Annotated in this window: 637 protein-coding genes, 6 tRNA genes, 179 pseudogenes and 1 riboswitch (2 of these 823 only partly in view); of the genes and pseudogenes, 418 read left to right on the forward strand and 404 right to left on the reverse strand. The window is 60.0% G+C overall.

The window, feature by feature from the left end; all coding sequences use genetic code 11:
• The 16 genes and pseudogenes from LJU32_17905 to LJU32_17980 form a co-directional block, all read right to left on the reverse strand.
• Window positions 1-13, reverse strand: the 5' portion of a protein-coding gene (locus tag LJU32_17905) for a PIG-L family deacetylase (protein WKV87552.1). It extends 746 nt beyond the left edge of the window; the window shows 13 of its 759 coding nt (coding positions 1-13); it begins with the start codon at window positions 11-13; its stop codon lies off the left edge, out of view.
• A gap of 176 nt (window positions 14-189) precedes the next feature.
• Window positions 190-849 (reverse strand): glycosyltransferase, encoded by a 660-nt coding sequence (locus LJU32_17910; GenBank protein ID WKV87553.1) that lies wholly within the window; start codon window positions 847-849, stop codon window positions 190-192.
• The gene (locus LJU32_17915; GenBank protein ID WKV87554.1) at window positions 846-1,445 is read right to left on the reverse strand and encodes a nodulation S family protein; all 600 of its coding nucleotides are present in this window, start codon (window positions 1,443-1,445) and stop codon (window positions 846-848) included. Before LJU32_17915 ends, LJU32_17910 begins: the two co-directional genes overlap by 4 nt.
• Window positions 1,442-2,200 carry a PIG-L family deacetylase gene (locus LJU32_17920; GenBank protein ID WKV87555.1) on the reverse strand — a complete coding sequence of 253 codons (759 nt, stop codon included), beginning with the start codon at window positions 2,198-2,200 and terminating at the stop codon, window positions 1,442-1,444. The genes LJU32_17915 and LJU32_17920 overlap by 4 nt, the downstream gene beginning before the upstream one ends.
• Complete coding sequence (locus LJU32_17925) at window positions 2,197-3,195, reverse strand: acyl-CoA dehydrogenase (GenBank protein WKV87556.1); 999 nt, start codon at window positions 3,193-3,195, stop codon at window positions 2,197-2,199. The genes LJU32_17920 and LJU32_17925 overlap by 4 nt, the downstream gene beginning before the upstream one ends.
• Window position 3,196: 1 nt before the next feature.
• Window positions 3,197-5,356: a glycogen debranching protein GlgX gene (glgX, locus tag LJU32_17930; GenBank protein ID WKV87557.1), complete on the reverse strand. Its 2,160-nt coding sequence runs from the start codon at window positions 5,354-5,356 to the stop codon at window positions 3,197-3,199.
• A gap of 182 nt (window positions 5,357-5,538) precedes the next feature.
• A complete protein-coding gene (locus tag LJU32_17935; protein ID WKV87558.1) occupies window positions 5,539-5,886 on the reverse strand; it encodes a DUF2934 domain-containing protein in 348 nt (115 codons plus the stop codon).
• A 21-nt stretch (window positions 5,887-5,907) separates the two neighbouring features.
• Window positions 5,908-8,682 (reverse strand): malto-oligosyltrehalose synthase, encoded by a 2,775-nt coding sequence (locus tag LJU32_17940; GenBank protein ID WKV87559.1) that lies wholly within the window; start codon window positions 8,680-8,682, stop codon window positions 5,908-5,910.
• Window positions 8,679-10,756: pseudogene (malQ, locus tag LJU32_17945) on the reverse strand (4-alpha-glucanotransferase). The gene LJU32_17940 and the pseudogene malQ overlap by 4 nt, the downstream one beginning before the upstream one ends.
• Before the next feature lie 16 nt (window positions 10,757-10,772).
• Window positions 10,773-12,552: pseudogene (gene treZ / locus LJU32_17950) on the reverse strand (malto-oligosyltrehalose trehalohydrolase).
• Window positions 12,553-12,569: 17 nt separating this feature from the next.
• Window positions 12,570-14,155 (reverse strand): annotated as a pseudogene (gene glgA / locus LJU32_17955) (glycogen synthase GlgA).
• Between the two features lie 586 nt (window positions 14,156-14,741).
• Window positions 14,742-15,695 (reverse strand): D-2-hydroxyacid dehydrogenase family protein, encoded by a 954-nt coding sequence (locus tag LJU32_17960; protein WKV87560.1) that lies wholly within the window; start codon window positions 15,693-15,695, stop codon window positions 14,742-14,744.
• 12 nt (window positions 15,696-15,707) lie between these two features.
• Entirely contained in the window at window positions 15,708-16,754 is a 1,047-nt protein-coding gene (locus tag LJU32_17965; protein ID WKV87561.1) for an alpha/beta hydrolase, read from the reverse strand.
• A gap of 86 nt (window positions 16,755-16,840) precedes the next feature.
• Complete coding sequence (locus tag LJU32_17970; GenBank protein WKV87562.1) at window positions 16,841-17,275, reverse strand: DedA family protein; 435 nt, start codon at window positions 17,273-17,275, stop codon at window positions 16,841-16,843.
• Entirely contained in the window at window positions 17,275-17,721 is a 447-nt protein-coding gene (locus LJU32_17975) for a DUF411 domain-containing protein (protein WKV87563.1), read from the reverse strand. The genes LJU32_17970 and LJU32_17975 overlap by 1 nt, the downstream gene beginning before the upstream one ends.
• Window positions 17,722-17,961: 240 nt before the next feature.
• A pseudogene (locus LJU32_17980) lies at window positions 17,962-19,950 on the reverse strand (methyl-accepting chemotaxis protein).
• 353 nt (window positions 19,951-20,303) lie between these two features.
• Between LJU32_17980 and LJU32_17985 the strand changes: the two are divergent.
• On the forward strand, window positions 20,304-20,831 hold the full coding sequence (locus LJU32_17985) for a hypothetical protein (GenBank protein WKV87564.1): 528 nt from the start codon (window positions 20,304-20,306) through the stop codon (window positions 20,829-20,831).
• 42 nt (window positions 20,832-20,873) lie between these two features.
• Here LJU32_17985 and LJU32_17990 read toward each other — a convergent pair.
• The 5 genes and pseudogenes from LJU32_17990 to LJU32_18010 form a co-directional block, all read right to left on the reverse strand.
• Window positions 20,874-21,808: pseudogene (locus tag LJU32_17990) on the reverse strand (GNAT family N-acetyltransferase).
• Window positions 21,777-23,057, reverse strand: a complete 1,281-nt coding sequence (locus tag LJU32_17995) for a phenylacetate--CoA ligase family protein (GenBank protein WKV91142.1) — start codon at window positions 23,055-23,057, stop codon at window positions 21,777-21,779. The pseudogene LJU32_17990 and the gene LJU32_17995 overlap by 32 nt, the downstream one beginning before the upstream one ends.
• A gap of 69 nt (window positions 23,058-23,126) precedes the next feature.
• The gene (locus tag LJU32_18000) at window positions 23,127-25,529 is read right to left on the reverse strand and encodes an aldehyde dehydrogenase family protein (protein WKV87565.1); all 2,403 of its coding nucleotides are present in this window, start codon (window positions 25,527-25,529) and stop codon (window positions 23,127-23,129) included.
• Window position 25,530: 1 nt separating this feature from the next.
• Window positions 25,531-26,661 carry an acyl-protein synthase gene (locus LJU32_18005; protein WKV87566.1) on the reverse strand — a complete coding sequence of 377 codons (1,131 nt, stop codon included), beginning with the start codon at window positions 26,659-26,661 and terminating at the stop codon, window positions 25,531-25,533.
• A 9-nt stretch (window positions 26,662-26,670) separates the two neighbouring features.
• On the reverse strand, window positions 26,671-27,918 hold the full coding sequence (locus LJU32_18010) for an MFS transporter (protein ID WKV87567.1): 1,248 nt from the start codon (window positions 27,916-27,918) through the stop codon (window positions 26,671-26,673).
• Window positions 27,919-28,242: 324 nt separating this feature from the next.
• On the opposite strand from LJU32_18010, the gene LJU32_18015 reads away from it, so the two are divergent.
• On the forward strand, window positions 28,243-28,431 hold the full coding sequence (locus LJU32_18015; GenBank protein WKV87568.1) for a hypothetical protein: 189 nt from the start codon (window positions 28,243-28,245) through the stop codon (window positions 28,429-28,431).
• A 17-nt stretch (window positions 28,432-28,448) separates the two neighbouring features.
• On the opposite strand, the gene LJU32_18020 is transcribed toward LJU32_18015, so the two are convergent.
• Window positions 28,449-28,826, reverse strand: a complete 378-nt coding sequence (locus LJU32_18020) for a fe2+ zn2+ uptake regulation protein (GenBank protein ID WKV87569.1) — start codon at window positions 28,824-28,826, stop codon at window positions 28,449-28,451.
• A gap of 242 nt (window positions 28,827-29,068) precedes the next feature.
• On the opposite strand from LJU32_18020, the pseudogene LJU32_18025 reads away from it, so the two are divergent.
• Window positions 29,069-31,407: pseudogene (locus tag LJU32_18025) on the forward strand (acylase).
• 52 nt (window positions 31,408-31,459) lie between these two features.
• Here LJU32_18025 and LJU32_18030 read toward each other — a convergent pair.
• Window positions 31,460-32,460, reverse strand: a pseudogene (locus LJU32_18030) (FecR family protein).
• Between the two features lie 152 nt (window positions 32,461-32,612).
• Between LJU32_18030 and LJU32_18035 the strand changes: the two are divergent.
• Window positions 32,613-32,882, forward strand: coding sequence for a PepSY domain-containing protein (locus LJU32_18035; protein ID WKV87570.1), 270 nt, complete (start codon window positions 32,613-32,615; stop codon window positions 32,880-32,882).
• Between the two features lie 72 nt (window positions 32,883-32,954).
• Here the strand turns inward: LJU32_18035 and LJU32_18040 are convergent, their stop codons facing one another.
• Together LJU32_18040 and LJU32_18045 are read right to left on the reverse strand one after the other, a co-directional pair.
• The gene (locus LJU32_18040; protein ID WKV87571.1) at window positions 32,955-34,916 is read right to left on the reverse strand and encodes a hypothetical protein; all 1,962 of its coding nucleotides are present in this window, start codon (window positions 34,914-34,916) and stop codon (window positions 32,955-32,957) included.
• The gene (locus LJU32_18045; protein ID WKV87572.1) at window positions 34,913-37,711 is read right to left on the reverse strand and encodes a hypothetical protein; all 2,799 of its coding nucleotides are present in this window, start codon (window positions 37,709-37,711) and stop codon (window positions 34,913-34,915) included. The genes LJU32_18040 and LJU32_18045 overlap by 4 nt, the downstream gene beginning before the upstream one ends.
• Before the next feature lie 347 nt (window positions 37,712-38,058).
• On the opposite strand from LJU32_18045, the pseudogene LJU32_18050 reads away from it, so the two are divergent.
• A pseudogene (locus tag LJU32_18050) lies at window positions 38,059-39,081 on the forward strand (Ldh family oxidoreductase).
• Window positions 39,082-39,141: 60 nt separating this feature from the next.
• Here the strand turns inward: LJU32_18050 and LJU32_18055 are convergent.
• Complete coding sequence (locus LJU32_18055; protein ID WKV87573.1) at window positions 39,142-39,459, reverse strand: DUF883 family protein; 318 nt, start codon at window positions 39,457-39,459, stop codon at window positions 39,142-39,144.
• Between the two features lie 153 nt (window positions 39,460-39,612).
• On the opposite strand from LJU32_18055, the gene LJU32_18060 reads away from it, so the two are divergent.
• Window positions 39,613-39,867, forward strand: coding sequence for a hypothetical protein (locus LJU32_18060; protein ID WKV87574.1), 255 nt, complete (start codon window positions 39,613-39,615; stop codon window positions 39,865-39,867).
• 6 nt (window positions 39,868-39,873) lie between these two features.
• Here the strand turns inward: LJU32_18060 and LJU32_18065 are convergent, their stop codons facing one another.
• Window positions 39,874-40,788 carry a LysR family transcriptional regulator gene (locus tag LJU32_18065; GenBank protein WKV87575.1) on the reverse strand — a complete coding sequence of 305 codons (915 nt, stop codon included), beginning with the start codon at window positions 40,786-40,788 and terminating at the stop codon, window positions 39,874-39,876.
• An 84-nt stretch (window positions 40,789-40,872) separates the two neighbouring features.
• Here LJU32_18065 and LJU32_18070 point away from each other — a divergent pair.
• Window positions 40,873-41,795, forward strand: a pseudogene (locus LJU32_18070) (carbon-nitrogen hydrolase family protein).
• 147 nt (window positions 41,796-41,942) lie between these two features.
• Here LJU32_18070 and LJU32_18075 read toward each other — a convergent pair.
• Both LJU32_18075 and LJU32_18080 read right to left on the reverse strand, forming a co-directional pair.
• Window positions 41,943-42,416, reverse strand: coding sequence for an LEA type 2 family protein (locus LJU32_18075; protein WKV87576.1), 474 nt, complete (start codon window positions 42,414-42,416; stop codon window positions 41,943-41,945).
• 65 nt (window positions 42,417-42,481) lie between these two features.
• The gene (locus tag LJU32_18080) at window positions 42,482-43,948 is read right to left on the reverse strand and encodes a purine permease (GenBank protein ID WKV87577.1); all 1,467 of its coding nucleotides are present in this window, start codon (window positions 43,946-43,948) and stop codon (window positions 42,482-42,484) included.
• Window positions 43,949-44,226: 278 nt separating this feature from the next.
• Between LJU32_18080 and LJU32_18085 the strand changes: the two genes are divergently transcribed.
• From LJU32_18085 to LJU32_18095, 3 genes and pseudogenes are all read left to right on the forward strand, one after another.
• Window positions 44,227-45,375, forward strand: a complete 1,149-nt coding sequence (locus LJU32_18085) for a cell division protein ZapE (GenBank protein WKV91143.1) — start codon at window positions 44,227-44,229, stop codon at window positions 45,373-45,375.
• Window positions 45,376-45,392: 17 nt separating this feature from the next.
• Window positions 45,393-45,973, forward strand: a pseudogene (locus tag LJU32_18090) (DinB family protein).
• A 197-nt stretch (window positions 45,974-46,170) separates the two neighbouring features.
• Window positions 46,171-46,668: a GNAT family N-acetyltransferase gene (locus LJU32_18095; GenBank protein ID WKV87578.1), complete on the forward strand. Its 498-nt coding sequence runs from the start codon at window positions 46,171-46,173 to the stop codon at window positions 46,666-46,668.
• A 180-nt stretch (window positions 46,669-46,848) separates the two neighbouring features.
• On the opposite strand, the gene LJU32_18100 is transcribed toward LJU32_18095, so the two are convergent.
• The 3 genes from LJU32_18100 to LJU32_18110 form a co-directional block, all read right to left on the reverse strand.
• Window positions 46,849-47,058, reverse strand: a complete 210-nt coding sequence (locus tag LJU32_18100) for a hypothetical protein (protein ID WKV87579.1) — start codon at window positions 47,056-47,058, stop codon at window positions 46,849-46,851.
• A 192-nt stretch (window positions 47,059-47,250) separates the two neighbouring features.
• Window positions 47,251-48,993 carry a phosphoethanolamine transferase CptA gene (locus LJU32_18105; GenBank protein WKV87580.1) on the reverse strand — a complete coding sequence of 581 codons (1,743 nt, stop codon included), beginning with the start codon at window positions 48,991-48,993 and terminating at the stop codon, window positions 47,251-47,253.
• A 209-nt stretch (window positions 48,994-49,202) separates the two neighbouring features.
• Window positions 49,203-49,385, reverse strand: a complete 183-nt coding sequence (locus tag LJU32_18110; GenBank protein WKV87581.1) for a DUF6026 family protein — start codon at window positions 49,383-49,385, stop codon at window positions 49,203-49,205.
• Window positions 49,386-49,660: 275 nt separating this feature from the next.
• On the opposite strand from LJU32_18110, the gene gnd reads away from it, so the two are divergent.
• Genes gnd through LJU32_18125 form a run of 3 tightly spaced genes read left to right on the forward strand, consistent with a single transcriptional unit; the run spans window position 49,661 to window position 52,979 of the window.
• Window positions 49,661-50,641 carry a decarboxylating 6-phosphogluconate dehydrogenase gene (gnd, locus tag LJU32_18115; protein WKV87582.1) on the forward strand — a complete coding sequence of 327 codons (981 nt, stop codon included), beginning with the start codon at window positions 49,661-49,663 and terminating at the stop codon, window positions 50,639-50,641.
• A complete protein-coding gene (zwf, locus tag LJU32_18120) occupies window positions 50,638-52,161 on the forward strand; it encodes a glucose-6-phosphate dehydrogenase (protein WKV87583.1) in 1,524 nt (507 codons plus the stop codon). The genes gnd and zwf overlap by 4 nt, the downstream gene beginning before the upstream one ends.
• A complete protein-coding gene (locus LJU32_18125; protein WKV87584.1) occupies window positions 52,158-52,979 on the forward strand; it encodes an HAD family hydrolase in 822 nt (273 codons plus the stop codon). Before zwf ends, LJU32_18125 begins: the two co-directional genes overlap by 4 nt.
• A gap of 296 nt (window positions 52,980-53,275) precedes the next feature.
• Here LJU32_18125 and nhaB read toward each other — a convergent pair whose 3' ends face one another.
• From nhaB to LJU32_18140, 3 genes and pseudogenes are all read right to left on the reverse strand, one after another.
• On the reverse strand, window positions 53,276-54,778 hold the full coding sequence (gene nhaB / locus LJU32_18130; protein ID WKV87585.1) for a sodium/proton antiporter NhaB: 1,503 nt from the start codon (window positions 54,776-54,778) through the stop codon (window positions 53,276-53,278).
• A gap of 86 nt (window positions 54,779-54,864) precedes the next feature.
• Window positions 54,865-56,153, reverse strand: a pseudogene (locus LJU32_18135) (hypothetical protein).
• A gap of 256 nt (window positions 56,154-56,409) precedes the next feature.
• Window positions 56,410-56,676: a hypothetical protein gene (locus LJU32_18140; protein WKV87586.1), complete on the reverse strand. Its 267-nt coding sequence runs from the start codon at window positions 56,674-56,676 to the stop codon at window positions 56,410-56,412.
• A 519-nt stretch (window positions 56,677-57,195) separates the two neighbouring features.
• Here LJU32_18140 and LJU32_18145 point away from each other — a divergent pair.
• Window positions 57,196-58,521, forward strand: a complete 1,326-nt coding sequence (locus LJU32_18145) for a sigma-54 dependent transcriptional regulator (GenBank protein WKV87587.1) — start codon at window positions 57,196-57,198, stop codon at window positions 58,519-58,521.
• Window positions 58,522-58,556: 35 nt separating this feature from the next.
• Here LJU32_18145 and LJU32_18150 read toward each other — a convergent pair whose 3' ends face one another.
• From LJU32_18150 to LJU32_18195, 10 genes are all read right to left on the reverse strand, one after another.
• On the reverse strand, window positions 58,557-60,758 hold the full coding sequence (locus tag LJU32_18150) for a hypothetical protein (GenBank protein WKV87588.1): 2,202 nt from the start codon (window positions 60,756-60,758) through the stop codon (window positions 58,557-58,559).
• 219 nt (window positions 60,759-60,977) lie between these two features.
• Entirely contained in the window at window positions 60,978-62,294 is a 1,317-nt protein-coding gene (locus LJU32_18155) for a hypothetical protein (GenBank protein ID WKV87589.1), read from the reverse strand.
• Between the two features lie 45 nt (window positions 62,295-62,339).
• Window positions 62,340-63,086, reverse strand: coding sequence for a hypothetical protein (locus tag LJU32_18160; GenBank protein ID WKV87590.1), 747 nt, complete (start codon window positions 63,084-63,086; stop codon window positions 62,340-62,342).
• A 43-nt stretch (window positions 63,087-63,129) separates the two neighbouring features.
• On the reverse strand, window positions 63,130-63,810 hold the full coding sequence (locus LJU32_18165) for a C39 family peptidase (protein ID WKV87591.1): 681 nt from the start codon (window positions 63,808-63,810) through the stop codon (window positions 63,130-63,132).
• A 65-nt stretch (window positions 63,811-63,875) separates the two neighbouring features.
• The gene (locus LJU32_18170) at window positions 63,876-64,868 is read right to left on the reverse strand and encodes a heme utilization protein (GenBank protein ID WKV87592.1); all 993 of its coding nucleotides are present in this window, start codon (window positions 64,866-64,868) and stop codon (window positions 63,876-63,878) included.
• Between the two features lie 73 nt (window positions 64,869-64,941).
• Window positions 64,942-65,514 (reverse strand): adhesin, encoded by a 573-nt coding sequence (locus LJU32_18175; GenBank protein ID WKV87593.1) that lies wholly within the window; start codon window positions 65,512-65,514, stop codon window positions 64,942-64,944.
• Between the two features lies 1 nt (window position 65,515).
• Window positions 65,516-65,965: a hypothetical protein gene (locus LJU32_18180; GenBank protein ID WKV87594.1), complete on the reverse strand. Its 450-nt coding sequence runs from the start codon at window positions 65,963-65,965 to the stop codon at window positions 65,516-65,518.
• Between the two features lie 332 nt (window positions 65,966-66,297).
• Window positions 66,298-66,822, reverse strand: coding sequence for an AAA family ATPase (locus LJU32_18185; protein WKV87595.1), 525 nt, complete (start codon window positions 66,820-66,822; stop codon window positions 66,298-66,300).
• Window positions 66,819-67,382, reverse strand: coding sequence for a nicotinamide riboside transporter PnuC (pnuC, locus tag LJU32_18190; protein ID WKV87596.1), 564 nt, complete (start codon window positions 67,380-67,382; stop codon window positions 66,819-66,821). Before pnuC ends, LJU32_18185 begins: the two co-directional genes overlap by 4 nt.
• A 170-nt stretch (window positions 67,383-67,552) precedes the next feature.
• Window positions 67,553-69,187: a methyl-accepting chemotaxis protein gene (locus LJU32_18195; protein ID WKV87597.1), complete on the reverse strand. Its 1,635-nt coding sequence runs from the start codon at window positions 69,185-69,187 to the stop codon at window positions 67,553-67,555.
• A gap of 305 nt (window positions 69,188-69,492) precedes the next feature.
• On the opposite strand from LJU32_18195, the gene LJU32_18200 reads away from it, so the two are divergent.
• Both LJU32_18200 and LJU32_18205 read left to right on the forward strand, forming a co-directional pair.
• The gene (locus LJU32_18200) at window positions 69,493-70,323 is read left to right on the forward strand and encodes an undecaprenyl-diphosphate phosphatase (GenBank protein WKV87598.1); all 831 of its coding nucleotides are present in this window, start codon (window positions 69,493-69,495) and stop codon (window positions 70,321-70,323) included.
• A pseudogene (locus LJU32_18205) lies at window positions 70,320-70,747 on the forward strand (DUF1294 domain-containing protein). The gene LJU32_18200 and the pseudogene LJU32_18205 overlap by 4 nt, the downstream one beginning before the upstream one ends.
• Window positions 70,748-70,866: 119 nt before the next feature.
• Here the strand turns inward: LJU32_18205 and LJU32_18210 are convergent.
• Window positions 70,867-71,224: pseudogene (locus LJU32_18210) on the reverse strand (MmcQ/YjbR family DNA-binding protein).
• Complete coding sequence (locus LJU32_18215; protein WKV87599.1) at window positions 71,221-72,129, reverse strand: LysR family transcriptional regulator; 909 nt, start codon at window positions 72,127-72,129, stop codon at window positions 71,221-71,223. Before LJU32_18215 ends, LJU32_18210 begins: the two are co-directional and overlap by 4 nt.
• Before the next feature lie 126 nt (window positions 72,130-72,255).
• On the opposite strand from LJU32_18215, the gene LJU32_18220 reads away from it, so the two are divergent.
• Both LJU32_18220 and LJU32_18225 read left to right on the forward strand, forming a co-directional pair.
• Window positions 72,256-72,867 (forward strand): FMN-dependent NADH-azoreductase, encoded by a 612-nt coding sequence (locus LJU32_18220; GenBank protein WKV87600.1) that lies wholly within the window; start codon window positions 72,256-72,258, stop codon window positions 72,865-72,867.
• Between the two features lie 167 nt (window positions 72,868-73,034).
• Window positions 73,035-74,072, forward strand: a complete 1,038-nt coding sequence (locus LJU32_18225) for a dienelactone hydrolase (protein WKV87601.1) — start codon at window positions 73,035-73,037, stop codon at window positions 74,070-74,072.
• A gap of 52 nt (window positions 74,073-74,124) precedes the next feature.
• Here LJU32_18225 and LJU32_18230 read toward each other — a convergent pair whose 3' ends face one another.
• The 6 genes and pseudogenes from LJU32_18230 to LJU32_18255 all read right to left on the reverse strand — a co-directional run bounded on the left by LJU32_18230 (window position 74,125) and on the right by LJU32_18255 (window position 84,954).
• On the reverse strand, window positions 74,125-75,828 hold the full coding sequence (locus LJU32_18230; GenBank protein WKV87602.1) for an amidase: 1,704 nt from the start codon (window positions 75,826-75,828) through the stop codon (window positions 74,125-74,127).
• A gap of 164 nt (window positions 75,829-75,992) precedes the next feature.
• Window positions 75,993-77,498, reverse strand: a complete 1,506-nt coding sequence (gene proP, locus LJU32_18235; GenBank protein WKV87603.1) for a glycine betaine/L-proline transporter ProP — start codon at window positions 77,496-77,498, stop codon at window positions 75,993-75,995.
• A gap of 1,539 nt (window positions 77,499-79,037) precedes the next feature.
• Window positions 79,038-80,335: pseudogene (locus LJU32_18240) on the reverse strand (carbohydrate porin).
• A 97-nt stretch (window positions 80,336-80,432) separates the two neighbouring features.
• Window positions 80,433-82,838 (reverse strand): glucose/quinate/shikimate family membrane-bound PQQ-dependent dehydrogenase, encoded by a 2,406-nt coding sequence (locus tag LJU32_18245; protein WKV87604.1) that lies wholly within the window; start codon window positions 82,836-82,838, stop codon window positions 80,433-80,435.
• Between the two features lie 261 nt (window positions 82,839-83,099).
• A complete protein-coding gene (locus LJU32_18250) occupies window positions 83,100-84,110 on the reverse strand; it encodes an NADP-dependent oxidoreductase (GenBank protein ID WKV87605.1) in 1,011 nt (336 codons plus the stop codon).
• A gap of 55 nt (window positions 84,111-84,165) precedes the next feature.
• Window positions 84,166-84,954: an SDR family oxidoreductase gene (locus LJU32_18255; protein WKV87606.1), complete on the reverse strand. Its 789-nt coding sequence runs from the start codon at window positions 84,952-84,954 to the stop codon at window positions 84,166-84,168.
• Between the two features lie 138 nt (window positions 84,955-85,092).
• Between LJU32_18255 and LJU32_18260 the strand changes: the two genes are divergently transcribed.
• Window positions 85,093-85,695: a TetR/AcrR family transcriptional regulator gene (locus LJU32_18260; protein WKV87607.1), complete on the forward strand. Its 603-nt coding sequence runs from the start codon at window positions 85,093-85,095 to the stop codon at window positions 85,693-85,695.
• A gap of 5 nt (window positions 85,696-85,700) precedes the next feature.
• On the opposite strand, the gene LJU32_18265 is transcribed toward LJU32_18260, so the two are convergent.
• Together LJU32_18265 and LJU32_18270 are read right to left on the reverse strand one after the other, a co-directional pair.
• Window positions 85,701-86,102: a response regulator gene (locus tag LJU32_18265; GenBank protein ID WKV87608.1), complete on the reverse strand. Its 402-nt coding sequence runs from the start codon at window positions 86,100-86,102 to the stop codon at window positions 85,701-85,703.
• Window positions 86,099-87,088, reverse strand: a complete 990-nt coding sequence (locus tag LJU32_18270) for a response regulator (GenBank protein ID WKV87609.1) — start codon at window positions 87,086-87,088, stop codon at window positions 86,099-86,101. The genes LJU32_18265 and LJU32_18270 overlap by 4 nt, the downstream gene beginning before the upstream one ends.
• Window positions 87,089-87,348: 260 nt before the next feature.
• Here LJU32_18270 and LJU32_18275 point away from each other — a divergent pair, with 260 nt between their 5' ends.
• From LJU32_18275 to LJU32_18290, 4 genes are all read left to right on the forward strand, one after another.
• Window positions 87,349-87,708 carry a hypothetical protein gene (locus LJU32_18275; GenBank protein ID WKV87610.1) on the forward strand — a complete coding sequence of 120 codons (360 nt, stop codon included), beginning with the start codon at window positions 87,349-87,351 and terminating at the stop codon, window positions 87,706-87,708.
• Between the two features lie 164 nt (window positions 87,709-87,872).
• Window positions 87,873-88,481, forward strand: coding sequence for a hypothetical protein (locus LJU32_18280; GenBank protein ID WKV87611.1), 609 nt, complete (start codon window positions 87,873-87,875; stop codon window positions 88,479-88,481).
• Window positions 88,391-91,006: an AAA family ATPase gene (locus LJU32_18285; GenBank protein ID WKV91144.1), complete on the forward strand. Its 2,616-nt coding sequence runs from the start codon at window positions 88,391-88,393 to the stop codon at window positions 91,004-91,006. Before LJU32_18280 ends, LJU32_18285 begins: the two co-directional genes overlap by 91 nt.
• Window positions 91,007-91,433: 427 nt before the next feature.
• Window positions 91,434-92,588: a GAF domain-containing protein gene (locus tag LJU32_18290; GenBank protein ID WKV87612.1), complete on the forward strand. Its 1,155-nt coding sequence runs from the start codon at window positions 91,434-91,436 to the stop codon at window positions 92,586-92,588.
• A 203-nt stretch (window positions 92,589-92,791) separates the two neighbouring features.
• On the opposite strand, the pseudogene LJU32_18295 reads toward LJU32_18290, so the two are convergent.
• From LJU32_18295 to LJU32_18315, 5 genes and pseudogenes are all read right to left on the reverse strand, one after another.
• Window positions 92,792-93,160 (reverse strand): annotated as a pseudogene (locus tag LJU32_18295) (AraC family transcriptional regulator).
• A gap of 72 nt (window positions 93,161-93,232) precedes the next feature.
• Window positions 93,233-94,360 (reverse strand): alkene reductase, encoded by a 1,128-nt coding sequence (locus LJU32_18300; GenBank protein ID WKV87613.1) that lies wholly within the window; start codon window positions 94,358-94,360, stop codon window positions 93,233-93,235.
• Between the two features lie 170 nt (window positions 94,361-94,530).
• Window positions 94,531-96,763 (reverse strand): annotated as a pseudogene (locus LJU32_18305) (molybdopterin-dependent oxidoreductase).
• Window positions 96,760-97,233, reverse strand: a complete 474-nt coding sequence (locus LJU32_18310; protein WKV87614.1) for a (2Fe-2S)-binding protein — start codon at window positions 97,231-97,233, stop codon at window positions 96,760-96,762. Before LJU32_18310 ends, LJU32_18305 begins: the two are co-directional and overlap by 4 nt.
• Window positions 97,230-98,510 (reverse strand): cytochrome c, encoded by a 1,281-nt coding sequence (locus LJU32_18315; GenBank protein ID WKV91145.1) that lies wholly within the window; start codon window positions 98,508-98,510, stop codon window positions 97,230-97,232. The genes LJU32_18310 and LJU32_18315 overlap by 4 nt, the downstream gene beginning before the upstream one ends.
• Before the next feature lie 285 nt (window positions 98,511-98,795).
• Here LJU32_18315 and LJU32_18320 point away from each other — a divergent pair.
• The 3 genes and pseudogenes from LJU32_18320 to LJU32_18330 all read left to right on the forward strand — a co-directional run bounded on the left by LJU32_18320 (window position 98,796) and on the right by LJU32_18330 (window position 103,057).
• Window positions 98,796-99,997: pseudogene (locus LJU32_18320) on the forward strand (MFS transporter).
• A 521-nt stretch (window positions 99,998-100,518) separates the two neighbouring features.
• The gene (locus LJU32_18325; protein ID WKV87615.1) at window positions 100,519-101,424 is read left to right on the forward strand and encodes a LysR family transcriptional regulator; all 906 of its coding nucleotides are present in this window, start codon (window positions 100,519-100,521) and stop codon (window positions 101,422-101,424) included.
• A 130-nt stretch (window positions 101,425-101,554) separates the two neighbouring features.
• Entirely contained in the window at window positions 101,555-103,057 is a 1,503-nt protein-coding gene (locus LJU32_18330; GenBank protein ID WKV87616.1) for a sensor domain-containing diguanylate cyclase, read from the forward strand.
• Between the two features lie 552 nt (window positions 103,058-103,609).
• Here LJU32_18330 and LJU32_18335 read toward each other — a convergent pair.
• Entirely contained in the window at window positions 103,610-104,731 is a 1,122-nt protein-coding gene (locus tag LJU32_18335; protein ID WKV87617.1) for an alkene reductase, read from the reverse strand.
• Window positions 104,732-104,833: 102 nt separating this feature from the next.
• A pseudogene (locus LJU32_18340) lies at window positions 104,834-105,510 on the reverse strand (type 1 glutamine amidotransferase domain-containing protein).
• A 211-nt stretch (window positions 105,511-105,721) separates the two neighbouring features.
• On the opposite strand from LJU32_18340, the gene LJU32_18345 reads away from it, so the two are divergent.
• Window positions 105,722-106,306 (forward strand): TetR/AcrR family transcriptional regulator, encoded by a 585-nt coding sequence (locus LJU32_18345; protein WKV87618.1) that lies wholly within the window; start codon window positions 105,722-105,724, stop codon window positions 106,304-106,306.
• A gap of 1,219 nt (window positions 106,307-107,525) precedes the next feature.
• Here LJU32_18345 and LJU32_18350 read toward each other — a convergent pair.
• Both LJU32_18350 and LJU32_18355 read right to left on the reverse strand, forming a co-directional pair.
• Entirely contained in the window at window positions 107,526-107,843 is a 318-nt protein-coding gene (locus LJU32_18350) for a hypothetical protein (protein WKV87619.1), read from the reverse strand.
• Between the two features lie 25 nt (window positions 107,844-107,868).
• Entirely contained in the window at window positions 107,869-110,079 is a 2,211-nt protein-coding gene (locus tag LJU32_18355) for a xanthine dehydrogenase family protein molybdopterin-binding subunit (GenBank protein ID WKV87620.1), read from the reverse strand.
• A 266-nt stretch (window positions 110,080-110,345) separates the two neighbouring features.
• Between LJU32_18355 and LJU32_18360 the strand changes: the two genes are divergently transcribed.
• Both LJU32_18360 and gabP read left to right on the forward strand, forming a co-directional pair.
• Entirely contained in the window at window positions 110,346-112,472 is a 2,127-nt protein-coding gene (locus tag LJU32_18360) for a TonB-dependent siderophore receptor (protein ID WKV87621.1), read from the forward strand.
• A 235-nt stretch (window positions 112,473-112,707) separates the two neighbouring features.
• Window positions 112,708-114,114, forward strand: coding sequence for a GABA permease (gene gabP, locus LJU32_18365; GenBank protein ID WKV87622.1), 1,407 nt, complete (start codon window positions 112,708-112,710; stop codon window positions 114,112-114,114).
• On the opposite strand, the gene LJU32_18370 is transcribed toward gabP, so the two are convergent.
• Together LJU32_18370 and LJU32_18375 are read right to left on the reverse strand one after the other, a co-directional pair.
• Window positions 114,111-114,323 (reverse strand): hypothetical protein, encoded by a 213-nt coding sequence (locus LJU32_18370; GenBank protein WKV87623.1) that lies wholly within the window; start codon window positions 114,321-114,323, stop codon window positions 114,111-114,113. The two genes, gabP and LJU32_18370, sit on opposite strands and share 4 nt — an antisense overlap.
• Window positions 114,324-114,341: 18 nt before the next feature.
• Entirely contained in the window at window positions 114,342-116,393 is a 2,052-nt protein-coding gene (locus LJU32_18375) for a pyridoxamine 5'-phosphate oxidase family protein (GenBank protein ID WKV87624.1), read from the reverse strand.
• Window positions 116,394-116,678: 285 nt separating this feature from the next.
• Between LJU32_18375 and LJU32_18380 the strand changes: the two genes are divergently transcribed.
• Window positions 116,679-117,308, forward strand: a complete 630-nt coding sequence (locus tag LJU32_18380) for a glutathione S-transferase (protein ID WKV87625.1) — start codon at window positions 116,679-116,681, stop codon at window positions 117,306-117,308.
• A gap of 20 nt (window positions 117,309-117,328) precedes the next feature.
• Here LJU32_18380 and LJU32_18385 read toward each other — a convergent pair.
• Window positions 117,329-117,418: pseudogene (locus tag LJU32_18385) on the reverse strand (DUF4381 domain-containing protein).
• A gap of 41 nt (window positions 117,419-117,459) precedes the next feature.
• Between LJU32_18385 and LJU32_18390 the strand changes: the two are divergent.
• Window positions 117,460-118,378: pseudogene (locus LJU32_18390) on the forward strand (LysR family transcriptional regulator).
• A gap of 27 nt (window positions 118,379-118,405) precedes the next feature.
• Here the strand turns inward: LJU32_18390 and LJU32_18395 are convergent.
• Both LJU32_18395 and LJU32_18400 read right to left on the reverse strand, forming a co-directional pair.
• A complete protein-coding gene (locus LJU32_18395; protein WKV87626.1) occupies window positions 118,406-119,182 on the reverse strand; it encodes an alpha/beta hydrolase in 777 nt (258 codons plus the stop codon).
• 155 nt (window positions 119,183-119,337) lie between these two features.
• Window positions 119,338-120,243: an AraC family transcriptional regulator gene (locus tag LJU32_18400; GenBank protein ID WKV87627.1), complete on the reverse strand. Its 906-nt coding sequence runs from the start codon at window positions 120,241-120,243 to the stop codon at window positions 119,338-119,340.
• 126 nt (window positions 120,244-120,369) lie between these two features.
• On the opposite strand from LJU32_18400, the gene rclC reads away from it, so the two are divergent.
• Together rclC and LJU32_18410 are read left to right on the forward strand one after the other, a co-directional pair.
• Window positions 120,370-120,945: a reactive chlorine resistance membrane protein RclC gene (gene rclC / locus LJU32_18405; GenBank protein WKV87628.1), complete on the forward strand. Its 576-nt coding sequence runs from the start codon at window positions 120,370-120,372 to the stop codon at window positions 120,943-120,945.
• Between the two features lie 30 nt (window positions 120,946-120,975).
• Entirely contained in the window at window positions 120,976-121,203 is a 228-nt protein-coding gene (locus LJU32_18410) for a DUF2790 domain-containing protein (GenBank protein WKV87629.1), read from the forward strand.
• A gap of 1 nt (window position 121,204) precedes the next feature.
• Here LJU32_18410 and LJU32_18415 read toward each other — a convergent pair whose 3' ends face one another.
• Both LJU32_18415 and LJU32_18420 read right to left on the reverse strand, forming a co-directional pair.
• Entirely contained in the window at window positions 121,205-122,446 is a 1,242-nt protein-coding gene (locus LJU32_18415; protein WKV87630.1) for an MFS transporter, read from the reverse strand.
• Window positions 122,447-122,563: 117 nt separating this feature from the next.
• Window positions 122,564-123,697 (reverse strand): lactonase family protein, encoded by a 1,134-nt coding sequence (locus LJU32_18420; GenBank protein ID WKV87631.1) that lies wholly within the window; start codon window positions 123,695-123,697, stop codon window positions 122,564-122,566.
• A 263-nt stretch (window positions 123,698-123,960) separates the two neighbouring features.
• Between LJU32_18420 and LJU32_18425 the strand changes: the two are divergent.
• A pseudogene (locus LJU32_18425) lies at window positions 123,961-125,260 on the forward strand (Nramp family divalent metal transporter).
• Window positions 125,261-125,299: 39 nt separating this feature from the next.
• Here the strand turns inward: LJU32_18425 and LJU32_18430 are convergent.
• From LJU32_18430 to folE, 5 genes and pseudogenes are all read right to left on the reverse strand, one after another.
• A pseudogene (locus tag LJU32_18430) lies at window positions 125,300-126,102 on the reverse strand (DUF1206 domain-containing protein).
• 126 nt (window positions 126,103-126,228) lie between these two features.
• A complete protein-coding gene (locus LJU32_18435) occupies window positions 126,229-126,534 on the reverse strand; it encodes a DUF6482 family protein (protein WKV87632.1) in 306 nt (101 codons plus the stop codon).
• A gap of 14 nt (window positions 126,535-126,548) precedes the next feature.
• Window positions 126,549-127,258, reverse strand: a pseudogene (locus LJU32_18440) (SDR family oxidoreductase).
• Window positions 127,255-127,797: a DUF3833 domain-containing protein gene (locus LJU32_18445; GenBank protein WKV87633.1), complete on the reverse strand. Its 543-nt coding sequence runs from the start codon at window positions 127,795-127,797 to the stop codon at window positions 127,255-127,257. Before LJU32_18445 ends, LJU32_18440 begins: the two are co-directional and overlap by 4 nt.
• Before the next feature lie 45 nt (window positions 127,798-127,842).
• A complete protein-coding gene (folE, locus tag LJU32_18450) occupies window positions 127,843-128,400 on the reverse strand; it encodes a GTP cyclohydrolase I FolE (protein WKV87634.1) in 558 nt (185 codons plus the stop codon).
• Between the two features lie 354 nt (window positions 128,401-128,754).
• On the opposite strand from folE, the gene LJU32_18455 reads away from it, so the two are divergent.
• The 3 genes and pseudogenes from LJU32_18455 to LJU32_18465 all read left to right on the forward strand — a co-directional run bounded on the left by LJU32_18455 (window position 128,755) and on the right by LJU32_18465 (window position 130,057).
• Window positions 128,755-129,066 (forward strand): hypothetical protein, encoded by a 312-nt coding sequence (locus tag LJU32_18455; protein ID WKV87635.1) that lies wholly within the window; start codon window positions 128,755-128,757, stop codon window positions 129,064-129,066.
• 103 nt (window positions 129,067-129,169) lie between these two features.
• Complete coding sequence (locus LJU32_18460; protein WKV87636.1) at window positions 129,170-129,421, forward strand: hypothetical protein; 252 nt, start codon at window positions 129,170-129,172, stop codon at window positions 129,419-129,421.
• Window positions 129,422-129,738: 317 nt separating this feature from the next.
• Window positions 129,739-130,057: pseudogene (locus LJU32_18465) on the forward strand (potassium transporter TrkH).
• A 59-nt stretch (window positions 130,058-130,116) separates the two neighbouring features.
• Here LJU32_18465 and LJU32_18470 read toward each other — a convergent pair.
• A pseudogene (locus LJU32_18470) lies at window positions 130,117-130,601 on the reverse strand (DUF6130 family protein).
• A gap of 209 nt (window positions 130,602-130,810) precedes the next feature.
• Between LJU32_18470 and LJU32_18475 the strand changes: the two are divergent.
• Together LJU32_18475 and LJU32_18480 are read left to right on the forward strand one after the other, a co-directional pair.
• Window positions 130,811-131,332 (forward strand): hypothetical protein, encoded by a 522-nt coding sequence (locus LJU32_18475; GenBank protein ID WKV87637.1) that lies wholly within the window; start codon window positions 130,811-130,813, stop codon window positions 131,330-131,332.
• Window positions 131,333-131,501: 169 nt separating this feature from the next.
• Window positions 131,502-131,882, forward strand: a complete 381-nt coding sequence (locus LJU32_18480) for a hypothetical protein (protein ID WKV87638.1) — start codon at window positions 131,502-131,504, stop codon at window positions 131,880-131,882.
• A gap of 71 nt (window positions 131,883-131,953) precedes the next feature.
• Here LJU32_18480 and LJU32_18485 read toward each other — a convergent pair whose 3' ends face one another.
• From LJU32_18485 to LJU32_18495, 3 genes and pseudogenes are all read right to left on the reverse strand, one after another.
• Window positions 131,954-134,344, reverse strand: a complete 2,391-nt coding sequence (locus LJU32_18485; GenBank protein ID WKV87639.1) for a TonB-dependent siderophore receptor — start codon at window positions 134,342-134,344, stop codon at window positions 131,954-131,956.
• 121 nt (window positions 134,345-134,465) lie between these two features.
• Window positions 134,466-135,445: pseudogene (locus tag LJU32_18490) on the reverse strand (DUF4880 domain-containing protein).
• Window positions 135,432-135,950 (reverse strand): sigma-70 family RNA polymerase sigma factor, encoded by a 519-nt coding sequence (locus LJU32_18495; GenBank protein WKV87640.1) that lies wholly within the window; start codon window positions 135,948-135,950, stop codon window positions 135,432-135,434. Before LJU32_18495 ends, LJU32_18490 begins: the two are co-directional and overlap by 14 nt.
• Window positions 135,951-136,232: 282 nt before the next feature.
• On the opposite strand from LJU32_18495, the gene LJU32_18500 reads away from it, so the two are divergent.
• From LJU32_18500 to leuD, 4 genes and pseudogenes are all read left to right on the forward strand, one after another.
• Complete coding sequence (locus LJU32_18500; protein WKV87641.1) at window positions 136,233-137,108, forward strand: alpha/beta hydrolase; 876 nt, start codon at window positions 136,233-136,235, stop codon at window positions 137,106-137,108.
• 94 nt (window positions 137,109-137,202) lie between these two features.
• Window positions 137,203-138,569, forward strand: a pseudogene (locus tag LJU32_18505) (dicarboxylate/amino acid:cation symporter).
• Window positions 138,570-138,755: 186 nt separating this feature from the next.
• Entirely contained in the window at window positions 138,756-140,177 is a 1,422-nt protein-coding gene (leuC, locus tag LJU32_18510) for a 3-isopropylmalate dehydratase large subunit (protein ID WKV87642.1), read from the forward strand.
• 2 nt (window positions 140,178-140,179) lie between these two features.
• Complete coding sequence (gene leuD, locus LJU32_18515) at window positions 140,180-140,785, forward strand: 3-isopropylmalate dehydratase small subunit (GenBank protein WKV87643.1); 606 nt, start codon at window positions 140,180-140,182, stop codon at window positions 140,783-140,785.
• A 56-nt stretch (window positions 140,786-140,841) separates the two neighbouring features.
• Here the strand turns inward: leuD and LJU32_18520 are convergent, their stop codons facing one another.
• The 10 genes and pseudogenes from LJU32_18520 to LJU32_18565 form a co-directional block, all read right to left on the reverse strand.
• The gene (locus LJU32_18520) at window positions 140,842-141,759 is read right to left on the reverse strand and encodes a LysR family transcriptional regulator (GenBank protein WKV87644.1); all 918 of its coding nucleotides are present in this window, start codon (window positions 141,757-141,759) and stop codon (window positions 140,842-140,844) included.
• Window positions 141,760-141,883: 124 nt separating this feature from the next.
• Window positions 141,884-142,513: a cysteine hydrolase gene (locus LJU32_18525; GenBank protein WKV87645.1), complete on the reverse strand. Its 630-nt coding sequence runs from the start codon at window positions 142,511-142,513 to the stop codon at window positions 141,884-141,886.
• Window positions 142,514-142,588: 75 nt separating this feature from the next.
• Window positions 142,589-143,245 carry a DsbA family oxidoreductase gene (locus LJU32_18530; protein ID WKV87646.1) on the reverse strand — a complete coding sequence of 219 codons (657 nt, stop codon included), beginning with the start codon at window positions 143,243-143,245 and terminating at the stop codon, window positions 142,589-142,591.
• Window positions 143,242-143,457: a 4-oxalocrotonate tautomerase family protein gene (locus LJU32_18535; protein ID WKV87647.1), complete on the reverse strand. Its 216-nt coding sequence runs from the start codon at window positions 143,455-143,457 to the stop codon at window positions 143,242-143,244. The genes LJU32_18530 and LJU32_18535 overlap by 4 nt, the downstream gene beginning before the upstream one ends.
• Window positions 143,458-143,666: 209 nt before the next feature.
• Window positions 143,667-144,164, reverse strand: coding sequence for a hypothetical protein (locus tag LJU32_18540; GenBank protein ID WKV91146.1), 498 nt, complete (start codon window positions 144,162-144,164; stop codon window positions 143,667-143,669).
• Window positions 144,165-144,418: 254 nt separating this feature from the next.
• The gene (locus LJU32_18545; protein ID WKV87648.1) at window positions 144,419-145,189 is read right to left on the reverse strand and encodes a putative DNA-binding domain-containing protein; all 771 of its coding nucleotides are present in this window, start codon (window positions 145,187-145,189) and stop codon (window positions 144,419-144,421) included.
• A gap of 12 nt (window positions 145,190-145,201) precedes the next feature.
• Complete coding sequence (locus LJU32_18550) at window positions 145,202-146,086, reverse strand: DUF692 domain-containing protein (GenBank protein WKV87649.1); 885 nt, start codon at window positions 146,084-146,086, stop codon at window positions 145,202-145,204.
• A 113-nt stretch (window positions 146,087-146,199) separates the two neighbouring features.
• Window positions 146,200-146,619, reverse strand: coding sequence for an organic hydroperoxide resistance protein (locus tag LJU32_18555; protein ID WKV87650.1), 420 nt, complete (start codon window positions 146,617-146,619; stop codon window positions 146,200-146,202).
• A 59-nt stretch (window positions 146,620-146,678) separates the two neighbouring features.
• Window positions 146,679-147,193: pseudogene (locus LJU32_18560) on the reverse strand (DoxX family protein).
• Between the two features lie 377 nt (window positions 147,194-147,570).
• Complete coding sequence (locus tag LJU32_18565) at window positions 147,571-148,632, reverse strand: SDR family oxidoreductase (GenBank protein ID WKV87651.1); 1,062 nt, start codon at window positions 148,630-148,632, stop codon at window positions 147,571-147,573.
• Window positions 148,633-148,735: 103 nt separating this feature from the next.
• Between LJU32_18565 and LJU32_18570 the strand changes: the two are divergent.
• Together LJU32_18570 and LJU32_18575 are read left to right on the forward strand one after the other, a co-directional pair.
• A pseudogene (locus LJU32_18570) lies at window positions 148,736-149,367 on the forward strand (thymidylate kinase).
• 108 nt (window positions 149,368-149,475) lie between these two features.
• The gene (locus LJU32_18575) at window positions 149,476-149,865 is read left to right on the forward strand and encodes a low affinity iron permease family protein (protein WKV87652.1); all 390 of its coding nucleotides are present in this window, start codon (window positions 149,476-149,478) and stop codon (window positions 149,863-149,865) included.
• Window positions 149,866-150,110: 245 nt separating this feature from the next.
• On the opposite strand, the gene LJU32_18580 is transcribed toward LJU32_18575, so the two are convergent.
• Window positions 150,111-150,578: a metallophosphatase family protein gene (locus LJU32_18580; GenBank protein WKV87653.1), complete on the reverse strand. Its 468-nt coding sequence runs from the start codon at window positions 150,576-150,578 to the stop codon at window positions 150,111-150,113.
• Window positions 150,579-151,447: 869 nt separating this feature from the next.
• On the opposite strand from LJU32_18580, the pseudogene LJU32_18585 reads away from it, so the two are divergent.
• The 6 genes and pseudogenes from LJU32_18585 to LJU32_18610 all read left to right on the forward strand — a co-directional run bounded on the left by LJU32_18585 (window position 151,448) and on the right by LJU32_18610 (window position 175,418).
• Window positions 151,448-160,454 (forward strand): annotated as a pseudogene (locus tag LJU32_18585) (amino acid adenylation domain-containing protein).
• A pseudogene (locus LJU32_18590) lies at window positions 160,451-164,561 on the forward strand (amino acid adenylation domain-containing protein). Before LJU32_18585 ends, LJU32_18590 begins: the two co-directional pseudogenes overlap by 4 nt.
• Window positions 164,561-173,654, forward strand: a pseudogene (locus tag LJU32_18595) (amino acid adenylation domain-containing protein). The pseudogenes LJU32_18590 and LJU32_18595 overlap by 1 nt, the downstream one beginning before the upstream one ends.
• The gene (locus LJU32_18600; protein ID WKV87654.1) at window positions 173,651-174,334 is read left to right on the forward strand and encodes a hypothetical protein; all 684 of its coding nucleotides are present in this window, start codon (window positions 173,651-173,653) and stop codon (window positions 174,332-174,334) included. The pseudogene LJU32_18595 and the gene LJU32_18600 overlap by 4 nt, the downstream one beginning before the upstream one ends.
• Window positions 174,327-174,533: an MbtH family NRPS accessory protein gene (locus tag LJU32_18605; GenBank protein ID WKV87655.1), complete on the forward strand. Its 207-nt coding sequence runs from the start codon at window positions 174,327-174,329 to the stop codon at window positions 174,531-174,533. The genes LJU32_18600 and LJU32_18605 overlap by 8 nt, the downstream gene beginning before the upstream one ends.
• 15 nt (window positions 174,534-174,548) lie before the next feature.
• Entirely contained in the window at window positions 174,549-175,418 is an 870-nt protein-coding gene (locus tag LJU32_18610; GenBank protein WKV87656.1) for a TauD/TfdA family dioxygenase, read from the forward strand.
• Between the two features lie 42 nt (window positions 175,419-175,460).
• Here the strand turns inward: LJU32_18610 and LJU32_18615 are convergent, their stop codons facing one another.
• The 7 genes and pseudogenes from LJU32_18615 to LJU32_18645 all read right to left on the reverse strand — a co-directional run bounded on the left by LJU32_18615 (window position 175,461) and on the right by LJU32_18645 (window position 181,467).
• Window positions 175,461-176,150 (reverse strand): hypothetical protein, encoded by a 690-nt coding sequence (locus LJU32_18615; protein ID WKV87657.1) that lies wholly within the window; start codon window positions 176,148-176,150, stop codon window positions 175,461-175,463.
• The gene (locus LJU32_18620) at window positions 176,119-177,159 is read right to left on the reverse strand and encodes a GSCFA domain-containing protein (protein ID WKV87658.1); all 1,041 of its coding nucleotides are present in this window, start codon (window positions 177,157-177,159) and stop codon (window positions 176,119-176,121) included. The genes LJU32_18615 and LJU32_18620 overlap by 32 nt, the downstream gene beginning before the upstream one ends.
• Before the next feature lie 36 nt (window positions 177,160-177,195).
• The gene (locus LJU32_18625) at window positions 177,196-177,711 is read right to left on the reverse strand and encodes a GNAT family N-acetyltransferase (GenBank protein ID WKV87659.1); all 516 of its coding nucleotides are present in this window, start codon (window positions 177,709-177,711) and stop codon (window positions 177,196-177,198) included.
• Window positions 177,712-177,902: 191 nt separating this feature from the next.
• A pseudogene (locus tag LJU32_18630) lies at window positions 177,903-178,253 on the reverse strand (hypothetical protein).
• A 351-nt stretch (window positions 178,254-178,604) separates the two neighbouring features.
• Window positions 178,605-179,884, reverse strand: a pseudogene (gene umuC, locus LJU32_18635) (translesion error-prone DNA polymerase V subunit UmuC).
• Window positions 179,871-180,301, reverse strand: a pseudogene (umuD, locus tag LJU32_18640) (translesion error-prone DNA polymerase V autoproteolytic subunit). The pseudogenes umuC and umuD overlap by 14 nt, the downstream one beginning before the upstream one ends.
• A 287-nt stretch (window positions 180,302-180,588) precedes the next feature.
• The gene (locus LJU32_18645; GenBank protein WKV87660.1) at window positions 180,589-181,467 is read right to left on the reverse strand and encodes a LysR family transcriptional regulator; all 879 of its coding nucleotides are present in this window, start codon (window positions 181,465-181,467) and stop codon (window positions 180,589-180,591) included.
• Window positions 181,468-181,621: 154 nt separating this feature from the next.
• On the opposite strand from LJU32_18645, the gene LJU32_18650 reads away from it, so the two are divergent.
• The 6 genes and pseudogenes from LJU32_18650 (at window position 181,622) to LJU32_18675 (ending at window position 186,102) form a co-directional block, all read left to right on the forward strand.
• Window positions 181,622-182,047: a VOC family protein gene (locus LJU32_18650; GenBank protein WKV87661.1), complete on the forward strand. Its 426-nt coding sequence runs from the start codon at window positions 181,622-181,624 to the stop codon at window positions 182,045-182,047.
• 113 nt (window positions 182,048-182,160) lie between these two features.
• Window positions 182,161-183,417 (forward strand): cation:dicarboxylase symporter family transporter, encoded by a 1,257-nt coding sequence (locus tag LJU32_18655; protein WKV87662.1) that lies wholly within the window; start codon window positions 182,161-182,163, stop codon window positions 183,415-183,417.
• Between the two features lie 125 nt (window positions 183,418-183,542).
• Window positions 183,543-184,647: pseudogene (locus LJU32_18660) on the forward strand (alkene reductase).
• Between the two features lie 79 nt (window positions 184,648-184,726).
• Complete coding sequence (locus LJU32_18665) at window positions 184,727-185,470, forward strand: SDR family oxidoreductase (protein ID WKV91147.1); 744 nt, start codon at window positions 184,727-184,729, stop codon at window positions 185,468-185,470.
• A 68-nt stretch (window positions 185,471-185,538) separates the two neighbouring features.
• On the forward strand, window positions 185,539-185,919 hold the full coding sequence (locus LJU32_18670) for a nuclear transport factor 2 family protein (GenBank protein ID WKV87663.1): 381 nt from the start codon (window positions 185,539-185,541) through the stop codon (window positions 185,917-185,919).
• Between the two features lie 57 nt (window positions 185,920-185,976).
• Window positions 185,977-186,102 (forward strand): annotated as a pseudogene (locus LJU32_18675) (nuclear transport factor 2 family protein).
• 180 nt (window positions 186,103-186,282) lie between these two features.
• Here LJU32_18675 and LJU32_18680 read toward each other — a convergent pair.
• The 5 genes and pseudogenes from LJU32_18680 to LJU32_18700 all read right to left on the reverse strand — a co-directional run bounded on the left by LJU32_18680 (window position 186,283) and on the right by LJU32_18700 (window position 191,807).
• A complete protein-coding gene (locus LJU32_18680) occupies window positions 186,283-186,798 on the reverse strand; it encodes a cupin domain-containing protein (GenBank protein WKV87664.1) in 516 nt (171 codons plus the stop codon).
• 104 nt (window positions 186,799-186,902) lie between these two features.
• Window positions 186,903-189,304, reverse strand: a pseudogene (locus LJU32_18685) (TonB-dependent receptor).
• A complete protein-coding gene (locus tag LJU32_18690) occupies window positions 189,259-190,320 on the reverse strand; it encodes a FecR family protein (protein WKV87665.1) in 1,062 nt (353 codons plus the stop codon). Before LJU32_18690 ends, LJU32_18685 begins: the two are co-directional and overlap by 46 nt.
• A complete protein-coding gene (locus tag LJU32_18695; protein WKV87666.1) occupies window positions 190,320-190,829 on the reverse strand; it encodes a sigma-70 family RNA polymerase sigma factor in 510 nt (169 codons plus the stop codon). The genes LJU32_18690 and LJU32_18695 overlap by 1 nt, the downstream gene beginning before the upstream one ends.
• 81 nt (window positions 190,830-190,910) lie before the next feature.
• Window positions 190,911-191,807, reverse strand: a complete 897-nt coding sequence (locus LJU32_18700) for a helix-turn-helix domain-containing protein (GenBank protein WKV87667.1) — start codon at window positions 191,805-191,807, stop codon at window positions 190,911-190,913.
• 162 nt (window positions 191,808-191,969) lie between these two features.
• Here LJU32_18700 and LJU32_18705 point away from each other — a divergent pair, with 162 nt between their 5' ends.
• From LJU32_18705 to LJU32_18725, 5 genes and pseudogenes are all read left to right on the forward strand, one after another.
• The gene (locus tag LJU32_18705; GenBank protein ID WKV87668.1) at window positions 191,970-193,328 is read left to right on the forward strand and encodes a glutamine synthetase family protein; all 1,359 of its coding nucleotides are present in this window, start codon (window positions 191,970-191,972) and stop codon (window positions 193,326-193,328) included.
• Window positions 193,329-193,514: 186 nt separating this feature from the next.
• A complete protein-coding gene (locus LJU32_18710) occupies window positions 193,515-194,603 on the forward strand; it encodes a polyamine ABC transporter substrate-binding protein (protein WKV87669.1) in 1,089 nt (362 codons plus the stop codon).
• A pseudogene (locus LJU32_18715) lies at window positions 194,600-195,900 on the forward strand (FAD-binding oxidoreductase). Before LJU32_18710 ends, LJU32_18715 begins: the two are co-directional and overlap by 4 nt.
• Window positions 195,901-196,123: 223 nt before the next feature.
• Entirely contained in the window at window positions 196,124-197,779 is a 1,656-nt protein-coding gene (locus LJU32_18720) for an MlaD family protein (GenBank protein WKV87670.1), read from the forward strand.
• Window positions 197,780-197,796: 17 nt separating this feature from the next.
• Window positions 197,797-198,345, forward strand: coding sequence for a PqiC family protein (locus LJU32_18725; GenBank protein WKV87671.1), 549 nt, complete (start codon window positions 197,797-197,799; stop codon window positions 198,343-198,345).
• A gap of 6 nt (window positions 198,346-198,351) precedes the next feature.
• Here LJU32_18725 and LJU32_18730 read toward each other — a convergent pair whose 3' ends face one another.
• A complete protein-coding gene (locus LJU32_18730) occupies window positions 198,352-199,197 on the reverse strand; it encodes a tyrosine-type recombinase/integrase (GenBank protein WKV91148.1) in 846 nt (281 codons plus the stop codon).
• Between the two features lie 336 nt (window positions 199,198-199,533).
• Between LJU32_18730 and LJU32_18735 the strand changes: the two genes are divergently transcribed.
• From LJU32_18735 to LJU32_18755, 5 genes are all read left to right on the forward strand, one after another.
• Window positions 199,534-200,913, forward strand: coding sequence for a UDP-glucose/GDP-mannose dehydrogenase family protein (locus LJU32_18735; GenBank protein WKV87672.1), 1,380 nt, complete (start codon window positions 199,534-199,536; stop codon window positions 200,911-200,913).
• Window positions 200,914-201,148: 235 nt separating this feature from the next.
• Complete coding sequence (locus LJU32_18740) at window positions 201,149-202,327, forward strand: MFS transporter (GenBank protein WKV87673.1); 1,179 nt, start codon at window positions 201,149-201,151, stop codon at window positions 202,325-202,327.
• A gap of 154 nt (window positions 202,328-202,481) precedes the next feature.
• A complete protein-coding gene (locus tag LJU32_18745) occupies window positions 202,482-203,168 on the forward strand; it encodes an HPP family protein (GenBank protein WKV87674.1) in 687 nt (228 codons plus the stop codon).
• Window positions 203,169-203,391: 223 nt separating this feature from the next.
• Window positions 203,392-204,498: an enoyl-CoA hydratase/isomerase family protein gene (locus LJU32_18750; protein ID WKV87675.1), complete on the forward strand. Its 1,107-nt coding sequence runs from the start codon at window positions 203,392-203,394 to the stop codon at window positions 204,496-204,498.
• Window positions 204,499-204,501: 3 nt separating this feature from the next.
• Window positions 204,502-205,653 (forward strand): acyl-CoA dehydrogenase family protein, encoded by a 1,152-nt coding sequence (locus LJU32_18755; protein WKV87676.1) that lies wholly within the window; start codon window positions 204,502-204,504, stop codon window positions 205,651-205,653.
• A 90-nt stretch (window positions 205,654-205,743) separates the two neighbouring features.
• On the opposite strand, the pseudogene LJU32_18760 reads toward LJU32_18755, so the two are convergent.
• From LJU32_18760 to LJU32_18785, 6 genes and pseudogenes are all read right to left on the reverse strand, one after another.
• A pseudogene (locus LJU32_18760) lies at window positions 205,744-206,516 on the reverse strand (enoyl-CoA hydratase).
• A 15-nt stretch (window positions 206,517-206,531) separates the two neighbouring features.
• Window positions 206,532-207,659: an acyl-CoA dehydrogenase gene (locus tag LJU32_18765; GenBank protein ID WKV87677.1), complete on the reverse strand. Its 1,128-nt coding sequence runs from the start codon at window positions 207,657-207,659 to the stop codon at window positions 206,532-206,534.
• Window positions 207,660-207,801: 142 nt separating this feature from the next.
• Window positions 207,802-208,995 carry an acetyl-CoA C-acyltransferase gene (locus tag LJU32_18770; GenBank protein ID WKV87678.1) on the reverse strand — a complete coding sequence of 398 codons (1,194 nt, stop codon included), beginning with the start codon at window positions 208,993-208,995 and terminating at the stop codon, window positions 207,802-207,804.
• Window positions 208,996-209,007: 12 nt separating this feature from the next.
• Entirely contained in the window at window positions 209,008-209,769 is a 762-nt protein-coding gene (locus LJU32_18775) for an SDR family NAD(P)-dependent oxidoreductase (GenBank protein WKV87679.1), read from the reverse strand.
• 18 nt (window positions 209,770-209,787) lie between these two features.
• Window positions 209,788-211,452: an AMP-binding protein gene (locus tag LJU32_18780; GenBank protein ID WKV87680.1), complete on the reverse strand. Its 1,665-nt coding sequence runs from the start codon at window positions 211,450-211,452 to the stop codon at window positions 209,788-209,790.
• A 184-nt stretch (window positions 211,453-211,636) separates the two neighbouring features.
• Complete coding sequence (locus tag LJU32_18785; GenBank protein ID WKV87681.1) at window positions 211,637-212,653, reverse strand: AraC family transcriptional regulator; 1,017 nt, start codon at window positions 212,651-212,653, stop codon at window positions 211,637-211,639.
• Window positions 212,654-212,925: 272 nt separating this feature from the next.
• Between LJU32_18785 and LJU32_18790 the strand changes: the two genes are divergently transcribed.
• The 4 genes from LJU32_18790 (at window position 212,926) to efeO (LJU32_18805) (ending at window position 217,122) form a co-directional block, all read left to right on the forward strand.
• A complete protein-coding gene (locus LJU32_18790; protein ID WKV87682.1) occupies window positions 212,926-213,765 on the forward strand; it encodes an FTR1 family protein in 840 nt (279 codons plus the stop codon).
• Window positions 213,766-213,832: 67 nt separating this feature from the next.
• The gene (gene efeO, locus LJU32_18795) at window positions 213,833-214,957 is read left to right on the forward strand and encodes an iron uptake system protein EfeO (GenBank protein WKV87683.1); all 1,125 of its coding nucleotides are present in this window, start codon (window positions 213,833-213,835) and stop codon (window positions 214,955-214,957) included.
• 15 nt (window positions 214,958-214,972) lie between these two features.
• Window positions 214,973-216,271, forward strand: a complete 1,299-nt coding sequence (efeB, locus tag LJU32_18800; GenBank protein ID WKV87684.1) for an iron uptake transporter deferrochelatase/peroxidase subunit — start codon at window positions 214,973-214,975, stop codon at window positions 216,269-216,271.
• 26 nt (window positions 216,272-216,297) lie between these two features.
• Window positions 216,298-217,122 carry an iron uptake system protein EfeO gene (gene efeO / locus LJU32_18805; protein WKV87685.1) on the forward strand — a complete coding sequence of 275 codons (825 nt, stop codon included), beginning with the start codon at window positions 216,298-216,300 and terminating at the stop codon, window positions 217,120-217,122.
• Between the two features lie 120 nt (window positions 217,123-217,242).
• Here the strand turns inward: efeO (LJU32_18805) and pssA are convergent, their stop codons facing one another.
• Window positions 217,243-218,586: a CDP-diacylglycerol--serine O-phosphatidyltransferase gene (gene pssA / locus LJU32_18810; GenBank protein ID WKV87686.1), complete on the reverse strand. Its 1,344-nt coding sequence runs from the start codon at window positions 218,584-218,586 to the stop codon at window positions 217,243-217,245.
• Between the two features lie 268 nt (window positions 218,587-218,854).
• Between pssA and LJU32_18815 the strand changes: the two genes are divergently transcribed.
• From LJU32_18815 to LJU32_18825, 3 genes are all read left to right on the forward strand, one after another.
• Window positions 218,855-219,418: a TetR family transcriptional regulator gene (locus LJU32_18815; protein WKV91149.1), complete on the forward strand. Its 564-nt coding sequence runs from the start codon at window positions 218,855-218,857 to the stop codon at window positions 219,416-219,418.
• A 54-nt stretch (window positions 219,419-219,472) separates the two neighbouring features.
• Window positions 219,473-219,952: a nuclear transport factor 2 family protein gene (locus LJU32_18820; GenBank protein WKV87687.1), complete on the forward strand. Its 480-nt coding sequence runs from the start codon at window positions 219,473-219,475 to the stop codon at window positions 219,950-219,952.
• A 264-nt stretch (window positions 219,953-220,216) separates the two neighbouring features.
• The gene (locus tag LJU32_18825) at window positions 220,217-220,996 is read left to right on the forward strand and encodes a TSUP family transporter (protein WKV87688.1); all 780 of its coding nucleotides are present in this window, start codon (window positions 220,217-220,219) and stop codon (window positions 220,994-220,996) included.
• Here the strand turns inward: LJU32_18825 and nudC are convergent.
• The 4 genes and pseudogenes from nudC to LJU32_18845 all read right to left on the reverse strand — a co-directional run bounded on the left by nudC (window position 220,964) and on the right by LJU32_18845 (window position 224,279).
• Window positions 220,964-221,792 (reverse strand): annotated as a pseudogene (gene nudC, locus LJU32_18830) (NAD(+) diphosphatase). The gene LJU32_18825 and the pseudogene nudC sit on opposite strands and share 33 nt — an antisense overlap.
• Before the next feature lie 7 nt (window positions 221,793-221,799).
• The gene (locus LJU32_18835) at window positions 221,800-222,612 is read right to left on the reverse strand and encodes a crotonase/enoyl-CoA hydratase family protein (GenBank protein ID WKV87689.1); all 813 of its coding nucleotides are present in this window, start codon (window positions 222,610-222,612) and stop codon (window positions 221,800-221,802) included.
• 148 nt (window positions 222,613-222,760) lie between these two features.
• Window positions 222,761-223,906, reverse strand: a complete 1,146-nt coding sequence (locus LJU32_18840) for a PQQ-dependent sugar dehydrogenase (GenBank protein ID WKV87690.1) — start codon at window positions 223,904-223,906, stop codon at window positions 222,761-222,763.
• 52 nt (window positions 223,907-223,958) lie between these two features.
• Window positions 223,959-224,279 carry a hypothetical protein gene (locus tag LJU32_18845; protein ID WKV87691.1) on the reverse strand — a complete coding sequence of 107 codons (321 nt, stop codon included), beginning with the start codon at window positions 224,277-224,279 and terminating at the stop codon, window positions 223,959-223,961.
• Between the two features lie 189 nt (window positions 224,280-224,468).
• Here LJU32_18845 and LJU32_18850 point away from each other — a divergent pair, with 189 nt between their 5' ends.
• A complete protein-coding gene (locus LJU32_18850) occupies window positions 224,469-225,335 on the forward strand; it encodes a Ku protein (protein ID WKV87692.1) in 867 nt (288 codons plus the stop codon).
• Window positions 225,336-226,182: 847 nt separating this feature from the next.
• Here the strand turns inward: LJU32_18850 and lpxO are convergent.
• Window positions 226,183-227,081 (reverse strand): annotated as a pseudogene (gene lpxO / locus LJU32_18855) (lipid A hydroxylase LpxO).
• Between the two features lie 310 nt (window positions 227,082-227,391).
• On the opposite strand from lpxO, the pseudogene LJU32_18860 reads away from it, so the two are divergent.
• A pseudogene (locus LJU32_18860) lies at window positions 227,392-227,654 on the forward strand (short chain dehydrogenase).
• Complete coding sequence (locus LJU32_18865) at window positions 227,640-227,825, forward strand: hypothetical protein (GenBank protein WKV91224.1); 186 nt, start codon at window positions 227,640-227,642, stop codon at window positions 227,823-227,825. The pseudogene LJU32_18860 and the gene LJU32_18865 overlap by 15 nt, the downstream one beginning before the upstream one ends.
• 33 nt (window positions 227,826-227,858) lie before the next feature.
• Here the strand turns inward: LJU32_18865 and LJU32_18870 are convergent, their stop codons facing one another.
• From LJU32_18870 to LJU32_18885, 4 genes and pseudogenes are all read right to left on the reverse strand, one after another.
• The gene (locus LJU32_18870) at window positions 227,859-228,803 is read right to left on the reverse strand and encodes a class I SAM-dependent methyltransferase (GenBank protein ID WKV87693.1); all 945 of its coding nucleotides are present in this window, start codon (window positions 228,801-228,803) and stop codon (window positions 227,859-227,861) included.
• Between the two features lie 14 nt (window positions 228,804-228,817).
• A pseudogene (locus LJU32_18875) lies at window positions 228,818-230,136 on the reverse strand (iron-containing redox enzyme family protein).
• Window positions 230,137-230,289: 153 nt separating this feature from the next.
• Window positions 230,290-231,218: pseudogene (locus LJU32_18880) on the reverse strand (ZIP family metal transporter).
• Window positions 231,219-231,233: 15 nt separating this feature from the next.
• Complete coding sequence (locus tag LJU32_18885; protein ID WKV87694.1) at window positions 231,234-232,460, reverse strand: glutathione-dependent formaldehyde dehydrogenase; 1,227 nt, start codon at window positions 232,458-232,460, stop codon at window positions 231,234-231,236.
• 373 nt (window positions 232,461-232,833) lie between these two features.
• Here LJU32_18885 and LJU32_18890 point away from each other — a divergent pair, with 373 nt between their 5' ends.
• The 4 genes and pseudogenes from LJU32_18890 to LJU32_18905 all read left to right on the forward strand — a co-directional run bounded on the left by LJU32_18890 (window position 232,834) and on the right by LJU32_18905 (window position 238,131).
• Entirely contained in the window at window positions 232,834-234,420 is a 1,587-nt protein-coding gene (locus LJU32_18890) for an ABC-F family ATPase (protein ID WKV87695.1), read from the forward strand.
• 327 nt (window positions 234,421-234,747) lie between these two features.
• Window positions 234,748-235,935, forward strand: a complete 1,188-nt coding sequence (locus LJU32_18895) for an MFS transporter (protein WKV87696.1) — start codon at window positions 234,748-234,750, stop codon at window positions 235,933-235,935.
• A 93-nt stretch (window positions 235,936-236,028) separates the two neighbouring features.
• Window positions 236,029-237,324, forward strand: coding sequence for an OprD family porin (locus LJU32_18900; GenBank protein WKV87697.1), 1,296 nt, complete (start codon window positions 236,029-236,031; stop codon window positions 237,322-237,324).
• Window positions 237,325-237,772: 448 nt separating this feature from the next.
• A pseudogene (locus tag LJU32_18905) lies at window positions 237,773-238,131 on the forward strand (DUF6124 family protein).
• 356 nt (window positions 238,132-238,487) lie between these two features.
• Here the strand turns inward: LJU32_18905 and LJU32_18910 are convergent.
• The 7 genes and pseudogenes from LJU32_18910 to fdnG all read right to left on the reverse strand — a co-directional run bounded on the left by LJU32_18910 (window position 238,488) and on the right by fdnG (window position 247,820).
• A tRNA-Sec gene (locus LJU32_18910) sits at window positions 238,488-238,583 on the reverse strand.
• Window positions 238,584-238,588: 5 nt separating this feature from the next.
• On the reverse strand, window positions 238,589-240,505 hold the full coding sequence (gene selB / locus LJU32_18915; GenBank protein WKV87698.1) for a selenocysteine-specific translation elongation factor: 1,917 nt from the start codon (window positions 240,503-240,505) through the stop codon (window positions 238,589-238,591).
• Entirely contained in the window at window positions 240,502-241,914 is a 1,413-nt protein-coding gene (selA, locus tag LJU32_18920) for an L-seryl-tRNA(Sec) selenium transferase (GenBank protein WKV87699.1), read from the reverse strand. Before selA ends, selB begins: the two co-directional genes overlap by 4 nt.
• A 313-nt stretch (window positions 241,915-242,227) precedes the next feature.
• Window positions 242,228-243,154 (reverse strand): formate dehydrogenase accessory protein FdhE, encoded by a 927-nt coding sequence (gene fdhE, locus LJU32_18925; GenBank protein WKV87700.1) that lies wholly within the window; start codon window positions 243,152-243,154, stop codon window positions 242,228-242,230.
• Between the two features lie 3 nt (window positions 243,155-243,157).
• A complete protein-coding gene (locus LJU32_18930) occupies window positions 243,158-243,823 on the reverse strand; it encodes a formate dehydrogenase subunit gamma (GenBank protein WKV87701.1) in 666 nt (221 codons plus the stop codon).
• Window positions 243,820-244,755, reverse strand: coding sequence for a formate dehydrogenase subunit beta (gene fdxH / locus LJU32_18935; GenBank protein WKV87702.1), 936 nt, complete (start codon window positions 244,753-244,755; stop codon window positions 243,820-243,822). Before fdxH ends, LJU32_18930 begins: the two co-directional genes overlap by 4 nt.
• Window positions 244,756-247,820: pseudogene (fdnG, locus tag LJU32_18940) on the reverse strand (formate dehydrogenase-N subunit alpha).
• Between the two features lie 351 nt (window positions 247,821-248,171).
• On the opposite strand from fdnG, the gene LJU32_18945 reads away from it, so the two are divergent.
• From LJU32_18945 to LJU32_18965, 5 genes and pseudogenes are all read left to right on the forward strand, one after another.
• Window positions 248,172-249,326: a PatB family C-S lyase gene (locus LJU32_18945; GenBank protein ID WKV87703.1), complete on the forward strand. Its 1,155-nt coding sequence runs from the start codon at window positions 248,172-248,174 to the stop codon at window positions 249,324-249,326.
• A 228-nt stretch (window positions 249,327-249,554) separates the two neighbouring features.
• Window positions 249,555-250,412 carry an SDR family oxidoreductase gene (locus LJU32_18950; GenBank protein WKV87704.1) on the forward strand — a complete coding sequence of 286 codons (858 nt, stop codon included), beginning with the start codon at window positions 249,555-249,557 and terminating at the stop codon, window positions 250,410-250,412.
• A 44-nt stretch (window positions 250,413-250,456) separates the two neighbouring features.
• A pseudogene (locus LJU32_18955) lies at window positions 250,457-251,109 on the forward strand (YIP1 family protein).
• 42 nt (window positions 251,110-251,151) lie between these two features.
• The gene (locus tag LJU32_18960) at window positions 251,152-252,495 is read left to right on the forward strand and encodes a cation:proton antiporter (protein ID WKV87705.1); all 1,344 of its coding nucleotides are present in this window, start codon (window positions 251,152-251,154) and stop codon (window positions 252,493-252,495) included.
• A 182-nt stretch (window positions 252,496-252,677) separates the two neighbouring features.
• The gene (locus LJU32_18965; protein ID WKV87706.1) at window positions 252,678-252,971 is read left to right on the forward strand and encodes a hypothetical protein; all 294 of its coding nucleotides are present in this window, start codon (window positions 252,678-252,680) and stop codon (window positions 252,969-252,971) included.
• A gap of 228 nt (window positions 252,972-253,199) precedes the next feature.
• Here the strand turns inward: LJU32_18965 and LJU32_18970 are convergent, their stop codons facing one another.
• The 4 genes and pseudogenes from LJU32_18970 to LJU32_18985 all read right to left on the reverse strand — a co-directional run bounded on the left by LJU32_18970 (window position 253,200) and on the right by LJU32_18985 (window position 259,705).
• Entirely contained in the window at window positions 253,200-253,733 is a 534-nt protein-coding gene (locus LJU32_18970; GenBank protein WKV87707.1) for a hypothetical protein, read from the reverse strand.
• A 79-nt stretch (window positions 253,734-253,812) separates the two neighbouring features.
• Entirely contained in the window at window positions 253,813-255,732 is a 1,920-nt protein-coding gene (locus LJU32_18975) for a PAS domain S-box protein (GenBank protein WKV87708.1), read from the reverse strand.
• Window positions 255,725-258,056, reverse strand: a pseudogene (locus tag LJU32_18980) (ATP-dependent DNA helicase). The gene LJU32_18975 and the pseudogene LJU32_18980 overlap by 8 nt, the downstream one beginning before the upstream one ends.
• Window positions 258,053-259,705, reverse strand: coding sequence for a VRR-NUC domain-containing protein (locus tag LJU32_18985; GenBank protein ID WKV87709.1), 1,653 nt, complete (start codon window positions 259,703-259,705; stop codon window positions 258,053-258,055). Before LJU32_18985 ends, LJU32_18980 begins: the two are co-directional and overlap by 4 nt.
• Before the next feature lie 194 nt (window positions 259,706-259,899).
• On the opposite strand from LJU32_18985, the gene LJU32_18990 reads away from it, so the two are divergent.
• Window positions 259,900-260,124 carry a YgdI/YgdR family lipoprotein gene (locus tag LJU32_18990; protein ID WKV87710.1) on the forward strand — a complete coding sequence of 75 codons (225 nt, stop codon included), beginning with the start codon at window positions 259,900-259,902 and terminating at the stop codon, window positions 260,122-260,124.
• A gap of 109 nt (window positions 260,125-260,233) precedes the next feature.
• Here LJU32_18990 and LJU32_18995 read toward each other — a convergent pair whose 3' ends face one another.
• From LJU32_18995 to LJU32_19055, 13 genes and pseudogenes are all read right to left on the reverse strand, one after another.
• The gene (locus LJU32_18995; protein ID WKV87711.1) at window positions 260,234-260,605 is read right to left on the reverse strand and encodes a hypothetical protein; all 372 of its coding nucleotides are present in this window, start codon (window positions 260,603-260,605) and stop codon (window positions 260,234-260,236) included.
• A gap of 238 nt (window positions 260,606-260,843) precedes the next feature.
• A pseudogene (locus tag LJU32_19000) lies at window positions 260,844-262,696 on the reverse strand (polyurethanase).
• 344 nt (window positions 262,697-263,040) lie between these two features.
• Complete coding sequence (locus LJU32_19005) at window positions 263,041-266,118, reverse strand: autotransporter domain-containing protein (protein WKV87712.1); 3,078 nt, start codon at window positions 266,116-266,118, stop codon at window positions 263,041-263,043.
• A gap of 232 nt (window positions 266,119-266,350) precedes the next feature.
• Window positions 266,351-269,302, reverse strand: coding sequence for an autotransporter domain-containing protein (locus LJU32_19010; protein WKV87713.1), 2,952 nt, complete (start codon window positions 269,300-269,302; stop codon window positions 266,351-266,353).
• Between the two features lie 192 nt (window positions 269,303-269,494).
• Window positions 269,495-270,865 (reverse strand): TolC family outer membrane protein, encoded by a 1,371-nt coding sequence (locus tag LJU32_19015; protein WKV87714.1) that lies wholly within the window; start codon window positions 270,863-270,865, stop codon window positions 269,495-269,497.
• Between the two features lie 2 nt (window positions 270,866-270,867).
• Window positions 270,868-272,217, reverse strand: a complete 1,350-nt coding sequence (locus tag LJU32_19020; protein ID WKV87715.1) for an HlyD family type I secretion periplasmic adaptor subunit — start codon at window positions 272,215-272,217, stop codon at window positions 270,868-270,870.
• Entirely contained in the window at window positions 272,214-273,989 is a 1,776-nt protein-coding gene (locus LJU32_19025; protein WKV87716.1) for a type I secretion system permease/ATPase, read from the reverse strand. The genes LJU32_19020 and LJU32_19025 overlap by 4 nt, the downstream gene beginning before the upstream one ends.
• A gap of 200 nt (window positions 273,990-274,189) precedes the next feature.
• Window positions 274,190-274,618 carry a protease inhibitor Inh/omp19 family protein gene (locus LJU32_19030; GenBank protein WKV87717.1) on the reverse strand — a complete coding sequence of 143 codons (429 nt, stop codon included), beginning with the start codon at window positions 274,616-274,618 and terminating at the stop codon, window positions 274,190-274,192.
• Window positions 274,619-274,709: 91 nt separating this feature from the next.
• Complete coding sequence (locus LJU32_19035; protein WKV87718.1) at window positions 274,710-276,155, reverse strand: serralysin family metalloprotease; 1,446 nt, start codon at window positions 276,153-276,155, stop codon at window positions 274,710-274,712.
• Between the two features lie 460 nt (window positions 276,156-276,615).
• Window positions 276,616-277,701: a polyamine ABC transporter substrate-binding protein gene (locus tag LJU32_19040; protein WKV87719.1), complete on the reverse strand. Its 1,086-nt coding sequence runs from the start codon at window positions 277,699-277,701 to the stop codon at window positions 276,616-276,618.
• A 54-nt stretch (window positions 277,702-277,755) separates the two neighbouring features.
• Window positions 277,756-278,100: a cupin domain-containing protein gene (locus LJU32_19045; GenBank protein WKV87720.1), complete on the reverse strand. Its 345-nt coding sequence runs from the start codon at window positions 278,098-278,100 to the stop codon at window positions 277,756-277,758.
• A 31-nt stretch (window positions 278,101-278,131) separates the two neighbouring features.
• A pseudogene (locus LJU32_19050) lies at window positions 278,132-279,537 on the reverse strand (FAD-binding oxidoreductase).
• 52 nt (window positions 279,538-279,589) lie between these two features.
• Window positions 279,590-280,404, reverse strand: a pseudogene (locus LJU32_19055) (helix-turn-helix domain-containing protein).
• Window positions 280,405-280,669: 265 nt separating this feature from the next.
• Here LJU32_19055 and LJU32_19060 point away from each other — a divergent pair.
• Entirely contained in the window at window positions 280,670-280,942 is a 273-nt protein-coding gene (locus LJU32_19060; protein ID WKV91150.1) for a DUF1652 domain-containing protein, read from the forward strand.
• 49 nt (window positions 280,943-280,991) lie between these two features.
• Here LJU32_19060 and LJU32_19065 read toward each other — a convergent pair whose 3' ends face one another.
• Window positions 280,992-283,415, reverse strand: a complete 2,424-nt coding sequence (locus tag LJU32_19065; GenBank protein ID WKV87721.1) for a UvrD-helicase domain-containing protein — start codon at window positions 283,413-283,415, stop codon at window positions 280,992-280,994.
• 306 nt (window positions 283,416-283,721) lie between these two features.
• Here LJU32_19065 and LJU32_19070 point away from each other — a divergent pair, with 306 nt between their 5' ends.
• Complete coding sequence (locus tag LJU32_19070) at window positions 283,722-284,417, forward strand: pirin family protein (protein ID WKV87722.1); 696 nt, start codon at window positions 283,722-283,724, stop codon at window positions 284,415-284,417.
• Window positions 284,418-284,471: 54 nt separating this feature from the next.
• Here the strand turns inward: LJU32_19070 and pgm are convergent.
• The 4 genes and pseudogenes from pgm to LJU32_19090 form a co-directional block, all read right to left on the reverse strand.
• Window positions 284,472-286,117 (reverse strand): annotated as a pseudogene (pgm, locus tag LJU32_19075) (phosphoglucomutase (alpha-D-glucose-1,6-bisphosphate-dependent)).
• A 108-nt stretch (window positions 286,118-286,225) separates the two neighbouring features.
• Window positions 286,226-287,626: a PLP-dependent aminotransferase family protein gene (locus tag LJU32_19080; protein ID WKV87723.1), complete on the reverse strand. Its 1,401-nt coding sequence runs from the start codon at window positions 287,624-287,626 to the stop codon at window positions 286,226-286,228.
• 49 nt (window positions 287,627-287,675) lie between these two features.
• Window positions 287,676-289,142 carry a hypothetical protein gene (locus tag LJU32_19085; protein ID WKV87724.1) on the reverse strand — a complete coding sequence of 489 codons (1,467 nt, stop codon included), beginning with the start codon at window positions 289,140-289,142 and terminating at the stop codon, window positions 287,676-287,678.
• 549 nt (window positions 289,143-289,691) lie between these two features.
• Window positions 289,692-290,714: a zinc-dependent alcohol dehydrogenase family protein gene (locus LJU32_19090; GenBank protein ID WKV87725.1), complete on the reverse strand. Its 1,023-nt coding sequence runs from the start codon at window positions 290,712-290,714 to the stop codon at window positions 289,692-289,694.
• A 270-nt stretch (window positions 290,715-290,984) separates the two neighbouring features.
• Between LJU32_19090 and LJU32_19095 the strand changes: the two are divergent.
• Window positions 290,985-291,898: pseudogene (locus tag LJU32_19095) on the forward strand (LysR family transcriptional regulator).
• A gap of 7 nt (window positions 291,899-291,905) precedes the next feature.
• Here the strand turns inward: LJU32_19095 and LJU32_19100 are convergent.
• The 3 genes from LJU32_19100 to gcvA all read right to left on the reverse strand — a co-directional run bounded on the left by LJU32_19100 (window position 291,906) and on the right by gcvA (window position 294,505).
• Window positions 291,906-292,667, reverse strand: a complete 762-nt coding sequence (locus LJU32_19100) for an SDR family oxidoreductase (GenBank protein ID WKV87726.1) — start codon at window positions 292,665-292,667, stop codon at window positions 291,906-291,908.
• Window positions 292,668-292,696: 29 nt separating this feature from the next.
• Window positions 292,697-293,524, reverse strand: coding sequence for a DMT family transporter (locus LJU32_19105; protein WKV87727.1), 828 nt, complete (start codon window positions 293,522-293,524; stop codon window positions 292,697-292,699).
• Between the two features lie 75 nt (window positions 293,525-293,599).
• Window positions 293,600-294,505 carry a transcriptional regulator GcvA gene (gene gcvA, locus LJU32_19110; GenBank protein ID WKV87728.1) on the reverse strand — a complete coding sequence of 302 codons (906 nt, stop codon included), beginning with the start codon at window positions 294,503-294,505 and terminating at the stop codon, window positions 293,600-293,602.
• A 214-nt stretch (window positions 294,506-294,719) separates the two neighbouring features.
• Here gcvA and LJU32_19115 point away from each other — a divergent pair, with 214 nt between their 5' ends.
• The 5 genes and pseudogenes from LJU32_19115 (at window position 294,720) to LJU32_19135 (ending at window position 301,680) form a co-directional block, all read left to right on the forward strand.
• The gene (locus tag LJU32_19115) at window positions 294,720-295,061 is read left to right on the forward strand and encodes a DUF4190 domain-containing protein (GenBank protein ID WKV87729.1); all 342 of its coding nucleotides are present in this window, start codon (window positions 294,720-294,722) and stop codon (window positions 295,059-295,061) included.
• Window positions 295,062-295,076: 15 nt separating this feature from the next.
• On the forward strand, window positions 295,077-295,529 hold the full coding sequence (locus LJU32_19120; GenBank protein WKV87730.1) for a DUF805 domain-containing protein: 453 nt from the start codon (window positions 295,077-295,079) through the stop codon (window positions 295,527-295,529).
• 274 nt (window positions 295,530-295,803) lie between these two features.
• The gene (locus tag LJU32_19125; GenBank protein ID WKV87731.1) at window positions 295,804-297,057 is read left to right on the forward strand and encodes an efflux RND transporter periplasmic adaptor subunit; all 1,254 of its coding nucleotides are present in this window, start codon (window positions 295,804-295,806) and stop codon (window positions 297,055-297,057) included.
• A gap of 15 nt (window positions 297,058-297,072) precedes the next feature.
• A complete protein-coding gene (locus LJU32_19130; GenBank protein WKV87732.1) occupies window positions 297,073-300,264 on the forward strand; it encodes an efflux RND transporter permease subunit in 3,192 nt (1,063 codons plus the stop codon).
• Window positions 300,261-301,680: pseudogene (locus LJU32_19135) on the forward strand (TolC family protein). Before LJU32_19130 ends, LJU32_19135 begins: the two are co-directional and overlap by 4 nt.
• Window positions 301,681-301,879: 199 nt before the next feature.
• On the opposite strand, the gene LJU32_19140 reads toward LJU32_19135, so the two are convergent.
• Genes LJU32_19140 through LJU32_19150 form a run of 3 tightly spaced genes read right to left on the reverse strand, consistent with a single transcriptional unit; the run spans window position 301,880 to window position 305,160 of the window.
• Complete coding sequence (locus LJU32_19140; protein ID WKV87733.1) at window positions 301,880-302,830, reverse strand: HlyD family secretion protein; 951 nt, start codon at window positions 302,828-302,830, stop codon at window positions 301,880-301,882.
• Window positions 302,831-302,834: 4 nt separating this feature from the next.
• Window positions 302,835-303,035: a DUF1656 domain-containing protein gene (locus LJU32_19145; protein ID WKV87734.1), complete on the reverse strand. Its 201-nt coding sequence runs from the start codon at window positions 303,033-303,035 to the stop codon at window positions 302,835-302,837.
• Entirely contained in the window at window positions 303,025-305,160 is a 2,136-nt protein-coding gene (locus LJU32_19150; protein ID WKV87735.1) for an FUSC family protein, read from the reverse strand. Before LJU32_19150 ends, LJU32_19145 begins: the two co-directional genes overlap by 11 nt.
• 170 nt (window positions 305,161-305,330) lie before the next feature.
• Between LJU32_19150 and LJU32_19155 the strand changes: the two genes are divergently transcribed.
• The 3 genes from LJU32_19155 (at window position 305,331) to LJU32_19165 (ending at window position 309,689) form a co-directional block, all read left to right on the forward strand.
• Entirely contained in the window at window positions 305,331-306,386 is a 1,056-nt protein-coding gene (locus LJU32_19155; GenBank protein ID WKV87736.1) for a tetratricopeptide repeat protein, read from the forward strand.
• Window positions 306,387-306,519: 133 nt separating this feature from the next.
• Window positions 306,520-308,022 (forward strand): AAA family ATPase, encoded by a 1,503-nt coding sequence (locus tag LJU32_19160; GenBank protein ID WKV87737.1) that lies wholly within the window; start codon window positions 306,520-306,522, stop codon window positions 308,020-308,022.
• Complete coding sequence (locus LJU32_19165) at window positions 308,019-309,689, forward strand: response regulator (GenBank protein ID WKV87738.1); 1,671 nt, start codon at window positions 308,019-308,021, stop codon at window positions 309,687-309,689. Before LJU32_19160 ends, LJU32_19165 begins: the two co-directional genes overlap by 4 nt.
• 38 nt (window positions 309,690-309,727) lie before the next feature.
• Here LJU32_19165 and LJU32_19170 read toward each other — a convergent pair whose 3' ends face one another.
• The 5 genes and pseudogenes from LJU32_19170 to LJU32_19190 form a co-directional block, all read right to left on the reverse strand.
• Window positions 309,728-310,105, reverse strand: coding sequence for a response regulator (locus tag LJU32_19170; GenBank protein ID WKV87739.1), 378 nt, complete (start codon window positions 310,103-310,105; stop codon window positions 309,728-309,730).
• Between the two features lie 44 nt (window positions 310,106-310,149).
• Entirely contained in the window at window positions 310,150-311,364 is a 1,215-nt protein-coding gene (locus LJU32_19175) for a hybrid sensor histidine kinase/response regulator (GenBank protein ID WKV87740.1), read from the reverse strand.
• Window positions 311,358-311,951, reverse strand: coding sequence for a chemotaxis protein CheB (locus tag LJU32_19180; protein WKV87741.1), 594 nt, complete (start codon window positions 311,949-311,951; stop codon window positions 311,358-311,360). Before LJU32_19180 ends, LJU32_19175 begins: the two co-directional genes overlap by 7 nt.
• Window positions 311,948-312,779, reverse strand: a pseudogene (locus LJU32_19185) (protein-glutamate O-methyltransferase CheR). The gene LJU32_19180 and the pseudogene LJU32_19185 overlap by 4 nt, the downstream one beginning before the upstream one ends.
• Window positions 312,779-316,252: a response regulator gene (locus LJU32_19190; protein ID WKV87742.1), complete on the reverse strand. Its 3,474-nt coding sequence runs from the start codon at window positions 316,250-316,252 to the stop codon at window positions 312,779-312,781. The pseudogene LJU32_19185 and the gene LJU32_19190 overlap by 1 nt, the downstream one beginning before the upstream one ends.
• Before the next feature lie 262 nt (window positions 316,253-316,514).
• On the opposite strand from LJU32_19190, the gene LJU32_19195 reads away from it, so the two are divergent.
• From LJU32_19195 to LJU32_19205, 3 genes are all read left to right on the forward strand, one after another.
• Window positions 316,515-316,883, forward strand: coding sequence for a response regulator (locus tag LJU32_19195; GenBank protein ID WKV91151.1), 369 nt, complete (start codon window positions 316,515-316,517; stop codon window positions 316,881-316,883).
• 158 nt (window positions 316,884-317,041) lie between these two features.
• A complete protein-coding gene (locus tag LJU32_19200) occupies window positions 317,042-320,128 on the forward strand; it encodes a hypothetical protein (protein ID WKV87743.1) in 3,087 nt (1,028 codons plus the stop codon).
• A gap of 101 nt (window positions 320,129-320,229) precedes the next feature.
• Window positions 320,230-320,634, forward strand: coding sequence for a hypothetical protein (locus tag LJU32_19205; protein WKV87744.1), 405 nt, complete (start codon window positions 320,230-320,232; stop codon window positions 320,632-320,634).
• Between the two features lie 65 nt (window positions 320,635-320,699).
• Here LJU32_19205 and LJU32_19210 read toward each other — a convergent pair whose 3' ends face one another.
• Window positions 320,700-320,981 (reverse strand): hypothetical protein, encoded by a 282-nt coding sequence (locus LJU32_19210; GenBank protein ID WKV87745.1) that lies wholly within the window; start codon window positions 320,979-320,981, stop codon window positions 320,700-320,702.
• On the opposite strand from LJU32_19210, the gene LJU32_19215 reads away from it, so the two are divergent.
• The 23 genes and pseudogenes from LJU32_19215 to LJU32_19325 all read left to right on the forward strand — a co-directional run bounded on the left by LJU32_19215 (window position 320,980) and on the right by LJU32_19325 (window position 343,791).
• Window positions 320,980-322,272, forward strand: a complete 1,293-nt coding sequence (locus tag LJU32_19215; protein WKV87746.1) for a glycosyltransferase family 4 protein — start codon at window positions 320,980-320,982, stop codon at window positions 322,270-322,272. The two genes, LJU32_19210 and LJU32_19215, sit on opposite strands and share 2 nt — an antisense overlap.
• A 121-nt stretch (window positions 322,273-322,393) precedes the next feature.
• Window positions 322,394-323,251, forward strand: a complete 858-nt coding sequence (locus tag LJU32_19220) for a phospholipase (GenBank protein WKV87747.1) — start codon at window positions 322,394-322,396, stop codon at window positions 323,249-323,251.
• 80 nt (window positions 323,252-323,331) lie between these two features.
• A pseudogene (locus tag LJU32_19225) lies at window positions 323,332-324,236 on the forward strand (AraC family transcriptional regulator).
• A 338-nt stretch (window positions 324,237-324,574) separates the two neighbouring features.
• Window positions 324,575-325,885, forward strand: coding sequence for a sugar ABC transporter substrate-binding protein (locus LJU32_19230; protein ID WKV87748.1), 1,311 nt, complete (start codon window positions 324,575-324,577; stop codon window positions 325,883-325,885).
• Window positions 325,886-326,058: 173 nt separating this feature from the next.
• Window positions 326,059-326,985 (forward strand): sugar ABC transporter permease, encoded by a 927-nt coding sequence (locus tag LJU32_19235; GenBank protein ID WKV87749.1) that lies wholly within the window; start codon window positions 326,059-326,061, stop codon window positions 326,983-326,985.
• 8 nt (window positions 326,986-326,993) lie between these two features.
• Window positions 326,994-327,824 (forward strand): carbohydrate ABC transporter permease, encoded by an 831-nt coding sequence (locus LJU32_19240; protein WKV87750.1) that lies wholly within the window; start codon window positions 326,994-326,996, stop codon window positions 327,822-327,824.
• Window positions 327,825-327,986: 162 nt separating this feature from the next.
• Window positions 327,987-329,090 (forward strand): sn-glycerol-3-phosphate ABC transporter ATP-binding protein UgpC, encoded by a 1,104-nt coding sequence (gene ugpC, locus LJU32_19245; protein ID WKV87751.1) that lies wholly within the window; start codon window positions 327,987-327,989, stop codon window positions 329,088-329,090.
• A 15-nt stretch (window positions 329,091-329,105) separates the two neighbouring features.
• Complete coding sequence (locus LJU32_19250; protein ID WKV87752.1) at window positions 329,106-330,581, forward strand: mannitol dehydrogenase family protein; 1,476 nt, start codon at window positions 329,106-329,108, stop codon at window positions 330,579-330,581.
• Between the two features lie 122 nt (window positions 330,582-330,703).
• Window positions 330,704-332,200, forward strand: coding sequence for a xylulokinase (xylB, locus tag LJU32_19255; protein WKV87753.1), 1,497 nt, complete (start codon window positions 330,704-330,706; stop codon window positions 332,198-332,200).
• A gap of 13 nt (window positions 332,201-332,213) precedes the next feature.
• Window positions 332,214-333,152, forward strand: coding sequence for a carbohydrate kinase (locus LJU32_19260; GenBank protein WKV87754.1), 939 nt, complete (start codon window positions 332,214-332,216; stop codon window positions 333,150-333,152).
• Window positions 333,153-333,197: 45 nt separating this feature from the next.
• Complete coding sequence (locus LJU32_19265) at window positions 333,198-333,818, forward strand: hypothetical protein (protein WKV87755.1); 621 nt, start codon at window positions 333,198-333,200, stop codon at window positions 333,816-333,818.
• Between the two features lie 275 nt (window positions 333,819-334,093).
• A complete protein-coding gene (locus LJU32_19270; GenBank protein ID WKV87756.1) occupies window positions 334,094-336,166 on the forward strand; it encodes a type VI secretion system tip protein VgrG in 2,073 nt (690 codons plus the stop codon).
• On the forward strand, window positions 336,163-337,011 hold the full coding sequence (locus LJU32_19275) for a DUF4123 domain-containing protein (GenBank protein ID WKV87757.1): 849 nt from the start codon (window positions 336,163-336,165) through the stop codon (window positions 337,009-337,011). The genes LJU32_19270 and LJU32_19275 overlap by 4 nt, the downstream gene beginning before the upstream one ends.
• Before the next feature lie 207 nt (window positions 337,012-337,218).
• Window positions 337,219-337,899: a hypothetical protein gene (locus LJU32_19280; protein WKV87758.1), complete on the forward strand. Its 681-nt coding sequence runs from the start codon at window positions 337,219-337,221 to the stop codon at window positions 337,897-337,899.
• A 196-nt stretch (window positions 337,900-338,095) separates the two neighbouring features.
• Window positions 338,096-339,568, forward strand: coding sequence for a lipase family protein (locus LJU32_19285; GenBank protein ID WKV87759.1), 1,473 nt, complete (start codon window positions 338,096-338,098; stop codon window positions 339,566-339,568).
• A gap of 23 nt (window positions 339,569-339,591) precedes the next feature.
• Entirely contained in the window at window positions 339,592-340,320 is a 729-nt protein-coding gene (locus LJU32_19290; protein ID WKV87760.1) for a hypothetical protein, read from the forward strand.
• 13 nt (window positions 340,321-340,333) lie between these two features.
• Entirely contained in the window at window positions 340,334-340,690 is a 357-nt protein-coding gene (locus LJU32_19295; protein WKV87761.1) for a hypothetical protein, read from the forward strand.
• A gap of 15 nt (window positions 340,691-340,705) precedes the next feature.
• Window positions 340,706-341,314, forward strand: a complete 609-nt coding sequence (locus LJU32_19300; GenBank protein ID WKV87762.1) for a hypothetical protein — start codon at window positions 340,706-340,708, stop codon at window positions 341,312-341,314.
• 32 nt (window positions 341,315-341,346) lie between these two features.
• Window positions 341,347-341,694: a hypothetical protein gene (locus tag LJU32_19305; GenBank protein ID WKV87763.1), complete on the forward strand. Its 348-nt coding sequence runs from the start codon at window positions 341,347-341,349 to the stop codon at window positions 341,692-341,694.
• Window positions 341,695-341,798: 104 nt separating this feature from the next.
• Complete coding sequence (locus LJU32_19310; GenBank protein ID WKV87764.1) at window positions 341,799-342,080, forward strand: hypothetical protein; 282 nt, start codon at window positions 341,799-341,801, stop codon at window positions 342,078-342,080.
• On the forward strand, window positions 342,077-342,454 hold the full coding sequence (locus LJU32_19315) for a hypothetical protein (protein ID WKV87765.1): 378 nt from the start codon (window positions 342,077-342,079) through the stop codon (window positions 342,452-342,454). Before LJU32_19310 ends, LJU32_19315 begins: the two co-directional genes overlap by 4 nt.
• Window positions 342,455-343,033: 579 nt before the next feature.
• Window positions 343,034-343,303 (forward strand): DUF2790 domain-containing protein, encoded by a 270-nt coding sequence (locus LJU32_19320; protein ID WKV87766.1) that lies wholly within the window; start codon window positions 343,034-343,036, stop codon window positions 343,301-343,303.
• A gap of 90 nt (window positions 343,304-343,393) precedes the next feature.
• Window positions 343,394-343,791 (forward strand): annotated as a pseudogene (locus LJU32_19325) (hypothetical protein).
• On the opposite strand, the gene LJU32_19330 reads toward LJU32_19325, so the two are convergent.
• Window positions 343,788-344,057 carry a DUF1652 domain-containing protein gene (locus LJU32_19330; GenBank protein ID WKV87767.1) on the reverse strand — a complete coding sequence of 90 codons (270 nt, stop codon included), beginning with the start codon at window positions 344,055-344,057 and terminating at the stop codon, window positions 343,788-343,790. The pseudogene LJU32_19325 and the gene LJU32_19330 overlap by 4 nt on opposite strands.
• 369 nt (window positions 344,058-344,426) lie before the next feature.
• On the opposite strand from LJU32_19330, the gene eco reads away from it, so the two are divergent.
• Window positions 344,427-344,912 carry a serine protease inhibitor ecotin gene (eco, locus tag LJU32_19335; protein ID WKV87768.1) on the forward strand — a complete coding sequence of 162 codons (486 nt, stop codon included), beginning with the start codon at window positions 344,427-344,429 and terminating at the stop codon, window positions 344,910-344,912.
• A gap of 40 nt (window positions 344,913-344,952) precedes the next feature.
• Here eco and ilvA read toward each other — a convergent pair.
• Window positions 344,953-345,939, reverse strand: a pseudogene (ilvA, locus tag LJU32_19340) (threonine ammonia-lyase, biosynthetic).
• A gap of 250 nt (window positions 345,940-346,189) precedes the next feature.
• Here ilvA and LJU32_19345 point away from each other — a divergent pair.
• The 3 genes and pseudogenes from LJU32_19345 (at window position 346,190) to pncA (ending at window position 347,458) form a co-directional block, all read left to right on the forward strand.
• Window positions 346,190-346,546, forward strand: a complete 357-nt coding sequence (locus tag LJU32_19345) for a DUF2834 domain-containing protein (GenBank protein WKV91152.1) — start codon at window positions 346,190-346,192, stop codon at window positions 346,544-346,546.
• Window positions 346,547-346,614: 68 nt separating this feature from the next.
• Entirely contained in the window at window positions 346,615-346,782 is a 168-nt protein-coding gene (locus LJU32_19350; protein ID WKV87769.1) for a hypothetical protein, read from the forward strand.
• A gap of 50 nt (window positions 346,783-346,832) precedes the next feature.
• Window positions 346,833-347,458, forward strand: a pseudogene (gene pncA / locus LJU32_19355) (bifunctional nicotinamidase/pyrazinamidase).
• Between the two features lie 5 nt (window positions 347,459-347,463).
• On the opposite strand, the gene LJU32_19360 reads toward pncA, so the two are convergent.
• Both LJU32_19360 and LJU32_19365 read right to left on the reverse strand, forming a co-directional pair.
• Window positions 347,464-348,765, reverse strand: a complete 1,302-nt coding sequence (locus LJU32_19360) for a two-component sensor histidine kinase (protein ID WKV87770.1) — start codon at window positions 348,763-348,765, stop codon at window positions 347,464-347,466.
• 4 nt (window positions 348,766-348,769) lie between these two features.
• Window positions 348,770-349,471: a response regulator transcription factor gene (locus LJU32_19365; GenBank protein ID WKV87771.1), complete on the reverse strand. Its 702-nt coding sequence runs from the start codon at window positions 349,469-349,471 to the stop codon at window positions 348,770-348,772.
• A gap of 276 nt (window positions 349,472-349,747) precedes the next feature.
• Between LJU32_19365 and LJU32_19370 the strand changes: the two are divergent.
• The 4 genes and pseudogenes from LJU32_19370 to LJU32_19385 all read left to right on the forward strand — a co-directional run bounded on the left by LJU32_19370 (window position 349,748) and on the right by LJU32_19385 (window position 355,517).
• A pseudogene (locus LJU32_19370) lies at window positions 349,748-350,904 on the forward strand (efflux RND transporter periplasmic adaptor subunit).
• Window positions 350,905-350,919: 15 nt separating this feature from the next.
• Window positions 350,920-354,018 (forward strand): multidrug efflux RND transporter permease subunit, encoded by a 3,099-nt coding sequence (locus LJU32_19375; protein ID WKV87772.1) that lies wholly within the window; start codon window positions 350,920-350,922, stop codon window positions 354,016-354,018.
• Between the two features lie 179 nt (window positions 354,019-354,197).
• A pseudogene (locus tag LJU32_19380) lies at window positions 354,198-354,839 on the forward strand (DUF1345 domain-containing protein).
• A gap of 168 nt (window positions 354,840-355,007) precedes the next feature.
• The gene (locus tag LJU32_19385; GenBank protein WKV87773.1) at window positions 355,008-355,517 is read left to right on the forward strand and encodes a hypothetical protein; all 510 of its coding nucleotides are present in this window, start codon (window positions 355,008-355,010) and stop codon (window positions 355,515-355,517) included.
• Between the two features lie 47 nt (window positions 355,518-355,564).
• Here the strand turns inward: LJU32_19385 and LJU32_19390 are convergent, their stop codons facing one another.
• The 5 genes from LJU32_19390 to LJU32_19410 form a co-directional block, all read right to left on the reverse strand.
• A complete protein-coding gene (locus tag LJU32_19390; GenBank protein WKV87774.1) occupies window positions 355,565-356,770 on the reverse strand; it encodes an autotransporter outer membrane beta-barrel domain-containing protein in 1,206 nt (401 codons plus the stop codon).
• 1 nt (window position 356,771) lies between these two features.
• The gene (locus tag LJU32_19395) at window positions 356,772-358,001 is read right to left on the reverse strand and encodes a hypothetical protein (protein ID WKV87775.1); all 1,230 of its coding nucleotides are present in this window, start codon (window positions 357,999-358,001) and stop codon (window positions 356,772-356,774) included.
• A 249-nt stretch (window positions 358,002-358,250) separates the two neighbouring features.
• Window positions 358,251-359,636, reverse strand: a complete 1,386-nt coding sequence (locus LJU32_19400) for a hypothetical protein (protein WKV87776.1) — start codon at window positions 359,634-359,636, stop codon at window positions 358,251-358,253.
• A complete protein-coding gene (locus LJU32_19405) occupies window positions 359,585-360,334 on the reverse strand; it encodes a hypothetical protein (GenBank protein ID WKV87777.1) in 750 nt (249 codons plus the stop codon). Before LJU32_19405 ends, LJU32_19400 begins: the two co-directional genes overlap by 52 nt.
• A gap of 105 nt (window positions 360,335-360,439) precedes the next feature.
• Complete coding sequence (locus LJU32_19410) at window positions 360,440-361,285, reverse strand: hypothetical protein (GenBank protein ID WKV87778.1); 846 nt, start codon at window positions 361,283-361,285, stop codon at window positions 360,440-360,442.
• Window positions 361,286-361,562: 277 nt separating this feature from the next.
• Between LJU32_19410 and LJU32_19415 the strand changes: the two are divergent.
• The 5 genes and pseudogenes from LJU32_19415 (at window position 361,563) to LJU32_19435 (ending at window position 366,768) form a co-directional block, all read left to right on the forward strand.
• Window positions 361,563-362,590, forward strand: a pseudogene (locus tag LJU32_19415) (LacI family DNA-binding transcriptional regulator).
• A gap of 45 nt (window positions 362,591-362,635) precedes the next feature.
• Entirely contained in the window at window positions 362,636-363,418 is a 783-nt protein-coding gene (locus tag LJU32_19420; GenBank protein WKV87779.1) for a sugar phosphate isomerase/epimerase, read from the forward strand.
• Window positions 363,411-364,430, forward strand: coding sequence for a sugar kinase (locus tag LJU32_19425; GenBank protein ID WKV87780.1), 1,020 nt, complete (start codon window positions 363,411-363,413; stop codon window positions 364,428-364,430). The genes LJU32_19420 and LJU32_19425 overlap by 8 nt, the downstream gene beginning before the upstream one ends.
• 57 nt (window positions 364,431-364,487) lie before the next feature.
• A complete protein-coding gene (locus LJU32_19430) occupies window positions 364,488-365,786 on the forward strand; it encodes an MFS transporter (GenBank protein WKV87781.1) in 1,299 nt (432 codons plus the stop codon).
• Window positions 365,787-365,799: 13 nt separating this feature from the next.
• The gene (locus LJU32_19435; protein ID WKV87782.1) at window positions 365,800-366,768 is read left to right on the forward strand and encodes a D-glycerate dehydrogenase; all 969 of its coding nucleotides are present in this window, start codon (window positions 365,800-365,802) and stop codon (window positions 366,766-366,768) included.
• 142 nt (window positions 366,769-366,910) lie between these two features.
• Here the strand turns inward: LJU32_19435 and LJU32_19440 are convergent, their stop codons facing one another.
• From LJU32_19440 to LJU32_19455, 4 genes and pseudogenes are all read right to left on the reverse strand, one after another.
• The gene (locus LJU32_19440) at window positions 366,911-368,098 is read right to left on the reverse strand and encodes an aminotransferase class I/II-fold pyridoxal phosphate-dependent enzyme (protein ID WKV87783.1); all 1,188 of its coding nucleotides are present in this window, start codon (window positions 368,096-368,098) and stop codon (window positions 366,911-366,913) included.
• Between the two features lie 41 nt (window positions 368,099-368,139).
• Window positions 368,140-369,764, reverse strand: a pseudogene (locus LJU32_19445) (methyl-accepting chemotaxis protein).
• Between the two features lie 158 nt (window positions 369,765-369,922).
• A complete protein-coding gene (locus LJU32_19450) occupies window positions 369,923-371,059 on the reverse strand; it encodes a glycerate kinase (protein ID WKV87784.1) in 1,137 nt (378 codons plus the stop codon).
• Between the two features lie 213 nt (window positions 371,060-371,272).
• A pseudogene (locus LJU32_19455) lies at window positions 371,273-372,390 on the reverse strand (helix-turn-helix domain-containing protein).
• A 171-nt stretch (window positions 372,391-372,561) separates the two neighbouring features.
• Here LJU32_19455 and LJU32_19460 point away from each other — a divergent pair.
• From LJU32_19460 to rarD, 6 genes and pseudogenes are all read left to right on the forward strand, one after another.
• Window positions 372,562-373,872 carry an MFS transporter gene (locus tag LJU32_19460; protein WKV87785.1) on the forward strand — a complete coding sequence of 437 codons (1,311 nt, stop codon included), beginning with the start codon at window positions 372,562-372,564 and terminating at the stop codon, window positions 373,870-373,872.
• Window positions 373,873-373,986: 114 nt separating this feature from the next.
• A pseudogene (locus LJU32_19465) lies at window positions 373,987-374,207 on the forward strand (hypothetical protein).
• Window positions 374,208-374,344: 137 nt separating this feature from the next.
• Window positions 374,345-375,408, forward strand: a pseudogene (locus tag LJU32_19470) (acyltransferase).
• Window positions 375,409-375,570: 162 nt separating this feature from the next.
• A complete protein-coding gene (locus tag LJU32_19475) occupies window positions 375,571-376,293 on the forward strand; it encodes a hypothetical protein (protein WKV91153.1) in 723 nt (240 codons plus the stop codon).
• Window positions 376,266-376,424 (forward strand): hypothetical protein, encoded by a 159-nt coding sequence (locus LJU32_19480; protein ID WKV87786.1) that lies wholly within the window; start codon window positions 376,266-376,268, stop codon window positions 376,422-376,424. Before LJU32_19475 ends, LJU32_19480 begins: the two co-directional genes overlap by 28 nt.
• Window positions 376,425-376,588: 164 nt before the next feature.
• Window positions 376,589-377,469: pseudogene (gene rarD, locus LJU32_19485) on the forward strand (EamA family transporter RarD).
• A gap of 179 nt (window positions 377,470-377,648) precedes the next feature.
• Here the strand turns inward: rarD and hppD are convergent.
• On the reverse strand, window positions 377,649-378,725 hold the full coding sequence (hppD, locus tag LJU32_19490; GenBank protein WKV87787.1) for a 4-hydroxyphenylpyruvate dioxygenase: 1,077 nt from the start codon (window positions 378,723-378,725) through the stop codon (window positions 377,649-377,651).
• Window positions 378,726-379,077: 352 nt separating this feature from the next.
• Here hppD and LJU32_19495 point away from each other — a divergent pair, with 352 nt between their 5' ends.
• Both LJU32_19495 and LJU32_19500 read left to right on the forward strand, forming a co-directional pair.
• Window positions 379,078-380,613 carry an EAL domain-containing protein gene (locus LJU32_19495; GenBank protein WKV87788.1) on the forward strand — a complete coding sequence of 512 codons (1,536 nt, stop codon included), beginning with the start codon at window positions 379,078-379,080 and terminating at the stop codon, window positions 380,611-380,613.
• Window positions 380,614-380,840: 227 nt separating this feature from the next.
• On the forward strand, window positions 380,841-381,206 hold the full coding sequence (locus LJU32_19500; protein ID WKV87789.1) for a DNA binding protein: 366 nt from the start codon (window positions 380,841-380,843) through the stop codon (window positions 381,204-381,206).
• 217 nt (window positions 381,207-381,423) lie between these two features.
• Here the strand turns inward: LJU32_19500 and LJU32_19505 are convergent, their stop codons facing one another.
• A complete protein-coding gene (locus LJU32_19505) occupies window positions 381,424-381,939 on the reverse strand; it encodes a DUF4946 domain-containing protein (GenBank protein WKV87790.1) in 516 nt (171 codons plus the stop codon).
• A gap of 137 nt (window positions 381,940-382,076) precedes the next feature.
• Between LJU32_19505 and gloA the strand changes: the two genes are divergently transcribed.
• Window positions 382,077-382,598: a lactoylglutathione lyase gene (gene gloA, locus LJU32_19510; GenBank protein ID WKV87791.1), complete on the forward strand. Its 522-nt coding sequence runs from the start codon at window positions 382,077-382,079 to the stop codon at window positions 382,596-382,598.
• 175 nt (window positions 382,599-382,773) lie between these two features.
• On the opposite strand, the gene ahpF is transcribed toward gloA, so the two are convergent.
• From ahpF to LJU32_19525, 3 genes are all read right to left on the reverse strand, one after another.
• Complete coding sequence (ahpF, locus tag LJU32_19515; protein ID WKV87792.1) at window positions 382,774-384,336, reverse strand: alkyl hydroperoxide reductase subunit F; 1,563 nt, start codon at window positions 384,334-384,336, stop codon at window positions 382,774-382,776.
• Window positions 384,337-384,458: 122 nt separating this feature from the next.
• On the reverse strand, window positions 384,459-385,022 hold the full coding sequence (gene ahpC, locus LJU32_19520) for a peroxiredoxin (GenBank protein ID WKV87793.1): 564 nt from the start codon (window positions 385,020-385,022) through the stop codon (window positions 384,459-384,461).
• Between the two features lie 137 nt (window positions 385,023-385,159).
• Window positions 385,160-386,098, reverse strand: a complete 939-nt coding sequence (locus LJU32_19525) for a site-specific integrase (GenBank protein WKV87794.1) — start codon at window positions 386,096-386,098, stop codon at window positions 385,160-385,162.
• Between the two features lie 177 nt (window positions 386,099-386,275).
• On the opposite strand from LJU32_19525, the gene LJU32_19530 reads away from it, so the two are divergent.
• Complete coding sequence (locus tag LJU32_19530; protein WKV87795.1) at window positions 386,276-387,292, forward strand: DNA-binding protein; 1,017 nt, start codon at window positions 386,276-386,278, stop codon at window positions 387,290-387,292.
• Here LJU32_19530 and gorA read toward each other — a convergent pair.
• Window positions 387,289-388,647, reverse strand: coding sequence for a glutathione-disulfide reductase (gene gorA / locus LJU32_19535; protein ID WKV87796.1), 1,359 nt, complete (start codon window positions 388,645-388,647; stop codon window positions 387,289-387,291). The genes LJU32_19530 and gorA overlap by 4 nt on opposite strands.
• Window positions 388,648-388,776: 129 nt before the next feature.
• Window positions 388,777-389,616 carry a UTP--glucose-1-phosphate uridylyltransferase GalU gene (gene galU / locus LJU32_19540; GenBank protein ID WKV87797.1) on the reverse strand — a complete coding sequence of 280 codons (840 nt, stop codon included), beginning with the start codon at window positions 389,614-389,616 and terminating at the stop codon, window positions 388,777-388,779.
• A gap of 258 nt (window positions 389,617-389,874) precedes the next feature.
• On the opposite strand from galU, the gene LJU32_19545 reads away from it, so the two are divergent.
• Together LJU32_19545 and LJU32_19550 are read left to right on the forward strand one after the other, a co-directional pair.
• Window positions 389,875-390,060: a hypothetical protein gene (locus LJU32_19545; protein WKV87798.1), complete on the forward strand. Its 186-nt coding sequence runs from the start codon at window positions 389,875-389,877 to the stop codon at window positions 390,058-390,060.
• A 139-nt stretch (window positions 390,061-390,199) separates the two neighbouring features.
• Window positions 390,200-390,487 (forward strand): hypothetical protein, encoded by a 288-nt coding sequence (locus tag LJU32_19550; protein ID WKV87799.1) that lies wholly within the window; start codon window positions 390,200-390,202, stop codon window positions 390,485-390,487.
• A gap of 3 nt (window positions 390,488-390,490) precedes the next feature.
• Here the strand turns inward: LJU32_19550 and LJU32_19555 are convergent, their stop codons facing one another.
• Both LJU32_19555 and LJU32_19560 read right to left on the reverse strand, forming a co-directional pair.
• The gene (locus tag LJU32_19555) at window positions 390,491-390,721 is read right to left on the reverse strand and encodes a hypothetical protein (GenBank protein ID WKV87800.1); all 231 of its coding nucleotides are present in this window, start codon (window positions 390,719-390,721) and stop codon (window positions 390,491-390,493) included.
• 72 nt (window positions 390,722-390,793) lie between these two features.
• Window positions 390,794-391,150 (reverse strand): hypothetical protein, encoded by a 357-nt coding sequence (locus LJU32_19560; GenBank protein WKV87801.1) that lies wholly within the window; start codon window positions 391,148-391,150, stop codon window positions 390,794-390,796.
• A gap of 211 nt (window positions 391,151-391,361) precedes the next feature.
• Here LJU32_19560 and LJU32_19565 point away from each other — a divergent pair, with 211 nt between their 5' ends.
• The 4 genes from LJU32_19565 (at window position 391,362) to ada (ending at window position 393,683) form a co-directional block, all read left to right on the forward strand.
• Entirely contained in the window at window positions 391,362-391,664 is a 303-nt protein-coding gene (locus LJU32_19565; GenBank protein ID WKV87802.1) for a DUF1883 domain-containing protein, read from the forward strand.
• A gap of 54 nt (window positions 391,665-391,718) precedes the next feature.
• Window positions 391,719-391,862 (forward strand): hypothetical protein, encoded by a 144-nt coding sequence (locus LJU32_19570; GenBank protein WKV87803.1) that lies wholly within the window; start codon window positions 391,719-391,721, stop codon window positions 391,860-391,862.
• A 7-nt stretch (window positions 391,863-391,869) separates the two neighbouring features.
• Window positions 391,870-392,541, forward strand: coding sequence for a DNA oxidative demethylase AlkB (gene alkB / locus LJU32_19575; protein ID WKV87804.1), 672 nt, complete (start codon window positions 391,870-391,872; stop codon window positions 392,539-392,541).
• 80 nt (window positions 392,542-392,621) lie between these two features.
• Window positions 392,622-393,683 (forward strand): bifunctional DNA-binding transcriptional regulator/O6-methylguanine-DNA methyltransferase Ada, encoded by a 1,062-nt coding sequence (ada, locus tag LJU32_19580; GenBank protein ID WKV87805.1) that lies wholly within the window; start codon window positions 392,622-392,624, stop codon window positions 393,681-393,683.
• On the opposite strand, the gene LJU32_19585 is transcribed toward ada, so the two are convergent.
• Window positions 393,673-394,656, reverse strand: coding sequence for an oxidoreductase (locus LJU32_19585; protein WKV87806.1), 984 nt, complete (start codon window positions 394,654-394,656; stop codon window positions 393,673-393,675). The genes ada and LJU32_19585 overlap by 11 nt on opposite strands.
• A 185-nt stretch (window positions 394,657-394,841) precedes the next feature.
• Here LJU32_19585 and LJU32_19590 point away from each other — a divergent pair, with 185 nt between their 5' ends.
• The 8 genes from LJU32_19590 (at window position 394,842) to LJU32_19625 (ending at window position 403,788) form a co-directional block, all read left to right on the forward strand.
• Window positions 394,842-397,286, forward strand: coding sequence for an autotransporter (locus LJU32_19590; GenBank protein WKV87807.1), 2,445 nt, complete (start codon window positions 394,842-394,844; stop codon window positions 397,284-397,286).
• A 105-nt stretch (window positions 397,287-397,391) separates the two neighbouring features.
• The gene (locus tag LJU32_19595; protein WKV87808.1) at window positions 397,392-398,456 is read left to right on the forward strand and encodes a nitronate monooxygenase family protein; all 1,065 of its coding nucleotides are present in this window, start codon (window positions 397,392-397,394) and stop codon (window positions 398,454-398,456) included.
• A 133-nt stretch (window positions 398,457-398,589) separates the two neighbouring features.
• A complete protein-coding gene (gene modA, locus LJU32_19600; protein ID WKV87809.1) occupies window positions 398,590-399,357 on the forward strand; it encodes a molybdate ABC transporter substrate-binding protein in 768 nt (255 codons plus the stop codon).
• The gene (modB, locus tag LJU32_19605; GenBank protein WKV87810.1) at window positions 399,358-400,038 is read left to right on the forward strand and encodes a molybdate ABC transporter permease subunit; all 681 of its coding nucleotides are present in this window, start codon (window positions 399,358-399,360) and stop codon (window positions 400,036-400,038) included.
• Window positions 400,039-400,041: 3 nt separating this feature from the next.
• The gene (gene modC, locus LJU32_19610) at window positions 400,042-401,121 is read left to right on the forward strand and encodes a molybdenum ABC transporter ATP-binding protein (GenBank protein ID WKV87811.1); all 1,080 of its coding nucleotides are present in this window, start codon (window positions 400,042-400,044) and stop codon (window positions 401,119-401,121) included.
• A gap of 71 nt (window positions 401,122-401,192) precedes the next feature.
• Window positions 401,193-402,230, forward strand: a complete 1,038-nt coding sequence (locus tag LJU32_19615) for a DNA topoisomerase IB (protein ID WKV87812.1) — start codon at window positions 401,193-401,195, stop codon at window positions 402,228-402,230.
• Between the two features lie 975 nt (window positions 402,231-403,205).
• Entirely contained in the window at window positions 403,206-403,436 is a 231-nt protein-coding gene (locus LJU32_19620; protein WKV87813.1) for a hypothetical protein, read from the forward strand.
• A gap of 121 nt (window positions 403,437-403,557) precedes the next feature.
• On the forward strand, window positions 403,558-403,788 hold the full coding sequence (locus tag LJU32_19625; GenBank protein ID WKV87814.1) for a hypothetical protein: 231 nt from the start codon (window positions 403,558-403,560) through the stop codon (window positions 403,786-403,788).
• A 66-nt stretch (window positions 403,789-403,854) separates the two neighbouring features.
• Here the strand turns inward: LJU32_19625 and LJU32_19630 are convergent, their stop codons facing one another.
• Complete coding sequence (locus tag LJU32_19630) at window positions 403,855-404,022, reverse strand: general stress protein (protein WKV87815.1); 168 nt, start codon at window positions 404,020-404,022, stop codon at window positions 403,855-403,857.
• A gap of 326 nt (window positions 404,023-404,348) precedes the next feature.
• Between LJU32_19630 and LJU32_19635 the strand changes: the two genes are divergently transcribed.
• The 5 genes from LJU32_19635 (at window position 404,349) to LJU32_19655 (ending at window position 406,689) form a co-directional block, all read left to right on the forward strand.
• Window positions 404,349-404,525 carry a general stress protein gene (locus tag LJU32_19635; GenBank protein ID WKV87816.1) on the forward strand — a complete coding sequence of 59 codons (177 nt, stop codon included), beginning with the start codon at window positions 404,349-404,351 and terminating at the stop codon, window positions 404,523-404,525.
• Window positions 404,526-404,990: 465 nt separating this feature from the next.
• A complete protein-coding gene (locus LJU32_19640) occupies window positions 404,991-405,338 on the forward strand; it encodes a general stress protein (protein WKV91154.1) in 348 nt (115 codons plus the stop codon).
• A gap of 95 nt (window positions 405,339-405,433) precedes the next feature.
• The gene (locus LJU32_19645) at window positions 405,434-405,985 is read left to right on the forward strand and encodes an ATP-dependent Clp protease proteolytic subunit (GenBank protein ID WKV87817.1); all 552 of its coding nucleotides are present in this window, start codon (window positions 405,434-405,436) and stop codon (window positions 405,983-405,985) included.
• Between the two features lie 198 nt (window positions 405,986-406,183).
• Window positions 406,184-406,441, forward strand: coding sequence for a hypothetical protein (locus LJU32_19650; protein ID WKV87818.1), 258 nt, complete (start codon window positions 406,184-406,186; stop codon window positions 406,439-406,441).
• Window positions 406,438-406,689: a hypothetical protein gene (locus LJU32_19655; protein WKV87819.1), complete on the forward strand. Its 252-nt coding sequence runs from the start codon at window positions 406,438-406,440 to the stop codon at window positions 406,687-406,689. Before LJU32_19650 ends, LJU32_19655 begins: the two co-directional genes overlap by 4 nt.
• A 12-nt stretch (window positions 406,690-406,701) precedes the next feature.
• On the opposite strand, the pseudogene LJU32_19660 reads toward LJU32_19655, so the two are convergent.
• A pseudogene (locus LJU32_19660) lies at window positions 406,702-407,114 on the reverse strand (cupin domain-containing protein).
• 272 nt (window positions 407,115-407,386) lie between these two features.
• Here LJU32_19660 and LJU32_19665 point away from each other — a divergent pair.
• Window positions 407,387-407,767 carry a RidA family protein gene (locus LJU32_19665; protein WKV87820.1) on the forward strand — a complete coding sequence of 127 codons (381 nt, stop codon included), beginning with the start codon at window positions 407,387-407,389 and terminating at the stop codon, window positions 407,765-407,767.
• Between the two features lie 257 nt (window positions 407,768-408,024).
• On the forward strand, window positions 408,025-410,013 hold the full coding sequence (locus tag LJU32_19670; protein WKV87821.1) for a U32 family peptidase: 1,989 nt from the start codon (window positions 408,025-408,027) through the stop codon (window positions 410,011-410,013).
• Between the two features lie 112 nt (window positions 410,014-410,125).
• On the opposite strand, the gene LJU32_19675 is transcribed toward LJU32_19670, so the two are convergent.
• Window positions 410,126-410,200, reverse strand: a tRNA-Gln gene (locus tag LJU32_19675).
• A gap of 307 nt (window positions 410,201-410,507) precedes the next feature.
• On the opposite strand from LJU32_19675, the gene LJU32_19680 reads away from it, so the two are divergent.
• A complete protein-coding gene (locus tag LJU32_19680) occupies window positions 410,508-411,542 on the forward strand; it encodes an alpha/beta hydrolase (GenBank protein ID WKV87822.1) in 1,035 nt (344 codons plus the stop codon).
• A gap of 33 nt (window positions 411,543-411,575) precedes the next feature.
• Here the strand turns inward: LJU32_19680 and LJU32_19685 are convergent, their stop codons facing one another.
• Together LJU32_19685 and LJU32_19690 are read right to left on the reverse strand one after the other, a co-directional pair.
• The gene (locus LJU32_19685; protein ID WKV87823.1) at window positions 411,576-412,601 is read right to left on the reverse strand and encodes a GlxA family transcriptional regulator; all 1,026 of its coding nucleotides are present in this window, start codon (window positions 412,599-412,601) and stop codon (window positions 411,576-411,578) included.
• Between the two features lie 48 nt (window positions 412,602-412,649).
• Window positions 412,650-413,579 (reverse strand): LysR family transcriptional regulator, encoded by a 930-nt coding sequence (locus LJU32_19690; GenBank protein WKV87824.1) that lies wholly within the window; start codon window positions 413,577-413,579, stop codon window positions 412,650-412,652.
• Between the two features lie 113 nt (window positions 413,580-413,692).
• Here LJU32_19690 and LJU32_19695 point away from each other — a divergent pair, with 113 nt between their 5' ends.
• From LJU32_19695 to LJU32_19740, 10 genes and pseudogenes are all read left to right on the forward strand, one after another.
• On the forward strand, window positions 413,693-414,091 hold the full coding sequence (locus tag LJU32_19695; GenBank protein ID WKV87825.1) for a RidA family protein: 399 nt from the start codon (window positions 413,693-413,695) through the stop codon (window positions 414,089-414,091).
• 157 nt (window positions 414,092-414,248) lie between these two features.
• Window positions 414,249-415,112 (forward strand): putative selenate ABC transporter substrate-binding protein, encoded by an 864-nt coding sequence (locus LJU32_19700; protein ID WKV87826.1) that lies wholly within the window; start codon window positions 414,249-414,251, stop codon window positions 415,110-415,112.
• A pseudogene (locus tag LJU32_19705) lies at window positions 415,109-415,905 on the forward strand (ATP-binding cassette domain-containing protein). Before LJU32_19700 ends, LJU32_19705 begins: the two are co-directional and overlap by 4 nt.
• A complete protein-coding gene (locus tag LJU32_19710; protein ID WKV87827.1) occupies window positions 415,899-416,726 on the forward strand; it encodes an ABC transporter permease in 828 nt (275 codons plus the stop codon). The pseudogene LJU32_19705 and the gene LJU32_19710 overlap by 7 nt, the downstream one beginning before the upstream one ends.
• Window positions 416,723-417,491: pseudogene (gene phnE, locus LJU32_19715) on the forward strand (phosphonate ABC transporter, permease protein PhnE). Before LJU32_19710 ends, phnE begins: the two are co-directional and overlap by 4 nt.
• A 178-nt stretch (window positions 417,492-417,669) precedes the next feature.
• A pseudogene (locus LJU32_19720) lies at window positions 417,670-419,348 on the forward strand (MHS family MFS transporter).
• A 107-nt stretch (window positions 419,349-419,455) separates the two neighbouring features.
• Window positions 419,456-419,674 (forward strand): hypothetical protein, encoded by a 219-nt coding sequence (locus LJU32_19725; protein WKV87828.1) that lies wholly within the window; start codon window positions 419,456-419,458, stop codon window positions 419,672-419,674.
• 205 nt (window positions 419,675-419,879) lie between these two features.
• Window positions 419,880-423,830, forward strand: a complete 3,951-nt coding sequence (locus LJU32_19730; protein ID WKV87829.1) for an Ig-like domain-containing protein — start codon at window positions 419,880-419,882, stop codon at window positions 423,828-423,830.
• A gap of 199 nt (window positions 423,831-424,029) precedes the next feature.
• Window positions 424,030-425,763, forward strand: a complete 1,734-nt coding sequence (locus tag LJU32_19735) for a hypothetical protein (protein ID WKV87830.1) — start codon at window positions 424,030-424,032, stop codon at window positions 425,761-425,763.
• Window positions 425,748-426,215, forward strand: a complete 468-nt coding sequence (locus tag LJU32_19740) for a hypothetical protein (GenBank protein WKV87831.1) — start codon at window positions 425,748-425,750, stop codon at window positions 426,213-426,215. Before LJU32_19735 ends, LJU32_19740 begins: the two co-directional genes overlap by 16 nt.
• A 142-nt stretch (window positions 426,216-426,357) precedes the next feature.
• Here the strand turns inward: LJU32_19740 and LJU32_19745 are convergent.
• A pseudogene (locus LJU32_19745) lies at window positions 426,358-426,666 on the reverse strand (EscU/YscU/HrcU family type III secretion system export apparatus switch protein).
• Window positions 426,667-426,858: 192 nt separating this feature from the next.
• Here LJU32_19745 and LJU32_19750 point away from each other — a divergent pair.
• Together LJU32_19750 and LJU32_19755 are read left to right on the forward strand one after the other, a co-directional pair.
• Window positions 426,859-427,053: a stability determinant gene (locus tag LJU32_19750; protein ID WKV87832.1), complete on the forward strand. Its 195-nt coding sequence runs from the start codon at window positions 426,859-426,861 to the stop codon at window positions 427,051-427,053.
• Window positions 427,046-427,327 (forward strand): type II toxin-antitoxin system RelE/ParE family toxin, encoded by a 282-nt coding sequence (locus LJU32_19755; GenBank protein WKV91155.1) that lies wholly within the window; start codon window positions 427,046-427,048, stop codon window positions 427,325-427,327. Before LJU32_19750 ends, LJU32_19755 begins: the two co-directional genes overlap by 8 nt.
• 45 nt (window positions 427,328-427,372) lie before the next feature.
• On the opposite strand, the pseudogene LJU32_19760 reads toward LJU32_19755, so the two are convergent.
• The 9 genes and pseudogenes from LJU32_19760 to gspG form a co-directional block, all read right to left on the reverse strand.
• A pseudogene (locus LJU32_19760) lies at window positions 427,373-439,855 on the reverse strand (filamentous haemagglutinin family protein).
• A gap of 172 nt (window positions 439,856-440,027) precedes the next feature.
• Window positions 440,028-441,130 (reverse strand): annotated as a pseudogene (locus LJU32_19765) (substrate-binding domain-containing protein).
• A gap of 437 nt (window positions 441,131-441,567) precedes the next feature.
• Window positions 441,568-442,775 (reverse strand): annotated as a pseudogene (gspF, locus tag LJU32_19770) (type II secretion system inner membrane protein GspF).
• Window positions 442,775-444,181: a type II secretion system ATPase GspE gene (gene gspE / locus LJU32_19775; GenBank protein ID WKV87833.1), complete on the reverse strand. Its 1,407-nt coding sequence runs from the start codon at window positions 444,179-444,181 to the stop codon at window positions 442,775-442,777. The pseudogene gspF and the gene gspE overlap by 1 nt, the downstream one beginning before the upstream one ends.
• A 1,768-nt stretch (window positions 444,182-445,949) precedes the next feature.
• Window positions 445,950-448,342: pseudogene (gene gspD / locus LJU32_19780) on the reverse strand (type II secretion system secretin GspD).
• Window positions 448,339-448,887, reverse strand: a complete 549-nt coding sequence (locus LJU32_19785; protein WKV87834.1) for a type II secretion system protein M — start codon at window positions 448,885-448,887, stop codon at window positions 448,339-448,341. Before LJU32_19785 ends, gspD begins: the two are co-directional and overlap by 4 nt.
• Window positions 448,880-450,000 (reverse strand): annotated as a pseudogene (gene gspL, locus LJU32_19790) (type II secretion system protein GspL). The gene LJU32_19785 and the pseudogene gspL overlap by 8 nt, the downstream one beginning before the upstream one ends.
• Window positions 449,997-450,917: a type II secretion system minor pseudopilin GspK gene (gspK, locus tag LJU32_19795; protein ID WKV87835.1), complete on the reverse strand. Its 921-nt coding sequence runs from the start codon at window positions 450,915-450,917 to the stop codon at window positions 449,997-449,999. The pseudogene gspL and the gene gspK overlap by 4 nt, the downstream one beginning before the upstream one ends.
• Window positions 450,918-450,964: 47 nt before the next feature.
• Entirely contained in the window at window positions 450,965-451,423 is a 459-nt protein-coding gene (gspG, locus tag LJU32_19800; GenBank protein ID WKV87836.1) for a type II secretion system major pseudopilin GspG, read from the reverse strand.
• Window positions 451,424-451,571: 148 nt separating this feature from the next.
• Here gspG and gspI point away from each other — a divergent pair, with 148 nt between their 5' ends.
• On the forward strand, window positions 451,572-451,946 hold the full coding sequence (gene gspI / locus LJU32_19805) for a type II secretion system minor pseudopilin GspI (protein ID WKV87837.1): 375 nt from the start codon (window positions 451,572-451,574) through the stop codon (window positions 451,944-451,946).
• Window positions 451,947-452,075: 129 nt separating this feature from the next.
• Here gspI and LJU32_19810 read toward each other — a convergent pair whose 3' ends face one another.
• Window positions 452,076-452,435, reverse strand: coding sequence for a DUF6124 family protein (locus tag LJU32_19810; protein ID WKV87838.1), 360 nt, complete (start codon window positions 452,433-452,435; stop codon window positions 452,076-452,078).
• A 703-nt stretch (window positions 452,436-453,138) separates the two neighbouring features.
• On the opposite strand from LJU32_19810, the gene LJU32_19815 reads away from it, so the two are divergent.
• A complete protein-coding gene (locus tag LJU32_19815; GenBank protein ID WKV87839.1) occupies window positions 453,139-454,263 on the forward strand; it encodes a PBS lyase in 1,125 nt (374 codons plus the stop codon).
• Window positions 454,264-454,349: 86 nt separating this feature from the next.
• Window positions 454,350-454,700, forward strand: coding sequence for a hypothetical protein (locus tag LJU32_19820; GenBank protein WKV87840.1), 351 nt, complete (start codon window positions 454,350-454,352; stop codon window positions 454,698-454,700).
• Window positions 454,701-454,857: 157 nt separating this feature from the next.
• Here the strand turns inward: LJU32_19820 and LJU32_19825 are convergent.
• A pseudogene (locus tag LJU32_19825) lies at window positions 454,858-455,216 on the reverse strand (DUF6124 family protein).
• A gap of 711 nt (window positions 455,217-455,927) precedes the next feature.
• Between LJU32_19825 and LJU32_19830 the strand changes: the two are divergent.
• Complete coding sequence (locus tag LJU32_19830) at window positions 455,928-457,625, forward strand: TIGR04141 family sporadically distributed protein (GenBank protein ID WKV91156.1); 1,698 nt, start codon at window positions 455,928-455,930, stop codon at window positions 457,623-457,625.
• A gap of 159 nt (window positions 457,626-457,784) precedes the next feature.
• On the opposite strand, the gene LJU32_19835 is transcribed toward LJU32_19830, so the two are convergent.
• The 6 genes and pseudogenes from LJU32_19835 to LJU32_19860 all read right to left on the reverse strand — a co-directional run bounded on the left by LJU32_19835 (window position 457,785) and on the right by LJU32_19860 (window position 461,246).
• A complete protein-coding gene (locus LJU32_19835) occupies window positions 457,785-458,396 on the reverse strand; it encodes an SIR2 family protein (GenBank protein WKV87841.1) in 612 nt (203 codons plus the stop codon).
• Between the two features lie 486 nt (window positions 458,397-458,882).
• Window positions 458,883-459,266: a ParA family protein gene (locus tag LJU32_19840; protein WKV87842.1), complete on the reverse strand. Its 384-nt coding sequence runs from the start codon at window positions 459,264-459,266 to the stop codon at window positions 458,883-458,885.
• A 118-nt stretch (window positions 459,267-459,384) separates the two neighbouring features.
• Entirely contained in the window at window positions 459,385-459,672 is a 288-nt protein-coding gene (locus tag LJU32_19845; GenBank protein WKV87843.1) for a ParA family protein, read from the reverse strand.
• A gap of 39 nt (window positions 459,673-459,711) precedes the next feature.
• A complete protein-coding gene (locus LJU32_19850; protein WKV87844.1) occupies window positions 459,712-459,978 on the reverse strand; it encodes a hypothetical protein in 267 nt (88 codons plus the stop codon).
• Window positions 459,979-459,989: 11 nt separating this feature from the next.
• A complete protein-coding gene (locus tag LJU32_19855; protein ID WKV87845.1) occupies window positions 459,990-460,616 on the reverse strand; it encodes a hypothetical protein in 627 nt (208 codons plus the stop codon).
• 200 nt (window positions 460,617-460,816) lie between these two features.
• Window positions 460,817-461,246, reverse strand: a pseudogene (locus LJU32_19860) (general secretion pathway protein GspC).
• Between the two features lie 120 nt (window positions 461,247-461,366).
• Here LJU32_19860 and LJU32_19865 point away from each other — a divergent pair.
• Window positions 461,367-461,813 carry a GspH/FimT family pseudopilin gene (locus LJU32_19865; protein ID WKV87846.1) on the forward strand — a complete coding sequence of 149 codons (447 nt, stop codon included), beginning with the start codon at window positions 461,367-461,369 and terminating at the stop codon, window positions 461,811-461,813.
• Window positions 461,810-462,417 (forward strand): annotated as a pseudogene (locus LJU32_19870) (prepilin-type N-terminal cleavage/methylation domain-containing protein). Before LJU32_19865 ends, LJU32_19870 begins: the two are co-directional and overlap by 4 nt.
• A 977-nt stretch (window positions 462,418-463,394) precedes the next feature.
• Here LJU32_19870 and LJU32_19875 read toward each other — a convergent pair.
• The 3 genes from LJU32_19875 to LJU32_19885 are packed head-to-tail and all read right to left on the reverse strand — an operon-like array spanning window position 463,395 to window position 465,636.
• On the reverse strand, window positions 463,395-464,333 hold the full coding sequence (locus tag LJU32_19875) for a DUF4880 domain-containing protein (GenBank protein ID WKV87847.1): 939 nt from the start codon (window positions 464,331-464,333) through the stop codon (window positions 463,395-463,397).
• Between the two features lie 32 nt (window positions 464,334-464,365).
• The gene (locus tag LJU32_19880; GenBank protein ID WKV87848.1) at window positions 464,366-464,917 is read right to left on the reverse strand and encodes an RNA polymerase sigma factor; all 552 of its coding nucleotides are present in this window, start codon (window positions 464,915-464,917) and stop codon (window positions 464,366-464,368) included.
• The gene (locus tag LJU32_19885) at window positions 464,914-465,636 is read right to left on the reverse strand and encodes a TonB-dependent outer membrane receptor (GenBank protein ID WKV87849.1); all 723 of its coding nucleotides are present in this window, start codon (window positions 465,634-465,636) and stop codon (window positions 464,914-464,916) included. Before LJU32_19885 ends, LJU32_19880 begins: the two co-directional genes overlap by 4 nt.
• A gap of 163 nt (window positions 465,637-465,799) precedes the next feature.
• Between LJU32_19885 and LJU32_19890 the strand changes: the two genes are divergently transcribed.
• Complete coding sequence (locus LJU32_19890) at window positions 465,800-466,087, forward strand: hypothetical protein (GenBank protein WKV91157.1); 288 nt, start codon at window positions 465,800-465,802, stop codon at window positions 466,085-466,087.
• A 181-nt stretch (window positions 466,088-466,268) separates the two neighbouring features.
• Here LJU32_19890 and LJU32_19895 read toward each other — a convergent pair whose 3' ends face one another.
• Window positions 466,269-466,709, reverse strand: a complete 441-nt coding sequence (locus LJU32_19895) for a carboxymuconolactone decarboxylase family protein (GenBank protein WKV87850.1) — start codon at window positions 466,707-466,709, stop codon at window positions 466,269-466,271.
• A 443-nt stretch (window positions 466,710-467,152) separates the two neighbouring features.
• Between LJU32_19895 and LJU32_19900 the strand changes: the two are divergent.
• From LJU32_19900 to LJU32_19915, 4 genes and pseudogenes are all read left to right on the forward strand, one after another.
• Window positions 467,153-468,585: pseudogene (locus LJU32_19900) on the forward strand (PLP-dependent aminotransferase family protein).
• Between the two features lie 123 nt (window positions 468,586-468,708).
• Complete coding sequence (locus LJU32_19905) at window positions 468,709-469,002, forward strand: antibiotic biosynthesis monooxygenase (GenBank protein ID WKV87851.1); 294 nt, start codon at window positions 468,709-468,711, stop codon at window positions 469,000-469,002.
• A gap of 228 nt (window positions 469,003-469,230) precedes the next feature.
• Complete coding sequence (locus LJU32_19910; GenBank protein ID WKV87852.1) at window positions 469,231-469,632, forward strand: cupin domain-containing protein; 402 nt, start codon at window positions 469,231-469,233, stop codon at window positions 469,630-469,632.
• A gap of 217 nt (window positions 469,633-469,849) precedes the next feature.
• On the forward strand, window positions 469,850-470,563 hold the full coding sequence (locus LJU32_19915) for an ATPase (protein ID WKV87853.1): 714 nt from the start codon (window positions 469,850-469,852) through the stop codon (window positions 470,561-470,563).
• Window positions 470,564-470,727: 164 nt separating this feature from the next.
• On the opposite strand, the pseudogene LJU32_19920 reads toward LJU32_19915, so the two are convergent.
• A pseudogene (locus tag LJU32_19920) lies at window positions 470,728-475,622 on the reverse strand (NAD-glutamate dehydrogenase).
• Window positions 475,623-476,101: 479 nt separating this feature from the next.
• Window positions 476,102-477,496 carry a hypothetical protein gene (locus LJU32_19925; GenBank protein WKV87854.1) on the reverse strand — a complete coding sequence of 465 codons (1,395 nt, stop codon included), beginning with the start codon at window positions 477,494-477,496 and terminating at the stop codon, window positions 476,102-476,104.
• A 293-nt stretch (window positions 477,497-477,789) separates the two neighbouring features.
• Here LJU32_19925 and LJU32_19930 point away from each other — a divergent pair, with 293 nt between their 5' ends.
• The 7 genes and pseudogenes from LJU32_19930 to LJU32_19960 all read left to right on the forward strand — a co-directional run bounded on the left by LJU32_19930 (window position 477,790) and on the right by LJU32_19960 (window position 485,323).
• Window positions 477,790-478,143, forward strand: coding sequence for a hypothetical protein (locus LJU32_19930; protein WKV87855.1), 354 nt, complete (start codon window positions 477,790-477,792; stop codon window positions 478,141-478,143).
• A 345-nt stretch (window positions 478,144-478,488) separates the two neighbouring features.
• A complete protein-coding gene (locus LJU32_19935) occupies window positions 478,489-479,448 on the forward strand; it encodes a MoxR family ATPase (protein ID WKV87856.1) in 960 nt (319 codons plus the stop codon).
• Window positions 479,449-479,453: 5 nt separating this feature from the next.
• Window positions 479,454-480,398, forward strand: coding sequence for a DUF58 domain-containing protein (locus LJU32_19940; GenBank protein ID WKV87857.1), 945 nt, complete (start codon window positions 479,454-479,456; stop codon window positions 480,396-480,398).
• Window positions 480,395-480,892, forward strand: coding sequence for a DUF4381 domain-containing protein (locus LJU32_19945; GenBank protein WKV87858.1), 498 nt, complete (start codon window positions 480,395-480,397; stop codon window positions 480,890-480,892). The genes LJU32_19940 and LJU32_19945 overlap by 4 nt, the downstream gene beginning before the upstream one ends.
• Complete coding sequence (locus tag LJU32_19950) at window positions 480,885-481,964, forward strand: VWA domain-containing protein (protein ID WKV87859.1); 1,080 nt, start codon at window positions 480,885-480,887, stop codon at window positions 481,962-481,964. Before LJU32_19945 ends, LJU32_19950 begins: the two co-directional genes overlap by 8 nt.
• Window positions 481,961-483,696, forward strand: a pseudogene (locus tag LJU32_19955) (tetratricopeptide repeat protein). Before LJU32_19950 ends, LJU32_19955 begins: the two are co-directional and overlap by 4 nt.
• Window positions 483,693-485,323, forward strand: a pseudogene (locus tag LJU32_19960) (BatD family protein). Before LJU32_19955 ends, LJU32_19960 begins: the two co-directional pseudogenes overlap by 4 nt.
• 108 nt (window positions 485,324-485,431) lie before the next feature.
• On the opposite strand, the gene LJU32_19965 reads toward LJU32_19960, so the two are convergent.
• The 8 genes and pseudogenes from LJU32_19965 to LJU32_20000 form a co-directional block, all read right to left on the reverse strand.
• Entirely contained in the window at window positions 485,432-485,845 is a 414-nt protein-coding gene (locus tag LJU32_19965) for a hypothetical protein (protein WKV87860.1), read from the reverse strand.
• A 76-nt stretch (window positions 485,846-485,921) separates the two neighbouring features.
• On the reverse strand, window positions 485,922-486,338 hold the full coding sequence (locus LJU32_19970; GenBank protein WKV87861.1) for a hypothetical protein: 417 nt from the start codon (window positions 486,336-486,338) through the stop codon (window positions 485,922-485,924).
• Between the two features lie 119 nt (window positions 486,339-486,457).
• The gene (locus LJU32_19975; protein WKV87862.1) at window positions 486,458-486,799 is read right to left on the reverse strand and encodes a hypothetical protein; all 342 of its coding nucleotides are present in this window, start codon (window positions 486,797-486,799) and stop codon (window positions 486,458-486,460) included.
• A 64-nt stretch (window positions 486,800-486,863) separates the two neighbouring features.
• Entirely contained in the window at window positions 486,864-487,226 is a 363-nt protein-coding gene (gene cdiI, locus LJU32_19980) for a ribonuclease toxin immunity protein CdiI (protein ID WKV87863.1), read from the reverse strand.
• Window positions 487,227-487,498: 272 nt separating this feature from the next.
• A complete protein-coding gene (locus LJU32_19985; GenBank protein ID WKV87864.1) occupies window positions 487,499-487,711 on the reverse strand; it encodes a hypothetical protein in 213 nt (70 codons plus the stop codon).
• Between the two features lie 282 nt (window positions 487,712-487,993).
• Complete coding sequence (locus tag LJU32_19990; GenBank protein WKV87865.1) at window positions 487,994-488,176, reverse strand: hypothetical protein; 183 nt, start codon at window positions 488,174-488,176, stop codon at window positions 487,994-487,996.
• A 175-nt stretch (window positions 488,177-488,351) separates the two neighbouring features.
• Window positions 488,352-488,876, reverse strand: a complete 525-nt coding sequence (locus LJU32_19995) for a hypothetical protein (protein ID WKV91158.1) — start codon at window positions 488,874-488,876, stop codon at window positions 488,352-488,354.
• Window positions 488,856-488,942, reverse strand: a pseudogene (locus LJU32_20000) (SAM-dependent methyltransferase). The gene LJU32_19995 and the pseudogene LJU32_20000 overlap by 21 nt, the downstream one beginning before the upstream one ends.
• A 791-nt stretch (window positions 488,943-489,733) precedes the next feature.
• Between LJU32_20000 and LJU32_20005 the strand changes: the two are divergent.
• The 9 genes from LJU32_20005 to LJU32_20045 all read left to right on the forward strand — a co-directional run bounded on the left by LJU32_20005 (window position 489,734) and on the right by LJU32_20045 (window position 501,220).
• Window positions 489,734-490,408 (forward strand): hypothetical protein, encoded by a 675-nt coding sequence (locus LJU32_20005; protein ID WKV87866.1) that lies wholly within the window; start codon window positions 489,734-489,736, stop codon window positions 490,406-490,408.
• Window positions 490,392-492,038 (forward strand): hypothetical protein, encoded by a 1,647-nt coding sequence (locus tag LJU32_20010; protein ID WKV87867.1) that lies wholly within the window; start codon window positions 490,392-490,394, stop codon window positions 492,036-492,038. Before LJU32_20005 ends, LJU32_20010 begins: the two co-directional genes overlap by 17 nt.
• A 504-nt stretch (window positions 492,039-492,542) precedes the next feature.
• A complete protein-coding gene (locus LJU32_20015; protein WKV87868.1) occupies window positions 492,543-493,202 on the forward strand; it encodes a hypothetical protein in 660 nt (219 codons plus the stop codon).
• Entirely contained in the window at window positions 493,192-493,569 is a 378-nt protein-coding gene (locus tag LJU32_20020) for a hypothetical protein (protein WKV87869.1), read from the forward strand. The genes LJU32_20015 and LJU32_20020 overlap by 11 nt, the downstream gene beginning before the upstream one ends.
• 5 nt (window positions 493,570-493,574) lie before the next feature.
• Complete coding sequence (locus tag LJU32_20025) at window positions 493,575-494,306, forward strand: hypothetical protein (GenBank protein ID WKV87870.1); 732 nt, start codon at window positions 493,575-493,577, stop codon at window positions 494,304-494,306.
• 231 nt (window positions 494,307-494,537) lie between these two features.
• Window positions 494,538-495,668, forward strand: a complete 1,131-nt coding sequence (locus LJU32_20030) for a hypothetical protein (GenBank protein WKV87871.1) — start codon at window positions 494,538-494,540, stop codon at window positions 495,666-495,668.
• 76 nt (window positions 495,669-495,744) lie between these two features.
• The gene (locus tag LJU32_20035; GenBank protein ID WKV87872.1) at window positions 495,745-496,989 is read left to right on the forward strand and encodes an exonuclease SbcCD subunit D C-terminal domain-containing protein; all 1,245 of its coding nucleotides are present in this window, start codon (window positions 495,745-495,747) and stop codon (window positions 496,987-496,989) included.
• Complete coding sequence (locus tag LJU32_20040) at window positions 496,986-500,627, forward strand: AAA family ATPase (GenBank protein WKV87873.1); 3,642 nt, start codon at window positions 496,986-496,988, stop codon at window positions 500,625-500,627. Before LJU32_20035 ends, LJU32_20040 begins: the two co-directional genes overlap by 4 nt.
• Window positions 500,624-501,220 carry a glutathione S-transferase gene (locus LJU32_20045; protein WKV87874.1) on the forward strand — a complete coding sequence of 199 codons (597 nt, stop codon included), beginning with the start codon at window positions 500,624-500,626 and terminating at the stop codon, window positions 501,218-501,220. Before LJU32_20040 ends, LJU32_20045 begins: the two co-directional genes overlap by 4 nt.
• Window positions 501,221-501,342: 122 nt before the next feature.
• On the opposite strand, the gene LJU32_20050 is transcribed toward LJU32_20045, so the two are convergent.
• Complete coding sequence (locus LJU32_20050; GenBank protein ID WKV87875.1) at window positions 501,343-501,600, reverse strand: hypothetical protein; 258 nt, start codon at window positions 501,598-501,600, stop codon at window positions 501,343-501,345.
• Complete coding sequence (locus tag LJU32_20055) at window positions 501,597-501,809, reverse strand: hypothetical protein (protein WKV87876.1); 213 nt, start codon at window positions 501,807-501,809, stop codon at window positions 501,597-501,599. The genes LJU32_20050 and LJU32_20055 overlap by 4 nt, the downstream gene beginning before the upstream one ends.
• 437 nt (window positions 501,810-502,246) lie before the next feature.
• On the opposite strand from LJU32_20055, the gene LJU32_20060 reads away from it, so the two are divergent.
• Entirely contained in the window at window positions 502,247-502,459 is a 213-nt protein-coding gene (locus LJU32_20060) for a hypothetical protein (protein ID WKV91225.1), read from the forward strand.
• Between the two features lie 107 nt (window positions 502,460-502,566).
• Here the strand turns inward: LJU32_20060 and LJU32_20065 are convergent, their stop codons facing one another.
• From LJU32_20065 to LJU32_20085, 5 genes and pseudogenes are all read right to left on the reverse strand, one after another.
• Window positions 502,567-503,742, reverse strand: coding sequence for a lactonase family protein (locus LJU32_20065; protein ID WKV87877.1), 1,176 nt, complete (start codon window positions 503,740-503,742; stop codon window positions 502,567-502,569).
• On the reverse strand, window positions 503,729-504,040 hold the full coding sequence (locus LJU32_20070; GenBank protein WKV87878.1) for a DUF5629 family protein: 312 nt from the start codon (window positions 504,038-504,040) through the stop codon (window positions 503,729-503,731). The genes LJU32_20065 and LJU32_20070 overlap by 14 nt, the downstream gene beginning before the upstream one ends.
• 236 nt (window positions 504,041-504,276) lie before the next feature.
• Window positions 504,277-505,856, reverse strand: a pseudogene (locus tag LJU32_20075) (aldehyde dehydrogenase (NADP(+))).
• A gap of 9 nt (window positions 505,857-505,865) precedes the next feature.
• Entirely contained in the window at window positions 505,866-506,858 is a 993-nt protein-coding gene (locus LJU32_20080) for an FAH family protein (GenBank protein WKV87879.1), read from the reverse strand.
• Window positions 506,859-507,014: 156 nt separating this feature from the next.
• Window positions 507,015-508,337, reverse strand: coding sequence for an MFS transporter (locus tag LJU32_20085; protein WKV87880.1), 1,323 nt, complete (start codon window positions 508,335-508,337; stop codon window positions 507,015-507,017).
• A gap of 192 nt (window positions 508,338-508,529) precedes the next feature.
• Here LJU32_20085 and LJU32_20090 point away from each other — a divergent pair, with 192 nt between their 5' ends.
• Together LJU32_20090 and LJU32_20095 are read left to right on the forward strand one after the other, a co-directional pair.
• Window positions 508,530-510,266 (forward strand): dihydroxy-acid dehydratase, encoded by a 1,737-nt coding sequence (locus LJU32_20090; GenBank protein WKV87881.1) that lies wholly within the window; start codon window positions 508,530-508,532, stop codon window positions 510,264-510,266.
• A 194-nt stretch (window positions 510,267-510,460) separates the two neighbouring features.
• Window positions 510,461-511,180, forward strand: coding sequence for a FadR family transcriptional regulator (locus LJU32_20095; GenBank protein WKV87882.1), 720 nt, complete (start codon window positions 510,461-510,463; stop codon window positions 511,178-511,180).
• A 182-nt stretch (window positions 511,181-511,362) separates the two neighbouring features.
• Here LJU32_20095 and LJU32_20100 read toward each other — a convergent pair whose 3' ends face one another.
• Both LJU32_20100 and LJU32_20105 read right to left on the reverse strand, forming a co-directional pair.
• The gene (locus LJU32_20100; GenBank protein WKV87883.1) at window positions 511,363-513,747 is read right to left on the reverse strand and encodes an RND family transporter; all 2,385 of its coding nucleotides are present in this window, start codon (window positions 513,745-513,747) and stop codon (window positions 511,363-511,365) included.
• Entirely contained in the window at window positions 513,744-514,787 is a 1,044-nt protein-coding gene (locus LJU32_20105; GenBank protein ID WKV87884.1) for a YCF48-related protein, read from the reverse strand. Before LJU32_20105 ends, LJU32_20100 begins: the two co-directional genes overlap by 4 nt.
• A 449-nt stretch (window positions 514,788-515,236) precedes the next feature.
• On the opposite strand from LJU32_20105, the gene LJU32_20110 reads away from it, so the two are divergent.
• The 7 genes from LJU32_20110 (at window position 515,237) to LJU32_20140 (ending at window position 520,571) form a co-directional block, all read left to right on the forward strand.
• Window positions 515,237-515,827 (forward strand): amino acid synthesis family protein, encoded by a 591-nt coding sequence (locus LJU32_20110; protein ID WKV87885.1) that lies wholly within the window; start codon window positions 515,237-515,239, stop codon window positions 515,825-515,827.
• A 30-nt stretch (window positions 515,828-515,857) separates the two neighbouring features.
• Window positions 515,858-516,691 carry an alpha/beta hydrolase gene (locus LJU32_20115; protein WKV87886.1) on the forward strand — a complete coding sequence of 278 codons (834 nt, stop codon included), beginning with the start codon at window positions 515,858-515,860 and terminating at the stop codon, window positions 516,689-516,691.
• On the forward strand, window positions 516,688-518,169 hold the full coding sequence (locus tag LJU32_20120) for an aldehyde dehydrogenase (protein ID WKV87887.1): 1,482 nt from the start codon (window positions 516,688-516,690) through the stop codon (window positions 518,167-518,169). The genes LJU32_20115 and LJU32_20120 overlap by 4 nt, the downstream gene beginning before the upstream one ends.
• Before the next feature lie 12 nt (window positions 518,170-518,181).
• Window positions 518,182-518,667 carry a flavin reductase family protein gene (locus LJU32_20125; GenBank protein WKV87888.1) on the forward strand — a complete coding sequence of 162 codons (486 nt, stop codon included), beginning with the start codon at window positions 518,182-518,184 and terminating at the stop codon, window positions 518,665-518,667.
• 127 nt (window positions 518,668-518,794) lie between these two features.
• Window positions 518,795-519,184: a carboxymuconolactone decarboxylase family protein gene (locus LJU32_20130; protein WKV87889.1), complete on the forward strand. Its 390-nt coding sequence runs from the start codon at window positions 518,795-518,797 to the stop codon at window positions 519,182-519,184.
• Window positions 519,185-519,241: 57 nt separating this feature from the next.
• On the forward strand, window positions 519,242-520,006 hold the full coding sequence (locus LJU32_20135; protein ID WKV87890.1) for a GntR family transcriptional regulator: 765 nt from the start codon (window positions 519,242-519,244) through the stop codon (window positions 520,004-520,006).
• Between the two features lies 1 nt (window position 520,007).
• Complete coding sequence (locus LJU32_20140; protein ID WKV87891.1) at window positions 520,008-520,571, forward strand: NUDIX hydrolase; 564 nt, start codon at window positions 520,008-520,010, stop codon at window positions 520,569-520,571.
• 134 nt (window positions 520,572-520,705) lie between these two features.
• On the opposite strand, the gene LJU32_20145 is transcribed toward LJU32_20140, so the two are convergent.
• Complete coding sequence (locus tag LJU32_20145) at window positions 520,706-521,002, reverse strand: DUF1330 domain-containing protein (GenBank protein WKV87892.1); 297 nt, start codon at window positions 521,000-521,002, stop codon at window positions 520,706-520,708.
• A gap of 68 nt (window positions 521,003-521,070) precedes the next feature.
• Between LJU32_20145 and LJU32_20150 the strand changes: the two genes are divergently transcribed.
• The 5 genes from LJU32_20150 (at window position 521,071) to LJU32_20170 (ending at window position 526,418) form a co-directional block, all read left to right on the forward strand.
• Window positions 521,071-522,180 carry a bifunctional 3,4-dihydroxy-2-butanone-4-phosphate synthase/GTP cyclohydrolase II gene (locus LJU32_20150; GenBank protein ID WKV87893.1) on the forward strand — a complete coding sequence of 370 codons (1,110 nt, stop codon included), beginning with the start codon at window positions 521,071-521,073 and terminating at the stop codon, window positions 522,178-522,180.
• Window positions 522,181-522,499: 319 nt separating this feature from the next.
• A complete protein-coding gene (locus tag LJU32_20155) occupies window positions 522,500-523,525 on the forward strand; it encodes an ABC transporter substrate-binding protein (protein WKV87894.1) in 1,026 nt (341 codons plus the stop codon).
• Entirely contained in the window at window positions 523,522-524,430 is a 909-nt protein-coding gene (locus tag LJU32_20160; GenBank protein WKV87895.1) for an ABC transporter permease, read from the forward strand. The genes LJU32_20155 and LJU32_20160 overlap by 4 nt, the downstream gene beginning before the upstream one ends.
• Window positions 524,431-524,436: 6 nt before the next feature.
• On the forward strand, window positions 524,437-525,246 hold the full coding sequence (locus tag LJU32_20165; protein ID WKV87896.1) for an ABC transporter permease: 810 nt from the start codon (window positions 524,437-524,439) through the stop codon (window positions 525,244-525,246).
• Window positions 525,247-525,263: 17 nt separating this feature from the next.
• Entirely contained in the window at window positions 525,264-526,418 is a 1,155-nt protein-coding gene (locus tag LJU32_20170; GenBank protein WKV87897.1) for an ABC transporter ATP-binding protein, read from the forward strand.
• 127 nt (window positions 526,419-526,545) lie between these two features.
• On the opposite strand, the gene map is transcribed toward LJU32_20170, so the two are convergent.
• Together map and LJU32_20180 are read right to left on the reverse strand one after the other, a co-directional pair.
• The gene (gene map / locus LJU32_20175; GenBank protein WKV87898.1) at window positions 526,546-527,337 is read right to left on the reverse strand and encodes a type I methionyl aminopeptidase; all 792 of its coding nucleotides are present in this window, start codon (window positions 527,335-527,337) and stop codon (window positions 526,546-526,548) included.
• A complete protein-coding gene (locus LJU32_20180; GenBank protein WKV87899.1) occupies window positions 527,334-527,561 on the reverse strand; it encodes a ParD-like family protein in 228 nt (75 codons plus the stop codon). Before LJU32_20180 ends, map begins: the two co-directional genes overlap by 4 nt.
• A 119-nt stretch (window positions 527,562-527,680) precedes the next feature.
• Window positions 527,681-527,875: riboswitch (cobalamin riboswitch) on the forward strand.
• Between the two features lie 136 nt (window positions 527,876-528,011).
• On the opposite strand from LJU32_20180, the gene LJU32_20185 reads away from it, so the two are divergent.
• From LJU32_20185 to LJU32_20195, 3 genes and pseudogenes are all read left to right on the forward strand, one after another.
• Window positions 528,012-529,025, forward strand: coding sequence for an ABC transporter substrate-binding protein (locus tag LJU32_20185; protein ID WKV87900.1), 1,014 nt, complete (start codon window positions 528,012-528,014; stop codon window positions 529,023-529,025).
• Window positions 529,022-530,038: an iron ABC transporter permease gene (locus tag LJU32_20190; protein ID WKV87901.1), complete on the forward strand. Its 1,017-nt coding sequence runs from the start codon at window positions 529,022-529,024 to the stop codon at window positions 530,036-530,038. The genes LJU32_20185 and LJU32_20190 overlap by 4 nt, the downstream gene beginning before the upstream one ends.
• A pseudogene (locus LJU32_20195) lies at window positions 530,035-530,798 on the forward strand (ABC transporter ATP-binding protein). Before LJU32_20190 ends, LJU32_20195 begins: the two are co-directional and overlap by 4 nt.
• 1,548 nt (window positions 530,799-532,346) lie before the next feature.
• Here LJU32_20195 and metE read toward each other — a convergent pair.
• Entirely contained in the window at window positions 532,347-534,635 is a 2,289-nt protein-coding gene (gene metE, locus LJU32_20200) for a 5-methyltetrahydropteroyltriglutamate--homocysteine S-methyltransferase (GenBank protein ID WKV87902.1), read from the reverse strand.
• A gap of 445 nt (window positions 534,636-535,080) precedes the next feature.
• On the opposite strand from metE, the gene LJU32_20205 reads away from it, so the two are divergent.
• From LJU32_20205 to LJU32_20215, 3 genes are all read left to right on the forward strand, one after another.
• Window positions 535,081-536,457 carry a pyridoxal-phosphate dependent enzyme gene (locus LJU32_20205; protein WKV87903.1) on the forward strand — a complete coding sequence of 459 codons (1,377 nt, stop codon included), beginning with the start codon at window positions 535,081-535,083 and terminating at the stop codon, window positions 536,455-536,457.
• Entirely contained in the window at window positions 536,454-537,626 is a 1,173-nt protein-coding gene (locus LJU32_20210; protein ID WKV87904.1) for a cystathionine gamma-synthase, read from the forward strand. Before LJU32_20205 ends, LJU32_20210 begins: the two co-directional genes overlap by 4 nt.
• A gap of 249 nt (window positions 537,627-537,875) precedes the next feature.
• Window positions 537,876-538,562: a phage infection protein gene (locus LJU32_20215; protein WKV87905.1), complete on the forward strand. Its 687-nt coding sequence runs from the start codon at window positions 537,876-537,878 to the stop codon at window positions 538,560-538,562.
• Window positions 538,563-538,613: 51 nt separating this feature from the next.
• On the opposite strand, the gene LJU32_20220 is transcribed toward LJU32_20215, so the two are convergent.
• Complete coding sequence (locus LJU32_20220; protein ID WKV87906.1) at window positions 538,614-540,242, reverse strand: hybrid sensor histidine kinase/response regulator; 1,629 nt, start codon at window positions 540,240-540,242, stop codon at window positions 538,614-538,616.
• Between the two features lie 113 nt (window positions 540,243-540,355).
• Between LJU32_20220 and LJU32_20225 the strand changes: the two are divergent.
• Window positions 540,356-540,957: pseudogene (locus LJU32_20225) on the forward strand (response regulator transcription factor).
• Window positions 540,958-540,964: 7 nt separating this feature from the next.
• On the opposite strand, the pseudogene LJU32_20230 reads toward LJU32_20225, so the two are convergent.
• Window positions 540,965-541,964 (reverse strand): annotated as a pseudogene (locus LJU32_20230) (bile acid:sodium symporter).
• An 81-nt stretch (window positions 541,965-542,045) separates the two neighbouring features.
• Here LJU32_20230 and LJU32_20235 point away from each other — a divergent pair.
• Window positions 542,046-542,825: pseudogene (locus LJU32_20235) on the forward strand (helix-turn-helix transcriptional regulator).
• 246 nt (window positions 542,826-543,071) lie between these two features.
• Complete coding sequence (locus tag LJU32_20240) at window positions 543,072-544,046, forward strand: TerC family protein (protein ID WKV87907.1); 975 nt, start codon at window positions 543,072-543,074, stop codon at window positions 544,044-544,046.
• Between the two features lie 116 nt (window positions 544,047-544,162).
• On the opposite strand, the gene LJU32_20245 is transcribed toward LJU32_20240, so the two are convergent.
• Window positions 544,163-545,263 carry a polyamine ABC transporter substrate-binding protein gene (locus LJU32_20245; GenBank protein WKV87908.1) on the reverse strand — a complete coding sequence of 367 codons (1,101 nt, stop codon included), beginning with the start codon at window positions 545,261-545,263 and terminating at the stop codon, window positions 544,163-544,165.
• A gap of 247 nt (window positions 545,264-545,510) precedes the next feature.
• A pseudogene (locus LJU32_20250) lies at window positions 545,511-546,916 on the reverse strand (cytosine permease).
• 323 nt (window positions 546,917-547,239) lie between these two features.
• On the opposite strand from LJU32_20250, the gene LJU32_20255 reads away from it, so the two are divergent.
• Window positions 547,240-547,725, forward strand: a complete 486-nt coding sequence (locus LJU32_20255) for a flavin reductase family protein (GenBank protein ID WKV87909.1) — start codon at window positions 547,240-547,242, stop codon at window positions 547,723-547,725.
• 140 nt (window positions 547,726-547,865) lie between these two features.
• Here LJU32_20255 and LJU32_20260 read toward each other — a convergent pair whose 3' ends face one another.
• On the reverse strand, window positions 547,866-549,812 hold the full coding sequence (locus LJU32_20260; protein WKV87910.1) for a methyl-accepting chemotaxis protein: 1,947 nt from the start codon (window positions 549,810-549,812) through the stop codon (window positions 547,866-547,868).
• Between the two features lie 203 nt (window positions 549,813-550,015).
• Here LJU32_20260 and LJU32_20265 point away from each other — a divergent pair, with 203 nt between their 5' ends.
• The 6 genes and pseudogenes from LJU32_20265 to argE all read left to right on the forward strand — a co-directional run bounded on the left by LJU32_20265 (window position 550,016) and on the right by argE (window position 556,058).
• Complete coding sequence (locus tag LJU32_20265) at window positions 550,016-551,059, forward strand: LLM class flavin-dependent oxidoreductase (GenBank protein ID WKV87911.1); 1,044 nt, start codon at window positions 550,016-550,018, stop codon at window positions 551,057-551,059.
• 220 nt (window positions 551,060-551,279) lie between these two features.
• Window positions 551,280-552,098 (forward strand): alpha/beta hydrolase, encoded by an 819-nt coding sequence (locus tag LJU32_20270; GenBank protein ID WKV87912.1) that lies wholly within the window; start codon window positions 551,280-551,282, stop codon window positions 552,096-552,098.
• A gap of 230 nt (window positions 552,099-552,328) precedes the next feature.
• On the forward strand, window positions 552,329-553,639 hold the full coding sequence (locus LJU32_20275) for an NAD(P)/FAD-dependent oxidoreductase (GenBank protein WKV87913.1): 1,311 nt from the start codon (window positions 552,329-552,331) through the stop codon (window positions 553,637-553,639).
• 60 nt (window positions 553,640-553,699) lie between these two features.
• Window positions 553,700-554,115 (forward strand): annotated as a pseudogene (locus LJU32_20280) (RidA family protein).
• Window positions 554,116-554,235: 120 nt separating this feature from the next.
• Window positions 554,236-554,913, forward strand: coding sequence for a DUF1028 domain-containing protein (locus LJU32_20285; protein ID WKV87914.1), 678 nt, complete (start codon window positions 554,236-554,238; stop codon window positions 554,911-554,913).
• Window positions 554,910-556,058, forward strand: a complete 1,149-nt coding sequence (argE, locus tag LJU32_20290; GenBank protein WKV87915.1) for an acetylornithine deacetylase — start codon at window positions 554,910-554,912, stop codon at window positions 556,056-556,058. Before LJU32_20285 ends, argE begins: the two co-directional genes overlap by 4 nt.
• 15 nt (window positions 556,059-556,073) lie before the next feature.
• On the opposite strand, the gene LJU32_20295 is transcribed toward argE, so the two are convergent.
• Window positions 556,074-556,985: a LysR family transcriptional regulator gene (locus LJU32_20295; GenBank protein WKV87916.1), complete on the reverse strand. Its 912-nt coding sequence runs from the start codon at window positions 556,983-556,985 to the stop codon at window positions 556,074-556,076.
• Window positions 556,986-557,239: 254 nt separating this feature from the next.
• Here LJU32_20295 and LJU32_20300 point away from each other — a divergent pair, with 254 nt between their 5' ends.
• Both LJU32_20300 and LJU32_20305 read left to right on the forward strand, forming a co-directional pair.
• A complete protein-coding gene (locus LJU32_20300; GenBank protein ID WKV87917.1) occupies window positions 557,240-558,655 on the forward strand; it encodes a cytosine permease in 1,416 nt (471 codons plus the stop codon).
• Window positions 558,656-558,752: 97 nt separating this feature from the next.
• The gene (locus LJU32_20305; GenBank protein WKV87918.1) at window positions 558,753-559,376 is read left to right on the forward strand and encodes a glutathione S-transferase; all 624 of its coding nucleotides are present in this window, start codon (window positions 558,753-558,755) and stop codon (window positions 559,374-559,376) included.
• Window positions 559,377-559,388: 12 nt separating this feature from the next.
• Here the strand turns inward: LJU32_20305 and LJU32_20310 are convergent, their stop codons facing one another.
• Window positions 559,389-560,267, reverse strand: a complete 879-nt coding sequence (locus LJU32_20310; GenBank protein WKV91159.1) for a LysR family transcriptional regulator — start codon at window positions 560,265-560,267, stop codon at window positions 559,389-559,391.
• A gap of 104 nt (window positions 560,268-560,371) precedes the next feature.
• Here LJU32_20310 and LJU32_20315 point away from each other — a divergent pair, with 104 nt between their 5' ends.
• Window positions 560,372-561,763 carry an aldehyde dehydrogenase family protein gene (locus tag LJU32_20315; GenBank protein ID WKV87919.1) on the forward strand — a complete coding sequence of 464 codons (1,392 nt, stop codon included), beginning with the start codon at window positions 560,372-560,374 and terminating at the stop codon, window positions 561,761-561,763.
• Window positions 561,764-563,920: 2,157 nt separating this feature from the next.
• Here the strand turns inward: LJU32_20315 and LJU32_20320 are convergent.
• The gene (locus LJU32_20320; GenBank protein ID WKV87920.1) at window positions 563,921-565,090 is read right to left on the reverse strand and encodes a DUF1624 domain-containing protein; all 1,170 of its coding nucleotides are present in this window, start codon (window positions 565,088-565,090) and stop codon (window positions 563,921-563,923) included.
• Window positions 565,091-565,261: 171 nt separating this feature from the next.
• On the opposite strand from LJU32_20320, the gene LJU32_20325 reads away from it, so the two are divergent.
• Together LJU32_20325 and LJU32_20330 are read left to right on the forward strand one after the other, a co-directional pair.
• Window positions 565,262-565,858: a paraquat-inducible protein A gene (locus LJU32_20325; protein ID WKV87921.1), complete on the forward strand. Its 597-nt coding sequence runs from the start codon at window positions 565,262-565,264 to the stop codon at window positions 565,856-565,858.
• On the forward strand, window positions 565,855-566,541 hold the full coding sequence (locus LJU32_20330; GenBank protein ID WKV87922.1) for a paraquat-inducible protein A: 687 nt from the start codon (window positions 565,855-565,857) through the stop codon (window positions 566,539-566,541). The genes LJU32_20325 and LJU32_20330 overlap by 4 nt, the downstream gene beginning before the upstream one ends.
• Here the strand turns inward: LJU32_20330 and LJU32_20335 are convergent.
• On the reverse strand, window positions 566,474-569,500 hold the full coding sequence (locus LJU32_20335) for an FAD-binding oxidoreductase (protein ID WKV91160.1): 3,027 nt from the start codon (window positions 569,498-569,500) through the stop codon (window positions 566,474-566,476). The genes LJU32_20330 and LJU32_20335 overlap by 68 nt on opposite strands.
• 157 nt (window positions 569,501-569,657) lie before the next feature.
• Between LJU32_20335 and LJU32_20340 the strand changes: the two genes are divergently transcribed.
• Window positions 569,658-570,542, forward strand: a complete 885-nt coding sequence (locus LJU32_20340) for a LysR family transcriptional regulator (GenBank protein ID WKV87923.1) — start codon at window positions 569,658-569,660, stop codon at window positions 570,540-570,542.
• A gap of 120 nt (window positions 570,543-570,662) precedes the next feature.
• Here the strand turns inward: LJU32_20340 and LJU32_20345 are convergent, their stop codons facing one another.
• Window positions 570,663-571,937 (reverse strand): glucarate dehydratase family protein, encoded by a 1,275-nt coding sequence (locus LJU32_20345; GenBank protein ID WKV87924.1) that lies wholly within the window; start codon window positions 571,935-571,937, stop codon window positions 570,663-570,665.
• Window positions 571,938-571,967: 30 nt separating this feature from the next.
• A pseudogene (locus tag LJU32_20350) lies at window positions 571,968-573,335 on the reverse strand (MFS transporter).
• Between the two features lie 118 nt (window positions 573,336-573,453).
• Between LJU32_20350 and LJU32_20355 the strand changes: the two are divergent.
• Complete coding sequence (locus tag LJU32_20355; GenBank protein WKV87925.1) at window positions 573,454-574,353, forward strand: LysR family transcriptional regulator; 900 nt, start codon at window positions 573,454-573,456, stop codon at window positions 574,351-574,353.
• Between the two features lie 140 nt (window positions 574,354-574,493).
• Here LJU32_20355 and LJU32_20360 read toward each other — a convergent pair whose 3' ends face one another.
• Both LJU32_20360 and LJU32_20365 read right to left on the reverse strand, forming a co-directional pair.
• The gene (locus LJU32_20360) at window positions 574,494-575,099 is read right to left on the reverse strand and encodes a DUF6338 family protein (protein WKV87926.1); all 606 of its coding nucleotides are present in this window, start codon (window positions 575,097-575,099) and stop codon (window positions 574,494-574,496) included.
• Between the two features lie 188 nt (window positions 575,100-575,287).
• On the reverse strand, window positions 575,288-575,623 hold the full coding sequence (locus LJU32_20365) for a hypothetical protein (protein WKV87927.1): 336 nt from the start codon (window positions 575,621-575,623) through the stop codon (window positions 575,288-575,290).
• 184 nt (window positions 575,624-575,807) lie between these two features.
• On the opposite strand from LJU32_20365, the gene LJU32_20370 reads away from it, so the two are divergent.
• On the forward strand, window positions 575,808-576,047 hold the full coding sequence (locus LJU32_20370) for a hypothetical protein (protein WKV87928.1): 240 nt from the start codon (window positions 575,808-575,810) through the stop codon (window positions 576,045-576,047).
• A 52-nt stretch (window positions 576,048-576,099) separates the two neighbouring features.
• On the opposite strand, the gene LJU32_20375 is transcribed toward LJU32_20370, so the two are convergent.
• Window positions 576,100-576,306 (reverse strand): DUF2188 domain-containing protein, encoded by a 207-nt coding sequence (locus LJU32_20375; GenBank protein WKV87929.1) that lies wholly within the window; start codon window positions 576,304-576,306, stop codon window positions 576,100-576,102.
• A gap of 218 nt (window positions 576,307-576,524) precedes the next feature.
• On the opposite strand from LJU32_20375, the pseudogene LJU32_20380 reads away from it, so the two are divergent.
• A pseudogene (locus LJU32_20380) lies at window positions 576,525-576,886 on the forward strand (NUDIX domain-containing protein).
• Between the two features lie 4 nt (window positions 576,887-576,890).
• Here the strand turns inward: LJU32_20380 and LJU32_20385 are convergent.
• The 3 genes and pseudogenes from LJU32_20385 to LJU32_20395 all read right to left on the reverse strand — a co-directional run bounded on the left by LJU32_20385 (window position 576,891) and on the right by LJU32_20395 (window position 579,218).
• Entirely contained in the window at window positions 576,891-577,133 is a 243-nt protein-coding gene (locus LJU32_20385) for a DUF1652 domain-containing protein (protein WKV87930.1), read from the reverse strand.
• A 106-nt stretch (window positions 577,134-577,239) separates the two neighbouring features.
• A complete protein-coding gene (locus LJU32_20390) occupies window positions 577,240-578,139 on the reverse strand; it encodes a polysaccharide deacetylase family protein (GenBank protein ID WKV87931.1) in 900 nt (299 codons plus the stop codon).
• Window positions 578,140-578,271: 132 nt separating this feature from the next.
• Window positions 578,272-579,218 (reverse strand): annotated as a pseudogene (locus tag LJU32_20395) (ABC transporter substrate-binding protein).
• 154 nt (window positions 579,219-579,372) lie between these two features.
• Between LJU32_20395 and LJU32_20400 the strand changes: the two are divergent.
• Window positions 579,373-580,051 (forward strand): annotated as a pseudogene (locus LJU32_20400) (SOS response-associated peptidase).
• Between the two features lie 262 nt (window positions 580,052-580,313).
• A complete protein-coding gene (locus LJU32_20405; GenBank protein ID WKV87932.1) occupies window positions 580,314-580,586 on the forward strand; it encodes a hypothetical protein in 273 nt (90 codons plus the stop codon).
• Window positions 580,587-580,630: 44 nt separating this feature from the next.
• Here the strand turns inward: LJU32_20405 and LJU32_20410 are convergent, their stop codons facing one another.
• Entirely contained in the window at window positions 580,631-580,774 is a 144-nt protein-coding gene (locus LJU32_20410) for a hypothetical protein (GenBank protein ID WKV87933.1), read from the reverse strand.
• A 128-nt stretch (window positions 580,775-580,902) separates the two neighbouring features.
• Here LJU32_20410 and LJU32_20415 point away from each other — a divergent pair, with 128 nt between their 5' ends.
• Window positions 580,903-581,289 (forward strand): DUF2784 domain-containing protein, encoded by a 387-nt coding sequence (locus tag LJU32_20415; GenBank protein ID WKV87934.1) that lies wholly within the window; start codon window positions 580,903-580,905, stop codon window positions 581,287-581,289.
• On the opposite strand, the gene LJU32_20420 is transcribed toward LJU32_20415, so the two are convergent.
• Window positions 581,286-581,813, reverse strand: coding sequence for a DUF3087 domain-containing protein (locus LJU32_20420; GenBank protein WKV87935.1), 528 nt, complete (start codon window positions 581,811-581,813; stop codon window positions 581,286-581,288). The two genes, LJU32_20415 and LJU32_20420, sit on opposite strands and share 4 nt — an antisense overlap.
• A gap of 223 nt (window positions 581,814-582,036) precedes the next feature.
• Between LJU32_20420 and ppnN the strand changes: the two genes are divergently transcribed.
• Window positions 582,037-583,410 (forward strand): nucleotide 5'-monophosphate nucleosidase PpnN, encoded by a 1,374-nt coding sequence (ppnN, locus tag LJU32_20425; GenBank protein WKV87936.1) that lies wholly within the window; start codon window positions 582,037-582,039, stop codon window positions 583,408-583,410.
• A 201-nt stretch (window positions 583,411-583,611) separates the two neighbouring features.
• Here the strand turns inward: ppnN and LJU32_20430 are convergent, their stop codons facing one another.
• The gene (locus LJU32_20430; GenBank protein WKV87937.1) at window positions 583,612-585,015 is read right to left on the reverse strand and encodes an FAD/NAD(P)-binding protein; all 1,404 of its coding nucleotides are present in this window, start codon (window positions 585,013-585,015) and stop codon (window positions 583,612-583,614) included.
• Entirely contained in the window at window positions 585,016-585,579 is a 564-nt protein-coding gene (locus LJU32_20435; GenBank protein WKV87938.1) for an XRE family transcriptional regulator, read from the reverse strand.
• On the opposite strand from LJU32_20435, the gene LJU32_20440 reads away from it, so the two are divergent.
• Window positions 585,574-586,608, forward strand: a complete 1,035-nt coding sequence (locus tag LJU32_20440) for a DMT family transporter (GenBank protein WKV87939.1) — start codon at window positions 585,574-585,576, stop codon at window positions 586,606-586,608. The genes LJU32_20435 and LJU32_20440 overlap by 6 nt on opposite strands.
• Before the next feature lie 93 nt (window positions 586,609-586,701).
• Here the strand turns inward: LJU32_20440 and LJU32_20445 are convergent, their stop codons facing one another.
• A complete protein-coding gene (locus LJU32_20445) occupies window positions 586,702-587,115 on the reverse strand; it encodes a hypothetical protein (protein WKV87940.1) in 414 nt (137 codons plus the stop codon).
• A 279-nt stretch (window positions 587,116-587,394) separates the two neighbouring features.
• On the opposite strand from LJU32_20445, the gene LJU32_20450 reads away from it, so the two are divergent.
• From LJU32_20450 to LJU32_20475, 6 genes and pseudogenes are all read left to right on the forward strand, one after another.
• Window positions 587,395-590,313 carry a monovalent cation/H+ antiporter subunit A gene (locus LJU32_20450; protein WKV87941.1) on the forward strand — a complete coding sequence of 973 codons (2,919 nt, stop codon included), beginning with the start codon at window positions 587,395-587,397 and terminating at the stop codon, window positions 590,311-590,313.
• Window positions 590,313-590,657 (forward strand): Na+/H+ antiporter subunit C, encoded by a 345-nt coding sequence (locus LJU32_20455; protein WKV87942.1) that lies wholly within the window; start codon window positions 590,313-590,315, stop codon window positions 590,655-590,657. The genes LJU32_20450 and LJU32_20455 overlap by 1 nt, the downstream gene beginning before the upstream one ends.
• Window positions 590,654-592,332: pseudogene (locus LJU32_20460) on the forward strand (monovalent cation/H+ antiporter subunit D). Before LJU32_20455 ends, LJU32_20460 begins: the two are co-directional and overlap by 4 nt.
• Window positions 592,329-592,817, forward strand: coding sequence for a Na+/H+ antiporter subunit E (locus LJU32_20465; GenBank protein WKV87943.1), 489 nt, complete (start codon window positions 592,329-592,331; stop codon window positions 592,815-592,817). The pseudogene LJU32_20460 and the gene LJU32_20465 overlap by 4 nt, the downstream one beginning before the upstream one ends.
• Window positions 592,814-593,092, forward strand: a complete 279-nt coding sequence (locus LJU32_20470) for a K+/H+ antiporter subunit F (protein ID WKV87944.1) — start codon at window positions 592,814-592,816, stop codon at window positions 593,090-593,092. Before LJU32_20465 ends, LJU32_20470 begins: the two co-directional genes overlap by 4 nt.
• Window positions 593,089-593,451, forward strand: coding sequence for a Na+/H+ antiporter subunit G (locus tag LJU32_20475; protein WKV87945.1), 363 nt, complete (start codon window positions 593,089-593,091; stop codon window positions 593,449-593,451). Before LJU32_20470 ends, LJU32_20475 begins: the two co-directional genes overlap by 4 nt.
• A 114-nt stretch (window positions 593,452-593,565) precedes the next feature.
• Here the strand turns inward: LJU32_20475 and LJU32_20480 are convergent, their stop codons facing one another.
• From LJU32_20480 to LJU32_20495, 4 genes are all read right to left on the reverse strand, one after another.
• Window positions 593,566-594,006: a DUF3995 domain-containing protein gene (locus LJU32_20480; protein WKV87946.1), complete on the reverse strand. Its 441-nt coding sequence runs from the start codon at window positions 594,004-594,006 to the stop codon at window positions 593,566-593,568.
• Window positions 594,007-594,098: 92 nt separating this feature from the next.
• Window positions 594,099-595,115 (reverse strand): ABC transporter substrate-binding protein, encoded by a 1,017-nt coding sequence (locus tag LJU32_20485; GenBank protein WKV87947.1) that lies wholly within the window; start codon window positions 595,113-595,115, stop codon window positions 594,099-594,101.
• A gap of 127 nt (window positions 595,116-595,242) precedes the next feature.
• Complete coding sequence (locus tag LJU32_20490) at window positions 595,243-595,440, reverse strand: hypothetical protein (protein WKV87948.1); 198 nt, start codon at window positions 595,438-595,440, stop codon at window positions 595,243-595,245.
• Window positions 595,437-595,886, reverse strand: a complete 450-nt coding sequence (locus tag LJU32_20495; protein WKV91161.1) for a hypothetical protein — start codon at window positions 595,884-595,886, stop codon at window positions 595,437-595,439. Before LJU32_20495 ends, LJU32_20490 begins: the two co-directional genes overlap by 4 nt.
• A gap of 418 nt (window positions 595,887-596,304) precedes the next feature.
• Here LJU32_20495 and LJU32_20500 point away from each other — a divergent pair, with 418 nt between their 5' ends.
• Entirely contained in the window at window positions 596,305-596,577 is a 273-nt protein-coding gene (locus tag LJU32_20500; GenBank protein WKV87949.1) for a hypothetical protein, read from the forward strand.
• A 50-nt stretch (window positions 596,578-596,627) separates the two neighbouring features.
• Complete coding sequence (locus LJU32_20505) at window positions 596,628-596,867, forward strand: DUF2789 domain-containing protein (protein WKV87950.1); 240 nt, start codon at window positions 596,628-596,630, stop codon at window positions 596,865-596,867.
• 6 nt (window positions 596,868-596,873) lie between these two features.
• Here the strand turns inward: LJU32_20505 and LJU32_20510 are convergent, their stop codons facing one another.
• The 3 genes from LJU32_20510 to LJU32_20520 all read right to left on the reverse strand — a co-directional run bounded on the left by LJU32_20510 (window position 596,874) and on the right by LJU32_20520 (window position 599,421).
• Window positions 596,874-597,077 carry a hypothetical protein gene (locus LJU32_20510; GenBank protein ID WKV87951.1) on the reverse strand — a complete coding sequence of 68 codons (204 nt, stop codon included), beginning with the start codon at window positions 597,075-597,077 and terminating at the stop codon, window positions 596,874-596,876.
• A 109-nt stretch (window positions 597,078-597,186) separates the two neighbouring features.
• On the reverse strand, window positions 597,187-598,788 hold the full coding sequence (locus LJU32_20515) for a methyl-accepting chemotaxis protein (GenBank protein WKV87952.1): 1,602 nt from the start codon (window positions 598,786-598,788) through the stop codon (window positions 597,187-597,189).
• Window positions 598,789-599,016: 228 nt separating this feature from the next.
• A complete protein-coding gene (locus tag LJU32_20520) occupies window positions 599,017-599,421 on the reverse strand; it encodes a TraR/DksA family transcriptional regulator (protein ID WKV87953.1) in 405 nt (134 codons plus the stop codon).
• A 418-nt stretch (window positions 599,422-599,839) separates the two neighbouring features.
• On the opposite strand from LJU32_20520, the pseudogene LJU32_20525 reads away from it, so the two are divergent.
• The 3 pseudogenes from LJU32_20525 to LJU32_20535 all read left to right on the forward strand — a co-directional run bounded on the left by LJU32_20525 (window position 599,840) and on the right by LJU32_20535 (window position 602,104).
• Window positions 599,840-600,333 (forward strand): annotated as a pseudogene (locus LJU32_20525) (hypothetical protein).
• Between the two features lie 61 nt (window positions 600,334-600,394).
• Window positions 600,395-600,999, forward strand: a pseudogene (locus LJU32_20530) (glutathione S-transferase).
• Window positions 601,000-601,001: 2 nt separating this feature from the next.
• Window positions 601,002-602,104: pseudogene (locus LJU32_20535) on the forward strand (DNA alkylation repair protein).
• 108 nt (window positions 602,105-602,212) lie between these two features.
• Here LJU32_20535 and LJU32_20540 read toward each other — a convergent pair.
• The 6 genes and pseudogenes from LJU32_20540 to LJU32_20565 all read right to left on the reverse strand — a co-directional run bounded on the left by LJU32_20540 (window position 602,213) and on the right by LJU32_20565 (window position 607,187).
• Window positions 602,213-602,868: pseudogene (locus LJU32_20540) on the reverse strand (DUF2931 family protein).
• Window positions 602,868-604,407: pseudogene (locus LJU32_20545) on the reverse strand (DUF2235 domain-containing protein). The pseudogenes LJU32_20540 and LJU32_20545 overlap by 1 nt, the downstream one beginning before the upstream one ends.
• Window positions 604,408-604,554: 147 nt before the next feature.
• Window positions 604,555-605,252, reverse strand: a pseudogene (gene arsH / locus LJU32_20550) (arsenical resistance protein ArsH).
• Window positions 605,253-605,261: 9 nt separating this feature from the next.
• Complete coding sequence (locus LJU32_20555; protein ID WKV87954.1) at window positions 605,262-605,732, reverse strand: arsenate reductase ArsC; 471 nt, start codon at window positions 605,730-605,732, stop codon at window positions 605,262-605,264.
• Between the two features lie 27 nt (window positions 605,733-605,759).
• Complete coding sequence (locus LJU32_20560) at window positions 605,760-606,107, reverse strand: metalloregulator ArsR/SmtB family transcription factor (GenBank protein WKV87955.1); 348 nt, start codon at window positions 606,105-606,107, stop codon at window positions 605,760-605,762.
• Window positions 606,108-606,304: 197 nt separating this feature from the next.
• Window positions 606,305-607,187, reverse strand: a pseudogene (locus tag LJU32_20565) (LysR family transcriptional regulator).
• A 133-nt stretch (window positions 607,188-607,320) separates the two neighbouring features.
• Here LJU32_20565 and LJU32_20570 point away from each other — a divergent pair.
• Window positions 607,321-608,982, forward strand: a complete 1,662-nt coding sequence (locus LJU32_20570) for a GMC family oxidoreductase N-terminal domain-containing protein (GenBank protein WKV87956.1) — start codon at window positions 607,321-607,323, stop codon at window positions 608,980-608,982.
• A 133-nt stretch (window positions 608,983-609,115) separates the two neighbouring features.
• The gene (locus LJU32_20575; GenBank protein WKV87957.1) at window positions 609,116-610,738 is read left to right on the forward strand and encodes an MHS family MFS transporter; all 1,623 of its coding nucleotides are present in this window, start codon (window positions 609,116-609,118) and stop codon (window positions 610,736-610,738) included.
• Between the two features lie 53 nt (window positions 610,739-610,791).
• Here the strand turns inward: LJU32_20575 and LJU32_20580 are convergent, their stop codons facing one another.
• Window positions 610,792-611,154: a DUF427 domain-containing protein gene (locus LJU32_20580; GenBank protein WKV87958.1), complete on the reverse strand. Its 363-nt coding sequence runs from the start codon at window positions 611,152-611,154 to the stop codon at window positions 610,792-610,794.
• Window positions 611,155-611,346: 192 nt separating this feature from the next.
• On the opposite strand from LJU32_20580, the gene LJU32_20585 reads away from it, so the two are divergent.
• Entirely contained in the window at window positions 611,347-613,290 is a 1,944-nt protein-coding gene (locus tag LJU32_20585) for a DNA topoisomerase III (protein ID WKV87959.1), read from the forward strand.
• 543 nt (window positions 613,291-613,833) lie between these two features.
• Entirely contained in the window at window positions 613,834-614,163 is a 330-nt protein-coding gene (locus tag LJU32_20590) for a hypothetical protein (GenBank protein ID WKV87960.1), read from the forward strand.
• Between the two features lie 172 nt (window positions 614,164-614,335).
• Here the strand turns inward: LJU32_20590 and cynR are convergent, their stop codons facing one another.
• Entirely contained in the window at window positions 614,336-615,217 is an 882-nt protein-coding gene (cynR, locus tag LJU32_20595; protein ID WKV87961.1) for a transcriptional regulator CynR, read from the reverse strand.
• 120 nt (window positions 615,218-615,337) lie between these two features.
• Between cynR and cynS the strand changes: the two are divergent.
• A pseudogene (gene cynS / locus LJU32_20600) lies at window positions 615,338-615,803 on the forward strand (cyanase).
• Window positions 615,804-615,862: 59 nt separating this feature from the next.
• The gene (locus LJU32_20605; protein ID WKV87962.1) at window positions 615,863-616,522 is read left to right on the forward strand and encodes a carbonic anhydrase; all 660 of its coding nucleotides are present in this window, start codon (window positions 615,863-615,865) and stop codon (window positions 616,520-616,522) included.
• A gap of 50 nt (window positions 616,523-616,572) precedes the next feature.
• On the opposite strand, the gene LJU32_20610 is transcribed toward LJU32_20605, so the two are convergent.
• Together LJU32_20610 and glsB are read right to left on the reverse strand one after the other, a co-directional pair.
• Window positions 616,573-618,075 (reverse strand): aldehyde dehydrogenase family protein, encoded by a 1,503-nt coding sequence (locus LJU32_20610; GenBank protein ID WKV87963.1) that lies wholly within the window; start codon window positions 618,073-618,075, stop codon window positions 616,573-616,575.
• 201 nt (window positions 618,076-618,276) lie between these two features.
• On the reverse strand, window positions 618,277-619,185 hold the full coding sequence (glsB, locus tag LJU32_20615) for a glutaminase B (protein ID WKV87964.1): 909 nt from the start codon (window positions 619,183-619,185) through the stop codon (window positions 618,277-618,279).
• Window positions 619,186-619,325: 140 nt separating this feature from the next.
• Between glsB and LJU32_20620 the strand changes: the two genes are divergently transcribed.
• Window positions 619,326-619,814, forward strand: coding sequence for a GFA family protein (locus tag LJU32_20620; GenBank protein WKV87965.1), 489 nt, complete (start codon window positions 619,326-619,328; stop codon window positions 619,812-619,814).
• A gap of 162 nt (window positions 619,815-619,976) precedes the next feature.
• On the opposite strand, the pseudogene LJU32_20625 reads toward LJU32_20620, so the two are convergent.
• From LJU32_20625 to LJU32_20635, 3 genes and pseudogenes are all read right to left on the reverse strand, one after another.
• Window positions 619,977-621,262: pseudogene (locus LJU32_20625) on the reverse strand (HAMP domain-containing protein).
• Complete coding sequence (locus LJU32_20630) at window positions 621,263-621,970, reverse strand: response regulator (protein ID WKV87966.1); 708 nt, start codon at window positions 621,968-621,970, stop codon at window positions 621,263-621,265.
• Between the two features lie 141 nt (window positions 621,971-622,111).
• Entirely contained in the window at window positions 622,112-622,714 is a 603-nt protein-coding gene (locus LJU32_20635) for a tRNA-(ms[2]io[6]A)-hydroxylase (protein WKV87967.1), read from the reverse strand.
• A gap of 159 nt (window positions 622,715-622,873) precedes the next feature.
• On the opposite strand from LJU32_20635, the pseudogene LJU32_20640 reads away from it, so the two are divergent.
• A pseudogene (locus LJU32_20640) lies at window positions 622,874-623,736 on the forward strand (universal stress protein).
• 92 nt (window positions 623,737-623,828) lie between these two features.
• On the opposite strand, the gene LJU32_20645 reads toward LJU32_20640, so the two are convergent.
• Window positions 623,829-624,302: a DUF1289 domain-containing protein gene (locus LJU32_20645; protein WKV91162.1), complete on the reverse strand. Its 474-nt coding sequence runs from the start codon at window positions 624,300-624,302 to the stop codon at window positions 623,829-623,831.
• Window positions 624,303-624,764: 462 nt separating this feature from the next.
• Here LJU32_20645 and acnB point away from each other — a divergent pair.
• Window positions 624,765-627,373: pseudogene (gene acnB, locus LJU32_20650) on the forward strand (bifunctional aconitate hydratase 2/2-methylisocitrate dehydratase).
• A 163-nt stretch (window positions 627,374-627,536) separates the two neighbouring features.
• Here the strand turns inward: acnB and LJU32_20655 are convergent.
• The 3 genes from LJU32_20655 to LJU32_20665 all read right to left on the reverse strand — a co-directional run bounded on the left by LJU32_20655 (window position 627,537) and on the right by LJU32_20665 (window position 629,485).
• Window positions 627,537-628,817: an HAAAP family serine/threonine permease gene (locus LJU32_20655; protein WKV87968.1), complete on the reverse strand. Its 1,281-nt coding sequence runs from the start codon at window positions 628,815-628,817 to the stop codon at window positions 627,537-627,539.
• A gap of 253 nt (window positions 628,818-629,070) precedes the next feature.
• On the reverse strand, window positions 629,071-629,241 hold the full coding sequence (locus tag LJU32_20660; protein WKV87969.1) for a hypothetical protein: 171 nt from the start codon (window positions 629,239-629,241) through the stop codon (window positions 629,071-629,073).
• Window positions 629,242-629,290: 49 nt separating this feature from the next.
• Entirely contained in the window at window positions 629,291-629,485 is a 195-nt protein-coding gene (locus tag LJU32_20665) for a hypothetical protein (GenBank protein WKV87970.1), read from the reverse strand.
• Between the two features lie 248 nt (window positions 629,486-629,733).
• Here LJU32_20665 and LJU32_20670 point away from each other — a divergent pair, with 248 nt between their 5' ends.
• The 4 genes and pseudogenes from LJU32_20670 to LJU32_20685 all read left to right on the forward strand — a co-directional run bounded on the left by LJU32_20670 (window position 629,734) and on the right by LJU32_20685 (window position 633,273).
• Window positions 629,734-630,117, forward strand: a complete 384-nt coding sequence (locus LJU32_20670) for a tautomerase family protein (protein ID WKV87971.1) — start codon at window positions 629,734-629,736, stop codon at window positions 630,115-630,117.
• A 152-nt stretch (window positions 630,118-630,269) separates the two neighbouring features.
• Window positions 630,270-631,236 (forward strand): annotated as a pseudogene (locus tag LJU32_20675) (2-hydroxyacid dehydrogenase).
• A gap of 164 nt (window positions 631,237-631,400) precedes the next feature.
• Window positions 631,401-632,468: a phosphotransferase family protein gene (locus LJU32_20680; GenBank protein WKV87972.1), complete on the forward strand. Its 1,068-nt coding sequence runs from the start codon at window positions 631,401-631,403 to the stop codon at window positions 632,466-632,468.
• A 37-nt stretch (window positions 632,469-632,505) separates the two neighbouring features.
• The gene (locus LJU32_20685) at window positions 632,506-633,273 is read left to right on the forward strand and encodes an SDR family oxidoreductase (protein WKV87973.1); all 768 of its coding nucleotides are present in this window, start codon (window positions 632,506-632,508) and stop codon (window positions 633,271-633,273) included.
• Between the two features lie 1,055 nt (window positions 633,274-634,328).
• Here LJU32_20685 and LJU32_20690 read toward each other — a convergent pair.
• From LJU32_20690 to LJU32_20705, 4 genes and pseudogenes are all read right to left on the reverse strand, one after another.
• Entirely contained in the window at window positions 634,329-634,586 is a 258-nt protein-coding gene (locus LJU32_20690) for a DUF1652 domain-containing protein (protein WKV87974.1), read from the reverse strand.
• 139 nt (window positions 634,587-634,725) lie between these two features.
• Window positions 634,726-636,222: a helix-turn-helix transcriptional regulator gene (locus tag LJU32_20695; protein WKV87975.1), complete on the reverse strand. Its 1,497-nt coding sequence runs from the start codon at window positions 636,220-636,222 to the stop codon at window positions 634,726-634,728.
• 174 nt (window positions 636,223-636,396) lie between these two features.
• Window positions 636,397-637,538 (reverse strand): annotated as a pseudogene (locus tag LJU32_20700) (HlyD family secretion protein).
• Window positions 637,535-639,189: pseudogene (locus LJU32_20705) on the reverse strand (MFS transporter). The pseudogenes LJU32_20700 and LJU32_20705 overlap by 4 nt, the downstream one beginning before the upstream one ends.
• A gap of 351 nt (window positions 639,190-639,540) precedes the next feature.
• Here LJU32_20705 and LJU32_20710 point away from each other — a divergent pair.
• From LJU32_20710 to LJU32_20735, 6 genes and pseudogenes are all read left to right on the forward strand, one after another.
• Window positions 639,541-640,836, forward strand: a complete 1,296-nt coding sequence (locus tag LJU32_20710) for an OprD family porin (protein WKV87976.1) — start codon at window positions 639,541-639,543, stop codon at window positions 640,834-640,836.
• Window positions 640,837-641,131: 295 nt separating this feature from the next.
• Window positions 641,132-641,932 carry an NAD(P)-dependent oxidoreductase gene (locus LJU32_20715; GenBank protein ID WKV87977.1) on the forward strand — a complete coding sequence of 267 codons (801 nt, stop codon included), beginning with the start codon at window positions 641,132-641,134 and terminating at the stop codon, window positions 641,930-641,932.
• 44 nt (window positions 641,933-641,976) lie between these two features.
• A pseudogene (locus tag LJU32_20720) lies at window positions 641,977-642,869 on the forward strand (SMP-30/gluconolactonase/LRE family protein).
• A 60-nt stretch (window positions 642,870-642,929) separates the two neighbouring features.
• On the forward strand, window positions 642,930-643,904 hold the full coding sequence (locus LJU32_20725; protein ID WKV87978.1) for a TRAP transporter substrate-binding protein: 975 nt from the start codon (window positions 642,930-642,932) through the stop codon (window positions 643,902-643,904).
• A gap of 75 nt (window positions 643,905-643,979) precedes the next feature.
• On the forward strand, window positions 643,980-644,507 hold the full coding sequence (locus LJU32_20730; protein WKV87979.1) for a TRAP transporter small permease: 528 nt from the start codon (window positions 643,980-643,982) through the stop codon (window positions 644,505-644,507).
• Window positions 644,507-645,787: a TRAP transporter large permease gene (locus LJU32_20735; GenBank protein ID WKV87980.1), complete on the forward strand. Its 1,281-nt coding sequence runs from the start codon at window positions 644,507-644,509 to the stop codon at window positions 645,785-645,787. Before LJU32_20730 ends, LJU32_20735 begins: the two co-directional genes overlap by 1 nt.
• Window positions 645,788-645,838: 51 nt before the next feature.
• On the opposite strand, the gene LJU32_20740 is transcribed toward LJU32_20735, so the two are convergent.
• The 3 genes and pseudogenes from LJU32_20740 to LJU32_20750 form a co-directional block, all read right to left on the reverse strand.
• Complete coding sequence (locus tag LJU32_20740) at window positions 645,839-646,639, reverse strand: sulfite exporter TauE/SafE family protein (protein ID WKV87981.1); 801 nt, start codon at window positions 646,637-646,639, stop codon at window positions 645,839-645,841.
• Window positions 646,640-646,649: 10 nt separating this feature from the next.
• A pseudogene (locus LJU32_20745) lies at window positions 646,650-647,893 on the reverse strand (NAD(P)/FAD-dependent oxidoreductase).
• A gap of 168 nt (window positions 647,894-648,061) precedes the next feature.
• The gene (locus LJU32_20750; protein WKV87982.1) at window positions 648,062-648,403 is read right to left on the reverse strand and encodes a metalloregulator ArsR/SmtB family transcription factor; all 342 of its coding nucleotides are present in this window, start codon (window positions 648,401-648,403) and stop codon (window positions 648,062-648,064) included.
• A gap of 92 nt (window positions 648,404-648,495) precedes the next feature.
• Between LJU32_20750 and LJU32_20755 the strand changes: the two genes are divergently transcribed.
• On the forward strand, window positions 648,496-649,359 hold the full coding sequence (locus tag LJU32_20755) for an MBL fold metallo-hydrolase (protein ID WKV87983.1): 864 nt from the start codon (window positions 648,496-648,498) through the stop codon (window positions 649,357-649,359).
• Between the two features lie 24 nt (window positions 649,360-649,383).
• On the opposite strand, the gene LJU32_20760 is transcribed toward LJU32_20755, so the two are convergent.
• Window positions 649,384-649,839, reverse strand: a complete 456-nt coding sequence (locus tag LJU32_20760) for a helix-turn-helix transcriptional regulator (GenBank protein WKV87984.1) — start codon at window positions 649,837-649,839, stop codon at window positions 649,384-649,386.
• Window positions 649,840-649,953: 114 nt separating this feature from the next.
• Between LJU32_20760 and LJU32_20765 the strand changes: the two genes are divergently transcribed.
• On the forward strand, window positions 649,954-651,168 hold the full coding sequence (locus LJU32_20765) for an MFS transporter (GenBank protein ID WKV91163.1): 1,215 nt from the start codon (window positions 649,954-649,956) through the stop codon (window positions 651,166-651,168).
• Between the two features lie 304 nt (window positions 651,169-651,472).
• Here LJU32_20765 and LJU32_20770 read toward each other — a convergent pair whose 3' ends face one another.
• From LJU32_20770 to LJU32_20785, 4 genes are all read right to left on the reverse strand, one after another.
• Window positions 651,473-651,700, reverse strand: a complete 228-nt coding sequence (locus LJU32_20770) for a PLD nuclease N-terminal domain-containing protein (GenBank protein WKV87985.1) — start codon at window positions 651,698-651,700, stop codon at window positions 651,473-651,475.
• A gap of 86 nt (window positions 651,701-651,786) precedes the next feature.
• Window positions 651,787-652,242 carry a DUF421 domain-containing protein gene (locus LJU32_20775; protein ID WKV87986.1) on the reverse strand — a complete coding sequence of 152 codons (456 nt, stop codon included), beginning with the start codon at window positions 652,240-652,242 and terminating at the stop codon, window positions 651,787-651,789.
• 7 nt (window positions 652,243-652,249) lie between these two features.
• On the reverse strand, window positions 652,250-652,768 hold the full coding sequence (locus LJU32_20780; GenBank protein WKV87987.1) for a hypothetical protein: 519 nt from the start codon (window positions 652,766-652,768) through the stop codon (window positions 652,250-652,252).
• Window positions 652,765-653,274, reverse strand: coding sequence for a CinA family protein (locus LJU32_20785; protein ID WKV87988.1), 510 nt, complete (start codon window positions 653,272-653,274; stop codon window positions 652,765-652,767). The genes LJU32_20780 and LJU32_20785 overlap by 4 nt, the downstream gene beginning before the upstream one ends.
• Before the next feature lie 165 nt (window positions 653,275-653,439).
• Here LJU32_20785 and LJU32_20790 point away from each other — a divergent pair, with 165 nt between their 5' ends.
• Window positions 653,440-655,821 (forward strand): DUF3772 domain-containing protein, encoded by a 2,382-nt coding sequence (locus tag LJU32_20790; protein ID WKV87989.1) that lies wholly within the window; start codon window positions 653,440-653,442, stop codon window positions 655,819-655,821.
• 5 nt (window positions 655,822-655,826) lie between these two features.
• On the opposite strand, the gene LJU32_20795 is transcribed toward LJU32_20790, so the two are convergent.
• Window positions 655,827-656,840 (reverse strand): LacI family transcriptional regulator, encoded by a 1,014-nt coding sequence (locus LJU32_20795; GenBank protein ID WKV87990.1) that lies wholly within the window; start codon window positions 656,838-656,840, stop codon window positions 655,827-655,829.
• A gap of 203 nt (window positions 656,841-657,043) precedes the next feature.
• Here LJU32_20795 and LJU32_20800 point away from each other — a divergent pair, with 203 nt between their 5' ends.
• The 3 genes and pseudogenes from LJU32_20800 (at window position 657,044) to LJU32_20810 (ending at window position 660,559) form a co-directional block, all read left to right on the forward strand.
• Window positions 657,044-658,207: a Gfo/Idh/MocA family oxidoreductase gene (locus LJU32_20800; GenBank protein WKV87991.1), complete on the forward strand. Its 1,164-nt coding sequence runs from the start codon at window positions 657,044-657,046 to the stop codon at window positions 658,205-658,207.
• Window positions 658,197-659,279 carry a sugar phosphate isomerase/epimerase gene (locus LJU32_20805; GenBank protein ID WKV87992.1) on the forward strand — a complete coding sequence of 361 codons (1,083 nt, stop codon included), beginning with the start codon at window positions 658,197-658,199 and terminating at the stop codon, window positions 659,277-659,279. Before LJU32_20800 ends, LJU32_20805 begins: the two co-directional genes overlap by 11 nt.
• Window positions 659,280-659,321: 42 nt before the next feature.
• A pseudogene (locus LJU32_20810) lies at window positions 659,322-660,559 on the forward strand (nucleoside permease).
• 79 nt (window positions 660,560-660,638) lie between these two features.
• Here LJU32_20810 and LJU32_20815 read toward each other — a convergent pair.
• Complete coding sequence (locus tag LJU32_20815) at window positions 660,639-660,938, reverse strand: hypothetical protein (GenBank protein WKV87993.1); 300 nt, start codon at window positions 660,936-660,938, stop codon at window positions 660,639-660,641.
• Window positions 660,939-661,962: 1,024 nt separating this feature from the next.
• Here LJU32_20815 and LJU32_20820 point away from each other — a divergent pair.
• Window positions 661,963-662,799 (forward strand): AraC family transcriptional regulator, encoded by an 837-nt coding sequence (locus LJU32_20820; protein ID WKV87994.1) that lies wholly within the window; start codon window positions 661,963-661,965, stop codon window positions 662,797-662,799.
• A 54-nt stretch (window positions 662,800-662,853) separates the two neighbouring features.
• A complete protein-coding gene (locus LJU32_20825) occupies window positions 662,854-663,450 on the forward strand; it encodes a LysE family translocator (GenBank protein ID WKV87995.1) in 597 nt (198 codons plus the stop codon).
• Here the strand turns inward: LJU32_20825 and LJU32_20830 are convergent.
• The gene (locus LJU32_20830) at window positions 663,447-664,217 is read right to left on the reverse strand and encodes an AraC family transcriptional regulator (GenBank protein WKV87996.1); all 771 of its coding nucleotides are present in this window, start codon (window positions 664,215-664,217) and stop codon (window positions 663,447-663,449) included. The two genes, LJU32_20825 and LJU32_20830, sit on opposite strands and share 4 nt — an antisense overlap.
• Before the next feature lie 256 nt (window positions 664,218-664,473).
• On the opposite strand from LJU32_20830, the pseudogene LJU32_20835 reads away from it, so the two are divergent.
• The 5 genes and pseudogenes from LJU32_20835 to LJU32_20855 all read left to right on the forward strand — a co-directional run bounded on the left by LJU32_20835 (window position 664,474) and on the right by LJU32_20855 (window position 670,911).
• Window positions 664,474-666,062 (forward strand): annotated as a pseudogene (locus LJU32_20835) (APC family permease).
• Window positions 666,063-666,084: 22 nt separating this feature from the next.
• Window positions 666,085-667,011: a 4-hydroxyproline epimerase gene (locus LJU32_20840; GenBank protein WKV87997.1), complete on the forward strand. Its 927-nt coding sequence runs from the start codon at window positions 666,085-666,087 to the stop codon at window positions 667,009-667,011.
• 54 nt (window positions 667,012-667,065) lie between these two features.
• Entirely contained in the window at window positions 667,066-668,013 is a 948-nt protein-coding gene (locus LJU32_20845) for a dihydrodipicolinate synthase family protein (protein ID WKV87998.1), read from the forward strand.
• 64 nt (window positions 668,014-668,077) lie between these two features.
• The gene (locus tag LJU32_20850; protein WKV87999.1) at window positions 668,078-669,670 is read left to right on the forward strand and encodes an aldehyde dehydrogenase (NADP(+)); all 1,593 of its coding nucleotides are present in this window, start codon (window positions 668,078-668,080) and stop codon (window positions 669,668-669,670) included.
• A pseudogene (locus LJU32_20855) lies at window positions 669,660-670,911 on the forward strand (FAD-binding oxidoreductase). Before LJU32_20850 ends, LJU32_20855 begins: the two are co-directional and overlap by 11 nt.
• Here the strand turns inward: LJU32_20855 and LJU32_20860 are convergent.
• Window positions 670,908-671,117, reverse strand: a complete 210-nt coding sequence (locus tag LJU32_20860) for a DUF2945 domain-containing protein (protein ID WKV88000.1) — start codon at window positions 671,115-671,117, stop codon at window positions 670,908-670,910. The pseudogene LJU32_20855 and the gene LJU32_20860 sit on opposite strands and share 4 nt — an antisense overlap.
• A 165-nt stretch (window positions 671,118-671,282) precedes the next feature.
• Between LJU32_20860 and LJU32_20865 the strand changes: the two genes are divergently transcribed.
• From LJU32_20865 to LJU32_20875, 3 genes are all read left to right on the forward strand, one after another.
• Window positions 671,283-671,507 (forward strand): hypothetical protein, encoded by a 225-nt coding sequence (locus LJU32_20865; protein ID WKV88001.1) that lies wholly within the window; start codon window positions 671,283-671,285, stop codon window positions 671,505-671,507.
• 142 nt (window positions 671,508-671,649) lie between these two features.
• Complete coding sequence (locus LJU32_20870; GenBank protein ID WKV88002.1) at window positions 671,650-672,699, forward strand: NAD(P)-dependent alcohol dehydrogenase; 1,050 nt, start codon at window positions 671,650-671,652, stop codon at window positions 672,697-672,699.
• A gap of 149 nt (window positions 672,700-672,848) precedes the next feature.
• The gene (locus LJU32_20875; GenBank protein ID WKV88003.1) at window positions 672,849-673,526 is read left to right on the forward strand and encodes a tRNA (adenine(22)-N(1))-methyltransferase TrmK; all 678 of its coding nucleotides are present in this window, start codon (window positions 672,849-672,851) and stop codon (window positions 673,524-673,526) included.
• Between the two features lie 230 nt (window positions 673,527-673,756).
• Here the strand turns inward: LJU32_20875 and LJU32_20880 are convergent, their stop codons facing one another.
• Window positions 673,757-674,386 carry a hydrolase gene (locus tag LJU32_20880; GenBank protein ID WKV88004.1) on the reverse strand — a complete coding sequence of 210 codons (630 nt, stop codon included), beginning with the start codon at window positions 674,384-674,386 and terminating at the stop codon, window positions 673,757-673,759.
• Between the two features lie 265 nt (window positions 674,387-674,651).
• Between LJU32_20880 and LJU32_20885 the strand changes: the two are divergent.
• Both LJU32_20885 and LJU32_20890 read left to right on the forward strand, forming a co-directional pair.
• Window positions 674,652-675,361, forward strand: a pseudogene (locus LJU32_20885) (SDR family oxidoreductase).
• 94 nt (window positions 675,362-675,455) lie between these two features.
• Window positions 675,456-676,385, forward strand: coding sequence for a LysR family transcriptional regulator (locus LJU32_20890; protein ID WKV88005.1), 930 nt, complete (start codon window positions 675,456-675,458; stop codon window positions 676,383-676,385).
• Here the strand turns inward: LJU32_20890 and LJU32_20895 are convergent, their stop codons facing one another.
• Window positions 676,386-677,303, reverse strand: coding sequence for an AraC family transcriptional regulator (locus LJU32_20895; GenBank protein WKV88006.1), 918 nt, complete (start codon window positions 677,301-677,303; stop codon window positions 676,386-676,388).
• Between the two features lie 170 nt (window positions 677,304-677,473).
• Window positions 677,474-678,238 carry an SDR family oxidoreductase gene (locus tag LJU32_20900; GenBank protein WKV88007.1) on the reverse strand — a complete coding sequence of 255 codons (765 nt, stop codon included), beginning with the start codon at window positions 678,236-678,238 and terminating at the stop codon, window positions 677,474-677,476.
• A gap of 258 nt (window positions 678,239-678,496) precedes the next feature.
• On the opposite strand from LJU32_20900, the gene LJU32_20905 reads away from it, so the two are divergent.
• Window positions 678,497-679,378, forward strand: a complete 882-nt coding sequence (locus LJU32_20905) for an AraC family transcriptional regulator (protein WKV91164.1) — start codon at window positions 678,497-678,499, stop codon at window positions 679,376-679,378.
• 126 nt (window positions 679,379-679,504) lie between these two features.
• On the forward strand, window positions 679,505-680,242 hold the full coding sequence (locus tag LJU32_20910) for an SDR family oxidoreductase (protein WKV88008.1): 738 nt from the start codon (window positions 679,505-679,507) through the stop codon (window positions 680,240-680,242).
• A 410-nt stretch (window positions 680,243-680,652) separates the two neighbouring features.
• On the opposite strand, the pseudogene LJU32_20915 reads toward LJU32_20910, so the two are convergent.
• Together LJU32_20915 and LJU32_20920 are read right to left on the reverse strand one after the other, a co-directional pair.
• Window positions 680,653-680,769, reverse strand: a pseudogene (locus LJU32_20915) (transposase).
• Between the two features lie 657 nt (window positions 680,770-681,426).
• Window positions 681,427-682,122 carry a B3/4 domain-containing protein gene (locus LJU32_20920; GenBank protein WKV88009.1) on the reverse strand — a complete coding sequence of 232 codons (696 nt, stop codon included), beginning with the start codon at window positions 682,120-682,122 and terminating at the stop codon, window positions 681,427-681,429.
• A gap of 45 nt (window positions 682,123-682,167) precedes the next feature.
• Here LJU32_20920 and LJU32_20925 point away from each other — a divergent pair.
• A pseudogene (locus LJU32_20925) lies at window positions 682,168-682,746 on the forward strand (helix-turn-helix domain-containing protein).
• 82 nt (window positions 682,747-682,828) lie between these two features.
• Here the strand turns inward: LJU32_20925 and LJU32_20930 are convergent.
• The 3 genes from LJU32_20930 to LJU32_20940 all read right to left on the reverse strand — a co-directional run bounded on the left by LJU32_20930 (window position 682,829) and on the right by LJU32_20940 (window position 684,858).
• Window positions 682,829-683,029 carry a hypothetical protein gene (locus LJU32_20930; protein ID WKV91165.1) on the reverse strand — a complete coding sequence of 67 codons (201 nt, stop codon included), beginning with the start codon at window positions 683,027-683,029 and terminating at the stop codon, window positions 682,829-682,831.
• A gap of 145 nt (window positions 683,030-683,174) precedes the next feature.
• Entirely contained in the window at window positions 683,175-683,804 is a 630-nt protein-coding gene (locus tag LJU32_20935; protein ID WKV88010.1) for a hydrolase, read from the reverse strand.
• A 127-nt stretch (window positions 683,805-683,931) separates the two neighbouring features.
• On the reverse strand, window positions 683,932-684,858 hold the full coding sequence (locus tag LJU32_20940; protein WKV88011.1) for a Gfo/Idh/MocA family oxidoreductase: 927 nt from the start codon (window positions 684,856-684,858) through the stop codon (window positions 683,932-683,934).
• A 273-nt stretch (window positions 684,859-685,131) separates the two neighbouring features.
• On the opposite strand from LJU32_20940, the pseudogene LJU32_20945 reads away from it, so the two are divergent.
• The 4 genes and pseudogenes from LJU32_20945 to LJU32_20960 all read left to right on the forward strand — a co-directional run bounded on the left by LJU32_20945 (window position 685,132) and on the right by LJU32_20960 (window position 687,085).
• A pseudogene (locus LJU32_20945) lies at window positions 685,132-685,736 on the forward strand (SCO family protein).
• Complete coding sequence (locus LJU32_20950; protein ID WKV88012.1) at window positions 685,736-686,215, forward strand: copper chaperone PCu(A)C; 480 nt, start codon at window positions 685,736-685,738, stop codon at window positions 686,213-686,215. Before LJU32_20945 ends, LJU32_20950 begins: the two are co-directional and overlap by 1 nt.
• A 202-nt stretch (window positions 686,216-686,417) precedes the next feature.
• Entirely contained in the window at window positions 686,418-686,630 is a 213-nt protein-coding gene (locus LJU32_20955) for a helix-turn-helix transcriptional regulator (GenBank protein ID WKV91166.1), read from the forward strand.
• A 137-nt stretch (window positions 686,631-686,767) separates the two neighbouring features.
• Window positions 686,768-687,085 (forward strand): hypothetical protein, encoded by a 318-nt coding sequence (locus tag LJU32_20960; GenBank protein WKV88013.1) that lies wholly within the window; start codon window positions 686,768-686,770, stop codon window positions 687,083-687,085.
• Window positions 687,086-687,184: 99 nt separating this feature from the next.
• On the opposite strand, the gene LJU32_20965 is transcribed toward LJU32_20960, so the two are convergent.
• The gene (locus tag LJU32_20965; protein WKV88014.1) at window positions 687,185-688,201 is read right to left on the reverse strand and encodes an ABC transporter substrate-binding protein; all 1,017 of its coding nucleotides are present in this window, start codon (window positions 688,199-688,201) and stop codon (window positions 687,185-687,187) included.
• A gap of 326 nt (window positions 688,202-688,527) precedes the next feature.
• On the opposite strand from LJU32_20965, the gene LJU32_20970 reads away from it, so the two are divergent.
• Together LJU32_20970 and katG are read left to right on the forward strand one after the other, a co-directional pair.
• A complete protein-coding gene (locus LJU32_20970) occupies window positions 688,528-690,738 on the forward strand; it encodes an LTA synthase family protein (protein WKV88015.1) in 2,211 nt (736 codons plus the stop codon).
• Window positions 690,739-690,876: 138 nt separating this feature from the next.
• A complete protein-coding gene (gene katG / locus LJU32_20975; GenBank protein ID WKV88016.1) occupies window positions 690,877-693,153 on the forward strand; it encodes a catalase/peroxidase HPI in 2,277 nt (758 codons plus the stop codon).
• Window positions 693,154-693,317: 164 nt separating this feature from the next.
• Here katG and pepN read toward each other — a convergent pair.
• The 6 genes and pseudogenes from pepN to LJU32_21005 all read right to left on the reverse strand — a co-directional run bounded on the left by pepN (window position 693,318) and on the right by LJU32_21005 (window position 699,832).
• Window positions 693,318-695,974 (reverse strand): annotated as a pseudogene (gene pepN, locus LJU32_20980) (aminopeptidase N).
• Between the two features lie 10 nt (window positions 695,975-695,984).
• Window positions 695,985-696,814, reverse strand: a pseudogene (locus tag LJU32_20985) (DUF2797 domain-containing protein).
• Window positions 696,811-697,071, reverse strand: a complete 261-nt coding sequence (locus tag LJU32_20990) for a DUF1315 family protein (GenBank protein ID WKV88017.1) — start codon at window positions 697,069-697,071, stop codon at window positions 696,811-696,813. The pseudogene LJU32_20985 and the gene LJU32_20990 overlap by 4 nt, the downstream one beginning before the upstream one ends.
• A gap of 34 nt (window positions 697,072-697,105) precedes the next feature.
• On the reverse strand, window positions 697,106-697,975 hold the full coding sequence (locus tag LJU32_20995; protein WKV88018.1) for a rhomboid family intramembrane serine protease: 870 nt from the start codon (window positions 697,973-697,975) through the stop codon (window positions 697,106-697,108).
• Window positions 697,972-698,943 (reverse strand): metallophosphoesterase, encoded by a 972-nt coding sequence (locus LJU32_21000; protein WKV88019.1) that lies wholly within the window; start codon window positions 698,941-698,943, stop codon window positions 697,972-697,974. Before LJU32_21000 ends, LJU32_20995 begins: the two co-directional genes overlap by 4 nt.
• Entirely contained in the window at window positions 698,906-699,832 is a 927-nt protein-coding gene (locus tag LJU32_21005; protein WKV88020.1) for an NAD(+) kinase, read from the reverse strand. Before LJU32_21005 ends, LJU32_21000 begins: the two co-directional genes overlap by 38 nt.
• A gap of 114 nt (window positions 699,833-699,946) precedes the next feature.
• Here LJU32_21005 and LJU32_21010 point away from each other — a divergent pair, with 114 nt between their 5' ends.
• Window positions 699,947-700,897, forward strand: a complete 951-nt coding sequence (locus LJU32_21010) for a DUF1853 family protein (GenBank protein WKV88021.1) — start codon at window positions 699,947-699,949, stop codon at window positions 700,895-700,897.
• A gap of 111 nt (window positions 700,898-701,008) precedes the next feature.
• Here the strand turns inward: LJU32_21010 and LJU32_21015 are convergent, their stop codons facing one another.
• Both LJU32_21015 and LJU32_21020 read right to left on the reverse strand, forming a co-directional pair.
• On the reverse strand, window positions 701,009-702,292 hold the full coding sequence (locus LJU32_21015; GenBank protein ID WKV88022.1) for an arsenic transporter: 1,284 nt from the start codon (window positions 702,290-702,292) through the stop codon (window positions 701,009-701,011).
• Window positions 702,293-702,442: 150 nt separating this feature from the next.
• Window positions 702,443-703,000, reverse strand: a complete 558-nt coding sequence (locus LJU32_21020; GenBank protein ID WKV88023.1) for an NAD(P)H-dependent oxidoreductase — start codon at window positions 702,998-703,000, stop codon at window positions 702,443-702,445.
• 182 nt (window positions 703,001-703,182) lie between these two features.
• Between LJU32_21020 and LJU32_21025 the strand changes: the two genes are divergently transcribed.
• Both LJU32_21025 and LJU32_21030 read left to right on the forward strand, forming a co-directional pair.
• Entirely contained in the window at window positions 703,183-703,413 is a 231-nt protein-coding gene (locus LJU32_21025; protein ID WKV88024.1) for a hypothetical protein, read from the forward strand.
• A gap of 85 nt (window positions 703,414-703,498) precedes the next feature.
• Window positions 703,499-704,392, forward strand: a complete 894-nt coding sequence (locus LJU32_21030; GenBank protein WKV88025.1) for a LysR family transcriptional regulator — start codon at window positions 703,499-703,501, stop codon at window positions 704,390-704,392.
• Here LJU32_21030 and LJU32_21035 read toward each other — a convergent pair.
• The 4 genes from LJU32_21035 to LJU32_21050 form a co-directional block, all read right to left on the reverse strand.
• Window positions 704,358-704,972, reverse strand: a complete 615-nt coding sequence (locus tag LJU32_21035) for a GNAT family N-acetyltransferase (GenBank protein ID WKV88026.1) — start codon at window positions 704,970-704,972, stop codon at window positions 704,358-704,360. The two genes, LJU32_21030 and LJU32_21035, sit on opposite strands and share 35 nt — an antisense overlap.
• 298 nt (window positions 704,973-705,270) lie before the next feature.
• A complete protein-coding gene (dnaQ, locus tag LJU32_21040; GenBank protein WKV88027.1) occupies window positions 705,271-706,029 on the reverse strand; it encodes a DNA polymerase III subunit epsilon in 759 nt (252 codons plus the stop codon).
• A gap of 116 nt (window positions 706,030-706,145) precedes the next feature.
• Complete coding sequence (gene rnhA / locus LJU32_21045; GenBank protein WKV88028.1) at window positions 706,146-706,616, reverse strand: ribonuclease HI; 471 nt, start codon at window positions 706,614-706,616, stop codon at window positions 706,146-706,148.
• 90 nt (window positions 706,617-706,706) lie between these two features.
• The gene (locus LJU32_21050; GenBank protein ID WKV88029.1) at window positions 706,707-707,465 is read right to left on the reverse strand and encodes a class I SAM-dependent methyltransferase; all 759 of its coding nucleotides are present in this window, start codon (window positions 707,463-707,465) and stop codon (window positions 706,707-706,709) included.
• Window positions 707,466-707,531: 66 nt separating this feature from the next.
• Here LJU32_21050 and gloB point away from each other — a divergent pair, with 66 nt between their 5' ends.
• The 9 genes and pseudogenes from gloB to LJU32_21095 all read left to right on the forward strand — a co-directional run bounded on the left by gloB (window position 707,532) and on the right by LJU32_21095 (window position 721,626).
• On the forward strand, window positions 707,532-708,299 hold the full coding sequence (gloB, locus tag LJU32_21055) for a hydroxyacylglutathione hydrolase (GenBank protein ID WKV88030.1): 768 nt from the start codon (window positions 707,532-707,534) through the stop codon (window positions 708,297-708,299).
• A 97-nt stretch (window positions 708,300-708,396) separates the two neighbouring features.
• On the forward strand, window positions 708,397-709,860 hold the full coding sequence (locus LJU32_21060; protein ID WKV88031.1) for a transglycosylase SLT domain-containing protein: 1,464 nt from the start codon (window positions 708,397-708,399) through the stop codon (window positions 709,858-709,860).
• 304 nt (window positions 709,861-710,164) lie between these two features.
• On the forward strand, window positions 710,165-711,997 hold the full coding sequence (locus LJU32_21065; GenBank protein WKV88032.1) for an extracellular solute-binding protein: 1,833 nt from the start codon (window positions 710,165-710,167) through the stop codon (window positions 711,995-711,997).
• Entirely contained in the window at window positions 711,994-713,835 is a 1,842-nt protein-coding gene (locus tag LJU32_21070; protein WKV88033.1) for an extracellular solute-binding protein, read from the forward strand. Before LJU32_21065 ends, LJU32_21070 begins: the two co-directional genes overlap by 4 nt.
• 4 nt (window positions 713,836-713,839) lie before the next feature.
• Window positions 713,840-714,912: pseudogene (locus LJU32_21075) on the forward strand (microcin C ABC transporter permease YejB).
• 1 nt (window position 714,913) lies between these two features.
• A pseudogene (locus LJU32_21080) lies at window positions 714,914-715,932 on the forward strand (ABC transporter permease).
• A gap of 1 nt (window position 715,933) precedes the next feature.
• Window positions 715,934-717,543, forward strand: a pseudogene (locus tag LJU32_21085) (ABC transporter ATP-binding protein).
• 19 nt (window positions 717,544-717,562) lie between these two features.
• Window positions 717,563-718,356, forward strand: a pseudogene (gene fabI, locus LJU32_21090) (enoyl-ACP reductase FabI).
• Window positions 718,357-718,506: 150 nt separating this feature from the next.
• A complete protein-coding gene (locus LJU32_21095; GenBank protein ID WKV88034.1) occupies window positions 718,507-721,626 on the forward strand; it encodes a hypothetical protein in 3,120 nt (1,039 codons plus the stop codon).
• Between the two features lie 130 nt (window positions 721,627-721,756).
• Here LJU32_21095 and LJU32_21100 read toward each other — a convergent pair whose 3' ends face one another.
• From LJU32_21100 to LJU32_21115, 4 genes are read right to left on the reverse strand one after another with little or no spacing between them, the layout of a single operon-like run.
• Entirely contained in the window at window positions 721,757-722,719 is a 963-nt protein-coding gene (locus LJU32_21100; protein WKV88035.1) for a sensor domain-containing diguanylate cyclase, read from the reverse strand.
• 54 nt (window positions 722,720-722,773) lie between these two features.
• On the reverse strand, window positions 722,774-723,352 hold the full coding sequence (locus LJU32_21105) for a hypothetical protein (protein WKV88036.1): 579 nt from the start codon (window positions 723,350-723,352) through the stop codon (window positions 722,774-722,776).
• 1 nt (window position 723,353) lies between these two features.
• Window positions 723,354-725,516: a xanthine dehydrogenase family protein molybdopterin-binding subunit gene (locus tag LJU32_21110; GenBank protein ID WKV88037.1), complete on the reverse strand. Its 2,163-nt coding sequence runs from the start codon at window positions 725,514-725,516 to the stop codon at window positions 723,354-723,356.
• A 22-nt stretch (window positions 725,517-725,538) separates the two neighbouring features.
• Window positions 725,539-725,994, reverse strand: a complete 456-nt coding sequence (locus tag LJU32_21115) for a (2Fe-2S)-binding protein (protein ID WKV88038.1) — start codon at window positions 725,992-725,994, stop codon at window positions 725,539-725,541.
• 251 nt (window positions 725,995-726,245) lie between these two features.
• On the opposite strand from LJU32_21115, the pseudogene LJU32_21120 reads away from it, so the two are divergent.
• Window positions 726,246-727,075 (forward strand): annotated as a pseudogene (locus tag LJU32_21120) (alpha/beta hydrolase).
• A gap of 715 nt (window positions 727,076-727,790) precedes the next feature.
• On the opposite strand, the pseudogene LJU32_21125 reads toward LJU32_21120, so the two are convergent.
• A pseudogene (locus tag LJU32_21125) lies at window positions 727,791-728,182 on the reverse strand (GFA family protein).
• Between the two features lie 168 nt (window positions 728,183-728,350).
• On the opposite strand from LJU32_21125, the gene LJU32_21130 reads away from it, so the two are divergent.
• Window positions 728,351-729,184 (forward strand): AraC family transcriptional regulator, encoded by an 834-nt coding sequence (locus tag LJU32_21130; protein WKV88039.1) that lies wholly within the window; start codon window positions 728,351-728,353, stop codon window positions 729,182-729,184.
• 52 nt (window positions 729,185-729,236) lie between these two features.
• Here the strand turns inward: LJU32_21130 and LJU32_21135 are convergent, their stop codons facing one another.
• The 5 genes and pseudogenes from LJU32_21135 to LJU32_21155 all read right to left on the reverse strand — a co-directional run bounded on the left by LJU32_21135 (window position 729,237) and on the right by LJU32_21155 (window position 735,240).
• Window positions 729,237-729,824: a LysE family translocator gene (locus LJU32_21135; protein ID WKV88040.1), complete on the reverse strand. Its 588-nt coding sequence runs from the start codon at window positions 729,822-729,824 to the stop codon at window positions 729,237-729,239.
• A 433-nt stretch (window positions 729,825-730,257) separates the two neighbouring features.
• Window positions 730,258-732,494: pseudogene (locus tag LJU32_21140) on the reverse strand (GAF domain-containing protein).
• A pseudogene (locus LJU32_21145) lies at window positions 732,491-733,095 on the reverse strand (biliverdin-producing heme oxygenase). The pseudogenes LJU32_21140 and LJU32_21145 overlap by 4 nt, the downstream one beginning before the upstream one ends.
• A gap of 183 nt (window positions 733,096-733,278) precedes the next feature.
• Window positions 733,279-734,927 (reverse strand): annotated as a pseudogene (gene mqo / locus LJU32_21150) (malate dehydrogenase (quinone)).
• A 37-nt stretch (window positions 734,928-734,964) separates the two neighbouring features.
• Window positions 734,965-735,240, reverse strand: coding sequence for a hypothetical protein (locus LJU32_21155; protein WKV88041.1), 276 nt, complete (start codon window positions 735,238-735,240; stop codon window positions 734,965-734,967).
• 160 nt (window positions 735,241-735,400) lie between these two features.
• On the opposite strand from LJU32_21155, the gene LJU32_21160 reads away from it, so the two are divergent.
• A complete protein-coding gene (locus tag LJU32_21160; protein WKV88042.1) occupies window positions 735,401-736,519 on the forward strand; it encodes a carboxylate-amine ligase in 1,119 nt (372 codons plus the stop codon).
• Here LJU32_21160 and LJU32_21165 read toward each other — a convergent pair.
• Entirely contained in the window at window positions 736,501-736,932 is a 432-nt protein-coding gene (locus LJU32_21165; protein WKV88043.1) for a VOC family protein, read from the reverse strand. The two genes, LJU32_21160 and LJU32_21165, sit on opposite strands and share 19 nt — an antisense overlap.
• Before the next feature lie 109 nt (window positions 736,933-737,041).
• Here LJU32_21165 and LJU32_21170 point away from each other — a divergent pair, with 109 nt between their 5' ends.
• From LJU32_21170 to LJU32_21180, 3 genes are all read left to right on the forward strand, one after another.
• The gene (locus tag LJU32_21170) at window positions 737,042-738,124 is read left to right on the forward strand and encodes a trifunctional transcriptional activator/DNA repair protein Ada/methylated-DNA--[protein]-cysteine S-methyltransferase (GenBank protein ID WKV88044.1); all 1,083 of its coding nucleotides are present in this window, start codon (window positions 737,042-737,044) and stop codon (window positions 738,122-738,124) included.
• A gap of 59 nt (window positions 738,125-738,183) precedes the next feature.
• Entirely contained in the window at window positions 738,184-738,801 is a 618-nt protein-coding gene (locus LJU32_21175) for a DNA-3-methyladenine glycosylase (GenBank protein ID WKV88045.1), read from the forward strand.
• Window positions 738,802-739,353: 552 nt separating this feature from the next.
• The gene (locus tag LJU32_21180; GenBank protein WKV88046.1) at window positions 739,354-739,836 is read left to right on the forward strand and encodes a transposase; all 483 of its coding nucleotides are present in this window, start codon (window positions 739,354-739,356) and stop codon (window positions 739,834-739,836) included.
• Between the two features lie 671 nt (window positions 739,837-740,507).
• Here LJU32_21180 and LJU32_21185 read toward each other — a convergent pair.
• Window positions 740,508-742,122, reverse strand: a pseudogene (locus LJU32_21185) (L,D-transpeptidase family protein).
• A 152-nt stretch (window positions 742,123-742,274) separates the two neighbouring features.
• On the opposite strand from LJU32_21185, the gene LJU32_21190 reads away from it, so the two are divergent.
• Window positions 742,275-742,988, forward strand: a complete 714-nt coding sequence (locus LJU32_21190) for a murein L,D-transpeptidase catalytic domain family protein (protein ID WKV88047.1) — start codon at window positions 742,275-742,277, stop codon at window positions 742,986-742,988.
• Here the strand turns inward: LJU32_21190 and LJU32_21195 are convergent.
• Window positions 742,985-743,605, reverse strand: coding sequence for a cell wall hydrolase (locus LJU32_21195; protein WKV88048.1), 621 nt, complete (start codon window positions 743,603-743,605; stop codon window positions 742,985-742,987). The two genes, LJU32_21190 and LJU32_21195, sit on opposite strands and share 4 nt — an antisense overlap.
• A gap of 197 nt (window positions 743,606-743,802) precedes the next feature.
• Between LJU32_21195 and LJU32_21200 the strand changes: the two genes are divergently transcribed.
• The 5 genes from LJU32_21200 to LJU32_21220 all read left to right on the forward strand — a co-directional run bounded on the left by LJU32_21200 (window position 743,803) and on the right by LJU32_21220 (window position 750,040).
• Window positions 743,803-744,654 carry a CAP domain-containing protein gene (locus LJU32_21200; GenBank protein ID WKV88049.1) on the forward strand — a complete coding sequence of 284 codons (852 nt, stop codon included), beginning with the start codon at window positions 743,803-743,805 and terminating at the stop codon, window positions 744,652-744,654.
• A gap of 119 nt (window positions 744,655-744,773) precedes the next feature.
• Window positions 744,774-745,772, forward strand: coding sequence for a GTP 3',8-cyclase MoaA (moaA, locus tag LJU32_21205; GenBank protein WKV88050.1), 999 nt, complete (start codon window positions 744,774-744,776; stop codon window positions 745,770-745,772).
• Window positions 745,773-745,796: 24 nt separating this feature from the next.
• Window positions 745,797-746,696 carry a bestrophin family protein gene (locus tag LJU32_21210; GenBank protein WKV88051.1) on the forward strand — a complete coding sequence of 300 codons (900 nt, stop codon included), beginning with the start codon at window positions 745,797-745,799 and terminating at the stop codon, window positions 746,694-746,696.
• Between the two features lie 551 nt (window positions 746,697-747,247).
• The gene (locus tag LJU32_21215; GenBank protein ID WKV88052.1) at window positions 747,248-748,612 is read left to right on the forward strand and encodes a glutamine synthetase family protein; all 1,365 of its coding nucleotides are present in this window, start codon (window positions 747,248-747,250) and stop codon (window positions 748,610-748,612) included.
• A 147-nt stretch (window positions 748,613-748,759) separates the two neighbouring features.
• A complete protein-coding gene (locus LJU32_21220; protein WKV88053.1) occupies window positions 748,760-750,040 on the forward strand; it encodes an FAD-binding oxidoreductase in 1,281 nt (426 codons plus the stop codon).
• Window positions 750,041-750,168: 128 nt separating this feature from the next.
• Here LJU32_21220 and LJU32_21225 read toward each other — a convergent pair.
• A pseudogene (locus LJU32_21225) lies at window positions 750,169-750,953 on the reverse strand (DeoR/GlpR family DNA-binding transcription regulator).
• An 83-nt stretch (window positions 750,954-751,036) separates the two neighbouring features.
• Between LJU32_21225 and LJU32_21230 the strand changes: the two are divergent.
• Window positions 751,037-751,201 (forward strand): hypothetical protein, encoded by a 165-nt coding sequence (locus LJU32_21230; GenBank protein WKV88054.1) that lies wholly within the window; start codon window positions 751,037-751,039, stop codon window positions 751,199-751,201.
• Between the two features lie 7 nt (window positions 751,202-751,208).
• Here LJU32_21230 and LJU32_21235 read toward each other — a convergent pair.
• Window positions 751,209-752,101: pseudogene (locus LJU32_21235) on the reverse strand (LysR family transcriptional regulator).
• 85 nt (window positions 752,102-752,186) lie between these two features.
• Between LJU32_21235 and LJU32_21240 the strand changes: the two are divergent.
• Window positions 752,187-752,963, forward strand: a complete 777-nt coding sequence (locus LJU32_21240; protein WKV88055.1) for an NAD(P)H-dependent oxidoreductase — start codon at window positions 752,187-752,189, stop codon at window positions 752,961-752,963.
• Here LJU32_21240 and LJU32_21245 read toward each other — a convergent pair.
• The 3 genes from LJU32_21245 to LJU32_21255 form a co-directional block, all read right to left on the reverse strand.
• Window positions 752,955-754,019: an AbrB family transcriptional regulator gene (locus tag LJU32_21245; GenBank protein WKV88056.1), complete on the reverse strand. Its 1,065-nt coding sequence runs from the start codon at window positions 754,017-754,019 to the stop codon at window positions 752,955-752,957. The genes LJU32_21240 and LJU32_21245 overlap by 9 nt on opposite strands.
• A 163-nt stretch (window positions 754,020-754,182) precedes the next feature.
• The gene (locus LJU32_21250; protein ID WKV88057.1) at window positions 754,183-754,605 is read right to left on the reverse strand and encodes an HD domain-containing protein; all 423 of its coding nucleotides are present in this window, start codon (window positions 754,603-754,605) and stop codon (window positions 754,183-754,185) included.
• 16 nt (window positions 754,606-754,621) lie between these two features.
• Complete coding sequence (locus tag LJU32_21255; protein ID WKV88058.1) at window positions 754,622-755,011, reverse strand: hypothetical protein; 390 nt, start codon at window positions 755,009-755,011, stop codon at window positions 754,622-754,624.
• A 165-nt stretch (window positions 755,012-755,176) separates the two neighbouring features.
• Here LJU32_21255 and LJU32_21260 point away from each other — a divergent pair, with 165 nt between their 5' ends.
• Window positions 755,177-755,608: a hypothetical protein gene (locus LJU32_21260; GenBank protein WKV88059.1), complete on the forward strand. Its 432-nt coding sequence runs from the start codon at window positions 755,177-755,179 to the stop codon at window positions 755,606-755,608.
• A gap of 70 nt (window positions 755,609-755,678) precedes the next feature.
• On the opposite strand, the gene LJU32_21265 is transcribed toward LJU32_21260, so the two are convergent.
• The 6 genes and pseudogenes from LJU32_21265 to LJU32_21290 form a co-directional block, all read right to left on the reverse strand.
• Window positions 755,679-755,963 (reverse strand): hypothetical protein, encoded by a 285-nt coding sequence (locus LJU32_21265; protein ID WKV88060.1) that lies wholly within the window; start codon window positions 755,961-755,963, stop codon window positions 755,679-755,681.
• 193 nt (window positions 755,964-756,156) lie between these two features.
• The gene (locus LJU32_21270) at window positions 756,157-756,441 is read right to left on the reverse strand and encodes a hypothetical protein (GenBank protein WKV88061.1); all 285 of its coding nucleotides are present in this window, start codon (window positions 756,439-756,441) and stop codon (window positions 756,157-756,159) included.
• A 196-nt stretch (window positions 756,442-756,637) separates the two neighbouring features.
• A pseudogene (locus LJU32_21275) lies at window positions 756,638-757,185 on the reverse strand (cupin domain-containing protein).
• 343 nt (window positions 757,186-757,528) lie between these two features.
• Window positions 757,529-758,811: pseudogene (locus LJU32_21280) on the reverse strand (FAD-binding oxidoreductase).
• A 49-nt stretch (window positions 758,812-758,860) separates the two neighbouring features.
• Window positions 758,861-760,350, reverse strand: a pseudogene (locus LJU32_21285) (aldehyde dehydrogenase).
• 185 nt (window positions 760,351-760,535) lie between these two features.
• Window positions 760,536-761,912: a glutamine synthetase family protein gene (locus LJU32_21290; GenBank protein WKV88062.1), complete on the reverse strand. Its 1,377-nt coding sequence runs from the start codon at window positions 761,910-761,912 to the stop codon at window positions 760,536-760,538.
• Between the two features lie 282 nt (window positions 761,913-762,194).
• On the opposite strand from LJU32_21290, the gene LJU32_21295 reads away from it, so the two are divergent.
• The 5 genes and pseudogenes from LJU32_21295 to LJU32_21315 all read left to right on the forward strand — a co-directional run bounded on the left by LJU32_21295 (window position 762,195) and on the right by LJU32_21315 (window position 767,534).
• A complete protein-coding gene (locus LJU32_21295) occupies window positions 762,195-762,956 on the forward strand; it encodes a gamma-glutamyl-gamma-aminobutyrate hydrolase family protein (protein ID WKV88063.1) in 762 nt (253 codons plus the stop codon).
• Between the two features lie 365 nt (window positions 762,957-763,321).
• Window positions 763,322-764,463 (forward strand): annotated as a pseudogene (gene potA / locus LJU32_21300) (polyamine ABC transporter ATP-binding protein).
• Window positions 764,460-765,374, forward strand: coding sequence for an ABC transporter permease subunit (locus tag LJU32_21305; protein WKV88064.1), 915 nt, complete (start codon window positions 764,460-764,462; stop codon window positions 765,372-765,374). The pseudogene potA and the gene LJU32_21305 overlap by 4 nt, the downstream one beginning before the upstream one ends.
• A complete protein-coding gene (locus LJU32_21310; GenBank protein ID WKV88065.1) occupies window positions 765,371-766,243 on the forward strand; it encodes an ABC transporter permease subunit in 873 nt (290 codons plus the stop codon). Before LJU32_21305 ends, LJU32_21310 begins: the two co-directional genes overlap by 4 nt.
• Before the next feature lie 193 nt (window positions 766,244-766,436).
• On the forward strand, window positions 766,437-767,534 hold the full coding sequence (locus LJU32_21315; protein WKV88066.1) for a polyamine ABC transporter substrate-binding protein: 1,098 nt from the start codon (window positions 766,437-766,439) through the stop codon (window positions 767,532-767,534).
• Between the two features lie 191 nt (window positions 767,535-767,725).
• On the opposite strand, the gene thpR is transcribed toward LJU32_21315, so the two are convergent.
• Window positions 767,726-768,265: an RNA 2',3'-cyclic phosphodiesterase gene (thpR, locus tag LJU32_21320; protein WKV88067.1), complete on the reverse strand. Its 540-nt coding sequence runs from the start codon at window positions 768,263-768,265 to the stop codon at window positions 767,726-767,728.
• A 107-nt stretch (window positions 768,266-768,372) separates the two neighbouring features.
• Between thpR and LJU32_21325 the strand changes: the two genes are divergently transcribed.
• Window positions 768,373-768,567 carry a hypothetical protein gene (locus LJU32_21325; protein WKV88068.1) on the forward strand — a complete coding sequence of 65 codons (195 nt, stop codon included), beginning with the start codon at window positions 768,373-768,375 and terminating at the stop codon, window positions 768,565-768,567.
• Between the two features lie 43 nt (window positions 768,568-768,610).
• On the opposite strand, the pseudogene cysG reads toward LJU32_21325, so the two are convergent.
• From cysG to ftsK, 6 genes and pseudogenes are all read right to left on the reverse strand, one after another.
• Window positions 768,611-770,003 (reverse strand): annotated as a pseudogene (gene cysG, locus LJU32_21330) (siroheme synthase CysG).
• Complete coding sequence (gene serS, locus LJU32_21335; GenBank protein ID WKV88069.1) at window positions 770,004-771,284, reverse strand: serine--tRNA ligase; 1,281 nt, start codon at window positions 771,282-771,284, stop codon at window positions 770,004-770,006.
• A 15-nt stretch (window positions 771,285-771,299) separates the two neighbouring features.
• Window positions 771,300-771,673, reverse strand: a pseudogene (crcB, locus tag LJU32_21340) (fluoride efflux transporter CrcB).
• Complete coding sequence (locus LJU32_21345; protein ID WKV88070.1) at window positions 771,673-772,995, reverse strand: replication-associated recombination protein A; 1,323 nt, start codon at window positions 772,993-772,995, stop codon at window positions 771,673-771,675. The pseudogene crcB and the gene LJU32_21345 overlap by 1 nt, the downstream one beginning before the upstream one ends.
• Before the next feature lie 180 nt (window positions 772,996-773,175).
• A complete protein-coding gene (gene lolA / locus LJU32_21350) occupies window positions 773,176-773,796 on the reverse strand; it encodes an outer membrane lipoprotein chaperone LolA (GenBank protein ID WKV88071.1) in 621 nt (206 codons plus the stop codon).
• A gap of 65 nt (window positions 773,797-773,861) precedes the next feature.
• A complete protein-coding gene (gene ftsK, locus LJU32_21355) occupies window positions 773,862-776,270 on the reverse strand; it encodes a DNA translocase FtsK (GenBank protein ID WKV88072.1) in 2,409 nt (802 codons plus the stop codon).
• A 521-nt stretch (window positions 776,271-776,791) separates the two neighbouring features.
• On the opposite strand from ftsK, the gene aat reads away from it, so the two are divergent.
• The 3 genes from aat to infA all read left to right on the forward strand — a co-directional run bounded on the left by aat (window position 776,792) and on the right by infA (window position 778,569).
• Window positions 776,792-777,472 (forward strand): leucyl/phenylalanyl-tRNA--protein transferase, encoded by a 681-nt coding sequence (aat, locus tag LJU32_21360; GenBank protein ID WKV88073.1) that lies wholly within the window; start codon window positions 776,792-776,794, stop codon window positions 777,470-777,472.
• Between the two features lie 58 nt (window positions 777,473-777,530).
• A complete protein-coding gene (locus LJU32_21365; protein WKV88074.1) occupies window positions 777,531-778,238 on the forward strand; it encodes an arginyltransferase in 708 nt (235 codons plus the stop codon).
• A 112-nt stretch (window positions 778,239-778,350) separates the two neighbouring features.
• Complete coding sequence (gene infA, locus LJU32_21370) at window positions 778,351-778,569, forward strand: translation initiation factor IF-1 (protein ID WKV88075.1); 219 nt, start codon at window positions 778,351-778,353, stop codon at window positions 778,567-778,569.
• A gap of 519 nt (window positions 778,570-779,088) precedes the next feature.
• Here infA and clpA read toward each other — a convergent pair.
• Together clpA and clpS are read right to left on the reverse strand one after the other, a co-directional pair.
• Window positions 779,089-781,358, reverse strand: a pseudogene (clpA, locus tag LJU32_21375) (ATP-dependent Clp protease ATP-binding subunit ClpA).
• A 30-nt stretch (window positions 781,359-781,388) separates the two neighbouring features.
• Entirely contained in the window at window positions 781,389-781,772 is a 384-nt protein-coding gene (clpS, locus tag LJU32_21380; protein WKV88076.1) for an ATP-dependent Clp protease adapter ClpS, read from the reverse strand.
• Between the two features lie 222 nt (window positions 781,773-781,994).
• Here clpS and LJU32_21385 point away from each other — a divergent pair.
• Window positions 781,995-782,168, forward strand: a pseudogene (locus LJU32_21385) (cold shock domain-containing protein).
• A 187-nt stretch (window positions 782,169-782,355) separates the two neighbouring features.
• Here the strand turns inward: LJU32_21385 and icd are convergent.
• Window positions 782,356-783,612: an NADP-dependent isocitrate dehydrogenase gene (gene icd, locus LJU32_21390; GenBank protein ID WKV88077.1), complete on the reverse strand. Its 1,257-nt coding sequence runs from the start codon at window positions 783,610-783,612 to the stop codon at window positions 782,356-782,358.
• A gap of 481 nt (window positions 783,613-784,093) precedes the next feature.
• Here icd and LJU32_21395 point away from each other — a divergent pair.
• The 24 genes and pseudogenes from LJU32_21395 (at window position 784,094) to LJU32_21510 (ending at window position 811,528) form a co-directional block, all read left to right on the forward strand.
• A pseudogene (locus LJU32_21395) lies at window positions 784,094-786,318 on the forward strand (NADP-dependent isocitrate dehydrogenase).
• A 220-nt stretch (window positions 786,319-786,538) separates the two neighbouring features.
• Complete coding sequence (locus LJU32_21400) at window positions 786,539-786,985, forward strand: NUDIX hydrolase (protein ID WKV88078.1); 447 nt, start codon at window positions 786,539-786,541, stop codon at window positions 786,983-786,985.
• A gap of 59 nt (window positions 786,986-787,044) precedes the next feature.
• Window positions 787,045-788,168: pseudogene (mnmA, locus tag LJU32_21405) on the forward strand (tRNA 2-thiouridine(34) synthase MnmA).
• Window positions 788,165-788,788: a high frequency lysogenization protein HflD gene (hflD, locus tag LJU32_21410; protein WKV88079.1), complete on the forward strand. Its 624-nt coding sequence runs from the start codon at window positions 788,165-788,167 to the stop codon at window positions 788,786-788,788. Before mnmA ends, hflD begins: the two are co-directional and overlap by 4 nt.
• A gap of 126 nt (window positions 788,789-788,914) precedes the next feature.
• Window positions 788,915-790,284: pseudogene (gene purB / locus LJU32_21415) on the forward strand (adenylosuccinate lyase).
• Window positions 790,285-790,369: 85 nt separating this feature from the next.
• Entirely contained in the window at window positions 790,370-791,539 is a 1,170-nt protein-coding gene (locus tag LJU32_21420; protein ID WKV88080.1) for a cupin domain-containing protein, read from the forward strand.
• Complete coding sequence (locus tag LJU32_21425; GenBank protein ID WKV88081.1) at window positions 791,532-791,957, forward strand: GNAT family N-acetyltransferase; 426 nt, start codon at window positions 791,532-791,534, stop codon at window positions 791,955-791,957. Before LJU32_21420 ends, LJU32_21425 begins: the two co-directional genes overlap by 8 nt.
• 287 nt (window positions 791,958-792,244) lie before the next feature.
• On the forward strand, window positions 792,245-793,006 hold the full coding sequence (locus LJU32_21430) for a secretin (GenBank protein ID WKV88082.1): 762 nt from the start codon (window positions 792,245-792,247) through the stop codon (window positions 793,004-793,006).
• A 473-nt stretch (window positions 793,007-793,479) separates the two neighbouring features.
• A pseudogene (gene aceA / locus LJU32_21435) lies at window positions 793,480-794,804 on the forward strand (isocitrate lyase).
• A gap of 553 nt (window positions 794,805-795,357) precedes the next feature.
• Entirely contained in the window at window positions 795,358-795,771 is a 414-nt protein-coding gene (locus tag LJU32_21440; GenBank protein WKV88083.1) for an NADH-quinone oxidoreductase subunit A, read from the forward strand.
• A 10-nt stretch (window positions 795,772-795,781) separates the two neighbouring features.
• The gene (locus LJU32_21445; protein WKV88084.1) at window positions 795,782-796,456 is read left to right on the forward strand and encodes an NADH-quinone oxidoreductase subunit B; all 675 of its coding nucleotides are present in this window, start codon (window positions 795,782-795,784) and stop codon (window positions 796,454-796,456) included.
• 69 nt (window positions 796,457-796,525) lie between these two features.
• Window positions 796,526-798,310, forward strand: coding sequence for an NADH-quinone oxidoreductase subunit C/D (nuoC, locus tag LJU32_21450; protein WKV88085.1), 1,785 nt, complete (start codon window positions 796,526-796,528; stop codon window positions 798,308-798,310).
• A 2-nt stretch (window positions 798,311-798,312) separates the two neighbouring features.
• Window positions 798,313-798,810: an NADH-quinone oxidoreductase subunit NuoE gene (nuoE, locus tag LJU32_21455; GenBank protein ID WKV88086.1), complete on the forward strand. Its 498-nt coding sequence runs from the start codon at window positions 798,313-798,315 to the stop codon at window positions 798,808-798,810.
• A pseudogene (gene nuoF, locus LJU32_21460) lies at window positions 798,807-800,161 on the forward strand (NADH-quinone oxidoreductase subunit NuoF). The gene nuoE and the pseudogene nuoF overlap by 4 nt, the downstream one beginning before the upstream one ends.
• A 136-nt stretch (window positions 800,162-800,297) precedes the next feature.
• Complete coding sequence (nuoG, locus tag LJU32_21465) at window positions 800,298-803,012, forward strand: NADH-quinone oxidoreductase subunit NuoG (protein WKV88087.1); 2,715 nt, start codon at window positions 800,298-800,300, stop codon at window positions 803,010-803,012.
• Window positions 803,009-804,016, forward strand: coding sequence for an NADH-quinone oxidoreductase subunit NuoH (gene nuoH / locus LJU32_21470; GenBank protein WKV88088.1), 1,008 nt, complete (start codon window positions 803,009-803,011; stop codon window positions 804,014-804,016). The genes nuoG and nuoH overlap by 4 nt, the downstream gene beginning before the upstream one ends.
• Window positions 804,017-804,027: 11 nt before the next feature.
• Window positions 804,028-804,576 (forward strand): NADH-quinone oxidoreductase subunit NuoI, encoded by a 549-nt coding sequence (nuoI, locus tag LJU32_21475; protein ID WKV88089.1) that lies wholly within the window; start codon window positions 804,028-804,030, stop codon window positions 804,574-804,576.
• 9 nt (window positions 804,577-804,585) lie between these two features.
• Entirely contained in the window at window positions 804,586-805,086 is a 501-nt protein-coding gene (nuoJ, locus tag LJU32_21480) for an NADH-quinone oxidoreductase subunit J (GenBank protein WKV88090.1), read from the forward strand.
• Window positions 805,087-805,089: 3 nt separating this feature from the next.
• The gene (gene nuoK, locus LJU32_21485) at window positions 805,090-805,398 is read left to right on the forward strand and encodes an NADH-quinone oxidoreductase subunit NuoK (protein ID WKV88091.1); all 309 of its coding nucleotides are present in this window, start codon (window positions 805,090-805,092) and stop codon (window positions 805,396-805,398) included.
• The gene (nuoL, locus tag LJU32_21490; GenBank protein ID WKV88092.1) at window positions 805,395-807,248 is read left to right on the forward strand and encodes an NADH-quinone oxidoreductase subunit L; all 1,854 of its coding nucleotides are present in this window, start codon (window positions 805,395-805,397) and stop codon (window positions 807,246-807,248) included. The genes nuoK and nuoL overlap by 4 nt, the downstream gene beginning before the upstream one ends.
• A 39-nt stretch (window positions 807,249-807,287) precedes the next feature.
• Complete coding sequence (gene nuoM, locus LJU32_21495) at window positions 807,288-808,820, forward strand: NADH-quinone oxidoreductase subunit M (protein WKV88093.1); 1,533 nt, start codon at window positions 807,288-807,290, stop codon at window positions 808,818-808,820.
• Window positions 808,821-808,827: 7 nt separating this feature from the next.
• Window positions 808,828-810,290, forward strand: a pseudogene (nuoN, locus tag LJU32_21500) (NADH-quinone oxidoreductase subunit NuoN).
• 441 nt (window positions 810,291-810,731) lie between these two features.
• Window positions 810,732-811,163 (forward strand): type II toxin-antitoxin system prevent-host-death family antitoxin, encoded by a 432-nt coding sequence (locus LJU32_21505; GenBank protein WKV88094.1) that lies wholly within the window; start codon window positions 810,732-810,734, stop codon window positions 811,161-811,163.
• Window positions 811,160-811,528 (forward strand): annotated as a pseudogene (locus LJU32_21510) (type II toxin-antitoxin system VapC family toxin). Before LJU32_21505 ends, LJU32_21510 begins: the two are co-directional and overlap by 4 nt.
• 211 nt (window positions 811,529-811,739) lie before the next feature.
• Here the strand turns inward: LJU32_21510 and LJU32_21515 are convergent.
• The 6 genes and pseudogenes from LJU32_21515 to LJU32_21540 form a co-directional block, all read right to left on the reverse strand.
• Window positions 811,740-813,480 (reverse strand): annotated as a pseudogene (locus tag LJU32_21515) (ABC transporter substrate-binding protein).
• A gap of 47 nt (window positions 813,481-813,527) precedes the next feature.
• Window positions 813,528-813,800, reverse strand: coding sequence for a DUF2160 domain-containing protein (locus LJU32_21520; protein WKV88095.1), 273 nt, complete (start codon window positions 813,798-813,800; stop codon window positions 813,528-813,530).
• A 10-nt stretch (window positions 813,801-813,810) separates the two neighbouring features.
• Window positions 813,811-814,611 (reverse strand): carbohydrate ABC transporter permease, encoded by an 801-nt coding sequence (locus LJU32_21525; GenBank protein ID WKV88096.1) that lies wholly within the window; start codon window positions 814,609-814,611, stop codon window positions 813,811-813,813.
• A gap of 9 nt (window positions 814,612-814,620) precedes the next feature.
• Window positions 814,621-815,487, reverse strand: a complete 867-nt coding sequence (locus LJU32_21530) for a sugar ABC transporter permease (protein WKV88097.1) — start codon at window positions 815,485-815,487, stop codon at window positions 814,621-814,623.
• On the reverse strand, window positions 815,484-816,596 hold the full coding sequence (locus LJU32_21535; GenBank protein WKV88098.1) for an ABC transporter ATP-binding protein: 1,113 nt from the start codon (window positions 816,594-816,596) through the stop codon (window positions 815,484-815,486). The genes LJU32_21530 and LJU32_21535 overlap by 4 nt, the downstream gene beginning before the upstream one ends.
• On the reverse strand, window positions 816,596-817,690 hold the full coding sequence (locus LJU32_21540; protein WKV88099.1) for an ABC transporter ATP-binding protein: 1,095 nt from the start codon (window positions 817,688-817,690) through the stop codon (window positions 816,596-816,598). The genes LJU32_21535 and LJU32_21540 overlap by 1 nt, the downstream gene beginning before the upstream one ends.
• Before the next feature lie 385 nt (window positions 817,691-818,075).
• On the opposite strand from LJU32_21540, the pseudogene LJU32_21545 reads away from it, so the two are divergent.
• A pseudogene (locus LJU32_21545) lies at window positions 818,076-819,908 on the forward strand (sigma-54-dependent Fis family transcriptional regulator).
• Window positions 819,909-820,030: 122 nt separating this feature from the next.
• Here LJU32_21545 and cysS read toward each other — a convergent pair.
• Together cysS and LJU32_21555 are read right to left on the reverse strand one after the other, a co-directional pair.
• Window positions 820,031-821,413 carry a cysteine--tRNA ligase gene (gene cysS / locus LJU32_21550; GenBank protein WKV88100.1) on the reverse strand — a complete coding sequence of 461 codons (1,383 nt, stop codon included), beginning with the start codon at window positions 821,411-821,413 and terminating at the stop codon, window positions 820,031-820,033.
• Between the two features lie 21 nt (window positions 821,414-821,434).
• On the reverse strand, window positions 821,435-823,132 hold the full coding sequence (locus LJU32_21555; GenBank protein WKV88101.1) for a glutamine--tRNA ligase/YqeY domain fusion protein: 1,698 nt from the start codon (window positions 823,130-823,132) through the stop codon (window positions 821,435-821,437).
• A gap of 251 nt (window positions 823,133-823,383) precedes the next feature.
• On the opposite strand from LJU32_21555, the gene LJU32_21560 reads away from it, so the two are divergent.
• Together LJU32_21560 and lpxH are read left to right on the forward strand one after the other, a co-directional pair.
• A complete protein-coding gene (locus LJU32_21560) occupies window positions 823,384-823,890 on the forward strand; it encodes a peptidyl-prolyl cis-trans isomerase (GenBank protein WKV88102.1) in 507 nt (168 codons plus the stop codon).
• A complete protein-coding gene (gene lpxH, locus LJU32_21565; GenBank protein ID WKV88103.1) occupies window positions 823,887-824,639 on the forward strand; it encodes a UDP-2,3-diacylglucosamine diphosphatase in 753 nt (250 codons plus the stop codon). The genes LJU32_21560 and lpxH overlap by 4 nt, the downstream gene beginning before the upstream one ends.
• A 120-nt stretch (window positions 824,640-824,759) precedes the next feature.
• Here lpxH and LJU32_21570 read toward each other — a convergent pair whose 3' ends face one another.
• The 4 genes and pseudogenes from LJU32_21570 to LJU32_21585 all read right to left on the reverse strand — a co-directional run bounded on the left by LJU32_21570 (window position 824,760) and on the right by LJU32_21585 (window position 829,614).
• Window positions 824,760-826,289, reverse strand: coding sequence for a DHA2 family efflux MFS transporter permease subunit (locus LJU32_21570; GenBank protein ID WKV88104.1), 1,530 nt, complete (start codon window positions 826,287-826,289; stop codon window positions 824,760-824,762).
• Between the two features lie 166 nt (window positions 826,290-826,455).
• Window positions 826,456-827,657 (reverse strand): annotated as a pseudogene (locus LJU32_21575) (HlyD family efflux transporter periplasmic adaptor subunit).
• A gap of 15 nt (window positions 827,658-827,672) precedes the next feature.
• The gene (locus LJU32_21580; protein WKV88105.1) at window positions 827,673-829,142 is read right to left on the reverse strand and encodes an efflux transporter outer membrane subunit; all 1,470 of its coding nucleotides are present in this window, start codon (window positions 829,140-829,142) and stop codon (window positions 827,673-827,675) included.
• Window positions 829,132-829,614, reverse strand: coding sequence for a MarR family transcriptional regulator (locus LJU32_21585; GenBank protein WKV88106.1), 483 nt, complete (start codon window positions 829,612-829,614; stop codon window positions 829,132-829,134). Before LJU32_21585 ends, LJU32_21580 begins: the two co-directional genes overlap by 11 nt.
• A gap of 766 nt (window positions 829,615-830,380) precedes the next feature.
• On the opposite strand from LJU32_21585, the gene LJU32_21590 reads away from it, so the two are divergent.
• The 8 genes and pseudogenes from LJU32_21590 (at window position 830,381) to LJU32_21625 (ending at window position 843,396) form a co-directional block, all read left to right on the forward strand.
• On the forward strand, window positions 830,381-831,349 hold the full coding sequence (locus tag LJU32_21590; GenBank protein ID WKV88107.1) for a fimbrial protein: 969 nt from the start codon (window positions 830,381-830,383) through the stop codon (window positions 831,347-831,349).
• Between the two features lie 55 nt (window positions 831,350-831,404).
• A pseudogene (locus LJU32_21595) lies at window positions 831,405-834,217 on the forward strand (response regulator).
• Complete coding sequence (locus tag LJU32_21600; GenBank protein WKV88108.1) at window positions 834,204-835,391, forward strand: EAL domain-containing response regulator; 1,188 nt, start codon at window positions 834,204-834,206, stop codon at window positions 835,389-835,391. The pseudogene LJU32_21595 and the gene LJU32_21600 overlap by 14 nt, the downstream one beginning before the upstream one ends.
• Before the next feature lie 87 nt (window positions 835,392-835,478).
• Window positions 835,479-838,638 (forward strand): annotated as a pseudogene (locus LJU32_21605) (response regulator).
• Window positions 838,639-838,660: 22 nt separating this feature from the next.
• Window positions 838,661-839,307, forward strand: a pseudogene (locus LJU32_21610) (response regulator).
• Window positions 839,308-839,412: 105 nt separating this feature from the next.
• A pseudogene (locus LJU32_21615) lies at window positions 839,413-839,996 on the forward strand (type 1 fimbrial protein).
• A gap of 74 nt (window positions 839,997-840,070) precedes the next feature.
• Window positions 840,071-840,815, forward strand: a pseudogene (locus tag LJU32_21620) (molecular chaperone).
• 85 nt (window positions 840,816-840,900) lie between these two features.
• A pseudogene (locus tag LJU32_21625) lies at window positions 840,901-843,396 on the forward strand (fimbrial biogenesis outer membrane usher protein).
• A 166-nt stretch (window positions 843,397-843,562) separates the two neighbouring features.
• Here the strand turns inward: LJU32_21625 and LJU32_21630 are convergent.
• The 3 genes and pseudogenes from LJU32_21630 to LJU32_21640 form a co-directional block, all read right to left on the reverse strand.
• Entirely contained in the window at window positions 843,563-847,237 is a 3,675-nt protein-coding gene (locus LJU32_21630; GenBank protein WKV88109.1) for a translocation/assembly module TamB, read from the reverse strand.
• Window positions 847,234-848,958, reverse strand: a pseudogene (locus LJU32_21635) (autotransporter assembly complex protein TamA). The gene LJU32_21630 and the pseudogene LJU32_21635 overlap by 4 nt, the downstream one beginning before the upstream one ends.
• A 66-nt stretch (window positions 848,959-849,024) precedes the next feature.
• Window positions 849,025-849,675 carry a GNAT family N-acetyltransferase gene (locus tag LJU32_21640; GenBank protein WKV88110.1) on the reverse strand — a complete coding sequence of 217 codons (651 nt, stop codon included), beginning with the start codon at window positions 849,673-849,675 and terminating at the stop codon, window positions 849,025-849,027.
• A 324-nt stretch (window positions 849,676-849,999) separates the two neighbouring features.
• On the opposite strand from LJU32_21640, the gene xthA reads away from it, so the two are divergent.
• A complete protein-coding gene (gene xthA / locus LJU32_21645; protein WKV88111.1) occupies window positions 850,000-850,812 on the forward strand; it encodes an exodeoxyribonuclease III in 813 nt (270 codons plus the stop codon).
• A gap of 204 nt (window positions 850,813-851,016) precedes the next feature.
• Complete coding sequence (locus LJU32_21650) at window positions 851,017-852,351, forward strand: phosphate ABC transporter substrate-binding/OmpA family protein (GenBank protein WKV88112.1); 1,335 nt, start codon at window positions 851,017-851,019, stop codon at window positions 852,349-852,351.
• Between the two features lie 131 nt (window positions 852,352-852,482).
• Here the strand turns inward: LJU32_21650 and LJU32_21655 are convergent.
• A pseudogene (locus LJU32_21655) lies at window positions 852,483-853,711 on the reverse strand (acyl-CoA dehydrogenase).
• 171 nt (window positions 853,712-853,882) lie between these two features.
• Between LJU32_21655 and LJU32_21660 the strand changes: the two are divergent.
• The 3 genes from LJU32_21660 (at window position 853,883) to LJU32_21670 (ending at window position 856,463) form a co-directional block, all read left to right on the forward strand.
• Window positions 853,883-854,812 carry a LysR family transcriptional regulator gene (locus LJU32_21660; GenBank protein WKV88113.1) on the forward strand — a complete coding sequence of 310 codons (930 nt, stop codon included), beginning with the start codon at window positions 853,883-853,885 and terminating at the stop codon, window positions 854,810-854,812.
• Window positions 854,813-855,016: 204 nt separating this feature from the next.
• Window positions 855,017-855,418: a MerR family DNA-binding transcriptional regulator gene (locus LJU32_21665; protein WKV88114.1), complete on the forward strand. Its 402-nt coding sequence runs from the start codon at window positions 855,017-855,019 to the stop codon at window positions 855,416-855,418.
• Window positions 855,419-855,563: 145 nt separating this feature from the next.
• Window positions 855,564-856,463: a hydroxymethylglutaryl-CoA lyase gene (locus LJU32_21670; protein ID WKV88115.1), complete on the forward strand. Its 900-nt coding sequence runs from the start codon at window positions 855,564-855,566 to the stop codon at window positions 856,461-856,463.
• A 650-nt stretch (window positions 856,464-857,113) separates the two neighbouring features.
• Here LJU32_21670 and LJU32_21675 read toward each other — a convergent pair.
• On the reverse strand, window positions 857,114-858,811 hold the full coding sequence (locus LJU32_21675) for an AMP-binding protein (GenBank protein WKV88116.1): 1,698 nt from the start codon (window positions 858,809-858,811) through the stop codon (window positions 857,114-857,116).
• A gap of 300 nt (window positions 858,812-859,111) precedes the next feature.
• Between LJU32_21675 and LJU32_21680 the strand changes: the two genes are divergently transcribed.
• From LJU32_21680 to LJU32_21695, 4 genes and pseudogenes are all read left to right on the forward strand, one after another.
• On the forward strand, window positions 859,112-860,275 hold the full coding sequence (locus LJU32_21680; protein WKV88117.1) for an isovaleryl-CoA dehydrogenase: 1,164 nt from the start codon (window positions 859,112-859,114) through the stop codon (window positions 860,273-860,275).
• Between the two features lie 107 nt (window positions 860,276-860,382).
• Window positions 860,383-861,986, forward strand: a pseudogene (locus LJU32_21685) (methylcrotonoyl-CoA carboxylase).
• Window positions 861,987-861,999: 13 nt separating this feature from the next.
• Window positions 862,000-862,812, forward strand: a complete 813-nt coding sequence (locus LJU32_21690) for a gamma-carboxygeranoyl-CoA hydratase (GenBank protein ID WKV88118.1) — start codon at window positions 862,000-862,002, stop codon at window positions 862,810-862,812.
• Window positions 862,812-864,760, forward strand: a pseudogene (locus LJU32_21695) (acetyl/propionyl/methylcrotonyl-CoA carboxylase subunit alpha). Before LJU32_21690 ends, LJU32_21695 begins: the two are co-directional and overlap by 1 nt.
• 42 nt (window positions 864,761-864,802) lie before the next feature.
• Here LJU32_21695 and LJU32_21700 read toward each other — a convergent pair.
• Window positions 864,803-865,462: a helix-turn-helix domain-containing protein gene (locus tag LJU32_21700; GenBank protein ID WKV88119.1), complete on the reverse strand. Its 660-nt coding sequence runs from the start codon at window positions 865,460-865,462 to the stop codon at window positions 864,803-864,805.
• Between the two features lie 130 nt (window positions 865,463-865,592).
• On the opposite strand from LJU32_21700, the gene LJU32_21705 reads away from it, so the two are divergent.
• A complete protein-coding gene (locus LJU32_21705) occupies window positions 865,593-865,991 on the forward strand; it encodes a DUF3077 domain-containing protein (GenBank protein WKV91167.1) in 399 nt (132 codons plus the stop codon).
• A 416-nt stretch (window positions 865,992-866,407) separates the two neighbouring features.
• Window positions 866,408-867,559: a M14-type cytosolic carboxypeptidase gene (locus LJU32_21710; protein WKV88120.1), complete on the forward strand. Its 1,152-nt coding sequence runs from the start codon at window positions 866,408-866,410 to the stop codon at window positions 867,557-867,559.
• A gap of 57 nt (window positions 867,560-867,616) precedes the next feature.
• On the opposite strand, the gene LJU32_21715 is transcribed toward LJU32_21710, so the two are convergent.
• Together LJU32_21715 and LJU32_21720 are read right to left on the reverse strand one after the other, a co-directional pair.
• Window positions 867,617-868,162: a cytochrome b gene (locus LJU32_21715; protein ID WKV88121.1), complete on the reverse strand. Its 546-nt coding sequence runs from the start codon at window positions 868,160-868,162 to the stop codon at window positions 867,617-867,619.
• Window positions 868,159-869,265, reverse strand: coding sequence for a catalase family peroxidase (locus LJU32_21720; protein ID WKV88122.1), 1,107 nt, complete (start codon window positions 869,263-869,265; stop codon window positions 868,159-868,161). The genes LJU32_21715 and LJU32_21720 overlap by 4 nt, the downstream gene beginning before the upstream one ends.
• Window positions 869,266-869,421: 156 nt before the next feature.
• On the opposite strand from LJU32_21720, the gene LJU32_21725 reads away from it, so the two are divergent.
• From LJU32_21725 to LJU32_21740, 4 genes and pseudogenes are all read left to right on the forward strand, one after another.
• A complete protein-coding gene (locus tag LJU32_21725) occupies window positions 869,422-869,928 on the forward strand; it encodes a sigma-70 family RNA polymerase sigma factor (GenBank protein ID WKV88123.1) in 507 nt (168 codons plus the stop codon).
• Window positions 869,925-870,680, forward strand: a complete 756-nt coding sequence (locus LJU32_21730; protein ID WKV88124.1) for an anti-sigma factor — start codon at window positions 869,925-869,927, stop codon at window positions 870,678-870,680. The genes LJU32_21725 and LJU32_21730 overlap by 4 nt, the downstream gene beginning before the upstream one ends.
• 208 nt (window positions 870,681-870,888) lie before the next feature.
• Window positions 870,889-872,018: pseudogene (gene zapE, locus LJU32_21735) on the forward strand (cell division protein ZapE).
• Window positions 872,019-872,244: 226 nt separating this feature from the next.
• A pseudogene (locus tag LJU32_21740) lies at window positions 872,245-873,557 on the forward strand (leucine-rich repeat-containing serine/threonine-protein kinase).
• Window positions 873,558-873,656: 99 nt separating this feature from the next.
• Here the strand turns inward: LJU32_21740 and LJU32_21745 are convergent.
• Window positions 873,657-874,360, reverse strand: a pseudogene (locus LJU32_21745) (YebC/PmpR family DNA-binding transcriptional regulator).
• Window positions 874,361-874,579: 219 nt separating this feature from the next.
• Here LJU32_21745 and vgrG point away from each other — a divergent pair.
• Window positions 874,580-875,973, forward strand: a pseudogene (gene vgrG / locus LJU32_21750) (type VI secretion system tip protein VgrG).
• A 104-nt stretch (window positions 875,974-876,077) separates the two neighbouring features.
• Here the strand turns inward: vgrG and LJU32_21755 are convergent.
• Window positions 876,078-876,938, reverse strand: coding sequence for a LysR family transcriptional regulator (locus LJU32_21755; protein WKV88125.1), 861 nt, complete (start codon window positions 876,936-876,938; stop codon window positions 876,078-876,080).
• Window positions 876,939-877,051: 113 nt separating this feature from the next.
• Between LJU32_21755 and LJU32_21760 the strand changes: the two genes are divergently transcribed.
• A complete protein-coding gene (locus LJU32_21760; protein WKV88126.1) occupies window positions 877,052-878,161 on the forward strand; it encodes a 2-aminoethylphosphonate--pyruvate transaminase in 1,110 nt (369 codons plus the stop codon).
• A 150-nt stretch (window positions 878,162-878,311) separates the two neighbouring features.
• Window positions 878,312-879,138: pseudogene (locus tag LJU32_21765) on the forward strand (phosphonoacetaldehyde hydrolase).
• Between the two features lie 90 nt (window positions 879,139-879,228).
• Here LJU32_21765 and LJU32_21770 read toward each other — a convergent pair.
• Complete coding sequence (locus tag LJU32_21770; protein WKV88127.1) at window positions 879,229-879,525, reverse strand: hypothetical protein; 297 nt, start codon at window positions 879,523-879,525, stop codon at window positions 879,229-879,231.
• On the opposite strand from LJU32_21770, the gene LJU32_21775 reads away from it, so the two are divergent.
• Together LJU32_21775 and LJU32_21780 are read left to right on the forward strand one after the other, a co-directional pair.
• A complete protein-coding gene (locus LJU32_21775) occupies window positions 879,519-879,887 on the forward strand; it encodes a hypothetical protein (GenBank protein ID WKV88128.1) in 369 nt (122 codons plus the stop codon). The two genes, LJU32_21770 and LJU32_21775, sit on opposite strands and share 7 nt — an antisense overlap.
• A 344-nt stretch (window positions 879,888-880,231) precedes the next feature.
• Window positions 880,232-880,779, forward strand: a pseudogene (locus tag LJU32_21780) (cytochrome b).
• A 3-nt stretch (window positions 880,780-880,782) separates the two neighbouring features.
• Here LJU32_21780 and LJU32_21785 read toward each other — a convergent pair.
• From LJU32_21785 to LJU32_21800, 4 genes and pseudogenes are all read right to left on the reverse strand, one after another.
• Window positions 880,783-881,707: pseudogene (locus LJU32_21785) on the reverse strand (pyridoxal-phosphate dependent enzyme).
• A 53-nt stretch (window positions 881,708-881,760) separates the two neighbouring features.
• Window positions 881,761-882,603, reverse strand: a complete 843-nt coding sequence (locus tag LJU32_21790) for an IS110 family transposase (protein ID WKV88129.1) — start codon at window positions 882,601-882,603, stop codon at window positions 881,761-881,763.
• Entirely contained in the window at window positions 882,570-882,731 is a 162-nt protein-coding gene (locus LJU32_21795) for a hypothetical protein (protein ID WKV88130.1), read from the reverse strand. Before LJU32_21795 ends, LJU32_21790 begins: the two co-directional genes overlap by 34 nt.
• Before the next feature lie 327 nt (window positions 882,732-883,058).
• Complete coding sequence (locus tag LJU32_21800; GenBank protein WKV88131.1) at window positions 883,059-885,098, reverse strand: NADPH-dependent 2,4-dienoyl-CoA reductase; 2,040 nt, start codon at window positions 885,096-885,098, stop codon at window positions 883,059-883,061.
• Between the two features lie 207 nt (window positions 885,099-885,305).
• Here LJU32_21800 and LJU32_21805 point away from each other — a divergent pair, with 207 nt between their 5' ends.
• Both LJU32_21805 and LJU32_21810 read left to right on the forward strand, forming a co-directional pair.
• On the forward strand, window positions 885,306-886,436 hold the full coding sequence (locus tag LJU32_21805) for a carbon-nitrogen hydrolase family protein (GenBank protein ID WKV88132.1): 1,131 nt from the start codon (window positions 885,306-885,308) through the stop codon (window positions 886,434-886,436).
• Between the two features lie 3 nt (window positions 886,437-886,439).
• Entirely contained in the window at window positions 886,440-887,480 is a 1,041-nt protein-coding gene (locus LJU32_21810) for an AraC family transcriptional regulator (protein WKV88133.1), read from the forward strand.
• 388 nt (window positions 887,481-887,868) lie between these two features.
• Here LJU32_21810 and LJU32_21815 read toward each other — a convergent pair whose 3' ends face one another.
• From LJU32_21815 to LJU32_21870, 12 genes and pseudogenes are all read right to left on the reverse strand, one after another.
• A complete protein-coding gene (locus tag LJU32_21815; protein WKV88134.1) occupies window positions 887,869-888,729 on the reverse strand; it encodes a DUF2242 domain-containing protein in 861 nt (286 codons plus the stop codon).
• 92 nt (window positions 888,730-888,821) lie between these two features.
• A pseudogene (locus LJU32_21820) lies at window positions 888,822-888,917 on the reverse strand (LysR family transcriptional regulator).
• Window positions 888,918-889,468: 551 nt separating this feature from the next.
• Window positions 889,469-891,340, reverse strand: coding sequence for a SurA N-terminal domain-containing protein (locus LJU32_21825; GenBank protein WKV88135.1), 1,872 nt, complete (start codon window positions 891,338-891,340; stop codon window positions 889,469-889,471).
• 227 nt (window positions 891,341-891,567) lie between these two features.
• Window positions 891,568-891,840 carry an HU family DNA-binding protein gene (locus tag LJU32_21830; GenBank protein WKV88136.1) on the reverse strand — a complete coding sequence of 91 codons (273 nt, stop codon included), beginning with the start codon at window positions 891,838-891,840 and terminating at the stop codon, window positions 891,568-891,570.
• A 148-nt stretch (window positions 891,841-891,988) separates the two neighbouring features.
• The gene (gene lon / locus LJU32_21835; GenBank protein ID WKV88137.1) at window positions 891,989-894,385 is read right to left on the reverse strand and encodes an endopeptidase La; all 2,397 of its coding nucleotides are present in this window, start codon (window positions 894,383-894,385) and stop codon (window positions 891,989-891,991) included.
• Between the two features lie 160 nt (window positions 894,386-894,545).
• A pseudogene (gene clpX, locus LJU32_21840) lies at window positions 894,546-895,828 on the reverse strand (ATP-dependent Clp protease ATP-binding subunit ClpX).
• Window positions 895,829-895,940: 112 nt separating this feature from the next.
• On the reverse strand, window positions 895,941-896,576 hold the full coding sequence (clpP, locus tag LJU32_21845; protein ID WKV88138.1) for an ATP-dependent Clp endopeptidase proteolytic subunit ClpP: 636 nt from the start codon (window positions 896,574-896,576) through the stop codon (window positions 895,941-895,943).
• A gap of 92 nt (window positions 896,577-896,668) precedes the next feature.
• Window positions 896,669-897,979, reverse strand: a complete 1,311-nt coding sequence (gene tig, locus LJU32_21850; GenBank protein ID WKV88139.1) for a trigger factor — start codon at window positions 897,977-897,979, stop codon at window positions 896,669-896,671.
• Window positions 897,980-898,379: 400 nt separating this feature from the next.
• A tRNA-His gene (locus LJU32_21855) sits at window positions 898,380-898,455 on the reverse strand.
• Window positions 898,456-898,532: 77 nt separating this feature from the next.
• Window positions 898,533-898,617, reverse strand: a tRNA-Leu gene (locus LJU32_21860).
• A 57-nt stretch (window positions 898,618-898,674) separates the two neighbouring features.
• Window positions 898,675-898,750 (reverse strand) — tRNA-His (locus LJU32_21865).
• A 32-nt stretch (window positions 898,751-898,782) separates the two neighbouring features.
• Window positions 898,783-898,859, reverse strand: a tRNA-Arg gene (locus LJU32_21870).
• Between the two features lie 274 nt (window positions 898,860-899,133).
• Between LJU32_21870 and folD the strand changes: the two are divergent.
• Window positions 899,134-899,987 (forward strand): annotated as a pseudogene (folD, locus tag LJU32_21875) (bifunctional methylenetetrahydrofolate dehydrogenase/methenyltetrahydrofolate cyclohydrolase FolD).
• Between the two features lie 229 nt (window positions 899,988-900,216).
• Window positions 900,217-901,155, forward strand: coding sequence for a D-alanyl-D-alanine endopeptidase (gene pbpG, locus LJU32_21880; protein WKV88140.1), 939 nt, complete (start codon window positions 900,217-900,219; stop codon window positions 901,153-901,155).
• 53 nt (window positions 901,156-901,208) lie between these two features.
• Here pbpG and LJU32_21885 read toward each other — a convergent pair whose 3' ends face one another.
• From LJU32_21885 to LJU32_21895, 3 genes are all read right to left on the reverse strand, one after another.
• Window positions 901,209-901,415, reverse strand: coding sequence for a hypothetical protein (locus LJU32_21885; protein WKV88141.1), 207 nt, complete (start codon window positions 901,413-901,415; stop codon window positions 901,209-901,211).
• A 12-nt stretch (window positions 901,416-901,427) separates the two neighbouring features.
• Window positions 901,428-901,634, reverse strand: coding sequence for a DUF6021 family protein (locus LJU32_21890; protein WKV88142.1), 207 nt, complete (start codon window positions 901,632-901,634; stop codon window positions 901,428-901,430).
• Window positions 901,635-901,724: 90 nt separating this feature from the next.
• Window positions 901,725-902,396, reverse strand: a complete 672-nt coding sequence (locus LJU32_21895; GenBank protein WKV91168.1) for a peptidase C39 family protein — start codon at window positions 902,394-902,396, stop codon at window positions 901,725-901,727.
• Window positions 902,397-902,630: 234 nt separating this feature from the next.
• Between LJU32_21895 and LJU32_21900 the strand changes: the two genes are divergently transcribed.
• Window positions 902,631-902,798 carry a hypothetical protein gene (locus LJU32_21900; protein WKV88143.1) on the forward strand — a complete coding sequence of 56 codons (168 nt, stop codon included), beginning with the start codon at window positions 902,631-902,633 and terminating at the stop codon, window positions 902,796-902,798.
• A 125-nt stretch (window positions 902,799-902,923) separates the two neighbouring features.
• Here the strand turns inward: LJU32_21900 and LJU32_21905 are convergent, their stop codons facing one another.
• Both LJU32_21905 and LJU32_21910 read right to left on the reverse strand, forming a co-directional pair.
• Window positions 902,924-903,673: a TerC family protein gene (locus LJU32_21905; GenBank protein ID WKV88144.1), complete on the reverse strand. Its 750-nt coding sequence runs from the start codon at window positions 903,671-903,673 to the stop codon at window positions 902,924-902,926.
• Window positions 903,674-903,702: 29 nt separating this feature from the next.
• A pseudogene (locus LJU32_21910) lies at window positions 903,703-903,944 on the reverse strand (hypothetical protein).
• A gap of 133 nt (window positions 903,945-904,077) precedes the next feature.
• On the opposite strand from LJU32_21910, the pseudogene nhaR reads away from it, so the two are divergent.
• Window positions 904,078-904,976: pseudogene (gene nhaR / locus LJU32_21915) on the forward strand (transcriptional activator NhaR).
• Here the strand turns inward: nhaR and LJU32_21920 are convergent.
• On the reverse strand, window positions 904,971-906,128 hold the full coding sequence (locus LJU32_21920; GenBank protein WKV88145.1) for an MFS transporter: 1,158 nt from the start codon (window positions 906,126-906,128) through the stop codon (window positions 904,971-904,973). The pseudogene nhaR and the gene LJU32_21920 sit on opposite strands and share 6 nt — an antisense overlap.
• A gap of 307 nt (window positions 906,129-906,435) precedes the next feature.
• Between LJU32_21920 and sstT the strand changes: the two genes are divergently transcribed.
• Window positions 906,436-907,665, forward strand: a complete 1,230-nt coding sequence (sstT, locus tag LJU32_21925) for a serine/threonine transporter SstT (protein WKV88146.1) — start codon at window positions 906,436-906,438, stop codon at window positions 907,663-907,665.
• A 203-nt stretch (window positions 907,666-907,868) separates the two neighbouring features.
• Here the strand turns inward: sstT and LJU32_21930 are convergent, their stop codons facing one another.
• The gene (locus LJU32_21930; GenBank protein ID WKV88147.1) at window positions 907,869-908,378 is read right to left on the reverse strand and encodes a DUF1993 domain-containing protein; all 510 of its coding nucleotides are present in this window, start codon (window positions 908,376-908,378) and stop codon (window positions 907,869-907,871) included.
• A 125-nt stretch (window positions 908,379-908,503) separates the two neighbouring features.
• Between LJU32_21930 and LJU32_21935 the strand changes: the two genes are divergently transcribed.
• On the forward strand, window positions 908,504-909,148 hold the full coding sequence (locus tag LJU32_21935; protein WKV88148.1) for a DUF480 domain-containing protein: 645 nt from the start codon (window positions 908,504-908,506) through the stop codon (window positions 909,146-909,148).
• Between the two features lie 132 nt (window positions 909,149-909,280).
• On the opposite strand, the gene LJU32_21940 is transcribed toward LJU32_21935, so the two are convergent.
• The gene (locus LJU32_21940) at window positions 909,281-909,799 is read right to left on the reverse strand and encodes a cupin domain-containing protein (GenBank protein ID WKV88149.1); all 519 of its coding nucleotides are present in this window, start codon (window positions 909,797-909,799) and stop codon (window positions 909,281-909,283) included.
• A 205-nt stretch (window positions 909,800-910,004) separates the two neighbouring features.
• The gene (locus LJU32_21945) at window positions 910,005-910,823 is read right to left on the reverse strand and encodes a shikimate 5-dehydrogenase (protein WKV88150.1); all 819 of its coding nucleotides are present in this window, start codon (window positions 910,821-910,823) and stop codon (window positions 910,005-910,007) included.
• A gap of 243 nt (window positions 910,824-911,066) precedes the next feature.
• On the opposite strand from LJU32_21945, the gene LJU32_21950 reads away from it, so the two are divergent.
• From LJU32_21950 to LJU32_21960, 3 genes and pseudogenes are all read left to right on the forward strand, one after another.
• Window positions 911,067-911,447: a hypothetical protein gene (locus tag LJU32_21950; protein ID WKV88151.1), complete on the forward strand. Its 381-nt coding sequence runs from the start codon at window positions 911,067-911,069 to the stop codon at window positions 911,445-911,447.
• Window positions 911,448-911,675: 228 nt separating this feature from the next.
• The gene (locus LJU32_21955) at window positions 911,676-911,870 is read left to right on the forward strand and encodes a hypothetical protein (GenBank protein WKV88152.1); all 195 of its coding nucleotides are present in this window, start codon (window positions 911,676-911,678) and stop codon (window positions 911,868-911,870) included.
• Window positions 911,871-911,973: 103 nt separating this feature from the next.
• Window positions 911,974-912,155: pseudogene (locus LJU32_21960) on the forward strand (hypothetical protein).
• Here LJU32_21960 and LJU32_21965 read toward each other — a convergent pair.
• Window positions 912,152-913,213 carry an AI-2E family transporter gene (locus tag LJU32_21965; protein WKV88153.1) on the reverse strand — a complete coding sequence of 354 codons (1,062 nt, stop codon included), beginning with the start codon at window positions 913,211-913,213 and terminating at the stop codon, window positions 912,152-912,154. The pseudogene LJU32_21960 and the gene LJU32_21965 sit on opposite strands and share 4 nt — an antisense overlap.
• Before the next feature lie 128 nt (window positions 913,214-913,341).
• Here LJU32_21965 and yegQ point away from each other — a divergent pair, with 128 nt between their 5' ends.
• Complete coding sequence (gene yegQ, locus LJU32_21970) at window positions 913,342-914,697, forward strand: tRNA 5-hydroxyuridine modification protein YegQ (protein ID WKV91169.1); 1,356 nt, start codon at window positions 913,342-913,344, stop codon at window positions 914,695-914,697.
• A 184-nt stretch (window positions 914,698-914,881) separates the two neighbouring features.
• Here the strand turns inward: yegQ and LJU32_21975 are convergent, their stop codons facing one another.
• On the reverse strand, window positions 914,882-915,763 hold the full coding sequence (locus tag LJU32_21975) for a LysR family transcriptional regulator (GenBank protein WKV88154.1): 882 nt from the start codon (window positions 915,761-915,763) through the stop codon (window positions 914,882-914,884).
• A 101-nt stretch (window positions 915,764-915,864) separates the two neighbouring features.
• On the opposite strand from LJU32_21975, the gene LJU32_21980 reads away from it, so the two are divergent.
• The gene (locus LJU32_21980; GenBank protein ID WKV88155.1) at window positions 915,865-916,767 is read left to right on the forward strand and encodes a DMT family transporter; all 903 of its coding nucleotides are present in this window, start codon (window positions 915,865-915,867) and stop codon (window positions 916,765-916,767) included.
• Between the two features lie 98 nt (window positions 916,768-916,865).
• Here LJU32_21980 and LJU32_21985 read toward each other — a convergent pair whose 3' ends face one another.
• Both LJU32_21985 and LJU32_21990 read right to left on the reverse strand, forming a co-directional pair.
• Window positions 916,866-917,096, reverse strand: coding sequence for a hypothetical protein (locus LJU32_21985; GenBank protein WKV88156.1), 231 nt, complete (start codon window positions 917,094-917,096; stop codon window positions 916,866-916,868).
• A gap of 91 nt (window positions 917,097-917,187) precedes the next feature.
• Window positions 917,188-917,901 carry a FadR family transcriptional regulator gene (locus tag LJU32_21990; protein WKV88157.1) on the reverse strand — a complete coding sequence of 238 codons (714 nt, stop codon included), beginning with the start codon at window positions 917,899-917,901 and terminating at the stop codon, window positions 917,188-917,190.
• A 356-nt stretch (window positions 917,902-918,257) separates the two neighbouring features.
• On the opposite strand from LJU32_21990, the gene LJU32_21995 reads away from it, so the two are divergent.
• Both LJU32_21995 and gudD read left to right on the forward strand, forming a co-directional pair.
• Window positions 918,258-919,604, forward strand: coding sequence for an MFS transporter (locus LJU32_21995; protein WKV88158.1), 1,347 nt, complete (start codon window positions 918,258-918,260; stop codon window positions 919,602-919,604).
• 25 nt (window positions 919,605-919,629) lie between these two features.
• Window positions 919,630-920,972: pseudogene (gudD, locus tag LJU32_22000) on the forward strand (glucarate dehydratase).
• A 151-nt stretch (window positions 920,973-921,123) separates the two neighbouring features.
• On the opposite strand, the pseudogene LJU32_22005 reads toward gudD, so the two are convergent.
• Window positions 921,124-921,995, reverse strand: a pseudogene (locus LJU32_22005) (LysR family transcriptional regulator).
• A gap of 141 nt (window positions 921,996-922,136) precedes the next feature.
• Here LJU32_22005 and LJU32_22010 point away from each other — a divergent pair.
• Window positions 922,137-922,746, forward strand: a pseudogene (locus LJU32_22010) (beta-lactamase) (it continues 574 nt past the right edge of the window).

Consider the following 922,746-nt stretch of genomic DNA (forward strand, 5'->3'; position numbering starts at 1 on the left):
ATGACGGTTTCATGAGTGCGACGTCCTTGTGGTGTCTCGCCCTCAGTCGTGAGCAGCCGAGGCTGTCGCGGCCCGTGAAGGCAAATGAATAGCAACGGTGCAGTGCTCCAACCCTTGGATTACTGCGAGGCAGAGTATTGCTCAAGACTCGGCATTCGTCGCGTCACAGATCAATCTGATACGTATTTTTTATTCCAGCTGTGCCAGATTGCGCAGGAAGTCACCGAATCCGCCCTTGGCCCGACTGTCGAGACGGGCGCTGGTGTGCACCTGCGGACGGTGACTCCAGGCAATATTGGCGCCGCTGCGTTCCAGCGCACGGACCAGTTGCACGTCCTCATCACAGGTCAGCGGTTTGAAGCCGCCGGCCAGGCGATAGGCCTCGGCACTGACGCCGAGGTTGGCACCGTGAATATGGCGATGGCCATCGCGGGCCTGGTAATGACGGTGATAGCGAATTTGCGCCGCTTCATCAATGGATTCATGCCAGTGCTCGACGGTGACCGTACCGCACACGGCATCTGCTTCCAGGCCCAGTTGCGCCGCCAGCCAGTCATAGGCAACGCGGCTGTCGGCATCGGTGCAAGCGATCCAGCGTGCACCGCGCTCGAGCAGCAGGCGCGCACCGGCGGCGCGGGCTTCGCCAACGTTGCGCGCATCGATCTGCAGGCTCAGCACCGGATAAGCGCTGACGATCTGTGCCGAGCCATCGCTGCAGCTGTCGAGCACCACGAGAATTTCCACTGGCTCGCCGGCCAATTGTCCATGCTGGCTGGCACGCAAGGCGGCCCGCAGACATTCATCAAGCAGCGCCTCTTCGTTATGCGCCGGAATCACGATACCGATCAACGCAAGCCCTCCAGGGCAGCCACCGAGCGTGGCTCACGGCTCCACAATTCGAGAATGAAATCCGCTTCCTGATGCAGCACCAGACGCGGCAACGCCAGTTGATCGTGGATCTGATCGTGAACTTGACGTGCATTCAACGGACAGCCTTCAATCGGCGGGCGCCAGTGACAGGCCAGCAATTGGCCGTCAGCCGTCAGCGATTCGCTGATCCGGCGGATCACTTCTGTCAGATCCTGCTCGTCGAGGTAGTAGCCGATTTCGCTGAAGACGATCAGGTCGAATTTTTCCTCCGGCCAGTCAGCCGGCAGGCGTCCCTGGCGGACTTCGGCATGCTCGAATACGCTCAAGCGAGTACGTGCGAGCTGCACCGCCGCGCTTGCGGTATCGCAACACAGCAGGCGGCCGCAACGCGGAGCCAGCTCTGCACTCAGTTCGCCGTTGGCGCAACCCGGCTCGAAGACGGACCGGTAGCGAGGACGGGGCAGGGCAGCGAGGGTGACCGCGCGTTTGCGCTGTTCGTACCAGCGCTGGCGGAACGCCCATGGGTCGTCATTGCCCGCGAACAGGCCGTCGAAATAGCGATCATCGACACTCACAGGAACACCACTTCAAAAGGTTGCAACAAACGATCGAGTACATAGGGCGCGAGAACTGGCCCAAGTCCGACGTCGCGGTCGCCTTCCAGCTGGCTGGCGAAAGCATGGACCGCGTGGCGTTTGCGCGCGATGTGCGTGGGTGACAAGAGAATCTTGCGTGCCCGCTCCCATGGAACCGAAGCGTCTTCCGGGGTTGCCCAGTGCCAGGTCCAGACCGGAAGTTCATGGCAGGTCGCACCGACGCGTCGCGCCGCTTCGACACTGGCACGGCCGACAGCCTCATGATCGCTGTGGCCGTCCTGGCGCCAGGTCGTGAAGACTACGTCGCTGGCATGCAGATAGCCGGCGATGAATTCGCTCAACTCCGGTTCCTGAGCTGCGACTTGGGTGTCGGTAAAACCACCGCGCAGCCATTTCAGGCTGTGCATCGGCAGACCTAGACGACGCAGGGCTTCGGCGGATTCTTGCGGTCGCACCACGCTCAAACGCTCGACTGTCCAGCGTTGCGAGCCGGGGTGACTGGCGCTGCCATCGGTGACCGAGATCAACTGCAACGGCCGTCCCGCCGCCGCCAGCAATTGCATGATGCCGCCGCAACCGAGCACTTCGTCATCCGGATGCGGCGCGACGATCACCGCCCGCGAGCCCAGCGGTACGAGGTCAAGAATGTCAATGGCGGGCAGCTCGGCCAGACGCCGCGAAGCCTGCCATTGCTGCAGCGAAGTGCCTTGACCGACGATCGGGTTGTCCTTCATAGCGCCCAGACCTCGCAGGACTGCTCAGCAATCTGCTGGCCCAGTGCAGCAAGGTCGCGTTCGGCGTGGCTCTGTCGCAGGAACACCGGCAAGTCGGCACTCAATCGCGCGAAATGCCGATCCTGACAAAACGGCCGGGCACCCAGTGCGCGACCGACTTCACGCATGACCTGTTCGGCAGACTGTTCGACCACGGCGCGGGCGCGTCGGGCGAGCAGTTCAGCATCGGCCTCGGGCTGCGCGTCGATTTGCAACGCACTGAAGCGCAGCACATCGGCCGCCGCCTGCAGTGCGGTGTCAGTCGCACCGAGGTGGGCAAGGGCATGCGGTTCATCACGCTGCGCGCAATGCTGGCGCAGCCCTTCGGCGATCCGCCGCGAAGCGCCATACCAGCAAGCCGCGATACCGATCCCGCCTTGCCAGAAACCCGGCCGTTGCAGGTAATCGCCGGGGTTACCAATGGCCTGCGCTTCAGCGTTGTCGAACAGCACCTCGACGCTGCCAGTCGCCGCCATGCCCACGGCCTGCCAGCCTTGATCGGTGATGGTCACGCCAGGCTGATCAAGTGCGACTGCCACCAGTTGCTGCTGACCGTCCGCGTCCCACGCAGTGAGCAAGGCGTGGCTGAGCACCGCAGCGCCAGAACACCAGGCCTTGCGCCCGTTCAACGTCACCATATGCCCGGCCGGCGTGATTTTCACCCGTGCCTGCGGCGGTTCGGCGGCCCACATGCCCCACGTACTGCCCGGGGTTGGCGTGCCGCCCAATTGCTCGATGATCGCCAGAGCATCCGTATGGCCTTCGTAGAGTTTGCACAGGCCTAAATCGTGCCCGCCGACTTCCGCAAGACGCTGAAAGCGCTCCAGCGTGTGACCGCTGCCGGGCAACGGCAAACGGTCGAGTCCGGCCTCGACCATTGCCCGCAGGCAACGGCCGAGGGCGTTGGTGTCGGCGTAATCTGGCGGACGGCGGGCCAGATAATGTTGAAAGTCCATATCATTCTTCTTCGTCGCGTTGCAGTTCGAACAACAGCAACGAACGTCCGGTCACCGAATATTCATGGCCGAAGTCGAAGCGTTCCTGGCCGCGAATCGCCGGCTGATTGGTGTCGATCATGCAGGTCCAGAAGCCACCATCCGGCACTTCCGGCAGGGTGAAGTTGACGATGTCGTGGTGCGCATTGACCACCAGCAGCAGGGTCGCATCGGCACCTTTGCGACGGATGCCGGTTTCCTGCGCGCGACCATCGAGCAGCATGCCCAGGCAGCGGTTGTGCGCGTCGTGCCAGTGCTCGGTGGTCATTTCGGTGGCGTCCGGGGCCAGCCAGGTTACGTCTTTGACGCCGATGTCTTCGTTGTACTCGCCGACCAGGAAGCGCCCACGACGCAGGATCGGATAAGTCAGACGCAGCTTGATCAGGCGCTTGACGAATTTCAGCAGCGCCTTGCCGTCCTCGCTCAGATCCCAATTGACCCAACCGATTTCGCTGTCCTGGCAATAGGCGTTGTTGTTGCCGTCCTGGGTGCGGGCGAATTCATCACCGGCAACGATCATCGGCGTACCTTGGGCCAGCAGCAGAGTGGCAAAGAAATTGCGCATCTGCCGGTGGCGCAGGGCGTTGATTTCCGGATCGTCGGTCGGACCTTCGACGCCGTGGTTCCACGACAGGTTGTTGTTGCTGCCGTCCTGGTTGTTCTCGTCGTTGGCTTCGTTGTGCTTGTCGTTATACGAGACCAGATCGTTGAGGGTGAAACCGTCGTGGGCGGTGATGAAGTTCACCGACGAATACGGCCGTCGCCCACGCTGGTTGAACATCTCACCGGAAGCAGTCATGCGGCTGGCGAAATCGGCAAGCTGAGCGTCGTCGCCTTTCCAGAACGCGCGCACGGTGTCGCGGAATTTGTCGTTCCACTCAACCCAGCCCGGCGGAAAGTTGCCGACCTGATAACCGCCGGGGCCGCAGTCCCAGGGTTCGGCGATCATTTTCACCTGACGCAGCACCGGGTCCTGACGGCAGGCGACGAGGAAGCTGTGGCGCTCGTCAAAACCATCGTGGTAGCGGCCAAGAATGGTTGCGAGGTCGAAGCGGAAGCCATCGACGTGCATCTCGCTGGCCCAGTAGCGCAGGGAGTCAGTGACCATTTGCAGCACGCACGGGTGGCTCAGGTCCAGGGTGTTACCGGTGCCGGAATCGTTGATGTAGTAGCGCTTGTCGTCCGGCATCAAGCGGTAGTAGGAGGCGTTGTCGATACCGCGCATCGACAGCGTCGGGCCTTGCTCGTTGCCTTCGGCGGTGTGGTTGTAGACCACGTCGAGAATGACTTCGAGGTTGGCATCGTGCAGATGCGCGACCATTTCCTTGAATTCGGCAATCTTGCCACTGGCCAGATAACGCGGGTCCGGGGCGAAGAACGCAATGCTGTTGTAGCCCCAGTAGTTGGTCATGCCTTTTTGCAGCAGATGCTGATCGTTGACGAAGGCATGAATCGGCAGCAATTCAACGGAAGACACGCCGAGCTCGCGGATGTGTTCGAGCACATCGTCGACCATCAAACCGCCGAACGTGCCGCGCAGGTTTTCCGGCACCGACGGGTGACGCATGCTGATGCCGCGCACGTGGGTTTCATAAATGATGGTCTTGTCCCACGGCACGCTGACGCGATGATCATTGCCCCAGGTGTGCGCCGGGTCGATGACCTTGCACTTGGGCACGAATGGCGCGCTGTCGCGTTCGTCGAAACTGAGGTCGGCGTCAGGATGGCCGATGGTGTAGCCGAACAGCGCTTCCGACCATTTCAGCTCGCCGACCAGTTGCTTGGCGTACGGGTCGATCAGCAGCTTGTTGTGGTTGAAGCGATGGCCGTTGGCCGGGTCGTAAGGACCGTACACGCGGTAGCCGTAGATCAGGCCCGGATGCGCATCGGGCAAGTAGCCGTGGTAGATCTCATCGGTGTATTCGGGCAGTTCGATGCGCTCGAGTTCGACTTCGCCGCTGTCGTCGAAAATGCACAGCTCGACTTTGGTGGCGTTGGCGGAAAACAGAGCAAAGTTAACCCCCAGACCATCCCAGGTAGCACCGAGCGGGAAGGGCAGACCTTCACGAATTCTCGACGGCTCGGCGTGCGCAGCGGGTTCGGCTTTCTTTGGACGGGTCATGATTGCTCCTGCAAAAAAACGGGACAGTTCAGGCAATGAGATTTCCTTGTGGGAGCGAGCTTGCTCGCTCCCACAGGGATTGGATTTTTCTCCCGCATTGGGGAGGGGCTTTCTTCGGGGCGCAAAACCCCATGTGGCGAGCACGCTCGCCACACAATCATTCAGTTCAAATATGGATCGGGTCAGTTCGCCGGGGGCTTCTTCGCTGCTCGCGGCTTTTTCTCGGCTGCCTTTTCGCCCGGCGGAACTACTTTTGGCGTGGCCGCAGGTTTTGCTTTCGTCGCGGGTTTGGCTTTGGCAGCAGCCGGTGTCTTGGCGTCGAGCGCTTTGGTTTCGGTGCTCTTCGCCGCTGTGGTCTTGCCAGCCACCTTGCTGCCAGCCGCCTTCGGTGGCTTCTTCGGCGCCAGCGCTTCGGCCTCGGCCAGCTTGCGCGCCATCTCCCAATGACGTTCTTCGTGGCCTTCAGGCTTCCCTTCCGACTCCCAGATCTGATAGGCGAATTCGCGAATGCGTTTATCGTCGGTGCTCATCGCAATGCTCCTGAACTGAACTCATGCTTGTGTCGAGTGTTGGATAAAGAGATTGACCGGGACATCCCCCAGCGCTTCGCTGACATTCAGCTCCCTGTTTTGTGTGACTACGCTGCTGGCAAAAAGTCCCCTCAGGTTTGTATCCGAAGCGGCGGACGGTAAAACCACCCGCGTATCGCCCCAGCGCAGCGCATCGACTTGCGGGACGGCACTGTTTTCCAGCAACGTTGCGCAGCGCACCGGCACCACGACAACGGCCCGCACACCCTCGTGTTCGCGGGCGAATGCCAGTACGTTGTGGGCCTGACTGCCCAGCACTTCCAGTGGCTGGTAATCGCCACGGCGGAACAGCTCGCTGTGCTCCTTGCGCAGGTTCAATACCGCGCTGATCAGCGCCTGTTTGATGCGCCCGTCGCGCCAGTCCCTGAGTAGTTCGGCACTTGGCACGGACGCCTGCAACGCTTGCTCGCGGGCGGCGTAATCCACCGGCCTGCGGTTGTCCGGATCGACCAGACTGAAATCCCAGTACTCATTGCCCTGATACAGATCCGGCACTCCCGGCACGGTCATGCGCAGCAAGGTTTGCGCCAGCCCGTTGAGCGCGCCGGCAGCGGCGATACTGTTGACGGTTTTGCTCAGCGCCGCTCGCAGCAATTCGCCTTCTTCGCCGGTCAGGAGTTTTTCCGTGAAGGCCTGCGCCGCGCTTTCATAGGCTTCGTTCGGTGCGCTCCAACTGCTTTGCAGCTTGGCCTCGCGCAAGGCTTTCTGCTGCCATTGCCAGATGCGCTTGGCGTAGTCGGCGAAACCAGCCTGGTCATCGTCCTGCAGATCCAGCGGCCAGCTACCGAGCAAGGCTTGATACAGAATCAGTTCGTCGCCAGCGGACGGTGCGTCATCTTCGATGCGGACCGGGCGGGCGAGGGCGCGCCACAGTTCGACCTGGTCGGCGTACCAATGACTGCGCTCGCTGAGCACGGCCAAGCGGGCGCGGGTGTCTTCGCCACGCTTGTGGTCGTGAGTGGCGGTGGCCAGCAGGTTGTCGGGAAACTCCGCCATGCGCTGCTGATTGACCTCGTGGAATTCGCTGACCGGCGCGCTGAATTGCTCGGTGTTGTAACCGACATCATTGCGCGACAGCAGCACCGCCGAACGATAAAGCGCGGTGTCTTCCACGGCTTTGGCAGCCGCCGGCGAGGTCAGTTGCTGGAAACGCACGCAAGCATGCTTGAGGATCTTGCGTGAACGCCCGCGTGGCTTGCGGCGCCAAGGCGTGCCGCCGAGCCAACTGGCGACCGAGTCGAGTACTGGCCAGTCAGCCTCGCTGAGGGTCTGCCGCGCTCCGTCCATGGCGTGCTGGAAAATTGCTTCGTCCTGCTCGGAACGCCCCATGGCGCTGATGTAGGTGCGATAAACCGGGAAGTGCACGATCAACGCGTGCAGCACGCGGCGAATCGCGCCCAGGGTCAGGTCGCGGGTCATCAGGTCATCCCGCGCGACTTGATGCAGCGCCTGCGCGACACTTTCGAAATCGCTGGCCAGCGAGCCGTTGAGGATCTGCTGACGAGCCAACTGCGCTTCTTCAATAAACGCTGCCGGGCGCTCGGTGCGGCGCTGCCACAGCTCGCCCAGCACATGTTCGCCGTCCGGGTCGTGTTGCAGCAGCGACAGCTGATTCATGAACTCATAACCGGTGGTGCCGTCCACGCTCCAGTCGCGGCGCAGGGTTTCGCCCTCGCCGAGGATCTTCTCGACATAGATCGGCAGGTGCCGTCCCGGTGCAAGGTGATCAAGACGCCGGCGCAGCTTGCGGCAGTAGCCACGCGGGTCGGCGAGGCCGTCGATGTGGTCGATGCGCAGACCGTCGACCAGACCTTCTTCAACTAACTGGAAGATCTTGCCGTGGGTCGCTTCGAACACCGCCGGGCGCTCGACGCGCAGGCCGCCAAGCTCGTTGATGTCGAAGAAGCGCCGCCAGTTGATGTCGTCCGCCGCCGTGCGCCAACTGGCCAGGCGATAACTTTGCCGTTCCAGCAGTTCGTGAAGCTTGTGAAAGCCTTCCTCGGTGGTGGAATCGTACTGAGCGAGGTTGCCTTCGATAGTCGCCAGAACATGCGGATCGCTCGCCAGTTCGCGCAACTCTTGCTTGAGCGGCATCGCCAACGAATGGGCATCGGTCTGGTAGCTGAGTGTGCTGAAGCGATCGGCCAGAGACTTCAGCGTGTCGTCGGACTTGAGTAGCTCGCCATAGTTGTTCGGGCAGATCGGGAAGTGATGGTCGTAATGTTCGACGTCGAACGTGCCGGTCTGCGCGTTGAATTTCAGCTTCAGCGTGCCTTCCTGCAACGCCACGCCGTAATCACTGCCAAGGAACGGCAGCAGCAACTGGCCTTCCATCAACGGGTCCGGCGAGTGCCACTGAATGTCGAAGAATTCGCCGTACGGGCTCAGGCGTCCCCATTCCAGCAAGTCGAGCCACCACGGGTTGTCGTTGCCACCCACGGCCATGTGGTTGGACACGATATCGAGGATCAGGCCCATGTTGTGTTCGCGCAGGGTGCTGACCAGTCGGCGCAATGCCGGCTCGCCGCCCAGCTCAGGGTTGACCTGGGTCGGGTCGACCACGTCGTAGCCATGCATGGAACCGGCGCGCGCCGCCAGCAATGGCGAGGCGTAGATATGGCTGATACCGAGGCGGGCAAAGTACGGCACCAATGGCACCGCTTGTTCGAGGGTAAAGCCTTTGTGAAATTGCAGACGCAAGGTGGCGCGCAATGGCTGGATTTGCTGTTGATTCATTGGTCACGCTCAGTGGCTTGTAGGCGCGCGCAAGCCAGCAGTTCCAGGCGGCGGGCGGCATCGGGGCCGTCCAGCAATGCTTCGCTGGGACCGGGCAAACGTCGCGACCAGTTCGGATGTGAGTCGGTGGTGCCGGGCAGATTCGCCTGTTCATCGATACCCAACGCATCTTCCAGCGGCAGCAGCACCAGCGGAGCGCGGGTGTGGCCGAGGAAACGCACGCTGGCATCGACCACTTGATCGGCCTCGTGGGACTCTTCACGGAAATTCTGCGGATCCTGGCGAAGCGCATCGCGCAGGCCTTCGCGTTCGCGCTCGCGATGTCGACGCCAGTCGATTTCGCCGTTGGCATCGACCAGACCCAGGCGCGCATTCCAGTCGATATCGCGGCCATGCCACCAACCGTTGAGTGTTGGCAGGTCATGGGTGCTGGTGGTGGCCAGCGCGTCATCCGGCCAGTCGAGAATCGGTTTGAAACGAGTGTTGTCCTGCTCGAACAACAGCACGCGCATACCCAGAATCGAACGCGCCGCGAGTTTCTCGCGCAGACCTTCCGGTACGGTGCCGAGGTCTTCGCCGAGCACGATGGCCTGGTGCCGATGCGACTCAAGGGTCAGCAGACGCAGCATGTCGTCGAACGGATAATACAGATAGGCACCGTCGGCCGGGTCAGCGCCGTTGGGGATCACCCACAAGCGTTGCAGGCCCATGACATGGTCGATGCGCAGGCCGCCAGCATGGGCGAAGTTGGCGCGCAACATGTCGATGAAAGCGCGGAAACCGTTGCGGATCAGACCTTCGGGCGAGAAGGCGGAAATGCCCCAGCCCTGGCCGCTGCGATTGAGGATGTCGGGCGGCGCGCCCACGGTCAGCGAAGCGAGCAACTCATCCTGAAAGCTCCACGCCTGGCTGCCGGCGCCATCAGCACCGACGGCAAGGTCAGCGATCAGACCGATGCCCATGCCGGCGCTGCGTGCAGCAGTTTGTGCGCGTTCGAGACAGCGATGGATCAGCCATTGGCAGAAAGCGAAATAGCCAATGCGCTCGGCGTATTCCTCGGCAAACGCGCTCAGCGCTGCGCCGCGCGGGTCGTGCCAGTGCTCAGGCCATTCGCGCCAATCGAGGCTTTCGCCACGGGCGGCGCGCATTTCCTGAATCGCTTCAAAGCGGCAATGGTTTTCCAGCGCTTCGCCACCGGCGTGACGGAAACTGGCGAAGTCGGCGTGCAGCGGGTGCTCGCCAGCGACAAAACCGTCGTACAAAGCTTGCAGCAGCTTCTGCTTGGCCTCAGCGGCAGCCGGCCAGTCGATCAGTTTGAGATTTTCCAGTTGCTCGAACTGCGCGGCCAGGCCACTGGCATCGATCGCATCACGCAAAGCGCGTTCGCCAAGAATGCTGCCCGGCGCCGCATACAGTGAATTGAGAAACAAACGACTGGAAGGTGAATAGGGGCTGTAACGGCCGGTGTCGGCGCTGAACATCGCGTGCATCGGGCTGATTGCCAGTGCATCGGCGCCACGTTCGCCAGCCACGCGGACCAGTTCTTCCAGCGCCTGAGTGTCGCCAAAACCCCGTCGCCAGGACGACGCAACGCATACAGCTGTGCGCTCAGCCCCCAGGCGCGCGGGATCGGGCTGTCGACCGCATCGCCGACGCTGAAGCAGCGCTCGGGCGCGACCGCCAAAGTGAAGTACTGATCGCCAATGTGCACTTGCTGATAACCGACCGGAATCAGACCCGGCAGCATCGCTTCGTTGTCCAGCTTGAGACTCATCTGCGAGCCGTCTTCAAGATGAATTTCGCAAGGCGTTTCCGGTGAAAAGTAGCGACTCAGATCGAGGGCAACACCCACGTCGCAGGTCAGCAGGGGCGGCAAGTGGCGGTCTTGCTGGACCTCTTGCAGTTCCAGCAGGCTGGCATCGATTTCTTGCGCGGTGCTGGCGGGGTGGCCGAGTCCGATCAGGACATTGCGCAGCACAGCAGGAGCGACTTTTTGCTGACGCCCGTTGGCGTCGATCCAGTCGACGGCAAGGCCGGCTCGGCTGGCGAGTATTTCCAGTTGCGCATCGCTCATAGGCGCTCTCCATCCAGGGGTGCATAACGGGTGCGGCCGTGAGGCTGACGAGCGCGGTGTACGCCGGCAGTTGATTCGGGTCCGACAGATCAAGGGCCGGCGGCTGTTGGAACAACCACTCGGTATGGGTCTGTGCAGGGTTGACCACTGCCGTATCACTGAGGTTCAGGTCAATTCGCAGCTCACTGCCATTGCCCAGCCGCCAGCGTGCGCTGACCGCGCCATAGCCGAGCATCTGCGCACCCAGAGCCTGGGTTCCGGAGAGATTGGGAATGATGTACTGGTGACGCAACTTCAGCAGTTGACGGTAGAGCTCCTGGGTCTGCTGTTGCAATGGCGTGCCGCTGCCGGACAAACGCGGCTGCGAGGCGCGGAAAGTTTCTTCAGCATTCGGATCGGGAATCTGCTCGCGCTTGTGCGGATCGGTAAAGGCACTGAACGCGGCGAATTCATTACGCCGGCCTTCACGCACCAGCTCTGCCAGTTCACCGTGGTGGCTGGTGAAAAACAGGAACGGTTGCTCGGCGGCAAATTCATCGCCCATGAAGATCAGCGGAATCATTGGCGACAGCAGCAACAGCACCGTCGCCGCCTGAACTGCGCGCGGGTCGGCAAGTTGATGCAGGCGCTCGCCAAACGCGCGGTTGCCGATCTGGTCATGGTTCTGCAGGAACAGCACGAAAGCGGTGGAGGGCAGATGCTCGCTCGGCTCGCCGCGTGGTTCACCATGCCGAGTGATGTGGCCCTGGAACACGAAGCCCTGACTCAGGCAACGCACCAATTGCTCGGTAGGTTGCGCGGCGTAGTCGGCGTAATAGGCGTCGGTTTCGCCAGTCAGCAGTACGTGCAAGGCGTTATGACCGTCGTCGTTCCATTGCGCGTCGTAATCGGTTTCCAACAGGCTCGACTGGTTGAGCTCATTCTCGACGGTCAGCCAGACGTGGCGGGTGGGGTCGATCTGCTGGCGAATGCGTCGGGCCAGGTCGCTGAGGAAATCCGGGTCTTCAATCGCATGCACCGCATCCAGACGCAGGCCGTCGAAACGGTATTCGAGCAGCCACATCAGCGCGTTTTCAATGAAGAACTCGCGCACTTCAGGGCGGCGGAAGTCGATCGCCGCGCCCCAGGGCGTGTGCTTGTCTTCGCGAAAAAACCTTTGGCGTAACGATGCAAATAGTTGCCGTCGGGACCGAAGTGGTTGTAGACGACGTCGAGAATCACCGCCAGGCCATGGCCGTGCGCGGTGTCGATCAGGTGTTTGAGTTGGTCCGGCGTACCGTAGGACGCTTGGGGGCGTAAGGCAGCACCCCGTCGTAACCCCAGTTGCGATCACCGGGGAATTGCGCCAGCGGCATCAGTTCGATGGCGGTAACGCCCAGCGCAACCAGCCGCGCCAGATGCTGTTCGACTTCGGCAAACCCACCGAGCGCACCGACGTGCAACTCGTAAATCACCGCTTCGCTCCATGGCCGGCCATTCCATGCGGTGTGCCGCCATTGATAGGCGTGCGGGTCGACGACCACGCTATGACGGTCGAGGTCACCATCCTGGGCCCTGGAGGCCGGGTCCGGCACCTCCAGTTCGCCATCGATGCAGTAACGGTAGCGACTGCCCGCCGGGCAATTGGCCTTGATTACAAACCAACCGTCGCCCTGAGGCAGCATGGGCAACGATTGGCCATCTTCCAGTTCCACACTGACGTAGAACGCGTCAGGCGCCCACAACGCAAATTGCGTGTGCTCGGCATCCAGCATGATCGCGCCGTGGGGCCAGGTTTCTTGGGTCCTTGACGGCATTTTCTGCAACTCCCTGGTTATTTGTGGCTGGCTTTACCCAAAGCCTTGGCGACCAGTTGTTCGTAAAGTTCGGCGTAGGGTTCAACCGCTTTGCTCCAGTTGAACGGTGCGGCCATGGCCCGGCAACGCATGGCGTTGAGCAATTCCGGGAAGGCGAAGACCTTGAACGCGCGGCTCAGGGCTTCTTTATAGCTATCAACGGTGGACTCATCGAAGAGGAAACCGGTGACGCCGTTTTCAATGGTGTCGGCCAGCCCACCAGTGTTGCGCGCGACCGGCAACGAGCCGAAACGCTGGGCGTACATCTGGCTGAGGCCGCAAGGCTCGTAACGCGAAGGCATCAGCAGGAAGTCGCTGCCGGCGAACATGCGCCGAGCATCGGTTTCGTTGAAGCCGATGCGCACGCCGATCTGGCCAGGGAAGCGCAGCGCCAGCTCACGCATGGCTTGTTCTTCTTCCGGCTCGCCGCGACCAATGATCGCGATCTGGCCACCGTTCTGCACGATGAACTCGGACACCGCTTCGGTAAGGTCGAGACCTTTCTGATAGACCAGGCGCGAAACCACGGCAAACAGTGGACCGGTGGAATCGTGCAAGCCAAACAGCTCACGGACATGGGCGGCGTTGACCGCTTTGCCTTCCCAGTCGCCGATGGCGAATGGAGCAAACAAGTGCGGGTCGGTCGCCGAATCCCAGCTTTCATCGATGCCGTTGGGGATGCCGCTGAGCAGGCCCTGCTGGGTTTTCGCAGCGAGGAAACCGTCGAGGCCGCAGCCGAAGTCCGGGGTGGTGATTTCCTGCGCGTAAGTGGCGCTGACGGTGGTGATGTGGCTCGAATAGGCCATGCCGGCCTTGAGGAACGACATCTTGCCGTAGAACTCCATGCCTTCCTGCTGCAGCGCGTGGGCGGGAATCCCAAGCTCCGGGCAGGAACCGAGGCTGGTCACGCCTTGGTAGGCAAGGTTGTGAATGGTGAACAGGGTCGGCGTGCGCTGCCCGCGCCAGTGCATATAGGCAGGAGCGAGACCGGCCGGCCAGTCATGTGCGTGCACCAGATCCGGGCGCCAGTGGATTTGCGCAAGGTTGGCGGCGATATCGGCAGCGGCCAGGCCGAGACGGGCAAAGCGGATATGGTTGTCCGGCCAGTCGCGACCGTTGTTGGCGCCGTAGGGGCCGCCCTCACGCTCGTACAATTCAGGGCAGATCAACACGTAGATCACCAGGCCATCGGGCATGTCCATGCGCCCGATCTTGCAAGGTGGCAGCGCAGCGTGGCCACCCAGTTCGCCGATGATGTGAATCGGGTTTTCGCTGTGCACCACCTGCGGGTAACCGGGAATCAACACCCGTACGTCATGCAAATGGGCCATGGCCCGGGGCAGGGCGGCGGAAACGTCACCCAGACCGCCGGTCTTGACCAGATCGGCGATTTCCGACGTCACGAACAACACTTTTTCTTGTTGGGATTCTGGCTTGCTACCGGAGCAAGCGTCTTGGTGCCGGGTACGTTGATCTGTCGGCTGCCGGGAACACTGATGGTGCTCGATTCTCCAAGCGACTGGTGAGCACGCTCTCCCTGAATATCCAATGCCGCACTGATCATATGTATCTCCCGTGTGTGATCTGATTCTTGTCTCGAACAAGCTGTTTCATGGCCAAGTCCTGTGGCCGGGCGCAAAGGCGCCACGCATCGGTGAGCAAATGCTGACCCAACACGCGCAAGCAGAATGGGTGGTGAGGCCGTTGCAAGGATTACACCAGTCGCTTTCGCCCAGTTGTTCTGATGACCTGTGGCGTGAAGCAAAAGTTTCGACTTTTTTCGTCGGTATGACCGAGTGGTTTGGCCACTGAAAAATGAGTCTAGGCCAGATCCTAGAGCGGGCAGGGGCAAATGGGTAAATTGTTCGACAATCGGTTGTGTCGGGATGTAAGAGAGGGTTCAGGAGGGAAACGCTCCGACGAAGGGCATGTTTTTCGGTCGGAGTGGGCCAAAACGGTGACTGGGTAGTCACGGTTTTGTGCTAGGGATGGGCTGCGCGCACCGATTTGGTGCGGTGGCGTTGAGGAGGGGTGGCGAGTTGGACCCTTCGCGAGCAAGCTCGCTCCCAAAGGATGAATGCATTCCAATGTGGGAGCGAGCTTGCTCGCGAAGGGGCCGGTTGAAGCACTACGACTCTCGAGTCAAAGACTCAATTCAACAGACGCACCGGCTCCCCAGTTGCCCAACCCTGAATATCCTCGATCATCTGCCGGAAGAACTGCTCGTAATTCTGCCGACTGACATAGCCCACATGGGGCGTGGCGAGGACATTGTCCAGCGTGCGAAACGGGTGCATGGCAGGCAAAGGCTCTTGCTCGAATACATCCAGCGCCGCCCCGGCAATGCGCCGTTTCTGTAGCGCCTTGATTAGTGCCGCTTCATCGACGATCGGCCCGCGCGCGGTGTTGACCAGTAGCGCGGTCGGTTTCATCCACTCCAGTGCTTGCGCATCGACCAGTCCGCGACTGCGTTCGCTGAGCACCAGATGCACCGACAGCACGTCGGCCTGTTCGAACAGTTGTTGCTTGCTGACGTACGTCACGCCGGCCTGTGCAGCGCGTTCGGTCGTGAGGTTTTCACTCCAGGCAATCACGCGCATGCCGAATACCTGGCCGAACTGTGCGACCCGCTGGCCGATGCTGCCCAAACCGAGAATCCCCAGCGTCTTGCCGTGCAGATCACCGCCCAACCCCTGCTGCCACTGGCCGGCGCGCAGAGCATTGGCTTCGGTAACCAGATTCCGGGTCGCCGCCATGATCAGCGCCCAGGTCAGCTCTGGCGCGGCGTGTTTATAGCTGTCGGTGCCGCAGACCTGGATGCCCAACGCCGCTGCGGCCGGCATGTCCAGCGCTGCATTGCGCATACCACCGGTGACCAGCAACTTCAGATTGGGCAAGCGCCCGAGCAAATCGGCGTCGAACCGCGTGCGTTCGCGCATCACGCAGATCACCTCATATTTGCCGAGGCGCTCGGCCAATGTCGCGTTGTCGGCGGGGTAATCGTGCACAAAGGTCACTTCACCAATGCCTTCCAGCACCGACCAGTCGACCACGTCGCGTGCCACGTCCTGCCAGTCATCGATCACTGCAATCTGCACTGTCATCGCCTTACCTCATCAAGGAGCGGAAGGGGTTTTGCCCAGCCAGCCGAGCAATGCCTGATGGAATTTCCCCGGTTCCTCCATTTGCGGCGCATGGCCCATACCCGGGAATTCAATCAGCGTCGACTGCGGGATCAGCTTGGCGACTTGCTTGCCGAGCACCTCGTAGTGGCCGATTTTCGCTTTCACTTCCGGCGGTGCGAGGTCTTTGCCGATGGCGGTGGTGTCGGAGGTGCCGATCAGCAGCAGTGTCGGCATTTTCAAATCCTTGAACTCGTAGTACACCGGCTGGGTGAAGATCATGTCGTAGATCAGCGCCGAGTTCCACGCGACCTGGGTCTTGCCCGGACCTTTGCTCAGACCGGCGAGCATGTCGACCCAACGATCAAATTCCGGCTTCCAGCGGCCGTCGTAATAGGTGGTGCGCTCATAGTCGCGAATGCCCTTGGCCGTGACCTTCAATTCACGCTGATACCACTGATCGACGGTGCGATACGGAACGCCGAGGGCTTTCCAGTCTTCCAGACCGATCGGGTTGACCATTGCCAATTGATCAACCTGCTCAGGGAACAGCAGCGCATAACGGGTGGCGAGCATGCCGCCGGTGGAGTGGCCGAGCACCGTGGCTTTCTGAATGCCCAACGCCTTGAGCAATTGCTGGGTGTTGGTTGCCAGTTGCTGGAAGCTGTATTGATAGTGCGCAGGTTTGCTGGAGGTGCAGAAACCGATCTGATCCGGCGCAATCACGCGGTAGCCGGCGTCGCTCAAGGCCTTGATCGAACTGTCCCACGTCGCCGCGCAGAAATTCTTGCCGTGCATCAGCACCACGGTGCGGCCGTTGGCCTTGCCATTGGCGGCGACGTCCATGTAGCCCATTTGCAGCTTCTGGCCTTGGGATTCAAAGGCGAAGTGTTTGAGCGTGTAGGGATATTGAAAACCTTGCAGCTCCGGACCATAGGCAGGCCCTTCGGCGGGAGCGTTTTCAGTGGCCGCGTGCGCCATTAATGGCAGTGCAGCGCTGAGGACGAGGCCGGGCAGCCAGCGGGAAAGCGTGACGGACATAAGCACAAACTCCTTGAAAATTGGCCGACTCTGGAAGGCCGGGATTACGCCGACGTTAAACAAAGGCAATCACATGGGCGGTTGGTTCAACCGAGCCAGCCGAGGGTCAGCAAGGCCAGTACGCCATAGCGCGCGCCTTTGGCCAGTGTCACGATCAGCAGAAAACGCCCGAGCGGTTCGCGCATGACCCCGGCAATCAAGGTCAGCGGATCGCCGATCACCGGCAGCCAGCTGAGCAGCAGCGACCAGTGCCCGTAGCGCTCGTAATGCTTGCGCGCCATGGCCATGTGCCGCGGGCTGACCGGGAACCAGCGTCGATCCTGAAACCGCTCGATGCCACGGCCCAGCCACCAGTTGACCAGCGACCCGAGCACGTTGCCCAGCGTCGCCACCGCGAGCAAACCCCACAGCCAGTAACGCTCGCTGACAATCAGACCGACCAGCAGCGCCTCGGATTGCAATGGCAACAATGTCGCCGCGCCAAACGCAGCAAAGAACAGACCGAAATAAGCCGCGCCCATCAACGGGCCGGGTAGTCCGCCACCACTATGTCAGCGCCGTCCTTCTTCAGACCGATGATTTGATACGCGTCGCTCATGCCGTCCATTTCCATGCCCGGCGAGCCCATCGGCATGCCAGGCGCAGCCACACCCAGCAGATCGTCGCGCTTGCTCAACGCAAGCACCTGATCGGCCGGTACATGGCCTTCAACGAATTTGCCATTGATGATCGCCGTGTGGCAGGACGCCAGACGCGGTGGTACGCCGTGCTGCTGTTTAAAGCTGCTCATGTCGCTTTCGACGTGATCTTCGACTTTGAAGCCATTGGCTTCGAGATGGCTGATCCACTTTTTGCAGCAACCGCAATTGGCATCGCGGTGCACTTCGATCGGGATCAGTTCGGCGGCTTGCGCCAGGGAGGAGATGAACAGGGTGCTCAGGGCGAGCAGACGCAGTTGGCTTCGCATGGGAATGGGGCTCTCGACTCGGTGAAGGTCAGAAAGCACGCATTTTGACCGGTTTTTCCATCCCGGCATCAACTGAGTGTTTCCAGTTGCTACAAGACAGCCGAGCCAATGTGAGAGCGAGCCTGCTCGCGAATGCAGTTGACCAGTCGCAGATACAGTGACTGAAAAATCGCTTTCGCGAGCAGGCTCGCTCCCACAGGGATTGGCGTAAAGGGCAAAATCCCCGTGGTCGCGGTTGGCTTAACTGACCTTGAACCGTCCCATGATCGCGCTCACGCGGCTATTGGCTTCGAGCAACTGGCGGGTATTCAGTTCGCTGGCCTGGCCGCTCTGCACCAGTTCATCGACCATGTGACGGATCTGCACCATGCTGCGGTTAATCTCTTCGGTAACGGCGCTTTGCTGTTCGGCGGCGGTGGCGATCTGCGTGCTGAGGCTGTTGATGTGGCTGACCGAACCGGCCATTTCGTCCAGCCCCGAGTTGACTCGGGCGGTGGCGTCAGCAGCGGACTGGCAGCTGGCCTGAGTGTTTTCCATGGCGCTGACCGACGAACTCACGCCTTGGGTCAGGCGGGTCAACATCTCGTTGATTTCCGAGGTGCTGGCCTGAGTGCGGGCGGCGAGGGCGCGGACTTCATCCGCCACCACCGCAAAGCCGCGACCCTGTTCCCCTGCACGCGCCGCTTCAATTGCGGCATTAAGGGCGAGCAGGTTGGTCTGCCCGGCAATCGCGCCGATGACGCCGAGGATTTCGGTGATGCGCTGGGCGTCCTGCTGCATGTTTTCAACTTTGTGTGTAGCGCTGGCCACTTCGTCGATCAGCGCGACTACGCTGTTGGTCGCTTCCCTACCACGACGCGCGAGCGATCGGCGTTTTCATTGGCGCGCTGGGTGAAAGCTGCGGTTTCTGCAGCGTTTTGCGCAACGCTTTCGGCGGTGGAGCTCATTTCAGTAATCGCGGTGACAGTCTGGTCGGTTTCCGAGGCGTGGCGCAGCAGAATCTGGCTGGTGTGCGCCGAGGTGCGTTGCAGATTATCGAGGCTGGAAGCCATGGCGCCGGTGGCCTGGGTGACTTCGCCGATCATGTTCTGCAAATAGACGATGAAGGTGTTGACCGAATGGCCGATGGCGCCCAGTTCGTCTTCGGCGCGAATGGTGATGCGGCGAGTCAGGTCGGCGTCACCGCTGGACAGTGAATCAATGTTGGCTTTCAGAGCCTTCATGCGCTGTACGAGTTTGCGAATCGCGTAAACCTGCAACAGCACCAGCAGGATCACCAGCGGAATCTGGATCAGGCTGAGACTGTTGAGCACATCGTCACGCTGGGCGGTGAGCATTTTGGTCGGCAGGGCAGTGGCGAGGAACCACGGTGTGCCCTCGATAGGGCGCATGAAGAATGTGGCGTCTTCTCCGTTGTTATCGAATTCGACGCGTTGCGCTTTATCGCGATTTTGCAGGCCGGTCTTGATCTGACTGATGAAGGTTGAGCTGGATGCCAGTTCGCTGATGTTCTTCAGCACGATCGGGCCGCTGATGCGCGAGCTGTTACTGATGATCTTGCCGTCAGCCTCAACGATGAGCATTTCGGCGTTGAGGTCTTTTCCTTGCGCGCCACCAGGTCGTTGAAGAAGCCCAGGGTCACGTCGATGGTCGAGACGCCCCAGGCATTGCCGTTCTTGTAGATCGCCATGGCGCAGTTGGTGCGCGGCTCGGCACTGGCGTCGTCCTTATAGGCAGCGGCCCACGCGCACTGGCCGCGCGGGGTGGCCATGCCGCCCTTGTGCCAGCTCTGGTCGTAGTAGTTCGGTGCGGCGTCGCTGTTCCAGAAGGTATTGACCTTGAGCTGACCCGAGGCGTCGCGGTGCCAGAAGGTGCTGAACTTGTTGCGCCCGGCTTCGCGCTGGCCGGGCAACGGCCAAATGCCGCCGCCAAAGACTTTCAGTTCGCCGTACTGATCCACCAGCCCTGGCAGCACCACGTCGATGGCGGCGCTGTCGAGCAGGGGATGGTCTGGGTGATGCTGCGTTGCTGCGCCTGCACCTTGTTCAGTTCGCCCTGAATCTGCACGGCGACTTCGGCGATGCGGTTGAGCACGACCTTCTCTTCGGTATCGCGCAGGGTCGGTGCGACCAGTTGGCTGATGCCGACCACGGTCAGCACGGACAACAACAGGATGAACAGAATCAGAAACAGCGTGTAGCGAGCCTGAATAGTGCGCAGTGCGGGCATGGAACTGATCCTTGAGCGGCTTTTTGTTGGAGGGCAGGAATAAAAACAGGGCGGGTATCACAGCGTATCGTCGTTGCGGGCGGAAGCTTTAGGTACTTGCGTGCCGAAAGAGCTCAGGGCGATGACCGGCTGGTATCGGAATTGGTACATCACCAGCAATCGCCACAGTTGTTACATCCTGATGACGGCTCTGAAGCAATGTTTGCGGGCCTTAAGCTCGGTGTCATGAATGTACGAGATTTGTAAAAAAGCGCACAAAAGAGTTGGTGCGATCAGCGAAGCGGCCGATACTCGCGCCCATTCAATTGGTTGGAACAGGGACATTTCATGCTCATTGCACAAGGAATCCTCGCATGACGATCGGCTATACCGGCGCCTGGGAAAGCAAGGCGGGCGTAATGGTCCGTGATACCGGCGCGAAGAAGCAGGTTTCGCAGAGCGTCAAAGTGCAGCAGATGTTGACCCTGGTCGGTAACGATCCGAATGCACTGAATGTCGCGGAGATGGACAAACAGGGTTTGCGCAAGCAGATCAAGGGTTTCGACCCGGCCAACGTTTCCGTCAAGCAGTTGGGCAACCTCAGCGAGTTCCTGCGCGGGCGCGGCCTGATTTCCGAAATCACCTCGATCACCTTGCTAAATGCCGGCGACAAATTCGACCGCTTCGGCGTGCAGAAAGACCCGGAGGCGAAGTTCAACGCGCTGGAATATTTCGCCACGCAGCTCGATGCCATTCAGACCAACAGTCTCAATGGCAATTACTACGGCAAGAGCCTGATTCCCGAATTCAAGAAAGCCATTTACGTCTTGCAAAACCTCAAGACTTACGGTGAAGGCAATGCCGCCGTGCCGTCGGACAGTGGCATCAAAGCCAAGGCATAAGCCCGCACGCATGAAGCGGGCTCAGCCTTGTATTGCTCACGTTCAGACCGGCGATAAATCACGAACGCTAAATTGCCGTTGCGTCTGAGCATGCAGGTCTTGCATGTACGAGCAGTGCAAGGCCAGTCTGCGCGGGCGGAAACCGCGATGGAACAACGCCAGCCAGCCGCCCTGATTGTCTTGCGCCGGTGCCAGACCGGTGAAGACAAAACCAATGGCGTTGAGACTGTGCAGATCCACGGCAAATTGTCGCGACAGCTGCAGGCGAATCGAAATCAGCCAGTGCCCGGGCAGTGAGCGCAATTGGTTCAGCAGTTCCGGATCGAGTTTTTCCAGGAGCATTTCGTGGCGATCGCCGTGTTGTTCAACCTGAACCGAGGCTCCGCGCCAGCGTCCAGCATTGGCTCCGATGCCGAACACGGCCGTCAGACGCTCCATCAAGGGTCTACAACTGGCAGGCCAGACCTGGTCAGGCAACGGCCGCTGGTAGCCATCGATCGCCCGAACGCCCACAACGATCGACTCCGGTTTTTGCAACCAAAAGGCGAGCGGACATAGTCCGGTAGCAGTCCGGTGTTATGGAACCCGAGGCTGATCGCCATGCGTTGGGTGTAAGGGTGGTGGGTGACCTGCTTGATCGAAACGCTGCGACAACCCAACGCCTGTGCGTGAGTCAGCAATTGCTCACCCAGGCGCGTGGCGATGTTCTGCCCACGGGTGTCAGGATGGACGGCACTCAAAGCCAGCTCAGCGTCGTACGATGCCTCGCTTTGCCTGTACAAAGTGGCATGACCACGTATCCGTTCTCCCTCGACCGCAACCAGCGAGTGCCAGCGTTTTTTCGCATGGTTCTGACTGATCAGGCACGGCAGATACACGTCGCTTTGTACGTAATGGTCGCCGTATACCTGGCGAAACAGTTCGCTGACGGCGGCGGCGTCGCTTTCACGGTAATTGCGCAGGATCAGCGATTCCATCAGGCACCTCCCCGTCATGTTGCTCATAGCAGCGTAAATCGACGATCGGCAGGCTCTTGCCGGCGCGAGGGTGGCGCGCGAGATCCTCGAAGCGGCAGCTCTGGATACGTAGCTCCAGTAATCCAGCGGTTCGCAGGTGGATGATCTGCGGGTAACGTTCGATCAAGCGGGCCTCAAGTTTGTTATCGATCTGTGTTGATCGCTCTTCGACTACGTATTTCAACGTCAACACGTCGGTGCCGTCGGCCTGTTCAATCAACAATTGCCAGTCGTCGCTGCCAGCAGTGCGCCTTACGGTTTCGCTGATTTCATCCGTCATCAGCGACAGGATGCCGACGCGCACGCGCTGGCTGTTGCCGCTGCGGCCCCTGAGGGCGAACTTGCGTTGCGGCGCACCGATCGGTTCGCGCCAGCACGCCAGGTCTCCCACGGGATAGCGGATCAGCGGCATCAAGCGCCGATGAAGGTTGGTCAATACGAGCAGGCCGTGTTGATCGCAGGCCTCGATCGGCTTGCCCGTGTGCTGATCGATGATCTCCAGCAGGACGTGACCGTCAGGCGTGCGATGTTCGCCTTCCTCGCAGTCGCGATGACTGGCGCCGATAAATCCAGCGTCGACGCTGGCGTAGCCGATGGAGGCGATGCGTGCATTGGGCAGCACTTGCGCAAGGCGTTGACGCTGTGAGGCGAACAGGCTCTCCCCGCCGTAAAGCACTGTATCAACCCGAGGCAATACAAGGTTGCGTTGCCCCAACCAACTGGCGAAGGTCAATAATTGCGCGGGCACGCCAGCCAGCACGTTGATCCCGTGTTGCGCGATGGCATCGGCCAGCTTCGGCGGGTCGACTTCACCGCTGAACGGGAACTCGGTGATCGGCGTATCGACATGGGCCAGTGAATCGTGGATAAACAGAAAACTGGCATAGAGGTCGCCGGCGAAGAACAGATTGGCGACCCGGTCGCCCGGGCTGAATTGTCCATTCAGGCTGCGACCGAAATTCTCTACGGTGGCTTGCCATTCGGCACGGGTGTAGACCGAGAGCCTGCCGCTGCCTGTGGATCCGCCGGTCTTGAAAACCACCGCCGAGCCGATCGGCGCGGTCAGTACCGGCCATTGGTCGAGGTTCTCGCTGCCAATCCAGAAACTCGCAGGATCAAGCAAAGGCAGTTCGGTCAGTGAGTTTATTGCCTCGGGAACATCATCGAGACAGTTCTGGTAGTAGCGTGAATGCTGGCGGGCAAAACTCATCAGTCCGCGAATCGGTTGGGTTATTTTCACAAAGTGTTCTTCCTGAATGATCTGACTTGCGCTCAAACGTCAGCGGCGCGAGTCGATGACCAGTGGCGTCTTGCCGCTGTGTTGGTTTTGAATGAAATCGGCGGGCGAGCATTGTCGGGTCTGCATGACCAGCAAGCCGCTGTCGATGACCGTATTCAGAGTTGAATAATCCGCGAGCCGGGCTTTGACCACGTCAGTTGCAAGTTCGCAGTGCAACTGCAGACGCTCAATCCCGTCGCAGGTGTGGTCCAGGTGCAACTGAATTGGTGCCTGCAGCCGTGCAGAAAGCTCGCCTGCCGAGATGAAGTCGGTGCCAATACGCAGCAGCGTGCCGTGGCGTTGCAGCAGTTCGAAACGTGGCGACTGCAACCCGCAGGCGCAGACACCCGGCAGCCAGCGCCCGGTGTCGCCGATTTCGTAACGCTGCACGCGCTGGCCACCTTCACGGGCAAGCGAAGTCACTAGCAGCCGACCCACTTGATCGTCGACCACCGCGACATCTTCATCCAGCGCAACGATTTCCAGTTGCTGGATATCGCTCATCAAATGGAAAACTCCGTCCGCTGAAACCTGGCAGGCATGGCCAATCGGGCCGGCATCGACGCTGCCGTAAATCGCCGAGCGGATCGTCGACACGCCACAACTGCGCAGCAATTCACGGTTCTGTTCGCTCACGTGCTCGCCACCGAGAAAGACTTTTTCGACCCCGCCATAAGCACGCAAATGCTTTTGCTCGTTGAGGAACAGGCGATGCAGCGTGCCCGGCATGCCGACCAGCACATTGACCCGCTGGTCGATGATCAGTCGGGCAATTTCCCGATAGTCGTTATCAGTAGGCGCGGCCATGGGCAGGTGCGTCACTTCGAGCCATTCCAGTGCTTTGCCGAAGCTGAGAAAACCGCCGTACAGCCCGCCACAGAAAAACAGGTTCATGACCCGATCCCGCGCCGGATCGAGACCGGCGGCGAACAGGCCATCTGCGGTTGCGCGCATCTGCCGATCGAAGTCGCGATAGCTGTAGCCGGCCAGCGCCGGGGTGCCGCTGCTGCCTCCGGAGCGAAAATACAACTGCGCCTGATCGTTGACGGGCTGGGCGACGAAAGCCGCTTTGTCCATGATCGCAGCGCCCGGCTTCGCGGGTGATGACGCTGTATCGAGAGAGGCTTGATTCGGCAGTTGCGTCGCCGCCAGACTCACCGATACGCGGCGACTCAGACGTTGCAGCGCGTAGACGCCGTCATGGGGTTCGCCTGCGTAACCGTCGTGAATGCTGCCGATCGGAGCAATACGCGTGACCCCGGCGCCGATGAGTGCATGGGTCAATTCGACAATGCGCGATTGCGCGCACACCAAAGCACAGCTTTGCAGCACGTTGCGCCATGGCAGCAGGGTGGCGGTCAGCAAGGCCTGTGGCACCGGGTGCAGCAACACGCTGCGGAACAGCGGTGAAGGTGCAAGTTGCCGATCATGGCTCCAGATCACCCGCCAGCCTGGGCCGTTCCAGACTTGGCCGGTGTGTCCGGCAAAACTCTGGCCGAGGCGGGCCATCTGCGTATGCGTGGTGATTTGTGAAGCTTCCTGCAGTGTCGGCACCAGTGCGGGCCATTGTGCGGCGCGGCGCTTCAACGCTTGCGCCAAGCGTTCACCGATATCGCGCAAAACCTGTGGATCATCGCTGTCCACCAGCAACCATTGCGGGCTGGAGCAGGCCTGCTGATCCAGTCGGCAGACCTCGTCGGCCACAGCGTCGAGCGCCTCGGGCGTGGCAGTTTGCGCACAGAGATACACGAAGCTGATGCGATGTCCCCAGTCGATCCAGCGACAACCCGGCGCCAGTTGCTGTCGAATGGCTTGCAAAGCCGCTTCGCCACCCCACGCTGCGACACCGTTGGCGTGCTTGCACAGTAGGCCAATCTCGCCGGTGTTGGCTGGAATCACCGCTACATAACCAGCCAGTTGCCCGCTGGCATCGCACGCTACCAATGTGCTCAGCAGTCGCGCCGTCAGGCCTCCATCGCTGCGGCTGGGCCGCAACCAGTTAACGTTGCCGGCCAGCAGACTTTCGACCACTGCGCAGAACGCCAGCAGCGGCGCATTGGCGGGGGTGATGTGCACCACCAGACCGAGCGGACGCCAGGCTTCGAAGCGTGGCTGGCGATAATCGATACGGCGCAGCGAATCGGCATCGGCGCCGAGTTCGCGCTGGCGCTTGTGCCTCAGCGCTTGCGGTTGGCAGAAATCGATCAAGGCTTGCCGTTGTTGGTTGTCGAGCGGCAAATCGGTGGCCGCGCTACGCAGCTGCCGGGCAAAACACGTCACGGCCTGGATGACCGTGCCGCTTTCAAGTGCCGTCGCCAACCGGTGCGGCAGCGCCTGTTGCAGGTCTTGCAGCGCTTGGTCGAGGCTGTAACTGTCGTGCAGTTGTCCATTGATCAGATACATGTCAGTGATTTCCCAGTAATTCGGCGGCGGCCATAGCGCAGCTTCTGCCCGCTGTGGTCCCGGCGCGGCCGTGCAGTTCAAACCAGTCGGTGGTCAATCCGCAGCCGCAGCTTGCGCCCGGGTGCAGCGTCGCCAGGTCGCTCATGACCACGGCATGGGCGGGGCTGGAGGAGATATAGGGCGAAACGAAGCCGAGCAGGCCTTGTTGGCCGTAGGGCAGCAGGGAAAAATCCGCCGGGTTGCGGATCAACACCTGCGCATACACCGGCACGTGAAAGCGGTGATGGGCACATTCGATGTAAGGCACTGCGTGCTCGACGGCACCGTAACCATCGCGGCAGCGAGCGGGTTCGATGCCCAGTTGCCGATGGATATGGGCGTAGAGCTGCTGTCTGGGGATTTCCTGCGCAGTCTGGGTTTTCCAGCCTCCGCCAAAGAAAACCAGGGAACCGCCCGGCAAGTGCAGATCCTCGATGCCGGTAGCCTGCATGCGTTGCAGGGTCTGCCACAAAAACGCCGGGAAACCGAAGATCCGCACCGGCAAACCTTCTTCAGCGAATGACTGCAACGCGGCGATCACCCCGAACACGTCGAACTGGTGGCCGCTACCGGTGTTGCGCAAGGCATAGACCACCCGGTTGGCCGGGGCGAACCGACACAGAAACTGGTCGGTGAATGAAGTGCCGAGGGTAATGCGGCCTTCGGGTTCGTAGCTCAGCAGCAGGTAGTTGCATGGCGTATCCGGAGTGTCCCAAGCGTAATGGCGAAAGATCTGCGCGACCATGAATTGCGCCCGCTCCAGGCTGCGCTCGTCGTAACGCATCCGGCTTTTCTGCCCGCTGGTGCCCGACGAAGTCAGTTCGAGGGCGTCCGTGCCCGTGCTGCTGAGCAGCAGGTGCTGCTTGAAGAAGCTGGCAAAAATCGGCGGCAGCCGTGACCAGCCATCAAGACTGTCGAGGTCTTGCGGCGACAGTCCATGGGCGTTGAGCCAGTGGCCGTAACCGGGCGTGTGTTCGCAGTGAAAGCGGCTGATTTCAGCCATCGCCCGATCGAACAGATCGGCCGGGGCGGAAGTCAGGCAATAGGGTTGCGGCAACGCGCACACCGCGTCGGCATAGGGTAAATGAGTCATCAATGTTCCTTATTGAGGCGAGGCCACATCAGGCGTGGGGGTTTGCAGGAGCCGGTGCAGAAAAGGCAGGCACATCAGCCCGCCAAACGCCGCCCAGAGCGCAAAATGTTCGAGACGGCTGCCGCCTCCGATGGCAGCAATCAGCGAACCGCCGAGCCCCATGACGGCAATCGAGAGCATGCCGGTCAGCGCCGAGACCAGACCTTTGCTGTCATCACTGGCAAACAGCGCGAGGCGATACACCGCTGCATTGCTCATGCCCAACCCTACGGCGTACAACGCGAGGCTAGCCACCACGGGTCCAAGTCCGGCCCCGAACAATGCGCATACGGTCAGCAGCAGCAGGCCCAGACAGAACGGCCACAGAGCTAGCAGGATCAACTGCTGCAACGAGCGGGTCTTGAGTAAGCGGTCGAGCAGCAGATTGCCGGCGATCACTGCCGAGAACACCGGAATCTGCCACAGGCCATATTCCAGCGGCGACAGTTCCAGCACCCACACCAGCAGCAACGGTGCCAGACCGATCCAGGCGATCAGCGGCAGACTCATCAGGCCTAGCGCCAGACTGGCGCAGAGGAAGCGTGGATTGCTGAACAGCGTTGCGTAGCGGCGAGAAGTCAGGCGCCAGGAGAAGGGCACAGCGGGAGTGCGTCGGCCATCGCGGCGCTCAACGCCCACGGTTTCCGGCATCCACAACAACAGGCCGAACCAGACCAGCGCCGCTGCGAGACCAAGCAGTAGAAAAATTCCCCGCCAGCTCAGCCATTCCAGCAAGAGGATTCCCAGTAGCGGGCCGAGCAGCGGCGACAACAACGCAACGTTGCCGAGCAACGCCATCAGCCTGACGGCGTCGGCTTCGCAGAAGACCTCCTGCAATGCCGGATAGCTGACCGCGACAACGAACCCCAGCCCCATGCCTTGCAACAGACGCAACAGGTTGAAAGCTTCGATATTGCCAATGAAAAAGGCTGCAGCACACGACACGCCGAAGAGCGCACTGCCGATCAATAACAGTGGCCTGCGCCCGAATTGATCGGACAAGGGGCCCAGTAGCCATTGCAGGCAGACGCCACCTAACAGATAGAGATTGAAGGCATTGGGAACATGCCGCGCGTCCGCCTCGAGCTCGGTCGTGACGTCAAGCATCGCCGGCATGATCACGTCGCTGGCCATGTAGGTGAGGAGTTCGAAAGCGGTCAACGCCAGGCAGAAACCTGCTACCTGTCTGGGGCCGATGTTTATCAGTGTTCTCTGCATGAACATCCCTGTTTATCAGTTGTAGGAAGTTCGCAGAGCCTAGGCGCAGACGCACGGCGGACCTAGGCGTTTGCTGCGTCAGCAGATTTCAAAAACTTACGGAATGTTTAAACGTTTGGCGCGGCGGCAAACATGGTTACCTGGCTGCCACTCACGCAGAAACAACAATGCCCGCGACGGTGCGGGCATTGTTTGCAGCCAATCGACTGAGCGGTCCGAGCCTCAGGGTCGGCCGGTCATGCAGCGAAAAACCTTCAGTGGCGGTAACATGAGGCCCCGCTTACCCCGGCAAGCGCATACATTCCAACGTTTCAGGAAACCGCAATGACCCAGAAGCAACGCTTGATTTACTCGATTCTGATCGCTCTGTCCGTCCTGGCGATCATGCTGGGCCTGTCCTGGCTGCAGAACACCGGCATGATCACCGAGAAGACTTTCCAGTACGTGGCGATCGGCGTGGCGGTCGTGGTGGTGGTAATCAACGGCGTGATGCGCCGCAAGGTCAAGCCCTGACGGCGAGCCCCGGGGCCTCAATCGTGGTTGAGGACCGCCGCAGCCTGCGGGTGCAGGCTGTAACTCTTGTCGGCGTTGAAGGTGATCACGCCTTCGGCGCACAAGCGTTTGAGCACTTCGCGCACGCTGAGAAACGACAACGGCACGTCCAGATCGAGCAACTGGCTATGCACGCCTCGCACGCCCAGACGACGATCGCTCTGTGCCGCCACCAACAGGGCGTCGATGACCTTCAAGCGAATCAGGCTGGTGCGCAGGCCGAAACTCTTCAGCAGAACCCGGATACGCTCATTGCCCGGGCGTTCGCCGCGCTGGGTGAAATTGCCGGTGTGCGAACTCATGGAAACGCTCTGTGGCGTCTGGCTACCGTCCGATGGTAGTTGCGAGTTGTACATGCGATTACTCCTTTTCAGAGCCAGATCGGGAAAGGTTTTGTTGCGCTCTCTAAACAAGACGTTTCAGTTCGACAAATCATGAAAGAAAAGATGTAGAAATTTCGTCGCAAATTCGTCTCGGCCTTGTGATGCCGGCCTTGCCTGATTGGATTGCCCGCTAAATTTTTTCCTCAGCTTCGTTTCTTCGACAGGCTCATTGCGCGTGGACGCAGGGGCAATCGACCTATCGATCAGGAGCGAGCGTGATTATTTCCAGGCAACTCACCGGGCTGGCCATTGCCGGCACCTTATTCGGGCTGAGCCTGTCGGCCCACGCGCTGAGTCCGTCTGCGGACACCCGCGCGGACATTCGCCGCACCACGTTTGGCGTGCCGCACATTCGCGCCGAGAACGAACGCGGTCTGGGTTTCGGCATCGGCTACGCCTACGCCCAGGACAATCTGTGCCTGCTGGCTAACGAGATAGTCACCGTCAATGGTCAGCGCTCGCGGTATTTCGGTCCCGAGCAGTTCACGGTCGAGCAACGGGAAAACCGTGTCAGTGATGTGTTCTTCACTTGGCTCAATACACCCGAGGCGGTCAACGCATTCTGGCAGGAGCAACCGGTTCAGGTGCGGGATCTTGTCGAGGGTTACGCCGCCGGTTACAACCGTTATCTGGCTGAACGCCGTCCGCAAGGGTTGCCGCAGCAATGCCAGGGTGAATGGGTGCGCGATATCCACGCCGAGGATCTGGTCAAGCTGACGCGGCGCCTACTGGTTGAAGGCGGTGTGGGCCAATTCGCTGAAGCCCTTGCTGGCGCGACGCCGCCGCAAGCTACTGCTCAGGTCCAGCATGGCACCGAGGCGTTCCAGTTGGCCGACGCACGTCAGCAGCGTTTCGCCCTGGATCGTGGCAGTAATGCCGTGGCGGTCGGCAGCGAGCGCTCGTTCAACGGCCGCGGCATGTTGCTGGCCAACCCGCATTTCCCCTGGGTCGGCGGCATGCGCTTCTATCAGATGCACCTGACCATTCCCGGCAAGCTCGATGTCATGGGTGCCGCTTTGCCGGGATTGCCGATGATCAACATCGGTTTCAACCAGCATCTGGCCTGGACCCACACCGTCGATTCGTCGAAGCACTTCACGTTGTATCGCCTGCAACTCGATCCGAAGGATTCGACCCGGTATTTGCTGGACGGCAAGTCGCTGCCATTGAGCAAACAGACGGTCACCGTGCAGGTCAGGCAGGCTGACGGCCAGGTCGTGCCGGTGGCCCGCGATGTTTACAGTTCGCAATTCGGGCCGATTGTGCAATGGCCGGGCAAGCTCGATTGGGACAAGCAATACGCCTACAGCTTGCGCGATGCCAACCTGGAAAATGATCGCGTGCTCAAACAGTGGTATGCGATGAACCTGGCCGGCAATCTCAAGGATCTGCAAGACGCGGTGCAGCAGATACAGGGCATTCCGTGGGTCAATACCCTTGCAGTGGATGACAAGGGGCAGACGCTGTACATGAACCTGTCGGTGGTGCCGAACGTCAGCGTGGAAAAACTGGCCAAGTGCAGCGACCCGCGCCTCGGTCTGCGCATGATCGTGCTGGACGGCTCCAACAGCGGCTGTGCCTGGGATATCGATCCGCAAGCGGCGCAGAAGGGCATATTCGCTTCCAGCCAGCTACCGCAATTGCTGCGCAAGGATTTCGTCCAGCACTCCAACGATTCGGCATGGCTGGCCAACCCGGCGCAGCCGCTCGCTGGTTATTCGCCGCTGATCAGCCAGGACGGCCAACCGCTCGGCCTGCGCTCGCGATTCGCCCTTGATCGTTTGGCTGACCTGAGAAAAAAGGCCCACTGGCGGTCAAGGATCTACAGCACATGGTGATGGACGATCAGGTTTATCTGGCCGCGCAGGTCATGCCGGATCTGCTGAGGTTCTGCGGATCCGATCTGGGCAGCGATGCGGCCACGCTGAAGCCGGCCTGCGCCAGCCTAAAAGCCTGGGACAGCCGCGCCAATCTGGATGCCGGGCTTGGTCTGGTGCATTTTCAAAACATCATGCAAACGCTGCTTGAATCACCGGATATCTGGCGGGTGGCATTCAATCCCGCCGATGCGCAGAACACGCCGCGTGGTCTGGCGGTCGAGCAACCGGCGGTTGCCAAAGCGCTGCGCGAGGCGATGCTGGGGTCGGTCGAGCAGGTCGAAAAAATGGGCCTGAAGCCAGACATGCGCTGGGGTGATATCCAGGTGGTCAGCAGCGGCGGCCAGCAAACGCCGATTCATGGCGGGCCGGGTACGCTGGGCATCTACAACGCGATGCAAAGCGTGCCCCGTGAGGACGGCAAACTTGAGGTGGTCAGCGGCACCAGCTATCTGCAAGTGGTGAGCTTCGACGAAAAAGGCCCACATGCCCAAGGGCTGCTGGCGTTCTCGTTATCCAGTGACCCGGCGTCGAAATATTCGCGTGATCAGACCGAGGCGTTTTCGAAGAAACAGTGGAGTCTGCTGCCGTTCACCGAACAACAGATCCAGGCGGATCCGCAATATCAGGTTCAGACGATCAAGCAGGATCAGGCAGGGAAAGTGGCAGCGCAGTAGAACAGTCATCGCCTGAAACAAACGAAGGCCGCCTCCTCAACGGACGCGGCCTTCAGCTTTTGGAGGGGCGTTGCGGCATCGAATTGATCACCGGGTTGCCTTCCTTGTTGCGGGTCAGGTAGACCGGCAGCACTTTCGGCAGGCTGTTGGCGAGGTTGTTCATCTCTTTGATGTTGTACACGCCGCCCACGCGAATCGCGCCGGTACCGGTGTCGGCCAGCATCAACGGTTTGTCGAGGTATCGGTTGATCAGCGGCAGGGCGTCGTGCAGGGCAAGGTTGTCGAGTACCAGTCGGCCGCTGCGCCAGGTCAGCGAGGTGTCGCCAGGGTAGGTCTGGCTGATTTGCGGGGCGTAATCGCCATGCCGGTAGCGTGCCTGCATCGAAGGCGTCAGGCGCAAACCGTCACCCGGCAGATCACGATTGCTGCTGACCAGCACCGAACCTTCGACCAGATTCACGCGGACCTGATCTTCATACATCCACACATTGAACCGGGTGCCGGTGACGCGAATCTTGCCTTCGCCGGCGCGCACCACGAACGGATGCACGGTGTCGTGACTGACATGGAAAAACGCCTCGCCCTTGTTCAGGGTCACGCGACGTTCATGTTTGTAATTGCTGAAGGTCAGGTCGGTGTTCAGGTTGAGTTCCAGCTGGCTGCCGTCACTCAGGGTGACATGACGCACACTGTCGGTCGCGGCGTAATGCTGATAACTGTCGGGCAACCAGCCCAGACTCCAGCCACTGTAGCCCGCCAGTGGCAAGGCTAGCGCACAGGTGCCAGCGATGACCGCGAACTTGCGCCACGGACGCGACGGTTTGCGTTGCGCGACCAGCTCCCCGGTTCGGTTCGAGGCAGGTCCCCGGCGACTTCCCAGATTTCCTGCATCGCTTCGTATTCGAAGGCGTGCAGGGGATGGGCATCGTGCCATTCCTGGAATGCGCGACGCTCCTCGTCCGTGCAGTCAGCGGCGTGCAGACGCATGCACCAGTGCGCGGCGGCATCGGTGATCGCATCGTATTCGGCTTCCGAGAGAGTGTCTTGGGTCATTGACTCGTCCTGATTTCGCTCATTCTAACCTCGCCGGCAGGCTGCCGAGAACATCCGTCATGGCATTTACCCATCAACGTGGAACTTATTTTTCCCTGTGGCGCCCAAAAAACAGGAAGCAACTGCCTACTATCCATAAATGGAGTGAAAAAATGATCAAACAGACATTCGCAGCCCTGATTGCCACCGCCGGTTTGCTCAGCGCCGGTGCCGCTCTCGCGGACAAGCCAGGCGCAGGCTGGATCACCATCGAAAAAGCCATCGAAGTCGCCAAGACCAAGGCCGGTTATGTCGAGCTCTATGAGATCGGTGCCGACAATGACGGTTACTGGGAAGGCGAAGGGCGCAAGGCCGATGGCAGCGTTTACGAATTCCGCATCGATGGGGCGTCGGGCAACGTGCTGCGTGATCAGAAGGATTAACGCACCGTTACAACCTTTGCTGTATGTACGAAATGCGCTGGCGTCGAGCCAGCGCATTTTTTGTAACAGCGTTTATGAAGATGACGGCGGGGATGATGTCCCGCTTGTTTCAGGTGCCGGTAAGGGAATAGGCGCCGGGAGCGGATCAAGGACTTGCCCCAGTTCGCTGATCAGCAGCGCGATCGAGTCGGCATTGGCCAGAATCACCTCGATGCGCGGCTCAACCCCAAGCGGATTGCGAAAAACTTTGCGGGCATCGGCAAGCGTTGTGGTTTTCGTCAGTTTGAGAAGCTTCTTGTACTCGTTGATCTGCAGTGGCAATTGGTCCAGATCCATCCGTTTCCCGTTCGGGCCAATTCCGGTGAACAAACGCGACGGCGGCGTAGATCTCGACAGGGACTTGCGCAGACGTTCAAGGTCGGCTTTGATCAGCTGCCCGTCCGAGGAAGTCGTGTCAATGAGATTCGTGTAAGGCGCCCTCGCTTCGACGGAAGCCAAGTCTTCACTGTCGCAAATCAGATGCGACAGCTCGTGGATCAACGTGACCGCACGAGCGTGGGAATCAACGTTGAACCTGGCAGGCAACACAGGCGTATAGGCATCCATGTCCGGATTAAAGAAATGTTCGGTCAGGTGGACAATCCGTCGCTTGTCCTCTTTGAACACAAAGGCCACGGTGTCGTCGTCATAGTAGGCATTGAGCCCGGCGAAAAACCGTTCGGTATAGAGCAGATCGTCTTTCGGATCGGTCAGCTCGCGACAAATCGGCAGAATCACCTTTTCGATCTTGCGCAGCAGGAAGGAAGTCACTTGCGGCACTTCGAAGAACTGCCTGAGCACTGTTTCTACCCGGGTGCCACCCAGGTTGTCGCGATGCACGACGAAGTTATGCAGGCAGTTCAGGGCATAGGTTCGCGCCCGGCCGACTGCCTGCTGTATGACGAAGGCCCTGGCCGGATATCGCCGATGGATCTGTGTCATGCCCTGGGCCTGAACGTACATCAGGATTGAGCGGCTGCGCTCGACTTCTTCTTGCTGCATCTTGCCGCGTTTTGATCGGCAGCGCTGGATGGAATGGCCTGGGCGTGCAACAACCAGCCTGGAATTTTTCTGTTCAAGCGCCGGCCCTTCGCCGCCATCCGGTTTGCGCACAAACCAGGCGTTGTCCGATTGCACTACCGGATAGACCTTGCCGGCAATCGCTGCGTATTGATGCAATTTCGACGCGTCGGCGTACACCAGTTTATTGCTCTCCAGCTTGAGGTCTTCCAGCGCGGTGGCAGTTTCGAAGCGTTGCAGATTGGCGCGAGAGGACGTCGCTGGCGGGACTCTGGACCAGCGCGAGACAGCCTTCACCGGCGTCTCTGTTCGGGTCTTAGTCGGCGTCGACGAGGTTGACACTGGCTCAGCGGCGAATTCGGACGTTGCGCCTTCGCGCTCCGGATCCCAAGCCACGCGCCCCAGACTCAACAGGGAGATGGCACCGGCAATAAAACTCTTGAGAGCGTTGGCCCAGTGATGATCCTGAAGGTCATCGGCCGACTCCTTGAAGTCCTGGTAGCTTTTCCAGAGGAAAAACAGCGACGCCAGTTTTCCTGGCAGCAAATGCGGAACCAGGCGGACCCCGTGGCTGAACAGAACCTTGGCTGCTTCCCAATCGGACTGGGCGTTGATCTGCGGCTGGCTACTCAGCAGTCGCGGCAAGAGGCTGAGGGTATCTTTGTGGAATCGCTCCAGTGCATTGCCTTTGATGGCGGTGTCCTGAAGGGTGATTTCGCTGGTTTGGCCGATTGTGGTGTTCAATAAATTCTTGAAGACACTTTGCTGGGGGACCGGCAGGCGCCGGATCACCAGATCCTGAAAATGCCCGGGAGTGTTCAGCGCATCGATCAACTGGCTCTGATTCTCGAACTCGCGAAATACGAACCTGGAGTAGGGCGCATAGAGCACCCGTGGGCCGCTTGTTCCTGCGCCAGGCCCGAAGACATACATGCCCAGCGCCTCGACGGGATCGGCGTGCGCGGTTTTGATCAACGCCAGGGGCTGACAATCGCATCGGCACCCTCGACCATCGTACGCGCCATCCCGTCCGGCATATCGAGCACCTGGCACACATAGTCGTAGCCGGTATCTGACAGTTGTTGTTGTAACTTCAACGCGTGTGCGTGCTGGATCAACTGCCAGGGCAACTGACGGAAGAACCGTTGTTTGCGCGCGCGCGCAGCGTCATTGTCCGCTGTCAGTGCTTCGGTCACTTTGCTCGTGTAGGTTGTGGCCACCTCCAGCGACTGCAACAGTTGGCGCACGGCGGCCGGGTCAAGTTTTTCCGGTAATACCGTGGCGGTTTTCGAGGCCACTTTGAAACCGGTGCCTTGCACAACGTTGTAATGATGCAGGGCAAACTCCAACAGATCGCATGCAGGTCCGGCGAGGGTCAGGTTGGGCGTGATCAAGATGTCCTGAGGCGTTAGCCCATTGTCGGGAAATCTGGCGTCGAGCAATGTTTTGAGGGTCTGCTCGACATAGGTGGCCAAGGCCGGAACGTCGTCGAGAAAATCCTTGCCGTCAAGAAACGCGCGACGCACTTCATCCAGCAGCGCAAGGTGTGTGCGTTGCTCTGTTATGGGCGCCATGCGCAACCAGTCGGGGTAGTCCAGGTGAGTGGAAACTGTTTGCGCAAGGTCAATGGCCCGACGCAGATTGGTATTGATACCCTTGGTTTTCATGCAGTCCAGGAAGTTTGCAAGCGTTTGTCTGTCCTTGATACACGTGCGCAACAGCTCACACTCCGCCAGGTAATGTTCAATGGCCGATTGCATGCGCTCGCTTGCGACGCTGCCTTCGATCAATTGAAAAGTGCCGAGCGTGTATTGCTGATCCAGTCGACGTTGCGCTGGCGGCAGATTTTCCAACAGTGTGTGGCTCTGGTTGTTGTCGTCCAGTCGGCGTTGCAATTGCGTGCGCGCAGTGTCGATGTCTTTGAACGACTCCAGGCCTGCGGTCGGTGTCCAGAGCACGCAGTGCCCGGAATGCGCGTTATCCATTCCTCCGCGTTCGGTCATCAGCAGACAATACGCAAGCGGTAGCGCACCGCTTTGGCCAGAGCAGGTCAGCGAGAGTGACCAGGCGTCCGGACGGAAACCGTTGATTGACTGACGATCGTTACGTGTCGTGCGCCTCGCATCGAAGACGGTTTCGACAATCTTGCGGTCAATACCTGGCGAAGAATCCTTGAGGCCACGCATCTGCGCTTCACTGCGCAGGCCATCCTCGAATGCTCGCGCCAGCTTCCAGCGAATGCTTTGCACAAAGGCTCGCTGATCGTCGCCGGTCAGGGTTGGCTGATCTACAAAGCTGCTGGCGAGACTGTCCAAAGTGGCGTTCAGGCTTCGTGTCAGTTGCCTGGCCTTGTCTGCCTGGACACGCGAGGCCGGTGGAGTACTGGAAAACAGCGGTCGGGTGCTCCAGCGCGCGTGGACGTCAATGTTGAGCAGACGTTGGTGAATCATCGAGCGGATATCCAGCGCCTTGTCGAACAGCGCATGAATGTCGGTGGCACGCTCGCTCTGGCGAAAACACTGCAAGGCAAATTCGACGTTCTGCCGTTGTTTGGTAATGATCGCCTCGAACAGCGTGGTCATGATCTCGCCGGCGATGTTTTCACCGGATACCCGAGCGTGGGTGAAACCCAGATAGCGATTGCGTTCCTCCAGGCTCATCAGCCCGTACAGTTCGTCCTCATGGCCAACCGCCGCGAGCTTGGCAGTCAGCGTCCGCTGGAGATCGACGTAGTTTGTGAGCACCTGCATGCCTTGGCTGGGCGTGTAGAGGTAAGCCTTGTCGTGGTTGATCATCAGCGAGCCGGCCAACTCGACGGAAGCCGTCTCTTCGCTTAAACACACTGTTTCAAAGGTCGGACGCTGCACCGCCACGGCGGGCTCGCGGATCAAGGTATGCAGGGCATCGAACTCGCCAGCGGAGAGGATTTCCGTTTCACGTTTGATCATCAGGTCCGCACGGGCCTGATCCTGCAGCGTCCGACTGAAGAACGCGCGTCGTGAGGAGCCCTCGAATGAGGCGGCATTCCAATACGTTTCCAGTTGCCGAAAAAGCAGAATGGTCAGCTTGCCCGATGCTGACTTGATCGCAGTTGACCAGGCTGACTGGTCATCTGCGGCGGCTGACTTGGCGGGGTGAGAAAACTCGACGGTCTGGCCACGCGGCCAGCCCTGCCGGCGAAAGTGCAGCAGCAGCGCTTCACTCAGCGACAGCGACTGGGTTGGCTGCCTGACTTCACCGGCGGCCTGCGCAGTAGTCGGGTAAAAACTGACCCGAGTTGCCGATTGTTGCAGGTCGCCAAAGTGCGTCTCGAGTTGTACATCGAGAATGGTTTGCAACAGGCTGGAGAGCGAAGGCAGGCGTTTGAGCTCGTCCAGCATATCGTTCGCGCAAGCGCCCAATTGCGCTTTGATGGCGGTTGACTGGTCGTCGAACACATCCCCTGTGATCGTTTCGCGGGTCATGGTTATGCCGCGTTTTTCCACCAGCTCCTTGCGCATCGATACCGTGAGAAAGGCCAGCAGATCGTCCTCTTCATCGGCGTTGTCCAGGCGCGTTTGCAACGCCTGCGTCAGCGCCTGATCGTCACTGAATTTTTTCAAGCCGTCGTAGGGGGTATAGAGAAACACCCCGCCGTCATCCGGTCCGGTGCCAAGGACGAAACTGCCAGCCAGCGGCACAGGTGATTGCTTTTCGGCGTTGAGCAAAATGCGCTCGGCGAGCATTGGCGGGGTTTGTTCACTGCGCAGGGCGTGGGTCGCCAGCCGCACATGCGCCAGCCAGCTGAAGTCTTTGCTGTTCAGACCATGCGCTTTGGCCAGACCGGGATGCAGGCCGGGGATCTCAAAATGTCGGGAAACAACAGTGGGGTGGGCGAACTGGACATCATAAGGACTCTGAACGGGGCGCCATCGGGCAGGGACTCAACCATAAATCCGCGGCCGGCCACGCTTGCGGTATTCAGTTACCGCACCCGCCAACGCTGAATGTGCATCCGGACGGCGACCGCAGGGTCGATCAACCCAAGGGTTGACAGCCGACAGCCCGGGCGCAGTTAATCGGTGGGCAAAACGACCGTACGCTGTTGTTCCCTCCAATAATCATTCTGGAGCTTCAGATGTCTGCGCCACACGATCAGGGCTCGTCCTCGTTATCCCTCGAAGCACTCACGCAATTGCTTGAAACGATATTTCTGCGGCACGGCACTTCCAGCGAAGTGGCGCGCGTGCTCGCGGCCAACTGCGCCGGCGCCGAGCGTGATGGCGCTCATAGCCATGGCGTGTTCCGTATGCCCGGTTATGTCTCGACGCTGCAAAGCGGCTGGGTCAACGGCCATGCGGTACCCCAGGTGGAAGACGTTGCGCCGGGGTTTGTCCGCGTCGATGCCGGCAATGGTTTTGCTCAGCCGGCATTGGCCGCGGCCCGACCGCTGCTGATGGAAAAGGCCCGTCATGCCGGGATCGCCGTGTTGGCGATTCGTAACTCGCACCATTTCGCCGCACTGTGGCCGGATGTCGAACCGTTTGCCGATGAAGGCCTGGTGGCGTTGAGCGTGGTCAACAGCATGACTTGCGTCGTACCTCATGGGGCTGATCGGCCGCTGTTCGGCACAAACCCGATCGCCTTCGCCGCGCCAAGGGCCAATGCCGCGCCGATTGTTTTCGACCTCGCCACCAGCGCCATTGCCCATGGCGATGTGCAGATCGCAGCGCGCAAAGGTGAAAAACTCCCGGCCGGAATTGGTGTCGACAGCCTCGGTCAACCGACCCAGGATCCCAAGGCAATTCTCGAGGGCGGGGCGTTGCTGCCATTTGGCGGGCACAAGGGGTCGGCGCTGTCGATGATGGTCGAGCTGCTGGCGGCGGCGTTGACCGGCGGCAATTTTTCCTTCGAGTTCGATTGGTCCAATCATCCCGGCGCGAAAACACCGTGGACCGGTCAGCTATTGATTGTGATCGACCCGGACAAGGCGGCCGGACAGAGTTTTGCCCGGCGCAGCGAGGAGCTGGTGCGGCAGATGCACGGCGTCGGACTCAAGCGCCTGCCCGGGGATCGACGGCATCTGCAGCGCAGTCGCTCGACGGCACAAGGGATCGCCCTGGATGAGCAAACGTTACGGCAGTTGCGCGAAATGGCGGGGAGTCGATTGCGCAGGCATAAAAAAGCGAACCGCAAGGTTCGCTTTTTTGTGACGCTGAACTCAGCGGCGGCCGAGCAGCAGGCCCACCACCAGGCCGAAACCGGCGGAGATCGCTACGGTCTGCCATGGATGACCACCAATGTAGTTCTCTGTGGCTTCGACGGCAGGTTTGGTGCGGTCGCGCACGCTGGACACCGAGTCCAGCGCCAGCTGCAGTTTCTGGGCGATTTGTGCACGCAGCGTTTCTGCTTCTTCGCCTACCAGTGAAGCGCTGCTCTTGAGCAGTTTGTCCGATTCTTCGATCAGAGCCTGAAGCTCGCTGAAAGCTTGATCCTTGATTTGCTCTTCGGCAGCTTGCGAGGCGGTTTTACGGGCCATTGGGTGACTCCTTGCAGGTGAATGGACAGTGACCAATGGAGTGTAGCGGCAGGCGAAAAGTTGCATGTCATTCGCGGACGAGGGAAAACCTGCACCGGAGATTTGTGCCAAGCGTGTAAGATGTCGCCATTTTACGCAGCAGGACAAATCCCCATGAGTTTCAATCTGGCCGACAAATCCCTCGCAGAGCGCGCCGCGCTGGAAGATGAGAAATCCCGTCTGTTCGAACTCTGGCAGAACAATCTGGGCAAAGCCAAAGGCGAAGCCGCACGTCTGTTTGGCGAGCGCTCCAAGCGCAAGGGCAAATGGGCCGAGTGGGTTCGCGCCGAGCTGGACGGCATGTCGCCGCCGGAGTTCGCCAACATGGTGCGCAGCGAAGTCAATCGCCTGATGGCGGCGAACAAGTGAACCACTTCACGTCTGGCTGAACGTGGCGGCAATCGCCTCGCGAACCTTGACCAGCACCGGATCGATCTGCGTGCTGGTGCGCCAGCCGAGCTCCACCGGATAACGCGGTAAAGCCAAAGGGCAGGGCAGCAGCGCCAGTCCGCTCAGCGCCGCGATACTTGCGGCGGCATGGGCCGGGATCGTCGCCACCGCCTGACTGCCCTTGAGCAGAAACGGCAGCGCGGCAAAATGCGTGGTCGACGCGCAGACTCGGCGGCTCAATCCCACTGCCGCCAATCCCTCGTCGGTAATGCCGATAAAGCCGCCGGAGGACACCAGAATGTGCTCGCGCGCAACAAACTCCTGCAACTCGATCTGCTGCTGGCCGGGCGCGAGACTGTCGCGATCGACCAGACACGCGTAGCCACCTTCACCCAGCACCTGACGACTGAGCAGGCGCTCGGCAAACCCGCCGGCGGTGATCGCCAGGTCGATGCTGCGTTCCATCAACGCGCGGGCGACGATCTGGCTGTGGGTCTGGCGGAAAATCAGCCGCAGCTTTGGCGCGCGACGGGCGATTTCCTCGATCAAGCGGCGGCCATAGGCAATTTCAAAATCATCTGACAGACCAATCGCTACCGAGCGCCCGTCGTATTGATTGGCCGCGGGATCAAGCATGGCCAGACTTTGCCGGCATTTGTTCAGGGCATCGCTGATCACCGGTTTCAGCTGATTGGCTTGCAGCGTCGGTGCCAGACCGCGCCCGGTGCGCACGAACAACTGATCGCCATACACCTCACGCAAGCGACGCAACGCCGCGCTGACCGCCGACTGCGTTACGCCAAGACGCAGGGCGGCGCGGCTGGCGCTGGATTCCTCGTGCAGCGCTTCGAAGACTTTCAGCAGGTTGAGGTCGATGTCGGCGATATTCATTTGGCTCATATCATTCAGCAGCGGGTAGGGCTTTATTCATGATCGCGTGCCGCTGGAGAATCGGCAACACCTGAACCTGATGGAGTAAACACGATGGCCAAATCCATAGTTGCTGCGCTGCAGATTGGCGCCTTGCCCGGCGGCAAAGGCGAAACCCTCGACCAGATTCTCAGCTGGGAAGACGCGATCCGCGAATCCGGCGCGGCGCTGGTGGTGATGCCGGAGGCCTTGCTCGGTGGCTATCCGAAGGGCGAGGGCTTTGGCACCCAGTTGGGTTATCGACTGCCCGAGGGGCGCGAGGCCTTCGCGCGGTATTTTGCCAACGCCATTGATGTGCCTGGCGCGGAAACCGAGGCGCTGGCCGGATTGTCAGCGCGCACCGGGGCCAATCTGGTGATCGGCGTGATCGAGCGCGCCGGCAGCACGTTGTATTGCACGGTGCTGTATTTCGACCCTCAGGCAGGACTGATCGGCAAACACCGCAAGCTCATGCCTACGGGAACCGAGCGACTGATCTGGGGCAAGGGTGACGGCTCGACGCTACCGGCGTTCGACACCCAGGTCGGCAAGCTCGGCGCCGTGGTGTGCTGGGAAAACATGATGCCGCTGCTGCGCACGGCGATGTATGCCAAAGGTGTCGAAGTCTGGTGCGCACCCACCGTTGATGAGCGCGAGATGTGGCAGGTCAGCATGCGCCACATCGCCCATGAAGGCCGTTGTTTCGTGGTCAGCGCCTGCCAGGTGCAGGCCTCGCCGAATGAATTGGGGTGGAAATTGCCAACTGGCCGGGTGATCGACCGTTGATTGCTGGCGGCAGTGTGATTGTCGGGCCGATGGGCGATGTACTGGCGGGACCGCTGCGTGGCGAGGCGGGATTGCTGACGGCGCAGATCGACACGGATGAACTGGTCCGCGCGCGGTATGACTACGATGTGGTCGGCCACTATGCGCGGCCGGATGTATTCGAGTTGACCGTCGATGAGCGCGCGAAGCCGGGGGTGCGGTTCAACTCCTGACCTTGAAACTTGTAGAGAACCTGTGAGAGCGAGCCTGCTCGCGAAGACGTAGGCACCATGAATATCGCAGTTGCCTGAACCACCGCCTTCGCGAGCAGGCTCGCTCCCACAGGGGTTGTGTGTTGTTCTGCCGATTTGGACCGCGGACTACCAAGTCGCCGCGCTCGCCTTGGGCAGGCTCAACTTGCCGCTGTCGGTAAAGCGCATTGTGCCAAACACCCCGCCGGCCAGTTTGCCGCGCAGCACGTAGGGCAGGTTGTCGAGGCTTTGCGTCTGGCTCAGGCCCAAGGTCTGGCGCAGGAACGAGAACGCCGAGACGCTGACCGGCACCGTGACAATGGCTTCAGAGAAACGCGGGATCGAGCCGCTCTGATCGCTCACGCCGGAAGCCAGCGAATGACCATTGACCTCCAGTTCCAGGGCGATGCCGTTGTAGTCGATCGCCGTCTCATTGGGATTCTGCACGCGCAGCTTGATGGCGAAGCGCACTTCCAGTTCCTGACTCGGTAACGGCTCGAGGCCGACCACGTTGATGTTCACCGGGTCGCGGTTGGGAAACAGCGCGCAGGCACTGAGGGACAACAGCAAGAGCGACAGGATGACGGCGTGGACGCGGCGCATAAGAATCTCTCGACAAAAAAGGGCTGAACCGTTGCCGGTGCAGCCCTTTTCTCCGAGGCGCGACGTCAGCGGTTCAACTGTGCGACAGCCGCCGCTTGGCCGGGTTCAGCTTTGGCGGTGACGTCGGGGTTTTCCATGACCTGCAGAATCGACGCTTCCGGGTCGAAATCGTCTTCTTCCAGCTCGATGAATTCTTCCGGCAGGAAGATGTTCAGCACGATAGCGCACAACGCACCGACAGTAATTGGCGATTCGAAGATGTTGCGCAGCGCTTGCGGCAGTTCGCGCAAGACTTCCGGCACCGCCGCGATGCCCAGGCCCATGCCCAGCGAGATCGCCACGATCAGCATGTTGCGTCGATGCAGGCCGGCCTCGGCGAGGATCTTGATCCCGGCCACGGCGACGGTGCCGAACATCACCAGTTCGGCGCCGCCCAGCACCGGTTTTGGCATCAATTGCAACACCGCGCCGATCATCGGGAACAAACCGAGCAGCACCAGCAGCCCGGCGATGAAAAACGCCACATAACGGCTGGCCACACCGGTCAGCTGGATCACGCCGTTGTTCTGCGCGAAAGTCACCATCGGCATGCTGTTGAACACCGCCGCCATGGCCGAGTTGAGACCGTCGGCGAGCAGGCCGGATTTGATCCGGCGGATGTACAGTGGGCCTTTGACCGGTTGCCGCGAGATCATCGAGTTGGCGGTCAAGTCACCGGCCGCTTCCAGTGGCGACACCAGAAAAATCACCGCCACCGGCACAAACGCCACCCAATCGAAGTTGAAACCGTACTTGAACGGCACCGGCACGCTGACCAGCGGCACCTCGGGCATCGAGGCAAAATCCACCGTGCCCATCAGCCATGCCACCACGTAACCCAGGGTCAGGCCGATGACGATCGCGCCCAGCCGCAGAAACGGCACGTCGACACGGTTCAGCACAACGATAGTGCCGATCACCAGTGCCGCGAGAAAGACATGACTGGCCGCGCCCAGGTCGGGCGCACCGAAGCCGCCGGCGATGTCGGTCATGGCTACTTTGATCAGTGACAGGCCCATCAGCGTGATGATCGTGCCGGTCACTACGGGAGTGATCAGCATGCGCAGCTTGCCGATGAACTGGCTGAGCACCACTTCGATGAATGCTGCGAAGAAACACACACCGAAGATCGTCGAAAGGATTTCGTCAGTACCGCCGCCACGCGCCTTGACCATGAACCCGGCGCTGAGAATCACGCTGATGAAGGAAAAGCTGGTCCCTTGCAGACACAGCAGACCGGAACCCACCGGGCCGAAGCGCTTGGCCTGTACGAAAGTGCCGAGACCGGAGACGAACAGCGCCATGCTGATCAAGTAAGGGATTTCACTCTGCAGGCCCAGCGCGCCGCCCATGATCAGGGTCGGGGTGATGATGCCAACGAAACTCGCCAGCACATGTTGCAGCGCGGCGAACACGGTGGCGGTCAGGTGCGGACGGTCGTTGAGGCCGTAGATCAGGTCGTTGTTGCGCGGGGCTTTGTCAGAGGCGGTCATGGTCAGGTGCGCGCCGCGAGGCGGGGCCGGGTCAGAAAATGGGTGCGCAGAATGCCGCAAGCGGGCGGCGAGGGCAACGAGCAATAACTGCCTGAAAGGTCAGGTTTTACTGCCTTTGTGGGAGCGAGCCTGCTCGCGAAAGCGGTCTGATCGTTCCCATGCTCCGCGTGGGAATGCAGCCCGGACGCTCCGCGTCCCTTCCAGAGCTGGAACGCGGAGCGTCCCTTGAGGCATTCCCACGCAGAGCGCGGGAACGATCATGCGTGCGTCGATCAGCAATGGCCAATCGCCCGTGGCATACTCCCGCGCATGACTTTCGACTCCCCCTCAGTGCCTGGCAATACGCGGTCGACCACAAGGGCTTCATTCAGGATGAAGCCCAGGAACACGCGGTCTGGGCCTTGCAGAAATGCCATGAAGCCTTGCACGCCGGTGCCCGCTCGGTCAGCGGCGTGTATCTGTGGGGGCCGGTCGGTCGTGGCAAGACCTGGTTGATGGATCAGTTCTACCAGAGCCTGCGCGTGCCGGCGCGGCGTCAACACTTTCATCACTTCATGGGCTGGGTGCATCAGCGTTCGTTTCAACTCAGTGGCATCGCCGATCCGTTGCGCGCCCTGGCCAAGGAACTGGCTGGCGAAGTGCGTGTGCTGTGTTTTGACGAACTGTTCGTCAGTGACATTGGCGACGCGATCATTCTCGGCCGGCTGTTTCAGGTGATGTTCGAGGAAGGCGTGGTGATCGTTTGCACCTCCAATCTGCCGCCCGATGATCTATACGCCGATGGCTTCAACCGTGATCGCTTTACACCGGCAATTGCGGCGATCAAGGCGCATATGCAGGTGGTCGCGGTGAATGGCGCCGAGGACCATCGCTTGCATCCGGGGGCGATCGCGCAGCGCTATTTTGTCAGCACGACCGATTCGCCGAGTGCACTCGATGCCGTGTTCCAGTCGCTGACTTCAGATGAGACTGTCAGCGAAGAGCCCGTCGCCGTGGGCCATCGAATGCTCAAAGTGGTACAGGCCAGTGAATCCGTACTGTGGTGCCGTTACAGCGATCTGTGCGAACAACCTTTCGCCGCCATGGACTTCATTGCCCTGTGTGATCGCTACCGGGCTATCCTGTTAAGCGAAGTGCCGAACCTCAGCGCCAAGAAGCGCGAAGGACGCATTGCGCGCGGTACCGAAGACGGCGCCGAGCGTGTCGTTGCCGGCGATCGGGAGCTGCCGCAGTTGTCAGTACACGACGATGGCGTGCGCCGCTTCATCGCGCTGGTCGACGAATGCTACGACCGCAAGGTGCCTCTGTACGTCGCGGCAAGCGTGCCGATGAACGCGCTCTACACCGAGGGCTATCTGGAATTCCCGTTCCGCCGCACCCTCAGCCGGTTGCAGGAGATGCAGTTGCAGCGTTTCGCCGAAGTTTGAAAGAAGAGGGCGCCGACATGAGTCAACCGCTGTCCCATCATCTGCTGACCATGGCTTACCAGAATGCCTGGGCCAATCATCGCCTGGCCAAGGCCTGGACCCGGCTCGATGCCGCTGAACTGGTCGCGCCGCGGGTGAGTTTCTTCCCGAGCATTCGCTTGACGCTCAATCACATCCTCACCTGCGACTGGTTCTACGTCGACGCATTGGAGCGCGAATTGCGCGGTGACGAGCCGCATCCCGATTGCTATGTGTTCTTCAATCAGGACGAGCCGTTTACCACCGCCGCCGCGCTGCGTGCAGAACAGGTTCGCGTCGATCGCCGTCTGATCGCCTATTGCGAGCAACTGCGGGATGCCGATCTGCCAAGGATCGTCACCATCGCCCGTGACACGCCACAACATGACAGCCGCCTGCGCATGCTTTCGCATCTGTTCGAACACCAGATTCATCATCGTGGCCAGGTGCACGCCATGCTCAGTGGTACGACGGTGAAGCCACCGCAACTGGATGAGTTCTTCTGTGCAGGGAAAGCGCGTTGCGCGCCGAGGACTTCGCCGAGCTGGGCTGGACGGAAGAACTTGTCTGGGGCCACTGACCGCGAAAGATCGCAGCCTCGTTGCACTCGTCAACCCCTACACATATCGGACCGTAGGAGCTGACGAGTGCAACGAGGCTGCGATCTTTTGATCTTCAGCTTTTCAAGTTGCCCTCTCCGGCGCACCCAAGCTAATGTCCCCTCAGCCTTTCAGCAAGCACCTTGCACGCCGGGGCCTTTGTTTATCGGGGATGGAAATGGATTCCGCAGAAATACTTGTACTTCAGGCCAGCTACAGCAACCCGGTGCACGCCGAAGCCATCGGCATCGTGCTCAACCACTACGCCGAAGATCCCATGGGCGGCGGTCATCCAATCGCCCCTGAACTGCTGCAACGCCTGCCCGAAGAACTCGCTCGCCGCCCGCATGCTTTCAGCGTGCTGGCCTTCGTTGGCGGCGAACCGGCCGGGCTGATCAACTGTTTCGAGGGCTTCTCGACTTTTGCCTGTAAACCGCTGGTCAATGTTCACGACGTCGCGGTGGTCGGCAAATTCCGCGGCTTGGGGCTAAGCCAGAAAATGCTGCAGAAAGTCGAGGAAATCGCCCGCCAGCGCGGTTGCTGCAAAATCACCCTGGAGGTGCTGGAAGGCAATGCGGTGGCGCAAGGGTCGTATCGCAAATTCGGCTTTGCACCGGGGATGTTCAATCCGGATCACGGACGGATGCTGTTCTGGATAAAGGATTTACAGGCCTGAAAATCCCCTCACCCTAACCCTCTCCCAGAGGGAGAGGTGACTGACCGAGTTGGTCGGGCGCAATACATCGAACTGGCCCAATCTGCCTGACCAAAAAAGGCGCCCCAATCAGGGCGCCTCAACTGTCATCTCCCGGGCCAGAGCGGAGCCACGGGAGGTCCATCGGTTGCTCGATAAAACTCAGTCGCGATAAGACTCGGTCACCTGCGCCGTCTGGTCAGCAGGGACGCGAATTTCCTTCGCGCTGGCGTCGGCCTTCTGCTCGCTTTGCGCGCGCTGGACCGGGAAATTGTCGTAGTAATAACGCATACGCTCGGCACCGCCTTCAGCGAAGGCGCTGGTGGAACCGAGGGCGAGCAGGGTGGTGAGGATGAAAGGGGTGATTTTCATGTTGCCTCCTACTGAACAAGTGGGAGTCGGTTCGTCCGTGAAGCAGACCGCGGAAGAGAGTCTGCGTTGCGGCCATTAACAATGGGTTAACGCGGGTCAAGGGCAAATATTGCCGGGTATTTCAATGTGGAGTGCCGACGCAGCACGCCCATCAGCACACACAAAAAGGGCCCTCGCAGGCCCTTTGTCGTGTTACTTCTGCGCCACCTCTCCCGGAGCAGGCTGCTTGGGCTTCATCAAGCTGAAATCGATCAGTGACCGTTTCGCCGTCTGATACGGATCACCAATCAACAGTTTGCGCGGCACAAAGCTGTCGCTGACCAGACTCTTGCTGCGATCCAGTTCATCCGAACTCAACCCGGCCAGATCCGCCCAGGTGTGGATGAACTGCGAGCTGCTGTACGGCCGGCTGAGGTCGCCAGCGAAGTTCCAGTCGTGGTTCTGCTTCCACTTCGGCGAGGCCCAGGCCATGAACGGGATGGTGTACATCGGCGCGGTCGGCTTGTTCTCGTTGCGGCCCAGCGTGCTGTGGCCGGCCGAGTCGAAGACGTCTTCGCCGTGGTCGGACAGGTACAGCAAAAAGCCGTTCGGATCAGATTTGGCGTAGTCCTTGATCAGGCTCGAGACCACGAAGTCGTTGTACAGCACCGCATTGTCGTAGCTGTTGTAGGTCGGCAGTTGATCGTCGCGTACGCCGGCAGGGACGCCCTGGCGATCCTGAAACTTGTCAAAAGTCGGCGGATAACGGTACTGGTAGCTCATGTGTGTGCCGAGCAGGTGCACGACAATCAGTTTGCGCTGAGCCGGATCAGTCAGTGCCTTGTTGAACGGCTCGATCACGTCGCCATCGTATTGCGCGGCGTTCTGGTTGCGATTGTTGTTCAGGTACACCTGCTCGTCGGCCTGTTCGGAGAAGGTCGTGAGCATGGTGTTGCGCTTGGTCATGGTCTGCTGGTTGGTGATCCAGAAGGTCTTGTAACCGGCCTGTTTCATCACGCTGACCAGCGATGGCGTCGACAGGTACAGATCCGGGTTCTGCTCATCGGCGAAGGTCAGCACTTGCTGCAACGCTTCGATGGTGTAGGGGCGCGGGGTGATGACGTTGTCGAAGATCGCCAGTTGATCCTTGAGCTTGTCCAGTTCCGGCGTGGTGTTGCGCGGGTAACCGTAGAGGCTCATGCGCTGACGGTTGGTCGATTCGCCGATCACCAGCACCAAAGTCGCCGGCTGACCGGCAGAGGCGTCATTGAGGTTTTTCAGCGGCGGGATCTTGCTCGCACTGTCGAGCATGCCCTGCATGTCACCGAGGGTTTCCTGATAGCGGTGATACGCCACGGCCATCTGCCACGGCACGGCGGGCTCGATACGGGTTTCGAATTTCTCGAAGCCTTGGGCGAAGGTGCCCATGCGCAGGGTCTGCTTGACCAGCGGGTAGCCGACCACGGCGATTACAATCGCCGTCGCTGCTACAAGCGCGCGACCGCGCGGCATGTAAACAGGGCGCAGACGCGTCCATAAAAAGTAAGCGAACGCGGTATGGGCGAGGAACGCCGGGATCATCCACCAGGCGAAGTACTGAGTCATGTACTCGCCGGCTTCCGACACGTTCGACTCGAACATGATGAAGATGACGCTCTGGGAGAATTCCTGCTGATAAATGAAGAAGTAGCCGAGGCTGGCCATCGAGCAGGCCCACAGCACTACGCCGATGATGGCGGCGAGCAGGCGAGTGTGTTTGGGGAACAGCAACATCGGCGCCAGCCACAGCGCGCTCATCACGAACGCCTGACGAAATCCGGTGAAGCCGGATGTGCCGGTCAGCTGGATCAGCAGTTGAGTGATACCCGAGAAATACCAGAAGAAGACGAACAGCCAGATAAATCCGGCCCAGTCGAAACCGCTCGCAGTCGTTTTGCTGCGTTTGAACAATGCCATTACGCGCTCCAGCTCAATCATCAAACCCACGCCGGAACGCTTCCATGACACCGACGAACAGAGGCCGTACGCGCAGGTACGGCCAGAATGGGGCGAAGTATCCCCAAGGGCATGTGAAAGATTTGTTAAGCCCGCTTCTGATGGGTATCAGGCGTTCAGAGGTGCAACGTGTCGGGAACGACGATGGCCGTTCCCGAAGCAAGCGGGGATCAGGCGTGCGGTGCGCGCTGCACAACCGGACGCGGTTGCGGCTGCGAGCCTTGGGTCAGTGCGCGCAATTGCGCCAATTCGTGCTGCAACTGGTCGCGCTCGTCTTTCAACTGGCGCAATTCATCGCGACGGATCGTAACGTAGAGGGTTTGTGGCGGCATTGCTGTGTGTACTGTGCCCATTGCTCACCTCGCAAATGGCGTGCATCAACTGTAAGTCACTCCTCGTGCCGAGGCGCTTGACTTACTATCGGCGCCAATTTTGATTTCTTTTGCCCTTAAAGGGAACTTTTTTATTTTTCATGGTCGGTGTGTCTTCGGCAGGATTCGGGGCGTTATCACTCTGGATCGGGCACAATGCCCGGAAACTTCATCGCAACGCTCTGGACTAACCTCCATCAGTCGCGTTGGGCTATAACCAATGACACACATTTATTTGTAGTAAGGAGCATCAGCACATGCAACTCGGGATTATTGGACTGGGCCGCATGGGCGGCAATATTGCGCGACGTCTGATGCTCAACGGGCACACCACCGTTGTTTACGACCGCAATACCGCTTTCATCGATAACCTGGTCGCCGAGGGCTCCACTGGCGTCGCCGACTTGCCAGCGCTGGTCGCCGGCCTCGACAAGCCGCGCGCGGTCTGGGTCATGCTGCCGGCCGGCGCGCCGACCGAAGACACCATCAACACCCTGAGCGAATTGCTCGAACCCGGCGATACCATCATCGACGGCGGCAACACCAACTACAAGGATGACATCCGTCGGGCCAAGACTCTGAATGAGAAGGGCCTGCACTACATCGACGTCGGCACCTCCGGCGGCGTCTGGGGCCTGGAACGCGGCTATTGCATGATGATCGGCGGCGACGCTGAAACCGTGCAGCGTCTCGACCCGCTGTTTGCCGCGCTGGCGCCGGGCATGGGCGACATCCCGCGCACCAAGGACCGCAAGTCCGACGACCATCGCGCCGAGCACGGCTACATCCACGCCGGTCCTGCCGGTGCCGGGCACTTCGTGAAGATGATTCATAACGGCATCGAGTACGGCATGATGGCCGCGTTCGCCGAGGGCTTCGACATTCTCAAGACCAAATCCAGCGAACGCCTGCCGGAAGATCAGCGATTTGATCTGAACGTGGCTGATATCGCTGAAGTCTGGCGTCGTGGCAGCGTGGTTTCGTCCTGGCTGCTGGACCTGACTGCCGATGCGCTGGCCAGCGATCCGAAGCTCGACGGTTTCTCCGGCTCGGTAGCCGACAGCGGCGAAGGCCAATGGACCATCGAGGCGGCCATGGAGCAGGCGGTGCCAGTTCCGGTGCTGTCCAACTCGCTCTTCTCCCGTTACCGCTCGCGCGGGCAAGGCACCTTCGGTGACAAGATCCTGTCGGCACAACGCTTCGGCTTCGGCGGCCACGTGGAGACCGCGAAAAAATGACCCGTACGATCCGCAGAAAATCCAAGGCAGAACCCGCACCACCGACCACGCTGTTCCTGTTCGGTGCCCACGGCGACCTGGTCAAGCGCTTGCTCATGCCGGCGCTGTACAACCTCAGTCGCGACGGCCTGCTCGACGAGAATCTGCGGATCGTCGGCGTTGATCACAACGCCATTACCGATGAAGCCTTCGCGCAGAAGCTCGAGGACTTCATCCGCACCGAAGTGGCGGCGAAGGTCGGCAAGGGCGATCAGATGCTTGATCCGGTCTTGTGGGCCAAGCTCGCCAAAGGCATCAGCTACGTCCAGGGCGATTTCCTCGACGACAGCACTTATTCAGCCCTGGCGGCGAAAATCGCCGACAGCGGCACTGGCAATGCTGTGTTCTATCTGGCCACCGCGCCGCGTTTCTTCAGTGAGGTGGTGCGCCGCCTCGGCAGCGCCGGCTTGCTTGAAGAAACGCCCGAAGCGTTCAGAAGGGTGGTGATCGAGAAGCCATTCGGCTCCGACCTGCACACCGCCGAAGCCTTGAATGCTTGCCTGCTCAAGGTCATGTCCGAGAAGCAGATCTACCGGATCGACCATTATTTGGGCAAGGAGACTGTGCAGAACATTCTGGTCAGCCGGTTCTCCAACAGCCTGTTCGAAGCGTTCTGGAACAATCATTACATCGACCACGTGCAGATTACGGCGGCGGAAACCGTTGGCGTCGAAACCCGTGGCAGTTTTTACGAACACACCGGCGCACTGCGTGACATGGTGCCCAATCACCTGTTCCAGTTGCTGGCCATGGTCGCCATGGAACCGCCGGCCGCATTCGGCGCCGATGCGGTGCGTGGCGAGAAGGCCAAGGTAGTGGGGGCAATTCGCCCCTGGTCCACCGAAGAGGCGCGGGCCAACTCAGTGCGCGGCCAGTACACATCGGGCGAGCGCGACGGCACACCGTTGAACGGTTATCGCGAAGAAGCCAACGTCTCGCCCGACAGCACCACCGAAACCTATGTGGCGCTCAAGGTGATGATCGATAACTGGCGCTGGGTCGGCGTGCCGTTCTACCTGCGCACCGGCAAACGCATGAGCGTACGCGACACGGAAATCGTCATCTGCTTCAAACCGGCGCCGTACGCGCAGTTCCGCGACACCGAAGTCGATGAGCTGCAGCCGACTTATCTGCGTATCCAGATCCAGCCAAACGAAGGCATGTGGTTCGACCTGCTGGCCAAGCGGCCGGGGCCGGCGTTGAACATGGCCAATATAGAGCTGGGTTTTGCGTATAAGGATTTCTTCGAGATGCAGCCTTCCACCGGCTACGAAACCTTGATCTACGACTGCCTGACCGGTGATCAGACGCTGTTCCAGCGCGCTGACAATATCGAGAACGGTTGGCGAGCCGTGCAGCCATTCCTCGATGCCTGGCAGCAGGACGCCAGCGTCGAGTTGTACGCGGCTGGTGACGATGGCCCTCAAGCAGCGGAAGATCTCCTGACTCGCGATGGCCGCGTCTGGCACGGTCTGGGATGAGTGACCTGGCGAAACAACCCATCCGTTTTCTCCTCAGCGACATGGACGGCACCTTGTTGCTGCCCGATCACACGCTGAACCAACGCACCATTGACGCCGTGAGCTCATTGCGCGACGCCGGCGTACTGTTCAGCCTCGCCAGCGGACGCCCGCCGAGAGCCATGCTGCAACAGATCGAGGCCCTGGGCGTTGATCTGCCGACGGCGGCGTTCAATGGCGGCACCATCGTCAAACCGGACGGCACACTGTTGGCCGCGCATTATTTGCCGGCGACGACCGCACTGATTGCGCTGGCGCAGTTTGCCGATCAGCCGGACGTCGAGGTTTGGGTATTCAGCGGCGGTGACTGGCTGCTCAAGGACCCGCACGGGCCGATGGTTCCGCGTGAGCAAAGTGGCCTCGGTTACCCGCCGGTGGTCGTGGAGAGTTTTGAGCCGTATCTGCAGCGGATCGACAAGATTGTCGCGACCAGCAACAACACAGAACTGTTGATCGAACTGGAGGCGCAGCTGTTGCCCAAGGTCAACGGTATGGCTCAGGTGTCGCGTTCACAGCCGGTGTATCTCGACGTCACCGCGCTGGAGGCCAACAAGGGCACTGCGTTGACGACGATTGCCGAGTACCTCGGCGTACCGCTGGAACAGACCGCCGTCATCGGCGACGGCGGCAACGACCCGGCGATGTTCAAATGCGCAGGTTTGTCGATTGCCATGGGCCAGGCGGAAGAGGCGGTTAAGCGCCAGGCCGACGTCGTCACCGCGCCGAACACCGAAGACGGCGTGGCCCAGGCGATCAAAAAGTACATCCTCCCGCACTGAGTCAAATCAAAGCCTGATATGGGCTGCCTGGAATTCGGATCACCGGAAACCATTGTGGGACGAGCTTGCTCGCGAAGGCGCCGGGTCAGGCGACTGAGAGGGTGGATGTGCCGCCGTTATCGCGAGCAGGCTCACTCCTACAAGGTTTCAGCGGCGCCCACAACATCCCGGCAAAACCACAAAACCAGTGTGGGAGCGGGCTTGCTCGCGAAGGCGCCGGGTCAGGCAACAAATCAGTTCACTGACACACCGCTTTCGCGAGCAAGCCCGCTTGCACAGTTTCAATCAGTGTTCTGTCAGAGCCAGTAGCTCACCGCGTACCAGCCCAGCAGGCCCATCACCACGGTATACGGCAGCGCCATCCACACCATGCGCCCGTAAGACAAGCGTACCAGCGGCGCGATCGCCGAGGTCAGCAGAAACAAAAACGCGGCCTGACCATTCGGTGTCGCCACACTCGGCAGATTGGTCCCGGTGTTGATCGCAATCGCCAGCGCCTCGAAATGCTCGCGACTCATGTGCCCGGCGAGGAACGCTTGTTTCACTTCGGTGATGTAAATGGTCGCGACAAACACATTGTCACTGATCGCCGAAAGCACGCCGTTGGCGATAAACAACATGCCCGGCTGTTGATCCATAGGCAGCGCCAGCACCCACTGGATCAGCGGGGCGAACAATTGCTGATCATGAATCACTGCCACTACGGCGAAAAACACCACCAGCAACGCGGTAAACGGCATTGCATCCTTAAAGGCGCTACCCAGGCGATGTTCGTCAGTGATTCCGGTAAACGCAGTGATCAACACAATCACCATCAAACCAATCAGGCCGACTTCCGCCAAGTGAAACGCCAGACAACCGATCAGTATCAGCGCCGCGGCACCTTGCACCAGCAAAGCCGCCGTCTGGCGCGAGGTGCGCTTCGCGTTGTCTTCCGCCGCATAGTTGGCCAGCACAGCGCGCACATTGTCCGGCAGCAACGTGCCGTAACCGAACCAGCGCAGCTTCTCCAGCAGTACGCAGGTGACCAGACCTGCCACCAGCACCGGCAGCGAAACCGGCGCCACCTTGGTGAAGAACTCGCCGAAATGCCAGCCCATCTCGTGGCCGATCAACAAGTTCTGCGGCTCACCCACCAGTGTGCAGACGCCACCCAGCGCCGTGCCGACCGCGCCATGCATCAGCAGGCTGCGCAGGAACGCGCGAAATTGATTCAAGTCGTCATGATGCAGCGACGGTAGATGCTGGTCGTCACTGAACTCGCTGTCCTGACGCGGATCATTGCCCGACGCGACCCGGTGATACACCGAGTAGAACCCGACAGCCGCACTGATGATTACCGCCGTCACGGTTAACGCATCAAGAAACGCCGAAAGAAACGCCGACAAGAAGCAGAACATCAGCGCCAGAATGGCTTTCGAACGCACGCCCAACAGCAGGCGCGAGAAGAGGAACAGCAGCAGATCCTTCATGAAGTAAATGCCGGCGACCATGAACATCAGGAGCAGGATCACCGGAAAGTTGTGCACTAACTCATCGTAAAGCGCCTGCGGCGTGGTCATCTTCAGCAGCAACGCCTCAATCAGCAGCAAGCCGCCCGGCATCAACGGATAGCACTTGAGCGCCATGGCCAGGGTGAAAATGAATTCGATCACCAGCAGCCAACCCGCCGCAACCGGACCGATGGTGAACAGCACCACAGCATTGAGAATGAGAAAACCGACGATGGTCGCCTTGTACCAGCGTGGCGATTGCCCGAGGAAGTTGTGCGCGAACGCTTGGGCGATTGAACCGGACATCGGCTGCTCCTTTTATTTAGAAGCGCGAAAGTTGCCGGATGTTTCAGGGAAGATCAAGCGGCCCCTCGCATTGGCTGTCGAACGCACTATTGATTCAGATAGCGCGCAACCAAGGCCCGGTAATTGCCATCCAGCGAATACCCGCCGACGACAATGGCCCCGTCAGCCTGGACTGCTAACGAATTCGCCGTATCGAGACTTCTACCCAACCGCGTGCGCAGCCAGCCGTGGCCTTCGCCAAACTCTGGGTCGAGGCTGCCATTGCGTTGATAGCGGGCGACCATGAAATCCGCCTCAACCCCGCCGATGGTTGCCCCGACAGCGATGATCCGACCGTCGCTCATCAACTGAGCCGCATTCCATTGGCAACCGCTGGGGCCAATGTCCAACACTTGCGGCAGGCCGTGGTGGCAGTGCAAATCCGGTCTGCCATTGGTGTGCAGGACAAATGTCAGGCAGCGGATCGGATCGCGACTGCTGCCAAAACAATAAAGCCTGTCCTCAGACTCGAGGATCTGATTGACCTGAGCGCTGTTGCCCTGCGCCTTGAAAGCCATGAAGCCGTCAACCGCAAAGCGCTCGTCCAGGCTTCCATCGGGTCGATATACTGCCAGCAGTCCCTGTTGCGGAAAGTCGATCGAGCCGGCCACGACGATGCGCCCATCCTGCTTCAACAGCAGCGTGCTCAACCAGGTATTGAGCAGCAGGTGGCGGACCATGACAAATCCGCGCCCGTTGAAGGATTGGTCCAGGCCACCGTCGGGTTCGAGGCGAATCAGCATCCCGGCGTGATCGGCGAGGCTGAAATGATGGTTGGCGATCAGCAAAATGCGGCCGTCTGCCTGCACCGCAAAATCACAAGCCTCGACGCCCGGCACCCCGGTGGCAACCAATTGTCGCGGGTGCCTATGGACAGCTCGCCGGGCAGGCGCACGACCTGGAAGCCGGCATCTCCGAAGGATCGGCTTGGCTGACCGTTGGCATCAAACATGGCGAGGGCCGGCAGGGTGCGATGGGTATTTTCATAATGCAGGCCGGCCAACAGGATTCTTCCGCCAGGCAGCACCTGGACCTTGCCGGCCTTGGCTTCGAAACCTTTGACGAAGCTGCCGATCACGCTGCCCTGGTGGCCGAAGGACAAATCGGCGGAGCCATCGGCGAGCAACCGTGCCAAGCCAAAACGGCTGCCGTTGGCTGTACCTACTTTCGCGGCGACGAGAATTCGGCCCTGTGCATCGAGGGTAACGTGCTGGGTCAGACTGGAGAGACTGCCGGCAAAGTACACTTGCGCAACGCCACCGATAGCGAATGCCGAATCGAGCGATCCCGGATTATTCCAAGCGGTAGGTAGGGCATAAGTGTTCAGGGTGGACATGCGCGAGGCTCCTTGCGAGTGAGCCGATACCCAGTGATTGGGCGGCTGACTGCATGAGCGAAACATTCAATCCCTGAACCACGAGAAGTACAACTGGAAGAACTAACAGAACGACGGTCGCACTGTGCCAGAACAGTGTCTTGTTGAACCAGTCGCAAGCGAGCCAAGCATTTAAGCAATATCTGACCCGAGAACTAACGGCTATCTCACATGAAAAGGGCGGATGACTTTAACGTCATCCGCCCTTGTTCTGTCATCAGTGTGGCATCGACCACGATTGCAGCGTGTGACCTTCTTCGCTCAACTCGGCGCGGGCCTGCTGCAGCAGTTGTTCAAGTTGCGCCGGGTCAGAATAGGCGCTGCTCGGGATCTGTTTGCGACCGATATGGGAGTTGGTGCGGTCGACGACGGTCAGGCTCAGTTCGCCATTGCCGTCTTGTGGCGCCCAGGCCACGCACTGAAAAGGCTTGAAGGCGTGGTTGGCAATCAAAAGAGCTTCGTTGATACGGAGCGGGGCAGTCATGGGGTCTTCTCTCTATTAGCGCCCAATCAAGTGATGTGCCGGCGGTTGGGCTTACCGTGCGGCGGGTTACTTGTACTGATGCACGCAACCGGGGGCGGGTCACAAGTGAAACAAACAAATTTCAAGTTCTTTACATAACGTAAGTTCGTTTCGTTGATCCTGCCATGTCTGAACACCGCGCTGAATTCACCCTCACCCAACCCTCTCCCCGAGGAGAGGGAGCCGATTTGTGGGCTTTTCAAACTCGAGTCCGGCTTGGTCTTTCAGATCGGCGTACCCCGTGCAAACACCTCGGTCAGTTCCCTCTCGCTCGGGAGAGGGTTAGGGTGAGGGGCCGCTCTCTGACACAAAGCAAATAGTCGATAGCTAACTAACAACCAACTTTCTTATAACTCTTTTAACAACCTCCCTATAAGCAATCGATACAAGCCCCCGTCAAAATCTTGCTAGTGTTACAACCGGGTCTGCCAAATGACTGTTTTTACAATCATTTCCAATGTTTGGCGCCAAGGAACAGTCATGAGCGAAGCGCCTGCGTCGAGACGTTTACTGGTGGTCGATCCCTGCGACGACTGTCATCGCCTGTTGCCCGGATTGCGCGCCGTAGGCTGGGATGTCGACAGTTGTAATCTTGAGAATGCCAGCGCGCGCGCCTGCGACGTCGGCCTGCTGCGCTTGCAGCCGTTTCACCTTGAACGCCCTGACGCGGTCAAGGAGCTGATCAGCCGCAGCGGCACCGAATGGATCGCCGTACTCAATCAGGAAGTCCTGCGTTTGCAGAACGTCGGCGACTTCGTCTGTGAATGGTTCTTCGACTTCCATACCTTGCCCTTCGACGTCTCGCGCGTACAGGTCACCCTGGGTCGTGCTTTCGGCATGGCGCGCCTGCGCGGGCAGGGCACGATACATGTCGACCAGCCGGAACACGAACTGCTGGGCGACAGCAAACCGATTCGCGAACTGCGCAAACTGCTGAGCAAACTTGCACCGACCGAATCGCCCGTGCTGATTCGCGGCGAAAGCGGCACCGGCAAAGAACTGGTCGCCCGCACCCTGCACCGACAATCCCAGCGCCACAACAAACCGTTCGTAGCAATCAACTGCGGCGCGATTCCCGAGCATTTGATCCAGTCCGAACTCTTCGGCCACGAGAAAGGCGCGTTCACTGGCGCCCATCAGCGCAAGGTCGGGCGCATCGAAGCCGCCAACGGCGGCACGTTGTTCCTCGACGAAATCGGCGACCTGCCGCTGGAATTGCAAGCCAATCTGCTGCGTTTTCTCCAGGAAAAGCACATCGAGCGGGTCGGCGGCAGTCAGCCGATCCCGGTCGACGTGCGAGTGTTGGCCGCCACCCACGTCGACCTGGAAGCAGCGATTGAGAAGAAACGCTTTCGTGAAGACCTGTATTACCGGCTGAACGTGCTGCAAGTGGTGACCGCACCATTACGTGAACGCCATGGCGATCTGTCGATGCTGGCCAACCACTTTTCGCACTTCTACAGCCATGAAACCGGGCGCCGACCAAGAAGCTTCAGCGAAGATGCGTTGATTGCCATGGGCAAGCACGACTGGCCGGGGAATGTCCGCGAGCTGGCGAACCGGGTACGGCGCGGGTTGGTGTTGGCAGAGGGGCGGCAGATCGAGGCGCGGGATCTGGGATTGATCAGCCAGCATTCCATCGCAACACCGATGGGCACGCTGGAGGATTACAAGACCCGGGCGGAGCGGCAGGCGTTATGTGATGTGCTTAACCGGCATAGTGATAATTTGAGTGTGGCCGCGAAAGTGTTAGGGGTTTCGCGGCCTACTTTTTATCGGTTGTTGCATAAGCATCAGATTCGCTGAACGCTTTTACACTTATGCCACTCACTCAAACTCACCTAGCCGCCTTCTGACTCTCTTAACCGAATATTGTCAATACGCATTCGTCCGTATCCGGCGATAGTCAGGCCAACGGTGCTAAAGTTCAACTCTTTCGCAGTAAATCTAACGCTAGTAGAAGCCCAGCGAGAGGTCGCTGGAAGTTTCGGCGGTATCACTTCATTGACTCCAAAAGTGACAGAGGCTTGTTCCAACATATAATCGAAACTCAGTGTGTAAGCCCTGCCAGATTTCATAGACGGGAAGAGTTTTTTTATAATTATCCCTTCGCTCCCCGAAGAGTTGCTCTTGATTGATTCAAGGAAATGTTGTCCTGCCTCGAGGACAACTTTGGACGGAAAAGAAGATCCATCCATGTCCAGCCAGCCATCCCGATTACCTTCCGTGAAATCGGTACACTCATCTAGTCCCGCCTTAATCGAATAATGTCGAGTTTGGCAAGCAGTAGCGTCACTCCATTCAGAGGCACTGAACAGCGCAACGTTTAAAATAACCGTCAGTCGCGAATCCGCCTTACACCCCCGCAACCACTCCACCTCTGTCAAATAACTAAGCCCCACCCCCTGATCATGTACTGCTCCTACAAACTGCTCCTTAACCCGCTCCCCACCGTCGGCAAACGTCTCCACATACTTCAACCAGATCTTCAACCCCGCCCGCTGAAACGGCCAGGCCCCACACAACACCTTCGTATCATCCTTGATCAACCCGATATCCAACACCTCCCCATCAAAGCCCTCAAACTTCGGCATCGGCATGCTCAACTGCAGCAACTCACCAATCTTCAGTCCCACACTCTGAACCGGCGTTTCCTGCCCAGCACTGATCACCCGATATTTCAAAACCACCGTGCGCTGCAAGTTCGCCCCGGTAATCGAGAAATGCACTTTGAATTCGACTTTCGTTTGCCCAGCCGCTACGACCTTTTTCTCTGGCGGCACCGAACCATCACCCGGGCGTCCGACCACTTCCAGTTCAAGCTCGTCATTGGCGTTCAACCTCAAGTTATTGAACACCACCGTGAAGCCGTTTTGATGCAGGTTAGGATCAAGCAAATACGCCGGCGCTTCGACGACGGTCGGTGGTTCCAGTTGTTTGATTTCACCCGTTACGGTGACGCTTGCGTCGTTGGACGTGCCAGCGAGCAGGCCGGCCCGGCATACCTCATATTTCGCCTTGGCCGAACCGCCGCCGAGGGCCTGGACCGAAGCGTTGGGAATTTCGAAGTCGAAGTGGTCGGGCACCGAGCCCACTGATTTCTTCAGCGGCCCGACGACAATCGGTTGCCCCTGAGGCGGAGTGCCGGTCCAGGTCAGGCGGACCTCATCATCTTGCTGAAAGACCGGCGAGGTGAAATACACCCTGACAATGACGTTGCTGCTACCCAGTTGAGCGAGATCGATGATGGCAACGGTTTGGTTGTTGACCCGAATCAATGGCGCCGGCAACCGGTCGGTCAGATCGACCGACACATATGTGAATTTTGCCCAAGGGTCTTGCGGATCACTGAGATTGCCAACACGGTCAACCACACGGAAGGTCACCGGAATATCGCGGCCGTTACCTTGCCTTTTGATGACCTCCTCAGTGAACGTCACGAAAATCGGATTGTTGTCTGGACCATCAATCTGCTCGCGAGTGACCGGATAGAACGACACTTCTTCGTCTCTCCACTTGCCTACGATACGGTCGTAAGTGGCGATGTTCTGGTAGTGCTCAATGAGCATCCGAATTCCGCCCTTGGCCATTTCCGCACCCACTCCCTTGGATGGATCCGGTACCAGGCTGTATTTGAGGCCAGAGTGCCCCGGCTCGCTGTCGGTATCTTCGCCGCCGGGGCGGTTGAGCTTCACCCACATCAGCAACTCCTCGGACTTGACCGGTTCCTGGGGAAAACGGGTGACGGTATAAAAGACCTTGGCGGAGTCATTGGTGATGAATCCAACCGGGACTTCAAACCTCAGCCGCTGGACCGTGGTGTCGTTGATTATTTGTGTTTTGACCGGCGTGTCGTCGTTATCCCAATACAGTTCGCATTTGTCGTCCAGTGCCAGATTCAACCAAGCGTCGACAAGCACAACAAGGTTTCCGTCTGCGATGGACTCTAATGAAATACCACCGTGGTAAATCTCCGGTGTCTCCAGCTTGGTGGCCGAAGGAATATGAGGCGGAAACAAGTCTGCTGCGCGAAGGACGGTCATGGCGATGCTCCTCAACATGGGCTGGTCACGGTCAACCAGGCACTGGAGGTATCAAACGTCATTCATGCGAAAAGGACACCTGTCAGATCTGACAGGTGCAGGCCGGTTTCCGATGAGTGGTCGACGGGCAAAAAGTCTGAAGATCAAAGATCGCAGCCTTCGGCAGCTCCTACACGGATCAATGTAGGAGCCGCCGAAGGCTGCGATCTTTGCTTTTACCTAGAAGTAATACGGGAATTTCAGGCTGAACGAAAAGTCCGGCGCATCATCGGTCATGCCGATCGACAAGTTCGGCACGATCGTCAGGTTGTCGGTGGCCGCGATGGTCATGCCGACGTTGAAGTAACCGGCGTTGGCGTCACTCGACACCACCGATTCCCAATCGCCGCCGTCCTGTTTCAGCTTGCTCTTGCGCTGCACCAGGTCGGAGACCGAGAACGACATGCTCATCTTCTCGTTGAGGGCGAAGGCGATGCCGGCGCCGATCTGGAAGCTGTCGCCGATGCGCACTTTGCCTGGGGTTTTCTGGTTGACGGTGGAGCTGATGTCGTCGAACGACTCCTCGAGGTTGTGGGTGTAGGAGAGGCTGCCGAACAGCACCGCCGGGTCGAACGTCTTGACCAGCGAGATGCCCGGGGTGATCGACCAGACGCCGTTGCCGGTGGGCAGGGTGTCGGGCACGAACAGGTTGGAGTTGGCGTCGGTCTGGCGCAGCTTGATGCCGAACGGGTCTTTGCCGGTCGGCGCCTTGACGCGCAAGGTGACGACGGCGTCCGGGGTGTTGACCGACTCGTCGAGGAACTTGTAGGCGATACCGAAGTTGACGTCGCCAATGGTTGGATCCTTGGTCACGGTTTCTTCGGTGGTCACACCTGCAGCGCCCTGATTGCCGCCGCCGGACTGATACGTCGACTCGCGATAGACCACCGGCACGTTCAGGTCGAACTGCCAGCGATTGTCGAAGTTGTAGCGGCCGGTGAGGTCCAAGGTCCAGGTGTCGGCCTTGATCCGGTCGAGGTTGATGTTGCCCAGGAAGATCGAATCCAGCGCAAGGAAACCGTTCAGGATCAACTGGCGGGTGTCATAGCGTGAATAGGTGACACCGGTTTCGAAACTGAACTTGCCGCCACCGAAAAAGCCGCTGGCCTCGTCGTACAGGTTGGAAACACTTTGCGCCGGTTGCGAATCGTCAGCCAGCGATTGACCGTAGGAAGCGCCACTGCCCTCGGCGGCGCCTCCCGATGCAGCGGCCGCACCGGTGCCTGTGGCGGCTCCGGTAGCGACGCGATTGCCTTTCATGTCGGACGGCGATTTGGCCAGCCGTTTTGGCGGTGGGGCGGCGGGTGTTTCTTCTACCTGGCGGACCCGTTGTTCAAGTACCGCCAGCGCTTGTTGTTGTTGTTCGTATCGTTGCTTCAGTTCCAGAAGTTCCCGTTTCAGGGCTTCTACATCGGCGTCGGGCGCTGCTTGCAGCATTGCCGCCGGGAGAAGGGTACTCAAACACACTGCAGCACGCAGTGATACTGATCGATACATGAATAAGCCGTCCCTTTTAGCCCAATGATCGAGACTCAGCGTAGTTCAATATCCGATATTGCGTAGGGCCCCGAGTTGGGTCAGGTTGCAGTCCAGTGCACCGGCGCTTCTGCCGTTATTGTTAAGTACGACGTTGAGTTGCGTAAGGTTGTTGACCACGTTGGCACTGCCCAGCAAACGGGTGTTCTGCAGCAGCCCGCCCTGGGCGACCTGTTGCAGTGCGTTACCTTGATTGCCGCTGGCCTGAATGGCCATTTGCACGCCACCGCCATTGACGGAAACCGCGACGCTGCCGGCGCCGTTGCTGCCGGTGATGGTCTGCCCGGCGACAAGGGCCTGACCTTGCGATGGCACCAGAGCCGGCGCCTGACTGGCTTCACTGACGTTGATTGCAACGTTGTTGTTGGCGGTGTTGCCATCGCCGGCGGCGCGCACGCTTTGCGTCACGCCCTGAGTGCTGTTGAGGCCGGCTCCGCCAATCACGGTGCCGGTGCCCAAGGTGGGCGTACTGCCGTTGCCCGACTCCTTGATGGTCGAGACATAAAATTCCGGTTTGACGGTTGCAGCCTGGACCTGCATTGAGGTCGCGGCCCCGATCAAGTCGCCGCTGGCGTTGCGCCAGGTGCTGCTCATGACAATGCCGAAGCTGATGATCCGCCCCGGCATGACGTACCGACCGCGCAGCTCGGCGAGCTCCTGGTCCTTGATTTCGATGGGTTTGAATCCGGCATGGGCAAAGCCTGACGCACCCGCTGCCAGGCAGGCGGCGGCCAGCCAGTATGAGGTTTTCATCTGCTGCTCCCGGGACATCCAGTCCCATTCTCTAACTCGGCGATTAAAAGAAGTCGCTCTGAATGAACCCGAAATCCATCAATTCCGCATCTTTGACCGGGTTGAAACCGTCCAGCGAGTTCTTCGCCGTCAGCGGCACGGGAGGGCTGCGCAAGGCGTTGGCCTTGTCATAACCGGGGCCGACGATGGCAAAGACAATTCCGTTCCAACCTTTGACAAAGTCATCGTGTTTGTAGCGCTTGTGGCCGAGAACCGGGTCACCGATATAGACCCAATCCTTGTCCGAACGCTGCAGGACGACGAAATGCTTGTAGCCGCGAATGTCCATCAGGACCACCACCGGAATGGTCACCGCTTCGAGTTTCTCGGGCGGGATCCGGTAGCCACGGGCACGCATGCCGATGCTTTCTACGTAGCGCTTCATGTCGAGCATGGAGAAACCCTGGGTTCGCACCAGGTCCTGGTCAGCGTTGACCAGCATGCCCTTGATGATGTGCTCCTCATCGACGTCGAGCCAATAGGCCTGGCGCAGGACCGTTGCCAGTGCAGCAGCGCCGCAGCTGAAATCGGTTTTCTGTTCGACGATGTCGGCAAACTTGCGCTCACGAATGCTTTGCACGTCCTTATAGACCAGCACGCCACCCGGCAGGGCAGCGACGGGCATCTGGGCTGCCTGAGTCAGGCCGCACAGACAAAGCAGAGCGAGGAGGGCAGGAGTCCGCATGATCGAATACGCCTTGTGGAACCTGGGAAAAAGCCCCGTTGCCGGGGCTTTCGTTTCGATCGCGATTACATGCAGGCTTTGCAACCTGCGGCGATGGACAGCGAGTTGCTTTGTTGGTTGCCCACACCCGCCGAGACGTTGGCTCCGCCGTTGCCGGAGAAGTTGTTCATCGAGTTGGTCATGTTGGCATTGTTGACGACTGGGGTTTTCCAGCCATCTTTGGTCAGCACTTGTTGGGTGGTGACGCCAGCGAGGCCAAAGCTGCCCACGGCTTCGAACTTGGCTTTCTGATCATCGTTGCCGCCGTGGCCGCCGCCACGGTTACCCCAACCGCCATGGTTGTTGTCGTCTTCGATGGTCGCGGTGCCTTTGGCTTTGAATACGCCAGCGGCTGCATAAGTACCGGTAAGAGTGTCGGTTTTGTAAGCCTGCACGCCTTTGTTTTCCACGACCAGGCCAGTCGAGGACTGGTTGGCAGAGGCAGCAGCCTGCGCTACACGACCACCAGAAACGGCGATGGCGAGGTTGTTTTTCTGTTGGTTGAAGTTGCCGGCGGTCACGTTGATGCCAATGTTGCCGGAACCGTTGTTGCCAGCGTTGTTGAGCGTGGCGTTGTTGAAGGTGGAGGAGTTTTTCACGTAGTTGTTGTTGTTCACCTGAGTCGCGCTCGAGGCGGCAACAGCATTACCGAAGATAAAGCTTTCGTCAGCGGTGGCCAGTGCAGCAGCGTTGTCCTGCTGGTTGCCGTCGCCGCCAGCCACGTTGGCGCCCATGTTGCCGTTGGAGCCATTGAGCGAGTCGCTGGCATTGGCGTTGTTCAGGGTGCCCTGGTTTTTTACCACGTTGCCGTCGCTGTTTTGCGCGTCGAGGACAGCGGCGCCGGCGCCTGCGGTGATCTGCAGCAGTTGTTCAAGGTTAGGTCCTTGAGGCTGGCCGTGACCATTGCCGTGCCCGTTACCATGACCGTTATCGTCACCACGGCCGCCGGCCTGTGCTGCCATTGCCATCACTGCTGCGAGTGCGAAAACCAGTGGTTTGAGAGCCATTGTAGGTTTCATGGTGTTTCTCCGTCGTGCTTATTAGTTGGTTAAGTGTTGGGACTTTTCTAATTGCACTGCTTTTTTGTATGGGTCAGTCAGCGACCCGGATGCTCAGGGTGTTAGCCATGCGGTTCCCCACCCCGGCACTCTGGTTCACCTGGATGACCCCGCGACTGCCGGTGAAGGCCTGATCACTTGTCGTGACCTGGCGACTGCCGATCGAGGTACCAGTTGCTCCTGAGCTCGGTAAAAACGCCACGTTCTGTTGCGAAAGGGCGCTGTCGTCAACGCTCTGCGGGCCGGCACTGATGCTGACGCGCGTCACGTTGGCCATTTGATTGTTGGCTCCGGCGCCCTGGTTCACGCCGAGGATGCCGTTGCCGTTGCTGAAAGAGTTGCCGCCGATGTTGGCGCTCGCGTCGATGGCGCGGCTGGCAGGCGTGTCGATGGTTTGCCTGACGCTGGTGGTGGCATGGGATTCGGTGCCGATGGCAATCGCCTTGGTGTTGGCTTGTTGCATCTGGTCACCGGCTGCCTGGTTGACGTTGAAGTTGCCGCGATACTGAGCGCCGGAATCCTGAATATTCGCTTTGTTGACCGAGGTCGAATCGGCCATGGCGCTGGTGCAGCCGAGCAGGGCGAGAAGCAGCAGGGTGCGATTCATGTCATTGGCCTCCGGCCATGCGGGTCAGAGGCGCCAGGCCGGTGCTCATCGCCCGGTTGACGGTGTTGGAAATCGAGGCGCCAGAACCGCCGCCACTGCCGCTGCGCATGCCGGGCAGGCCGTTCTGGTTGGTCAGGGTGTTCATGCCTGGCAGGTTGGAACTGGGCGTAGTCATGTTGCCGCGAATCGACGAGCCACTGGCGACGCTGGCGAAATCGCCGTCGCTGAGTTCGGTGCTGCTGAGGGTCTGATTGATCCGCGCCGAAGGGTTGGCATTGACGGTGGTCGGGTAGGGGTCTTTGCCGCCATTACGCCCGATCGGGATTGGCTGAACGTCGCGGTTGAGGACGATCACTCCATTGCCTTCGGCCTGGGCGCTGACACTGATCAATGCGCTGGCGGCTGATCCGATCAGCAGGAGGCAGGTCAGGCTTTTATTGAGATTCCCCACGGCGGCGATTCCTTCTTCAGTGGGCTGGGTTGTTCAGCGTTGTGAAGGAGAGAGCGAAAGCTGTGCCGGGTTTAGATTGTTTATTTAAATCAAGGGCTTAGTTATTTTGAGCGAGGCAGGTGTGTGGCTACTGTTTCACTGTTGAAACACAGCGAGAGCCGCTTGAGTGGACATCGACTTTGGAAAGCTCTGGCACAAGGGTTTGCGCCGATGTGTTTCATTGACGTAACAGATGGCGTCACGGATTGATGAACAGCGTTTGGACGCGGCTTTGCGAGGGCAGGAGTGTTTCAAAAACGGACAGATGCGCCCAAAAATACCGGTGTGGTGGCTCAGGCGGACAACAGACGCTCGACCGCCGCAAAGGCTTGGGCCTGGCGTTCGACCCAGTTGCCTTCAATAACCTGCAGCGGCCGTTGATGCTGGATCAACCAGTCGCGAGTGGCTTCGAAGAACGCCATGCGATCGTCAAGATCCGGCTGGCAGCGTTGGCCGTCTTCGGCCCAGTCGACTTGTTGCGGCGACAGCAGCAGGTGCAGGTCGTAGTGGCGCGCGAGCAACTCGGCTTCAAGCCAGTCCGGGCAAGCGCCGAACAGGGTCTGGCTCCAGAGGATGTTGCTCAGCAGGTGAGTGTCGAGGATCAGCAGGGAGGGTTGCTGCGCTCGCGCCTGATCTTCCCAGCGCAACTGGCCTCGGGCGATAGCAGGAATATCCGCCAAACAGGTGTCACGGGGATTGTCTTCGATGAACCGACGGACATATTCATCAACGCGCACGCCGCCGAAACGCTGCTCCAATCCCGCCGCCAGCCAGCTCTTGCCGGTGGATTCCGGGCCGGTAAGGACTACGACTTTCATGTGCGCAACGCCGGATCGGCGCGCCACTCACGCCAGCCTTCAACGGCGAGCAGAGTGAACAGCCCATAGAGGCCTGCGGTCAGGTACAGGCCTTTATAGATGAACAGGCCTACAAAAATGACATCGAGGACAAACCACAGCGCCCAGCATTGCAAGCGTTTCTGCGCCATCCACAGTTGTGCGACCAGGCTGAAACCGGTGAGCGCGGCATCGAGCCACGGCTGGGCGGCGTCGGTCCAGTGTGCCATCGCGGCGCCCAGCAGCAGGCTGCCGATGGCCCCGACGCCGAGACCGAGCAGAATTGAGCGCGCGTCGAGGCGGGTGACTTGGCGCCCGTCATGCATCGTCCCGGCGCGGGTCCACTGCCACCAGCCGTAGATTTGCAGCGCGGCATAGATCACTTGCAGCAACATGTCCGAATACAGCTTCACCTCAAAGAAGATCCAGCTGTAGAGCAACACCATGACCAGCCCGATCGGCCAGCACCATGGATTCTGTTTGACCGTCAGCCACACGGCGATGACACCGAGGGCAGCGGCGAACAGTTCAAGCCCGGACATGGCGGATCCCTGGGGAAGTCGAGAAGGGGGCGGATTGTACTGCATTCGCCCAGACACAGAAGTACCCTGTGGGAGCGAGCCTGCTCGCGAAGGCGTCGGGCCAGTCAGTGGAAGAAGATGTCGACTGGACAGGCCCTTTCGCGAGCAGGCTCGCTCCCACAGGTTATGGGTCAGACCCTGAACTGGCGCAGTAACCCGTTGAGCTGTTCGCTCAGCTGCCCAAGCCGCAGACTGGCCGCACTGGATTGTTCCGCCGCCAACGCGGTGCTATGCGAAAGGCCGGCCGCCTGGGTGACGTTCTGGTTGATGTCCTCCACTACATGGGCCTGTTGCAACGTGGCGCTGGCGATCGAAGCATTCAGACCGTTGAGATTGCGCAACGCCTGGCCAATTGCATTGAGACTCGCCCCGGCCAGTCCCGCCTGTTCGATGGTCAATTGCGAGGCCTTGCTGCTGTCGCCAATCACCTTCACCGCAGCCTCGGAGTGGTTCTGCAAACGCTCGATCATCGACTGAATCTCCGCTGTCGATTTCTGCGTACGCTGGGCCAGCAAGCGCACCTCATCGGCCACCACGGCAAACCCGCGACCCTGTTCACCCGCGCGCGCCGCTTCAATCGCCGCGTTCAAGGCCAGCAGATTGGTCTGCTCGGCAATCGAGCGAATCACTTCCAGTACGCTGCCAATCTGCGTGCTCTCCGCCGCCAGGGTGCGGATCACTTCCACCGCCTGATCGATCGTGCCGGAGAGCTTGTCGATCTGTTGCAGGCTGCCGTCAATGTTGATCTGCCCCTGTTGCGCCTGCGCTTCGGCATCACGCATTTCGGCGGCGGCGTGTTCGGCGTTTTTCGCCACGTCCTGCACGCCGTAGGTGACTTCGTTGATTGCCGTGGCCACCAGTTCCATCTGCTGCGATTGCTGCTGACTGCGCTGCTGCGCCTGCGACGCGTCGTTGCCCAGCTCACTGGACGACTGACCCAAAGCGCTGGCCGAGACCTGCAGATCACCAATCACTCGGCGCAGCTTGGCGGTGAAGGCATTGAAGTGATGGGCCAGTTCAGTGACCTCATCCTTGCCGTGGGTATCAAGGCTGCGGGTCAGGTCGCTTTCGCCGCTGGCGATGTTCGCCATGGCATTCACGGTTTCCTGCAACGGACGGACAATGCTGCGTGCGATCAGGATCACCAGCAGCGCCATGATCAGTGCAATCGCCAGGCCGATCGCCGACGCCTTGATCATTTGTTCCTGAAATTCCGCCTGAACGTCGTCGACGTAAACGCCGGAACCGATTACCCAGCCCCACGGCTCGAACAATTTCACGTACGAAGTCTTCGCAACGGGATCAGTCGCCCCCGGTTTCGGCCAGCGATAATTGACCATGCCCGCGCCTTTGGCCTTGGCGATGGCGACCATCTCGTTGAACACCGCAAAACCGTCCGGGTCGCGGATCGCCGAGAGGTTCTGGCCTTCGAGTTTGGGGTTGGTCGGGTGCATGACCATCACGGGCGTGAGGTCGTTGATCCAGAAATAGTCGCTCTGGTCATAGCGCAGGCCACGAATCGCGGTCAGTGCCTGCTTTTGCGCCGCGTCCCTGGTCAGGGTGCCGGCGGTTTCCAGGCCATGGTAATAGTTCAGCAGGCCGCTGGCGGTCTGCACCACATGCTGGGTTTTCTGCGCCTTGGCGTGGTAGAGGTCGTCGTGGATCTGCTTGAGCATCAGCACGCCCAAGGTCAGCAACATGACCATCGCCACGATCAAGATGAGCCACAAGCGTCGGCTGATCGACACACTGCGCAAGCTGTTCATAACGCTGTCACTCCGGATTCTTGTTCTTGTAATAAATGATCGCCAGCATCCAGCCACCGCTGAGTGCTCGGGACTGCGCCAGCCAAGCCATGCAGCGCGGGGAGCGCTATTAAGGCTTGTCTGTTAGGATTTCGGCCCCGCGCGCAAAAACCTGAATCCGGTTTTGACATTTCACGGAATTTTTACCGTTTCGTGTGGATCCTGTGCGCGCGGAATCGGTACAGCTTTAACCAGCTACGCTGAACGCAGTGAACGCTAAAAATACTATCGGGGCATGCCGTCGCGCATCGCTCTCTGGGGGATTGATGGATCTTTGGACTGCCTTGCAGGCACTGATACTAGGAGTTGTAGAAGGGCTGACGGAGTTTTTGCCCATTTCGAGTACCGGACACCAGATCATCGTCGCCGACTTGCTGAACTTCGGCGGCGAGCGGGCCATGGCGTTCAACATCATCATTCAGCTCGGCGCGATTCTCGCGGTGGTCTGGGAGTTTCGCCGCAAGATCCTCGACGTGGTGATCGGCTTGCCGACCCAGCCGAGTGCACGGCGTTTTACGGCTAATCTGCTGATCGCGTTTTTGCCCGCCGTGGTGCTCGGAGTGATCTTTGCCGATCTGATCCACGAATACTTGTTCAACCCTATCACCGTAGCGGCGGCGCTGGTCATTGGTGGGATCATCATGTTGTGGGCCGAACAACGTCAGCATGAAGTCCACGCCGAAACCGTTGACGAGATCCGCTGGACCGATGCGCTGAAAATCGGTTTCGCGCAATGCCTGGCAATGATTCCCGGCACTTCGCGCTCCGGTTCGACGATCATTGGCGGCTTGCTGTTCGGCCTGTCGCGCAAGACTGCAACCGAGTTTTCGTTCTTCCTCGCCATGCCGACCATGGTGGGTGCGGCGGTATATTCGGGCTACAAATACCGCGATCTGTTTGTGCCAGCGGATTTCCCGGTGTTCGCGATTGGTTTCGTCACCGCGTTTGTTTTCGCCATGATCGCTGTGCGCGGTTTGCTCAAGTTCATCGGCAACCACAGCTATGCAGCGTTTGCCTGGTACCGAATAGCGTTCGGCCTGTTCATTCTCGCGACCTGGCAATTCGGCTGGGTGGACTGGTCGGCGGCCAAGCCATGAACGATTCGCGCGCGCAGCGCCCGCAAGGACGAGCTTCTGGCGGGCGCCTTCAGCATGTGAAGTTGAAGCTTGTGGTGCTGTTGATCGTCTGCGCGCTTCCGCTGTTCGGCTCACTGTCGATGTGGCTCAGTGGCCTCTCGCGGGTGCCGCTGGCGGCGTACGGGATTGTCAGTGTGCTGGCGTTTTTTCTGTACTGGGCCGACAAGCGCAAGGCCCGCGCCGATGCGTGGCGCACCCGGAAAACATCCTGCATGCGGTAGAACTGGCGGGCGGCTGGCCGGGGGCGTTGATCGCCCAGCAAGTGTTTCGGCACAAGACGCGCAAGGTGTCGTTTCAGATTCTGTTCTGGATGATCGTGCTGCTGCATCAGGTGTTCTGGATTGACCAGATTTTTCTCGGATCGAACTTGCTGTCGCTGATTTAACGTCCACCGAAAATCCCCTGCGGGAGCGAGCCTGCTCGCGAAAGCAATCTCATCCTCGCTGATGAGTCGCCTGACAAACCGCCTTCGCGAGCAGGCTCGCTCCCACAGAATTTGCGTGCTTACAAAAGCAGGCCGATTTGCGTTTTTTAGGCAACTTGCTCACCACCAGTTGATGCGACCGCTGCAACAGCGCCTGCAATTCCTCGGCACTCAGCGGGTAGGGCGGGTGCATGATGATCCACTGCGCCCGCGCCAGATACGGCGCCGGATGAACCCCGGGCGGTCGCAATGGCCGAGAAACAGATCCTTGTCGACCTTGAACGCCAGCGAATCGCCGCGTAATCCCTGCAAGGCAAACATCTTGTTGCCGGCGATCGAGAACACCCGCACGCCGCCCCATTTGTAATCTTCCCGCGCGCCCGGCAGAGCCAGACAAAATGCGGCTACCTCGGTTTCGCTCATTTTTTCCTGTTTCATAACAACCGCTCCCCGCAGGCATTGAACGATTCGACCAAGTGATCGATCCATGCGCGCACCGCCGGCATTACCCCGCGCCGGTGCGGGTACACCGCTTGCAGCCAGCCGCCAGGCAATGACCATTCCGGCAGCATCTGCACCAGCGTGCCGTTACGCAGTTCGGTCTCGCAGAACATCATCGGCAGCACGGTGAAACCCTGACCAGCCAGCACGCAGGCCTTGCGCACGACAAAATCATCGATGCCCAGCCGCGCTTCCATGCTCAGATCGACGCTTTTGCCCTGCTGATCGAGCAGACGCACGTGGACCATGCGATCGGCTTCCAGGGCGCCGAGCACTGGCAGGGTTTTCAAGTCCTGCGGATGATTGATGGTCTTGCCCTGCATAAAGGCCGGACTGGCGATCACTACCGCCTGGGCCTGACGCAAGCGCCGGGTGACCAGCAACGGGTCTTCATCACCGTGATCGCGCACGCGCAAAGCGACATCGATGCCTTCGGTGACCAGATCGACGCGGCGGTTGAGCAGCACGACCTCCAGTTGCACCTGCGGAAATTTGCCAAGAAAGTCGCTGATCACCGTCGGCAGCATTTCATGAGCCAGACCGGTCGGGCACGACACCCGCAAGCGCCCGCGTGGTTCGCTGGACATGCTCGCCACGGCTTCGTCAGCCATTTCCGCTTCCAGCAGCATCGCCTGACAATGGCGCAAATAGCGCTCGCCGACAGCGGTGAGATTAAGTTGGCGAGTGGTGCGTTGCAGCAGTCGCGCGCCGAGGCGCTCTTCCAGTTCGGCAATCCTTCTGGAGAGCCGCGACTTGGGAATACCGAGCAGGCGCCCGGCGGCGGCAAATCCGCCGGCTTCGACCACTTTGGCGAAGTAATAGAGATCGTTGAGATCCTGCATGTGCCTTTCCACTCGTTCTATCAATGGGACGAACTATCGCATTGTCGGCGACTAATCAGCTATTGGTTTGTTGCGTAGGATTGTCTCCATTCCGTCGCCACCGGCGATTCTTTCAGGAGCACCCACATGAAACTGTTGCACATCGATTCGAGCATTCTGGGCGACAACTCGGCTTCCCGTCAGTTGAGCCGTCAAGTCGTCGACGCCTGGCAAGCCGCCGAGCCGAGCGCCGTGGTCACCTACCGCGACCTGGCCGCCGATGCCATCAGCCATTTTTCGGCCAACACACTGGTCGCCGCTGGCACCACCGCCGAATTGCGCGACGCTGCGCAACAGCACGAAGCCGAGCTGAGCGCCTCGACCCTGGCCGAATTCATCGCTGCGGACGCCGTGGTGATTGCCGCGCCGATGTACAACTTCACTGTGCCAACCCAATTGAAAGCGTGGATCGACCGCGTTGCCGTGGCCGGCCAGACTTTCCGCTACACCGAAGCCGGCCCGGAAGGCCTGTGCGGTGGCAAGAAAGTGGTTATCGTGTCGACCTCAGGCGGCATCCACGCCGGGCAGGCCAGCGGCATCGCTCACGAGGAATATCTGAAGCTGGTGCTCGGTTTCCTAGGCATTACCGACATCGAAATCGTCCGCGCTGAAGGTCTGGCCTATGGCGAAGAAGTGCGCAACAACGCCATAAGCGCTGCGCAAGCGAAGATCAGCGAGCAACTGTTCGCCGCCGCGTAAGGCTTGCGTAAAGAACAGCTGATATTCAGGTAATCCCCCAAAAACTCTGTATTCTGGTTCTGCAAGGGCCTATTACGGAGTTTTTTGTTTCTGGTTGTTACATAATCTGGCCCGGGTTATGCAGTTTCAGCACATCCAACGATGTGGTCCAACAGGGTGGGGCATTCATGAGGCATCTTTGTGCAATGTTGCTGATTTGCCTGCTGGGCAGCCTGAATTCAGTGCAGGCCGCGCCGGGGCGACACCCGGTCTGGAGCGTCGGTTATCACGAGATGACCTTTCTCGACCCGCTCGATCTGCAACCGATGCGCGCCATCGCTTTTTACCCGTCCAGTGACCGCGAGCACATGAGTTTGCTTGAGGGTTACTCGGTCGAGGCCGGAGAAGACACCAAAGTCGCCATCGGCCGCTTTCCCATGTTGATGCTGTCCCACGGCAACACCGGTACGCCGCTGGCCCTGCATGACCTGGCCACTTCATTGGCGCGCAAAGGCTTTGTCGTGGTGGCGGTGATTCATCCCGGCGACAACTGGCGCGACCACAGCCGACTCGGCACGTTGAGCAATCTCTACGGGCGGCCAATCCAGATTTCCCAAGCGATCACCGCGACCCTCGCCGACAACATGCTGGCTCCCTTCGTCAACGCTGATCAGGTCGGTGTGATCGGTTATTCGGCCGGTGGCGAGACCGCGCTGATTCTTTCCGGGGCGCAACCGGATCTGGATCGTCTGCGCCGCTATTGCCAGGACCGTCCGGACGATCACGACGCCTGCAACACCCAGGGCGAGCTGATTGTCGATCGCGATGACTTGCAGCCGGTGGCCGATCCACGGGTTCACGCGTTATTGCTGATGGCGCCGCTGAGCCTGAAGTTCGGCCGCCATACCCTCGCCGATGTGCACGTACCGGTGCTGCTCTACAGCGGCGACGGCGACAAACTGGTGGCCTTTGATAAAAACGCGGCTGCCCTGGCGCGCAAGCTGCCCACCGCGCCGGACTTCAAGCTGCTGGCCGGGGCAGGGCACTTCGTGTTTCTGGCGCCATGCAATGAAGAGCAGATCCGCGCCATGCCAGCGTTGTGCACCGATGCTGATGGAGTGGATCGCGAGGATATTCACCGCAACCTGATTTCCGAAGCCGGACGATTTTTTGCCCATGCACTGGGCAAATCGACGCGAGCAGGGATGCAGACTGCGGATCAGTAAGCCCGCCCTCAGCACTTGATCAATGCTGAGAGCGGGCTTGCTCTTGCGCCGATCAGGACAGCGGCGGCGTACGCGGTGGGATCTGGCGTTTGCTGCCGGTGGATTCGAAGGCAGCGGCGAAGCGCAACAGGTTCGAATCGTCGTAGGCGCGGCCGGCGAAAGTCAGGCCGACCGGCATGCCGATGTCGGCCATGACGCCCATCGGCACGGTGACCGTGGGTACGCCGAGGTGGCGGATCGCAAGGTTACCGTTGGCCACCCAGACGCCATTGCTCCAGGCGATGTCGGCCGAGGCTGGATTGACATCGGCGTCCGCCGGACCAACGTCGGCGACGGTCGGGAACAGCACGGCGTCGAGACCAAGTTTATCCATCCAGTCTTCGAGGTCGATGCGTCGGGTCTGCTCCAGACCGCGCAAGCCATCAGGCACGGTAGGGATTTCATTCCACGGCGTGATGCCGCGTTCGGCCATGCGCACGTATTCGTCCATGCCGGCGGCCAGATCGCCTTCGCGGTTGGGCAGGGTGCCAGGGTCATGGGGGAAGATTTTCGGCCCGTCGACGTCGACCAGACGATTGAGTTTCGGGTCACCGTTGGCTTGCAGGAAATCGTCAAACGCCCAGGCCGTCAGATCCCACAGTTCATGATGCAGGAATTCTTTCGACACCAAGCCACGAGTGAACACGGTTGGCGCGCCGGGGCGGTCGCCTTCGCAGTTGGAGACCAGCGGGAAATCGGTTTCGATGACTTCGGCGCCGGCGGCTTCGAGGGCCTGGCGCGCCTGCTTCCACAAATCGATCACTGACGGGCGGGTATTGATGCGCTGGCCAGTCGGGCCGCCAATACCGGGGGCGTCGCTGGTGCCGGCGTCCGGGTCGGCATTGATATACATGCGCGGGATGGCGAAGCGTTTGCCGGTCAGGGCTTTGGCGTCGACGGCCAGTTCGCTGTACGCCGCCGGGCGCACTTCGCTGACACGCGGGATCGGCACCCACGGTTGCAGACGCCACAGGTCGCCACGGGTGTCCGGGTCTTCGGCGACAACTACGTCGAGTACCTCAAGCAGGTCGGCCATGGTCCGCGCGAACGGCACGACGACGTCCATGGTTGGGGTCAACGGCCAGTTACCGCGCACCGAAATCACGCCGCGCGACGGTGTGTAGGCGCACAGGCCGTTGTTCGACGCAGGGCCACGGCCGCTCGACCAGGTTTCCTCAGCCAGACCGAACGCCGCGAAACTCGCAGCAGTCGCGGTACCGGCACCATTGGAAGAGCCGGAGGCGAACGGCGCGGTGAGGTAAGCAGCGTTGTACGGGCTTTCCGCCCGGCCATAAACGCCACGCTGCATACCGCCATTGGCCATCGGCGGCATATTGGTCTTGCCCAGACAGATCGCCCCGGCCGCGCGCAGGCGCTCGATGGTGAAAGCGTCGCGATGGGCAACCAGATCGGCAAACGCCGGACTGCCGGAGGCGGCGGTCAGGCCCTTGACCAGATAGCTGTCCTTGGCGGTGTAGGGAATGCCATCGAGCGGGCCAAGGGATTCACCTTTGGCGCGGCGGGCGTCAGAGGCGCGTGCTTCGTTCAACGCTTCAGGATTGCGCACGATTACGGCGTTGAGGGCTGTCGGCGTATCGGCACCGTCATAGGCATCGACGCGCGCCAGATAGGCTTGCACCAATTCCACAGCAGTGGTCTGGCCGGATTCGAGGGCGGCGCGCAATTGCGCGATGGAGACTTCGGTGACTTCGATCATGGGGTCACCTGTTGGGCGTGGATGTTCAGGGCAGGGGTATTCATAGCGGTTCTCGTAGCACGGCTTTAAGCGACAAGGTTGAGACTGGCGCCTATTTAACACCAAGCCGCGCTTCGAGTAATCGACGGGGTGACGGCCCCGCCGGTTTTTCTGCGTCCAGCGGATTATTCGTTGATGCGCGGATGCTGCTGAACCAGCACTTTGCGCTTGGCCTCCAGCTCGGCGATTTCGGCATCGATGTCTTCGATTTTCTGCTCGATGTTGTCGTGGTGCTCCTGCAGCAGTTCCTTGGCCTCTTCGAGGTCGGAGGCTGCCGGGGCGGCGCCGCGCAGGGGTTTGTTGGCGGTTTCCTTCATGGTTACACCGGTGACCAGGCCGACCACGGCGATGACCATCAGGTAGTAGGCGGGCATGTACAGGTCGTTGGTGCTTTCCACCAGCCAGGCCACGGCGGTCGGGGTCAGACCGGCGATCAGCACCGAAACGTTGAAGGCACTGGCCAAGGCGCTGTAGCGGATGTGGGTGGGGAACATCGCCGGCAGGGTCGAGGCCATCACGCCGATAAAGAAATTGAGCAGCACCGCGAGAATCAGCAAGCCGCAGAAGATCAGGCCGATACTGCCGCTGTTGATCAGCATGAACGCCGGAATGGCGAAGATGAACAGACCGATGCTGCCGACGACGATGAAGGGTTTGCGGCCGATCTTGTCGCTGATGAAACCGATCATTGGCTGCACGAACAGCATGCCGACCATGATCGCGATGATGATCAGTACGCCGTGGTTTTCACTGTAATGCAGGTTGTGCGTCAAGTAGCTCGGCATGTAGGTGAGCAACATGTAATAGGTGACGTTGGTCGCCGCCACCACGCCGATGCAGGTCATCAGGCTGCGCCAGTGTTTGGTCGCAACTTCCTTGAACGAGACTTTCGGGCCACCGGCGAGACCTTCACGGTCGCCTTGTTCGAGTTTTTCCACGTGCTGCTGGAACGCCGGAGTTTCTTCCAGGGCGTGGCGCAGGTACAGGCCGATCATGCCCAGTGGCAAGGCGAGGAAGAACGGAATCCGCCAGCCCCATTCCTCGAAGCGCTGCTCACCAAGGATCGTCGAAATCATCACCACCACGCCGGCGCCGAAGACGAAACCGGCGATCGAGCCGAAGTCCAGCCAGCTGCCGAGGAAACCGCGCTTGCGATCCGGGGCGTATTCAGCGACGAAAATCGAAGCGCCGGTGTATTCGCCACCGACCGAGAAACCCTGAGCCATTTTCGCCAGCAACAGCAGAATCGGCGCCCAGATGCCGATCGAGGCATAGGACGGAATCAGGCCTATGGCGAAGGTGCTCAGGGACATGATGACGATGGTCGCGGCAAGGACTTTCTGCCGCCCGTATTTGTCGCCGAGTGCGCCGAAGAACAGCCCGCCCAGTGGACGAATCAGGAACGGCACGGAGAAGGTCGCCAGGGCGGCGATCATTTGCACGCCGGGATCGGCGCCGGGGAAGAAGACCTTGCCGAGCACATAGGCGACAAAGCCGTAGACGCCAAAGTCGAACCATTCCATGGCGTTGCCCAGTGCGGCGGCGGTGATCGCCTTGCGCATCTTGGCGTCGTCGACGATGGTGATGTCTTTCAAACCGATCGGTTTGACAGTGTTCTTGCGTGATTTCATTGCGCTGTTCCCGCTCGCTGATCCAGATTACCGCTGCGATGCCATCTCCATGATGGCGCCGGCTCTTCTGCCTCAGATACATGTGGACACGAAATAATTCACCATTGGCAGGAATTAATTTCCCGCCCGACGCAAGCCCTCTATATCCACTGTGGGAGCGAGCCTGCTCGCGATGACGGCAGTACATCCAACATCGCAGCCGCCTGACCCGACGCTTTCGCGAGCAAGCCCGCTCCCACAGTGGATCTGTGTTGTGCCGGGATTCTTTGCACGCCGCCGAGCCTTGTAGGAGTGAGCCTGCTCGCGATGACGGCAGCCCATCCGAAATCGCAGTCGCCTGACCCGGCGCTTTCGCGAGCAAGCCCGCTCCCACAGTGGATCTGTGTTGTGCCGGGATTCAATGCACGCCGCCGAATCCTGTGGGAGTGGGCTTGCTCACGAAGAGGGCATCACATTCAGCATCACAGCCGCCTGCCCCGACGCTTTCGCGAGCAAGCCCGCTCCCACAGTGGATCTGTGTTGTGCCGGGATTCAATGCACGCCGCCGAACCCTGTGGGAGTGGGCTTGCTCACGAAGAGGGCAGCCCATCCGACATCGCCTTCGCCTGACCTGGCGCTTTCGCGAGCAGGCTCGCTCCCACAGTGGATCTGTGTTGTGCCGGGATTTAATGCACGCCGCCGAATCCTGTGGGAGTGAGCTTGCTCACGAAGAGGGCGGCACATTCAGCATCACAGTCGCCTGCCCCGGCGCTTTCGCGAGCAGGCTCGCTCCCACAGTGGATCTGTGTTGTGCCGGGATTTAATGCACGCCGCCGAATCCTGTGGGAGTGGGCTTGCTCACGAAGAGGGCAGCACATTCAGCATCACAGTCGCCTGACCCGGCGCTTTCGCGAGCAGGCTCGCTCCCACAGTGGATCTGTGTTGTGCCGGGATTTAATGCACGCCGCCGAATCTTGTGGGAGTGGGCTTGCTCACGAAGAGGGCGGCACATCCGAAATCGCAGTCGCCTGACCCGGCGCTTTCGCGAGCAAGCCCGCTCCCACAGTGGATCTGTGTTGTGCCGGGATTTAATGCACGCCGCCGAATCCTGTGGGAGTGGGCTTGCTCACGAAGAGGGCGGCCCATCCGACATCGCAGCCGCCTGACCCGGCGCTTTCGCGAGCAAGCCCGCTCCCACAGTGGATCTGTGTTGTGCCGGGATTTAATGCACGCCGCCGAATCCTGTGGGAGTGGGCTTGCTCACGAAGAGGGCGGCCCATCCGACATCGCAGCCGCCTGACCCGGCGCTTTCGCGAGCAAGCCCGCTCCCACAGTGGATCTGTGTTGTGCCGGGATTTAATGCACGCCGCCGAATCCTGTGGGAGTGGGCTTGCTCACGAAGAGGGCGGCCCATCCGACATCGCAGCCGCCTGACCCGGCGCTTTCGCGAGCAGGCTCGCTCCCACAGTGGATCTGTGTTGTGCCGGGATTCTTTGCACGCCGCCGAATCTTGTGGGAGTGGGCTTGCTCACGAAAGCGGCATTACATTCACCGCGAGGCTTAAAGCGCAGCCTTCACCTGCAAACCGACCACCAGCGCATTGTCGATGTCCTGGCCGGAAAACGCGCCCGGTTCGATGATGTATTGCAGGTTCGGGCGCAGGGTCAGCCATGGGGTGGCCTGGTAGCCGTAGCCCAATTCGATCAACTGCTCGGCGCTGTCGAGGTTCGGGAACGCAGCACCATTGGCCAGCGCGGCATCCTGCTGCACATCACGGCTGCGCGGGTTCGGCACGGCGCGGCCGTAGCCCAGCGCGAGGGTGTCACGCGGACGACCTTCGAACGGTTTGTACAAAACCACACCGGTGCCGTACCACTTGCTGAACGGCGAGGCGGCTTCGCTGGCCGCCGAATACTGACCGAATGCATGCAGGCTGCGGCCCTCGGAGGTCGGCGAACGCCATACGGCCTGATCGATCAGCAAATAATGCCCGCCACGCCCGGACACCTCGTCGTCGCTGCCAATGCGTTTGACGTCGGAGCTGTCGTAGTAATAGCCGAGCTTGTACTCACCCGGCAGCTCGCCGGCGTGCTTGTACACCAGCTCGATCGGCACGACGGTGCCGGTGGTGTGCTTCGGCCCAAGATGCCAGGCGCGGCTGGAATTGCCGTTACTTTCTGGATCGACGTTGAACGCCGCCACACGCAGCTGCCAGGACGGCGACAGGTCGTATTTGACCCGCACGCCCAGACGAGCGTTGGGGTAGTTGGTCCAGCCGCTGCCGCCGGACATGTTCAGCGGATGGCCGCAAAAACCGGCGTTCATGAAGTTGCACAGAATGCCGCTGTCGAGACCGCCGAGGTCGTTGCCCATGGCCATGTAGCCGAGCTTGACGTTCAGCGCCGGGGTGAACAGGCTGCGCTCGTAACTCAGTTCAGTCAGGCGCGTGTACAGGCCGCCGTAGTTTTCCTGAATCGGCAGGCGGTTGCCGACCAGATCTTCCGAAGCGCTGTTACCGCGACGGTCGTTGATGGTCAGTTGCACTTTACCGGCGTTGTCGACGCCGTAGAGTTTGCTCAGATCAAACTGCACGCCGAGTTTGATGTTCTGCGAGTAGCGCGCCGAACGGTGCAGGCCGCCGTCGGCGTTGTAAGCGGTTTCGCCGCTGTAATCGCCAGTGAACTTGACGCCGTCTGCATCGAGTTGATGACGCAAGCCGCCCCAGTCACCGGTGAGGGTGCTGCGGGTCAGCAGATCGGAATCGCTGGCGGCCAGCGCGGGAGGGCAGTGGTGCAGCTCAGGCCCAGCAACAGGCCAGTGGAAAGTTTGGTACGAGAAAAGCGAACAGCCGATGACATGTGAATCCTTCCTGCTGAAATCTTTAACGCAATAAAACGGCGACGCGGTGCTTTGGGGCACCGCGCGCTTGGAGGAGGTTGGTGGTGCGGCAGCGAGTTACGGCAGGGCGTAAGCCATCACGTAATCGCCACGATCAGTCGACTGGCGTGCGCCGCCAGCGGTGACGACGATGTACTGCTTGCCGGTCTTCGGCGAAACGTACGTCATCGGGCCGCCCTGGCTGCCGACCGGCAGACGGGCTTTCCAGACTTCTTCACCGTTGCCGCTGTTGAAGGCGCGCAGGTAGAAGTCCTGGGTGCCGGCAATGAAGATCAGGCCGCCCTGGGTCGACAGGGTGCCGCCGAGGGTTGGCAGACCGATCTTGATCGGCAAGTGCATGCGGATGCCCAGGGGACCGGTGTCTTCAACGGTGCCGACCGGAACCTGCCATGCGACTTTCTGGGTCTTCATGTCGATCGCGGTCAAAGTGCCGAACGGCGGCGCCTGGCACGGAATGCCGGCCACCGACAGGAAGCGGTTCTTGTTCACCGCGTACGGCGTGCCTTTGAGCGGCACAGCACCCATGCCGGTGTTCAGCGCTTCGCCACCGCCAGCGGCCTGGCCTTTGTTCTGCGACGGAATCATCTGAATCCACAGACCCAGGCGCATGTCGTTGACGAAGATGAAACCGTGCACCGGGTCAGTGGAAATGCTGCCCCAGTTCATGCCACCCAGCGAACCGGGGAAGCTCAGCGATTTGTCGGTCCCCGGTGCGGTGTACAGACCGTCGTAGCGCATGCTCTTGAAGTCGATGCGGCAGAGCAACTGGTCGTACGGCGTGGCGCCCCACATGTCCGATTCAGTCAGGTGCTGCGCGCCGATCTGCGGCATGCCCACGGATTTCGGCTGGGTCGGCGAGTACGGCTCGTTAGGGATGTTCGCCGCTTTCACCGGTACTTCTTTGACCTCGGTCAGCGGCTTGCCGGTGGCGCGGTCGAGCACATAAATCTGCCCGGCCTTGGTACCGATGACCAGCGCCGGAACGCTTTGGCCGTCCTTGTCGAAGTCGATCAGGCTCGGCTGCATTGGCAGGTCGAAGTCCCACAGATCGTTGTGCACGGTCTGGAACACCCAGCGTTCTTCACCGGTGCTGGCGTCCAGCGCGAGGATCGAGGCGCTGTACTTGTGGTCCAGTTCGCTGCGCTCGACACCATAGATGTCGGTGGACGAGCTGCCCATCGGCAGGAACACCGTGTTGGTCGCCGCGTCGTAGGACATCGGCGCCCAGCTGTTCGGCGTGCTGCGCACGTAGGTTTTGCCGTCGGCCGGTGCGTTGCGATCCTGCGGGTTGCCCGGGTCGAACGCCCAGCGCATGGCGCCGGTGATCACGTCAAAACCGCGAATCACACCGCCCGGCATGTCGCTTTGCACGTTGTCGGCAACACGACCGCCAACCACCACGGTGGTGCCGGCCATCAATGGCGCGGACGACAACTGATAGTAGCTGTCCGGCACATCACCCAGGCCGGCCTTCAGATCGACCTGGCCGTTGTTGCCGAAACCCTGGCAAAACTCGCCAGTGTCAGCATCGACCGCGATCAGGCGGGCATCGATGGTGTTGGTCAGCAGACGACGCTGGCAGTTGGCAGCCGGCGCCGGTTTGGCTTCGATGATCGAAGAGTTGCTCGGCTGAGCGATGGTGACGGTGGCATCGAAATAGGCCATGCCACGGCAGCGCTGCCAGACTTTCGACTGGGCGTTGATCTGGTTTTTCCAGATTTCCTTGCCGGTGTCGGCGTCCAGCGCGATCAGGTTGTTGTGCGGGGTGCAGATGAAGACTTTGTTGCCGACCTGCAGCGGGGTGAGCTGGTCTTCGGCGCCGTTGCCATCGCTCTCGGCGACGTCACCGGTGTGGTAGGTCCACGCGACTTTAAGCTTGTCGACGTTGTTGCGGTTGATCTGATCGAGCGCAGCGAAGCGGCTGCCACCTTCGGTGTTGCCGTAGTGCGCCCAGTCTTTCTGCGCCTTGGCCGGCTCGACCGGAGTCAGGCCCGGGCCAGTGCCAGTGGCGGCAACGGTTGGGTGGGCGACGAACATGTTGCCCGCCGCAACGGCCACACCGACCGCGAGCACAGCGGCCACGGCATACGCGCCACGACCGGCCACGCGGCCATTAGCGCGCGCCAGCAGCGGGTAGACCAGAGCGACGACCATACCGATGGCGCTGAACATGAACAGCCGCGAGAACACCGGCCAGAACACCAGCCCGGCGTCAGCCACGGCCCAGATCGCGGTGGCCACGAGAAATGCGGCGAACAGCCAGGCGCCTGCAGTTTTCTTCAGTGCGATCAGCACACCGGAAACGGTCATCGCCAGACCGCCGACCAGGAAGTACCAGGAACCGCCCAGGCTGACCAGCTTCACACCGCCGACCGCGAGCGCCAGACCGAGCAGGGCGATGATCACGCCAAGGCCGACCAGAATGAACGTTGAAACGCCTGAGACGCGTTGACTGTGGTTCACATTGAAAGTCCCGTTTGAATGAAGCGCGGGATTATAACGGTAACTAACCATTCAGTTAACCGCAGTTTTGCCAGGAAAACGTGCACTTCTGTGAATCAAGCGTGGTGCAGGATGGGCAAAATGCAAGGCGAGACGGTTTTCTCAAGGCTCGAGCAGCAGCGGTCGCCATTCGATCAGGGGTGGTTTCAGCGGCTGAGGTTCTTCCAAAAGTAGTGGATCGGATTCAGGTTCCGGGGGCAGTTGTTGATCGTCCTCTGGCATTTATTGCGAAGCCTGATCAACAGTGATGGCAACCTTGCCCCTGGCCCGACCTTGTCCAACGTAGTGCAACGCGTCAGCTATCTGATCGAACGGAAAAGTACGATCAACCACCGGTTTGATCACCCCGGCCTCAATCAACGCAGTGATTTTCTGCAACTGAACGCCATCGGCACGCATGAACAGAAACGAATAACCCACCCCGTGTTTGCGTGCTTTACGGCGAATCCCGCTGCTGAGCAGGCGCATCACCAGTCCGAGCAGCCACGACAACCCCTGCTCCCGAGCGAACCGCGCAGTCGGCGGTCCTGACAGGGAAATCAGTTGCCCGCCCGGTTTCAACACCTTCAACGATTTCTCCAGCACATCGCCGCCAAGGCTGTTGAGCACCACGTCGTAGTCGCGCAGCTCAATGGCGAAATCCTGCTGCTTGTAATCGATCACCACATCAGCGCCCAGCGCCTTGACCCACGCGACATTCGCCGTGCTGGTCGTAGTCGCAACAAAAGCGCCGAGGTGTTTGGCCAGTTGAATGGCGACCGTGCCAACGCCACCGGAGCCGGCGTGAATCAGCACCTTCTGGCCTTTTTGCAGCCCGGCGACCTCGACCAGGGCCTGCCACGCCGTCAACGCCACCAGCGGCATGCAAGCCGCCTCGGTCATGGCGATATTGGCGGGTTTCAACGCGACCGTTGTTTCATCGACAGCGATGCGTTCGGCAAACGTGCCAATCCTGTTTTCAGGCGCACGCGCATAAACCTCATCGCCCGGCTTGAAACGCTTGACCGCCGCACCGGTGCTGAGCACCACGCCGGCGACATCGTTGCCCAATATCAAAGGCATTTGATAGGGCAGGATCATCTTGAATTCGCCGCTGCGAATCTTCAGGTCCAGCGGGTTGACGCTGCTGGCGTGGACCTTGATCAACACGTCGTGTGCGCCGACAACCGGCTCGGCGACGTCGCCAATCCGGCCGTTCTGCTTGCCGTAGCGCTCGATGAAAAATGCCTTCATTGCGGATGCTCTTGTCGGTAGAAACCCGCCGGTATAGCGGCGGGTTTGGATGAGGTCAGGCCTGAGTCAGATAACGCTGCGCCACCGCCGACTGGCGAATCTGCCCCAACAGCCCCTGACGCGCCGCTTGCAAGGCATCCCAGCGCTCGCCTTCGTGCAGCGGCGGGATGGTCACGACTTCGCGACGGTCGAAGCCGACCAGCGCGGCGTCGACCATGTCGCCGACTTCCATGATGTCGCTGAGGGTGTTGATGTCGATACCGGCGCGGTCCCAGATTTCCGTGCGGGTGGCCGCAGGCAATACGGCTTGCACGTACACGCCCTGTGGCGACAGCTCCAGGCTCAGGCCCTGGGAGAGGAACAGCACGAACGCCTTGGTTGCGCCATACACCGACATGCCGAACTCCGGCGCCAGGCCCACCACCGAGCCGATGTTGATGATCGCGCCGTCGCCAGCCTTGGCCAGGCGCGGGGCGATGGCACTGGCCAGACGCACCAGCGCGGTGGTGTTGAGCGCGACCAGTTGCGCCACGCTGTCGGTGCTCTGTTCGATGAATGTCCCGGACTGCGCGGCGCCGGCATTGTTGACGAGGATGCCGATGCGCGCGTCGCCACGCAGACGCGCTTCGACGGTTTGCAGGTCGCTCAGTTGCGTCAGGTCGGCCTGTAGCACTTCGACATTGACGTTGTGCTCAGCGCGCAAACCGGCAGCAAGGGTATCCAGACGCGACTGGTCGCGGGCGACCAGTACCAGATCGTGCCCGCGTTGGGCGAAACGTGCGGCATAGACCGCGCCGATGCCGGAGGAGGCGCCAGTGATCAGAACAGTAGGGCGAGTAGTCATGGTGTGGGCTCTTTTCAGTAGAAGACTGATTGCGGGCCTTTAGGATGATGATCGAAATCTAAACTGTCAACGGTTTTGATTATGGCCAACATCTATGTATCATCGACGCATGATTTTTCAGCGCTGGAGGTATTCAACATGCGCGTATCCAAGGCTCAGGCTCAGGCCAATCGCGAGCACATTGTCGAAACCGCTTCAGTGATGTTCCGCGAACGCGGTTATGACGGGGTCGGCGTGGCTGACCTGATGGCGGCCGCCGGTTTTACTCACGGCGGTTTCTACAAACACTTCGGTTCCAAGGCCGACCTGATGGCCGAAGCCTCGGCCAACAGCCTGGCGCAATCCACCGCCAGCGCCGAAACCATGAGCGTGCAGGACTTCATCGATGTGTACGTGTCGCGCGACCATCGCGACGGCCGTTCCACCGGTTGCACCATGGCGGCGCTGTGCGGCGATGCGGCGCGGCAGTCGGGGGATGTGAAGGCAGCGTTTGCCGAGGGGATCGAGCGCTTATTGCAGACCTTGGGCGAAAAATACCCGACCGCAGCGGATGCACCGCAAGGTGAGGGCCGAACCCGGATGATCGACCTGCTGGCCCGGGCGGTCGGCGCGATCATGCTGTCGCGAGCGTGCCCGGACGAATCGGCGCTGGCCGATGAGATTCTGGCGGTCTGTCACGCTTCGATGACTGAGTCGTTACCCATCATCGAGACTTCGCAAGAAACCATGCAGGATAGCTGAAGCGATCAGTGCTGGCGGTGCAGGGCCTTGTCGAGTGCCGCTAGCAAAACCTCTTCTTCGAAGGGTTTGCACAGGCACTCGAACGCCTGGTAATGCCCGGTTTCGGCCAGCGCCGCCTCGTCCCAATGGGCGGACATGCAGATCACCGGAAACTGTCGCGACAGTTGACGCATCACGTCGATGCCGGACAGGCCGGGCATGCGCAGATCCAGCAGCAGGCAGGCGATCTCGGCAAAATCGGCTTCGGCGAGAAACGCTTCGCCACTGGCATAAACCTGCGCGCGATAACCGACCGAACGCAGCAGGTTCGACAGGCTTTTGCGCACCGACGCGTCGTCATCGACGATACAGACGATCGTCGCCCGGTTGCTCTCGGCCGCCGTCGGGCGACCCGCCGGGCCGCTCACGACAGGCTCGATGGGCCAGGCGAAGGCGCAGCGCTGATCAGTCCATAGAGTTCGACGAGGTTGACCAGCGAGCGGGTCTGCATCTTCGCCATGATGTGTTTGCGATGAACCTTGGCGGTCACTTCACTGGTGCCCAACTGGTTGGCGATCTGCTTGTTCGACAGACCGCCGACAATTAGTGGCAGCACCTCGCGCTCACGCGGCGTCAGTTGCGCCGCCAGTTGCCGCACGTGCTGAACCCGTTGCCATTGATTGAACGCAGTCGCGGCGTGTTGACGGGTGCTGCGCAGAATGCCGAGCAGTTCATCGTCGTTGAACGGCTTGGTCAGAAATTCCACCGCGCCAGCCTTCATCGCCTGCACCGACATCGGAATCGTGCCGTGGCCGGTCATGAAAATCACCGGCCACGGCTGGCCGCGCTCATTCAGCGCCGCCTGCAATTGCAGGCCTGTGGTTTCGGGCAGGCTGACGTCGAGCAACAGGCACGCCGGGCCATTGGCGATGTCGGCCTCGAGCAGTTCTTCGGCGGACTGGAAAATCCGGTGCTCGATGCCTTCGGCGCGCAACAAGCGGCTCAGCGCGCTACGCACGCAGGCCTCATCGTCAACGATGAACACCGGCACCGATTGCGCATCGACCGGCGGTGGCTGCGCCGCAATCGGCGCCGAGGCCAAGGCGTTGAACACGGGCAGTTTGGGTTCGCGGTCTTTCAATAATCGGTAACCTCGACGGGCAACCGTCTGGATGATTTCTTTTTCCCCGAGCAGTTTGCGCAGCGAGGAAATCTGCACCTGCAGATTGTTCTCTTCGACGACGATGTCCGGCCACACCTGATTGATCAGCTCGTCCTTGCTGACGATGCGCCCATCGGCCTGCATCAGTACCGAAAGTATTTCGAACGCCCGCCCGCCCATGCGCAAGGGCCGGCCATCGAGAAAGGCTTCGCGCCGTTCCAAAGAAATCGTGGCTTGGCCAAGTCGGATCATGCAGGCCTCTGCGTCGCGGTGAGGAGGACAGGGCGCGGGCGCCGGGTTATCAGGCTCGTACGCTAGGGGACGGCCTGCCATAAAGCAATTATCCCGAGGGATAAGACGCGCGCTTTCATAACGCGAAAACAGCGGCGCGAGGCTCTGGACAGCCATCTTGAGGCCGCAGACGGACATCAGCGCAGCGGCTGGCCCTCTGGCAAAAAACGCTGCGTATACTTCGCCACCAGCCTGAATCCCATTTCCAGCGGTGAATGCGTATGCCCGGCCAGCCATCCTCATCTGCAATGTCGCGCGCGGCCGATGCGCCGATGCTCGATGAAACATGGCTGGAAACTTGCCGTTTCAGCCTGCTGCGCCGCGACCATGAGCTGACCTGGTTCAGCCTTGAAGACAGCCGCTCGGGCCAGACCTGGTTCGCCGTGCGCGCACCGATTCAGCGCCCGGCGCTGTGCCAGCGGCTGGAGCGCGACTTTCATTTGCAACTGCCTTCGCAGTGGGTGATCAACCCGCTCGCGCTGCTTCGTTCGGCGGACGGGCCGGTGCTGATCTATCCGCAATGGGGGCGCCGCTGGCTGGCCTGTTCGACGCAGCCGGCTTACCACTCGGGCGAGTGCTGAATATCGCCGTTGCGGCTGCCAATGCGCTGGCCCACTCTCGGCATCCCGATACACCGCAAAACCCTGTGGGAGCGAGCCTGCTCGCGAAAGCGTCATTCCAGCCGACATCACCCTTGACTGACCCACCGCTTTCGCGAGCGGGCTCGCTCCCACATGGATCCCTGTTGCCGTGGCATCTGATAGTCGGCGCCGACGACAGCGTCAGGCTGATGGGCTTTCACACCCACGCGCAGGAAACGCCGGCGACTGAACTGCCGAGTCTGGAACACTGGCCTTATCTGGCGCCGGAACAGCTGCAGCGCGACAACGTCGATTGCGATGAGCGCAGCGACGTCTATGCGCTGTCGGCAATCCTCTACGAGGCGCTGACCGGGCGCCCGCCGCTGATCGCTCGCGACGCCTCGCAATGGTTGCATGTACACGCCGCCGTCCAGCCATTGTCGCCAGCGCAATACCATCCCGACCTGCCGCAAGGCATTTGCCATGTGCTGCTCAAGGGCCTGGCCAAGGAGCCGGACGCGCGCTATCAAAGCATCGAATCGCTGGCCGCCGATCTAACCTGGTGCCTGCGGCAATGGCAGAAAAAGGCCAGATCGAAGCGTTCCGCCTGGGTGCCTTCGATGCTCGCGCAACGGCCACGCGCGGCGATGTGCTGTTTGGTCGTGATGACGAACGTCAGCAACTGCTTGAACAGATCCAGCGCGTGCGCAGCGACGGCATCGCTCGCGTGCTGCTGGTTGCCGGCGCACCGGGAGCGGGAAAGTCGACGCTGATCCAGCAAGTCCTGCGTAGCCAGGCACCCGGTTATTGGGCCAGCGGCAAGATCGAACTGCTGAACAATGAACGGCCTTTCGCGCCACTGGCACAGATTTTCCAGTCACTGATCAGCCAGGTATTGGCCAGGCCCGCACTGGCCTTGCAGGCCGTGACCGAGCAATTACGCGAAACCCTCAAGGGACGCGGCCGCTTGCTGGTAGACCTCGTGCCGGAGGCCGAACTGCTGATCGGCGCCACCGCCGAACTGCCGAACATGCCGGCGCGCCACGCCCTCGACCGGGTCAATCGGGCGCTGCTCGATGTGCTCGAAGTCTTTGCGCAACCGGGGCATCCGCTGCTGCTGTTTATCGATGATTTGCAGTGGGCTGACGACTCGACTCAGGCGTTTCTCAAAGCCTTTATCGCCCGACCGACGCGGCATCTGCTGCTGGTTCTGGCGTATCGCGAGGGCGAGTTGACGGAGCATCCGGGTGGCTGGCTCGATGAAATGCGCAGAGCACCCGCGCTGCCAGTTATTGACCTCGGACTAGGGCCGCTGTCGGTGCAGGCCGTCGCGCAATTGATGGCGGTCGAACTCGATGCTGACGTCGACAACCTCGAAGCGCTGGCCCGCGTCGTGCACTTCAAAACCGCTGGCAATCCGTTATTCGTCAGCCAGGTAGCACGCGCGCTGGTGGATGAGCGTCTGCTGCGTTTCGACGCTGAGATGCGCCGCTGGGTGTGGAATCAGGCGGAGGTGGATGGCTATCGCTACGCCGACAACGTTGCCGAATTGATGGTGCAACGTTTGCAGCGCCTGCCGGCCAGTGCCCGTGAAGTGTTGCGCACGGCGGGTTACGTCGGTGGTCGCTGCGATGAAGCGCTGTTGTGCAATCTGTTGGCGGATGATCCAGCGCGGTTGCGGGGTGATGTGGATTATCTGGTCAGTGCAGGCTTTCTCCTGCGCGAGCCGGGGCAACTTGTGTTTCCCCACGATCGAGTGTTGGAAGCCGCCGCTGCGCTGACCGCGCCGGCCGGGCGTTCGGCTGAGCATGCGCGCATCGCAGCCGCCATGCTCGATCTAAGCGGCGGGCAACGGCAGGCGAAGGTGTTCGATATTGCCAGTCAGATTCAGCGCAGCGACGGTCATGCGCTTTCAGGAGGTCGACGCGTCGAATTCATCCAGTTATTGGTCGAAGCCGCCGAGCGCGCTCGCGATAGCGCCGCTGTCGAGCAGGCCGTGGATTATCTGCGCAGCGCCGAGGTGTTACTCGGCGACAACGGCTGGACGCAGCTCTACCCGCAAGCCTTCGCGGCGCGCTGGCTGGCAGCCGACTGCGCGATGTTGCTGGCGGATCTGCCCGGCGCGCAACAGCGTCTCGACGACTGCCTGGAACACGCTGCCACCGTGCTGGACCGGGCGAAAACCTACCGCCTGCGCGCCAGCCTGCGTACCTTGCATTCCGACTATCAAGGCGCGATCGGCGAAGCGCTAAGTGGCCTGGCGCTACTCGACATTGCCCTGCAGCGCCAGCCATCGGCGGCGCAACTGGCCGGAGCGTTCGAGCGGGTTCGGCAATTGGTCGGCACACGGCAGATTGCTGAACTGAGCGCATTGCCCAAGGCCGACGAGCCGCGAATCGAAGTGGCCATGGAGTTGCTGAGCACGCTGATCGCCTCGTTTTTTGTGCAGGACGATATCGCTTTCCTGCACTTGGCGAAGATGGTCGAATTGACCCTCTTGCACGGCACCACACCCAGCAGCGGCTACGGTTTTGCCTGGTATGGCGTGATGATCGCCGACCGTTATGGCGAATATCTGGACGGTGTCGCTTTCGCCGAACTGGCGCTCGATCTGACCGACCTGCACGGCTACGAAGCCGGGCGCACCGGCACGCTGGTGGCGCTCGATCAGGTCAGCCCATGGACCAAACCGATGGCCTACGCCCGGCAGAAAGCTTTCGCCGCATTCGAGTGCGGTCAAGCCGGCGGCGATCTCGGCATGTCGTGTTACGCCTGCAACCACATCGGCTCCGATCTGCTGTTCATGGGCGAGCCGCTGCAAAAGGTGTTGAACGAGCTGGACGTCGGCCTGAGTTGGGTGCGGCAGTTTCACTACATCGACATCGAGCGCATTCTGCTGGCGCAACAGGCGTTTGCCAGTGATTTGCGCAGTGGGCGCGAGCCACGTTCGATCGCAGCGCTGGATGCTCTGGAACATGACTGCTTCGGCCCGCTGGATCGCGATCGCGTCTCACAGCCAACACTGTTCTGGATGTGGTTGTACTCAGGTATGTCGGCGTTCTATTTCGGCGATGTGCGTTACGCACTACGCCGTTTCGAAGCGGCCGAGGCATTGACGTGGTCGCTGCCGGCGCACATCGATTTGGCGCATTACTACCTGTTCTACAGCTTGGCACTGGCCAGTCCCGAGGCGCCGGGCTCTGTTGCCGAAAAACTGCAGAAACTGGAGCAGCAACGGCAGCGTTTTTGCCTTGGGTCGAGCTCAATCCGTCGACTTTCAGTAACCAACTGCTGCTGATCGAGGGCGCGATGGCCCGCGTGCGTGGCGAAGGGCTGGTCGCCATTCGCTGCTTCGACCAGGCGCAAATCGCGGCGGCCGCTGCCGGATTTATCCATCAACAGGCGCTGGCGCATGAACAACTGGCCGAGGTGTGTCTGGGCAACGGTCTGGTCTCCGGCACGCATCATCACCTGCGCGTCGCCCGCGACTGTTATGTGCTGTGGGGCGCTGAGGCCAAGGCACGTCGACTGGAAGCCGCGCATCCTTTTCTGGCCCGCGAGCATTCCTTGGAAACGGTCACACCGGTGACGCGGGTACGCCTTGATCTGGAAGTCGGCATCGAAGCGGCGCGCGCGGTGTCGCAAGAGGTGTTGCTCGATCGGTTAGTGGAAACCTTGATGACTCACTTGATGATTCAGGCCGGCGCCGATCGGGGGCGTTGCTGTTGGTCGCCGACGGTGAGTTGCAACTGGCTGCCGCCGCGCAGGTCGAGGCGGGCAACGTGCGAGTCAGTCAGGACAACGAGCGCGTGCTGGAGCAGATCGCGCCGGTTTCAGTGCTCAATTCGACCATGCGTACACGCACGCCGCTGGTGCTCGACGATGCCCGCGTCGACTGCCCGCAAGCCTACAGCGCCGACCTGTGCGAGCGGCAGACGCGCTCGCTGATGTGCCTGCCGTTGCTCAAGCAGGGCGCGCTGATCGGTCTGGTGTATCTGGAAAACAGCCTGGTACCAAAGCTGTTCAGCGCCGAACGCCTGACCATGCTGGAAATTCTCGCCTCGCAGGCAGCGGTGTCGCTGCAGACCGCGCGGCTCTACGCGCAACTGGTCGAAGACAACCGCTTGCGTGCACAGATGGAAGCCGACTTGCGCAGCTCGCGGGCGGAACTGGCGCGCAACTCGCACCTGAAAATGATGGGCGAACTGTCGGCCTCGATCGCCCACGAAATCAGCCAGCCATTGCTGGGGATTTCATCGAACGCCTCGGCCAGTCTGCGCTGGCTCAAGCGCGACATACCGGATCTAGACGAAGCAATTCAGGGCCTGGAGGACATTCGTTCCGACAGCGCCCGTGCCACCGAGATCGTCCAGGCCTTGCGCGCATTGGCCAGGCAGGCGCCGTTGCAACGATTGCCGGTGTCGATTGACGCGTTGATCGGTGAGGTCGTGCAACTGACGGCCGGCGATGTGCACAATCGCGGGGTGAGCTTGCACACGCAACTCAACGCTGCTGACCCGGTACTGGGGGATCGGGTGCAGATCCAGCAGGTGATCTACAACCTGATCGTCAACGCGCTGGAAGCGATGGCTGGGCAGGGCGTGAGTGACGGGCGCCTGGTGATTGAGTCGACGCTGTCCGATGGGCAGGTCTGCGTGGCTTTTCAGGACAACGGGCCGGGGATCGCCGAGCATCAGCGTGAAGAAATTTTCGATGCGTTCTTCACCACCAAGGGCAGCGGCATGGGCATGGGCCTGGCGATTTGCCGAACGGTGATCGGCGCCCATGGCGGGACGTTGCGCGTGGAAGACAGCGAGGAGGGCGCGCGGATCTGCTTCAGACTGCCGCTTGCGCCGGACGCCAGGATCAAAAGCCCCTGACTTGTAGCTGAGTGATGTCTGGCAGACCGGGTAAAAAAAGCCGCGAAAAATCGCGGCCAAAAGGGAGGAGTGAACAAAACCCTTTGAAATCCGACTCAGGGCCGCAGTTCCGTCAAGCGCTGGCCCATCGTCGGATTCAGCAACCCATCGCTGAGCTGCCAGACATCCGCATCCACCAGCGCCACCCGCGCTCCGCACATCAGTTGGCGCCAGACCTTCGGCGGCATCCCCACCATGCGCCCAAAGGTGCGGGTGAAATGCGAGTGATCGGAAAATCCGCATTCATAAACAATCTCGGTAATCGCCATCGAGGTCAGCAAAAGTCCCTTGGCCTTGTCGATCTTCATCTTCAGCATCCATTCCTGCGGCGAGCAGCCAGTGACGATCTTGAACGCCCGGGAAAAGTGACTGCGCGACAGATTGCAGTGCTCGGCAATTTCGCTGACGCGCAGGCTGCGGCTCAGATCGTGCAGCATGTAAGACTTGGCGCGGCGTTCCTGCCAGCTGGACAGCGCGCCCAATGGGCGCGCGAGCTGGCTGGGGTGGTCTGACTTCACCGATTGCGGGTTCATGGCGGCTCTCCTGATCGATGGGCAAAGTCTGGCCGCTGGCTTTATTTAAAGTCCTTAAACAAACCTTAAAAGTTATGAAGCGCAGGTCTCAGCGTGAAACGGGTAATCGACGTAGCCGCGCTGATCGCCACCAAAGAAACTGCTCGGATCCGGCGTGTTCAGTTCAAGCCCATCGTGCAGCCGACGCGGCAGATCCGGGTTGGCCAGGAATGGCCGGCCAAAGGCGATGATGTCGGCGCGATCGGAGTTCAGCGCCTGTTCGGCGGATTGAGCGTCGTAACCGCCGGCGAGAATCAGCACGCCGTTCCAGGTCTGGCGCAGCTGGGCGATGATCGCGTCCCAGCGCGGGTCGAAGTTTTCGTCCTTGACGGTGCCGACCATGGCCGGCTCGACCAGGTGCAGGTAGGCCAGATTCCACTGGTTGAGCGCTTCGACCAGATAACCGAAGGTCGCTTCGGGCGTGTCATCACCCATGCCCATAAAGCGGCCCATCGGCGTCAGCCGCACGCCGACGCGCTCGGCGCCGACTTCGTCAGCCACGGCAGCGACCACTTCGAGCAGAAAGCGCGCACGGTTCTCGACGCTACCGCCATAGGCGTCATCACGCTGGTTGCTGTTGCTGTTGAGAAACTGGTCGAGCAGATATCCGTTGCCGGCATGGATTTCCACGCCGTCCATGCCGGCGTTCAACGCGTTGCGCGCGGCGCGGCGATAATCTTCGACGATGTCGGCGATTTCCGCTGTTTCGAGGGCGCGCGGCACCGGCACATCACCCCACACGCCGTTGCCTTGTTCATCGACGATAAAAGTCTTGCCCGGCACAGGCAGGGCGCTCGGCGCCACCGGCAAACCGGCGTCCGGCTGGAAGCTGGGATGCGAGACCCGGCCGACGTGCCACAGCTGCATGAAGATCAGACCGTCGGCCTCGTGCACCGCGGTGCTGACTTCGCGCCAGGCCTGGACTTGTGCATCGGTGTAGATCCCCGGCGTCCACGCATAGCCCTGGCCTTGCTGAGAAATCTGCGTGGCCTCGGTAATGATCAGCGCAGCACTGGCGCGTTGGCGGTAGTACTCGGCGTTCATTGCGGTCGGCACGTCGCCCGGCTGGCCGGCGCGCGAGCGGGTCAGGGGCGCCATCGCCACGCGATGAGCAAGGGTGTAAGGGCCGAGTGCGATGGGTTGAAACAGGCGACGGGTCATGGGTAGCTCCGGATTTTGATGAGTAGGGTTCAAGTGCGGCAGCCAGGTGCCGCGCGCTGTGCAGGTAACTTAACCGGGGTGGCGGGGCTGATAATCCGTGGCCGGCGCTACGCAGTTTTGCGCGCAACGCAACGGCACCCGCGCTCATCGCTGATGAACGCGGGCCTGGTTCAGGCGGGTTGGGTCGAGCGAGTCAGCGGCAAATTCAGCCAGCGCCGGCCGGTGGCATTGCTGACCGCGTTGCCGAGAGCCGCAGCCATTGGCCCTTGGACGATTTCGGCAGCACCTAGGAAGGGTTCGCCCGGTTGATCGAGCAGGTGCACATCGACTTTTTCGGCAATTGCGTGAAACGCAGAATTGGATAACCGCTCCAGTCATAGCTGCGAATGCCGCCGGCGTCGTAGGCGACCTTTTCGTAGAGCGTCCAGCTGGCCGACTGGACGATACCGCCCTCGACCTGATTGCGCAGGCCATCGGGGCTGACGATCTGGCCGACGTCGACCGCCGTGACTACATGATCCACGCGAATCTCGCCGGTCTGCGGATGCACGCGCAGTTTCACCGCGAGGGCGCAGTAACCCATGATGTTCTTGTAGCGGGCGAAGGCGAAACCGATCCCCGCGCCGGGCTCGTTGCTCTTGTGTGGCCAGCCGATTTCGTCGCGCACGCGCTCGATCACGGCACGGGCACGCGGATCGCTGAGATGGGCCAGACGCAACGCCACTGGATCGAGTCCGGCCTTGATCGCCAGCTCATCGATACTCGCTTCGATGGCGAAAATGTTGATGTGCGCTCCCAGTGAACGCATGGCCGAAGTGCGGAACGGCATCGTGGTAACGAAGTTCATGTTGATCCGCGTCGCGCCCAGCTGGTACAGCGGCACCGCATTTCGATCGCCGTCACCTTCGGGCTGGGCGATTGGCACCGACGGCGCCGAGACGAAGGGTTTCGCCAGTAGACGTGCCGGCAGCAAACGCCCGGCATTGACGATGCGTTCATTGTGCGGCGTGGTCCACAGCTCGTAGTTCCAGTCCTGCAAACGGCCCTGACTGAGGCTCGCATCGACTTCGGTAACCATCGCCGAACTGTACGGTTCCCAGAGATTCTCCTGCTCGCGCATCCATTGCACCCTGACCGGCGTGCCCGGCAGGCGCATGGCGATCAGCGCGGCATCGGCGGCGGCATCATCGGCGCCGTTGTGGCCGTAGCAACCCGAGCCTTCGGTATGAATGCAGCGCACGCGGTCCGGCGGCAGCCGCAGCATTTCGGCGATGCCGGCGCGCAGCGGATAGACGCCCTGGGTGTGGGTCCACACCGTGAGCACGCCATCGTTGAACCAGGCCACCGCACAGGACGGGCCGATCGAGCCGTGCATCAGATAATGCTTGGTCACCCGCGCTTTGAAGCGCGTCTCGGTCGCGCCGCCGGGATTGCCGTTGTTGCTGATCGGATATCGCTTGGAGGGCAATTGCTTGAGCAAATCATGAATCCCGGCGGCTTCGGGAATCGCCTCGCCGCCGCTCCACTTGGCACTTTCCATGCCGGCGCGCATGGCCTTGATCGCTTGCCACTCATCACCGGCGACCACCGCCAGATAGTTGCCGTCGCGAATCATTTTGACCACGCCGTTCAACGCCTCGATGGACGCGGCATCGAACGCCTGAAGCGTGCAGCCGGGACGCGGCGGGCGAATCACCCGCGCATGCAGCATGCCCGGCAAGCGCATGTCCTGGACGAATGCCGCGCCGCCGCTGACCTTGGCCGGAATGTCCAGACGCGGCAGGTTGTGCCCGATGAGTTTGAAGTCGGCCGCCGCCATCGCTGGTGATTGTGCTTTCGCGTATTGGTGCACATCGACATGCTTGACCGCGTCGGCATATGTCATGCGCTGGCCGGCTGGTCCTTCTATGGCGCCGTCGCGAGTGCTCAGTTGCGCAATGTCGACTTGCCAGCTGCGCGCGGCGGCATCGACGAGCATTTCCCGCACCTGCGCAGCAGCGTTGTACAGCGCGGTGCCGCTGTCGAAAATACTGTGGCTGCCGGCGGTGTAGCCTTCGTTGGGCGTCAGCGCGGTGTCGGCGGTGAGCAAGTTGATTGCGCTGGCCGGCACCTGCAAACGCTCGGCGGCGATTTGCAGCAACGCGGTTTTCACCCCGGTGCCCAGCTCGACCTTGCCGGTGTACACGGTGATGCCGTCGGCGCCGATGCGGATCCACGCGTCGAGGTATGGGTTGGTGCGCAGGCTGCCGGGCAGATCGGGGCCAGCACCACAGTGCCAAGGGTGTCGACTTCGGTGTCGGCCAAGGCACGCCGCGCTACCGGCATTAGCGTGAAAGCCATGAGCAACGCGCCGCCACGCAGGAAGGCCCGACGGCTGGGGTTCAAGCCGTTAGCTTCGCTCATGTCAGGCTCCCGTTATGCCCAGCCACCTGTTTGATCGCCTCGATGATGCGCAAGTGCGTGCCGCAGCGGCACAGATTGCCGGCCATGTGCTCAAGAATGGTTTGCTCGTCCGGGTGCGGATCACGCTCAAGCAACGACTGCGCGCGCATCAGCATGCCGGCGATGCAGTAACCGCATTGCGCGGCCTGCTTGTCGATGAACGCCGCTTGCAACGGGCCGGGTTTGTCGGCGCTGCCGAGGCTTTCCACGGTACGGATCTTTTTGCCTTCAAGGCCGGCGCACGGTGTCAGGCAGGCGAACACTGGCTGGTCGTCGACGATCACCGTGCACGCGCCGCACTGGCCCAGGCCGCAGCCGTACTTGGCGCCGTTGAGGTTCAAGTGATTACGCAGCGCGTACAGCAGCGGCATGTCCGGTTCGAGCTCCAGCGCTTGGGCAGCTCCATTGACGGTGAGAGTGATCTGGCTCATTTCGTCTCCTGACGTAACGCTTCGATAGTGGAAGAGAGGTCGGCCCATGGCTGATCGGGTCTGGCTTGCTCGCGCAGATACGCGGCGAGGGCACCGAGCTGGGCGTTGTCGAGGCTGGCGGCGAACGGCGGCATCACCGGGCCGGGTGCGCCGGGAATGGCGGGCACGCCTTCGAGTACGGTCTTGAGAAAGTTGCGCGAGCTGGCCGCTTGCAGCGCCGAGGTGCTCTGCAGGCCAGGGCGACCGTCGATTTCACGCATCGGCGCGGCGGCTGCGTGGCAGCCGGCGCAGGCACTGCTGAAGAGCAGGGCGCCAGTGCTGTGATCCGCTGGACTGCTCGACAGCTTTTTCGCGGTGGTTTCAGTCACCGCGTGCGGGTTTTGCAGGCTCAGCAGGTAGTCGACAATTGCCTCGGCTTCGCTGGCCGGCAAGCGCGCCAGACTCAGGCTGACCGGGCGCATCGGGCCGGCGGGTGTGCCGTGGCCATCGACCACGTCGGCGCGCAGGTAGCCGGCCAACTGCTCGCGATTCCACGGAGTGGCGCGTTGGCCGAGGCCGACCAGTGCCGGCGCTTCCCAGCCATCGACGCTGCCGCCTTGCAGGTATTGCGAGGATTTCTCCGCGCCAATCAGGTTCAGCGGCGAGTGGCAGCCGGCGCAGTGGCCCGGGCCGTCGACCAGATAACGCCCGCGATTCCATGCCGCGCTGTGTTCGGCCAGCGGCGTCAGTGGCTCGCCATGCAGAAACAGCAGGTTCCAGAACGACACCAGCGGACGGATGTTCATCGGGAAGTTCATCTGGTTCTGCCGCGCCGGGGCGTGTACGGCGGGGCCGCTCATCAAGTAGGCATAGGCGTCGGCGATGTCTTCGGAGCTCATGCGCCGGTAGTGCACGTAGGGAAACGCCGGGTAGAGAAAGTGGCCGTCGCGGGCAATGCCTTCGCGCATCGCCCGCTCAAACGCCGGCAATGACCATTCGCCGATGCCGGTCTGCGCATCTGGAGTGATGTTGGTGCTGTACAGCGTGCCGAACGGCGTCACCAGCGGCAGCCCGCCGGCCAGGTATTCGCCGCCGGGGCGACTGTGACAGACCGCGCAGTCGCCCGCCTCGACCACCCGTGCGCCGCGCTGCAATTGCGCAGTATCGAATGACATGGGGCGTTTGATGGGTGTGATCGCCGGGCGCCACATCAGCGCGACGGCGACGATCAGGCCGATCACCGCGAGCACGGCGACGCAGATCCACAGGGTTCTGGACTTGAGCAGATGGTTGTTCATGGTCGGCAGAAAAACGCGGCGGGCAGTGGCAGGACGAGTGAAGTGCGGGTCATGGAAACGCTCCTTGTAGCAGCCGGGGAAGGGCGCCGATGCGGACGTCTGCGCCAGGGCCAAAGCGTAGAGAAGACGCCTGCGGCGGAGAATCACCGGTCCGCGCAACAGCGCGTTGCGCCACAAGCAACGTTGCGCGCCACGCATCAGTGCGTTGCCAGTGGCACGGATTCTCGCGGCCGCCGGGCGACCGTAGCCTTGGCAGCACATTCCCGAACTCAACGAGGTGTCACCATGCTTACGGGCAACCCTGCCGTTGCGGCCCCGGCCGAACAGCCTGCTTCACTCTCCGGCCTGATGGTCGCGTTTCTGGCATTCTGCTGCGGCGCGGTCGTCGCCAACCTGTATTACGCGCAGCCCATTGTCGAACTGATCGCCCCGCAGATCGGCCTGTCCAGCGCCAATGCCAGTCTGATCGTGTCGCTGACGCAGTTCGGTTACGCGCTGGGCTTGTTGCTGCTGGTGCCGCTGGCCGACCTGATGGAGAACCGCCGTCTGGTGGTCGGTTTCACCCTCGCCGCGAGTGTCACGCTGCTGTGTGCTGGCCTGACTCATTCGCCGTCGCTGTTCCTGCTGCTCTCTTTGCTGATCGGCCTGACCTCGGTAGCGGTGCAGATCCTCGTGCCACTGGCCGCGCACCTGGCACCGGAAGCCAGCCGTGGCCGTGTGGTCGGCAATATCATGAGCGGCCTGCTCTTGGGGATTCTGCTGTCGCGGCCGCTGTCGAGTCTGTTGGTCGAGGTGTTCGGCTGGCGCGGGGTGTTTTACAGCGCGGCGGCACTGATGGCGGTGATCGCGCTGATTACCGCTGTGGCATTGCCGCGCCGGGTGCCGACGCACAAAGCCACTTATGTCGCGTTGATTGGTTCGGTGTTTGCCCTGGCCGGGCGCTTCCTGTGTTGCGCCAGCGTTCGCTGTATCAGGGTTTGCTGTTCGCCAGTTTCAGCCTGTTCTGGACCCTTGCGCCGATTGAGCTGATGCGTCACCACGGTTTCAGCCAGGCGCAAGTGGCAATCTTCGCGTTGGTCGGTGCGGTGGGTGCGATTGCCGCGCCGATTGCCGGACGTCTGGCCGATGCCGGGCACGGTCGTCGCGGTACCTTGGTGGCGTTGCTGCTGGCGCCGCTGTCGCTGTTGATCGCCGCGTTGCCGGGCAGTGGTTATGTGTGGCTGGTGGTGTGTGCGGTGCTGCTGGATTTTGCCGTGCAATTGAACATGGTCCTCGGCCAGCGTGAGGTCTACGCCCTCGACCCGCACAGCCGCGCACGCCTGAACGCGGTGTACATGACCAGCATCTTCGTCGGCGGCGCCCTCGGCTCCCTGATCGCCAGCCCGCTGTACGAACACTTCGGCTGGAACCTCTCGGCCGTCGCCGTGGCGGTGTTGCCGGCACTGGCGTTGGCGTTGTTCCTGGGTCGCAAGGCTGAGCACAGCTGAATTTCAAGAACGATACAAAACCACTGTAGGAGTGAGCCTGCTCGTGATGGCGGAGTGTCAGTCGATAAATTGCTGCCTGATCCACCGCCTTCGCGAGCAAGCTCGCTCCCACAGGGATTGTGGACAACAGCGTGATCGGTGACCCACCGCAAAATCAATGTGGGAGGGGCTTGCTCCCGAAAGCGGTGGGGCAGGCAGCACATTTTCGGCTGACGGGACGCCTTCGCGAGCAGGCTCACTCCTACAGGGGATTGCGGGCAACCGCGTGATCGGTGACCCACCACAAAACCAATGTGGGAGGGGCTTGCTCCCGAAAGCGGTGGGGCATGCAGCACATTTTCGATTGACGGGACGCCTTCGCGAGCAGGCTCACTCCTACAGGGGGCGGTGTGATTTGCCGATTTTTTCAGGAGCAGATGAACATGCATTTTGTAGAGAGCGCCCCCAAGCACGACGATACAAGACGTGTGGCGAGCGCTGATGCACAATCAGCGGCGTTCCCTCACCACCGGATCCCGCTTATGGACAAGTTGCTGGCCTTGAAGATGTTTGTTGAAACCGTGCGCTGCGGGGGCTATTCCTCGGCGGCGCGCAAGCTTGGGATTTCGACGTCTTCGGTGACACGGCAAGTGGCGGGGCTGGAAAACGAGTTGGGTGCCAGCCTGCTCAATCGCACCACGCGCAACACCAGCGTGACCGTCGCCGGCCAGACCTATTTCGAGAAGGCCGTGGCCATTCTCGATGCAATCGACGAAGCCGATGCGGTGGTCGCCGATCGTGGCAGTGATGCCCAGGGCCGCTTGCGCATCAGCGTGCCGGTGGAATTCGGCCGCAGGCTGATTGCGCCGCACCTGAGTCGCTTGCTCGAGCGCCATCCGGGGCTGGAGATCAGCCTGTCGCTGAGCGATCAGGTCAGCGATTTGCTCAGCGAGCAGATCGACGTTTCGGTGCGCCTCGGCTCGACAGTGGTCAGCGAGGACATCGTCAGCAAACGCGTCGGCCAATTCCAGCGCTGGGTCGTCGCCAGCCCCGATTACCTTGCGCGCAGTGGTGTGCTGGAGCACCCGCGGGATCTGCTTGAGCACCAGTGCCTGCGCTTCGACTACGGCGGCAGCCATCACCACTGGACCTTTCAGGGCGACGAAGAGCCGATTCAGCTCAACGTCCAGGGTCGCCTGCAAAGCAACAACGCCGACATCCTGCGCGAAGCGGCGATTGGCGGTGGCGGTGTGGCGCTGCTCGCCGACTGGCTGGTGCGTGACGACGTCACCGCCGGGCGCCTGACGCGCTTGCTTGAGCACTACGAGGTCAATCCTGGCAGCGCCAGCAGTTGCATCAACGCGTTGTACCTGCCCAACCACCGTGGTTCGAGCCGGATCAACGTGTTCATCGATTTTCTCGTGGAAATCCTCAAACCCGCTGCTTAGCACTGCACACTCTGTTGCTGCAGCCGCTGCACACTGCTTGTATGCTTGCGCCCCGGAACACGTGGCCGCCGTGAGTGCCGACGTTCGAATGATGGCTGGAATGGATACCGGACTTCCTTAAGGTACTGACGTGAAGCGTGATACTCGCCTTGTAATGCTCCTGCTGCTGGTGATCGGCTGTTCCCTGACTTCGCTGACGATCTGGAAAGTCTGGTCTTCGCGCGAGCGTGCGCTGGCGGAAGTCGATGTGCATGGCCTGAACCTGACCCAGGCGCTCAACACCTACACCGAAGGCATCGTCCGGCAAAGCTCGCTGCTCTTGCTCGGGCTGGTCGAGCGCCTGGAAACCGAGGGCAACGGCCCGGCGCAGATTCAGCGCATCCAGAGCCTGATCGACCGCCAGCAGGCGTTGATGCCCCAGCTCAGCGGCATCATCATCTATGACCGGAACGGGCATTGGCTGATGTCCTCCAACCGGCCGATTCCGGAGGGCGCCAACAGTAGCGACCGCGCCTATTTCATTCACCACCGTGACAGCCCGAGCCGCGAGCCGTTCATTGGCCCGCCGATCCAGAGCCGTGCCAATCACGAATGGGTGGTGACTATCAGTCGGCGCTTCAACGACGACGGCGGGCAGTTCGCTGGCGTGGTAGCGGTGACGCTGGGGGTGGAAAACTTCCTGCGCGTGTTCGGCAAACTCGACGTTGGCCAGGACGGCGCGATCGGTCTGTCTTACACCGATGGCACGCTGCTGGTGCGCTACCCGTTCCGCGAGCAGGACATGGGGCGCAACTTCTCCAAATCGCCGATCTACGCCAAATACCTGGTCGACCGCTCGGTCGGTACCGCCTCGTACACCTCCAGCCTCGACGGCGTCGAGCGGCTGTACGCGTTCCGTAAAAGTGAAACCCTGCCGCTGATCACCACCGTGGCCCTGGGCAAGGATGAAGCACTGGCGGCGTGGCGCATCGAAGCGGGATTGTCGGCGGTGGTGGTCGTCGGGCTGCTGGGGCTGACCGGGTTGATCGGCTGGTTCCTGATCCTCGATATTCGCCGACGTACCGCAGCCGAGGAGGCGTTGCGCGATGCCCAGCAGCAGTTGCTCGCGTCCAATCGACAGCTGGAATTGCTGGCGATGAAAGACGCGCTCACCGGTTTGGCCAACCGCCGCTGTTTCGATGAGACGCTGGCGGTGGAAGCGCGGCGGGCGCAGCGTGACGGGACCTCGCTGGCCCTGCTGATGATCGATATCGATCACTTCAAATTGTTCAACGATGCCTTGGGCCATGTCGCCGGTGATGCTTGTCTGCAAGCGGTCAGCAATGTGCTTGAAAGCTGCGTGCGACGGCCGTCGGATCTGGTTGCGCGCTACGGTGGCGAGGAAATGGCGGTGATCATGCCCGCCACCGACAGCGCCGGGGCGACGGTGGTCGCGCAGCTGATGCTCGAGCGGTTGCAGCAGGCCCATATTGCCCATCCGGGCAGTCCGTTCGGGCGGGTGACGGTGAGTATTGGTATCGCGGTGGGCACGGGCGTGGGGCTGGATTCACTGCCGGATTTGATCGAGGCCGCTGATCAGGCGCTGTACCGCGCGAAAGCGGTTGGCCGCAACGGTATGGCCGGACGGGCCTGATGCGCTAGAAAGCTTCGCCCTTATCCAGTTTCGCCATCAGCATCTGCCCGCGTTGCCACAGCGCATCCTGCTTGGCCAGCGGCATCATCGGCTGACAGGACGCCTTCGCGAGCAAGCCCGCTCCCACAGGGATGTCGGGTGTACCACCTGATTCTTGATTCACAATAGAACCAATGTGGAGGGGGCTTGCTCCCGAAGGCGGTGGGCCAGCTTGCGTATTCATCGGCTGAGAGGACGCCTTCGCGAGCAAGCCCGCTCCCACGGGGATGTCGGGTGTACCACCTGATCCTTGTTCCACCACAGAACCACTGTGGGAGGGGCTTGCTCCCGAAGGCGGTGGGCCAGCTTGCATATTCATCGGCTGAGAGGACGCCTTCGCGAGCAAGCCCGCTCCCACAGGGATGTCGGGTGTACCACCTGATTCTTGATCCACCGCAGAACCACTGTGGGAGGGGCTTGCTCCCGAAGGCAGTGGGCCAGCTTGCATATTCATCGGCTGACACACCGCTATCGCGAGCAGGCTCGCTCCCACAAGGGATTTGTGTTGGGTTGTCAGCCAGGGTAGGTCGGATAGTCGATATAACCCTCGGCACCGCCGCCATACACCGTCGCCGGGTTCAACTGATTCAACGGCCAGTCATTGGCAATCCGCGCCGGCAGGTCCGGGTTGGCCATGAAGGGCCGGCCAAACGCGACCAGATCCGCCAGCCCCGACTCGAGCAACTGCGCCCCGGTGTTGGCGTTGTAGCGTCCGGCATAAATGATCGCGCCGCTGAAAGTGTCGCGCACCGCCTGGCGGAAGGTCTGCGGCATCGCAGGCGCGTTATCCCAGTCGGCTTCGGCGATCGACAGGTAGGCGATGCCGACGTCTTCAAGAATCTTGATCGCTGCAATGTAAGTGCTGTGCGGATCTTCCTCGACCAGGCCCAGATATGTCCGCGCTTCATCGGTGGTGCTGAACAGCGGCGCGAAACGCACACCGACTTTGTCCTTGCCGATGCATTCGGCAACACCAGCCACCACTTCGCGCAAGAAGCGCAAGCGATTGTCCAGCGAGCCGCCGTACTGATCGGTGCGCAGGTTGCTGTGGGCGGAGATGAACTGGTTGACCAGATACCCGTTGGCGCAATGCAGTTCGATGCCATCGAAACCCGCTTCCATCGCGTTGCGTGCAGCTTGGATATACAGCTGAATCAGTTCCTGGACTTCATCAGTGCTCAACGCGCGCGGAGCGGACGGCGGTACCAGTTCACCGGCACCGGGCGCCGTTTCGATAAACACACTGACTCGATCCGTGGCCATCGCAGAGGCCGATACCGGCGCATCGCCATTGGGCTGCAACGCCGTGTGCGAGACCCGACCGACATGCCAGAGCTGGGCGAAGATCACACCATCCACGGCGTGCACCGCCTCGGTGACTTTGCGCCAACCGGCAATCTGCTCCAAGGTGTGAATGCCCGGCGTCCACGCATAACCTTGGCCGCGCGGTTCGATCTGCGTGCCTTCGGTGACGAGCAAACCGGCACCGGCGCGCTGTTGGTAATACTCGGCCATCAATTCGTTGGCGACATTGCCCGGTTGCGTGCTGCGCTGGCGGGTGAGGGGCGGCAGGACGATGCGGTTTTTCAGGGTGTGGTTGCCCAATTTAGCGGGCGTAAAGAAAGCATTGTTCATGGAATAAACCTTGAATCTGATTAGACCAGTCGACTAGTGACTGGGCAAAAAAACAACGCCGGGCTGTACGCTCGCGGCGTTGATCGGGGTAGAGCGATGGATTCAGCCGAGCATCTTCAACAGCTTTTCGGCAACGGCGGCGGAGCTGGCCGGGTTCTGGCCTGTGACCAGTTGACCGTCAGCGACCACATGCACCTGCCAATCAGCGACTTTCGAATAGCGGCCGCCCAGGCGCTGGAACTCGTCTTCGATAAGAAACGGCACCACATCAGTCAGACCAACAGCAGCTTCTTCGGCGTTAGTAAAGCCGGTGACGTCACGGCCCTTGACGATTGGCTGGCCGTCAGCGCGCACCACGTGCAACAACACGCCCGGTGCGTGGCAGACAAAACCATGCGGCTTGTTAGCGCGGTCGAAGGCTTCGATCAGTGCAATCGAGGCCTTGTCTTCAGCCAGATCCCACAGCGGGCCGTGGCCGCCTGGGTAGAACACGGCATCGAAATCCTCAGCCTTCACGTCAGCCAACCGGCCAGTGGTGGCCAATGCTTGTTGCGCGGCCGGATCGGCGCGGAAGCGATCGGTTTCGGCAGTCTGTGCGCTTGGCTCATCGCTTTTGGATCGAGCGGTGGCTGGCCGCCGGCAGGCGATACCAGCGTGACGTCGGCGCCGGCGTCCTTGAAGGCGTAGTAGGGCGCGGCGAACTCTTCCAGCCAGAAGCCGGTTTTCTTGCCGGTGTTGCCGAGTTGATCGTGAGAAGTCAGAACCATCAAGATTTTCATAGAGCACCCTTGGGTTGGTCTGGCATCGGCAGGAGGCGAGGGATTCGCTTGTTGTCGGTGCCGCATGAATTTGTGTGTCGGGGCGCAGCATAGTTTCCAATTAGACCGGTCGTCTAGTGATTTTTCAGAAAATGTTTTTGCCCGTCGGTTATGGCAAACTCCCGGTCCTGAAAACTATACGACTGGTCTATTGTCTGGAATTTTGCGCACCATGAAGCCGACCTTTGACGACACCCGCCAACACTTGCTCGACACCGGCCACCGGATGATGGCCGAGAAGGGCTTCACCAGCGTCGGCCTCAACGAGATCCTGCAGACCGCCGGCGTGCCCAAGGGCTCGTTCTATCACTACTTCAAATCCAAGGAGTTGTACGGCCAGGCGCTGCTTGAGGACTACTTCGTCGACTACCTCGCCGACATGGAGCGCCGCCTGACCCTGCCGGGGCTGACTGCGTTCGAGCGTTTGATGGATTACTGGCAGGGCTGGCAGAACCGTTGCACCCTGGAGGGCCATGGCGACGAATGCCTGGTGGTGAAACTCAGCGCCGAAGTCGCCGACCTGTCTGAGTCAATGCGCCTGACCCTGCGCGACGGCGCCGAACGCATCGTCGCGCGCATCACCGAATGCATCGAACAAGGCCAGACCGACAAAAGCCTGCCCGAGGGCGACGCGCGGAAGTTGGCGGAGACGCTGTATCAGCTCTGGCTCGGTGCCAGCCTGCTGAACAAACTGCAGCGCACCGGACAGTCGCTGGAGACCTCAATGGCGATGACCCGGCAGTTGTTGCAAGTCTGAGCCTCGCCGCTGGTTCCTGTAGGAGTGAGCCTGCTCGCGAAGACGGCGGCACATCCAACATCTTCTTTAACTGACCCAATGCATTCGCGAGCAGGCTCGCTCCCACAGGTTTTCGCGGCGTGTGCCAAATCCCGGCGACACGCAAAATCCACTGTGGGAGCGAGCCTGCTCGCGAAGACGGCGGCACATTCAACATCTCATCGCCAGACCGAATGCATTCGCGAGCAAGCCCGCTCCCACAGGTTTTCGCGGCGTGTGCCAAATCCCGGCAACCCACAATATCCAGTGTGGGAGTGAGCTTGCTCGCGAAGACGGCGGCACATTCAACATGTCATCGCCTGGCCGAATGGCTTCGCGAGCAAGCCCGCTCCCACAGGTTTTCGCGGCGCGTGCCAAATCCCGGCAACCCACAATATCCAGTGTGGGAGCGGGCTTGCTCGCGAAGACGGCGGCACATTCAACATCTCATCGCCAGACCGAATGCATTCGCGAGCAAGCCCGCTCCCACAGTTTTCGCGGCGCGTGCCAAATCCCGGCAACCCCAATAACCAGTGTGGGAGCGGGCTTGCTCGCGAAGACGGCGGCACATTCAACATCTTCATCGCCTGACCCAGCGCATTCGCGAGCAAGCCCGCTCCCACAGTTTTCGCGGCGCGTGCCAAATCCCGGCAACCCACAATATCCAGTGTGGGAGCGGGCTTGCTCGCGAAGAAGGCGGCACATTCAACATCTCATCGCCCGACCGAATGCATTCGCGAGCAAGCCCGCTCCCACAGTTTTCGCGGCGCGTGCCAAATCCCGGCAACCCACAATATCCAGTGTGGGAGTGAGCTTGCTCGCGAAGACGGCGGCACATTCAACATCTTCATCGCCTGACCGAATGCATTCGCGAGCAAGCCCGCTCCCACAGGTTTTTGCGGCGTGTGCCAAATCCCGGCAACCCACAATATCCAGTGTGGGAGCGGGCTTGCTCGCGAAGACGGCGGCACATTAAACATCTCATCGCCAGACCGAATGCATTCGCGAGCAAGCCCGCTCCCACAGGTTTTCGCGGCGCGTGCCAAATCCCGGCAGCACACAAAACTCAATGTGGGAGCGAGCCTGCTCGCGAAGACGGCGGCACATTAAACATTTCATCGCCAGACCGAATGCATTCGCGAGCAAGCCCGCTCCCACAGGGGACCTGCGTGGATTATGGGTTTGGGGATCAGCAGGCCAGTCAACACTCAGGCAGTTGAGCAAACCACTGCGCATACGGCGTATTGCTCACCTTGTGCCGGTTGTAATCCGGGCTGCCATCCTCCCACCACACCGGCCCGCGTTCACCCAATGCGACTTTGGCCTGGTTCACACGTGCTCTCGCTGACTTCAATGCATCAGCATCCTCCGCGTGTTTGGCCTCTTTGACCGCTCGCCGCGCCGACATGAGTTCGGTAACCAACGCCTCACGCTCGGCCGCTGGCAGCGCTGGATTGCTGCAACGCCAGAGCTGTTGCTTGACAACAAAATAGCGGCCATCGGGGGTGGTGGGGTACATGGGCGATATCCTGCGTGATCCAGTCTCAGACCGGATAGGACCACTCGCCGATGAGTTTATCCAGCGTAATCGGATAATCGCGCACCCGTACGCCGCAGGCGTTGTAGATCGCATTGGCGATGGCCGCCGCCGCGCCGCTGATGCCCAACTCGCCAACGCCTTTGGCTTTCAACGGGGTGGCATAGGGGTCGACTTCATCGAGAAAGATCACTTCCTGATGGGGAATGTCGGCGTGCACCGGCACCTCGTATCCGGCCAGATCGTGGTTGACGAAAAAGCCGATTCGATGATCCACCGCCAGCTCTTCCATCAATGCCGCACCCGCACCCATGGTCATCCCGCCGATAATTTGGCTGCGCGCGGTTTTCGGGTTGAGGATGCGCCCGGCGGCGCACACGGCCAGTTGCCGACGCAGGCGAATTTCGCCGGTCGCCGCATTGACCGCGACCTCGGCGAAATGCGCACCGAAAGTCTGCTGGGCGAAGCGCTGGGAAAGGTCGCCGTATTCCATGCGGTCCTCACCCGTCAGCTCGCCATTGGCTGCGGCCTGAGCCAAGGCAACCTGCTGCGAGCCTGCGCGAATTTGTCCGTCGACAAACTCGGCTTGTCGCGGGTCTATCCCCACGGCGCGGGCAGCGGCCTCGCGCAATTTCAGGCACGCGGCATACACGCCGGCGGTGGAGGACGCTGCGCCCCACTGGCCGCCGGAGCCCGACGATTCCGGAAATTTCGAATCGCCCAGACGCACCACAACGCGCTCCAGCGGCACGCCCATCATTTCCGCAGCGGTCTGGGCAATGATGGTGTAACTGCCGGTGCCGATTTCGGTCATGTCCGTTTCTACGGTGATGACGCCCTGACGATCAAGCCGCACCCGCGCCGCCGAAGCGGTGGTCGGTGCGCCGCGAATCGCCGAGGCCAGCCCGATGCCGATCAGCCAACCGCCCTCACGGCGCTGACCGGGTTGAGGGTTGCGCTGACGCCAGCCAAAGCGTTCGGCGCCAGTTTTCAGGCATTCCACCAACTGTCGTTTGGAGAACGGCCGCGCCGGTTGCTCAGGATCGACCTGCGAGTCGTTGAGGATGCGCAACTGCAGCGGATCCATCTGCAGCTTTTCGGCCAGTTCATCCATGGCGATTTCCAGCGCCATCATCCCCGGTGCCTCGCCCGGCGCGCGCATCGCCGAACCCTCGGCGAGATCGAGCACGGCAAGGTTCAAGCGGGTCATGCGATTGGCCCCGGCGTACAGCAATCGCGTTGACGCGGTCGCCGCTTCGGCGCGACCGCCGCGCAGGTTGCCCGACCAGCTCTCGTGGCCGATCGCCGTGATCACGCCGTCACGGTTGGCACCGATGCGCAGGCGCTGAATCGTTGCCGGACGATGGGTCAGGTTGTTGAACATCAGCGGCCGCGGCAGCGCGACTTTTACAGGTCGCCCGGCATGTCGAGCGGCCAGGGATGCCAAGACTGCGTCGCAAAGAATCGTGCCCTTACCGCCGAAACCGCCGCCGATATACGGCGAGATCAGGCGCACGTCTTCCTTGGCAACGCCGAGGGTTTTCGCCAGATCGCGCACGCCCCAGTTGATCTGCTGGATTGATGTCCACAAGGTCAACTGCTTGCCGTTCCAGCGGGCGATGGTTGCGTGCGGTTCCATCATCGCGTGAGCCTGATCGGGCGTGCTGTAGTGCTGATCGATTTGCACGGGCGCAGCGTTGAAGGCGCCTTCGAAGTCACCGACGCTGGTCTGCGGCGGCGGGCCGAAACCGGCCGGTGGCGGTGGGGTTGCGGAGTCTTTCGCAGTTGCGAGATCGAACGAACCCGGTGCGGCCACGTAGCGAATTTCAAGCAGACCGGCAGCCGCGCGGGCCTGTTCAAAGGTCTCCGCGACTACAATTGCCACGGCCTGGTGATAGTGATCGACCTGCGGCCCGGCCAATGCCCGAGCAACGTAAAACTCGCCTTTGGCCAACGGCCCGGCGTTTTCGTAAGTGACGATGGCGATCACCCCGGACGCTTCCCGCGCGCTTGCCGAATCGATCGAAGCAATGCGCCCCTTGCCGATTCCGGCACCGACGATATAGCCATAGGCGGCGTCCGGCACCGCTGCGTTTTGTTCGTAGGCGTACGTGGCGGTGCCGGTGGTTTTCAGCTTGCCGTCGATGCGGTCGGCAGGCTGGCCGATCACCTTCAGTTGATCGATCGGATTGGAGCCGGCCGGGGTGTCGAATTTCATCTGCAAATTCCTTTCAGACAGGCTGGCGGCGCACACGTAGCGCGGCGCAGCCATCGATTGACGTCGGATCTCTACGAGCCTAGGCCATCGACGCGCTGCTGATAATGCGCGGTTTCAGGATGGAGTGATGAATTCTGCTCAGTAATCCTGACCGACATGACAAATAAGAATAAGTTTCAATTACCAATGCGCCGGTATACCATGCGCCGCGTTTTCATTGGCGGTTTTGCCCTTCGTTCTGGCCTATTCGTAAAGGTTTTCACCTCATGCGTCGAACTCTGCTTTCCATTTGTGTGCTGCAGGCGTTGTCTTCTTCCTCGTGGGCTGAGTCAGCCGAACCGACTTCTTCAATGCTTGAGCTGGAAGCCACCGACGTGGTCGGCACAGCAGATTACGAACGGGCAGACGGCCCGGTGCAGGGCTATCGCGCCACGCGTTCGGCCAGCGCCACGCGCACCGACACTTCCATTCATGAAACCCCGCAGTCAATCAGCGTGGTGACCAAGGACGCCGTCGAAGACCTCGGCGCGACGCGTTTGCAGGATGCGCTGGATTACGCCGGTGGCGTCGGTCGGGCGAACAACTTCGGTGGGCAGGGCCTGACCACGTTCACCGTGCGCGGTTTCACCACCGGTGAGTTCTACCGCAACGGTTTCCCGATCAACCGTGGCTACCCGAACATGCCCGACGCCAACACCATCGAGCGCCTGGAAGTGCTGCGCGGCCCGGCGACCATGCTCTATGGCCGTGGCGATCCCGGCGGTACCTTCAACGTGGTGTCGAAACAGCCGTTGCCCGAGCGCACCGTTACGTTAGGCAGCCAATTGAACGACCAAGGCATGAAGCGCGGCACCCTCGACGCTTCCGGGCCGCTCGATGAAGAAGGGCGTCTGGCCTATCGCTTGAATGTGGTGGGCGAGGGCGGTGACACCTTCCGCGATCATGTCGAGACCGAGCGCTACGGCATCACCCCGGTGCTGACCTGGCAGGCCACCGACGCGACCAAGCTGATTTTCGAAGGCGACTTCATGCGCAACAACGCGCCGCTCGATCGCGGCGTGACGCGCTACCCGGCGCAGATCGGCACTGCCTCGCGCGATACCTTCTTTGGCGAGAAGGACGTCGGCAAGCTGCACAACGACAACAACATGGCGCAACTGCGTTTCGAGCACATGCTCAACGACGACTGGACCCTGGGCGGCGGTTTCCAGTGGCTCGACGGCTCGCTCAAGGGCAATGCGATCGAGGCCAACGGCATTGCCGCTGACGGCCGCACGCTGGGGCGTAACTTCAACTACCGCAAGCTGGAATGGACCGACAAGGACACCCAGCTCAACCTCACCGGGCATTTCGACACTGGCGGTCTGCAGCACACCTTGCTCACCGGCATCGAGTACGAAGATTACGACTACAAGTCGATCATCCAGCGCTCCAGCGGCGCGGTCAGTGCCTACCCGATCGACATCTTCAACCCGGTCTACGGCCAGCCACGCCCGGCGCTGACCCGCACACCGACTCACGACAAGGAAAACCTCAAGACCTACGCCGCGTTCGTGCAGGATCAGGTCGCCCTGACCGACAAACTGAAAGTGCTGGCCGGCGCACGTTTCGAGCGCTTCGAGCACGATTACGAAACCTACGTGCCGGGCGGCAAGAGCTGGCAGGCCAGCGACAACGCCGTCACCCCGCGTATCGGCGTCACCTACGATTTGACCGAAACCCTGGCGGTGTACGCCAACACCGCGCGCTCGTTCAAGCCCAACACCGGCGCCAGTCGCGAAGGCGGCGGTTTCGCCCCGGAGAAAGGCAAGTCCTACGAGATGGGCGTGAAGTGGGAAGCGCTGGATCAGCAGTTGAGCGTCGACGCGGCGATCTACCAGATCGAAAAACGCAACGTACTGACCACCGACCCGGTGGATTCGACCTTCAGCGTCGCCGCTGGTGAAGTACGCAGCCGTGGTTTCGACGTCAACGTCACCGGCAACCTCACCCCGGAGTGGCGAGTGGTCGGCGGTTACGCTTACGTCGACGCCGAGGTGACCAAGGACAACACGCTGCGCTCCGGCACGCGCCTGCTGAACATCCCGAAGAACAGCTTCAGCCTGCTCAACATGTACGAATTCCAGGACGGCACGCTCAAAGGCCTTGGCCTTGGCACCGGCCTGAAATACGTCGACGAGCGCGCCGGGCAGACCGCCAACACCGCGTTTTCCATGGGCAGTTACACCGTGGTCGACCTGCTGAGCTTCTACAAGGTCAACGATAAAGTGCGGCTCAACCTCGATGTGAAAAACATCTTCGACCGCGACTACGAAGAAGGCGCCTTCGGCAACGTTTACGCCTACCCGGGCGCGCCGCGAACCGTGCAGGTGGGGATTTCCTATACGCTGTAAATCGCCGCAGCGGTTGCCGCCGACCCATGCTGGCCTGAGAGTGGCATGTCGAAATCAGACATCGGCATGCCGCACTCAGGCTAGTTGCGCGGCGGTCGGGCCACGTAAGGTGAAGCATCATTTCGTCGGCAAAGCGTCTGCGTCGCAGCTTTCGCCTGATGCCGACACCGGAAATGATGATCGCCTGACGCTCAGTCAGTGGCCCAAACGTCGATCATGAGAACAATAAGAACCCATGACTAGCCTGAACCCCAAGGACTCCAACGGTCAGTTGGCGCAAGGTTTCAAACCGCGTCACGTCACCATGCTTTCCATTGCCGGCATCATCGGCGCAGGACTTTTCGTTGGCTCAGGCCACGCCATCGCCGCCGCAGGACCTGCGGTGCTGCTCGCGTATCTGTTCTCCGGTCTGCTGGTCGTGCTGGTCATGCGCATGCTCGGTGAAATGGCCGTGGCGCATCCCGACACCGGCTCGTTTTCCACCTACGCCGATCAAGCCATTGGCCGCTGGGCCGGCTTCACCATCGGCTGGCTCTACTGGTGGTTCTGGGTGCTGGTGATTCCCATCGAAGCACTGGCCGCCGGGCACGTGCTCAACCAGTGGTTTCCCCAGGTCGATGCGTGGTTATTCGCCTTGCTGTCGATCGTGCTGCTGGTGATTACCAACCTGTTCAGCGTGTCGAAATACGGCGAGTTCGAATTCTGGTTCGCCATGGCCAAGGTCATCGCGATCATCGGTTTCATCGGCTTGGGCTTTGCGGTGCTGATGGGCTGGATTCCCGAGCGCGAAGCCAGTGGCTTGAGCACGCTGATGGCCGAGCACGGCGGCTTTGCGCCGAACGGCATGTCGGCGGTGGTCGGCGCGTTCATCACCATCATGTTCAGTTTCATCGGCACCGAAGCGGTGACCATTGCCGCTGCGGAATCGAACAATCCGGCGCAGAACATCGCCAAGGCCACGCGCTCGGTGATCTGGCGTATCGGCATTTTTTATTTGCTGTCGATCTTCGTGGTGATTTCCGTGGTGCCTTGGAATGACTCGCAGCTCGCCTCGGTCGGTTCCTACCAGCGCGCACTGGAACTGATGAACATTCCTAACGCCAAATTCCTCGTCGACGTGGTCGTATTGATCGCGGTGGCCAGTTGCATGAACTCGTCGATCTACATTTCCTCGCGCATGCTCTATTCGCTGGGCCGACGCGGCGACGCGCCGCCGGCATTGAAGGTGACTTCGGCCGCCGGCGTGCCACGCGCTGCGGTCATTGCCAGCACGGTGATCGGCGCAGGCGTGACGTTACTCAGCTATTTCATGCCGGCCGGGCTGTTTCAGTTCCTGCTCGCCAGCTCCGGCGCGATTGCCTTGCTGGTGTATCTGGTGATCGCCATTTCGCAGTTGCGCATGCGCCGCCGCCTGGAACGGGAAAAGGTCGAACTGACCCTGCGCATGTGGCTGTTTCCCTGGCTCACCTGGCTGGTCATTGCCTTCATCTGCGCCGCTCTGGCAGTGATGATGATCACCCCTGAACATCGCCTGGAAGTGACTTCGACCATTGGCCTGGCGCTGCTGATCTCGTTCATTGGCCTGGTCACCAGCCGCCAGCACCGGCCGGCGGGCAGGGTGGCGGCTGTTAGCAAAGCCTAAGCAAACAACGCTTTGAGCCCACGGGAAAACCAGCCGTTCGGGCTCGAAGGTAGAGGCTCGTGTTGACTGAGTGCGCCAGTCAACGCGCAGGTTTCACCGGCGAGTGAACCCATCAATTGCGGCAGCAAAAAGCTGCGTTCGCATTCACTGGCGGACAGTCCGGTGTTCTCTTGCGGCCACACGACGTTGGTTTCTGCATACGGCTTCATGGCGCACCTCCTCAACATTCAAACGTCCAGCACCAGGGTTTCGCTGCCCTGCGCCGGGGCGGCGCAGCAAATCAGCACTTCGTCGTTCGCCAGGCGCATGGCCGGCGGGGTGAGGTAATGCACCTGGCCGCTGGTAAGGCGGGTTTTGCAGGTGCCGCACGAGCCGCCGCGACAGCTGAACTCCGGATTCAAGCCACGTGCCTCGGCCAGTTCCAGCAAGGTGCCGCTGCCCGGTTCCCAGCGTGCTTCCTTGCCGGACTTGGCAAACAACACCTTGACCGGTTCTTCGGCGACCGGCACTTGCGGCGGCGCCGGGGTGCTGATTTCGACGTCGCGGATCAGCGTCGACGGGCCGAAGGTTTCGGCGTGGATGCGATCATCGGGAATGCGCATTTTGCGCAGGCCGTCGTACAGCGCCTGAGTGAAGCTGCCCGGACCGCACAGGTAGAAATCGTAGTCATCCAGCGGCAGCAGGCTTTTCAGCAAGGCGATGTCGATGCGCCCGGCATGATCGTAACCCTGCGCTGTTGCGTCCAGCGGCGGCTGGCTGACCACGCGCAGCACTTGGACCTTGTCGCCTGCACGCGCGGCCAAGGCGTCGATTTCATCGCGAAAGGCCAGATCCTCGACGGTGCGACTGCTTTGCACCACCCAGGTCGGGCGCATGCGGCTGATGCGTTTGCCCTGATAGACCACCTCGCGCAGCATCGACAGCAACGGCGTCACCCCAACCCCTGCGGCCAACAGCACCAGTGGCCGGCGTTCGGTGGCGTCGACGGTGAAATCGCCTTGCGGCGCGCGCGCTTCGATCAAGTCCAATGCCTGCACCCGATCATGCAGATGCGAAGACACCGAGCCATCGCGTTTGACGCTGATGCGCAGGAACTCGTCCGACGGCGCGCTGGACACGCTATAGGTGCGGATCGATGCGGCGTCCTGACCGTCGAGCAAGACCTTGATCGGCAAGTGCTGGCCCGGTTCGAAGCGCGGCAGGCCGAAGCCGTCGTTGGCTTGCAGGTAAAAGGAACGGATCTGCGGACTCTCGTCGACCACCCGCGTGACGTGCAGCGCGCGCCATTGATTGCGCAGCGCCTCGGCCTGCAAACGCTCGCGGGTCTGTTCCCAGCTGCCGGTCATTTGCGAGTTGGGCGAATCGCCTTGCGGCTGCTCGGCCCAGCGCAGTGGCAGCGCGGCCTGACGGTAAACGATGCGCTGCGGCTTGAAGCGCCACAGGCGCTCGGCGCCCTGGAACGCGGCGATTTGCGGATCGTCGAGCAGCACTTCTGCGCTGCCGGTCATCTGCAACAGATCGCCGCTTTCGAAATCGATAAAGGTCAGCCCGGCGCGCGGGTTGAGCAGGATGTTGCCCAAGGTGTTGAAGAACAAATTGCCGGAGAAATCCGGGATGGTCAGGGTGCCGTCCTCGTCCATGTGCACGAAGCCGGACTTGCCGCCGCGATGGGACACATCGACCTGGCGCTCGCCGTCGCGCACCACGTAAGTGGCCACGTAGAACGAGTCGGCGGCGGTGATCATGTCTCGCACCAAGGGTTCGCTGACCGGCAAGTCGAGCGCGTTGTCGGTGGTCTCATCGACGAAGGCGTAATGGCGCAGATTGATGTAGCGCGGGCAGTTGCCGTAGGCCTGGGTCACGCTGATCTCGAGGCTGTCGGCATCGCGGCGGCTGATGTTGCCGTTCATGCGATTGCGCCGACGGGTGTGCAGCTCGATGCCGAGCATGCCGATCGCATCGCCGGGTTGCAGGCCTTGATTGGCCGGGTCATTGGGCTGCGCGTCGAGTTTGATCTTCAGAACCTGTGGTGACGGCGAATCCATGAACCCCGGTTGACCGGTGCGCAGCGTCGCCCACGGATCGCCCTGGCTATCAACGGCACCGAGCACGACGAAGGGCAGTTGCGCATAGAACTCGCGGTGCTGGTCCGGCATCCAGTCGCGGGCCAGTTGCCGCTGGCCGACACCGACCATCATCTCCACCGCGCCGACGGCACGTTGCAGGGTCAGCTCACCTTCATGCCAGGGCGAGGGCTGCGGTTTCGACGCTGTGTCCATTTCGATTCTCCTCGGGTGCAAACGGGCCGGTGAGCCGCCAGGGGCTGAAGCTCAAGTGGGCTCATGTTCGCCCTCGGCCGGTTGCGAGGGAATGGCCAGAAACTGCAATCCACTGTTTCACTCGGTGAAATGATCCCTGCGCGCGCCTAAGGAGGCGGGTGATTATTTCACTGGCTGAAATGCTCGATTGTATTGGCTGAGGATTCCGCGATTTGCGGCAGGGGAGCAGGATGAGCCCCATCGACACGATCAGCGGGTCGACCTCAAATAATCCAGGAGCACGTCATGTCCCAGTCAGCCGTCAAACTGTACCGCCATCCGTTGTCCGGCCACTCGCACCGCGTCGAGTTGATGTTGTCCCTGCTGGATGTGCCGACCGAACTGGTGTTCGTCGACCTGATGAAGGGCGCCCACAAAACCCCTGAATTCCTCGCCCTCAACCGTTTCGGCCAGGTGCCGGTGATTGATGACAACGGCACGGTGCTCGCGGATTCCAACGGCATTCTGGTTTATCTGGCGAGCAAATACGGCAACGGCCAGTGGCTGCCGAGCGATCCGGTCGAGCAAGCCAAGGTGCAGCGTTGGTTATCGGTGGCTGCCGGGCAGATCAGCTCCGGCCCGGCGACGGCGCGCTTGATCACGGTGTTCGGCGCCGGTTACGACGCGGCTGATGCAATCAAGCGTTCCCACGCTTTATTGCAAGTGATGGAAGACGAGTTGGCCAACAGCGCATTCCTTGCCGGCGACAAGGCAACCGTTGCCGATGTGGCCGCCTACACTTACGTCGCCCACGCACCGGAAGGCAATGTCTCGCTCGAGGATTACCCGAATGTGCGGGCGTGGCTGGAACGGGTTGAGGCGCTGCCGAAATTCGTCGGCATGCAGCGCACAGCGGTGGGCCTGCAAAGCGCTTGATATCAGCACACGCCGAAACCTTGTGGGAGCGGGCTTGCCCGTGATAGCGGTGGGTCATTCAGCATCGTAGTTGACTGACAGGACGCCTTCGCGGGCAAGCCCGCTCCCACAGGGCCGGTGGGTTTTCAAAATCTTCGACAGGTCCCCAGCTATGGATCGTTTTCAGGAAATGCGCATGTTCCTGGCCGTGGCCGAGGAGGGCGGCTTTGCGGCGGCGGCCCGGCGTTTGAACACCTCGCCCCCAGCGTCACCCGCGCCATCGCTGCGCTGGAGCAACGCATCGGCACGCGTCTGTTGTCGCGCACTACGCGCAGCCTGCATCTGACCGAAGCCGGCCATCGTTATCTGGACGATTGCCGGCGAATCCTTTGCGATGTCGACGAAGCCGAAGAAGCCGCTGCCGGCAGTTATCGGGTGCCGTGCGGGCACTTGAGCGTGACCGCGTCGGTGTTGTTTGGCGAGCTGTTCATCGCGCCGTTGCTGGCGCAATACGTCGACGCGTTTCCTTCGGTGCATCTCAAGGCCTTGCTGGTCGATCGCGTGGTGAACATGGCGGAAGAGGGTATCGATGTCGCCGTACGCATCGGCCATCTGCACGAAAACAATCAGCATGCAATCAAGGTCGGTGAGGTCCGGCAGGTGATTTGCGGCACCCCGATTACTTCGCCCGCTATGGCCGTCCGCAACATCCGAACGAGTTGAGCCGCGCCAATATCGTCATGTCGTCCGCCAGTCATTTGCTCAGCGATTGGCAATTCGCCCATGCCGATGGGCCGTTGAGTTTTCGTTTCGAACCGCGTCTGGTGGTCACCGCGAATCAGGCGGCGATCAACATCGCCAGTTCCGGTTGGGGCATTACCCGGGTGCTGTCTTATCAAGTCGCCAGCCAGGTTGCGGCCGGTGAACTGGAATTGGTGTTGCAGGCCTTTGAGCCGCCGGCGTTACCGGTGCAACTGGTCTATCTGAAACATCCGCGCGTACCGGCGAAGGTGCGCACGTTCGTGGACTTTCTCAGCGAGCGGCTACAGCACCATCCAGCGCTGAAAGCCGTGAACAGGGTTCACGGCTAACGCTTCAACGTTCAACTCAGCGATGAATCACTTCGCCGCAGCAGCGGTTTCGATCAGGCTGGCGACGGCTTTCGGGTTGGACACCATCACCACGTGCGACGCGCCTTTGACCACTACGGTCTGCTTGGAGTGCGCGCGCTCGGCCATGAACGCCAGGGCTTGCGCCGGGATGTTCTTGTCCTGATCGCCGTAGACGAAGTACGACGGCACGGTTTTCCACGCAGGCTCGGTGGCGGCTTCGTTGAGCGCAGCGACGGTCACCGGGCGTTGCGTGGCGGCCATGAGCTTCGCATCTGCCGGGGAAACATCGGCGGCGAACTGATCGTGGAATTTATCCTGCTGGATGTACAAATCCTTGCCACCATCGGCCAGCTCAACCGGGGCCGACAGGGTCGGGCCAAGGGTGCTGCCGGGGAAACGCCCGGACAATTCAGCGGCGGTTTCACCCTTTTCCGGGGCGAACGCGGCGACGTACACCAGCGCTTTGACATTGGCATTGCCGTAAGCGGCTTCGCTGATCACCGGGCCACCGTACGAGTGGCCGACCAGCACCACCGGGGTTTTCACGCTGGCCAGCACATCCGCCACCGATTGCGCATCGCCCTTGACCGAGCGCAGCGGGTTGGCGGCGGCGATCACCGGGTAGCCATCCTTCTCGAGAATCCTGACCACGCCGTTCCAACTGCTCGAATCGGCAAAGGCACCGTGCACTAGCACTACGGTAGGTTTAACCGGCGCAGCGAACGCGGCAGTGGCACCGAACATGGCGGCGGTAAGGGCGAGGGTAGCGAAGACTTTGTTCATGGTGATGTCCTGTCGATTGGTTAATGTAGGAATGGAAGCGACAGGGTTATTTAGCGCGCTAAATGTGTCAGTTATGTGTGCGCACGGCCGGCCTTCGCATGCGTGTGTATCTGTGTTGGCGAAAGCTACACGCTGATACAAAGCGATCCATCCATTCAGATCGCGCGGCGAATCTTGCCCGGGGCCTCGCCGTAAGTTTCCTTGAATTTCTTGCTGAATGCAGCTTGCGACTGATAGCCGACCTGCACGGCAATATCGTTAAGGCCCAGATGCGAATGGCTGAGCAGACTGAACGCCAGCTCCATGCGCAACTGGGTCAGCAGCACCCACGGCGACACGCCAGCGACTCGGGCGAAGGTGCGCATGAACGTCGCGCGGGACATGTTCGCGGTGTCGGCCATGGCTTCGATGGTCCATTCGTGCGCCGGATTGGCCAGTATCGCCTGACAGGTGCGGCCGAGGCGCTGGTCGCCGAGCAGCGCCAGGGTGCTTTGGGCTTGATCGGCACGGACCAGGTGCGCACGCAGGATCAAGGTGAACAAGGCCTGGGACAGTGAATCGAGAAGAAAGCGCGCGCCCGGCTGCTCGCTGTCGGCTTCGCTGCGCAACAGCGCAATCAGGGCTGTCAGCGGCGCATCCACCGGCAAACCATCGTTGGCAATCAACAGGTAATCGGGGAGGGCGGCGAACAGCATCGACGCGCGGTTGTAATGAAAGCCACCGCAGAGCATGTCCAGATCGGCGCTCGCCCCACCGAGCCGATAGATCGGCAACACCCCGCCTGGAATCAGCGTTGGCAGCATTGGCGCTACATCTTTACCGCCGCTGTGCAGCACATGCGGCGTGCCCCGTGGCAACAAAAGAATGTCGCCGGCGCGCATCGCCAGGCGTTGCCCGCTGGCCAGCTCAACCCGGCATTCACCCTTGAGCACGATGTGATAGGGCGCCTTGCCCAAGGCTTCCTGTTGATGATCGCGCGCCCAGTCGCCTTGAAACTGGCAACGCAGATCGAGGCTGCCGCGCACGTTGGCCAGGCTGATGAGCTTATCGAGCGAGTTCATTGGCACCCATCACGATGGAAATCCGCAAAGTTGAGACGATTGAGCAAGACGTTGAGCATGACCGACAAAAGCGCGATTCGGTAGCACCGCAGACTGACTCCACTTTCATTGATCTGGAGAAGTCGCATGTTCACCTCAATCAACGCCGGACTACAACAGCTCGGCAAACTCGATCGCCTCGGTATCCCGCTGATGCGCGTGGCCATCGCCATCGTCTTCCTGTGGATCGGCGCGCTGAAATTCGTCCCGTACGAAGCCGACAGCATCACGCCCTTCGTCGCCAACAGCCCGGTGATGTCGTTCTTCTACGAACACCCGCAAGACTACAAGGCGCACCTGACCCATGAGGGCGAGCTGAACGCCGACAAGCGCACCTGGCAGACCGCGAACAACACCTACGGCTTTTCCACCGGGCTTGGCGTGGTGGAAATCCTCATCGGTCTGCTGGTCCTGTCCAACCCGCTGTCCCGCCGCACCGGCCTGCTCGGTGGCGCGCTGGCGTTCGCTACGCCGCTGGTGACCCTGAGCTTTCTGGTCACCACGCCTGAAGCCTGGGTCGCTGCGCTGGGCGATGGTCAGCATGGCTTTCCCTATCTGTCCGGCGCCGGACGCCTGGTGCTCAAAGACGTCCTGATGCTCGCCGGAGCGCTGCCGGTCATGGCCGATTCCGCGCGCCAATTGCTGACTGAACGTCAGGCCTGAATTCCTTCCCCTTTATAGAGAGATCACACCATGAAAACGTTTATTGCTTTGACCCTCACCATCCTCGCCGGCAACGTCTTCGCCGCCACCGAACCTGCGCAGATCGGCGTGCCACTGGATATCGCCAAAACCATCAGCATCACCGACACCAGCGCCGCCTGCGGAATTGTTCCGGTGGAGGTCGTCTATGAAGACAGCCACGGCCAGCGGCATGTCGCCACGTACAACGTGCTCGGCAATGGCTGCGGTGGCGATTAGCTCAGGTTTGGCCCATAACTGCAGCGGACTCGAATTGCTCAGTCCGCTGCAGCGTTTCCGGAACAGCGATCAACAGCAGCAGGAATGCTGCCGCTGCAATCCCGGCGAGGGTCAGGAATGCCGCGCTGTAACCGGCGGCCTCGACGACGAATCCGGCCAGCCCATTGCTCAGCGCCGCGCCAAGGCCAAATGCTGTGGTCAGCGCGCCGAGGCTGACATTGAAATGCCCGGAGCCGAGGGTGAGATCCTTGACCATCACCGGGAACAGCGCGCCGAACAGCCCAGCGCCGACGCCGTCGAGCAGCTGCACGGCGACCAGCCAGTACGGATCATCCGAGAAGGTGTAGAGCAAGCCACGCAGCGGCAGGATCAGAAAACCCGCCAGCAATAACGGTTTGCGCCCCCAGACATCGGCTTTCGCACCGGCCAGCAGCGCCATCGGCACCATCACCAGTTGCGCGGCGACGATGCACGCCGACGTCAGCGGTGTGGCCATGTGCAAGTTGGCTTGGGCGAGTTTCTGGCTCACCAGCGGCAGCATCGCCGCGTTGGCCAAGTGGAACAGCGCGCAGCACAGGGCAAACATCAGCAACGGGCGATTGCTCAGCAGTACCTTGAACCCGGACGGCTGATGGCTTTGATCGCCAGGCTGCAAACCGCGCGCGACGTCGTGATCTATCGCTTCTGCCGAAACGAACAGCACGGCAATCACACTGGCCAGCGCCATGACCGCCATCAGATAAAACACCGCCACCGGACCGAACAGATAGGCAAACAAACCAGCCAATAACGCTGCGCACGCGTTGCCGGCGTGGTTGAACGTCTCGTTGCGACCGGTACGCCGGGTGAATGCTCGCGGGCCGGTGATGCCCAGGGTGATCGCGGAAATGGCCGGGGCAAAAATAGATGCTGCCGCCGCGCTCAAGGCTTGGGTCAACGCCACCGGACTGAATGAAGTAATGAACGGCAGCACCAGGCAACTCGCCGTCACCAACAGCGCGGCGATGATGACCAGCGCACGTTTCGCCCGGCTGCTGTCAACCAGCGCACCGGCCGGTGTCTGCGTGACCAGTGCTGCAATACCGGCAATGGTCATGACCACGCCGATACTGGCCGGGTCCCAGTGGTGTACGGCGAGCAAGTAGATGGCGAGGTACGGACCGAGACCGTCGCGGACATCGGCGAGGAAGAAATTCAGACTGTCCAGCGAGCGGTTGTTGCGGCGATCGAGATGGCTGATCACGGGGGCAGTCTCTTGAAAGTGAGGTCTGCGAAAATGTATCAACCTCGGCAAACCTAATGACCGAAGCGGCGGGGGATTAGTTGCAGAACGGCGGAGCAGTTGCTGCTCCGCAGATATTCAAGCGTCAGGCGTTTGCAGTATTTCTATCCATAATGCGCCTTTGCCGGAGGCCGCTTCACCGACACGCTTCAGCGCGCCATCCTTGCTCACCGCGTACGTACCGACCTTGGCGCTTTTCTCGCCCGTCACCAGCAGCCAGTGGCCATCGGGGGAGAAGGCGATATTGCGCGGCTGCTGTTCCTGTACTGGGTAGTTGTCGAGAAATTTGAGCCCTCCCGAGGCCGGGTCCACGGCAAATGCCGAGACGCTGCTGCTGGTGCGCTCGCTCATCAGCAGCAGTTTTCCGTCCGGCGACATGCGCAGGTCAGCGGCCCAGATACGTGGGGTCGGGTCGTCTTTCAAGTCGTTGTTGCGCGCATCCCGAACTTCGCCGTGGGCCAGCTTCAAACGCTGGGGAATGCCATTGGCTTCAGCGATTTGCGTTAATGCGCCGCTGGTTTCGTCGATTGAAAACGCGGTCACGGTGCCGCTCATTTCGCCAACGACATAAAGGAATTTGCCGTGCGGCGAGAATGCCAGGTGCCGAGGGCCGGTTTTCTCCGGGACGCTGACCGAGCCGCTGCCGATCGGGCTGAGCTCGCCGGTCTTGGCGTCCAGGCGATATTGCAGCACCTTGTCAGTGCCCAGATTGCCCGCATAGGCAAAGCGGTTGCTCGGCTCGGTGCGAATCGAATGCGCATGCAGGCCGGTCGGGTAGCGCAGGATGTCGGCGGAAGGTAGATGATCTTCGCCGATCTTCTGCACGCTGAGGGTATCGGCGCCGTAGGACGCCGCGAGCAGGTAACGACCTTTTCGGTCGGTCGACAGGTAGGCCATGCTTTCTGCCAGGGGTGCCTGGGTAAATTTTGTCAGGTGACCGCTTGTGGGATCGATCCGATAACCCACGACCTGGAAGGGCTTGACCCGCAAGGCTGCAAACAGCACCTTGCCGTCCGGGGTGAGGGCCATGGGATTGACTTGATCACCGGCCTGGACCTGTTCGATGAGGGTAAGTGCGCCGTTGTTCTGATCAAGGCGGTACTGCGAGATCAGACCGTCGCCGGGGCTTGAGATGTAAGCGTAAGTAGCGGCGTTAGCCGTCACGCTCAACGTGGAGGCGAGCGCAGCGATCAAGAGGGTTGTTTTCATCATTTCCAGCCTTATTGTTGTTGTGATCAGTCATCCTATGAGTGATTGGCTAGGGCATCAACGGCTTTTTAGTAGGCCTGCAACGTCGCCATGCTCATTGGCATGCGCGTGCTAGATGATTTTTATCAGCAGAAATGATCGGGATGGAGGCTAATCAGGAGGTTTGACACATTTTTACATACTCTGCCGTTAGCGTTGTTGTACGACATCCTACCTAATGTGCGCAGTGCAACAATTCTCACAAAAACAATAACGGAGATACCCCTATGACGAGCATGGCTCCACTCGATCATCAGGCCGCTGCGAAACCGCAAAACCTGTTCCTGCGAACGCTGAAACTGCTCGGCCCCGGCATTATCGCCGTGCTGTCGTGGCTCGGTGCGGGCGATCTCATCACGTCTTCAGTGGCCGGTGCGAACTACGGCTACGCCATGATGTGGGTGCTGGCCGTCTCGTTGTTGCTCAGATACCTGATCGTCAACATCATTGCCCGTTTCCAGCTGTGCAATAACCAAGGCATGACCATTCTGCAGGGCTACGCCCAGCTCAACCCGGTGTTTGCCTGGTTCATGCTGGTTTATGCCCTGTTGATGGGGCACCTGATGAACGCCTACATGATCAAGGGGCAGGGAGTCGCTGGCGATGCTGTTCAAGATCGATCAGCCATTGCTGTGCTCGGTGGCGGTGGTGCTGGCGGTCTGGATGCTGGTCGGGCGCAACATCTACACAATGATTGAAGGCGTGATGAAGCTGCTGCTGGCGATCATGACCCTGGCGTTCATCGCTTTGGCGGTGATGTCCGGTCCGGATGTCAGCGGCATCATCAAAGGCACCATCGGCTTCAGCATTCCGCCGGACGAAGGCGTGCATGGCGCGTTGTTGGTAGCGGTTTCAGTGATCGGCGCGGTTGCCGGTTCGATTGCCAACTTCGTGCACCCCTATGTCATGCGCCAGAAAGGCTGGACCGGGCCGCAGCACAAGCGCATTCAGCGTAACGATCTGCTGTTCGCGGTGTTTGTCGGGATCATCATCAACCTGGCGATCTGGATCGTCGGTGCGGAAATCCTGCGCCCCAATGGCATCGAGGTGAAAACCCTGGCTGACTTGGGCAAGGCACTGGAAATCTTCTTCGGCCCGATCGGCTGGTACGTGTTCTTCATCGGCGTGTTCGCGACACTGTTCGCCAGTATTTCAGGCAAGACCACGGCGTTTCCGATGCTGATCACCGATGCCTTCCAGCATGTTCGTCCTGAGCGTCGCGAGAAGTACGGCAAAGAGTTCCATCATGACCCGATGCACAAGTGGTTCATGCTGTTCATCCTGGTCACGCCGCTGATCTGGTCGATGCCGGGCATGCCGGATTTCGTCACCCTGACCATTGGTGTCAGCGCGTTGAACATCATTGGTCTGCCGGTGATTTCTTTGGGCTTGCTGATCATGTCCAACCAGAAATCGCTGCTGGACAAGCAATACCGCAACAACCTGTTTGAAAACATCGCGCTGATGTTTGCTACCGGTCTGGCGCTGTGGGTAGCGTTCCAGTTGGGCGTTGATCTGTTTACTTGATGACGAGCAGTCGAGGGGCGCACGCCCTCGAATGGGCGCTTACAGCGGCACATCCATTTCGATCCGGCGCCACGCGGCTTCGGAAAAGCTGTACACCGAGAAGGCGATCAACCCCAACGCCATCAGCATCAACAGCACGCCGCCGGCCGGCAGATTCTGCAAAGCATCCAGCGCTTCCTTCATGCCGGGTGGATTGGTCGCTTGATAAACCGAGCCGCTGACCGCCATCAACACTGCAATCTCGATAAACACCACGCCGCGGGCGATCAAGCCAAACCGCGACACCGGGCGCACGTAACGCATCACCTCGTCATCCGCTTCGAAGTATTTCTCGAACGTGGCCTTCCAGCCTTTGATGATGTGGGCGATACCGACACCCAGCGGGATCAGCGCGATCAGGTAGATCAACAGGTTCGAATGCTCGAACGACAGCAGCTGCGCGAGCAGATCCTTGGTCTTGCCATCGCCGGAGCCGCCCGAACTCCTGAGACCACTCACCAACAGACCCAAGGCAAAGAAGGCCAGCGCCGCGTTGACCAGCCCGCCGGCGAGCAGACCTGCGCGAATGACCAGGCCTTTGAACTCGGTGCCGTGGTGGTCGACATCGCGGATCGCTTGCAGCGCACGCCAGGCGGCGAAGGCCAGCAGGCCGGCGACCACAACACCGATCAGCACGTAGCCGAAGGGCTGGCTGAGCAATGCTTCAAGGCTTTTGTGACTGTCTTTCGGTTGGTGGAGTCGTGCGCCGCCAGCAGCGCGAAGATGCCGATGATCAGATACAGAACGCCGCGCGCGGCGTATCCGCCTCGGGCAAGCAGGACAAGCGTGTGTTGAGTGGACATGGGTTTTACTTCCAGGGAATCGATGTGAAGCAGACCCGTGGACGGGGCAGGGGTTCGATAAATGCGTCGCCCGTGGGCGACGCGCGCCTTATCAGCCTGCCATGCAGCGCTTGCCTCGCTTCGGCGTCATAACGGCGTGGTCAGCGAAAATGGAATGCGCAGCTCTTCAACCGGCCCTGAATCCCGGCCGCACATTTCGTCGTGCACGCATTGCTGCACCAGCACGCAGGGAAACGCCGGCACGGTTTGCAGCAAGTCGCGCAGGTGGGTGATCGAACGCAGGTGCATTGGCTTGGCCGCGTCATCGAGCAGGGTGAACTGGCCTTGATCCACGCGAATCCGCGCCAGATAAAAACCACCTTCGAGTGACAGCAGCTCCAGTTCGCGAACTTCACTGTTGGCCGCACGTTCGGTCAGGGTTTGCAGATTCATGCTTCACTCCTTGCCTACCAGGGCAGGCGTTCTCCATCGTAGGCGAAGAAATGGCCGCTATCGGCCGGCGTCAGCGTGTCAATCAGACTCAGTAATTGCGCAGCGGCAATGTCTGCCGGGCGGGCGCTTGAGGCTCCGCGAAAAGGTTGCGACAACGGCGAGACCACCGTGCCCGGGTGCAGACTGAGCAAGCGACTCTGCGGCCGAGTGCGCGAAAGCTCGATGGCGGCGGTCTTGATCAGCATGTTCAGCGCAGCCTTGGAGGCGCGGTAGGCGTACCAGCCGCCCAAACGGTTGTCGCCGATGCTGCCGACTTTTGCCGAAAGCATCGCCATCGCTCCTTGAGGTGCAAGCAATGGCAGAAAGTCGCGCAGCAGCAATGCCGGCCCCAGCGTGTTGACTTGAAACACGGCCTGCAGCGACTCGGCTTCGATTGCGCTGTAGCTTTTTCCGGCTTGATCCGGTCACGATGGAGCAGGCCGGCCGTGTGAATGATCAGGTGATAGGGCGCTTCGCCTGCCAGTTCGGCGGCGGCGCTGGCGATCGTTTCGGGCTGCTCGAGGTCGAGCTTCGGTACAGTTTTGCGTCCCAGCGCACGGACGCTGGCGCAGCGTGGATCCTGGTTCAAATGTTGGCAGAACGCCGTGCCGAGGGCGCCACTGGCACCGATCACCAAGGCGCGATAACCGTCGCCGAACGAGGCCAGGGTCAACCCACTGCTCATGGGTTCGCTCCAGCGTTCTGGCGCCGGAAGAACACCGTCACCTGACCGACTTCGAAGCCCCACTTGGACATACGGGTGCGGTTGATCAACGTGTCTTCGTCGACCAGGTACATCCAGTCGTCCATGCTCATCTCGTAAGTCGAGTCGTCGACCGGCAGATTCAGGCGATAACGCCAGTGGAAAGTGTTGCCTGCGATCTGGCCCTGTGCGACACCGACCACATCGTGCGCGCGACCGCTCCACTGACCATTGCCGCCAGGAGTGAGGGTCCAGACTCGGCGTTCATGGGTGCCGTCGCTGTAACGGAAGCGCTCGTCGAGGATCAGGTTTTCACCCTCACGACGGCTGGCAATATCGACCTCAAAGCGCTTGACCACTTCGCCGTTGCGCTTCTGAAACATCCCCCAAGCTTTGACGGGCTGGCTGAAAAACTGCTCTAGACTCAATGCCGGTTGCTGATCGGCGTAACGAGCAACATCGACACTGCCGCAGCTTGCAATGCTGAGCGCCAGTCCTAACAGCAGCAGAAATCGAGTCATCTTCCTACTCCTTGAGCTTGTACAGTTAACAGGCTGTGTATAGGCCTAACGCCGGCCGATGAGCTGGAGAAATTCCTGCCGCGTTGTCGAGCTGTCGCGAAAGGCGCCGAGCATGACAGAGGAGGTCATGATCGAATTCTGCTTGGCGACACCGCGCATCATCATGCACATGTGCCGCGCCTCAATGACCACCGCGACCCCGGCGGCATCGGTGATCTGCTGGATGGCTTGAGCAATCTGCTGAGTGAGGTTTTCCTGGATCTGCAGGCGCCGCGCGAACATATCGACGACCCGCGCGACCTTCGACAGCCCCAGCACCCGGCCCGTGGGGATGTACGCCACATGCGCCTTGCCGATAAACGGCAGCATATGGTGCTCACACAATGAATAAAGCTCGATGTCGCTGACGATCACCATCTCATCGCTCTGCGACTCGAACAGCGCACCGTTGGTAACGTCTTCCAGGCTCATCGCGTAACCGTTGCACAGGTATTGCATGGCCTTGGCGGCGCGCTGGGGCGTGTCCAGCAGACCCTCGCGCTCAGGATTTTCACCGACGCCAACGAGGATTTCACGGTAATGGCTGGCTAGTAGTGGGCTCATTCGGGTTACTCGTGGCGGTGCGGGCTAGGGACACTGTCGGGCGAAAAGGTTGTACGCATACAGGTTGGCTGTATAGGTTTTATTGAAGATAGGCTGAAAAGGATCAACTGACAACGCATCGGTGGTTTTTTTGTGCGGGTTTGGGATTGCAGGCAGGAAAAACCTGGGGCCAGGTTTGATGCGTGGCTTGTTTGGGGCCGATGTACGAGCGTCTCAGCTGATAGCTGCCGGTGGCGGATGGTAGCTATCGGCTAAATGCGGACGCCCAACGCATTTTTTCCAACCCAAAGCGATCATCATCATGTTCAAGTATTATCGCGCCGATGCTCGGACTGTTCATAGGTAGGTTGATGCATGGCCAGAAGCGTTAGGCTTCAACAGAAACTTCATTCAAAGTATCTGGTTGAGGTAGCGGGAGAGGTGGTGCTTGATGACTGCCTTGTTGAAAAGCTATGGGCGCTCAACAGAGGTGACAGGTTTGAGTTGAATTCACGATCCTTCGGTTTTGGACCTGTTCAAAAATACCGCTTGGAATACGCGATAACGAGAGGCCCCATTCCTGGGCATTGGCTCTACAAAGAATTTGACCCAAAGGAACTGACGTTATTTTTTACGGCAAAAGACTTTGCCGGCATTTGTCATGGCTGGACCTTGTTTGACGAGTGACCATTCACGGTTCGCTGCCTGGGAGGCAGCTTCTGGCCAAAAGCCGTGATTAAGCGACCAGCGTAATCTTTCGGCCTTCTCGCACAATTGAGGCAAGCAACAGATGACGGAACAGCTTTGCGTTGTATTCATTCCGGCGCTTTCGGTGGCTTTGCAAAGCGCCGAAACGAACAAAGGCTCCCCACTTACAGAGTCCGAGGCACTCAAAATTCGTGATCACGCGACGTGTGTTGCAGTTCCATTCGACATCGCCCTGCATATGGAGAACGAACGTGGGTTCCGGGACTTAGTCGCCGAGGACTACTGGAATGAATGGCAACGACTACGGCTCTCAATGAAGAAATGCCCCCTCTGAATTGCACCCGTACTCAGTCATAAGATGCAGTCTTCACCTGCCCATTGCTGCTGAAATGAGAGGCAGCTATTGGCCGGAGTCCGCCACTCACAAATGACCGCTGACGGCCAAAAACAGTCATTCAGGTATGCCGATAAAAACCCATAATCGGCCATAAGTAGATGGATGGAGATTTATTGCCTCAGCGAGCTTGCAAGAGCGAGCCAACCAGCGAGCCTTTGACCTATCGAGTACTCGACACGCTAGCTTGTCTGGACGGGTTTTAAGGTTGGCAGAGTTCATGGGTTGCCATAATCGGATGCACGAGAATCGGCCACGAGAAAAAATACAACGGCCATCCCATCGACGAGGAGATCGTCCGTTCGCTGCTGACCTTCTCGTTTTTTTCACCATCACGATTGCCGCCATCGCTTTGGGCCTGGCGCTGATCGGGCTTGATTGGATTACCGCCCTGAGCGGTGCCGCTACGGCGGTGTGTAACGTCGGCCCCGGCCTGGGCACAATCATCGGGCCGGCAGGTAATTTCTCGGCACTGCCCGATGCGGCCAAATGGCTACTCACCGTTGGCATGCTGCTAGGCAGGTTGGAAATCCTGACGGTGTTGGTGCTCGTGACCCCGTTTTCTGGAGATATTGAGCCAGTCATTCGCTGGCAGAGACGCCGATTGTTGCCTGTTTCGGTGAATAGCACGGCAGTCACGGCTTTACCGCGTGATCATCGTCAGTACGGGGAGCGTCCATCGGTTTCTTCTCCGGTACTGTAAAACTCACTGTCGTACTGGTGATGATCTGGTGCGTCGGGTCGGCCACTTCCAGCAGAACTTTGTGATCACCGGGGTAAGCCCGACCAGGATAATCGGGTCTTCACTGGTGTGCGCCCACGTACCTTTCCAGTCATCGACGGTCACGTGAAGGTGACCTAAGCGTGGCGATACCTCAGCAGCCACTTTGCCAAATACCGGCATGATCCTGGCATGGTCTGTTCGAAACTGGATGATGACCACTCCACGGGCGAGCGGCTCGGCAAGCGGCGGGTAGGCAATGAGTCTCGGCGCACTTTCGGATGCCAAGGGCAGTATCGCCGGTGGAGGATCGCTGCCTGCTGCCCCTTGTCCGAGCACGGATGTGCAAAAGCAGACACCCACAGCCAGGGCCAATAGACTTCCGGGAGCGAGGGACATGATCTGGTTCTCCGCACTATTTGATTAAAGCGTAGATCAAGCTGGGTATTGCCCGCTGCTCATTTGAAACTGGAATCATCTAACGTATCTCATCGATACTGACTGGCCGCTTCTGGCCGATCTCCGTGTCACGGATCGCCAAATACCCAAAAGCGGCCACCTTGTGTTGTGTACTATCTGTGTCCATTCACTGCTAAGCGAGATGCTTGATGCCTGATCGCTACTCCTCGTCTCCGGCAAGAGCTGGGCGGGATCTGCAAAACGCACGCTCGCTTTTGGGAAAGCAACTGAGCGATCTGGTGTACTACCAGTACTACTTCAACCACGAGAAGTATTTGGGTGACATTGGTTCTCTAGAGTGGCGTTTTGGCGAGAGAGAAGTTTTATCCATGTATCTCTTGAGTGATGGCGAACGAGTAGGCGCGGATTTATTGCCGACTGACGCGCCCACCTCATTCGATATAGAGCCGGACGCGACTTGCTCCTGGAAGATGAAAAGCCTGTTTACAGATCTGTCAGCAAGCCACCTTCAGCACAAAATAATTTGCGAAGTTGAGGGGATTCTTGATTCCCTCAACGGGCAAGAGACTTGGCTAGCCGGATTCAAAGTGACGTTCGAGACCGGCGACACCTTGATTTACCTTAACCAAGGCGACGATGCGGTCGTATTGATCAATTCGCTAGCGCCAGTAAGCGAGGGTCTCGATACCCGCTTCGTCACCTCTATCTGATGACAGTCCAAGTCGACTTCTACCGTGTAAGGCTTGGGAAAACGGGACCACCCAATCCGAAGCTGCTTTTGAACCATAGCTGCCCCTTAACAGCAAATCTGCCAACATGTTTCCTAACAGGCTTGTCCTGAATCCATCGCAAAACCGAACTCACGAGTACTTTGATCCCATGGCCACACGTCTTAGTGATGCCGAGCTTGATTACGTACTGGGGATGATTGAAAAAGCCCCAAACACCGAATTAAATGTCATGTGTGACCACCTGCAGATCGACAGCCGCGATCTTCTCAATCAGTTGGCGATCTCAGTGGCAAGACTGTTTATCACCGGCGGCCGCGATTTTCATTACTGTGATGAGGTGATGAATATTGTCATCAGCGATATCGTCGATCTGTCCTTGTACGCAGAGATGCCCGAGCCGGCGTTTTCAATCTATCAGGCATTTGATGCGGGCGAGTATTGGCACAGCGGCGATGACCGGGCGGTATTCCCTTGGGAGAGGTGGACCCGTCCTGAGCTTGAGAGAATTTTGCGTGAGGTCAGCGGTTGATAACCAAGTCGAAGGTGCCCGCGATAAAGCGGGCACCGTTTCCTTTAAGAGAAAATAGGCTACCCGCCTAATTACCAGTTGTAGCTCAGCTTGGCGGTAATCTCGCGGCCCGGGTTGTAGAAGTTCGCGGTGCCGGAGCCGACCACGTGCTGCTCGTCCAGCAGGTTGCTGACGTTCACCGCCAGGTCGGTGCCCTTGGCGATCTTGTAGTTGAAGGCGGCGTCGAACAGCGTGGTGCCATCGCTTTTGCCGGAGTTGGCTGCATCGAAGTAATAAGCGCCGACGTAGCGTGCACCCAGGCCCACGCTGACATCGGTGGCGGGTACGTCGTAGTAACTCCAGAGCGAGGCGGAATGCTTGGGTGCCGTGGCGAACTCGTTACCCTTCAGCGAGCTGCCGTCGTACAACGAACCGCGCAGTACTTCAGACTCCATGTAGGAATAGCCACCGATCAGGCTGAGGTTCTGCGTTACCTGCGCCTTGGCCTCCAGATCGAGGCCACGCGCCCGCGATTCGCCCACCGTCTGCTGCTCAATGATGCCGCTCGGCAGCACCACGGCGATGGTGACGTTTTCCTGGGTCAGGTCATACACTGCGGCGGAGAACAGTGCGTCCATTCCCATCGGCGCATACTTCACACCCACTTCGTACTGCCTGCCTGTCTGCGGTGTCACGCCAACCTGCGGCGGCGAGACCGATTCGACCATGCTCACATAGGTAGACACCTCGTCGTTGACGATGTAGGTCAACGCACCTCGGTAGGAGGTTTCGGAGAAGTTGTCTTTCTCGGTGGATTGCAAGCCTTTGCTGGTCAGGTCCATCGAGTCGTTGCGCACGCCCCCGGTGACGATGAAACGCTCGTAGAACGACAGGTTCTGCTGAAGGAAGACGGCCTTGGTGGTTGCGTCTCGTTTGTTGACGGCATACGGCGCGATTGAGCGTGGAACGCCAGTAAACACGGGGTTGGCAATGTCGATCGGGGTTGTAAGCGCGTAGACCGAGCTTTCCTTGGTGGTCGAATCGAGATACTCCACGCCCACCAGGCTGCTGCTGTCGATGTTCTCGAAGCGGGCATCGTATTGCAGCATCAGATTGCCGTTGAACTGGTCGGCGTCAGTGTCCGTTCCAAACAGGTATCGATCGACGCTAGTACCGACACGTGCGGCGCTGTCGCTGAGGTACACGTAGCCAAAATCATCGGTCAACTGGCTGTAACGCAGATTGCTGCGCAGCACGAAACCGTTGTCGAAATCATGGGTGACATTACCGCTGAGGCTGGTGCGCTCGACATCGTGGAAGTTGTAGCTGGGCTCGCCATAAAACTTGCTGCGGTCGTATTCCCGATCCAGCGGATAGCCGCCGCTGTTGGGCGAACTTTCAGTTTTCAGGTAGTCCAGAATCATCGTGGCCGACGTGTAATCCGTCGGTGCCCAGGTCAGGCCACCCATAAACAATTGGTTGTCGTCCTGCGAGTGGTCGTATTCGCGGTCGCTGTTCTGGCCTTTGGCAGTAAAGCGGCCGGCCAGGGTTTTCTCGTCGTTCAGCGCATCGCCGACATCGATGCCGGTCTCGACATGATCAAACGAACCGTAGGTGACATAGCCTTGGCCAAACTTCTCGAAGCGCGGCTGTTTGGTCACGAAATTTACCGAACCGCCCGGGTCGGCAGGGCCGAACAGGGTGGAGTTGGCGCCACGTAGAATCTCGATGCGCTCATAGGCGAATGGGTCTTCGCGTACGCCGCGCATCGAGCTCAGGGTCAAGCCGTCACGGTAGGTGGTGGCCTGGAAGCCGCGGATCTGGAAATAGTCGTTGCGATCATCCGTACCATAAAAGTCACTGACCACGCCCGGCGTATATTGCAGCGCTTCTTCCGTGGTGCTGACGCTGCGTTGCTGCATTTCCTTGTTGGTCACCACCGACACCGATGCCGGTGTATTGAGAATGCTGGTGGCGACCTTGCCGCCCACCCAGAGCTCCTTGGCAACTACGGAATTGGTGTCGTCGTCGGCACTGACCCTGACTTTGGCATTGATGATGAGCGGGGCGAGGCGGTAGTCCTCGACGGCCGTTGCGTCGAGCTCCAGCGGGCCGGTGGTTTTTGCTTGAAGGGTCAGCAGATAAGCATTCGGGCCTTGCTGTTCGATCTGCAATTCGCTGCCCTGGAGCAGGGCTGACAGCGCTGCCGACGTATCGAGCGCGCCATTCACGCCAGCCGTGGTGCGGTTCGCCACACTCGAGGCGTCGAAGGAAAGGCTGATGCCAGCCTCGCGCGCAAAGCGGTCAAGCGCCGGCGCCAGTGGGCCGGGGGCGATATTCCACTGTTTGACTTGATTGCTGTGATCAGCGCCCGAGGTTTGCGCCAGCGATGGCAATGCGTAGCTGCTCACGATCAAACCCAAGATCGCACCGTGCATGGCACGACTTAATGGATGGCGCTGCGAAACAGGGGACGAACTCATTTTCTCGCTCCAAGAAAGGACATCGGCAGACTGGCCTGTATTCCGGCCTTCCTTACAGGTCGAACGAGAATGAGAAACCACCTCATTATTTTTCAGGTAGCAAAAAAATATTCGGGTGGAGTCAGGTGGCAGCGCTCACGGTGACCCAATAACGGGTTCGGTAATCAATGTGCAGGCGCAGTGACTGCGCGATCAATGCCAGGACCCGATCGTTGTCGTCGAGCTGGAAGGTGCCGGAAACGCGTCGATCAGCGACCTCTTCGGCGCAGCGCAAGACTCCTGGGCGATAACGCGACAACTCCGCGATAAAGTCACCAAGGCGCATGTGGTTCGCACTGATCACTCCGTCACCCCAAGCCCATAGATCAAGGCCGTTGTCCCTAAACGTTCGGGCGTCATTTGAGGTGAACAGCAGTTGGTTTCCTGCCAGAACGCTGCGGCTCGCAGACGCTTGACCGGAACCGGGGAAAACTGTGACCGATCCTTCCTGCGCCGCGACCAGAGTGCCGCCGTCACGCTCGCGGACCAGAAAGCGCGAGCTGTGGGCTCGCATGATCCCGTCGCGTGATTGCACCCACAACGGTCGCGCTTGCGGCGAGTGTTGATCCGCACCGACATTCAAGATGATTTCACCTCGGCGCAGGATGATCAGGCGCCGCTGGGCGTCGAAATCGCTGTCGACGGCGCTATCGCTATTGAGCTGGATAAGGCTGCCATCATCGAGTTGGAAACGTCGTTGCTCGCCGGTGCTGCTGCGCTGCTGTGCAAGCATGGAGGGCAGGGGGTGTAGTCGCGGCCGAGCCAGGCTGCCGTGCCAACAGTCGCCAATACGCCCAGTAGCTTCAGGCTTTCCCGCCGGCGCATTCCCTGCTGGGCGCCCTTAAGGGTTTGTCGAGCCAGCTGAGCTGGCACGCCTTCAAATTCATCTCCCAGCGTTTCCACACGCTGCCACGCCAATCCATGCTCCGGGCGCTGCTGCAGCCAGTGCTCGAACGTGCGCTGTGTCTGTTCATCGGCTTGATTGAAGCGAAGGCGCACCAGCCATTGGATCGCCTGCTCGACAATGGCCGGATCCAGCGCCTCGGGCTCAGGCCTCGACATAACGCAAGCGATAGCAGTGTTGCAGGGCGGTGGCCAGGTCGCGCTCCACCGTCGCGCGGGAGACTCCGAGCTTTTCGGCGATTTGCGCGCAGGTCAGACCGTCGAGTCGGGCAAATAAAAACGCCTGACGAACTCTTGGTTTAAGCGAGTCAAGCAGACGGTCTATGCGCTCGAGCGCGTCCAGTATCATCAGCCGGCTTTCTTCCGATGGAACCTCGTGTTGAGGCAGCAAGGTGATGCTTTCCAGGTAGGCACGTTCGAGTTCGCGACGACGATACTGATCAATCATCAGACCGCGGGCAATGCTGCTCAAATAGGCGCGTGGCTCGCGCAGGGCGCCGGACTGATGGCGGTGTTTGAGCACACGGACGAAAGTGTCCTGCGCCAGATCTGCGGCGTTGTCGCGACAGCCGATGCGACGGACCAGCCAGCCCTGTAGCCACGAGAAGTGGGTGCGATAGAGCAGCCCTGGATCTGCAGTACCTAGTGTTTCGTCGCTACGCATCGGCATCCCGGGACATACATGATTGATAATGAATCGCATTCTACTCAGGCGATGGGCGTCAAGCAAATACGTCACATGAAGCGATTAACGCACTGAGCCCGTCTAAGCGGGGCTTATTAAAAAAGGGATGTCAGATATTCTTTAAAGACTGCAGTTTGTTCGCCAAGTGATGGATCGAGCGTCCTTTGAACACGGTTCATGAATAATCGCACCACGCTTTGCGACTTTTTCTTTGGCGCCAACGATTTCAGGATGTAGGCAACTACAACAAGGAGTCACCCCATGTTTGCCGGATTCCTCAAAGACCATCGTCATGTCAACGGTATGGACATTGCCTATCGCATTGGCGGGAGCGGGCCGGGCCTGCTGTTGCTGCACGGGCACCCTCAGACCCATGTCATTTGGCACAAGGTCGCCGAACAACTGGCCGTGCATTTCACCGTGATCGCCGCCGACCTGCGCGGTTATGGTGATAGCGGTAAGCCTCTAGCCAACGACGACCACACCAATTACTCCAAACGCGAAATGGCCAAGGACTGTGTCGAGCTGATGAATTCCTTGGGCTTCGAACGCTTCGCTCTGCTGGCCCACGACCGAGGCGCCCGCGTTGCCCATCGCCTGGCGTTGGATCATCCCGCTGCAGTGCAACGCATGGTGCTGCTGGACATCGCGCCAACCTTGTCGATGTACGCCCAAACCAACGAAGCATTTGCCCGTGCGTACTGGCACTGGTTTTTCCTGATCCGCCCGGCACCATTGCCGGAAACCCTGATCGAAGCCAATCCGGAAGCCTACCTGCGCAGCGTGATGGGCAGTCGTAGTGCGGGGCTCAAACCGTTTACTCCCGAAGCTTTCGGCGAATACCTGCGTTGCCTGAAACTTCCGGGCGCCGCCCGGGGTATCTGTGAGGACTACCGCGCCAGCGCCAGCATAGATCTTGAGCATGACCGTGCCGACATCGAAGCCGGTCGTCACCTGAGTCTTCCATTGCTGGTTTTATGGGGCGCCGAAGGCACGGTCGGCCGTTGCTTCGAACCGCTCAAGGAATGGCAACAGGTCGCCACAGATGTTCGTGGCAAGGCGTTGTCAGCCGGCCATTACCTTGCTGAAGAAGTCCCAGAGGTATTGCTCGCCGAGGCCATGGCTTTCCTGCGTTGACACCCGCTTTTCACTGATATGAACCAGCCTTGCGCCGCAGGACATTGGCCTGCGCGCAATAGTCATGCCCGAAATTTGCCTTGAGATAATAACAATGACAATCAGAAAACTGCTGGGAACGCTCTATGTGCAGGTCCTCATAGCGATCGCCATGGGCATCGTGGTCGGCCACTACTGGCCCCAGATTGGCGTCGACTTGAAGCCATTGGGTGACGGATTCATCAAGCTGATCAAGATGATTATCGGCCCGATCATCTTCTGCACGGTGGTCTCGGGAATCACGAGTATGCACGACGTGAAGCAAGTCGGGCGGGTGGGCGGCAAGGCATTGCTGTATTTCGAAATCGTTTCGAGCATTGCTCTGGTCATTGGATTGATGGCGGCCCATCTGTTGCACCCGGGGGCGGGCTTCAACATCGACGTCAGGACCCTCGACTCTACGGCGATTGCCGGTTTTGTCGGCCAGGCGGAGCACGGCGAAGGCATTACCGGTTTTTTGCTGCACGTGATTCCAACGACGTTTTTTGATGCTTTCTCCAAGGGTGAGATTCTGCCCGTGCTGTTCGTTTCGGTGCTGTTCGGCATAGCGCTGGTGATGGTCGGTGAAAAGGGCCGCCCACTGGTAAGCGTGATCAACCAGGCCAGCGACGTATTCTTCCGCATTGTCGGCATCATCAGCCGCGTGGCACCTGTCGGAGCGTTTGGCGCGATTGCATTTACCATCGGAAAGTACGGCCTCGGCTCATTGCTGCCGCTGCTGAAACTGATCGGTACCTTCTATCTCACGGCCTTCATTTTCATTACTTGCGTACTCGGCAGCATTGCCCACTATGCCGGCTTCAATATTTTCAAACTGTTGGCGTACATCAAAGCCGAACTGCTCATTGTGCTTGGCACCAGCTCTTCAGAATCGGCGCTGCCGCAACTGATTCAAAAACTTGAAAGCCTTGGTGCCTCCAAAGGTGTAGTGGGAATCGTTGTTCCAACCGGCTACACCTTCAACCTGGACGGGACCAATATCTACATGACCCTGGCTGTGTTGTTCCTGGCTCAGGCGACCAACATCGATTTGAGTCTTGAGCAACAGCTGACTTTGCTGGCGGTGGCCATGCTCACTTCCAAGGGGCGGGCGCAGTGGTCGGTGCGGGTTTCGTCGCGCTGGCCGCGAGCCTGGCGGTAGTGCCTACGGTACCTGTGGCGGCGATGGTGTTGATCCTCGGGGTCGACCGTTTTATGGCGGAATGCCGATCCCTGACCAATATCATCGGGAATGCCGTCGCAGCCCTTGTAGTGGCGGCTTGGGAGGGTGAGCTGGATCGCAGACAGATGGCACCGATCGCCCTCAAGCGCGGCCGTCATTCACGGGCAGCTGCAGCGGCTGCCAGGCTTTCCCCGAATAGACCGCGCCCGGCATTCCGGTGGCTCATGCCGCCAGAACTACGCCGCTTCGAATCGCAATAAGTGTCTTGCTGCTGTTCCTGCTCAAGATAAGACCTGCCCACTAATGAATCTCACCAAACTTCCGATTATTCACGCACCGTGCACAACGCCTTCACCTTATCGCTATTGATACCGAATCTGCGGCGAAAATAAGCTGTTGACATAGCGCACCCGTATTCTTGCTTAGACCGAAAAAGAGCCCATTCAATGAATAGCCCCAGAACGCTCTACCAGAAACACATCGACAGCCACACTGTTTGTGTTCTCGATGATCAGGGCCATGTCCTTTTATACATTGACCGCCAAGTCGCTAATGAATACACAAGTCCACAGGCCTTTAGCGGTATGCGTGAAGCAGGCCGCCAGGTCTGGCGCCCGAGCGCGACTCTGGCGGTGGTAGACCACGTTAACCCGACTGCTCCAATTCGCATTGCCACAATGCCGGACGCCGGCGGCGCACAACAGGTCTCTTACTTCGAAGAAAACTGCCGAGACTTCGGAATTGAACTGTTCGATGTTCTCGATAAACGTCAAGGCATCGAGCACGTCGTTGCGCCTGAGCAAGGCTTCATACTGCCGGGCATGATCGTCGCAGCCGGTGACAGTCATACCACGACCTATGGTGCATTGGGCGCGTTTGGTTTCGGCATCGGTACCTCCGAAATAGAACACTTGCTGGCATCACAGACACTGGTCTACAAACGCTTGAAGACCATGCGTGTAACGGTGAACGGTTCACTCGCAACCGGCGTCACCTCCAAGGACATCATCATGGCTCTGATCGAAAAGATCGGAGCTTCGGGCGCCACAGGTTACGCAATTGAGTTTGCGGGGCCGACGATCAATGACCTCAGCGTTGAAGCCAGGATGACCATCTGCAACATGGCTGTAGAAGCTGGTGCGAGAGGCGCCTTCATGGCACCGGACGAAAAAGTCTTTGCCTACCTGCAATCCAGGCCCCGCGCACCTCAAGGCGAGATGTGGGAGCAGGCAGTCGCGAAATGGAGAGGACTGCACAGCGACGAAGGAGCTCTCTTTGATCGTGAAGTCACTCTCGATGTTGGTGCGCTGGAACCCATGGTCACCTGGGGTACGAGCCCTGATCAGGCGGCGCCGGTTGGAAGTCGTGTACCCGATCCCGCCAGTCAGACAGACCTCATATTGCGTCAGGGCATGCAGCGAGCCTTGGACTACATGGGCCTGGTACCCGGAATGCCGCTCAGCGACGTGATAATTAGCCATGCGTTCATTGGTTCCTGCACCAATGCCAGGATTGAAGACTTGCGTGATGTTGCACGAGTGGTGCGCGGTAAACGAGTCGCTGCCCATGTGCGAGCAATGATCGTCCCGGGATCGACCTTGGTGCGTAGCCAGGCGGAAGAGGAGGGGCTCGCGCAGATTTTCCTGGATGCGGGTTTTGAGTGGCGGCAATCAGGCTGCTCGATGTGCCTGGCCATGAATGATGACGTGCTCGCACCCGGTGACCGGTGTGCATCCAGTACCAATCGCAATTTTGAAGGCCGTCAGGGCGCCGGTGCGCGCACCCATCTGATGAGCCCCGCGATGGTCGCTGCGGCGGCGATTACCGGGCATTTGACTGACGTTCGATCTTTCGCTCTGGAGGCGTGAACATGCAACCTTTCACCACGGTAATCGGCAGTGCGGCACCGTTTTTGGCTGCCAACATCGACACCGACGTCATCATGCCCAAGCAGTTCCTCAAGGGGATCGATCGCAAGGGGCTGGACCAAGGCCTGTTCTTCGATCTGCGATTTCTTGAGTCCGGCGAACCCAATCCAGCTTTCATTCTCAATCAGCCCGCCTGGAACGATGCCGCTTTTCTGCTGGTCGGGCCAAACTTCGGTTGTGGATCAAGCCGCGAGCATGCCGTCTGGGGCTTGAAACAAGTCGGTATCAGAGCACTCATTGGCACTAGCTTTGCCGGTATTTTTTATGACAACTGCCAGCGAAATGGCATGCTGGCCATCCAGGTGTCCGAAGCGCAACTGAAACAAATTGCAGGCGTTATCAGCAACGCAGCAACAGCGAAGATCAACGTGAGTCTGCCAGAGCAAACGATCGAATTAGCTGACGGTGCAGTTATTCACTTTGAGATTGATCAATTGCGTAAGCAGTCGCTGTTACTCGGCCTGGATGCCATTGGCACCACGCTTCGGCGTACCGAACAGATTCGCAGCTTTGAAACCCGGTATCTGTCGGAGAATCCCTGGTTGTGAACCAGATGGAAACAGTGTCGACGGTAGATCGCATGCTGAGATCTACCGCCAGGGCATCACTCAACCGATAGATGGCGAAAATACTCTTCGAGAAACTCGACACAAACCCTCAATTTTGCCGACTCGCTAAGTCTGGTGGGGTACACAGCCCATACGTTCGCGCTTTGAGTGTATCCGTGAAGTACTTGCACCAGTCGTCCTTGTTCCAGCATCGGTTTAACGTCCCACATCGATCGCAACAAGATCCCTCCACCGCTCAATGCCCACTCCAGAACAATCTCACCGTTGTTGGAGGACAAAGGGCCGCTTACGCGCACCGACTCTTCGTGTCCGTCCTTTGTCAGGTTCCAAACGCCGAATGCGTTATTTCGCTCTTTCAGTACCAAGCAATCATGGGCGGCCAGGTCATCTAATGAGTGAGGCATGCCGCGCCGCTCCAGATACTCCGTAGTTGCACAGAGCACTCGTCGATTGCTCACAAGTTTTCGGCCCAGGTGCTGACCCGGCAGGTCATCCCCGACACGTATCTCAAGGTCAAACCCCTCGCCGACGATATCGACTACACGGTCAAACACGTCCAGACGGATATCGAGTTTCGGGTAGGTCTGCGATAGTTTGCAGATCGCTGGTGCTACGTGGTTACGTCCAAAACCGAAGCTGCTGCAAATATGCAGCGACCCTGTAGGTTGATGCCGCGCTGCGGAGATTTCGCCAAGAAATTCCTGGAGGTCTCCCAGCAGTTTTTCTGCCCATTGCCGGGCTCGTTCGCCGTCGTCGGTCAGCGCAATACGTCTTGTTGTGCGGTGCAGCAGCTTTGTGGCTAGAGTCGCCTCAAGTACGGAAATGCGTTTGCTTATGTAGGCAGGTGAATAACCCAACTCTTCGGCGGCATTCGCGAAGCCGTTTTTTCGGATAACAGTCAGGAAGACCTTTAAATCTTCCGGCAACGGAAACTGCTCACGATTCGTGTTCATACGCCGAATAAAGCCGCCATTTACCTATAGTCCGGGAATAATAACAGCGATTCGGGTTATCAGCCTTCTATGGGGCCAGTGCAAGTTCGCAGTATGCGAGTTGTCCGGTGAGGCTCATCGGCCTTTACTCCTGTTGTGCCAGCGCCTCAATCAATTCTTGGGTGGTGACGATTGAATGAGCGAAAGTCGGCCCGTTCAACTCATGGGCGGCGTGCATCATTTCCGCGCGGAAAGCGGCGGTCGCATCGCGCACCAGCGTGACGTGGTAGCCCAATTCCGAGGCGTAGCGGGCGGTCGCTTCGATGCAGGTGTTGGCGAGCAGGCCGACGATGATGACGTGGGTGATGCCTTTCTGCTTCAGGCGAAAGTCAAGGTCGGTGTTGGCAAAACCGCTGGCGCCCCAATGTTCCTGCACGACAATGTCGCCGTCCTTCGGCGCGAAATCGGGATGCCATTCGCCGCCCCATTCACCGCGTGCGAAGTGGTGCATGTGCATGATTTTGCACTGGGTCGGTGTTGGATGATCCCAGCCTTCGTAGTCGCCATGTTCCCAGCGGTGGTGCGGCACGATGATTACCGGAATGTTCTGCGCTCGTACGGCGCGATCGAGGGCTCGCAGGTTGTCGAGCAGCCCGACCTGTTCGGCAATCGGCTTGATCAAGGGGAAGACCTTGCCGTTTTCCGAGAGGAAATCGTTGTACGGGTCGACCAGCAGGTAAGCGGTGCGATCGAGCGGATAAGGGGCGTTCGACATGACGATGTACTCCAAGCAAGTTGAGTGAGCGGTGCGCTGGGCTCGCCCGTGCACCCGTGCTGGTAAATCTTTCTGTCAGGCCGGGGCGGACTCTCGTGCCACTTGCCTGAGGATTTGTTCGTATTCCTTGACGGATAGCGATCCGGACACCAACTGGCGACCGTTCAGCACCAAGGCCGGGACCGAATTAATTCCGCGCTCAAGGTAGAAACCTTCAAGTTCACGGACCTCGAGAGCGAACGCCTCGCTAGTCAAAATCTCCTGGGCGCGGGTGGTAGAAAGTCCCGCTTCACCGGCCAGGCGCACCAGTGTTTCGTGGTCGCTGGGGTTCTCGCCATTGGTGAAATAAGCCTTGAGCAGGATTATCTTCAGCGCGACCTGGCGACCTTCCTGCGCGGCCCAGAGCAGAAGGCGATGGGCATCGAAGGTATTGTAGAAATGGCTGCGCTTTTCCAGGTCGAACTGAAAACCGATGGCTTTGCCGCGCGCGACGATCATTTCATTGCGCGAGGCGACTTCTTCGGCGCTGCGCCCGTATTTGCGCATCATGTGCTTGATGGCGTGCTCGCCCCCGGCCGGCATGTCCGGGTTCAGTTCGAAGGGCTTGAAGGTCAGCTCCACGGCAACCTCGCCGGCAACATTGGCGATGGCTTGTTCCAGCGCTGTGGCGCCGAGTGCGCACCAGGGGCACACAACATCCGATACAAAGTCGATACTGACGGGAAAAGTCATTTCTTCGACTCCGTCAGTTGTTGGCGGTACTCGGTGGTGGTAATTCCCGCATAGCCCCAGTTATCGGTGTCGACCTCTTCGATAACGATGTGGGTAAGGTGCGGGTCCTTGTTAAGGACGGTTTGCATGGTTTTGGTGATCTCGGCGATGACTTGAGATTTCTGTTCTTTGGTAACGCCGTCGCGAGTGATACGAACGCTGATGAAAGGCATGGGACAAGTCTCCTGTTGGCGCCCCATCGACATGATGAGGGGAGCAGTGGGATGGACTTTAGAGTGTTGCGTTCAGCGGATAAATCGGGGTGGAGCACATCACTTATAACGCTGTGTAATCAATCCGCTTTCAGCGTGGGCGCTTACAGAAGGTCAATCGCCCTCCCTGGCTGCGGGCGCGGGGAGGGCGGATGCTACGGCGGGAGGAATCAGTTCTGCGCTTTGCTCATGCGGGTAAATAGCTCGGTGGGTACTTTCTTGCCATTGGAAATGTACTGGTTGGTTCTGAACTTGTAGACCTCACCTTCCGAAAGAAAACCATCGTGGTTGGTGTCCATCGCTTTGAATTCTTCACCGCCCTGAGGCGCTACAGCCAGCAGTTCTTTAAGAGAGACGAGGCCATCATGGTCGGTGTCTGTGCGAGCGAAAGAGTCGTCGCCACACTTGCCTTCGCCACACTTGCCTTCGCCGCATTTGCCTTCGGCAGTAGCGGACTTGTCGCTGGCTGCGCTGGCCCCGCATTTGCCCTCGCCGCATTTACCCTCGCCACATTTGCCTTCGCCGGCTTTATCCGCCGATGCCAATTGATAGCCTTGGGGCAATGGCTCAACAGCGAATGCCGCAGACGATGCCAGGCTCATGCCACCGGCCAAGGCGATAGCGGCCAGGCCGAGACTGGTTTTGTTCGAGAAAGGTGTACGGTACATAGTGCTTCTCCAGATGCTTTGCGCGGCCAGGCCGCGGTTCATGCCACAGGGGCGGATCGGCCCTCAAAGAAGCTCCGGGCGAAGGGCGCAAGCGTCTTTCACTTCGACAGAGCGATCTTGTTCGGGCAGGGCTATTTAGCGGGGGTCATGTATCGGCGATGTATCAGGCAAGAGGAGCATTTGTAAGCCAATCCCAAGACTTCGCGTTTGGGTACATAGAGATACAAAAACCGACCTCAGCCTTTGCTCGTCAGTCAGGACAACAGCTTTAAAACGGGTGTCGCTGCTACGCCGACGGCAGCTTGCGCATGCAGCTGGCGCAGCAGCACCAGTGCGTCAGCGACGAAGCCGGTCACGTCTGAAGCACCAGCCTCCGCAGCCAACGCGTGCAACTGCGCTCGACCAGCCATGTCAGGGAACTGCTCGATCCGCTGCAACAAACGGAACGCGAGAGGGCTGACCTGGGAGAACTGCACTTGGCCACTCGGCACACGGCTGATCAGCAGCAACGTCGGTTGTTCTGGCGGTTCAGAAGGCAGATGACCTGGCCCGAGACGATGTACCGCCCAGGTGTAAGCCAGCGGCCAGACGAGTGGGGAAAGCCTGAGGGGACGGTCGAGTAAATGCGCCGCATCACTGGCCTGTAACGGCGCAGCGTCCAACTGTTGCAGCGCCATTTCCACCCACTCGTAATGGGCCAATTCAGGCAAGAACGGGTACCAGGGATGTTCATGATCAGGCGAGTCCCCCAGGCTCGCTACAAAGTCTACAAACTCACGAGCAATTTCTCCGAAGCGTGGTGTCTGCGCGCGGTAGTCACGCAAAAAACGTCGTACCAGCGCACGCCAACCGGCGTTACCCAGCACGGCAACCAGCACCGGAAACGTTCCGCCCAGCAAGCCCAATAGATTGTTCAACACCAGGTTGAGATAGACCTGCGCTCTTGCGGGATTCATCTGCGCAGGCGGCGCATAACTGTCCGGGTCACGCAGGTACCGGGTCAGCGCGAGCTGCTGACTGTGCAAACTTGAAGGGAGTCAGCCATCGACAGTCACCCGCACCAGAGCATTGGCGTCGCGTTGCAAGCGCCGGATGGTATTCAACTCAGCCACCAGTTCGTCGTAGGACGGAAAGTTGAAATCGCGCTCCAGCAGCGTTGGTTTCACACCGAATAGACCATAAGCCTGGCCCAGCAATGACCAGACTACCGGTTTGACCGACGCACCATGGGTGTCGATGATCAGGTCCTCGGCTTCGTCGTAATGGCCAGCCACATGCATGGCGACTACGCGTTCTGGTTCCAGACCGGCCAGGAAAACCGCCGGATCAAACCGGTGGTTCACCGAGTTGACGTACACATTATTAACGTCGAGCAACAGGTCGCAATCGGCCTCGCGGAGCACTGCATTGGTGAACGTAAGTTCGTCCATGTCCTGATGAGCAGCGGCGTAGTAAGAGACGTTCTCCACAGCAAGACGACGACCGAGAATGTCCTGGGCACGACGGATGCGCGCAGCAACGTGATGAACGGCCTCCTCAGTGAATGGCAACGGCAGCAGGTCGTATAAATGGCCATCGTCACTGCAGTAACTCAGGTGTTCGCTATAAAACGGCACGTTGAAGCGATCGAGAAAACCGCGGACTTGCTCAAGAAAAGACTCGTCCAGCGGCGCACTGCCACCCAGCGAAAGTGACAGGCCATGGCATGACAGCGGGTAGCGTTCAGCCAGCGACTGCATGGCCTCTCCATGAGCGCCACCGATGCCGATCCAGTTCTCTGGAGCAACCTCTAGAAAATCGAAATCACCGACTGGAGCGTCACGGAGCGTGTTGAGCAGCGCACGGCGCAATCCGAGCCCGACGGTCGCCTCAAGGGGGAGCTGTGGATCTAAATGCGTTGGTGATGAAGTGTTCGTTTGCATGAGCTCAATACTCCGATTCGACGTCTGAAACGCCCGATCCACACCACCTCCGCGGTCACCTTTGGCAGCCGGGCGGGCGTGAATCGGGCGATTGAAACCCGCCACGGTTCTGCTCATACGAGGTTGATCACCACGTTGATGTTGTTCCGCGTCGCTTTGGAGTACGGGCATGTCTGGTGTGCGGTGTTGATCAGGTCTTGAGCAACGTTGCGATCCAGCCCGGGAAGGTAGACGTTAAGGCGAGCCTGCAGGAAATACGCACCATCGGTTGTGCCTAAATCCACTTCGGCGTCGACGGCAAGGTCAACCGGGAGGGTGACTTTCAGCTTGCTCGCCGCAAGCCCCATCGCGCCGATGAAACAGGCCGACCAACCTGCGGCAAACAACTGCTCTGGGTTGGTACCGGCGCCAGAGGTGCCAGGCGATGACAGCTTTATATCCAGTCGGCCATCGTCACTGAGAGCGGTGCCATTACGACCACCCGAGGAGGTATGGACTTTGCCGGTGTACAGCACTTTATCGATATGGGTCATGGTGAAACTCCTGATTACTAGTGGGGTTGAGAGCGATAGCCTTGGTGACGCGATAACACTCAGCGCGCATTCAAACGCTTGAGATACCGACCGATGAATGCATCCAGGCTCAGCTTGCCGGCGCCTGTGAATACCAGTGGCAGAAGTGCGACGAGATAGATCAACGGCAGCTTGAAATTGCCGTAGCCTTTGTTGCTGATGGAGTACCCCATAGCCAGTTCGCTCAACGTCGACCACTCTGCTGGCCAGTGAACCGCGGCAGTTGCCACGACGGTGACCACGATGAGGATCAGTGCCGAGAGGCGTGTTCCCAGGCCTACAAGCAAAGCAATGGAACAGAGCAGTTCTGCCCACATGGATAACTGCCAATTGAACGTAGCCGGCAGCTGATTGAAGGGAAAAGGAAAGGCACCTTGAATGCTGGGGAACCAGTTCTCACCGTTCCACTTTTCCCATCCCGCTTCAAAAACTCCCAGGCCAGAAAAACGCGCAGGCTCAAAGGGGCGATCCAGTCCCCAGCGCGATCGAGATTAAGTTGCAGCCGATTCAAGACCGATGACGCGTTTGTTTGCATGGGTTTAATCCTCCGACTCGTCGTCAACAAAGTGGAAGCCGTTCAGGTGCTCCCAATGACAGCTGTCAGGCACAGGAGCACTGCGCTGGCCGTGAGCGCAGTTCATCGTGCTGGTGTATCTCGCTTGTGTCTGAGGGGGCGGGAAGATCAATGTTGTGTAACGTGTTTGCGTCCGTACACACTTGGATACAGAGCGATACCTGTCGAAGGCGCTATTTTGGAGTTGGGATATACGATCGGCTGCGTTCTGCCGGTGAATGGCGGGATGATTTCGCAGGGTAAACGAACGTCGCAGATGAGGGGAGGGGCGAGGGCGTGGAAAGTACCGTTGAATAAGGTGGGCACGCCAGGTGCCCACCTTATCTGTCTGGAAACGCCTAAGGTATCAAGCGCATCTCCCGCAGCCTGTCGAACACGTCAAAAAATGCCTGATCGCTCGCTTGGTAGGCAGTGAAGCCCATCAGGCGGCTTTTCGACATGTCCGTGACCACTTCGATTGGGCGGCCAAGGTCGGCATCGGTATGCCATGGGGAAATCAGACGTCCAATGTCGGACTCTTTCAAACCGTGCTCGGCGACTATTTGCGCCCAAACGGCTTGATCGTCCGCCATCTGCTTCTCTAGAGGCGAAGGTGACGCAGGATAATCAGCAGCAGGCAGGTCGAAGTATTCGGCAATTCGGCTCCACATCCATTTCCAGCGGAATACATCGCCATTGGTGATATTGAATGCCTGATTCGCCGCAGCCGGCGTGGTGGCTGCCCACAGTTGCTGTTTCGCCAACTGCCGCGCATCGGTCATGTCGGTCAGGCTGTCCCATTGCACTTTTGATCCTGGAAACACGAAAGGGCGATTGGTGTGTTTGCAAATCGAGGCATAGACGGCGAGGGTGGTTGCCATGTTCATCGCGTTGCCCACGGCCACCCCAGTGACGGTATGCGGACGATGAACGCTCCACGTGAAGCCATCCTTTTCAGCCGCGGCGAAGAGCTCGTCTTCCTGAGCGTAATAGAAGTTCTCGACATCCAGACGACCCTGTTCTTCGCGAAACGGTGTCTGCGGCAGGCTGCCTTTTCCATAGGCTTCGAAAGGGCCGAGGTAGTGTTTCAGGCCGGTAACCAGTGCTACGTGTTTGACGCTTTTGGCTGGGCGAATGGCGGCGAGGACGTTACGCACCATGGCCGCATTGACGCGAATGTTCTCGGCTTCCGTGGCTTGCCGCGACCATGTGGTAATGAACACATGCGTGGGTTTCACATCCCTCAGCGCCTGTTCCAGAGAAGCCGGATCCTGAAGGTCTGCCGCGACGGGGATCACGCCTTGCGCTTGCGACGGATGCCTCGACAGCGCGGCGACTTGCCACTGGTTGTCGATGAGTAACTGGGTGATGGCGCTGCCGACAATGCCGCTGGCGCCCACGACTAGAGCTGTCTGGGTCATAGGTTTCTCCTGGATTTGAGTTTGGGAGTCCGTCCGAGCAACAGAGGTTCAACCTGAAAATCCGTTAGAGTGCTCGCTACTCCCCGTTAAAGCCTGTGAGAAAATGACTCGTCCGCTGTTTGTCGCTCTGGATGGACCCAAAGGCGTCGGCAAAACCTCGCTGTTGGAGGCCATCACTGAAGTCCTGAGGGCGGACAAGCAAAAAGTCATCCGACTGTGCGAGAAAAAAGCGACCCGTTCAGGGGCGAGACAATGCATCTGGTGAATCGACTCGTCCGACATCCCGACCGGGATCTGGAAATGGAAGTTTGCCAACGCCTGGCTGATAGCCGCCGCTGGATTTCTCAACACGTGCTCACCAAACAACCCGCCGACAGCATCATCCTGATCGATCGCTGGTACCCGTCCGATGCGGCGTTTCGCCGGATAGTCCCGTTCGCTGAAATCCTGCAGTTGAACATTGACCGCAACGTCCAGGTGCCCGACCTGCATGTCGGGGTGATCACAGCGGCGCAGATTTCATGGGCGAGGGCAGGGGCACGCCGGCGCGGCTTGAGCAGTACGGTGCTTCGCGGTCTTGAGGAGCATGTCGCTTGTACTGAGGCGTTTGAGGTGGCCGCTGCCGATCAGGGTTGGTTTTTGTGTCGGAATGAGGGAACGATCGAGGAGGCGACGAGGCGGGTGGTGGGGGAGATTGATCGGGTGATGAGCCGCCGATCTAGCCTCTCGATCTGACGCCTGAGCACACTTGCCAATCTGCACCACCGACGAGCGGCGCAAATATGACAAAGTATTTCACCACTGAGCGAGGTCAAGAGATTAGGTTTATTCAGAGGTTCCAAGATGAGATTTGCACGTTTTTGCCAGGCGCTCTCCAACTGGGCAGGTAGCCCGAAGACCTTTTTGACAGCGATCGTTTTGATCATTGCCTGGGCCGGAACAGGGCCGTACTTCCACTATAACGACACCTGGCAACTCATCATCAACACGTCCACCACGATCATTACGTTCCTGATGGTGTTCCTCATTCAAAACACCCAGAACCGCGACAACGACATTCTGCATTTGAAGATCGATGAGCTCATACGCGCCACCCAGGAAGCCCAGAATGCCACGCTGGGTCTGGAGAAAATGGAGGCGCGCGAGCTGAGAAAATTGCGGGATCGGTATCGTGCGTTGGGTGAATCGAGTGAGATTGATGTAGAGCCGATCCATGATGATGGGGCTCGTTAGGACTCGACTGCAGGTCTTTTTTCTGCCGCTATCCCCCAGGTGCGTGATTACATCGATTTGACTCGCCACCGCATCCTCAACATGGGCACCTTTGTCGCGCGGCCCAGTGTTAATTGGACGAGACTTGACTACCGGTCAGCTTGCCCCTGACCGCTTCGAAACTCGGCTGGCGCCAAGCGCTTGAACACCGCCTCCACAAAACGCTGCAGCATTCCCTGTTCTGGATCGCGGTAACCGTAGCGATTTCAGGCGGGGGCATCCAGCAGGTCAATCAGGCGCGGCTCGATGCTGTCGGGTTGTATGTCGAGAATTGCCAGCGTGACCGGCAATCTGAAACGCCGAGGGCCGGCGCTACCAGGGTTCACGTATAGACGATCGCCGCGCCATTCGATGCACGGTTTGTGAGAGTGGCCGGTGATGATGAGCTTTATGTCTGGATCCAGCTCGGCAGGGACGTCGGCGATGTCGTGGACAAGAAGGGTGTGCCAGCCGTTGAGAGTGCAGGTCAGACGGTCGGGGAGGTCTCTGGCCCATGGGCTGCTGAGATCATTGTTGCCGCGCACGGCGTGGACGGGAGCAATTTTGGACAATTGGGCGAGGATGTCCGGGTTGCCGATGTCGCCGGCGTGGATGATCAGGTCACAGCCTTGGAGCGCGCCAATGGCTTCAGCGCGGAGGAGATTGTGAGTGTCGGATATCAGAGCGGTTTTCAAGGGCAAATGCTCCGTAGATGTTTCGAGTGGGAGTGGCTGTTTTCGACCCAAAGCTGCCTTTTGCCAAGCAGTGATTCAGGGGTTTTAGTTCGTCATTATGGCTAGATCGAGAATAACGTCCTGGCGTTCAGCGGTGAGATCCAAGCCTGCCTTCACAGCCGAGTGACTGTCAGTTATGCGTAGTTAGCGCTTGTTAGCGCCCGGCTACCGAAGTATGTCGCGTGGTGACTTTTTCGCTGGCCACTCAAGACTCTGCGTCGATTTTCGATGCTCGTAGCCTGCAGGAAACGGCAGTACGATGTACGAACATTTTTGACATCCCTGTCTCTTTGCCATCGTCACAATCATGTGGGAAAAGGCTGATTTTTATTTCGCAGAATTTCTACATTTTGTTTGCCTCACCAGCAAAAAACGTGGTTATTATCTGCCGGCGCTTCGGGTCACAAACCCGGCGCCAGAAGATTGTCGTGTGTCCACAGACCCGGCAGTCGCAGCCGATCGGGACCACCCTGGCGCTGTCATCCCCGCGCAGGTTGTTCCTCGTCGTTGACCCTCAAAATGGAAGGCGAGGTTTCAATTGGTCACGCGGTTTGCAATCGTCGATGTATTGAATGGGGCGACGTCTGTCGCTAATGATTCGACCCACTTTCCAGTTGCCTGCGCCGACCGCGCGGCGGCGTTCTTCTCCAGCCTGTCTCCCCCGAATCTCTGCGTGTGCCCGCGTTCAACGTGAGTCTGCACGCGCGCGCCGTCCCATCCTCCTGAATTCGAATGAGCGTGCCGGCATCTGATGCCGGGGCCTGACCGGCGGGGCATGTTCTGTCCCGGCCTGATCACAACAATAAAGTAGTCATGGACGGTACTCTCCGATGCTCGATAACACTTCCTTGCGTGGGACGAATCCAACGCAGCCCGACGTTTGCTCCTTGAAACCGTTCGATGCAGACCTGTGCGTGCACGGTCTGTTTGAGGCGCAGGTGCTGCGCAACCCTGATGCCATCGCCGCACGCTGGCAGCAGGAGGCGCTCAGTTATCGTGAACTGAACACCCGCGCCAACCGGTTGGCCCATCATCTTCGCAAGCTCGGGGTCGGGCCGGACGTGCGAGTCGGACTGTGCCTGGAGCGCTCGTTGGAAATGCTGGTCGGCGTACTCGCGGTGCTCAAGGCCGGCGGCGCCTATGTGCCGCTGGACCCGTCTTATCCGCAGGCGCGGCTGGCGCACATGCTGGCCGACAGCGCACCGCCGGTGGTGCTGACCCATGGACAGGCGCGCGTTGTTTTGCGGGCGGCGCTCGAACAGTCGGCGACCACCCCCACTCTGCTGGATCTGGCCGACGCCCGCGATTGGGCTGCGCTTGCGGCTGACAACCCTGATCCTCACGCGATCGGCCTGACACCCCGTCACCTGGCTTACGTGATCTACACCTCCGGCTCCACCGGCACCCCGAAAGGCGTGATGGTCGAGCATCGCGGGCTGGTTGCGGTGAGTGGTGACTGGGCGCAACTCTATGAGTTGGGCGAGCCGATCAACCACCTGCAGATGGCCGGTTTTTCCTTCGACGTGTTCAGCGCCGACCTGATCCGTGCGCTGGGTTTTGGCGGCACGCTGGTGCTGTGTCCACGGGACACCCTGATGGACCCGCCGGCCCTGTATCGCTTGATACGTGACGCGCGCATCGGCTTTGCCGACTTCGTGCCGGCGCTGCTCAATCCACTGTTGGCGTGGGTCGAAGAGACCGGCCACGACCTGTCGTTCCTGCGCACCGTGGTCTGCGGCTCCGACATCTGGACCGCCCACAGCGCCCGGCAATTACGCAGGCTGTGCGGTGAGCAGGTGCAGATCGTCCAGGCCTATGGCGTCACCGAGGCGAGCATCGACAGCACCTGTTTTGAATTCACCGAAGGCAGCCAGATCGACGCGGTGTTGCCCGTCGGCCGGGCACTGCCCAATACCCTGATTTACCTGCTCGACGCTGACGGTACAGCGGTTGCCGAGGGGCAGCCGGTGAACTGTACATCGGTGGCGTCGGCGTGGCGCGCGGTTATCTGAACCTGCCGCAACTGACCGCTGAGCGTTTCATCGACAGCCCGTTCGTGGCGGGCGAGCGTCTGTATCGCACCGGAGATCTGGCGCGTTACCGGGCCGACGGCCAATTGGAATTCCTCGGCCGCAACGATTCCCAGGCCAAATTGCGCGGGCTGCGTCTGGAGCTGGGGAAATCGAAACCCGGCTCGCGGACATTCCGGGCGTGCGGGAAAGCGTGGTGTTGCTGCGTCAGGACAGGCCCGGTGAACCGCGTCTGGTGGCCTACTACTGCGAAAAACCAGACTCAGCGCTGAGCCCGCGCGCGCTGCGCGAACAGCTGCAAACCAGTCTGCCGGACTACATGGTGCCAACCGCCTTCGTGCGTCTCGATGCGTTGCCGCTGACCGCCAACGGCAAGGTCGATCGACCAAACCTGCCGGTGCCGGACATCGAGGCGTTCGAGCAGCAGGAGTATCAGGCACCACAAGGCCCGCTGGAAACAGCGCTCGCCGCAATCTGGGCCGACGTGCTCGGCGTCGAGCAGGTCGGGCGTCAGGATCAGTTCTTCGCCCTCGGCGGTCACTCGCTGCTGGTGATGCGCGTGCTGGCGCAGGTTCGTCATGCGCTGGGGCTGGAAGTGGCACCCTCGACGCTGTTTGCCGCGCCGGTTCTGGCTGAGTTCGCCGAACGGCTGCACGCCAGTCAGGCGGCGGCTCGTCCAGCCATCACAACCCTTGAACGCTCGGGCGCGCAAACGTTGTCGTCTGCTCAGCAGCGCCTGTGGTTTTTGGCGCAAATGGAGGGTGGCAACGCCGCCTATCACATGCCGTTGAACCTGCGTTTGCGCGGTTCGCTGGACGTGGCAGCACTCGAACGCAGCTTCAATCAACTGGTGGCGCGCCATGCGGCGCTACGCACGACGTTCATTGCCGTTGAAGGGGAAGGGCGGCAATGGGTTTCGCCGCCTGCGCACAGTATCCGGCTGACGGTGATTGACGTGCAGGGGAACGATGCGCAAAAACGCCTGAGCCGCTTGATCGACGAGGAGGGGGCCGTACCGTTCGATCTGAGCCGCGGCCCGCTGATGAGGGTCAGCCTGGTGCGGCTGGCGGCGGATGACCATGTGCTGTTGCTGACCCAGCACCACATCATCTCGGACGGCTGGTCGATGGGCGTGCTCACCCGCGAGCTCGGCCAACTGTACGCAGCGGCGTTGCAGGATCGCGGCGATCCGCTGCCGCCATTGCCGGTGCAGTACGTGGATTACGCCGTGTGGCAAAAACAATGGTTGTCCGGTGACGTTCTGGAGCAGCAAAGCCGCTACTGGCGTGAAACCCTCAGCGGCGCACCGGTGCTGCTGGCGCTGCCGACCGATCACAAGCGTCCGCCCGTGCAGGATTACCTCGGCGGCTTTGTTCCATTGGTCTTCGACGAAGCTTTGACCGCGCGATTGAAAGCCCTGGGCATGCAGCAAGGCACGACGCTGTTCATGACTCTGCTGGCCGGTTTTTCGCTGTTGTTGTCGCGCCTGTCGGGGCAAAGTGACGTGGTGATCGGCGTGCCGTCGGCCAACCGTCCGCAACAGGAACTGGAAGGGCTGATCGGTTTCTTCGTCAATACGTTGGCTCTGCGGATGACTCAATCGGGTACGCCGTCGGTGGCGCAATGGCTGCAACAGGCGCGGCGAGTGGCGCTGGAGGCTCAGGAGCATCAGGACCTGCCGTTCGAGCAAGTGGTGGAATTGCTCAACCCGCCGCGCAGTCTGGCCCACAGTCCGCTGTTCCAGGTGCTGTTTGCCTGGGAACAGGATCAGGATTCCGATCTGCTGCTGACCGGGCTTGAGGTGACCCCGGTCGAGAGCAGCCATCACGTGGCCAAGTTCGACCTGCAACTGGCCCTCAGTGAGCGTGACGGGCGGATCGTCGGCGGTCTGGAATATGCTTCGGGCCTGTTCGAGCGCGGCACCGTCGAGCAGTTCGGCGAGTACCTGCGTCGGGTACTGACGCAGATGTTCGAGAATAGCGAGCAGTCGCTGGCGGGGATCAAGCTGCTGAGCGCCGAGCAACACCAGCAGATCGTTCATGACTGGAACCGCACCGCCCGGGAAACCGCGTCGCTACCCGGTTGCGTGGCGCGTTTCGAAAGCCTCGCCCGGCAAACACCCGACGCCGTGGCGCTGCTCGCCGACCGTGAGCAACTGAGCTACGGCGAACTGAATCGCGCCGCCAACCGCCTCGCGCGGTACCTGATCGAACAAGGCGTCGGCCCCGAGCATCGCGTCGGCCTGTGCCTGGAGCGTTCGCCGCAAATGGTCATCGGCCTGCTGGCGATCCTCAAGGCCGGTGCGGCGTATGTGCCATTCGATCCGGCTTACCCGAGCGAACGTCTGGCGTTCATGTTCAGTGATGCGGCGCCTACCTTGCTGCTGACGCAATCGAGCCTCATGGCCGGGCTACCGGCTAACGAGGCGAAAATCTGCTGCCTGGACACTGACGCATCGCATTGGGCGCAACACCCGACGGATGACCCGCAGGTCACGGTGAGCCCGGAACACCTCGGCTACGTGCTTTACACCTCCGGCTCCACCGGACGCCCCAAAGGCGTGGCCCACAGCCGTCGTGCGCTGGACAACCTGATCACCTGGCAACTCGATCAGGCCAGGGCGCCGCAGCGGGTGCTGCAATTCGCCTCGCTGAATTTCGACGTCTCGTTCCAGGAAATCTGCAGCACGCTGTGCCAGGGCGGCAGCCTGTTGCTGATGACCGAAGACAGTCGCAAGGACCTCGCCGCGCTACGCCCGACCCTGGTGGCCGAAGGTGTACAGCGGGCGTTCCTGCCGTTCGCCGTGTTGCAGCAACTCGCCGGCCTGACCGAGGCCGATGAACCGATGCCGGCCGGCGGCTGCGAGATCATCACCGCCGGTGAAGCCCTGCAAATCAATAACGAGCTGCGTGGCTTTGTCCGCGGGCTCGGCGGCGCGCAGTTGCACAACCAGTACGGGCCGACCGAAACCCATGTGGTCAGCCAATTCAGCCTCGATTGCAACGCGGCCGAATCCTGGCCGGACGCGCCGCCCATTGGCCGCCCCATCGCCAATGCGCGGCTGTACGTGCTGGACGAATATCTGAATCCCGTGCCGATCGGCGTGGCAGGCGAGTTGTACATCGCTGGCGCTTGCCTGGCCCGTGGCTATCTGAACCGCCCGGACCTGACCGCCGAACGCTTCCTGCCGGACCCGTTCAGTGCCGAGCCGGGCGGGCGGATGTACCGCAGCGGCGACCTCGCGAAGTTCCAGGCCGACGGCAACGTGCAATACCTGGGACGCATCGACCAACAGGTGAAATTGCGCGGTTTCCGCATCGAGCTCGGCGAGATCGACAGCCTGTTGCATCAACAACCCGGCGTACAGGAAGCCGCCGTGTTGCTGCGTGAGGACGTGGCCGGGGACAAGCGTCTGGTGGCCTATGTGGTCGGCACCGCGCGCCCTGAATGCCTGCGCGCCGAACTGCAACGCCAGTTGCCCGAACACATGATCCCGAGCGCCTGGGTTCGCCTGTCGCAATTGCCGCTGACCCGCAACGGCAAGCTCGACCGCCAGGCGCTGCCTGCGCCGGAACGCAGTGCCGGGGCGACTTACGAGGCGCCGCGCAATGACATTGAGCGTCAGATGGCCGGGATCTGGGCCGAAGTGCTCAAGTGCGAAAGGGTCGGCATCCACGACAACTTCTTCGAACTCGGCGGCCACTCGCTGCTGGCGACGCGGATGATCTACGCGATCAACCAGCGCATGGGCACGCAATTGTCCCTGAGCAGCCTGTTCCAGACCCCCGTGTTGCTGGATCTGGCGGCGCAGGTGTCGCGTGAAGAGCAAAGCGTTGAACCGGCATTCATCCAGCTCGAGCCGGATCGCGGCAATCGACATGAACCGTTCCCTCTTACCGATATCCAGCAAGCCTACTGGTTCGGTCGCGAGGCCACGGTCAGTCTGGGCGGCGTCAGTGCCCACGGCTACGAAGAACTGCGCATTCGCGAATTCGACGCCGAGCGTTTCGAGCGTGCGCTGAACCGCATGATCCAGCGCCACGACATGCTGCGCGTGGTGTTCCTCAGCAACGGTACGCAACAGGTACTGGGGCAGGTGCCGACCTACCATATGCCGCGCAGCGACCTGCGCGGGTTGCCCGCTGATGTAGCGCAACGCACCCTTGAGGCGACCCGCGAACGCCAGTCCCACCAGGTGCTGGACGCCAGTCGCTGGCCGCTGTTCGAGTTCAGCCTGTCGTTGCTCGACGACGGCATCACCCATTTGCACATCAGCCTCGACGCGCTGATCGTCGACGCGGCGAGCACGCAGATTCTCGCCCGCGAACTCATGGCGTTCTATGTCGATCCGACGCTGGAACTGGCGGAACCGGGCCTGACTTTCCGCGACTATGTGCTGGCCGAACAACAGCTGCGCGATGGCCGCCGCTACGAGCAGGCGCTGGGCTACTGGCGTGAGCGGGTGACCACTCTGGCCCCGGCGCCGGACCTGCCGTTGGTGCGCCAGCCGGAAAGCATCGCCAACCCGCACTTCACCCGCCGCGACCGCGACATGTCGGCGGCGCAGTGGACGCAGCTCAAAGCCGTGGCTAAACAGTTTGCCGTGACGCCGTCGGTGATGCTGCTGACCGCGTTCAGTGAAGTGCTGGCACTGTGGAGCCGCACGCCGCGTTTCACCCTGAGCCTGCCGCTGTTCAACCGCATGCCGCTTCATCCCGATGTAGACGAAATCATCGGCGACTTCACCTCGCTGGTGCTGCTGGAAGTCGGCATCGACGGTTCGCAGAGTTTCACCGACAAGGCCCGCGCCGTGCAGGCGCAACTGTGGCGCGATATCGACCATTCGGTCGTCAGCGGTGTGCGAGTACTGCGCGAATTGTCCCAGGCCCGGGGCGTGCAGCAGACGGCGATGCCGATCGTGTTCAACAGCACTCTGTCGGAAGCGGCGCCGGAACTGGCCGAGTTCAATCTCGCCGACGCGTTGAATGCCAGGCACATGCACAGCATCACCCAGACCCCGCAGGTGTGGCTCGACCACACGTTGCTGGAGCTGGAAGGACGCCTGCTGTTTAACTGGGACAGCATCGACGAACTGTTCCCGCAAGGGATGATCGAGCAGATGTTCGTCGCCTATAACACGCTGCTCGACAGCCTGTGCGAGCCGGCAGCCTGGGGCGCAAACACGCCGCAATTGTTGCCGCAGGCACGCTTGCCGGCACCGGTCGACAACCAGCACACGCTGCCGTTGATGCACGACTTGTTCGAACGTCAGGCCCTCGCCACACCGGATGCACTGGCGGTGATCGGTGAGCGACAGCTGACGTACGCCCAGCTACGCAACGAGGCGCGGCAACTCGGCGCCCGTCTGCAAGCGCAAGGCGTGCTGCCGAACCGCTTGGTCGCGGTGGTGATGGAGCGTGGTTGGGAGCAAGTGATCGCGACCCTGGCGATTCTGTATGCCGGCGGCGCTTATCTGCCCATCGAGCCGACTCAGCCGGCGGAACGGCTGCGGCATATTCTGGAGCGGGCCGAGGCGAGTCTGGCCCTGACCCAACCCGCGCTGCTCGACAAAATCGAATGGCCGGTGCAAGTCACGGCCATCGCGGTGACCGATGAAGTCTCATACGATGTACAACCACTGCAACCGGTACAGGTGAACGAAAGCGACCTGGCTTACGTGATCTATACCTCGGGCTCCACCGGCCAGCCCAAAGGCGTGGTGATCGATCATCGCGGTGCGGTCAATACGTTGCTCGACATCAACCGACGCTTTGCCGTCGGCCCGAACGACCGCGTATTGGCGATCTCGTCGCTGAGCTTCGACCTGTCGGTCTATGACATCTTCGGCTCCCTCGCCGTGGGCGCGGCGGTGGTCATCCTGGAACCGCAACTGTCACTGGATCCGGCGCACTGGCTGGCGTTGATCGAACGTCACCAGGTCAGCGTGTGGAACTCGGTCCCGGCGCTGCTCGGCATGCTGGTCGAGTACGTCGAGGGCGAGGGCGGCGCGTTGCCCGCCAGCCTGCGGGTGGCGATGCTGTCCGGTGACTGGATTCCATTGACTCTGCCCGAGCGGGCCTGGGCCTTGCGGGCGGATTTGCAGTTGATCAGCCTGGGCGGTGCCACCGAAGCGTCGATCTGGTCGATCTGCTACCCGGTGCAGCATGTCGACCCGGCGTGGCGCAGCATTCCCTACGGCAAGGCTCTCGATCATCAGCGTTTCTACGTGCTGGATGAAACGCTGCAGGTGCGCCCGACCTGGGTCGCGGGGCAGCTGTACATCGGCGGTATCGGTCTGGCGAAAGGTTACTGGCGCGATGACAAGCTCAGCGCCGGCAGTTTCTTTGATCATCCACTGACCGGCGAGCGCCTGTATCGCACCGGCGACCTGGGGCGCTTGCTGCCGGACGGCAACATCGAATTCCTCGGCCGCGAAGACAATCAGGTCAAGGTTCAGGGTTATCGCATCGAGCTGGGCGAAACCGAAGCCGCGCTCAATCGCCATCCCGGCGTGCAGAGCGCGGTGGTGCGGATTTTGGGCAGCGCGCTGGGCGAGAAGCGTCTGGCGGGTTATGTGCTCAAAGCCGATCCGGCGTTGCAGGCCAACGATTTGAGCGCGTACCTGAGCGACAAACTGCCGGCCTACATGATTCCGCCGTCGTTCACCTTTGTTGAGGCGTGGCCGTTGTCGTCCAACGGCAAAGTCGACAAGAAACGCCTGCCGGAACCGGAGCAGATCGAGGAGCAAGGACCGGCGATCGAAGTCGATGGCCCGCAGGAACAACGGCTGGTGGCGATCGTGCAGGACGTGCTCAAGCGCGATTCCATTGCCGCCAACGCCAATCTGCTGAACCTCGGCGCAACGTCGATCGATATCGTCAGGATCAGCAACGCCTTGTCCGGCGCCTTGCAGTTCCGCCCGCACGTGGCGCAACTGCTGGCCCAACCGACGTTGCTGCATCTGCTTGGCATGTACCGCCAGAACCGGGCGCGACAGGATGTGCTCGGCAAGGTGCAGCAGGCCTCGGATCTCGTACAGGACATCATCGAAGATCCCCAGCAGCGGGCGCAGTTCAAGGCCGAACAGCGCGGACGCCGCGACTTCGCTCAGACCCTGCCGGCGCTGGCGCTGGACCTGCCGCAAGACCCGGCCTTCGCCCGACGGTTGAGCAATTACCGCTCGGTGCGTCAATACGACCGGCAACCGATCGCCACCCGGGCCTTCGCGCACGTACTGGCGGCGTTGGCCCAAGGGCAACTCGATGGCGAGGTGAAATACCAGTTCCCGTCGGCGGGCGGGCTGTACCCGATTCAGGCGTACCTCTACGTCAAGCCGGATCGCGTGCTCGGCGTGCCCGGCGGCGCGTATTACTACGATCCCCGCCAGCATCGTCTGCTGGCGCTCCAGAGCGGAGCGCTCGACCCGGACACCTATGACTATTTCGTCAACCGTCCGGTCTACGAGAACGCCGCGTTCTCGCTGTTCTTCATCGCCGACATGGCGGCGATTCGTCCGTTGTACGGCGAGCGCAGCCGCGACTTCTGCCACATCGAAAGCGGCGCCATGGCCCAGTTGCTGAGCATGACCGCCGTCGAGCAGGGCCTGGGCCTGTGCGGCATCGGCTCGGTCGAAGAACAGCAACTGACCACGCTGTTCGACCTCGGGCCGAGCCATGAATTGATCTACTCGATGATCGGCGGCCTGCGCACGGCCGATGAACGACACCGCGCGCCAGTCGAGGCGTTTGCCATCGAGCCTGTGACCGCCAGCCTGGACGACGAAGACATGGAGGAATTCGAAGTATGAATGCCGATCAATTGCTGGCGTTGTTCGCTCGCCATGGCGTGGTGCTCGAGGTTGACGGTGACAGGCTGCGCTGCAAGGCGCCGCGCGGTTTTCTCACCGAAGAACTGACCCAGGCGCTCAAGCGTCACAAACAGGAACTGATCGCCTTGCTCGGCGGGCAAGACGACGCGGTAATTCCCCGTCGAGCAAGTGCGCACGGGGCCTGGCCATTGTCGTTTTCGCAACGGCAACTGTGGTTTCTTGATCAACTGGAACCCGGCAACCCGTTCTACAACGTGCCGACGGCGGTAACGCTGAAAGGACAGTTGGACGTCGCGCAGCTGGAGCGGGCGCTCAACCAACTGGTGGCCCGCCACGAAGTCCTGCGCACGACGTTTTGCAGCGTGGACGGTGAACCGCGTCAGGTGGTGCATTCGTCGATGCCGCTGTCGTTGTCGGTGACGGATCTGCGCCAATTGCCTGCCGACGAGCGCGAGCAGCAAGTGCGAATCGCCGTCGAACAGGATGCCCGGGCGCCGTTCGATCTGGCCGCAGGCCCTTTGCTGCGGACGTCGTTACTGCACGTGGCCGACGATGAATACCTGTGGCTGTACAGCGTGCATCACATCATCGCCGACGGCTGGTCGATGAGTGTGATCCTGCATGAAGTCGCCGCGCTGTACGGCGATTATCTGCGTGGCGAAACCTCGACTCTTGCGCCGTTGCCGGTGCAATACGCCGACTACGCGTGCTGGCAGCAACAGCGGGTGGGTGGTGCGGCGCTGGACGCGCAGCTCGATTACTGGCGCCGCACCCTGGACGACGCGCCGCTGCTATCGACCTTGCCCGCCGACCGGCCGCGGCCGCTGGTGCAGCGCTTTGTCGGGTCCACGTTCAGTTCGTCCGTCGATGGCGGCACCTTGCGTGAACTCACCGCGCTGGCCCGGCAGACCCAGGGCACGCTGTTCAACGTGTTGCTGGGCGCATTGGCGGTGCTGCTGTGGCGCCACAGCGGTCAGCAGGATCTGTGCATCGGCACGCCGTTCGCCAATCGCAATCGCCCGGAAATCGAGCCGCTGATCGGTCACTTCGTCAATACGCTGGTGCTGCGTCAGCGCCTGAATCCGCAGCAGACCTTCGCTGAACTGCTGCGTGAGGTGCGGGGGCAGATGTTCGACGTCCACGCCCATCAGGACGTGCCGTTCGACCGCGTGGTCGAGGCCGTCAACCCGCCGCGCGATCCCGGTCACTCACCGTTGTTCCAGGTGATGCTGGTGCTGCAGAACACCCCGGGCAACGCGGTGCAGATGCCCGCTCTGGAACTGGCGCCGTACGGCACCAGCAGTGCCACGGCCAAGTTCGATCTGGCATTCGAATGGGTCGAGCGGGCAGGGCGACTGGACTTGCTGGTGGAATACAACACCGACCTCTACGACGTTGCGACCATCGAACGCCTGAGCGGGCACTACCGCCACCTGCTCGAGCAGATCGCCGCCGACGCCAAGCAACCGATCAATGCGTTGCCGTTGATGAACGAGGCGGAGCGTCAGCAGATGCTGGTGGACTTCAACCGCGCCGCGCCACTGACGCAAGCGGCGCCCTGCGTGCATCAACTGGTCGAATCGCAGGCGGCGAGCAACCCTCAGGCCTGCGCAGTTGTGTTCGAAGATGAGTCGCTTGACTACGCCGAACTCAATGCCCGGGCCAACCGCCTGGCGCGGCACTTGCGCAACTTGGGCGTCGGCCCGGATGTGCGCGTGGCGGTGTGCATCGAGCGCTCGCTGGAGTTGCCGGTCGCGTTGCTGGCAGTGCTCAAGGCCGGCGGCGCCTACGTGCCGCTGGATCCGGATTATCCCCTGGGGCGCCTGAGCCATATGCTCGGTGACAGCACACCGGCGGTGCTGCTGACCCTCGGCTCGGCGCACGGTATCCTGGGGCAAGCCGTGCAAGGCTCGACCTGGGAAGCGCCGATTCTCGACCTCGAAAAAGATGCCGCGAGCTGGGCGTCATTGCCGGCGGACAATCTTGATCCGCGCCATGTCGGCGTCACCCCTGACCACCTCGCCTACGTGATCTACACCTCGGGCACCACCGGTTTGCCCAAGGGGCGATGGTCGCCCACCGTGGCCTGAGCAACCTGCTGCTGTGGTGTTTGCAGGTCTGCGGCGAAGCGGGGGCGATGCTGCACAAGATTCCGTTCGGTTTCGATGCCTCGGCGTGGGAGACGTTCTGGCCGCTGGCAACTGGCGGGCGGCTGGTGATCGCGCGGCCCGGCGGGCATTACGAACCAGCGTATCTGGCGCGCGAGGTGCGCGAACGGAAGGTCACGGCGCTGGTGTTCGTGCCGGCGATGCTACAGCTGTTTCTGGAGGTCGACGAGGTCAGTCAGTGTGCGTCGCTGACTGACGTGTTCAGCGGCGGCGGTGAACTGCCACCGGCTCTGGCCCGGCGCTTTCAGGAGCGCCTGCCCCACGCGCGGTTGCACAACGTCTATGGCCCGACCGAAACCACGGTGATCAACAGCATCTGGACCCTGGAACCTGGCGCCGAGGTGCCGGCCCGGCAGCTGCCGATCGGCCGGCCGATTTCCAATAACCGTTTTTACGTGCTTGATGACCGCGACCAGCCGGTGCCGGTGGGCGTGACCGGGCATCTGCACATTGGCGGCGTGGGCGTGGCCCGTGGCTATCTGGGACTGAAGCAGCTCAGTGCCGAGCGCTTTATCGACAATCCGTTTGTGACAGGCGATCGGCTCTATCGCAGCGGCGATCTGGCGCGTTATCGCCCGGACGGTCAACTGGAATTTCTCGGTCGCAACGACTTTCAGGTCAAGTTGCGCGGCGTGCGTCTGGAACTGGGCGAGATCGAGGCCCGGCTCGAAGCGTTTCCCGGGATTCGCAGCGCCGTGGTGCTGATGGTCGGCGAAGCAGCGCAGGATCAGCGGCTGGTGGCCTGTTGCGTGGTGACCGAGACCGTGGACGAAGCAGCGGTGCACGCCCATCTGGCGACGACACTGCCCAGAGCGGTGATCCCCGGCAGCTACCTGTGGCTCGACGCGCTGCCACTGACCGCCAACGGCAAGGTCGACCGAACCGCGCTGACAGCGTTGGCGGATGAAGAGATGACCAACCGCCAGGTCAACCTGAGCAGCCCGCGCGATCACATCGAACTGGCGTTGTACCAGATCTGGAAAAGCCTGTTGCTGGCGCCGCAGATCGGCATCCGCGACAACTTTTTCAATGTCGGCGGCACCTCCATCGCCGCAATCAAAATGGCCCATGAAATCAGCCAGCAGTTCGCGGTCGAAGTGCCGGTGCGCGTGGTGCTCAGCTACCCGACCATCGAAGCGCTGGGCGGCTGGCTGCGGGTCGGGGCTAATCCGGCGCTGGCCCTGAGCAACCTGATCGAATTCCGACGCGGCAGCGGCCAGCACAACGTGGTGTGCATTCACCCGGCGGGCGGCACGGCGTTCTGCTACCTATCGCTGGCCAAGGTGCTGCCGGATACAACAGGCGTCTACGGCGTGCAATCGCCGGGGCTGAATCCGGGGAGAGCACCGAGCCGACGGTCGAAGCGATGGCCGAGGCCTACTTGCGCCAGATTGAGCCGCTGACACAGCAACCGCTGATCCTCACCGGGTTGTCGTTCGGCGGCCTCGTAGCCTATGAAATGGCGCGACGGTTGACGGCGGCGGGGCGTCGTCAGGTGACGGTGGTGCTGCTTGACACCCAGGGTAGCGACGACCCCTGTTTCCGCGAGCAGATCGGCACCGTGGACATGGCCGAGTTTCGCGACAAACTGGTGCGCTTCAACGGCATGTACCCCGGCATCGAAGACGCCCAGGTCGAGCGCTATTTCAACATCTACAACCGCAACCGGCTGGCCATGGCCGCCTATGAGTGCGCGCCGCGCGCCGGTCGTGTGGTGCTGATACAGGCGCGGGAAGATTTCAGCCGCCATCAGTTGCATGAACTGCGCGGCTTCTGGCGTCGCCGCGCGGGCAGCGGCTATCTGGCGAAACTGGTCAGCGGCGGGCACTGGGACATGCTCGAAAGCGCGGAAATCCACCGGGTCTCGCAAATCATCCGTCGGGAGCTGCAACGCTTCGACGCGCAGGAGGCGAAATAATGAGTGCGTCCAATGACAGGCCGTTGCTCGCGCGTTTTGCCGAGCAAGTGGCGCGCAATCCGCAAGCCCCGGCGGTTATCGATCAATCGGTCAGGCTGACTTACGCCCAACTGGCCAGCGCCAGCGAACGCATCGCCCGAGGGTTGCTGGCGCGCGGCGTCGAGCCCGGCCAATCGCTGGCGCTGTGTACGCCGCGATGCTGGCAATGGTTGGCGGCGATTATCGGCGCGTTGAAAGTTGGCGCGGTAGTGGTGCCGCTGGACCGGGCCAGCCCGCGCCAACGCCGGGAACTGATGCTGGCGGATGCGGCGTGTGTCGGCCTGATTACCCTGAATGAAGAATCGGTGTGGTCACCTTCACTGTGGCAAACCAGTGTCGAGGCCTTGCTCGATCAGCCGGACGCTGCGCCGCAAACACTGGCCGACGACTTCGCCGAGGTGATGTTCCTGTTCTACACCTCGGGCACCACCGGCACGCCGAAAGCGGTTGAGGTTGGCGAGCGCGGCTTGCTGCGGCTGGCGTCCACCGACGGCTACATCGAGATTCGCCCGACGGATCGGTTTGCCTGCCTGTCCAACCCGGCATTCGATGCGTGCAGTTTTGAACTGTGGGCGCCGCTGCTCAACGGCGGTTGCTGCGTCCTGATCGCTGACGAGGACGTGCTGGATGCGCGTCGACTGGCCGAGGTGCTGGAGCGCACGCAGGTCGACAACCTGTTCATGACCGTGTCGCTGTTCAACACGATGATTGCCCAGTGGCCGTCGTGCTTTTCCAGCATGCGTCAGGTGCTGATCGGCGGTGAGCAGATCAGCGCCGCCGCCGTGCGCGGGTGGTACCGGGCCAATCCTGAGAGCCGCTGCCGGATCTTCAACGTCTACGGCCCCACCGAATGCACCACGTTTGCCCTGTGCTGGCCGATCAGCCGCGATTTTGCCGGTGACTCGGCGCCCATTGGCCGGCCGTTGCCGGATACCGGCGTGCAGGTGTTGGATGAGCAGCAACGCCCGGTGTCGGCAGGCGAGGTCGGCGAGCTGTATTTGAGTGGCAGCGGTGTCGCCCGTGGCTACCGCAACCGGCCCGAGGAAACCGCCCGCCAGTTCGTCCGTTTACCCGACCTCGACGGTGGCGCGCAGGTGCATTACCGCACCGGCGATCTGGTGCGGCGCAATGCCGAAGGCTTGATCGAGTACCTGGGGCGGGTCGACCGGCAGGTGAAGATCCGGGGTTTCCGGATCGAGCCGGGGAGGTGGAGCAACGGATCCTGGAGCATCCGGGTGTGGCGCAGGTGTATGTCTGCACCCGGCGGCAGGCGGCGGAAGATCATCAGTTGCTGGCGTTCATCGTGCCTCGCCGGGCTCTGGACTATCACGCTTTCGAAAACCATCTGCGGGCACAACTGCCGCCTTACATGCGGCCTAACCAGCTGTTCCTGCTGGAGCGCCTGCCGTTGACGGCCAATGGCAAGATCGATCGTGATAGCTTGCTGGCCCAAGGTTCGAGTCCGTGGCACCCAGTCCTGACGACTACGGATAACCAAAACGCATCACCGGCGCTGGATTGGTTGCTGAGTCAGGCCCGTTCGCTGCTCAGCCAACCCGCTCTGAGTGCGCAGGACGATTGGCTGGGCTGTGGCGGCGACTCGCTCAAGGCGATGCGCCTGCGTTCGGCGATCCGTGTCCGCTGGCAGCGCGAAATCGCGATCGATACGTTGCTCAACGAGCCTTTCTCGTCATTGGCCGTACAACTGAGCGGTGAAACGAACGGCGCGTCGATCTACCCACCTGCGCCTGCAATCAGTCGCGCAAAACGCTTACCGGCCACCGCCGAACAGCGCCGCCTGTGGCTGTTGCAACAACGCTCGCCGACCTCGACCGCCTACAGCGTGCCGCTGATTCTGAATCTGGCGCCAGGTGTCGAAGTCGCGGCATTGGCCGAGGCTTTGGGGCGTCTGGTGCAGCGTCATTCGGGGTTGCGCACGGCATTCGTGGCGGGTGCCGATGGACTGGACCAGGTAATCGCCGAGCAGGGCTCGCCCTGTCGCATCTTTGCGCTCGGGCAGTTCACCGAGGACAACTGGCAGGCCTTCGCCGACCTGGTGTTCGCCGTGCCGTTCGACCTGACCACCCCGAAGCTGTTTCAGGCTTGGCTGTTGCCGTTCGCCGATGGCAGCTGCCGGCTGTTGCTGAACCTGCATCACATCATCGTCGATGGTTGGTCTGTGAACCTGCTGTTCGATGACCTGGCGCAGCTTTACAGCGATGTCTTGCAAGGCCGCGACAGCCTGCAACCCGCGGCCCGTTTGACGACGCTGGAGTTTGGCCAGTGGCAGCGCCAGTGGAACGTTGATCCGCATTATCGTGACCAGCGCCGCGCCCTCGCCGAGTTGCATCGCCGTCAGGAAGAACCGCCGCCTGCATTGATGCCAATGCGCGAAATCAGCCCGGACGCCCGGTTGCACCGGGAGCCTTTGGGCACCCTGCGCAGCGCGGCCCTGGAACGCTTTTGCACCCAACAACGGCTGACCCGTTTCGAAGTGCTGTTCAGCGTCTTCGCCTGGAGCCTGTACGCCCTGACCGGGTGCGAACGGCCACGGATCGCCAGTCCGGTGTCCAACCGGCCATTGGCGGAGTTCGAAGACACGGTCGGCATGTTTGCCAACACCGTGCTGATCCCGACCGCCGTCGAGCAGGCATCGACCCTGGATGAACAGTTGCGCAAGCAGACCGCCACGGTGCGCGAGGTGCTGGCGTTGCAGGACGTGGCGCTGGCGGATCTGGTGGAAGACCTGCGGCTGTCCTCGAGCCCGTTACTGTTCGATTTCATGTTCGTGCTGGAGAACACCGATTACGCAGCGCTGGCCGATTCGAACCTGCACGCGACGCTGCAATTTAACGAGCACTTGCACGCCAAGTGCCCGCTGACGCTGTTGATGGTGGGCAGCGGGTCGCAACTGGAATGCTGGTGGGAATATCAGTGCAGCTACTTCGATGGCGAACAGATGCGCGCAGTGAATGCGCTGTTTCGCCGAGGCCTGGACCTGTTGTTGGAAACCCCGGCGGCCAACCTCAACGATTTGCTCGGTCCGTATCGACGTGGTTTGCCCCCGGCCAGTGAGGGCCCTCGGACTGCGCTGCCGTTCAACACACTGGCGGACGGGTTCGAGCATCAAGTGCATTGCACGCCGGAGGCGGTTGCGCTGGTTCAAGGCCAGCGGCGCCTTACCTACAGCGAACTGAATGCGCTGGCCGATGCGCTGACGGCAAACCTGATCGAGTGCCATCCGTTGCCCGTCGGGAACGCGCCGTTGCATGTCGTGCTGTTCCTCGATGCCTCGGTGGAACACATCGTCGCCTTGCTAGCCCTGGCCAAACTCAATCTGACGGCCGTGCCGCTGGATCCTGCCTATCCGGTGGCGATCCAGCGCCAGGTGCTGGAACAGGCGCAACCGCATTGCGTGCTGTTCAGCGATATGACGAAGTCAGCGCTAGATGACCTGAACGCCGGACGATTCGCCACCCATCGGGTCGATCTGAGCGCCAATGCCGCAACGTTCGAACGTCGACGCCACGCCGGCGAACGGCCGCTGTACACGCTGTTCACCTCCGGAACGACCGGCACGCCCAAAGGTGTGCAAGTGTCTGAGCGCACCCTGTGCAACCTGCTGCAATGGCAGCGCACCGAAGGCCAGTTGCCGGCGAAAGCGGTAACCCTGCAGTACTCGATGCTGTCGTTCGATGTGTCGTTTCAGGAGATTTTCAGCACCCTGTGCGGCGGCGGGTGCTATCACCTGATCACGCCGCGCTGGCGTCAGGACGCCGAGGCATTGCTGGAGTACATGGTCGAGGCGCGGATCGAGCGCCTGTTTCTACCGTACGTGGCCTTGCAGCATCTGGCGCAAACCGCCGTGGCCCGGGGCATTTACCCTACGGCGTTGCGCGAGGTGATCACGGCCGGCGAGCAACTGCTGTGCACCGATGCGCTGCGCAACTGGTTCGGCGGCATGCCGCACGCCTCGCTGTTCAACCATTACGGCCCGACCGAAACTCACGTGGTCAGCGCCTTGCGCCTGCCGTCCGTGGCGCGGAACTGGTCGTTGCGCGCGCCGATCGGCCATGCCGTTGGCAATGCGCGGCTGTTGCTGGTCGATGAGCATGACCGCCCGGTGCCCACCGGCTGCCGTGGCTACCTGCTGGTGGCCGGGCCAATGGTTGCCCGGTGCTACCTGGCTGATCCAGTGTTGAACGCTGCGCGGTTTGTCGAGCTGGCAGACGGCCGTTTGTACTACCGCACCGGCGATCTGGCGTGGGCCGATGCCCACGGCTGCCTGCATTATCTGGGACGTGACGATCAGCAGATCAAACTCAGCGGCCATCGTTTGGAACTGGGTCAGATCGAGTCGGCGCTGATGCAGGTGCCGGAAGTGGTCAACGCGGTGGTGGCGGTGCAGGCCGATCCGCCACGGCTGATCGCCTGGCTGCAGCTCGAGGGCGAACCTGCGACATCCGGTGAGCTGGATCGTCAGGTCGCGCAACTGCTGCCGGCCCATGTGCGAATCGATGAATACCGGCGGATCGACCTCTGGCCACGCACGCCGAGCGGCAAGATCGACCGCAAGGCCTTGCCGAATGTTGGCGAGGCCCTGGAGCGGCGCAGCACGCCAACACCGGTTGTTCAATTGACCGCGCTGGAACGGCAACTCAGCGAGTTGTTCCAGGCCGTGATCGGACGGGACATCGAACCGGAGCAGACCTTCTTCGAGGCCGGCGCCACCAGCCTCGGATTGATGCGTTTGCATGGCCGTTACGTCCAAGAGCTGCCGCACAAGGTGACGATGGCCGACCTGTTCGAATACGTCACGGTGCGACGTCTGGCGGCGCATCTGTCGACCGCGCCGGTGGCCGTGGCCGAGCGTGTACGGCAGACCGATGCAGACCATCAGCCGATGGCGATCATCGGTATGTCGGTCAATGTGGCCGGGGCGCAGAACCTGTCCGAGTTCTGGGCGATGGTGCAAGGCAATCGGCTGGGCATTGAGCACTTTGCCGCTGACGAGGGGCTGGTCGGCGCCCGCAGTCAACTGGCGGGCATGCTCGATTTCGATGCTGAGTACTTCGGCATCAGCCGCCAGGAAGCGCGCCTGATGGACCCGCAACAGCGGCATTTGCTGATGGCGTGCGTTCAGGCCCTGCAACACGCGGCCATCGTCCCGTCGGCGAATGGCCCGCGCATCGGCCTGATCGCCAGTTGCGGCGAAACCACTTACTTCCAGCAAATGCTGCGTGAAACCGCCGACGACGATTTGCCCGACGGCTTCCAGCTGGCGCTGCATCACGACAAGGATTTTCTGGCGACCAAAGCCGCGTATCACCTGGACCTGAACGGCCCGGCCCTGAGCGTGCAGGCTGCTTGCGGCAGCTCGCTGATCGCCGTGCACCTGGCCAGTTCGATGCTGCGTCAGGGCGACAGCGACGTGATGCTCGCGGCCGGGGTGCTGATCGACCCGACGCTGACCGAGGGCTACCGGCACCGCTCGCAGCACATTTTCTCCGCCGACGGTTTGTGTCGTCCGTTCAGCGACGACGCCAGCGGCACCCTTGGCGCCAGCGGCTACGGCGTAGTGGTGCTCAAACCGCTGGCCAAGGCGCGGGCCGATGGCGACCGGATTTACGCGCTGGTCGAAGGATCGGCATTGAACAACGATGGCCGGGCCAAGATGAGTTACACCGCGCCGTCGGTGGCCGGGCAGAGCGCGGTCATCCGCGATGCCTTGAGCCGTGCCGGGTTAACCGGCGCCGACATCGGCTACGTAGAGGCCCACGGCACCGGCACCTTGCTCGGCGATCCGATCGAGGTCGCGGCGTTAACCAAGGCGTTCGGCGATGCGCCGGCCGGCCAATGCGCGCTGGCCTCGGTGAAAAGCCAGATCGGTCATCTGGGTGCGGCGGCGGGCGTGGTCGGGCTGATTCGCGCCAGCCTCGCGGTGTTCCATGGCGTACTGCCACCGAACCTGGGTTTTGGCCGGATCAACCCGCAGATCGATCTTGAGCATTCGCCGTTCTATGTGCCGACCACGTCCCGGCCATGGCCGCAAGGGCGGCGACGACTGGCCGGTGTCAGCAGTTTCGGGATCGGCGGGACCAACGCGCACGTCATCGTTGGTGCTGCACCTACGGCGCAGGAAACTGTTGAGGAAACGTTGCCGCTGCTGATGATTTCAGCGCACAGCCGGGCGGAGTTGCTGCGCGATATCGCGGCGATTCGCGAATACCTGCACGCGAACCCGGAACAGCAGACTGCGTTGCTACGGCACTTGCAGTCAGGTCGCCGGCAGTTGCGCTGGCGCTTCGCGAGAGTGTGCCGGCCGGGTGACGACATTCCCTTGCAGCCGACAGCGATCAAGGAAATAGCGGCCTCGGGCGCGTCGTTGATCGCCGGTAATCAATCGCCGCAGGAGCTGCTGGAAGCTTGGTACGAAGGCGCGAACATCCAGTGGCCACAACGCTCGGCACCGCCGCCCTGGGATTTGCCGCCGTCGACATTCGATCTTCAGCCGTATCGTTTCCAGCCACCTGTAGCGGTTCAACCTGATGCGCCAACCCTTGAGCGACAACCGCTGGCGGACTGGTTCCACCAGCGACAGTGGGTGCGCATCCGGCGCCTGAGCGCGACAGCGACGGCCGGATCCCGTGAGGTGCTGATTCTGTGCAGCCATGACGCGCCCGAATCGACATTGCTGGCGAGCCTCAACGCCGTGTATCGACGCGTGATTCAAGTGCGCACCGGCAACGGTTTCAAACGCCTGAGCGCAGACAGTTTCGAGCTTGATCCGCTGGACACTGAGGCCCTGAGCCGTTTGCTCACTGAGGTCGCAGAACCTGCACTCGGCGAGCTCGACTGGCTGCATGCCTTGCCACTGGCGGTGTCTGGTGCAGTCAACGAGCAATCGCTGGATCTGGCGCAGTGGGCCTGTCTGGACACGGTCAGTGCGCTGATGCAGGCCTGGGGGCAAACCCCGCGCACGACCCGTCTGCGGTTGTGGTTGATGTCGTGGCAGGCATGCCCGGTGGACGGCGAGGTTCAACGGCCCGAACTGGCAGCGCTGGCCGGCATCACTGAAGTGGTGCCGCAGGAATACCCGGTGCGTTGCCACTGGCTGGACTGGCCGTCTTCACGCCTCGGAGCGCACGCGGGCGAGTTGGCAGCGTTGTGTGTCGATCCGATCTCATTGCCTCGGCGAATGGCGGTGCGCGATGGTTATCTCTGGCAGCCACGTCTAATGCCTCAGCCATTGACCGGCCCAGCAACGACATCAGGGCTTCTGCCGGAAGACGGTACGTTCCTGGTACTGGGCGGCAGCGGCGGTATCGGCCGAACCTTGTGCGAACACCTGCTGCAGGCACCTGCACGCCGGGTGGTGCTGCTCTCGCGTCAGGGGCAATTGCCGGCGTCTCTGGCGGCTTACGCTTTGCGGATCGACTGCATCAAAGCAGACATCGCCGACCTGCCGCGCTGGCCGCAGGTACTCGATCAACTGGCCGTTCGTTACGGTCGTGTGAGCGGGGTGATTCATGCAGCGGGCGTCGGTGCAGGCAGCCTGATTCGTCACCGCGATGCTCGGCAAATGGCCGAGGCCATGGCCGCCAAGACCCGCGGCATGCTGGCGGTCGAGGCCTTGATCGAGCACCTTACGCCGGATTTTGTCCTGTACTGCTCGTCGATGTCAGCGCTGTTTGGCGGCGCGGGGCATCTGGACTACGCAGCGGCCAGCGGGGTGCTCGACGGCTTCACCCACTATCGCCCGAACGCGACCGACGCGTGCCTGCGCCTGGAGATCAACTGGGACATCTGGCGCGACATCGGCATGGCCACCACCAGCAACAGCGCAGACACCGCGCACCTGGAGCATCTGACGGTTGGTCTGTCCGCCGAAGAGGGCTGTCGGGTATTCGATCTGGCGATGGCGACGCAGTTGCCGCAGCTACTGATCTCCACCACCGGCATCGACACGGCGCGGCGGTTCTATCCGGTTCGCCATGGTGCCGTGGCCGCAGTGGTCGAGGCACCGAAGGGCATGGATCTGTCGACGCGCCTGCGTGAGTGCTTGTGCAAGTGGCTCGGTGTAGCCGAGCTGGAGGACGACGATTCACTGTACGACCTGGGCGCGGATTCGCTGACGCTGCTCGACCTGATCGACGAACTGCAAGCGGCCACTGGTGAGGTATTCCAGCTGTCGCAATTCAGCCACAAGGTCAGCCTGAGCGAAGTGCTCGGGCTGGTGTCGACCGCCACGGTTGAAGAGGCGCCCTCGCTGCACCGCACGACTGGCACGACGCGGTGCGGATTGATCAATGGCATGCCGGTGCCGGCCGCGATTGGCTGTACCTGATCCACCCGGTGGGCGGCGATGTTCAGGCCTATCGGGAACTGGTGTCGGCATTGCCGGCGGAGTTGGGCGTGTGCGTGATCGCCGACCCGGCGCTGCGTGTTCCGCAGTTGCCGAACATCAGCGTGGACGAACGTGCACGCCGGTATCAGGCGGCGATCAAGGCCCACCTTCCGCACGGCAGCACTTGGCGCCTGGCAGGCTGGTCATTTGGTGCATGGGTGGCGCAGGCGCTGTGTTATCAGGCCCAGGCTGACGGATTCAGGCAACCGTTGTTATACCTGATCGACCCGCCCGCGCCGGATGCCGGTGCGGAACTGGCCGGCATCGACGAACAGACGATCGAGCAGGTGTTCCAACGCGAGTTCGCGCAGCGCTGGCCGGAGGTTGAAGGGCAGGGCATGGCCGAGGAACGTCAGGCGTATCTGCAACGGCTGACGGTGTGCTGTCGCAACAACATGACCAGCATGCTCGACTTCCAGCCGCCGGCGCTTGCGAACACGGCGGTGCGGCTGTTCATCGCCGGGCAGGCCAATCCTTACGGGCTGGGCAACGCCTGGAACCCGGACGACCTGCAACGTAATTGGCAGGCCTTGCTGCCGCAGTTGCGCAGCTGGCAAACCCTCGACACCGATCACTACGGCATCGTGGCGGGCCGCTGGGCGCGGTTGCTGGCCGAGGCGATCGGTACGGATGAGCCTGCGCCATGAATGATCCGATCTCGATGCCGCGATGGTGGCTGGCCTTGACCAAGGTGTTGTGCGAAGCCGATTCGAACGCGGCCTTGCGCTTGAGGCAATTGCGGGGTCAGGTGCCGTTCCAGCTGTTTCATCTCTGGCAGGCCGACGTGGTCATGCCGATGCTCTGCGAAGCCTTGCCGGAACATCAGCAGGCGCTGCTCGTGTTGCAAAGCCTGCATCAGCGGGCGGCGCTCGGCGTGATCGGGCGTCAGGGCGAGTGGCGGGCCACGCTCAAACCGGTGTTGCTGGCGCTGTACCGCAAGGCCTACGCCTACGACGCGGCGTACGCCAAGGCCCACGCCAGTGCGATGGCCTACGGCCGCGCACCGGCCAACAGCGCCATGATTTCCGAGCACTTCGGCGGTGCCGAGGCGTTCGCCGGGTATTACGCACAACTCAATACCGAGGCAGCTGCCACCGCGTTTGCCCAGGCTCATGCCAGCGCCAACGCCGAAGTGTCGGCCCGGGCCTTTGCGGACGACGATGCAGACACCTGCGCTCAGGTCTGCGGGGCGTCCGTGCGGGTTTACGTCGGGGCCTGCGCTTCGAGCGACGAACAGCGACATGCCGTATTCAACCATCTCGCCGCCGGGCTCGACCGGAGTCTGGCCACGCTGCAATCCCGTTCAACAGGAGAACGACATGAATGACGCACACCTGCAATTCGATGTGGTGATCAACGCCCAGGGTCAGTATTCCCTGTGGCCGGCGGGCAAGCCGATGGCCAGCGGCTGGAACGAGGCGGGGATGCGTGGCGAACGCCAGGTCTGCCTGGATTACATCAACGAACACTGGATTGACATGCGCCCGCGTTCGCTGCACGAGCAATCATCGGTGTCGTTCCAATAAAAAAGGTGAGGGAACATGGATCAGTTGGCACTCAAGGCAATCGAGCGCATCGCCGCCGAACGGCGCGCGCCGTATCAGCACATCACGGTCGAGCGGATCACGCCGATCATCGGCGCCGAGATCGGCGGCGTCGATCTTTCGCAGCCGCTGAGCGACGAGCAGCTCACGGAAATCCGCCGGGCCTTTCTGGAGAACCACGTGGTGGTGTTCCGCGATCAGCACCTGACGGTCGACGAACACAAGGCGTTTGGCCGGCTGTTCGGTGAGCTGCGGGCCCTGCCGGTGGAAGACATCGACGGCGATGACCCGGAGCTGGTGGTGATCCGCGCCAATGCGCAATCGCGCTACGTTGCCGGCGAAACCTGGCACACCGACGGCACCGCCGATCTGGCGCCGTCCATGGGCTCGATGCTGTACGTCAAGGAAACCCCGGCCATCGGCACCGGTGGAGACACGCTGTTCGCCAACATGCACCTGGCGCTGGAAATGCTGTCGCCGACGATGCAGCAGTTTCTCGGCGGATTGACCGCGATCCATGACGGTGCGATTCCGTGGAAGGGCTATGAGGCGCCGGCCAATCTGCCGAAAACCGAACACCCGGTGGTGGTTCGCCACCCGGAAACCGGGCGCAAGTCGCTGTTCGTCAATTCCGGGTTCACCTCGCACATCGTCCAGTTGTCTGACGGTGAAAGCCAGGTACTGTTGAACATGCTGTTTGACCTGGTCGCCCGCGAACCGGTCGTCAGCTGTCGCGTGCGCTGGGCGCCGAACAGCCTGGTGTTCTGGGACAACCGCTGCACACAGCACCACGCGGTCTGGGATTATTTTCCGCACTCGCGGTATGGCGAGCGGGTGACGATTCTGGGGACGCAGCCCAAGGCTTGAGTCTAAAAATCGGTGGGAGCGGGCGCCGTTCCCACCGCTCATTCACAGACCTTGTTTGAGCAGTTGCTCGACGATCAACTCGCCGAACGCCAGATTCCCGTGCAACGGGTCATCCACCTCGCAGTACGCCGGAAGCTGAAAACCCAGCTCATCATTCGCCGCAGCGCGCACGTCGATCAGCTCGATGCCGAGTCCTTGCAGGCGCTCGATCAGCAGCGCCTGCGCGGCCATGAACACGCGTGGGTCGGACAGCTCCGGCACCCGCTGCGGCGGCAGTACGGCGAACACCTTGAGGTTCAGCGCCCGGGCCTGTTCATAGAACGCCAGCGCAGGCCGGGACAAGGTGTCGATGATGGACTCGAACAGCGGCCCGCTGAGAAAACCTTCGTCGAATTCGCCGTCCGGCGTCTGGTAGCAGGTCCAGTTCGGCGCGGTGGCGAGATAGTGCAGGCTCAGGCCGATGGTACTCACCAGCGGCACCCCGACCTTCGCCAGTTGCGGTACTTCGAATGGCTCAAGGGCCTGACGATACAAGCGCTCCATCTCGACGTCCCGAAACACCACGTCATGACGGGTCAGGCTGAAAAAATCCACCGCGAAATCCCGGCCGGTGCCCAGCGGGCCGCCACTCAAAGGCAACTCGCGGGCCTGCGCCGCCTTGCCGATGACCCTGGCATGGGAATCGCCCAGCAGCAGAAACCTAGGCGTAGTAATCGAGCACGGCGTCTTCACAGACAAGCTCCTCACTGGACACGCAGGTGGAGGCAACGCTGGTCGGCGCCTGCAGCGGTTGAACCGCATCGAGCCCGGCGAAAAACTGCCGCATGACAAATGCCACGCCTTCAGGCGTGACCTCCCGCTGGTTGGGTTGGTAGAACGCGCCCTTGAAAGGTGTGCCGGTGATGATTTCGTAGGAGGGGAAATAGTCGACGTCGTGCAGGTCTTCGCACAGCTGCCCGGCAACGGCGCGCAGGACCGATTTGGAATAGGTGGTGGCGCTCAACACATGCTCGCCCGTGGCGGTTGCCGTCAGGGGCACCGGCGACACGGTGAGCAGCAGACGCAGTTGCGGGTTGATCGAACGCATCAATTCAAGCGCCCTGACCATGTCGCCATAGGTGTCCATGAAGCCGAAGTTGCAGAAGCAGTGCAACTGCGGATCGAAGGTGCCGCGCACGGTGCCGGGGCACACGGGATACACCAGACCGGTCTGGCGGTTCTGCCAGGCTTCGGTCAGGCCCAGGGTGAACACGAACACTTTGGCGCGGCGCAGGGCGGTGCGGATGGCATCGAGGGTGGCTTCGCGCGAGGCGAACAGTGCGTCCTCGCTGGCAAAGCCGTCGGGTTCCACGGCGGGCCGGAACGGGTCGAAGAAACGCCCGTCATGGGCCCAGGTTTCGTCGGGTGGCAGGCTCACGCCGAGCGCCCATTCCAGCCATTGGCACAGCATCGCCGGAGTGTACAGATTGCCGGTGCGAAACGAGAAAACCCCATAATTACGGGCCTTGCAGTCGGTTTCGGGCAGTCCGGGCGGGGCCGGTTCGGCATCCAGCCAGTTCATGCCGCGTTCGCCCAGCGCCCGGCCGATGTGCTGGGCGAAACACGAGCCGGCGGTGACGATGGCGTCCTTGTTGCCGATCTCGAATTGTGGCGTCCACAGTCGATCGATGTTCAGCGCGGGCTTGTCAGCCACGGCGGTGCGCCAGAAAGCGCGGGGTGGCAGGCACTGATAAGGGTTCACGAGGAGGGCCTCCTTGGCGGTCGCTGATAAAACCGGTCAGCTGATTTGATAGCGGTAGATCAGGTCGTCAAACCACCGATCTCCAATCTGATAGGCCTGCGGCACGCGGCGCTCGAATACAAACCCGCATTTCTCCAAAACCTTGCATGACGCGATATTACCGTCGGTCACGGTCGACTCCAACGAGTCCAGGCCGATGTCCGCGGCATAGTCGATGATCGCCTGCCGCGACTCGGTGCCAAAGCCTTTGCCCTGATGCTCGGGCAACAGCAGGCAACCCACCTCGGCATGCCCCGGCGAGAGGATGCGGAATCCGGTCACACCCAATTCCTGCCCGCTGGCCCTGTCGATCACCACCAGACACAACCAGTGATCCGACTGCGGCCCCCAGGCCGGAAGCCGATGCTCGAAGCCTTTGCGCACCTGGTCCTCGGCGATTTCACCGAACACATACTGCATGGTTTGCGGCTCCGAATGCAGCCTGAGGAACAGCGGCCAGTCGGATTCGACCATCGTGCGCAGGTCCAGGCGTTGCGTGGTGAGCTCAAGCATCCGCAGCTCCTTGCAAGGGTGGAAAGGGAAGACAGTTTTTTACTGGGTGCGGCGCGAAAGATCAATGATGCATCGAATTTGCGCTGGTGCGCTGTCGGCCGTCATCCGTCATCCGCCAGCCGTCAGCCGACAGCCGACAGCCGACAGCCGACAGCCGACAGCGCTAGCCTATTCCATGGACTTTTTACAGATCAGTGTGGTTGTTTCACGCCCTTAATCGGCGGGCCGTTGCGCAGCTCCATGGCCGCGGTCAGGTAGCTGTTGCGCCAGGTCGCCGACTCCGCCTGATAGCCCATTTGCTCGAATGCGCAGGCCAGCAACTCCTTGGCGGCCGTGTCGTCGGGTTTGGCGAGCACGGCCTGATCCAGCAGCTCGGCGACCCAGCGGTATTCGCCCTTGTCGTAGGCCACGCGGGCGGCTTCAAGCACTTTGGCGTTACCTCCCATCTATTCGACGTAGCGCTTTGCCGATTCCTTGGGCACTAGAGGATTCAAGTGGGCGGGGTTGCCATCGTAGGCGCCCAGGTACTGAGGTATGGGCATCAACCGGAAGATGGGCTACAGACCCTATCTCGTACCCACGGTGGTTTGTTCTCACAGGGGCGACTAGCTTCCTGGGTGGGGGAATATTTCTTTGGATCAAGCAATACCAGCGTCTCAGGGTGCTGAGCGAGAGCAATGGGAGTTGATCGACGGTATGACTGAAGCGTTCAGTAAGGCTACTAAAGACCTTGATCAGCTGTGACGCTTCGTTAGCCATCTGCTCACAATAAACTCCAATGTAGATCCGCTACGGAATGGCCAGCGACGGCAATCGCCTAGTGTCCGCTTTGGCCGTAAGCAGCCGTTCAAGGCTGCTCGTTTCTCCGGCGGTAGATACCCCTCTCGTGATCGCTACTTGGCTCTCACCGTCCACAGCTGATCTAACTTCGTCGTGTAACTCTGACTCATCAGTTCGCGACGCATCGTCCAACCAGGCGCTGCAGGCACGCTGGCTAAACGCAGCACTCCCTTTCCCCAGCGGCCATTTATCTCATCCAGAACGCTCATCACCTTGTCCGCTATCACGGGTTGCGAATGGGCGAACAGGTCATCAGTGAATTCGCCGGGTTGTCGCAAATCCATCAGCAGCACTTCCGCCTTGCTGTATTTGTAGCCGGGACGGAAGAGACGATTGACCGCTTCGGTCGCAGCCTTCGTCATCAGCCGCACGTCGTTGGTCGGGTACGGCAACTCCACCAAGGCGCCATTCGCATATTTCGCTTCTTCGGGATTGAACATGCCGGTGCGTATGCTCACGCGGATCTTCTTGCACAGCGAGTTTTGCACTCGGAGTTTTTCCGCCGCACGCTGGGTATAGGTGGCGACGGCCTCCTTGATTGGCTCGATTTGTGTCAGCCGCATACCGAACATTCTGCTGCAGCAAATCTCCTGCTTCGGTGGGTCAGCTTCCCTAGTTCTAGACATGGTGTACCGGCCAGCTCGCGAGCAGTCTTCTCGATCACCACGCTGAATTTCTGGCGAAGCATCCACGGATCGGCTTTTGCCAAGTCCATCGCGGTCTTAATGCCCATCGTTTCCAGGTGAGCCTTCATCCGCTTGCCAATGCCCCAGACTTCGCCGACATCGGTGTTGCGCAGCGTCCAGTCCCGTTTGAACGGATCGCAGAGATCGACCACACCGCCGGTGATATCCAGCAGCCTTTTGGCGGTATGGTTTGCGAGCTTCGCCAGCGTCTTGGTGCCGGCAATACCCACCCCGACTGGAATGCCTGTGCGCTTGAGAAGGGTGGAGCGCATGTGCCTGCCGAACGCGGACAGATCTCCAGGCATGCCAGTCAAATCAGCAAATGCTTCATCAATGCTGTAGACCTCAAGTGCCGGCACCATCGATTCGATGATCGTCATGACGCGCTCGCTCATGTCACCGTACAGAGCGTAATTGCTGCTGAATGCCACCACTCCATGCCGGCGTAGATGGTCTTTGATCTGGAAGTACGGCTGGCCCATCTTCACGAAAGGCTTGGCGTCGTAGCTACGCGCGATCACACAGCCGTCGTTGTTGGACAGCACCACAATAGGTGTCTTGGCGAGGTCCGGTCTAAAGACTCGCTCGCAGCTCGCGTAAAACGAGTTGCAGTCGATCAGGGCGAAGACAGGCTCACGTGTTGTCATGATCGCGCACGCTGTATTTCACAACGCCCCAGATCACAAGCTCATCGCCTTCCATGACATGTCTCGCCGGATATCTTGGGTTCTCTGACACAAGCATCACGGCGTTCTCGCGCAGAAGCAGGCGCTTGCAGAACGGTTCCGAATTCAACGCGGCGATAACGATATCGCCACTGACCGCTTCGATGCTTCGATCGACGATCACCATATCCCCGGAATAGATACCCGCGCCTTGCATACTGTCTCCATCTATCTTTACCAGGTACACGTGCGGCGCCCGGATATCGAACAGCTCATCCAGGGAAATGTGCTTTTCGATATGATCAGCCGCAGGAGAGGGAAGCCCGCTGGTACCTTGGATGAATAAAGTGGCAGCTTCTTACCGCCAGTAGCGAGTGGGCCGAGGAGGGTGATGCTCATGATGCAAGCCTTAGGAGGTTAACTGTACATGCATACAGTTAACGATTTGGTTCGCTTGCGGTCAATCTCATAGGTACGACAATTCGACGGGTGACAGCATGTGCGGACGCTACTCGATCTACGAATCGATGGATCACTATCTTAAGGAGCTTGCGCCAAAGCAGTTGGTGATCAATGGCTATGACCTATGGCCAAAAGCACGGCGCTTTGACAGTTGAATCTTGGCTGAGCAAGTGATTTGGTGATTGAGTGAAAAAGAGCCCTATTAGGGCCTTTTTTTGAGGCTCTTATTTGGAGATTGCTGTTACCTGATCACTAATAAGCTGAGCCAAAATTCGCACAGGCTCCGTAAAACTCTGTCGAGACCTATGCACCAGCCCGATATCCCGGTGAAAGGTGTGTTGTCCCAAATCGATCGCTCGTACGCCTGCGGGCCATTCCTGCTGGAATTCCGTCTGTGGCACCAGCGCTATGCCTACACCTTTTTCAACCAGCTTGATGATGGCCTCCAGTTCATCCAGTTCGCAAACTTCCTGCAAGGTGAAATGCATCTGCCGCAGGAAACGATCGACCTGCCTGCCGCCGAAGGATGATCGGTCATAGCGAATGAATGGCTGGCTGGACAGCATTTCTGACCAGTCTTCTCCCTCTAGGTCACGTGGCACGATCAGTCGGTAGGGCTCTAGCGCCAATGTCGTCCAGCGCAGGTCACTTTGGAGGGAGAAGGGCGGGCGAATGATGACGGCCATGTCGATCTCGCCGGCGTCGACGAGGTTCACCATCTCCATTGAAAGGCCTGGTATGACACGTGTGCGGCACTGCGGACACTGTTTGTGAAACTTCGCAAGCGCATCGGGCAAATAGGAGCGCTGCACGGACGCGATCGCACCGATGTTGACCAGCACGCTGGGAGGCTCGCCCGGCGTTGTAGAGCCCAGATTGTCATAAAGTCTCAGCAGCTCCTGCGCCTGCAGAAGTATCTGGTGGCCCATTTTGTTGAGATGGGCAGAGCGTCCTTTCCTGTCGAAAATTTCGAACCCGAGCTCGGCTTCCAGGCGCTGGATTTGCGCGCTCACAGCGGCCTGAGTCAGGCCGATCTTGTTGCCAGCAGCGGCGAATGTGCCTTCCCGCGCCACAGCAATGAGTGTCTTCAGTTCTTTGATCATTCACAAATATTAATTGTGTTTCTAAGAAATATATATTGTTTTTTATGTTTGGCTTCCCGTCCTACGATGTTTCCCATCCCCGGCAAACGGCTTAATCCAGAGAGTCAATGACGGTGGAAATGTTCGCCAACCAACAAAAATATTTGGAGTACTGATGAGCCTCTCGCCATTCCACCTCGCAATCCCTGTTTACGACCTGGCTGCAGCTCGCACCTTTTACGGTGAGGTTTTTGGTCTTGAAGAAGGGCGCTCCAGCACGCAGTGGGTAGATTTCGATTTTTATGGTCACCAACTGGTGATTCACGAACATCCAATAACCGCTTCGCAGGAAAGCGTGCATAGCAATCCAGTTGACGGACACGATGTTCCAGTTCCGCACTTCGGCATCATTTTAGGTTGGGAACAGTGGGAAGCACTCGCCGAACGCCTGAAGTCGTTTGGTACTGAATTCGTGATTGAGCCGTACATTCGTTTCAAAGGCCAAGTGGGCGAGCAAGCCACCATGTTTTTGTTTGATCCGTGCGGCAACGCTCTTGAGTTCAAGGCTTTCAAGGATATGAGCCAGCTCTTCGCCAGATAACAACAGCCATGGCACAACGGCGTTGTGCCATTTGATCTCAAATGAGCTGGAAGCTCATGACTCTAGCAACTGCGAATAGACGCAGACCTTTCACTCCAACAAAAAGGCTAGACATGAAACGTATTCCCTTGGTGTGGCAAATCGTTGCCGGGCTGTTGCTTGGCGTGCTTGTCGGTTGGTACTTCAATACGCATCCGCATTATCAGACATGGGTGAGTTCGGAGATCCTCAAACCGCTCGGAGATATCTTCATCAAGATGATGAAGATGGTGGTTGTACCGATTGTGTTCTGTTGCATGATTCTGGGCATCGCAGGCGGTGGCGATAACAAATCGTTTGGCCGCATGGGGATAAAATCGCTGGGCTACTTTTTTGCAATTACGGCCTTGGCCATTGTCATCGGCTTATGTTTTGCCAACGTCTTCGAGCCGGGTACGGGCACCGACATTTCCGGTATTTCGCACGGTACCGCATCGATCGCTCTGGAGCCGTCCAAAGGCGCATTAGTAATCTTGCAGAACATCGTCCCTGACAATGTGCTGGTTGCCATGTCAGAAGCGAAGTTGCTGTCAGTACTGTTTTTTGCAGTGTTGCTGGGCCTGGCATTGAATGCTCTACCCGAAGACAAAAGCGCACCTTTCATTGCGATGATTCAGAGCCTTTCCGATGCGATGTTCAAGGTTGTTTCAATCGTCATGGCCTACGCACCGATCGGTGTGTTTGGAATGATCGGCGCGACCGTGGCGACGTTTGGTTTCGCCTCATTGTTGCCGTTGCTCAAGCTAATAGGGGTGGTGTATTTGGCGCTGATAGTTTTCGCGTTGGTGATACTCGGCGGCATTTGCTATTTGATTGGAGAAAACATTTTCAAGTTGATCCGGTACTTTCGCAATGAGCTGATTCTGGCGTTTTCGAGTGCCGCGTCAGCCGCCGTCATGCCGCAGTTGATGACGCGATTGGAGAACTACGGTGTACCGCGTCGGATCGTCAGTTTTGTGGTGCCGGTGGGTTATGCGTTCAACCTGGATGGCGCATCGATTTTTCTCGGTGTGGCGACGATTTTCGTGGCGCAGCTCTATGGCATCGATCTGACGTTATCGCAGCAGATTCTGTTAGTGGTAACGATGGTGCTGACTTCGAAGGGCGCTGCAGGGGTGCCGGGTTTTGCCATCATCATTTTGTCCGCGACATTGGCGTCTGCCGGATTGCCACTGGAAGGCGTGGCGTTGATTGCCGGCATTTTCAGGATCATCGACAGCGGCACCACTACGCTGAATGTGCTGGGTAATGCCATCGCACCGCTGGTGATTGCGAAGTGGGAAAGGGTGCAACTGGAACCTGCGCGGGCTCAACCAGCGTCTAGCGTCTAGTCGTTCATCCGATACTGAGCAAGGTCACTAGCCGACCGGACTGATCACAAGCAAGCGCCTGCTGGCATAGGGGCGGTTTTTTTAAGTTTTCAACTAGACGACCGGTCTATTCATTTGGAGTTTTTATGATTGATATTGCCGCAGACACCGACCTGTTTTCCCCATGACGATGGGGGCGATGCAACTGGCTAACCGAATTGTCATGGCGCCAGTGACTCGCAGTCGAATGGCTGACGACGGCGTGCCGAACGAAATGCATGCCACTTATTACGCCCAGCGGGCCAGCGCGGGCCTGATCATCGCCGAGGCCACGAACATTTCTGCTCAGGGGCGTGGCTATGCCATGACGCCCGGTATCTGGTCCGAGGAGCAGGTGGCAGGCTGGAAAAAGTCACTGACGCAGTGCATGCGGCCGGCGGGAAAATCGTCAGCCAGTTATGGCACGTAGGTCGCTTCTCCAGCGTTGAGTTGCAGCCAAACGGCGAAGCGCCGGTCGCGCCCTCAGCAATCAAGGCCGAAGGTACGACCTATACCAACAATGGCATGATCGAAGTGTCCATGCCTCGGGCGCTTGAGACTTCAGAGATCCCGGGGATCATCGAGCAGTACAGGCATGCGGCAGAAAATGCCAAGCGAGCCGGTTTCGACGGTGTGGAAGTCCATTCTGCCAACAGCTATCTGCTCGACCAGTTCCTGCGTGATTCCACCAACCAACGGACTGACCAGTACGGCGGCTCTATCGAAAATCGGACACGACTGACACTCGAAGTCACCGAAGCCGTGGTCGCAATTTGGGGCAGTGACCGGGTCGGCATCCGCCTTTCACCAGTAACTCCTGATGCAGGTAACACGCCTCCAGACAGCAACGTCATGGCGACCTACGGTCACCTCATTCAGCAGTTGAACAGATTCAACTTGGCCTATCTGCATTTCGTCGAAGGCGCGACAGCCACCTCTCGTACCGTTCCTGAAGGGGTGGATCTGGACGCGCTGAGTGCGCAGTTCGAAGGGCCGTACATTGGCAACAACAACTATGACCTGGAAATGGCGCGGGAGCGCAGGGCGCAAGGGCGGATTGATGCCGTGGCGTTTGGTCGATTGTTCATTGCCAACCCCGATTTGGTAGAGCGCCTGCGTCGGGGTCTCGAGCTGAGCATAGCGCCGCGCGAGAGTTATTACGGCGGAGGCGCCAAGGGCTACATCGATTGGCCAACGGCCAACTCCAATTAATTGGAGATTCCCTTTGCGTCAGTTCGGCGCGGGGAGGCTTCGTCGCGAAAAAATTTCGCCGCACAAGAGGTACTCAAATATGACTTATCTGCAAAACAAGGTTGCTATTGTCACTGGCGCGTCTTCCGGCATTGGCGCTGCCACCACCCGCGCGTTGGCCGCGCATGGCGCTCGCGTCGTGGCAGCAGCACTCGATCAGGCTGGGTTGGAAGCGTTTGTTGCCGAGCTGCGTGAGGCCGGGAGCGACGTGGTCGCTTTCACCACAGACGTTACCCATCTGGATCAAACCAAAGCGCTCGCGAAGTTTGCACAAGACACCTATGGCGCAGTGGACATCCTGGTCAACAACGCCGGCCTGATGCTTTTTTCCAACTGGGTCGATCTGGCCGTGCAGGATTGGGAAAAGATGATTGATGTGAACATCAAGGGCTACCTCAACACTATTGCTGCTGTATTGCCATTCATGCTCGAACAGAAAACCGGGCAGATTCTCAACATGGACTCCGTTGCAGGTCACCAGGTCGGCCCGGCGGCGGGTGTTTACAGCGCAACCAAGTTTTTCGTCCAGGCCATGACCGAATCCATGCGAAAGGAGTTGGGTGTGCAGCATGGCATCCGCGTCAACACCGTCAGCCCAGGCGTGATAAATACCGGCTGGGCGGACAAGGTCAGTGATCCTGAAGGGCGTAAGGCTGCCCAAGAGCTGAACCGGATTGCCATTGCGCCGGACGATATTGCCCGCGCAGTGATATACGCGCTCAACCAACCGGAAAATGTCACCGTCAACGATTTGATCATCTCGCCGACTCGCCAGGATTGGTAATTGTGGTTTGAGTTTCCCGTGCCCGAGTGACCAAAACGGTCACCGCAACATGCAACCAGGAGTACATCATGAGCAATCCAACTTACGTCCAGGAATACAACGCGATCGTTGCTGTTCTGAGTCAGTACAACGAAGGTGGTGCCAAGGCTGACAGCACTGTGATGAAGCCCGCGTTCAATGAGCAAGCAACCATGTTTGGCGTCGACGGCGACAAGCTCGTCGGCGGCGCGATCCAGAATCTGTACGACGTCATCGACAACTCTTTCCGCCCATCTCCCGAAGCCAAAGCCGCGATCGTTCGCATCGACATCGTAGGCACTGCCGCCAGTGCGCGCATTGATACTGACAATGTTTCGGGATATCGATTCACCGACTTCTTCAATCTGCTGAAGGTAGAAGGCAAGTGGACGATCGTCAGCAAGATTTACCACACCCATCCGACCACTTGAGCATTTGAGCGCGTTTGGCGACGTGTGTTTTACGTCGCCCAATGAAAGGAGAGAACCATGTCAAAGAACATCAAGGCGGTACCAACCTCCGAGTACAACGCTGTCATCGCTACCGCCAATCGATACGTTGAAGGTCTGCGTGTGGGCAGTGCAGAAGGCGTTGCTCAAGCTTTCCATAAAGACATTTCCGTCCAGTAATTACGAAAGGCTGACATAAAGCCTGAGGCCATTCGCATCCATGATTTAACATAATATACATTACACGCAACAAAGTATAACAAGATTAGCGCGGTCGCCCGAGAGATTTGAAGCTGCGTTGCCGCTTCAAAACCAGCTGTCCCTACAACCTGCATTCTCCAACTCTCATCCATCATCACGCGTCAGCTTTTCGATCAGCGCTCGATGCTGCGGAAACTGCGTCGTCAGTTTTGTGCGATCACCGATTTCCATATCGGCAAAATCAAACCCAGGCGAAACCGCTTCGCTGATCAAGCCAAAGCCGTTTGAGCCTTCCAGTAACCGAGAGGCTTTCCAAATTCCACCCGGTACGTGCAACTGCAGTTGCTGACCAGCCAAAACATCGCTGCCTATCACCAGCGTTTGCAATGAGCCATCTGCGTGGATCAAGTGGTATTCGATGGCGTCGCCAAGGTGGAAATAATGCAGGATGTCGGACTGGTTGAAATGAAACTGGCCCACCGGCGATTGCTCAGTGAGCAGATAGTAGATCGAAGTCAGCAGATATCGCGGGCCTCTCTGCGTTTCGAGGTAATCACGGTGATCAGCTTGATAGGTTCTGCGGTAATAACCGCCCTCGACATGAGGCTGTAGATTCAGCGCAGCAATCACATCTGTAGCATTCGGCTTACGCTGAATCATGGCCTTCCCGGCATGTTTCCCGTATTTTTGTTTAGCTCAACTAAACGGTCATTTAGTGGAGTTAACGTATTTTCGACGACATTCGACGATTTTCCCCCGCTCCACTAAAAATCCACCGTTGCCGACATCAGATACGTTCGCGGCGTCGAAAGCGTCAACCCCGGCTCACTGTCATCCGATGCACCCGCCGAACTCCAATAGCGTTTATCCAGCACGTTTTCGACGTTGGCGCGCAAGGTAATGGTCTTCTCATCCAGTTTGAAAGCATAGCGTGTGCCTACGTCGAACCGTTCCCAGGAGTCGATGTCTTTATCATTCGACTGATCCAGATACTGCGAACTCGAGTAAATCCCGCGACTGGTCAGGGTCAGCCCCTGCACGTTTGGCACATCCCACTCCGCGCCAAGGTTGACGTTGTATTTGGGTGTCGCCGGTGCGCGATTGCCGTCGAACGTACCGTTGGTGGTCTGGCTCAGTTCGCTATCGATGTACATCACACCGCCGAGCAACCTGAAGCCTTTGAGCGGTTCGCCGAACACGCTCAGTTCCACGCCGTTGTTCTCGCGCTTGCCGTTCGGGCCGAAGACTCGCGTGGTGGCGTTGGTTTCGTACGCCGGTTGTTTAATGCGGAACACCGCTGCTGTCAGCGCGTATGCGCCCGCGTCGTACTTGGCCCCGACTTCGACCTGGCGGCTGATGAATGGCGGGAAGATTTCGTCTTCGTTGATTGACGTTGATGGCGCGATCTTGCCTTGGCTCAGACCTTCCATGTAGTTGGCGTACAGCGAAAGTTTGTCGGTTGCCTTGAACAGAATTCCGCCCGACGGCGAGACTTTTTCCTCATCGTAAGCCGTGTCGCCCTTGATGCCGTCGCTCCAGTCGTCGACTTTGACCCGCTGCCAGCGCGCCCCCAGAGTCAGCAACAGACGATCGTCGAAGAAACCGAGCGTGTCGGACAAGGCCACGCCGCTGAAGCGGTTCTCTGTGTAGACCTTGGCGTCATTGCGGGTCGGTGTGCCGGGTCTGGCGATTTCCACTGGATCGTAGAGATTGCTGCGTCCCGCTGCATAACGCGCGCCGCCGTTTTCGAAGTCCATATAAAAGTAGTTGGCCGCCAGGTTCACCTCATGGCTGACCGGCCCGGTCTGGAACCAGTTACGCACCCCAGCGGTAGCCGTACGAACGTTTTCGTCGCGGGTGAAATCTCGCGGCTGGACGCTAAAGTCACCGGCATCGTTAGTCACCGAAACCGCATGGCGCAAGAAGTCGTGATTGCTTTTGCGTGCGCCGACGCCGCCATACAGCATGACCGAATCGCTGACATCGAACTCGCCGTTGACCGTCCCGAACGTGTCTTTGGTGCGCGCCTGGCTCCAGGGTTGCGCATAGTTGTCGCGCACATCGTTGGCGTTCGGCACCTTGGCATTGGCGGCGACTTGCACGCGTTCCTGCGGTGCGTCGGTGTCGCGCTCGGTGTGGCCGATATCGGTGGAAAGTCGCAAGCGTTCACCACGGAAATCCAGACCGACTACTGCCATGTCGCGATCGACACTCTGATGATCCCATTCGGTATCCCCGGACTGTTTAACCCCGTTGAAGCGCACCCCGAACTGATTGTCTTCGCCAAAGCGCCGACCGACATCCACCGCGCCGCCGACCTGGTTGTTCGAGGCGTAATTGGCCGTCAGCGAGGTAATCGGCTTGTCGGTCGCGCGTTTCGGCACGACGTTGATCCCCCTCCTACACTGCCCCGTGGCGAAATCCCGTTGATCAATTGGCTTGGGCCCTTGAGGATGTCGACGCGATCAGCCATCTCCATGTCGATGGTGTACGTCGGCAAGACACCGTAAAGGCCGTTGTAGGAAACGTCGCTGTTGAACAGGCTGAAACCACGGATGGTGAATTGCTCGTAGCGGCCACCGGCCGGGTTGGTTGCGCGCACCGAAGGGTCGCTGCCGATCAGGTCGCCCAGCGTGCGCGCCTGTTGGTTTTTCACCGTTTCGCTGGTGTAAGTGGTCATGCTGAACGGGGTTTCCATAAAATCCCTGGAGCCCAGCAGCCCTTGCGAGCCACGCCGTGCGACCTGACCGCCGGCAAACACGTCGGCATCCGCCGAGTCGCTCGCGCCAAGAATCGAGGTAGGCGCAAGCTGCAAGGTGCTGCCTTCTGCCGCAGGCACCAGCGTATAAGCCTGATCGCCGACCGGCTGCAGCTGCAAACCAGAGCCCAGCAACAACCGGCTGAACCCCTCCTCCACGCCATATTCACCGGACAAACCATTGCTGTTGCGGCCGCTGACCAGTGCCGGATCCACCGACAGATTGACCCCGGCGAGACCGGCGAAACGCGTCAGCGCCGCACTCAGGCTACCGGCCGGCACCTGATAACTGCGGCGGCTGCCGTCGTCGGCCCAGCTCGATTGGATCAACACGGGGCTGGCACTCAGGCTCAGCAAAAGGCTCAACTGCAACAACGGACGCAAACGACCTGGAAATACTGCGGGCATTGGAAGAAGCTCTCGATTTTGTTCACTTGCCTGGAATGACCAGCGAGGCGAAAAAAGGGACAGGCTTCAGCCAGTTTTTCTGCACGCGGTACCAGTGACACCCAAAATCGCGTTCGCGTTTGCACGTCGACGGGCAAACTGGCTGCCAGCAGTGCCAGCACTTGATCGGTATCGTCGAGGCGGAAACTGCCGGTGATGCGCAGCGATTCCAGCGCCGGATCCCAGCGCAACACACCCGAGCGGTAGCGACTCAGCTCGCGAAGGAAATCACCCAGCGGCTGGTTTTGCGCCATCAGCACGCCGTCGCGCCAACCCGGCATCAATGCATCGAACGCCGTCACCGCTCCCGCGCCCGAAGCTTGCAGGCTGACTTGCTGGCCCTGCTTCAATACCAGCGCCGGGCCGTGCAGCGGCTGCAATTGCACCGAACCGCGCAGCACGCAGACCTGGCAATTGCGTGCATTCAGGCGCACCGAGATGTCGCTGTGATTGACGATCATCCGCCCATAAGGCGCGTTGACGATAAAGGCCGCATCGCCCGCCACGCTGAGTCCCATTTCCCCACGAATCAGCGTCAACTGACGTGCAGGCAGATCGACATTCACCGCGCTGTCGGTGTTGAGTTGCAATGAAGAACCCTGTGCCAATTGCACTTTGCGCCGCTCACCGGTACTGGTGTGCATATCGGCGCGCCACACTTCCAGCGGCAGTTCGCGTCCGATCAACCACACCGCCGGCACCAGCGCGGCCACGCCCAAAGCACGCTTGAGCGCCGCGCGCCGCGCCGGATCCGGCCGGTCCAGCGTGGCCATGGCCAGTGTCGGCGGCAAACCTGCGAAACGCTGGCGAAGCTGCTGGATTTTCTGCCAAGCGTTCTCGTGGCGACTGTCGCTGCTACGCCAATGCTGCAATCGCGCGTGATCTTCATCGCTGGCACCGCCGGATTCAAGCAAGGCCAGCCATTGCGCCGCCGCTCGTGCTACTTCCCGCGTTTCCTCGCTGGGGGCAACGCGCATTACAGCTCCACCAGCAGGCAATGCTCGTACGCCTGGGCCATGTAACGTTTGACGGTCCGTTCAGAAACTTGCAAGCGCTCGGCGATCTCGCGGTAGCCAAGGCCTTCGAGTTGACTCCAAAGAAATGCCCGGCGCACCGCTCGCGGCAAGCCATCGAGCAATTCATCCAGCGCCTGCAAGGTCTCCAGCAGCAACCAGCGCTGTTCCGGCGACGGTGCGCACGCTTCCGGCATTTGCGCCAAGGCGTCGAGGTAGGCTTTTTCCAGATGGCGTCGCGTGTAGAAATTGCTCAGCAGGCGTTTGCCGACAGTGAGCAAATACGCGCGCGGCTCGCGTAACTCGGCCAGTGGCGGTGCGTTGCACAGGACGCGCAGAAAGGTGTCCTGACTCAGGTCAGCCGCATCCCACGCGTTGCCCATGCGCCGGCGCAGCCAGGTTTCCAGCCAGCCGCGGTGCTCGCGGTACAACTGCTGCAGGCTCTGCTCCGACGGTGACGTGGCTTCAATCATCTCAAGAGACCCTGCGTGAAGGTAGATTCAAATGAGACTGATTCTATTTAACTTCGCCAAGGACACAAAGCCTTTTTCTGTTCAGCGCTTGAGCGTTTCGCTCGGCAGCTCCTTGAACAGCGCGTGGTAACTGCTGGAAAACCGCCCCAGATGCCAGAACGACCAGCGCATCGCCACTTCCGCAACGGTGGTTTCGCTAGGCCTGCGCTTGAGCAATTCACGGTGCGCACTGTTCAGCCGCCTGAGGCGCAACCAGTGGCTCGGGGTCATCCCGGTGTAAGCCTTGAAAGCCTGTTGCAGCTGGCGCAGCGGTACGCCGGCAACGTGAGAAAGTTCGAGTAGATTGACCGTGTCTTCCGGCGAATCAGCCGCCCACTCCCCTACTCGCTTCATGATTTGGCGTTCGTCATTGCGCCGCTGTAATCCGCCACGATCCAGACCGGTGTGAGCGTTATCAAGGATGAACAGGCAGTCCTCAAGCAACTGCTGCGTCAGGCGATCTTTATCAAGTGGATCAGCAGCTTGCGATAACTTCGTGAGAATCGAGCTTAACCAGCCGCTGAACAAAGCGTTCTGTCCGCAGTTTAGCGGCGCCATGAACAACCCTTCGAGTTTCGCTACTTGCAAACCGTGCTCGCGGACGAAGTCCGGACCAAATACCACGGCGATTTCCCGGTAGTTCTCCGGGGTGATCCAGATGTTGCGGCTCTCTTCGTTGAGCAGGTACAGCGCGTTGTCGCTGCGATCAAAGCAGAACGCCAGCGCCCCGGATGGCGCGCTGAAATTCTGCTCGACCCGGGTGTTCATCTGCTCCTCGTAAACCTCGACGCCCTGCAGATCGAGATAACGAATCTGCCCGGCGAAATGCCCCGGCGACATCTGTTGGTAATGCTGGACCCAGCCCGGTGTGGCGCGGATTTGCTCGGCCACGTCGGCGGTATTGAACGCTTGTACCTGAAGCGGATTGCACGTTGTCATGGGGTGACCTTGCGCACTCTTTTGGTGCGCTTTGGTGCTGCGGAAAGTGGATAGATGGAATCGCCAGCCGCGCCCAAGATAGTCGCCAACGCGCCACAGGGGAAGGGGCGGAAGATGAAACCCGCCGTCCCCGGCGTCTACAAAACCAATAACGAGGTCTTTATGAACGCCCCTTTCGATCAGCTGTTCACCTGGCTGAAAGATCACAAGATTACCGAAGTCGAATGCGTGGTCAGCGACCTGACCGGCATCGCCCGCGGCAAGATTGCACCGACCAACAAGTTCCTGCATGAGCGCGGCATGCGCCTGCCGGAGAGCGTGCTGCTGCAAACGGTAACCGGGGATTTTGTCGACGACGACATCTATTACGACCTGCTCGACCCGGCCGACATCGATATGGTGTGCAAACCGGTTTCCGATGCCGTCTACGTCATTCCGTGGGCAATCGAGCCGACTGCCATCGTCATCCACGACACCTTCGACAAGTTCGGCAATCCGATCGAACTGTCGCCGCGCAATGTGCTGAAGAAAGTCCTGCAGCTCTACACCGACAAGGGCTGGAAGCCGATTGTCGCGCCGGAAATGGAGTTCTACCTGACCCAACGTTGTGAAGATCCGGACCTGCCGCTCAAGGCGCCGCTGGGTCGTTCGGGCCGTGCGGAGAGCGGGCGTCAGTCATTCTCCATCGATGCCGCCAACGAATTCGATCCGCTCTTCGAAGACGTCTACGACTGGTGCGAACTGCAAGGCCTGGATCTCGACACGCTGATCCATGAAGACGGCCCGGCGCAGATGGAAATCAACTTCCGCCACGGCGATGCGCTGGATCTGGCCGACCAGATCACCGTGTTCAAACGCACCCTGCGCGAAGCGGCGCTCAAGCACAACGTCACTGCGACATTCATGGCCAAGCCGATCGGCGACGAGCCGGGCAGCGCCATGCACCTGCACCAGAGCGTGGTCGAGATCGCGACGGGTCAGCCGATCTTCGCCGATGCCGAGGGCAACATGAGTGAACTGTTCCGTCATCACATCGGTGGGCTGCAGAAGTACATCCCGAAAGTCCTGCCGATGTTCGCGCCCAACGTCAATTCGTTCCGCCGCTTCCTGCCGGACACCTCGGCACCGGTCAACGTCGAATGGGGCGAGGAGAACCGCACGGTTGGCCTGCGAGTGCCGACTTCGGGCCCTGAATCGATGCGCGTGGAGAACCGTTTGCCCGGAGCCGACGCCAACCCTTATCTGGCGATTGCCGCGAGCCTGCTGTGCGGTTACATCGGCATGGTCGAGAAGATTGAGCCAAGCGCAGCGGTCGAAGGCCGGGCCTACGAACGGCGCAATCTGCGCTTGCCCATCACCATCGAAGAAGCCCTGACGCAAATGGAAGAGTGCCCGAAGGTCGCTGAGTACCTGGGCAGCAAATTCGTCCGCGGGTATGTGGCAGTGAAGCGCGCCGAGCACGAAAACTTCAAACGCGTCATCAGCTCGTGGGAGCGCGAATTCCTGCTGCTCAGCGTCTGACGGCGCCCCGTCCCTGTGGGAGCGAGCCTGCTCGCGAAGACGGCCGCACAGTTGATCGTTCCCACGTTCCCGCGTGGGAATGCATCCCGGGATGCTCTGCGTCCCATCCAAAGCCGAACGCGGAGCGTCCGTTGCGGCATTCCCACGCAGAGCGTGGGAACGATCATTACAAGAAGAGGTGTCGATATGCGTCCATTGAAATCCATACTTCCCGTCGCGCTGAGCGTGCTGTTCAGTGCAGCAGCCCAAGCCGAGCCCCAGGTCAGCGTCTACAACTGGACCGACTACATTGGCGAAACCACCCTCGCCGACTTCCAGAGCAAGACCGGGATCAAGGTGATCTACGACGTCTTCGACTCCAACGAAACCCTTGAAGGCAAACTCCTCGCCGGCCGGACCGGTTACGACGTGGTAGTGCCGTCCAACCACTTCCTCGCCCGTCAGGTAAAGGCCGGCGCGTTCATGAAGCTCGATCGTTCACAGTTACCAAACTGGAAGAACTTGGACCCGAAACTGCTTGAATTGCTTGAGAAAAATGATCCCGGCAATGCGCACTCGGTGCCTTACCTGTGGGGCACCAACGGCATCGGTTACAACGTCGACAAGGTCAAGCAAGTGCTCGGCATCGACCACATCGATTCCTGGGCCGTGCTGTTCGAACCCGAAAATCTGAAGAAGCTCAACCAGTGCGGCGTGTCGATGATGGACTCCGCCGACGAAGTGTTCCCGGCCATCCTCAACTACATGGGCATGGATCCGCGCAGCGAAAACCCTGAGGACTATAAAAAGGCCGAAGCCAAGCTGCTGAGCATTCGCCCGTACATCACCTATTTCCATTCCTCCAAGTACGTCTCGGACCTCGCCAATGGCGACATCTGCATCGCGTTCGGTTATTCCGGCGATGTGTTTCAGGCCGCCAACCGGGCCAAGGAAGCCAGGAACGGTGTGAATATCGCCTATGCCATTCCCAAGGAAGGCGCCAACCTGTGGTTCGATCTGCTGGCGATTCCGGCCGACGCGAGCAACGCCAAAGAGGCCCACGCCTTCATCAATTACCTGCTCGATCCGCAGGTGATCGCCAAGGTCAGCGCTACCGTCGGCTACGCCAACCCGAACCCGGCGGCCAAGCCGTTCATGGATCAGGAATTGGTCAACAATCCTGAGGTGTATCCGCCGCAATCGGTGCTCGACAAACTCTACATTTCCTCGACCCCGCCCCAGGCGATCATGCGTCTGATGACCCGGTCGTGGAGCAAAGTGAAGTCGAACAAATGACTCAGCACAGCGCACAGCACACCCGTTCCTATTACGCTGCTTCTGCACGGGCGACCACACCCTACCCCGCGCTGGACGGCGATCTGATTGCCGACGTCTGCGTGATAGGCGGCGGCTTCACCGGCGTCAATACGGCGATTGAACTGGCGCAGCGCGGCTTGTCGGTGGTTTTGCTCGAGGCGCGGCGCATCGGCTGGGGCGCCAGCGGGCGCAATGGCGGTCAGCTGATTCGCGGCATCGGCCACGAAGTTGAGGGGTTCGCCCGCTATATCGGCCAGGACGGCGTGCGTTATCTGCAGCGCGCCGGCATCGATTCGGTGGAGCTGGTGCGCCAGCGCATCACTGGAAACGCCATCGACTGTGATCTACGTTGGGGCTTTTGCGAATTGGCCAACACCGCCGCGCAATTCGCCGCGTTCAAGCAGGAACAGGACAGCCTCGCCGAACTCGACTATGCCCACGAAACCAGGCTGGTCGGCCCGGAGCAGATCCGTCAGCAAGTGGTCGACGCCGGTGCGTACGCCGGCGGATTGATCGACATGGGTTCGGGGCATTTGCATCCGCTGGATCTGATGCAAGGTGAGGCGCGTCTCGCGGCATCGCTGGGCGTGCGTGTCTTCGAGCACAGCCCGGTGCTGGAAATCCTCCATGGCCCGACTGTCGAGGTCCGTTGCGCCACGGGTTCAGTGCGCGCGGGCAGCCTGGTGCTCGGCTGCAACGCGCATCTGGATGAACTGGAACCGAAACTCAGCGGCAAAGTGCTGCCCGCCGGCAGTTACATCATCGCCACCGAGCCGCTGGACGAGAGCCGCGCCGCGCAGTTGATTCCACAGAACCTGGCGCTGTGCGATCAAAAAGTCGGGCTGGATTATTACCGACTCTCGGCGGATCGACGGTTGTTGTTCGGCGGCGCCTGTCATTATTCCGGCCGCGATCCGGCGGATATCGCTGCCTACATGCGGCCGAAAATGCTCAAGGTGTTCCCGCAACTGGCCGATGTGCGCATCGATTATCAGTGGGGCGGCAAGATTGGCATCACCGCCAATCGCTTCCCCAGGTCGGCCGGCTCAAGCAGCATCCGAACGTGTTTTACGCGCAGGGCTACTCGGGCCATGGCCTCAATGTCACCCATTGGTGTGCGAAGCTGTTGGGCGAAGCCATCCACGCCGGACACAGCCAAGGCATGGACGTGTTCGGCGGCGTGCCGCACATGACGTTCCCTGGCGGCCCTGCCTTGCGCTCGCCACTGCTGGCCCTGGGCATGTTCTGGTATCGCTTGCGTGAAATGCTCGGTTAACAGGCGCTTACACTGATCGTTCCCACGCTCTGCGTGGGAATGCAGCCCGGGACGCTCAGCGCTCCAAACTCGATCAAAAGGTCGCAGCGTTCGGTAGCTCCTTGCACTGCAATCGCGTCCCACGCCAGCTATACACATTTGCTCTATCGCCAAGCACTTCTATATTGATGAAGTGTTTTTGCGTTTCTGACGCTCAGTGCCCGAATAATTGAGGAGGACATGGATGAAGTCGTCAGCCAGCGACGAGCCGCGAGCACCCGGTCAGGCGCCGATCAAAACCCGCCGTTTCGGCATTTCGCTGGTGTGGATCGTGCCCATCGTCGCGGTGCTGGTGGGCATTTCGCTGGTGATCCACAACATCCTGCAGGAAGGCCCGACCATCACCGTCACCTTCAAGACCGGCGATGGCCTGACCGCCAACAAGACTGAAGTCAGGTACCGCAACGTGGTCATCGGCCATGTCTCGGAAGTCGAACTGGCCGACGATCACAGAAACGTCAACGCCACGATCAAACTGGCCAAACAGGCCGAAGCCTTCACCCGCGAGGATTCGCAGTTCTGGGTGGTGCGCCCGCGCATCGGTGCCGGCGGTGTCTCGGGCATCGATACGCTGCTGTCGGGCGACTATATCGGCGCTGACATCGGCCAAGCGAACACTCGGGCAAAGAACTTCAAAGGCCTCGAGAATCCGCCGCCGATCACCTACGGCGAGCCGGGCAAGCGCTTCACTCTGCACACCACCGACCTCGGCTCGCTGGACATCGGCTCGCCCGTTTATTACCGCAAGATTCCCGTCGGCCAGGTGGTGTCCTACGCGCTGGACCCGGATGGCAAAGGCGTCAATATCGAAGTCTTCGTGCATTCGCCCAATGACGCCTACGTCACCGAAAACACCCGCTTCTGGAACGCCAGCGGCATCGACATCAATGTCGGCGCCAACGGCTTTGCGGTGAAAACCGAATCGCTGTCGACCTTGCTGGTCGGCGGCATCGCTTTCCGCGCGCCGGACTACAGCCCCAACGACACGCCGGCCGGCGACGACAAGAATTTCGAACTGTTCGCCAATCAGGCCGCCGCCCTCGCCCCGCCTGACGGCAAAGCGCAGTATCTGGCGCTGCGGTTCGATCAGGCCTTGCGCGGGCTCAAGGTTGATGCGCCTGTGGAGTTTCTGGGTATCGAAATCGGCCGGGTGGTGGCGGTCAATCTCGACTTCGACGAGGTCAAGCGCACCTTTCCGGTGAATGTCGGCATCGTCATTTATCCGCAGCGACTCGGCCGCGCCCACGCGAAAATTCTCAAAACCTACCATGGCGACGAAAACGACGAAGCCACCGGCGCGCGTCTGCTCGGCACTTTCGTTGAAAATGGCCTGCGCGCCCAGGCACGCAATGGCAACCTGCTCACCGGGCAGTTGTATATTTCGCTGGATTTCTACCCCAAAGCACCAAAAGTCGCTTTCGACCCTACGGCACGGCCAATCACCATTCCGACCGTTCCTGGCAGCCTCGAGCAATTGCAGGAAAAACTCGAAGCCATGGTCAACAAGATCAACGCGCTGCCGGTGGAACGCATCGCCAGCAACCTCGACGGCAATCTGGTCGAGCTGCGCAAAGGCCTGAAGCAGTTCAATGCCAAGACCCTGCCGGGCGTACAGAGCACCCTCGCCGACGTCAGCAAGACCTTGCAGTCCGCCAATTCGACTTTGGCCGAGGATTCACCGCAACGTGAGCAGCTGACCGAGACCCTCGACGAGCTCGGGCGCATGTCACGCTCGTTGCGTGAACTGTCGGATTACCTCGGTCGCCACCCTGAGTCGTTGATTCGCGGGCGCCCGGACAACGCCGCGCCGCTGGATCTCAAAGGGCCGCCACGCAATTGAGCACAGGAGCTGCATCCATGGCTTTACCGTTGAAGATCACCGTGCTCGCTGCTGTCGTACTGCTCTGCGCGTGTCGCAGCGACCCGATCAGCTTTCACACCCTGACACCGGCGCAGCCGGCTGTCAGTCGCAACGGCACCGACATCGCCATCGAAAGCATCAGCGTGCCGCCGCAGGTCGATCGCGCGCAAATTGTCATCCGCCAAGGCAACAGCGGCGTGGCGATTCTGGAAACCGATTGGTGGAGCGCCACTCTTGCCGATGAGTTGCGCGGTGCCTTGACCGATCAACTGAGCAGCGGCGTCGGCCAGCAGCGCGCCTCCGTGCGTATCGACGTGCAGCGCTTCGATTCAATTCCCGGCCAGTACGCCTTGATCGACGTGAAATGGCGAGTGCGCCCGCTGAGTGCGGCGGACGCGGCGCTGCTGAGCTGTCGCTCGGTGTTGCAGACGCCTTCAGGGCCGGGCATCGACGAACTGGTGACCGCGCAACAGAACAACGTCAAACGTCTCGCTGCGCAGATCGCGCAAGGTGCCAGCGGCTCGCGCTGCCCGCCGCAGGTCTGACGCCGTTTACAAATCGAAGCGATCCACCGCCCGCCGCCGCTCGTTGTCGTCGCGCACGTCGTAGTTGGCGGTCGTCTGGATATTGCTGTGATGCGCCAGTTTCTGTGCGATCGACAGGTCGTGCTCCTCGATCACCCGAGTGATGAACGAGCGCCGAAAATCGTGGGGCATGATTTTCACCCCGACCTGCGTACCGCGCTGGCGGGCGATGTAGTAAATCGCATGTTTGGTAATGCGCTCGCGGGTGATGTGGCTGCCCCGGCGAATGCGGTTGAACAGAAACGCATCGTCGCTCTCGCCTTCCTTGAGCTGTGAACGACGCAGTTCCAGCCAGGCGTCGAGTTTGGCGAAGGCCCAGGCCGGCGCGTACTTGATCAGCTGTTTGTTGCCCTTGCCGGTGACGGTCAGGCTGCGCTCTTTGAAGTCGACCTGACTCAGATCCAGATCCACCGATTCCGACTTGCGCATGCCGGTGCCGTACAACAGCGCAATCACCGCCGCATCACGCAAGCCCTGTGGTCGTGGGTCGGCAGCGCAGACTTCCATCAGTTCGTGAATCAGCGTGCGCTTGAGGTTGCGCCCCTGGGACAGCCGTGTGCCGGCGATGCCCTTGACCGAGCGCATTTTCAGCAGGTGATCCTGGCTGATCAGGCTCATGCGCCACGCTTCGTTCATCACCCCGCGTACCGCGTTCACGTAAAGCGACGAGGTGTTCGGTGCATAACCGTCGGCCCGCAAAGCGGCGACCAGCGCCACCACGTCTTCCGGTTGCAGGCCGTGCCAAGGGATGTCTTCGATATCGACGTCCTCGAAACCAAGACGGTCGGCGGCATCTTGCAGCACATAGCGCATGGTCAACTGGCTGGAAGGCGCCAGTCGCGCGAGGTAAACGGTCAGCGGATTGCTGTTGGACGGTGCGGGTTGGGTACTCGACAAATCACTCAAACGAAACGGCCTTGAAATAAAAAACGATTCAACAAAAACAATAAATGCATGAAATGAAACGCAAAAAAACGGCGTAGCTCAATGACAGGGGTTGCCGCGAAAGGCCGACAACCTGCCGTTCGAGGCCATAAAAGTCAATCGGGCATTCCCCGAACGGTCTGTTTGCTGCTTTATCAGCACGGTAGGCGAACTGAAACATCGCGCTCTTATGTTCAATGCAGGGACTGCGAACAGGAGTGCGGCATGAAGATCACGGTGTTTGGCAGTGGTTATGTCGGTCTGGTGCAAGCGGCGGTGCTGGCCGAGGTCGGTCACGAGGTCGTGTGCATGGATGTCGACGCGCAGAAGATCGAGCAGTTACGCCAGGGCCACGTCAGTATTTTCGAGCCGGGGCTGGCCAGTCTGGTGCGTGAGGGCCTGGATTCGAAACGCCTGCAATTCACCACCGATGAACGACTCGCGGTGTTGCACGGGCGTGTGGCCTTCATCGCGGTGGGTACGCCGTCACGGGAGGACGGTTCGGCCGATCTGCGCTACGTGTTGGCGGTTGGCGACGCGATCGCCCGGCATCGTGAGCAGCCATTGATTGTGGTGGAAAAGTCCACGGTGCCGGTGGGCACAGGTGACGCTTTGCGCAGCCACATCGAAAAGGCACTGATCAAGGTCGGCCGCCTGCTGCAGTTCGATATTGTCTCCAACCCGGAATTTCTCAAGGAAGGTTCAGCGGTTGCTGATTGCCGGCGGCCGGATCGTATCGTCATCGGTTGCGAAGGCGCAGACGTGCGCGATGTGATGCGCGATCTGTACGCGCCGTTCAACCGCAACCATGAGCGCATCCTGTTCATGGACCTGCGCAGCGCCGAGCTGACCAAATACGCCGCTAACTGCATGCTGGCGACCAAGATCAGTTTCATCAACCAGATCGCCGAACTCGCCGAGCACTTGGGTGCGGACATTGAAGCAGTGCGCCAGGGCATCGGTGCCGATACGCGGATCGGCTATCACTTCATCTATCCGGGTTGCGGCTACGGTGGCTCGTGTTTTCCCAAGGACATGCGCGCGCTGATCCACAGTGCCGAGCAGGCGCATTGCTCCAGTGATCTGCTGCAAGCGGTCGAGGCGATCAACCAGCGGCAGAAGCACAAGCTCTTTGAGCGCATCAACGCGTTCTACCGGGGTGACTTGCGCGGCAGGACCTTTGCCTTGTGGGGCCTGGCGTTCAAGCCCAACACCGACGACATGCGCGACGCGCCGAGTCGGGTGCTGCTCGAAGCATTGTGGGCTGCCGGGGCCAGCGTGCGCGCGTTCGATCCGGAAGCCATGCTGCAAACCCAGAATCTCTATCCAGACGAAGCAAAACTGATGCTGATGGGCACGCCGGAATCGGTACTGGCCGGCGCCGATGCGCTGATCATCTGTACCGAATGGCAACAATTCAAGGCCCCGGATTTCGAGCTGATCAAACAACGGCTCAACAGCCCGGTGATCTTTGACGGCCGTAACCTTTACGACGCCGAGCGTCTGGCACGCAATGGCTTTCAGTATTTCCCGATGGGCCGTGGTGAATCGTGCAGGTTGCCGATCACATTGCGGCAGCGGCCGGCGGCGTCTGATGTAGCCTGAACCGGCCCGCCGGTGGCCAGTGATGACAGTGGACTGCACACAGACCCTGTGGAGCTGGCTTGCCAGCGATGACGGAATATCAGCCGATTCAAATGTTGCCTGACACACCGCAATCGCTGGCAAGCCAGCTCCCACAGGGACAATGTGCATGGGGGCGATGGAGGTTGACCGGTGACGTTTGCCCAGAGAGGATGGCGTTCGCCCCAGGCATTCCGAATAAGGACATTCCCCTTCCGTGGCCACCTATTCACCTTTCATCCGCCGGCTGATGCTCAGCTCGCTGACCGTGGTCATCAGCCGTGCCCTGGTCAGTCCGCTGCTGACGCTGCTCCTCAGCAACAAGCTCGGCCTCGATCCGCAGGATGTCGGCTTGCTGCTGGGCATCGCCGTGTTCAGCGCCACGCTGCTGTCGCTCTACGGCGGCTACATCATCGACAAGCTGGACAAGCGCCAGTTACTGATCCTGAGCATGCTCTCCAGCGGTATCGGCCTGATCCTGCTGACTTTCGCGCAGAACCTGTATCTGGTGACCGTCGTGCTGATCATCAGCGAAACGGCCTCGGCGCTGTTTCTCATCGGCAGCAAGGCAATCCTCAGTGAACACCTGCCGGTGGGCCAGCGGGTCAAGGCGTTTTCCCTCAACTACACCCTGACCAATATCGGTTACGCGATTGGCCCGATGATTGGCGTGGTGATTGCCGGCGTGCAGCCCGCGGCCCCTTTCATCGTTGCCGGTGCGATCGCCATTGGCAGTATTTTCCTGCTGCTCGGCGCGGCCAGGGATGCCAGTCCGATAACTTCCGGCAGTGCACCGCAAAGTTTCCTCAACACGCTGATGATCCTGAAAAACGACCGCACCATGGTGCTGTTCACCCTTGGCTGCCTGCTCAGCACATTGGTGCACGGGCGTTTCACCCTGTACCTGTCGCAATACCTGCTGGTCACCCATGATCAGCAACAAATGCTCGACACCATGGCCGCCCTGCTCGCCTGTAACGCAATCACGGTGATCCTGCTGCAATATCAGATCGGTCGCTGGCTCAGCCGCGAACACCTGCGTCACTGGATTGCCGGCGGCACCGCGCTGTTCATCGTCGGGCTGATCGGTTTCAGTCTGGCCGACAGCCTGATTGGCTGGTGCGTTGCGATGTTCATCTTCACCTTGGGCGAGATGATCATCTATCCGGCCGATTTCCTCTTCGTCGACACCCTCGCCCCGGAGGCACTGCGCGGCAGCTACTACGGCGCGCAGAACCTGGCGGCACTCGGCGGCGGCGCGAGCCCGGTGATTTGCGGGTTTCTCTTGATGCACACGCCCGCGCCGAGCATGTTCTATGCGCTGAGCGGATTGGCGGCACTGGGCGGTTATCTATGTTTCGTCAGCGCACGTCGCGCCGCTTCAGTGCAAAAATAGTGCACTAAAACTGCATTTATATGAATTTGTCAGCATCGAGTTTGATCGGCAAACTACGTGCGTTCCTCCCCCAATGTTGGAACGCTTCGAGGGCTTTCCGGATTTGCCGGACAAGTCCTTTTTTGCCCCGGATTTTGTAAAGGATCAGTTCTACATGCTTGCTCGCTGGTTGCCCGCTGCCATCAACACCCGTCCCACTGAATGGAGCCGTGCCGCGATCGGCATGGCCCTGGGCACGCTGTTCAGTGTGTGGATGTGTGCGCAGGTGTTCGGGCATGACGTTGCCTTTCACCTGATCGGCCCGCTGGGTGCTTCGGCGGTGCTGCTGTTCGCCGTATCCTCCGGCGCCCTCGCCCAGCCGTGGTCGATTCTCGGCGGCTACCTGTGTGCCGGTGTGGTCGCTTTGCTGGTGGCCCACGTGCTCGGCCGCACGCTGGGCAGCGCCTGCCTCGCCGCCGGCATGGCGGTGATTCTGATGTGCTGGCTGCGTTGCCTGCACCCGCCGGCGGGCGCATTGGCGTTGACCCTGGTGCTGGCCGACCCTGCGACCATCGCCATGGACTGGAAAGCCATGGAACCGGTGATGCTCGGCGCCCTGTGCATGCTCGCCAGCGCGCTGGCCTACAACAATCTGACCCGCATCCGCTACCCGAAACGCGCCGCCGATCCTGCGCCGCCCGTGGTCCCGGTCGACCGCCAGGCGATCACCGCCGAAGACCTCAAGCTTGCGCTGGCGGACATGGAAGCCTTCATCGACGTCACCCCCGAAGACCTCGAACGCCTGATCCACGCCAGCGAACTGCACGCCAAACGCCGCAGCATTACCGAAACTTTCAGATAGGCCCTGTAGTAGCTGACGAGTGCAACGAGGCTGCGATCTCTTGATTTCAAGAACCAAGATCAAAAGATCGCAGCCTCGTTGCACTCGTCAGCTACTACACACAAAAACGCAGATTCCCCCTGCACATATCCCCGTTGTACACGGCAAATTTGCACTGTTACGATCCGCTAACGCCCGCGCGCGGGCTTTTCGAATAAAGACAATAAAAAGCAGGGAGTTACAGATGACAGCTCAGGCTTCATCCCGGCGGACCCCGTCCATGGATGCCATGCAAAACGACGTGCTGGCCGAGGTGCGCAATCATATCGGCCACCTGACCCTCAACCGCCCTGCGGGCCTCAATGCAATCACCCTCGACATGGTGCGTCTGCTGCAACAGCAGCTCGATGCCTGGGCGTCTGATGCCGAGGTGCACGCCGTGGTATTGCGCGGCGCCGGTGAAAAGGCTTTCTGCGCCGGCGGCGATATTCGTTCGCTGTACGACAGCTACAAGAGCGGCGACACGCTGCACGAAGATTTCTTTGTCGAGGAATACGCCCTCGACCTGACCATTCATCACTACCGCAAACCGGTGCTGGCCTTGATGGACGGTTTCGTCCTCGGCGGCGGCATGGGCCTGGTGCAAGGCGCCGATCTGCGCGTGGTGACCGAGAAGAGCCGACTGGCGATGCCGGAAGTGGCCATCGGTTATTTCCCCGACGTCGGCGGCAGTTATTTCCTGCCACGCATTCCCGGTGAACTGGGGATTTATCTGGGCGTCAGCGGCGTGCAGATTCGCGCCGCCGATGCGCTGTACTGTGGCCTCGCCGACTGGTATCTGGACAGCAGCAAACTTGCGCTGCTCGATGAGAAACTCGATCAGATGGAGTGGCAGGACACGCCGCTCAAGTCGCTGCAGAACCTGCTGGCCAAGCACGCCGTGCAAACCCTGCCCGATGCGCCACTCGAGGCGCTGCGCCCGGCGATCGACCACTTCTTCGCCCTGCCCGACGTGCCGAGCATGATCGAGCAACTGCGCGCCGTTACCGTTGCCGACAGCCACGAATGGGCGCTCACCACGGCGGATCTGCTGGAAACCCGCTCGCCGCTGGCCATGGCCGTGACCCTGGAAATGCTCCGTCGCGGCAGGCACCTGAGTCTGGAGCAGTGCTTTGCGCTGGAGCTGCATCTGGACCGCCAGTGGTTTGCCCGGGGCGACCTGATCGAAGGCGTGCGCGCCCTGCTGATCGACAAGGACAAGTCACCGCGCTGGAACCCACCGACCGTCGCTGAGCTGGACGCTGGGCAGGTCGGCAGTTTCTTCCATGGTTTTGATGAGAGCGGGAGCTGAGTCATGCACGATCTCGAACTGACTGAAGAACAAGTGATGATCCGCGACATGGCCCGGGATTTTGCCCGTGGTGAAATCGCCCCGCACGCGCAAGCCTGGGAAAAGGCCGGCTGGATCGACGATGCCCTGGTGGCGAAGATGGGTGAGCTGGGCCTGCTCGGCATGGTCGTGCCCGAGGAATGGGGCGGCACTTACGTCGATTACGTCGCCTATGCGCTGGCCGTTGAGGAAATCTCCGCTGGCGACGGCGCCACTGGTGCGTTCATGAGTATCCACAACTCGGTCGGCTGTGGCCCGGTGCTCAACTACGGCAGCGATGAGCAGAAACAAACCTGGCTGGCCGATCTGGCCAGCGGGCAAACCATCGGTTGCTTCTGCCTGACCGAACCCCAGGCCGGCTCCGAAGCACACAACCTGCGCACCCGTGCCGAACTGCGCGACGGCCAATGGGTGATCAACGGCGCCAAGCAATTTGTCAGCAATGGCAAGCGGGCGAAACTGGCGATCGTCTTCGCCGTGACCGATCCGGATCTGGGCAAGAAAGGTCTTTCGGCGTTTCTGGTACCGACCGATACACCGGGTTTCATCGTCGATCGCACCGAACACAAAATGGGCATCCGCGCTTCCGACACCTGCGCGGTAACGCTGAACAACTGCAGCATTCCCGAAGCCAACCTGCTCGGCGAGCGTGGCAAAGGCCTGGCGATTGCCCTGTCCAACCTTGAAGGCGGACGCATCGGCATCGCCGCGCAGGCATTGGGTATCGCCCGGGCAGCGTTTGAAGCGGCGCTGGCCTACTCGAAAGACCGGGTGCAATTCGACAAGCCGATCATCGAGCACCAGAGCATCGCCAATCTGCTGGCTGACATGCACATGCAGATCAACGCCGCGCGGTTACTGATCCTGCATGCGGCGCGACTGCGCACGGCGGGTAAGCCGTGTTTGTCCGAGGCATCACAGGCCAAGCTGTTCGCATCGGAAATGGCCGAGAAGGTGTGTTCGTCGGCGATCCAGATTCATGGCGGCTACGGCTATCTTGAGGATTACCCGGTCGAGAAGTACTACCGCGATGCGCGGATTACTCAGATCTATGAAGGGTCGAGCGAGATACAGCGGATGGTGATTGCGCGGGATTTGAAGAACTATCAGTTGTAAAGCTTCGCGAGCAGGCTCGCTCCCACATTGGACGGTGCAGATCCTGTGGGAGCGAGCCTGCTCGCGAAAGCGTCAGCTTAGGCACCGCATCTATTTGCCTTGGAATGCAGCCTCACGCTTGGCAATAAACGCCGCCATCCCTTCCTTCTGATCCTGCGTCGCAAACGCGGCATGGAACACCCGGCGCTCAAAGCGCACGCCCTCGGTCAGGTTGACCTCGAACGCGCGGTTGACGCTCTCCTTGATCATCATCGCAATCGGCAGTGACTTGCCGGCGATCACCGCTGCAACTTTCAGCGCCTCATCAAGCAGCTCATCGCTCGGCACGATCCGCGCGACGATGCCGCAACGCTCGGCTTCCACCGCGTCGATCATGCGCCCGCTCAGGCACATTTCCATGGCTTTGGCTTTGCCCACGGCGCGGGTCAGGCGTTGGGTGCCGCCCATGCCCGGCAGCACGCCGAGGTTGATTTCCGGCTGGCCGAATTTGGCGTTGTCGCCAGCCAGGATGAAGTCGCACATCAGCGCCAGTTCACAACCGCCGCCAAGGGCAAAACCATTGACCGCCGCAATGATCGGCTTGCGCCGGTTCGCGACACGATCGCTGTCGCTGAACAGATCGTCCATGTAGATCTGCGGATAGGTCAGCTCGGCCATTTCCTTGATGTCCGCGCCGGCGGCGAAGGCTTTTTCGAACCGGTGAGGACGATGCAGCCAATGTGCGCATCGGCTTCCAGCGTATCGAGGGCGTGGTTCACTTCGCTGACCAGTTGCGCGTTCAGCGCGTTCAGCGCCTGTGGCCGGTTGAGGGTGATCAGGCCGACGCGGTCGCGGGTTTCCAGCAGAATCGTTTCGTAAGTCATGAATAAAATTCCTTGTCAGAGATTGCGCGAAATGACCATGCGCTGAATGTCGCTGGTGCCTTCGTAGATCTGGCAGACGCGCACGTCGCGGTAGATGCGTTCCAGCGGGAAGTCGTTGAGGTAACCGTAACCGCCGAGGGTTTGCAAGGCCATGGAACAGACCTTCTCGGCCATTTCCGAGGCGAACAGCTTGGCCATCGATGCCTCGACCAGCGCCGGTTGGCCGCTGTCACGCAAGGCTGCGGCGTAATGCACCATCTGCCGGGCGACGGCAATTTGCGTGGCCATGTCCGCCAGGCGGAACGCCACGGCCTGATGCTCGATGATCGGCTTGCCGAAGGTGTCACGCTCGCGGGCGTAATCGCGAGCGGCTTCGAACGCGGCGCGGGCCATGCCGACAGCTTGCGAGGCGATTCCTACGCGGCCGCCTTCGAGGTTGGCCAAGGCGATCTTGTAGCCCTCGCCCTCTTCGCCAAGGCGGTTGGCGACCGGCACTTTCACCTCTTCGAAGAGGATCTGACAGGTGTCGGAGGCGTGCTGGCCAAGTTTGTCTTCGACCCGCGCAACCTTGTAGCCCGGCGAGTCGGTCGGCACGATAAACGCGCTGATCCCGCGCTTGCCGGCGCTCGGGTCGGTCACGGCAAACACGATCACGATGCCGGCGTTCTGCCCTGAGGTGATGAACTGTTTGCAGCCGTTGAGCACGTAGTGATCGCCTTCCAGCCGCGCACGGGTTTTCAGGCTGCTGGCATCGGAACCGGCCTGCGGTTCGGTCAGCGCGAAGGCGCCGAGCATGGCGCCGCTGGCCAGCGGTTTGAGGAAGCGTTCGCGCTGGTCGTCATTGCCGAACTTGAGAATCGGCACGCAGCCGACCGAGTTGTGCACGCTCATGATCGTCGAGCACGCACCGTCGCCGGCGGCGATTTCTTCCAGGGCCATGGCGTACGCCAGGTAGCCGGTGTCACAGCCGCCCCACTGTTCTGGCACGAGCATGCCGAAAAAGCCCAGCTCGGCCATCTCGGCGATGGCTTCCCTGGGGAAACGGTGCTCGCGATCCCACTCGGCGGCGAACGGCTTGAGCCGCTCCTCGGCAAACTGCCGGGCCATGTCGCGGATCTGGGTTTGATCTTCGTTGGGGATCATGGTGAGTCCTTAATTCTTCCAAACAACCACAAAACCTGTGGGAGCTGGCTTGCCAGCGATGAGGCCGTCACATCCAACATTGATGGTGACTGATCCATTGCCATCGCGGGCAAGCCCGCTCCCACAAGGTCAACTGTCAACCTCAATAGACGCATTCCACAGCCATGGCCGTGGCTTCGCCGCCGCCAATGCAGATCGCTGCAATCCCGCGCTTGAGCTGTTTCTGCCGCAGCGCCGCGAGCAACGTCACCAGAATCCGCGCCCCCGAGGCGCCGATCAGGTGGCCCAGTGCGCAGGCGCCGCCATGCACATTGAGCTTGTCGTGGGGAATCTCCAGGTGCGTCATCGCTGCCATGCCGACCACGGCGAACGCTTCGTTGACTTCAAACAGATCCACCTGATCCAGCGCCCAACCGGTCTTCTTCACCAGTTTCTTGATCGCGCCGATCGGTGCGGTGGGAAACAGGCCAGGGGTATCCGCGAACGCAGCGTGGCCGTGAATCACCGCCAGCGGTTTGAGGCCCAGTTGCTGCGCGTGGGACTGGCGCATCAGCACCAGCGCTGCCGCGCCGTCGGAGATCGAGCTGGAGTTGGCCGCCGTCACCGTGCCGCCCTCGCGGAACGCCGGTTTCAGCGAGGCAACCTTGTCGAGTTTGGCTTTTGGCGGCTGTTCATCATTGCTGATCACCACCTGCTCTTTGCCGACGGTCACGGTCAGCGGGACGATTTCGTCGTGGAAGCTGCCGTCCTTGATCGCCTGCTGCGCGCGGGTGGTCGAGGCGATGGCAAAAGCATCCTGCGCTTCGCGGCTGAAGCCGTTGGCCTCGGCGCAATCCTCGGCGAAGGTGCCCATCAGGCGGCCCTTGTCGTAAGCATCTTCGAGGCCGTCGAGGAACATCGAATCAAGCACGCGGCCATGGCCCATGCGATAGCCGGCGCGGGCGCGATCGAGCAGGTACGGTGAGTTGGACATGCTTTCCATGCCGCCGGCGATCACCACGTCGGCACTGCCGGCGAGCAGCATGTCGTGGGCCATGATGGTGGTCTGCATGCCCGAGCCGCACATCTTGTTGACCGTGGTGCAGCGGGTCGATTTATCCAGCCCGGCACCCAGCGCAGCCTGGCGTGCCGGCGCTTGGCCGAGGCCGGCGGGCAATACGCAGCCGAACAGCACTTCATCAACCGCGTCACTGGCGACACCGGCGCGTTCGACCGCTGCCTTGATCGCCGCCGCGCCGAGTTGTGGTGCGGTGAGACTTTTCAGTTCGCCTTGAAAGCCGCCCATCGGTGTGCGGACGGCGCTGACGATAACAATCGGATCGTTGGCAATAGTCATGACAAATCCTCCTTACTTGGCGGCCATGCGCAAGGCGCCGTCGAGACGGATCACTTCGCCGTTGAGCATGCTGTTTTCAATGATGTGACGCACCAGCGCGGCGTATTCGGCAGGCTTGCCCAAGCGCGGCGGGAATGGCACGCCGGCGGCGAGCGAGTCGCGCACTTCCGGGGTCATGCCGGCCATCATCGGCGTTTCGAAAATGCCCGGCGCGATGGTCATCACGCGGATGCCGAAGCGCGCCAGTTCGCGCGCAGCTGGCAGGGTCAGGCTGGCGATTGCGCCTTTCGACGCCGAGTACGCGGCCTGGCCGATCTGGCCGTCGAACGCTGCGACCGAGGCGGTGTTGATGATTACTCCGCGCTCACCGTCAGCATTGGCTTCGCTTTCGGCAATCGCCGCAGCGGCGAGGCGCAGCATGTTGAAACTGCCGATCAGGTTGACGTTGATCACTTGCGCGAAACTGCTGAGTGCGTGCGGGCCGTTCTTGCCGAGAATCTTCTCGCCGCGAACGATGCCGGCGCAGTTGATCAGCCCGTTGACGCTGCCAAATGCGGCGATGGTTGCTTGCACCGCCGCTTCCGCAGCCGCCTCATTGCTGATGTCGGCAACCACGCTTTGCGCACCGAGACGCTGGGCCTGAGCGGCGACGGCTTCGGCGTTCATGTCGACCAGCATGACTTTGGCGCCGGCACTGACCAGCAATTCAGCGCTGGCGGCACCGAGGCCTGAGGCGCCGCCGGTGACGATAAAAACCTTGTTCTCGATCTGCATGACAGTGTTTCCTTGGATTCAAGCTGAAACGTTGTGCGCCGCGGCCTCTTGAGCCTTGGCGATTTCCTGGTTGCGCAAGATAAAGCGCTGCAATTTGCCACTTGGGGTTTTGGGCAATTCGCTGACAAATTCGATTTCACGCGGGTACGAATGCGCGGCCAGACGCTTGCGCACGTGTTGGCGCAGTTCTTCGGCCAACTCCGGCGCGGCGCGGTACTGCGCGCTCAGCACGACAAAGGCTTTGACCAGTTCGGTGCGTTCCGGGTCGGGTTTGCCGACGACCGCCGCTTCGACCACGGCAGGGTGTTCGATCAGGGCACTTTCCACGTCGAACGGGCCGACGCGGTAGCCCGAGGTGGTGATCACGTCATCGCTGCGGCCGACGAAGCTGATGCTGCCGTCCGGGTTCCACTCCACGGTGTCGCCGCTCAGGTAGTAGTTGCCGACGAAAGCCTTGGTCGGCGCGCCTTCGTAGCCGCCGAACCAGCACATCGGCGACTGCGGGCGGTCGATGGCGAGAATGCCCGGCTGACCGACGCCGAGTTCGTTGTACTGCTCATCGAGCACGACGATGCGATGCCCCGGCGAAGCGAAACCGGCAGCGCCGACATGCACCGGGTGCTCGAGGCCGTGGTGGTTGCACAGCACCATGCCCAGTTCCGTCTGGCCGTAGTGGTCGTGGATAACCACGTCGAGGTTATCGGCGAACCAGCGGATCACTTCCGGGTTCAGCGGCTCACCGGCGCTGCTGACGATGCGCAGCTTGCCCTTGATCGATCTGGCGAACGCCTCTCCTCCGGCAATCAGCAGTCGATAGGCAGTGGGCGAGCCGGTGAGATTGGTAATGCCATATTTGTTGATTACCCGGCAGGTGCTTTCGAGGGTGAACGGGCCATCGTAGAAGGTGATCGGGTGCCCGAGCGCCAACGGCCCGGTGACGCCGAAATAAATGCCGTAGGCCCAGCCCGGATCGGCGACATTCCAGAACGCGTCTTCGGGGCGCAGGTCCACCGCATCACGGGTGTAGCTCTGGAAAGCGACGATGGCTTTGAGCGGCACTGACAGTGCCTTCGCCGGCCCCGTGGTGCCCGAGGTGAACATCAGCAGGAACGGGTCTTCGCCGGTTAGTAGCACCGGTTCGCAGACGCTGGAATAGTTGGCCAGCTCAGCCCAGAAACTGAAATCACCACGAACGATGCCCTGACCTTTGGCGCCACCAACGGTGGCGATGGTCGGGCATGCGCTGACTTCATTGAGCTTGGGGCGGTTGACCGCGTCGGTGACGACAACTTTCGCCCCGGAACTGTTCAGGCGATGTTCGAGGGCTTTCGGCCCGAATGCAGTGAATAGCGGCTGATACACCGCGCCGATGCGCCAGGTGGCGAGCACGGTGATGAGTAATTCGACGTTGCGCGGCAGCAGGCCGGCGACCTTGTCGCCCTTCTGCACGCCCTGGGCGAGGAGGAAATTGGCGAAACGCGCGGCTTTGTCTTGCAGATCAGTGAAGGTGTAAGTCGCACTTGAGCCGTCGCGACCTTCCCAGAACAACGCAATGCGCCCGGGCAAGGCATGGCGGTCGCAACATTCGACGCAGGCGTTGAGCGCAGCGAGCGTGCCGCTGAGCGATGCATCGACGGTGTGCTGATAGTTGAACTGTTCGGTGGCAGACAAGTAATCGCGCATTGCCAGAATCCCTCGGTGTTTTTATTAGGCTGGGAACCGTAAACAACACAGGGATAGTCGCGCCGCGCGGGACTCGGGGCAATGGTCAAAGTTATCAAAGTGGCTGACTGGTTTGGCCAAGCCTTGTAAGGGGAATGATCACGTGGCCCTGGGTGGGAGCGAGCCTGCTCGCGAAGGCGTCGGGTCAGACCACCTCATTGAGGATCAGTGTGCGGTAATGCCCCGGATTCGACCCGGACCATTTGCGAAACGCCTTGTAGAACGAACTGGCATCAGCAAAACCCAGCCGTGCAGCAATCTCGACGAAACTGATCGAGGGCTCTGCCAGCCAGGTAATCGCCAGCTCTTTTCGCACGCTGTCTTTCAGGCCCTGATAGGTCTGCCCTTCTTCGGCGAGACGGCGGCGCAGCGTGGACGCCGAAATACACAGTTGCTGGGCCAGCGCTTCGGTTTCCGGCCATTGCTCGGCGGGCAGCTGTCGCAGATCCTGTTTGATCCGGCTGGCCAGGCTGTCGGGGTCGCGGTACTTGACCAGAATGTTGGCCGGCGCCTGGGCCAGAAAGCGCTTGAGCTCTTCGGCACTGCGTTTGATCGGCAGATCGAGGCAATCGGCGGAAAAGATCATTCGTGTCCGTGGTCGCTCGAAACGCAGGTTTTCCGAAAACATCACCCGATAGTCGTCAGTGAAATCCGGTTCGGCGCAGCGCAGTTCAATCGCCAGAATCGGAATCCGCCGCCCGGCCAGCCAGCACGCGACGCCATGCACGATCATCCAGTAAGTGAAATAGGTAAAGGCGCGGCGCGGCTCGGCGTCGTCTTCGAGCAGGACGATTTCGGCCAGGCTCTGCTGATGCACCAGTTGCGCCGGCAGCTTTTCCAGCATCAGTGAAAGGAAACTCAGGCCAGTATCCAGTGCCGCCGCCAGCGTCGGTTGCGCCATGGCGCTGCGACACAAAAACGCCAGGCTGCCGGACTTGAGCGGGCGTGGGTCCATGCCGAAGAACTCGTCATCACCGCGTCGTGCCAGCAGGCGCCAGAGTCTGGCGTATTGCGAAGCCGGCACCCTGCCCTCGTCGGCCGTTAACTGAGCCGGATCGATGCCGACCTTGCTCAACGCCTCATCGCTGGCCGCGCCCGGGGCACAACTCTGCAGCAGCGCTTCGCGCACCAGTTGAATGGCAATGGTGTCTTTTTCCGCCATGGAGCGAGATGAGCCTTGTTATTTTCGGGTGGTGGGCATCTTAACCCAGCTCCTGATTTCACCGCAGGACCAATGTGGGAGCGAGCCTGCTCGCGAAAGCGGTGTGTCAGATAAAGACATGTCACAGGCATACCGCATTCGCGAGCAGGCTCGCTCCCACAGGAATCACAGTTGTTCAGCTAAGGTTCAGCTAAATGTCAATGAATGCCATTTGGGAATGAGTGTCATTATGTTACAACTTAGCCTCCTATCTAAATCGCTGTGGCTAGCCAATGCTCGTTCCCTTTTTGATCATGTTGCGCGAAGGCATCGAGGCCGCGCTCATCGTTGGCATCATCGCCAGTTACCTGCAGCAGACCGGCCGCGGCCAGTGGATGCCGGCCGTATGGATCGGTGTCTTCCTCGCCGCTGCCCTCGCCTTGCTGGTCGGTGGTGGCCTGGAACTGGTCAGTGCTGAATTTCCGCAAAAGCAGCAGGAGCTGTTCGAAGGTGTAGTCGGCCTGGTCGCGGTGGGCATCCTCAGTTCCATGGTGTTCTGGATGCGCAAGGTCGCGCGGTCGATCAAGCACTCGCTGCAAGCCTCGCTGGATCAGGCGCTGACGCAATCCAGGCATCAGGTGATTGCATTGATCGCCATGGTTTTCTTCGCCGTCGCTCGCGAAGGCCTGGAGACGGTGTTCTTCCTGCTCGCCGTGTTCCAGCAAAGCGAAGGCCCGGGCGCGCCGATTGGCGCCCTGCTCGGCCTGGTCCTGGCGGTGATCGTCGGTTTCCTGATCTACAGCGGCAGCATGCGCCTCAACCTCTCGGCGTTCTTCAAGTGGACCGGGTTGTTCATCCTGGTAGTCGCCGCCGGCATCCTCGCCAACTCGGTGCAGGCGCTGCATGAAGCCGGTCTGTGGAATCACCTGCAAACCGTGCTGTTCGACTTCAGCGCGACGCTGCCGATGGACGGCCCGCTCGGCTCGGTGCTGGCCGGCATGTTCGGTTATCAGGATGCGCCGACCGTCAGCACCCTCGGTGCGTACCTGATTTATCTGCTGCTGGCGCTGGTGATGTTCTTCATGCCCGCGCCTCGCCAGGCAACGCCAACGACTTCCGTTTCCAACCAATAAGGGCACCCATGTCTGACATTCAAACCCCTCGGCCCTGCGTTGGGCGCTGGCCGGCTCGGTAGTGCTGATGATCGCCGCCGGTGGATTGTTCTGGTACGCCTCGAACATGGCCGCCGCCAAGCGTCAGCACAACCACGACGAAATCATCGTCAATATCCATCCGCACAGTTGTGAGCCGAATGCGCTGACGGTGCCGGCCGGCCGCGCCAGCTTCCGCATCGTCAACCGCTCCGAGCGTGCGGTCGAGTGGGAAATTCTCGACGGCGTGCTGGTGGTCGAAGAGCGGGAAAACATCGCCCCGGGCCTGAGCCAGGTGATCAACGCCAACCTGCAACCGGGCGACTACGCGATCACCTGCGGCTTGCTCAGCAACCCGCGCGGCACCTTGCACGTCACACCGACGGCAGCGTCGGATGCCGCCGCCAAGGCCAAGCCGTCAATGGTGGCGTTCGTTGGACCATTGTCGGAATTTCGCGTGTATCTGGCCGTTCAGGGCAGCGCGTTGATCAAAGCGGCGACGGCGCTGAATCAGGCGGTCGCCAGTGGCGATCTTGCGCAGGCGCAAGCGTTGTACCTGCCGGCGCGTGCCGCGTATCAGCGTCTGGCGCCGGCGGCGCAGCGTCTGGCCGAGCTGGACAATCACATCAATGCCCGCGCCGATTATTTCGAGAAGCGCGAGCAGGATCCGGCTTTTGTCGGTTTCCATCGCCTCGAATACGCGCTGTTTCAGCAGCGCAAACTCGACGATGTCGCGCCGATTGCCCCGCGCCTGCTCGCTGACGTCACCGAGCTCAAACAGCAATTGCTCGCCCAGTCACTGCCACCGGAGCAACTGGTGAGCATCGTCGTGCGCAACCTCAACAGCCTCGCCGAGGTGCGCGCTGCCAGCGGAGAAGAAGAGCGCTACAGCCACAGCGATCTCAACGGTTTCGCCGCCAACGCGCAAACCGCGCGCAAGGTCGTCGACCTGTTGCGCCCAATGCTGAGCAAATCCTCCGCTGACGTGTTGGCGAACGTCGATCAGGCGCTGAGTGATTTCGACAGCCAGCTCAACGCGTTCAAATCCGCCGATGGCTACGTCAGTTACGACGCCGTGACCGCCGCGCAACGCCAGCAGATCGCCGCCAAAGCCAAGACTCTGGCCACGGCGCTGGATGGCATCGACCCCGCCCTCGGCCTTTCCGGCCTGTAAGCAGAAGACGACCCGATGAACGATTCAGAACCACTCAACCTGCAACGACGTCGCGTGCTGATGGGCATGGGCGCCGCCGGTGTCGCCCTTGCCGGATCGGCGCTGAGCTGCCCGGCCATGGCCGCCGCACCGGCACAAGTCACCGAAGCACCGAGCAGCGACAAGACCGAAGATCGCCACGATTTCCACGGCGTACACCAGGCCGGCATCGTTACCCCGCGCCCGGCCTCGGGAATGCTGGTGGCGTTCGATGTGCTGGCCAGTGATCGCGAAGACCTCGAGCGGCTGTTCCGCACCCTCAACGAACGCATTGCGTTTTTGATGAAGGGCGGCCCGGTCGCACAGATCGATCCGAAACTGCCGCCGCCGGACTCCGGCATCCTCGGCCCGGTAGTCACCCCGGACAACCTGACCATCACCGTTTCCGTCGGCGATTCGCTGTTCGACGAGCGCTTCGGTCTGGCGGCGGCAAAGCCCAAGCGTCTGCAACGCATGGTCGGCTTTCCCAACGATGCGCTGGATGCCGATTGCTGCCATGGCGACCTGAGCCTGCAGTTCTGCGCCAACACCGCCGACACCAACATTCACGCGCTTCGCGATATCGTCAAAAACCTCCCCGACCTGCTGCTGGTGCGCTGGAAACAGGAAGGCAGCGTACCGCCGCAAGCGCCGGCCAAACCCGGTGTGCCGGCGCAGTCGGCGCGCAACTTTCTCGGTTTTCGCGATGGCTCGGCCAACCCTGATTCCAACGACGCCAAAGCCATGGACCGCATCGTCTGGGTGCAACCGGACAGTGACGAACCGGCCTGGGCTGCCCATGGGAGTTATCAAGCGGTGCGCATCATCCGCAACTTCGTCGAGCGCTGGGATCGCACGCCCTTGCAGGAGCAGGAAAGCATTCTCGGCCGGGTCAAGAGCAGCGGCGCGCCCTTCGGTGGCCAAACTGAAAGCGAAGTGCCGGATTACAGCAAGGATCCGGCCGGCAAGCTGACCAAACTAGACGCGCACATCCGATTGGCCAACCCGCGCACCGCCGCAACCCAGGCCAACCTGATCCTGCGCCGGCCGTTCAACTACTCCAACGGCGTCAACAAGAACGGCCAACTCGACATGGGCCTGCTGTTCATCTGCTACCAGGCCGACCTGGAAAAAGGCTTTATCACCGTGCAAACCCGCCTCAATGGCGAGCCGCTTGAGGAATACCTCAAACCGGTCGGCGGCGGTTACTTCTTCACCCTGCCCGGCGTGACCGGCGATGACGATTTCATCGGTCGTTCGTTACTGGCTGCCACCTCCCACAACAAAACCGCATGACACCCAACCGACACTGGAGCCGCCCCATGAAAAAGACGCCACTCGCGTTATTGCTGACCCTTGGTTTGCTCAACACCCCGCTGTCGGCGTTCGCCGCGACTGCGCCGCTGGATCTGGTGGGGCCGGTGTCGGACTACAAGATTTACGTCACCGAAAAACTCGATGAACTGGCCAGCCACACCCAGCAGTTCACCGACGCCGTGAAGAAAGGCGATCTGGCCACCGCGCAGAAGCTCTACGCGCCGACGCGGGTGTATTACGAGTCGATCGAGCCGATTGCCGAGCTGTTCAGCGATCTCGATGCGTCCATCGACTCGCGTGTCGACGACCACGAAAAAGGCGTGAAGGCTGAAGATTTCACCGGCTTCCACCGCATCGAATATTCGCTGTTCGCGGAGAAATCCACCCAGGGCCTGGATGCATTGGCCGACGGCTTGAACAAGGACGTGCAGGATCTGCAAACCCGTGTGGCCGGGCTGACTTTCCCGCCGGAGAAAGTCGTCGGCGGCGCTGCTGCGCTGTTGGAAGAAGTCGCGGCGACGAAGATCTCCGGCGAGGAGGATCGCTACAGCCACACGGACCTGTACGACTTCCAAGGGAATATCGACGGCGCGAAGAAGATCGTCGATCTGTTCCGCCCGCAGATCGAACAGCAGGACAAAGCGTTCGTAGCGAAAGTCGACAAGAACTTCGCCACGGTCGACAGGATTCTGGCCAAGTACAAGACCGCGGATGGCGGCTTTGAAACCTACGACAAAGTGAAGGACAACGACCGCAAAGCGCTGGTCGGACCGGTGAATACGCTGGCGGAGGATTTGTCGATGATGCGCGGGAAGTTGGGTCTGAATTAAATCTTCAGCGCCTCATCGCGGGCAAGCCCGCTCCCACAGGTTTCTAGGTGTGCACAGGCTTTGTGAACGACATCGAACACTGTGGGAGCGGGCTTGCCCGCGATAGCGATTTCAGCAGCGCTAGAGAATCCTGTAGAGCAACCGCTCAATCCTCACCCGGCTCACCCGCTTGAGAAACTTCGCCACCCCTGCCGGGTAATCCGGCAGTGTCTCCAGATTCTGAAAACTGTCGATCCGCGTGGTATGGCGGAAGATGTTTTCCAGCTCTGTCGCCCGCGGCTCCAGCCACTCGCCCTTCGGGTCTTCAATCAGCAGCGCGTTTTCCAGGTCGAGGCGGAACGCCCGTGGGTTGAGGTTGTTGCCGGTCAGCAAGGTGTAACGCTGATCGATCCACATGCCTTTGAGGTGGTAGGTGTTGTCGCCGTCGCGCCACAGGTGCAGATTCAACTGGCCGCTGTCGATGCTGTGCTGATGACGTTTGGCAAAACGGCGCAGGCTGATCTCATACAGATAAGGCAGCGCGGCGATCACCTTGAACGGCTCGCTCGGCGGAATATAGAAATCGTTGGCGGTCTTGTCGCCGACCACGATGTCGATCTTCACGCCACGGGCCAGCGCACGGTTGATCTCACGAATCACGCCCAGGGGCAGGTTGAAGTACGGCGTGCAGATGGTCAGCTGCTTTTGCGCGCTGGCGATCAGTTCAAGAATCGCCCGGTTCAGCGGGTTGTTCTTGCCGACGCCGAGCAATGGCGTGACTGACAGCCCTTCTTTACTCGTGCTGCCGGCCCCGGTGTCGTAAGTCGCGTATTTCAGGCGGCTGCGCAGGTCGCCGATGTCGTTGCGCAGGCTGCGCGTGCTCGGCAGGTTCGGCAGGTCGAGGCGATGCACGGCTTTCGATTCGATCAGGCCATGCTTGACCAGATGATGCATCGAATCCGCCAGCTCACGGCTGTGCAGCACGTGGTAGCGGTCGAAGCGGTACTTGTCGAGTTTGTGCAGGTAGACGTTGTTGAGGCTGGCGCCGCTGTAGACCACCTTGTCGTCAATCACGAAGCCTTTGAGGTGCAGCACGCCGAACAGCTCGCGGGTCTGCACCGGTACGCCGTAGATCGGCACTTCGCTTTGATGCGTGCGGGTCATGTCCTGATACCAGGCGGCATTGCCCGGTTGCTTGCCGGCACCGATCAGACCGCGCTGGGCGCGCAACCAGTCGACCACCACGGCGATTTCCAGCTCGGGACGCTTGAGCTTGGCGGCGTGCAGGGCGTCGAGGATTTCCTGGCCGGCTTCGTCTTGCTGCAGATACAGCGCAACGATGTAGATGCGTTGGGTCGCTGCAGCGATTTGCTCGAGCAGGCAGCGTCGGAATTCAGCAGCACTGGACAGAATGCTCACCGCCTCGGCGGTCAGCGCGAAGCTGCGCAGTTTAGGCAGCAGAGAACGTTTGAAAAGCAACGGCATAAGGCTCGCAAGGTTCGATTCCGAAGAGTTTGAGAGCTTACACCATCGTCTGCGCCGGGTGTTGTCAGTGTCTATGAACGCCCGGAACCTGATCGTTCCCACGCGCTGCGTGGGAATGCCTCAATGGACGCTCTGCGTACGCTTTGGGACGCAGAGCGCCTCGGGCTGCGTTCCCACGCAGAGCGTGGGAACGATCATTCAAAGCGCCTTTATAGACGCCGAAGAAATTCGCTTGACCAAGGAGAACAGTCGTTCTACTGTTCGTCACATGAACGAATCAATCAGCAATGACACACGCGACATCATTCTGGATGTCACCGAAAAGTTGATCTACAAAAGTGGCATCGCTGCCACCAGCATGGATCTCTTGGTGAAGACCGCCGGCGTCTCCAGAAAAAGCATCTACCGTTACTTTGCCGATAAGGACGCGCTGGTGGTCGCCGCCCTGCAACGACGCGATATCCGCTGGATGCACTGGTACACAAACGCTGTCGAACAGGCCGAAACGCCGGCCGGTCGCCTGCTCAACATGTTTACCGTGCTCAAGGGCTGGTTCGACTCGGAAGGCTTTCGCGGCTGCGCCTTTATCAACACCAGCGGCGAAACCGGTGATCCACTGGATCCGGTGCGGCTGGTGGCCAAGGAACACAAACAGAAGCTGCTCGACTACGTGTGCGAGCTGTGTACCGAATATGGTGCCGAGGATCCGCAGCTATTGGCCAGACAGTTGCTGATCCTGATTGAAGGCGCCATTACCGTAGCGCTTGTGATGGGTGATCACAGTGCCGCCGATAATGCGCAATGCATGGCGCAAAAGTTATTGGGCCTGTAACTCTTAATAAGCCGGACTTGTTGTTCATACATCAAATGAATCAGGAGATTGAACATGTCGACTGCAGCCCAGGTACGTCCGCCATTGCCGCCATTCAACCACGCCTCAGCCATCGAGAAAGTTCGCCTGGCCGAAGATGGCTGGAACAGCCGCGATCCGGAAAAGGTATCGCTCGCTTACACCCTCGACACGCAATGGCGCAATCGCGCCGAGTTCGCCAACAATCGCGAAGAAGCCAAGGCTTTCCTGACGCGCAAATGGGCGAAGGAACTGGATTATCGCTTGATCAAAGAACTCTGGGCCTACTCTGATACGCGTATCGCGGTGCGTTATGCCTATGAATGGCACGACGACTCGGGCAACTGGTTCCGTTCGTACGGCAACGAGAACTGGGAGTTCGATGACAACGGCCTGATGTTCCAGCGCTATGCCTGCATCAACGACATGCCGATCAAGGAAAGCGAGCGCAAATTCCACTGGCCGCTGGGCCGCCGGCCGGATGATCATCCGGGGCTGAGTGAACTCGGCCTCTAAGCCGAACACGGTCCCATGTAGGAGTGAGCCTGCTCGCGATAGCGTCATGTCTGTGACATCTTCACGTCTGACGAGCCGCCATCGCGAGCAGGCTCACTCCTACGATGGTTTTGTTGTGAACATTGATGTTGGGTAAGGCCCCCATGTGTGGGAGCGAGCCTGCTCGCGAAGAGGACCTGTGACTCGCCGCAACAGTTGGATACAGGTAACATGACCGCCCTCCCCGCAGCCCACGTTCTGCGCCCTGCCGAATAAGTCGACTCCATGCCTTTCGAACTCAGCGTTGACCTCACCACCCTGGCCATTCTGGCTGCCGTTGCCTTCCTTGCCGGTTTCATCGATGCCATTGCTGGCGGTGGCGGTCTGTTGACCACACCGGCGCTGCTGACGGCGGGCCTGCCGCCGCATCTGGTGCTGGGCACCAACAAATTGAGCTCGACCTTCGGTTCGGCGACTGCCAGCTTCACCTTCTACAAGCGCAAACTGTTTCATCCACGCCAGTGGACCCACGCGATTGTCGGTACCCTGGTCGGTGCGCTCACGGGTGCGGTGGTTGCGCATTACCTGCCGGCCGAATGGCTGAACAAGATGCTGCCGGTGATCGTCTTCGCCTGCGGCCTGTACTTGCTGTTTGGCGGCACGCCGAAAGCGCCGCTGGACAGCGATGCTCCGATCAAAAAGAAATGGCAATCGACCCAAGGCTTCAGCCTCGGTTTCTACGATGGCGTGGCTGGCCCCGGCACGGGAGCGTTCTGGACGGTGAGCAGTCTGCTGCTGTACCCGATCGATCTGGTCAAGGCCAGCGGCGTGGCGCGCAGCATGAACTTCGTCAGCAACATCGCGGCGTTGTCGGTGTTCATCTTCTCGGGTCAAGTCGACTGGATCATTGGCCTGTGCATGGGCCTGTCGGTGATGGTCGGGGCCTTCTTTGGCGCACGCACGGCCATTAGCGGCGGCGCCAAATTCATTCGTCCAGTGTTCATCACCGTGGTGCTTGGCTTGACTGTGCGCCTAGCCTGGCAGCACTGGTTCAGCGTGGCCTAAGCGCCGCGCCACGTAGACATCGATCAGGTATCGAGCAATCGAGCGCGACGCCGGCAACGGCGGCAGCTCATGCACGTTGAACCACTGGGCGTCCTCGATCTCGTCTTCCTGACAGACAATCTCGCCACCGGCGTATTCGGCATGGAAGCCGAGCATCATCGAATGCGGGAACGGCCAGCACTGGCTACCGATGTACTGGATGTTCTTCACCTCGATCTGCACTTCTTCGCGCACTTCGCGAATCAGGCAATCCTCAGCCGACTCCCCGGCTCGGCGAAACCGGCCAGCGTGCTGTAAACCCCAGTGACGAAACGCGGTGAGCGCGCCAGAAGGATCTCGTCGCCACGGGTGATCAGCACGATCATGCTCGGTGAGATGCGCGGATAGCTGCGCAGATCGCACGGCTGGCAATACATCGCCCGCTCGCGCGGCACTTGTGTCATCGGCTGTCCACAATTGCCGCAGAAGCGATGCTCGCGCGCCCAAGTGCCGATCTGTGCGGCATAACCGAGCACTTTGTACAGGGTGTGATCCCCTCGAGCATGAACGCCCGCAGGCCTTTCCAACCGCAACCGGGCACTTCGCTGGCACTGCGCAACTCGAGCAGATACACCGGTTCGCCATCGAGATGACCAATGCCATGCTCGGCGAGGACCGAAAGGTCCTGGCGCTTGAGCCATTCACGCGGGAACAGCGCGCCGTTGTCATCGAACAGAAAGCCTTCCGGGCTGCGCGCTACGGCCCAGCCGCCGGGTTGATCGGTGTCGAGTACTGCAGTGGTCCAGCGAGAGGTCATGGTTAACTCAATCCAGAAATTCGGGTTTCTGTTTGCTCATGTGGGCGGCCATGGCCACGCGCAGATCGTTGGATTGCAGCATGGCAGCGTTCCAGGTGGCAACGTATTCGAGACCATCGTCGATGCGGTGGTCACGCATGTAGCTGATCATTTCCTTGGTACCGGTCACGGCAATCGGCGACTTCGCAGCGATGTCACGGGCAATATCGAATACGCCCTCAAGCAGTGTGTCCTTGTCGCTGTAGACCCGATTGACCAGGCCCATGCTGCGCGCTTCTTCGGCGCCAAAGGTGCGACCGGTGTAAGCCAGTTCACGCAGCATGCCGTCTCCGATGATTCGCGGCAACCGTTGCAACGTGCCGACGTCGGCGGCCATGCCGATATCGATTTCCTTGATCGAGAACTGTGCGTCCTCGGCGGCATAACGCATGTCACAGGCGGCGATCAGATCGATTGCCCCGCCCAGGCAATAGCCCTGAATCGCGGCGAGTACCGGTTTGCGGCAGTTGTCGACGGCGTTGAATGAGGTTTGCAGATTGAGGATCTTGCGTCGCAACAGGCGCGCATTGCGGCCCACGTCCTTACCCAGTTCATTGGCGACACCGGCGAGCATCATCAGATCGATGCCGGAAGAGAAATGTTTGCCGTTACCGCTGAGGACTACCACGCGGACTTCGTCGGTATCGTCGATCCATTGGAAGATTTCGACAATCTCGCTCCAGAACGGCGCGTTCATTGCGTTGATCTTTTCCGGGCGATTGATCTGCACATGCGCGATGTTATCGGCCAGTTCGACGCTGAAGGCGGAGTATTGAGTCATGGCAGAAATCCTTTACCGGGCTGGGAATTAAGGCCCGAACTATAACAAGGCAACAGGACGGCGGTTCAGCCAAATGCGGGACTGCTCTGAGTCTGCGCAAGATGCGCGGGCCTGCTCGCGAAGGCGTCTGATCACTCACCGCACGCAATCATTTCAGCCCCAGCCTGTACAGCGAGCCATTCTCTTCATCCGTCAGCACGTACAAGTAACCATCCGGCCCTTGCCGCACGTCGCGGATGCGCTTGTTCAACTCACCCAGCAAACGCTCTTCATGCACGACTTTGTCGCCATCGAATTGCAGGCGAATCAGTTCCTGGGACACCAGCGCGCCGATAAATGCGTTGTGCTGCCACGGTTTGAAGCGATCGGCGTCGTAGAACGCCATGCCGGTAACGCCGGGCGATTTTTCCCAGACATGGTGCGGCGCCACGGTGCCTTCAGCAGTTTTGCCCTTGGCCTCTGGAATCGGCTGCATCGAGTAATTGATGCCATGGGTCGCCAACGGCCAGCCGTAGTTTTTGCCGCGCTCGATGATGTTCACTTCATCACCGCCACGTGGCCCGTGTTCGTTCTCCCACAGCGTGCCGGTCCACGGATTGAGCGCCGCGCCCTGCGGATTGCGCAGGCCATAGGACCAGATTTCAGGCCGGACGCCGGATTGGCCGACGAAAGGGTTATCGTCCGGCACCTTGCCATCCGGGAAGATGCGTACGACTTTGCCTTGCAACTTGTCGAGATCCTGCGCAGTCGGCCGATCGTTGTTTTCGCCGAGCGTGATGAACAGATATCCGTCGCGATCAAACACGAGCCGCGAACCGAAATGGTTGCTCACCGACAGCTTCGGTTCCTGACGGAAAATCACATTGAAGTCCTTCAGCGTCTTCAGGTCATCGGAAAGCCGTCCGCGCCCTACCGCCGTACCAGCCTTGCCGCCCTCACCACCAGCTTCGGCATACGACAGATAGACCATACGGTCCTGCTTGAAGTCTGGCGACAGCGCCACATCGAGCAAACCGCCCTGCCCTTTGGCCCAGACTTGCGGCACGCCACTGATCGGCTCCGACAGTTTGCCGTCCTTGCTCACGACGCGCAGGTGGCCCGGGCGCTCGGTCACCAGCATGCCCTTCTGATCAGGCAGAAATGCCAGCGCCCACGGATGTTCCAGGCCTTGGGCAACGGTGGTGACTTCAAGAATGCCCTGTTCGCTTTTCAGCTCCTTGGGCGCGGCGGCGAAGGCCGGGGCACTGATCAGCGCGGCGGCGCAGCAGGTGGCTAGTAGGGTTTTACGCAACATGCACGATTCCTTTTGTTCGTGTGAAAGGCTGACAGAACATCAGTCCTGCCGTTCAACGGTTGCTGCCGGTGCCCCGTGGGGGCGGGTTGGGAATGAAGGTTGGCGGATTGCTCGGTACCGAGCGAATCGGCTGGCCGTTGCCGATACCGCGATTTTCGACGGTCGGCTGACGTGGCACGGGAACGGTGTTCGGCCCGCGAAGGGGCGGAGCGCTGGGCTGGGTGCCCTGCATGCTGTTGGGATTGGCCCGGCGGATCGGGCTGTTGTAGGGATTGTTGCTGTTGCCGGTAGGGCTTTGCGCCAGCACGACATCGGCATGAACCAGGCCGCCACTGAGGGCGAGGACGGCGATGCCAATCATTAACCGGTTCATGGAAAATACCTCTCGATGTGCGTGGACTAGAGCCTTGGAGCCCACGCTACGCCGTGGGTTCGGATTTGTTAACCCTCGTGCCTTAAACAACATGTAACACGGCTTGACCGTAGCGCTGGAAGCCGCGCAATCACTGGAAACTTTCTCGCCGCGGCACAGGTCACCTGATCATCACTCGGAGGACAGGTCATGGCTCGGGCAATCTGGAAAGGCGCAATCAGTTTTGGACTGGTACACATCCCCGTGGCGCTGGTTTCAGCGACGTCGTCCCAAGGCGTGGACTTCGACTGGCTCGACAGCCGCAGCATGGACCCGGTGGGCTATAAACGCATAAACAAGGTCACCGGCAAGGAAGTCACCAAAGAGAACATCGTCAAAGGCGTTGCCTACGAAAAGGGCCGCTACGTGGTGCTCAGCGAAGAGGAAATCCGCTCGGCGCACCCCGTTTCCACGCAGACCATCGATATTTTCTCGTTTGTCGACGCCGAGCAGATTCCGCTGCAGAACATCGATACGCCCTACTACCTGGCGCCAGACAAGCGCGGCGGCAAGGTCTACGCGTTGCTGCGCGAAACCCTGAGCAAAACCAACAAGGTCGCCCTCGCCCGCGTTGTCCTGCATACACGTCAATACCTGGCTGCGTTGATGCCGCTGGAGTCGGCGCTGGTTTTGGTCAAACTGCGCTGGCCACAGGAAGTGCGCAGCCTCGATGAACTGGCGCTGGGCAGCGAAGTGACCAAGCCGCAATTGGCCAAGGGCGAGCTGGACATGGCCAAACGCCTGGTTGAAGACATGACCTCGGAGTGGTCGCCTGACGACTACAAGGACGAGTTCGAAGACAAGATCATGGCGCTGGTCGAGAAGAAAGCCCACGAAGGCAAGATCGAGGACGTCGAGACCGCCACTGGCGAGGAAGAGCGCAAGACTGCCGATGTTATCGATTTGACCGAACTGCTCAAACGCAGCCTTGGCGGCAAGGCACCGGCCAAGCCCAAGGCGAAATCAACCAGCAAGGCGGCGCCGGCTAAGAAGACCAGGAAGGCGTCTGGGGAGTGAGCGTTGAATCAGACGAAATTGCTTTGAAGCTGAAGGCCCTTCGCGAGCAAGCCCGCTCCCACAGGGTTCGGAGTCGAATGCAATATTGCATTTACCCCACTCGAATGTGGGAGCGGGCTTGCTCGCGAAGAGGCCAGCGATAGCACCTTAAATCTAGATCAGAATAAAGATTGCCAGGTGCAGTCAGGACCAAACGTGTTGAATGTGAACCAGCATTCGCGAGCAAGCCCGCTCCCAAAGGGTTCGGAGTCGAATGCATATCTGCATCCACCCCAATCAAATGTGGGAGCGGGCTTGCTCGCGAAGAGGCCAGCGATGACACCGCAAATCTTCAGATCAGAATGAAGATCGCCAGGTGGAGTCAGGACCAAACGTGTCGAATGTGAGCCCGCTCCCACAGGGTTCGAAGTCGGAATGCATATCTGCATCCACCCCAATCAAATGTGGGAGCGGGCTTGCTCGCGAAGAGGCCAGCAATGGCACCGCAAATCTTCAGATCAGAATGTATATTGCCAGGTGGAGTCAGGTCGAGACGTGTTGAATGTGAGCCGGCATTCGCGAGCAAGCCCGCTCCCACAGGGTTCGGAGTCGAATGCAATATTTGCATCCCCCCAATCAAATGTGGGAGCGGGCTTGCTCGCGAAGAGGCCAGCGATAGCACCTTAAATCTAGATCAGAATAAAGATTGCCAGGTGCAGTCAGGACCAAACGTGTTGAATGTGAGCCCGCATTCGCGAGCAAGCCCGCTCCCACTGGGTTCGGAGTCGGATGCAATATTTGCATCCACCCCAATCAAATGTGGGAGCGGGCTTGGTCGCGAAGAGGCCAGCGATGGCACCGCAAATCTTCAGATCAGAATGAAGATCGCCAACAACGCGGCAAAAATCGCCCATTTTTCCAGGTAATACCGCGTGCGGTTGCGCTTCTTCAGCTCTTTACCGCGCAAACGGATCTTGTAGATTTTGGTAAACAAGCGGTTGATGCCACCGGTCTTGTCCCCGGCATCATTCGGCGCGCCCGCCGCGGACATCACCGTGCGGCTGAACCAGCGGTTGAAGGCGGCGGCCCAGCGGTATTTCAGCGGTCGCTCGATGTCGCAGAACAGAATGATACGGTTCTGATCCGTGGTGTTTTCTGCGTAATGGATAAACGTCTCATCGAACATCACCGCTTCGCCATCGCGCCAGTGATAGTTCTCACCGTCGACGTTGATGTAGCAGCCAGGATCATTCGGCGTGTCCAGACCCAAGTGATAACGATATGAGCCGGCGTAAGGATCGCGATGGCGCACCAGTTTCGAGCCCGGTGGCAGCTCGGCAAACATCGCCGCTTTGATCGAGCCGATGCTCTGCACCAGTTCGGTGGTGCGTGGGCACAGCTTCATTGCCGACGGGTGACTGTCGCCGTACCACTTCAGATAAAAGCGCTTCCAGCCAGTCTTGAAGAAGGAGTTGAAGCCGACATCGTCATACTGATTCGAACGCTTGATCTCGCCGGCACGCAGCAGATTCTGGCCTTCCTCGCGAATCTCTTCCCAATGGGCCTGCAACGGGCTCAGATCAGGAAATCCGCCGGGTTCAGATACGGCTTGTTCGGCATCCTGGAAAACAGATAGAGGAAGCAGTTGATCGGCGCGAGGAACGTCGAATGGTCACTCAATTGCCGCCCCAGCTTGTGGCGTACGCGTCCACGCAGGTGAACGTAAGCAATGGAGATGACATAAACAGCGGCAATGATGAGTTTCACGGAAAAGGGTCACACGTCAAAAGTGAACAAACTGCGCGCGTGGCGGCCTGGGGCCCAGCGTCTTATGCAGCGGTCTTGATGCACAGGGCGCGTCCTTGGCCCGCGCCGTTTCCGGGCGCTCGGTGAACGGCTGGCATTTTAGCCACACTTTGTAACCGATAGTGAATCCTCAACTGTGAAAAACTGTCTTGCAGCTCTCTCAGGTAATGCCCGCGCCGCTCCGCAAGCAGGCGAAACGCCCGTTGCTCATTTCGATGGAACCACGCTTGGCACGCGCTCCTCTATCGCTTACCAATAACGGAGGACCCCCATGATCGCCCCAGAAACCGGTATGAAACCAGGTCAGCGCTATCGAATTGAAAGCGTCGAGCGCGCGCCGCAATTCTCTGGCTTTTTTCTCGATGGAAAGTATTACCTGGGACCTGAATTGCAGACCGCTGTCGGCTGGCTTGAAGGGCAGACTTTCTTTACGACCAGCTCGACCCGACCGGTGAGCCGGTTTATCCGGACAGGATTGCCGGCACTATCGAGGGGCTGACGCTGGTGATGGCGGATGGCTTGCGCCTGGAGATCGAAGAAGCGCCCTATCAGGCGGAACCTGCGGCGCCGGTACGCGCTTCGATCGCAGGGCGCATCGAGCGCATCTCGCGCCAGCCGATACGCCCTTCTCCACTGCTGGTAGCCGGGGCAGCGATGTTGGTGGGGGTTTGCCTGCTGACGATCTCGCGCATCAGAAATCGTTAAAGGCCACGGTGCGAGCAGTGGCCCAATCATCGGTCACTGCTCGCGGGTCACCGTCAGCGCGACCACGGCGATGCGCTCGGCGCGCTCATATTCAGGCTTTAGCAGTTCCTCACTGAACACATCCGGATCGAGCTCGCGATAGGTCCAGCCGAAACGTTCGCCCTTGAGCAGCGGCGCCACCGCCTCGCGGAACGGATCCTGCCCGGCGACGATCGCCACGCCGGTATACACCAGCAACGTGCCGCCGACCTCCAGGCGCGGCAGCGCCTCACGCACGATCCGCACCGACAAACCCTCACCCAGCGCCCCGCCGCCATGGCGATAAGCGCGCTGTTGCGAGTCATTCATGTACGGTGGATTGGCGATGATCAAGTCGAATTGGCCTTCGACGCTGGCGAGCAGATCGCTGTGATACACCGACACATTGCTGGCCCCGGCCAGCTCGGCATTGACCGCACTCATGCGCAACGCCTGCGGGTTGATATCCACCGCCCACACCTCGGCATCAGGCCGAGCCTTGGCGATCAGCACCGCACCGGCGCCGCTGCCGCAACCGATATCTACTGCGCGCCTGATCGGCGAAAAGCGCTGCTGCAACTGCGCTTCGATGGCTTGGGCGAAACGGTAAGTGTCGGGGCCGAAGAACACCGCGTCGCTCGCCGTCGTCGGAAACGCCGAGTGAGCGAACAAGCGGTCATTCAGCGTCGACCAGCGCACATGGCTGCGCCACACCGCGCCATCGCGTTCGACGATGCCGGCCTGCTCCAGGCTGGCCAGTTCGTCCGCGCTGAACAGCTCGGCAGGAAACGGCATCGACCAGCCGAAGACGTCCCGCAGATCCTTGGCCAATGGCGTAGCAAAGCGCTGCAGAAATCGTTCATGAGTCAACGGCGTTGGGGTAATGAAGTGATAACCGCTGTCGAGCAGGCGCTTGCCCAGCTCGAACAGCGCTCTGTCCGATGTTTCTTGTGCCGACATGAAGCCTCCTTGTTTCAACGCAAGCGGGCGCGCAGTTGGATGAAGCGACGCGTCGCGAAAAGTCCGGCCGGGCGCCAGTGCCGCTGCGGTTGCAGCCAAGGCATCAACAATGCCATTTGCTCGGTGGCAGGCTTGTCAGCCAGTGCCGCTTCCAGATTGAGCAGATCGGCATCATCGTCAAGGTTTCCTCGACAGCGGCTTCACGGCGCACGTAAGGCCGAGGCCGGGATGCCGGGCAATCCTGAGTGATCCAGTCGCGCAACAGCTGTTTTTCATAGCCGTTGAACACACCAAACATCGCCGCATCGCTGCCGTCGATCAAACGCCAGAAACGGCTTTCTTCCACCGCCTCACCGCGCTTGATCCAGCTCTTGCGTTCCAGCGCCGAGAGGAATTCGCCCATTTGCCCCGGCGTGGCCAGCCATTGGTTGATGGTGCGGTTTTCGATGCGGCAGTAATCGGAATGCATGTGCCGACCGAACACCGCTTTGCGCTCAAGCATGGCGATCACTTCGCGGTCCAGATCGAACTCTTTGATCACTGCGGTGGTGCCCTTGCCGACATCATTCAGGCGATAACCGATCGACATGCGCCGATAGAACTCGTCGCGCTCTTCACCCAGCGGCATCAGCTCGAGCATCGATTGCACGGCTTTGCGTGCATGACCCGTGCTGGCGTTGTCGATGGTCACATGTAAGCGGAAATAATGCGGATCGATGCCCAGCTCTGCCAGCTCATACGCAGTGATCAACAAGTGCAGCGGCAGTTGTTCGTAGCCCAGATTGAAGCCGATGACTTCCGGCAGAAACTGCCCGCCGAAACGTCCCAGTGCCAACTGCACCGCGCCTTGCAGAAAATACTCGTCAGCAAGACCGCTCAGATCGGAGCAATCGTGCTCGGCGAGCAGTTTGCGATAGATCACCACATGGTTCTGCCGAGGCACGCCCTCGCCCAACTCTTCAAGGTAGGTGTCGAGCAAGTCATCGAAACGAGGATCCTGCCACTGCGGCAACAGCCCGGCCAGCCAAGCGCCATCGACCTCTTTGGTCGGTGCCACATGCAGAATGAAGTACAACGCGTGGGATTTGTTGCGGAAATAGCGGCGTGGCCCGCCCTGCTGGCGTTGTTCAAGGTATTCAGCGTATTCGGCAGCCACGCTGGCGCAACGGCTTTCGGACCATTGCAGCAACTCTTCGGCGGTAGCCGGCAAATCGTCAGGCAGCGCAGCCGCCTTGCTCAATTGCCGGCGCAAAAAGTCCAGTGCCGCGCGATCAACCGTGGAGTCTTCCGCCAGCAATCGGTCATAGAGCCGGCGCTCGGTATCCGCCGGCATGGATGTTTTACCCGAAGACTTCCTGGTCGGGATTTCGATCAGCGACATGACTCATTCCCCTGCGTTATTGGCATTGCCTATAAACGAAAGAGTGATTGGCGCTGAAAAAATTCCTTTTGTGCGGGGCAATACGCTGAGTGGCGTGTGAGGGTTTTAGCCCAAAGCGGTATCGAGAAACATCATCACGCCGAAGCCGAGCATCAGCCCGAGCGTGGCCGGGGTTTCGTGACCGTTGCGGTGAGTTTCCGGAATCACTTCATGGGAAACCACGAAAATCATCGCGCCCGCAGCCAGCCCCATCGCCACCGGAAAGCCCAACGCGAAGCTGTTGGTGATGCCCAAACCGATAATCGCGCCCAACGGTTCCATCAATCCAGAAGCGGCGGCAATCAACGCTGCACGTCCAGCGGAAATGCCGGTGACCCGCAGCGCCAACGCCACGGCCAGACCTTCGGGGATGTCCTGAATGGCAATGGCAGTGGTCAGCGGCAGGCCGATTTTCATGTCGCCGGTGGCGAAGCTGACGCCGATCGCCATGCCTTCCGGGAGGTTGTGCAGCGTGATCGCCAGGACAAACAGCCAGACCCGATTGAAGCGCTTCGCCTCAGGCCCGCGCCGCCCGCTTTTTCATGTTCATGCGGGACGAAGCGGTCGAGGCCGACCATCAACGCCACGCCCAGAGCCATGCCGGCCACGACGACGGCCGCGGCGAGCATGGGACTGCTCACCGCCTCCTTCGCCGCCGCGATGCCCGGCAGGATCAATGAAAAGGAACTGGCCGCCAGCATCATCCCCGCCGCAAACCCGAGCATGGTGTCCTGGGTTCGCGAAGTAATCGCCCGCAACGCCAAGGCCAATAACGCACCGACTGCCGTAGCGGCAAAACCCGACAGCCCGCCAAGGCTGGCGAGGCGCAAGGTGTCGCGGCCCGTACTGACCAAACCAGTGTAGCCACTGATCAGCAGCAACACGGTCACACCGACCAGGGTCAGCCAGAAAATGCGACCTCCCCAGCCAGTACGCGCCAGGCTGACAAACCATGCGCGCACGGGGGCTGCGAACGAAGATGACGGTAGCGCCATGAAAACTCCTCAGTTTCAGGTGGCCGGTGCGAACGGCGTGGTTTCATCCATCTGCGCCAGCGGAACATCGCTGCCACCCGGGGTCAGAATCACCTTGCGGCATTCTTCCTGTTTTTTATTGAAGATCTTATAGCCCTCGGCGGCCTGTTCCAGCGACAGCCTGTGGGTGATGATCGCCTCGGGCTGCAACTTGCCGGTTTCGATGTAGCCAAGCAGTTCGGGCAGAAAACGCTGCACATGAGTCTGGCCCATTTTGAAGGTCAGGCCCTTGTCAAAAGCGTCGCCGAACATGAAGCCATGGATAAACCCGGCATACACCCCCGGGACGCTGACCACACCACCGCGCCGGACGGCCGCGATGCACTGGCGCAAGGCCTTGCCGCTGCTGCCTTCGAGCTTGAGTGTAGCCATGACCGTTTCGGTGGTGCTGCCCTTGGCTTCAAGGCCGACGGCGTCGACCACCGCATCAACGCCGCGGTGGCCTGGGGTCTGGCTGGTGATCGTGTCGGCCGGGTCATCGTCCTCATCGAAGTTGATCGGAATCACCCCGTAGGTGCGCTGGGCGTAATCGAGGCGGTACTGATGGTGGTCGACCATGAAGATCTGCTCGGCGCCGAGCATTCTGGCGCAGGCTGCGGTCAACAAACCGACCGGGCCGGCGCCGTAGATGGCCAGACTCGAACCTTGCACCACGCCGGCGTTGATCACGGCTTGCCAGGCAGTCGGCAGGATGTCAGAGAGAAACAGTACTTTCTCGTCCGACAGTGTGCCCGGCACCTTGAACGGGCCGGTATTGGCTTTTGGCACCCGCACCAATTCCGCCTGGCCGCCGGGAATTCCGCCATACAAGCGGCTGTAGCCGAACAGCGCCGCCGGTGGCGGAATCATTTTCTTGTTCAGCGCCGCGCCGGGACCTTCGTTGGTGGTCTCGCAAGCGGCATAAAGCTCTTGCTGGCAGAAGAAGCAATCGCCGCAGGCGATCACGAAAGGGATCACCACCCGATCGCCGCGCTGCACAGCGGTGACGCCTGGACCGGTTTCTTCGACGATGCCCATGAACTCGTGGCCAAAGATATCGCCGTGTTCGACGGTGGGTATCTTGCCTCGGTACAGGTGCAGGTCCGACCCGCAGATGGCGGTGGCGGTGACGCGCAGGATGATGTCGTCGGCGGCTTCAAGTTTCGGGTCCGGTACGGTTTCGACGCGCACATCATGAGCGCCGTGATAGGTCATTGCTCGCATGGCTTGGTCCTCACTCGATTGAACGAAATGGCTACTGCTCCACTTTCCGAAGTGAAAATGGCCGAGTGAGTTCATTCGGGTTTTCGAGATTTTGATCAGCGGATATCGATCGCTTCTCGGACGCGCCGATGCGTACGCCCGTTTGCCTGCCATATAACTGCCGTCTGAGTTATGCGACAATGCGCGCCAATGTCCAACAAGAACCCCGCACTCTTCGCTCAGCAGCTTGCCTTCAACGGCCCCAGTTGCGGACGGCTTATGCGCGTTGGCTCAACTCAAGCACAGACTGGGGGAGCTGGAAAAGCTCCAGATTGGTACTCAAGTTTGTACCAGGCACCACAGACCAGCTCTAACCCATTGATAGGTAAGGTAATTGATCTCCACAGCTAACATCACGATGCAGTTTGGCGCCAAGCCGCTGTTCGAAAACGTTTCGGTCAAATTCGGCGCAGGCAACCGCTACGGCCTGATCGGTGCCAACGGTTGCGGCAAGTCGACCTTCATGAAAATCCTCGGCGGCGATCTCGACCCGTCCGGCGGTCAGGTCATGCTCGAGCCGAACGTGCGTCTGGGTAAGCTGCGCCAGGATCAGTTCGCCTACGAAGAATTCACCGTGATCGACACCGTGATCATGGGCCACGAAGAGCTGTGGAAGGTCAAGGCCGAGCGCGATCGCATCTACTCGCTGGCTGAAATGTCCGAAGAGGACGGCATGGCCGTCGCCGAGCTGGAAACCGAATTCGCCGAGATGGACGGCTACACCGCCGAATCCCGCGCCGGCGAACTGTTGCTGGGTCTGGGCATTCCGCTGGAACAGCATTTCGGCCCGATGAGCGAAGTCTCGCCAGGCTGGAAACTGCGCGTATTGCTGGCGCAGGCACTGTTCTCCGATCCGGAAGTGCTGTTGCTCGACGAACCGACCAACCACCTGGACATCAACACCATTCGCTGGCTGGAAAACATTCTGACCCAGCGCAACAGCCTGATGATCATCATCTCCCACGACCGTCACTTCCTGAACAGCGTGTGCACGCACATGGCTGACCTGGATTACGGCGAGCTGCGTCTGTTCCCGGGCAACTACGACGAATACATGACCGTGGCGACCCAGTCCCGCGAGCAGCTGCTGTCGGACAACGCCAAGAAGAAAGCGCAGATTTCCGAACTGCAATCGTTCGTCAGCCGCTTCTCGGCCAACGCCTCGAAAGCCAAGCAGGCCACCTCCCGCGCGAAGGCGATCGACAAGATCCAGCTGGCCGAGGTCAAGCCTTCCAGCCGTGTCAGCCCGTTCATTCGTTTCGAACAGAACAAGAAGCTGCACCGTCAGGCGGTCATGGTCGAGAAAATGGCCAAGGGTTTCGATGGCAAGCCCCTGTTCAAGGACTTCAGCTTCCAGGTTGAAGCCGGCGAGCGCGTTGCGATCATCGGCCCGAACGGTATCGGCAAGACCACCCTGCTGCGCACCCTGGTCAACGAACTGACCCCGGACGCCGGTAGTGTGAAATGGACCGACGCCGCTGAACTGGGCTACTACGCTCAGGACCACGCTCACGACTTCGAAGACGACGTTACCCTGTTCGACTGGATGGGTCAGTGGACCCAGGGCGAGCAGATGATTCGCGGTACTTTGGGCCGCATGCTGTTCTCCAACGACGAGATCCTCAAGTCAGTCAAGGTCATCTCCGGTGGTGAGCAAGGCCGCATGCTGTTCGGCAAGCTGATCCTGCAAAAGCCGAACGTGCTGATCATGGACGAACCGACCAACCACTTGGACATGGAATCGATCGAGGCGCTGAACCTGGCGCTGGAAAACTACCCGGGCACGCTGATTTTCGTCAGCCACGACCGTGAGTTCGTATCGTCCCTGGCCACGCGCATCATCGAACTGAGCCCGAACGGCGTGACCGACTTCAGCGGCACTTATGACGACTACCTGCGTAGCCAGGGCGTTGTTTTCTAAGAGCAGCTTTTAGTTTCAAGCGGCAAGCTGCAAGTTAAAAGCCCTGTCCTTTGTGACGGGGCTTTTTGCATTCGGCGTTTGGGAATTGTGGATGCGAAGAAATTCGCGAGCAAGCTCGCTCCCACATTGATCGTTCCCACGCTCCGCGTGGGAATGCAGCCCGGAACGCTCCGCGTCCCAACAGCGGACGCAGAGCGTCCATGGCGGCGTTACCACGCAGAGCGTGGCAACGATCATTAAGGCGAAGTAGTTAGCCTGCTTTCATTTATCCCGGCCCCGCGCCATGATGTTCGCAACTCTCCCACCGCCACCCGCGAACGAGTGCTCATGTCTGCGCAGCCACTGCCACCGCAAAGCTCCCTGGCGATCACCCTGCAGATCGTCTCCATCGTTTTCTACACCTTCATTGCCTTTCTCTGCATCGGTTTACCGATTGCGGTATTGCCCGGTTACGTCCATGAGCAACTGGGTTTCAGCGCGATCATCGCCGGGCTGGTGATCGGTTCGCAGTACCTGGCCACACTGCTCAGCCGGCCCATGGCCGGGCGCATGTCGGACACCCTCGGCACCAAGCGGGCAATCATTTATGGCTTGTGGGGAATTGTCCTCAGCGGCGCGCTGACCCTGCTGTCGACCTTGCTGCAGAGCTTTCCGCTGACCAGCCTGCTGATCCTGATTGCCGGGCGTCTGTTGCTCGGTATTGCTCAAGGCCTGATCGGCGTCGGCACCATAAGCTGGTGCATGGGCCAGGTCGGTGTCGAGCACACGGCGAAATCCATCGGCTGGAACGGCATCGCCTCCTACGGCGCGATTGCCATCGGCGCGCCACTGGGTGTGGTGATGGTGGCTGAATACGGTTTCGTCAGCCTTGGCATTGCGCTGTCGGCGTTGGCGGCCGGTGCGTTGTGGCTGATCCGCAACAAGCCATCGGTGCCAGTGATTCGCGGTGAGCGCCTGTCGTTCTGGGCGGTGTTCGGCAAGATTGCGCCGTACGGCACCAGCCTGACCCTGGCCTCGATCGGCTACGGCACGCTGACCACCTTCATCACCCTGTATTACCTCAACCGAGGCTGGACCGGCGCGGCTTACTGCCTGACCGTGTTTGGCGTTTGTTTCATTCTGTCGCGGCTGTTGTTTATCTCGGCCATCGCCCGGTTTGGCGGCTTTGCCTCGGCCATCGCCTGCATGACAGTGGAAACCATTGGGCTGGTGATGCTGTGGCTGGCGCCTTCCACCGCGTATGCCCTGATTGGCGCGGGGCTGGCGGGGTTCGGGCTGTCGCTGGTGTACCCGGCGCTGGGGGTTGAAGCAATCAAGCAAGTGCCGAGTTCGAGTCGCGGCTCAGGGCTGGGAGCTTATGCCGTGTTCTTCGACCTGGCCTTGGCAATTGCCGGGCCGCTGATGGGCGCGGTGGCGTTGAACCTGGGTTATTCGTGGATTTTCTTCAGCGCAGCACTGCTGTCGGTGACCGGACTGGGCCTGACTTTGCTGCTCAAGCGCCGGGCAATGGCCTGACTCTGGCCAGCGCCAACTGAGCACATCGACCCAATCCTTTTGGCTCGGCACAGTCGATCATCAGCGCCATCCCAATTGCCGCCGGCCCTGACCATGATCAACTGCGCCCCCTCGCGCTTCACCCTGCTTGCACTGTTCTGCAGCCTCAGCGCTAGCGCCTGCGCCGATGGTTTTTTCGCCGATGCGAAAAGCGATGTACTGCTGCGCAACTTTTACCTGAGCAACGATTACCGATCGCCAACACCCTCCGGTAAAAACTACAAACAGGAGTGGGCTCAAGGAGTTATAGGTAACTTCTCATCAGGTTTCACCGATGGAGCCGTCGGTTTCGGCATCGACGCCCACGCCTTCGCCGGCCTGAAACTCGACGGCGGCAAGGGTCACTCCGGCACCGGTCTGCTGCCGGTCGACAGCGATGGTCGCAGCGAACATGACTACTCCAGCGCGGGCGGTGCATTCAAGCTGAAAGTTTCGCGTACTACGCTGGCGTTCGGCGAAATGACCGTGGAAACCCCGGTCTTCGACACGTCCGACAAACGCCTGCAACCGGAATACGCCACAGGCTTTCTGCTCAACAGCGCCGAGTTCAATAACGTCAATCTGGTCGCCGGGCATTTCACCGCGTTCAAGAATCAGGACAGCTCTTCCGGCCAAGGCGACTTCTACGGTTACGGCGCCAACACCGAAGCGGGCGGCATCAGCTTCGTCGGCGCCGACCTGTTCAGCAGCAGCCCGGTCGGCGGCGCGTTGTATGCCTCGAAACTGAGCGACACCTGGCATCAGTACTACGGCAACCTGCATTTCAAACAATCAGGTGTGTTGCTCGACGCCAACCTCTACCACACCCGCGACACCGGTCGCGCATTGGCCGGCGAAATCGACAACACCGCCTTCAGCCTCTCCGGCAAGTACAGCTTCGGCCCCCACGCGGTGATGCTCGGCTGGCAACGGATCAATGGCGACACGCCGTTCGATTTCGTTGGTGGCGACTCGATCTACCTGGCCAACTCGATCAAATACGCCGACTTCAACGGCGCCAACGAACGCTCCTGGCAAGCCCGCTACGATTTCGACTTCGCCGCTCTCGGCGTCCCCGGCCTGAACTTCATGACCCGCTACGTCAGCGGCAGCCACATCGACGGCAGCCACGCACCCCGAGGCGGCGCCTACAACCCGTTCGACGCCGACAGTGGCGACTATCAGCCGCAACAGGGTGATGGCGGCAAACACTGGGAACGCGACATCGACCTGAAATACATCGTCCAGTCCGGCGCCGCGAAGGACCTGTCGGTACAGCTGTCGCACGTCACCCACCGCGCCAACGAAGCGCAGGCTGGCGATGATATTGACCGGATTTACGTGGTCATCCAGTACCCGTTGGGTTTCTGAATAGCCCACTCAGCTCTTGCTGAAAACAGGATTCCAACTGTGGGAGCGAGCTTGCTCGCGTAGGGGCCATCAGGTTCGGCGCAATTCTTCAATTTAAACGACGCTGTTTAAAAGACACCTGCTGACACGGTCTCAAGGCTACAAATCCTTGCGCCGTTGCCTACAGCTACGCCAGAATCCGCCGGCTTGTGCGCCTTGGGGGCGGGTTCTATTGTGGTGCGGTCGCTGACGAATCAGCGATCGGGTTTAGCGACCCGGATCTTGAATAGGTGCATCAGCGTTCCATGCTTTGTCGCGGGTTCAATGTCTGCGACTGCGCCATGGTGGCTGTATGTGGGAGACCTTCGGGTCTGCCGGGTGCCTATAACCGGTTCGCTAACCTGCGTACAGCCGCCACCTCACTGTTTAGCGACAGTGCCTGACGGCTCCACTTAATAGGAGCTTCACCATGATCAAACCAACACCCAACCCACCCGAAACCGACCCCACCTCCCCTACGAATCCCTCGACTCCAAAAAACTCCACCAAGCCGCCGACCGCGCCCTCGACCACTATCTCTGCCCACCCGGCTCCACCCCACCGCCGTACAGCCCCCGCGCCATGTATGCCGTCACCGCCGACACTAAAAACGAAGACCTGCTGGCCAACGCCTGCGAAACCCTCGCCTCGGCCAAAACCATCGCCCAGGAATTCGCCGGACTGGTCAAGCCATCGCAGCGCCGGACGCTGATGGGGATTGCGCAACTGATCATGCTCGGGGAACTGGCGGTGAATCGGGTGCTGGATAATCTGGAGCTGCCGGGATAATGCGAGCCGGCTGAATTATCCGGTGTCCGTGCCGGCCTCTTCGCGAGCAAGCTCGCTCCCACATTTGATCTTGGTCGGATACAAGTTCTGCGACCTCTGCAAGATCCCTGTGGGAGCGAGCTTGCTCGCGAAGGCTGAGTGTCAGTCGACCTCCCCGTCACTGACCCAATTTTTCGCGGGCAAGCCCGCTCCCACATTTGATCTTGGTCGGATACAAGTTCTGCGACCTATGCAGGATCCCTGTGGGAGCGGGCTTGCTCGCGAAGGCTGAGTGTCAGTCGACTTCCCCGTCACTGACACAATGCTTTCGCGAGCAGGCTCGTTCCTGCAGTGGATTGCGGATGGCTATGAAAAACTGGCGGAAGACAGCCGGAGTCGAACCTGCCCGGGAACGGATGCCGTCCCCAACCGGGTTTGAAGCCCGGCCGCGCCACCGGGCGCGATTGTCTTCCTGAACTCAGAGTGCGTCGGCGTTAGCCAGCGCGTTGTCGGGGCGGATCTGGCGGGATTCGCCGAGGCGGCGGGTCAGGCCGAGTCGGTCGAAATATTCCAGATACTGAATGCAGCGTTTGCGTCCCAAGCCTAGCGCATCGCGGAAGGTTGTCACTTCGATCGCTGGATTTTCTTCGGCGAGTTTCAGCAGCAGCGCCGCCATTTGCCGCAGGACGATGTCGCTGATGAACAGGTCGCGCACCACCTGGTGCATCAGGCCAAGGCGTGAGAGTTTGCGCAGCAGCAAGCGGACGCTGGCGTCTTCTTCGCCGAGCACTTTCGCGGCGTCGCGCACCCATGGCGGGTCGAAACCGGCCTGTTCGAACAACGGCTGTAATTGCTGCCAGAGGTTTTCGTCGTCGGCATTCAGGCGCACTTGGTGATCAGGCAGGTGCAACCAGGGCCCGCTGGTGAGGATTGAGCCGGCGTTGAGCAATTCGTCGAGCAGGCTGATGAATGTCGAACGTTCCAGGGCCAGCGCGCTGAAGCGGCGCAGGCGATCGCGGTCCGGGCCCATCTGGTCGGGTTCCTGTTCGTGGAATCGCGCCAGTTGTTCGAGCAAGGTGAATTTCAGCTGGCCCCAGCGCTGGACGTTGAACAGCAGCGCGCCTTGACGGGTGTCGATCAGGCGGATGTTTTCCGCCAGCGTCCACTGCGCGCGCGGGCGGTTGAACAGGCGTTCCAGGCGTTGTGGGTCGAAGCCGCCGGGGCTGTTGTTGAGCAACGCTGGCAGGGCTTGTTCGAGGTTGACACTAAGGGCGAGGGTTTGCAGTTGCGCCAGACGTTCGGGGCTGCGGCGTTGGCGGGCCGGGGCGAACGGGTCGAGGACGATGCCGCCGCCGAGGGTATGCTGGGCGCTGGAATCGCGCAGGATCAGCCGATCGCCTCTTACCGCGTGCACCGGCGCATTGATCAGCAGTTGCGCGAACATGCGTTCGCCTGAGCTCAGGCGCGGGCCTTGCAACAAGGCGACGCGGGCGATGACGTCCTGGGTGCCGAGGTGCAGATGCACCGGGTGAAAATGTTCAAAAGTACGCTCGCCGGGCAACAGCTGAAACTCGATGTCGATGCGCTGGGTCGGCGCATGCAGCCAATCCGCCAGCAGCCATTGGCCACGGTGGATCTGCGCCAGTTCCAGGCGCTCGCCGCTGAGGTTCAGCGCCACGCGCTGGCCAGCAAAGGCCTGCTCGGCGGCCTGATTCTGCGCGTGCAGGCCACGAATGCGCACCGATTTGCCCGCAGGCGCCAGAACCAGTTTCTCGCCCACTGCAACCGTGCCCGACAACGCCGTGCCGGTGACCACAATCCCCGCACCCGCGACGCTGAATGCACGGTCAATCGCCAGACGAAATCCGCCTTCGCAACTGCGTGCCTGCACTTCGCGCTGTGCCTGCAATAACGCCGCGCGCAACGCATCGACGCCCTGCCCGCTCACGCTCGACACGGTGAAGATCGGCGCCTCGGCAAACGGCCCCGGCGCCAGCAGATCGAGCACTTGGCGCTGCACCTCTTCCACCCTGCCCGTTCCGGTGCGATCGCACTTGGTGATCGCCACCAGGGCGCGGGGAATGCCGAGCAGTTCGACGATTGCCAGATGCTCGCGGGTCTGCGGCATCACGCCGTCGTCGGCCGCGACCACCAGCAACACCAGATCGATACCCTGCGCGCCGGCGAGCATGTTGTGGGTGAATTTTTCGTGGCCAGGCACGTCGATGAAGCCGGTCAGCCCGGCGCCCGCTTCGAGTTCGGCATAAAGGTAACCGAGATCGATGGTCATGCCGCGTTCGCGCTCCTGCGGGCGGCGGTCGCCGGTTTGTCCGGTCAGCGCCTGCAACAGTGTGGTCTTGCCGTGATCGATATGTCCTGCCGTGCCGACGATCACAGGTCGACCTGCAATTGCGCCAGCTGCGCCAGCCACGCCGGTTCATCGTCGAGCTGGCGCAGATCCAGCCACAGCGCATCGTCGTCGATCCGCCCGAGTACCGGGATCGGCAAACCGCGCAGCGCCGCTTCGAGATTGAGCAGATAACGCCCGCGCCAGCGTTTGGACACTTGCGGGCGACAACACAGCGCCGCGCTCGGCAGACGCGCCACCGGTTGGCTGCCGCTGCCGATCATGCCCAACGCCTTGGCCGCGCTGACCTGCCAGACCTCGCCCAACACATCGGCGAGCAACGGTTGCAAACGCAGAGCCTGCGCATGAATCTCGGCGTGCGGACGGGTCAGCAGGCGCAAGCTCGGAAGCCGCTCGGCAAGGCGATCCGGATCACGGTACAAACCGAGCACCGCTTCCAGCGCGGCCAGGGTCAACTTGTCGACCCGCAGTGCGCGCTTCAGTGGATTCTTCTTGATCTTCGCGATCAGCTCTTTGCGCCCAACGATCAACCCGGCCTGCGGCCCGCCGAGCAATTTGTCGCCGCTGAAGGTGACGATGTCGGCACCATCGAGCAAGGCCTGGCGCACCGTCGGTTCCGCGGGCAGCCCCCAGCGGGTCAGATCGAGCAGACTGCCGCTGCCCAGATCCTCCAGCAACGGTAAACCATGGGTATGCGCCAACTCGGCAAGCTCAGCGGTCGGCACTCGCGCGGTAAAACCTTCGATGCTGTAGTTGCTGGCGTGTACGCGCATGATCAAGCCGCTGCGCGGGCCAATCGCCGCTTGGTAATCACGGGCATGGGTGCGGTTGGTGGTGCCGACTTCGTGCAGGCGCACGCCGGCGCGGGCCATGATGTCGGGGATGCGGAAGGCGCCGCCGATTTCGATCAGTTCACCGCGCGAAATGATGCCTTCCTTGCGTGCGCCGAGGCTGTTGAGGGTGAGCAACACGGCAGCGGCATTGTTGTTGACCACGGTCACCGCTTCGGCGCCGGTCAGTTCGCGGATCAGGCCTTCGATCAAATCATCGCGATCACCGCGCTTGCCAGTGGCCAGATCGAATTCGAGATTGAGCGGATAGCGTGCGGCCATTTGCACTGCTTCGATGGCTTCCTCGGGCAGCAAGGCGCGGCCGAGATTGGTGTGCAGCACCGTGCCGGTCAAGTTGAATACCCGCCGCACCTGACTGCGCTGCTGTTGCGCCAAGCGTTCGCCGACGCGCCCGGCAAGCACTTCGGCGCCGATTTCAACGGCGGACAGTTGCCCGCTCAACACACCGGGACGCAACTCATCGAGCAACTGGCGCAGGCCCGTCAGCAAACAATCCCGGCCGTAACGCTCGGCCAACGGCGCGCACGCCGGGTGACGAAACAAGCCATCAATGGACGGCAACCGCAGGGCAACGCTGGAAGACATCAGCCACTCCTGATTTCACTGGAAAGGCCCCTTCGGGAGCAAGCCCCTCCTACAGGGGCTTCAGCAGTGTAGACAAACTGCGGGAGCGGGCTTGCTGGCGAATGCGGTCAGTCAGTCGAAGATGATGTGCCTGAAACGCCCCATTCGCGAGCAAGCTCGCTCCTACAGGGAAATTCGGGGCTGACCGGGCTTTGTGATTCGGCACATAAACCTGTGGGAGCGAGCTTGCTCGCGAAGGCGGTAAGTCAGTCAAAATTATGGGGCTGAAACGGCCCCTTCGGGAGCAAGCTCCCTCCCACGGTTTCTCCACTCGTCATTCATCTCCCGGCGCCAGCAACAGATTCGGGGCCAGACGCTGATAACCATCCTGAGCCAGACGCATGTCCAGCAGCAAACTGCCGAGGTCCGCTGACAACGCCTCGGCTTCGGCGTCGTTCTCCAGGTAGAGCAATTTCAGGTAGCTGTTGCAGCTCGGGCAGACTTCGGCGCGCAGCGGTGCCTGTTCGGCGCTGTGTCGATCATCTTCCTGGCTCAGATATTCAAGGCCCTTGCTCTGTTCGCAATACACGCACTTGACCCGCACCACATGCCATTCGCAGGCACACAGCGAACACACCAGATAACGCAAGCCGTTGTGCTTGCCGCGATGACGAATCACCCCGGCCATGGCCGGCGAACCGCAGGCCGGGCATTGGCTGAGGCTGTCGCCGGGTTTGAGTTGCAGATTCGGCACGCTGAGCAGCCAGTGGCTCCAGGCGGCTTGCAGCGCTGCGCCGAGGAACGGCACCAGCGCCGCCGGCACCAGCGAATATTGCCCACTGACCAGCGCCACCGCCCACGCGCGCAACTGGCCGGCACTGGCGCCGCGCAAAGTATCCAGCGCGTCGATCACCGCAGGCTGATCCGCTGGCGCATAGCGCTTCAGCAAAGCGTCGAGCCACGGCTGCCAAGCATCCTCGCGCACCAACGTGTCTGCCGCGAACGGCGGCAGACCATGCTGCTGACAGGCCTCGAAACGCTGCGCATCAAACGGCGCGGTCAGCGGCGGATCATCGAAAACCTGCTGCTGCGCCCGACACAATCCGGCCATCAGCCGCAGATAATCCGCCAGCCCATTGCCCTCGGCGAGACGCTCAAGGCGCTCGGCACGCAGGACAAACAGGTTACGTGGCGGCAGATACAGAAACGGCGGCGAACTGGCCGCCGCCTCGATTTCCCCAGGTTCAAGAATGCTTGGCAAAAGTCAGCCCTTTTTCGTCAGCGGTCGCTCGGGCACGTCCCGAGGCTGTTCGTCGCGGGTCACCTCGCGGTACCACAGCTCATGGTGTTTTCTCGCCCACGGGCGGCTGACCCAGCCATGCAGCATGGCGTCGACCGAACCCTTGATCCACAAACCGGCGTAGATATGCACGATGATGCTCAGCACCAGCACGAACCCGGCCAGCGCATGCAACAACATGGCCCAGCGGATCACGCTGATGCCGAAATACACGCTGAACCACGCGCGCCAGATCACCAGCCCGGTGAACAGCAACCCGAGCATGCACAGCAGTAAAGTCCAGAACAGCAGCTTTTGCCCGGCGTTGTATTTGCCCACCGGCGGCACGCTTTCCTCGTCGTTGACCATCACCCGGTTGATCCGCCGCAGCCACTGGCGGTCATTGGCGATGAAGAAATTGGTGCGCCAGAAGCTGAACACCAGGCCGAGGAACAGCACGAACATGGCGATGCCCATGTACGGGTGCAGGATGCGCGTCCAGGTGCCGCCGCCGAACAGATTACTCAGCCAGAACAGCGACGGATGAAACAACGCCAGCCCGGACAACCCGGCCATGAAGAACAGGATCGCCACCAGCCAGTGATTGGTCCGCTGGTTGGCGCTGTAACGCAGGATCGTCTTGTTGCTCATGGCCGCTCCTCCCCGCGTGGATCAAAGGTGTGCACCGCCGGGTCGACGACGTGTACCGAGGTGTCGGGCGGCGTCGGATGCTCATCCTCCTCGACACGATTCGGGCCGATGCGCACGTAGTGGAAGAACCCGGCCAGCACCGCCGCGCCCATGGCCAGCAGGCCGAGAGGTTTGCTGATGCCTTTCCACAAGTCCACCAGCGGACTGATCGCCGGGTGATCCGGCAGCCCGGCGTAGATTTTTGGCGTGTCGGCGTGGTGCAGCACGTACATCACGTGGGTGCCGCCGACCCCGGCCGGGTCGTACAAACCAGCGTTTTCAAAGCCACGGCTTTTCAGGTCGACGATGCGTTCGGCGGCGTGTTCTTTCATGTCTTCCTTGGTGCCGAAGACGATGGCCCCGGTCGGGCAGGTTTTCACGCAGGCCGGCTCCAGCCCTACCGCTACGCGATCGGAACACAGCGTGCACTTGTAGGCCTTGTGGTCCTTTTGCGAAATACGCGGAATGTTGAACGGGCAACCGGTGATGCAATAGCCGCAACCGATGCAGTGGTCCTGATCGAAATCGACGATGCCGTTGGCATGCTGGATGATCGCCCCGGGGCTCGGGCACGCGGCCAGACAACCGGGTTCGGCGCAGTGCATGCAGCCGTCCTTGCGGATCAGCCACTCAAGGTTGCCGGCGTCGGTTTCGTGCTCCGTGAAGCGCATCAGCGTCCACGAATCCGCCGTCAGGTCCTGCGGATTGTCGTAGGTGCCGTGGTTGTGGCCGACCTCGTCGCGCAACTCGTTCCACTCCGAGCAGGCGACCTGGCAGGCCTTGCAGCCGATGCATTTGGTCGTGTCGATCAGCTTGGCAACGCCCTGCTGGGTTCTCACCGACGGCGGCACCGTGGTAGTGGCCGAGCGGGCAATGATGTCTTGGCTGGCCATTTACAGTTTCTCCACGTTGACCAGGAATGACTTGGATTCCGGGGTCTGAGTGTTGCCATCGCCGAGGAACGGCACCAGGGTGTTGGTCAGGTAACCGTGACGCGTCAGGCCGGTAAAACCCCAGTGCAGCGGAATGCCGATCTGATGCACGACTTGGCCGTTGACCTGCAGCGGCCGGATCCGTTTGGTCACCACCGCCACCGCTTCGATAAAGCCACGCTTGCAGCTAACCCGCACGCGATCACCGGCAGCGATGCCCTTCTCGTTCGCCAGCACCTCGCCGATTTCGACGAACTGCTCGGGCTGGGCAATCGCGTTCAACTTGCAGTGCTTGCTCCAGAAGTGGAAATGCTCGGTGAGCCGGTAACTGGTGCCGGCGTACGGGAAGTCCTTGGCCTCGCCGAGGGTTTCCCAGACCGAATCGAAGATCCGCGCCGCCGGGTTGCTGGTGGCCTTCTTGTTCTGCGGGTGCAGCGGGTTGATGCCGATCGGCGTTTCGAACGGCTCGTAGTGCTCGGGGAATGGCCCTTCGTTCATCTTGTCGACGGCGAAGAACCGCGCGACGCCTTCGGGGTTCATGATGAACGGATTCATCCCGGCTTCCGGCGGCACGTCGGCCTTGTAGTCCGGCACGTCGGTGCCGGTCCAGGCCTTGCCGTTCCACCACACCAGACGTTTTTTGGGTCCCACGGTTTGCCCGCCGGGTCCGAAGAGGCGCGGTTGTAGAGAATCCGCCGATTGGCCGGCCATGCCCACGCCCAGCCTTGATGCTGGTGCATGCCAAATGGGTCGGCGTTATCGCGCCGCGCCATCTGATTGCCGGCTTCGGTCCAGCTGCCGGCGAAAATCCAGCAACCGGACGCAGTGCTGCCGTCATCCTTGAGCAAACCAAACCCGGCCAGTTGCGTACCGGCCTTGACCGTGACGCCGCTGGCATCGGTGAAATCGCTGACGGCGGTGCCGTTGATCTCCCGCGCCAGTTCTTCCGGCGAAGGCTCGTCGGGGATCTTGTACGGCCACGACAGCTTGAGCAGCGGATCGGGAAACTTGCCGCCCTCGCTCTGATAACGCTGGCGCAGGCGCAGGAACAGTTCGCTCATGATGCGAATGTCGGTCTGCGCTTCGCCCGGGCCGTCGGCGCCTTTCCAGTGCCATTGCAGCCAGCGGCTGCTGTTGACCAGCGAGCCGTCCTCTTCGGCAAAACATGTAGTCGGCAGGCGAATGACTTCGGTCTGGATTTCCTCGGTTTTCACGTCGTTGTATGGCCCCACGTTCTGCCAGAACTCCGAGGTTTCCGTGGCCAGCGGGTCCATCACCACCAGCCACTTGAGCTTGGCCAAGGCGCCCATCACGCGGTTCTTGTCCGGCAACGCGGCGATCGGATTGAAGCCCTGGCAGAAGTAGCCGTTGACCTTGCCCTGGCTCATCAGGTCGAACATCTTCAGCACGTCGTAGTTGGGGATGTCGAGCTTGGGCAGATGATCGAACAGCCAGTTGTTCTCGGCGGTGGCGTTGGCGCCGTACCAGGATTTCATCAGGCTGACGTGGAATTTGCTGTAGTTCTGCCAGTACGAGAGCTGCCCCGGTCTGAGCGGCACCTGCGTGCGTTTGAAGATGAACTGACCGTAATCCTGCTCGCTGTCGCTGGCCAGTGTGAGGTAGCCGGGCAAGGCGTTGGACAGCAGGCCAAGGTCGGTCAGGCCCTGAATGTTCGAGTGCCCGCGCAGCGCATTGACGCCGCCGCCGGGCATGCCGACGTTGCCCAGCAGCAACTGCACCATCGCCGCGCTGCGGATGATTTGCGCGCCGATCGAGTGCTGCGTCCAGCCGAGCGCGTAGAGAATCGTCATGGTCTTGCCCGGTGTCGAGCAAGTGGCGATCTCTTCCCAGATCTTCTGCATGGCGTCGACCGGCATGCCGCAGATCTGGCTGGCCAGGTCGATGTTGTAGCGGCTGTAATGCTGCTTCATCAATTGATAAACACAGCGCGGGTCTTGCAGGGTCGGATCGACGCGGACGAAACCGTCGTCGGCGAATTCGTAACCCCAGCCGGACTTGTCGGTGTAGCTGCGTTTTTCCGCGTCATAGCCGCTGAACAGGCCGTCTTCGAAGCCATAGCCGGCTTTGACGATGAACGACACGTCGGTGTAGTTGCGCACGTATTCGTGCTGGATCTTGTCCTCGGTCAGCAGGTAATTGATCAGCCCGCCCATGAAGGCGATGTCGGTGCCGGTACGGATCGGCGCGTAATAGTCGGCCACCGAAGCGGTCCGGGTAAAACGCGGATCGACCACGATCAGCCGCGCAGCATTGTGCGCCTTGGCCTCGGTCACCCATTTGAAGCCGCACGGATGCGCTTCTGCTGCGTTGCCGCCCATCACCAGGATCAGATTCGCGTTGGCGATATCGGTCCAGGTATTGGTCATGGCACCACGGCCGTACGTCGGGGCAAGACTTGCCACCGTCGGGCCGTGTCAGACACGCGCCTGGTTATCGAACCCCAGCAGGCCGAGGCTGCGAATCACCTTCTGGGTGATGTAGCCGGCTTCGTTGGATGCCGCCGACGCCGCGAGGAAACCCGTGGTCAGCCAGCGATTGACCGTTTGCCCGTTGGCATTTTTCTCGATGAAGTTGGCGTCGCGGTCGGCTTTCATCAGGTCGGCGATGCGATCGAGGGCTTCGTCCCAGCCGATGCGCGTCCATTCATTGCTGCCGGGCTTGCGCACTTGCGGGTACTGCAAGCGGCCGGGGCTGTGAATGAAGTCGAGCAGGCCCGCGCCTTTCGGGCACAGCGTGCCGCGATTGACCGGGTGGTCGGCGTCGCCTTCGATGTGAATGATGTTTTGCGCCACGTTTTTGCCGGCATCGCCCTGGCTGTACATGATCAAGCCGCAACCGACCGAGCAATACGGGCAGGTGTTGCGGGTTTCACGGGTGTGGGCGAGCTTGAAGTGGCGCACCTGCTCGGCGAAGGCCGCCGTCGGGGCCATGCCCAACGCGCCCAGACTCGAGCCTGCAAGGCCGATACCGGCGACCTTGAAGAACTGACGACGGCTGAGATCCATCGTGCACTCCTGATCAGGTGGAACCCGGTACTTGCGCCGGGCTTTATCTGGACAATCACGGTTGCAGCGCGACGGCGCTGACTTTTTCACTGTAGACAAAGACCTTGCGGACTGTGTGAAAACCGACCGTCGGGTGTGTGAGCGCAAAATTTGCCCTGCACCCCAATCCCTGTGGGAGCTGGCTTGCCAGCGATTGCGGTGGGTCAACAACACTTATGCCGACTGTGCCGACGCCATCGCTGGCAAGCCAGCTCCACAGGGTTATGAGGTTGCCGTCAGGATTTATGTGCCTCGCCTGGGCCACGGGTTTATCATGGCGCCCACGAACCACCCGCCGTCACGAGACCATGCATGACTTTCGATTTTGATCAGCTGTTCGACCGCCACCACACTGGCAGCACCAAGTGGAGCCGCTACCCGGCCGATGTGTTGCCGATGTGGGTCGCTGACATGGATTTCGCCGCGCCGCCGGTCATCATCGAAGCCTTGCAACAGCGTCTGCTGCACCCGCTGCTCGGTTACAGCGTGGCCCAGGACAATTTGCGTGAAGCCATCGTCACCGACTTGTGGAACAAGTATTCATGGCAGGTCAAACCGCAGGAGCTGATCTTCCTACCGGGCGTTGAGTCGGGCTTCAACATGGCCCTCAAGGCTTTGGTCCAGGCGCAACAGAATGTCGTCGTGCAGGTGCCGAACTACCCGCCGCTGCGCCATGCGCCGGGGCATTGGGGCCTGAACAGGGTGGAGCTGGAATTCAACGCCCAGGCCGATGGCACTTACGCCACGCCATTGGATGCACTGCGCGAGTCGCTGATCGGCGGCGGCGCCCTGCTCTTGAGTAACCCGCACAACCCGCTCGGCAAGGTCTTCGACCGCGATGAGTTGCAGGCAGTGGCGGACATTTGCGCAGCGCAGGACGCGTGGATCATCTCCGACGAAATCCACGCCGAGCTGTGCTTCGACGGCCGCGTGCACATTCCTACCGCGTCGCTGAGTCCGGAAATATCCAAACGCACGATCACCCTGATGTCGGCGAGCAAGGCCTACAACATCGCCGGTCTGAAGACCTCGTTCATGATCATTCAGGACGCCGCCCTGCGCGAACGCGTCAACCACGCCCGCTGCGGCATGGTCGACAGCGTCAATCCGCTGGGCATGGAAGCCACCCGCGTCGCCTACAGCGAAGCCGCACCGTGGCTTGCCGAACTGAAAACCTACCTGCAGGCCAACCGCGACTGGCTGGTGAACGCGGTGCGCACGCGCCTGCCGGGCGTGAGCATCAATGTGCCGCAGGGCACCTATCTGGCATGGCTCGATTGCACAGCGCTGGATCTGCCGGATCCGCAGCGGTTCTTTCTCGAACAGGGCAAGGTCGGATTGAGTGCGGGACTGGATTTTGGCGACGCTCATCAGCAGTTCGTACGCTTGAATTTCGGCTGCCCGCGGGCGTTGCTCGAAGAAGGGATTGCGCGGATGGAGCGGGCTTTGGCTAACCGCAATCTCTGATCCTGCCCCGAGATTCCCCTGTGTAAGTGATCCCTGTGGAGCGAGCCTGCTCGCGAAAGCGCAGTGTCAGTCGACATATTTATCGTCTGACGGACCGCTTTCGCGAGCAGGCTCGCTCCCACATTGGTTTTGCATAGCCAACCAAAATCCAGCGCAAATCCGATCGAACTCCAGGCAAAGCCACCGGGTCAACCCGGAACACTGGCCTTGAAATCAGGAGACCCTGCGATGACTGACTATCCAAAACCACCCTTCCCGAAACAAGCCCAACCGGTGCCTGGCTCGCAGCGCAAAATGGAGCCGTACCCAGACTGCGGCGAGCAAAGCTACGTCGGTTCCGGCCGCCTCGCGGGCAAGATTGCGCTGATCACCGGCGCCGACAGCGGCATCGGCCGCGCCGTCGCGATTGCTTTCGCCCGTGAAGGCGCCGACGTTGCCGTGGCTTACTTGAATGAACACGAAGACGCCAAGGAAACCGCACGCTGGGTCGAACAGGCCGGGCGTCAGTGCCTGCTGCTGCCGGGCGATATCGCCGAAAAAGCGCATTGCCAGGCGCTGGTCGACAAGACCGTTGAGCGCTTTGGCCGCATCGACGTGCTGGTCAACAACGCCGCATTCCAGATGACCCACGAAAACTTCGAAGACATTCCCGATGACGAATGGGTGATGACCTTCGATGTGAACATCACCGCCATGTTCAGGATCTGCCAGGCGGCGATCAAGCACATGGGGCCCGGTTCATCGATCATCAACACCAGCTCGGTCAACTCGGACATGCCCAAGCCGACCCTGCTGGCCTACGCCACCACCAAAGGCGCGATCGCCAACTTCACCGGTGGTCTGGCGCAGATGCTCGGGCCGAAGGAAATTCGCGTCAACAGCGTCGCGCCCGGCCCGATCTGGACGCCGCTGATCGTCTCGACCATGCCCGACGAAGAAGTGCAGAACTTCGGCGGCAGCACCCCGCTCGGCCGTCCCGGCCAACCGGTGGAAGTGGCGCCAATTTACGTGCTGCTGGCCTCCGACGAAGCCAGCTACATCACCGGTCAGCGCTACGGTGTGACCGGCGGCAAACCGATGCTGTAACCGTGCAGCAGAAAAACTGAACCCGAGCGGCATGGCATCCCTCCATACCTGTAAGCGCCTACGGGCCATCAGGAACAGGAGGTTGTCATGTCCGCCCCCTCGTCAGACTCTTCACCCAACCCAACTTCGCCTGGACCGATATCCGCCGCGAAGAAGAAACCCATCCCCGCCACTATCTCGCGCATCTGCTGCTGCTCGCGCTGATTCCGGCGGTGTGCCTGTTCATCGGCACCACCCAGGTCGGCTGGAGCCTCGCCGTGGGTGAAAACGTGCGCCTGAGCACGGCCAGCGCACTGCAATTGAGCGTGTTGCTGTACGTGACGATTGTCGCGGGTGTCGCGGTCATGGGCGGTTTCATTCGCTGGATGTCGCGCTCGTTCGATGCGCGGCCGACGCTCAATCAATGCATCGGTTTTGCCGCTTACACGGTGACGCCGTTTTTCCTCGCCGGCATTGCCGGACTGTACCGAGCCGCTGGCTGGCGATTCTGGTGCTCGGCGCGGCGTCGATCTATTCGACGTTTCTGCTGTTCGTCGGCCTGCCGACGTTCATGCATGAGCGCAAGGAGCAAGGCCTGCTGTATTCGGCGTGCGTGTGGGGCGTTGGCCTGCTGGTGCTGGTGACCATGCTGGTGTCGATGATTCTGCTGTGGTTCAACGTGCTCATCCCCGAGTACCTGCGCACGACCGTGAGCTGAGCCGGTGCGCCTGTCCTTGAAAATTCGCTGCAGTGAACGGTCATGAGTTTCGGCGTATGGGTCGCGGTGCTCGGCGCCGTGCTGCTGACGCTGGCCCTGACTTCCTCATGGCTGCGCTGGATGCCGGTCACCACCTCGGCAGTGTGCCTGCTGCTGGGCATTGCCATCGGCCCCAGCGGCCTCGACCTGCTGAAACTGTCGCTGGAAGAATCATCGTTGTGGATGGAGCACCTGACTGAGGTCGCGGTGCTCTTTTCTTTATTTGTCTGCGGTTTGAAGCTGCGTCTGCCGCTGGGCAACACGAGCTGGCGTATCGCCTTTGGCCTGGCCGGGCCGGTGATGATCCTGACCATCATCGGCGTGTGTCTGCTGCTGCACTGGGGCCTGCAACTGGCGTGGGGGCCTTCGCTGCTGATCGGCGCGATGCTGGCTCCGACCGACCCGGTGCTCGCGGCGCTGGTGCAGGTCAATGATGCGCAGGACATCGACAGCGTGCGCTTCGGCCTCTCCGGTGAAGCCGGGCTCAACGATGGCGTGGCGTTCCCTTTCGTTATTCTCGGCTTGCTGTTGCTGCACGGTGACGGCAGTGCCGGCGAGTGGCAGCACTGGGTGATCCGCAGTCTGTTGTGGGCGGTGCCGGCGGGTTTGCTGACCGGTTACTGGATGGGCCGTGGCATCGGCCGCATCGCCCTGTCGCTGCGCATTCACAATGAGGACAGCACCCTCGGCCCCAACGACTACCTGACCCTCGCGCTGATTGCGCTTTCCTATGTGGTGGCCGATGCGATTGGCGGCTACGGCTTTCTCGCGGTGTTTGCCGCCGGTCTCGGCCTGCGTCAGGAGGAGGTGAAATCCACCGGAATTACCCAAGTGCCTGCCGAGCACCTGGTGCAGCCGGTGGTCGGCCATCAGAACATCGAACCTGAAAACGCTGTGCATGGAGACACCGAACAACTGGAAGACAGCCAGGTCGCCGCCGGAATCATGATGGGCGACATGCTCGCGTTCGGCAGCCTGGTCGAACGGGCAATGGAGGTGTTTCTGGTCACCCTGCTCGGCGTCGTGCTGATTGCCCACTGGAATTGGCACGCGCTGTGGATCGGCGCGGTGCTGTTCTGTTTGATCCGGCCGCTGAGCGTGGCACTTATGCCGTGGGGCAATCTGCTCAGCGGCCCGCAGCGCCTGCTGATCGGCTGGTTTGGCATACGCGGCATCGGCAGCCTGTTCTATCTGTTCTTCGCCCTGAACCATGGCCTGGATGCCGATGTGGCGAAGGTCTGTACCGACATCACTTTGTCGGTGGTGGCACTGAGCATTCTGCTGCATGGCATCAGCACGCAGCCAATGCTGGCGCGCTATGAAAGTCTCAAGCAACGAAAAAGCTGATGCTTCAATCGCTTCGATTCGCTGGGAATTATCGAAGTTTTTTCTGAAAAAATGGATCGCTGCGCATGACCCAAGGGTCACAACTTTAACCGCGCCAACCATCCAGCGCGGCCCGGCAGGTTCGGTTCCCCTGCGGTGAACAGCCTATTAAACGGAACCCCGACACAAACAAGGTCACGGTCATGAACGAATGCTCGACTCCTGCGCAAATCAAGGCTTGCAGAGCACTGGCTCTGGAACGCAATCGTCAACTGTTCGAAGAAGCCCACGAACTGAACCGAGCAGCCAACGCGCTGCTGGAACAGACGCCGACTGACTTCGAACGCTTTGAGCAATACCGGGCACTGCGCAAGAAAGCCGATGCGAAATTTGAAGATGCAATCGATCATCTGTGTGTGCTGAATGAGGATTTTCCGCCGATTCCGGCGGCGGTGCAGAATGCGGTTACTCCGCGGCGTGAGCTGGAAATGGCGTGATAAAAGTCAAAAGCCCTCACCCTGACCCTCTCCCCGAGGGAGAGGGACTGACCGGGGTGTTCTTGCCTATTACACCGACCTGAAATACCGCGCCGAATGTAGATTATGAAAAGCATGAAGATCGGCTCCTTTCCCCTCGCCCTCTTGGGGAGAGGGCTGGGGTGAGGGGTTAGATCTCACAGACACCACAAAATCCAGCTCCTGTACCCTGCCCCCGACCAACCCACCTCAAGGATTGGTCACCTGAATAAACACCGCATACACCCCCAACATCACCCAGAACGTCGCAAAGATCCAAGGCGTGCGCACCGAGAACAGCAGCGACTTGCGATAGCCCTTGTGGCTCGATTCCATCTCGCTGAACAGCGGCGATTCATCGTACGCTGCGCCCATCACCGGCTCCGCGTGCAGCAACTGGCTCTGTTTGAAGTGCCAGTGATCGATGATGTCGTAAGCCGCGCGAATCCCCGGCCAGGCATTCAGTGAGCTGAGCACACCGAGCAACGCCAGAAACGGCGGCACAACAAGGGTAAACATCTTGCCCCACTCGGGATTGAGGTTGGCCATGCACGAAGCGAAAGCGATCACCAGAAACGACTGCGCCGCCAGATAGGCGTCGGTGCGGTTGGCGAGGATGCTGGTTTCGTACTGGATTTCCCGGCGGTAGAAATCCAGCCGTTCCTTGGGTGAGCCAAACATCTTGGCGTCGTGTTCGGCCAAGGCTTCTTCAGCAGCGCTTGGCTGGGTCAATATGCGAGGCAAGAGACATGCCCTCCGAAAGTGAACAAGACCTTTTGGAAAGGCGCATATCCGCACTAGTTCAGCCGGATCGACCAGCGCGTCACTTCATCGATTGGGCGATGATCTGCACAAGATTCAACTGGGTGAACGGTTTCGGCAGACGCGGCAGTTCGTCGGCGAAACCTTCCAGGCGTTCGGCGTAACCGGTGGCCAGAATGATCGGCAGATCCGGCTTGAGCATGCGCAACGCGTGAGCCAGTTGCGCGCCGCTCATGTGCGGCATGGCCATATCGGTGATCACCAGATCGATCACCTCACCCCGATCGAACAATTCCAGCGCTTTAGCGCCGGAGGTCGCACCGACGACACGATGGCCGAGGTCTTCGAGCAACAGACTGGTGCTGGTCAATACCAGCGAATCGTCATCGACCACCAGCACACTGAGCCTCGGCACCGCAATCGGCGCCGCGTTGCTGTAAGTCGGGCGATTGACTGTCCGCTCGAGCGCCACCGGAATCCACAGCTCGGCCGCTGTGCCGCGGCCCTTCTCGCTTTTGAGAATAAAGCGTCCGCCCAACTGCTCGATGAAGCCATGCACCATCGACAAGCCCAGCCTGGTGCCTTTGCCCAGGCCTTTGGTGGTGAAGAACGGATCGCGGGCGCACGCCAGCGTGCTTTCATCCATGCCTTCGCCGCTGTCGATCAGGCTCAGGCAGACGTAACGCCCGGCCGCCAGGGTCGAATGAGTTTGTTCCAGCACCACTTCGGCTTGCGCCTGAATGATCACCGTGCCGCCCTCGGGCATGGCATCGCGGGCATTGGTGGCCAGATTGAGAATCGCCAGTTCCAGCTGGTTGCTGTCGGCCAGCACTGGTTGCAGATCTTTCGGGAAGCGCGTTTCGATGCGAATTCCCGGCCCCAGCGAACTGCGCAACAGCCCGGTGATGCCTTGCACCAGTTGCGGGATATCGACCGATTCGGTCTTCAGTTCCTGGCGCCGGGCGAAGGCCAGCATGCGCTGGGTCAGCGACACACCGCGCAAGGCGCCCTGGGTGGCGTTTTCCAGCAGACGGGCGATTTTCGGCGCGTCACCGATGCGCTTCTGCACGATTTCGAGATTGCCGAGAATCACCGTCAGCAGGTTGTTGAAGTCATGGGCGATACCGCCGCTGAGTTGGCCGATCGCCTGCATCTTCTGCGCCTGGAACAATGCTTCGCGGGTCTTTTCCAGGGCCTGCTGCGCCTCGTGCGCCTCGGTCACATCGCGGGTGATCTTGGCAAAACCGAGCAGCGTGCCGGTGTCGCCGCGAATCGCATCGACCACGACGTGAGCGAGAAAGCGCGTGCCGTCCTTGCGCATCCGCCAGCTGCGGTTCTCGAACCGGCCTTCGCGGGTGGCAATCTCCAGCGAACGCTGCGGCTCACCGACTTCGCGGTCTTCGGGGGTATAGAAAATCGAAAAATGCTGGCCGATGATCTCTTCCGGCAGATAGCCCTTGATACGCTGCGCGCCCTGGTTCCAGTTGCTGACGCAACCTTCGGGGCTGAGCATGTAGATCGCGTAGTCGGTGACGCCCTGCACCAGCAGGCGGAACTGCTGTTCGCTTTGCTTGAGGGTTTCCTCGGCCATCTTGCGGTCGGTGAGGTCGCGGGTGATCTTGGCGAAACCGAGCAACTCGCCGCTGGGGTCAATGATCGGGTCAATCACCACGTGCGACCAGAAGTGCGTACCGTCCTTGCGCACCCGCCAGCCTTCACCTTCGAAACGACCTTCGCGGATCGCCGTGTCCAGCGCCCGCTGCGGCATGCCGTTGGCGCGGTCTTCAGGGGTATAGAAGCGTGAGAAGTGCTCGCCGATGATCTCGGCTTCTTCATAACCTTTAAAACGTTTGGCGCCGGAGTTCCAACTGGTGATAGTACCGTCGGGGTCGATCATGTAGATCGCATAGTCGACAACCGCATCGATCAGCAGCCGGAAACGGCTGTCTTCGATCGCTGCAGTTCTGTTGTTCTCACTCATCACACTCACCCGCCACTGTCATGGGCAGAAGTATGCGTGAATCCGCCGATTTGAAAAGTACCGGTTCGCTTCTGATCGCCCACCAGCGCGGCAACAACTGTTTGATGCGGCTTTCAGCAAAGCGGTCGTCGATGAGCATGACCGTGCCGCGATCCTCGCGGGTGCGGATCACCCGCCCGGCGGCTTGCACGACTTTTTGCATGCCCGGGTACAGATAGGTGTAGTCGTAACCGGCGCCGAAAATCGCCGCCATGCGCCGCTTCATCTGCTCGTTGACCGGATTGAGCTGCGCCAGCCCCAGCGTGGCGATGAACGCACCGATCAGCCGCGCACCGGGCAAATCGATGCCCTCGCCAAACGCACCACCCAACACTGCAAAGCCAACGCCTTGGCTGTCGGCGCTGAACTGGTCGAGAAACGCTTGGCGCGCGCCCTCGGCCATGCCCCGCGATTGCAACCACTGGGTGATGTGCGGATGGCGCTCGGCCAACAACGTCGCGACCTGTTGCAGGTAATCGAAACTGCTGAAGAACGCCAGATAGTTGCCCGGGCGCTCGCTGAACTGGTGCGCGATCAGCTCGACAATCGGCTCCAGCGAAGCTTGCCGATGGTTAAAACGCGTGGAGATCTGGCTGACGATGTGCACCTGCAACTGCTCGGCGCTGAATGGCGACTCGACGTCGATGCACACGGTGTCGGCGGGCGTGCCGAGCAGATCGGCGTAGTAGTTGCGCGGGCTCAGCGTGGCCGAGAACAGCACGCTGCTGCGCGCGCGCGCTCAGGCGCGGGCCGATGAACGCTGCCGGCACCACGTTGCGCAGGCACAGTTGCGACAACGGACGCTTGCGCTCGAGATCGCGTTTGCTGATATCGAACAGGTAATGCTCGTCATACAGCTCGGCGACCCGGGCGAATTGCAGCAGATCGAAATAGAAGTTCTGCAAGCCGCTGTCGAGGCCTTGCGGATGATCGTTGAGGTAATCGCCAATGGCCGCGCAACATAGCGAAATGGCTTGCAGGAGTTTGTCTGGGGCTTTGTCGTAGGCCTGATACGCCGCCAGTTGCGGCGCATGCAGCGCGTTCCATTCGCGGTTGACCCGCTGCAGGGCATTCTTCAGCGCTGCCGGCGCGGTCTTGCGCACAGTGCCGAGGGTGAACTGGTCGAGACTGGCGCTGTACATCTGCCGGCCGCGCTCGACCAGGTTGTGCGCTTCGTCGGCCAGCACCGCGACTTTCCACTGATTGAGCTGGGCGAGACCGAACAGCAGCGCGCTGAAATCGAAGTAATAGTTGTAGTCGGCTACCACCACGTCCGCCCAGCGGGCCATTTCCTGACTCAGGTGATACGGGCACACGCTGTGCTGCGCGGCGACTTCACGCATCGCTGCCTGATCCAGCAGGTTGATGCGGCTGGCGGCTTCGCGGGCGGCGGGCAAACGATCATAAAAGCCTTGGGCCAGCGGGCAGGATTCGCCATGACAGGCCTTGTCCGGATGCTCGCAGGCCTTGTCGCGAGCGACCATTTCCATGACTCGCAACGGCAAATCGGGCGTTTGCCTGAACAACACCTGGCTGGCATCCAGCGCCAGCTTGCGCCCCGGGGTCTTGGCGGTGAGAAAGAACACTTTGTCCAATTGCTGCGGCGCCAGGGCCTTGAGCATCGGGAACAGCGTGCCAAGGGTTTTGCCAATGCCGGTCGGCGCCTGGGCCATCAGGCAGCGGCCGGTGCTGACGGCTTTGAACACCGACTCGGCCAGATGCCGTTGGCCGGGACGAAAATCCGAATGCGGGAACGCCAGTTGTTGCGCGGCCAGATTGCGCGCCTCGCGATGGGCCATTTCCTGCTCGGCCCATTGCAGGAACAAGCCGCACTGTTGCGCGAAAAACCCCTGGAGCGCCTCGGCGCTGTGGGATTCGACCAGGCAGGTTTCCTTTTCGCTGACGATGTCGAAATACACCAGCGCCAGATTGATCTGCTGCAGTTGCAGTTTCTGGCACATCAACCAGCCGTAGATCTTCGCCTGCGCCCAATGCAACTGGCGGTGATTGGCCGGTTGCTTGCTCAGGTCACCGCGATAGGTTTTGACTTCTTCCAGGCAGTTTTGCGCCGGATCGTAGCCATCCGCCCTGCCCTTGACCTTCAGCGCGCCGAATTCGCCTTGCAGCGCCACTTCGCTCTGGTACTGCTCGCTGCGCCGCGAGGCCACGGTGCGATGGCCGACGATGCCTTCCAGCGCGGTCGGCGACGGGGTGAAACGCAGGTCGAGGTCGCCGGTCTTGGCGGTGAACTCGCACAATGCACGGACGGCGATGCTGTAGCTCAAGCGCTCTGCTCCGCCCACTGCACGTAACATACCGCCACCGGCATCTGATGCTCGTGGCAGAACTCCAGCCAGCGCAGTTGATTGTCCTGCAAGCGGTCGCCGGGGCCTTTGACTTCGATCATTCGGTAGGTCTTGTGCTGCGGCCAGAACTGGATCAGGTCCGGCATGCCAGCACGGTTGGCCTTGATATCGAGCAACAGGCGGTTGAACCAGTGTTTCAGGTGTTCGGCGGGCAGACAGGCCAGCGCCTGCTCGAGCAGGTCTTCATTGAGCGCGCCCCAGAACACGAACGGCGACTGAATGCCCCACTTGTCGACGAAGCGCTGGCGGATGGTCTCGGCGTAGCGACCGTCATCGAGTTCGCCCAGGCAGGCCTGGAACAGTTCAGTGCGGCGCTCGAGAAAGTCTTCGCTGAGCAGATCGACCGGACCGCGCTGGAACGGGTGGAAAAACGCACCCGGCAACGGCGCAAAGATCGCCGGCCAGCACAACAGGCCAAACAGTGAATTGATCAGGCTGTTCTCGACGTAATGCACCGGGCCGTCTTCGTCATGCAGGTGCGCTTGCACATGGAATTCCACTGACCGCGCCGGATCGGTGCGCGGCAAGTGCAAGTCCAGACGCTCGACCTCTCTGGCCTTGACGCGCTTGAGCGGCGGGCCGCCGAGTTTGCGCCGCAGACGTGGGACGATGCGCTGCAGACCTTGCTGCTCGGCCGCGCTTTGCGGCGCCTGTTCGGCCAGCGTGCCAAGCTCCAGCGCCAGCGCGTATTCGCCGCAACGTTCGAGCACACGGATCATGCGCAATCGCGCGCCCGGGTAGGTGCAGTCGCGGTAAACACTCAAAGCGAGCGCAAAGTCGCCGATGCGCTCGCCATATTGGCCGATCTGGAACAACGCCTTGGCTTGTCGGCGGCGCAGCCACGGGTTGTCGAATTGCACGGCGTTGATCTTCTCGACGATCTCTTCCAGCGCCTCACCCGCCTCGAAACGCAACTGGCACTGATGCAGGAACAGGCAGGCGTCGACGTCTTCGCGACTGCGCAGGCCTCGGGAGTCAGCGCAGAATTCGACTTTTTCATAGGTGAAGATGCCCAGGTCGGCCAGGACGAACTCCGACCAATCCTGATACAGATTGCCGAAGAACATCAGGCGCAGGCGATCGCACAAATCCATGAGGGTCAGGCTGAACAGCCGGTCAGCCAGTTGCGGGGCCCAGGCGCGCAGGGTTTGCGCCTCGCTGAACTGTTCGGTCAGCACCGGCAGCCACTCGTCTTTACGCCCTTTCGGCTGTTCTATAAAAGCGCCAAAGGCTTGCAAGAGCTCAGCCTTGAGCAAGACATCGAACAGTTCTGCCAGCGTCAGCGCGGCGTGTTCGTCGAGCCAGCCACGTTCGAGCAAAGGCTGAGCCGCCTCGGCAACGTCACCAATTTCCAGATAGTTGAGTTTGCTCGCACGAAAGTGAATGCCCTTGCGCATGACCATGCGCACCAGCAATCCCTGGGAGGTTTGCGGCAGCGTATTGAAGTCGCGGATGAAGCCGTGCTCGCTTGCGCTCATCACATCGGCATAGCGAAGTGCAAGCCAATCAAGCACTTGCCGGAAGTTGTTAAGGTAATAGAACGGATCGTCGAGAGGGTTGGAGGTCACGGGATTTCAAAGCCACGGCAAGCGAACACTGGTTATGCGTACAGATACCAGCTCAGCCCTGCCCGGCGCAAACGGAAAAAGATCAATGGCATTTTTCGCGCCGCCATCGAACTTTTCCGCCGATGTTGGCACCAACCGCGTTAGAGGGCCGACAATGCCCGCAATCACATTCAAGCAAGGAGTCAGAGGTGGGTATGAAAATCAAGATGCTGGGCATTCCTGTAGCAGTCGCAGCCCTGTTGGCGCTGAGCGGCTGTTCGACCCAGACCGTGGTGACGCTGCAGAACGGCACCCAGTACCTGACCGAGGACATGCCGAAAACCAAGACCGAAGACGGCTTCTATGAGTTCGAGGACATCTCCGGGGCCAAGGTCAAGGTTCGCGCTGATGAAGTCGCGACCGTGCGCAAGGAAGACTGATCCGCCGCCTTTCCTGTGGGAGCTGCCGAAGGCTGCGACCTTTGATGTTGCTTCAAGCATTGAAGATCAAAGATCGCAGCCTTCGGCAGCTCCTACAGGGATTGTTTCATTATTCGAATGCCGGCATGCCGGGAATGCTGCCGTCGCAGCTCAGGTAACTCCCGCCGCGTTTCACCAATTCCTCCTGCAACCGCTGGCAACGCTGGCGCTCCTGTTGATCCATTCGATCAATACTGAGATTGCCAGTCGTCTGTGGCTTGTTTTCACCCAGGCGGATCGTCACGAACGGCTGCTCCGGCTGGATCTGAAAACGACTTTTCGGTTCGACCGGCTCAAGCGTTTCATCCTTCGCCGGGTCCGGCAGTTGATCGGAGGTGATGCCGTAACGGCTGAGAATCGAACTCTGAGGCAGATCGGCCCAGACACTCGCTGAACCCAGCGCCAGTGTGATAACGCCGATATACCCCTTGAAACCTTTCACGCATGAATCTCCTGTACTCGATGGCGGTTAGCTGAAGAACGTGTGTGCACGTGCTGGCTTTAGGCCGCATTTCCTGTTTTGCAGGGGTTTGAGTCGGAGAATGGCTTTCAAGTCACTTTTGATACTGCGTCATCGTACTTCGCGAGCAGCCTCGCTCCCACAGGGAGTTGTGAACGACACAGCTCCGGTGTGGGAGCGAGCCTGCTCGCGAAGGGCCATCAAAGGCCAAGCATCAACCTCAGGCGATAACAACCCCGTCGGCGCTCAAACTGCCCAGTGCCACGCCGACCAACGTCACCGAATCCGCGCCGAACGTCAGCACGGTGTCCTGCCCGACCGCCGACGCATGGGCACGCAAATCTTGCCCCGGCAACACGCCCTGCACGCCAAGAAACACCAGCGTGTCATCGGCCGTATAGCCAATCACACGATCCTGGCCAAACGCGCCATTGAACAGAAACGTATCCGCGCCGCCGCCGGATTCCAGCAGGTCATTGCCAGCACCACCGACCAACACATCATTTCCCGTACCGCCGAGCAAATGATCATCGCCGTCCAGCCCGAACAGCCAGTCACCGCCGGCATGCGCTTTCAGTGTGTCGGCGCCGGCCGTTCCTCTAACGCTTGATTCGTAAGCGGTGAGATTACTGCCGACTTTCAAACCGGTGGCAGTGACGCTGTGCAGCACGTCGTCCTTGAACACGCCCCAGAGAAACCCCGGCTCTTTGCTGACGATGCTGCCGATGTCGCGGGTGATGCTGATCCCGCCGTTGGCATCGCGGATGTACAGGTTGCCGGCGCCGTCGTTGGCAAAATCGAAGTGCTTCACCGTCTGCTGCAATTCGAGCGTGTTGCTGCCCTGCCCGCCCAGAATGACGTTATAGCCGCCGCTGTCACGGAAGCTGTCATTGCCGGCGCGGCCTTCCAGATAGTCATTGCCGCTGCCGCCCTGGATCAGGTCGTTGCCGTCACTGCCGATGATGAAGGTGCTGCCATTGTGGATCTCGGCGTTGCGGTTAAGGTCCTGGACCCAAGTGTTGGCCCGCGCCGGGTCGGACAGGTTGGCGACGATGATGGTCGAGTCGCGGCTGGTCAGGTCGTAGAACTTCGACTCCAGCACGCGGGTCATGCCGTCGCCGTAGCCAGTGGGCAGGTGCGAAATCCACGTCGGGATATTCAGGATCGAATACGGCAGCACATTCCACGCGTTCGAGGCGTAGTGATCGTTGAAGCTGACGATATTGTCGGTGGTCGACGCGTGCGGCGCATCGTGCACGCCAACCGAAGCGCCAGTGAAAGTAGAGCCGTCGAGGGCACGAAACACCGGGTCGTTTTCGTAGCCGATATTCAGCACCTTGTCGGTGCTGCTCTGAGTCGGCGATGCGTAGGCGATGTAGTTGGAATCGGCGAAGAAGCCGTCCCACTTGCCAGCGCTCAAGTCAGCCATGCTGTTCACCGCCAGGCCGCCCAGGCTATGGCCGCTGACCAGCACGTCCTTACCGCTGAGGCCGTTGGCCCGGGCGAATGCGACGACATCGTTGAGCAGATTGCCGAAGGCTTCGCCGACGTAGTTTTTTGCGTAATCGGCCGGGCCGAAGGCCGCGAGCAGATCGTTGATCACGTCGCCAATCGAATCACCGATGAGGATTTCGCGCGGGCCGCTGGTGCCGCGAAAGGCAATGCCCAACTCAGTGAGATGGCCCTGTGCGTCGTACTTGCCGAGGAGTTCCACCTGCGCACTGGTATAACCGGCCTTCTCGCCGAAAAACGTCCCGCGTGCATCGGTCTTGCCTTCGTAGCCCAATTGCGCGGCGCTGATCGGCGTCCAGCCGGCCTTTGCACCGCCTCGAGGGCGAGTTTTTCCGAATCAGGATTCCACGGGATACCGGGGATCACCCCTTGCGAATCGGTGCCGCCAATCAACGCGGTGACCAGCGTCGCCGGCAGACCGAGGCCAAAGCCGTTGTGCTGGTAACCGGCGGCGAAACCGTTATCGAGGTTGTGATAGGAGTACAGCGTGATCGCCATGGCATCGCTGAACAGCGCCTTGGAATCGGCCGTGCCGAAGTGCTTGTAGTCGTATACACCCATTGCCATTGCCTCTCTTGTTGTTGGAATTGTCAGAGATAGCTCACAGCCAGAGCCCAGGGCTCCGGACCATTCATTACGTCTTGCGATGACCCTCAAATATCATGTGTACGCAGTACCTGTGGGAGCGGGCTTGCTCGCGAAAGCGGAGTGTCAGACGGCACCATCTTGACTGACACTCCGCTTTCGCGAGCAAGCCCGCTCCCACATTTGGATCTCCTGCACAATTAAAATCTCCTGCCCATTTGGATCTCCTGCACAGTTGGATTTTTGTAATCGAACAATCCCATGTGCAGCGCTCCATTTTGTGAAAAACCGGCAGCCGGTGAAGCGCTGCCGGTTACGCCTCAGAACTGCCAGTCGAGGGTCAGACCGACGCCATGATCTTTCTCGTTCGAGCCGATCAGGCCGTTGTAGTCGAGGTTGACCCGCACGTCGCGATTGAGCGCCAGCCCGGCGCGCACGCCGACTACGGCAGCGTCACGATCCATCGACACGCTCTGCACGGTGAACGCGCTGTTGCCGTTGGCGAACGCCAGATGGCTGTCGGCATCGACGCTGCTCAGGTTGTGCTGCCAGCCGAGGCTCGCGCCCAGTTCCAGCTGATGCTTATCCGACACGGCGAAGCTGCGCTTGGCGCGCACGCCGAGGGTCGACAGCACCACGTCGCGATTGTCCTCGCCGCCCTTGAGCGCGGCAGCGTCACCCTTCTCGGTGAAGCTGTCGGTGTTGAGGTGCACGTAGGACAGATTGGCGAACGGCTCCAGGTTCATCGGTTGCAGGCCCAGATCGTAAGCGGCCTCGGTGAACAGTTGCGCGGTGGTCGCGTCACGTTTGGTTTTCTGTTTGCCGCTGACGTCGCCGAACTGCAGATCACGCTTCACATCGATGCGATGCCAGCTGTAGGCGCCGCCGACGGTCAGGCGCAACGCGTCGATCTCATGGCCCAGATATGCACCCAAGTGGTAGCTGTCGACCGACGCCGACGAATGCGTGCCGCTGCCCATGCTCAACGAGCTGTCGCTGTAACCGGTGACGAAACCGAGACGGGTGTCTTCAGCGATCAGCCCGTCGACACCGGCCAGCAGCCCGCCGATGGAGCTATTGGAATCGGCATTGTCGTGCCCGCCATCACTCTCGCCCCATGAGCCGAGGACCTTGACCCAAACGTTGCTGCGCTCATCAGTCGGCGCATCGGCATTGAACAGATCACGCTCACGCAGGCGTTCGCCGACGGCTTCGCGCAGGTAGCGGCTGTCGTTGATCAGCAGCGTGCCGATGGCCGGGTGAATCTCGCCGGACAACTGTTGAAAGGCCTGCTGCGCCGACGCGGCATTGGGCGACAGCAACAGGGTTTCGAACAGCGCATTGCCCGCGCCCAAACGCTCGGCGGCCGCACCAACGGCGCGCTGGTTCGGCGTCAGCCCGACGCTGGCGAACGATGCCTCATTGCGCCCGACTGCCAACTGAATGCCGCCCGCCGAATAATCCAGAGTGCCGCCGAGGAAAGCGTAATTCGGCAACACCTGGCCGAAGCGCCCTTCGATGCCTTCCGCCGCTTGCAGAATGTTGTAGCGAGTGCCGAGCAGACTTTGCACTTCGCCGGTGCTGAGCAAGGTCGGGCTGTTTTCCAGCGACAGGCTCACCGTGGCGCCATCGATGACCGCTTTGCCGCCCGCGACGATCTGATCGCTGCGGGTTGGCGACAGCTCTACGGCGTAGGTTGAGCCCGGCGCGAAGGTCACGTCACCTGCCACATTCAGGGTGCCGATCGAATTGCCCGGCGCCACCGTACCGCCGCTGTTCACCGCCAGCGCGCCGATGCGGCCGTTGCCGCCGAGGATACCGCCATTGTTGACGGTGACCGCCGATTGCAGCGATCCGTTGATGGCCAATCGGCCCTGATTGACCAGGGTCGGGCCGCTGTAAGTGTTGTTGCCGGTCAGCACCAAAGTGCCGATGCCTTGCTTGGTCAGACCGCCGTGGCCGCCGATGTCGTTGCGCCAAGTGTCGAGGCCGCAAGTGATATCGGTGCACACCCGTTCGGTCGGTTTGCCCTGATCGATGATCGCGCCGATGCCCGGCAGATCAGCAACGAACTGGCCGGAGCCGTAAGCACCCTGCACGCGGAATTCCTCGGGAATGTCCTGCTCGGTAACGAACATCGCCGGGCCGTCGATGGCTTTGCGCAGGTTGATCATGCCCCAGCCGTACAAGGCGTCGATGCCCGGCGCGCCGAGGTCGGTGGCGGTGGTACGCAATACGCTGGCGACCTGGTCGCCGCTCATGTACGGAAAACGCTCCATCAGCACGGCGATGGAACCGGCGACGTGCGGTGCCGCCATTGACGTGCCGTTGTAGTTGGCATAGCTGGTGGTCAGGTTGCCGGCGTTGGTGCCTTCGATGATCGAGCTGTAGATCTTGGTGCCCGGTGCCGAGACGCAGTAACTCGCCGTATAGCCGCAGCGCGAGGAGAACGTGCTGATCACGTACGGATTGGCACTGGCGGTGTCCGGGTTCTGCTGCAACGCGGCGACGGTGATCCAGTTCGGCGCGATGTCCGGAACGAAGTAGCCGAGGCCGGCGATGGCATCCGGATTGTTCAGGTTGTAATCGTTGCCGGCGGCAAAGATGGTGACGATGCCGCTGCGTGCGGCGGCAATCGCACCATCGTAGGCGCCGCCGGGTTTGGTGCCGAGCAAGGTGCGGATTTCGTTGAACTGCAACTGCGCGTCGTTGACGGTGAAGTGCGGATACGCCGGATCGCGACCACCCAGGTCGAAGCGGTCGGTGATGCCGATGCCCCAACTGTTGTTGATGATCCGCGCACCGCTGGCGATCAGCGCATCCCAACCGGCCTTGTACACCGCGCCGTCGTTGCCGCGCACGATGCCGTCTTCCGGCCCCGGGTCACCGTTGTCAGCGCTGATGATCTGCGCACCGAATGCGACGCCATGCATCACCCCGCCATCGCGACTGCCCGCCGCGATGCCGCCAACGTGGGTGCCGTGGGCGCCAAGCTTGCCGTTGGAGCCGACCGAGGGTGAACCGTCATACAGGAACGCATCACCGGCCTTCACCGGAATGTACGGGTCGGTGTATTCGCGGATACCGCTGGTGACCAGAGTCACGACTTTGTTGCTGCCGGAGAACTCCGGATGCGCGGCGTAGACCGGTTGATCGAAGATGCCCAGTTTCACGCCTTTGCCGGTGTAGCCGGCGGCATGGGCATAATCCGCACCGATCGCGCCCAAGCCCCAATCAGCCTTGAATTCACTGCTGCGCCAACTCGACGGATCGCCGTTGCGGCCGTTTTCCACGTACGGCGCTGCCTGCGCCAGCGCACTGGCACAGAGCATGGCGACTGTCAGGGTTTTCAGGGCAAAGCGGCCACCCGATTGCGCGGGGGTATTGTTGTTATCCATCCACGACCTTCCTTAGTGATGTTGCGAAAAATCCGGTTGCCTGTGCTGCCGTTGATCGTTCCCACGCTCTGCGTGGGAATGCCTCTAGGGACGCTCCGCGTTCCAATGGGACGCAGAGCGTCCCTGGCTGCATTCCTTTGCTGCGCGTGGGAACGATCAACACAGGTTTTGCGACTGCTGCGCAGTCGAGCGGGGATAAATCCCCTCGCCACAGTGGCTCAAACGAATGCAATCAGAACTGCCAGTTCAGTCTCAGGCCAACGCCATGCAGCTTCTCGCGGCTGGCCAGTTGGCCGTTGTAATCGAGGTTGACCCGCACGTCCTTGCTCAAGGCCAGACTGGCCTGCACGCCGACCAGTGCGGCATCGCGCACCAGCGCCGAGCTCTCCACGGAATACGGCGTACCACCGCTGGCAAAGCGCAAATGCTGTTCCGATTCGATATCGCTGAGGCTGTGCTGCCAGCCGAGACGGGCGCTGACGTCCAGCGCTTGCTGGCTGGAAAGGTTGAAGGTTTTGCTCGCCCGCACGCCCAAGGTGCTCAACACCGCATCACGCTGATCGCCAGAACTTTTCAGCGCAGCGGCATCGCCCTTCTCGGTAAAGCCTTCGGTGTCGAGATGCAGGTAAGTCAGGTTGGCGAACGGTTCGAGCACCAAAGGTTGCAGCTGCAAGCGATACGCCGCCTCGGCGAACACCTGCGTGGTGGTCGCATCGAGCTTGGCTTTCTGCTTGGCGCTGACCGCGTCGTATTGCAGATCACGCTTCACATCGCCACGATGCCAGCTGTACGCCACGCCGCTGCTCAAGCGCCAGGCGCCGATGTCGTGCCCGGCGTAAGCGCCGAGGTGATAGCTGTCGACTTTCGCCGAAGAATGCGTGCCCGAACCCATGCTCAAGGAGCTATCGCTGTAGCCGGTGACCAGACCGATGCGGGTCTGCTCGTCCAGCGCGCCGTCGACACCCGCCAGCAAACCGCCGATCGAGGTGTTGTAGCCGGCCGTGTCGTGGCCCGAATCGGTGCTGCCCCAGGCGCCGATAGCTTTGATCCAGCCGTTGCTGCGGGGCGCCGAGTCATCGTGCAGCCGCTCGCCGACCGCATCACGCAACTGGCGGCTGTCGTTGATCAGCATCGTCCCCAGCGCCGGATAAATCTCGCCGCTCAGTTGCTGGAAGGCTTGCTGGGCCGAGGCTTGAGTCGGTGCACGAAGCACGCTTTCGTAAACCGAATTGCCAGCGCCCAGACCTTCGACTGCCGCCGCCACCGAACGCTGGTTCGGCGTTTGCCCAACGCTGGCGAAGCTTGTGGCATTGCGCTGGATATTCAGCTGAATGCCGCTTGCGGCGTAGTCGAGGGCGCCGCCGATGAACAGGTAGTTCGGCACCACCGCAGCGAACTGCCCTTGCACGCCGCCGGCCGCTTGCAGGATGTTGTACTGGCGACCGAGCAGGCTTTGCGCTTCGGCGCTGCTGAGCAAGGTCGGGCTGTTTTCCAGCGCCAGACTGACGCTGGCGCCGCTGATGGTTGCCGTGCCGCCGGCAACGATGCGGTCACTGCTGGTGGGCGATAGCTCGACGGCGTAAGTCGAGCCTGGGGCGAGTGTCACATCGCCGGCGACGTTCAAGGTGCCGATGGAATTGCCCGGTGCGACCCGGCCGCCGCTGTTGGCGGTCAATGCGCCGATGCGTCCGGAGCCGCCGAGGGTGCCGCTGTCGTTGACGGTGACCGCTGAAGTCAGCGAACCGTTGACGGTCAGCAGACCGCCGTTGACGGTGGTCGGGCCGCGATAGGTGTTGTCGCCGCTGAGCAGCAACTGACCGGCGCCGGACTTGATCAGGCTGCCCTGATACACCCGGTTCGCCGCTGCCGCATCACGTAGCATGCCGACCGCGTAATCGGTCTGGTCCTGCTGACTGGCGCCGGCCGCAACGCCGTTCTGCCAGCCTTTGTCCTGCAGGGTTTGCTGCCAGGCGCTGTGCTCGGCGAGGTCTTCGTTTTGACGCTGGAGCAGTGCCTTGTCGGAGATGTCATTGCTCCAGACATCGCGCTGCCCTGCCCCCAGATTGGCATCGAACGCACCGAGCAATTGCCCCGGCCCGCGCATCGCCCGGTTGAGATTCGCTACGCCCCAGCCGACGCGCTCGTTCGGTGCGTCAGTGACCGAGCCGTCGAGCTGGGTGGCGGTGGTCAGCAAAACTTCGAGCGCCTGCTGGTTGTTCATGTACGGATAACGCTCCATCACCAGCGCCAGGGCGCCGGTTGCGTGCGGCGCCGCCATCGAGGTGCCGGACTTGATGCCGTAGCCGCCGCCGGGAATGGTGCTGTCGATCTTCGCGCCCGGCGTGGTGATGCACCAGTATTTGGCGATGCCGCACTGGTTGTACTTCTGCTGATTGCCCTGATCGAGCCCGGACACCGCCAGCCAGTGCTTTTCCAGATCCGGCTGAAAGTACGGCAGCGCCGAACGTACGCTGGCATTCGGGTATCCGCTGTTGCCGGCGCTGAAGACGTTGATCACACCACGCCGGGAAACGTCGGCAGCGGCGTCGAGCCAGGTGCCTTTGTTCCAGTGTTGCGCGTAGGCGGCGTGCAGGTCGGCCAAAGTGCGATAGCTGACATCCGGCGGCTGACTGCCCCAGCTGTTATTGATCGCCCGCACACCGGCGTCGGCGAGGCTGTCGTAGACCGCTTTGAAATAACGCGGATCAGGGCCGGGGCCGAAAAGGAAACTGTCGTTCTTGTTGGTGTTGCCGACGTAGATCTGCGCGTTGTACGCCACGCCGTGCATGCCGCTGCCATCACGGGCAGCGCCCATGGTCCCGACGACGTGGGTGCCGTGGGAATCGTTGTTCGGGTTGAGCGTGCCGTCGACGTTGAACACTGAGCCATCGACGTAGCTGCCGCTGGCGGAGACCGGGTGATAGCGATCGGCGGAGAATTCCGGGTGGGCGACATCGAAACCGGAATCCAGCGCGCCGATTTTCACGCCCTTGCCGGTGACGCCGGCGGCGTAGGCCTGGTCGGCCTGCATGCGTTCCAGGCCCCAGTCACGCAGGAACTCGGCGCTGCGCCAACTGGCAGGGTTGCCGGGCTGGCCGGGTTCCAGGTATTGCGCCTGAACCTGGTTTGCAGAAATTACAAGCAACAGGGTACCGACCGAAATCGGCTTGATGCGTACGTCCATGTTCATCACTCACGTTTTTGTTGTTTTGTTCAGGGCTGAATTGCGGTGTCGCCCCTTCCCCTCACCCCAGCCCTCTCCCCGAGGAGAGGAGCCAATTTGTGTTGATGTCACAACCTGCGTCCGGCTCGGTCGTTCAGGTCGATGCGGCTATCGCAGGCCACTCGGTCAGTCCCCTCTGCCTCTGGGAGAGAGTCAGGGTGAGGGCTGTTGCGCGACCACAAATGCTTCGTCCACCCGCGCCAGATCCTGCTCATTCAGCGTCCCGGCGTAGTAATGCAATTTGGTCCAGGCCATCAGGTAGTCGTAACGCGCCTGGGCCAGGTCGCGGCGGGTGGTGAACAGTTGCTGCTCGGCATTCAACGCGTCGAGGTTGGTCCGCTCGCCGCCCAGAATGCTTTGTCGGGTCGAGACCACCAGCGCCTCGGCCGACTTCAAGGCCTTCTGATAAGCGCGCAATTTGCTCACCCCGGACAGGCAGGCACTGAACTGTCGGCGCAGTTCGATCAAGGTTTCGCGGGTTTTGCCATCCAGTTCGTACTCAGCCTGTTCCATGGTGCGGCTGGCCTGGCGCGTCGAGGCCGACACGCCACCGCCGGCGTACAGCGGCACGCTGACTTCAAGGCCAATGGTGTTGGTTTCGTAGCGCTGGTTATAGGTGTTGCCGCTTTCGGACTCGTTGTCGCGCATCGAGGCGTAGGCACTGACTTTCGGCAGATGCCCGGCGCGGTTGCGCTCGACTTCGTAGCGCGCCACTTCTACGGCCTGACGTTGCGAAGCGAGGTTCGGGTTGTTGCTGATCGCCAGTTCATGCCAGGTGTCGAAGTTCGCCGGTTGCAGCGTGAAGGTCTGGAATTGCTGACCAAGCGGCGCCAGATCGCCGATATCCACCGCCGGCACGCCCACCAGCGCGCCAAGTTCGCGCAAGGCCGCATCCTGCTCGTTACGCGCTTCGATTTCCTCGGCAGTCGCCAGCTCATAGCGCGACTCGGCTTCGAGAATATCGGTGCGCGTGCCCTCGCCCTGCTTGAACATGTGTTCGTTCTGCTGGAACTGTTGCTCGTAAGCCTTCTTCTTCGCCTGGGCGATATCGATCTGGTCCTGGGCGAACAAGGCTTTGGTGTAGTTGTCCAGCACGCGCACCAACAGTTCCTGACTCTTGCCGCGAAAGGCTTCGTCGGCAAACAACGACTGCGCGACACCTTTGCGATACGCCGCATAAGCCTCGTAATCGAGCAGCGGTTGCTGCACCGTCAGCGCCGAGCCGTAACTGTTGTAGTTGCGCTCATCGGTGCGGTTGCGCGCGCGATCATCCAGAGACGTAGCCTTGGACGAGTTGCGGCCCTTGTTGTAGGTGTAGCCGATCCGAGGCAGCAACCCGGCGCGACCAATCACACGGTTTTCAAGGCCGGCATCACGCTCCTTGATCGCGCCAAGGAACACCGGATCGTTGCGCAACGCCTGTTCGTAAATCTCGAATGGCCCCATGGCCGCGACTGCCGAGTGACTCGCGAGCAGCATCATCGCGGCACCCAGCATTGAAAGCTTTTTCATACAGCCGAACATCCTTATTCCTCGGTCAACGCAGAACCGGCGCGATCGAGCAGCGGTTTGAACAGGTAGTTGAGGAGTGAACGCTCACCGGTGCGCACGAACATTTCCGCCGGCATGCCGGGCTTGATCACCAGGCCGTTGAGCTTTTCCATCGCCTGATCGCTGACGCTGCTGCGCAACACGTAATACGGCACGCCAGTTTTCTCATCGACCATCTGGTCAGCGGAGATCAGGCTGACTTCGCCGGGCACGCGCGGGGTTTTGCTCTGGTTGAACGCGGTAAACAGAATGTCCACGGGCAAATGCGTGCCGACCTTGTCGATCAGGTTGATCGGCAAGTGCCCTTCCACTTCCAGGGTGGTGCCTTGCGGAACGATCTCCAGCAGGGTTTCGCCCTGGCGCACCACGGCGCCTTCGGTGTGCACACCGAGATTGACCGCCACGCCATCGGCCGTGGCGAGGATCTCGCTGTGTTGCAGGTCGAAACCGGCGGAGGTCAGCTGTTCGGACAGCGTCACGCTTTTCAGCTGCGCATCGGCCAGTTGCGTGCGCACTTCCTTCTGGTATTCCTCGCCGTGCTGCTGCAACTTCAGGCGCGATTCAAGAATGCCCTGCTCCACACGGCCACTTTCACCGGTGTTTTCCGCCAGCTGCTGCTGCACTTGCGACAGTTGCCGCTGGTAGTCCATCAAGCGGTTGCGCGGGATGTAGCCGTTGTCGGCCAGCGGTTGCAGATTGCTCAATTGTTGCTGCAAGGAACTGGCCTGAGCATTGAGGTCGCTGCGGGCGCGGCGCATGCCGGCCAGTTGCGCAGTGGCGCCTTCGATGTTGGCGCGCAGTGCCGCTTGTTCCCGGGAGAACGCTTCGCGGCGGCTGCTGAACAATTGCCGCTGGCCCTCCAGCACCAGCGCCAGGCGCGGGTCCGGGTCGTTGCTCAGCTCGGCCGGAAAGGTTACTTGTTTGAGGTTGTCGCGCTCGGCCTGCCAGCGCGCGAGGCTGGCCCAGGCCATGCGGTATTGCGCCTGCAGCGATTGCACATCGGCGGCGACCTGAGTCTGATCGAGGCGGAACAGCGGCTGGCCCTGCTTCACGATCTCGCCTTCGCGCACCAGAATCCGGCTGACCACGCCGCTGCTCATCGACTGCACAGCCTTGCGTTTGCCCGACACCACCACCGTGCCTTGCACCGGAATGCCCTGATCCAGCGGCGCCAGTGCCGCCCAGGTGAAGAAACTGCCAGCGCCGACGATGGCCAGAATCCAGCCCATGCGCGCGAAGAATTTCGCATCGCGCTCCGGACGTTCGGTGAGGTAGGCGTGTTCCATGTTCGCTTCGTTTTGCGTGTTCATGCTGACGCTGCTCATACACCCGAATTCCTTGTCGAGGGCTGATACTGCCGGCTCATGCTGAGCCCGCCCGGTGCTTGTGCAGCTTTCTCGCGTTGCTGTTCCTGCTGGCAGGACAGTGCCTTGAGCACATCCTGACTCGGGCCGAACGCCTGCAAACGACCATCGTTGAGCACCAGCAATTTGTCGGCCTGAGCCAGTACCGAAGAACGATGCGTGACCAGAATCACCGTGGTGCCCTGGGCCTTGAGCTGGGCTATAGCGCTGGCCAGTGCCGCTTCGCCAACGGTGTCGAGGTTGGAATTGGGTTCATCGAGCACCACCAGACTTGGCGTGCCGTACAGCGCGCGGGCCAGGGCTACGCGTTGTTTCTGGCCACCAGACAAGCCGCTGCCGTCCTCGCCCAGTTTGGTGTCGTAGCCTTGTGGCAAGCGCAGGATCATTTCGTGGACGCCGGCCTGTTGCGCGGCGGTGACGACTTTCTGCGCGTCGGCTTCACTGAATCGCGCAATGTTCTCGGCAATGCTGCCGCTGAACAGCTCGATGTCTTGCGGCAAATAACCGATGTAAGGGCCGAGTTGATCACGGTTCCACCGATGAATATCGGCGCCGTCCAGTCGCACCGTGCCGCCCAGAACTGGCCACACGCCGACCAGCACCCGGGCCAGGGTCGATTTGCCGGAACCGGAGGCGCCAAGCACACCGAGCACTTCACCTGCGCCCAGAGTGAAATTGACCAGGTGCAACGTCGCCGCACGCTGCCCGGGCGGCCCGGCGCTGACTTGTTCGAAGGTGATCTGGCCTTTCGGTGCCGGCAGCGCCATCGCCTCATCGCTGGGTGGAAACGCCTGCAACAGCGCATCGAGACGACGGTAAGCCAGCTTCGCCCCGCTCCACTGCTTCCAAACGGCGATCAACTGGTCGATCGGGCTCAGCACCCGGCCCATCAGGATCGAACCGGCGATCATCATCCCCGCCGTCATGTCGCCCTTGATCACCAGCAACGCGCCCAGGCCCAGCACAAGGGATTGCAGGCACAGACGCAGGGTCTTGCTCAACGAACTGATCACCGCGCCGGTGTCGCTGGCCTGATTCTGCAAGCCGAGAAAGCGCGAATGCACGCCGAACCAGCGCTTGCGCAGCGCGCCGAGCATGCCCATCGCCTGAATGGTTTCGGCGTTGTGCAAGTGGCTGGTGGCCAACTGGCTGGACTGTTGGGAAAACCCGGCAGCCTCGCCCAGCGGCTTCTTGGTCATGTATTCGTTCAGGCACGCCAGCGCGATCAGCAGCAACGCGCCCGCCGTCGCCAGCACGCCGAGCCAGACGTTGAACAGGTAGATGACAAACAGATAGACCGGGAACCACGGTGCGTCGAAGAAGGCGAACAACGCCGGGCCGGTGACGAACTGGCGGATATGAGTCAGATCGCCCAGCGACTGCCCGGCATTGCCTTCGCCCTTGAACAGGTTGCGCTCGAACGCCGCCTGGTAGACGCGCAGATTGAAACGACGCTCCAACTGGCTGCCGATGCGAATAACGATAAAGCTGCGGATCACTTCCAGCAGGCCGATGAAAGCGAAGAACCCGACCACCATCAACGACAGCATTGCCAGGGTGGTTTCGTTCTGTGACGACAGCACCCGGTCATAGACTTGCAGCATGTAGATGGACGGCACCAGCATCAGCACATTGATCAGCGCGGTGAAACAACCGACGCTGATCAAGATGCTCTTATAGTCACCCAGTGCCTTTATTAACGGAGCGGTGGCTGGGGCCTTCGCCATCTTCATTGAATTTTCCTGAACAGTATTCATCGCCCCTGAGAGGCGAGACTTCAATTAATTAAGCGACCAATCCGGATTACACTTCCGCGGCGCCCATTTACACTTTCATAACAACTAGCGCTGATTAACGCAGTGCAGTTGACTTTATTTGCCTTTATAACCGTACGACTGATCGCTATAACCGTATGGGCATGTACAAGGGCAGATCAGTTGTCGGGCGCCGTACGTTCCAGCGTGACGATCAGCCCCGACTTCAAAGTCGCCAGATACAACCCATCACGTTGTCGGCTGAAAAACCCGATTCTTGAGCCTTCGTGACCGGTGATCGATAAGCCGTCCGGATCAGGAAACCAGCCGATCGGAACGTGTTCGAACCAAGCGCCCAGACACTCTGCTCCCTGACCAAGGGTCTTGTTGGCGAGCAGTTCGACGCTGCAACTGTTGGACGGCTTGTCCTGGAGCTTTTGTGCTTGTCGTTCATCGACCGTTGCGGACAGCGTTGCCTGCCACTGTCCAGCAAACACGGAAGGCTCTTCGAGTCTGAGGCTGCTTGCCATTGCTGTTGCTCCTGAAATCGTAACCAGCGCCACTGAAAGCCACGTCGATGCCGCGTAGGTAAAAGCTCTATTGAACATGGGAAAATTCGCTCCAACCCGTAGCGTTGCGTACAGCGCCTACCGTTGCAAGTAAAGAAAGCGACGCTTTGGGCGCCGCTTTCCTTTCACATCACGCCACGATGTCGCTGGCCGCTGCCTGGCCCACGGTGCTGACGATGAAGTCAGCCACGCCATGCCCGGAGAAATCCACCGACAACAGGCTGTTGCCGCCCGACGAGGTCAATACCGCATCGCCGGCGGAACCGGTGAAGCTGTTGACGAAGTGCAGGCCCGCGCCATTGGTGATGCCGGTCAGGTCGATTTTGTCCAGACCGCTGACAAAATCGAGGATCTGATCGATCGCACCTGGTTTGGAGTCCGAGCTTGCGGCAAACACAAAGGTGTCCGAACCGGTGCCGCCCCACAGCTTGTCGGCACCGCCAGCGCCGTAGAGGATGTCGTTGCCGGCACCGCCCTTCAGCTCGTTGGCCACGCTGTTGCCGATCAACAGATCGCTGCCCGAACCGCCAATCGCGTTCTCGATGATCGCGCCCTTGGCAATCGACACGTTGCCGACCAGGCCGCCCACGTCGGAGAACGAAGCATCGTTGAGGTTGATCTTCTGATTCTGGGTGAAACCGGAGAAGTCCAGGGTGTCCTTGCCGCCGGCATCCCACACCGAAAACACCACTTTGTCGCTCGACGACGAAGCGCTGAGGAAATCGCGACCGGCATTGGAATTGAACCCGTAGGTGGTATCACCTGTGCGGGTCGTGGTGTTGGCGCCGTAGAGCTTCTGGATCGCTGCGATATCGTCCATCAGCGGGCCGGACGAGTAGGCTTCGACGCCGCCCTTGCTGAAGTTCTGGTTGGTGTTGCTCTCGCTCCAGTAACTCATGACGCTGTAGCCACGGGTGTCCTGGCCGTAAGTCGCGTCATTGTAGGTCGGGTTGCCATTGCCGGCGTTGTAGTCGCCAGGGTGAGCAAGGCCCAGGGTGTGGCCGATTTCGTGGGTCAGGGTCTGACGCCCGTAGTTGTTCAGGTCCGGGTTTTTGTTTTGCGTGTAACCGCTATTGATCAGGTACCACGAAGTACCGTCATAGCCAGCGCCAGTGCCTGGCAGATAGGCGAACGCCGCAGCGCCGTCCTGGCCACCGCTGTAGTTACCGAAGGTCATATGGCCGTCGCCGCCCGAGGCTCTCTCGGTAAAGGTGACATTGGCCACGTCGGCCCAGGACTGCATGGCGAGCTTGGCCTGGGCTTGCTGCTGCGCGCTGAACTGACTGAACCCGCTGATTCCGTGCTTGTTCATCGTGCTGTTCGAAGCCGAGGTCAGGAACGTATAGGTCAGTTCGATCTTGCCGCTGCCGTCCTTGTCCTGGTAGGCAGCGCCGTCACGCAACAATTGCGTAGCCGCTTGGTCGACGGAGTACGAGGGTTTGCCATTGACCGTGAGGTTGCCGCCCCGATCGTATTGATGGCTGAAGCTATTGATCTGGTTGTACGCCGAGCTGAAGGCAGCCAGCTGGAAAGCCTGTTCGGCGGAATCAACAGCATTGGTTTTAACTTTCGACATAAACACACTTCCTTGTTTAGCAATGGAACAGTTTTTGTCCGACAGGACGATCTTGGCGAGATCGTCCTATCACTCGCCCAATGAAGGCGTAACGAACCTGACACAATTTGAAATCTGTCGTAAAGAGTTTTTTTGCGATCCAATTTGGTTGGCTGTGGAAACTGCCGTAAACAAAGCGCGCGGGAAGGAAAGATAGTTTTTTAGTTGCTGAGATAGCGGGAATCGTCTGACGATTTTCTATTTAAATATTAAATATCGGTAAGTTCGGATTTGTTGCGCAAGTCACACTTTCAGTCAGCGGTGCCAGTGCTTTGATATCAACTATTCTGATCCATCGAATAACGAATGTGGGAGCGAGCCTGCTCGCGAAGACGCCAAGCCACTCAACATAAGTGTCGAATGACAAACCGCTTCGCGAGCAGGCTCGCTCCCACAGGAGTCTTGTATATTGGCCTGAAACTCAGCTACCGGTGCGAATCTTGTTCCACACCCGCGTACGAATCCGGTCGATATTCAGCGGCATCGCTTCCAGCGCAAACAGCTTGCCCATCATTTCCGCGCTCGGGTAAACCTTGGTGTCGTTCTTGATCGCTGGATCGATAAGCGCGTCCGCCTGTTCGTTGCCATTGGCGTAATGCACGTAGTTGGTGATTCCCGCCATCACGTCCGGGCGCAACAGGTAGTTCATGAAGGCGTAGCCAGCCTTTTCGTCCGGTGCGTCAGCGGGCATGGCGACCATGTCGAACCAGATCGCCGCGCCTTCCTTGGGAATCGCATAACCGATTTCGACGCCGTTCTTCGCTTCCTTGGCGCGGTTCTCGGCCTGGAGGATGTCGCCGGAAAACCCGACCGCGACGCAGATGTCGCCATTGGCCAAATCACTGGTGTACTTGGAGGAATGGAAGTAGCTGACGTAGGGGCGCACTTTCATCAGCAGCGCTTCGGCTTTTTTGTAGTCTTCGGGATTCTTGCTGTGGTGCGGCAGGCCCAGGTAGTTAAGGGCCGCCGGGAGCAATTCCGGGCCGTTATCGAGGATCGCCACGCCGCATTTCTGCAGCTTTTCCATGTATTCGGGCTTGAAGATCAGGTCCCAGGAATCCACCGGTGCATTGTCGCCGAGCACCGCTTTGACCTTGGCAATGTTGTAGCCAATACCGGTGCTGCCCCACAGATACGGGAAGCCGTGCTCGTTGTTCGGGTCGTTGGTCTGCAAAGCCTTGAGCAGCGCCGGGTTGAGGTTCTTCCAGTTCGGCAACTGGCTCTTGTCCAGCTTCTTCAGCGCCCCGCCCTGAATCTGCCGCGCCATAAAGTGGTTCGACGGAAAAACCACGTCGTAACCGGATTTGCCGGTCATCAACTTGCCGTCGAGGGTTTCGTTGCTGTCGTAGACGTCGTAAGTGACGCCGATGCCCGTGTCTTTCTGGAAATCCTTCGTGGTGTCCGGGGCGATGTAGTCGGACCAGTTGTAGACCTTGACCGTCTCGGCTGCATGACTGACGGAAGCGGCCAGCAGCAGCGGCGCCAATGCGAGGGTTTTCTGGATCATGGGGCGATTCCTGTATGGGCTTTTTTGTTGGCAGGCAATCAAAGGATCGAACAATCAGAAAATCAGCACGTAGCTCTTGCGCACGGTTTCCCGGATATCCCAGATCCCGAGCGTGTTGGCTGGCAACATCAGTGCGTCGCCGCCTTGTATGTGCAGGGTTTCGCCGCCACCGTCGGGGGTGAACGTGCAACGCCCGGAAATGAAATGGCAGAACTCCTGCGCGGTGATCTGCCGCCGCCAGCGGCCGGGAGTACATTCCCAGACGCCGGTTTCAACGCCGTCGTCGCGCTCGACGCTGGTGGTCGAGGCAATTGCGACCGGCTCGCCCAGGGGCACGGCGACCGGATTGGATTCCTCGAGCTTGAGCGTGGCGGTGTTCTTGAACTGGGTGATGCTCATGGCGTGTCCTGTTTATTGAGGTAAACGACGTTCAGTGCATGAAACCTTCCATGAACCCGGCAACCCGGCTGGCAAGCTTGCGCCGCCAGGGTGCGGTCGCGGGATTGGCCAGGGTCTGGTCTTCGTGCACGAAGCTTTTGATGATCGCGTTGTAACCGAGCCAGCGGCATGGCTCGGGCTCCCAGGCACGCAGCGCATGAATGCCGCCGTCGGGCAGCACCCACGGTTGTTGGGTCAGCTCGCTGTCGCGCTCAAGAATCAGATCGGCCAGCGTCCGGCCGCCAAGGTTGCTGGCACCAACGCCCTCGCCGCCATAGCCGCCGGACAACGCGATGCCGTTGGCCCGATCGCAGAGCATGTGTGGCTTGAAATGCCGCGACATGCCGAGGTTGCCGCCCCAGGCGTGGGTGATCTGCACGTTTTTCAGTGGCGGGAACAGTTCGCCGAACAGATAGCGGCGCAACTCGACTTCATCGCGGGTCAGGTTGAAGTCATGACGCAGCTTGCCAGCGAATTGATACCCGCCACGGGCGCCGAAAATCAGGCGGTTGTCGGCACTGCGCTGGCCGTAGGTGACCTGGCGGCTGAACTCACTGAAGGCTTGCCCACGATTGAGGCCGATTTCGTCCCAGGTCGCAGCGGACAGCGGCTCGGTGGCGACAATCAGGCTTTGCACCGGCAATTGATAACGGCCAAGTGGCGGCAAGGTCACCGAATAACCTTCCACCGCCGGGACGATCCAACGGCTGCGCACGCTGGCTTTGGCGGTACGCAGACTGCCGGACTGCCAATGGGTGACCGGGCTGTTTTCGTAGATTTTCACGCCCATGTTCTGCACGGTCCGCGCCAGACCACGGACCAGCTTCGCCGGGTGAATGGTCGCAACGTGGGGGCGAAGATGCCGCCATAGGGTTTCGCCACACGAATCTGCTGAGCCAGTTGCTCGGGGCTGAGCCAGCGGTAATCGTCGTCCGTCAGGCCTTGGTCGTGCAGCTTGCTCAGGTAATCGCGCAGAACGGCTTCCTGCTCTGGGTATCGCGCGGCGCAATACAGCACCCCGCCCTTGCGGTAATCGCAGTCGATGCCCTCGCGCTCGAGGACGATTTCCACTTCATCGGGAATGCTGTGCAGCAAGTCGAACGACGCTCTGCGCTGCTGCGGCGATAAGCCTGCGAGCAAGCGATCCTCACCCAGCAAGTTACCCATCAGCCAGCCGCCGTTGCGCCCGGATGCACCAAACCCGGCGGTTTGCGCCTCAATGATGGCGATATCCAGGCCTGGCGCGTGTTTCTTCAGGTAGTACGCCGTCCACAATCCGGTATAACCGGCGCCGATGATTGCAACGTCGACGTCCAGGTCCTGCTCCAGCGCAGGTCGCGCGAGCAGCGGCTCTTCGAGCTGATCCATCCACAAACTGATCGTGCGCCACGCCGACATGCCAGACTCCGCCACTGAAAACCTTCGATGGCGTCGATCCTAGTGGCTGCCTTCAGTGGCTGTCTTGCGCGCGTGCCCGCAGAGAAATTTGTTTGGCGTAGGCCTTGGGCGACTGACCGGTGTGCTCGCGAAAGCATTTGTAAAACGCTGACAGCGAATTGAAGCCGGCAGCAAACGCCAGCTCGTCGACACGCAACGGCGGCGTGGCGCTATTGAGCGCACGCAGCCAATGCTGCAGGCGCGCCTGATTGACGTAGCGATAAAAGCTTTGCCCGAGCACCTGATTGAGCAGATAGGAAATCTGATTGCGGCTGTACCCGCACTCCTTCGCCACCCGTTGCAAGTCAAGCTCAGGATCCAGATAAGGTTGCTGCTTTTCGAAATACTGCTGAAGGTCTTTGGCCATAAAGCTCAGTTGGCGCGGTGACAGACCGAGGCGACTGACCGCCGGACGCTGACTCGGTGCCGAACGGCCGTCGGCGTGGGTTCGCACCAGCGAGGCGTATTCATTGACGCGCCAGATCAAGCCGTCCTTGACCGTGATCGCTTCGCTGGAACGGAACGACACCAGACCATCGCCGCCGCGCAAGGTCACTTCGTACTGAATGAACGCGGTGTTGCCATCCACCCGAATGCGGTCGCAATGCTCGAGCAGTTCGTCGGATTCACGCGGCATGCTCACGCGCACATATTCACGCAGCTCATCCAGAGCAAGTACGCGGTTCTGAAAAAGTCGTTGTACTGGATGTCGGCGTGATAGAGCGCCATGACGCTGTCCAGATCCCGATGCTTCCAGCTCAGGTGATAGCGCATGACCGTGGCGGCCGTGGCCTGGGTCTGTTCTGGGCCGTCGTCATCGGCGTGCATAAGCGGCTCGGCGAAAAAGAACCGAGCTTGCCCAACTTCCTCTGCCGCATCAATGAAAAATCCATGGTGGCGTTTTGGCGATAATCGATGAGCCAGTGACTTACATCAAAAAATGCGAATCAATCGCTAAACAGACTGAAAAAACTCACAGTTTTTTCACACACGGATGCTACTTTTAAAGCTCAAGCACTGGTTGAGCCAATGAAGGCTCTTCCCACCTAACATGAGCAAAAGGAAGCGCTCGATGAAGCAGGCGGGCAACACCATGAACAAAGGGTCCAGCAAAGTTACCTTTCCCAACGCCTGCCAGCTGATGCGCTGGCATTTTCATCCCATGGGATTCGAGGCGACGATGGATGCGCCGGGCAGCATGATCGCCCGGCTGTTTGATCGTGCCAGCGGCGAAACCATGATCGCCATCGCCGGCATTCCATGCGCAACGGTGATGAACGCGGCGGATGTCGAGCGGATCATTGAAGCCATCGAAGATGAGCTGGAAGCTTTCACTCCTCCGGAATCTCTCAAGAACTACGCATAAGTGACTGATTTAAAAGAAAAAGCCCGCAGCCATGCGGGCTTTTTCTTGGTCAGGCGCTGGCTTTTTCGCTTCGATGATCGACGAAGAAAGGTTTGCCCTTGGCGACCCGATCCGACGCCCTCGGCATATTTACCGCTTGGCTTTCCTGCGGTTCGACGTACCAGTAGCAATGGCTGACGGCCCGGGTGATGCCAACGTAGGCGAGGCGCAGAATTTCATCCTTTTGCGCACTGTCGTACGGCTCGCTGTCACCCGTTTTGCCCAGCCCGGCCATACGGTAGACCTGATTCTTGTACGGCGAACTGGTCAGATGCTGGCAATCACCAAGCAGGAATACCGCATCAGCCTGCAAGCCCTTGGCGCTGTGATAGGTCAGCTGTTTCAGTCGCCGCGCCTCGTAAGGTAAGCTCGAATCCACATTAAGTACCGACTGAATATTCTGCTGTATCAGTAACTTATCGCTGCTTTTTCGATAAAGCATCAAGATTGAATCGCCGCGCCGGTAGTGCTCGGCGAGGCGCTCACCCAGCGCTTCATCATCGCGCTCAAGCACATTGACCGGCTGCAGCGGCTTGGGCTCACCACTGGCCCTGGCCTTCTTGCCCGCAATCGCCGGCGCTGCACGGACAATGTGCTCGGCGGCGTCGATGATGTGCTGGTGGCTGCGGTAGTTGTCGCTGAGCATGACCCGCGTTGTGCTGGGTGAAGGGAATTCCTTGTTGAACTCCATGAAGTAGCTCGGCGAACTGCCGCGCCAGCCGTAAATGGATTGCCAGTCATCGCCGACGCACAACAGCGACGACCGCTGCGCCCCACGCCCGACGTGCATGGCCGGACCACGGCTGCGGATCTCGTTGAGACTCGCGCGAATCCACGAAACGATCTGCGGCGAAACATCCTGAAATTCATCGATCATCAGATGCGCCATCGGCCGCAACAGCTCATCGCTGAGCAGCTTGAGGTTTTCCGGCGAATGCTCACTGAACAGCGCAAACATGCGGTTGTAGGTCATCACTGGCGGTTTCTGATCCAGCAGGTGATCTTCAAATGCGCGCCAGAACAGGCTCAGAGCCTCGAAGAAAAAGCGATCGGGATCGTCCTTGGCGAAGCTCATGCGACTGACCGCGTCCGGCACATCCAGGCCCAGGTTTTCGATAAAGCCCGCTGCGCCGACAAAACAATCCAGCAATGGTGCCGAAGCCAGCTCGCCTTTGACCTTGTAATCAAAGCCGGGACCGGCGCTGGCATCTCCGGCCAACATCGCAAGAACGCGCCTGGATGACTCGTAACTATCCAGCCATATCAATGGCTTACGGCAGAAAGCTTGAAACAGGGTGCGCTTGACCGCCCACTCTGCGCGGACACTCAGCTTGGCGGTGGGTCGGGTTAGCTGGGCGTTTTCCTTGGGATCGAAGCCGAGCACCACCCAAGCATCGACGCTCGGTATGTAACCGTGAGCGTGGAAACGCGAGCCGTTGATTTCAAATGTTTGCCGATTCGGCTCGATGCCTTTGATGGGCCACGCCCCTGCGCGAAACCACAGGTCCTCGATGACATCGCAAAGTTCTTCGTCGCGCTTGGCCGCAAGCTCGGTGACCGCCATGCGTTTCTGCACATCGGGATGGTCGCGCTCCAGTTCCTTCAACTGCAGCCCGGCACGGGACAGCGGCTGGATCAACTGGCGGAAACGCTCGTCCTCGTTGAACAGGCGGTGATAGCAGGCATTGAGTTGCTGTCGCTGTGCATCATTGATGCGCAGGTCAAACGGATTGCTGTCGACCTCCTCTGCGCCGCTTTGCGGGCGATCGCTGAGATTTTCGAACGCCTGCAAGCGCTCGAAACCCGGGAGACTGCGGACCATCGGCAGGATGCGCGAGTGAAAGGTTCGCACCAGTTCGCGCGCCTGTTTGGGGTTAAGCGGCTGGCCCCATAGGGTGAATATCTCGATAAGCTTGTTGATGAAGTCCTTGCGTGATTCGCGGGTGAAGGTCACCACGGTCATCGAATCCAGCTCAAAACCCAGATAATGGCTGAGCAACAGAATGCGCAGCACCAGCGTGGTCGACTTGCCGGCACCGGCGCCGGCCACCACCGAGGTGGACGGCGTATCGCTGAAGATCATCTTCCATTGCGCAGCGCTGGGCTGGGCGTGGGCCGGGAGCAAACGGGCGACGTCAGCCTTGATGCGCTTCTTCAGCTCCGCCGTCAGTGGCAGGCGCCAGTCATCAAACAGGTTGGTATCGACGCTGGGCGGGCGATGCTCGGTGCTGCGGCTGTCGCGAATCAGCACCACCTGGCGGCCTTCCTCCAGCCCCTCAAGCTTGCCCTCCTTGAAACCATATTCGACACCAGCGGTGTGGCCACTGCGGAATCCGTCGGCTTGCCCGTGCAGCCACGATGCCCGGTGCTGGGCGCGCAGTTTTGTCAGGCCGTGACCAAAGAATCGCGCGGCCAGACGCTTGAACCAGGGCATCTCGGCCAGTGGACGAAGTTCGGGAGGAAGATCGGGGTGTGGTGCGCCACGCTGACGGACTCCAGGGTGTGAGGCTGTGGCGGCTATGGTGTCTGGATTTACCGTTCAGTTCTAGCGAAATGCTTACAGGTCATCGGTTTAGGCGACGAATTGAAAGTCCGATGAAATGATTTCGAGCCGCTGTCACATCTAATTACTCGATCATGATGCAGCAGTTTTTGCGCTTTTTACCGATGATTGCTTGATAGATGATCGTCGTCATCAACCACGGGGTCCGCCCCTGACGACCCTTATTAGGAGACGATCATGCTTGAACTCAGACCCTTCAGCTCGCTGGGCGGCGCCCATCATGGCTGGCTGGACGCGCATCACCACTTTTCGTTTGCCGAATACTACGATCCGCAGCGGATGAGCTGGGGCAACCTGCGCGTGTGGAACGACGACATCATCGCCGCAGGCACCGGTTTCCCACAGCACCCGCACCGCGACATGGAAATCATCACCTACGTGCGTGAAGGTGCGATCACGCACCAGGACAACCTTGGCAACAAGGGCCGTACCGAAGCCGGCGATGTCCAAGTGATGAGCGCCGGCACCGGCATCGCTCACAGCGAGTACAACCTGGAAGACCAGGAAACCAGGATCTTCCAGATCTGGATTCTGCCGACCGAAACCGGTGCACCGCCCTCCTGGGGAGCCAAGCCGTTTCCCAAAGGCGAGCGCGAAGGGTTTGTCACTTTGGCCAGCGGCAAGGCTGGCGACGATGAGAGTCTGCACATTCGCGCCGATGCACGACTGGTTGCTGCGAACATCAAGGCCGGTGAAACAGCCGAATACCGTTTGGACGAGGGACGTCGCGCCTATCTGGTTCCGGCCACTGGCGTGATCGAGGTCAATGGCTTGCGTGCCCAAGCGCGTGACGGTGTGGCGGTGGCCCACGAGCAAGTGCTGACGGTCACGGCGATCGAGGACAGCGAGATCGTACTGGTCGACCTGGCTTGATCTACAGGCAACAAAAAAGGGCAACCATTACGGTTGCCCTTTTTCATGTGCGCATCATTTGCTGGAAATAGCGCCATCCACCAACGTTTGCGCTTCGGCCACCAGTTGCTTGAGGTGGTCATCGCCGATAAAGCTCTCGGCGTAGATCTTGTAGATGTCTTCAGTGCCCGAAGGACGCGCGGCGAACCAGCCGTTTTCGGTCATGACCTTCAGACCGCCAATCGCCTGATCGTTGCCCGGTGCATGGCTGAGAATGTTCTGGATCTTCTCGCCTGCCAGTTCGGTCGAGGTGACCTGCTCCGGCGACAGCTTGCTCAGCAGTGCCTTCTGTTCCGGGTTGGCCTTGGCGTCGACGCGTACCGAGAACGGCTCGCCCAGTTCGTCGGTCAGCGCGCGGTAGGCCTGGCTTGGATCGCGGCCGGTGCGCGCTGTCATTTCGGCGGCGAGCAAGGCTGGGATCAGACCATCCTTGTCGGTGCTCCATACGCCGCCATCCTTGCGCAGGAACGAAGCGCCAGCGCTCTCTTCACCACCAAAACCCAGCGAGCCATCGAACAGACCGTCGGCGAACCATTTGAAACCGACCGGCACTTCGTACAGGCGACGGCCCAGACGCTTGGCAACGCGGTCGATCAGGCCGCTGCTGACCACGGTTTTGCCGACAGCGGCATCAGCGCGCCATTGCGGGCGGTTCTGGAACAGGTAATCGATCGCCACCGCCAGATAATTGTTTGGTGCGAGCAGGCCACCGGACGGCGTAACGATACCGTGGCGGTCGTGATCCGGGTCACAGGCGAACGCCACGTCAAAACGTTCTTTCAGGCCAATCAGGCCCTGCATCGCGTGGCTGGACGATGGGTCCATGCGGATCTGGCCATCCCAATCGACGGTCATGAAACGGAACGTGGAATCGACCTGTTTATTCACCACTTCCAGGTCGAGACGGTAGTGTTCGGCAATGGCCGACCAGTAGCGCACCCTGCTCCGCCCAGCGGATCGACACCCAGGCGCAGTTTGGCGTCACGGATGGCATCGAAGTCGATAACGTTGATCAGGTCGGCAACGTAGGTGTTCACATAATCGTGGCGATGGGTCGTGCTGGCCTTGAGCGCTTGCTCATAGCTGATGCGTTTGACCCCGGCCAGTTTGTTCGCCAGCAATTCGTTGGCCTTGGCTTCGATCCACTTGGTGATGTGGGTATCGGCCGGGCCACCGTTGGTAGGGTTGTATTTGTAGCCACCGCTTTGTGGCGGGTTGTGCGATGGCGTGATGACGATGCCGTCAGCCAGGCCGGACGTACGGCCGCGGTTGTAGCAGAGAATGGCGTGGGAAATCGCCGGAGTCGGCGTGTACTCGTCGCCTTCGGCAATCATCACGGTGACGCCGTTGGCAGCGAGGACTTCCAGTGCGCTGGCGCCGGCCGGGGTCGACAATGCATGGGTGTCGATGCCGACAAACAGCGGGCCGGTGATGCCTTGCGCTTCGCGATACAGGCAAATCGCCTGGCTGATGGCCAGGACATGCCATTCGTTGAAACTCAAATCGAAGGAGCTGCCGCGGTGGCCGGAGGTGCCGAACGCCACTCGCTGGGTCGAAATCGATGCATCAGGCTGGCCGGTGTAATAGGCCGTAACCAGTCGCGGGATATCGACCAACAGTTCTGCCGGTGCCGGTTTGCCCGCAAAAGGACTGAGTGTCATGCAAAAACCTCTGAAATCGAAGTGGTTCAGGAAATGCTGCGCAGTTTACTGGCAGTTTGACCACCGTGCGACGGGATGTATCCGAAACACTTCCGATGTTTTTTAACATTATCGAGCCCCAGACAGGCGCAAGGCATCGCCGAGCAAACCGATGACACCTGATAAATCGCGCTCGCCGTGATTCAGCGCACTCAAACGCAGATGATCGGCATGCAAGCCTCGCAGACTGAACAGCTCACCCGGCGCCACGATGATTTGTTGCTTGAGCAATCGCCGGAAGACATTTGCCATGTCGACCGGTCGCACCGAACGCACCCACACCGTCGCCCCGCCCTGTGGCTCGACAATCTGCAGCGCGTCGCCCAACCGTTCACGCAACACCTGGATCAACGAGGAGCGGCGCTCACCGAGCATGCGTCGCAACACGAACAGATGCTGATCGAGACGCCCCCTGCTTAACAGTCTGGCAATCGCTTTCTGTCGAATGGGCGACAGGCGAAACGCACGGAACAGGAAATGCCGTTGCAACTCGTTGCGCCAATGCCGCGACAGAACGAAGCCGAATGGCGCTTCCGCACCAATGAATTTCTCGAAGCTGGAAAACACCAGCAAGCGATCCGGATCCAGCCAGTTACGTAACCGTTGCGAATCTGCGCGCTCATCAAGCTCGCTGTAGCAATCGTTTTCCAGCACCCAGATGCCATAGCGCTCGAGCATCTTCGCGATTGCCTGCTGATGTTCCTGGGTAAAACCGCAGCCCTGGGGCAGGCTCAACACTGAAGACAAAACCACCAGACGGACCGGCTCGTTCCTGAGCAGCATTTCCAGTGCCGACAGATCCACCTCGCCCTCGGCCAGCGAAGGCCATTCGATCACACGCACGTCGCACGACTCGAGCAGACGCAAAATCACCCAGTCACAGGGAGATTCAACCACGACGACGGCTTCACGCAACTCAAGCACCGAAATCAGAATTTCCAGAACGCCGCGCAGATCAGCACCAATATAAACATCATCGGCATGCCAATAATTCGCCGTCGAACAGGTGTACCGCGCTGCCAGGGCAACCCGCAATTCCAGTTCCCCGCAAGGCTGCACGAGGGTCTGAGGCTGGCGAGGGTATTGGCGCAGGAGCTCACGCTCCAACGTCATCAAAGGACTGTCCAGCGGTTGTAGCGATGCCGGTTCGTCAGCGCTCAAAACACACATGCCGGGACGTCTCGCGTTAACGTAAACGGTCTCCAGCAGATCACTGCCATCACCGGGCGCGTCCAGGCTGTAAAGCGCTTGAGCGTAATAACCTGATTTGGCTATGGAATAGACCCGCCCTTCTTTTTCCAGCAACGCATAAGCGTATTGCACAGTCGAAATCGACACATTCAGCCGGTCGGCCAGTTGGCGTAACGAGGGCATGCGTACTGCTGCATGCCCACCGGCATCGTCAATCAGCGTTGTCAGATACCGATAAACCGACTGGTAGACAAAATCATGTTCCCGTGCGCCCTTCACAACCTCAATTCCATGGACAGGGGTTTTCGGCCCGACCTTTGTCTCACCGTCAGCGTTCCGTTGACCGCTCGACGTGTGACACGGCGCCCACCTCGCAGGCATCCAGGTCATCGGAGGCGAACTCGGTCGGCGAGCACAACTGAACAGGCCCCATCGCATAGAGACGGGTGATCAGCCTGACGGGCAGACCACTGACTTCGGTCATCCATTTCAACACCTGCTCCGGGGCATGCAAGCCCTGCATGGCCCGGTGCAGATCTGGCATCGCGACCAGCATCCCTGGATGACAATTACGCAAAAACCTTTCAAGACCTTTGCCGCCGTCGATAAACGGTGCGAATAACAGGCAGACCAACTGCGTTTCGTTCAAGCCGAAACCATTGAGCAGGTAATCATCTGCCAGTATTCGCAGTTGCTCTGGCCCGCCGACATTTTCAAAACTGCACATCAAGTGTTCGCAAACGGGCTCCGCCGCTTGTTTTTGGCGCAGGTCGGCCAGGGTATTGCGGGCGTAGTCGTCGACTCCCGCTTGATACGCCCTCCCCTCGATGAATTGCGCGTACAAGCCTCGCACGTGGGCTGAAATCAGCGGATCGGCAAATAACGCTTCGCCCTGATACAGCGCCAGATCATCCGGTTCAAACCCCAGAAATTCGCCCAATAGCGGCCAGCGATCCTCCAGCTTGCCAACCATCATGTCGTTGATGTCGATAAAACTGGTGCGACGGCAGGCTTCGAATTCACCCACTGGGCGCCAGACGGTGCGCTCATCATCTGAACGTAGCTCGCGATAGAAATCGTCACCAAGCCCGTCGAGCAATGGAAAAAGCGCTTCGAATCCGCTCTGGACCAGCCCGGGGCCTGCGATCGCCACTCTCTGCATCGCACGGTTCAGGCCCTCAAGGAAATGCCGCTGACTGCTTCTTGTTTCAGTGCTGATCATGGCGTCAACGCCATTATTCCAGCGGGCGATCTGGCTGTAGTACTCGGCAGTGGCCAGGTAAGCGTCATCCCACAATTCGGGAGTCTCAATCCAGGTACGACAGTGCCCTACGAGCAGCAGATTAACCCGACTGGCTTCATGACCGTCGTTGCTGACGGCTGTGCGGTGGTCGAAGGGCAGCACCTCGCGGTTATCCACCATCAGCAGCTCGACCCGGGGGTCGTCATAGAGAAACAGTGCGCTGAAGCTGCGATGCAGGTTTTGCAGATTGCCAGGGCTGTCACCGTTCCAGCGCAGGGTAGCAACGCGCAGCTGGAATGTAGCAGGGGCGCGACTGGCAATGGTCAACTGCGCTGCGCGAAGCAAAGCCAGGGTGTAGCAGCTGTCCCGCGAGCCAGACTGATGCACAAGCACCTTGAACTGCCCGACGTTGTCCATTCCGCCGGCCGCCACGACCAGGCGCTGGATCAATAACTGCAAAGCTGTGCGCTCGGCGCGGGAAAAGAAACTCAGCAAACGCTGCAAAACTTGCTGATAAACATAGTTCATTGCCTGATCGTGGATCGTGCTCATCGGTATTTACCCGGTATAGAAAATTTCATGCCGCATGCACTGGACAGTGTGCGCCCGACAAATTGGATCAATAAGTAATAGACGCTGAAATGCTAACACTTACAAAGTTGTAGTTATTTGAAACACTTGACCTGCGAAAAAACCGTTAGCGGCAAAGCAAATTTTATAACCATTTGTTTTTACTAACATTTTTTCAGCGACCATTAATCTGAGGAAACTTCCCACAACGTCTCACGAAGATTCATTACAAGAAAAAGAGACGCAACTTCGGAATCGCCCTACAGCAATTAAACAGAAATTGACGAAGCCAATCGGGTTAGCCGTTTGATATTGCCGAGGACAAATTGAATGCACAGCCATAGCTCATTCCTTGAGATGAAAGTAATCATTCAATTATCAGCACTTGGAATACGATTAGAAGATACAGATGTCGAGCAAAAACCAGTTCAGTTGCTGAAGTGGTGAAGAGCGCGGCAGCGGGAAAGGTTTACTGACTGGACAGAAATAAACAAAAAGAGTCCGTGAGGCCACGGACTCTGATGAGTTGATTTACGCTGGCTCGACTTGCAGGGCAACCCGCTCGCGGCACGGGCATTCGTCCATGTAGCGATGCGCTTCGACGAATTCGTTGAACGGAAATACTCTAGTCTTCAACGGCAGCAACACACGGTCGGCCGTCAACTGGTTGATGTCACGCAAGGCACGTTGCAGAGCAACATGGTCCTGAACAATGCCCAGCTCCGGCTTGCCGGTAAAATTACCGATGCAGTGCACAAAGAACTGGATGTTCTTCTGGAACGCTGCGCACGCCGGGAACGGGGTCTGATTACCACCCTGCAGGCCGTACAGCACCAGACTGCCGCGTGGTGCCAGCACATCGCCGAGCAAGGACATCTGCGGGCCACCAAGACCATCGAAAACCACATCGACACCGCGGTTATCAGTGATCTTGTTGATGCGCATCAACAGATCTTCCTCTTCGGTGACGATGACCTTTTCCGCGCCCAGGGACAGCAGGTACTCACGCTCCTCCGCCGATTTGGTCGCGGCGATCACTCGCACACCCAGCGCTTTGCCCAATTGCACAAACGACGGGCCGGCGCAGTGGCTGGCGTCAGTGACCAGCGCAAATTGGCCGGGTTTGACTCGTGCCAGATCGGCATACGCGAAGTAGGCGATCAGCAGCGGCGTGTAATGCACGCTCGCTTCGATCGGGCTAAGCACATCTGGATAACGGGTCAGCGCCGTGCGGGGCAGGACGATCGACTCGCCGTAAACCGGATAGTCGTTCGGGCTTTCGGCCGGAAAACTGGCCACTTTGTCGCCGACGGACAGGTCGTTTACGTCAGCGCCCACCGCAGTGACGACGCCAGCCATTTCATGACCGAGGCCCGAAGGCAGACGTGCCTGGGACGAGGCCAGATTCTGACGCCACAGGGTGTCGTACCAACTGATGCCGATTGCCTCGACACGCACCTGCACTTCGCCAGGACCTGGCTGAGCAGCCGCATGCTCTTCGCATTTGAGCACCTCGGCCGGACCAAACTTGTGAAAACGGATCGTGCGGGACATCGCAAACCTCGTCAAAGTAACCTCTAATGCAATGAACTCTATCTGGGCTTTCGACCCAAGACCATCAGTGGCTATTAATAGTCGACATGCCTGTCATTGATTCCGCACCAAGGGCGGCATTGGCAAATTCCATGAAAAAAGGCCTGCCACCGTCGCAGTAAAGCTGAATTTTCCGGTGCAGAGTACCAGCCTTTCCCCGTAAGATTCATGCCGGCCATTGTTCTCATATGGTCGCCCTCGTCAAGTTTGATGACTCTGCCAGGACTCCAGATGAATCGTAATGACCTGCGTCGTGTCGACCTGAACCTGCTGATCGTGTTCGAAACATTGATGCACGAACGCAGTGTGACTCGGGCCGCGGAAAAATTGTTCCTCGGCCAACCGGCCATCAGCGCGGCGTTATCGCGCCTGCGCAGCCTGTTTGACGATCCCTTGTTTGTCCGCACCGGCCGCAGCATGGAACCTTCCGCACGCGCGGTGGAAATCTTCGCCCTGCTCTCGCCCGCACTCGATTCGATTTCAACCGCCGTCAGTCGTGCCGCCGATTTCGATCCGGCGACCAGCACCTCGGTATTCCGCATCGGTTTGTCCGACGACGTCGAATTCGCCCTGTTGCCGATGCTGCTCAAACGCCTGCGCGCCGAAGCGCCGGGCATCGTCCTCGTCGTGCGCCGGGTCAACTACATCCTGATGCCGGGCCTGCTGGCCTCCGGCGAGATTTCGATCGGCGTCAGCTACACCACCGACCTGCCGGCCAACGCCAAGCGCAAGGTCCTGCGCCGCAGCGCACCGAAGCTGCTGCGCGCCGACACCGTGCCGGGGCCGTTGAGCCTGGACGACTACTGCGCCCGCCCGCACGCACTGGTGTCGTTTGCTGGCGATCTCAGTGGTTTCGTCGATGAGGAATTGGAAAAGCTCGGACGCAAACGCCACGTGGTGCTGGCGGTGCCGCAGTTCAACGGATTGGGCACGCTGCTGGCAGGCACCGATATCGTCGCCACCGTGCCGGATTACACGGCTGAGGCACTGACGGCAGCTGGCGGTCTGCGGGCTGAAGATCCGCCACTGCCGACGCGTACGTTCGAGTTGCATATGGCTTGGCGTGGGTCGCAGGACAACGATCCGGGGAGCGGTGGTTGAGGTCGCGGATTCAGATGTTTTTTGGCGATCCGGATAGCCTGTAGCCCGGACCTACTTGCCGCCAGTCACATCCAGAAAAGTACCCGTGACAAAGGAGGCCTCCGCGCTGGCCAGCCACAAGATGGCCCGCGCCACCTCTTCCGGCTGACCGCCCCGCCCCATCGGGATCGATTCCTTCACGCGATCCACCCGCCCCGGCTCGCCGCCGCTGGCGTGCATGTCGGTATAGATGTGCCCCGGGCGAATGCAGTTGACCCTGATCCCTTCCCGCGCGACTTCCTTGGCAAAGCCGATGGTGAAGGTTTCCAGCGCGCCTTTCGACGCTGCGTAGTCGACGTATTCATTGGGACTGCCCAGGCGCGCGGAGGCGGACGAAATATTGATCACCACGCCGCCCGTTCCGCCGTGGCGCAGAGACATGCGCTTCACCGCCTGCTGCGCGCACAGGATCGGCCCCAGAGCATTGACCGCGAAGATGCGCTGCATGCGTTCGAAGCCCAGGTCTTCCATGCGGGACTGTTTCGCCAGCATGCCAGCGTTATTGACCAGCACGTCGATACGCCCGAATGAACGATCAATGGCCGAGAACAGTTCAGCAACTTGCTCGGGGTCAGCACTGTCGGCACGCACCGCGAGGCCTTTGCGTCCCAACGCTTCGATATCCGCCACCACCGCCAGCGCGGCGGACTCGCTGGCGACGTAGCTGATGACAACGTCGTAGCCTTGTGCTGCGGCGAGTCGGGCGGTGGCGGCGCCGACTCCGCGACTGCCGCCGGTGATCAGAATCAGCGGGGCCTGCGAAACGTTATCCATGCGACGTTCTCCTGAGCAGTCGGGCTGTGTCAGCCGATGATGATGGCGCCGCTGGCGATGACCACGCACGCCAGCATCCTGCGGACGGTGAGCTTTTCACCGAGGAACAAATAGCCGAGCAATGCGGCAAACAAAACGCTGGTTTCGCGCAAGGCCGACACCGCGCCCAGTGGCGCTTCGTTCATGGCGTAGATAACGATTGCGTAGGCCAGCAACGAGACCAGGCCGCCGACCACAGCGGTCAGCATTCCGGGCCGTACGGAAAACAGACTGCGAACATCGCGCAGGCCGATATACACCAGCGGCATCAGCACACCCCACAGGGCGCTCATCCAGACGGTGTAAGCCAGCGGCGCCCCCGACAGCCTGGCGCCAATGCCATCGACCACGCTGTAGGCGGCAATGAAGCAACCAGTGCCCAGCGCATATGGCAGGCTCGGCACCGACAGGCTGCGTCCTCGAAAGGCCAGGGACATGATCCCGCCCGACACAAGGCCAATGCCGAGCAATTCGCCGGGGGTAATGGTTTCGCCGGCAAACAGCGCGGCGCCGAGGGTGATCAGCGCCGGCGACGAGCCACGGGAAATCGGATAGATCTGCCCAAGGTCACCGACCCGATAGCTGCGCACCAGGAACAGGTTGTAGCCGACATGCAGCAATGCCGACAGCAGCGCATAACCCCAGCTCTCAGGTGCCGGCGGGCTCAAGAAAAGTGCGGCGACGGCGCAGACGATGGCAATGGCCACGCACATCACGGTCATGGACCAAAGCCGATCGGCGCCGCCGCGCAGCAGCGCGTTCCAGCTGGCGTGCAGGAGCGCGGCGAACAGAACCAGAAGTACGAGATGGATTGGCATGCGGCATTCTAGGCATCACTGGCATTGGCATTACAGCGAAGTTTCCTCATTGAGACATGAATAAAAACTCATACCTCAACGCTGGGCGCTCCGCACCTTCAACGCCTCACCAAGTAACCATTCACGAAAATTGACGATATGTGGTTGTGCTTCGATGCCTTTGGGACAGACGAAATAGTAGGCCAGCGGCGAAGCGAACGGCACATCGAACAGCCTTACCAAGCGGCCGTCGCCGATTTCATTTTCGACATGCCCGCTGCGCACCAGCGCCACACCCTGGCCGAGCAATGCAGCTTCTACCGTCATATTGGTGTCACCAAACCTGACGCCTTCGCGCAGCGGTAAAAACTCCAGCCCGACGGACTGAAACCACACCTCCCATTTCGGCGCCAACTCGGCACCGTCGCGGATAAGTAACGGCATCTGCAGCAACTCCGCGGGACTGCCTGGCCTGCCGACGCGCTGCAGCAGTTCGGGGCTGGCCACGGGAAACACCTGTTCGCCGAACAGGAACTCTGAATACAGACCGAGGTAATTGCCCTTGCCCAAGCGGATTGCAACGTCCGCTTCGCCACTGGCGAAGTGGATGATCTTGTCCGTGGTATCCAGCGACACCAACAGCTCCGGGTGCAGGCGCGACAGATTCGGCAAGCGTGGCAGCAGCCACTTCAAGGCAAACGAATAAGTGGTGCTGACGGTCAGGCGAACCCTGTCCTTTTGCTCGCGCAGGTCCTCCAACGTTGCTTCGAGGCTGGTGAAAAATTCGCGCACGATCGGCGCCAGCGTCGCCCCCGCTGCAGTGAGGCGTAACGCCTTGCCGCGCTCGAACAACTGCAGCCCCCACAGATCCTCCAGGTGCCGGAGCTGATGACTGACGGCGCTCTGGGTCACGTGCAGTTCCTGAGCAGCAGCGGTGAATGTCGGATGTCGGGTGGCCACTTCAAAAGCACGCAGCGTCGCGGTTGGGGGCAGGTCTCGCATACAGAGGGGTTCCGGAGATTGGCGAAGGATCAGAGCATGAGTTTCCACTCATGTTAGAGCGAAGTGCCAATGTTTTCAGGCAGACGTACCAGGTCACTCTGCCATAACGCGTGATGGCAAAGAGCCGTGACAAATCGCGTGATAGAGATTAGATTACCGCCGCCCCGCCGATGGAGGGTCGGGCATTCGCATTCAGTTAAGGAAAACGAAGGCAATGGTCTATTGTCGTGCTTGCGCCAAGGAGCTCCATGAGACGGCGCTCACCTGCCCCCAATGCGGGGCGAGCCAACAGGCCTTTGTGCCATCTTCGCAAGCCGGGACTCCCTGGCTGGCCATCGTTTCGCTGATCTTCGGAACTATCTGCGTTCTTACTCTGTTTGATGATTCCGATTGGGACTTCGAAACGATCCTCGGCGTCGGACTGTTCAGCGTCGCTGGTCTGGCTTGCGGCATCATCTGCATCAACGAAAACCACCCTGGAAGAAACCTCGCGATCGCCGGCATCCTATTGTCAGGTCTAACCGCGCTGGTTCTTTTCTGTCTATCGATCCAATAATTTTAGGGAAAAAATATGAGCATGGTTTACTGCCGCGGTTGCGCCAAGGAAATCAGTACGCTGGCGCTGGCGTGCCCTCAATGCGGCGCGCCTCAGGCAGCTCCGCAGGCCTACCCAAGCGGCCCTGCCATCACGACAGGCAACCCTTACCTTGAGGCGTTGAAGAATTACGCCGTGTTCAACGGTCGCGCCACCCGGCGTGAATACTGGTTGTTCTTCCTGATCAACATGGGCGTCGCGTTCGTGGTGGGCTTCATTGACGGCTTTGCCAACACCGGTGGCGTTCTGCAAGGCCTTTATAATCTGGCGCTGCTGATCCCGAGCATTGCCGTCGGCGTGCGCCGTATGCACGACACGGATCGCAGTGGCTGGTGGTTGCTGCTGCCTATCGTCAACATCGTCTTCCTCGCGCAGGACAGCCAGCCTGGGCCGAACCGCTTCGGTGCCAACCGCAAAGGCATCAACTGACACCACGGCAACACGCTGATCGGGACGGCCTTCATAGGCCGTTTCTGCATTTCTGGCCCAACGATTTCCGGTTGCAGTGAATCATTGCGAATCGCGCAACACAGAATTGCTTTGAAGCCGATTGATAGCTACCTAACGAAACGTGCATGCTAGAGGGCTGCCTCGGCTCTTATATCATTCCGAATGATAGTTACCTTTGCTTCATTCGATTCGTGCCATCACACCCGCGCCGAGCATCATCCGCCCATCTTCAATACTTCGGCGGATTGCATCCATGGAACAATCACTCAAACATTTGCGCTTCCCGTTGGCCATGCTGGCCGTACTGGTGATGAGCGCCTGCGGCAAAACTCCGGAGACTGCCGGCGCCCCGCCCGCTGCCAAAGTCAGCGTGGCCAAGGTGCTGGAACAACCGGTCAACGAGTGGGACGAATTTACCGGGCGCCTCGAAGCGCCGGAAACCGTTGAAATCCGCCCTCGGGTCTCGGGCCAGATCGATCAGGTCGCGTTCACCGAAGGCGCGCTGGTCAAGAAAGGCGACCTGCTGTTCCAGATCGACCCGCGCCCGTTCCAGGCCGAGGTACGCCGCCTCGAAGCGCTGGTCGCCCAGGCCCGCGCCACCGCCACTCGCAGTGAAAACGAAGCCGCTCGCGGTGAACGTCTGCGCACCAGCAACGCGATTTCCGCTGAACTGGCCGACTCGCGCACCAGCGCTGCCCAAGAGGCCCGCGCCGCCGTTGGCGCTCTGCAGGCACAACTGGACCTGGCCAAACTGAATCTGAGCTTCACCCGCGTGACCGCACCGATCAGTGGCCGCGTCAGCCGCGCCGAAATCACTGCCGGCAACCTGGTGACCGCCGACACCACCGCGCTGACCAGCGTCGTCTCCACCGACAAGGTCTACGCCTACTTCGATGCCGATGAACGCGTGTTCCTCAAATACACCCAACTGGCCCGCAATGGTCAGCGTGGCGCAACGACTCCGGTGTACATGGGCCTGTCCAACGAAGACGGCAACCCGCACCTGGGCCAGATGAACTTCGTCGACAACCAGGTCAACCCGAAAACCGGCACCATCCGCGGTCGCGCTGTCTTCGACAACGCTGACGGCACCTACACCCCGGGTCTTTACGCTCGCTTGAAGCTGGTCGGCAGCGGCACTTACAACGCCATGCTGATCAACGATGAAGCCGTCGGTACCGACCTGGGCAAGAAATTCGTGCTGGTGATGGATGGCGACAACAAGACCGCCTACCGCGCCGTCGAACTGGGTCCGAAAATCGAAGGCCTGCGCATCGTCCGCAACGGTTTGAACAAAGATGACACGATCATCGTCAAGGGCTTGCAACGGGTTCGTCCTGGCTCACCGGTCATCCCTGAAGTGATTCCGATGGCCAGCGAGCAGACCCTCGCCGCCCTCGCTCAACAACGTCAAGCGCTGGAAGCCAGCAACCTGCCCAAAGTTGCCCCTGCCAAGGGCGCATCGGGTTCGGCTGCGAAGCTGGCTGCTACGACCCCACGCGGTTAAGGGACGACAACTCCGATGAATTTTTCCCAATTCTTCATTTCCCGGCCGATCTTCGCAGCGGTGCTGTCGCTGTTGATCCTGATTGCCGGTGCGATCTCGCTGTTCCAGTTGCCGATCAGCGAATACCCGGAAGTCGTGCCGCCGACCGTGGTCGTGCGTGCCAACTTCCCGGGCGCCAACCCCAAAGTCATCGGTGAAACCGTGGCCGCTCCTCTGGAGCAGGCGATCACCGGCGTCGAGAACATGCTGTACATGTCCTCGCAATCGACCGCTGACGGCAAAATCACCCTGACCATCACCTTCGCTCTGGGCACCGACCTGGATAACGCGCAGGTGCAGGTGCAGAACCGGGTGACCCGGACCGAGCCGAAGCTTCCCGAGGAAGTGACGCGCATCGGTATCACCGTCGACAAGGCTTCGCCAGACCTGACCATGGTTGTGCACTTGACCTCACCGGACAAGCGCTACGACATGCTCTACTTGTCCAACTACGCGATCCTCAACATCAAGGATGAGCTCGCTCGCCTCGGTGGTGTCGGTGACGTGCAGTTGTTCGGCATGGGCGACTATTCGCTGCGGGTCTGGCTCGACCCGAACAAGACCGCTTCGCGCAATCTGACCGCCACCGATGTGGTGACCGCGATTCGCGAGCAGAACCGTCAGGTCGCCGCCGGCCAATTGGGCGCGCCTCCTGCGCCGACCGCACAAAGCTTCCAGCTGTCGGTCAACACTCAGGGCCGTCTGGTTTCCGAGGAAGAGTTCGAGAACATCGTTATTCGCGCAGGCGACGACGGTGAGATCACTCGCCTGAAAGACATCGCGCGCATCGAACTGGGTTCCAGCCAATACGCCTTGCGTTCGTTGCTGAACAATCAGCCAGCGGTGGCGATTCCGATCTTCCAGCGTCCGGGCTCCAACGCCATCGACATTTCCAACGAAGTGCGCGGCAAGATGGAGGAGCTGAAGAAAGGCTTCCCGCAGGGCATGGACTACAGCATCGTGTATGACCCGACGATCTTCGTCCGTGGCTCGATCGAGGCAGTGGTTCACACCTTGTTCGAAGCGCTGATCCTCGTGGTGCTGGTGGTGATTCTGTTCCTGCAGACCTGGCGCGCCTCGATCATTCCGTTGGTGGCGGTGCCGGTATCGTTGATCGGTACATTTGCGGTCATGCACCTGTTCGGCTTCTCGCTCAACGCCCTGTCGCTGTTTGGTCTGGTACTGGCCATCGGTATCGTCGTCGACGACGCCATCGTGGTGGTGGAGAACGTCGAACGAAACATCGAGCTTGGATTGACGCCGGTCGAAGCAACCAAACGCGCTATGCGTGAAGTGACCGGGCCGATCGTGGCCACGGCACTGGTGCTGTGCGCGGTGTTTATCCCGGCGGCGTTCATTTCCGGCCTCACCGGGCAGTTCTACAAACAGTTCGCACTGACCATCGCGATCTCGACAGTGATCTCGGCGTTCAACTCGCTGACCCTGTCGCCAGCACTGGCCGCTGTCTTGCTGAAAAGCCACGACGCGCCGAAAGACCGCTTCTCGAAAGTGCTCGACAAAATTTTCGGTGGCTGGCTGTTCCGTCCGTTCAACCGTTTCTTCGACCGCGCCAGCCATGGCTACGTCGGTACCGTGCGCCGGGTCATCCGTAGCAGCGGCATCGCCCTGCTCCTGTATGCAGGCCTGATGGTGCTGACCTTCTTCGGTTTCTCCAGCACGCCGACCGGTTTCGTACCCGGCCAGGACAAGCAATACCTGGTGGCCTTCGCGCAACTGCCTGACGCCGCGAGCCTGGATCGCACCGAAGACGTGATCAAGCGCATGTCCGACCTCGCGCTGAAACAGCCGGGCGTGGAAAGCGCCGTAGCGTTCCCGGGCCTGTCGATCAACGGTTTCACCAACAGCCCGAACGCCGGCATCGTCTTCGTCACCCTGAAACCGTTCGACGAGCGTAAAGACCCGAGCATGTCCGCCGGCGCAATTGCCGGTGCCTTGAACGGCCAGTACGCGAACATTCAGGAAGCGTACATGGCGATCTTCCCGCCGCCGCCGGTACAAGGTCTGGGCACCATTGGTGGTTTCCGCCTGCAAATCGAAGACCGGGGCAACCTCGGCTACGACGAGCTGTACAAAGAAACCATGAACATCATCAACAAGAGCCACAACGTGCCGGAACTGGCCGGCCTGTTCACCAGCTACACCGTGAACGTGCCGCAGGTCGATGCCGCTATCGACCGTGAAAAAGCCAAGACCCACGGCGTGGCCGTCAGCGACATCTTCGACACCCTGCAGATCTACCTGGGTTCGCTGTATGCCAACGACTTCAACCGCTTCGGGCGCACCTATCAGGTCAACGTTCAGGCCGAGCAGCAGTTCCGCCTTGAGTCCGACCAGATCGGTCAGCTGAAAGTACGTAACAACAAAGGCGAAATGATTCCGCTGGCGACCTTCATCAAGGTCAGCGACACCTCGGGTCCGGATCGCGTGATGCACTACAACGGCTTTATCACCGCGGAAATCAACGGTGCAGCAGCTCCGGGCTACAGCTCTGGCCAGGCGGAAAAAGCCATCGAGAAACTGCTCAAGGAAGAACTTCCGAACGGCATGACCTACGAATGGACCGACCTGACCTACCAGCAGATTCTGTCCGGCAACACCGCGCTGTTCGTGTTCCCGCTTTGCGTACTGCTGGCGTTCCTGGTGCTCGCCGCACAATACGAAAGCTGGAGCCTGCCACTGGCGGTGATCCTGATCGTACCGATGACCCTGCTGTCGGCCATCACTGGCGTGATCATCTCCGGCGGTGACAACAACATCTTCACCCAGATCGGCTTGATCGTACTGGTGGGGCTTGCCTGTAAGAACGCGATTCTCATCGTCGAGTTCGCCAAGGACAAACAGGAAGAAGGCCTCGACCCGCTCGCTGCGGTACTGGAAGCCTGCCGCCTGCGTCTGCGGCCGATCCTGATGACCTCGTTCGCATTCATCATGGGCGTGGTGCCACTGGTGTTCTCCAGTGGTGCCGGTGCCGAGATGCGTCACGCCATGGGTGTGGCCGTGTTCTCCGGGATGCTCGGGGTGACCTTCTTCGGTCTGCTGCTGACGCCAGTGTTCTACGTACTGATCCGTAACTTTGTCGAACGCGGCGAGCAGCGCAAAGCAGCCAAGGCGCACTCTCTTCAACAGCCACTGGAGGCGCAACAATGAGTCTGAAAGTCTTCCTGCCGAGTCTGCTGGTGCTGGCCCTCAGCGCCTGCGCCGTCGGCCCCGACTACAAGACCCCAGCCACGGAGGCGGCCAATATTACGACCGCCACCGACGGCGCCGCCGGACAAAAGAACTTCGACCGTTCGAAATTCGAAGGCATCTGGTGGCAGCAATTCGACGATCCGACCCTGAACCAGTTGGTGAGCCAGTCGCTGCAAGGCAACCGTGAGCTGCGCGTGGCGTTCGCCCGCTGGAAAGCCGCTCGCGCGATCCGCGACGACGCCAGCAACGACGCGATGCCGACCATCACCAGCCGCGCCAGCAGTGACCTGGGCAAGGGCCAGATTCCCGGCCAGACCACCGACCGGGTCAATAGCGAACGCTATGACCTCGGCCTGGACATGGCCTGGGAGCTCGACCTGTTCGGCCGTATCCAGCGCAATCTGGAAGCCAGCGACGCCGACCAGCAAGCCGCCGAAGCCGATCTGTATCAGCTGCAAGTCACCATGATTGCCGAACTGGTCGACGCCTACGGTCAACTGCGCGGCGCCCAGCTGCGAGAAAAATCGCCGTGGCCAACCTGAACAACCAGCAGGAGTCGCGCAAGATCACCATCAGCCTGCGTGACGCCGGCGTCGGTGATCAGCTTGATGTCGAGCGCGCCGATGCGCGTCTGGCCAACGTCGAAGCCACCGTGCCGCAGTTGCAGGCGGAACAGGTTCGGCAGAAAAACCGTATCGCCACCCTGCTCGGCGAACGCCCGGACAAACTGACCGTCGACCTGAGCCCGAAAGATCTGCCGGCCATCGCCAAGGCGCTGCCGATCGGTGATCCGGGTGAACTGCTGCAACGGCGTCCGGACATCCTCAGCGCCGAACGGCAACTGGCTTCCGCCACTGCGCGCATCGGCGTGGCCAAAGCCGACCTGTTCCCCGAGTCAGCCTCAGCGGCTTCCTCGGCTGGACCGCCGGGCGTGGTTCGCAGATCGGTTCTTCAGCGGCCAATGCCTGGGCGCTCGGCCCAAGCATCACCTGGGCTGCGTTCGACCTTGGCAGCGTCCGCGCTCGTTTGCGTGGTGCTGACGCCGATGCCGAAGGCGCCCTGGCCAACTACGAGCAACAAGTGCTGTTGGCCCTGGAAGAATCGGAAAACGCCTTCAGTGATTATGGCAAGCGTCAGCAACGCTTGATTTCGCTGATCCGTCAGAGCGAATCCAGCCGAAAGGCCGCTGATCTGGCGGAAATCCGCTATCGCGAAGGCACCACCGATTTCCTCGTCCTGCTCGACGCCCAGCGTGAGCGACTGAACGCCGAAGACAGTCAGGCCCAAGCCGAAGTCGAGCTGTATCGCGGCATCGTCGCGATCTACAAGGCCCTCGGCGGTGGCTGGCAACCGGAGACAGTCGCCAGCAAGTAAAAGTTGTTAAAGAGCTCCTTTGGTTGGCCGCAACCAACCAATTTTTTGCCCCGCGTATCATTCGGTCGCGGGGTTTTTTTATGCCTGTTTGCAGCACTGGGATTTTTTGGGAGCGAGCCTGCTCGCGAAAGCGTCAGGTCAGACATATCAGCGGTGGCTGATAATCCGCCTTCGCGAGCAGGCTCGCTCCCACAGGGGATCAGCGGTGATCCTCCAGGACGGTGACGGTGGCGGTTGTCCCGGCGCGCAAGCGATTCTTGCCGGCGAAGTCACCATCAATGCCAATGCGCACCGGCACCCGTTGCGCCAGTTTCACCCAGGTGTAACTCGGGTTGATGTTCGCCAGAAGTCGACTCCCCGGCGCGTTCTCGCGGTCGGCAATGGCGAAGGCGATGCTTTCGACCGTGCCGCCGAAACGCTCACCGCTCATCAACTGAATGCGCACCCGGTCACCCTCTTCGATTCGCGGCAGCTTGGTTTCTTCGAAATAACCGCTGACGTAGAACGAATCGCTGTCGACCAGCGCCAGCAGGGCACCGCCCGCCTGCGCGTAATCACCTTGGCGGGTCAGCAGGTTGGTGACATAACCGCTGACCGGCGATTCGACGCGGGTACGCTGCAAGTCCAGTTCGGCTTGAGTCAGCGCGGCAATCGCCAACTGCACATTGGCTTCGGCCAGCCCAAGGTTGGCCTGATTGCGCAACAGATCCGCCTGCGCCACCGCCACGTCGGTGCTGGATTTCTCCCATTCCTCACCGGAAATCGCAAAGCCCTGCTTCAAGGTACGTCGGCGGCGCTCCTCGCTCTGACGCTGTTTGAGCAACGCTTCACTGGCAACAATCGCGGCCTGCGATTGCCCCAGCGAAGCCTTGGACACTTCCACCGAACGCCGGGCATGTTCGACCGCCAGTTGATAGCGCGCCGGATCGATTTCCAGCAATAACTGACCCTTGTCGACATGCTGGTTGTCCTGCACCGCCAGTTTGACGATACGGCCCGAGACATCCGCCGACAGCGTCACCACATCTGCCCTCACCCGGGCATCCCGAGTCCATGGCGCCCGGGTGTAATACTCCCAGGCGAACCAGCCGAGGACGATCGCCAGGATCACCACTGCCACGGTCATCATTCGTGCAACTAGTGCTTTCAAGACATCAGGCTCCCATCAACAGAATCAGCGTGGCGCAGACACAGGCATACAGCGCGCCTTCGAACAGTGCTTCATGCCAGACCAGGCGCAGTACGCCGAGGCGCCGCAGACACCAGTCCAGCAGCATGAAAATCGGGATGGCCAGTAACAGCGCCTGCGCAATGGGCGGCAGATAGACCCCGCCAATCTCGAAATCAATGAGCAAGTTGCGGTTCTCCTTGCAGAGCTTGAGGTTGCAAATACTCGCCGTGGCGTTCCAGGAACGACACGACGATCAGCAGCGCCACGCGCATACGGAACACTGACCATAAATGTTCATGACTGGCGGCGTGCAACTCGTCCAGCTCTTCACCGAGTTCGTGCAGCGTGCCCAGCAGCGCAGCGAGCTGCACATCGCCGCGTCCGGCAACCAGGCGACCGGTTTTGCGTAACGCCGATGCCAGGCGCTGGCTGAACGCTTCGGTGAGCAACCCATTGTGCAAAGCCTGCTGCCGCAACTGATGCATCGCCACGCCCAAGGCCACGCATGCCAGACTGATTTCGTACAAGCGCTGCATGGTGCGATCGTTCGCCGCGGGCAGTAGGCCGAGCAGGCTGGTCAGGCGATCGGTCATCCGACTCTCGAAGGCGAATTGTTGTTCATCGGTCGCCGGCATTTTGCTCAGTTGATACACCTGCTCCCGCGCTTCGCCGTACAAGCGGCGAATGCGCAAGTCCGGGCGGAACGGAAAGATCAGTGCATAGACGATCAGGGCCAGCATCGCTGCACTGACATAAGCGCCGGCGAATTCGAACCATTGGATCGCCGTGTTCTGCCCGGTGCCGGTATTTTGCGGTCCAAGCATGAGAAAGCTGGACAGGCCAAGGCCCATGCCGATCCCCGCGGTGGCCGGACTGGAAATACCCACGGCAATGGCATACAGCAGCGGCGCCAACAGCAAGGCGAGCAGCTCGAAATCACTGATCGCCGGCACCAGCATGAATTGATAGAACGCCGACACCACCAGCGCCAGGCCCAAGCCACGGGCATAGCTTTGCGCGGCCATAAGCGGGCGCGGGAAGGTCGCCATCAGCGAGCAGAGAATCCCCACAAGAATCATCCCGCCACGCGCGCCATCCCACGCCGTTTCGATCCAGATCAAGCCGCTGACCAACAGCGCGGTAAAGGCGCGAATGGCATTCATTGAGGCCAAGGTGAAATCCAGATGCAAAGGACTGCTCTGCCCGCGATAAAGACAACTGGCCGGGCGGCCTTCCTGAATGGCGTCGCTCAGTTCGAGAATCTGCTCCAGTTGCTGCAGCAGCCGCGCCTGCTCCCAACGTAGCGCCCAGGCCAGTGAACGCAGGGTCGCGCTCATGTTCTCGGTCTGCTGCTCAGCCTTGTACGCCAACGCTTCGAACTGTTGCTGCAAAGTGACGAAACGTTGCCGATCGGCACCAGACAGCGCGCGGCCCTGCTGCGCCAACTGCTCAAGCAATGCCAGTTCTTCGGCACGCAGTTGCTGGACCTCCAGCGGCAGATCGCCCTCCCAGCGCTCGATGAGCAACTCACGTTGATGACGCAGCGCGGTCGGTCGCGAAGTGAGCAGCATCAGTTGATTGCCGAGCAGCAATACCAGGTTGTCGGCACTGCGCAAACGTGGAGCATCGAAATACAAATGGCGCCGCAATCCTTCCAGGGCGCTGATCTCACCGAGCAGTTGCATCTGTCGCCGCTGGAAATCGGCTTCGCTTTCTTCCGTGCGAAGCACCTCGGCGGCGTGGCTGGCGGCCAGTCTGATCACCTGATCGACCTTGGCGAAATAACCTTTGGCCACGGCTTCCGGGCGCGCCGTGAGCAAACTGACCACGCAGACGCAGGCCACCGCCAGCAACGTTTCGGTGACACGCGTAACCGCGAGCAGAAACGTGCCGTCCTGATCGGGAATCGCCAGCAAGGCCACGACCACAGCGGTGTAACCGCTGAGCACGAACGCCTGGGAGCTGGTGTAGCGCAACAACGTGCCACCCGCTGTGCACAGCGCCAGCCACAACGCCAGCGTGGTGATGAACGGCAGTGGCGCCTGAGGAAAAATCGCCATGATGACCACTGCCACGGCCGCGCCCACGGTGGTGCCGATCACCTGGCCGAAACTGCGTGCCAGCGCCATCCCTGCCAATGGCTGGCTGACAATGACCACCGCCATGATCGACCACTTCGGCTGTTCAAGATCGAAGATGAACGCCAGATACAGGGTCAACAGCCCGGCGGCAATGGTCCGCAGGGCAAACAGCAAAACAGCCTGACCGGGATGGATCAAAGCCTTGAAATAGGTGAACAGCGCTGACATGGGCACACTCTTTAAAACGACTTCTGCAAGCGTAGACACTGCCACAAAAGCCTGACGGATTTCACAGTCGACACGTGTCGTAGGACGATTCGCTGGCAAGGGTTTGACTCATGCGCCAAGCTGACCGAAGCTTGCCGCTCTGCTCAAGTTCGAAGCTTTCGGAAACCCGCATGACTCAGTCCCGCCGCAACCTGCTGATCGGCCTAGGCCTCGTACTGATCCTCGGCGTCGTCTGGCTGTCCTGGCGCAGCAGCACACCGACCATCCCCGACGCTATCAAACATGGCTACAGCGAAGCGCTGAACGCTGCACGCACCGGTGAACCCGGAGCAGCGCGCCAGTTGTACCAGCAATTGGGCCGCCCTGACATCTCGGTCAAGCGCCGGGTCTGGCTGCACGCCGAGCTGGCTAATTATCCCAGCCCGCAGGCGCTGAAACTGGCTGACATCGACTTGCACCACGAAGCGCCGCAAGTTCGCGTCGCAGCGATCAAAAGCATCGTCGGTCTGGTGCCCAACGGGCAGCGCAGTCTGCTGCTCGGACCGTTGCTCGACGATGAAGAACAAACTGTCCGTTTTGCCGCGATCAACGCCCTGCTCGGCCTGAGCCCGGATGAGTTGGGTTTGTATTTTGCACCGCTACAGCAGGCCATTGACGGCTGGCAGCAGACCCTCGAGAGCCAGCCAGAAAGCGCTGCCAACCATGCGCAATTGGCACGCTTGTATATTCACAACGCCGAATACAAACAGGCCCGAGAGGCGCTGGACAATACGTTGCGCCTGGAACCCGGCAACCTGCCGGCGCTGGTCATGCAGATTGATGTTCTCGACCGCCAGGGCCAGAGCGATGCTGCCCGCCAGTTGCTCGCGCAACAGCTCAAGGCGCAACCTGATTCAGCCTATCTGCAACATGCCCTCGGCCTGTGGCTGCTGCACCACGGCCAGCGTGAATATGCCCTGCTCGGCCTGTCCAAAGCGGTCGAGCTGGAACCGAACAACAAGGATTATCGCTACGACCTCGCCACTACCCTGCACAGCGCTGAAGAACTGGAAGCGGCGCAGAAACAATTGCAGGAAATCGTCCAGCGCCACCCAGCGGATCGCAAGGCGCGGGTGTTGCTGATCAACTATTGGAAGGAAAGCGGCCAGTTGCAGAATGTACAGATTCTGCTGGCGCAACTGGAACAGCTGAATCCGGACGACCCAGCCCTGCAACAAGGTCTTTAATCAAGGTAAAGCGGGTGCAATCAACCGCCTGTCGAAAGAAAAAGCGGAACCGTGATCATGCCCTGAGGTCAAGTTATTCAGGCGGCTCACCTAAACCAGCCGCCGGATTACCCTAGTCATAAGAGGGCGTTTTTTGACTACATCAAACGAGTTGATCAGTGCGAAAGCTGCCGTCGGCATCGCGGGTCTGGATGACATCCTCGCCGGTGGCCTGTCTCGCGGCCATGTGTTTTTGCTCGAGGGGGAACCCGGGACCGGCAAAACCACCGTGGCTCTGCACTTCCTGCGCGCCGGTGCGCTGGCCGGGGAACGCTGCCTGTACATCACTCTCTCGGAGACCGAGAAAGAACTGCGTCAAGGTGCACTCTCCCATGGCTGGGAGCTGAACGAGAACATCAAGATCTTCGAACTGACGCCGCCAGAAAGCCTGCTGAACGCCGAGCATCAGCAAAGCCTGCTGTACTCTTCGGACCTTGAGCTGGGTGAGGCGACCAAGCAGATTTTTGAAGTGGTCGAACGCTTCAAGCCGACCCGCGTCGTGCTCGACAGCCTCTCGGAAATCCGCCTGCTGGCGCAGAGCTCCTTGCGCTATCGTCGGCAGATTCTGGCGATCAAGCACTACTTTGTGCGTTATGACGCCACGGTCCTGCTGCTCGACGACCTGACCACCGAATCCCTCGACAAAACCGTACACAGTGTCGCCCACGGCGTGATTCGACTTGAGGAACTGACACCGAGCTACGGTGCCGAGCGTCGTCGGGTGCGCGTGGTCAAGTATCGCGGGCAGAAATACCGTGGCGGTTTCCACGATTTCACCATCATGGGTGACGGCGTCCACGTCTTCCCACGCCTGGTGGCGGCGGAGCATCGCGGCGACTACGCACGACTGCAGTTGTCCAGCGGCATCCCGCAAATGGACGCGCTGCTAGGCGGCGGTATCGAGACCGGTTCCAGCACGCTGATTCTTGGCCCGGCCGGTACCGGCAAATCGCTGATTTCGATGATCTTCGCGGCCGCTGCGGTGGCTCGAGGCGAAAAAGCCGCACTGTTCATCTTCGATGAAGAGCTGGGCTTGCTGTTCGAGCGCATGCGCCACATCGGTATCGACCTCAAAGCCTTGCAGGCGACCGGCAATCTGCTGATCGAACAGGTCGACGCCGCCGAACTGTCACCCGGGGAGTTGTCCCATCGCGTGCGCCGTTGCGTCGACGAGCGCGACATCAAGACCGTGGTTATCGACAGCATCAACGGCTACCAGGCAGCGATGCCGGAAGAGAACGCGTTGGTCCTGCACATGCATGAGCTGCTGCTGTACCTCAACCGCAAAGGCGCAGCAACCTTCATGACAGTGGCTCAGCACGGTCTGGTCGGCGATATGCAGGCGCCGGTCGATATCACTTACTTGGCCGACACGGTGATTCTGTTGCGTTACTTCGAGGCTCTCGGCAAAGTCCGGCGGGCCATTTCGATCATCAAGAAACGCACCGGCAACCATGAATCGACCATCCGTGAATACCGGATTTCTTCGCGCGGCATGACCATCGGCCAACCGCTCGAATCCTTCCAGGGCGTGCTGCGGGGCGTGCCGACCTACATGGGCACGGGTAATCCGCTGCTCGAGGATGAAAGCTTGTGACGGTCAACCCTACGCTGGCCGAACGGGTCTTGATTCTGGCGCCCATGGGGCGCGACAGTCAGATCGCGTTGATGATTCTCAACGAAGCCGGTTACGGCGGCATGGTGGCGCCGAATCTCGGTGCGCTGTGCACCGAACTGGAGGTCGGTGCCGGGCTGCTGCTGATCGCTGTTGAAGCATTGCGCGGTCCGGAACTGGAAGCGCTTATTGCCTACCTCGACCAACAGCCGGCGTGGTCGGACATGCCCATTGTGCTGCTGACCCACCACGGCGGCGAAGAACAGGGGCCGCCGTCACGCCTCAGTGCACTGCTGGGCAACGTGACTTTTCTTGAGCGTCCTTTCCATCCGGCGACGCTGGTCAGCCTGGTTTCTGCCGCCCTGCGCGGGCGGCGACGACAATATGAAGCGCGCGATCGGCTGATCGACCTGAGTGAAAGCGAGCGACGCCTGCAATCGACCCTGGAAACCCTTGAGCAGCAAGTCGAAGAGCGCACCGCCCAACTTCGTCACAACGAAGAAGCGCTGCGCCAATCGCAGAAAATGGAAGCGGTCGGCCAACTCACCGGTGGCATCGCTCACGACTTCAACAACATGCTTACCGGCATCATCGGTAGCCTGGAACTGCTGCGCCGGCGTCTGGCCAGAGGACGGACCGAGGATCTCGACAGCCTGATCAACCTCGGCGTGACTTCCGCCAACCGCGCCGCCGGCCTGACTCACCGCTTGCTGGCGTTCTCTCGCCGCCAGTCCCTCGACCCGAAAGCCGTGCAAATGAATACGCTGGTGCTGTCGATGGGCGAACTGCTGCAACGCAGCCTCAATGAAAGCATTCATCTGGAGATGCGCCTGGATGACGACCTCTGGGTTGCCGAAGCGGATCCCAATCAACTGGAAAGTGCCCTGCTCAACCTGGTTATCAACGCCCGCGATGCCATGCCCGAGGGCGGCAAACTGGTGGTGGAAACCAGCAATCAGGTGCTGCATAGCGATTTCACTGCGGCCTACAGCAATCTGGAGCCGGGCGATTACGTGATGCTCAGCGTCACCGACAACGGCAGCGGCATGCCGCAGAGTGTGGTCAGCCGTGCCTTCGATCCGTTTTTCACCACCAAGCCGATCGGCCAAGGCACCGGGCTGGGCCTGTCGATGATCTATGGCTTCAGCAAGCAATCTCGCGGGCATGTCTCGATCGACAGTGAAGTCGACCAAGGGACCACGGTAAAACTTTACCTGCCGCGTTTCCGTGGTGAAGAAATGGAAATTCCCGTCTCGGATTCGCAGCAGGCTCCGTACGCGAAGGATGGCGAAACCGTGCTCATCGTCGAAGACGACCCGGCAGTGCGCGTGCTGGTCAGCGCCGTGCTCAGTGAGTTGGGTTATGCCTTCGTGGAAGCCAGTGATGCGGACGGCGCCATGCCAATCCTTAACTCAACGCAGCGCATCGATCTGCTGATTAGCGACGTCGGTCTGCCCGGCATGAACGGTCGGCAATTGGCGGAGGTCGGTCGGCAATACCGACCAGGTCTGAAAGTGTTGTTCATCACCGGCTATGCCGAGCACGCGGCGGTGCGCGGAGGCTTCCTCGACTCGGGGATGCAAATGATCACCAAGCCCTTCACTTTTGATCTGCTCACCGCCAAGGTGCGCGAGATGATCAACAGCTGAAACAACGGACGCCGTCAAGACGGCGCCCGTTGTTTTAATCAGGCCAGCAATTCCTGAATCTTTTCCTGCAGCACATCCAGATCGAAAGGCTTTTCCAGAATCGGTGCCTTGTTGGTGATCGGGCTGCCGGTCTCACGGATTTCCTGCGGGTAGCCGCTGATGAAAATCACTTTGAGGTCCGGTCGCAACTTCACTGCCGGCTCGGCGATCTGCACGCCGGAGATACCGCCCGGCAGGCGGAAATCGGTGATCAGCATGTCCAGGTGAGGTTTGCTGGCGAGGATCTCGAAAGCCTGCTCGCCATTTTCCGCTTGCAACACGCGATAGCCCTGTCCTGACAGGTAATCCGTCAGGACCATCAAGATAACCGGTTCGTCTTCGACGACGAGTACTACATCTTGCGCATCTACGCTCATGGGAAGCCTTTGTTCGGTCAATAGCTGCTGATACGACCGTGTGGTCACTCAGAGGTTGCGTCGGATATGCCGTTTTCCTGGATCGGCAGACAAACGCGAAACAGGGCGCCTTCGTTGATTTCACTCTCGACGACGATGGAGCCGCCATGGGCGGCGACGATCTGCTCGGAAATGAACAGACCCAGCCCGAGCCCGGCCACCACCGTCTTGGCGGACACCCGTTCGAACTGCTGAAAAATACGCTTTTGGTTCTCGGAGCTGATACCAATGCCGTGGTCCTGGACTTCGACCCGCGCCTCGTCCCCTTCGCGATAAACGCGCACTTGAATCGGGCTGCGACCACCATAACGCAAGGCGTTGGTCAGCAGATTGGACACCACTTGCTCGATGCGGAATTCGTCCCAGCAACCTTCGACCGGCTCGGACGCTTCGAAGGAAACACTGGTCTCTGCCGCTTCCATTTGCGGGGCAAAGTTCTGCAGCAGATTGCTGACCAGTTGCACCAGATCGAAACGACTGGGGCGGATCGACAGTTTGCCGGTGCGGATTCGCGAGACATCGAGCATGTCCTCGATCAGGCGAATCAGGCTTTTGATCTGGCGCTCATCGCGATCGACCATCGCCTGCATCTTGTCGAGGGTGAACGCCGAGGCATTGTCCCGGGCCAGGTGCATCTTGCGCAGTTGGGTTTCGAGAATCAGGCCATTGAGTGGCGTGCGCACTTCGTGAGCGACGATGGACATGAAGTCATCGCGCATGCGCACCGCCTGCTGCAGCTCAAGCTGCGTGTTTTGCAGCTGTTGCAGCAACGCTTCCTGCTCGCGTCGGGCCTGCTCCAGCGCCTCGACCTGCTGCTTCATGGCCTTGCTCTGGCGATACAGATCGACGAAAACGTTGACCTTGCTTTTCACCGCATGGATATCCAGCGGTTTGTGCAGAAAGTCCACCGCACCGCTTTCATAGCCTTTGAACGCATAGTTCAGTTCACGGCCGGCGGCGCTGACGAAAATGATCGGGATGTTCTTGGTTTTCTCGGTGCCGCGCATCAGCTCAGCGAGCTCGAAGCCGTTCATGCCGGGCATCTGCACGTCGAGAATGGCCATGGCGAATTCGTGTTGCAGCAACAGCGACAGTGCTTCGTCCGCCGACAGAGCCTTGTAGACCGTGCGATCCTCGCGCTTGATCAGCGCTTCCAGCGCCAGCAGGTTTTCTGGCAGATCGTCGACGATCAACAGTTTGGCTTGGATATTACTCAGCATGCGATTCGTTCCAGCTCGACTAGCAGACGGCCGATGCCGTGAATGGGTAGGACATGATCCGGCTGCACAACGTTCAGTGCGGCCTGGGGCATGGTGGCGACTTGTGCATCCTCGGGGTCTTGAACAATGGTCAGGCCGCCGCAGCGCTTGACGTAAGCCAACCCGCGCGCGCCATCCTGATTGGCGCCGGTCAGCAGTACGGCGGCGAGTGTCTCCCCGTAAACGTCAGCGGCGGATTCAAACAGATAATCAATAGACGGCCGCGAATGATGTACGCGATCTTCAAGGCTCAGCGACAGGCTACGATCCGCTTCGACCGACAAGTGATAACCGGGCGTGGCGAAATACACCGTGCCGGCTTCAATGTCCTGCTTGTCTTCAGCTTCCTTGACCGGCATCGCCACACGGCGGGAGAAAACTTCCGCCAGATGACTGCGGCGTTCTTCCGGCAGATGCAGAACGATGATGATCGGCAGCACATAGCCTTTGCGCAACGGCCCGAGCAGGGTCAGCAACGCCTCGACACCGCCTGCGGAGGCGCCGATCACGACAGCCTCGATGCGAGGCAGGCTCGGGGTGTCGGTCATGATTTGCGGTAGATCCGTTCTTGTTTGACCAACGCCTCGAACTGGTTCGAGTAGTTGGAAAATCCAGGGTTTCCTTGCTGCCCAGCACCAGAAAGCCACGATGCGACAGCGATTCATGGAACAGCCCGAACGCCCGGTCCTGCAGCTTCTTGTTGAAGTAGATCAGTACGTTGCGGCAGGAGATCAACTGGGTTTCGGAGAACACGCTGTCGGTGGCCAGACTGTGATCGGCGAACGTCACGTTCTCGCACAGGCTCTTGTCGAAAATCGCGTAGCCGTAGGCGGCCGTGTAGTAGTCGGCAAACGAACGCTGGCCCCCTGCCTGTTGATAGTTGGCGGTGTAGGCGCGGACGTTTTCCATGGAAAAAATCCCTGCTTGGCCTTTTCCAGCGAGCGCGGGTTGATATCGGTGGCGTAGATGATCGTGCGGTCAAGCAGGCCTTCTTCGCGCAGCAGAATAGCCATCGAGTAGACCTCCTCGCCCGTGCTGCAGCCGGCGATCCAGATTTTCAGCGACGGATAGGTGCGCAGCAGCGGCACCACTTCGTTGCGGATCGCCAGGAAGTGCGACGGATCGCGGAACATCTCGCTGACCGGGATCGTCAGCAGTTGCAGCAGCTGCATGAACGCGGTCGGGTCGTGCAGGACTTTTTCTTGCAGGGCCGAGATGGTCGCGCACTCGAACTGACTCAGCGCATGCTGCACCCGGCGCTTGATCGAAGCGCCGGAGTAGTCGCGAAAGTCATAGCTGTATTTCAGGTAAATCGCCTCGATCAACAAGCGTAATTCGATTTCGCTGTTGCGCTCGGCTGAACTGCTGCGTTCCACTAGATGCGTTCCATTTTCGGTAACCACACACGTATCAGCGAGAACAGACGATCAAGGTCGATGGGCTTGGCCAGGTAATCGTTGGCGCCCGCTTGCAGGCAGCGCTCCTGATCGTCCTTCATGGCCTTGGCCGTTACCGCGATGATCGGCAGCTTGCGCCAGCGCGGATCCTTGCGGATTTCCATGGTGGCTTCGAAGCCATCCATTTCCGGCATCATCACGTCCATCAGCACCAGGTCGATGTCCTCGACTTCATGAAGTTTCTCAATCGCTTCGCGGCCGTTACGGCCGATCACCACGACTGCGCCTTTGTGTTCCAGCGCGCTGGTCAGGGCGAAGATGTTGCGCACATCGTCGTCCACCAGCAGCACTTTGCGACCTTCAAAGACCTTGTCGCGGCTGCGCGCGGTCTTGAGCATCTTCTGCCGTTCATGGGACAGCTGCGATTCGACTTTGTGCAGAAAGAGTGTGACCTCGTCGAGCAACCGCTCCGGGGAGCGTGCGCCCTTGATGATGATCGAGCGCGAATACTTGCGCAGCTCGGCCTCTTCGTCGCGGGTCAGGTTGCGCCCGGTGTAGACGATAACCGGCGGGAACGAGCAGATGTCCTCGGTGGACATGCGCTTGAGCAGATCGTTGCCGAGCATGTCCGGCAGCTTGAGATCGATGACCATGCAGTCGTAGATGGTCGTGCGCAGTAGCTCCAGGGCGTCCTGAGCCAGGCCGACGGCGGTGATTTCGATGTCTTCGTCGCCGATCAGCCGCGCGATGCTTTCGCGTTGCAGATCGTCGTCTTCGACCAACAGCACGCGCTTGACCTTCTGCGTCAGTTTGGCTTCGAGACGGGCGAAGACGTCCTTGAGCTCTTCGCGGGTGGTCGGCTTCACTGCATAGCCGATCGCGCCCATGTGCATCGCCGCTTCGACGCGGTCTTCTACGGAAATCACGTGCACCGGAATGTGCCGGGTTTCGGCGCGTTCTTTCAGGCGTTGCAGCACGGTCAGACCGGAGTGATCCGGCAGGCGCATGTCGAGCAGGATCGCATCCGGGACGAATTCGCGGGCCAGGTCGTAACCTTCGTCGGCGCCGTGGGCAACCAGGCACATGTAACCCAACTCATGGGCCAGGTCATAGAGGATTCGTGCGAAATTCGGTTCGTCTTCCACCACCAGAATGCAGCGGGTGGCAAACGGTGCCTTGTCGCGATCATCGGCGAAGCGCGGAATGACCGCCGGAATCGCCGATGCCAGCGGCGCTGCAACGGCGACCGGAGCAGGCGCTGAAGGTGCCGGGTGAAAGGTCAGCGGCGCGGCCGGCGAGTCACCGAACTCGTGATACTGACGCGGCAACACCAGCGTGAACGTACTGCCCTGCCCCGGTACGCTTTCTACACTGATCGAACCGCCCAGCAACGTCGCCAGATCCCGCGAGATCGACAGGCCCAGACCGGTGCCGCCGTACTTGCGATTGGTGGTGCCATCCGCCTGACGGAACGCCTCGAAGATACTTTCCTGCTGATCCGCAGCGATACCGATCCCGGAATCCCTGACGCTGAAAGCGATGTGATCGTTCGGCTGCGCAGTGATCGTCAGGCTGACGGCGCCGTGCTCGGTGAACTTGATCGCATTGGACAGCAGGTTCTTGATCACCTGCTCCAGACGTTGACGATCCGTGAACAGCAAGCCCGGTGCGTCCGGCTGAACCTCGACGCTGAAGGCCAGTTTCTTGTCCGCCGCCAACGGTTCGAACATCGAGCGCAAGCCGTCGACCAGACGATCGACACGGGTGTTTTCAGCGATCACTTCAAGCTTGCCGGCCTCGACTTTGGAAATGTCGAGGATGTCGTTGATCAGGTTGAGCAGATCGTTGCCGGCCGAATAGATCGATTCGGCGAACTTGACCTGTTCCGCCGACAGATTCTGCTGCGGGTTTTCCGCCAGCAGTTTGGCCAGAATCAGCGAACTGTTCAGCGGCGTGCGCAGTTCGTGGGACATGTTGGCGAGGAATTCGGACTTGTACTTGCTCGAACGTTGCAGTTCTTCGGCGCGCTCTTCGAGTTGGATCTGCGCCTGATTCAGCTCGGTATTTTTCTTGTCCATGGCATCGCGCTGTTCGGCGAGCTGCTCGTTGGTCTGCTCCAGCTCCACTTGCTGGGTTTCCAGATGCGCCTGGGATTCCTTGAGAATCCGCGACTGTTCTTCCAGCTCTTCGTTAGCGGTCTTCAGCTCTTCCTGCTGCACTTGCAGTTCTTCGTTGAGCTGCTGGGTTTCGGCGAGCACTTCCTGCAGACGCTGACGGTAACGCGCCGCCTCGATCGAGGTGCCGATATTGCCGGCAATCAGCTCCAGCAGTTCGATGTCGCGCTCGGACAGCGGACGCAGGAAACCCAGCTCGATCACACCGTTGACCCGGTCGTCATCGCTGGTCGGCACCACCAGCACGCTGTGCGGCAGGCCTGCACCGAGACCGGAGCTGACTTTGAAATAGTCGCCCGGGACCGAATCGAGGCGGATCAAGCGTGCTTGTTCGGCGACCTGGCCGACGATGCCTTCGCCACTGTAGATCGTCTGGTTTTGCTCTTCCTGTTCGCGGGAGAAACCATAGGTTGCGACGCGCTTGAGGCCACCGTGCTCTTCGCGCACATAGAGGGCGGCGACGGCGGTGCCGAGGTATTGCGCGCAGAATTGCAGAATGTTGCGTCCCAGCAGATTGAGCGTCAGTTGCCCCAGCACCTGCTCGGCCAGTTGTGTCTGGCCGTTGCGCAGCCACGCCTGCTTCTCCAGGCGTTCGGCGCTGGCCAGCTGTGCGGCGAGGTTGGCGCTGTAGTTGGTCGACAGGTTGAGCAAGTCGCGGCGGCCGATGTAGGCCAGCAACCCGCTGATACCGACGATGAAGATCAGATAAAGGGTGATGCTCCAGATGGTGGTGCGTCGCACATCCTCGTTGCGCGTGGCGCGCAGCACTTGCTCGGTCTCGATGACGTCTTCGAATTGCTTGCGAATTTCGTCGGTCAGGCGCTTGCCCCGTCCGGCCTTGACCGCCCCGCGATAGTCACCGCTGCTGCGCTGAAGATCGATCATCGATTGCGCATAGTTGGCCCATTCCACCTGCAACGCTTGCAGGCGGCGCAGACGATCGGTCTGTACCGGATTATCAGCGGTCAGCTCCAGCAACGTATTGAGAGCGACCTCGATACGCGGCTTGGCGATTTCATAGGGGTCGAGGAAGTGCTCGTCACCGCTGAGCAGATAGCCGCGCATGCCGGTTTCCAGATCGACGGTGAGCTTCACCGCCTCATTGGCGTTGTTGATCACCCGGTCGGTGTGCTCGACCCATTGAATGACCGACAGCAAATAAGTGATCAGCGAGACGAAGAACACGGCGCTGAGAACGCCGACGCCCAGCGGCAGGCTGACGTTGCGACTCAGTAATTTGCGAAACCGTTGTTCATCAACCGAAGACGAAGAGGACATGGGGCGGCCTTGGCGAACTGTTGAAAACCCGAGAGTTTGCCCCAAAACCCTGGTCTGGATCCATTTTTCTCACACAAATGATGGCATTTTCCTACGCACGTCTGCGCATTGGGCGACGCCAACGGTTATCCTTGCCGCATCACACCGAGCTGTTCTTTTTGTATCAGCTCGGGAACTTGTGGCTATGCGCCACTTACTCATGCAAGAGTCCGGCATTTTCGATCGCCCGGTATCCCCCGATTTCATTTTTGAGAGCCCTGCCATGTCTACCAATGCCTCCACCATCCTTGTCGTAGAAGATGACGACATCGTGCGCATGCTCATCGTCGATGTATTGCAGGAGCTGGAATTCACGGTGTTAGAGGCTGATGACGGTAAAGCGGCACTCAAGATTATTGCGGATGCTGGGCAGCCGATCGATTTGATGATGACCGACCACGGCCTGCCTGGCATGGATGGCCGCGAACTTGCTGAAAAGGCGCGAGAACTACGCCCTGCTCTGCCCATCCTGTTTGCCAGCGGTTATGCCGAAACTATCGAAGTGCCCAGCGACATGTATGTAATTGGCAAACCGTTCTCCATAGACAAATTGCGCGACAAAGTAAAATCCATCATTGATCAAAAATCTTAACCAACCTTCATCTGATGATGACACTTCCCCTCGGGACACCATTTCAAGAACAATAACGTTCGTACAACTGAAAAACTCACTCACATAAAGCACGTTGATTAGTATCCATTTAAAAAAGAGGATAAGCCGCACTTACAGACCAACAACAAGCGAACTTCATGAACATCAAACCTGCAAATTTCCCCAGCCAACGCAACTTATCCAGGATTCCTGATTACGCCGACTTTCAGAGCGATCACACGCCCAGCGACAACCGCGAGCGCGAAGAAGTTATTTACAAACTGAAAAAGCGCTCGGCGGGTCTCACCCCATCGCAAACACTATCCCTCGTCGGTGCAACCCTTACTCTCGAGCCTGGATCGTCTCTGGAAGACGCCCTGCTTCCGGGTAGGCAGCTGCTGAAAAAGATGTCCGAACATGCGTCCTTCAAAAAACTGCTGACAACGTTGCAACTATCCGAGCGTGTCATTTTTGAAGTAACAGCTGAAGGCGAAATAAATGCAATAACTTCTAACAACGTTACTGGATTCGCAAACGCTTTCGTACTTGCTGCGGATCTGAAAGAAGACCTGCAAACACTTATTGAAATGGCAGAGCTGACCGGCGGCAAGATTTCCAGCACCGATCAGATTGATGTAGCGCAATGGCTGAAATTCCATGGTTATGTAATTCCGCGCGATGCCGCCGAAACTTTCCGCCTGATGGCATTCATGGCTGCCCCGCCCGATCCAGGCGCGAAGTTCGGTAACTATCGGGAGATGATCAAGGCAAGCGAAGGCAATGCGGCCACGCTTTCAGCGACTCAAATCGGTGAGCTTCGAAAACTGATTGCCAGCTACTTGAAAGGCCAGTCCTTACTGGAACATTTGTCGGAACGTATTCTGGGCGGGCGGCCAACGCCGTTTACACGCTCCGAAGCAGAAAACGTGATAGACCTATTAATCTCCAGTCCGATCGCTGCTCATTGGGCGGACGCCTACGTGCGCGATCTGGACTGGTACGGCGCGCGACCAGATCAACCCCAATCGGCCGCGTCCCGCAGACAATTAATACTGACGTCGCTATTGGTCGATCTCCACCCGCAAGTCGGTGAACAAGAGCCGCGCAACCATGTGGCCGACTTCGATTTATATGCCGCCGAGCATCTGGAACTCTCCTTCGCAGAGGTCCAGACCAGGTTCGAAAATCACCTCATCACGCATCATCGAGTCAGCCGTAAAAACGCCACGCTTGCAGCTCATCTGTTACTGGCCGAACCCGCACCGGAGTTTCTGGTCAAGGATCTGCCTGAAGAACTGGTACTGGGCACACCGCAATGCGTCGAATACTGCCGAGCCGTGGCAGTGCATGAGATCATCGCGCCAGGCTCGACCCGCTCAATGACTTACGCACAGTTGCAACAGCGTTCAACACTGGAACCGGCAACCGATTCACGCAAGCAACTCGACACTCTGGCAGCGGTGGATCCTGTCATCGACTGGGCCGTACTGAATAAGATCCTCTCGCCTGAAGATGTCGAGAAGTCTGTCCCCGAGGCTCTGAAAGTCGCCACGAACGCCTATGTGCAGCATGCCAAAACCCTGGCCGAAAACGCTGAAACATTGACGCGTCCTCTGCCAACGCGCAGAGGCGTTGCACTGGACATCCTCAAGCATGTTGCCAAGGGTTGCACTTATCTTGAAAAAGACGTCCTCAAGCAAGTACGCAACACACCGCTGGAGGACGCGTACAGCACGATGCGCCTGTCACCGGTTGAACTGCACATGTCCAATGATCTTGCGACTGGCGACTGGGACCTGAAAAAAGGCGAAAGTATTTATGAAGCGTTTCCCGGCCTGTTGCGCAATCTGGTTTCTCCCGATGGTGAGTTTCACCGTCAGTTCAACCGAGCGTATGTCACACACACGCAAGCCATGCATACGCATTTGAAACAGGCATTCTCATTCTTGCCACTGCCCGACCGGATCCGTTTGCTCAAAGGCAAAGTAACAATGTTCACGGTCAGACCCTCGGTCGCAAAACTCCAGACCATCACGAATCTGTCCGTTAATCCCATTGCGTCGGTCATTGACTTGATCGTGAAGACAGATGGGCATAAACCCACTGAAAGCCATCAGGAAATAGATGAAGCAAAGGGCCGTTACGGGGTTGTGATTTACTGCGAGTTCGAAGGCCAGGTTTCGTGTTACGAATTACTGACGTTGCAAGGCGTCTGCCGTGAAAACACTGAACTGGCAGCACTTATCCAGCGTGAGAACCTGTTGGAGCCAAAAGTTCGCCGCACCGGGATAAATTACTCAGCGCCGGCCACAGTGCATCAATTACCAACAGACATCGAATGTTATACCCATGGTGTTACGCCCGGCCTCGTCGCTGTCAGTTCGGGAGTGATCGACAGAGTCGGTGAGCTGTCCGCCGCGCCACCGGCGCAGATCAATGGCTACTATCAGAGCTTCTACTCTACGGAATTCGATCGCCTGGTGAATTTCGTGCTCAAGCACAGACCTGTGGCCACTTACGATGAACTCGTCAAAGAGTGTTGGGGACAGACCCGGCTTGAGGCATTGCGGATCAAACGGGACAAGGATCTGGATACATTCCTCAACGTTATCGTGCCGTTCAAATCCTGTATCGAGGATCTGACCTCCGACGATGTAGAACGACAGATTCAGGGAGCCGCAGCGTGCACACTGGAAGCCGCAATGACAATCCTTCTAGTAGTCGCTGCTGTTGCAAAAATTGCCAGTGTGGTTGCCAAAAGCATGAGCATCGCCACGAAGGCCGGCAAAATTGCGTCTACGGGTGCTGGACTGGTCAACAGTATCTTCAACCCGCTGGATGGCGCTACGGATGTGGTGTTCAAAGGAGCGAAATTATTACGTAAAGGCTGGCAAAGCGGGGTGGCCGCACTCGAAGGCGCCATTCACGACGCCCGCAAATGGACTGCAAAGCCGCCATACCATGCACTTTCCTCGGTGGTCGATACAGACACTATCCGCTTGGGCACCCGGCAATATGCGCAAAACTCGAGCGACATATTCCAGGTATGGGGCATCCGCCACACTGATGAATGGTACGCCGTGAACCGCTTGGGTGAGCCGTGGGGACCAAAGTTGAAAAACCTTAAGCTGGTCAACTTCTTTCGTAACCCTCTCAAGCGAGCGAAGCCGTTCAGTTACACGCGTGGCTATCTGAAAAAGCGATTCCTCACGCCAAGAGCAAAATCGACAACACTATTCAGTTAATCTCCGATGCCGGCAACGAGGAAGTCAGAGCAATCATCCGGCATGTATTCGGTGACAACTCGAATGCGGCAGTTGAGCACATCACCAGCAACTTGCGAAAGATGCGCAGGGATCTTGACTTCCTCAGTCTGGATAACATGATCTTTCGACCGCCGGGTAGCGATACCCTTGCTGCGTTACAGCCTCAAGCTTATAAACGCTGGCAAGCGGCAGTAAGCTCCAATACCAGACTGGACGTCAACACCAGGACTTTCCTGGCCATGTACCCGGATAATCTTGATGAATACTATGCAGCGGCCAAGTACGACGATGCCAGGATCGGCGATGTTCTTGTGCATGAAATATCTCACGGTGCACCCGACACGCTTGATTTCTACTACGGTGAAGTGTTCAAGGGCGCCACTCCGGCAGAGTACAACGCGGTCGGGCTGCTGGATTTCGCAAGAAACCTCGCAAGGCCCATCCCAAGAATCTGGCCAACCCTCATTACGGCTTTGCCACGTTAAAAGACTTCGAGGACTTTGAGTCGAGCATTGCGAACTGGCCAAAAATCATGCAAGAACATCCGGCGTTATTGAATGCCGAGTCCTATTCCCTGGCTGTCTCTTTGATCGATCAGTACCAAACCAGCGAGGCCACGTTTCACTTCAACCTTGCCGCGATCACCCATGCGATCGATAGCACCGCTCCCGGAGAGTTTCTTCAGGGCCCGCTCCTGCTCAACCTGGCCAAACCGGCTTTTTAAACAGGGCTTGAAAATGCAGTGCTGACGAAAGGGGCGCAGATAACGATCACTGTGGTTTAATTGCGCCCTTTTTCTGCCGACTCGGCTGATATTCAGGATTGCCGTCATGACACTGCCCTCCACCACCAAAGTCCTGGTCATTGGCTACGTCTGGCCCGAACCACGCTCGTCTGCAGCCAGCGGCCACGTCATGCAGATTCTCGAAACGTTCCTCGAGCAAGGCTGGGACATCACCTTCAGCAGCCCGGCCGGCCCCGGAGAGCATAAGGCGGACCTCAGCGCGCTGGGCATTCGCGAAGTGCCGATCGAACTCAACAACAGCAGTTTCGATACGTTCATCAGCGCGCTGGCGCCGGATATCGTGCTGTTCGATCAGTTCATGATGGAAGAGCAGTTTGGCTGGCGTGTGGAAAAACACTGTCCTGCCGCTCTGCGTGTACTCGAAACATCTGATCTGCAGAGCTTGCGCCATGCGCGCCATCAAAGGCTGAAGGACCGCTTGAAGGTCAACCAGGATCAGGACGACTTCACTGATCTTTTCGCGCCAGGGTTGCGCGAGGAATTTGAGCTGATGGCTGACACCGATCTGGCCAAACGAGAGATTGCAGCGCTGTACCGGTGCGATCTGAACCTGATCATTTCTCCCACGGAAATCAAGCTGTTGGTCGAGCAGTTCGGTCTGTCGCCGGAGTTGCTGCACTGGTGCCCGCTGATGGTTGATCGACCAGGCCTCGAGCCGTCTGGATACACGGAGCGCGAGCATTTCCTCAGCATAGGCAATTTTCGTCATGCGCCAAACTGGGATGCCGTGCTGTGGTTGAAGACCACAATCTGGCCGTTGATCAGGGCGCAACTTCCGGCGGCGCAGTTACACGTCTACGGCGCGTACACCCCGCCGAAAGCCTCGGCGCTGCATAACGCGGCGCAAGGCTTTCACATCATGAACCGTGCCGAGGATGCCTTGCAGGTGATGTCAGCGGCGCGAGTCTGTCTGGCACCGTTGCGGTTTGGTGCCGGTATCAAAGGCAAACTGATTGATGCGATGTTGTGTGGCACGCCGAGCGTGACCACGCCCGTCGGCACCGAGGGCATGCATGACAATCATCCATGGCCGGGCGCCGTGGTGAGCACTGCGCATCAGTTCGCCGAGCAAGCGGTGCAGCTGTATAACGATCAGCTTCGGTGGCAGCAGGCACAACAATGGAGCCTGGAACTACTTGAGCAGCGTTATCAGCGAACAACTCACGCCGCTGCGCTCATAGAACGAATCCATGCCTGCCGACAACTTTTGCCGCAATTTAGAAAAAACAACTTCACAGGTTCAATGCTGCGTCATCACACGCTTAAGAGCACGCAATACATGGCGCAATGGATCGAAGAAAAGAAACGCGACAAATAATAGAAACAATGAACAACATATTGCATCACTCATCGTATTGGCAACTTCGCCACATCTATCTATAAACAACCTGCAACGCCAACATGACCGTTGGCGCAAACTAAAACCATGCAGGCTTATTATGAACGCTCCATACAACACTTATGAATGGATGACGGCGACACCGTCCCTCGACAGTTTGACGCTTCTGCAAATGGCGCTGCCGGGCACGCACAACGCGGGTAGCGACTGGCAAGCTTCTTATCCGCTCCTCGGTCCGCCGCGCCACTGGCTGGCATGTCAGCACAATACGTTTTTCCATCAGCTCCATCACGGCGCAAGAGCCCTGGATATCCGCCTCGATTATGAGCAGAGTGCCGAGGGGTTGGCTAAATTCCGCCTACATCACAACGGCCATCGCAATTCGCGAACGCTGGGCCATCTTGTTACAGACGTAAATGACTTTCTGGAAAAGCATCCTGACGAATTTATTGTGCTGGATTTTCACGCGCTGGACGGTGAGAACTTTGACTTCGCCTATTTTAATCAAATGATTATTCACTTCCTGGGCATGCGCATTATTCCCCGGAGCAATCATTACTTGCCGATCGAACAATTGAAGCAAATCAGTCCGCGACAACGTATTGTGGTGGCGGCACAGTCTCACCGGGATCTGAACGAAAGCGTGTTTATCGGCAAAATCGACCACGAATGGACTGGCGAAAACATCACTAACGTTCAAGAACTGCACCAATTCATCACCCAGCTATTGAAAAAACCAACTTCCAGTTGGGAGTTCTGGTCCTTGTCCGCAACAAGTTACAGCGCCCTTGGCGGGCCGGTGGATATTCATGACCAGCTGAATGAATTGTTCGATCCAGGCAAAAGCAACTGGGCCCAGCTGTGCAACATCATCAATGTCGATTTTATTGAAGAGTCACGAATCGTCGATTTTTGCCGCACGGCCAACCTGAACAAGGTGCACGGGCGCTCCGTTTGATCTGCTCAGCCATCAGACTGGCGCCGAGCATGACAAACCGGGCATGATCCTGCGCAGAGAACAAGAACAGCGCCCCTGTCATGACCCGAACCGCTCGCGTGACCGATCCTTCCTACGAGTTGATGGATGACCATAACGGGTTGTCCATCATCTACCGCCAGCACGGCTTCCCTGCCCGCTGGTGCGCTGGCATTTTCACAAGGAATACGAGCTGCACCTCATCGTCGCCAGTTCCGGCAAAGTGTTCATCGGCGATTACATCGGCAACTTCTATCCGGAAACCCTGTTTCTGACCGGTCCGAACCTGCCGCATAACTGGATCAGCCAGGTCGCCGAGGATGAAGTGGTCGAGAAGCGCGACATGCTGGTCAACTTCACCGACGAATTGTTTGAAAGCGGGCATCAGGTTTTCGCTGAACTGAAAAGTCTCGCGCCACTGCTTGAGCGCGCGCAATACGGCATCGAGTTTCGCTGCAAACGCACAATTCGCCAGGCGATGACGCTGATGCAGAAGATCGCCGACAGCACCGGTATCACCCGCCTCGGGCACTTTTTCATCCTGATGGAATTGCTCTCTTCCACAGACGATTTCCAGTTGCTGTCCGGTGCGACTACGCCGCAACTGGCCGACGAACACAACATCGACCGCACCAACCGCGCGGTCGATTACATCTTCAGCCACTACGCGCGGGACATCTCACTGGAAGAAGTGGCCGAGCATCTGGGCATGACGCCGACCTATTTCAGCCGTGTGTTCAAACAGGCCACCGGGCGAAACTTCATCGAGTTCGTCAATCGCCTGCGCATCAGCAAATCCTGTGAATTGCTGGCCGACGGTGACAAACCGGTGACCGAGGTGTGCTTCGAATCGGGGTTCAACAACATTTCCAACTTCAATCGGCGCTTTCTGCAACTCAAGGGCATGACGCCGTCGCATTATCGGCGGCTGGCGGTGCAGCGGCTGACTGAACAGAATCATCTCTGACGACACGCCACCTGTGGGAGCGAGCCTGCTCGCGAAAACGTTCTGTCAGTCAAGAACCCTGTGACAGGGATATCGTCTTCGCGAGCAGGCTCACTCCTACAGGGGGCTGTGTCGGCATCAGAAACCTGTACACATCCAATATCAGTTTTCGCGCAAACCCCTTCCCTTCGCCCACCCAACCAAACCCCAGTGCAAAAAAGTATCAACAAAAGTGCTAGGGATGATTTGTCAGCCCTGCCGTTGAAGGCTGTAATCAGCGCAGATTCTTCCTGCATTCGGAAGACACAAAAACAATAACCGTCCTTCTGCCCCGTCGGGTGCCAGAAAAGGAGTGCACGATGCAACCCACTGCAAAAGCTCTGCTCGCCCTCACCTGCATGACCCTCAGCAGCGTCAGCCTTGGCGCCCAGACCCTGACCATCGCCACCGTCAACAACAGCGACATGATCCGCATGCAGAAACTTTCGAAAACCTTCGAGAGCGAGCATCCGGACATCAAGCTCAATTGGGTGGTGCTGGAAGAAAACGTCCTGCGTCAGCGCCTGACCACGGACATCGCCACTCAGGGCGGCCAGTTCGACGTATTGACCATCGGCATGTACGAAGCCGCACTCTGGGGCAGCAAGGGTTGGCTGGAGCCGATGAAGGACCTGCCGGCCAGTTACGCCCTCGACGACGTCTTCCCGTCGGTGCGTGAGGGCCTGTCGGTGAAGGGTTCGCTGTATGCGCTGCCGTTCTATGCGGAGAGTTCGATCACCTATTACCGCACCGACCTGTTCAAGGACGCCGGGCTGACCATGCCGGAGCGTCCGACCTGGGAAGAAATCGCCGGCTTTGCCGAAAAGCTCACCCAGAAAGACAAAGAACAGTACGGCATTTGCCTGCGCGGCAAGGCCGGTTGGGGCGAGAACATGGCCCTGGTGACCACGGTTGCCAATGCTTACGGCGCGCGCTGGTTCGATGAGCAGTGGAAGCCGGAATTCAGTGGCCCGGAATGGAAAAACGCGCTGAATTTCTACGTCAACACCATGAAGAAATCCGGCCCGCCAGGCGCATCCAGCAACGGCTTCAACGAAAACCTCGCCCTGTTCAACAGCGGCAAATGTGCAATCTGGGTCGATGCCAGCGTCGCCGGCTCGTTCGTCACCGACAAGACCCAGAGCAAGGTCGCCGACCACGTCGGTTTCACCTTCGCCCCGCATCAGGTCACCGACAAAGGCTCGGCGTGGCTGTATTCGTGGGCGCTGGCGATTCCGACCAGCTCCAAGGCCAAGGACGCGGCGAAAACCTTCAGTGCCTGGGCCACTTCCAAAGAGTACGGCGAACTGGTTGCCAAGACCGATGGCATCGCCAACGTGCCGCCGGGCACCCGCGCTTCGACCTACAGCGATGCGTACATGAGCGCTGCGCCGTTTGCCAAGGTGACGCTGGAGTCGCTGAAGGCAGCTGACCCGAGCAAACCGACGCTGAAACCGGTGCCGTACATCGGCATTCAATTGGTGACCATTCCTGAATTCCAGGCAGTGGGCACCCAGGTCGGCAAGCTGTTCTCGGCGGCGCTGATCGGCCAGACCACGGTGGATCAGGCGCTGGCGGCGGCGCAGCAGACCACGGAACGCGAGATGAAGCGCGCGGGTTATCCCAAGTAACGCCTCTAAACCTGTGGGAGCTGGCTTGCCAGCGATGAGGCCGTCATATTCAACATTGATGTCGTCCTCTCCATCGCCATCGCGGGCAAGCCCGCTCCCACAGGGTCCGCGTCGATGTCAGGAATGCTGGTTTTTCCTGAACATTTATCTGCACCCACTCGGTTGTGAATGCCATGAATACTTCAACTGCCAAAGCCCACATCGACCTGTCGCCACCGCAGCGCAAGCTGCGGGTGCGCAATCCCGGCTGGTTTCTGGTCAGCCCCTCGGTGGCGCTGTTGCTGCTGTGGATGATCGTGCCGCTGGGCATGACCCTGTACTTTTCGATGATTCGCTACAACCTGCTCTACCCCGGCGAAAACGAATTCGTCGGGCTTGAGAACTTCACTTACTTCCTCACCGATTCGGGCTTCATGCCCGGCGCGACCAATACGTTGTTGCTGGTCGGCAGTGTGCTGCTGATCAGTGTGGTCTTCGGTGTGTTGATCAGCGCGTTGCTGGAGGCCAGCGAATTCCTTGGTCGCGGCCTGGTGCGGGTGATGCTGATCTCGCCGTTCTTCATCATGCCCACCGTCGGCGCGTTGATCTGGAAGAACCTGATCTTCCATCCGGTCTCGGGGATCCTCGCCTACATCTGGAAGCTGTTCGGTGCGCAACCGGTGGACTGGCTGGCGCACTACCCGCTGTTGTCGATCATCATCATTGTTTCGTGGCAATGGCTGCCCTTCGCGATCCTGATTCTGATGACCGCCATGCAGTCGCTGGATCAGGAACAGAAAGAAGCCGCACGCCTGGACGGTGCCGGCCCGATCGCGATCTTCTGGCACCTGACCCTGCCGCATCTGGCGCGGCCGATTGCCGTGGTGGTGATGATCGAAACGATCTTCCTGCTCTCGGTGTTCGCCGAAATCTTCACCACCACCAACGGCGGCCCCGGCTACGCCTCGACCAACCTCGCCTACCTGATCTACAACCAGGCGCTGGTGCAGTTCGATGTCGGCATGGCCTCGGCGGGCGGCTTGATTGCCGTGGTCATCGCCAACATCGCCGCGATCATTCTGGTGCGGATGATCGGTAAAAACCTGACTGACAAAGCGTGAGGCCTGCCATGACCCTCCAACAATCCCGCCGCCTGCAAAGCCTGCTGCTCGGCACCCTGGCCTGGGCCATCGCGATCGTGATTTTCTTCCCGATCTTCTGGATGGTGATGACCAGTTTCAAGAGCGAAATCGACGCCTTCGCCACGCCGCCGCAGTTCATCTTCACGCCAACGCTGGAGAACTACCTGCACATCAATGAGCGCAGCGACTATTTCAGCTTCGCCTGGAACTCGGTGGTGATCTCGTTCAGCGCCACGGCCCTGTGTCTCTTGATCGCGGTGCCGGCGGCCTACTCGATGGCGTTCTATGAAACCCAGCGCACCAAAGGCACGCTGCTGTGGATGCTCTCGACCAAGATGCTGCCGCCGGTGGGCGTGCTGATGCCGATCTACCTGCTGGCCAAGAGTTTCGGCCTGCTCGACACGCGCATTGCGCTGATCGTGATCTACACGCTGATCAACCTGCCGATCGTGGTCTGGATGGTTTACACCTACTTCAAGGACATCCCCAAAGACATCCTCGAAGCCGCCCGCCTCGACGGTGCGACGCTGTGGCAGGAAATGGTCCGCGTGCTGCTGCCGATCGCCAAGGGCGGCCTCGCCTCGACCGTGCTGCTGTCGCTGATCCTGTGCTGGAACGAGGCGTTCTGGTCGCTGAACCTGACCTCTTCGAATGCCGCACCACTGACCGCGTTGATCGCCTCGTATTCAAGCCCCGAAGGATTGTTCTGGGCCAAGTTGTCGGCCGTCTCGACCCTGGCCTGTGCGCCGATTCTGATCTTTGGCTGGATCAGCCAGAAGCAACTGGTGCGCGGGCTTTCGTTTGGTGCCGTGAAATGATCTCAAAGCGAAACCTTCCCCATATGGGAGCGGGCCTGCTCGCGAATGCGGTGTGTCATTCAACACTGATTGTGACTGACAGGGCCCCTTCGCGAGCAAGCCCGCTCCCACAAAAAGCCTGCAAGGCTTCAAACGAATAACAATATTGCGGAGGCCCATCTCATGGCCAACCTGAAAATCAAGAATCTGCAAAAAGGCTTCGAAGGCTTTTCCATCATCAAGGGCATTGACCTTGAAGTGAACGACAAGGAATTCGTGGTCTTCGTCGGCCCGTCGGGCTGCGGCAAATCCACCCTGCTGCGCCTGATCGCCGGCCTTGAAGAGGTCAGCGGCGGCACCATCGAACTCGATGGCCGCGACATCACCGAAGTCAGCCCGGCCAAGCGTGATCTGGCAATGGTGTTCCAGACCTACGCGCTGTACCCACACATGACGGTGAAAAAGAACATGTCGTTCGCCCTCGATCTGGCCGGCGTGCCGAAGGCCGAGGTCGAGCGCAAGGTTGGCGAAGCAGCGCGGATTCTCGAGCTCGGGCCAATGCTCGAGCGCAAACCGAAACAGCTGTCCGGCGGCCAGCGCCAGCGCGTGGCGATCGGCCGTGCCATTGTGCGCAACCCGAAGATTTTCCTTTTCGATGAGCCGCTGTCCAACCTCGACGCGGCGTTGCGCGTGCAGATGCGTCTGGAACTGCTGCGCCTGCATAAAGACCTGCAAGCGACGATGATTTATGTGACCCACGATCAGGTCGAAGCGATGACCATGGCCGACAAAGTCGTGGTGCTTAACGGCGGCAGAATCGAACAGGTCGGCTCGCCACTGGACCTCTATCACAACCCGGCCAATCTGTTTGTCGCAGGCTTTCTCGGCACGCCGAAAATGGGTTTCCTCAAAGGCAAGATTGCCCGCATCGACGGCGCCAGCTGCGAAGTTGCGCTGGACGCTGGCACGCGCATCAGCCTGCCGTTCAACGCGGCCAGCCTCAGCGTCGGCAGCGCGGTGACGTTGGGCATTCGCCCGGAACATCTGGAGCTGGCGCAACCCGGCGATTGCACGTTGCAGGTGACTGCCGACGTCAGCGAACGCCTTGGCAGCGACACCTTCTGCCACGTCACCACCAGCGCCGGCGAAGCCCTGACCATGCGCGTGCGCGGCGATCTGGCCAGCCGTTACGGCGAGCAATTGAGCCTGCGTCTGGACCCGACTCACTGCCACCTGTTCGACGCTGAAGGTGTGGCGCTGACCCGCCCACTGCGCGCTGCCGCCTGATTTCGAGACTATCCGATGAAACTCAACCAACAGAACCTCAATCGCCTCGCCGCCGAAGTGCAACTGCCGGGCTACAACCTGAGCGACACACGCCAGGGCATCGCCCACATTGGCGTCGGCGGTTTCCACCGCGCACATCAGGCGTATTACACCGATGCCCTGATGAACACTGGCGAAGCGCTGGATTGGGCAATCTGCGGCGTCGGCCTGCGCCCGGAAGATCGCCGTGCCCGCGATGATCTGCGCGAGCAGGATTACCTGTTCACCCTGTTCGAACTGGGCGACAGCGACGACACTGAAGTGCGCGTCATCGGCGCGATCCGCAACATGCTGCTCGCTGAAGATGGCGCCCAGGCGCTGATCGACAAACTCGCCGAACCGCAGATCCGCATCGTCTCGCTGACCATCACCGAGGGCGGCTACTGCATCGACGACAGCAACGGCGAATTCATGGCGCACCTGCCGCAGATTCAACACGACCTCGCCCATCCCGAAGCGCCGGGCACCGTGTTCGGCTTCCTTTGCGCTGCGTTGGCCAAACGCCGTGCGGCGGGCGTTCCGGCGTTCACGGTGATGTCCTGCGATAACCTGCCGCATAACGGCGCCGTCGCGCGCAAGGCACTGCTGGCGTTCGCCGCGCTGCGTGATGCGCAACTGCGCGACTGGATCGACCAGAACGTCAGTTTCCCCAACGCCATGGTCGATCGCATCACGCCAATGACCAGCACCGCGCATCGCCTGCAACTGGCCGACAAACACGGCGTCGATGATGCTTGGCCGGTGGTCTGCGAACCGTTTGTGCAGTGGGTGCTGGAAGACAAATTCGTCAACGGCCGCCCGGCCTGGGAAAAGGTCGGCGTGCAGTTCACCGACGATGTCTCGCCGTACGAAGAGATGAAAATCAAACTGCTCAACGGCAGTCACCTGGCGCTGACATATCTAGGCTTTCTCAAGGGTTATCGCTTCGTCCACGAGACCATGAACGACCCGCTGTTCGTGCGTTACATGCGCGCTTATATGGACCTGGATGTCACGCCGCAACTGGCGCCGGTACCGGGCATTGATCTGAGCGAATACAAGGACACGTTAGTCGCGCGGTTTTCCAATCAGGCGATTGCCGATCAGCTGGAGCGAGTGTGTTCGGATGGCTCGTCGAAGTTTCCCAAGTTCACCGTGCCGACGATCAATCGGCTGATTGCCGATGGTCGCGAGACCAAACGCGCGGCCCTGGTAGTCGCGGCGTGGGCGCTGTATTTGAAAGGCGTGGATGAGAACGGTGACACGTATTCGATTCCGGACCCGCGGGCGGCTTTCTGTCGGGGATTGGTGGCGGACGATGAGTTGATCACCGAGCGGCTGCTGGGCGTTGAGGAGATTTTTGGCACAGCGATACCGAAGTCGGCGGAGTTTGTTGCGGCATTCGAGTGGTGCTGCCAGAGTTTGCGCGAGGTTGGGGTTTCGCGGACATTGGAAAAACTCCTCGCAACCTGATCGTTCCCACGCTCTGCGTGGGAATGCAGCCAGGACGCTCCGCGTCCCATCAAAAGCGGACGCAGAGCGTCCATTGAGGCGTTCCCACGCAGAGCATGGGAACGAGCAGCCGTGGAGTTTTCATGACAACAACAAAGCTCTTCCTGGGTATCGACTGCGGCACCCAAGGCACCAAAGCGATCATCCTCGATGCCGACAGCGGTCAGGTGCTAGGCCTGGGCGCGGCGCCGCACACTATGATCAGCGGCGCCAATGGCCGCCGCGAACAAGACGTCCAGCAGTGGCTCGACGCTTTCGTCAGCGCCACCCGCCAGGCCTTGCAAGCGGCAAACGTCGACGGCCAGGCGATCCTCGGTGTCGGCGTCTCCGGCCAGCAACACGGCCTGGTGCTGCTCGATGAGCAAGGCGCAGTGCTGCGCCCGGCCAAGCTCTGGTGCGATACCGAAACCACGCCGGAAAACGAGCGCTTGCTCGCGCAACTGGGCGGCGAGCAAGGCTCACTGGAACGCCTCGGCGTGGTCATTGCGCCGGGCTACACGGTGTCGAAACTGCTGTGGACCAAAGAGCAGCATCCCGACGTGTTCGCACGCATCGCGCGGATTCTGTTGCCTCACGACTACCTCAACTACTGGCTCACCGGCCGCGCCTGCAGCGAATACGGCGACGCCTCCGGCACTGGTTACTTCAACGTGCGCACGCGGCAGTGGGATGTACAGATCCTGCGCGACATCGACGCCAGCGGACGTTTGCAAACCGCGCTGCCGGAGCTGATCGACGCGCACGCGGCCGTTGGCACTATCCTGCCGGCAGTCGCCGAACAACTCGGCATCAACCCCAACGCTGTAGTTTCAAGCGGCGGTGGCGACAACATGATGGGCGCCATTGGTACCGGCAATATCCAGCCCGGCGCGATCACCATGAGCCTCGGTTCTTCCGGCACGGTCTACGCCTATTCGGAGGAGCCGAACGTCAGCGCCGATGCCTCGGTCGCCACTTTCTGCTCCTCCAGCGGCGGCTGGCTGCCGCTGATCTGCACCATGAATCTGACCAACGCCACTGGTGCAATTCGCGAACTGTTCAAGCTCGATCTGCCGACCTTCAACCAATTGGTCGCGCAGTCGCCGATCGGCGCCGAAGGTGTGAGCATGCTGCCGTTTCTCAACGGTGAGCGCGTCCCCGCCCTGCCCCACGCCACCGGCAGCCTGCATGGCCTGACCATGGACAACCTGACCCAAGCCAACCTGTGCCGCGCCGCTGTCGAAGGCACCACCTTCGGTTTGCGCTACGGGCTGGATTTGCTCCGCCAGAATGGTTTACAAAGCCTGCGCATTTGCCTGATCGGTGGCGGTTCGAAGAGTGCGGTGTGGCGGCAGATCGTCGCCGACATCATGAACGCCCCGGTGATCTGCACCGAGCAAAGCGAAGCCGCCGCACTGGGTGCAGCGATTCAGGCAGCGTGGTGCGCGTCGCGCTCCAGTGGCGACGAAGTTTCTCTGGCCGATCTATGCGAACGCTGCGTGAAACTCGACGCACGCAGCGAAACCCTGCCGATCGCCGCCAATGTCGCGGCGTTCCAGCAGGCCTACGAACGCTATCAACAGCATGTCGCAACCCTATAACGAGCAAACAACTATGTACCTGGTGTGTGGCGAAGCCCTGTTTGATTTCTTCAGCGAAAACGATGCCAGCGGGCTGGCCTCGAAAGTCAATTTCAAGGCGATTGCCGGCGGCTCGCCGTTCAACGTCGCCGTCGGTCTGCGCCGTTTGGGGGTGGACTCGGCGCTGTTCGGCGGGCTGTCCACCGACTACCTCGGCCGCCGTTTGCAGCAAGTCCTGCAGGAGGAAGGCGTGCGTCCGGACTATCTGGTGGATTTCGCCGCGCCGACCACCCTGGCGATGGTCGCGGTAGGCGCCAACGGCTCGCCGCATTACAGCTTCCGTGGCGAAGACTGCGCCGATCGGCAACTGAGCGAGGCGCATCTGCCGACATTCGGCGACGAGGTTCGCGGCCTGCACATCGGCTCGTTTTCGCTGGTGGTGCAGCCGATTGGCGACACACTGCTGAAACTGGTCCAGCGCGAAAGCGGCAAACGCCTGATCAGCCTCGACCCCAACGTGCGCCTCAACCCCGAGCCGAACATCAATCTGTGGCGCGAGCGCATCGCCACGCTGGTGCAACTCGCTGATCTGATCAAAGTAAGCGACGAGGACCTGAGCCTGCTCTATCCCGAGCAGGATCCGCAAAACGTGATTGAAGGCTGGCTCGAACATCGCTGCCAGATCGTCTTTCTGACTCGCGGTGGCGACGGCGCGACCGTGTTCAGTCGCGCCCATGGCTCGTGGTCGGTACCGGCCAATCAGGTTCAGATCGCCGATACGGTTGGCGCTGGCGACACCTTTCAGGCGGCGCTGATCACCTGGCTGACCGAGCACTCGCTGGACTCGGTCGCTGGCGTGCAGCAGCTGAGTCGCGAGCAGATTGACGGCATGCTCAGGTTCGCCGTACAAGCCGCCGCGCTGACCTGCAGCAAAACCGGTCCGGATCTACCCTATCGTCATCAGTTGAGCTGAGCGCGTAGACTGTCGGCCTTTTTTGCGCACGACGGAAACAAGCTTTTGAATCTCAGGCACATCCTCGCCCTCCTGACCCTGGCCACCCTGCTGAGCGGTTGCGGCACCTCGCCGCCCCGCTCGCCGGAAGACATCTGCGCAATCTTCCGCGAGAAAAGCGACTGGTACGACGCTGCGCAAGTCACCCAGAAACGCTGGGGCGTGCCGATCCAGGTGCCTTTCGCGATCATGTATCAGGAATCCGGCTATCGCTACGACGCCAAGACGCCGCGCAAATACCTGCTCTGGGTGATTCCGTGGGGCCGCGTTTCCACCGCTTCCGGTTATGCGCAAGCCAAGGATGAAGTCTGGGCCGACTACCAGAAAAGCACCGGCCGCAACTGGGCCGATCGCGAAGACTTCGACGACGCCATCGACTTCGTCGGCTGGTACATGGACAAGACCACCTCGATCAACGGCGTGTACAAATACGACGCCTATAACCAGTACCTGAACTACCACGAAGGCTGGGGCGGCTTTCGCAACAAGACCTACGCGAGCAAGGCCTGGCTACCGCCGACCGCACGCAAGGTGCAGAACCGTTCGGATCTGTATGCGCAGCAATATGCCGGCTGCAAGGAAGACCTCAATCGCGGGTTGTGGAGCCGGTTCTGGCATTGGTTGTAGAAGCCCTTCGCGAGCAGGCTCGCTCCCACAGGACCTTAGTGAACGCCGATTTTGTCTACACCCGAGAAACCTGTGGGAGTGGGCTTGCCCGCGATGGCAATCTCTCAAACACCATCAAAGTCTATGAAAGGCCCGATTTCACTGACCCAAACCGCCCTCCTAAGGGTTTTCCCTATGACATCGCAGCCCCACATCTACGCCATTTGCGCCTTGAATGAGGCCGTCTAATCCTGCAACATCCATCACCTGCTTATTCAACGGACGGAATTCAAGGCATGCTGGACGCCAATGCAACCCACATCACCCTCTCGATCGAAGACGCCAACGCCGACCTGCAAGTCCTCAGCTTCACCGGTCGCGAAGCCCTCAACGAACCGTTCCGTTTCGACCTCGAACTGGTCAGCGCCCGCCCCGACCTGAAGCTCGAAGAGCTGCTGCACAAGCGCGCCTGCCTGACGTTCGGCGCCACCGGCGAAGGCAAGATTCACGGCCAGGTCTATCGCATCGAGCAGGGCGACTCTGGCAAGACCCTGACCCGCTACAGCATCAGCCTGGTGCCGCAACTGGCCTACCTGCAGCACAACCATGATCAGCAGATCTTCCAGCAACTGACGGTGCCGAAAATCATCGCCCAGGTGCTGGAAGATCGCGGCATTCTCTCTGACGCCTACAGCTTCCAGCTCGGCGCCGAGTACCCGGAGCGTGAGTATTGCGTGCAATACGACGAGTCCGACCTGCATTTCATCCAGCGTCTGTGCGAAGAGGAAGGCATTCACTTCCACTTCCAGCACAGCACCAGCGGCCACAAACTGGTATTCGGCGACGACCAGACGGTGTTCCGCAAACTGAAGCCGGTCAGCTACCAGCAGGACTCCGGCATGGCTGCCGAGAAACCGGTGATCAAGCGCTTCAACCTGCGCCTGGAAACCCGCACCACCCGCGTCAGCCGCCGCGACTACGATTTCGAAAAACCCAAGCTGCTACCGGAAGGCTCAGCCAAATCCGAGTTCGCCCCGGATCTGGAAGACTACGATTACCCCGGCCGTTTCACCACCCGCGAGCGCGGCAAGTTCCTCTCGACCCGCGCCCTCGAACGCCATCGCAGCGATTACAAACTTGCCGAAGGCAAAGGTGATGAACCGACGCTGACCAGCGGCCATTTCCTCACGCTCGCCGAACATCCGCGCGCCGAGTGGAACGACCTCTGGCTGCTGCTGGAAGTCTTCCACGAAGGCAAACAACCGCAAGTGCTCGGTGAAAACGTCACCAGCGACGTCACCGACAACAAGAGCGATTTCCACCAGGGCTACCGCAACAGCTTCCTCGCTACCCCATGGGACGCGCACTACCGCCCTGCCCTCGAACACCCGAAACCGAAAGTCCTCGGCAGCCAGACCGCCGTCGTCACCGGCCCGCCCGGCGAAGAAATCCACTGCGATCAATACGGCCGCATCAAAGTGCAATTCCACTGGGACCGCGACGGCCAGTCCGACGATAAAACCACCTGCTGGATGCGCGTCGCCAGCGGCTGGGCCGGCGCAGCTTACGGCGGCATTGCCATCCCGCGCATCGGCATGGAAGTCCTCGTCACCTTCCTCGAAGGCGACCCCGACCAGCCCCTCGTCACCGGCTGCCTGTACCACAAGGAAAACGTCGTCCCTTACGACCTGCCCGCCAACAAGACCCGCAGCACCTTCAAAACCCTCAGCTCCCCGGGCGGCAAGGGCTACAACGAATTCCGCATCGAAGACAAGAAAGGCGCCGAACAGATCTACATCCACGCCCAGCGCGACTGGGACGAAAACATCGAACACGACCAGAAAATCCGCGTCGGCAACGAACGGCATGACACCGTCGAAGCCAATGTGCTTAGCGAATTCAAGGTCGAAGAACACCGCATCACCCATCTGGACCGCATCAGTGAGATGCGCGCGGATGATCACCTGACGGTGGGTGTGACGCAGCATGTGAAGGTGGGGACTGGGCAGTTTGTTGAGGCTGGCAACGAAATACATTACTACGCCGGCCAGAGAGTCGTGGTCGAAGGCGCCATGGAACTGACCGCCAAGGCTGGCGGCAGCTTCGTCAAGGTCGATGCGGGTGGCGTGACCATCAGCGGCGCCGAGGTAAAGGTCAATACCGGAGGCGCGCCGGGCGTGGGGACCGGCATCGGAATTCTGGAACCCGTCATTCCATGGGCCGCTGCGAAAGACAAGGCAGGTGCCCTGCTCGTACCGGCAGCAGTGCAAATGGCCTTGGCCAAGGCTGCTCGCAAAGCAGGTGACATCCGTTGCCCGATCTGTGAAGCCTGCCGCGAAGGCAAATGCGATCTGGGAGCCACAGCATGAGCGACGTGCTTAATAACTGGATAGGCGAACAATCCCGTCTCAACCGTGTGCTGATCCTCGCCCTCGACAGCCTCGCCGAACCCAACCCGGTCACCTCGCTTTACAGCGCCGGCGTCATGCAACGCTCGGTACAACTCTACCGACGTACCGAGTTCTCAAAATTCGCCGCTATCAGTCCATGGCTGACCGAATTGCAGAACCCGGGCAACGATGCCTTCCGTAAACTGCTCGATGACCCAAAGCGCAACTGGGGCTGGATCGCCAGCATGGACAAGACTGATCTCGACAGCCTTACTCAGCATTGGATTGCCCGTATTGTCATTGATGAAGACGGCGATCGCTCACTGTTCCGTTTTCAAGACAACCGGGTTCTGGCCCGCTGCCTGGGCAACATGGAGGAAATCGAATGGCCGCTGCTGCTCGGGCCAATCAGCAGCGTGCTGTATTGGGACCAGAACCAATGGAAAAGCGCCGACAACAGTAGGCCTGGAATGTATCCGGTACCGAATCCGGCGCCATGGTTACGCACCCCGGAGTCGGGCGAGCAAGCCAGAAGCATCCTGCGAGACAACCTCAAGCGCTGGTTACTGACCTACCACGTCGATACGGCTGCCACACTGGCCGAAACCCGAGTCGTCAGTAAATGGCTTGAGGAGCAAATGGACCTGCTTGAGGCTTGGGACTGGCGCACACCGGAACAGCGAGAAATGATGCTGAGCCATCGTCTGTCCCCAGCTTGCATGACTGATGTTGCGTGGGAGCCGCTTCCCGGAGAAACGTCCCAACAGCACTTTGACCGGTGCCAACGAGTGTTCGTTGATCAGAAAGCAGGCAGTGCGACTTGAGAATTCAACCGGGGGCTGCGGTCGTAGTGCTGTGGCTGCCAGCCGCCTGCAGTCTCACGCGCCAAGTTGCAGAAAGCGGAGTGAGAGCCAACAACGGAAGTCCAATACGGTCAAGGTAAAGGCGGCTCCGCAGACAACGTCTACGGAGATACCACTGGCTTCGCAAATGCGCAATCAATCCAAACAGTGTTGAGTAGGAAGCCATTAATGGGTAGCAAATACTTTTCAAACAGTGCTCAAGCTGCGTTTTTCCTAGTATTACCGTTGATTGGTGCATGCAGCTTTGCTGGACAGATGGCGAAGGACTCTGTTGAGGGTGCAACGAGTTACTACAGCAGAGAGCATTTCACGCTGACCGCCACTGTTCCTGCAAAATTTGGCTTTACTTCAAAAGCTCAGTATTCACCTAAGCAGGGTGAAACCTGTCAAGTATACAGTTCTGGCTTAGGTGGTTCTGTGACCCGTCAACAACAGAAATCACATACGATCGACGCGAAAGACATTGAGCAGACGGTGTCTACAGACGTTCCATTAGAGTTTCACATTGCCGATTGCTCGATGGAGCTAACGAGGGTGAGCTACGAAGTTAATGCCACGTACGGGGCGGACGCTTGGGACCATGGTTTGGAGATGGCGGGAGGGCTCTCTATCAAGACCGAAAGCACAGACAGTACCGCGACACCCTACCCGGATCTAATCGAACAAAGAGGCCTCTGTGCTTGGAGTTTTCAGATAAGCACCGCTAAAGCCAAGAAAGATCAGATTGAAAAGTTATTATCGTGTTCTGCTGCAGATCCTGAATGGAAAGTTCCAGAGAGTCGTTTACAGCGTCGCAAACCAGGCGGATCCTTGTCAAAAAAGCGATTACCGACAAGACGATCCATGTGACATTCAAGCTGTCAAATGTTGAAGTACCCAGCTACTTACGCTACTGGGTAAAAGTCCCTAACGGCTGGAAACCTTGTACCGGAAGATGGAATTCTGGAAGAGAAGAGTTATGCACTACACCGCCTCAATTTAGAACTTTCAAACAAGATGGACGTGAGTGCACCGTTTATCCTGGCTGTAATGAATAAGGATTTTTATGCAGAACCAAGAAAAATCATTGCTATCTGACCAAAGCCGAACTTGCCCATTACGCGGGGGCTGGATCAGCTTTCGCTTAGTAGACGAGTTTGGAGATGCCAAGCCCTATGCAGGTCTGAGTTACGTGTTAACGGACTCGGAAGGTACTAAATACCAAGGCAACTTGGACGGAGAAGCTTTTGCACGATTAACGGGAACCTATAGCGGCCCGCTTATACTGACGCTATCCTCCGCTTACGCGGGAGCGGAAAAGTTCTATGTCGATATGTCTGAGCGAATCGACTATCCGTTGCCGATAACAGAGCTTCAAGTAGCCGCTGAAAAAACTCTTCGTCGCCCTGTCGGCAGCACCAGCAAGACGGGCGCTTACCGGGCCTCAGCCGAAAAAGGCGAATATCACAAGGTTGAAGTTCGCGATTTCGTTGAGTTCAACAAACACTTGCCACCTGCGGCAGACCTTACAAACCCTCTACCGACAGGTTGCGCCAAACTCGCCCGAGATTTTGCCGGAGACAAGGTCCCGAGCTTTGGTATAGGTCTGCTTCCAGAGAAACATTACGTTCTCGAAGTACGCGCCTTACGTGCATTCAGACCGCTTTTATCATTAGCTCCCAAATTCAGCGCCTTGAACCTTTATCAGTTGTCGCTCCTGGCCACATTGAGCTACGGCGATTTCGGGCAAAAGCCGGAAAAGCTGGAAGCGACGCTGCCGAAGGATTTTGTTTTCACATATCCCACTCGGGGCAGCGTTGGACATGTGCTGAACACCTGCCTGGCCTGCTTCGAAGAACCAACGAAATATGCGGACTCTAAAAACCCTTCGTTCCCGCTGGTTGAAGATGTGCCCTACTCCAAGCGCCTTGAGATAGTCCCTTTTGACCCGGGTCTTTACCCGCAAAACGACCCCAATGCCGGAGCAGGAATAGAAACACCGTCGAGCGTGCACTTTTTCAGTGATGCGAGGCAGGGTCCATCCGATTGGAAAAACACCGATACGCAAGCCTTTGCCACACACGATGACCGGATGATTCTAATCGCAGTGAGAGGCACGGCTGAAAATTGGGACAAATGGCGAGACATTGATGCTCAGCAAGTCCCGATTGAAGGAGGAACTGGAAAGGCACACCAAGGTTTTTATGAGTCCTTCATGGCGCTAAAACCATTCATTGATAACTATATTCGCCGTTTCCGCACTAACCAAAAAATCATCGTCTGCGGCCACAGCCTCGGCGGCGCTATTGCCCTGTTGCTCTCTGATTGGCTGCACCGCGAAATAACCAGTGACGTCATTCTCTATACCTTCGGCTCCCCCGTGCTGGCGACAAAGAATTCGTCGAGTCGGCAAAAGGGCTGGTTCATCACCGAATCGTTAACCAGAATGACCCTGTACCCAGCGTTCCAGCGGGATGGATGGATACAAAAAAACCAATTTGGATTACCGGTCTCGCTGCAACAGTCTCCGGGGTTCTAACACCAGCCGCCGGAGGATTGGTGATGGCGGCCGGGATGACACGCTTTGGCGGCAAACCTTATTGGCACCACGGTGAACAGCGTTATTTCATGCCTTTGCAATTGCCGGGGCGAGTGCTCTCCTCCGTGCTATGGACTCCTGGCTGCGAAGGATATGAGGAAGCCGCTATGGCCAAGTGCGTTGCACAGCTTAAAAACAACGACACGCCAGATCGCAAGCAATTTTTGGTTCAGGCTGCAAACGGCGGCGATCACAAAATGCTCGACGGCTACATCCCTGCATGCTGGGCAACGCTTCGTCGCTGGCAGGAAACGGAGAAAAGCGGGGGTTACATTATCAGCGCAACCGAATCCGACCGGTTGAAACTGGAAGTTGAAACCTATCGTACCCAGCTCAAGCAATGGCAGAGTGAAGCTGACAAGGAATTCCCCGGAGGGACAATTGAAAGCCGGCCTCAAGATCGCGCGACTCCCTTCCAACGCCGCGCAACCATGTCGGATCTTCAAGAACGTCAAACTGCAATCAGGCAAGCGATCAAGCATAACCAAAAGGAACTGGAAGCGCTTGAAGGGACACTCAGGACGATTACACGCCTGAGCACCACAAAACTCACATTGGCTGAGATTTATGGTGATTGCACTTCGCTTCCGGATTTGCAAATTCATATCGATCGCTGGGCTGCGCATAGTGAAAATCAAAAAGCTGAACGCTTGGCTCAGATTCCTTCGGCAACGACCAGAGCCATGGCTTGATGCAAATTAACCGATGACGTGTGATTGGTGGAGGGAGTCTCGTCTGACTCCTCCTTCCATCCAGCGTCTGTGCGAAGAGGAAGGCATTCACTTCCACTTCCAGCACAGCAGCAGCGGCCACAAACTGGTATTCGGCGACAACCAGACCGTGTTCCGCAAACTGAAGCCGGTCAGCTACCAGCAGGACTCCGGCATGGCCGCCGAGAAACCGGTGGAATTTGCTGGACAAACAAAGCAACAGCGCGCGGGAGCGCTACAAAAACCATGTAAAACTGCTTGGCGCAAACCTTTCAGATCATTGCCAAAAAAACTTTATCCCTCTCCCAAATTACTCCAGCAGCGGCGCAACACCGCTTGTAAAAATTACTAAGGGTACAGCAAAAAAATGACTCTCCTCCAGGCATTTCGCACCCTGCTTGTCCTGACTTTTATTTGCTCTCCGACTTTGGTTGGAGCAACGCATGCCTCCATCTTGCAAAATCAGGGAGGCACAAAACAAACCCGTGGAATCATCCTATACAACCAACTAAAAATCGACTACGCCATTCCGCAACTAAAAAAGGAAGCGGAAGCCGGCGATGTAGATTCGCAATATTATTTAGGTGAAGCTCTCCGGAAGCGCAATCGATATATGACGCCCGAAGCGCACCACTGGTATGAAACAGCCGCTAACAACGGATCAATTTACGCGATGATTCAATTGGGTCGCCAAAATGATGATCTTTGTAAAAAAATGGATAATTGCCCGACTAACAAGAAATCAACCTCCGAATGGTTGAATCAAGCAAAAAACCAAGCCATGAAGGGAGTGGGGGCAGGTAACCCTGAATCGCTATACTTAATGTATGAAATAACTTTTGATCGGACTTGGTTAGAAAAATCTGCAGATGCAGGTTATGCGCTTGCTCAATATTGGATGGCGGTCGGTGATCGACAAGGTGAGGGATTTTTCTTGTACCTGGAAAACGTGATGAGGCCATCAGTAAATGGCTGAAAGCTGCCTCTGAAGGAGGCAACCCAAAAGCGATGATGGACTACATTGAGATCCTGTATAAGAAGGGCGATCTTGAGGGTGTCCGCCATTGGCTTAAGGCAGCAGCTGAAACGGGGGATCAGAAAGCAATTAGCAGTTATGGCTCTTTTATTGCGCACGCACCAGACCAAGTTGGCTACCCACTGGACCTTGTTAAAGGTTATGCACTGATTAGCCTGCTGAAAGAGCTGGATGGTGGGGGCGCTATTCAAGATTTCGTTCACGACACACTTGAAGAAATTGCGACCAAAATGACAGCTGAACAAATAGAAAGCTCAAGAGCTGTCGCTGAAAAATGGAAAACCACTCACCCACCGTTGTCTTTTTCCCCGACAAGCTGAGTAATTGAGTGTATTTTTAGGTGGCCCGCACACCAAATTTCATCTCGGTCAATTATCACCTCTACCCTTAATGAACGACTCCCTATGACTAGGCAAAAAATCCAATGAAACTGGTGGCCACTGCGTTAACATTTTTAATTCTCGTATCATCCCAGTCAAACGCGCTTACGGACGAGCAATCTAGGGAAAAAACAAAGGGCATTGAACTTTACAATCAATACAAAGCAATCTCTGCAATTGAACCACTAAAAAAAGCAGCCGAAGGCGGTGACGATGAAGTACTTTATTATCTCGGTGAAGCGCTAAGAAAAAACAACCGTCACATGACTCCGGAGGCTAAAAAAGCATACGAAAGCTCCGCAAAAAGGGGAACATCTACTCCATGATTCGCCTTGGAAGGATTGGAGAAGATTTGTGTACGACCATGAATAACTGTCCTCCAGGTGAAAACTCTACCAGTAGCTGGGTAGTTAAAGCTAAAAGCCTTGCAGTTGAGCGAGCAAAGCAGGGAGATAGCGAGTCGATGTATCTGCTGTATGAAATGACGGGCAACGAGGAATGGCTGGAGAAATCCGCAGAGAACGGCTTTGCGTTTGCTCAGTTCCGTCTGGCGACGAAGTACCAAGAAGGGAATGGTTCATTTTTACTACCCTCTAGGCGCAACCAAGCTATCGAAGGATGGATGAAGGCTTCTGCTGAAAGTGGTTACCCACTCGCAATGATGGGGTTAGCCGCAATCATGATCGAAAAAATGATTTAGCCTCGTTCAGATTCTGGAACGAAAAAGCAGCTGACTCGAGCTATGTAGAAGGCGTATTTGGGTATGCATCCTACATAGGTGAAGCAAATTCCAAGTACGGTTTCGCCTTCGACCCAATAAAGTCCTATGCTTTACTTTCAAATCTGCTAGAGCTTAATGGCGGAGGCAACGTAATACGAGATGTCAACGACACATTGCCTGACATAGAAAAAAACCTGTCAAAAGAGCAATTAGAAAAAGCAAAAGAACTCGCAAAAACGTGGAAGGCCACCCATCCGCCGCTCTCGTTTTTTCCAGATAAGTTAGGGTACTGAAATCTTGCACTACAGCCTATTATTGATCTTTTTGAGCGTCAAAGCTCGTATCCTAATGACTCCTATCGCAAACAACAAAATGCCCGAGAAAAGGTAAAAACTATCCTGAGTAACCCAGCCCACATTCACCGCGGTTAACTCAGCCTTAACGCCACAGTCAGAGACTCCATATCACCGCACACCCTCAGCTCCCCCGCTGACGCCCAGTGCGGCAGGCTCGCCCGGCTTCGTGCCGGGCGCCTATCCGTTACGCTGGAGTCCTCTCATGAACATTCGTCCCTTCCTGCTCACCGCCACCCTCGCCTGCAGCTCATACGCCGCACTGGCCCAAGCCAACGACACCTCCGCCACATCGAATCAAGCACCCTACCAATACGGCATGCCACTCCACGTGGCGAAGGTGCTCTCGCTAACCGAGCCGCCGACCCTGGAATGCAAAGTCATCACCGCCGACATGAAATACATCGATAACACCGGCAAGCCCGCACAAATCAGCTACAGGAAATTATCTGACGCATGCAGTCGGCAGAACTGACAGACGCTTCTGATTTTCCGGTTGGCCATAGGCGTGGGGTGGTTTCGGCGGGTATGCTCGGGACCTTCCCTACTGCCGCAAGGACTGGCCATGCAGTTGTCGTTCCGCACGTTGTCGAGCTTCACTTCAATCCTGTGTTTTTGCTGGCGCTGGTCTGGGGATTTTTTCCGGAGGTGTTGCTGGCGATCTGGAGTATTGGCTATTCGGAAGGCACCGGCGTAGTCGCAAGGCGCAGCGCGGTGCTGTTTGCGGCGTTGGGGGTGATGTTTTATATGCTGCGCAATGCTCCGCCGTCAGCGGCACGCAGTGCACTGAGCACTGGTTTTATCGTCGGCTGTTTCGGTTTGGCGGCGTTGGGTTTTGGCGAATGGCTCAATGGCCATGCCGGCCCCGGGATTTTGCTCGCGGTGCTAGTCGAGTTCGCGCTGGGCCTTGGTTTTGTACAGGCCCGGCGCGTGACGGTCGAATTGGGTGAAACGCTGGGTTAAACCGCTCGAGAACGAGCGCTGGTTTGATGCGTATTGGTTTGTTGTGCGAGATCGGATCGCAGTCCTGCGACCAGGTTGTTGATTTCACGGCAGCTGTTCAAGCGGCTGGCATCGATGCCACTGACGTAGAGATCGGCTTGGTCGGTTCGATGGTCGCCAAACACTTTGACGGACATCGACAAGTCGGGTGACAGCGTGCACTGGCAGCGTTTCGGCAGGAAGCTGCTTTCAATGATATTGCGTAATTCCAAGGCAGATAAAAACATGGCGAACCCTCTCCTTTCTGTGCGATTGCCAATCAAGTATTCACGCTGACCCTTCGCTGCGCCTTCGCGGGTGTGCCCCCGCTGTTTCCTTGGTGCGGCAAATGGTGGTACTGCGAAATGCCCATTGGAGTGTAGGCGCCCAAATCCGGTGCGCCTCACCGGAAGAACGCATAAAACGTGCCTTTGACCGGTTCGTTTGGCGCCCTTCAAAATCAAGCACTTGGAAACATGGCCAGTATCCTGCTATTTGCAAAATGCATGAACCGACCGCCCGTCCACTGCAATCTGCAATCTCCGGCTGAATTTGCTTTCGAAGACCATGACGGCAAGAATGTCTCCCATTGCAATTCAACCCGCACGGAGGCTTCCATGAATTCCTTACGCATTTGCGCGATCACTGGGCTGTTAATCGCCAATCTTTCAACCCTCGCCCACGCCGCCAAACTCGAAGATGTCGCGCCGTATCCCAAAGCCGAAGCCGGGTTTACCCGTCAGGTCATCCATCTGCCCAAACAAGAGCGGGAAGAGAATTTCCAGGTTGAAATTCTCGCTGGAAAAACTCTGGAAGTGGATTGCAACCGCCAACGTCTGGGCGGTGTGCTCGATGAAAAGAATCTGCAAGGCTGGGGCTATCCGTTCTATCGCCTGGAAAAGGTCATCGGCCCGATGAGCACGATGATGGCTTGCCCGCCCGGCAGCCAGAAAAAGCGCGCTTTCGTTCCGGTCGTCGGCGACGGCTTCATGTTGCGCTACAACAGCAAGTTGCCAGTCGTGGTGTACGCGCCTTCGGACGTAGAGGTGCGTTATCGCATCTGGTCGGCGTCGGACAAAGTCGGCACCGCCCTGCAGGAATAACCGCAGCGTCCCATCACGCCGGCACGCCGCAGGCAGCGGCGCGCTCGGCGACATGGCGCAGGCTGTCGAAGTTGATGTTGGCCCCGGAGTCGATGGCGACGAATGTCTGATCGCGAACGCCGCTGCGCGCCACGTACTGCTTGATCCCCGCCACGGCCAGCGCACCTGAAGGTTCAGTGATCGAACGTGTATCGTCGTAGATATTCTTGATCGCGGCGCAGAGCTCGTCATTGCTGACCGTGATTACTTCATCTACGCAGAAACGGCAAACCTCAAAGCCATACGCGCCAATCTGCGCCACCGCTACGCCGTCGGCGAAGGTGCCGACGCTCGGCAGAACCACCCGCTCGTCCGCGCGCAAAGCGGCTTGCAGACAGGCCGAATGTTCGGATTCGACGCCAATGATCCGCACGTCAGGACGCAGGTATTTGACGTAGGCCGCGATACCGGCGATCAAACCTCCGCCGCCGACCGGGATAAAGATCGCATCCAGCGCGCCTTGATGCTGGCGCAGTATTTCCATGCCCACGGTACCTTGGCCGGCGATCACGTCAGGATCATCGAAGGGTGAAACGAACGTGCATCCGCTCTGCTCGGCCAAATGCAACGCGTGGGCCAGAGCAAACGGGAAACTCTCTCCGTGCAGCAGGGCTTCGGCACCGCGACTGCGCACGCCGAGTACTTTGAGCTCAGGGGTGGTAGAGGGCATGACAATCGTCGCGGCGATGCCCAATTCCCGTGCCGCCAGCGCTACGCCTTGCGCGTGATTACCTGCCGATGCAGTGATCACTCCCCGCGCTCTCTGCTCTTCGCTCAGTTGCACGAGTTTGTTGTAAGCACCACGGATCTTGAAAGAGAACGTCGGTTGCAGATCTTCGCGCTTGAGCAAGATCCGGTTGCCCATTGTTTCAGACAACGCTGGCGCAAACTGCAATGGCGTACGCACCGCAATGTCGTACACCGGCGCGGCCAGAATCTTTTTCACGTAGTGCTCAAGCAGTGCTCGCTGGTCGGGGCTGTACGGCATGGTCGTCTCCTGACATTTTTCAGAACCCCGGAGACAGAAAGTAAAAACCCGCCTCTAGGGCGGGTTGGGTGCTGCAGTCGTGAGCTAGCCCGCCAAATGAGGAATGGCGGTAATAATGCTTGGCTGGCAGCGCATTACGGTAAAAGTCATGGGCTGGAAATTAGCCTGCCGGCGGATGACAAGTCAATGGTCAATTGTGCGTCGCGCCGGTAGGCTGGCGATTCTGCTCATCACACCAAGGAAGGAAAGCATGATGTCCATCGCGCTGCCTCTCACCGCTTTGCTCGCGTTCAGTGGGTACACAGTTTCGGTAATGCTCCAGGCTGAACAGTCACTGATCAACTTCGGCATCAGCCTGATGTCACGACCGGACACCGCGCAGGTAGTCATCGATCTGTACCTGATGGCGACACTGGCCGGTGTATGGATGGTCAAGGACGCCCGGTCTCGGGGACGCTCCGTCTGGTCGGTAGTGCCTTATTTGCTGCTGACCACAGTGTTCGTTTCAGTGGGGCCGCTGTTGTATCTGGTGATTCGCGGAATTCAGGAGCGGCGCAATTCTGCCGCTGCGCCGTCGGCCCAGCCTCACAATTTTGAATCTTCCTGAGAACTGAACAGTCTCTGCAAATGAGAACAACAACTTCCGCTCCAAGCCGATGAAAGTGGAGATTGACCATGAACATTCGCCAAGTGCTGTTCGCCGTCCCGCTGCTGGTCACCGCCCTGTCCAGCCCCGCTGTTTTTGCTGTCGATGAAAGCGACGCCGTGAAAAAGCCCGAATGTCCGAAAGGCCAGGTCTGGGACAGTAAAACCCAGCAATGCGTACTGCAGACCAGCGGCTAAAGGAAGCCCTGCTAAACTGGCCGAGGTTTAATTCCAAGGAAGATCGCCCTGTGCCAATTTCATCTCGCACCGCATTGCTGGTCATCGATGTTCAGAACGATTTTATTCCCGGCGGACAATTGCCGGTGCCTGAAGGTGACCGGATTGTGCCGCTGATCAACCGGCTCGCGCGCCAGTTCAGGCAAGTCGTGATTGCTCAGGACTGGCACCCGAGCGGGCATATCTCGTTTGCGTCCAGCCATCCGGGCCGGCAGCCTTACGACGTCATTCAACTGCCGTACGGCGCACAAACGCTGTGGCCCGAGCATTGTGTGCAAGCCAGCGCCGGCGCCGAATTCCACGCGGAACTGGATTTGCCGCACGCGCAATTGATCATACGCAAAGGCTGCAACCCCGACATCGATAGCTATTCCGCTTTTTGGAAGCGGACCGAAGCACCACCACGGGGCTTGCCAGCTATTTGAAAGAGCGCGGCGTCGACACCGTTTATATGGTTGGCCTGGCCCTGGATTTCTGTGTGATGTTTTCGGCGCTGGACGCGCGCGCGGCGGGTTTCAATGTCTTTGTGGTGTTGGATGCCTGTCGGGCTATTGATCTGGACGATTCGCTGGCGTCTGCAATTACGCGGATGCAGGAGGCCAGCGTCGGCCTGATCCAATCATCTGATATTCGTTAGGGAATTCAGGCCGCGGCCGGCAACCACAGCCTGAATCGCGCCCCACCCAGCGGCGAACTCTCGACGGTCAGCGTGCCGCCCTGTGCTTCGAGCGCTCGGCGGCTGATCGCCAGACCGAGGCCGAATCCGCCGGTGGCGCGATCACGGCTGCGGTCGAGCCGATAGAACGGTTCAAAGATCCGCTCGCGCTCATCGTCGGGAATGCCAATGCCATCGTCGTCAACCCAGATCTCACATCCGCCGGCAATCACCTGTACGCCAATCTGAATGCGTTTTTCGCAATAGCGCATGGCATTGCGCAACAGGTTCTGGATGGCCCGAGCGGTCAGGCGCGGGTCCAGCGCGAAGCGTTCGAGCTGACCGTGCAAGAGCACGTCAATCACGATGTCCGGCGATTCCAGTTCCTCATCGACACTGCCGAGAATGCTGTCGATGAACTCGTCGAGCGACACCTCGATGCGCTCAGGCGATTGCGCCGGATTCTGTAAGCGGCTGTAGGAGAGCAATTCCAGTACCAGTTCATCCAGTTCACGGATGTGCGCAACCAGGCTCTGCAAACGCTCGCGGCTGGCGGCCGGCAAGTCTTCGGACAACGCCAGCGCCAAGCCAAAATCCAGACGTGTCAGCGGTGTACGCAGTTCGTGGGAAACGGCATTGAGCAGATCGCGCTGTTGATTGAGCAGGTTTTCGATATCGCCGGCCATGGTGTCGAACACGTTGGCGAGGCTGCCGATGTTCGAACTCGGCGCGATTTTGGTCCGCTCGCTCAAATGTCCTTTGCCGAAGCGTTCCGCAGTGCCTTTCAGGCGTTCCAGATCGCGCCAGTGCGGGCGCAGCCATAGCAGCAGGCAGCCGAGCAACATGGCGCCGATCAACACGTTGATGCTCCAGTACAACAGGTCGACATCGACCGGATCCGGCGGCACGACCATACGCACTGCCATATCCGCATCCAGCGGAGTCACCGCCAGCGTTCGCCAACCCCAGTCGCCGATGCGCACGACGTTCTCACCCTGGTGCAGACGTTCCTGCTCGATGGGCGTGAACACCGGGTCGTCGATTGGCGTCAGGACGATGTGCAGCGGCTGGAATTCCTTGTCCATCGAGGCAGCAATCGCCGGCCATTGCTCTTGCGGCGCGGCATGAAACTGCTTGGTGATCAGCGACTGCAGACCGCGGGAAAACTCCAGGTTGTAGGTGACGAATCGATCGCGAAAGACCATCACCACCAGATCCGGCACGAGATAGATCGCCGCGCTATAGGAGACGATCGTCACCAGATACAGACGAAACAGAATACGAAACATCAGCTCAGCATTCCCACTCGGACCGGCTGAACAGATAGCCCTTGCCCCATACGGTCTTGATCTTGCGCGCCTCGCCGGCGTGATCATCGAATTTGCGCCGCAGCTTGGAGATCGCCACGTCCACCGAGCGGTCAGTGCCATTGAACTCGATGCCGCGCAGCCGCTGCAGAATCTGATCGCGACTCAGCACTTCGCCGGCGTGCCGGGCCAGCACCACCAACAAATTGTATTCACCGCTGGACAGCTCAACCGCTTGATCACGCCAGGTCACGGTGCGTTCGGACAGATCGATACACAGATTACCCATGACGATCCGGTCATTTGCCGCCAGTGGTTCGCCGAGACTGCTGCGCCGCAACAGCGTGCGCACCCGCGCCAGTAACACCCGCGGCTCGCAGGGTTTGGTGACGTAGTCGTCAGCGCCCATTTCCAGGCCCAGTACCTGATCATGACTGTCATCGCGGGCCGTCAGCATAAGGATTGGCAGGGTCGCTGAATCGGCGCGCAGCAAGCGGCACACCTGCAAGCCGTCGAGGCCCGGCAGCATCAGATCGAGGATCACCAGGTCCGGCGGACTGATCCGCGCCCGTTCGCGCACATGGTCGCCACGGCCAATGACACTGACGGAATAACCGTTGCGCTCCAGGTAGCTGGAAATCAGTTCGGCGAGGGCGGTGTCGTCTTCGACCAGGAGGATGTTGGGCATGGGGTGTTCCAGATATTGCTGAAGTAGATGTCAGACCGCTTTCGCGAGCAAGCTCGCTCCCACAGTGGTTTTGCATTGTTTACAAAACTCATGTGGGAGCGAGCTTGCTCGCGAAAGCGGTTTAACCGTCACAAAAGAATTCAAGGCCTGCAGGATATACGCCCTCACGCACCACTGAGCAAAACCCTTACACAATTTCACACAGCAGCTACAAAGCTTCACCGCTAACCTCCCCGTCTGGCCGTAGGATGCGGCCTCAAATATTGGGGGTTGTACATGTCTGGAAAACTGCTGGCCGGGCTCGGCCTGATCGCATTGGCGCTGACGCTGAGCGCCTGCGACTCATCCTCGACTGCCGAAGAGCAAGCGCCACCGGCCACGGTGCGCATCGAGACCATCAAAACCCAGCCATTGTCGATCAGCAGCGAATTGAGCGGGCGCATCGCCGCGCCACGGATTGCCGAAGTGCGTGCGCGAGTGGCGGGCGTGGTGTTGCAGCGCACCTACCGCGAAGGCAGCGACGTGAAAAAGGGTGATGTGCTGTTCCGCATCGACCCGGCGCCGTTCAAGGCTGATCTGGACAGTGCCGAAGCTGCGCTGCGCAAGGCCGAGGCCAACGCTTTCCAGGCGAAACTGCAAGAACAACGCTATGCGCAGTTGATCGAGGACCAGGCCATCAGCGGTCAGGACTACGACAACGCCCGCGCTGCCGCTCGGCAGACTGCCGCCGATGTCGCCGCCAGCAAGGCAGCGCTTGAAAGAGCGAAACTGAATCTCGGTTATGCCACCGTCACCGCGCCGATTTCCGGCCGCATCGGCCGCGCGCTGGTCACCGAAGGTGCGCTGGTCGGGCAGAACGAAACCACGCCGCTGGCGCTGATCCAGCAATTAAATCCGATCCATGCCGACCTGACCCAGTCGACCCGCGAGCTCAATGAGCTGCGCCGCGCGTTCCGTTCCGGGCAGTTGCAGGAAGTCGGCCAGGACCAGGTCAAGGCCACGCTGATTCAGGATGACGGCAGCCTGTATCCGTTGCCGGGCAAGTTGTTGTTCAGCGACATCACCGTCGATCCGGGCACTGGCCAGATCATCCTGCGCAGCGAATTTCCCAACCCGGATCTCGACCTGCTGCCGGGCAGTTTCATCCGCGTACGTCTTGAGCAGGCGACCATCCAGAACGGTATCACCGTGCCGCAACGCGCCGTTCAACGCGACAGCGCCGGCATTGCCCAGGTACTGACCGTCGATGAGCAGATGCGCGTTGCGGCGCAACCAGTGCAACTGGGCGCAGTGCAGAACAATCGCTGGATCGTCACCGGCGGCCTGAAGCCCGGCGACCGTATTGTCATCGAAGGCCTGCAACACGCCCGTCCCGGGAGAAAGTGCAGATCGACGAAACCCCTCTTCCACTTGCCCAGACCACTGGTCAGTAAGCAGGACGCTTTCATATGCCGCAGTTCTTTATCGACCGCCCGGTGTTCGCCTGGGTGGTCGCCCTGTTCATCCTGTTGGCTGGTGCGCTGGCCATCCCGCAGTTACCGGTCGCGCAATACCCCGACGTCGCACCGCCGCAGATCGAAATCTACGCCGTCTACCCCGGCGCCTCGGCGCAGACCGTCGATGAAAGCGTGGTCAGCCTGATCGAGGAGGAACTCAACGGCGCCGATCACCTGCTCTATTTCGAATCGCAGAGCAGCCTCGGTAGCGCGACGATCAAGGCCACGTTCCAGCCGGGTACCAACCCGGAACTGGCGCAGGTTGACGTGCAGAACCGTCTCAAGGTGGTCGAGTCGCGCCTGCCGCAAGCGGTCAATCAGCAGGGTTTGCAGGTGGAGAAGGTCTCTTCCGGTTTCCTCTTGCTGATCACTCTGACCTCCAGCGACGGCAAGCTCGATGACGTGGCGCTCAGCGATTATCTGGCGCGCAACGTGATGAACGAGATCAAGCGGCTGGACGGTGTCGGCAAGGCGCAGTTGTACGGCGCCGAACGGGCGATGCGAATCTGGATCGATCCGCAGAAGCTGATCGCCTTCAACCTGACGCCGGCCGATGTCAACGAAGCCATCGTCGCGCAGAACGCCCAGGTTTCCGCCGGCAGCATCGGTGATCTGCCGTCACCTTCGACGCAGGAGATCACTGCGACGATTCTGGTCAAGGGCCAGTTGTCGACGCCGCAGGAATTCGCCGACATCGTGCTCAAGGCCAACCGCGACGGCTCCACGGTGCGCATCGGCGATGTCGCGCGCGTCGAAATCGGCAGCCAGGAATATCAGTTCGGCACGCGCCTGAACGGCAAGCCGTCCACTGCCGTCGGCGTGCAGCTCTCTCCGGGCGCCAACGCGCTGAACACCGCGACGCTGGTGCGGGCGAAGATGGATGAGTTGGCGCGCTATTTCCCGGCCGGCGTTGAATACAACATCCCGTACGACACGTCGCCCTTCGTCAAAGTCTCGATCACCAAAGTGATCTACACCCTTGGCGAAGCGATGCTGCTGGTGTTTGCGGTGATGTTCCTGTTCTTGCAGAACGTGCGCTATACGCTGATTCCGACGTTGGTGGTGCCGGTGGCGCTGATGGGCACGTTCGCGACCATGCTGGCGCTGGGCTTCTCCATCAATGTGCTGACCATGTTCGGCATGGTGCTGGCCATCGGCATTCTGGTGGACGATGCGATCGTGGTGGTGGAGAACGTCGAGCGGATCATGGCAACCGAGGGCCTGTCGCCGAAAGAAGCCACGCGCAAGGCGATGACGCAGATCACCGGGGCTATCATCGGCATCACGCTGGTGCTGGTCGCGGTGTTTATTCCGATGGCATTCATGCAGGGTTCGGTCGGAGTGATCTATCAGCAGTTTTCGCTGTCGATGGCCACGTCGATTTTGTTCTCGGCGTTCCTCGCCCTGACGTTGACGCCGGCATTATGCGCGACACTGCTCAAGCCTGTCGCCAAAGGCGAGCATCACGAAAAATCCGGATTCTTCGGTTGGTTCAATCGCCGCTTTGATCATCTGACCGATCGCTATCAAGGTTGGGTTGGCTATGCGCTGAAGCGCACCGGTCGCTACTTGTTGGTCTACGTCGTCCTGCTTGTAGGTCTGGGCATTTGCTTCGCGCGTCTGCCCTCCTCGTTTCTGCCGACAGAGGATCAGGGCTACACCATCACCGACATCCAGCTGCCGCCCGGCGCGACCAAGAACCGCACGGTTCAAGTGGCCGAGCAGCTTGAAGCGCATAACGCCGGTGAGCCGGGGATCAGTGACAGTGTGGTGATTCTCGGTTTCAGCTTCTCCGGTAGCGGGCAGAATGCGGCGCTGGCGTTTTCAACGCTCAAGGATTGGTCGGAACGTGGCAGTGATGATGCCGCCAGCTCGATCGCTGACCGCGCCAACGCAGCCCTGAGCCAGATCAAGGACGCCATGGCGTTCTCGGTGCTGCCGCCGCCGGTCGATGGTCTCGGCACGTCCAGCGGTTTCGAGTTCCGTTTGCAGGATCGCGGTGGACTGGGCCATGCGACGTTGATGCAGGCGCGTACGGAACTGCTCGCCGCCGCCGAGAAAAGCCCGGTACTGATGAACGTGCGTGAAAGCGCGCTGGCCGAAGCGCCGCAAGTGCAACTGATCGTCGACCGCAAGCAGGCGAATGCCTTGGGCGTTTCGTTCGCCGACATCGGCAACGTGTTGTCCACTGCCGTGGGTTCGAGCTACATCAATGACTTCCCCAATCAGGGCCGCATGCAGCGCGTGGTTGTGCAAGCCGAAGGTGATCAGCGCAGTCAGGTGGACGACTTGCTGAAAATGCACGTGCGCAACAACGCCGGAAACATGGTGCCGCTGTCGGCATTCGTCCAGGCCGACTGGATTCAGGGGCCGGCGCAATTGACCCGGTACAACGGCTATCCGGCGATTGCCATCTCTGGAGAACCGTCGGCGGGGCGCAGCACCGGTGAGGCCATGGAGGAAATCGAGCGACTGGTAGCGCTGGGGCCCAAAGGGCTGGGCCAGGAATGGACTGGTCTGTCATTGCAGGAACGCCTGTCCGGCAATCAGGCGCCGATTCTGCTCGGCTTGTCGCTGCTGGTGGTGTTCCTGTGTCTGGCGGCGCTGTACGAGAGCTGGTCGATTCCGACTTCGGTATTGCTCGTGGTACCGCTGGGTGTGCTCGGCGCGGTGCTGGCGGTGACAATGCGCGAAATGCCTAACGACGTGTTCTTCAAGGTTGGCCTGATTACCATCATCGGCCTGTCAGCAAAGAACGCGATCCTGATCATCGAGTTCGCCAAGAGCCTGTATGACGAGGGTCACGATCTCATCGATGCAACGTTGCAGGCAGCGCGTTTGCGCCTGCGGCCGATCGTGATGACATCGCTGGCGTTCATTCTTGGCGTGGTGCCCTTGGCCATCGCCACCGGCGCCAGCTCAGCGAGCCAGCAAGCAATCGGTACTGGCGTAATCGGCGGGATGATCACCGCGACGCTGGCGGTGATCTTCGTGCCGGTGTTCTTCGTCGTGGTCATGAAGCTCGTACAACGATTCACCAAGCAACACTGATCCGACTGTGGGAGCGAGCCTAGGCGCGAATGCGTCGGTACATTCAAAGCTGATATTGACTGATCGGACGCCTTCGCGAGCAGGCTCGCTCCCACAGAGATCTGCATACAGACAGCATTGTAGTCACACCTCTCATCGCTGGGCTAAGGTGTCATTACCCACTTGCCCACCGAGTCCCCATGCCCTTCCTCGCCCGTACCCACCCTCGCCTTTCCGCTGCCGCCGAGCTCGGCCTCGCCACCGGCCTGCTGGTCCCCGCCGACTCCATCGCGAGCAAGATTCTTATCGGCTGGAACACCGGCGTGTGGACTTAACTGATCCTGATGTTCTGGCTGACCATACGCGCCAAGGCCCCGGATGTGCGCCGCATCGCCGAGATCGAGGATGAAAACGCCGGGCTGGTGCTTTTCGTGGTGTGTATCGCCGCGCTGGCCAGTCTCGCCACCATCACCTTCGAACTGGCCGGTAGCAGGGATCTGGAAACCTCACACAAACTGATGCACTACGGCTTCACAGCGCTGACGGTAATCGGCTCATGGCTGCTGATCGGGGTAATTTTCTGCGTGCACTACGCGCGGTTGTTTTACACCTGGAACGGCAAGGAGCCGGCACTGCGTTTTGCTGAGGGACTGACCACGCCTAATTACTGGGACTTTCTGTACTTCTCGTTCACCATCGGCGTGGCTGTGCAAACTTCGGACGTGGGCGTTGCAACGCGGGATATTCGAAAGATTGTGCTGGCGCAGTCGTTGATCGGATTTGTGTTCAATACGGCGATCCTCGGGTTCTCGATCAACATTGCAGCAGGGTTGTTCGGCTGAAAAAAACACGGCATGTTCTTGCAGTTCAAAGCTCACAAAAAGTGCGCCTGTAAACTGTCAACACTGACAGTTTACAGGCGCACTGTATTCAGGCTTCCATACAACATCCAGAAGTAGGACGGGTCAGTCTTTGGATGTCCCCAACCATATCGTATGGAGATATAACTCATGAGCTATGCAGCCCGAGCCTACAGGACGATCTTGCCGGATACAGCGCAGACCTTTTTGTCAGCCACGATCAACGGCGATGCCAATCCACGCTACAGGTTTGTCAAAGTCCCTCAATTTATGGAGTTTCGATCTACCTCTGTGCCTTCCTTCGGGCCGAAGCCCTACCCGGAAGGCTTGCGTTACGTTTTGACAGCTGGACACACCAAGGATGGTGTGACGCGTACGCTTGAGTTCGTGTTCCCTTTCAAACCCCAATCTTTGAGCTATGACCTGTCCAAAGATAGCGATGATGTCAGAAGCACTTACTATTCCAATCCCGCGACGGGCGACCTGCATGTCTCTGTGAGCGGGAGCCTGACATTGAAATATGACGACATTGAAAAAACACTGAGTGGCACTTGGTCCGGCACATATGACCATGGTGGAGAGAATGGCAACGAAGAGTTCCCGATCACTGGGGAATTTGTCGTTGACGCCGACCTGAGCAAAAGAAAAAGCACTTACTGACTACCGAAAAAGGAAGCTGCGAGGCTTCCTTTTTTATGCTGATGCAATCAGAAACTGAAGCTCAGCCCGACACTCCCTCCCAGCTCCTGGTCAGCTTTGCTGCCCCTGCTGGTTCCTAGCTCGCCATATACCTGCCATTTGTTATTGGCCGGCACCCAGTTGAGGCCACCGGTCAGCTCGAGGTTGGTGCTGGACAAGTCGTTGTTGAATCCAGTGTCATTCACGCTGACACGATTGTTGTTAACGAATTCATGACTTACCGCCGCGTGCAGCCTGGGTTGCAGTTTGCCGCCATTGTTCAGCACCACCTCGCGGCCAACTGTCATTCCGACCTTGCCGAGCAATGAGCGGGTCTCGTTGCTGTCTACCTGCAGCCCATTGTCCAGCTGATAATCTTTGCCTTTCACCGTCGCTACACCAAACTGGGCAGAGGGCTCGATGAAATAGCCTCGATTCAAGACTATATGCTTGCCCACTTCGACGGTCCCACTGATCCCGAGATTATCGAAGTCACCCTTTGTTCGAGTGTCATCGCTCAATGTGACTTTGACGTCATTACTGAAACGGTTGATTTTGCCAACGGTATCCACGTAGTACCCGGTCATTTCGTCGTACCACGACAGATACATCCCGCCATAGGTGCTATTGATCGTGCCCGCGCTGCCGCGGGCCAGGTCAAGGCGAGTGGTGCTGTATCCACCAAAAACCCCAATCAACCATTGGCCATCACCCATCGGTAGTGGCGTATCCACCCCCAACGAGACGCCAGTCTGATTTTGTTTGTAACCATCGCCATAGGCATTCTTGACGTTGTACTGATTGGCATGAGTCCGTATCCACAGGCCGGTGGTCGCGTTCTGATTATCTGAGTCCAGTGCAACAACCGATTGCGATCGGGGCTGAGTGCCGGCCATGCGACGGTCGCCGAGGCGGGTATTGAGAGTGGTCATTTCCGAATAGATAACCGTAGGAGCTGTACCGGCAATGGCCAATGCCGTTTGTGTACCCGTGCTCGGCGTTGTCCCATCAGTTCGCAGGAATATACCTTCGCCCTCTCGCACCAGTTTGTACGCCAAAGCACCACGATCAACCTGACCGTTTCTCAGATCGAACTGAGCATCCCCGCCAGCGATGTTAGCCACTTGAACCGGTGCACCGGTGACAGGTTCGCTGGCGCTTGCACCGACTACCAGCTCGTGCCGGCCACTGGCTGATTCCGTGACATTGAGAAAGTCCGTTTCACCGGTGGACACGTCAGCATCCAAAAAACCGGCCGTTGCCTGACAAGTTGGCAACGTCCAGGCGGACGAACTCGGCGGGCGTGCCGAATCTCACGTTCCCGCCCTGCATTTCGAGATTCGATAACGTATTGCTGCCAACCAGGTTCCATTCAGCGCCACGCCCGATGGACATATCGCTGAAGCCAGTAACCGAACCGTGCAGGATCGAGTCGTTGTCCAGCATCACGACGCCAGTCCCGGAGCCCTGAATGTTACCGGTGAGTATGCTTCGGGTATCGAGCGAAACAGAATCGACGTTGATCAAATTGCCGTCAAGGCTGGCACTGTTTTGCAAGAAAACCGCGGCGGTCCCGCCGTCAGCAACCTCTACATTGCCGGTCAACTGGCTGTCGTCGATCTGAAAGCGCGCTGCTGCGCCATCAATGACTTCGAGGATATTACCGTTGCCGCCAATCAGGTTCGAACGGTTAGCTATCTCGATCAATACCGGTTGATCGTCTGGCGTCGCAAAATCGACTTTGATCGCTGCGCCGGTGCGGCCTTGCACGGTTGACCCATCAACCTTCAGTACACTCTGTGCGGTGACATCGCTCGGGTTCAGGACGGTATCCTCGCCAAATATGATCCCGTCCAGTTCTCCGATCACCTCGCTGGCTGCACTGATATTAGCGTTGCCGCCGTAAAGTTCGAGGCCAACACCATCTGCGTCAGTCCCTTCAACCCGGCTGTCCACCAGATTCAAGGTACTGAGGGAAGTCACCGCTGCACCCGAAAAACCGCCTGTCAGCGTACTGCCAGTGACGGTCGCCGTTGAGCCAACGGGTATGTTCAAGTCGCGCGCAAGCAACATTGCTCTGCCATCGCTGGACAGCGTACTGCCGGATACAACTGCCGAGCTGTCGGTCAAACTCAGCGCAGTGTCGAAATTGCTACCGGTCACCGTCGCTCCGTCCAGAGTCACGAAGGCATTTGAGGCTTCAATCTGTGAAGTGTTGGCGAAAATCGCGTTTAACGTCCCACCGCCGACAACAATGTCAAGCGCGTCACCACCATTGAGGTTGAGCGTGGCCGTGGCAGGGATGAACCAGGCTTCTGGCGTAGCACCGACGGATACGGTTTCGACTTCGCCAGGATTGAGATTTCGGGAAAAGGCCGTCTCGGATATTGCAATCAGCAATGCTGCGCAAGAGAGCGTGCCAGTGAGTTTTAAAACTGTCGGTCCCAAGCATTTTTCTAACGTCATGTTCACTTCTCGTTGATTTTATCGGGACGGAAGAAAGACGGTTCAGGCATACATGTTCCATCAGACGACCGTTGTAGACGGCGCTGGAGAATACCTGCTACTCCGGACTTTCTCTGTAGGACTACTCCTCTTAGTAGGTGGGCTTAATCGCCCACCCGCGACATTTCGAGATATTTCTTACACCGCCAATGAAATTGCGTTGCCGGAAGAGGCTGGCTCTCCCGGCAATGCAGTAACACCGATTGCCGATTAAGGAGCAGGCGCGGGATCCCAGCCCGGTTCCGACTCGCAGTACAGGAAGTCGCCGTTGAGCAAGTAAACAACCATTTCTTCAACTTCCGATGAAGACACAGTCGGTGTGGAGTACCAGATTTTCACATAGCCCGCATAAAAATCGCTTGGATCAGGAGTGTCAGCAGGAGGACGAGGAAGTTTGCGAATAAAAGGTGTATACGGCACTTCCCAGATCATCCCTGCCGTTAGTTCGTCCAAAGTAATAGCACGTGTATCACTAAACACGGTATCGGCCGGCGCATCTACTGTATAAGCATCGTCATGCCAACCTTGCCAATTGAATGTGATATCCATTCCATCGGTGAAATGATCATTAGGTTTGATCTTGAACGTCGCAACGTGATCATCCCCCGTCAAGCTCTCGCAAATAATGTATGGATCTTCGGTGCCATCTGTCGGTGGACGTTGGAATTCCGGCTTATCGAGAACAATGACTACAGTATTGACAGTTACCGTCTCCTTTGCCGAGTCTTGAGTATTATTCCGAGTGGGATTTTCATATGTCCACCAAGCCTCTTTAAGCCCGATACCACCCGGACCGACAACGGTATATGGCAAATCTATCTGAATGACTGTATTGATATTCGACGTAGTCATTGGAATGGAATTAACGATAATTTCGCCTTGATTCCCGAGATACTTCAGAGTGACCAGATCGCCCGGTTCGGGATCGGGGAATGTCGTTCCGGCTGTGACAGGCGATACATCGATGTGAGCCTTGGCTGTCTTATCGACATCATGAGGGCCGAGCACGTTATCCGTGACAGGGGCCTGTCCGCGGACGATCAGTTTCCGGAATTCGGGATTAACTTCAGGGGGCGGGGTCGTCGGGTCGACGGTATAAGGCGGATGCGTCGAGAAATCTGTTTTTACAGATGTTGTTCCATCGTCGATGGATAAGCCGCCACGCATCAAGTCAGCTTTGACGACCACGTCCAATTCGAAATTCGTACCCGTCTGGTTATCAAAGTATTGTTTGCTCAGACTCGACCAAGGAATGGTGAACTCCAGCTCCGTGAGTGCGTTGAATTGCAGATCCTGGGCTGGTTGAGCGCCGTACGTCAGGCTCACTGCGTCGGTGCCGATTGTATCTACCAACCGGCTGACTTTTACCTTCACACCTGCACGCGCATCTTTTAAATCGATCAGACCATCTTCGTTTGCCGGGACGGTAATGACGCCCAGTTTGGGAAGTGGCAGAAAACGCACGTTTTTGAAATACACGCCCCATGCGCTCTGGTTGCCAGCAGCGTCAGTAATGATGAACCAGATGAAGGCCCGGCCGCTCGTTACCTTGCGTAGCTCTGCGGTCGGGATGGACAGCTTGCCATCGGTGGGCATCGGTCCGTTGAAAAAGGGGGCACCTGCGGAGGATTGGTACGTGTACCTGCCACGTAGAGGGTCAACGTGTCATCCGGCTGAACGTTGGCGTAGCTTGTATCAATTTCTACCTGCAATCCCGCTTCGTTACCTGGCTGACTCGCCCATGTGTCATCCAGATCGCCGGGGGCATTTGGAAACGTAGCTGGCGGAATTGTCCTGGCGCCAGGGGTCTGCCCCGGATTTGTACCTGTTTGTGCAGGTTTCGCTTGCCAGGCACCAGTACGGTCAATAAAAAACTGCATCACAGGACCGGTCAGCGGGTTGAGCCCCCGCTCATACAGAACGCTACGAACCCAGATCGGCGTCGGTCCGTCCGGGGTTGCATTCTCACCCAGATATCCGGTAGGCACAGTAATCGGAAAATCTACAGGACGGCTGGCCACGTCACCCAGCCTTACCCGGGGCAGCCGCGTGAAATCTGTCGGCAACGGATTGGCCGGAGGTTGGGTTCGCGTGACATCAAGGGCAATCAGATCCCCATTGTGGGGGTTCAACCACACATTGGTCTTGACCATAAGTGTCAGCGGGGCGCCCACTGGAATCGCAGCTATCGGAATAATGTCCTTGTTTGCACCGCGCCCGTCTGGCAGTTCCGGGGTAGGTGCGACCAGATTTCCCGCTTGTGTGCTTGAGTCCGCTGCTTGAATACTTGTCATGTGCCTTCTCCATTGCGTAGAAAATGTTTTTTGATCCATGCATCTTCGACAATGGCGGACGTCGCCAACTGCAGTCGTAATATCGCCGCTACTGTTACGCCCTGATCACTTCATCCAACTTAAATCCGAGCAATACTTGCTTTCTCCCGGAATTTTCCTGTCTACCTTCACCAGCCCGGTAAACGAGCGAAAGATGGGTACCCCGTTGCGCAATAGCTGGTAACTCACTGTGGCCGAATCGTTTTCCTCCATGGGTTCTATATGTGAAGCAAATGGCTTGATTACGATCTTGACCGGCTCCTTAGACACAACATCTGTCACAACCTCGGTAAAGTTAAACACCTGTGTCAAAGGGTTTCCCGACCCGTTTAAAGAATCCCATGCCTGCCAATCCAGGCTGAGGACATCCGTACGCTGAAACAAGTCATCGAAAGGAATCTCGATACGTACCCCTTCCCAGATAAACAAGGCTTCCGGATCATCGGGATGGTTCTTGTAACATCCGATATACCCCCAATCATCCGCATCGGGAAAAGCAACTTTCTTCAAACGTTGCGGCGGCGCAACTATCGCAAAAGTCAGACGTCGTGAAGGCGACGTAGTAGGGTTGATCGCACGTACCGTGTACAAAAGCTCAAACGTAGCCACATCCGGAAGTTTCTCGGGAATCACTGGAATACGAAACTCTGGCGCATCGTCCGCAGCCCCATATTCGGCAAATGCGATGTAATCAGGGTTGCCGACGATGAAAATTTCAACACGGTCTTTACGCACGCCTGAAACAGGAAAATTCGGCCAGCGGTCAATAATACAAACGATGCCCACCTGTTTTGCGTCCGGCGGCAATGTTCCGGCCGGGTCAAGCGGATCGACGCCTTCGACCCTTGGCAGGTTCAGAAGCACACCGGGATTCGATGAATTGCTTGAGGTAATTGGCGTTTCGATCGGCATGGAATTTCTCATTGGCTGGTCATCTTGGCCTGAAAGAAATTAAGCTCCCGTATCGGAAAGATGCCTACTGTCAGATCTGACAGGTAAGTCGACCGTCTGTCGGAAAACCATTTTCCCGTAACTGCTTCAGCTGCATTTGTAAGGTTGACGGCATCAGGTCGGATAGTGTCTGCTGAAACCGGTTTCAACAGCATTGGTGCCGTGAAAACGCGATATTCCAAAAACAAGGTCTAACCAATTGAATGATTTTTCCGCCGCCCAACGCAGCCGCGTGACCATGCTCGACGTTGCCGAACACGCTGGCGTGTCCAAGGCCAGCGTCTCGCGTTTCATCGGCGACGACCGCGCTCTGCTCTCCGATGCCATCGCCCTACGCATCGAGCACGCCATCGACGAACTCGGTTATCGCCCCAACCAAATGGCCCGCGGTCTCAAACGCGGGCGAACCCGCCTGATCGGCATGCTCGTTGCCGATATCCGTAACCCTTATTCGATTGCTGTAATGCACGGGGTGGAAACCGCCTGCCGTGCGCACGGCTACAGCCTGGTGGTGTGCAACACCGACCGCGATGACGAGCAGGAGCGCCAGCATCTGGCGCTGTTGCGCTCGTACAACATCGAAGGGCTGATCGTGAATACGCTGGGCCATCACCGGGACGAACTACTCGAGTTGCGACGCGAGATGCCGATGGTGTTGGTGGATCGCAAGGTTGAGGGGCTCGACAGCGATATGGTCGGGCTGAACAACCCGCAAGCTGTGGAGATGGCGCTGACGCATCTGGAGCAGCGCGGATATCGCGATCTTTTGCTGGTCACTGAACCGTTTGACGGCACCAGTTCGCGAATCGAGCGGGTCAGCAGTTTTCAGGCACGGATCGCGCAGCGCTCAGGATTGACCGGTGCGGTGGTTGAGACTGGTGATGATCTGAACGCGCAACTTCAAACCTTTTAAACACACCCGGTAATGGCCCGAAAGCGCTGTTTTGCGCCAATGGCGTTGCAGCGCTGGCGGCGACTCATGCATTGCGCGCACTGGGTGTGCGTTTGTTTGAAGACGTCGGGCTGATCGCTCTGGATGATCTGGATTGGTATCCGTTGGTGGGCAGCGGGATTACCGCGCTGGCGCAGCCGACACAAGAGATTGGCGCGCGAGCATTCGAGTGTTTGCTCAAGCGCTTGCGTGGGGATGACGAGGTGGCGCGGGTGGTGGATTTTGCACCGGTGCTGGTTGAGCGGGGGTCGACCCGAGGGATTGGCGGCGTCTGCTCGCGAAGATGTCCGGAAGGACACCACAGAACCACCTAATATTTTTTTGAACAAAAATGAAACCGGTTTCAGAGGTCAATAACAATGAATAAACCAGCCGTTTCCATCAGTCTGTCCAGCTACGGTGCAGAGCTTGTGCGCCAGCGAGGCCAGGATTCTTTTATCGAGGTACTCGCGGCAGCCGGCGCCAATCGCATCGAGTGGCGCGAAGAGTTGCTGACCCGCGAAAACCCTGCGCAACTGGCTCAAGCGACTCAGGCCCAGGGCCTGCAAAGCATCTATTCGTCGCCCACCGAACTGTGGCTGGCAGGGCAAGCGCAACCCAATCCCGAATTGATTACCGCGCTGCAACAGGCGCAGGCATTCGGTTCGAAATGGCTGAAGGTGTCGCTCGGCTATTTCACTGACAACTCTGATTTGCAGGCCCTGGCCGAGCGACTCAAGCAGAGCCCGGTGCAACTGCTGGTGGAGAACGACCAGACCTTGCACGGCGGGCGAATCGAGCCGTTCCAGCGTTTCTTCGCCGCCGTCGAGCAGCACAACTTGCCGATCAAGATGACTTTCGATATTGGCAACTGGCACTGGCAGGACCAGTCCGCTGCCAGCGCCGCCCGCGCGCTTGGTCGTCATGTCGGTTACGTGCATTGCAAAGCCGTTGCGCGCCGCGCCGACGGCAAACTGGTCGCGGTACCGCCGGCCATCAGCGACCTGCATCTGTGGGAACAACTGCTGCGGCACATGGACCAAGGCGTTATGCGCGCCGCTGAATACCCGCTGCAAGGCGATGACCTGGTGCAGCTGACCCGCGAACACGTCGCCGCCCTCGCCCGCCTTGGTCAATCGCGCCTGGAGCCAGCTCATGTCTGAGATCGATATTCTTTCTTTCGGTGAAACCATGGCAATGCTGGTCGCTGAGCAGACTGGCGATCTGGCCAAGGTCGAGCGGTTTCACAAACGTATTGCCGGGGCCGACAGCAACGTCGCGATCGGCTTGTCGCGCTTGGGGTTCAACGTCGCGTGGCTGAGCCGGGTCGGTAACGATTCGCTCGGGCGCTTTGTGGTTGAGACGCTGATCAAGGAAGGCCTGGATTGCAGCCACGTCGAAGTCGACGAACAGCACCCGACCGGCTTCCAGTTCAAATCACGCAACGACGACGGCAGCGACCCGCAGGTCGAATATTTCCGCCGTGGCTCGGCGGCCAGTCATCTGTCGCCGCATTCCATCAGCGACAACCTGCTGAGCGCCCGCCATCTCCACGCCACTGGTATTCCGCCGGCGCTGTCAGCTTCCACTCGGGAAATGTCCTTCGAACTGATGACCCGGATGCGCGCTGCCGGGCGCAGCGTGTCATTCGACCCGAATCTGCGCCCAAGCCTGTGGGCCAGCGAAAGCGAGATGATCCGCGAGATCAACCGCCTCGCCGCCCTCGCCCATTGGGTGTTGCCGGGGTTAAGCGAGGGCCGCTTGCTCACCGGCTTCGATGACCCGGCTGACATCGCTGCGTTTTACCTGAATCAGGGCGCCGAAGCGGTGGCGATCAAGCTCGGGCCAGAAGGCGCTTATTACCGCACGCAGCTGGATCAGGGTTTTGTCGCTGGCGTGCCGGTGACCAACGTGGTCGATACCGTGGGCGCGGGCGATGGCTTCGCGGTGGGGATGATCAGTGCCCTGCTCGAGCACCAGAGTTTTGCCGAGGCAGTGCAGCGGGCGAACTGGATTGGCAGTCGTGCGGTGCAGAGTCGTGGGGATATGGAGGGCCTCCCAACCCGCCAGGAATTATCGGTTGAATTTGAATCCGCCTTCGCGAGCAGGCTCGCTCCCACATTTGGCATGCAATCGCCTGTGGGAGCGAGCCTGCTCGCGAAGAGGCCCGCCTGATCACCGCAAATCAATAAACCTGCTGCGACAAAAACAACAAGCTCAGGAGTCACACCGATGAAAACTGCAACCCTCGCCGCCCGCCGCTGGTGGTACATCATGCCGATTGTGTTCATCACTTACAGCCTGGCCTATCTTGACCGCGCCAACTACGGTTTCGCTGCCGCATCGGGGATGGCTGAAGACCTGATGATCACGCCGGGCCTGTCATCGCTGCTCGGTGCGCTGTTCTTTCTTGGTTACTTTTTCTTCCAGGTACCCGGCGCGATCTACGCGCAAAAGCACAGCGTGAAAAAGCTGATTTTCGTCAGCCTGATCCTCTGGGGCGGCTTGGCGACGCTGACTGGCGTGGTATCCAACGCCTATTGGCTGATCGTCATTCGCTTCATGCTCGGCGTGGTCGAAGCGGCGGTGATGCCCGCAATGCTGGTCTATCTCTGCCACTGGTTCACCCGCGCCGAACGCTCGCGGGCCAACACGTTTCTGATCCTCGGCAACCCGGTGACGATGTTGTGGATGTCGGTGGTGTCGGGCTATCTGGTGCAGCATTTCAGCTGGCGCTGGATGTTCATCATCGAAGGTCTGCCGGCGGTGTTGTGGGCGTTTATCTGGTGGCGTCTGGCCGATGATCGTCCGGCCCAGGCCAAGTGGCTGAATGAGCAGGAAAAACACGATCTGGAAAGCGCCCTCGCCGCTGAACAGGTCGGGATCAAGGCTGTGAAGAACTACGCCGAGGCGTTCCGGTCGCCAAAGGTGATCATTCTCGCGCTGCAGTTTTTCTGCTGGAGCATCGGCGTCTACGGTTTCGTGTTGTGGCTGCCGTCGATCCTCAAGGCCGGCGCGCAAATGGACATGATCGAGGCCGGCTGGCTCTCGGCACTGCCGTATCTGGCGGCGGTCATCGGCATGCTTGCGGTGTCGTGGGGTTCGGACAAATTGCAGAAGCGCAAACGCTTCGTCTGGCCGCCGCTGCTGATCGCTTCGATTGCGTTTTATGGCTCGTATGCCTTGGGCGCCGAACATTTCTGGTGGTCGTACACGCTGCTGGTGATTGCCGGCGCCTGCATGTACGCGCCGTATGGGCCGTTCTTCGCCATCGTTCCGGAAATTCTGCCGGCCAACGTCGCCGGTGGCGCCATGGCGCTGATCAACAGCATGGGCGCGCTCGGCTCGTTTGGCGGCTCGTATCTGGTCGGCTATCTGAACAGCTCCACCGGTTCGCCCGGTGCCTCGTACCTGTTGATGAGCGGCGCGCTGCTGCTGTCGGTGGTGTTGACCATTTTCCTCAAGCCCGGCGCCAGTGATCGCGTCGTCGCCAAAGCCGCCGCCACACCGCGTGTGCCGGCGCATTCCTGAAAGGACTTTTGCCATGAAAAAACAGGTCGTGCTGTACAAGAAACTTTCGCCCGCGCTAATGGCGCGCCTGCAAGAGCAGTTTGACGTAACGCTGATCGAAAGCCTCGACGCCGATGGCGTCATGCAATTGCGCGATGCCCTGCCCCGAGCCCACGGTTTACTCGGCGCCAGCCTGAAACTGGATGCGGCGTTGCTGGATCTGGCGCCGCAACTGGAGGCGATTGCCAGCGTCTCGGTGGGTGTCGACAACTACGACATCGAGTATCTGAATCGGCGCAAGATTCTGCTGACCAACACCCCCGACGTGCTCACCGAAACCACCGCCGACACCGGTTTCGCCCTGATCCTCGCCGCTGCCCGTCGGGTGGTCGAACTGGCGAACATGGTCCGTGGCGGGCAGTGGAGCCGCAATATCGGCCCGGCGCATTTCGGCACCGATGTGCATGGCAAGACGCTGGGCATCATCGGCATGGGCCGCATCGGCGAGGCCCTGGCCCAGCGCGGGCATTTCGGTTTCGGCATGCCGGTGATCTACCAGAGTCAGTCGCGCAAGCCGGCGGTCGAGGAGCGGTTCGCTGCGCAATATCGCAGCCTCGAAGAGTTGCTCCAGCAGGCCGATTTCATTTGCCTGACTTTGCCTCTGACGGCGCAGACCGAACGTTTGATCGGCGCGGAACAATTTGCGCTGATGCGGCCGGAAAGCATTTTCATCAATATCTCGCGGGGCAAAGTGGTCGATGAGGTGGCGATGATCGAGGCGTTGCGCAGCAAGCGCATTCGCGCGGCGGGGCTGGATGTGTTCGAGCGCGAGCCGTTGAATCATGATTCGCCATTGTTGCAGTTGAGCAATGTTGTGGCCACGCCGCACATGGGCTCGGCGACCCATGAGACGCGTGAAGCGATGGCGCGGTGTGCGGTGGAGAATCTGTTGGCGGCGTTGAATGGACAGCGGCCGGCGAATCTGGTGAATCCTCTAAACTGATCGTTCCCACGCTCAGCGTGGGAATGCAGCCCGGACGCTCCGCGTCCCTTCCGAAAGCTGGAACGCGGAGCGTCCCTAGAGGCATTCCCACGCGGAGCGTGGGAACGATCAGCAAGGCGCCGGTTCAGGCAACACAAATCCATCAGGCACTGCGCGCCTGCAACAGCTGCACCGCACACAACGCAATCCGCGCGCAGGCATCCGCCAGTTTGACCCGATCCACCACCAGACCGATGCGAATATGCCCCGCCGCGCTCGGCCCGAACGCTTCGCCGGCCAGCACAGAGACGCCATAACGTTCCAGCAAGCGCTCGGCAAACGCCTGAGCGCCAAGGCCAGTCTGGCGCACATCGACCATCACGAACATGCCGCCATCCGGGCAAATCGGCTGCAACCCAGGGCAACCGTACAAACGTTCGCAGACCAGATCGCGGCGCAAGCGATACTCCTCGCGCATCTGCGTGACTTCCGGCAGATCGCTTTGCAGCGCCACTTGTGCGGCCTTCTGTACGAAATCCGGCAGACCGAAGAGCATGCTCAGAGACAGATTCACCAGATGCTCGGCCAAGGGTTTCGGGCCGATCATCCAGCCGATGCGCCAACCGGTCATCGCATGGGATTTCGACAGACTGTTGATCGTCGCGGTGCGCTCGGCCATGCCCGGCAGGCTCGCCGGGCTGATGTGCTCGCCTTCGTATAAAAGCTCGCTGTACACCTCATCGCTGATCAGCCACAGGTCATGGCGAATGCACAGCGCTGCCAGTTCCTGCCAGATCAGCAGCGACAAACTGGCGCCGCTGGGATTGTTCGGGCTGTTGAGCAGCATCGCGCGAGTTCGCGGGGTAATGCGCGAGGCGACATCGGCGGGGTCAACACGAAAACCGTTCTCCGGGCGCACCGGCACGGCAATTACCTTGGCACCGCAAGCGCCAAACACTCCTTCGTAGGTAACGTACATCGGCTCGGCGACGATCACTTCATCGCCCGGATCGAGCAGACACTGCGCCACCGAATACACCGCGCATTGCGCGCCGGGCAGGACAATCACCTGATCAGGATCAACCCGTTGACCACTGCGCTGGCGATGACGCTCGGCAATCAGACTGCGCAGCTCGAACCGCCCACGCACATCGGCGTAATGGGTGTCGCCGGCCAACAGGCTATCGATCGCGCCGTGGACGATCGGCAACGGCGTATCGAAATCCGGATCGCCGACGCTCAACAACAAAACATCGACGCCTTCGGCGCGCAGTTCCAGCGCTCGGTCGTGAATCTGCCAGGCAGCGGCACCCTCCCCGGCGATTCGTTGGGTCAAGGCTGAATAGCGCATGTACGTCTCCTGTTAGCGCGGTTTCCAGCCTTCACCGTATCTCAAATCACGAAACGCGCCACCATGGCGTTCAAATCCACTGCCAGTCGCGACAGTTCGTGGGTCGCGGCGCTGGTCTGGTTGGCGCCGGCGGCCGATTGCGTGGCGAGGTCGCGAATGTTGACCAGGTTGCGATCGACTTCGCGGGAGACTTGCGCCTGCTCTTCCGAAGCGCTGGCGATAACCAGGTTGCGCTCGTTGATCTGGTGAATCGATTGCGTGATCTGCTCCAGCGCCACGCCGGCCGCGCGGGCCATTTCCAATGTGGACTGGGTGCGCTGATTGCTTTGCTGCATCGACGAAACCGCTTCTCCGGTACCGTTCTGGATGCCGGCGACCATTTTTCGATTTCCTGAGTCGACTGCGCGGTGCGATGGGCCAAGGCGCGCACTTCGTCAGCCACCACGGCAAAACCACGGCCAGCCTCGCCGGCACGCGCCGCTTCAATTGCAGCGTTGAGCGCCAAGAGGTTGGTCTGTTCGGCGATGGCCCGAATCACGTCCAGCACCTTGCCAATGTCACGACCTTGCGCGGCGAGGCCTTCAATCATCTGCGCGGTGTTCTGCACGTCGTGAGTCATGGTCTGGATCGCGTCGACGGTTTTCACCACCTGATCGCGACCTTCGCGGGCGGCGTGGGTCGACTGGTTTGACGCTTCGGAAGTCGACACGGCGTTGCGCGCCACCTCTTCCACCGCAGCGGTCATCTCGTTGACGGCGGTGGCGGCCTGTTCGATTTCGTTGTTCTGCTGCTGCAGGCCGCGCGACGCTTCTTCGGTGACGGCGCTGAGTTCTTCGGCAGCGGCGCCCAGTTGCGTGGCGGAACCGGCGATCTGCTCGATGGTTTTGCGCAGGTTGGTCTGCATCGCGGCCAAGGCTTCGAGCAGGCGCGCCGGTTCATCCTTGCCGTCAACTTCGATGGCTTTGCTGAGGTCACCGTCGGCAATGGTTTGCGCAGCGAGCACGGCGCGGTTGAGCGGCGTGACGATGCTGCGGGTCAGCAACCAGGCGAGCAACACGGTGGCCAGTGCCGCAATCACGGCGACGATGATGATCCCGGTGATCGCGCTGTCATAGTTTTCACCGGCCTTGGTGGCCGCCGCTCTGGCCCCGGCCGTATTCATGCCGATCAGCTTGTTGAGCTGCTCGCCCATCTGATCGGTGCCTTCCTTGATGCGCGTGTTGATCAACGCGCGCATCGCTTCCAGATCGCCCTTGCGCGATAGCTCAATCATCTGATTCTGCGCTTGCAGGTAATTATCGAGCGTCGTCGAAAACGTCTGGAAGACCGCGCGCTCTTCAGGGCCTGCCGGCAACGCAGCGTAGCTGGCCTGCGCTTTGCGCACCTTGTCGACCAGCACCGCGATGCGGGTTTCTGCCTCTTGCAGGCTGGCCGGTTCGCGATTGACCAGCACACGGAACGAGAGGATGCGCATGCGCAGGACGTTTTCCGTGACCACACTGAGGTGGGTCACGCTTGGCAATTGGTTGGTGTCCATGTCGATCGACGCCTGACGAATGACCGTCATGCGGCTGACGGCGAACACGCCGAGGACAATCACCAGTAAGGCGATAAAGGCAAAACCGAGGAAAGCACGTGGCGCGATATTCAGGTTACGCAGGGACATGGTCGGACTCTCGAAAGAAAGAAACTACGAGCGTCCATGCCGTGAGCACTGGCCCATAGCGGGCGACAGTCCGGCGGCACTGAATTTTGGTTTTGTGTGCGCCTGACCGTTGTATCGGCCAGGCTTGAGGAAGGTTTCGGGTCGGCGGTAAATATTTTTCAGGCTGAGGCGAGTTGCCAGACCCGAGCAATATCTGTAGCGCGTTCACGCAGCAGGCGCGGGGCTTCGGCGCAGGCCTGTTCCAATGTCATCGGTCCACTGGTCACGGCGAACGCGGCGTCGATGCCGTGTTGGTAGAGTTCCTGATAGCCCTCGCCCAAGGTTCCGGCAATCACGATCACCGGCACGGCGTATCGTTTGGCAATTCGCGCCACCCCGAACGGTGTTTTGCCACGCAGGGTCTGCGCATCGAAGCGGCCCTCTCCGGTGATGACCAGATCCGCATCTTTGACCGCCTCAGCGAGCCCGACCAGTTCCGCCACCACCTCGACGCCCGCCTGAAACTGCGCGCCGAGAAAAGCCTTGGCGGCAAACCCCAGACCACCCGCCGCGCCGCTGCCCGGTTCATCGCGCACGTCTTTGCCCAATGCTTGCGCGCAGAGTTTGGCAAAGTGCCCCAGCGCCTGATCGAGTTGCTCAACCTGCGCGGGCGATGCGCCCTTCTGCGGGCCAAAAATGGCCGAAGCACCATGAGGGCCGCAGAGCGGATTGTTGACGTCGGCGGCGATGTCGAAACGCACATCGGCCAGACGTGGATCAAGTCCACTCAGGTCCAATCGCGCCAGTTGCGCCAAGGCCAGGCCGCCGGGCACCAGCGACTGATTCTGCGCATCCAGCAACTTCACACCCAATGCCTGCATCGTTCCGGCACCGCCATCATTGGTCGCGCTGCCGCCGATCGCCAGGATCACCCGTTGCGCGCCGGCATCCAGCGCTGCACGAATCAACTCACCCGTACCAAACGTGCTGCTGATGCAGGCATCGCGCTGTCCCGGCGGGACCAGTTGCAGACCGCTGGCCTCGGCCATTTCGATGATCGCGGTGTGGTTGTGCGGCAGCCAACCCCAAGCAGCGTCGACCGGCGCGCCCAGTGGACCGCGCACGCGGGTGCGGCGTAACTCACCTTCGCAGGCTGCAAGAATCGACTCGACCGTGCCTTCGCCGCCGTCGGCCATCGGGCATTTGATCAGCGTCGCCTGCGGCCAGACCTGCGCCAGTCCGAGGGCGATGGCTTCGGCAACGCCTTGGGCACTCAGGCTGTCCTTGAACGAGTCGGGGGCGATGACGATCTTCATGGGAATTCTCCGGTTGCAGTGGCATTCATGCTGCCAGCGGCCGTGAGCGTTGACGCCGGTCGGCTGCACAAGTGGCGTCGACGTTTATTGTTCATTTCCACAAAAGACTTGCGTTGGATGTTCCGGCCTCTTCGCGAGCAGGCTCGCTCCCACATTTGAAATCCATGCCACTGTGGGAGCGAGCCTGCTCGCGAAGGGCCCGAAATACACCGATCAATTCGGATCAGTCTGCGGCAACAGCTGCACCCCCAGGTACAACGCCAACATCCCGTCCAGCCTCAACGGATCAACCCCGCTCAACTCGGCAATCCGCTCCATGCGATAACGCAGACTATTGCGATGAATGCCCAACGCCTCGGCACAGGCCTGGCTCTGCCCGTCGTGCTCGCACCAAGTGCGCAGGGTCGCCAGCAACTGGCCGTTGCTGTCCTTGGCGATGACCTTGCGCAGCGGTTTGAGCAACTCGTCCAGCGCATCATCGTTGCGGTGACGCCACAGCATGACCGGCAAGCGATAACGATTGAGCGTCAGCAGTCTCGAATTCGGCAACACGTCACGACCATACGCCAGCAAGTCGCCGACCCGCCGATAACAGCGACGCAACCCGGCGAGCCCTCCGCCTGCCCGCCGACGGCGATGCGCAGAATCTTCCAGCCGAGGCCATCGAGTTTTTCCAGCAGGCGGTCATGCTCCACTTGCTGGCTCGCCGGGCGACACCACAACAGCGAAGACTTCGCCGAACTCACGCACCAACTGTCGGGGTAACGCGAGGTCAGCCACGCACTCAGTGCCTCGACGGTTTGCCCCGGGCCGTGCTCAAGCGCCAGTTCAAACAGATAAGGCACCCGCGTCAGTTGCGGCTTGAGCCCCAACTGTTGCGCCTCATCGACCAGGCGCGGCGAATCCCCCGCCTCGCTCAACAGCAACGCCAGCAGATCATCGCAACGCTGCCGTCGCCACTGTTGCTCGGCCTGCTGATTGCGCTGGCCGACGAGCATTTCCGCGGTCATGCGCACCAGTTCGGCGTAAGTGCGCAGTTGCTCCGGCTCGCCGGTGATGCCGAGTACGCCGATCAAGCGCTGATCGAGCAGCAGCGGCAGATTGATACCCGGCTGCACGCCTTTGAGGTGCACCGCCGTCTGCGCATCGATTTCCACTACGCGCCCGTTGGCCAGCACCAGTTGCGCGCCCTCATGACGGGTGTTGATGCGCTCCGGTTCACCGCTGCCGAGGATCAGGCCCTGACTGTCCATGACGTTGACGTTGTACGGCAAAATGGCCATGGCCCGGTCGACGATGTCTTGGGCAAGATCGTGATCGAGTTCGAACATAGCGGCGGCAATCCTTCATTTCAGGCACTAGCGGTTGTTCAGCCGCACAGGGTCTGGCGGCAAACCCTGTGCTCAGGCACAAAGACAATCCGGCCAAAGGTGGCCGAGACTCTCAGGGCGATCAACGTTACCCTTTGCATCGCAAAAAATCATAATAAAGAGAGAGCCGCTATGTCGCAGAGCGCCGCAGCTACCCAAACCGTCGACGACGGTAAAAACGCCGTCTACAAACGCATCACCCTGCGTTTGATTCCCTTCATTTTCATCTGCTACCTGTTCAACTACCTCGACCGGGTCAACGTCGGCTTCGCCAAACTGCAGATGCTCGATGCCCTGAAATTCAGCGAAACCGTGTACGGCCTCGGCGCCGGGATTTTCTTCATCGGCTACGTGCTGTGCGGTGTGCCGAGCAATCTGGCGCTGACCCGTTTCGGTCCACGCCGCTGGATTGCCTTGATGATGATCACCTGGGGCACGCTGTCGACCTGCCTGTTGTTCGTCACCACCCCGACCGAGTTCTACACCCTGCGCTTTTTCACCGGTGCCGCTGAGGCCGGTTTCTTCCCGGGCGTCGTGCTGTATCTGTCGCAGTGGTTCCCGACCTTCCGCCGTGGCCGGATCATGGCGCTGTTCATGTCGGCAATCCCGGTCTCCGGTCTGCTTGGCAGCCCGTTTTCCGGCTGGATCCTCAACCACTTCGCCGCTGGCCAAGGTGGCCTGGCCGGCTGGCAATGGATGTTTCTGCTGCAAGGCATTCCAACCGTGATCCTCGGTGCGCTGGCGTATTTCCTGTTGAGCGACAGCTTCGCCAATGCCAAATGGCTGACCGCCCACGAACGTTCGGTGCTCGAAGCCGACCACACCGAAGACCTCGCCAACAAACCGAAAACCTCCACCGACTCGCTGCTCGCGGTGTTCAAGAACCCAGCGATCTGGGCGTTCGGCCTGATCTACTTCTGCATTCAAAGCGGCGTTTACGCGATCAACTTCTGGCTGCCGTCAATCATCAAAAACCTCGGCTTCAGCGATAACCTGGTGATCGGCTGGCTGAGTGCGATTCCGTATCTGCTGGCGGCGGTGTTCATGCTGGTGGTCGGGCGCTCGGCGGACTTGCGCAAGGAACGCCGCTGGCACTTGGTGGTGCCGATGCTGATGGGCGCTGTCGGGCTGGTGATCGCGGTGAATTTCGCAGCGAATCCGGCGATTGCGATTCTCGGTCTGACCATCGCGACCATGGGCGCACTGACTGGCCTGCCAATGTTCTGGCCGGTGCCCACGGCGATGCTGAGCGCAGGCGCCGCGGCTGGTGGGCTGGCGTTGATCAACTCGATGGGGCAGATGGCCGGGTTCCTCAGCCCGTATCTGGTGGGCTGGGTCAAGGACAGCACTGGCTCGACCGATGCGGCGTTGTACGTGCTGGCGGCGGTGATTGTTGGCGGGAGTCTGCTGGCGTTGCGGATGACGCGGGCGTTGCGGGCTTGAGCTCGGGTGCATGACCAAAACGGCCCTTACGGGCCGTTTTTTTATTCGGTTTCACTTTGCACGATGATGTTCGGCGAGCAGACCAGTGTCGAAGACTCGCTGCGGATCACCGACCCGCATACTGAACAGCAATGACACGCCTATTCGCTCGCGCAGGCGGTGAAGATCACAGCCGAAGACAAGGCATTTATTGATCGCCGGTGACACCGGGGCATGCCTCGACACCGGGGTTCAACGATGTGAGCCATTTTGTGTCAGGACGCAAACCGATTCAGTCCTGCTTTTTACCCTCTGCGAAAGAGTGGGCCAGTCGAAGCCGATCAGAGCCGTTGTAAGAAAATCTCTATACTTTGCCGTTCTATGGAACCGTGCTTACGCAGCCGCACCTAATGGTCGCTCGCTCGAATAAGTCTGCCAAGGATAGTCAATGTTCAATCGGCCCATCGATTTTGTGCGCAAGCCATTGCGCGCGATGTTTAACGCGTTCGATAACAAGGAGGCATTCGACGCCTCGCGGTCCTTGGGGGCCGCCAGCTGTGAATCGCACAGCGCAGGTCTTCGATACCGGGCCGACATCGATGGCCTGCGGGCTGTCGCTGTGCTGCTCGTGCTGATATTCCACGCAGGGCTGACTTTATTCCCGTCCGGTTTTATCGGCGTGGATATCTTCTTCGTGATCTCCGGTTATCTCACCACCTCTATCATCATGAAGTCGCTGGAGAACGGCACGTTCAGCTTCAAGGGGTTTTACGTCAGGCGCATCTGGCGCTTGCAACCGGCCGTTGTTGCGCTGTTGGTTGTGACCTTGCTGGTTACCACACTGCTTTATCTGCCCGATGACTACGTCGACTTCCTGAAAAGCGAAAAGTACACCTCATTACTGATTTCCAACCAGTATTTTTCCAAGGTGACTTCTGGTTACGCCACGCCCGATGCCGCCAGTCTTCCGCTGTTGCACACCTGGTCGCTGGCGATCGAATGGCAGTGGTACCTGCTGCTACCGTTGGGTATCTGGCTGCTGCATCGCTATGTGGCGAAACGGGCTTTGAGCAGCGCAGTGCTGGGTTTGACCCTTGCAGCCACGGCGATGGCGCTGTACCTGTCGCAGGTCGCTCCCGACCTGAACTATTACTTTTTACCGCGCGCATCTTCGAATTGATGATGGGGTCGTGCGCCGTCATGTTCAGCGCGGACAGGTTTCGCCTGAGTCGTGCCAGCGCTTCGCTCATTTGCGCGGTTGCACTGGTCACGATCGCCTATTGTGCGGTCCAGGACGATATCCTCAGCGGATTCCCCAACTATCATGCGGTCGCGGTATGCGTCGCCACGGCGCTGCTGCTGGTTCGCGGCATAGGTAATGTGAGCATCACCTCGGATGTCCTTGCATTCAAACCGCTGGTGTTCATTGGCACGCTTTCCTACTCGCTGTATCTGTGGCATTGGCCGATTCTGGCGGTGCTGGCCTACCTGGGCGTCGATCTGAGCCCAGCGGTGACAGTCAGCTATTTCGCCGCCACGTTCGCGATGGGCTACCTCTCCTTCTGGCTTATCGAAAACAGGTTTCGCAAGGTTCGGGCCGGATTCGGAAAGACCGTACTGCTGTTGATGCTGCTGCCCGCCATCGGCCTGTCGCTGCTTCACTCCGCCGGCAGGAATCATGACGGATGGCCGAACCGTTTTGGTGAAGATTCGATCGCGATGTTCAGCACTTTAAAGGCGTACGTACCGAGCCATCGTGAGGATTGCCTGGGTAACAGCGAAAAGGTTGATCCTGACTGCGTCCTGGGCGCTCCGCTGGCCGAGTCGCAGGCTTTGCTGATCGGAGATTCCTATTCGAATCACTATTGGGGATTTGTCGAGACGCTGGCCAAGGATGCCGGCCTGTCGGTTCTTGCCCAAGGTTATCCGGCCTGTCTGACCTTGCCCGGCATCTATCTCTACGACTGGTACAAGGCCAAGAACGCGCTTTATGAAAAGTGCCATACGGCTGCCCAACGCTATTACGACCTGATTGCGGACAGCCATTTCCAGTATGTGATCATCGGCCAGTTCTGGGAGGCGTACCTCACCGCGACGATTGTCACCAAGCCTGATGACCCACGCAGCCTGGAACTGACGCAGCAACGACTTGAAGTAGCGGTTCGCCAGGCACTGGACATCATCGTCGACTCGGGTGCCACGCCGATTGTGCTGATGAGTACATTGCCCATGCCCGCCAGAATCAACGAATGCCTGCTCAGACAGGTCAAGTTACGCGGGATGCTCGGCAGCGCTGAACAAAGCCGTTCATGTGCTGCGGTGACATGGTCAGGCCTTGAGGATCCCTTCCTGACAAGACTTTTCGGCGAGCTGCAGGTTGAATATCCACAATTGATCGTCCTTGATCCAAAAAAGTGCAATGCCAGGACGGTACGTGCCTGACCAGCGTCGATGGCGTGCCGGTGTACCGCGACATCGGCCACGTGTCCGATTACGCCTCGTACAAATTCGGTGAGCTGTACCTCGAGCACTTTGGCAATCCATTCAAGAGCAATCCAGGCGGCGACCGCTAACGCCGGTCCATTTGCCATCTATGCTGCAACTGCCAGCATCTTTTGACGAGGTTCGCACGACCGAATGAGCGCGAGATGTTTCGAATAATGAGCATGCGCTCAATATTCAGCACAAAAACCACGTATCCTGCGCGCCCCGTTCACCTTCACGCCGCGAGGGCAGTTTGTCTAAAGGTATCGCTTTATCGGTTTCGGCCTCGGTGCTGTTTGCCGTCATGTATTACTACACGTCGCTGCTGACGCCTCTGAGCGGCGTGGAAATCTTCGGCTGGCGCATGCTCCTGACCGTGCCGTGCATGACCTTGTTCATGCTGGTGTCCGGGGAATGGCGGCGGGTGCTGGAGCTGTTCCGATTGATGGCGGCCAGGCCAAAACTGATCGCCGGGCTGCTGGTTTCGTCCGCCCTGCTCGGCGTACAGCTGTGGCTATTTATGTGGGCGCCGCTCAATGGCTACAGCCTGGATGTGTCGCTGGGCTATTTCCTGTTGCCACTGGCGATGGTGCTGACCGGGCGGATTGCCTACGGCGAGAGCCTGTCTTATCTGCAGAAAATCGCAGTGTTTTTCGCCAGCCTCGGCGTGGTGAACGAGTTGTATCAGGTTGGCGGCTTTTCTTGGGCGACACTGGTGGTCGTGGTCGGTTATCCGCTGTACTTCGTGCTGCGCAAATACCTGAAGACCGACAACCTGGGTGGCCTGTGGGTCGACATGACCCTGATGCTGCCCATCGCCTACTGGCTTGTGCAGGGTGGTGAACAAGGGCTGGCGGTGTTCGATCAATATCCGGGGCTGATGTGGCTGATTCCGCTGCTCGGCCTGATCAGTGCCTCGGCACTGGTGGTGTACATCATCGCCAGCCGCCTGTTGCCGTTCAGTCTGTTTGGTTTGTTGAGTTATGTGGAACCGGTGTTGTTGCTCGCGGTGGCGTTGTTGTTGGGGAAAGCATCAAGCCGGGAGAATGGCTGACCTACATCCCCATCTGGCTGGCGGTGGGGGTGCTGGTTTTCGAGGGCTTCAAGCATTTGACGCGGCAACGCCACTCTTGAATGCAACACAAGACAAATGTGGGAGCGAGCCTGCTCGCGAAGTCGTCAGACCAGTCAACATGACTGTTGAATGAAAGACCGCATTCGCGAGCAGGCTCGCTCCCACAGGTTTTGTATGAAGCAAAAAAATCCCGGCCCTGCATCTCTGCAGGCCGGGATTTTTTTATTTCCGGTGCGAATTACTCGGTGGTCAGCACACCACGACGCACCTGGTCACGCTCGATCGATTCGAACAGCGCCTTGAAGTTGCCTTCGCCGAAACCATCGTCGCCTTTGCGCTGGATGAACTCGAAGAACACCGGGCCCATCAGGGTTTCCGAGAAAATCTGCAGCAGCAGACGCTTGTCGCCCTGCTCCGACGCGCCGTCGAGCAGGATACCCCGCGACTGCAACTGGTCGACCGGCTCGCCGTGATTCGGCAGGCGACCTTCGAGCATTTCGTAGTAGGTGTCCGGTGGAGCGGTCATGAAGCGCATACCGATTTTCTTCAACTGATCCCAAGTTTTGATCAGGTCATCGGTGAGGAACGCAACGTGCTGGATGCCTTCGCCGTTGAACTGCATCAGGAACTCTTCGATCTGCCCGGCGCCCTTGGACGACTCTTCGTTGAGCGGGATGCGGATCATGCCGTCCGGTGCGGTCATGGCTTTGGACGTCAGGCCGGTGTATTCGCCCTTGATGTCGAAGTAACGGATTTCACGGAAGTTGAACAGCTTCTCGTAGAAGTTCGCCCAATAGGCCATGCGACCGCGATACACGTTGTGGGTCAGGTGGTCGATGATCTTCAGGCCGGCGCCGACCGGGTTGCGATCAACGCCTTCGATAAATACGAAGTCGATATCGTAAATCGAGCTGCCTTCGCCGAAACGGTCGATCAGGTACAGCGGCGCGCCGCCAATGCCTTTGATCGCCGGCAGATTCAGCTCCATCGGACCGGTTTCGATGTGGATCGGCTGAGCGCCGAGTTCGAGCGCGCGGGAATAGGCTTTCTGCGAATCCTTGACGCGGAACGCCATGCCGCAAACGGACGGACCGTGTTCGGCAGCGAAGTACGAGGCGACGCTGTTGGGTTCGTTGTTGAGGATCAGGTTGATCGCGCCCTGACGATACAGGTGCACGTTCTTGGAGCGGTGGGTCGCGACCTTGGTGAAGCCCATGATCTCGAAGATCGGTTCCAGGGTGCCGGGAGTCGGCGCTGCGAACTCGATGAACTCAAAGCCCATCAGGCCCATTGGATTTTCGTATAAATCTGCCATGGTGACGCCTCATCATTTCTTATCAATTAACCAGGGTTATTTGTCAGGAAAGTGATGTGCAAGGAGGCGCGCAGGAGATGCCACGCACGCTGCGGGCGAGAAAGTCTCCGTAGATCAGTTGAAACCCGAATATCTTCATTGTCGACCCAAGGCTCTTGCGGGCGAGGCTTCTGCTGCCAGAAGACGATTATTATTGTATGCGTAACCCGATTCTACACAGCGTAACCATGCCTGTCTGCCCTCTGTATAAAATCCCTTTTTGTGCGTACGGCACAAGAGCCATCTGCCATCTATTATCCCTCTGGCTCGATTGTTTACCGAGGGCCCGATTCCGACGCCACAGGATGTATCCATGCCGCTGACTGCAAGATCCCGCCGCAAGCGCAGCACCCGCATCGTCGTCACCTTGCTCAGCGGTCTGCTGCCAATCGTACTGGGCAGTGCGATCCTCTATATGCAGGCGGAACGCACTCTGGAGCAAAGCGCTGCGCAAACTGCCGAGCAAGCTTTACGCCAGTTCGAGCTGATGCTCGACAACACCGCCGAGGCGGCGCGAATCCTGTTGCCGTTAGCGGGGAAAGACTGTGAAGAAGTCAAACTGGCTTTGCGCGAACAGGTGACCCGTCGCCCTTTCGTGCGCTCGACCAATCTGGTCTGGGAGAACAATCTCTATTGCAGCTCACTGTTCGGCCAGTTCAAGGAAGCTGTCAATGCCGGGGACTACCACAAGGGCAAACTATGGCTGATGAATGGCAATCCGGTGACACCCGATACGGCATTGCTTATCTATCGTCTCAGCGACGGTCCTGGTGGCGCACTGACCACCCTTGATGGTTATCACCTGAGCAATATCCTGCGCCTGATCGGCCGCCAGACATTACTGATGTTGCAAGTGGGCGATAACTGGCTGACCGCCGACGGCCAAGTTCACCAGGGGCCGCTGCCGGCATTGCCGGTAGCGCATAGCGTGCTGGAATCCGCGCGTTATGGCTTCAGCGTCTCGGCTGGTTACCACGAGGGTGAAACCTGGCGTTACATGGCGGCTGAGTATCCACCCCTGTTCAGCCTGTTGATTTTCTTCGGCGCAGTTTCCGGTGCCATTGGCCACTTCGTGCAGAAACGCTCAACCTCGCCCAGCCACGAAATGCTGCGCGCGCTGGAAGCCGGCGAGTTCATTGCGTACTTCCAACCGGTGGTTCACGCCGACACCAAGCGATGGTCCGGCGCCGAAGTACTGATGCGCTGGAATCATCCGAAAGAGGGGCTGGTGCGTCCGGATCTCTTCATTCCGTTTGCCGAGCACTCCGGGTTGATCGTGCCCATGACCCGCTCTCTGATGCAACAGACGGCCGTCCTGCTGGGCCCACAAACGGCAACCTTCGACAAACCGTTTCATATAGGCATCAACATCACTGCCAGCCATTGCCAGGACCTGGAGCTGGTTGAGGACTGTCGCGATCTTCTGGCAGCATTTGAGCCAGGCAGCGTGGAGCTGGTGCTGGAACTGACCGAGCGCGAGCTGATCGAGCCGAACGACATCACTTTGCAGCTCTTCGAGCAGTTGCACGCATTGGGTGTAAAAATCGCGATCGACGACTTCGGTACGGGGCACTCGAGCCTTGGTTATCTGCGCACCTTCAATGTCGACTTTCTGAAAATCGATCAGAGCTTCGTGGCCATGATCGGAATAGACGCGTTATCGAGGCATATTCTTGATTCCATCATCGAGCTGTCCGCGAAACTGGACTTGGGTATTGTTGCCGAAGGTGTCGAAACGCAGGCTCAGGCGGATTATCTGACCAAGCATAACGTTAAGTTTCTGCAGGGCTACTTGTACGGTAAACCGATGCCTGCCGCAGATTTCATCGACACATTATCTCAGCATTAAGTAGCTAGCACGGACCGTCGGACAGCCGCACCAAATTGATACAAATAGTCATTGTTGTTACATGGCGACAACATCAGGATTTACTCTTGTCGCATTAACTACTACAATTTTTTCAACCTGAGCCAGACTGGCAGGTGAGCCAATTATCACCGAGTCGCTTCCAGGCGGCTGGCTTATAGCTTTGTTTGCGGTTGGTATCAGCCAAACACACTATTGGAGTAAAGATATTGTCCAGACTCGCTGAATTTCGCGCAGCTGAAAAGGCCCTTCAGGAACAGCTCAAACAGCTGGAATCGCTGAAGAATGATGCCGGGCTCAAGAAAGAAATCGAATTCGAAGAAAAGCTCCAGGGACTGATGAAAACCTATGGCAAAGGCCTGAAAGACATCATCGCCATCCTCGATCCAAACCCGGCGAAGTCCGGTCTGCAGCAGTCCGCAGCGCCGAAGACCCGTCGCGCTCGCGTGGTCAAGGTTTACCAGAATCCGCACACTGGCGAGCTGATCGAAACCAAAGGTGGCAACCATCGCGGTCTGAAAGCCTGGAAAGAACAGTACGGTGCCTCCACCGTTGATTCGTGGTTGCGCGGTTAATCTGACGTCAACAAAAAAGCCCTGCTCGATGCAGGGCTTTTTTATTGACAATATCTAACAAATGAAATGATTTTCATCAAACAAGTTCGAGATCTGTGTAACGTTGCTGAATCATCACACCTAAACATTTTGCTGCTTCATGTTGCGCCGAGCAAGGGATCCAACTTTGTGCTTAATCCTTTCCGGCAATCAAGCAATCGCTAGTTAGTACGAACGTTTATAGTTTCAAGCTGTTGCGCGCCGCCTGTATGTCGTCGGCGCTTGCCTTATAAACGTCGGCCTGGCCGGCGTAAGAAAGTACATAAGCCTTGTCTGTTTCCACGGCTACTACCAATGTTTGGGATAAAACGTGTCGACCGTTTTCGGTCACCGTGCAGGTTGTCTCCAAGCCAGTCAATGAAGCCAGTGCCGCCGGATGAATTCGGTTGCAGACGCTCTGATAGCCGCTACGAAAGAAATCCTTTTGGATGGATGTGCGCATCTCCTGCAGCACGCCTTGCAAATTGACCTGATGCCCCGCCTCTACTTGGGTCGTGGTCAACTCCATCACCATTACCTGATTACCGTCGGCATCGTGTTTCACCGCTCTTTGTCGCGAGACTGGCGGCGCGGTGTCTGGCAACGCCTCGATCTCCCAGCCCGCCGGCCAAATGATGCTGGGTTCGGCCATGACAGGGAAAGCCACAGCCGACAAGGCAAAACAAACAAACACGGAATTAAACAGTCGGATCATTGCCGGACGCACTCGTAGACAGAAGGCAAAGTCTGAGCCCCGCCCTCGCGCAGGGCAAGCCCGCGTTGCATTTGGCGATGCCGGCCGGCATGCGTATCATTGCGCCCATTCACTCGCCCATTGTTATTGGAGGGCCCATGAGCCTCAACGAACTGAACACTTTTCCAGGCGTGACTGCCACGCCAGACAGCGCAACCCGCAACTTCGTGTTCAACCACACCATGCTGCGCGTGAAGGACATCACCAAGTCGCTGGATTTCTACACCCGTGTGCTGGGTTTCTCGCTGGTCGAGAAGCGTGATTTCCCGGAAGCCGAGTTCAGTCTGTACTTCCTCGCACTGGTCGATAAAGCGCAAATCCCGGCCGATGCCGCTGCGCGTACCGAGTGGATGAAGTCGATCCCCGGCATTCTCGAACTGACCCACAACCACGGCACCGAAAACGATGCCGACTTCGCCTATCACAACGGCAACACCGACCCGCGCGGCTTCGGCCACATCTGCATCTCTGTGCCGGATATCGTCGCTGCATGTGCACGCTTTGAAGAGTTGGGCTGTGATTTCCAGAAGCGTCTGACCGATGGCCGGATGAAGAGCCTGGCGTTCATCAAGGATCCGGATGGCTACTGGGTCGAAATCATTCAGCCTGCGCCGCTGTAACTGACGATATAAATCCATTGTGGGAGCGAGCCTGCTCGCGAAGGCGTCCGTTCAGCCAACGTATCGTTGAATGACAATCCGCTTTCGCGAGCAGGCTCACTCCTACACATGGATTTGTGCCAGGCATAAAAAAACCCATGATCGCTCATGGGTTTTTTCATTTCAGGCCTGAGGCTTACGCCGGTGCCGAAGTCCGGATCAAGTGATCGAACGCACTCAGCGAAGCCTTGGCGCCCTCGCCCACTGCGATCACGATCTGCTTGTACGGCACAGTCGTCACGTCACCTGCTGCGAAGATCCCCGGAATCGAAGTCTCGCCACGGTTGTCGACAATGATCTCGCCGCGCGGCGACAGCTCGATGGTGCCCTTCAGCCAATCGGTGTTCGGCAGCAGACCGATCTGTACGAAGATGCCTTCCAGCTCAACCGCGCGCAATTCCTCAGTCGTGCGGTCCTTGTAGCGCAGACCGTTGACCTTCTCGCCATTGCCGGTGACTTCAGTGGTTTGCGCACTGGTGATCACGGTGACGTTCGGCAGGCTGTGCAGCTTGCGCTGCAACACGGCGTCGGCACGCAGTTGTACGTCGAATTCCAGCAGCGTTACGTGCGACACGATACCGGCCAGATCGATGGCTGCTTCAACGCCGGAGTTACCGCCGCCGATCACCGCCACGCGCTTGCCCTTGAACAGCGGGCCATCGCAGTGCGGGCAATACGCCACGCCCTTGTTGCGGTACTCCTGCTCGCCCGGGACGTTCATTTCGCGCCAGCGTGCGCCGGTCGCAAGAATCACGCTTTTGGCTTTCAAAGTTGCGCCACTGGCGAAGTGGACTTCGTGCAGCTCGCCGTTCTTGCCCGGGATCAGCTTGTCGGCACGTTGCAGGTTCATGATGTCGACGTCGTACTGCTTGACGTGTTCTTCCAGCGCCGTGGCCAGTTTCGGCCCTTCGGTTTCCTGCACGGAAATGAAGTTCTCGATGGCCATGGTATCGAGCACCTGACCGCCAAAGCGTTCAGCCGCGACACCGGTGCGGATGCCTTTACGTGCGGCATAAATAGCCGCCGAAGCACCGGCCGGGCCACCACCAACGACCAGCACATCAAAGGCATCCTTGGCGCTGATCTTCTCGGCCTGACGCACGATGGCGCCGGTGTCGAGTTTGGCGAGAATTTCTTCCAGGCCCATGCGGCCCTGGCCGAAGTTTTCACCGTTCAGGTAGATGCTCGGTACGGCCATGATCTTGCGATCGTTGACTTCGTCCTGGAACAGCGCGCCGTCGATGGCGACGTGGCGAATGTTCGGGTTGAGCACGGCCATCAGGTTCAGCGCCTGGACGACGTCCGGGCAGTTCTGGCAAGACAGCGAGAAGTAAGTCTCGAAGGTGAATTCGCCTTTGAGCGAGCGAATCTGCTCTATCACTTCAGCACTGGCTTTCGATGGGTGGCCACCGACTTGCAGCAGCGCCAACACCAGCGAGGTGAATTCGTGGCCCATTGGAATGCCGGCGAAACGCAGGCTGATGTCGGCTCCAGGGCGATTGATCGAGAACGATGGCTTGCGGGCATCGTCACCGCTGTCGATCAGGGTAATTTGGCTCGAAAGACTGGCAACGTCTTTCAGCAGGTCCAGCATTTCACGGGATTTCGCACCGTCGTCGAGGGATGCAACGATCTCGATCGGTTGGGTGACCCGTTCCAGGTACGATTTCAACTGGGCTTTAAGATTGGCGTCCAACATACGGGCGATTTCCTTTATTTGAGGCGAAAAAAGCCCGAGCGAATCTCGCCCGGGCATTTTTATTGGGCGGTGCAGCTAACTTAAGAAGGTGCGGCGTGCCGCCTGCGTTGCATGTCACAGACTTAGATCTTGCCGACCAGGTCCAGCGACGGAGCCAGAGTGGCCTCGCCTTCTTTCCACTTGGCCGGGCAAACTTCGCCTGGGTGTGCAGCGACGTACTGAGCAGCCTTGATTTTGCGCAGCAGCTCGGAAGCGTCACGGCCAACGCCGCCATCGTTCAGTTCAACGATTTTGATCTGGCCTTCAGGGTTGATCACGAAGGTGCCACGGTCAGCCAGACCAGCTTCTTCGATCAGCACGTCGAAGTTGCGCGAGATGACGTGGGTCGGGTCGCCGATCATGGTGTATTCGATTTTGCCGATGGCTGGCGAAGTGTTGTGCCAGGCAGCGTGAGCAAAGTGGGTGTCGGTCGAAACGCTGTAGATTTCCACGCCCAGCTTCTTGAACTCAGCGTAGTTATCGGCCAGGTCTTCCAGCTCGGTTGGGCACACGAAGGTGAAGTCGGCTGGGTAGAAGAACACAACGGACCACTTGCCTTTCAAGTCAGCATCCGAGACTTGAACGAAGTCGCCGTTTTTGAACGCGGTAGCTTTGAACGGTTTTACTTGGCTGTTGATGATAGGCATCGATGACTCTCCGTCAGGGGTTATGAAGTTGATGGGTGAATCCTACCCACTCACTCGACGGAAGGCTCATTGGCAAACCTGATACTGCTGATTTGTTTTCGCTATTAGCTGGCTGTATTAATAGAAGAAAACGATCTCTACGGTTGATCCGGTTTATCCATAATCCGAGCCATTCCCTGGAATGGGCTGACCTCAACATAGCGCATGGCGGATTTCATGTCTTTCCAGCCGACGTAACTCATCAGCGATTTAAGATCCCAGCCGCTTTGATGCGCCCAAGTGGCAAAGCCACGCCGCAGCGAATGACTGGTGTAGTTCGCGGCGGCAATCCCGGCGCGCTGCAACGCCTGGCGCAACAAGGGAATGATGCTGTTGGCGTGCAAGCCCTCCTCGCTCAGATTGCCCCAACGATCAATGCTGCGGAATACCGCGCCGCGTACCAGCGCGGCCTCGGTGATCCAGTCGATGTAAGCCTGCACCGGACACAGCTTGAGCAGCGCCGGGGCCTGATAGGTCTGCCCGAGGTTTTCCCGGTCGCCCTTGCTGCGCGGCAAATACAAAGTGATGCCCTTGCCAGCACTCGCCTGCACATGCTCGATCTGCAAACGACATAACTCATCGCTGCGAAAGCCGCGCCAGAAGCCCAGCAAAATCAGCGCGCGGTCCCGATAAGCCTTGAGCAAGGTCGGGCGATCCTGTTCTTGCCGCGCGGTGTGCGCTTCCTGCTCCAACCAATCGATCACGCGTTGCAAATCCTGCAGTTGCAACGGCTCGGCCTGTTTTTCCTGTGCCGGATGCAGAGCACGAATGCCCTTGAACACCTTGCGCACCACTGGCGCCTTTGTCGGATCGGCAAAACCCTGACTGTTGTGCCACTGCGCCAGTGCCGACAGACGCAGCTTCAGAGTGTTGATCGACAGCACGCCAGCGTGCTCCACCAGATAGCGCGCAACGCTGTCGGCAGTAGCCGGGAGAAATCCGCCCCACGTTACCTCGAAGTGCTCAATGGCCATGCGATAGCTGCGGCGGGTGTTGTCCCGCGTGGCGGCTTGCAGATATCGATCGATGTCACTCATGGGCAGTTTTCTCGCTGGCGTACGGGTTCAGACATGCAGAGGCGCATTTTGCCGCCTGACATTGGGTAATACCAGTATATCCCGCCTGTTTTATTTCAAATGTTTACCTATATTTTCAGCATGGTACACTGCGTACTTTAGTGGCATGTACCACAGTACGTAACCGTAGGAGTTCACATGGCCCGTGGCGGCATTACCAAAGCACTGGTGCAAATCGCGCGCACAGCGATCCTGGCTCGCGGCGAACACCCAAGCATCGATGCAGTACGCATCGAAATGGGCAACACCGGCTCGAAAACCACGATCCATCGCTATCTGAAAGAACTGGATGACGGCGCCCAACCAATAGAAGCATCAGCAGAGCCGATCGATGACGAACTGACCGCTCTGGTTTCTCGCCTCGCCCAGCGCCTGAAAGAACAGGCTCAGGAGCCCATCGAGCAAGCCCGCGAACAGTTCGAGGAGCAACGCGAAGCACTGGAAGCCGAGCTGAAACAGGTTCGCCAGGCGCTGGAAAAACTCGAACACGACCACGACATTCAGGGCGCCGCCCTGCAACGCGAATCCGAAGCGCTGAGCAACACCCGCTCGATGCTGCAGACCGAACAGACGCGCAACGCCGGTCTCAACCAGGCATTGGCCGACTTTGAATTGCGCTTGCAGGACAAGGACGAGCAGATCCGCTCACTGGAAGAAAAACACCTGCACGCACGCGATGCGCTGGAGCATTACCGCAACGCGACCAAGGAACAGCGCGAGCAGGAACAAGCCCGCCATGAGGGGCAAATCCAGCAGATCCAGGCCGAACTGCGTCAAGCGCAGCAGAGTGCGCTGGTGCGTCAGGATGAGATCACTCAGCTGCACCGCGACAACGAACGCCTGCTTACCGAAAACCGTGGCACCCAGCGCGAGCTGAACTTGTTGCAGGATCAGCTCAAGCAGAGCAATCAGCGTCAGGATCAATTGCTTGAGCAGGCGACGCGCATGGACAGCGAGCGCACCCTCCTCCAGGAACGTTTGCGCGTGGCGACACTGGAAAGCCAGGCACTCAAGCAGAGCGTAGACGAGCAGACGCAGCTCAATCAGTCACTGGAAAAGGAATTGCTCAAAGCACAGGCGAGCCTTGAGGACAGCCAGCGTCTGGCGGCTGCCGTTGCGGCAGCCCCAGATTCGGCCAAAGCGAAAGCCCCTTAAGCGCTGACCGGCGTGCGCATGGTGACGAACTCTTCGGCAGCCGTCGGGTGCACCCCGATGGTGTCGTCGAAGTCGCGCTTGGTCGCGCCGGCTTTCAAGGCGATCGCCAGACCTTGCACAATCTCGCCAGCGTCCGGGCCGACCATGTGGCAGCCAAGCACCTTGTCGGTCTTGGCATCGACTACCAGCTTCATCAGGGTTTTCTCCTGACAGTCAGTCAGGGTCAGCTTCATCGGCCGGAAGCGACTTTCGAAGATCACCACTTCGTGGCCACATTCGCGCGCTTCTTCTTCGCTCAAACCGACTGTGCCGATGTTCGGCAGGCTGAACACGGCGGTCGGGATCATCTTGTAGTCCACCGGGCGGTATTGCTCCGGCTTGAACAGACGCCGCGCCACAGCCATGCCTTCGGCTAGCGCGACCGGTGTCAGCTGCACGCGACCAATGACGTCGCCCAGCGCCAGAATCGACGGCTCGGTGGTTTGATACTCGTCGTCGACTTTGATGAAGCCCTTATCATCGAGCTGAACATCGGTATTTTCCAGGCCCAGATTGTCCAGCATCGGACGCCGACCGGTGGCGTAGAACACGCAATCAGCTTCGAGTACACGACCATCCTTGAGCGTCGCTTTCAAGCTACCGTCGGCCTGTTTGTCGATGCGTGCGATGTCGGCATTGAATTGCAGATCGAGGCCGCGCTTGGTCAATTCTTCTTGCAGGTGCTTGCGCACCGCCCCATCGAAACCACGCAGGAACAGATCACCGCGATACAGCAGCGTGGTGTTGGCGCCGAGACCATGGAAAATCCCAGCAAACTCGACGGCGATATAACCGCCACCCACCACCAGCACACGCTTGGGCAGCTCTTTGAGGAAGAACGCCTCGTTCGAACCGATCGCGTGCTCGTGCCCCGGGATTTCAGGGATCTGCGGCCAGCCGCCAGTCGCGATCAGGATATTCTTGGCGGTGTAGCGTTCGCCGTTGACCTCAACCTCGTGCGGCCCAACGATTTTCGCGTGCGCCTCGTGCAGGGTCACGCCGCTGTTGACCAGCAGATTGCGATAAATGCCGTTGAGGCGATTGATCTCGCGATCCTTGTTGGCGATCAGCGTGGCCCAGTCGAAGTTGGCCTCGCCCAGGTTCCAGCCAAAACCGGACGCCTGCTCGAAGTCCTCGGCAAAGTGCGCGCCGTAGACCAGCAGCTTTTTCGGCACGCAACCGACGTTGACACAGGTGCCACCCAGGTAACGGCTCTCGGCCACCGCCACTTTCGCCCCGAAGCCGGCGGCAAACCGCGCAGCTCGCACACCGCCGGAACCGGCACCAATCACATAAAGGTCAAAATCGTAGGCCATTTCTATCTCCTCGGCAGGCCATCAGCATACCCGCAGTCATCCATTGGGCAAGCACTGCCATCCATATAAGGGCGGAAAATGAAAAAGCCACCCGGAGGTGGCTTTCTTTTGCAGACGAGGCAAACGCTATCAGTAAGCTTTGCCAGTCTTGTAGAAGTTTTCGAAGCAGAAGTTGGTCGCGTCGATGTAGCCTTCAGCGCCACCGCAGTCGAAACGCTTGCCCTTGAACTTGTAGGCCATCACGCAGCCGTTCTGGGCCTGCTTCATCAGGGCGTCGGTGATCTGGATTTCGCCGCCCTTGCCTGGCTCGGTCTGTTCGATCAGGTCGAAGATGTCCGGGGTCAGGATGTAGCGACCGATGATCGCCAGGTTCGACGGCGCGTCTTCCGGCTTAGGCTTCTCGACCATGCTGTGTACGCGGTAGATGTCATCGCGGATCATTTCGCCAGCGATTACGCCGTACTTGTTGGTTTCCTGCGGATCGACTTCCTGGATAGCGACGATCGAGCAGCGGAACTGCTTGTACAGCTTGACCATCTGGGTCAGCACGCCGTCGCCATCGATGTTGACGCACAGGTCGTCCGCCAGGACCACGGCGAACGGTTCGTCACCGATCAGCGGGCGGCCAGTCAGGATCGCGTGGCCCAGACCTTTCATTTCGGTCTGACGGGTGTAGGAGAACGAGCACTCGTCCAACAGCTTGCGGATGCCGACCAGGTACTTTTCCTTGTCGGTGCCCTTGATCTGGTTTTCCAGCTCGTAACTGATGTCGAAGTGGTCTTCCAGAGCACGCTTGCCACGGCCAGTGACGATGGAAATCTCAGTCAGGCCCGCGTCCAGTGCTTCTTCAACGCCGTACTGGATCAGTGGCTTGTTTACCACCGGCAGCATTTCTTTAGGCATGGCTTTGGTCGCTGGGAGGAAGCGAGTGCCGTAACCGGCTGCTGGAAACAAGCATTTCTTGATCATATAAGTCCTTGAAAAGGCTGTGTGTACGAGTTTCGAGGCAGTCTAATCAGGCGGCGTGCGCCTTACAATGCCCCGCGCTGGCTAACCGATGCCAACATAGAGAAATATTCGCGCGGATAGTTCCTTGCGGTTTTTTCAGCGGCGAATTCAGCGTAGCTCAAGATCCGGGCAAACTGGATCACCATACGCTTATCGGCCCCCAATGCGAGCATTTGCCGCTATCATGGCGGCTTTGAACCAGCGAACGAGAAAGACCAGATGGCTGCGGTAAAAATCATCAACGGGTATGTGATCGACAAGAAAGACGGCAAGTGGACGCTGACCACCACCAACGGCGAACACATCGCCGGGCCTTTCGACAGCGAGCAGATGGCGACGGATGTCGCCTCGGTGTTCACCGATACACCTGCTTCTTCCAAGCGCCGTGGCAAGGATCAGGACTGATCCTGTCAGCACTTGCGCCAAGCCCTGCCAGCACGCAGGGCTTTTTGTGCCTTGTTGGCAAACAAGTGGCCAATCGCTATAACCTTTTCATCGCGGCGCTGTCAGAGCATCCAGTCCCCCACTTGAAGATCACGCAACCATGAACCTCAACAAACTGCAGCCGCTCTTCGCGGTACTGGTACTCAGCGGCTGTGCCACCTCGCAGCCGACCTATCTGAATAATGGCGAACAAGGTCTGAGCATCGACTGCTCGGGCGAAGCCAACTCCTGGGCCATGTGCTACGAAAAGGCCGACGCCTCTTGCGCAGGCACCGGTTATCGCATCGTCGGCACTGATGGCACACCGGCGCCCAAGGAAGATGACAAAACCCTGGGCGTTGACGTTGGCAATTACAAGACGCGCAACGTCGTGGTTGTCTGCAAGTAAGCCTTACATGTGGATTTCGGCGAATTTGATCCCGAGGCCACGGACGACCTCGATCAGATCGTCGAGCCGACTGAAGGACTCGACTTCATCATTGTCATCCACCAGGAAGTAACTGCGCCCTGCGCTCTTCTTGAAAAACACGATCCACTCACCGGGATTCGCCGGGTTCTGGATGACGTGGGTGGCAGAGATAAGGCCCTCTGCGTGGCGTTCGCGCACGTGCTCTCGCTTCATCGCAACTCCAAAAATGACGATGCCGTCACAGCAGGACTGTGACGGCATCGGGTGCTGATGTTCGCTAGTCTATCAGCCGGAAATGCAGGCGTTCGCGGCTTTCTGCACATCGTGAGGGCGAACCGGCACGTTGGACATGCGCTCATGCAGCTTGATGCTGCTACCGCCAGCGCGATCTTCGATATCAAACACGGCTGCCGGGCCTGAAGACAATTTGCCCGGGACGATGACTCGCACTCCGTCCTTCTGCGGCTGCACCTGCAACGCGCCGCGACTGTCAGCGAGCTTGTCGGTCAGGCACTGCGCATACTCCTGGGGCTTTTTGCCGGAGATCACGCTCATGGTTGGCAGCGTCTCATTGATTTCGGAAACATTTGCGCAACCGGCCATCGCCAGAATCAACGGCACACACACCACACCCCACTTCATATGAATCCTCCGTTAAAGACCGTCCGACAGCACAAATGCTGCTTTTCTCCGGGGTCCTGTGCATTTAACCCGCCCGCCGTGGCGAAGTTCTGTTCAAAATTTGTCAAAGCAACGCCCGACGGCCAGATAATAACCCGTGCGGGCTGATAAACTGCGCCCATCGACAAGCTATCGTTTTGATTTAGTAGAAAAAGCCCTTCTGGAGGCGCCCATGAAATTCATTCACCAGCGCGAGCACCTCAACGAAGACGACATCGTCGTCATTCAATGCTCGCAGATGTGCAACATCCGTTTGATGAACGACGCCAACTTCCGCAGCTTCAAAAATGGCGGCCGTCACACCTATCACGGCGGCGCGTTCGATACCTTCCCGGCACGCATCACGGCCCCGAGCACCGGCTTCTGGAACATCACCATCGACACCGTCAACCGCCGCGCGATCAGCGTGACGCGCAAGCCGACGCTGACCCATTCAATCAAGATCATCCGTCGTTCCAGCACTAAACTGAGCTGAGACGCGCAGCCTATTCTGAAAGGGAAACACGACCGTGGCGCAAAAACCAAATACGTGATCAAGTACAAACTGGACGGTGAACAGCGTTTCGAATTCGCCGAGCTGGAAACCGGCACTGACGAGGAAGCGAAAGCGGCGCTGAAGAAAATGCACGCTGACGAAGAACTCAGTGACATCAAGGTCAGCAAAGCGCTGTAACCGAACCATGCAACCGACCACGTTTGACCTGTTCGCCGACAACGAACCTGTACAGCAATCCCGCGCCGAGCAGATCGGCGAACAATCGTGGGTGCTGCGCGGATTCGCTTTGCCGCAGGTCGAGCAGCTGCTGACCGAGCTCGAAGCCATTCTTGCCGCCGCCCCGCTACGCCACATGGTCACGCCCGGCGGTTTCAGCATGTCGGTCGGCACCAGTAGCTGCGGGCAGTTGGGCTGGATCACCGATCGCAGCGGTTACCGCTATTCCAGCGTCGATCCACTCAGCGGCTTGGCGTGGCCGTCGATGCCGGCGGTGTTTGCCGATCTCGCGCACGAGGCGGCGGAACGCGCGGGCTTCCCGGGTTTTCAGGCCGACTCCTGCCTGATCAACCAATACGTCCCCGGCGCCAAGATGTCGCTGCATCAGGACAAGGACGAAAAGGGTTATGCCGCGCCCATCGTTTCGTTGTCGCTGGGTCTGCCGGCGATGTTTCTGTTTGGTGGCTTCGAGCGCAGCGATAAAAGCCAGCGCATCCCGCTGCTGCATGGCGACATGGTGGTCTGGGGCGGCGTGGATCGTCTGCGCTATCACGGCGTGCTGCCAATCAAACCCGGCCATCACCCGCTGTTGGGCGAGCGGCGCATCAACATCACCTTCCGCGTTGCTGGCGATCAGTAAAAGTTTGACCGCAAGGCGCGGAGTGTCGCGAGTTACGATGCTGGTTAACCTGAATCAAACAGGTCAACGGATTCCCTCTCATGGACACGCTTTCGAAGACGATCAGCATTGAAGACGATCCACGCTGGGCCGCTGTGATGGCGCGCGATCCGCGTGCGGACGGGCAATTTGTCTACGCGGTGAAAACCACCGGCATTTACTGCACACCGAGCAGTCTTGCGCGTTTGCCGAAACCGCAGAATGTCGAGTTTTTCGATACCGCCGAATTGGCTGAAGCGGCGGGATATCGGCCAAGCAAACGCGCTAGTAAAGATCAGAGTGATGCGAAGCATGCAGTGCTCATTGCCGCAGCCTGTCGGCAGATCGAGGCGTCCGAGACGCTGCCGGCGCTCAACAGCCTCGCGGCGGGCGCTGGCCTGAGCCCTTTCCATTTCCACCGGCTATTCAAAGCCGCAACAGGCCTGACGCCCAAGGCTTACGCCACCGCGCAACGTTCGCGCAAGCTGCGTGCGCGCCTGGCGGACGGCGGTTCGGTGACCGATGCGCTGTATGACGCCGGTTTCAACTCCAACAGCCGCTTCTACGCATCAGCCGACCAACTGCTGGGCATGAAGCCCACCGACTACCGCGCCGCCGGGCAAAACAACGACATCCGCTTTGCCGTCGGGCAATGCTCGCTCGGGGCGATTCTGGTGGCGCAAAGCGAACGGGGAATTTGCGCGATTCTGCTGGGAGACGATCCGCATCAACTGGTCTGTGATCTGCAGGATCAGTTTCGCAAGGCCAACCTGATTGGCGCCGACCGCGATTTTGAACAGTTGATCGCCAGCGTCGTCGGCTTTGTCGAAGCGCCTGCGACGGGCCTGAACTTGCCACTGGATATACGCGGCACCGCGTTTCAGGAGCGCGTCTGGCAGGCGCTGCGTGAGATTCCCGCAGGCCGCACCGCCAGTTACGCCGAGATCGCGCAACGCATTGGCGCGCCGACTTCGATGCGTGCGGTGGCCCAGGCTTGCGGGGCCAACCGCCTGGCGGTGGCGATTCCCTGCCACCGCGTGGTGCGCAGCGATGGCAACCTTTCCGGCTACCGCTGGGGCGTCGAGCGCAAACGCCAATTGCTTGAGCGCGAACTCAACGATTGACGTCGACCACCACTCTGCCCCGCAGTTGCCCGGCGAGCAGTTTGGGCGCAGCCTCAAGGGCTTCGCTCAAACTGATTTCTTGACTGATCAGTTGCAATAAAGAGAAATCCAGATCCCTGGCCAGTCGGTCCCAGGCCTCGATACGGCGTGCTTTGGGCTGGGTCACGCTGTTGATTCCAGCCAGCGTCACGCCGCGCAGAATGAACGGCGCTACCGAGGCCGGGAAATCCATGCCTTGCGCCAACCCGCATGCCGCAACCACGCCTTCCGAACGCGTGCTGGCGCAAGCGTTGGCCAGTGTATGGCTGCCGACCGAATCGACCACCGCCGCCCAACGTTCCTTCGCCAATGGCTTGCCCGGTTCGGACAAGGTGGCGCGGTCAATGATTTCTGCGGCGCCCAATTGCTGCAGGTATTCATGCTCGGACACACGGCCCGTAGACGCCACCACCCGATATCCCAACTTGCTGAGCAAGGCGATGGCAAAGCTGCCAACCCCGCCGTTGGCGCCGGTGACCAGCACTTCGCCCTGATCAGGTGTCAGGCCATGACGCTCCAGCGCCAGAATGCACAGCATCGCCGTGTAGCCGGCCGTGCCGATGGCCATGGCTTGCGCCGGGGTGAAAGCTGCGGGCAGTGGAATCAGCCAGTCGCCATTGAGCCGGGCCTTTTGCGCCAGGCCGCCCCAATGGCTTTCGCCGACGCCCCAACCGTTGAGCAACACCCGATCGCCCGCCTTGAAATCCGCATGCAAGCTGGACTCGACAGTCCCCGCCAAATCGATCCCCGGCACCATGGGAAACTTGCGCACCACCGGGCTGCTGCCGGTGATCGCCAGGCCGTCTTTGAAATTCAGGGTGCTGTACGCGACGTTCACGCTGACGTTGCCTTCGGGCAGTTGCTGCTCATCGATTTGCTGCAGATTGGCGCGATAACCGCTGTCGTCTTTGTCGATCAGAATGGCGTTGAACATGACGGCCCCTCGAAGATGATTGGAAAAAGCATGCCTTGAAATAGCACATCGCAACACATTGCCACACTCGACTTTGCGCTAACGGCTCGATCAGCCGGGTAAATCCACGGCGGGCGGCTATGCTTTTTCGACGGTTGTGTTTTCCCGGTTGCGCCTTGCAAACCGGTGTGTCGATGGAGCTGACGATGCCTTTCCTGAGCGTTTTACCCTCGTTGCTGATGTTATGTCTGCTGACACTTGGCAATGCCTGGGCAGCCTCACCGGCGGCAAAGCCGAACACGGCGCCAAGCGAGCCGACATGGCCGCAGGTGATCAGCAGCGGCAAGAGCAAGCTGACGGTGTATCAGCCGCAGCTCGACAGTTGGGGCGGCTATACGCTCAATGCCCGCGCGGCGGTCGAAGCCACGGCTGCCGATGGCAAGTCCACCTACGGCATCGTCCAGTTCAGCGCTCATACCCTCGTCGACAAGGCCACTCGCTGGGTCGCGCTCGATCAGTACAAAATCATCAAGGCCGATTTCCCCGCCGATGCGAAACAGGCCGAAACGTGGCTCGCCATCCTGAAAAAAGATGCCGAGAGCCGCAAGAAAACCATTTCACTGGATCAGCTGGAAGCAGCGGTTGGCGTGCTCAACGCTGAACAGAAAGCCGACAGCGCGCCCTTGGAAAACACGCCGCCGACCATCGTCAGTTCCGACCGTCCGGCAATCCTCGTATACATCGACGGCGAGGCGGCCTATCGGCCGGTTGAAGGAACGGAGCTGCAACGGGTGATCAACACGCGCCCACTGCTGCTCAAGGATGCCCAAGGCAAACATTACCTGCACGTATTCGACGGCTGGATGGTTGCCGATCAATTGGCCGGCGATTACACGCGCCTCGCTGCACCGCTGGCCAGTCTGGAAAAAGCCAAACAGGCGGCGATCAAGAGTCGCCAGGTGGACCTGCTCACCGGGCAAAGCGATCCGAAGGACAAGATTCCCAGCCTGGCCAAGCCGCCGCAGCCGAAAATCTTCATCGCCACCACGCCAACGGAACTGTTGGTGACCGACGGCGCCGCGCAATGGCAACCGATTCAGGGGACCAGCCTGTTGTACGTGAGCAACACCACCGGGCACATCTTCAAGGAAATCGGCGACCAGAACAGTTACGTACTGATCTCCGGGCGCTGGTTCCGCGCCAGCGACATGAGCGGGCCATGGACCTTTGTCCCGGCAGACAAGCTGCCGGCCGACTTTGCCAATATTCCTGACGACAGCGCCAAAGAGAACGTCAAGGCCTCGGTAGCCGGCACGCCACAGGCACAGGAGGCGGCCATTGCGGCGACCATCCCGCAGACCTCGGCGATCAAGAAAAGCGCGGTGAAGATGACGGCGCCGCAATTTGACGGTGAGCCGCAGCTCAAAGCGATCAGCAATACGCCGCTGCAATACGTGGTCAACAGCGCCACTCCGATTATTCGAGTCGACAACGACAGTTGGTGGGCGGTGGAGAACGGCATCTGGTTCAGCGCCACCTCGCTGAACGGGCCGTGGAGCGTGGCCACCTCAGTGCCAGCGGTGATTTATTCGATTCCTCCCAGCTCGCCGATGCACTACCTCACGTACGTGAAGGTTTACGAATCCAGCGGCGATACTGTGGTGGTCGGCTACACGCCGGGGTATCAAGGCTCGACGCTGGACCCGGCGACTGGCGTTGTGGTGTACGGCACCGGTTATCCGTATACGCCGTGGGTCGGCAGTGTCTGGTACGGGCCGCCGGTGACTTATGGTTTCGGCGTCGCGATTCGTTACACGCCTTGGACTGGCTGGACCTTCGGCTTTGGATTCGGCTGGAGCTGGGGCGGCAGCACCGTCGCCATGGGCTGGGGTTGGGGCGCCTATCCGTGGTGGGGAAATTACGGCTGGGGCTACGCGTGGGGTCCGCGTCTGTACCCGGCGCCGCTGGCCTGGGGTGGCGCAGCCTACGGTTATCGCGGCGGCGCGGTGGCCTGGGGTCCGGGTGGCTGGGCCGGAACCACCGGCAATCTTTATCATCAGTGGGGTGATCGCGCGACGGTCAGCCGTTATGGCGCCGGCTACAACGCCTGGACCGGCAATCGCTGGGCCGGTCAGGTTGGCGCCTCGTACAACTCGCGTACCGGCATTGCCGCCGCCGGGCAACGTGGCGCGGTGCACAACGCCTACACCGGCAACTACGCTGCCGGGCGCAGCGGCGTGGCAGTCGGCCCGAACGGCGGCGCCATCGCCGGAGAACGGGTTAGCGCTGGCAACGTTCGCAACGGCACTCACGTCAGTGCCAATCGCGGCGCCGTTTACAACCCCAATACTGGCAACACCACGCAATACGGCGGTATCCATGGCCGCGACGGCGGCGCTGCGCGGGTCGGCGATAACGTTTATGCCGGGCGCGACGGCAACGTCTACAAGAAAACCGACAACGGCTGGCAGTCCGTGGCCGGCAGCGGTGCCAACCGGACCAGACCCGCGAACAACAATGCGCAATTGCAGAATCTCAACCGCGAATCCGCCGCACGTAATCTCGGCAATCAGCGCACGCACAACTTCAACCATTCTTCACAAATGATGAACCGTTCGTTTGGCGGTGGCGGAGGATTGCACCGACGCTGAAAAACTGCACGTAATGTTCAGAATTTCAGACTGGCTCCGCAGCCGGTTTTGCTGCTAAAAACCGAATGCCGTCCCTGCCCGTTTCATCGTTCGGAGAATCACTATATGAGCCAGTGGCCAGACACCCGCATCCTTGATCTTCTCGGAATCGAACTGCCGATCATCCAGGGCCCGATGGCCGGCGCGACCAATTCTTCGATGGTGATCGCGGTGTGCAACGCTGGCGGCCTCGGTTCGATGCCGGCGGCGATGCTGAGCATTGAGCAGCTGCGCGAAGAACTGAAAACCATACGCCAGCACACCACCAAGCCATTCAACGTCAATTTCTTCTGCCACCAGCCACCGGCGCCTGATGAACAGCGCGCCCGTAACTGGAAAAACCTGCTCGAACCTTACTACCGCGAGCTGGGTGCCGATTTCGAGGCACCGACGCCGGTGTCCAACCGTGCACCGTTCGACGAAGCCGCGTGCGCCGTGCTCGAAGAGTTCCGGCCCGAAGTGGTGAGCTTTCATTTCGGGCTGCCGGAAAAATCTTTGCTCGATCGGGTCAAGGCTACAGGAACGAAAATCCTTTCGTCTGCCACCACGGTCGAAGAAGCGATCTGGCTGGAGCAGCACGGTTGCGATGCGATCATTGCCATGGGCTATGAAGCCGGTGGCCATCGCGGGATGTTTCTCAGCGATGATCTGAGCACCCAGGTCGGCACCTTCGCCCTGGTGCCGCAGGTGGTCGACGCGGTGCAGGTGCCGGTGATTGCAGCCGGGGCAATTAGCGATGCCCGGGGTGTTGCAGCGGCGTTGATGCTCGGCGCCTCGGCGGTGCAAGTCGGCACGGCATATCTGTTCACGCCGGAAGCCAAAGTCAGCGCCTCACATCACAAGGCCCTGCGCACCGCGAAGGACAGCGAGACGGCTATCACCAACATTTTCACAGGGCGTCCGGCGCGAGGCATTGTCAATCGGGCGATGCGTGAGCTCGGCCCGATGTCGGCAAAGGCGCCGGCCTTTCCATTGGCCGGCGGTGCGCTGATGCCTCTAAGGGCCAAGGATGACGCGGACTTTGCCAATCTGTGGGCCGGTCAGGCGTTGACGCTGGGCAAGGACATCGGCAGCGCTGAACTGACCCGGCAACTGGCCGAGGGCGCACTGGCGAAACTGCACCTTCGTTAAATTCATGGGGCGAGCGAATTTATTCCCTCGCCACTTGGCGGCGTATCGCTATATATTTCCGTATACAGCGATTGCGCCCGTGTATCGGCGTTATCCCAATCCAAGCACGTACCGCCGATCACGGAGCCTTTACATGACACTTGCTGCCACACGCTTGACCCCTGCCTGCCTCGCCTCACTCCTCGCACTATTCAATATCGGCGCCGCGCAGGCTGACGAAGTACAAGTGGCGGTCGCCGCCAATTTCACCGCGCCAATCCAGGCCATCGCGGCCGACTTCGAAAAAGACACCGGCCACAAACTGGTCGCTGCTTACGGCGCAACCGGCCAGTTCTACACCCAGATCAAGAATGGCGCGCCCTTCGAAGTGTTCCTCGCGGCTGATGACACCACGCCAGAGAAACTCGAAAAGGAAGGTGAGACCGTCCAGGGGTCGCGCTTCACCTACGCCATCGGCACCCTGGCAGTGTGGTCAGCGAAAGACGGCTATGTCGATGCTCAAGGCGAAGTACTGAAAACCAATCAATACCAGCACCTGTCCATCGCCAACCCGAAAGCCGCGCCGTACGGGCTCGCCGCCACTCAGGTGCTGGAAAAGCTCAAACTGACTGACGCTACCAAGGCGAAAATCGTCGAAGGCCAGAACATCACCCAGGCCTACCAGTTCGTCTCCACCGGCAACGCCGAATTGGGCTTTGTGGCGCTGTCGCAAATCTACAAGGACGGCAAAGTCAGCAGCGGTTCGGCGTGGATTGTCCCGGCCGCCCTGCATGATCCGATCAAGCAAGACGCGGTGATCTTGAACAAGGGCAAGGACAGCGCCGCTGCCAAGGCCTTGGTCGATTACCTCAAGGGGCCGAAAGCCGCTGCGGTGATCAAATCCTTTGGATATGAACTGTAAATGTCGCTAACCAGCGCCGATTTCGCTGCGATCTGGCTGACCCTGAAACTGGCGTCGCTGACCACCGTGATTCTGCTGGTGATCGGCACGCCGATCGCCTTATGGCTGACGCGTACCTCGTCGTGGTTGCGCGGCCCGATCGGCGCCATCGTCGCCCTGCCGCTGGTGCTGCCGCCGACGGTGATCGGTTTTTACCTGCTACTGGCGCTAGGGCCGCACGGTTTTCTCGGTCAGTTCACTCAATGGCTGGGGCTGGGCACGTTGACGTTCAGTTTCACCGGGCTGGTCATCGGTTCGGTGATCTACTCCATGCCGTTCGTGGTGCAACCGCTGCAAAACGCTTTCTCGGCGATTGGCACCCGCCCGCTCGAAGTCGCGGCGACCTTGCGCGCCAATCCCTGGGATACGTTTTTCAGCGTCATCCTGCCGCTGGCGCGCCCCGGCTTCATCACCGCAGCGATCCTCGGCTTCGCCCACACCGTGGGTGAATTCGGCGTGGTGCTGATGATCGGCGGCAACATTCCCGACAAGACCCGCGTGGTCTCGGTGCAGATTTACGACCACGTCGAAGCGCTGGAATATGCCCAGGCGCACTGGCTGTCTGCGGCGATGCTGGTGTTTTCGTTTCTGGTGTTGCTGGCGCTGTACTCCAGCCGCAAGACCCGCGCAGGCTGGAGCTGATCGATGATTGATGTACGCCTGAAACGCACTTATCCGGGGTTTGAACTGGATGTAGATCTGCAAGTGCCGGGCCGGGGCGTCACGGCGCTGTTTGGTGATTCCGGCTCGGGCAAAACCACCTGTCTGCGCTGCATCGCCGGGCTGGAGCGCGCCGAGCAGGGTTTTGTGCAGATCAACGACGAGATCTGGCAGGACAGTGCCAAGGGCATTTTCGTCCCGCCGCATAAACGTGCGCTTGGCTATGTGTTTCAGGAAGCCAGCCTGTTCCCGCATCTGTCGGTGCTGGCCAATCTGGAGTTTGGTCTCAAACGCATCGCCAAGTCGCAACGCCGGGTCGATATGAACCAGGCCACAGAACTGCTCGGTATCAGCCATTTGCTCGAGCGTCATCCACAGCATCTGTCCGGCGGCGAACGACAGCGCGTCGGCATCGCCCGCGCCCTGCTGACCAGCCCGAAACTGTTGCTGATGGACGAACCGCTGGCGGCTCTCGACAGTCGGCGCAAAAGCGAAATCTTGCCGTACCTGCAACGCCTGCATGACGAACTGGATATTCCGCTGCTGTACGTCAGCCATGCGCAGGATGAAGTCGCGCGTCTGGCCGATCATTTGGTATTGCTCCGTGATGGCAAAGCCCTCGCCAGCGGCCCGATCGGCGAGACCCTCGCACGCCTGGATCTGCCCTTGGCAATGGGCGATGACGCCGGGGTAATCATCGAAGGCCAGGTCAGCGCCTACGACGCCACCTATCAATTGCTCAGCCTGCAACTGCCGGCCACTGCAATGAACATTCGCGTCACCCATGCGCCGATGGCCGTGGGCCAGGCTCTGCGCTGCAAAGTGCACGCGCGTGACATCAGCCTGGCGCTGAACAATGATGCAGCCAGCAGCATTCTCAATCGTCTGCCGGTTACGGTGATCAGTGAACAGGCGGCTGACAACAGCGCCCATGTGCTCATCCGTCTCGATGCCGGTGGCACACCGCTGCTGGCGCGGATCACCCGCTTCTCCCGTGATCAATTGGCCGTGCACCCGGGCCAGCGGCTGTGGGCGCAGATCAAGGCGGTGGCGGTGCTCGCATAAATCATTCGGCACGACGGCCAGCGCCTGCGGTCAATCAGTTACAGACTGCCGTATGACCGAAGGAAACCGCCATGCCCGATACCGTGCTGACAGATGCTCTGCCCGCCGATCTGCATTACGTCGATGACACTCAGCCTGGTATCACCCGCAAGAAACTGCGCGGCAAGTTCGTCTATTTCGAACCGTCGGGACAGCGCATCACCGACCCGGACGAAATCAAACGCATCAATGCCCTCGCGGTGCCGCCGGCCTACACTGATGTGTGGATCTGTGCCGACCCGTGCGGTCATTTGCAGGCCACCGGCCGCGATGCACGCGGGCGCAAACAGTACCGTTATCACGCACGCTGGCGCGAAGTGCGCGACGCCGACAAATACTCGCGCCTGCGCGACTTCGGCCTGGCCCTGCCCAAACTGCGGCGCCAGCTTGAGGCGCTGCTCGACGCCCCGGGCTTCAGCCGCGACAAGGTCATGGCCACGGTGATTACCTTGCTCGACGCCACGCTGATCCGCGTCGGTAATACGCAATATGCGCGGGACAATCGCTCCTATGGCTTGACGACGTTGCGCAGCCGGCATGTCGAGGTCAATGGCAGCGCGATCCTGTTCCAGTTCCGTGGCAAGAGCGGCATCGAGCACCAGATCACGGTCAAGGATCGGCGTCTGGCACGAATCATCAAGCGCTGCCTGGAAATTCCCGGGCAGAACCTGTTTCAGTATTTGGATGAACACGGCGAGCGGCACACCGTTACCTCTTCCGACGTCAACGCTTACCTGCAAAAGCTCACCGGCGCGGCGTTTACCGCCAAGGACTACCGCACCTGGGCGGGCAGCGCGTTGGCGTTGTCGGTGTTGCGCGAGTTGCAGCATGAGTCGGAAACCGAAGCCAAGCGTCATGTGGTGGAAGCCGTGAAGAGCGTCGCCAAACAGCTGGGCAACACGCCGGCGGTGTGCCGCAAGTGCTACATCCACCCCGCCGTGCTCGAACACTTCATGCTCGGCGCCCTCGCCGAACTGCCCCGCCCGCGCCTGCGCAAAGGCCTGCGCGCCGAGGAAGTGGCGCTGGCGATGTTTCTCGAACGCATGTGCGAGGTGACCGAGGCTTCCTGATCGCCGATATCAGAAGCTCATCATGCGCCAGGCAACTGATCTGAGCCTGCCCCGACGCCTTCGCGAGCGAGCCCGCTCCCACATGAGGTTTGCGGGGCTGCCTTGAATTTGGGTTCCGCCGCGATACCTGTGGGAGTGAGCTTGCTCACGAAAGCGTCGAGGCAGGCGAATCATCTGTGTCCGACACATTGCCTTCGCGGGAAGCTCGCTCCCACATGAGGCTTGCGGGGTAGCTGGCATTTGGAGTCCGCCGCGAAACCTGTGGGAGTGGGCTTGCTCACGAAGGCGTCGAGGCAGGCAAATCATCTGTGTCTGACACATTGCCTTCGCGAGCAAGCCCGCTCCCACATGAGGTTTGCGGGGTGCCTTGCATTTGGGTCCCGCCGCGAAACCTGTGGGAGTGGGCTTGCTCACGAAGGCGTCGGGGCAGGCAGATCATCTGTGTCTGACACACTGCCTTCGCGGGCAAGCTCGCTCCCACATGAGGCTTGCGGGGTGGCTTGCATTTGGGTTCCGCCGCGAAACCTGTGGGAGTGGGCTTGCTCACGAAGGCGTCGGGGCAGGCAGATCATCTGTGTCTGACACACTGCCTTCGCGGGCAAGCCCGCTCCCACATGAGGTTTGCGGGGGTGCCTTGCATTTGGGTCCCGCCGCGAAACCTGTGGGAGTGAGCTTGCTCACGAAGGCGTCGTGGCAGGCAGATCATCTGTGTCTGACACACTGCCTTCGCGAGCGAGCCCGCTCCCACATGAGGTTTGCGGGGGTGCCTTGGATTTGGGTTCCGCGCGAAACCCTGTGGGAGTGGGCTTGCTCACGAAGGCGTCGGGGCAGGCAGATGATCTGTGTCTGACACGCTGCCTTCGCGAGCAAGCTCGCTCTCACATGGATTCCGCCGACGAGTTGAGTTGGCTATTTTTTGCACGATCGCACAAGGCTTCTATAGTTGATGTGACACGAATCAACTGCGGTGGCGCCATGGAAGACATTTTCGTCGTGAAGCGTTGCAACAAGATCGTCATTCACGGCCGCCGCGCCGGAGACAGCCAGCAGGAACCCGCCGAAGCATCGGCATGGTTTCGCATCTGCGACACACGCACCGCTGGCTTCATCGGCGACGGCTTTGACGAGCAAGCGGATGCTCAGCGCGAATGTCAGCGCCTCAACGCAGCGAGTTCTCAACTACCGGCCCGCCAGCACTCCGGCTGATGCCCGGCAACAGCGGGTCTATACTGAAACCAGCTGATGGAGCAGCACCCCAACGGCAGAACGCTCGCTACTTGCGGGCTTTTTGTTGCGGTTCAGCGGTTTCATTGAACGGAGGTGTTCCATGTCCGAAAAAGAGTCCATCACTACCCTCCTCACCCTGCTCGACGCCCGCCAGGCGCGCCTGGCAGCCGCCTGCAAAGAGATCGCCGACTGGGTCGACCATCAGGGCGGTCACCCGACGGCATTACGCATCCGCGATCGACTTCACGATATCGAAAAAGACGCGCCGCTGATTCGCGACACGCTCTCGACGCTCAAGCCGATTGACCGGCCGTTACCACGGTTCAGATAGGCGTCAGCGTAAAAGTCCTCTCTGCGTTGGCGCAGAGAGGACGGCAGTTATCGGTTTCCCGGCGCCTCAGTCACCCTTGCCCGTGCGCGTACCGCCGTGGCTGTGCTGTCCGCCGACGCGCGCCTTTTCCGCACGGTCGACTTTCACGTTGACTGAATTCCCGCCCTTCTTGCCGGCTTCCTTGATTTTTTGCGAATCCTCGGCGAATGGTTGGTCCTTGTGATGATGGGTCATGGTCCTGTCCTCCACAGAGTTGTAGTCACACTTCACAGACTCTAGATTGCACAAACTTCAGTTCAACTTCCCGCCGACAAATGGTTATGACTGCCAAGCGAAACGGCAATTAAATTCAGCCGCCGCTTTATGACCAACCCGACCTTTAAAACTTATACGAAGCGGCATGATAAACACCCGCCTGTATAAGTTTCATCACAAACATACCGTTCATCGGCCTAAGTAAAAATTTTCAAAACATTCTTCGCCGGCTCGTAATCGGAGTAGATGTCCGGTGCAACAATGGACACAACTAGCGAAACGTTTATTGATATCGGAGAGCTATCATGACTACAGGAAATAAAAATCCAGGTAACTTCGCGAACGATCGTGAGAAGGCGTCTGAAGCTGGCAAGAAAGGCGGTCAGGCATCGGGCGGCAACTTCGCCAATGACCGTGAGAAGGCATCCGAGGCTGGCCGCAAAGGTGGTCAAAACAGCCACGGTGGTGGTCGCAAGTCCTGAGTGAGCAGCACAAGGGCAGCCCTGCTGCCCTTTGAAATCGGCTGATGGAGCGCAATCATGAGAACGGTAACGGCTTCTGCACGAGGCGAAGTGCAACGAAACAAGGGGGCAGAAGTGTATCCCGAAGCAGCGCGCAGTTCGCAAGTGACGAGGTCGGATGTTTCGCCTGTGTCCCCTTGTGTTGAAAGACAGCAAATCAGTCCACGATACAGGGAAAGCGTTCAGCAGGAATGTTATGAACGCCGGGAACTTACTGTCAACGCAGAGAACTCCCGCACTGCGAATACACAACCTACTTATGAGCGCTCTTCTTAGCAGACCGGCCAAACTTGTAGTTACAAGACAAGCGAGACCCAAACAGCAAACCAATCAGCTAACTAGTCAGCACTTTGCGAATGACGACGGCACGCAGTTTGTGCATCCTTGATTCGCCAGTTGCTATATAGAGAAATGAGGAAGTTTGAAATGGCACAAGATAAACAAGGCGGCATGTCGGTAAACGAAGCAGGTAAAAAAGGTGGGGAAGCCACTTCAGCTTCGCACGACAAAGAGTTCTATCAGGAAATCGGCAGCAAGGGCGGCCAGAACAGCGGCGGCAACTTCAAGAACGATCCGGAACGGGCCGCTGAAGCAGGGAGCAAAGGTGGCCAGAACAGCGGTGGCAATTTTGCCAACGATCGGGACAGAGCGTCCGAAGCTGGCAGCAAGGGCGGTCAGAGCAGCGGCGGCAACTTCGCCAATGATCGGGAAAAAGCTTCTGAGGCTGGACGCAAGGGTGGTCAAAACAGCCATGGTGGCGGGCGCAACAGTTGATGCGCCAGGTGCGGGGAGCGTGGCTCCCCGCCCACTTTCATTCAAGCGAAATTACAGCTATTGCTTAGGAGTCCTGACCAGCCGAGGGAATCGCCATGCCTGTTCACGTCATCAACTTCACCGGCCCGATCAACGCCTCGACCTGCGGTCAATTGATCGATAAAGCCTCGCTCGCCGTAAAGGAAGATGCACCCAGACTGATCGTCAACATCGCCACCATGGGCGGTGAATGCAGTTACGGTTTCACGATGTACAACTTCCTGTTGGCCCTGCCTATTCCCGTGCACACCCATAATCTGGGAACCGTCGAGTCGATGGGCAATATTGTCTTTCTGGCCGGCCAGCGCCGGACCGCCTGTACCCACAGCAAGTTTCTGTTTCACCCTTTCCATTGGCATCTGCAAGGATCGGTCGATCATTCGCGCATGTCGGAATACGCCATGAGCCTGGATTATGACCTGCACCTCTACGCGCAAATCGTCGCCGAACGCACGAGCAACGGGAAGAACGCGCTGGAAACCGAGAAATATCTGACGGCGGCTCCACGCATCATCAATCCGGAAGAAGCGTTGCATTCAGGTTTGATCACGGCGGTCGAGAACACCGAGGTCCATGCAGATTTCGTCTGCTCGTGCATCTATTCGTAAAAGTGCAACTCAATAACGCGTCCCCGTTGGCGCGTTTTTCCATGCATGCAATATGGCCTTCAGCGCTTGGGCAGGCGCGCTTCTCCACTGAAGAAACAACCTTGAACAAGTCGTGAGCCGATCATCCCGCCACCGGCAATTTCTCTGAATTATTCATTTCGCCAGCCCTCCTTCTATATAAGTCACCGGAGAAAATGCATGAGCGCAGCGGATCTGTACGTGATCGATTATCTGCTTCACGCAAAGCCCAGGTCTTTCGTCATCCACACAGCTAACATGAACAATGCCGAAGCCTGGCAATGGGCAAGTTGCGATGCGGGCATTTCGCCGATTGCGCGTCCCGGCCGTCCTCCGTTGAAACGTTATTCCAAGCCAATGGCGGAACGCTTTGGTGTAACTCAAGTGCAGTGGCGGGCATCGGTTCCGCTGATCTGGGAGGAGGATCACGCAAAATGACTGAACACATTTTGAAATTCGGTTTCGGCCGATCCTGGGATGACGAGATGGCCGACAACGCCGCGATGTTCCGCGAAGCTGACTTGCTCGAAGAAGCGGCCTACAAACTCATCGAGGACGACACGGACAATCCTGAAGCCTGGGCTCGTTTCACCGAAGCCAAGGCTCTGGCCGACGCCAAGCGAACGGCGGCCTTTCAGGACTGGATGCGCATCAAACGTGCGATGAGCAAGCCCCGCTCGAAATAGCAGCCTGACGGGTCATGGCTTGAGGATCAGCAGCGGCTCGCCCTTTGGCACGATATAAGTCGCCAGTTCCGCCCCTTGTCGCTGCCGATGTTTTTCGCGACATGCGCAACGCCCGCCGGAATGAACAACGAATCGCCGGCCTTGAGTGTCACTGGCGCTTGCCCTTCAAGCTGATACTCGAACGTGCCGCTGATGACATAGGCGACTTCCACGCCGGGATGAGCATGCCGAGGCGAGGTGACGCCAGCGTCGAAATCGATACGCGCCTGAATCACTTCGCGATTGTCAGCGCCGAGATCCTGGCGAACCAGGTCGGTGCGGCTCAGACCTTTCTGCCAGCTCGTTGCCGGCGCATCCGCCGCATGGGCCAAGCCGGTAAGGGCGGCGAAGACAACGGCAGAAGCCAGAAACAGTGGACGGTACATGGTGATGCCCTCTTTATCGTGATGTTGGTGTGAGGGCTACTTTGGGCTCGGCATGTAGGGCGGATGTGTCTCGAAAGCTGGTTTTGGTGTTGCCATGTGTATCCGTTGAGGGTGGATACACGCTCATACAAACCTGTCACGTGCCGCAGTCAAAAGCCCCTGTCTGAAGGCGCTGATCCTTGTCGAGTCCGCCAGCCTGACCACGCACGGGCCATGCCGGGCGGGAATCTGTAAACTGGCGCGAATTTCATTCACCAGAACAAAGGTTGCCCATGGCCAATCAAGACATCACCTTCACCCCCGATCCGGACACCGATTCGATTTCCTCCGACGTCGCCACCTTCGGCGGGATCATGGTCTCGACGCAGATCCCGACCCGCGCCGATGGCAGCCTGGAACTCGGCGGCATCACCGAGCAAAGCGAGTGCACCCTGCAAGCGTTGAAAGTCGCACTGGAACGTGCAGGCAGTTCGATGGATCGCGTAATGCACTTGACCATCTACCTCACCGACATGGGCGATCGGGCGGCATTCAACGAAGTGTACAAACGCTACTTCGCCAAACCGTGGCCGGTGCGCGCAGCGGTGGGGGTTGCGTCGCTGGCGGTTGAAGGGATGCGTGTGGAAGTGACGGCGATGGCGGCCAAGGGCTGATCGAATTTGCGGATGTCACTCAATGATTTTCGGATGACACTCCGCTTTCGCGAGCAGGCTCGCTCCCACAGTGGATGTATTCCGGCCCGAGCTAACCCTGTGGGAGCGAGCCTGCTCGCGAAGAGGCCGGCACATTCAACACAATAGCTTGCTGACCTTTGCCAATCGCCAGCCACCATCGGGCAGCACACACGTGCCCGCCGCGCGTTTCAGGGGTAGAATGCGCCCCTTGCCCGTGACCGCCTGACTAAAAAACTATGTCCTTGCCCAAGCATCACCTGGAATTGCTCAGCCCTGCCCGCGATGTCGCCATTGCCCGCGAGGCCATCCTGCATGGCGCCGACGCCGTGTACATCGGCGGCCCGAGCTTCGGTGCGCGCCACAACGCCTGCAACGAAGTCAGCGAAATCGCCGAACTGGTCGAATTCGCCCGCCGTTACCACGCGCGCATCTTCACCACTATCAATACCATCCTGCACGACAACGAACTGGAGCCGGCGCGCAAGCTGATCCATCAGTTGTATGACGCTGGCGTCGATGCGCTGATCGTCCAGGATCTGGGCGTGATGGAGCTGGATATTCCGCCGATCGAGCTGCACGCCTCGACCCAGACCGATATCCGCACGCTTGAGCGAGCGAAGTTCCTCGATCAGGCCGGTTTCTCGCAGCTGGTGCTGGCCCGCGAGCTGAACCTGCAGGAAATCCGCGCCATTGCCGATGAAACCGAAGCGGCCATCGAGTTCTTCATCCACGGCGCGCTGTGCGTGGCCTTCTCCGGTCAGTGCAACATCTCCCACGCGCAAACCGGCCGCAGCGCCAACCGTGGCGACTGCTCCCAGGCCTGCCGCTTGCCCTACACCCTGAAAGATGAAAAGGGTGGCGTGATCGCCTACGAAAAACACCTGTTGTCGATGAAAGACAACAACCAGAGCGCCAACATCCGCGCACTGGTCGAGGCCGGCGTGCGTTCGTTCAAGATCGAAGGTCGCTACAAGGACATGGGCTATGTGAAGAACATCACGTCCTATTACCGCCAGCGCCTCGACGAAGTGCTCGAAGACCGCCCGGACCTGGCCCGCGCTTCCAGCGGCCGTACCGTGCATTTCTTCCTGCCTGATCCGGAAAAAACCTTCCACCGTGGCAGCACCGATTACTTTGTCACCGATCGCAAGATCGACATCGGCGCCTTCGATTCGCCGACCTTCACCGGCCTGCCGGTCGGCACCGTGGAAAAAGTCGGCAAGCGTGACATGCAGGTGGTGACGCACGAGCCGCTGTCCAACGGTGATGGTCTGAACGTTCTGGTCAAACGCGAAGTGGTCGGTTTCCGCGCCAACATCGCCGAAGCCAAAGGCGAGTTCGAAGAAGACGGCGAGAAGCGCTACCGCTATCGCGTCGAGCCGAACGAAATGCCCGAGGGCCTGTTCAAGTTACGTCCGAACCACCCGTTGAATCGCAACCTCGATCACAACTGGCAGCAGGCGTTGCAGAAGACTTCTTCGGAACGTCGCGTGGCCCTGAGCTGGTTTGCCCGCCTGCGTGAAGAACAGCTGGAAGTGACCGCGACCAGCGAAGAAGGCATCAGCGCCAGCGTCACCCTCAACGGGCCGTTCGGTGTCGCCAACAAGCCAGAGCAAGCGCTGGAGCAACTGCGTGACCTGCTCGGCCAACTCGGCACCACGCAGTACCACGCCACTGACGTCAGACTTGATGCGCCGCAAGCGTTCTTCATTCCCAACTCGCAGCTCAAGTCCCTGCGCCGTGAAGTGATCGAAGCACTGACTGCGGCACGTGTCGCCGCGCATCCGCGTGGCAGCCGCAAGGCCGAAACCACGCCGCCGCCGGTGTATCCGGATTCGCACCTGACCTTCCTTGCCAACGTCTACAACCAGAAGGCGCGCGACTTCTACCACCGTCACGGCGTCAAGCTGATCGACGCAGCGTACGAAGCCCACGAAGAGCCGGGCGAAGTGCCGGTGATGATCACCAAGCACTGCCTGCGTTTCTCCTTCAACCTGTGCCCGAAACAGGCCAAAGGCGTGACCGGCGTTCGCACCAAGGTCGCGCCGATGCAGTTGATCCACGGCGATGAAGTGCTGACGCTGAAGTTCGATTGCAAGCCCTGCGAGATGCACATCATCGGCAAGATGAAAGGCCACATCCTCAATCTGCCGCAGCCGGGCAGCGTGGTCGGCCACATCAGCCCTGAAGACCTGATGAAAACCATCCCGCGCGCACCGCACTGAGTGACCGGCGTGTGCGGTGCTTCGGCATCGCGCACGCCTGCTTGGCTCAAGCGCGTAAATCGCAGGCATAAAAAAACGCCAACTTCTTGCGAAGTTGGCGTTTTTTCGTAGATGGCAGGGGCGGCTGGATTCGAACCAACGCATGGCAGGATCAAAACCTGCTGCCTTACCGCTTGGCGACGCCCCTGTAGCTCTGGTCAGCGGCTCCGTGAGGATCGCTGTGAGAACGGGGCGCAATTTATCAACATTCGTTTCGTTTGGGAAGCCTGTGATGAAATATTTTTTGTTTTAAAACAGCCACTTATTATTTTCGCGCGAAAACCTTGGGTTTGGCCGCCGTGTATCACAGTGTGTACGCGGCCCGCGGCCATACACACCCTTGCAAAAAACATGTTCGGCGACACAGAGCGGATACCTCGCCACGCTTCAATGCCTCCACGGTTTCAAGGGTTCATCTCGTCCCTTGACTACAGGCTCGCAAAGGAGACGTCAGCATGAAACAGGCTCTGCACACCTCAAAAATCACCCACGCGCTCGGCTTGTCGATGCTGGCGCTGTCGCTGCTCGGCGCGGTTGGCAGCGCTCAGGCGCAAACCACTGAACCGGCCGCCGCGAGCTATTCGGCGCCCTCAGCTTTCGGCCCGCTGAAACACATCAAGGCCGGCGTACTTGATGTGGCCTACGCCGAAACCGGTCCTGCCGACGGTCCCGTGGTGATTCTGCTGCACGGCTGGCCCTACGACATTCACAGCTACGACGAAGTCGCGCCACTGCTCGCCGCCAAGGGTTACCGCGTGCTGATGCCATATGCGCGGGGTTACGGCGATACGCAGTTCCTCTCCAAAGACACCCTGCGCAACGGCCAGCCGGCGGCGCTGGCCAGCGACGTGATCGACTTCATGGATGCGCTGAAAATCAAACAAGCGGTGCTTGGCGGCTACGACTGGGGCGCGCGTTCGGCTGACATCGTCGCAGCGCTGTGGCCAGAGCGGGTCAAAGCGCTGGTGGCAGTCAGTGGCTACCTGATCGGCAATCAGGCCGCCGGGCAAAATCCGCTGCCGCCGAAAGCCGAATTGCAATGGTGGTACCAGTTCTACTTCGCCACCGAGCGCGGCCGCGCCGGCTATGAAAAGAACACCCACGACTTCGCCAAACTCATTTGGCAACTGGCTTCGCCGCAGTGGAAGTTTGATGACGCCACCTTCGACCGCAGTGCCAAGGCGTTGCAGAACCCCGATCACGTCGAGATCACTGTGTTCAACTACCGCTGGCGTCTGGGCCTGGTGCAGGGCGAGGCGAAATATGCCGCGCTGGAAGAGAAGCTTGCGACTGCACCGTCGATCAGTGTGCCGACGATTACGCTGGAAGGTGATGCCAATGGTGCGCCGCATCCAAAGCCTGAGGATTATGCGAAGCGGTTTACCGGGAAATATCAGTTCAGGCTCGTTGAAGGAGGGGTCGGACACAATTTGCCTCAAGAGGCGCCGAAGGCATTCGCCCAGGCAGTAGTGGATGCCGACCAACTCTGAAGAAAACCTCCGGGGTCATTGAAACGGCTGTTTCTATTTGACCAGCCGTTTTTCCTTCGAAGGCCGATAACCGAAGTACGAGCTGTAGCACTTGCTGAAATGGCTCGGTGAGACGAAGCCACACGCCACCAATACTTCCACCTGCGACAGCTCAGTGTGTTGCAGCAGGCGTCGCGCCTCGGTGATGCGCAGTTCCAGGTAATAGCGCTGTGGCGTGGTGCCCAGTTGTTCCTTGAACAAGCGCTCGAGCTGGCGTCGTGAGCGGCCGGCGTAGACCGCCAGCTGCTCCAGTTCCAGCGGTTCTTCCAGGTTGGCGTCCATCAGCTTGATCACTTCACGCAACGGCGCACTGACGCAGATGTTTTCATCCGGTTTGATCCGCCGGTAGCGCGACTCTTCGAAGGCGAGGATGTCTTCGATGCCCTCGACCAACGCTTTGCCGTGCAGGCCCTTGATCCAGTCGAGCGCCATGTGGAAAGCCCCGGACGGGCTCGACGCGGTGAGGCGGTCGCGATCGATCACATAAGGCTCGCTACTGACGTGGGTGCTCTTGGCGATTTCGGTGAGCGCCGGACGATGTTCCGGGTGGATCGAGCAGCGATAGCCATCGAGCAAACCGGCGCGGCCGAGAAACCACGATCCATTCCACAATCCGGCGAGGCTCACGCCCCGCTCCGCTGCCGACTTGAGCAAGCCGATGAATTCGTCGCTGGCGCGCAGCTCGGTGCGATAACCACCGCAGACCACCAGCAGATCCAGTTCGTAAAGCGCAGCAGAATCCAGACGCGCATCGGGGCGAATGACCAGCCCCAAATCGCTGATCACCTCGCCATCACCCAGGCCGAAAGTGCGCGACGAGAACAATCCCGGACGCAAGAGGTTGGTGGTGACTACCGTGTCCAGCGCCTGGGTGAAGGCCGGAAGCGAAAAATGTTCGAGCAAGAGAAAGCCGGTGCGGGTCACGCCGGTGTCATCGGTATTTTGTTCATTCAGATAGCGAAGGTTCTTGCCCTTCATGCCACCGCTGAATTGACGTCGTTCAATCAAGGTCGGGTCCATCGGTCGTTGTTATGCGGCGATAGTTGGCCGGTTCTGCGCAAGAGTCAATCATGGCCGTGACTGGCGCGTCACGATTGGCGCCGGCTGTGCCATCAGCTCTACGACCCAATCAATAAAAACCCGCAACTTCAGGCTCACATGCCGGTTCGGCGGATAGGCCAGATAAAGCGGCATCGATTCAAGCTGCCAGCCTTGAAACAATTGCACCAACTCGCCCCGCGCCACAGGGGCATCAGACATATACGTTGGCAGCCACAGCACACCCATGCCGGCCAGCCCTGCCGCGAGATAGGCATTGCCGTCATCCACCGCTAGCACATGGCGCCCCTTGATCTGCAGGCGCTCGGTGCCGTTGTGCAAGGTGTACGGAAGAGGTTTGCCGGTGCGCGCCCAGAGGAAAGCAACGACGCGGTGATGGGAGTCTTCCAGTTGGCGCGGATGGTCAGGCGTACCTTCGCGAGCCAGATAAGCCGGCGCGGCAAATACGCCCAAGGGCAGATCGGCAAGCTTGCGCGCCATCAACGATTGATCGAGCAGCTCGCCACCGCGCACCACGCAATCGACGTTCTCATCGATGATGTCGACGATGCGGTCGCTCACGCCCATGTCGATCTGAATGTCCGGGTAGCGCGCATGAAATTCCGGTAAGGCCGGCACCAGGATCAGCCGCGCGAACGGGCTCGGCACGTCGATGCGCAAGCGTCCGCGCGGCCGTGCGGCGGCGCCGGGCAGGCTGGTTTCGGCGTCGTCCATGTCGGCCAGCAACTTGATCACCCGCTCGTAATACGCCGCACCATCGGCGGTAACGTTGACCTTGCGCGTGGTGCGGTTGAGCAGCTTGACCCGCAGCCGCGCCTCCAGTTGCTGCACCAATTGCGTCACCGTGGTCTTGCTCATGTGCAAGGTTTCGGCAGCCTTGGTGAAACTGCCCGCCTCGACCACCCGGGCAAAGGCCTGCATTGCATCGAAACGGTCCATCCGCGCCCCTCGATTGTTTGGGGTTTACAAACAGTGAACGCCAAGCTTGCGCGTTTATCCGGCAGCTGCAAATACCTAAAGTCGCTCCATCAACCACTGATGGAGTCAGCACCATGTCTAAGCGCGATGTCGTTTTCCCACCTGCCCGCCATGCCCTGTACGAGCGTCACCGTTACTCGCCGGCAATTCGCTCCAACGGTTTTCTGTTTGTCTCCGGACAAGTCGGCAGCCGCGAGGACGGTTCACCCGAGGCCGATTTGCCCGGTCAGGTGCGCACGGCGTTCAACAACCTCAACGCGATCCTCGCTGCGGCCGGTTGCAGCTTCGACGACGCGGTGGATGTCACTGTGTTCATGGTCGATCCGCACTCGACGTTCGAAACAATCTGGAGTGTGGTCCCAGAGTTCTGGGGCGAAGCGCCGTTCCCGACTGTCACCGCTGTCGGCGTGACCTGGCTGGCGGGTTTCGATTTCGAGATCAAGGTGATTGCGAAACTGCCCGAAGCGGCCTGACCGGCGCCGCACACAAACAGACACAACGCGCCGGCACGGAGGCTGGCCAATCTCCTCGCGAATGCGTATAACCTCGCCGTTTCGTCTACCCTGACGTGGCGCGCCGCTCTGTAGCGGCAGCCCTTCGAATGTTGACGCTTATGAAACGGAGAATTCTATGTTCAAGCGTACCCTCGCCCTCACCGCCGGTCTGGCGCTGTCCTTTTCTGCCCTGATGACGCAGGCCGCTGATGTCCTGCGCGTCAGCGCGATTCCCGACGAAGCTCCGACCGAGCTGCTGCGCAAGTTCGAACCGCTGGGTGCCTATCTTGAGCAGCAGTTGGGCATGAAGGTGCAGTTTGTGCCTGTCGCCGACTACCCGGCGGTGGTTGAAGCGCTGGCCACCGATCGCCTCGATATGGCCTGGCTCGGCGGTTTCACTTTTGTGCAGGCACGTTTGAAGACCGACGCTACCACGCCAGTGATTCCGCTGGTGCAGCGCGAGCAGGACGCGCAGTTCACCAGCAAATTCATCACCGCCGACCCGAACGTGAAAAGCCTCGCCGACCTCAAGGGCAAAACCTTCGCCTTCGGTTCGGTGTCGTCCACCTCCGGCAGCCTGATGCCGCGTTACTTCATGCTGAAAAACGACGGCATCAAGCCTGAAGGCTATTTCAGCCGCGTTGCCTATTCCGGCGCACATGACGCCACCGTTGCCTGGGTGCAGGCCGGTAAGGTCGATGCCGGTGTGTTGAACGCCAGTGTCTGGCAGAAACTGGTCGACGCTGGCAAGGTCGACACCAATAAGGTCAAGGTCTTCGCCACCACCCCGACCTACTTCGATTACAACTGGACCGTGCGCGGCACCCTTGATCCGAAGCTGGCCGCGAAAATCAAGAAAGCTTTCCTCGACCTCGACCCGGCCAACCCTGAGCAGAAGAAGATCCTCGATCTGCAGGCCGCCAGTCGCTTCATCGACACCAAGCCCGAGAACTACAAGGGCATCGAGGAAGCCGCCCGCGCCGCCGAACTGCTGAAATGACCCTACGCCTCACCCAGGGCAGCCTGCGCCATGCCAATGGCGTCGATGCCCTTCGCACTATCGACGTACAGATTGGCACTGGCGAACAGGTCGCGATCATCGGCCCGTCCGGCGCGGGCAAATCAAGCCTGCTCAATCTGCTGGCGACCGCGCTCAAGCCCAGCAGTGGCGAGATCGAAGTGCTCGGCGAACGTGCCTGGCACTTGTCGGCGCGCCAGCGGCAGCGCCTGCGTGCGCGCATCGGTCTGGTGCATCAGGCGCCACCGATTCCGCCGCGTCAGCGGGTGATTACGGCCGTGCTGGCCGGCAAGCTCGGTCAGTGGAGTCTGGGCAAAAGTCTGCTGAACCTGCTGCATCCGCTGGATGTGGCGGGGCGCGCGCGGCGTTGGCGCGGTTGGATCTGGGCGATAAATTGTTCGCCCATTGCCAGCAGCTATCCGGCGGGCAACTGCAGCGCGTCGGCATTGCGCGGGTGCTGTATCAGGCGCCGGAAATATTGCTCGCCGACGAGCCGGTGTCAGCGATGGACCCGGTGCTCGCCGGCCACACATTGTCGATCCTGTCGCGCCATGCTCGCGAGCACAACGTCACACTGGTGGCGAGCCTGCACGCAGTGGATCTGGCGCTGGCGCACTTTCCACGGATCATCGGTTTGCGCGACGGGCAGATTCTTTTCGACTGCCGTTCTGACGAAGTCAGTCGCGACAAGCTCGATGCGTTGTACGCCAATGAACAACTGCAATCGCCTGCACCAGCGGCCGCGCCTTTGATTGTGCAGATTCCGCGATGCTGAAAGCTGATTCACGGGACCCGGCGGCGTGGCCGCGATTGTTGCTGACGCTGCTGGCGCTTGCGCTGTTGTGGCCGGGCATTCAACTCAGCGAGCTGGACCTGGGCGTGTTGTTTCAGGCCGATAGCCAGAACGAAATGGGCCGTTTCGTTTCGGCGTTCTGGCCCCCGGCGCACGATCAAGCGTTCCTGCAACTGCTGCTCAAAGCCACCCTGCAAACCTTGGCGATTGCCACGGCCGGCATGGCCCTGGCCCTGCTGCTGGCAGTGCCGGCCAGCCTGATCGCCAGTCGCGGGTTATCGCTCTCGGCGGCGTCACGGGGCGGCGTGCCGAGCCTGCTTGGGCGGTTGCTGCGCTGGCCGGTGCGCGGCTTGCTGATCTTTCTGCGCAGCGTGCCGGAAATCGTTTGGGCGCTGTTGTTCGTCCGCGCGGTCGGCCTCGGCCCGGCGGCGGGTGTGTTAGCCATCGCTATCACCTACAGCGGCATGCTCGGCAAGGTCTACGCAGAAATTTTCGAATCCACCGACCAGCGTCCGGCGCACGCGTTGTTGCAGGCCGGCAGCGGTCGACTGGCGGCGTTCGCTTACGGCACGTTGCCGAACGTCGCCGCCGAATTGCTCTCCTACACCGTCTACCGCTGGGAGTGCGCGATCCGTGCCTCGGTGGTGATGGGCTTTGTTGGTGCCGGTGGCCTGGGGCAACAGATTGACTTGTCGATCCGCATGTTCGCCGGCGGTGAAGTCGCCAGCATGTTGCTGACGTTCCTGCTGCTGGTGCTGTGCGCCGATCAACTCAGCCGTTTGCTGCGCTGGAGGCTGACATGAGGCGCCTGATCAATCTGCTGTTGCTCGCCGCCATTGCGCTCTCGGTAGTCGCGTCTTTCGCTTATCTGGAACTGGATCTGGCCGAACTGGGCAGCGCCAACGAGCCTCAAGCAGATGGGCAGTTATGTGCAGCGCTTTCTCAGCCCTGACTTGAGCGCCAGTTACCTGAAAGCCATCGCCCACGGTTCGCTGGAAACCCTGGCCATGTCGGCCCTCGGCACCCTGCTCGCGGCGTTGTTCGGCATCGTCCTGGCGCTGCCCGCCGCCGGGCGTTTCGGCTGGCCGCTGCAAAGTGCGGCGCGTCTGCTGCTCAACGGCTTGCGGGCGATTCCGGAACTGGTCTGGGCGGCGCTGATGGTGCTCGCAGCCGGCCTCGGCCCGAACGCCGGCACCCTCGCCCTCGCCCTGCACACTACCGGCGTGCTCGGCCGGCTGTTTGCCGAAGCGCTGGAAAACACCCCGCCGCAACCGGCCGAGGCGATCCGCTTGCAGGGCGGCAATCCGATTCTGGCGTTCTGCTACGGCACCCTGCCCAACCTCGCCCCGCAACTGCTTGCCTACTGCCTGTATCGCTGGGAAAACAACATCCGCATGGCCAGCGTGCTGGGTTTTGTCGGCGCTGGCGGGCTGGGGCAGATGCTGTATGTCAGTCTCAGTCTGTTCCAGGAAGCCCAGGCCAGCACGGTGATTCTGGCGATGCTGTTGCTGGTGTTTCTGGTTGACTGGCTGAGCGCCTGGAGCCGGCAGCGTTGGGTCAAAGCGTAGGCCGAGTGGATATCTGGCAAAAGCTGATTATGCTTCAGGAAACCTTGCAGCCCTGCGAGGCGGTCAGACTGTGCAAGCTTCACGCGAGAGCAACGGCGGCAGATGCCAACGGGCCAGAGTGCGACAGGCAGTAACGGGGGACTCCGGCCTACAACAATAAGCACGACGGAGAACACCCATGGCCACAATCGACACAGCATCCACCGGCACACCGCCCCGCAGCGGCGGCATCACCAGGGAGGAGCGCAAGGTCATCTTCGCTTCCTCGCTGGGCACGGTTTTCGAGTGGTACGACTTTTACCTCTACGGCTCACTGGCGGCGATCATCGCCAAGCACTTCTTTGCCGGCGTCAACGAAACCACCGCGTTCATCTTTGCCCTGCTGGCCTTCGCTGCCGGGTTCGCCGTGCGGCCGTTCGGCGCCATCGTCTTCGGGCGCCTGGGAGACATGATCGGGCGCAAACACACGTTTCTGATCACCATCGTGATCATGGGCGTGTCGACGGCAATCGTCGGTCTGCTGCCCGGCTACGCAACCATTGGCGTCGCCGCCCCGGTGATTCTGATCACCCTGCGTCTGCTCCAGGGGCTGGCGCTGGGTGGTGAATACGGCGGCGCCGCGACCTACGTGGCCGAACACGCGCCACGTAATCGCCGTGGCTTTTTCACCTCGTGGATTCAAACCACCGCCACTCTCGGTCTGTTCATGTCGCTGCTGGTGATCCTCGCCTGCCGCACAGCGCTGGGCACCGAAGCGTTCGAGGCGTGGGGCTGGCGGATTCCGTTTCTGCTGTCGATCATTCTGCTGGCCGTGTCGGTGTATATCCGCCTGCAACTGAGCGAGTCGCCGGTGTTCCAGAAAATGAAGGACGAAGGCAAGGCTTCGAAAGCGCCGCTGACCGAATCCTTCGCGCGCTGGGACAACCTCAAAGTGGTGATCATGTCCCTGCTCGGCGGCACCGCCGGGCAAGCGGTGGTCTGGTACACCGGGCAGTTCTATGCGCTGTTCTTCCTGTTGCAAACATTGAAGATCGATCCGCAGACCGCCAACCTGCTGATCGCCGGCTCGCTGCTGATCGGCACACCGTTCTTCGTGATTTTCGGCAGCCTGTCCGATCGCATCGGGCGCAAGCCGATCATCATGGCCGGGTGCATCTTGGCTGCGCTGACGTACTTTCCGATCTTTCATGCGCTGACCCAGTACGGCAACCCGGACGTGTTCGTCGCCCAGGAAAAAATCCGGTCAAGGTGATCGCCAGTCCCGAGCAGTGCTCGTTCCAGTTCGATCCGGTGGGCAAGGCCAAATTAACCAGTTCCTGCGACCTGGCCAAGACGCTGCTGGCGAAACGCGCGATCCCGTACGAGAACGTCGCCGCCGAACCGAACACGGTGGCGCAGGTGCGCATCGGTGACCGCGTCGTCGAGAGCTTCGAAGGCAGCGCCCTCCCCGCCGCCGACTTCAAGACCCGCAACGACGCCTTCACCGCCAACCTCGGCGCGGCGCTGAAAGAAGCCGGTTACCCGGAAAAAGCCGACCCGGCGAAAATCAATTATCCGATGATGCTGCTCCTGCTGACCGTGCTGGTGATCTACGTGACCATGGTGTATGGCCCGATCGCCGCGTGGCTGGTCGAGCTGTTTCCGACGCGCATCCGCTACACCTCGATGTCGCTGCCCTACCACATCGGCAACGGCTGGTTTGGCGGCTTCCTGCCCACCGTGGCCTTCGCCATGGTCGCCGCCACCGGCGATATCTACTACGGGCTGTGGTACCCGATCGTCATCGCAGTGGCGACGGCGATACTCGGCACCTTCTTCCTGCCGGAAACCAAGGATCGCGACATTCTGAAAGACTGAAATCGCCGTTGCGCCCTCTCCTGCGGGAGAGGGCCTCGCCGCTGAAAAATTTCGAACGTCTGCCGCCCCGCTGTCTCCAATGTTTACACCCACAGGAGGCCAGCGCCATGAACCCCAACGACGACAAAACCCCCAACGCCCCGCCCACCGATGCCAGCGGTAAACCGGTGAACGTGGTCGAACGCGATCTGCAGGACCGTGACGAAAAAACCGAAGGCGTGGACAAGGTCATCACGCCGTCTTCCACTCGGGTCAAAGAGCAGGAAGCCGAAGAACTGCAGCGCAAGGTTGATGAGATCGAGCGTAAGGTGGCGGACGGGAATTGATTCGGGAGTGACTGTTGTCGCGACTCGGGGTGACGCCCCGGATTGTGGTTGCAGTCACCCGTTTCATCCTGCTTATCAATGCGCAACGGTGTGCAAGTGCGTGACTACCACTGATCGGAAAACCCCGTCAACCTGTCAGGTTTGACAGTGGGCAGATACTTCGAATCAGCTTACAACAGGCCATCTCCTTCGGATGGATTGGCCGATGAATTCCTTCAGATTCTCTCGTTTCCCCAAACGACCGGACTCTCCCGTCTCGCCATCGAATCTCTATCCGGTCTATTTCGCCGACAGGACCGAGCCGGTCCTCGGCGCTGATGGCGGAATCAATCTGGACACGTTCGAACGATACGATGAAGGCCTATATGCCGTCATCGACCCGTGGGAAAGAATGGCTGAGGGAGATGAAGTAGTCCTGTTCTGGAACGACCAGGCGATCCTCCAACTGAAGGTAGACAGCGCCCAGGTCAACGAGCGCCTGTTCTTTTACTTGCCAACCGATAAGATCGACGCGGGCTTTTCCACGTGTCGCTACGAACTGACCCGCGCAGGCGAAACACTCCCGGACGACCCTTCGGTTGTCTTGACGCTTTTCATAAAACTCACCCTCCCCGCCGGTGAGGACAAGGAAAAGCCATATCCGTGGCACTCAGAGCTGGACATCGTCGGTCTGCCCGTCGATGTCATCAATAATGGTGTCACTGAAGAATGGGCAGCCAGCGGCGTCCCGATGATCATCAAGCAGTACCCGGACATGCGGGTACGCGATGTTATTTGGGTGTGCTGGGGCAGTATTTTCCTGGCGCCCCATGTCGTGACGCAGGCCGAGGTCGACGGCACTGCCGAAATCGTTGTCACAGCATCGCCCAGCGACATCCTCACCGCAGGCGACAGCCTCAAGCTGTTGATCAAGTATGAGATACATGACGAAGTCTGGAACTTCAGCGAGAAATGGTCGAAGGAAACCACAGTTCGGGTTGAAGCAGGTGCCGCTCGCCTCGGTATCCCTATCTTCGACGACGCCGACGGTGGGGAGCTGCACCTCGATCAACTGGATCATCAGGCGACCAACCTGCTGATCAATATCAAGGACAACGACGAGTTCACCTCCGGCGACAAAATCAGAGTCAATGTCATCGGCATCGGGCGCCCGGGAACAGCGTCACGGACATTTTCGGTAGAGATAACGGTTGGCAATCCGGCCTACATTCACGAAGTGCCTATTCCTTTCGAGTTCGTCAGCCTTTTCGCAACCGGTACGCTGGATGGTTCCTACGTATTGCTCAAGCAGGACGGAAGCGCGCCGCTTTACTCGAAACGCGCCTTCGTCAAAGTGATTGGCAATCCGGCGCTGTTGCCGGCGCCGACGATTGAAGAGGTTATCGGCGCCATCCTCCCGAGTGACAGCCTGTCGGCGACCGTGCGAATCGCTTACCCGAGCCTGAAAGTGGGCGATACGATCAACATGATCTGGGAAGGCAAGAAGGGCGATGGCAACTCTTACCTGTACGAGGAATCCTACGACGTCAGCGGCAATGATGAAGAGACGGGAATCATCTTCATCTACGTGATGGGTGAACACATTCTTGCGCTGATCAATGGCAGCCTCAAATTGTATTACCGGGTCTACAACGAAGATCCTGCCGACTTTGGCCTCAGCGAGTCAGACTTCCTGCGAGTCGACGTACGCGGATTGTCCGCCACCCTTCCCGCGCCCGATGTGGAAGAAGCCAAAGAGGGCGTAATCGATCCGACCCAGGTTTATACGCAGGCGCATGTGCTCGTCAAACCGGTCGCTTGGGCAAAGGGCGACATCCTGACGTACCACTGGTCTGGCGTTAATCCTTACAGTTCAACCAAAGGCAGCGTGCCGATCACGTTGTTGACGATTGATAAAACGGTGCGCTTTCGCGTGGATGCGAGATACGTCACGGCCAATATCGGCTACGTGGTAACGGTGCGCTATACGTTGCTCCATGTGGAAACCGGCAAGTTCAGCTATTCCGCACCGTTCGAGGTAATGGTCGGGATACCGCTTGGCGAATTGAAGCCACCGACAGTTGTGCAAGCGATCGGCGCTGCGTTGAATCCGATGGATGCTCTAAACGGAGTGGACATCCAGTGCAGCTATCCCACCATGGATGTCGAGCTCGATAAACTTGGGCTGAAATGGCGTGGCACACCCGGCCCCGGCACGTCGGAAGATCTCGAACAACCAGCCGAACCTTCCGGCACCGTGTCCTTTCATCTCGCGTCCACGTTTGTGGGTGCGAATATTCGGCGTTCGGTCAATGTCGGTTACGACGTTCAGCGATACGGCTTGTGGACGTCATCACAGCTGCTGCCATTGCAAATACTGGATTTTCAGGATCCGGAAAAAGAGCTGCCACGGCCCGAGGTGCCGCAGGCGATAGACGCGGTGCTGGATTTGATGGAGATCGCCGGCGACGCCAGCGTGGTGGTTAAACCCTGGCCGTTCATTGCCAAAGGCCAGCTCGCCTCGGTCTGGCTCGAAGGTCTTGCCACCACCGGCAGCTATGTCATTGAAGTATTGACGGCACACCTGATTACCGATCAGCAAGCCACCCAAGGCCTGGACGAGCCTTTGCCCAGAAGCGAACTATTGAAACTGCTGCACAGTTCTGCAGCCGTAGTGAAGTGCGCGGTTGTTTTTGATGGCAGCACAGACATGTCGGCAGCGATCGAGTTTCCCTCTCTGCCGCTGACCATCCGCACCCGTTATGACTACGTGACGCCTGTCATCACCAAAGTGTTGAACCCGCAAGGCCAGGACATTCCTGAAGCCGGGCTGACATACGATAAACGTGTGACGGTTCAGGGCACGGCGACGCGTGGTGAAAAGGTAAAAGTCGAAATCAATGGTGTGCTCAAAGGCACACCCGAAGCCTCAGCACTCTGGACGTGGGAATGCCCTGCCGACAGCCTGACCGACGGCCTTCAAAAAATCACTGTCGAAGCCTTGTACGACGCGGATGCCCCGGTCGGCAAGCCGAGAACATTCACCGTCGGCGTTGCTACCAAACCCAGCATCACAGCGGTCAATGACTCTAAGGGGCCCGTGGCCACGGAGGGCACAACCTACGACCCTTCGGTGACCGTGGCGGTGAAGGCTGACCCGAGCCAATTGGTTCAGCTTTACGACAGCGCTACAGCGATTGGTGCTGCCATCGAACTTGATGACGACGGCAATGGCTCGACCACGCTCGCTGACTTGACTGTGAAAGGTTACATCCTCAAGGCCAGAGCACTTTATGGTGAACAACTGGAATCGCCGGAGCACAAATTTGCGGTCAAGGCTCATCTGGCAGTAACGCTGGCGTCAGTCAGACACTCGGGAGGCGAACTATCAAATGGAGGCGCAACTACTGACTCCAGCGTCACGCTGAGCGGTACTGTGACACCCCGTTATGAAGTGCAGATTTATGACAACACCAGTGCAGGACCAAAGATCACCGGACATCCGAGCAACGGCAGTTGGACTACCACTCTGGGCGTAGGCCTTGGCGGACATTCGGTCTATGCAAAAGCGCTGGCAACCGGACAGAATTCCAACACTCGGACTTTCCGCCGGGATAACCCGATCCCTCCCCTGAACTTCAATCAGAACCCGGTAACCCTAGGAGGTAAAACATATATATGCCCAGCCTACCCGAACCTGTTCCCCGCGCCCAACGCGGGCAACTCGGTACGGCATCAGGCATCGGGTGGCTCCGGAGCAATCAGCTACAGCTCCAGCAATCCCGCAGTAGCTGCGGTTGATAATGCAGGTTTCGTTACCGCGCGCGGCCGGGGTTCGGCGTTGATAACAGCAAGGGATGGGGTAAACCAGTCCAAGAGCTACACCGTATATGTGACCAACGTCATCCACTGCATTGGTCTGGGTAATGGCGGCTGGGGCGATATGAATGCGAGCGCATCGGCTAATGGCGCACGAATTCCGAGCATGGCCGAACTCAACGAAATTCATGCGGCCTATGGCGCAAGATGGCCCATGGGTAACCACCATTATTGGTCAACCGATCGAGGCTCCTACTGGAAGCCATTTGCGAGCAGGAGAACCAAGTACCTGGTTACGGGAGGGGACGGCGACGCGAGAGAGTGGGGCCACGCTTCGAATGGTGTCGGCATCAGATAATCTCGCTCAATTGTATTGCCAGCGTCCGGTGGGGTCACTCAAGGCAATCAACTGCCCATCGGATAACGCCTGAATGGTGAACGGAGAAAGGACGCGCTGCCACTCATCGGAGAACCGCCAAAACCTGTCAGGTTTGACAGGTGCGCTGCCGGTGGTTTTGTCTCCTAATCACTCCATGTCCCCAGCAAGAGTGCCCGCCATGCTTATCCAACCGCGCAAACGAATCTCGACGCTATCCCTCCTCGACCCGGAAATCCCCGGCGGGCGGCTGCTGGATGACGGCAAGTGGGGCATCAACCTCGCCGCTGCGCGTCTCAACTACCCCGACAAGGGGCTGAAGATTCAGGTTCCCGCCTGGAACAACATGAGCATGAACGACAACTGCAAGTTGTACCTGGGCACCGCCATGGTCGCGCAAAAGACCATCAACGAAGACATTGAAGTGAACAAGCATGTCACTCTCTTCGTCGCGCCCGAGCGCTTGCTCAGCGGCGACTGGGAGCTGTCCTACGAGGTCACGCGTTTCGGACAGAAGCCCGAGCCGGGACCGACGATCAAGCTCTTCGTCAAACTCGAACTGCCCGGCGGTCAGGATCTTAACCCTGAATATGGCCACTCCGAACTGACCATCGCCTTCGATCCGCCGAATGTGGTGCGCGACGGCGTCGACGAGGCCACCGCTGAGAAAGGCGTGCTGATCTACGCCAAACCCAAACCAGGCGATGGCTTGCTCTACAAAGATGCCGCCGTCGGTGACGTGCTCATCCTGGCCTGGGCCGGGAAAACCGAGAACTCCGAGCCCGTCACTCAGGAACAGCTCGACGATCCGGAAGATAACCCGATCGTCGTTCTGGCCAACAAGGCCACCATCCTCTCAGCCGGAGACTCCGACGGCGTATTGGTCAGCTACAAGATTCGCGACCGCGTGTACAACGAGTCCGAAGACTGGTGCGAGGCCGTGCATATTGTCGTCGACACCGAGGGCTTGCGGCAGGATGCGCCCATCCTCAAACAGGCCAATGGCCTCGTCGTGAAGCTGGATGTGCTGGGGGACAAACCGCCGATAGTGGAGGTTTGGGCGGTTGACGAGAACATCTTCAAAGAGAACGACAAGATCTACCTCAGCGTCACCGGTATCGACGACGCAGGTCAAGAGATCAGTGAATTGGTGGACAAGAAGATCGAAAGCGCGCCGCCGGTGGTGGTCTCGATCGAGCACAAGAACAGCACCCTGCGCGCCTTGGCCAAACGCACGGTGGTGTACTCTTATCATGTGCGCCGCGGTGGGGTCGTGGTCGACAACTCCCAATCCAAGTCCCGCGCCTACAGCGTAATCGGCGAACCGACACGTCTGGCCGCGCCGATCGCGATCGATCACATCAGTGGCGCGCTCAACCCTGACGCGCCCCAATACCGCATCCGCATTCCCTACGATCCACTGATCACCACGAACAATGCCATCGAGCTCAAATGGTTCGGCACCCGGGCGGACCTCACGACTTACGACCCGGAACTGGAGTGGTATTTCCCGAGCAAAGACGAGGCCAATGATCCCGAGGGCTTCGTCGTCACCGTCCCCGGCGAACACGGCAAAACCCTGGAGGGCGGCACGCTGGATCTGTCATACAACCTGCTGAGCGACGAAGACGGCACCATCACCCGCCGCGCGTCGCTGCATGCTTCGCGGCTCAACGTCGGCGAAGCGCAACGGGAGCTAGTCAAACCTGTCGTCCTTGGCGAAAAGGACGGCGCCCTGGAACCAAGGACCTGCCCGGTGGCGCCAGCAAGCTCACCGCCCCACGGCCGGTCGCTGTTCCGAGCGAGGCCAACGATATCGTCACTTATTTCTGGATCGTTGAAAGCAACAAGCCTGTTACCGACTTCAAAAAACTCAACGCACTGTCCAAGGACAAGGACGTGGAGTTCCCGCTGAACGCAGCGTTTGTGGCGCAGCACATCGAGCCTAACCGCGGGAAAACGGTGCAGGTGCATTACGAAATCTTCCGGGCCGCCAGCAACACGACCAGTTATTCGAATGTGCTGGATTTTGTAATCGGTGAATCGGTGCGCCCCAAACTGCTCACGCTCGACTTGATCAAGGAATGCTCAAGCGGCAAGGAAATCAAGGAAGGTGAGACGACCCATGAGACCAGCGTGGTGATTAGCGGCAAAAGTCCCAAGGGGACAGTCTTGGTCGTGGATTCAGAGATTTCAAAATTAGTAGGTTTGGGGCATCCCGATTCTGCGACAGGCGAATGGGAGGCACTTGTCATTGATCTGAAGCCGGGTTTGCATAGCTTCCAAGCCGCTGTGGCTAACGCACCGGAGTTGGGAACGACGCCAAAGCGGACTTTGACCGTTTCTACGGTCATTGCTCCTGGCTGATGCTGTTTTAGCGGCGCGATGTTCATAGTCAAATCTGTGGGGCGGCCTTGCTCGAAGATGGCCTTCAGCCGATGCAGCACTTCACGGATAAAAATCGCCGCCCCGTTCAATCGGAACGGCGTTTTTTGTATCACACGGGAGGTCAAGAATCCCGATGCAAATCCGGCGGAATCGGCAGGTCATCCTTCAGCGGATCCGGACGTTTACCCTTGCCCGCCAGGTGTTGGCGAATCTGGCAGGCGTAAGCCAATACCTGCGCGACTGCCAGATATAGCCCGCCGGGAATTTCTTGCTCAAGTTCCGTGGAATAGAAGATCGAGCGTGCCAGCGCGCGCGATTCAAGCGGTATGAGTTTGTTGGACACACCGATTTCGTGGATTTTCAGGGCGATGAAGTCGCTGCCCTTGCCTAGCAGCACCAGCGCGCCGCCCTTCTCCGAGTCGTATTTGAGCGTCGCCCAATGACCACAGGCAGATTTCTTACAGAATCGAACTACACAGCTGATCGACTTCGCACGCATCAGATGCGAAGCGCCTGACAGATTTGTATCGTCCGTTTGGGGGTGATGTCTCCCTCGTCCCGCCAGTGACGACAACGAGCCACATCCCCCTTAGGCTGCTTCACATTGATCACGGGGGTCATTATGAGCGCTGAACTTTCACTTATCGTTTCAGACTTCGAAACCGAAGAAGAGGCTGCGGAATACGACCTTTGGTTTCGTGCGCAGGTCCAGGAAGCACTTGATGATCCGCATCCGGGCGTTCCTCACGATGAAGCTATGATACTGCTCGCCCAAATGCTCGAAGAGAGGCGCAGGAGCCGCCGCGCTGCTGGTTAGATGGAGCAACAAGGCTCTTGCTCAACTGGCTGACATCTGCGAATACATCGACCAATTCAACTCCACCGCTTCGATTTCTATGGAACGCAAGGCTGTAGCAGCGGCGGAAAAGCTTTCATCCATACCCTATGGTTTCCGATCTGGTCGAGTGCAAGGCACACGTGAGATGGTGATTCATCCTAACTATCTGCTGGTATATCAGGTGAATGGGGTCATCAAAATACTGACGGTACTTCACGCTCGACAAAAATATCCGCGATCCCCTCCACACTAAAAAAGGCGGCCAACCGGCCGCCCAAACGTACTGCACGAGAGTCTGTTACAACGTCAGCTGCCCACGCTCTTCCTCGGTCAGCTGCTGTTTCGCCTGTTCATCCAGCGCCCCGGCGCCCAGTACCTGCACCGGGCTGTCCGGGTTGTAACCGGTCGCCGGCGTGCGACTGGCACCATCACGCGACGGCGCCAGTTGCTCGTTGCCGAAGCTGAGCACCTGCACAGTGAACACCGAGGCCTGGTTCTGCCGCGCTGCTGCCTGTTGCTGACGGGCGACGTCTTCCGCTGCCTGGGTAGCGGAGGATGCCGCCGAGCTCGCCGAGGTGATTGCGCCAGTGTTGACCGCTGACACCACCGGCACGCCAGTCGCTTTACCCTGCACGGAAATGTTCGCGGCGTTGACCACCGTCAGCGCGGCGATGTTGACGTTGCCAGACACGCGAATCCCCGCTTCGCCGGCATCGATGGTGCCCAGTGGCGCGATCAGGTCGATGTTGCCTGGCGCCACTTCGGCGATCGGGTTGAGCGTGGCGATACCGGCGCCGGTGCTCGGCACCGATGGCGACAGCGTGACGTTGCCCCAGCTGTCGTACACACGTTTTGGCGGCGTGTAGACCACGGTGGTTTTCGAGCCGCGACCGGCGTTGATATCGCCCTCGGCGGACCAGCCGAGAATCGAGCCGCCGAACGTGGTCATGATCCGGCTCTGGCCGAGCAGAATGCTGCCTTGGGAGTACAGCTGAATGTCGCCCGAACCCTGAGTGATGATCCCCGCCGTCGACGGCGGCGCAGCGCCTTCGATGCCGAACACCTGACCACCGCCCGGCGTGAGCATCTGGATATCGCCGCCAAACAGCGTCTTGACCCCGGCGCCGCCGTACATCGTGATATCGCCGTCGTAACGGATCGGATTGCCGGCGACATCAGTGGTCGGGAACAGCGCCGCAATGGCGTTGCGACCGCGCAAGTAACTGCCGGTGCGCGGGCCACTGGCATCGGTGTATTCCAGGCCGCCGGCACGCAATTCGGCGAAGTACACCTGCCGGGCGAAGATCGCCTGCTCGGTACTCGGCAGTGCGGCGAAGAACGCTTGCGCCTGTTCGTCGCCACCCTTGAAGCCATAACCGAGGCTCAGCCAACTCTGCAGTTCTTCGACGTAGGTCTTGACCACTTTGCCCGGCTGCGCGCTGAGGGCCACCGCTGAATCCGCTACGTTTTGCGGGTTCAGATAACGCGCAATGAACCGTGAGTAATCCGGCCCCTGCGCGCCCGCACCCGCTTGCATCACGATGCTCGCACCGGGGCGCTGATCACCTGCCACGACAGGGCCGAGGCTGGTGATGCTGGCGCGATCTTCCATCAGGATATTGCGCCCGGCATTGACGTCCAGAATACCCGGGCCGGCAATGTCGAAGCTGCTGTAGAGAATGTCTCGCCCGGCCGAAACCCGCGAAATGTCGCGCGCATCGTTATGCACGAACAGATTGCCGGTAGACGCGATCTGTTCGTTATTGCGACTCATGCCCCCAACGGGCGCAAACGTGGGTTGCCCCAAATTGGTACCGGACGCCACGATGTCACGCCCCGCCACCATCCACACCGGGCCTGCCGATTCATACCAGGTGCGCTTCGTGGTCGCGAACGCCAGCGTTTCGCCCGTGCGAATTCCTACCAGGTCACCGGTCAGTGCATAGAAGCGCGCCGGCCCCTGAACACTGCTCAACCCCGAGTAGCTATCGGGACCAAAGGCAAACAGTGGATAGCGCGAATTGGTTTGCGCCAGCACACCATCGCTGCCGGCGTTGGTCGTGATCGGCCGAGCGGACTGGTTGTTGCCGTAGCCATTGAACGCGGGTGCAAACGGTGTGGCGAGCGCCGCTGGGCTGGCCCTGACTGGTTGATGGCGTAGCCGCCGGCATAGATCGAATCCCCAGCGATCAGTTCAAGCTGCCCCGCGCTGGAAGGTGCCAACAGCAATGACCAGGCCAGAGCCGGCGCCGGGTTGCCTATGCCGTAGGCCGCTGATGGTCCCGCATAAATCGAGCCCTGGCCGGCCACGGCACGCAATATCGAAGGAAAGACGAAGCGGTCATCGGTCGGTGACCCGTTAAGCCCGGCGACGGGGTCCTGCCCGGTGGTTTCCATCAACTGGGTGCTGGGCGTCAGGTTGCCGCCGGCCGAGGACAAATCGATGGCCGTGTGATCGGTCCACAGCGAGAAACCACTCAAACCGCCACCGGCATGGTAAATGCCATCCGCCGTGGTAAACGGTGTGGAGTTCTGCAACCTCACGCGGCCCGGATCGGCGGCGCCACCCAACACCAGATCGCCGCGGGTGTTGAGGCGCATGCCGGAGTCACCGGGAATCAGCACCAGCCCACCACTGGCATTACTGGCCGTCGAGTTGAACGGGTCGAAGGCGCGCGTTTCCCGTGGGTCATGAAACAGCGCCGAGGCGCCGTACTGCAGATTGATACCGCCCAACGCGGCGCCCGTCAGTTGCGCCGCACCGCGCAGGTTGATGAGCGCGCCCTGCAAGTCGTGCGTCGGCGTGCCGGTACCCGCCAGGCCGGCACGTGCCTGCAGAGACGGATTAAGGACACCGCCCAGACGAATATCCAGGTCTCCGCCACCGGTCAGTTGCAGCTTCCCGTCACTGCCCACGCGGCCCGTACTGCCGACAGCTACGATCAACCCCTGACTGCGAGGGTACGACGCATACCTGTCGTCGCCCATGGCCTTGAGCATGCCGGCATCCCCGCCGGCGCTCAGACTGATGTTGCCGCCGCCCAGCGTACCGAACCCGGTAAAGCCCACCAGATAAGGTCTGGTTTCCTCGCCCAGCGCTGGCAATGGCTGCGCAGCGTAGCTGCCGAAATTGATCCACCAGGCAGTCGGTACATCGTTGTTGCCGGTACCCTGGCGCCAGAGCCAATTGCCCACCGCCACACTCGGCACCTGCTCCCGCGTACCGTCGCCCGTGGCGACCGAGCGACGGCCAAGCACGTCACCCGACACAGACCCGCCGGCATTGATCGTCAGGTTACCGCCCATCTGCGGATACCAGGCCTGATAGAGGCTGGCACTGCCGCCATCGACCCATTTTTCGTAATCGCTGCCAGCGCTGCCCAATACCGAGCCATCAGCCGACAGCCTTCCGCGGGGCTGGTTATAACGCGCGTCGACGTCTGCCGATTGGGTGCCGGCGGTGTAGACGCCGAAAGGTGAGGCCATGCTGAGGTTACCGGCCGCCATCAAATCCAGGTCGCCGGTGCCAGTACGCAAAACGCTGAACATCTGCGTGTGGGCCTGGGCGCTCTTGCTCGGATTGTTTTCAATACACAGTGCCGGGTCGATGGAGCACCAGAACAATTCGTCATCGTTCATCGGTGTGTAATCCGGCATGCCCATCCAGTTGCCAGGCGCCCACACACTGCGCGCCATGGGCGCGCAAGAACCGGGAGCGATATCACAGAGCACAAGGTATTCCTCGGGAACCGGTTCGTACGGTGTAAAGCCATACTCGTTATCCACCGCCCAGACCAGTTTGCCGGCCACCTCGATCATGCTCACACCATAGTGAGTGTCGGCCATCTGCAAGTTGCCGACGCTGGCCTGAGGTTTCACGCTACGGCTGTCGGCCGCGGTCAGATCGGCCCCTGCCACCATGCGCATCGACCACGACGCACTGCCCGCCGGCAGCATGCTGGCGATCGCCCAGTTTCGACCTTGCTGGTTTCCATTGGCAGGACGCAGGTCGAGCAATACCGTGCCATCGGCGAGCTTCACGTTGGTCATGGAGGGGATCAGCGAACCCCGCAACAGCGCCAACGTTCCGTTCAACACCACACCCACCGTCTTATTGTCGGCATCAACCGCACCCGGCAGCGGCACGCCTTTGGGCCAGAGCACGGCCTGCAGTGCGGTGGCGTTGTTCAAGCGAATACCTGCACCCAAACGACTGCCGGTCGGCAGGGTCACAGCGTTGTCGAGCAACGTACCGGCGGCATACATCAGGTTACCCGCCGCGTCATGCACATCGCCGGCCAGCACCGTTCCACCCTGTAACACGTAAGGTGCGGCCAAAGTGCTCTGAACCGGCAACACCGTGCCCGCAGCCAGTGTGGCGGCTTGAATCGGCAGGTCGTAATTCAAGGTGGCGCCAACCGGAAAGAGCGTCCCTTCGGCAAGGCTGACACCACTGCCCGGTACGATCAGGTCACCGCCGAAAGGCTGTATCCCCGGCAACAGTTTCCAGCCAGCGTCGTCCACGGTTTCCGGCGGCGGTGCGAAACCGTCGTTGATGCTGCCGTAGATATCGAGGTTGCCACCGGCACGGATCAACAGGCTGCCCGCTTCCCCGCTGCCATATACCGAGGTCCGGCGAGTGTGCGGGTTGAGGCTGGCGTAACGGTAGCCGGACAAGTCGAGATCGCCCTGCACCACCAGATCGCCGTCAGCGGTTTTGCTGACGATTTCCACCCCGGGCGCAGATGAAACGCATCGGCATAGGTCGCATTGTTGAGGCCGGCCAGTTTGCGTTGTAGCAGATCACTGTTACCCAGCGCCGCATCGATAAAGCCACTGCTGTCTGAGTGAATGCGATCCAGGTAGGCTTGATCGATCACTTGATACGGGCGACCGCTGGCCGCCGGATCGGTGCCATCGGCAGCATCACTGTAACTTCGCACGGCATTCAGCCCGATGGAGCGGGCACCTTGAATACTCAACGTACCGCTGGCATCCACCGCAATGTCACCGCCGCCCAGGCGCGGTGCATTCAGCTCCAGCGTCCCACGCAGTACGTCATCGCGTTGTCCCGCCTGGTTTCCAGGCACGGCATCGGTGCCGTGGCGCAGATCAATCCGTGCACCAGCGGCCAGCGTCAGCACGCCGTCACCTGAATTGAGTTCAACCATGGCGCGGTTCGGTGCGTCGATGATTTTGCCGTAGCTGTCGACGCGCAGTACGCGGCCATGGGCATCGAGCAGCGCGTTGCCCGTCAGGTTCAAACCGTTTTTGCCGGCAAGGCGAATGCTGCCGACCCGTTCACCACTGGCATCGATCACCCCGTCCACGGTCAGGTTGCCGTTGTCCACCGAGACATTGACTTGGCCCGCTTTGAGTTCGTTACCGATACGCAGATTGCCCTGCTTGAACTGGAAGCTTCGACTGCCCACTACCCCGCCGGCATTCAAGCGCAGGTTAAGGCTGGCAAAGGCCTGGCTCAAATCACCCGCCAGGCGCTGGGCGCGAATGTCCACGCCACCGGCCTTGTACGGCACCCACGTACCGCCCGCGTCGTAATAGCCACTGCTGCGGCCGACAATCTGCCCTTGCAGATCAACCTGTCCAGCGTCAGTGGCCAGGGCCACAACGCTCAATTGGCCGGCCTGATTGTTGACGGCGGACAGATCGATTCGCGAGCCCGCCGACTGACGAATATTGCCGTTATTGCTCTGCAACGACACGTCGCCGCCCCAGCTGTATTTCTGCACATCATTGAACGGCAGAACCCGGCCCGCCATATCCACCTGCGCGCCGCTGCCAAGCAGCAGATCATCCTCGGCATTGACCAGCAGCTTGCCGCTGGCGAGGACGATGCGACTGTCGAGCACAACACTGCGTGCCGTCAGGCTCAGTTGCGCACCGAGGGCATCCGCGGCAGCCGTTGTGGCGCTACCACTCAGCGTCAGGTTGTTGCCCGCCTTGAGTTCACTGACCGAGGCGGCCTCGCCGGTCAGCAATGGCGTGCGCAGATTGAGATTGCCGCCGCTGTAGCTGAACCCCTTGACCGCGTCATAAGCTCCTTGGGATTCGTACACCGCCAGACTGCCCTTGTGGTTGGCGGTGATGCGCTCGCTGGCGTTGAAGTTGACGTTGGCAAACCCCAGGGCCAGTCGGTTATTGCGATCCAGGCCATTGGGCTGCGGGTTCGGGCCGTAACCCAATTCGATCCGCTGCGCCTGAATATCCAGCGTGCCGTGCCCGTTGCCGGCGCCGTCCTTGACCACCGTACCCGGGGCCTGAGTCGCCCCGTTCCAGATCAGATTGCGGGTGCGGATGGTCGCGACATCGGTGGCAGCGCCCGAGCCGTAGATGGCCGGGCTACCCAACACCAGATTCTGCAAACGGCTCTGGCCGGTCTGCGGATCAATGGTGTCGAGGGTCACGCTGCCGAAAAAGTTGAACGCATCGCGGGCCACCAGACTCAGGGTTTCCAGGGCGGGGGCGCCAGATTGCGTGTCGCCCTGCAACAGGCGATCCAGCACGTTCTGGTTAAGCGTCAGGCCCGCGGGTGTGCGGCCGCTGGCTGCGGCCAGTGCTTGCGGACTGCCGGCATTGACCACACCGACCGAAAGCCCGAGTTGGCGAGTGCCAAAGCGCACGCTTTCGCCCAGTTCGAAGTCTTTGTCAGTGGCGGCGATGATGCTGCCGTTGGAGTACAGCAACGCCGCAGCGGTACAATCGGCCGTCGGACAGTTGCCGATACGAATGCTCCCGCCCCCGCCATCGGTGGGCGCAAGCACCGGCGTCCAGCCGTTGGACACCACCAGCAGGCTGGAGCGCCCCGGTTCGTAGACGAAACCGGCTGCGGCATCATACGGAACGTTACCTCGCCCCAAGGTATTGACGCCCGCTCCCGCATCGATGGTGATGCCGCCATTGGCGCTGTTACTGCTCAGCACAACCTCTGGCGCCGAGAGGATCGCGCCTTCGCGCAGACGAATCGCCGAGGTATTGCCGATCACCTTGATCGAGCCGCCCTCCGAACCGTAATACACGGTTGGGGTGCCACCGATGGTCAACCGTCCGGCATTCAAGCGGTTGAGGGTGTCGGCGTACAGCGATACACCGTCGAACCCTGGCGTTCGCGTATGCCCGGCGCCGAGAATTTCAAACTCTGCGCCGGTATAACCGCCCTGAACGACCGCCGTACCAATGACCCCGCCGCTGGCAGGTTTGAACAGCACCTGCCCGTTGAAATCCAGGGCTGAGTCGTGCTCGCCGCCACTGACCATGCGCAGGTGCAGCGTGTTGCCGTCCAGCGGTGTGCGGGCGCGCGGCAGACCGCGGCGGGCAGCATCGTTGAGCACAAATTGGCTGAACCCGGTTTCGTTGTACTGTGAATAGCGCCGCAGCACATCGGCAGACGTCACGATGACCTGGCTGGGCAAACTGTCGCGAATACCGGTGTTGGCAATCGACAGCTGTCCGGCCGTGGTCCACGAGCCATTGCGCAACTTCAACGCACTCTCCATCGGCCCCGCAATCGCTTGACCATTGATTTCGACCCGGAAGGCGCCCGGTAACAAGGCAAAGGTCGATGGCAACAAGGTGTAGGTGCCGGGTGCCAGTCCGGCAACGCCGGTCCCGAGGGTGATCTGCTGGCCGATACGCGGGTTGACCGCGCCGGCCTCGGCCAGCATCGGCGCATAGCGGCCCTGGTCACCGGCCACGATTGCATACACGGGGTTATTGGCCAGCCCCGGCAAACTGAAGGTGCCATCGGTGGCATTGCGTACCAGCGGATTGAAACGCGCATCGGTGGAGCCACCTCGTCCGGAGACAAAACCGGCACCGCGCAAATCGCCGCCGCCCGAAAGGTCGATCACCGCCCCGGTCTGCACATTGGTGTATTGCGCATCAAGGATGACCCCGGAGGTCGCTCCGGCAATGCCATTCAACATCACCGACTTACCGTTGTACCGATAGTCGATACCGTCGGTGGTTCCTCCATAGGGCATGACCAGTCCGGCGGCGCTGACTGAAGTCACGCTGCCCGGCAGAAGATGAAGTTCACGGGTTTTGACAATGACGTCATCACCCAGGGATATCAGCCCCAAAGGCGCACGAATGACGCCGCCCTGCTCGATCTGTCCCGCACTGAGTGTCAGGCTGCCGAACACCGAGTAAGGCAAAGCGGTCGGCGCCGCCCCGTGATTGCCGATACGCAACGTATGCTTCGGCACCGATCCGGCCATACTTTGATAGCCCACTCGCACCTCAGCCGAGACGCCACTGGCCGGGTAGATCTGCGCAGCCCGCATGTGCATGTCACCCGCAGTCCACAGACGGCTGCGCTGCTGTTCATCGGTTGGCGCGAGGAAGCGCAGGTCGCCCTGGCTGTCGAGCGTGACCAGACCAAAGCCACGGCGGCTGACCGCCAGCGCCGGTGCGGCCGATTGCACGAGAGTCCCTTCGGTGCCGAATGAAAGCGAGTTGCCCACGTCCAGCAGGTCCGCGCTGGCGGTGAATTGCGCGCCGGACAACTGCGCTGTCGGATTGCTCATCACTCGCGGACGCACTTTGACTTCCGAGCTCAAATAGGTGCCCAGCCCTGACAGGCGCAGGTAAGGTGCGCTGAGGTTGACCCGGGCGCTGTCACTCGCCGACTCGGCCAATGAAAGAGAACCGGCGAACAGGCTCAGGCCCTGTCCCATGTGCAGGTCGACATCGCCGTCGAACGTCATCAGACCGTTGCTCAGCAGACTCACGCTGTCGAAGCCACCGCTCATCAGCTGATCAGCACTCAAGCGTGTACGCCCGTAGCGTAAAAGTGGCGAAGCCTCACCCGCTCGCAGCGGCTGCGGCAGTGCCGGCGCGGGCCCTTGGGCAATGATCATTTCACGCGGCACGCGCACCGCATTGCTCAAGTTCGCGGGACCGTACGCTGGTGTATCCAGAGCGATCTCCAGACGCCCGCCCGCCGCACCTGCACCGCCAGCATTGGCCTGCAGATTGCCCTCGATGAACAGACCATTGTAGGAACTCAGGGTGATCCGTCCGCCATCGGTGGCCACACGAGCGGGGCCTTGCCCACCGCTATCGAGCACGGCTTGCGCACCAGACGCTTCCAGTCGCGCACCTTGGCGGACGATGACGTAAGCATCGGCAGCGGTCGCCGTGATTTTCTTCACATCGATCTCGCCACCGACAATGATCGAGCCACCCTTGCCGACCTGGCCGTAGACGCGGCCCAGCGCATCGACAGCGGTCGCTGCCCGACCGGCGACATCGATCAAGGCATGTTCACCGATCCAGATCGAACGGTTGTGCGGGGTCGGATCGGCCTCTTGCAAGGACGTCGCCACATCAATCGCGCCGAACTGCTGTTGACGGATATCGACAATACCGCCCCAGGCGTTGAGTTCACCATCAAGCGTGATCTGGCCTGCCCCGCGCAAACCGATGCGCTGGCCGGGATCGACACTGATCCGTGAGCCTTCGCCAATCGACAACGGACTGCTGGCGGGATCAATCAAGCCAGCAAGCGTTGCGCCGGCCTGCAATGCGACAGAAGCGCCGGCCCTTTGCGTCAAGACGCCCTTGAGCGGGTCTTCCTGGAATAACGCGGGCGTCCATAGCTCCAGCGCAGCGCGCGGCGACATACCGGACACAATGGTCGAGGCGGATTCGCCAAATCGATAGACCGGCATCTGCACATCGATCGCACTTTGCGCGGCGACCTCCAGCCCCTTCAGACCGATGATGTTGTAGGCGCTGAACCCCGTGCGGAACAGCTCCGGCGTCAGGCGCAAGGTCTGTTCTTCGGCCACTTCGCCGGAAGCGCCGATCCGCACCTTGCTGGCCTGCACGGTCAAGGTGCCGCCGCCGTTCACGCCATAGCCCTGCACCTCGCCATCGAGCACCATGCGCGACAGGCCTGGCGTACTGTTGGCGCTGGATTCAAGCGTCACGTCGCCACCCTTGCCGCCACGCGTCTTGCCGTTGGCCAATACCGCGCCGCCCGACGAAACATCGACCAGACTGCCACTGGCCAGCAGAATGTCGCCGGTACTGCGGATCGACACCGTCCCGCCATTGAGGTACGCAAGGCCGCCCGCGTCGTCCGGGTTACTCGACAGGTTGCGCCACAGACCGCGTGTCTGCAGCTGCACACCCTGCGCAACCGTCACTCGCGCTTGCTTGCCTGCTGAAACCTGGAGACTGGTGTCATCACGCCGATCGGTGGCGAGCTGGTTCAAAACGTTGCCCAATTGCAGGCTGCCGCCTTGCGCAATCAGATCGGCATTGACCTGCACGTCAGGGCTGAACAGGGTGATGTTGCCACCGTGATCCACGGTCACGCCTTCATTGACTTCAATCGTGTTTTTCGCCGAGATCTTCAGCGCGCCCAGCGCGAAACCATTGAGCAGCCCGGCATCGAGGAACAGTTTGCCTGCGCGTTCTGCCGCGACCGCGTCGGTCAGCCCTGCGTTCGCTACGCTGGCATGCGCGGCCCCCACTTGCACCTGATCGAGCAACGGGTCGAGTTGATAGAGCAGGCCGGCACTGGCAGCGACATAAGCAGCATCGTAACTGCCAACCACCAACTGCCCTCGCCGCGCCCGGGCGGTCTGGGTCTGGGCGTAGCCGTCCAGACCTGCCCGCGGTGCCTGGATTTGCCGTTCGCCCTGAAACACCTCACCCAACAGCTGGCCATCCAGCACGGCGTTGCCCGTGGCGATCACCAACTGGCCGGCATCCCGGCCAACGGTGTAACCAGCTTCCTGACGACGCGTCGGCGCGATCAGCGGGCTATAGAAATAATCCGTCTGGCCCCAGCGCTCGCTGTGACTTTCGTAACCTTTATAAAGACCGTTGTAGAGAATATCGCCCGGCGCACGCGACACTTCGTATAACCGCCCGTCCGCACCGCGCAGCCAGCTCTGGCGAATCTCGCCGCCCTGCACATCAAGCGTGCCGCCGGACACATTGATCAGCGAACCTTTTTCGCTGATCACGTCCTTTCCGGAAAACCGCACCTCACCGCCCTGCGCCATCCATTCACCAACGCCATGGCCCTGAGTGCCGAGGTATCCGCCGACCTCCAACAACCCACCGGCGGTGTACCAGCGGTCGGTGGCGTAACCGTTGGTGCCCGCCGGCACGAATACCAGCTCACGGACATCGACCCAGATGTCGTTACTGTTGAGCGCGCCGCTCTCGCGATTGACCGGCGCATCACGCTGCTCGTTGCCCTGGACGTTGATCTTGATGTTGTTGTTTGCCATCGCCACTTTGACGCCGAGGGCGCCGGACACGTCGATCACCGCACCCTCGCGCAATAGACTGCGCCGTCCCGCGGCAACTGCCACCTGCCCACCGGTGGCAAGGGTGATCGAACCGCTTTTGAATTCGACGGTGCCGCCGCTGCCGATGTCGATGCGTGACTGATCGCTGCGGATCCGGTTGTTGGCATTGACGCCGGTCAGCGCCGCCTCGCGCTGGCTGTCCAGGGCGGTGAGATCACTGCTGTCGAGCAGAATCGCACTGACGCCATTTTCGCCCAGGGTCACACGGCCTTGGGCATCGCTGGCCGGATTGAGCAGATGCACGGTGCCGCGCGTCGCCACCGAAGTGCTCGCCAGCAGCACACCGTTTTGCACAACGTCGCGGCCGGTCAGGGTGATGTCGCCGGTGGATGCCTGGATCAGGCCGGTGTTGCTGACTTTGCCCGAGCTGTCAGCCTTGAAACCGGGAATGACCTCACTGCCGAAGGTGGTTGAATAACCATTGCCGTCGGTGCCCGAGCCCTTGCGGATATAGAAACGGTCCCCGCACCCAGCACCGTCTGACCTTTGGCCGTGCTGATCGAGCCGTCGTTCTGCACGTCCTGGCCAAGCAGCAAGGTATAGCCGCCGGCGTCGGTGGAGAGCGCAGGTTGATGCGTTTGTATGGCTGCGCCACGCTCCACCAGGACTTTGCCAGCAGCGTCGGTGAAGGTTGGCTGACTGCCGGTGCTGTCGAAATACAGACCCCGATCGCGAAATTGTGCATCGGTCATGTTCGCGGCTGCCGCTACCAGATTTCGCACATTGACCTGGCTGCCACCGCTGAAGACGATGCCGTTGCGGTTGATCAGCATCACCGTGCCGTCCGCTTTGATCTGCCCCTGAATCTGGCTGGCCCGTGCGCTCGGATCGTTGACGCGATTGAGCACCGCCCAGTTGGCCTGCTGGGCAAATTCCACTGTGGTATTGCGGCCGACGTTGAACGTTTCCCAATTGAGAATCGCCTTGTCGGCGGTCTGCTCGATCTTCACCGTGGTCTTGCCGTCGGCCTGGGTCTGTTGCGGGCCTTTGGCGTTCATCCAGCCCTGGCTCAGGCTGTTATCGATCTTCAGGCCGCCCTCGCCCAATCCGTCCGGAACCACTTGCACACTGCCCAATGCGGCGGCACGTCCAGCGGCTTGTGCGGCCTGCTGAGCGGCAATCGCTGCAACGGTGTTATTGAGTGTCTGCAAAGAGCGCTGCAACTGCTGGCTGGCCCGTTGCTGCTGTGCCAGCGGCGGGGTCATCCCCGGCAGACCGCTCCCACCCGGACGCGACGCCGTAGCCTGCTGCGCCGCGCCCTTCGCGGCAAACCAGGTGGAACTGAACGCTGTCGCCGCCTCGGCACTGCCCGCCACCAGACACAAGGCGACGGCTTGCGCCAATGGCTTGAGCAGCCACTGTGCGGGATCGCCCGCGCCACGTTTGATCGGCCGGATACGGTTACTGTGACGGGAGGTGCGAGCAAGCATCACTACAGGTCCTTTTGGATGGCAGGTCGGATCAGCCCTGCTGTTACGACATAGGCAGTTGGCGAGCCTCACGACCGAACGGATGTCACACAAACTTCATGATCAAGGAGTAAATCGGCAAAAAAACAGCAGCCCGAAGGCTGCTGCCGTTTCATTGCAGTTGAGACAAGGCTTACAAAGGACGACCAATGCCGTTGCAGGCGTTGGCGTTGTTGATGTCCAGGTTATTGCCCGAGGTGTTGGTGATGAAGTTGGCGGTCACAGCGGTTTTCCAGTTGTTGGGAACCGGCGTGAAGCTGTGGGCGACGGTGGCGACGTTGTTGCCCGGATTGCTGTAGTGGGTGGTCAGGAAGTTGCGCACGGCGGTGGCCACGGCTGCATCTTTGTAGCACTGGCCGAAGATGAAGTTGGTGTAAGCCACAATCGGGTAACCGCTTGCCGGGTTAGGCACGACCGGGGCCCAGCCAGCCGGGTTGGCAGGTGCGCTTGGCACCGGTGCAGTGCTCAGCGCCAGCGTCACGTTAGCGTTGGTTGGCTGGACGCCATTGACGCGGGCAACCACAGCGTTGCTGGTGGCGTTCACGCCGTCCGGCCCCACATAGCCGATCGAACCGTCCACGGCGTTCACCGCAGTGGCCACATCAGCGGTGTTGGCTACGCCGACCCAAGTCGATGGCAGCGCGGAACCGGCCGGCAGACGAGCGTTGGTGAAGGTGGAGTTGACGGCGAATTTGCCTGGGCAAACGGCGTTCAGGTGGCGACTGAGGATTTCAGTGGTGCCACTGGACACGCTGCGGTAAACCACACGGATCGGCGTGCTGTCGGCGTTACCCAGCAGAGCGCCCCAAGTGGTGGCGGTGCCCGACAGCGCATCGCACAGTTGAGCGCTGGTCAGGTTAAGCGCGGTCTGACCGGATTTTTGTACGGAATGGCAACCGAAGTGGCCACCGATGGCAGCTGGATCAACGGGCCGTACGAAGCACCGAAGTTGCTGGTGTAGGTGCTGAGTTCCGAAGCGCTGAGGATCGAGTCGCTAGCGGCGAAGTGCACGGTGCCGGTGGTGCTGAACTGGGCAGCGTTGTTGGTCAGGAAAGCGCTTTTGCCGACGCCGCTACCGGTCACGGCGTAGCTGAAGTTGGCGGGCAGGATGCTGTTGGCAGAACCTTTGTACAGCGCGGCAGGCAGCGAGGCGCCACCACCGGTTACGGCCATGGCCTGGGCGGAAGCCAGAGCGGCGACGGTCAGTGAGGCGGCGATCAGAGTGCGCTTGAACATGAAGAATCTCCTTTTCAACTTGGTTGGGAACACAGGTTTCGGAAGGCTTGCATGACACCGGGAGGGTCCACCGCAGTGGAGCCGCAGGGAGAAATTCGCAGCTTCCGGTGACAGATAAAGGAAAAAACCTCGGGAGCTGCGGGGGGATTTTTGTGGGGAATTCTCGGGTGTTTGCGGTGGGTTGCGGCGCGTCTGGATCGCGGGTTTGGCTGAATCGGGCTGGAGCCGTTGGTAGGTGGTTGCAGATGACAGAATGGAGAACCCGAGGATGGCGGGATCGGGACTCGGGTGAGGGTCAGGCCGGTGCAAAATATTTGAGTTTTGTGTTGTCGGGACTGGCGCTTTCGCGAGCACGCTCGCTCCCACGGTTGAAATGCGTTCCCCTGTGGGAGCGAGCCTGCTCGCGAAGAGGCCGGCCCGGCCAACATCAAATTTGGCTACTGCACCAACTGGTTGATCTCAATAATCGGCAACAACACCGCCATCACAATCACCAGCACCACCCCGCCCATCACCACAATCATTAGCGGCTCAAGCAGCGCGGTCATGCCCATCGCGCGTCGTTCAATGTCCCGGGAAAGCGTCTGTGCCGCGCGCTCGAGCATCGGCGGCAGTGAGCCGGTTTTCTCGCCGCTGGCGATCAGGTGAATCAGCACCGGCGGGAACACATTCTCCACGCGCAGCGCGGCGGCGAGGTTGACGCCTTCGCGCACCTTTGCCGTGGCCTCGCTGACGCTCAGGCTCAAGCGGTCGTTGGACAACGTCTGCCGCGCTGCTTCCAGTGCACGCAATAACGGCACGCCGGCACCGCCGAGAATTGCCAGCGTGGAGGCGAAGCGCGCGGTGTTCAGGCCGAGAATGAAACGCCCGAACAGCGGCAATTTCAGCACCCGGTGATGCCAGCTCAACCGCGCCGCCGGATTGCGCAAATAAAGACGCCAGCTCCAGAACGCCCCGGCCATCAGCGCCGCACACAACCAGCCCCACGCGCGAATGAAATCACTGGCGGTGAGCATCGCCAGCGTCAACCCCGGCAAATCCTGCCGCGCTTGAGAGAACGCGCTGACCACCTGCGGCACCACATAGCTGAGCAGGAAAATCACAATGCCGATCGACACCAGCCCGACCACGCCCGGATAGATGAACGCGGTGAGAATCTTGCCGCGCAGGTTATTGCGTTCCTCGATGTAATCGGCTAGCCGTTCCATCACCTGCGCCAGATCGCCGGACTCTTCGCCAGCGGCAATCAACGCGCGGTAAATCTCGGGAAAGTCCCGTGGCCGCGACGCCAGCGATTCCGCCAGACGCATGCCGCTGCGCACATCGGCGCGCACGGCGCTGAGGGTCTGGGCGATGTGCTTTTCTCGGCCTGCTCGACTGTGGCGCTCAGTGCGGCTTCCAATGGCAGACTGGCACCGAGCAGGCTCGCCAGTTGCCGCGTGGCCCAGGCGAGGTCGTTGTCGGAGAGTCTGGCGCTGAACAAACCGCCGCCGTGTCGGGCGACGTTGCTTTCCTCGTGCACCGACAGCGCTGTCAGGCCACGTCCGCGCAAGGCACTGAACGCTGCGCTCTGGCTGTCGGCCTCAAGGTGCCCGAACTCGATTTTCCCGGTGGCATCCGCCGCTTCAAAGCGATAGCGATTCATCAGGCGTCCCGTGTCACACGAAGGATTTCTTCCGGCGCGGTGGCACCGCTGCGAATCCAGCGCTCACCGTCCTCACGCAGGCTGAACATCCCCGCTTTCGACGCCGCCGCGCGCAGGGCCTGCTCCCCTGCCCCTTGGTGAATCAGTGTGCGGATGTTGTCGTCGATGCAGAACAATTCGTGGATGCCGGTGCGGCCGCTGTAACCGGTGTGATTGCACGCCACGCAACCGACCGGACGCCAGGTGCCGGGCGTGGCCGGGTCTTCCTGTTTGCATTGGTTGCACAGGCGTCGCACCAGACGTTGCGCGAGGACGCCGAGCATGGATGACGCGAGCAAGAACGGTTCAACGCCCATATCGATCAGGCGATTGACCGCCGACACTGCGTCGTTGGTGTGCAGCGTCGCCAGCACCAGATGCCCGGTGAGCGAGGCCTGCACGGCGATTTGCGCAGTCTCGAGATCGCGGATCTCGCCGATCATGATGATGTCCGGGTCCTGGCGCAGAATCGCCCGCAGCGCCAACGCAAAGGTCATGTCGATCTTGGCGTTGACCTGAATCTGGCTGATCCCCGGCAGGTCGTACTCAACCGGATCTTCCACGGTGAGGATGTTGCTGGTGCTCGCATCCAGCCGCGCCAGCGCCGCGTAGAGGCTGGTGGTTTTGCCGCTGCCGGTAGGCCCGGTGACCAGAACGATGCCGTGGGGCTGGCGGATCAGGTGGTCGAGCTTTGCCAATACCTGCGCATCCATGCCGAGGGTTTCCAGATGCAAGCGCCCGGCCTGTTTGTCGAGCAGGCGCATCACCACCCGTTCGCCGTGGCCGGTAGGCACCGTCGACACACGAATATCGATCGGCCGCCCCGCTACGCGCAAGGCGATACGACCATCCTGGGGCAGGCGTTTTTCGGCGATGTCGAGCTGGGCCATGATCTTGATCCGCGACACCAGCGCACCGTGCAACGCCTTGCGCGGCGATACCACATCGCGCAGGGTGCCGTCGACGCGGTAGCGCACCACCGAATGGGTTTCGAACGGTTCGATATGAATGTCGCTGGCCTCATCGCGCGCGGCCTGGGTGAGCAAAGCGTTGATCATGCGAATCACCGGCGCGCCGTCCTGGGTGTCGAGCAGGTCGGTGATTTCCGGCATGTCCTGCATCAGCCGATCGAGATCGACCTCGTTCTCAGCGGCGCCAACCACCGCTGCCGCACTGCCGGTGTCGGCGTAAGCGCTGGCGAGCAAACCGTCGAGCTCGTCATCACGCACCCGCTCCACCTGTGTTGCACCGAACTGCCGACGAACCTCGCTGATCGACCAGCCAGGCGTTGACGGGCACACCGTCAACACGCCATCGCGCAAAAGAATGCGCTGCGCCTTGGCCCAGGCATACGGCAATGCACTCATCGCTTACCCTCCCCACAATTCGCCATAGCAATGCGATCCCCTGTGGCAATGAGATCCCCAGTGGCGAGGGGATTTATCCCCGTTGGGCTGCGAAGCAGACCCAAAACCTTAGAACCGGGTTCTCCAGGCAAATCGCGTGTACCGGTTTTACGACTGCTGCGCAGCCGAGCGGGGATGAATCCCCTCACCACAATCATCATTCCAGTCAAAACCGAGTGCTCCCTTCAATCGGTACCGTGGCAATGGGATGCCCTGTAGCAATGGGATCCCCTGTAGCAATGGGAACCTCTGTGGCGAGGGATTTATCCCCGTTGGGCTGCGAAGCAGACCCAAACCTTGAGAACCGGTTTCTACAGGCAAATCGCGTGTACCGGTTTTACGACTGCTGCGCAGCCGAGCGGGGATGAATCCCTCGCCACAGTCATCATCTCAGTCAAAACCGGGTGCTCCTTTCAATCGGTACCGTGGCAATGGGATGCCCTGTGGCAATGGGAACCTCTGTGGTGAGGGATTTATCCCCGTTGGGCTGCGAAGCAGACCCAAACCTTGAGAACCGGTTTCTACAGGCAAATCGCGTGTACCGGTTTTACGACTGCTGCGCAGCCGAGCGGGGATGAATCCCTCGCCACAATCATCATTCCAGTCAAAACCGAGTGCTCCCTTCGATCGGTACCGTGGCAATGGGATGCCCTGTGGCAATGAGATCTCATGTGGCAATGGGATCCCCTGTGGCAATGGGAACCTCTGTGGCGAGGGATTTATCCCCGTTGGGCTGCGAAGCAGACCCAAAACCTGAGAACCGGTTTCTACAGGCAAATCCCGTGTACCGGTTTTACGACTGCTGCGCAGCCGAGCGGGGATAAATCCCCTCGCCACAGTCATCATTCCAGTCAAAACCGGGTGCTCCCTTCAATCGAGACCTTGGCAATGCGATCCCCTGTGGCAATGGGAACCTCTGTGGCGAGGGATTTATCCCCGTTGGGCTGCGCAGCAGACCCAAACCTTGAGAACCGGTTTCTCCAGGCAAATCGCGTGTACCGGTTTTACGACTGCTGCGCAGCCGAGCGGGGATAAATCCCTCACCACAGTCATCATCTCAGTCAAAACCGGGTGCTCCTTTCAATCGGTACCGTGGCAATGGGATGCCCTGTGGCAATGAGATCTCATGTGGCAATGGGATCCCCTGTAGCAATGGGAACCTCTGTGGCGAGGGATTTATCCCCGTTGGGCTGCGAAGCAGACCCAAAACCTGAGAACCGGTTTCTACAGGCAAATCGCGTGTACCGGTTTTACGACTGCTGCGCAGCCGAGCGGGGATAAATCCCCTCGCCACAGTCATCATTCCAGTCAAAACCGGGTGCTCCCTTCAATCGAGACCTTGGCAATGCGATCCCCTGTGGCAATGGGAACCTCTGTGGCGAGGGGATTTATCCCCGTTGGGCTGCGCAGCAGACCCAAAACCTGAGAACCGGTTTCTCCAGGCAAATCGCGTGTGTCCGGTTTACGACTGCTGCGCAGCCGAGCGGGGATAAATCCCTCACCACAGTCATCATCTCAGTCAAAACCGGGTGCTCCTTTCAATCGGTACCGTGGCAATGGGATCCCCTGTAGCAATGGGAACCTCTGTGGCGAGGGATTTATCCCCGTTGGGCTGCGAAGCAGACCCAAAACCTTAGAACCGGTTTCTACAGGCAAATCGCGTGTACCGGTTTTACGACTGCTACGCAGCCGAGCGGGGATAAATCCCTCGCCACAGTCATCATTCCAGTCAAAACCGGGTGCTCCCTTCAATCGGTACGGCTTTGATCGTGGCGCGTGGGCCTGATGTCGGCCCCGGCCCCGCCCCGGCGCTGGCACGCCTTGCGCAGCGCTTGGCAATTGCGGTGCCTGCATGTCGGGCATCGCCCAGCTGCGTTCCGGCTGCAAGCCGCCCTGGGCGCGGCGCATGAAGTCGTAACGGTTGAGGGTGATGCTGCGCCCCGCTTCGCTGTCGCGGATGATGTACGGGCGCAGGAACACCATCAGGTTGGTCTTGGTGATCGCCCGGCGTTCGTTGCGAAACAGCGCGCCGATGCCCGGCAAGCTGCCCAGCCACGGCACGGCATCATTGCTCTGGCTGTAGCCGTCCTGAAGCAAACCACCGAGGACCATGATCTGCCCATCGTCGAGCAGAATGCTGGTGTCGATCGCCCGTTTGTTGGTGACGATGCCGGCGGCGGTCACGCTGTTGGACGCGCGCTCATCGATGCTGCTGACTTCCTGATAGATATCCAGCTTCACCGTGCCGCCCTCGGAAATCTGCGGGCGCACGTTGAGCTTGAGGCCGACCTCTTCGCGGGTCACGGTCTGGAACGGGTTGTTGCTGGTGCCCCCGCCGCCGGTGACGTAGCTGCCGCTGACAAACGGGATGGTCTGGCCGACAAAAATGCTCGCCGCTTCGTTGTCCAGGGTCAGCAGGTTCGGTGTCGACAGCACGTTGGTGCCGCCCTTGCTCTTCAACGCTCGGGCCAGCACTTTCAGGTCGAGAATCTTGCCGATGCCGGGAATGTCGACGGTGCCGTTGACGTAGCCGAGGTTCAAACCCTGCGGCAGTACGTCGATGCTGTTCTTCGCTCCCGTATTGAGACCCGCGCCACCCAGATTGGCGCCACCGATCACGCCTTTGCCGCCGAGATTACCGGTCTGCCATTGCACACCGAATTCGCTGGCATCGTCCTCGCCGACCTCGACGATCAGGCTTTCGATCACCACTTGCGCACGGCGCTGATCGAGCAGATCGATAACCTCACGCAGATTGCGATACAGCGGCTCCGGTGCGGAAATCAGCAGCGTGTTGGTGGTGGCATCGGCCTGAATCGTCACCCCGCCGGCGCTGAAGGCAACGTTCTGTTCGCTGCTCTGCGTACCGCCACTGCTGCTGCCGCCACCACTACCCTGCGCATAGCTGCCGCCGCTTGCGCCGCTGCCAGTCGTCGTTGAAGTGCCCGTGCTCGGCGTGCTGCTCTGGCCGTTCTGCCCGGCATTGCCGCCGGTGCTGCTGCCCATCGCGCTGAGCACCGACCGCGCCGCGTCGCTGCTGCCACTGTCACTCTCGCCGGTGAGCAAACCACGCAAGGCTTGCGCAAGTTTTGCAGCTTGGGCGTTGCGCAGATAAACCACGTGCAGATTGCTTGGATTGCTCTGCGCGTTGTCGAGTTTGTAGATCAGGTTGCGCGCCAACTCGGTACGCTCGGGGCTGCCGGCGCGGATGATGATGGTGTTGGAGCGCGGGTCTCCGATCACGGCGATTTTCTGCGTCGGATCATTGCCCGGCGCGTCGAGCAAGTCGGCCACCATCGGCGCGATATCGGCAGCGATGCCGTTCTGGATCTGCACCACATCGGTGTCGATCGCGCTCGGCGTGTCGATGCTCTCGATCAACTGCGCGACGCGGGTGAGGTTCTCGGCGTAATCGGTGATCACCACGGTGTTGTTGCCCGGGTAGGCATTGATCGGATTGTTCGGCGAAACGATCGGGCGCAGCACCGGGATCAGGTTCACCGCGTTCTCGTATTGCAGGCGAAACGTGCGCGTGAGCATGCCGTTGCCGGCCGGTTTGTCGGCGCTGTAGATCGGCCCGCCGAGCAGTTTCGCGTCGGCCTCGGGAACCACCTGCGCCACGCCGCCGACATCGACCACGCTGAAGCCTTGCATGCGCAACGCCGCGAGCAGCATGTCGTAAGCCTGCCGGGCCGGCACCTGGCCTTCCGAGACCAAGGTCAGATTGCCCTTGACCCGAGGATCAACGAGAAACTGCTGCCCGGTAGCACGCGACAGCGCACGCACCACCGCCTGAATATCCGCCTCGACGAAGTTCAGCGTCACCGGTTGCTCGCCCAACGGATTGCGCGCGACCGAGTTGCTCGTCGCCGCAGCACCACCGCGCCCGCGCTGGCTGATGTTGTGCAACTGCTTCGGCACCGGCCGCGCCTGAGCCTGCGCCCGTTCGCGATCGGCCACCGCATCGCCGCTGCGCTGGGTGTTGGCCAGCGGCCGCCCGAGCTCGCTGTCGACCAACAGCGGCGGCTGATTCTGCGGCGTCGTGGTGCTGTTGCACGCGCTCAATGCCATCAGCAACAACGGCAGCGCCAGACGTGCCGGTTTGCAGCGTGACTCCTTCATGAAGCTTCCTTAGCGCCCTGCGCCTGATCCATGCGAACGGTGCCTGACAATGTGCCGGCGGTGACATCGGTCGAGGTTTCGCTTGCGCGCTGCAACTGCGCCTCGACCACCTGCAGAGAAAGTTGTGACGGCTCGCTGAGCAGCCAGTCGAGCAGCGCATCGGCCGGCGCGGCGTCGACATTCAACTGCCACGTACCGCCCTCCGCTGCTTGTAATTGGTAATGCCCGGTCAGCCCCGCCGCTTGCAGACTCTGCTCCAGCGACTGGCCAACGCTTTGCCCCTGAGGCCGCACGTTGACGCTGCGCAACAGCACTTCCAGCGCCTCGGTTTGCGCGCGCAACTTGGGCGTTTCGCTCTGCCAAAAAGTGATCCTGGCCAACGGCGGCTTAACCAGCGTCAGCCAGGTCAGCACACCGATCAGCACCACGGCCATGCCGGCGACCATGCGTTTTTCACGCAGCGCCAATGGCTGCCAACGGGCCTGCAACTGGCTGCTGAAGCGCTGCCAGCGCGCACGGTAAATCGCCAGCGTCGCCCTACTCATCGTCTGCTCCGCTGTCGTCGTCTTCGTTGGTGTTTGCGCTGGATTCATCGCTCGGGCGCAGCGTCCAGCCTGCGTCATCGGTAGTGACGCTGATGCCGGCCTGGGCCAAGGTGCTTTGCCAGCCCTTGTCGTTGCCGCCACGGTTTGCATCGCTGAGCAGCGCAAGCTGTAAGACGCCGTCGCGGTAATTCAGGCGCTCGACACTGCCAGCCATGAACGGCATGCCCGTGCCGGCCTGCAACACCAGCCGATTGAAGTTCTGCGCCGGGTCATCGACCGCGCCTTTTGCCGCTGCTCCAGTTGCTGACGCGCCTGTTGCAGCGGGTTGAGAATCACCGGCAATTCCGGGAACGCCTGCTTCACCCGCTGACTCATCTGCGCCTTGAGCTGCTGGCCCTGCCGCGCTTCGCGAGCGGCGTAAAGATTCAGCCCGATCACCCAGACTGCCACGGCCAAAGCCACACACCCGACAGCGCGACCCCAGCCACGTTGCTCGCCGCCGCTTTGCTGCAGACCACCGTGCAACCCCCAACCGGGCAATGGACCGATCCAGCGTTGTGTCGCGTCCGCTGCGAACGATGCCTCATCAACTTCGTCACCGAGCAACGGCTCAACCTGCGCGCTGTTCAAACTCTCGCGCCGGAGCAAATGCCCGTCCGCCACACAAGCGACAACCCCCGGCAGCACTGGCAGGCTGTACGGCGCCGGATACAAACCGCGCAGCGTCAACTTCGCCTGCTTGAGCACCGCAGCCAGACGCTGCAAGTGCTGCCGCGCCACCCAGGCGATTTGCACCTGCCCACTCGCATCACGAGGGCTGTGGCCGATATGCATCTGGCTGCTATCACCGAGCATCAACGCCTGCGCCGCGCACTGCACAGCGGCCGCGGTTTTGTTAGCGGGCAACGGCGGCAGATCAATGCTGGCGAGCAGGCTGTCGGCCGGATGCAGAAAACACAGCAGCGGTGGTTGCTTCGGCCGTTGCCCCAACTGACTCAAAGTCAGCCGTTCCTCACGACTGACCTGCCCCTGACGATCCAGCCAGGCGCAGCTCACTTCGCTGTGCAACTCCAGCTCCGCCAGCGGCGGCAACCCGACGCGCAACTGGCTCATGCGCCCACCCGCGACCAGATCACCTGCGGCAGCCGATCCTCGCTGCGGTGCAGCAAAGCGTCGAGACTGACCCGACGCTGATCCCGCCGCGCCTCACCGCGCAAACGAAACCAGTCACTGGTGATACCGACCTTGACGCTGCTCATTTCCAGCTGCGGCATGCGCAAGCGGTTCACGAAATCGCCGCGATTGATAAACCAGCGCCCGGCGTCACGCTCGGCAATCAACGCCGTCGCCCGCTCCAGCGAAAGCCCCGGCACATACGCCGCCAGCACCTGCGCCGTGGCGGTGTTGCCGTTGATCCACGTCGTCGCCGGAATCACCGTCACGTACGGCGCCAGTTGGCCGATCAGCGCATCCGTCACGCCTTCGACGCTGCGCAAGTCATCGAGTGTGCGCACCATCGGCACCTTCGGCGGTTGCGGTTTGTGATCGGCATCGGGCGAAGTGGCGCGGCCACTGTCGAAACCGGCTTTGCCCGTCGCACCAATCTGCGCATTCAGCAAATGCGGATACCCGGCAATCACCCGCTGACGGATGCGCTGGCTGACAACGGCGCTCACACCAATCAGCTCGCACAAACGCTCGAACGCCTGCACTTGCGCCTCATCGATGCGCTCATTGGCGACCAGATTGCGCAGGTTGAACTTGCCCTGCTCATCCTCCAGCCGCCCGGCAAAACCCGCCGCCAACAACGGCTGCGCCCAAGGTTGATCGCGCCGGGTCAACGGATCACGCAGGCGCGCATCCCACAGCAACTGTCGGCTGATCTCCAGACCACCCTGCGCCACCCAGCGCCCCTGCACCCGCTGCTGATCGGCCTCCAGCGCCCGGGTCGCCACGCTCTGGCGCGTCAACATCCCCGCCGCAATCACCGCCACCACGGCGGCGATCAACAACGCGCTGATAATCGCCATGCCCCGTTGCTTCGCCCCGTTGAGCGAACCTGTGTTCACGGCCGGCCTTACAACTGCCAGGAACCGATATCGGCATTCACGCCATCGCCGTCAGGCTGGCCATCGGCGCCGAGGGAAAAGATATCGACCTCGCCATTCGCGCCCGGGTTGAGGTACTGATAAGGCCGGCCCCACGGGTCATTGGGCAAACGCTCCAGATACGAACGCCAGTTGCTGTTCTTCGCATCCGCCGGCCGCTCGACCAACACCTTCAGCCCCTGATTCATGCTCGGATACGTGCCGTGATCGAGGCGATACAACTTCAACGCCTGCATCAACCCACCAATATCCTGCTTCGCCGCCGTCGCCCGCGCCTGATCCGGCCGATCAAGCACCTTGGGCACCACCATCGCCGCGAGAATCCCCAGAATCACCACCACCACCATGATCTCAATCAAGGTAAAACCCTGCTGGCTACGCGGTGTGCGCGGCGACTGACTGAGCGTGTTCAAAGGTGCGATATCCATCTCGACATTCCCTGGCTTGACCTGATTTCGACGCGCAGTGTTGCAAGAAGATATGTCAGGGATGTTGAAAATCCTCGGGTGTTTCCGTCGTCAAGCCGTCAAGGACGGGGGTTAGCGTCGAGGGCTGGGTTTTGCTTTTGGGCCATGTATGCGCGGGTGTTCGAGAGAGAAAGGATTCACCCTGATTGAAGTGCTGGTGGCACTGGCGATCATCGCCGTCGCCATGTCCGCCGCCGTACGTGTGGCGGGGTTGATGACGCAGAGTAATGGGGTATTGCGCGATAGATCGATTGCGCTGATTGCTGCGCAGAGTCGGATGGCTGAGTTGCGCCTGGAGGGCCGATTGCCGAATGGGGTGAAGGCTGTTGAATGTGATCAAGGGCGACTTATGTTGCGCTGTGAACAGGTGATCGCCAGCGCAGAGAATGGACGGTTGCTCAAGGTTGGAATCCAAGTATTTGACCGCAACCAGGATGCGCCGCCGTTGGCCAGGTTGGAAACCTTACTGACCCGCCCACCGTAGGAGCTGCCGAAGGCTGCGATCTTTGATCTTCCCTCCCGCAACAAACACAAATCCCCTGTGGGAGCGAGCCTGCTCGCGAAGGCGCCAGCCCAAACAACAAATCAACCCGCTGGCGCCCCGCACATCACATCACCCCGCCACCTCCAAATTATCCATAACCCGATTCACCGCCAGCTCCCCCAGCATGATCAGTTGAGCAACCCCCAACAACGCCCGACGCTGCGGTGCCGGCAACAGACTGGAAATGTCCTGAGCAATCGTCTTCGCCGAAGCAAGCGTTTCACTCGCATCCGCCAGCAGTTCTTCATTCTTGGTATCCGCCGTCACCGCATACATCCCACGCGCCTTACGTGGCGGAGGCAGGAGATTGTTTGGAGACAGGTAATGATCGAGCGCGCGGTCAGCGGCTTCGTGGAGCTTGTTGGAATCGAGGGATTCGTAGGGAGACGTGGGATCGGTTTCGGGTGGGTTGGGTGTTGGTTTGATCATGGTGAAGCTCCTTGATTATTGGAGCCGCCACGTTTCGCTGCGAAACGAAGAGAGGTGGCAGCTGTACGCAGGTTCGCAGACCGGGAATCAAGGAACCCGGCATACCCGAAGGTATCCCGCGCGCAGCCGCCATAAAGCATCACTGCCAAAAATGACAACGAACTGGAGCGCTGTGCGCCTTGATTGATCCGGGCTGCGAAACCCGATCGCTGATTCGTCAGCGACGCGACCACAATAGAACCCGCCCCCTAGGCGCACAAGCCGGCGGATTCTGGCGTAGCTGTAGGCAAAGGCGCAAGGATATGTAGCCTGGGAGCGTGACTGGAGATGTCTTTTTAAACATGGACGATCGTCGAAAAATTACTGCCCCGCCTACCTCCTGAAAAGATCCGTACCGTTACCCGAGAATTTTGCCCGCAAGAGCAAGTCGCGTAGGCTGCTGCTTTTGCACAAACAATATGCACCCGCAAGGACGCACAGGACTGCCCATGAACACGACACAAGACTGGCTGGCTCGGTTGGCACGCAAGCAAGGACAGCTCTCCCATTATGAAAACTATCGGCGCAACGAGGCGCTGGAGATACTCGCTCACTTCAATAACACCGGTACATGGGCAGACGTGAGCAATCACTCCAACGGTTTCGTCCGGGAAGTCGCTGTGCGAGAACTGTGCAGGCAACCGTCCCCGAAGCATTAGCCGTGTTGATCGAACGTCTGAACGATTGGGTCCCTCAGGTTCGCGACTTGGCAGCGGAAGGCCTGAAGCACTACCTGTCACCAGATCACACCCAGGCATGGTTATCAGCACTGGAACCCTTGATGGCATTGGCAGCGCAACGCCGCGTCGACCACGCACAGACATTGTCGGCGGTCCGAGCGATGCTGCAATCGGTGGAGTGCTGGGATGAGGTCTACGCCGACTTCTTGAATCGCCAGGGCAAAGCCGCGCGCTACCTGTTTACGCTGTTGCTTGAAGCCCCCGAGTCTCCCGAAACGCTCATACGAAGCGCGTTGGCTCATCGCGAGTTGACCGTACGGTTGATGGCCGTGTCGGCGAGCCTGACACTGCCGGCGACGCAGAGTCTGCCGTTGCTCCTTGATGCCATGTCTCACCCCGGTGCCAAAATCCGCGTACGCGTGCTTTATGCGCTGCTGCCGCTGCTCGCCGATCCGAAACCTGTACTGCGCGAAACTTTGTTGGATGTTTCACCGGCGGTCCGCAATCTCGCGCTTTGGGCTGCGGCTCGTAACGATGTTGTTGCTCATGCAGTGCTGACCGAGCGCTTACGTCAGCCTTTGCCCACATCAAAACAACATTGGCTGGGCGTGCTCGGGCTCGCCACAGAACTGGGTGTGGAGTTGCCACAGCGATGGCATACACCTGCGCTGCGCTCGAGCTATGTGACCGTGCGCCAAGCCGCAACACGCCTGCTTCGCGATGATCAACTGTCTGAGCTGTTCGAGGCGCTTGATGATCCTTCGGAGAAAGTGTTTGCGATGGTGATTGCGAAACTGGACAAAATACCGTGGTCCTTATCGAGCATCAGATTGACGGCCAAACTTGATCAAGACTGGCATGAGCTTACGTCGGAACGGCGCAGCGCCATTTTCCGACTGATACCGACGTGGCAACAACTCGGCTACTTACTGAAGCGCCTCGACACGGGGCACGCCGGTCAAACCTATTGGCTCGGCCAAATCGATGCGTGGTGTGACAGGCAGTATCTCGCTTTCGATCCGGTAACTCCCAAGAACGATCGCGCCGCATGGCAAGAAAAGCTTCGTGAATTAAAGGCAAACGGGCAGATCCGCTCGGGTGCGTGGTAGTCATGGCTGGTTTTGTCGAGCTACAAGTCAGCTGAAGGAACTGTGAAATCAAAGCTTCGATCCTTGTACTTATCGCACTGTATTGCATGGGTATCAGCACAGCGTTTGCCGATGACTCACAGACGCCAAGCGACATTCACGAGCCAGCAGGCATCGTCGTCGGTGAGCGTTTGGCTGCGGCCAAATCCAAGCTCGTCAAACAAGGATGGAAGCCAACACCGATGCACACCACAGACGGTTATGAATACAGTGGCGTGGAGAAGGAGCTGGCTGCACGCAACTACTTCGAACTGGACACCTGCTCGTTTGATAGCTCGCGCTGCATCTTGTACTACTCGAAGAAAGGCGCTTGCCTGCGCGTCGATACCATCGGTGAGCAGTTCAACGACATGACGGTGACGCGATGGACCGGTGAATGTCCTGAAGCGACTCAATAACCACACGAAGACAACGTGGTGATAATCGACTGCTCCCACAGGTTCCAGGATCGTAGAAAACTTCTGCAATCAGCATAAAACCCTGTGGGAGCGAGCTTGCTCGCGAAAGCGCCAGAATGAGCACCCGATCAATCACCAGGTGATCCGGACACCCGCATCAACCCGGCAATTCCAAATTATCCAGCGCCCGATTCACCGCCAGCTCCCCCAACATGATCAGTTGAGCAACCCCCAACAACGCCCGCCGCTGCGGCGCTGGCAGCAAACTGGAAATGTCCTGAGCAATCGTCTTCGCCGAAGCCAGCGTTTCACTCGCATCAGCCAGCAGTTCTTCATTCTTGGTATCCGCCGTCACCGCATACATCCCCGCGCCTTACGCGGCGGAGGCAGGAGATTGTTTGGCGACAGGTAATGATCAAGCGCGCGGTCAGCGGCTTCGTGGAGTTTGTTGGAATCGAGGGATTCGTAGGGAGAGGTGGGGTCGGTTTCGGGCGGGTTGGGTGTTGGTTTGATCATGGTGAAGCTCCATTTTTATACCTGGTGAAACCACCAAGACTTGTCGCTAAACAAGTAAGGGTGGCAGCTGTGCGCGGGTTAGCGAACCGAGAGGTATAAGACCCGGCAGACCCGAAGGTCTCCCACGCACAGCCACCATAGCGTCATCGCAAACGCGACAAACTGGAGCGTCGTTGAACTTATACCTGGTCGGGTCGCTAAACCCGGTCGCTGGATTGCCAGCGACCCATAGACGATATAGACCAGGTACAAAGCCCACAAGCCGGCGGATTCTGGCGTAGCTGTAGGCAAAGGCGCAAGGATATGTAGCCTGGGACCGTGACTGGAGATGTCTTTCTAAACAAGGATGTTTAACGAAACGTCATCTGTCTCGTAACCTTAACGAAATAAGTGATCTAGTCACGCGATTAAAATATGCCCCCTTCATCCTAGCCATTGATTTAAAACAACAAATTAGCAAATCTGGTCGTCATCGTACGATAGTCACTGATGACCTCCCTCCTGATTTCGGTCATTTCCAGCTATTGGTGCCGGCCAGAAACGTATCTGGGGGTTAGGAGTCAGTTCGACCACCCGGAAAATTTTCTGCCTACCCGAAACGCTAAGGGTTGTTTATTGACATAACCACTAATGCTGCTTAGCTATTGAATAATCCGCGTCTAATCAGAGGATAACCATGGCCGATCAAGGAGTTGAAATCGCCCAAATATCATTTTTCCTCTCAAGAGAAGAAAGAAAAGTCGACTCTATACTCGACAAAAAAAAGATGTTTTAAAAAACTCATCTGCGCGAGAATTCAAGTTTTCGGTCAATGAAACAGATTGTCACTTCATTTATTTTGAGACAACGAGCGCAAAATCAAATCCGCCTTGGTTGAACTTCATCAATGAAAAACTTCCATCGGTAGAAGCACCTCTCTTCAGCTCGAAAGCCAAAAACCCAAATGGAATCTTATTTTTAACCGTCAACGAAAGGGTGTTTGCTGCGACCTTTGGCCGCAGTGCCGCAAGCTATCTAGATCGAAGTGCTTTCGAGCCGGATTTTGGAATAAAAACAGCTATGAACATGTGCGGCAACGAAGAAATACGTCAGACAAAAACCGAGAGCCACGCAATTACCCCAACACATATCGACAGACAGGTAAACAAGCCGATTGACTCTTTCGCTTTCGGCCTTAGCGAAACGGAAGACCTTCGGTATATATCGGCTCACATGAAAGACCACAGCAATATAACTCTTCAAGGTCGCAACAACTTAACAATAAAAATTATTGGACAAGATAAGCTGAATTGGCCGCTATTGATTGGCTATTGCGAAGATTTTTTAGTTGCCTATGCATGCAAGGATTACACCACGCTCTTCCCAAACTACAAGCACTTTGACGAAGCGACGGAGTCAGAAAGCAAGATATTAGATGAGTATCTACTCACTCACCTTCGATTAAAGAACACAAGCAATGTTAGTCTAGGGATTCCCGAAGTACTAATTGATCCGGATTACGGATTCTCGTATTCAAGTAACAAACGGTCCGGCGATAGGACTTATGCGTACCTAGACATCCGCCAATTATTCGACCATATGAAGGCTGAAAAAATAACATCCGCAGCATTGAAATCAAAGCATATTTATGCGTATTCCCATGAAGAAAACCAAGTGCTAGGCTACAAGAAATGGCCAATATACAACTGCCTATCTTTTGAACAAGCCTTAGGGGATAAATACTTTGTATTAAGCGACGGGAAATGGCTGGAAGTAGATAGCGACTTTTACACGGAAATAATAAACTTCACTAAAGTCACACTCCACGAAGAAGCATGCGAAGATACTTATAGACATATCGATATCAGCGACGATATAAAAATGCAAAACAGAGAGAGCATCTTTAATAAAAAAATATGCGAAATACGCCCTTCGTGCGTTTTGTTTGACCAAGCGAAGCTCCAGATAGGATCCGGTCGCAAAGACAAAGAATTTTGTGACATTTTAGATCTCACCGATAATAATAAGATGAGAATTATTCATTGCAAACCATACAAAAATGCCTCTTCAACAAACTATTTGTTTTCACAAGCCCAATTCTACTGCCAAGCTTTCATCAATGACCAAACTTTTCTCGACGAAATCAGGCGCCACACAAGTTTGTCTGTTAGTACACGAAAACTAGAATACCTGGAGTACATTAAATCCAGTATTGCGGACATCCATGGCGAAGACTACATAGTGTGCCTGTGGCTCCTATGCGACCAGCGCTTACCGATGCCAGTTAAAACTGACATACCATTGATGGCTCAGTATGAATTAAAATTGATGCACGAACATTTGCGAAATGTGTGCAAATTTCACGATGTAATAATACGCTTTATCCCCGTTATTAAGAAAAATTATATAAAAGACATTTCCCGCTTATAAATCAAAGGAGACGGATTTATTTATCAAACAATTCAAAATAGACCCGTCGCCATTGTTGATTAAACGACCTCAACTGAATGAAGCCTACAAACGACCACATAAACATCGTAATCAGCAGCGAATGCCCAACCGCGGACGCGGAGCACAACGTTTTATTTGCTACCACGCTTGACTTTTACTCAACTCAATTCTTTCAAGCTCGACCAACACCTTTAATGAGTCGAGTTCTTTTGATAAGTTAGCATGATCCTTAGTCGCAGCATATTCTATGAAATTTATTTTCAATGAATCACTTAATACAGACTTGACCTCTGAGCAAAAATTATTTGAGGCGGTTACAAAATAATGACTTTGCCCATACGGATGTCTGTACCTGTAGTTTTCTAATAGAGATCTAATATCCGGATCACTTACACCACACCCAACAAAAATAAAGGTATGGGTGCGAAGAAGCGCATCTAACAGCTCATAAAACTGACTATGAGAGTTACGAGCTTTAGCGTAATCGGCTCTTGTGAAAATCAGCTTGTTCGGAGAGGAAATCGTTCCGTGACTCTTTATCAAAACTCGCTCATGTCTGCGTAAACAATCTGCAATGTCGTCATCATGATAAATCTTTGTAGTAAGTGCTCCGGCCCCGCGCTCACCTGCTGCGGTCTCGTAGATGCTGTCAAAGTTAGGCGTAATTGCTATTCGCAAGTCTAAATTAAATAGCGTCTTGTGTATTGGGGCTGCTTTGAAGTCAGGCGTGTGGAAACGCGATTTTACCAAGTTTGTAAATTTTTCCTGTCTAATTTCGTTCCGTATAACTTCGGCTGCGGTGAGGTAATCCCCAGCTTTTATAAGTGCGTTAATTTCCTTAACTATCTTCTTACCAGGAGCGCCTATCTCCCTTGCGGCCTCAGTTAAAAAACTTGCCCAACTCGGGGTCTTACACCACCGTTCCCTGAAGAGTTCATAGAGACGCCAGCGCCAAAAAAAGCACACAGCGCCTGCAAGCTATGGAGTGAATTAGTTCCTTTGGCCAAATTGACATTTAGATAATCTCATCCATATTCACACGTAGACTTGCAGCGATGTCTGCGATGACCTTTTCAAATTGTTTTACCTTGTCAAAGTGCGCACCCACTACTCCATCAGCCGACTTCAGCATAAATATTGGCTTCGTAGATGTTTGGGCCATTGGAACCAAACTGCTGAAGTAAGGGATTTCACCAAGTTTGTACTCTAATACCTTTCCATGGTTTATTTTCTCTATCAGACTTTTTTGATAGCTGGCCCGATACGTTTTATGATCTTTTCGTAAGCATCTACGGGTTGTTTTTTTCCTGCTACGGTTTTAGCAGTGTATTGCTGGGTAACATAACCGAGAAACTTAATGCCTTGAGGATTTCTTTGATGCAGACCATCAAATAGAAAATCTTCATTATTATCTTCTTTGTAACTTGTAAGACCACGCTCCAAGCCCTTAGTCCAACTGGTAATTGCAACCTCTATATTTTGAAGCCCCCGCAAGCTAAAAATATCCGAGGACATAGGCAAAATAAAATAGTCACACGACAAAAGAACAGTGCGATTTATCGCGCCAAGTGAAGGACCTATATCAAAAAAAACATAATCGTATTTTTTTTCGAAGCCCACTCCAGCAGCGCTCTAAAAAGAAATGTAGTTTTTAATCCTCGCTCCTGCCCGCTAGTTGCATCTACCCAGTCCTTCGCCAAAAAATCCTCAGCTAAAGAAAACCTAGGATCGCCGGGTACTACATCCACGCCGAAAGATTCACTTTTTTAATCGGAATCTCAGAGTAACCCTTCGATTTTTTCAAGGAAGTCACTAACTGATTTATAGTTTCTCCATCTTTAGATGACGCATAAAGATCATCAAGGACCTTCTCCTTGAACATATATGCGGTAGCATTGCATTGTGGGTCAGCGTCAACCACAAGCACCTTCTTATTACTTCTCAAAGCATAATGCGCAGCTAAATTACAAAGTAGGGTTGTCTTGCCAACTCCACCTTTATTATTGAAAACGCAAAAAGCTTTCATATTAGATCCTTAATTGAAAATTAACCAAGCACTAGCATGTCAGGCACGAAACAACTGCCGGATTTTTCCTGTCCATTTTTTGTCATGTATTATTCTTAGATATTCGTGCCCACCATTAATAATCTCTTCCTTCGACAACGATGAAAGCTTTTCCCAGTCATCTCCAAATATATACGTAGCATTGTTGAGATGAATACTTTCTAAAAAATGAAGCTTTTTAGATGTAAAACCATAGACAAAATATCCTGAGTACCCGCCACGGCCTGTAGCTAAAAAATCTGGTTCGTACTTGGATATTTCTCGCATTCTATGCTCAATTACTCCTTTTTCTGACTGACTGAGCTTTGTAAGGTAGGGAGCCACAATGCCCGAGGCTCTGCTCCAAGGGTATTTCCTTGGGGCAGTACTTCCCATTGAAGCTGGCGCGCGGATAAATCTGAGATCGTGCCTTTTGAAAAATCGAATATTTGAAACTCATTGAAATATTCAAGTAGCAGATTAGCCAAATGCAAGGCAAGTACTGCATCACTCGAGAGATCTATTTGACGTGTCGCGATGTACAATATTCCGCCAAAATCTTTAAGGAATAGTTTTTCACTGGGAGGAGAAATAAAATCTATAGGGTATACATCCATAGTCCGATGCTGGATGCCGTCATGCTCTCGCCCATGCCAGTCTTTCCATGTCCTATACTGAGGTATAACCTTTTTTATTAGTGGAAGATCTCTCCGCTTAATTTCTTTCCCGCTGATATTAAAGCTAGAGACTTTTCCAACGTCCGAGGCAAGAATTGAATCGCCATCATGCTGGAGATAATTAATACCAATTTCTTTTTGCCGGACTGGAGTTACAGAGTCCCGGCGGACGACGAACATCACATCACTTGCACCTTTTGCCTCAACGATAAGGCGCGCGGTACTCTTTATTGACTGTCCCTTGATCATTCCTGCCCCTTCGTGTGAGGTTGTCCGTTCTCAAACGGTAGCATCCTGACATCACTCTTGGAACCCCGATAATCGAAGGAGTCCACTTTTGAAGCACTTAAGTCGCATCTGGCCATGCCCGTTAGTGAGTGCTTCCAATAATTCGTTGCGGGCAAAGACAGAAGCGAATACCCGGCTCTTCAGTTTATCCATTCGACATTTCAAGGCCGCGTCAACGTCGGCAACACCACCCCTCCCCCAACCTCTCCACCCCCAAACTCACCCTCTCCCCACCCCGCTCAATCACCACCCCATCCCCCTCTACCCCCACCAACTTCACCCCAACCCCAACCTTCTCCCCCACCAAAAACTCCTCGGCGCGCCATCATTCAAACTCAATATCGCCACCGTCCCACTCCCGCCTGCGATCACCCCGCTCACCTTGATATCCACCGGTGCGGTCTCATTGGAGAACCACTGCAACGCCGGGCTATCGCTCCTCGCCGCGAGCACTTGCGGGGTGGCTGCGGGGGTGTGGGATTCCGCCGTGGTCAGCAGCAACGACGACCAAGTCGCGACGCCCACCAGGGCGGCGAGCAGGGCCAGGGTCTGGACGGTTTGCGCCGGGGTAATCCGTGCGGTGAGTTTCATGGGTTGTCGCTCCTTGTTGTCCCTGCTGCCAGCCTACGCGGCAATTCTCTCCGTTTTATTTCACATGCCTTACATGTTCGCCGGGCACGATGGGGTGGGACGCCAAGGAGCGCGTGGGTGATGAGCAGGCAGCAGGGTTTTACGTTGATCGAGTTGATGGTGGTGCTGGTGATCATCGGGATTGCCAGTGCGGCGATCAGTTTGAGTATCAAGCCCGATCCGTTGCAGTTGTTGCGCAAGGATGCCGAGCGGGTTGCGCAGTTGTTGCAGGTGGCGCAGGCCGAGGCTCGTGCCGATGGGCGGCCGATTGTGTGGGTCGCGGATGCCAAGGGGTTTCGCTTTGGGCGGCGTGGGGATGATGGCGTGGGGTTTGAGTCGTTCAAGGAGGATGCGCAGTTGCGCCCGCGTGCGTGGCAGAGCCCGAAGGTGGAGGTGCGTGTGGAGCCCCGGCAGACGGTGGTGCTGAATGCCGAGTGGATCAATCCGCCGTTGCGGCTGATTTTGTCTGATGGGGCCGATCGGCTGAGTGTGCTGCGCGATGGCGCTGGGCGGATCAGTATTCAATGAAGACTCAGCAAGGGTTCACTCTGATAGAGGTGATGGTCGCGATTCTGCTGATGGCGGTGGTGAGTCTGATTGCCTGGCGCGGGCTGGACAGTGTGACGCGGGCGGACAGTCATTTGCAGGCCAGCAGTGAGCAGAGCGACGGGTTGTTGCGGGTGTTGAATCAGTTGCAGCGCGATGTGGACATGCGCGCGGGGGTGGAGTTGAGCGAGCCGCGCAAAGTTGGGGTTGAGGATGAGGCGCCGACTGCGCCGCCGGCGGTGACGGTGCGTAGTAGCGACAGCAAGGGGTTTCGGCTGGACATTATTCGTAGCGCGGCGGATCAGCCGGGGGCTTTGCAGCGGGTGCGCTGGTGGGTCAAGGGGGATACGTTGTATCGGGCGGTGTCTGAGGCGCGCAGTCGCTATCCGTTGCCGGCGCCTGGGAATGGGGTGGCGGTGTTGAGTGAGGTGAGTGATGTGCAGGTGCGGGTTTGGGAGGTGGACAAGGGCTGGCGGCAATTGAGCGGCAATCGGCGGGAGGATCCGTTGGGGTTGGAGATTCGTTTGAGTCGGCAGACGGCGCAGGGGTTGAGCGGTATCGGCAGGTGATTGGGTTGTTGCAGTAGCCGGGACCACCGCAGGGCTTTTGTAGGAGTGAGCCTGCTCGTGATTGCGGTGGGTCAGTCAATATTGTTGTTACTGGTAGACCGCTTTCGCGAGCAAGCTCGCTCCCACAATTGGGTTGGTGGCGGGCAGTTGCAGGTTGGTTGGCTGTTAGGCCGTCATCGCTGGCAAGCCAGCTCCCACAGGGATCGAGTGCGACCGGAAAATATTGGTCAGTTGGGCAACCACCTTCGCGAGCAGGCTCGCTCCCACAATTGGGTTGGGGGCGGTCAGTTGCAGGTTGGGTGGCTGTTAGGCCGTCATCGCTGGCAAGCCAGCTCCCACAGGGATCGAGTGCGACCGGAAAATATTGGTCAGTTGGGCAACCGCTTTCGCGAGCAGGCTCGCTCCCACAATTGGGTTGGGGGCGGTCAGTTGCAGGTTGGGTGGCTGTTAGGCCGTCATCGCTGGCAAGCCAGCTCCCACAGGAATCGAGTGCGACCGGAAGATATTGGTCAGATGGTAGACCGCTTTCGCGAGCAGGCTCGCTCCTACAACTGGGTTGGTGGCGGTCAGTTGCAGGTTGGTTGGCTGTTAGGCCGTCATCGCTGGCAAGCCAGCTCCCACAGGGATCGAGTGCGACCGGAAGATATTGGTCAGATGGTAGACCGCTTTCGCGAGCAAGCTCGCTCCCACAGTTGGGTTGGGGGCGGTCAGTTGCAGGTTGGTTGGCTGTTAGGCCGTTATCGCTGGCAAGCCAGCTCCCACAGGGTTCGAGTGCGACCGGACGATATTGGTCAGTTGGGCAACCGCTTTCGCGAGCAGGCTCGCTCCCACAATTGGGTTGGGGGCGGTCAGCTTTAGGTTGGTGGGCTGTTAGGCCGTCATCGCTGGCAAGCCAGCTCCCACAGGGATCGAGTGCGACCGGAAGATATTGGTCGGCTGGGAAACCGCCTTCGCGAGCAGGCTCGCTCCACGGGGATCTGTGTGTGGCAGGCAGTTAGCTGAGCACGACCACGCCGCCCGGCAGTTCGGTGCATTTGACGCCGTAGGCATCGCGGATCAGCAGGGCGACGCCGGCGAGTTGGTCGAGGTTGAAGCGGGCCTGGACGCGGCGTTGGCCGAGTTCGCGGTTGAGCAGCAGGAGCATGCCGGGGCGGTAGCGGTTGATTTCGTCGATCATCTGGCTGAGGGTCGCGCCGTTGAACACCAGCACTTGTTGGCGCCAGTTCATCACGGCGGCGGTGTCGACGGTTTGCACGTTGCCGATTTGCCGTGCGTCGTAGGTGACTTGCTGGCCCGCTTCGAGGCGCAGGTTGCGGCCGTCGATGGCGACGTCGACCGCGCCGTCGAGGCAGGTCACGCAGACTTGCTGGTCGGTGTTGCGCAGGTTGAAGCGCGCCTGACTGGCGCGCAACCACCCTGCCCCGGCCTGCATCGCCAGCGGCAGGCGTGCGGTTTGCACTTCGACTTCGCCGCTGACCAGTTCAAAGCCCTGCACGCCGTTTTCGACGCTGCGCTGGTTGATGCGGGTCTGCGTGTTGAGTTCGAGGCTGACGCCTTGTGCCGGTTCGACGCGGCGCTGCTGGCCGACTTCGGTGATGTAGTCGGCGCCCAGTCCTTCGAAGCCGCCGGGAATGGTGCCGCGCACCAGCAGGAACGCGGCGGATGCGGCAATCGCGCCGCCGAGAAATGCCCGTCGACCGAAACTGCGTCGGCCCTGCACGGCTTCGGCGGCCGGTTGCAGGTGATGCCATAGCCGCTTGGCTTCTTCGAAGGCCCGAGCGTGTTCGCCACTTTGCGCGCACCATTCGCGCAGGGCGCGGGCGTCGGCGACGGTGGCGCGGCCCGAGGTCAGCAGGATCAGCCAATCTTGGGCTTCGCTGTGCAGAGACTCGGTGGCCGAAGGCTCGGCGGGTTTCAGTCGAAAGATGTTCAAACGCGCAAATTCTCAACGGATTAATCGGGTCACTATTCGCTAGACGGTTTTCCGGCCCCGCGACCGAACCGCTGAAACACTTTTCTTTCAAGTTTCGCTGCGCAGAAGCCCAGCGCGGCTTTGATTTCCTTCTCGACCATGCGCGTGGAAATGCCGAAACGCTGGGAGATTTCCAGGTGCGGCGCCTCTTCCAGCCGCGCGGCGATGAAGATCCGCCGACGTCGTGCGGGCAGTTCGTACAAGGCGCTGAGCAGGGCCTGCATCTCCTTTTGCCCGCCGACCACCCGCGCCGGGTCGAGGGCCTCGTCGCCCAGTTGCAGCAGCTCTTCGACCTCAGTACCGGTGAGCAGGCGCGCATCGGCCTGACGGCGGTCGGCGGCGATGTTCAGGGCCATGCGATACAGGTAGGCGTTGGGCTTGAGCAGGTTCGGCGGGGTTTCCATGCGATCGACCCGCAGCCAGGTTTCGTGCAGCACGTCGTTGGCCAGGTCCTCGGAGCCGAGGCGGCGGCGCAGGCGCACGCGAAAATCCTCGTAGGAGCTGAGGAACAGCTGGCCCATCACGCTTTGTCCGGCGTCTTTCATCCCCCGGAAACTCCTTCCCATCTCGTGCATTCCATGCGTTTCCCTGACGACTCCGGTAACAACAGCAACGTGACCGGCTGGCGCAAGGCGCTGGGCGTCGGCCGATCGATTGTGAGGTTGCGAAAACTTTCCACCAGCGCGTTATCGCGCCGTACATCGCCGGTCGAAGTGACCAACCGGTTGTGCTGCACCACGCCGTCGCGCCCGACCCACACCTGCAACACCGCGCGATAACTGCCCGGCCGGGTCAGCGGCGAACGGCACAGCTTGCGCTCGATCGCCGCTTGCACCGCCGTCGCGTAACTGCGGTTGACCGCGACAGCGGCCGGCGTGGGTTTGTCCGTCGCCACTGGCAGGTCTTCCACCTGCGCCGCTTGCAGGGTGAACGCGTCGGCCCGGGCGTAGCGCGCCATCAACCCGGTGCCGCCGAGCAGATGGCGCAAAGCGTCGGCGGCGGTGAATTCGCCATCCACGGCAAGGGAGCGACGGCCCCGGCTCAACTGACTGTCGACCAACACCGCGACGCCCGTGGCGCGGCTGTATTGATCCAGCGCCCGGGCCAGCTCCTGGGCCGGGATGTGCAAGGTCAGGCGCATGTCCGCCGCTGCCGGATCAGCATTGGCCGCGTTGGCCAGCAGACCGAGCAGCCACCCCAGACCCGCGCGGCGCACAAGCGTCGCCGAGCGCTGAAGACTGATCCGCGAACTGCCTCGCTGCACGACTGGCGCACCCCTGAAAATCGCTATCCTGCGGGGCATTTATGACTCTGGTATGACGGGCGGTGCAAAAAACCATCACGGGTTTTGCGCCGCGCTTGCACTAGACTCCAACCCAGAGCGGCCCATTCCGGCGGGCCAGGAGGCGGACATGAAAACGCGGTGGATGTGGGTCTTGCTGATGACGGTGGGCGCGGCGCAGGCGGAGGAGCCGCTGGGCTGTATCGAGGTCACGGTCGGCGGTTACAAGGCGCCGAATTACGATTGCCTGAGCCAACAGATGGGCAACAATCCCGACGGCGCGGCGGCGGCGCAGAAAAACATGGAAGCGTTGAATGTGCCGGTGCACAAGCGCGCGCCGAATCAGGTAGGGCTGGCTACACCGTCGGCGACCAGTACGCGGATGGGCAATACGTTTGGCACCTCGGTGAAACCGCAGCGGCCGGCGAATTGAATCGCACTGTGGGTGCTGAGGGGATTTAGCGCCTGTGGTGAGGGGATTTATCCCCGTTGGGTTGCGCAGCGGCCCCGAAGTCGCCTGACTCTGATCTGTCAGATAAACCGTTTTCACCGTTTTGGCGTCTGCTGCGCAGCCGAACGGGGATAAATCCCCTCGCCACAGGGATGGGCGCTTTTCAGTCACTCGGGGTCTGGCGGAAACTCACGGCCAAGCGATTCCAGCTGTTGATCGTGCTGACCGCAACCGTCAAATCCACCAGTTCACCTTCATCAAATTGCTCGCGCGCCTGCTGGTAGACGTCATCGGGCACGTGGCTTTCGGCCAACAGCGTCACCGCCTCGGCCCAGGCCAGCGCCGCCCGCTCGCGAGGGTTGAAGAAGTTGCTGTCGCGCCACACCGCGATCGCGTAAAGGCGCCGATCACTCTCCCCGGCTCGCCGCGCGTCCACCGAGTGCATATCGGTGCAGAATGCGCAGCCGTTGAGCTGCGAGGCGCGGATCCGGATCAATTGCAGCAGCGGCGCTTCGATGCTCAGGTTGCTGGTCAGCGCCTCCATGGCAAGCATCGCTTTCATCGCCTTGGGCGACGCGTTGTAGTAATCCAGACGCAGGGACATGGCGCGGCTCTCGGCAGGCGGAATGATGAGTTCACGGTAAGGGCTGTGCAGGCTGTGTTACAGCCCCAATTCCACGAATTTCGGCTACACCACTGAACCTCGGCCAAACGCAATACCTGTGGGAGCGAGCTTGCTCGCGAAAGTGGTTTCCCAGACCAATATTCATCCACTGCACCACCGCCATCGCTGGCAAGCCAGCTCCCACAAGGTTTAACGTCGTTCACAAGATTTGTGCACGCCGCAAAAACTGTGGGAGCTGGCTTGCCAGCGATAGCGGAGTGTCAGACAACGAATCTGTTCAATGACCCACCGCTTTCGCGAGCAGGCTCGCTCCCACAGGGATTTACGCCAATTTGCGGTTTTTACTCCACGCAACTACTGCCAAAAGCCCAACAACGCTAATCTGACCGACACTTCACTCAACACCCGGGAGCCTCGTCGGTATGGAACTTCATGTCGTGATCAACGGCCGCAAGGATCTTGCCGGACAGTTGTATCAGCAGTTGCGCGCGGCGATTGAATCCGGGCGGTTGGCGGCGGGTACGCAGTTACCGCCGAGCCGCTTGCTGGCCGAGCAATTGGGCATCTCGCGCAAGACCATTTCCGACACCTATGCGCAGCTGACCTACGAAAATTTCCTCACCGGGGTGATCGGCAAAGGCACCTATGTCAACGCCCGCCCGGCGCAGGTGCAGCGCAAGCAGAGCCACACCGAGCTGGCCAGTGCCGAGGTGATCGAGAGCTGGCGCAATCTGCCGGTGTTCCTGCGCCACCCGACGCTGCAAGGTTCGCTGCGCTACGACTTCATCGGCGGCGCCACCAGCAAAGGCCAGTTCCCGCACGACGACTGGCGCCGCTGCGTCGCCCATGCGATGCGGCAGATGGCGCAGTCGAAAGGTTTCTACAGCGTCGCCGAAGGCTTGCCGGCGCTGCGCAATGCGATCGCCCGGCACATCGCGTTTTCCCGTGGCATCAACTGTCAGGACGAGGACATCGTCGTGTGCAACGGCGCGCAGCAGGCGCTGGACCTGATTGCCCGCGTACTGACCCGTCCCGGCAGTCTGGTGGCCATGGAAGACCCCGGCTACCCGCCCGCGCGCTTGTTGTTCGGCACGCATGGCGCGGAGGTGGTCGGGGTGCCGGTGGATGCCGAGGGCATTCAGGTCGAGCACATTCCCGATGGCACCCGGCTCATCTATGTGACGCCATCGCATCAGTTTCCGCTGGGCATGGCCATGAGTCAGGCGCGCCGCGAGGCCCTGCTCGCCCGTGCCCACGAGCTCGGCGCGATCATCATCGAAGACGATTACGACAGTGAATTCCGCTACGAAGGCCGGCCTACGGATTCGCTGTACAACCTCGATCAGCGCGGCATCGTCGCCTACGTCGGCACCTTCTCGAAAACCCTGCTGCCGGAGTTGCGCCTGGGCTACGCGATCCTGCCGCCGTCGATCATCGAGGCAGTGATCCGCGCCAAACAGCTCACCGATCTGCACGCCTCGACTCTGCCGCAATGGGCGCTGGCCAAGTTCATCGCCGAGGGTTGCCTGCTCAAACACATCCGCCGCTGCCACACGATCTACGCGCAACGCCGCGAGCGGATCCTGGCGCGCATGACGACTGACCTTGCACCGTGGCTGCAAGCCGTGCCGGCCAGCGCCGGGTTTCACATGGCGGTGTTCTGCAAGGTGCCTATCAATTTGCCGTTGGTCATCGAGCTGGCAAAAAGGTCGAGGTCGGCCTGTATGCGATCAGTGGTTTCTACTACCAGCAGCCGGCGAAAGAAGGCCTGTATTTCGGCTTCGGCGCCATCGAGACCCTGGACATCGACATTGCTCTGGATCGCCTGCGCGACATCCTCGAACAGCTGTCATGAGCCGTTGGTATAAGGCTTTTACCGCCGATTGGTTATTGGTGATTCATGGCGGCAGGCCTATTCTGCACAGGCGTTATCCCTCAGTGAGCAGGATTCGTCCGGCCTGATTCAGGAGTGTGAGCAATGTCCAGCGAAGTGATCAATACGGTTGAGGTGAAGGCTGCTGCGGGCCGCTCGGAAGAGCTCGGCAAGCAATTGCAGAAGATCGTCGACACCCTGCGCGAAGCTCCGGGCTGCGATTCCTACCTGGTCGACCGCTGCCCCGAAGACAGCCACCGCTGGACGGTCAGCGCGCGCTGGCAGTCCGAAGCCGCGATGCAGGCGCATTTCAACCGGCCCGAGGCGCAGGGGTTCATCGACCTGATCGACAGCCGCCTGGCCAACAGTGTGGATTTCAACAGCTTTCCCATCGTCTGAACCGGCCTCTTCGCGAGCAAGCTCGCTCCCACAGGTTTTTTGTTGTTCACAAGATGGGTGAGCAACCGCAAAACCTGTGGGAGCGAGCTTGCTCGCGAAGGCGATTTGCGCCACACCGAAATCCTTGCGCGACCAATTGGTCACCTGATCTTCGCGAATATTGGCCGTTTGAACCGGCCCCATTGCGGCCTACTGTGAGCACACCCCAACCATCACAGGTAACCCGCCATGAAAGCCCTGCCCTTCTTTGCCGCCGCCCTCGCCTTCAGCCTGTCCGCTTCGGCAATGGCTCACGACCCGTCCGAGAAAGTCACCGTCCTGCAGGAACAACTGCTGAAAAACGCCCCCGGCAAGAAAGCCATGATGATCGAAGTCGACTACAAGCCCGGGCAATCCTCGATCGCGCACAAACACGAAGGTACGGCGATGGCTTACGTACTCGACGGCGAGGTCATTTCACAGGTCAAAGGCGAACAGGCCATCACTTACAAGAAGGGCCAGTTCTGGTACGAGCCGGCCGGTTCCGAGCATCTGGTGTCGAAAAACGCCAGTTCGACCAAGCCGGCCAAGTTGCTGGTGTTCATGGTCCTGGCACCGGATGAGCAGGTGCTGATCCCGCTGGAAAACTGATGGCTGCCTGACCAGCCATAAACGAAAGGCGCGAATCGAACATTTGCGCCTTTTTTATTGCGCGGCGGCATTAACTGCGAACGCTTAAAGCCAATAAAACTAACCGCGCAAATGTTATTCAGCCAACGGTCAGGCCGGCAGGTTTAACCTGAATATCCGCCGATATCTTCGGCCCCTGCACACTCATCGACAGACCTTGTTTCACGGGAGAAACACCATGAAACCTGCGCTTCCCGCCTTGCTGGCGATCTCCGTTCTGCTGCTCTCTGCCTGCTCTGTTCCCACTGCTCCGCAAGCCGTGTCATCCCTCGACACGCTGCTGCCGCACCCGACCGGTCGCAGCAGTGCTACTCAGGTCAAGAGCGGTCCCGGCGTCTCGCTGGGGGTGATTTACAGCCCCGGCACCCAGGCGAATCGCCAATACCTGCGCGAGTATCAGGCCAAGGCCGGCACCGGTTTTGGTCAGAGCCTGCTGGTGCAGCCGATTCACGACGCCTACGTCGCCAGCTCCAGCCCGGATCGCGCGGTGGAGTGGGTCAACGCTTCGCTGCAACGTCAGTTCGGTTCGGTGACGGTGTACCCGGACATGCAAAGCCTGCGCGCGGCGAGGCCTGATGTGGTGGCGATCGTCGATACCCACAGCCAATTGATCACCTCGCGCAGCTCGGATATCCGCGCAGATGTCAGTGCCGATTTCTACGATGGGCAATTGAACTACATCGGCACCGCGAAGGGTTCGGAGGCTAGGGAGCTGACGCTAGTGTGGGCGGACTTCAAGCGTTCGGAAGAGATCGTGGCCGATATCAATCAGCAGGAAGAATTGCAGGTTGAGGCGTTAAGGGAGTTTGATCGGTCACTCAGTAATCTGGTTGTGCGGCCGGTGGAGAAAGTGTCGATGCTCGAGAGTAAACCAGCTCAAAAATTGTATTGAATGTAAGTACCTCTTCGCGAGCAGGCTCGCTCCCACATTTTGGAATGCGATCAACTGTGGGAGCGAGCCTGCTCGCGAAAGCGCCAGCCCAGACACCACAAAAAACACGGGCATAAAAAAGCCCCTGCATCTTCCGATACAGGGGCCTTTCATTCAGCCACTACTTACGCCAGTTCAAGCTCGGCATTCGCAGCAACCGCAGGCACGATTGCTTGCCCGCTCAACGCCAGATCCAGCAGTTCACGGTTGGCCACCGCGTACATGGCGTAGTCCGTGCCGCTCGCAGCACGGATTTCCACCAGCATGGCGCGCCAGCGTTCGATCATGCTTTCGTGCTGGGCCATCCACAGCGCCAGGCGTGCTTCCACGTCCTGGGAGCCGTCGCCCTGTTGCAGGACGGAGATGGTGATCGCCCGTTGCTGCCAGTCGACGTCATCACGGAACGCTTCACGGGCCAGAGCCTGCCAGTTGTTTTCTACCGGCAGCGCGCTGATCTGTTGCAGGTACCAGGTGATGTCCAGCGCAGAGCCCACAGCGAAGTAAGCCTTGGCCACTTCGGCCGGGTCCTGCCCGGTGACGTCTGCGGCTTCGATGATCGGCAGCAGCGTGTACAGGTGCGAAGTGCCCGCAACCATCCGCGCCAGCAGTTCCGGCACACCGGCTTCGACGTACGCCTGATAGCGCGACTGCCAGTTCTCGCGGATTTCGCCGCTGAGCAGTTCGTCGAGTTTCAGGCCCAGCTCTTTCAGGTGCGGACCGAAGTGCGCGACGTCACGGGCAGCGTTCTGCTCGTTGCGGCGGGCACGCAGGAACCAGCGCGTGGCGCGACGGCCCAGACGCATCAGCTCGTCCATCAGCTCCAGCTGGACGTCAGCGGAAACCTGATAGTCCAGCGCTTCGATCTGACGGAACCAGTGCGGGAGGTGGAAGATGTCGCGCACGATCACGTAAGCGCCAGCCACGTTTGCCGGGCTCATGCCGGTCGACTCTTTGAGTCGTTGCACGAAGGTGATGCCCATGTGGTTGACCAGATCGTTGGCGATCTGGGTGCTGACGATCTCGCGCTTCAGACGGTGACGACGCATGGCTTCGGAGAACTTGCTGACCAGGGTCGGCGGGAACGCCGTTTCCATGTCGCGGGTCAGGTAATCGTCGTCCGGTACCAGCGAGCCCAGCAGCTGCTCTTTCAGGTCGATCTTGCTATAGGAAATCAGCACCGACAGCTCAGGACGGGTCAGGCCGTGGCCCTCAGCGACGCGCTCGGTCAGTTGCTCTTCGGTCGGCAGGAATTCGATGGCACGGTCCAGCTTGCCACGGCCTTCCAGATCGCTCATCAGACGCTTGTACTCAGCGATGCGCGCGTAGGCACGGCGCGCCGCCAGGGACAGGGCCTGAGTCTGCTTGTAGTTGTTGCCCAGCACCAGATTGCCGACTTCGTCGGTCATGCTCGCCAGCAACTGGTTGCGTTGCTTGTCGGTCATGTCACCGGCCTGAACCACTTCGTTCAGCAGGATCTTGATGTTCACTTCGTGGTCGGAGCAGTCCACGCCACCGGCGTTGTCGATGAAGTCGGTGTTGGAACCGCCACCATTGAGACCGAATTCCACACGACCCAGTTGGGTCATGCCGAGGTTACCGCCCTCGCCCACGACCTTGCAGCGCAGCTCGTTACCGTTGACGCGCAGTGCATCGTTGGCCTTGTCGCCGACATCGGCGTGGCTTTCGGTGCTGGCCTTGACGTAGGTGCCGATACCGCCGTTCCACAACAGATCCACCGGCGCCTTGAGCAAGGCGTTGAGCAGTTCGGTCGGGGTCAGCTTGTCAGCCTGGATGTCGAAGCGTTCTTTCATCTGCGGCGAGATCGCGATGCTCTTCGCGCTGCGCGAGAAGATACCGCCACCTTCGGACATGATGCTGGTGTCGTAATCGGTCCAGGCCGAACGCGGCAGGTCGAACAGACGCTGACGCTCGACGAAACTGGTCGCCGGGTTCGGGTTCGGGTCGATGAAGATGTGCATGTGGTTGAACGCGGCCACCAGTTGCAGCTTGTCGGACATCAACAGGCCGTTACCGAACACGTCGCCGGCCATGTCGCCGACGCCAACCACGGTGATGCTGTCTTCCTGAACATTGATGCCGCGCTCGCGGAAGTGGCGCTGCACGCCGACCCACGCGCCCTTGGCGGTGATGCCCATTTTCTTGTGGTCGTAACCGGCCGAACCACCGGACGCAAACGCGTCACCCAGCCAGAAGCCGTAATCGATGGCAATGCCGTTGGCGATGTCGGAGAACGTTGCAGTGCCCTTGTCCGCCGCGACCACCAGGTACGGGTCATCGTCGTCATGACGCACGACATTGACCGGCGGCACCAGTGCGCCGTCCTTCAGGTTGTCGGTGATGTCCAACAGACCGGAAATGAAGATGCGGTAGCAGGCGATGCCCTCGGCCGCGATCTCGTCACGGCTGCCGCCCAGTGGCAGACGACGCGGCAGGAAGCCGCCCTTCGCGCCCACTGGCACGATGACCGAGTTCTTCACTTGCTGGGCTTTTACCAAACCGAGCACTTCGGTACGGAAGTCTTCTTCACGGTCGGACCAGCGCAGACCACCACGGGCAACGTTGCCGAAGCGCAGGTGCACGCCTTCGACGCGTGGCGAGTAGACGAAGATTTCAAACTTCGGCACTGGCTTGGGCAGCTCAGGGATCGCGTGCGGGTTGAACTTGAAGCTGAAGTACGACTTGTTCTGGCCGTTGGCGTCAGTCTGATAGAAGTTGGTGCGCAGGGTGGCTTTGATCAGGTCGAGGTAACGACGCAGGATGCGGTCTTCGTTGAGCACCTGAACATCGTCCAGTGCGGTCAGAATCGCTTGTTCCAGACGCAGTTGCTTGTCTTCCAGATCATCGCTGCCGAGCTTGCGCGCCAGGTAGAAACGGGTCTTGAACAACCGGGTCAGCTCGCGAGCGATGTCGGTGTGGTTGTTCAAGGTGCTGGCGATGTAACCCAGGTCGAAACCCAGACGAATCTGCTTCAGGTAACGGGCGTAGGCACGCAGCAGCGCCACGTCGCGCCATGGCAGACCGGCGGTCAGCACCAGACGGTTGAACGCATCGTTCTCGGCATCGCCGCGCACGATGTGGACGAACGCGTCCTGCAGCGTGTCGTTGAGTTGCTGGATGTCGAGGTCCAGACCTTCAGCGGCGGTGAAGGCGAAATCGTGAATCCAGAACTCGCGGCCGTTGGTGTGACGCAGACGGTACGGGAATTCACCCAGTACGCGCAGGCCGAGGTTTTCCAGAATCGGCAGGACGTCGGACAACGCCAGCGGCGTGTCGGCGTGATACAGCTTGCAATGCAGCTCGCGCTGGCCGGAAACCTGACCGAGCGGCTGATAGAAGCTCATCACCAGCGGATTCTTTTCGTTGAGGCTCAGCAGGTGCTGCATGTCGACCACGGCCGAATGCGCGGCAAAACGCTCGCGGTAACCGGCCGGGAAGCCTTTCGGGAAGTCGGCCAGCACGTTGGTGCCGTGGGCTTCGCCGAAGCTTTCGACGGTCAGTGCGGCGTAGTCGTCCTGCCAGCTGCGGCAGGCCTGGACCACTTCTTTTCCAGCAGCAGCGGGTCGATGTCGAGACGGTTCTTCGGATCGACGCGCAGAATCAGCTGCACGCGGGCCAGCACGGATTCCGAGAAGAAGGTCCAGAACTCGCAGTCGGAAGCCTTCAGGCGCTCCATCAGCACTTGCTGGATCTTCTGGCGCACTTCAGTGGAATAGATATCGCGCGGCACGTAGGCCAGGCAGTAGCAGAAGCGACCGTACGGGTCTTTGCGCAGGAACACGCGGATCTTGTTGCGTTCCTGGATCTGCACGATCGACATCACGGTGGTGAACAGTTCGTCGACCGGGGTCTGGAACAGGTCGTCACGCGGCAGCACTTCGAGGACCTGCGCCAGTTCCTTGCCCAGGTGAGCCTTGGACTGGAAGCCGGAGCGGCGCTCGATTTCTTCGACCTTGCGGCGGATGAACGGGATGACCCGCACGCTCTCGCCATACACCGACGAGGTGTACAGGCCCATGAAACGGTGTTCCTTGATGACTTTGCCATCGGCGTCGATTTCGCGGATCGACACGTAGTCCGGGTAAGCCGGACGGTGTACGCGGCTCGGGTGCGCAGCCTTGGCGAACGACAGCAGGGTCGGTTCGCGCAGGTAGGACACGGCGTAGTCTTCGATGCGCAGGTCTTCGTAGGTCAGGCCGGTGCGCAGCAGTTTGGTCAGGCCGAGGAAGGAGCTCTGGTCGTACTCGATGTGGCCGCCATCGGCCTGATCGGTGACCACGAACTCTTCGTAGCCGAGGAAGGTGAAGTGGTTGCCCACCAGCCATTCCAGGAAGCTCTTGATTTCGTTCTTTTCGTCGGCATCGACCGGATAGGCGCTGTTGTCGAGCTGGGTGAGGATGTCCTGCACCTTGGCTTTCATCGGCTCGAAGTCAGCGACGGCAACGCGCACTTCACCGAGCACCTGCTCAAGCTCTTTGCTCAGCACGTTCAGCTCGGCCGCGTTGGCGCAGCGGTCGATTTCCAGGTACATCAGCGATTCGTGCAGCACGCCTTCGCCGGTGCTGCCTTTTGGCAGGATTTCCAGCAATTCGCCCTTGCTGCCACGACGCACGCTGAGCACGGTGGTCTGCAGGGTGTGGATGCTGTAGCCGCGACGGTTCAGCTCGGTGCGCACCGAGTCGACCAGAAATGGCAGGTCGTGGTGTAGCACTTCGACCGCGGTGTGGGTCGACTGCCAGCCGTGGCGTTCGTAATCGGGGTTGTAGACACGCACTTGCGGTTGCGCGTGATCGAAGCGCTCAAGCAGGCGCCACGCAGAGAGAGTACAGCCAGCGAGGTCGGAGAGGCGACGTTGAGTCAGCTCGTCCAGGGAAATGATGCCGAAGAATTGTTCAGCGAACAGCGCCACTTGTGGCAGTGCCTGTTCACTGATGTGCTGCGCCAGTGCCGCTTGCAGTTGGTGCTGGAAGTCGGCTTTGCTGGCTGCGGTGAAGAACGCCATCTGTGGTACTCCGCTTAAGCTTGTTATTGATGGAAAGCGTCGCGTGCAACAGCCCTTTCGGGCCTCGTGTCGCCCTGTTCCTGATTCTCGGGCAGAGGAAACAGGGAGACAGGTGGGTGAAGCTGGACGGGACACTCAGGTCACATTCACCTTCCATGAATGAGCATCTGCAAAAGCGACTGCCAGCGCTGCCGGCAATGCCTTTACGGGTGCTCATCCGTTGCGCAGCTTAATGGGTGCGACAATGTGTCTGCTTGCGGTGCTGCGACATATTCGGTCATTGGCACGTAAATGCGGGGTTTGGTCTGCATCAACACTAGCAGGCGTGCGCCGAAATGCAGGTTCGAAACCCCGATTTCACGGGACTTTCGTGCCAGGTCGGTCGCCGAGGACGTTACATATCCGGAAACGAAAACGCCCAAGGCCCTGTTATCGACCCTGAGCGTGGCATCCGGTTCAGCGCCAGCGGTTGACGCGGATCAGTCCGGCAGTTCCTCAAAGGCTCTGAATTTGCTCACCGTGGCGCAGTCGTAGCACATCGTCTGCAGGATCTGCTTGTCCATGCTGGCGTCGATGTTGCTCGAATCGCATTCGCGGCAGAACAGGCGCAGGTGGCTGAGCAAGTCGCTGTCGAAGGCCACGGCGGAAAAGAATTGCGGGACCAGTTCGTCACGCCAGTACATGCCCGGCGATTTGGAAAATCCGGCGCCGCTGTCCTTGAGCACCACGTCGTAAAGCAAGCGCTGCAAGGCCGTTTGCGGCACCCGCGCGTCGCGATGGGCGTTCTTGCGCCAGTTGCGCGCGAGCGCGTCCTGCGCCGTGCCCAACATATTGCGCGGGATGGTGTTGGAGGCATGGCTGCGTCCCTTGGAATTGCCGGTGGCGTAGAAGTGCGCGGCGTTCCTCACCGCGAGGCGGGCGAAGTAATACAACTGACTCACCGAGAAATCCTGCAGCAACTGCCCGACCACCTCCTCGGCACGGGCTTCGGCCGTGAAGGCAAAATCCACTTCAGCGGCCAGCACACGAATGTATTGAATGGACGCTTCGCGGGCGAGACTGAAGACCAGCGAATAGATTTCGCTCTTCCAGGCGGCTTTGACGCTGCCCGATAACTCCTGATACAGCACACGGTACAAACTCTCGCGGGTACTGCGCGCCACGCCGTCGAGCGTGACGCTGGGCAGCCAGCGCACCGCGCTGTACTCGCGGATATTGCAGCCCTCACTGCGATCGAAGGCGTTGATGTCGGAATCGGTGGAAACTGCCAGCACCCCGGCTTCGTGCAGGCCCTTGAGCAACTCTTCACGGGCCTCGAACGTCAGGGCGAGCAGCTCTTCTCTGGATGGCGCATTCAACGGCGCAATCCATTCAACGGTCGCGCCGTAACCATCATCCAGCAAGGCGAGCAACGTCAGCTTCTGCACGAACCCCAGATTGGCGTAAGGCACTGCGGGGCATCGCGCGCCATACCGAGCTTCCAATTCCAGGCGATCACGCGCGGCCCGGGCGGCAAGCTGCTGATGGCGTAACTTGAAACACTCTGTGCAGCTGCACGTCGTCTGGCGGCTATGGGTACCGGGAAGGCTTTGCTGGTGCTCACAGCGTACGCATTTGAATGTACTGCGCAGCGAAAGCGGAGTACCTCTGGCGTGTCGGCGTATCCACATCGGCAGATTGCAGTAAGGACAGCTGAGGTCGGCACTGATAACCGGGGGCAGAACCTTGAGCAGACTGCGCACCGTTGCAGGGATCTGAAATTCCGCCATCAGCGCGGCAGTTTTTTCGCCGTCGAGATAGCGCTTGTAGATCTCCTCGATCTGTTCCTCGGACAGGTGGCGGATTTCTTCGGCGCGGTCGAAATATTGGGTCATGGCAAAGTTCCTTTTTTGGGGTCGTCGTAACGCACTCCATTGCGCAAGAGCGGCGAAACTAACGGTAAAAAGGCGGCCATCACAAGCGAAAAATCGCAATTTCGGGTGGATTTTGCGCATCCGGCAATTGCCTTACGCTGGCGTCGGATTTTCCCTTCTTGCTACTCGGAACTGGGCGACGGAAATGTCCTGCTTTGCCACTTTTTACCGATGCAGGCAGCGCGAACGAGCAGAGACTGGCAAAATCGCGCCTTCGAACAGATTCATCGCCGCCACTGCCCAGGATTTCCCCAATGCAAATGACCACCGCCCTACTGATCGTCAACCCGTGCGACGACGAAGAAGACAACATGGCCATGCTGTGCTGCCACAGCGACAAAGGCGAGATGTTCCTGATGAGCCGTTATCCGGATGAGGATGAGCTGGAAATCACCCTGGATGGCGAGCCTTCGACGCTTGACGGGGTGAAGGTCACGCTGACGTCGAAACTGCTTAAGATCGAGATTGCTGCGGCGGATGCCGATGCGTTGAATGGCGATGATGTGCTGGAGATCGCGTTCAACCCGGATATGGTGGATATGGATGAAGTTGTCGAGACTTTGAAGAACATTCTCGATGGGACCGGGACCTTTATCAGCGAGGTTTAATGGGGCCTGCAAGGGCCCTATCGCTGGCAAGCCAGCTCCCACAGGGACCGATGCGCTGCACCAATCGCATGCACTGCGCCGAAACCTGTGGGAGCTGGCTTGCCAGCGATAGGGCCGGTACTGGCGCCGCTACAATTTCCTGCTTTGCGAAAGATCAAAAGATCGCAGCCTTCGGCAGCTCCTACAGGGGATCGCATTCCAACCGGGAAGCTGCCGAAACCCGCGATCTTTTGCTCTTTTGCACAAAATGCCGTTAGTCGCCGCCCCCACGATGGATTAAAGTAACGCCCCCAGCCCCGGCGTTATCCGAACGCCCCGGCCACCCCTTTCCAGGAACAGTCACCGATGGAACATCGTGAAGCGCTGCTAGCGCTGCGAACCTTTCTTTCAACGCAGATTCTCGGCCAGGAAAAACTCATCGAGCGCTTGCTCATCGCCCTGCTCGCCGACGGCCATATGCTGGTCGAGGGCGCTCCCGGTCTGGCCAAGACCAAAGCGATCAAAGAACTCGCCGAGGGCATCGAAGCCCAGTTCCATCGAATCCAGTTCACCCCCGACCTGCTGCCGGCCGACATCACCGGCACCGAAATCTACCGTCCGGAAACCGGCAGTTTCGTCTTCCAGCAAGGGCCGATCTTTCACAATCTGGTGCTGGCTGACGAAATCAACCGCGCGCCGGCCAAGGTGCAATCGGCCTTGCTCGAAGCGATGGCCGAGCGTCAGGTCAGCGTCGGGCGCAGCACCTATGAGCTGTCGCCGCTGTTTCTGGTGATGGCCACGCAGAACCCGATCGAACAGGAAGGCACCTATCCGCTGCCCGAAGCCCAGCTCGACCGTTTCCTCATGCACGTCAAGATCGGCTTCCCCGACGCCGCTGTCGAACGGCGCATCCTCCAGCAGGCCCGTGGCGAGGCGCTGAACGGCGAGACCAAGCCCGAGCGCCGGGTCAGCCAGCAGGCGATCTTCGCCGCGCGCAAGGAAATCCTTGGTTTGTACATGGCCGACGCCGTGGAGGAATACCTGGTGCAACTGGTCATGGCCACGCGTAACCCGGCCAAGTTCGACCCGGAAATGGCCGAGTGGATCGCCTACGGCGCCAGTCCGCGCGGCTCGATCGCCCTTGATCGCTGCGCCCGCGCCCACGCCTGGCTGGCCGGTCGCGATTTCGTCAGCCCGGAAGACATTCAGGCGGTGCTGTTCGACGTGTTGCGCCATCGCATCATTCTATCGTTCGAAGCCGAAGCTGCTGGCATCGATCAGGACCGCGTGGTGCAGCGGATTCTCGACGTCGTCGCCGTCGCTTGACCCCCATGAACGCCGCCCTGCCCTCCGAACCCGGTATCCGCATCAGCCTCGCCGAGCTGATCGAAATGCGTCACCGCGTGCGCGAGGTACAGTTGTTTTCCACGCCGAGTCAGCGCAGCCCGCTGATCGGTCTGCATCACTCGAAATTCCGTGGCCGTGGCGTCGACTTCGATCAGGTGCGGGTGTATCAGGCCGGAGACGATGTGCGCACCATCGACTGGCGCGTCACCGCGCGCACGCAAGAGCCGCACACCAAGCTGTTCCATGAAGAACGCGAGCGGCCGATTTTCATCATGGTCGAGCAAAGCACGCGGTTGTTTTTCGGCTCGGGGCTGATGTTCAAATCGGTGCTGGCGGCGCAGGTCGCGGCGTTGATTGGCTGGGCGGCACTGGGGCACAACGACCGCGTCGGCGGATTGGTGTTCGGCGACAACGAGCACTACGAAATCAAGCCTCGCCGGAGCAAGCAGAGCCTGCTGCAATTGCTCAACCGCCTGGTCAAGGTCAATCAGTCGCTGCACAGCGAGCGCGAGCCGGATCGCGATGCCTTCGGCGTGGCCCTGCGCCGCGCCCGGGAAGTGCTGCGACCGGGCAGTCTGGCCATCGTCATTTGCGATGAACGCGCGTTGTCCGACAGCGCCGAGCAGCAGTTGAGTTTGCTGGCGCGGCATTGCGATCTGCTGATGTTGCCGCTGTCCGATCCGCTCGATCACGCCCTGCCCGCCGCTGGTCTGCTGCGCTTCGCCGAGCGTGGCGCGCAACTGGAAATCGACACGCTGAATTTCGACCTGCGCCAGACCTACCGCGCTCAGGCCGAAGCGCGCATTGCCCGCTGGGAATTGCTCGCACAAAAGCTGCGGGTGTTGCTGATGCCGTTGAGCACGCAGAGCGAAATGGTCGAGCAGATGCGCGAGTTCCTCAACCCGCAGCGTCCGGGGAAAGGTCGATGAACGGCCTCGACCAACTGCAACCGCTGATCTCGCCGCCGCCGATCGCCTTCTGGCCGCCAGCACCGGGCTGGTGGCTGCTGCTTCTGCTGTTGCCGCTGCTGGGTTTTGCCGTGTGGAAGTTGCGCCGCTTCATTCCGATGAAGAAACGCCCGGTGATGCGCGCCGAGCAACCACTGGACCCGGTACGCATCGCCGCGCTCGCCGAACTGGCGCAAATGCCCAAGCCTTACGACGGCGCTCCGGCCGGTGCCTGGCTGCAACAACTCAACGGCCTGCTCAAACGCCTGTGCCGCAACCACTATCCGTACAGCCAGAGCCACACCCTCAACGGGCGCAAATGGCTGGCCTTCCTCGATAACCGCTGCCCGGCTGCCGGCCTGACGCGTTGGATGGTGCTGGTCGAAGGCGCGTACAAACCGGAATGCAAACTCGACGACAAAGCCATCGCCGGCCTGACCCAAGCGGTCGACACGTGGATTCGCAAACATGTTTGAGTTCGCCTGGCCGTGGATCTTCGTGCTGTTGCCGCTGCCGTGGTTGATGCGTCTTGTCCTGCCGGTGGCCGACAGCGGCGAGCCGGCGCTGAAAGTCAGCTTCCTCGCCGACCTCGAAGGCCTCGCCCGCCGCCGCGCTCGCGCCAACTTGCCGGCCTGGCGGCAGCAGGCGCCGTTTATCCTGTTGTGGCTGATCCTGCTGATCGCCGCCGCCCGCCCGCAATGGCTTGGCGAGCCACTGCCGATTGCCGCCAGTGGCCGTGATCTGCTGGTGGCGGTGGACGTGTCCGGTTCGATGGATTTTCCCGATATGCAGTGGCAGGACGAAGAAGTCAGTCGCCTGTCGCTGGTGCAGCACTTGCTCGGCGATTTCCTTGAAAGCCGCGACGGCGACCGCGTCGGTCTGATCCTGTTTGGCAGCCAGGCCTATCTGCAAGCACCGTTGACCTTTGACCGGCGCACCGTGCGCGTGTGGCTCGACGAGGCGCGGATCGGCATCGCCGGCAAGAACACCGCGATTGGCGATGCCATCGGTTTGGCCCTGAAACGCTTGCGCCTGCGCCCGGCGCAAAGTCGCGTGCTGATTCTGGTCACCGACGGCGCCAACAACGGCGGCGAAATCAATCCGCTGACCGCCGCAAAACTGGCCGCCAGCGAAGGCGTCAGAATCTATCCGATCGGCATCGGCGCCAATCCCGAGGACAGCGGCTCGACCGGCCTGCTCGGGGTCAATCCGAGCCTCGATCTGGATGAGCCGGCGCTCAAGGCCATCGCCGAAATCACCGGCGGCCAGTACTTCCGCGCCCACGACGGCCTCGAGCTGCAAGCGATCAAGGACACCCTCGATCAGCTCGAACCGGTGACCCAGCAACCGACTCAGGCACGTCCGGCGCAAGCCTTGTATCACTGGCCGCTGGCATTGGCGCTGTGGTTGAGTCTGTTGCTGGTCGTCCGCGAACTGTGGCCGGATAACCCACTGCAACGCCTGTTTACCAAGCAACTGTATTTGCAAAGTCCGCTGCCGGACTGGCGTCAGCGCTTGCAGCGTTTGCGCCTGCGGAGGCGCCGATGATCGCGCTCTGGCCGCACTGGTTCCGCCCTTGGTGGCTGCTGCTGTTGCCGCTGCTCGGCTGGCTGCTCTGGCAACTCTGGCACCGGCAGAAACGCGCCGGGCGCTGGCAGATGATTCTGCCGCCTGCATTTCACGCTGCGCTGCTCAGTGGCGGCAGCGGGCGCCAAAGCAAACTGCCGTGGGTCGCCCTTGGCGTGGCGTGGTTGCTGACCATTCTGGCCTTGCTCGGGCCGAGCTGGGAGCGCGTCGAACAGACCAGCCAGAAACCCGCCGACCCGCTGGTAGTCGTGCTCGAACTGACCCCGGAGATGCTCGCCACCGACTCGCCACCGACGCGTCTCGAACAGGCGCGGCGCAAGCTGTTCGACCTGTTGCAGGCGCGCAGCGATGCGCAGACCGCCATCGTCGTCTATGCCGGCAGCGCGCACACGCTGGTGCCGCTGTCGGATGATCTGGCCACCAGTCGCAATCTGCTCGACGCGCTGAAGCCGTCGCTGATGCCGGAAGCCGGCCACCGCGCCGATCTGGCCGTGGGCAAAGCATTGGCCTTGCTCAAGCAAGGTGCGCTGGGACAGGGGCGGATTCTGCTGATCGGTTCGTCGCTCAATGAAGAAGAACGGCGCGGTATCCGCCGCGCGCTGAATGGCGAGTCGACGCAACTGCTGATGCTCGGCATCGGCACCGCCGAAGGTGCGCCGATCGCCCAGGAGGACGGCAGTTTCCTCAAGGACGAGCAAGGCGCGATCCGCGTGCCACAACTCGATAGCCCGGGCCTGGCGACATTCCTAAACAGCGTCGGCGGTGAGTATCACCCGGCGCGACTCGATGAGGCTGATCTTGGCGCCCTTGGTCTGCTCAACGGCCCGCGCAGCCTGCGCGACGACGGCCAGACCGTGCGCCTCGACACGTGGGCCGATCAGGGTTACTGGCTGCTGCTGCCACTGCTGTTGCTGGCGGCGTGTGCCGGGCGCCGTGGTTGGCTGTTCTGCCTGCCGCTGCTGTGGTGCCTGCCGCAACCGAGCTACGCTTTCGACTTCGAAGACTTGTGGCTGCGCCCCGATCAACAGGGTTTGCACTTGCTCAAGCAGAAACGACCGGCCGAAGCCGCGCAGCATTTTGAAGATCATCAGTGGCAAGGGGTGGCGTTGTACGAGGCCGGCGACTACAGTGGCGCCGCTCAGCGCTTCGCCGAGGGCAGCGATGCCCGCGCCCACTACAATCGTGGCAACGCTTTGGCGAAAAGCGGTGAGCTGGAAGCGGCGATCGATGCCTACGAACAGGCGCTGGAACTGCAACCGGATCTGCGTCCGGCGCAGACCAACAAGGCGCTGGTGGAAAACCTGCTGAAGCAGAAAAACGCCCCGCCGCCGCCCGAACCGGATAACCAGCCAAACGAACAAAGTCTGCCCGGCGATGAGCCTTCGCCCACTACCGCGCCCCTCCGGCGGTGAGCAGCGAAACCCAGAGCGAGGCGCAACCGGCCGAGTCGGCCAGCGAACCACCGCCAACCGTCCCGCCGCTGCCAGGCCCCAATGAAATCCCCGGCAGCAACGAGGAAGAGGAAACCGACACGGTGCCGACCCTGCGCCCGAGCGAGAACAACCTCGAAGGCGAGCAGCGTCAGGCGCTCGAGCAATGGCTGGGCAAGATCCCGGACGACCCGGGCGAACTGCTCAGGCGCAAATTCTGGTACGAACAGCAACAACATCAGGATCAGGAAAACAATCGATGACCCGCTTCACCGCTCTCTTGCTGCCCCTGCTGATCTGCACGGCCACCGCTCAGGCGGCCGAGCTGACCGCCAGCGTGGATCGCAGTCGCCTGAACTCCGGCGAGACGGTCGAGCTCACCCTCGAAACTGACGACGTCACCCAGTTCGGCAAGCCCGATCTGTCGGCACTGGAAGCGCTGTTCGAAGTGCGCGGCACGCGCCAGGTCAACCAGCTCAACACCCTCAACGGCGACAACCGCGCGACCACACGCTGGATCATCACCCTGCTGCCGAAAGAGAACGGCAGCGTCGTGATTCCGCCGCTGCAACTGGGCGAAGCACAGAGCCAGCCGATCACCGTGCAGGTGATCGCCAGCGACAACCGCGAAGACAACAACAGCCTTGATCCGGTGTTCATCGAAGCCAGCCTCGACCAGACCAGCGTCTACGTGCAGGCCCAGGCCATCCTGACCCTGCGCATCTATCATTCAGTCTCGCTGTACGACGACAGCAGCCTGAGCCCGCTGCAAATCGCCGATGCGCGCATCGAACAGCTCGGCGACACGCGCACCTATGAAAAAACATCAATGGCCTGCGCCACGGCGTGATCGAGATGCGCTACGCGATCTATCCGCAACACAGCGGCCTGCTGACCATCGCGCCGCAGACGTTCAGCGCCACGCTGGTCGATACCGCGCCATCGGCAGAGGCCTCGGGGCCGAAGCCCGGCAAACTGATGCGCGTCAGCTCGGCGTCGATTCCGCTGACGGTCAAACCGAAACCGCTGACCTACCCGGTCGATGCGCCATGGTTGCCGGCGCGCAACCTCAGCCTCAGCGAAAGCTGGAGCCCGGAACCGGACCACACCCAGGTCGGCGATTCCCTGACCCGCAGCCTGACGCTAAAAGTCGAAGGCCTCGCCAGCTCGCAACTGCCAGCCCTTCCCGCCACCGACGTCAACGGCCTGCGCCGCTACCCCGACCAACCGGTGCTGAGCAACCAGAGCAGCGACCGCGGCATCATCGGCAGCCGCGAAGAACGCGAAGCACTGGTGCCAAGCCGCAGCGGCGCGATCGACCTGCCAACCGTCGACGTGGTCTGGTGGAACACCTTCGAAGACCACCTCGAACACAGCAGCCTGCCCGCGCGCACGCTGCAAGTGGCGAACAACCCGAGCCTGCAAATCGACACCCCGGCCGGCACCCTGCAACCGAGTACGCCCGACAACGACACCCTGTGGTGGTGGAAACTCAGCACCCTGATCCTCGCCTGCACCACCCTGCTCGGCTTCGGCCTCTGGTGGCGCGCCCGCTGGCAACCGGCAATCCACCGCGCCGCCCAGACCGGCCCGAGCCCACGCACCCTGCTCGACGACATCAAACGCGCCAGCCAGGCCAACGACCCCCACGCCACCCGCCAGGCACTGGACGCCTGGGCGCGGCAGCAGCCGGAGACACTGGCGGACATGGCCGCGCGGTTTGTACCGTTATCGGACGCGTTGGACGGGCTGAACGGCGCGCTGTACAGCGAGACCGGGCAGCACTGGCAGGGCGAGGATTTGTGGCGGGCGATCCGTACTATTCCCGCCGCCGAGCGCGTGCAGGATCCGGTGAGTGAGAGTGGATTGCCGCCGCTTTATCCGAAGTGAAAAGCAAAAGATCGCAGCCTTTGGTAGCGCCTACGGATTGTGAGCAGGAGCTGCCGAAGGCTGCGATCTTTGATTCTCATAAGTACTGATTCCTGAGTACCGTCGAACCTAGGGCAGTTTGACCAGCACAATTTCATCGGAGCCCTTTGGCAACTCCAGCAAATACTTCCAGCTTTCAATAATTTTCTTCCACTCTTCCAAGCTGAATTTGCTTTCCGGCTGACCGATCCAGTCATCGTTTATGTTTATATCGACCTGTACACCACTCGCATCAATATTCAGGACAACATCATTTCCGCCTTCACAGACTGATAGCTGAGTGCCGTTCATTACTGACGTTAAGGACTCAAGCAGGCGATCACAATCCCCGGAGTATTGGGCAATAGCGCCAAGGACAGAGCAGACATATAGCTCATACCGTTGAACTCCCTCTTGGCCTGGGCTCACTTGCGCCATGTCATGAAAAACCTCACCCAATACTGGGTGAGTGCCAGCCCTATGATAAAAAAATTGCAATTCCATAAATGCATTCTCAGCGAGTAATTCGGGAAAGCTACGCAGTCCCAGAAGATCTATGAGCCTGGTTTTCTGGTGCGTCTTACACGGACAACTCTACGTAGACAGCCCCAACGATGGCGTCGCCTTCTTCGAAATCAGGCACATAAAACCTTAAACCCACGCCAGTGACACTGAAGCCTGAATTATTGAAAACCAGAACCTCTCCTCGCTTGGCCAAAAACTGTCGAACCACAAGCGCATCTTCACCGACCAGTTTCTGGTTGTCCCAAACAAGCTCACTCCATTTCAAAAACTCAACGCCAAAGACCCGGTAGCGCTCATCAAAGTAAACGTGCACGCCTAAATCATCGTAAGCGTCGGTCGGTACTGTCGAATCTTCGGCTTTGTAAAACGCCTCAAACCGACCACCAAGCGCCTTCCTTGATTCTTCTCGGGACATGCCAGCGTGAATCAATCCGAGATCACCGCGACTTAAAAAACTAAATACTATTGTCATTTTCTTCTGGGATCTCCTGAACCAAGAAAGATGCGCAGTTCCTTCCTAGATGGTCAGGCTTGACGCCCGCGCCCCTTACTAAAGACCCGATGTCGTCGCATTCTGCACCTATGGATAACTCACTGGTGGTAGCCCTGATCATCAAATCCTTCTGGAATATCCGGCCAGACTGGCTTGCGCAGCAGTGCATCCAAATCGTCGAAAATATCCCTGAAAAAATTGGCGAGATCCATGAAGTCCACACGTGAATTCATCAGCGCAACTTTCAACATGACATCGTCTGCATTTTCCTTGGCGGATGCCGCTCTGGACATATTGTAGAAAGCGTTTGCTAGCCTTTCCGCTAACTCGTCTTCCCAGTTCAGCTTGTAATCAGCTTCCCAACTGTCACCATCAAAATCACCGGCTTTATCTTTAACCAACTGGATGATCAGTTTCTTTACTGACTCGAAATCATTCATCTTTCAACTTTCTCTTGATCGGATAACTTTTAGCTGCGCTAGACAAATGGAACACTTCTACTTATCAGATATAGCTCCCACTTAAGAGAACATCTACTTCAGCGTTACTTTCAGGATGGCGCTGTAGGTATTTATCACAAGCTAGCCGAAGGTATTCCATGCAGACCTCTTCACTGACAATAATTGTGTCTGCATCGCTAGAGGGATACCCATAAGAAAACTCCACTCCTTCGAAATGGTCCTCTTCAAATGAGCTATTTACAGCAGGGAAGTTACAGTATGCTCCATCAACACTGAACCCCCAACGCCTCACAATATAGCCGGCCGCCTCGATGAAACGGCCATCATCATACATCCTGTCAAAATACCCTTTGACAATCCAATAAGGGTCTGACTGGCGGTATGGCTGACCGAACAGCTCCTTCATAACAACCTCACTTCATCACCGGATCATACACTGTCATTCTTTGAGTCTTCTGAACCGGAAACAATGTCCAACTCGTCCCACAGCATCGACAAGCCTATGCTTTCCATATAAGTCCCAAAATCCAGAAAAGGCGCAACGCCGATCGCCTCAACTGAAAACCAGGTGGCGTCACACTCTGGGCACATGAATAATTCTTTGCCAGTGGCCTTGACATGGGCACAGACAATTTAATCCTGCTGACATCTTGGGCAGATGATCATCTCTGGCTCCTGTTAGAACACGACGCCATTGAATGAGTTTTCGCTACGCAGATTGATATATAAAGTGGTGATCAAGTCGTCGTCATCGTCAACATAGAACCCCATACCCAACTCACCGACTTCAAATCCGTCATCGTCAATGACGGGATCAATACCGTGGCGACAAAACAAAGCCAACACGTCCGTGGATGTTTCGCCTACCAGCTTGTGGCCGTTCCAGGACACCGTGCTTCTTTCGAAAAACTCTACCCCTTTAACCATATCTCGCGCGTCGTAATAGACATGAAGGTCGAGCTGAAAATAAGCATCCGTAGTATTCAGGAGTCAGCTGTTTTCCAGAACACTTCGAAACCGGCTCCCAGAATGTCGTGCACTTAAGTTCTGGGCAGTTTTCCATTCAAAGGGCCGACCGCTCCGTACTCCGCAATTGAAAAGTCCATTTGAAGCCTCTTGCTGGTGAACAATCCAGCTCCCACTCTTTCCCCGAAAGCATGTGGGCGCGCTCTATCATACTTCCTTGATATAGGAAGAAAAGTTTCCGCCACCTTGATCAATATGTAGTCGTTCGCATTTATTGCAGCGATAAACAGCAGTAGCACTCGCACCTATCTGCTGATAGAACTCTTCCTCAGACAACCAACGATCTGCCAAGGCAGCACCCAGCTCATCTATCTTTCGCTCGGCAACCATTGAAAACTCGGACTCGGACGTACCATGAGACAAATTGATTATCTGACCGCACACACAAGAAAATTTAGGCATTGTATTGGTGGCTCAACTCAAGAAATGTAAAAAGCTCGCCCACGGTCTTGAGGTGGGTACATTAAGAAAAATCTTTTATCAGCGAGCGTTGGGAAGGGGTCAATCATTGTTTCACCTGATAAAACGTAACCACCGGGCCGTAATTCTCATCCGAGTTCGACACCTCGACAGTGAATAACGTGTCCGGGAATTTTTCCTTCAACACCATTCGCCAGGCAAACCCGATCATCTCGCACAGCTGAAGAAATATTCTGGGCGATACACCATTTCCGTATTGGCCAAAAACTTCATAAATCTTCACATAATTCATAAGCCGCTCAACCTCCGCCATGTCGCCAGCGACCAGGTTCACGCAGCGCGCGAACGTCTCGTTTGAAAAATTTCGCTCGAGGAACACGCCTCCCTCAGACACGATGAACGTCGGGAAGAGCAACGTGGAAAACATCAATATCTGTTCCGGGTAGCATTGGTCGTTGATATACGAATGAATATCCAGACCTTCCTGATTTGCCCATTGCTGCTTCCACGCGTCATAGGGTTCAGTGTCGATGACGAAGGGTAAAGAGTTGATCAGATGCATTGCATTGGCTCCAGACACGATTTTCCGCTGGCCGAGAATTTTGAACATCTGCCCGACGAAGCCCTCCGGCGTCCAGTTCGCCATCCCGATCCGCCCGCCGCGACGACAAACCCTCCGCGGGGGACCTCGGGGGGACAGACCTCTATTTATAAGAACTTGGTTTGTCCCTGGTTCTGCTCCATTACCCGCACGATCCAGCGAGATACTGGGATCGGCAACGACGATGCCATCGGACTGCGCTCATAGTGGCTGCAAGACCATGATGTTTGCCAGCAGGAACGTCTGTCCGCGCTTGGGCATGCCAATAAACTGATGAGTTCGCCCACAGGGGCAGGAGACTGGTGCGCGAGAAATACGTATGACGAACGTCCATGTAGAAGATCCTGTAACGGGCAATAATCGATCTGATCAGGTGCCATGCTCGGCCGGACAGCGGCGCGGATGAGCGCAAAGAGTCGCTGGCGTCTCTGCACTAGCGCATCAGCCGGCATGATATTAGGTGGCCACTATTTTGGCGTCAATCAATCGATGGATTGAACAATCGGTTTCGATGAGCGGTACAGCTCGTATCCTCGGGCAATACGCCTGTTAAAGGCTCTGTTTGCCCTGCGTCGGTTTGCGAGCGCGGGTAGGCCTTCAGCGTTACTCACGATTCATCCGAAGTAACCTCTGTAAGATTTCGGACGATCCCTTGTAGGTTTCATCCCGAGTGTTCGATTCCTACGCAAAACACAGAAAGATCTGACTGCTGTCGTTTTTCAGATACACGCACATTTCTCCGTCACAAACAGACACAGGGAAATGTGCTCAATGATGCACCCCGCCAACCTCGCGGCAGCTGCCGCCTCGAAAGCGCCCATTGGTGCACCAGCCGCCTGCCCTTGCGCAACACTCACGTGCAACTATTGCCCCTCGCATACGGCCTGGTGGAAAAACCCTTCGATCCCAGCACCGAAATCACGCTGCCGTACACCCTGACCACGCGCCCCATGGGCATCCGCCGCCTGCGCGATGGCTGGCTGTACATCGTCGACAGTCTCAACGGTGAGCTGTACGAATATCGCGTGCTCGACGGCGTCATCAGCGCATTGCTGCATCGCGGCAAAAGCGTCAGCGAGGATCAGCGCAGCGCCATCGAAGAACGTCCGGCGTTGATCTTCTCGCGCAAAAGCACCCTTTACGTGACCTTCGCCGACGTGCAGTTGAGCGCGGCGAAATGCCGACAGATGCTGGACAGCGCGGAGGAGCGCGAGCACTTCATGCAGGCGGTCGATCTCGGCCCGGTGCATTGTCTGATCGGCGGCGAGCATTTGCTCACCGTGGCCCAGGCCAAACAGTGGCTGGCGGAAGTGGCCTGCACAGCGAAACCGCTGGCCGAGGCGGACGCCACGCGGATGCCGGCGGTGCAGGTCAGCGACGCGCCGGAGCACGAGCGTGAGCCCTATCTGTGGGAAAACCCGCGACGTTTTCGCGAGGCGCATATCGGCGAATTTCTCGGGCGGGTGCGCGGACCATATCAGGACGACACGCTGTTCTCTGCTGGTCAACGACGACCTCGGCGTGATGCGCGATCTGGCTGATTATCAGGACCTGGTGGTCGGCTGGATCGAGCAGTGGAGCAACACCGACAACAACGAGCGCGACTATCTGCTGGCCAGTTACATCGAGTCGCTGAGCCAGTTGGGCGCTCAGGATTTCGACACCCTGGCCAAGGCCAGCGACGATCCACGCGCCCAGGCATTGTTCGCTGAACTGGAGCAATTGCCCGAACCGGATCGTGAAAATACCCGGCACGCATTGCTTGAGTATTTGAACAAAGGTGGTGAGGTTGTCCCGACCGATACTCAGGCTCGACCTGAACTGCAACAACAGCGCGAAAAGGCTTTGGACGAGTCATTGGCGCTGAACCGCTTCGACGGCGTCGCCCCGGATTTCACCGCGCACGCTCGTGTCACCGCCGAGGCGGATCGACGCTTTTACACCCGCGAATATTTCGCTGAAGTGGCCCCGGCCGATTTCGTCGAGCGCCACCTGAGCACACTGGTCGAGCTCGGCAAGGATCAGAACCGGCGCATGAAAGACGTGCTCGACGGCCCGCTGCTCAGCGGCAAACGCGGCATCAACGACCTGATCGACCGCCCGGCCATGGACGAGGTGCTGAACAGTCATCGCGACAACCTGGGCCGCTGGAATCGCATGCTCGAACGCATCACCGCCGACCGCGCGCAACTGCTGTGCGCCGGGCGTTTCCATCGCTCGGCGTGGTATTTCGACGGCCAACTGCAGATCGATCAGGCGCTCGCCAGCGAATACGCCTGCCTCAAGGACATCGGCCGCAGCGACGCGGCCAACGAACAAATGCTCGATTACCTCAAGCAACACCCGCAACTGACCCGCCCGCTGTTCTACACCTTGCCGCTGCGCTTGCAGAGCGAACAGGCCGGGCAATATTCAACGCTGTTCAACGCCGGCATGGCGATGTTCAACAACCTGCCGGACTGGCTGGCCAAATTGCAGAGCATCGAGCAGCCGCAGCTGCCCGCACACAGTCGCGTCTTGGCGGACGCGGTGCAAGACACCTACAGCCCGGCGCTGAACCTCGGCCTGAGCCGGGCGCTGGAAGGTTTTGATCTTGCCGGCGAGAAAATCCCCGACCTCGACGAACTGTTCCAGCGCTTGCCCAAAGCCCTGCGCCTGCGCGTCTTCGACGCCGCGCGAACCAGCGGCGTGACCTTCACCGTGTCCACACCGGCAGAGCAAGCGGCGCTGCAAGCCACGATCAAGGAAGTGCTGCGCGAGCGCGACTACCTGAAAACCCTCAACCGCGAACGCAACCAGCTCACCCACAACAAAAACCGCCAGGGCCACAAAACCGCCCGGGCGGTGGAATTGCAGCAGGAAATCGTCCGCGTGCGCACGCAATTGGCGCTGTTCGAAGGCCGCCTCGCGGCAGCGTTAAGCCCGATCGACGAACTGCCGGATCGCTCGGCGCGGCTGTACGGCGCCACCCCGGCGAAAGCGGGATTGACGGTGGTGTTTCCGCCGGCGCAGCACGGGGAATTGCGTGGGTTGCTGGAGAACATTCGCGCGGGAGTGGCGGGAGTTTCGAAGGCGAGTCTGGTGCGGACGGAGGGGATGGGGTTGTTGGTGGTGTTGGTGCAGGTGGTGAATTTGGTGGGGTTTATCGGGAGCTGCGCAGGCAGGCTGTAAATGAAAGAGTGTGGACCTCGTTGATGAATTCAGTCGTTGCAACGGGAGCGGCGGGATTTAGTGCCGCACAAAGTCTTGCTGATACTGCGTTAAAAGTTCGCTGCGCTTCTCTAGTGGCAAGCGTTCAGCTCCATGCCTTGCAGACCGTGCACGTGCAGATGGGGAAATTGCATGTGGGATTGGGTTTTTTACATATTTGTCAGGGTTGGCTTCTTCTACGAACAGTATTGTCACGCAGCGCAAAAACTGGGAACAGGCGGTTCGCAGTGGAAATCATTCGGCGCAAAGCGCAGCTGCATTGGCGACGATGGGAGCTGGTGGCATGACATCAGTTAGTGGCTATGGTTTGACCAACACTGTCCACTCCACATTCAAGGTATTGAAGGCGTCAAGTAATGCCGCTCGTAGAGCTGCTTGGGCCGCTGCTGGCACACGTTTATCCACCGTCTTTTTCCGCTTCAATCTCGCTGGAGCACTTTTTACTGTTCTAGAGCTGGGGGTAGCTTGCTGTACAGCCGCTACAACATCAGTGCTCACGATAAATGGTTGAAAATCACACCGTGGAGTAGGGATAGCGAGATGCGTGGCGACCACTCACTTGATGACTATCAAAGTTATCTGGCTTTTTTAATTCACGCACCTTACGCGCAGCTTGGCCCAAATCTGTACGACTCTTGGCTGAAGGATCTGTTATTCAAAGCCAAACCCAGCGATATTCACTTAGCATTGCCGACCCTAACGCTGAATGATCTGCTGCGTCCGTTTGGCGGCAACCCAACCTCCCGTTTAGGTATCGGCGCGCACCGCATTTCAATTCCGCTGCACAGTCGAGGAGCACCACGAGAGCAGCGAGATGTCATTAGTGACGAGATTTTAAGCAGCCTGCGCATCGTGAAGTCCAGCCCAGAAGGACTGATACTTTGTCTCCAGTATCCAGCGGGCCTCGGGTCGGAATTTGTTCCCGCGAAAGAAACGCTGGAATTGGCTGTGTGCGTTCAGACATTGAATAAAAAAGGTGAATGGGCATCTCGAACTCGCGTCATTCACCTCGACCCGCGTGGTGAGGGTCATTTTGGGGTTGTTACTCCCCAACAGGTCAAAGAAAAACCTCCAGTTTTGCTGGTTGAGGCTCACCTGTTAGAAAGAGCTGACCATGCTGAATAATCACGATGATCCATTAGCAACTCGCCCGCTTCGACAGCCTAGAAAGACCGGTGACATTGAGGCGTTTCCGAGCGGAAAAATTACCTATCTCGCGCCCTTGCCATTACCAACATCAATGCCAGCTTACGGTCCGCATATTGGTGAACTGAATGACGTTTATATGGATTTCGGTTTAGGGACACTGGAGGTTTTTTCTTGGCAAGTCATTTTAGGCGGACCATTCAGCGGCACATTAATGATCGCGTTTCTATATCCACTGATGGGAGGGTTTATAGGACTTCTGTTAGGTGATAGCTGGGAGTTCATTAAAGAAGTCATTGAGGGTATTTTTTTGCCATTTACAAATTGGCTTTCTCAACGGGTTTAATTGCCTTGTTTATTGGCCTAGGCGTCTGGCACCACGTCCACAAAACCCGCGCCACCCTCATCCCAACCCGCTTCAACCGTCAACGCCGCGAAGTCTGTTTCATGCCCGAGGGCGCCACCGAACCAGTCTTCATCCCATGGGAATCGCTGTCCGCGTGGATCATCGAAGCCAAAGGCGCCACCCAGTTTGGCATCCATCGCCAATACGGCATGGGCATCGGTTTCTACCAAGGTGAAACCCTCATAAGCCAGGAATTCCAATGCGCCGGCCTGGAGCTCGCGATCAGTCATTGGGAAGCGATTCGCGGTTACATGGAGTACGAAGTCAACGACCTCAAATCGATTCAGGATTTGCAAGACCTTCAAGGCCCAGACGACCCACCCCACGAAGGCCTGCACACTTTCCGCAATGCCCGCGCGCGGATGCATCAGCAGATCCGTGAAGGCCGCCGCTCGCGGCTTTCGGGGTTCTTCTGGTACCTGTATCACGTCATGACCTTATGGACGATTCCCAACCGTTTGGTCGAATGGGAAGTGCGCCGTCTGGAAAGAATCGGCAAACAGGCGTTGCCGGAAGTCATGCGCGCATGGTCCGAGCCGCTGCCGAAAGAGCAATGGGCCAAGCCCAGTGAAGAGTTGTTGCGGCTGAGCGAACAAGTGCGGCGGATGCACAAGCGCCAGCCGCATCGGCCGATTACGCAGATTTTCGCTGAGATTTGCAGGCGGGCTGTGGACTGATGCAGAGCAGTTTTGTGACCAGACGGAGGGAGGTTTTTTGCCTGTTTGAGCGCCTTCGCGAGCAGGCTCGCTCCCACAGGGGACCGCGTTGGATGCGGATGTTTCGGTTGATCTTGGCCGAGGCGAGAGACCCTCGGGGTGGCGGCCATTTCTCAGTTGTTGCTACCGGGTTGGTCAAGGAAAACCCGATGGTTCTGCTGGTAGAAACTCAATACCTCGAATGGGCTGACCATGCTGAATAATCACAATGAGCCTATTGTTGATGCGCAATGTGAGGTGGTCAGAAAAGCGGGCGATGTAGAGCCGTTTCCAAGCGGAAAGATCACCTATCTCGCACCGTTGCCACTGCCCACACCGATGCCCCCTTATGGCCCACATATCGGTGAGCTCAATGATGTTTACATGGAATTCGGGATAGGACCGCCACAAGTGTTCATGTGGCAGGTAACAGTAGGGTTGCCCTTTAGTGCAACCTTCATGATCACGTGCCTTTTTCCCGCAATTGCTGGTTTTATGTTTTTTCTGGCAGGTTCGGGGTGGAATGACATATGCGGCGCCATCGAAGGAGTTTTCGATGCTTTGACTGGTACGGGCTCTTTGACCATTTTTTGTTGTTTGTGTATTAACCTGGGCGTCTGGCACCACGTCCACAAAAAACGCCTCTCCGTCATCCCAACCCGCTTCAACCGCCAACGCCGCGAAGTCTGCTTCATGCCCGAAGGCGCCACCGAACCAGTCTTCATCCCATGGGAATCGCTGTCCGCCTGGATCATCGAAGCCAAAGGCGCCACCCAATTCGGCGTCCATCGCCAATACGGCATGGGCATCGGTTTTCATCACGGCGATACCCTCACCAGCCTCGAATTCCAATGCGCCGGCCGGGAGCTTGCGATCAGTCATTGGGAAGCGATTCGCGGTTACATGGAGTACGAAGTCAACGACCTCAAATCGATTCAGGATTTGCAGGATCTGCAAGGCCCGGACGACCCACCCCACGAAGGCCTGCATACATTCCACAATGCCCGCGCGCGGATGCATCAGCAGATCCATGAAGGCCGCCGCTCGCGGTTGTCGGGGTTCTTTTGGTACCTGTATCACGTCATGACTTTATGGACGATTCCCAACCGTCTGCTCGAATGGGAAATTCGTCGGCTGGAAAGAATCGGCAAGCAGGCGCTGCCGGAAGTCATGCGCGAATGGTCCGAGCCGCTGCCGAAAGAGCAATGGGCCAAGCCCAGTGAAGAGTTGTTGCGACTGAGCGAACAAGTGCGCCGGATGCACAAGCGCCAGCCGCATCGGCCGATTACCGAAATATTCGCCGCTGTCGGTGCAAGCAGACACACGACAAGGCAAGGGGCGTGATTTGCCAGTAAACTCCCTCCTCTCGCCGCCCTTTGTTCCTCGCGGCCACCCTCTTGATCAAAATGCGGAGTCCACCTTGCGTCTGTTCCACACCTCCGACTGGCACCTTGGGCAAAACCTGCACGGCCAGGAGCGCGATTTCGAGCACGCGTGTTTTCTCGAATGGCTGCTGCGCCAGTTGCACCTGGCGCAGCCGGATGTGCTGCTGATCGCCGGGGACATCTTCGATACGGTCAATCCGCCGGTCAAAGCTCAGGAACGCCTTTACGACTTCATCGTCAGCGCTCACGAACAGCAGCCGCTGCTGACCATCGTCATGATTGCCGGCAACCATGATTCCGGCTCACGGATCGAATTGCCCGCGCCGTTGATGCGGCGTTTGCGCACCCATGCGCTGGGTCGGGTGTTGTGGATGGATGACGGGCAACTGGACGCCGAACGGCTGTTGCTGCCGTTGCCGGATAAAACCGGTGAAATCGCCGCATGGTGTCTGGCGCTGCCGTTCTTGCGCCCGGCGGAGGTCACTGGCGCGCATCTGGGCGACAACTATTTGCGCGGCATCGGTCAGGTGCATGAGTGGCTCATCGCGGCGGCGAATGCCAAGCGTCAGCCCGGTCAGGCGTTGATCGCTATCAGCCACGCGCACATGGCCGGTGGTTCGGTGTCGGAGGATTCCGAGCGCAGCCTGATCATCGGCAATGCCGAAGCGCTGCCCGCCAGCCTGTTCGGCGAAAGCATCAGCTATGTCGCCCTCGGCCATTTGCACAAGCCGCAGAAGGTCAACGGTGAGGAGCGCATCCGCTACAGCGGCTCGCCGATTCCGCTGTCGTTCTCCGAAATCGGTTATCCGCATCAGATTCTCGATGTGGTCCTGGACGGTGAAACTCTGGTCAGCGTCGAGCCGAAACTGATCCCGCGCTCGGTCAATCTGCAGCGCATCGGCCCGGCGCCGCTGGCCGAGATTCTGCTGCAACTGGCCGACCTGCCGAACATCGATCTGCTCGCCGAAACCCAGCGCCAGCCATGGCTCGAAGTGCGCGTGCGCCTGGATGAGCCGCAGCCGGATCTGCGCCACCAAGTGGAAACCGCACTGCAAGGCAAAGCCGTGCGTCTGGTGCGCATCGCCGCTGAATACGCCGGCAATCGTAGCGCCGATGGAGGCGATGATGGAAGCACGCTGATCGAACTCGACCAGCTCACCCCGCAGGAACTGTTCAGCCGCGCCTGGCTCGATAACTACGGCAGCGAGGTCGACGAGCAGACGCTCAAGGACTTCGCCGAACTGCTGCAGGACGTGCAACTGGAGGGCGAGCAGCCATGAAAATTCTCGCCATTCGTTTGAAGAACCTGGCCTCGCTGGCCGGTCCGTTCGAGATCGATTTCACCGCCGAACCGCTGGCCAGCGCCGGTCTGTTCGCAATCACCGGCCCGACGGGCGCCGGCAAAAGCACGTTGCTCGATGCCTTGTGCCTGGCGCTGTTTGGCGCTGTGCCGCGTCTGAACAACACCGGCCGTGATGCGAAAGTCCCGGATGCTGACGGTGAAATCGCCACTGGCGACCCGCGCACCTTGCTGCGACGCGGCACCGGTGAAGGCTATGCCGAAGTGGATTTTGTCGGCGTCGATGGCCGTCGCTATCGCGCGCGCTGGGAAGCCAATCGCGCTCGCGAGAAGGCTGGCGGCAAGCTCCAGGCCAGTCGGCAGAGCCTGCGCGATATCGATCAGGATCAACTGCTCGCCAGCCAGAAAGGCGAATACAAAACCCAGCTGGAAGCCGCGCTGGGCCTGAGCTTTGAACAGTTCACTCGCGCTGTGCTGCTGGCGCAGAGTGAGTTCAGTGCGTTCCTCAAGGCTGACGACAACGACCGCAGTGAACTGCTGGAAAAACTCACCGACACCGCGCTGTACACCCGCCTAGGCCGTCGCGCCTTCGACAAGACCAAAGAAGCCCGCGAAGCACACAAGCTGTTGCAGGATCAGGCCACCGGCGTGACGCCAATGGCGCCGGAAGCGCGCGCCGAACTCGACGAGCGATTCAACACTGCGCAGCAACAGATGAAGGCGCAACAGGCGCAGCTCAAACAGCTTGAGCAACAGCATGCCTGGCTGAAGGATTTGCGTCTGTTGCAGGAAGCGCAGCAAGCGGCCAGCGAACAACTGCAAACCGCGCAACAGCAATGGCAGGCACTGGCCGGCGAGCGGGTGAAACTGACGCGTCTGGAACAGCTTGGCCCGCAACGCCATCAGTTCGCGCGCAAGGCCCAGCTCGATGCGCTGCTGACGCCATTGGCGGCGCAGATTGCCGCACACACCCAACAACACGCGGCGCTGGGCGAACGCCAGACGCAGCTGGAACAGAACCTCGACGCAGCGAAAGTCGCCCTGAGCGCAGCGCAACAACGCCAGAGCGAAAATGCGCCGTTGCTGCGTCAGGCATTCGAAGAGCAAAGCACCCTCGCCCGCCTGATCAAGGACACCGCCAGCAGCGCCGAAGCTCGGCAAGCAGCCGAGCAAGCATTCAAGGACGGCCAAAGCGCAATTCAGGCCTTGCAGGAAAAACAGGCTGAGGTCGCCGAGCGTTTGCAACGCATCGCCAGCGAGCTTGAGCAGAGTGCGCATCTGGCGCCATTGAGCGATGCCTGGAGCGCCTATCGCGATCGTCTGCAACAGCTGATGCTGATCGGCAACCGCTTGAACAAGGGCCAGAGCGAACTGGCCTCCCTCGAACAGAACGCCGCGCGCAGTGCTGAGCAACTGGCCTCGCACAAACAGCAACTGGAAGTGCTGTTCAAAGAGGCCGGCGCCGAGCCCGATGCGGTGGCCGAACAGATCGGCCTGCTCGGCACCTTGCTCCAGGACAACCGCAAACAGCTGCGCGCAATCGAAGACCTGTCGCGCTTGTGGGCGTCTCAGCAGGATCTCGACAAGCGCAGCGCCGAGTTGCAACAACGTCAGGTCGACGCGCAGCAACAACGCGAACGCCTGACCCAGGACGGGGTGAAAACCAAGGCCGAACTGACCGTCGCCGAGCAGACCCTCAGCGTCACTCGGGAACTGCTCGAGCGGCAGCGGCTGGCGCGCAGCGCCAGTGTCGAAGAGTTGCGCGCGCAGTTGCAGGACGATCAGCCCTGTCCGGTCTGCGGCAGCAACGAGCATCCGTATCATCAGCCCGAAGCGCTGTTGCAAAGCCTCGGCCGCCACGATGAAAGCGAACAGGCCAACGCCCAGCAAGTGGTCGATCAGCTCAAGGAAAAACTGATTGAGCTGCGCGGCGAAGTCGGTGGCGTGATCGCACAACAGAAAGAGCTGCTGCAGCAACAGGAACAACTGGCGGCGCAGCAACAAGCCTTGGCGCCGAGCCTCGACGCGCATCCGCTGGCCGCGCAACTGTTCAATCAGGACGCCGACAAACGCGACGCCTGGCTCAGCCGCCAGACCGAGCAGTTGAACCAGAGCATCACTCAGGACGAACAACGGCAAAGCGCCCTGCTCACCTTGCAACAGGACGCCGCGCGCCTGTCGCAACAATTGCGTCAGGCCGAAGTGGCGCATCAGCAAGCGACGCAACAGCTGAGCCATCAGCAGCATGAACTCAACAGCGACCGTCAGCGCCTTGAAGAAGAACTCGCCGCGTTCGGCCCGCTGTTGCCCGCCGACACGCTCGAGGCCTTGCGCCTTGAGCCGGCGGCAACGTTCATGCAGTTGGACCGGCAGATCGCCGAGCGTTTGGCCCAGCTCGAGCAGCAAAAGGAAGAACTGAGCGAACAGCAGCAACGCCAACAAACGCTGGAGAAAGAGCAGGATCGCCAGCAGCTGCGCACTCAGCAACTGCACAGCGCCGAGCAGCAATTCACGGCGTTGACCGAGCAACAGCAAAACTGTCAGGAAAAACTCGCGCAGTTACTGGGCGAGCACAGCAGCGCCGAGCATTGGCAGCAGCAACTGGAACACACGGTGGAACAGGCGCGCAGTGCCGAAACCAGCACCGCTGAGGAGCTGCAAAGCGTGCGCACACAGCTTGTGCAAATCGCTGCAGAACTCAAATCGCAGCAGGAACGCTTGCAGGCGATGGAAGCTGAAGACCAGGCGCTCGCCAACAAGATCGCCGAGTGGCGCGCCAGCCATCCGGAACTGGATGACGGCGGCCTGGAAGACTTGTTGAGCGTTGACGACGCCCAAGTCGCTGAGCTACGCCAGACCCTTCAGCACAACGAAAAAGCCATCGAACAGGCCCAGGTCTTGTTGCAGGAGCGCGATCAGCGACTGCTCGATCATCAGGCCCGGCAGGACGGCACTCTTGACGCCGAACAGCTCGACAGCGCCCTCGCCGAGCTGCAAAACCAGTTCGCCGTCAGCGAGCAGCACTGCGCCGAATTGCGCGCCGAACAGGTTGAAGACCAGCGCCGGCAGAACGCCAATCAGGCGCTGGCCCAGCAGATCGCCGAGGCCTACGCCGAGTACCAGCGCTGGGCGCGGCTCAGTGCCTTGATCGGCTCGGCGACCGGCGACACCTTCCGCAAGATCGCTCAGGCCTACAACCTCGACTTGCTCGTGCATCACGCCAACGCGCAGCTGCGCCAACTGGTCAAACGCTATCGCCTCAAACGCGGCGGCAGCATGCTCGGCTTGCTGGTGATGGACACGGAAATGGGCGACGAACTGCGCTCAGTGCATTCGCTTTCCGGCGGCGAGACGTTCCTCGTATCGCTGGCATTGGCGCTGGGTCTGGCGTCAATGGCGTCGAGCACGCTGAAAATCGAATCGCTGTTTATCGACGAAGGCTTCGGCAGTCTCGATCCGGAATCGCTGCAACTGGCCATGGACGCGCTCGATGGCTTGCAGGCGCAGGGGCGCAAGGTGGCGGTGATTTCCCACGTGCAGGAAATGCACGAACGCATCCCGGTGCAGATTCAGGTGCGGCGCCAGGGCAATGGTTTGAGCACGCTGGAGGTGAAATGAACACGCTGTATTCCTTCCGCCGCTGCCCTTACGCGATGCGTGCGCGAATGGCCCTGCGCTATGCGGGCGTGCCGGTGGAGATCGTTGAGGTCAGCCTCAAGAACAAGCCGGCGGAAATGCTCGCGCTCTCGCCCAAAGGCACCGTGCCGGTGCTGAATGCCGATGGCGTGGTGATTGATGAGAGTCTGCAGATCATGCGCTGGGCGTTGGCGCAGAATGATCCGGATGATTGGTTGCTGGCCGGGGATTCGTTCGCAGCGCTGTGGATGGAAAAACTGATAGAGGGTAATGATCAGATTTTCAAATCGGCATTGAATCGCTACAAGTACGCCGAGCGTTACCCTGAGCAGCCGATGGAAGCTTATCGGGCTGAAGGTGCGTTGTTTCTGCAGAAACTGGATGAGCTGCTCGAAGGCCGCGATTATTTGCTCGCCGATAACCCAAGCCTCGCCGACATCGCCCTGCTGCCCTTCGTCCGACAGTTCGCTCATGTTGATCGCGAGTGGTTTGCGCAGACGCCTTATGTGCGCTTACAAGCCTGGTTACAGCGCTTGCTCGAATCCGAGCTGTTCACTTCAATCATGAAGAAGTAACTCGATTGATCGTTCCCACGCTCCGCGTGGGAATGCCTCAACGGACGCTCCGCGTTCGGCTTTGGAGGGACGCAGAGCGTCCGGGGCTGCATTCCCACGCAGAGCATGGGAACGATCACTGTCTACGCCAGGGCGTTGCACATGCCCAGCGCCATGCAATCCACTTCAAACGGCCCGAGAAAATCCACCGCGACCTTGACCGGTGGATTGCCGGCCATCAGCCCCAGCGTGTTGGCGCGTTCAATGTTGTGCGCGATGTTGTGGTTGGCCTCTATGGCCCGGGCCAAGCCGCCCACCGAGCCCTGGCCAAATCCCAAGAGTGAGGCGCCGTTGGTCATCAGCGCGAGGCTGGCGATGACCCAGAGTCTGTAGCCTTTCATGCGCCGCCGACTCCTGCGAGTTCGGCCCTGTCGACCATCGCACTTTGCGAGCGCAGTTCGAACTGGATGCCGGGGTGGGCGACGTCGATCGGGGCGTCGAAGCTGTGTTCCATCTGTGCGCTGATGCTGACGAACAGCACCACGGCCAGGTACAGACCGATGGCCAGGTAGGCGCCGCGTTTGGCGGAAGTGAGGATTGCGCTGGCCATGGTGTTCTCCGTGGGCAAAGGTTTCGATGGCCACAGAATCAATCAAAAAAGCCGGGGTAACCACTCAGGGTTTGCAATGGTGAACATCAGCTTCGTTGATTATTTAGCCGCTCTATTCCCTCGCTTGAAGAAACCTATGACCGAATGCCGCGCACCACTGATCGTTCCCACGCGCAAAGTAATGCCTCTTACTGATCGTTCGATCGTACCCACGCTCTGCGTGGGAATGCAGCCGGGACGCTCCGCGTCCCATGGAACGCGGAGCGTCCCTAGAGGCATTCCCACGCAGAGCGTGGAACGATCAAAAACGTAGCGCGTGGGAACGATCGGTGGTGTTGAGCGCGCGCAAAAAGGGCCGTCGAAGGCTGCGATCTTTGACGTAAATCGCAGCCTTCGACAGCCCTTTTCAGGTGACGGGAATTTCAGGCCTGGGTTTTGTGATCCAGCGCGGCGTAGAAGTTGGCGCTTTGTTGCAGGTATTTCTGGGTGTAGCTCTGGGTGTGGGATTTTTGCTGGCGATTTCGACGTTGGCACCGGCTGGCAATACCACGGTGGCAGAAATGGCGGAAGCGGCGATGACGGAGAAGAGATTGAAGTTCATGGCGGTAACCCTCGTGTTCGTTTGCTTGGTTTGCCCGGTCGGGCTGTGAAACAAACGTAACGCTCGAGGGTTACTCGCTTGAAATCTTTTGTAGCATTAGCCGTTATCAGTGCAATTAATACAACGATGCAGGCCCCGCAGACCGGGGCCTGTGGCTTATTGTCGCACCAGGAATTTCAGATCGCTTGGCGCGTCGATCGGCAGTTTTTGCACGGTTTTGCCGAGCAGACCGGTCTTGGCATCGCGCTCGACGACGACAATCTGGTTGCTCTTCTGGTTGGCAATCAAGACGAATTTACCGCTCGGATCGAGGGCAAACTCGCGCGGGTGATCACCTTCGACTGAGCGCTTTTGCAGCTCTTTCAACTGTCCGGTCGCCGGATCAACGCCGAACACTACGAGCTGATTGGCCGTGCCGCGATTGCTCACGTAGAGAAACTTGCCATCAGCCGAGGCATGCAGCGCCGCGCCGGCCTTGTCCGAGGTTGGCTGGCCCGCCGCGAGATCGACCAGTTGCGTCTGGGTCAGTACGCCCTCGTTGTAGTCGAACACGGCAACCTGCGCGCTCATCTCCATGGTCAGCCAAGCGTGCTTGCCATCAGCGCTGAACAGCAGATGACGCGGGCCACTGCCGGCCGGCAAGGCTACCGAGGCGGTTTTCGCCGGGGTCAGCGGCAAGTGCGGGTTGGCCTTCGGGTCGTATTGATAGATGAACACCTTGTCCGCGCCCAAATCATTGGAGAACACGTAACGACCGTCCGGTGACGACACCGTCGAGTGCACGTGATTCGAGGCTTGGCGCTCAGGGTTGACCCGACTCGCCGGGTGCCCGCTCATCTGCACCACCGGTTTCAGCTGGCCGTCGGCATCGACCGGCAATACCGCCAGGGTGCCGCCCGGATCTTCCATCACCGAGTAGTTGCTGACGAACAGGTGTTTGGCGTCAGCGCTGAGGCTGGAGTGGGTCGGCTCGTTGCCCAGGCTCTGCACCTGATTGATCAGGCTTAGCGCGTGGGTCTTCGGGTCGATGGCGAAGCTGCTGACACGACCGACCGGGTCAGTCTGGCCCGGGCCGTTTTCGTTGACCACGAACAAGCGCTTCTGGTCTTTCGAGAGGGTCAGCCACGAAGGGTTTTCGGTCTTGACCACTTGCAGCGGCTTGGCGTCGATCTGGCCGGTGGCGCTGTCGAACTGCATGCGGTAGATGCCTTGGCTGGAACCGGCGGTGTACGAGCCGACCAGCAACTGCAAGGTGTCGGCAGAGGCGCTGGAAAGCCCCATCGCGCCGACGCTGCCGGCCATCAGCAAGGGCCAGAAGTTACGCATCTTCATTATTGTCATCCTCATCGTCGCTGCTGCTGACTACGTCGCCGAGGCACACCAGACGATGCTCGCCCGTGGTCTTGGTGTCGCTGGCGTAACCGACGATCAGCCAGCTCTGCAGCGTCTCATCGAACGTCGCCGCCGCGACCTGCGCCGGGGTGAATTCCCAGTGCTTGGCTTCACGGCCATCGATGCATTCGATGTGCAGGTTATCGTCCTCGTCGAGGGCGAATTCGAAGGCGTGCAGGCCATCGATTTCGACCATACCGCAGTGTTCGAGGGCGTTGAGAAGGGTTTGGGCAGTCATGGCAAACAGTCTTTCTAGGGGAAAGGGCCAATGATAGCCCAATGTGATCCGAAGGCCCCTGCTGGAACCTCTGTGGGAGCGAGCCTGCTCGCGAAAGCGGTGTGCCAGTTGATCGTTCCCACGCTCTGCGTGGGAATGCCTCAAGGGACGCTCCGCGTTCCAGTGGGACGCAGAGCGTCCCGGGCTGCATTCCACGCAGAGCGTGGGAACGATCAACACAAAAATCGCGGTGTTGGCTAGATCGCCTCACGCGATGGCTTGCCATCCACCAAACGCTGAATCCGCAGCGGGTTGGCGTTTTTCAGCGGTTCGGGCAGCAAGCTGTCCGGGTAGTTCTGGAAGCACACCGGGCGCAGGAAGCGATCGATCGCCAGCGTGCCCACCGAGGTGCCGCGCGCATCGGACGTCGCCGGGTACGGCCCGCCATGCACCATCGAATCGCACACTTCGACACCGGTCGGATAACCGTTGAGCAGGATGCGCCCGACCTTCTGTTCCAGCAGTGGCGTCAGTTCGGCGAATTGCTCGAAGTCAGACGGCTCACCAATGATCGTCGCGGTCAATTGACCGTGCAGGCCGTGCAGCGCTGCGCTCAGTTGTGCCTGATCGGCCACTTCGATGATGACCGTGGTCGGGCCGAATACTTCTTCCTGCAGCACTTCGTCACCGTTGATCAACAGGCTGACATCAGCCTTGAACAGCTGCGGCTGCGCTTGGTTGCCCTGCTGCGGATTACCGGCCAGATGCTCGATGCCGCTGTGCGCGAGAAGCTTTTCCAGGCCTTTGCCATAGCTGCCGAGGGTGCCGGCGTTGAGCATGGTTTGCGCCGGTTGATCACCGATCGCAGCGGCGACCTGCTCTACAAACGCGCTGAACTGCGGCGAGCGAATACCGATGACCAGACCCGGGTTGGTGCAGAACTGACCGCAACCCTGCACCACCGAAGCGGTGAGGTCACGCGCAACGGTTTCCGAACGCGTGGCCAGTGCCTGGGGCAGGACGATGACCGGGTTGATGCTCGACATCTCGGCAAACACCGGGATCGGTTGCGGACGTGCAGCGGCCATGTCGCACAAAGCGCGACCGCCCTTCAGCGAGCCAGTGAAACCAACGGCCTGAATCGCCGGATGCTTGACCAGCCATTCGCCGACGCCGCCACCGTAGATCATGTTGAACACGCCGGCAGGCATGCCGGTTTTTCCGCTGCACGAATGATCGCGTCGGCGACCAGTTCAGCGGTGGCCATGTGGCCGCTGTGCGCCTTGAACACCACCGGGCAACCGGCGGCCAGTGCTGCTGCGGTATCGCCACCGGCAGTGGAGAATGCCAGCGGGAAGTTGCTCGCACCAAACACCGCAACCGGGCCGAGGCCGATGCGGTATTGGCGCAGATCCGGACGTGGCAGCGGTTGGCGGTCCGGCAAGGCCAGATCGATGCGTGCGCCATAGAAATCACCGCGACGCAGGACTTTGGCGAACAGACGCATCTGCCCGCTGGTGCGACCGCGCTCGCCCTGAATGCGTCCGGCCGGCAGCGCGGTTTCGCGGCAGACCACGGCGAGGAAATCGTCGCCAAGCGCATCCAGTTCATCGGCGACTGCGTCGAGGAACTGCGCGCGACGTTCGGCGCTGAGGCTGCGATAGGTCGGGTAAGCCGCAGCGGCGGCCTTGGCGGCGGCGTCGACTTCTTCGGCTGTGGCCTGAATGAAATCGTGCGGCAGGGCCTCGCCAGTGCTGGCGTCGACCGAGTGCAGTTTGACGCTGCCGGCGGCGCTGCGCTGACCGCCGATGTAGTTGTGACCGAGAATCTGAGTCATGGGATCTCCTTAAAGGGTGCCGATGCTGTCCGGTTCAAAAGCCGCCTGAACCGGCGCGATACCGTTGACCAGCGGTGCGCCGAAGTCGGCCTGGCTGATCTCGAACGTGTCGCCCGGCTGGGTGCGGATGCCGTCGGCAAACGACAGGGTCGCAGTGCCGAAAAAGTGAATGTGCACGTCGCCCGGACGCAGGAACTGACTGTATTTGAAGTGGTGGTATTCGAGGTTCGCCAGGCTGTGGCACATGTTGGCCTCGCCGCTGAGGAACTCGTTCTGCCAGAGCACTTCGCCGTCACGCAGGATTCGGCTGGTGCCGGCAAGGTGTTGAGGCAATTCACCGGTGCGAAGTTCCGGACCATAACTGCAACTGCGCAATTTCGAGTGCGCCAGGTACAGGTAATTCTTGCGCTCCATGACGTGGTCGGAGAACTCGTTGCCTACCGCAAAACCGAGGCGATACGGCTTGCCGTCGTTGCCAATGATGTACAGGCCGGCCATCTCCGGCTCTTCGCCAGCGTCTTCGGCGAACGGCGGCAGCGGGAACGGCTGCCCCGGACGCACGACGATGCTGCCGTCGCCCTTGTAGAACCACTCTGGTTGCACGCCGGCCTGCCCCGCCGCCGGTTTGCCACCCTCCACGCCCCATTTGAAAATGCGCATGGTGTCGGTCATCGCCGCTTCATCGCCGGCCTGCTGGTGCATCTTGTCCCGCGCCGAGGCGCTGCCCAAATGGGTCAGGCCGGTACCGCTGACCAGCATGTGCGCCGGGTCCGGGTGATCGAGTGGCGGCAGGATGCGCAGGTCTTTGAGCAACTGCGCGTAGTCGTGGCTGGCGCCGAAGCCGAGGCTTTGCACTTGCTGCTCAAGGGAGCTGCCGGCTTCGATCGCGGACAGAGCCAGATCGCGCACACTCCGCGCGTCCTGCACTTCGCGGACCTGACCGTTGTCGACCACGCCGACACGGCGCTCACCGTTGGGTAATTCGAATTGAACCAGATGCATATGTCCTCTCCTTTATCCAAAATTCCGAAACACCGCAAAACCCTGTGGGAGCTGGCTTGCCAGCGATAGCAACCTGTCTGACACATCAATGTTGGATGTGCTGCCGTCATCGCTGGCAAGCCAGCTCCCACAGGGGTGGTAATTGATCCATAGGTGTCAGGTTCGGGTCGCGCCACGGGCGCTGGCGGCGAACTGGTCGACGGGCAGCACATGCTTGCGTTCCAGAACGCGATAAACGATGCCGGTCAGAATCAGCCCGAACACCATCACGCCCGAGAGGAAATACAGCCCCGAAGCCAGATTGCCGGTGTATTCCTTCAACGCGCCAATCACGAACGGCCCGATATACCCGCCGAGGTTGCCGACCGAGTTGATCAAGGCAATCCCCGCCGCGGCACTGGCGCCAGCAAAGAAACGCCCGGGCAAGGTCCAGAACACCGCTGTGCACGAGAACAACGCGAATGCCACCAGACATAGCGCCGCCAGTTGCGCCACCGGCAGCGACAGCCAGGCACTGAGGAACAGGCCCAGCGCACCGAGCACATAGAGCACCGCCAAGTGGCCGTAGCGATCATTCAAACGATCGGAGCTGCGCGGAATGATCAGCAGACCGATGATCCCGAAAATGTACGGCACGGAAGAAACGAAACCGGTGACCAGATCGCTGCCGCCGAACTGTTTGATCAGCGTCGGCAGCCACAGGCCGAGGCCATAAATGCTCAGGGTCACTGGCAGATAGAACAGCGCCAGCAGCAACACGCGTTTGTCTTTCAGCGCATGCAATGGATTGCCGTGGCGGGTCTGGCCGTACTCCTGCAGATCCTTTTTCAGCTCGCCGGTCAGCCAGTCTTTTTCCGCCTGATCCATCCACTTCACTTGCTGCGGGCCGTCCGGCAGCCAGCGCAGGACCGGCCAGGTCAGCAGGATCGCCGGGGTGCCGATGACGATGAACAGCCACTGCCAGCCGTGCAGACCAAGGATGCCGTCCATGCCCAGCAAACCGCCGGACACGGGACCGGTGATCATCATCGCAATGGGTTGCGAGAGGATGAACAGGCCGAGGATCTTGCCGCGATGGCGCACCGGGAACCACTGGGTGATGTAGTACAGCACGCCAGGGAAGAAGCCCGCCTCCGCCGCGCCGAGCAGAAAGCGCATCACATAGAAGCTGTGCGGCCCTTGCACGAAGGCCATGCCGATGGTGATCGCGCCCCAGGTGATCATGATCCGCGCGAACCAGCGCCGTGCGCCGAAGCGTTCGAGCATCAGGTTGCTGGGGATTTCGAGAAGAAAGTAGCCGATGAAAAACAGCCCGGCGCCGAGGCCATAGGCGGCGTCGCCGATGCCAATGTCGGCGCCCATGTGCAGCTTGGCAAAGCCGACGGCGGAGCGATCCACATAGGCGATCAGGTACAGCAGGATCAGGAAGGGAATCAGTTTCAGTGTGATGCGCCGGACAAGCCGCAATTCCTGGCTCATGAGATCGGTCTCCGATTGTTGTTTTTATAGAACCTCGGGGGACGCCTCTCGCCGAAACAGCCAGGGCCATCCCTCCGTCAAAAACGACTATATAGTAATACTAATTACCCAACAACACTTCCAAAGCGCAGATTTTGAGCTTAGATTAAGCGTCAGCTCGCAAACAATAGTCTTACAATAAGAGAATCGATCATGTCTGATAAGAAACCCACCCTGCGCTCCGCCCAATGGTTTGGCACGGCCGACAAGAACGGCTTCATGTACCGCAGCTGGATGAAGAATCAGGGCATCGCCGACCATCAGTTCCACGGCAAGCCGATCATCGGCATCTGCAACACCTGGTCGGAACTGACCCCGTGCAACGCGCACTTCCGCCAGATCGCGGAGCACGTCAAACGCGGGGTGATCGAGGCCGGTGGTTTTCCGGTGGAATTCCCGGTGTTCTCCAACGGCGAATCGAACCTGCGCCCGACTGCCATGCTCACCCGCAACCTGGCGAGCATGGACGTTGAGGAAGCGATTCGCGGCAACCCGATCGACGGCGTCGTGCTGCTCACCGGTTGCGACAAAACCACTCCGGCGCTGTTGATGGGCGCAGCCAGTTGCGACGTGCCGGCCATCGTCGTCACCGGCGGGCCGATGCTCAACGGCAAGCACAAAGGCAAGAACATCGGTTCCGGCACCGTGGTCTGGCAGCTCAGCGAACAGGTCAAGGCCGGCACCATCACCATCGATGACTTCCTCGCAGCCGAGGGCGGCATGTCGCGTTCGGCGGGCACCTGCAACACCATGGGCACCGCGTCGACCATGGCGTGCATGGCTGAAGCGCTGGGCACTTCGCTGCCGCACAACGCGGCGATTCCGGCTGTGGATGCACGCCGTTATGTGCTGGCGCACATGTCCGGCATGCGTGCGGTGGAGATGGTTCGCGAAGATTTGAAACTGTCGAAGATCCTCACCAAGGAAGCCTTCGAAAACGCTATTCGTGTCAACGCTGCCATCGGCGGTTCGACCAACGCCGTGATCCACTTGAAAGCCATCGCCGGGCGCATCGGCGTCGAGCTCGATCTGGACGACTGGACGCGCATCGGTCGCGGCATGCCGACCATCGTCGACCTGCAACCGTCCGGGCGTTTCCTGATGGAAGAGTTCTATTACGCCGGTGGTTTGCCAGCGGTACTGCGCCGCTTGGGTGAAGCCAATCTGATCCCCAACCCGAACGCGCTGACCGTCAATGGCAAGTCCATCGGCGAGAACACCAAGGACGCGCCGATCTACGGTGAAGACCAAGTGATCCGCACCCTCGACAATCCGATTCGCGCCGACGGCGGCATTTGCGTGTTGCGCGGCAATCTGGCGCCGCTGGGTGCGGTACTCAAGCCCTCCGCCGCCACTGCTGAACTGATGCAGCATCGCGGGCGCGCGGTGGTGTTCGAGAACTTCGACATGTACAAGGCGCGGATCAACGATCCGGAGCTGGACGTCGATAAGGATTCGATTCTGGTGATGAAGAACTGCGGGCCGAAGGGTTATCCGGGCATGGCCGAAGTCGGCAACATGGGCCTGCCGGCCAAGCTGCTGGCAGAAGGCGTGACCGACATGGTGCGCATTTCTGACGCACGGATGAGCGGCACGGCGTATGGCACGGTGGTTCTGCACGTCGCGCCGGAAGCGGCAGCGGGCGGGCCTTTGGCGGCGGTGCAGGAAGGCGACTGGATCGAACTCGATTGCGCCAGCGGCCGTTTGCATCTGGACATTCCGGATGCTGAACTGGCCGCACGCATGGCTGATCTGCAAGCGCCGCAGCAGTTGTTGGTGGGCGGTTATCGTCAGCTGTACATCGACCACGTGCTGCAGGCGGATCAGGGTTGCGATTTTGACTTCCTGGTCGGTTGCCGTGGTGCCGAGGTTCCGCGTCACTCCCATTGACCCCCACTGATCGTTCCCACGCTCCGCGTGGGAATGCAGCCCGGACGCTCCGCGTCCCTTTCAGAGCTGGAACGCGGAGCGTCCCTTGAGGCATTCCCACGCAGAGCGTGGGAACGATCATTGCCTACCTCAAGATTGTGCCGTGCCTGCTATGATGCGCGGCATCTCCATCGCTCAGGATCGCGCCACTCCCCATGGATTACCGCAAACCTTCCGACCGTAAAAGCATGCACTCGCGCATCGTCCAGGAACTGGGCATGCAGATCGTCTCCGGACGCTTTTTGCCCGACGACAAACTGCCCGCCGAAGCCCTGCTCTGCGAGGAGTACGCGGTCAGTCGGCCGGTGTTGCGCGAAGCGACTCGAGTGCTGGTGGCCAAGGGGTTGGTGTATTCCAAACCGCGCGTGGGCACGGTCGTCAAGGCGCGCCGCGAGTGGCACATGCTCGACCCGGACGTGCTGCACTGGCTGATGCAAAGCAGCCCGCAGAATGAATTCTTCAACGTGCTGACCGGTGTGCGCAGCATCATCGAACCGGCCGCCGCCGCCCTCGCCGCTCAGCATGCAACCGATGCCGACATCGCCGCGATCAACGAAGCCTACCAACGCATGGAAGCCGCGCCGACCCCGGAAGCGCTGTTGCAGCCGGACCTGGACTTCCACAGCCGCATTGCCGATGCCACGCACAACGACCTGCTGGCGAACCTGTGCAACATGTTGGCGGTAGCGATCGCCGAGGCGTTGAAGCATTCCAATCAACGGCCGAATCTGCATGAACTGGCGTTGCCCAGGCACAAGGCGATTCTGACGGCAATTGAAAATCGCGACGCGCTGGGTGCCAGGCATGCGACGCTGGTGCAGCTGGATGATGCGCGCAGTGCGTTGAGTGTGGTGCTGGGTGCTGAGCTCACTTAGAGCTGAAGATCGGCCTGTGGGAGCGAGCCTGCTCGCGAAAGCGGTCTGCCTGTGACATTTGTGCTGTCTGACCCTCTGCCTTCGCGAGCAGGCTCGCTCCCACAGGGGAATCGGCGCCTGGTTCAAAAATAACAAAGCCGCAACCCCTCAAGGTTGCGGCTTTGTCGTTTCAGGCCTTCAGATCAGTGGGCAAACAACGAATTACCCTTCTGCCCCGCCAGTTTCTCCGGCTTGATCAGGAACTTGGCCAGCGCTGGCAACAGCCACAGCGCGCCGAACATGTTCCACAGCAGCATGAAAGTCAGCATCAGGCCCATGTCGGCCTGGAACTTGATCGCCGAGAAGATCCAGGTGCACACGCCGATCGCCAGGCACAGGCCGGTGAACAGCACCGCTTTACCGGTGGACTTCAGCGTCTGGTAATAGGCTTCCTGCAACGGCAGCCCGGCACGCAGGAAACTTTCCAGGCGGCTGTAGATGTAGATACCGTAGTCCACACCAATCCCCACGCCCAGCGCCACCACCGGCAGCGTCGCGACTTTCACGCCGATGCCCATGAACGCCATCAGCGCGTTGCCGAGTACCGAGGTCAGCACCAGCGGCAGGACGATGCACAGGGTTGCAGCCCAGGAGCGGAAGGTGATCATGCACATCACCGCCACGCAGATGTACACCAGAATCAGGATGGTCAACTCAGCCTGTTTGATGACTTCGTTGGTCGCTGCTTCGATCCCGGCGTTACCAGCAGCGAGGATGAATTCCAGGCCGTCCTTGTTGTTTTCCTTGGCGAATTCCTGCACCGCGTTCACCGCACGATCGAGGGTCTCGGCCTTGTGATCGTTGAGGAACACCAGCACCGGTGCCAGCGAGCAGCTGTTGTTGTACAGGCCATCGGCACGGGCGATCGAGTTGTTCAGCACATCCGGGTTGCGCGACAGGGTTTCCCATTTCAGGTTGCCCTCGTTCATGCCCTTGATCATCTGCTTGGACACGGTCACCAGCGAGATCGCCGACTGCACGCCCTCGGTGTTCTGCATCTTCCACATCAGCTGATCGATCGGCGCCATGGCTTCGTAGCGCGAGCAGCCTTCGGCTTTGGTCTTGACCATCACCACCAGCACGTCGGAACTGGTCGAGTAATTGCTGATGATGAAGTTGTTGTCCTTGTTGTAGCGCGAGTCCGGACGCAGTTCTGGCGCGCCCTGGTCGAGGTCGCCGATCTTCAGGTTCTGGCTGTACCAGAGGCCGCCACCGAAGGCGATCAGCGCCAGCGCTACCGAAATCGGTGCGACTTTCGGGCTGGCGAAGTTCGACAGCAGGCGCCAGAACGGGTGCTCGCGGTTGGCGTCCTTCTTGCTCTTGGCAATCGCGCGTTTGCTGATGCCGACATAGGAAATCGCCACCGGCAGCAGGATCAGGTTGGTGAACACGATCACCGCAACGCCGATGGACGCGCCGATCGCCAGTTCACGGATCACGCCGATGTCGATGATCAGCAGGGTGATGAAGCCCACCGCATCGGCCAGAATCGCGATCATCCCCGGCAGGAACAACTGCCGGAAGGTGCGTCGTGCAGCGGTCAGGGCGTTATCGGCCTCGCTGGATTGCAGGGCGATACCGTTGATCTTCTGCACGCCGTGGGAAATACCGATGGCGAAAATCAGGAACGGCACCAGCATCGAATACGGGTCGAGGCCGAAGCCGAAGAAGTGCATCAAGCCGAGCTGCCAGACCACCGCCACCAGCGTCGTGCTCAACACCGCAATGGTGCTGCGCAGGCAGTTGGTGAACCAAAGCAGCAGAATCAGGGTGATGACGAAGGCGACACCGAAGAACAGCACCACCATCACCAGACCGTCGATCAGGTCACCGACCTTCTTGGCGAAACCGACGATGTGGATCTTGATGTTGGGGTTCTGCGCTTCGAACTTGTTGCGGATCTTGTCTTCGAGTTCATGGGAGAACTGGCGATAGTCCAGCGCCAGCAACTTGCCCTGATCCTGCGGGTCCGGATAGGCCTCCAGCAGCGGGATGTCGACGATGCTCGACTTGAAGTCGTTGGCCACCAGACGTCCGACCTGGCCGGACTTGAGCACGTTGTTGCGCAGCAGATCGAGGCTGTCCTGGGAGCCGTTGTAGCTCTGCGGAATCACTTCACCGCCGGCGAAACCCTCTTCGGTCACTTCGGTCCAGCGTACGCTCGGGCTCCACAGCGATTTGAGGCCGGAACGATCGACGCCGGAAATGTAGAACACTTCGTCGTTGATCTGGCGCAGGGTCTCCATGTACTCCTTGGAGAAGATGTCGCCGTCGGTGGCTTCCACCGAAATACGCACGGTGTTGCCGAGGTTCGCCAGATCGTTACGGTGTTCCATCATCTTTTCGATGAAGGGATGCTGCAGCGGGATCATTTTTTCGAAACTGGTCGACGGCCGGATCAGCGTGGCCTGCCAGAACAGGAAAATGCTCACCACCAGGCAGATCAGGATCACGGCCGGGCGGTTGTTGAAGATCAGGCGCTCGAGAACCGTCGCCTTTTCCTGCTGAGGAGTGATCAAGGAAGTCATAGCCCCGCCTTCTTGTTATTGGTCTCGGCACCGTTTGGCTGGGTGATGTGCAAACCACCCTGCCCGGTCAGAATCAGGTTGCCGTTGCCGGCGGCGGTGACCGACGACAGCGAAATGCGATCCGGGCGGTTGAACACGCTGAAGGTTTCGCCGTTGTCGCTGCTGCTGATCACCGAGCCGCCGTTGCCGACGATGACGATCGAGCCGTCTTCCAGAAGCGTGCCGCCGGACAGGCCGAACTCCAGCGCACCGCGTGCGGCTTTGAGTTCGACCTGCTCCCAGTTGCTGCCGAAATCGGTGGAGCGATAAAGATTGCCGCGCAAGCCGTACGCCAGCAGGGTCTGCGCTTGCGCCGTGCCGATCACGCCGAACAGTGAACCTTCGTACGGGCCTTCGAGTTTTTCCCAGGTCTGGCCGTCATCGGCGGAGCGGAACATGCTGCCGGACTCGCCGACGATGAACAGCCCGGCGTCTTTCACGGCGGCGATGGCGTTGAGGTGGAACTGGTCTTCGTTGTCGAGGCGATCGCTGACGTCTTCCCAGTGCTTGCCGCCGTCGGTGGTCTCCAGCAGCGTGCCGTAGGCGCCCACGGCAAAGCCGCTGCTGGCGTCCTTGAACCAGACGTCGAGCAACGGCGATTCACGTGCAAGGTCTTCGAATTGTTTGGTCCAGGTCAGACCGCCGTCTGCGCTGGCGAGAATCTGCGCGTCGTGGCCCACGGCCCAACCGTTTTTGTCGTCGACGAAATACACGGCGGTGAGCAGTTGCCGGGTCGGCACCTTGGCCTGGGTCCAGGTCTTGCCCTGGTCATCGGAATAGACGATGTGCCCGCGATCGCCGACCGCGACCAGACGCGCGCCAGCGTGGACGACATCGAGAATGAGGCTTTTGGCGGCCTTGGCCGATTCGGTGGCATAGACCACGTCAGCCGGGGCCTCGGCGGCAATCACAGGTGCCGATAACGTGGCAAAGCCCAGCAGCGAGAGTGCTGTGGCCAGCAACGCGGTGTTGCGTAACGCCGGCGGGCGGCAACGACTCATAGACCTTCCCCTATTTATTATTGTTGGGCCATCGGGCCTTCAAGGGCGCCGCAAGAGTGCTCGGCTACTGGCATTTCAGAAGCATCCTCCTGAAACCCGCAATCCAGAGCCCCTTCGGAAGCTGGCTCATCCTATCGGGCTTTGCAAATGTCTGACAATCGGCGCCACGTTATCTTTTGTTAACCGAAAGCGGCCTTCTGTAACGAAGAAATTCCCTGTGGGAGCGAGCTTGCTCGCGAAAGCGCCGGATCAGTCAACATTTGAGTTGAATGACACACCGCCTTCGCGAGCAAGCTCGCTCCCACAGGGGTTGGTGGTGAGTGCGGGATTTGAATACATGACCATTCGCCGGGGTGATGAGGCAAATCTCATCAGAGGGACTTGCAGGATCGGTATTATGGTATACCATCAGACGCATAGACACTCTCAATCCCCCAACGGAGCAGCTCATGAGTTTCGAAATTCGCAAGATCGTCAGCTATGTCGAAGAAATCTTCATCGAAGGCGGCAAGGCTACTGACAAGCCGGTAACCATGGTCGGCCTCGCCGTGGTAATGAAGAACCCGTGGGTGGGCAACGGTTTTGTCGAAGACCTCAAGCCGCAGATCCGCGCCAATTGCTCCGACCTCGGCGCAATGATGGTCGAGCGTCTGGTCGGCATTATCGGCGGAGCCGATAAGATCGAGGCTTACGGCAAAGCGGCGGTAGTCGGCGCTGATGGCGAGATCGAGCACGCGTCGGCGGTGATCCACACCCTGCGCTTCGGCAACCACTACCGCGAAGCGGTGAAAGCCAAGAGCTACCTGAGCTTCACCAACAAGCGCGGCGGTCCGGGCACTTCGATTCAGATCCCGATGATGCACAAGGACGACGAAGGCCTGCGTTCGCACTACATCACTCTGGAAATGCAGATCGAAGACGCGCCGCGTGCCGACGAAATCGTCGTCGTGCTGGGTTGCGCCGACGGTGGCCGCCTGCACCCGCGCATCGGTAACCGCTACATCGATCTGGAAGAACTGGCTGCCGAAAAAGCCCAGTAATCACAATAAAAGGCATTGCAGGAGCGCTCCATGATTCGGCTCACCGCTGAACTCACCCCGGCTGGCACCAGTTACCTGGCGACCGGCCAAGGCCAGCCCGTGGTTTTGATCCACGGCGTGGGCCTGAATAAAGAAATGTGGGGCGGGCAGATTGTCGGCCTCGCCAGCCAGTACCAGGTGATCGCCTACGACATGCTCGGCCACGGCGCCAGCCCGCGCCCGGCCAGCGGCACCGACCTGCTCGGTTACGCCGATCAGTTGCTCGAGCTGCTTGATCACTTGAATGTGCCGCAGGCAGCGGTGATCGGTTTCTCCATGGGCGGCCTGGTCGCGCGGGCCTTTGCCTTGCATTACCCGGAGCGCCTGCAAAGCCTGGTGGTGTTGAACAGCGTGTTCAACCGCAGCGAAGAACAGCGTGCCGGCGTCATCGCTCGCACCGCGCAGGCTGCCGAACATGGCCCGGACGCCAATGCCGAAGCGGCGTTGTCCCGCTGGTTCAGCCGTGAATATCAGGCGGCTAACCCGGCGCAGATCGCTGCATTGCGCCAGACCTTGGCCAACAACGATCCGCAGGGCTACCTGACCACCTACGAATTGTTTGCCACCCAGGACATGTACCGCGCCGACGACCTGAGCAGTATTCAGGCGCCGACGCTGATCGCCACCGGCGAACTCGACCCCGGCTCGACCCCGGAAATGGCCGAGCAACTGGCCCGACGCATCCCCGGTGCGAAGGTTGCCGTGCTGCCCGAGCAACGGCATATGATGCCGGTAGAGTCGCCGCGTCTGGTCAACCAGATGCTGCTGGAATTTCTCCAATTCGCACACTCCCGACAAAACCATATAAAGGGGATCGTTGCATGACACTCGCACGCTTCCAGATGTGCATCGGCGGAGACTGGGTCGACGCCCTCTCCGGCAAGACCTTCGAAAGCCTCAACCCGGCCTCCGCGCAAGCCTGGGCGGAACTGCCCGACGCCGATGAAGCGGACGTCGAACGCGCCGTGCAAGCGGCGCAAACGGCCTTCGACAGCCCGGCGTGGCGCGGCCTCACCGCCACCGCGCGCGGTAAACTGCTGCGCCGTCTCGGTGATCTGATCGCAGAAAACAAGGAACACCTGGCGCAGCTGGAAAGCCGCGACAACGGCAAGCTGATCCGCGAAACCCGTGGCCAGGTCAGCTATCTGCCGGAGTTCTTCCACTACACCGCAGGCCTCGCTGACAAGCTTGAAGGCGGCACCCTGCCGCTGGACAAGCCTGACCTGTTTGCCTACACCGTGCACGAAGCCATGGGTGTGGTCGCCGCGATCATTCCGTGGAACAGCCCGCTGTACCTGACAGCGATCAAACTGGCCCCGGCCCTCGCCGCCGGCAACACGATTGTGATCAAGCCGTCCGAGCACGCCTCGGCGACCATTCTCGAACTGGCGCGTCTGGCCCTTGAAGCCGGAATTCCGCCGGGTGTGGTCAACGTCGTCACCGGTTACGGGCCGAGCACCGGCGCCGCCCTCACCCGCCATCCGCTGATCCGCAAGATCGCCTTCACCGGCGGCGCGGCCACGGCGCGGCATGTAGTACGCAGCAGCGCCGAGAACTTCGCCAAGCTGTCGCTGGAACTGGGCGGCAAGTCGCCGAACATCATCTTCGCCGATGCCGATCTCGACAGCGCGATCAACGGCGCGATCGCGGGGATCTATGCGGCGTCCGGGCAGAGCTGCGTGTCCGGTTCGCGCTTGCTGGTGCAGGACGAAATCTACGACGAGTTCGTCAATCGTCTGGTCGAGCGCGCCCAGCGCATCCGCATCGGCAACCCGCAGGAAGACCACAGTGAAATGGGCCCGATGGCCACCGCGCAGCAACTGGCGGTGGTCGAAGGACTGGTCGCCGATGCGATCGCCGAAGGCGCGCGCTTGCGCACCGGCGGCAAGCGTCCGAGCGATGTTGGCGAAGGCTGGTTCTACGAGCCGACGCTGTTCGAATGCGACCGCAATTCGATGAAGATCATGCAGGAAGAAGTCTTCGGCCCGGTGGCTTCGGTGATTCGTTTCAAAGACGAAGCCGAAGCGCTGGCGATCGCCAATGACTCACAGTTCGGCCTCGCCGCCGGCATCTGGACCCGCGACCTCGGTCGCGCCCATCGTCTGGCGCGCGATGTGCGCTCGGGGATTATCTGGGTCAACACTTACCGCGCGGTGTCGGCGATGGCGCCGATCGGCGGCTTCAAGAACAGTGGCTATGGACGCGAAAGCGGCATCGACTCGGTGCTGGCCTACACCGAACTGAAAACGGTGTGGATCAACCTCTCCCAGGCGCCAATGCCTGATCCGTTTGTGATGCGCTAGGAGTCCTGAGAAATGATCGAACCCGGCATTTACAAAGACGTCATGAGTTCGTTCCCGTCCGGCGTCACGGTGGTCACCACCCTCGACCCGGACGGCGGCATCGTCGGCATCACCGCCAGCGCGTTCAGCGCGCTTTCGATTGACCCGGCGCTGGTGCTGTTCTGCCCCAACTACGCCTCCGACACCTACCCGGTGCTGCGCGACAGCAAGAAATTCGCCATCCACTTGCTCTCCGCCGAGCAGACCGCCGAAGCCTACGCGTTCGCCGGCAAGGGCAAGGAAAAGGCCAAGGGTATCGAGTGGCACCTGAGCGATCTGGGCAACCCGATTCTGGCCAAGGCCACGGCGATCATCGAGTGCGAGTTGTGGCGTGAATACGACGGCGGCGATCACGCGATCATTGTCGGCGCAGTGAAGAACCTGATCCTGCCCGAGCAACCGGTGACGCCGATGATTTACCACAAGGGCAAGCTGGGTGCGTTGCCGCCCCTTGTTTGAGAACAATGCAAAACCCTGTGGAGCTGGCTTGCCAGCGATGGCGACGGGACATTCAACATCAATGCTGACTGAACTACCGCTATCGCTGGCAAGCCAGCTCCCACAGGATTGAGGTGAGGCGAAAGAAATGAGTAACGAAAAATACGAAAAAGGCCTGCAAATCCGCACGCAGGTACTCGGCGAAGCCTACGTGCAACGCTCGATCGAGAACGCCGACGATTTCACCCGTCCGCTGCAGGAAATGGTCACTGAATACTGCTGGGGCCATGTCTGGGGGCGTGAGGGTCTGTCGCTCAAGGAGCGCAGCATGATCAACCTGGCGATGATCTCGGCGCTCAACCGCCCGCATGAACTCAAGCTGCATGTGCGTGGCGCCTTGCGTAACGGCCTGAGTCGTGAGCAAATACGCGAAATTCTGCTTCAGGTCGGCATTTATTGCGGCGTTCCGGCGGCCGTGGACAGTTTCCGGCTGGCCCGTGAAGCCTTTGCCGAAGCCGACGCCGAGGCCTCCAGTTAACCCTCGGCTGTTTTGATGCCCGTCTGGCATGGACAGCCAAGCTCAAGAGCGGACCCCATGAAACGCCAGCCACTCGACGACAGCTTCAAGGTCAATCGCAACCCCGTTACCCTGCGCGAAATCGTGCTGGACAAACTGCGTAGCGCGATCATGAATTTCCAGCTCATGCCAGGGGATCGTTTGGTCGAACGCGACCTGTGCGATCGCCTCGGTGTCAGCCGCACCTCGGTGCGCGAAGCCTTGCGTCACCTTGAATCCGAAGGCCTGGTGGAATTCGCCGACGCCAAAGGCCCGCGCGTAGCCATCATCACCCTTGACGACGCTGTCGATATCTACGAACTGCGTTGCGTGCTCGAAGGCCTGATCGTGCAGCTGTTCACCCTGCGCGCCAAAGCCAAGGACATCAAAGCTTTGGAAAAAGCCCTCGATGACAACCGCAAGGCGCTCAAGGACGGCGAGTTGCAACAGGTGATCGACTCGGTGCAGGGTTTCTACGACGTGTTGCTCGAAGGCTCGGGCAACCATGTCGCCGCCACGCAATTGCGCCAGTTGCAGGCGCGCATCAGCTATCTGCGCGCGACCTCGGTCTCCCAGGAAAACCGACGCGGCGCGAGTAATCACGAGATGGAAAAAATGGTCGAGGCGATCAAGAGCGGTGATCCGCTGGCGGCGCATCAGGCCTGCGTCGATCACGTCCGCGCGGCGGCTGCCGTGGCCCTCGACTACCTCAAGCGCAAGCAGGAAGAAACCGGCGTCGCCGTCAAAGGCACTCCGGCGATCACCCTGCCGATCGCGCTGAAAGAACCCCGCATAGGTCAATGACATGTTCAGCCCGAGCTTTTGCCCGAAATGCGGTGGCCCTGACCTCGGTCAGCAGACGCCGCCGGGTGATACGCACGAGCGCCTGATGTGCCGCGGCTGCGGCTATATCCACTACGTCAATCCGAAGATCATTGCCGGCTGCATCATCGAGCAGGACGGCAAATACCTCCTGTGCCAACGGGCGATCCCACCACGCCCGGGCACCTGGACGCTGCCGGCCGGGTTCATGGAAAGCGGTGAAACCACCGAGCAGGCGGCGCTGCGCGAAGTCTGGGAAGAAAGCGGCGTGCGCGCGGAAATCGTCTCGCCGTATTCGATTTTCAGCGTGCCGAAGATCAGCGAGGTGTACATCATCTTCCGCGCCATCGCCCTCGAGATTACCGGGCAGTACGGGCCGGAGACCATGGATTACAAGTTCTTCGCCCCGGAAGAGATTCCGTGGGAGCAGATCTACTACCCGGCGATCCGGCAGATCCTCGAGCGCTATATCGAAGAGCGCCAGGCCGGGGTTTACGGGATTTACATGGGTAATGATGACAGCGGCAAGATCCATTTCATGCGCTAAAAATCACCTGCCCCTGATCGTTCCCACGCTCCGCGTGGGAATGCCTCTACGGACGTTCCGCGTTCGGCTCTGGATGGGACGCAGAGCGTCCCGGGCTGCATTCCCACGCGGAGCGTGGGAACGATCAATGCGGCTTAAATCGGGGCAACGCCCTCAACGATGATGATCTCCGCCCTCGCCCATTCCTCGCGGTAACTCTTCGCCTCCTGATACGCCGCCGAGCGGTAGCACGCCACGGCTGTTTCGTAGCTTTCAAACTCGATGATCACCGTGCGCTGTGGCGTCTCCCGTCCTTCCAGCGCCTCGCTGCGCCCGCCTCTGGCGACAAACTTGCCGCCGAATGCGGCAATCGCCTGCGAGGTGCGCTGGGTGTATTGGCTGTAGTGCTCGGCATCGGCTATATCCACATGTGCAATCCAGTACGCCTTCATAGTGACCTCTTTGTTGATTTTGTATTATGGTATACCAATATATTTCCAACGAACCCTGAGAGTCCAGCATGGCCTTCAACAGCATCGAAGAAATCATCGAAGATTATCGCCTCGGCAAAATGGTCCTGCTGGTCGATGACGAAGACCGCGAGAACGAAGGCGACCTGCTGCTGGCCGCCGACCGCTGCACGCCGGAGGCTATCAGCTTCATGGCCCGCGAGGCACGTGGGCTGATCTGCCTGACCCTGACCGATGAACATTGTCAGCGCCTGGGTCTGGAGCAAATGGTGCCTGCCAACGGCAGTGTATTCAGCACTGCATTTACCGTGTCGATCGAAGCGGCAGTTGGCGTGACCACCGGCATTTCCGCGGCAGACCGGGCCTGCACCGTTGCCGCTGCTGTCGCGCCGAATGCCCGCGCCGAAGACCTGGTGCAGCCCGGCCACATCTTCCCGCTGCGCGCCAAGGAAGGTGGCGTGCTCACCCGCGCCGGGCATACCGAGGCCGGTTGCGATCTGGCGCGCCTGGCCGGTTTCACCCCGGCCTCGGTGATCGTCGAAGTCATGAACGACGACGGCACCATGGCGCGCCGCCCGGATCTGGAGCAGTTCGCGCGCAAGCACGGGATCAAGATCGGCACCATCGCGGACCTGATCCACTACCGCCTGAGCACCGAGCACACCATCGAACGCATCGGTGAACGAGAGCTGCCGACGGTGCATGGCACCTTCCGTTTGATCACTTTCGAGGATCGCATCGAAGGCGGCGTGCACATGGCGATGGTCATGGGCGACTTGCGTCGTGAAGAGCCGACACTGGTGCGCGTGCACGTGATCGATCCGCTGCGCGATCTGGTCGGTGCCGAGTACAGCGGGCCGACGAACTGGACGCTGTGGGCGGCGCTGCAACGGGTCGCGGCGGAAGGTCATGGGGTTGTGGTGGTGCTGGCCAATCATGAATCGTCGCAGGCGTTGCTTGAGCGCGTGCCGCAGCTGACCCAGCCGCCACGGCAGTTCAGCCGCTCGCAGTCGCGGATTTATTCCGAGGTCGGGACGGGGGCGCAGATTCTGCAGAACCTTGGGGTGGGCAAGCTGCGGCATCTGGGGCCGCCGCTGAAATATGCGGGGTTGACCGGGTATGACCTTGAGGTGGTTGAAAGCATTCCCTTCAGCGAATAACCCACTTGAAACAACATTCTCTGTGGGAGGGGCTTGCTCCCGAAGGCGTCCTGTCAGCTGACATCAGTGTTGCTTGACCCGACGCATTCGCGAGCAAGCCCGCTCCCACAAGGGATCCGCGCTTCAAACCAAATTCTGTCGAACGACAAAAAGCTTATCCGCCAGATAACCGGTAAGGCAAAGTGCTTGCACAAAGTTTGGAATACCATAATATGATATTCCATAGATCGGACGAACCGAAAAACCGTCCAGCTACTGCTCCCGACAGGCGGGCAACAACGCAAGGCCCGCTCAAAAACACAACAATGAGGGCGTGAACATGGTGTTGAACAAAGCTGCAACCGCGATCTTTTTCGCGGGACTGCTCAGCGTTACCGGCCAGGCTGCAATGGCTGCCGAAAGCGTGAATTTTGTCAGCTGGGGCGGTAGCACCCAGGATGCGCAGAAACAGGCCTGGGCCGATCCGTTCAGCAAGGCCAGCGGCATCACCGTCGTTCAAGACGGGCCGACCGACTACGGCAAACTCAAGGCCATGGTCGAAAGCGGCAACGTGCAGTGGGACGTGGTCGATGTCGAAGCCGATTTTGCCCTGCGCGCCGCTGCCGAAGGCCTGCTCGAACCGCTCGACTTCAAAGTGATCCAGCGCGACAAGATCGATCCGCGCTTCGTCAACGATCACGGGGTCGGTTCGTTCTTCTTCTCCTTTGTCCTCGGCTACAACGAAGGCAAGCTCGGCGCCAACAAGCCGCAGGACTGGAGCGCGCTGTTCGACACCAAGACCTACCCCGGCAAACGCGCCCTGTACAAATGGCCAAGCCCCGGCGTGCTCGAACTGGCGCTGCTGGCCGACGGCGTTGCGGCTGACAAGCTCTACCCGCTGGATCTTGATCGCGCCTTCAAGAAACTCGACACCATCAAGAAAGACATCGTCTGGTGGGGCGGCGGCGCGCAGTCGCAGCAACTGCTGGCGTCCGGCGAAGCGAGCATGGGCCAGTTCTGGAACGGTCGCGTGCACGCCTTGCAGGAAGACGGCGCACCGGTGGGCGTGAGCTGGAAACAGAACCTGGTCATGGCCGACATTCTGGTCATTCCAAAAGGCTCGAAAAACAAGGACGCGGCGATGAAGTTCCTCGCCAATGCCAGCAGCGCCAAAGGCCAGGCCGACTTCTCCAACCTGACCGCCTACGCGCCGGTCAACCTCGACAGTGTGGAGCGTCTGGATTCGACGCTGGCGCCCAACCTGCCGACGGCTTACGCCAAGGATCAGATCACCCTTGATTTCGCTTACTGGGCCAAGAACGGTCCGGCTATCGCGACACGGTGGAACGAATGGCTGGTCAAATGAAAATCGCGGCCACTGCGCCCCGTCCCTCCACGGCCACCGGGAGCGCCGCCGGCGCTGCCGGTTCGGCCCTCAAGCAACGCTGGCGCGGCGCCGGCAACCTCGTCCCTGCGCTGCTGTTCCTCGGCCTGTTCTTTCTGGCGCCGTTGATTGGCCTGCTGCTGCGCGGTGTGCTGGAACCTGTGCCTGGCCTTGGCAACTACGAACAACTGTTCGCCAATTCGGCCTATGCGCGGGTGCTGCTCAACACCTTTTCGGTGGCCGGGCTGGTGACGTTGTTCAGTCTGCTGCTGGGCTTTCCGCTGGCCTGGGCGATCACCTTGGTGCCGCGCGGCTGGGGGCGCTGGATCCTCAACATCGTCCTGCTGTCGATGTGGACCAGCCTGCTCGCCCGCACTTATTCTTGGCTGGTGCTGCTGCAAGCCTCGGGCGTGATTAACAAGGCCTTGATGGCGATGGGCATCATCGATCAACCGCTGGAGATGGTGCACAACCTCACCGGCGTGGTGATCGGCATGAGTTACATCATGATCCCGTTCATCGTGCTGCCGTTGCAGGCGACCATGCAGGCTATCGACCCGATGATCCTGCAGGCCGGCTCGATCTGCGGCGCCAGTCCGTGGACCAACTTCTTCCGGGTGTTCCTGCCGCTGTGCCGGCCGGGCCTGGCCTCAGGGGGTTTGATGGTGTTCGTGATGTCGCTCGGTTACTACGTCACCCCCGCTTTGCTGGGCGGGGCGCAGAACATGATGCTGCCGGAGTTCATCATTCAGCAGGTGCAATCGTTCCTCAACTGGGGCCTGGCCAGTGCCGGCGCCGCGTTGTTGATCGCAATCACCTTGGTGCTGTTCTACTTCTACCTGAAGCTTCAACCGGAATCCCCGGTTGGCGCCAGTAACGCGAGGTAAGCCGACATGCTCCTGACCCCCAATGCCATGAGCCGGCGCATGCGTTTCGGCCTCTACGCCACTACTGGACTGATCGGTCTGTTCCTGCTGTTGCCGATCGTGTTCATCGTGCTGCTGTCGTTCGGCTCCTCGCAGTGGCTGGTGTTCCCGCCACCGGGCTGGACGCTGAAATGGTACGGCCAGTTCTTCTCCAACCCCGACTGGATGAACGCCGCTGCCGCCAGCCTCAAGGTCGCCGTGCTGACCACGATCTGCGCCGTGGCCCTCGGTTTGCCGACCGCGTTTGCGCTGGTACGCGGGCGCTTTCCCGGCCGCGAGATGCTCTACGGCCTGTTCACCCTGCCGATGATCGTGCCGCTGGTGATCATCGCCGTGGCGGTCTACGCGCTGTTCCTCAAGCTCGGTTATACCGGGACGATGTTCGCCTTCGTCGTCAGCCATGTGATCGTCGCGCTGCCGTTCACCATCATCTCGATCATCAACTCGCTGAAGCTGTTCGATCAGTCGATTGAAGACGCTGCAGTGATCTGCGGTGCCTCGCGCCTGCAAGCGGTGTTCAAGGTGACGTTTCCGGCGATCCGCCCGGGCATGGTCGCCGGCGCCCTCTTCGCCTTTCTCGTTTCGTGGGACGAAGTGGTGCTCAGCGTGATGATGGCCAGCCCGACCCTGCAAACCCTTCCCGTGAAAATGTGGACCACCCTGCGCCAGGACCTGACCCCGGTGATCGCCGTCGCTTCGACGCTGCTGATCGGCCTGTCGGTATTGGTCATGGTGATCGCCGCCGCCCTGCGCCGGCGCAATGAAATCAGCGCCTGAGCGCCCAGGAGTACGACATGAGTGCCGTGATCAAAGACGCATCCCAGCAGAACGACAAACCCCTGGTCAGCCTGCGCAACCTGAACAAGCACTACGGCGATTTCGCTGCCGTCGACAACATCTCGCTGGACATCAAGGACGGTGAATTCCTCACCTTCCTCGGCTCCAGCGGCTCGGGCAAAAGCACCACGCTGTCGATGCTCGCCGGGTTCGAAACCCCGAGCAGCGGCGAGATCCTCGTCAACGGCCAGTCGCTGGTCAATGTGCCGCCGCACAAGCGCGACATCGGCATGGTCTTCCAGCGCTATTCGCTGTTCCCGCATCTGTCGGTGCGTGACAACATCGCTTTCCCTTTGGCGATTCGCAAACTGGCGGCGGCCGAGCGCGACAAACGCGTCGACGTCATGCTGAAACTGGTGCAGCTGGAACAGTTCGCCCATCGCCGCCCTTCGCAACTCTCTGGTGGTCAGCAACAACGTGTCGCCATCGCCCGGGCGCTGGTTTACGAGCCGCGCATTCTGTTGATGGACGAACCACTCGGTGCGCTGGATAAAAAACTGCGCGAAGACCTGCAAGACGAACTGCGCCAACTGCACCGGCGCCTGGGCATCACCATCGTCTACGTGACCCACGACCAGGAAGAAGCCATGCGTCTGTCGCAACGCATCGCGATTTTCAGCCACGGCAAGATTGTCGGGCTGGGCAGTGGTTATGACCTTTATCAAAATCCGCCGAATGCGTTTGTTGCGTCGTTTCTGGGTAACTCGAACTTCCTCAAGCTCAAGGCGCAGAGCAATGCAGCGGCGAGTTTCGAGGGGCAGTCGTTGTCGATTCGGCTGACGGCTGGGCTGCACACTGATCAGGATGTTCTGTTGATGGTGCGGCCGGAAAAGGCTGTGGCGCTGAGTGTGCAGCAAGCGAGTGATGAGCCGCTCGCGGCGGGCTGGAATGAGGTGTCGGCGAATGTTGTGGAGGTGCTGTTTCTCGGTGAAAGCCAGACGTGCAGCGTGGTGACGGCGGGCGGGACGTCGATGACGGTAAAAGCACTGTCGGCCGCGGGCATGCCACTCAAGGCTGGGGATCCGGTGCGGGTGCGCTGGGCGACGGCGGATGCGTGTGTTTATACCGAGTGGACGGAGAGCGACCTGAACAAAGCAGCGGGTGCTCACTAAAACTTCCAATCCAGTGAAATTCCCCGTGGGAGCGAGCTTGCTCGCGAAGAGGCCGTGTCAGTCACCATTAATGTTGAATGACGCACCGCATTCGCGAGCAAGCTCGCTCCCACAGGTTCGGTATTGTTCAATGAATCGGGGAATACCCTTCAACCTCATCCGGCCAAGCCGTCAGCACTTCAAACCCGCTCTCCGTCACCGCCACCATATGCTCCCACTGTGCCGACAACGAGCCATCCTTGGTCAGCACGGTCCAGCCATCCGGCATGTTCTTCACATGGCGTTTGCCGGCATTGAGCATCGGTTCCACGGTGAAAATCATCCCGGCCTTGAGCTTCAGCCCTTGATTGGGGAAGCCGTAATGCAGGATCTGCGGCTCATCGTGATAGACCTTGCCGATGCCGTGACCGCAGTACTCGCGCACTACACTGAAGCCCTCCGCCTCCGCCAGGCTCTGGATCGCATGACCGATATCCCCCAGCGTTGCGCCCGGTTTGACTGCGCGAATGCCCGCGCACATCGCATCGTAAGTGGTCTTGATCAAGTGCTGCGCCTCGGGGCTCGCCTCACCCACGACATACATGCGGCTGGTATCACCGAACCAGCCGTCCTTGATCACGGCGATGTCGAGGTTGACGATATCGCCATCCTTCAATGGCGTACCCGATGGAATCCCGTGGCACACCACGTCATTGACCGATGCGCAGACGGTTTTCGGAAAACCGTGATACCCGACGTTGGCCGGCACGGCTTTCTGCACATTGACGATGTAGTCGTTGCACAGCCGATCCAGTTCATCGGTGGTCACGCCGGCCTTCACATGAGGCACCAGCATCGCCAGCACTTCGGCGGCGAGTTTGCCGGCAGCGCGGGATTTTTCGATGTCGGCGGGGGTGTTGAGCTTGATCTGGTTTCTCATGCGAGGGCGACGTCCTGTGTCAGTTGTTGCAGATCCAGGCCACCATTCTGTTCGGCGCGGATCAGCAGGCGGCAAATGGCGCTGTGGTCGAGGTTGGGATGCAGCTCGGCGAGCATGCCGATGCGCATCCAGTGCTCGGCCTGCGCGTTGATCGAGCGGCTGAGGGCGTTGCTGGAGATACGCAGGTTCTCGTGCATGTCCTCTGAAATCTTTACGATGCCCATATATGAATCCGATACGATGTGTATATGGATCGTATATTAATCAGTGCATACGGGAGATTGCAATGCCGACGACAAAATCGACGCTGTGGCAGATTCGCCTCCCCTCCACCGCGCAAATCGACTACCATGCCGCCGCCGGTTTCCACACGGAATTAATAGGGAATCCGAAATGCTTGCACAGCATCAATCGGAACTGCCCCCGCAACTGTAGGTGCCGAGCCTGCTCCTTGACTGCCACTGGGTGAAACCCGGGAAGGCCGGAGCATGGCGACGACGCACCAGTCAGGAGACCTGCCGGCACAATGACGACTAACCGGCGGGGTGTCCGGGAAGGACATCGTGCCGTGCGCGTTTTCCCCGTGCCGGCCTTGCGCAGTTTCCACGACCGCGCCCGAGGTGTGTTTCCAACCGTACCCGCCCTCCCCGTACGGTTCCCCTGGAGACTGCCCCATGCTGCTGCCCCGCGTTGCTACCCTGCTCACCGGTCTGAGCCTTTGCGCCCTGGCGCAAGCGGCGCCGACTGCGTATCCGCTGACCATCGAAAACTGCGGCAGCAGCCTGACCTTTCAGCACGCGCCCGCGCGTACGGTGACCATCGGCCAGGCCGGTACGGAAATGCTTTATGCCTTGGGCCTGGGCGACAAAGTCGTCGGCACCTCGTTGTGGTTCAACGACGTGCTGGGCAGCTACAAAACGCAGAATGACCGGATCGAGCGCCTCGCCGATAACGAACCGAGTTTCGAAGCGGTGATCGGCAAACGTCCGGAGCTGGTTGCGGTGGAGCTGGAATGGATGGTCGGCCCGCAAGGCGCGGTCGGCACTCGCGAGCAATTCCATGAACTGAAGATTCCCACCTACCTGCTGCCGTCTGATTGCGAAGCCAAGGACAACCTCGTCGGCTCGGACGGCACGCGGCTGGCGCCGTTTCGCATCGACAGCATCTTCAAAAGCGTGAGCCAACTGGCGGCGATTTTCGATGTGCAGGCGCGTGGCGAACAGCTCAATCAGCAGCTCAAAGCCAGCCTTGCGCAGTCGATCGCCACGGCGAAAAAACAGCAGCGCAAAGACGTCAGCGCCCTGGTCTGGTTCTCCAGCGCCGAGATGGACATCGAGCCGTTCGTGGCCGGCCACAAAGGTGTTCCCGATTTCATGCTCAGCATCCTCGGCGTGCGCAACGTCGTCGAGTCCGATGAAGAATGGCCGACCGTCGGCTGGGAAACCATCGCCAAGGCCAACCCGACGTTTCTGGTGATCGCGCGCATGGATCGTCGACGTTTCCCGGCGGACGACTATCAGAAGAAACTCGCCTTTCTGCACAGCGATCCGGTGACGCGCAACATGGACGCGGTCAAGCACAATCGCATCATCATCCTTGACGCCATGGCCATGCAGGCCAGCCTGCGCACCTTCGATGGCCTCGCACAACTGGCCAGCGCCATCAACGGCTACGACCTGTCGCAATGAGCAGACGCCTGATCCGTTTGCTGCTGGTGCTGTTGACGCTGTCGGTTGCGCTGACCGGCGGCGTGGCCATTGGTGAGACTTCGATCGAGCCGAGCGTGGTGTTGCAGGTGCTGGCCAACAAGCTGTGGGGCGCCGGCTATGTGCTCGACCCGATCGACGAAGGCATTGTCTGGAACTATCGCCTGACCCGCGCGCTGGTCGCGGCGGCCTGCGGCGCCGGTCTGGCGACATGCGGGGTGATTTTGCAATCGCTGCTGCGCAATCCGTTGGCCGATCCGTATCTGCTGGGAATTTCCGCTGGCGCCTCGACCGGCGCGGTGATGGTCGCCCTGCTTGGGGTCGGCGCCGGGGCGATTTCATTGTCGGCGGGTGCCTTTGCCGGTGCGGTGACCGCGTTCGCGCTGGTGATCCTGTTGGCGCGGGTCAGCGGCTCGGCCAGCGGCACCGGGCAGATCATTCTGGCCGGGATCGCCGGCTCACAATTGTTCAATGCCCTCACCGCGTTTCTGATCACCCGCTCGGCCAGTTCGGAACAGGCACGCGGCATCATGTTCTGGCTGCTCGGCAATCTTGGCGGTGTGCGCTGGCCGTCGGTGTGGCTGGCGGTGCCGGTGGCGCTGCTGGGTTTGGTGGTGTGCCTGTGGCATCGCCGGGCGCTGGATGCGTTCACCTTTGGCGCGGATTCGGCGGCGTCCCTCGGCATTCCAGTGCGACGCGTGCAGATTCTGTTGATCGGTTGCGCCGCGCTGGTGACGGCGGTAATGGTGTCGATCGTCGGCTCGATCGGTTTTGTCGGTCTGGTGATTCCCCACGCCGCGCGGTTGTTGCTCGGCACGGGGCATGCGCGTCTGCTGCCCGCCAGTGCACTGGGCGGCGCGGTGTTTCTGATTGCCGCCGATGTGCTGTCGCGCACCCTGATCAAGGGTCAGGTGATTCCGGTCGGCGTGATCACCGCGCTGGTCGGCGCGCCGGTGTTCGCGCTGATTCTGGTAGGCCGGAGATCGGCGCGATGAACACGGTTCTGAGTTGTGCGGGTGTGGGCTTCAAGGTGCGCGGTGTCGAGTTGCTCAACGGTGTCAGCCTCGACGTTCAGCGCGGCGAGACCTTGGGCATTGTCGGGCCAAACGGTTCGGGGAAATCCACGTTGCTCAAATTGCTCGCCGGGCTGCGTGAACCGAGCGTGGGCCATGTGCAACTCGACGGTCAGGCGCTGGGCAAGATGTCACGGCGCAGCATCGCGCAGACACTCGCGGTGGTTGAGCAACAGGCCGATACCGACGATGGCATTCGCGTGTTCGACGCGGTGGCGCTGGGGCGGACGCCGTGGTTGTCGGCGCTACAACCGTGGTCCCCGCCGATGATGCGATCGTCGAGCAAGCGCTGGTTGACGTCGACGCCTTGCACCTGCGCAACCGACTCTGGCGCAGCCTCTCCGGCGGCGAACGCCAACGCGTGCACATCGCCCGCGCTCTGGCACAACGCCCACAGATCCTGCTGCTCGACGAACCGGCCAACCACCTCGACATCCAGCATCAGTTGAGCATTCTGCAAGTAGTCCGCGCACTGCCGGTGACGACGTTGATCGCCTTGCACGATCTCAATCAGGCACTCAAGTGCGATCGCCTGGCGGTGCTGGAGCGCGGGCGTCTGGTGGCGTTGGGCGAGCCGCTGCACGTGCTGACGCCGGAGCGGTTGCAGACGACTTTCGGGGTCAGGGCGCACTACCTGACGGACCCGTTCGATGGTGCGCCGATATTGCGTTTCCTTGCTTGATGCATGTGTAGCTGACAGACCGCCTTCGCGAGCAAGCCCGCTCCCACATGAGATTTGTGGAGTTGCCGGGATTCTTTAGTACAACCGAAATCCTGTGGGAGTGGGCTTGCTCACGAAGGCGGCAGGTCGGGCGATTTATTTGTGGCTGACAGACTGCTTTCGCGAGCAGGCTCGCTCCCACAATGGATTTGTGGGTTGCCGGGAATCGGGGTGTAGCGCGAAATCCTGTGGGAGTGAGCTTGCTCACGAAGGCGGCAGGTCGGGCGATTTATTTGTGGCTGACAGACCGCTTTCGCGAGCAGGCTCGCTCCCACATTGGTTTTGTGGGTTGCCGGGGATGGCGGTTGTAGCGCGAAATTCTGTGGGAGTGAGCTTGCTCACGAAGGCGGCAGGTCGGGCAATTTATTTGGGGCTGACACACCGCTTTCGCGAGCAAGCTCGCTCCCACATTGGTTTTGTGGGTTGGCGCGGATGGCGGGTGTAGCGCGAAATCCTGTGGGAGTGGGCTTGCTCACGAAGGCGGCAGGTCGGGCGATTTATTTGTGGCTGACAGACCGCTTTCGCGAGCAAGCTCGCTCACACACTGGACTTGTGGGTTGCCGGGGATCGCGGGTGTAGCGCGTGATCTGGTGGGAGTGGGCTTGCTCACGAAGGCGGCAGGTCAGGCAATTTATCTGTGCCTGACACACCGCTTTCGCGAGCAGGCTCGCTCCCACAGTGGATTTGTGGGTTGCCGGGGATCGGGGGTGTAGCGCGAAATCCTGTGGGAGTGGGCTTGCTCACGAAGGCGGCAGGTCAGGCATTTTATCGGTGGCTGACACGCCGCCTTCGCGAGCAAGCTCGCTCCCACATTGGTTTTGTGGGTTGCCGGGGATGGGGGTGTAGCGCGAAATCCTGTGGGAGTGGGCTTGCTCACGAAGGCGGCAGGTCGGGCGATTTATTTGTGGCTGACAGACTGCGTTCGCGAGCAGGCTCGCTCCCACATTGGTTTTGTGGGTTGCCGGGGATCGCGGGTGTAGCGCGAAATCCTGTGGGAGTGGGCTTGCTCACGAAGGCGGCAGGTCGGGCAATTTATTTGGGGCTGACACACCGCTTTCGCGAGCAAGCTCGCTCACACACTGGACTTGTGGGTTGCCGGGGATCGCGGGTGTAGCGCGAAATCCTGTGGGAGTGGGCTTACTCACGAAGGTGGCAGGTCAGGCAATTTATTTGTGGCTGACAGACCGCTTTCGCGAGCAGGCTCGCTCCCACACTGGTTTTTTGGGTTGCCGGGGATCGCGGGTGTAGCGCGAAATCCTGTGGGAGTGGGCTTGCTCACGAAGGCGGCAGGTCGGGCAATTTATTTGTGGCTGACAGACCGCTTTCGCGAGCAGGCTCGCTCCCACATTGGTTTTGTGGGTTGCCGGGGATCGCGGGTGTAGCGCGAAATCCTGTGGGAGTGGGCTTGCTCACGAAGGCGGCAGGTCGGGCAATTATCTGTGGCTGACACACCGCTTTCGCGAGCAGGCTCGCTCCCACAGGGGTTCTGTATTCCAGGGCGGTAATGGATCAGGCCCAGTCTTTGCGCAGTTGTCGTGCGGCGTTGACCATGTGCACCAACGCCGCTTCGGTCTCTGGCCAGCTTCGGGTTTTCAACCCGCAATCCGGATTGACCCACAGCCGCTCGACCGGAATGCGCTGGGCAGCTTTGCGCAGCAAGCCAACCATTTCCGTCACATCAGGAATCCGTGGCGAGTGAATATCGTAGACGCCCGGGCCGATGTCGTTCGGGTAGGCGAACGCTTCGAAAGCCTCAAGCAGTTCCATGTCCGACCGTGAGGTTTCGATGGTGATGACATCGGCATCCATCGCCGCGATCGACTCGATCACATCGTTGAATTCGCTGTAGCACATGTGCGTATGGATTTGGGTTTCATCGCGCACGCCGGAGGCGCACAGGCGGAAAGCTTCGCTTGCCCATTCCAGATACGCCGGCCACTGCGCCCGGCGTAACGGCAAGCCTTCGCGGAACGCCGCTTCGTCGATCTGCACGATTTTGATTCCTGCCGCTTCCAGATCATTCACTTCGTCACGAATGGCCAGCGCCAGTTGTCGAGCCTGCACCTCGCGGCTGGCGTCTTCGCGGGCGAACGACCACATCAGCATGGTCACCGGGCCGGTCAGCATGCCTTTCATGACTTTGTTGGTCAGACCTTGGGCGTAGCGAATCCACTCGACCGTCATCGCTTGCGGGCGGCTGAGGTCGCCGAAGATTACCGCCGGTTTGACGCAGCGCGAACCGTAGCTCTGCACCCAGCCAAAACGGGTGAAGGCATAGCCGTCGAGTTGTTCGGCAAAGTATTCGACCATGTCGTTGCGCTCGGCTTCACCGTGCACCAGCACATCCAGGCCGAGGCGTTCTTGAATTTCTACAGCGTGGCGAATCTCCGTGTGCATCGCATCGGTGTAATCGGCGGCGCTGAGCTTGCCTTGCTTGTAGGCCTGACGCGCCAGTCGGATCGCCGCCGTTTGCGGAAACGAACCAATGGTGGTGGTCGGAAACAGCGGTAAATCGAGTTTGCCGCGCTGTTTGGCGATGCGCTGGGCAAACGGCGATTGGCGTTGCGCATCCCTGGCAGTGATCGCCGCAACCCGCGCTTGCACCGCCGGTTTGTGAATACGCGGCGAGGCGGCGCGGCTGGTTTGTACCGAGCGGCTTTGCGCCAGGGCGCGCAACACCTGCGGCGCTTCCGGCTCGCTGACCGCTTGGGCGAGCACGGCGACCTCTTCGCACTTCTGCACGGCAAATGCCAGCCAACTTTTCAGTTCGGCATCGAGCTGGTCTTCTCGGCCCAGATCAACCGGGCTGTGCAGCAACGAGCAGGACGGCGCCACCCACAAACGATCACCCAGACGCTCATGGGCATGGCGCAGCGTCGCCAGCGCGTTTTGCAGATCGCAGCGCCAGACGTTGCGGCCATTGACCACACCCAGCGACAGCACTTTATAGGCCGGCAGACGATCCAGAATGGTCGGGTACTGATCCGGCGCGCGCACCAGATCGATGTGCAGGCCATCGACCGGCAGGTTCGCCGCCAGGCCGAGGTTTTCTTCCAGACCACCAAAGTACGTAGCAAGCAGTTTTTTCAGCGGATCGCGCTGGATCTGGTTGTAGGCGCGCTCGAAGGCATTCTTCCAGTCCTGAGGCAGATCGAGCACCAGAATCGGCTCGTCGATCTGCACCCACTCCACCCCCAATGCTGCCAGTCGCGCGAAGATCTGGCCGTACAGCGGCAGCAGGCGATCAAGCAAATCGAGCTTGTCGAAATCGGTGCCTTTGGTTTTGCCCAGCCACAGATAGGTCAGCGGGCCGATGATCACCGGTTTGACGTTGTGCCCCAGCGCACGGGCCTCTTCAGTTTCTTCAAACAGCTGCTCCCAACCCAGCTGGAAGTGCTGGTCGACACTGAATTCCGGTACGAGGTAGTGATAGTTGGTGTCGAACCACTTGGTCATTTCCTGAGCATGGCCGTCGCCGCAGCAAGCATTGCTGACACCTCGGGCCATGCTGAACAGGGTTTGCAGCGTGGCTTTGCCGTCATGCGGGCGGAAGCGTTCGGGGATCACGCCGAACATCAGCGAGTGCGTGAGCACCTGGTCGTACCAAGCGAAATCGCCGACCGGCAGCAAGTCGATGCCAGCGTTTTTCTGCAAGTTCCAATGGGCCTTGCGCAGCGCACGCCCGACGTCACGCAAGCCCGCCTCGTTCAGTTCTCCTTTCCAGAACGCCTCTTGCGCTTTCTTCAGTTCGCGGTCGCGACCGATGCGCGGAAATCCAAGGGAATGGGCCAGTGCCATGACAAAAAACTCCAAATGCTTATTCGATGGCAGCCATTGTCGGGATCCGATCCTAATGAAACAAACTCAATCTTTTCTGCTTCATGACAAGTTTTGCTCATGCACAGTGGCACGTGTAGGATCTGCCGAAGGCTGCGATCTTCGGCCCGTAGGGACGCTGAGCGTCCCCGGCTGCATTCCCACGCAGAGCGCGGGAACGATCGAAACCCGGGGAGACAAATCAAGCTTTTGTCGCGACGAAGACGCCCTTTGAATACTCGATGACGCCTTGCTGTAAACACATCGGAACTCTTCCGGCAGCTTGCCGATTTCGTTCTATCGTTAGATCCAAATGGCTGGATTTTCCAGGGTTTAAAGGTTGCGAGAGAAGATGTCTGCGCCTAAGTTGCACGCGAGTCTTTTCCCCGCGATCGGAACGCGATCAACACCATAAAGAGGTGAAGAAATGTCGAAGGAATCACGCCCTGCCGTGCTTGGGCTGATAGGCAATACTCCGCTGGTGCAGGTCACCCGCTTCGATACCGGACCGTGCACGCTGTTTCTCAAACTTGAATCGCAGAACCCCGGCGGCTCGATCAAGGACCGTATCGGTCTGGCGATGATCGACGCTGCGGAACGTGACGGCCGCCTGCAACCGGGCGGCACGATTGTCGAGGCCACTGCCGGCAATACCGGTCTGGGTCTGGCCCTGGTCGGCCGGGCCAAAGGCTATCGTGTGGTGCTGGTGGTGCCGGACAAAATGTCCACCGAGAAAGTCCTGCACTTGAAGGCCATGGGCGCCGAAGTGCACATCACCCGCTCCGATGTCGGCAAGGGCCATCCCGAGTATTACCAGGACGTCGCGGCGCGTTTGGCCAAGGACATTCCCGGGGCGTTTTTCGCTGATCAGTTCAACAACCCGGCCAATCCGCTCGCCCACGAATGCAGCACCGCGCCGGAGATCTGGGCGCAGACCGAACATGATCTGGACGCCATCGTCGTTGGCGTCGGATCGGCCGGCACGCTGACCGGGCTGAGTCGCTTCTTCAAGCGCGTGCAGCCGAATCTGGAAATGGTGCTCGCCGATCCGGTCGGCTCGGTGATGGCGCAATACAGCCGCGACGGCACCTTGCCGACGCCCGGTTCGTGGGCCGTCGAGGGCATCGGCGAAGACTTCATTCCGTCGATCACTGACCTGTCCAGCGTGCGCCACGCCTACTCGATCAGCGATGCGGAAAGCTTCGATCACGCCCGCCAGTTGCTCAAGGCCGAGGGCATTCTCGGTGGTTCATCGACCGGCACCCTGTTCGCTGCCGCGCTGCGTTATTGCCGCGAACAGACCGAGCCGAAACGCGTGGTCAGCTTCGTCTGCGACACCGGCACGCGCTACCTGTCGAAGGTCTACAACGATCAGTGGATGACCGACCAGGGCCTGTTGCAACGTAAGGGCTACGGCGATCTGCGCGATTTGATTGCACGGCGTTTCGAAGACGGCCGGGTGATCAGCGTCGGCCCGGACGACACCCTGCTCACGGCGTTCCAGCGCATGCGTCTGGCGGACGTTTCGCAATTGCCGGTGCTGGTCGAAGGCAAGCAACTGGTGGGCGTGATCGATGAGTCCGACATCCTCCTCGGCGTGCACGAAGACGCCGCGCGCTTCAGCCAGTCGGTGTCCAGCGTGATGACTGACAAACTGCAAACCCTCGCCCCGGCTGCAACCCTGGCCGAACTGGAAGCGGTGCTCAGCCGTGGCCTCGTCGCGATCATCGCTGACGCGTCCGGCTTCCATGGCCTGATCACCCGCACCGATATGCTCAACCAATTACGGAGATCCCTTGCATGAGTCAGCACGACGATAAATCCCAAGGCTTTGCCACCCGGGTGATCCACGCCGGGCAACAGCCCGACCCGACCACCGGCGCACTGATGCCGCCGATCTACGCCAACTCCACCTATCTGCAAGACAGCCCCGGCGTGCACAAGGGTTTCGACTACGGTCGCTCGCACAATCCGACGCGCTTTGCCCTAGAACGCTGCGTAGCGGATCTTGAAGGCGGCACCCGCGCCTTCGCCTTCGCCTCGGGGCTGGCAGCGATTTCCACGGTATTGGAACTGCTGGATGCCGGCTCGCACATCGTTTCCGGCAATGACTTGTACGGCGGCACGTTCCGCCTGTTCGACAAGGTCCGCCAGCGCAGTGCCGGGCACCGTTTCAGCTTCGTCGACCTGACCGATCTGTCGGCGTTCGAAGCCTCGCTGCAGGACGACACGCGCATGGTCATGGTCGAAACCCCGACCAACCCGCTGCTGAGCCTGTCGGACCTGGCCGCCATCGCGCGCATCTGCCGCGCACGCGGGATCATCTGCGTGGCCGACAACACCTTCGCCAGCCCCTACATCCAGCGCCCACTGGAGTTGGGTTTCGACATCGTCCTGCACTCGACCACCAAATACCTCAACGGCCATTCCGACGTGATCGGCGGCATTGCCGTGGTCGGGCAGAACGCCGAGCTGGCGGAAAAACTCGGTTTTCTGCAGAACGCCGTCGGCGCGATTTCCGGGCCGTTCGATGCGTTCTTGACTCTGCGCGGAGTGAAAACCCTGGCGCTGCGCATGGAGCGTCATTGCAGCAACGCCCTGGATCTGGCGCAGTGGCTCGAGCAGCAACCGCAGGTCAAGCGCGTCCACTATCCGGGCCTCGAGTCGCACCCTCAGCATGAGCTGGCCAAGCGGCAGATGCGTGGTTTTGGCGGGATGATTTCTGTTGATCTGAACAGCGATCTGGCCGGTGCGCGGCGGTTTTTGGAGAACGTGAAGATCTTTGCGTTGGCGGAAAGTCTGGGCGGCGTGGAGAGCCTGATCGAGCACCCGGCGATCATGACCCACGCGACCATTCCGCCGGAAACCCGTGCGAAGCTGGGGATCGGCGACGGGCTGGTGCGGTTGTCGGTCGGAGTGGAAGACGTTGAAGACCTGCGCACCGACCTGGCCCAGGCATTGGCAAACATTTAACAAGCCCCACACAACGAAGCCCGCGCAATGCGGGCTTGTTTTTTTCTTTCCGTCGATCTCCCCGCCGTGGCGGTTCTCGAGGCCGGTCCTATACTCAATCGGTTCGATCAGATTCATGTCGACACCCGCACGCCACTCGGTGTGCCCGTGCCTTTCGCCAACCAGGTAAACCCAGGCCAATGAGTCGTGGCGTCTATATGCATCGCGCGCGATTGATCGCTGTATGGCAGCCGGGTCGTGGAGAAAACCATGAAATACAAGTTGTTGTCAGGCGTGCTTCTTGCGGTAGCGGCCAGCGTCGTGGTGCCCAATGTCTGGGCGGCGCAACCGCAGGCAGTGGCTTCTGATGGGGCCGATAAGGTCGGTGCCGGGGCGGTGGCTTCTGACGGCGCCGATCATGTCGGCGCCGGTGCGGTAGCTTCTGACGGCGCCGATAAGGTCGGGGCTGGCGCGGTAGCTTCTGACGGCGCCGATCATGTCGGGGCTGGCGCGGTAGCTTCTGACGGCGCCGATCATGTCGGGGCCGGCGCGGTGGCTTCTGACGGCGCCGATCATGTCGGCGCCGGTGCGGTAGCTTCTGACGGCGCCGATAAGGTCGGGGCTGGCGCGGTAGCTTCTGACGGCGCCGATAAGGTCGGGGCTGGCGCGGTAGCTTCCGATGGCGCCGATAAGGTCGGGGCTGGCGCGGTAGCTTCCGATGGCGCCGATAAGGTCGGGGCTGGCGCGGTAGCTTCCGATGGCGCCGACAAGGTCGGGGCTGGCGCGGTAGCTTCCGATGGCGCCGATAAGGTCGGGGCCGGGGCTTTGGCGGCGGATGGCGCCGACCGTACCGGCGTGAACCGTGTGGCCTATTCTCGAGTCGGAGTCGGTTCTGATCGCGTGGCATCAGCGCTGATGACCGGCAGCTATTCCGATCAGTTCAATAGCCCGCAATAAACGCCCCGGTGTAACGGGCCGGTTCCCTGAGCCGCCCGTTCACATCGGCCTTTACAGCATTTGTTCAACCGCTTCGCCTTGTCGATCACGCAGGGCGCGCAACGTCGCGCGTAACTCGGCCGGCCGCACAGGCTTCGACAGAATCGCAATCTGCCGGTCATGCAAGGCTGCCTGAATCTTCTCGATTTCGTGCCCGGTGATGATCATCGCCGGCACTGCCCAGCCGCGCTGCCTGCGCACTGCGTCGATGCATTCGATGCCAGTGGCGTGGGTGCCGAGGTCATAGTCGGCGACGATGATGTCGCAGCCAGTCACCAGATCTTCAGCTGACAACTCGGCCTGAACCACACAGCCCCAGCGTGCAAGCAACGCTGAGGTTGCCAGCAGTACGTTGCGATCATCCTCGACCAGACACACCTTCAGCCCGGTCAACAAACCCACCTGCCGGGCTTCACCGTGAACGACCCGTGACTGCGGCGCCGCTACGATCGGCAACCCTGCTAGGGTCACAGCTGTGCCGCGCCCCAACTGTGAACGCAGAGCGACTTGCACATCGATCAGTTCACCCAGGCGCTTGATGATCGACAGGCCCAGGCCGACACCCTCGACATCTTTGTCGCGAACCTGCCGCACCCGATAAAACTCCTCGAAAACCTTGTGCAGGTGCTCTTCGGCAATACCATTGCCGCAGTCATAAACAACAATGGCCAGCCCTGCCCCGCGTTTGCGCACACCCATCAGCACCGGCCGCTGCGCGCCGTATTTGAAGCAATTGGAGAGCACATTCTGCACCATGGTCGCCAGCAGCGCCGGGTCAGTTCTGATCCAGTGGGTACACGGTCGCAGCCGCAGCTCGACGCCCGACCACCGTGCCGCTTCCTGATGTTGCTGGACAATGTCCGCGAGCCATTCACCGAGGTTCAACGTTTGCATTTTTGCTTCGACCCGACCGTTATCCAGGGTGTAAAGGTCGAGAATTGAACGGAACAGTTGCGAAACATTGAGCAGTGAGCGGTCGATGTTGTCGACCAACCGCCGCTCGTCATCCCCCAAGCGCGACTCGCGCAAACAGGCGGTAAACAAGCCAATGGAGTGAATCGGCTGACGCAAGTCGTGACTGGCCTGCGCCAGAAACCTCGATTTCTCCAGATTCGCCGCCACCGCTTCTTCCGATGCCTTGCGTGTGCGCTCCAACAGCAAATGCGCATAGAACGGAATCACCGTGCTGGTAATCAGCAGCATCAGCACCATGAACGGCTGCGCCTGCCAATACGGCGTCAGGCGATAGACCACCAGCAGCGCCACCAGCGCAAGCCCGGTGGCAATTGCCAGGTAGCGCGAGCCGTAGCGCATGCCGTTGCCAAGGTTGACCCAGACCATCACCGCGTACAGCGGCAGCGCCGCTTCGCCGCCGATCACCAGCCCGAAACAGGTACCGGTGTAATCGTGGACCATGGCAAAAATCCGCCGCGCTGGATAATGCCCCGGCCAACGCGCAATGGCTTGGCGAAACACGATGGACGCCAGCAGGAACAGGCTGATGTAGGTGATGACCGGCAGGTAGGTCTCGAAGCGATGGCCCGGCAGAAAGACCAGTACGACCATATAGACCACCGCGATGGCGGCGATGATGATGCGCAGATTGGCCTGGTCGAGTTCGGTGTTTTTCTCGAACTTCATGGGAAACGTCCTTGTGCAGCGATTGCAGTTTCGGAAGCAGCCTACAGGCAACCTTCGCGTCCAGTGCTAAGGTGCAGGCCTTGAATCACGCCTGACCCAGGGAGGGTCGCGTCATGACGTGCCGGATCATCATAGCCGACGATCACCCACTGTTTCGCGAAGCAATGCTGCGCACCGTGCAGCGCTTGCTGCCCGAAGCGAATATCTGCGAGGCCGGCGACTTCGACGCTGTGCTCAAGTTACTGTCAGAGGGTAACGAGCCGGACACGCTGATGCTCGATCTGCGCTTTCCGGGCTGACCTGCATCACTCAACTCGCCGACTTGCGAGGACGATTGCCGCGCACCACGCTGATCGTGGTGTCGATGGTCGACGACCAGGCGTTGATCAGTGAAGTCATGGCGGCGGGCATTGACGGTTTCATTGGCAAAAACATTGCGCCGGATGAAATCGGCCAGGCGATTCTGGCCATTCGTGAAGGCGAGGTGTTGGTGAAGTCGGCGCCGTCCGGCTTGTTGCCGCTGGAAACCGCGACGACGCTGACGCCGCGTCAGCAGGACGTGCTGCGTTTGATCGCGCAAGGCAAGACCAACAAGGAAATTGCCCGTGAACTGGATATCTCCCCGTTCACGGTACGCATCCATGTGTCTTCGTTGCTGCGCACGCTGGATGTGCCGACGCGGGCGGCAGCGGCGGTCAAGTATTCGGGGCTGTGAAGCGCTTTTACGGATCAACCTGCGCCATCAGATCCGGCACCGACTCCGGCCGTTTCGCATAGCGCTGGGCCAATACCGCGCAGACCATCAGTTGAATCTGATGGAACAGCATCAGCGGCAGAATCAACACGCCGATGGTGCTGCCGGCAAAGAGTACCTGCGCCATCGGCACGCCGGTGGCCAGGCTCTTTTTCGAACCGCAGAACAGGATGGTGATGCGGTCTTCCTGATTGAAGCCAAAGGCTTTGCCCAAAAAGGTCGAGGCCAGTAGAACCAGCGCCAGCAGAATGCAGCAGACCACCACCAGGCCGAGCAATTCGAACAACGGAATCTGCTGCCAGATGCCTTCGTTTACGGCTTCGCTGAATGCGCCGTACACCACCAGCAGAATCGAACCCTGATCAACGAATTTCAGCCAGTTCTTGTTGCGCCCGACCCACGCGCCGATCCAGCGCCGAGCAATTTGCCCGGCAATGAACGGCAGCAGCAACTGCACACTGATTTTGACGATCGCATCGAGGGTCGAACCGCCGTCGCCGTGCACGTTGAGCAGCAGCGTCACCAGCAGCGGTGTAAGGAAAATCCCAAATAGACTGGACGCCGCGGCACTGCAGATCGCCGCCGGAATATTACCTCGCGCCAGTGAGGTAAACGCGATGGCCGACTGCACGGTGGCCGGCAATGCGCACAGATAGAGCATGCCCATGTACAGCTGATCGCCAATCAGCGGTGACAACAACGGTTTCAGCGCCAGGCCGAGGATCGGGAACAGTACGAAGGTCAGGCCGAACACCAGCAGGTGCAGACGCCAGTGGCCGGCGCCGGCGATGATCGATTCGCGCGACAGCTTGGCACCGTGCAGGAAAAACAGCAGGGCGATGGCGATGTTGGTCAGCCAGCCGAAGCCGACGGCAACTCTGGCCGCTGGCGGGCAGAAAACTGGCCAGCACAACCACAGCAATCAAAGTCAGGGTGAAGTTATCGGGTAAAAAACGTGGGCGCGTCATGAAATTCATCCGGGGTTGCCAGTGCGTGCCGACGACTCTAACGTGACTGGCAATTACCGACTAACGCCGAAGAGCCGCAAGATGCCGCCTAAAGGACAGAGCAAAAGCGTGCGCCGCAGTGTTCCCGGGTTGCCCAGCCTGCCGCGCCCCGTGTACGGACGCACCGAATCGCTGCCCAATCGCGCCCTCACCCGCCGCCACAGTCATCCGTGGGTGCAGTTGTCCTACGCGATTCAAGGCGTGCTCGAAGTGCAGACCAGCGCTGGCCGTTTCGTCGCGCCGCCGGAGCGTGCGGTGTGGATTCCGGCCGGCGTGCCGCACCGGGTTTTCAGCGCACCGCATACGGAAATGCGCAGCCTGTATATCGACAGTAGCGTCACCGGTTGGGCCGCCGAGCATTGCCATGTGCTCGGCGTCAGCGATCTGCTCAGGGAGTTGATTCGCGCCTTCAGTCAGGTGCCAGTGGAATACGACGAAAGCGGCCCTGACGGACGCTTGGCCCAGGTGATCCTTGATCAATTGGCCAACGCGCCGACCATCGACTTGATGCTGCCGCTCCCGCAAGACCCGCGCTTGAAGCAGATCTACCAGAGCCTTGAGCAACACCCCGAACAGCAGACCACGCTGAGCCACTGGAGCGAAAAATTCGGCGTCACTGAAAAGACCCTGACCCGCCTGTTTTTGCGCGACACCGGCCTGACCTTCCGCGCTTGGCGCCAGCGCTTGCGCTTGCTCGGCGCCCTGACCCCGCTGGAGAAAGGCGAGCGTGTGACCGATGTTGCGCTGGCTTGTGGATACGACTCGACCTCGGCGTTTATCGCCGCGTTTCGTCAGCAGTTTGGTGAGACGCCGGGGAGTTTTTCCGCTGACACTTCGTTTTTGCCGAACTGTCAGTCAGAAATAAACGATTTTTCTTTGCTCCAGATCCGTCGCTAGCATGGCCCCGTCTGACTTTGATCGAGAAGAGAAGATGATCCCTGTGGGAGCGAGCCTGCTCGCGAACGCGGTGGGTCAGCAACCTCAACTTCACTGTTCCATCGCATTCGCGAGCAGGCTCGCTCCCACAGGAGATGTGCTTGCTGCAAATAAAAAGACAGGGAGCGTGCCATGCCTGCCACGAACATCAACATCGGCGAACCCTGGATGTGGGGCGCCTTCATCGTCTTCGTTCTGGCCATGCTGGCCCTGGACTTGTTTGTCTTCGGCGGGCGCAAGGCGCACCGGGTGTCGGTGCGGGAAGCGTCGGCCTGGGTGATTGCCTGGTGCCTGTTGGCACTGAGTTTTGCCGGGCTGCTCTGGTGGTATCTGCACGGCGAATTCGGCGGTGAAATCGCCCGGCAGAAAACCCTGGAATTCCTCACCGGCTATCTGATCGAGCAGTCGCTGTCGATCGACAATATGTTCGTCTTCGTGATGATCTTCAGCTATTTCGCCGTGCCGCCGGAATTGCAGCGGCGGGTGCTGCTGTACGGCGTGCTGGGCGCGATTGTCATGCGCGCGATAATGATTTTTGCCGGGGTATGGCTGGTCTCGCAGTTCGAATGGCTGCTGTATGCCTTCGGGGTGTTCCTGATCATCACCGGGATCAAAATGCTGGTGTTTGCCGACCAGCAACCGGATCTCGACAACAATCCGCTGTTGCGCTGGGTTCGCGGGCATATGCGCATCACCAGCGGCTTTCACGGCGAGAAGTTTTTCATCCTGCAGAGCGGCGTGCGCTGGGCGACACCGATGTTTCTGGTGCTGGTGCTGATCGAGGCCAGCGACCTGATGTTCGCGGTCGACAGCATCCCGGCGATCTTCGCCGTGACCACCGACCCGTTCATTGTTTTCACTTCGAACATCTTCGCGATCATGGGCCTGCGCGCGCTGTATTTCCTGCTGGCAGACATGGCGGACCGTTTTCACCTGCTCAAGTATGGGCTGGCGATCGTGCTGGTATTTATTGGCGGCAAGATGGTTGTGATGCCGTGGTTCCACATGCCGGTGGAATGGTCGCTGGCAGTGGTGGGCTCGGTGATTCTGGGGTCGGTGCTGTTGAGTCTGGTGACGACGCGCGAGGCTGAACGCCGCACCGAATGACACCACACAAAATCCCTGTAGGAGTGAGCCTGCTCGCGATCGCGGTGTATCAGCCAACATCTACGTCAACTGACACACCGCTATCGCGAGCAGGCTCACTCCTACAGGGGATGCTGTTATTTATCGGATTTGATACTGGTCCACACCCGCGTCCGCACCCGCTCCATCTTCTGGGGCAACGGCTGCACCACATAAAGAGTTTTCAGCGCTTCGCTGGTCGGCGTCAGGTTGGGGTTATCGGTGATGTCCTTGTTGACCAGCGGCATCGAGTCCTTGTTGGCATTCGGGTAACCGAGGAAATCACTGATGGGTGCGATCACTTTCGGATCGAGCAAGTGGTTGAGGAATTCGTGAGCCTCGGCAACGTTCTTCGCGCTTTTCGGAATGGCGAACGTGTCGAACCAGATCGGCGCGCCCTCCTTCGGCAGACGCCAGTCGACCACCACACCGTTGCCCGCCTCTTTGGCGCGATTGCCGAACTGGTAGAAGCTGCCGGAATAACCGATCGCCACGCAGATGTCGCCGTTGGCGATGTCGGTCATGTACTTGGCCGAGTTGAAGTAGGTCACGTATGGGCGAATCTTCATCATCAAGGCCTTGGCCTTTTCATAGTCCGCCGGGTTCTGGCTGTTCGGATCGAGGCCGAGGTAATGCAGGGCCAGCGGCAGGATTTCCGACGGCGAATCGAGCATCGCCACGCCGCAGGCCTTGAGCTTTTCCATGTTCTCGGGTTTGAACACCAGATCCCAACTGTCCACTGGCGCGTTATCGCCCAGGGCAGCCTTGACCTTGGCCGGGTTGAAGCCGATCAGCACGGTGCCATACATGTACGGCACGCCGTACTGGTTGCCGGGGTCGTTGGCATCGAGCAACTTGAGCAAGGCCGGATCCTGATGCTGCCAGTTCGGCAGTTTCGACTTATCGAGTTTCTGGAACACGCCGGCCTTGATCTGGGTTTCGATGAACTGATTGGACGGCACCACCAGGTCGTAACCGGAGTTGCCGGTGAGCAGTTTGGCTTCCAGGGATTCGTTGGTGTCGAAGGTGTCCCAGGTCACTTTGATCTTGCTTTGCTCGGCGAAGTCCTTGGGCACTGAAGGCAGGATGTAATCCGCCCAGTTGTACACCCGCAGTTCGCGCTGCTCGGCCTGGACGGCGCTGGCCAGCAGCGTCAGGCCACACACGGTGGCGCCCAGAATGCGTTTGATCGTGACCATGGTTGTTTCCCCGAATGCGACGTGAGATCGATGGTTTTTATGTTCTGTACACGGCAGTGGCTGTAACGATAGCCAAGGGCAAAAAGGTCGAGCCTGTTGTTATGGTTTCGATTCTTGCTGACAGCGTAGCGCGGTGACAGTAGGCGGCAGGCCAAAGGGGATCGATATGGCCAATTTCCGTGACCGCTGAAATGCGCAAACAAAAATGCCCGGCGCTGGGCCGGGCATTGCTGGATTGCGGTTGCAGTCAGTCGGTATAGCCGAGTCTGGCCGCCCTGCTCTGCTGCGCCTGACCGCGAGTTGCCAGGCAGTAATACAACGGCACGGTGACCACCAGGCCAACCAGCCACGACAGGTCGGCACCTTCGACGAGATTGGCGTACGGCCCGACGTACAGCGAGGTGTTGGCGAATGGCAGTTGCACGATGATGCCGATGAAGTAGGCAATGATCGCGTGCAGGTTGAAGCGCCCGTAGATGCCACCGTCGGCGCGGAAGATCGAGGTGATGTCGTAGTTGCCGCGCTTGATCAGGTAGAAATCGATCAGGTTGATCGACGCCCACGGCACCAGCACCAGCAACAGCGCCAGAATCAGTCCGATGAATTCGGAAATGAAATCCGCCGAAGCACCGAGGGCGACCACACAGCAACCGGCCAGGATCACGCTCGACAGCACCACGCGCACCTTGATGCTCGGCGTCCACTGGCTGGCGAACGTCTGGATCGAGGTGATGATCGACAACACCGCGCCATACAGATTGAGCGCGTTGTGGCTGATGATGTTGAGCAGAAACAGCACCATCAGAATCGGCCCCAGCCAACCGGTGGACTGCTTGACCGCTGCCATCGCTTCAGTGCCTTCCGGCGTCGCCAGTACCGCCACCGCGCCAAAACTGAACGACAGGATCGTGCCCAGCGTCGCGCCCAGATACGTCGCCCAAAAGGGTTTGGCGATACCGATGTCTGCTGGCAGATATCGCGAGTAGTCGGAGACGTATGGCGAGAAGCTGATCTGCCAGATGATGCCCAGCGACACCGTCGCCAGCCAGCCGGACAGGTTGAAACTGCCGCGCGTCAGGAAGTCTGCCGGCAAGTCATGGGCGAAGATGTAGATGAAGCCTGCGAGCAATGCGCCGCCCATCACCCAGGTGCCGATGCGGTTGAGGGTGTGGATGAAGTTGTAGCCGATCACACCGATCGCCGTCGCGGCGAGCGCGCCGATCAGAATGCTCAGCGGCGCTGGCACAGACGGCGCAATGCCAACGATGGATTTGCCGGCCAGCACGATGTTGGAAATGAAGAAGCCGATGTAGATGAGCGCCGCAAAGAACACGATCAGCAGTGCGCCATAACGACCGAACTGACCGCGACTCTGGACCATTTGCGGAATGCCCATGCGCGGGCCCTGGGCCGAGGCCAGCGCGATCACCACGCCGCCGATCATGTGCCCCAGCGCAATCGCCAGCAGCCCCAGAACAGATTGAGGTGGAACACCTGAACCACCATGGCGCCGGTGACGATGGGCAGTGGCGCGATGTTGGTGCTGAACCAAAGAGTGAACAGATCGCGGGCCTTCCCGTGGCGTTCCGCGAGTGGGACGTAATCGACCGTATGATTCTCGATCAACGGATCTTGCCGGGACATCTGGGACATATGCATGAACTCGAGTTTGTCTGTTTTTATCTTTGTATGAAGCCAAACCGGGAGGACTCTTGGGTCGCCCCTCAGATGCAGACCATATTATGGTATTCCAAACTTTGCACAAGCCTGATCCGCTGATTGTGTCGCCCTCTGATCCGCTATCCTCGCTGATCCCACCCCTGCACGGCTAGCTGAACGCCCCGTAAACATTGCCTTTCCGACGAAAGTCGCACGTTTATCGGTTCACCAGAAAAGCTCTTGCAAGATATGTATTACGGTATACCATCAGACCTACAAACCATAAAAACCGCGTCACACCACCCGAGGACCACCCAATGATCGATGCTGCCATTTACAAACAAGTCATGGGCTCGTTCCCGTCCGGCGTCACCGTCATCACCACGCTGGACGACGACGGCCAGATCGTCGGCCTGACCGCCAGCGCGTTCAGCTCACTGTCGATGGACCCGGCGCTGGTGCTGTTCTGCCCCAACTACAGCTCCGACTCCTATCCCGTGCTGATCAAGAACAAACGCTTTGCGATTCACCTGTTGTCCAGCGTGCAGCAAAGCGAGGCCTATGCCTTCGCCCGCAAAGGCAAGGACAAGGCGCAGGGCATCGAATGGACGTTGAGCGCACTGGGCAACCCGATCCTCGCCAATGCGACGGCGGTGATCGAGTGCGAGTTGTGGCGTGAATACGAAGGTGGCGACCACGCGATCATGGTCGGCGCGGTGAAGAACCTGATCGTCCCTGAGCAGGTGGCGGGACCGCTGGTGTACTGCCACGGCAAGATGGGTGCGTTGCCGGTTGTGGCGTGATTTCACTAGATCTCGGATAGCCCATGTGGGAGCGAGCCTGCTCGCGAAAGCGATGGGTCAGTTGTTACATTTTTGACTGACCCGACGCCTTCGCGAGCAGGCTCGCTCCCACAGGTTTTGGTGTTGCCTGGGCGACCGTGTCAGGTCCGGAACCGGCTCACCAGCTGATTCAACGTCTGCGACAGCGCCGTCAGGTTCTGCGCATCCTGGCGAGTCGAATCAGCCAGGCTCGCCACCAACTGCGCATCACCATGAATCTGGCCGATGTGGCGATTGATGTCCTCGGCCACTTGATGCTGTTCCTCCGCCGCCGTGGCGATCTGCGTGTTCATGTCGCGGATCACGTCGACCGATTCACGGATCAATTCAAAACTCGCCCGCGCCTCGTTGATCGACACCACGGTTTCCTGCGAGACCTCGAGGCTGGCGTGCATCTGCTTGCCCATCTGATGGGTGCGCCGCGCCAGATTGCCGAGCAGCGCATCAATCTCACCGGTGGAATCCGCGGTGCGTTTGGCCAGCGCGCGGACTTCATCGGCGACCACGGCAAAGCCCCTGCCCTGTTCACCGGCGCGCGCCGCTTCAATAGCGGCGTTGAGCGCGAGCAGATTGGTCTGCTCGGCAATCGAGCGGATGGTGCCGAGGATCGACTGAATGTCGTTGCTGTCCTGCTCCAGTTGCTGCATCGACTCGGCACTGTGGCCGATCTCCTGACTCAAGCGCCCGACGTTGCTCACCGCCGCGTCGATCTGCTGCTGCCCGGTGTGTGCCTGACGCTGACCGTTGTCTGCTGAATCGGCCGCTTGACTGCACGAGCGCGCGACCTCATTGGAAGTGGCGACCATTTCGTGAAACGCGGTCGACACCATGTCCACCGCCTCACGCTGACGCGAAGCCACGTCGGCCATTTCCGCCGAGACCTCAGTGGCGCTGCCGGAGCTGCTGTGAATCTGCCCTGCCGCTTGGCCGATGCGTTGAATCAGTGTGCGAATCGCTTCGAGAAACTGGTTGAACCAGCCCGCCAGTTGCGCGGTTTCGTCCTGCCCGCGTACTTCCAGTCGCGCAGTCAGATCGCCCTCGCCTTGAGCAATACCTTCGAGACCACTGGCGACACCACGAATCGGCTTGACCATCAGTCCGGCAAACCACGCGCCGGCCATCGCAAACAGCAACGCGCAAACCACAGCGATAGCGCCGATCAGCCAGGTCAAACGCGTCGCCCCGGCCATCACTTCACTGGCTTTCACCAGCCCGACAAATCGCCAGCCCAACGCCTGCGACGGCCAGACCAGCGCCATGTAATCCTCGCCGGCCAATTGCACCTCGACCAGGCCTTTGCCCGCCTCGGCCAGTTGCTGATAACCGTCGCCGAGATCGCTGAGTTTCTTGAAGTTGTGCGCCGGATCGCTCGGGTCGACCAGCACGGTGTTGTTGGCTTCCATCAACATCAGATAACCGCTCTCACCGAGGCGGATCTGCTTGACCAGATCGGTCAATTGCTTGAGCGACACATCGATGTTGACCACGCCGGCATTGCTGCCCAACTGGTTGTTGAAGCTGCGCACGGTGCTCACCAGCACCACGTCATCCGCCGCCCAGTAATAGGCCTCGGTGCGCAGGGTTTTACCGGGATTGGCCATCGCGGTTTTGTACCAGGGACGGGTGCGCGGATCGTAGTTCGCCAGTTGCGCATCGCCCGGCCAGAACAGATAACCGCCCTGCTCGGTGCCGAGTGACAGGTAGGTGTAAGCCGGATGCGCCTTGGCCAGACCGTCGAACAGCTTGAACAGCTGATTATCCTGCGGGCCCATTGGCACTTGCGCGGCGTCACTGCTCAGGTAGCGTTTGAGGCTGGCGTCGATGCTCTGCAGTTGCGGATGCTCGGCGAGGTAGGCAACGTTCTGGCTGATGCCCTCGAAAAACAGCTGCATCGCGTTTTCCACCTGACGCACTTCGCGCCCGGTGCTGTCGGTAAAGGTGTCGCGCGCGCCCTCGCGGACATTGAGGATGATCAGCGCTGCCACCAGTAACACCGGCAGGCTGGCGATTACCGCAAACGCCAGAGTCAGTTTTTGTTTTATGTTCATTGCTTGCGCCTTCCTTGTTCGAAGTGTCGGTCAGAAATATTTTGCGGATATTCCGTATTATGGTATACCAATATTCAATCAACCGAACAGCCGTCCTCGAAGGCGTGCTTGAATGGTGAGAAGACTCGCGAGCGCAACGCGTTCACGTCAGTTCGACAGGCCCGCACACGACCGGCCAATTACAAAAGACTCGAGGTAGCGTCATGAAATTTTCCCTGTTCGTACACATGGAACGCTGGGACGAAAGCGTCAGCCACCGCCAACTGTTCGAAGACCTGACCGAACTGACGCTGATGGCCGAGGCTGGCGGTTTCAGCACCGTGTGGATCGGCGAACACCACGCCATGGAATACACCATTTCCCCAAGCCCGATGCCGCTGCTGGCCTACCTCGCAGCGAAAACCACCACCATCCACCTCGGCGCCGGCACCATCATCGCGCCGTTCTGGCACCCGCTACGCGTTGCCGGCGAATGCGCCCTGCTCGACGTGATCAGCAACGGCCGCATGGAAGTCGGTCTCGCGCGCGGCGCCTATCAAGTTGAATTCGACCGCATGGCCGGCGGCATGCCTGCCTCCAGCGGCGGCCAAGCCCTGCGCGAAATGGTCCCGGTAGTCCGCGCCCTGTGGCAAGGCGACTACGCCCACGACGGCGACATCTGGAAATTCCCCACCTCCACCAGCGTGCCGAAACCGATCCAGAAACCCAACCCACCCATGTGGATCGCCGCCCGCGACCCCGACTCGCACAACTTCGCCGTGGCCAACGGCTGCAACGTCATGGTCACGCCATTGATGAAAGGCGACGAAGAAGTCCTCGACCTGAAGAACAAATTCCAGACCGCACTGGACAACAACCCCGACGTACCGCGCCCGCAATTGATGGTGCTGCGCCACACCCACGTGCACACCGCTGATAACCCGGACGGCTGGAAAGTCGGCGCGAAAGCCATCTCACGTTTCTACCGCACTTTTGATGCGTGGTTTGGCAACAAGGAAACCCCGGTCAATGGCTTCCTCGCGCCGAGCCCGGAAGAGAAGTTTGCCGGACGTCCGGAGTTTGAACTGGAGAGCCTGCACAAGACCGCGATGATCGGCACGCCGGAAGAGATCATTCCGCGGATCAAGTACTACCAGGAACTGGGCGTGGATGAGTTCAGTTTCTGGTGTGACAACAGCTTGCCGCATGAAGAGAAGAAGAAGTCGTTGGAGTTGTTTATCAAGCATGTGGTGCCGGCGTTTCGCTAGCGGCTTGTGCGTCCTTGAACATGGCAAAAAGGGCGACTCCGCCAGGAGCTCGCCCTTTTTCATTTCTGTAATGTCGAGGTGAAATACTCATCGCGCAACGTACTACTCTCTCCTTCCGCCAAACCAGCACTTGCGTACAAGTGCCTTTCGCATTTGCGCGGATAGTGGCCGTTGCCCATTCGGCATCCATTCTTGCCACACACGATCACAAGGAGTTTGCATGAGCACCTTCAAGACCCAAGACGGCACCGAGATCTATTTCAAGGACTGGGGCAGCGGCAAGCCCGTGCTGTTCAGCCACGGCTGGCCGCTGGATGCGGACATGTGGGAATACCAGATGGAATACCTGAGCAGTCGCGGCTATCGCACCATCGCCTTCGACCGCCGTGGTTTCGGCCGCTCGGATCAGCCGTGGACCGGCTACGACTACGACACCTTTGCCGATGACATCGCCGGTTTGATCAACCATCTGGACTTGCGCGACGTGACCCTGGTCGGCTTCTCCATGGGTGGCGGCGACGTCAGCCGCTACATTGCCCGCCATGGCAGCGAGCGCGTTGCTGGTCTGGTATTGCTCGGTGCGGTCACGCCGCTGTTCGGCAAGAAAGCCGACTTCGCCGACGGCGTCGACAAATCGGTATTCGACGGCATCAAGGCCGGTCTGCTGAAGGATCGCGCGCAGTTCATCGCCGACTTCAACACGCCGTTCTACGGCATCAATCAGGGCCAGAAAGTCTCTGACGGCGTGCTCACGCAAACCCTGAACATCGCACTGATGGCCTCGCTCAAGGGCACCGTCGACTGCGTGACGGCGTTCTCGGAAACCGACTTCCGCCCGGACATGGCCAAGATCGATGTGCCGACCCTGGTGATCCATGGCGACGGCGACCAGATCGTGCCATTCGAGACCACCGGCAAGCAGGCGGCCACGCAAATCAAAGGCGCCGAGTTGAAGGTTTACGCCGGCGCGCCGCACGGGTTCGCCGTGACCCATGCGCAGGCATTGAATGAGGATCTGCTGGCGTTCCTCAATCGTTGAAACGCTTACCGGGATGAGGCGTTTTTGCCTCATCCCGACTCTCCAGTGTTGTCGTCTCCTCCGAAAGCCCAGAATTCAAAGGCCTCAGCTTGCCTGCATCAGTTTTTTATCTTCATATCCCAGCTTAATAATATTTTACCGATACCCCCCTCTCCCTAGTCTGACCTCAAGCCAAACGGACAAGCCAACAGCGGCCCGAATCCAACTGCCTTGTTAGGAAGGATGTAGAGATGACCCCAGAAATAATAACAACAGACACGCTGATCGTCGGTGCCGGCCAAGCGGGTGTTGCGATGAGTGAGCACCTGAGCAAACTCGGCATTGCGCATCTGGTGCTGGAGCGCAATCGCATCGCCGAACGCTGGCGCACCGGACGCTGGGACTCGCTGGTAGCCAACGGTCCGGCGTGGCATGACCGTTTTCCCGGTCTGGAATTCGATGATGTCGACCCCGACGGTTTTGCCCCGAAGGAGCGTGTGGCCGATTACTTCGAAGCCTATGCGAAGAAATTCAATGCGCCGATCCGCACCGGCGTCGAAGTGAAAAGTGTGGTGCGTAACGTCGGTCGCCCGGGTTTCACCGTCGAAACCTCCGAAGGCGTGATCGAGGCCAGCCGAGTGGTGGCGGCGACCGGGCCTTTCCAGAAGCCGGTGATTCCAGCGATCGCGCCACGTGATGGGCGCTTGCTGCAAATCCACTCCGCTGACTATCGCAATCCGCAGCAACTGCCGGCAGGCGCGGTGCTAGTGGTCGGCGCAGGCTCTTCCGGGGTGCAGATTGCCGATGAACTGCAACGTGCCGGCAAGCAGGTTTACTTGTCGGTGGGTGCCCACGATCGTCCGCCTCGCGCCTACCGCAACCGCGATTTCTGCTGGTGGCTGGGGGTGCTCGGCGAATGGGATCAAGCGGCAATGAAACCCGGCCGCGAACACGTGACCATCGCCGTCAGCGGCGCTCATGGCGGGCGCACCATCGACTTCCGCGGTCTGGCCCATCGCGGCATGACGTTGGTCGGGGTTACCGAATCCTTCAACGACGGTGTGGTGACTTTCAAACAGGACCTGGCGGCCAATCTCCAGCGTGGCGATGAGAACTATCTAGCGCTGCTCGATGCTGCCGACGCCTACGTCGAACGCAACGGCCTCGACCTGCCGCAAGAGCCCGAGGCGCGGGAAATGTTTGCCGATCCCGAGTGCCTGAAAAACCCTTTGCGCGACTTGGATCTGCGCGAGGCCGGCGTCACGTCGATCATCTGGGCCACCGGGTTCGCCGTGGACTATTCCTGGCTGAAAGTCGCGGCACTGGATGCGCAAGGCAAGCCTGTGCATCAGCGCGGCGTGTCGAGCGAACCGGGAATTTATTTCCTCGGCCTGCCGTGGCAATCGCGGCGGGGTTCGTCGTTTATCTGGGGCGTGTGGCACGACGCCAAACATGTCGCCGATCACATCGCCACCCAACGCAAATACCTCGAATACCGCGATGCCGAGCAGCGTGAAGCGCAGCCGCATTCTTCTGCGCAAAGACAGTTCGTCGACGCTTGATTTCCTCTTATGCCCCGGTGCCGATTGCACCGGGCCACATCCTCGCTTCAGGAGCCGCCCATGAGCCAGCCAACCCACACGCGCATCCGCATGTTCAACACCAAAGACACCTACCCCAACCAGACCCTGGACAACGACTTGTGCCAGGCCGTACGCGCCGGCAACACGGTGTACGTGCGCGGCCAGGTCGGCACCGATTTCGATGGCAATCTGGTCGGCCTCGGTGACCCGCGCGCCCAGGCCGAACAAGCCATGCGCAACGTCAAACAATTGCTTGAAGAAGCCGGCAGTGACATGAGCCACATCGTCAAGACCACCACTTATTTGATCGACCCGCGTTATCGCGAGGAGGTGTATCAGGAGGTCGGCAAATGGCTCAAGGGGTGTTCCCGATTTCCACCGGGCTGGTGGTCTCGGCGCTGGGCCAGCCGCAGTGGCTGATGGAGATTGATGTGATTGCGGTGATTCCCGAGTAAGTCAGGAAAACCCAGTCGTGGCCTTCGCGAGCAGGCTCGCTCCCACAGGGGCATGTATTTCAAAGTGAGAGCGAGCCTGCTCGCGAAGGCGTCAGCCCAGACACACAAGGAGTTCCAAAGATGACCTTTTCCATCACCGCCCGCTGCGCCGACACTGGCCAGTTCGGTGTCGCCATCAGTTCTTCCAGCATCGCCGTCGGCGCCCGCTGCCCGTGGCTGTTGCCCGGTGTCGGCGCGGTGTCGAGCCAGAACATCACCCTGCCGTCGCTCGGGCCGGAAGTCCTCGCCCTGCTGGAACAGGGCGTCGCCCCTGAAGCCGCGCTGGATCAGGTGCTCACGCGCAACGGCTACAGCCAGTATCGGCAGATCACCGCGATCAACCACCTCGGCCAGACCGCGCACTTCAGCGGCACGCAAACCCTCGGCGTGCACAACGCCGTGACTGGTGAACAATGCGTCGCCGCCGGCAACATGCTTGCCGGGCGCGAAGTCATCGAGGCCATGGTCAGCGCGTTCGAGCACGGCGAAGGCCAGCTCGCCGAGCGCCTGCTCCAGGCTCTGCATGCGGCTCAAGCCCTCGGCGGCGAAGCCGGGCCGGTGCATTCGGCAGCGCTGCTGGTGGTCGGCGAACAGACCTGGCCCATCGTTAACCTGCGCGTGGATTGGGCCGATGAAAACCCGATCGGCCAGTTGCAAAAACTCTGGGATGCCTACCGTCCACAATTGCAGGACTACATCGATCGCGCCCTCGATCCGGCCAAGGCACCGGGCTATGGCGTTGCCGGAGATGATCGATGAACAGCGTCGAGCTGCTCAGAACGCTGGTGGGCTTCGACACCACCAGCCGTGAATCGAATTTGCAGTTGATCGAATTTGTCCGCGATTACCTCGCCAGTCACGACGTAACCTGCGCGCTGATTTACAACGACGAGCGCAGCAAAGCCAACCTGTTCGCCAGCATCGGCCCGGTTGACCAACCGGGCATCGTGCTGTCCGGGCACACCGATGTGGTGCCGGTCGACGGCCAGCCGTGGACGCTATCGCCATTCGAACTCAGCGAGCGCGACGGCAAGCTGTTCGGCCGTGGCACGGCTGATATGAAAGGCTATATAGCCTGCGTGCTGGCGCTGGTACCGAGCCTGGTGGCAACGCCTTTGCGCCTGCCGGTGCATATCGCGCTGTCTTATGACGAGGAAGTCGGCTGCCTCGGCGTGCGCTCGTTGCTTGAGGTTTTGCAGCAGCGTCCGGTGAAACCGTTGCTGTGCATCATCGGCGAACCGACCGAGCTGAAACCGGTGCTCGGTCACAAAGGCAAACTGGCGATGCGCTGCGAGGTGCATGGCCACCCGTGTCATTCGGCCTATGCGCCGCTCGGGGTCAACGCCATCGAATACGCCGCCGAACTGATCGCCGAACTGGGGCGGCTCGGCCAGCAACTCAAGGCCCCCGAACATCACGATGCGCGATTCGACCCGCCGTTCAGTACCGTGCAAACCGGGCTGATCACTGGCGGCAAGGCGTTGAATATCGTGCCCGCCGACTGCCGCTTCGATTTCGAAATCCGCGCCCTGCCCTCGCAGGATCCGGCTCTGGTTGCCGACGCGCTGAAGGCTTACGCCGAACGCAAAGTGCTGCCACGCATGCGCGCTGTGAGTGCGCACAGCGACGTTCGTTTCAGCGAACTGTCGGCGTATCCGGGCCTGGTCACCGACGCCCACAGCCAGGCCGCCGAGCTGATCGCGGCGTTCTGCGCTTCGAAGGAATTTGGCACCGTGGCGTTCGGTACCGAAGGCGGTCTGTTCGACGCCGTGGGCATTCCGACCGTGGTGTGCGGCCCCGGCAGCATGGATCAGGGCCATAAACCCGACGAGTTCGTCAGCCTCGATCAGCTGAAAGCCTGTGACGAGATGCTGCTACGCCTGCTCGATTTCATCAGCGTGTAGACCTTGGCCCGGCGTTCAGGCGTACAGCCGGGCCAATTCCTCGCGGCAATGATCGACAAACAACTGCACCGGCTTGGTCAGTTGCACCCGCCGCAGCCACGCCGCCGACAAACCCGAGCCGGTGACGGTTTCGGCCAGTGGCACGCAGACGACTTTTTGCCCGTCGTAGGTGTAGTCGCTGAACGGCTTGGTCACCAGAATCGAAAAGCCGAAACCATTGGCGACCATGCCGCGCACCATCTCGATCGACGGTGAGCTGAAGACGATATTCGGCGTCAGGCCGCGCTCTTCAAAAATGCTCACGAAGTACGTCCGGCTCGGCACCACGTCGAGCAGGATCATCGGTTCCAGCACCAGATCATGCAGCGAGACTTTCGCCTGTTGCGCAAAACGATGATCGGCCGGCAACAACGCATACGGTTGCTGCGGTGGCATCAGCGACGAGGTTTCGATGGTGCTGTCGAGGTCGTGTTCGAAGAGCATCGCCACATCAATGCTGCCCGCGGTTAGCGCTTGCACCAGCTCCTGCTGTTCACCGTCGCGGATGCGGATCTCCACGCCCGGCCAGCGCTGCTTGAAGCCGGCGATCAGGCGCGGCAGATACAACGGCGCAACGGTTTCGAAACAACCGATATCGATCTGTCCGGCGACCACATCGTTGTCCGCCAAGGCGTTCTGCTCGAACTCGTGGGCCACCCGCAACAGCTCCAGCGCCTTGCGATAGAAGCGCGAACCGCTGGGCGTCAGTGACACGCCCTGCGCGTGATGGCGAATGAACAATTGCACACCGAAGCTCTCTTCCAGATGCTTGATCGCCGTGGACACTGACGGCTGCGCGATGTAGAGCTTGCGCGATGCTTCGGCGACGCTGCCGCAGTCGGCTGTGGTGACGAAGTATTTGAGCTGGCGCAGGTTGTAGGCAGCCATGGGGTACCTCCACAAAGATCAAAAGATCGCAGCCTTCGGCAGCTCCGACGCTGAGCGCGGCGCTGCAGATCGAGGCTTGAACATACCGGACGCCCGCCGCAGCCGGAGCATATTTTTTTAAGGTCTGAAGCAACAAACTTACTAATTTATCTATCCCGGGGCTTTGCACATGATCACTTCAACAAGAAATGCGCCACCCGTGCCGGCGCTTACCGAAGTACGTCCACGTACTCATCCTTGCCTTGGAGTTCGACATGGCTACCCCCGCATCCACCTCCGCTCCGCTGATTGAAAAACACACAATAGGCTACGTGCCGCCCGAAGATCGCCACGGAAAGGTCCGCGATCTGTTCACCCTCTGGTTCGGCGGCAACATCGCGCCGTTGCCCATCGTCACCGGGGCGCTGGGCGTGCAATTGTTTCATCTGAATCTGGTCTGGGGCATCGTCGCGATTCTGGTCGGCCATCTGGTCGGCGGCGTGCTGATGGCGCTGCACTCGGCGCAAGGCCCGCAGATGGGCATCCCGCAAATGATCCAGAGCCGCGCGCAGTTTGGCTCGCTCGGTGCACTGCTGGTGGTGCTGATCGCCGGAGTGATGTACATCGGTTTCTTCGCTTCCAATATCGTCCTCGCCGGCAAGTCATTGCATGGTGTGGTTGACAGCGTTCCTGTGCCGGTGGGTATCGTCATCGGCGCGCTGGGTTCCGGGATCATCGGCATCATTGGCTACCGCTTCATCCACGTGCTCAACCGCATCGGCACGTGGGTGCTGGGGATCGGCATCGCCGTGGGTTTCATCTACATCTTCACCCACATTCAGACTGACGACTTCCTTACCCGTGGCAGCTTCAATCTGTCCGGCTGGCTGGCCACGGTGTCGCTGGCGGCGTTGTGGCAGATCGCATTCGCGCCGTACGTTTCCGACTACTCGCGCTATTTGCCGGCCGATGTAAAAGTGTCGTCGACGTTCTGGACGACCTATCTCGGTTCGGCGCTGGGTTCGAGCCTGTCGTTCGTGTTCGGTGCGGTGGCGGTGCTGGCCACGCCGGTGGGCATGGACACCATGGACGCGGTCAAACTGGCCACCGGCGCCATCGGCCCGCTGATGCTGGTGCTGTTTCTGCTCAGCGTGATCAGCCACAACGCCCTCAACCTGTACGGCGCGGTGCTGTCGCTGATCACCTTGGTGCAGACGTTCGCCTATCGCTGGATCCCGACGGCGAAAAGCCGTGCAGTGATTTCGATCATCGTGTTGCTGGCCTGCTGCTTCGCTGCGGTGGGCGCCTCGGCTGACTTCATCGGTCACTTCGTCGACATGGTGCTGGTGTTGCTGGTGGTGTTGGTGCCGTGGACGGCGATCAACCTGATCGACTTCTATGCGATCCACAAGGGCAAGTACGACATTCAGTCGATCTTCCAGGTCGACGGCGGCATCTACGGTCGCTATAACCCGCAGGCATTGCTGGCTTATGCGATCGGCATCGCCGTGCAGATCCCGTTCATGAACACGCCGCTGTACGTCGGCCCGGTGTCGGCGCACATCAACGGCGCCGACCTGTCCTGGCTGGTGGGTTTGCTGGTGACTTCGCCGCTGTATTTCTGGCTGGCCAATCGCGATAGCGCCTATCGTCGACGCATGACCGGCGGCAAGCTCGCGGGCAATCTCTGAGCGATGGAACACCATTGAACCAAGGCCCGCGCATTGCGGGCCCTGGACTTTGCGCTATGGTATTTTTCTGCGTCCGACACCCGGAAAAGGAAATCCCATGCTGCGAATACTCGGCAAAGCCTCATCGATCAATGTGCGCAAGGTGCTGTGGACCTGCGCCGAGCTGGACATTCCCTTCGCGCGCGAAGACTGGGGTTCGGGCTTCAAGTCGCCGAACACACCGGAGTTTCTCGCACTTAATCCCTGCGCCATGGTGCCGGTGATCCAGGACGGTGATTTCACGTTGTGGGAATCAAACACGATCATTCGTTATCTGGCGACGCGTTACGGTGGCGCGCATTTGTATCCCGCTGAGCCTATCGCCCGGGCACGGGTCGATCAGTGGATCGACTGGCAGGCCTCGGAGCTGAATCGCTCGTGGTCGTACCCGCTGATGGCGCTGGTGCGCAAGTCGCCGGATTATCAGGACCACGACGCTTTGGCCGCCGGTTGCCGGGACTGGACGCGCAACATGGAAATCCTCGATCGCCAACTGGAGAAGACCGGCGCTTACGTCAGTGGCGAGCAGTTTTCCCTGGCGGATATTCCGATCGGGCTGTCGGTCAATCGCTGGTTCGAAACACCGCTCGACCATGCGGATTTTGCTGCGGTGCGCGCCTATTACGACCGCTTGAATCAGCGCGACGGTTATCGTTTGTACGGGCGCAATGGCACGCCATAAAGAGGCGCTCGATCAGCCTTGCTCACGCACCACGCCACGCTCTTCAAGCAAGCGCACGAACATGCTCAGACTTCGCGACACCGTGCCCCGCCGCCACACCAGCCAAGTGGTCAGATAGCGGAAGTCCGCCGCCAGCGGCCAGACGCTGACCGTCGCGCTGCCGGGCATGCTCTGCAGCATTTTGCGCGGCATCAGAGCCAAGCCGGCACCGGCGCTGACGCAGGCGAGCATGCCGTGGTAGGACTCCATCTCGAAGATCTTGCCCGGCACGGCAGCGTCAGTGCTGAACCATTTTTCAAAATGGTGACGGTAGGAGCAGTTGGAACGGAACGCGTAGATATTTTCGCCGTTAACGTCCGTCGCACGTTCGACCGGTGAATGATTGAGCGGCGCGATGATGACCATTTCCTCCTCGAACGCCGGCACGCCCTCCAGCGCCGGATGTAGCACCGGGCCGTCGACAAATGCTGCGGCCAGGCGCCCGGAGAGCACGCCGTCGATCATTGTGCCGGACGGCCCGGTGGACAGGTCGAGGTCGACTTTCGGATGCAATTGGTTGTAGGCCGCGAGCAATTCGGGAATGCGCACTGCAGCAGTACTTTCCAACGAGCCCAACGGGAACGCGCCCTGGGGTTCTTCGCCCGCTACTGTGGCCCGGGCTTCTTGCACCAGATCAAGAATGCGCCGCGTGTACTCGAGAAAACTCCACCCGGCCGGTGAGAGCCGCAGACGGCTTTTCTCGCGGATGAACAGATCGACACCGAGATCCTGCTCCAGCTGTTTGATCCGCGTGGTCAGGTTCGACGGCACGCGATGGATCTGCGTAGCGGCAGCGCTGATGCTGCCGTGCTCGGCCACGGCCTTGAAGATTTCCAGTTGCACCAGATCCACAGTCATTCTCCAATCGTGAAAGAAACGATCTTTATTATTCAGTTTCCAGAAAACTAACGCCACCCTACTCTAGGCCCATCCGACGAACCTACAGGACAACGTCAATGAGCCAGATTTCCAGCCAGACCCACGCCATCTCGATCAACCCTGCCACCGGGGAGCAGATCGGTCATTACGCGTTTGAATCCGCCGCTGCCCTTGATGCAGCACTGACTCGCGCTGCCTTCGCTTTTGGCAAGTGGAAGCGCAAGCCACTACAGGATCGTTCGCGCCTGCTTACCGCCCTCGCCGGCGCGCTGCGTGAAACTGGCGAAGCCATGGCGACCATGATCACCCAGGAGATGGGCAAGCCGATCGCCCAGGCCCGTGGCGAAATCGAGAAATGCGCCAAGCTCTGCGAGTGGTACGCCGAACACGGCCCGGCCATGCTCGACGCCGAAGCCACCCAGGTTGAAGGTGGCAAGGCGCGCATCGAGTACCGTCCTCTGGGGCCGATTCTGGCGGTGATGCCGTGGAATTTCCCGATCTGGCAAGTGCTGCGCGGCGCGGTGCCGACGCTGATCGCTGGCAACACTTACGTGCTCAAGCACGCGCCAAACGTGATGGGCAGCGCTTACCTGCTGCGCGATGCGTTTGTTCGCGCCGGTTTTCCAGATGGCGTGTTTGAAGTGATCAACGTCACACCGGAAGGCGTTTCCACCGCTATCGCCGATTCGCGGATCGCCGCCGTGACCCTCACCGGCAGCGTCCGCGCCGGCATGGCCATCGGTGCTCAGGCCGGTGCGGCGCTGAAGAAATGTGTGCTGGAGCTAGGCGGCTCCGATCCGTTCATTGTGCTCAACGATGCTGATCTGGATGAGGCGGTGCATGCGGCAGTGGTCGGTCGTTATCAGAACTCCGGCCAGGTCTGCGCGGCGGCGAAACGCTTGATCATCGAACAAGGCGTGGTTGAGGAATTCACTCGCAAGTTCGTTGAAGCGACACGTCAGTTGAAGATGGGCGATCCGCTCAACGCTGACACTTACATCGGGCCGATGGCGCGGTTCGATCTGCGTGATGAACTTGATCAACAAGTGCGCGACACCCTTGAAGAAGGCGCGACACTGTTGCTCGGTGGCGGCAAGGTCGAAGGATCGGGCAACTACTACGAGCCAACCGTATTGGCCGATGTCACCGACCGCATGACTTCGTTCAAGCAGGAGCTGTTCGGCCCGGTCGCCTCGATCATCACCGCCCGCGATTGCGCGCACGCCGTGGCTCTGGCCAACGACAGCGATTTTGGCCTGACTACAACGATCTACACCGCCAACGTCGCGCTGGCCGAGCAACTGACCAGCGAGCTGGAAACCGGCGGCGTGTTCATCAACGGCTACTCCGCCAGCGACCCGCGCGTAACCTTCGGCGGCGTAAAGAAGAGCGGCTTTGGCCGTGAGCTGTCGCACTTTGGCGTACGGGAATTCTGCAACGCGCAGACCGTGTGGCTGGATCGCAAATAACCCAGACACAGCAGCAATTGTGGGAGCGAGCCTGCTCGCGAAAGCGTCCTGTCAGTCACCGAATGTATTGCCTGACACACCCTCTTCGCGAGCAAGCCCGCTCCCACACAAGAACCGCCGCTGGTAGGTAAAGTGCGGCGCAACACCTACCCACTGTGGGAGCGGGCTTGCCCGCGAAAGCGTCCTGTCAGTCACCGAATGCATTGCCTGACACACCCTCTTCGCGAGCAAGCCCGCTCCCACACAAGAACCGCCGCTGGTAGTTAATTCACGGCGCAACACCTACCCACTGTGGGAGCGGGCTTGCCCGCGAAAGCGTCCTGTCAGTCACCGAATGCATTACCTGACACACCCTCTTCGCGAGCAAGCCCGCTCCCACAAAGGGACCACCGCTGGTAGGTAATGCGCGGCGCAACACATACCCACTGTGGGAGCGGGCTTGCCCGCGAAAGCATTTTGTCAGTCAGCGAATGCATTCGCCTGACACACCCTCTTCGCGAGCAAGCCCGCTCCCACAAAGGAACCACCGCTGGTAGGTAAAGTGCGGCGCAACACATACCCAATGTGGGAGCGGGCTTGCAAGCGAAAGCATTTTGTCAGTCAGCGAATGCATTCGCCTGACACACCCTCTTCGCGAGCAAGCCCGCTCCCACAAAGGAACCTCCGCGGGTAGGTAAAGTGCGGCGCAACACATACCCACTGTGGGAGCGGGCTTGCTCGCGAAAGCATTTTGTCAGTCGTCAAATGCATTGCCTGACACGCCCTCTTCGCGAGCAAGCCCGCTCCCACACAAGAACCGCTGCTGGTAGTTAATTCACGTCGCAACACACCCACTGTGGGAGCGGGCTTGCCCGCGAAAGCGTCCTGTCAGTCACCGAATGCATTGCCTGACACACCCTCTTCGCGAGCAAGCTCGCTCCCACACAAGAACCGCCGCTGGTAGGTAAAGTGCGGCGCAACACATACCCAATGTGGGAGCGGGCTTGCCCGCGAAAGCATTTTGTCAGTCACCGAATGCATTGCTTGACACACCCTCTTCGCGAGCAAGCTCACTCCCACAAAGGAACCTCCCGGGTAGGTAAAATGCGGCGCAACACCTACCCACTGTGGGAGCGGGCTTGCCCGCGAAAGCATTTTGTCAGTCACCGAATGAATTGCTTGACACACCCTCTTCGCGAGCAAGCTCACTCCCACAAAGGAACCTCCCCGGGTAGGTAAAATGCGGCGCAACACCTACCCACTGTGGGAGCGGGCTTGCCCGCGAAAGCATTCTGTCAGTCACCGCTGCATTGCCTGACACACCCTCGTCGCGAGCAAGCTCACTCCCACACAGGAACCGACGCTGGTAGGTAAAGTGCGCCGCAACACCTACCCACTGTGGGAGCGGGCTTGCCCGCGAAAGCATTCTGTCAGTCACCGAATGCATTGCCTGACACACCCTCTTCGCGAGCAAGCCCGCTCCCACAAAGGAACCACCGCGGGTAGGTAAAGTGCGGCGCAACACATACCCAATGTGGGAGCGGGCTTGCCCGCGAAAGCATTTTGTCAGTCACCGAATGCATTGCTTGACACACCCTCTTCGCGAGCAAGCCCGCTCCCACACAAGAACCGCTGCTGGTAGTTAATTCACGTCGCAACACACCCACTGTGGGAGCGGGCTTGCCCGCGAAAGCATTTTGTCAGTCACCGAATGCATTGCCTGACACACCCTCTTCGCGAGCAAGCCCGCTCCCACACAAGAACCACCGCTGGTAGTTAATTCACGGCGCAACACATACCATTGTGGGAGCGGGCTTGCCCGCGAAAGCATTCTGTCAGTCACCGAATGCATTACCTGACACACCCTCTTCGCGAGCAAGCCCGCTCCCACAAAGGGACCACCGCTGGTAGGTAATGCGCGGCGCAACACATACCCACTGTGGGAGCGGGCTTGCCCGCGAAAGCATTTTGTCAGTCGTCAAATGCATTCGCCTGACACACCCTCTTCGCGAGCAAGCCCGCTCCCACACAAAAACCGCCGCTGGTAGTTAATTCACGGCGCAACACATACCCACTGTGGGAGCGAGCCTGCTCGCGAAAGCGTCCTGTCAGTCACCGCTGCATCGACTGACACACCCTCTTCGCGAGCAAGCTCACTCCCACAAACTCTGCTTCGATTTACAAATATTTCAACCAACTGATATCCCGGCGCCGCGCCTTGAGTGCCGAAAACCAGCGCACTGCCGGGAACAACACCACGGCAAGAACCATCGCCGCCAGCCACACCGCCGTCACCGTCGAAAAACCGAAATAGCTGCCCTGATTCAGGCCGAACAGCGCCACACCAATCAGGTACAACACCTTCAACACATACAAGTGCAGCAGATAGAAAAACATCGGCGCCGAGCCGAACACCGTCAGCCAGCCAATCCAGCGGCGACCCTGCACGCGCTCAAAGGCGAGCAGCAGCAACAGCCCCACGCTCACCGTCAACCCGATGAACAGCAGTGACGGCGGATATTTGGTGATATTGAAAAAACTCATCAGCGTCTGCACCAGCGAATCGCTGATCGCCCACGGCTTTTCGCCGTAGCCGTTGATCAAACGCAGCACCACAAATCCCAGCAATCCACCGGCCCCGGCCATCAGCAAACGACGCTGGCGCACCGCCGCTTCCATGCCCCGAGCGAACCACGGCCCCAGCGCGTACCCCAAACCGATCACACCGATCCATGGCAATAACGGATACGAGGTACGCAGGCGCAGGGTTTCGCTGATCTCGATCCAGCCGCGGTCATGCAGAATCGCCCAAGGCACATGCATCGCCGACTCGACCGGGAAATGCACCGCGTCGAGCAGATTGTGCCCGGCGATGATCGCTACGCTCAGCACCAGCAACACCGCACGTGGCAACCAGACCAGCAGCGCCAGCGCGACCATGCTCAGGCCGATCGCCCAGATCACCTGCAGGTAGATCACGCTCGGCGGCAACTGGAACGTCCAGGCGGAGTTCACCAAGGTGAACTCCAGCGCCACGAGGAACAAACCGCGCTTGAACAGAAACGCGCTGACATCGGCTTTACCGGCGTATTTTTCGCCGTACAACCATGCCGACAAACCGGTCAGCAAGACGAATACCGGCGCACACAAATGCGCCAATGTGCGGCTGAAAAACAGCGCCGGCTCGGTGCTGGTGATGTCCATCGGATCGGAGACTTGGCGGTGCAGCAGGAAGGTTTCGCGTACATGATCAAGTAGCATGAACAGGATCACCAGGCCTCTGAGCGCATCAATGGAGAGCAGCCGGCCAGTCGTCAGTGGGGCAGAACGGGGAAGCGCTGGGGTCATGGATCTTTCGCAATCGAGAGGAATAACACCGGGCAGCCACAATGCCGCCCTCGAATTTTGCGTTACCTTATAACATCAAAAAAGCAAAACCCAAACATCCCGACATCGAGGTTGCCCATCCACCCCAGCCTTCTATAGTGAACAGGTACGTCTTGCCCCTGAGCGTTGTCCATGATCAACACCCAACACCTGATCATCTGCGAGCACTGTGATTGCGTGTACGAGAAAGTCGTGCTCGCCAAACACCAGAAAACCCTGTGCGTGCGCTGCGGTGGCGTGCTGCAGCGTTTCAACGGCCTGACCATCGAGCAGCGTCTGGCATTGACGTTCACGGCGGCGATGCTGTGGCTGTTTGCCAATTTCTACCCGGTGATGAGCATCAGCCTCAAAGGCATGAAAAACAGCGCGACCCTGTGGGATTCGGTGCTCGCGCTGAGCCAGGGACCGATCACCTTCATCGCGATGGTCGCTGCTATTGCGATCATCATCGCCCCGGCGTTTCAGCTGGTGTTGCTGGTCTGGGTGTTGGGCTTTGCCCTCGGTCTGCGTCGAGCGCCGGGGTTCAATCTGTGCATGCGCTGGCTGGAGACCCTGCGCCCGTGGAGCATGCTTGAGGTGTGTCTGCTGGGGGCGATGGTCGCGGTGTTCAAACTCGCCGGCCTGCTCGATGTGCTGCCGGGGATCGGCCTGTTTGCCCTGGCGGTGCTGAGCCTGATGATGATCCGCATTGCCGGCCGTGACATCCGCGAACTCTGGGACATTTTATGAAGCGTCCACCGACCGCCAGCGAGCTCAACCTGTGCCTGTGCCACAGCTGTGGCCTGGCCTGCGACATGACCGACGAGCCCCACCAATGCCCACGCTGCGATGCACCGCTGCATCGGCGCAAGACCAATTCACTGACGCGCACCTGGGCGTACATGCTCGCTGCACTGGTCTTTTATATCCCGGCCAATCTGCTGCCAGTGATGAATACGGTGATGCTCGGCAACGGCGCCGACAGCACGATCATGAGCGGCGTGCTGGAGTTCTGGGAGGCCGGAGCGTGGGACATCGCCCTGATCATTTTCATCGCCAGTATCGCGGTGCCGGGGGTCAAGTTCGTCGCCCTGACCTTGCTGCTGGTCACGGTGCAGCGAAACAGCGATTGGGCGCGCAAGGAGCGTTCGAAGTTGTACCGCTTCGTCGAGCTGATCGGCTATTGGTCGATGCTCGACGTGCTGGTGGTCGCGCTGGTCGCGGCGCTGGTGAAGTTCCAGGCGCTGGGCGATATCGAGCCACGACCGGGCATCCTGTTCTTCGGCCTGGTCGTGGTGTTCACCATGCTCGCGGCGATGAGTTTCGACCCGCGCCTGATCTGGGACAGGGACACCAGCGACACGGTCAGCGACGCAGCGTCTGGAGCAGCACCTGCAACGGATGGCGCAGCGCCTGATCCGACTGGCGCTTGACCTGGCTGCGGCAGGAGTAGCCGGTCGCCAACGCCTCGCCCTGCTCCGCCGGCGCCTGCACCTGACGCGCCCACGACTGCTCGTAAATGACGGCCGAGGTCTGGCGGTTGCGTGCTTCGTGGCCATAAGTACCGGACATGCCGCAGCAACCGGTGGCTTGTGTGGCGAGCTTCAGACCGGCACGTCCGAAGACCTGTTCCCACTGGAGGGTCGCGGCCGGCGCGTTGGTTTTCTCCGTGCAATGTGCGAGCAGACGGAACGCTTTGGGTTGAGCCTCAGGCGTCCGTTCTGGCATGACCTTGAGTAACCATTCCTGCACCAGCGCCACTTCAGGACATTCATTCAAGCCCGGCACTTTCAGGTATTCCTGGCGATAGACCAAAGTCATCGCCGGATCCAGCCCCAGCAGCGGCACGCCGGTCTGCGCCAGCGCCTGCAACTGCTCAGTGTTACGCAACGCCGCACGATTGAACGCCGAGAGAAAGCCCTGCACGTGCAGCGGCTTGCCGTTGGCGCTGAACGGCGCGAGATAGACCTGATAACCCAGGCGCGAAATCAGCTCGACCAGATCAGCCAGCAGCGGCGCTTCGAAATAGCGGGTGAAGGCGTCCTGCACGATGACCACGCTGCGTTCGCGTTGCTCTGAGGTCAGTGCCGACAGCGTTGCAACCGTTGCTGGCTGCACCTGCCAACGGCGCATCGCCGCGTGGAAATCGAAACGGCTGAGCAACGGCACATCGACCATGCCACCGATCCGCGCCAGTGCGCCACGCACCCAGCCCGCGCCCATCAAGCCGTTGTACAGCGCCGGAATATGCGCCATGTACGGAATGGTGTATTCCAGCGAGGCAATCAGGTAATCCCGTGCCGGACGCAGATAACGACTGTGATACAGCTCGAGAAAACGCGAGCGGAATTCCGGCACGTTGACCTTCACCGGGCACTGCCCCGCGCAGGATTTACAGGCCAGACAACCGGCCATGGCGTCGTACACCTCATGGGAAAAATCCGCCGACGGATCGCGGCTGTTGCGCCAGCGCTGCCACAGCGTGCTGAAAAACGCCGGTTTACGGATTGCGTCCGAGAGCACATCGACACCCGCCTCGCCCTGCAACCGCAGCCATTCGCGAATCAATGAAGCGCGGCCCTTGGGCGATTGCGCGCGTTCGCGGGTGGCTTTCCACGACGGGCACATGGCGTCATCGGGGTCGAAGTTGTAGCAGGCGCCGTTACCGTTGCAGTGCATGGCCGCGCCGTAGCTTTGCCAGACTTTCTCGTCGATCTGCCGATCCAGCTCGCCGCGCAGGGTCACTTCATCGATTTTCAGCAGCGCTGCGCCGCTGCTCGCTGGCGTGGCGATTTTGCCCGGGTTGAACTGATTGAAAGGGTCGAACGCTGCTTTCAAGGCTTGCAGCGCCGGGTACAACTCGCCGAAGAATGCCGGCGCGTATTCCGAACGCAGGCCCTTGCCATGCTCGCCCCAGAGCAGGCCGCCGTAGCGCTGGGTCAGCGCCGCTACGCCATCGGACACCGGGCGTACCAGCGCCGCTTGCTGCGGGTCTTTCATGTCGAGGATCGGCCGCACGTGCAGCACGCCGGCGTCGACATGGCCGAACATGCCGTACTGCAAACCGTGGCTGTCGAGCAAATCGCGTAGCTCGGCGATGTATTCGGCCAAGTGCTGCGGCGGCACTGCGGTGTCTTCAACGAACGGCTGCGGGCGGGCTTCGCCGGCGACGTTGCCGAGCAGGCCCACCGCCCGCTTGCGCATGCCGTAGACCTTGTTCACCACTGCCTGACCGACCGCCAGCGTATGCCCGAGGCGCTCCACCGTGCGGTCGTTTTGCAGGTGTTCGAGGAACGCTTCGACGCGGCGTTGCAGGTCTTCGGGATCGTCACCGCAGAACTCGACCAGGTTGATGCCCAGCGTCGGCCGCTCAGCGTTTTCAGGAAAATATTCGGCAACGCCGTGCCAGACGATGTCCTGCATCGCCAACAGCAAGACCTTGGAGTCAACGGTTTCAATCGACAACGGCTTGAGCGCCATCAACGCCCGCGCATCACGCAAGGCATCCATGAACCCGGCATAGCGGATATTCACCAGCATCGTGTGTTTGGGAATCGGCAGCACGTTGAGCCGCGCTTCGACGACGAAGCCCAGCGAGCCTTCAGCGCCACAGAGCACGCTGTTGAGGTTGAAGCGCTGATCGGCCTCGCGCAGATGCGCCAGGTCATAACCGGTCAGGCAGCGGTTGAGATCGGGAAAGCGTGCTTTGATCAGCTCGCCCTGTTCATCAATGATCTGCCGCGCACAACGATAAACTTCGCCGACGCGATCATCGCGGGCGCACTGCGCTGCAAGCTCATCCGCGGCCAGCGGCAGGCCGTGCAGACACTCGCCGCCGCGCAGGATCATCTCAAGCTCCAGCACATGGTCGCGGGTCTTGCCGTAGGTGCAACTGCCCTGGCCGCTGGCGTCGGTGTTGATCATGCCGCCGACCGTGGCGCGGTTCGAGGTCGACAGTTCCGGGGCGAAAAACAGCCCGGCGGATTTCAGGGCGGCGTTGAGCTGGTCCTTGACCACACCGGCCTGCACCCGCACCCAGCGCTGTTCAACGTTGATTTCCAGAATGCGATTCATGTGCCGCGACAGGTCGACGACGATGCCGTCCGTCAGCGATTGGCCGTTGGTGCCGGTGCCACCGCCACGCGGGGTGATCACCACTTTCTCGTACGCTGGTTCGGCAATCAGCCGCGCCACACGTGCAACGTCTTCGGCGTCCAGCGGAAACACCGCCGCTTGCGGCAAGCGCTGATAGATCGAGTTGTCGGTCGCGAGCACCACGCGGCTGGCGTAATCAGCGCTGATTTCCCCGCGAAAGCCGCTGTCTTTCAGGGCGGCGAGGAATTGTTGGTAATCGCCGGTCAGGGCTTTGGCAGGCGACAGCTGGGCAATCATCGGTCGGGTCATCTCGGTCAAATCGGGCTGTGTGGCGGTGAACAGTTGTGCGCAAGGAATGATTGCGTCAGGCTCCGCCATCTGATTGCGCCCATGTTCATTGCTGGCCAGCCATCGAACAAGCGTAAATTCGACCCGTTATCGATGAGTTTTACGAATGAATCCGCGCACCCTTACACCGTCCATGTCGCTGCTGCTGGCTTTCGAGGCCGCCGCTCGGCATGAAAGCTACACCCGCGCCGCCCATGAACTGTCACTGACGCAGAGCGCGGTCAGCCGTCAGGTGCAGATTCTCGAGAAGATGCTCGGCATGCGCCTGTTCAGCCGCGAAGGCCGGCAGGTGGTGCTGACGGATGTCGGGCGCATGTATCAGCGCGAGCTCAGCGAAGCCCTCGGACAGATTCGCAGCGCAACCTTGCAGGCGATGGCGTTTGGTTCGGGCATCCATAGCCTGCGCCTGGCGACGCTGCCAACCTTCGGTTCGAAATGGCTGCTGCCACGGTTGAAGGATTTCTACACGGCGCACCCGGGCATGACCGTGCACCTGCATTCGCGGATCGAAACCATCGACTTCGACACCAGCGAAATCGACGCGGCCATCTGTGTCGGCGGCGGTGAGTGGCCAGGCCTGACCGCCCTGCCCCTGCACACCGAAGAACTGGTGGCGATTGCCAGCGCGCAGCTGTCGGCGACTGAACGCGACGAGGCCGAGCGGCACATGGCCGGGCAGTTGCTGCTCAACGTCAGCAGCAATGCCCAGGCATGGGCGGAATGGTTCAGCCATCATCAACTGCCGCATCGCAGCATGCGAATCGGGCCAAGCTTCGAAATGACCTCGCACTTGATTCAGGCAGTACGCGCCAATATCGGCGTCGGCCTGGTGCCGCGGATTCTGGTCGAAGACGAATTGCTCAAGGGCGAATTGCTGCAACTGGGAGAGCCGATTACCAGCCGACGCAGCTATTACCTGGTGTACCCGCCGCGTAATGAGAATCTGCCTTCGTTGAGAGCGTTTCGGGATTGGCTGCTCGAGACGCTTTGACTCGTGGGCCCCATCGCGGGCAAGCCCGCTCCCACAGGTATTGTGTCGCTCACAAATTTTGCATCCGACAAAGACCCTGTGGGAGCGGGCTTGCCCGCGATGGGGCCCGTCCCGACCACCTCAAAACCTCGGCTTGACCGCCCGCCAATCCGCCTTGTACCGCTGCATCTGCCGCACGTCATCGCGCTGGCGAATCCCGCACGTCAGGTACTGGTCATGCAGCTTGGCCAGTTGCTCATGATCCAGCTCCAGCCCGAGCCCCGGCGCGCGGGTGATCTTCACGCAGCCATCGACAATCGGCAGCTTGCCGCCCTTGATCACTTCCTCGTCCGGCTCCTGCCACGGGTAGTGGGTGTCACAGGCGTAATCCAGATTCGGCACTGCCGCCGCGACGTGCGCCATGGCCATCAGGCTGATGCCCAAGTGGGAATTGGAATGCATCGACACGCCGAGGCCGAACACGTCGCACATTTTCGCCAGCGTCTGCGTATCCCGCAGGCCACCCCAGTAATGGTGGTCGGCGAGGACAATCTGCACGCTGTTCTGCGCAACGCTGCGGCGGAACTCGTCGAAATCGGTGACGACCATATTGGTCGCCAAGGGCAGACCGGTGCGCTTGTGCAGCTCAGCCATGCCATCAAGGCCCGGGGTCGGATCTTCGTAATACTGCAGGTCATCGCCGAGCAGTTCGGCCATGCGAATCGCCGTCTCCAGCGACCAGTTGCCGTTCGGATCGATGCGCAGCGGCAATCCCGGAAAAGCTTTCTTCAGCGCCTTGATGCAAGCCACTTCATGCTCCGGCGGCAAGGTACCGGCCTTGAGCTTGATGCTCTTGAAACCGTAGGCTTCGATCATTCGCGCTGCCTGGGCGACGATCTGCTGCTCGTTCAGCGCCTCGCCCCAGTTGTCCGGTTTGTAGGGCGATTCGATATGTTCGGCGTATTTGAAAAACAGGTAAGCGCTGAACGGCACTTCATCGCGGATCGCGCCGCCGAGCAGGTCCACCAGCGGCACGTTCAGGTAGTGCGCTTGCAAATCGAGAAACGCTACTTCAAACGCCGAGTAGGCATTGCTCACCGCTTTGCTGGCGTGGGAACCGGGGGCCAGTTCAGCGCCAGCAATGCTCGCCGGTTTATTTGCCGCCACGGTGGCCTGCACGATCGCGCGTAACTGATTGAGGTTGAACGGATCAAGGCCGATCAACTGGCTCTGCAATTGTTGCTGGATCGCCAGCGCCGGGGCATCGCCGTAGCTTTCGCCGAGGCCGATGTAGCCGTTGTCACTCTCGATCTCGATGATCGAGCGCAAGGCAAAGGGTTCGTGGATGCCACTGGCGTTGAGCAGTGGCGGATCACGGAAGGCAATCGGGGTGACGCTGACACGGGTGATTTTCAAGATGACGCTCCTGACAGATCAACAATCGATTCAGTGGCTCGCGGCCGGACGAGCCGGCGCCACAACGGCGGCTTCGTCACTTGGCTTTGCCGGGGTTTGGCCTTTGGCGCCGGGCGCCGTGCGGGCGAAGAAGATCACTACGGCGGCGATCAGCGATGTCGCCGCAAGGCCATACAGGCCGCCCTCGATGGAGCCGGTGGTTTGTTCAAGAATGCCGAACGCGGTCGGCGCGACGAAGCCGCCAAGGTTGCCGATGGAGTTGATCAGCGCGATCACCGCCGCAGCGATGCGCGCATCCAGATAGCTTTGCGGAATCGGCCAGAACAGCGCCGACGCCGCTTTGAAACCGATGGCGGCAAAGCAGATGGCGACGAAGGCAAACACCGGCCCGCCGGTGGTCGACATGAACATACCGATGGCGGCGATAACCAAGGTCAGCGCGACCCAGGCCTGTTGGAATTTCCATTTGCCGGCCATCGCCGCGAAGCCGTACATGGCGACAATCGAAATGATCCACGGAATCGAATTGAGCAGCCCGACCTGGAAATCACCGAGGTTGCCCATCTTCTTGATCATGCTCGGCAGCCAGAACGTCGCGCCGTAAATGGTCAGCGCGATGGAGAAATAGATGAAGCAGAACAGCGCGATCTGCCGGTCAGCCAGCAGCTTGAACATCGATGGTTTGGCGACTTGTACTGCTTCGCGAACGCGTTGTTCTTCGGCAATCGCCGCGACCAGCGCTTCGCGCTCTTCCTCGCTCAGCCACTTGGCTTGACGCGGGTGTGATTGCAGCCAGAACCAGACGAATGCGCACAACACCACCGACGCTGCGCCTTCGATCAGAAACATCCACTGCCAGCCGTGCATGCCGAGCCCGCTGATATGCAGCAGCGCACCGGACACCGGGCCGGAAATCACCGAGGCAATCGCCGAGCCGCTGAGAAACACCGCCATGGTTTTGCCGCGCTCGGACGCTGGCAGCCACTGGGTGAAGTAATAAATGATCCCCGGGAAGAACCCAGCCTCGGCCGCGCCCAGGATAAAGCGCAGTACGTAGAAGCTGGTTTCACCCTGAACGAAAGCCATGGCCATGGCCGCGGCGCCTCAGGTGAACATGATCCGGGTCAGCCAGACCCTCGCGCCATAGCGCTGCAGCAGCATGTTCGAGGGCACTTCGAACAGTGCGTAACCGATGAAAAACAGCCCGGCGCCAAGTCCGTACGCCGCTGCGCCGATACCCAGATCGGTTTCCAGATGGCTGCGCACGAAACCGATATTCACCCGGTCGATGTAATTGACGATGAACATCACCACGAACAGCGGCAGGACGTGGCGTTTGACCTTGGCGGCGGCGCGGGCGAGCACCGTGATGTCCGGCGGACTCTGGAGGGTTTTCAAGGGGCGACTCCCGATCTTGTTTTTTAGGGATGACTTGAAGCGATGAGCCGATCATGGACGTCGCGCATTGATCCCGTCTAATCTAAACAGGCATTCGATTGATACCCGGATTAGATCAATGTTCGAACTTACCCAGCTGCGCTGCTTCACTACGGTCGCCACCGAACTCAACTTTCGCCGCGCCGCCGAACGCTTGAACATGACTCAGCCACCGCTGAGCCGGCAGATTCAGCTGCTGGAGCATCACCTCGGCGTCGAGTTGTTCACCCGCAGCACCCGCAGCGTTGCGCTGACGGCGGCGGGCCGGGCATTTTTTGTCGAAGCGCAGAATCTGCTGGAGCGCGCGCAGCAAGCGGCAGTCACCGCACGCCGGTTTGCAGAGGGCGACATTGGCTCGGTGAACATCGCGTTCGTCGGCAGCGCGGTGTATGAGTTTCTGCCAAAGGTGATCGCCGAAGCGCGGCTCAAACAGCCTCAGGTGAAAATCGATCTGGCAGAGATGAATACCTATCAGCAGCACGAGGCCTTGCGCGCTCGTCGTATCGACCTGGGCATCGCCCGGGCGCCATTGCAGGAACCGGGCTATGCCACCGAATGCCTGGTGCGCGAACCATTTGTGCTGGCAGTGCCGAGCGGGCATCGGTTGGCCAATGCATCTGAGGTATCAGTGGCTGATCTGGATAAACAACCGTTCCTGATGTACTCCCATGAAGCCTATCCGCCGTTCAACGAACTGTTGACCGGCACGCTGCGCTCAGCGCGGGTGGCGCCGGATTACGTGCAGTGGCTGGGCTCGTCGCTGACCATTCTGGCGCTGGTCAACGCTGGCATGGGTCTGGCGCTGGTACCACGTTGCGCGACCAGCGTGGTGTTCAGGAATGTGGTGTTTCGCGAGATCGATCTGGGCGAAGGGGTGCAGAGCGAACTGCATCTGATCTGGCGTGAGAACAATGACAACCCGGCGTTCGCGATGTTGCTGGAGGCGATTCGCCGGGCGGTGGTGCAGGGTTGGGGCTGAAAATTATTGTGGCAACCTGTATTTGAGTGGCGGCGGAGCGCTCGGGGCTTTGATCAACGGCTCCTCCAGCGGCTTGCCGTCAGGACCAGTGAACAGGCGTTCGTATTGCTTTGGCATTGGTCGCGGTGCTCTTGCAGTCGTCATGATGAACCCTCTGATACCGGGCTGAATTCAACCCACTTAACTTGCGCGGAATCTATCAGCAAAATTTCGGCACCAAAAGGCGTCGACTTGCCATCGTCATTAACCCAACGTGGATTCTGCATCACGAATTGCCCACAACTGGATTCGGACGGCCACTCGACAGGCCAGCCAAACACGCGCCTCTCGTCATGTAAATGCAGGGTTATGAACCGGTCGAACTGGGCGAAAGCGCAGAACCATTCACTGGGGAAAGAAGATTGTTTCGTGACGTTTCGCTTACGTAACCAGCCGTGCAATTTGTCACTCGTAGCCAGGTAACAGGCAAACAAACCCAGCATCAGCGAAAACACAAATGCCCAGAGCGTTTGCGCCCGATCATCCCAGCTTCCTAATGAAAAACCCTTCGAGCCAACCCACAAACAGAGGTTGCCCACCGCCAACACCGCGCCCTGAATCACAAAAGTAAATATCAGCGCCTGCACGATCTGGCCGAACGTATCCGGTCGCTTGAATGCCGTAAGTGAATAGAAGATCCAGGTCGATAGAAAACCTGGGATTAGATACTGCAACAGCGGAATGATGTCCTTGACCAGATCATCCATGATCCGAGACTCCTTTCAGTCATGCCGATCCCGTCACGGGCCGACATTCAAAGCCTAGTCAAGGATCCTGCTGCGCCTCGCGGGCAACTGTCACAGCTCATTGCGAGCGTTTGGCGGGAGTCTCCATCCAATGAAAAAAGGCAGACACCGAACTTCGGTGTCTGCCTTTTTGAGATCCGGGCGCCCGGTTACAGGCAGTCACGCACCGATTGGCGCAGCGATCCGGACTTGGCCCAAGGCGGCCCCTGATAGAGGGACACTTTGCTGCCGTCCTTGTATTTGACGATATCGAGAATCTCATCCGCCGTGATAATGCTCGGCGCGGTAATCCGGTAGCCGTTGGAAATCGACGTCTGCGAAGTCTTGGCCACGTCCTTCTGCCACAGCGGTAACAAACACGCGGCATATTCCTTGGGAGGCTTGTCACTGGTCTTGCTGAGGTTTGGCTCGCCCGGCACCAGCGATGCTGGTAACGAGCAACCCGTCAACAGGGCCAGTGCAAAAGTGCCGATCCATACGCGCATGCTGTTTACCTGTTCCGAAAAAACGTGAATGTACCGTTTAACGGCGTGCACATCCATCGTGGCACCCCGCCGTTACCGGGGTTTGGACAATTTTTTACATCGGTTCAGCCGGGCGTCAGATGGCCTGGCCCCAGGTGGAAAAATGCGACTACTCTTTCCTACCGAGAATGTTCTGGAGGTGATCATGCGGCTCAATGAATACGAACACGAACTTCAACGGGATTTGCAAAGCGTGGCGTCGGACCTGAGGTGGTCGGCGGTCGACCTCAAGCGCATCGCTGAGCAATTGCGCAAATCCGGTAACGAGGCCGACGCTCAGACTGTATTGCGGTCTTGCGAGATCCTGCAAAGCGACGAGGAAAGATTGCAGATTTATGCCAAGGAGGTAAAAGCCCGGACCATCAGCCGAACCAAGGTTCACTGAAGCACTTGAAGGCCTCAAACAAGAAGCCCCGGTCGAAACCGGGGCTCTTTCGTTACAACGGGTCAGCCGCCACTGTGGCTTTGCACTTGCCTGGAGCGTTTTTGTAACCGGGAAGCGCCGCCGCGTAAGCCATCGCTTCCTCCCTGCTGGTGAATGACGCCAATCGGTCGCCCTGCGTGCAGACTCGCCATGGCCCGTTGTTCACGCTGAGCACGTCATAACCGTTCATGTGCAGCTTGTTCAGCATTGGAATGCTCATGAGCACCTCCTGTTTGCCAACGGTGTTTTCGGTGTACGGGCTTACCTTACACCCGCTCCCCGCTGCGGTGTAAACCGGATTCGCCCTGGCACATGTCAATTCACTGGCACTTTTTGCTACGCAAATGGCTCCGAATCAAGAGGGAACCTTTAAATCCGCTTGCGGCTCGAATATTGCAGATTGATTACAGTTTTATGACACGCATCAACAAGGCAATTATGAAAGTACGCGCCACCGTCATTTGCGAGCAGGATCGCCATATCCTCCTGGTGCGCAAACCCCGCCATCACTGGTCATTACCCGGCGGCAAGGTCGAACCCGGGAAACCCGTGCGGCGGCAGCCGTGCGCGAGTTGCAGGAGGAAACCGGGCTCAATGCTGAGGACGTCCTGTACCTGATGGACTTTCAGGCGGGCAGTACGCGGCATCACGTCTATGAGGCTTCGGTGGTCAACATTGACGATGTGCGCCCGCAGAACGAAATTGTCGATTGCATCTGGTATCCGCTCGATGCCGTGCAGAATCTCGAAACCAATGACGCGACGCGGCGCATTGTGCAGGCTTTCCAACGGCGCTTATAAGAGGTCAGCCCGCGAAAGCCCGGCGTCCTGCGCTCATTTCAGTGCGCAGTTCAGCGATGAAATTGGAAATATCGCGAATCGTGACCAAATTTTCGGGAGATACGCCATCAAGCAACAGCTCGACGCGTCCACTGCCCGGCTCGTACACCTTGATGCGCAATAAACCTTGTGCGGTTGGCGCGCAATCACATTTGTAGTTCGGGAAGCCTGACTCGACGATGCGACAAATATCGGCAATGGCAAGCATGGGCGGACGCCTCGCAGGCGGAAAATCGATCCACCGAGCATAGATGCAGGACGCGTTTATTGCCTGATCCGCAAATGCCAAACCGATCACAAATTATCAACGCCACTCAATGCGCATCGTGATCCCAGATCCAGTTCCACATTCCGGGCAGATTCACCGGTTCCGCGCTTTGCTGAACCGTACGCGCCAGGGCAGCTTTTTCCAGAGCAGCCTGATCGTCGTAGAACGGCTTGTTTGCCAGTGTAACCCCTGTTGCCGCCGCGCTTTCGAGCAGAATCTGCAGATATTCTCGGGCGTGGCGCGCCGTGTAGCGATTGAGATCATGGAACGTCACTACCACCGGAACCACACCATCCACCGTCGGCAATTGGCCAAGGGCAATGCGCTCACGCACTTGCGATAACTGCCGCAACATGTTCGCCCGACGCCGAGGGCTGGCGTTGAAGCCCCAGATCTTGCCGTCGTTGGCGCTCAAGTCCGTGAGCAAGACGTGCAAGCCGTGTTTTTGATAGGCCGCAAATGTGCGCTTGTCGTAGTTCCAGAACGGCGGGCGCAACAGCTTGGGCGGCGCTCCGGTAATAGCGGCGATGTCAGCGCTGCCATCGGTCAGCGATTGCTCCAGTTCTTGCGGCTCAAGCAAGCGATGATTGGTGTGCCAGTGAGTCGCGGTGTGAAAGGCGAGGATATGTCCCTCTACGTGCTCACGGCGCATGAGGCTGCGACCAATCTCGCTGTCACCCGCTCTGGATGCTCTGGTCTGCACGAAAAATACGGCTTTGATGTCTGCCTGCACCGGATTGCTCTTGAGGCTGTCGAGCACCGTGGCCGTGGGGTTCCACCACCCTGAAGCGCTGGGACCATCATCGAACGTCAGCAAAAAACGCACGGGCGGCTGGGTCTTCAGTCGCGTTTCGGTTTGCGCGGTCATTTCGATCGGCGCGGCAATGCAGCCGGCCAGACCGAACGCGATGAGCGCCGCACAGAGAAGTTTGCATCCGGATGTCATGTTTGCCCTGAGTCCGGCCGCAGCCGTCGTGTTGTCGAATGGCAAAACTCCCTCGCCCGTTACCCTCCCCGCGCTGCTATCGGCGAGCGCAGGTTGGATAAGGTACACAGGGTTTGGTTCCGGTGCCGGTTTTCAGTGCGTCAAGGCTTGTTGAAATGAGGTGTCGATGATCCCCGCCGTGGCCAACGGTGCCGGCAGTGCTTTGACTTTGAACAGAAAGTCCGCCGTGCTCTGCAAATCCGCTGCCGCCTGCTGATTCACCGGCCCGACGGTCATGTGCGCTTGGCGTAACCAATGGCGCGAGACCTGCTGGTCGAGGTTAGCCTTTTTCGCCCAGAGATCGGCGTATTCGTCGGTGTGGTTATCAACCCAGGCGCGCGCCTGTTTGAGACGTCCGAGAAAATCGGCAATCGCCGCGCGCTTGCTGTCGATGGAAGGCGTCGACGCAGCAATGGCGCTCAGCCCTGGCATCAGGTTTTTGCGGTCAGAATCGGTCGAGCGCCAGAGAACACGATCTGTTGCGAGATATACGGTTCCCACACCGGAAAGGCATCGATACTGCCTTGCGGGAGAGCGGCGGCCGCGTCGATCGGCATCAGCTTGACCAAGTCGACGTAGTTTTCCGGCAGGCCGCCCTGCTCCAGCGCGCGCAAGGTCAGTTGCTGACTCCAGGCTCCGGGCCAATACGCGACCTTCTTACCTTTGAGATCGGCAATGGTCTTTACCGGTGAATCCTTTGGCACCAACAGAGCAATGGTGTCCGGATTCTGCCGCGACACGCCAATCAGTTTCACCGGTGCCTGTTTGGCAGCGAGAAACAGGAAGCCCGAGTCGCCGAGAAACCCCAGATCCAGCGAGCCGGTCTGCAACGCTTCAGCGAGCGGCGCGGCAGCCTGGAAGTGTTTCCAGTCGACTGAGTAAGGTGCGTCTTTCAACACGCCCGAGGCTTCAATCGAAGCGCGAATGTTGTAGTAATTTTGGTCGCCAACATGCAGAACCACAGGCTCTGTTGCGTGGGCGACTGGGGCCGTGAACAAGGCTACGGTCAGTGCACGGCGTAGGAAACGAGACAGCTTCATGGCGAGTCCTGCAAAGGGAATTGCATAGACCATAACGCTCTTGATTTCTGTTTTTAAATTCTAATTTTGCATAACCTAAGCACGGTATTTGCGCGTCTTCGAAACAGATGTGCTGGCGCGACTAGACTGAAATTTCCTGGAGGAGATTTCAGTCATGTGCGGAAGACTCACGCAGTACCGTGGGATTCATGATTTCGTTGCGGTGTTGAGCATTCCCGATGCGTTGGTCAATCACGTGGGCGATGCGCCGCTGGATCGCTACAACGCAGCGCCCACCACTGCGCTGGCGGTTCTGCATCAGCACGAGCAGACCATCCATGCCGACGATCTGCGCTGGGGCTGGCGGCCGCATTGGGCGAAGGATCGCCCGCCCCTATCAACGCTCGGGTAGAGAAGGTCGCCCACGGCGCGTTCTTCCGGGCAATCTGGCGCCAGCGGCTGATCGTGCCGGTCGATAATTGGTTTGAGTGGGTTGATAGCGGGGAAAATCCCGACAGCCCTGGTTGATCCGTCGGGCGGATCACACCCCGGTTTTCTGCGCTGGCATCGGCCAGTTCCCGGCGCCGGGAGTTTCGGCAAGGGAAGATGACGGTTTCGTCATCATCACCGCTGACAGCCTGGGCGGCCTGCTCGATATTCATGATCGCCGCCCGGTGGTCTTCGATTCGGCGCGAGCTCGGGAATGGCTTGATCCTGCTACGCCAGTGGAACGAGCCGAGCAAATGCTGCTGTTCGAGGGTGAGCACAGTGATGCCTTCGAATGGTACAAGGTCGGCAAAGCGGTCGGTAATACGCGTAATCAAGGTGCGCAATTGATAGAACGGGTCGACTAAATAATTACTTTATCGCTGCGTTAATCAAGCGAGCCCTCCACTGAATCCCGCGCGTTACAAAAAGTGTTTCAATCGCGATACACCCTCGTAAAACAGCCGTTTGAGCGAATCAACCGCCTGTCAGACATTTCGACTGTCATACATACATTTTCCCGCGCTGCGGATAGCATGCGCGCCGCCTTTCCGATTGGTATACCAATTGACCAAAGAGTCAAAGAAATCAGGAATCCATCAACAACTTTCAAGCCTTGCAGAGAAATAAGTGAGCGACGATTTTGCAATCAAACAGGTCAGCGGCCTGAAGTGTGTCCATCTGTCCAAGACAGAACGCCTGGAACTCGACTGTTTTATCGGCCATTACATCAAGACCCGAAACCTGCACAGCGTGCCCGACATCGAGCGCACCTTGCGCAGCACCCTTGAGGGTTATCCCGGCCATCCGCCGGTGATGGTCAATGAGCTCAATGCGTGGATCGATCGAACGTTGGGGTACCGAGCGACCTACCCGGACTTCACGCAGCTGGAAGACCTCTGAAACGCGAAAAGCCCCGCTGATGCGGGGCTTTTCGTAGGCGTTGTTCAAGGCTTCAAAGGCCGCTCCTGGTCGCGGTCCGACAGCTCGCGGCTGTCATCGTGCTTCCAGGTTTTTTCCTGCCGTTTTTGCCGCTCGATTTCTTCTTCAGTTGGCTCATCATCTTCCGCACGCGTTTGCTCGGTTGCCATGTGCACCTCACCTCAGAACAGTTGCTGTCGTTAAAGGGTAGAACACTTTTGCGCGCCCGAATTCACCAAGGAATTTTGTCCCGCGCGGCGTACCATAGCGCCATCCACCCTTACGTCAGGAAGACACCATGCTGTACCGAATCGCCGCCGACGGGCTGGTGCTGTTTCACTTGTGTTTCATCTTGTTCGTGCTGTTCGGCGGGCTGCTGGTGCTGCGCTGGCCACGGTTGATGTGGCTGCACTTGCCGGCGGCCGCATGGGGCGTGGCGGTTGAAGTGCTGCACCTGACCTGTCCATTGACCTACTGGGAAAACCTGATGCGCCACGCGGCCGGGCAGACCGAATACGCCGGTGGCTTTATCGAGCATTACATCTGGCCGATCATCTATCCGGCAGGTCTGACCCCACAGATTCAATTGGCGCTTGGTAGCGTGGTGCTGGCGATCAACCTGATCGTCTATGCGCGATTGCTGCGCTCGTGGAAATTGCGCCGCGCCCGGCGCATTCCGTTCTAACGCGAGGCCGGTTTCAACGTTTCCAGCCACTGCGGATCGAAGCGTGGCTGGTCTGGATCAAGGCCCTGCGTCAGCATTTGCGCCTTGTGCTGTTCGACTTCGTCACGCAGTTGTCCGTGATCGCTGGAGTTGCCGTCCAGTTCGTGCATCTGCAGCAATCCAAGGTGGTAGAAACGCAACACCTTCATCGCCGTCGGATCATTGTTATGCACCGCCCCTGTCACCTGGTGCATGACATTGGTGATGCTCATCAGGCTACGCTTGAGACGCCAGCTGTACACCGCCGGAGCCATCCAGGTCTGGTGCCAGAAACGCCCGCGCAACAGCGCTGCGGTCAGCAGAAATGCCACAAATACCCCGCCAACATTGAAGCGCAAATTATCCCCGTCGGGCTCTCCGAACACTGCCACCGCGACAGACGAAAACAGCATGGCCAACAGCAGAAACAGCATGGCGATGATGACCGTGCTGCGGCGGGTCTGCTGACGAAAGGTAGCGGGGTCCATCGGCTGAATCTCGAACATCAAAATGACTTCCCTGAGTGACAAAAGGCGCAACGGAAAAAACTCGCCGGCGCATTATCGCATCGCACCGGGTTTTAGCTATGCTGGGGCTCCTTTTCATCTTTTCAGCGTCCAACGGGGACATGGCGGTATAACGCAGATCGTGCCATCTTCATTCATGGATTACACACTATTCGGATGCCCTCCGCTGCGTTGCGGATGGCATCGTTTTAAGGATCACTGCATGACCCAACGACACGTAATCAATGCCTCGGTCAGCCCGAAAGGCAGTCTGGAAACCCTTTCTCAACGTGAAGTCCAGCAGCTGAGCGAAGCCGGATCCGGCAGCACCTACACCCTCTTCCGCCAGTGCGCCCTGGCCATCCTCAACACCGGCGCGCATGTCGACAATGCCAAGACCATCCTCGAAGCCTACAAGGACTTCGAAATCCGCATTCACCAACAGGATCGCGGTGTGCGCCTGGAGCTGCTGAACGCTCCGGCCGACGCGTTCGTCGACGGCGAGATGATCGCCAGCACCCGCGAGATGCTCTTCAGCGCCCTGCGCGACATTGTCTACACCGAGAACGAACTCGACAGCCAACGCATCGACCTGAGCAATTCCCAAGGCATCAGCGACTACGTGTTCCATCTGCTGCGCAACGCGCGCACCCTGCGCCCGGGCGTCGAGCCGAAAATCGTGGTGTGCTGGGGCGGTCACTCGATCAACACCGAAGAATACAAATACACCAAGAAAGTCGGCCATGAGCTGGGTCTGCGCAGCCTCGACATCTGCACCGGTTGCGGCCCCGGCGTAATGAAAGGCCCAATGAAAGGCGCAACCATCGCCCATGCCAAACAGCGCATCCATGGCGGTCGCTACCTTGGCCTGACCGAACCAGGCATCATCGCTGCCGAAGCGCCTAACCCGATCGTCAATGAGCTGGTGATCCTGCCGGACATCGAAAAGCGTCTGGAAGCCTTCGTTCGCGTTGGCCACGGCATCATCATTTTTCCGGGCGGCGCCGGTACTGCCGAAGAATTCCTCTACCTGCTCGGCATCCTCATGCACCCGGACAACGCAGGCCTTCCCTTCCCGGTCATCCTCACCGGACCGAAGCATGCCGCGCCGTATCTGGAACAGCTGGATGCGTTCGTCATCGCGACCCTCGGCGAAGCGGCGAAGCAGCATTACGAGATCATTATCGACGACCCGGCCGAAGTGGCGCGGCAGATGACTCAAGGGCTGAAAGCGGTGAAGCAGTTCCGTCGTGAGCGTAACGACGCGTTTCACTTCAACTGGCTGTTGAAGATCGATGAAGGCTTCCAGCGCCCATTCGACCCGACCCACGAAAACATGGCCAACCTGAAACTGCACCGCGACCAGCCACCGCATGAACTGGCGGCCAATCTGCGTCGGGCGTTTTCCGGAATCGTCGCCGGTAACGTCAAGGACAAAGGCATTCGTCTGATCGAAGAACACGGGCCGTATCAGATCCGCGGTGATGCGGCGATCATGCAGCCGCTTGATGCGCTGCTAAAGGCATTCGTCGCCCAGCACCGGATGAAGTTGCCGGGTGGCGCGGCGTATGTGCCGTGCTACCAGGTCGTCGCATAATCTCAAGCCGTCACAAAAACCCAATGTGGGAGCTGGCTTGCCAGCGATAGCGGTCTTTCATTCAACAGAGACGTTGGATCAGATGACGCTTTCGCGAGCAAGCTCGCTCCCACAAGATTTATGGTGTGGCGCAAATTGTAGTCACAACCTCAATCCCCTTGTGGGAGCGAGCCTGCTCGCGAAGAAGCCCGAAAGAACACATCAATCTTTCGGGCTATCCACCAACCGCCGAGCCAACGCTTTGGCCTGCGCAGCGACGTCCGTCACTGCCGTACTCTCCCACCACATCCCGCGCAACGGCGGGCCCATGGCGAACAACCGAGCGCTCACCTGCCCTTCGGCATCCACCACTGCGCCGTCCTTTGCTGTGATCCCCAGCGCCAGCGGCCCCGGTTGCACCAGTCCCCGCGCCAGCAATTGCTGCGGCAACGGCCGAGCAACACGCCGCCAGTCGTATTCAATGCCGCTGGAATTGATCAGCGTCGCACCGCTGACCACGCCTGTTTCAGTCTCACCCCGCGGACGGATGCTAATGGTCACAGCATCGCCAGCGCCGGGCTCAATCCTCTTGAATGACGCGGCGTGAATGCGCAAGCGCCCTTCTTGGTGCAGCCGTTCGATCAACTCGGCGCTCAGTGGCGGCGAACGATGGTGATGACTCTCCCACCATGGCCGTACATGCCGTACGAATTGTCGACGTTGCACGTCAGTCGCCTGACTCCACAACCGCGCGATATGCGCGCGAACCGTATCCAGCGGCGCCTGCCAGTCGATGCCTTGGGCGACTGCGTCGCGACAATGTCGACGCAGCTCGCGCAGCAACTGGCGTGGCGTGCGAATGCTGTGATCTGCTGCCAGAAAATCCTCCCAGACCGGTGGCTGACGGCGCACATGCGGCAGCAACCCGTGCCGGGAAAACACCTCGATCGGCCCGCGATGTCCGGCCTGTTCCAGCGACACCACGGCATCGACCATCGTCAGCCCAGAGCCGATGATCAGCACGGTGGATCGCGGGTCGAGTTCGCGCATCGCAGCCACATCCCAAGGATCGAGCGCGGAGGCGTTGAGGCCACTGGATTGCGTCTGGGGCGTGCGGGCCGCAGGAAACATGCCGGTGGCGAGCACCGCCTGCGATCCACGCAAAATCCGGCCATCGCTCAAGGTGAGTCGCACTGAACCGGAATCGATTTGCAGGTCGACGACCTCAGCACAGACATGTTCAACGGTCGAACCTTGCCGCACGCCCACCGCCCGAGCCTCGGCAAGACGCTGTTGCACATAGACGCCGAACAAACCGCGAGGCGGGAACAACTCACTGACTGGCACAGCCTGCTCAGCTGACTCCGGCCAGCCGCCAGCAGCTATGTGCGCGATCAACCACTGCGTCAGATCGTCAGGATTATCCGGGTCGACGCTCATGCGTGCCGCGTTGCCGTTCAGCGTGTGGCCCAGCTCGACGGCGCTGTAAGCCTCGCCCCGTCCCAGTTCAGCACGCGGCTCGATGATAACAATGCTCCGCTGCCCAGGCAGACGTAACAATTGCACCGCTAGCATCGTGCCGCTGAGGCCGCCGCCGATGATCAGGATGTCCGCAGGCTGCTCCATTCAGATCACCACATTACGCACGAACCGCGCAGCCACATCGCCATCGTTGCGGTAGGCATGCGGTTGATTGCTGGCGAACATGAAAAACTCTCCTTTATGGATGTGCTGCGGCTGATCGCCGAGCATCAGCGTCAAGCATCCCTCAAACACATAAATCTGCTCGCTCCAGCCGTCGGCGTCCGGTTGCGACGGGTAGACCTCACCCGGTTGCAGGCACCATTCCCATTGCTCGACTGCGCGGGTCGCAGACGCTTTGGACAGAAGCACGGCTCTGCTGCCCGGGATCGTGCCCACCCAGGCAACCTCGTTGATCCGGCTCGGGTCGCGCGCATCGTGGGCTTGAATCAGATCGCTGAAGGCCACGTCGAGGGCCTCGGCGACGCGGTCAAGCGTGGTCAGGCTGACATTCTTCTCGCCGGCTTCGATCGCCACCAGCATCCGTCGGCTGACCCCGGACTTTTCCGCCAGCGCAGTCTGGCTCATGTCCGCCGCATGGCGCAGACGTCGGACATTCTGGCTGACGTGTTGCAGGACGGAGGCTCGCTGAGTTGAATCTTTGTGCACTATATTGCTCACTCGGTGGTATTGGGCAGTATACTGCGCAACGTTGGCGGCATTGTGCGGCCTCTCTTTACAGTGCGCAAGGACATGATGTCGCTGAACAATTCTGCGTCCCGAATCCGCTTTTCCCGCTTCAGCAAAGCCGAGTGCGTGCTGGTGCTGATCACCATGATCTGGGGCGGCACGTTTCTGATTGTGCAACATGCCATGACGGTCAGCGGGCCGATGTTTTTCGTCGGCTTGCGCTTCGCCGCAGCGGCGGCGATCGTGGCGATGTTTTCCTGGCGGCACCTGCGCGAGTTGACTTTGTTCGAAGTCAAGGCAGGGTCATTCATCGGCGTGGCGATCATGCTTGGTTATGGCTTGCAGACGGTTGGATTGCAGAGCATCCCGAGCAGTCAGTCGGCGTTCATTACCGCGCTGTATGTACCGTTTGTGCCGCTGCTGCAATGGCTGGTGCTGGGACGGCGTCCAGGGTTGATGCCAAGTATCGGCATCATGCTGGCGTTTACCGGTTTGATGTTGTTGTCGGGTCCTTCGGGGGCGGCGCTGAATTTCAGTCCCGGAGAAATTGCGACATTGATCAGCGCCGTTGCGATTGCGGCCGAGATCATTTTGATCAGCACATTTGCCGGACAGGTTGATGTGCGGCGGGTGACGGTGGTGCAACTGGCGGTGACGGCGGTGTTGTCGTTCTTGCTGGTGGTCCCGACCGGTGAAGTGATTCCGGACTTTTCCTGGTTATTGCTGGCGACGGCTCTGGGCCTGGGCGCGGCGAGCGCGGCGATTCAGGTAGCGATGAACTGGGCGCAGAAAAGCGTTTCGCCTACGCGGGCGACGTTGATCTATGCCGGTGAACCGGTGTGGGCCGGGATTGTCGGACGGATTGCCGGGGAGCGCTTGCCGGCGATTGCACTGGTGGGCGCCGGGTTGATTGTTGCGGCGGTGATTGTCAGTGAGTTGAAGACCAAGGGTAAGGATGTGTCATCCGACGTGGATCAGGGCCAGGAAGCTGAGGTCAGCAGGGACTGAAAGTGTACGCCTGGCACAAAACCAGCCCCAGTACAAACTGCCATGCCGGTGCGTTCACAATTCAAAGTGAGGTACCGACCTGACTACTCCAGATCAATCCGTCACTTCATACTTGCTCGTTTCAGAGACAAACTGTGCGTCTCCTTGGGTCAACACGTAATATGCATTTGCCCAATCAGTGTCATCAAAGTGAAACGCCAGGACTCTGAATTCCAAGGACTTGCCCAGATGCAACTCACTGAGTTGCAGACGGGACGACCAGAGCCCTGTTTCTGTATCGGAATTGATATCGAGAATGTCGCCGACTTTTGCCTGAGAAATAGGAGGAACCACGAACGTAGCGCCATTCTTGATTTTTGCCCGGGAAATAACAGTCCCGACTGCTTCAGAAAAGAGCGGCGGCTCCAACTGGTCTTTTTTAGTGTACGTTTCCCTTCTGTTTGAATATGCATCTTCCAACTCTCCTTTTACCTTGTATGGCCCGCGCTCGTCCGGCTGGCCGTTCAATGCACCTCGGTGCAACTCAAGTACAACGGCATTACAAAAGGCCGTCTACTGTCAGAAATTACAGGTAAAGAGTTTTTCTCGATGAACGGTCGACAACCAAACGTCGCCTTTGAGTGAAATTTCATCCTTGCAATTGGATTCTGCGGTTGTCTGGCCAAGCGGAAACAACGCCGAACACAAAATTCCAGACTACTTTGTAGGATTCTGAGACATCCTCGCGTTTGGTGATCAGGAGCTGGCACGTATGATGCTTCACAAACTTCCGCAGATTAGAAGCCTATGTCCCTGATAGTTCTACTGCTTCTGCCATTCATTGGCAGCTGTCTGGCAGCAGTGCTGCCGCACAATGCGCGTAATGCCGAATCCCTGCTGGCGGGGCTGGTCGCTTTGATCGGCACCGTCCAGGTCGCGATGCTGTACCCACAAATCGCCCACGGTGGCGTGATCCGCGAAGAATTCATGTGGTTGCCCAGCCTCGGGCTGAACTTCGTTTTGCGCATGGACGGCTTCGCCTGGCTGTTCTCGATGCTGGTGCTGGGCATCGGCACACTCGTCTCTTTATATGCGCGTTATTACATGTCGCCGGACGATCCGGTGCCGCGCTTTTTCGCGTTTTTTCTGGCGTTCATGGGCGCCATGCTCGGTCTGGTGATCTCTGGCAACCTGATTCAGATCGTGTTTTTCTGGGAGCTGACCAGCCTCTTCTCGTTCCTGCTGATCGGCTACTGGCACCACCGAGCCGATGCGCGGCGCGGTGCTTATATGGCGTTGATGGTCACCGGGGCCGGCGGCTTATGCCTGTTGGCGGGGGTCATGATTCTCGGCCATGTCGTCGGCAGCTACGACCTCGACAAGGTCCTGGCCGCCGGCGATCTGATTCGCGCACATGCCCTCTACCCTGTTCTTTTGCCCCTCATCCTGATTGGCGCGCTGAGCAAAAGCGCGCAATTCCCGTTTCACTTCTGGCTGCCCCACGCAATGGCGGCGCCGACGCCCGTCTCGGCCTATCTGCACTCGGCGACCATGGTCAAGGCCGGGGTTTTCCTTTTGGCACGGCTGTGGCCGTCGCTGTCCGGCAGCGAAGAGTGGTTCTACATCGTCAGCGGAGCCGGCGCCTGTACGCTGTTGCTCGGCGCGTACTGCGCCATGTTCCAGAACGATCTCAAAGGTTTGCTGGCCTATTCGACCATCAGCCATCTCGGTCTGATCACTTTGCTCTTGGGCCTGAACAGTTCACTGGCCGCGGTCGCGGCGGTTTTTCACATTCTCAATCACGCCACATTCAAAGCCTCGCTGTTCATGGCCGCCGGCATCATCGACCATGAAAGCGGCACCCGGGACATCCGCAAACTCAGTGGTCTGATCAAATTGATTCCCTATACGGCGACGCTGGCCATGGTCGCCAGTGCCTCGATGGCCGGCGTGCCGCTGCTCAACGGCTTCCTGTCGAAAGAGATGTTCTTCGCCGAAACCGTGTTCATCAACGCCACCGCGTGGGTCGAAACCAGTCTGCCGATCGTCGCGACCATCGCCGGCATGTTCAGCGTTGCTTACTCTCTGCGTTTCACCGTCGATGTTTTCTTCGGCCCCACCGCCACTGATCTGCCGCATACGCCGCACGAGCCGCCCCGCTGGATGCGTGCGCCGGTCGAGTTGCTGGTCTTCACCTGCCTTCTGGTGGGGATTTTCCCGGCGCAGATCGTCGGGCCATTGCTTGCCGCCGCGGCGCTGCCGGTTGTCGGCGGTGAGTTGCCGGAATACAGCCTCGCCATCTGGCACGGCCTGAACGCGCCGATGATCATGAGCCTGATCGCCATGTCCGGTGGGATCGTCCTGTATCTGCTGCTGCGCAAGCAGTTCAAGCGCGGCCGCTTCAAGTACCCGCCGCTGGTGGGCCGCTTCAATGGCAAGCGGCTGTTCGAGCGCAGTCTGGTAGTGATGATGCGCATCGCCCGGCGCGTCGAGCGGCGCCTGGGCACCAAGCGCTTGCAGATGCAGCTGTTTCTGATGGTGTCGGCCGCCGTTCTCGCCGGTCTGATCCCGATGCTGCACAGCAGCCTGAGCTGGGGTGACCGGCCGAAAATCCCCGGTTCGATTGTCTTCGTCACGCTGTGGCTGCTGGCGATTGCCTGCGCGCTTGGCGCCGCATGGCAGGCGAAGTATCACCGTCTCGCTGCCCTGACCATGGTCAGTGTCTGCGGCCTGATGACCTGCGTGACCTTCGTCTGGTTCTCCGCGCCGGACCTGGCACTGACGCAATTGGCGGTAGAAGTGGTAACCACGGTGTTGATCCTGCTCGGCCTGCGCTGGTTGCCGCGCCGCATCGAGGAAGTCTCGCCGCTGCCGAGCAGCCTGCGCAAGGCGCGTATTCGTCGTCTGCGCGACTTGCTCCTATCGATTGCGGTCGGTGCGGGCATGGCGCTGCTGTCCTACGCCATGCTCACCCGGCAGACGCCTAACCACATTTCCTCGTTCTACCTCAGCCGCGCCCTGCCCGAAGGCGGTGGCAGCAACGTGGTCAACGTGATGCTGGTGGACTTCCGTGGCTTCGACACCCTCGGCGAAATTACCGTATTGGTCGCCGTGGCGCTCACCGTGTTCGCCCTGCTGCGCCGCTTCCGTCCGCCGAAGGAAAGCCTGCAATTGCCAGCCCAGCAACGCCTGCTCGCGCCCGACGTGGTCACCGATCTGGTCAACCCACGTTCAGCCAGCGACACCGCGCTCGGTTTCATGATGGTGCCGGCGGTGCTGGTGCGCCTGCTGCTGCCTGTCGCGCTGGTGGTGTCGTTTTACCTGTTCATGCGCGGGCACAATCAGCCGGGCGGCGGTTTTGTCGCCGGGCTGGTGATGTCGGTCGCGTTCATTCTGCAATATATGGTTGCCGGCACGCAGTGGGTCGAGGCGCAAATGAGCCTGCGGCCATTGCGCTGGATGGGTACCGGCCTGCTGTTCGCCACCGCCACCGGTCTCGGTGCGATGCTGGCTGGCTATCCGTTCCTGACCACCCACACCTGGCACATCAGCGTGCCATTGCTTGGCGATATCCATATCGCCAGTGCGCTGTTCTTCGACATCGGCGTGTACGCCGTGGTGGTCGGGTCGACGCTGCTGATCCTTACCGCCCTCGCCCACCAATCGGTGCGCGGCCACAAGACAGCATCGCTGCCCAAGTCCGTCGCCAGCAAAGGAGCCGTCTGATGGAAGAAGTCATCGCAATCGCCATCGGCATTCTCGCCGCGTCAGGGGTCTGGCTGATCTTGCGCCCGCGTACTTTTCAGGTGGTCATGGGCCTGTGCCTGTTGTCGTACGCGGTCAATTTGTTCATTTTCAGCATGGGCAGCCTGTTCATCGGCAAAGAGCCAGTGATCAAGGACGGCGTGACCCAGGATCTGCTGCACTACACCGACCCGCTGCCCCAGGCGCTGGTGCTGACGGCGATCGTCATCAGCTTCGCCATGACCGCGCTGTTTCTCGTCGTATTGCTCGCCTCGCGCGGCTTGACCGGCACCGACCACGTCGACGGCCGGGAGCCTAAAGAATGATGGCGATGACTCACCTGATCGCCGCACCCATTCTGCTGCCGCTACTGACCGCCGCGATCATGCTGATGCTGGGCGAGAAGCACCGGCCACTGAAGGCGAAAATCAACCTGTTCTCCAGTCTGCTCGGCCTGTTCATTTCAGTGATGTTGCTGCAGTGGACCCAGACCACTGGCGTGCCCGGTTCCATTGGCGTTTATCTGCCAGGCAACTGGCAGGCACCGTTTGGCATCGTCCTGGTGGTCGATCGCCTTTCGGCGCTGATGCTGGTACTGACCGGCGTCATCGGCGTCAGCGCGTTGCTGTTTGCCATGGCCCGCTGGGACGGCGCCGGCTCGAGCTTTCACGCCCTGTTCCAGATTCAACTGATGGGCCTGTATGGCGCCTTCCTGACGGCGGACCTGTTCAACCTGTTCGTGTTCTTCGAAGTATTGCTCGCCGCCTCCTACGGCCTGTTGCTGCATGGATCCGGCCGCGCGCGGGTGTCGTCGGGATTGCATTACATCTCGATCAACCTGCTGGCCTCGTCGTTGTTTCTCATAGGCGCGGCGTTGATCTACGGGGTAACCGGCACGCTGAACATGGCCGACCTGGCGATGAAGATTCCGCTGGTGCCGGAAGCTGATCGTGGCCTGCTGCATGCTGGCGCGGGGATTCTCGCGGTAGCGTTTCTGGCGAAGGCTGGCATGTGGCCGCTGAATTTCTGGCTGGTGCCGGCCTATTCCTCGGCCAGCGCGCCGGTGGCGGCGATGTTCGCGATCATGACCAAGGTCGGCGTCTACACCCTGCTGCGCCTGTGGACCCTGCTGTTTTCCGGCCAGGCCGGCGCTTCGGCATTTTTGGCGGCGACTGGCTGATCTACGGCGGCATGGCGACCATGGCTTGCGCAGGGCTGGCGATTCTCGCCGCGCAGCGCCTGGAGCGCATGGCCAGCCTGAGCATTCTGGTGTCGGCCGGCATCCTGCTCTCGGCGATCGGCTTCGCCCAGCCGAACCTGATCGGCGCTGCATTGTTCTATCTGGTCAGCTCGACCCTGGCGCTGAGCGCATTGTTCATGCTCGCCGAACTGATCGAGCGCTCGCGTTCGGCCAACGAAATCCCGCTGGAAGACGAAAGCGAACTCTTGCCGCGTCCGCAGGAATCGCTGCAGCCACCCAAGGGCATCAACCTCGACGACGAACAAAAAGCCGTGGTCGGCCAGGTCATTCCGTGGACCATGGCGTTTCTCGGTTTGAGCTTCATTGCCTGCGCGCTGTTGATCATCGGCATGCCACCGCTGTCCGGGTTCATCGGCAAGCTCAGCCTGATCGGCGCTTTGCTCAACCCCCTGGGACTTGGCACCGAGGCGCCACTGTCTCCCGGCGCCTGGGGATTGCTGGCGCTGTTGATCCTGACCGGTCTGGCCTCGCTGATGGCCTTCTCGCGCCTGGGCATTCAGCGCTTCTGGACGCCGGAGGAGCGCCCCTCGCCATTGCTGCGCAAACTCGAATGCGCGCCAATTTTCCTGCTGCTCGGCCTGAGCATCGCCCTGACATTCAAGGCTGAACCGCTGCTGCGCTACACCCAGGCTACGGCCGACGCGCTGAACAATCCGCAGCAATATGTGCTGGCCGTGCTTGGCACTCGCGCCGTGCCGAGCCCTCAGGCGAGAGCCGACATGCTTGAGGTGCAGCCATGAAGCGACTGTTTCCGGCTCCGTGGTTATCGCTGGCCCTGTGGATTCTGTGGCTGACACTCAACCTGTCGGTCAGCCCGGGCAATCTGTTGCTCGGCGCCGCGCTGGGTTTCGCCGCGCCGCTGATGATGCGCAAGCTGCGACCAAAACGAGCGCGCATCCGCAACCCTATGGCCATTGTGCGTCTGTTCTTCCTGGTGGGCCGTGACGTGATCATGTCCAACCTCATCGTCGCCTGGGGCGTACTCAACGCCGGGCGTCGTCCACCCAACTCATGCTTTATCAAGGTGCCGCTCGATTTGCGCGATGCTCATGGTTTGGCTGCATTGGCGATGATCTGCACTGTGGTGCCCGGCACCGTATGGTCGGAGCTGGCGCTGGACCGCAGTGTTTTGCTACTGCATGTCTGGGATCTGCACGACGAAGCGCAGTTCATCGAGCACTTCAAAAGCACTTACGAGCGACCGTTGATGGAGATTTTCGAATGAGCCCATTGCTGTCGAATGCGATTCTGTTGACGCTGTTTCTGTACTGCGTAGCAATGGCACTGACCCTGGTGCGCCTGTTCAAAGGCCCTTCTGCTCAGGATCGGGTACTGGCGCTGGATTACCTGTACATAGTCGCCATGTTGATGATGCTGACCCTGGGTATTCGTTATGCCAGTGATACCTACTTCGAAGCGGCGCTGCTGATCGCGCTGTTCGGTTTCGTCGGCTCGTTTGCGCTGGCGAAATTCCTGCTGCGTGGCGAGGTGATCGAATGAATGCCGAATTGTCTTTATGGGTCGAGATTCCAGTGGCGGCCCTGCTGGTGCTCAGCGGTGTATTTACGCTGCTGGGCGCAACCGGATTGCTGCGCATGAAGGACTACTTCCAGCGCATGCATCCGCCGGCGCTGGCCTCGACGATCGGGGCCTGGTGCGTGGCGCTGGCATCGATCATCTGCTTTTCAGCACTGAAGTCCGGGCCGGTGGTGCATGCCTGGCTGATTCCGGTTCTGTTGGCGATCACCGTACCGGTAACCACGCTGCTGCTGGCGCGGGCGGCGTTGTTCCGCAAGCGCATGGCTGGGGATGATGTGCCGGCTGAGGTGAGCAGTCGTCAGACTGAAAGTGGTAACTGATGATTTTTCGGCGCCTGTGATGGCGCCATCGCTACAGTAGGAACGCGCCCTCCATTGTGGGAGCGAGCCTGCTCGCGAACAGGCCAGTCGGGGCATCGCCAATTCCGGATCGGCTCAAACCCACGCTACTGCCAACAACCCCGCCCCCAGCAGCGCACACAACGGCGAATACACCCAGGTATCCAGCCGCGCAAATCGCGAATCCTTCACTTCCTTAAAGAACCCGACCAGATTCGAATCACCGATCGCCCGAGCAAACATCAGCAACGCGATCGCGCTGATCACCCATTGCAGCGTCTTGTGCTGAACCGCCGGCATGCCCCAGCCGACCCGCATACAAACCAGCACCGCGATCACCAGCAGCGCAACCGCGACCAACAAAGTCAGCCAGCCTGAAGGCTTGAACGCCGGGCGCACTGTGGCGACGAAGCCAGACACCGGCACTTGCGGCACCACCGCCGCAGCCGCCCATTGCCCACCCAACGCCCAATACACGTGCATCAGGCCGATTGCCGCGAACACCGTCACCAGCCATTGGGCCAACACAAAGGTCATGGTTGAAATCCTTCAAAGGGATTTGAACAAACCATCGTAGTCGGATTTTCTGCCTATGCACGACCGGTCGGCGGTACGGTGCCTTGAGCGCGTTATTTCAGATCAGCCGCCACCTTGTCAGCCACATCCTTGGGCAACCACGCTTGCCAGACATCCGGATGCGCCTTCATGAACGCCACCGCCGCTTCACGAGGCGCAGTGTGCTTGTCACTCATATCCGCCAGTGCCTTGTTCAGGGGCTCGATCGGAAAGTCGACTTTGCTGAAAAACTCGGCAATTTGCGGATTCTGCTTTTGAAACGGTGTGGATACGCCGATTGACAGCTTCGATGCCAGCGAGCGGGTCGGTTGTGGATTGGGATTATCGGCGTCTGTCAGCGTCTTCCACGCCTCGGCATCGAACGGCGGCTCTTCCAGCTGCACCAGTTTGAATTTGCCAAGCAGCGGCGTCGGCGACCAGTAGTAGAACAGCACTGGTTTGCCGCGACGAATCGAAGAGCTGATCTCGGCATCCAGCGCAGCGCCGGAACCGCTGCGGAAGTTGGTGTAGTCGTCCTGCAAGCCATACGCCGTGAGCTTTTGCTTGTTGACCACTTCCGACGTCCAGCCGATCGGGCTGTTCAGGAAACGCCCTTTGCCCGGGCTCTCCGGGTCCTTGAACACGTCCTTGTATTTCTTCAGGTCAGTGACACTGCGCAGATCCGGCGCCAGCGGCTTGATGCCTTTGGCCGGGTCGCCCTTGATCACGTATTCCGGCACCCACCAGCCTTCAGTGGCGCCCTTCACCGTATCGCCCAGACCGACAACCTTGCCTTCTGCCTCGGCCTTGACCCAGACCGGGCTGCGACCGGCCCACTCCTCGCCAATCACCTGAATGTCGTTATTGGCCAGTGCGGTTTCCAGGGTGATGGTAGTGCCCGGCAGCGTGTCGGTCGGCAGGCCATAGCCTTTCTCGACGATCACCCGCAGCACCTCGGTGATCAGACTGCCGCTTTCCCAGTTCAGGTCGGCAAAATGGATCGGCGCCTGTGCCGCTTGCAGCGATTGCGCTGACGTCAGCAAACCAAAGGTGGCCACGCTGGCGGCCAGTAACCGTCGAAATCCGTTCATGCATTGCACCTCGTGCTGTTCACAGCTATGGCAAGTCTGGCCTGACGGGAGCGCAAGCCTCTGAATAACTCAGTCAACTGACTTTAGCCGAGGTTCCTGCTTTTTCCGGCGTCTGCTGCGCACGAGGTTACGTTTCAGACTTTTCCTGCAGGCTTTGCAGCTCACGTCTGACCATGCTGGCGTAGGCCGCCGGTTGCAATGCATAGATCTGCGACGCCACCCAACTCAGCCAGACACCTTGCAGTTCGTGCTTGCGGGCGAACAATCGCTGCGCTTCTTCGCGTACGCTCTCAAGGTTTTGCGAATGGAAATCTGCGCGGCTCACTCGCTGGCCTTGAAGGTAACCAATTCGCCCTTGCGCCATTTCGCGGCTTTGGCGGTGACGGCTTTCAGAGTTTTGGTCAGGCCTTCCTGCAACTGCTCATTAGCGGCAAATACAGTGACGACGCTATGGCCTTCCTTGAACAGGATCGCGTGACCGTCGGCGGTGCTGACGAACGCGTAGTCGCCCAAGCCGTAGACCGTCAGTTTGATGTCGCGAAAACGGATGTCCATCTTGCCGCCTTCACGGCTGGGCAGAACCGATGCAATGAAATGATCGCCAACCTTGAGTTTGAGCCCAGGTTTGTCATCGACCACTAACGCACTTTCGGTGTCGATTTCGGCGATGTAAATGCCTTCGGCGTTTTGCTCGGTGATGTAAACAAAACGTGATTGGAATTGCTTGACCAGCTTTGCACGCAAATCACCGAGCACGAACAAAGCATGCATATCGAGGTTACTGACTGCCAAAGATACATCCCCACATTTGAAAACCGCGCAGCGCAAAACGCCCACGGCAAAGACACGGCCAGGCCGATGAAAACTGCAAAAACACTCAAAAACCCGAAGCGAACGAAGCGCTCTTTAATCGCGAGGTTCGTAGCCTACTGGATTGTCATTAATGAAACCCGCTCCGAAATCGCCAAACCTTGAAGGAAAAAGCTTCAAGTGCGACTGGAGCAAATCTGACTACGAACTTTAGGGAAATTTCTCACGAAAAAAGCACTTTTCCGACATATCGCTGGCGAAAAATTGCTTTAGATAAGCCCGGTCGTCAGCAGGTACTGGCGATTCTAGAGCAGCGATGCTCATTACGACTACCCGCAACGGCCGTTAAATCCCGGCCGACTGATGAAAAGGACTTCATATGTGCAATTTGACTCATTTCGCCACGTCGGCCGAGGCACACATCAGCACACCTGCGACGGTGCAGGTTGCCAACGTCAGCAATCTTCCGACATGTTCTAACAATCATCAGAGCCTGCACTTTCAGGTAGTGCCAGCGGGCATCGCCTTCTTTCACATCAAGGAGATATCCACCGGGCGTGTCAGAGGTTTCCGCGGCAATCATAACGAAGCATGCGCTCTCGCCCGCTCGCTTGAATCAAAAATCGAACTCCGCGCCAGCGGCTGCCTCTGATAAGGGAAGTGAACGAACAAGCCGCAACGGCACCGACCCAGGAGTAGATGATGGAACTGCCAACCGAGCTCAACCTGACCACCCTTTTCGACCAGTTGGGCCTGCCGTCCGATGAAGCGTCGATCAATGACTTTGTCGAAGCCCATCCGCTGGACTCTGAGACCAAACTGATCGATGCCGATTTCTGGACGCCCCAACAGGCGCAATTACTCAAAGAGTGGCTGCGTGCTGACGGGGAAGAAGCGCCGATTGTCGATGAGCTGAACGTACGTTTGCATCGCGGTAAGTAAGGGCGTTCAGTGCAGGCTATGGCCGGGCTCGATGTTCAATTGTTCGAGCCAGGCAGCCTTGCACTCCTCCGCCTCATCGCGACTGGCGAAAGCCGTGCCGCGTCGCTCACCATTGAGCAAAACCACCCAGCACACACTGCGCCCCATCGCGCGTAATCCTTCCGGAACGCCGCTGCCGATCATTACTGCCACGTCTACCCTGCACTGCATGTGCCCTCCGAAATAATTAGCTGCCTAACTAAGTCGCCAGGTTAAAGCTTTCTCTCCAGAGGAAACAGCAATTGCCGTGCACAGATTCATTGCGTCAACGGTAACAATCTCAGCGCGGATTCTCTGGTTTGTAACCCAGACGCAAACCGCCCCAGTGTCGGCCGTTGATCAAGATTGGCACCGATAAGTCATGCATCAGCTCACCGGTGTCGCGCGTGTAAGTCTGCAACAGCACCGGTTGCTGATGGCTGCCGCAGCGGATACCGGTGCGATCAGTGAATTTGCGTTTGGTGCGGTTGTTCACCGTGTCGACCTGCACATCGCCGGTCAATGGCTGGCTGAATGCCTGGTTATGCGTCGGTACATAGCCCTGCTGCGTGCAGGCGATCGCAAACACCAAACCTTCATGACGAGCTAGCAGAGGCTCTTGAATCGCCGGCAAGACCTGATCGGTGTATCGATCAAACCGGGTCTGAAATTTGGCGGGTTCGGTGCCCGGAATCGGTTCGTAGCTGCGATCAAACAAATCATCCAGGCTGATCCGCCCCTGCTCGACATCCGCCTCGAAGCGCGCCGCGATCTGACTCGCACCTTCGCGGGCCAGGTCATAGATTCGCTGGTGATAGTCATCCAGACCCACTTCGGCCAGGCGCTCGCTGATGGTTTCCGCCTGCCCTTCCATCTGCACCGCTGCGTCGGCGAGGCGACGGGTCTGCTGATCGCTGATCGCCAGGTCGCTACGCATTTGCTCGATGGCATTGAACAATGCGTCGAGCTGCTCTCGATTGGTTTGCGCGCCACAGGCGATTTCACTGACCTGAGTTTCCACCCCGGCCGCGAGTCGCGCGATGTTCTCCAGATGCTGGCCGGTGTGTTCGACCTGTTCGACGCCGGTGTGCAGATCGCTCGACAACTCACGAATCTGCGCCACCACTTGCGCGGTGCGTTGCTGAATGTCAGCGACCATCTCACCGACCTCACCCGTGGCCGCCGCCGTACGCGCGGCCAGTCCGCGCACCTCGTCGGCGACCACTGCGAAACCGCGACCATGCTCACCGGCCCGGGCTGCTTCAATCGCAGCGTTCAACGCCAACAGATTGGTCTGGCTGGCAATCGACTGAATCACCAGCGTCACCCGCTGAATGTCGTCGCTGCGCACACTCAAGGCCTCGATCAATTCGCGACTGGCGTTGGCGCGTTGACTGAGTTGCTGCATGCGCGCAATCGAGTCGAGCAGTTCGCTGCGCCCCGCCGCGCTGCTGTGATGCGCTTGGCTGGCGGCATCCAGTGCGTCGCGACTGAGCTGTGAAGTCGCCTGTTCAGTTGCGATCATCACCTCGGCGTTGCTGACGATCTGCGCCGCCGCGTCGAGCTGCGATTCAAGTTTGCTTGCAAGGGCTTTTACCGAGAACGCGACACCGGCCGCAGAGAGTGCGTTGTGACTGGTGGTATAGGAAAGATCGCGGGTCAGTGCGGACAATGCGCTCGCACTATCGACCGGGGCAGCAGGAGCACTGCGCGAGCGCAGGCGCGGCAGCCAGACAATCAACACCGCCAGCGGCATGCCGATGTACAGCGACCACTCAGCCATAGCCATGCCGGCGAGCAAGAGCATCAGGGCGATGCTTTGCAGGGTCGGCGCGATCCAGCGGTTTTTCGGCAAAAGCATTGGTGCAGGCAGCGCCGCAACCAGAGATCCATCTCTCGTCATCTTGATCACCCCACGTTTGTTCTCATTGTTGTCACTGCATTAAACGCCACTACAACGCCATTATCCATGGTCCGTTAGTCGTGGGGGCTGTGGCAGGTCAATGGAACGACGGGGAAATATCGCAGACGAGCAAAAACAAAGATCGCAGTCTTCAGCGACGCCCAAATAGGAGCTGCCGAAGGCTGCGATCTCTTCAAGGTGCCCTGTTGTCAGGGTCACCCCACAGAATCAGGCCTGACGCTGGTGCTTGTCGATCTGCTCGTGACGCTCTTGAGCTTCGATGCAGTACTTGGTGGTCGGGCTGATCAGCAGGCGCTTCAGGCCGATGGCCTCACCGCTGTCGTCGCACCAGCCAAAGCTGTCATCCTTGATGCGCTCAAGGGCTTGTTCCAGTTGCGGCAGCATGCGCTGGTCGCGATCGATCGCGTTGACCAGCCAGGTGCGCTCTTCTTCAACCGAAGCCGCGTCCGCCGGGTCAGCCGGGGTGTCCAGGCTTTCGATGGCGATACGATTTTGCTCAATGCGCTCGTGGGTTTCGACTTTCATGTTCTGCAACAGCTCAGTGAAGAAAGCATGTTGCTCTGCATTCATGTAGTCATCTGCCGGCATGGCCAGCAACTTGTCCTTTGTCATTGATATCTCTATAAAAAAACGTGCATTAAGGCGAATAAGGGAGCGTTTCGGCGAACCGTGTCGGCCGTCGAAAAGGCATCGTTTTATTGCAAACGCCACCCGGCACTCAATTTACGAGGGGCGGCAGTCTAAGGCCCGATCAAGACCTCAGCAACTGTAAATACAGGGAATTTGTCCGACAGGACCTGGAAACTGCTCTGACACAGGCTTCACACGGCCATCGGAGTGCGTTTATAGCAAGAAATTCAGTCCAGCGGCTGTATATAGAAGACAAACGGCTAACCACACCCCGACGCACCGCGAAAACTTTTTATCGCAAGGTGCATCGTTTCACCCCGGCAGTTCCCGCACAGCCCTTCTATTATCAGGCCCACCGCGCGATCAACCTGCCTGAAGGACGGATCTATGCCCCGCCTCGATCTGTCGGCCGCCGACGAGCTTTCCCTCGTCAGCCCCCGATCCTGCCGAGCGCCTGTTGCAGACGATCAGCGAAGAATACGACGCCCTGCCGCGCCAGCTCAAACGCGTCGCCAGTCACATCAGCCAGCAGAGCGAGCGGATCATGGTCGACCGCATCAGCGACATCGCCCGCGAGTGCGAAGTGCCTCCGTCAGCCATTGTGCGTTTCTCGCAACGCTTCGGGTTCAGCGGCTCCAGCGAGATGCAGGCGCTGTCCCGCCAGGCCTGGGCGCACAAAACCACGCCGGTGCAAAATTATCAGCAGCGCACAGCCCCCTCTCGCCACTGGCGAAACTCGCCAACAGTGTATTGCTGGTCAATGAAGGCAGTGCTCTGGCATTTCGTTCGCTGAGTGCAACGCTGTGTTTATGTCAGGCGCTGTTTGTGGCGGTGGCCTGTCGGCTGGGCCTGGACATCGATGAGATTCACGAGCAGCCCGGATTCGACGACTGACAATTGCCTCTCGCTCCGCTAGGTTATGCGTTCCCACCGGTTCGACTTGAAGGAACGCGTCATGAAACTGATCGGCATGCTCGACTCCCTTACGTGCGCCGCGTAGCGATTTCCGCCAAATGCCTGGGCATTGACCTTGAACACGAGTCGGTCTCGGTGTTCCGCCATTTCGAGCGATTCCAGCAGATCAACCCGGTGGTCAAGGCGCCGACGCTGATCCTCGATGACGGTCTGGTGCTGATGGACTCGACGCTGATTCTCGATTATCTCGAAAGCGCGTCCGGCAAAAGCCTGCTGCCGAAAGAATTGTCACAGCGCGCCCACGCCCTGCGTCTGATCGGCCTCAGCCTCGCCGCCTGCGAAAAAGCCGTGCAGCTCTACTACGAACGCAACCTGCGCCCGGCCGAGATTCAATATCAGCCGTGGGTCGAACGCGTCGAAGGCCAACTCGCCGCCGCGTTTACCGCGCTGGAAAAAGAACTTGAACACAGTGACTTGCCTATCGACGGCTCCCTCGCCCAGACCGGCATCAGCCTGGCGATTGCCTGGAGCTTCACCGAATTCGTCGTGCCCGATCAGATCGACGCAGCACGATTTGCGCGTATCGCCGAGTACACTGCCTACGCAGAAGGCACCGATGCGTTCATCAGCACACCGATGAACTGATCATGAGCTCCACCGACACCGCCGCCCCGGCGTTAAAGGAAATCCTCAACGCCCAGCGCTTGCAGCACATCGCTGACGAAATGAGCGCGGTGTACCCGGCGTTCAAGGCCAAGGCGTTTCTCAAACACGCCCAAGAGGGACTCGCTGAACTATCGGTGATGCAACGCATGGCGCGTGTCAGCGAAAGCCTGCATGCCGTATTGCCACTGGATTACGAAGATTCCTTACATGTATTACGTGAACTCGCACCAAGGCTGAACAGCGGCTTCGTCAGCATGTGTTTGCCGCACTACGTCGCGAGCTACGGCGCCCACGCGTTCGACACTTCAATGGATGCGCTGAAATACTTCACCACCTTCGGCTCCTCCGAATTCGCCATCCGTTACTTTTGCGCAGCGACCTCGAACGCTCGCTGGAACGAATGCATGACTGGACCCGAGACGACAACCACCACGTCCGCCGACTAGCCAGCGAAGGCAGCCGCCCTCGCCTGCCATGGTCGTTTCGCCTGGAAGCGATGCAAGCCAATCCGAAATTGGCCGCCGGGATATTGGATCGGTTGAAGGCGGACGAGAGTTTGTACGTGCGCAAGTCCGTGGCCAACCATTTGAATGACGTGACGAAGGTGCATCCAGAGTGGGTGCTGGACACGATTGAAGGTTGGTCGCTGGAGAACAAGCACACCGCCTGGATTGCGAAGCATGCGTTGCGCAGTTTGATCAAGCAGGGCGATGTGCGCGCGTTGACAGTGATTGGCGCGGGGGCGAAGGCTGAGGTTGAGTTGCTGGATGTGAAGGTTGAGCCGGCCGTGGTGAGGCTGGGTGAGCCTATTACTTTGTCGCTTACGGTGAAGTCGATGGTAGCGCACGAGCAAAGGCTGGTGATTGATTATGCGATTGAGTATGTGAAGGCGAATGGCGGGGTTTCGAAGAAGGTTTTCAAGTTGAAGACGTTGGGCTTAGTGGGATTCAGGACTGAGGTGGTGCGGCGGAATCAGGTGATCAAGGATTTCACGACGCGCAAGCATTTCGCCGGGCGGCATGGGGTGCAGGTTATGGTTAATGGGGAGGTGTTGGGTGGTGCGGCGTTTGAGGTTTTGATTTGAGTCGTGAGTTGTTTAATCACCGAACGGACCGGTAGCGGATCAGTGCACTGGCAGCCGTGCTTCGCCATTGCGCGCGGCGGCACAATGGACGAATCACGGCTTCAGCGCTTACCAACTTCCGTATGGGATACCGAATTTTTCGATATAGCGCTTGGACTTTTCGCTGACGGGGTATGCGTAGCGACCACCGTTTTTCCCAAGCTCCGGCCCTAGCGGCTCAATCTCGCCTTGCGTTCGAGCAACCTTTATCGGTCGATGACATGAGTCTCTCACCCACACCTGAACCACACCGCCCGGAGCAAGTCCCAAGTAAACAGAGGCCATGAAGCGTGCTGTCCTGTCAGGTCTCTCGGGGCACCGTTGATTGGTGGAAGTCACCATTATCTGCCTGGCATTCTCTGGAATATCCACCCACGCTTGCCACGTTTTCTGTTCAACGATTGATTGCCAGCGAACATAGATACGAATGGGTAGATCGGCCCCCACCACTCTTTTACCGCTGCCCCCACCCCTGTCCAGCCGCGGGCAGAGTCCGTACCGTCTTCAGGCTCTCCGCCAGCAGCAGTCCCTCCACCGGTTCTAAAGAAAACTCTGCCGGTTATGTCCTGCACCGAACTGTCCTCCACCCATACCTTCATGTAATCCGGCTCAGTGAAAGCCAGCTCCCACCATTTCGATTTTGGATCGCTCTTGGATGAGAGCAGATCAGAAGACTGGCAACCCGTTATGCACACGCCAAGTAGCAGGGCGACAAATAATTTCATTACCAAAGAGTCCAATCAGGCACGTGGGGATGCTGCACGCGAATCGCGTCTGCGGTGGGCGCATTGATATAGACGGCGCGGACTCCACTGCCGTCTCTTCTTCCAAGAGGGTGATTCCAATTTGCGGACATGTGAATGTATTTCAACCTCAGCAGGTTTTCCTCTTGCTGAGTTGTGGTGTAGTCACCTGCGACAAATCGATCGCACAACGCCTGAAGCTCTGACGGGACCGCCAAAGCAGCCGTGGCTGGAATATCATCGAAGCGAACCCCTTCTCTTTTGCCAAGCTATGCATCACCCGAAGATATACCCTCGACAACAACCCGCTTACGGGACGTTTGAGTTGCAGAGCTGCATAGACGCGCTTTCTACGGGGACTGAGCCGATCCTGTTGATCCACGGGCAGGAGAAGCGCGTCCGGCGTAACAATTTCCAGCAGATCTTCGGGCCACCCCTTGAGATCCACTCATTTTTAATAACCATGGCATCGCGGTAGATCGACGTAGTAGATACATCGGTAAACTTCGAGACTTCAAGCGTTTGCATTGGACTGACGAGTACACACTCTTCAATGTCATCGCGGTAACCGCCGCCGATATCGGAATGCACCCCAGGAAGAACGACTTCCAAGTGGTCGGCTTTAACACGACTCAATGCGAAATTAGCGCGATATTCGTCCCGCGCCGACAGCTGAACGACGTCAGTAAAAAACCGCCGGTCGAGGTAGAGCTTGATACCCGTGGCCACAGGACTTTTAACGTTGCCAAAATTCGACCAGCCAGCGACCGACGGCACGGTGTCGAACAGCCCGATGAATCCCATGTTGATGCTGCCTTGGTACTGATCGATAAAGGTGCGACTAAAGTCGCTCGCATTGTTGCGCAATACATCTCCGAGTGGCCCTTGTTTTCCACGGACGACTGCATTGGCAAAATGCCTCGCGGCAGCTGCGCCTCGACTAAAACCGAACGTATCGAAAGTCAGCGAGGTAATTTCACTGTTTGGATTTTCGTTGATTACATCTTCAATACGCGATTTGATCTCGCTAAATGATTGTTGGACACGACCCGCTATACCAGTGTCTCCGCGGCCCGTGCCTGCTCCGAATGTACTGTCCTCTTCTCCCGATTGAGTGCCAATCCCCTCTATGTACACCCTGCGAAACGCCCGCTTGTGCGAGCCGTCTCCTTCGGCTTTCTGAGGTGCGAAGTACAGTTCGCTCAGTTTGTAAACGTTGGTTGTTTCATTGGCATAGCTACTGTCTGGATTGCGCATATAGGGCTTGCAACTGGCATCGATATCTTCAAGCGCAATCGGATGCTGAGCACCACACAACAACCCCGCAGCTGAGTTGTTCGCGTTGTTGCCCGTGCCATCAAAGAACACCCCAATCCTCAATGCAATCCCGATTTTCTCAGGTTCGCGCGCGGGCTCTTTACCGTGTTTCTCATACTCGGCCCAATGCTGGGCGTGGATGTCGACGGGTTTGGCTTCTTCGTAACGATAGTTTTTCGGCGGGTTTGGAACGTAGCCACTCAATCCTTGATTCCTTCTGATCCTTGAAGAACGGCCGGAAGGGTGACAGCCGGAAGGGGACGGTGCAAGCCGTGGCGGTGTGCCAGCCATGGGGCGTTAGTGCGCGCAGGCTCACTCCCAAAGGGAATGAGCCTGGCTGGGGATGGCGGGTCAAATCGACCGCTGATTCACCCGCGCCATCAACTGTTCAGCACTTTCCTTGCGCTCGGAATAGCGGTCCACCAGATGCGCCTGCTGCCCCCGCAGCAGCACGGTGAACTTGACCAGTTCTTCCATCACATCCACCACACGGTCGTAGAACGGCGAGGGTTTCATCCGCCCTGCTTCGTCGAATTCCATATAGGCCTTCGGCACCGAGGATTGGTTGGGGATGGTGAACATGCGCATCCAGCGGCCGAGGACGCGTAGTTGGTTGACCACGTTGAACGACTGCGAGCCGCCGCAGACTTGCATCACCGCCAGGGTTTTGCCTTGGGTCGGGCGTACAGCGCCAAGTTCGAGGGGATCCAGTCGATCTGTGCTTTGAACACGGCGGACATCGCGCCGTGGCGTTCCGGCGAGCACCAGACCTGGCCTTCCGACCACATCACCAGATCGCGCAGTTCCTGGACCTTGGGATGGTCGACCGGGACGTCGTCGGGTAAGGGTAGACCGGATGGGTTGAAGATCCGCGTTTCGGCGCCGAAGTGCTCAAGCAGGCGTGCGGCCTCCTCGACCAGCAAACGGCTGAACGAGCGCTCGCGGGTCGAGCCGTAGAGCAGAAGGATGCGCGGTTTGTGTTCGCCGACATTCGATGGCTTGGCCGCGTCGAACAGACTTGCGTCGAGGTTGGGCAGCTGGTCTGACATGAAGCCTCCTTACAGCGTGCCGATGCGGTCGAGTTCGGCTTTCAGTTGCTCGCGACTGAGCGAGTGAAACGGCAGATCGAGGAAGGCCTGGCAGCGCTGGCCGATGCGCATCAAAGTGGCCTGGAAAGCCGCGTCGATTGACGCTTCGTCGCCCTGCACTTCGGACGGATCCTCCAGTCCCCAATGCGTTTTCAGTGCCAGACCGAAATACACCGGACAGGTTTCGCCGGCGGCTTTGTCGCAGACAGTGATGACGATATCCGGCGGGTTGTTTGCGAAGGCGTCGTTGCCTTTGCTGTGCAACCCGTCGATGGCGATACCGTGCTTTTGCAAAGTCGACAGGCTACGCGGCAGAACCTGGCCTTTGGGAAAACTGCCGGCACTCACCGCTTGGAAACCAGCGGGGGCCAGGTGATTGAACATGCCTTCGGAAAGAATGCTGCGGCAGCTGTTGGCCGTGCACATGAACAGGACTCGCATCGTCGCGCTCCGTAAAAAGTGAAAGATTCAGCAGCAGGCGCGTTCGCGCACGGGACGGCCATCCATGTTTTGCAGGCGTGCGGAGTTGTCCTTGAGCCAATCGGCATTGGCCTTGACCGTCACCTGGAGTATTTCGCTGATCCATACCGGCAGCTCCGGGTTCAGGCGGTAATACACCCACTGGCCCTGACGGCGGTCGAGCAGCAAACCATTGCTGCGCAGTTGCGCGAGGTGGCGGCTGATTTTCGGCTGGCTGTCGCCCAGCGCGCACATCAGCTCGCAGACACAGAGCTCGCCTTGCTCGGCGATGAGCAAAATGGCGCGGACGCGGGTCTCGTCAGCGAGGCTTTTGAAGACTTCGGTGGGGGTGATCATGGTGATCGGCTCGCCATATGCGGGAAATCGAATATACGGATATCCATATATTTATCAACCCGCGAAAGCAGCCACGGTGAATAACCCTGTGGGAGCGAGCCTGCTCGCGAAGGCGGTGGGTCAGGCGAGATTTGAGTATCAGATACACCGCTTTCGCGAGCAGGCTCGCTCCCACAGGGGATTTGGATGCGGCAGGTTTAACCGCGTAAAAGCCCCTGCTCCGCCTCACACAACCCCACTACATAATCCCAGACCACCCGCAGCCGCACCGATTTGTGCAGCTCGCGCCGCGTGCTGATCCAGTAACTGCGCTCGATGCTTTCATCCGGCAACAGCGCCACCAGATCCGGGTCGGACGCGGCCATGTAACACGGCAGCACGGCGATGCCCAACCCCGAGCGCGCCGCTTCCTGTTGGGCAATGACGCTGGTGCTGTGAAACACCACGCGCGGGCTGCGGCAGAAGCTATTGAGGAACATCAGTTCCTGGCTGAACAGCAGATCATCCACGTAACCGATCCACGCGTGTCGGCCGAGGTCTTCGCGGCTATGCAGCGGCGGCGATTTGTCGAGGTAACTCTGGCTGGCGTACAACGCAAGCCGATAGTCAGTGAGCTTGCGCGTGACCAGCATGTCGGCGGATGGACGCTCGAGGTGGATGCTGATTTCCGCTTCGCGGTTGAGAATGCTGACGAAGCGCGGCACGGCGACCAGTTCCACCTCGAGGCCGGGGTAACGCTCAAACAAGCCGATCATGCGACTGGCGAGAAACTTGATGCCCAGCCCTTCGGTGACCCCCACACGGATCTTGCCCAGCGGCGCCGTGGACTGAGTGATTTCTTCCTGCGCCAGGAGCGCGACGTTTTCCATCGCTTCGGCGTGCTTGAGCAGCGCCTCCCCGCCGGGGTCATTTCATAGCCTTGGGCGTGCTGGACGAACAGCGCCGTGCCGAGGCTTTTCTCGATCGATTCAATATGCCGCGCCACCGTCGCGTGGGTGGTGTTGAGCCGGCGCGCGGCGGTGAGCAGGCGGCCGCTGCGTTGCAGCTCGAGAAAAAGCGCAGGTCGTTCCAGTCGAACATGGCAGGTCCTTGTCAGCTGTCGTCACTTCGGGCTGTTTGAAAACGCACAGCGGCTGCGCAAAAACTAACATTCTTTTAACGAAAGCTAACAACTAGAGTGTCCGACAATAAAAACAAAAAGCGAGGTCAGGGCATGCACACGTCCCTGGATGAATTCGACTACATCGTGGTCGGCGCCGGCCCTGCCGGGTGCTTGCTGGCCAACCGGCTCTCAGCGGATCCCCAGCAACGGGTGTTGCTGCTCGAAGCCGGCGGACGCGACAACTACGCCTGGATTCACATTCCTGTGGGTTACCTGTTCTGCATCGGTAATCCGCGCACCGACTGGTGCTTCAAAACCGAACAACAACCGGGCCTCAATGGCCGCGCGCTGAGTTATCCGCGCGGCAAGGTGCTGGGCGGCTGTTCGTCGATCAACGGCATGATCTACATGCGCGGCCAGGCCGGCGACTATGACGGCTGGGCGGCAGCGGGCAATCCGGGCTGGGCCTGGAAAGACGTGCTGCCGCTGTTCAAACAGAGCGAAAACCACTTTGCCGGCGGCGCTGAATTTCATGGCGATCAGGGTGAATGGCGGGTCGAGCAACAGCGCCTGTCGTGGCCGATTCTGGATGCCTTTCGCAGCGCTGCCGAGCAAAGCGGCATCGCCAGCATCAATGACTTCAACCAGGGCGACAACGAGGGCTGCGGCTACTTTCAGGTCAACCAGAAAGCCGGGGTGCGCTGGAACGCGGCCAAGGCATTTTTGAAACCGCTGCGAGGCCGGGCGAACCTGACTGTGCTGACCGGCGTAGAGGTTGATCGTTTGTTGCTGGAGGACGGCCGCGCGACGAAAGTCCGCGCGCAGCATGAAGGCCAGACCAGACAGTTCAAGGCGCGCAAGGAGATTGTTTTGTGCGCCGGCTCGGTCGGTTCACCGAGCATTCTGCAGCGCTCGGGAATCGGTCCGCGCCCGCTGCTCGAACGCTTGGGCATCGGCGTGATTCATGAGTTGCCGGGCGTCGGCGGCAACTTGCAGGATCACCTGCAACTGCGCCTTATCTACAAGCTGGAAAACGCCCGCACCCTGAACCAGATCGCCGGTAGCGTATGGGGCAAGATGGGCATGGGCCTGCGTTATCTGTACGACCGCAGCGGGCCGCTGTCGATGGCGCCGAGTCAGTTGGGCGCGTTCGCCCGATCCGGCCCGGAGCAAACTTCGGCGAACCTGCAATACCACGTGCAGCCGCTGTCGCTGGAGCGCTTTGGCGAGCCACTGCACAGCTTCCCGGCGTTCACCGCCTCGGTGTGCGACCTGCGCCCGCAGAGCCGTGGACGCATTGAAATACGCTCCGCCGATCCGCAAGCGGCACCGCTGATCCAGCCCAATTACCTCAGCCATCCAGAAGATCTGCGCGTCGCCGCCGATGCGATTCGCCTGACCCGGCGCATTGTCAGCGCCCCTGCCCTGCAAGCGTTCAAACCGGTCGAATACCTGCCCGGCGACAGCTTGCAAAGCGAAGAACAATTGCATGAAGCGGCGGCGAAAATCGGCACGACGATTTTCCATCCGGTCGGCACTTGCCGCATGGGCAACGACGGAGACGCGGTGGTCGATGCGCAGCTGCGCGTGCACGGCGTACCGGGGTTGCGCGTTGCCGATGCGTCGATCATGCCGAGAATTACCTCAGGCAATACCTGTTCGCCTACGCTGATGATTGCCGAGAAGGCGGCACAACTGATTTTGTCCAGATCGGCAGATATTTCCCCTGTGGGAGCGAGCCTGCTCGCGAATGCGGTAGCTCACTCAGCCTAGGAGTTGACTGACAAAAAGCTTTCGCGAGCAGGCTCGCTCCCACAGGAATCATCACCAGACTCAGGCATCGCGCTTCACCCGGACACGCAACACCAGTGGAACAACAAAAACAATCACTGTGAGGGATACCGATATGTCAGACCACGCTCAGCCCCTGGACGCTGCGGGCAGCGCCGAGACCAGCAACGCCACGCAGAAAGTCATCTTCGCCTCATCACTCGGGACGGTGTTCGAGTGGTATGACTTCTTCCTCTACGGCGCCCTCGCGGCGGTGATCAGCAAGCAGTTCTTCGCCGGGGTCAACGACACCACGGCGTTCATCTTCGCGCTGATGGCGTTCGCCGCCGGCTTTATCGTGCGGCCGTTCGGCGCACTGGTGTTCGGCCGTTTGGGCGACATGATCGGACGCAAATACACCTTTCTTGCAACGATCATTCTGATGGGCGTGGCGACGTTCTGCGTTGGCCTGCTGCCGACCTACGCCAGCATCGGCATCGCCGCGCCGATCATTCTGGTGGTGCTGCGCATGCTTCAGGGCTTGGCGCTCGGTGGCGAATACGGTGGTGCGGCGACTTACGTGGCCGAACACGCGCCGATCGGCAAACGCGGTTTCCACACCAGTTGGATTCAATCGACCGCGACCCTCGGCCTGCTGCTCTCGCTGCTGGTAGTGCTCGGTTGCCGCTACTTCACCGGCGACCAGTTTGAGGTGTGGGGCTGGCGCATTCCGTTCCTGCTGTCGATCGTGCTGCTGGGTATTTCCACCTGGATTCGCCTGAGCCTGCACGAGTCGCCGGCCTATCTGAAAATGAAGGAAGAAGGCAAAACCTCGAAGGCACCGATCCGCGAATCCTTCGGCAAATGGGAAAACCTCAAAGTAGTGCTGATCGCGCTGTTCAGCATCAACGCCGGGCAAGCAGTGACCTTCTACGCCGCGCAGTTCTATGTGCTGTTCTTCCTCACCCAGTTCCTGAAAATGGACCCGGCGGTGGCCAACAGTCTGCTGATCATCAGCGTGGTGATCGGCGCGCCGTTCTTTATCTTTTTCGGCTGGCTGTCGGACAAGGTCGGACGCAAACCCGTGCTGATGCTCGGCCTGCTGCTGGCGACCGCACTGTACTTCCCGATCTTCAAGTCCTTGGCACACTACGCCAACCCGGCGATCGATCAGGCCAGCCGTCAGGCACCGATCACCGTCCTCGCCGACCCCGCCACTTGCACCTTCCAGTTCGATCCGGTGGGCAAGGCTAAATTCGACAGCCCCTGCGACAAGGTCAAGACCTTCCTGGTCAAGCAAGGCCTGCCCTACTCCAGCGTCGCCGCGCCTGCGGGCAGCGCCGTGCAAGTGAGTGTCGGCGATGTAAAACTCGACGGGTTTGATGAGGCGGCATTGCGCGGCGCGATCACTCTCGCCGGTTATCCGCAACAGGCTGATATGCAGCAGATCAACAAACCGATGATCGTTGCTCTGATCGTCGCACTGATCATCATTTCGGCCATGTGCTACGGCCCGCTGGCAGCGCTGATGGTCGAACTGTTCCCGACGCGCATCCGCTACACCTCGATGTCGCTGCCCTATCACATCGGCAACGGCTGGTTTGGCGGGTTCCTGCCGACGGTGTCGTTCGCGCTGGTGGTGTACACCGGGGATATTTTCTACGGGCTGTGGTATCCGGTGCTGATCACCGGGGTGAGCCTGGTGGTGGGGATGATCTGTCTGCGTGAGACGAAGAATATCGATCTCGACAAGAACTGAAAAACCCGCTGACACAATGGCGAGGGAAGCGATTCTCTCGCCATTTTTTTGCTTCAGGCGTCCGCCTTGATCACTTCGAATTTCACTTGGTCCGGATAAAAGGCCACGTAGTCGCGGATCGGTGCGACGGAGACCTTCGGGTTTTCGTAAGTCCACACCGCGTTGGCACCCTCATGTCCGGGCACTTGCAGGCTGAAATAGTTGGCGTCGCCCTTGTACGGGCAATAGCTGGTGTGGTCGGTGCGGGCGAAGTATTTTTCGTCGATGTCTTCGCGCGGGATGTAGTACACCGGCGGATAGTTGGCTTCGTTGAGGATCAGCGCGTGGGAAGACGCGGCGACCTGGATGCCGTGGAATTTCACCAGCAGGCAGCCGCTGAGTTGTTCAACGCTGATCACGGGGCTGGGGCTTTTCATGAGGTTCTCCTGAGCACAGCGAAGAGACCGGTTCAGGTATAGCTGATGGGCTCGGGTCTGGTTGAGATTGCAGCCGAACGGCGAAAATCTTTGGCAATGGTTTTATCTGTATATCCATACAGATAAAAGTTGCTCGCGCCGCAGACTCCAGCCATCCTGTGCGCTCCCACAAACCAACCAGCGATGGTAGCTATGCGGCTGTACCTCTGTGAAAAACCTTCCCAGGCCAAAGACATTGCGGCCGTACTCGGCGCCAAACGGCGCGGCGACGGCTGCTGGTTGGGAACGGACGTCACAGTGACCTGGTGCATCGGCCACTTGCTCGAAACAGCGCCGCCGGATGCCTACGACGCGCGCTACAAACGCTGGGTGCTGGCCGATCTTCCGATCATTCCGGACAAGTGGAAAATGACCGTCAAGCCGCGCACTGCCAGTCAGTACAAAGCGGTCAAGCGCCTGCTCGGCGAGGCCAGCGAACTGATCATCGCCACCGACGCCGACCGTGAGGGCGAGATGATCGCCCGGGAACTGGTCGAGCACTGCCGCTATCGCGGGCCGATCCGCCGCTTGTGGCTGTCGGCGCTGGACGAGGCATCGATTCGCAAAGCACTGGCTGCGCTGAAGCCAGGAGCCGAAACTTTCAGTCTGTATCACTCGGCGTTGGGTCGTTCACGGGCCGATTGGCTGATCGGCATGAACATGAGTCGGTTGTTCACCTTGCTGGGCCGGCAGTCGGGTTACCAGGGCGTGTTGCCCGTGGGCCGGGTGCAGACGCCGACCCTGCGACTAGTGGTCGACCGCGACCGCAGCATCGCCGATTTCGTCCCCGTGCCCTTCTGGGCTATCGACGTGGATCTGCTGCACAACGGCACGGCATTTACCGCACAGTGGCGCGCACCGTCAGACGTTTGTGATGATCAGGATCGCTGCCTGAATCAGGCGTTGGCGCAGCAAGCGGCAGCGGCGATCAAGAACGCTGACAGCGCTCGAGTGATCAAGCTGAAAACCGAGCGCATGCGCGAAGTCGCGCCCCTGCCCTTCGATCTCGGCACCTTGCAGGAAGTCTGCTCGAAAAAGCTTGGCCTCGGCGCCCAGGAAACCCTCGACATCGCCCAGGCCCTTTACGAAACCTACAAAGTCATCACCTATCCGCGCAGTGATTGCGGCTTTCTGCCGTTGAGCCAACACAGTGAGGCGCCATCGATCCTCACCGCGTTGCGTCAGGCCGATCCAAGCCTTGAAGTGTTGCAGGGTTTTCTCGAACCGCAGCGGCGCTCGCGAGCCTGGAATGACGCCAAGGTCAGCGCTCACCACGGCATCATCCCCACCATCGCCGCGAAGAACCTCGAACGTCTGACCGGCAAGCATCGCGCGGTGTACACGCTGATTCGCGCGCGCTACCTGGCGCAGTTCCTGCCCAATCACGAATATGATCGCACCCAGGCCGATTTCGATTGCAACGGGCAGGCGTTGCGCGCGGTCGGCAAGCAGATCATCGAACCAGGCTGGAAGCGCGCATTGCCCGAAGCACTGGCACCGGCCAGGGGCCGCGAAGCACCAGCACCGCAAACCTTGCCGACCCTCAGCCAGGGCGTCGAATGCGCTGTGGCAAAGGTGAATCTCAAGGATCTTTGGACGCAACCGCCAAAACCCTACACCGAAGGCGATCTGATCAAGGCGATGAAGAACGTCGCCAAACTGGTCGAGGATCCGCTTCTCAAACAGAAACTCAAGGACACCACCGGCATCGGCACCGAAGCCACCCGCGCGTCGATCATTCAGGGTTTGCTTGATCGCGGATATCTGGTGAAAAACGGCAAGGCGCTGGCGGCGACACCTGCGGCGTTCAGCCTGATCGATGCAGTGCCGCGCGCGATCGCCGATCCTGGCACTACGGCGATCTGGGAACAGGCGCTGGACATGGTGCAAAACGGCGAGATGAGTCTGGAAGAATTCGTCACCAAACAAGCTGCGTGGATGAGCAAGCAGGTCAGCCGCTGTTCCGCCCTCAGCCTGACCATCAGCGGCCCGCCGCCTGCCGGCAAAGCCGCAGCGCCGTGGAAGAAAAAGCGCAAGTCGACGGCCAGCAAAACCACCGGTACGCGCAAGCGCACGGCGCGTCCGGCGACTCGCTGAATCCTTCGCGGTTCCCTTGTACACGTTGTCGAAGCGGATCTTTTCTCATTCCAAAACAGCTTTGTCCGACAATATGTAGTGCTTGAAAATATTCACTACAAAACCGTTGACGGCATCGTTTTGCTTTTGCATGATGAAGACGTTCCCCGATCGGGAGCACTGGTAACACGCTTGAGCAAACTCGTCTGACCGCCGAGTTGTTTTTTCCGGATACACGCTGCCCACAAGGCAGATTGAAGAAGCTGACCTGGCCTGAACGTCCAGTACAAGGACGAGAAGCGCTGGCGAAAATTCTCAAGACGCTTGTGGCCGACATTGGATATGTCGTCAAGGAGCCTCCCGGTTTTCGCTGCTTCTCCTCGTTGTGACGCTATTGCGTAGCAGTTATTCAACACGACTACATGCAACAGATGCATGACCCCGTACTTCATACGGGCGAGCGCTGACGTCCTGGTTTCGGTGCCAGGGATCAACTAACCGATGGGCTACCTGTATTAGCGAATCAACTTTGAAAGATCACCAGACTGGTCAAGGGGCATAACAATGAATCTGAACAATCAACCCACCATCGAAGAACTGGCGCGTATGTTCGCCGCGCAGAAAGACAGTCACGACAGCCATATTCTCTGGATCAGCAAGTCGGGCCAGGTGCACATCGACTGCCTGTCGCCCCATGCTGGCGAAGAAGAATTCGACCGCAACCACCAGAACCTGCTGGCCCGCCTGAAGATGTACCGCCGCGGCCACGGTTATGTCGGCAAGAAGGCTGCGGCCGACAAGGACTTCATTGGCAGTGTGCTGCAGACGCTGAAACAGGCGTGGGATTCGCTGCAGAATCAGAATGAAGTTCGGGTGATTGATCGGTTGTATTGAATAACGCTTTAGTAAAAAAGGGCCTGCTTCGATAAGAAGCAGGCCCTTTTACATCCAGAACTCACCCCGCAACTTTGTGGGAGCGAGCCTGCTCGCGAATGCAGTCTTCAGGCGCAAGTATCAGTGTCTGACATGCCACATTCGCGAGCAGGCTCGCTCCCACAGGTCTTGTTCATGTCATATGCGTTTGCAGAACAAGATCAACAAACGCCAACGCCGCCGCGCTGTGATAATTGTTCCTGCGCCGCAACAACGCCGCGCCACGCTGTGGCGCCTCCCCTTCGACCCGCAAGCGGCGCAACGCGCGGTCTTCACTGGCAATCGCCTCGGGCAACATAGTCGCCAGCGGCGCATGCCGCACCACTTCCAGCAACGTACTCACCGAATTCACCTCAATCCGCACCTGCGGCGTAATCCCGTGCTGACGAAAATACTCATCCACCGATAACCGCGTAATGAAACCCGGCGCCAGCAAGGCGAGATCCAGTGAAGCCAATTCCGTCGGCGTCAACACCGAAGGGCTGCCATAGAGCGGATGCCCAGGCCCGACCATGATCCCCAGCGTCTCGGTAAACGCCGGTATGCATTCGATATCGGCATTGCGCACCGGCGTGAACGCGATCGCGACATCCAGCGAGTCATCCGCCAGCCCTGCCTCGATGTCGTCCATCGACAACTCGAAGATCTCCAGATGAATCCCGGGAAACCGCGCCCTGTAATCACGCACCAACGGCCCGACCAGATACGCCATGAACGTCGGCGTCATCGCCAGGCGCAGGGTGCCGCGCGACAAATCCTTCACGTCGTGCAACGCGCGCTGCCCCGCCTCCAGCTCCACCAGCACGCGCCGCGCGCATTCGATGTAAGCCGCACCGGCATCCGTCGGCTTCACCGTGCGCGAGGTGCGATCGAACAGGCTCACGCCGAGGGTTTCTTCCAGTTGCCTAATCTGCTGGGACAGCGTCGGTTGCGAGACATGCAGCGCTTCGGCGGCGCGGGTGAAGCCACCGTGATCGGCAACGGCGAGCAAATAACGCAAATGTCGCAACAGCATGAGGACACCATCTATAGGCAGGACTTATGCGAAGCATTGTATATCGGTCTTGGACGCTATGGATTGGCCGGCGCAACATTGCTTCCACACAGCAAGCCAAACCTTGAAAGGAGTGACACCATGCAACAGTCCCACGCCTACAACGACAACAGCCTGGCCCTGACCACCCGCGCGCTCGACGCCAAGGCGAAAAAGACTTGTCGTGGCAGGATCTCGCCGACGGCACCGGCCTCAGCGTGGCCTACGTCACCGCCGCCCTGCTCGGCCAGCATCCGCTGCCGGAACAGGCTGCTCAAGTGGTCGGCGACAAGCTCGACCTCAGCGCCGATGACGTCGCCGCTCTGCAGATCATTCCGTTGCGTGGCAGCCTCAGCGGCGTGCCGACCGACCCGACCATCTACCGTTTTTACGAAATGATCCAGATCTACGGCACCACCCTGAAAGCGCTGGTTCATGAACAGTTCGGTGACGGCATCATCAGCGCGATCAACTTCAAACTGGACATCAAAAAGTCGAAGACCCGGAAGGCGGCTCCCGCGCAGTAGTGACCCTCGATGGCAAGTTCCTGCCGCTGCGCCCTTTCTGATACGTCCGGCCCGCACCCTGCGTGCGGGCCATCCGGTATCCACCAAAGAGGACACGCCCATGAAAGCCCTGATCGACGGCTTCCTGAAATTCCAGAACGAAGCCTTTCCGCAACGCAGCGAACTGTTCAAACATCTGGCCACGACGCAGCAACCCGGCACGCTGTTCATCACCTGTTCCGACAGCCGTGTGGTGCCGGAACTGCTGACCCAGCAAGAACCCGGCGAGCTGTTCGTGATCCGTAACGCTGGCAATATCGTGCCCTCCTACAGCCCACATCCGGGCGGGGTGTCGGCAACAGTGGAATATGCGGTGGCGGTGCTGGGAGTGAGCGATATCGTGATTTGCGGCCACTCCGATTGCGGCGCGATGACCGCGATTGCCCAGTGTAAATGCATGGATCACCTGCCCGCCGTCAGCGGCTGGCTGCAGCATGCCGAGTCGGCGAAGGTGATGAACGAAGCGCGCGTGCATGGCAGCGACGCGGCGAAATTGAGCTCGATGGTGCGCGAGAACGTGATCGCGCAACTGGCGAATATCCAGACCCATCCGAGCGTGCGCCTGGCCCAGGAGCAAGGCCGGCTTAATCTGCATGGCTGGGTGTACGACATCGAGACCGGCTCGATCGACGCGCTCGCTTCCGATCGTCGCACCTTTGTGCCGCTGGTCGAGCAACCAACCACTTGCGCGATCAGCGCTAGGACATCCAACGCAGCCTGAAGCCCCGGCCGGTGATCGTTCCCACGCTATGCGTGGGAACGATCAACAGATCAGCGTTTCACCGTGAGATCAATCTGGGTCATCCGGCTACGCACGGTAAACACGCCATCGCCGGAAAGAATCGCGCTGCGCGCAAACAGGCGCCCGCTCTCCCAATTGGAAAGGCCCAGTTCCGGCTTGTTCAACGCGTACTGGCCATCGACCCATCGGGTGATGCCGTTGCCTACGAACGGCGCATTCACAGCGTTGTAGAAGCGTTGATGAACCGCCGCCGCCTCGCTGATCAACGACACGGTGAATTGCGGGCTGTAACGGTTGAACAGCGCAATCGCCTGGTCAAGATCGTCGACGATCATCAGGCTGACTTCCGGAGTCTCTTCCCATTCCCACTCGCGACCCAAGTCCGACTCCGGCAAGGATTCAGCCCGCGCTTCGGTCCGGTAACCCTCCGCGCGATAAACCTCGACCGTTGCGTTCTGCCATTCGCTTGGCAGGCAACTTTCACTGCCTTCGACGATGTGCAACTTGCAGCCTTGGCCGCGTGCCGTACCGGCGGCCGTTAACGCATCGAGAAACAGCGGCACCAGTTCGGCGGCGCGTTCGCGCTGAATCAGGCAGACGTTCAGGGTGTTGCAGACTTTGCGGTCCAGCGAGTTGCGCACCACCGCCGCGAAGCGCGTAGTGTCGGCGTCACGGTCGGCGATCAGCCACGCGCCGCCGGTGCCATGCAGGCTGACGGCCGTGCCGGCCTGCTGGGCGATGCTGCCCAGCTGACTGACCGCACGGCCCGAACCGCGCGCCACGGCCAATGACAAACGCCGGTCGGCGAACATCGCCCAACCGGCGGCGTGATTGACGCTTTCCACCAACGACACCGCACCAACCGGCAAGCCGGCTTCGGCCAGTGCCGGGTTCAAGGCGTGAGCGACGATGGCTTGCGCAGTGCCCAACGCATCGCTGCCGATGCGCAGCACGGCGGTGTTGCCGGTGCGCAACACCCCGGCGGCATCGGCAAATACGTTGGGTCGACCTTCAAAGACAAAGGCGACGATGCCCAGCGGCGAAACCACTTGCTCGACCTTCCAGCCGTCGTGCTCGACACTGCTGATCACCTTGCCCCGGGTCGGTGGCGCATCACGCCAGGCGCGCAGCCCGGCGATCATGTCGCAGCGCATGCGTTCATCGGCGAGCAGACGTGTGGTCGAGCGACCGCGCGCCTTGGCCCGTTCGATGTCGGCGCGGTTGGCAGCTTCGATCTGCGTCCAGCATTCAGGACTTTCCAGGCGCTGAGCAAACAGATCGAAGAACCGGCTGATGGTTTCATCGGACACCGCCGACAACGCGGTGAATGCCGCAGCAGCACGCTCGATTGCCACCGAGGCGGCCTGTTGATCAGCCACGGGGATCAGCAACAACTCGCCACTGACCTGCTCGACCAGCAGATGGTCACCGGGCTGAAACCGCGCGGCCAGTTCGGGGCTGACCACGGTGACGCGGTTACCAGCGAAAGGGATCGGCGTGCCAGCGACTAGACGTTCGAGCGCAAGAGACATGAAGCGGATTCACCATGCAGAGGGCGGCCGGAAAATGTAGCGGATTACTGCCTGAAATACACCTCTTCAATCCACCGACCAACCCTGTGGGAGCTGGCTTGCCAGCGATAGCGGTGGTTCAGGCAAATTTATAGTGACTGACGGGGCCTCATCGCTGGCAAGCCAGCTCCCACAGGGTTTTGTGGTGTTTGGCTGATCGAGTCAGAACACCGACCAGCCAATCCGCGAGCTGAGCAACTCCAGCGCCGCCATTCCCGCCAGCGAATTACCCGCCGCATTCAACTCCGGCGACCACACACATACGCTGAACTGCCCCGGCACTACCGCAACGATGCCGCCGCCGACCCCGCTCTTGCCCGGCAGGCCGACGCGATAAGCGAAGTTGCCCGCCTCGTCATACAAACCGCTGGTAGCCATGATCGAGTTGACCTGCTGGGTCTGGCGGCGCGTCAGAATCTGCTCGCCGCTGTGCTTGCAGAACCCGTCATTGGCCAGAAAACAGAACGCCCGGGCCAGATCGATGCAATTCATCCGCAGCGCGCAGTGGCTGAAATAGCTGCGCAACACGGCTTCGACATCGTTGTGAAAGTTGCCGAACGACTGCATCAGATACGCCATCGCCGCATTGCGCGCGCGGTGCTGGTATTCGGAGTCGGCGACCTTGCCGTCAATCATGATCTGCGGGTTGCCGGACAGGCGCCGAACGAAGTCGCGCATCGACAGTGTCGGCGCGGCGAAGCGCGACTGGTTGATGTCGCAGATCACCAGCGCCCCGGCGTTGATGAACGGGTTACGCGGGCGGCCGCGCTCGAACTCCAGTTGCACCAGCGAATTGAACGGCTGGCCGGACGGCTCATGGCCGAGTCGCTCCCAGATCGCTTCGCCGGAGTGATCGATGGCCTGCACCAGGCTGAATACCTTGGAAATACTTTGCACCGAGAACGGCGTTTCAGCGTCGCCGGCGCAATACATTTCACCATCGTTACTGTACACGGCGATGCCCAACTGGTTGGCCGGCACCGTGCCGAGGGCGGGAATATAGTCAGCGACCTTGCCCTGCCCGATCAGGGGCCGGACCGCGTCAAGGATCTCGTTCAACAGCGCTTGCATGCCGGGTTCCGAAAGTCTCGCCCCATGGGGATCGCGGGGACACTGGGGCTAGACGCTGCGCCCGCCGGTCGCATCACACCGGCAAGCGCCAAGCAAAATGTTCTAGGCTGAAGCGAACCATTCAGACACGGGAGAGCACCATGCACCTCGAAGGCTCCTGCCATTGCGGCGAAGTCACGTTCAGCCTCGACAGCGCCCATCCTTATCCCTATCAACGCTGCTATTGTTCGATCTGCCGCAAGACCCAGGGCGGCGGCGGTTATGCGATCAACCTTGGCGGCGACGCGACCACTCTCAAGGTTCGCGGACGCAAAAACATCAGCATCTATCACGCGAAGATGAAAGCTGAAGGCGATAAACGCGCCCATCGCAGCAGCGCCGAACGCCACTTTTGTTCGCTGTGCGGCAGCGGTTTGTGGCTGTTCAGCCCGGAGTGGCCAGAGCTGATTCATCCATTCGCCTCGGCGATCGACACGCCGCTGCCGGTGCCGTCGGAACACACGCACCTGATGCTCGGGTCAAAAGCGCCGTGGGTTGAGGTCGAGACGAAGCCGAAGGATCAGCAGTTTGATGAATATCCCGAAGAATCGATCGCCCAGTGGCATGAGCGACTCGGTCTGACCCGCTGAACACCGGCCCCTGTAGGAGTGAGCCTGCTCGCAATAGCGGTCGGTCAGCCCGCATAGATATTGACTCTCCCGGCCCCTTCGCGAGCAAGCTCGCTCCCACAGGGATCACATTTCAAATGTGGGAGCGAGCTTGCTCGCGAAGGGGCCGGTATGATCAGTACCTTAATCCGGATGCGCCCAGGTCATCCTGAACAGCGCCCCACCCCACACCGAATCGCCAACGTCAACCTGCCCGCCATGGGACTGCGACACCCGCCGCACCAGTGCCAGGCCCAGTCCGAACCCCCGGTGCGCCGATCCCGGCTGGCGTCCAGTCGGGAAAACGGTTCGAAGATTTTCTCCCGTCCCTCCAGCGGCACGCCCGGGCCGTCATCGCTGACCCGCACTTCATAGTCATCACCATTGCGCAGCAGAGACACCTCGACGCGCTGCTCGGCATAGCGAATGGCGTTGCGCAAAAGGTTGATCACCGCCCGCGCCATGAAGCGTGGCTCGATGCTCACCGTGTCAACCTGGCAACCGGCGATCAATAATTGCACCCCCGCCGCTTCAGCTTCCAGCGCCACGCTGCCGACGACGCTGTCGAGCCAGTCGACCGCCTGAACATTCTCCCGTTTGATCACTGTCGCGCCGTGCTCGAGGCTGGCGTAGGTCAGCAGCTCCGAGACCATTTCCTCCAGCTCACCGAGGTCGGCGTACATGTCGGCGATCAACTCGCGATTCTGGCCGGCGCCGGGCTGCTGTTTAAGCTGATCGAGTTCGAACGACAGCCGCGCGATCGGTGTGCGCAATTCGTGGGACACCGCGTTGGTCAGCTCCCGCTGATTGGCGATCAAGCCCTCGATGCGCGCCGCCATCAGATTGAAGTGCTCGGCCAGATCTCGGATGTTCGAGCGCCGCGACAATTGGATGCGCACCGACAGATCGTTGTCGCCGAAACGCTCGGCGGCCAGGCGCAGCTTTTCCAGATCGCGCCAGTGCGGGCGCACCCAGAAAAACAGAACGATGCCGATCAACACCGCCAACATCATGTACGCCGCGGTGATGTAGAACGGCATCAGGCTTGGCTCCGGCGGCAACTTGATGCTGAGCAGCTGTGAGCCGCCATCGATATTGCTGATGAACTGTGTGTAATCGTCGCGGATCACCAACAGGTTCTGCGCCAGTTCGGCCTTTTCCTGCGGCGTCAGGGCCAGTTGATCGGCCTCGACCAGACTGAGCGACAAACCGTAATGCGCGCGCAATGAATCGAGTTTCTGCTCACGCTCGGCACCCTGGCGGCCTTGCAAATGATCGACCAGTGACCACGCTTGGCCGCGCACGGCTTCACGGTTGTAATCCTGCATCTGACTGTCGAGCAACGCGTTGAAGGTGTGCTCGACCGCCTGCAAGGCCAGCACCAGACCCACCGTCATCACCAGAAACAGCCCGAGGAACAAGCGCAGCATCTACAGCTCCCACGCGAACGGATTGAACAGATAGCCCTTGCCCCACACGGTCTTGATGCACACCGGCTCGCGAGGGTTGTCCTTGAGTTTGTTGCGCAACTTGCTGATGTAGACGTCGACGCTGCGGTTGAGCCCGTCGAAAGCGATGCCGCGCATGCGGTTGAGAATGTCGTCGCGGGAAAGAATTTTGCCCGCCGCGCTGGCCAGCAACCAGAGCAATTCGAACTCCATGGTGGTCAGTTCGACCAGCTCACCGGCCAGGCGCACTTCCCGGCAACTGCGGTCGATGCTCAATTGCCCGAACTCGAGAAAACTCACCACGCTGGTGTCCGGCGTCTGCCGCCGTTGCAACGCCCGCAGCCGCGCGAGCAACACCGGCGGCTTGATCGGTTTGATCACGTAATCGTCAGCGCCGGACTCCAGACCGAGGATGTGATCGAGATCGTCTTCCTTGGCCGTAAGGATCACGATCGGCGTGTCCGAGACACTGCGAATTTCCCGGCAGACCTGCAAACCGCTCTGCCCCGGCAACATCAGGTCGAGCACCAGCACCTTCGGCTTGAATTCCAGGAATGCAGCCATGGCCAGATCACCGCGATGCACCGTGCGCACCTCGTAGCCGTGCTGTTCTAGAAAGTGTGCGATCAGTGCGGCGAGACGCTCATCGTCTTCGACCAGCAGAACTTTGCCGAAACCCAGGTTATCCATAACAACCGTTGCCAAGCCAAACGTGGAAGGGCGGATATTATGCTGGCATTCATCGAACAGGCGATGACGGCGGACAGCAAAAATCGGCCACTTGGGCCGGTTTTCGGTGATGTTTCATACTCTTAAGAGTTTTTAACAAATTCAGGCGGGCACACCGCTGTGAAAGCGGAATTCCTCGTCCGGCGATTCGATCAGTTCCTGCTCGGCCGCACGGACGCGTTCGATCACCTGCGCGACATCCTTGGCATCACCATACTGATAGGCCAGTTTCAGATAGCCCTGAAAATGCCGCGCCTCGCTTTTCAGCAGACCGAAATAGAATTTGCCCAGTTCTTCATCCAGATGCGGCACCAGTGCTTCGAAGCGTTCGCAACTGCGTGCTTCGATGAACGCGCCGACCACCAGCGTATCCACCAGTTTCACCGGTTCGTGGCTGCGCACCACTTTGCGCAGGCCCGAGGCGTAACGGCCAGCGTGCAGCTGACGCAGTTCGATCTTGCGCCGCTTCATGATGCGCATGACCTGCTCGTGGTGCACCAGTTCTTCCCGGGCCAGGCGCGACATCATGTTGATCAGGTCGACGTGAGCGTGGTACTTGGCAATCAGGCTCAGCGCCGTGCTGGCGGCCTTGAACTCACAGTTCTTGTGATCGATCAGCAGGGTTTCCTGATCGGCCAGTGCCGCCTGGACCCAGGCGTCGGGCGTGCGGCAGCCAAGGAATTCGTGGATTTCGGGAAGGATCATGGGGCTCACGGTAAAAGGTGTTCGAGCGAAGGGCGCCGATTATACCGGCCTGCCCGCAGACCACCAGCGGCGGCTGTTGATATGCATCAAGTCGCAGACGTTCGGGTAGCAACTATAGTTGTGCAACGCCGTGCCTTTTCTTTGCTGGAGACTCCGCTCATGCAAGCCATTCGCAGCATTCTGGTGGTCATCGAACCTGAACATGCGGAAAGCCTGGCGCTCAAGCGCGCCAAGCTGATCGCCGGTGTCACCCAGGCCCATCTGCATCTGCTGGTGTGCGACAAGAAGCATGACCACGCCGGCCTGCTCAGTGTGCTCAAGGCGGCATTGCTCGCCGAAGGCTACAGCGTGACCACCGAACAGGCGTGGAACGAGAGCCTGCACGAAACCATCATTGATGTGCAGCAGGCCGAGGGTTGCGGGCTGGTGATCAAACAGCACTTTCCCGACAGCTCATTGAAAAAGCCTTGCTGACCCCGGCAGACTGGAAACTGCTGCGCCAATGCCCTACTCCAGTGCTGCTGGTGAAGACCGCTGGCTCATGGAAGGACAAAGTGATCCTGGCTGCAGTCGACGTTGGCAATGCCGACGGTGAGCACCGGCATTTGCACAGCACCATCATCGATCATGGCTATGACATCGCCAGCCTGGCCAAGGCGCATTTGCATGTGATTGCCGCGCATCCGTCGCCGATGCTGTCGGCGGCGGACCCGACCCTGCAACTGAGCGAAACCATCGCGGCGCGTTATCGCGAGCAATGTCGGGCGTTTCAGGCCGAGTTCGATGTCGATGATGAACATCTGCACATCGAAGAAGGCCCGGCAGATGTATTGATCCCGTTCATGGCGCACAAGCTGCAGGCGGCGGTGACGGTGATTGGCACGGTGGCGCGCAGTGGCTTGTCAGGCGCGTTGATCGGCAATACCGCTGAAGCGGTGCTGGATACCCTGGAAAGCGATGTGTTGGTGCTCAAGCCGCAGGAGGTTGAGGATCATCTGGTGGAATTGACGGCAAAACACTGAGGATTGCCATGCCTGACTGGCGCTTCGCGAGCAGGCTCGCTCCCACATCTGGAATGCATTTCCCTGTGGGAGCGAGCCTGCTCGCGAAGCTTCTAGGCGCCGAAGGCGTCTTTCAGGAAGCCCGGGGCGATGTAGCGTTGATAATGCGCTTCCGACAGCAGGAAGAATTCCCGATCAATGGCATCGCGCAGTTCCGGCAGGTTCCAGTCGCGGAACTCCGGCAGCAATACCATCCCGTACGCCTCAAGATTAATGATCACCCGCGCGCCCCGGGCAATCAGCTGATAGGCCCAGCAATATTCCGACTGATGCGGTACGAAGCGGATCTTGCGCTGTTCCAGTTGCTCGCGCAGGCGCGCCGGATCGAAGATCTCGACTTTGCTCGCCATCACTTGTGACAGCAATTGCTCCAGACGCAGCCACACCGCACGCTTTTCCTCCTCGTTGTACCCATTCCAATGGATCACTTCGTGGTGAAAACGCTTGCAGCCACGGCACACCAAGTCACCGTAAACGGTGGAGCAGAGGCCGACGCAGGGGTCTTGATGGTCTGATTGGGCATAAATGGGCAAAACACTGAAACGCGGAACAGGCCGGCATGTTAGCCCTTTGTCGGGCATTGATCACCCCTCAAACAGCAAGGTCTCGCCAGCGCCGCAGGTTTGCTCCGGCCGCGCCGATTGCCACGAAAGTCCAATAGAGCGCGACTTACCTTTAAATTTTTTTGCCGTAGAATCAGCCAGCCTTTTAAGGCGCCAATGTCCGTTAGAAGCTGTTTTCAAAGCGTCACGAGCACAGTCGTTCCTTCAGAGCGGTGTTGGCGAAGGGTTTTTCCAGCGGGGAAAAGCCTAACGCCAACCCTCATCAGCTCCCCGTTCTGCAGGCGTAAAACTTTGAAAGCAGCTTCTGTAAGGAATTGCCGGTAATTCTGGCCGAACGACCCACAACGTCGTGAGGCGCATGAGTACGGCAATTTCGGGATGAGCGTCCCGGACACCCATTTGGGACCACTGATGAGGGTAATAACTGTGCTTGAAGCCTACCGCAAACATATCGAAGAGCGTGCAGCCCTGGGTATCGTTCCCCAGCCGCTTAACGCCGAACAAACAGCAGGCCTGATCGAGCTGCTGAAGAACCCTCCGGCTGGCGAAGAAGCTTTCCTCGTTGACCTGATCACCAATCGCGTACCACCGGGAGTGGACGAAGCCGCCTACGTCAAGGCCGGTTTCCTGTCTGCCCTGGCCAAGGGCGAAGCCACCTCCCTCTGCTGGACAAGAAACGCGCTGTAGAACTGCTCGGCACCATGCAGGGCGGCTACAACATCGTCACCCTCGTTGAACTGCTGGACGACGCCGAGCTGGCGCCAGTCGCCGCCGAAGAACTCAAGCACACCCTGCTGATGTTCGACGCCTTCCACGACGTCGCTGAAAAAGCCAAGAACGGCAACGTTCACGCCAAGGCCGTGCTGCAATCCTGGGCTGACGGCGAGTGGTTCAAGAAGCGCCCGGTCCTGGCCGACAAGATCAGCCTGCGTGTATTCAAGGTCACCGGCGAAACCAACACCGACGACCTCTCCCCTGCGCCAGACGCCTGGTCGCGTCCTGACATCCCGCTGCACGCCCTGGCCATGCTGAAAATGGCCCGTGACGGCATCGTTCCGGACGAGCAAGGCAAGACCGGTCCGATGAAGCAGATCGAAGAAATGCGCGGCCAGGGTTTCCCGATCGCCTACGTCGGTGACGTGGTCGGTACCGGTTCCTCGCGTAAATCGGCTACCAACTCGGTGCTGTGGTTCTTCGGCGACGACATCCCGTACGTGCCGAACAAGCGCGCTGGCGGTTTCTGCTTCGGCAGCAAGATCGCTCCGATCTTCTACAACACCATGGAAGATGCCGGCGCCCTGCCGATCGAGTTCGACGTATCGAACATGAACATGGGCGATGTGATCGACCTGTACCCGCACGCTGGCAAAGTCTGCAAGCACGGTACCGACGAAGTCATCACCACTTTCGAAATGAAAACCCCGGTGCTGCTGGACGAAGTCCGTGCCGGCGGTCGTATCCCGCTGATCATCGGCCGTGGCCTGACCGAGAAGGCTCGCGCCGAACTGGGTCTGCCGCCGTTCGACCTGTTCAAGAAGCCGGAAGCTCCGGCTGAAAGCACCAAGGGCTTCACCCTGGCGCAGAAAATGGTCGGCAAGGCTTGCGGTCTGGCAGAAGGCCAAGGCGTGCGTCCTGGCACCTACTGCGAACCGAAGATGACCACCGTGGGTTCTCAGGACACCACAGGTCCGATGACCCGTGACGAACTGAAAGACCTGGCGTGCCTGGGCTTCTCCGCTGATCTGGTGATGCAGTCGTTCTGCCACACCGCGGCTTATCCAAAGCCTATCGACGTGACCACCCACCACACCCTGCCTGACTTCATCATGACCCGCGGCGGCGTTTCCCTGCGTCCGGGTGACGGCATCATCCACTCGTGGCTGAACCGCATGCTGCTGCCGGACACCGTTGGTACCGGTGGTGACTCGCACACCCGTTTCCCGATGGGCATCTCGTTCCCGGCCGGTTCGGGTCTGGTCGCGTTCGCCGCTGCTACCGGCGTAATGCCGCTGGACATGCCGGAATCGATCCTGGTGCGCTTCAAAGGCAAGATGAAACCTGGCATCACCCTGCGTGACCTGGTTCATGCCATTCCGTACTTCGCCATCCAGAACGGTCTGCTGACCGTTGAGAAGAAAGGCAAGAAAAACGCCTTCTCCGGCCGCATCCTGGAAATCGAAGGCCTGGAAGGTCTGACCCTGGAGCAGGCGTTCGAACTGTCCGACGCCTCGGCCGAACGTTCGGCTGCCGGTTGCACCATCAAGCTGTCGAAAGAGTCGATCACCGAGTACCTGCAGTCCAACATCACCCTGCTGCGCTGGATGATCGGCGAAGGCTACGGCGATGCCCGCACTCTGGAACGCCGCGCTCAAGCGATGGAAGCCTGGATCGCCAACCCGGAACTGATGGAAGCCGATGCCGACGCCGAATACGCCGAAGTCATCGAAATCGATCTGGCCGAGATCAACGAGCCTGTGCTCTGCGCGCCAAACGATCCGGACGACGCCCGTCTGCTGTCCAGCGTTGCTGGCGAGAAGATCGACGAAGTGTTCATCGGTTCGTGCATGACCAACATCGGTCACTTCCGCGCTGCCGGTAAACTGCTGGATCAGGTCAAGGGTCAGCTGCCAACCCGTCTGTGGCTGTCGCCGCCGACCAAGATGGATGCTCACCAACTGACCGAAGAAGGCTACTACGGCATCTACGGCAAGGCTGGCGCACGCATGGAAATGCCAGGCTGCTCACTGTGCATGGGTAACCAGGCACGCGTTGAGCCGAACAGCACCGTGGTCTCGACGTCGACCCGTAACTTCCCGAACCGTCTGGGCGACGGCGCGAACGTCTACCTGGCCTCGGCCGAGCTGGCGTCCGTTGCCTCGATCCTGGGTCGCCTGCCGACCGTCGAGGAGTACATGGAATACGCTGGCAAGATCGACAGCATGGCGGCCGATGTCTACCGCTACCTGTCCTTCGACCAGATCGCCGAGTTCCGTGAAGCGGCTGCGAACGCCAAGATCCCGGTCGTTCAAGCCTAACGCTGCAAGGCAATAAAAAACGCCGCCCATCGTGAGATGAGCGGCGTTTTTTGATCGTTCCCACGCTCCGCGTGGGAATGCAGCCCGGACGCTCTGCGTCCCCAAGCGTGACGCAGAGCATCACAAGAGGCGTTCCCACGCAGAGCGTGGGAACGATCAGTCGTTACACAGACAGCTTGTAAACCAATGCCGAAATCGCTACCAGCCCAACTGCAGTAACAAACACGTTCGACGCCTGACCGCGATAACGCGCCATCGCTGGCACCTTGCGAATCGCATACATCGGCATCAGGAACAGAATCGCCGCAATCACCGGACCACCGATGGTTTCGATCATGCCGAGGATGCTCGGGTTCAGCGTCGCTACGATCCAGCAGATCACCAGCATCAACGCCGCCACGATGCGATCCAGCGCCTTGGCGCCCGGGCGTTTGCCGCTCTTGACGATCAAGCCCTTGAGGCCTTCGCTGGCCCCGATGTAATGGCCGAGGAACGACTTGGAGATCGCCACGAACGCAATCAACGGCGCCGCGAAGGCGATGGTCGGGTTGCTGAAGTGGTTGGCCAGGTACGACAGGATCGACAGGTTCTGATCTTTGGCCTCAGCCAGTTGCTCCGGCGACAGGGTCAGCACGCAGCTGAATACGAAGAACAGCACCATCAGCACCATCAGTGCGTGAGCGCGGGAGAGAATCTGCGCACTGCGCTCTTCGGCATGCACGCCGTAGCGGCGCTTCTGATCGACCGCAAACGCCGAGATGATCGGCGAATGGTTGAACGAAAACACCGTCACCGGAATCGCCAGCCACAGCGTGTGCAACAGCGCTGACGGCGCCGGCACTTGCGAGGCAGTGGCGAGGATGCCGCCGTTCCAGTGCGGAATCAGGTACACGGCGAGGAACAGCAGCGCGACGATGAACGGATAGACCATCAGGCTCATGGCCTTGACGATTGCCTGCTCACCGCAACGCACGACGGCCAGCAGGCCAAGAATCAGCACGAACGACAGCAACGCGCGCGGTGGCGGCGTGATGTGCAGTTGATGTTCGAGGAAACTGGCGACCGTGTTGGTCAGGCCGACGCTGTAGATCAACAGGATCGGGAAGATGGCGAAGAAGTACAACAGCGTAATCAGGGCACCAGCCTTGATGCCGAAATGCTGCTCGACCACTTCGGTGATATCGGCGCCTTCGCGACCGGACAGCACAAAACGGGTCAGGCCACGGTGAGCGTAAAACGTCATCGGGAATGCCAGCAGCGCGAGGATTACGAGCGGCCAGAAGCCACCCAATCCTGCGTTGATCGGCAAAAACAGGGTGCCGGCGCCAATGGCCGTCCCAAACAGTCCCAGCATCCAGGTGGTGTCCTGGCGATTCCAGCTCGAAAGTTCAGCGGGTGCTGCTGCGTCGAAACGCTTTTCGAGGCTATTGGCCTGATCATTCATCCGGTCGGATCTCCGCTTTCCGGTCACTTGCCACTCGGTCAGGATGCGTCGGAAAAAACCGACAGACATGCTCCGGCCGAAACAGGGGCGCGATTCTCCGTGATAAATCAATGCAAGCAAAGACTTAGCTGAGGAATGGTTGTGCGGAGCAGATCCAAGGATGGTCGTTTATGGAAAAACAAGGTCGTTCATGGATACGTCAGATGCCGCAAACGGATACGTTTTGCACCCACCCATGCGTCATCGAATGCGCCTAGAGCGATATGCCGAGCATGAAACCCAATAAAACGCAGTACAGCCCGAAGCCGAAAAGCAACCAGAGCTTGCCATTTTCGCGCTTGTCCCTATTGCGCACCGCTTCTTCATATTCTGCGAACTCTCGCTCAATTTGCTCCAGTCGTGCCTTACGGTCATATGTGCTCATACTGATTAACCTTTGAATAATGCGCCTGACGGTCGTGAAGCATGAAGACTCACAACTTGAAGAAAAACCCTGCCACTGCGGTGATTGCAGTCAAGACTCCACCAAACACTGCAATTGGATAGAGCTTCGTCTCCCTTGATAACTTTTTCTCTTCAGCCTGAAGCTTTTTCCATTCAGCCACGAGTTTCCTTGATTCGTTTTCCAGCCTGTCGAGCTCCAGATTTTCGCGATCGTTATGGAACATTTGCCCTCCTTGGCTGCTGGCGGATCGGTGTCAGCATTTGCATGCACATCGACGGCTATCGTCATGCCCTTATCATCAAACTGTTCCATTCACGCTGACCAGCAGACGCATCTGCCATTCCCGTAGGCAAAATCCGCGAGTCACGTAAGCCCGCTCATACAAGTAATCCGCGATATTCCAGACCGACTACCTGCCAGAACCCTGCCTTTGATCTAGTGTGAGAGAAGCCTTAACCCAAGGAGCCTCCCATGCCACTGGTCCGCGTCGACATCCAGCAAAACCCCGACCCTACTTTCGCCAGGCGCATCGGCGAACAAATCTACGCCGCCCTGCGCAGCTGCATCGATGTGCCCGAGCACGACAATTTCCAGATTCTCAACGAGCACGACGGCCAGCACTTCGTATATGACCCGCAATATCTCGGCATCCAGCGCAGCGACGGCGTGGTGTTCATTCAAATCACCATCAGTGAAGGCCGCACTGTGGAGAAGAAACAATTGATGTTCAAAACCATCGCCGAAAGCCTGCATGCGCACGTGGGGATACGCCCGGAGGATGTGTTCATCAATCTCGTGGAGGTGAAAAAAGAGAACTGGTCGTTCGGCAATGGCATTGCGCAATACGTCACCTGATTGGCCGTACGCCATGGGTGCTTGCTTGTTCCACGAACCCGTCCAGAATCAAAGCACCACTGCGTGAATGCAACGATTGCCAAGCCGCTGCGGATTCAGCACTCTGAGTCGACTTTCGCGACCCACCCGCCGCCCATCACAGGAGCCGCGCAATGCCCGCAACCGTTCTGGTACTGGTTGAAACGATCAATGACTATCTGCCGATTCTCGAACACCAGGGATTCCATCTGATCCTTGCACCAACGCCGGCCGAACGTGCGCAAGCCATCATCACCCATGGCAGTCGTATCGATGCCGTGCTGACTCGCGGCCCGCTGGGCCTGACCGCCCAAGAGATCAGCGCCCTGCCCGCCCTGAAAATCATCACGGTGATCGGCGCGGGCTATGAACAGGTCGACCTGCAAGCGGCCAGCGACCGCGGGATCACCGTCACCAATGGTGCCGGGGTCAACGCCTCCTCAGTTGCCGATCATGCGATGGCGCTGTTGCTGGCATTGGTCCGCGACATTCCGCGCTGTGATGCAGCGGTGCGCCGCGGTGAATGGCCGAAAATCATGCGCCCGTCACTGGCCGGCAAGCACCTGGGAATTCTTGGGCTGGGCGCGGTGGGCATGGCGATTGCCAAGCGCGCGGAATTGGGTTTCGACATGCAGATCAGCTATCACAACCGCCAGGTGCGCAGCGACGTGGCTTACGCGTTCTGCTCGACTCCGACCGATCTGGCGAGAGTTTCGGACTTTCTGGTGGTTGCCACGCCCGGTGGCATTACAACGCAGCATTTGGTCACACGAACGGTGCTTGACGCGCTCGGACCGAATGGATTCATCGTCAATATCGCCAGAGCCAGCGTGATCGCTACGGCGGACCTGATTACCGCACTGGAGCAACGACGCATCGCTGGTGCCGCACTGGACGTATTCGATCACGAACCGGAAGTGCCCGATGCCCTGAAAAGCCTCAGCAATGTTGTGCTGACTCCGCACGTAGCCGGGCTTTCCCTGAGGCTACACAAGGCACGGTTGAGCTGGTGGGCAAAAATCTGATGGCATTTTTTCCGGACAACCGGTGCTGACTCCCGTCGCGCTGCCACCGAAACTGATTAACCAGCGTGTGCATTAAGGCGCTCGGGATCCTCGGTCTGCAGCGTTCATCGCCCCCATTCTCAAAGTTGATCATCCAGCAACACGCTAACCTATAAGACCGACCCGCGCTTGTGAGCATTCGAGCGCGCCATTAGATTAGCCAATGATGTCTGGCCTCCAAAATAAGCAGAAGGGATAAGCATGGCGCTTACTGACCAGTCCACCCGGATCCGCGCGGGCGAAGAACTCGATGCCAGCCTGATCGATCCGTACCTCAAGGCGCACATCCCCGGCCTGACCGGCAGCCCGCAGATCAGCCAGTTCCCCGGCGGTGCGTCGAACCTGACCTATTTGCTGGAATACCCGGAACAAGAATTTGTCCTGCGCCGTCCTCCGTTCGGCCACAAGGCCAAATCCGCGCACGACATGGGCCGTGAATTCCGCATCCTCAACCAACTGCGCGACGGCTTCCCGTATTGCCCAAAGGCCTACGTGCACTGCACCGATGAAACGGTGATCGGCGCCGAGTTCTATGTGATGGAACGGGTCAAGGGCATCATCCTGCGCGCCGAGCTGCCACCGGAGCTGGGTCTCGATTCGGCGAAAACCGAAGCACTGTGCAAAAGCTTCATTGACCGTTTCGTTGAACTGCACCGCGTTGATTACAACGCCTGCGGACTTGGCGATCTGGGCAAGCCTGAAGGCTACGTCGCGCGGCAGATCAAAGGCTGGAGCGAGCGTTACGAAAAAGCCCTGACCCCGGACGCGCCGCACTGGGAAGCGGTGAAAGCCTGGCTCAACGACAAGATGCCGGCCGACCACCCGACCTCAAGCATCGTCCACAACGACTATCGCTTCGACAACGTTATCCTCGACCCGGCCAACCCGATGCAGATCATCGGCGTGCTCGACTGGGAACTGACCACCCTCGGCGATCCGCTGATGGATCTGGGCAACACCCTCGCCTATTGGATCGAAGCCGGCGACCCGGCACCGGTGCAACTGATGCGCCGCCAGCCAAGCCACGCGCCGGGCATGCTCACCCGCCGCGAATTCGTCGACTACTACGCCGAGCGCTCGGGCATCCGCATCGACAATTTCGACTTCTACTACACCTACGGCCTGTTCCGCCTGGCCGGCATCGTGCAGCAGATCTACTACCGCTTCTACCATGGCCAGACGCAGGACAAACGCTTCGCGCAGTTCATTCACATGAACAAACTGCTCGAGCAGATGAGCCTGCAGGTCATCCAGAAATCCAGCCTCTGATCCGGGCCAATAACAAGACCTTCAACAAGGGAACCCCATGTCCAAGACTCAGTTGTTCGACCTCGACGGCAAAATCGCTTTCGTCTCCGGCGCCAGCCGTGGCATCGGCGAAGCCATCGCCAAACTGCTGGCCCAGCAAGGCGCCCACGTGATCGTCTCAAGCCGCAAGATCGAAGGCTGCCAGCACGTCGCCGACGCTATCACCGCAGCCGGCGGCAAGGCCACGGCCGTGGCCTGTCACATCGGTGAGATGGAGCAGATCAGCCAAGTGTTTGCCGGGATCAAGGAACAGTTCGGCCGCCTCGACATTCTGGTCAACAACGCCGCTACCAACCCGCAATTCTGCAACGTGCTCGACACCGATCTCGGTGCGTTCCAGAAGACCGTCGACGTGAACATTCGCGGCTACTTCTTCATGTCGGTCGAAGCCGGCAAGCTGATGCGCGAAAACGGTGGCGGCAGCATCATCAACGTCGCCTCGATCAACGGCATCTCGCCGGGGATTTTCCAAGGCATTTATTCGGTGACCAAAGCGGCGGTCATCAACATGACCAAGGTCTTCGCCAAGGAATGCGCGCAATTCGGCATCCGCTGCAACGCCCTGCTCCCCGGCCTGACAGACACCAAGTTCGCCTCGGCCCTGGTGAAAAACGACGCGATTCTGAAACAGGCGCTCACGCAGATCCCGCTCAAACGCGTAGCCGACCCAAGCGAAATGGCTGGAGCAGTGTTGTACCTGGCCAGCGATGCGTCGAGCTACACCACTGGTGTGGCGCTGAATGTGGATGGCGGGTTCCTGTCCTGATTTTCAGGACGGATACCTGACCCTTGTGGGAGCGAGCCTGCTCGCGAAAGCGTTGGGTCAGTCAGCTATATTTTGACTGATACCACGCCTTCGCGAGCAGGCTCGCTCCCACAGGGTCAGTGCGGGATTCCAGCACCGGAACATCAGCAGCGTTATTGGGTTATGCAACGGGTAGTGGTGATGTGGCGCGTCACCTGCCCATCCACATACATATCCCCGGCAACCTCAGTATTCTCCAGCACCTCACACCGACGTTCCGGCGGTGGTGGCGGCGCGACAGGCGCAGGCGGTGGAGGACTGGCACAACCGGCCAACAACACTGCAAGAAAAGCCAACGGCAATACGCGTTTCCCAGGATTATTCATAGGGCGACCCGCGGTAAAGAGAGACAAACTCCCGCAACCCAACCGGCCGCGGAAGACCTGACCACTCGTTATTTATAGCTGAGCGCCTTGTTAGCGCCAGTGGATTGGGGAGATTGGCTGGGATTGGCTGTCGGTTTTGCGCGGATTTTCCGGCAGTGGGCTGGATTGAGATCATCGTTGCCGGCGAGGGCCTCATCGCGAGCAGGCTCACTCCTACAGTTTTGATCGAGTGAGTTCAGTAACAACCAGGTCGGCTGTCAGGCCGCCTTCGCGAGCAAGCTCGCTCCCACAGAAAAGCAAAAGCAAAGCTCATCCGCTCTTCACCACTCAAAACAATGAGCGTTAGCTCGAGTACCGCTTTTGATCTTGATTCACAGGCGACGTCGGAAGGCTGAGTGGAGGGATTGATCCGGGCGTGGGAGCGCAGCGACCGTACGACGCAGTCGTACACAGCGGAAGGAGGTGCAGCGAAGCAAACCGTAGCCGCTGCGCCCGGATCAGTCCCGGAGCGAAGGAACCCGAGCCTGCGAGGGCCGAACGCAGGAGCAAGCCTTTTCGGTTACCTTTTCGGCGTCTGGAAAAGGTGACTCGCCGTAAGGGCGAAACCGCCAGCCGCAACACCCGCAGAAACGGATATACACCCAACCCCCAGAGCATGGCCGGCCCAAAGGCCGCCAAGACCAAAGCGCGTTAAGCCAAATCCGGATCCCGAGACGAGCGCAAAGAGTTGCTCTCAAGCTCATACCGCAACTCATCCACCAACGCCTCAACCGCCCCAGGCGTACGCAGCGAAGCCAGATCCAGCCCGCTGATCACCAGATCCACCTGCCCCGAATCCCGGTGATACAACTTGACCGTCAGCGAATGATCACCATCCACCGAACACTCACAAGCCAGCGGCGCAAAACTGTGCTCGAGCCGAGCGCGCAACTGCGCAAGATTCATCATTGAGGTTGTTCCTATGGCTGTTTCAAAAGGGCACGATCGCAGGCCGAAATGGCCCACACCGCACCCCACCAGCCTAAGAACACAACGCCCTCGCCAATACATGAATTTGCACCCTTGTAACTAGTGCATTTGCACCCCTTCAACGCTGGCCCTTGGTGCCCCACTCTCCCGAAAACAAGCCTCGCTCCCGAGCCCAGACAATCGCCTCGCTGCGGCTGTGCACATCAATTTTCGAATACACAGTCGCGACATGATTGCGCACGGTGTTCGGCGCCAATTTCAACCGCGCGGCAATCTCCTTGTCCGCCAGACCTTCACAGATCAAACCCAGTACATCCCGCTCACGCGCCGTCAGATCAGTGAACGAAGCGCTGGGCAGTTGCGGCGAGTTGATTTTCTTCACGTTGGCCAGCTTTTCGATCAACGTTCGGCTGAACCACGACGCATCCTTCATCACCTCTTCAATCGCCGCCACCAACTCAAGCTCAGTGCGCTTGCGCTCGGTCATGTCCATCAGCACCAGCAGATAACAGGAAACATCGTGAATATTTACGGTGTCAGCGGAAACTGCACACTCCAGCAACTCCTCATCCTTCTTGCGAACCGGCACGTCGACGCGATCCACCCGACCGTTCTTCGCCAGCGCCGACAACAGCCGCGTGCGCGCGCCGTCATCGTGGATGAAGCTCAATTGCGTCACGGTTTTCCCGAGTACGTCATCGCTGTCATAGGCCAGGGTATCGAGGAATGCCTGATTAACGTCGATGACCTCCTGCTTGTCAGCGGTGCAGATCAGAATCGGTACCGGTGTCAGACGAAACGCCTTTGCAAAGCGCTCCTCGCTCTGACGCAAGGCAACTTCCACGCGGCGCCGGGGCTCCATGTCGACGAAAGAGAACAGCATGCAATTCTCGTCATTGAGCAGCAGCGGCTGACCGGCGACGATCACCTGCTTGCTGCCCCCATCCGGAAGGCGCAATTCCGCCTGCATCTGCGGGATGGTCGCGACATCACGCAAGCGCTGAACGGCCAGATCGCGCTGATCGGCCTGCTCGAAGATATCGATTTCGTAAGCCGAGGTGCCGATCACTTGATCGCGGGTGTAGCCGGTCATTTCCAGAAATCCCGGATTGACCTTGATGTAACGCAAATCGCTCAGACGACAGATCACTGCCGGCGCAGGGTTGGCATTGAAGGTTTTTTCGAAGCGCAACTCGGCGTTGGCCCAATCGGTGACGTCGCTCATGATCAGCACCAGCGACTCGGGCTGGCCGACGCGGTCGGTCAGCACCATGCTGCGCACGCTGTGCACCCAGATATGCTCGGGGTCGTCCACGGAGGAGACTTCGATCAGCACATCACTGAACGCCTCACAACGCGCCACGCGGCTGATCGGGTAGTTCTCGGGTGGCAAGACATGATTATTGCGATAGCGCAGCGTAAAGCGCTTGGCATACTCGTCAGCGTTGGTGCCCAGATCACCGATGGTGCTGACACCGTGCATGGTCAGCGCCGCTTCGTTGGCCCAGAGAATGCTTTTGTCGAGTTCCAGCAGAATCACCCCGTCCGACAGCCCGGCGATGATCTGCTGCAACTGGCGACGGTTGGTTTCGGTAGTCAGGACTTCCTGGCTCATTGGATCTCCACACTGTGATGCGGCTAGGTGAAAAGTACGACCGCAGCGGCTCAGGATCGTGCGACACCCGGAAAACCACTGCCCCTTGCGGGAGCGAGCCTGCTCGCGAAGCGGTGAGTCGGTTGGCGTATTTGTCACTGATACACGGGTTTCGCAAGCAGACGTCGCGGCTAATCAGTGATGCTGAGTATCACCCGCTGCAGTATCAATACTGACAACCACCGACATCCCCGGCCTGAGCCGCTCTTCTTCCTGCTGGTCCGGATCAATCGTGATCCGTACCGGCACCCGCTGAGCAATCTTGACGAAGTTGCCGGTGGCGTTGTCGGCCTGCAGCAAGGCGAATTCCGACCCGGTCCCCGGCGAAATATGCTGCACATGGCCGGTGAATCTGCGGTGGCTCAAAGCGTCGACGGTGAAGCGCACCGGTTGCCCGACACGCACATTGGCCATCTGGGTTTCCTTCATGTTGGCGATCACCCATTTCTGATCCGGCACCAATGCCATCAACTGCGCGCCGGAGTTGACATAGGCGCCGAGGCGCACGCCGATCTGCCCGAGCTGGCCATCTCGCGGTGCAACAATCCGCGTGTTCGACAGATCGATCCGCGCCAGTTGCACCGCCGCTTCGGCACTGGCCACGGCGGCTTCCAGCGAGCCGCGATTGACGATCACCGTTTGCAGATCCTGGCGGGCGATTTCCAGATTGGCCTTGGCCTGCGCTACCGCCGCGGTGCTCTGCGCGTTGGCGGCGAGGGTCACGTCGAATTCACGTTTGGACACCGAGCCGTCACGCACCAGTTCCTGATTGCGCCGCAGATCAGCCTCGCTCTTGCGCAACTGCGCCTGGCTGTCGGCGAGCACTGCCTGACGCAATTTGATCGTCGCCTCGGCGCTGTTGCGCTGCTGCACGACATTGGCCAATCCGGCTTTCTGCACCGCCAGTTGTGCCAGCGACTGGTCGAGGCGTTGCTGATAAATGCGGTCGTCCAGACGCACCAGCAGGTCCCCAGCCTTGACGTACTGGAAGTCCTGCACCGGCACTTCGAACACATAGCCGCTGAGCTGCGGGCCGATGATCGTCACCTGCCCGCGGATCAAGGCGTTTTCGGTGGTTTCGACCGCACTGCTGAATGGCGGCAGTTGCCACGCATACAGCACGATCAGTACGCCGACGATGGCGATTGCGGCAAAGCCCAGTGAAGAAATGATCCGCACCCGCAGCGAACGCGGCGCAGTGTTGGGTGATGACGGCGGCGCCTCCCTTCAGGCGTGGCGGCGATGGCGTTGGTGGTTGTGGTGGTCGGTTCGGTCATGAAGAAGTGGCACCGCTGGGTGGTACGGAAGGTGTCGGCTCAATGGCTTTGGTGGTGCTCATCAGCCACAACGCGCGAATCGAAAGCCAGATCATGGTCAGGACGGCAATGACCGCGATCAGCATGAAGACATCGTTATAGGCCAGCACGTTCGCTTCGCGTGTCGCCGCATTGGCGAGGCTGCGAATGCCGGCCAGATTGCGCAGGCTCGGGTCGGCGAGCAAACCGCCGAACGCCGAGCCGCCGCTCTGCACTCGCGCCGCGACCAACGGATCGGACATCACCAGATGATCGACGATGTGGCTGGAATGGTACTTCTCCCGCACGATCTGAAAAGTGCCGAGCAACGCCGCGCCGAGCAATCCGCCGAGGTTGTTGCAGATCCCGAACAGCACGGAAAAACTCACCAGGTTGCGCGGATTGGTCAGCACGTTGCGCGTACCGAAGACCATGGTCGGGCCGAGAAAAACGTGCTGCCGAACGCCAGCAGGAACTGGCTGAAATACATGTTTTCGGGGCGGGTCAGGTTGTTCGAGAAGCTGTCCATCACCGAACCGGTGGCCATCAGTGCCAGCGAGATGATCAACGGCATCAGCAGGTGTTTGGGGTCGATGGTCAACGCGCTGGTGGCAAGGCCGGCGATGCTGCCGATCAGCATCACCACATACAGACTGTGCAACTGCTCATAGCCCATGTTGAGGTTCTGCATGAACCCGACCGCGCCGGTGGATTGCTCCGAAGTGACCATGCGAATCAGGGTTACCGCCAGCGCCAGGCGGATCATCGTTCCGCTGCCGAGCCAGCGGGTCATCAGCATCGGGTTGCTGCGGTTGTGCTCGATGGCCAGGCCCATGATGATCAGCGCAATCGAGCATGCGAGAGCCACACCGATCCAGTCTGCTTCCAGCCACCAGTCGATGCGCCCGAGCGACAGCACCGCGCACAACAACGCCACACCGGTGGCGAGGATGGCGAAGGTCAGGAAGTCGAGTTTTTCAAAGGTTTTGAAGCGGTCGCCGGGTGGCAGTTTGAGCAGCAATACACAGCCAAGTGACAGCAGCGCCATGCCCAATTCGAATAGATAGAGGCCGCGCCATTCGGCAATCTGCAACAGGTCTTCGGAAAACAGCCGCGCCAGCGGTAATGCCAGTTGTGAAGTGCCGAGGCCGAGCACCAGCGCCTTCAGCCGCCACTTCGCCGGAAACGCCTGGACCATGTAATACAGGCCCAGCGAGCTCAGCGCTGCACCGACCATGCCGTGGGCAGCACGCACCGCCACCGCCGAATTCAGATCGTTGACGAACAAATGGCCGAAGGTCACCAGCGCATACAGCACCAGAAACACCTCGGTGAACGCGCGCAAGCCAAACTGCTGGCGAAACTTGACCAGCAGCAGGTTCATCGACACGTTGGTCATCACATACGCCGCCGGCAGCCAGGCCATCTCCGCCGTGGTCGCGCCGAGCGAACCTTGCAGATAAGGCAGGTTGGCAACCACCAGTGAATTCCCCAGCCCACCGGTCACCGCGACCAGCACACCGACCGCCGCGTATGCCAAGCGCTTGGGCGTGGAGTGCAATGGAGTCGAGGGGGATCCGGGCAGGCTGGGTTTCTCGTGGGGTTGCCAGTCGCGCGGGGCGTATTTATCCATGGATCGGCCTGGTGCTGGGGGTGAAGGAAGTTTGCCGCAATTTGACGGGCAACACACTTTTCCGTAGGCGGAACAAAACCCTGTGGGAGCTGGCTTGCCAGCGATGAGGCCGGCAACTCCAGCCTTTGCGGCAGCTGACACATCGCTTTCGCTGGCAAGCCAGCTCCCACAGGGTTCTATGCCTGATTCGAAATTACGACAGGCTTCTACAGGGTGTCGTTCCTGCCAACCCCAAGTGATCGCATAACTTCCAGTTGACAATCCCCGTAAATCTGGGAAATATCCGCTTCGATGTTGTACGACGACGTATGACAAATAATAAAAACAACAAACGATTCAGGGAGCGTCACAGTGAGCCCACTCGCCCGCAATTCCGTCCGCCCTTCACGTGTTGCCCATTTCAAACCGCGTTCGACCCTGAGCCTGATCGGCTGCAGTAGCCTCGCCCTGGCGTTGCCGATGAGCGCCGATGCCGAAGGCTTCCTGGAAGACAGCAAAGCCACGCTGAACCTGCGCAACGCCTACTTCAACCGCAACTTCGTCAACCCGGCCAACCCGCAAGGCAAGGCTGAAGAGTGGACGCAGAACTTCATCCTCGACGCCAAATCCGGCTTCACCCAAGGCACCGTCGGCTTCGGTCTCGACATCCTTGGCCTGTACTCGCAGAAGCTCGATGGCGGCAAAGGTACCGGTGGCACGCAGTTGCTGCCGATCCATGATGACGGCCGCCCCGCCGACAACTTCGGCCGCCTCGGCGTGGCGCTGAAAGCCAAAGTTTCGAAGACCGAATTGAAGGTCGGCGAATGGATGCCGGTGCTGCCGATCCTGCGCTCCGATGACGGCCGTTCCCTGCCGCAGACCTTTCGCGGCGGCCAGATCACCTCCACCGAGATCAACGGCCTGACTGTCTACGGCGGCCAGTTCCGTGGCAACAGCCCGCGCAACGACGCGAGCATGGAAGACATGTCGATGAACGGCCGCGGTGCATTCACCTCCGATCGCTTCAACTTCGGCGGCGGCGAATACACCTTCAACGAAAAACGCACCATGGTCGGCGTGTGGTACGCCGAGCTCACTGACATCTATCAGCAGCAGTATTTCAACCTCAGCCACAGCCAGCCGATGGGCGACTGGACGCTGGGCGCCAACCTCGGTTTCTTCACCGGCAAGGAAGACGGCAGCGCCCAGGCCGGCGATCTCGACAACAAGACCGCGTTCGCCCTGCTCTCGGCCAAGTATGGCGGCAACACTTTCTACGTCGGCCTGCAGAAACTCACCGGCGACGATGCCTGGATGCGCGTCAACGGCACCAGCGGCGGCACCCTGGCCAACGACAGTTATAACGCCAGTTATGACAACGCCAAAGAGCGCTCCTGGCAGGTGCGTCACGACTACAACTTCGTTGCGCTGGGCGTGCCTGGCCTGACCCTGATGAACCGCTACATCAGCGGCGATAACGTACACACCGCCACCACCAATGACGGCAAGGAATGGGGCCGCGAATCGGAACTGGCCTACACCGTGCAGAGCGGCCCGCTGAAAAACCTCAACGTAAAATGGCGCAACGCGACCATTCGCCGGGACTTCAGCACCAATGAGTTCGACGAAAACCGGATATTCATCAGCTATCCGATTTCGTTGTTGTAACGGTTGGCGGTTTGCCCTGTGGGAGCGAGCCTGCTCGCGAAAGCGCCGGACCAGTCGATTTGTTCTGACTGGCACACCGCATTCGCGAGCAGGCTCGCTTCCACAAGGGGATTGCATTGCAAGTCAGGTATAGGGTGTTGAGAAAATGAATCGCCCCTTCCGTCATCTACACCAAAAGTCGCGTTGACAAGATCCGGGAACCCTACCGATACTTCAGCGCAGTCATACGACAACCTACAACAAACCTAATAACAATGTGTCCAGGGATTGCCATGACGTCTACTTCTACCCCCGCGTGCCTTTCAATCGCCTGCTGCTGACCGGTGCCGCCGGAGGCCTGGGCAAAGTGCTGCGCGAACGCCTGCGCCCTTACGCCAAGGCGCTGCGCCTGTCCGACATCGCCGCCCTCGCCCCGGCCGTCGATGAACACGAAGAAGTCGTGCTCTGCGACCTCGCCGATAAACAAGCCGTGCATCAACTGGTCGAAGGCGTCGATGCGATCCTGCATTTCGGCGGCGTTTCGGTCGAGCGGCCGTTCGAGGAAATTCTCGGTGCGAACATCTGCGGTGTCTTTCACATTTACGAAGCGGCGCGCAAGCACGGCGTGAAGCGGGTGATCTTCGCCAGTTCGAACCACGTGATCGGCTTCTACAAGCAGGACGAAAAACTCGACGCCACCTCCCCGCGCCGTCCTGACGGTTACTACGGCCTCTCCAAGTCCTACGGCGAAGACATGGCCAGTTTTTACTTCGATCGCTACGGCATCGAAACCGTCAGCATCCGCATCGGTTCCTCGTTCCCCGAGCCGCAGAACCGCCGGATGATGCACACCTGGCTGAGCTTCGACGATCTCACGCAACTGCTCGAACGCTCGCTGTACACACCGAACGTCGGCCACACCGTGGTCTACGGCATGTCCGCCAACAAGGACGTCTGGTGGGACAACCGCTACGCCAGCCACCTCGGCTTCGAAGCCAGGGACAGCTCGGAAGTGTTCCGCGACAAGGTCGAAGCGCAGCCGATGCCGGCCGACGATGATCCGGCGCGGATCTACCAGGGCGGCGCGTTTGTCGCAGCAGGCCCGTTTGGCGATTGATCGCTCGACTTGATCCCCCTCCAATAAAAACCACGGGAATGAGTATGCAAGCCGAATTGATCGTCGACGCCCGCAACGCGGTCGGTGAAAGCCCGGTCTGGGTGCCGCAGGAAAACGCCCTGTACTGGGTCGATATTCCCAACGGCGGGCTGCAATGCTGGAGCGCCGACACCGGGCATGTCGCCTCTTGGAAGGCCCCGGAAATGCTCGCCTGCATCACCCGCCACCGCAGTGGCGGCTGGGTCGCCGGCATGGAAAGCGGTTTCTTTCGCCTGCACCCGCACAGCGACGGCAGCCTCGACAGCGAATTGCTCGCCACCGTCGAGCACAGCCGCCCCGACATGCGCCTCAACGACGGTCGCTGCGATCGCCAAGGGCGTTTCTGGGCAGGGAGCATGGTCTTGAACATGGGCCTGAACGCCCCTGAGGGCCGACTCTATCGCTACAGCGCCGGGCAGACTGGCGTGATCGAAGCGCAACTGAATGGCTTCATCGTGCCCAACGGCCTCGCCTTCAGCCCTGACGGCAAAACCATGTACCTGTCGGACTCGCACCCCAACGTGCAGCTGATCTGGGCCTTCGATTACGACACCGAGACCGGCACACCATCGAACCGGCGAATCTTCGTCGACATGAATCACTTCCCGGCCGCCCTGACGGCGCCGCCGTGGATGCCGAAGGCTGCTATTGGATCTGCGGAAACGACGCCGGCCTGATTCACCGCTTTGCCCCGGATGGGCGGCTGGATTTCTCGCTGGAAGTGCCGGTGAAGAAACCGACCATGTGTGCCTTCGGCGGCAGCAATCTGGACACCCTGTTTGTCGCTTCGATTCGCCCCGGCGATGACCACGACCCGCAATCCCTGGCCGGCGGCGTGTTCGCCCTTAAGCCCGGCGTCAAAGGCCTCGCCGAACCGCAATTCACCGATTCGCTTTAGACCCTCTGCTGCACCGCTGCGCCTTGAACACAAAAATAACAAGACTGGAGACTCACCCCCATGAACTTCAAACGCACCTTGCTCGCCGCTGCACTTCCACTGATGTTCACCTTCGCCGGTGCCGCTCAGGCGGAAATGAAACTCAAATTTGCCGACATTCACCCCGCAGGTTACCCAACCGTGGTAGCTGAAAAATCCATGGGCGATACCCTGACCAAGGAAACCAACGGCGAACTGACCTTTCAGTACTTCCCCGGCGGTGTGCTGGGTTCCGAAAAGGAAGTCATCGAGCAGATGCAGGTCGGCGCGGTACAACTGTCGCGGGTCAGCCTGGGCATCGTCGGCCCTGTGGTGCCGGATGTGAACGTGTTCAACATGCCGTTCATCTTCCGCGACCAGCAACATATGCGTAACGTCATCGATGGCCCGGTGGGCGACGAGATTCTCGACAAGATCACCAACTCCGAATTCGGCCTGGTGGCCCTGGCGTGGATGGACGGCGGCACGCGCAACATCTACACCAAGAAACCGGTGCGCAAGCTCGAAGACCTCAAGGGCATGAAGATCCGCGTACAAGGCAACCCGATGTTCATCGACATGATGAACGCCATGGGTGCCAACGGTATCGCCATGGACACCGGGGAAATCTTCAGCGCCCTGCAGACCGGTGTGATCGACGGCGCGGAAAACAACCCGCCGACCCTGCTCGAACACAACCACTTCCAGAATGCCAAGTTCTACAGCCTGACCGGTCACCTGATCCTGCCAGAGCCGATCGTGATGTCGAAAATCACCTGGGAAAAACTGACCCCGGATCAACAGGAACTGGTGAAGAAAGCCGCCAAGGCTGCCCAGGCCGAAGAACGCGTGTTGTGGGACAAGAAGTCCGCCGCCAGTGAAGAAAAACTCAAGGCCGCTGGGGTCGAGTTCATCACCGTTGACAAGAAACCCTTCTACGACGCCACCGCTCCGGTACGGGAAAAGTACGGTGCGAAGTACGCCGACCTGATCAAAAAAATCGAAGCCGTTCAGTAACGCCCCCGCTCCGTACTCATGAACAAGGCCCGGCGCGCCTGATGACTCAGGCGCGCCCGGTTACGGTGGAACCCGATGAAGAATCTGCTGCTGCGTATCAACGACAAGATCTACATGACGTGCATCTGGGTCGCCGGCCTTTCCGTCCTGGCGATTTCCCTGATGATTCCCTGGGGCGTCTTCGCCCGCTATGTGCTCGGCACCGGCTCGAGCTGGCCAGAGCCGACGGCGATCCTGCTGATGATGGTCTTCACCTTCATCGGCGCCGCCGCCAGTTACCGTGCCGGTGCGCACATGGCCGTGGCCATGCTCACCGACCGCATGCCGGCGCAAATGAAAGCCGCAGCGGCGATTTTTTCGCAACTGCTGATGGCGGCCATCTGCATCTTCATGACCATCTGGGGCACCAAGCTGTGCATGTCCACCTGGAACCAGTTCATGGCCGCCCTGCCCGATCTGCGGGTTGGCGTGACCTATCTGCCGATCCCCGTGGGCGGTTTGCTGACATTGATTTTTGTCGTGGAAAAACTCTTGCTCGGTGACCAGAGCAAACGTCGGGTCGTGCAGTTCGACCTGGTTGAAGAAAGTGAAGGTGCCGCTTAATGGACGCTCTGATTCTGCTGGGCAGTTTTATCGTATTGATCCTGATCGGCATGCCGGTCGCGTATGCGTTGGGCGCCGCCGCGCTGATCGGCGCTTGGTGGATCGACATACCCTTCCAGGCGGTGATGATTCAGGTCGCTTCCGGGGTGAACAAATTCTCGCTGCTGGCGATTCCGTTCTTCGTCCTCGCCGGTGCGATCATGGCCGAGGGCGGCATGTCCAGGCGATTGGTGGCGTGTGCCGGCGTGCTGGTGGGTTTCGTGCGCGGTGGCCTGTCACTGGTCAACATCGTGGCATCGACCTTCTTCGGTGCGATCTCCGGTTCGTCAGTGGCCGACACCGCGTCGGTGGGTTCGGTACTGATCCCGGAAATGGAACGCAAGGGCTATCCACGGGACTTCTCCACCGCCGTCACCGTCAGCGGTTCGGTGCAGGCCCTGCTGACCCCGCCAAGCCATAACTCGGTGCTCTACTCGCTGGCCGCCGGTGGTACCGTTTCGATCGCCTCGCTGTTCATGGCCGGCATCGTTCCGGGCCTGCTGATGAGCGCCTGCCTGATGGTGCTGTGTCTGATCTTCGCGAAAAAGCGCAACTACCCGAAGGGCGAAGTCATCCCGATGCGCCAGGCGCTGAAAATCGTCGGCGAGGCCCTCTGGGGCATGATGGCGATGGTGATCATCCTCGGCGGCATCCTCTCGGGAATCTTCACCGCCACTGAATCGGCGGCCATCGCGGTGCTGTGGTCATTCTTCGTGACCATGTTCATCTACCGCGACTACAAGTGGAGCGAACTGCCAAAACTGATGCACCGTACGGTGCGGACGATTTCGATCGTGATGATCCTGATCGGTTTTGCCGCCAGCTTCGGCTACATCATGACGCTGATGCAGATCCCGGCGAAGATCACCACGCTGTTCCTGACCCTGTCGGACAACCGCTACGTGATCCTGATGTGCATCAACGTCATGCTGCTGTTGCTTGGCACGGTGATGGACATGGCGCCGCTGATTCTGATCCTCACGCCGATCCTGATGCCAGTGATCATGGGCATCGGTGTCGATCCGGTGCAGTTCGGCATGATCATGCTGGTCAACCTGGGGATCGGATTGATAACACCGCCGGTGGGCGCGGTGCTCTTCGTCGGCTCGGCGGTGGGCAAGGTCAGTATCGAAAGCACCGTAAAAGCGCTGCTGCCGTTCTATGGCGTGCTGTTCCTGGTGCTGCTGCTGGTGACCTACGTGCCGGCGATTTCGCTGTGGCTGCCGCACCTGGTGTTGTAACCCGCTGAGAAGATCGCAGCCTCGGGCAAGGAGGCTGCGATCTTTTGCTCTTCACGCCCGCAACAACATGTACCCCGCGACCACCAGACAGACACTGGCAAACCCCACCTGCAACGTCCGCGCCGGCACCTGCGCGCACAGCCTGCGACCGATGAGCATGCCGACAATGCTGGCAACGATGAACGCCGCGCCCTGGCTGTCGATACGCACCCCCGCATGAAACGAGCCGATCACCCCGATCGCGGAAATCAGACTGATCACCATCAACGACGTCGCAACGATGCCGCGCATCTGCACATCGGTCAGTTGCTTGAACGCCGGCACGATCAGAAAGCCGCCGCCGACGCCAAGCAATCCCGAGACCACACCGGTGATCGCACCCAATGCAGCCAGGGTGGCGGTGCATTTGGCGGTCCAGTCGAAGCGCCCGGTCTGCTCGTTGAGCATGCAGTTTTTCTGGCCCCAACTGGCGTGGCCGTGATCGCTCGGCCCCGCTTGCTGACGGTCCTTTCTGAACATTCGCCACGCGACCAGAACCATCAGCAGGCTGAACAGCATCATCAGAATCTTTTCCGGCAACTGATGTGCGAAGTAGATCCCCAGCGGCGAAAACACCGCGCCCAGAGCCGCGATCAACAGCGCCGCGCGGTAACGCACTAGGCCATGGCGCAAACCGTCGATCGCCCCGACCGCAGCCGCGCTGCCGACCGCAAACAACGCCACAGGCGCCGCTTGCGTCATTGTCCAGCCGAGCCCGAGCACCAGCGCCGGCACCGCGAGAATCCCGCCGCCCGCGCCGGTCAGGCCGAGGACCAACCCCATCACCACGCCAAACAGACTTGCCAGCAACATAGGGGTTTTCTCAGTCGACCCTGGACAGACGCGTCAGCCACTCGCGGCCCTTGAGCATGCCGTGCCAGTAGAACCACGGCAGCAGCGTCGCCTTCAGCCACCACGCCGAACGGCGGGCCACGGTCGGGTCCAGCGGGAAAGTCGGCAGCAGTTTGCCGCCATAGCCGAACTCGGCGAGGATCACCTTGCCCTTCTCCACCGTCAGCGGGCACGAGCCGTAGCCGTCGTACTTGAGCGGCAGCGGCTGTTGTTTGCGCGCGGCCAGCAGGTTCTGCGCAACGACCACCACCTGCTTGCGCACCGCTGCGGCGGTTTTCGCGTTGCTGGTGCCGCAGATATCGCCCAATGCAAACACGTCTGGATAGCGCGGATGCTGCAAGCTGTGCGGATCGACCTCGCACCAACCGCCGGCATCGGCCAGCGCACTCTGGGCGATGAAATCCGGCGCGACTTGTGGCGGCACGACGTGGAGCAGATCGAAAGTTTTCGCCACGCGGTTGACGTTGCCGTCGGCGTCCTTGACTTCGAACCACGCGGTTTTCGTCGGGCCGTCGACCTTGACCAGATTCGAGTTGAACGCCAGTTGCGCGTCGTACTGTTCGATGTACTTCATCAACGGCGGCACAAAGGTCGGCACGCCGAACAGCGCAGCGCCAGCGAGATTGAATTCGACATTGATATCTTTCAGCACGGCGGATTTGCGCCAGTAATCGCAAGACAGATACAGGGCCTTCTGCGGCGCGCCGGCGCATTTGATCGGCATCGCTGGCTGGGTGAACAGCGCCCGGCCGTCGCGCAGTTTCTGCACTTGATCCCAAGTGTACTGGGCGTGTTGATAGCTGTAGTTGGAGGTGACGCCGTGCTGGCCGAGGCTTTCCTGCAAGCCTTCGATTTTCTCCCAGGCCAGGCGCAGGCCGGGGCAGACGATCAGGTTCTGATAGCTTACGGTGCGCTGGTCGTCGAGGGTGAGTTGGTGGTGATCCGGATCGATGGCGCTGACGCTGGCCTGAATCCACGTTGCCTGACGCGGCATGACTTTGCTCATCGGTCTGACCGTGTCTTTCACGTCAAACGCGCCACCGCCGACCAGCGTCCACGCCGGTTGATAGTAATGCTCTGAACTCGGTTCGATTACGGTGATGTTGAGATGCGGGTCACGCTTGAGCAGGCTGGCGACAAAAGCGATGCCGGCCGTCCCCCGCCGATGACCACGATGTCCGCACTGATGGATGGGCCCCAGTGTTGATCGTTCATTGCTTGTTCCTTTTGCTGCACGCAAGGATTTGTTCGGGTCAAACCAAAGAACCTGTGGGAGCTGGCTTGCCAGCGAAAGCGGTGTGTCAGTCACATAAATATTGGCTGATAAGTCCTCATCGCTGGCAAGCCAGCTCCCACAGGGTAAGTAAGTGTGAGGGCTGGCATTTATGGCTGTTCCCAGCTCTTGAGTACCGCTCCGCAATACAGCCCCGACAGAGTTTTCATCACTTGGATCACTTCGTGACTGGCCAGGCCGTAGAAAATGTATTTGCCTTCGCGACGGGTCGCGACCAGCCCTTCGTCGCGGAGGATGCCGAGTTGCTGCGACAGCGTCGGCTGGCGTACACCGGTCATGGTTTCCAGCTCGCCGACGTTGCGTTCGCCTTGCGTCAGTTGGCAGAGAATCAACAGGCGATCCTCATTGGCCAGAGCCTTGAGCAGCGCGCAGGCTTTGGACGCCGAGGCGCGCAGTTGGGCGACTTCACATTCGGTCAGACTGGATTGCATTTGCACGAGGCCTTGAAGGTCACTTAAGCTGCGAACATTATGTTTTTACATAAAGTGTTGCAACCCGAAATTCCCCAGCACAGGTTTTAGCCATGCCCGCCCTGATTGAAGCGTTCCTCGACCCCGCCTCCTCGACCTACAGCTACGTGGTCTATGAAGCCGACGGTGGCCAGTGCGCAATCGTCGACCCGGTGCTCGATTACGACGGTGCCGCCGGACGCACCGGCACGGCACAGGCGGACAAGATCATCGCCTTCGTACGTGCGCATCGCTTGCAAGTGCAATGGTTGCTGGAAACCCATGCACACGCCGATCACCTGTCCGCCGCGCCTTATCTGCGTCGTCAATTGGGCGGCAAGATCGCCATCGGCGAATCGATCAGTAAAGTGCAGAACGTGTTCAAGGCGCTGTTCAACCTTGAGCCGGAATTTCGCGTCGATGGCTCGCAGTTCGATCACCTGTTCGCGCCGGACGAGTCGTTCATGATCGGCAATCTCAAGGCCACCGCCCTGCATGTTCCCGGCCATACGCCGGCGGACATGGCCTACCTGATCGACGCCGAACAGATCCTCGTCGGCGACACGCTGTTCATGCCCGACGTCGGCACCGCGCGCTGCGATTTCCCCGGCGGCAATGCGCAGCAATTATTCAAGTCGATCCAGAAGCTGTTGGCGTTTCCGGCCAGCGTGAAGCTCTACGTCTGCCACGATTACCCGCCCGAGGGCCGCGCCTCGCACTGCCAGACCACCGTTGGCGAACAGCGCAAAAGCAATATCCACGTGCACGACGGAATCGATGAAGCGGCGTTCGTCGAAATGCGCACTCAGCGTGATGCCGGGCTGGGCATGCCGACGTTGTTGCTGCCGGCCATCCAAGTGAATGTGCGGGCGGGAAATCTGCCGGCAGCGGAAGATAATGGCGTGGTCTATCTGAAAATTCCGCTCAACAAACTCTGAGAGAAAAATCACAGCCAGCGCGCATCATCGCCCGCGTGTCACCAGTTTTCGGTGGCAATCGGCCGGAGTCAGCAGCGCGCCGGCGGTCGAACGGACGACGATAGTCTCAACAGGCTCGGCCCGCTCATTGTCGAGCAATACCGAATGCTCCTCGCCTTGCGCGAACAGAAAGCGCTCGCCCCACTGGCGCAGACTGACAACGATGGGAAACACCGCGCGGCCCATGTCAGTGAGCACGTATTCCTTGTAGGCACTGCCGTCGAACGCCGGTTGAATCTCCAGCACACCGAGTTCGACCAGCCTTTTCAGTTTGGCCGAGAGGATGTTCTTCGCCAGCCCCAGCCGTTTCTGGAATTCGCTGAAACGGCGCACGTCATCGAATGCATCGCGAATAATCATCAAGGCCCAGCGGTCGCCAATGGCCTCAAGGGTCCGCGCCACCGGGCATTCGCTCTGGGCCAATAATTGCTGTCGGGCCATGTTGTTCCTGAACTGTATCAGCGGCTGAATGTGGTTGCATTTAACAACCTGAATAGACAAAGATCAACGCCAAGGTTTCAATTCAAAACCACAATACGAGGACGCAAGGATGCCCTGCCCCACGCAAACCCTGCTCGATCCAGACGATGCGGCTCACACCTCGTCGGCTGGTTTGAGTCGCTTACAGACTTTCCTTTTGCGATCACCTGCGCCATGGCGGTGGCCAACGTTTACTTCGCCCAGCCGTTGCTCGAATCCATGGCCGTCAGCCTGGGCGTTTCGTCTGGTGCCATCGGCGTAGTAGTGACCGCCACCCAAGCCGGGTATGCCGTCGGCCTGTTGTTCATCGTGCCGCTGGGTGATTTGCTCGATCGCAAGAAGCTCATCATCAGCCAGTTGCTTTTGTCGGCGGTGGCGCTGTGCGCAGTCGGCTTCGCCGAAAGCTGGGGCATGCTGCTCGCAGCCATGGTGTTGGTAGGCTTGTTAGCGGTTGTCGTGCAAGTGGTGGTCGCCTGCACCGCCAGCCTCGCGAGCCCGGATCAACGCGGTGCAGCCGTGGGCACCGTCACCAGCGGCGTGGTGCTTGGCATCCTGCTGGCGCGTTTCGTCTCCGGCGTAGTCGCCGACGTGGCGGGCTGGCGCAGCGTCTATTTCGTCTCGGCAATGATGATGATCGGCGTGGCGATCATGTTGTCGCGCGCCCTGCCCGCCTCGGCGAAACCGCCCGCACAGGGCAACTACTGGCAATTGCTGCGTTCGGTCTTCCAGTTGTTTATGACTGAGCGCGTATTGCGGATCCGAGGCATGTTCGCGCTGCTCGTCTTTGCTGCATTCAGCGTGTTGTGGACGTCTATGGTGCTGCCGCTCAGCGCGCCGCCACTGTCGCTCTCGCATACGCAGATCGGGCTGTTCGGCCTGGCCGGGGTGGCGGGCGCACTTGCCGCCGCACGGGCCGGACGCCTTGCCGATCGCGGTTTGGGCAATCGCACTACCGGCATCGCCTTGGCACTGTTGACCCTGTCGTGGTTGCCCATCGCGTTTGTCGAGCGTTCGCTGTTGGCGATGGCTGTGGGCGTAGTCCTGCTCGACTTCGCCGTCCAAGCGGTGCAGGTCACCAATCAAAGTCTGATCTTTGCCGCACGACCCGATGCGCAAAGCCGACTGGTCGGTGCGTATATGTGTTTTTACTCGATGGGCAGTGGCCTGGGCGCGATCGCGGCGACGTACACCTATGCGCATTTTGGCTGGGTTGGCGTTTGTCTGCTGGGAGCGAGTATCAGTGCTGCGGCTATGGCTTATTGGGCATGGCTGGAATGGACTGACGCGTGAGGCGCTGGCTGTTCACTATCGAAAGCCTTCGCGAGCAGGCTCGCTCCCACAGGATTTGCGAAAGGTGGAAGCGAGTCTGTTCGAAGAAAAGCGGCGCCGTGTGCCAATAACCCTGGGAACCTTACCGGGCTAATCTGCCTTCTTCTGCTGCATTTGCACCGATGCCTTGCTCTTGTCTTCGTCCTGGCTGGTCGCCTTGTTCGAATCGAAACAGCCATGCAACAGAAACATCGAGCAGAAGCCCAGGCATACACATATTTTTTCATGACGATCTCCTTAAACAGTGGTCAGGTTGCATCAATGCTCAGCCCTTGCTGTGCTCTGGCGACGAAGGCCCTTCCTTGACACCGCGCGGGCCGGCGATGCCCCACACGATCAGGCCGAGCACAGGGAACACGATCAGACCGATCGCCCAAGCGGCTTTGACGCCAACACTCTTGTTGCTGCGAAACACGCTGACAATCGCCCACAGGTCGACCAGCAGAATGATCACCGCCACGGCGATGGAAAAATAACTCGCTGCCTCGTTCATTTCGCAATCCTCCAATGACTGGTAAGCATTGGGCTACGCGGGATTTTCAGCGTTCAAAAAAATTGCCCGCGAGCGGCGCCAAGGGTTCAGCCACCTTCCGGATCCTGGCGGATCACGGAAATCTTGCCGTTGCGCTCAATGATCGCGAATTTGATCTGGTCGATGGTTTCAATGCCTTGGCTGGAGCGCGCCGCCTCCATGACATCCGCCTCGACCAGGCGCGCATGACGCAGACGTCGATGCAGCAGCTTGCCGTTCTCGACGATGATTGTCGGCTCGCCATCGATCAATCGCGAGACCCACCCGGAACGCTGCTTGAGCAAGGAAAACCCAACGTCGATGGCGATCAGGGTGATGATCACCAGAAACGCATTGGTCAGGGAGAAATCGTCGCCCAGCAAGGCCTGCTGGGTGGCTTCACCGATGATCATCAGCAGCACGAAATCAAACGTCGTCAGCTCGGCCAGCGACCGCCGGCCGGCAATTTTGAACAGCACCATCAGTGCCAGATACATCGCGAGTGCGCGCAACACCGAGTCCATGGGTCACCTATGGATAAATGAATTGAGTGAGCCTGACTTCGCTCGAGCCCGGCGCGCGGATATGGCTGCGAAACAGGCCCAATCCGTCGCCGCGCAGGGTCAGGTAAAGCGTCGCCTGGCCCTGCGCGTCCGCCTGCAACCACAAGCGCATGCCCTGCGCTGAGCTGCGCATACGCACCGGCGCCGGCTGCATCGTTTCAATGCTGAAGCCATCGAGCAGCTCGCCGCCGATGTCCAGTTCGACAGTGGCTTCAGGCGTCGTGTGCACGCTGAGTTTCAATGGGTTGGTCGAGCCGTTGCGATGGAACATCTCGTATTCAACCTGGACTTTGCCGTCGTCGCTGCGGGCGTCCTGCGAACTGAGCACGCCACGGGAAAACAGGCCCAACAGGCCGAGCAGCATGCACGCAACCAGCAGATACCAACCGATGTGCTCAAAGCGCCAGACCTTCAACTGATAGGCCATGTCCTCCTGCACCGGGAATTGTCGGCTCTTTAAATCGGGATGCTCAGCGTCAGGCTTCATCGGCTCCACCGCCCTTCACCCTGCAAAGCGCGACGATGAAAAACCGCCATCTGCTGCAAGGCGAACTCCGAAGCGCGGGTCTGCACTTCGCTGCGCGAGCCGGGAAACCACTGCTGAGTGCTGAACAGAAAATGTCCGTCATCGAACTGGAACGCCCAGGCGAAACACACGGTTCCGGCTTTTATCCCATCCATGTCGTCGGGGCCGAGAATGCCGGTGGTGGCGACCGCGACGTTGGCGGTGCTGTCGCGCAGAGCGCCGATCGCCATTTCACTGGCGACTTCGACGCTGGTCAGATTGAAGGTTTCCATGGTCGCCGGGCTGACGTGGAGCAAGCGCTGCTTGGCCTGCGGCGAGTAGACCACATAGCCGCATTCGATCAACTCGCCGCTGCCGGGCACTTCCGATAAAAGCATGACGATTTCTCCCGCCGTACAGGACTCAGCGGTGGTGATCATCAGTGAATGGTGACGCAGATATTCAATCGTTTCCTTGGCAATGGACATGGTGTGCTCTCGAAGCCTTTGTTGCCGGTTGACCATGCGTTGCGCTGATCATTCCGCTGGATCTGCTGAGCGTGCCAAAGGCCTTTTCCCGGAAAGTTTTCCGCCCCATTCGGCGCGATCACCTACCCTCATAGACTGTGCGATCCACTCGAGCCTGCCGCCCCCATGCGCTGTTCATCCAAGTCGTTGTTTTTGATTCTGTTGCTGCTGCTGATGCCGGGCAGCGCTGCACTGTGGGCGGCCGACCTTGCGGCGCCGGCGAACTCAAGCGCAGCGCCGCTGCCGGTGATTTCGCAAAGCGATCTGCAAGCCCTGCAACAACGCCTCGACGGGCTCAAGCAGCAGATTTCGGCAGCGAACAATTACAACCAGCTCGAAGGCCCGCAGGACCGGGTGCAGGCGTTCATTCTCGATGTCGACCGGCTGTCGGCAGCGCTGTTGCCACAACAGGCGCAACTGGCGGTGCAGCTGGGCGTACTGGGCACGGCGCCCGATGCCGAGGTGGCCGCCGAGCAAGCCGATATCGTCGCGCAGCGGGCGACGCTGGCGGAGCAGAAAAGCAAGGTCGACGGCACGCTGAAAAGCCTCGCCGCACTGAAACAGAATGCCGCCGACCTGATCACGCAAATCGCCGGCATCCGCCGCACCCTGCTGGAAAGTGAACTGACGCTGAGCACCCGTAGCGTATTGAGTCCGCACTTCTGGGCGCCGCTGGTCAGTCCAAGCGAGGACGACCGCCAGCGGCTGCGCCTGTTCGTGGCACAGGTCGGTGACGTCTGGGCCACGGTCTGGGCGCCGGGCGAGCGTTTCTTCACCTGCGTGCTGGTGCTGCTGGCCCTGCTGATCTGGACGTTCGGCAGGCGTCTGGCTGAGCGCGGGCTAACGTGGTTTTGCATTCATCGCGTGGCGGAGGGCCGACTGCGGCGCAGTGCCTTGGCCTTGGCGTCAGCCATCGCGACGTTCATAACCACCGCCATCGCCCTGAAACTGCTGTTCTACGCCTGTACCCGCCACGACGCCCTGCCGCCGGTGCTGGAGACGTTTTCCGAAGAGTTCGAAAAAGTCGTGTACGCCTGCGTGCTGATCACCGGGCTCAGCCGCGCATTGCTGTCGACCGAACATCCGTCGTGGCGCCTGCCGGCGATTGCCGATCCGGTGGCGATGGCGCTCAAGCCTTATCCGCGGATTCTTGCCTGCACCTTGCTGGTGCTGGTGACGCTGGTGCAAGTCGCCAATGCCACAGGCATGAGCAGCAATATCGTTATGGCCGGGCGCGGGGTGATTTCGCTGGTGGTACTGGCGATCATCGGCACGATGCTGTTGCGCGTCGGCAAAGTGCGCAAGGCGCTGGTCGCGGCCAATGACCCCTCGGCGACGAACAGCGTGTTCGCCGGGCTGATCTACAGCGTCGCCAGCCTCTCGATGTTTGCCTCGGCCATCGCCTTGCTGGCGGGATATGTATCGTTGGCGCGGTTCATCAGTTATGAGCTGGTGTGGGGCTACATCGTGTTGTCGGGGTTTTACTTGCTGATTCAGTTGGTCAAGGATGCCTGTGAGCACCTGTTTTCGCCGAAGCACGCGAGCGGCCAGGCGCTCAAGCAACTGCTGGGGATCAGTGATCGGCGCCTCGATCAGATTTCTATTCTGCTGTCCGGCTTCAGCCGCGCCGGATTGATGTTGATGGCGCTGATTTCATTGTTTGTCGGCGGCATCGGCACCACGTTCGGCCAACTGATCACCAATATCATGTCGACCCTCGGCGGCGCCGGTTTGCGCAAGCTGAACATCGTCCCGGCACACCTGCTCAATGCGCTATTGGCGCTGCTGATAGGCATCTGGCTGATCCGCGCATTGAGCCGCTGGCTCGATAACGAGTTCCTGCCCAAGACCGACATGGACCCAGGCATGTGCGCGTCGCTGAGCACATTGTTTTCCAATATCGGCTACGCCTTTGTAATTCTGCTGACACTGTCGTCGCTGGGTGTGCAGTGGACGAACCTGGCGTGGATCGTCAGTGCGCTGTCGGTGGGCATTGGCTTTGGTTTGCAGGAGATCGTTAAGAATTTCGTCTCCGGCCTGATCCTGCTCACCGAGCGCCCGGTGAAGGTCGGCGACCTGATCAGCATCAGCGGCGTCGAGGGCGACATCCGCCGCATCAACGTGCGCGCCACGGAAATCCAGCTCAGCGACCGCTCGATCGTGATCGTGCCCAACTCGCAGCTGATCTCGCAGAACCTGCGCAACGTTACCCTCGGCGGCAGTGCTCAGGGCGTGGCATCGCTGGAGCTGGTGTTTCCGCTGGATATCGATCCTGAGCAGGTCAAACAGCTGCTGCTGGATGCGTATCACGAGAACGAAACCATCCTCGATAAACCGGCGCCGTTCGTGCGTTTCAGCAAGTTGTCGCCGGACGGCATAACCCTCACCGTCACCGGTTATGTCGGTAGCCCGAGGATTGTCGGGCTGACCAAGAGCGATTTGTTGTTTGAAGTGTTGAAGCGGTTGGGCGCGGCGGGGATTGCGCTGGCGAAGCCGCCAGCGGCGTGATTCGGTTAGCGCTTGCCCGAGTTGTCGATGCGGGCCGTGCTGCTGCGTGGTGTCAGCTCGAACGGCAGAACGACATGCCTTTCTGACAGCGGCAGTTTTTCGATCAGGGCAATCAGCATCTCGACCGCTTTGGTCCCGAAGACTTCGGCCGGTTGCGAAATAGTAGTCAGCGGCGGATCGCAGTAGGCAGCCATGGGAATGTCGTCGAAACCGACCAGTGAAATGTCCTCGGGCACACGCAGTCCCGCTTGGCGGATGCGCTTGAGCGCACCGATGGCCATTTCATCGTTTTCACAGAACAGCGCGGTGGGTCTATTGACCATTGCCAGCATCCTTTCCGCTCCTGCGAAGCCGGCTTCAAGGGTGAAGTTGCCATGGCAGATAAGTGCTTCGTCGAAAGCAATCCCGGCCTCGCGCAATGCCGCTTCGTAGCCTGCCAGTCGATCGCGGGTCAGCGGGCTGTTTTTCGAGCCTTTGATCAGGCCGATGCGTCGGTGTCCCAATGCAATCAGGTGATCGGTCATGGCTTTGGCAGCGCCGACGTTGTCGAGGCTGATGGTCGGATAACGCCCGGCCTTGACCACTTCGCAAGCGTTGACGATGGGCGGTAGATCGGCGTCGGCCGGAGCGTGTTCGAACGGGTCGTAGGCGCGCAACTGGATCACCCCGTCGGCCTGATAGGCGTATACCAGCTCGGCGAATTGCCGCTCCAGTTCTTCCCGGCCCTGGGTGTCGCAGAGCAGCAAGCGATAGCCGGCCGCCTGCGCCGCTTGCTGGGCGCCGCTGATGACCCGGGCAAAAAAGGTGTTGGCGATGGTCGGCACCAGAATCACCAGATTGCCGGTACGCCGCGAGCGGAACTGCACGGCCATCAGATTCGGCCGATAGCCGGCCTGCTCCACGGCGGCCATGACGCGCTCACGGGTTGGCGCGAGGACGCGCTCGGGCGATTTCAACGTACGAGACACCGTCGCCACGGAAACGCCGGCCAGCCGAGCCACTTCGCGAATATTGGACAAAACCACCTCGTTGATTCATGCCGATCAGGCGCGGAGCTTACCGCAGGCGACGAGCGATCGAAACGCTGTCGATCATCCGCTGGCATTTGACACTCGGCTAATTCAAGCCTAGATTTCGCCCACGATGTAACCGGTTACATCACTCATCAACATTGCATCCAGCTACCGAGACGACTGCCATGTACGCTGCCGCAAAAATAAGAATGGGTTTTGTTGGAGGCGGTGAAGGTTCATTCATTGCCCGTGCCCACCGGCAAGCCGCCGGCCTCGACGGACGCTTCGAACTGGTCTGCGGCGCGTTCAGCCGCGACTCGGAGAATAATCAGCGCACCGCTGCGACCCTGGGAGTATCCGCCGAACGTTGTTACGACGATTGGCAAACCCTGCTTACCCGCGAAGCCGCCCTGCCCGCCGAGCAGCGCATGCAACTGCTGGTCATCGTCACTCCGAATCATCTGCACGCACCGATTGCCCGTGAGGCATTGAGCGCCGGTTTTCATGTGTTCAGCGAGAAACCCGCGGCGCTGAACCTCGCCGAGGTGCAGGCGCTGCGCTCGGTGGTCATCAACAGCCAGCGAATTTACGGGCTGGCGCACACCTACCTCGGTTACGCGATGGTCTGGCAGGCCCGCGAAATGGTCGTCAGCGGCGTGCTCGGGCGCGTGCGCAAAGTCCTCGTCGAATACCCGCAAGGCTGGCTCAGCAGCGACGTCGCCGGGCAAGGCAACAAGCAGGCCGGCTGGCGCGACGACCCGACACAATCCGGGATCGGCGGCTGCATCGGCGATATCGGCACTCATGCGTTTTCCCTGGCGGAGTTCGTTGCCGGCCAGTCGATCCAGTTCATCAGCGCGATGCTCGGCGCCCATGTCGAGGGTCGGCAACTGGATGACGATGTGGCGATGCTATTCAAAATGAGCGACGGCGCCAGTGGCGTATTGCTCGCCAGCCAGGTCTGCGCCGGTGAAGAGAACCCGCTGAAGATTCGCGTCTACGGGGACAAGGGTGGACTTGAATGGCGGCAGGAAGAACCGGCCAGCCTGATTCATCGACCATTGGACGAGCCGATGCGCGTTCTGCGTTCCGGCGTCGGACAACCGTGGCTGTGCGCCGCCGCAACCCAGCGCATGCGCCTGCCCGCCGGGCATCCCGAAGGTTATCTGGAAGCCATGGCCAATCTGTACGGCGCCCTCGCCGAAGCGATTCTACAAGGCACTGAGGGACATCAAGCGCCGGGCGTTCCGGGCATTGAAACCGGCCTGCGCGGCATGGCGTTTATCGAAACCGCCATCGCCAATCATCTTGGCAACGAGAAGTGGAGCGAGATCCCCGGCCAACTGACAGGAGCCCCGAACAATGAACAGTAATCAGCAGAACGCCGCAGGTTTGAAAGGCCCCGGTATCTTCCTCGCGCAGTTCATCGCTGACGAAGCGCCTTTCGACTCGCTCGCCAACATCGCCGAATGGGCGGCCTCGCAAGGCTACAAAGCCATCCAGGTACCGACCCTCGGCACGCGCTTCCTCGATCTGCAGCGCGCCGCTGAGAGCCAGGATTACTGCGACGAGCTCATCGCTGTCTGCGCCCGCACCGGCGTGGTAATCAGTGAGCTGTCGACGCACCTGCAAGGACAATTGGTCGCGGTGCATCCGGCGTTTGACAGCTTGTTCGACGACTTCGCCCCGCCAGCACTGCGCGGCAAACCCCGCGAGCGCACCGAGTGGGCCATCGAACAGTTGAAACTGGCCGCCCGTGCCAGCCAGCGTCTCGGACTGACGGCCCATGCGACCTTTTCCGGCGCCCTGCTCTGGCCCTACGTCTATCCGTGGCCGCAACGTCCGGCTGGCTTGGTCGAGCAAGGTTTCGCCGAACTGGGCAAGCGCTGGCTGCCGATTCTCGACTGCTTCGAAGAGGCAGGCGTTGATCTGTGCTACGAAATCCATCCCGGCGAAGACTTGCATGACGGCGCGTCGTTCGAGCAGTTTCTCGAAGCGGTGAACCACCACCCTCGTGCCGCAATTCTGTATGACCCGAGTCATCTGCTGCTGCAGCAAATGGACTACCTCGGCTTCATCGATCGTTACCACCAACGCATCCGCATGTTCCACGTCAAGGATGCCGAGTTCCGCCCCGATGCGCGCTCCGGCGTCTACGGCGGTTATCAGGGTTGGGTCGAGCGTCCCGGACGCTTTCGCTCGCTGGGCGACGGCCAGATCGATTTCAAATCGATCTTCAGCAAATTGTGCCAATACGACTTCAACGGCTGGGCCGTGCTGGAGTGGGAGTGCTGCCTGAAAGACTCCGCACAGGGCGCGGCGGAAGGCGCGGCGTTCATCGAGCGGCACATGATCCGCAAGACCGCCAAGGCTTTCGACGATTTCGCCGGGGTCAGCGCTGACGCCGCTTCCAACCGGCGCTTGCTCGGCCTGACTGACGACTGATTCATCCGCGTTACCGACATAAAAACAATACGGTGATCTGAAATGAACGTAATGAATGCGCGACTCAGCGTGATGATGTTTTTGCAGTTTTTCATCTGGGGTGGCTGGTTCGTCACCCTCGGTACTTTTCTCGCGACAACGCTGGCCGCCAGTGGTGGTCAGGTCGGCATGGCCTTCGCCACGCAGTCCTGGGGCGCGATTCTGGCACCGTTTGTCATTGGGCTGATCGCCGACCGTTTCTTCAATGCCGAACGTATTCTGGCGGTGCTGCATCTGCTCGGCGCGGTGTTGCTCTATCAGCTTTATCGCGCGGCGGATTTCAGCGCGTTCTATCCCTATGTGCTCGCCTACATGATGGTCTACATGCCGACATTGGCGCTGGTGAACGCCGTGGCGTTCCGCCAGATCAAAGACCCGGCCCTGGAGTTCTCGCGCATTCGCGTGTGGGGCACCGTGGGCTGGATCGTCGCTGGGGTGGTGATCAGCTTCGTATTCGCCTGGGACTCGCAGCAAAGCATAGCGGCCGGGGCTTGCGCAATACGTTCCTGATGTCCGCCGTCGCGTCGCTGCTGTTGGGGCTTTACAGCTTCAGTCTGCCGAACACTGCGCCGCTGAAAACCGCAGCGGGCTCATCAAGCCTCAAGCAGATGCTCGGCGTGGATGCGTTGGGTTTGCTCAAGGATCGCAGCTATCTGGTGTTCTTCCTTGCCTCGATCCTGATCTGCATTCCGCTGGCGTTCTATTACCAGAATGCCAATCCGTTTCTGGCCGAGATCGGCGTGACCAACCCGACGGCGAAGATGGCGATCGGTCAGGTGTCGGAAGTGCTGTTCATGTTGCTGTTGCCGCTGTTCATCCATCGCTTCGGCATCAAGATCGCACTCCTGGTCGGCATGGCTGCCTGGGCGTTGCGCTACGTGCTGTTTGCCTTCGGCAATAACGACGATCAGGCATTCATGTTGCTGATCGGCATTGCCCTGCACGGCGTGTGCTATGACTTCTTCTTCGTGTCCGGGCAAATCTACACGGATGCCAAGGCACCGGAACGCTTCCGCAGCTCCGCGCAAGGTTTGATCACCTTGGCCACGTACGGGTTGGGCATGTTGATTGGGTTCTGGATTGCGGGACGGATTACCGATCACTTCACATCAAGCGCGGGGCATGACTGGAGAAGCATCTGGCTGTTCCCCGCCGGTTTTTCCGTGGTGGTATTGCTGTGCTTCTGGGCGACATTCAAGAGCCGCGATCGCGACAAGGCCGTGCTGCCGAGTGCGGTTTAGAGCAGAGTTGTAAAGCGTGAATAGAACGAATGCCGCCTGTGGTTGAGGCGGCATTCGTTATCGATGCTCATCGTTGAGCTCAAGCGGTGCGACGTTCGAGCAGACGGTCAGCGCCACCTTCGGCGACCCTATTACCTTGCAGATGATCGGAACCGTCAGAAGCGACCGCATCGCTGAACAGTGGGTCAGTTTCGGTCGCAGCGACTGCATCGCTGAACAGCGGGTCGGTTTCGGTTGCGGCTACTGCATCGCTGAACAAGCGGTCTGTTTGAGTGGCGGCCGCGACCGCATCACTGAACAGCGGGTCGGTTTCGGTGGCGGCGAAGGCATTCAGTGCAAAAACCGAGAAAGCGATACCGAGGATAGTCTGGCGTTTCATGATGATGTGCTCCGAGTCGCAGTGGTTGGGTATGGAGCCGATCTTACGCCGCACCATGGATATGAGAACTTCATTGACTTAATGGTTGTTATTGACGCAATCAATAGATGGTCGAGCATGAGCCGCTATTGGATTGATCTTTATGCTATTGCTTACGTCACCAAGCGAAACGCCCTACAAAGTGGAAAGCATAAAACTGACAATCTCATTTTTGACAGTATTATTCACACAAAAAAAGACCCGTATCAGTCGAAACCGAAACGGGTCTTTTCCCACTTAGACGACCTTATTTCAAGTCGTCAAAGTGATCTCGCAGGAACTCGTAGAAGCGCAAGGCTTTCAACAATCTCCATACAAGGCTCAGCGTACGCAGCAAAAGCTTCATACGTTTTGGCCTCCAGGGCTGGCGGCCAAACCTCCAGCAAACTTACCGGACCATGCGTGCCTTCAGCCTACATGTTGGTGTAGCTAGCGAGGCGGCCGGTTGAAATCCCTCCGAGACATCATTCCGGCGCGGGTGCGAATCCGCGTCAGAGGGCGTAAAACCTTTTGCGCCCCCAGCCAAACCTCACTGCTCTACCAACAAGATGAGCGCGGGCATCTTAACGCAGAAATCAGAAGAGAAAACCCGAGTAGCCAAGGTTATTCTGCGGCTACGACAGAACCTTTGTAAAATCGTATTTATGACAATGTTTATTGACAGACCTGAATTCAGTTTCATGCGCTGGACGTTCCGAAAAAACCTCGCACACCACGCTAAACCTTCGTTGCACTGACGGGAGAAACTCAATACCATGCGCGGACATGTTGGTGTGGCTAGTGATGCACACGGCCTCGGCTCCAAACCGAGGCATGAAAAACCGCCCCGCGAAGGCGGTTTTTTCGTCTGCGTTTTCTGGTCCCATCCAAGGCACATTGCCTGACGCGATCCCTCCTGCGCACCTGCACAAATCTTCTAAACACTCTCCTCCTCCACGCGGTATTTTGGAAACGCCCCTGCTCAACCGCCCTATGGAGTCCTCCCATGGACAAACGCAACTGGATCTCTCTCTCCCAGGATGTCGATACCGGGATCGAGTCGATTCGTGCGCATTTCCGTGGGCATGCCTACGATCCACACTGGCATGACAGTTTTCTCGTCGGAGTGACCGAGCAAGGCGTCCAGCAATTCAACTGCCGCCGGGTGCGTCATCGCAGTACGCCGGGGCACGTGTTTCTGCTCGAGCCGGGTGAAATCCACGACGGCCATGCGCCGACGGAGGATGGCTTTACCTACTCCATGCTGTATCTCGATCCGCACTGGCTGGAGCGCGAACTGCACGCGCTGTTCGAAGAGGCGCCCGCCGACAGTCAGCCAGGCTTTGCCGACACCCTGAGCCACGATCCGCGCCTGTCGGCGGCGATCGTGCAAGCCTTCCACGCGTTACATGACGGCGATCTGCGCATCGTCCGGCAGACTGCGCTGGATGGCCTGCTGGCGTCCCTCACCCGCCACCTCGACTGGCGCAAGCGTCAGGACTTCGATCCGCGCCTGCCACTGGTTGCGCAGGTCGCGCGGGACTATCTGCATGCCCACACCTATGAAGACATCGGCCTCGACGACCTTGCGCAAGCCTGTGGCGTCGATCGTTTTCGCCTGACCCGCGCCTTCAAAGCCGCTTTCGGTCTCGCTCCCCACGCCTACCTTATCCAACTGCGCCTGGCCAAGGCGCGGCAATTGCTCGCGCGCGGCGAGACGCCAGCGCAGGTGGCCAGCGTGCTTGGTTTCGCCGACCAGAGTCACCTCGGTCGCTGGTTCCGCCGCGCCTACCAACTGACCCCGGCGGACTACCGCAGACGCTGCTCAAATCTTCCAGACTGAGGCCTTCGCGCTGACGATCATGATGTCCTGTTTCGACATTCAGGAATTTGCACCATGGCGTCTTTACTGCCCTTTCTGCTGTTTGCTTTCGTTGCCTCGATCACCCCGGGGCCGACCAATATTCTGGTGCTGAGCCACAGTTCCCGGCGCGGATTGATTGCCACGTTGCCGATCATTTTTGGCGCCTGTGCGGCGGCGGCGCTGATTGTGCTGGTGGTCGGGCTCGGTGCTGGCGAAACCCTGTTGCGCTTTCCGCGCGTGCAACAAGCGATGGCGTGGGGCGGTGTGCTCTGGCTGAGTTGGCTGGCGTGGCAGATCTTTCGCAGCCCGCCGCCATCGCTGGACCCGAATGCCGCGCAGGAACAAGGTTTGAGCGTATTCGGCGCGGCGCTGCTGCAACTGGTCAACCCTAAGGTGTGGATGATGGCTGTGGCCGTGGTCAGCGTATTTGTTGGCGGCGGCGACAAGACGCTGCGCCTGCTGGTGTTGTCGCTGGCGTTTCTGCTGGTATCGCTGCCGTGTATGACGCTCTGGGCATTGCTCGGCGTTGGCAGCGCACGCTTGCTCAGCTCACCGCAAGCGTTCAAACGAATGAACGCGGCGCTGGCCCTCCTTCTGCTGCTCTCGGCGTGGCTGGCCGTGTTGGTCTAAAGCCCGGTCGCCTGCCGGTATTCGCGTGGTGTAAACCCGGTCGAGACCTTGAACTGACGGGTGAAAGCGCTGTGATCGGTGTAGCCGCATTGCAGCGCAACCTCGGTGATCGGCAAGTCGCTGTGCAGCAATCGATGCGCGTGTTCCAGGCGGACTTTCTGAATCATCTGCCGTGGTGTCAGGTGAAAAACGCGTTTGCAATAGCGCTCAAGTTGCGCCACGGAAATCCCGGCGATCCGTGTCAGTTCACTCAGCGGTACCCGCCGGTTGAAGTTGCCGCGAATGTATTCATCGACCGCCGCCAAACGCTCGAACGCCGGATGGGTTTCACTGGCTGATTGCAGATCCACCGAGATCCCCACCAGGCCGATGATCGTCCCGTCACGGTTGTAGATCGGCCGCTTGTGGGTCAGGCACCAGCCCGGCTCGCGACTGCCATACAGATGCAGTTCGAGCTGATCCTCCAACACGAAACCTTCCTCCAGCACCTTGCGATCCTGCTCGGTATAACCGGGGCCCAACTGCGCCGGGAACACCTGCGCACTGGTTTTGCCGAGCAACGGGCGCAAATCCCTCAAACCACAACGTTGCACCAGCGTGCGGTTGGCCAGCACATAGCGCGCTTGCAGGTCCTTGATGAAGATCGCCGCATTGGGGATCACATCGAGTATCGGCAACAGCTGCGCCGCACTGGCGACCATCTCTTCGAGGGTCTGCGCACGCAAGCCGTCAGTGCCCTGGCACAGGATCGAAAACGCTGACTGCATCAAAGACTTCCCCTCGAGCTGAACCACCATAAATGCCACTCGCGAGCAGATTGCAGCAACGTCGCGGCCCTGTCGAGGCCGCGCATTCATCGGCGCCATTGTGCTGAATTCGTCATCGATCCCGGCATAAAACATCAATCGCCGCCACTGCCGAGCGGTGCAAAGTCTGCTCGTCCCCGTGACACAACTGCCTATCCAATAACTCACAAGAAGGCGATGCCATGTCAGGCCAAGGCAAGTTCAAAAACAGCTTTCATTGATCGACCTCACCTTTATCGGACTCGGAGCGATCTTCGGTTCCGGCTGGTTGTTTGCCGCCAGCCATGTCTCGGCGATTGCCGGGCCGGCGGGGATATTCTCCTGGTTGCTGGGCGGTTTCGCCGTGTTGCTGCTCGGTATCGTGTACTGCGAACTGGGCGCCGCACTGCCCCGGGCCGGCGGCGTGGTGCGCTACCCGGTTTACTCCCACGGCCCGCTGCTCGGCTACCTGATGGGCTTCATCACCCTGATTGCGTTTTCCAGTCTGGTGGCGATCGAAGTGGTCGCCTCGCGCCAATACGCGGCGGCGTGGTTTCCGGGCCTGACCAAGGCTGGCAGCGGCGATCCGACGATCCTCGGCTGGCTGGTGCAGTTCGGCCTGCTCTGCGTGTTTTTCCTGCTCAACTACCGCAGCGTGAAGACCTTCGCCAAGGCCAACAATCTGGTCAGCGTGTTCAAATTCATCGTGCCGCTGCTGGTCATCGGCGTGCTGTTCACCTTCTTCAAACCGGAGAACTTCCAGGTTCAGGGATTCGCCCCATTCGGCCTGTCCGGCGTGGAGATGGCCGTCTCTGCCGGGGGATCATCTTTGCCTACCTGGGCCTGACGCCGATCATTTCCGTCGCCAGCGAAGTGAAGAATCCACAGCGCACCATTCCCATCGCGCTGATTCTCTCGGTGCTGCTGTCGACCTTGATCTACGTGCTGCTGCAAATGGCTTTTCTCGGCAGCATCCCGACGGAGATGCTCGCCAACGGCTGGGCCGGTATCAGCAAGGAATTCGCCCTGCCCTATCGCGACATCGCCCTGGCGCTCGGTGTCGGATGGCTGGCGTATCTGGTGGTCGCCGATGCGGTGATCTCGCCGAGCGGCTGCGGCAACATCTACATGAACGCCACCCCGCGAGTGATCTACGGCTGGGCGCAAACCGGCACCTTCTTCAAGGTCTTCACCCACATCGATGAAAAGTCCGGCATCCCGCGTCCGGCGCTGTGGCTGACTTTCGCCCTGTCGGTGTTCTGGACCCTGCCATTCCCGTCGTGGGAAGCGCTGATCAACGTGGTCTCCGCCGCGCTGGTGTTGAGCTATGCGGTGGCGCCCGTATCGGTTGCGGCGCTGCGGCGCAATGCGCCGGACATGCCGCGCCCGTTCCGGGTCAAGAGCATGGGCCTGCTCGGGCCGGTGTCGTTCATCATTGCCGCGCTGATCGTCTACTGGTCGGGCTGGAACACCGTGTCGTGGCTGCTTGGCCTGCAGATTCTGATGTTTGTCATCTACCTGTTCTGCGGTCGCTTTGTGCCCACTGCACACCTGAGTCTGGCGCGTCAGGTGCGCTCATCGGCGTGGCTGATCGCCTTCTACGCGGTGACCATCGTGCTGTCGAAACTTGGCACCTTCGGGGGCCTGGGCATCCTCACTCATCCGTTCGACACGATCGTCGTCGCCGCTTGCGCCACCGGTATTTACTACTGGGGCGCAGCGACCGGCGTGCCTGCCCATCTGCTGCGTCTGGACGACGAGGACGAAGAAAGCGAAAGCCCTGCGCCCTCGCCCACCGTCAACGCCCGCCCTGCCGGCGCCTACTGAAATCATACAACGGGATCTCTTCATGAAACGAGTACACGTCATTGATTCCCACACCGGCGGCGAACCGACGCGACTGGTGATGAGCGGCTTCCCCGAGTTGTCCGGCAACAGCATGGTCGAGAAACGCGACGCCCTGCGCAGCCAGCACGATCAGTGGCGCCGCGCCTGTCTGCTCGAACCGCGTGGCAACGATGTGCTGGTCGGCGCGCTGTATTGCCCGCCGGTCTCGCCGGACGCTACCTGCGGGGTGATCTTCTTCAACAACGCCGGATACCTGGGCATGTGCGGCCACGGCACCATCGGCCTGATCAACTCGTTGCAGCATCTGGGGAAAATCCAGCCGGGCGTGCACAGGATCGACACACCGGTGGGGCAAGTCAGCGCGACGCTGCACGACGATGGCTCGGTCACCCTGGGCAACGTGCCCGCTTACCGTTATCGCAAACAGGTGCCGGTGGACGTACCCGGTTTCGGTCGCGTTGTCGGCGATATCGCCTACGGCGGCAACTGGTTTTACCTCGTCTCCGAGCATGGCCAGACGCTGACCATGGACAACGTCGAGCACCTGACGGCCTACACCTGGGCGATGCTCAAGGCGCTGGAAGATCAAGGCATCTCTGGCGAAGACGGCGCGGTCATCGACCACATCGAACTGTTCGCCGACGACGACAACGCCGATAGCCGCAACTTCGTCATGTGCCCCGGCAAAGCCTATGACCGCTCGCCGTGCGGCACCGGCACCAGCGCCAAACTCGCCTGTCTGGCCGCCGACGACAAGCTGCAGCCCGGCGCGCTATGGGTTCAGGCGAGCATCACTGGCAGCCAGTTCGAAGGCCGCTTCGAATGGGAGGGCGAACGCATTCGCCCGTTCATCACCGGCCGCGCCTACATGACCGCCGACAGCACCTTGCTGATAGACGACACCGACCCGTTCGCGTGGGGCATCTGAGCCGCCACGCCGATTTTTCACCTCGAATCAAACGAAATGCCAAGGAGTTGAACCATGAGCGACAACATCTTCACCGGCTGCATGCCGGCCCTGATGACCCCGTGCACCGCCCAGCGCAAACCGGATTTCGAAGCGCTGGTGGCCAAGGGTCGCGAGCTGATCGATATCGGCATGAGCGCCGTGGTTTATTGCGGCTCAATGGGCGACTGGCCGCTGCTCACCGAAGCCGAGCGCCAGGAAGGCGTGGCGCGTCTGGTCGCTGCCGGGGTGCCGACCATCGTCGGCACTGGCGCAGTGAATACCCGTGAAGCAGTCTCCCACGCAGCGCATGCGGCGAAAGTCGGCGCGCAAGGCTTGATGGTCATCCCGCGCGTGCTCTCCCGTGGCGCCTCGGCGACGGCGCAAAAGGCGCACTTCGCCGCGATTCTGCAAGCCGCACCGAATCTGCCGGCGGTTATTTACAACAGCCCTTACTACGGCTTCGCCACCCGCGCTGATCTGTTTTTCGAACTGCGCCGCGAATACCCGAACCTGATCGGCTTCAAGGAATTCGGCGGCGGCGCGGACCTGCGCTACGCAGCCGAGAACATCACCTCCAAGGATGACGACGTGACGCTGATGGTCGGCGTCGACACGCAGGTGGTGCACGGTTTCGTCAACTGCAACGCCACCGGCGCCATTACCGGCATCGGCAACGCCCTGCCCCGCGAAGTGCTGCAACTGGTGGCGCTGAGCAAGCAGGCCGCGCAAGGCGATGCCAAGGCCCGGCGTCAGGCGCGGGAGCTGGAGTCGGCGCTGGCGGTGCTGTCATCGTTCGACGAAGGTTGCGATCTGGTGCTGTATTACAAACACCTGATGGTGCTCAACGGCGACAAGCAATACACCCTGCACTTCAACGAAACCGATGTGCTGAGCGATTCGCAACGGCGCTATGCCGAGAAGCAGTATTCGCTGTTCCGTCACTGGTACGAAAACTGGTCGGCCGAGCAGAACTTCGCCTGACTGCCACCTGCCGCGAGTCATCACGATTGGCGGCAGGCCTCTCTGATTTTCACAGGAAGACACCATGACTTTAACGGGCAACATGCTGATCGGCCAACAAGGCGTAGCGGGCCATCGTCCGGCCTTTCGCGGGATCAATTCCGCGACCAGCGAGGCGCTTGATCCGGAATACGCCGGCGCGTCAGCCGAACAGGTCGAACAGGCCTGCGCCATGGCTTGGGCGGCGCAAGACGCGTACCGCGAAACCAGCCTGAGCGCCCGTGCGGCATTTCTCGAAAGCATTGCCGAGCACATCGACAACCTTGGCGATGAACTGATCGAACGCGCCCACGCCGAAACCGGTTTGCCGCGCGCGCGCCTTGAGGGTGAACGCGGGCGCACCTGCCAGCAATTGCGCCTGTTCGCCCGCACGGTGCGCGCCGGTGAATGGCTGGACGTGCGCGTCGACCATGCGCAACCACAACGCCAGCCACTGCCGCGCTCCGACCTGCGGCAACGACAGATTGCCTTGGGGCCGGTCGCGGTGTTTGGTGCGAGCAACTTTCCGCTGGCATTTTCCGTGGCCGGTGGCGACACCGCTGCGGCGTTGGCGGCTGGTTGCCCGGTGATCGTCAAGGCGCACAGCGCGCATCCGGCCACCAGCGAACTGGTCGGCCGCGCAGTCGCGCAAGCGGTCAAAGCCTGCGCTCTGCCCGAGGGCGTGTTTTCCTTATTGTTCGATTCTGGCTACGAAGTCGGCATCGCACTGGTCAGCGACTGGCGCATCAAAGCCGCTGGTTTCACTGGCTCGCGCACTGGCGGTCTGGCCTTGATGAAAGCTGCGCAAGCGCGGCCCGAGCCGATCCCGGTGTATGCGGAAATGAGCTCGATCAACCCGGTTTTGCTGTTTCCCGCCGCGCTGGAAAATCGCGCGCAGGCGCTGGCCGAAGGGTTTGTCGCGTCGCTGACACTGGGCGCCGGGCAATTCTGCACCAACCCGGGATTGCTGATTGCCCGCAAAAGTCCGGCGCTCGACGGGTTTCTCAGCGCAGTGGCTGAACTGATCCCGCGCAGCGCGGCGCAAACCATGCTCACGCCCGGCATCTTCGGCGCCTATCAAGCAGGCGTGACGGCTTTGCAGGACAATCCCCGCGCACGCACGGTAGCGGCTGGCCAACCCGGCAGCGGCGCGAATCAGTGTCAGACGCATGTCTTCAGTACCGAGGCGGCGGATTTTCTTGCCGATCAGCGTTTGCAAGCTGAGGTCTTCGGCGCGACATCGCTTGTCGTGCATTGCAGCAGTGACGAAGAAATCCGTCAGGTCTGCGAACATCTGGAAGGCCAACTCACCGCCACCCTGCACTTGGATGACGCCGACCTTGCACTGGCGCGTACGTTGCTGCCAACCCTGGAACGCAAGGCCGGGCGCCTGCTGGTCAACGGCTGGCCGACCGGCGTGGAAGTCTGCGATGCAATGGTGCATGGCGGGCCTTACCCGGCGACTTCAGATGCGCGCAGCACCTCGGTGGGCACTGCGGCGATCCTGCGTTTCCTGCGTCCGGTGTGCTATCAGGATTTCCCCGACAGCTTGCTGCCGACGGCGCTGCAACAGGCCAATCCGCTCAACCTTCGGCGCTTGCTCGATGGCCACCGGGAAGCGACACGCCATGGCGAATAATCCTTCGCACGACATCGCCGTGGTCGGCGCCGGGATCATTGGCGTAGCTTGCGCACTGCGCCTGGCGCGCCAGGGTTTGCGCGTGGTGGTCATTGATCAGCAGGAACCGGGGCATGGCGCTTCGTTCGGTAATGCCGGACATCTGGCCACTGAGCAAGTGTTTCCGATTGCTGACGTATCGATCCTCAAGCGTTTGCCGGCCATGCTCATGGATCCGATGGGGCCGCTGCGCCTGGACTGGAAATACCTGCCGCGCGCCCTGCCGTGGTTCACCCGCTTGCTGCTGAATCTGCGGCCTGAGCCTTTTCAGAAAACCGTCGCGGGCTTGCGTGCGCTGAATGAAAGCAGTCTCGACGCCTGGCAGCGCTTGCTCAGCGATATCCAGCGCACCGATCTGCTCAAGGTTGACGGCTCGTTACTGGTCTTCGAAAAACCGAATCGCAGCAGGCAATCGAAGCGTTGCAGGCACGCCTGAAGCAGCAGCAAGTGCCGGTGGATTACTGGCCAACCGGGGCGATCCGCGAAACGGCGCCGCAACTCAGCCAACAGATTCAGGGCGGACTGTTTTTCCGCGCACCGGGCATTTCCTTGATCCCTATCGGGTGGTCTGCGCACTGGTCGAAGCGGCTCGCAGCAGCGGCGTGAGTTTTCTCCGGCAGCGGGTTCAGGGCGGCTACGTGCAGGAAAACGGCGTCTTATTGATGACGGGCAACGGCGGTGCGACGGCCAGCCGCGTGTTACTGGCCTGCGGTGCACACTCGGCGAAACTCACCGCCGCGCTGACTGGCAAGCAGGTGCCGCTGGACACCGAACGCGGCTATCACCTGATGCTGCCGCACGAGCATGATCGCCTGCCCTTCCCCGTCACCTCGCTGGAACGCAAGTTCATCATGACGCCGATGCGCGAAGGCCTGCGCCTGGCCGGCACGGTCGAGTTCGCCGGGCTGGAGCGGCCAGCGAACATGGCACGTGCCTGGCAGTTGCAGCGTTTGAGCCAAGGTCTGTTTCGCAAGGATCTGAACGCTGATGGCGCAACTCCATGGATGGGCTTTCGCCCGTCGCTGCCGGATTCGCTGCCGGTGATCGATCAGGTGTGCGACGGCAAGGTGTTGCTCGCCTTCGGTCACCAACATCTGGGCTTGACCCAGGCGGCGGTGACGGCGGAGATGATCGGGCAAATGGTCTCAGGCGCGACCGTCGCGCTGCCCGACACCGAGCCCTATCGACTGGCGCGTTTCTAAGCGCGCTTCAGCGCGTCGCCGTGGTGCATGGCCAAATGGCCGGTCTTGTCGCTCTTGACCTCGTACTGCGGCGCGTCTTTCGAGGCCGGGCGGTGGCGGCCCATGAACTCGGTGTCGCGGGTGTGCACCTTGACCACTTTGCCGTGAATCTCGCCGGCCTCGGAATTCCAGCGCACCGCATCGCCGACCTTGAATGAGCTGCTCATCATTGCGTCCTCGCCTCTGGCTTGTTGGTTTATGGAGCCGCGAGCGTTGGAGAAATTCCGCTTTTTTACGAGGCGACCGAAGGCAGGCAAAAAAATCGAACGGCGAAAATCACCCGCATCTCCAACTTGCACAAGCCATAGAAAACGGCCATTGCGAGGTGTCAGATGAACAATGATCAAGGCAAGCAAGGTGATGATCCGCTTCCAACCACCCCGGATCCGCTGAGTCCGGGGCGTACCGAGGTCGATCCGATGAAGGAACGCGGCATCGACGAACTGCCCGACAACGAAGGCGAAATCCCACTGGATGATGCTACCGGCCTGGACCCGGAGCGCGTACGCCAAGAAACCGACAACGCCGAGATGGACGATCAACCCAATCCGCGTTGAGCCTGGAAAGGCAGCCATACGGCTGCCTTTCGGTTGCGCAATCAACAGCAGAATCAGGCAAGCATTGCACAGAAATGCACTACTTCACGCCCGACCCCAGGCGCAACAATGGGCGTCCGATTACCCCATGGAGGATGCTCACATGCTTGTGCAAGCCTACGGCGCCCACGCTGGCGACAAACCCCTTGAGCCCATGCAGATCAACCGCCGCGCCCCGGCGGCGCACGACGTGCAGATCGATATCGCCTTCTGTGGCATCTGCCATTCCGACCTGCATCAGGTGCGCGCCGAATGGGCTGGCACGCAATTCCCTTGCGTGCCCGGCCATGAAATCGTCGGCCGCGTCTCGGCGGTCGGCGATCACGTCAAAGCTTACAAGGTCGGCGATCTGGTCGGTGTCGGTTGCATCGTCGACAGCTGCCAGCACTGCGATGACTGCGAATCCGGTCTGGAAAATTACTGCGACGGCATGATCGGCACCTACAACTTCCCGACCCCGGACGCACCGGGCTGGACCCTCGGCGGTTACTCGCAAAACATCGTCGTGCACGAGCGCTACGTGTTGCGCATTCGTCATCCCGAAATGCAACTGGCCGCCGTCGCGCCGCTGCTCTGCGCTGGCATCACCACTTATTCGCCGCTGCGCCACTGGAACGCCGGCCCCGGCAAGAAAGTCGGCGTGGTCGGCATCGGTGGCCTCGGCCACATGGGCATCAAACTGGCCCACGCCATGGGCGCGCATGTCGTCGCATTCACTACTTCCGAATCCAAGCGTGAAGCGGCCAAGGCACTGGGCGCGGACGAAGTGGTGGTGTCGCGCAATGCCGAGGAAATGGCGGCACACGCCAAGAGCTTCGACTTCATCCTCAATACCGTCGCAGCGCCGCACGATCTCGACGCCTTCCTCGTGCTGCTCAAGCGCGATGGCGCGTTGACCCTGGTCGGTGCGCCTGCCTCGCCGCATCCATCGCCGAACGTGTTCAACCTGATCACCAAGCGGCGGACCATTGCCGGCTCAATGATCGGCGGCATTCCCGAGACTCAGGAGATGCTGGATTTCTGCGCCGAGCACGGCATCGTTTCCGACATCGAATTGATCCGTGCCGACCAGATCAATGAGTCCTACGAGCGCATGCTCAAGGGCGATGTGAAATACCGCTTCGTCATCGACAACGCAACCCTCGCCGGCTAAGCGCCAACGTCCATCGGCAGCGACATGCTGCCGATGGCTCGGGAATCCATCGGCGCGATTTGACAGCGCCCACGTTGCTCGCCACAGTCGCACCCCTTTTTCCACCGTTGGGTGAACAGGGGTCGCCGTTGAACCAACAGACATTGTCCATGCGCCTTGAACGCGTCGCCGCCCATGTGCCAGTGGGGGCGCGACTGGCCGATATCGGCTCCGATCACGGTTACCTGGCGGTGGCCTTGCTGCGCCGCGGACTTATTACAGCGGCGGTGGCTGGCGAGGTGGCGTTGACGCCATTTCACGCGGCGCAACGCACCGTTAAGGACAACGACCTGCACGGCCAGATCAGCGTGCGCCTGGCCGATGGCCTGGCGGCAATCAAACCTGACGATGCGATCAGCGCCATCACCCTGTGCGGCATGGGTGGCGAAACCATTCGCGATATTTTCGACAATGGCAAAGCCCATCTCAGCGGCCACGAACGCTTGGTCCTGCAACCCAACGGCGGCGAGCAAGCGTTGCGCCAGTGGTTGATGGATAACGGCTACCGGATCGTTTGCGAAGAAGTGCTGCACGAGAACCGCTTCGACTACGAAATTATCGTTGCCGAACGTGCCTCTGATCCGGTGACTTACGATGCCAGGGAACTGTTTTTCGGACCGCTGCATCTGCGGGCACGCTGCCCGGCATTTCTGCATAAATGGCAACGCAGGCTGAAGCAGCGGCAGAAGACGTTGGGGCAGTTTACGCGAGCGCAGCAGACGTTGCCGGAGGACAAAATTCATGCGCTGAGGCAAGAGATGCAGTGGATCAGTGAATTGCTCGGGTGACTGTGCCGCCGTCTTCGCGAGCAGGCTCGCTGCCACAGTTGACGCTGTTTGCTCAGGAGAAATGCAATTTCCTGTAGGAGTGAGCCTGCTCGCGATAGCGGTACACCAGCAATGAAGATGTTGAATGTGCCGACGCAATCGCGAGCAGGCTCACTCCTACAGCGACCGCGTTGCAAATTCGAACGCAAAAAAGCCTGCTGTCACAGCAGGCTTTTTCGTGGGTGGTGATCTTACTTCTGCTGCGTCAGCGCCGAGTAGCTGTTCATCAGGTTGCGGTAGTTGGGAATCCGCTGCGACAGCAGGTTGCCCAAGCCTTCGATGTCGTTGCGCCAGTCGCGGTGCAGCTCGCAGGCCACCGAGAACCAGTTCATCATTTGTGCGCCAGCCTGAGTCATGCGGCTCCACGCGGCTTGCTGCACGGTGGTGTTGAAGGTGCCGGAGGCATCAGTGACCACGAACACATCAAAGCCTTCCGCCAGCGCCGACAGGGTCGGGAACGCTACACACACATCCGTCACGACACCGGCAATGATGATCTGCTTGCGCCCGGTGGCCTTGATTGCCCTGACGAAATCTTCGTTGTCCCAAGCGTTGATCTGACCTGGGCGAGCGATGTACGGCGCGTCCGGGAACATCTCTTTCAGCTCCGGTACCAGCGGGCCGTTCGGGCCTTGTTCGAAGCTGGTGGTGAGGATGGTTGGCAGGTCAAAGAACTTGGCCAGATCCGCCAGCGCCAGCACGTTGTTCTTGAACTCGTTCGGCGAGAAGTCCTGCACCAGCGAGATCAGACCGGTCTGGTGGTCAACCAGCAGCACGATAGCGTCGTCTTTGTTCAGGCGGTTGTAGGTTGGAGTGGTCATGGTGTACGTCCCTTTTCAAGTTTGAAGTTTTGTTGTTGCGTTCAAGTTGGGTACAGATTACTGACGCACAGCAAAGGGATAAATCGGCTGAAAAGCGTTTCACCGTCCACTCAAACGGGACAATTATTCGAGGCCCGCTCTGATTAGATACACCACAGCACAAATGATGTACCTTAGCCCCCATTTATCAACTCGGCACAACTTCCTAAAGTCTCCTCCAACAGCCACCCGCCATCCTGACGGGCCAGCGACAGAGGAAATCATCATGAGCACATCGAAAAAAGTAGTTGTCATCAGCGGCGCTTCGCAAGGCATCGGTGCAGGTCTGGTCGAAGGCTTTCGCGCCCTTGGCCATCAAGTGGTCGCTACCTCGCGCTCGATCAAAGAGTCGAGCGACCCGGATGTTCTGACCGTCGCCGGTGACATTGCCGATCCGCAAACCGCCGAGCGCGTGATTCGCGCCGCTGTTGCCCGCTTCGGTCGCGTCGATACGCTGGTCAACAATGCCGGGATCTTTCTGGCCAAGCCGTTCACCGCTTACAGCCAGGCGGACTATGCCCAGGTCGTGGCGACCAACATGAGCGGCTTCTTCTACATCTCGCAACTGGCCATCGCCGAGATGGAAGAACACGGCAGCGGCCACGTCGTCAGCGTCACCACCAGCCTGGTCGATCATGCAATCGATGGCGTGCCTTCGGTATTGGCGTCGCTGACCAAGGGCGGCATCAACGCCGCGACCAAATCCCTGGCGATCGAGTACGCCAAGCGCGGCATTCGGGTCAACGCCGTGTCGCCGGGCATCATCAAAACGCCGATGCACGCCGAGGAAACCCATCAGGCGCTGGGCAGCCTGCACCCGGTCGGCCACATGGGGAAATCGACGACATCGTGCAAGCGATCCTCTACCTCGACAGCGCGAACTTCGTCACTGGCGAGATCCTGCATGTCGACGGTGGCCAGAGCGCCGGCCATTGATCGAAACCCTGCAACGCCGCCGGTGGATACCGGCGGCGTCGTTGGTTGTGGTACACAGAGGATGAACGTCCGTCGATCCTCGGTGCGAGCCACAATGAAACGCCATTTTGAAGATTTGCAGTTAGGCAGTATCGAACTGTTCTGCCTGGCCGCCGAAGCCGGCAGCTTCACCGCCGCCGCGCAACTGGCCGGGGTCACGCCCGCTGCGGTGAGCCGGTCGATTCTGCGTCTGGAGCAACGCCTGGGTTCGCGACTGTTTGCCCGCACCACGCGCAGCATTCGCCTCACCGACGCCGGACGGAGCTTCTTCGAACAATGCAGCCAGGCGCTGACGCAACTGGTCGAAGCGCAGCAGGAAGTCATGGGCGCGCAGACTTCGCCCTCAGGTCGCTTGCGCATCAGTCTGCCAACCACTTACGGGCACCACCGCATCCTGCCGCTGCTGCCGAAATTTCGCGCGCTGTACCCCGAGGTCACGGTTGACGTGCATTTGGGCAATCGCAATATCGACTTCGTCGAAGAGGGCTACGACCTGGCGATACGCGTGCGCGCACAACCGGACTCGACCCTGATCGCGCGCCTGCTGGAAGACGCCGCCCTGGTGGTGGTCGCCGCCCCCGAATACCTGCATAGAGCCGGCACGCCGCAGACCCTCGACGATCTCATCGCGCATGAGTGCATCCAGTTCGAATTGCCCAGCAGCGGGCGGCGGATTTCCTGGTTGTTTCAGGAAAACGGCCGGGACCTGGAAGTGATTTCCGACGGTGGCTATTCCTGTTCCGACGATGTGCTCGGCGGTGTGACACTGGCCAAGCACGGCGCCGGGCTGTTTCAGACTTACCGCTTCATCGTCGAGCAGGAACTGGCGGATGGACGCCTGATTGAAGTGCTGCAACCGTACGCCGGACGTTCGCGCCCCTACACCCTGCTCTACCCGCACGGCCGCTATGTGCCGCAGCGGGTGCGGGCGTTTGTGGATTTTCTGTTGGGGTTTCGTGAGGAATGGGCGGGACCCCCGCGGTAATCAACCGGTCTGGCGCAGGCGGCTGAGTTCCTTCGACGGCGGGCAGCCGAACTGGCGGTTGTATTCGCGGCTGAACTGCGAAGCGCTTTCGTAGCCGACGCGGTAACAGGCGCTGGACACGTCCAGCCCTTCATTGATGATCAGCCGCCGCGCCTCTTGCAGGCGCAGCTGTTTTTGATATTGCAGCGGGCTCATCGCGGTGACGGCTTTGAAGCGGTGATGCAGCGCCGAATTGCTCAGATTGGCCACCTGCGCCAACGCGTCGATGCGCAGTGGCTCGGTGAAATTCCTGTTCAGCCAGTCGATGGCGCGCGTGACCCGGTGGGTCTGCGAATCGCTGACGGCGATCTCATACAGCAGATGCCCGTGCTGGCCGCGCAGCAGACGGTAATACAGCTCGCGCAACGCCATCGGCGCGAGCATGCCGATGTCGCGCGGGCTATCCAGCAGACGCACCAGACGCAGCATGGTGTCGAGCAGGGTCACGTCGATCTTGTCGAGAAACATGCCGCGCCCGGTTTCCTGCGGCATGCCGGTTAGCGGCGACTCGGCAATCAGTTGCGTTAGTTGTGCCGGGTCGAAATCCAGCCGTACGCAAAAATACGGCGCCTCGGGCGAGGCTTCGATGACCCGTCCAGACACCGGCAACGTCACTGACACCACCAGATAATTCAGCGGGTCGTAGATGAAGCGTTCGTCACCCAGCCCGACTTCCTTGCGCCCCTGCACGATCAGGCACAGCGCCGGCCGATGCACGACGTGGATCAGCTCGGACGGTCCATCGAGACGGATCACGTGCAGCGGCGCAATCGCGGTTTCGTAGGTGCCCGGCGCATCGAAGCGCTGGGTGAGCAAGCGCACCAGCTCGGCGCGATACACCGCCGTGTCGTGGAGGATGGAAGCATCGTGGTTATCCATTCAAAGGGCCTCGAAAGCAGACGAAGGTCGGTCAACTGCGGAGGAAGATTAGCCAGTTTTACCCAGCGGCGACTAGATCAAAGATGCTGCAGATTTGCCTGATTCTGCGTCGCTTGGACCGGAGTAAAACCATGGACGCGCGATCGCGCGCGCCCATGGCTGTACCGTTATCAGCCCGCTGTTACCGTCATGCCGCCATCGGCCATGACCACCGAGCCGACCATGAAACTGGCGCGCTCGGAGGCCAGGAAGGTCACGATCTCGGCGATCTCTTCCGGCTGCGCCGCCCGACCGATTGGCGCCGCTTCGCCGTGCTGCGCGAGGAAGCCCGGGCCGTCCTCGACCACGTCATTGAGGATATTAGTCACCACATCGCCGACGCCGATGGCGTTGACGCGAATGCCGTGCTCGATGACTTCCAGGGCCAGCGTACGGGTCAGTTGTGCCAGCGCGCCTTTGGAAGCGGTGTAGGCGGCAATGGTCGGAAAGGCAAAGTACGACGCATAGGAAGCGATATTGACGATCGCGCCGGACTTGTTCGGGATCATCGCCTTGACCGCTTCGCGGCAGTGCAGGAAGGCGGCCGTGGCATTCACTGCCTGGATCTTTTCCCAGTCGTCGCGGCTCATGTCGATCACTGCTTTGTTGATAATGATCCCGGCGTTGTTGACCAGAATATCCAAGCGCCCGAACTGCTCGACGGCAAGGCCGACTGCGCGTTCGGCGGCGCCGTCCTTGGTGATGTCCGCCACCAGCGGCACCAGATCGGGACGAGCCAGTTCTTCGACAGCCGGGTTGAGGTCTTCGGCAATCACCTTGGCGCCGCGAGCGTGCAGCATCAGCGCAATCGCCTTGCCGATGCCACTGGCCGCGCCAGTGACCAGTGCAACTTTACCGGCGACTTCTTGTGGCAGGGTGTGGTTGAAATCAGTCATGGTTTTAACTCCTCGATAGCGAATCGGTGTTGCGCCTGATGGCGCGGTCGTAAACACGGCTTCACTGTCGCGCACTCTCCGCCGCCGGGCTTTCGGGCGATTGCCGGGACTGTCGGAGTTTTGCGCTGGAATTTCTCAGTCGCCCGCCCTAACCTTCAAAATCATTCGCAGCCAAAGCTTTTCATGGAGCGTCCTGTGCCCCCTGCCAGCCCTGCTACGCCGACAATCAGCCAGCCCGCGCGCATCGCTGCCGAAGCCATGCCGGAGCATCTGCCCGGTGTTGCGGAAACGACCACGCCGCGGCCGCAGATCAAGGATGCGGTGGTGCAGCTCTTCCGCCATCAAACCCTGCTTGAGCCGATCCGCGTGCCGTGCGTGGCCGAACCGCTGCTGGTGCTGGTATTGGCCGGCACTGCCCGGGTCGAAGAACGTTCGTTGGGCGGAGAATGGCAGGCGAGCCAGGTCACGGCGGGCGACTTCTTCCTGACCAACACCCGCGAACCTTATGAAATGCGCTGGCAAACCGAAGGTTGCGAGGTCTTCGAAGTCATGCACCTCTACCTCGGTCTGGGCCTGATCGAACAAGCGGCGCGCGAAGCGTTCGGCGAACAGGCCGGTGCAGTGACGTTTGTCGATGTGTCCGGTGCGCGTGACGAGCAGGTCAGCTTCATCCTTGAGCAACTGCGCATCGAACTGACCGAACAGCGCCAGCCCAGTGCACTGCTGGTACACAGCCTGGCTCAGGCGTTGGCGATCCATATGCTGCGGCACTATCTCGACCCGGACAGCAACCCGCGCCGCGACAACGCCCTGCCCGCCTACAAACTGCGCCGGGTGATCGAAGCCATGAATGCGAATCTGGCGGAGGATTTCAGCCTCAGTCATCTGGCCGCCATCGCCGGGCTGAGCGACTACCACTTCAGCCGCACCTTCAAGCGCGCCACCGGTTTATCGCCCTCGCAATACTTCATCCGCCTGCGCATGAGCCGCGCGCGTCATCTGTTGCTGGAGACCGCACGCAGCGTGATCGACATTGGCCTGGAGGTTGGCTATTCCAGCCCCAGCCACTTTTCCCAGGTGTTCCGCCGTGAAGTCGGCGTCACGCCTAGTGCCTACCGCGATGCGCCACGTGGGGCCTGAAACCTGTCGAAAAGCGATGCAGCAGAATTGGGCAAATCCCGTGGAGGAATCGATTAATAACCCATGAGCCCCAGCACTTAATCTTCTTCCAAGCCCACTCACGGGCACATTGAAGAGGACGACATCATGCTGAACATTCAAGACAAAGTGATCGTGATTACCGGCGCCAGCAGCGGCATCGGCGAAGCCACCGCACGCCTGCTCGCCGAACGTGGCGCCAAAGTGGTGTTGGGCGCACGGCGCACCGAGCGTCTGGCAGTGATTGCCGAAGAGATCAATAGCGCCGGTGGCCACGCGCAGTTCCGCGCACTGGACGTCACCGATCAGCAGGATGTGCAGCGCTTCGTCGATTTTGCCGTGGAGCATTACGGCCGTGTCGATGTGCTGGTCAACAACGCCGGGGTCATGCCGTTGTCGCGGCTGGACGCGCTGAAAGTCGATGAGTGGAACCGCATGATCGACGTCAACATCCGTGGCGTACTCCACGGCATCGCCGCCAGCCTGCCGTTGATGCAGCGCCAGCGCGCCGGGCAGATCATCAACATCGCCTCGATCGGCGCCTACGCCGTCAGCCCCACCGCAGCGGTGTACTGCGCGACCAAATACGCCGTACGGGCGATTTCCGAAGGCTTGCGCCAGGAAGTCGGCGGCGATATCCGCGTTACCGTCATCGCACCGGGCGTGACCGAATCGGAACTGGCCGACAGCATCTCCGATGAAGATGGCCGTGCTGAGATGAAGTCCTTCCGCAAAATCGCCATCCCCGCCGAAGCCATCGCCCGTGCAATTGCCTACGCCGTTGAACAACCGGCAGATGTCGACGTCAGCGAATTGATCGTACGTCCTACCGCCAGCCCCTACTGAGACCCGGAGTCAATCTGTGGGAACCAGCTTGCTCGCGAAAGCGGTGGATCAGTCGGCAAAGATGTTGGATGTGCCGCCGTCTTCGCGAGCAAGCCCGCTCCCACAGGGGGTTTTGGCAGCACCAAACCAATGGTCAACGCAGAGCATTGCAGGAGTGAGCCTGCTCGCGAAAGCGGTGGATCAGTCGGCAAAGATGTTGGATGTGCCGACGCCTTCGCGAGCAAGCCCGCTCCCACAGGGGTTTGTGGCAGCACCAAACCAATGGTCCACGCAGAACATTGCAGGAGCGAGCTTGCTCGCGAAAGCGGTGGATCAGTCAACACAGATATTGGATGTGCCGACGCCTTCGCGAGCAAGCCCGCTCCCACAGGGGTTTGTGGCAGCACCAAACCAATGGTCCACGCAGAACATTGCAGGAGTGAGCTTGCTCGCGAAAGCGGTGGATCAGTCGGCAAAGATGTTGGATTTGCCGACGCCTTCGCGAGCAAGCCCGCTCCCACAGGGGTTTGTGGCAGCACCAAACCAATGGTCCACGCAGAACATTGCAGGAGCGAGCTTGCTCGCGAAAGCGGTGGATCAGTCAACACAGATATTGGATGTGCCGACGCCTTCGCGAGCAAGCCCGCTCCCACAGGGGTTTGTGGCAGCACCAAACCAATGGTCCACGCAGAACATTGCAGGAGTGAGCTTGCTCGCGAAAGCGGTGGATCAGTCGGCAAAGATGTTGGATTTGCCGCCGCCTTCGCGAGCAAGCCCGCTCCCACTGGGGGTTTGTGGCAGCACCAAACCAATGGTCAACGCAGAACATTGCAGGAGTGAGCTTGCTCGCGAAAGCGGTGGATCAGTTGGCAAAGATGTTGGATGTGCCGACGCCTTCGCGAGCAAGCCCGCTCCCACAGGGGGTTTGTGGCAGCACCAAACCAATGGTCCACGCAGAACATTGCAGGAGTGAGCTTGCTCGCGAAAGAGGTGGATCAGTCGGCAAAGATGTTGGATTTGCCGCCGCCTTCGCGAGCAAGCCCGCTCCCACTGGGGGTTTGTGGCAGCACCAAACCAATGGTCAACGCAGAACATTGCAGGAGTGAGCTTGCTCGCGAAAGCGGTGGATCAGTTGGCAAAGATGTTGGATGTGCCGCCGCCTTCGCGAGCAAGCTCGCTCCCACAAGGAATCGCGGTGCTGCCGACTACCGCGCGCCCGGGCCGATCAACATGCTTTCAATCTCGGCACCGGGCATCATCTGCTGTAAACCTTCGATGAGCTTGTCGCCGGCCTCGGTCAGCGCTTCCAGCGGCATGGCCGGCAGGCTTTCAAGGATGAACCACATGTGCTGCGCCTGCGCATCGAGGCGGGTTCGCACGCCTTGGCGCCAGTTCCAGCGCCGGCAGGTCACGCCCTGATCGTCGCGCCAGACCACTTCGCCAGCGTCCGGAAATTCATGCGCGGGCTGGCCTTCTTTCATCGTATCGAACAGCTCGCTGCCATCAGCCACGACCAGACGCGGTGAACCGACGTAGGCCTCGGCATTTTCGCCGCCGACGGGAATCGCATATTCGAGGCTGATGGCGTTGTACAGATCGACCACCGGATCGATGCTCGGCAACTCGCCGTCGCGCAACACGCGTTTGCGCAGAGCCTCGGCGGAGCACGGCGTGCGCTGCGGCTTGGCGCCGAACTGGCGAAACACGTCCGCCCAGGCCTGCAAGTGCGCGGGCGCCCACTGCGGACCACCGGCGGCGACGACCTGACAGGCTTTGGCCAAGGCTTCACCGGCCACATAGGCCTGAGTAATCGGCGCCGCTTGCACGACAATACTCAGCGCTCTGAAGCCCGGCTCGAGTTGCGCAACAGCCGGATCGATTGACGGCACGACAGACAGCATCCCAGAATCCCCCCATACCTGAATTTCAAACGATGCTAGCGATCAATGACCAAGAAAGTCAATATATCGACCGAAGCCGGCGCCGATGTCCAGACCGTCAGCGCAGCGGTTTCGCGCACGCTCAATCAGGCGCGCAAACAACAGGGCATCACCCTGGACGAACTGTCCCGACGCTCCGGCGTGAGCAAAGGCATGGTGGTCGAGATCGAGAAAGGCTCGGCCAATCCGAGCATTGCGACCCTGTGCAAGATCGCCGCAGCGCTGGGCTTGTCCGTGGCCGACTTCGTCAATGTCGCCGACACTCCGACGGCGCACCTGATCGACAGCCACGACATCCCAACGCTGTGGAGCGGTGAGCTGGGTGGATCGGCGCGACTGCTGGCCGGCACCAGCGGCCCGAACATGCTCGAGTTGTGGCGCTGGGAACTGTTTCCCGGCGAGTCGTTTTCTTCCGCCGGACACCCGAATGGCACCACCGAGCTGTTTCATGTCGAGAAAGGCACGTTGCATCTCAAGGTTGGCGATGCCGAGCTGCTTGTCGGGCCTGGCTGTTCGGCGGTAGCGCGGACGGATGTGGCGCATGAGTACGCCAACCGTGGGCGGTCGAAACTGGTGTTCACCATGTCGGTAACTGAACTGCATCAGGGCGCTCGCGAGAGCCCTCACTCTAGTTTCGGAGCAAGAGGCATCGATTCACAGCTCGCAATCAGCGTGACGGCGGGTGCTCCGTCGAAACCGAGTTCGTCGCATCGACATCCGACATGTCTTCCTCAACCGGTGCCTCATCGTCCGGCGGCAAAGGCACTTCTGGATTTCCACGCTTGGGATCGTGGCCGGTCTCGTTGTCGGTTGTGCGCGTCACGGCTTGTTGCGAGTGGTTGCCCGGTGCCTTTTCATCAATGTCCATGTCGGTCTCCGATGTGATTCAGCGAGATGTACCTGAGCGTGTGAAATGCCCAAGCGTGACAAGTGCCCGGCACTGGACGAACGGCTTTCTGTAGAGAACGCAAAAAGCCTGCTTTCGAGGCAGGCTTTTGCTTTGGATCTAACGCTTACTTCTGCTGCGTCAACGCCGAGTAGCTGTTCATCAGGTTGCGGTAGTTGGGAATCCGCTGCGACAGCAGGTTACCCAGGCCTTCGATGTCGTTGCGCCAGTCGCGGTGCAGCTCGCAGGCCACCGAGAACCAGTTCATCATTTGTGCGCCAGCCTGAGTCATGCGGCTCCACGCGGCTTGCTGCACGGTGGTGTTGAAGGTGCCGGAGGCATCAGTGACCACGAACACATCAAAGCCTTCCGCCAGCGCCGACAGGGTCGGGAACGCTACACACACATCCGTCACGACACCGGCAATGATGATCTGCTTGCGCCCGGTGGCCTTGATTGCCTTGACGAAGTCTTCGTTGTCCCAGGCGTTGATCTGACCTGGGCGAGCGATGTACGGCGCGTCCGGGAACATCTCTTTCAGCTCTGGCACCAGCGGACCGTTCGGGCCTTGTTCGAAGCTGGTGGTGAGGATGGTTGGCAGGTCAAAGAACTTGGCCAGATCCGCCAGCGCCAGCACGTTGTTCTTGAACTCGTTCGGCGAGAAGTCCTGCACCAGCGAGATCAAACCGGTCTGATGGTCAACCAGCAGCACGATAGCGTCATCTTTGTTCAGGCGGTTGTAGGTTGGAGTGGTCATGGTGTGCGTCCCTTTTCAAGTTTGAAGTTTGTTGTTGCGTTCAAGTGGGTACAGATTACTGACGCACAGCAAAGGGATAAATCGGCTGAAAAGCGTTTCACCGTCCACTCAGACCGGACAATCCACCTCAATCGTAAAACGGCTCGACCAACGCGCGGCTGCCAACAAAGAAACTGTCCGCCACCAGGCGCAACGGTTGCAGGTCGAGGTCGCTGGCCTTGTCGCCGATCAATTGCTGGAAGTGGCGATAGACCGCTGCGTATTCGCCCTCCTCAGACACGCTTTGGCGCTCGCCGTCGATGCTCAGCACCGCGCCGCCGTTGTCCAGGCGCAGGACGCCCTCGGCGCAGCGGATTTCGATGCTCCAGAGCTCGTCGTGGCCATGGTCGAAATCGAACTCGGCGCGCACGTCCAACTGATGCGCATCAGACATTTTGATCGAGGCGGCAATCGGCGACTGGCAGTTGCTCGGCACGCGCAGCTCGGCGGCTTCGACAAACAGCGGCAGTGCCAGCAGGTGGGTGATGATCGACAAGGCGTTGATGCCCGGATCGAACACACCCAGGCCACCCGGTTGCCAGATCCACGCCTGGCCCGGATGCCATTTGCGCACGTCTTCCTTCCAGTCAATCTGTACGCTTTGCAGGGTGCGGCTGGCCAGCCAGTTGCGGGCGGCGGCGATGCCCGGTGCGTAGCGTGAATGCCAGGCGAACAGAGCACTGACGCCTTGTTCAGCGACCTGATCGACCAGGGCCATGGCCTCGCCCAACGTTGCACAGGGCGGTTTTTCCACCAGCACGTGCTTGCCGGCCGCCAACGCCTGTTGCACCAGGGTAAAACGCCCTTGCGGCGGCGTGCAGAAGGCAATCGCATCGACGGCCGGGCCGTTTTCAAGCAGTTCGCCCAGCGACTGGAAGTTTTCCACCCCGGCGCAAGGTTTGCCCTGGGTGGCGACCGCTACCAACTGGAACGCGGGGTTGGCGAGGATGGCGGGAACGTGTTGATCCTGGGCGATCTTGCCGTAGCCCACCAGGCCGAGACGAATCGGTTGCATTACAGACTCCTGTTGTTGTTTTGGTCTTTGCAGCGCAGCGGCAAGAGTACGTGTTTCTACGCCCGCCTCCAATCGTCATACTATTTAAATCGATTCTGATCACAACGAACGAATGGGCGTATCCGTCATTTCTTCTTACACCTTTTGTCGTCCGATCCCGCACCGCGCGGCGATCGGCAGCCGGCGAACAGCCTCAGTTTGCTATCATGCGGCGCTTTTACGGTTAACCCCCGCCAGTCCTGCCGACTCGCGGGCTGCAAAAGGCGGTATTAGATGACGGCTTTGTTGACTCGCCGCAAGGTACTTGCGGGAATGGGCGTGCTCGGGCTCGGCCTGCTCGCCGGTTGCGATACCCGTGGCCAACTGTCGTACAAGTACGGCAAGGATCTGAGCGACAAGATCCTCGGCCGCACCTTCAAGCTGAAGAACCCCGAAGGCGAGACCATGTCGCTGTCGAGCTTTCGCGGGATGATGCCGATGATCTTCTTCGGCTTCACCCAATGCCCGGCCGTTTGCCCCACCACTCTGGCCCGCGCCGCACAGATCAAAAACTCATGGGCCGCGACGGCGATCGCCTGCAAGTGGTGTTCATCACCCTCGACCCCGAACGCGACACGCCGCAGATCCTCGACGCCTATGTCAAAGCCTTCGACCCGAGCTTCGTCGCGTTGTACGGCACGCTTGAGGAAACCAAGGCGACCGCCAAGGAATTCGACGTGTTTTACGAGAAAGTCCCGGCCGGCGACACCTACACCATCTCCCATACGTCCACCAGCTACGTCTACGACTCGCGTGGTGAGTTGCGCCTGGGCCTGTCCACTTCGCTGACAGCCCAAGAGTGCACGGAAGATTTGCTTACTGTTATGGAGGTCTGCTGATGCATCCCGTTCTGAATCACCTCAAACGCACCGTATGTGCACTGTCCCTGCTCGGCCTGGCCTTCCAGGTCTCGGCACAGACCAAAGTCGACGACGCCTGGGTCCGTGCCACTGTGCCGACCCAGTCTGCCAGCGGCGCGTTCATGACCGTTACTGCCGACAGCGACAGCAAATTGCTCAGCGTTGCCTCGCCAGTGGCCAAGGACGTACAGATTCATGAAATGAGCATGAAGAACGACGTCATGACCATGGGCCCGGTGAAGTCGGTTGAGTTGCCTGCCGGTAAAGCCGTGAGCTTCGACCCGAACGGCTACCACGTCATGCTGATGGGCCTGAGCGGTCAATTGAAGGAAGGAGATAGCGTGCCGCTGACCCTGACCGTCGAAAACGCCAAGGGCGAGAAAGAAACCATTGAGGTCAAGGCACCGGTCCGCGCGCTGACCAACATGGGCGGCCATGATCACAGCAAGATGCATTGATCGCTGACAGAAAGACTCTTCGCCCGACTGGAAAACGGGGCGGCTTGATCGATGATCAGGCCGCCCCGTTTTTATGGAAACGATGCTTTGACCGCATCGAAAATATCGGCGCCCCCCCATCCCGTGGACCTGCGTATGGCCGGTGATGGCCGCGATGTGGATCCTCGGTCTGCAAATCGCCCGGCGTCGCTATCAATGAGAAATCACCTCAAGGTTTCTGCGCGCCGAGCGCAAGTGGTCACAGGTCGATCTGGCGGAGCGCTTGAACGTCTCGCGCCAGACCGTTAACGCCATCGAAAATGAACGCTACGACCCGAGCCTGCCGCTGGCGTTTCAGATCGCGCGAACGTTTGGATTGCCGATTGAAAGTATTTTTGAGGATGGGGAAGCAGAACCGTTCTGCCGTAAACAGTAGTGGCACTCCTTGATTTATTGCGTTTCTTGCTAAAGAACTGTCAACTTTTACAGTGTTGCATCAATACCATGCGCCCTATGCTGCGTATTCCCGGCAATGATTGCAGGGGTCTCATTGATCAGATGGAGCATTGCAAGATGACTGGCACCGTAGATTTTCCTTTTGACTTCGAAGGGTTGAATGCCGAGCAAACCGAGATTTCGCTATCCAAGATCAGCGACATCGGCGCGAAGATAACGCCGACGGCGAAAATGACCCGTCTCAAACTGGATTTCACTTTTGCCGACGGCAGCAGTCTGAGCACCGATATTTTTACTATCGCAAAGGTGACAGAAACTTACGGAATCGTCCCCCGCTGGGGTCTGGAGCGCAGCAAAAACAACTCGCTCACCTGTACGTTCCGCTGGTGGCCCGGCGACGAAGTTTTCCAAAGCGAATACAAGGTCGTTGCATGATGGTTCGGGACGGCTGTCCGGCAACGGACAGCCACTACTCAGCAGCATGAAGCGTGAACCAAGCTCGGCAGCGTAAGGCCAAAAGAGCCTGCCGCCCCCTCAACTCCCCGCACCACCATGCGCCTCTTCAAAGAAATAATCCTTCCAGCTCGCCGCTTTGTTCTTCAACACACCGAGTTCCTGCAGTTTCTCGGCATAGATGAACGTGCGTTGCGGTACGACGGTGAAGTCAATTTCCGGGTCTTTGACGATTTGCTCGACCAGGGCCAGCGGCAGTTTCGATTGCTCTACGCGGATGTAGGCCTGGGCGGCGGCGGGTTTGTCGGCTTTGATGATGTTCTCGGCTTCGGCCAGTGCGTCGTAGAACGCCTTGTAGGTTTTCGGGTTTTCGTCGTGGAATTTTTCCGTGGTGTAGAGCACGTTGAACGTCGCCGGGCCGCCGAGGATGTCGTAGGAGCTCAGCACTTTGTGCACGTTCGGGTTTTGCAGAGCCTGGTATTGAAACGGTGGGCTGGAGAAATGCGAGTTGATTTCCGAGCCGCCGGCGATCAGCGCAGCGGTGGCGTCCGGGTGCGGCAGGCTGACTGAAATGTTGTCGAATTTCTTGAACTGGTCGTCACCGAATTCCCTGGCGGTTTCAATCTGCAACGTGCGCGACTGGAACCCCACGCCAGCGGCTGGCACGGCGATGCGATCCTTGTCGCTGAAGTCCTTGAGGGTTTTGATGTTCGGGTTGTTGGTCAGCAGGTAATTGGGCATCGAGCCGAGCGCGGCGATAGCCTTGACGTTCTGCTTGCCCTTGGTGCGATCCCACACGGTGAGCATCGGCGGCACGCCGGCCGAGACCACGTCCAGCGCTCCGGTGAGCAGCGCCTCGTTCATCGCCGTGGCGCCGGAAATGCTGTTCCAGTCGACCTTGATCTCCAGACCCTCGGCCTTACCGTGTTTCTCGATCAGTTGTTGATCGCGCACGACGTCGAGAATCAGATAACCGATGCCGAATTGCTGGGCGATGCTGATTTTGCCCTCGGCCCGGGCGCCGCTACTGAACAGCGCACCCGCTGCCAGAGTAGCGGCCAACAGAGTCAGCGAAGAACGTTTGAACGGTGTGGCCATGACAACCTCGCAGCATGGGGGTGGGCTGAAAGGGCTGACTTTATAGCTATAAAAAATAGAAATTAAATATCTTTATTGCATATCGATAGTACTGAGCGATTTGTCTTCTGCGGCTGGAATACCACGAGCACCGGACGAACCTACAACAGTCTGAAACAAAAACTGCCTCCCTGAAAAGCCGCAAAACGTCCAGAAGCCCCGCCCGGTCTAGGCACGCGATCTTTCCTGAAATCGCCAGTCGCGGGTTTAAAAACCGATCAGCGTTCCTACCCTTGGTATCATCGCCCACAGTTTCTTGACCCTTTCATGACACGCAGGCCTTTTTTGTGAGCGCACTTTTTAACTGGCTACGGCGGCCGAATGCCCGCCTCCTTTCTCTGATCGTTCTGGTACTGATCGTGCCCGTGTGCCTGCGCGCGGCGTTGGGCTGGTCAACACCGCTGGGCTTTCTCTCGGACCTGGCCGTCGGCAGTCTGCTGGTCGTGGCACTGCATCGTCGCGCGTGGTGGCAGGCCTTGCCAGTGCTGGTGTTCTGGGCACTGTTGGCGAGCGCCACGGCAGAACTGGTCAGCGCCGTCGGCCGCCTGCCGACGCCTTCGGATATTCACTACCTGATTGACCCGCAGTTCGTCGAGAATTCCACCGGCGGCGGACTTGCGCACCCTGCCCTGACCATTGCTTTGTTGGGCGCGCTGGTTTTCTGGCTGGTGACTCAGTTTGTTGGTCGCGGCTTGTCTCGCCCTGCTCTGCCTCGCTCTGTCTGGGTCGCGCCAATCGTGTTGTTCGCCGCACATTGGGGCACGCAAAACCTGTGGCCGAACGACGGCGATGCCTGGCGCCTGTACAACCTGCCGCATCAATTGCTCGCCAGCGAAGTCGCCGACCTGCAGATCCAGGCCGAAGAATGGCTGGACGGCGATATCGAAGAACCCACACCCGCGATGGCTGGACTCACCGACGTCGACCTCAATGGCCAGAAATTGCTCGCCGCGCCCGGCCAGGCGCGCAACGTGTTGATCATCGCGCTGGAGGGCATTCCCGGTGCCTACATTCGCGCCAACCGTGAGGCGATCGGCAGTCACTATCAAGAAGACCTGATGCCCAACCTGAGCCGCTGGGCCGAGCGCGGCATGAACACCCCGGATTACGTGCTGCACACCCACCAGACCATTCGCGGTCTGTACGCCATGCTCTGTGGTGACTACGACAAGCTCAACAATGGCACGCCCAAAGGCGTGGAAATGCTCACCCTCAACGAACGCAATCAGGCCTGCTTGCCAGCGCAGCTGCGCGAGCACGGTTTCAGCACCCACTATTTACAGGGCGCCGGCCTGCGCTTCATGGCCAAAGACAAGATCATGCCGCACATCGGTTTCGATGCGACCCATGGCCTGGAATGGTTCAGCAACAGCAACTATCTGGAGTTCCCATGGGGCAAGGATGACAAAGCGTTTTTCGAAGGCGCGCTGGACTACGTCGGCCAACTGAAAAAGCAAAAACAGCCGTGGATGCTCACGCTGCTGACGGTCGGCACCCACCAGCCCTACTCCGCACCGGAGGATTACCTGCAACGTTATGAAACGCCGAAGCAGGCCGCTGTCGGTTATCTGGACGATGCGCTGGATCATTTTCTCTCGGGGCTCGAGCGCCAGGGCGTTCTCAACGACACGCTGGTGGTGATCACCTCGGATGAATCCCACGGCATCGACGGTGTACGTCTGGCCTCGTCATGGGGTTTCAACCTGACGCTGGCGCCGGAACAGGCGCAACTGCCGCGGCTGAATGCCGGGGTTTATGGCCACGTCGATCTGAGCACCTCGATCCTCGACTATTTCGACCTGCCGGTGCCGACTGCGCTGAGCGGTCGGTCGTTGTTTCGCGACTACGATTCCGGGCGCGAAATCATGTCGTTCACCAATGGCAAACTGCGCTACCACAACGGTCAGGGCATCTTTTCTGAATGCGACCTGCCGCGCCGCTGCCGCTACTACCAAAGCGCCGGCTTCATCGCCGAAAGCGCCACTTACAAAGGCACCTACAGCGGCCATCCGGCCCGACAGATTGCCGCGCGCGCCGATGCCATCGACCTGTCCTTGCTGCGCACGCCGCTCAATCATCGCTATCAGTTCGGCAGCAACAACATCATCCCACTGCAAGCGCAGATCAAGGATGATTGGGCCGACAACCTGATCGGCGCGCAATACCTGGAAATGCCCAAAGGCTCGCACACCCGCGTGCGCCTGACCGTGCGCTCGGTTGATCCGCAGCAGGCGGCGTACATTCAGCTCAAGGCCAAGCAATTCGAACAGGACGTGCAACTGGGCCTGCCTACGGAAATGGTCGCCACGGCGGACCAGCCACTGGAGTTGGACTTCAGCTTTGAAAACCCGCAGCCGCGCAAGGCCTTCTCATTTCATTTGCTGGGCTATGGCAATGGCGCGGTTGAAGTCAGCGACTTCAGCGTCATCACCGAATTGCCCGGCCAGGAAGATATTCTTGATGACGTTCCTGATGACGAAACCGCGCAATCCAGCTAATCCCTGTAGGAGTTGCGGTGAAAGAGTTTGCCTATCGGCCTCCAACAGTCGGGCTATTAGCCGACTTGCCAACTCGGGTCTAGCCTTACCAGTCCGAAGTCGGCACGAGCCGGCCGCAGACCTGATAGGGATACGAACATGGCAAACGAATCGAAATGCCCGTTCAACCACGCCGCCGGCGGCGGTACGACGAACCGTGACTGGTGGCCGAACCAACTCAATCTGAAAATCCTCAGCCAACACTCACCCAAGTCCGATCCGCTGGGCCAGGACTTCGACTACGCCAAAGCCTTCAAAAGCCTCGACTTTCAAGCGCTGAAACAAGACATCAGAGCGCTGATGACCGATTCTCAGGACTGGTGGCCGGCCGACTTCGGCCATTACGGCCCGTTGTTCGTGCGCATGGCCTGGCACAGCGCCGGGACCTATCGCACCGCCGATGGCCGTGGTGGCGCTGGCTCCGGTCAGCAACGCTTTGCGCCGCTCAACAGCTGGCCAGATAACGTCAGCCTCGATAAGGCCCGCCGCCTGCTGTGGCCGATCAAGCAGAAATACGGACGCAATATTTCCTGGGCCGACCTGATCGTGCTCACCGGCAACGTCGCGTTGGAGTCGATGGGCTTCAAGACCTTCGGTTTTTCCGGTGGCCGTGCCGATGTCTGGGAACCGGATGAAGATGTGTACTGGGGTTCGGAAACCGAGTGGCTGGGCGGCGACAACCGTTACGGCAAGAGCAATGGTCCGGTGCAGGAGCCCGGCGACGGCACGCTGGTGGCTGAGCCCGATCTGCATGGCCGTGAAGAAAGCCGCACCGATCAGGGCGAACGCAATCTGGAAAATCCCCTCGCCGCCGTGCAGATGGGCCTGATCTATGTGAACCCGGAAGGCCCTGAAGGCAACCCGGATCCGGTGGCCTCGGCCAAGGACATTCGCGAAACCTTCGGCCGCATGGCCATGAACGATGAAGAAACCGTAGCGCTGATCGCCGGTGGCCATGCCTTCGGAAAGACCCACGGCGCCGGCCCTGCCGACAATGTCGGTCCAGAGCCGGAAGCGGCCGGTCTGGAGCAGCAAGGTCTGGGCTGGAAAAATGCCTTCGGCACCGGCAAAGGCGCCGACACCATCACCAGTGGCCTGGAAGTCACCTGGACCACGACGCCCACGCAGTGGAGCAACAATTATCTGGAAAACCTGTTCGGCTTCGAATGGGAGCTGAGCAAAAGTCCGGCGGGCGCCAATCAGTGGCAACCGAAAAACGGCGCCGGTGCGGGCACCGTTCCCCACGCTCACGATCCGAACAAGAAGCTCTCGCCGACCATGCTGACCTCCGATCTGGCGCTGCGTTTCGATCCTGCCTATGAACAGATCTCCCGGCGCTTCCTGGCCAATCCTGATCAACTCGCCGACGCGTTCGCCCGCGCTTGGTACAAGCTGATCCATCGCGACATGGGTCCGCTCTCTCGCTACCTCGGCCCCGAATTGCCGCAAGAGGAATTGCTCTGGCAAGACCCGCTGCCCGACGTGACGCACGCGCTGATCGATGACAGCGACGCCACGTCGCTGAAAAACAAGGTGCTGGCTTCGGGATTGTCGGTGTCACAACTGGTCTCGACGGCGTGGGCGGCAGCGTCGACCTTTCGCGGCTCGGACAAGCGCGGCGGCGCCAACGGTGGTCGCTTGCGTCTGGCCCCGCAGAAGTTCTGGCAGGCCAACCAGCCCGAGCAATTGGACAAGGTGCTGAGCACGCTGGAAGGCATCCAGAACGAGTTCAACGGTTCGGCTGCCAATGGCAAGAAGATCTCGCTGGCAGACCTGATCGTCCTGGCCGGCAATGCCGGGGTGGAAAAAGCCGCGCAGAACGCCGGGCACTCAGTGTCGGTGCCGTTCTCACCGGGCCGCGTCGATGCTTCGCAGGAGCAAACCGATGTCGAATCGTTCGGCTTCCTCGAACCGATCGCCGATGGCTTCCGCAATTACAGCAAAGGCAAATACACGGTTGCGGCGGAAACTCTGCTGATCGACAAGGCGCAATTGCTGACTCTCACGGCACCGGAAATGACCGTGCTGTTGGGTGGTCTGCGGGTGTTGAACACCAACGTCGGGCAGACGCGGCATGGCGTGTTCACCGATAAAACCGATACGCTGAGCAATGACTTCTTCACTCATCTGCTGGACATGGGCGTGGAATGGACGCCGACGTCACGGGATGCCGATGAGTTTGAAGGCCGTGACCGCAAGACCGGGGCGCCAAAGTGGACGGCGACACGAGTGGATCTGGTGTTCGGCTCGAATGCGCAATTGCGCGCGTTGGCCGAGGTGTATGCCAGCGCCGATGCGAAGACGCAGTTCGTCAATGATTTCGTCAAGGCATGGACGAAGGTGATGAATCTGGATCGGTTTGATCTGCGTAAATAGCTGTTTCTTGTACTAATGAAAATGCCGCTCGTTGAGCGGCATTTTTTGTTGATCGTTCCCACGCGCAGCAAAGGAATGCAGCAAGGGACGCAGAGCGTCGGGAGAGGCATTCCCACGCAGAGCATGGGAACGATCAATTAAACGCCCCAAACATCTAATCGGCGTTACGCCAGGCTTTTGCTCACCACTTCATACACATCGCTGGACAGCGACCCGGACGCCAGAATCCGCTCCAGCTCGGCCTTCATCAGTGCCTGGCGCGCGCTGTCGTATTTGCGCCAGCGGGTCAGCGGGGCCAGTTGGCGCGAGGCGATCTGCGGATTGAAGCCGTTCAGTTCGATCACCAGATCGGCAAGGAAGCGATAACCGGAACCGTCCGCCGCGTGGAAGTTGATCAGGTTCTGCCCGGCGAACGCGCCGATCAATGCCCGCACCTTGTTCGGGTTCTTGATGTTGAACGCCGGGTGCTGCATCAACGCCTTCACCCGCTCCAAACCGCCCGGCAAGGTGCTGCCGGCCTGCACGCTGAACCACTGATCCATGACCAGCGGATTGTCCTTGAAGTGCTCGGCGAAGCTGGCCAAAGCCAAAGCCTTCTGCTCTTCGAATGGCGAGTTGACCAGCACCGCCAGCGCAGTCAGGCGCTCGGTCATGTTGTCGGCGGTCTCGAATTGCTCCAGCGCCGCCGCCAGCACTTCCGGCTTGCCGCTGAGCATCAGGTACGACAGGGCAATGTTCTGCAAGGCGCGACGAGCGAAGTGCTCGGCCTCGGCGACGTACGGAGTCTTTTTCGACAGATCGCGATTGGCCTGATAACGCAGCCACAGCGCTTCGAACAAGCCTTCGGCGAGTTGCTTGCGGGCGAATTCGCGAGCGACATGAATCGCCTCGACGTCAGCCACCTCGCTGATCTCAGTGAGATAGGCCTCCCCGGCAGCGAGAGCATTTCGGCAACCATCGCCTGATCCAGCGAGTCATCGGACAGCACCGTGCGCAGCGCCGACACCAGACGCGGATCGAGCTTCAGACTCTCGCCTTTCTGATGCTGGCCAATCAACTCTTGAAGCACTTGCACCGACAATTGCTGACCGGCATCCCAGCGGTTGAAGCCATCGCTGTCGTGCTGCATCAGGAACATCAGTTGATCGCGGTTGTACGGGAAGCTCAGTTTCACCGGCGCCGAGAAGCCGCGCAGCAGCGATGTCAGCGGTTGCTCGTTAATGTCGACGAAAGTGAAGGTCTGCTCGGCTTCGGTCACCGAGACCACTCGGGTGGAGCCTTGTGCCGAGGCTTCGCCAGCCAGACGCAGGGCGATTTCATTGCCTTGGCTGTCGAGCAGGACGAGCTCGACCGGGATCACGAACGGCAGTTTTTCCACCTTGTCCGGGGTCGGCGGGCAGCTCTGGCGGAAGGTCAGGCTGTAGGTTTTTGCGGCAGCGTCGTAGGACTCGCTGACGGCCAGACGCGGTGTGCCGGCCTGACTGTACCAGCGCTTGAACTGACTGAGGTCGACGCCATTGGCATCTTCCATGGCCTTGACGAAATCATCACAGGTCACGGCCTGGCCGTCGTGGCGTTCGAAGTACAGATCGCTGCCCTTGCGGAAGCCTTCGGCGCCCAACAAGGTGTGGATCATGCCGACCACTTCCGAGCCCTTTTCGTACACGGTCAGGGTGTAGAAGTTGGAAATCTCGATGAAGCTGTCCGGGCGCACGGCGTGGGCCATCGGCCCGGCATCTTCGGCGAACTGGTGGGTACGCAGGTACGCCACGTCCTGAATGCGCTTGACCGTCGCCGAGTTCATGTCCGAAGAGAAACCGGCATCGCGGAATACCGTGAAGCCTTCCTTGAGCGACAGCTGAAACCAGTCACGGCAGGTCACGCGGTTGCCCGACCAGTTGTGGAAATATTCGTGGGCGACGATCGCCTCGACCCGCTGGTGCGCGGCGTCGGTGGCGGTTTCGGCGCGGGCCAGCACGGCGCTGGAGTTGAAGATGTTGAGACCCTTGTTCTCCATCGCGCCCATGTTGAAATCGTTGACGGCGACGATCATGAAGATGTCCAGATCGTACTCGCGACCGTAGACCTCTTCGTCCCAGCGCATGGATTTCTTCAGGCTGTTCATCGCGTGCTGGCACTTGTCGATGTTTTCCGGCTCGACATAAATGCGCAGCGCGACGTTGCGCTGGCTCATGGTGGTGAAGGTGTCTTCGACGCACCACAGATCACCGGCGACCAGCGCGAACAGGTACGCCGGTTTCTTGAACGGGTCTTCCCAGGTCGCCCAGTGCCGGCCGTCTTCGCCGGGGCCGGAAGCGATCGGGTTACCGTTGGAGAGCAGCACCGGATAGCTGTGCTGTTCGGCCACGACGGTGGTGGTGAACTTGCTCATCACGTCCGGGCGGTCGAGGTAATAGGTGATCTTGCGAAAGCCTTCGGCCTCGCACTGGGTGCAGAACATCGTGCCGGACTTGTACAGGCCTTCCAGCGCGGTGTTGGTTTCCGGGTGGATGCGCACGCTGGTGTCGAGGGTGAAGGTTTCACTGGTCGGCTGCAGGGTCAGGTGACTATCCGAGACTTGATAGTCAGCAGCGCTCAGCTCCTGGTCCGCCAGCGTTACCGACAGCAGCTCCAGTTGCTGGCCGTCGAGCACCAGCGGCGGCAGGCCGGCGCCGCGCTCGGGGTTGCGGCGCATCACCAGTTGCGCGTGAACCAGGCTGTGGTCCTCGAACAACTCGAAGGTCAGGTGGGTTTCGTCAATCAGGTACTCGGGCGCCTGATAGTCCTTGAGGTAAATCATCTTCGGTTGTTCGGTGCGCATGCTGGAATCCTTATTGATGCACGGCAAGCTGATAGGCCGTGTATTTACGAATGTTGATCACGCCGGTGTCGAAGATCAGGTACTGGCCCTTGATCCCCAGCAGCGTGCCTTCGGCAATCGGGTTCTTGTCCAGGTTGAAGCTGACGATTTTCGCCGGGTATTGCTCGACGGGATAGCGGATTTCCAGCGGTTCGACATCGGCAATCGTCTGAATTGCCTGTAGGCCGAATCGTTCCTGCAAGCCTTGCAGGCCTTCGGCGCAGCTTTCGAACAACTGATCGCGCACCTGCGCCAGATCCACCGCTGCAGCATCGCCCTTGAGCAGGGCGCGCCAGTTGGTCTTGTCCGCCACCTGACTGCGGAACAGGTCCTCGACAAACCCCGATTGCTGACGTGTGGATACGCGCATGATCGGCAGCGCCTGACTTGCGCCCTGATCCAGCCAGCGGGTCGGCAACTGCGTGGCACGGGTGATGCCGACCTTGATCCCCGACGAGTTGGCCAGGTAGACCACATGATCAGTCATGCAGAACTGCTGGCCCCACACCGGATCACGGCAGGTGCCGGCGTCGAAGTGGCAACGCTCCGGACTCATGATGCACAGGTCGCACTGCGCCAGTTTCGTCATGCACGGGTAGCAATAACCCTGACTGAAACTGGTTTTGGTCCTGCGCCCGCAATGGGTGCAATGAATTGCCCCAAAAATTCCAGACGCAGCGTGCTGCCGATCAACGGGTTGACCGGCACCTCGACGTCATCCAGACGAAACGCGTACTGCACGTTCGACCCGTCCAGACGCGCCGACATTTTGCTGATTGCACCGCGGCCAATCTCGATCAATGGATGGCATCCGACTTGAACAGGATGTTCGGCACTTCGATCGACTTCGACGCACATTCTTGCGGGCCCATGTAACCGGTGCGCTGGTCTTCAGGCAGGTTCTGGATTTCCCAGGCGATCATCGCCTGCAACGACAGCTCGCGCTGTTCGGCAGTGAGTTTGTTGCCGTCGGACCATTTACCGATCTCCACGGCCAGTTTCAGGCTTTCGTAGATGTCCGGGGTGATGTTGTTGATCATGTCGTTGAAAGAGGACATCAGGGTCTCCGTGCTCTTTACTGAAACAAAAATGTTAGACGGCCAGTTTACGGCGGTTATACAAACCGCCCAACAAACCGGTGAGGCATCCGATGAGTAACCCGCTCAGGTGCGCGGCATTGGCGATCTGGCCGAAACCGATCAGCGAGATCAGCCCGGACATGCACACCACCAGCCACACCAGCATCATTACCAGCACGCCGCGCGGCAGGCGATAGGCCGGATTCGGTGCCAGCAGCTGGAAGATCCAGCAATGCCCGAGCAAGCCGTAAAGCACGCCGGACAGCCCACCAAACAGGCTCGGGCCGCTCCAGACGAACTGCGCGTAGTTGGACACCAGACTGAACAGCAGCGTCAGGCCAATCAGGTTGATGCTGCCCTGGCGCGCCTCGATGCGCCGCCCCAGTTCCCAGTACCACATGCCGTTCATGGCCAGATGGAGAATGCCGAAGTGGATCAGCATCGGCGTGACCAGCCGCCACCACTGCCCTGCCGCCAGACTGTCGGCCAGCGGGGTGAAGTGGATGTACTCGCCGATCACGCGGAAATCGAGGAAGGTCAGCCAGCGCAGTGTCTCGAGGTTTTCGCCGAGAAAGGTCAGGCCAGCGACGATCAGGCTCAACAGCAGAATGAACCCGGTGGCTTTGGCGTGTTTCAGCTGTTCGCCGAAGCCTGGCCGTTTGAAGGTCTGGCCTGCAGGAATATCCAGTTGCTGTTCCGGGTCGCCAGCCGGGAAGCGCTCGTACAGCGAACGCACGTCCTCGCTGATTTCCTCCGGCGCCCACAACACCTGCTCGCCCGCCTCTTCGCTGACCCGATGGGGGACTTGCATACGTTGCAGCAGTTTGACGAAACCGCTCAAGTCCACCGCCAACGGCAGGCGCAATACCGCTACCGCACTCATTGCAGCACCTCCGGCCGCTCGACATCGACCCAGACGAATTTTTGCGGATCCAGGCGCGTTTCCTGGTCCAGACGATAGGCCACCAGTTTGCCGTAGAGCACCGCGCTGTAATCCAGGCACGCGAGGTTCGGGCGGATCGGCGCCGGTTTGCCGCTGCGCCAGTAGTGGCCGACGAACAGCAACGGCTCGTCGACGCCATAGCGCAGCAAAGAATTCTTTTCGCTTGAAGTCAGCGGCGTCTGCGCGACAGGTTCTGGCAACGCATCGGGCTGGAAGACGATGTCGCCGTAGGTTTTCGGGTCGTCTTCCCAGAATTTGGTGCGAAAGAATGAACGCACCAGACCGTCGCCGCTGGTCATGGTCAAGCCACCGGGCAGGCGCATGTCGGTGCCGCGCAGCAGGCGATCGAACACGGTGCAGGCGAAGCTGCCGGGAACGGCCGAGGCCTGGAGGAAATGCTCATCGACGCAGCCATTGGGGAACAACGCCCGCAGCGGCTCGATCAGTCCGGCGTCCCAGCAAGCGTGGACGACGCGGAAACGACCGGCATCGACGAACAGCGGCAGCTCGTAGAACCATTGCTGGAAGTCATGCCAGTCGCCGGGATGGTCTTCAAATTGAGTCAGGGTTTCCTGCAACAGCCGCGCATGGCGCTTGGTGTGTTCGCGCACGAACTGCTTGCCGCTGCCCGGTGGCGCCGGGGTGACCCAGCCGAGCGCGTTGAATTCGTGGTTGCCCATGATGCACAGCGCCTGCCCCGCCTCGACCATGTCGTGAACGATGTGCAGCGCCTCGCGAATGCGCGGGCCACGGTCGATGATGTCGCCAACGAACACCGCCATGCGTGACGGATGCCGCCAGACCCCGCCCTGCTTGTGATAACCGAGACGGTCCAGCAAGTGTTCGAGGGTCATGGCGCATCCGTGCACGTCACCGATCAGGTCGTAACTGCGCGCGGGATCGAGCATCAGTCGCCTCCGCCCCCAGCTTGCTGCCCCAGCCAAGCTTGGTGCGGCACACCTCGTAGTAATTGTGATCGAGCGGATGAATCAGGCGCAGCTTCTGTGCCTTTTTGCTCACGGTGATGGTGTCGCCCGGTGCGCAGGTGAAATGGTTCTGGCCGTCGCAGGAGACCTGCGGGTAGATCTGCATATCTTTGGACACGACGATTTTCAGCTCACTGTTGCCATCGACCACGATCGGCCGTCCCGACAAGGTATGGGGGTACATCGGCACAATCACAATAGCGTCGAGCTTGGGATGCATGATCGGCCCGCCGGCAGACAAGGCGTAGGCAGTGGAGCCCGTGGGTGTGGCGACGATCAGGCCGTCGGCCTTCTGGCTGCAGACAAACTGGCCGTCGATGTACAGCTCGAATTCGATCATCCGCGTCGATTTGCCCGGGTGCAGCACCACGTCGTTGAGCGCATCGCCCTGGCCGATGGCCTCGCCATGGCGACGCACTTCGGCTTGCAGCAGGAAGCGGTTTTCCACCAGATAGTGGCCATCGAGCACTTCGGCGACCTTGATTTCCAGCTCGTCCGGGCGAATATCGGTGAGGAAGCCGAGGCTTCCACGGTTGATGCCCAGCACCGGAATATTGTGTTTGGCCAGCGCCCGCGCGGCGCCGAGCAGGCTGCCGTCACCACCGACGACTATGACCATGTCGCAGACTTCGCCGAGCATCTTGCGCGACGAGGTTTGCAGGCCGTGGCCGGGCAGGACTTCAGCGATGGTGTCTTCGAGGATCACATGCAGGTGACGGTCGAGCAGAAAGCGTTTCAGTCGGCGGACGGTATCCAGCACCTGGGAACTGCCCAGGCGACCGATGATGCCGATATTACGAAATTGCTCCATGGGACCTCTGCGGACAATCGAAAACGCGAAAACCCGATTATGGGCGAAAGCGCCAGATAGACAAAATCCTTTCAGCCTCAAGGGCGGGCTCAGGTTTAAGGCTATGCTCGCAAGATGATCCTCTTTCCCGACCTGTTGCAGTTGCCTCATCAATTACGCCATCCCGAAGTGCGGGACCTGGCGTGGGTCATCCTCGCACCGCCGATGCTCGCCGCCACGCCGTGGCCGCAGCGCCATCCGCTGGCCGGCAGCGATTGGGTACATGACCCGCAGCGTCTCGAACACTGGCTGCGCCAGCTCGACCACGACAGTTACGGCCTGCTGCAATGGCTGGCGCAGGCGCGCACCCGGCGTCTGGGCCTGTATTACGAGCGTCTGTGGCAGTTCGCCGTGGAGCACGCGCCGGGCATCGAACTCATCGCCGCCAACCTGCCGATCCGCCGCGCCGGGCATACCCTCGGCGAACTCGACATGCTGCTGCGTGACCGCGACGGCGTGCATCACCTGGAATTGGCGATAAAGCTCTACCTTGGCCCGCAGGCTGGCGATGGCCGCGATCCGGCGCAGTGGCTGGGGCCGGGTTGTCATGACCGGCTGGATCGCAAACTGGCGCATCTGGCCGAGCATCAATTGCCGATCTCGGCGCGCCCGGAAAGCCGCGAAGTGCTCGCCGCGCTGGATATCGAGACGTTCAGCGCGCAATTGTGGCTGGGCGGTTATCTGCTGTATCCGTGGCCCGGGCAAGCCGATTCACCCCACGGCGCGCATCCGCAACATTTGCGTGGCAGTTGGCTGCATCAGAAAGACTGGCCGGCGTTTGTCGCGCAGCGCCCGCCGGGCCGCTGGCAACCCCTGCCCCGCCACGCATGGCTGGCGCCGGCGCATTATCCGGCGGATCAGGTCTGGGCGGATGAGCATCTGCGTTTGTGGCTCGAAGACCTGCCAGCGTTGGCCCCGGCGCAGTTGATGGTGCGCCTCACCGAGAATGCCCAGGGCGAATGGGAAGAGGCGGAGCGGTTGTTTCTGGTGGCGGATCTTTGGCCGAATGTGCCCGGCCAAACCTGAGATTTGTGGTGCCTGAACTGGCCCCTTCGCTGGCAAGCCAGCTCCCACAGGTTTCGCGGTGGATACAAATCCTGTGGGAGCTGGCTTGCCAGCGATTGGGCCCACCCCGGTCTACAGCGAAAGCCGCACCGCCAACGCCGCCAAGGTCACCAACAACACCGGCACCGTCAGCACAATCCCGACGCGGAAGTAATAGCCCCAGCCAATGTGAATGCCCTTGCGCTCCAGCACATGCAGCCACAGCAAGGTCGCCAGACTGCCGATCGGAGTGATCTTCGGCCCCAGGTCGCTGCCGATGACGTTGGCGTAGATCATTGCTTCCTTGATGACCCCGCTGGCCTGGCTGGCATCGATCGACAACAAGCCAATCAACACCGTCGGCAAATTGTTCATGATCGACGACAGCAACGCGGTCAGTACACCGGTGCCCATGGCCGCGCCCCACACGCCGTGGCCGGCGAACGCGTCCAGCCAACCAGCGAGGTAACTGGTGAGCCCGGCGTTGCGCAGGCCGTACACCACCAGGTACATGCCCAGCGAGAAAATCACGATCTGCCACGGCGCCTCTTTCATGACCTTGCGCGTGGAGATCTTGTGGCCCCGCGCGGCAATGCCCAGCAGCAGCGCGGCGCACACTGCCGAAATTGCGCTGATCGGAATGCCCAGCGGTTCGAGGGCAAAGCAGCCTATCAAGAGGATCACCAGCACCGCCCAACCGGCATAGAACGTCGCTTTGTCGTGGATCGCGGTTTGCGGATTTTCCAATTGTTCCGGGTCGTAAGCCGCTGGAATATCGCGGCGAAAGAACCACAGCAACATGCCCAACGTCGCCGCCACGCTGACGAAATTGACCGGCACCATCACCGCGGCATAGCGATTGAAGCCAATGTGGAAGAAGTCTGCCGAAACGATGTTGACCAGGTTCGACACCACCAGCGGCAGGCTCGCCGTGTCGGCAATGAACCCGGCGCCCATGACGAATGCCAGCGTCGCCGCCGGTGAAAAGCGCAACGCCAACAGCATCGAAATCACGATCGGCGTGAGAATCAGCGCCGCGCCGTCATTGGCGAACAACGCAGACACCAGCGCACCGAGCAGCACCATGAAGGCAAACAGCTTGCGCCCACTGCCCCGCCCCCAACGCGCCACGTGCAGCGCCGCCCAATTGAAGAAGCCAGCTTCGTCGAGCAACAGGCTGATGATGATGAGCGCTACGAAGGTGCCGGTCGCGTTCCAGATGATCTGCCAGACAAGCGGGATATCCGTGAGGTGGACGACACCGAAAATCAACGCCAGCACGGCGCCCAACGTTGCACTCCAGCCGACGCCGAGGCCTTTGGGTTGCCAGATGACGAGGGTGATGGTCAGCAGGAAAATCAGTGACGCAGCGAGCATTCGCAGAAGCCTTCAACTATCGAAAATGGATTGAAGATCAAAATGTGGGAGCGAGCTTGCTCGCGAAAGCGGTAGGTCAATCAGCAATTTTGCAACGGCTGACGACGCCTTCGCGAGCAAGCTCGCTCCCACAGGTTTTTGTGTACGCGGTTATTTCTTGTGTTGCTCGACGAACTGGCCGTACGCATCGATGAATTTCTGCAGGAACGGTTTCACCGAGTCGCTCAGCTTGCCCGCTTCATCAAACGCGTTGCCTGCACCGCCCAGATACGCTTCCGGCTGTTGCAGGCAGTGAATATCGAGGAAAACGAAGGTCTGGCGCAGGTGCTGGTTAGCGCCGAAACCGCCGATGGCGCCTGGGGATACGCTGATCACCGCGCCAGGCTTGCCGCTCCACGCGCTCTGGCCATAAGGGCGCGAACCGACGTCGATGGCGTTCTTCAACGGTGCCGGGATCGAACGGTTGTACTCGGGGGTAACAAACAGCACCGCGTCGGATGACGCCACTTTCTGACGGAAAGTGCTGTAGGCTGCGGGCGGAGAATCGCCGTCGATGTCTTCGTTGTACAGCGGCAGTTCACCGATTTCGACAATCTCGAGCTTGAGATTGGCCGGTGCCAGTTCGGCGAGGGCCAGTGCAACTTTGCGATTGATCGATGCTTTACGCAGGCTACCGACCACTACGGCGACGTTGTAGACATTGCTCATGGAAGACTCTCGATGGTCCGTGGGAAGAGTCGCTAGTTATAGATGATCCAGTGACGCTTTCACCAGTGGTCATTGGTTTTTCCTGCGCGGGGAATATTTTTTCCTGCAGGAAAACTTACCAAGCTTGATGACGGTCTACAAAGCCGCAAATCAAGCGTTTTATCTCCAGAGGTTCTAAGCAGATGGCAGCAGTACTCGTCGGTCAGTTTCATGCAAGAGATGCGGAAGGCCGCGTTTATTCCGTGCATGAATTCCAGGAATCGAACCCGTCTGCAGACGGATCCACTGGCTCGGAGCCCATTTACAGACTGGCCATTGGCGATCGGGTCAATAAGGTCAGTGACAGCGAGTTTCTCCTGGTTCAATCAGGCATTACCCTGATCCGTGAACCTGAGCCAACTGTCGCTCAATAACCCGGCGTTATGAGCAGAAGTCATGCGAGCGGACTTGGGGTAGGATTCAGCGTCTGACCCCACTTGCTGAACATGGACTTCACGCATGCGTTTACGCCACATCGAAGTGATTCAGGCGCTCTTGCAGACCGGTCACCTGGGCACCGCCGCCGAATGGCTGCAATTGCCGGTGACCGAGGTCGAAGAGCGTTTGCGCGAAGCCGAGAGTCAGCTGGGATTCATGCTGTTTGCCAGCGTCCGCGGGCGCTTGCAATCGACCCCCGAAGCGCGCGCCCTGCAAGTGGAAATCGCGCACGTTTATGAGGCGCTGGAGCCAGTGCAGCGGCTGGCCAGCAGCCTCAAGCAGTACCTCGCCCCGCCCTTGCGCATCATCGGCACCCCGCCGCTGGCCCAGCAATTACTGCCACAAAGCCTTGCGACCCTGCGTCGGCGCTTGCCCGACGCACCTTGCAGCCTGCTCAGCGCGCCGACTCGCGACATCGTCCGCAGCCTGTTATTGCGCGAAAGCGATCTGGGCCTGAGCCTGCACGACCCTGAACACCCCGATATCCACTGCCAATCGCTGGCCCAGGGCAAGCTGCAATTGCTCGCTCCGCACGGCTGGCTGCAACCCAAGCAGAAATACATATCCCTGGCAGACCTGGCCGGTCAGGCCATGGTCGGTCTCGAAGGTCAGGACCCGCTCAGCCCGGCGCTGGAAAACAAGCTCCAGGCCTTGCGTCCGGCGCCAAGCATTCAGACCCGTGTGCAGACCCATCAGATGATGCGCAGCATGGTCGAGGCCGGCGAAGGTTTGGCCATCGTCGACCCCTTCACCGCGTTGGGCGCTCGCACCAGTGGGCTTGACGCCTGCCCGCTCTCACCGGCAGTGCCGATCAACCTCTACGCCCTGACCTTCAAACATGCCACGCCGTCGGCGGCAATTCAGGCACTGCTGGCCATCGTCACGGAACAAGCCGAGGCGATGTTGTCGAGCTGAGTGGTTTTTCCAGCGGATTGTCGAACAGGCGATACCAGAACAGGGCGACCTCGGCGGTGTGCGCATCAATGCCGCGATAGCGCAACTGGTCGATGCCGCCGATCACATAACCACAACGTTCATACAGACGACAGGCGCCGAGGTTGTTGTTCTGGGTTTCGAGCATGATGCCCGGCAGCTTTTTCTTGCGACTCCAGAACTGCGCGACATCGAGCAACGCCTTGGCCACGCCATGGCGACGGGCCGGGGCATGCACAGCCAGTTCATCGATGTGGGCAAAGCCGTTCCAGTTGGTGCTGATCACCAGGTGGCCGACCGGCTCGTCGTCCAGATACGCCATGAAAATCGCGCTGTCGGGCGCGTTGTGAAAGGCGCTGAACTCTTCCGGATCGATGCCATAGCACTTGCGGTACGGCACTATCGGCGTCACCGGCCACTGCTCGACCGGTTTGCCGATCGCGGCAGCACCATAGGCGGCGACCTCGAAACTGAAGTCACTGCCCCAGATATACGGCGCGAAACCTTCGTCGGCGACGCGCACCGACAACCCTGGGTATTTCGGATTCATGACCGGTTGCATACTGGGAAAAGTCCTCATTCCTTGACGCAGCCGACAGTGTCGACCTTGCTGTCGCGATGGATGATTGCCAGCGCAAATTTCAACTCTTTGTACATGGGGCTCAGTGTCCTGAGGCGGCAGATTTGCACCTGACCAGTGCACTCAGGGTAGAGGGTTGCAGCGAATGTGGCGAGAGTGGCAACTTGGCTCCATGTCGCCAAACGCAAAAAATCGCTGCCTTCCTGGTCCCTACTATGGAATGCAATCCCCGTAGGAGCCGCCGAAGGCTGCGATCTTTTGATCTTGATCTTTAGACCTTTCAGACCTGCGCATCAGCCTCGGCAATCTGCGTCCACAACGCCGGCGCCCCCGCCGATTTGGCGATGATCTCCAGCCGCACCAGATGCGCCGCCAGTTCTTCTTCGGTCGCACGGATGATGCGCGCCGGCTGGCGATCGACCGGCAGACGACGGATTTCCGTGGCTGAGTTGTCCGCGCCCTCGCCCGTACCATTGCCGTCGGAGGCGTTGCCGGCCAGCGACAGGCTGGTCTGGCCGCCGGTCATGGTCAGGTAGACGTCGGCAAGGATCTCCGAGTCGAGCAAGGCGCCGTGCAGTTCACGGCCGGAGTTGTCGACGCCGTAGCGCTTGCACAACGCATCGAGGCTGTTGCGCTGCCCCGGGTGACGTTCCCGGGCCATCATCAGGGTGTCGAGGATGGTGCAATGCTGGGTGATGTCGGCGCGATCATGCTGGCCCATCAAAGCGAATTCGTTGTTGATGAAGCCAACGTCGAACGCCGCGTTATGGATGATCAGCTGCGCGCCTTTGATGAACTCGAAGAACTCGTCGGCAACTTCGGCAAAGCGCGGCTTGCCGACCAGGAATTCGTTGGTGATGCCGTGCACACCGATCGCACCCTCGTCGCTTTCGCGATCCGGTTGCAGATAAACGTGGAAATGCCGGCCCGTCAGGCGCCGACCGATCAGTTCGACGCAACCGATTTCAATGATCCGGTGACCATCGGTCACCGGCATGCCGGTGGTTTCGGTATCGAGTACAACGGATCTGGTGGCCATCAGTGCTCAGCTCTCAACGGGTCAATCGGGCAAAGGCGCGGATGTTAACACGCTGGACTCGAACCTTGTGGAGCGAGCCTGCTCGCGAACGGCCACGCCACGATTAGAAAGCGAAATCAGCTCTGCTTGTAACCGCGAACCTCATCCACCCCACGATTGGCCAACTGGTCAGCCCGCTCGTTACCGTGATGGCCAATGTGCCCGCGCACCCACTTCCAGGTGACTTTGTGCCGATTGACCTGCTCGTCCAGCTCTTTCCACAGGTCGGCATTCTTTACCGGCTCTTTCGCGGCCGTCTTCCAGCCGCGCTTCTTCCAATTGGCCATCCACTCGTTGATGCCTTTCATCACGTACTGCGAGTCGGTCACCAGCAGCACGTCGCAGGGGCGCTTGAGTGCTTCAAGGCCGCGGATCGCGCCGAGCAGTTCCATGCGGTTGTTGGTGGTGTTGGCCTCGCCGCCCCACAGCTCCTTTTCGACGCCCTTGCACACCAGCAGCGCGCCCCATCCGCCAGGACCGGGGTTGCCCTTGCAGGCGCCGTCAGTGAACAGTTCTACGGTGTCGACGCTTTCCACGCTTTCGCTCATGCCAGTCTTTCCAGAAAAATGCCTGTCCTGCCAATCACGGATCGACAATGACCGCGGCCGGGACAAGCCCGGCCACAAATAAAAGAGGGTTTACGGTTCGATGCGGCGGCGGTTGACCTTGGCCATCGGCAGCGGAATCAGCTTGCCCATCGGCTCGCGGCGTTCCTGGCGCAATGGCCGGAGCCCCACCACGATCTTGCGCGCCACCAATAAATAGAAGCCACCGCCGGACAGCTGCCAGTCACCGGCCTTGCGTTCCCAGCCAGCCAGACGGTGCTGCCACGTGGGCGACGCGAGCGGCGGACGATAGCATCCGAAGCGGCGTTTCTCCAGCGCGAAGCCGAGCAGATTGAGCCAGTCGGCGACCCGCGACGGCGAGATGCAGCGCGCCTTGCGCAGGGCATCATTGGCGAAGAAATGCCGCAGGCCCCAAGTGCTCCAAGGATTGATGCCAATGATCAGCAAATGACCACCAGGGCGCACGCTGCTCGCCGCTTCACGCAGCAAACCGTGGGGCGACAGGCAGAAATCCAGACCGTGCTGCATCACCACCACGTCGGCGGCATGCTCGCTCAACGGCCAGGCCTGCTCTTCGCAAACGATCTCGACGCCGGGCAACGGCGCGCCAAGACGCACGTTGCGCTGCACTTGCGGCGCCGCCGGCGGGGTTTCGGCGGACGGGCCGTAATGCACCAGATAACCGCCGAAGAACCGGCCGAGCTCGTCGTCGAGCATGCGCCGCTCTTCATCCAGCAGAAATTGCCCGAGCGGCCCCGACAGCCATTCGCGGGCGGCGCTGATCAATGCCAGCCAGTCGGGATCGGCCTGAGCGAACGCTTTATCGGTCATGTCATTCTCCAACGCGCCAGGAACTACTAAGATGCGCCAATGTTTTCCGCTTGGCGAATTCCGACGATGATACAGATCAGTGCCCTGCCCGCGTTCACCGACAACTACATCTGGTTGTTACAGGATCATCAGACCCAGCGCTGCGCGGTGGTCGATCCGGGCGATGCCGCCCCGGTGCAGGCGTGGCTCGAGGCTCATCCGGGCTGGGTGCTCAGCGATATTCTGATCACCCACCATCACCATGACCACGTCGGCGGTGTCGAGCGCCTGAAAGCGGCGACCGGCGCCAAGGTCTACGGCCCGGCCAGCGAAAGCATCCCGGCGCGCGACGTAGCGCTGAAAGACAACGACAGGGTCAGCGTGCTCGGCTGGGACTTCGCAGTCTACGCGGTGCCCGGTCACACTTTGGGACATATTGCTTATTACCACCATGGCCTGCTGTTCTGCGGCGATACCCTGTTCGCCGCCGGTTGCGGCCGGCTGTTCGAAGGTACGCCCGAGCAGATGTACCACTCGCTCAGCCGGCTCGCGGCTCTGCCGGAAGATACCCTGGTCTACTGCACCCATGAATACACCTTGAGCAATCTGAAGTTTGCCGCCGCCGTCGAGCCTGGCAATCGGCATGTTGCCGCCCGTCTGGAAAAGGTCACTCAGCAACGGCAGAACGGCGTGATGACCCTGCCGTCGACGCTGGCTCTGGAAAAGCTCACCAATCCGTTTTTACGCACTTCTGAAACATTGGTTACACAAAAAGTGGACGAACGGGAAGGCGCTCAAAACCGGGCGCCGAGTGAGGTTTTTGCGGCTCTGCGGGCATGGAAAGACACGTTCTGACGACCGCGTCGGCAGGGGCAAAAATTCTCAATGGTTGACCGCAGGGGTGCGCTTTCAGAATCGCCCGACATTTTTGCCCGGAACTTACTTCCAGCCAATGTCGTCATCCATACGTAAGTCCGTCAATTCAGATGCTTTGACCCGCCTGGCGCAAGCCATCGCGGTGGCTGTGTCCGCCACGCTGGCGGGTTGCTCCAGCCACGCTCCGCAGACTGAAGCGACGCACACGCCGAACATTGCTGCGCGAGCCAAGCAGAAGCCGATCTGGCTGACCGAGAAGCCCACTCCCGTGGCGCCCCAGGACATCTGGGAACGCATGCGCCAGGGCTTTCAGTTGCAAGAAGGCCTTGGCGTCAATCCGCGCATCGAGCAACAACGCCTGTGGTTCGCCAGTAATCCCTCTTTTCTCGAGAATGCCGGCGAACGCGGCAGCCTCTACATTCATTACATCGTCGAACGCCTCGAAGAACGCAACATGCCGCTCGAACTGGCCCTGCTGCCAGTGATCGAGAGCGCCTACAACCCGATGGCGTATTCCCGCGCCGATGCGGTGGGCCTGTGGCAATTCATTCCGTCCACCGGGCGTTACTTCAATCTGCGCCAGACCCGCTTCTACGACGGTCGTCGCGACATCACCGCCTCGACCACGGCAGCGATGGATTACCTGACTCGCCTGCACGACATGTTCAACGGCGACTGGCTGCTGGCTCTGGCGGCCTACAACGCCGGTGAAGGTACGGTCAGCCGGGCGATCGAGCGCAACGAAAAGCTCGGCCTGCCTACCGACTACTGGAACCTGCCGCTGCCGGCGGAAACCCAGGCCTATGTGCCGAAACTGCTGGCACTGTCGCAAGTGGTGCTGGCGCCGGAAGCCTACGGCGTCAACCTCAACCCGATCGCCAACGAACCGTACTTCCAGGTTGTCGAAATCAACCAGCGCATGGACCTGTCCAAGGTCGCTGCGGTGGCCAACATCGATGAAGACGAACTGTTCCAGCTCAACCCGGCGTTCAAACAGCGCACCACCATCGACGGCCCGCAGCATTTGCTGGTGCCGACGTCCAAGGCACAACTGCTGACCGCGAGTCTGCAGACCATGCGCCCGGACGAGCTGATCAGCCCGCGCTCGCTGAAACCGGTGTTCGAAGGCGCCGACCCGTCGGAAGTGGCGCAGCTCAAGCGTGCCTATCGGGTCAAGCGTGGCGACAATCTCGGCTCCATCGCCAAGGCCAACAAGGTCGAAGTCAAGGATCTGCAGCGCTGGAACAAGCTGACCGGCAAGAACCTCAAGGTCGGCCAGACCCTGGTCATGCAGGACAACACCAAGCGCGCACCGGCGCGCAAGTCCGGCCGGGTCAACACCGTGGTCGCGGCGAATACCAAGACCAAAGGCAAGGACGAGAGCAAGCAGCAGACCCAGTACAAGGTCAAGCGCGGCGACACCCTGTACGTGGTGGCCAAGCGGTTCAACGTTGAGATGCAGCATCTCAAGCGTTGGAACCCGGGTGCGGGCAAGGCACTCAAGCCTGGGCAAATGCTCACGGTTTATCAGCCGCACTGATTGAAGAGCCCCTGAATTCAGGGGCTTTTTATTGCCGATTGCTTTGTGCCAGGTGGAACACTGTGGCGAGGGATTTATCCCCGCTGGGGCGCGCAGCGGCCCCGTTTTTTCTGCATCTTGAAGAAGGGGACTGCTGCGCAGTCCAGCGGGGATAAATCCCTCGCCACAGATAACCCCCACCACAGAAACAAATCAGCTCAACATCGTGTACCGATTAACCCGGCATTAACCCGCATCTTTTTCCTGTCCAGACAAGCTGTTACTGTACGGCCCACAAAGCCCAAGCCGCTGGATCGGATCTGACTTGAAGCGTGCCCTCTCCCTGCTCCTGATCAGCCTGGCCTTGAGCTCACCCGCAAGCGCGACGATTACCGAAAGTCATGGTTATGCGCAGTTCGGCACGCTCAAGTACCCGGCCAGATTTACCCACTTCGACTGGGTCAACCCGCAAGCGCCCAAGGGCGGTACGTTGCGGGTGATGGCGTTCGGCACCTTCGATACGGTCAATCCGTACACCTTCAAGGGCACCAGCCCGGTCACCACCGCCAATTTTCTTCAGTACGGCATCAACGAGCTCAACGAGCCGCTGATGGTCGGTACCGAGCAGTACTCGCCGTCCGGCGACGAGCCGGCGTCGAGTTACGGTTTGATCGCGCAATCGGTGGAGTACAGCGAAGATCGCAGCTGGGTCGTCTTCAATTTGCGCCCCGAAGCGCGCTTTCACGACGGCGCGCCGATAACCGCCTACGACGTGGCGTTCTCCTATCGAACGCTGCTCAAGGACGGTCATCCGCTGTATCGCACGGCCCTGCAGGAAGTGCTGCGGGTCGACATCCTCAACAAACAGCGCATCCGTTTCGTGCTCAAACGCTCGGGCAACCCGCTGTTGATCCTGCGCCTGGGCGAGCTGCCGGTACTGCCGCAGCATTACTGGAAAGACCGTGACTTCAAGGCCACCACCTTCGAGCCGCCGCTGGGCAGCGGGCCGTACCGCATCACGTCAGTCACGCCGGGGCGGCAGCTGATTTTCGAACGGGTCAAGGATTACTGGGGCAAGGACCTGCCGGTCAATCGCGGCAAGTACAATTTCGATCGCATGGAAGTCGAGTTCTATCGCGACAGCGATGTGGCCTTCGAAGCGTTCAAGGCCGGTGAGTTCGACATCTACATCGAGCATCAGGCGAAGAACTGGGTCAATGGTTACAACTTCCCCGCCGTACGGCGTGGCGATGTCATCAAGGCGCAGATCCCGCATCAGATCCCGACCCAGACTCAGGGCCTGTTCATGAACACCCGCCGCGCGACGTTCTCGGACGTAAAGACTCGCGAGGCGCTGGGCCTGATGTTCGACTTCGAATGGACCAACCGCGCGTTGTTCAGTGATGCGTATCAACGCACCACCAGTTACTACCCCAACAGCGAATTCACCGCCTCGGGCCTGCCGGTCGGGCATGAATGGCTGATGCTCAAGCCGTACAAGGATCAGCTCCCGGCCAGGCTGTTCACCGAGCCGTTCACCCTGCCGAAAACCGACGGCCGTGGCATTCCGCGCGAGACCATGCGCAAGGCCCTCGCCCTGCTTGCCGAAGCCGGCTGGAAACTCCACGGCCAGCGCTTGCAGAACGCTGATGGCCAACCGCTGCGCTTCGAACTGCTGCTGGTCAATCCGAGCCTGGAGCGTCTTTATCAGCCGTACATCGAGAACCTCAACAGCATCGGCATCGACGCGCGCCTGCGCACCGTCGATCGTGCGCAATACAAACAGCGCCTCGATCAATTCGATTTCGACATGATCTCGATGACCCTTGGCCAGACCTTAAGCCCGGGCCTTGAGCAGTGGCAGTATTTCCACTCCAGCCAGGTGAACGTCAAGGGCAGCAAGAATTACGCGGGCATCGCCAATCCCGTGGTCGATCACCTGCTCGAACAGTTGCTCGCCGCGCGCACCCGCGACGAGCAGGTCGCCGCCGGCAAGGCACTCGACCGCGTGCTGCTCTGGCAGCACTACAGCATTCCCAACTGGTACCTCAATTATCACCGTCTGGCCTACCGCAACCGGTTGGCCTTTGTCACCACGCCGCCCTACACCCTGGGCCTGAGCGCATGGTGGCTGAAGTCTTCGGAGAAAGATCGATGAACGCTGTTCGCACCCTGCTCGTGCAGGCCGGCGGCTTGCTGTTCGCCGGGCTGGCCTGGGCCGCCCCGCAACACGCCGTGACCCTGTACAACGAGCCGCCGAAATACCCGGCCGACTTCAAGCATTTCGACTACGTGAATCCCGATGCGCCCAAGGGCGGCGTGTTTCGTCAGGCCGGGTTCGGTGGCTTCGACAGCCTCAACCCGTTCATCAACAAAGGCGTGCCGGCCGATGACATCGGCCAGATCTACGACACCCTGACCAAACACAGCCTCGACGAGCCGTTTACCGAATACGGCCTGATCGCCAGCAAAATCGAAAAAGCCGACGACAACAGTTGGGTGCGTTTCTACCTGCGCCCCGAGGCCCGCTTTCACGACGGCCACCCGGTGCGTGCCGAAGACGTGGTGTTCAGCTTCGAGACGTTGACCAAGGAAGGCTCGCCGATGTTTCGCGGCTACTACAACGACGTCGCCGAAGCCATCGCCGAAGATCCGCTGAAAGTACTGTTCAAGTTCAAGCACAGCAACAACCGCGAACTGCCGCTGATCCTCGGCCAGTTGCCAGTCCTGCCGAAACACTGGTGGGCCAGTCGCGATTTCAACAAGGGCAATCTGGAAATCCCGCTGGGCAGCGGCCCGTACAAGGTCACCGAAGTCAAGGCCGGCCGTTCGGTACGTTACGAGCGGGTCAAGGATTACTGGGGCAAGGACTTGCCGGTCAACCGTGGCTTCTACAACTTCGACACGATGACCACCGACTATTACCGCGACAACACCGTCGCCCTCGAAGCGCTGAAGGCCGGGCAGTTCGATTATTGGCTGGAAATGACCGCGAAGAACTGGGCCAGCGCCTATAACGTTCCGGCGGTCACCGAGGGCCGTTTGATCAAGGAACTGATCCCCAACAGCAACCCGACCGGCATGCAGGGCTTCGTCTTCAACCTGCGCCGCCCGGTGTTCCAGGATGTGCGCGTGCGTCAGGCGCTGGGGCTGCTGTTCGATTTCGAATGGACCAACAAGCAGTTGTTCAACGGCGCTTACGTGCGCACTCGCAGCTACTTCGAGAACTCGGAAATGGCCGCCACCGGCCTGCCCGACGCCGAGCAACGGAAGATCCTCGAACCGTTCCGCAGCAAACTGCCGGCCCAGGTATTCAGCGAAGCCTTCGAAAATCCCAAGACCGACGCCAGCGGCATGATCCGCAACCAGCAGCGCGAGGCATATCAACTGCTGCAAGAGGCCGGCTGGAAGATTGTCGATGACAAAATGGTCGACGCCACCGGCAAACCGGTGGTGATCGAATTCCTCCTCGCCCAGACCGAATTCGAACGCGTGCTGCTGCCATTCAAGCGCAACCTCAGCGACCTCGGCATTGATCTGGTGATCCGCCGCGTTGACGTCTCGCAGTACATCAACCGCGTGCGTTCGCGGGACTTCGACATGATGGTCGGCAGCTTTCCGCAGTCCAACTCGCCGGGCAACGAGCAGCGCGAATACTGGATGAGCGCCGCCGCCGACAAACCGAGCAGCCGCAACAGCATGGGTCTGAAGGATCCGACCGTCGACCAACTGGTGGAAAGCCTGATCAACGCCGACTCGCGCAAAAGCCTGGTGGCCCACGCTCGGGCCTTGGACCGGGTGCTGCAATGGGGCTACTACGTGGTGCCGAACTGGCACATCAAGAGCTGGCGCGTGGCCTACTGGAACCACATCGGCCACCCGAAAACCTCGCCCAAGTACGACATCGGCATCAACACCTGGTGGGTCAAGCCTGACGCCAAGCCTGCCGTAGAAGTCGAAACCCAACTGCAAGCCGACCCTGCGGGCACGGAGTAATCAGATGCTGGCGTATATCTTTCGGCGACTGCTGCTGATCATCCCGACCCTGTTCGGCATCCTGCTGATCAACTTCGTGATCATCCAGGCCGCGCCCGGCGGGCCGGTCGAGCAGATGATCGCCAAGCTCGAAGGCTTCGAAGGCGCCACCAGCCGGATTGCCGGCGGCGGTGCCGAGGTGGCGGTGGCCGGCTCGTCCTATCGTGGCGCGCAGGGGCTGGACCCGGCGCTGATCAAGGAAATCGAGCACATGTACGGGTTCGACAAATCGGCCCCGGAACGCCTGTGGATCATGGTCAAGAACTACGCGCAGCTGGATTTCGGCGACAGTTTCTTCCGTGACGCCAAGGTCATCGACCTGATCAAGGAAAAGATGCCGGTGTCGATTTCGCTGGGGCTGTGGAGCACGCTGATCATGTACCTGGTGTCGATCCCGCTGGGCATCGCGAAGGCCACGCGGCACGGCAGCCACTTCGACGTCTGGACCAGTTCGGCGATCATCGTCGGCTATGCGATCCCGGCTTTTCTGTTTGCGATCCTGCTGATCGTGGTGTTTGCCGGGGCAGTTATCTGGACTGGTTCCCCCTGCGCGGGCTGACTTCGAACAACTTCGATGAGCTGAGCCTGGGCGGCAAGATCCTCGATTACTTCTGGCATCTGGCATTACCAGTGACGGCGCTGGTGATCGGCAACTTTGCGACCATGACTCTGTTGACGAAAAACAGCTTCCTCGACGAGATCAACAAACAGTACGTGGTCACCGCCAAGGCCAAAGGCCTGACCCGCCATCGCGTGCTCTACGGCCACGTGTTCCGCAACGCCATGCTGCTGGTGATCGCCGGCTTCCCATCGGCATTCATCGGTATTTTCTTCACCGGCTCGTTGCTGGTGGAAGTGATCTTCTCCCTCGACGGCCTCGGCCTGATGAGTTTCGAAGCGGCGATCAACCGCGATTACCCGGTGGTGTTCGGCACGCTGTTCATCTTCACCCTGCTCGGGCTGGTGGTGAAACTGATCGGCGACCTGACCTACACCTTTGTCGATCCGCGCATCGACTTTGCAAGCCGGGAGCATTGAGATGAACCTGTCCCCTCTCAACCGCCGACGCTTCGAACTGTTCAAGGCCAACAAGCGTGGCTGGTGGTCGCTGTGGCTGTTTCTTATCCTGTTCGGCCTCAGTCTGGGCGCCGAGCTGATTGCCAACGACAAGCCGCTGGTCGTGCATTACGACAACAATTGGTATTTCCCGGCGATCAAGCGCTACCCGGAAACCGCCTTCGGCGGCGAATTCCCGCTGGAAGCCAACTACAAGAGTCCGTACATCCGTGAGCTGCTCAAGGCTAAGGACGCGTGGATTCTGTGGGCGCCGATCCCTACAGCTATCAGAGCATCAACTACGACCTGAAAGTCCCGGCCCCGGCGCCGCCCTCGGCGGACAACCTGCTGGGCACCGACGATCAGGGCCGCGACGTGTTGGCGCGGGTGATCTACGGCTTCCGCATTTCCGTGTTGTTTGCGCTGACCTTGACCGTGTTGAGCTCGATCATTGGCGTGATCGCCGGGGCGCTACAGGGTTTCTACGGCGGCTGGGTCGATCTGGCCGGGCAGCGTTTTCTCGAGATCTGGTCGGGGCTGCCGGTGCTGTATCTGTTGATCATCCTCGCCAGTTTCGTCCAGCCGAATTTCTGGTGGCTGCTGGGGATCATGCTGCTGTTCTCGTGGATGAGCCTGGTCGACGTGGTGCGCGCCGAGTTCCTGCGTGGCCGCAACCTCGAATACGTGCGCGCGGCCCGCGCGCTGGGCATGCAGAACGGCGCGATCATGTTCCGTCACATCCTGCCCAACGCCATGGTCTCGACCATGACCTTCATGCCCTTCATCCTCACCGGCGCCATCGGCACCCTGACCGCGCTGGACTTCCTCGGCTTCGGCTTGCCGGCCGGCAGTCCGTCGCTGGGCGAACTGGTCGCGCAAGGCAAATCCAACCTGCAGGCGCCGTGGCTGGGCATGAGCGCGTTTGCCGTGCTGGCGCTGATGTTGAGTCTGCTGGTGTTTATCGGCGAGTCCGCTCGCGATGCCTTCGACCCGAGGAAGTGAAATGAATCAGGACAATCTGATCGAAGTGCGCGACCTCGCCGTCGAATTCGGTTTCGGCGAGCGCGTACACCGTGTGGTCGAAGGCGTGAGCTTCGACATCAAGCGCGGCGAGACCCTGGCGCTGGTCGGCGAATCGGGCTCGGGCAAATCGGTCACGGCGCATTCGATCCTGCGCCTGCTGCCCTACCCGATGGCGCGGCATCCGGCCGGCAGCATCAAGTACGCCGGGCAGAACCTGCTGGATTTGAGCGAGAAGACCATCCGTCACATCCGTGGCAACCGCATTGCCATGATCTTTCAGGAGCCGATGACCTCGTTGAATCCGCTGCACTCGATCGAAAAGCAGATCAATGAAGTGCTCGGCATCCACAAGGGTCTGAGCGGCAAAGTCGCGACCAAACGCACGCTGGAGTTGCTGGAAATGGTCGGCATTCCCGAGCCGCACAAGCGCCTCAAGGCCCTGCCCCATGAATTGTCCGGCGGCCAGCGGCAACGGGTGATGATCGCCATGGCCCTGGCCAACGAGCCGGAACTGCTGATCGCCGACGAACCGACCACGGCGCTGGACGTGACCGTTCAGCTGAAAATCCTCGATTTGCTCAAGGAACTTCAGGCTCGATTGGGCATGTCGCTGCTATTGATCAGTCACGATTTGAACCTGGTGCGAAGAATTGCGCATCGCGTATGTGTCATGCAGCGCGGTTGCATCGTCGAACAGGCATCGTGCGCAGAGCTGTTCCGTTCGCCGCAGCATCCGTACACTCGGGAATTGCTCGGCGCGGAGCCCAGCGGCGGCCCCGCGAGCAATGAAATCGGCGCGCCGCTGCTCGAAGTCGAGGACCTGAAAGTCTGGTTCCCGATCAAGAAAGGCCTGCTCAAGCGCACGGTGGATTACGTCAAGGCAGTGGACGGCATCAATTTCAGCCTGCCTCAGGGCCAGACCCTGGGGATCGTCGGCGAAAGTGGCTCCGGCAAATCCACCCTCGGTCTGGCGATTTTGCGTCTGATCGGCAGCAAAGGCGCGATCCGCTTTGAAGGCAAGCAGCTAGACTGCCTGACGCAGAGTGAGGTTCGCCCGCTGCGGAGGGAAATGCAGGTGGTGTTTCAGGACCCGTTTGGCAGCCTGAGCCCGCGCATGTGCGTCAACGACATCGTCGGCGAAGGCCTGCGGATACACAAGATGGGCACCGCAGCCGAACAGGAAGCGGCGATCATCGCGGCATTGAAGGAGGTAGGTCTGGATCCGGAAACCCGGCACCGCTACCCCCACGAATTTTCCGGTGGGCAACGGCAGCGAATCGCCATTGCCCGGGCCCTGGTGCTGAAACCGGCGCTGATCCTGCTGGACGAGCCGACTTCGGCGCTCGACCGCACGGTGCAGCGGCAAGTGGTGGAGCTGTTGCGTTCACTGCAAGCCAAGTACAACCTGACGTATTTGTTCATCAGCCATGACCTGGCTGTCGTCAAAGCGCTGAGCCACCAGCTGATGGTGGTCAAGCATGGCCAAGTGGTCGAACAGGGAGACGCGCAAAGTATTTTTGCCGCCCCCAACATCCGTATACACAGCAGTTGCTGGAAGCCGCTTTTCTGGCACCAGCCACTGCGCAATAACCTGAAAGAGGAGCAACACATGGGTTTTCTCGCCGGTAAGCGCGTACTGATCGTCGGTGTCGCCAGCAAGCTGTCCATCGCATCCGGCATCGCTGCCGCCATGCATCGCGAGGGCGCTGAGCTTGCCTTCACTTATCAGAACGACAAACTCAAGGGTCGCGTCGAAGAGTTCGCACAAGGCTGGGGTTCGAGCCCTGAGCTGTGCTTCCCGTGCGACGTGGCCAGCGATGAAGAAATCGCCAAGGTCTTCGAACAACTGAGCAAGAAGTGGGACGGCCTGGACTGCATCGTCCACTCCGTCGGCTTCGCCCCGGGCGACCAACTGGACGGCGACTTCACCGAAGCCACCACCCGTGAAGGTTTCCGCATCGCTCACGACATCAGCGCCTACAGCTTCGTGGCCCTGGCCAAAGCCGGTCGCGAAATGATGAAAGGCCGCAACGGCAGCCTGCTGACCCTGTCGTACCTGGGCGCCGAGCGCACCATGCCGAACTACAACGTGATGGGCATGGCCAAGGCTTCGCTGGAAGCTGGCGTGCGTTACCTGGCCGGCTCCTGGGCCCGGACGGCACCCGCGTCAACTGCGTATCGGCCGGTCCGATCCGTACTCTGGCCGCGTCGGGCATCAAGAACTTCCGCAAGATGCTGGCTGCCAATGAAGCGCAAACCCCACTGCGCCGCAACGTCACCATCGAAGAAGTCGGCAACGCCGGCGCCTTCCTGTGCTCCGACCTGGCGTCGGGCATCAGCGGTGAAATCATGTACGTCGACGGCGGCTTCAACACCACCGCGATGGGCAACATCGAAGAGTGATCTTTCTGTAGCCGATAAAAAACCCGCCGGTTCTGGCGGGTTTTTTTATGCCTGCGGAAAAGCTCGCCCAACTACATATGTACCGCCACCCACCCTGCCCTGCCTTTGATACTCGGCGCTCGATGCTTATCAGCCGCCAGGGAGGCGCAGATGGACGACACACCGGTACATGAACAGACATTGATCCAGAACCTCATCGCGGAATTGACTGCCGTACCGGTGGTCAGCGCCGCCGGACCGGCGCGTACGCTGGAGGTGCCCCGTCCGTGCCTGCTGCGCGAATGGATGGAGCTTTACTGGACTGCCCTCGAACGCCCCGAATTCCTCGACTGGGCCAGCCGCTTCCATATCGATCTGGATACCTTGCAGATCAAGGGCGATACCCTGCAAGCGCAGATTCCCTCGAACGGCTCCAGCGACGTACGCACCTTTCGGCTGGAAGATGATTCCGGCTGGTGGCAGATGGCGCCGATGCTGCTGTCGATTTCCCAGCGCATCGACCCCGCCGGGTCAGGCCTGCCCTATATCGGCGGCAAGTCCGCCAACCCGCTGTATCGCTTTCCACGGCAAGTGGTGCTGGCGTTCTACGGTTATCCGGAACCGCAAAACCAGATTCAGGCCCGAGTCCTCGTCGCCGAGTTGAAGAAAACCGGTCTGGCCGCCATTGATGAAAACGGCCAGACCACTTCAGCGCTGGTCAAGGAGCGCAACGCGCAACTGGAGGATTTACAGGCCATCGCCGAGCGAATCGACGAGGTGCTGCTGGCGAGCGATCCGTTCGAGCAGCGAGGCTTTCTCGACACGCCGGTAACACTCACTTCGGCTTCTGTTTCCGCTCCCGTCAGAGGGCCTCGCCTCAAACTGGGCGAACTCCTGCGTCGCTACGAGTTTGCTTTGCCAGAGGACGCCGAAGCAGCCAAAGCGCTGGCGCAACGCCTGCGACAACAGCGCTGGCCGCAATTGCCCTACGTCAGCGACTACGTGCAGACTGGCGCGCCCATCCGCCGCTATCGCGAAGACTTCGCTGATCTGGAAGACGCTCGGCACATCGTCAAGCGCCTGGAAGCACTGAGCTGGAACAAGCCACCGACGGCCAGGATCGATTACGAGGAGTTCAGTGACCCGCATCCGGAGTCTGCGCTGGCAGAATGGATCGCAGACGGCCAGAGTGACTTGCAACTACTCAGTTCCAACGCCGATTTTCAGAGCATTCTGCGGCAGCGCGGCTTACCCGCAGACAGTCAACTGCTGGTGACTGAATCCGGTCATGTCGGCACTGCCAGTGCGCAAGGCTGGATCACGTTAACGGCACAGGTAGAAGGCCACGCGGACCTGAAGCTCTATCGCGACAAACTCAAAGTCAAGGCACGCAAAGCTGGCGGCGCCTTGCGCTCCAACGGGCGAGTCACGCTCGCGCAGATGCTGCGATTCTACGAGTTGCCGCTGCCGAGCACTATTCAACAGGCCCTGTCGCTTGCCCACTGGAACAAGATCAATCTGCACATGCGCCCCGGGCACATGAACCACTGGTACCTGCTAGGCCAGCCCGGCACCCGGACCGAGCGATTCAGCGCTGCGCAACGCCAGATCGTCATCGACACCACCCAATCGTTTTTGCCCAAGGACTCGGTACCGTTGATCGACTATCTGAGCGAAGGCGTCGATACCGACTTGCCGCTTGCAACGCTCAAGGCCAAGGCCGACTACCTGATCAGCTGTATCCTGATCACGCCACGCGCGCGCACATTGGGCAATCAACTGCTTGCAAAGCTCGCGCCGCCGGGCCAGAACAAGCGTCTGGTGGCGACCAACCGCGACCGCCTGTTGCTCGCTGCGTTGATTCTCAGTCTGGAGCCGAGCGCCGGCGAGGACCTGAACCGCATCATCGGCCAGCGTCTGGAGGACAGCGATTTCTGGGGCGAGCGTTACGATGAAGTACGACGTTTCATTGATCGGCAACCCGGCCTGGCACCGATCAAAAACAAGACCCTGGCGACCCATCTTCTGCTGTCGGCCATGGCGCCGGAATTCCTCACACGCGATATTCCGGCATTCATCGCTTACATGAGTTGCCTGCGCTGGGTCAGGTTGAAACAGGTCGTGCTTTACATTGAAAGTCGTTTCCCTGGTGTGGCCCGCCTGATGACGTTCGGACAACTCAGTGCCCTGACGAAAGGCCCGGCGCCTGCGGATTTTTACAAGTTTCTGCGCGGTGAAGCCTGCGCCTCGGTGATCGTTGACTGGGCGGTCGCCAGAGGATTGATCCAGCGTAATGCCGAATGCCCGGTCACGGTGTACGACGCCGCGACGCTGAAGCGCGCCGATCGGGTTTTTCGCAGTCACAATCGGTTGATGCGCGGCTTATACCATCGGGCCTTTCTGGCGTCTTTCCCCACGCCTGCAACAATCGCGCAGTCGGATCTGCGCAACGTGTTTGCTGATAATCCGTATCTGGAGGCCAAGGCACTGTCTCTCTCGGAATCACACGGACAAGCTTCTGCGCCGCTTTACTCGCTGAGCCAATTGCACGTGGCCGGCAAGCTCTCGGACGATATGAAGGCCTGGCAATCAAGCAGTGAACAGTTGTCGCTGACCACCATGAACGCGTCCTTTGCCCGATTGAACAACGTCGCGAGCCTGTTCAAAACCGCACTTGAGGCCCGCGTCGTGCAAATGAAAGAGGCCCACATTGCCCTGATCAAGGAGGCGATTTGCCGTCTGCCGCTGGCACAAAGGCTCGATATCGAAGAACACCGGCTGGAATTGCTTGCCCTGCGCTCTGCATCGCCCAGCGCGAGCACATCAACTGCCGACGCTGCCCCGTTTGCCATCCTCGCGCTGTTGCACGGAACCCCGACCCGAGTATTTGAAATTTTCACCCGCAGAAATGAAGTGGTTTTGCGCCGTGATGTCGACATCGCTGTACTTAAGCCATCGGCCGCGAAAGAACCGGCGAAAGCGCTGCCCTTCGACGCCGAAGCCTACCGGCATGGCACCGAGCCTCGCGCAAACGCTACCTGTAAAGCGTTTATCACTCGCCTCGAAATTCAAGGGGCACCGTTGGAGGAACAAACGCGCACCGCAGTGCCTGACAGCTTTTCCTCCAACAAAGTCAACGCCATCGCCAGCACCGCCGTCCGGCATCTGTTCGACGCCCATGAAGCCCAAGCGCTGCGGGAAGCCCTGATGGCGCCCGCTCTTAGCGAGGCTGACGCCTGTCATGAGAAATGGCTGGCGTTTTACCAGAAGCTGAGCCCGCCCAAGCGCTGAACCTCCGGGTGCACCATTGAATTCTGTAGGAGTGAGCCTGCTCGCGATAGCGTTCTGTCTGTGACTACGACACTGCCTGAACCACCGCTATCGCGAGCAGGCTCACTCCTACAAAGGATTCGCGCCAGGACTAGCAGCCTTTCAACGCCTGTTTGTGCGCATACATCGCGCCATCCGCATCGGCCAGCAGGCGGTCGACGGTTTCGTGTCGCGTGGGGTCGTATTCGATCTGGCCGACGCTGAAACGAATCGCATAACCGCGGTGCAACGTGGCGTTGCGCTCTTCAAGAATTTCCTTGAGCCGCGCCATGATCCGTGTGGTTTCGACGTGGCTGGAGCCGGTCAGCAACGCGACGAACTCATCGCCGCCCAAGCGCCCGACCACGTCGCTCTCGCGAAAGGCAATGCGCAACACATCGGCGAAGGTTTTCAGCGCACTGTCGCCCTCGGCATGCCCGTACAGATCGTTGATCTGCTTGAAATCGTTGAGGTCGAAAAACAGCAGCGTCGCCGGGCGATTCAGGCGCGCGCAAGCATCCAGTGCATGCTGGGCCAGTTGCTTGAAACCACGGCGATTGGACAACAGCGTAAGCTCATCCATGCTCGCCATTTGCACCGCCATCAGCTCCTGCTCGGCCATCTCGGCGAGGTCGCGCAGCAGCGCGCGCTCTTCGTCGTCGAGATGGCGAGGCTTGGTATCGATCAGGCACAAGGTGCCCATTTTGTTGCCGTCGGGCACGGTCAGCGGATAGCCGGCGTAAAAGCGGATATTCGGTGCGCCGGTGACCAGCGGATTGTCATGGAAGCGCACATCCTCCAGCGCATCGGGGACCAGCATCAGCTCGTTTTGCAAAATTGCATGGCCGCAGAAAGAGACGTCGCGCGACGTCTCGCTGACATCCAGCCCCACACAGGATTTGAACCACTGGCGATCCTTGTCGACCAGCGTGACCAGGGCAATCGGCACGTTGAACAAGCGCTTGGCAAGGCGCGTCAGGCGATCGAAGCGCTCTTCGGGGGCCGAGTCGAGGTTGAGGCCATGCAACGCGTCAATACGTGCAGCTTCGTTGGCAGGTTTTCCGGGCACCAGCATGCGCACACTCCGTAGACAGTCATGCGTTCAGCGTAGCGCTAAATCGCCGAGGCTTCACATTTGCGCCACCGGGCACGGCCCGCCGGCATCGGCCCACAGCTTGAATTGCGCGACGAAAATGTCGTGCGGGACCGGTACCGGCGCGCGCCCTGCCCCGGGATTCCAGCCCCAGAGCACCAGCTTGTCTTCGCTGACGTGTTTTAACAGGGCGGCGAAGTCGCGATCGCCGTTGCTTGCGCGATCCTTGATCATTGCGCAGAGCTTGTCCGAGGGCAGGCCGATCCAGGCCATTTTGTGCGCCGCCGGTGGCAGGCTCCAGTGCGGCGCACCCGGCGGCGCGTGAGGGCCGTAACTGGCCGGCGGGTTGCTTTCGGCGTGGCAGGTCGCGCATGGCAAACCGGCGGCGCCCTTGCCGTCCATGCCGCGCACCACATTCATCGCGTGGGGGATGCCGGCGTCGAACTGCAACGGCGAATCGCCGGGAATGTGGCAGTTCTGGCAGCGCGGGCTCTGGAACACTTTCTGCACCGTGGCGAAGGCTTTCAGAGCTTCCTGATCTTCGGCAAACAGGTCCGAGGCGTAGCCACCGAGACCAAGCAAAACGACGGTGCCCAACACAAGATGTCGTTTCATTTCACACCCCCGACAGTTGCAGTGGCAGTTCGCGCAGGCGTTGCCCGGTCAAGGCGAACACTGCGTTGGCCACGGCCGGCGCGGTCGGTGGCACGCCGGGCTCACCGATGCCGCCGGGTTTTTCGCTGCTGGGGACGATATGCACTTCCACCACCGGCATTTCGTTGAGCCGCAACACCTGATAATCGTGATAGTTGGACTGCACGACGCCGCCGTCCTTGACGGTGAGTTTGCTGTGCAACGCCATGCCGAGACCGAAGGTGATGCACGATTCCATCTGCGCGGCGATGCTCTGCGGATTCACCGCAATGCCGCAGTCCACCGCGCAGACCACCCGATGCACGCGGATCGCCAGATTGTCCTGCGACACCTCCGCCACTTGCGCCACGTAGCTGCCGAACGACTCGTGCACCGCCACGCCGAGGGCATGCCCGTCCGGCAACGGTGCGCCCCAATTGGCCTTCTCCACCGCCAGATTGAGCACGCCGAGGTGGCGCGGGTGCGCCTTGAGCAACGTTCGCCGGTACTCCACCGGATCCTTGCCCGCCGCCGTCGCCAGTTCATCGATCAGCGATTCCATGACGAAACCCGTGTGGGTATGGCCCACCGAACGCAGCCACAACACATTGATGCCGGTCTGCGGCGAGTGCAGATCGACCTGATGATGAGGCAGATCCTTGATATACGGACTGTCAGCCACGCCCTCGACCGACGTCGCATCGATGCCGTTCTTGACCATCGCTGCCTCGAGCATCGTCCCGGCCATGATCGACTGACCGACCAGCACATGCTGCCAGCTCATCGGCAAACCATCAGCACCCAGTCCGACCTGCGCCTTGTGCAGATACATCGAGCGGTAGTAGCCGCCGCGAATGTCATCTTCGCGCGCCCACACGGTTTTCACCGGCAGGCCCGCCGCTTTCGCCACTTGCACGGCTTCGGCGACGAAATCCGAAGTCGGATTGGCACGGCGACCGAAGCCACCGCCGAGAAATTCGGTGTGAATTTCGACCTGCTCGGGCTTGAGCCCGGTGATCTTGCTGGCGACCATTTGGTCCAGCGTCTGAAATTGCGTGCCGGTCCAGATTTCGCATTTGCCGGCGCTGATTTTCACCGTGCAATTGAGCGGTTCCATCGGTGCGTGGGCCAGATACGGCACGCTGTATTCGACCTCGATTTTCTTCGCGGCTTTGCCGAAATTGGCCTTGACGTCCCCCGCCTGAGTGGCGGAAGTGCCCGGCGTCGCCGTCAGTTTGCGGAAACTCTCCAGCAGTTTTTCACTGCTCATGTCGGCCAGCGGCCCGAGATCCCAGTCAACCTTCAGCGCATCGCGGCCCAGCTTCGCCGCCCAGAAATGCTCGGCCACCACCGCTACTCCGCTGGGCACCTGTACCACCTTGTGCACGCCGGGGATTGCCAGCGCTGCGGCGCCTTCAAAGGATTTCACCGTGGCACCGAACACCGGCGCGCGGGCGACCATCGCGGTCATCAGGCCTTCGAACTGCACGTCCATGCCGAACTTGGCGCGGCCGGTGATCTTTTCCGGGGTGTCGAGGCGCTTGGTTGGTTTGCCGATGACTTTCCAGTCCTTGGCTTCCTTGAAAGTGATGGTTTTCGGGTCCGGCACCGGCAGTTGCCCGGCGGCATCAGCCAGTTCGCCGTAGGTCGCGCGTTGGTCCCCGGCGATGACCACGCCGGACTCCGTGCGGATCGTCGACGGCGCGACGTCGAAGCGTTTCGCTGCCGCTTCCACCAGCATCTGCCGCGCCGTCGCCCCGGCCAGTCGATAACGGTCGAATTCCATCCAGGTCGAGGTCGAGCCACCGGTGATCTGCATGCCGCCAAACGCCGGCAAGCCGTAATCGGCCGCCGAGGCTGGCGAGTGTTGCACGCTGATTTTCGACCAGTCGGCGTCCAGTTCTTCGGCGATCAGCATGGTCAGGCCGGTCCAGATGCCCTGGCCCATTTCCGAATGGCCGAGCAGCACGGTGACGCTGTTGTCCGCCGCGATGCGCAGGAACGCGTTGGGCTCGAAGGTCTTGTTCTGATTTTCTGCCGCCCGGGCAAAACGATTGGCCCCGGGCACTACAAACGCCACCATCAGGCCGCCGCCCAGCACGGCGCTGCCTTTGAGAAACCCGCGACGCGATAGCGGACCGTTCATCGTTCATCTCCCAGAGAATGACTCAGCCGATTTCGGCGGCGCGTTTGACCGCCGCGCGTATGCGCGGATAGGTACCGCAGCGGCAGATATTGCCGGAGAGCGCCTGATCGATATCGCTGTCGGTGGGCTTGGGAATTTTCGCCAGCAACGCGGCGGCGGACATGATCTGCCCGGACTGGCAGTAACCGCACTGCACCACGTCCAGCTCGGCCCAGGCCTGCTGCACCGGGTGCGAGCCATCGGTGGACAAGCCCTCGATGGTGAGGACTTTCTGCCCATGGGCGACGGCAGTGGCCGGAGTGATACAGGAACGTAATGGCGCGCCGTCGACGTGCACGGTGCAGGCGCCGCACTGGGCCATGCCGCAGCCGAACTTGGTCCCGGTCAGGTGCGCGACGTCGCGCAGAACCCAGAGCAGCGGCATGTCGGCGGGGACATCGAGCTCCTGATCCTTGCCATTGATATTCAGGGTCAGCATCGGCGGATTTCCTCAGGCTCACGGTGGTGCGAAGGGGCGTCGCTGTGGTCGGAAAAACCTACGGACGCCCGCGCTTATCCCTTTCAGCAAAGCCTAATTTGCGCTTGAAGCCAGACGTTGTGACCAGCGGTCATGCAGATCGCGACTTTGCTCCTACAGTTGATAACGGCTCGCAGTGAGTCGTCGTACCTCTGCACTTTCGGTACGCGACACATCGCGTTTGACCTTCCTTTGAGTCAGGAGCATTACCCATGGGCTTTGTCACCACTCGAGACGGCGTCGACATCTTCTACAAGGACTGGGGCCCGCGCGACGCGCCGGTAATCCACTTCCACCACGGCTGGCCGCTCAGTTCGGATGACTGGGATGCGCAGATGCTGTTCTTTCTCGCGCAGGGCTTTCGGGTGATTGCTCATGATCGACGCGGGCATGGCCGCTCCAGCCAGGTCTGGGACGGCCATGACATGGATCACTACGCCGACGATGTGCTGGCCGTGGTCAATCATCTGGGTACGAGCAACGTTGTGCATGTCGGCCACTCCACCGGCGGCGGCGAAGTGATCCACTACATTGCCCGACATGGTCAGGACAAGGTCAGCAAAGCGGTATTGATCAGCGCCGTACCACCGCTGATGGTGCAGACAGAAAGCAACCCGGGCGGTTTGCCGAAATCGGTGTTCGATGGCTTTCAAGCGCAGTTGGCGGCGAATCGCGCACAGTTCTATCGCGATGTGCCGAGCGGCCCCTTCTACGGTTACAACCGCCCCGGCGCCGAGCCCTCCGAGGGAATCATCGCCAATTGGTGGCGCCAAGGCATGATCGGCGGCGCCAAGGCGCATTACGACGGCATCGTCGCGTTCTCGCAGACCGACTTCACCGAAGACCTGAAAAAGTCACCGTGCCGGTTCTGGTCATGCACGGCGAGGACGACCAGATCGTGCCCTACGCCAACTCCGGGCCGTTGTCAGCGAAACTGCTGCCCAACGGCACGCTGAAGTCGTATCCGGGCTTTCCGCATGGCATGCCAACGACGCAGGCAGAGACGATCAATGCGGATTTGCTGGCGTTTATTCGCGGGTAATCACCTCAATAAGGATTACCGCGATATTGGCAAATACTGATCCCCTGTGGGAGCGGGCTTGCCCGCGAAGGCGTCTCTCCAGTCTAGTTAGCTGCGAATGACACTCCGCTTTCGCGAGCAAGCTCGCTCCCACAGCTGGTATCGGGTTTATCCGACACAGACTGGTCGGCGGGAAGGCCGCCATCGCTGGCAAGCCACACACAGGGATGAGGGTAGATCCGCTGCTCATTCGTATCCTTAAGATAGCTATCGCGAGCAAGCTCACTCCTACAGAAAAGCAAAGCAGCGCAGCTGCCCGCGGCACAGCCGCCCCACTCAACAATGAGCGCAAGCTCGAGTGCTCTTGATCTTGATCCACCGGCGACGTCGGAAGGCTGAGTGGAGGGATTGATCCGGGCGTGGGAGCGCAGCGACCGTCTGGCGCAGCCAGACACAGCGGAAGGAGGTGCAGCGAAGCAAACCGGAGCCGCTGCGCCCGGATCGATCCCGCAGCGAAGGAACCCGAGCCTGCGAGGGCCGAACGCAGGAGCAAGCCTTTGGGTTACCTTTTTGGCGTTTGAAAAAGGTGACCCGCCGTAAGGGCGGAACCCTAAGCAGCCGTTACCGCAGCAACAGATATGTACTCGGTCAACCAGAACAAATCACCGCTCGACAAAAACCTTCGCGAGCAGGCTCACTCCTACATAAATCGCAGGCGTGCTGAAGAATCAATCCCCTATCCCTCTGCCCGCCCTTTGCCTTCACGATCCCCCGGTAGTGCCTGGCCAGCGGAAAATCCGGCAGCCAGGATTCGCGACGCACAGTCCAGCTCTCATAGGTGGGTTTCAACTGATCCGGCGCATCCAGCGCGCCGAGGTTCACCTCGACCTCATCACCACTGCGGTTGAACACCGACGAGCCACAGCGCGGGCAGAAATGTCGACCTTGATACTCGTGGGTTTCACCGCTAATGGTCACAGCGCCCTCAGGAAATATCGCCGAGGCATGAAACAGCGCGCCGTGGACCTTGCGACAGTCCAGGCAATGGCACAGTCCAACCCGGTAAGGCTCGCCAGAAACTTGAAAGCGCACAACGCCGCACAGGCATCCGCCGGCAAATATATTCATGGTTCAGCTCCATCGCGCCCGTGGTGTCACGTCCCCCAGAGCCTATAACAGTCGGGGCTGCAATGCAGGCCATGTTTCAGATGAAAGAACTCGATGTTGCCGCGCTGCAACAGGCATTCGCGGGCCAGAGCTAATACACTCAGACGCTGACCTGCCGGGACGATCACGATGAAACACGCCGCTGCGAAAAACCCCGAGAAAGCCCCGCGCTTCTGGCGCGACGACGCCCTGCCCTTCATCGAAGCGCGGGCGATCGATGATGGTCGTGAGGTCTGTTATGCGCGGCATTCCCATGCGCACTTTTCCATCGGCGCAATCACCGCCGGGCGCAGTACTTATGTGCATGAACAGGCGCAGTACGAGGTGGCGGCCGGCACCGTGGTGCTGATGAATCCCGGCGATGTGCATGCGTGCAATCCGATCGATGATCAGCCGTGGTCGTATGTGATGTTGTATGTCGAAACGCCGTGGCTGACCGATTTGCAGCATCAGTTGGGGTTTGCCGCTGAGCTGGAGTTTCGGCGTTTTTCCGACACGCATCTGGCCGATGCCGAGTTGTTCGGCAAGTTGATGGGGTTATATGAAGTGTTGGTTGACGATCAGTTGGAGGCGCTGGCGAAACAGAGCGCGGCTGTGGAGTTTTTCAGTGATTTGCAGCTGCGTCTGAATCCTGCTGCTCAGCCGATACGTGAGCCTAACTTCAAGCTGGAACGTGCCGCTGATTTCATCCGGGGACATTGCACCGAAGTGCTCAGCCTCGAGGCGATCTGCGCAGCGGCGCAGCTGTCGCCGTCGTACCTGATTCGAGCGTTCAAGCAGCGTTACGGGATGACGCCCCATGCCTTCGTGGTCAACCAGCGCATCCAGTTCGCCCGCGAGCGCTTGCGCAGCGGGCGGTTGATTGCCGATGTGGCGCTAGAGGCTGGATTCGCCGATCAGGCGCATTTTCAGCGAGCGTTCAAACAGCATCTGGCGGCGACGCCGGGGCAGTATCGCGGCTGAGTTTTATCTGCCGTACATGCAAACCCCTGCACTCGTCAGCGCCTACAGAAAATCAGGTGATCAGGAGATAAAGCGCACTCACCGCCAGCAACAACGCCATCACCCGGTTGAACCAGCGCATCCCCGCCGCGTTGCTCAGATAGCCGCGCAAAAACGTCCCGGCATACGCCCAGCAGCCCACCGACAGATAGCAGATCACCAGATACACCGCCGCAAACTGCCAGACCAACCGTGCCTCGCCATCAGCGACAAACGCGCCCATGCCGGCCACGCACGCCAGCCAGGCCTTGGGGTTGAGCCATTGCATCACCGCGCCATAGAGCATCGACGGTGCGCGGCCGGACTCGCGGGTGTTCAATTGGCCGTCATCGCTGGCCAGTTTCCAGGCCATGAACAACAGAAACGCCACCCCGGCCCATTGCACCACCCGCGTCATGAACGGCCACAGTTGCAGCACCTCATGCAGGCCCAGGCCCATCAGCACCAGCAACAGCACAAACCCCAACGTCGCCCCGGCGACATGCCGCTGGCTGGCGCGGAACCCGTACTGCGCGCCGGAACTCAAGGCGACAATATTGACCGGCCCGGGGGTGATGGAAGCGGCCAGGGCAAATGCCGCCATGGAAAGAATCAGACTCATTGCACACCTGCTTCAAACGAGGAACGAGGTGGCTACGGTAGCGAGCTCCGGGGGTGCGGTATTGAAGAAAATGCCCCTGAGGATGCGAATCCTCTGGCGAAAGCGGTGTGTCAATCAACCCAATGTTGGCTGGGCTGACGCCTTCGCGAGCAAGCCCGCTCCCACCGGGTTGTGTGTGAAATGCAATCTCGGGCCTACCGCAAAACCTGTGGGAGCGAGCTTGCTCGCGAAAGCGGTGTGTCAATCAACCCTATGTTGGCTGGGCTGACGCCTTCGCGAGCAAGCCCGCTCCCACCGGGTTGTGTGTGAAATGCAATCTCGGGCCTACCGCAAAACCTGTGGGAGCGAGCTTGCTCGCGAAAGCGGTGTGTCAATCAACCCTATGTTGGCTGGGATGACGCCTTCGCGAGCAAGCCCGCTTCTACAGGGGCACTCAAGCCAGACGCGGTACGGTGAAGCGGAATTCGCTGCCCTGCCCCGGCTCGCTCTCGGCGACGATCTGGCCGCCATGGGCTTCGACGATGCCTTGGGTGATGTACAAACCCAGGCCCGTGCCGGTCGGGTTGCCTTCTTTGACCGTCCAGTAACGATCAAACACATGCGGCAAGTGCTCTTTGGGAATGCCTTCGCCGCTGTCGCGCACGATGAAGACAATTTCATCGCCCACCGATTTGGCGTGTACGCCGACGGTGCCCATGCGTGGGGTGAACTTGATGGCGTTGCCGACCAGGTTCGACAGCACCTGAAACAACCGCTCGGGGTCGGCATGGATGCGCAAATCAGGATCGGCCTGGAAGGAAATGCTGATGTCCTTGTCATGGGCCAGCGGCGACAGCAGCGACTGCGCCTCTTCGAAGATCAGCCCGACGTCCAGCGGTTGCGGTGTGATGGAATAGCGCCCGGCGTCGATTTTCGAAGTATCGAGCAGGTCCTCCAGCAGCGTATTCATCCGCGCCGTGGCCTGCTGCATGGTGTCGATCGCCGTAGAGATGCGCCGCGAAGTGTGCGCCCCTCCGAGCTGAAGGCTTTCTGCATCATGCCGCAGAGCATCGAAATCACCGTCATCGGGTTACGCAGATCGTGGGAAACCACCGCCACCAGTTCATCCCGCGCTCGCACGGCCTCTTGCTCGCGACGGACCTGGCGGGCCAGATCATTTTCCAGTGCCGAACGGCGCAGATCGTTGGCGGCGAACAGATCGCCGTGGCTCCATTTGGTGGAGATCCCGGCCATCTCGACTTTCCAGATCTCGAACGAGGTACGCGGCCGCAGGCGCAGGCCGGCGTCGGAGTTTTCCAGGTCCAGTGGTTTGCGCGGGTCACCGCTCCAGTTGATGTTTTCCTTCACTTCCGGGCGGAACCACAGCACGCCGTTGTCCACCGGTTTGGGCAGGCTCAAGGCGAGCACACCGCTGGCCACCGCCTGATACTGCGCCGCCGGCGGATAAACGCTGGACAGATGATGGCTGGCAAACACCGGCTCGCCGCGCGCCTGCAGCCATTTGTGCAGCGCGCGAATTTCTTCCGGCTCAGGGCAGTTGCCGTAGCGGTGCAATTGCTTGTCTTCGATGATCGCGATGCCACCGGCATTGACCAGCGCCATCAACGTCGCCGGCTGCTGGGCGAGGCCGTCGAACACGTTCTGCGGCGAATCGACCATCGCCTGATTGAGCCGCGCCAGCGCCTCGACCTTCTCTTCACGCTGACGGGTCAGTTCAAGGGTTTCCATCGCACTGATCTGCAACGAGAGGACTTGGCCGATGGTCTGGCAGGCCATGCGCAATTCATGCGGCACGTGCAGCGGCTGGCGGTTGCCGCAGCTGATCAGGCCCCAGAGCTTGTCGCCCTTGAGCAGGGAAATGCTCATCGACGACAGCACGCCCATGTTTTTCATGTACTGGCAGTGAATCGGCGAGACGCTGCGCAGCGTGGCGAAACTGAGGTCCAGCGGTGTCTGCGTGTCCGGGCGCAACTTCGGCACCAGTGGCACCGGCTGATAATCGGCGTTGGGGATGATCCGCAGCCAATTGGTGCGATACAGCTCGCGCGCCTGCTCGGGAATGTCCGAGGCCGGGAAGAACAGGCCGTTGAACACTTCCATCGACGGATCGGAGGCTTCAGCGATGACCTGACCGTGGCCCTCCTCCTCGAAACGATAGATGAGCACCCGGTCGTAACCGGTCATCGCCTGGATTTCCTTGACGCTGATGTCGTACAGGGCCTGCAGCGTGGTTGCCGCTTGCAGGCGCTGGAGCATGCGGCCCAGATGAGTCTTGACCCCGGCGACGTTGCGCGGCTGGAAATTCTGTACGTGGATCTCAAGCTCAAGAATCAGCACGTCCTGATGGCGATGCAGCAACCCTTCGAACGCGGTGCCGTTGAGCTCGAAACGCAGTGGCGCCGCTTCGGAGAATGTCGTCTGCTGCAGGGCTTCGAGCACTTGCGCGGCGTGCTCGGCGCCGATCAGGCTGTGCAGTGGCTGGCCGATCAGCGATTCGGGCGCACGGGCCAGCAGAGTTTCGACGTTGGCACTGACCTGAATGATCTGCAGCGCAGGCTCGGTCAGGGTCAGTAGCAAACCATGGGGCTGGATCGCGCCGGGAAAGCGGATCGGCTCGTCGGCACAGTTGGCCAGCAGTTCTTCAAAGGCTTGTTGGTCTTGCGGGTTCATGCCAGTACCTCCTGGCGCTCGAGCCACTGCTCGAAACAGCTGAATGTGGTTTGTGCTGCGCTGACCACGGCCGCGCGTTCGCTGGCCGCCATGGGCCGGTTGCTCAGGTATTCAATGAACTCGCGCCAGCGCCGCCCCGTGGCAGCGCCGTAGACATCGAGAAACGCGGCGCCGTTGTCGGCGTCCAGATTCAGCCGCGCGGCGATTTCCCGTCGCAGGATCTGCCCGCCGAGAGTCGCGCCTTCAAGCACGTACAGAACGCCAAGGCTGGCAGCGCTGGAGTCGATAACCGGCAGATCCTCACACAGTGGCAAATCATCAGCGGTTGCGCCCAGCGCGCGCAGGTCGGCGCGCAGGGTTTGAGCCTTCAGACGCGGCGTCAGGTTGAAATCGTCCGGGACCGCACCACTGGCGAGCAACGCCTGTTCCAGCGGTTGATAGAAACCGTAATAGGCCTGCATCAAGCGCTCGAAAGCGGGGGTATCGAGGGTGTCGGAGAAAAAGGAAGGCGTTTTTCCAGTGCGATGTGCAGTTCGGCTGTGCCGGCCCGCAGATCCTGCAGCACCGGTGGCACATAAACCTCACGGGCCTTTGCTTGCATGTAGATCGCTCTTGGTGGGACCCGGCAGGGGCCATTCTGGGTGGGCTCGACGTGGGGAGGAATTTATCACGACAGACAGCGTTTCTGCCTGCCAGGGCGATTATTTCTGCCGAACCGCGACCCTATGACACGTTCAGAGTGGCGCCGGATCAAAAAGTTCGACCCGCGCCACATCTGCCAATCTCAGGGCTTGAGATCGGGATCGCTGTCCAGATTCTTCTGCTGCACAGCGTCGATATTGCCCGGCGGGTTTTGCGCCGGGGCCTGATCGATGCCCGGTGGTGGCGTAAGTTGCAGCACTTCGCTGGTGTAGCGCCACTCCTCCATGACCTTGTCCGGGTGCTCGTTCAGGCGCGTGCCATAACTGGGCACGATCTGGCGCAGCTTGTCCTGCCACGGCGCCGAGGCCAGTTTGTCCTTGAACACCTTGCCCATCAGATCAAGCATGATCGGCGCGGCGGTCGAGGCCCCCGGCGACGCGCCGAGCAGCCCGGCAATGCTGCCGTCCTTGGAAGCGACCACTTCGGTACCGAGCTTGAGCACCCCGCCCTGCTGTTCATCCTTCTTGATGATCTGCACGCGCTGGCCGGCCTGCCACAGTCGCCACTCCTCTTTCTTCGCATGGGGAAGTAGGTGCGCAGCGCCTCGAAACGGTCGTCATCGGACTGCATCAACTGGCCGGCGAGGTATTGCACCAGATCGAACTCGCGCACGCCGACCCGAACCATCGGCCAGAGATTGTGCAGGGTCGTACTGGCCGGCAGATCAAAATACGAACCCTCTTTCAAGAACTTGGTGGAGAACGTGGCGAACGGCCCAAACAGAATCACCCGTTTGCCATCGAGCACCCGCGTATCGAGGTGCGGCACCGACATCGGTGGCGCGCCGGTCGAAGCGATCCCATAGGCCTTGGCCATGTGCTGTTGCGCGACTTCGGGATTATCCGTGACCAGGAACGAACCACCCACCGGGAACCCGGCGTAGTCTTTCGCTTCCTCGATCCCGGACTTCTGCAGCAGCGGCAACGCCGCCCCACCCGCTCCGATAAACAGGAATTTCGCGTCGGTGGCGGCCGTGGTGCCGTCCTTGAGGTTCTTGTACTCAACGTGCCACGAGCCATCGTCGTTGCGCGTGATGTCGCGCACTTCCGTGGACAGCTTGAGGTTGAAGTTGTCGCGGCTTTGCAGATGGCTGACGAACTGCCGGGTGATCTCGCCGAAATTGACGTCGGTGCCGATCGGCGTCCAGGTGGCGGCGATCTTCTGCGTCGGATCGCGCCCCTCCATCATCAACGGCACCCATTGCTTGATCTGCTCCGGGTCTTCGGAATACTGCATCGGCCGGAACAAGGGGCTGGCCTGCAACGCCTCGTAGCGTTTCTTGAGGAAACGGATGTTGTCATCGCCCCAGACGAAACTCATGTGCGGCGTGGAGTTGATGAACGAACGCGGATTCTTCAGCACGCCGGTTTTCACCTGCCAGGCGAGGAACTGGCGGGTGATCTGGAACGCCTCGTTGATCTCGACAGCCTTGGTGATGTCGACCTTGCCGTCCTTCTCCGGCGTGTAGTTGAGTTCGGCGAGCGCCGAGTGGCCGGTGCCGGCGTTGTTCCAGCCGTTGGAGCTTTCCTCGGCGACCTGGTCCAGACGCTCGACCATTTCCATCGACCAGCCCGGCTCCAGTTCACTGAGCCAGACCGCCAGCGTCGAGCTCATGATGCCGCCGCCGACCAGCATCACGTCGACCCGTTTGGTTTGTTCGGCGTACGCCTGGCCAATGCCGACCGAGAGGGTCAAGGCGACCAGTGCGCATTTGCGCATCGGATGGTTCATAAAGGCCTCCTTCGGCTCTGTCGGCGCTAGTGCGAGTTTAGTCGGCGCTGTCGTTCTGCACGGACGGATCACCATTGGCCGGCACGCTGCTGTCGGGAACGGGTTTCGATGGGTTGTTCTCTTCGGCACCGGGATAACCCGGCAGACCGCGAGTATCGTCAGGTGTCATGACATCTTCGTTGTCGCGGCTCACATCCCAGTCGGTGGTGGCGTTCGGGTCTTCATCGCGCCCGGCGGTGCCGATGACGAAGCCGTCGTCGTTGGGATTGAGGGTTTCGTTGAGCGCTTTGTCGTTGCTGGACGGGTTGTTCATGTCTGCCTCCAGAGCACATTGGTAGGACCTTTTTTGAAAACCACGGGCTTTCCAAGTGCAATGGAAAAGACCAACGGTGCATTTCGCGGCGCTGGTCGCCTGGCGTGAACCACCGCTGCCGCGCGCGGTTCCCATGAGAAACAGTCGCTCGAGCAGCGCCATGACCAGCCCGCGATTTGGCATCGAAGAAGAATTTTTCCTGACCGACCTGCAGACCCTGCGCATGGTCGGCAGCCCTTCGCAGCCGGCCATCGAGGCATGTCGTGCGGCGCTGGGCGCGTGGTTTGCCACGGAGATGTTTCAGGGGCAGATAGAGGTGGCTTCGCCGGTGTTCAGCGACTTTGAGCATGCCGGCGATTTCTTGCGTGGCAGCCGTCAGGCCTTGCGCGCAGCGCTTGCGCCGTTTGGTCTGGGCGTGCTCAGCGCCGGCAGCCATCCGCTGGCTGACTGGCGAGCACAGATGCCGACCGAAGAAGAACATTTCCAGGGCTTATTCGAACGCTACGGTCATGTCGCGCGGCGCAGCGTAGTGTCAGGTCTGCACGTGCACGTCGAGGTCGCGCAGCCGCTGGACCGCATCGCGGTGATGAATGAAGTGCTGCCGTGGACGCCGCTGCTGTTGGCATTGAGTTGTTCTTCGCCCCTCTGGAATGGCGTCGCCAGTGGTTTCATGAGTTATCGGCAGACGGCGTGTGACGAGTGGCCGCGCATGGGCATCCCGCCGCTGTTTGCCGATCAGCGCCATTACGATGAGCACGTGGCATTTCTCACGCGCATCGGTGCGATCACGCAGCCCGCCGAGTGCTGGTGGGGCGTGCGTCCGTCGGCGCGTTTTTCGACGCTCGAACTGCGTATGACAGACGCTTGCCCCTGGGTCGACGACGCGCTGACCCTGGCAGCGTTTTTCCGTGTACTGGTGGCCCACGCCAGCGCGCAGCGGCGCCCTGGATTGCTGTATGACCAGACCGCGCGTTCGATGCTGGAAGAAAATCGTTGGCGGGCCAAACGCCTGGGCACTCATGCGCGCTTTCTGGTCGAAGGCATCGACGGCGACTGTTCGATCGCGCAGTGGCTGGAGCTGGCCGAGCAGCGCTTCGCCGATACCGCGCAGGCCTTGGGCGCGGCGCAGTTGTTCGATCAGGCTCGCGCGGTCATCGCCAGCGGCACCAGCGCCGATCGGCAACTGGCGCTGTTCGAGCAAGCATCTGAACAACCGCAAAACGACCGCTCGGCGCTGGCGCAAGTGAGCGAACTGTTGCTTCAGGAAACGTCTGGCTGAGCAATCTCGGACGCGCCCTTGAGTTCGACCTGATTGCCGTCCGGGTCGAAACAGTACAACGACAGGCCATAGCCCTCGGCGCCGAAACGTCTGGCGGCTTTTTCCACGGTCAGCCCGAAGGATTGCAAATGAGCACTGAGCGCGGCTTCGTCGAACGGCTCGATGCGCAGGCAGAAGTGATCGACGTTGCGCTTGTGGGCCTGCGCTGCGCCGCCGCCCTTGCGCCCGAGCTCGCCCGCCAGGTCGACCAGATCGATCATCGACGTGCCGGCCCGCAAATGCACCAGCCCCAGCGGAGCGTTATGCCTGACCACTTCGGCGCCGAACACTTTGCCGTAGAAATCGATGCTGCGTTGCAGGTCAGCAACGCGCAGGACGATATGGTCTATGTGCTGAATGGAAAACGGATGCATGGGCTGGCTTCCTTGAAAGCGGCGATCCGCTCATTGTGCGGCACAAGCGAAAAAATTCACTGTCGATTTTTCGGTGGAGCCATCGACAAAGCGGATTTACTCTCAGCCCATGAACATACCAGCCGCTGTCCTGCCGCCCCACGCCGAAATGGTTCGCGCCATGCTCGAGCGCGACACTGCCTATGAAGGCGTGTTCTTCACGGCCGTTAAAACCACCGGGATCTTTTGCCGCCCCAGTTGCACGGCGCGCAAGCCGAAACCGGAAAACGTCGAATTCTTCGCCCACGCCGACGAATGCCTGTGCGCCGGTTATCGCGCCTGCCTGCGCTGCAAACCGCTGGACGCGGCCGCCATCGCCCCGGATTGGGTGCAGCGCCTGCTCAACGTAGTGGACGCCGATCCGGAACGGCGCTGGAGCGATGCGCAATTGCTTGCTGAAGGCATCGAACCGCTGAAGCTGCGGCGCTGGTTCAAACAGCATTTCGGCATGACCTTCCACGCCTGGCTGCGCACCCGTCGCCTCGGCATGGCCTTGGGCGGAATCAGGCAAGGCACGTCGATCGATCACGCCGCGTTCGACTCCGGCTATGAATCGCTGAGCGGTTTTCGCGACGCGTTTCAGAAATCTTTCCACATCACCCCTGGCCGCGCCGCCAACAGTGAGCCGTTGCTGTTCACCCGCCTGACCACGCCGCTGGGGCCGATGATCGCCATGGCCGAACGTCGCGGACTGGTGCTGCTGGAGTTTCTTGATCGCCCGGCGCTGACCCGCGAGGTCGAAGCCCTGCAGAACCGTTATGGCTACGCCGTCGCGCCGGGGCACAACGCGCATTTGCAGCAGATCGAAGTGGAGCTGGCGGATTACTTCGCCGGCAAACTCACACAATTCAGCGTGGCACTGCATCTGCCCGGCAGCGCGTTCGCCCGCGAGGTCTGGGCGGCGCTGCTGCAAATCCCCTATGGCCACACCAGCACGTACGGCGCTATCGCCGCCGGGCTGGGCAAACCCGGCGCCAGCCGTGCGGTCGGCCTGGCCAATGGGCACAATCGTCTTTCGATATTGGTGCCGTGCCACCGGGTGATTGGCGCAGACGGCTCGCTGACCGGCTATGGTGGCGGACAACCGCGCAAGGCGTTTCTGCTCAGGCTGGAGAACGCTGCACTGCAAATGACTCAACAACTGGCTTTTTGAAGCATGCAATCCATCAGGCAAAAAGGGGATCTGGATGAGTACGACCGGTTCACGGCAGCATGGCTGACGGGTATGACCTGGCCAGCGCTTTTCTGGCCGCTACAGACGCTGACTGGCAACGCCATATCCGCGCGGTTGGCCCGTGTTTGCATCAGCCACATCCGGCGCGCGATCCCTATGAGTCGCTGGTCCGCGCGATTGCCTATCAGCAACTGCACGCCAAGGCTGGCGATGCGATTCTCGGGCGTTTGGTGGGTTTGTTTCCCGGACAGGCGTTTCCGCGTCCGGAGCAGATTTTGGCTACTGATGTCGAGCGCCTGCGTGCTTGCGGGTTTTCAGCGAGCAAGATCGCCACGATTCAGGGGATTGCCCAGGCGACGCTGGATGGCGTGGTGCCGGATTACCCGACTGCGCGGGCGATGGACGATGAAACGCTGATCGAACGCCTCACCAGTCTGCGCGGCGTCGGTCGCTGGACAGTGGAAATGCTGCTGATCTACAGCCTCGAACGCATGGACATCCTCCCCGCCGATGACTTTGGCGTGCGCGAGGGTTATCGACGTTTGAAAGGCCTGGAAATCCAGCCGACACGCAAAGAAATGATCGAAATCGGCCGAGCCTGGAGCCCGTATCGCACGGTGGCGGCGTGGTATTTGTGGCGGGTGGGCAGGGGCTAGGCATCAAACGGCGTCAACTCAACCATCTGCACTGAATTTGCTGCCCTATTCGTGAGCAAGCCCACTCCCACATTCAATTGGCGACAGGCGCAAAATCTTCCAACACCATCAATCCCCTGTGGGAGCGGGCTTGCTCGCGAAAGCGTCGGGTCAGGCAGCATCACTGCTGACCGTACCGCCGCCTTCGTGAGCAAGCCCACTCCCACATTCAACTGGCGACAGGCGCAAAATCTTCCAACACCATCAATCCCCTGTGGGAGCGGGCTTGCTCGCGAAAGCGTCGGGTCAGGCAGCATCACTGCTGACCGTACCGCCGCCTTCGTGAGCAAGCCCACTCCCACATTCAACTGGCGACAGGCGCAAAATCTTCCAACACCATCAATCCCCTGTGGGAGCGGGCTTGCTCGCGAAAGCGTCAGGTCGGGCAACATCGCTGCTTAATCCCCTCAGCAGGAGTCTGATGCGCAGACACATCCTGCCAACAATCATCACATCCGGCTCTTCCAGCTCGGCTAGCCTTTCACTCCAATCAATCATGAACAAGGCAAAGGAATGCCCGAACGATATTCGTCTCACCGTCTCAGAATCGGCCGCTTTTGCGAACAGAACCGCATTTACCTGCTCACGGCCAACACCTTGCATCGCGAGCCGGTTTTCAAGAATCACGATCTCGGCAGATTAGTAGCTAACCAGTTCCAGCGAGCGCAAACAGAAGGTTTGGCCGATACGTTGGCCTGGGTGGTCATGCCGGATCATTTCCACTGGTTGGTCCAGTTGCAAAATGGAACACTGGGACAACTGATGTGCCAGACGAAGTCCCTGAGCACCAGAGCCATCAATGTGGCGAGCGGTCGAACAGGTAGCCTGTGGCAGCAGGGTTTTCATGATCGTGCGCTACGGCAAGAAGAGAGTCTGGTGCAAATGGCCAGATATGTAGTGGCCAACCCGCTACGCGCGGGTCTGGTGCAAAAGCTTGATGATTACTCACTCTGGGATGCAATTTGGGTCAGCCGAACCCTACCGCCGCCTTCGTGAGCAAGCCCACTCCCACATTCAATTGGCGCAGACGCAAAATCTTCCAACACCATCAATCCCCTGTGGGAGCGGGCTTGCTCGCGAAAGCGTCAGGTCAGGCAGCATCACTGCTGACCGTACCGCCGCCTTCGTGAGCAAACCCACTCCCACATTCAACTGGCGACAGGCGCAAAATCTTCCAACACCACAGATCCCTTTGGGAGCGGGCTTGCTCGCGAAGGCGTCAGGTCAGGCAACATCACTGCTGACCCTACCGCCGCCTTCGTGAGCAAGCCCACTCCCACACTCAACTGGCGACAGGCGCAAAATCTTCCAACACCATCAATCCCCCTGTGGGAGCGGGCTTGCTCGCGAAAGCGTCAGGTCAGGCAACATCACTGCTGACCCTACCGCCGCCTTCGTGAGCAAGCCCACTCCCACATTCGACCGGCGACAGGCGCAAAATCTTCCAACACCATCAATCCCCTGTGGGAGCGGGCTTGCTCGCGAAAGCGTCAGGTCGGGCAACATCGCTGCTGACCGTACCGCCGCCTTCGTGAGCAAGCCCACTCCCACATTCAACTGGCGGCAGACGCAAAATCTTCCAACACCACAGATCCCCTGTGGAGCGGGCTTGCTCGCGAAGCGTCAGGTCGGGCAGCATCATTGCTGATGTATCGCTCCATACAACGTCAATGCGCCCGATCCAGCCCCACCAGCAATGCGCTGTCGCGACTGTAGATGTCTGGCGCGTAGCGTACATGGCCGGTACTGTCGACTTGCGCCGTCCAGTAGGTCATCAGGATCGGCACCGGCGCCGACAAGCGAAATTCATGAGTCGTACCGCTTGCCAGCAACGTATCGGTGCGGGTCTTTTCCGCGGGGACAGCAGCAGGTCGCGCAGTTGCAGCGGATGCTCGACGCGCACGCAACCGGAGCTGAACGCTCGCGGCCCTTTGTCGAACAGCGCTTTGCTCGGCGTGTCGTGCAGGTACACCGAGAACGGGTTGGGGAATCGAATGACCATCTGCCCCAGCGGATTGCGTGGGCCGGCGTCCTGGCGCAGGAGGATATTGCCCGGGTTGTCCCAGTCGATGTCCGCAGCCGCCAGAGGCTGGCCGTTGGCGTCGAGCACTTGCAGGTTCTGGCGGCTGAGGAAGGTCTGGTCCTTGCGGATTTCCGGCAGCTTGTCTTCTTTCCAGATGGTCGGCGGCACGGTCCAGGTCGGGTTCAGTGTCAGGCGGGTGACGCGGGATTTGAGCAGTGGGGTCTGGCGCTCGGCGCGGCCGACCTGGGTGCGGGTCTGCCACACCGGTTGACCGCCCTGATACAGCGTCAGCTCAGCGGCCGCGACATTCACCACCAGCCCGCTGGGCTCCATGTCCTGAGCCATCCAGCGGAAACGTTCGAGATTGACGCGCAACTGATCGCGGCGGGTCAGCGGGCTGATGTTCAGTTCGGCAATGGTGCCCGGCCCGACCACACCGTCAGCCTGTAACGAATGAGTGGCCTGAAAATGCTTCACTGCCTCCACCAACACGTCATCGTAAGCATTTTCCGGCGGCACCAGCGCGTGGGCCAGATAGCCTTCGTTGTAGAGTCGTCGGGCCAGTTCCGGCACGCGCGGGTCTTCCATCGCCGGACGCAGCAACGGGCCGTTGCCCACCGGCTGCCATTGCGGCAAGGCTTGCAAGCGTTGCGCAGCATAAAGCTGGCGCAGACTTTGATACTGCGGCAGATGCGGACGCGCCAGATCGAACGCCGCAGGAATGTCGTTCATGCCCGGCACGGCAATGCTGAGCAATTGCGCCTGACGGTCGGTCTGCGGACCGTCGACATGCCACAGCGGTTCGAAATGCGATTGCAACAGACGACCGTAATGCAGATCCTGCAAGGCCTGCAGATAGTTGCGGCTGATGTCGATGTCGGCGCACAGCTCACCATCCTGCGGCGGCGTTGTTGCGACGGCGTAGCGATTGGGATTCAAGCCATCATCGGCCAACAGCTGCAATTGCGCACGCAACGCCGGCAAGCGTGCCGGCTCCCTGCCCATACCGGCATCCAGTCCTGCTGTTCATAGAACGCCTGCAATTGGCTCAAGGCCGGGGCGTTGAGGCGCGCGGCAATCGCCGGGCACGACTGCGCGAGACTGATCAACACCGCTTGCAACGGGCTGCGGGGTTTCACCGGCAGTTGCGTCGCCGGTGTCGGCAGGGTTTCGAGCGGGGGCAGCGGCTCATCGGCGCAAGCGACAAACGGCGCAGCGAGCAAACAAATGCTCAAGTAGCATGCGTACTTTTTGAACAACTGCTTTACTCCAATCCATGGCCGTCCAGATGACGGCCAACCTTACATCAGGTGCGCTGAACAGTCAGGCTCGAACCGCGAGCCTGCGGGTATTGACTGGGAGTCAGGAGCCAAAGTGCCGTTTATGTAGCAAGTTGAGGACACTTTATAAAATGTTGACGTTTTTGCGCCGACTTCTGTTGAGCACCGCGACCCTTGTCGCCGTGACCAGTCCAGTATTTGCCGCCGGCAAGCCATCGCCGGTTCTCTACAACAGCCTCGCCCACGCCGCGCCGGAACTCAATCCCCAGGCGCTCAAAGGTGCATTGAACGCCATGCAATGCGCGGTCAACAACGGCGCGAAACCCTCGCGGCATCTGGCGATCATCGATTATTCGCAACCGTCCACCGAGCGCCGCCTGTGGATTTTCGATCTGAATAAAAAGAAGCTGGTGCTGCGCGATCTGGTCGCCCACGGCTCCAACTCCGGTGAGAATTTCGCCACGCAGTTTTCCAATCGCGAAGGCAGTTATCAGTCAAGTCTCGGCCTGTTCCGCACTCAGGAAAGCTACGAAGGTACTCACGGCTATTCGCTGCGCATGGACGGTCTGGAACCGGGTTTCAATGATCTGGCCCGTGATCGCGCGATCGTGATTCATGCCGCCAGTTACGTGAACCCGCTGTGGAGCAAGCGTCAGGGCCGTATCGGCCGCAGTCAGGGTTGCCCCGCCGTGCGGCCGCAGATTGCCAAACAGGTGATCGATCGCCTGAAGAACGGCCAGTTCATGTTTTCCTGGTACCCGGATCAGCGCTGGCTGCAAAAGTCACCGTACCTGAACTGCCAGCCGCAGCAGGTGGCGAGCATTCTCAATACCCACGCCAGTTAACGCGCATCGCCGCCGGCGGGTTTGTAGAACAGGAACCTGCCGGTCTGCGCGGTGTTGCGATAGGCCTTGGCCCAGCTCGGGTGCACGCCGCGATCGTGAAAATACAGGGCGCCGCGCGTGCGATCCTTGAGTTGACGGTTCAACGCCTTGCCAGCGATTTCCTTGGCCAGCGCGTATTCGGCATCCTCCTTGACCTGATCGGGCTTGCCGTCGCACCACCAGGAAAACTGGCAGTTGCCGGTTTCCGAGCCTTGCTTGACCACCGCGCACACCGTGTCGGGAAAGCCATCGTGGCCGAGGCGATTCATCACCACGCTGGCGACGGCTTCCATTTCCGGGGTGTCCTTGCCCTTGGCTTCCCAATAGATACTGCGCGCCAGACAGGTCAGCGGATCGTCCAGCGGCGCGGCGCCTGCCGGGTCCACCGCTTGCGCTTCGGTGGGAGTGATGGCTTCGGATTTCGGCGCCGGCGCAGCGCTGACTTTATCCGCCGCTTTCTCCTCGAGTACCTCGGCTTTCTGTTCAGCTTTGGCCTCGATCGGAGGCTGCGCGCCGGCCCATGCCGCACCGGTCAAAACGATACACAACAAACCGCCCGCCAAGCCTTTCGATCCCATGTCGGTTCTTCCGTCAGCGCCCGTGATGGGCAGAGTGTTACGTCGGGGAGACGCCCGGTTTGCGGGGTCTTCGCAGAGTGTAGCGAGCAAATGTGCGGGCGCACCAGCGGATAAAAAATCCGCTGAAAAGAAAAAGACATTCACTCATCGCAGGCCTTTCGCGCATCATGGGCGCATTCAGCTCAAGGGAGATTTCCATGCGCTTCATGCCGTCCGTTTTGCGTTGTGCCGCATTGTCGCTGGGTGTGGTGTTCGCCACCTCGGCGCTGGCCGGCGATGAACTGCAATTGATCGAGTCGATCAACAGCTATCGCAGCCAGCCGCAGCGTTGCGGCACGCAGGCATCGAACGAGTTGCCACCGCTGTCGGCCGATCCACGGCTGCGACTGCCGGCCAGCGGCGCGGTCGATCTGCAGCAGGCCATGACCAGCGCCCAGTACCCGATGGTCAACGTGCAGGCGATCACCCTCAACGGCCCGCGCGATGCGGCGTCAGCAATGAAGGCGATTCAGGAAAGCTTCTGTCAGGTGGTGCTCGACCCGCAGTTTGTCGATATCGGCGTCAACCGCGTTGACCGCGACTGGCGCATCGTCCTCGCGCGGCCGTTGCTGACGGCGAAACTCGGCGATGCGCAAAGCGAAGGGCAAAAGCTGCTGGCGCAACTCAATACCGCCCGCAGTCAGGCCCGTCGGTGCGGCGGCCAGTCCTTCGCGGCGGCAGCCCCGCTGGCATGGAACGCCACGCTGGGCACTGTCGCTCAGGATCACAGCCGCGACATGGCCAACAACAATTATCTCGACCACAAGGACCGCGATGGCCGCACGCCCGGCGACCGTGCCGAGCTGTCCGGCTATAGCGGCCAACTGGTCGGTGAAAACATCGCTGCCGGGCAAGACACCGTCGGCAAGGTCGTTGACGGCTGGCTCGCCAGCCCCGGGCATTGCGCCAATCTGATGAACCCGCAATACCAGGAACTGGGCGCCGCCTATGCGACCGATCCGAAAAGCAACGCCGGTATTTACTGGACGGCAATGTTTGGCGCACCGTAAGGCATCATCGACGCCGTCAATCACTCGGTCAGCCAGAGTGATTGGACGGCGTGGCGAGCGCAGCCTACCCTGCGCGGTCTACGCCCGCTGACGGCGTTCCACATCCACGAGGCGAGCCCATGACACAGCGTGAATTGATCGATGGTCACAACCGCCGCGTGGATTACCTGCGCCTGTCGGTCACCGACCGCTGCGATTTCCGCTGCGTGTATTGCATGGCCGAGGACATGCAGTTTCTGCCGCGCCAGCAGATCCTCACCCTCGAAGAACTGTTTCAGGTGGCGCAAAGCTTCGTCGCCCTCGGCACGCGCAAGATCCGCCTGACCGGTGGCGAGCCGCTGATCCGCCCCGGTGTCGTGCAACTCTGCGAACAGATAGCCGTCCTGCCCGGCCTGCGCGAACTGTGCCTGACCACCAACGGCTCGCAATTGGGCCGGCTGGCCAAGCCGCTGTTCGACGCCGGGGTCAAGCGCCTCAACATCAGCCTCGACAGCCTCGATCCGCAGCGCTTCAAAGAGCTGACCCGCACCGGCGATCTGGCGCAGGTCATCGAGGGCATCGATGCCGCTCGCGCCGCCGGGTTCACCCGCACCAAACTCAATTGCGTGGTGATGCAAGGGCGCAACGACCACGAGATCAACAATCTGGTCAGTTTCGCCATCGAGCGTGATCTGGATATTTCCTTCATCGAAGAGATGCCGCTGGGCGCGATTGCTGAACACAGCCGCGCTGAGTCCTTCTACTCCAGCGCGCAAGTACGCGAGCGCATCGCCGAACGTTTTACCCTGATCGACTCGACCGAATCGACGCAAGGGCCGTCGCGCTACTGGCGCGTGGCCGAAGCACCGAACGTTCGCCTGGGCTTCATTTCGCCGCACAGCCACAACTTCTGCGGCACCTGCAATCGCGTGCGCCTGACCGTCGAAGGTCGCCTGCTGCTGTGTCTGGGCAACGAGCACTCGATGGATCTCAAAGCCGTGTTACGCGCCCATCCGGGCCATCCGGAACGTCTGGAGAACGCGATCATCGAGGCGATGAAACTCAAACCGTATCGACACAACTTCGAAGTCAACGACGACGTGCAAGTGGTGCGTTTCATGAACATGACCGGCGGCTGACCAGCCCCAGACGCGGACCGCGAGATGATCGTCAGACCGAAACCCAATCAGTTCGCCGTGCTGTTCACCCTCAAAGGCTCGATCGCCAAACGCATCGCTCTGCGCACTTTGATGGTCACGCTGCTGGCTGCAGTGATCGTGTTGATCGAAATCCTCGAGCCGAGTTACTTTGCCAAGGTCAACGCCACACCGTTCACCCTGCTCGGCCTGTCGCTGTCGATCTTCATGAGCTTTCGCAACAATGCCTGTTATGACCGCTGGTACGAGGCGCGCAAGGCCTGGGGCGAAGTACTGGTGCGGGTGCGTTCGGTGATGCGCGAAACCCAGGGCATCGCTGAGATCAGCCTGCGTGCGCCGCTGTTGCGCAATCTCTGCGGTTTCGCCCACGCATTGAACGCACGGCTACGTGGCGAAAACGAAGCGCGCGCCAGCGCCGACTGGCTAAGCCCGCCCATCGACACCGGGGCTCCGGACCACTGCGGACAGGTTCTGCATCAAGTCGGGCGCCAGTGTTCGGAACTGGAAGCGAGCGGTGTGATCTCGGCGTGGCGCTATCAATTGCTGGCCAGTCACCTAACCAGCCTGACCCAGGCGCAGGCCGTCTGCGACCGCATCAAGACCACGCCGCTGCCCTTCCCGTACACCTTGCTGTTGCACCGCACGATTTACCTGTTCTGCATTCTGCTGCCGTTCGCCATGGCCGAATCCCTCGGCTGGCTGACACCGCTGTTCACGGCAATTGTCAGCTACACGTTTTTCGGCCTCGACGCGATTGCCGATGAACTCGAAGACCCGTTCGGCCGAGATGAAAACGATCTGCCGACCGATGCACTCGTGCGCACCCTGGAGCGCGACGTGCTGTACGAACTGGGCGTCTCGCCATTGCCGCCCGCAGCGGAACCGGACGATTACGTACTGCGCTGAAGCGGGCCCGGCGTGTTCACTCTGAACCGAGGTGCGGCCATTCGCGAGCAGGCTCGCTCCCACAGTTGAAATGCATTCTCCTGTGGGAGCGGGCCTGCTCGCGAAAAAGGCAACTCGGTCAATCAGCCCAAACGCCGGAAAGCGCCACCGACTAATCTTCCGTTTACACGCGCGCAAATTCCCCCTTACTATCCGGGCACACCGGTCGCCGGGTTCGCCCTGCTGCCGACGCTTTCCGCCAACGGAAACACGCGTTATGAGTACGTCACCACAACAACCGCAAAGGTTGCACGTCTCTGCCGTACGCGCCCACTGCAACAGGGGCTGCGTATGAACCGCATCGTCAATCTGCCCATGGCCCTGCGCCGTTCCAAGCTGCGTCACTCCGCACGCCCGCCGGATATCGCCGCTCCTGCCTGATCGCGAGCTTGATAGCCGCGACAGTCAATTTTCCTTTTCCTGATATCCCTGCCGGGACACTTACGCCTTTTTGGCGCGTCGTGTCCGGCCGAATCTGCGCGCCTGTGCGGCGCCACCGTGAGTGATTTGCCATGAAATTCGCAGCCATCGAAGACGCCCGCCTGTTCCTCGAACAGAACCCTGATATCGACATGATCGAGTTGTTCATCCTCGACGCCAACGGCGTGCCGCGCGGCAAGCTGTTGCACCGTGAAGAACTGCTCGCCGTGTACGAAAGCGGCCGGCCATTGCCGAGCACCATCCTCGGCCTGACCGTACAAGGCGAGGACGTCGAGAACTCCGGACTGGTCTGGGATGTGGGCGACATCGACTGCCGCGCCTATCCGCTGCAAGGCAGTCTGGTGCGCCTGCCGTGGCGGCAGATTCCGACCGCTGCGGTGCAGGTCAGCATGCACCCGAGCGAGGGCATGCCGGCGAGCATCGCTGACCCTCGGCACCTGCTGATCAAGGTGATCGACGGGCTCAAGGCCGAAGGTTATCACCCGATCATGGCCTGCGAGCTGGAGTTCTATCTGCTCGACGCCAAACGCGATCACAACGGCCGCCCGCAACCGGCGCTGGACGCCGACGGCGGGCGACCGCGACACACGCAAGTCTACGGTTTACGCGAGCTGGAACAGATCGAGCCGTTCCTCGCCGACCTCTACAGCGCCTGCAAACTGCACGGCATTCCGGCGCGCACGGCGATTTCCGAATACGCCCCGGGGCAAGTGGAAATCACCCTTGAACACGGCGATGCGCTGGAGGCGATGGATCAGGCGGTGCGCTACAAACGTCTGGTCAAAGGCGTGGCGCACAAGCACGGTATGCAGGCGACGTTCATGGCCAAGCCGTTCGATGATCTGGCCGGCACCGGCATGCACATGCACGTCAGCCTCGCCGACGCCGAGGGGCGTAACTTGTTCGCTTCTGAAGACCCGGCCGGCACGCCGCTGTTGCGCACGGCGATCGGCGGCATGCTCGCCTCTCTGCTGGATTCGCTGCTGCTGTTCTGCCCCAACGCCAACTCCTACCGGCGTTTCCAGGCCAACAGCTACGCACCACTGGCGCCGACCTGGGGCGTCGACAACCGCACTGTCAGCCTGCGCGTACCCGGCGGCCCGGCGCCGACACGACACATCGAACACCGCATCTGCGGCGCCGACGCCAACCCCTATCTGGCAGCGGCAGCGATCCTCGCCGGGATTCATCGCGGAATCCGCGAAGAGCTGGATCCGGGTGCGCCGGTCGAGGGCAATGGTTATGCCCAGGCGAAGGAATTGCTGCCGACCGATTGGCTGACGTCGTTGCAGGCGCTGGAAAACTCCCAGTGGGCACGGGAGGCGTTGGGCCAGGACTTCCTTGGGGTGTATCTGGCAGTAAAGCGTGCCGAGTATCGGCAGTTCATGGCGCAAGTGGGTGAGCAGGATTGGCGGTGGTATCTGACCGAGGCTTAACGATCCGACACCGAACCTGTGGGAGCGAGCCTGCTCGCGAAGGCGTCATCACATTCAACATTTTGGGTGACTGACACACCGCTTTCGCGAGCAGGCTCGCTCCCACAGGGAATGCACTTCGAACCTGGAATTTTTGTGGACCCTGACATGACCATTCGCTGCAATTCCTACTACACCGCCACCCTCAACCAGGACACCGACTACCCGACCCTGCAAGGCCGGCACAAGGTCGATGTGGTGATCATCGGCGGCGGTTTCACTGGCGTCGCGACTGCCGTCGAACTCGCGGAAAAAGGCCTGAAAGTCGCCATCGTCGAAAGCCACAAGATCGGCTGGGGCGCCACCGGGCGCAATGGCGGGCAGGTCACCGGCAGCCTCTCCGGCGACGGTGCGATGCGCAAACAGATGCGCGCGAAACTGGGCGATGACGTGGACGATTTCATCTGGCACCTGCGCTGGCGCGGACATGAAATCATCCGCCAGCGCGTCGAAAAATATGCGATCCAGTGCGACCTCAAACACGGCCATTTGCACGCGGCATATAAGCCGAGCCACATGGTCGATCTGCGCAAGGATTACGACGAAGCTGTGCGTCGCGGATTGGGCGATGAGGTGAGCCTGCTCGACCGCAGCCAGGTCCGCGATCTGCTGCAAAGCGAGCTCTACCACGGCGCCATCAAGAACACCCGCAACATGCACCTGCACCCGCTCAACCTGTGCATTGGCGAAGCACGCGCAGCCGAAAGCCTGGGCACGCTGATCTTTGAAAACAGCGAAGTGCTGGAGATCATTCACGGCGACAACCCCGGCGTGCGCACCGCCCACGGCCAGATCGACGCCAGTCAGGTGATGCTCGCCGGCGATGTCTATCACAAGCTCGAACCGGGTCAGCTCAAGGGCAAGATATTCCCGGCCATGGGCGGCATCGTCACCACCGCGCCGCTGGGCGATCTGGCGAAACAGATCAACCCCGAAGACCTCGCCGTGTACGACTGCCGCTTCGTCCTCGATTACTACCGGCTCACCGCCGACGGCCGTTTGCTGTTCGGCGGCGCCAACTACAGCGGCAAGGATTCGCGCGACATCGCGGCGGAACTGCGCCCGTGTATCGAGCGCACGTTCCCGGCGCTCAAAGGCGTGCCGATCGATTACCAGTGGAGTTGCGCGATGGGCATCGTCATCAATCGCATACCGCAACTGGGCAAGCTCTCGGACAACGTCTGGTACTGCCAGGGCTACTCGGGACACGGCATCGCCACCACCCACATCATGGGCGAAATCATGAGCCGGGCAATCACTGGGCAAATGGAACAGTTCGACACCTTCGCCGCGTGCCAGCACATTCGCGTGCCAATGGGCGACCTGCTCGGCAATCCGCTGCTGGCGGCGGGGATGTGGTATTACCAGATGCTTGAGCGGTTGCGCTGAATTTACTGGCCCTATCGCTGGCAAGCCAGCTCCCACAGTGTCCGTGGCGTACCCAAAATTCATGTACACCGCAAAAACTGTGGGAGCTGGCTTGCCAGCGATGAGGCCATCAGTCCCACCACAAAATTTCAATCCGGCAACTGCTCCACCACAATCCCCAACCGCCGATAATCCTCCACACTCCCCGACCCCGGATGCCGCTCGGTAATCAACCTGTGCAGGCGCGTACACGGCGCCACCACAAACGGCTCCACCGCGCCCAGCTTGTCCGCCGTAGTCACTGCAATCACCTGCGTCGCACTGTCGAGCATCGCCTGTTTGATCGGCACTTCATCGAAATGCAGCGAGCTGATGCCGACCTCGGGATGAATCGCGCACACCCCGGTAATCGCCAAGTCCGCCTTGATCCCCGCCAGCAGCCGCAACGCTTCCTGACCGCTCGCCGACATCGAATGCGGATTCAATTGGCCACCCGCCAGAATCACTTTCACGCCTTTGTACTCGGACAAGGCAATCGCGGTCAGCGGTGACGCGGTCACGGCGGTAATGCGGACGTCGGCGGGTAATGCGCGCGCCACCTGCAACGTGGTCGAGCCGGAATCGAACAGCACAATCTGCCCGTCCTCGATGTGCTGCGCCGCCAATTGCGCCAAGCGCACCTTGATCTCGTCGGTCTCATCCAGGCGGGTGAAGTAATCCTTGCCGGAGTCCTTCGGTCGCGGCAGCGCGCCGCCATGCACCCGCTGCACCAAGCCGGCGCTGTCCAGTTCGGCAAGGTCGCGGCGGATAGTGTCCTCGGATACCGCGAAATGCTGGCTAAGCTCGGAGGCCATGACCTTGCCGTCACGTTCGAGAAGCAAAGGATTTTCTGCCGGCGCAGGGACGGCAATTCGGCGATGGAGTGGTCGTGCATGGTTATGCCTGTTTGTGCTTGTAGTTGCAGGTTTCGCCGACACTAGCGAAAGTCTCGAGCAAATACAAACGCAGCGGCTATCAATGCTTTCGATCATTGGAATCAACACGGCAAATTTTTTCTTTGCGCTGCGCCTGTTCACAATGGCCCCACTCTCAAAAGCTCAGGATGAACAGCCCATGAATCTCAACTTCGCCTTCGCCTGCATGATCGTCGTGTCGTTCGCGATTGCCTTGGGCCACGCCTGAACATGCATCAAACCGAGGCCAGCAATTGCTCGCGTAGCCATTTGTGCGCCGGATCCCGGTGCACCCGCTCGGCCCAGAACATCGCCATTTCATAGCCTGGCACCCGCAGCGGTGCATCGACCACTTGCAGCGCCGGATTGCCGCGCACCAGGCGTGACGGCAGCATCGCCACCAGATCGGTGGTCGCCAGCACCGACATCGCCATAAGAAAGTGCGGCACTGACAACACCACTTTCCGCGCCAATCCGACTTCTGCCAGCGCCTTGTCAGTCGCGCCAAAAAGCCTCCGCCCTCCCGCGACACCAGCACATGTTCCAGCGCGCAGAACTGCTCGCGGCTGGGCGCTTGGGTCAATCGCGGGTGGCCGACGCGCCCGGCCAGCACATAACGCTCAGTGAACAATGGTCGTCGATGTAACTCCGGCGGCGCGTCTTCGCTGATGTGCAAAGCCAGATCGAACACGCCCTGCTCGGCTTGCTTGACCAATTGCGCCGGCGTCAGGTCGACGATCGCCAGTCGCGTGCCCGGTGCCAGTTCGCGCAAATGGCTGAGCGCTGGCAGCACGACGGTGGATTCGCCGTAATCGGTCGCGGCGATTTTCCAACTGTGCGTTGCCTGCGCCGGGTCGAACACATCCGCTGGCGCCACCGCCCTTTCCAACGCCTCCAGCGCTTCACGCAACGGCTCGCGCAGTGCATCGGCGCGAGCGGTCGGGCGCATGCCTCGCGGGCCGGGCAGCAACAGCGGATCGTTGAAGATTTCGCGCAGTCTGGCCAAGTGCACGCTCACCGACGGCTGCGACAGATGCAGGCGCTGCGCCGCGCGGGTGACGTTGTGCTCGGCGAGTAACACGTCGAGGGTCAGCAGGAGGTTGATATCCAGGCGTCTCAAATTATTCATGGCTATACCAGACATATCGGACATTCATTTCCAATATACCGGGCCAGCGACGATCCTGCAGTCATCCACTCAAGGAGCACGCGACATGAATGTATTGCTGGTTTACGCCCACCCCGAATCGACCTCGCTGAACGGCTCGCTGCGCGACTTCACCGTCCAGCGCCTGCAGGCCGCCGGCCACACCGTGCAGGTCTCTGACCTCTACGCGATGAATTGGAAAGCCGTGCTCGACGCCGACGACGCACCGCAGCGCGACCCATCGCAACCCTTCCACGCCTCCCTCGACTCGAAACGCGCCTACGCCGAGGGCACCCAAGCCGCCGACATCGCCCGCGAGCAAGAGAAACTGCTCTGGGCCGACGCGCTGATCCTGCAATTCCCGATGTGGTGGTTCAGCATGCCGGCGATCCTCAAAGGCTGGTTCGACCGCGTCTACGCCTACGGCTTTGCCTATGGCGTCGGCGAACACTCCGACAGCCGCTGGGGCGAGCGCTACGGCGAAGGCAAGATGAAGGGCAAACGGGCGATGCTGGTGGTGACAACCGGCGGCTGGGAATCGCACTACAGCCCACGCGGCATCAACGGGCCGATGGACGATTTGCTGTTTCCGATTCAGCACGGGATTCTGTATTACCCAGGCTTTGATGTAGTGCCGCCGTTTGTGGTGTATCGCACCAGTCGGATGGATGAGGCACGGTATGCCGAGACCACCGCTGAACTGGGGTTGCGGCTGGATGAGCTGTGGAGTGCCCGGCCGGTCGGGTTTCGGCAGCAGAATGATGGGGAGTACGAGATTCCGGCGTTGACGTTGAAGGATGAGATTGCTCCGGGCCTGGAGGGCTTTTCGGCGCACTTACGCTGAGCCCAGCCCACTTGTCTGGCGAGGGAGCCGCGCACGGTCAAGCCCCTCGCGCACCCGCCTGACCTGCACCAACAACGCCGGGGCAAAATGCAGCAGCACCATCCGGCTCAAGTGATGCGTCAGGATAAACACCACATTCAGCCCGCCACCAAACGCAACAATGGCAATCGTCTCGATCGCGCCCGGCATATATGCCAGCCACAGCGACAGCGGATCACTGCCCAGCCAGCGCGCAGCCCCTTCAGCAAACACCGCCGCGACGACGATCATCAGCCCGACGGAAACCAAAGCGGTGCGGCCATGTCGCGCCAGCTCTGCGATGCCGAGGCCCTGAAATCGCGAGCCGATGCGTACGCCGAGAATCAGTGCGGCGAGGTTCAAACTCCACTCCGGCAGGTGAAAGCCATGCAGCCATCCGGCCTTCACGAACACCGCAGTTATGATGATCGCGGTAAGCATGAACGGCGCAGGGACGCCGATCAGCAGCAGCAAACGCCCGAGCAACACGCTCAGCGCGATGGCAGCGAGTGCGGTCAGCGCCATGCCTGTTGTCAACGGATCGCTGACGACTTCAGCCACAGGTGCTTGCCCGGGAATCAGCAAACTCACCAACACGGTGATCAACAGCAGCCGCATCAGGTGCACGATGATAACTTTGCTCGAAGCCTTTTCCGATTCAAGCAAATCGAACACTGCGGCCAGTGCGCCGGGATACACCGCCAGCAGTGCATCGGTGCGATTCCAGCCAGCACCGCGTGTCAGCCACCAGCCGGCGAGTGCGATTTGAACGGCCAGGCAGATCAGCAACACGCCAAGGCTGGGCAACATTGTCGAGGCTGTTTCGCTGTCCCATGCTTCGAACATAAGGCCAGTGGCGATGCCCAGCGTGACCTGGATGTAGCCCAATCCATAGGGAGTTGCCGGGGCGATGCCGGTTTTGCCGGCAAACAATGCAGTAACCGCAATCGAACCCAACAACAAGCCGTGAGGCATGCCTTCAAACTGCAATAACGCGCCGAAAGCGGCGGCAATCAACAAGCACACAACGGATTTCATAGTTCGCCTTCCTGGCTATCCAACTGACACACCACCATTCCCCGGTAGGAGCTGCCGAAGGCTGCGATCTTTTGGGACGCAGAGCGTCCCCGGCTGCATTCCCACGCAGAGCGTGGGAACGATCAGATCGCAGCCTTCGGCAGCTCCAGGGGGATTTGCATTCCTATGCGCGAAGGCGTGCAATCGCCCGCCGGTATTTTTCGATACGCTCCAGATCCTCCCAACTCGGCGAGGCAATCCGCGAGATATCGCTGTTCTCTTCCAGATCCGCCAGCTTCACCACTCGCCCGATCGGGTTTTGCGCGGCGCGGTCGACAAAATCCTCGTAGGACTCGCCCGGCGCTTTGGTCACCGCCGCAATCGCCGCCAGCACCTCTTCGCTAAAACCTTCGCCACGCAAATCATCCAGACTCACCCCGCAATCCTCGACCACATCGTGCAGCACGGCGACGATGCGCGTTTCCAGCGTGTGCATGCGCAACATGACTTTCAGCGGATGCAAAATGTACGGCGCCCCGCCCTTGTCCACCTGCCCGCTGTGGGCTGTGGCGGCAATGGCGATGGCGCGTTCGAGGGTTTGGGCCATGGGAGTCTCCGTGGTGTCAAAGGCCATAGCGGCCGCCAACGTGAATGTTGCGTTTGAGCCAGTTGCCGATCGCTCGCAGACGCCCTACAGGTTTCGCCGGATGAGCATGGTGCTGAAGAATCATCGACACCAGCGTCGCCTGATCCGCCTGCGGATTTGCATCGATCAACTCGGCGACCCACGCGCAATCGGCCTTGCGCAAGTGCGCGCGCCAGTCACCACACCAACCGTCCAGCTCATCCCGAGCCAAAAACCGCGCGCCGCCATGCTCCATATGCCCGCCGCCCATGGACTGCTCAAAGCAGAACGGCGTATCCGGTTTGCTCGGATCGATATGAAAAAGATAGATGTCGTGAAACGGACGCTGTGAAGCGGGGGCTATGTTGCGGCGGCCGATTTCAATCATGGCGACGGTCCAATCCTTGGGCGCTGAATGTTTCTGATTGTTGCGCAGTGTACGCGAAGATCGCGCAGCGCAAAGCCGATTGAACCTTGCCCGCCCTCGCCGCCTCGAAACCAGACAAGCGCCAAATCACCGATCAGACGCGGCGCCATTGGAGAGGAATTGCCGATGAAAACCCGACTGCTGCTCCTGATCGCCACGTTCGCCATCATCCCCACCTGCGTCATGGCTGAAGGCTGCGACGTGCAGACCCGCTCCTCCAGCGCCTCGGTGCCGGCGGTGGAGACCCACAGCTGCTACGAATACGAAGGCATGCCCGTGGATTCCATCAACTGGTCATGCAGCAACGAAACCAAAGACACCCTCAACGCCACCAAGAAGAAAGTCGAACGCTGCGACGACCACTACCAGGCCACCTGCACCGCCCGCCTCACCCAGGAATCCTTGGCCAACCCGCACTCGACCAGCAAAGACAAAAGCGCCAAACCGCTGAACATGCCTGACAATGCCAAAGTCACGACGTATTACTACGACGGCGAGCATCTGGCACAGGCGAAGATTGATTGTGAAAACAGCGGCGGGAACTGGAAGGCTAAATAGCCTCGTTTATCGAGCATTGCCTGATAGAGAGCCCGGCTTGTTGCCGGGCTTGCTGCATGTGCAAACAGCCTCAGCCTTCACCAGCACCGCTGCTGGTGCCGCTGTCGTTCGATTGCTTCGAACCACTGGGCTTGGAACCCGAAGGTGTAGAGCCGTCATTATTGGTGGTGTTGCCCTGTGTGCCTTTGGGCACGGTGGCGCCATTGGAATGAATGTCCTCCGGCGCACTCGGGTTGGTCTGGCTGTTGCCGTCGTTCGCGGTGGGTGCAGGGGTGTCGCTGGCGGCCGTTGCGTATAGCGAGGTGGCGGATACCAAAGTGGCTAGCGTCAGTGCTGCGAGGTTGACTGGGCGCATGTTGGCGGCTCCTTTGCGGGGGTAAGGTATGCATTGGAATCAGGTGTGCGGCGAAAATGCGGAGGGGCTGACGAACGGCAAAAATAAACTGACCCGACACCTCGGAAGAGACATCGGGTCATCGAAAAACAATTTCTGATACGCAGAAAAAAGCCCGGTTTGAAAGACCGGGCTCTCCAATACGACGTACCCATCAACCACCGCCGCTGCCCCCACTACTGCTACCGGACGGTTGACCCGCGGGAGTGGGTTTGGAAGCAGAAGGCACCGGCCCATTGTCGGTTTTGCCACCATCACCACCTTGGGGCAGCGAGTCGGCATCCGGGTCGGCATTGGTGGCTGGAGACGCCGGTTCACGAGTCTGGCTGGCGCCGTCGCTCGCCTTCGGGGTCGACGTATCGCCAGCCGCTAGCGCATACGGCGCGCTGCCGAACAGCAACGCCGCTAGGGTAATCACCGCAATTTTATGGTTCAGCATGGTGGCTCTTCCGTTGCGTGTGGAGTTACAGCATTGGAAGCAGGTGCGCGGCGAACGTGCGATGCGTCGGACGAGTGGTTATCAGCCGCAGACATCGCGAAATTTCAAGATCTGAATACTTCGCAGGAAAACATCTGTGCGGCCTGCGGTCTGCTAAAAAATCCACCTCATTCAAACCAGGCGAAACGCGTGCCCTTCAAAAATTCGCCGGCGTATTCGCACTGATGATCTCAGCCTCATCCGCGCCAATATTCCGGAATTTATGCGGCAGCGTCGTCGGAAAGTAATACCCGTCCCCGCAGTCAACACACTCACCTGCCCGTCCACGGTCAATTCCACGGTGCCGCGCGTGACCAGCCCGCATTCTTCGCCTTCGGCATGCACGATCGGCTCTTCGCCGGAGCTGGCGCCAGGGGCGTATTGTTCGCGCAGCAGGCGCATCTGGCGGCTGGGGACGGAGGCGCCGATGAGCAGCAGGCGCAGGCCGTGGCGGCCGAGGTCGGGTTGTTCGTTGGCGCGGAAGACGTATTGGTGTTCGCGCGGCGGCTGGTCGAAGGTGAAGAAGTCGGCCAGGGACATCGGTATGCCTTCGAGCAGCTTTTTCAGCGAGCTGACGGAGGGGCTGACGCGGTTCTGTTCGATCAGCGAGATGGTCGCGTTGGTCACGCCGCTACGCCGGGCGAGCTCGCGCTGGGAGAGTTTGTAGCTTTCGCGTACTAGTTTGAGTCGAGAACCCGTATCCATGACTGCCTTATGTAAAAGGGGCGATGGGGGTGGGTGGCGGGTGACGCGCAGGTGGCGCGGATCACGTTGCTCCCGTGTCCCGGAACCGTGAAAGGCGGCTATTAAATCACGTTTGCCGGTGTTGCTCAGCAGGTTCGATGGATGGTGATCGAAATGAGCTGGCTGGCGATTATTGCGGACAAATAAAAAACTTGTGAGAGCTGGCTTGCCAGCGATTGGATGGCACATTCAACATCCCTTTTGCTGAAAGACCGCAATCGCTGGCAAGCCAGCTCCCACAGGTTTTGTGTGCTGTTTAGGGAAAAACCGGCGGGGTCTTTTGGACCACCGCCGGTGAGCTCAATCAGACGCCGAAACGGTCGCGCAGGGAGTAGTAGACCGCACCCAGAGCGGTAAGCGGTGCGGAGAACGTGCGGCCGCCGAGCATCGGCATGTGCGGCAGCGAGGCGAAGGCGTTGAAGCGTTCGGCGTCGCCGCGGATCATTTCCGAGATCAGTTTGCCGGCCAGGTGCGAGCAAGTGACGCCGTGGCCGCTGTAGCCCTGCATGTAGTAGGCGTTCTTTTCGATACGGCCGAACTGCGGCATGCGCGACATGGTCAGCAGGAAATTGCCGGTCCAGCGGTAGTCGATCTTCACGTCCTTGAGCTGCGGAAAGGTCTTGAGGATCTTCGGCCGGATCAGTTGTTCGATATCGTCCGGTTCCCGCGCGCCGTAGACCACACCGCCGCCGTAAAGCAGGCGGTTGTCGGCAGTGAGGCGGTAGTAATCCAGCAAATAGTTGCAGTCCTCGACGCAGTAATTATTCGGGATCAGGCTGCGTGCCTGCTGTTCGGTCAGCGGTTCGGTGACGACGATCTGCGAGCCACACGGCATGCTTTTCGCGGTGACACGGTTGTCGAGACCTTGTGGCAGATAAGCGTTGCCAGCGATCAACAGGTATTTGGCACGGACCAGACCTTTAGCGGTGCGCACGGTGATCGGCTCGCCGTAGATGATGTCCACCGCCGCCGATTGCTCGTAGATCTTGCCGCCCAAGCGCACGATGGCAGCGGCCTCCCTAGCGCCAGATTCAACGGATGAACGTGGCCGCCCTGCATGTCCAGCAAACCGCCAACGTAGGCGTCGGAACCCACTTCACGACGAATGTCCGCTGCATCGAGCATTTTCAGATTGCGGTTGCCGTAGCGTTCCCAGTTGCGCTTCTGCTCGGCCAGACCATTGAGTTGTTTCTTGTTCATCGCTGCGAAGATGCCGCCCGGGCGGTAGTCGCATTTGATTTCGTAATCCTTGATGCGCGAACGAATGATATCGGCGCCTTCGAAGATCATGCTGCCGAGGATTTCTGCAGTCTTGTCGCCGTAGCGCTCTTCGATGACATCAACGTCGCGGCTATAAGAATTGACCAGTTGACCGCCATTGCGACCGCTGGCGCCGTAGCCGACTTTCGCCGCTTCCAGTACGGTGACTTTGTAGCCGGCTTCGCTGAGGAAGAGCGCCGAGGATAGACCGGTGTAGCCGGCGCCGATGATGCAGACGTCGCAGTCCAGTGCTTCTTCGAGAACCGGGAAATCGATGACTTCGTTGCGCGTGGCCGCGTAGTAGCTGTTTACGTGTTGCTGTTTCATAGGTTTCTCCGAGGGCCACCAACCAGGGGCGGCCGCCGCTGTAAAAGAATCAGAGCTTGATCCAGGTCGCTTTCAGTTCGGTGTACTTGTCGAACGCATGCAGCGATTTGTCGCGGCCGTTGCCCGATTGCTTGAAGCCACCGAACGGCGCGGTCATGTCGCCGCCGTCGTACTGGTTGACCCAGACGCTGCCGGCGCGCAGGCCGCGGGCGAAGGTGTGCGCCTTGCTGAGGTTGCTGGTCCACACCCCGGCGGCGAGGCCGAAGATGCTGTCGTTGGCGATCTGCAGGGCTTCTTCGGCAGTGTCGAAGGTGATCAGCGACAGCACCGGGCCGAAGATTTCTTCCCTGGCAATGGTCATCGCGTTGGTCACGCCGTCGAAAATCGCTGGCTGCACGTAGAGGCCGCCGGTTTCTTCGAGGGTGCGTTGGCCGCCGACAATCAACTCGGCGCCCTGCTCGCGGCCAATGCTGATATATCGCAGCACGTTGTCCAGTTGACGCTGGTCGACCACGGCGCCGACGGTGGTCGACGGATCCAGTGCGTGCCCCGGTTTCCACGCTTGCAGCGCTTCCACCAACAGCGGGATGAACTGCTCGCGGATCGAGCGCTCGACCAGCAGACGCGAGCCGGCAGTGCAGACTTCGCCCTGATTGAAGGCGATGGCACTGGCTGCTGCCTGAGCTGCGGCGCGCAAGTCCGGTGCATCGGCGAACACCACGTTCGGGCTCTTGCCGCCGGCCTCGAGCCAGACGCGCTTCATGTTGCTCTGCCCGGCATAGATCATCAGCTGCTTGGCGATCGCCGTGGAGCCGGTGAACGCCAGCACATCGACGTCCATGTGCAACGCCAGTGCCTTGCCGACGGTGTGGCCGTAGCCCGGCAGCACGTTGAACACGCCTTTCGGAATCCCCGCCTCCAGCGCCAGTTGCGCGATGCGGATGGCGGTCAGCGGTGATTTTTCCGAAGGCTTGAGGATGAACGAGTTACCCGCCGCCAGCGCTGGAGCGAACTTCCAGCTGGCCATGATCAGCGGGAAATTCCACGGCACGATGGCGGCGACCACACCGGACGGCTCGCGGGTGACGAGACCAAGTTGGTCGTGCGGGGTGGCAGCGACTTCGTCGTAGATCTTGTCGATGGCCTCGGCGCTCCAGCGGATCGCGTTGGCGGCCGCCGGGATATCGATGCTCATCGAGTCGCTGATCGGCTTGCCCATGTCGAGGGTCTCCAGCAGGGCCAGTTCTTCCTGGTGTTGCAGGATCAGATCGGCGAAGCGGATCAGCACGCGCTTGCGCTCGGCGGGGGCTTTTGCGCCCAGATACCAGAGTTGAAGGATTGGCGCGCGGCTTCGACGGCGAGGTTGGCGTCGGCTTCATCGGTGCTGGCGACGGCGGCCAGAAAGCGGCCGTCGACCGGGCTCAGGCATTCGAAGGTGTCGCCGCTGATGGCCGGGCGGTACTCACCGTTGATGAAAGCGCGGGATTCGATGGACAGAGACTGGAAGCGTTGTTCCCAGTCGTTGCGGGTGGTGGTCATTGTTTTGAGCTCGACAAGGGCAGATTGGGCGACGGCGGGCGATCACCCACGCATCAAAATTGATAACCCGATCCCTGTGGGAGCGAGCCTGCTCGCGAAAGCGTCGTGTCAGGCAACAATATTCTGAATGACATACCGCATTCGCGAGCAGGCTCGCTCCCACATTGGATCGGTGGTGTCTGTGATCACACCGTATGCAGATACCAGTTGTACTCAAGATCAGAAATCGAGTTCTCGAACTCGGCCAGCTCGCTTTCCTTGCACGCGACAAACACGTCGATGTACATCGGGTCGATGTAGCGCGCCATGACTTCGCTGTCGTCGAGCTCGCGCAGGGCGTCGCGCAGGTTGTTCGGCAGGCTCTGCTCGTTCTGCTCGTAGCTGTTGCCTTCTACCGGTGCGCCCGGCTCGATCTGATTGGTCAGACCGTGGTGAATGCCGGCCAGCACCGACGCCATCAACAGGTACGGGTTGGCATCGGCACCGGCAACGCGGTGCTCGATGCGCACGGCGTCCGCTGAACCGGTCGGCACGCGCACGGCCACGGTGCGGTTGTCGATACCCCAGCTTGGCGAGTTCGGGACATAGAACTGCGCGCCGAAGCGGCGATACGAGTTGACGTTCGGGCAGAGGAACGCCATTTGCGCCGGCAGGGTCTCGAGCACACCGCCGATCGCGTGACGCAGCGCGGCGTTCTGCTCGGGATCCTCGCTGGCGAAGATGTTGTTGCCTTCTTTGTCCAGAATCGAAATGTGCACGTGCAAACCGTTGCCGGCCTGGCCCGGATAAGGCTTGGCCATGAAAGTCGTGTCCATCTCGTGGTCGTAGGCGATGTTCTTCACCAGACGCTTGAGCAGCACCGCGTAATCGCAGGCCTTGATCGGGTCGGAGACGTGATGCAGGTTGACTTCGAACTGCGCCGGGGCGCTTTCCTTGACGATCGCATCAGCAGGGATGCCCTGCTCTTTTGCGCCTTCGAGGATGTCCTGCAGGCAGTCGACGTATTCGTCGAGATCGTCGATCAGGTAGACCTGAGTCGACACCGGACGCTTGCCGGATACCGGTGAACGCGGCGACTGCGGACGGCCATTCACGTTGTCCTGGTCGATCAGGTAGAACTCGAGTTCGAACGCCGCGCAGATGGTCAGGCCGAGGTCGTCAAATTTGCGCACAACGTTGGCCAGCACTTCACGCGGGTCGGCGAAGAATGGCTGACCTTCGATTTCGTGCATGGTCATCAGCAGTTGTGCGGTCGGGCGTTTTTGCCACGGCTCGATGCTCAGGGTGCCGGGGATCGGGTAGCAGATGCGGTCGGCATCGCCAATATCGAGGCCCAGACCGGTGCTTTCCACCGTCGAGCCGTTGATGTCCAGCGCGAACAGCGACGCCGGCAGGTTGATGCCTTTTTCGTACACCTTATGAAGACTGGTGCGTTCGATGCGCTTACCGCGCACCACACCGTTCATATCCGCAATCAGAAGGTCGACGTACAAAACCTCAGGATATTTCTTAAGGAATGCGTTGGCTTCGTTGAGTTGAACGGTACGCAGAGGGACCGACATGATGCACCTATTTAGCTGTTAATTATTATGTTCACCACCGTGTTGCGCAGCCAGTCAATCCGAAAGGCAAAGTGAAGTCAATAGCGCACACCCTGCCCTGCAGCCTTTATTTTTCGGGCCTTTATTAACACTCTCGTGCCATATCCGTCGCTAAACCCCGGTAAACCCGAGCGATTTGATGAACGGCGTTTAGAATTTTTTACATGGCAGTTGTTAATTAAAATCAACGAGGCTAAGCTCCGGAAAAGCTCGTTCAAGTGACAGACTTCGAGGTGAATAAAAATGGCATTCAAGCCATTGATCGGCGTTACTGCGTGCGTCAAACAGATTGGCCTGCACCCCTATCACATCAGCGGCGACAAGTACGTACGTGCTGTCAGCGTTGGCGCCCAAGGGTTGCCAGTGGTCATTCCTTCCCTCGGCAATCTGACTGAAATCGATGACCTGCTCGGTCAGCTTGACGGTCTGTTGCTGACCGGCTCGCCGTCTAACGTGGAGCCCTTCCACTATCAAGGCCCGGCCAGTGCGCCCGGCACGGATCATGATCCAGCCCGCGACGCCACCACCCTTCCTTTATTGCGGGCAGCCATCGCTGCCGGCGTTCCGGTGCTCGGCATCTGCCGTGGCTTCCAGGAAATGAACGTGGCCTTCGGCGGCAGCCTGCATCAGAAGGTGCACGAGCTGCCCGGCATGCTCGATCACCGCGAGGCCGACAGCCCGGATGTAGCCGTGCAATACGCACCGGCCCATGCGGTCAGCGCGCTCGCTGGCGGTGTGTTCGAAGCGCTGGAGCTGCCCAACGAATTTCAGGTGAATTCGATTCACAGCCAAGGCATCGACCGCCTCGCTCCCGGCCTGCGCGCTGAAGCCGTGGCGCCGGATGGCCTGATCGAAGCGATCTCGGTCGAGCACAGCCCGACCTTCGCCCTAGGCGTGCAATGGCACCCGGAATGGCAGGTGCTGGACAACCCGAACTACCTGAAGATTTTCCAGGCGTTCGGCGAGGCTTGCCGGCAACGGGCGGCGAAGCGCAGTCAGCGCTGACGCAATCGCCAAATAAATAACGATTTACTGCCCCCACGGCTGGCGGGTGTGCGTTTGCACATCCGTCAGTCGTGAACCGCAACACCCGTGATAACAACAAGTACGACCCAGGCAGCCAGGACGGCGGCGCCGAGCAAGCCGGACGGCAGGAGCAAGACCTTCAGATCAATGCAAAACCCTGTGGGAGCGAGCTTGCTCGCGAAAGCGGTGTGTCAGGTAACAACGATGTCGGCTGACACGACGTCTTCGCGAGCAAGCTCGCTCCCACAGAGGATGTGATCCGACTGGGAATGCACCTGCAGGCTTGCAATCCACTTAAGCCCGGCCACGTTGGCCAGGCACACGAAACCTGTTGGGAGTTTCACATGGCAAACGCCTCCAGCACTTACCGCAAGGCACTCGAAGGTCATCAGCAACCGAAAAAGGTGCTGGTGAAAGTCGATCGTGTCACCAAGAAGTTCGACGAAACCGTGGCCGTGGACGATGTGTCCCTGGAGATCCATCAGGGCGAGATTTTCGCGCTGCTGGGCGGTTCCGGGTCGGGCAAATCGACGCTGCTGCGCATGCTCGCCGGTTTCGAGCGGCCGACCGAGGGGCGGATTCTGCTCGATGGCGTGGACATCACCGACATGCCGCCCTATGAGCGGCCGATCAACATGATGTTCCAGTCCTACGCGCTGTTCCCGCACATGACCGTGGCGCAGAACATCGCCTTCGGCCTCAAGCAGGACCGTTTGCCCGCCAGCGAAATCGATGCCCGCGTCGAAGAAATGCTGCGTCTGGTGCACATGACCCAATACGCCAAGCGCCGCCCGCACCAGTTGTCCGGCGGCCAGCGACAGCGCGTCGCCCTCGCCCGCTCGTTGGCCAAACGACCGAAACTGTTGCTGCTCGACGAGCCGATGGGTGCGCTGGATAAAAGCTGCGCTCGCAGATGCAGCTTGAGCTGGTGGAGATCATCGAGCGCGTCGGCGTGACCTGCGTGATGGTGACCCACGATCAGGAAGAAGCCATGACCATGGCCCAGCGCATCGCGATCATGCACCTGGGCTGGATCGCGCAGATCGGCAGCCCGGTGGACATTTATGAAGCGCCGGTCAGCCGCATGGTCTGCGAATTCATCGGCAACGTGAACGCCTTTGACGGCACCGTGGTGGAAGACCTGGAAGGCCACGCGATCATTCACAGCCCGGACTTGCAGCAGAAGATCTATGTCGGTCACGGCGTCAGCACGTCGGTGCAGGACAAGTCGATCACCTACGCCATCCGCCCGGAAAAAATGCTCGTCAGCACCACCCAACCGGAATTCCGCTACAACTGGTCCGAGGGCAAGGTGCACGACATCGCCTACCTCGGCGGCCACTCGGTGTTCTACGTCGAGCTGCCCGGCGGCAAGATCGTCCAGTCGTTCATGGCCAATGCCGAACGCCGTGGCGCGCGGCCGACCTGGGACGACAAGGTCTATGTCTGGTGGGAAGACGACAGCGGCGTGGTGCTGCGCTCATGAGAACTTTCAATCAGCAATTCTTGCGCCTGGTGCCCAGCGGACGAAAACTGGTGATCGGTATTCCGTTCATCTGGCTGTTCCTGTTCTTCATGCTGCCGTTCTTTCTGGTGATGAAGATCAGCTTCTCGGAAGCCGCGCTGTCGATCCCGCCGTACTCGGAGATCTACACCTTCGCCGAACAGAAATTCCAGCTGCTGCTGAACATCGGCAACTACACGCTGCTCGGTGAAGACGAGCTGTATCTGTCCGCATACCTTGGCTCGCTGAAGGTCGCGGCACTGAGCACGCTGATGTGCCTGGTGATCGGTTTCCCCATGGCCTACGCGATCACCAAGACCGGCAAGGAAACCCAAAACGTCCTGCTGCTGTTGATCATGATGCCAACCTGGACGGCGATTCTGATCCGCGTGTATGCGTGGATGGGCATCCTCAGCAACAACGGTTTGCTCAACGCGTTCCTGATGTGGACCGGGCTCACCGATCATCCGATCGAGATCCTCAACACCAACACTGCCGTCTATATCGGTGTGGTTTACGCGTATCTGCCGTTCATGGTGCTGCCGCTCTACGCCAACCTGGTCAAGCATGACAACAGCCTGCTGGAAGCCGCGCAGGATCTGGGCTCAAGCAACTTCAACAACTTCTGGAAGATCACCGTGCCACTGGCCAAGAACGGCATCATTGCCGGCTGCATGCTGGTGTTCATTCCGGTAGTTGGCGAATTCGTGATCCCGGAACTGCTGGGTGGCCCGGAGACGCTGATGATCGGTCGCGTGCTGTGGCAAGAGTTCTTCAATAACCGCGACTGGCCGGTAGCGTCCGCGCTGGCAGTGGTCATGCTGTTGATCCTGATTGTGCCGATTCTGCTGTTCAACCGCAGCCAGGCCAAAGAGATGGAGGCACGGGGATGAAACGCTTCAACTTTTCCAGATTCATGCTGATCTTTGGCTTGATGTTCATTTATCTGCCGATGCTGATTCTGGTGATCTACTCGTTCAACGCCTCGAAACTGGTGACGGTGTGGGGCGGCTGGTCGATCAAGTGGTATGTCGGCCTGCTCGACAACACGCAACTGATGGGCTCGGTGCTGCGCTCGCTGGAGATCGCCTGCTACACCGCGATTGCCGCTGTGGCACTGGGCACCCTCGCCGCCTTCGTCCTGACGCGGGTGACGCGCTTCAAGGGTCGCACGCTGTTTGGTGGCCTGGTGACCGCGCCGTTGGTGATGCCGGAAGTGATCACCGGTCTGTCGCTGTTGCTGCTGTTCGTGGCGATGGCGCAGCTGATCGGCTGGCCGCAGGAGCGCGGCATCGTCACCATCTGGATCGCCCACACCACCTTTTGTGCCGCTTATGTCGCGGTGGTAGTCTCCGCGCGCCTGCGGGAGCTGGATCTGTCGATTGAAGAAGCGGCAATGGATCTGGGCGCGAAGCCGTTCAAGGTGTTTTTCCTGATCACCATTCCGATGATCGCGCCGTCGCTGGCGGCGGGTGGGATGATGTCGTTTGCCTTGTCGCTGGATGATCTGGTGCTGGCGAGCTTCGTCTCCGGCCCGGGCTCGACGACCCTGCCGATGGAAGTGTTCTCGGCGGTGCGCCTGGGTGTGAAACCCGAGATCAACGCCGTGGCCAGCCTGATTCTGCTGGCAGTGTCGCTGGTGACCTTCCTGGTCTGGTATTTCGGTCGCAAGGCGGAAGCCAACCGCAAGCGGGCGATTCAAGAAGCGATGGATCAGACCGCAAACGAGTCGTGGCAACACCCAGCAGCGGCGACTGCCTGAGCAACACCGATGAACAACTGTGGCGAGGGATTTATCCCCGTTGGGCTGCGAAGCGGTCCCTGCAGTTCTACCTGAAGACTCCGTATTCAGGTTTTGCGACTGCTTCGCAGCCGAGCGGGGATAAATCCCTCGCCACAAGGTTCAAGTGCACCGAGCTTTTGTTTTGTTGAATAAGAAGAAGGGAGTTGTACCGATGAAAATGTTTGGCAGGACTCTGCTGACACTGTCCTTAATGGGCGCAATGGTCATGGGCGCCCAGGCCAACGACAAGGTGCTGCGTGTTTACAACTGGTCCGATTACATCGCGCCGGAAACCGTGAAAAAATTCGAAGACGAAACCGGCATTCGCGTGACCTACGACGTCTTCGACAGTAACGAAACCCTGGAAGCGCGCCTGCTCGCCGGCAAATCCGGTTACGACATTGTCGTGCCGTCGAACAGTTTTCTGGCCAAACAGATCAAGGCCGGCGTCTATCAGCCGCTGGACAAATCGAAGCTGCCGAACTGGAAGAATCTCAACCCGGTGCTGCTGAAAAACGCCTCTGCCAGTGATCCCGACAACGCTCACGCGTTCCCGTACATGTGGGGCTCGATCGGCATCGGTTTCAATCCAGCCAAGGTCAAGGAAGTACTCGGCGCCAACGCCCCGACCAACTCCTGGGACTTGCTGTTCAAGCCGGAGAACGCAGAAAAGCTCAAAGCCTGCGGCATCAGTTTTCTCGATTCGCCGACCGAGATGCTCCCGGCCGCCCTGCACTACCTGGGCTATCCGGTGAACGACAAGGACAAGGCGCACATTGCCGAGGCCGAAGCGCTGTTCATGAAAATCCGCCCGTACGTGGCGTATTTCCATTCCTCGAAGTACATCTCCGATCTGGCCAACGGCAACATCTGCGTGGCCGTCGGTTACTCCGGCGACGTCTTGCAGGCCAAGGCTCGCGCGGTGGAATCGGGCAACAACGTGGTGATCGACTACAGCATTCCCAAGGAAGGCGCCGGCAGTTTCTACGACATGGTCGCCATCCCCCGTGATGCGGCGAACGTCGACAACGCCTACCTGTTCATGGACTTCCTGATGCGCCCGGACATCATCGCCGAAGTCACCAACAGCATCGGCTACAGCAACGCCAACGCAGCGGCCACGCCATTGGTGGACGAAGCGATTCGTAACGAACCGGGCTCGTATCCGTCGCAAGCGGTGATGGCAACCTTGTATGCGGTGCCGGATCAGCCGATTGCCACGCAGCGGATCATGACGCGCGGCTGGACGCGGGTGAAGCTCGGTAAATAAAAACACCGATGATCAAAAATGTGGGAGCGAGCCTGCTCGCTCCCACAGTGGATCGGTGTTAGCCGGCCAGATTTTGACAATTTCCGTTCACGCAGCGCCTTACCACCGCTGCCCCCTGCTCTGAACGGCCTCACCCGGCTCCCTCGGCTCGGGTGAATTTGCAGGCGCCTTCGGGCGCCTTTTTTGTCCGTTCAGACCAGCGGCCAGTCCTGCACAACCCGATAGCGGCCCTTGTGCGATTCGAACAGGGCGAAGCGTTCAGCGCGCAGAAAGAACTCCGGCGGGGTGCTCGCTTCTGGCTCTGGCGCGCGGTATTCGCGTGCCAAGGTCAGGTGCGGGCGAAACTCATGAGTGGGCTCGTCAAAACCGAACGGCAACATTGCCTGCTCCAGCGCGTAGACCAGGCGCAACAACGCCGGCGGTGCCTGCTCGGGCGCCAGCGACAACACACCGGCGCGATGCCAGACCTGCAATCGATCCAGCGCAAGCTGCAACGCTTCGCCCGGAATACGCACACTGCCTGCGGCTTCACAAACGCCGTGGATCTGCGCCAGCGGCACCGCCCCGAGGAACAGCAAGGTCAGATGAAAGTTATCCGCCGGTACCGGCTTGCCGCTGCGCAGGCCCAGTTCCGCACGCCACTGGGCGATGGCTTTGCGCTGCGCCGACGGGCAATCCAAAGCGAAAAACAGCCGTTTCGACGGTTCATCCTTGCGCACCCCATCAATCATTGCCCTGCCCCCTTTTTCGTCATCATCGAGCCGATTCAACACAGCCTGTTCTGACGACTCGTGACAGGAAGCTATAGTTCAAGGATTGCCAACAACCGGAGGCTGCCATGCGCGAGATCCTCAGCAAAGAACCCTGGTGGGCCCGGCCACCAAATCCTGGACAGGACGAAAGCGAACTTGAATGGGGCTGGCTGGTGCATTACAACGAAGGCGAACCCCGCTTCGAATTCGTCCGCGAACGGCCAACCGACGAACAGATCCGCAACCGCAAGGGCTGTCGCATCACGCCGTCTGCCGAGTGACGCAAACCCGAGGTCGCCTGCCCGCAAAGCAGGCGACCCGGTTTCAGACCTGGGCCTGAGCCCCTTCGAACCACGCCAGTTTTTCGCGCAGCTGCACCGCCTCGCCAACGATCACCAGTGTTGGCGCATGCACTTCATGCTCCGCCACCAGTCGCGGCAAGTCGGCCAGAGTGCCGGTGAAGACCCGCTGGTTGACCGTGGTGCCCTGCTGAATCAGTGCCGCCGGGGTATCCGCCGCACGACCATGCTTGATCAACTGCTCGCAGATGATCGGCAGGCCGACCAGGCCCATGTAGAACACCAGCGTCTGCGCCGGGGCGACAAGGTCGGCCCATGGCAGATCGGTAGAACCGTCCTTCAAGTGGCCAGTGACAAACCGCACGGATTGCGCGTGATCACGATGGGTCAGCGGAATCCCGGCATACGCCGCGCAACCGCTGGCCGCCGTGATGCCCGGCACGACCTGAAACGGAATGCCGTGGGCTGCCAGTTCCTCGATCTCTTCGCCACCGCGGCCGAAGATGAACGGATCGCCGCCCTTCAACCGCACCACGCGCTTGCCGGCCTTGGCCAGATCGACCAGTTGCTGGTTGATCTGATCCTGCGGCACGGCGTGTTCGGAGCGACGCTTGCCGACATACACCCGCTCAGCGTCGCGACGGCACAATTCGAGAATCGCCGGCGCTACCAAGCGGTCATAGAGCACCACATCGGCTTGCTGCATCAGCCGCAGCGCGCGGAAGGTCAACAGATCCGGATCACCCGGACCGGCACCGACCAGATAAACCTCGCCCGTGGTGACCATGGGCTCGCCATCGACCTTGGCCTGCAACAGGCGCTCGGCTTGCGCGCCTTGCCCGGCCAGTTGGCGATCAGCGATCGGGCCCTGGAAAACGTCTTCCCAGAAGCCGCGACGCTGCTGCACATCCGGAAACAGGTTTTTTACCTGATGGCGGAAGCGCGCCGCGAGCCCGGCGAGCTGACCGTAAGTCGAAGGAATCCAGGTTTCGATCTTGGCGCGAATCAAGCGCGCCAATACCGGCGCATCGCCGCCGCTGGAGACTGCAATGATCAACGGCGAGCGGTCGACGATTGCCGGGAAGATCACGCTGCACAAGGCCGGCGCATCCACCACATTGACCGGCACGCAACGCCGGTGGGCATCGGTGGAGACTTGCGCGTTTAGCGTTTCGTCGTCGGTCGCGGCAATGATCAGCCCGCAACCGTCCAGATCCGTTTCGGCGTAACCACGCAGCAGGCATTCGCCGCCGCTGGCAGCGACCAGTTCAGCCAGTTGCGTTTCAATCTCAGGTGCGACCACCCGCAGCAGCGCACCGGCATCGGCCAGCAGGCGGGATTTGCGCAAGGCAATTTCCCCCACCGACAACCAACACACGACTGCCGCGCAGGTTGTGAAACAGCGGCAGATATTTCATTTAGCCGATGACCTCAAGGCCACCCATGTACGGCTTGAGCACGTCCGGCACGCGAATCGAACCGTCGGCCTGCTGGTAGTTTTCCAGCACTGCCACCAGAGTACGACCGACCGCCAGGCCGGAACCGTTCAAGGTGTGCACCAGCTCGGGCTTGCCGGTTTCCGGGTTGCGGAAACGCGCCTGCATACGACGGGCCTGGAAGTCGCCGCAGTTGGAGCACGAGGAAATTTCGCGGTACTTGTCCTGGCTCGGAATCCACACTTCAAGGTCGTAGGTCTTGACCGCGCTGAAGCCCATGTCACCGGTGCACAGTGCCAGGGTGCGGTAAGGCAGGCCGAGCAGTTGCAGGACTTTTTCGGCGTTGGCGGTCAGGCCTTCCAGCGCTTCCATCGATTGCGACGGCTCGACGATCTGGACCATCTCGACTTTGTCGAACTGGTGCTGACGAATCATGCCGCGCGTATCGCGGCCCGACGCACCGGCTTCGCTGCGAAAGCATGGAGTGTGGGCAACAAACTTGATCGGCAGCGATTTGGAATCAACGATCTCGCCGGCAACGATGTTGGTCAGCGACACTTCGGCGGTCGGGATCAGGTACAGATCGGCTTCGCCTTCGCGGGCGATCTTGAACAGGTCTTCCTCGAATTTCGGCAGCTGGCCAGTGCCTTGCAGCGCCGGAGCCTGCACCAGATAAGGGGTGTAAGCCTCTTCGTAGCCATGCTCGTTGACGTGCAGGTTGATCATGAACTGCGCCAGCGCGCGGTGCAGGCGGGCGATCGGCCCCCGCAGCAAGGCGAAGCGTGCACCGGACAGCTTGGCGGCAGTTTCGAAATCCAGCCAGCCGAACTTCTCGCCGAGGGCGACGTGGTCTTTGACCTCGAAATCGAACTGGGTCGGCGTGCCCCAACGACGCACCTCGACGTTGTCGTCTTCGTCCTTGCCGACCGGGACCGACTCATGCGGCAGGTTGGGAATACCGAGCAGGATCGAATCCAGTTCGGTCTGGATCGCGTCCAGCTCGACCTTGCCAGCGCTCAGTTCGCCCGCCATGCGCTCGACATCTGCCATCAACGGCGCGATGTCTTCGCCACGCTGCTTGGCCTGGCCGATGGATTTGGAACGCGCGTTACGCTCAGCCTGCAGTGCTTCGGTGCGGGTCTGGACGGTCTTGCGCTGTTCTTCCAGCGCTTCGATGCGCGCGGTGTCCAGGGCAAAGCCACGGGAAGCCAGGCGGTCCGCTACGTCCTGAAGGTTGCTACGTAACAGTTTGGAATCGAGCATGTCGGTTTCTCGTTATCAAAGTTTGGTCAGGGACAGGCCGGCCCACGTGGCGAGCAGCCCGCCGAATACGCTGAGTGCCGCATAGCCAAGGGCCAGCAGCACTTGCCCGCTTTCCAGCAGGCGCACCGTATCCAGTGAAAAGGATGAAAAAGTCGTCAGCCCCCGAGGAAGCCGACCATCAACCCGGCACGCACCTCGATCGGCACCTCCGGGCGTATCAAAAACAGGCCGTACAACACGCCGATCAACAGGCAGCCCACGATATTAACGGCCAGCGTCGCGGTATAGAAGTGCCGCGGCCAATTGGCGCTGACCCAATTACCCGTGGCGAAGCGCAACAACGTGCCGGCAACACCGCCGACCGACACTGCAAGGATCAATGGGACCACTATTTTCTCCGCTGCCGAGGGCTCAGACGATCGAGTTGTGCGAGGTGATTGAGCTTCTCGCCGATCTTCAACTCCAGGCCACGGGGCACTGGCTGATAGAACGCAATCGGCTCGAGTTCTTCCGGAAAATAGTCTTCACCGGCGGCATAGGCGTCGGGCTCGTCATGGGCGTAGCGGTACTCGTCGCCATAACCCAATTGTTTCATCAGCTTGGTCGGAGCATTTCGCAGGTGCAGCGGCACTTCCAGCGAACCGTTTTCGGCAGCGGCGCGCAGTGCAGTTTTGAAGCCCATGTACACCGCATTGCTCTTCGGTGCGCAGGCCAGATAAGTAATGGCCTGGGCGACCGCCAATTCGCCCTCGGGGCTACCGAGCCGCTCCTGCACTTCCCACGCGGCCAGGCACAGGCTCAGCGCGCGCGGATCGGCGTTGCCGATGTCTTCGCTGGCCATGCGCACCACGCGCCGCGCCAGATACAGCGGATCACAGCCGCCGTCGATCATCCGCGCAAACCAGTACAGCGCGCCGTCGGGGTTGGAGCCGCGCACCGATTTGTGCAGCGCCGAGATCTGGTCGTAGAACGCCTCGCCGCCCTTGTCGAAACGTCGCCGGGTATCGCCGAGCAGGCTTTGCAGCAGCTCGGTGCCGATTTCGCTGTTGTCTTCAGCCAGATCGGAGGCGTTCTCCAGCAGATTGAGCAGACGCCGGCCATCGCCATCAGCGGCGGACAGCAGCATCTGGAAACCCTCATCGCTCAGGGTCAGGTTACGCTTGCCCAGGCCGCGCTCTTCGGTGAGTGCGCGGTGCACCAGTTTACGCAGCGCCGCTTCGTCGAGGCTTTTCAACACGTACACACGGGCACGTGACAACAAGGCGTTGTTGAGTTCGAAAGATGGGTTTTCGGTGGTGGCGCCGATGAAGATCAGCGTGCCGTCTTCAACGTATGGCAGAAAGGCGTCCTGCTGCGACTTGTTGAAGCGGTGTACTTCGTCGACAAACAGGATCGTGCGTTTGCCGTACTGGCCGGCCTGCTGCTTGGCAATCTCGACGGCCTGGCGGATTTCCTTGACGCCGGCGAGCACCGCCGAGACCGTTTCGAAGTGCGCATCAGAGACTTCCGCGAGCAAGCGCGCCAGAGTGGTCTTGCCCACGCCCGGGGGCCCCCAGAAGATCATCGAATGCAGCGCGCCCTGCTCCAGCGCCTCGCGCAGAGGCTTGCCGCGAGCGAGCACGTGCTCCTGACCGACGTACTCATCCAGATTGGCCGCACGCAGACGCGCGGCCAAGGGTTGGGCAATCGGTGCACTGCGAAACAGATCCATCACGTAGCGTTGAAACCTCTGATTTTCTGAAATCTGCTGAAGAACCTGTGGTGAGGGGATTTATCCCCGTTGGGCTGCGAAGCGGCCCCAAAAGCGACGACTGCTCGGCAGCCGGACGGGGATAAATCCCTCGCCACAATAGCCCCTCAATAGCAGGCTCTCACCACAAAGGGCCGGTGTTTATTCCTGAATAACGTCGGCACCCTTTGGAATGTCGAACTTGAATTTCGACGCCGGCACCGCTTCGTTGGCCTTGACCCCGGTAAACAGGATATTCGTACGCTGGCCGACGCTGTCAATCAGTTGCATGTCATTGAGCAGGCCGTTGCGGAACGACAGGCGCAGATTGTCGAACAGGGTGTCCTTGGTTTTTGGCTTGAGGGTGAAGTCGATCACGCCGCCCGCCTCTTTCGCGCTGATATCGAAGCTCTGGCTGATCTTCGAGACATCGCCGGACAGCAGCAGCGCAGGGGTTTGGGTCAGACGCTCATCGAGTTTCTTGATGGTGGCCTGCTCCAGGTCCGGGTCCCACAGGGTGACTTTCTTGCCATCAGAGACCATGGTCTGTTCGGCCGGCGCGTTGGTGTGCCAGTAGAACAGGCCCGGACGCTGCAGAGTCATGTTGCCGGTGGTTTCCTGCAACTGGGTGCCGCCGCCGTCGAGGGTCAACTGCGAGAAGTTGGCCGACAGGGTTTTCGATGTTTCGAGCAATTGGGTCAAACGCGCCACGTCCTTTTCATCGGCGTGGGCCGTGAGTGTGGTCAGCGCCAGTACTGGCAACAGCATGCGGATAAGGCGCATGAGAGTCCTCTTGAATACTCGTGGGAGAGTGGCGGAACGTCATTGTCCCGCCTCTTGCTTGTGAATCAGTCGCGTACCGGGCCCGGGGCCAGGACTTCACGCGAACCGTTGGTGTTCATTGAGGTAACGACGCCGGCCATCTCCATCGCCTCGATCATCCGCGCAGCGCGGTTGTAACCGATCTTCAGCTTGCGCTGAACAGCGGAAATCGACGCGCGACGGCTTTCGAGGACGAACTGCACCGCTTCGTCATACAGCGCGTCGGCTTCCGGATCATCACCGTCGCCACCACCACTGCTGCCTTCAAAGCCGCTGCCCGCCTCTTCGACACCGTTGAGGATGTCGTCGTTGTATTCAGGCGCGCCGCGCAGCTTCCACGCTTCGACCACGCGGTGAACCTCATCGTCGGAGACGAATGCGCCGTGCACGCGGATCGGCAGACTGGTGCCCGGCGGCATGTAAAGCATGTCACCGTGACCGAGCAGTTGCTCGGCGCCACCCTGATCGATGATCGTCCGCGAGTCGATCTTGCTCGACACCTGGAACGCCATCCGAGTCGGGATGTTGGCCTTGATCAGACCGGTGATCACGTCCACCGAAGGGCGCTGGGTCGCGAGGATCAAGTGAATCCCCGCCGCACGCGCCTTCTGGGCGATACGGGCGATCAGTTCTTCAACCTTCTTACCGACGATCATCATCATGTCGGCGAATTCGTCGACCACCACGACGATGGTCGGCAGTTTCTGCAGCAGCGGCGCTTCGTCGTGAATGCTTTCACGCTTGTACAGCGGATCGCTCAACGGTTCGCCGGCCTCCTGGGCTTCCTTGACCTTGGCGTTGAAGCCGGACAGGTTACGCACGCCCATCTTGGCCATCAGCTTGTAGCGACGCTCCATCTCGGCAACGCTCCAGCGCAAGGCGTTGGCCGCGTCCTTCATGTCGGTCACAACCGGGCAGAGCAGGTGCGGGATACCCTCGTAGATCGACAGTTCGAGCATTTTCGGGTCGATCATGATCAGCTTGGCGTCGTCCGGGCCGGACTTGAACAGGATCGACAGGATCATCGCGTTCACGCCCACCGATTTACCCGAACCGGTAGTACCGGCCACCAGCAAGTGCGGCATCTTCGCCAAGTCGGTGATGACCGGCTTGCCGCCGATATCGTGACCGAGCGCCAGGGTGACCGGCGATTTGAAGTTGTCGTACTCAGGCGTCGACAGCACCTCGGAGAAGCGCACGATCTGACGGTCTTCGTTGGGGATTTCGATACCGACAGTGGTCTTGCCCGGAATCACCTCGACCACCCGCACACTCGTCACTGCCAGCGAACGCGCCAGGTCTTTGGCCAGGTTGGCGATGCGGCTGACCTTCACGCCGGCAGCCGGCTGAATTTCGTAACGGGTAATCACCGGGCCCGGATGAATCGAATCCACGGTGACTTCGACGCCGAACTCCTTGAGCTTGATTTCCAGCAAGTGGCCGACCGCTGCCAAGGATTCAGGCGAATAGTTGAGCTGTTTCTTTTCCGCAGGATCAAGAATCGAAATCGGCGGCAAGGTGCCTTCCACCGCGCTGTCGACGAATAACGGCGCCTGCTTCTCTTTCTGCACGCGTTTGCTCGGCTCCGGCGCCTTCGCCGGTGCCGGCGCGATCACCGGCGGCACCTGTTTCTCGCGGTCGGACATGTGCTTGCTCAGCGCTTGCTCGCGCTCGATCAGGCGTTCCTTGACCTTGGCCTGTTCACGCTTGTCAGTGACAGTCGGTGCGACCACATCGTGGACGCGGTCATCGACTTCACGCAGTTGCGCCACCAGTTGCTTGCGCTCGGTGCGCGCCGACCACCAGCGATTGAGCGCGCCCTGGAACAGTTCGAACAGATCGAGGGTGATCTTGCCGGTGACGTCCATCACCTTGAACCACGACAAGTCGGTAAATACGGTGAGGCCGAACAGGAACAGCGCGATGAACAGAAGCGTGCTGCCCTGAATGTTCAGCGCATTCTTCGCCAGATCGCCAAGGCTTTCGCCCAAGGCACCGCCAGCGCCGGCGGGCAGACCGGTCGCGGCATGGAAATGAATGTGCGCCAGCGCAGCACCGGAAAGCACCAAAAACACCAGACCGATCAGGCGCCAGGAGAACAGCCAGCCGCTCCACTGCCACGGTTCATGGCGTTGACGGAAAATCTGGTACGCCTTGACCGCCAGCAGCAACGGAAAGATATAGGCGAAGTAACCGAGCACCATGAACAGGATATCGGCGCTGTACGAGCCGGCCGGACCGCCAAAATTCTGCACATCATCGATCTTGCTGTTATGGCTCCAGCCGGGGTCGTCCTTGCCGTAGGTCAGCAAAGCCATCATCAGGAACAGGCACAAGGCGCCAATGGCGATCAATGCACCTTCCTTGAGCCGGTAGTGCAGTTGCTGGCGCCAGAGCGGAACGACTGTTTTGGGTGCTTCGGTGGTCTTCTTCAAAACGCTTCTTTTCCTGCGCCCGAGGCGCGTCCATCTATTGAATGACGATAAAAACTGCCCAATCCAGGCAGGTAAAAAAGGTGAAAAGCTCAACTGAGACTACTTTTAACACTGTGCCACTGGTTTTATAAACACAGCCATAAACACTGTGCGCAGCGAAAAGCCCGTCACAACCCGGCATTGTACGGGTTTGTGCGCCCGACGCCATGCTTGAGAGCAGAGCCTTGAGCATAGCCAAACGCATGCGAATTGCGTCGCAATTGGAGCATGCATTGTCTTTTGTGACAAAGGCTTATGACGCGTATTTGATGAACGTAGCGAGGCCGGCCGAATTCGCTGGACGGAATGCGGACAGGCATCGATACGGTGACGCTTACGACCACGGACGACACATCAAGTTGCAGCTCAATGCTCACTCCATCAAACATCGGTGCAGGACATTGACGGCGTTTCGCGGCAAACTCTTCCACGGGGTCTTTACGCTCCCCTGACCGCCCTCCCCTTCTGCAAGCCCGGATGCCATGCTGACTTGGTTACAACGTAATTCCCTGACCTTTCCGCCCCTGGAAAAAGCCATGCGCGAGCCGAACGGATTGCTCGCTGCCGGCGGCGATCTGTCCGCCGACCGCCTGATTCAGGCCTATCGCCATGGCTGCTTTCCCTGGTTCTCCGAAGGCCAACCCATTCTCTGGTGGTCGCCAGACCCTCGCACCGTGCTGTTTCCCGACGAACTGCACGTCTCGCGCAGCCTCGGCAAGCTGCTGCGCAAGCAACGCTATCAAGTGACCTTCGATCAGGATTTCGACGCCGTCATCCGCGCCTGCGCCGCGCCTCGCGACTACGCCGACGGCACCTGGATCACAGAGGCGATGCAGGATGCGTACATGGAACTGCATCGGCGCGGCTTCGCTCATTCGGTTGAGGTCTGGGACGATGGACAACTGGTGGGCGGCCTGTACGGCCTGGCGATGGGCCAATTGTTTTTCGGCGAGTCGATGTTCAGCCGCGCCGACAACGCTTCCAAATACGGCTTCGCCACGCTGGTGCAGCATTTGAAAGCAGCCGGTTTTGTGTTGATCGATTGCCAGATGCCGACGGATCACCTGCACAGCCTCGGTGCGCGGTCAATTCCGCGCGGCGACTTCGCCGACTATCTGCAGCGCCATCTCGATCAACCGAATTCGGCGACCTGGGTTTGCTGAGCGACTTTTGCGCAGGTGGCTTACACTTAATCCACCAGCTTATCCCGAGGGTTGATTCATGACCGAGTTGGCGCGATTGAAGTTCTATGCCACTCAGCCCCACTCTTGCAGTTATCTGCCCGAGGAGCAGGCCACGACGCTGTTTCTCGACCCGAGTCAGCCCATGGATGTGCACGTCTACGCAGATCTGTCGGAAATGGGCTTTCGTCGCAGCGGCGATCACCTGTACCGGCCGCATTGCCAGAATTGCAATGCGTGCGTGCCTGCGCGCATTCCTTCCGCTCAGTTCATCCCCAACCGTCAGCAGAAGCGTATCTTCAAGCGCAACGCCGATCTGCAGGTGCAGCCGGTCAAGCCGCAATTCAGCGAAGAATATTTCGACCTGTACCAGCGCTACATCGAACAGCGGCACGCCGACGGCGACATGTACCCGCCGAGCCGTGACCAGTTCTCGACGTTCCTGGTGCGTGACCTGCCCTTCTCGCGCTTCTACGAGTTTCGACTCGACGGACGGTTGCTCGCGGTGGCGGTCACCGATCTGCTGCCCAACGGTTTGTCGGCGGTGTACACCTTCTACGAACCAAACGAAGAACGCCGCAGCCTCGGTCGTTACGCGATCCTCTGGCAAATCGCCGAGAGCCAGCGTCTGGGCCTTGAGGCGGTGTATCTGGGTTACTGGATCAAGAACTGCAAAAAGATGAACTACAAGACGCAATATCGGCCCATCGAATTGCTGATCAATCAGCGCTGGGTCGTCCTGAACTGAACCTGCGGCCTAAACCCCTTGGCGTAAACACCATTTTTCGGGCACAATGCACGCCGCTTTTGCCTGGCGCAGTTGCACCGGGCCATTCATTGGATACCGAGGGCTTTACTGCATGTCGAAAGAAGACAGCTTCGAAATGGAAGGCACTGTCGTCGACACCCTGCCCAACACCATGTTTCGTGTGGAGTTGGAAAATGGGCACGTCGTAACCGCGCATATTTCCGGCAAGATGCGCAAGAACTACATTCGTATTCTTACCGGTGACAAAGTGCGCGTCGAGCTGACGCCCTATGATTTGAGCAAAGGGCGGATCACTTACCGCGCTCGTTAATCAAGTCAATACAGAACGCCCGGGTTATGCCGGGCGTTTTTGTGTCTGGGTTTTGAGGTTTTGGGGCTGGCGGTTTCGCGCTTACAGCATGCAAATCAAAAGATCGCAGCCTTCGGCAGCTCCTACACAATGAGCATTCGCCCTGAGGTCGAGTGTCAGCTCGCCTGCTTTTGATCTTGATCCACGGGCGACTTCGGGAGGCTGAGCGGAGGGATTGATCCGGGCGTGGGAGCGCAGCGACCGTCTGGCGCAGCCAGACACAGCGGAAGGAGGTGCAGCGAAGCAAACCGGAGCCGCTGCGCCCGGATCGAGCCCGAAGCGAAGGAACCCGAGCCTGCGAGGGCCGAACGCAGGAGCAAGCGTTTTTTTGCTTACTTTTTTTAGGCGTTTGTAAAAAAGTGAGTCGCCGTAAGGGCGAAACCCTAAGCAGCCGTAACCGCAGCAACGGATATACACCTAAAACCACTAAACAACGAGCAACAAAAAGGCGCCCGAAGGCGCCCTCTTGTTCCACAGCCGTCAGGCCATCTCTGCCGTAGTTTCGAAGTCAAACGTCAACTCCCCGTCCTTGATGTCGATGTGCACCACACCGCCATGCTCGGCCAGTTCGCCAAACAGAATCTCCTCCGCCAACGGACGCTTGATCTTGTCCTGGATCAGACGCGCCATCGGACGTGCGCCCATCGCCGAATCGTAACCCCCGGCCGCCAGCCAGCTGCGCGCCGCATCGGTAACTTCGAGCAACACGCGCTTGTCTTCCAGCTGCGCCTGAAGCTCGGTGAGGAACTTGTCCACCACGCTTTTGATGACCTCATGGCTGAGGCGACCAAACTGGATAATGGTGTCCAGACGGTTGCGGAATTCCGGCGTGAAACTCTTCTTGATCACTTCCATCGCATCAGACGAGTGATCCTGATGGGTGAAACCGATCGAAGCCCGCGCGGCCGTTTCGGCACCGGCGTTGGTGGTCATGATCACGATCACGTTGCGGAAGTCCGCCTTGCGCCCATTGTTATCGGTCAGCGTACCGTGGTCCATGACCTGCAGCAGCAGGTTGAAGACTTCCGGATGCGCCTTCTCGATCTCATCGAGCAGCAATACGCAATGCGGCTGCTTGGTGATCGCTTCGGTCAACAGACCGCCCTGGTCGAAACCGACATAACCCGGAGGCGCACCGATCAGACGCGATACGGTATGACGCTCCATGTACTCGGACATGTCGAAACGCACCAGTTCAATACCCAGCGCTTTGGCCAACTGACGCGCAGCCTCGGTTTTACCGACACCGGTAGGCCCTGCGAACAGGAACGAACCGACCGGCTTGTCCGGCGACTTGAGCCCGGCCCGGGACAGCTTGATCGCGGTCGACAGCGAATCGATTGCCGCGTCCTGACCAAATACCGTCAGCTTCAGGTCACGCTCCAGATTACGCAGCAGCTCCTTGTCGGAACTGGTGACGTGCTTTGGGGAATCCGCGCGATTTTCGCGACGATGTCTTCGACCTGTGGCACATCGATACGCTTGACGCGCATCTCCACCGGCTGCAGACGCTGGTAGGCGCCCGCCTCGTCTATCACGTCGATAGCCTTGTCCGGCATGTGCCGGTCATTGATATAGCGCGACGCCAGTTCGGCGGCGGCACGCAATGACTCATCGCTGTACTCGATGCTGTGATGCTGCTCGAAGCGCCCTTTCAGGCCACGCAGGATACCGATGGTGTCTTCCACCGACGGCTCTACGACATCGACCTTCTGGAAACGACGGGCCAAGGCGCGGTCCTTCTCGAAGATGCCGCGGAATTCCTGGAACGTGGTCGAACCGATGCAGCGAATGTCGCCAGACGACAGCAGCGGCTTGAGCAGGTTGGAGGCATCCATCACGCCACCCGACGCAGCGCCCGCACCGATGATGGTGTGGATCTCGTCGATGAACAGGATCGCTTGCGGACGTTTTTTCAGTTCATTGAGCAGTGCCTTGAAGCGCTTCTCGAAATCACCGCGATACTTGGTGCCCGCGAGCAGAGCGCCAAGATCGAGCGAATAAACAACCGCATTGGCCAGCAGATCCGGCACCTGATTGTCGACGATGCGCTTGGCCAGGCCTTCGGCAATCGCGGTTTTACCCACGCCTGCTTCACCGACCAGCAGCGGATTGTTCTTACGCCGGCGCGCGAGAATCTGCGCGACACGCTCGACTTCCGATTCACGGCCGACCAGCGGATCGATGCGACCCTGGCGCGCAAGTTCGTTGAGGTTGCTGGCATAAGCATCCAGAGGATTGCCTGAAGAAGAAGACTCACCGCCCTCGTCGTCCTGCATATCTTGTTCACCTTCAGAGTGATCGCCATGCCCCGGCACTTTCGAAATGCCGTGGGCGATGTAGTTGACGACATCAATGCGCGCCACGCTCTGCTGTTTCAGCAGGAACACGGCCTGACTCTCTTGCTCACTGAAGATGGCGACCAGCACGTTGGCGCCGGTCACTTCGCGCTTGCCCGAGCTCTGTACGTGGAAAACAGCACGCTGCAGGACACGCTGGAAGCCCAGGGTTGGCTGGGTTTCGCGATCCTCGTCATGCACGGGGATCAATGGCGTGGTGGAGTCGATGAACTCCTGCAGATCATGCTTGAGTTTGTCGAGGTTTGCGCCGCAGGCACGCAAAACGGTGGCGGCAGCCTCATTATCCAATAGGGCCAGCAGGAGATGTTCGACGGTCATGAATTCATGACGCTTCGAACGAGCCTCCTTGAAGGCTAGATTGAGGGTGACTTCGAGCTCGCGGTTTAACATAGCTTCACCTCATACCCAAGTGGTCGGCGATTAACCGTCCTTCTCGATTTCACAGAGTAGCGGATGCTGGCTTTCCCTGGCGTACTGGTTGACCTGCATGGCCTTTGTCTCGGCGATGTCGCGGGTAAACACTCCACATACTGCCCGGCCTTCTGTATGGACGGCCAGCATGACCTTGGTCGCCAGCTCGCGATTCAGGTTAAAAAACACCTCGAGCACTTCGACGACGAAATCCATCGGTGTGTAGTCATCGTTGAACAAAACCACCTTGTACATCGGCGGCGCCTGTAACGCGGGCTTTGCTTCCTGAACAGCAACGCCTGCCGAATCGTCGTCGTGCTCCTGTGGAAGATCCTTTTGGAGAAGCGGGCGATCCTGATTGAATGTTAGTCGAATCTGGCTGATTGCATGCATGGAAAAAAGGTTCGTCAGTTGTGCGAATACAGTGGTGGGGGCGGTTGCACACGTTTTCAACTACGACTGCCCGGTCACCTTGACTATCGGGAAAACGGTGTTACAACCAATAGAGCCCACAGTGGGTAAAAAGATCCGCGGAGTCAATTCTTTTATCGAATTCGATTGCGGATGTCGTGGATGATACTCCAGCGATGGAGTCTGTTGCAGAGGGATTTGAGCATGGCTGTCGGCAAGGTGAAATGGTTCAACAATGCCAAGGGGTACGGCTTCATCATTGAGGATGGCAAGTCGGAAGACCTGTTTGCGCATTACACGGCGATCAAGATGGATGGATATAAGACCCTTAAGGCCGGGCAAGCCGTGAAATTTGACATCATCCAAGGGCCAAAGGGCCTGCATGCAATCGAAATTCACAACGTCGTCATTGCAGCGCCCGACCCGGCTGTCGGCGGTGCAGTCGGCGCCGCTGCTGCGGCCGCCGCTGCCACGGCCAAAGCGATGAGCTGACTGATTTCCACCTGAACATCAGCCACAAAAAAACCGCCTGAAAATTCAGGCGGTTTTTTTGGTTGTCCGCGTTTTACATATGCGAAATCAACGCATCGCCGAACCCCGAAGACGAAACCAGCTTGGCCCCATCCATCAAACGCTCGAAATCATAAGTAACAGTCTTCGCGCTGATCGCACCGTTGGTGCCCTTGATGATCAGGTCCGCCGCTTCGGTCCAGCCCATATGACGCAACATCATCTCTGCCGAGAGAATCAGCGAGCCCGGGTTGACTTGGTCCTTGCCGGCATATTTTGGCGCGGTACCGTGGGTCGCTTCGAACATCGCCACGGTATCGGAGAGGTTGGCGCCCGGCGCAATACCGATACCACCGACTTCTGCCGCCAGGGCATCGGACAGATAGTCACCGTTGAGGTTGAGCGTAGCGATCACATCGTATTCGGCCGGACGCAGCAGGATCTGCTGGAGCATGGCGTCGGCGATAGCGTCCTTGACCACAACGTTCTTGCCGGTTTTCGGGTTTTTGAACTGCATCCACGGACCGCCGTCGAGCAGAGTCGCGCCGAATTCTTCGGCCGCCACTTCATAGGCCCATTCCTTGAAGGCACCTTCGGTGAACTTCATGATGTTGCCTTTGTGCACGATGGTCAGCGAGTCGCGATCATTGTCGACCACGTATTGCAGGGCTTTACGCGCCAGACGCTTGGTCCCTTCGCGCGATACCGGCTTGACGCCGATGCCGCAATTTTCGTCGAAACGGATCTTGGTGACGCCCATTTCTTCTTTAAGGAATTTGATGACCTTGGTGGCTTCCGGCGAACCGGCCTTCCACTCGATACCGGCGTAAATGTCTTCGGAGTTCTCGCGGAAAATGGTCATGTCGACGTCGCCGGGTTTTTTCACCGGGCTCGGCACGCCTTCGAACCAGCGCACCGGGCGCAGGCAGACGTACAGGTCGAGCTGCTGACGCAGGGCCACGTTCAGCGAGCGGATGCCGCCACCGACCGGGGTGGTCAGCGGGCCTTTGATGGAAACCACGTAATCCTTGACTGCGTCGAGGGTTTCCTGCGGCAGCCAGGTGTCCTGGTCATAAACCTGAGTGGCTTTTTCGCCGGCGTAGACTTCCATCCAGGAAATCTTGCGCTTGCCGCCGTAGGCCTTTTCAACAGCAGCATCGACAACCTTGATCATCACCGGACTGATGTCGACACCAATACCGTCACCTTCGATGAAGGGGATGATCGGGTTATCAGGAACATTGAGAGAATGGTCTGCATTGACAGTGATTTTGTCACCGACGGCTGGAACCTGAATCTTCTTGTAACCCATGCTGAACTCCATTGTTTGGATTGAACACCTGGCTTGCTTCGAGCGTAACCCAGTTGTATCAACACGCAAACCCTATGTTCCGCCGCCGCGCACATCTCGTTTCGTACAAGCCTGAAAGCAAAGGGAAAAGCGCCAAACTCCAGCATTCGTAACGAGTCTTTGCCCGATGCCGCCCTGCGACCTTTAGACCAATGGACGAGAATCGTTGCATATGAACCATCGGCAGATTGCCAGCTACCTATGTATAATGCCGCCCGCTGACCACAGGGTCACGACGGCTGGCCTCTCTAGCACGAGACTTTCCGCCTGATTGGTCGGGTTGTTACCGCAGCCTGACTGCTTGACGCTCTACTGATGCACCCAACATCACCGCGAAGAATCTCGACATTCGGTTCATGGATGACTTTGAACGAACGCGCTTACCCGGCGCCCCTCGAGTTTCTGCGCACGCTTTAGCAAAGAAGAGAGAGTTAATCCGAATATGCCCACCCGCTCGAAGATCATCTATACCTTCACCGACGAAGCTCCTGCCCTCGCCACCTATTCCCTGCTGCCGATCATCGAGGCTTACACCGCCTCGGCCGATATCGCCGTGGAAACCCGCGATATCTCTCTTGCAGCGCGCATCCTGGCAAGCTTCCCCGAGCAACTGGGCGACAAAGCCGTAGCCGACCACCTCGCCGAACTGGGCGACCTGGCCGTTACGCCTGAAGCCAACATCATCAAGCTGCCGAACATCAGTGCTTCGGTACCGCAACTGCAAGCCGCGATCAAAGAGCTGCAGGCGCAGGGCTACAACCTGCCGGACTACCCGGAAACCGTGACCAGCGACGCCGACAAAGACGCCAAGGCGCGTTACGACAAGGTCAAGGGCAGCGCCGTGAACCCGGTTCTGCGCGAAGGCAACTCCGACCGCCGCGCTCCGCTGTCGGTGAAGAACTACGCACGCAAGCACCCGCACAAAATGGGCGCCTGGGCCAAAGACTCCAAGTCCCACGTTGCGCACATGAGCACCGGCGATTTCTACGGCAGCGAAAAAGCTGTCCTGATCGACGCCGCTGACGCTGTGAAGATCGAACTGATCGCCAAAGACGGTGCTGCCACCGTTCTGAAAGAAAAACCACCGTTCAGGCTGGCGAGATCCTCGACTGCGCCGTGATGAGCAAAAACGCCCTGCGTGCGTTCATCGCTGCCGAAATCGAAAGTGCCAAGGCCCAGGGCGTGCTGCTCTCGGTGCACTTGAAAGCGACCATGATGAAGGTCTCCGACCCGATCATGTTCGGCCAGATCGTTGCCGAGTTCTATAAAGACGCACTGACCAAGCACGCTGACGTGCTGAACCAGATCGGCTTCAACCTGAACAACGGCATCGGCGATCTGTACGCACGGATCAAGGCCCTCCCGGCCGAGCAGCAAGCGCAGATCGAAGCCGATATCGCCGCGGTCTACGCCGTTCGTCCGTCGCTGGCGATGGTCAACTCCGACAAGGGCATCACCAACCTGCACGTGCCGAGCGACGTCATCGTCGACGCCTCGATGCCAGCGATGATCCGTGACTCCGGCAAGATGTGGGGCACCGACGGCCAGCTGCACGACACCAAGGCTGTGATCCCGGATCGCTGCTACGCGACCATCTACCAGGCCGTGATCGAAGATTGCAAAGCCAACGGCGCTTTCGACCCGACCACCATGGGCAGCGTGCCGAACGTCGGTCTGATGGCGAAGAAAGCCGAAGAGTACGGCTCCCACGACAAGACTTTCCAGATCAAGGCAGACGGTGTTGTTCGCGTCACCGACAGCAAAGGCAAGCTGCTGATGGAGCAGGCTGTCGAAGCCGGCGATATCTTCCGCATGTGCCAGACCAAAGACGCGCCGATCCAGGACTGGGTCAAACTGGCCGTTAACCGTGCCCGCGCGAGCAGCACGCCGGCGATCTTCTGGCTCGACCCGATGCGCGCTCACGATGGCGTAGTGATCGAGAAGGTTCAGGCTTACCTGAAGGATCACGACACCAGCGGTCTGGACATCCAGATCATGGCGCCGGTCGATGCGATGAAGTACACCCTGCAGCGCACCCGCGAAGGCAAGGACACCATTTCGGTGACCGGCAACGTACTGCGCGACTACCTGACCGACCTGTTCCCGATCATGGAACTGGGCACCAGCGCCAAGATGCTGTCGATCGTGCCGCTGATGAACGGCGGTGGTCTGTTCGAAACCGGCGCTGGCGGTTCGGCGCCGAAGCACGTGCAGCAACTGGTTGAAGAGAACTTCCTGCGCTGGGATTCGCTGGGTGAATTCCTCGCCCTCGCCGCTTCCCTCGAGCATCTGGGCGTGAACTACAACAACCCGAAAGCGCTGGTGCTGTCGAAAACCCTGGACCAGGCCACCGGCCAGTTCCTCGACAACAACAAGTCGCCATCGCGTAAAGTCGGCAACATCGACAACCGCGGCAGCCACTTCTACCTGGCGATGTACTGGGCTCAGGCCCTGGCGGCCCAGACTGAAGACGCGGCACTGCAAGCGCAGTTCGCAACCCTGGCCAAAACCCTGACCGAGAACGAAGCAACCATCGTTGCCGAACTCAACGCCGTTCAGGGCAAGCCAGTCGACATCGGCGGTTACTACCACGCCGACGCCGAGCTGATCAGCAAGGCCATGCGCCCAAGCGCAACCTTCAACGCGGCGATCGCTGCGCTGGTTTAAGGTTGTAATGGGAACATCACAAACCCCGGCCTTGTGCCGGGGTTTGTGTTTCCGGGTTTTGTGATCACCACAAAACTTTGTGGGAGCTGGCTTGCCAGCGATGGCAGTTTATCATCCAGCATGGATGGTGACTGAACCACCGCTATCGCTGCGATGCGGCGTTCCGACAAGCCAGCTCCCACAGGGATTGGGGTTTAACCAACAGATTGAGGAAGGTTTCATGGAATGGCTCCCCCACATCACCGTCGCCACCATCGTCGAGGACAACGGCCGTTTTTTGATGGTTGAAGAGCACAAGGGCGGGCGCAACGTGCTCAACCAGCCCGCCGGGCATCTCGATCCGGATGAAACCCTGATCGACGCGGCGATTCGCGAAACCCTCGAAGAAACCGGTTGGGACGTCGAACCCACCGGCGTGATCGGCATTTATCTGTACACCGCGCCGAGCAACGGCGTGACTTACCAGCGCATATGCTTCAGCGCCAAAGCCGTGCAGCATCACCCGGATTACCAACTCGACGACGGCATCGTCGGCGCCAAGTGGCTGACCCGCGACGAATTAGTCGCCCAGCGCGACAACTGGCGCAGCGAGCTGATCATCCGTTGCATTGACGATTATCTGGCCGGTCATCACTTCAGCCTCGAACTGATCCGCCCTTCTCTTTAGCCTTGCGGCCGCGAGCCTGATAGAATCGCGCCCTTTTCCAAGACACTCATTGAATCCCTATGCGTGATCCAGCCCCTTCTGACACATCCAAGAAGCGCGTCATTGTCGGCATGTCCGGCGGCGTGGACTCTTCCGTTTCCGCCCTTCTGCTGATCGAGCAGGGTTACGAAGTGGAAGGCCTGTTCATGAAGAACTGGGAAGAAGACGACGGAACGGAATACTGCACCGCCATGGACGACCTGGCGGATGCTCAGGCTGTCTGCGACAAGATTGGCATCAAGCTGCACACCGCCAACTTCGCGGCCGAGTACTGGGACAACGTGTTCGAGCACTTTCTCGCCGAATACAAGGCTGGGCGCACGCCGAACCCGGACATCCTGTGCAACCGCGAGATCAAGTTCAAAGCCTTCCTCGACTACGCGATGATGCTCGGCGCTGACCTGATCGCCACCGGCCACTACGTGCGCCGCCGCGACATCGATGGCCGCACCGAACTGCTCAAGGGCCTCGATCCGAACAAGGATCAGAGCTACTTCCTGCACGCCGTCGGCGGCGAACAGATCGCCAAGACCCTGTTCCCGGTCGGCGAGCTGGAAAAGCCTGAAGTCCGCGCGATTGCCGAGAAGTACGAACTGGCCACCGCCAAGAAGAAGGATTCCACCGGGATCTGCTTCATCGGCGAGCGCCGCTTCAGCGATTTCCTCAAGCAATACCTGCCGGCACAACCGGGTGAGATCAAGACCACCGAAGGCGAAGTCATCGGCCGTCACCACGGCTTGATGTACCACACCATCGGCCAGCGCCAGGGCCTCGGCATCGGCGGCTTGAAGGATGCCGGCGATGAGCCGTGGTACGTGCTGCGCAAGGATCTGCAGACCAACGAGCTGATCGTCGGCCAAGGCAACAACCATCCGTGGCTGTTCTCCAGCGCCCTGCTCGCTTCGGAAATCTACTGGGTCAACCCGATCGACCTGAGCCAGCCGCTGCGCCTGACAGCGAAAGTGCGTTATCGCCAGAGCGATCAGGCCTGCACCCTGGAAAAACCGCCAGCGGTTATCGCGCCGTGTTCGACGAACCGCAACGCGCGGTGACGCCGGGCCAGTCGGTCGTTTTCTATGACGGCGAAATCTGTCTCGGCGGCGGCGTGATCGAAGTAGCCGAGCCGTGGAGCAGTCAGGCATGAGCCCGACTCAGGAGCAACTGACAGCGCTGGGCGGTGTATTTCTCGCCGCCGTGCTGGTGGATCGCATCGCCAAGACCGGCCAGACCAACGAAGCCGGCCTGAGCTGCATGCTCGGCAGCCTGCTGGTGCGGGATCCGAAAGATACGCTGGACGTGTACGGTGGCGATGACATCAATCTGCGCGAAGGCTATCGCGCGTTGATTGGCGCACTGGAGCGCGACCCGAGCACCTTGCAGCGCGAGCCATTGCGCTACGCGCTGTCGATGCTCGGTCTGGAGCGGCAACTGGCCAAGCGTGACGACATGCTCGAGACGATTGCCAAACGCCTGCCGCAGATTCAGTCACAGGTGGAGCATTTTGGCCCGGCTCATGAAAACGTCGTCGCCGCTTGCGGTGCGTTGTATCAGGACACGTTGAGCACCCTGCGCCAACGCATTCAGGTGCACGGCGACATGCGCAACCTGCAGCAGCCGAGCAACGCCTCGAAGATCCGCGCCCTGCTGCTCGCGGGTATCCGCTCGGCGCGCCTGTGGCGTCAGCTCGGGGGTCATCGCTGGCAGTTGGTGATCAGCCGCCGCAAGTTACTCAAAGAGCTTTATCCGTTGATGCGCAGCGAGTAAACGCCGCGTCATGAAGGCTTTGTAGTCTGTAACGCGTAATACGCCGGTCAGTTGGCGACGGACCGGCGGATTTTTTCATGTATGATACGCGCCCCATTTCGTTGCCCGACTGTCCGAGAACACCCCATGCAGCTCTCTTCGCTCACTGCGGTTTCCCTGTTGACGGCCGCTACGCCGGCAAAACCCAGGCCCTGCGCCCGATTTTCAGCGAGTACGGCCTGATCCGTGCCCGCGTTCTGGTTGAAGTGCGCTGGCTCCAGCGCCTGGCCGCCCACGCTGGTATCCCTGAAGTACCGGCCTTCTCCGCCGAGGCCAACGCCGTTCTCAACGAACTGGCTGAAAACTTCTCGCTGGAGCACGCCGAGCGCGTCAAAGAAATCGAGCGCACCACCAACCACGACGTGAAAGCGATCGAATACCTGCTCAAGGAGCAGGCGGCCAAGCTGCCGGAGCTGGCCAAGGTCAGCGAATTCATCCACTTTGCCTGCACCAGCGAAGACATCAACAACCTGTCCCACGCCTTGATGCTGCGTGAAGGCCGTGACGACGTGATGCTGCCGCTGATGCGCCAGACCGCCAACGCCATCCGCGAACTGGCCATCCGTTTCGCCGACGTGCCGATGCTGTCGCGCACCCACGGCCAGCCGGCTTCGCCGACTACTCTGGGTAAAGAACTGGCCAACGTGGTTTACCGTCTCGAGCGCCAGATCGCTCAGGTCGCTGCCGTACCGCTGCTCGGCAAGATCAACGGTGCTGTCGGCAACTACAACGCGCACCTGTCGGCCTACCCGCAGATCGACTGGGAAGCCAATGCCCGCGCCTTCATCGAAGACGAGCTGGGCCTGGGCTTCAACCCGTACACAACGCAGATCGAACCGCACGACTACATCGCCGAGCTGTTCGACGCCATTGCACGCTTCAACACCATCCTGATCGACTTCGACCGCGACATCTGGGGCTATATCTCCCTGGGTTATTTCAAGCAGCGCACGATCGCTGGCGAAATCGGTTCGTCGACCATGCCGCACAAGGTCAATCCGATCGACTTCGAAAATTCCGAAGGCAACCTGGGCATCGCCAACGCACTGTTCCAGCACCTGGCGAGCAAGCTGCCGATTTCCCGCTGGCAGCGCGACCTGACCGACTCCACCGTCCTGCGCAACCTCGGTGTCGGCTTCGCCCACAGCGTGATCGCATACGAAGCCAGCCTCAAAGGCATCAGCAAACTCGAGCTCAACGAGCAGAAGATTGCCGCCGACCTCGATGCTTGCTGGGAAGTACTGGCCGAGCCGATCCAGACCGTGATGCGTCGCTACAACATCGAAAACCCGTACGAAAAGCTGAAAGAACTGACCCGTGGCAAGGGCATCAGCCCTGAAGCGCTGCAGACTTTCATCGATGGCCTGGACATGCCAGCCGAAGCCAAAGCCGAGCTCAAGCAACTGACCCCGGCCAACTACATCGGCAACGCTGTGGCACAAGCCAAACGCATCTGATCGACCGTTTGCCCCGTTTGAGACGCCCGGCCGCGCCGGGCGTTTTTATTCCCGTCTGAAAAGTGCTTTTTTCAATAGGTTACATATGAATTCCGATATTCCTCTTCAACTTCTGGGCGGCCTCACAGCACGCGAATTCCTGCGTGACTACTGGCAGAAAAAACCGCTGCTGATCCGTCAGGCGATTCCTGACTTCGAAAGCCCGATCGACGCCGACGAACTGGCCGGCCTGGCCCTGGAAGAAGAAGTCGAATCGCGCTTGGTCATCGAGCACGGCGAGCGTCCATGGGAACTGCGTCGCGGCCCGTTCGCCGAAGACGAGTTCAGCAAATTGCCAGAGAAAGAGTGGACCCTGCTGGTGCAGGCGGTTGACCAGTTCGTGCCGGAAGTCAGCGAGCTGCTGGAAAACTTCCGCTTCCTGCCGAGCTGGCGCGTCGATGACGTGATGATCAGCTTCGCTGCCCCGGGTGGCAGCGTCGGCCCGCATTTCGACAATTACGATGTGTTCCTGCTGCAGGGCCACGGCAAGCGCAACTGGAAAATCGGCCAGATGTGCGATTCCGAGAGCCCGCTGCTGCAACACGCCGACCTGCGCATCCTCGCTGAATTCCACGAAACCGAAGAATGGGTGCTGGAACCGGGCGACATGCTCTACCTGCCGCCGCGCCTGGCCCATTGCGGTGTCGCGGTCGACAACTGCATGACCTACTCGGTCGGCTTCCGCGCGCCGAGTGCCGCTGAAGTGCTGACCCACTTCACCGACTTCCTCAGCCAGTTCCTGACCGACGAAGAGCGCTACACCGATGCCGACGCCAAGCCGGCGGTCGATCCGCACCAGATTCAACACGATGCGCTGGATCGCCTGAAAAGCCTGCTCGCTGAACACATGAGCGATGAGCGTCTGCTGCTGACCTGGTTCGGTCAATACATGACGGAGCCGCGCTACCCGGAACTGGTGGTCGGCCCGGAAGACGTCGAAGAAGAAGACTTCCTCGCCGCCCTGCAGGACGGCGCCGTACTGATCCGCAACCCGAGCGCGCGCCTGGCCTGGTCGGAAGTCGACGACGATCTGCTGCTGTTCGCCAGTGGCCAGAGCCGTTACCTGCCGGGCAAGCTGCGCGAACTGCTGAAGCTGATCTGCGCGGCTGACGCCCTGCACGCCGACAACCTCGGCGAATGGCTGAGCGACGAAGACGGCCGCAGCCTGCTCTGCGAACTGGTCAAGCAAGGAAGCCTGGGGTTCGCCGATGAATAAAATTCGCGTTCGTGTCGCAGACTGGCAGAAGGATATCGCCGAGATCCGGCGCATTCGTGAAACGGTGTTCATCGCCGAACAATCGGTGCCACCCGAGCTTGAGTGGGACGCCGATGACGCGACCGCCGTGCATTTTCTGGCGTTCGAAGGCGACTTCCCGATCGGTACGGCGCGGCTGTTGCCCGACGGCCACATCGGCCGCGTTTCAGTACTCAAAGACTGGCGCGGGATGAAGGTCGGTGATGCGCTGATGCAAGCGGTCATCGCCGAAGCTGAAGCACGCGGTTTGAGGCAACAGAAGCTCAGCGCTCAGGTGCAAGCCACGGCGTTCTACGAGCGCCTGGGTTTCAGCCTGGTCAGCGAGGAATTCCTCGAAGCCGGGATTCCGCATGTCGACATGGTTCGGCATTCGGCCTGATTCCGAGACCTCCAGATCCCTGTGGCGAGGGATTTATCCCCGCTGGGCTGCGAAGCAGCCCCAAATCCAGCAAACTCGGTGAGTCAGTTAAATCGAGCGCGCTGGGTCGGCGACTGCTGCGCAGCCGAGCGGGGATAAATCCCCTCACCACAAAAGGCCGCCAGCACACCACAAAACGCCCCGCCATTTTCGGATGCCGGGGCGTTTTGCTGTCTACGATTCAACTTGCCCCACCCCGGGCCGACAAACTGGCAATATCAAGCCTTTCGAACGCGGAGATAACGGACATGTCCCTACGCACCCTGCTCACCACCCTGCTGCTCGGCTGCAGTTTTTCGGTGCTGGCAGCCACAGAAATCGTTCCCCTCAAATACCACACCAGCGCTGACATGCTGCCGGTCGCGCAGGACTTCATCGGCCAGGACGGTCAGGTCAGCGCTTATGGCAATCAACTGATCGTCAAAGCCGAGCCGGGCAAGATTCAGGAACTGAAGGACTTGCTGGCGCAACTCGATACCGCACCGAAGCGCTTGCTGATCACCGTCGACACCAACGAAAACAACGGCCGTGGCGACGAAGGTTATGCGGTCAATGGCGCCCAGCCGAGCCAGATCCGGATCATCAGCCGCAGCACTACCAGCCGCAACGGCGACGTTCAGCAAGTGCAGACCAGCGAAGGCACTCCGGCGCTGATTCAGGTTGGCCAGAGCGTGCCGATCACCAACACCCAGAGCGATTCCTACGGCGGTTACAGCAGCGAGACTCAATACCGCAACGTCACCCAAGGTTTCTACGTCACCGCCAGCGTCACCGGCGAAACCGTTCATCTGGCGATCAGTACCAACCGTGACCGCATGAGCCAGGAACGTCCCGATGTAGTGAACGTGCAAAGCACCGACACAACCGTCACCGGACGCCTCGGTGAGTGGATCACTCTGGCGGGCGCCAACAGCCAGACTCAGGCCGATAAACAGGGGCTGACCCGCAGCTACTCGACTCAAGGCCGGGATGACATGACCTTGCGGGTGAAAGTCGACACGCTGGACTAAAGCACCGAAAACTGACTGATTAGTCGTATTAGACGAAAGATGTAGTGCTTGAAAAAAGCACTACAAAACGTTTGACGCGAAAAAAAGCGAAGGCATGATGGCCTCGCTCCCGCTAATCAGAGGCCCTGGCAAGGGCCTTCGAAGCGCCGCTCGCACCTACCCCGCGAGCCGTTTCGTGTCTGTACCGCCCAAAAGGTGTGTTTGACGAGGTTGCCGACTGGAACGAAGTTGTCCCGAGGGACGGAAGCGTATTTAGGTAACCCGGCTTCACGCTGTTGTCCGTATAAAGGCCCACGACGCCCGCATGCGCCCCGCAGTCCGCCACTACCTGCTCACTTCCCCTCGAGCCCATCGTTCATCCCGTCGCCTACCCCGCCGAATCCGACTTGACCACCTAAGCTTCTGGTCAGCGAGCGCAGGAATTTTCCACCGCAGAACAACTTTTCATAAAAGACGCGACGAGGTTTATCTCCATGGCACTGACACGCGAACAGCAAATTGCAGCCCTCGAAAAAGACTGGGCCGAGAACCCGCGCTGGAAAGGCGTGACTCGCACTTACTCCGCTGCCGACGTGGTCCGCCTGCGTGGCTCGGTTCAGCCAGAGCACACCTTCGCGAAGATGGGCGCCGAGAAGCTGTGGAACCTGGTCACCCAGGGTGCCAAGCCGTCCTTCCGTCCAGAGAAAGATTTCGTCAACTGCATGGGCGCCCTGACTGGCGGCCAGGCTGTTCAGCAGGTCAAGGCCGGTATCCAGGCGATCTACCTGTCCGGCTGGCAGGTTGCTGCGGACAACAACTCCGCAGAATCGATGTACCCGGACCAGTCGCTGTACCCGGTGGACTCCGTACCAACCGTGGTCAAGCGCATCAACAACTCGTTCCGTCGTGCCGACCAGATCCAGTGGAAAGCTGGCAAGAACCCGGGCGACGATGGCTACATCGACTACTTCGCACCAATCGTGGCCGACGCTGAAGCCGGTTTCGGCGGCGTACTCAACGCCTACGAGCTGATGAAGAGCATGATCGAAGCAGGCGCCGCCGGCGTTCACTTCGAAGACCAACTGGCTTCGGTGAAGAAATGCGGCCACATGGGCGGCAAGGTTCTGGTGCCAACCCAGGAAGCCGTACAAAAGCTGACCGCTGCCCGTCTGGCAGCTGACGTTGCCGGCACGCCGACCATCATTCTGGCTCGCACCGACGCCAACGCGGCTGACCTGCTGACCTCCGACTGCGACCCGTACGATCAGCCATTCGTAACCGGCGAGCGTACTCAGGAAGGTTTCTACAAGGTACGTGCCGGCCTGGATCAAGCGATCGCCCGTGGCCTGGCTTACGCGCCGTATGCCGATCTGATCTGGTGCGAAACCGCCAAACCGGATCTGGAAGAAGCCCGTCGCTTCGCTGAAGCGATCAAAAGGAATACCCGGACCAGCTGCTGTCGTACAACTGCTCGCCTTCCTTCAACTGGAAGAAGAACCTGGACGACGCGACCATCGCCAAGTTCCAGCGCGAACTGTCCGCCATGGGCTACAAGCACCAGTTCATCACCCTGGCCGGCATTCACAACATGTGGCACAGCATGTTCAACCTGGCGCACGACTACGCCCGCAACGACATGACTGCCTACGTGAAGCTGCAAGAGCAGGAATTCGCTGACGCCGCCAAGGGTTACACCTTTGTTGCGCACCAGCAGGAAGTGGGCACTGGCTACTTCGACGACATGACCACCGTGATCCAGGGCGGCTCGTCCTCGGTGACCGCGCTGACCGGTTCGACCGAAGAAGAACAGTTCCACTGATTCGGCCTCACCTGAGCAAACGGCCTTTGCGGATCGAATAAAAAGCTAACCGCAGAGCCGCAAGACTGACGCCCCGACTGGATCGGGGCGTTTTTTTGCCTGGGGAAATCGATTCGCGCAGCTCCTACAGGGGATCTATGGCGTCAGCGCAAAACATTGATCTGAAGCGCTACAAGCGTCAGAAATTTCCGTTAAAACGGTAGGCTTCGCTACTTGCAGTAACGCGCAAGTAAGACAACTTCCCAGCCACTCACTCGTTAAACAGTTACAAAACCACGCCAAACGATATCAATTATCATTTAGCCGCAACTATGTTCGTTACAAACTCTACAAAACATAATTGATGCAAACCCGGCTAATGCCCGCAACGCATGGGCCGCAGCGCCTTCAGGAGGCGCTATGTCCTTAATCCGGTAAATAATTTCGCCTTTGGAATTTTACTTGCCGGGTGTTTAGCCATAAAATCAGCCCGATTGATTGCTGCGACATATCGTCACTGCCTTATTTCTTTATCAAGCTCAGAGACCTTTGCTCTCTGTTAAGGATTACCAGCATGCCCGAAGCGACAGGACTCATGGCCCACAACTGGGGCTTTGCCATTTTCCTTCTGGGTGTCGTCGGCCTGTGTGCCTTCATGCTTGGCGTCTCCAGCCTCCTCGGGTCAAAAGCCTGGGGTCGCAGCAAAAACGAACCGTTCGAGTCGGGCATGCTACCTACCGGTGGCGCCCGCTTGCGGCTCTCAGCCAAATTCTATCTGGTCGCGATGCTCTTCGTGATCTTCGATATCGAAGCCCTCTTTCTCTTTGCATGGTCTGTGTCCGTCCGCGAAAGCGGCTGGACCGGATTCGTCGAAGCTCTCGTTTTCATAGCAATTCTGTTGGCAGGTCTTGTCTACCTGTTCCGAGTGGGCGCCCTTGACTGGGCTCCGGAAGCTCGTCGCAAGCGGCAGGCGAAGCTGAAACAATGAGGCTTTGGCAATGCAATACAATCTCACCAGGATCGACCCCGATGCTCCTAACGAGCAGTATCCGATTGGCCAGCGGGAAACCGTTGCCGATCCGTTAGAAGATCAAGTCCACAAAAACATTTTCATGGGCAAGCTGGAAGACGTGCTGAGTGGCGCGGTCAACTGGGGACGTAAGAACTCCCTGTGGCCGTACAACTTCGGCCTGTCGTGCTGCTACGTGGAAATGACCACCGCCTTCACGGCGCCCCACGACATCGCGCGCTTTGGCGCCGAAGTGATCCGGGCCTCGCCGCGTCAGGCCGACTTCATGGTTATCGCCGGTACCTGCTTCATCAAGATGGCGCCGATCATCCAGCGTCTCTACGAGCAAATGCTCGAACCAAAATGGGTTATCTCCATGGGTTCGTGCGCCAACTCCGGTGGCATGTACGACATCTACTCTGTGGTTCAAGGGGTGGACAAGTTCTTGCCCGTGGACGTCTACGTACCTGGCTGCCCGCCCCGTCCGGAAGCTTTTCTGCAAGGCTTGATGCTGTTGCAGGAATCGATTGGACAGGAGCGTCGTCCGCTTTCCTGGGTCGTTGGTGATCAAGGCGTGTACCGCGCCGACATGCCATCGCAGAAGGAACAGCGCCGCGAACAGCGAATCGCAGTCACCAATCTGCGCAGCCCTGACGAAGTCTGATCCAGATCTGTTCTTAGTAACGAGAAGCTGGCTTCATTCTTTACGTTGACCGAAAGCGAAAAAATAACCATGACTACAGGCAGTGCTCTGTACATCCCGCCTTACAAGGCAGACGACCAGGATGTGGTCGTCGAACTGAACAACCGTTTTGGCGCCGAAGCGTTCACCACGCAGGCAACCCGCACCGGCATGCCGGTGCTGTGGGTGGCCCGTGCCAGACTGGTTGAAGTCCTGACTTTCCTGCGCAACCTGCCCAAGCCGTACGTCATGCTCTATGACCTGCACGGCGTGGACGAGCGTCTGCGCACCAAGCGTCAAGGGCTGCCGACCGGCGCCGATTTCACCGTGTTCTATCACCTCATGTCGCTGGAGCGTAATAGTGACGTGATGATCAAGGTGGCCTTGTCCGAAGGCGACCTCAGCATGCCTTCCGTCACCAGCATCTGGCCGAACGCCAACTGGTACGAGCGCGAAGTCTGGGACATGTTCGGCATCGACTTCAAAGGCCACCCGCACCTGTCGCGCATCATGATGCCGCCGACCTGGGAAGGTCACCCGCTGCGCAAGGACTTCCCGGCGCGCGCCACCGAATTCGATCCGTACAGCCTCAACCTCGCCAAGCAGCAGCTGGAAGAGGAAGCCGCGCGCTTCCGTCCGGAAGACTGGGGCATGAAGCGTTCCGGTGCCAACGAGGACTACATGTTCCTCAACCTCGGCCCGAACCACCCTTCGGCGCACGGTGCGTTCCGCATCATCCTGCAGCTGGACGGCGAAGAGATCGTCGATTGCGTCCCGGACATCGGTTACCACCACCGTGGCGCCGAGAAGATGGGCGAGCGTCAGTCCTGGCACAGCTACATTCCATACACCGACCGTATCGACTACCTCGGCGGCGTGATGAACAACCTGCCGTACGTGCTCTCGGTCGAGAAGCTCGCCGGCATCAAGGTGCCGCAGAAGGTCGACGTCATCCGCATCATGATGGCCGAGTTCTTCCGGATCACCAGTCACCTGCTGTTCCTGGGTACCTACATCCAGGACGTCGGCGCCATGACCCCGGTGTTCTTCACCTTCACCGACCGCCAGAAGGCGTACACGGTGATCGAAGCCATCACCGGTTTCCGTCTGCACCCGGCCTGGTACCGCATCGGCGGCGTCGCCCACGACCTGCCGCGCGGCTGGGAAAAACTGGTCAAGGATTTCGTCGAGTGGATGCCCAAGCGTCTGGACGAATACACCAAGGCCGCCCTGCAGAACAGCATCCTCAAGGGTCGTACCATCGGCGTTGCCGCCTACAACACCAAAGAGGCCCTGGAATGGGGCGTCACCGGTGCCGGCCTGCGTTCTACCGGTTGCGATTTCGACCTGCGTAAAGCGCGTCCGTATTCGGGCTACGAGAACTTCGAATTCGAAGTGCCGCTGGCCGTCAACGGCGATGCCTACGACCGCTGCATGGTCCGCGTCGAAGAGATGCGCCAGAGCATCAAGATCATCGATCAGTGCATGCGCAACATGCCGGAAGGCCCGTACAAGGCGGATCACCCGCTGACCACGCCGCCGCCGAAAGAGCGCACGCTGCAGCACATCGAAACCCTGATCACGCACTTCCTGCAGGTTTCGTGGGGCCCGGTCATGCCGGCCAACGAATCCTTCCAGATGATCGAAGCGACCAAGGGCATCAACAGTTATTACCTGACGAGCGACGGCGGCACCATGAGCTACCGTACCCGGATCCGTACTCCAAGCTTCCCGCATCTGCAACAGATCCCTTCGGTGATCAAAGGCAGCATGGTCGCGGACTTGATTGCGTACCTGGGTAGTATCGACTTCGTTATGGCCGACGTGGACCGCTAAGCATGAACAGCACGCTTATCCAGACAGACCGTTTCACCTTGAGTGAAACCGAGCGCTCGGCCATCGAGCACGAGCTGCATCACTACGAAGACCCGCGCGCGGCGTCGATCGAAGCCCTGAAGATCGTTCAGAAGGAACGCGGCTGGGTGCCGGACGGCGCCCTCTACGCGATCGGCGAAATCCTCGGCATCCCGGCCAGCGACGTTGAAGGCGTGGCGACGTTCTACAGCCAGATCTTCCGTCAACCGGTCGGCCGTCACATCATTCGCGTCTGCGACAGCATGGTCTGCTACATCGGCGGCCACGAGTCGGTGGTCAGCGAAATCCAGAACAATCTGGGCATCGGCCTGGGTCAGACCACCGCCGACGGTCGTTTCACCCTGCTGCCTGTCTGCTGCCTCGGCAACTGCGACAAGGCACCGGCGCTGATGATCGACGACGACACCTTTGGCGACGTGCAGCCTGCTGGCGTGGCCAAACTGCTCGAGGGCTACGTATGACCCTGACATCTTTTGGTCCAGCCAACCGCATCCAGCGTTCGGCCGAGACACACCCGCTGACCTGGCGTCTGCGCGATGACGGCGAAGCCGTGTGGCTCGACGAGTACCAGGCCAAGAACGGTTACGCCGCTGCGCGCAAAGCCTTCGCCGAGATGGATCAGGACGCGATCGTCCAGACCGTCAAAGACGCTGGCCTCAAGGGTCGCGGCGGCGCCGGCTTCCCCACTGGCGTGAAGTGGGGCCTGATGCCCAAGGACGAATCCATCAACATCCGCTACCTGCTGTGCAACGCGGATGAAATGGAGCCGAACACCTGGAAAGACCGCATGCTGATGGAGCAACTGCCCCATCTGCTGATCGAAGGCATGTTGATCAGTGCCCGCGCGCTGAAAACCTACCGTGGCTACATCTTCCTGCGCGGCGAATACACCACCGCCGCCAAGCACCTCAACCGTGCCGTGGAAGAAGCCAAGGCGGCCGGCCTGCTGGGCAAGAACATTCTCGGTTCGGGTTTCGATTTCGAGCTGTTCGTCCACACCGGCGCCGGGCGTTACATCTGCGGTGAAGAAACCGCACTGATCAACTCCTCGAAGGCCGCCGCGCCAACCCGCGCTCCAAGCCGCCCTTCCCTGCCGCCGTGGGCGTGTGGGGCAAGCCGACCTGCGTGAACAACGTCGAAACCCTGTGCAACGTGCCGGCGATCATTGCCGACGGCGTTGACTGGTACAAATCGTTGGCCCGTGAAGGTTCCGAAGACATGGGCACCAAGCTCATGGGCTTCTCCGGCAAGGTCAAGAACCCGGGCCTGTGGGAACTGCCATTCGGCGTCACCGGTCGTGAACTGTTCGAAGACTACGCCGGCGGCATGCGCGACGGCTTCAAGCTCAAGGCCTGGCAGCCAGGGGGCGCCGGTACCGGTTTCCTCCTGCCGGAGCACCTCGACGCACAAATGTATGCCGGCGGTATCGCCAAGGTCGGCACCCGGATGGGTACCGGTCTGGCGATGGCGGTGGATGACAGCGTCAACATGGTCTCGCTGCTGCGCAACATGGAGCAGTTCTTCGCTCGCGAATCCTGCGGTTTCTGCACCCCGTGCCGCGATGGTCTGCCGTGGAGCGTCAAGCTCCTGATGGCCATCGAACAGGGCAAGGGCCAGCCAGGCGACATCGAGACCCTGCTGGGTCTGGTCGGTTTCCTCGGCCCGGGCAAGACCTTCTGTGCTCATGCACCGGGTGCCGTGGAGCCGCTGGGCAGCGCCATCAAATACTTCCGTCCAGAGTTCGAAGCCGGTATTGCGCCTGTCAGCGCCGCCGTCCCGCCTCTGGCAAGGCCGATCGTAGTCGGCGCGTAAACGCTTAAAAAGGCGAAGGGTCCGTGCCCTTCGCCTTTCGTCCGATGACGCCCTTCGGGGCTGTTTGGATTCGGACGCATAACAAGATTCCATTAGCCACGCCCGCTGACACCGGGCCAACGAAGACCTTTGAACCATGGCCACTATCCACGTAGACGGCAAAGCGCTCGAAGTCGACGGGGCAGACAACCTGTTACAGGCATGTCTGTCGCTGGGCCTCGACATTCCATATTTCTGCTGGCACCCCGCGCTTGGTAGCGTCGGGGCCTGCCGCCAGTGCGCGGTCAAACAGTACACCGACGAGAACGACACCCGTGGTCGCATCGTCATGTCCTGCATGACCCCGGCCACCGACAACACCTGGATCTCCATCGACGATGAAGAATCCAAGGCGTTCCGCGCCAGTGTTGTCGAATGGCTGATGACCAACCACCCGCACGACTGCCCGGTGTGCGAGGAAGGCGGTCACTGCCACCTGCAAGACATGACAGTGATGACCGGCCACAACGAGCGCCGCTATCGCTTCAGCAAACGCACCCACCAGAACCAGCAGCTGGGCCCGTTCATTTCTCACGAAATGAACCGCTGCATCGCCTGCTACCGCTGTGTGCGTTTCTACAAGGACTACGCCGGCGGTACCGACCTCGGTGTATTCGGCGCCCACGACAACGTGTACTTCGGTCGCGTTGAGGACGGCACCCTCGAAAGCGAGTTCTCCGGCAACCTCACCGAGGTCTGCCCGACCGGTGTGTTCACCGACAAGACCCACTCCGAGCGCTACAACCGCAAGTGGGACATGCAGTTCGCCCCGAGCATCTGCCACGGCTGCTCGAGCGGTTGCAACATCTCCCCGGGCGAGCGTTACGGTGAACTGCGTCGCATCGAAAACCGTTTCAACGGTTCGGTGAACCAGTATTTCCTCTGCGACCGTGGCCGTTTCGGTTATGGCTACGTCAACCGCACTGACCGTCCACGTCAGCCGCTGCTGGCCGATGGCACCAAGCTCAGCCTCGACGCTGCGCTGGACAAAGCCGCCGACCTGCTGCGCGGACGCAACATCGTCGGCATCGGTTCGCCGCGTGCCAGCCTCGAAAGCAACTACGCGTTGCGCGAACTGGTTGGTGCCGAGCACTTCTATTCGGGTATCGAAGCCTCCGAACTGGAGCGCATTCGTCTGGTCCTGCAGGTGCTGAACGACAGCCCGCTGCCAGTGCCGAACATGCGCGACATCGAAGACCACGACGCGATCTTCGTCCTCGGCGAAGACCTGACCCAGACCGCCGCGCGCATGGCGCTGGCTCTGCGTCAGTCGGTCAAGGGCAAGGCTGAAGACATGGCCGAAGCCATGCGCGTACAGCCTTGGCTCGACGCGGCGGTGAAAAACATCGGCCAGCACGCGCTGAACCCGCTGTTCATCGCCAGCCTCGCCGAAACCAAGCTCGACGACGTCGCCGAAGAATGCGTACACGCCGCTCCCGACGATCTGGCGCGCATCGGTTTCGCCGTGGCTCACGCGCTGGACGCCAGTGCCCCGGCCGTTGAAGGTCTGGACACCGAAGCCCTGGAACTGGCGCAGCGCATCGCCGATGCCCTGCTCGCCGCCAAGCGTCCGCTGATCATCGCCGGTACTTCGCTGGGCTCCAAAGCCCTGATCGAAGCTGCCGCGAACATCGCCAAGGCTTTGAAGCTACGCGAGAAGAACGGTTCGATCAGCCTGATCGTGCCGGAGGCCAACAGCCTCGGTCTGGCCATGCTCGGTGGCGAATCGGTCGACGCCGCGCTGCAAGCGGTCATCGATGGCAAGGCCGACGCTATCGTCGTGCTGGAAAACGATCTGTACACCCGCACCGCCAAAGCCAAGGTCGATGCCGCACTGAACGCCGCGAAAGTGGTGATCGTCGCTGACCATCAGAAAACCGCCACCACTGATCGCGCGCACCTGGTTCTGCCAGCGGCGAGCTTCGCTGAGGGCGACGGTACGCTGGTCAGCCAGGAAGGCCGCGCCCAGCGCTTCTTCCAGGTTTTCGATCCGCAATACCTGGATGCGAGCATTCTGGTGCACGAAGGCTGGCGCTGGCTGCACGCCCTGCGCGCGACCCTGCTGAACCAGCCGATCGACTGGACGCAACTCGACCACGTCACCGCCGCCGTTGCCTCGAGCACCGCGCAACTGGCGCGCATCGTCGATGCTGCACCGTCGGCTGCTTTCCGCATCAAGGGTCTGAAACTGGCCCGTGAGCCGCTGCGTTATTCCGGCCGCACCGCCATGCGCGCCGACATCAGCGTTCACGAACCGCGCACCCCGCAAGACCAGGACACCGCGTTCGCCTTCTCCATGGAAGGTTACTCGGGCTCCGCCGAACCGCGTCAGCAGGTGCCATTCGCATGGTCGCCGGGCTGGAACTCGCCACAAGCGTGGAACAAGTTCCAGGACGAAGTCGGTGGTCATCTGCGTGCTGGCGACCCGGGCACACGCCTGATCGAAAGCACCGGTGATTCGCTGAACTGGTTCGCCGCTGCCCCGCGTGCGTTCAACCCGGCGCCGGGTACCTGGCAAGCCGTGCCGTTCTTCCACCTGTTCGGCAGCGAAGAAAACTCTTCGAAAGCCGCCCCGGTACAGGAACGCATTCCGGCACCTTACGTCGCGCTGGCGAAATCCGAAGCGGATCGCCTCGGCGTCAACGACGGTGCCCTGCTGAGCCTGAACGTGGCCGGTCAGACATTGCGTCTGCCGCTGCGCATCAATGAAGAACTGGGCGCCGGTCTGGTGGCATTGCCTGCGGGCATCGCCGGCATTCCACCGGCATTCGCCGGCGTGTCCGTCGACGGTCTGCAGGAGGCAGCGCAATGACCTGGTTCACCCCTGAAGTGATCGATGTGATCCTGACGGTCATCAAAGCCATCGTGATCCTGCTGGCCGTAGTGGTTGCAGGCGCCTTGCTCAGCTTTGTCGAACGTCGCCTGCTGGGCTGGTGGCAGGACCGTTACGGTCCGAACCGCGTTGGCCCGTTCGGCATGTTCCAGATCGCCGCCGACATGCTGAAGATGTTCTTCAAGGAAGACTGGACCCCGCCGTTCGCCGACAAGGTGATCTTCACCCTGGCGCCGGTGGTGGCCATGTCCGCCCTGCTGATCGCCTTCGCAATCATCCCGATCACCCCGACCTGGGGCGTGGCGGATCTGAACATCGGCCTGCTGTTCTTCTTCGCCATGGCCGGTCTGTCGGTCTACGCGGTGCTGTTCGCCGGCTGGTCGAGCAACAACAAGTTCGCCCTGCTCGGCAGCTTGCGTGCCTCGGCGCAGACCGTGTCCTACGAAGTGTTCATGGGCCTGGCCCTGATGGGCATCGTGGTCCAGGTCGGCTCGTTCAACATGCGCGACATCGTCGAATACCAGGCGCAGAACCTGTGGTTCATCATTCCGCAGTTCTTCGGCTTCTGTACCTTCTTCATCGCTGGTGTCGCCGTGACTCACCGTCACCCGTTCGACCAGCCGGAAGCGGAACAGGAACTGGCCGACGGTTACCACATTGAATACGCCGGTATGAAATGGGGCATGTTCTTCGTCGGTGAATACATCGGCATCATCCTGATCTCGGCGCTGCTGGTCACCCTGTTCTTCGGTGGCTGGCACGGTCCGTTCGGCATCCTGCCGCAACTGTCCTTCGTCTGGTTCGCACTGAAGACCGCGTTCTTCATCATGCTGTTCATCCTGCTGCGCGCTTCGATCCCGCGTCCGCGTTATGACCAGGTGATGGATTTCAGCTGGAAATTCTGCCTGCCACTGACCCTGATCAATTTGCTGGTGACCGCTGCGGTTGTGTTGATGAACACGCCTGCGGTTGCGGTTCAGTGAGGATTTGACCCATGTTCAAATATATTGGCGACATCGTTAAGGGTACCGGTACCCAGTTGCGCAGCCTGGTCATGGTCTTCGGCCATGGCTTTCGCAAGCGCGACACCCTGCAATACCCCGAGGAGCAGGTCTACCTGCCGCCGCGTTACCGTGGCCGCATCGTCCTGACCCGCGACCCCGATGGCGAAGAACGCTGCGTAGCCTGCAACCTGTGCGCCGTGGCCTGCCCGGTGGGTTGCATCTCGCTGCAGAAAGCTGAAACCGAAGACGGTCGCTGGTACCCGGACTTCTTCCGGATCAACTTCTCGCGCTGCATTTTCTGCGGTCTCTGCGAGGAAGCCTGCCCGACCACCGCGATCCAGCTGACCCCGGATTTCGAGATGGCCGAGTTCAAACGTCAGGACCTGGTGTACGAGAAAGAAGATCTTTTGATCTCCGGCCCCGGCAAAAACCCTGATTACAACTTCTATCGTGTTGCAGGTATGGCAATCGCTGGCAAGCCGAAAGGCGCTGCGCAGAACGAAGTCGAACCGATCAACGTGAAGAGCTTGCTGCCTTAAGGAAGAACGATGGAATTCGCTTTCTATTTCGCATCGGGTATTGCTGTGGTGTCCACGCTGCGTGTGGTCACCAACACCAACCCCGTGCACGCCCTGCTCTACCTGATCATCTCGTTGATCGCCGTGGCCATGACTTTCTTCGCTCTCGGCGCGCCTTTCGCCGGTGTGCTGGAAGTGATCGCCTACGCCGGCGCCATCATGGTGCTGTTCGTGTTCGTGGTGATGATGCTCAACCTCGGTCCCGCCTCCGTGCAGCAGGAACGCACCTGGCTCAAGCCCGGCATCTGGGCCGGACCGGTGATTCTTGCCGCGCTGCTGCTGGCCGAACTGCTGTATGTGCTGTTCGCTCACCAGAGCGGCCAAGCCATCGGCCACACCACCGTAGACGCGAAAGCCGTGGGCATCAGCCTGTTCGGCCCGTACCTGCTGGTGGTCGAACTCGCCTCGATGCTGCTGCTCGCCGCAGCCGTCACGGCGTTCCATTTGGGCCGTAACGAGGCGAAGGAGTAAGACATGCCTGCTATCCCTCTCGAACATGGACTGGCCGTCGCCGGCATCCTGTTCTGCCTTGGTCTGGTCGGCCTGATGGTCCGCCGCAACATTTTGTTCGTGTTGATGAGTCTGGAAGTGATGATGAACGCCTCTGCCCTGGCCTTCATCGTCGCGGGCGCCCGCTGGGCGCAGCCGGATGGACAGATCATGTTCATCCTGGTGATCAGCCTTGCAGCCGCAGAGGCCAGTATTGGCCTGGCGATCCTGCTGCAACTGTATCGCCGCTTCCACACGCTCGATATCGACGCTGCCAGTGAGATGCGCGGATGAACCTACTCTTTCTGACTTTCGTATTCCCTCTGATCGGGTTCCTGTTGCTGTCGTTCTCGCGCGGCCGCTTCTCGGAAAACCTCTCGGCGCTGATCGGTGTCGGTTCGATCGGCCTGTCGGCCATCGTCACCGCTTACGTGATCTGGCAATTCAACGTCGCACCGCCGGAGGGTGGCGTGTACACCCAGGTGCTGTGGCGCTGGATGTCGGTGGAAGGTTTCCAGCCGAACTTCGCGCTGTACCTGGATGGCCTGTCGGTGACCATGCTCGGTGTGGTCGTCGGCGTCGGCTTCCTGATCCACCTGTTCGCGTCCTGGTACATGCGTGGCGAAGACGGTTACTCGCGCTTCTTCTCGTACACCAACCTGTTCATCGCCAGCATGCTGTTCCTGATCCTCGGCGATAACCTGCTGTTCATCTACTTCGGCTGGGAAGGCGTGGGCCTGTGCTCGTACCTGTTGATCGGTTTCTACTACAGCAACCGCAACAACGGTAACGCGGCACTCAAGGCGTTCATCGTCACCCGCATCGGCGACGTGTTCATGGCCATCGGCCTGTTCATCCTGTTCCAGCAACTGGGCACGTTGAACGTCCAGGAACTGCTGGTGCGTGCGCCTGAGCACTTCAAGGTCGGCGATTTCTGGATCGTTCTGGCAACCCTGATGCTGCTCGGTGGTGCTGTCGGTAAATCGGCGCAACTGCCACTGCAAACCTGGCTCGCGGATGCGATGGCCGGCCCAACTCCGGTTTCGGCACTGATCCACGCCGCAACCATGGTCACCGCCGGTGTCTACCTGATCGCCCGTACCCATGGTCTGTTCGCCTTGGCGCCGGACATCCTGCACCTCGTCGGCATCGTCGGTGGCGTGACCCTGGTGCTGGCCGGTTTCGCCGCGCTGGTGCAGACCGACATCAAACGTATCCTCGCCTACTCGACCATGAGCCAGATCGGCTACATGTTCCTGGCGCTGGGCGTTGGCGCCTGGGAAGGCGCGATCTTCCACCTGATGACCCACGCCTTCTTCAAGGCCCTGCTGTTCCTTGCTTCCGGTGCGGTGATCGTTGCCTGCCACCACGAGCAGAACATCTTCAAGATGGGCGGTCTGTGGAAGAAACTGCCACTGGCCTACGCCAGCTTCATCGTCGGTGGTGCCGCGCTGGCCGCTCTGCCACTGGTTACCGCAGGCTTCTACTCCAAGGACGAAATCCTCTGGGAAGCGTTCGCCAGCGGCAACCAGGGTCTGCTTTACGCAGGTCTGGTCGGTGCGTTCATGACTTCGCTGTATACCTTCCGCCTGATCTTCATCGCGTTCCACGGTGAAGCCAAGACCGAAGCCCACGCCGGCCACGGCATTGCCCACTGGCTGCCTCTGTCGGTACTGATCGTGCTGTCGACTTTCGTCGGCGCGATGATCGTGCCACCGCTGCACGGCGTACTGCCGCAAAGCGTTGGCCATGCCGGTGGCGAAGCCAAACACAGTCTGGAAATCGCCTCGGGCGCCATCGCCCTGGCCGGTATCCTGCTGGCAGCGCTGCTGTTCCTCGGCAAGCGTCGCTTCGTCACGGCGATCGCCAACAGCGGCATCGGCCGTTTCCTTTCGGCCTGGTGGTTCGCTGCCTGGGGCTTCGACTGGATCTACGACAAACTGTTCGTCAAGCCGTACCTTGCGATCAGCCATGTACTGCGCAAAGACCCGCTCGACCAGACCATCGGTCTGATCCCGCGTATGGCCAAGGGTGGTCACACTGCCCTGAGCCGCACCGAGACCGGTCAACTGCGTTGGTACGCCGCCTCGATGGCTGCTGGTGCCGTGCTGGTGATCGGCGCCATCGTGCTGGTAGCGGTCTGATATGAACCTTGCGAATTTGCGAAAGGAAACGAGCCCGTCATGATTCTGCCTTGGCTAATCCTGATCCCCTTCATCGGCGGCCTGCTGTGCTGGATGGGTGAGCGCTTCGGCGCTACCCTCCCGCGCTGGATTGCGCTGTTGACCATGACCCTGGAACTCGCGCTCGGCCTCTGGCTGTGGGCCCACGGTGACTATTCATTCGCACCGGCGCCGGGCGCCGATCCGACCTGGGCGCTTGAGTTCAAGCATGTCTGGATCCAGCGTTTCGGCATCAACGTGCACCTGGCCCTCGACGGCCTGTCGCTGTTGATGATCCTGCTGACCGGCCTGCTGGGTATCCTCTCGGTACTCTGCTCGTGGAAAGAAATCCAACGTCACGTTGGCTTCTTCCATCTGAACCTGATGTGGATCCTGGGCGGTGTGGTCGGCGTGTTCCTCGCCCTCGACCTGTTCATGTTCTTCTTCTTCTGGGAAATGATGCTGGTGCCGATGTACTTCCTCATCGCGCTCTGGGGTCACAGTTCTTCGGACGGCAAGAAAACCCGGATCTACGCAGCGACCAAGTTCTTCATCTTCACTCAGGCGTCCGGCCTGATCATGCTGGTGGCGATCCTCGGTCTGGTGCTGGTCAACTTCAACAACACCGGCGTGATCACCTTCAACTACGCCGACCTGTTGAAAACCAAGATGTCGATGACCACCGAGTACATTCTGATGCTCGGCTTCTTCATCGCTTTCGCGGTCAAGCTGCCCGTCGTACCGTTCCACTCCTGGCTGCCTGATGCTCACGCCCAGGCACCGACTGCCGGTTCCGTCGACCTCGCCGGTATCCTGCTGAAAACCGCGGCCTACGGTCTGCTGCGTTTCGCCCTGCCGCTGTTCCCGAACGCTTCGGCGGAGTTCGCGCCGATCGCCATGACCCTCGGTCTGATCGGGATCTTCTACGGCGCGTTCCTGGCGTTCGCACAAACCGACATCAAGCGTCTGATTGCCTTCTCTTCCGTTTCCCACATGGGCTTCGTGTTGATCGGCATCTACTCCGGCAGCCAACTGGCGCTGCAAGGTGCAGTGATCCAGATGCTGGCGCACGGTCTGTCGGCAGCGGCGCTGTTTATCCTCAGCGGTCAGTTGTACGAGCGTCTGCATACGCGTGACATGCGTGAGATGGGCGGTCTGTGGTCGCGTATCGCTTACCTGCCGGCCATCAGCCTGTTCTTCGCTGCGGCGTCGCTGGGCTTGCCGGGCACCGGTAACTTTGTCGGCGAATTCCTGATCCTGATCGGCTCCTTCGCCAGCGCTCCATGGGTCACGGCGATTGCCACTTCCGGTCTGGTGTTCGGTTCGGTCTACTCGCTGATCATGATCCACCGTGCCTACTTCGGCCCGTCGAAATCCGACGCGGTGCTGCACGGCATGGACGCGCGCGAACTGATCATGGTGCTCGGTCTGGCGGTATTGCTGATTTACCTCGGCGTCTACCCGCAACCGTTCCTCGACACCTCTGCCGCCACCATGCATGGCGTGCAGCAGTGGCTCGGCACCGCCTTCTCTCAACTCGCTTCGGCCCGGTAAGAGCGCTATGGAATTCACGATTCAACACTTTATTGCGCTTGCGCCACTGTTGATCACCAGCCTCACCATTATCGTGGTGATGCTGGCAATCGCCTGGCGCCGCAACCACTCGCAGACCTTCCTGATTTCGGTGGCGGGTCTGAACCTGGCCCTGCTGTCGATCCTGCCTGCGTTGAAAGTCGCGCCTCTGGCCGTGACCCCGTTGCTGCAGATCGATGCCTTCGCCTGCCTGTACATGGCGATGATCCTGGTCGCCACCCTCGCCTGCGTCACCCTCGCCCACGCCTATCTGGGTGATGGCGGTTCGGGTTACCCGGGCAACCGCGAAGAACTGTACCTGCTGATCCTGATGGCCGCCGCCGGTGGTCTGGTCCTGGTCAGCGCGCAGCATCTGGCCGGGTTGTTCATCGGTCTGGAACTGCTCTCGGTACCGGTCTACGGTCTGGTGGCTTACGCCTTCTTCAACAAGCGTTCGCTGGAAGCCGGCATCAAATACATGGTGCTGTCGGCCGCCGGTTCCGCGTTCCTTCTGTTCGGTATGGCGCTGCTCTACGCAGACGCCGGTTCGCTGAGCTTCGTCGGCATCGGTCAGGCCCTGGCTGCAACCGGCCTGCCAAGCCCGCTGGCGCAACTGGGCCTGGGCATGATGCTGATCGGTCTGGCGTTCAAGCTGTCGCTGGTACCGTTCCACCTGTGGACGCCGGACGTTTACGAAGGTGCACCGGCTCCGGTGGCAGCGTTCCTCGCCACCGCTTCGAAGGTTGCAGTGTTTGCGGTGATGGTGCGTCTGTTCCAGCTCTCCCCGCCGCCAGCAGCGGTGTGCTGAGCGACGTACTGAGCGTGATCGCGGTCGCCTCGATCCTGTTCGGTAACCTGCTGGCCCTGACCCAGAGCAACCTCAAGCGTCTGCTCGGTTACTCGTCCATTGCGCACTTCGGCTATCTGCTGATCGCGCTGGTGGCGAGCAAGGGTCTGGCGGTGGAAGCCATCGGCGTCTATCTGGTGACTTATGTGATCACCAGCCTCGGCGCGTTCGGCGTGATCACCCTGATGTCCTCGCCGTACAACGGCCGCGACGCCGACGCGCTGTACGAGTACCGCGGCCTGTTCTGGCGCCGTCCGTACCTGACCGCGGTGCTGACCGTGATGATGCTGTCCCTGGCCGGCATCCCGCTGACCGCCGGCTTCATCGGCAAGTTCTACATCATCGCCAGCGGCGTCGAGACCCGTCAGTGGTGGCTGGTCGGCGCACTGGTACTGGGCAGCGCCATCGGCGTCTTCTACTACCTGCGCGTGATGGTCACCCTGTACCTGATCGAGCCTAACCTGCGTCGCCACGACGCCCAATTGCACTGGGAACAGAAGGCAGGCGGCGTCATGCTGCTGGCCATCGCCCTGGTCGCATTCTTCCTGGGCGTGTACCCGCAGCCATTGCTGGTGCTGGTACAGCAGGCGGGTCTGGCGGGCTGATTGCTCGGCTGATCTGGCTGGAAATGAAAACGGCACCTTCGGGTGCCGTTTTTTGTTTGTAGCAGAAGTCGATATCGCCGGCGTTTGTGTAAGCGTCATCGCGGACAAGCCCGCTCCCACAGGTGTGTGTGTCGCTCATAGCATCCGGGTGCATCGCACACCCTGCAGGAGTGAGCCTGCTCGCGATGGCGTCCTACAAGTCGATGGATATGCTAACCGACCCACCGCTTTCGCGAGCAGGCTCGCTCCTGCAGTCTCGTGTACTGCCTGGGTTCTGGATACAGCATGAAAGCGTTTTGTACGATATTTTACCGGCCCACTCGCATCCTCATACAAACTCCGAAAGCTCTCTCCTTAACCTCCGTTTCGTCCTACAGCCAACCCCGGAGAACAGTTCTAAGGTAGGTGCCCTGGCAGGTGGATATTGAATCGAGGCGGGTAATGAAACGAGATATCTTTTGTGAGTTGATGGAGGGTGTCGATGCTTTGGCTGCCCAGCGACAATGCAATGTTGCGCAACTGCCCTATCAGCGCAGGTCGACGGATAGGACGCTTGGCTGCACGGAGCCTTGGCGCGACTTTGCAGCGCTGAAATATTCTGGCTATATTTATCCAGAATACAGAGGTGAGCTGATGATCATCGTTCCGCTGGCTGAGGCCAAAAACAATTTATCGAAACTCGTCGATGATGCCGCTGCTGGCCAAGTCATCACGATTGCCAAGCATGGCCGGGCGATGGCTCGTCTTGTTCCGATAGGGAGATCCCGCGCACAGCGCATTGGCGCGATGAAGGGCAAACTCGTACTGCCCCAGGATTTCGACTCACCTCTTTCCGACGAAATATTGGATGCATTTGAAGGCACGCAGGCATGAGGCTTCTGCTTGACACGCATATTCTGCTCTGGACGCTAAGTGATGATGCCAGACTGACCACCAAAGCCAGAAAAATCATTGAAAATGCAGCCGATATCTACGTCAGCGCGGCAACATTCTGGGAAATGGCGATCAAGGTCGGACTTGGAAAGCTGAATGTCGACCTGGAAGAAATCCGTCAATATTGCATTGATAGCGGGTTTATCGAATTGCCAGTGAGCGCAGAACACGCGATTGCGGTGAAAGATCTTGAACACCATCACCGGGATCCGTTTGACCGCATTATTGTGGCCACAGCAATGACCGAGCCGATGAAGCTGCTCACGGCTGATCCTTTGGTGGCTCAGTACACCGATCTGGCCGTCTCTGGTCTGACCCGGCGGTGGCAAGTCAGTCGACATCATTGTGTTTCACACATCGCTTTCGCGAGCAGGCTCGCTCCCACAATGGATAGGTCTGCTCAAAACATCCGATGACACCTTAGGTCCTGTGAGAGCGAGCCTGCTCGCGAAAGCGGCAGATCAGGCAGCAAAAAACGGCACCTTCCGGTGCCGTTCGCTTCTTACATTTCCAACATCACTTGCGCGCATCCGCCCACGATTTCAGCAGTTCGCTGTAGCTCACGGTCTCGCCCTTCGGCTTCTCGTTGGCCAGTTTCGGCTTCGGTGCGCCCGGTTGATCGAACCAGTATTGCGCATCGCGCTCCGGGTTCATTTTCGGTGCGCACACGGCCTGGGCCTTGGAGCGTTCGAGGCGGGTCATGATCGCGTCCTGATCCTTGGCCAAACCATCCAGCGCCTGTTGCGGAGTCTTCTCGCCGCTGGCCGCTTCGGCGATGTGGCTCCACCACAGTTGCGCCAGACGCGGATAGTCCGGCACGTTGGTCCCGGTCGGGGTCCATTGCACGCGGGCCGGGCTGCGGTAGAACTCGACCAGACCGCCGAGCTTCGGCGCCATATCGGTCATTGCCTGCGAGTTGATGTCCGACTCGCGAATCGGCGTCAGGCCGACGATGGTTTTCTTCAGCGATACGGTTTTCGAAGTAACGAACTGTGCGTACAGCCATGCCGCCAGTTTCTGCTTCTCAGGCGTGGACTTCATGAACGTCCACGAACCCACGTCCTGATAGCCGAGCTTCATGCCCTCCTCCCAATATGGCCCGCGCGGCGATGGTGCCATGCGCCATTTCGGCGTGCCGTCGGCGTTGACCACTGGCAGGCCCGGTTTGGTCATGTCGGCGGTGAACGCGGTGTACCAGAAAATTTGCTGGGCGATGTTGCCCTGCGACGGTACCGGGCCGGACTCGGAGAAGGTCATGCCGGCCGCTTCCGGTGGCGCGTATTTTTTAGCCAGTCGACGTATTTGGTGGTGGCAAACACCGCCGCCGGGCCATTTGTGTCGCCGCCACGGGTCACGCTGGAGCCGACCGGGTGGCAGTCCTCGACGCGAATGCCCCACTCGTCGACCGGCAAACCGTTGGGAATGCCCTTGTCGCCGCCACCGGCCATGGAGAACCAGGCATCGGTGAAGCGCCAGCCCAGCGACGGGTCCTTCTTGCCATAGTCCATGTGGCCGTAGACGCGTTTGCCGTCGATTTCCTTGACGTCTTCGCTGAAGAATTTGGCGATGTCTTCATAGGCCGACCAGTTCACTGGCACGCCCAACTCGTAACCGTACTTCTCCTTGAACTTGGCTTTCAGATCGGCGCGCTCGAACCAGTCGGCGCGGAACCAGTACAGGTTGGCAAACTGCTGGTCGGGCAGTTGATAGATTTTGCCGTCCGGCGCGGTGGTGAAAGAGATGCCGATGAAGTCCTTGATGTCGAGGGTTGGCGAGGTGAAGTTCTTGCCTTCGTTGGCCATCAGGTCGGTGATCGATTCGGTCTTGCCGTAGCGAAAGTGCGTGCCGATGAGGTCGGAGTCATTGACCCAGCCGTCATAGATGTTCTTGTCCGACTGCATCACCGTCTGCATTTTCTCGACCACGTCGCCTTCCTGCAGCAGGTCGTGGGTGAGTTTGATCCCGGTGATTTCGCTGAAGGCCTTGGCCAGCACCTTGGACTCGTATTCGTGGGTGGTCAGGGTTTCCGAAACCACCTTGATGTCCATGCCGCGAAACGGCTCGGCGGCCTTGATGAACCACTTCAGTTCTTCAAGCTGCTGTTCGGCCGTCAGGGTCGAGGGCTTGAACTCGCTGCCGATCCATTTTTTGCAGCATCTTCGTAGGCGTCGGCCCAGGCAGATGCGCTCAGACCGCTGAGTGCCAGCATGGCTGCCAATGAAATGCTATGTCGCAGCTTATTGTTTTTATCGAACATAGAGACCTCCTGTTTAAGTTGTGGAGCCGCGTTGCCGAACGATTCGACTAGCCCCAACGCATCACAGCCAACAGCCACACCAGGGACAACGCGGACGCCACCCAGATGCTCCAGTCGGTGACGCCGATTACCAGCAAATGCAGGTAGGCGCTGCCGAGAAGACCGATAAACAAGCGATCGCCACGGGTGGTGGCAATCGGCAGAAACCCGCGCCGCAGAATGCTAGGCGAGCGCAATTCCCAGGTGGTCATGCCCACCAGAATCAGACCGATGCCGATGAAGAACGCGGCGGTCGGTGTCGTCCAGCTCATCCATTCCATCATCAGCTCCTCAGACTCGACCGAGGGCAAAGCCCTTGGCCACGTGGTTGCGTACAAACCAGATCACCAGCATGCCCGGCAGGATGGTCAACACCCCCGCCGCTGCCAGCACGCCCCAATCGATCCCCGACGCCGACACCGTGCGCGTCATCACCGCCGCAATCGGCTTGGCGTTGACCGAGGTCAGCGTGCGCGCCAGCAGCAGCTCGACCCAGGAAAACATGAAGCAGAAAAACGCCGTGACGCCGATACCGGAACCGATCAACGGGATGAAAATCTTCACGAAGAACTTGGGGAAACTGTAGCCGTCGATGTAGGCCGTTTCGTCGATCTCCTTGGGCACGCCGGACATGAAGCCTTCGAGAATCCACACCGCCAGCGGCACGTTGAACAGGCAGTGCGCCAAAGCCACGGCGATATGCGTGTCGAAAAGGCCGATCGACGAATACAACTGGAAGAACGGCAGCAAGAACACCGCCGGCGGCGCCATGCGATTGGTCAGCAGCCAGAAGAACAAGTGTTTGTCGCCGAGGAAACGATAGCGTGAAAACGCATAGGCCGCCGGTAACGCGACGCTCAGGGAAATCACCGTGTTGAGGCTGACGTAATACAGCGAGTTCAGATAGCCGGTGTACCAGCTCGGATCAGTGAAGATCACCTTGTAGTTCGCCAGCGTGAATTCCTGTGGGAAAAGTGTCAGGCCGCCGAGGATTTCGGTGTTGCTCTTGAACGACATGTTCAGCAGCCAGTAGATCGGCACCAACAGGAACAGGATGTACACCAGCAACGGAATAAGCTTTCTCTTGCTCATGGCCGGGCCTCAACGGTTGGCATCGGAGTGCGTCATGGCGGTATAGAACAGCCAGGACACCAACAGGATGATCAGGAAGTACACCAGCGAAAACGCCGCTGCCGGACCGAGGTCGAATTGCCCTACAGCCATCTGCGTCAACGTCTGACTCAAGAAGGTCGTGGCATTGCCCGGCCCGCCGCCGGTGAGCACGAACGGCTCGGTGTAGATCATGAAACTGTCCATGAAGCGCAGCATCACCGCGATCAGCAGTACGCTTTTCAGTTTGGGCAATTGAATGTGGCGGAACACCGCCCAGGCCGAGGCGCGGTCGATCCGCGCCGCCTGGTAATAGACGTCGGGAATTGCTCGCAAACCGGAGAAACACAGCAGCGCGACGAGCGAAGTCCAGTGCCAGACGTCCATCACCAGCACCGTCACCCACGCGTCCATGGTGTTGGCCGCGTAGTTGTAGCTGATGCCCATCGCGTTGAGGCTGGAACCGAGCAGGCCGATATCGGCGCGGCCGAAGATCTGCCAGATGGTGCCGACCACGTTCCACGGAATCAGCAGCGGAATCGCCAGAATGATCAGCACCACCGAAGACCAGCGGCCCTTGGTCGGCATGGTCAGCGCGACGGCGATGCCCAGCGGGATTTCGATCAGCAGCACGCACGCCGAGTAGATGAACTGGCGCAGCAGCGAGTCGTGCAGGCGCGGATCGAGCAGCACTTGCTTGTACCAGTCGGCACCGACGAAGTAGCGGCTGGACTGGTCGAAGATGTCCTGCACCGAATAGTTGACCACGGTCATCATCGGGATCACCGCACTGAACGCCACCAGCAGGAACACCGGCAACACCAGCCACCAGGCCTTGTTGTTCTGCACCATGTTCATGGCTGCACCTCCTCGTCGCTGACTTCCAGGAGAAATTCGTCGGCATAGACCATCAGCCATTGCGCCGGAAAACTGATGTACGCGGTGCCCTGCGGCACCGGTTTGTCTTCAGCCAGGCGCACCTTCAACGGCGCGCCGTCGAGGTTGAGGGTCATGATCTTGTAGGTGCAGAGGTCTTCGACGTGTACGACTTTTGCCTGCATCGCATCGTCAAACGGCTCGTCCCACACATGAATGAACTCGGGGCGGATGCCGACCTTGAGATTTTTCCACTGGCCGTGCTCGATATGGCGCTGCAAGGCGTCGGACAGTGGCAGGTGCGTCGAGGCGAAACCGACGCCACCGGGCTGCGGCTGTACCTCGATCAGGTTCATGCCGGGGCTGCCGATGAAATAGCCGACAAAGGTGTGGCTGGGGCGCTCGAACAATTCCCGTGGCGTACCGAACTGGACGATCTGGCCGCCGTACATCACCGCGATCTTGTCAGCGAAGGTCGAGGCTTCGAGCTGATCGTGGGTAACGTAGACCATGGTGATGTTGAACTGCTCATGGATCTGCTTGAGCTTGCGCCGCAGTTTCCACTTCAAGTGCGGGTCGATCACCGTCAGCGGCTCATCGAAGAGGATCGCCGAGACGTCATCGCGCACCAGGCCACGGCCCATGGAGACTTTCTGCTTTTCGTCGGCGGTGAGATTGCGCGCCTTCTTGCTCAGCAGATTCTGCAGATCGAGCACTTCGGCAATTTCCTGCACCTTGCTGTGCACTTTCGCCTCGGCCATGCCCTGGTTTCGCAGTGGGAAAGCGAGGTTGTCGAACACCGTCATGGTGTCGTAGACCACCGGAAACTGGAAAACCTGGGCGATGTTGCGCTTCTCCGGGGTCAGGTCGTTGACCGCTTTGCCGTCAAACAATACGTGGCCCTGGGACGGGCTGAGCAGGCCGGAAATGATGTTGAGCAAGGTCGACTTGCCGCAACCGGACGGGCCGAGCAAGGCGTAGGCGCCGCCCTGCTCCCAGACGTGATCCATCTCGCGGATCGCATAATCCTCCGCGCCGCTCGGGGTTTTGCTGTAGCTGTGGGCGAGGTGCTGCAAACGGATTTCGGCCATCAGGCAACCCTCGCGACACGCCGGCCCGGTGCTTGCACCAGACGGCCCTGCGCATCGAAAACGAACAGTTTGTGGGTCGGGATATAGATGCGGATCGGCGCATCGACGTCGTATTCGTGAACACCCGGCAAGTGCAGCACCAACAGAAAGTGCTCGTTGCGTACATGCAGGAAGGTTTCCGAACCGCTGATTTCGGCGACCTCGACGGTCACGGCCAGTTCGAGATCATCATCGTTGCTCGGCACCAGCGAGATATGACTCGGGCGCACGCCGAAGCGGAACTCGCCCTCGCCTACCGGGCGCAGATCGACGTTCAGCGGGAAGTGGACGAAGTTGGCAAAGCTGACTTCGTTGCCGGCAATGCGTCCCGGCATCAGGTTGATCGGCGGTTCGGAGAACAATTCAGCGGCGAGCACCGACTGCGGCTGGTGATAGACCTCGGTCGACGGCCCGCTCTGGATCACCCGGCCTTCGTGCAGGATGGTGGTGGTGCCGCCGAGGGCCAGCGCTTCGTTGGGTTCGGTGGTGGCGTAGATGGCGATGGTGTGGCGGGCCTTGAACAGCTCGCGCATTTCCTGACGCAGCTCTTCGCGCAGCTTGTAGTCGAGGTTGACCAGCGGCTCGTCGAAGAGGATCAGTTCAGCATCCTTGACCAGCGCGCGGGCCATGGCCGTGCGCTGCTGCTGCCCGCCGGAGAGCTCCAGCGGATAGCGCTGCAAGAACTTCTCGATGCGCAGCATGCGTGCGGTTTCCTGCACCTTGCTGTGGATGATCTCTTTCGAAATACCGGCCTGGCGCAGTGGCGAGGCGATGTTCTCGAACACGGTCATGGTCGGGTAATTGATGAACTGCTGATAGACCATCGACACGTTGCGCAGCCGCACCGGGCGCTGGGTAACGTCGACGCCGTTCATCAGAACGCGGCCACTGTCGGGCTTGTCGAGGCCGGCCATCAGGCGCATGAGACTGGTCTTGCCGGACAGGGTGCGCCCGAGCAGAACGTTGAAGGATCCGGGTTCGAATTTCAGGCACGCATCGTCGATCCAGATCTGGCCCTCGACGGTACGGCTGACGTGCTCCAGGGTGAGTGACATGGCTCGGCCTTTGTTATTTTTGGAGTCAAGCGACCGGAGCAACAGAGCGACATTCGTGCCAGAAATGGCAAGTGCTTGATTTGTCTTGAGAAGCAGTGTTTACGGGGGCAAGCGGCGTTCACAGCTGAACACTTTTGAACAGTCGGGGTGATTGACAATGAACAATAGTGAACAACACTCTATGAACGCTTTTTGCCCGAGCTCATCAACGCCGAAGATCAATGTGGGAGCGGGCTTGCTCGCGAATGCGCAGTATCAGTCACCGAATCAGTTGAATGACACACCGCATTCGCGAGCAAGCCCGCTCCCACAGTTGATCTGGGTTGTGTTCAGGATTTGGGTTCATAACAACAATAAAAATCGCTGCATCAGAGGCTGACCTGCCATGGCCGCACCTGCTTCGCCGCTGTCCCACGATGCGATCGTCCAGACCTCCTGGCAACGTTGCCGCGCGTTCGGCCTCGACCACCAGAGCACGCCTGCCTTCGATCAATTGCCCGCCGCCGGCATCGCGCGATTGCTCGACAGCCACCATTCACTGGTGCAGACCACGCATCAGGAAGTCCTGCCCTACTACGAAAACATCCTCAGCAACTCCAACTGCCTGATCATGCTCGCCGACAATCAGGGCCAAGTGCTGACCTCGTGGGGCACACAGCGCTTTATCGAGCCGAATCTGGCCCGGGGCTTTCAGGCCGGGGCGAGCTGGATGGAGCGCAGCAGCGGCACCAATGCAATCGGCACCGCACTGGCCTGTGAGCAGGCGGTGCACATCGAACACGACGAACACTTTCTCAAGGCCAACCGCTTCATGACCGGCTCCGCCGCGCCGATTTTCGACGCCGAGCGCAAGGTCATCGCCGTGCTCGATGTCTCCAGCGACAGCTACCTACCGCCCTCGCACACCTTGGGCATGGTCAAGATGATGAGCCAGACCGTGGAAAACCGGCTGATCCTCAACCTGTTCCATGGCCAGCATTTTCAACTGACCTTCAACACCGGGTTGAACAACCTCGACAGCCAATGGGCCGGGCTGTTGATTTTCGATGAGAGTGGACAGGTGCTGTCGGCCAATCGCCGCGCCGACAATCTGCTCGGTGTGCGTTTGTCGCGCGTCAGCGTTGAAAGCCTGTTCAAGGTGTCGCTGCTGGAGTTGATCAATCAGCCCGAGGGTCTGCCGTTTGCTTTGCAGACCTCCGGGCGCAACCGCTTTCAGTGTTTGTTGAAGCGGCCGAAACAGGCACCGGTGCAGGCGCGGGTGTTTGTCGCCGAGGACCAGCCTGCGCCAGCCAGCGCGATCAGCCTCAATACGCTGCATTTCGGCGACAGTCGCGTGGAAAAAGCCGTGCGCCAGGCGGAGCGTTTGCTGGAAAAAGACATTCCGCTGCTGATCCACGGTGAAACTGGAGTCGGCAAAGAAGTCTTCGTCAAAGCCTTGCACCAGGCCAGCTCTCGACAAAAACAGGCATTCATCGCAGTGAACTGCGCGGCGATCCCCGCTGAACTGGTCGAGTCGGAGTTGTTCGGTTACGAGAAAGGCGCGTTCACTGGGGCCAACCAGAAAGGCAGCATCGGCCTGATCCGCAAGGCCGACAAAGGCACGCTGTTTCTCGATGAGATCGGCGATATGCCTTTGCCGACTCAGGCGCGCTTGTTGCGGGTGTTGCAGGAGCGCTGCGTGCAGCCGGTAGGCAGCAGCGAGTTGTTCCCGGTTGATCTGCGCATTATCTCGGCGACCAACCGTTCGTTGCGCGAGCAAGTGCAATTGGGCCGGTTTAGGAGGATTTGTATTACCGCATTGGTGGCCTGACGCTGGAGCTGCCGCCGTTACGCGAGCGCAGTGACAAGCAGGCGCTGTTCAAACGGTTGTGGGAGCAACATCGCGAGCCGACGCAATGGGCGGGACTGAGCCCTGAGGTGCTGGAGCTGTTTGCAAAGCACCCGTGGCCGGGGAATTTGCGGCAGGTCAGCAGCGTGATGCAGGTGGCGTTGGCCATGGCCGAGGAGCAACCGGTGCGGCCAGAGCATTTGCCGGATGATTTTTTTGTCGATCTGGAGATGGAGCCAGTGGAAACGGCGGCGCCGTTGGGACTGGATTTGAATGATGTTGAAGCGCTGAATCGCGAGTTGAAGGCGGCCGGGGGAATATTTCGCACCTGGCGCGGCGGTTGGGGTGAGCCGGAATACGCTTTACAAGAGGTTGCGGCAGGCTGAATGACAAGTTGTCTGGACGGGCCTCTTCGCGAGCAAGCCCGCTCCCACAGGGCATTTGTATCGTGCATTGAAAATCGATCGTTCCCACGCTCTGCGTGGGAACGATCATCGTAGGGGCTTTGGGCCTCAGTCAGTCAGACGCCAGGTAGTCCCACCCTTGCCATCTTCCAGCACCACACCCATCGCTGTGAGCTGATCACGAATCCGGTCCGACTCGGCCCAGTCCTTCGCAGCCCGTGCCGCCAGACGCGCCGCAATCAGCGCATCGACTTCAGCCGCATCGACCCGCCCTTCAGCGCCGGCCTGCAGGAAGTCATCCGCCTCCAACTGCAACACACCCAGCACGCTCGCCAGTTCTTTCAGACGTGCCGCCAGGCCCGCCGCTGCATCGAGATCGCTCTCGCGCAGGCGGTTGATCTCACGCACCATCTCGAACAGCACGGCGCAGGCTTCAGGGGTGCCGAAGTCGTCGTTCATCACCGTGGTGAAACGCTCGACGAACGCTTCGCCACCGGCCGGCGCCACGCTCGGCAGGCCTTTCAACGCGTGGTAGAAACGCTCCAGTGCGCCCTTGGCGTCCTTGAGGTTGTCTTCCGAATAGTTGATCGCGCTGCGGTAGTGACTCGACACCAGCAGGTAACGCACGACTTCCGGGTGGTACTTGTCGAGCACGTCGCGGATGGTGAAGAAGTTGTTCAACGACTTGGACATCTTCTCGCCATTGATGCGAATCATCCCGCAATGCATCCACGCGTTGGCGTAGGTCTTGCCGGTGGCCGCTTCGCTCTGGGCGATTTCGTTTTCGTGGTGCGGGAACTCCAGATCGCTGCCGCCGCCATGAATGTCGAAGGTCTCGCCGAGGCAGCAGGTCGACATCACCGAGCACTCGATGTGCCAGCCCGGACGCCCGGCGCCCCATGGCGATTCCCAGCTCGGCTCGCCCGGCTTGGCGGCTTTCCACAGGACGAAGTCGAGCGGGTCCTGTTTCGACTCGTCGACTTCGATCCGCGCGCCGATGCGCAGGTCTTCAATCTTCTTGCGCGACAGCTTGCCGTAGCCTATGAATTTGGCGACGCGGTAGTACACGTCGCCATTGCCTGGGGCGTAGGCGTAACCCTTGTCGATCAGTGCCTGGATCATCGCGTGCATGCCAGCGATGTGATCGGTGGCGCGCGGCTCCATGTCCGGCTTCTGGATGTTCAGGCGCGCTTCGTCTTCGTGCATCGCGGCGATCATGCGCTCGGTCAACGCTTCGAACGATTCACCGTTCTCGTTGGCGCGATTGATGATCTTGTCGTCGATGTCGGTGATGTTGCGCACGTAGGTCAGGTCGTAACCGCTGAAGCGCAGCCAGCGCGTCACCAGGTCGAACGCGACCATGCTGCGGCCGTGGCCGAGGTGGCAGTAGTCGTACACGGTCATCCCGCAGACGTACATGCGCACCTTGTTGCCATCCAGCGGCTTGAAGACTTCTTTGCTCTTGGTGAGCGTGTTGTAGATCGTCAGCACGTTAATTTCCTTGACGCTGTCTCACTGGCCCCACGAATCACGCAGGGTCACGGTACGGTTGAATACCGGCTGACCGGGTTTCGAGTCCTTCAGATCCGCGACGAAGTAGCCTTCGCGTTCGAACTGGAAACGGTCTTCCGGCTGTGCATTGCCGAGCGATGGCTCGGCGCGACAACCGGTCAGCACTTGCAGTGAGTCAGGGTTGATGTTGTCGAGGAAACTCGCGCTGTCTTCGGCCTTCTCCGGGTTCGGCGAACGGAACAGGCGATCGTACAGACGCACTTCGCACTCGACGCTGGCGGCGGCCGGCACCCAGTGGATCACGCCTTTGACCTTGCGCCCTTCCGGGTTCTTGCCGAGGGTGTCCGGGTCGTACGAGCAACGCAGTTCGACGATATTGCCGTCGGCGTCCTTGATCGCTTCGTCGGCACGGATCACGTAGCTGCCGCGCAGACGCACTTCACCGGCCGGTTCCAGGCGCTTGTAGCCCTTCGGCGGCTCTTCCATGAAGTCTTCACGGTCGATGTAGATTTCCCGGGCAAACGGCAGCGCGCGCACGCCCATGTCTTCTTTCGGGTGGCGTGGCAGTTCGAGGTTTTCGACCTGGCCTTCCGGGTAGTTGGTAATGACCACTTTCAGCGGACGCAGCACGCACATGGCGCGTGGGGCGCTGTGGTCGAGGTCGTCACGGATGCTGAATTCGAGCATGCCGAAGTCGACCACGCCGTCGGAACGGTTGGTGCCGATCATTTCGCAGAAGTTGCGGATCGATTTCGGCGTGTAGCCACGGCGGCGGAAGCCCGACAGCGTGGACATGCGCGGATCGTCCCAGCCATTGACGTGCTTTTCGTCAACCAGTTGCTTGAGCTTGCGCTTGCTGGTGATCGTGTAGTTCAGGTTCAGGCGGCTGAACTCGTACTGGCGCGGGTTCGCCGGCACCGGCAGGTTCTCCAGGAACCACTCGTACAGCGGACGATGGCTTTCGAACTCGAGGGTGCAGATCGAATGGGTGATGCCTTCGATGGCATCCGACTGACCGTGGGTGAAGTCGTAGTTCGGGTAGATGCACCACTTGTCGCCGGTCTGGTGGTGATGAGCGTGGCGGATGCGATACATGATCGGGTCGCGCAGGTTCATGTTCGGCGAGGCCATGTCGATCTTCGCCCGCAGCACGCGCGCGCCGTCCGGGAATTCACCGGCCTTCATGCGCGCGAACAGGTCGAGGTTTTCCTCAACCGAACGGTCACGGAACGGGCTGTTCTTGCCCGGCTCGGTCAGGCTGCCACGGTATTCCTTGGCCTGCTCCGGGGTCAGGTCGTCAACGTAGGCCTTGCCGGCCTTGATCAGCTCGACCGCCCAGTCGTGCAACTGGTCGAAATACTGCGAGGCGTAGCGCACTTCACCGGACCATTCGAAGCCCAGCCATTTGACGTCGCTTTCGATGGCGTCGATGTATTCCTGATCTTCCTTGGCCGGGTTGGTGTCGTCGAAACGCAGGTGCGTGACGCCGCCGAACTCCTGGGCCAGGCCGAAGTTGACGCAGATCGACTTGGCGTGGCCGATGTGCAGGTAGCCGTTGGGCTCCGGCGGGAAGCGAGTCACGATCTGGGTGTGCTTGCCCGAGTCCAGGTCTGCCTGGATGATCGGCCGCAGGAAGTTGACCGGCACGGCAGGGCCGGACTTGGCATTCGAGGTAGGGTCGACAGTGGGCTTGCTCATAGGATCCTTGACGTACAGGTGCGCGGCCGCAAAGAGGGGCCAGACAAAACAAAGCCGCTATCATAGCCGATGCTGTCAAGGGCCTGACAGAGCACCCCCGATAAAGGCATGCATTTAATCGCAGGGATTTGAAAAACCGCCTCGAAATTCGCGCCTGTCACGCTAAACTGCGCACCTTGGCCGAAGCAGGCTGAACCGGTTGTGGTGCTCAATGTCCCAGAACCACGAATTCCCTATGAAGAGTAATGACCATGACTCAAGTCAAACTGACCACCAACCATGGCGACATCGTCATCGAACTGAACGCTGAAAAGGCGCCGATCACCGTTGCCAACTTCATCGAGTACGTCAACGCCGGTCACTACACCAACACCGTGTTCCACCGCGTCATCGGTAACTTCATGATCCAGGGCGGCGGTTTCGAGCCTGGCATGAAAGAAAAGAAAGACAAGCGTCCAAGCATCCAGAACGAAGCGGACAACGGTCTTTCCAACGACAAATACACCGTCGCCATGGCGCGCACCATGGAGCCGCATTCGGCTTCGGCACAGTTCTTCATCAACGTCGCCGACAACACCTTCCTCAACCACAGCGGCAAGAACGTGCAGGGTTGGGGCTACGCGGTATTCGGTAAAGTGACCGCCGGTACCGACGTTGTCGACAAGATCAAAGGCGTGTCGACCACTTCCAAGGCCGGCCACCAGGACGTACCCGCTGACGACGTGATCATCGAGAAAGCCGAGATCATCGCAGCGTGATATTGCTGATTTCAGACTTGCATCTGGAAGAGGAGCGCCCGGACATTACCCGGGCGTTTCTGGATTTGCTCGCCGGACGCGCCCGCTCGGCGAGTGCGTTGTACATCCTCGGCGACTTCTTCGAGGCATGGATTGGCGACGACGCCATGACGCCCTTTCAGCGTTCCATCTGCCAGGCCCTGCGCGATTTGAGCGACAGCGGTACGGCCATCTTTCTGATGCACGGCAATCGCGACTTCATGCTCGGCAAGGCTTTCTGCAAAGAGGCCGGCTGCACGCTGTTGAAGGATCCGAGTGTCGTGCAGTTCTACGGCGAGCCGGTGCTGCTGATGCACGGCGACAGCCTGTGCACCCGCGACGTTGGCTACATGAAGCTGCGCCGCTATCTGCGCAACCCGGTCACCCTGTTCATCCTCCGTCACCTGCCGCTGAGCAGCCGCCACAAACTGGCGCGCAAGCTTCGCAGCGAGAGCCGTGCGCAAACGCGGATGAAGGCCAATGACATCGTTGATGTCACCCCGGAAGAGATACCACGGGTGATGCAGGAATTCGCCGTGAAAACCCTGATCCACGGCCATACCCATCGCCCGGCGATTCACAAGTTGCAGCTGGGTGAACAAGCGGCGAAGCGGATTGTGCTCGGGGATTGGGATCGCCAGGGTTGGGCGTTGCAGGTCGATGAGAGCGGGTATGCCTTGGCGCCGTTCGACTTCGCCCCGCCACCCGCCCTGCCCGCCCCGAGCGCCTAAGGATCACTGCTATCCCTGTGGGAGCGGGCTTGCCCGCGATGAGGCCATCACATTCAACATCTCTGTTGACTGAAAATCCGCCATCGCGGGCAAGCCCGCTCCCACAGGTTATGTGTTGCCTCAATGTCCGGACGCGGCTGGCCCGGCCTTCGCGGCAAACGGCGGCTTAGCCAGCCACACAATCAGAATCAACCCCATGAACCCCCAGCCCAGCAACGTGAAGTAATCCACGGTGGAGAGCATGTACGCCTGGCTGGTCAGAATCTGATCCATCTGCGCATACGCCGACTGACTCGCCCCACCCAACTGATTCAAGGTCTCGCGGGTGGCAGGCTCAAACGTGCTGATGCTTTCGCTCATATACGCATGATGCTGATCGGCCCGGCGAATCCAGATCCACGTGGTCAGCGAGGCCGCGAAGCTGCCGCCCAGTGTCCGCAGGAAAGTCGCCAGACCGGCGCCGTCGGCAATCTGGCTTGGCGGCAAGTCCGACATCAGAATGCTCAGGGTCGGCATGAAGAACAGCGCCACGCCGATGCCCATGAACAACTGCACCAGCGCGATGTGCTGGAAGTCGACCTCATTGGTGAACTCGGCACGCATGAAGCAGCTCAGGCCGATCGCCAGAAACGCAATGCCGGCGAGCAGTCGCAGATCGAACTTGTGCGCATACTTGCCGACAAATGGCGACAGCAGCACCGGCAGAATCCCGATCGGCGCCACGGCAAGTCCCGCCCAGGTCGCGGTGTAGCCCATTTGCGTCTGCAACCACTGCGGCAGGATCAGGTTGATGCCGAAGAAGCCGGCGTAACCCAAGACCAGCACCAGCGTGCCGATGCGGAAGTTGCGATAGGCGAACAGGCGCAGGTTGACCACCGGATGGCGGTCAGTCATTTCCCAGATCACGAATACCGCCAGCGCGACCACGGATATCGCGGCGCCGACAATGATGAAGTTCGATTCGAACCAGTCCAGGTCATTGCCCTTGTCGAGGATCACCTGCAATGCGCCGACGCCAATGATCAGCGTGATCAGGCCAACGTAATCCATCGGCTGGCGACTGGTGACCACCGGCCGTTTCGCCAGTTGCGAACGGACCACCATCACCGCAAAAATGCCGATCGGCACGTTGATAAAGAAGATCCACGGCCAGCTGTAACTGTCGGTGATCCAGCCGCCGAGAATCGGCCCGGCGATGGGCGCAACCACCGTGACCATCGCCAGCAGCGCCAGGGCCATCCCGCGTTTCGCCGGCGGATAGACCGCGATCAGCAGGGTCTGCGTCATCGGGTACAGCGGTCCGGCCACCAGGCCTTGCAGCACACGAAAGCCGATCAGCTCAGGCATCGACGTCGAGATACCGCAGAGAAACGACGCCAGCACAAACAGCATCGTTGCCCACAGAAACAGTTTCACCTCGCCGAAGCGGCGGCTCAGCCAACCGGTCAGCGGCAACGCAATCGCATTGCTCACGGCGAACGAAGTGATCACCCAGGTGCCCTGCTCCGAACTCACCCCGAGGTTGCCGGAGATCGTCGGCAGCGCCACGTTGGCGATGGTCGTGTCGAGCACTTGCATGAACGTCGCCAGCGACAGGCCGATGGTGCTGAGCAACAGGCTGGGCGGCGTGAAAGAAGCGTTATTGCTCATGGTGGATCCTATGAAACCGGGTTGGCGCTGCGTACCGATGAACACCGCAACTCCTGTGGGAGCGAGCTTGCTCGCGAAGGCGGTGTAACAGACAAATCAACTGTGATTGACACTCCGCTTTCGCGAGCAAGCTCGCTCCCACAAGAGGAAGTGTCAAAATCTCGGATCAGCGCTGCGCGGTCTTGCCCGCAGCGGCGCTGTTGTCGTGGATCAGTTGGGCAATCATCGCGTCCGCTTCGGCCAGTTGGCGCTCGTAGACGTTGGTGCTGAACGAGGCCTTTGTGGCGGTTGCTGGGCCAGCACCGGGCCGCTTTGGTCGTGCAGATTGACCTCGACATTGGTCGACAGACCGACACGCAGCGGGTGCCTGGCCAGTTCTTCGGCATTGATGTGGATGCGCACCGGGACGCGCTGAACGATCTTGATCCAGTTACCGGTGGCGTTCTGCGCCGGCAGCAGAGCAAACGCGCTACCGGTACCGGCGCCGAGGCTGTCGACGGTGCCGCTGTATTTCACGTCGCTGCCATAAATATCGGCCTCGATATCCACTGGCTGACCGATGCGCATGTCACGCAGTTGGGTTTCCTTGAAGTTGGCGTCGATCCACAACTGATCCAGCGGAATCACCGCCATCAACGCGGTGCCCGGCTGCACACGCTGGCCGAGTTGCACGGTGCGCTTGGCGACGTAACCGGTGACCGGCGCGATCAAGGTGCTGCGCGCATTGGTCAGGTACGCCTGACGCAGATCGGCAGCCGCCGACATCACGTCCGGATGCGACGAGACCACAGTGTCGTCGACCAGTGCGCTGGTGGTTTTCAGTTGCTGTTTAGCGTTGGCCAAGGCGTTCTGCGCCGAGGTCAGGTCGTCGCGGGCGTGGGACAGTTCTTCCTGGGAAATCGCCCCGCCCTGCGCCAGATTCTTGCGTCGGTTGTAGTTGTCCTGCGCCTTCTGCACTTCGGCCTGTTGCGCATTGACCTGGGCTTTCATGCCGTCGACGTTGCTATACAAACCGCGCACCTGACGTACGGTGCGCGCCAGTTTGGCCTTGGCACTTTGCAGGCCGACTTCGGCGTCGTTGGGGTCGAAATTGACCAGCACCTGGCCTTCGTGGACCAGATCACCGTCGTCGGCACCGATGCTGACCACGGTGCCGGTGACCAGCGGGGTGATCTCTACGACGTTGCCATTGACGTAAGCATCGTCGGTGCTTTCGTTAAAGCGCCCGATAAATTCGTGATAGGCCCACACGCCGGCTATGGCGAGCAGGACGACCACGGCGAGGGCCAACAGCATCACCTTGCGTTTGCGCGGGTTGCCGGTGTCCGGGGTGTTGTCTTGAGCTTGGGTGTTTTCGGCAGTGGCCATGACAAATACCTTGAATTATGGGTGCGACGAGGCGGGGCTGGCGTTGGCTGCGTTCAGGTTTTCACCCTGAAAGCCGCCGCCCAGCGCTTGCATCAGTTGAATCGACAGGTCGATCTGCTCAGCATTGAGGGTCGCCAGCTGACGCTGGGCCTGGAGCAATTGCTGCTCGATGCTGAGCACGTCCAGGTAGTTGCCGATGCCGGAACCGTAACGCTGAACGACGGTGTTGTAAGAATCCTGAGCGATGTCGGTGGCGTGTTGCTGCGCACCGATCTGCCGGCCGATATCGCGCAGCTGATTGATGGTGTCGCCGACATCGCCGAGGGCTTTGACCAGACTCTTGTTGTACTGCGCCACCGCCAGATCGTAATCGGCGTCGCGGGCATCGAGGTTGGCGCGCAGGCGGCCGCCATCGAAGATCGGCACGGAAATGGTCGGGGCAATGTTGAAGAAGCGACTGGCCGAGCCGAACATCGCATCACCCAACAACGACTCGGCGCCGGCCGAAGCCGACAGGTTGAGGTTGGGATAGAAGCGGGTTTTCGCCGCATCGATGTCTTTGCTCGCCGCTTCGACGCGCCAGCGCGCCGCGACCAGATCCGGGCGGCGCCCGAGCAGTTCCGCCGGCAATACCGACGGCACTGCCACGGCGCTGGCCTGCAGGACTTTCGGTCGGGCGATCTCGTTGCCGCGATCCGGGCCTTTGCCGAGCAATACCGCCAAGGCGATTTTCGCGCTGTTCAAGCGTTTTTCCGCGTCGATCAGGCTCGCTTGAGAACTGGCTTCCAGACTCTGGGTTTGCTGGAACTGGTACTGGCTGTCGATCCCCGAACTCAAGCGGCGCTGGCTGAGATCAAGCATTTGCCGGGTGCGCTTGAGGTCTTCGCTGGCGAGGTCATAAACGATGTGCGCCTGACCGAGATCGCTGTAGGCGCGAGCGACGTCAGCGGCGAGTGTCAGCTGCGCGGCCTGACGGTCGACTTCAGCAGCACGGGCCTCGCCGAGTGCAGCTTCCCAGGCATCGCGCTGGCCGCCCCACAAGTCGAAGTTGTAATTGAAGCCGGCGCTGACATTGCGCACCGTCGCATAGGCACCGCCCTGCCCGCGCGGATCCTGGTCGCGTGCCAGACGCGAACGGCTGATGCCGGCGCTGGCGTCGAGGGTCGGATAACGCTCGGCATCGGCGGCATACGCGGCGGCACTGGCCTGATGGGCGCGGGCTGCGGCGATCTGCATGTCCGGGCTGTCGTGCAGGGCTTCGCGGATCAGGCCGTCGAGCTGCGGATCGCCGAGGCCGCTCCACCAATCGCTTTTCGGCCACGCCGCCGGTGACAGCGTGACGCCGTCGAGAGACTGCGCTGTCTGCAGTTGCGCCGCGTCGAGGCGCTGGCCTTCAGTGTCGAGGCCGCTGTAATTGGCGCAACCGGCGAGGATCATCGCCGACAACAGCAGCGTCAGACTGCTGCGCAAGGTCTTAGCGCTCATTGTGTTCACCTAAACGCTGGAGGGTGATCGGGTCACCGGCAGCCAGCAGGATTTTCTTGAGGATGTATTCCAGGTTTTTCAATTCCTCGCGGGAGATCGCGCCGGCCAGCTCATTCATCGCATCGGCACCGATCTGCGGCAGGCGATCGGTCAGTTGCTGGCCCTGTTCGGTCAGTTTCAGTTGCACCTGCCGGCGGTCGTCTTCGCTGCGTTGGCGAATCAGAAAAGCCTTCTGCTCGAGGCGATCGAGCATGCGCGTCATCGACCCGCTATCGAGCGACAGATGCCGGCACAGCTCGGCCGGGGTGTCGACGCCGAACTGGGCCATGATGATCAACACCTTGAACTGCGCGGCGGTGATGCCGTGGGGTTCCATGTGGGTATCGATGATCCGGTCCTTGAGCAGCGCGGCACGACCGAGCAACAAGCCTAGGTGGCAATGTTTGAATTCTTCCGGGGTGAAATGCTTCATGGTTCGACCTGATAACTGCCTAGGCAGTGAATGTATGTCGAGATGTTACTGCTTAGGCAGCGAATGTCAACGCAATAGTTAGGGGCTTGGTAATTAGTTGACCAGTGGGCTGGGTTTTATTGCGTGGGCAACCGCACTCGCGAGCAGGCTCGCTCCCACATAGAACGCATCGGTGCAGGAAAAACACATGCAGTGTGGGAGCGGGCTTGCTCGCGAAGGCGTCGTCTCATTCACCACCAATGGTGCGGCTGATGGCCTCATCGCTAGCAGGCTCGCTCCCACAGGGAACGCATTGGTTCAGGAAAAACACATGCAGTGTGGGAGCGGGCTTGCTCGCGAAGGCGCCCTTTCATTCACCATCGATGGTGCGGCTGACGGCCTCATCGCGAGCAGGCTCACTCCTACAGGAAACGCATTGGTTCAGGAAAAACACATGCAGTGTGGGAGCGGGCTTGCTCGCGAAGGCGCCCTTTCATTCACCATCGATGGTGCGGCTGACGGCCTCATCGCGAGCAGGCTAACTCCTACAGGAAACGCATTTGCGCAGGGAAAACACAGGCATTGTGGGAGCGGGCTTGCTCGCGAAGGCGTCGTCTCATTCACCACCAATGGTGCGGCTGATGGCCTCATCGCGAGCAGGCTCGCTCCCACAGGGCACGCATTGCAAGTGGGGAGCGTCTGCGTCTTCTAGGAATCGCCTGATATTCAGGCTTGAGTGCCGTGGCTAACGTACGCCGCTCATCCGCCGACACGAAAAGCCCTCTTCATGAAGCGTTTCCAAATCCAGCGCTCGCTCCTGTTCTGTACCGCAGTCACCCTGCTTGCCTGCGCTTCGAATGCCATGGCTGGCAGCTGCGTGGCAGTCGATTCGAAACTCGACACCCTCAACTTTGGCGCCAGCCTGGCCAGTTCGACTCTGAACATTGCTGCCGACACACCCAATGGCACCGTGGTTTATCAGGACACCGTGCAGTCGGTCGGGCACATCTGGAGCTGCTCGAAGACGTCCATGTTCGGCTTTCTGATGAATCCGAAACTGGGCACCGCCAGCGGTACGGAAACTCTTTTTCCGTTAGGCAAAAGCGGGTTGTCCTACCGCATCTGGTTCACTGCACTGGACCGCTACCAATCAGCGCCGCAGGCCATTGCACCCAACACCAGCTATGGTTTCGGTGCAAATTCGGTGCGCCTGGAAATCGTCAAGACCGGCGCGCTGGCACCGAAAGTCAACATCGATGCAGGGTATCTGGGCAGCCTGCAGGACGATGATCTGATCCTGAAAAAACTCAACCTGATGAACCCTATCGTACTGAACGCCGCCTCCTGCGAGACACCTTCCGTGCCGGTGGCGATGGGCGACGATTATCAACTTCATGAATTTCGCGAAGCCGGCGCCAAGCCGCGCACGGTGCGCTTCGATATTGCCCTGAACCAATGCCAGACCGGCATCAAGAAAGTCACCTATTCGCTCAAGGCCAACACACAGGTGATCGATGCGACCAAGGGCATAGTCGCACTGAATGCCGGCTCCACCGCCAAAGGCATCGGCCTGCAAGTGATGAATGAAGCGGGCCAGCCAATCGCTTTCGACACGACCTACCCGTTCGATGCTTTCACCACCACCGGGCTCAATTTCAAGATCCCGTTGTCAGCCGCCTATTACCGCCTGGGCAATGAAGAGCTCAGCGCCGGCAGCGCCAATACCGAAGTGACCTTCATCGTCAATTACCTGTGAAGTCTTTAAGAATCGTCTGATTTTCGTCCTGCCCGGGCGCCCCTACTGTGCCGGCATGCGATTGAAGAACTACCTCCATCAGATCAGCCCGGTGCTGTCCACGCCCCACGCTGCGCGACGCTTGTTGCGCATTTTCGCGTGGGTATTGCTGGTGGGCATCCTCGGCGGCGTGTACAGCTTTCTGCTGTTCACCTTCAATAACGAGATTTCTCAGCGGCGCAGCTACATGAGCAGCGCCATTGCCGAGGCGCACACCTTTTTCACCACCCGCGAGGCGCTACTGGAAAGCCTGAGTTTGTCGGCGACCCGGCAGACAGCGTTAAGCGCGCCGCTGTCTGAAGAGGAAATTCGCCTGTTGCTCGGACAGCCCTCGGGCAAGCAATGGAGTATCTGGCTGACCGAGCGCATGCGCGACTATCTGCAAGCACGCAAACTGAATCTGCTCTACGTCAGTAGCGGCGCCGAGGCGCAGGTATGGCGCCTGTACAACACAACATCCATGGCCGGCAATTTTCCGCGTGCGATGCTTGATCGCCTGGAAACCCTCAAGCGTGACAACACCAGCGCCCTCAAGGAAATCTGGCTGACCCACAACGCGCAAGGGCACTCGCAGCTGTACATCTTTATTCGTCTGGATGATCGCGACCTCGATTCCGGCTGGCTCGGTCTGGAGATGGACGACCGTGAAGTCTCCAACGCATTGAGCGACCACAGCGCCGGCGAGTTCACCATGTTCAACTCGCAAGGCATGCCGCTCTTCAGCAACAGTCACAAGCCGCCACCGGGGCAGGATCTGCCGCTGCTGCGCCAGCAGGATTTCTTCGGCTTCGTCGGCGACGGCTGGCTGCCCGAGCAATTGGTGTTGCGCAAACAGCTGAAATCGTCGGACTGGCAGTTGACCTATTCCATCGACTTGCTGGCCGTGCTGTGGGCATTGTGGCCACAGATGCTTGGCGCGCTGGTGTTCTGCGTGGCCAGTATCAGCCTGGTGTGGCTGTTGATCCGGCGCCTTGAACATCGCTTCATCATGCCGACCCTGCAACGCATTCAGGCCTTGGTCGAAAGTGAGCTGTTCAGCCGCGACGTGATCCAGACCGCGCCAGTGGCGCTCTGCGTGTTACGCCGCAGCGACGCTCGAGTGGTGCTGGAAAACACGCTGGCGCAGCAATGGCTGGGCGCCTGCAGCGAACAACTCGGCCCCGGCTGGATCCGCGCAGCATTTGCAGAAAACGCGCCGTGCCTGACCGACTATTTCGAAACCGCCGACGGCCGCCACCTGTACCTGAGCTGCGCGCCGACCCGTTACAAGGGCGAGGACGTATTGCTTTGCGCTTTCAGCGACATCAGCGCGCGCCGGCAGATCGAAGCGGCGCTGGAGCAGGCGCGCCAGTCGGCCGATGCCGCCAACGAAGCGAAAACCCTGTTTCTGGCGACCATGAGCCACGAAATTCGCACGCCGCTGTATGGCGTACTCGGCACACTGGAGTTGCTCGCCCGCACCCGGCTCGACGCCCAGCAGAAAGGTTACTTGCGAGCGATCGAAGGCTCATCGGCGACCCTGCTGCAATTGATCTGCGACGTGCTCGATGTGTCGAAAATCGAGGCCGGGCAACTGGCGCTGGAACTCAGTGATTTTTCCGTCGTAGCGCTCGCGCAAGAAGCCGTTCAGGGCTACGCGGCAGCGGCACAGAGCAAGGGCTTGCAGCTGTACGCCTGCTTTGACCCGCAACTGCCCGACAGCTTGATCGGCGATGTCAGTCGTCTACGGCAGATTCTTAATAACCTGTTGAGCAACGCGGTCAAATTCACCGATTCCGGACGCGTGGTATTGCGAGTCAAAGTGCTGACACGCGAAGGCGAACGCGTTTGCCTGCAATGGCAGGTCTCGGACACCGGGCGCGGGATCGCCCACGCGGATCAAGCCTGTATCTTCGAACCGTTCTACCAGACCCAAGGCAACAGCCATGAGGTGGCGGGCACCGGCCTGGGCCTGCCGATTTGCCTGCGCCTGACCCATCTGATGAATGGCACCCTGCGCATGGTCAGCGAGCCGGGGCTGGGCAGCAGTTTTCCCTGACCTTGCCGCTGGAACAGCGCTCGGGTAATGCGCAGCCTGAAGGCAAGCCGAAGCTCGCGGCCGATACCGTTTACGTGGTGTCGCCGGTGCGCGAGCTGGCCGAAAGCCTCGCTGGCTGGCTGCGTCGCTGGGGCGCTCTGCCTCATATCGGCGCACCGGCCAGGCACGACGGTGGCGACGATGGCGTGTTGCTTGAGTTGTGGCCTGCGCCGATGGAGCAGCGCAGCGAACTGCACTGGTCAGGGCCGCGTATCCTGGCGAGCGGCGATGGCGCGTGGGAGTCGCTGAGCAAAGGCGACGGCTGGCTCGTCAACCTGAACGATCTGGCCGCGATCCGCCAGGCCGTGCGCCAAGCGCAGGGCGGCACCGTCATCGACCATCAGTGCCCCGCGCAACCCCAGGCGCTGGCGCCGTTACACCTGCACATCCTCGTGGCCGAAGACAATGCGATCAACCAACTGATCCTGCGCGACCAATTGCAGGAACTGGGCTGCACCGTGGCGCTCGCCAGCGATGGTGAAGAAGCCCTGTCGCTGTGGCAGGACGACAGCTTCGATGTCGTGCTGACTGACGTGAACATGCCGCGCCTCAACGGTTATGAGCTGGCCAAGGCCTTGCGGCGCCTGGGCTGCACCACGCCGATCATCGGCGCCACCGCCAACGCCCTGCGCGGCGAAGAGGCGTTGTGCCTGGCCGCCGGGATGAATCATTGCCTGATCAAACCTTTCACGTTGCGAGCCTTGTCGACCTTACTGGCTCCCTACCAACGAGTCGCCGATGAAGTCCTCTAGCCTGCTGATAGTCGAAGATCACCCGTTCCAACATCTGTACTTGCAGAACCTGTTCAACGAACTGGGTGTGTTCGATCTGGAATTTGCCCGGGACGGCGAAGAAGCCTTGTGCCGTCTGAAGAACCGCGAGTTCGATCTGGTACTCACCGATCTGCTGATGCCGGGCATGGACGGCGTGCAGTTCATTCAGGGCCTCGCCACGCAGAAATCGCGCCCGGCCCTGGCGATCATGAGCGCCGCCTCGCGGCGCATGCTGATGGGCGCGAGCCTGGTGGCGAGCAACCTGCAAGTGAAAGTCATCGGGCTGATTTCCAAACCGGTCAACAGCGCGGCATTGCGCTGCCTGATCGAACAGTTGCGGGCATTGCGTCAGGACGCGCCTGTTGCCGCGCATGCCGGTATCGATCGACAGAGTATTGTGCGCGCGCTGGACAACGGTGAGTTGCAAGCATGGTTTCAACCCAAAAAGGCACTGGACAATGGCCGCATCGTTGCCGCCGAAGCACTGGTGCGCTGGGTGCATCCCGAACACGGCACATTGTTGCCGGGGCTGTTTCTACCGGCGCTGATCGCCCACGACCTTGAAGAGCATCTGCTCTGGCGCATGCTCGAACAGTCCATCAACGCCCAAGCCATATGGCGCCAGCAAGGCTATGACATTCCGGTGTCGATCAACCTGCCCACGCACTTGCTCAACAGCCACGACCTGCCCGATCGCATCCTCGCGTTTGTCCTGCGACATGATGGCCTGCCAGCGCGGATCTGTTTCGAGCTGATGGAATGCTCGGTGCCCGATGACATCAGCAATTTCTACGCCGGGGCCTGCCGCTTGCGGATCAAGGGCTTCGGCTTGTCCCAGGATGATTTCGGCAAAGGCTACAGCTCTTACATGAACCTGGTGTCGGCGCCTTTTACCGAACTGAAAATCGACCGCGCACTGGTTCAGGGTTGCAACCGCAACGCCGAACTGGCGCAAGCGCTGACCAGTATTGTCACGCTGGGTCGACAACTGGGCCTGACGGTAGTGGCCGAAGGCGTGGAAACCGCGCAAGAACTTGCTCTGTTGCGTAAGATCGACTGCACTCAGGTTCAGGGTTTCCTGATTTCCCACGCGGTGTCTTCGGAGCAGTTCCAGCAGTTGCTCAGCCACGACGGCCCGGCAAATGTCTGGTGACCCGCACAACGCAGTGGACGATCACCACTTGCCATCGAGGCCATCCATGTTCACTCGCGTAATCACTTTCACTGACCGGGCGTGTTGATGCCGCATCCCAATGCCTTGCTGGAAAAACTCGCCAGCAGCTCGCTGCGCCTGAACAAGGGTTTGCTGATCCTCGGCGCGCTGGTTTTGCTGTTGCTGGGCATCAGCTATCTCGGCGTCCAGCGCATGGTCGAGGAGCAGCGCGATACGATGCAGTTCCACTTCGCCCGACTGATGGAAAACATTCGCGAGCAGGAAGCGTTTCTCGGCGATATCTCACGGGCCAGCGACAAGGGCGAGTACTTTCCGGAAACCGTGGCGCCGCCGGTGATGCAAAAGCGTTTGCCCGAGGAAGGGCCGAACATCTATGAGGGCCGTGGCCTGCCGTTCTCGCTGCCGTTCAGCGTCAAGATCGATCCCGAGCGAATCGCCCCCAGCCAATACCCCAAAGTGTTTGCGCTTGGCAGCTATCTGGCGGCGTATTACAGCGCTTTCTGGGCGGCCTCGCATTACCAGTCGCCGCAGGTGATCCTGCTCAATGGGCCGGACAATTTCGATATCGCCGTGCCCGCTGCCGGCCGCTTGCGCGGTGCCGGGCAGACGCAGATCAGTACCTTCGTCGAGATCATGACCCAGAAGAATCTGCAGCGGCGCGCGCAGACTTCGGCGCAAGTGCACTGGGTGCCCTATCCGTTCGCTGCGGACGACAACGTTACCCCGAGCCTGCTCGCTTATGTGCGGATCAACCTGAGCAAACCGACGCTGGCCATCGAAGGGGCGAATTCCTGGATAGTGCTCGGTTCGCTGCTGAAGCTGTCACAGGTCAACAACATCGAGCGTTTGATGGAGTGGTCGATCTATGACGACTTCACCCTGATCACGCCCAGCGGCACGGTGCTGATCGGCGAGCTCAAGCCTGATCAGGTGCTCGATGAAGGCGCGAACCTGACCCCGACGGTCTGGTGTTCAAGCTGAGCAGCCCCGGCGAACAGCACTGGACGGCGATCTATGTGATCAGTGTGCAGAGCTTTCTCGATTACGCGCTATGGCCATTGCTGTGCCTGTTGGGCCTGGTTCTGGCACTGCTCGCCTGCGGCCGCGCGCTGAATCGCTGGTACGCGCAACGGGTAATTCTGCCCGCCCGGATTGCCCACGCCAGCATCGCCGAAAGTGAAGCGTTCAGCCGTGCGCTCATCGATACCGCACCCACTGGTCTATGCGTGATCAGCCGTCGTGATCATCAGGTCTTGCTGGAAAACCAGCGCGCCCAGCAATGGCACGACACCGAGGAATTGATCAGCCTGCTCGAACAACAAGGCACGACTGGCCATGGCCACGCGGAACTTGAGATCGACCATCGGCATTTGCACGTGGCCTTCATCGCCACCCGCTATCAGGGCCAGGACGCGTGGCTGTGTGCGCTGCACGATGTCACCCGCCATGTCGAAGATGCAGCGGCACTGGAAATCGCCCGTCAGGCCGCCGATTCGGCCAATCAGGCCAAGAGCCGCTTTCTGGCGACCATGAGTCATGAAATCCGCACGCCGTTGTATGGCGTGCTCGGCACCCTGGAACTGCTCGGCCTGACCGATCTCGCGCCGCGTCAGCAGGCCTATCTGGAAACCATTCAGCGCTCGTCGGCCAGCCTGTTCAAACTGATCAGCGACGTGCTGGATGTGTCGAAGATCGAGGCCGGGCAGATGAACCTCGAGCGTCAGCCGTTCTGCCCGCTGGAGCTGACCGAAGATGTGGTGCGCAGCTACGGCGCGTTTGCCCGTGGCAAAGGCTTGCAATTGTATGCCTGCATCGATGCGACGTTGCCGGACCAACTGTTTGGCGATGCGCAGCGCATCCGCCAGATCCTCAATAATCTGCTGAGCAACGCGATCAAGTTCACCGATAACGGCCGTGTGGTCGTACGCGTTCAGGTGCTGCAAAACACTGACGGCCGCGCCGAGGTGCAGTGGCAGGTCAGCGATTCCGGCGTGGGCATTTCCCAGGCGCAGCAAGAGCAATTGTTCGACCCTTTCTATCAGGTCAACGAGGCCGACAGTCATGCTGGGGCGGGTCTCGGTCTGGCCATTTGCAAGTGGCTGTGCGAGTTGATGCATGGCGACCTCAACGTGGTCAGCGAACCTGGGCTCGGTAGCCGCTTCAACTTGCAACTGGCGCTGGATCGGGCGCCGGGCAGCCTCGCCGATTGCCCATCGTTCGAGGCCGGCAGTGCCGCCGTTTATGTGCGCGCCCCGGTCGCCGAACTGGCGCAGCATTTGCTCGGCTGGCTGCACCGCTTCGGTCTGGATTGCCGTCTGGTGACGCATGAGTTGCCGCCGTCCTCGGCGCTGCTGGTGGACCTTGCGCCGCTGGCCAACGCCACGGTTTTCGATGGCCCGCGAATCGCCGCAATACCGGGCGGCCCCAACCCGGCGCAAATCAGCGGCAGCGACTGGCAGGTCGATGCCGACGATGTCCGCGCGATTGGCTGGGCGATTGCGCTGGCCCGACACGACGCCCATCAGCGCCGCGCTCCTCGCCTCAGGAAAAGACCCGAGCGCTGAATCTGCGCGTGCTGGTGGCCGAGGACAACATGATCAACGCAGCGGTCATCAAGGAACAACTGGAGGCGCTGGGCTGCTCGGTGATCGTCGCCGCCAATGGCGAACAGGCCCTGGCGCAATGGGCACCGGGGCGCTTCGATCTGCTGCTGACCGACGTCAACATGCCGGTCATGAACGGCTACCAATTGACTTCAGCGCTGCGCGAACAGGGTGCGATGCTGCCAATCATCGGCGTCACCGCCAACGCCCTGCGCGAAGAAGGCGAACGCTGCGCCGCCGTGGGCATGAACGCGTGGCTGGTCAAACCGCTGAACCTGGCGACACTGCGCGCGCATTTGCAAAGCCACTGCCAGACCGTCTTCGCGCCGCTCGCAGACCCCTTGCCGACGTTGTCGCCGAAGATGCGCGAGTTGTTTGTCTCGACGCTGCGCAAAGACATTCAAACAACGCTCGGCGCGCTGGAAGCAGCCGACGCCAACCGTGTCGCGCAGCAATTGCACAGCATGGCCGGGGCGCTGGGCGCGGTGCAGGTCGAGGCGCTGGCCCACGCGTTCGTTGAACTCGAATGCCGCCTGACCGGCATGGCCATGACCGCACCGCTGGCCGTCGAAGTGCGCCGACAACTGGCGCGGCTGACTGACCTGCTCGACGCCCTTGAATAATTTCACTCTGGATAAAGCACTCATGGAAACCTTCAACGTTGTCATCGCCGATGATCATCCCATCGTTTTGCTGGGGTGCGGGAACTGGTCGAGCGCGACCGGCGCTTCCGCGTGGTTGGCGAAGCGGTGTGTTCCGATGGTTTGATCGAGCTGCTGAAGTCACAACCGGTAGACTTGTTGATCACCGATTTCAACATGCCCGGTGACTCGCCCTACGGTGACGGCCTGAAACTGGTGGAGTACGTGACCCGCCACTTTCCCGCAGTGCGCGTGCTGGTGCTGACCATGATTTCCAATCCGTTGATCCTCACCCGCCTGCAAGAGCTCGGCGTACTCGCAGTCATCCAGAAAAGCCAGTTGCACATTGAAATAGAAGTGGCGCTCAAAGCCATCGCCAAGGGCAAACGGGTACGCGGCCATCAACCGGCGCCGACTTCGGTACTGGACGATGGCGCCGATCTCGATGAACGCTTTTCCCGACTGTCGCCCAAGGAACATGAAATCCTGCGTTTGTTTGTTCAAGGGCAAGGCGTCAATGAAATTGCCCGAGGTCTGAATCGAAGTGCAAAAACCATCAGCACCCAGAAGATTTCGGCCATGCGCAAACTGGATGTCAGCAGTGATCAGGAGTTGCTGGCTTATTGCATCGAGCGCAACTTGTTCAATTGACTGACCGTTACCCCTTGCAACCTGGCGGCTTCTAGGGATCGTCTGATGTTGCAGGACCCGAGCGGATTTTATCGTGTTGTCTTTACCCACCAATGGAAAAGCAACATGAAAAAGCTGTCTCGCACGCTTCTCGCCCTGTCGATCTTCGCTGCCGGTAATGTTCTCGCGGCCGATCCGGTTGTGCCTACCAAGGCTGGCAGCGGCACCATCAACTTCACCGGCAATATCAACAACGATGCCTGCTCGATCGAAGGCGCCGGCAAGGAAAAACCATTTCGGTAAACATGGGTGAAGTGTCGATCAAGGACATGGGCACCGCTACCGCGCCGAAAGGCAACGGCACCCTGAGCGTCGAGAACTTCGACATGAAGATCAACTGCAACGCCGGCACCAAGGTTGCCATGATTTTTGAACCAACCAAGGGCGGGTCGGGCATTGAAGCGGGTACCAAAGTCCTGAAACTGATCGAAGGTTTAGGTGCTGCCAAAGGTATCGGTATCGCATTGCTGGATGCCAACGGCGAGGTAATCGATTTGACTTCCCCGACCACCGCACGCATCGAAAACACCCTGCAGGACAGCAACACCACGCTGAAATTCTCGGCAGCCTACGTGACCACTGTCGATCCGAAACTGGCCGTTGCCGGCCGTGGCGACGCGACCCTGCCGTTCACCCTGCAATACGAATAAACCGCGAGCTTCATCGAGCACTGTGCGGGGCCGGACGGTCCCGCACTTTCTTTCACTCTGCGCGGTAATCGTTCATGTTCATACGTCCTTCCCTGTTCCTTTGCGTCGGCCTTCTGAGCCTGTTCGCCGTCAATCAGGCCATGGCCGGCATTTCCCTGAGCAGCACCCGGCTGATATTCGACGGCAAGCACAAAGAAGCTGGCATCACCGTGCGTAACAGCGGTGCCGACGTGTTGATTCAGTCGTGGGTCGATACCGACAGCGACGAGGCCTCTGTGCCCTTCGCCGTCACTCCGCCGCTGGTGCGCGTCAGCGACGGCGAGCAGCAGATTCTGCGGGTCATCTACGAAGGCACCGGCATGCCCAAAGACCGCGAGTCAGTGGTGTGGCTGAACGTGCAAGAGATCCCGCAGTCAGCGAAGACCGCGAACACTCTGCAACTGGCGGTGCGCCAACGGATCAAGCTGTTCTTCCGCCCTGCCGGGCTGAAAAACAATGCCTATCAGGCACCGGCCGAAGTGACCTGGCGACTGACCGAGCGCGCCGGCAAGAGCGTGCTGGTAGTAAAAATCCCGGCCTGTACCACGTGTCGATTGCCGACATCACCCTGCAATCCGGCACTACCAGCGAGCATCCATTCGACTCGATGATGATCGCCCCCGGTGAAGAAAAGAGTTCGCTCTCAAACATCGTCACGCGGCCAGCTCCCTGCGCCTGTCATTCAGCAGCATCAACGACTATGGCGCCCGCGATCGTTATGTCGCGCAACTTTCCAGCAGCGCCGAAGTGAGCGCCAGCCCGGATAAAGAATCGCCATAACTCGCGTGCCGCTTTTACAGCCGCACTTTCACTGTATTTCTCTTCGCTCCGTTAGTTCGTATCGGAGGTGATATAGGGTTCCTGCATGTTTTTACTCAAGCGCGATGGCCTGGCGCCGTTTTCGGTCGCTCTGGTCTTCAGCACAACCTGTCTGGCTGACGCCGAAGAACAATTCAATACCTCGTTTCTGCAAGGCGCGACGTCCGCCATCGACCTGCAATCGCTGCTCGCCGGCAGCCGCGTTCTGCCCGGCACTTATCGGGTCGATCTGTATGGCAACGATATGCTGGTGGGCCGGCGCGATATCGACTTTCGCCGTCTCCCCGACAGTCACAAGGTCGAAGCCTGTCTGACCCAGGACATGCTCAAGCAACTGGGCGTGGATATTGGCAAGTTGCAGGCCAGCGGCAAGCTCGACGTCGCCGATGCGGATGCCTGCCTCGACCTGCCCGCGCTGATCGACCACGCCACCGTGCGCTACGACGTGCCGCGCCTGCGCTTGCTGGTCAGCGTGCCGCAGAGCGCGATGGAGCGCGGCCGCCGTGGTTATGTCGACCCCGCGCTGTGGGACGAAGGTGTACCGGCGGCGTTCATCAATTATCAGGTGAGCAGCAACCGCAACAGCAGCGACGCCAATACTACGATTGCCAATAACGTCGGCCTGCGCAATGGCATCAACCTCGGCGGCTGGCGCTTGCGCAACGAATCGAACTTCAACAGCAGCACCGGCCGGCCCAGCACGTTCAAGAGTAACCGCAGTTATCTGCAACATGACGTCACCGTGTTGAAAGGCCAGTTCAGTGCCGGCGACATTTTCTCCGACGCCGACCTGTTCGACAGCGTGCGCTATCGCGGCCTGAAACTGGCCTCCGACGATGGCATGCGCGCCGACAGCGAGCGCGGCTATGCGCCGGTGATTCGCGGCATCGCGCAATCGAGTGCCACCGTCGAGATTCGCCAGAACAACTACATTCTGTACACGGCCAACGTGCCGCCCGGGCCGTTCGAGATCAGCGATATCTACCCCAGCGGCTCCAATGGCGATCTGGAGATCACCGTGATCGAAGCCGATGGCCGGCGCCGGGTGACGGTGCAGGCGTTTTCCAGCCTGCCGATCATGGTGCGCGAAGGGCAACTGAAATACAGCGTCTCGGCGGGCCGCTACAACAGCAACAGCGATGACCAGCAGACGCCGGAGTTTGTCAGCAGCACCGTGGCTTATGGCGTCAGCAGTAACCTGTCGGCAATTGTCGGTACCCAGGCCACCGAGAATTTCCAGGCACTGTCGATCGGCGCCGGGCGCAATACGGCGATCGGCGCAATCTCGCTCGACCTGACCCACTCCAACAGCCGCACCTTTGGCCGCACCGTCAAGGGCAACAGCTTGCGCGCGTTGTACGCCAAGACCTTCACTGGGACTGACACCAACTTCACCCTCGCCGCCTATCGCTATTCGACCGAGGGCTATCGCACCTTGAGCGAACACGTCGAGGAGCTGAGCCGCGAGGGCGAGCAGCGCACCGGTAACTCAAAAACCCGCACCGATCTGACCGTCAACCAGAGCCTGGGGCGCAATCAGCAGTTCGGCAGCATCTACCTTAACGCCAGTGATCAGCGTTATTAGGGGCGCGGCGGTTCGCAGAGCCTGTCAGCCGGCTACAGCAACTATTGGGGTGATGTCAGCTACAACCTCAGTGCCACTTACACCAAGGATGTCGGCAACTACGGCCCGGCGAACAACGACACGCTGTTCAACCTCTCAGTGTCGTTTCCGCTGGGCTCCAAGCCCCGCGCGCCGCGAGCGTTCGTTTCCGCCAGCACGCAGAAAGACGACAGCAGCACCCAGGTCGGCATCAATGGCTATCTGTCCGAAGACAGCGACACCTATTACTCGGTACAGGGCGGCAACAGTCGCATTGGCGGCAGTACGGGTTCGGCCAACCTCAGCACGCGAACCTCATTGATGGACATCAGTGCCGGTTACAGCCAGGGCCGTGGCTATAACTCACAGAATCTCAATGTCGCTGGTTCGATCGTCGGCCATGCTGGTGGCATCAACCTCGGGCAGACCGTTGGGGAGACGTTCGCGCTGGCCCAGGTCGAGGGTGTTGAAGGCGTGAAGATCGCCAGCTTTTCCGGGGCGAAAACCGCTGGCAATGGTTATGCGGTGGTCTCCAACGCACAACCGTATCGGGTCAACTGGATCAGCCTCGACACCCGCGATCTGGGCGGCGATTTCGAAATTGAAAACGCTACCCAGCAAGTGGTGCCGCGCCGTGGTGCGGTGGTGCTGGCGCGCTACGCGAGCAAGACCGGGCGCCGGGTGCAGTTTTCCCTGTCCGACGCACAGCACCAGCCGATTCCGTTCGGCGCCGCGCTGGAAGACGCCGCCGGCAAGCAACTGGCAATCTCCGACCCGAGCGGCAAGGCCCTGGCCCTGGTCGAGGACGACGCCGGCACTTTGACCATCAAGTGGCAAGGCCAGCGCTGTGAAGCGCCGTATGCACTGCCCGAGCGCGACAAGGCGTTGAACTACGAACGCGCCTCACTGGTGTGCCGCCCGGCGCAAATGCAGGAATGAGCTTGGGCGTCAGTCGCATCATCGATGTTGTCTGAAATGACGCCATCGCTGGCAAGCCAGCTCCCACAGGTTCTGAGGCGTACATGGATAGTGTGCACGACGCAGACCCTGTGGGAGCTGGCTTGCCAGCGATTGGAGCAACTCGGTTCGAGGACAGAAATTCGCCCTAGAAATCCCGCTTATAGAAAATATCCAGCGAGCTCGCCACGCCGCTTGCCGCTTCGACGTAGACCTTCTTGCTCAGCTTGTAGCGCAGGGCGATGGTGCTGGCCGGTTCGAAGACGCCGACGCCGTAGCGCAGGCTGAGTTTCTCTGAGATGTTGCCGCTGGCGACGACGCTGGTGTCGTTGCCGCTGCCCTGGGTGTCGAGCTGGAAATCTTCGATGCCCAGATCCTTGGCCAGGCCACTGGTGACTCCGGCGCTGCCCATTAACCCCAGGCCCAGTGCGGCCTGAGCGAGCATGTTGTTGTCTTCGCCATTGGTGCTCAGCGGACGACCCAGTACCAGGTACGACAGCGCCTGTTCCTGGCTCATCGCCGGTTCGGAGAATATCTGCGTGGTCGGTTGTTCGGCGCTGCCGCTCAGGCGAATACCGGCGATGACGTCGTCGGTCTGGCGGATCGCTTCGATGTCCAGATACGGCTGGTCGATGGGGCCGGCAAACAACAGGCGCGCACGCCGCACTGTCAGGCGCTGGCCGTAGGCGCGATAGCGGCCGTCGTTGAGCCAGAGTTCGCCACGGGTGTCCATGTTGTCGCCGATGTGCACCTGGCCTTGCAGATTGGCAGTCAGGCCGAAACCGGCGAAGCTCAACTTGTCCTGGCCGACGATCACGTCGATGTCCATTTTCATCGCAATCGGTGGTTTGCCCTCTTCGGTCTGCGCGCCAACGATGATGGTGTCGTCGGAGACTTTCACCGTTGATGGTGGCAGCTCGCGCACGGTGATTTCGCCTTTGGGCACCAGCACCTTGCCCGCAACTTTCAGCTCATCGCCGGCCATGGAAATCTTCAGGTCCGGGGCCATTTCGAGTTTGGCGTAGGGTTCGACGCTGACCGGCAATTGCGTGCCCTTGAGCGCCAGATCGACCACCAGTGCCTGACCCCAGGCGACGTTGCCGTTGAGACTGCCTTTGCCAGTCTTGCCGCTGTCCCAGCCACCGTCCAGGCGCACCGATTCGCCGGCGATCGCCGCCGTCAGTTGCAGGTTCTGCAGCTCCATCGGCAGTTCGGCGCCGGACACCTCGCCGTCGCTGAGCTGCACGGTGCCGTTGACCAGCGGTGCGAGCAGGCCACCGGAAATAGTGCCGCTGCCGTTGAGCCGGCCGGTGAGTTTTTCCACCATCGGCACGAATGGCCGCGCCACCGACAGATCGAGGCCAGAGAGGCGGAACGAGCCGCTCAGCGGTTTGTTTTTCGGCAGCGGATTGAGCTGCGCCTGGACCAGCAATTCGCCGAGTTTGCCGCCGACAAAATTGAGCTCGGTGTCGACGCGCTTGGGCGTGAGCTTGCTGCTGAGTTTGAGGGTCTGGTAGGGGAAATCCAGCCACTGATCCTTGTCGCGCACGCGCAGGGTGCCGCCGCTGGCATCGACACTGACCACGCCGTTCGGGCCGCTCGCCGGCAAGTCCAGTTGCAGATCGGCGTTGAGTCGGCCCTGCCAGGCGAAGTCCTTGGGCAGCCACTGCGCAAGGCTTTCGATCGGGAATTGCTTGAGGTGATAACGCAGCTTCGGCTCGGGCATCAGGCGCTGGTCCTCGCCACACAGGCTGGCGTTGCCGGACAGCCAGCAATGCGCGCCGAAATTGATCTGGCCGTCCGCAAGACGTTCCAGCTTGGCCGGGCTTTGCAGCCTCCAGTCCTGGCCACCGGCTTGAATGTCACCACTGGCCAAGCGACCGCGCCAGTTTCCTTTGTCGAGATTACCGTCCAGACCCAGCGCCAGTTTCAGCTTCGGTCCGATCAGGTCGAGGTTGAGTTTCTGGCTTTTGATATCGCCCTGAGCACTGGCGGTCAGAGTGCCCAACGAGGTATCGCCAGTCTGAATGCCGCTGCCTTTGAGATTGATCTTCGCCCGCTGCGCGCTGTCGAGCGTGGCGTCGAGGTTGAGGCTTTGCAGACGGTTGTCCTGAAAGGCCAGTTGCGAGCCCTGCAGATCGAGCTTGCCCTGCGGCGCCTTCAGCGTACCGGCGACGTTGATCTGACCGTTGACCTGCCCGCGCAATTGCGGCCACAGCTGGGCCAGACGCGGCAGTTCGATGTCAATCTGGCCGCCGAGTTTGTCCTGCAGGCTGCCCTTGCCGTTGATGCTGTTGTCGCCGAGACGGATTTGCAGGGCGTTGAGGTTCCAGCGCTCGCCCGCGCCGTCAGCCTTGGCCTGCAGGATTGCCGGTTGGCCGCGCAATTTGCCTTTGAGGTCGAGGTCGGCGCTGAGGCTGAGCTGATCATTCTTCATCTCGCCCTTACTCTTCAACGGCCCGGCCAGAGTGCCCGGCAGTTCCGCGACCCAGTACGCCGGGTTGAGCGCCGACAGGTCCAGCGCGGTATCCCAGGCGATGCCGTCGGCGAATCGTACATTGACGTGCCCTTCGGCCTTGCCCTGCCCGGCCTGCATGACCAGTTGCGGCAAGGCGATCTGTTCGAGGCTGCCGCTGAACGGACTGCTCAAGGTGAACGCGCCGGCCGGGCCATCCAGCGCAGCGTCGAAATTACCGAGGTACTGGCCGTCGGTGTAGGACACTTCGCCAGTGAAAGTACGCAACGCGACCTGCGGCTCGTCGATTTCCGGATAGAGCCGATGCCACGGGAAGTCTTGCCAGTTGATATTGGCCTGAGCGCTGAGGCCTTTGCTCCAGTCGACATTGCCGGTGAGCTTGAGGCTTTGCTTGTCGTTGGCCGTCAGATCAAGACCGGCGATCTGCGCACCATTGGCGTCGACCTTGCCTTTGAGCAGCAGCGCCACTGGCGATTTTTCGGCGGGCAACGTTGCGTTGCCGAGCAGTTGATAACCGTTTTTCAGGTCGCCTTCGCCCGTGAGCACAAGCTGATTGAATTGCAGGGTGTCCGGCAGATCGGCGCTGGGTTTGAACGCGTCGCTGGTGATGCGCAGCTTGGCCGGGAGGTTTTCCGCCAGCGCTTGCAACTCGCCGTTCAACTGACCGTCGAGGTAGCCACGGCTGTCGGCATGCAGGTTGAGGGTTTTCAACAGATCGCCGTCGACTTTCAGCGCCAGGGTCCACGGCTCGCTGCCGGGCGCGGGCAAGGTCAGATCACCTTGAATTTTCAGCGGCCAGTTGCCGCTCGGTTGCAGCAGGCCGGACAGGTTCAGGCTGAGTTCGTCGCGCTGCAATTTCACGCTGTCGATCTGCAGGCCCTGAGCGGTCCAGTGCGCCGCCAGTTGCAAGCCCTTGAGCTGTTCGCTGCCGTTGAACAACAGGCTGCCGACCTCAACATCGCCCAGTTCGATGGCCACAGGCAATTGCAGGTCCGGCAGTTTGATCGGGCCGCTGTCGGTGGTTGCTTCGCTCGGCGGGAATTGCAGGATCACCTGCTCGGCCTTGAGCTGATCGATGCACAAGGTCATGCGCGTCAGGCACAGCGGCGACCAGGCGAAGATCGCCTTGTTCAGCTCGACACGGCTGGTGTCCTGCTGCCACACCAGGTGATCGGCGCTCCACTGCCCAGCGAGGCGACCGTGGAAATTCTCCAGGCTCAGGCCCGGCACCAGGCCCAACGCCCAACGACTGCCGGCCTGCGTGCCAAGCAGTGCGGCGAGGCTCAAGACGATCAACAAGACCAGCGCCAACAAAGTCAGCGCTGTTATTTTCAAACCACGCTTCACAGCTCAGGCCCCATGGAAAAGTGCAAGCGAAAGCCGCCGTCATCGTCCAGCGCCCGAGCGAGGTCGAGGCGGATCGGCCCGACCGGCGAGACCCAGCGCACACCGATGCCGACCCCGGTCTTGAGGTCGGGCAGTTCGAGTTTGTTGAAAGAGTTGCCTTGGTCGACGAAGGTCGCCACACGCCATTTCTCGGCAATCGAATATTGATATTCGACGCTGCCGGCAATCATGTAGCGGCCACCGATGCGGTCGCCGTCGGAGTTTTTGGCGACAGGCTCTGGTAGTCGTAACCGCGCACGCTCTGATCGCCACCGGCGAAAAAGCGCAGAGACGGCGGAATCGAGTTGTAGCCGTTGGTGGCGCTGCCGCCGACCTGCACGCGGCCGAGCAAGCGGTGCTTGTCGAACACCGTGGTCAGGCCCTTGACCAGCGCAGTGCCATATAAAGGTTGTTGTCCGAACCGAGGCCTTCCTTGGCCACTTTGCTTTCGAAGCTCAGGCGATAGCCGTTGCGCGGGTCGATGCGGTTGTCGCTTTTGAGGTACGAATAACTGATGCCGGGCATCAGCAACGTGCTCAGGCCGGAGTCGTCGCCCAGTTCGTATTCTTCACGTTGCCATTTCAGCGAGATCACCCGCTGCCAGCCGCTGGGCAACTTGCTGTGCCATTCCGGGCCGAACGTCAGCAGCTTGCTGAGGGTGTCGGAGCCTTCGATGTCTTCGAACTGATAGCCGCCGGCCCAGCGCAGTTTGTCGGTCAGTGGCGGGTCGAGCGGGATGTCATAGAACAGCCCGACGTTCTGCCGGGGCGCCGAGAGTTCAGCTTCCCAGCCGTAACTGTCGCCCTGCGGATTGACCCAGTGACGCGTCCAGTTGGCTTTGATGCGCGGGCCGACGTCGGTCGAGTAGCCAAGGCCCAGACCCATGGTGCGCGGCTTGCGCGTGTCGAGTTTGACCTCGACTGGAATGACGTCATTTTTTGCCGCCGTCGGCGCCGCGTCGACGCGCACGCCTTCGAAATAGCCGCTCGATTGCAGGTTGCGATTGAGTTCGGCGATCAGTTCTGAATCGTAGGGTTCGCCTGCCTTGAACGGCACCATGCGTTGCAGCAGGTCTTCGTCGAATGGCGTGTCGCCCTCGAAACTGACATTGCCCAACGCATAGCGCGGGCCGCTGTCGTAGATCAATTCGATGTCGGCCACGCCCGCGCGGGGATCGACCATGAGTTTCTGGCTGGTGAAATGGCCGCTGAAGTAACCGAAGCGCGAGGCCTGGTTCTGGATCACCCGTTTGGCGTCTTCGTAACGACCATGGTTAAGCACGGCGCCGGACTTGAGCAGGTCGCCTTTCGGTACGCGGAAGGATTTCAGCGAGGCCGCCGGGCCATCGACACGTACGGTGACGTTGCGCAGGCGGATCGGCTCGCCGGGATCGATGTTGAGCACCAGACGCGGTTTTCCCCGCCCTTGACGTCGCTGTCGATCTGCGGCTGGTAGTAGCCCAGCGCCTGGGCCGCTTTGCGCGCCTGCTCTTCGGCACCGCGACTGAAGCGCAGCAAGGCTTCTTCGTCGCGATCGCCGAGGCTGCCGATATAGCCTTCTATATTGGCCTTGAGTTCATCGTTGGACGGCTTGATCCGTACATCCAATTCACTTTGCGCCAGCGCCGCGCAGCTGGATAACAGCATCAGCACGCCGCTGGTAAATCTTCGTGGAAACTTCATAGGCGCGGATGCTATCACGGGCTCGGGAGCCTGATAGAACAGGTAATTTGTGAAGAAGTTCGATCATTATCCCGTTGCTGTCTGTAACACCTGCGGATTGGCGTGGAAAAATACGTGTTCGCGCACCGGCCCGACGGCAACCTCGCCGATCTCCTGATAACCCTGCCTTTTATAGAATTCCAGGTGGCGCGGGTTGCCGGTGTCGAGCACCACCCCTTGCGAGGTTTCATCGACGGCGCACCAGTTGTGCACGGCAGTGAGCAACTGTTCGCCGTAGTGCTTGCCCTGAAACTGCGGGTGGACACCGAGTAACGGCAGCATGTGCACCGAATCACCGGGCACGCACGCGGCGACGGCAGCGTGATATTCCAGATAACGCCGGGTGCAGCGAAACCCGGTGCTGAGCACCATGCGCAAGCGCCAAGCCCAGCTTTCGGTAACGCCCAGGCGCCGTTGCGGAGGTGCGATCAGGGCGATGCCGATCAAGCGATCGTTGACCAGCAGGCCGATCGCCGGCAGGTCCTGAAGGAAATGCTGTTTGACCAGCTCGCGCACCGTCGCGCGCACGCGTTGTTCATAGCCCGGGCGTTCGGCTTCGAACAGGTAGCCGAAGGTTGGCTCGTGGCGATAGGCCTGATACAGCAACGAGCGGGCTTCGCGGGAATAGCCGCGGTCGAGCATGTGGATATCGGCGACGGCGAACTGGGTTTCAGGCATTGCAGTGATTCTCCCCGGTGGCGCGCTCGGAGGCTGGCGCGCTTGTTGGTACGAACCTTGGGCGGATGTGGTGGTTCACCTGACAGGTTAGACCAGCCTCGGATCTTCATCGACTGGGGCGGGCCTCATCGCTGGCAAGCCAGCTCCCACAGTGTCTGCGTCGTTCACAACATTTACATACACCACAGAAACCTGTGGGAGCTGGCTTGCCAGCGATGGGGCCGGGACAAGCGCTACAAATCCCACAGGCCAAAATGATTTGTCCCACACTGGCCCATCTCCCCCATGTCAGCTAGCATCGCCCTTTTGCCAGGACTGCCGACCATGAAGATTGTTTCCTTCAACATCAACGGACTGCGTGCCCGTCCGCATCAGCTGGCAGCGCTGATCGAAAAACATCAGCCCGACGTGATCGGCCTGCAGGAAACCAAGGTTCACGACGACCAGTTCCCCCTCGAAGACATCCGCGCCCTCGGCTACCACGTGCACTTCCATGGCCAGAAGGGCCATTACGGTGTCGCCCTGCTCTCGCGCAACGAACCGATCGCGATCCATAAAGGCTTCGCCACGGATGAAGAAGACGCGCAGCGGCGCTTTATCTGGGGCACTTTCGCTGATGCCAATGGTGTGCCGGTGACGATCATGAACGGCTATTTCCCACAGGGTGAAAGCCGCGACCACCCGACCAAATTCCCCGCCAAGCAGCGTTTCTACAGCGATCTGCAAGCACTGCTGGAAAGCCAGTTCCACAACGAACAGCCACTGGTGGTGATGGGTGATGTGAACATTTCCCCGGAAGACTGCGACATCGGCATCGGCCCGGACAACATGAAGCGCTGGCTGAAAACCGGCAAATGCAGCTTCCTGCCGGAAGAACGCGAGTGGATGGCGCGCCTGAAGAACTGGGGCCTGACCGACAGCTATCGGCACCTCAACCCCGACGTGAGCGACATGTTCAGCTGGTTCGATTATCGCAGCCGTGGTTTCGAAGATGAGCCCAAGCGTGGCCTGCGCATCGATGTAATTCTGGCTTCCCATGGCCTGCTGCCACGGATCAAGGATGCCGGCGTGGACTACGAACTGCGCGGCATGGAAAAACCATCGGACCATGCGCCGATCTGGCTTGAACTGGCCTGATCCGCGAGTTGCCTGAGATCCCTGTGGGAGCGAGCTTGCTCGCGAAGGCGGAGTGTCAGTAATCAGATATGTTGCTGATACGCCGCCTTCGCGAGCAAGCTCACTCCCACAATTGATATTTACACCCTTCAATCCCTGTCATATTTCGGTCACGCGCCTGACTTAATCTCCCCGGCAATCCCCTTGGCTTGATTCGGTGCCGGCATGACCCTGCGTGTTCTCTGCGTTTTCCTGTTGAGTGGCTGGCTGTCGGTGTCCGCCGCCGCCCTGCCGATCCCCGAAAACGGCCCGGCATTACGCATTCAGGGCTCCAACACCATCGGCGCCGAACTCGGCCCGGCGCTGGTCGAAGGCCTGTTGCAGGAACAAGGCCTGCTGAAAATCCACCGCGAAACCCCGGATACCGCCAACGAACAACGCCTCGTCGGCCAGACCGCGCAAGGGCAACGCGTAATCATCGAAGTCGCCGCCCACGGTTCCAGCACCGGCTTCACTGCGCTGAAAAACGCCAGCGCCGATCTGGCCGCCTCTTCCCGCGAGATCAAGGACAGCGAACTGCTTGCCCTGCAAGCCCTCGGCGATCTGAAAAGCCCGGCGGCCGAGCAAGTCATTGCCATCGACGGCCTGGCGATCATCCTCAACCCGGCCAATCCATTGCAGCAGCTGGACACCGAGCAATTGGCGCGGATTTTTGCCGGCGAAGTGAAAACCTGGGAAGAGCTCGGTAGCCGTGGCGGCGCCATTCATTTATATGCGCGGGATGATCAGTCGGGAACATACGACACGTTCAAGGAACTGGTCCTGAGCCGGCGTGGGAAAAGTCTCAGCAGCGCGGCGAAACGCTTCGAATCCAGCGAGCAATTGTCCGACGCCGTCAGCGCGGACCCGCAAGGTATCGGCTTCATCGGCTTGCCTTACGTGCGTCAAGCCAAAGCCGTGGCGATTGCCGACGGCGCCTCGCAAGCGATGCTGCCGCTGAACAGTCTGATCGCCACCGAAGATTATCCGCTGTCGCGGCGCTTGTTCTTTTATCTGCCGCCGGACAGCCGCAATCCGTGGGTGCAGGCGTTAGCCGCGTTCGCGCAGAGCCCCCAGGGTCAGGCGATCGTTGCCGCCAGTGGTTTTGTCAGCCAGACCGTGCAAGCCATGAGCGTGGCGCCGAATGCGCTGATGCCCGAGGGTTACCAATCCCTCAGCCGACATGCCCAGCGTCTGACAGTGAATTTCCGGTTTGCCGAGGGCAGCGCCAGTCTGGACAACAAGGCGCGGCAGGATCTGGCGCGGGTGCTCGACTATATAAAGCGCAATGGCAAGACCGAACGGGCAGTGACGCTGGTGGGGTTTGGCGATTTGAAGGATGACCCGGCACGGGCCGATCTGCTGTCGAAGCTGCGGGCAATGGCCGTGCGTCGCGAGCTGGTCAAAAACGGTGTGGTCATGCGCGAAGTACGCGGCTTCGGCGCGCTGATGCCGGTGGCAACCAATAGCGCGGATGAGGGGCGGATCAAGAATCGGCGGGTTGAGGTTTGGGTGTATTGATCCTGACGCCTGATCGTTCCCACGCTCCGCGTGGGAACGCATCCCGTGACGCTCCGCGTCACAGTGGACGCAGAGCGTCCATGGCGGAATTCCCACGCAGAGCGTGGGAACGATCAGGCTGGTATCACGGATCAGCGCTCGCTACGCATCATCTCCTTCGGCACATACTTGCCGATCTCGAACTTGCCAATCGCCGCGCGGTGCACTTCGTCCGGGCCGTCGGCCAGACGCAGGGTGCGTTGCATCGCATACATGTAGGCCAGCGGGAAATCGTTCGACACCCCTGCCCCGCCATGCATCTGGATCGCCCGGTCGATCACCCGCAAGGCCACGTTCGGCGCGACGACTTTGATCTGCGCAATCTCGCTTTTCGCCACTTTGTTGCCGACGGTGTCCATCATGTACGCCGCTTTCAACGTCAGCAGACGCGCCATGTCGATCTCCATCCGCGAGTCGGCGATCTTGTCGATGTTGCCACCCAGACGCGCCAGCGGTTTGCCGAACGCGGTGCGGCTCACCGAGCGTTTGCACATCAGTTCCAGTGCCCGCTCAGCCATGCCGATCGAACGCATGCAGTGGTGAATCCGCCCTGGGCCAAGGCGACCCTGGGCGATTTCGAAGCCGCGTCCTTCACCCAGCAGGACGTTTTCGTACGGCACGCGCACGTTGTCGAACAGCACTTCGGCGTGACCGTGCGGTGCGTCGTCGTAACCGAACACCGGCAGCGGACGGACAATCTTCACGCCGGGGTATCGACCGGCACGAGGATCATCGAGTGCTGGGCGTGACGCGGCGCGTCGGGGTTGCTCAGGCCCATGAAGATCAGGATCTTGCAGCGCGGATCGCAGGCGCCGGAGGTCCACCATTTCTTGCCGTTGATCACCCACTGATCGCCATCACGCACAGCTCGGGCGGCCATGTTGGTCGCATCGGAAGACGCCACGTCGGGCTCGGTCATGGCGAACGCCGAGCGGATTTCGCCGCGCAGCAGCGGCTCGAGCCAGCGCTGTTTCTGCTCTTCGTTGGCGTAGCGCACCAATACTTCCATGTTGCCGGTGTCCGGCGCTGAGCAGTTGAACGGCTCCGGCCCGAGCAGGGAACGGCCCATGATTTCCGCCAATGGCGCATATTCGAGGTTGCTCAGGCCGGCGCCCAGCTCGGACTCAGGCAGAAACAAATTCCACAGCCCTTCAGCCTTGGCCTTGGCCTTGAGCTCTTCCATGATCGCGGTCGGCTGCCAGCGATCGCCCTCGGCAACCTGGCGCTCGAACACCGCTTCGGCGGGGTAAACGTAAGTGTCCATGAACGCAGTCACGCGCTCACGCAGTTCCTGAACCTTGGGCGAATAAGCGAAATCCATGGGTAGTTACCTTCTCGGGCAGAGGTTGTTCAAGTCATGCAATCGATGCTAGAACAGCGCTGATCATTTGCCTAGCCTATTCTCGGCGTGTATAAACATTCATCACCAATATATGATCCGCTGATCGTCAGCCCCAAAACACTTGCACTTAATAACAAGAGAAGCCGCGTTATGAATCTGAGCAAGGTCGACCTGAACCTTTTCATCGTCTTCGACGCGATCTACACCGAAGCCAACCTGACCCGCGCCGGGCAGATTGTCGGCATCACCCAGCCGGCGGTGTCCAACGCGCTGGCGCGGTTGCGCGAGACCTTCAACGACCCGCTCTTCGTGCGTACTGCCCAGGGCATGGTGCCTACGCCGATGGCGCAGAACATCATCGGCCCGGTGCGCAACGCCCTGTCGCTGCTGCGCGTGTCGGTGCAGGAAAGCCGCATTTTCAACCCGGCGCAGGCGGCCAAGACCTACCGCATCAGCATGACCGACCTGACGGAGGCAATCATTCTGCCGCCACTGTTCCAGCGCCTGCGCCGCCTCGCGCCAACGGTGATCATCGAAAGCTTTCTGTCCAAGCGCCGGGAAACCACCAAGGAACTGGCCGCCGGGCGTCTGGATTTCGCTGTGGATGCGCCGCTCAACACCGACCCGCAGGTGCGCCACGTCAAGCTGATGGACGACCGTTACGTCTGCGCCATGCGTAAGGGCCATCCAATGGCGGGCAAGGAAAAACTGAGTCTCGATGACTACCTGTCGCTGACTCACATCCATATTTCCAGCCGCCGCAGCGGGCTGGGCTATGTCGATCTGGCGCTGGGCAAAATGGGCATCCAGCGCAAGATCGCCCTGCGCTCGCAGCACTATCTGATGGCCTCGCAAGTGATGCAGCAGACCGACATGGTCATGACCGTGCCGGAACGCTTCGCCCGCCGCCATGATTTGCAGTCGTTCAATTTGCCGGTGAATGATGTGCCGTCGGTGGAAACGCATTTGTACTGGCACGAAAGCACCGACCAGGACCCGGCCAACCGCTGGATGCGCGAGCAGATGATCGAGTTGTGCCAGCAGGTGACGGCGCAGGAGAAGAAGCTGGAGAAGGTTTAAGACACGACACCGTGTCACCGTTCTTCGCGAGCAAGCTCGCTCCCACAGGGTTTTCTGTCGAACACAAATCCTGTGTTCACACACATCCACTGTGGGAGCGAGCTGGCTCGCGAAGGGCCTGTACAGACAACCACAACCATCCTTCTTGACGTAAACGTAAACCACCGATTAGCTTAGCGCCATGCCCCTTTTCCGAGCGCTTTCATGAGCAGTCAGACCTACAGCATTTCCGACCTCGCCCGCGAGCTGGACATCACCACCCGGGCGATCCGCTTTTATGAAGAGCAAGGCCTGCTCAGCCCCGAGCGTCGGGGCCAGGAACGTATCTATTCGCCGCGCGACAAGGTCACTCTGAAGCTGATCCTGCGTGGCAAGCGCATCGGTTTTTCCCTGGCCGAATGCCGCGAGCTGATCGAACTCTACGACCCGTCCGGCGGTAACACCAAACAGCTCAACAGCATGCTGGCGAAAATCAGCGAACGCCGCGAACAGCTCGAGCAGCAATTGCTGGATATCGAACAGATGAAGCTCGAGCTGGATACGGCCGAAGAGCGCTGTGTGCAGGCGCTGGAGCAGACGCTCAAGAGCCAGCAAATAGCCCAGTAGTCTGCCAATACACCTTTCCCTGTGGGAGCGGGCTTGCCCGCGATGGCGTCGGGTCAGTCAACATCATTGCAGGATGTTCCGGCCTCATCGCGGGCAAGCCCGCTCCCACAGGGATCACCACGAATCCACGAAGCAGGTCCCGCCCATGTCCCTCCCCTCCCAAGTACGCCTGATCGAAGTCGGCCCGCGCGATGGCCTGCAGAACGAAGCCCAGCCGATCAGCGTCGCTGACAAGGTGCAACTGGTCGATGCCCTGAGCGCTGCAGGTCTGGGCTATATCGAAGTCGGCAGCTTCGTCTCGCCGAAATGGGTGCCGCAGATGGCCGGATCCGCCGAAGTGTTCGCGCAGATCCAGCACAAACCCGGCGTGACCTACGGCGCGCTGGCGCCGAACCTGCGCGGCTTTGAAGACGCGCTTGCCGCCGGGGTCAAGGAAGTCGCGGTGTTCGCCGCCGCCTCCGAGGCGTTCTCGCAGCGCAACATCAATTGCTCGATCAGCGAGAGCCTGGCGCGGTTTGCGCCGATCATGGAGGCGGCGAAACAACACGGCGTTACCGTGCGCGGTTACGTTTCCTGTGTGCTGGGCTGTCCGTATGAAGGCACGGTCGCACCGGAGCAAGTGGCGATGGTCGCGCGCGAGCTGTACGCGATGGGCTGCTACGAAGTGTCGCTGGGCGACACCATCGGCACCGGCACGGCGGGCGCGACCCGGCGCCTGTTCGAGGTGGTCTCGGCGCAGGTGCCACGGGACAGACTCGCCGGGCATTTCCACGACACCTATGGCCAGGCCATGGCCAACATCTACGCCAGCCTGCTCGAAGGCATTGCGGTGTTCGACAGCTCTATCGCCGGCCTCGGCGGCTGCCCGTACGCCAAAGGCGCGAGCGGTAACGTTGCCACCGAGGACGTGGTGTACCTGCTCGATGGCCTGGGCATCGAGACCGGTATCGACCTGGACGCCTTGATTGCCGCGGGCCAGCAGATCAGCGCAGTGCTCGGCCGCCCGAGCGGTTCGCGGGTGGCCAAGGCGCGCAGCGCGCAGTGAGGTGTTACCGCTGCGTCAGTGATGTGGGCAAAAGCGAGTAACACGGAAACAAATTGTCTGGCTTTGCCCCGAGCTGAAAAAACCCTAAAACTCTAACCGACTGATTTATAAAGCTTTTTAAAAGTTGGCACGACACCTGCTATCTCTATCGCATAACAAGAATAAAAAGCCGCAAACTAATAAAAACAAGACGAAACGACTCTGACATAACAAGAACAACACGGCAGAGACGCAGCTAACAGATTTTTTGGAGAAGGTGTGCTTTTCAGGGTGCTCTCAGGAGTGACCCGCAACCGGGCAGAGAACAATAAAACTACCTTCAGGTAGCTCCCGAATCGGTTGGATCGTTAAACGAGAAAGCAGATCAGCGCTCAAAAAATACGTTTGCTCTTGACCCCGGATGGGGGTCGCCAAAAAGCTGTACAGGGCCACGGTTGCCAAAAACAACAACAGACCGACCCTCAATAATAAAAAGAGCACGCAACGACAAATTAAAGGGGAGCTTCGGCTCCCTTTGTGCTTTCTGCAATTCCTGAAACCACCCCAATCCCTGTGGGAGCTGGCTTGCCAGCGATTGCGGTAGAACATTCAACATTGATGCTGGCTGACCTGACGCCATCGCTGGCAAGCCAGCTCCCACAGGGTTTAGGTTACCGCTCGGTTATTTTCAGCTCCTCGATACTGATCTCCCGCATTCTGAATTTCTGGATCTTCCCCGTCACCGTCATCGGAAACGCGTCGACGAACTTGAAGTAGCGCGGTGTCTTGAAGTGGGCGATGCGTTCCTTGCACCAGGTTTGCAGCTCCAGCTCCGAGGCACTATGGCCGGGGTGGAATTTGATCCAGGCGACGATTTCCTCACCGTAGCGCGAGCACGGAATGCCGACCACCTGCACGTCCGCCACCGCCGGATGAGTGAAGAAAAACTCCTCCAGCTCACGCGGATAAACGTTCTCGCCGCCACGAATGATCATGTCCTTGTTACGCCCGGCGATGTTGACGTAACCCTCCTCGTTCATGCTCGCCAGATCGCCGGTGTGCATCCATCCCGCCTCGTCGATGGCTTCGGCGGTGGCCTGCGGATTGTTCCAGTAACCGAGCATCACGCTGTAACCGCGCGTGCACAATTCGCCGATGGTGCCGCGCGGCACGAGGTGGCCAGCAGAGTCGATGATCTTGCTTTCCAGTTGCGGCTGGGTGCGCCCGACCGTGGTGACGCGCAGCTCCAGCTCATCCGCTGGCCCAGTCTGCAGCGACACCGGGCTGGTTTCGGTCATGCCGTAGGCGATCTGCACTTCGCTCATGTGCATTTCGTTGATCACCCGGCGCATGACCTCGATCGGACAGGTGGCGCCGGCCATGATCCCGGTGCGCAGGCTCGACAGGTCGAAGGTCTGCCGCTGCGGCTGATCGAGCATGGCGATGAACATGGTCGGCACACCGTACAGCGCCGTGGCTTTTTCCTCGGCCACCGCTTGCAGGGTCAGCGCCGGATCGAAAGCGTCGTTGGGGTAAATCATCGTGCTGCCATGGGTGACGCAACCGAGGTTGCCCATGACCATGCCGAAGCAGTGATACAGCGGCACCGGAATCACCAGACGATCGGCAGCCGTCAGGCCGAGGCTTTCGCCGACCATGTAGCCGTTGTTGAGAATGTTGTAGTGACTGAGGGTCGCGCCCTTGGGAAAACCGGTAGTGCCGGAGGTGTACTGGATGTTCACCGGTTGATCGAAATGCAGGCTGGTGCTGCGTTCGCGCAGCTGTTCGGACGAGACGCTGGCGGCCAGATCGCTGAGCTGCGACCACGGCAGAAAACCGGGCGGCGGATTGGCATCGAGGCTGATCACGCCGCGCAGCTCCGGCAGACGCTCGCTGCGCAGCTGACCGATGGCGTGCTCGGTCAATTCTGGCGCCAGGCTCTGGAGCATTGCGTGGTAATTCGAGGTCTTGAACGCTCCGGCGCAGACCAGCCACTGGCAGCCGGATTGCTTGAGCACGTACTCGAGTTCGGAGCTGCGGTAGGCCGGATTGATGTTGACCAGGATCACGCCGATCTTCGCCGTGGCGAACTGGGTAATGCACCACTGCGCGCAATTCGGCGCCCAGATGCCGAGGCGATCGCCGGTCTGCAAGCCCAGCGCGAGCAAGGCCCTGGCCTGCTCATCCACCGCCTCGGCCAGTTGCCGCCACGAATACCGCAGCCGTTGATGGCGCACCACCAACGCCTCGCCGTCCGGGTGTTGCGCGACAGTCTGATCGAAGCGCTGACCGATGGTCATCGCCAGCAGGGCTTGGTCCTGAGAGCCACGGCTGTAGCTGCGCTGCGGGTTTGCACTGGGTTGATCCATGACGACCCCTATTGTCTTTATTAGTGGGTTTTCCCGGTTTTGAATCCCTGTGGGAGCGAGCCTGCTCGTGAATACGCTGCGTCATTCACCCTTTAGGGCGACTGATACAGCGCTTTCGCGAGCAGGCTCGCTCCCACCAGAAACAAACCGATATCTGATCCTGAACTGCCCTTACTCTCGCCCAAGTTGACGCTTACGTAAAGCCGATTGACAGTCGATCTCTGGAAGCTTTACGTTAACGTAAAGCTGAACGCCGATTCGTCGTGCGCTCCACCCGATAAAAAAGCCAAAAGGTGCCACATGAGCTATCCATCCCTGAATTTCGCCCTTGGTGAAACCATCGACATGCTGCGCGATCAGGTGCAGTCCTTCGTCGCCGATCAGATCGCCCCGCGTGCCGCGCAGATCGATCACGACAACCTGTTCCCCGCCGACATGTGGCGCAAATTCGGTGACATGGGCCTGCTCGGCATCACCGTGCCGGAAGAGTACGGCGGCGCAGGTCTGGGTTATCTGGCGCACGTGGTGGCGATGGAAGAAATCAGCCGTGGCTCGGCGTCGGTGGCGTTGTCCTATGGCGCGCACTCCAATCTTTGCGTCAACCAGATCAACCGCAACGGCAATCACGAACAGAAAAGCAAATACCTGCCGAAGCTGATCAGCGGCGAGCACGTCGGCGCCCTGGCGATGAGCGAGCCCAACGCCGGTTCCGACGTGGTCTCGATGAAGCTGCGCGCCGACAAACGCGGCGATCGCTTCGTACTCAACGGCAGCAAAACCTGGATCACCAACGGCCCTGACGCCAATACCTATGTGATCTACGCCAAGACCGATCTGGAAAAAGGCCCGCACGGCATTACTGCGTTCATCGTCGAGCGTGACTGGAAAGGCTTCAGCCGCAGCAACAAGTTCGACAAGCTCGGCATGCGCGGCTCCAACACCTGCGAGCTGTTTTTCGATGACCTCGAAGTACCCGAAGAGAACATCCTCGGCGTGCTCAACGGTGGCGTGAAAGTGCTGATGAGCGGCCTCGATTACGAACGCGTGGTGCTCTCCGGCGGCCCGACCGGGATCATGCAGTCGTGCATGGACCTGATCGTGCCGTACATCCACGACCGCAAGCAGTTCGGCCAGAGCATCGGCGAATTCCAGCTGATCCAGGGCAAAGTCGCCGACATGTACACCCAGCTCAACGCCAGCCGCGCTTATCTGTACGCGGTGGCCCAGGCCTGCGAGCGCGGCGAAACCACGCGCAAGGACGCGGCCGGGGTGATCCTCTACACCGCCGAACGCGCCACGCAAATGGCCCTCGACGCGATCCAGATTCTCGGCGGCAACGGCTATATCAACGAATTCCCCGCCGGCCGCCTGCTGCGCGACGCCAAGCTCTACGAAATCGGCGCCGGCACCAGCGAGATCCGCCGCATGCTGATCGGCCGCGAACTGTTCAACGAGACGAAATGAATCTCGTCAGCTGCAAGCCGCAAGCTACACGCTGCAAGAGATCCACGCTCTTGCCCCGACTTGCAGCTTGCCGCTTGTAGCTAGAAGCTGCTTACGGAGTAAGCCCCATGATTCTGCACACTCAGCTCAACCCGCGTTCAGCGGAGTTCGCCGCCAACAGCGCGGCGATGCTCAAACAGGTCGACGCGCTGCACACCCTGCTCGCCCAAGTGGCGCAGGGTGGCGGTGTCAAAGCGCAGGAACGCCACACCTCGCGCGGTAAATTGCTGCCGCGCGAGCGCATCAATCGCTTGCTCGATCCGGGCTCGCCGTTTCTCGAAATCAGCCAACTGGCGGCTCACGCCGTGTATGGCGAAGACGTCCCGGCTGCCGGGGTGATCGCCGGGATCGGCCGCGTCGAAGGCGTGGAGTGCATGATCGTCGCCAACGATGCGACGGTGAAAGGTGGCTCGTATTACCCGCTCACCGTGAAAAAACACCTGCGCGCGCAGACCATCGCCCAGCAGAATCGCCTGCCGTGCATTTATCTGGTGGATTCCGGTGGCGCGAACCTGCCGCGTCAGGACGAAGTGTTTCCGGATCGCGAGCATTTCGGGCGGATCTTTTTCAACCAGGCCAACATGAGCGCCATGGGCATCCCGCAGATCGCCGTGGTCATGGGCTCGTGCACCGCTGGCGGCGCGTATGTGCCGGCAATGGCGGACGAAGCGATCATGGTGCGCAACCAGGCGACGATTTTCCTCGCCGGCCCGCCGCTGGTGAAAGCCGCGACCGGCGAAGTGGTCAGCGCCGAAGACCTCGGCGGCGCCGATGTGCACTGCAAGACTTCTGGTGTGGCCGACCATTACGCCGAGAACGACGAACACGCCCTTGCCCTCGCCCGCCGCAGCGTTGCCAACCTCAACTGGCGCAAACTCGGCGAGGTGCAGCAACGCACGCCGATTGCGCCGCTGTACGCCAGCGACGAGTTGTACGGCGTGGTTCCGGCTGACGCCAAGCAGCCATTCGATGTGCGCGAAGTGATCGCGCGGCTGGTCGACGGTTCGGTGTTCGATGAATTCAAAGCGCTGTTCGGCACCACGCTGGTCTGCGGTTTCGCGCACCTGCACGGCTACCCGATCGCGATTCTGGCGAACAATGGCATCCTCTTCGCCGAAGCCGCGCAGAAAGGCGCGCACTTCATCGAACTGGCCTGCCAGCGCGGCATCCCGCTGTTGTTTCTGCAGAACATCACCGGTTTCATGGTCGGCCAGAAGTACGAAGCCGGCGGCATCGCCAAGCACGGCGCGAAACTGGTGACCGCGGTGGCCTGCGCCAAAGTGCCGAAATTCACCGTGATCATCGGCGGCAGCTTCGGTGCCGGCAACTACGGCATGTGCGGTCGCGCTTACGACCCGCGTTTTTGTGGATGTGGCCGAACGCGCGGATCGGCGTGATGGGCGCCGAACAGGCCGCCGGAGTGCTGGTGCAGGTCAAGCGCGAACAAGCCGAACGCAGCGGTCAGGCGTTCAGCGCCGAGCAGGAGACCGAGATCAAGCAGCCGATTCTCGATCAGTACGAAGAACAGGGTCACCCCTACTACTCCAGCGCGCGGCTGTGGGACGACGGCGTCATCGACCCGGCGCAGACCCGCGACGTACTGGCCCTGGCCTTGTCCGCGTCGCTGAACGCGCCAATCGAACCGAGCCGCTTCGGCGTGTTCCGGATGTGATGGGGAGAATCTGATGAACGACTTCAATACCCTCGAACTGCAAAACGATCCACGCGGTTTCGCGACGCTGTGGCTCAATCGCGCGGAGAAAAACAACGCATTCAACGCCGAGATGATCCGCGAACTGATCCTCGCTCTCGACAAGGTCGCCAGCGATTCGAGCCTGCGCTTCCTGCTGCTGCGCGGGCGCGGCAAGCACTTCAGTGCCGGCGCTGACCTGGCGTGGATGCAGCAATCAGCGGAACTCGATTACCACACCAACCTCGACGACGCCCGCGAGCTGGCCGAGCTGATGTACAACCTTGCCAAGCTGAAAATCCCCACGCTGGCCGTGGTGCAAGGCGCGGCGTTTGGTGGCGCGCTGGGCTTGATCAGTTGCTGTGACATGGCGATCGGCGCCGATGACGCGCAGTTCTGCCTGTCGGAAGTGCGCATCGGCCTGGCGCCGGCGGTGATCAGCCCGTTCGTGGTGCAGGCAATCGGTGAAAGGGCGGCGCGGCGTTATGCACTGACGGCCGAGCGCTTCGGCGGCCAGCGGGCGCGGGAGATCGGCTTATTGTCGGAAAGCTATCCCGCCACTGAACTGGAGCAACAGGTCGAACAGTGGATCGACAACCTGTTGCTCAACAGCCCCGCCGCCATGCGCGCCAGCAAAGATCTGCTGCGTGAAGTCGGCAACGGCGCGCTGACCCCGGCCCTGCGCCGCTACACCGAAAATGCCATCGCGCGGATTCGCGTCAGCCCTGAAGGCCAGGAAGGCTTGCGTGCCTTCCTGCAAAAACGCCCACCGAACTGGCAAGCCGCATCAACCAAGGAGTCGCGTTGATGAGCGCACCTGTGATTACCACCCTGCTGGTGGCCAACCGCGGCGAAATCGCCTGCCGCGTGATGCGCACCGCCAAGGCTCTGGGCCTGACCACCGTCGCCGTGCACAGCGCCACCGACCGCGATGCGCGGCACAGCCGTGAAGCCGATATCCGTGTGGATCTGGGCGGCAGCAAGGCTGCCGAGAGTTATCTGCAAATCGATAAATTGATCGCCGCCGCCAAGGCCAGCGGTGCCCAGGCGATTCATCCCGGCTACGGCTTTCTCTCGGAAAACGCTGGATTCGCCCGCGCCATCGAAGCCGCCGGACTGATCTTCCTCGGCCCGCCCGCCTCGGCCATCGATGCGATGGGCAGCAAATCCGCCGCCAAGGCGCTGATGGAAAAGGCTGGCGTGCCACTGGTGCCGGGTTATCACGGCGAAGCGCAGGATCTCGATACCTTCCGCGAAGCCTGCGAACGCATCGGTTATCCGGTGCTGCTCAAGGCCACGGCCGGCGGCGGTGGTAAAGGCATGAAAGTGGTCGAGGATATCAGCCAACTCGCTGAAGCCCTCGCCTCGGCGCAGCGCGAAGCGCAATCGTCATTTGGCGACTCGCGGATGTTGGTGGAAAAGTATTTGCTCAAGCCGCGTCATGTGGAGATTCAGGTGTTCGCCGATCAGCACGGCAACTGCCTGTACCTCAACGAGCGCGACTGCTCGATTCAGCGTCGGCACCAGAAAGTCGTCGAAGAAGCCCCGGCGCCGGGTCTGACGCCCGAGTTGCGCCGGGCAATGGGCGAAGCGGCTGTGCGTTCGGCGCAGGCGATCGGTTATGTCGGCGCCGGCACCGTGGAGTTTTTGCTGGATGCGCGCGGCGAGTTTTTCTTCATGGAGATGAACACGCGGCTGCAAGTCGAGCACCCGGTAACAGAAGCAATCACCGGGCTCGATCTGGTCGCCTGGCAGATCCGCGTCGCCCGTGGGGAAGCGCTGCCGATTACCCAGGCGCAGGTGCCGCTCAACGGTCATGCGATTGAAGTGCGCTTGTATGCCGAAGATCCGGCGAATGATTTCCTCCCGGCCACCGGGCGTCTGCACTTGTACCGCGAATCGGCGCAAGGGCCAGGGCGGCGGGTCGACAGCGGCGTTGAGGAAGGTGACGAGATATCGCCGTTCTACGACCCGATGCTCGGCAAACTGATTGCCTGGGGCGAAGATCGCGAACAGGCACGCTTGCGTCTGTTGAGCATGCTCGACGAGTTTGCTATTGGCGGGCTGAAGACCAACATCAATTTCCTGCGCCGGATCATCGCGCATCCGGCATTTGCGGCGGCAGAGCTGGATACCGGGTTTATCCCGCGCTATCAGGAGCAATTGCTGCCTGCACCAGGCACATTGAGCGATGAGTTCTGGCGGGCGGCGGCGCAGGCGTTTGCGCAGAGTTTGCCCAAGCGTGCGCGGGCAGATGATCCCGCCTCACCCTGGTCTTGCGGCAGTGGTCTGCGGGCAGGCTTGCCGGCAGAAATCACTTTACATCTGAGTTGCGAGGGCAGGATCGCGCACTGACATTGGGAGCGGCGGCCCACGCCAGACTGCTGGGCGAAGCGCTGGTCGTCGAGCATGACGGCGTGCGACGCACATTGCGGGCGATTCATCAGGGTGGCGCGTTGTACCTGGAATGGGAAGGCGAGTTGCGGCGCATCGAAGCGTTCGATCCGATCAGTGCCGTTGAAGCCAGCCACAGCCATCAGGGCGGTCTGACCGCACCAATGAACGGCAGCATCGTGCGTGTGTTGGTCGAAGTGGGCCAATCGGTCGAGGCCGGGGCGCAACTGGTGGTGCTCGAAGCCATGAAGATGGAACACAGCATCCGCGCGCCGCACGCCGGGGTGGTCAAAGCGCTGTACTGCCGGGAAGGCGATATGGTCAGCGAAGGCAGCGCTTTGGTGGAGCTGGAAGAGGAGTGAAATGAAAGGATCGATCCTGGCCTTGAGCGAGGATCGATCCGTTCAATAACGCGCCGTCGCCTGAACCACCACGCCGATAATCCGGCATTCATCGGTGAGCAGGGTTTTCGGCCAGGTTGGATTGAGCGGCACCAGGTAACGCTGGCCGGCCTGCTCGTCGAGTTTGCGGAAAATCGCTTCTTCGCTGTCCGGCCATTGGGCGATCACCAGTTTGCCAGGCACCGCCTCCAGCTCCGGGTCGACCAGAATCAGCATGCCCTCGGCAATGCTCTGGCCGCTGGGCGCAGTCATCGAATCCCCCGTCACCGTCAGCCAGAACGCCGCACCGCCGCGAGCGTGGTAATCCGTGAGTTCGAAGCGCTGCTTCGCTGATGCTCCGGGATAGCTCGCCGCAGCGTCGCGCACTTCGCACGGTGCACGCCAATCGCAAACCGGGTAACGGAAGTACGGGTTGTACTTCTGCGCCAGCGGCATCTCGTCATCCGCGGCGGGCTGCGGTTCGCGGATCACCAGCACGACTTCGAGGAAGTCCATTCCCAGCGCCTTGAGCACGCGATTCATTTCGGTAACACCGGGTTCGCGACGCTTGTTCAGCCAATGACCGATCCCGCCCTGGGACATGCCGACGCGCTCTCCGAGCTCTGTTTGAGTGACTTTGAGTTCACTCATCTTGGCCTTGACCAACTCAATCCATTTATCCATGTGCCGCACCTTACGCGGACGTCTTCGACCAGCAAAACACATATTGTAGTATTTAAATTCTCGTCACAAATACAGGCGGTACTATCCTAGGGAAACGGACTTTCAAATGAACATGGAGTGCCTTCTCATGATGAACATCAGCAGCAAAGACCTGCCCGATCTGCAAATCGACACCAGCTTCACCTCGCCTCAAGGTAACGCCGCGGCACAGCGAGCGCTGGACTACTACTTGAAACCGACTGTTTCGAAATCCGAGACGGACGAACGTTTTTTCGATGTCAAAAACCATCTCAGTGGCGAGGAAGCACTGGTGCACGCCTCGGACTTGTTGCGATGTGCAGCCGCTACAGCGTTCAAGGCTGCAGAAAACCTGCAAGGCACGAATCGCGACCTGGCCTTCTCGGTGGTGCACATGGTGGATATGGCGCGGGCGATGGTCGACCATTCGATCGACAACGACGAAGTCACGGCGGACAAGGTACGGGCGGACAGGAAAGAATTTTCCCATCGAGTAGATAAAAACGTTTGACTTGCAAATGATAATGATTATTATTGCAAGCAGCTGGTCGCGAGATCAGTCGATGGACCAGAGACCTTAGGTCGGTCTTCTGGACTATCTCCTCATCAGGCTAATCACGGTTTTTGACCCGGCTTTTTGCCGGGTCTTTTTTGCCCGTTTTTCGGGCTTGTGTCTTCAGGCTAATGAAGTCTTTGGGTGCTGCAAATTCGATGGCGCGGATCATATCAAATGAATATCGATTGGCAAGCCAGACCAGGCTCCATCGGGCCTAACTAATGGCGATCAGCACTTGAGAATCAATCGCATAGCCTCTAAGCTGCTGGCGCGTCACGGAAGACGCCCCCGCTACACCCGCAATTCCCCTCGGTTTCAGCCCTGCCTGCGTGTAAAGTACCGATCATAAAAATCCTGCTCTGGAAGCGATTATGACCGTGGCCAAATCTTCGTTCGACATCAGCGCCAATTTCGACAGCGGCAATATCCAAGTCATCGACATCAGCAACCCGCTCAATCCGGTTCTGGCCATCCGTCCGGACACCCGCAGCGCTCATTTTCAGTGGTTCCACTTCAAAGCCAGCGGCCTGCATGTGCATCAGGAACACTGGTTTCGCCTGGTCAATGCCAGCCAGTCCTCCTACAACAAAGCCTGGACCGGTTATCAGGCAGTCGCTTCCTACGACCACGTCAACTGGTTCCGTATCCCTACCAGCTTCGAAGGCGACAGCCTGCGCTTCTGCCTCGAAGCCGAACAGACTCACGCCTGGTTCGCCTACTTCGAACCCTACAGCCGCGGCCGTCACGACTGGCTCATCGAGCAGGCGCTGAGCAAGGCTGGCACCGAATTGCTGGCGACCGGCAAAAGTGTCGAAGGCCGTGACATTCAATTGCTGCGCAAAGGCAGTGGCGACGAAGGCCAGCGCAAGATCTGGATCATTGCCCAGCAGCACCCGGGCGAGCACATGGCGGAATGGTTCATGGAAGGCGTGATCGAGCGTCTGGAACGCCATGACGACCCGATTCTGAACAAACTGCTGGCCAGCGCCGATCTGTATCTGGTACCGAACATGAATCCGGACGGCGCCTTCCACGGCCACCTGCGCACCAACGCCATGGGCCAGGATTTGAACCGCGCCTGGCAGAACGCCAGTCAGGACATCAGCCCCGAAGTGCTGTTCGTCCAGCAGCAGATGGAAAAGTATGGCGTCGATGCGTTTATCGACGTACACGGCGACGAGGAAATACCCCACGTCTTCACCGCCGGCTGTGAAGGTAATCCCGGCTTCACACCGCGCATCGAAAAGCTTGAAGAGCATTTCCGCAGCCACCTCAAGCACACCACCAAAGATTTCCAGACCACCTACGGCTACACCCGCGACGAACCGGGTCAGGCCAACATGACGCTGGCCTGCAACAGCGTCGGACAGAAATACGACTGCCTGTCGCTGACCCTGGAGATGCCGTTCAAGGACCACGACGACCACCCGGACAAGCTCACCGGCTGGTCGGGCAAACGTTCGAAGCAATTGGGCAAGGATGTGCTGACCACGCTCGCCGACATGGTCGACACCCTGCGCTGATCCCCTCCCTGTAACGACAAAAGATCGCAGCCGGCCTGCGATCTTTGCTTTAACCGGTCAGCCGCGATCACGCCCGCGCAACATGCTGTCGAGGACTTCGTCACGACGCACCCAGCCATGAAACAGCGCCGCCGCCAGGTGCAGCAGCACCGTCAGAAACAGCAGATACGCCAGATAGCCGTGCGACTTGCGCAGCAGCGCAAACAGTTGCGCATCGGCCGGCACAATCGACGGCAGATGCAGCGACGCCGAGAGCATCACCGGCTCGCCCGACGCACTGATCATCGCCCAGCCGAGCAGTGGCAACACCAGCATCAACGCATACAACAAGACATGGGAAGCCTTGGCTGCCAACACCTGCCAGCCCGGCAGATCATCCGGCAACGGTGGCTGACGCGTAGTGAACCGTACCAGCAGACGCACAATCACCAGCGCCAGAATCGCGATGCCCAGTGGCTTGTGCAGATGAATCAGCCATTCATGGCGAGACGACACCGAAGTGACCATGCCCGCGCCGATAAACAGCATGGCGATGATCATCAGCGCCATCAGCCAGTGCAGCAGGCGCGCCAGCAAAACGAAATGAGTCGGTTGCTTGTTCATGGACGAGCCTCCTGTTTGGCGGCGGGCAACTGGCTGACTTCGCTGGTGCGACGCAGGTAGGAATCGGCGTAACCGGCAGAACGCGCGGCCAGCAGTGGATCTTCCGAGCCTTGAATTCCGGCCGGCAATACCAGCGGGTCGTAGTTGATGTCGCGGCATTCACCACTGAGCTGCGGCTGGGTTTTCTCCAGCACCAGAGTCCCGGCGTTCAGCACTTTTCGATTTGCGGGCCAAGTCTTGCTGGCATCGTTGACCGGGTCGTCGGCGTTGGCCAGGGTGATGTTCAACTGGAAGCGCAAAGGTGCGGCGGCCAGGCGTTGCACCAGATCCTTCTCGAGAAAGTCTGCGCCTTCAGGGGCGGTGGCACCTGCCGCGTCCTGCGCCAATGGCGTCATGCTCCAGCGCACCGCCTGTTTCTTGCCGTTGCCATCGACCAGATAGAACGCGTTGATGCTGTTATAGGTTTCCGTGGCGTAACTGGCCGAAGGCTTGGCGGTCTTCACCCACGTCAGAAACGGCACGGCTTCCGGGTGTGCGGCGAAAAACGCCGGCACCTTCGTTGGATCGGGCTTGCCGGTGGCCGGATCAGGCGACTGCGCCTGCTGCAATTGATAGAACGCCTCGGGCGTGCCGACCGGGAACACCGGCATGCTGTTCATCCCGGTGCGCCATTGCTGCCCGTCAGCCTGAGTGAAACGCAGAGCCAGACTGCGGATCGGCACGGCGCTGTCCGGCGCATAGGGATTGCCGGCCGGCAAGGCAAAACGCCCCACCACCGGCGTCTGCGGCAGGTTGAACACTTGTGCCGTGGAGAACGCGCGTGCCTCGCCGCTGCTTTCGAAATGGCCGATCACGCAGACACCCTTGGCGTGATTGCGGCGGAAACCGGGATGCACGCCGTTGTTCTTTTCCAGCACATCGACCAACGCTTTTGGCGTCAGTCGTTGTGGGTCAAGGTTGCCATGCACGTAGGCAAACGCCCCGGCCACAGCGGCGACGATTACGCCAATGGCGCCCAGACGCAAGATCAGGCTCGCGGCGCTCAGTGGCGGGCGCGCAGGCCTGCCCGGCGGTGCCGCGTTAGGGGACGAGCGATCAACCATGAATATCTCCAGGCCATCGGCCACAATTGGAAAGAGTCAGCAAGACGCACCCCGTCCGGGTTTATTCCACGGCGCGGTATTTATTTTTGCGCACGGGGAATAACCTGCACTGACGGGCGTCTTCCTAGTCCACAGCGTAGCGACCAGCAGAAATTCATGAGCGAATTCGACGAACAGTTGAGAGAAATCATTCCCAGATTGCGCCGCTTCGCCGTGTCCTTGACGCGCAACAGCAGCAGCGCCGACGATCTGGTCCAGGCCAGCCTCGAACGGGCACTCTCGGCGTGGGGTGAAAAACGTGCCGAAGGCGACTTGCGCGCCTGGCTGTTCGCGATCCTCTATCGGCAATTTCTCGATGCGCACCGTCGCTCGCGGCGCTATGCGCGCATGCTGGAATTTTTCACCGGTCGTGACGATGCCGAACCCTCGGTGGAACGCACCGTGATTGCCCAGTCGACCCTGCAAGCCTTCGAACGCCTGCCCACCGAACAGCGCGCTTTGCTGCTGATGGTCTCGGTGGAAGGCCTGTCCTATAAAGAGGTCGCCGAGATCCTCGGCGCCCCAATCGGCACCGTGATGTCGCGCCTGTCCCGCGCCCGCCAGGCCTTGCGCCAACTCAGCGACGGCGAAATCAGCAGCCCTTCCTTGCGGATACTCAAATGATCAGCCTGCCTCCCAGCGAACGCGATTTGCACGCCTACGTCGACCACCAGCTCAGCGACGCCGATCGGCGCGTGCTCGAGACCTGGCTGGCCAGCCATCCTGAAGAAGCGGCGCAGGTGCGCGCCTGGCAGCGGGACGCCCAGCAATTGCGCGCAGCGTTGAGTGGCGCGTTGCAGCAGCCGAGCAATCCGGCGCTGGATCCTTTGATGATTCGCCAGCGTCGCCGTCAGCAGTCACGTCGGCATCTGGCCAGCGCGGCGGTGTTGCTGATCGCCGTCAGCGTCGGCGGTTTCAGTGGCTGGCAGGCGCGGGAAATGACCCTGGTGCGCCCTGCACAACTCCCGATGACTGACGCCTTGCAAGCCTATCGACTGATCGCCCAGCAAGGCGTAATGCCCGCCGATTACAAGGTCGACAACGACGGCGACATGCAGCGTTGGCTCGACCGTTACTTCAGCGACGCCAGGCGCTTGCCCGATCTCAAGGCAGCGGGATTCGAGCCGGTCAGCGGGCGCTTGCTCAGCACCGATGAAGGCCCGGCGGCGATGGTGATGTATGAGGATGGCAGCGGTCACAAGGTCAGTTTCTACCTGCGTCCGCCAGGACCGAAAAACACCCTGCTGCCGCGCGGTTCGCGCAGCGATGGCGATCTGCAAGCCGATTACTGGTCAGGGCCGGGGTACAACTATGCGGTGGTCAGCCCGACCGACTCGCCAGCGGCGCAGTTGCTCAAGCAATCGCCACCGTTCTGAGACGATCTCCTGTAGGAGTGAGCCTGCTCGCGATAGCGTTTTTTCAGACACTGATGATGACTGATTAGCCGCTATCGCGAGCAGGCTCACTCCTACAGTGGACCGTGTACGCCGTGATATTTCATGTAGCCAACGCCCGAGCTCTGGTTACACTTGGGCCACCGCGCTCCCGCTGGAGCCGGTCCACTCAACCAGGAGCCTGTCCCGCGTGTCCGCCCGAACGCCGAAACGATCACGTCTGAGCCAACGCTGGCCGATCTTGCGTCGCCTGTTCGGCAAAAGCCTGCCCGCCAGCGCCGGGCACGATGCGCATGCCGCAGCCATCCGCGATTACTTCCGCGACAAGGCCAAAAGCCAGGGCTACACCCTCAGCCGCAGCCAGCAGCAAGTCATCGATTGCATGGCGCAGCAGGCCAGCGTGCTGCTGGGCGACGGCGTCCACACGCCGCCGAGTCTGTACCTGTATGGCGCCGTCGGACGCGGCAAGAGCTGGTTGCTCGACGGTTTCTTCCAGGCGCTGCCGATCACGCGTAAACGCCGCCTGCATTTCCATCAATTCTTCGCTCGGTTGCACGACGGCATGTTCCGTCATCGCCAGCTGGAAGACGCACTGGAAATCACCTTGGACGAGTTGCTGGAAGATTGTCAGGTACTGTGTTTCGACGAGTTTCATGTGCACGACATCGGCGACGCGATGCTCATCACGCGGCTGTTCAAGGCCCTGTTCAAACGGCGGATCATGCTGCTGGTGACCTCCAACTACGCGCCTGAAGGCCTGCTGCCCAATCCGCTGTATCACGCGCGGTTCAAGCCGGTGATCGAGCTGATCAACACGCGCATGCAGGTGATGGAAGTCGGCGGCGCCCACGACTACCGCACGCTCAACCGTCAACACACGCATCAAGTGTTCACCCAAGGTCATTACGTGTGGCCGGGCACAGCAGCTCAGCGCCAGGCCCTGAACCTGCCCCCATCGGACGCGCCTGCTCTTGCCCTCGAGGTTGGCAAGCGCCAGCTTCGAGCACGCTTGTGCGAGGGCCGAAGAGTCGCGTTCACCTTCAACGACTTGTGTGAACAACCAACGGCGGTGATGGACTATCTGCAGCTGTGCCAGCGTTTCGACCAGTGGATCATCGATGACCTGCCGCAGCTCGGGAGTGTCCGATCGCCGTGCAGCAGCGCTTCATCAATCTGATCGACGTGCTTTACGACCAGGACAAACACCTGACGCTGCTGGGCCAACTACCGCTGGGCCAAAGTCTTGAAGGAAACGCCATCGACCTGGCACGCACGCGCAGCCGGCTGGGGCAATTGCAGGAAATCCACGCCCCCGCCTGATATGCCGCACCTTGTGGAAGCGAACCCTGTGGGAGCGAGCCTGCTCGCGAAAGCGGTGTATCAGTTACATAAATTCTGACTGACATACCGCTTTCGCGAGCAGGCTCGCTCCCACAGGTCCCGAGCCAACTTCAATACCAGATAAACCAGACATTGCTTTACCGCTATCATGTCGCCCATCCTCAGCGCCCCCGCGTCGCTCCACCGATCAATAGCGAAACCAGACATGCACACCCTTGCTCAACTGCGCGCCGGCGAGCTGTCGGGCATTACCCGCCTCGACCTGTCTTGCGGCCTGACCGAATTCCCCAACGAAATTTTCCAACTCGCCGACACGCTGGAAGTGCTCAACCTCAGCGGCAATGCGCTGAACAACCTGCCCGACGACCTGCATCGCCTGACCCGCCTGCGCGTGCTGTTCTGCTCCGACAACCTGTTCACCGAGCTGCCGGCGTGCCTCGGCCAGTGCACCGCGCTGACCATGGTCGGCTTCAAGGCCAACCGCATCGTCAATGTGCCCGGTGCCGCCCTGCCGCCGCAGCTGCGCTGGCTGATCCTCACCGATAACCGCATCGAGAACCTGCCGAGGGAACTGGGTGAACGCCCCGCTTTGCAGAAGCTCATGCTCGCCGGTAATCGCCTGCGCTCGCTGCCAGAATCTATGCGCGATTGTCATCGACTGGAATTGCTCCGTATCGCCGCCAACCAGCTCAACGAGCTGCCACAGTGGCTGCTGACCTTGCCGAGCCTGACCTGGCTGGCCTACGCCGGCAATCCGCTGGAAACCGAAGCCGATGCCGCCGCACTGGAGGCCACGCCACTGATCGACTGGTCGGCGCTGCGCCTTGAACAACAACTGGGCGAAGGCGCTTCCGGGGTGATTTCCCGGGCGGTCTGGCAGCGTGACGATGGCTCGGCGCAGGCGGTTGCGGTGAAGTTGTACAAAGGCGAAATGACCAGCGACGGCTCGCCGTTGCATGAGATGAACGCTTGCATCACTGCAGGCCTGCACCCGAACCTGATCCGCGTCGAAGGACGCATCAGCGGCCATCCCGATGAACAGCAGGGGCTGGTGATGCAACTGATTGATCCGAGCTTCGGCAATCTCGCCGGCTTACCGAGCCTGGACTCGTGCTCGCGGGATGTTTATGCCGAAGATTGCCGGTTCTCCGCCGAGGTTGCCCTGCGCGTCGCCCAAGGCATCGCCTCAGCGGCCGAGCACCTGCACCGCCAAGGCATCACCCACGGCGACCTCTATGGCCACAACATCCTGTTGAATGATCGCGGCGATTGTCTGCTGGGGATTTCGGCGCGGCCTCGTTTCACGCCACCCGCGATGATGTGCAAACACGCGCATTGCAGCGCTTGGAGGTACGTGCGTTCGGTGTGTTGCTTGGGGAAGTGTTGGCGCGTGTCGACTCGGGGTTGAGTACAGAGCGGCGCCTGGCATTGGAAGCGCTGGAGCAGCGCTGCTGTCAGGCGGATGTCTCGGGACGCCCGGCATTCAGCGAAGTCAGTGAAATTCTGCAAAACCTTTGACCGCTGCGCGGCATTCGCGAGCAGGCTCGCTCCCACATTAGACATGCATTCCAATGTGGGAGCGAGCCTGCTCGCGAAAAGGCTTACCGGCGCGACAGATCAGCCAGCCAGACCGACAAACATGTCCTGCACGTCATCATGGTTGTCGAGGCCTTCGAGGAACGCTTCGACTTCAGCCATTTGCTCGTCGCTCAGGCCGCTGACCGGATTTTTCGGCTGGTAGCCAAGCTTGGCCGAAAGCACGGTGAAGCCTTGTTCCGGCAGCGCTTTCTGCACGGCGTCGAGGTCAGTCGGATCGGTGAGGAACAGCGTCGCGCCCTCTTCACCCGGTTCGAAATCCTGGGCACCGGCTTCGATCGCCGCCATCTCCGGATCGGCGTCCGGGGTGTCCGGCGAAGCTTCGATCATGCCGACGTGGTTGAACATCCACGCCACCGAACCGGAAGCGCCCAACTGGCCCTTGCGGAACGCCACACGGATTTCCGCGACGGTGCGGTTGATGTTGTCGGTGACGCATTCAACGATCAGCGGCACCTGATGCGGGGCAAAACCTTCGTAGGTCACGCGATGGTATTGCACGGTTTCACCCAGCAGACCGGCGCCTTTCTTGATCGCGCGATCGAGGGTTCTTTTGGCATCGAGGCTTTCTTCGCCTGTTCGACCACCAGACGCAGGTGTGCGTTGGTGGCGGTATCGGCACCGTTGCGCGCAGCAATGGTGATTTCCTTCACCAGTTTGCCGAAGATCTTCCCTTTGGCGTTGGCTGCCGCTTCTTTGTGTTTAACCTTCCACTGTGCGCCCATTACTCACTCTCTTGATCTGTGGCGCCGAGACATCTATTGGCCGACGCGTGGCGGCAAGTTTATACGGCCTAAAGTCGGCAATCACCCAAAAAACAGCCAGCGGAATCGACATCTTCACCAAAGCATGTAGGGGATTCTGAAAAGCGCCTTTGACATGACCATTCAGCCTGACGGTTTCGTACCCTTGAAACCCCGTATCGCCTGACAGGGCCTGCTCGAATGCTCAATGACAAGGAAAGTCCGTTCACCCTTACGCTGACCGACAGCGAATTGCGCCTGCCGGTCGTGCGTTTTCGCGGCGAGGAGGCGTTGAACCAGCCCTACCGTTTCGACATCGAACTGCTCGGCCTCGCCCCCGCCATCGCCCCTGGCTCCTTTTGCACAGGCCGGCCTTTCTGCGGCTGAGTGAACAGCACGGTTTCCACGGCGTCATTACCAGCGCCAGTTGCGAACATCGCGGCACGCATCGGGTGGGCTATCGGCTGATTCTGGTGCCGCATCTGCAACAACTGGCGCAAGCGCCTGAACGACGTGTGTTTACTCGCCTCAATGCGCCGCAAATCATTCAGCAATTGCTTGAAGAGCATGCCTTGCCGGCGCACAGCTACCGCATTGACATGAGCGTCGGCCATTACCCGCCGCGGGCGTTTTGCATTCAATACGACGAAAGCGATCTGGCGCTGCTGCAGCGGCTCTGTGAAGAAGAAGGCATCCACTATCACTTCGAACATGGGCCAGACGGCCATGTTGTGGTGTTCGCCGACGACAGCCTGAGCCTGCCACAGGAACCGGTCGAAATCCCTTTCAACGCGGATGAGCACCCGCCCACGCCCTGCGTCAGCGCGCTCTATCAACAGCACCGCGCAGCGCCGGTGCCGATGCTCCATGCGGTACGCAATCGCGGCCAGCCTGCCTGCATTGATGAAGCCGCCAACGAAGCCTCGGCAGGGTTGCAAACGCCGGCGCGATCAATTGAACGCCTGTATGCCGAACAACGCAGCCGGCGCCATTTGCAACGCCAACGCTGCCAGCTGCGCTCGATTCACGGGCGCAGCGATTGCAGCGACTTGCTCAGTGGCCGATTGCTGTTGGTGACCGAGCACCCAATTCATCACTTCAACGAACAATGGCTGATCAGCGCCGTACGCCACCACGGACAGCACCCTTCGATTCTTGACCCGGGCGCAACGGTTCATCGCTATCACAACGATTTCACTGCACAGCCCTGGTCGAGTGACTTTCGCCCAGCACTCAAACAGCCGCGTCCGAATGTGGCCGGTTACCACCTGGCGCGGGTAGCGGGTGCGCCGGGGCAGCCAGCGCAAGTAGATGAAAACGGCTGCCTCGCCGTGATCCTGTGGCCCGCTGACAATCAGTACGGCAACGACAGTGACGCCCTCTGGCTGCCAATCGCCCTGAGCCGGTTGAACGGCCCCGTCGCCGTCGACGATTTACCCAGTGCCGGCAGCGAAGTGTGGGTCAGCTTTCTCGACAGCGATCCGGACCGACCGATCTTGTGCCTCGGCCACCCACGCCAGCCACCGGCCCGCGAGGCAGAGCCCGCGCGCGACAGCCTGCTGCTCGACTGGCTGATCAACCGCGCCGAACACTAGAGCACAGACAAAAGATCGCAGCCTTCGGCAGCTCCCGCATTCATCGCGCCAGGCGCAGAATCCATGTGGGAGCGAGCCTGCTCGCGAAGAGGGCGCCTCGGTATTCAGGCTGGCGCCAAATCAAAAAACGCCTGAATCAAGCGCAACTCGCGTCGGCGCTCCATGCAGCCGATCATGTGCCGGTTCACCAGCCCTTCCCCGGCAATCGGGATCGCCACCACGCGCGGGTCATGACTGACCTCCACCGATGACACCACACCCACCCCCAACTCGGCCGCAACCGCTTCGGTCACGGCCTCGCGACTGTCCAGCTCCAGCAACACCCGTGGCTGAATCGAAGCCTGCGCACACGCTTGATCAAAAGTGCGCCGGGTAATCGAACTCGGCTCGCGCAGAACCATGATCACTTGGTCCAGCTCCTTGAGTTTCACTTCACCGGAGCTATTCGCCCAACGATGCCCCACTGGCACCAACGCACAGATCCGCGACTCGCTCAGTGCTTGCAGATGCAGGCCCTTGCGCGGCTCGACCTCGGTCAGCACCGCGACATCGGCGTGTTCCGACAACAGCGCCGCCAGGGTTTCCTGCGCGTTGCCCAGACGCAGGTTGACGGTGATGCCCGGATAGCGTGCGCGCAGGCTCGCCAGCATCGGCATGACCATGTGCGGCCCATCCGCCGCCACCTCCAGACGCCCGGTCAATAACTGCCGATTTGCTTCGAGCAAGGTCTGCGCTTCTTCGGCCAAGCCGAACATGGCGCGGGTGATCGCCGCCAGTTTGGTGCCCTCCTCGGTCAGTTCCACCCGTCGCGCGGTGCGCCGCAACAAGGTGATCTGGTAGTGCTCCTCCAGCGCCTTGATGTGTCCGGTGACTGCCGGCTGGCTGATGAACAACCGCGCAGCCGCGCGGGTGAAGCTGCCTTCGCGGGCCACGGCATCGAAAGCGCGCAGCTGAAACAGGTTCATGGATAACCCTCACTGATGGCTGGCATAACAACAAACAATTTGATTGATGCAATGGCGAATTGCAACGTAGGGCCCGTAGCTTCATCCCCCAGCGTTTTCGCAAGGACACATGAATGAGTACCGCCGCACCGATTCTGCTCACTCCCGGCCCGTTGACCACCTCGGCCCGCACCCGTCAGGCAATGATGCTCGATTGGGGCTCGTGGGATGACCGCTTCAACCAGTTGACCGCCAGCGTTTGCGAGCAATTGCTGGCCATCCTCAACGGCGCCGCCAGCCACCACTGCGTACCGTTACAAGGCAGCGGCACTTTTGCCGTCGAGGCGGCGATCGGCACGCTGGTGCCGCGTGATGGCAAAATTCTTGTGCTGATCAACGGCGCTTACGGCAAGCGGCTGGCGAAGATCTGCGAAGTCCTCGGGCGCTCGTTCAGCACGTTCGAAACCGCCGAAGACGAACCGACCAGCGCCGCCGACGTCGAGCGCTTGCTGCGTGCCGATGCTGACCTCACCCACGTGGCGCTGATTCACTGCGAAACCAGTACCGGCATCCTCAATCCGCTGGCACAAATCGCCGAGGTCGTGGCGCAACACGGCAAACGCCTGATCATTGATGCCATGAGCTCTTTCGGCGCATTGCCCGTAGACGCGCAAAAAGTACCGTTCGAGGCGCTGATCGCCGCCTCCGGTAAATGCCTGGAAGGCGTACCGGGGATGGGGTTCGTCTTCGCCCACAAGGAATCCCTGGCCGCCGCTGCCGGCAATTCGCACTCGCTGGCGATGGACCTGTATGACCAGCACGCCTACATGCAGAAGACCGGGCAATGGCGCTTCACCCCGCCCACCCATGTGGTCGCGGCACTGCACGAAGCATTACTGCAATACAGCGAAGAAGGCGGTCTGCCGGCGCGGCATGCGCGGTATGCGGCGAACTGTCAGGCGCTGATGGAAGAGATGAACAAAATCGGTTTGCGCAGCTTTCTGCCAGCGGCGATCCAGGCGCCGATCATCGCCACTTTCCATGCGCCGCAGGATCCGCGTTACCAGTTCAAGGACTTCTACGAGCGGGTCAAAGCCAAGGGTTACATCCTCTACCCCGGCAAACTGACCCAGGTCGAAACCTTCCGCGTCGGCTGCATTGGCCACGTCACCCCGGACCAAATGCGCCAGGCCGTGGCAGCGGTGGCTGAAGTGCTGCGCGAGATGGAAGTGCTAGACATCTGAGCGCCCCACGGTTCCTGTGGGAGCGGGCTTGCCCGCGATAGCGGTCTGACATTCAGCATGGATGTCGACTGAAAGGGCCTCATCGCGGGCAAGCCCGCTCCCACAGGATCGCCAAATTCGAATAGTTCTTTTTCACAGGAATTGATTGCCATGAACTACACCAACCCAAACAAGCTGCAAGCCGCGATCCTCGACTGGGCCGGTACCGTGGTCGATTTCGGCTCGTTTGCGCCGACACAGATTTTTGTCGAAGCCTTCGCCGAATTCGACGTACGGGTATCGATCGAAGAAGCCCGGGGCCGATGGGCATGGGCAAGTGGGACCACATCCGCACCCTCTGTGATCAGCCGCAGGTGGCCGAGCGTTATCGCCAGGTGTTCGGTCGCACGCCGACCGATGACGACGTCACCGCGATTTACAACCGTTTCATGCCGTTGCAGATCGAGAAAATCGCCGAGCACTCGGCACTGATTCCCGGCGCGCTGGACGCCATCGCCCAACTGCGCGAGCAAGGGATCAAGATCGGTTCCTGCTCCGGCTACCCTAAAGCGGTGATGGACAAAGTCGTCGAACTCGCCGCCAGCAACGGCTACGTCGCCGACCACGTGGTCGCCACCGACCAAGTGCCAAACGGTCGTCCATGGCCGGCGCAAGCGTTGGCCAACGTGATCGCTCTGGGCATCGACGATGTTGCAGCGTGCGTGAAGATCGACGACACCGTGCCAGGCATTCTCGAAGGTCGCCGGGCCGGCATGTGGACGGTTGCGCTGATTTGCTCGGGCAACGCGCTGGGTCTGGACTATGAAGGTTTCCGCGCGTTGGGCAGCGACGAACTGGCCAGCGAACGCCAGCGCATCCACGCGCTGTTTGAAAGTTCGCGCCCGCATTACATGATCGACACTATCAGCGATTTGCCGCAAGTAATCGTCGACATCAACAAGCGTCTGGCCAACGGGCAGATGCCGCAGAACCCCTGAGCCTGTCTAAAAGAAAACACCGCTGTTCGAAGTTCCCAGCGGTGTTTTTTTTGTTTTACATATTACAAATACAAACTAAGGTTTTGAAACTTACTCCGTAACAAGGTTACCTTCCGCATCATAAACCAGACCCTCTGGGGTTTTAACGCGGCCATCAGGCAACCGTTCGGTACCGTCTTCCCAGACAATACGCCCATCCGGATATTCGATTGTATTGTCCGCCCAAATAATCAGCCCGCTTGGGTGTTCAACCCGGCCATCTTCATGCTGGATGATTCCTTCGGGTAGCGAAGTCGAACCGTCAGTATCGGCGGTTGCTCTGGCGGCCTGGATCAATGCGATCAACGCCACCGGGTCGATATTGATGTTGATTGTCGGCCATGGCACAGGCGGTCGCTTCGATTCGGTTGGCGCCGTCGGTGCAACCGGGGCGGTCGGTGCTACTGGTTTGGGCGGCACAACCGGCTTGGTCGGTGCCTCTGGCCTCGGCGGCACAACCGGTTTGGTGGGTGCCACTGGCCTGGTCGGGACAACCGGTTTGGTCGGTGCCACTGGCCTGGTCGGCACAACCGGCTTGGTCGGTGCCACTGGCCTGGTCGGCACAACCGGCTTGGTCGGTGCCACTGGCCTGGTCGGCACAACCGGTTTGGTCGGTGCCACTGGCTGGGTCGGCACAACTGGCTTGGTCGGTGCAACCGGCTTTGTTGGCGCAACCGGTTTGGCAGGAACTACCGGCTTTGGCTGGGTGATAGACGGACGAGGTTTGGGGATCGGACTTTTCATATTGATACTCTGATTAACAAATTAGCATTCATCTTTAATAACAAGCTAAAGACCCGAACCAACAGTAATCGCGAACAACAACACACTCAAACCAAAATAAAGCACAAGATATAAACAACATGAAGTTACGCTACAGCAAAATAAACAGAAGAATGACTTTAAAGTATTCAGTCAATTCACTCCGCACTCTTTGCACTGTGTTCATTGCAAAAAAACAGCGAGCGCTGCGGGCAAAAACATCTCGACAGGTTTACAGTGAAAGCAGTGCCGCGATGACGGCCATTGCATTCCGATCCAGAGGAAAAATCTCATGCCGTGGACAAGCTCAGAATCGCGTTACAGCACTGTTTCGGTTCTGCTGCACTGGCTGATGCTGGTGCTGTTGGTGCTGGTTTACGCCAGCATGGAATTGCGCGGTTTCTTCCCCAAAGGCAGCGGCGGCCGCGCGTTGATCCGCGAAATGCACTATCTGCTCGGCCTTACTGTGTTCGTACTGGTGTGGTTTCGCTTGCTCGCGCGCAGCCTCGGCCCTGCGCCGAAAATCTTCCCCGCATCCCCGCCTGGCAGACCTTGGCGGCGCGGCTGATGCATTGGGCGTTGTACCTGTTCATGCTGTGCATGCCGATATTGGGCTGGCTGATCACCAGCGCCGAGGGCCATCAGGTCATGTTCTATGGCTTCGATTTGCCGCTGTTGATGGATGAAGACAAGGCCTTCGCCAAACAAGTCGAAGGCTGGCATGTGCTGATCGCCACGATCGGCTATTGGCTGATCGGCTTGCATGCGCTGGCGGGTATTTATCACCATTACGTGGTGCGCGATAACACGCTGTTGCGGATGATGCCCAAGCGCGGCTGAGCGTCAGGGCGTTGCGGTAAATCCGCGCCGCCCTTGCAGGCCCCCGTGTGAACGAAAACCACTCGAGTGCCAGCAGCGAATCCGCCTGACTCGACAAGCTGCTTGAGCGCCAGCAAGGCCTTGCCGGTGTACAACGGTTCCAAAGGGACGCCACTGACCTGCTCGGTCTGTTCGATGAACGTCAGCAACGTCTGGTCAACCTTGGCGAAGCCACGCCGGCTGGCGTCGATCAACCGATAGCTCGCCACGGGCCCGACGGCTTGCGCCAGGATCGACTCGATGTTCGGCGCTACGCCGTGATCATTCGGCACCGCCAGCGCGCCATACAGTGAGCGCTTGCCACTGTCAGCCAGCGCCAGCCCGGCCAGGGTCGTGCCGGTGCCACAGGCCAGCCACCAGGCGTCAAAATCATCCCAGCCCAGCTTGGCCAATTGTTCGTCGACCTGCTGCATGATCGCAGCGCAACCCAGCGCGCCGGCCAATCCACCGCCACCCTCTGGCACCGCATGCAACGTCGGATATCGCTCCTGCCACGGCGTCCAGAATCCGGCCTCGTGCCGCGCGCGATAGCCGGCATAACCCAGCCAGTGCAACTGCATGCCGAACGCGTGCAGATCCTCCACCGTCGACGTGTCCTGCGGATGCCCGCGCAGCAGCCCCACGGTTTTGAACCCCAGCCGCTTGCCTGCCGCCGCCAGCGCGTGCAGGTGATTGGAATGTGCACCGCCGAGACTGATGATGCCTTCGGCGCCGGCGCGCTCGGCGGTTTTGAGATGTTCGACGAGTTTGAACCACTTGTTGCCGCTGATCAGCGGGTCGATCTGGTCCAGGCGCAGGATCGCGACTTCGACGCCGGCACTTTCCAGCCAATCAAGACGGAGCGGTTGGAGGGGGCCTGGGGTAGCCAGTTGGCGGGAGGCAGAAGCATGGGCACTGTGCAATCTGGAAAAGACCACATACTAGTAGATACCGTCTTGAGCCTCACCGGGCAAGCGCAAGTTTCGGGTCATATGGCAGTCCAGACTTGAGCACTCCGTAAACGAAGTGCAGCAGCTTGCGCATTGCTGCGCAGATGATCTGCTTGGGGGCCTTGCCGTTGGCCTCCAGGCGTTCTTTCATCGCCTTGATCGCCTTATTGTGTTTCAGCGCCACCATGCCAGGCATGTAGAGGCCTGCACGCAGCCGTGCCGACCCTACTCTTGAGATCAGGGTATGACCTTTGAGCTTTCCTGATTCCTGCAGCTTTGGATTGAGCCCTGCAGCAGCGACCAGTTGGCGAGGATCACTGTATTTGCGCAAGTCACCCAGTTCGGCCAGCAATCGTTCAAGCGTTTTTTGTCCGATGCCGTCGATGGTTACGATGAGATCCCGCATCTGACGCATATCCGGGTCGTCATCGATGTGTTTTTTGATCGCCTTGTGCGTTTCTACGATCTCTTTTTCAATATGGCGCAGAACGGAGTTGATCGAGTCTTTGACCTTTTCGTCGGAAACGTCCAGACGATTAAGCTCCATTTGTTCCATTTCCTGAAGGTCATCCAGGCGGCGCACCATTGCTTTTAACTGGCGGTATTTCGGCGGCTCAGGCGCCCATGGGTGAAGTTTTTGATCTTTTTCCCGGGCAAAGTCGGCGATCAGTTTGGCATCACTTTTATCAGTCTTGATGCGGCGCAGTTCGCTGTCAGCGTACGCTTTGGTCGTAGCCGGGTTCACGACGCAGACCCGGAAGCCTTTGTTGTAAACGAACTCCGCGAGTTCCAAGTGGTAAACGCTCGTGGCTTCCATCACGATCAGGGCCGAACGCTCGGCGTTTTTTCTAGCCACGCCTCAAACTCTTTAAAGCCCTTTGGATCGTTGGCCAGCTTGGCCTTGGTTTTGTGCTTGCCGTTGGGCAGGTGTGTAGCGATATCAAAAGTGTTCTTTGCGATGTCGACGCCAACGAAACCGGACATGATCGTTTCTCCACTTGTTCCCTGTTGCGATCATCACGTCACTCTGTCCAACCTTGCGAATGCGGGCTCTCGCCGTAGGCGGGCCCAAGATACCGTGCGAACTGTACGAGTGAGTGTGGAGGGCTGGAGCACGATCTACGTCACAGGCAAAAAGCCTAAGGAGCTGCGCGGCTTCCAAGTCCCTCCCTCGATGATCAGTCGAGAACTATCGCTCCTGACGGAGCGTTAGTCGAGATACAAGGAGCTGCCGCAGGCTGCGATCTTTGATCTTGCTGTTGAAATCAGGATCAACAGATCGCAGCCTGCGGCAGCTCCTGCAGAATGTGCTTACAACTCAGCTGCCAGGCGCGACCCCTGGTTGATCGCGCGCTTGGCATCGAGCTCCGCCGCAACATCCGCGCCGCCGATCAAGTGCACGTTCTGCCCGACTTCGACCAAGCCATCGTGCAACTCACGCAGCGGATCCTGCCCGGCGCAAATCACGATGTTGTCCACCGCCAGCAGCTGCGGCTCGCCAGTTTCGCCGATGCGGATATGCAAGCCCTGGTCATCGATGCTCAGGTATTCGACGCTATTCAGCATCTGCACCTGCTTGTTCTTCAGACCGGTGCGGTGAATCCAGCCGGTGGTTTTGCCCAGACCGTCGCCGACCTTGGTTTTCTTGCGCTGCAGCAGAAACACCTCACGGGCCGGTGCATGCGGTGCCGCCTGGATACCGGCCACACCACCCCGCGCCTCCAGCTGCGTGTCGATGCCCCACTCTTTCCAGAACGCTGCGCGATCCAGACTGGTGGCTACACCTTGATGAACGAGGAATTCCGAGACATCGAAACCGATCCCGCCTGCACCGATCACCGCGACGCGCTTGCCGACCGGTTTGCGCTCGAGAATCACGTCCAGATAACTCAGCACCTTGGCATTCTCGACGCCGGGAATCGCCGGCACGCGCGGGGCGATACCAGTGGCGAGGATGATTTCGTCGTAGCCGCCCTCAACCAGTTTCGCCACATCGACGCGGGTGTTCAGGCATACCTCGACATTCGTCGTTTGCAGCTTGCGGTTGAAGTAGCGCAGGGTTTCGAAAAACTCTTCCTTGCCCGGCACGCGCTTGGCAATGTTGAACTGGCCGCCGATCTCGCTGGCCGAATCGAACAGCGTCACCTGATGACCGCGCTCGGCGGCCACGGTGGCGGCGGACAACCCGGCAGGGCCGGCACCGACCACGGCGATTTTCTTGATCTGCTGCACCGGCAGGTAATTGAGTTCGGTTTCGTGGCAGGCACGCGGGTTGACCAGGCAACTGGTCAGCTTGCCGCCAAAGGTGTGGTCGAGGCACGCCTGGTTGCAGCCGATGCAGGTGTTGATTTCGTCGGCACGGCCTGCGGCGGCCTTGTTGACGAAGTCCGGATCGGCGAGAAATGGTCGGGCCATGGAGACCATGTCGGCATCGCCTTCGGCAAGAATCTGCTCGGCAATTTCCGGGGTATTGATGCGGTTGGTGGTGATCAGCGGAATACTCACCGAACCACGCAACTTGGCCGTGACCTTACTGAACGCTGCACGCGGAACCTTGGTGGCGATGGTCGGGATCCGCGCTTCGTGCCAGCCGATACCGGTGTTGATGATGGTCGCGCCAGCCTGTTCGATGGCCTTGGCCAGCGTGACGATTTCGTCCCAGGTGCTGCCACCTTCGACCAGGTCGAGCATCGACAGGCGGAAGATGATGATGAAATTCGGCCCGACCGCTTCGCGTACGCGGCGGACGATTTCCACCGGCAGGCGCATGCGGTTTTCGTAACTGCCGCCCCAGCGGTCGGTGCGGTGGTTGGTGTGGGCGGCGAGGAACTGGTTAATGAAATAACCTTCCGAACCCATGATCTCGACGCCGTCGTATTCGGCGGACTGCGCCAGCACCGAGCAGGTGACGAAATCACTGATCTGCTTTTCAATGCCCTCTTCATCCAGCTCTTTGGGCTTGAACGGGTTGATCGGCGCCTGAATCGCGCTCGGCGCTACCTGTTTCGGGCTGTAGGCATAACGGCCGGCGTGGAGAATCTGCATGCAGATCTTGCCGCCCGCCTCATGCACCGCGCGGGTGACGATGCGGTGCTTGAGCGCCTCTTCTTCAGTGGTGAGCTTGGCCGCACCGGAATACACGCCGCCCTCGTCATTCGGGCCAATACCGCCGGTCACCATCAGGCCGACACCGCCACGGGCACGTTCGGCGAAGTACGCCGCCATGCGTTCGAAGCCACCCGGCTTTTCTTCCAGGCCCGTGTGCATCGAGCCCATCAGCGTGCGGTTGCGCAGCGTGGTGAATCCCAGGTCCAGCGGGGCCAGCAAATGCGGGTAATGAGCGGCGGTCATCGGTAACTCCACAACGAGCGATCACGGAAAATTGCGGGAGCTCTGCGTCCCCCGTCAGTCATGTTCGACAGACTAAGAGTCGTACCGCTGTCACTCAATGACCGTAACTGACAAGTTATTGATCCAAATGCGCAGCGCCCCTTGGCAATCCGGGCCATGGGCCCTACCCTAGGCGCCACACTCTGTACCCGGCTGTTGTTGGTTTTCATGCGCAAACTTCTGTATCTGTTTTTCTCCATGGCCCTCGTTGCCGCCCTGACCACCTACGCCATGTGGGCGGCAGACCGACCGGCGGGGCATTACCTGTCGGACCTGCGCATCAAGCTCGCCGTCGATCACGGCACGCCCGGCGACCGTGGCAACCTGCTCGGCATTCAGCCCGAACTGTTCCCCACCGATTACCAAAGCTCCGCACGCCTGCACCGCAAACTCGCGGCGTACCTGCAGCAGGCCCGCGATCAAGGTTTGCTCAACGAAAAAACCGTGGTGGTTTTGCCCGAGCACGTCGGTACGTGGCTGATGATCAGCGGCGAGAAAGACGAGCTCTATCAGGCACCGACGCTGGCTGAGGCGATGAACTGGCTGGCGGCGAGCAATCCGCTGCTGTTCGCCCGCGCGTGGCTGCGGGCCAAGGGCGAGCAACGCCTGGACGATGCTTATCTGCGGATGAAATCGAAAGCCATGGCCAAGGATTATCAGGCGCTGTTCGGCGGTCTGGCCAAGGAGTTTCAGGTCACCCTGGTCGCCGGCTCCATTGTGCTGCCAGAGCCGAGTATCCGTGATGGCCAGCTCAAGCCTGGCAGCGGCGCGCTGTTCAACAGCAGCGTGGTATTCGGCCGCGACGGTTTGCCGCTGGGGCAGCCGCAACGCCAGATGCACCCGATCTTTGATCAGCAGGGTGTGATTGAGGCCGAAAACAAGCACGCCATTCAGGTCGTCGACACCCCGGCCGGACGCCTCGGCATCCTGATCGGCAGTGACAGCTGGTATCCCTCCAACTACCGCACACTCGATGACCAAGGCGCGCAACTGGTGGCCGTACCGGCGCAGGTTATTGGCCAAGGCGCGTGGGACAAGCCATGGCGCGGTTACAAAGGTTCGAGCACGCCGGGGTCAGTCAGCCTCAAGCCCGGCGACCTCAGTGAAGGACAGGCCTGGCATCGACTGACCCTTACCGCACAACCACCGAGCAGCCGCGCGGTTGCCGGCGTCAGTGTGTTCATGCGCGGGCAATTCTGGGACAAGCCGAGCACCGGCAGAAGCTTCCTCAGCAGCAACGGTCAGCAGTTCGCCGATGGCGAGGCCCGTGGTGCGCGCTTGCTGAACGTCTGGCTGTAATCCATGAAGCCGCAGCCGATGCGCCTCGGGGATCTGTCGGTGGGTTTCGTCCACAGTCTGGCCGATGCCGTGCGCAGCCACGACGTCGATCCGCTGCCTCTGCTTGAGCAATACGGCCTCGATACCGCGCGGCTGGCCGAGGCCGGGGCACGCTTATCGATCCCGCGTTACATGCGCTTGGGCCATGCGGCGATTCAACTCACCGGCGATCCCGCTCTGGGCCTGCGCATGGGCCGCATGATCCGCTTGAATCAGGCTGGGCTGGCCGGCATCACCGCCGCGCAAGCACCCACCGTGCGCGAAGCGGCCCGTTGCCTGACGCGTTTCGAACCGCTCTACGGCTCGAACTACCGAGGGCAATCCACTTTCCATGAAGACGCCAGCGGCGCCTGGCTGCGCTTCTACTCGATCAGCCCGTACAACGCTTATAACCGCTTCGTGGTCGACTCGATCCTCGCCGGCTGGCTGCATCAGTTGTCGAGCCTGTGCGGCGAAACGTTGCGCGCCGAGCGGATCGAAATCGAATTCGAAGCGCCGGATTATCGCGACGCCTACGCCGCGCTCGGCGACTGCCCGATCCAGTTCCGCGCCGAGCACAACCAACTGCGCCTGAGCCTGAGCAGTCTCGCCCTGCGCAACCCTGAACATTGTCCGGGCACTTGGCGGCATCTGCTGCAACTGTGTGAGCGGGAGCTGGACCAAATGACCCGCACCCGCAGCCTGCGCGAGCGCATCACTCAACTGCTCGGCCCGCTGCTCAATGGAGGCCGCGAACCGGATCTTGAAGAAGTCGCGGCACGCCTGAAACTGCCGACATGGACCTTGCGACGCAAACTCGCCGAGGAAGGCACGCAGTTCCGCGCAATCCTCAATGACACTCGCCGGGACCTGGCGATGACTTACATCCGCGACACCGAATTGGCGTTCGGTGAGATCGCCTATCTACTGGGCTTTGCCTCAGCCGAAGCCTTCCAGCGCGCTTTCAAGCGCTGGAGCGGGCAGACGCCCGGCGAATCTCGACGAAATTACCGCTCGGGAGCCTGACGCTCAGAGCTCCGTGGCGTCGTCAGCCGGCTCTGGCTGATCCAGCTCATAGGCCTGGTATTCGAGCAGTTCTTCCTGATACTCATCCATCGTATAAATCCCCCAAACCGCTCGCTATGAAAATGGCCTGATCAATCGACCTGTGCCCCGAGCATAAAGTGCCCGTGTGAAGGAAAAGTGAAACGCCGCCTTCATGAATAAAACGTAGCAGGTGGTTGGGGATTTATCGCGGCGCTGATGTCGCAGGTATGTAACCAGATCTTATGCCCACCCGAAAACCACTATGGGAGCGAGCCTGCTCGCGAAGGCGGTGTGTCAGTCTGATCATCTGTCGACTGACACTACGCATTCGCGAGCAGGCTCGCTCCCACAGGGTTTCGCTGAGTTTTTATTGGCCCGACGCAGGCATCGCCGGAATCGGCTCGGACGGTGGCGGAATATCCGGGTTGGTCGGTGGCGTGATGGTTTCGCTGGCCGGCGCTGGCTCTTCTGCGGGCGCAGGCGCTGGCGTGATCGGCGCCGACTCCGCGGGTGGCACGACCGGCTCGGAACTCACTGGCGCGGTGTCGACAGGCGCCGGTGCAGGCTCGGCAGCTGGCGCAGGAGCCGGTTCCGCCGCAGGTGTCGGCACAAGTGGCGCAGCAGCCGGAGCAGGCGTCACCTTCGGCTCAGGCACACCGAGGTCGGTTTTCGGTTTTTCTTCGATGTGTGCAGCCTTCTTCGCATCGGCGGGCAGGAACTGCTCCACCAGTGTGAAGAACCGCTCGTAGAACTTCTGCGCAGTGACGGTCTCACTGGCGACCTTGACCATCGAATCATCCGAGGAGCCGATCGGCATCGACACCGAGCCCAGCACACCAACCCCGAGGCTGGCCGAATTGTTGGTCTTCTTCAGCGCATAACGGTCCTGGAGGGCGTTGGCGAACACCGTCGCGTGATGCCCGGCGCTGCCATCTTCGGCACAGACCACGTTGAAGCTGATCTCGAGGTGGGTCTCGCCGGTCTGCTGGAAGCTCTTGTGACCGCTGACCAGCTTCGGATCACTGCTGGTAATGATGTAGCCCTGACTGAGCAACGCGCGACGAGCCGCTTCGCAGCTGGCGGTATCAGTCACCGGGTAATTGCGCGAAAAGGTGCCGGAGTCATCGAAGTTCTCATGCTCATAGATCGGCTTGTCCTTCGAACAACCGGCCACCGCAGTCAACAAAAGCGCCAGCCCGACAACACGCATGGGAGTGGAAATCAACATTGAACATCCTGAGGGAAAACAGTCCGGGGCGTATTGTGCAACAGATCGCCGCCCCATGGCGCATGGAATAGTGTCAAGAATCGGTTACAACTTTACCGGTCCTCGCCGGATGGAAAAAGCCGCGCCGACAAATGATCGATCGGCACGCGCAATTTCGCCGTCGCCTGTCGACTCGACGGCCACAACACCCTAACCGCCCGACCTGTTCTAAACCGCCAAGGGACGTAGTCCATCCAAGAATCAGGTCGGCTGTCAGGCCGCCTTCGCGAGCAGGCTCGCTCCCACAAAAGCAAAAGCAAAGCAGCGCAGCTGCCCGTGGCGAAGCCGCCCCACTCAACAATGAGCGCAAGCTCGAGTGCTCTTGATCTTGATCCACCGGCGACGTCGGAAGGCTGAGTGGAGGGATTGATCCGGGCGTGGGAGCGCAGCGACCGTTCGACGAAGTCGAACACAGCGGAAGGAGGTGCAGCGAAGCAAACCGTAGCCGCTGCGCCCGGATCGATCCCGCAGCGAAGGAACCCGAGCCTGCGAGGGCCGAACGCAGGAGCAAGCCTTTGGGTTACCTTTTTGGCGTTTGAAAAAGGTGACCCGCCGTAAGGGCGGAACCGTACTCAGCAACACCGCAAAAAACGGATATTCACCCAAACCCAACAGCATGGCCGGCCCAAAGGCCGCCACGCCCAAAAACAAAAAAGCCCCGACCATCAGGCCGGGGCTCCTTCAAACGCCAGTCAAAAGATCAAAACCGCTCGATCTTCGCCTCAGCTTCCAACTGCTTGCGATACGCCGCAAAGTCCTGCTGCCCTTCACGGGAGGCGAGGAAACGACGATATTGCGCCTTCTCTTCATCCGTCGGTGCAGCCGCTTCATTGACGCCATTCAGACGCACGATCATCAGACTGCCATCCGGCAACGTAACGCTGGAGAACGTCGGCTTGTCCTTGGCAGCCGGTTTCGGCATACGGAACAACGCCTGCAGCACGGCCGGATCAACCCCTTCCTGACCACGAGTAGCCGCTTCGGTGGTTTTCCAGTTCTGACCATCAACCGCCTTGTCCAGCGGCGCCTTGCCGTCACGCAGATCGGCGATCAGCTTCTCGGCACGGGTCTTGGCCTCGGCACTGGCATGTTCCTTGGTCAGCTGAGTACGGATCGCCGCAGTCACGCTTTCCAGCGGCAGCTGCGCAGGCTTCAGGTGCTCCTTGGAACGCAGCACGATCACGGTTTCCGGATCCAGCTCGATGGCGGTGCTGTTGGCACCCTCATCAATGACTTCCGGGCTGAATGCAGCAGTGACCACGGCACGGTTGGCGGCAACACCTTCGCCACCTTCACGGCCGAACGGCTTGGACGTGTGCACGGTCAATTTCAGGTCCGCTGCTGGCTGTGCCAGGTCAGAGGCTTCGAACGCCGAGTCTTCCAACTGCTTGGTCGCCTCAACAAAACGCTGCTCGACCTGAGCGGCTTTCAGCTCGCGGGTCAGCTTGTCTTTCAGGCTGGCCAGGGTCGGTACTTCAGGCGCTTCCACGCCCAACAGCTTGATCAGGTGATAACCGAAGTCGGTACGAATCGGCTCGGACACCTGCTCTTTCGACAAGGCGTACAGCGCTTTTTCGAAAGCCGGGTCGTAAACGCCAGGACCGGCATAACCCAGGTCACCACCATTGTTGGCGGACCCCGGATCCTGCGAGAACTCTTTGGCCAGCGCTTCGAATTTCTCGCCCTTGGCCAGACGCGCCTGGACTTCTTCGATCTTCGCCTTGGCCTGCGCTTCGCTGGTCTTGTCGTTCACTTCGATGAGGATGTGCGCGGCACGACGCTGTTCCGACAGGTTGGCGATCTCTTTCTGATACGCCGCCTGCAGGTCTTCATCCTTGACCGCGACCTGATCGAAGAACGACGATTTCTTGAGCTCGACGTAATCGATGATCACCTGATCCGGCGTCATGAATTCCTTGGCGTGCTCGTCGTAGTAAGCCTTGACCTCGTCATCGGTCAGCTTGACCGCAGCCGGGTCGGCCTTGACGTTCAGAGTAGCGAAATCACGGGTCTGTTTTTCCAGACGGGCGAATGCCAGCACTTCGGCGTCGGTGACGAAACCGCTGCCTGCAACACCGGCGCGCAACTGGCCGATCAACATTTCCTGAGCCAGCATCTGGCGGAACTGCATGCGGCTGTAACCCAGTTGACGGATCACCTGGTCGAAACGCTCGGAGCTGAACTTGCCGTCAACCTGGAATTCAGGCGTTTGCAGAATCACCTGATCCAGCGCGGCTTCGGAGAAAGAGAATTTCGCCTGTTCGGCGCCTTGCAGCAGCAACTTGCGGTCGATCAGGCCTTTGAGAGCCGATTCGCGCAGCATTTTTTCGTCGAGCAAGGAAGCATCGAAGTCCTTGCCCAGCTGTTGCATCAGCTGACGGCGTTGCATGTCAACGGCCTGGCTCAGCTCGTTCTGGCTGATTTCGTCACCGTTGACCTTGGCCGCCTCGTTCTTGTGAGTCGTGGCCTGGAAAATGGCATCGAAACCGGTCAGAGCCATCAGTGCAACGATGACTCCGATAATTGTCTTGGCAATCCAGCCTTGTGAATTGTCCCTGATATTCTGCAGCATGCGTCCCCCAGAAACGGTTGAACTTCAATTTAGGCAACCGTGGAGCGTGGGTAGAATCCGGATAGAAGAAAGGCGCATCCGAGGATGCGCCTTCTCGTAACTGGCGGAGCGGACAGGGCTCGAACCCTCGATCCCGGCGTTACAGGTGCCTGTTCCAGCCACCTGCTCTACCGCTCCGCTGCCAAGTCAGGCTTGACCCCGACCCGGATGGGTAAAAACCTGAAAACTCAGTTAACAGCTTCTTTCAGTGCTTTACCGGCTTTGAAACCTGGCTTCTTGGCAGCCGGGATTTCCAGAGTCTTGCCGGTTTGCGGGTTACGACCGGTACGAGCCGGACGGTCAGTCACGGAGAAAGTACCGAAACCAACCAGAACAACGGAGTCGCCAGCCTTCAGAGCGCCAGTGACGGATTCGATTACAGCGTCCAGCGCACGGCCAGCAGCAGCTTTCGGGATATCAGCGGATGCAGCGATAGCATCAATCAGTTCCGACTTGTTCACTCTAAGTCCCCTTATATCTATTTTGAGATGTTTCTAAGTTTTTTGGTGAAAGCAAAAACGAGTGCTGAATGGCCTACAGACACTTAAGAGCCGCTTTATAACAAGGGCTCTAAAATGCTGTCAAGGAAAGCCCCCAGGCTAAAACGTATTAATGCGTGCTAATTCTTTCCTTGGCATCAGACTCGCGTTTTTCGTCCTTGGCAACTATCTCCGGAGCCACATCCGGCAAGGGCTCCGGCGCGTATTGCAGCGCAATTTGCAGGACCTCGTCAATCCATTTAACCGGTTTGATCTGCAGATCCTGCTTGATATTGTCAGGAATCTCCTTCAGATCGCGGACGTTTTCTTCCGGAATAATCACAATCTTGATTCCGCCGCGATGTGCCGCCAGCAGTTTTTCTTTCAAACCGCCGATTGCCAGCACTTGCCCACGCAGCGTGATCTCACCGGTCATGGCGACATCGGCGCGTACCGGAATGCCGGTCAACGCCGAGACCAGCGCCGTGCACATGCCTACGCCAGCGCTAGGGCCGTCTTTCGGGGTCGCCCCTTCCGGCATGTGAATGTGGGTGTCGCGCTTCTCGTGGAAGTCCAGCGGAATGCCCAGACTCTTGGCGCGGCTGCGCACCACGGTTTGTGCGGCAGTGATCGATTCGACCATTACATCACCGAGCGAACCGGTCTTGATCAGTTGTCCTTTACCCGGAATCACTGCAGCTTCGATGGTCAGCAATTCACCGCCGACCTGAGTCCACGCCAGGCCCGTCACCTGACCCACTTGATCCTGCTGCTCGGCCAGGCCGTAGCGGAACTTGCGCACGCCGAGGAAATGCTCGAGCAGATCAGCTGTCACTTTCACCGAGAAGCGTTTTTCGAGGGCATGCTCTTTGACCGCCTTGCGGCAGACCTTGGCAATCTGCCGCTCGAGGCCACGCACGCCCGCTTCACGGGTGTAGTAACGGATGATGTCGCGGATCGCTTCCTCGTCGAACTCCAGCTCGCCCTTCTTCAGACCATTGGCGGCGATCTGTTTAGGCGACAGATATTTCACGGCGATGTTGATCTTCTCGTCTTCGGTGTAACCCGGCAGACGGATGACTTCCATCCGGTCCAGCAGCGCTGGCGGAATGTTCATCGAGTTCGACGTGCACAGGAACATCACATCGGAGAGGTCGTAATCGACTTCGAGATAGTGATCATTGAAGTTGTGGTTTTGCTCAGGGTCGAGCACTTCCAGCAACGCCGACGCCGGATCGCCACGCATGTCGCTGCCCATCTTGTCGATTTCATCGAGCAGAAACAGCGGGTTGCGTACGCCCACTTTTGTCATCTTTTGAATCAATCTTCCCGGCATCGAACCGATGTAGGTCCGGCGGTGACCACGGATTTCCGCTTCATCACGCACGCCGCCCAAGGCCATACGCACGAATTTACGGTTGGTTGCGTGGGCAATCGATTCCGCCAGCGAGGTTTTACCCACGCCTGGAGGACCGACCAGGCACAACACCGGGCCACGAATTTTCTTCACGCGTTTCTGCACGGCGAGGTATTCAAGGATGCGTTCCTTGACCTCTTCGAGACCGTAGTGATCGGCGTCGAGAATGTCTTCTGCACGGGCCAGATCGAGGCGTACTTTGCTTTGCGCCTTCCACGGCACTTGCACCAGCCAGTCGATGTACGAGCGCACTACGGTGGCTTCAGCGGACATCGGCGACATCTGCTTGAGCTTGTTCAGCTCCGCAGTGGCTTTGGCCAGTGCATCCTTTGGCAGGCCGGCAGCATCGATGCGCTTTTTCAGCTCTTCGATTTCATTGTGACCTTCGTCACCGTCGCCGAGCTCTTTCTGAATGGCCTTCATCTGCTCATTCAGGTAGTACTCGCGCTGGCTGCGCTCCATTTGCTTTTTCACGCGACCGCGAATGCGTTTCTCGACCTGCAGCAAGTCAATCTCGGCATCCAGCAGTGCCAGCACGTGCTCGACACGGGCCGACAGATCGACGATTTCGAGGATTTCCTGCTTCTGCTCGATTTTCAGCGCCATGTGCGCGGCCATGGTGTCGACCAGACGACCGGGCTCATCGATGCTGTTGAGCGACGACAGGACTTCAGCCGGAACCTTCTTGCCCAGCTGAACGTATTGCTCGAACTGCGACAGCAGCGTGCGCACGAAGACTTCCGACTCGCGCTCGGCGGCGTCGACTTCTTCGATCAGAGAAACTTCGGCGCGGCAGTGGCCATCGATTTCGCTGAAGCGTTCGACGGTGCCACGCTGCTCGCCTTCGACCAGAACCTTGACGGTGCCATCAGGCAGCTTCAGCAGCTGCAGAACCGTGGCAATCGTACCTACGCGATAGAGAGCGTCTTCACCCGGATCATCGTCAGCCGGGTTTCTCTGGGCCAGCAGCAAGATCTGCTTGTCACCCGTCATCGCTGCCTCGAGGGCTTCGATGGATTTCTCGCGCCCCACGAACAGCGGGATAACCATGTGCGGATAAACCACGACATCACGCAATGGCAGGAGAGGCAATTCGATGGTTGTCTTCATGATTTCGCCTCTACGGCGGCCGTATGGCCGTAATCAGATGGAATTAAGCTTGAAACCAAGATGGGGGCTGCCTCGAAAAAAACAAGCGCAAAGCGCAGGCAAAAAACGACTTAAAAAAAGAGGCCCGAAGGCCCCTTCTTTGTTGCGGCGCGGTGGACGCTTATGCGTCCGGCGCTGCCTTAGCCGTCGGCTCACTGTTTTCGTAGATATACAGTGGCTTGGACTTGCCTTCGATGACGCTTTCATCGATCACGACTTTGCTCACCTCGGATTGCGAGGGATTTCATACATCGTGTCGAGCAGCACACCTTCGAGAATCGAGCGCAGGCCACGGGCACCGGTTTTACGTTCCAGTGCACGCTTGGCGACCGATTTCAGCGCGTCGGAACGGAATTCCAGATCCACGCCTTCCATTTCGAACAGCTTGGCATACTGTTTGGTCAGAGCATTTTTTGGCTCGGTGAGGATTTGCATCAGCGCAGCCTCGTCGAGCTCGTCCAGTGTCGCCAGGACCGGCAGACGACCGACGAATTCCGGGATCAGACCGAACTTGACCAGATCGTCAGGCTCGACTTCACGCAGGGATTCACCGACTTTCTTGCCCTCTTCCTTGCTGCGCACTTCGGCGTTGAAGCCGATGCCGCCTTTGGTGGAACGGTTCTGAATGACCTTTTCCAGGCCGGAGAACGCACCACCGCAGATGAACAGGATGTTACGGGTGTCGACCTGCAGGAATTCCTGCTGCGGATGCTTGCGGCCACCTTGCGGCGGTACCGAAGCGACCGTGCCTTCGATCAACTTGAGCAAGGCCTGCTGCACGCCCTCACCGGAAACATCGCGGGTGATCGACGGGTTGTCGGACTTGCGGGAAATCTTGTCGATTTCGTCGATGTAGACAATACCCATCTGGGCTTTCTCTACGTCGTAATCGCACTTCTGCAGCAGCTTCTGAATGATGTTCTCGACATCCTCACCCACGTAACCGGCCTCGGTGAGGGTGGTTGCGTCGGCAATGGTGAACGGAACATTCAGCAAGCGGGCCAGTGTTTCGGCCAGCAGGGTTTTACCGGAGCCTGTCGGGCCGATCAGCAGGATGTTGCTCTTGCCGAGTTCGACGTCGTCAGCCTTCTTGTCACGCTGGTTCAGACGCTTGTAGTGGTTGTACACCGCTACGGCCAGAACCTTTTTCGCACGCTCCTGACCAATGACGTACTGGTCAAGGATGCCGCTGATTTCTTTAGGCGAAGGCAATTTATGCGCGCTGCTTTCGGCCTGTGCTTCCTGCACCTCCTCGCGGATGATGTCATTGCACAGGTCGACGCACTCGTCGCAGATAAAGACCGAGGGGCCGGCAATCAATTTGCGCACTTCATGCTGGCTTTTGCCACAGAAGGAGCAATAGAGCAGCTTGCCGTTGTCCTCGCCGTTGCGGGTGTCAGTCATTCGTTCGATCCAAATCCGATAGGCTTGCAACACAAGATGAAGGCTATTGCGGGCTTTTTCAAGCCCGCCGCTGATCGGACATGCCGATCAGGCCTGTTTTGCGCTGCTTATATTAAGCTGGACGCTGGTTGATCACTTCGTCGATCAGGCCGTATTCCTTCGCAGCTTCGGCACTCATGAAGTTGTCGCGATTGGTATCGCGCTCGATTTCTTCCAGAGTACGGCCGCTGTGCTTGGCCATCAGCATGTTCAGACGCTCGCGGATGAAGAGGATTTCCTTGGCATGGATTTCGATATCCGATGCCTGGCCCTGGAAACCACCCAGTGGCTGGTGAATCATCACACGCGAGTTCGGCAGGCAGAAACGCTTGCCCGGTGCACCTGCGGTGAGCAGGAATGCACCCATGCTGCAGGCCTGACCGATGCAGGTGGTCGACACGTTCGGCTTGATGAACTGCATGGTGTCGTAGATCGACATGCCTGCAGTCACCGAACCGCCCGGCGAGTTGATGTACAGATGGATGTCCTTGTCCGGGTTTTCCGCTTCAAGGAACAGCAGCTGCGCACAGATCAGGTTGGCCATGTAGTCCTCTACCGGGCCCACCAGAAAGATCACTCGCTCCTTGAGCAGGCGCGAGTAGATGTCGTAGGCGCGTTCGCCACGAGCGGACTGCTCGACAACCATCGGGACCAGGCCGCCGGCGGCCTGGATATCAGAGTTCTGCTGAATATAAGAATTACGGAACATGCTCTGCAGTCGCTCCCAAATAGTTATGTCTTGAATACGCATAAGCCAGCTCGAGAGCTGGCTTATGGTGTGCACTTCTAACGCAAAATCAATCAGTCGGCTGCTGGAGCTTCTACCGGCTTGACTGCTTCTTCGTAGGAGACCGATTTGTCGGTCACACTAGCTTTCTGCAGAACAGTATCCACAACTTGTTCTTCCAGCACAACCGAACGCACTTCGTTCAGTTGCTGCTCGTTTTTGTAGTACCACGACACGACCTGCTCTGGCTCCTGGTAAGCGGAAGCCATTTCCTGAATCATTTCGCGAACGCGAGCTTCGTCAGGCTTCAGATCGAACTGCTTGACCACTTCGGCAACGATCAGACCCAGCACGACGCGGCGCTTGGCTTGCTCTTCGAACAGCTCGGCTGGCAGTTGGTCTGGCTTGATGTTGCCGCCGAACTGCTGAACAGCCTGCACGCGCAGACGGTCAACTTCGTTGGACAGCAGAGCCTTTGGCACTTCGATCGGGTTGGTGGCCAGCAGACCGTCCATTACCTGATTCTTGACCTTGGATTTGATTGCCTGACGCAGTTCACGCTCCATGTTCTTGCGAACTTCGGTGCGGAAACCGTCGATGCCGCTTTCCTTGATGCCGAACTGAGCGAAGAACTCTTCGTTCAGCTCAGGCAGCTTAGGCTCGGACACAGTGTTGACGGTCACGGTGAACTCGGCGGTTTTGCCAGCCAGGTCCAGGTTCTGATAGTCCTCAGGGAAAGTCAGGTTCAGAACGCGCTCTTCGCCAGCTTTAGCGCCAACCAGGCCTTCTTCGAAGCCCGGGATCATACGGCCGGAACCCAGCACCAGCTGAGTGCCCTTGGCGGAGCCGCCAGCGAATACTTCGCCGTCAACCTTGCCAACGAAATCGATGTTCAGTTGGTCTTCGTTCTGGGCAGCACGGTCGGCCACTTCGAAACGGGTGTTCTGCTTGCGCAGGATGTCGAGCATCTTGTCCAGGTCAGCGTCAGCCACTTCAGCGCTCAGACGCTCAACGGTGATGCCTTCGAAGCCAGCAACGGTGAACTCAGGGAAGACTTCGAACACAGCAACGTATTCCAGATCCTTGCCCGCTTCGAGCGACTTTGGCTCGATCGAAGGCGAACCGGCAGGGTTGAGCTTCTGCTCGACCACAGCTTCGTAGAAGGAAGACTGGATGACGTCGCCTACCGCTTCCTGACGCGCATCAGCACCGAAACGGCGCTTGATTTCGCTCATTGGCACTTTGCCTGGACGGAAGCCAGCAATTTTGGCCTTTTGGGCAGTCTGCTGCAGACGCTTGTTGACCTGAGTCTCGATGCGCTCTGCCGGCACGGTGACGCTCATGCGGCGCTCGAGAGCAGTAGTATTTTCAACAGAAACTTGCATGGATATTCCTCGTTGCACAGACGTTAGCCGGCCGTTTCCGACCCCAGAATCAAGGGCATGCATTCTAGTGGGTCAAACTCAAGAAGTCACCCTACTGGAAACGGGTAAAAAAACAGCAGGCAATTTATAGGGAGCGCCGCACGAATGCCGCGCACTCCACTGGCGAATACAAGCGATCAGGTCAGGGCTCTGTTTCAACGCCTCTATATATAGAAGCAACTATCAAATCCGCCCTGACTGCCATTCCAGCAAAACCGGAACGACGAGCAGTTCAGCGTCATCGGATCGTTTAAATGCGATGAAGTGCCCTGCCCTGCGACCTGAAACCGACCAGGTCGATTTTGAAAACCGCTAAAACAAAAAAGGCGCCAGACTGTTAAATCTGGCGCCTTTCGAAATATGGGGTGGACGATGGGGATCGAACCCACGACAACGGGAGTCACAATCCCGTGCTCTACCAACTGAGCTACGCCCACCATATTGCGTAACACAAAAGCCAAACAACTTCTTTGTCAAAACCTCATCAGGCCCGAGGCACAGATAAAGCTTTATTTGGTGCGGATGAAGAGACTCGAACTCTTACGCCTCGCGGCGCTGGAACCTAAATCCAGTGTGTCTACCAATTCCACCACATCCGCGGATGAAGCTTTTAAAGCAAAGGCGCCAGACCGTTAAATCTGGCGCCTTTCGAAATATGGGGTGGACGATGGGGATCGAACCCACGACAACGGGAGTCACAATCCCGTGCTCTACCAACTGAGCTACGCCCACCATATCGCGTTACTTGTGCCAAAGCTGCCTAATGGCGCACCCGGCAGGACTCGAACCTGCGACCATCCGCTTAGAAGGCGGATGCTCTATCCAGCTGAGCTACGGGCGCCTTGTTAATCTGTACTCTTAAAGGACTACAAACTAAGTGCTTTCCAGTGTCGCAGAACCTTGATTCCGCTTCACCTTCTTAACCAGTGCTAGGCTGTGCCCGACAAGTGCGACGAATAGTATAGAGGGCTCAAAAGGTCGTCAAATCCTTTTTGAAAAAAATTCATTTAATTAAAGGAGTTAGAGGAATTTGCTGACCAAGCGCCTTTGCCCTCACCGCTCGACATGCGAGAATGCGTTCTCATTTTTTCCCTCTCGATGGTTAATCACGCGCAATGACTGCACAACTAATCGACGGCAAATCGATCGCCGCCAGCCTGCGCCAGCAGATCGCCCAACGAGTTGCCGAGCGTCGCCAGCAAGGCCTGCGCACCCCGGCCTCGCGGTGATCCTGGTCGGCAGCGATCCTGCCTCTCAGGTTTATGTCTCGCACAAGCGTAAAGACTGTGAAGAGGTAGGCTTCCTCTCTCAAGCCTACGACCTGCCCTCCGACACCACTCAGGACGCCCTGACCGATCTGATCGATCGCCTCAATGACGATCCGGCAATCGACGGCGTTCTCCTGCAGCTGCCTCTGCCAGAACATCTCGACGCGTCCAAATTGCTGGAACGCATTCGCCCGGACAAAGACGTCGACGGCTTCCACCCGTACAACGTCGGCCGCCTGGCCCAGCGCATCCCGCTGCTGCGTCCGTGCACCCCGAAAGGCATCATGACCTTGCTGGAAAGCACTGGCGCTGATCTTTACGGCATGGACGCGGTGGTCGTTGGCGCCTCGAATATCGTCGGTCGCCCGATGGCCATGGAATTGTTGCTGGCCGGCTGCACCGTCACTGTCACTCACCGCTTCACCAAGGATCTGGCGGGCCACGTCGGCCGTGCTGATCTGGTGGTCGTCGCCGCCGGCAAGCCGGGCCTGGTCAAGGGCGAGTGGATCAAGGAAGGCGCGATCGTGATCGACGTCGGCATCAACCGTCAGGACGACGGCAAACTGGTCGGTGACGTCGTCTACGAAACCGCCCTGCCCCGCGCCGGCTGGATTACGCCAGTACCAGGCGGCGTTGGCCCGATGACGCGCGCCTGCCTGCTGGAAAACACGCTCTACGCCGCAGAAACCCTGCACGCCTGAGTGGTTTTTCCGCTGCACCAGAACCCCGCCCCGTGCGGGGTTTTTCATGTCTGAGAAAAAACTTCAACCGTTCGCCGGAAACCGCTCTTTTTACAGGCCTTTTCACGGGATTTTCAGGTCTTACAAACAACCATCGACAGTTCTTCAGCCATAATCCTAAAATGCGCCGGTTTTAAGAAATAACCCGTTACAAACTAACGGTATATCCAACCTTTCAGAGTTCGCCCGCGTGAATATTCGTCTCTCGATTCTGAGCCTGTTGTTTGCTGTTACAGGCACATTCATCACGCCAACGATCAACGCTGCGGAAACCACCGCTGTCCCACGTGACGCTTCGACTTTGAAGATCGCGTCCGGCAGCGCCCTGCTCATGGATATGCAGACCAACAAAGTCATCTATTCCAGCAACCCTGACGTGATCGTGCCGATCGCTTCCGTCAGCAAGCTGATGACTGGCCTGGTGGTGGTGGAAGCTCGACAGAACATGGACGAATGGATCGATGTCGACATCAGGAACACCCCGGAAATGAAGGGTGTGTTCTCCCGGGTCAAACTCAAGAGTGAGCTGCCGCGCCGCGAGATGCTGCTGATCGCCTTGATGTCATCGGAAAACCGCGCTGCCGCGAGTCTTGCCCACCACTATCCGGGCGGCTATGCGGCTTTTATCGCGGCGATGAACGCCAAGGCCAAGGCGCTGGGCATGACCAGCACGCACTTCGTCGAGCCGACCGGTTTGTCCGAGCGCAACGTTTCCACCGCCCGCGACCTGAGCAAATTACTGGTGGCCGCGCACAAGCAACCGCTTCTTGTGCAACTGACCACCACCAAGGAAAAGACCGTGGCGTTCCGTAAGCCCAACTACACCTTGGGCTTTCGCAATACCGATCATTTGGTCAACAAGGCTGATTGGGATATCAAGATCACCAAGACCGGTTTCACCAACCCGGCCGGCCATTGCCTGGTGTTGGTGACGAAGATGGGCAACCGTCCGGTCGCGCTGGTGATTCTCGACGCCTTTGGCAAGTACACGCATTTTGCCGATGCCAGCCGTATCCGCAGCTGGGTGGAAACCGGACGCAGCGCCACTGTTCCCGCGGTGGCGCAGCAATATAAAGCCGACAAGAACCTCAAGAGCCGTCAGAGCGGCGTGGTCGAAGCGGCCAAGTAGGTCCAGCGGTCATGAAAAAGCCCCGAATCTTCGGGGCTTTTTTCGTCTGCGCATCAGTCGTTGGGCAGCGGCATTTTGTCGTCATCGGGGATGCCATCGCCCGAGCTCGGCTCTGGCGAAACGTCCGGTGTCAGCACGTTGGGCCGCGCCAGTGGATCGCGCATCGGGCTGTCCGGATCGAGCACCGGGTCAACCTTTGGCTCCGGCGTGGTCGGCACGCTGTCCGGTTTGTGGTCATCGAAGCTTGAATCGGTACTCATACGCACCTCACATCAAGGTTTCAGATCGCCCAACGGGTCGTAGGGCTTGGCCGGCTTCTTAGGATCTTCACCGCGCTCGATATCCAGTGGCGCCTTCGCCGGCCCGACCGGATCGACTTGCGGATCGTCAAGGTCGGGCGAATCCGGGTCGAATCCCAGATCATCGCCGGAGGAATGTTCGGACGAATGCGGACCTTTCGGGGTTGGGGAATCTGCCATGTTGCCTCCTTGATTCACCCGCGAAGCACGGGCATTAATCTTCAGAGGCTCGCCGGGCGCAGTCGTGCCCGGCAGATGACGAACGGAGGTCTATTGCGCCGCAAGGGCCTTTCGCGCCTGCGCCGCAGCGTTTTCTTCACCGGCCTGCGCCAGGTCATCGGCGGCTTTCAGCCAACGGGAGCGATCGACGTCTGCCGGGATCTGCGACGGTTTCTGAATCAGGATCGCCCAGCCACCGGCCTTGTCAAACGCCGACTCGAAGCTGCCAAAATCCATCAACTGCCGACGATTCATGCCGGCGCGCAGCAGGACCTTCTGTTTATTGCGGTCGTAGCCGGACAGGATCGCGTAACGCGGCTCGGCCCAGAATGCCGAACCCTCACTGAAACGCACCATGACTGGATAGCCGGCCGCAACCTGGGTCAGCAACGCTGGCAGGTTGCTGTCGAGCGGATAGACCACCAGGCCATATTCGCGGGCAAGGTTCTGCATATTCTGCTGCAGCTTGTCCTCAGCGCCCGGCAAGTGCAGCGGTTTTTCCAGAAGGCCCGGGGTGATCACGATGCCTTGTTGCGACAGCAGACTGGCCAGCACCTGTGGCCCACTCTGGTTGGCTTCGCCGCGATAGAAAGTGCCGCTGAGCTCAACCCGCTCCGGCAAGCGTTTGACTTGCGGCGCCACATTGCCTGCACATCCGCTCAGCGCCGCCACACAAACGGCGACCAGCAGCGCCCCACTCACTCGAGAAAATACCCGCACCATCGCCACTCTCATCCAGACGCCGGTCATCGTGTTCCGGCAACGCCAGCGATCATAGAGCCGCACCCGCCCGCGGTATAGCCTTAAACCGCAGACTCTGCGATTGCATAGAGCAAACTGATTGGTCGCTAACGACCTTTGGTCAATAGCTTGAAACACCCCATTGACTAGACTGTCACTGAAATAGAGCGAATTGCGAAAAGCGGGCGCCCGATGCAGGGCGAAGAGGAGGCACCAATGAGCCTGACCATGACCATCGTGATGTTGATAGCCGGCTGGCTGGCCGTGGCGACTGCCATGTTGTGGGGCGTGCTGCGGATTTCGCGACGCCATCATCATCCGGTGCAGACGATGCCGGTTGAGAAAACAGAGAAGCACCCAGTGCGGCACATTGCTGCGCATTGAAGACCAACAAGGTCCTTCCCTCATGAGAGCGCTCAGCAGCAGCGCGCTCTCGATAACTCAGCAAAGGTGAATAAAAAAACCGCCTGAGCTCAACCAGCCCAGGCGGTTTTTTGTGTTCTCAGCAATTACGCCTGCTGAGCAACCTTCTTCTGCTTCGCCCGGCGCGACATCATGTTCAACACTTCGATACCCGCCGAGAATGCCATGGCCGCGTACACATAGCCTTTCGGTACGTGGGCGCCGAAGCCTTCGGCGATCAGCGTCATGCCGATCATGATCAGGAAGCCCAGCGCCAGCATGACCACGGTCGGGTTGTCGTTGATGAACTTGGCCAGCGGATCAGCCGCGAGCAGCATCACCAGCACCGACACTACTACCGCGATGATCATGATCGGCAAGTGTTCGGTCATGCCGACAGCGGTAATGATGCTGTCGATCGAGAACACCATGTCGAGCATCAGGATCTGACCGATAGCCGCAGCAAAACCCAGCGTTACGGTAGAAGCCGCAGTCTTCGGATCTTCTGGCGACGGGTCCATGCTGTGATGGATCTCGGTCGTGGCTTTCCACACCAGGAACAGACCACCGGCAATGAGGATCATGTCCTTCCAGGAGAACGCCTGGCCAAGGATCTCGATCACAGGCTCGGTCAACTGCACGATGAACGCGATGGTGCTCAACAACGCCAGACGCAGAATCAGGGCCATGCCGATACCGATACGGCGCGCCTTCTGCCGATGCTGTTCGGGCAGTTTGTTGGTCAGGATCGAGATAAAGATCAGGTTATCGATGCCGAGCACGATTTCCATTACCACCAATGTGGCCAAAGCAACCCAAGCGGTGGGGCTGGCGGCGAGTTCTAACAGATATTCCATGGGTCAGTCCTGACTCTGTGTAAGACGGTTCAGATGGTCTTGGAGGAAGATTCGGATTCTTCCGCCTGTTTTTCCGGTGTTTCTTTCTTCTGGATCAAGCCACCGGTGGCATCGCTGAGCGCTTGCTCGGCGGCCTTGTGGGTGTCGTCGATCGCTTGCTTGGCGGTTTCAGCCGCCGCGCCCATCAATTGTTGGGCGCTTTTTCTGCCTGATCGCAACCGGCCAGAACCAGTAAAGACGCAAACATCACTGCGGGAAATGTGTATTTCATAAGGTTTCCTTCGAATGAACAGACAGGCGCGCACACCGGCCGTCGATGGCTGGGCATTCTAGGGAGATGGACAGTTCAGGAAAATTCGTATTTTTAGCGGCTATACTTCGGTTTTCACGAAGCGACGATCAACATGCTCAACTACCGCCAACTGCATTACTTCTGGGTCGTGGCCAAGACCGGCAGCATTGTCCGCGCCTGCGAGCAACTGAACCTGACACCGCAGACCATCAGCGGGCAGATCTCCCTGCTCGAACAAACCTTTAACGTGGAACTGTTTCGTCGTGTCGGCCGCCAGCTGGAGCTCACCGAAGCCGGGCGCCAGGCCCTGCCCTACGCCGAGCAGATGTTTCAACTGGGCGGCGAGCTGGAGCTGATGCTGCGAGCGCAGCCCAACGAGCAGCAGATCCTCTTTCGCGTCGGCGTCGCCGACGTGGTGCCCAAATCGATTGTTTATCGCCTGATCGCGCCGACCATGGAGTTGAGCGAGCCGCTGCGCATCACCTGCCGCGAAGACAAGCTCGAGCGCCTGCTCGCCGATCTGGCCATTCAGCGTCTGGATCTGGTGATTTCCGACAGCCCGATGCCTTCGCATCTGGACATCAAAGGCTACAGCCAGAAGCTCGGTGAATGCGGGATCAGTTTTTCGCCACCGCCGAACTCGCCGCGCAGTATGGCCAGGATTTCCCGCGCAGTCTGCATGGCGCGCCGCTGCTGATTCCCGGCGCGGAAACCGTGGTGCGCAGCCGTTTGCAGCGCTGGTTCGCCGAACAGCAGATCCAGCCGCAGATTGTCGGCGAATTCGATGACAGTGCTTTGATGCAGGCCTTCGGCCAATCCGGCAGCAGGATCTTTATCGGCCCGAGCGTGATTGCCGAGGAAGTGAAGCGCCAGTACGGCGTCGAGTTGATCGGCCAGACCGACGCGGTGAGCGAGTCGTTCTATGCGATTTCGGTGGAGCGCAAAGTCAAGCACCCTGGCATCGTAGCGATTACCGAGGGTGCCCGACGCGAGTTGTTTACCGGGTTATGAAGCGCAGACTTCACGCGGCTTCAGCGTCATCAGCACCATGGCGAGGAACACCGACAGCAAAATGAAGCCGGCAGCGGCAAAGCCCAGAAAGCCCAGCCCGGCACTGTCGATCACCCGGCCGCCGACTATCGCGCCCAGGCCGATACCGAGATTGGCTCCGGCGATGTTCAGCGACGCGGCAAACGCAGGCGCTTGCGGCGCAGCTTTCATCAGGCGCACATGGCTGACCAGGAACAACGCCGCCTGGGTTACACCCCAGATGCCCATCGCCACCGCCAGGCCTACTGGCGAATGAATGTTTGGCACCAGCGAGACCATGCCGGCGATCATGAACGCACAGAACAACACCGACGCCCCCAGCGGATGCCGATCCACCGCTCGCCCGCCGAGCGAGTTGCCGATCAGCCCGACGGCGCCAAACGCCATCAGGCACCAGCCGACCACGGTGCCGTTGAAACCGGCAAGTCGTTCGAGGATGTCCGCAAGGTAGGTGTAAGCGGTGAACATGCCGCTGAACACCAGAATCGACAACAAGATATGGCCGAGCATCAGCGGGCTGCGCAGGATCTTGAACTGCGAACGGAAGCTGACCTGATGCTGGTGCAGACTGGTTTTCGGCAGGTAGACAAACAGCAGCAAGGCTTTGGCAAACGCGATCAGCGCGAGAATGCCGAATGCGCTGCGCCAGCCGAATGCGTCGGAAATCAGCGTGCCGACCGGAATGCCAAACACCGTGGCGCAGACGATACCGAAGCCGATCTTGGCGATGGCGCGACCGGCGAAATCCGGGCCGACGATGTCGACGGCGGTTTCACTGGCCAAGGCCCAGAACACCGGCAAACCCAACGCCGGAATCAACCGCGCAATGGCCATCACCCAAATGTTCGGCGCCAACGCCGCCACGGTATTGGCCAGACCGAACATGATCAGGATGCTTATAAACAGTTTGCGCCGCTCGAAACGGGCGAAATAAGCGGTCAGGAACGGGCCGAACAGCGCCACGGTAAAGGCAAACAACGTCACCAGCAGCCCGGCTTGCGGGATGCTGACTTCGAGGTCTCGGGCAATCGCCGGCAACAGGCCGACAATGACGAATTCCGTGGTCAGCACCGTGAACCCGGCAGCGGACAACAGAAGAATAGGCAACAGCATGCGCAACTCCAGCAAAACGACGACACCAGCGATGACCCGGAGGCCCGCTGGCAGAACTTGAAAATGAGGATGGCGAAGCTTAACAGACTGTGCCGGCACTGAGTTGCCCAAAACTGCCGATCTGCCGGGCCGATCCGGTGGCAGATCGTCACAGGCCTGAAGGTTCACGCCTACGCTGTGATAAAGTCCGCGCCCTGAAAATCGTACAGCTGTTCAACGTGCCGTTTGGCGGCGTTGATGTCACTTCGACAGGCGTTTCGTGACTGCCCACGACGCTTCGCACCCTATAAAAAACAGAGATGCCGCTATGACCGCTTCATCCCCTTCGTTACTGCAACGCCTGAAACGCCTGAGTCTGGTGACCCAGATCGTCATTGGTCTGATCGCTGGTATTGCCCTGGCCCTGATTGCACCTGAGCTGGCGAAGTCCACTGCGTTCATCGGCAAGGTGTTTGTCTCGGCGTTGAAAGCCGTGGCGCCGATTCTGGTGTTCGTGCTGGTGATGGCTTCGATCGCCAACCACAAGCACGGTCAGGAAACCCACATCCGCCCGATCCTGTTCCTTTATTTGCTGGGCACATTCAGCGCTGCGGTGGTGGCCGTGGTCGCCAGCATGGCCTTCCCGTCGAATTTGGTGTTGTCCACCGAGAACGTGGCCGTGACTGCGCCCGGCGGCATCGGCGAAGTGCTGCAAAGCCTGTTGCTGAGCGTCGTCGACAACCCGGTCAGCGCGTTGATGAATGCCAATTTCATCGGCATTCTGGCCTGGGCAATCGGCATGGGCATCGCCATTCGCCACGCCGGCGATACCACTCGCGAAGTGCTCGGTGACTTGTCCAACGGCGTTACCGTGATCGTCCGTGTGGTGATTCGCTTCGCGCCGCTGGGCATCTTCGGCCTGGTCGCGTCGACACTGGCCACCTCCGGTTTCGGCGCGCTGCTCGGCTACGCGCACCTGCTGGCGGTGCTGCTGGGTTGCATGCTGTTCGTCGCGCTGGTGATGAACCCGCTGATCGTGTTCTGGAAGCTGCGCCGCAACCCGTATCCATTGACGCTGATGTGCCTGCGCGAAAGTGGCATCACCGCGTTCTTCACCCGCAGTTCGGCGGCGAACATTCCGGTCAACCTGGAATTGAGCAAACGCCTGGGCCTGCACGAAGACACCTACTCGGTATCGATCCCGCTCGGCGCGACCATCAACATGGCCGGTGCGGCGATCACCATTACCGTGCTGACCCTGGCGGCGGTGCACACCTTGGGCATCGCCGTGGACATCCCGACCGCGATCCTGCTCAGCGTCGTCGCCGCGATTTGCGCCTGTGGTGCTTCGGGTGTGGCCGGCGGTTCGCTGCTGCTGATTCCGCTGGCGTGCAGCCTGTTCGGCATCCCGAGCGAGATCGCCATGCAGGTCGTGGCGGTGGGTTTCATTATTGGCGTGCTGCAGGATTCGGCGGAGACCGCGCTGAACTCGTCGACTGACGTGCTGTTTACAGCGGCGGCTTGCCTGGGCGAAGAAGAGAAGGCTCAGCGCGCGTAATCGCTGCCATAGGAGAAGCGGAAGCCCGGGAGTTTACAGATCGTTCCCACGCTCTGCGTGGGAATGCCTCAACGGACGCTCCGCGTTCGGCTCTGAATGGGACGCAGAGCGTCCCGGGCTGCATTCCTTTGCTGCGCGTGGGAACGATCAAACAAAAGCCCGCCAAGGCGCGAACCTTGGCGGGCTTTTTCGTATCGGGGTGTTTAGAACGCGCCCATGTAATCGCGCTTGCCCACTTCCACGCCGTTATGACGCAGCAACGCATAGGTGGTGGTGACGTGAAAGAAGAACTGCGGCAAGCCGTAAGTCAGCAGATACGCCTGACCACTGAAGCGCTTCTCTTTCGGCGTGCCCGGACGGGTGACGATTTCGATGCCTTCCTTGCCATCGATCTGCTCTGGCTTGATCTCGCCAATGAAGGCCAGGACCTTGGCGATCAACGCTTGCAGCTCGGCGAAGGTGGTTTCAGTGTCGTCGTACTTCGGCAGGTCGACTTCGGCAAGACGCGCCGACACGCCTTTGGCGAAATCCACGGCGATCTGCACCTGACGCACCAGCGGGAACATGTCCGGGTACAGACGCGCTTGCAGGAAGACGCTCTGGTCGATGTTTTTCGCGCTGGCGTGGGCTTCAGCCTTTTTCAGCACATCGCTCAGGGCGTTGAGCATTTGTTGAAAAACCGGGACGGATGCGGCGTACAGTGAAATGGTCATGGCAGTCTCATGTGATGGCTGGGTAATACGTGGTGGCGATTATAGCCATGCTTGATGAGCACACGGCTTGCCTTTTGTTTGGCAAGGATTAGGCTAGGCGGCTTCGACTGCAGAGGGAACGCGCGATGAGCAACGAACAAGAATCCACCTCCGAACAGCCACGGCTCAATGCCACGGAAATCCGCATTCTCGGTGCGCTGATCGAAAAACAGGCCACCAGCCCGGAAACCTACCCGCTGACCCTCAACGCACTGGTGCTGGCCTGCAATCAGAAAACCAGCCGCGAACCGGTGATGAACCTCAATCAGGGCCAGGTCGGCCAGAGCCTGCGGGCGCTGGAGGGGCGTGGTTTCACCCGGCTGGTAATGGGCAGCCGTGCCGACCGCTGGGAGCACAAGGTCGACAAGGCGCTGGAACTGGTGCCGGCGCAGGTGATTCTGACGGGTCTGATGTTTCTGCGCGGTCCGCAGACCGTCAACGAACTGCTGACCCGCAGCGGGCGCATGCACGAGTTCGAAGACGCCGAGCAGGTCGTGCATCAGCTTGAACGCCTGATTGCACGCGGACTGGCGGTATTGATTCCGCGTCAGGCCGGGCAGCGTGAGGACCGTTATACCCATGCCCTCGGCGATCCGGCGGATATCGAAGCGATCCTGACGGCGCGGCAAAATCCTGGGGAGCGATCGAGCGGTGGCGTTTCACTGGAGCGTATCGAAGAGCTGGAAGCACGGATCGCAGCACTGGAAGAACGCCTGGCCCGCCTCGAATAATTACCACAGAGCCAATGTGGGAGCGAGCCTGCTCGAGAAAGCGTCGAATCAGTCAACGAACATGGCGACTGACCCGCCGCCTTCGCGAGCAGGCTCGCTCCACAGGGTCTGCGCGATATTCAGCTGCCCGCTTCATTCCCCATCCCAATAATCCACCCCATCCACCTGCCGCGCGACAGCGACAAAACCCGAGGCATTGCCGTCGGCATCCACCGCGAAATTATCCATCACCGCATACTTGTTCGAGTCCGGATACTCGCAGATCTCCGGCTGCTGCTGAGTGCTCACCGCCAGATAACGCAGTTCGCCCGCGCTGGTATTGATGATCTGATGTGCCTTCTCCGGTCCGCCGGGTGGGCAGGCGATCACATCACCGGCGCGGATCGGAAAGCGCTCGTCTCCCAACCGCACCTCGCCCTCCCCGGCCACCACGTAGAACATTTCCTCGTTGACCCGATGGCTGTGGAATGGACTGCCGCGCATGCCCGGCGGCAGCGCATAGAGGCGATAACCGAGTTTCTGCGCACCCAGTTGCTGACCGATCCGCGCGATACGCTGCTGATAACGCCCGGCGGTATCGCCTTGCGGCGCGAGGGCTTCGGGTAGGGCTTCGAGTTCGACCTCGTTGAGGTTGAGGATGGGCGGATGCATGGGCGGCCTCGTTTAAGGTTTTTGTGATGGGCACGTCTGTGCGTGCTGGTTTTGAATAATAGACAACCAGATAAACCGAATTGAATTCATCGCAGGCAAGCCAGCTCCCACAAATCCGCGGTCGACTGCAATTTCTGCATCACTCCAGCCCCTGTGGGAGCTGGCTTGCCAGCGATGACGCCCCCGCAGCCACTACAGAAATCACTCAGCTGCGCGCAAAATCCACCGCCGCCGCAAACTGCGCCTCATTCGGCCGCACCCCGGTGTACAGCACAAACTGCTCGAGCGCCTGAATCGCGATCACCTCAAGCCCGGTGATCACTCGCTTGCCCTCGGCCCGCGCACGCACGATCAGCGGTGTTTCCGAAGGGATCGCCACCACGTCGAATACAGTCTCAGCCGCTTTGATCACTTCAGGTTCGAACGCCAGTTGCCCCGCCTCCGGCCCGCCGTCCATGCCTACCGGGGTGACATTGATCAGCATCTGCGGGCGCTCGTCACCCAGCTCGGCCTGCCAGCGATAACCCAGCGAATCCGCCAGGGCGCGTCCGGCGCGTTCGTTACGGGCGACAATCAAACCGTTCTTGTAGCCACCATCGCGCAGGGCGCTGGCCACCGCTTTGGCCATGCCGCCGCTGCCACGCAGGGCGAAGGTCGAATCTTTCGGCACCGCGTGGCTTTCCAGCAATTGCGCGACGGCGATGTAATCGGTGTTGTAGGCCTTGAGGTGGCCGCCAGTGTTGACGATGGTGTTGATCGACTGGATCGCCGCCGCCGACGCATCCAGCTCATCGACCAGCGCAATGCAGGCTTCCTTGAACGGCATCGACACGCCGCAGCCACGAATGCCCAGCGCCCGGATGCCACCGACCGCGCCGGTCAGGTCCTGGCTGCTGAACGCTTTGTAATAGAAATTCAGGCCCAGCTGTTCATACAAATGGTTGTGAAAACGCAGACCGAAATTCCCCGGCCGCCCGGACAGGGACATGCACAATTGGGTGTCTTTGTTCGGGTTCATCTGCATGAAACTTCTCCTTCAAACGCACTTTCGGATGGACGGGATTGGCCAGCCCACCGGGTTCTGAATCATCATTGAGGCTTGTTTGTGGCGCCGCGCAGCCGGGTAAAGAAGCCGCTACAGACCTTACACAAAATTTACCCAGCGGCTGTGCTGAATTTCGCAATTTTGCTGTCTTAGCTGTATCCCCGCGACAACTGTAGGCCTGATTCAGGCCGCGGCGCCGGGTCGAAGAACCGAGGACTTATCATGATTCGTAAACTTCCCATCATGGCTTTGTTGATTGGCGCACTTGCCGTCACCGGCCAGGCTGAAGCGGGTGGTGGCCATGGCTGGCAGGGCCCTGCAGTGTTTGGCGCGATTGTCGGCTCGGCCATCATCGGCTCGGCACTGATCAACCAGGATCGGCCGGTGTATGTGCAACAACAACCGGTTTATGTTCAGCCGCAACCGGTCTACGTGCAGCAACCGCCGCCACCGGTCTACTACCAACCCGCGCCGGTGTATGTACAACAACCGGTCTACGTCCAGCCGGCCCCCGTCTATTACGGCCCGCCTCGTGGTTATTACGGCCGTCCCCACGGCTACTACGGTGGCCCGCATGGCTACTACGGCGGTCCACGCTGGTAAGCGCAACGCAGAGCCCTGCTTTCGAGCGGGGCTTTTTATGACCGCTGGTCGGCGAGGGTCTGAAAAAATCGCGCCGAGGTCGCTGTGAGGACAGTGTGAGCAGCTAAAGTCGGCATGATGGAATCGACCGTTGGGCTTTTTTCATCAAACGGTCACCACTTTGTCATGACGGAACCGCAATCTGAATCCGTCCGTAAACAACAGATCGATAACAACAAGGACGACTGTATGCCCACCCAAAACCCGCACCGCATCGTTGGTCTGTGCACCTCGAGCAAGGTCTACAGCGCGCTCACCGAGCTCAAGCACCTGGAAGGCCATCGCTGCGCCAAGCTGCTGTCCCTGCTCGCCGAAAACCTTGTGCACAAGGGCCTGCTCAATGAACGCGAAGTCATGCACATGCTCGATCAAGTGGTGGAATGACGCCAGACCTCACTGGCATCAATGACCACTATCGAAAGCGTTGATTGTCCGTCGTGCCGGCAAATCCCTAAGGTAGCCCCATCAGTTTGATGGAGGTTTTCCCATGGCACAGGTTCAAATCATGTCGGTGATCGGCAGCGCAGTTCCGCTTCGCTGCGTGCATCCGGTTTGCTCGCTTGCTGGTATCTGGTGCGCGATGGCGAGCCGATCAGCGGCCCGCTCACCTCCTTGCCAGCAGCACAGGCCTTGTCGCAACAAGTCGCCAGCAACACTTTTCATGCCTAAGGCAGCTGCACCTTGGGCTTGGTCTCGACGAACAGCGCCCAGCTCGACAGGAACAATGCGGCAATCAGCGGCCCGATCACAAAGCCGTTGAGGCCGAAGACCGCGAGGCCGCCCAGGGTCGACACCAGAATCAGGTAATCGGGCATTTTCGTGTCCTTGCCCACCAGGATCGGGCGCAGCACGTTATCGACCAGGCCGATCACGAATACGCCGAACAAGCCCAGCACCACACCCTGCCAGATCATCCCGCTGAGCAGGAAGTACACCGCCACCGGCGCCCAGACAATCCCCGCGCCCACTGCTGGCAACAGCGACAGAAACGCCATCAGCACCGCCCACAGCAACGCGCTGGGAATGTCGAGAAACCAGAAGATCAGCCCGCCCAGCGCACCCTGGGTCACGGCCACTACCACGTTGCCCTTGACCGTCGCGCGCACCACGCGGTTGAACTTCAGTTGCAGACGACGCTTGTGGTTTTCCTCCAGTGGCACGGCGGTGCGCATCTTGCGCGCCAGCTCGGGGCCGTCTCGCAGAAAGAAAAACAGCAGATACAGCATGATGAAAAAGCTCACCACGAATTCAAACGTGCCCTGGCCGAAACTGAACGCCTGAGTCGCCAGCACCTGGCTGCCCTGCATCGCCGTTTTGACGATTTTCTCGCGCAGGCTGTCGAGTTCGCCCATGCCGAAGCGGTCGAGCAAGTGCTGAAAGTACGGCGGCAGGCTGTGCTTGAACTGCGCCAGATAGGCGGCGATGTCCAACTCACCGCTTTCGATGTTCTTGTAAACCGTCGCGCCTTCCTGCACCAGCAGGATGCTGACGATGATCACTGGCAGAATCGCGATCACCAGGCACAGGCTCAAGGTGCACAGCGAGGTCACGTTGCGTGGCCAGCCGAATTTCAGCTGCACCTTGCGCTGCACCGGCGCAAACAGAATGCCGAGGATCACAGCCCAGAACACCGCGCCGTAAAACGGCAGCAGAATCCAGATAAAGGCCACCGTGACCAGCACCAGCAGCACTGTCAGGGATTTGAATTGCAGACTCTTTTCGTTCATATCCGGTCCATGTCAGTCAGGCGTCACGCACGCCCGCCCCACTTAGTCAGCCGCCGCGCGCGCGAGTGCCATGTTTATTCATGGAGCATAGATCCAGATCAATAAACCCTCGCAACAGCTGCCCTACCCTGCGCGGCTTTTGCGACCGACAGCCAAATGCAGACTCTCATTGCCCCCGAGCTTCTCGCCCCGCCGGCACCCTGAAAAACATGCGTTACGCCTTCGCCTACGGCGCCGATGCGGTCTACGCCGGCCAGCCGCGCTACAGCCTGCGGGTGCGCAACAACGAATTCGACCACGCCAACCTGGCGCTGGGCATTCGAGAGGCGCAGGCGCAGGGCAAGCGCTTCTACGTGGTGGTCAACATCGCCCCGCACAACGCCAAACTGAAGACGTTCCTCAAGGACCTGGCGCCGGTGATCGAGATGGCCCCGGATGCGCTGATCATGTCCGATCCGGGCCTGATCATGCTGGTGCGCCGGCATTATCCGCAGATGCCGATTCACCTGTCGGTACAGGCCAATACGGTGAATTGGGCGAGCGTCGAGTTCTGGCAGCAACAGGGGCTGAGCCGGATCATTCTTTCGCGCGAACTGTCCCTGGAAGAAATCGGTGAAATCCGCGAGCAGGTGCCAGGCATGGAGCTGGAAGTATTCGTGCATGGCGCGCTGTGCATGGCCTATTCCGGGCGCTGCCTGCTGTCCGGTTACATGAACAAACGCGATGCCAATCAGGGCACCTGCACCAACGCCTGCCGCTGGAAATACACGGCGCAGGAAGCCACGCAAAACCAGCTCGGCGAGATCGTCCAGACCTTTCAACCCGAGCCTACGCTAGGCCTCGGCGCACCGACCGACCAGGTCTTTCTGTTGCAGGAAACCAACCGGCCCGAGGCATTGATGCCAGCCTTCGAAGACGAACACGGCACCTACATCATGAACGCCAAGGACCTGCGCGCCGTGCAGCATGTCGAGCGGCTGACGCGCATGGGCGTGCATTCGCTGAAGATCGAGGGCCGGACCAAATCGCACTTCTACTGCGCACGCACCACGCAGGTGTATCGCCGGGCGATTGATGATGCGGTGACCGGGCGCGCGTTTGATCGCAGCCTGATGCTGGATCTGGAGTCGCTGGCCCAGCGCGGCTACACCGAAGGTTTTCTGCGCCGCCATGTGCATGACGAATATCAGAACTACCAGCACGGCAGTTCCGTGTCGGAGCGTCAGCAGTTCGTTGGCGAGCTGACCGGCGAGCGCCGGGATCGCCTGGCCGAGGTGAAAGTGAAGAATCGTTTTGCCGTAGGCGATCATCTGGAACTGATGACGCCCAAGGGCAATTTCCATTTTGATCTGCATGAGTTGCAGAGTGTCAGCGGCCAAGCGATCAAAGTGGCGCCGGGGGACGGGCATACGGTGTACGTGCCGATACCGGACGCGGTGGACTTGCGCTTTGGGTTGTTGATGCGGGATTTGCGAGTTGGTTGACTGGCGATCCTGTCTGGCAATCGCAGCATGGCCGTGATTTGCTGGTGAAGCCGATGCCGTCTTCGCGAGCAGGCTCGCTCCCACAGTGAATGACAAAAACTCCCTGTGGGAGCGAGCCTGCTCGCGAAGAGGCCGGCGAACTCAGCAAAAACACCAGACCTCAGCACCTATCATCCGACAACGATCACTGTCGCAACCTTGCGTCGGCAAACTCCTCCCGCAACATCCCCACAAACGCCTCCCGCGCGGGGTGCACGCCTGCATTCTCATGCCAGTAAAACAAATTCTCGATCGCCGTCAGTTCGGCAAATTCATGACCCACGCAGCCCGCACCTTTGGCGTACTGCTCGAACACGCCCTTGGGCACCAGCGCCACCCCGGCACCGGCGCTGACGCAGCCGACAATCGCTCCGTAACTGGCCAGACTGACAATCGGCAGCGCCTGCCCCTGACGCAGCAACCAATGCTCAAGTGCCGCGCGGTACGGGCACCCCTGCGGCCACATGAATACGGTTTTGTCTTGCAGATCCGCGATGCCACGCACCGGTCCGAATGACGTCGAAGCGATCAGCAATAACTCCTCGCGATACATCGGCGTACGTCTGAGCTGAGCACGTTCGACATCCACCGCCACGATCGCGCCATCGAGACGATGGTTGACAGTGTCGTCGAGCAACTGGCTCCAGGTTCCGGTGGTCAGTTCCAGTGCGACTTGCGGGTAGCGCTTGTGGAATTTCGCCAGCAGCCGCGGCAAGCGCCCGGTCGCCGAGGACTCGATCGCGCCAATACGCAGCGGTCCGGACGGCTCGGCGGCCGGGTCGAGCGCGCGTTTGGCTTCGACGGTCAGCGCCAGAATCTTTTCCGCATAAACCAGAAAGGTCTGCCCCGCCGGGCTGATGCGCAACCCGCGCCCCTCGCGCAAGAACAGCGCTACGCCCAATTCGGTCTCCAGCGCTTTGATCCGCGCAGTAATATTCGATGGCACGCAGAACAGCTTTTCGGCGGCGCGAGCAATGCTGCCGACTTCGGCCACAGTCTTGAACATGCGGATTTGCGCCAGCTCCATAATCATCACTCTGAGTGAACAGTCAGCGCAGTATAAGTCAGTTGTGACGAATGATCGGGCGCCCGGATACTCGGCGCATCCACTGCCTTGGTGCCTCGATCATGACTTCAACTTCTAACTGCAAAATTATCCTGGCCATGGCGTTTGTCATCGGCTGCTGGGGCTATTCGCCTACTGGCATTCACATCGGCTTGCAAGGGTATGAGCCCGGACATCTGGCCTTGCTGCGTTTTCTGCTGGCCTCGCTGTTGATGGCGCTGATCGCCATCGTCAAGGGCATTCGCCTGCCGCAGTGGCGCGATGTGCCGTTGCTGTTTGCCTTGGGCTTCTTTGCCGTCAGCCTGCATCACGTCGCCCTGAACATCGGCCAGCAAAACATCAGTGCCGGGGCTTCCAGCGTGCTGGCGCAATCGAGCCCGCTGTTCAGCACGCTGCTGGCGCGATTCGTCTTTGAGGACTGCGTCAGCATCTGGCGCTGGGGTTGCGTGTTGCTTGGATTTGTCGGCGTGGTGATCGTGGTCAGTGGCGATAGAGGCCTGGGCGCTATCGATGCCCATGGCTTGCTGATTTTGTTGGCGGCGCTTTCCTGGAGCATCTATTTCGCCCTGCAAAAGCATCATGCGCGGCGGTATGACGGTTTCAGCCTGGGCTGCTACGCGGTGTGGTCGGGGACGTTGCTGTTGCTGATTTATCTGCCGGGGCTGGCTGACGCCGTGATGCAGGCGCCGGCGCGTGCGCAGTGGGCGGTGCTGATGTTGGGGATGTTTCCCAGCGCTCTGGCGTATCTGGCCTGGGGCTTCGTGCTCAAGCATGTGGATTTGAGCCGAGCGACGATGACTTTGTATCTGATACCGCCGACAGCCATGGGAATCGCGTCGTGGGGATTGGGGGAACGGCCGACGTTGATGGTTCTGATGGGGGCGGTGGTGGTGTTGATCAGTGTGTTGGCGTTGAATCTGGAGCGTGGGCCTGGGGTCGTTCGGGCAGTTGAGACCAAGGCGTGAATCTGCTGTGAATCCGATGCCGTCTTCGCGAGCAGGCTCGCTCCCACAGTGGATGACGCAAATTCCCTGTGGGAGCCTGCTCGCGAAAAATCCAGACCTCAGCGCATATCATCCGACAACGGTGTCGGCTCATCCGCCGGCGGTACATCGTCGTCATCCGGCGGATCCTTCCAGTCGTCCGGACGGTCGGCATCGCTCAGTGGATCGCGCCCCGGGTCCATCCCCGGCGGCGCATCGTGATCGCTCAGCGTCGGCTCGTCGGTGCCGGATACGGGGCGGGTCTGGTCGGTGGGCGCCATGCCACCGGGAACAAGTGCGTCATCAGCCATGCTGCACCTCACAATACAGGCCCGGATTATCCAGGACGTATTACTTGGAAGCGCGGATGTCGAGGGCGTGCGGTAGATCAGACCAGCGGCATCAGCCCTGGGCGATAAAGCGATCGCGACTGTTGGTCAGGTGCAGCCACATGGCGGCGCGGGCGGCATCGGCGTCCTGACGCTTGATCGCATTCAGAATCGCCTCGTGTTCCAGATTCGCCAAGTGTCCGAGCTTGCTCAGATCCGCCGCGCCGCGTTCGGCGGCATTCAGCCGATTGCGCGGGATCATCGCGTTGCCCAAGTGCTGCATGATCTCGCTGAAACAAGCGTTGCCGGTGGCCTCGGCGATCAACAGATGAAAACGCCGATCGGCCTCCACGCAACTGTCGTTGTTGGCCAGCAGCCGTTGATAGTCATCCAGCGCCTGACGCATTTGCTGCAACTGCTGCTCACTGCGTCGCTGCGCGGCCAACGCCGCCGCTTGCGTCTCCAGACCCATGCGCAATTCGAGGATGCTGCGCACACCGAGCGCCGTGTCGACATTCAGGCGCAGGCCCTGCTCCGCTGCGCGCTCGATCACGAAGGTACCGATGCCATGGCGCGTCTCGACCAGCCCCGAGGCCTGCAACTTGGAAATCGCCTCGCGCACCACCGTGCGGCTGACCCCGTGTTCCTGAACGATGGAATTCTCCGACGGCAGTTTGTCACCGGGCGACAGTTGTCCGAGCAGGATGCTCTGGGTGAGCTTTTCCACCAGGTCATGAGCGAGATTGTGCGTGCGTTTGCGCGCGGGGGCGTCGAGGTCTTCTTGCATGGTCAGTTCCGGAGATCGGGGCTTGCCGATCGTAACACTGCGGGATGACGGTTGAGATTGATTTTAGCGGTTGAGAGCCCCCACAACTTGTATGACAACACTCAATTAACTCAGGTCTGTTAAGCGGCCTGCCTACGCGCACCCCAACCATAAGTCCAAAGGGGCGCCCCATCATGCTTGCCAATCGCCCAATAAATACGGCGTATAACTGAATTTTCGTATAAAAATCCGAACGCTCATAAGAATTTAATCACCTCCGCCCACTTGTAGGACAAAATAGCCCAGTTGTATGATGTCTATCAACAACGCAGCACCCGGTCCTACCCGCATAAAAATAATCAGTGGGAGAAACATCAGTGAAAACCTCCATCTCGGGGATGCAGGAAAGCGTTGATCCGACGCTCGCCTCAGCCATCTCCAAAGTCAAACGCCACGTCCTGCCGCTCTTCGTGATCATGTTCATCGTCAATTACATTGACCGGGTGAACATCGGTTTCGTCCGCACCCACATGGAAACCGATCTGGGCATTGGTGCTGCCGCCTATGGCTTCGGCGCCGGGCTGTTCTTTATCGGTTACGCGCTGTTCGAAGTGCCTTCGAACATGCTTCTGCAAAAAGTCGGCGCACGCATCTGGCTGACCCGCATCATGTTCACCTGGGGCATAGTCGCCGCCTGCATGGCGTTCATCCAGAACGAAACCCACTTCTACATTTTGCGTTTCCTGCTCGGTGTCGCCGAGGCCGGATTCTTTCCCGGGGTGATCTATTACTTCACCCGTTGGCTGCCAGGCGTCGAGCGTGGCAAGGCGATCGCGATCTTTCTCAGCGGCTCGGCCGTGGCCTCGCTGATCTCCGGTCCGCTGTCCGGCCTGCTACTGCAGATCAATGGCCTGGGCATGCACGGCTGGCAGTGGATGTACTTCATCGAGGGGATGTTCTCGGTGTGCCTGTGCGTCTTTGTCTGGTTCTGGCTGGATGCAAAACCCCACGACGCAAAATGGCTGAGCCGCGCCGAACAGGATGCGCTGGTCAGCGCCATCGACGACGAGCAAAAGGCCCGCGAAGCCGCGACGCCGATCCGGCCGTCGCTGGGCAAACTGCTCAAGGACCGGCAGATCATTCTGTTCTGCCTGATCTACTTCTTCATTCAGCTGACCATTTACGCGGCGACCTTCTGGCTGCCGAGCATCATCAAGAAGATGGGCGAACTCAGCGACGTGCAGGTCGGCCTGTTCAACTCGATTCCATGGTTGCTGTCGATCGTCGGCATGTACGCCTTCGCCTCGCTGTCGGCGAAGTGGAAACATCAACAAGCTTGGGTCGCCACTGCCCTGTTGATCGCCGCAGCCGGCATGTTCATGTCCACCACGGGCGGGCCGATCTTTGCCTTCGTCGCGATCTGCTTTGCGGCACTGGGTTTCAAATCCGCCTCGTCGCTGTTCTGGCCGATTCCCCAGGCTTATCTGGACGCTCGTATCGCGGCGGCAGTGATCGCGCTGATCAACTCGGTGGGCAACCTAGGCGGCTTCGTCGCGCCGACCACCTTCGGCCTGCTGGAGCAACACACCGGCTCGATCCAGGGCGGCCTCTATGGTCTGGCCGCGACTTCGATCATCGCCGCAATCATCGTCTTCGCCGCGCGCACCACGCCCAAACCCGCTGCTGAAAAGGCTGTGGCCGACGCCGCGCCGAAACACGCCTGACTTCGTCTCGACAAGGAAAACAACAATGACTGTTCATGACACCGCCAAAGCTCCGATCATCACCGACATGCAAGTGATTCCGGTGGCCGGTCACGACGGCATGCTGCTCAACCTGAGCGGCGCCCACGGGCCGTTTTTCACCCGCAACATCGTCATCCTCAAGGACAACGCCGGCCACACCGGCGTCGGCGAAGTGCCCGGTGGCGAGCGCATTCGCCAGACCCTGGAAGACGCGCGCAATCTGGTGGTCGGCAGCCCCATCGGCACCTACCAGAAGATCCTCAACCAGGTGCGCCAGACCTTCGCCGACCGCGATGCCGGTGGCCGTGGCCTGCAGACGTTCGACCTGCGCATCACCATTCACGCGGTCACCGGCCTGGAAGCCGCCCTCCTCGACCTGCTCGGCCAGCATCTCGACGTGCCGGTGGCGGCGCTGCTCGGTGAAGGCCAGCAACGCGACGAAGTGAAGATGCTCGGTTATCTGTTTTACGTTGGCGATCAACACGAAACCGATCTGGCCTATCGCAGCGAACCGGATGCCGACAACGACTGGTTCCGTGTCCGCCACGAGAGAGCCATGACCGCCGAAGCAGTGGTGCGCCTGGCCGAGGCCGCGCACGCCAAGTACGGTTTCAAGGATTTCAAACTCAAGGGCGGCGTGCTCAGTGGCGATGCCGAAATCGAAGCGGTGACGGCACTGGCCGAGCGCTTCCCAGACGCGCGGATTACCCTCGATCCGAACGGCGCCTGGTCACTGAAAGAGGCGATCCGTTTGTGCCGCGATCAGCATCACGTGCTCGCCTACGCCGAAGACCCGTGCGGTGCCGAAAACGGTTATTCCGGGCGCGAAGTCATGGCTGAATTCCGCCGCGCCACCGGGCTGAAAACCGCGACCAACATGATCGCCACCGACTGGCGTGAAATGGGCCACGCGATTCAGTTGCAGTCAGTGGACATCCCGCTGGCCGACCCGCACTTCTGGACCATGCAGGGTTCGGTACGCGTCGCGCAGATGTGCCATGAGTGGGGCCTGACCTGGGGCTCGCATTCCAACAACCACTTCGATATTTCCCTGGCCATGTTCACCCACGTCGCCGCCGCCGCACCGGGCGAGATCACCGCCATCGACACCCACTGGATCTGGCAGGACGGCCAGCGCCTGACCAAGGCACCGCTGCAGATTGTCGATGGTCTCGTGCAGGTGCCGAAAAACCCGGGCTGGGCGTGGAGCTGGACATGGATCAAGTGGCCAAGGCCCACGAACTGTACAAAGGCATGGGCCTCGGCGCGCGGGATGACAGCGTGGCAATGCGGTTCCTGATTCCGGGGTGGAAATTCGATAACAAGCGGCCGTGTCTGGTGCGGTGAGAAAAATCGAGGATTAAAGCCCGGCCCTGTAATTCAACTGATAAACCTGTGGGAGCTGGCTTGCCAGCGATAGCGGTGGGTCAGCCAGCATCAATGTTGGCCATTGCGACCCCATCGCTGGCAAGCCAGCTCCCACAGGGAATGAGGTGAATCAGGCAGAAATTTGCAGCAACCACGCCTTGAACGCTTTCATCGCCACCGTTTCCGCTCGCGATTGCAACCGCGTCAGCCAGTAACTGCCGGTGGTGATCTCGATCGCAAACGGCTGGCAAATCGCATCTGCTGCCAGTTGCCGGGCGAACATCAGCGGTGGCGCCAACGCCACCCCGCCGCCCTGCAATGCGGCTTCCATCATCGCCAGCGACGAATCGAACACGATGCTTTGCGGTGGCGCGGCCTGCGTCGCCAAACCTGCCGCGTGAAACCACTCTGGCCATTCATCGGTGCGATAGGAACGCAGCAAGGTCTGCTGCAACAAGTCAGCCGGCGAGCGCAGTTGCCGGGCAATCTCCGGCACGCACAACACCGACAATGGCGCATCGAGCAAGCGTGTCGCCTCAATGCCATGCCAGGCGCCAGCACCGAAACGAATCGCATAATCCAGTCCCTCCGCCGCCACATCCACCCGGTTGTTATTGGTCGACAGACGTAAATCTATAAGCGGATATTTCCCCCGAAAGTCCGCCAGCCTCGGCAACAACCAGCCCACGGCAAACGTGCCCACTGCGCCGACCGTCAGCATGTCGCGATACTGCCCCCGGCCAGACGCTCGAGCATCTGTGCAATATGATCGAATGAGGTGCTGAGCACCGGCAGCAAGGTTTCGCCTTCACTGGTCAGCATCAGCCCACGGGGCAGGCGTTTGAACAGGGTCAGGTTGAGTTGCGCTTCCAGGCTTTTGACCTGATGGCTCACCGCCGCTTGTGTCACGCACAACTCGACGGCAGCACGGGTGAAGCTCAGGTGGCGCGCCGAGGCTTCAAACGCGCGCAGAGCGTTGAGCGGCAGTTGCGGTCGAATCATGCGTTGCCTCAAATTTTTCTAATGGCTCGTGCGAATTTTCATCGTTTGTCGAGGGCCGGCGAAGTGCCTAAATTGGCCGCGCTGATCGGCCGCCCGATGAAAAATCACCCGCAGTGTAGCGGGATACAACAATCAACACTCATGGAGAGTGATTCACTCATGCGTTTCTTAAAACCGAGCAAGGCCTTTTTCTATAGTGCTTTCACCCTGCTGTTCGTCAGCGCTGCCAGTCATGCCGTCACGCCGAGCGATGCGCAATTGCAGGCACTGATCAGCCAAGCCGTGACCCCGGTGATGCAACAAAACAGCATTCCGGGGCTGACCGTGGCGATCACGCTGAACGGCCAGGCGCATTACTTTAACTACGGAGTCGCCGCGAAAGACACCGGAAAAAGGTCAGCGAAAACACCTTGTTCGAAGTCGGCTCGGTGAGTAAAACCTTCACCGCCACCCTCGCCGGTTACGCCCAGGCCACAGGCAAACTCGACCTGTCGAGCAAGGCCAGCCAACTCTGGCCGGAGCTCAAGGGCAGCGCCTTCGACAACATCAGCGTGCTGCAACTGGGCACCTACAGTGCTGGCGGTCTGCCGTTGCAATTTCCTGCTGAGGCGGATTCTTCCGACAGGATGCTCGGCTATTACCAACAATGGAAACCGCAGTTTCCCGCCGGCAGCCATCGCCTGTATTCCAACCCGAGCCTGGGCCTGTTCGGCTACCTGACGGCGAAAAGCCTCGGCCAGCCGTTCGACCA

The sequence above is a fragment of the Pseudomonas sp. B21_DOA genome (assembly GCA_030544685.1).
Lineage (GTDB): Bacteria > Pseudomonadota > Gammaproteobacteria > Pseudomonadales > Pseudomonadaceae > Aquipseudomonas > Aquipseudomonas fluorescens_AO.

What these genes read in the sequence shown, in the direction of transcription:
- LJU32_17920 (WKV87555.1), bottom strand. Translation starts at nt 2,200, where the DNA reads ATGAAGGACAACCCGATCGTCGGTCAAGGCACTTCGCTGCAGCAATGG.
- LJU32_17925 (WKV87556.1), bottom strand. Translation starts at nt 3,195, where the DNA reads ATGGACTTTCAACATTATCTGGCCCGCCGTCCGCCAGATTACGCCGAC.
- glgX (WKV87557.1), bottom strand. Translation starts at nt 5,356, where the DNA reads ATGACCCGTCCAAAGAAAGCCGAACCCGCTGCGCACGCCGAGCCGTCG.
- LJU32_17935 (WKV87558.1), bottom strand. Translation starts at nt 5,886, where the DNA reads ATGAGCACCGACGATAAACGCATTCGCGAATTCGCCTATCAGATCTGG.
- LJU32_17940 (WKV87559.1), bottom strand. Translation starts at nt 8,682, where the DNA reads ATGAATCAACAGCAAATCCAGCCATTGCGCGCCACCTTGCGTCTGCAA.
- LJU32_17960 (WKV87560.1), bottom strand. Translation starts at nt 15,695, where the DNA reads ATGACAGTGCAGATTGCAGTGATCGATGACTGGCAGGACGTGGCACGC.
- LJU32_17965 (WKV87561.1), bottom strand. Translation starts at nt 16,754, where the DNA reads ATGTCCGTCACGCTTTCCCGCTGGCTGCCCGGCCTCGTCCTCAGCGCT.
- LJU32_17970 (WKV87562.1), bottom strand. Translation starts at nt 17,275, where the DNA reads ATGGGCGCGGCTTATTTCGGTCTGTTCTTTGCTGCGTTTGGCGCGGCG.
- LJU32_17975 (WKV87563.1), bottom strand. Translation starts at nt 17,721, where the DNA reads ATGCGAAGCCAACTGCGTCTGCTCGCCCTGAGCACCCTGTTCATCTCC.
- LJU32_17985 (WKV87564.1), top strand. Translation starts at nt 20,304, where the DNA reads ATGACGATCGGCTATACCGGCGCCTGGGAAAGCAAGGCGGGCGTAATG.
- LJU32_17995 (WKV91142.1), bottom strand. Translation starts at nt 23,057, where the DNA reads ATGAGTTTTGCCCGCCAGCATTCACGCTACTACCAGAACTGTCTCGAT.
- LJU32_18000 (WKV87565.1), bottom strand. Translation starts at nt 25,529, where the DNA reads ATGTATCTGATCAATGGACAACTGCACGACAGTTACAGCCTCGACCAA.
- LJU32_18005 (WKV87566.1), bottom strand. Translation starts at nt 26,661, where the DNA reads ATGACTCATTTACCCTATGCCGACGCGGTGTGCGCGTTGCCGCAACCC.
- LJU32_18010 (WKV87567.1), bottom strand. Translation starts at nt 27,918, where the DNA reads ATGCAGAGAACACTGATAAACATCGGCCCCAGACAGGTAGCAGGTTTC.
- LJU32_18015 (WKV87568.1), top strand. Translation starts at nt 28,243, where the DNA reads ATGACCCAGAAGCAACGCTTGATTTACTCGATTCTGATCGCTCTGTCC.
- LJU32_18020 (WKV87569.1), bottom strand. Translation starts at nt 28,826, where the DNA reads ATGTACAACTCGCAACTACCATCGGACGGTAGCCAGACGCCACAGAGC.
- LJU32_18035 (WKV87570.1), top strand. Translation starts at nt 32,613, where the DNA reads ATGATCAAACAGACATTCGCAGCCCTGATTGCCACCGCCGGTTTGCTC.
- LJU32_18055 (WKV87573.1), bottom strand. Translation starts at nt 39,459, where the DNA reads ATGGCCCGTAAAACCGCCTCGCAAGCTGCCGAAGAGCAAATCAAGGAT.
- LJU32_18060 (WKV87574.1), top strand. Translation starts at nt 39,613, where the DNA reads ATGAGTTTCAATCTGGCCGACAAATCCCTCGCAGAGCGCGCCGCGCTG.
- LJU32_18065 (WKV87575.1), bottom strand. Translation starts at nt 40,788, where the DNA reads ATGAGCCAAATGAATATCGCCGACATCGACCTCAACCTGCTGAAAGTC.
- LJU32_18075 (WKV87576.1), bottom strand. Translation starts at nt 42,416, where the DNA reads ATGCGCCGCGTCCACGCCGTCATCCTGTCGCTCTTGCTGTTGTCCCTC.
- LJU32_18080 (WKV87577.1), bottom strand. Translation starts at nt 43,948, where the DNA reads ATGACCGCCTCTGACAAAGCCCCGCGCAACAACGACCTGATCTACGGC.
- LJU32_18085 (WKV91143.1), top strand. Translation starts at nt 44,227, where the DNA reads ATGGCCAATCGCCCGTGGCATACTCCCGCGCATGACTTTCGACTCCCC.
- LJU32_18095 (WKV87578.1), top strand. Translation starts at nt 46,171, where the DNA reads ATGGATTCCGCAGAAATACTTGTACTTCAGGCCAGCTACAGCAACCCG.
- LJU32_18100 (WKV87579.1), bottom strand. Translation starts at nt 47,058, where the DNA reads ATGAAAATCACCCCTTTCATCCTCACCACCCTGCTCGCCCTCGGTTCC.
- LJU32_18105 (WKV87580.1), bottom strand. Translation starts at nt 48,993, where the DNA reads ATGGCATTGTTCAAACGCAGCAAAACGACTGCGAGCGGTTTCGACTGG.
- LJU32_18110 (WKV87581.1), bottom strand. Translation starts at nt 49,385, where the DNA reads ATGGGCACAGTACACACAGCAATGCCGCCACAAACCCTCTACGTTACG.
- gnd (WKV87582.1), top strand. Translation starts at nt 49,661, where the DNA reads ATGCAACTCGGGATTATTGGACTGGGCCGCATGGGCGGCAATATTGCG.
- zwf (WKV87583.1), top strand. Translation starts at nt 50,638, where the DNA reads ATGACCCGTACGATCCGCAGAAAATCCAAGGCAGAACCCGCACCACCG.
- LJU32_18125 (WKV87584.1), top strand. Translation starts at nt 52,158, where the DNA reads ATGAGTGACCTGGCGAAACAACCCATCCGTTTTCTCCTCAGCGACATG.
- nhaB (WKV87585.1), bottom strand. Translation starts at nt 54,778, where the DNA reads ATGTCCGGTTCAATCGCCCAAGCGTTCGCGCACAACTTCCTCGGGCAA.
- LJU32_18140 (WKV87586.1), bottom strand. Translation starts at nt 56,676, where the DNA reads ATGACTGCCCCGCTCCGTATCAACGAAGCTCTTTTGATTGCCAACCAC.
- LJU32_18145 (WKV87587.1), top strand. Translation starts at nt 57,196, where the DNA reads ATGAGCGAAGCGCCTGCGTCGAGACGTTTACTGGTGGTCGATCCCTGC.
- LJU32_18150 (WKV87588.1), bottom strand. Translation starts at nt 60,758, where the DNA reads ATGACCGTCCTTCGCGCAGCAGACTTGTTTCCGCCTCATATTCCTTCG.
- LJU32_18155 (WKV87589.1), bottom strand. Translation starts at nt 62,294, where the DNA reads ATGTATCGATCAGTATCACTGCGTGCTGCAGTGTGTTTGAGTACCCTT.
- LJU32_18160 (WKV87590.1), bottom strand. Translation starts at nt 63,086, where the DNA reads ATGAAAACCTCATACTGGCTGGCCGCCGCCTGCCTGGCAGCGGGTGCG.
- LJU32_18165 (WKV87591.1), bottom strand. Translation starts at nt 63,810, where the DNA reads ATGCGGACTCCTGCCCTCCTCGCTCTGCTTTGTCTGTGCGGCCTGACT.
- LJU32_18170 (WKV87592.1), bottom strand. Translation starts at nt 64,868, where the DNA reads ATGAAACCTACAATGGCTCTCAAACCACTGGTTTTCGCACTCGCAGCA.
- LJU32_18175 (WKV87593.1), bottom strand. Translation starts at nt 65,514, where the DNA reads ATGAATCGCACCCTGCTGCTTCTCGCCCTGCTCGGCTGCACCAGCGCC.
- LJU32_18185 (WKV87595.1), bottom strand. Translation starts at nt 66,822, where the DNA reads ATGAAAGTCGTAGTCCTTACCGGCCCGGAATCCACCGGCAAGAGCTGG.
- pnuC (WKV87596.1), bottom strand. Translation starts at nt 67,382, where the DNA reads ATGTCCGGGCTTGAACTGTTCGCCGCTGCCCTCGGTGTCATCGCCGTG.
- LJU32_18195 (WKV87597.1), bottom strand. Translation starts at nt 69,187, where the DNA reads ATGAACAGCTTGCGCAGTGTGTCGATCAGCCGACGCTTGTGGCTCATC.
- LJU32_18200 (WKV87598.1), top strand. Translation starts at nt 69,493, where the DNA reads ATGGATCTTTGGACTGCCTTGCAGGCACTGATACTAGGAGTTGTAGAA.
- LJU32_18215 (WKV87599.1), bottom strand. Translation starts at nt 72,129, where the DNA reads ATGCAGGATCTCAACGATCTCTATTACTTCGCCAAAGTGGTCGAAGCC.
- LJU32_18220 (WKV87600.1), top strand. Translation starts at nt 72,256, where the DNA reads ATGAAACTGTTGCACATCGATTCGAGCATTCTGGGCGACAACTCGGCT.
- LJU32_18225 (WKV87601.1), top strand. Translation starts at nt 73,035, where the DNA reads ATGAGGCATCTTTGTGCAATGTTGCTGATTTGCCTGCTGGGCAGCCTG.
- LJU32_18230 (WKV87602.1), bottom strand. Translation starts at nt 75,828, where the DNA reads ATGATCGAAGTCACCGAAGTCTCCATCGCGCAATTGCGCGCCGCCCTC.
- proP (WKV87603.1), bottom strand. Translation starts at nt 77,498, where the DNA reads ATGAAATCACGCAAGAACACTGTCAAACCGATCGGTTTGAAAGACATC.
- LJU32_18250 (WKV87605.1), bottom strand. Translation starts at nt 84,110, where the DNA reads ATGAAGGCATTTTTCATCGAGCGCTACGGCAAGCAGAACGGCCGGATT.
- LJU32_18255 (WKV87606.1), bottom strand. Translation starts at nt 84,954, where the DNA reads ATGACTACTCGCCCTACTGTTCTGATCACTGGCGCCTCCTCCGGCATC.
- LJU32_18260 (WKV87607.1), top strand. Translation starts at nt 85,093, where the DNA reads ATGCGCGTATCCAAGGCTCAGGCTCAGGCCAATCGCGAGCACATTGTC.
- LJU32_18270 (WKV87609.1), bottom strand. Translation starts at nt 87,088, where the DNA reads ATGATCCGACTTGGCCAAGCCACGATTTCTTTGGAACGGCGCGAAGCC.
- LJU32_18275 (WKV87610.1), top strand. Translation starts at nt 87,349, where the DNA reads ATGCCCGGCCAGCCATCCTCATCTGCAATGTCGCGCGCGGCCGATGCG.
- LJU32_18300 (WKV87613.1), bottom strand. Translation starts at nt 94,360, where the DNA reads ATGACCCGTCGCCTGTTTCAACCCATCGCACTCGGCCCTTACACCCTT.
- LJU32_18310 (WKV87614.1), bottom strand. Translation starts at nt 97,233, where the DNA reads ATGAGCCAGATCACTCTCACCGTCAATGGAGCTGCCCAAGCGCTGGAG.
- LJU32_18315 (WKV91145.1), bottom strand. Translation starts at nt 98,510, where the DNA reads ATGAACAACCATCTGCTCAAGTCCAGAACCCTGTGGATCTGCGTCGCC.
- LJU32_18325 (WKV87615.1), top strand. Translation starts at nt 100,519, where the DNA reads ATGGACAAGTTGCTGGCCTTGAAGATGTTTGTTGAAACCGTGCGCTGC.
- LJU32_18335 (WKV87617.1), bottom strand. Translation starts at nt 104,731, where the DNA reads ATGAACAATGCTTTCTTTACGCCCGCTAAATTGGGCAACCACACCCTG.
- LJU32_18345 (WKV87618.1), top strand. Translation starts at nt 105,722, where the DNA reads ATGAAGCCGACCTTTGACGACACCCGCCAACACTTGCTCGACACCGGC.
- LJU32_18350 (WKV87619.1), bottom strand. Translation starts at nt 107,843, where the DNA reads ATGTACCCCACCACCCCCGATGGCCGCTATTTTGTTGTCAAGCAACAG.
- LJU32_18355 (WKV87620.1), bottom strand. Translation starts at nt 110,079, where the DNA reads ATGAAATTCGACACCCCGGCCGGCTCCAATCCGATCGATCAACTGAAG.
- LJU32_18360 (WKV87621.1), top strand. Translation starts at nt 110,346, where the DNA reads ATGCGTCGAACTCTGCTTTCCATTTGTGTGCTGCAGGCGTTGTCTTCT.
- gabP (WKV87622.1), top strand. Translation starts at nt 112,708, where the DNA reads ATGACTAGCCTGAACCCCAAGGACTCCAACGGTCAGTTGGCGCAAGGT.
- LJU32_18370 (WKV87623.1), bottom strand. Translation starts at nt 114,323, where the DNA reads ATGAAGCCGTATGCAGAAACCAACGTCGTGTGGCCGCAAGAGAACACC.
- LJU32_18375 (WKV87624.1), bottom strand. Translation starts at nt 116,393, where the DNA reads ATGGACACAGCGTCGAAACCGCAGCCCTCGCCCTGGCATGAAGGTGAG.
- LJU32_18380 (WKV87625.1), top strand. Translation starts at nt 116,679, where the DNA reads ATGTCCCAGTCAGCCGTCAAACTGTACCGCCATCCGTTGTCCGGCCAC.
- LJU32_18395 (WKV87626.1), bottom strand. Translation starts at nt 119,182, where the DNA reads ATGAACAAAGTCTTCGCTACCCTCGCCCTTACCGCCGCCATGTTCGGT.
- LJU32_18400 (WKV87627.1), bottom strand. Translation starts at nt 120,243, where the DNA reads ATGAACTCGCTCGATAAGCTCATCAGCCTGGCCAACGTGCGCGGCAGC.
- rclC (WKV87628.1), top strand. Translation starts at nt 120,370, where the DNA reads ATGTTCACCTCAATCAACGCCGGACTACAACAGCTCGGCAAACTCGAT.
- LJU32_18410 (WKV87629.1), top strand. Translation starts at nt 120,976, where the DNA reads ATGAAAACGTTTATTGCTTTGACCCTCACCATCCTCGCCGGCAACGTC.
- LJU32_18420 (WKV87631.1), bottom strand. Translation starts at nt 123,697, where the DNA reads ATGATGAAAACAACCCTCTTGATCGCTGCGCTCGCCTCCACGTTGAGC.
- LJU32_18435 (WKV87632.1), bottom strand. Translation starts at nt 126,534, where the DNA reads ATGAATCTGCAAACCCTGACCGAACGTGCGGCCAACAGTGAAGTTCGC.
- LJU32_18445 (WKV87633.1), bottom strand. Translation starts at nt 127,797, where the DNA reads ATGACTCGATTTCTGCTGCTGTTAGGACTGGCGCTCAGCATTGCAAGC.
- folE (WKV87634.1), bottom strand. Translation starts at nt 128,400, where the DNA reads ATGAGCCCACTACTAGCCAGCCATTACCGTGAAATCCTCGTTGGCGTC.
- LJU32_18455 (WKV87635.1), top strand. Translation starts at nt 128,755, where the DNA reads ATGGCCAGAAGCGTTAGGCTTCAACAGAAACTTCATTCAAAGTATCTG.
- LJU32_18460 (WKV87636.1), top strand. Translation starts at nt 129,170, where the DNA reads ATGACGGAACAGCTTTGCGTTGTATTCATTCCGGCGCTTTCGGTGGCT.
- LJU32_18475 (WKV87637.1), top strand. Translation starts at nt 130,811, where the DNA reads ATGCCTGATCGCTACTCCTCGTCTCCGGCAAGAGCTGGGCGGGATCTG.
- LJU32_18480 (WKV87638.1), top strand. Translation starts at nt 131,502, where the DNA reads ATGGCCACACGTCTTAGTGATGCCGAGCTTGATTACGTACTGGGGATG.
- LJU32_18485 (WKV87639.1), bottom strand. Translation starts at nt 134,344, where the DNA reads ATGAGTTCGTCCCCTGTTTCGCAGCGCCATCCATTAAGTCGTGCCATG.
- LJU32_18495 (WKV87640.1), bottom strand. Translation starts at nt 135,950, where the DNA reads ATGCGTAGCGACGAAACACTAGGTACTGCAGATCCAGGGCTGCTCTAT.
- LJU32_18500 (WKV87641.1), top strand. Translation starts at nt 136,233, where the DNA reads ATGTTTGCCGGATTCCTCAAAGACCATCGTCATGTCAACGGTATGGAC.
- leuC (WKV87642.1), top strand. Translation starts at nt 138,756, where the DNA reads ATGAATAGCCCCAGAACGCTCTACCAGAAACACATCGACAGCCACACT.
- leuD (WKV87643.1), top strand. Translation starts at nt 140,180, where the DNA reads ATGCAACCTTTCACCACGGTAATCGGCAGTGCGGCACCGTTTTTGGCT.
- LJU32_18520 (WKV87644.1), bottom strand. Translation starts at nt 141,759, where the DNA reads ATGAACACGAATCGTGAGCAGTTTCCGTTGCCGGAAGATTTAAAGGTC.
- LJU32_18525 (WKV87645.1), bottom strand. Translation starts at nt 142,513, where the DNA reads ATGTCGAACGCCCCTTATCCGCTCGATCGCACCGCTTACCTGCTGGTC.
- LJU32_18530 (WKV87646.1), bottom strand. Translation starts at nt 143,245, where the DNA reads ATGACTTTTCCCGTCAGTATCGACTTTGTATCGGATGTTGTGTGCCCC.
- LJU32_18535 (WKV87647.1), bottom strand. Translation starts at nt 143,457, where the DNA reads ATGCCTTTCATCAGCGTTCGTATCACTCGCGACGGCGTTACCAAAGAA.
- LJU32_18540 (WKV91146.1), bottom strand. Translation starts at nt 144,164, where the DNA reads ATGTACCGTACACCTTTCTCGAACAAAACCAGTCTCGGCCTGGCCGCT.
- LJU32_18550 (WKV87649.1), bottom strand. Translation starts at nt 146,086, where the DNA reads ATGCAAACGAACACTTCATCACCAACGCATTTAGATCCACAGCTCCCC.
- LJU32_18555 (WKV87650.1), bottom strand. Translation starts at nt 146,619, where the DNA reads ATGACCCATATCGATAAAGTGCTGTACACCGGCAAAGTCCATACCTCC.
- LJU32_18565 (WKV87651.1), bottom strand. Translation starts at nt 148,632, where the DNA reads ATGACCCAGACAGCTCTAGTCGTGGGCGCCAGCGGCATTGTCGGCAGC.
- LJU32_18575 (WKV87652.1), top strand. Translation starts at nt 149,476, where the DNA reads ATGAGATTTGCACGTTTTTGCCAGGCGCTCTCCAACTGGGCAGGTAGC.
- LJU32_18600 (WKV87654.1), top strand. Translation starts at nt 173,651, where the DNA reads ATGAATGATCCGATCTCGATGCCGCGATGGTGGCTGGCCTTGACCAAG.
- LJU32_18605 (WKV87655.1), top strand. Translation starts at nt 174,327, where the DNA reads ATGAATGACGCACACCTGCAATTCGATGTGGTGATCAACGCCCAGGGT.
- LJU32_18610 (WKV87656.1), top strand. Translation starts at nt 174,549, where the DNA reads ATGGATCAGTTGGCACTCAAGGCAATCGAGCGCATCGCCGCCGAACGG.
- LJU32_18625 (WKV87659.1), bottom strand. Translation starts at nt 177,711, where the DNA reads ATGCTTGAGCTCACCACGCAACGCCTGGACCTGCGCACGATGGTCGAA.
- LJU32_18645 (WKV87660.1), bottom strand. Translation starts at nt 181,467, where the DNA reads ATGATCAAAGAACTGAAGACACTCATTGCTGTGGCGCGGGAAGGCACA.
- LJU32_18650 (WKV87661.1), top strand. Translation starts at nt 181,622, where the DNA reads ATGAGCCTCTCGCCATTCCACCTCGCAATCCCTGTTTACGACCTGGCT.
- LJU32_18655 (WKV87662.1), top strand. Translation starts at nt 182,161, where the DNA reads ATGAAACGTATTCCCTTGGTGTGGCAAATCGTTGCCGGGCTGTTGCTT.
- LJU32_18665 (WKV91147.1), top strand. Translation starts at nt 184,727, where the DNA reads ATGACTTATCTGCAAAACAAGGTTGCTATTGTCACTGGCGCGTCTTCC.
- LJU32_18670 (WKV87663.1), top strand. Translation starts at nt 185,539, where the DNA reads ATGAGCAATCCAACTTACGTCCAGGAATACAACGCGATCGTTGCTGTT.
- LJU32_18680 (WKV87664.1), bottom strand. Translation starts at nt 186,798, where the DNA reads ATGATTCAGCGTAAGCCGAATGCTACAGATGTGATTGCTGCGCTGAAT.
- LJU32_18690 (WKV87665.1), bottom strand. Translation starts at nt 190,320, where the DNA reads ATGCGCGTTGCCCCCAGCGAGGAAACGCGGGAAGTAGCACGAGCGGCG.
- LJU32_18695 (WKV87666.1), bottom strand. Translation starts at nt 190,829, where the DNA reads ATGATTGAAGCCACGTCACCGTCGGAGCAGAGCCTGCAGCAGTTGTAC.
- LJU32_18700 (WKV87667.1), bottom strand. Translation starts at nt 191,807, where the DNA reads ATGACAACGTGCAATCCGCTTCAGGTACAAGCGTTCAATACCGCCGAC.
- LJU32_18705 (WKV87668.1), top strand. Translation starts at nt 191,970, where the DNA reads ATGAACGCCCCTTTCGATCAGCTGTTCACCTGGCTGAAAGATCACAAG.
- LJU32_18710 (WKV87669.1), top strand. Translation starts at nt 193,515, where the DNA reads ATGCGTCCATTGAAATCCATACTTCCCGTCGCGCTGAGCGTGCTGTTC.
- LJU32_18720 (WKV87670.1), top strand. Translation starts at nt 196,124, where the DNA reads ATGAAGTCGTCAGCCAGCGACGAGCCGCGAGCACCCGGTCAGGCGCCG.
- LJU32_18725 (WKV87671.1), top strand. Translation starts at nt 197,797, where the DNA reads ATGGCTTTACCGTTGAAGATCACCGTGCTCGCTGCTGTCGTACTGCTC.
- LJU32_18730 (WKV91148.1), bottom strand. Translation starts at nt 199,197, where the DNA reads ATGCGCTATGTGCTGCAAGATGCCGCCGACCGTCTTGGTTTCGAGGAC.
- LJU32_18735 (WKV87672.1), top strand. Translation starts at nt 199,534, where the DNA reads ATGAAGATCACGGTGTTTGGCAGTGGTTATGTCGGTCTGGTGCAAGCG.
- LJU32_18745 (WKV87674.1), top strand. Translation starts at nt 202,482, where the DNA reads ATGCTTGCTCGCTGGTTGCCCGCTGCCATCAACACCCGTCCCACTGAA.
- LJU32_18750 (WKV87675.1), top strand. Translation starts at nt 203,392, where the DNA reads ATGACAGCTCAGGCTTCATCCCGGCGGACCCCGTCCATGGATGCCATG.
- LJU32_18755 (WKV87676.1), top strand. Translation starts at nt 204,502, where the DNA reads ATGCACGATCTCGAACTGACTGAAGAACAAGTGATGATCCGCGACATG.
- LJU32_18765 (WKV87677.1), bottom strand. Translation starts at nt 207,659, where the DNA reads ATGATCCCCAACGAAGATCAAACCCAGATCCGCGACATGGCCCGGCAG.
- LJU32_18770 (WKV87678.1), bottom strand. Translation starts at nt 208,995, where the DNA reads ATGACTATTGCCAACGATCCGATTGTTATCGTCAGCGCCGTCCGCACA.
- LJU32_18775 (WKV87679.1), bottom strand. Translation starts at nt 209,769, where the DNA reads ATGCAGATCGAGAACAAGGTTTTTATCGTCACCGGCGGCGCCTCAGGC.
- LJU32_18780 (WKV87680.1), bottom strand. Translation starts at nt 211,452, where the DNA reads ATGCGCGATTACTTGTCTGCCACCGAACAGTTCAACTATCAGCACACC.
- LJU32_18785 (WKV87681.1), bottom strand. Translation starts at nt 212,653, where the DNA reads ATGGCGGAAAAAGACACCATTGCCATTCAACTGGTGCGCGAAGCGCTG.
- LJU32_18790 (WKV87682.1), top strand. Translation starts at nt 212,926, where the DNA reads ATGCTCGTTCCCTTTTTGATCATGTTGCGCGAAGGCATCGAGGCCGCG.
- efeO (WKV87683.1), top strand. Translation starts at nt 213,833, where the DNA reads ATGATCGCCGCCGGTGGATTGTTCTGGTACGCCTCGAACATGGCCGCC.
- efeB (WKV87684.1), top strand. Translation starts at nt 214,973, where the DNA reads ATGAACGATTCAGAACCACTCAACCTGCAACGACGTCGCGTGCTGATG.
- efeO (WKV87685.1), top strand. Translation starts at nt 216,298, where the DNA reads ATGAAAAAGACGCCACTCGCGTTATTGCTGACCCTTGGTTTGCTCAAC.
- pssA (WKV87686.1), bottom strand. Translation starts at nt 218,586, where the DNA reads ATGCCGTTGCTTTTCAAACGTTCTCTGCTGCCTAAACTGCGCAGCTTC.
- LJU32_18815 (WKV91149.1), top strand. Translation starts at nt 218,855, where the DNA reads ATGAACGAATCAATCAGCAATGACACACGCGACATCATTCTGGATGTC.
- LJU32_18820 (WKV87687.1), top strand. Translation starts at nt 219,473, where the DNA reads ATGTCGACTGCAGCCCAGGTACGTCCGCCATTGCCGCCATTCAACCAC.
- LJU32_18825 (WKV87688.1), top strand. Translation starts at nt 220,217, where the DNA reads ATGCCTTTCGAACTCAGCGTTGACCTCACCACCCTGGCCATTCTGGCT.
- LJU32_18835 (WKV87689.1), bottom strand. Translation starts at nt 222,612, where the DNA reads ATGACTCAATACTCCGCCTTCAGCGTCGAACTGGCCGATAACATCGCG.
- LJU32_18840 (WKV87690.1), bottom strand. Translation starts at nt 223,906, where the DNA reads ATGTTGCGTAAAACCCTACTAGCCACCTGCTGCGCCGCCGCGCTGATC.
- LJU32_18845 (WKV87691.1), bottom strand. Translation starts at nt 224,279, where the DNA reads ATGAACCGGTTAATGATTGGCATCGCCGTCCTCGCCCTCAGTGGCGGC.
- LJU32_18850 (WKV87692.1), top strand. Translation starts at nt 224,469, where the DNA reads ATGGCTCGGGCAATCTGGAAAGGCGCAATCAGTTTTGGACTGGTACAC.
- LJU32_18870 (WKV87693.1), bottom strand. Translation starts at nt 228,803, where the DNA reads ATGTCGGCACAAGAAACATCGGACAGAGCGCTGTTCGAGCTGGGCAAG.
- LJU32_18885 (WKV87694.1), bottom strand. Translation starts at nt 232,460, where the DNA reads ATGCGAGCAATGACCTATCACGGCGCTCATGATGTGCGCGTCGAAACC.
- LJU32_18895 (WKV87696.1), top strand. Translation starts at nt 234,748, where the DNA reads ATGTCTGCGCAGCCACTGCCACCGCAAAGCTCCCTGGCGATCACCCTG.
- LJU32_18900 (WKV87697.1), top strand. Translation starts at nt 236,029, where the DNA reads ATGATCAACTGCGCCCCCTCGCGCTTCACCCTGCTTGCACTGTTCTGC.
- selA (WKV87699.1), bottom strand. Translation starts at nt 241,914, where the DNA reads ATGTCTTCCAGCGTTGCCCTGCGGTTGCCGTCCATTGATGGCTTGTTT.
- LJU32_18930 (WKV87701.1), bottom strand. Translation starts at nt 243,823, where the DNA reads ATGAGCAACAAGACGATCCTGCGTTACAGCGCCAACCAGCGGACCAAT.
- fdxH (WKV87702.1), bottom strand. Translation starts at nt 244,755, where the DNA reads ATGGCCAGCCAAGACATCATTGCCCGCTCGGCCACTACCACGGTGCCG.
- LJU32_18945 (WKV87703.1), top strand. Translation starts at nt 248,172, where the DNA reads ATGACTTTCGATTTTGATCAGCTGTTCGACCGCCACCACACTGGCAGC.
- LJU32_18950 (WKV87704.1), top strand. Translation starts at nt 249,555, where the DNA reads ATGACTGACTATCCAAAACCACCCTTCCCGAAACAAGCCCAACCGGTG.
- LJU32_18960 (WKV87705.1), top strand. Translation starts at nt 251,152, where the DNA reads ATGAGTTTCGGCGTATGGGTCGCGGTGCTCGGCGCCGTGCTGCTGACG.
- LJU32_18965 (WKV87706.1), top strand. Translation starts at nt 252,678, where the DNA reads ATGAACGAATGCTCGACTCCTGCGCAAATCAAGGCTTGCAGAGCACTG.
- LJU32_18975 (WKV87708.1), bottom strand. Translation starts at nt 255,732, where the DNA reads ATGAGTGAGAACAACAGAACTGCAGCGATCGAAGACAGCCGTTTCCGG.
- LJU32_18990 (WKV87710.1), top strand. Translation starts at nt 259,900, where the DNA reads ATGAAAATCAAGATGCTGGGCATTCCTGTAGCAGTCGCAGCCCTGTTG.
- LJU32_19005 (WKV87712.1), bottom strand. Translation starts at nt 266,118, where the DNA reads ATGGATAACAACAATACCCCCGCGCAATCGGGTGGCCGCTTTGCCCTG.
- LJU32_19010 (WKV87713.1), bottom strand. Translation starts at nt 269,302, where the DNA reads ATGGACGTACGCATCAAGCCGATTTCGGTCGGTACCCTGTTGCTTGTA.
- LJU32_19015 (WKV87714.1), bottom strand. Translation starts at nt 270,865, where the DNA reads ATGTTCGGCTGTATGAAAAAGCTTTCAATGCTGGGTGCCGCGATGATG.
- LJU32_19020 (WKV87715.1), bottom strand. Translation starts at nt 272,217, where the DNA reads ATGAGCAGCGTCAGCATGAACACGCAAAACGAAGCGAACATGGAACAC.
- LJU32_19025 (WKV87716.1), bottom strand. Translation starts at nt 273,989, where the DNA reads ATGAAGATGGCGAAGGCCCCAGCCACCGCTCCGTTAATAAAGGCACTG.
- LJU32_19030 (WKV87717.1), bottom strand. Translation starts at nt 274,618, where the DNA reads ATGTTCAATAGAGCTTTTACCTACGCGGCATCGACGTGGCTTTCAGTG.
- LJU32_19035 (WKV87718.1), bottom strand. Translation starts at nt 276,155, where the DNA reads ATGTCGAAAGTTAAAACCAATGCTGTTGATTCCGCCGAACAGGCTTTC.
- LJU32_19040 (WKV87719.1), bottom strand. Translation starts at nt 277,701, where the DNA reads ATGATCCAGAAAACCCTCGCATTGGCGCCGCTGCTGCTGGCCGCTTCC.
- LJU32_19045 (WKV87720.1), bottom strand. Translation starts at nt 278,100, where the DNA reads ATGAGCATCACCCAGTTCAAGAACACCGCCACGCTCAAGCTCGAGGAA.
- LJU32_19060 (WKV91150.1), top strand. Translation starts at nt 280,670, where the DNA reads ATGAACAAAGGGTCCAGCAAAGTTACCTTTCCCAACGCCTGCCAGCTG.
- LJU32_19065 (WKV87721.1), bottom strand. Translation starts at nt 283,415, where the DNA reads ATGCCCTGGTTCAAGCGTCTGGCCGCGCGATTCTTTGGTCACGGCCTG.
- LJU32_19070 (WKV87722.1), top strand. Translation starts at nt 283,722, where the DNA reads ATGCTTGAACTCAGACCCTTCAGCTCGCTGGGCGGCGCCCATCATGGC.
- LJU32_19085 (WKV87724.1), bottom strand. Translation starts at nt 289,142, where the DNA reads ATGAGCACGATCCACGATCAGGCAATGAACTATGTTTATCAGCAAGTT.
- LJU32_19090 (WKV87725.1), bottom strand. Translation starts at nt 290,714, where the DNA reads ATGTCCCGCACGATCCGTTTTCACAAGTTTGGTCCGGCCGAGGTGCTC.
- LJU32_19100 (WKV87726.1), bottom strand. Translation starts at nt 292,667, where the DNA reads ATGGATAACGTTTCGCAGGCCCCGCTGATTCTGATCACCGGCGGCAGT.
- LJU32_19105 (WKV87727.1), bottom strand. Translation starts at nt 293,524, where the DNA reads ATGCCAATCCATCTCGTACTTCTGGTTCTGTTCGCCGCGCTCCTGCAC.
- gcvA (WKV87728.1), bottom strand. Translation starts at nt 294,505, where the DNA reads ATGCGAGACCTGCCCCCAACCGCGACGCTGCGTGCTTTTGAAGTGGCC.
- LJU32_19115 (WKV87729.1), top strand. Translation starts at nt 294,720, where the DNA reads ATGGTCTATTGTCGTGCTTGCGCCAAGGAGCTCCATGAGACGGCGCTC.
- LJU32_19120 (WKV87730.1), top strand. Translation starts at nt 295,077, where the DNA reads ATGAGCATGGTTTACTGCCGCGGTTGCGCCAAGGAAATCAGTACGCTG.
- LJU32_19125 (WKV87731.1), top strand. Translation starts at nt 295,804, where the DNA reads ATGGAACAATCACTCAAACATTTGCGCTTCCCGTTGGCCATGCTGGCC.
- LJU32_19130 (WKV87732.1), top strand. Translation starts at nt 297,073, where the DNA reads ATGAATTTTTCCCAATTCTTCATTTCCCGGCCGATCTTCGCAGCGGTG.
- LJU32_19150 (WKV87735.1), bottom strand. Translation starts at nt 305,160, where the DNA reads ATGTCAGCGCTGTTCACCTATTTCAAGGCTTTGATCCATCCCGGTCAG.
- LJU32_19155 (WKV87736.1), top strand. Translation starts at nt 305,331, where the DNA reads ATGACTCAGTCCCGCCGCAACCTGCTGATCGGCCTAGGCCTCGTACTG.
- LJU32_19170 (WKV87739.1), bottom strand. Translation starts at nt 310,105, where the DNA reads ATGAGCGTAGATGCGCAAGATGTAGTACTCGTCGTCGAAGACGAACCG.
- LJU32_19175 (WKV87740.1), bottom strand. Translation starts at nt 311,364, where the DNA reads ATGCTGAGTAATATCCAAGCCAAACTGTTGATCGTCGACGATCTGCCA.
- LJU32_19180 (WKV87741.1), bottom strand. Translation starts at nt 311,951, where the DNA reads ATGACCGACACCCCGAGCCTGCCTCGCATCGAGGCTGTCGTGATCGGC.
- LJU32_19190 (WKV87742.1), bottom strand. Translation starts at nt 316,252, where the DNA reads ATGTCCTCTTCGTCTTCGGTTGATGAACAACGGTTTCGCAAATTACTG.
- LJU32_19195 (WKV91151.1), top strand. Translation starts at nt 316,515, where the DNA reads ATGTCTACCAATGCCTCCACCATCCTTGTCGTAGAAGATGACGACATC.
- LJU32_19200 (WKV87743.1), top strand. Translation starts at nt 317,042, where the DNA reads ATGAACATCAAACCTGCAAATTTCCCCAGCCAACGCAACTTATCCAGG.
- LJU32_19205 (WKV87744.1), top strand. Translation starts at nt 320,230, where the DNA reads ATGCGCAGGGATCTTGACTTCCTCAGTCTGGATAACATGATCTTTCGA.
- LJU32_19215 (WKV87746.1), top strand. Translation starts at nt 320,980, where the DNA reads ATGACACTGCCCTCCACCACCAAAGTCCTGGTCATTGGCTACGTCTGG.
- LJU32_19210 (WKV87745.1), bottom strand. Translation starts at nt 320,981, where the DNA reads ATGACGGCAATCCTGAATATCAGCCGAGTCGGCAGAAAAAGGGCGCAA.
- LJU32_19220 (WKV87747.1), top strand. Translation starts at nt 322,394, where the DNA reads ATGAACGCTCCATACAACACTTATGAATGGATGACGGCGACACCGTCC.
- LJU32_19230 (WKV87748.1), top strand. Translation starts at nt 324,575, where the DNA reads ATGCAACCCACTGCAAAAGCTCTGCTCGCCCTCACCTGCATGACCCTC.
- LJU32_19235 (WKV87749.1), top strand. Translation starts at nt 326,059, where the DNA reads ATGAATACTTCAACTGCCAAAGCCCACATCGACCTGTCGCCACCGCAG.
- LJU32_19240 (WKV87750.1), top strand. Translation starts at nt 326,994, where the DNA reads ATGACCCTCCAACAATCCCGCCGCCTGCAAAGCCTGCTGCTCGGCACC.
- ugpC (WKV87751.1), top strand. Translation starts at nt 327,987, where the DNA reads ATGGCCAACCTGAAAATCAAGAATCTGCAAAAAGGCTTCGAAGGCTTT.
- LJU32_19250 (WKV87752.1), top strand. Translation starts at nt 329,106, where the DNA reads ATGAAACTCAACCAACAGAACCTCAATCGCCTCGCCGCCGAAGTGCAA.
- xylB (WKV87753.1), top strand. Translation starts at nt 330,704, where the DNA reads ATGACAACAACAAAGCTCTTCCTGGGTATCGACTGCGGCACCCAAGGC.
- LJU32_19260 (WKV87754.1), top strand. Translation starts at nt 332,214, where the DNA reads ATGTACCTGGTGTGTGGCGAAGCCCTGTTTGATTTCTTCAGCGAAAAC.
- LJU32_19270 (WKV87756.1), top strand. Translation starts at nt 334,094, where the DNA reads ATGCTGGACGCCAATGCAACCCACATCACCCTCTCGATCGAAGACGCC.
- LJU32_19275 (WKV87757.1), top strand. Translation starts at nt 336,163, where the DNA reads ATGAGCGACGTGCTTAATAACTGGATAGGCGAACAATCCCGTCTCAAC.
- LJU32_19280 (WKV87758.1), top strand. Translation starts at nt 337,219, where the DNA reads ATGGGTAGCAAATACTTTTCAAACAGTGCTCAAGCTGCGTTTTTCCTA.
- LJU32_19285 (WKV87759.1), top strand. Translation starts at nt 338,096, where the DNA reads ATGCAGAACCAAGAAAAATCATTGCTATCTGACCAAAGCCGAACTTGC.
- LJU32_19290 (WKV87760.1), top strand. Translation starts at nt 339,592, where the DNA reads ATGGCGGCCGGGATGACACGCTTTGGCGGCAAACCTTATTGGCACCAC.
- LJU32_19295 (WKV87761.1), top strand. Translation starts at nt 340,334, where the DNA reads ATGACGTGTGATTGGTGGAGGGAGTCTCGTCTGACTCCTCCTTCCATC.
- LJU32_19300 (WKV87762.1), top strand. Translation starts at nt 340,706, where the DNA reads ATGACTCTCCTCCAGGCATTTCGCACCCTGCTTGTCCTGACTTTTATT.
- LJU32_19305 (WKV87763.1), top strand. Translation starts at nt 341,347, where the DNA reads ATGATGGACTACATTGAGATCCTGTATAAGAAGGGCGATCTTGAGGGT.
- LJU32_19310 (WKV87764.1), top strand. Translation starts at nt 341,799, where the DNA reads ATGAAACTGGTGGCCACTGCGTTAACATTTTTAATTCTCGTATCATCC.
- LJU32_19315 (WKV87765.1), top strand. Translation starts at nt 342,077, where the DNA reads ATGATTCGCCTTGGAAGGATTGGAGAAGATTTGTGTACGACCATGAAT.
- LJU32_19320 (WKV87766.1), top strand. Translation starts at nt 343,034, where the DNA reads ATGAACATTCGTCCCTTCCTGCTCACCGCCACCCTCGCCTGCAGCTCA.
- LJU32_19330 (WKV87767.1), bottom strand. Translation starts at nt 344,057, where the DNA reads ATGTTTTTATCTGCCTTGGAATTACGCAATATCATTGAAAGCAGCTTC.
- eco (WKV87768.1), top strand. Translation starts at nt 344,427, where the DNA reads ATGAATTCCTTACGCATTTGCGCGATCACTGGGCTGTTAATCGCCAAT.
- LJU32_19345 (WKV91152.1), top strand. Translation starts at nt 346,190, where the DNA reads ATGATGTCCATCGCGCTGCCTCTCACCGCTTTGCTCGCGTTCAGTGGG.
- LJU32_19350 (WKV87769.1), top strand. Translation starts at nt 346,615, where the DNA reads ATGAACATTCGCCAAGTGCTGTTCGCCGTCCCGCTGCTGGTCACCGCC.
- LJU32_19360 (WKV87770.1), bottom strand. Translation starts at nt 348,765, where the DNA reads ATGTTTCGTATTCTGTTTCGTCTGTATCTGGTGACGATCGTCTCCTAT.
- LJU32_19365 (WKV87771.1), bottom strand. Translation starts at nt 349,471, where the DNA reads ATGCCCAACATCCTCCTGGTCGAAGACGACACCGCCCTCGCCGAACTG.
- LJU32_19375 (WKV87772.1), top strand. Translation starts at nt 350,920, where the DNA reads ATGCCGCAGTTCTTTATCGACCGCCCGGTGTTCGCCTGGGTGGTCGCC.
- LJU32_19385 (WKV87773.1), top strand. Translation starts at nt 355,008, where the DNA reads ATGAGCTATGCAGCCCGAGCCTACAGGACGATCTTGCCGGATACAGCG.
- LJU32_19395 (WKV87775.1), bottom strand. Translation starts at nt 358,001, where the DNA reads ATGACGTTAGAAAAATGCTTGGGACCGACAGTTTTAAAACTCACTGGC.
- LJU32_19400 (WKV87776.1), bottom strand. Translation starts at nt 359,636, where the DNA reads ATGCCCACCGATGGCAAGCTGTCCATCCCGACCGCAGAGCTACGCAAG.
- LJU32_19405 (WKV87777.1), bottom strand. Translation starts at nt 360,334, where the DNA reads ATGACAAGTATTCAAGCAGCGGACTCAAGCACACAAGCGGGAAATCTG.
- LJU32_19410 (WKV87778.1), bottom strand. Translation starts at nt 361,285, where the DNA reads ATGCCGATCGAAACGCCAATTACCTCAAGCAATTCATCGAATCCCGGT.
- LJU32_19420 (WKV87779.1), top strand. Translation starts at nt 362,636, where the DNA reads ATGAATAAACCAGCCGTTTCCATCAGTCTGTCCAGCTACGGTGCAGAG.
- LJU32_19425 (WKV87780.1), top strand. Translation starts at nt 363,411, where the DNA reads ATGTCTGAGATCGATATTCTTTCTTTCGGTGAAACCATGGCAATGCTG.
- LJU32_19430 (WKV87781.1), top strand. Translation starts at nt 364,488, where the DNA reads ATGAAAACTGCAACCCTCGCCGCCCGCCGCTGGTGGTACATCATGCCG.
- LJU32_19435 (WKV87782.1), top strand. Translation starts at nt 365,800, where the DNA reads ATGAAAAAACAGGTCGTGCTGTACAAGAAACTTTCGCCCGCGCTAATG.
- LJU32_19440 (WKV87783.1), bottom strand. Translation starts at nt 368,098, where the DNA reads ATGCGCTATTCAGCCTTGACCCAACGAATCGCCGGGGAGGGTGCCGCT.
- LJU32_19450 (WKV87784.1), bottom strand. Translation starts at nt 371,059, where the DNA reads ATGAAGATCGTCATCGCCCCCGACTCGTTCAAGGACAGCCTGAGTGCC.
- LJU32_19460 (WKV87785.1), top strand. Translation starts at nt 372,562, where the DNA reads ATGTCGCAGAGCGCCGCAGCTACCCAAACCGTCGACGACGGTAAAAAC.
- LJU32_19475 (WKV91153.1), top strand. Translation starts at nt 375,571, where the DNA reads ATGTTCAGCACTTTAAAGGCGTACGTACCGAGCCATCGTGAGGATTGC.
- hppD (WKV87787.1), bottom strand. Translation starts at nt 378,725, where the DNA reads ATGGCAGATTTATACGAAAATCCAATGGGCCTGATGGGCTTTGAGTTC.
- LJU32_19495 (WKV87788.1), top strand. Translation starts at nt 379,078, where the DNA reads ATGCCGCTGACTGCAAGATCCCGCCGCAAGCGCAGCACCCGCATCGTC.
- LJU32_19505 (WKV87790.1), bottom strand. Translation starts at nt 381,939, where the DNA reads ATGATCCGACTGTTTAATTCCGTGTTTGTTTGTTTTGCCTTGTCGGCT.
- gloA (WKV87791.1), top strand. Translation starts at nt 382,077, where the DNA reads ATGAGCCTCAACGAACTGAACACTTTTCCAGGCGTGACTGCCACGCCA.
- ahpF (WKV87792.1), bottom strand. Translation starts at nt 384,336, where the DNA reads ATGTTGGACGCCAATCTTAAAGCCCAGTTGAAATCGTACCTGGAACGG.
- ahpC (WKV87793.1), bottom strand. Translation starts at nt 385,022, where the DNA reads ATGCCTATCATCAACAGCCAAGTAAAACCGTTCAAAGCTACCGCGTTC.
- LJU32_19525 (WKV87794.1), bottom strand. Translation starts at nt 386,098, where the DNA reads ATGAGTGACATCGATCGATATCTGCAAGCCGCCACGCGGGACAACACC.
- LJU32_19530 (WKV87795.1), top strand. Translation starts at nt 386,276, where the DNA reads ATGGCCCGTGGCGGCATTACCAAAGCACTGGTGCAAATCGCGCGCACA.
- gorA (WKV87796.1), bottom strand. Translation starts at nt 388,647, where the DNA reads ATGGCCTACGATTTTGACCTTTATGTGATTGGTGCCGGTTCCGGCGGT.
- galU (WKV87797.1), bottom strand. Translation starts at nt 389,616, where the DNA reads ATGATCAAGAAATGCTTGTTTCCAGCAGCCGGTTACGGCACTCGCTTC.
- LJU32_19545 (WKV87798.1), top strand. Translation starts at nt 389,875, where the DNA reads ATGGCTGCGGTAAAAATCATCAACGGGTATGTGATCGACAAGAAAGAC.
- LJU32_19550 (WKV87799.1), top strand. Translation starts at nt 390,200, where the DNA reads ATGAACCTCAACAAACTGCAGCCGCTCTTCGCGGTACTGGTACTCAGC.
- LJU32_19555 (WKV87800.1), bottom strand. Translation starts at nt 390,721, where the DNA reads ATGAAGCGAGAGCACGTGCGCGAACGCCACGCAGAGGGCCTTATCTCT.
- LJU32_19560 (WKV87801.1), bottom strand. Translation starts at nt 391,150, where the DNA reads ATGAAGTGGGGTGTGGTGTGTGTGCCGTTGATTCTGGCGATGGCCGGT.
- LJU32_19565 (WKV87802.1), top strand. Translation starts at nt 391,362, where the DNA reads ATGAAATTCATTCACCAGCGCGAGCACCTCAACGAAGACGACATCGTC.
- alkB (WKV87804.1), top strand. Translation starts at nt 391,870, where the DNA reads ATGCAACCGACCACGTTTGACCTGTTCGCCGACAACGAACCTGTACAG.
- ada (WKV87805.1), top strand. Translation starts at nt 392,622, where the DNA reads ATGGACACGCTTTCGAAGACGATCAGCATTGAAGACGATCCACGCTGG.
- LJU32_19585 (WKV87806.1), bottom strand. Translation starts at nt 394,656, where the DNA reads ATGTTCAACGCCATTCTGATCGACAAAGACGACAGCGGTTATCGCGCC.
- LJU32_19590 (WKV87807.1), top strand. Translation starts at nt 394,842, where the DNA reads ATGCCTTTCCTGAGCGTTTTACCCTCGTTGCTGATGTTATGTCTGCTG.
- LJU32_19595 (WKV87808.1), top strand. Translation starts at nt 397,392, where the DNA reads ATGAGCCAGTGGCCAGACACCCGCATCCTTGATCTTCTCGGAATCGAA.
- modA (WKV87809.1), top strand. Translation starts at nt 398,590, where the DNA reads ATGACACTTGCTGCCACACGCTTGACCCCTGCCTGCCTCGCCTCACTC.
- modB (WKV87810.1), top strand. Translation starts at nt 399,358, where the DNA reads ATGTCGCTAACCAGCGCCGATTTCGCTGCGATCTGGCTGACCCTGAAA.
- modC (WKV87811.1), top strand. Translation starts at nt 400,042, where the DNA reads ATGATTGATGTACGCCTGAAACGCACTTATCCGGGGTTTGAACTGGAT.
- LJU32_19615 (WKV87812.1), top strand. Translation starts at nt 401,193, where the DNA reads ATGCCCGATACCGTGCTGACAGATGCTCTGCCCGCCGATCTGCATTAC.
- LJU32_19620 (WKV87813.1), top strand. Translation starts at nt 403,206, where the DNA reads ATGGAAGACATTTTCGTCGTGAAGCGTTGCAACAAGATCGTCATTCAC.
- LJU32_19625 (WKV87814.1), top strand. Translation starts at nt 403,558, where the DNA reads ATGTCCGAAAAAGAGTCCATCACTACCCTCCTCACCCTGCTCGACGCC.
- LJU32_19630 (WKV87815.1), bottom strand. Translation starts at nt 404,022, where the DNA reads ATGACCCATCATCACAAGGACCAACCATTCGCCGAGGATTCGCAAAAA.
- LJU32_19635 (WKV87816.1), top strand. Translation starts at nt 404,349, where the DNA reads ATGACTACAGGAAATAAAAATCCAGGTAACTTCGCGAACGATCGTGAG.
- LJU32_19640 (WKV91154.1), top strand. Translation starts at nt 404,991, where the DNA reads ATGGCACAAGATAAACAAGGCGGCATGTCGGTAAACGAAGCAGGTAAA.
- LJU32_19645 (WKV87817.1), top strand. Translation starts at nt 405,434, where the DNA reads ATGCCTGTTCACGTCATCAACTTCACCGGCCCGATCAACGCCTCGACC.
- LJU32_19650 (WKV87818.1), top strand. Translation starts at nt 406,184, where the DNA reads ATGAGCGCAGCGGATCTGTACGTGATCGATTATCTGCTTCACGCAAAG.
- LJU32_19655 (WKV87819.1), top strand. Translation starts at nt 406,438, where the DNA reads ATGACTGAACACATTTTGAAATTCGGTTTCGGCCGATCCTGGGATGAC.
- LJU32_19665 (WKV87820.1), top strand. Translation starts at nt 407,387, where the DNA reads ATGGCCAATCAAGACATCACCTTCACCCCCGATCCGGACACCGATTCG.
- LJU32_19670 (WKV87821.1), top strand. Translation starts at nt 408,025, where the DNA reads ATGTCCTTGCCCAAGCATCACCTGGAATTGCTCAGCCCTGCCCGCGAT.
- LJU32_19680 (WKV87822.1), top strand. Translation starts at nt 410,508, where the DNA reads ATGAAACAGGCTCTGCACACCTCAAAAATCACCCACGCGCTCGGCTTG.
- LJU32_19685 (WKV87823.1), bottom strand. Translation starts at nt 412,601, where the DNA reads ATGGACCCGACCTTGATTGAACGACGTCAATTCAGCGGTGGCATGAAG.
- LJU32_19690 (WKV87824.1), bottom strand. Translation starts at nt 413,579, where the DNA reads ATGGACCGTTTCGATGCAATGCAGGCCTTTGCCCGGGTGGTCGAGGCG.
- LJU32_19695 (WKV87825.1), top strand. Translation starts at nt 413,693, where the DNA reads ATGTCTAAGCGCGATGTCGTTTTCCCACCTGCCCGCCATGCCCTGTAC.
- LJU32_19700 (WKV87826.1), top strand. Translation starts at nt 414,249, where the DNA reads ATGTTCAAGCGTACCCTCGCCCTCACCGCCGGTCTGGCGCTGTCCTTT.
- LJU32_19710 (WKV87827.1), top strand. Translation starts at nt 415,899, where the DNA reads ATGCTGAAAGCTGATTCACGGGACCCGGCGGCGTGGCCGCGATTGTTG.
- LJU32_19725 (WKV87828.1), top strand. Translation starts at nt 419,456, where the DNA reads ATGAACCCCAACGACGACAAAACCCCCAACGCCCCGCCCACCGATGCC.
- LJU32_19730 (WKV87829.1), top strand. Translation starts at nt 419,880, where the DNA reads ATGAATTCCTTCAGATTCTCTCGTTTCCCCAAACGACCGGACTCTCCC.
- LJU32_19735 (WKV87830.1), top strand. Translation starts at nt 424,030, where the DNA reads ATGCTTATCCAACCGCGCAAACGAATCTCGACGCTATCCCTCCTCGAC.
- LJU32_19750 (WKV87832.1), top strand. Translation starts at nt 426,859, where the DNA reads ATGAGCGCTGAACTTTCACTTATCGTTTCAGACTTCGAAACCGAAGAA.
- gspE (WKV87833.1), bottom strand. Translation starts at nt 444,181, where the DNA reads ATGAGTGCATTGCCGTATGCCTGGGCCAAGGCGCAGCGCATTCTTTTG.
- LJU32_19785 (WKV87834.1), bottom strand. Translation starts at nt 448,887, where the DNA reads ATGAGTAGGGCGACGCTGGCGATTTACCGTGCGCGCTGGCAGCGCTTC.
- gspK (WKV87835.1), bottom strand. Translation starts at nt 450,917, where the DNA reads ATGGCGATTATCAGCGCGTTGTTGATCGCCGCCGTGGTGGCGGTGATT.
- gspG (WKV87836.1), bottom strand. Translation starts at nt 451,423, where the DNA reads ATGGATATCGCACCTTTGAACACGCTCAGTCAGTCGCCGCGCACACCG.
- gspI (WKV87837.1), top strand. Translation starts at nt 451,572, where the DNA reads ATGCGCGGGTGTTCGAGAGAGAAAGGATTCACCCTGATTGAAGTGCTG.
- LJU32_19810 (WKV87838.1), bottom strand. Translation starts at nt 452,435, where the DNA reads ATGATCAAACCAACACCCAACCCACCCGAAACCGATCCCACGTCTCCC.
- LJU32_19820 (WKV87840.1), top strand. Translation starts at nt 454,350, where the DNA reads ATGGGTATCAGCACAGCGTTTGCCGATGACTCACAGACGCCAAGCGAC.
- LJU32_19845 (WKV87843.1), bottom strand. Translation starts at nt 459,672, where the DNA reads ATGAAAGCTTTTTGCGTTTTCAATAATAAAGGTGGAGTTGGCAAGACA.
- LJU32_19850 (WKV87844.1), bottom strand. Translation starts at nt 459,978, where the DNA reads ATGCGAGAAATATCCAAGTACGAACCAGATTTTTTAGCTACAGGCCGT.
- LJU32_19855 (WKV87845.1), bottom strand. Translation starts at nt 460,616, where the DNA reads ATGATCAAGGGACAGTCAATAAAGAGTACCGCGCGCCTTATCGTTGAG.
- LJU32_19865 (WKV87846.1), top strand. Translation starts at nt 461,367, where the DNA reads ATGAGCAGGCAGCAGGGTTTTACGTTGATCGAGTTGATGGTGGTGCTG.
- LJU32_19880 (WKV87848.1), bottom strand. Translation starts at nt 464,917, where the DNA reads ATGAAAGACGCCGGACAAAGCGTGATGGGCCAGCTGTTCCTCAGCTCC.
- LJU32_19890 (WKV91157.1), top strand. Translation starts at nt 465,800, where the DNA reads ATGTGGGTCTTGCTGATGACGGTGGGCGCGGCGCAGGCGGAGGAGCCG.
- LJU32_19895 (WKV87850.1), bottom strand. Translation starts at nt 466,709, where the DNA reads ATGTCCCTGCGTCTGGATTACTACAACGCGTCGCCCAAGGCGATGAAA.
- LJU32_19905 (WKV87851.1), top strand. Translation starts at nt 468,709, where the DNA reads ATGTCCAGCGAAGTGATCAATACGGTTGAGGTGAAGGCTGCTGCGGGC.
- LJU32_19910 (WKV87852.1), top strand. Translation starts at nt 469,231, where the DNA reads ATGAAAGCCCTGCCCTTCTTTGCCGCCGCCCTCGCCTTCAGCCTGTCC.
- LJU32_19915 (WKV87853.1), top strand. Translation starts at nt 469,850, where the DNA reads ATGAAACCTGCGCTTCCCGCCTTGCTGGCGATCTCCGTTCTGCTGCTC.
- LJU32_19925 (WKV87854.1), bottom strand. Translation starts at nt 477,496, where the DNA reads ATGACCCAATATTTCGACCGCGCCGAAGAAATCCGCCACCTGTCCGAG.
- LJU32_19930 (WKV87855.1), top strand. Translation starts at nt 477,790, where the DNA reads ATGCAAATGACCACCGCCCTACTGATCGTCAACCCGTGCGACGACGAA.
- LJU32_19935 (WKV87856.1), top strand. Translation starts at nt 478,489, where the DNA reads ATGGAACATCGTGAAGCGCTGCTAGCGCTGCGAACCTTTCTTTCAACG.
- LJU32_19940 (WKV87857.1), top strand. Translation starts at nt 479,454, where the DNA reads ATGAACGCCGCCCTGCCCTCCGAACCCGGTATCCGCATCAGCCTCGCC.
- LJU32_19945 (WKV87858.1), top strand. Translation starts at nt 480,395, where the DNA reads ATGAACGGCCTCGACCAACTGCAACCGCTGATCTCGCCGCCGCCGATC.
- LJU32_19950 (WKV87859.1), top strand. Translation starts at nt 480,885, where the DNA reads ATGTTTGAGTTCGCCTGGCCGTGGATCTTCGTGCTGTTGCCGCTGCCG.
- LJU32_19965 (WKV87860.1), bottom strand. Translation starts at nt 485,845, where the DNA reads ATGGAATTGCAATTTTTTTATCATAGGGCTGGCACTCACCCAGTATTG.
- LJU32_19970 (WKV87861.1), bottom strand. Translation starts at nt 486,338, where the DNA reads ATGACAATAGTATTTAGTTTTTTAAGTCGCGGTGATCTCGGATTGATT.
- LJU32_19975 (WKV87862.1), bottom strand. Translation starts at nt 486,799, where the DNA reads ATGAATGATTTCGAGTCAGTAAAGAAACTGATCATCCAGTTGGTTAAA.
- cdiI (WKV87863.1), bottom strand. Translation starts at nt 487,226, where the DNA reads ATGAAGGAGCTGTTCGGTCAGCCATACCGCCAGTCAGACCCTTATTGG.
- LJU32_19990 (WKV87865.1), bottom strand. Translation starts at nt 488,176, where the DNA reads ATGGTTGCCGAGCGAAAGATAGATGAGCTGGGTGCTGCCTTGGCAGAT.
- LJU32_19995 (WKV91158.1), bottom strand. Translation starts at nt 488,876, where the DNA reads ATGTTCAAAATTCTCGGCCAGCGGAAAATCGTGTCTGGAGCCAATGCA.
- LJU32_20010 (WKV87867.1), top strand. Translation starts at nt 490,392, where the DNA reads ATGCGCGATCTGGCTGATTATCAGGACCTGGTGGTCGGCTGGATCGAG.
- LJU32_20020 (WKV87869.1), top strand. Translation starts at nt 493,192, where the DNA reads ATGCTGAATAATCACGATGATCCATTAGCAACTCGCCCGCTTCGACAG.
- LJU32_20030 (WKV87871.1), top strand. Translation starts at nt 494,538, where the DNA reads ATGCTGAATAATCACAATGAGCCTATTGTTGATGCGCAATGTGAGGTG.
- LJU32_20040 (WKV87873.1), top strand. Translation starts at nt 496,986, where the DNA reads ATGAAAATTCTCGCCATTCGTTTGAAGAACCTGGCCTCGCTGGCCGGT.
- LJU32_20045 (WKV87874.1), top strand. Translation starts at nt 500,624, where the DNA reads ATGAACACGCTGTATTCCTTCCGCCGCTGCCCTTACGCGATGCGTGCG.
- LJU32_20050 (WKV87875.1), bottom strand. Translation starts at nt 501,600, where the DNA reads ATGAAAGGCTACAGACTCTGGGTCATCGCCAGCCTCGCGCTGATGACC.
- LJU32_20055 (WKV87876.1), bottom strand. Translation starts at nt 501,809, where the DNA reads ATGGCCAGCGCAATCCTCACTTCCGCCAAACGCGGCGCCTACCTGGCC.
- LJU32_20065 (WKV87877.1), bottom strand. Translation starts at nt 503,742, where the DNA reads ATGAAGATGCGTAACTTCTGGCCCTTGCTGATGGCCGGCAGCGTCGGC.
- LJU32_20070 (WKV87878.1), bottom strand. Translation starts at nt 504,040, where the DNA reads ATGACTGCCCAAACCCTTCTCAACGCCCTCGAACACTGCGGTATGGTC.
- LJU32_20080 (WKV87879.1), bottom strand. Translation starts at nt 506,858, where the DNA reads ATGCATCTGGTTCAATTCGAATTACCCAACGGTGAGCGCCGTGTCGGC.
- LJU32_20085 (WKV87880.1), bottom strand. Translation starts at nt 508,337, where the DNA reads ATGAGCCAGGAATTGCGGCTTGTCCGGCGCATCACACTGAAACTGATT.
- LJU32_20090 (WKV87881.1), top strand. Translation starts at nt 508,530, where the DNA reads ATGTCTGATAAGAAACCCACCCTGCGCTCCGCCCAATGGTTTGGCACG.
- LJU32_20095 (WKV87882.1), top strand. Translation starts at nt 510,461, where the DNA reads ATGGATTACCGCAAACCTTCCGACCGTAAAAGCATGCACTCGCGCATC.
- LJU32_20100 (WKV87883.1), bottom strand. Translation starts at nt 513,747, where the DNA reads ATGACTTCCTTGATCACTCCTCAGCAGGAAAAGGCGACGGTTCTCGAG.
- LJU32_20105 (WKV87884.1), bottom strand. Translation starts at nt 514,787, where the DNA reads ATGAGTCGTTGCCGCCCGCCGGCGTTACGCAACACCGCGTTGCTGGCC.
- LJU32_20110 (WKV87885.1), top strand. Translation starts at nt 515,237, where the DNA reads ATGAGTTTCGAAATTCGCAAGATCGTCAGCTATGTCGAAGAAATCTTC.
- LJU32_20115 (WKV87886.1), top strand. Translation starts at nt 515,858, where the DNA reads ATGATTCGGCTCACCGCTGAACTCACCCCGGCTGGCACCAGTTACCTG.
- LJU32_20120 (WKV87887.1), top strand. Translation starts at nt 516,688, where the DNA reads ATGACACTCGCACGCTTCCAGATGTGCATCGGCGGAGACTGGGTCGAC.
- LJU32_20125 (WKV87888.1), top strand. Translation starts at nt 518,182, where the DNA reads ATGATCGAACCCGGCATTTACAAAGACGTCATGAGTTCGTTCCCGTCC.
- LJU32_20130 (WKV87889.1), top strand. Translation starts at nt 518,795, where the DNA reads ATGAGTAACGAAAAATACGAAAAAGGCCTGCAAATCCGCACGCAGGTA.
- LJU32_20135 (WKV87890.1), top strand. Translation starts at nt 519,242, where the DNA reads ATGAAACGCCAGCCACTCGACGACAGCTTCAAGGTCAATCGCAACCCC.
- LJU32_20140 (WKV87891.1), top strand. Translation starts at nt 520,008, where the DNA reads ATGTTCAGCCCGAGCTTTTGCCCGAAATGCGGTGGCCCTGACCTCGGT.
- LJU32_20145 (WKV87892.1), bottom strand. Translation starts at nt 521,002, where the DNA reads ATGAAGGCGTACTGGATTGCACATGTGGATATAGCCGATGCCGAGCAC.
- LJU32_20150 (WKV87893.1), top strand. Translation starts at nt 521,071, where the DNA reads ATGGCCTTCAACAGCATCGAAGAAATCATCGAAGATTATCGCCTCGGC.
- LJU32_20155 (WKV87894.1), top strand. Translation starts at nt 522,500, where the DNA reads ATGGTGTTGAACAAAGCTGCAACCGCGATCTTTTTCGCGGGACTGCTC.
- LJU32_20160 (WKV87895.1), top strand. Translation starts at nt 523,522, where the DNA reads ATGAAAATCGCGGCCACTGCGCCCCGTCCCTCCACGGCCACCGGGAGC.
- LJU32_20165 (WKV87896.1), top strand. Translation starts at nt 524,437, where the DNA reads ATGCTCCTGACCCCCAATGCCATGAGCCGGCGCATGCGTTTCGGCCTC.
- LJU32_20170 (WKV87897.1), top strand. Translation starts at nt 525,264, where the DNA reads ATGAGTGCCGTGATCAAAGACGCATCCCAGCAGAACGACAAACCCCTG.
- map (WKV87898.1), bottom strand. Translation starts at nt 527,337, where the DNA reads ATGAGAAACCAGATCAAGCTCAACACCCCCGCCGACATCGAAAAATCC.
- LJU32_20180 (WKV87899.1), bottom strand. Translation starts at nt 527,561, where the DNA reads ATGGGCATCGTAAAGATTTCAGAGGACATGCACGAGAACCTGCGTATC.
- LJU32_20185 (WKV87900.1), top strand. Translation starts at nt 528,012, where the DNA reads ATGCTGCTGCCCCGCGTTGCTACCCTGCTCACCGGTCTGAGCCTTTGC.
- LJU32_20190 (WKV87901.1), top strand. Translation starts at nt 529,022, where the DNA reads ATGAGCAGACGCCTGATCCGTTTGCTGCTGGTGCTGTTGACGCTGTCG.
- metE (WKV87902.1), bottom strand. Translation starts at nt 534,635, where the DNA reads ATGGCACTGGCCCATTCCCTTGGATTTCCGCGCATCGGTCGCGACCGC.
- LJU32_20205 (WKV87903.1), top strand. Translation starts at nt 535,081, where the DNA reads ATGTCGAAGGAATCACGCCCTGCCGTGCTTGGGCTGATAGGCAATACT.
- LJU32_20210 (WKV87904.1), top strand. Translation starts at nt 536,454, where the DNA reads ATGAGTCAGCACGACGATAAATCCCAAGGCTTTGCCACCCGGGTGATC.
- LJU32_20215 (WKV87905.1), top strand. Translation starts at nt 537,876, where the DNA reads ATGAAATACAAGTTGTTGTCAGGCGTGCTTCTTGCGGTAGCGGCCAGC.
- LJU32_20220 (WKV87906.1), bottom strand. Translation starts at nt 540,242, where the DNA reads ATGAAGTTCGAGAAAAACACCGAACTCGACCAGGCCAATCTGCGCATC.
- LJU32_20240 (WKV87907.1), top strand. Translation starts at nt 543,072, where the DNA reads ATGCCTGCCACGAACATCAACATCGGCGAACCCTGGATGTGGGGCGCC.
- LJU32_20245 (WKV87908.1), bottom strand. Translation starts at nt 545,263, where the DNA reads ATGGTCACGATCAAACGCATTCTGGGCGCCACCGTGTGTGGCCTGACG.
- LJU32_20255 (WKV87909.1), top strand. Translation starts at nt 547,240, where the DNA reads ATGATCGATGCTGCCATTTACAAACAAGTCATGGGCTCGTTCCCGTCC.
- LJU32_20260 (WKV87910.1), bottom strand. Translation starts at nt 549,812, where the DNA reads ATGAACATAAAACAAAAACTGACTCTGGCGTTTGCGGTAATCGCCAGC.
- LJU32_20265 (WKV87911.1), top strand. Translation starts at nt 550,016, where the DNA reads ATGAAATTTTCCCTGTTCGTACACATGGAACGCTGGGACGAAAGCGTC.
- LJU32_20270 (WKV87912.1), top strand. Translation starts at nt 551,280, where the DNA reads ATGAGCACCTTCAAGACCCAAGACGGCACCGAGATCTATTTCAAGGAC.
- LJU32_20275 (WKV87913.1), top strand. Translation starts at nt 552,329, where the DNA reads ATGACCCCAGAAATAATAACAACAGACACGCTGATCGTCGGTGCCGGC.
- LJU32_20285 (WKV87914.1), top strand. Translation starts at nt 554,236, where the DNA reads ATGACCTTTTCCATCACCGCCCGCTGCGCCGACACTGGCCAGTTCGGT.
- argE (WKV87915.1), top strand. Translation starts at nt 554,910, where the DNA reads ATGAACAGCGTCGAGCTGCTCAGAACGCTGGTGGGCTTCGACACCACC.
- LJU32_20295 (WKV87916.1), bottom strand. Translation starts at nt 556,985, where the DNA reads ATGGCTGCCTACAACCTGCGCCAGCTCAAATACTTCGTCACCACAGCC.
- LJU32_20300 (WKV87917.1), top strand. Translation starts at nt 557,240, where the DNA reads ATGGCTACCCCCGCATCCACCTCCGCTCCGCTGATTGAAAAACACACA.
- LJU32_20305 (WKV87918.1), top strand. Translation starts at nt 558,753, where the DNA reads ATGCTGCGAATACTCGGCAAAGCCTCATCGATCAATGTGCGCAAGGTG.
- LJU32_20315 (WKV87919.1), top strand. Translation starts at nt 560,372, where the DNA reads ATGAGCCAGATTTCCAGCCAGACCCACGCCATCTCGATCAACCCTGCC.
- LJU32_20320 (WKV87920.1), bottom strand. Translation starts at nt 565,090, where the DNA reads ATGACCCCAGCGCTTCCCCGTTCTGCCCCACTGACGACTGGCCGGCTG.
- LJU32_20325 (WKV87921.1), top strand. Translation starts at nt 565,262, where the DNA reads ATGATCAACACCCAACACCTGATCATCTGCGAGCACTGTGATTGCGTG.
- LJU32_20330 (WKV87922.1), top strand. Translation starts at nt 565,855, where the DNA reads ATGAAGCGTCCACCGACCGCCAGCGAGCTCAACCTGTGCCTGTGCCAC.
- LJU32_20335 (WKV91160.1), bottom strand. Translation starts at nt 569,500, where the DNA reads ATGATTGCCCAGCTGTCGCCTGCCAAAGCCCTGACCGGCGATTACCAA.
- LJU32_20340 (WKV87923.1), top strand. Translation starts at nt 569,658, where the DNA reads ATGAATCCGCGCACCCTTACACCGTCCATGTCGCTGCTGCTGGCTTTC.
- LJU32_20355 (WKV87925.1), top strand. Translation starts at nt 573,454, where the DNA reads ATGTTCGAACTTACCCAGCTGCGCTGCTTCACTACGGTCGCCACCGAA.
- LJU32_20360 (WKV87926.1), bottom strand. Translation starts at nt 575,099, where the DNA reads ATGGATGATCTGGTCAAGGACATCATTCCGCTGTTGCAGTATCTAATC.
- LJU32_20365 (WKV87927.1), bottom strand. Translation starts at nt 575,623, where the DNA reads ATGCGCGTATGGATCGGCACTTTTGCACTGGCCCTGTTGACGGGTTGC.
- LJU32_20370 (WKV87928.1), top strand. Translation starts at nt 575,808, where the DNA reads ATGCGGCTCAATGAATACGAACACGAACTTCAACGGGATTTGCAAAGC.
- LJU32_20375 (WKV87929.1), bottom strand. Translation starts at nt 576,306, where the DNA reads ATGAGCATTCCAATGCTGAACAAGCTGCACATGAACGGTTATGACGTG.
- LJU32_20385 (WKV87930.1), bottom strand. Translation starts at nt 577,133, where the DNA reads ATGCTTGCCATTGCCGATATTTGTCGCATCGTCGAGTCAGGCTTCCCG.
- LJU32_20390 (WKV87931.1), bottom strand. Translation starts at nt 578,139, where the DNA reads ATGACATCCGGATGCAAACTTCTCTGTGCGGCGCTCATCGCGTTCGGT.
- LJU32_20410 (WKV87933.1), bottom strand. Translation starts at nt 580,774, where the DNA reads ATGGCAACCGAGCAAACGCGTGCGGAAGATGATGAGCCAACTGAAGAA.
- LJU32_20415 (WKV87934.1), top strand. Translation starts at nt 580,903, where the DNA reads ATGCTGTACCGAATCGCCGCCGACGGGCTGGTGCTGTTTCACTTGTGT.
- LJU32_20420 (WKV87935.1), bottom strand. Translation starts at nt 581,813, where the DNA reads ATGTTCGAGATTCAGCCGATGGACCCCGCTACCTTTCGTCAGCAGACC.
- ppnN (WKV87936.1), top strand. Translation starts at nt 582,037, where the DNA reads ATGACCCAACGACACGTAATCAATGCCTCGGTCAGCCCGAAAGGCAGT.
- LJU32_20430 (WKV87937.1), bottom strand. Translation starts at nt 585,015, where the DNA reads ATGGAGCAGCCTGCGGACATCCTGATCATCGGCGGCGGCCTCAGCGGC.
- LJU32_20450 (WKV87941.1), top strand. Translation starts at nt 587,395, where the DNA reads ATGTCCCTGATAGTTCTACTGCTTCTGCCATTCATTGGCAGCTGTCTG.
- LJU32_20455 (WKV87942.1), top strand. Translation starts at nt 590,313, where the DNA reads ATGGAAGAAGTCATCGCAATCGCCATCGGCATTCTCGCCGCGTCAGGG.
- LJU32_20465 (WKV87943.1), top strand. Translation starts at nt 592,329, where the DNA reads ATGAAGCGACTGTTTCCGGCTCCGTGGTTATCGCTGGCCCTGTGGATT.
- LJU32_20470 (WKV87944.1), top strand. Translation starts at nt 592,814, where the DNA reads ATGAGCCCATTGCTGTCGAATGCGATTCTGTTGACGCTGTTTCTGTAC.
- LJU32_20475 (WKV87945.1), top strand. Translation starts at nt 593,089, where the DNA reads ATGAATGCCGAATTGTCTTTATGGGTCGAGATTCCAGTGGCGGCCCTG.
- LJU32_20480 (WKV87946.1), bottom strand. Translation starts at nt 594,006, where the DNA reads ATGACCTTTGTGTTGGCCCAATGGCTGGTGACGGTGTTCGCGGCAATC.
- LJU32_20485 (WKV87947.1), bottom strand. Translation starts at nt 595,115, where the DNA reads ATGAACGGATTTCGACGGTTACTGGCCGCCAGCGTGGCCACCTTTGGT.
- LJU32_20495 (WKV91161.1), bottom strand. Translation starts at nt 595,886, where the DNA reads ATGCATGCTTTGTTCGTGCTCGGTGATTTGCGTGCAAAGCTGGTCAAG.
- LJU32_20500 (WKV87949.1), top strand. Translation starts at nt 596,305, where the DNA reads ATGTGCAATTTGACTCATTTCGCCACGTCGGCCGAGGCACACATCAGC.
- LJU32_20505 (WKV87950.1), top strand. Translation starts at nt 596,628, where the DNA reads ATGGAACTGCCAACCGAGCTCAACCTGACCACCCTTTTCGACCAGTTG.
- LJU32_20510 (WKV87951.1), bottom strand. Translation starts at nt 597,077, where the DNA reads ATGCAGTGCAGGGTAGACGTGGCAGTAATGATCGGCAGCGGCGTTCCG.
- LJU32_20515 (WKV87952.1), bottom strand. Translation starts at nt 598,788, where the DNA reads ATGACGAGAGATGGATCTCTGGTTGCGGCGCTGCCTGCACCAATGCTT.
- LJU32_20520 (WKV87953.1), bottom strand. Translation starts at nt 599,421, where the DNA reads ATGACAAAGGACAAGTTGCTGGCCATGCCGGCAGATGACTACATGAAT.
- LJU32_20555 (WKV87954.1), bottom strand. Translation starts at nt 605,732, where the DNA reads ATGCGAGTCCTGTTCATGTGCACGGCCAACAGCTGCCGCAGCATTCTT.
- LJU32_20560 (WKV87955.1), bottom strand. Translation starts at nt 606,107, where the DNA reads ATGATCACCCCCACCGAAGTCTTCAAAAGCCTCGCTGACGAGACCCGC.
- LJU32_20570 (WKV87956.1), top strand. Translation starts at nt 607,321, where the DNA reads ATGCACACGTCCCTGGATGAATTCGACTACATCGTGGTCGGCGCCGGC.
- LJU32_20575 (WKV87957.1), top strand. Translation starts at nt 609,116, where the DNA reads ATGTCAGACCACGCTCAGCCCCTGGACGCTGCGGGCAGCGCCGAGACC.
- LJU32_20580 (WKV87958.1), bottom strand. Translation starts at nt 611,154, where the DNA reads ATGAAAAGCCCCAGCCCCGTGATCAGCGTTGAACAACTCAGCGGCTGC.
- LJU32_20585 (WKV87959.1), top strand. Translation starts at nt 611,347, where the DNA reads ATGCGGCTGTACCTCTGTGAAAAACCTTCCCAGGCCAAAGACATTGCG.
- LJU32_20590 (WKV87960.1), top strand. Translation starts at nt 613,834, where the DNA reads ATGAATCTGAACAATCAACCCACCATCGAAGAACTGGCGCGTATGTTC.
- cynR (WKV87961.1), bottom strand. Translation starts at nt 615,217, where the DNA reads ATGCTGTTGCGACATTTGCGTTATTTGCTCGCCGTTGCCGATCACGGT.
- LJU32_20605 (WKV87962.1), top strand. Translation starts at nt 615,863, where the DNA reads ATGAAAGCCCTGATCGACGGCTTCCTGAAATTCCAGAACGAAGCCTTT.
- LJU32_20610 (WKV87963.1), bottom strand. Translation starts at nt 618,075, where the DNA reads ATGTCTCTTGCGCTCGAACGTCTAGTCGCTGGCACGCCGATCCCTTTC.
- glsB (WKV87964.1), bottom strand. Translation starts at nt 619,185, where the DNA reads ATGCAAGCGCTGTTGAACGAGATCCTTGACGCGGTCCGGCCCCTGATC.
- LJU32_20620 (WKV87965.1), top strand. Translation starts at nt 619,326, where the DNA reads ATGCACCTCGAAGGCTCCTGCCATTGCGGCGAAGTCACGTTCAGCCTC.
- LJU32_20630 (WKV87966.1), bottom strand. Translation starts at nt 621,970, where the DNA reads ATGGATAACCTGGGTTTCGGCAAAGTTCTGCTGGTCGAAGACGATGAG.
- LJU32_20635 (WKV87967.1), bottom strand. Translation starts at nt 622,714, where the DNA reads ATGATCCTTCCCGAAATCCACGAATTCCTTGGCTGCCGCACGCCCGAC.
- LJU32_20655 (WKV87968.1), bottom strand. Translation starts at nt 628,817, where the DNA reads ATGAATGATCAGGCCAATAGCCTCGAAAAGCGTTTCGACGCAGCAGCA.
- LJU32_20660 (WKV87969.1), bottom strand. Translation starts at nt 629,241, where the DNA reads ATGAGCACATATGACCGTAAGGCACGACTGGAGCAAATTGAGCGAGAG.
- LJU32_20665 (WKV87970.1), bottom strand. Translation starts at nt 629,485, where the DNA reads ATGTTCCATAACGATCGCGAAAATCTGGAGCTCGACAGGCTGGAAAAC.
- LJU32_20670 (WKV87971.1), top strand. Translation starts at nt 629,734, where the DNA reads ATGCCACTGGTCCGCGTCGACATCCAGCAAAACCCCGACCCTACTTTC.
- LJU32_20680 (WKV87972.1), top strand. Translation starts at nt 631,401, where the DNA reads ATGGCGCTTACTGACCAGTCCACCCGGATCCGCGCGGGCGAAGAACTC.
- LJU32_20685 (WKV87973.1), top strand. Translation starts at nt 632,506, where the DNA reads ATGTCCAAGACTCAGTTGTTCGACCTCGACGGCAAAATCGCTTTCGTC.
- LJU32_20690 (WKV87974.1), bottom strand. Translation starts at nt 634,586, where the DNA reads ATGATGAATCTTGCGCAGTTGCGCGCTCGGCTCGAGCACAGTTTTGCG.
- LJU32_20695 (WKV87975.1), bottom strand. Translation starts at nt 636,222, where the DNA reads ATGAGCCAGGAAGTCCTGACTACCGAAACCAACCGTCGCCAGTTGCAG.
- LJU32_20725 (WKV87978.1), top strand. Translation starts at nt 642,930, where the DNA reads ATGAACTTCAAACGCACCTTGCTCGCCGCTGCACTTCCACTGATGTTC.
- LJU32_20730 (WKV87979.1), top strand. Translation starts at nt 643,980, where the DNA reads ATGAAGAATCTGCTGCTGCGTATCAACGACAAGATCTACATGACGTGC.
- LJU32_20735 (WKV87980.1), top strand. Translation starts at nt 644,507, where the DNA reads ATGGACGCTCTGATTCTGCTGGGCAGTTTTATCGTATTGATCCTGATC.
- LJU32_20740 (WKV87981.1), bottom strand. Translation starts at nt 646,639, where the DNA reads ATGTTGCTGGCAAGTCTGTTTGGCGTGGTGATGGGGTTGGTCCTCGGC.
- LJU32_20750 (WKV87982.1), bottom strand. Translation starts at nt 648,403, where the DNA reads ATGCAATCCAGTCTGACCGAATGTGAAGTCGCCCAACTGCGCGCCTCG.
- LJU32_20755 (WKV87983.1), top strand. Translation starts at nt 648,496, where the DNA reads ATGCCCGCCCTGATTGAAGCGTTCCTCGACCCCGCCTCCTCGACCTAC.
- LJU32_20760 (WKV87984.1), bottom strand. Translation starts at nt 649,839, where the DNA reads ATGGCCCGACAGCAATTATTGGCCCAGAGCGAATGCCCGGTGGCGCGG.
- LJU32_20770 (WKV87985.1), bottom strand. Translation starts at nt 651,700, where the DNA reads ATGAACGAGGCAGCGAGTTATTTTTCCATCGCCGTGGCGGTGATCATT.
- LJU32_20775 (WKV87986.1), bottom strand. Translation starts at nt 652,242, where the DNA reads ATGGACTCGGTGTTGCGCGCACTCGCGATGTATCTGGCACTGATGGTG.
- LJU32_20780 (WKV87987.1), bottom strand. Translation starts at nt 652,768, where the DNA reads ATGAAGCCTGACGCTGAGCATCCCGATTTAAAGAGCCGACAATTCCCG.
- LJU32_20785 (WKV87988.1), bottom strand. Translation starts at nt 653,274, where the DNA reads ATGTCCATTGCCAAGGAAACGATTGAATATCTGCGTCACCATTCACTG.
- LJU32_20790 (WKV87989.1), top strand. Translation starts at nt 653,440, where the DNA reads ATGCGCTGTTCATCCAAGTCGTTGTTTTTGATTCTGTTGCTGCTGCTG.
- LJU32_20800 (WKV87991.1), top strand. Translation starts at nt 657,044, where the DNA reads ATGGGTTTTGTTGGAGGCGGTGAAGGTTCATTCATTGCCCGTGCCCAC.
- LJU32_20805 (WKV87992.1), top strand. Translation starts at nt 658,197, where the DNA reads ATGAACAGTAATCAGCAGAACGCCGCAGGTTTGAAAGGCCCCGGTATC.
- LJU32_20815 (WKV87993.1), bottom strand. Translation starts at nt 660,938, where the DNA reads ATGAAACGCCAGACTATCCTCGGTATCGCTTTCTCGGTTTTTGCACTG.
- LJU32_20820 (WKV87994.1), top strand. Translation starts at nt 661,963, where the DNA reads ATGGACAAACGCAACTGGATCTCTCTCTCCCAGGATGTCGATACCGGG.
- LJU32_20825 (WKV87995.1), top strand. Translation starts at nt 662,854, where the DNA reads ATGGCGTCTTTACTGCCCTTTCTGCTGTTTGCTTTCGTTGCCTCGATC.
- LJU32_20830 (WKV87996.1), bottom strand. Translation starts at nt 664,217, where the DNA reads ATGCAGTCAGCGTTTTCGATCCTGTGCCAGGGCACTGACGGCTTGCGT.
- LJU32_20840 (WKV87997.1), top strand. Translation starts at nt 666,085, where the DNA reads ATGAAACGAGTACACGTCATTGATTCCCACACCGGCGGCGAACCGACG.
- LJU32_20845 (WKV87998.1), top strand. Translation starts at nt 667,066, where the DNA reads ATGAGCGACAACATCTTCACCGGCTGCATGCCGGCCCTGATGACCCCG.
- LJU32_20850 (WKV87999.1), top strand. Translation starts at nt 668,078, where the DNA reads ATGACTTTAACGGGCAACATGCTGATCGGCCAACAAGGCGTAGCGGGC.
- LJU32_20860 (WKV88000.1), bottom strand. Translation starts at nt 671,117, where the DNA reads ATGAGCAGCTCATTCAAGGTCGGCGATGCGGTGCGCTGGAATTCCGAG.
- LJU32_20865 (WKV88001.1), top strand. Translation starts at nt 671,283, where the DNA reads ATGAACAATGATCAAGGCAAGCAAGGTGATGATCCGCTTCCAACCACC.
- LJU32_20870 (WKV88002.1), top strand. Translation starts at nt 671,650, where the DNA reads ATGCTTGTGCAAGCCTACGGCGCCCACGCTGGCGACAAACCCCTTGAG.
- LJU32_20875 (WKV88003.1), top strand. Translation starts at nt 672,849, where the DNA reads ATGCGCCTTGAACGCGTCGCCGCCCATGTGCCAGTGGGGGCGCGACTG.
- LJU32_20880 (WKV88004.1), bottom strand. Translation starts at nt 674,386, where the DNA reads ATGACCACTCCAACCTACAACCGCCTGAACAAAGACGACGCTATCGTG.
- LJU32_20890 (WKV88005.1), top strand. Translation starts at nt 675,456, where the DNA reads ATGAAACGCCATTTTGAAGATTTGCAGTTAGGCAGTATCGAACTGTTC.
- LJU32_20895 (WKV88006.1), bottom strand. Translation starts at nt 677,303, where the DNA reads ATGGATAACCACGATGCTTCCATCCTCCACGACACGGCGGTGTATCGC.
- LJU32_20900 (WKV88007.1), bottom strand. Translation starts at nt 678,238, where the DNA reads ATGACTGATTTCAACCACACCCTGCCACAAGAAGTCGCCGGTAAAGTT.
- LJU32_20905 (WKV91164.1), top strand. Translation starts at nt 678,497, where the DNA reads ATGCCGGAGCATCTGCCCGGTGTTGCGGAAACGACCACGCCGCGGCCG.
- LJU32_20910 (WKV88008.1), top strand. Translation starts at nt 679,505, where the DNA reads ATGCTGAACATTCAAGACAAAGTGATCGTGATTACCGGCGCCAGCAGC.
- LJU32_20920 (WKV88009.1), bottom strand. Translation starts at nt 682,122, where the DNA reads ATGCTGTCTGTCGTGCCGTCAATCGATCCGGCTGTTGCGCAACTCGAG.
- LJU32_20930 (WKV91165.1), bottom strand. Translation starts at nt 683,029, where the DNA reads ATGGACATTGATGAAAAGGCACCGGGCAACCACTCGCAACAAGCCGTG.
- LJU32_20935 (WKV88010.1), bottom strand. Translation starts at nt 683,804, where the DNA reads ATGACCACTCCAACCTACAACCGCCTGAACAAAGATGACGCTATCGTG.
- LJU32_20940 (WKV88011.1), bottom strand. Translation starts at nt 684,858, where the DNA reads ATGCAACCGATTCGTCTCGGCCTGGTGGGCTACGGCAAGATCGCCCAG.
- LJU32_20950 (WKV88012.1), top strand. Translation starts at nt 685,736, where the DNA reads ATGCATCCCGTTCTGAATCACCTCAAACGCACCGTATGTGCACTGTCC.
- LJU32_20960 (WKV88013.1), top strand. Translation starts at nt 686,768, where the DNA reads ATGACTGGCACCGTAGATTTTCCTTTTGACTTCGAAGGGTTGAATGCC.
- LJU32_20965 (WKV88014.1), bottom strand. Translation starts at nt 688,201, where the DNA reads ATGGCCACACCGTTCAAACGTTCTTCGCTGACTCTGTTGGCCGCTACT.
- katG (WKV88016.1), top strand. Translation starts at nt 690,877, where the DNA reads ATGGCAAACGAATCGAAATGCCCGTTCAACCACGCCGCCGGCGGCGGT.
- LJU32_20990 (WKV88017.1), bottom strand. Translation starts at nt 697,071, where the DNA reads ATGTCCTCTTTCAACGACATGATCAACAACATCACCCCGGACATCTAC.
- LJU32_20995 (WKV88018.1), bottom strand. Translation starts at nt 697,975, where the DNA reads ATGAGTGCGGTAGCGGTATTGCGCCTGCCGTTGGCGGTGGACTTGAGC.
- LJU32_21000 (WKV88019.1), bottom strand. Translation starts at nt 698,943, where the DNA reads ATGCTCGATCCCGCGCGCAGTTACGACCTGATCGGTGACGTGCACGGA.
- LJU32_21005 (WKV88020.1), bottom strand. Translation starts at nt 699,832, where the DNA reads ATGGAGCAATTTCGTAATATCGGCATCATCGGTCGCCTGGGCAGTTCC.
- LJU32_21010 (WKV88021.1), top strand. Translation starts at nt 699,947, where the DNA reads ATGATCCTCTTTCCCGACCTGTTGCAGTTGCCTCATCAATTACGCCAT.
- LJU32_21015 (WKV88022.1), bottom strand. Translation starts at nt 702,292, where the DNA reads ATGCTCGCTGCGTCACTGATTTTCCTGCTGACCATCACCCTCGTCATC.
- LJU32_21020 (WKV88023.1), bottom strand. Translation starts at nt 703,000, where the DNA reads ATGAGCAATGTCTACAACGTCGCCGTAGTGGTCGGTAGCCTGCGTAAA.
- LJU32_21025 (WKV88024.1), top strand. Translation starts at nt 703,183, where the DNA reads ATGGCAGCAGTACTCGTCGGTCAGTTTCATGCAAGAGATGCGGAAGGC.
- LJU32_21030 (WKV88025.1), top strand. Translation starts at nt 703,499, where the DNA reads ATGCGTTTACGCCACATCGAAGTGATTCAGGCGCTCTTGCAGACCGGT.
- LJU32_21035 (WKV88026.1), bottom strand. Translation starts at nt 704,972, where the DNA reads ATGCAACCGGTCATGAATCCGAAATACCCAGGGTTGTCGGTGCGCGTC.
- dnaQ (WKV88027.1), bottom strand. Translation starts at nt 706,029, where the DNA reads ATGGCCACCAGATCCGTTGTACTCGATACCGAAACCACCGGCATGCCG.
- rnhA (WKV88028.1), bottom strand. Translation starts at nt 706,616, where the DNA reads ATGAGCGAAAGCGTGGAAAGCGTCGACACCGTAGAACTGTTCACTGAC.
- LJU32_21050 (WKV88029.1), bottom strand. Translation starts at nt 707,465, where the DNA reads ATGACCGATAAAGCGTTCGCTCAGGCCGATCCCGACTGGCTGGCATTG.
- gloB (WKV88030.1), top strand. Translation starts at nt 707,532, where the DNA reads ATGATACAGATCAGTGCCCTGCCCGCGTTCACCGACAACTACATCTGG.
- LJU32_21060 (WKV88031.1), top strand. Translation starts at nt 708,397, where the DNA reads ATGTCGTCATCCATACGTAAGTCCGTCAATTCAGATGCTTTGACCCGC.
- LJU32_21070 (WKV88033.1), top strand. Translation starts at nt 711,994, where the DNA reads ATGAACGCTGTTCGCACCCTGCTCGTGCAGGCCGGCGGCTTGCTGTTC.
- LJU32_21095 (WKV88034.1), top strand. Translation starts at nt 718,507, where the DNA reads ATGGACGACACACCGGTACATGAACAGACATTGATCCAGAACCTCATC.
- LJU32_21100 (WKV88035.1), bottom strand. Translation starts at nt 722,719, where the DNA reads ATGCTGGTGCCCGGAAAACCTGCCAACGAAGCTGCACGTATTGACGCG.
- LJU32_21105 (WKV88036.1), bottom strand. Translation starts at nt 723,352, where the DNA reads ATGAAACGACATCTTGTGTTGGGCACCGTCGTTTTGCTTGGTCTCGGT.
- LJU32_21110 (WKV88037.1), bottom strand. Translation starts at nt 725,516, where the DNA reads ATGAACGGTCCGCTATCGCGTCGCGGGTTTCTCAAAGGCAGCGCCGTG.
- LJU32_21115 (WKV88038.1), bottom strand. Translation starts at nt 725,994, where the DNA reads ATGCTGACCCTGAATATCAATGGCAAGGATCAGGAGCTCGATGTCCCC.
- LJU32_21130 (WKV88039.1), top strand. Translation starts at nt 728,351, where the DNA reads ATGAAACACGCCGCTGCGAAAAACCCCGAGAAAGCCCCGCGCTTCTGG.
- LJU32_21135 (WKV88040.1), bottom strand. Translation starts at nt 729,824, where the DNA reads ATGAGTCTGATTCTTTCCATGGCGGCATTTGCCCTGGCCGCTTCCATC.
- LJU32_21155 (WKV88041.1), bottom strand. Translation starts at nt 735,240, where the DNA reads ATGAACAACCCGTCCAGCAACGACAAAGCGCTCAACGAAACCCTCAAT.
- LJU32_21160 (WKV88042.1), top strand. Translation starts at nt 735,401, where the DNA reads ATGACCAGCCCGCGATTTGGCATCGAAGAAGAATTTTTCCTGACCGAC.
- LJU32_21165 (WKV88043.1), bottom strand. Translation starts at nt 736,932, where the DNA reads ATGCATCCGTTTTCCATTCAGCACATAGACCATATCGTCCTGCGCGTT.
- LJU32_21170 (WKV88044.1), top strand. Translation starts at nt 737,042, where the DNA reads ATGAACATACCAGCCGCTGTCCTGCCGCCCCACGCCGAAATGGTTCGC.
- LJU32_21175 (WKV88045.1), top strand. Translation starts at nt 738,184, where the DNA reads ATGGCTGACGGGTATGACCTGGCCAGCGCTTTTCTGGCCGCTACAGAC.
- LJU32_21180 (WKV88046.1), top strand. Translation starts at nt 739,354, where the DNA reads ATGCCCGAACGATATTCGTCTCACCGTCTCAGAATCGGCCGCTTTTGC.
- LJU32_21190 (WKV88047.1), top strand. Translation starts at nt 742,275, where the DNA reads ATGTTGACGTTTTTGCGCCGACTTCTGTTGAGCACCGCGACCCTTGTC.
- LJU32_21195 (WKV88048.1), bottom strand. Translation starts at nt 743,605, where the DNA reads ATGGGATCGAAAGGCTTGGCGGGCGGTTTGTTGTGTATCGTTTTGACC.
- LJU32_21200 (WKV88049.1), top strand. Translation starts at nt 743,803, where the DNA reads ATGCGCTTCATGCCGTCCGTTTTGCGTTGTGCCGCATTGTCGCTGGGT.
- moaA (WKV88050.1), top strand. Translation starts at nt 744,774, where the DNA reads ATGACACAGCGTGAATTGATCGATGGTCACAACCGCCGCGTGGATTAC.
- LJU32_21210 (WKV88051.1), top strand. Translation starts at nt 745,797, where the DNA reads ATGATCGTCAGACCGAAACCCAATCAGTTCGCCGTGCTGTTCACCCTC.
- LJU32_21215 (WKV88052.1), top strand. Translation starts at nt 747,248, where the DNA reads ATGAAATTCGCAGCCATCGAAGACGCCCGCCTGTTCCTCGAACAGAAC.
- LJU32_21220 (WKV88053.1), top strand. Translation starts at nt 748,760, where the DNA reads ATGACCATTCGCTGCAATTCCTACTACACCGCCACCCTCAACCAGGAC.
- LJU32_21230 (WKV88054.1), top strand. Translation starts at nt 751,037, where the DNA reads ATGCTTTCGATCATTGGAATCAACACGGCAAATTTTTTCTTTGCGCTG.
- LJU32_21240 (WKV88055.1), top strand. Translation starts at nt 752,187, where the DNA reads ATGAATGTATTGCTGGTTTACGCCCACCCCGAATCGACCTCGCTGAAC.
- LJU32_21245 (WKV88056.1), bottom strand. Translation starts at nt 754,019, where the DNA reads ATGAAATCCGTTGTGTGCTTGTTGATTGCCGCCGCTTTCGGCGCGTTA.
- LJU32_21250 (WKV88057.1), bottom strand. Translation starts at nt 754,605, where the DNA reads ATGGCCCAAACCCTCGAACGCGCCATCGCCATTGCCGCCACAGCCCAC.
- LJU32_21255 (WKV88058.1), bottom strand. Translation starts at nt 755,011, where the DNA reads ATGATTGAAATCGGCCGCCGCAACATAGCCCCCGCTTCACAGCGTCCG.
- LJU32_21260 (WKV88059.1), top strand. Translation starts at nt 755,177, where the DNA reads ATGAAAACCCGACTGCTGCTCCTGATCGCCACGTTCGCCATCATCCCC.
- LJU32_21265 (WKV88060.1), bottom strand. Translation starts at nt 755,963, where the DNA reads ATGCGCCCAGTCAACCTCGCAGCACTGACGCTAGCCACTTTGGTATCC.
- LJU32_21270 (WKV88061.1), bottom strand. Translation starts at nt 756,441, where the DNA reads ATGCTGAACCATAAAATTGCGGTGATTACCCTAGCGGCGTTGCTGTTC.
- LJU32_21290 (WKV88062.1), bottom strand. Translation starts at nt 761,912, where the DNA reads ATGTCGGTCCCTCTGCGTACCGTTCAACTCAACGAAGCCAACGCATTC.
- LJU32_21295 (WKV88063.1), top strand. Translation starts at nt 762,195, where the DNA reads ATGGCATTCAAGCCATTGATCGGCGTTACTGCGTGCGTCAAACAGATT.
- LJU32_21305 (WKV88064.1), top strand. Translation starts at nt 764,460, where the DNA reads ATGAGAACTTTCAATCAGCAATTCTTGCGCCTGGTGCCCAGCGGACGA.
- LJU32_21310 (WKV88065.1), top strand. Translation starts at nt 765,371, where the DNA reads ATGAAACGCTTCAACTTTTCCAGATTCATGCTGATCTTTGGCTTGATG.
- LJU32_21315 (WKV88066.1), top strand. Translation starts at nt 766,437, where the DNA reads ATGAAAATGTTTGGCAGGACTCTGCTGACACTGTCCTTAATGGGCGCA.
- thpR (WKV88067.1), bottom strand. Translation starts at nt 768,265, where the DNA reads ATGATTGATGGGGTGCGCAAGGATGAACCGTCGAAACGGCTGTTTTTC.
- LJU32_21325 (WKV88068.1), top strand. Translation starts at nt 768,373, where the DNA reads ATGCGCGAGATCCTCAGCAAAGAACCCTGGTGGGCCCGGCCACCAAAT.
- serS (WKV88069.1), bottom strand. Translation starts at nt 771,284, where the DNA reads ATGCTCGATTCCAAACTGTTACGTAGCAACCTTCAGGACGTAGCGGAC.
- LJU32_21345 (WKV88070.1), bottom strand. Translation starts at nt 772,995, where the DNA reads ATGGATCTGTTTCGCAGTGCACCGATTGCCCAACCCTTGGCCGCGCGT.
- lolA (WKV88071.1), bottom strand. Translation starts at nt 773,796, where the DNA reads ATGCGCCTTATCCGCATGCTGTTGCCAGTACTGGCGCTGACCACACTC.
- aat (WKV88073.1), top strand. Translation starts at nt 776,792, where the DNA reads ATGCTGACTTGGTTACAACGTAATTCCCTGACCTTTCCGCCCCTGGAA.
- LJU32_21365 (WKV88074.1), top strand. Translation starts at nt 777,531, where the DNA reads ATGACCGAGTTGGCGCGATTGAAGTTCTATGCCACTCAGCCCCACTCT.
- infA (WKV88075.1), top strand. Translation starts at nt 778,351, where the DNA reads ATGTCGAAAGAAGACAGCTTCGAAATGGAAGGCACTGTCGTCGACACC.
- clpS (WKV88076.1), bottom strand. Translation starts at nt 781,772, where the DNA reads ATGCATGCAATCAGCCAGATTCGACTAACATTCAATCAGGATCGCCCG.
- icd (WKV88077.1), bottom strand. Translation starts at nt 783,612, where the DNA reads ATGGGTTACAAGAAGATTCAGGTTCCAGCCGTCGGTGACAAAATCACT.
- LJU32_21400 (WKV88078.1), top strand. Translation starts at nt 786,539, where the DNA reads ATGGAATGGCTCCCCCACATCACCGTCGCCACCATCGTCGAGGACAAC.
- hflD (WKV88079.1), top strand. Translation starts at nt 788,165, where the DNA reads ATGAGCCCGACTCAGGAGCAACTGACAGCGCTGGGCGGTGTATTTCTC.
- LJU32_21420 (WKV88080.1), top strand. Translation starts at nt 790,370, where the DNA reads ATGAATTCCGATATTCCTCTTCAACTTCTGGGCGGCCTCACAGCACGC.
- LJU32_21425 (WKV88081.1), top strand. Translation starts at nt 791,532, where the DNA reads ATGAATAAAATTCGCGTTCGTGTCGCAGACTGGCAGAAGGATATCGCC.
- LJU32_21430 (WKV88082.1), top strand. Translation starts at nt 792,245, where the DNA reads ATGTCCCTACGCACCCTGCTCACCACCCTGCTGCTCGGCTGCAGTTTT.
- LJU32_21440 (WKV88083.1), top strand. Translation starts at nt 795,358, where the DNA reads ATGCCCGAAGCGACAGGACTCATGGCCCACAACTGGGGCTTTGCCATT.
- LJU32_21445 (WKV88084.1), top strand. Translation starts at nt 795,782, where the DNA reads ATGCAATACAATCTCACCAGGATCGACCCCGATGCTCCTAACGAGCAG.
- nuoC (WKV88085.1), top strand. Translation starts at nt 796,526, where the DNA reads ATGACTACAGGCAGTGCTCTGTACATCCCGCCTTACAAGGCAGACGAC.
- nuoE (WKV88086.1), top strand. Translation starts at nt 798,313, where the DNA reads ATGAACAGCACGCTTATCCAGACAGACCGTTTCACCTTGAGTGAAACC.
- nuoG (WKV88087.1), top strand. Translation starts at nt 800,298, where the DNA reads ATGGCCACTATCCACGTAGACGGCAAAGCGCTCGAAGTCGACGGGGCA.
- nuoH (WKV88088.1), top strand. Translation starts at nt 803,009, where the DNA reads ATGACCTGGTTCACCCCTGAAGTGATCGATGTGATCCTGACGGTCATC.
- nuoI (WKV88089.1), top strand. Translation starts at nt 804,028, where the DNA reads ATGTTCAAATATATTGGCGACATCGTTAAGGGTACCGGTACCCAGTTG.
- nuoJ (WKV88090.1), top strand. Translation starts at nt 804,586, where the DNA reads ATGGAATTCGCTTTCTATTTCGCATCGGGTATTGCTGTGGTGTCCACG.
- nuoK (WKV88091.1), top strand. Translation starts at nt 805,090, where the DNA reads ATGCCTGCTATCCCTCTCGAACATGGACTGGCCGTCGCCGGCATCCTG.
- nuoL (WKV88092.1), top strand. Translation starts at nt 805,395, where the DNA reads ATGAACCTACTCTTTCTGACTTTCGTATTCCCTCTGATCGGGTTCCTG.
- nuoM (WKV88093.1), top strand. Translation starts at nt 807,288, where the DNA reads ATGATTCTGCCTTGGCTAATCCTGATCCCCTTCATCGGCGGCCTGCTG.
- LJU32_21505 (WKV88094.1), top strand. Translation starts at nt 810,732, where the DNA reads ATGAAACGAGATATCTTTTGTGAGTTGATGGAGGGTGTCGATGCTTTG.
- LJU32_21520 (WKV88095.1), bottom strand. Translation starts at nt 813,800, where the DNA reads ATGGAATGGATGAGCTGGACGACACCGACCGCCGCGTTCTTCATCGGC.
- LJU32_21525 (WKV88096.1), bottom strand. Translation starts at nt 814,611, where the DNA reads ATGAGCAAGAGAAAGCTTATTCCGTTGCTGGTGTACATCCTGTTCCTG.
- LJU32_21530 (WKV88097.1), bottom strand. Translation starts at nt 815,487, where the DNA reads ATGAACATGGTGCAGAACAACAAGGCCTGGTGGCTGGTGTTGCCGGTG.
- LJU32_21535 (WKV88098.1), bottom strand. Translation starts at nt 816,596, where the DNA reads ATGGCCGAAATCCGTTTGCAGCACCTCGCCCACAGCTACAGCAAAACC.
- LJU32_21540 (WKV88099.1), bottom strand. Translation starts at nt 817,690, where the DNA reads ATGTCACTCACCCTGGAGCACGTCAGCCGTACCGTCGAGGGCCAGATC.
- LJU32_21555 (WKV88101.1), bottom strand. Translation starts at nt 823,132, where the DNA reads ATGAGCAAGCCCACTGTCGACCCTACCTCGAATGCCAAGTCCGGCCCT.
- LJU32_21560 (WKV88102.1), top strand. Translation starts at nt 823,384, where the DNA reads ATGACTCAAGTCAAACTGACCACCAACCATGGCGACATCGTCATCGAA.
- LJU32_21570 (WKV88104.1), bottom strand. Translation starts at nt 826,289, where the DNA reads ATGAGCAATAACGCTTCTTTCACGCCGCCCAGCCTGTTGCTCAGCACC.
- LJU32_21580 (WKV88105.1), bottom strand. Translation starts at nt 829,142, where the DNA reads ATGAGCGCTAAGACCTTGCGCAGCAGTCTGACGCTGCTGTTGTCGGCG.
- LJU32_21585 (WKV88106.1), bottom strand. Translation starts at nt 829,614, where the DNA reads ATGAAGCATTTCACCCCGGAAGAATTCAAACATTGCCACCTAGGCTTG.
- LJU32_21590 (WKV88107.1), top strand. Translation starts at nt 830,381, where the DNA reads ATGAAGCGTTTCCAAATCCAGCGCTCGCTCCTGTTCTGTACCGCAGTC.
- LJU32_21600 (WKV88108.1), top strand. Translation starts at nt 834,204, where the DNA reads ATGAAGTCCTCTAGCCTGCTGATAGTCGAAGATCACCCGTTCCAACAT.
- LJU32_21640 (WKV88110.1), bottom strand. Translation starts at nt 849,675, where the DNA reads ATGCCTGAAACCCAGTTCGCCGTCGCCGATATCCACATGCTCGACCGC.
- xthA (WKV88111.1), top strand. Translation starts at nt 850,000, where the DNA reads ATGAAGATTGTTTCCTTCAACATCAACGGACTGCGTGCCCGTCCGCAT.
- LJU32_21650 (WKV88112.1), top strand. Translation starts at nt 851,017, where the DNA reads ATGACCCTGCGTGTTCTCTGCGTTTTCCTGTTGAGTGGCTGGCTGTCG.
- LJU32_21660 (WKV88113.1), top strand. Translation starts at nt 853,883, where the DNA reads ATGAATCTGAGCAAGGTCGACCTGAACCTTTTCATCGTCTTCGACGCG.
- LJU32_21665 (WKV88114.1), top strand. Translation starts at nt 855,017, where the DNA reads ATGAGCAGTCAGACCTACAGCATTTCCGACCTCGCCCGCGAGCTGGAC.
- LJU32_21670 (WKV88115.1), top strand. Translation starts at nt 855,564, where the DNA reads ATGTCCCTCCCCTCCCAAGTACGCCTGATCGAAGTCGGCCCGCGCGAT.
- LJU32_21675 (WKV88116.1), bottom strand. Translation starts at nt 858,811, where the DNA reads ATGGATCAACCCAGTGCAAACCCGCAGCGCAGCTACAGCCGTGGCTCT.
- LJU32_21680 (WKV88117.1), top strand. Translation starts at nt 859,112, where the DNA reads ATGAGCTATCCATCCCTGAATTTCGCCCTTGGTGAAACCATCGACATG.
- LJU32_21690 (WKV88118.1), top strand. Translation starts at nt 862,000, where the DNA reads ATGAACGACTTCAATACCCTCGAACTGCAAAACGATCCACGCGGTTTC.
- LJU32_21700 (WKV88119.1), bottom strand. Translation starts at nt 865,462, where the DNA reads ATGGATAAATGGATTGAGTTGGTCAAGGCCAAGATGAGTGAACTCAAA.
- LJU32_21705 (WKV91167.1), top strand. Translation starts at nt 865,593, where the DNA reads ATGAACATCAGCAGCAAAGACCTGCCCGATCTGCAAATCGACACCAGC.
- LJU32_21710 (WKV88120.1), top strand. Translation starts at nt 866,408, where the DNA reads ATGACCGTGGCCAAATCTTCGTTCGACATCAGCGCCAATTTCGACAGC.
- LJU32_21715 (WKV88121.1), bottom strand. Translation starts at nt 868,162, where the DNA reads ATGAACAAGCAACCGACTCATTTCGTTTTGCTGGCGCGCCTGCTGCAC.
- LJU32_21720 (WKV88122.1), bottom strand. Translation starts at nt 869,265, where the DNA reads ATGGTTGATCGCTCGTCCCCTAACGCGGCACCGCCGGGCAGGCCTGCG.
- LJU32_21725 (WKV88123.1), top strand. Translation starts at nt 869,422, where the DNA reads ATGAGCGAATTCGACGAACAGTTGAGAGAAATCATTCCCAGATTGCGC.
- LJU32_21730 (WKV88124.1), top strand. Translation starts at nt 869,925, where the DNA reads ATGATCAGCCTGCCTCCCAGCGAACGCGATTTGCACGCCTACGTCGAC.
- LJU32_21755 (WKV88125.1), bottom strand. Translation starts at nt 876,938, where the DNA reads ATGAACCTGTTTCAGCTGCGCGCTTTCGATGCCGTGGCCCGCGAAGGC.
- LJU32_21760 (WKV88126.1), top strand. Translation starts at nt 877,052, where the DNA reads ATGAGTACCGCCGCACCGATTCTGCTCACTCCCGGCCCGTTGACCACC.
- LJU32_21775 (WKV88128.1), top strand. Translation starts at nt 879,519, where the DNA reads ATGGCACAGGCGGTCGCTTCGATTCGGTTGGCGCCGTCGGTGCAACCG.
- LJU32_21795 (WKV88130.1), bottom strand. Translation starts at nt 882,731, where the DNA reads ATGTCCGGTTTCGTTGGCGTCGACATCGCAAAGAACACTTTTGATATC.
- LJU32_21800 (WKV88131.1), bottom strand. Translation starts at nt 885,098, where the DNA reads ATGACCGCCGCTCATTACCCGCATTTGCTGGCCCCGCTGGACCTGGGA.
- LJU32_21805 (WKV88132.1), top strand. Translation starts at nt 885,306, where the DNA reads ATGCGCAAACTTCTGTATCTGTTTTTCTCCATGGCCCTCGTTGCCGCC.
- LJU32_21810 (WKV88133.1), top strand. Translation starts at nt 886,440, where the DNA reads ATGAAGCCGCAGCCGATGCGCCTCGGGGATCTGTCGGTGGGTTTCGTC.
- LJU32_21815 (WKV88134.1), bottom strand. Translation starts at nt 888,729, where the DNA reads ATGTTGATTTCCACTCCCATGCGTGTTGTCGGGCTGGCGCTTTTGTTG.
- LJU32_21825 (WKV88135.1), bottom strand. Translation starts at nt 891,340, where the DNA reads ATGCTGCAGAATATCAGGGACAATTCACAAGGCTGGATTGCCAAGACA.
- lon (WKV88137.1), bottom strand. Translation starts at nt 894,385, where the DNA reads ATGAAGACAACCATCGAATTGCCTCTCCTGCCATTGCGTGATGTCGTG.
- clpP (WKV88138.1), bottom strand. Translation starts at nt 896,576, where the DNA reads ATGTTCCGTAATTCTTATATTCAGCAGAACTCTGATATCCAGGCCGCC.
- tig (WKV88139.1), bottom strand. Translation starts at nt 897,979, where the DNA reads ATGCAAGTTTCTGTTGAAAATACTACTGCTCTCGAGCGCCGCATGAGC.
- LJU32_21885 (WKV88141.1), bottom strand. Translation starts at nt 901,415, where the DNA reads ATGAGTACCGATTCAAGCTTCGATGACCACAAACCGGACAGCGTGCCG.
- LJU32_21890 (WKV88142.1), bottom strand. Translation starts at nt 901,634, where the DNA reads ATGGCAGATTCCCCAACCCCGAAAGGTCCGCATTCGTCCGAACATTCC.
- LJU32_21895 (WKV91168.1), bottom strand. Translation starts at nt 902,396, where the DNA reads ATGGTGCGGGTATTTTCTCGAGTGAGTGGGGCGCTGCTGGTCGCCGTT.
- LJU32_21900 (WKV88143.1), top strand. Translation starts at nt 902,631, where the DNA reads ATGAGCCTGACCATGACCATCGTGATGTTGATAGCCGGCTGGCTGGCC.
- LJU32_21905 (WKV88144.1), bottom strand. Translation starts at nt 903,673, where the DNA reads ATGGAATATCTGTTAGAACTCGCCGCCAGCCCCACCGCTTGGGTTGCT.
- LJU32_21920 (WKV88145.1), bottom strand. Translation starts at nt 906,128, where the DNA reads ATGCTGTTGCCTATTCTTCTGTTGTCCGCTGCCGGGTTCACGGTGCTG.
- sstT (WKV88146.1), top strand. Translation starts at nt 906,436, where the DNA reads ATGACCGCTTCATCCCCTTCGTTACTGCAACGCCTGAAACGCCTGAGT.
- LJU32_21930 (WKV88147.1), bottom strand. Translation starts at nt 908,378, where the DNA reads ATGACCATTTCACTGTACGCCGCATCCGTCCCGGTTTTTCAACAAATG.
- LJU32_21935 (WKV88148.1), top strand. Translation starts at nt 908,504, where the DNA reads ATGAGCAACGAACAAGAATCCACCTCCGAACAGCCACGGCTCAATGCC.
- LJU32_21940 (WKV88149.1), bottom strand. Translation starts at nt 909,799, where the DNA reads ATGCATCCGCCCATCCTCAACCTCAACGAGGTCGAACTCGAAGCCCTA.
- LJU32_21945 (WKV88150.1), bottom strand. Translation starts at nt 910,823, where the DNA reads ATGCAGATGAACCCGAACAAAGACACCCAATTGTGCATGTCCCTGTCC.
- LJU32_21950 (WKV88151.1), top strand. Translation starts at nt 911,067, where the DNA reads ATGATTCGTAAACTTCCCATCATGGCTTTGTTGATTGGCGCACTTGCC.
- LJU32_21955 (WKV88152.1), top strand. Translation starts at nt 911,676, where the DNA reads ATGCCCACCCAAAACCCGCACCGCATCGTTGGTCTGTGCACCTCGAGC.
- LJU32_21965 (WKV88153.1), bottom strand. Translation starts at nt 913,213, where the DNA reads ATGAACGAAAAGAGTCTGCAATTCAAATCCCTGACAGTGCTGCTGGTG.
- LJU32_21975 (WKV88154.1), bottom strand. Translation starts at nt 915,763, where the DNA reads ATGGAGCTGGCGCAAATCCGCATGTTCAAGACTGTGGCCGAAGTCGGC.
- LJU32_21980 (WKV88155.1), top strand. Translation starts at nt 915,865, where the DNA reads ATGACTTCAACTTCTAACTGCAAAATTATCCTGGCCATGGCGTTTGTC.
- LJU32_21985 (WKV88156.1), bottom strand. Translation starts at nt 917,096, where the DNA reads ATGGCTGATGACGCACTTGTTCCCGGTGGCATGGCGCCCACCGACCAG.
- LJU32_21990 (WKV88157.1), bottom strand. Translation starts at nt 917,901, where the DNA reads ATGCAAGAAGACCTCGACGCCCCCGCGCGCAAACGCACGCACAATCTC.